The organism is Chitinophaga pinensis DSM 2588 (assembly GCF_000024005.1).
Lineage (GTDB): Bacteria > Bacteroidota > Bacteroidia > Chitinophagales > Chitinophagaceae > Chitinophaga > Chitinophaga pinensis.
Genome location: NC_013132.1, coordinates 7,957,577 through 8,880,322, shown reverse-complemented (window position 1 = coordinate 8,880,322; position 922,746 = coordinate 7,957,577). Strand labels below are relative to the sequence as shown.

Here is a 922,746-nt window from a genome sequence, read left to right as displayed (position 1 = left end):
TCAACAAGAACTTTCTCAATAGTGGAAATGTTGCCTCCAATTGGTTTGGGCTGGAACTGAGCTATGATTATGGATTTAAGGTTAATCAATATAATGGAAATATCGCTGGCGTCAAATGGAAAACCCGATCAGATAGTGCGTGGACTTATGGTTATAGTTATGATAAAAATAATCAGTTGATAGCAGCAGATTTTTCTCAGAGAAATGGTAATAGCTGGGTTCTGGGTACTAAAGATTTTTCTGTTTCCAATTTGAGTTACGATGCGAATGGTAATATCAAAACAATGTTGCAGAAAGGTATGATAGGTACGACTAGCAGGACTATAGATAGTCTTGTTTATGCGTATCCTTCCAATAGTAACAGACTATTGTCTGTTACGGACATTGATTCGTCTATTACCCGACCAGCTAGATTGGGAGATTTCATAGATGGTAATACAACTACAAAAGACTATTTTTATGACGCTAATGGAAACATGATCGCAGATTTAAATAAACGGATCTCTTCTATTACATATAATCATTTGAATTTGCCAGTATCAGTTACTATTACAGGAAAAGGTACTATTACATATCAATATGATGCGGTCGGTAATAAACTTTCTAAAACAGTAGTTGATAATACAGGCAGTAGTACCAAAACAGTTGTAACTGACTATGCTGGTATCTTTATTTACCAAAAGGATAGCCTTGAACTGATCAGTCATGAAGAAGGACGTATTCGGCCGGTATACAAAACGGCAGCTCCTATTGCGTATGTGTATGACTATTTTGAAAAGGACCACTTGGGAAACGTAAGGACCGTATTAACAGATCAGACTGATTTCACGATGTATGCAGCAACAATGGAAACCGTTGCAGCTACTACAGAAACAGCATTGTTTGGCAATATAGAGGAGACACGGGCAGAAAAACCATCAGGCTACCCTCAAGATGATGCGGCTGTTCAGAATAAATATGTTGCAAAGCTTAATGCGAAAAACGGTGGACGGAAAATAGGCCCTTCTCTGGTATTAAGAGTAATGGCAGGAGATACTGTAAAGATTGGGGCGAAAGCCTTTTATAAGTCTCAAGAGCCGCAAGACAATAATCGAAATGTACCGTTAGAGGACATGTTAGCAAGTCTTGTACAAGTATTTGGTAGCATCTCAGATGAGGGCTCCACACACCTCTCTTCAGTGGCCACGAACGCTACTCCGTTTAACAGTGATTTTTATAATAATCATTACCAACGTCTAAAGGAAAAAGAGAATAATATCCAGTCTTTTTATCGTCCTAAGTCTTATTTAAACTTTGTATTGTTTGATGACGATTTTAAAATGGTTGAGAAAAATAGTGGTGTAAGGCAGGTAAAGGAAAATCCTGATGAACTACAGAATATAAGTGTAGATAGAATGGCGATAGAAAAAAGTGGCTTTTTATATGTATATACAAGTAATGAAAGTCAACAAGATGTATTCTTTGATAATATTGTTGTAGCGTTGAATAGTGGCCCATTATTAGAAGAGACGCATTACTATCCATATGGAATGGTTATGGCCGGAATCAGTTCCAATGCCTTGAAAGGAGCTAATTATCAGGAGAATCGTATTAAATACAATGGAAAAGAAATACACAATAATGAGTTTTCGGATGGAAGTGGCCTGGAATGGGAGGACTATGGTGCAAGAATGTACGATGTACAATTAGGAAGATGGTTTGTCCCAGATCCTTTGGTAGATAGATTCGCAAATGAGTCGCCATTTGTTTACGGGGGCAATAACCCTGTTTTGAATATTGATGTGGCAGGTGGATTTAAATTTCCCAAACCTAAAGCGGGGCAGAAAACACATGACTACGAGCGCACGTATCCTAAATTTACTCAGTATTTGAAAACAGGTATATCGAATTTGTTGAAGAGTCAGGAATTAGTAGATGCATATGCAAAATTTGGCTATCTTTCTCTGGCCGATCTACAGAATGATTTTACCTGGGGAAAGGGTGCAACTATAAAGATAGTTCCTTATCCTGGAGGTACATATGAAGATGAGGCGAGTCGTTATGCAAGAGGATACACGCATGATGATGATAGAGGAGAGACAATTGAGATCAGGGAAGAATTAGTAGCTATGTTTGAAAAAGCACCACCCGAAGAGCAAGAGGCATTATTCTACTGGGTTATCAGAACACTGCTTCATGAGGAAGTACATCGGGGAAATTTGAAAAATGGAACTAATGGCGGAGAGCCAGGTATTGATTTTGATGATTGGGTATGGGCTCCTATAAAGGATGGGTACCGCGCGCCAGATCCTGTAACTCCGGGTTTTGGAGATACTAATCCAAGGGAGAAAATGATAAAATATGCCAATGATGTGATAGCTGATAAGAAGCAGACAGAAGAGGGTAAGAAAATGTTACCTAATATATTAGATGCTCAAACTGCAGAGACCATTAAAAGTTATATGGACCGAAACCCTAACATAAAACTGGAGGTTAAAACAACTTTACCATGAGTATTGATACTATTTCAAAGTCAGCTATAATATTTATTATTTGTTTAATAGGGATGTCATTAACTTCATCAAGCCAGCATAAGGTTGCAAGATGTAATCCCTGTAAAGATAGATGTGAGGTGTTGTATAAAATATTGACAGACACATCTATCACTAAACATTTTCGATTTCATGAAAATTTAAATGATCCTATCAGAGTGATCGATACTAAAAAATTTTGGGACGCATGTGATCTCAAAGTTAATGGACGCCCGGTGCAAATCGTTCATGACTCTTCATTGCTGAAAAATATGGGAGTGTCAGACTACCAGATTACAGGTGTACAAAGGGAGAAAAAAGATGAGTACTATATATATTTCTATTATAAGATGACTCATGGGCATGGATTTGTAATTCTTAAAAGCAAACGTGGAAAACTTTTTAGTACGAATAGCGGACTTGGGATACTGGACTAAATAGATTTTTATGGAAAAAAAATTATTGATGTAGAATGTAAAGAGCTGCCGAAAAGTGATTTTCTGGCAGCTCTTTTAATATGTATAGTGTCTTTAATGATAGATTACATCGATTACTTTATCTGACTCAACAAATCCAACACCTTCTCCCTCTTCAATATCAGATACCCGATCTTCTCCTTTGCCACCCCATCTTTCAATTGATAAGTGAAGTACAGGTTATCATCTATTACCTGTGACTCAAAATACTTAAACCGTATATTCGCTGCTGTTTGTAATTCGTCTGCGATCTCATACAAATGCGTAGATAAGATAAACAGGCAATTCGTACTCTTCAGTAATCCATTTACCACTGCCAGTGAACAATTCTTCGCATCTTCCACATTCGTTCCTTTGAACATTTCGTCGATCAGCACCAGCCATTTTTTACTATCGTTGATCTTGATGATCGTATTCTTGATACGCTGTACTTCGTTGAAGAAATAGCTTTCTCCTTTGAAGATATTATCCTGTACCTGGATGTTACTGAAGATGCCGTTAAAGAAGCTCAGTTTCATACTTTTTGCCGGCACACCCATACCAATGTGTGACAGGAACACGGCTACGCCTACTGCTTTGATAAACGTCGTTTTTCCTGCCATGTTTGCACCGGTGAGGAACAGGAAATGTGACTGTGGCTTCATGGTGATATCATAAGCTACCGGCTTGGGCAGAATGATATGATACAGGCCGTCCAGTTGTACAAAAGGATGTGGTGTATCTTCAAAAGTGGGGAACTGTAAATTGAAATGTCGTACTGCTTTTGCCATTGCATAATAAGCGTCCAGTTTGCGGTAGATGTCCAGCAGTTCTGAGATGTGCTTACGTTGTTTCTTACGGATGTAGTGATCATGTCGTAAGATGTTCACAAAGGAAACCGGACCAGCTTCGCTGGCAGCAACGATGTCATTGAATTCAGGTTGATAGAGTAAGGTGTGCGCCCTGTCCAGCAGCAGTTTCAGTATTTTAGGCGTCTCTTCGGTATTGAAATTCTTTTCCAGCTGACGGAAGCCTTTCAGCAGATTAAGCAGCTGGGTAAAGGAGAATTTTATAAAGCTATAATCCGGAGAAAAGATGGTCTTTGTCAGCAGGGAACTCACCAGCAGGCCTACACCTGAAGGATTGGAGATCGGTTCGATCTGTGCTTCCAGGTAGTTCTCCATCACCACGATTGTACCATTACTGATGATATCGGCCGGCCAGCTGTCTTCCTGTTTAAGGATGAATTGTAAGGTATGCTGCCTGTCTTCTATGGATGCGATATCTTTCAGTGGCGTACTATACAAATGCCGTAAATATTCCCTTCCACCTGTGGTTGTGGTAAAGTCCAGTTTATGAAACAACGAATACTCTTCGTCGCGGTTAAAGATAGAGAGATCATAGTAGGTGGTTTTGTCCAGTTCCATGCACAGGTATTTTTAGTGAATATACGTATAATCGAAAGAAACGTTGGTATCATACGCGTACCGTTCCGATTCATATGAGAGATGCAGAACAGGTGTATTTCCATAAATGTAAGGCGATAAAAGAAAATGCTCCTATCTGTCAACAGATAAGAGCATTTTCTTTTTGTATGTTGTGCAGCACTAGCGGGTGAACTGCAATCTTTGTCCTGTTACTGATTCGTTGAACTGACCGTTCTCATATGCCAGGTGACCACTTACAAATGTATGAGTCACAGCTGCAGGGAAGGTATGCTCTTCAAACGGAGACCAGCCACATTTGTAGTAGACGTTCTTTTTATCTACCATCGTTGCCTGTTGCAGATCTACGATCACACAGTCAGCGTGGTAACCTTCACGCAGGTAGCCTCTTTCCTTGATCTGGAAACAGATAGCGGGTGCGTGACACATCTTTTCCACTACTTTTTCCAGGGTGATATTGCCCAGGGATACATGTTCCAGCATCAGCAGTAAGCTATGTTGTACCAATGGTACGCCTGATGGCGCCTGCAGATAAGGCTGGTGTTTCTCTTCCCAGGTATGAGGTGCGTGGTCGGTAGCGATGATATCCAGTCTGTCGTCCAGCAGTCCTTTCCAGAGCGCCTGTTTATTATGTACAGCCTTGATAGCAGGATTACATTTGATCAGGTTGCCGTATTTGGCATAATCATCGGCAGAGAAGTGCAGGTGATGTACGCAGACTTCCGATGTGATGCGTTTCTCAGCCAGCGGCAGCATATTGCTGAACAGCTGTAATTCACGCTCGGTGGTGATATGCAGGATATGCAGTCTTGAATTGAATTTCTTTGCAAACTGGATCGCTGTCAGGGAAGATTCAAAGCAGGCTTCTTCATTACGGATGATCGGGTGATATGCTGCGGTGAGATTATCAGCACCTATTTCCTGTTTGTATTTCTCCATGTTGGCTTTCACGATCTTCTCGTCTTCACAGTGAGTAGCGATCAGCAGTTCACTGCCGGAGAAGATGCGTTCCAGGGTAATGTAGTTGTCTACGAGCATATTGCCGGTAGAGGAACCCATGAATATTTTAACACCGCATATATCATTCTTCCGCTCATTGGTTCTCAATACTTCATCTACGTTGTCATTGGCAACGCCCATGAAGAAAGAGTAGTTCGCCAGGGAATGCTGTGCGGCTATTTTGTATTTGTCTTCCAGTAAATCCTGTGTAAGTGCAGCCGGGTTAGTATTCGGCATTTCCATAAAAGTGGTGGTACCACCGGCAACAGCCGCGCGTGCTTCCGTGTAGATGGTCGCTTTATGCGTGAGACCTGGTTCGCGGAAATGTACCTGGTCATCGATCACACCGGGCAGGAGGTGTTTACCTTCGCCGTTGATCTCGGTATACTGACCGCTGACGGTGATCTGCGGAGCTATCTTAGCGATACGGCCATCCTGTATATATACGTCCTGAACAGTGGTGGTCCCTTCGTTGACCACTGATATATTGCGGATTAAGTAGTTTTGCATCCCGCAAAGATAGGAGAAATCAACCTTCCAGGTGAATGGAGAATACGATCATATGGGACTGCAGTTTATCGATCACATTGGAGTAGCGCAGGTGTTCATCTTTTACATGTACATTGCCTATACCATTGCTGATTTTAAACTCCGGAGAGAAGATAAAGCTGGGAAAATAAAACTCAAATCCTGCTCCGAATTCATACCCGAAATCGCTTTTTCTGATCTTTACCAGGTCTTCTGCACGACGGGCGCGGGCATTAGAGGCCAGGTCATAGTCATACTTCAGACCACCGATCGTATACACGCGCATGTTGCCGATACGGTCAGATTTGAATTTTACCTGTAGCGGGAAGCTAAGCAGGATAGATTCAATGTTTTTGGTCGTTTCCCTTTGCGGGTAGTTTTCCTTATAGTAGAGGTTCTTGGAGGCGAATAATAACTGCGGATTCAAGCGAAGATCAAAGTTCTCACTCAGACGCAGGTTGCCCAGCAGACCCAGATTGAATCCAAAGGTCTTCAGTGGTTCAGCTACCATGATGGAATCCTGTTTGAGGAAGATCTCGTCCTGGAGCAATTTGAAGTTAGAGTTATTGCCGGCCAGTGTGATACCGAAGTAATAGGGCTTGGCATCATGTTCTTCCATGTTCATGACGGTCTGCGCTTTCACGCCGGCCATATTCCATAGGATAATCAGAAGTACTAGCGGGACGCGCAATAAATAGAGCTGATGCCGAATGTGAGTTTTTTGCATGTTACTGCCTGGAAACCGGTATTAGTTAAAATATTACACATTTCCTGACCTTGTGGAAACGCTTTCACGGATTCCGGCAGATATGTATATGCTGCCTGACTCTTAGCGATCCATTTTCCGATCAAAGGTGTAATATAACGAAAATATAAATTATATAATTGTTTAATAGGGAAAACTGTTGGATTAGAAAATTCCAGTATCACCAGTTTTCCACCCGGTTTAAGTACACGCAACATTTCTGACAGTCCCTTTTCCAGATGCTCAAAGTTGCGCACACCGTATGCTACCGTTATTGCATCAAACGCCTGATCAGGAAAACTTATTGTCTCACTGTCTCCCAGCTGAAGGGTTATTTTATCGTTCAGACCCAGTTTATTGATCTTCTCACGGCCGTGGGAGAGCATTCCCTCAGAAATATCAATACCAATGATAGAATCGGGACGCAGCATTTTATTGGCCATGATGGCAAAGTCCCCTGTACCTGTCGCCACATCCAGCATTTTTTTGGGCTGTAACGTTTTCAGCTGTTTTAAAGCCTTTTTACGCCATTGAATATCAATGCCTAAAGACATAAAATGGTTAAGAAAGTCATAGCGGTGTGCGATGTCGTTGAACATGGTCGCTACCTGTTCCTTCTTGCTGAGTGCTGATGTGGCAAATGGTACAATCTTCTTATCTGACATAGGGCGCAAAGTTAGGAGAAAATAGGTAGAAACAGAGAAATGCGGGCAATAACTAAATTTTCATGAACTTTGCGCTAAACCTCAATGATCTGACGGTCATTGAATATCGATTGAACTATTATGATCATCAAAAGCGCAGAATATCTTATCAGTAATGTTGACTGGCAGAAATGTCCCACTCCGAACCTTCCGGAATATGCCTTTATAGGCCGATCCAACGTGGGCAAGTCTTCCCTGATCAATATGCTGGCAAACAATGAAAAGCTGGCAAAAACCTCCGGCACACCTGGTAAAACTCAGCTGATCAACCATTTTCTGATCAACGGATCCTGGTACCTGGTCGATTTGCCGGGCTATGGTTTTGCAAAAGTGAGTCAGTCTCAGCGCAGATCATGGGAACAGATGATCGAAAACTACCTCCGTAAGCGTGAAAACCTGGTAAATATATTTGTATTGATAGATAGCCGTCATACGCCGCAGAAGCTGGATATCGAATTTATTAATCAGCTGGGCGAATGGCAGATCCCTTTTGCCCTGGTCTTTACCAAGGCGGATAAGAGCACCCAGGCAGAAACCAGCCGTAATATCAAGGCATTTCTGAATAAACTGCGGGAAACATGGGAATTCCTGCCGGCTCACTTTGTGACCAGCACGGTGAAGAAGATGGGCAGGGACGCCATCCTGTCATTTATTGACGAAAATAATGTGCAGTACAAGACGATTGTATAATCTGAGTCGTCTCCGCTCAGGGTCTTACTCTTACATATATCTGACCGACATGTACGTTGGAATGTACAGATAACAGTGATAATGTATCATTGCCTGTAATGGTGCAACTGAAGATCTTTGGATTCCAGGGATCGCTGTCTGCCACCAGGTAAGGCTGGTGATCGCTTTTCAGCGCCATCAGAAACGTCTCCCGGGAAATCAGACTGTCGCGTTTATAACGCAACATGTTGTTGCCATCAAATTTGAGGATGGTAAGATTGCTGCTGTCTTCCCTGATCTGATCCGTTCCGCTGGCTGCTTTTGAATAAAGCAGTCTCCAGCTGCCCTGTAGTTTCTGGGAGGAATTCTCTGAAATAGTTTCTTTTTTGCACGCGGAATTGGCAAGCACTAATACTAGCAGTAGTATGACAGTTGTGTAGGTACGCATGTTGGACAGGTATTCAATAATATACTGACTATAAATTAGGGAAAAAAATCGAGAAATCAGAAAATTAGGGGGAAAATTCCCTGTTGGAGGCGGCGGGCGCATCCAGCAAGCGTGGAATAAATGATAACTGCCAATAGCTTAATTCACCACCTTATCAGCGCAACAGCTGCTCGCAAAAGCATCTGGTTTAGCCTTGAAGGCAAATCCCATTCCCAGTATATAACCCATTGCTTCACGCAGTGCCAGGTTACTCTTGAACTGAGGATTTGTGTTGATGTCAGCATGCACCTCCATGTCTACATCAAAGTCAGTAAACATGTCACACAGCTCGTAGGCAATTTCAATGCTCTTCGCCACTTCAATGAGCATACGCTCTTTGATAGAGTAAGCATCGCGTGTTTTTTCATTGTGGATAAACATGAAACCTCCATGCCCTTCACGCAGAAAAACGATCACAGTGGCAAATTCTGTTTCCAGACCTTTTACCTGTGAATCGGTACCTATGCATACTTTTAGGTGAAAGCCCTTGCCGGTTTCCCGGATAATTGCCTGGCGCACTTCTTCCTTAATAGGCAGTTGAATCGGTTCGCCGTTGAATCTTCTCCATTTCATGATAATATATATGATTAGAGTGAATAGGCGTGGTCGTTAAACAATACAATAGCTGGTCTGTCGTATTAAATCCTTGCTGGCGGAGAACTTATTGTATAAGTAATTTACAAAAAATAACTCATGATTCAGGTAACAGTCAGGGGGAATTAATGAGCGTTGGCGGTGGAGAAAGGGGAAACGCAGGGGAAAACCGCCGTTGGAGAGCAGGGGAGGGACTGAAAAGAGGAGTTGAAGACCGTCTATGACAGCCTTCAACTGTTATAAGTTTACCTTGAATTAATATTGGCCGGTAGTCAGTAACACGAGCGTACACGCTTCAACTGGTTCTATACCTTTGCTGGTAGCTAATGTAGCCAGTTCGTCATTCTCTGTGCCCGGGTTGAAAATAATACGTTTAGGATGCAGCTGTAGGATGTAATCATAGTATTCCCGCTGCAACACAGGATTCATATATAAGGTAACGGTATCCACATCCGGCACTACCGGGTGCTCTTTTGTAACAGGCGTCGCACCTATTAAGGCATCCCTGTTGCCGATCGCCAGCACCGGGTGCCCCTTTGCTGTCAGTCTGGATACTGCCAGATAACTATATCTTTCCGGATTCGGAGACGCCCCTAATACAACCGTAAGTTTCTTGTCGCTCATAGTAGTAAGATTTAAATGCACCTACCAGCGTATAAACACCCGGCAGGTGCTTCCTATGTAAGAGCAAACATTAAACCATCCTCATTTATACCAGGTGATACCGCCGCCTTGGCAGTTTCCCGATAATCTGTTTCATGGCAGGCTGAAGTTCAGGATACCTGAACACAAAACCTGCCTGTAATGCCCGTGTAGGCAATACCCAGCGGCTTTTTAACAGTAATTCCGCTTCTGTACCAATGACTTTGGCGCCTATTTTCAGCATCCAGGCATAGGTCGGCAAACCGAAAAAATGACCGGCTGCCTTCCGCAATGCGCGCATAAACTCCCTGTTGGTAACAGGATGGGGGGCACTACAGTTGAATGTCCCATCCAGCTCCGGATGCTCATACAGCCATTCCATCATGCCGCAGATATCATCGATATGCACCCAGCTGAATTTCTGGTGACCGGAACCCTGATAGCCACCCAGTCCGAATTTCATGAGGTTCATAAAAGGTACCATGACGCCTCCCTGTTGACCGATCGTGATGGCTATACGCAGTATGGCCTTCCGGGTATGCGGTGTTTTTGTTTCATTAAAAGCCGCCTCCCAACGTTTACAGACCTGTACAGAAAAATCATCTGCTATCTCACCGGTGAATTCATCCATGGGTCTGTCTTCTGCGTGCCGGTAAATTGTGGCAGATCCCGCATTGATCCACAAGGCAGGCGGGTGCTGTAAAGTGCTGATAGCCGCTCCCAGTACCTCAGTGGCATTGATCCTGCTATCAAATATTTCTTTCTTGTTCTCTTCCGTATAACGGCAGTTAACACTTTTCCCTGCCAGATTAATCAGCAGATCCGCGTGCTCCAGGTAACCGGACCAGGTATCCAGTGTTTTACCATCCCACTGTACATAAGTAAGCCGCTGCGTGTCGTGTTTCGGGTGACGGGTCAATATCACAATGTCGTTATCATTGCCAAAGTAATCAATCAGACCAGTCCCGATAAAGCCAGTCCCTGCTGCAATGACGATTTTTTTATTTTTCATGGTAATCAGGTTAATGTTATTTTCGAACTTTCAATAAAAATTGAAACATGTAAGTAAAAAAATATTACTTAAAAAGTTTCATCAATGTACCGTAGAACCAGCTTTCTTCTGCCTTTACAAAGGAGTTGATCGCCCTGTCAGTCTGGTGCGCAAACTTGTTGAGGTTTTGGATTGAATCCTTGAAAGCCTTTACATGTTTATCTTTCGCATCTCCTTCCACTTCCTGTAACTGATTCAGTGTTTTGATGATCGGTTCCAGCTCACGGCGTTTTCTTTCACGGGCGATCTCCGTTGCCACCTTCCAGATGTCTTTCTCTGCACTAAAATACTCTTTACGTTCACCTGGAATCAATACACGATCCACCAGGCCCCAGTTGATCAGTTCCCGCACATTCATATTGGTATTACCCCTGGAAATGTTCAGTTCTGCCATGATCTCATCAGCACTCAGCGGATCAGGCATGATCATGAGCAAGGCATGGATCTGTGCCATAGTGCGGTTAATGCCCCACTGCGCGCCCAGTGATCCCCAGCTTTGTATAAACTGTGCTTTTGCTTCAGCCAATTTCATGTAAAATCCTCCGTTTTCTTACATCAAATGTAATGCTATGTTATTGAACTTTCAAAAAAAAGTGAAAAGAAGAGGCTTGCGGCAGGTATTTTATTTTAGGGAAGCCTCACTGGATGGGGCTAACAATAGCCACCCGCTCAATTACGGCGCACGAAACAGCCTCCGGACTACCCAGCGCCCCGACAATCACAATAGTAACGGATATGAAACAACCGACTATCCCCAAAACAGGTGGATAACACAAAGCATTACACTAAAAAAAGAGGCTGATTGAGGGAAATGAAAAGAAAAATCTCAGTTCGGTGTGGATAACAGGATCAGGTGCACTGAAAATTAACTGGTGGAATTAGTGGACAACTATCAGGTTTTCCCGAGTAATACGGATCGTTAATAGCTGGAATATAGGGCGACCCTGTTACCATCCGGGTCAAATATGATGGCAAAATATCCCATATCCTGTATTTCGGATACCGGGCGCTTATCCAGCTCTATTTTACCACCTGCTGCTTCTACACGGTCGAGTACATCGCTCAGGTCATCGCCCGCATGTAGATATACAAGTGTGCCCCGCTGACTGGGAAAGTATTCGGAACCTTGTACGATGGCTCCTCCTACGCCGTTCTGTTGTCTGTCAAATTGAAAAAAAGCCTTTCTTTTAAAGCCAAGTTGTTCCTCAGGCATTTCATAGTTGAATATGTAGCTGTAGAACTTCCGGGCCCTGTCAAAATCGTGTACAGGGATTTCGAACCAGCTTACCGCATTCTTAGGAATCTCCATTGATATTTTAGTTGTGGGGGCTTCCTTAAATTTAAACATTTCTATATCAACTCCCAAATTCTGGTACTGAATAACAGCATGTTAAGTTGATCGGTACGGTATAAAAACGAACAGGCGCCCCGGGTGACGGGACGCCTGTTTTATAGTTAGTTCTTGATATAAACTATACCAGCATTGTAACCGGATTTTCCAGGTAGCTCTTCAGCGTAGCCAGGAAACGTGCGCCTACTGCTCCGTCCACACTACGGTGGTCACAGCTCAGGGTTAGTTTCATGATGTTTACAGCTTTGAACTGTCCTTTCTCAGAAACAACGGTTTCTTTGATACCACCTACAGCCAGGATTGCGGAATCCGGAGGGTTGATGATAGCAGTGAACTCGTCGATACCCATCATACCCAGATTGGAGATAGTGAAGGTATTACCAGAGAAATCCTGTGGTTGCAGTTTTTTGTTTTTCGCTTTGTCGTACAGCTCTTTCGCATCAGCCGCGATCTGGCTCAGCGATTTCTGATCAGCAAAACGAATTACAGGAACGATCAGACCATCTTCGATAGCCACAGCAGAACCGATGTGTACGTGGTGGTTCTGGCGGATGAAATCACCCATCCAGCTGCTGTTTACATCAGGATGCTGACGCAATGCCAGGGCAGAAGCCTTGATCACCATATCGTTGAAGGAGATCTTAACAGGAGATACTTCGTTGATAGCTTTACGCGCTTCAATCGCTTTATCCATGTTAATATCTACTTTCAGGTAGAAGTGAGGAGCGGAGAATTTGCTTTCGCTCAGACGCTTAGCGATCACTTTACGCATCTGGCTCAGCTGGATGTCTGTATGACCTTCCTGACCTGCTGGTGCAAATGCCGCAGCTTTCGCAGCAGGAGCAGCACCTGGTTTCGCGGCTGCAGCCGGAGCAGCAGATGGAACAAAGCTATCTACGTCTTTCTTCACGATCCTGCCACCGTCGCCGGAACCAGTTACTTTATTGATATCGATACCTTTTTCTTCAGCCAGTTTCTTAGCCAGCGGAGATGCTTTTACACGACCACCATCTTTATTTTCAGAAACTTCAGGAGTAGCTGCAGGAGCTGCAGATGCAGCCGGAGTAGCTGCTGGTGCTGCCTGAGCGGCCGGTTTAGCGCCACCTGTGCCTTCTGCAGCCAGGATAACGTCAACATTGGTACCTTTTTTACCTACTATTGCAATGATGCCGTTTACTTTAGCAGCATCACCTTCTTTTACGCCTACATAAAGGAGTTCACCATCCGCATAACCGATTACTTCCATGGTCGCTTTATCAGTTTCCACTTCTGCTAATACGTCATCGCTTTTTACGGTGTCGCCCACTTTCTTGTTCCAGGCTACGATTTTACCTTCTGTCATGGTATCGCTTAACAGCGGCATACGGATAACAGTGGCGTTTTTCAGTGCTTCAGCAACAGCTGCGCTGTCTGCGGTGCTTGCGGCAGGAGCCGGAGCGGAAGCTTCCTGAGCTGCTGGCTTAGCCTCAGGTGCGGCCTGGCCATTATTATTTCCTCCACCCAGCAAAGACTTGTAGTCTTCACCTGGTTTCCCTACAATAGCTATAATCTCATTTACTTTAGCAGCCTTACCTTTCTCGACACCAATATATAATAGAGTACCTTCCACATAACCCATTACTTCCATGGTGGCTTTATCTGTTTCCACCTCAGCAATTACGTCGTCTGCTTTTACGGTATCACCTACCTTTTTATGCCATTCCGCGATCACCCCTTCAGTCATAGTGTCACTCAAAAGGGGCATTCTGATAACTTCTGCCATAGTATTTATCCAAATTTTGCCCAAACCTACAAAAGAAATGCGAATTGTGAAAGTTAGATTACGGAAGATATTTCCGTAAACGCCTTTAAAAATCCAGTTCCATATTCAACTTCTCTTTCAGTTCCTTCACCAACGGATATTTTTCCGTCATTTTCAGGAACTGCTCACGGCTGGAAAGTGGCGCGGGGCCAATATCCTGTGTTTGCTGTGACTCATCCAGCTGTAAGGTCAGCACAATTCCGGGATTCTGAAATTTATCTTTGAAGAAAGCTGAAATTGCCAGCTTTTCTTCTTCCATGAACCGGAATTGCACAATATTTCTGCTCACAATACAGATTTCCTCAGCACTCTGCAACTTAATTGTCGCCAGCTGAAGATTACTTACGACTGTCATTTTGTTAGCCTGCCGGAAGCGGTCGATGAATTCATCCCAGTATACAGACAGTGCGCCTGCCGTCATCGGAATGACGGCTTTAGCTGGCTGCGTCTGCTGTTTGGAAGCCAATGCCTCCTTCATCGCTGCCAGTCCCGTCAGTTTAGGTGCATTGGTGGGCGCCTGCGCTGGTTTCGGAGCGGTAGCTGTAGTTGTTGTATTATAAGAAGAGGTGTGCTGAGTATTGGCTGGTGCCTGAGATACCGGCGGCTGTTGCTGTACCGGTTGCGCCGGCTGTGTAACCGTCTGTGGCGGAACGCCTGTGTTATTTACCGGAGTTTCTATCGTCAGTCTGGCTTCATTGGCAGCGATAGACGTCGTCGTAGCTGCCTGCCCTGCTGCCGGTTTTGCCTCCGGAGCCGCCTGGGCAAAGGAAGATCTTAGTTTCTGTGGTTGAGCACCATCAGCTACCAGTTTTTTTTTTACGACCTCTCCGGTCTGATCGTCACTTACCAGCGTCACCGCCTGTTGTAAGAAACAGAGCTTGATCAGCGCCATTTCCACATGCAGCCGTTTATTACGCGCCATGCGGTAATTGATCTCAGTTTCATTGAGCAGGTGCAGGGCAGTGATCAGGTACGACGGACTAACCTTGCCCGCCATCTGTTTGTACCGGTCTTTCAGATTACCGGATACTTCCACCAGGTGTAATACTTTTTCTTCCTTGCTCATCAGCAGGTTACGGAGAAATTCCGCCCAGCCGTTCAGGAAGTTATCCCCCTCGAAACCCTTTTGCAGGATCTCGTCAAATATCAGAAGGGCAGTGGCTACATCCTGTTGCAGTACCGTATCCATTACCCGGAAGAAATAATCGTAATCAAGAATGTTCAGGTGCTCCAGGGTATTCTGGTAAGTCAGATGCCCGCCGGTAAAGCTGACAATCTTATCCAGTGTACTCAGGGAGTCACGCATACATCCGTCGGTTTTCTGCGCGACCAGGTGCAGGGCATCCGTTTCCGCCTGGATATGCTCTTTTGAACAGATCTCCTGGAGGTGATCAACCGTATCCTGGATGGTGATGCGTTTGAAATCGAATATCTGACAACGGCTCAGGATCGTCGGAAGGATCTTGTGCTTTTCTGTGGTCGCCAGAATGAATATGGCATAAGAAGGGGGTTCTTCCAGCGTTTTCAGAAACGCATTGAATGCGGAAGAACTGAGCATGTGTACCTCATCTATGATATAGATCTTGTACTTTCCGGCCTGCGGCGCAAAACGTACCTGCTCCACCAGGGTCCTGATGTCATCTACGGAGTTGTTGGACGCAGCATCCAGCTCGTGAATATTAAAAGAACTTCCCTCATTGAAAGAAGTACAGGAATGACATTGGTTACAGGCTTCGCCATCAGGCTGGAGGTTCTCACAGTTGATTGTTTTGGCCAGAATACGGGCACAGGTGGTTTTACCGACACCTCTCGGACCGCAGAACAGGAAGGCATGAGCCAGCTGACTGTTGCGGATCGCATTTTTTAGTGTGGTCGTAATATGTGATTGTCCGACTACGGTTGAAAAATTCTGTGGACGGTATTTACGGGCTGAAACGATAAAATTCTCCATATATGCAAACGCATTCGCGAAGGTCGAAAGTACAGAAAATTGTCGACAGTCCCTAGACTCTGCGCTACACTTCCAGGTACTTCCCGGAGATGTAATTATTTACATATTAAGAAAAGACAGTGTTAATGAGGGATGGATAATTCACTGTGATCCAGACAGCGATATAGAAAATCCTTCTTTATCAGTGTGATACTGTTATTATAATGGTCTGACACAGTTGCACTGATCTCATGCATGATCTCCAGTTCCTCCGGTAAAGGTGTATTCTCCTGCAGATAAGGATACTGGTAATGTATGAAATGCGTCACCCGCTGCTGTAATTCCGGCTCCCACAGATCGCTGATATGATGCTGGTACAACAGATCATGTAACAACTGTTGTAATTGGTCCGCGTGTTGCCGTAACATCCGCAGGGCTGCCTCCGTTTGCGGAGAAGCCGTGTCACTGTCGGCAAATGCCGGAATATATTCAACGATCATTCCGGCTATCTCATTCAGCAGCACGGCCCTGGACTGGTGCGCCAGGATAGACCGGTACTGGTCCTGTAAGCTGGTGGCCGCTTCCATTGCCTGTTGCAGCGCAAACGTATAGTGGTAACGGATGGCCAGCAGGTCATGTTTACGTAGCCACTCTTCATCGCGTACAATCTGGTGTTGCAGCTTTTCCAGGATTCTGCCCGCTTCCTGGCTGCGGTGCTGTACGTGCTGATACGTGAAATGTGTCACCTGGATGGCGCCGCTGATAATAGCCTGTAAGGTAGCGGCATCCTGCACATCTCTGAAATAATGCCGGATACGTTGCCGGTTATCTTTTGTGTACAGCGTATTTAATGTGTATAAAGTCTGCTCTTCTTCTGAAAAAGGTTCCAGTCTGCCGGCAGGAATGTCAGAAAAAGGCCGGTTATCAAAATAGTTATTGTACTGACCTGGAAAAGCATATTGTTCATGCACATCTTCAATCTCCCGGATCACGTCATCGGGCGATACCCATTGTTCCGGTGTTGCTTCAGGCGCCAGCAACTGATAGATCTGCTGGGACATCTGTTCCTGTAATACATCCGCATTATGGAAAAGTGTCCATGCACTTTGCGGAATCTTCACGCCGGGAATATTGGCGGCCAGATAACGTTCCTCTCTTTCTTCCTGTGTAGGATGCGACGCCCACTGATCGCGGAACTGTACCTGGCTCTTCACCGTAGTACTGAACTGAGCATCGTTATATTGCGGTAACTGCTGGTGATCGAGTGGGGCGCTGTGTTGTTTTGCATGGTATTTTATCAGCATACTATGCGCTTCGTAGATATTACGTACAAAACGATGCTGATGCGACCAGGCGCTTACTTTCTGCAGTAATTGCTGAAAACAGGCGTTACTCATCTCTGCTCTCCGCATGGCTGAGATAGCTGTTTCCGTTCCGCAGATAGAAACAGCCACTTCGTCCGCATTAAACTCCATTTCACGGCTCAGACGCATATACTGCCGGTTGATCAGTTCATGCATGTTGCGGAAAAGAAAATGTAAGCCGGCGGCCATCAGTAAAAACAACCGCGACAGCATCGCCGCTATCAAACCTTTGTTGGACAGCCAGATAATCGCATTACGCCATCCTTTATTCTCATAAAGGATATTATAGATGATTTTATTAATCGTATAGACGTGTAATACAAGCCGCATACTTCGCTGGGAAAAATGTCCGAATTCATGGGCCAGCACCATCTTGAACTCCGAGATGTTCAGACTGTTGACCATCCCCAGTCCGATAACCAGATTTTTGTCCGTATCAGCAAACAGACCTATTCCTTTCGGGGAATGGAACACCACGGCATTCACATCCGGTACGAGGTAGACTTTCTCCGGTAAAGGCGTCTTTGTCTGTTTGACCAGTTTGCGAATAAAATCAAATAAAACAGGCTGTTCCTTTTCCGTCACGACGGTACGGTAAGGAATACTGGTCTTATGCCGGTGGAAAAGGAAAAGAAGGATGAACACGGTCTGCATAATACCCAGCAGTATAATTACTGCACCGAGTATTGATAGCAACGTGCCCGATAAGCCCTGGTAGGAAGCATACAATATAATGGAGCTTCCGCTCCAGGTGCACGCTGCCATCAGCAGCAGGGAGCATAGCAATAAAATCATATAGGTGATGTAAAACAACAGGATCCCTCCGGTCATTCTCAGCACCTCTTGTCTGAAGTACATACCTGGCGCCATATTACTCATATTCACAGCAGTTCTGGAGTCTCTGCATTGGTTGTTGGACATAGTGTTAACAGGTTGTGGAATAGTGCTGTCAACGCTTGATAAATATAATTCTATTTTCTGTGCCGGAACATAACACGAAAGGGAAATAATTTTCAGGTCTCAGCGCTTTTAGTTAAATTCGGTACATCGTAGCGTCTGATAGTAGAACGGGTTTAGAACCGCCTGGAACTCTCTCAAATTGTGTGTTTAACGCCAACGTTTTTTCCAACCTTTAAATGCATACGATGTATCGGTCGGTTGCTTTTGAACATACCCCGTTTACACTCCCCGTATTCGTGATTGTGGATGTAATACCAGTGAACCACTTTTCAATTCCGGCAGTTATTACTGTTTCTGATCCTTCCTTTTTTATACCTGTGTTATCAGTATTTGTACTGTTTGTCGCACTGTATTATATCTGGTATCTCCGCAAGCAGATAATGTACATAAATCGTACCGGGAAAGCGCTGGCGGACGCGCGTGTTAACATGATTAACAATATCAGTCAGGAAGTGCGCACACCGCTGAATGCCATTATCGGCTTCAGTGAACAACTACATTATACCACACTGGATGGCACACAACGGGAAATGCTGTTTTCAATAGAAAATGCGGCCGGTACGCTCAGCCGGATGCAACAGCATTTTCAGGAACTCGCTTGGTCACAAAGGGGTGAATTACAACTGGATACTTATCCGTTTTCACTTTATAAAATTTTCAGCAGTATTACGGAAAAAGCGCTCGTGCAAACAAGCGCCAGGCAACTGATATTCGAAGCAGTCTATGACGGTGATAAACAGTTGCAGGTAGCCGGAGACGGCGAACGGCTGGGACGTCTGATATGGATCCTGCTGGATAATGCCATCCGTTATACAGATGCCGGCAGCATTCGTTGTCAGCTGAAAATAGATCAGGAGTTTGCAGGAGAAGTAAAGGTACAAATCCGGGTCAGTGACACCGGACGTGGTATTGCACCGGAAAGACAAACCATGATATTTGAACAGTATCTGCATAATACCGTATCACAGGCAGGTTCGGTGCATGGAACGGGTATCGGACTGGCACTTGTGAAAGCGCTTATTGATTTGCATCACGGCGAAATACAGGTGGAAAGTACACAGGGAAAAGGAAGCGTTTTTACCTGTAATATCAGCTATCGCGTACTGCCGGTGCCGCAAACGGTGATCATTACCCAGAAAGAAGTCGAACAACTCACCGGCCAGTTTATGAAAGGCCGCTATCTGTTGGTGGCTGATGACCAGGAAATGAACCTGGCCCTGATGGACAAGATCCTTACCCGCTGGCAATGCCGTTTCGACAAAGCGGCAGATGGTGCTGTCGCTTATGAGCTATTTGTCAATAATAATTATGATATGGTCCTGCTGGACCTGCAAATGCCCCGTATGACCGGGCTGGAGGTGGTGAAAAGAATCAGGGAAGATAAAGAACCCCTGAAAGCACATATTCCCGTGTTAGCCCTGACAGCGGATACAACCATGCCTGGCAATCAGGAATTTATAGATGCAGGTTTCGATGATTACCTGCTAAAGCCTTTTCGCGAAAGAGAAATTTATAATGTGATCATCCGGCATCTCCGTTCAGAGAATGCGCTCGTGAAAATTGCACATTAAGGGAACGCTTATCCATGGCTTATCTGAGGGCTATTTCTTCGTATTATAACGTTATTACGCCGTTATTAACCTCTTATTTGTCCGTTCGGGAACGAAGCGGTTTGGGTGTAATAACGGCGTAGTAAGGGTTTAAACGAAGGTTTCAACCCTGATTATCTATTTAACACCCAGGATCGGGTGACGTTCGAAAGGTTGTTCCCTGTCAAACAGGTAGCGGTAAGTGGTCAGTTTGCGGCTGACATAAGTACCCAGACTTTCCGCGATATTGAGCATTTTCGGGTTGAAATCGCCGATCCATTGTAATTCGTATTCCCTGTAGGAAAGTTTGCGCTGGATCACTTTTGCCGCTTCAATGATCATAAAGGAATCTACTCCTTTCCCCTGGAATTCCGGTACGATGCCGAATACGATACCGGTGAACTTCTTGTTCATCTTCATCTGTTTCAGGATGACGAACTTTAATTTCTGCCAGAGGCCGAATTTTCCGTTCATATGCTTGAAGAACTGGTTCAGTTCGGGGAGGTTCATCCAACAGGCGATCGGCTCTTCTTTATAATAGGCAAACCAGACGATTTTTTCATCCAGTACACTTTCCATCTGTTTAAAGATGTTCAGCGCCTGTTGTTTGGTAATGTCTTTCCCACCGTCATGACTCGCCCATGCCTTATTATAAACGATGGTAAAGTCTTCCGCATACTTGGACAGGTTCTTTTTATTGATATACTCTGCCCGGTAGTTGGGATCTGCGGAGATAGCAGCATGTCTGACATAGAATTTTTCCTGCAGCTGGGCGTCAACATCCATTGCATAACATATCTGGTTGAAAAACGGCTGAAAACCATAGTTTTCCATCAGCTCCTTATAATAAGGCGCATTGAAGGTCATACAATACAGCGGTTCATGAAAGCCTTCTACCAGTAATCCCCACCAACGGTCACGTTCTCCGAAGTTAATAGGACCATCCATGGCGCCCATTCCTTTTTCCTTCAGCCAGTCACGGGCGGTATCAAACAGCAGGTTGGCAGCCTGCTGGTCATTGATGCAGTCAAAGAAGCCCACCCCACCGGTTGGCTGCTTATCCCCCTTGGATTTGTATTTTTTATTTACAAAGGCTGCAATACGGCCGATCAGTTTTCCGTTATCATCTTTCAGAATCCAACGGACACATTCACCCTGCCTGTAAGCCTTATTCTTTTCAGGATCGAATACCTGGTTGATATCCTTATCCAGCGGACGTATCCATTCAGGTATGTGTTTATTCACCTGAACGTGTACGTCGATGAATTGCCTTGCTGTTTTTTCACTATTTACGATCACCAGTTCCATAGGAAGCTAATTTGAGGTGCAAAAATAGTGTTTAAAACCGATAGTCGATAAGGGAAGGCTAATGGCCTTTATATCGCAGGTATTCGTCGATACATGCCCGTCTATACAGGTACTTTTAACATTTATTTTTCAAATGGACGATTACTTTTATAACGTGTCTGTAGTTACTCAGTGTCCCGGCCTTTCATAATTCCATTTTACCCATATGCTTAAAAAGAGAAAGTGGCTATTGGCTGCCATTGTTATTCCTGTAATTGCCATCTGTTATTTTCTATTTGCCGGTAAAGCTGCGGACAGCAGTATTACAGCCAAAGTCCGGAAAGGTAGTTTTCGTGATGTAGTCAGCAGTTCCGGTGAACTGCAGGCCGAAAATACCGTGTATATCTCTGCGCCGGCCGATCTGCAGGCCAATCAGATCTATGATGAGATCAAGATACAGGAGATGGTGCCGGAAGGCTCACATGTAAAAGAAGGCGATTACATCGCTACACTCGATCCAACGTTGGTGAATAAACGTATCAGTGATATGCAACTATCACTGGAAAAATCAAATTCAACCGTAACGCAGACAGCATTGGATACGGCGCTGACGCTAAGGGAAGCCCGCGATCAGATGACCAATCTGCAGTTCCAGATGGAACAAAAGAAACTCGCACTGGAACTCAGTAAATATGAGCCGCCCGCTACTATCAAACAGGCCGAAATCGACCTGCAGAAAGCACAGCGTGATCTTGTACAGATGAAAGACAATTACAAGATCAAACAGCAACAGGCGGCGACAAAGATGGTGCAGGCTAAAAGAGAGGCAGATGAATTCGGAAGGATCATCGGCCGTCTGGAAGAACTGCGCAGCCGCTTTGTCATTAAAGCGCCTAAAAATGGGTTATTAGTATATATAAGCGACTGGGCAAGTGGTGGTAAAAAGAAAACAGGATCTGTCGTACGTTCCTGGGACCCCCGCGTAGCCATGCTGCCGGACCTTTCATCTATGTTATCCAAAGTCTATATCAACGAAGTTGATATCAGCAAAATTCACCAGTCACAAAAAGTGACGATGGGACTCGACGCCTTCCCTGAAGTAAAAATGGAAGGCGTCGTTAAGACGGTGGCGAATATCGGAGAGACCCGTCCGGGCGCCACTGCAAAGGTGTTCGAAGTGAACATCAAGTTGAATAAAGTAGATTCTATTCTGAAACCCGGAATGACTACCTCCAACAATATCCTGATCAGTGAGGTACCTAAAAAACTGATCATCCCACTGGAAGCCGTGTTTGCAGAAGGGAAGACCAGTTTTGTATACCTGAGAAAATCAGGTAACATTTCCAAACAACAGGTGACACTGGGTAAATCAAACGACGAAGAAGTAATTGTTGAAAAAGGACTGACGGAAGGAGATGTGGTATATCTCTCCGAACCCGAGTCAGCAAAGGAAACCAAAATCACGACATTAAAATAATGTAATGCTGGACCGAAATTTCAACAACCTCTATATCGCCCTGGACTCCCTGGGCGCTAACAGACTACGTTCATTCCTCACCGCATTAGGGATCATTTTCGGGGTAGCTGCCGTTATTGCCATGCTGGCCATCGGCCGGGGCGCACAGGCGGAAATCCTTGATCAGATGAAACTTGTAGGTGTGAATAACATTGTCATCAAACCAAAGGCAGAAGATAAAAAAGACGGCGATCAGCAACAGAAGGAGTCCGATGATAAAAGCAGTAGCGGCAACGGAAAGGCAGCGGCTACAAAAGCACGTTTTTCTAAAGGACTCAGTATTGCCGATGCAGAAAGTATCCGTCGTATTATTCCGACCGTTGCTGTGATCAGCCCTGAAATGATCCAGGAACAGGATGTGATCTACGGTAGTAAAAGCAGTAAACTGAAGATCGTAGGCGTGGAGCCGGCTTTCTTTGAAATCAATAATATCAGCATCGGCGCAGGCAATGTTTTTAATCAGCGGCAGCGCGTGGCCGGAGAGGGGGTATGCATTATCGGCAGTGATGTAAAACGTAAGTTTTTTATTTCTGAAGATCCGATAGGTAAAACGATTAAATGCGGCGCGCAGTGGCTCAAGATCATTGGCGTTACAGAAGAAAAAGCCATCTCAAAAGCCACCAAGGATAACCTTGGTATCAGAGATTACAACTTGGATATCTATATCCCTATACAGACCTCACTGATTCGTTATAAGAATCCTTCGCTTTACCTGGGCGCCGGTGAAGATGCCTTTTTCAACAACAACAACCAGCAACCCGGCAATCAGATCTTTCATCAGCTGGACCAGTTAGTGATACAGGTACATGAGTCGGAATCACTGTCGGAATCTGCCACCATCATCAGCCGTATGTTGCGCCGCAGGCACAACGACGTACTCGATTTTGAGATCACTATTCCGGAGCAGTTGCTGAAACAGCAACAGAAAACGAAGGATGTATTTAACATCGTACTGAGTGCTATTGCCGGTATTTCCCTGCTGGTAGGCGGTATTGGTATTATGAACATCATGCTGGCTTCTGTGCTTGAACGTACCCGCGAGATCGGTATCCGTATGGCATTGGGTGCACAGAAGAAAGACATCGTGATGCAGTTCCTGTTTGAAGCAGTACTGATCAGTCTTACGGGAGGGATCATCGGTGTGATACTGGGTGTTTCGGGCGCTTACCTGGTAGATAAGTTAGCCGATATACACACCATCGTCTCCGGTATATCTATTTTTCTTTCCTTCGTGCTGGCATCAGCCGTTGGTCTCATCTTCGGTATTTCTCCTGCCCGCAAGGCGGCTCATAAGAACCCAATTGAATGTTTGCGACATGATTAAGAAACCTATTCTGTTTACGATCTGTGGATTGTTAACCTTTTCTGTTACCTGTGCTCAGCAAACATTGTCTTTGCAGGGAGTGGTCGTACAGGCACAGCAACAATCGCCTTCTTACTACAAAGCGCGCAGCAGTGCGCTGAATAGTCTCTATGCCTTCAGATACTATGTGGCAGGCCGCCGTCCGCAATTAAAACTGCAGGCTTCCAACAACAGTAGTTTTCTGGGTAATATTGAAAGTATCCGTCAGCCGGATGGTACCTATGCTTTCAGCAAGAGTTCCTATTCGTACACGTTTACCAGTCTGGCGGCAGACCAGATCGTTCCCTTTACCGGTGGACAATTCTCCGTTGCCACCAACCTGTCAAGGAATGACGTATTTGATCCGTCATCGAGTGTAGGGTATCTTTCTACACCTTTTTCGATCAGCTATTTTCAACCTACGCTTTTATACAATCCCTATCGCTGGGATAGCCGTATACAACCTTTGCTGTATGAGGAATCAAAGAAACAGTACATCGAAACACTCGAAAGAACGGGGCTGCAGGCGGCCGGTTATTTCTTCGATGCATTGGTGGCTCAGCAACAGGAGTTAATATTGCAACAGAACGTTGCCAATACAGATACATTATACAAGATTTCGAAGGGAAGATATGAGTTGGGTAAGATCGCGGAGAACGAGTTATTGCAGATAGAACTAAACCTGATCAATGCCCGCAATAACCTGGAACAGGCTTCGCTGAGCAAGGAGATTGCCTATCGCGAATTAACCCAGTTCCTGACGCTACCCAAAGGTACTTCCGTGCAGGTTGCATTACCGGATACGATTCCAACGCTGATGATTCCCGTGGATATCGCACAAAGGGAAGCACAGGATAATCGTCAGGCAGTGCTGGCATTTCGTCGTCAGCGACTGGAAGCCGAACAACAGGTAGCTGAAGCCAGGGGTAACAGCGGTTACCAGTTAAACCTTTCGGCCAACTTCGGACAGGCACGTCAGGGAGCTTCGCTTAAAAACGCATATGGAGGCGGAAATCTGCAGCAAACCCAGTTATTGAGCGTAGGGGTGTCAATTCCGATTATGGATTGGGGAAGGGCCCGTAATCGCGTCAGACAGGCAAAAGCAAACCAGGAACTGATAGAAATAGATATACAGCAACAGGAAAGGAATTTCGAACAGGAGATCTATTTACAGACACAGCAATTCAACATCCAGCGCAAGCTGCTGGAAAGTGCGGCTAAAGCGGACACCATTGCGAAACAGCGGTATGAGATCACGAAACAGCGTTATTACATTGGCAAAATATCCATTACAGACCTCAATCTGGCCCAACAGGAAAAGGATATGGCTAATCAGAACTACATTAATGCACTGCGTTCTTTCTGGACCTCTTACTATACGGTACGTCTGTTAACGCTGTACGACTTTGAGAAGGCCCAGAAAATCAGATACGAGTTTAAAGAAAGATGAGTCCGGAGTTGGCACTATTTTTTCTACTTCGCCTGATATGAAGCGACAAGTGGGATACATTTTTGTAATCATCTGCCTGATAGTTTTTCTGGCAATGAGTTACTCCCGGCAACAAAAGCGGGTAAAACAGGTGTTGTCAGAGAATGAGCGCCTGATCAACGAAAACCGTGATCTGAGACGTTCTCTGGAAGTAAACAGCCAGACGGCCCGGCAGATAGCCGACAGAAGGGAAATAAACGCCCGTACGGAAGGTACTTTTGTAGAACGGCGTACTTATTACCGCCGTAACTGGAACCAGTTTATTTCGGTCAATACAAGCGATTACCGCACCGGTTTCCTGGGAGGTATCAAAGACCTGAAGATCATCGTGCGTAATCAGACGGAATATCCCCTGGATAATGTCGTGGTAGCTGTACAGTATATGAAGGGAAACGGAGACGTGTTTAAAACGGAGCAGTACACCGTTAACGACGTTCCTGCAAAAGGTACAAAATCAGTAGATGCATCTTCCAGCCGGAAAGGGCAGAAGGTATCCCTGAAACTGCAGCGTATTACCAGTCAGCCGATGAATTTCTGTTGGTCTGCCAATAAGCCGGCAGCACCGGGAGCGGTAGACCCTTACATGTGTGTACCACAGTAATGATGATGTAAAAGACGTTTTCAAATATTTATCTTGGGTTCTCGTTTGTGAGGCACTACTGTAGTTTTGGACGAGCTGCAGTCAGTGCCTCTTTCTTTTGGACGATAATGCTGATCAGAAACAGGTATAGCGACTGACACTGATCAGCTTCCCGGACTGACACAAGCCTTACCTTTGCTGTAATGTTATCAATACGGAATTTATTACCACCGCTCATCATCCCCGGACATGTAGCGGATTTATATGAACAGGCATTTCCCGCAGAGGAACGACGTAACCTGACTGCGCAGCAGGTATTGCTGAACAGTGGGGCCTTGCGACTGGGGCTGCTGGAGAACAGTGAACAATTTGCCGGTTTCGTATTCTACTGGCAACTGACAGATTTTGTATTTATCGAACACTTTGCGGTGAGTCCGGAACAAAGGGGCGCCGGCATTGGCAGTGCTGTTATGCAGGCACTTGAAGCAGATCATAGAAAGCTGGTACTGGAAGTTGAGTTACCTCATACTATCGAGGCGCAACGCCGTATCCGGTTTTACGAGGGACTGGGCTTCAAGGCTTATGCCTTCAATTATCTGCAACCACCCTATCAGGCAGGCGGCGCCCCGCTTCCTATGCTCTTAATGCAAAAAGGTATGCCCCCGGAGGAACATACCTTTACCAAAATCAGTAACGAAATTTATCTCGAAGTTTATGGCTGTTAGTGACTAACGACCGCCTCTGCTGGCGCCTCTGTCGCTACGTGGCGCTGATGGCGCCGGAGCAGCACGTTGTGGCTGCGGCTGTGGCGCCGGCCGTGATGGCTGTACCTGCGGACGTGACTGCATTGGAGGCTGTGACGGACGAGGTTGTGCCTGTGGCGCTACCATCTGCGGACGAGACTGAGAAGGCTGCGGCTGCGGACGTGACATTTCAGGTTGTGGCTGTGGACGTGACATCTGCGGCTGTGCTGGTCTTGTTACCGGACCAGGGCTAGGTGTCGGCGTCATGGGCCTTGTTTCAGGTCTGCTGTTAGAACGGTCAGGCCTTGTATTGTTGTCAGGTCTTGGCGTAAACGTATTGTTGTTACCCGGGTTAGACGGTGTTACCGGTCTTGTAGACGGAGCTGACGGTACAGACGGAGCCGGTGTGGACGGTCTGTTGTTATTCCTGTCAAACTCTGGTCTGGTCGGACGGTTATCATTGGTTCTGCCAGGTATATTGTTGTTATTGTTATTCTCTATTGGTCTTACCGGCGTGCTATTGTCCGGACGATTCATATTTCCCCTGTCTATTGTTCTGCCGGGTGTACCGTTATCAGGTCGGCCATCATTATTTCTGTCAATATTTCTGTCAGGTAAGTCATTTCTGCGGATAGTCCTGCCAGGTACTGGTCTGTCAGAGTTATTCCTGTCATTGCCGTTGCCATTGGTGAAGGTGTTGTTACCGCGTCCTCCACGTAAAGCAGATGGCTGCGGACGGTACATACTTACCTGGTTACGGTCAACAGTAGCACGGCCCGGACGGTTACCATCCACTACACGTACGGGGCGGATTTCGTTACGGGTGTAACGTTCCACATCACGGGTAGCAGGACCACGGTAATAAGTCCGGTTATTGATCACCGTTGTATTGTTGATGATGGTGGTGTTGTTATAGACATTCACACGATGACCTCTGTCCACATAGTATCTGTTCACATACGTGCTGGTAATGTACTGGCAGGGTACAAATGACCAGTAACCTACCGGGATGTTCATACTGACACCGATCATCATACCGGGGCCAAGCGGCGCCCATCCATAGTAATCATTACTGTTTCTCCAGCTTACCCATGCTGGTCCCCATTCGGTACCAGGCACCCACATCCAGCCATATGCATCATCGAATGCCCAGCGGCCGTAGTGGAAAGGCGCCCATCCCCAGTCATAATCAGATACCCATGTCCAGCCGTAGTCTGAATATACCCAGTGACCTGCGGTAGAGTATGGCTGGAAGTCGGGACCGGCGTTCGGGATCCATACCTGTCCGTAGCTACCATAGGTTGTCCAGTTACCGTATGGGCTAAGGGCATCGTAGAAGCCGGATATAGAGACCTGTGTCTGCTGATAAGGCTGTCGGGTCGTGGCGCAGGATACGCCGGTGACTGACAGCGAAACCGCAATCACAGCTAATGAAATATAGTTTTTAATGTTTTTCATGTCGATTGTTTTAAATGGGTGTGGCAACTTATAATTTGTCCGAAAACAACATTGTATAGCGATTTAGTAACTTCCTGAAGGCTATAAAATTTAGCGGTGAACGAATGCGTGGTATATAACAGTTGATCAATTGTTAAGGCTGAAAGCTGGCCTTTGGCATCTCTTTAGTTCGATGGTTAGGAGTCAGATATTAGCTTGTCTTGTGTAAATCAATATCTGTGCCTGAAACGCTAAAAGCTTGTCTGCAGGAGGTTTGATCAGTTTGCTAGGCTGTTTATTTAGCAAAATCTTCACAGAAACTGTTAAGAAAATGTTAGATGGGAGGAAGGGTAAAAGTTAGCAGGGCTAATGGTTGAAAAGAATTTATAATATCATAGATTGCTTATAATAAAAAATAGTTATCTATGGACTTTAGTGGATGATGTATGCGTTAAAAGGGCTAAATTGCACTCCTCATTCATCGCCTTTTGTTGTAAGAACTAATTGACTTCCAATAGATAATTGAAGGCTGTGGACGAGTGTCTCTGGTCTGTCCGACTATTTTTTGAATTTCCCCTATTAACAATTACCTTTGCGGCAAAATTAACAAACCGCTCATTTTAAGCATTTATAAACCTCTTAAAAATATGCCTAACACAGGTAAGATCAAGCAAATTATCGGTCCCGTGGTGGACGTCCACTTTGATGGAAAGTTGCCCGAAATCTACAACGCACTGGAAATTACCCGCGAAAATGGTCAGAAGGTAGTGCTGGAAGTACAGCAGCACCTTGGTGAAGATAGCGTTCGTTGCGTAGCAATGGACTCTACGGATGGTTTCGTGAGAGGAATGGCCGTAACGGACAAGGGCACTCCTATTAAAATGCCGGTGGGCGAAGGCATCAAAGGTCGCTTGTTCAACGTGGTAGGTGAGGCTATCGATGGCTTGGGTGATGTTGATAGCAGCAATGGATATCCTATTCACCGTAAGCCGCCTAAATTCGAAGATCTGGCAACAGATACAGAAGTACTGTTCACTGGTATCAAAGTAATCGACCTGATCGAGCCATATGCAAAAGGTGGTAAGATTGGTTTGTTCGGTGGTGCTGGTGTGGGTAAAACCGTATTGATCCAGGAGTTGATCAACAACATCGCAAAAGGTTACGAAGGTTTATCCGTATTTGCCGGCGTGGGTGAGCGTACCCGTGAAGGTAATGACCTGATGCGTGAAATGATCGAAGCCGGTATCGTAAAATATGGCGCGAAATTCCAGGAGTCCATGGAACATGGCGGATGGGATCTGAGCGCAGTAGATAAAGAGGGTCTGAAACAATCTCAGGCTACCTTCATCTTCGGTCAGATGAACGAACCACCAGGAGCACGTGCTCGTGTGGCTTTATCCGGTCTGACAATGGCAGAATATTTCCGTGATGGAGATGGTACTGCAGGTGGTGGTAAAGATATCCTGTTCTTCGTAGACAACATCTTCCGTTTCACCCAGGCAGGTTCTGAAGTATCCGCGCTGTTAGGTCGTATGCCATCAGCGGTGGGTTATCAGCCAACCCTGGCAACAGAGATGGGTCTGATGCAGGAGCGTATCACTTCCACTAAAAATGGTTCAATCACTTCCGTACAGGCGGTTTACGTACCTGCGGATGACTTGACTGACCCTGCTCCGGCTACAACCTTTGCCCACCTGGATGCTACCACCGTATTGGATCGTAAGATCTCCGACTTAGGTATCTATCCTGCTGTGAGCCCGCTGGAATCAACTTCCCGTATCCTCAGCCCTAGCATCGTAGGTGAAGCTCACTACAACTGTGCACAGAGAGTTAAAATGATCCTTCAGCGTTATAAAGAACTGCAGGACATCATCGCAATCCTGGGTATGGATGAGTTGAGTGATGAAGATAAACTGACTGTATCCCGCGCTCGTCGTGTGCAGCGTTTCCTGTCTCAGCCTTTCCACGTAGCAGAACAGTTCACTGGTCTGAAAGGTGTACTGGTACCAATCGAAGAAACTATCCGTGGTTTCAACATGATCATGGACGGTGAAGTAGATGAGTATCCGGAAGCAGCATTCAACCTGGTTGGTAACATCGAAGCAGCTATCGAGAAAGGTAAGAAACTGCTGGAAGCAGCTAATAACTAATATTTTTCACCCTTAACTTTTAATATGTTATTAGAAGTATTAACACCTGAAAGAAAACTGTATTCCGGCGAAGTGTATGGTGTACAGCTGCCAGGCATTGACGGTCTTTTCGAAGTGCTGGACAGGCACGCACCGTTGATCGCTGCCCTGGGCAAAGGCAGGATGAAGGTGCTGAAAGATAAAACACAGAGCGAGTTCTATAACATAGAAGGTGGTTTCGTGGAAGTGTACAGAAATAAAGCAACTGTGCTTGTTGAAGGCGCGGAAGCGAAATAATCAATTAGGAATTAGGAATTAGGAATTGGAGTATTTAAGTCCGACTACTAAGCATAGTTCTGAATACTAAAAGAGAAGTAAATCATCTTACTTTAAATACAAAGAGAGACGTTTCTGATGAAACGTCTCTCTTTTTTTGTTTATACACCAACCAGATGTCAACTTTTATATTGATACTGGTTGTCTTGTTTCAGATCATATTACTCTTTCCCATCAATCTCTTTATCGCTTTCCATCCAATCTCATCCAATTTCATCCATCATCCAATTCATCCAATCTCCGCTGCATTTCAATTCTTAATTGTTAATTCCCTAATTCCTAATTGAAATAAATAGGCCGGGTATGATTACCCGGCCTTTCTTTTTGTCCTAACTATTCCAATCTAATTAATAAATAGCCCTGTTCTAGAGCGCAGTAAGATTACTGGCCAGGGCGTTGCACAAATCAGGTCCCGGCTGCGCAGAAAATACATCCTGCAGCGGCACTAGGGCCTGTTCCTATGAAAATGAATATTTTATGTTTATGATGACGAATGATTTTATTGCTTCAACCGTTTGAAATAATGTCCTGACCCTGATAAAAAAAAGGGTCTCTCATTTACTTCGTTGTTGCGAATTGTTTTGTTTTTATTCTATATCCAGGAAGGTGTAAACGTGATCTGGTTTGTCCTTCATAGGTATTTATATTCGGTTATATTAGAATTCCTTCCCCTACGGTGTCCTATTATCAGCAGGTTTACAAACAATAGAATGCTCTGACTACATTACTTTTTTACCTAAGCAAGATATTTGATTTTTTTTAAATATCCTCGTTTAAGGGAAGCGTTTTGAGCAACGGAAAAGCACCCATTGACGTTAGTCATTGGGCCTCAGCCGATAGGCATATAATAATTTTTTTAACTTTTTTTTCCACAGATGGTTCTAAAGCCGGTTTACCGGCATACGGAGGAGCATATACGTAGCTTTTCAGTTGCTAGTTCAATAGTGGATCTATCGGGAAATTGGCCATGATGGCAAAGTTAGCGCCCAGGTTCTTCAATGCCTGCGGCCATATATTCTGTTCTTTTGCTTCAAAAATAAGCGGTGCATTGCTTTCAGATAAGATCCAGGATTTTTCATTGAGTTCATTCTCAAGCTGTCCGCTACTCCATCCCGAATAACCTATGAAAAACTTGATCTTGTTCAGGTCCAGACGGCCACTGTTGATCAATGATACGACCTGATCAAACTCACCTCCCCAATATACGCCGTCCCGTATCTCAAACCCGCCTCTGATCAACTCAGGCTGCTGATGTATAAAGTGAATGGTGTCTATCTGTACCGGTCCTCCGTAATACACCCTGATGTTGTTTATCAGCACTTCCGGTACAAGCTCATTCAAAGACTGGTCAAACACCTTGTTAAGCACAAAACCAAAGCTACCCCGACTCTCCTGATGTTCGCACAGTAATACAACGGTACGGGCAAAATTCTGATCTTTAAGGAATGGGTCCGCAATCAGTAATATTCCAGGCGACAAAGAAACCATACACATACAATTTTAGCACTTACCCAAATTTAACTAATTGAAAGCAAGTATAATAGTATTTGTTGGAGTTTTACTTGCCAGTTTCCCGTATTCTTTAAGGAGGCAGGGAATGATTCACAGAAAGGTAGAAAGGGGCTAAAAACGCCTTAAACAGGCTAAAAAATTAAAAGGAGGCTAGAAAGCCTCCTTACCATTTTATCAACCAAAATCTAAATCGCTTATGGAAACGAAATCCATGTCGATGTATGTAGAAATTTAAAAATTGCTAGTTTGTTAAACCAGTACATCAAATTTAGTACCAGTTTGATAAGGCAAATGTACAGAAGATTGATCAATTATGAATATTATTTCCCAGTTAAAATTACGTTAAAGTGATGTTTTATTGTTAAAGTGAGGATGGATAACGGTTTTGAGCTTTTAAATTTGTATTAATGTTGCTATAGCAAGCAATGATTTTTAACAATTCAGGTGCTGGTACCCTCGTTCTTTGTGAGTATCTTGTGCGCCTTAGTATTGATGTAGCATGGTACCATTGAAGAAAGTATTTCCCATAATTGTGGTGTTAATTACCCTGTCATTATTGGGAATCATCTGGATCCAGGTTAACTGGATCTATAACGCCGCTATCGTACGTCGCGAGCAGATGGAACAGCGCGCAGTAAACGTAATGCTGGACGTGAAGGAGAAGATGCTTCAACGTAAAGCGCCTCCTATGCGTTTTAAAGTAGATGGCGCTGCCATCCGGCCTACTGAAAAGGGATTGGCGATTGATAAGTATGAGATCACCAATACTATCGATCTGACAACGAGTGTCAGCGATCGCTTCACAACAAGAGAAGTGCAGGAGATGATCGCTAAAAGTCTGCGTGAGCAACACCTGGATACAACATTCGAATTTGCCATATTGGGTAAAGGTCATTTTGGCAATAGCAACGGCATCCGTATGCAATCTGCCGGATTGTCCAAAATGCTTGAAAATACCACCAGCTCAGATAGCCTTGACTATACGTTCCAGTATATACCACTGGTGAATAGCTTTGACTATGTGACAGGCGAAACAGAAACACTGCTGCTGGTACAGCCTAAGAACAGCATGATGTTACTCTTATCGCTGGGTAAAATGATGGCAGGTGGATTGTTATTTACTGCCGTGATCATTACTGCATTTATACTCACTATCCGGACAATGCTGAATCAGAAGAAATTGTCGGAGATCAAATCAGACTTTATCAACAACATGACGCATGAACTGAAAACACCATTGGCCACGATCTCGCTGGCTATTGATGCTATCGGTAATGAAAAGGTCATGGACAACAGGGATAAGATCCGTTACTTCTCTGGTATCATCAAAGAGGAGAACAAGCGTATGAACAAACAGGTAGAGAGCATCCTGCAATCTGCCTTACTGGAGAAGAATGAAATAGGACTGAATCTGCAGGTGACAGATGTACATGATGTAATATCCAGCACAGTAGAAAATCTGCAATTACAGCTGGATGCAAAACAAGGTCACGCCGAACTGCGACTGGATGCAATCAATCCCATCATTAAAGCAGACGATGTGCATTTCTCCAACGTAATCTTCAATCTGCTGGATAATGCCATCAAGTATTCAAAAGAAAACCTTGAGGTAGTGATATCTACACACAATACACGTAAAAGCCTCATTATTACAATAGCAGATAACGGTATCGGTATGAGCCGTGACACGATTTCCCGTATCTTTGAAAAATTCTATCGTGCACATACAGGTAATGTGCATAACGTAAAAGGATTCGGATTGGGATTAAGTTATGTGAAAGCCATCGTGGATGCCCATAAAGGCAAGATCAAAGTAGAAAGCACGATGGGGAAGGGTAGTAAGTTTACATTGGAATTTCCACAAGAATAGAATATCAATTAGGAATTAGGAATTAAAAATTAGGAATATTTCACATAGCGTCCTAATTCTTAATTCTTAATTCTTAATTCTTAATTCCTAATTCTTAATTGAAAAAAAATGGCATTAATCGAAAAAGAACTTGCGCATTTTAAACACGCTATTGCCGTTCCGGGTATGGGTGTTGCAATGCAGGAAAAACTGAAGGAAACGCGCGTATTGGTAGTAGGCGCCGGTGGATTGGGATCTCCGGTGATACAGTATTTAAGCGCAAGTGGCGTTGGTGTAATCGGTATTGCCGATTATGGTGTAATTACTGATGAAGATATGCACAGGCAACCCATCTATCAGATGCAGGACCTGCGTAAACATAAGGCTAAAATGGCTGCCAGCCGCTTGTGGGCGAGCAATCCTTTTACCAAACATTATCCTTTACTGTTACAGGTAAAGCCGGAAAATATTAAACAACTGCTGGAAGGTATGGACCTCGTGATCGATTGTTCCCAGCATCATGCGACGCATCTCGTGATCAACGATGCCTGTGTGGCGCATGGTAAACCTTTCGTGATCGGTGAGGTACATAACTGGGTGTCCTGGTGGGCAGGTTTTAATATCGCGCCCGCCAGTGGTGATGCAGCTGCTTCTTACCGTTGTAACCTCGACATGATCGATGATCACCGTAATTTCGATGCAGGCGCTATCGGTGTTACACATGGTGCTACGGGTATGATGATCGTGAATGAAGTGCTGAAATACATTGCCGGTGTACCTGACGGGCTGGCCAACAAATTCTATAGCATGAATTTCCTGCATAACACCTACCAGGTGAACACACTGTTCCCGGATGCCGGTATACTGGCGGATATCAGGGCGAAAGGCGTGCTGACAGCAGAAGAATATGGTATAGACATCGTACCGGATATTGAAGACTAAATAATACACATGTTCAGCAAGCTGAAACTAAAACCTATACTTTCCGCGATCCTGGGGCTTTACCTGGTGATCGGCGTATTGCTGACCTTATTCCAGAAAAAGTTCATCTTTCATCCGGAACCGCTGGAGGCGAGTTATGTCTTCAAATACGACATTCCATTTGAAGAAATCAGCATCCGTATCAATGAGAAACAGACGCTGAGCGCCATGCTGTTTAAGGCAGATCAGCCGAAAGGTATGGTAATATACTTTCATGGGAATGCCCGTAATATTTCCAAATATGGAAATAAGGCCAGATTGATGCTGAAACGCGGCTACAGTGTGTTGATGATGGATTATCCTACTTATGGAAAAACCACCGGCAAACTGACCGAAACGACGATCTACGACAACGCCCTGCATATGTATGAGGTAGCCCGGAAGTTTTATCCACCGGACAGTATTATCATTTACGGAAGATCACTGGGGACGGCAGTCGCTGCCCAACTGGCAGCTGTCCGCGATTGTAAACGACTGGTGCTGGAAGCTCCGTATTTCAACATGACAGAGATGGCAATGCGTTTGGTACCGCTTTACCCTTACGCGTATATGCTCGATTTCAAGTTCCCGACAAATGAATACCTGCCCAAAGTAACAGCGCCTGTTGTCATCATTCATGGTACGGATGATAAGACAATACCGGTTGAATCAGGGAAGAAACTGGAGAAGCTGTTCAAAACAGGCGACCAGTTTATAACTATACCCGGCGCGGATCACAATAACCTGGAGAAATATCCTGACTATCTGAAAGCGTTAGATGTCGCGTTGCGATAATTTAGCCTGTCTGGCTGTTACATGCAGTTCATGTGGCAGACCCAGTTTCAGGGAATAGTTCTCATGCGTATGTCCTACCGGGAAGCCGAAGCAGACCGGGTATTCGTAATCCTGTACAATATTCCGGATGATCTCGTACTCAGTCTGGCCAAAAGGCGTATCCGTCTCTTTGCCATCTGTAAAAGACCCGATTACCAGTCCGGCGAGATCTTCCAGCCATCCTGCCCTTTTCAGGTTGTACATCATACGGTCGACATTATAGCGGTATTCGCCGATATCTTCCAGAACCAGTATTTTGCCTTTTGTATCCGGTTGCGATTCCGTACCTGACAGGTTGGCCAGGAGGGACAGGTTACCACCAATCAGCTTACCACTGCCCTTTCCGGTACGGTTCAGATCATGTGGCGCCGCCGTATAACGGTAGGAAGTACCTTTTAAGGCCAGCCGGAGACTATCTACATATTCGTTTTCAACGGTTTCGGGCCTTATACCACTACACATCATGGAGTGGATGGTAGGAATGCCGTACTGGTGCTGAACATGGGTATGCAGGGCGGTAATATCACTATACCCGCAGATCCACTTGGGATGTTTGCGGAATTTCTTGAAATCCAGTTCATCCAGTATACACACCATGCCATAACCACCGCGGCCAAAAATGATAGCTTTGATATCAGGGTCGTCCAGCATATCCTGCAGCTCTTCCAGCCGCAGTTCATCCGGAGCAGAGAAATTATGGAAACTGGTGCCTACCGTAATGCCCAGGTGTACCTGGAAACCCCAGGAACTGATCACTTCAGCAGCATATTCTGCTGCCTGCAGATCCATTTTACTACTACTACAGGTGATGCCTATCAGATCACCTTTTTTGAGGTATGGCGGAATTTTCATTGTTCTATGCTTTAATTACCTTTGCAGACCATTTGGGGAGTTATCCCAAACCCGACAGGGCTAAGTTGATAAATACTTTTCGCTCTTCCAAAAGCAAAAACAGAATTTCCATTATTTAAGCATTCTTTAAGCGAACATGGCAAAATTTAACAGATATCTAATAACAGCGGCATTGCCTTATGCCAACGGACCGGTCCACATCGGTCACCTGGCTGGCTGTTATATTCCCGCCGATATATATGTGCGCTACCTGCGTGCTAAAAAGGCGGATGTAAAGTTCATAGGAGGAACTGACGAACACGGAGTACCTATCACCATCAAGGCGATGAAGGAAAACGTGACGCCGCAGGATATTGTGGATAAATATCATAAGATCATCTATGACAGCTTTACAGACATGGGTATCTCTTTCGATATTTTCTCCAGAACCACTAAACAGGTACACCACGAAACAGCAGCTGACTTCTTCAAGACGATGTATGATAAAGGGCTGTTTGAAGAAAAGGAAAGCGAGCAGTTCTTTGACGAAACTGCCAATGTATTCCTGGCTGACCGTTATATCGTTGGTACCTGCCCTAAATGCGGTAACCCGAATGCATACGGCGACCAGTGTGAAAGATGTGGTACTTCTCTGAGTCCGGACGAACTGATTGAACCACGTTCTACCCTCAGCAATGCCGTGCCTGTCAAGAAAAAGACAAAGCACTGGTATATGCCTTTACAGAACTATGAACCATTCCTGAAAGAATGGCTCCTGGAAGGTCATAAAGAGTGGAAAAACAACGTATACGGTCAGTGTAAAAGCTGGATCGACGGCGGTCTGCAAAGCAGGGCGATGACCCGCGACAGCAGCTGGGGTATCCAGGTGCCACTGCCGGATGCAGAAGGAAAAGTACTGTACGTATGGTTTGATGCACCGATCGGTTATATCTCCGCTACCAAAGAACTGACCGCCAACTGGGCAGACTACTGGTGTAAAGATGATACCAAGCTGGTACACTTTATTGGTAAAGACAATATCGTGTTCCACTGCGTGATATTCCCGGCAATGCTGAAAGGCCATGGTGGATATGTACTGCCTGAAAATGTGCCTGCAAACGAGTTCCTGAATATCGAAAGTGAGAAAGTGTCTACCTCCCGTAACTGGGCGGTATGGGTGCATGATTATGTAAAGGACTTCCCCGATCAGCAGGATGTACTGCGTTACGTATTGACCAGCATCGCGCCTGAAACAAAGGACAGCGACTTTACCTGGAAAGATTTCCAGCAGCGTAATAACAGTGAGTTAACTGATATCTTCAGCAACTTTGTGCACCGTACTATGGTATTGATGCATAAACTCTGCAATGGTAAAGTACCCGCTTTCCATGCAGATCTGAAAGACGAGAAAGATGATGCATTATTTGCCGCGCTGACCGCTTCCAAACAGCGGATCGAGGATTCACTGGAAAACTTCCGTTTCCGTGAAGCACTGGCAGAAGTAATTGATATCTCCCGTTCAGGTAACAAATACCTCCAGGAAAGAGAACCATGGAAACTGGCAAGTGCGATGGCAAAAGATCCGTCACTGGCAGCAGCCAACCAGAAACAGATCGACAACTGTCTGCACCTGTGTCTGCAGCTGACCGCCAACCTGGCGATCCTGGTGAATCCGTTCCTGCCATTCACCGCGAAGAAGATCTGCCATATGCTGAAGGTCGTAGATCGTATGCTGGAGTGGGAAAATGCAGGTAGTCTTAAACTGGTGAATGTAGGATATCCGCTGCGCGAGCCGGAGTATCTGTTCAGCAAAATTGACGATGTGAAGATCCAGGAGCAGATCGATAAACTGAAAGCAGGTCTGGTGAAACCAGCAGCAGCTCCTGTCGAAACGAAAGTAAAAGAAATGAAGCCTGAGATACAGTTCGATGATTTCGCAAAACTCGACCTGCGCGTAGGTACAATCCTGGAAGCAGAGAAAGTACCAAAAGCGGATAAACTGCTGAAATTACTGGTAGATATCGGTACTGAAAAACGTACGGTGGTATCTGGTATCGCAGAACATTTTACACCGGAAGAAGTAGTAGGTAAACAGGTAACACTGGTGGCCAACCTGGCGCCAAGAAAAATGCGTGGTATCGAAAGTCAGGGAATGATCCTGATGGCTGAAAATGCTGCCGGTAAACTGGTATTCGTTAATCCGGATGCAGCAGTAGATGCAGGTAGTGAAGTGAGATAATACTTTTTCACAAATTATACCCAAAAAGGGGGTGTTCCGGAAGGAATATCCCCTTTTTTTAAAGTGATCAAGTCCACCTATACGTCGTGTATGAAGCATGTATAATGCATGTTTAAGGTATGTCCGGTATGTTATATAGCCCCCGTTAATGCTATCACAATTCTTCCTGTCTCATGCATAATTCCTGATTTTTTCCTTATATTCGTAGTGATGTCATTGCACACAACATATCAGCATTCATCCTTTCAGCATACGCCAGTACTGCGTATGACTGTTGTTGTGCATACCAATACCCCAATAGCAAGTAAGTCTTACTATTACACAACCTTTAAGGACTTCGATACTTTTTCCCCGGACTATTATTAATTCACTTTATTGTTCGGGGATCCCTCGGTTTTTCTATTGTATAGTTTGTTCCACTGCGCGATATACCACATCGGCAGGAATTTTTTTTAATTTAAAATTAGTAGTGTATGAAATCAGGAAAAGCAAAGACCAAAGAAAAAACCCCAGTCATTCTTTGTGAAGAAGATTATAACCTCCTGAAACAATTTGCAGGCACCAAAACAGATGATATCAGCGAAATGTCACTGGCGTATGAACTGAATCGCGCCGTTATCGTGGATAATGAATCCCTGCCTGTAGGGACCATCCGTTTGAACTCACTGGTAAGTGTGAAAGAAGTCAATTCAGGAAAAGTGACTGACTTCCGTATTGTAATGCCGATTGATGCAGATATCAAGCAAAAGAAAATTTCTATACTGGCGCCGCTGGGTGCAGCTCTGATAGGTTTCCGTAAAGGAGACGAAGTAGAGTGGAAGATGCCGGCTGGCGTGAAGCGCTTTACTGTACTGAATGTGCAGGCATAAATAGGAAGTCCGCCGGCGGCGGACTTTTTTATTTTAATTCTTACTGTTGATAAGATGTACGATCACTTTTACCATCATCTCCTTTTCCTCCGGTTTTGATTCCGCAATCATCAGGGTGAATGCTACCAGGGCATTGTCCGCAATTCTTTTACGACCGTCCTGCCCGTAGAGGAGGTTGTTCTTTTCCAGGAACCATACAAACAGAAATGCTGCGATCCGCTTATTCCCGTCGGAAAAAGAGTGGTTCTTAATCACAAAATATAAGAGATGGGCCGCCTTCTCTTCCACACTGGGATAGAGATACTGACCACCAAAAGTCTGGCAGATCGCCGCCAGTGAACCCTGAAAAGAATCATCTTTTTCATTACCGAACAGTGCGCTTCCTCCAAAACGGTCTCTTAACCCGTTAATAGCGAGCATAGCTGTTTCGTAAGTAATAACAAACAGGTTTTCCGCTGTCGTATTTTCTATTTCCAGCAATTGATGATCGTACTTATCCAGTACGTCCAGGGCATAGGTGTAGTCGCTAAGTACGCGCTGCAACTGTGCAGACTCGTTGGCATCCATAGCATTACGCTGATTAAACTGATTCATGATACTTGTTTCTGATGTGTACCTCCAGGCATGTGATTGGCATTTCTTGGGGCCGAAAGGCGCAAATTTAAGCTGAAATGTGGCAATTATCCATTCAGGCAACTCAAATCCGATCTTTAATAAGGCGATTATTATTCCCGATTGCGTAAACGATTTGCGTTATAACACGGTATTTTTGGCAGATTCTATCACCATTAGCGCGCAGGTCCGGATAAAACGGGCCATCAATTACAGTAAAACATGAATTTTTCCAGGAAGCCAACCGTCAAGAAAAAACAGTCCCGCAGTCTGTTCTATCGTATTTCAGCCTGGTTACACCTATGGCTGGGTCTGATCACAGGAATTGTGATGATCATCGTATGCGTGACAGCCTGCATCTGGGTATTCCATGACGAAATCACCCGCTTACTGGAACCTGAAACCGTAATTGCCCGTCAGGATAAACCTGTGATTACTCCTTCACAGGTAAGAGAAATCGGCGCACAAAAATATCCCAAGCTGAAACCGGGTTATGTGACTTACCAACAGGGAAATGCTATTTACCTGAGCCTGGGAGAAGGCAGAAAAGGAAATACGGTACTCCGGTTGAACCCATACAGTGGGGAAGTGATCAGTGTAAAAGAACATAAAGCCGGAGAAACAGATTTCTTCCGTTTTATCCTGAATGGTCACCGCTTCCTATGGATGCCTTATGAAATAGGCAGACCCATCGTCAATTACAGCACGCTGATATTCGTTATTATCCTGATCAGCGGGATGGTACTGTGGTGGCCGCAGAAATGGTCAAAAAAAGCACGTGAGCAAAGCTTTAAGATAAAATGGGACGCCTCTTTTAAAAGGGTGAACTATGACCTGCATAATGTACTGGGTTTCTATTCCCTGATTGTATTACTGGCAATCGCGCTGACGGGGATGGTATATGGTATCAAGTGGTACAGTAACGGATTGTACTGGGTTACTTCCGGCGGACAAACAATCGAAGAGTTTAAAAGACCACAGTCCGATTCAACACAGCTGGGTAAGTTATATACGCCTGAGCAGGCAATGGACCTGGCATGGGGGAAAGTACTCGCCAAACACCCGGATGCAGAAGGCTTCTACTATTCTTTTGCAGATACTTCCAAGCCAAAGGCTGCCATCAGTATTACGATTTATCCTACGGCAGGTAAGTTTTATAATAACAGAAGTTATGCATTCGATCAGCATACGTTAAAGGAGCTGGCCGGTAATAAGGTATACGATATCAGTTTTGCAGAAGCCGGTTTTGGTGCAAAACTGCGTAAAGCAAATTATGATATTCACGTGGGTTCCATACTGGGATTACCCGGTAAAATCCTGGCTTTCTTTGGTGCGTTAATAGGGGCCAGTCTGCCGGTAACAGGTTTCCTGGTATGGTTGGGTAAGAAGAAGAAAACAAAGAAAAGTGTGGCGACTAAAAAAGCGCCGGTAGCAAGCAGACCTCAGGCAGTTTAAATAAAATACCTTGTCATAAGAAAGGACCGTCCGCCGTATGGCAGACGGTCCTTCGTTTTTTTATGGCTTTTGTGGCAAGTCTCCCAAAAAATCATATATTCATTTATCGATATTAACAATCAAGACTCACTACAATGCCTCAGCGCTTGTAGCACATAAAACGCGTTCTATGAAAAGACACATTAACAAGGTGGCTGTTTTAGGTTCAGGAGTAATGGGTTCAAGAATAGCAGCCCATTTCGCAGGCGTAGGAGTACAGGTTTTGTTACTGGATATTGCCCCCAAAGAGTTAACTGATGCAGAAAAAGCTAAAGGGCTGTCACTTGACAGCAAAGCGGTAAAAAACCGCATCGTAAACGACGCATTACAGTCTGCCCTGAAAGCAAACCCTTCTCCGGTGTACAACAAGGACGTGGTAAAGCTGATCCGTACCGGCAACTTTACAGACGATATGAAGGAGATTGCCAACTATGACTGGATCATTGAGGTTGTGGTGGAAAATCTGGACGTCAAAAAGTCTGTTTTCACGGAAGTGGAAAAGTACCGTAAACCAGGTACCCTGATTACTTCCAACACTTCAGGTATTCCTATTCACCTGATGGCGGAAGGCCGCAGCGATGATTTTAAGCAACATTTCTGTGGTACCCACTTCTTTAACCCTCCGCGCTATCTGCGCTTACTGGAAATCATTCCCACACCGCATACTGACCCGGAAATCGTGGATTTCCTGATGCATTACGGAGATCTGTACCTGGGTAAAACCACGGTACTCTGTAAGGATACGCCCGCATTTATTGCCAACAGGGTAGGGGTGTATTCTATCATGGCGATTTTCCACATCATGCAGGAAATGCAGCTGAATATAGATGATATCGATGCGCTGACCGGCCCGGTAATCGGCAGACCAAAATCTGCTACTTTCCGTACAGCCGATGTCGTGGGGATCGATACACTGGTGAGAGTAGCAAAAGGTGTGGCAGAGAACTGTCCGCAGGATGAAGCAAAGGATATCTTCGTGATCCCTCCGTTCCTGCAAAAAGTAGTGGAAAACAAATGGTTGGGCGATAAGACCGGCCAGGGTTTCTATAAAAAGACCAAAGGAGAAGGCGGTAAGGAAATACTGACGCTCAACCTGGAAACGATGGAATATGGTCCCCGTCAGAAATCTAAATTCGCAAGTATTGAAGCGGCCAAGCAGGTGGAAGACCTGAAGCAGCGGCTGCGTGGATTGTTTACTGCGGGCGACAAAGCCGGTCAGTTCTATCAGCAGTTCCACGCTTATCTGTTCTCTTATATTTCTCACCGTATTCCTGAGATCGCGGATGATATCTATAAAGTGGACGATGCGATGAAAGCTGGTTTCGGATGGGAGATCGGCGCTTTTGAATCATGGGATGTGCTGGGTGTGGAAAACGGTATCAAAGCCATTGAAGCGAAAGGATTAAGCGTAGCGCCATGGGTAAAGGAAATGCTGGAGAAAGGTATGAAGAGCTTCTACAAAATAGAAGCGGGCAAGAAATATTACTACGATGTAAAATCACACGTTTATAAACTGCTGCCTGGTGCAGATACATTCGTTATCCTGGAAAATCTTTCCGGTAATGTGGTGTGGAAAAACAGTGCATGTACCCTGTATGATATCGGAGACGGTGTGGTTACCATCGACTGGAAAACTAAAATGAACACCATCGGGGGCGAAGTGCTGGAAGGTGTGAATAAAGCGATTGATAGGGCGGAAAAAGACTTCCGCGGACTGATCATCGGCAATGAGGGCGCTAACTTCTCAGCCGGTGCAAATGTGGGGATGATCTTCATGTATGCGGCAGAACAGGAGTATGATGAACTGGACATGGCTGTACGTATGTTCCAGAAAACAACCATGCGTCTGCGTTATTCTTCCATTCCGGTGATTGTAGCGCCACATGCGCTGACACTGGGAGGTGGTTGTGAAATGTGTCTCCATGCCGATAAGGTACAGGCAGCGGCGGAATCGTATATCGGACTGGTGGAACTCGGTGTAGGCCTGATCCCTGGTGGTGGCGGTACCAAAGAAATGGCACTGCGCGCCAGCGATGAATTCAAAGAAGGCCGTATTGAAGAGGAGCCACTGAAAGATCGTTTTATGGCGATTGCCATGGCGAAAGTGAGCACTTCTGCGCAGGAAGCCTTTGACCTGGGCGTTTTGCGCAAAGGACATGACGAGATCACATTGAATCAAAGCCGCCTGATCGCTGATGCAAAACGCAGCGTATTACAACTGGCAGATGAAGGCTATACCCGTCCGGTAGAGAGGAAGGATGTAAAAGTCCTGGGCCGTGCCGCACTGGGGATGTTGCTGACCGGTATTCACAGTATGCGTTTTGCTAACTACATATCAGAGCACGATGCGAAAATAGCCGGTAAACTGGCCTATGTAATGAGTGGGGGAGATCTCTCAGAAGCCTCACTCGTGAGCGAACAATATCTGCTCGACCTGGAGAGGGAAGCATTCCTTAGCCTCGCCGGTGAGCGTAAAACCCTGGAAAGATTGCAGAGTGTGATCAAAACAGGCAAACCAATCAGAAATTAAATCACCTGATGTCAACTATTCTATCCCTTAACAACATTTCAAAGCGGTACGGACACGTACAGGCGCTGGACGGCGTATCATTTGATATTCCGGCAGGCAGCGTGTATGGTATACTCGGACCAAACGGTAGTGGTAAAACCACGATGCTGGGTATTGTGACCGACGTACTGAAAGCGGATGCCGGTTCTTTCACCCTGATGGAGCAGACACCTTCTGCCGCACAGCGCAGGAAGATCGGAACGCTGTTGGAAACGCCTAATTTCTATCACTATCTGTCGGCGTATAAAAACCTGCAGATAGTCGCTAATATCAAACAGACAAGCGAACAGGATATTCCCCGGGTGCTGGAACTGGCCGGATTAGTGGCCAGACAGCACTCGGCTTTTAAGACTTACTCCCTGGGTATGAAACAGCGGCTGGCTATTGCAGCAGCAATGCTGGGCGATCCGGAGGTCCTGATACTGGACGAACCTGCCAATGGGCTGGATCCGGTAGGGATTGCAGAGGTGAGAAATCTGATCCGCCAGCTGGCACAGTCGGGTAAGACCATTATTATGGCCAGTCACCTGCTGGATGAAGTGGAAAAAGTTTGTACACATGTGGCTATCCTGCGGAAAGGGAAGTTGTTGGGTTCAGGTCCGGTGAACGCAGTCCTGTCCAGGGATAATTTTATCGAGATCGGCGGGCCTGATAATCAGGCACTGTCACAGCTGATAAAACAGCATCCGGCCTTTGTACAGGTATTGCCTGGTCAGGACGGTATTTTGCAGGTCACTTTCCGCGAAACGATTGATCCGGCAAGCCTGAACAGCTGGTGCGCACAACAGGGCGTCTGGCTGAGTCATCTCCAGATGAGCAGAAAGAGCCTGGAAACGGCATTCCTGGAATTAACCAACAACTAATCCTCTTTGTACTGAAGCTTATGCTGCAAATTATTAAAATAGAATGGCTTAAGGTAAAGAATTACCGCACCTTCTGGGTGTTTATCGGCCTGGGACTGCTGGCGATGCTGGCCCCGAATTTCATTATCCACGACATCTTTGTCAAAAATATACCTAAAGAAGCTCAGCAACTGTTGGGACAGTCTATGTATGATTTCCCGCTGGTATGGCAAACTGTCGCCAGCGTCAACTCTTATACTTCCGGTATTTTCAGTCTGCTGGTCATTACCCTGGTCAGTAATGAGTTCAACTATAAAACCCACCGGCAGAATGTTATTGACGGATGGGACAGGAGGGACTTTGTACTCTCCAAATTGTTCTGGGTAGTCACATTGGCACTACTGGCGCTCCTGACCTCCCTGATCGCGGTATTTATTTTCGGCGGTGTGTATGGCAAAGCGCCTTTTAGTATGGAAGGTTCCCGCTTTCTGGGTTATTACTTTTTGCAGGTGCTGGTATCATTAAGTCTGGCGCTGCTGGTAGGTATGCTGGTGAAGCGTACCGGACTTGCCATTATCCTGTTCCTGGGTTATATCATGTTTATTGAGCAGATACTCGTTTCCATTGTTAAACGCTTTTTCGGCAATATCGGGGGATTATTCCCTTTACAGGCCGGAGATGAATTGCTCCCATTCCCTATTGTGGAGAAACTGGTGAAATTCTCTGGTCCTTATGACAGCGTGGTATATCTGACGGCGCTGGTTGCGTATATCGCAATTTTCATCTGGCTTGTGTTCCGGCGGATGCTACGTACTGATCTTTAATATAGTATGTTAATTATATGTTATTTGTAAAAGTATATCGGGGAGAGGCGTAATCTTTCCCCTATCTTTTACGTTGATAAGCTGTTATGCGCATTATTACATGATCATGCGCTAGGGACTATCAGTTAAGTGTATTAAATTTGTTCTGAAAAGAAAACTCAAAAGCACGTGAAGGGTAAAGCGCAGGAAAAGATCATTCTGGTAACAAACGATGATGGTGTAACAGCTCCGGGCATCCGGGCACTGATTGAAGCGGTAAGTCCGCTGGGAAGAGTCGTGGTAGTGGCGCCGGATAGTCCGCAGTCAGGAAAGGGACACGCTATTACGATCGGCGTGCCGCTCCGTCTGGACCAGGTAGATATCTTTGACGGCATAGAAGCATGGCAATGTTCCGGTACACCGGTAGATTGTGTGAAGCTGGCCCGCGACAAGATTCTGCACCGTTTGCCGGATATCTGTGTAAGTGGTATCAATCATGGTGCGAACCATTCCATTAATGTGATTTATTCCGGCACCATGTCAGCGGCAATGGAAGCGGCCATTGAGGGCGTACCTTCAGTGGGTTTCTCTTACCTGGACTACAGTTTTGATGCGGACTTCTCTTTATGTAAAGAAGTGGCTCATTCAGTGGCAAAGCAGATGCTGGAAACGGAACTGCCGGAGGGTACCCTGTTCAATGTGAATATCCCTGTTGTTAAAAAAGAAGACTATAAAGGATTAAAGATATGTCGTCAGGCAGATGCGAAATGGGTAGAAGCGTTTGACGAGCGCCGTGATCCGCGTGGTAAGAAATACTACTGGCTCACCGGTGAATTCACTAATCGCGATAACGGAGAAGATACTGACGTATACGCCCTTGCAAATAACTACGCTTCGCTTGTACCTGTGCAGTTCGATCTGACTGATTATAAGATGAAAAAGAAGCTGGAAAACGACTGGAAACTCTGATGTGTATAAATGCACATGTTCAAAACCTACTATGTTAAAACGAGATAATCTCCCATTAGGCATTGTACTGGGTGTATTTACACCGGTACTGGCCTTCTTCCTGTACTACCTGTTGGTATTCATGCCGAAGCATGATGTATCCCTGTCTGAGTTTATGACGCTTGTTCTTGAAAACCGTCAGACCTTACCAAAACTGATCAGTGTTTGCCTGTTACTGAATGGAGTGATATTTTACTTCTATACCAGATCCAGGAGAGACATTACGGCAAAAGGTATCTTCCTGGTGACGATGCTGTATGCTATTACGATCCTGTTCCTGAAGATATTACACGGATAATTAAAGACTGTTATGATTTTTAGAGCTGTTTCCAGAGATGGAAGCGGCTTTTCTATTTTAAGAAATTAGGAATTAGGAATTAGGAATTAGGAATTAAGAATTAAGAATTAAGAATTATTGTCTGACATTGATATACTGGTGTGTCTTTAATAAGATCCATTGATTGCCTTATCTAAATAGAACCGAATATTTAGAGGAAACGGGTATTGGTGTACAATTCTTAATTCTTAATTCCTAATTCTTAATTTAATTGGTATTGGTGTACAATTCTTAATTCTTAATTCCTAATTCTTAATTTAATTGGTATTGGTGTACAATTCTTAATTCTTAATTCCTAATTCTTAATTTAATTGGTATTGGTGTACAATTCCTAATTCTTAATTCCTAATTCCTAATTTATATTTGCCCTATGAAGTACTACATCATCGCCGGAGAAGCATCCGGTGATCTCCATGGAAGCAATCTGATCAAAGAATTGAAACAACAGGACACCGCAGCGGATATCCGTTGCTGGGGAGGCGATATGATGCAACAGGCTGGAGGAACGCTGGTGAAGCATTATAAAGATCTGGCTTTTATGGGGTTTATTGAGGTGGTGATGAACATCCGTACGGTATTACGCAATATGGAGTTCTGCAAAAAGGACATTCAGCAATACCAGCCGGATGTACTGGTATTGATTGACTACGCGGGGTTTAATCTGCGTATTGCGGAATGGGCAAAACCATTGGGATATAAGATCGTGTTTTATATTTCTCCGCAGGTATGGGCCTGGAAGGAGAATCGCGTGAAGAAGATAAAACAGAGTGTGGATAAGATGCTCTGCATCCTGCCATTTGAACAGGATTTCTATAAGAAATGGGATTACGAGGTAGAATACGTAGGACATCCGTTGATACAGGTGATCAGGGAGGCGAAAGAAAAGCCGGCTGATGCACCATTGTCAGACAAGCCGGTGATTGCCATTCTGCCGGGTAGCCGTAAGCAGGAAGTGAGCGTTAAGCTGCCGATCATGCTTACCATGGCTAAACATTTCCCGAATCATCAGTTTATAGTTGCGCAGGCCCCCAGCCTGGACGATGCATTTATACAGGGACTGATCGGAGCCCATCCGAATGTCTCTACTGTTAAAGCACAAACCTATACCTTATTGCGTCAGGCAGAAGCCGCACTGGTGACTTCCGGAACAGCTACATTGGAGACTGCCCTGTTTGGCGTACCTGAGGTAGTATGTTACAAGGGCAGTGCTATTTCCTATTTCTTTGCCAAGCGACTGATCAAGGTAAAATATATTGCACTGGTGAACCTCGTGATGGATAAACCTGTTGTAAAAGAATTGATTCAGCATGATCTGACGGAAGAGAACCTGCTGACAGAACTGACTTTGTTGCTGAAGGATAAGGCGGCGCGCGATCGTATTAAAGCAGATTACGCAGCATTGTGGACAAAACTGGGAGAAAAAGATGCAAGTCGCCGGGCGGCAGAAATCAGTTATGCCGAAGCGAAAAAATAAGTCGTAGACAGTACGAAACAGGCTATACAAGACCCGCTCAATGATGACGGGTGAACAGCTTTACCAGCATTATTATCAATGCGATCAGAAATACAATGATGGAGATACGGTTCATGCCGTGCATCATAGAGACATAGCGGCCCTGAGGCGCTGAAGGATCTTTTTTGCCTATATACAGGTAACGCAGTATTTGTTGCCAGATGCTTTTCATAAAACAAAGATAGTTTATATACACCTACAATCACCAACAGCGTGGACTATGAAGAATAAGTTACATTACACACTACTCTTATGCCTGTGTATGCTGGCGCAGATGACGTATGCGCAGACAACAGCAACGCTCTCACTGAACGGAGAATGGGAATTCGCAGATGCAGATGACAGCATCTGGCGAAAGGCAATTGTGCCCGGTACCGTGCATACCGATCTGCTGGCGCATCACCTGATACCGGATCCATTTGTGGGCATGAATGAAAAGGCGGTACAATGGGTGGATAAAAAGGACTGGATTTACCGTAAAAGTTTTGAAGTATCTGCGTCATTGCTCGGGCATGATGTGATCGATCTGCAATTACCGGAGCTCGATACGTATGCAGACGTCTATATCAATGATCATCTTGTATTGCAGGCGCATAATATGTTTGTCGGTCACCAGATCAATGTGAAACAATGGCTGCGTAGCGGACAGAATCAGTTGCGCGTTTTCTTTCATAGCCCTGTTCGTTATGATATGGAACGTTTCCTGAAAGACAGGCTGATCTATCCTGCAGGTAATGATGCGAGTGATATTCCTTTGAGTATCTATGCACGTAAGGCGCCTTATCATTATGGATGGGACTGGGGACCAAGACTGGTTACTTCCGGTATCAGCGGAGGAGCATTACTGAGCGCCTGGAATAAAACAAACATCAGTGATGTATGGCTGCAACAGCAAAGTCTGACAGACCAGACAGCTGTCATAAAGGCTGCATTGACACTGGAAACGGTACAGGCAGGAAAATATACCCTGCGTATAGAGAGTCCCGATAATTTGTTTAAAACAGTGGCTGTTGAGAAAGGTTTGAATGCTGGTCGGCAGACACTGGAACTACCGTTTAACATTCAGCGTCCCAGGCATTGGTGGCCTAACGGATTGGGTGAACCGTTCCTGTACAAAGTGAAAGTAAGTATATTGGAAGGCAGGGAGCTGGTTGGAACGCGTTTGCTGAATATCGGACTGCGGACAGTAGAAGTGATCAATGCACTTGATAGTCTGGGAGAGAGTTTTTATGTAAAGGTGAATGGACAGCCGGTATTTATGAAAGGCGCTAATTATATTCCACAGGATAATTTCCGGCCAAGGGTCACAGACGAGCGGTATCAGCAGCTGTTTAAGGATATGAAAGAGTCGCATTTCAATATGGTGCGAGTATGGGGTGGCGGCGCTTATGAGAAGGACTTGTTTTATGAGCTGGCAGATCAGCAGGGGATACTGGTATGGCAGGACTTTATGTTTGCCTGTACGGTGTATCCGTCAGATACAGCTTTCCTGGCCAATGTAAAAGAAGAACTACGTTATAATATCACCCGTTTGCGTAATCATGCGTCGCTTGCTTTGTGGTGTGGGAATAATGAGGTGGCTGTTGCTATTAAAAACTGGGGATGGCAGAGTGGCTATGGTTATACTGAAGGACAGTGGAAGACCTTGCAGCAGGGATATGATGTACTGTTTAAATCGTTGTTGCCGGAGCAAGTAAATGCATTGGATCCGGGCAGGTTTTATTTCCATTCATCACCGGTTAGTAACTGGGGCACGAAGCAGGATTTTACCAAAGGAGATAATCATTATTGGGGCGTATGGCATGGTATGGAATGGTTTGAAGCCTTTAATACGCATGTACCGCGTTTCATGAGTGAGTACGGTTTCCAGTCATTCCCGGATATTCATACCATCCGTCGTTTTGCCGGAAAGAATGACCAGGATATTTATTCTCCGGTGATGTTATCTCACCAGAAAAGTACCAACAGGGGCAATGCCGCTATTAACACTTATCTGCAACATTACTATAAAACACCAAAGGATTTTGCATCGCTGATATATGTGAATCATGTGTTGCAGGCGGAGGGTATACGCATCGCTATAGAAGCGCATCGCCGTGCTATGCCATACTGTATGGGTACATTATACTGGCAATTGAATGATTGCTGGCCTGGTCCGTCCTGGTCAGGCATTGATTACTATGGCAGATGGAAAGCCCTGCAATATTTTGTGAAGAAGGCATTTGCACCGGTAATTGTTTCCCATGTGGAGGTACATGATAAATTGCAGACCTGGGTAGTCTCGGATGTACCACAGGAGCAGCCATTGACGCTGGAAATGCAGTTAACAGACCTGGAAGGAAAAGTATTATGGGAAAAATCAGTTGCTGGTATTCAGCCGAAGGCCGCACAGAGCCAGTTGCTGTATGAAGTACCTGTAAGCGAATTACTGAAGGGCTTTGATGCACAAAAGGTAATATTCTATTCGAAAGTGGTAAAGAAAGGTAAGCTATTAACCCGGAATGTGTATTACTTTGCCAAAGCCAGCACTATGGAACTGCCGGATCCCGGTATTCAGACGAGCGTTACGACGGGTGCTGATGGAACGATAGCTGTGAAGATCACTGCCGGCAAACTGGCAAGAAATGTTTACCTGCTGTTAGAGAACGATCCGACGTCACAGTTCAGTGATAACTATTTTGACCTGCTGCCGGGAGAAACAGCTACCGTGCGTATAAACAGTGAATTGACATTACAACAGGTAAAAGAACAGCTGAAAGTTATAAGTCTCAGAGATACATTTAAAAATTAATCATGCGAAAACTATTTGTATTATTTAGCAGTGCATTACTGGCGTTTTCCACGGCCAATGCGCAGGATCATGGCCTTGGGCAACCCTATATCCCTGAAACGGATAAAGCCGTATTGCAGAAACTGGACGAATGGCAGGACTGGAAATTTGGTATGATTATCCATTGGGGAGCGTATTCTCAGTGGGGTGTGGTAGAATCCTGGAGCATTTGTCCGGAAGATGAAGGCTGGACACAGCGCAATCCCTATGGCATTCCTTACTATGATTATGTGAAGAAATACGAAGCACTGTCTACCACTTTCAATCCGACCAAATTTGACCCTTCCAAATGGGCTAAAGCGGCGAAAGGCGCAGGGATGGAATATGTAGTATTCACTACCAAACACCACGACGGTTTCTGTATGTGGGATACCAAACAGACGGACTACAGCATTGCGGGACCGAACAGTGCTTTCCGTAATGACCCGAGAAAGAACGTAGCAAAAGAAGTGTTCAGTGCTTTCCAGAAAGAAGGTATTCACACAGGTGCTTATTTTTCCAAACCTGACTGGCACAGTGAGTACTACTGGTGGTCTTATTTCCCACCGAAGGACAGACACGTGAACTATGATGTGAATAAGTATAAAGACCGCTGGAATAATTTCAGGGACTTTACTTACAAACAGATCGAGGAACTGATGACCACTATGGGTAAGATTGAGATCCTCTGGCTGGATGGCGGCTGGGTACGTGCACGTAAACAGGATAACAAAAAAGAGAACGACATTACGGCAGCTGAAATTGATACCAGACCAAGCAAGCAGAATGAAGATATCGATATGGCAGGCATCACAAAAATGGCGCGTAGCCATCAGCCGGGTCTGATCGTAGTAGACCGTGCGGTACATGGTCCGTTTGAGAACTATCGTACACCTGAGCAGCAGATCCCTGACAAACCATTGTCTTATCCATGGGAAACCTGTATGACGATGGCAAACTCCTGGTCATATGTACCAGATGATAAATACAAGTCTGTAAATAAGCTCATTCATAACCTGGTGGATATCGTAGCGAAGGGCGGTAACTACCTGCTGAACGTAGGTCCTGGTCCTGATGGACAGTTACACGAGGAGGCTTACACCACGATGACTGCTATCGGTGAGTGGATGAAGGTGAATGGCGATGCGATCTATGGTACGCGTTCAGTGGCGCCTTATAAAGATGGAAAGGTATGTTTTACCCGTAAGAAGAATGGTAATGTATATGCGATCTATATGCTGGAAGAAGGTGAAAAGCTGCCTGCACAGGTAGCCTTTAACGGAATGAAACCAGCGAAAGGCGCTAAAGTAACGGTATTGGGAGCGAAGGAGAAAATCTCCTGGAAAGCTACCGCTACAGGTACTCAGCTGACTATCCCTGCGGCTGTGCAGCAGAAAGCATGGCAACATGCAGTAGCAATACAGATCTCTGCAGTAGAGTAATTAATACATGTGCACAAACAGCTGGAAAAGCTGTTAACAAAAAAGATGGCTGCCTTTGAACAGGCGGCCATTTTTTTTGTTGTCTTATGAAAGTGTGTAATCTATGATAACCCAATCCGTTCAATTTCATGTTGATCCCAAGTATATCGAAATAAGAAAAGTTTGACACGATAACTAATTATTAACTAAAAAGAGCAGTTTATTCAGCAATATTGTAGCAGAGTCATGGGAATGACATTGTGTGTTAACAACTATTGAACCGGATATAAAATTTAACGCATGGTTAGTAATGTACAAATTCTCCTTGCCGAAGATGACTATCAGTATGGTAGCATCATTAAGAAGCAGCTGGAAGCAGCAGGGTACGCGGTCGTGCATTGTTTTGACGGCGAGGTAGCCCTGAAAAAGTTTCAAAGGGACGATTTTGATCTTTGCATACTGGATGTACTGATGCCGAAGAAAGACGGCTTTACGCTGGCGCAGGATATCCGGAAGAAGAACGGTATGATACCGATCCTGTTTATTTCTTCGAAGGCGACGGACGAGGACAGGCTGCACGGTTTCCGGATAGGTGGGGACGATTTTCTGGTAAAACCGTTTAGTATGCGTGAGCTGATCATGCGTATCGGGGTGTTCCTGAGAAGAACCTTGCCCAAGGATGTACCGGGAGATGGTATCTATAAACTGGGCGATGACGTCAGATTCAATTACGAAGAAAAAGAATTGACACGCGCCGGAGGCGAACCTTTTGCTACGCTTACGAAGAAGGAGGCGAAGGTATTACGCTACCTGGTGGAAAACAGCAATAAACTTGTAAAAAGGGACGAGATCCTGCTGAAGGTATGGGGGAACAGTAGTTTCTTTTCCAGCAGAAGCATGGATGTATTCCTGACACGTTTACGAAAACATTTTAAAGAGGAACCGGGTATTGCGCTGGAGACGCTGCATAATGTGGGCGTCCGGCTGAATATTCCTGAATGTACAGATAAAGACAGCGAATCCACGTCTACAGATAACGAAGGGTGATACTGACTTAAACCCCACAACCACCAAGACAATGACTTACGGCAGACATGACCAGCCACGCCAGCAGCGCCAGGGCAATGGTGGTCGCCCGGAGAGTGAAGACCGTGCTCACCGTACACAAAGACACAACGGCAACCAATTTCGCAGGCCACGTCCGAACAATGGACCCCGTTATCCTCCAAAGCCAAAACTACCCAGAGCAGAAAGTAAGATTTACTTTATTGCCCTGCTGCCCAATGCAGAAGTCGGAAGAGAGATTATCCGCCTGAAGCAGGAATTCGCAGAAAAGTATGACGCCCGGAGGGCCTTACGGGTATTGCCCCATATTACTTTACAGGTACCTTTCACCGCCGATCCGGAGCTGGAAAAGACATTGTGTCCTGCGCTGACCACCTTTGCCGCTTCTATCCAACCTTTTGAGATCAGATTACATGGCTTTGGAGGCGTCTCCTTTTCAAAGCGGAAAGTGTTGTATATCAATGTGGAAAAGAACGAAGGGATTACTCACCTGCATCATCAGATGGTTGAATTCCTGCGTAAAGAGTTCGGTTTCAGTCACATGCTGGCCCGTTGGGGCTTCAATCCGCATATCTCCCTGGCATTCCGCGATCTTTCTGATGCCGAGCTGGAAATGGCCCTGAAAGAATACCGGCTTCGTCCGTTTGATGCGGCTTTCCCGGTACGGAATCTCTATCTGCTGCGGCATACGGGTACCTCCTGGGAAGTGTTGCAGAAATGCAAGCTGGGAGGCGAATGATTAGCACATTCCTGCCATGTGATCCTATGCAATAAAATTGTAACTTTATAGCTGATGGAAACAGTGGTAGTAAAACAATATAATCTGGACGAGGAACAGGAAAAGAAAGAGATCGTTCGTCATTACCGCGCTTTACTGAAGTCGCTCAAACCCCGTTTAAAGAAAGGAGACCGCGAACTGGTGCGTACTGCCTTTGAAATGGCGGCCGATGCACACAAGGAAATGCGCCGGAAATCCGGTGAGCCATACATCTTACATCCCCTCGCTGTAGCGCAGATCTGCGTTGAAGAGATTGGTTTGGGTGTACGTTCCGCTATTTGTGCCCTGCTGCATGATACTGTGGAAGACACTGAAGTCACTCTGGAGGACGTAGAAAGAGCGTTCGGGCCTGAAATAGCCCATATCGTAGACGGTCTGACCAAAATATCGACCGTTATCGACTCTAACACGAGTACCGCCCAGGCGGAAAACTTCAAAAAAATACTGCTCACACTGGCGGATGACCCCAGGGTGATACTGATAAAACTGGCAGACAGGATGCATAATATGCGTACCCTGGATAGTATGAGCCGTGAAAAGCAGCTCAAAATAGCCTCGGAGACCGTATTTATCTATGCCCCCCTGGCGCACCGTCTTGGTTTGTACAACATCAAATCGGAGATGGAAGACCTTTCCATGAAGTACACCGAGCAGCAGACCTACCGGGAAATCGCTAAAAAGCTGAAGGAAACCAAGCGTGAGCGTACCCGTTACATCAACGAGTTTATCAAACCTATCAAGGAGGTATTGCAGGAGGAAGGGCTGAACTTCGAGATCTTTGGCCGTCCGAAATCCATACACTCCATCTGGAATAAGATCAAAAAGAAGGGCGTCACCTTTGAAGAGGTATATGACCTTTTTGCGATCCGTATTATCATGGACTCCCCTTTGGAGAAGGAGAAGTCAGACTGCTGGAAGGTATATTCCATCATTACGGATTTTTATCATCCCAGCCCTGAGCGTACGCGCGACTGGCTTAGTAATCCTAAATCCAACGGGTATGAAGCCCTGCACGTGACCGTAATGGGGCCACAGGGTAAATGGGTGGAAGTACAGATCCGTACCAAGCGTATGAACGATTACGCAGAGAAAGGTCTGGCTGCCCACTGGCGTTATAAGGAGGGCAGTGCCCAGAGCGCCAGCACGGAGTCTAAATTTGATCAGTGGTTCACCCAGATCAGGGAGATCCTGAACAACCCGGATTCCAATACGCTGGACTTCCTGGCTGACTTTAAGAGCAACCTCTTTACAGAAGAGATCTATGTATATACACCGAAAGGTGACCTGAAGATATTGCCGGTTAATTCTACCGCCCTGGATTTTGCTTATTCGATCCATAGTGCGGTGGGTAATAAGTGTATCGGGGCCAAGGTGAACTACAAACTGGTGCCTATCAGCCATAAGCTGCGCAGCGGAGACCAGGTAGAGATCATTACTTCCAATAAACAGAAGCCTACAGAGGACTGGCTGAACTACGCACTGACTGCCAAGGCAAAATCCAAGATCAAGGATGCGTTGAAGGAAGAAAAGCGGAAAGTGGCCATGGATGGTAAGGATGTGCTGGAGCGTAAGCTGGACCACATGAAGATTGCCAACAGCCAGCATAATATCAATGAGCTGGTACAGTACTATAAACAACCTTCGCCGCTGGACCTGTATTACCAGATCGCTGTCAAGAACATCGACCTGAAAGAGCTGAAGCAGTTCAATGTACTGGGAGATAAACTGGAAGCGCCTAAACCAGTCGCCTTAAAACAACCGGAACATATTTCTGAAGATCACCTGAAACATATGATCCCCGCCAAGAAAGACGCGGAACTGATCATTTTCGGGGAAAGTTCAGATAAGATCGCTTATAAGCTGGCTAACTGTTGCCGTCCGATCCCGGGCGATGACGTTTTTGGTTTCATTACCGCCAGTGAAGGGCTGAAAATACACCGTACCAACTGTCCGAACGCCGCTCAGCTGCTGGCTAACTATGGCCACAGGGTCGTAAAAACCAAGTGGGTGAAGAACCGGGAGATCTCCTTCCTGACCGGGCTCCGGATTGTGGGAATGGACGATGTGGGAGTTATCCACAAGATCACCAACGTTATTTCCGGTGAACTCCGGGTAAATATTGCAGGTCTGACCATCGAATCCCGTGAAGGACTCTTTGAAGGCCTTATCAAGGTGTTCGTACACGATAAGGAGGAACTGGATGAACTGTTCGAAAAACTGAAGAAACTGGATGGTATTCAGTCCGTAAGCCGCCTGGAGGACGAGTGATGCCAATTAGGAATTAGGAATTAACAATTAAGAATCAGTATTTAAAGACTTCAGAATAATCAACTGCCGGTTACTTGACCGGCAGTTTTGTTTGCAGGCAGCATTGGAGATTGTATCGAATTGCTACAGGATTGGCAAATGGGTATAAATATTCAAGAACTTCAATATAATTAACTGCCGGTTATTTGACCGGCAGTTCTTTTTTTGTATATTCATGACTGGAATTCAGTAATAATGTCCCTTTAAGCCAGCTAATTCTTAATTCCTAATTCCTAATTCCTAATTCTTTCTTAGTTTTGCTCTTCGTTTTCAAAAATCAATATCAACTCTTATGGTAGATGTTTTGCTGGGCCTACAGTGGGGCGATGAAGGCAAAGGAAAGATTGTGGATTATTTCGCAGGTAAATACGATGTCATAGCCCGCTTTCAGGGTGGACCCAACGCAGGGCATACTTTATATGTGGATGGCCAGAAGGTAGTATTACATACGATTCCTTCAGGTGTATTCCATAAAAATACCATTAACCTGATCGGTAATGGCGTGGTACTGGACCCTGTAACTTTTAAAAAGGAATGTGATAAGATCACCGCTCTTGGCGTGGATCTGAAAAAGAACCTTTTTATCGCGGAAAGAACACATATTATCGTTCCTTCTCACCGTGCCCTTGACAAGGCTTCAGAACTGTCTAAAGGCGCTGAAAAGATCGGTTCTACCCTGAAGGGTATCGGACCTGCATATATGGATAAAACAGGCCGTAATGGTCTGAGAGTGGGTGATGTGCTGCGTAGCGATTTCAATGAGCGTTATGCTAAACTGAAAGAGAAACATCAGCATCTGCTGGCAGGTTATGATTTCTCCGCAGAGATAAAAGCTGAAATTGCGAAAGACATTGCTGAATGGGAAGCTGAGTTCTTTGATGCAGTGACTTACCTGAAGCAGATGAATATCGTTAATGGTGAGTACTTCATCAACGAAAAACTGCAGGCTGGTAAGAAAATCCTGGCTGAAGGAGCACAGGGTAGTATGCTGGACGTAGATTTCGGTACTTATCCATTCGTTACTTCTTCCAGTACTATCTCCGCCGGCGTATGTTCCGGTCTGGGTGTAGCGCCAAAATGGATAAAAGAAGTGATCGGTGTAACCAAAGCTTATTGTACCCGTGTAGGTAGCGGACCATTCCCTACAGAACTGCACGATGCAACCGGTGAAAAACTGCGTGCAGAAGGTAATGAGTTTGGCGCGACTACCGGCCGTCCACGTCGTTGTGGCTGGATTGACCTGGTAGCCCTGAACTATACCTGTATGCTGAGTGGTGTTACACAACTGGTAATGACCAAAAGCGACGTACTCGACGCTTTCGATGAAGTATATGCATGTACTGCATATGAGATCGATGGCCAGCAGACAAAGGCAATGCCTTATCAACTGAACGAAACAGACGTTAAACCCGTTTGGGAACAACATAAAGGCTGGAGCGATGAAACAGCAGCCAAAAGCAAGCATTTCAATGAATTGCCTGCCGAGATGAAATTATTCGTAAAAGCAGTAGAAAATTACCTGCAGGTACCGGTTAAATTTGTATCAAATGGACCGGGCCGTGATCAGATTCTGGAGCAGGAAAATGCTTAAAAAATTACGGAAAAAAATCGGCAAAAAAAATTTGGCTAATACAAAAAACTGTTAAAACTTTACGCAAAAGAAATACGCTAAAGACTTAAGTGAACCTATTATGAAATCAAAATCTGATAACGAAAAAGAGACCAAAAAGACTAGTTCTCCAAAGACTACGAAAGCAGCGCCTAAAGCTGCTAGTAAGCCTAAGAAGGAAGAGGAGGACGATGATGAAGATCTGGATGAGGAGGAAACTCCCCGTAAGTCTGCTGCTTCTAAAAAATCAGATAAGTCGGCTTCAAAGTCCAAGAAGAAAGGTGATGATGATGAAGAGGATGATGTAGAAGAAGAAGAGGATATGGATCTGGATGATGATGATGATAATTGGGGCAAAAGCGATGACGAGGACTATGATCCTGACTTCGAAGAATTCGATATGCCTAAACCTAAGAGCAAACGTGGTCGTCCTGGCAAAAAAAGCGCAGACGATGATGATGATCTGGGTATCGACGACGAATTCAAAGATATGGGTCTGTTCAACGACAGAGGTGGATTTGACGATGACGACGACGATTTCTAAGCATTAAAAGCAAGCATTATCAGGATATTTTACGGTTTCCCGGTTAATGATCCAAACTTATTTAAACAGCAAATGTTGAATTGGAGCAACCAGTTCAACATTTGCTGTTTTTTGGATAATAACAACTACGCTTCCATCTATCACCAAAACGAAGCTATGCTGGCCGCAGATGCGCTGGATACGCTTTCCTGTCAGGCCGGTAACGCCTTTTCTTCCTTACAGCAATATCATCAGACCCACCAGGACTGGCTCTTTGGCCACCTTGCCTATGATCTCAAAAATGAGACCTTCACGGGCTTATTTTCCCATAACAAAGACGGTATAGACTTCCCGGATCTGTTCTTCTTCCGGCCCCGTATTATCATGCTTTTAAGCGGTCATGAAGTACGTATAGGGGGATGGGATATGGACGAAAATGCAGCCAGGGATATTTATGCACAATGCACTGCGGCGCCGGTACATGTTACACAGCATACACCTGGTGGTACCGTACAGGTACACCTGGACAAACAGCAATACCTGGACGCTGTAAAAGGGCTTCAGGACCATATCCATCGGGGAGATTGTTATGAGGTGAACTTCTGTCGTGAAAACTTTATCACCGATATCACGCTCGACCCCCTCTCACTGTTTGAGAAACTGAATAAGGTTTCGCCTTCGCCCTTCGCGGCCTATTATCGTACCAATGACCTGTACATGGCCTGTTCCAGTCCGGAACGTTTCATGCAGAAACATGGAGCGGAAGTGATCTCCCAACCTATCAAAGGAACGATCAGACGTGCAGATAATCCCGTAGTGGACGAGCAGCGTCGTAAAGAATTACAGCAAAACAGCAAGGAAAGGGCAGAAAATGTGATGGTCGTAGACCTGGTACGTAATGACCTCTCTCATACGGCTCAACGTGGCAGTGTGGAAGTGACAGAATTATTCGGTATCTATTCCTTTGCACAGGTGCATCATATGATCTCTACGGTCAGGGCTATACCAGAAGCTAATTTGCCGTTCACAGAAGTGATCCGTCAGGCTTTCCCAATGGGGTCTATGACAGGCGCGCCTAAACTCAGCGTATTGCAACTGATAGAGCAGTACGAAAAATCCCGCAGAGGACTGTTCTCCGGTGCGCTGGGTTATATTACACCGGAAGGTGACTTTGACTTTAATGTGGTGATCCGCAGTATATTGTACAATGCCAGCCGCCGATACCTGTCCTTTACGACAGGTTCCGCGATTACCTACTATGCTGATCCCGTAAAAGAATGGGAAGAATGCCTTCTAAAGGCAGAAGCCATGAAAAAAATCCTTGAGGGTTAACACCTATTGCTCCCGCTAACTTTCTTTCTCCTGGAATATCTTTTCCATTGCACTGCGAATATCCGGATAAGAGAAGACGAAGCCAGTTTCCTGTATCCTGGCAGAGGATAAGCGGCAGCTTTTCAGCACTTCCGTACTCATCTCGCCCAAGGCCAGTTTAAGGGCAAATGTGGGTACGTGTACAGAGATGAAGCTCTTACCTTTCGCCTCCTGTGCCATGGTCATCACCAGTTCTTTATTCTGTACGGGATGGGGTGCGGCAGCGTTATAAATGCCTTCCAGGTCGTGATTGACAATCGCACTGAGGTACAGGCGTGCCAGGTCGTGAATGTGTATCCAGCTGACATATTGCTCTCCGTTACCAAGAATGGTAGCAAAGCCAAACTGTAAAGGTTTGTAGAATTCTTTGAGTGCGCCGCCGGCAAGGCTGAGAGCAATCCCGGTCCGGAAGATGACCACTTTTTTCCCGAGTTCCTGCATTTTCAGGATCGCACTTTCCCAGGCAGTACAGGTAGTACCCAGGAAATCATCGGCAGGAGGTTCTTTTTCAGTAAAGGCAGGTCCGCCTTTATCTTCTCCATAATAACCGGCGCCTGAAGCGCTGATCACTTTTTTGACTTTATTAGGATACTTTTCCAGCGCCTTGTATAACAATGCCGCACTCTGCGTACGGCTATTGAAGATCTCCTTTTTGCGGGCAGCCGTCCAGCGTTTATCGGCTACGTTGGCCCCGGCCAGGTGTACGATGTAATCAGCCTGTTGTATAGCTGTTTCATCAATAGTCTGTCTTGCCACGTCCCACCGGGCATAACTGACAAGTGTATTGTCATTATCCTGTTCCCCATGGCGACTCAGAATTATGACCTTATAACCTACCTCTGTAAGCAGTTTTGTAAGTGCCCGGCCCACGAGACCTGTGCCGCCGGTAATTAAGACCGTATCCATAACAGTAAAATTACATCATTCAGGGCTAGAAATTACGAATTGAAAATGATGAATTACCGCAGCCCTGCTTATTCATACGCCCTAATTACGTATTTTAGTATCAGCATACAGGAATGCTCCACGTTTTCCTGAGACTGTTTCACAATGAATTATAGCCATTTACCGTTAATTCAGTATCTAAACTTGCAATCTTTTAAATCTTACATAATGCGCATTCTATATCTCTATGCTTTATTGGTGTTATGGAGTGGGGCTGTAATAGCTCAGAAAGTCACCTATACAGACCTGGAACGGGACGATTACAAAAGCACGGAATTCGAAATCATCGGAAAGGTATCCGGAAATATCATGGTCTACAAGAGTGATAGAGGAGACTATGCCATTTCTATCTATGACAACGCCCTGCAACTGAAAAACAGGGTGAAGCTCGACTTCCTTCCGAAAAAACTGATCAGTGTGGATTTTATCAACTACGCTGACAAGGTATTTATGATATACCAGTTCCAACGGAAGGATGCCGTATACAGTTTCTGTGCTACGATGGACGGCGGCGCCAATTTCACCGGAGCGCCGATTATGGTGGATTCCACCCGTATCGGATTCTATACCAAGGAGAATAAGGTCTATTCCGTAGAGTATTCGGAAGACAAAAACCGTATCATGGTCTACAAAATCAACCAGGATAAGGAAAATGACAATGTCTTCTATACCTTCCTTTATGACAGCTCCTTTCAGCTGATCAATAATGCCAGGGTCTCGTTGCCGATGGAAAATAAAAGGATCTTCCTCAGCAACTTTAACCTGACCAATGAAGGCGACCTGCTCTTTAACAAACTGGAACGTACCAGCAACAGGGATTATATCGTCAGCGGCAGCCTGATTGTCAAGAGAGCAGTAGTGGATTCCTTTAGCACGGTACCTATGGTACTCAAAACACAGTTGCTCGATGAAGTGAAAATGAAGGTGGATAATAATAATAAAAACGTATTGGTAACCGCCTTTTACTATAAACAGAAGCGAGGAAATGTGGAAGGGCTGTATGTCAGCAAATATGACTACGTAAAGAGTCAGCAGCTGTTTGAAAAAGAAGTGGTCTTTACACCGGAACTGAAGGGGAATGCCAAAGGTGACGCATCCACGAGCGCAGCATTCAATGATTACTTCATCCGTAAACTCATTAATACCAAAGATGGTGGTTTCCTGGTGACGGCAGAGTCCTATTACACGACTTCCCGTACGCAGCCCTGGAACCGCTGGAATTATATGTATGGCCCTTACGGGATGTACACGCCGTACTATTATTCTCCCTACTCGCCTTTCTACTATAATCCGTGGTATAATAACTATAACTCCCAGGACCGTTATCACTATGACAACGTAGCCGTACTGTCCCTGGATAATGAAGGTAACCTGCTCTGGAGCAATTTCGTGCATAAAAGCCAGTATGACGACGGTTCTGACCTCTACCTGTCTTATATGATGGTGAACATCGGCAGTGAACTGCGCTTCCTGTACAACGAACTGGACAGACGCAGCTTTATGATCACTGACAATAGTGTACAGCCTGATGGTAAGAGCAGCCGTAAACCAACACTCCGTAACCTGGATAAAGGCTTCACCTGGATGCCCCGCTATGGTAAACAAATCAGTTCCCGCTCCGTACTGATCCCCTGCATTAACAGAAATTATATCTGTTTTGCGAAGATCGATTTCTAAATGTGCCTGAGCATCAGCTTATATAAAAAGACGGTAACGTTGGTTACCGTCTTTTTTTTGCGCCCATATATCAGGAGATAAGTGCATTTCCGATGAACAACTCCCACAGTGATTTACTTAGAAGTAGTAGTTTTTGATGGGGAATAGAGAATATTTTCAGGTTATGCTATGATTTCTTTACTTTTTTTTGTTTGTTTATAGTATCAACCAAGTTCTGGATCGCTAAAACTCTACATTATCAGAAATTATAATACATATGATGATGCAGCGTTAACTGACCTGTTGCAGACAGGTGATATGGCCGCCTACGAGTGTATCTACAACAAGTACTGGCCGCTGTTATATGGCTATGTGTATAATCGCCTGAAATCAAAGGAAATAACGGAAGAAATTGTCCAGGAGGTATTCTTCTCTCTCTGGAACAGACGGGCAGCGCTGCAGCTCACACAGACACTCTCTGCCTATCTTTATACGGCTGTCAAATATCAGATCTTCAATTACATGAAGGCCGATAGGGTACGGAAAACCTATGCGGGTGCTTTTTCCCGCTATAACGAACAGCTGCAGGACAACTCGAATGAAGAATACATGACCTATGCTGACCTGGCAAATGCCGTAGAAAAGGAAGTTTCCCGCCTGCCTGAAAAGTGTCAGCAAGTGTTCAGAATGAGCCGGAATGAGCATCGCTCTATCCAGGATATCGCTGCTGCTTTAAATATCTCTCACAAAACGGTAGAAAACCATCTGACAAAAGCCCTGAAGCACCTGAGACTGGCTTTCCGGGAATATTTCTGGCTTTTTTAGATTTTTTTGTTTTTACAATAGGTGTTTCGTCTTTCCTGGTTTACATATATATAGCAGGGTGCTGCCGTCGTACACTAAAACAAGCCTCAGATACTGATGGATCACAAGGAATTCAAACAATTACTGGACAGATATACCAAAGGTCTCCTCAATCAACAGGAAATGGAACGCCTCGAAAACTGGCTGGATGCAATGGAGGATAAGGCCGCATTTGACAGTCTGGATAAAGAGGAATTGTCGGCATCTCGTGAGGCCATGTTCAGTCAGCTGACCCGACGTATACAGCAACCCTCTGATACAGTACGTTTAACCACTTATAAACGTACGCTGGCCGTAGCCGCCGGTATAGCAGCCATCGTAGTGACAGGCTATATCTGCCGTAAAAGTATCCTGGATATTGTTGCACCGCACAGAACGACATATGCTTATAATAAGCAAGGATACATTACCAAACAGATCCTGTCAGATAAGACGATCGTGTGGCTGAAAGGAAATAGTAAACTGGTCTTTCCGGCGAAATTTGAAGAGGATCAACGCGCCGTGACCCTGGAAGGAGAAGCCTTGTTTGAAGTCAGTAAAGATGTGAAAAGACCATTCATCGTTAGCTGCGGATCACTGACCACACAGGTATTAGGTACCAGTTTTAATATACGTAGTAATAAAGAGGGAGAAGTTGCTATTTCTGTGCTGACCGGCGCTGTGGTAGTCGGTTCAGATGCTACCCGGAAACAGATTGTACATACCAACGAAAGCATCGTGTATTCGGAAAAACAGGCGTCCGTCGTCAATGTACATCCCTCACGGAAAGATATACACGAATTTATAAACGGCACAGAGTACGATATGGCATTTAATGATGCCAGTATGCATAACGTTATACAGAAGATAGAAAAGAAGTTCGAAGTTAAGATCAACCTGGAAGATACCGCTATTCTAAATAATGTCATTACAGCGGACATGACCGACCAATCACTGGCACACACCATGGAGATGATCAGCCAGGCACTCAACCTGGACGTCAGGATCAACGATAAGATGGTATCACTACGAGCAAAAAAATAAAAAAATGAACTGTAATTCAACCAAAATCAGGAAGTATCACACTAAAAAAAATCGCCTATGATCAAAACAGCCAACAGTAAAAGACCCGGCAGCCGCTAAGCGTTGCCGCTGAACATGATGCCCCCTGCGAAGCCGCGTAGCAACGTGGCAGGGGAATCCCTTTGTCTCATTCAACCAGAAATCTAACAAAGAAAACAGGCCTATGCGCAAAAATGTAAAGACAAATGCTTTTGTGAACAAATCCGTCATCATTACTTCGCTGACAACTGTGGTGACGTTTTTTACAGGCATCCAGAATGTCTGTGCACAGAATATCCTGCACAAAAAGATCTCTTTGCAGGCTGACGATATGAGCCTTAAAATGGTGTTGAACCAGATCCGCTCTAAAACCGATGTGAAGTTTGTATACAGTTCCGATCATATCGCGATGGACAGGAAAGTCACTGCCGTTGCTAAGGAAGAAGAACTGGGTAAAGTACTCGATAAAGTACTGGGCAGACTGGATATCAAATATGTCGTGAATGAAGATTTTATTATCCTGAAAGAGAAAAGTGAACAAGTCAATATACCGTCACTGCCTGTACCTGCTGCGGATACAGTAATTAAAGGAAAAGTATTCAGCGAGAGCGGAGATCCGTTTCCGGGCTCTACGATCGTTGAAAAAGGTACCAGTAATGGCGTCACTTCAGGAGGCGACGGTTCATTTACTTTAAAAGTAAAACAAGGTGCTACGCTTGTTATTACAGCTATCGGTTATCATGTCACAGAGATCAGTGCTGCGCAGGCAGGCACGATTAAATTACAGGCAGCTGTAAAGCAATTACATGATATCGTTGTAACGGCCGCCGGTATCGCACGTCAGAAGAATAGCCTGGGGTATTCTGTCAGTACTGTTGGTGCTGAGAAGCTGGCACAGAAATCTGAACCTGATCCTGTACGTGCGCTGACCGGTAAAGTAGCCGGTGTAAATATTCAATCAGCGGGTGGCGTAGCGGGTGGTGGTACCAATATTACCATCCGTGGTAACTCTTCGCTGAATGGTAATAACCAGCCGCTTTTTGTAGTAGATGGGGTTCCATTTGATAACTCCAGTTTTGCGAATGTGGGTTCTTCTTCTGTCGGTGGTGTGGGTGTAACAAACCGCGCCTTCGATCTCGATCCTAACAACATACAAAGCATGACCGTACTGAAAGGTGCAGCAGCTGCCGCTTTGTATGGATCAAGAGCCGCCAATGGCGCGATTATTATTACCACAAAAGCCGGTAAGAAGAAAAGCCGTAAAGGCACTGAAATAACTTATAATACGTCTTATGCGATTGAAGATGTGGCCGGTTTGCCGGAGTATCAAACCCGCTACGGACAAGGAACAAATAATGACTACAGACAAGGTGTATATGCTTCCTGGGGCCAGCCATATGAAGGTGTCAGCAGCATGTTGCCAACCCGCTCCACTATACCGCATCAGCTTACCCGTCAGTTTACCTCCGCTGTCTTCCCTGAGTTTTATGAAGCAGATGGCGTCACTCCTATACAGGTACCTTATAAATCTTATGCTAAAGAGAATGCTAAAAACTTTTTCAGAACAGGTAGTGTATATGAGAATGCCATCACCATTTCTTCCGGTAGTGAAAAGGGAAACTTTAACGCAGGGTTTTCAAATACAGATAACAGCGGCGTAGTGCCGGGTAATGAAATCAAACGTACGTCCGTGAATATCGGTGGGAATATCCGCCTTGAAAATAAATTCTATGCCAGTGGTTCCATCAACTATGTAACTACCCGTCAGAAAACACCGCCGGTAGGGGGACTGACAGGTTCTATCATGTCTACACTGATGTATGTTCCGACCAGTTACGATCTCACCAATTATCCATTCGAAAACCCGATAGATGGCAGTAATGTGTATGATTACACAGGTGTGGATAACCCTTACTGGTCTGTGAAACACAGTCCGAGTAAAAGTGACGTGGACCGCTATTATGGTAACCTGATCATAGGTTTTGATCCTTTCTCCTGGTTGAATGTACAGAACACAATTGGTTTTAATGCTTATACAGACCGGAGACTCAGCGTAAGAGGAAAAGGTTCTGCTTCCTATGCAAACGGCAGTATCACCAGTGATAATATTTACAGACAGGAACTGGATAATACACTCCTGTTAACAGCAACCCATGCGCTTACACCTGATATCTCCGTCCGCGCTATCCTGGGTAATAATGTGAATCAGCGTTTAACAGACAGGAAAGCTTTTTATGGTGATAATATCATCGTAGCAGATCTGCATGATATGAACAATACCAGTTCCGTGACCGGTGTACAACTCACTAGCAACAGGAACCTGTTAAAGCAGCGCTACTATGCTTTCTTTACAGATATCACCTTTGACTACAAGAACTTTGCTTCCTTGAACCTGGTAGGTCGTAATGACGTATCATCAACATTGCCTGCCAACAACCGCAGTTATTTCTATGGTGGCGTGAATGGTTCATTCGTCTTTACGGAGGCATTACATCTAAACAAGGAGATCCTCAACTTTGGTAAAGTAAGAGCAGGTTATACACGGGTTGGTAATGAAGCTTCTCCTTATCAGACAGCGAACTTTTACCAGATCAATGCGATACTGGGAGGAAGTACCACACCTTCCAATGTAGGCCTGCCTTTTACACCTGCCAATGGTGCTACGTATAATATCGTTACACAATCGAATCTGCTGACCAACAGTAATCTCAAACCAGAGTTCATTACAGAACTGGAACTGGGTGGTGAATTACAATTCTTCGACAATCGTATTGGTATCGACTTTACCTACTATAACAAGCGTAGTACGTCACAGATCTTCGAAGTGACAGCTGCTCCTTCTTCCGGTTATACTACCCAGATACTTAACCTGGGTGAGGCGACCAATAAAGGCATTGAGATCGGATTTACAGCAGTACCTATCAAGACTGATAAAGGATTCAACTGGGATGTGAATGCCAATTTCACGCGTAACCGGAATTTGATCAAAGATCTCGGTGGATATGAGCGCTTCAGCTATGGGGGTACAAACGGTACCAGCAGTGTACATATTGTAGGACAACCTTATGGACTGATACAGGGTACTGCCTATGCACGTGATGAGGAAGGGAATATACTGATCGATCCCAGTTCTGGTAAACCACTCGCATCCGGTGCGTTAAAAGCGATTGGTAATCCGAATCCTGATTTTATCCTTGGTATAGCGAATACTTTCAGATTCAGCAGTATTACCCTCAATGTATTGTTTGACTGGAAACAGGGTGGACAGATGTATTCCAACACCGTCGGACAGATGCTGTCCCGTGGGGTGACAAGAGATACCGAAGAACGCGAATTCCAGATCGTATCGCCTGGTGTATTAGGAGATATTAACACGCTGACTGCACTGAAAGATGAACGTGGTCAGAAGATCCCTAATAATGTAGCCATCTCATATGAAGATCATTTCTTCAATGGCGGTATGGGACCTGGTGGTTTGAATGAAGGCTCTATCTTCGATGCCACCGTATTCCGTTTACGTGAAGTTTCTCTTGCGTTTGAGTTCCCGAAAAGTTTCCTCGGTAATACACCATTCGGTTCCGCCAGCATTTCATTGTCAGGCAGAAACCTCTGGTACAATGCGCCTAATTTCCCTAAGTACAGCAACTTCGATCCGGAAGTGAGTTCACTGGGTGTGGGTAACTCACAGGGATATGATAACCTGTCGGTACCAACTACCAAGCGATTTGGTGTCAATTTAAGGTGCTCCTTCTGATAAGGGATATTCATCACTCAACTGACTTCATTATGCAACTGAAACATACAACATATACATTACTGGTAAGCGGCATTGCACTGATCGCAGGCGCCTGTAATAAGTTTGTCGATATCAACACCGATCCTAATAACCCTACTACCGCACAGTTGTCTTTATTGCTGCCATCCACAGAAGTATCTATGGCTGCTAATATGTACGAACTCAATAGCGGTACTTCTACCTTCATGCAACACATGGTGTCTTCTGGTGACCTGAGTCGTTATCAGCAGCAGGGGACTAGTTTTGATGATCCCTGGGATGGTTTCTACAGTCAGACACTGAATGACCTGGAATCCATTATTGCCAGCGGAACAGCTCAACAGGAGTGGGGCTATGTCAGCATTGCAAAAATTGAAAAAGCCTACCTGGTGAGTCTGATGGTAGATATGTGGGGAGATATCCCTTATTCGGAAGCAGAGAAAGGACAAGAGACGGTGAGTCCGCCACTGGATAAAGGTGTGGATATCTATGAAAATGTACTGACGCTGATAGAAGAAGCCCTGCAGGATGCAGGAAAAGTAACAGCGACTACGCTGGTGCCTTCCAGTGCAGATATGATTTATAGCGGACTGAAAACATCCTGGATAAGTTTGGCCAATTCCCTGAAACTAAAGCTGTACAACCAGATAAGACTGGTGGATCCGGCAAGATCAACAGCTGCTATCCGGGGATTGATCAGTAATCCGGCTACACTGATAGGCGGTACAACCAATTCTAATACGACTGATTACACACTCAGGTTTGGTGCTGCGCAAAACCCTAACAACCGTCATCCGTGGCATCGTTCAGAATATCAGTCCAGCAAGAACTTTTACATGTGTCAGTCATTTATTGATTTGCTTTTCAATAATGACGATCCCCGTTTGCGCTACTTTATCTATCGCCAGAATGCAAGCGCTGGTCTGAATAACTCTACTAACAGTAATGGTTATTACGGCCGTAATCCCGGAGATGGTACTGCTGCTCCGGCTGACCTGAACAGACGTTCTACTTTTGGCGTCTTTCCTGCCGGCGGTTTGTATGATAATGCGCCTATTAACAACATTCCTGATACCTACAGTTACCTGGGTAATACGGGCGCTACCGCAACATTAAAAGTGGTCGCTACTTCTGATGGTACCGGGGCAGGCGTAATACCCTTGCTGACCAATGCGATGGTAAAACTGATCCGTGCAGAAGCCGCGCTGGCATTAAATACAGGCGATGATGCACGGCAGAATTTTGCAGATGGTATTACGGCGCATCTCAATAACGTGAGTACTTATGGCGCTGCCAATGGTGGTGTGGCATTGTCTGCCGCTACGATCAGTGGTTTTGTGAATAAACTGCTGACAGCCTATGATGCAGCTGATGCAGCCGGTAAGATGAATATGGTGATGACCCAGAAATACATTGCCTGTTACGGAAATGGAATGGAGGCATATAATGATTATCGCAGAACAGGTTTGCCGGTATTACGTGCGCCATTGTCTCCGCTGAATGCCTTCCCACTGAGACTCTACTATTCGCAGACAGAACTATCCGCTAATACAAGTCTGGGAGAGAATGCCAGTGCCATGCAAATCGCACAACAGACAACGCCTGTATTCTGGGATAAATAACTATCACGCAAAATTGTAACACATGAGATATCTGATAATAGCTATACTGATTATCTACGCGGGGATTAATTCGTGTAAAAAGGCTGATTATGAATGGGAGCAATATGAATATACTGCTGTACCTGTTGTAACGATCGATACGACAAAAACAGCATTGCCTACCAGGCAGGCAGGTAAGGTCGCTTTCTTCAATCTCAATGATCCGGCACTGGCTGATCAGACGTTTGCTTTCTCCCTCAATTGGACAGGCTTTGAGAAAGCTGTTGTGAAATCTATTGAGGTATATAGCAGTTACAATAAAGCAGAGTCCAGTGTGCCTGCTTATCCATTGGTGATCTCTTCGCCGGGTAATCAGTATCCGAATATTGCACAGTTTCCATTACCGAGTATTATCGGTACAAAGGACAAATTATATGAGACGGTGACAACCTTTCCCAAATCGTATTCCTTTACAGCGGCGCAATTGGCGGAGATGAATAATGTGTCGCTTGGAGTTGTAGCAGTAAATGACTATTTTCTCTTCAAGTTTATACTCAACCTGGAAGATGGCCGCAGAATAGTCACATTCTTTAACAATATATGCGATGAATCACGTGGAGAACCCGGCGACTGCAGAGTAGGTGTAAGATTCAAGAAACAATAAAACTGACTTATGGCAAGAAAATTCTACGGTATGCTGTCGCTGCTGCTATCCGCAGCTACGGCCTGGGCACAGACAGTGCCTTCTCCAAAAGAGCATTTTGGTTTTAACATTGGCGATGATTATCAGCTAGCCACTTACACGCAAACAGCAGCTTATTTCAAGAAGCTCGCGGCGTCTGATCGTACGGCTCTGGTGGATATCGGTATGACAGAAGAAGGTCGTCATCAGTATATGCTGATCGTATCTGCACCTGAGAATATTAAAGCATTGAACCGCTATAAGGATATCTCACAAAAGCTGGGACATGCTCTTGGTCTGACAGATGAAACTGCCCGTCAGTTATCCGCGGAAGGAAAAGCCGTCGTGTGGATAGACGGTGGACTACATGCAACAGAAACAGTCGGTGCGCATCAGCTGATCGAAACAATGTATCAGCTGGTAACGCGTACGGATGCGGAGACGATGAACATTCTCCAGAATGATATTATCCTTCTGGCACATGCGAATCCTGATGGACAGGAACTGGTATCTAACTGGTATATGCGGACGGCTGATCCGAAGAAAAGAGCCTTGAATATTCCCCGTTTGTATGAGAAATATGTAGGCCATGATAACAACAGGGATTTCTACATGATGAACATGAAGGAGAGTCAGAACATCAGCCGGCAGTTGTTTGTAGAGTGGATCCCGCAGATCATGTATAATCACCATCAACGCGGACCAGCAGGGTCTGTGTTAGCAGGACCTCCTTATCGTGATCCTTTCAATCATATTTACGATCCGCTGATCGTAACAAGTATAGATGCCGTAGGCGCAGCCATGAATAACAGACTGAATGCAGAGAATAAACCCGGTTATACACAAAGGAACGGATCTACTTTTTCCACCTGGTGGAATGGGGGGCTGCGTACTACGCCTTACTTTCATAATATGGTCGGCTTGCTGACAGAGATTATCGGCGGACCGACACCTGAAACAGTGCCTTTAGTACCTGACAGGTTAATTCCCAATGGCGCGACACCGAATCCGATTGTTCCGCAGGAATGGCATTTCCGTCAGTCGATCGATTATTCTGTATCGCTGAACTATGCGGTACTGGATTACGCGGCGCGTTACAGAAGTGAGTTGTTGTTCAATATTTACCGCATGGGTAAAAATGGTATTGACCGTGGTAGTGCTGATCACTGGACGTTCTATCCGCGTTACGTAGATTCAATTCGTACTGCCTACAAATTTGATAAAAAGAATGATTCTACTACGGAGGGAGAAACAGGTGGTGGAGAGTTTTCCTTTGGAAAAGAAGATACCATTGCTACAAAATATTATGCAGGTGTATTGAAGAATCCTGATTATCGTGATGCACGTGCATATATCATCTCAGCAGATCAACCGGACTTTCCGACCGCTGTGAAATTTATCAATGCACTGAGTCGCTCAGGCATTACTATTCACAAGGCGAGTGCTCCATTTAGTGTAGATGGTAAACAATACCCTGCAGGATCTTATGTGGTGAAAACAGCACAGGCTTTTCGTCCGCATGTGATAGATATGTTTGAACCACAGGATCATCCGAATGATTTCCAGTATGTTGGTGGTCCGCCGATACGTCCTTATGATGCTGCCGGATGGACATTGGCATATCAGATGGGGGTACAGTTTGATCGTATACTGACAGCGTTTGATGGTCCTTTTGCACAATTGCCTTATGGTCAGGTAGAGTCGCCTTTGTCAACAACATTGCCTGTTGCGAAGAAAGGCTATCTGATAGATCCTGCTGCTAATAATGCATTCATTGCGGTGAATGATCTGCTGAAGGCAGGTGTTAAAGTATCCCGTACTGATAAAGGTGTTTTCTATGTACCGGCAGGTGCGAAGAGTGAAAGCGTATTAAGTAAGGCGACAACAGAACTGGGTATTCTTGTTAGTGCGGCAGATGCTGTACCTGCTAAGCTGAAAGCGGCAACGCCTTTGCGTATTGGCATCTGGAATACCTATGGCGGTTCTATTCCTGCGGGATGGTTGAGCTGGTTGATGGAACAGTATCATTATTCTTATAATTTCCTTTATTCACAGGAAGTGGATAAAGGTGATCTGCGAAAGAAATATGACATGCTGATCTTCGTGACAGGTGCTATTCCTGATACCGGTAAACCAAAGAAGAGTGATTACTGGTTTGGTAAGTTGCCTAAGCCAGAGGAGTTATCAGATGAATTTAAACCATGGCTGGGCAGGATCAATAAGGATACGTCTATTCCACAGTTGAAGAAATTCCTGGAAGCAGGTGGAAAGATTGTTACGATCGGTACCAGTACCAATCTGGCTTATCATCTTCAACTGCCTGTGGAAAACGCATTGACAGAGAAGAATAAGAAAGGCGAACTGAAGCCATTGCCAGGTACAAAATATTATATCCCGGGTAGTCTGTTGATTGCAGATCTTGATACGACGGCAGCGGAGAACTGGGGGATGCCTGCGAAGAATGATGTATATTTTGACAGAAGTCCGGTATTCAGGTTTACAGATGGTGCTGCCGGCGCCGGTATGCGTAAGCTGATCTGGTTTTCTACGGAGACGCCGTTACATAGTGGATGGGCCTGGGGACAACAATACCTGAAAGGTGGCATTGCGGCATTCTCTGTGCCGGTAGGAGCGGGAACACTGTATGCATTTGGCCCGGAAATCACTTTCCGGGGTCAGTCGCACGGTACATTCAAATTACTGTTCAATCAACTGTATAAATGAGAAAACTGATCATTCACTTATTAAGTTGTTTGCCTGTGCTGGCGATGGCACAAAACAAAGACAAGCAGGAGATCACCGCATATCTTGATAAACAATCCGCCACCTATGCAGATATCTCAAAGAAGATCTGGGGATATGCGGAAGTTGGTTACCAGGAGGAGAAGAGTTCCGCCTTACTGGAATCTGTATTGGAAAAGGAAGGTTTTGCGGTGAAGAAAGGTATTGCCGGTATTCCTACTGCTTTTGTGGCTACTTATGGTAGCGGTCAGCCGGTGATCGGTATACTGGCTGAGTATGATGCATTACCTGGTTTGTCGCAAACAGACGAGCCACAGCAACATGCAATAACAGAGGGTGGCGCCGGGCATGGATGTGGGCATAACCTGTTTGGAACGGCGTCTGTTGCGGCAGCTGTCGGTGTGAAGAACTGGTTGAAAGAACATAATGGCAAAGGCACGATCAGGGTATATGGTTGTCCGGCGGAAGAAGGCGGTTCAGGTAAAGTCTATATGGTCAGAGCAGGACTGTTTGACGATGTGAATGCCGTATTGCACTGGCATCCTGGTAATGATAACTCTGCTGCGACTTATCCCTGGATGTCTAACAAGAATGCAAAATTCCGCTTTTATGGAGCAGCATCACATGCATCAGGTGCGCCTGAGAAAGGCCGTTCTGCATTGGATGCAGTGGAAGCGATGGATTTTATGGTAAATATGATGCGGGAGCATGTACCTGATCATACACGTATTCATTATGTGATCACGAAGGGAGGAGACGCGCCGAATGTGGTACCTGCCTTTGCGGAGGTGTATTACTATGTACGTCATCCGGATATGCAGGTAGTGAAAGATGTATGGGAGAGACTGGTGAAAGCAGCAGAAGGCGCTGCCATGGGTACAGGTACGACGATGAAGTATGAAGTGATCGGCGGTGTGTACAACATGTTGCCGAATGAGGCATTATCCAGGATGATGGATACCAATCTGCGGCAGGTGGGAGGATATACCTACACATCCGAAGAACGAGCATTTGCCAAAAAAATACAATCAACTTTAGTGGATCAGTCAAAGTTGCCTGACCTGGATAGGTCCACTGCTACTGTACAGCCTTTCGCTATTGAGACCGGCATCCGTGGAGGCGCTTCTTCAGATGTAGCGGATGTAAGCTGGGTAACGCCTACTGCCGGTATTTCTACGGCTACTTTTGTACCGGGATCTTCCGGTCATAGCTGGCAGAATGTGGCGGCAGCCGGTATGAGTATTGGTACCAAAGGGATGATGATTGCGGCGAAAACAATTGCCCTTACTGCCTATGATCTGTTCAACGATCCTGTTGTGCTGACAACAGCAAAAGAAGAACTGAAAACGAGACAGGGACCTGCTTTTAAATATGAAGCCATGCTGGGTAACAGAGAACCTGCATTGGATTACCGTAAAAAATAGCGACTATGAGATATACCTTCAAGGGCTGGTTGCTGATGGCTGGCATGATTGCCCATTCAGCTTTACAGGCCCAGACCGTGCCATCACCCAAGCAACATTTCGGTTTTAATATCGGAGATGATTATCAGCTGGCCACTTATACACAAACGGCTGCTTATTTTCAGCAACTGGCAGCATCCGACAGGGTGAAGCTGACAGATATCGGTCTTACAGAAGAAGGCCGGCATCAGTATATGCTGGTGATCTCTTCTCCTGCCAATATCAAACAACTGGATCAGTATAAAAAGATTTCGCAGCAACTGGCCAGGGCGGAAGGTTTGACGCCTGCGCAGGCAAAGGAGTTGTCAGAGAAAGGAAAGGCTGTTGTATGGATCGATGGTGGTTTACATGCGACGGAAGTCGTAGGCACACATCAGCTGATAGAAACTGCCTGGCAGCTGATCAGCAGGAATGATCCTGAAACGATGCGTATACTCGATAACGTGATCATACTCATGACACATGCGAATCCTGACGGACAGGAGCTGACGAGTAGCTGGTATATGCGCAATGCAGATACCCTGAAACGTTCAACAGATCAATTACCCGTGTTATATCAGAAGTATATAGGGCACGATAACAATCGTGATTTCTATATCATGAACATGAAAGAAAGCGCCAACATGGGAAAACAATTATTCCTGGAGTGGATGCCGCAGATCATGTACAATCATCACCAACGCGGGCCGGAAGGTTCTGTACTGGCAGGACCTCCGTATCGCGACCCTTTCAACTATTTCTTCGATCCGCTGATGATTACAGGTATCGATGCACTGGGTGCAGCGATGTATAACCGTCTGAATGTGGAGGATAAACCTGGTTATACGCGACTGAATGGTTCGAGTTTTTCTACCTGGTATAACGGCGGACTTCGTACAACAACGCAGTATCATAATATGATAGGTTTGCTGACGGAGATCATTGGTAATCCGACACCTGAGAAGATACCGGTAGTGCCACAGCGCCTGATTCCTAACGGGGCAACGCCAAATCCGGTAAGACCAACAGGGGACTGGCGCTTCAGAAGATCCATTGATTACTCTGTATCATTGAACTATGCTGTGCTGGATTATGCAGCCCGTCAGCGGGATGAGGTATTGTTCAATATCTATAAGATGGGTAAGAATGCGATTGATAAGGGTAATACAGATTCCTGGACATTATCACCTAAGAGAGCTGACGCGATTACTGCTGCCTATAAAAAGGCGCAGAATGATACGACTAAAGATGATGGCAGTGATCCATATGGCTGGATGAGAAGAGGCAGTAATATTGGTATGGAGTATTATGATGCGGTGTACAGGAATCCTGCGGAAAGAGATCCGCGGGGCTATGTTATTCCTGCCGATCAGCCGGATTTTGCCACTGCTGTGAAGTTTGTGAATGCCCTGATTAAAGCAGGCATTGGTGTACAGAAGGCGTCGGCCGCTTTTATAGTAGCAGGGAAACAATATCAGGCGGGGTCTTATATCGTAAGGACGAATCAGGCTTTTCGTCCGCATGTGCTGGATATGTTTGAACCACAGGATCATCCTAATGACTTCCAATATCCGGGAGGTCCACCTGTTCGTCCTTATGATGCGGCAGGATGGACCCTCGCTTTCCAGATGGGCGTAAAATATGACCGTGTACTGGATGATTTCAGCGGACCGTTTGAGAAACTGCCTTACGGGGAGTTGCAATCGCCGGCTGTTTTATCCTTTACACCGGCTACCGGTGGCGGTTATCTGTTGAGTGCCCAGGTGAATAATGCGTTTATAACGGTGAATGACCTGATGAAAGCAGGTGTGAAGGTGTACCGTTTGCCGGAGGGACAGGATGGTATGGGGCCAGGTACTTTTTTTGTGCCGGCGGGAGCACAGGCGAATAGTATCCTGAAAACCGCCGCTGCGCAATGGGGCGTAGCCGCCAAAGCAGTGAGCAAGCGTCCAAAAGGCGCTACGGAAGCTACCCCTTTGCGCATTGCGTTGTGGGATAACTATGGAGGGTCTATGCCGTCAGGTTGGATCCGCTGGATGATGGAGCAGTATCATTTCCCTTTCAGCCTGGTTTATCCGAAGGATATAGATGGGGGTAACCTGAAGCAGCGTTATGATGTGATCGTGTTTGTAACAAGGGCGATTCCGCCGGTAGGGGGAGAGGATAATAACAGGAATGCTTATCGGCAGACGCAGCCTGCTGCGGCTGATATCCCGGAGCAATACCGGAATATGTTGGGTAAGATCTCAAAAGATACATCCATTCCTAAACTGAAGGAGTTCCTGGAAGCAGGCGGTACAGTGATTACGATTGGCAGTAGTACCAATCTGGCTTATCATCTGGCTTTACCTGTGCATAATGCCTTGGTAGAGAAGGGGAAAGATGGTAAAGAGACCCCTTTGCCGGGAACGAAGTATTTCGTGCCGGGCAGCATTTTACAGGTGACGTTTGACAGCACGCAGTCTGCCGCCTGGGGTATGCCGGCTGTAGGCGATGTGAATTTTGATAATAGTCCGGTATTCCGGCTGGACAGTGATGCTGCTTCCAGGGGGGTACATCCGATTGCCTGGTTTACCACGGATAAGCCTTTGCGTAGCGGATGGGCCTGGGGACAATCTTACCTGAAGGATGGCGTGGCTGCTTTTGAGGCGCCGGTAGGCAGGGGGAAGCTCTATGCCTTTGGTCCGGAAATAACTTTCCGCGGGCAGTCACATGGCACTTTTAAGCTATTGTTCAATGGTTTGTACGGACAAAAGTAATAGAATGACCGAGTGATGATAAAGACCGTCTCATGTTATATGGGGCGGTTTTTTTATTTTAGTACCTTAGAAGAATAACAAGCGTTCACATGGAAGAATTTTATGATGCCGCCTCTGAGAAATACAAGAAGTATTTATTGCAGGTAGTGTATAACGACGAGACTTATTACACCGTATCCGGTGCTGACCTGTCAGATAATGAGGCCACCCGGCTGCTGACAGACGCGGATGGCAAGATTTGCCTGTATGCCGACCTTCCTTCTCTGAGAAAGGGTATAGAGGCGGGTGTTGTTACTTTTGACACCCCGAATCTGCAGGCATGGGGAAAAGATATCAATGAAACGGATACCGCTTACACGGGCGTTGATTTCTTTTCATTGAAATCGGAACACCTGGAAGCAGACGATGATCCTTTGCTGTATGAGATTTATGGCGCACTGGGCGTTGTAAGAGATTATGCGGAACAGGAGAACGCCACGGAGTTGTTAACTCTGCTGGACAGTCCGATTGTAAATGAATACATGGAAATCTGTGCAGATCTCTTCCTTTGGTCGTCAGATACGGATTCTTTCAGAGAAGACTTTGATTTTAATGCATTTGTGCCTGTGTTAGGTCAGATTTATACGCTGCTCGAGCCCCGTTTGAGAGTTGTTTAACGGAAAGGGACAAACTGAACTTGCATACCATCGCTTATCAGAAATTAACATCCGGTTTTTACAATCGTCCTGATGTATTGACGATCGCCCGTGAATTGCTGGGAAAGATCATTGTGACCAGCTTTAACGGAGAGCTGACTGCTGCCCGTATTGTGGAGACGGAAGCTTATGCCGGTATAACGGACAAAGCTTCCCATGCATACGGCGGCAGGCGTACGGCACGTACGGAAGTCATGTACAGGGAAGCCGGTACTGCTTATGTATACCTATGCTACGGCATTCACCAGTTATTTAACATTGTTACTGACGAGACAGATATTCCTCAAGCCATTCTGATACGGGGAGCAGAACCCATTACAGGGATCCCTGTGATGCTACGTCGTACAGGTAAGAAAGTGGCCGATTTTACCCTGACCAGGGGGCCGGGTAATGTTTCCAAAGCATTGGGCATTACACTTGCCCATACAGGGGAATCTTTGCTGGGAGATGATTGTTATGTGGCTTCGGACGGTTTTGTACCTGCCGCCGGAGATATTATTGCCACACCCAGGATCGGCGTAGATTATGCCGGTGCAGATGCGTTGTTGCCCTACCGTTTTATAATCCGTAACAATAAGTATGTCAGTGGGAAAGTGGTGAAAATTGCGTAGTTGAACGGGAATGATTTATCTTTAAATTATAATTTTTTTTAAGGGACAATCTCAATACCTATATTGTTATGCGCAAATTATTACCCCTGATCGTAACATCCTTTTCGTTTACAGCCGTATTGGCTCAGAGCAGTAACCAGGAACAGGCGATCGCCAAAAAGAATGAGGCGATTGAATTAATGGACAATGGGAAACTGGCTGAATCCATCACATTGCTCAACGAGGCCCGTAAACTGGATCCGACACAGATGGACATTGTTTATGAGCTGGCGCTGGCAAAATATCAGCAGAAGGACTTTAACGATGCGATAAAAGATCTGAAATATCTGATCAAGCAACATGCTGCCAACGGGAGAGTGTATGCGATGCTGGGGAATGTGCAGGATGACATGGGAAAGCCGGAAAAAGCGATTGACACGTATGACGAGGGACTGAAGCAATTTCCGAAGGAAGGCGCTTTGTATGTGGAAAGAGGTGTTATGGAGCTGAAAAAAGGGAATAATGATGCGGGACTGCATTTTTTTGAAGATGGTATTAAGAATGCGCCTATGCATTCTTCCAACTACTACCGGGCAGCTAAACACTTCCTGGATTCCAAAAATGAGGTGTGGGGAATGATCTATGGAGAGATCTTTATGAACCTGGAAAGAGGGTCTAAGCGTACAGAGGAAATCAGTAAATTGTTATACTACACGTATAAAGGTGAGATAAAATTCGAGTCGGATACGGCAGCTTCCGTGAGTTTTGCAAGCAACAATATTGAGCTGCGGTATGACCCATCCAAGAAAAAGAAAGGGGATTCCGACCTGGCGATGCAGCTATTGTCTTCCTTCGGCGGACTTTCCTACGGAAATACAGTCTATGAGAAGACGCTGGCCCTGGCGGTTGTGGGAGAAAAAGCGATCAATGTTGCATCCCTGCACCGTATACGTACAAAGTTCCTGGAGCAGTATATTGCAGCAGGATATGACACCAGTTATAATGTAGTCTTGTTTGACTATCAGAAAAAGGTAAAAGATGCCGGTCATTTTGAGGCATATAACTACTGGGTACTGGGTCAGGGAGATGAGAATGTGCTGAGTGAGTGGGTAGGTGATCACAAGCAGCAATGGGATGATTTTATCAAATGGTTTAAAGAAAACAGGATTCAGATAACAGACGAAAAGAGCTTTTCCCGGATAGGATTAACTGTATCGGGGGCTTTGAAAAAGGATTCGGAATAATGACAGAAATGGAATTGCTGGAAAAGACACTTAGCGCCTTTGCGGGAATGCCTGCAAAGGACTTCGCTATGTCTTTACCTAACTGGCAACTGAGGGAATATAAGAAGGGAGAATTTTACAATGAGTATAAGAACGTATGTAAGCACCTGGGATTTATTATCAGTGGTGTATTCAGAACATACCATGTCAATATAGAGACGGGCGAGGAGAAAAACCTGCTTTTTTTCAGTGAAAAGCAATTCGTAGCGTCGTACAAGAGTTTTCTGACGCAGACACCTTGTAATTATTACACAGAATCTTTAGTAGATTCGTCTATTCTGTATATACATATCGATGACCTGAACAGGTTATATTCGGAATCGCATCAGTGGGAGCGTTTTGGCAGATTTATAGCAGAACTTGCGTTTAATGAGGTGATGGACCATACGGAGGATATGATGTTCAAGACGCCTGAACAGCGTTATCAGCAGATGCTGGAGCGGCATCCTGGCATATTTAACAGTGTACCTTTATATCATATTGCTTCATACCTGGGTATCCAGGGGCCATCATTGAGTCGTATACGGAAACGCCTTTCCGGGAAATAAGCTATATACCATATCTCATATCTTATCATGAATAGACAACTATGCCTTGTCCTGCTATGCACAACTTTGATCATCAGTTTATGCAATCTTACGGGCTGCCGTCATCAGGAGGCGCCTTCAGCCAAAGCTTACTTTAAGGGTACTGTCAGTCCGCAACTGAACCAGGAGGTACTGGAAGGAAAGGTCAGGGAATTTTTTGACTGGTACACGAGCCATGTAGACGGACTGGTTGATATACAACTTGTAGATAACTCCGGGGTGGAGGACACAGGTTTATACAGGGTTAATTTTGACAGTACGGCTGCTTACCTGCATATACTTGCGGAGGCAGGGATTTTTACCCACGATTATGTAGCCGACAAAAACGAATACTTTCATCTCTGCGACAGTAAGATCCGCCAGGATAGTGTGCGTACGGAGACGCCATATGGTTTTGACGCCGACCTGATCCTGCTGAGTCAGGAGTATGAGGAGGACATTTCCAATTTCAGTCAGGCCACTTTCAGCAATTATGCAGAGACGGAAAACGGGGCATCTATTGATGTTACGATTGTGTATACCCTAAGGATCGATTTTGTGATTCAGGGGGACCGGCTGTTGATTGACAGGATTGATGTGGTCACCCCGGAAGAAGGGACGACTACTGAGACGGGGCAACCATGATATTATCATTGATGGGCTGTCTGGTTTCTTATGCCGGTATGTTATTAGTCAGGCTATAGTTATCCTTCGTTCATTCTTCCGTTTCGAACGAAGGAGCGGATGAAGGATAACTATAAGAGGGCTATTATAAAGAGATAATAAAGCCGCTTTCTGAAGATTATATATTAAATATTAGTAGATTACCTCAGGTTTTATACCAGCCGAACAGGCATTTTGTCCTGAATGCCCCTTATTATCTGAAAAAGTACTGTTGACATGCTTCATATACGACGTTACACAACGCATCTATACCGGAGCGCATGGGACAAGTTAGGAATAATGGGGCGATTTTACTTAATTAAGTAAAGGCCGGCAAGGGAGATCTTTTTAAAGATAATGAGAGAAAAGCGGATTAATTATGCATGGATTTCATAATATTTTGATTTTCTCCTGCTTTAAAATACCTTTGGAACGCTTACAAAAGTTGAAAAGAGAAATCATATTGTGGTAAAGTTTTTCCGCTCAGGCAACCCTCTTACGGTAGTGTTGCTGTTGATGTATACAATCCTGGTAAAATTCTATTACCTGATCCATCCGTCCACCTATCTGGCTGATGGGAATGAGGGTCTGTTGTACGATTTGCTTGTAAAATGGATGGGGATGGTATTTGGTAAAAATCCGTTCCTGTTTACTGCGCTGGCAGTACTGCTGTTATTACTGCAGGCTTTGCTGGTGACGAAGATTGTCAATCACCAGCGGCTGTTTGCCAAGACGAACTACCTGCCCGCGATGGCTTATATGCTTTTCACGTCTTTGTACCAGGGCTGGAATGTGTTTTCTCCTGCTTTGCTGGTGAACCTGGTGATGCTGTGGGTAATTTCCAGTATAACACTGTTATACACCCGTACTTCGGCCAGGGATGTGGTATTTAACATCGGGTTTGCGTTGGGCGTTTGTGGTTTGTTTTACTTCCCTGCTACTATTTTCTGTCTTCTTTTATGGTTAAGTCTCCTGATCATGCGTCCATTCCGGCTGGCGGAGTGGATTATTGCATTACTGGGGCTGATCTGTCCGATATACCTGCTGGGTACGTACCTGTTCCTGACAGACCATTGGGCGTTATTTGCCCGTATTCCACGAATTGGTCTGGAAGTGCCTGTGATTGGTCACTATAAGGTATGGGGCGCCATGGCGGTAAGTTTATTCTTCTTTGCTGTGGGTTGGTTGCTGTTGCAGCGTACCCTGAAGAAGATGCTGATCCAGGGACGTAAGATCTGGAGTGTAATGGCGGTATATGTATTTATCGCCATTGTGATTCCGTTCTTCAACGTTCATTTTTCCCCGTCATACTGGATCCTGGCTATTCTGCCACTTTCCCTGTTTGTCGCAAATGCGTACTGGTCTATTGTCAATAACACCGTTGCCAATATCGTCCATATACTGACATTGGCATATGTGATTGTCATGCAGTACTTCAGCAGAAACTAGCTGACATCCGTCTGAGTTGTTAAAACCGGACGAGCGGCTATGGAAATGTGCGGGCGGCGTAGTAATTTTGTGCCTTTCCGGTAATTTCGATCAATGGTTCAACAGCTATTAATTTCCGGATAAAGGATTGATTAATATTTAGGACCGTAACTTTCAATATATTAACATGAAATTTGGGGTTGTCACCTTTCCGGGCTCTAACTGCGATCACGATGTGATCGATGCCCTGCGCAATGACCTTGGGCAGGAAGTGATAGCGTTATGGCATAAGGATTCTGACCTCAGCCAGTTCAGTACGACGGACTGTATTGTGCTGCCGGGCGGTTTTTCTTATGGCGATTATCTGCGTTGCGGTGCAATTGCGCGTTTTAGTCCGATGATGCAAAGCGTGATAGACTTTGCCGGTAAAGGTGGCCGTGTGATTGGTGTGTGTAATGGTTTTCAGATTCTTTGTGAAGCGGGGTTGTTGCCGGGCGCTTTATTGCAGAACGGGCATCAGCAGTTTGTGTGTAAGAATGTATACCTGAAAAGTGATAATACATCTGCATCCCTGACGAAAGATGTAGCTGGCCGTGCATTAAAGATTCCTATCGCCCATGGCGAAGGTCGCTATTATGCTGACGACGCTACGCTGGAAAGTCTGTTTGCCAATAACCAGGTATTGTTCCGTTATTGCGATGAATTTGGTAATGTTGTGGATGATGCGAACCCGACAGGGACGCTGCGCAATATTGCCGGTATCTGTAACAAGGAGCGTAACGTATTTGGTCTGATGCCACACCCGGAGAGAGCAACCAGCACTGTATTGGGTAATACAGATGGACAGCTTATTTTCCAGAGCCTTATCAATAACAATTGACTTAACGAGTGAAAAGCACTCTTATTTTTTGAAATCAAGCCAACCAACCAGTTAAAAAAAAATCTAAGTATGAGAAAATTACTGACAGCAGTTATTCTGTTTGCCCTGCCGATGCTGGCGAGTGCGCAGATAGAAAACCCGGTAAAATGGGATTTTACCGCTAAGAAAATTGACGCAACTACCTATGAACTGCACATGACAGCTACAGTAGAGAGCAACTGGCACCTGTACGCACAGGAGGCTGGTGAAGGTCCGGTTCCTACCAGCTTCAAGCTGACTAAAAATCCGCTTGTAACACCTGTAGGCAAGATCCGTGAAGTGGGCAAACTGCACAAGGCATTTGACAAAAACTTCGATTCCGAACTAAAATATTATGAAAACCAGGTTGATTTCGTACAGAAAGTGACTGTGAAAGGTAAGGCTGCCACTAAAGTAAAGGGTAGCGTAGAGTTCATGGTGTGTGACGATCACCAGTGTCTGCCACCGAAGGAAGTGGAATTCGCAATCAGCGTAGGAGGAAAATAAAGAAATTACGATACATGATGGCATCAACCGTCTGTTAGAATGAATTGTAAACGAGTTCCCCAAGGAGCTCGTTTACTGTTTGGAATGGTTGAAAGTCTTTAAAGCCTATTAGTTATATGAAGCATTTGCTGACGTTCCTTATCCTTATCACCTCTGTATTTGCCGTAAAAGCACAAGACACTACTACACAGGCGTCTGTAGCAAAATGGGAATACACTGCGGAGAAGAAGGCTGACAAGGAATATATTTTACATCTGAAGGGTACTGTAGAGAAAGATTGGAAGTTGTTTTCCACTACCATGAAAGATGATGAACCTAATACCCGTGTAGCGGTAGATAGTGCTGCGACCATCACTGGTATTACGGAGCAGGGGACACTTAAAAAAGCGCCCGAAGCATTATTTGACAATCTTGAGATTAAATACTTCGAAGGTCAGGTTACACTGGATGTGGCGGTAAAGCTGAGCGGAGCGGTAACCAAACTGGAAGGTGCGGTAAACTACATGGCACTGAAAGGTGACGAAGTGGTAGGACCGGAGGAAGTGAAATTCCGCTTTAATGTGGATGCATCCGGTAATATCGTGAATGTGGCTGCCGGTTTACAGGAATCAGCTGTCGCCGGCCAAACACTGAAGCGTGCTGCCATCGATATGGCGAATCCGCTGAGTAACTGTGGCGGTGCTGATCAGGAGCCAAAGAGTCTTTGGGGATTGTTTATATTGGGTATGATCGGTGGTTTTATTGCATTGCTGACGCCTTGCGTATTCCCAATGATTCCTTTGACCGTATCTTTCTTCACGAAGAAGTCACAGGATAAGAAAACCGGTGTGCTGAACGCCAGCATTTATGGTTTCTTTATCTTCCTGATTTATGTGTTACTGAGTCTGCCGTTTCACTTCCTGGATTCACTGGATCCTGAAATTCTGAATAACATTTCCACTAATGTATGGTTAAACCTGATCTTCTTTGTGATCTTCATTGTGTTTGCCATTTCGTTCTTCGGATATTTTGAGATCACTTTACCAAGCGGACTGGCCAGCAAAGTAGATGCGAAAACAAGTGTAGGAGGTATTATCGGTATCTTCTTCATGGCGCTGACACTGGCACTGGTATCTTTCTCCTGTACAGGTCCTATCCTCGGTTCATTACTGGCAGGATCGCTGTCCACCGACGGAGGGGCTATGCAGCTGACAGTAGGTATGGGTGGTTTCGGATTTGCGCTGGCATTGCCATTTGCGCTGTTTGCGATGTTCCCGAACCTGTTGAAATCACTGCCAAAATCCGGTGGCTGGTTGACTTCTGTGAAAGTAGTACTGGGTTTCATCGAGATTGCGATGGCGATCAAGTTCTTATCCAACGCTGACCTGGTGACACACTGGGGACTGGTAAAACGTGAGGTGTTCTTCGCAGTATGGATTATCTGCGGATTCCTGATCGTATTGTACCTGTTGGGTAAGATCCGTTTCCCGCACGATGCACCATTGAAGAAGATCAGCACTACCCGTTGGATACTGGCGGCGATTTTCCTGGCGATGACGATCTATCTGTTACCGGGCGTAACCAATACGAAATATGCGAATCGTCAGCTGATCAGCGGTTTCCCTCCACCATTGAGCTACAGCCTGTATAAAAATGCGGCGAAGGGGGTGGAAGCAAACGTAGTGAATGATTACGAAGCTGCGTTGAAACTGGCGAAAGAGCAGCATAAACCGATTCTGATTGATTTCACCGGATGGGCATGTGTGAACTGTCGTAAGATGGAAGAGAATGTATGGCCGGATGAAAAAGTGAAGGCGCTGATAGAGGAAGATTACATCCTGGTATCCTTGTATGTGGATGACAGGAAATTATTACCGGAAGATCAGCAGTTTCTTTTCACGACGAATACTGGTCGTAAGAAAGAGATCAAATCTATCGGTGATAAATATGCCACTATGCAGACGGAGAATTTTGTGAATAACTCTCAGCCTTATTATGTGTTGATCAGTCCAGATGAAAAGCTGCTCACGAAACCTGTAGGTTATACACCTAATGCAGGCGAGTATGCGAACTGGCTGAAATGCGGATTGGATGCATTTAAGAAGAATAAATAGTTAGTAAGTATATTTATTTTAAATGGCTGCCTTGTGATGGGGCAGCCATTTTTTATTTATATTAGTCGTACGTGCTTTTTGCCATCTGTTAACCATAAAAACCATATCTATGACGGTTCTCTTTTAGGGGGAATGTACACTTGTTAACCAACCATTTCAGCAAAACCATTGATCTGAAATTTGTGCTGCGTAATGCGGCAAGGGACTTTATTTGTTAACCATAAGCCAACCATTTTAATGAATCATTCACAGGACGTTTATGACGTTCGGGGAGAAAGTATTCCCGAAGAAAAGGCGTTATTATATTACTTTATCAGTGAGGGGAAAAAAAATATCATCAAGCTGGTATTGTATGAATACGTCAGACAGTTTAATGGCCGGCCATTATTTAATCTGGGTTTTGGAGATCTTGACCCCAAAACGGGAAAATTATCTGACGAGAAAATGTCTGATAATGAAGATCATTACCGTGTATTTAACACCGTATTGGCCACCATACCGAGATTGTTGAGCGAATACCGTGATGGCGTAGTGATGGTGCGTGGAAGCGATAGTACACTTCGGTTTATGGAGGATTGTAAAAAAGTTTGTGTGAGAAAATGTGTTGACCATCTTTGTAAAAAAGCGCACAGAAGGATTCGTATTTACGGGAATTTTCTGAACAAGCATTATGAACTTTTAAATCAAGCATTTGCATTTCACGGTACGGAGGGAATAGAAGAGGATAGTCCAACTGAGCCGTATAAAAAAGACAAAAGCTATAAGGGGATAATTATTGAAAAAAGATTAAATTAGTATTATGAATACACCAGACATACCAAAGGAATTATTATTTACTGACGAGGAAATGAAAGCTATGTCACATGACGAAATTATGGACAGAGTTGGAAAGATTGTAGCTACTGGTAAGCTCTTTTTCCCCGGAATGAAAGAGTCTGGCGAAGAGTTTGCACGTCACCTTGAGCAAACCTGGAAACCGGATTGGTTAGAACATTCGAAGGATTGACGTTATCCGTAATTGATTATCTATTTTCCCCCTTACAGGGGCATAAAAAAGGCGGATGTGCATATTGCACATCCGCCTTTTACATTTATTTCAAACAGATCAGAACTGATAATTTGCGAGTTCCGTCATGGCTATTTTTTCCTGTTGTCCTGTCACCATATTCTTGATACTCACCAGTCCTTCTTTCACTTCACTTTCACCCATAATGATCACATAAGGAATGTTACGCTTATTGGCGTATTTCATCTGCTTATCCATTTTTGATGTTTCGTGGAAGAGTTCAGATGAAACACCTTTTGCACGCAGTTGCATCACCAGTTTAAACGCGGTGCCGGTGGTCTCGGCATCGAGGTTGAAGAACAGGACCTGCGTACCTTGTTGTGCGGTAGCGGGGAATAACTGCAGTTCTTCCAGTACGTCATAGATACGATCTACACCAAAGGAGATACCAACGCCGGAGATACCTGGCAGTCCAAACAGACCGGTGAGGTCATCATAGCGGCCGCCGCCACCGATGCTACCCATTTTCACGGCTTCCGGTGCTTTTACTTCCACGATCATACCGGTGTAGTAGTTCAGACCACGCGCCAGTGTTACGTCGAGGATCGGCGTTGTTTTGAATGCCTCAGGTTGTGTATGCAGTACATAGGATAGTTCCTCAATACCTTTCAGACCGGTAGGGGAGTTCTGGAACAGTACACCTAACTGTTGCAGTTTTTCCTCATTGGAACCGCTAATGTTAAGGAAGTTTGCAATTTTTGTGATCTCGGTGTCAGACAGGCCGCGTTCCTGTAATTCTTTTTTAACACCATCCATTCCAATTTTATCAAGTTTGTCGATCGAAATGGTAATATCGGTCAGCAGGTCGGGTTGACCCACGATTTCAGCCAATGCACCAAGGATCTTACGGTTGTTGATACGCACTTCATATCCTTCCATACCGAGTTTGGTGAACACGGTATCATAGATCAGCAGCAGTTCGATTTCGTTGAGCAGGGAGTTACTACCTACAACGTCAGCATCGCACTGATAGAATTCCCGATAACGGCCTTTGGCAGGGCGATCGCCACGCCATACGGGCTGCATCTGGTAACGTTTAAAGGGAAGTGCCAGTTCATGTTGATTCATTACCACATATCGGGCAAAAGGGATAGTGAGGTCATAACGCAGCGCTTTTTCACAGAGCAGGATGCCAAGTTCCCGGCTATCTTTTGCCTGTTGGGCGCGTCCGAGGATATCACCGTTATCGAGGATCTTGAATATCAGTTTATCACCTTCTTCACCGTATTTACCAGTAAGCGTATCCAAATTCTCCATCGTTGGTGTTTCCAGGGGCTGGAAGCCAAACAGTTCGAATGTTTCGCGGATGGTCTGGAAAATGTATTGCCGCTTTCTTACTACAACCGGTCCGAAATCGCGGGTACCTTTTGGTATACTGGGTTTTATCATTATTAGTCAGTTATGCTTTGAGTAATTATTTTTTACCTGCAACGATTTTTTCGCAGGCATCATATATCATTTTGTATACCGGATCGAACAGGGCATCGTCGTACCATGGATCGGGAACCGGTTGCTGATCGTCCAGCAGCAGCTGCACTTTTGCCTTGTCTTCTTCGGTGCGGGCCTTCAGAATGATATCCCTGTAATTATTCAGGTCCATTGCAAATATGCGGTCAAATTCGTCAAAATCAGCGGTCTGGAACTGACGGCCACGCAGGCCGGATATGTCAATACCGTGGCGCTGAGCGACTTTTACAGAGCGGCGGTCGGGCGGATCACCGACATGCCAGTTGCCTGTACCGGCTGAATCTACTTCCCAGTTCAGTCCCTGCTGAACGGCAAGGTGCCTTAAAATACCTTCTGCCAGGGGCGAACGGCAAATATTGCCCAGGCATACCATCAATATTTTCATAATTTCCGCAAACCTACAAGATTTTAACATTATTTTATCAGGAGATCTGAATCTTGAAATATCGTGTGTTAGCCTATGTCCGCGTAAAATTCCCCAAAATGAGTCTTATGGAATTCTGCGTTTTTTGCATCTATATAGTAAGAATGAATAATACCATACTTTCTTTTTTATGCGTATGTATTCTTGTGATAATGTACGACATAGCTGGGATGGATGATGTATTTAACATGCCTTTAACAAGTTCTTAAGTAATTAGATGTAGATTGAATATGAAAAAATGTGTGTATGCCCGACGTTTATAAAACTGGCCGCAGTGGCTGGTTTGCCAATATAAGTTCTGGCATGCAATCGGATTTTTTTAACAATCTTCTAAAAGAACAGGTATTTATTTGGAAATATTTTTTTGTATACTTGTAATTCGCTAACAATGCTAATGCAACAAGAAAGATCTGGAAACACGCGGACTGAGGTAAATTATCGTTCGCTCGGGGAATTAATCAGGGGTATATTTTTTGTACTCTTTGGACTGTATGCAATATTTGCGCAGAAATACGGCCTGGGTGAATTTCAAATTTCTCAAACTGTACTGAATATTTTGGGCGGTGTACTAATTGCGTACGGCCTTTTCCGTGTATATAGAGGAGTAAGGTATCTGTTTCATCAAAAGGGTTAAATAAGAGACGAACATATGTTTACCAGATTAATCAGGCATGGCCGGATAGCTACTATCCTGTTAGCAGCGACAGCTTTACTGGCCTCTTGCGGACAGGCCAACACGTCCGGGGAAGAGCGGGATACGCCAACTTCAGGTACCATCAGAATAAGCGTGGATGAAACCTATCGTCCATTGATGGAAGCAGAGATCAAAGTTTTCGAATCTTTGTATAAGAAAGCGCATATCATTGCTGAATACAAACCTGAGGCAGATTGCTTCAAGGACCTGTTGAACGACAGTTCAAGGCTGATCTTTGTAACCAGGGATTTTAACGAGCAAGAGACGGGATATATAAAGGAGAAGAAGATTGCTCCACAAAGCATGTTACTGGCATGGGACGGAGTAGCGCTGATTACTAACCATAGTAATCCGGATACCATCCTCACGATGGACCAGGTGCGGAAAATTATGGACGGAACTGATTCCACGCAGAAACGTCAGATAGTTTTTGATAATCAGAATTCAAGTACGGTAAGATATGTCCTTGATTCAATCAACAAGGGAAAACCGTTACCATCTGATGTGATGGCTGCGAAAACAAATCCTGAAGTGGTTGATTATGTGGCAAAATTAAAAAATGCGATTGGCGTAGTAGGGGTGAGCTGGATCTCTGATCCGAACGACTCTACCTCTATAGAATTTACAAATAAAGTGACAGTGGTAAAGGTGCGGGCAGATTATGGTTCAGAATTTGTAAAACCATATCAGGCATACATCGCTCTTGGCTCCTATCCCCTTAAACGTGGTTTATTCTTTTGTCTGAAAGAACCATACGGAGGATTAGGATCAGGGTTCGCCACTTTCCTGGGGAGTTATGAAGGACAGATGATCATTTCAAAATTCAGACTGTTCCCTGCGAGGTTGAACGTGGTATTCAGGGAAGCGAACATTAGGTAAAAAAACTAACACAACTAAAATTTAAAACCGGATTGCTCATGAACAGACGGAAAAGTTTAATTGTTGCAATGCTGTGCGTCGCGAACGGCGCTATGGCTCAATCTGTGGAAGATGGATTGAAAGACCTGTATTATGGCAAGTATGAAACAGCCAAACAGACGCTGGAAAAAGTTATTGCAGCTAAACCTACAGAAGACAAAGCATATTATTATCTGGGTATTGCACAGTTAGGAATGCATGATGACGCCGGTGCCGCTGCTACTTTCACAAAAGGGCTGCAGGCTGTACCGACCTCTTCACTCCTGCAGGTGGGTATGGGACGCCTTGATCTGAAAAAAGGTGATGCAGCTGCTGCAAAACAGAAATTTGATGCAGCCAGCACAGCTACTGAAGGTCGTGACGGCGATGTAGCACGTGCTATCGCTGACGCCAGCAGCGAAATCAAAGGTGGTGACCGCGGTTATGCATTGTCAGTAATGGAAAAACTCCTGAACAATGAAGGCCGTAAGAAAAAACAGATCTACAATCCAATTGCTGCCGATTATATCGAGTTAGGTGATGCTTATCGTTACCTGGGTGGTGAAAATGGTGGTAAAGCCATCACTTCCTACGATAAAGCACTGGAACTGGATCAGAACAACGCAGAAGCGGTAATGAAACAGGGTCTGGTAAACTACAACGCAAAACTGTTACAGGATGCGGTGAACGACTGGACCAAGGCTACCAACATGGATCCTAACTATGCGCCTGCTTATTTCGAACTGTATCAGTTCTATATTACTCCAACCAAAGCGCAGCTTTCCCTGGAAAATGCAGCGAAATACCTGGAGAAATATATGGCGGCAGTAGGTGAGGGTGCCGGTAAAGTTGAAAATGAATACAACCTGGCTGCGATCTCTTTCTACAGAAAAGATTATGATGCAGCTATCAACAAAGCGAAAGGTGTACTGCCACAGACGAATGAAACCAACAAAGGTAAATTCGTTCGCCTGCTGACAGATGCTTATCTGCAGAAAGGTGATACCGCTACGGGCAGACAGGTCATCGAAGAGTACGTGAAAACTGTCGGCGACAGCAAACTGGAAGCGAACGACTACAAACTGTTGAGCGCTATCTACCAGCAGCATGTAACAGATTCCGCACAGGAAGCTGTTAACGATTCACTGGCAGGTCTGTACATGGAGAAATACGCTCTGGCTGATACCGCTAAAGATGCTGAGAAATACAGAACCGTTGCAGAGAACTTCAAATCTATGCACGACTTCAAACGTTCAGCTGAATGGTATGGCAGACTGGTGAATGATTTCACTGACGAACAGAACACTGGTAAAGTACAGGATATGTTCTTCAAAGGTACTATGGAGATCTATGCACGTCAGTACGATGCAGCAGATTCAACCTGGGGTGCTTTCGCTGCTAAATATCCTAACAACGAGGCTTTAGGTATCTACTGGAGAGGCCGTGCTAACATGGCGAAAGATCCGGAAGCAAAAGACGGTGCTGCAGTACCATATTTCCAGAAATTCTTTGAGATCAAAGGTGATGAAAAGATGAAACCAGCTCAGCTGATGTTCCCTTATCAGTACATGATGATCTACTACTATAACAAAGATGATCAGGCGAATATGAAGATCTGGATGGATAAGGTAACTGCTATCGATCCAAGCAATGCAACTGTAAAGGCTATCCAGGAAAACATGGATAACAAGAACAAAGCAGCTGCTGCAAAACCAGCTCAGGGTAACAAAAAATAATTACTCAGACTTTATATAAAAAGCCTCCTGTCGACTGACAGGGGGCTTTTTTATTGCCGGTTGGCGAAAAAAGATAATATTTTAATCCTTCATAAGATTTGATTTTTGCATTAGTTAGCCTATTTTTGCTCATTCGGAGAATTATTTTATACAGGGAAGCTTATGTTTACAGACACAGTACTATTGTCAGCAACTACTCCTTTCAGTTACTTTCCAATTGTGATGCAGCTTTTGGCTGCACTTGGCTTTGTAGGCGTTACGATGCTTGCTACTCACTTTTTAGGTCCAAAGCGTAAAACAAGCGACAAACTTGCTACCTTTGAAAGTGGTATCGAGCAAAAAGGGAATGCACGTCAGCCAGTAGCCATTAAATACTTTCTTACCGCCATTTTATTCGTGCTTTTCGACGTCGAAGTGATTTTCTTCTATCCTTATGCGGTGAATTTCAGGGGTTTAGGATGGGACGGTTTCATGGCTATGTTACTTTTCGTAGCGTTCTTTTTATGCGGTTTCATCTACATCCTGAAGAAGGGTGCATTGAAATGGGAAGACTGATTTTTATATAATTATTGCAGAGAAGATTGCCGGTATGGGCAGTCCTGTGTGCGTTTAGGTCAAATCTGATTTTGGAAATTTTTAAATCTGACATGGTATGGCACGTCCGGTTCAGTATAATGAAAAGGTGAAGAGTGTGGCAGTACCCGAGGGGTACTCCGGTGAAGGTTTTTTTGCTACGACTTTCGACCAGGTAATTGGTCTGGCTCGTAAGAATTCCATCTGGCCTCTGCCATTCGCTACCTCCTGCTGTGGTATCGAATTTATGGCAACCATGGCATCTACCTATGATATGTCCCGTTTTGGCTCTGAAAGAATGGCTTTCACTCCACGCCAGTGTGACCTGTTGATGGTCATGGGAACGATCTCTAAAAAGATGGCGCCTGTATTACGTCAGGTATACCTGCAGATGGCTGAACCTCGTTGGGTGGTAGCTGTAGGCGCCTGTGCGAGCAGTGGTGGTGTATTTGACACTTATTCCGTGTTACAGGGTATCGACCAGGTAATTCCTGTGGATGTATATGTACCAGGTTGTCCTCCACGTCCTGAAGCCATCATCGATGGCTTTATGCGTGTACAGGATCTGGTAGGTCAGGAAAGCCTGCGTCGCCGTCACAGCGATAAATACAAAGAATTACTGAACTCTTACGGTATCCAGTAATTCCAATAGGAGCTATTCAATAGATAGGTCAATTCTACGACTAGTCAAATCTGAAATCGAAAATCTGAAATCGTAATGTCTTTGACAAACGACTATATAAAGCAAAGGTTAGCAGAAAAGTTTGGTGAATCAATCAGCCAGGTGGAAGAATCCTTTGGGACAATGTCATTTACAGCACCCAAAGACCTGAACCTGAAAGTAATGCAGTTCCTGTACGATGAAGAGGAGCTGCAATTTCGTTTTTTAACGGACCTCACCGCCGTACATTATCCTGACAGGACGGGTGAGGAACTTGCAGTAGTATATCACCTGTACAATTTTCAGGAGCGGATAAGACTGCGTCTTAAAGTGTACACCAGCATTGAGGATACCCGTGTATTCACAGCTACCCGGCTGTTTGAATCAGCCAACTGGATGGAAAGGGAAACATACGACTTCTTTGGGGTGAACTTCGTTGGGCATCCTAACCTGAAACGTATCCTGAACGTGGATGAAATGACTTATTTCCCCATGCGTAAGGAATTTCCGCTGGAAGATCAGACCCGTACCGATAAGGACGACGAAATGTTCGGCCGCGGCGGGCATATTGGCATTTAATAATTTATTCGTTTGAACATGTCAGAGCAACATATCACACTGCCGGAAGGCTCTATTGAGAGGCAGACACAAACCCTTAACCTGGGACCTACGCACCCTGCTACACACGGGGTATTTCAGAATATCCTGGAAATAGACGGTGAGCGTATTGTGAGTTCGGAATCAACGGTAGGTTATATCCACCGTGCATTTGAGAAGATAGCAGAACGTCGTCCTTATTACCAGATTACTCCTTTAACAGACCGTCTGAACTATTGTTCGTCGCCTATTAATAACATGGGATGGCACATGACGGTAGAAAAACTGCTGGGCATTCAGACGCCTAAGCGTGTGGACTACCTCCGTGTTATCATCATGGAACTGGCCCGTATCACTGACCACCTGATCTGTAATGGTGTGGTAGGTGTGGATAGCGGCGCCTTCACCGGCTTCCTTTATCTCATGAAATACCGTGAACTGGTATATGAGATCTATGAGGAAATATGCGGTTCCCGTCTGACGACCAACATCGGTCGCGTAGGCGGTTTTGAAAGAAACTTCACACCGGCTGCTTTTGAGAAAATAGAACGTTTTCTGAAAGAATACCCGGTAGCACTGAAGGAGTTCGAAACCATGATGAACCGTAACCGTATTTTTATGGAGAGGACGCAGGGTGTAGGACCGATCAGTGCTGAAAGAGCCATCAACTACGGTTTCACCGGTCCAAACCTGCGTGCAGCAGGCGTAGACTACGACGTACGTGTGGCACAGCCTTACTGCTCTTACGAAGATTTTGAATTTACTATACCTGTAGGTACTACCGGCGACTGCTACGACCGTTTCCTGGTACGTAACGCCGAAATGTGGGAAAGTCTGAGCATCATCCGTCAGGCGATGGATAAACTGAAAGATCTGCCTTCAGACGTATACCATGCAGATGTACCTGCTTACTACCTGCCTGAGAAGAGCGCCGTATACACCAAGATGGAAGCGCTCATCTACCACTTCAAAATTATCATGGGTGAATCTGATATCCTGCCGGGCGAATTATACAATCCGGTAGAAGGCGCGAATGGTGAGTTAGGATTCTATCTTATCAGCGATGGAGGCCGTAGTCCTTACAGGCTGCACTTCCGCCGCCCATGTTTCATATATTACCAGGCTTACGCAGAACTGATCAAAGGCGCGATGCTGAGCGATGCGGTTATCTGTATGAGTAGTCTGAATCTGATCGCAGGTGAACTGGATGCTTAATTTTTAATTTTTTCTTTCATAGTTATGTTTTCTGAAGAGAAGCTGAATAAAGTAAAAGAGATCATCGCCCGTTACCCGGCAGGGAAACAGAAGAGTGCCCTGATTCCGGTGCTGCACCTGGCACAGGAAGTATCTGGCGGATGGCTTAGTTCGGAGACCATGGATTACGTGGCTTCCCTGCTGCAGATCACGCCGATCGAAGTGTACGAGGTGGCTACCTTTTACTCGATGTTTAACCTGCAACCTGTAGGCCGGTACGTATTTGAGGTCTGCCAGACAGGCCCGTGTATGCTGCGTGGTTCAGATAACATCATTGACTATATTAAAAAGAAACTGGACATCGGTGTAGGTCAAACTACAAAAGATGGCCTGTTCACCCTCAAAACAGTAGAGTGCCTTGGCGCCTGCGGATATGCTCCGATGATGCAGCTGGGTAAACATTACCGTGAGCACCTGACCCCTGAGAAGGTAGATGCAATCATTGAGGAATGCAGAAGTAAAGCAAACTAAAACTTTGAATGACCGGTACGCCGGTCTACAATCATAAAAAGTAAGATGGGACGCAAACTACTTTTTGACAAAGCGCACATAGAAGGTATCCGGTATTACGATGTATACCGTGCCAACGGAGGTTATGGATCGGCTGAAAAGGCGCTCAAAAGCATGAGCCCTGATCAGGTGTTGGATGAAGTAAAGAAAAGTGGACTGAGAGGTCGTGGTGGCGCCGGTTTCCCTACCGGTATGAAATGGAGTTTCATTGCAAAGCCAGAGGGTGTTCCCCGTTACCTGGTATGTAATGCGGATGAATCTGAGCCGGGTACGTTCAAAGACCGTTACCTGATGGAGTTTCTCCCTCACCTGCTGATAGAAGGGCTGCTGATTTCCAGTTATACGCTGGGTTGTAATTCCTGCTATATCTACATCCGTGGTGAATACGCCTGGATTCCTGATATCCTGGAAGAAGCGATCGCTGACGCTAAAAAGAACGGCTGGCTGGGTAAAAATATCCAGGGTACCGGCTTCGATCTTGAAATATATGTACAACGCGGCGCCGGTGCTTACATCTGTGGTGAGGAAACTGCCCTGATCGAGTCACTGGAAGGTAAACGTGGTAACCCACGTATCAAACCGCCATTCCCGGCTGTAAAAGGGCTGTGGGATTGTCCGACTGTTGTGAACAATGTGGAAACACTGGCTACCGTAGTGCCTATCCTGCGCATCGGTGGTGAAGAATATGCGAAATACGGTACAGGTAAATCTACTGGTACCAAGCTCATTTCTGCCTGTGGCAATATCAACAAACCAGGGGTTTATGAGATAGAAATGAATATTTCCGTAGAAGAATTCATTTATTCTGATGAATACTGTGGCGGTATTGCCAATGGCAAACGCCTCAAGGCCTGTATCCCGGGTGGTTCTTCCGTACCTATCCTGCCAGCTAACCTGCTGCTGAAAACAGCTAAAGGTGAGCCGCGTATGATGACGTATGAAAGTCTGGCTGACGGTGGCTTTGCAACCGGTACCATGTTAGGTTCCGGCGGTTTCATCGTACTGGACGAAGACCAGTGTATTGTAAAAAACACCCTCACATTTGCCCGCTTCTATCATCATGAGAGCTGCGGACAGTGCAGTCCCTGCCGTGAAGGTACCGGCTGGATGAAACGCGTACTGCTGAACATCGAGAACGGTAAGGGTAAAATGAGTGATATAGACCTGCTGTGGGATATCCAGCGTAAAATAGAAGGTAACACCATCTGTCCGTTGGGCGATGCTGCCGCCTGGCCGGTAGCTGCTGCTATCCGTCATTTCCGTGATGAGTTTGAATGGCATGTGCTGCATCCTGAAGAGGCGACCAAACGCAATTACGGACTGGCTCACTATGCAGATCCACTGGAAATAGCTGCTCCTGCTGCTGTATAAGAATCAATTTAAGCGATGCAAAATGGCTGAAGAAAAGAAACTCTTTAAGGTTAAGATCGATAATATCTCCGTGGAAGTGGAGCCGGGCACTACCATTCTGAATGCTGCCCGTCAAATTGGTGGAGACATTGTGCCGCCTGCAATGTGCTACTACTCCAAGCTGAAGGGTAGCGGTGGTAAATGCCGTACCTGCCTGGTGAAAGTATCCAAAGGGTCAGATGCTGATCCTCGTCCTATGCCAAAACTGGTAGCCAGCTGCCGTACCACCGTAATGGACGGTATGGAAGTGGCGAATATCACCTCTCCTGAAGTGCTGGAAGCACGTAAGGGGGTGGTAGAATTCCTGTTGCTGAATCATCCGCTGGATTGCCCTGTGTGCGACCAGGCTGGTGAATGTCACCTGCAGGACCTGAGCTACGAGCATGGCGCAGACAGCACCCGCTACGAATTCAAACGCCGTACATTCGACAGAGTCGATATCGGTGATAAGATACAGTTACACATGACCCGTTGCATCCTTTGCTACCGTTGTGTATTCACGGCTGATCAGCTGACTGAAAAGCGTGAACATGGCGTACTGGGTCGTGGTGAAGCTGCTGAAATCGGTACTTATATTCAGCAGTCCCTGGACAACAACTTCATCGGTAACGTGATCGATGTTTGTCCGGTAGGCGCGCTGACTGATAAAACCTTCCGTTTCAAAAACCGCGTATGGTTCCTGAAACCGGTAGATGCACACCGTGAATGCAGCGATCCTAAGTGTTGTGGTAAAGTGGCACTCTGGATGCGTGGCGACGAGGTGTTCCGTGTAACTGCCCGTAAAGACAAATACGGTGAAGTAGAAGAATGGATCTGTGATACGTGCCGTTTCGATAAAAAAGAAGTGAAAGACTGGGTGATCGAAGGCCCACGTAAAATAGAGCGTCAAAGTGTTATCTCTCAGGGGCACTATGTAGGTGTACATAAACCTAAAGATGCACTGGTAGAGGTACTGGATGGCCGTCAGCCGAAACTGCTGCTGGATATCCATAATATCAGCGAGGTGAATAAACCAAACATCGATCTGTCACAGATCAATGGTCCGGCACATTCCGACGACTTTAATAAGTAATGATTCATTCGTAATTCGTAATCGATAATTCGTATTTGATGACTATAGACTGGTTCTTTATCCTGGAAAAGATAGTGCTGATATCCGGCGTACTGGCGATATCACTGGTAGTGGCTATGTATTCTACATGGGGTGAAAGAAAAGTAGCTGGTATTATCCAGGACAGGATTGGCCCGAACAGGGCTGGTTTTATGGGTCTGCTCCAGCCGCTGGCGGATGGTGGTAAACTGTTCTTTAAAGAAGAGATCATCCCTGGCAATTCCAATCGTTTTCTGTTCATTCTCGGTCCGTCACTGGCTATGATTGTAGCCTGTATGACCAGCGCCGTAATTCCCTGGGGCGACACGCTGACGATTGCGGGGCACACTGTTTCGCTGCAGATCGCTGATGTGAACATTGGTATCCTGTATATTTTCGGTGTAGTGAGCTTAGGTGTATATGGTATCATGCTGGGTGGATGGGCTTCCAACAACAAATATTCACTCCTTGCATCTATCCGTGCGGCATCCCAGATCATCTCCTATGAGCTGGCAATGGGTCTGTCCCTGATCGCCCTGCTGATGATGACAGGTACTTTAAGTCTGAAAGAAATCGTCGAGCAGCAACGCCACGATGGTTGGAACGTACTGTACCAGCCACTTGGTTTCCTGATATTCCTGGTATGTTCATTTGCTGAGTGTAACCGTACGCCATTTGACCTGGCAGAAGCGGAGAGTGAGCTGAACGGTGGTTATCACCTGGAGTACTCTTCCATGAAACTGGGTTTCTATCTGTTTGCGGAATACATTAACATGTTTATCAGTTCTGCGCTGATGTCCAGCCTGTACTTCGGTGGTTATTCTTTCCCTGGTATGGATAGTCTGGGACTGGCGCCAAACCTGGTAACCATTCTGGGAACGGCGGCATTGTTCATTAAGATCATCTGCTTCCTGTTCTTCTTCATGTGGGTACGCTGGACGATTCCGAGATTCCGTTACGATCAGCTGATGCGTTTAGGCTGGAACATCATGATTCCGCTGGCACTGGCTAATATGTTGATCACAGGTGCGATCGTACTGTATCGCAGTACACATTAATTAACGACTTATTATAATAGCAATATGCAAGCTTTAACAAGTAGGGCAAAACAGGTAGACCGCAAACCGATGACTTTCATTGAGAGTATCTATTTGTGGAATATTATAAAGGGGATGATCATCACCTTCAAGCATATCTGGAAAAGGAAAGAAACGGTGAAATATCCGGAGCAAAAGCGTGAGTTCAGTCCTGTATTCCGTGGTCTGCACATCCTGAACAGGGATGCAGAAGGACGTGAGAACTGTACAGCGTGCGGTTTATGTGCGGTAGCTTGTCCTGCGGAAGCCATCACCATGGAGGCAGCCGAGAGAAAGGCGGGAGAGGAGCATCTGTATCGTGAAGAGAAATATGCTGCCCGTTATGAGATCAACATGCTGCGTTGCATTTTCTGTGGTTTTTGTGAAGAGGCTTGTCCGAAAGATGCTATCTATCTGACAGAAACATTTGCACCTGCTAACTACAAACGCGAAGGTTTCATCTATGGTAAACAGGATCTGTTGATACCGACTCCTGCGGAAAAGAAAAAAGCATAATTAAAGACAGTCTTAGCAAAAAAATATAATAGTCATTTAGCAATGGGAATGAGCTTACAACAAATCGTTTTCGGGGTACTTTCAATCATCTCTATTATATCCGCGCTGGGCGTGATATTGAGTAAGAACCCCGTTACCAGTGTTCTCTGCCTGATCGTTACCTTTTTTACCATCGCCGGGCATTACATCATGCTGAATGCGCAGTTCCTGGCAGTGGTACATATCATCGTATATGCGGGTGCTATCATGGTATTGTTCCTCTTTGTGATCATGTTGATGAACCTGAATGCAGAAATAGAACCACAGAAGCGTAACTGGCTGAAATATGCGGGCGCTATCAGTGGCGGTGCACTCCTGCTGGTATTGCTGGGTGCTCTCCGTGAAGCTGACGTAACTCCTCTGCAGCCCGGATCAACCGATATCGGATTGATCTCCAACCTTGGTAAAACTTTATTCAATCAATACGTAGTTCCATTTGAAGTAAGCAGCATCCTGTTCCTGAGTGCAATGGTAGGCGCCGTTGTAATCGGTAAAAGGGAAGCGTAAACCACAACAACTGTTAATCGTCATTGATCAATTTGTAATTCTTTAAAGATGCCTGTTCAATATTACATTTTCTTAAGCATTGCACTCTTTTGTATCGGGGTGATGGGTGTGCTGATGCGCAGAAATGCCATTATTATTTTCATGTGCGTGGAACTGATGCTGAATGCAGTTAACCTGCTGCTCGTAGCCTTTTCTAAGATGTGGGCAGATGCAGGTCGTGTGGATGCCGGCGGCGCACAGATCTTTGTATTCTTTATCATGGTGGTCGCCGCGGCGGAAGTTGCTGCTGGTCTGGCCATTATCGTGATGGTATACAGGAATTCACAGTCGGTGGATATTAATATCATGAACAGGCTGAAGAACTAAGAACTAACAGCTTGAATCGTAATTGTAAATCGTAATTAGTATTTGAATAGATGATACATCTAGTTTGGCTGGTACCATTTTTACCATTATTAGGATTCCTGGTGAATGGATTGGGAAGAAGATACCTCTCCAAATCACTGGCGGGTATAGTAGGAAGCGGAGCTGTATTAGCTGCCTTTGTGATTAGTTTGCTGATTTTCCTGGAAGTGAAAGCCCCGGGATTTCAGGCGCAGGTAGTACCGTTGTTTGATTTTATTTCCGCAGGCAGTCTGCATATTCCTTTCGCATTCCAGGTAGACCAGCTGAGCGCTTTATTTTTGCTGATCATTACCGGTGTCGGTTCCCTGATCCACATTTATTCTACCTCTTATATGCATGATGAAAGCAGTGAGGGTTTTGCGCGTTACTTCGCATACCTGAACCTCTTCGTTTTCTCCATGCTGATTCTTGTACTGGGCGCTAACTATGTGATGATGTTCATCGGGTGGGAAGGTGTAGGTCTCTGTTCTTACCTCCTGATCGGCTTCTGGTTCAAGAATACCAATTATAACAATGCTGCCAAGAAAGCATTCATTATGAACCGTATCGGCGACCTTGGTTTCCTGCTCGGTATCTTTACGATGATTGTACACTTCGGTAGTGTTTCCTTCCCTGAAGTATTTGAAAAAGCTGCGGCAATGGGAGCTGGTAGTAAAGTGATTCCGGCGATAGCGATCCTGCTGTTTGTAGGTGCTGCCGGTAAATCTGCTCAGCTGCCTTTATACACCTGGTTACCTGATGCGATGGCGGGTCCTACTCCGGTATCTGCCCTGATACACGCTGCTACGATGGTAACAGCTGGTATCTATATGATCGCGCGCAGCAACATTTTATATACCCTGGCGCCGTGCATTCAGACAGTCGTAGCGATCATTGGTCTGGCTACCGCTGTACTGGCAGCTACGATCGCGCTGAAACAGGATGATATCAAGAAAGTGCTTGCTTATTCTACGGTGAGCCAGCTGGGTTATATGTTCCTCGCACTGGGTGTAGGCGCTTATACCACTGCGGTGTTCCACGTAATGACACACGCATTCTTCAAAGCATTATTGTTCCTTGGTTCTGGTTCCGTGATTCACGCGATGGGCGGAGAGCAGAATATTAATAAGATGGGCGGACTGAAAAAGTATATGCCGGTTACGCACATCACTTTCCTGATCGGCTGTCTGGCTATCGCTGGTATCCCTGGTCTGTCAGGTTTCTTCTCTAAAGACGAAATCCTTGCTGAAACTTTCATATCCAATAAGCTGATGTATGGTATCGCGCTCCTCACTGCGCTGATGACTGCGTTCTATATGTTCCGCTTATATTATATCACCTTCTGTGGTAAATTCCGTGGTACACACGAACAGGAACATCACCTGCACGAAAGTCCTGCGGCGATCACGATTCCGCTGATCATTCTGGCGGTATTGTCCGTAGTAGGTGGTTATGTCGGTTTACCGGAAGTATTCGGTACCCACAGTATCCTGAAAGAGTACCTGGCTCCTGTATTTGCACCTTCTGCGCCTTTCATACATGAACATGCGCATCTGTCACATAATACAGAGTGGTTATTAATGGCACTGAGTTCCGTACTGGTGATCATCACGATCTTCTTCGCACGCAGCTGGTACCGCAATTATGAAGATAATGGAGAACCTCGTACCGGTATTGCCAAAGTACTGGAAAACAAATGGTACGTGGATGAGTTATACAATGCGATCATAGTGAAACCCCTGATGATGCTGAGCCGTTTCTTTGAAGAGGCGATTGAGAAATCAGGTATTGACCGTCTGGTGAATGGTGTAGGTCGTGGCGTACACTGGGGCAGTCAGCAGGTAAGACTGCTGCAGAGCGGCCAGGTAGGTTTCTACATCTTTGCTATGGTAATTGGAATGGTAGTTTTATTTGTGATAGGCTTCCTGCTGAAATAAGAAACTACCTGCACCATCATTAAAAAAGGACAAGTTTAGATATAATTATGTTGACAGTATTACTCATATTGATTCCTTTAGTTGCGGGCCTGGTTACGTTTGGTCTGAAGGGGTCTGGCCCTAAAGCGCTGGGTTTGGTGGCATCCCTGGCTTCGCTGGCAGTAACAGTTGCTGCTTTGTTCCAGTTCAGGACTGCACCGGATGCGTTGCAGCTGACAGCAAACTGGATTCCTCAGCTGGGCGCACAGTTCAGTGTAGGGCTGGATGGAATGGGCCTGATGCTTTGTTTGCTGACAGCCATTTCTTTTCTGCTGATCTTGATCGTTATCTATAACAGAGAATATGAGCGCCCTAACAGTTTCTATGGTCTGATGCTGTTGTCTCAGGCTGGTCTGGTAGGTGTGTTCACCGCGTATGACGCTTTGTTATTCTACGTTTTCTGGGAACTGGCACTGATTCCCGTGTATTTCCTCTGCTCACTCTGGGGTGGCGAAAAACGTATTCCAGTTACATTTAAATTCTTTGTATACACCTTTGCAGGTTCCCTGTTAATGCTGGTAGGTCTGATCTATATCTACCTGCAAACGCCGGAGCATTCTTTCAGCTACGCCAGTTTTGTAAGCGGCGCTATTACTCCACAGGACCAGTCCTGGTTGTTCTGGCTCTTCTTCGTAGCATTTGCTATCAAGATGCCGATCTTCCCTTTCCACACCTGGCAGCCTGATACTTACGAACAATCACCTACCCCTGTTACAATGGTACTGTCAGGTATCATGGTGAAAATGGGTCTTTTCGGTGTTGTCCGCTGGTTACTGCCTGTACTGCCGAAAGGCGCTTATATGTGGTCAGATGTTGCGATCGTACTGTCTATCATCGGTATCATCTATGCATCCTGCATCGCGATCGTACAGTCAGACATCAAACGCCTGATCGCTTACTCTTCCATCGCCCACATCGGTCTGATGAGTGCAGCTATCTTCACTAATAATGAGCAGAGCTTACAGGGTCTGATGGTGCAGATGTTCAACCATGGTATCAACATTATTGGTTTGTGGATCATCGTTGAGATTATCCAGAACCGTCTGAAAATTAAGAACCTGAACGAGATGGGTGGTATTGCGCAGTATGCACCGGGTATTGCCATCTTCCTCGTAACCATCAGTCTTGCCAATATCGCTTTACCACTGACCAACGGTTTCATCGGGGAGTTCCTGATGTTAAGTGGTCTGTTCCAGTACAATGTTTGGTTCATGGCTGTAGCCGGACTGGGTATCATCCTGGGAGCGGTATACACGCTGAACATGGTGCAGAAAGTGATCTTCGGACAGAGTAATCAGCTGACTGAAACGACTACAGATCTGAAAGGAAATGAGTTGCTGGTACTGATTATCATTGTAGGTATTATCCTGGTACTGGGTTTCTATCCGAAGCCTATGCTGGAGCTGGTAAGCAGCACTACTGAATTGGTTAACAAGGTTTATTAAAAAGTTGTTCTTTCGTAACACAGGAATATGAATGCATTAATATCTACTGCTTTATCGGGCGTTGTAATGATGTTTGCGGGTTTATTTATCGGTAATAAGCAGCGCATAAAATTTGTAGCCATTGTTGTACTGCTGATTTCATTTGCAGCCAACCTGGCGGAGTTATCTACCATTGGAGCAGGCGAGCGTACCTTATACGGCATGATCACTGTGAGCCACTTCAGTATCCTGTTCAATGCGATCGCATTGGGTAGTACACTGATCTATTTCTTATTATCAGGCAGTGCTTTTGAAAAAGTAGGCGAACACGTTTCTGACTATTTCGCACTGATCTTCTTCATTCTGTCAGGTATCACACTGGTTTCTACTTTCAGCAGCTTATTAATACTCTTCCTGGCAATAGAGATTATGTCTATTCCACAGTATATACTGGCTGGTGCGGATAAGAAAACGCCTAAAAGCACAGAGGCTTCCCTGAAGTACTTCCTGATGGGCTCTTTTTCTACCGGTATCCTGCTGATGGGTATTACGCTGATCTATGGTGCTACCGGTACTTTCAATGTAGCTGAACTGGGCCTGGGTGCAGGTAAAGTAAATACACTGGCATTGTGCGGTATCATCCTGATGGCTTTCGCATTATCTTTCAAAGTATCTGCGGCGCCTTTCCACTTCTGGACGCCTGACGTATATGACGGTTCTCCTACCGTATTTACTTCTTTCATGGCTACGGTTGTAAAAGCGGGCGGTTTCATCGCTTTTATCAGGGTATTCCATGGTGCGTTTGTAGGTGAAAGACTTACTGCTGACTGGCAGTTACTGCTGGCTATCATTACGGCTGCTACGCTGATCGTCGGCAACTTTACCGCTGTATTCCAGCAAAGCGTTAAACGTATGCTGGCTTACTCCAGTATCGCACAGGCAGGTTTCATGCTGCTGGCTGTTATCTCTATGAACACTTTCGCTACACAGGGTATTATCCTGTATGCGGCAGCTTATAGCGTAGCGACCATCGGTATCTTCGCTGTGATGATCAAACTGAAAGATTACACGTTTGATGGTTTCAACGGACTGGCACGCACACAACCAGTATTGGCGATTACTACTACTATCTTTGTATGTTCACTGGCAGGTATTCCGCTGACAGCAGGTTTCTTCGCTAAATACTTTGTACTGGCAGCAGCTGTTCAACAGGGTAACCTGTTATGGCTGGTGATCACCGCTGTGATCTGTGCGGCTATCAGTGCTTACTACTATTTCCGCGTGATCATCGCTATGTACTTCAAACAGGGCGAAGCTGAAACCGCAGAAATCAGTGGTAGTTTCAAGCTGATGCTGATCATTACGGCAGCGATCGTGATCCTGCTTGGTATCTTCCCTGGATTATTGTTACAGTTTATCTAACCGATAAACTTGCATAAGATAAAAACAGCAATACCGGCCAATTGGCCGGTATTTTTTTTGGTGTGTTGGTACTGCTTTTCAAGCGTTGTGACAGCTAGTCTGCTGCCACTAAAGAAAGCGTTTGTGCCTGCTGCGTAATGTTGTTCAGCAGTGTGAGCTGGTTACGCGCCCGCAGGAGATTGTGTCGTTCATATTTTGCGCCGTAGTAACTATCATTGTTGAAATAATCCGTCAGGAAACGGATGGCCTGCATATATACCAGGAACTGTCCTGCATACACAAGGTGTGCTTTTTCTGCCCCGCTGAGTTCATCTTTCATTTCACTCAGATATCCCTGTACAATAGCCTGGTAATAATCTGTTCTTACCTGTACTTTACTGAAGTCCGTTTCTTCTTCGCTGACAGGAGAAAGATAAGTACGCATCATATCTCCGAAATCACTGATGAAATACCCCGGCATCACTGTATCCAGATCGATCACACAGATTCCATTATCAGCGTTATCAAATAATACGTTGCTGATCTTGGTATCGTGATGCATCACCCGCATTTTGAAACCAGGATGTTGCTGTATGGCTTTAAATGTTGCTGTCAGGTGCTGATAGCTGCGGATCATGTCAATATCTGTTGCAGCTTCTGCTATTCTTGCCTGATTACCTTGTTTTATGGCCTGTTCAAACTGTTGATAACGCAGCGTGAGATTGTGAAAATCAGGCAGTGGATATTGAATCGTATTGATATCAATATCTGACAGCAGTTTTGTAAAGCGACCGAATTGTCTGGCTGCTTCAAATGCCAGTTGTGCATTATCTACCACATCATAACTGCGGGAATCAGCAACAAAAGGTTGCATACGGAAATAAGCGCCTTCAGTTGTGATGTACATATCCTGTCCGTCGATGGTACGCACCGGCTGTACAAAGAAATATGCCGGATGATACGTATCCAGGTGGCGGCCGATAGTGCTGATGTTTTCAGCTATCAGTGTTGGCTGCTTAAACACCCCATGATTGATGCGTTGCAGGATGTAGTGACGATCGCCTGCAGAGATCTTCCAGGTGGCGTTGATAAGGCCACTGCCGAATGGCTGAATAAGGCATTCGGCCATTGATAATCCATAAGCTGCCAGTATATCCTGCATTGCTGGTTGATAAAGTTGCTATGCATCAAACATAGTGATAAGAATTGAGAGAACAGCTGGACAAACGATTGCGCAAATTTTTACTTCCCAGGTGCAATGACCAGTCTGGAGTCGACAACGATCTGCTGATAAGCATCCGGGGCCAGTTTACCTGACAGGAGGTCCAGGAGTATTTCGGTGGCTTTCTGTCCTTGCAGATAGGGGTATTGTTCAACGGAGGCGAGAGGAGGATATGCCATATAACTACTCAGCGGCAGATTGGCATAACTGACGAAGCAGATGTCTTTATTGATCTGTATGCCTTGTTCAGCGGCATATTGCACTGCATCTTGTGAGACATAGTCATTAAAAGCGACAACGGCGGTTATTTTCCTTTTGTTGGAGAGTAGTTGTTGCATGGCCTGACGCGTACCTTCTTTGGTAAGATCGCTGTGTACATTGAGGGTCGCGTCATATTTCAGGCGTTGCTGCTGCATGGCTTTCCGGTAACCTGTTGTACGTTGCCGGCTGGCGATCAGCTTTTCAGGTCCATTGATCATACCGATGACCCGATGTCCCTGCTGTAATAAGAAAGATACGGCCTGGATGGTGCCTGATTCCATATTCGAAGCGACATAGTGGATATCTTTCATATCGGGGATCCGGTCAAAGAATACGACAGGGATATTGTATTTCCGCAGCATTTCGAAATGTGCGTAGTGTACGGTGTTTTTGGCCAGGGAAACCAGCAGTCCGTCTACCCGGTGATTTTTCATGATTTCCACGATCTTCTGTTCTCTTGTTGCGTCATCATGCGACTGGCCCAGCAGCACCATGTAATTGCTCTTGTTGGCAGTATCTTCTATGCCGCTGATCGCTGCGGAAAAGAAGGCTTCTGACAGTTCAGGGAGTACAATACCCAGGGTAAATGTTTTTTTCTGCTGGAAGAAAATGGCGGTCTGATTCGGCTCATATTGCAATTCGCGGGCGAGCGCCTGTACCTGCATCCTGGTTTTCAAGCCAATACGCGGATGATTGTGCAAAGCCCTGGATACAGTGGAGGCGGCCAGGTTGAGCCTTTTGGCGATTTCTTTTATAGTTGGTGGATTGGGCATCAGGCCATTTATAGAATAAAAGTAGCGGAAAAAAACTTTTTATTAACTTTAAATCATGCAGTTCCGTGACACATTTTCCCTCGCCTTTCGCTCTGTTAGCGGCAATCGTTTGCGCGCAGGGCTTACTATTGCCATCATCGGTTTTGGTATTATGGCCCTGGTGGGCATTTTTACGGCCATTGACAGTATGAAAAGCAGTATTTACAGCAGTTTTGCGAATATGGGGGCCAACAGCTTCAATATACAGAGCAGGGCGCTGAAGATACGTATCGGCGGTGGCGGCGGTGCAACCAAAGGAAGTAAGAAAACGAAGGTTAAAACCTCCAATAGTAATATTCCCATTACTTATAAGGAGGCAATGGACTTCAAGCGGAAGTATGCTTTTCCTGCTACGGTGAGTGTGTCCACCAATGCAACGGGAAACGCGACAGTGTATAAGAATGATAAGAAGACGAATCCGAATGTGCGTGTGATGGGGGGCGATGAAAGTTATCTGCAGTTATCCAACTATACTTTGCGGGAAGGGCGTAATCTGAATCAGCTGGATGTAGAGTCAGGCAGAAATGTGGCGATACTGGGTATGGATGTTGCGAAAAAACTCTTTGGTGATAATCTGAAGAATGTCGTCAACAGTTCTATCCGTGTGGGAAATGTACGTTATCGTGTGGTGGGTGTGATGGCGCCTAAAGGGAACAGTGGTTTTATGAGTGCGGACAATGTAGTGATCACAACGGTGAATAATACACGTAGAGTATTTGACAGGCCGGGTGCTTCTTACAATATCGGTATTTCAGTAAAAGATATCACGAAGATGGATGCTGCGATCGGAGAGGCGACAGGACTGTTCAGGGTGGTTCGTCACCTGGCATTGAACGAGGAAGAAAATTTTTATATCAATAAAAGTGACAGCATTGCAGAGATGCTGTTTGGTACACTGAGTTACGTGGTGTTTGCGGCTGTGCTGATCGGCGCTATTACTTTGTTTGGCTCGGCGATCGGTCTGACTAATATCATGCTGGTATCAGTAGCGGAGCGTACCCGTGAGATAGGTGTTAATAAAGCACTGGGAGCAACCAGTAAAGTGATTCGTCAGCAGTTTGTATACGAGTCTATTATCATCAGTTTACTGGGCGGCGTACTGGGTGTTATACTTGGTATGCTGGTGGGTAATCTCGTATCATTGTTAACAGGATCGAGTTTTATAGTTCCGTGGTTATGGATAACGACAGGGATATTTATCTGTGCGGCCGTAGGGTTGATATCAGGTATTTATCCAGCCATTAAGGCGTCACGTCTGGATCCGATAGTTGCATTGCGTTACGAATAATTAACAGGCACACGCCAACATCCGAACATTCATGGCTTTATTAGTAGTATTTGTTTCCATCCTGCTGCTGGTGTTACTGGTAGCTTATTTCCGGTTAAACACATTTATTGCTTTTCTGATTGTCTGTCTCTTTATGGGACTGGCGTTGAATATGGTCAGGGTACCAGCAGAGAGGATGTCGATTGCCGAGATCACCCAATCTATACAAACAGGGATCGGCAAGACACTGGGATCGCTGGTGATCATCATTGTGTTTGGTAGTATGCTGGGTAAACTGGTGGCGGAGAGCGGCGCGGCACAACGTATTGCCAATGGGCTGATGCATGTGTTTGGCAGAAAGTATGTACAGTGGTCATTGATGCTGACGGGCTTTATCGTAGGGATTCCCTTATTCTACAATATTGGTTTTGTACTGATGGTGCCGCTCATTTTTACGGTAGCGGCCAGGACTAAATTACCTACTGTTTACCTGGGTATTCCGATGCTGGCTTCCCTGTCGGTAACACATGGCTATTTACCGCCCCATCCTTCGCCTACGGCGCTGGTAGGTACATTCCATGCAAATATGGGATTGACGCTCATATATGGGCTTATTGTAGCCGTTCCTGCAATTATATTAGCCGGTCCGGTATTCACCCGTTTTCTGAAGCATTATACACAGGAACCTGCACAGTTATTCACGGTTGCTCCTATGCCGGAAGATCAACTGCCTTCTATGGGCACCAGTATTGTGGCGGCATTGCTGCCGGTATTGCTGCTTGCAGGCACATCACTGCTGAAGTTGTGCGCTGCGCCTGGTACGTTTCTGTGGCAGATCAGTAACTGGTTGGGAGATCCTGTGATTGTCATGTTGCTGGCGGTGTTGAATGGTGCATATGTATTGGGTCTTCGTCGTGGATTACCGGTGAAAAAGGTGATGGGCATTATGGAAGACGCCATCCGGGATGTATCTGTCATCATCCTGATCATTGGTGGTTCCGGTGCATTGACACAGATGTTGCTGGATAGTAAAGTAAGTCAGGTTATTACGGATAGTTTACAGGGAATGCATATGAACCCGCTGGTCCTGGCGTGGAGCATTGCTGCTTTGATACGCGTGAGTGTGGGTTCGGCTACGGTTGCCGGACTAACCACCGCTGGTATTGTAGCGCCATTGGTTGCAGGTACTTCTGTACATCCCAGTCTGATGGTACTGGCCACCGGCGCAGGCAGTCTGATGTTCTCACATGTGAATGACGGCGGGTTCTGGATGTTCAAGGAATATTTCAATTTGTCAGTGAAAGATACTTTCAAGACCTGGTCAGTGATGGAGACAATTGTTTCTGTTGTAGGACTGATCGGCTGTCTGATATTAAACCTTTTTATCTAATTCAAGAAAAACAGTGCACATGACACCAACAGAGAATTTTAGCGCATTAGGATTGTCATTACCTCCGGCTCCATCACCATTAGGTGTTTATAAGCCATGTCTGATCGATGGAAAATACCTGTATCTGTCAGGTCACGGTCCCGTGCAGGATGACAAGAGCCTGATCATTGGCCGTATTGGTGTTGAGTTTGACATGGAAAAAGGCAAACTGGCTGCAAGACAGGTAGGTCTTACCATGCTGTCTACCATTGTAGCAAACCTGGGTAGCCTGGACAAAGTAAAACGTGTCATCAAAGTATTGGGTATGGTGAACTGTTCACCTGACTTTGAGCGTCATCCTTATATCATCAATGGTGCGAGCGAACTGTTTGCAAAAATATGGGGTGAGGAAAATGGCATCGGTGTGCGTAGTGCAGTTGGTATGGGGTCTCTGCCAGATAATATTCCGGTGGAAATAGAGGCACTATTTGAATTACATTGAGAAATTAAAAATTAAGAATTAAAAATTAAGAATTGCCCCCAACAGGCTGAATGGTGTATAAATGACCGCCGTTATTATGGCATATTTCCTGCGTCTGACCAGTGGTGTTTTAACACTAACCAATTCTTAATTTTTAATTCCTAATTCCTAATTAAAATTTATGTGGTACGAACTACACAATATCAACACTATTGATACGCCTGCTGTGCTTGTGTATCCTGAGCGTATGCTGGATAATATCCGCTTACTGAAACAGACGGTAGGAGATGTGCAGCGTTTGCGTCCGCACATCAAGACCAGTAAGATGATTGAAGCCGTGCAGTTGTTGCAGGGTGAAGGCATTAACAAGTTCAAATGTGCCACTATCGCTGAAGCAGAAATGCTGGGTCTGGCAGGGGCTGGTGATGTATTACTGGCGTATCAGCCTGTAGGGCCGAAGGTTGACCGCTTATTGCAGATCGTGGAGCAATATCCGGACACGAAATATGCCTGTCTTGTGGATAACAGCGCGTCTGCGATCGCTATTGCGGCCACATTCGCAGCAGCGCAGCGTTCTATCCCTGTTTATATTGATCTCAATGTCGGGATGAACAGGACCGGTGTCGAGCCGGGACCCGGTAATGAAGCGCAGGAACTGTACCAGGAACTGCTGCATTTACCAGGTATTACGCCGGTGGGCTTACATGCATACGACGGACATCTGCATGATACAGAATTTGAGTTACGCAGAGAGAAGTGTAATGCAGGGTTTGCGCCTGTCCTCGCATTGGCTGCCGCTATTACAGAAGCCGGCGCTCCTGCCCCGCAGATTATCGCGGGAGGTACGCCTACTTATGCGATACACGCAGAACGTCCTGGTGTGGAATGTAGTCCGGGAACCTTTATATTCCAGGATTGGGGATATCACAAGCTGCATCCGGAGCAGACATTTGATTTTGCCGCTGCTGTTATTACCAGGGTGATCTCGGTGGTCGATGGTACGCATATCTGTGTTGATCTGGGACATAAGTCAGTGGCTTCTGAGAATCCGCAGCCCCGTATTTATTTCCTGAATGCACCCGATGCGGAACCCCTGGGGCACAGTGAGGAACATATGGTGCTGAAGGTGCCTGATGCGGCATTATTTCCGGTGGGAACGGTGCTGTATGGCATACCGATGCATATCTGTCCGACAGTTGCCCTGCATGAACGCGTAGGCGTTGTGGAAAATAATAACTGTGTAGCCTGGTGGAAAGTGATCGCCAGAGACAGAAAGATCATGATCTAACTTATCAAAAAAATACTTACATGTTTATAGTAGATGCGCATCTTGACCTGAGCATGAATGCAATGGAGTGGAACCGTAACCTGCGCCTGCCGGTTAACGACATCAGGAAGCGCGAAGAAGGTATGACTGACAAACCGGACCGTGCGAAGGGAGTGGTATCCTTTCCACAGTTAAGGGAGGGAAATATCGGACTGGTGGTAGCTACGCAGATCGCGAGATTTGTAGCGCCTGAGAATCCGCTGCCCGGATGGTATTCACCTGAACAGGCCTGGGCGCAGACACAAGGGCAGCTGGCCTGGTACAAAGCCATGGAAGACGCTGGAGAAATGACACAGATCACCAATCTGGTGGCACTGGAAAAGCACCTGGCACTCTGGAATGACGGTACGCCTAATACCAATAAACCGATCGGTTATATACTGAGCCTGGAGGGGGCGGATTCGATTGTTGACCTGAATTATCTGCAACGTGCTTATGACAATGGTTTACGAGCAGTAGGACCTGCTCACTACGGTCCGGGACGTTATGCACAGGGAACGGACGCGACCGGATTTATGGGTGAGAAAGGACAGGCATTACTAAAGGAAATGGAACGTCTGAATATCATCCTGGATGCGACCCATCTTTGTGATGATAGTTTCTGGGAAGCTATGGACCATTTCCATGGACATGTATGGGCCAGTCACAACAACGTGCGTGCGCTGGTGAATCATAACAGACAGTTCTCCGATGAACAATTGCAGGAACTGATCCGTCGCGGGGCTGTTATCGGCGGTGCGATGGATGCCTGGATGATGGTGCCGGGATGGGTAAGAGGCGTGTCCAATCCAAAGGATATGGGCGCATCCCTGGATGTGCTGGTGGATCATATGGACCATATCTGCCAGCTGGCGGGTAATGCGTTACATGTGGGTATAGGATCGGACCTGGATGGTGCTTTCGGGAAAGAGCAGAGCCCTCATGACCTGGAAACAATTGCCGATCTGCAAAAGATGCCGGCTTTGTTTGCCAAGAGAGGCTATTCCAAGGAAGATATTGACAATATTATGCATGGAAACTGGTTAAGGTTTCTGCGTAAGGCCTGGAGTTAATGGCTAGTAATATAACTGTGACAGGACATTGGTCATGTCATTATTCACTGGTTTCAGCTCCAGGAAGCCAGTGAATTGTTCCGGCGTGAGTGTATTCTTAAGTTTGCGCTGGAAACTCGTTTGAAACCCCTTTAATTTCGTATTATAAGCCTTCGGATTGCTGGTATTCAGCGACAGGATCGTGGAACGCTGCTCCAGAAAGTTCGTTACCGCGTCCTGTATCTTTGGTTGCTGCACATCTGTCAGCGACAATGCACTTTTCAATTTACTGGTGATAGATTTTGCATTCCCTTCTATGTTGGAAAGCGGGGCTTGCTGCATCTGTGCCCGTGAGATAGCTGGCAGAAGGCTCAGGCCGAAGAGCAGTAACAGGGAAACCAGGCGTATATTTTTCATGCATGTGGATTATTATCAGGAAGGTAAGATTTTTGCTGCATCCTTCCGGCAACTGATTTACGTATATCTCACTATAATCCCCAAAAGAATATGCCTATCTCATCTGTTACCGTACGCCGTATATGCTGCCCTGCATTGCTTTTATGTGTATTTGCCCTGATCGCTGCCGCCTGTACCAAGCTGGGTTCTACCGCCCGGGATATCGCTGCTGAAGACAGGGTTCCCTCTTTGCCTGCTATGGAATTATTGAATGAACATTACGGGAAAGATTCCCTGCAGGTAATGGACATTTATTTGCCAGCCGGCAGGGATCCTTCTATTACACATATCATGGTGTTTGTTCATGGAGGGGGATGGATGGGGAGTGACATGCGGGATTATACCCCGCATATTGACAATATGAAGAACCGGGACTCAAAGTATACCTATGTGAATCTGAATTACCGGCTGGTCAGAGATGGTAAAAACACGTTCCCTGCTGCGGAGGAAGATGTGAATGCCGCGTTGCAATATGTCTGGCGTCTGGCTGACAGCTTTCATATTTCCCGGGCCACCGGCATCATTGGTACCAGTGCGGGCGCGCATCTGGCCGCATTACAGGCGAGTAAACATAATGAGAAGGGGTACATTAAAGCGGCGGTTTGTCTGTTAGGCGTGTATGACATGCAACGTTTTTACCAGGAAGGCAGTGCCGGCGTACCCGAACTGGCGGCGGCCGTACTGGGTGGTACGCCGGGGCAGCGAACGGATTTATACCGTAGTTCCAGTCCGCTGTTTTATGTGCATGAAAAGACGCCGCCTACCTTGCTGATACATGGCACAGAAGACACGCTCGCCCGTTATTCACAGGCGGTGGCGATGGACAGTGTCCTGGAGAAAGCGGGCGTCGTACATGAATTATACAGCTTTAAGGGCTGGCATGCCATACCCGCTGATAAGATCGTCGACGCTGCCGAAAAGATGTTTGATTTTATTGCGAAGTATACGAAGTAACGCGTTTATCTGATCACCAGTTTCACTGGTTTCGGTACCTCATTCATATCATCGTTCAATACGATGTATTCAGCCTCGATGCTCTGGTTGTCCAGCCATTTCATCTGACCGGGTCCCCATTTGCTGAATTCAACATTGCCTTCATGCGTCAGCGTATTGTTGGCGTAAGAGAATAACTGGAAGCCGTTGTTGTTGAAGCCAGCTACGAGATCAACAGAAGGGCAGATGATGTATTTATGGTCGGGAGAGATCACAGGAATACCCCATACATGCGTAATGGTACCATTGTCTGCATTGATCAGCACATAATCGCTGGATTCGTAATAGCTGCCAAACACCAGGTGCTGGTGGATAGCGGGGATATAGCCGGCATAGAAATAGTTGGCGAAATTACTGTCATCTGCACTATGAATGTTATTTGCGAGCAGGGTGACCTGGCCATTATTCAGGGTGATATAGAGTGAATCGCCCTGGCGTTTGACGTGTGCGCGGTCTTTTGCGATCTGGGAGTCTTCTGTACTATCATAGTCAGGAGTGTCCAGTTTATCGAAGGAGGACTTAGCGAGCGGCTGTATGCTGAAATGTTTATTACCTACGCTGAATGTATCGGTGTCGCGCAGGACTCTGCCGGTGACAGGAGGTTCTTCTATATGAGCGGTATCGCGTACAGAGTCGCTTATTTCTGTGCTTTCATTGCAGGAGAATAGGATACCTGCAGCTAGGAATAGAGATAAATACGTTTTCATAGACGATACAAAGATAGGCAACTACATAAAAAAATCCCGCCTCATTTGAAATGAGACGGGACTTTTTGAAGAATATGTTAGTCTTATTCAGCTACCACTTCAAATTCCAGTTCAGCTTCATTGCCTTTACCGAAATCCAGTTTCGCTTTGTAAGTGCCTAATTCTTTTACGTCATCCAGGATGTGGATGCGGCGACGATCGATTTCGTAACCTTTCTGCTCTTTAATAGCACGTGCAATCTGCACACCAGTTACGCTACCGAAAATCTTACCGGAAGTACCGGTTTTAGCGCCAATTTTAACGGGACCTGCTTTCAGCACTTCCACTACTTTGGCGATTTCAGCTAACATTTTCTCTTCTTTCACTTTCTGCACTTTCAGGCGTTCCTGGAGTTGCTTCAGGTTAGAAGGGCTAGCTTCTACCGCAAATTTCTGCGGGATCAGAAAATTCCTGGCGTAACCGTTTTTAACGGTAGCCAGCTCATTTTTCTGGCCCAGGTTATCTACGTCTTGTATTAAGATTACTTGCATTGTTAATTAGTTTTAAGGACCTTTAATTACCCGGTTTACACCGGAAACCTAGGTGGTTTGTTTATTTTAAAAGGTCAGTAACGTAAGGTAACAAAGCCATTTGACGGGCTTTCTTAATAGCCTGCGCTACTTTACGCTGGAATTTCAGAGAGTTACCGGAGATACGACGAGGTAACATTTTACCCTGATCGTTCAGGAATTTCTTCAGGAACTCAGCGTCTTTGTAATCTACATACCGGATGCCTAACTTCTTGAAACGGCAATATTTCTTTGCGCGCTTCTCAGTCTTTACGGCCGTTAAATACTTAATTTCTTGTTTTACTGCCATAATTTTAAGCTTCTGCGGTTTTAGAATCAGCGTTTACGCCATTTCTCTTACGGTTGTTGTACTGAACAGCATATTTGTCTAATGCTGTAGTCATGTGACGAAGTACATTCTCGTCACGGTTCAGCTGAATTTTCAGCTTCTCATTGAGGTCGGATGGCGCGCTGTACTCCAGTACCAGGTACATGCCCGTGGTTTTCTTCTGGATTGGGTACGCCAGTGATCTTAATCCCCAGGGATTTTCGTGCGTTACTTCTCCGCCATTCTCTTTAATGAGATCAGCGAATTTTTTCTGAGCAGCTTTGTAGTCTTCCTCAGACAGCACAGGGGTAAAGATCACCATCAATTCGTAGTTCATAATTTCCCTGTTTTTAATTGTTTGAAAAAATTAGGAGTGCAAAGATACTTAAATTGCTGACACCAGCAAATAAAAAGGCCGCTCTGTTTAGTGCAGAGCGGCCGGATTGTCTAAGGTTTCTTCAAAAAAGATCAGTGGCTAACAAGTATTTTGCTTACCTGGGTACCTTCCATGCTTGTTACGCGAAGGATATAGATACCGTTTGATAAATTACTGATATCCAATGATTTGATATTTCTGCCTTTATTCAGGGTAGTTTGTCCCTGATACCTGATACGGCCTTGCATATCAACAAGTTGCAGCTGTGCTGGTCCACCTTTCTGCATATCAATCCATAACTGAAGCTGGTTGCCGAAAATACACCAGAAGAGTTTCTGGATCAGGTCTCTCAGCGTTACCACAACTCTCTGATTTTCACTATAACTAACCTTGCCGTCCAGACCTGTGATCTTCAGTCTGTAGTAGGATACTCCCAACCACGGACGGGTATCGTAAGTCGTGTAACTAACTGGTTGTGCCGTAGTGCCATGTGCGGCAACAGTATCTACGGATTCAAATTGAGATTGGTTTCTGGATCTCTGAATAATATAATCCCTGATATTCAGCTCATACGGAGCGCTCCAGGTCAGTTTCACATCTCCTGTGTCCACCGATGCAGCAAATTCGAGCTCAGCCGGATGTGCCAGTATATGCAGGTTGTAGTTCGTCTGAACCGGATAGTGATCGGTAGTAGTGCTGCTATAGCTGTTTACCAGTGTTTCTACCTCTTTACGTACACGTGCCGATCCTGGCAGATAGCTCAGCGCCATTTCATCAGAGATCAGGACGTTGTCAATTACAGTATTAAAAGAAGCGGTCGACTGCTGACCTTGCAGACTAAGCAGCAGGGTTACCGGTTTATAATGAATACTGTCATTAAGGAAGTCTATATAAGAAGTCGTAGTGTCAGGCGCCAGTTCTGTCGTAATGGTTTTGTCGAATGCATCGTTGAAATCGCCCAGGATTACCAGATTAGCTGTCGGGTATTGTACATCCAGGGAGTCTTTCAGTTCCAGTGCACCGTTCCGGCGTCTGTTCCAGGATTCGATCTTGTCGGAAGCCGTACCGGTGTTTGCCTTGGCATGTAACAGTACAAAACGGATCAGGGCGCTGTCATTGTTCAGCTTCGCCTGTGCTTCGAGCAGGAATGGGAAACGACCGGAAGACCAGTTATAATAGGCGTTGCTGCTGCCACCCTTGCGTAATACACCGTAAGAACGCAGTCCTTTAATAACAGAAGTCTTGTAGAGGAAGGCTAATTTCTGTGCAGATACATAATCCACATCTTTGATGCTGTCGGCATAAGAACCGAAGTCAGATATAATATAACTATAACCAGGCATCTGATTGGCTACTGCTCTGAAACGGGCAGTATCTACCACTTCTGCCAGGGCAAAGATGTCCGCATCCATTTTTTTGAGGATTGTGGTCACATTTGCCTGCTGCAGGCTATCATTTGCCGGATTTTGTACCGGACTGCCAAACCATTCAATATTCCAGTTGACCACTTTCAGGGAACGCAGAGAGGTACCAGACAATCTTATTGTTGGCAGCGCAACGCTATCCGCAGTAAAAGTAACCGTACCGGTATAGTTCTGACTGGCAGCGGTTGGCTGGAATTTCACCCATACTGTCTTCGGGCCAGCATTCAGTGCAGCTGGCTGATAGGTCAGTGTATGACTGAATGCAGCATTGCTGTCAAGGGCAAGGGTAAAGTTGCCTGTAGATGTCAGGGTCAGTGTTTTGGTAAAGTCATTGGCCTGGAAGGTGAATGGCAGCGGAGCGGATGATTGTCCGGCTGGTACATAATCAAAGTCGATGCTGCTGCTGGTCAGGTCCAGGGAAGGTTTAGGCGCTTCCGGACTATTAATGACAGATACATCATCGAGGGTCCAGCGTGCGGCGCCGATCGCAGGAGAGGAGGTGTATACGAAGGCAATGTAAACGCCGGCCTGTTTAAAGGCAGCCAGGTTCACACTGTCAGAGAGTGTCCAGGTATCCGACAGCAACGCAGGGAAACGGCCATTTACGGTTGTCCAGGTAGCTGTATTCGGGTTGCTGACACCATCGTAGTTGGTAGAAACTTTCAGTTGCAGGGACGGGCCGGAGAATGCGGTACGGCTGTAGAAGTTCAGCAACGGATAGTCAAAACCGGAGAAATCAAAAGCCGGGGAAATCAGCCAGTCTTCGTTGGCGATGGGTCCGCCGCTATAGCCATTGATCTGTATACCATTGCTGTTTCTGCCAAAAGTGGTACAGTCCCATCGTTGTGCGCCGGTCACGCTATATTGTTTGAAGCCTTGTGAGATATTACCGGTTGCGCAGCTGTTAAAGTCGAAGGACAGTTGCTGCAGACCGGTGCTGAATGACCAGGCGCTGGTATCTGTCAGTCCGGCGAAGGCATTATCGCTCAGATCCAGCACGGCGCCGGGTTCAATCGTGATATAGTAGGTTTGCTGCGGTTGCAGACTGGCAGCAATTGTCACATACTGTGCAGCATATGACACGATGGAGCTGTCAGCCGGAATGGATTGTTCCGTACCGGCAGTGCTATTGTGGATAACCAGTCTGCCACTGCCTGCTTTTACAGGTTCGGAGAAGATAATTACTGGCTGTGCACTGGGTGATACATCAATGCTGCGGTTTGCCGGCCATAAGCTGTCAGCAACAGGTGGCGTTACATCTGCCGTGCCGCTGCCCACCTGGATATTATCGATCGCAAATGACGGACGCGAACCTGCGCCACTGATCTGTCTGTTCACCCAACGCAGCTGTACCAATGGCTGATTGTCGCAGAGGGAAGGCAGTACCAGTGTTTTGTGTGCAGAATCCAGGGGAGTTGTCACACCTGATCCGGTTTGCTGCGTGGTTGTGTTCTGGTATTCTATACCGGTAATATTGGTGAAGTTGCCGGTATTACCGATACGGTACTGGAGCGTCACTTCATTGATACGGGTGTTAGAAGTACCGTCATACGGATTGCGGAGGGTCATTACGTCGTATTGCAGGGCTACGTTGGACTGGCCACTGGTCGTTATGGCCAGCACCAGACTGTTATCCACACTTCCGCTATTGAGGAAGCCCAGTTTCCCATTATAATTATACACACCATTGGTGGTACTGGATGCGCCTCCTGTGATCAGCGCCTTGTCTGATGCCGGAGGCAGCACATTAAAATTACCGGAAGGAGAACCGGAAAGGGTCCAGCCCTGCCATCCGTCAGGATAGGTCGTGGATGATGATGGCAGGCTATTGAATGACTGCTGGTAAGGCAGTACCTGTGTTGCAGGCTGTGTCTGTGCATACGCACCGGCAAAGCTGGTAACAGCAAGGAAAAGGAGTAGATGTCTTTTCATGTACAAAGCGGTTTAGAAAGAAGGGTGTCGGGTAAAAAACATTAGGTCTCAACACTCACCGGGGTCAGGAAGATTAAATCTACAACATTTGTGTTAGAGTTAAGAGGCAGTCTGTATGATTTATTTGTTAAGCCGGTATGAGGACTGCCATTTTGTAAGCCATCAGTAATAGTACGTTGAAGTTTCATTGCTCAACGAAGCTTCAACGAAGGAGACAAAAGACAGAAAAGCGTCTTTTAGGGTGTAGTTGCAGACACTTTGTCAGCAAAATGTCTGCTGGCATATCCTTTGTCCGGAAATCCAAAAAAAGACACCCATGCAGAAAGGAGCAATACGTGTTCAGACAGAGAACATATTCCCCATTATTAAGAAATTCCTCTATTCAGACCATGAGATCTTCATCCGCGAGCTGGTAAGTAATGCAGTGGATGCTACTCAAAAATTAAAGACACTGGCCAGTGTTGGTGAGTTCAAAGGTGAGCTGGGCACCCCTGAAATTACGGTGACATTAGACAAGGAAAAGAAGACATTGACCATATCCGATATGGGTGTGGGTATGACTGCAGAAGAAGTAGATAAATACATTAATCAGGTGGCGTTTTCAGGAGCGGAAGAGTTCCTGAATAAATATAAAGGACAGACAGACGGTGCTAATATCATTGGTCATTTCGGTCTTGGTTTTTACTCCTCATTTATGGTGAGTAACAAGGTGGAGATCTTCACAAAATCTCACAAACCTGATACTGCTGCTGTGCGTTGGGAGTGTGATGGCAGTCCGGAGTATGAACTGGAAGAAACCAGTAAAGAAAGCCGTGGTACTGATATCGTGCTGCACATCAACGAAGAGAGTGAAGAGTTTCTGGATGACAGCCGTATTCAGAACATCCTGGAGAAATTCTGTAAGTTCCTGCCAGTACCTGTAAAATTTGCAGACAAGCAGCTGAATAATACGAATCCGGCGTGGACAAAGAAACCTGCTGAACTGACTACGGAAGATTATCAGAATTTCTATAAGGAATTGTATCCTTATGCAGAGGCTCCGTTGTTCTGGATCCACCTGAATGTTGACTATCCGTTCAACCTTACAGGTATCCTGTATTTCCCTAAGATCGGTAAGAGCTTTGAAGTACAGAAAGACAAGATCAGCCTGTATTCCAACCAGGTATTTGTAACAGATGAAGTGAAGGATATCGTACCGGAATTCCTGATGTTGCTGCATGGTGTGATTGATAGTCCGGATATTCCGCTGAACGTGAGCCGTAGCTATCTGCAGGGCGATCCGAATGTGAAAAAGATCAGTTCTTATATCACGAAGAAAGTGGCTGACAAACTGGATGAGATCTTCCGTAACGATCGTAAGAGCTTTGAAGAGAAATGGGAATCTATCGGACTGTTTGCCAAGTATGGTATGATGACTGATGACAAGTTTTCTGAGAAGGCGAACAAGTTCCTGTTGCTGGAAGAAATCACCGAGCCAGGTAAGTTTTATACACTGGAAGAATATAAGACGGAAGCAGCTGCGTTGCAGACAAACAAAGACAACAAACTGGTTGTATTGTATGCTACAAATGCAGTACAACAGGATAGTTACATTCAGGCAGCGAAGAACAAAGGCTATAAGATCGTAAAGCTGGATAACATTGTGGATGCAGCGTTTATCAACAATATGGAGCCAAGATGGGATAGTATGCTGTTTACCCGTGTGGATGCTGATATTGCTGATAACCTGATCAACGTTGATGAGAAGAATGAAAGTGTATTATCTACTGATCAGGAAACAAAACTGAAAGAGTTATTCGGACATATTCCACAGGAACATGTTAAAGTAGAACTGAAAGGTCTGAGCGCTGATGCACAGCCGGTAATTGTGACCCGTCCTGAGTTTATGCGCCGTATGAAAGATATGGCTGCCGTTGGTGGCGCAGGTATGAGCTGGTATGCAAATATGCCTGACGAAATCAACATGACGGTGAATGCAAATCACCCGATTTATCTGCAGATACTGGAAGAAGCGGATAATGATAAACAACAGAAACAGGTACGTAATCTTGCAGATCTGGCGCTGTTGTCACAAAACCTGCTCACCGGTGCTGATCTGACCGCATTCGTGAACAGAAGTGTGGAATTAATGAGTGCAGAAAAGAAAAATTAGTCGACTCAAAGCGGAAACATTATAGTAGGTTTGCAGTAACATTGGCAACCGGAATCCCGTCTCATCAAGCATGAGACGGGATTTTTTCATTTTACCTACACATATGAAAAGAAGAGCAATTAACAGATTTATTTATGTACTACTTATTGCAGTATTGGGTAGTATAGTAGCCTGTTCTAAGCGGAATGAATCAGCGGTACCCGGCGGAGGCAATGGAACAGACACCATTCCGGACCCTCCCAAGGAAGATGTTTTTACACCACAGACGCCTGGCATTACCGTACAGACGGCCGATTACAAACAAGGCAACATCGCTGAATACCTGCTTTATATTCCTGACACCTATAATGACATGAAAAGTTATAAGTGGCCGGTAGTGATCTTCCTGCATGGTGTGGGAGAGATAGGCAATGATATAGATGTGATCAGACAAGTAGGATTGCCCAGGGTGGTGAAAGGAAAGCCGTTTGTGATGATTGCGCCACAATGTACTGCGGTGTGGTGGAATACAGATGTATTGCAGCAGTTGTATAAAGAAGTGTTGAAGAAGTATCATGTGGATTCTTCCAGGATTTATTTAACAGGATTGAGCATGGGTGGTTTCGGAACCTGGAACTGGGCGCAGACGAGTCCTGAGAAATTTGCCGCTATCGTACCGATCTGCGGTATTGGTACGCCATCACAAGCTTGTGTACTGAAGCAGATGCCGGTATGGGCTTTTCATAATGCGGATGATCCTACGGTAACAGTGGCAGGATCCAGGGATATGGTAAATGCATTGAAATCATGTGGGAGTAGTCTGGTGAAGTATACGGAGACGCCCACCGGCGGGCATGATGCGTGGACGAAGGCTTATGCGGATACGGCTTTATATAGCTGGATGCTGAGACAACATCAATGACTGTTGCAGTAGCAACAGTCACAATTGCGATATGAAATAGGTAGTATTACTTAGTGATGTGCTCTGATATCGATGACCTTCAATTGCAGGTTCATCTTGCCATTCCACTCATTTTCATCGATCGTGAAGGCCATATCGAAGGGCTGTTTACTGCTCACGATGTGGAATTTTTCAGACATGTAGAATCCTATGCCCGTTAATGCGTTAGGAGATTTACCCTGTTTAACGGAGAACTTAATATGTTCATCTTTGACAAGACGTGAATATCCGCTGTCAACCACGTTTCTTACGAGGAAAACGGGGCGTAGATTTTCTGGTCCCAGTGGTTCGAACTGACGTAATATATTAAAAAAGGCAGGTGTAATATCTTTCAGGTGGATTTCGGTATCGATTACAATCTCGGGTACGAGGAGATCCGGATTGATGGTCGTCGCCACTACTTCTTCAAACTTTTGCTGAAAAGCTTCCACATTTTCAGGTTTCAGCGTCATACCAGCAGCGTAAAAATGTCCGCCGTAGTTTTCCAGCAGGTCTTTACACTGGTGTATGGCTTCGTATACATTGAAACCGGTTACGGAACGTGCGGAGCCGGCCACTTTATCATTGCTGAGTGTGAGAATGATGGTAGGGCGGTAATAATATTTATCGATCAGTCTTGACGCAACGATTCCAACGACACCTTTGTGCCAGTCGGGTTTATAGAGTACGGTAGACTTTTTATCTTTTAAGGTCAGATCGTTCTGCAGCAGTTCGACCGCTTCTTTGGTGATGTTGCCATCAATTTCTTTTCTGTCGAAATTATCTGCGTGTAATACTTTGGCGATCTCCATTGCTTTGTCTTTGTCTGTTTCGACAAAGAGGTTCACTGCTTTTCTGGCGTCGTCCATACGGCCGGCAGCGTTAACCCTTGGCGCGATGACAAATACAAGATTGGAGATGGTGAGTTGTTCTTTCAGTCCGCTGAGTTCTATCAGTGCCTGTATACCTGCGAGGGGAGCGGAGTTCACCTTTTTTAATCCGTGAAAGGCCAGTACCCTGTTTTCGCCTGTCATGGGGACAATATCAGCTGCGATACTGGTGGCCACGAGATCGAGATAGCGGTGTACCTGTTCATCCGGGATTCCTTTTTTCTGCGCGAAGGCTGAAATCAGTTTATATCCGATACCACAGCCGCTTAGTTCTTTATAAGGATAAGGGCAGTCGTATTGTTTTGGATTCAGGATGGCTACGGCAGGTGGCAGGATTGCATCTGGCAGGTGATGATCACATATAATGAAGTCGATTCCGTTGTCGGCTGCCCATTTTATCTGGTCGATGGCTTTGATGCCGCAATCCAGTGTGATGATGAGCGTGAATTCGTTATCTCTGGCGTATTCTATGCCTTGTGTGGAGATACCGTAACCTTCTTTATACCGGTGAGGAATGTAAAATTCTATATTATTATATAAGGAGTGCAGAAAGTCGTATACGGTTGCTACAGCGGTTGTTCCATCCACGTCATAGTCTCCGAACACCAGTATTTTCTCCCGGTGGAAGAAAGCCTGTTCGATACGGGATACTGCTTTATCCATGTCTTTCATCAACCACGGATCGTGCAGATCTGCGAGTGTGGGTCTGAAAAAGAGCCTGGATTCGTCGTAGGTGTGCATACCTCTTTGTACGAGGAGTCGGCACAGCAATGGGTGTATACGTAAAGACGACTGGAGCAATGCTTCCTGTTTAGGTTGATAAGATCGTACTGTCCAGCGTTTCTGCATTAATCAGTTAGTATCTAAAGTGGTTGAATGAGTTCAGTTTCGGAAGATAGGTTTTTATTGGTTAAAAAGTACGATCTGTTGTATATCTAACCAATGTTTCCAGTCCGGCGCGGATATCATTAGCCGGGAAGCTATGCAGAACGGCGAGTGCTTCATCGCGGTACTGGAACATTTTCTCCTGTGTATATTCAATACCACCTGATTTTTTTACCAGGTCGATTACTTCTGCGACTTTGTCTTTATCGGTGTTGTGATTTTTGACAATATTAATAATACGTCTGCGGATATCAGGCGTTGCGTGTTCGAGGGTATAAATGAGCGGGAGGGTCATTTTTTTCTCGCGGATATCGATACCGGTGGGTTTACCGATTTTATCGGAGCCATAATCGAAGAGGTCATCTTTGATCTGGAAGGCGACACCTACTTTTTCACCGAACAGGCGCATCTTTTCGGTTGTTTCATCGTCATTGGTGGTGCTCCAGGCGCCAGCTGCGCAGGCAGAGGCGAGGAGGGAGGCGGTTTTACGACGGATGATTTCGAAATAGATATCTTCTTTAATATTCAGCTTACGGGTCTTTTCGATCTGGAGCAGTTCACCTTCACTCATTTCCTTTACGGCTTCTGAGAGGATCTTCAGAGATCTGAATTCATTATTATCTACTGAAAGCAGTAATCCTTTAGAAAGGAGGTAGTCACCTACCAGCACGGCTATTTTGTTTTTCCACAGTGCATTGATGGAAAAGAAGCCGCGTCTTTCGTTGGCGTCATCCACTACGTCGTCATGAACGAGAGTGGCGGTATGAAGCAGTTCAACCAGGGCTGCAGCTCTGTATGTGCTTTCCTGTATATTATTATTAAAGAGTTTTGCCGATAGGAGCACAAACATGGGTCTGATCTGCTTGCCTTTACGTTTAACGATGTAATGCATGATCCTGTCCAGCAATGGGACATGACTTTTTACAGCGTCAGAGAATTTGCTTTCAAAATCCTGTAATTCCTTACTGATCAGGTGTTTAATTTCGTCCATAGGTGCTTTAAAAAGATTGCTAAGCTATGCTTTAAAAGTCAAATTTTAACAAATTGGCCCTTAATTTGTATATATCGGTGTAACATAACTTTAACATTACATTGTTTTAGTTATAACAAATATGCTTATTCGTTATGTGCCGGGCCAAGTTAAGGTATAACATTTGTTTTGCCTAAGCACTAATAGTTAAGTAGTTATCAATGAAAATAATATTGTAACAAAAATTTGAATATTCATCTGAGAATTTTACCTTTGCTGGGTAAAAAACGGGTTATTAGTAAATTTTTAACAGTTTTTAAATAGAAAACAATTATGGCAAGCAAAAAGTACTTATTACTGGCAGGCGCTATGAGTCTCCTAGCGGCGTCCTCCAGTTTTGCACAAGTTACCCCTGTTTATGATGCCCTGGATTCAACCAAAGTTCCAGCATCCAGACAGGCGCAACAGAACAATTTCTCTAACCACCAGTATGACTTCCCTGCTAAACCACGTGATATGTGGGAATTAGGTTTCCACGGTGGTCTGCACCTGATCAACGGTACTATCCCGGCCAGACCAGGTTTCGGTGGTGGTGTTTCCCTGAGAAAATCACTGGGTCATACTTTCTCCATCAGAGGTGAATACACTGGTTCCTTTGATAAAGGTATGGATTACAGATTAAGACCTGCAATCTACAACAACAGCACTGCATGGGGTACTACAGCAGCAGCAAACGGTGGTAACATCGTAGCTAACTACAAAACTGCTACTCACCAGTTGTCCCTGGATATGATCGCTTCCCTGAGCAACATCCTGTTCTACAAAGCACAGCCAAAACTTAACTGGTACGTGTTTGCAGGTTATAGCCTGGGTCTGATCGACGTTGACGTTGATGCGTTAAACGGTAATGCAGCTTACGATTTCTCTGGTATCAACTTCAATGCTCCTCGTAAGGACATTAAAGACCAGCTGAAAAACCTGTTTGACGGAGATTACGAGCAGAACGCTCCATCTCAGGGTAACAGAGGTAACATCGGTCGTAGAGATGACAACGCCCTGCTTCGTCATGGTGCTGACTTCGGTACTGGTGTAGCTTTCAGAGTTTCTAAACGTTTCAACATCGGTATTGAAGAGAAATATACTTTATACTTTGATGATTATCTGGATGGTTATTCCAGCCCATATAGCAACCACAAAGATGCGTTCAGCTATACCAGCGTTCGTCTGAACTTCAACCTGGGTAACTCTTCTAAACGCGTTGAGCCATTATGGTGGGTAAATCCGCTGAATTACGCTTACAACGAACTGAGCGCTCCTCGTCACATGAAGCTGCCTACTCCGGTACTGCCTGATGCTGATGGTGATGGTGTTACTGATCAGTTCGATCGTGAACCAAACACTCCAGCTGGTGCTCCAGTTGATGTTCACGGTGTAGCTAAAGATACAGATGGTGATGGTGTTCCTGACTACAAAGACAAACAGCTGGTAACTCCAACTTATTGCCAGCCAGTTGATGCTGATGGTGTTGGTAAATGCCCAGATCCTGAGTGCTGCAAGAACATTGCTCCAGTAGCAAATTGCGCTACCCTGGTTCTGCCTAGCGTAAGCTTCAAAGGTAGCTCTACTAAAGTTGCATCTGACAACGAAGCTATCCTGGCTAGCGTTGCTGCAACCCTGAAAGGTGCTCCATCTTGCAACATCCTGGTTACCGGTCACGCAGGTGCTAAAGGTAAAAAAGGTGGTGTTGACCTGAGCAGCAGAAGAGTTGACGCAGTTATCGACTACCTGGCTGATAAGCAAGGTATCGATCGCGGTCGCTTCATCAAACAAAACACTCCTGGTGAGTCTTCTACTGTTGATTTAGCTCCAGCTAACTAATAGTGTCTCACTAAGAAGATATAAGGCCCCGTCTCGGATAAATCGAGACGGGGTTTTTTAATGCCCCGATATTTTTGATAATTTTGTAGATCTTCTTAAATCCACCTACCTTTGGTGGCTTTTTTATTAAATACATATTTCGTGAGAAAAGACATTAACAGGATTAGCCTGGCCGGTTTAGTAGTAGCTTTAGGTATTATTTACGGTGACATTGGAACCTCTCCGTTATACGTTTTCAAGGCCATTGTAGGCAATAATCCCGTAAGCGATCTCCTGGTTATCGGTGGTATATCCTGTATCATCTGGACCCTGACTTTACAAACAACCATCAAGTACGTAATCCTGACCCTCAGGGCCGATAACAAAGGCGAAGGCGGGATTTTCTCCTTATATGCGTTGGTCAGAAGGCATGCCAGATGGGCAGTCATATTCGGGATGATCGGAGGAGCCGCATTGCTCGCAGACGGTATCATTACCCCACCTATCACTGTTACATCTGCTATTGAAGGTTTACGTACCCTGGAGGTATTTAAAGACCTCAGCCAGTGGGCTATCGTCAAAATCGTACTGACTATTATTACCTTATTGTTCGTCGTTCAACAGTTTGGTACGGTGTCCATCGGTAAATTATTCGGCCCTATCATGGTGATCTGGTTCTCCATGCTGGGTGTGCTCGGACTGTCACACATCGTAGACGACGTATCCGTATTTAAGGCTTTCAGCCCGCATTACGCTATTAAACTGCTGACGACCTATCCCCGTGGATTTATGATATTAGGCGCCGTATTCCTGTGTACGACAGGGGCGGAAGCGCTCTATTCCGACCTCGGCCACTGTGGAAAGGGCAACATACGCATCTCCTGGACCTTCGTAAAAGCCTGCCTGATCCTGAACTATCTCGGACAAGGCGCATGGCTGCTTACGCAGAAAGGTCAGATCATTCCAAAAGATACCAACCCCTTCTTTGCCATCATGCCGGAATGGTTTGTCATCTTTGGTGTATTGATTGCCACCCTGGCCTCCATTATTGCCAGTCAGGCCTTGATATCGGGGTCGTTTACCCTCATTTCAGAGGCGATGCGACTCAACCTCTGGCCTAAGTTAAAGATCAACTATCCGACAGAAATGCGCGGACAACTCTATATCCCTGGTATCAATACCATGCTGTTTGTAGGGTGTGTGGCTATCGTACTGATCTTTAAAGAATCCAGCGCCATGGAAGCGGCTTATGGTCTCTCCATCACTATCTGTATGCTGATGACCTCCTGTCTCTTCGCTTTCTATCTTTATACACGAAGGGTTAGATTAAGCCTTATCCTGATCTACCTGGTGATCTATTTTACGCTTGAATTCTCCTTCCTTTTTGCAAACCTGGTGAAATTCATGCACGGTGGTTATGTGACCGTTATCGTGGCCGGAGTACTCTTCCTGATCATGATGGTATGGTACAAGTCCCGTAAGATCAAAAACCGTTACGTAGAGTTTGTCAGACTTGAAGATCACCTGCCGGTGATCCAGGAGCTGAGCAATGACAGCACCATCCCTAAATATGCCACTCACCTGGTGTATATGAGCAGTGCCGACAATCCGAAGGAAATTGAACATAAGATCATCTACTCGATTCTGAATAAAAAGCCGAAGAGAGCAGATATCTACTGGTTTGTGCATGTGGATGTAGTGGACGAACCTTATCTGAGTGAATACTCTGTACAGACCATCATTCCAAATGAGGTGATCAGGGTGGAATTCAGATTGGGTTTCAAAGTGGAGCAGCGTATCAACCTCATGTTCCGTATGGTAGTGGAAGACATGGTGCGTAACAAGGAGGTGAACATCACCAGCCGTTACGAATCACTAAGTAAAAACAATGTGGTGGGAGACTTCCAGTTTATTGTCATGGAGAAATTCCTGTCACACGACAACGACCTGCCATTGTACGAGCGACTGGTCATGCGTATGTATTTCTTCCTGAAGAAGATCAGTTTGTCAGAGGAGCGTGGTTTCGGACTGGATTCCAGTTATGTGACCATCGAAAAGTATCCGCTGGTAGTGGCGCCTGTCACGAACCTGCAATTGCGACGAATCATACATTCTTAATAAAAGAAAGGCCGGTATCAGGTGATACCGGCTTTCTTATTTTTTAGTCAATATAGAACCCAAATTTTCCCATTCTTTCATCGCGCATGGCTTCCATAATTTCCGTCTGTGTATTCATTACATACGGTCCGTGCCATGCCACCGGCTCATTCAGCGGTTCACCATCACAATACAATATGATCGCATCTGTACCTGCTGTGACACTGATTTCATCGCCATCATTATCAAACAGCACTAATGCCCTGTCGCCTGCTGTTTTACCATTCACTGTCAGATCTCCTTTCAACACATAAAACAACACGTTTCTACCCTTTGCTACCTGGATATCGGTCTTACTGCCAGCCTGCATCTTTATCAGTGATGCATTGATCCCTGTCAGTGAACTGATCGCTCCTTTATGGCCGTTAAAGGTACCCCCGGCAACCACTACCTGCACCTTATCATCATCTGTTTTCACAACAGGAATATCCTGTTGCTGCAAGCCTGTATACTTGGCCGGCGTCATTTTCAGCTTTGCAGGGAGATTGATCCACAGTTGCAAGAGTTCCAGATCACCGCCTTCTTCTTTGAAAGAATTTTCTACATATTCATTGTGGATAAGTCCCCTTGCGGCAGACATCCATTGTATACCGCCTTCGTCGATCCTGCTATGATAACCGTGAGAATCTTTGTGCACCACGTGTCCGCTGATGATCCAGGTCACTGTTTCAAATCCTCTGTGAGGATGCGGTCCGAATGGCATACCACTGTTGTCGGGAGGTAGTGTCATCGGGCCGTGGTGGTGTAATAACAGGAATGGGTCCGTTGCCTTACCGTCCTGATAGGGCAAAGGACTGTAAAAGTAATAATCGCTCTGAGAGCCGTTTATCGGGTGGTTGTTTACAACCTTGTTTACTGTCTTTTGCATGTAGCAAATTTACGACAGAATAACAGCGTAAGGAATGGATAGAAGTCAGTAAAGGGTGGATGATTTTAGTCATCCTTGCTGGTGTAGGGCAAGGTGATCATTTTGATGATGTCAACAAAATGGTCACTTGTTATTTTTTTCCTCCGCAATCACCGGATCATATTTCACCGCTGCTTTCATCAGCTGATCTGCATAGTCATAGATATCATCTACACTTCCAATTTCAATCCTTTCTTCATTGTCTTTATCAAACAGTGAGAGGTATTTCCGCTTGCCGTTCAGGTGTACCCTGCATAAAGGTCTTCTGTTATTATCATCCAGTAAGATACCGAAGTAAGACTGTGTATCTCTGAATACGATACGGCCTGCACTTATCTTCTGTCTCAGCATAGAACGCACGATATGGAATGCTTCCAGTTCTTCTTCTGTTGTGACGATTTTTGCATCCTCGCCGGTGGGTATTTCTGTTTCTGCGGGTTCTTCTTTTATCTCCTGTTGCTGTTGTGTATTGAGCGCAGATTTTAGTCTTTCATTGATGGTATCATTGATGAACTGTTGATAGGATTTCTTCAGTAATCCTTTGAATTGCTCCAGGATTCTTGCTGTTACAGAGGAGGGATAAACAAGTTTTGCGAAGTAGCGTGTGAACTCGTCAGACGGTTCATTGAGATCACCGGCAATGATGTTTTTTATTTCATTGGTGTATTTCAGTTCGCTGGCAGTTGTTAATATTTTATCCAGGTCAAAGTAGCTCTTGTGAAACTCTTTCAGCTTTTCTGTCTGATTTTCTTTCAGGTCATCAATATAGAATTCGAAGAAGGGTTTTTCATCCATTTTATTAGGTTCTACCAGGTCTGTGTAGAACTTGTAATGAATGCCATTTGTCAGGATGCTGAATCTTGCGCTGGTGCAATGAAAGTAGCGGAACAACTGGCTGTTGTGCGGATTGAGATCAGTGGACCAGTGTTTACATTCCACGAGGATAGTGGGTTTACCGTCCTGTATGATGGCATAGTCTACTTTTTCACCTTTTTTGATACCGATGTCAGCGATGAATTCGGGCGTTACTTCCAAGGGATTGAACACGTCGTATCCAAGGCATTGGATGAAAGGCATAATGAAGGCATTTTTAGTAGCTTCTTCTGTCAGTATCTGATCTTTTAGTCTGGCGACTCTGTCGCCCAGTTGTTTGAGCTGATCTTTAAAATCCATAGGAGGCATTTTTTAATAGTGAGGTCATATGTTTTAAACCGTTGTGGGGGTAAAGTATTACGGTATCAAAAGTGAGGATATCCGCAGGGGAGAATTGTTAAGCAGCTGTTAACAAGGAAAAATCCTCTCCCTTCGCAGGGGATTTTTCCCCTTTATGATGGAATCAGGAACGTGCTTTGCTGCTTTTCTGAAAATACCTGCATATGGCTGAAACCAAACAAAAAGGAAGCGCAAGCGATCATCTTGCCAATGAGCGTACACTCCTTGCATGGACAAGGACCAGTATCGGCATCATGGCATTTGGCTTTGTAGTGGTCAAATTTTCGCTTTTCGTGAAGCAGCTGTCTCTGGCATTGGGAAAGGAATATATCATCCCTTCCAGGGGTTATTCTGCGATTGCAGGCATATTGCTGGTTGCTGTCGGCGCCAGTACGACGGTATTCTCTTATATCAGGTATAAACGTACGGAGCAGCAGTTGACGGAGGGGGTGTATCATCATTCGTCGCTGCTGATTACGTTGCTGACTGCTTTTATTTTCCTGGTAAGTATGTTATTGATTGTATATCTCGTGGAGAGCGCATAAAAAAAGTCCTCCGGGGAACCGGAGGACTTTCTTTAACACAACTAAAAAACAATCAAACGTCCGAATAGATCAATCGGGTTTTTTCCCATCTAAAAAGGTATTAATCGTATTGATTTCTGCCTGGTTATTCTGACCATCGGAAACAGTATAGTTAGAGTAGAAATTCTCTGCGGAACCTGCGCCGTTATCGAGGTTGATATTGCGGCGGATGTAAGCAGGGATGTTTTCCATCTCAGCATTATTCTCTATGCCTTTCACGTTGAAGCTGATGCTGCGCAGTTTTGCCACGCGTTCAGCCTGTTTACGTTTCTGCTCTTCCAGTTGTTCTTCAAATGCGTGCAGATGAATTTCTGAAGGGGCGTTTGGCGCCTGGTCTTCTTCTCTGAAGACGATTTTCATTTCAGCATCGGAGGCCGGTGTGTTGTTGCCTGGTTCAATGTAGATGTAAGCGGGACCGGAAGGGTATCCACCTGCAGCCGGATTAGGCTGTATTACATTTACGTTGCCGCTGTTGTAACCTGCTACTGGTTGCTGGTGCGTATTTACCGGCTCAACGTTGAGCGTATAGTTTTGTCTTTCCGGCTGTGCGGGTTGCACTGGCGGATAAGTCGTTACTGGCTGGGTCACCACAGGTTCTACCAGGCGGGGAGCCATATGGTCCGCTGGTTCGACGAACAACGGCGTACTTTGACGTGCGGTATTGTTCATCTTATTTTCATCACCGTTCTGGCCCAGCTGCATTACGATTTTGGGCTGATTGAGGGAAGGATCCTGTGGCGTCATTTTTACCTGCTGGATCGGTTTCTGTTCAAAACCGGTAGCGATAATGGTAACGCCCAGTTTGCGGTCAAGCGTATCGTCATAACCGACACCGAGGATCACATCGCAATCTTCACCTGCCTGGCTTTGTACGTATGCCTGGATCGTATCCATTTCATCCAGGGTATGTTCGAACTCACCTTCCTGGGATGCGATGTTGATAAGGATCCATTTTGCACCGCGAATATCGTTGTCGTTCAGCAGCGGAGATGTCAGTGCATCTTCGATCGCTTTCTGTGCACGGTTTTCACCTTCTGCAACAGCGGCGCCGAGGATGGCCACACCACCATTACGCATTACTGTACATACATCGGCAAAGTCCACGTTGATCTGACCAGTGGAGTTGATCACATCGGTGATACATTTAGCCGCTGTAGCTAATACGTTATCTGCTTTTTCGAAAGCTGCCTTGAATTTCAGATCGCCGTATTTCTGGCGCAGTTTGTCATTAGAGATGATCAGGAGTGTATCTACAGATTCTTTCAGTCTGGAGATGCCTTCATCTGCCTGTGCCATCCTTTTCTTCCCTTCGTAGGAGAAGGGTGTAGTAACAATACCCACCGTAAGAATACCCAGTTCCTTACATATACGTGCGATGATAGGAGCGCCACCGGTACCGGTACCACCACCCATGCCCGCCGTAATGAAGGCCATTTTGGTATTCACTTCTAAGATCTTTTTGATTTCTTCAAAGGATTCTTCCGTCGCCTGTTCACCGATGCGCGGATTGGCTCCGGCACCCAGACCCTGCGTCAGATGTGGTCCTAACTGAATTTTGTTAGGCACCGGGCTGTTCGAAATAGCCTGTGCATCGGTATTGCAGATGATAAAATTCACACCCTCGATGTGCTGGTTGAACATGTGGTTCACCGCATTACTACCGCCACCACCAATGCCTATCACCTTGATGATGGAAGATTTTTCTTTGGGAAGATCAAAATGTATCATGACTCTATCTCTTTTATGGGTTAGTTTGTATAATTAATAATGCGCCCCACAGTTCATCTTACGTTATTAATTATCCGCTATTAATTATTTGATTTTTAAATCGTTTGTGGCTGCAACAATTGCGCCATATCCGATAATACCCTTGTTAAAGTTTCGCATCTTCTTCTTCCGTGAACATGTCTATGATCTTTGTCTTCATCCTGTCCAGGAATGTTTTCAGCGAAGCATTCCGTTCTCTTGCTTTTCTCTCCTGAATCTGCTCAACAGTAGGTTCATCGTCTTCCCAGCTTTCTTCCGGAAGGTTGACAGTTTTAGCTGCCTGTTCTTTCGCCACGTAGCTGGTGTTGATCTTTACATAGTTTTCTTCCAGTGCTCTGCGATCGTTCTCATAGTCATTGTAACCTTTGAGTATGAGACCTACGCAGGTAGCGTACATGGGCTTGGTCAGTTCGTCGATATGACCGCTTGCCAGGTGTTCGTTCGGGTAGCCGATACGTGCGCTTACACCGGTAGTATATTCTGTTAACTGTATGAGGTGTTTCAGCTGAGAACCACCACCGGTCAGGATAATACCGCCATTCAGCATTTTATTATCCATACCGATCTGTTTCAGATGGTACACCACGAAGTCCATGATCTCACTCATACGTGCCTGTATGATGTGGGCCAGGTTCTTTACAGAGATCTCTTTCGGGCTCTGGCCACGCAGACCAGGAATGGTGATGTAGGCGTTGCTCTTAGCTTCATCAGCCAGTGCGTAGCCGAACTGCACCTTCATTTGTTCTGCCTGTGTTTTCAGTACACCCAGACCGTTTTTGATATCGTTGGTGATGTTTTCACCACCGTATGGGATCACGGCTGTGTGTTTCAGTATACCTTCATAGAACACGGCGAGGTCTGTCGTACCACCACCGATATCTACGATTGCTACACCTGCTTCGAAGTCCATGTCACACATAACAGCTGCTGCGGATGCCAGTGGCTGCAGTACGAGGTCATGTATTTTCAGACCGGATTTCTCCACGCTACGATTGATATTACGGATAGCATTTTTATCGCCGGTGATGATGTGGAAGTTAGCGCCGACCTTCACACCTGACATACCGATAGGGTAGGTGATGTTCTGGAGGCTATCCACGATATACTGTTGCGGAATCACGTCAATGATCTGATCACTGGCAGGGATCACCGTTTTATACTGGTCATTGATCAGCTGATCAATGTCTTTTTGCGAAATTTCTGCATCCGTGTCGCTACGAACGATGTCGCCGCGTGTCTGCAAACTTTTTATATGATGACCTGCGATACCAACGTATACTTCATTGATTTCGAGATTCGGATTAGAAGCGTAGCAATTTTCGAGTGCTTGACGGATCGCCTTGATCGTCTGATCGATATTCAGCACCATACCGTGCTGTACTCCGAAAGACGGGGCTTTACCGAATCCCAGGATTTCCAGTTTCCCGTATTCATTCTTTCTTCCTGCTATGGCAGCAATCTTTGTAGTGCCAATATCGAGACCTACAATGATGGGAGCTTCCTGATTCATGGCGTTCTATTGTTTTTTGTTGTGTTGACAGATTTTTTAACCGGTTTATACACAGCCTTCGGAGCCTTCTTTTTATCTGACGCCGTTTCCTTTTGTACTTTCGGTTTTGAAAGCGATGGCCTTGCTGTTACTACTCTGGCCGGCGCTTTCACACTTGTTGTTGTTTCCGTGTGCTTTTCGTCATCGCGGTGTATCAGATATCCGTCGGAAGAATCACTTAGTCTGGCAATACGTGCACTGTCTTCTGTTGCCAGCTTTTTCGACAACTCTTCTCCTGTTCTTCTTGTACATACTACCTCATTGTCATAAGCAACATTAATCCTGGCGTAATTGTTCCAGCCTACTTTATTCAGTCCTTCTTTATAGAACGCCAGCAGTTTGCTGAACTTCTTTTCCACGTCGGTCCCGTCTCCGAATGCGATTACGTGATCGCCCAGTTTTGGGATTAGTTCAAACTCACGCCCCGGAGTGATCGTTATCTGTTCTATCTGAGCAGACCAGAACGGATCTTCCTGAATAAAGCTGCCGAGTGCCATGATCCCTGCTGCTACCATGCTGTCTGCAGATGCAAGTTTTGCAGCATCAGTAGGGAAGTCTGTGAACACCGGTACGCGGGCGGCGTAGCGGGTGGATACCGGTATACGGTCTCCGTCCCTGTCAAAGTAAAAGCTGTTACCGCTTGTCGTGAATACACGTGCCAGCGGTTCCCGCTGTGTTACTTTGATATTCAGCCTGCGCTGATTGTCTATGAATATCTCCGCTTTTTTTACCCATGGATCGCGTGACACGATCTGTTCCAGGCTGGCGGTGTTGATATCCTTGATGGCTTTTCCGACAGGGTTTTTAGTCTTATCGGCAGCTACCAGTGCTTTGATATCTTTTTCTTCTACAAAGAAGTTTGCGTCATCTTCTCCCTGGAGTTTCACCACGATGCCGGTGCACTTGCCGTCATTTTTGTCATTCACTGCGGATACCAGCAAGATGACAAAACCGGCCAGCACACCCATCCAGAGGAGGGTAGTACCGATTCGTCTTAATACCTTACGGGTCTTTGTCTGCATTGGGTGTTTCCTACAGTTTTAAGCTTTCTTTTTTACTTCTTCGTTTTCTACGATGCCTTTTCCGTTCAGCACTTCTTCAACGGGCTCGCGGAACTGATCGATGTCTCCGGCGCCTGCTGTGATAAATAGTGGTGCGCTGTTCGCTTTTACCCAGGAGAGCACGTCTTCTTTCCGGATTACCTGAACGGGTTTTGTGATCATCTTTGCAATCATCTCGCTGTGTACACCTTCTATAGGCAGTTCACGTGCGGGATAGATTGGCAGCAGCAGTACTTCATCCGCCAGTGACAGGCTCTCTGCAAACCCTGTTGCAAAGTCGCGTGTGCGTGTGTACAGGTGAGGCTGAAACAGCACGACACATTTTCTGTCAGGGAATAACGCACGAGCACTGCTAATAAGTGCGCGCAGTTCTTCCGGGTGATGTGCATAATCGTCGATGTATATCTGGTAATCATTTTTCACCAGGTATTCAAAGCGACGTTTGATGCCTTTGAAGTCAGCGATTGCTGCTTTGATCTTTTCATCTGCAATACCTAACAGGTGTGCTACTGCAATTGCTGCTACTGTATTCTCGATGTTGTGTGTACCGCCGATCGGAAGGTAGATGTCTGTCAGTGTCCAGTTGTGCTGTATTACATCAAATCTGTATCCACCTTCATCCGGGCGTATATTGGCTGCATATATGTCAGCTTTGTTGTCTTCCAGGTGATACCATATGTGATTGTCCCCTTTCAGTTCTGCTGCGCGGTGTAGTCCCTGCTTTGCCACCAGTGTGCCTTTTGCTTTGATGTTGCGGGTATACTGTATAAATGCTTCCTGTACTTCTTCTTCTGTACCGTAAATATCCAGGTGATCTGCGTCAATGGCAGTCAGTACTGCCACATCGGGATGCAGCTTCAGGAATGAACGGTCATATTCGTCGGCTTCTATTACAGCTACCTGTTTGTCGCTGCTCCAGAAGTTACGGTCATAGTTGGCGCTGATACCTCCGAGGAAAGCGTTACAGCCGTAACCGGTGTGTCTGAGTATATGAGCGATCAGGGTAGAGGTGGTAGTTTTACCATGTGTACCTCCAACGGTGATCGCGTATAATTCTTTGGTGATCTCCTGTAATACGTCGCTACGTTTTACTACTTCGAAGCCTTTCTCACGGAACCAGATCAGTTCTGTATGCGAAGCAGGTATAGCGGGTGTGTACACGATCAGGTCAGCCTGCTGGTCGGCCAGCTGTACATCATCTGTATAGTGGATCTGCATGCCTTCTTCTGCCAGCTGGCGTGTGAGCGCCGTTTCGGTACGGTCATAACCGCTTACCTGCATACCCTTCTCATTAAAGAAGCGTGCAATAGCGCTCATGCCGATGCCTCCTATGCCAATGAAGTAGATGCGTTTTATTTTGTTCAGATCCATTTTCTCAATACGTGATTTACCCTATTAATGCCATTACCTGTTTTGCGATGACCATGTCAGCGTTGGTATTGCCCAGTTTTCCTATGTTCTCTTCCAGTTGTTCCATCAGTGCTTTGTTTTGCACCAGGCTGAATAATGTTGTCCCCAGTTGTGTCGCCGCTTCATCATTTTTAATAATGAGGGCTGCCTTTTTATTCACTAAACTCTGCGCATTGAAGGTCTGATGATCTTCTGCCGCAAACGGATATGGTACGAATATGACCGGTTTTTTCACCACACACAGTTCAGCAATTGCCAGTGCGCCTGCACGTGATATGACCACGTCAGCTGCTTTATAGGCAAAGTCCATGAGGTTGATGAACTCAAACACTTTTACGTGTGATGCATATGCGGCGGCTGCACTCTTTGCTGTTTCGAAATACGGCTTACCTGTTTGCCAGATCAGCTGGATATCCTTTTCCACAAAACTCGCCAGCATAGGATGCAGTGCTTCGTTGATGGCTTTTGCTCCAAGGCTGCCACCTACTGCAAATACGGTTGTTTTACCGCTTTGCAGGCCGAAATGCTGCGCTGCTTCTTCACGTGTCACGGATGACTGTGTAATGTTGCCTCTTACAGGATTACCGGTTACCACGATCTTATCGGCAGGGAAGAATTTTTCCATACCATCGTAGCCGGTGCAGATCTTCTTTGCTTTTTTGCCCAGCGACATATTAGCCTTGCCGGCGAAAGAGTTCTGTTCCTGTATCAGTGTCGGGATGCCTTTACTCTGCGCTTTTCGCATGATGGGGAAGCTGGCGTAACCACCAACGCCAACCACTGCCTGTGGCTGGAACTGATCGATGATACGGCGTGCCTGTCCCAGGCTTTTCAATATCTTAAACGGTAATAACAGGTTTTTCAACATGTTACTACGATTGAAACCAGCTATTTCCAGTCCTTCGATCTTGTAGCCTGCCTGCGGCACTTTCTCCATCTCCATTTTTCCTTTGGCGCCTACGAAAAGAATCTCAGTTTCCGGATCTATCTTCTTCAACGCATTGGCAATGGCAATGGCCGGGAAGATATGTCCTCCTGTACCCCCACCTGCTATGATAATTCTGCGTTGCATCTGTTTTTATTTACTTTTTATTTAGTTCTTTTAAGCTGCTGGTTGCATACCATTCTGTTCCATCACTTTCGCTATTCTTTCCTGTTCTATCCTTTTGCCTTCCAGGTCTTCAACGTTGCGGGATACGCTCAGTATGATACCTATTGCAAGACTGGTAAAGATCACGGAAGAACCTCCCATACTCACCAGTGGCAGCGTAACACCTGTTACCGGAAAGAGCCCTACATTCACTGCCATGTTAGTCAGTGCCTGTATAGCAAGCGTGACGCTGAGCCCTACTGCCAGAAATGCGCCGAATGCATAGGGACATTTTCTGTAAATGCGTATACTACGTAGTAATAGCAACATATAGGCCATCAATATCAAAAAGGCGCCAAATATACCATACTCCTCGATAATTGTTGCGTAGATGTAATCACTATACGCATGAGGAAGAAAGTTTCTCTGGGTGCTGTTGCCTGGTCCTTTTCCTATAACGCCGCCACCTGCGATGGCGATGTTTGCCTGTTGTACCTGATAAGGCAGTTCATCTTTGTCTGTCGATACAAAATGTTCCACCCTTTTCTTCCAGGTTTCCAGACGCATCGGATTACCTGTTGCTACAGCGATACCTATTATCAGCAGGATCATTACCATACCGGCTATTACCATGGAAGCCAGGAACCTGACAGGTACCCGGCCAATGAAGCACAGTATCATACAACTCGCGCCCAGTAACAATGCCGTTGACATATTCGCCGGCATGATCAGCGCACATACTATCGCTACCGGTATAATGATGGGCAGAAAGCCTTTCTTAAAATCGGTAATGATGTGCTGGCGTCTTGACAGCTGACGGCTTACATACATGAATATGGCCAGTTTAGCCACATCCGATGTCTGAAACGTCAGGTTGATCACCGGCAGCCGGATCCACCGGCTGGCATCGTTCAGACTATGTCCGAACGCCAGTGTATATATCAGCAAGGGAATTGAGATGATAAACCCTATCTGTGCAGCACGTGAGTAAATCGTATAATTCACCCTGTGCGCGAAATAGATGATCAGCAACCCCATTCCAAGTACGCTCAATTGTTTAAACAGATAGTACTCCGTATGACCACCCTGCTCACGATACGCCAGGGATCCCGTGGCGCTGTAAACAGCGAGCAGGCTTACCAGTGACAGGAAGATCACGATCGTCCATATCACTTTGTCTCCTTTTGTCCTCTGAAGTACGTCCATCTCAACTTTTTTGGCGCCTGTCTATCCAGATACGAAACCCGGATACAGGCTGGTTACAGTTCTTTTACTGCTTCCTTGAACTGCCGGCCTCTGTCTTCATAATTCTTGAAGAGATCGAAGCTTGCGCAGGCAGGAGAGAGCAGTACCACATCTCCTTTGGCCGCATACTGGAAGGCAGCATTCACTGCATCCTTCATACTGCGTGTATCTATCATCACCGGTGTGTAGCCTGATAATGCATCCTGTATCGGTGCATTGTCAACGCCCAGACAGATGATCGCTTTTACTTTTTCTTTTACCAGATCGCGTATCGCACTGTAGTCATTGCCTTTATCCACACCACCCATTACCAGGACTACCGGGTGTTCCATACTTTCCAGGGCAAACCAGAGGGAGTTAACATTTGTCGCTTTACTATCATTGATGAAATCCACGCCGCGTACCGTCGCCACATACTCCATCCGGTGTTCGAGGCTCTTGAAGGAGGTCAGACTCTCGCGAATCTTTTCCTTTCTGATGTCCATCGTTCGCCCAGCAATACCGGCTGCCATGGAATTGTACAGGTTATGTTTGCCTTTTAATGCGAGATCATACATTGATACGATCATTGGCTCATCATTAACCTGGATGTTCACCTGTTCGTTTGCCATAAATCCTCCTTGCTTTAATGGTTCCATGATAGTAAACGGTATTGTTGTTGAATAAATAGTATGTTCCTTCAGATAATTCGTGATTTCAGGATCATCTATACAATACACGAAATAATCTTCCGGTCCCTGATTCATCGCTATGCGGAATTTTGACGCCACATAATTCGCCATTTTGTAGTCATAACGGTCCAGGTGATCTGGTGTTATGTTCAACAGAATAGCGACGTTTGGTTTAAAATCCCTGATATCGTCCAGTTGAAAACTACTCACTTCTACAATGTAATAATCCGCCGGCGCTGTCGCTATCTGCCTCGCGTAACTGAGGCCGATATTTCCTACCATTGCAGCATGTAAACCTGCTGTTTCAAAGATGTTGAAAGTGAGCGCCGTTGTTGTGCTTTTGCCGTTGCTACCGGTGATGGCAATGACCTTACTGTCTTTGCTGTACCGGTAAGCGAATTCTATCTCAGAGATCACAGGTACCTGTTGTGCGCGAACCTTTTTCATCAATTCGCTTTTCTCAGGAATGCCGGGACTCTTAATGATCTCATCTGCATTCAATATCACATCCCAGGAATGTCGTCCCTCTTCAAAAGGGATGTGGTTAACTGCCAGTTCCTGTTTATAGATGTCTTTTATAGCACCGCCATCAGATACAAATACATCATACCCCTGCTGCTTACCCAGAAGGGCAGCACCGATACCGCTTTCACCGGCTCCAAGTATGATGAGTTTCTTTTGCATGTTTATCTCATTTTTAACGTTGCTATTGATACTGCTGCGCAGATGATGGTCACGATCCAGAATCTTACCGCAATTTTACTTTCATGATATCCCAGTTTCTGATAGTGATGGTGCAGCGGAGACATCTTAAAAATGCGCCGGCCTTCGCCATACTTTTTCTTGGTGTATTTGAAGTAGGAGACCTGCAGCACCACGCTGAGGTTTTCTATCAGGAACACACCGCAGAAGATCGGGATCAGGAGCTCTTTTCTCACGATAATCGCGATAGAAGCAATTATACCACCCAGTGCAAGACTTCCGGTATCACCCATGAATACCTGCGCCGGATAAGCGTTGTACCAGAGGAAGCCCACACATGCACCTACGAAGGCCGCAATGAAGATGGACAGTTCACCCAGGTTGGGGATGTACATAATGTTCAGATACTCGGCAAACTGTATGTTACCCGATACATAGGCGAAGACGCCAAGACACACGCCTATTACTGCGGATACGCCTGTTGCCAGTCCATCCAGTCCGTCTGTCAGGTTGGCCCCGTTAGACACTGCCGTGATAATCACAATCACGATCAGGATGTAGAGGATGAATGTATATTTTTCAGCGCCTGGTCCCATCCAGGAGATCAGTTTGGCATAGTTGAACTCATGATTCTTTACAAAAGGGATGGTGGTGATCGGCGTTTTTACATCTGCAAATCTGTGTCCATCTTTTGTAACCCTTTCCTGGTGGTTCACTGTTCTTTCATACGGTGCGAGTTTTTTACCGCCGATGATCTCACGGGAGATCACTACGTTATCGTTGAAATACAGTGTGCTACCTATGATGATGCCCAGACCTATCTGTCCGAGCACTTTAAACTTACCTGCAAGTCCTTCTTTATTTTTCCTGAAGACTTTAATATAATCATCCAGGAAACCGATCAGTCCTAACCATACTGTACAGAGCAGCATCAGCCAGATATACACTGTTTTGATCTGTGCAAACAGCAGGGTAGGAATGAGGATGGAAGAAAGGATGATGAGACCGCCCATGGTAGGGGTACCTTTTTTGGAATTTTCTCCTGCCAGTCCCAGATCACGGATGGTTTCACCGATCTGTTTACGCTGGAGATACTTCACAATGCGTTTACCTAATAACAGGGAAATCGCTAACGACAGCAGCAATGCCATGGTCACCCGGAACGTGATGAATTGAAACATCCCGCTGCCGCTGAAGTTTAATGATTTGAGATAGTTAAATAAGTAATATAGCATATCGTTAGTTAGTCTCGGTCAATAGCCTGTAGTCGTTACTTACAGGTGTAGTTAGTTAGTTGTCTCAGTTGTCAGTTCTCGTTATTTCCCCATTAGTTCCAGCATCTCAAGCAATACCTTTTTATCGTCGAAGGGGTGTTTTACGCCCTGGATCTCCTGGTATTTCTCGTGGCCTTTGCCGGCTATCAGGATGATATCATCCGGATTGGCGAGGCTGATGGCTGTTTTGATGGCTTCTTTTCTATCTGTGATAGATAGTGCCTTTCTTTTCTGATGCACCGGTATACCTGCTTCCATCTGTTGAATGATGGCTACGGGATCTTCCGAGCGCGGATTGTCAGACGTCAGGATCACTTTATCGCTGTGTTCAGTAGCTGCTGCTGCCATTACAGGGCGTTTCGCCGTATCGCGGTCGCCACCGCAGCCTACCACTGTGATTACCTGTTCGTTGCCTTTACGCAGGTTTTTAATGGTAGCGAGTACATTCAGCAGTGCATCAGGCGTATGTGCATAGTCCACAATACCGATGATCCTGTCTTTAGCAGAGGTGATGTAATCAAATCTTCCTTCTGCACCTGACAGATCGCTGAGCGCCTGCAGTACTTCGTCTTTATCCTGTCCCAGCAGTATGGCTGTTCCATATACTGCCAGCAGGTTGTATGCATTGAATTCTCCGATCAGGCGGAAGTGTACTTCCTTTTCATTCACTGTCATGATCAGCCCTGTCAGGTTGTTCTCCAGGATTTTGCCCTTGAAGTCGGCCACTGTTTTGAGGCTGTATGACTGTTTCTTCGCCCTGGTGTTCTGCAGCATTACATTTCCCCGCTTGTCATCCAGGTTGGTGAGTGCGAAGGCGGTTGTTGGCAGTCCGTCGAAGAACGCTTTTTTCACCTTGATATACTCGTCGAAGGTCTTGTGGTAATCCAGGTGATCATGAGTGATGTTGCTGAAAATACCACCGGCGAATTTCAGTCCGGCGATACGTTGCTGATGCACCGCATGTGAACTGACTTCCATAAACACATATTCACAGCCTTCATCCACCATATCTGCCAGTAAAGCATTCAGGTGGATTGCATCAGGAGTGGTATGTGTGGCTGGTACGACCTTATCACCGATCTGGTTTTGTACAGTAGACAGCAGTCCGCAGTGGAAACGCAGTTTACTGAACAGGCGGAACAGGAGGGTAGCGATGGTTGTTTTACCATTGGTACCGGTTACGCCGACCAGTTTCAGTTTATGAGACGGATTATCGTAATAGTTACCAGCAATTACGCCGGCGGCAGTTGCGCTGCTGTTGACCAGTACGTAGGTAAGGTCATCAGCCAGGCTTTGCGGCAATTCTTCACAAATGATGACTGCTGCTCCCTGTGCGATTGCCTTGTCAATAAACAGGTGACCATCCGCATGTACGCCTTTGATGGCGATAAATGCGCCTCCCTGGGTAACTGCCCGGGAATCGATGCTCAGCGAATTCACAGCAGTGTCTGTACTACCGTGTACTTCGCGGATGCTCACATTGTATAATATGTCTCGCAGCGTCTTCATCATGCTCTTTTAGCTCAGTTCTATTACGATAGTCTGGTTTCTTTCCAATAAGGAGCCACCTGGTATTGACTGGTTAGTCACTTTTCCGGCGCCTCTGACGATCACACGCATTCCTGCATTCTCCAGCAGATACAGCGCATCTTTCAGTCCCATCCCCGTTACATCCGGTACTCCACCTTTTGCCTGTTTAACGGCAGCGAAGGTGATCTTCTTACCATTCACCCTGGGACTTACCCAGTTGCTGTTTCCTACAGCGCCCTGCATGGGCAGATCTAGTGTGTTCAATATGGTTTTCCATTCGCGTCCCTGTCCGGTTTTAAACGCCAGCAATGTATCTATTGCAACAGCGGCGCGCATGGGTCTTTGTTTTTCCAGTGCGATGGCGTACAGTTTATCTGCCACTTCGCGGAATACGGGTCCTGCTACTGCACCTCCATAGAACTTTACCGCATTGGCTTTGTTCTTGATCACGACTACACAGGTGAACTGTGGATCGTTAGCAGGGAAGTAGCCGGCGAAGGAGGACTGGTAGATCTTTTCTTTGTAGCCATCTTTACCGTTTGCTACCAGCGCGGTACCCGTTTTACCGGCGAGCTTGTAGTAAGGCGTCCAGAGTGCGCGGCCTGTACCATTTGTTACTACGCCTTCGAGCATGGCTTTCACCTGTCGTAAGGTGTTCTGCGAACAGATACTGTCCATTACTACTTCCGGATCGTAGTCTTTTACCGGCTGACCGTATTCCATGATGGAGTTTACGAGGTAAGGCTTCATCATTTTACCGTTGTTGGCGACTGCGTTATACAGCATACAGGTCTGCAGCGGACTTACCAGCACTTCATAACCGAAGGACATCCAGGGTAAGCTGGTAGCGCTCCAGGTTTTAGACTTAGTGCTTTTGATCACCGGTTTACCTTCCCCAACGAGATCGATGCCGGTGGCTTTATCGAGGTTCAGTTTACGCAGGTGTGCCACAAATTCATTGGGCTTTTTTGCGTAACACCGCATGGCCAGCTGGGCCATCCCCACGTTGGAACTCAGTTCGAAAGCATGTTTGATGCTGACGTTTGTTTGTCCCGGGTGAGGCTCAGAATCAAAAACAGTTCTTTTACCTATCTGGAGGCGTCCTTCATTCAGGTTTACCTGATCGTTCATGGAGACGTACTGGTCATCCAGGGCAGCGATTACGGTAGCCAGTTTGAAAGTGGAGCCTGGTTCACCTACCTGGAGGGCATAGTTCATATCCTCCCAGTAGCTGCCATCAGGCTGACGTCCTAAGTTGGCAATCGCTTTTATCTTTCCGGTTTTCACTTCCATGAGGATGCAGGTGCCATGTTGTGCTTCATTGCTGACCATCATATTCATGAGGGCTGTTTCAGCAATGTCCTGCATATTCACGTCGATGGTGGTGATGATATCGCGGCCGTTTTCTGGTTCGATATCGTATCCTTCCACGGGAACAAATGTTCCACCGGCGATACGGCGCATCAGTCTTTTACCGGTGACGCCTTTTAAAAAGTTATCGTAGGTCCTTTCGAGACCTACGTTCTGTGCATTTTCCCTGGACAATCCTATTGTGCGGTTAGCCAATAGTTTGAAGGGGTTAATACGTTTGTTTTTCGTTTCTGCGATCAGGCCGCCTTTGTTTTTTCCGAGTCTGAACATCGGGAAGTTGCGGACTGCCTGATATTGTACGAACAGTACGTCTCTTTTGAGGAGGAAGTATCTGTCTTTACGCTGGTACCCTTCTCTCAGGATATTCTTATATTCTTTCTGCGTATGATCTTTGAAGAGCTGAGAGAGGCAAAGCGCCAGGGAATCAACATTATCCGTGAATCTTTTACCATTTTTTTCTCTCAGGCCATCAGCAGCAAAATCCACCCTTAAATTGAAATAAGGAATGGATGTGGAAAGCATACGGCCTTCTTCAGAATATATAGTACCCCTGTCTGCCTCGAGGGAAACGTAGCGGGTATGCAGGCTATCTGCCATACTGCGCCAGTAGTTACCTTCGATATTCTGTACCAGGAATATTTTTACCAGGATTGCCACACCAAACAGTCCCATGCCGATAAAGCACAGATACACACGCCACAATATGTCTTTCTTTACTTCCACTGTTTGTTATGTTAAAAAGGTTTATTCCTTTTTCTCCAGTTCAATTTTTTGTGGCGGAGAGCTTAGCGGTTTTAATCCGAGGGGATCGACTGCTTTGCTTACTTCGCTCATTTTGCTCTGGAACATCAAATCACTTTTAACGTTCAGGTACTCCCATTTTAGTTCTTTGATTTCCCTTCCAAGCGTATTGATACGTCTTATCTTTTTTTCTGCAAGATGACTGTTGGCAATATATATCAGGGCGAGTGCGGACAGGAACAGTATGAAAGGCATGTTTTGTGTGATCGCCCTGTAGTTAATACGGAGGCGCCATTCTCTCTTGTGTTCCGGTTGTTCCGATAGTTCCGGTTGTTCTTCCGGGGTTTCTTCTTCGGCTGATATGTATTCTTCTTGTTCCTGCAACACGTTATATCATTTATGCTGCTAAGCCAATGTTACCTGTCGGGTGACAAGCACATTGGCATAGCGGATTCATAATCAGTTTATATTTTTTCGGCTACCCTCAGTTTTGCACTTCGGGACCTTGTATTGCGCTTCAGCTCTTCGGGGCTTGCTGTAACCGGCTTTTTGGTGACTAACCTGAATAATTTAGGAGGTGTTTCGTAAGAGAACGTGTCTTCCTGTGCTTCAAATTGTCCCGTTTTCATGAAATTTTTCACCAGCCTGTCTTCCAGAGAGTGAAAGGTGATAATTGCCAGTTTTCCACCGGGTTTTAACACTTCCGCTGACTGATTCAGCATATCTTTCAGGGCACCAAATTCATCATTTACAACAATTCGCAGTGCCTGGAAAACCTGTGCCAGGTATTTCTGCGGATTGCCTTTTACTATCGGCTGAATTACAGATTTGAATTCGTTTATCGTACGCATTGGTCTTGCCTTGCGTTCCTGCACGATGGTCTTTGCGAGTGTACGGGCGTTTGTTACTTCTCCGTAATTCTGAAAGAGCAGGTGCAGTTCTTTTTCGGTAGAGGACTGGAGGAGAGAAGCGGCGGTCAGCGCATTGCGTTTATCCATCCGCATATCCAGATCTCCGTCGAAACGGGTACTGAATCCTCTTTCAGCGGTATCGAACTGCCAGGAGGATACTCCCAGGTCAGCGAGGATACCGTCTACCGGTACAGACTTGTATAACCGGAGGAAGCGCTGCAGGTGCCGGAAGTTCTGCTGAACGAAGGTGACCCTTGGGTCGTCTATCCGGTTATTGTAGGCGTCTTCGTCCTGATCAAACACGATCAGTCTGCCATTCTCATTTAGCTTTTCCAGGATTGCCCTGGAGTGGCCCCCGCCACCAAAAGTGGCGTCTACATATACACCGTCAGGTTGTATCTGCAGGTTAGTAATCACTTCCTGCAGTAATACGGGCAGATGATATGCTGAAGCTTCTTCCATACTATCAATTAAATCGAAATATTATTATCCCCGCCTCCCATTACTTGCTGGGCCAGGTCGCTAAATGCTCCTGGTGAGAAATTTTCAAAGAACTCCTGGTACTTACCTTTATCCCAGATTTCAATCTTATTTGTCGCCGCAGCCAGCACAATGTCTTTCTCAAGTGAGGCGTAGGCCATTAAGTTTTTTGGTACTAATAATCTCCCCGCGCTATCCAGTTCACATATTGTTGCCCCATTTAAAAAGTAGCGCCTGAATTCTCTAACTTTCGGATCGAAGTCGTTTAACTTACTGATCTTCTCAAAAATTGGCTGCCATTCACTCATGGGATACAAAGACAAACATTTTTCAAAACCCCTGTTGATGACAAACTGCTCTCCTGCGCTTTCTGCCAGTTGCTTTTTGAAGCCTGCCGGGAGTAGAAAGCGACCTTTTGCATCCAACGTAGCCTCATATTCACCGAGAAAGCCTGTCATAATTGGGGGCGAAAGTCCTTGAAAAACATTTTCTAACACAAAATAACACTTTTTCCCACTCTCTAACGATAAAAAGAAATATAAATTTTTTCCACAGCAATATTTTGCCTATTATATTGAGTCGCATGGCATTTATTATGCATTGATGGTGGGTTAATGTTAGTAACGTGTATATATTGTGTGAATAAATGTGCATTTTGTGTTTATAACCGTAATTACATAGGATATTCAAAGTCTCAATAGGCTCCACCAGCACGTAGTTCTACGTATTTCGCCCATATTTAACATCAGTTATTCACATTTTCGAACTTTTCACATTCACGTAGCAGTGCGGTTAACACTGTTTAAATGGCATGTAGGTAACTTTTTTGTGTAGTTTTTGCAGGGCTTTGCTAAATTCACCTCCAGGGTCTACCGAGGTGGAAAAAGGGAGAGAGGAAGTCCGGAGTACCACTAATGGGGTGGTAATATCCTGCTTTACTCCTGATCTGATAGTAGTCAGATAATACTTATGCTTCGTTGATCTTTCGCTCCGTAATGAAGGATCAATGAAGGATAAAGCATACCAGAGGGACAGCGAAGCACTCATAAACGAGGGGACAGATCATGATTTTAACCGGCAGTTCCTCAAAAATGGCCTTTCGGTGGTAAAATGTGGAAAAGCGCGTTTCTAGTGGAAAAAAATGGCAAATCCGGTTGCCGGATCCCCCGCTTTTACAAAATTTTAACAGCTTCAATTCCTGCCCTACCTTACATTTACATTTAATTCTTAACTTTGCCCTCTTTTATGCGGAAATTAGTTTTATACATTTGTCTCTTTGTAGCGGCCACAGCTGCGGTGTCCTGTAATACCGAGCTGCGCAGAATTGAAAAAAGTAAGGATTACGAAGCGAAGCTTGCGTACGCCGATAAACTGTATGCGAAGAAAAAATACATGACTGCTCAGACATTGTATGAATCTTTATTCCAGGTATACAAAGGAACCGACAAGTACGAGCCTATGTACTATAACTACTGCTACTGTTCCTACAAAATGAAGGATTATGTGCAGGCAGGTTTCTACTTCAAAAACTACCTGGATAACTTCCCTAACAGTCCGCGCGCGACCGAAATGGACTACATGCAGGCTTATTGCTATTACAAACAATCTCCTAAGGTAGCACTGGACCAGACCAATACGCAGAAGGCGATCGCTGCCATGCAGACCTTTATCAACAACTATCCTACGTCTGATAAAGTACCTGAGGCTAACCTGGTGATCGAACTGTCCCGCAGGAAACTGGAAAAGAAAGAATACAACAACGCCGAATTATATTATAACCTGGGCCACTACCAGGCGGCTGCCATCACCTTCAAAAGCCTGATGCGTAATTTCCCGGATTCTGATAAGAGCGATTCTTATAAGTATATGGCAATCAAGGCTTATTATAACTACGCCAAAAACAGCGTATGGGAAAAGCAGAAAGAGCGTTATGAGGATGTGCTGAGTGAGTACCTGGACTTTGCTGACCACTACAACGCCAGCAAACTGAAAGGAGATGCCGAAAAATATTATACCTTAGCGCAGAGTAATATTAAGACGATCGATAGCTACAACAAGCCCGACCGTAGCAAAAAAGAAGAGAAGAAGGCCAAAAAAGCGGTGAATAAGGCAGAAAAAGATACCCAGCCGGGTACGGAATCTAAAAACAATTAATAATCACAATAATTCCCTGGAGAATGAGCAAAATAAAAAGAGGTCTCACCAGCAGCATCAATCCGATGGTTGAAACAAAAAACACCACCGAGATTAAGAGCAAAACTGGCAACCTGTATGAGTCTATTGCAGTTATCGCTAAACGCGCCAACCAGATCAACATATCTGTGAAGGAAGAACTGCACTCCAAGCTGGAAGAATTTGCCAGCCACACAGATAACCTGGAGGAAGTGCATGAGAACAAAGAGCAGATCGAAATCTCCCGTTTCTATGAAAGAATGGCAAATCCTGCTATTCAGGCAACCATGGAATTCCTGGAAGATAAGATCTACTTCCGTAGAAATGACGACGACTTATATAGCTAAGTAGTTTGGCTGAAAAATATCTAACTTCATGGCGGCAGAATACGTTTTCTGCCGCTTTTTTTGTTTAATAGCCAATACGGTCATGCTTCAAGGAAAGAAAATATTACTCGGTGTATCCGGCAGTATTGCTGCCTATAAAGCCGCTACCCTCGTCCGCCTGCTGGTAAAAGAAGGTGCTGACGTAAAAGTGGTCATGACGCCCTCCGCCTGTGATTTCATTACGCCGCTGACCCTGGCAACACTTTCCAAGCATGAAGTGCCCGTGACGATCAGTGATAACCAGAGCTGGAATAACCACGTGATGCTGGGTCGCTGGGCGGATGTGATGCTGATTGCACCTGCCTCTGCGAATACCCTTTCAAAAATGGCCAATGGTGCATGTGATAACCTGCTGATGGCGACTTACTTATCTGCTACCTGTCCGGTACTCTTTGCACCTGCCATGGATGAAGATATGTGGCATCATCCTGCTACCCGCGCTAACATTACCCGACTCCTGTCATATGGTCACCAGCAGTTGCCGGTAGAAAAAGGGGAACTGGCCAGCGGGCTGTTTGGAGAGGGAAGGATGGCCGAACCTGAGCATATTGTACAATTCCTGCATACGCATTTTAATAATCAGTCATCGGCTGATCGATCAGCGAACGCTATACAGTCGGCTGACCAACAATCATTTAATGGTACTGAGCAACCGCTCAAAGGAAAAAAAGCGCTGGTAACGGCTGGTCCGACGCAAGAACCGCTGGATCCTGTGCGTTATATCAGCAATCATTCCAGTGGTAAAATGGGTATTGCTATTGCCGATACCCTGGCAGCCGCTGGTGCAGACGTGACATTGGTACTCGGACCGACGGGCTTGTCCGCCAATCACCCCTCCGTAAAAACGATCCGGGTGGTAACGGCTGAAGACATGTTCAAGGGCAGTGAAGCACATTTTTCACAATCTGACGTTATCGTAATGGCGGCCGCCGTAGCCGATTACCGTCCGAAACACGTCGCCGACATCAAAATGAAGAAAGGGGAGGGGGATGCCCTGACACTGGAACTGGAGAAGACCAAGGACATTCTGCGTACGCTGGGAGCGATCCGGACCGACAAGCAGGTGCTGGTAGGTTTTTCTCTTGAAACCAACAATGAAAAGGAATACGCATTAAAGAAGCTCCGTGAAAAGCACCTGGACCTCGTTGTAATGAATTCCCTGAATGATAAAGGCGCCGGCTTTAATCATGATACCAATAAAGTGACCTTGTTCGACAAAAAAGGCGATGCAAGGGAACTACCACTGAAATCCAAACAGGAAGTGGCCCAGGATATTGTACGTTCAATTGTGGATATCCTGCATACCAATACCGCTCCCCTGATCGTATAAATACATTGCTCTATATAACTCAGAATGATCACAATGGCAACGAACGCTTACTTATGGTGTGCAAAGCATAAATCCCATTGCTTTGCCCTGCTGATGTCGATGATGGGCATTTTTCTGGGCTTGTCATCCGTACAGGCGCAGGAGCTGCGTGCAAATGTGACCGTCACTACCGGCGGTAAGGTGAATAACAATACCAGCAGAAAGGTTTTTACCACCCTCCAGAATGCGATAAAGGAATTCCTGAATGGCCGCAGATGGTCAGATGAAGGTTTTGCACCCGCAGAGCGTATTGAATGTAACTTCCTGCTGACCATTACTGAGGATGTGGGTAACAATACTTTCCGGGCTAACCTGACCGTACAATCTACCCGTCCTGTGTATAACGCCGGATACCTGAGCAGTACGCTGAACATGCAGGATGTGAATGTGGCTTTCCGTTATGTGGAGTTTCAGCCGCTGGAATTCAGTGATAACAGGGTAGTGGGTAATGATCCGCTGGCTTCGAATCTGACAGCGATCCTGGCTTATTATACTTATATCATTCTCGGACTGGACGCTGATTCTTTTGCGCCAAGAGGGGGAGACGACTATTTTAAGAAAGCGCTGAATATTGTGAGCAATGCGCCTGATGGTAAGGAGATTTCAGGATGGAAGCCTTTTGAAGGCAACCGTAACCGTTACTGGTTGCAGGACAATCTCCTGAATGTGAAATTCAGCCGTTTCCATGATGTGATGTACCAGTATCACCGTCAGGGAATGGATATGATGTATGAGGATATGAACAAGGGGCGTAATGCGGTGATGAACTGTCTGAACATGTTATATGCCGTGTACCAGGATATTCCCAATTCTATGCTGATGGCGGTGTTTTTCAGTGCAAAGGCAGACGAATTGCAGAAGATCTTTGCGAAAGCGCCACCACAGGAAAAAACACGTGCGGCACAATTGCTGGCACAAATGGACGTAACGAATGCTGCGAAATATCAGCAGATGAAATAGCTTTGCATCCTTGAAGAAGAAAATCTGTATGTATAGAATATTAGTGGTTTGCCTGGTATTGCTGTTGGCAGCATGCGGGGACGCGGAAAAAACACCGAAAGGCATCCTGTCAAGAGAAGAAATGCGTGATGTATTGCTTGACATGAACATGGCGGATTCTTATGCCGGTCTGGAGGAAGACGGCGTGAGTATCGTTGTGAACGATTCGATTCGTAAAGAACGGCTGAAAGTTTATTACCGTCAGATCCTCGATCTGCATAAACTCACCCCAAAGGAGTTTAACCACAGTTATGCCTATTACGAAGCACATCCTGACAGGTTTAAGGCGATATATGATATGATGTTTGCAGTGATCTCCAAACAGAAAGAAGGGCTCGATGCCGATGTGCGCAATAAAGAGTATACTACCAATATCAACTCCCTTTTGCCGGTTAATAATAATACCATAATTTGGAGTGGACAGGACACATCAATTCCATTTGTTAAGAAAAATAAGAGAAGTATCAGTCCGCAGCGTATCCCACCCGCCAGCAGGTTACCAGAACCGAAGCCGGTGAAGCTACGCAGCTGATCTGCTCTTGATAAACATCACCAAAACATGAATAAAGTTGTAGCTAATGCCGACGAGGCATTGCATGACATCCGCGATGGCGCTACCCTGATGCTGGGCGGATTTGGTTTGTGCGGGATCCCCGAAAACAGTATCGCTGCGCTGGTACGAAAAGGTACGCAGCAATTAACATGTATTTCCAATAATGCCGGTGTGGATGAATTTGGTCTTGGCCTTTTACTCAAAACGAGGCAGATCAAAAAGATGTTATCATCCTATGTAGGTGAAAATGCTGAATTTGAAAGACAACTGCTTTCCGGAGAACTGGAGGTAGAACTGATCCCTCAGGGGACGCTGGCGACGCGTATTCAGATGGCAGGTATGGGTATTCCTGCATTCTTCACACCTGCCGGTTACGGTACGGAGATCGCTGCCGGAAAAGAGGTGCGTGAATTCGACGGTAAACACTATCTCATGGAGCTGGCCCTGCATGCTGATTTTTCCATTGTGAAAGCATGGAAAGGCGATACGATGGGTAACCTGGTATTCCGCAAAACGACGCGCAATTTCAGTACTTCTATGGCCAAAGCAGGCAATATTACTATTGTGGAAGTGGAGCACCTGGTACAACCCGGAGAACTGGATCCTGACCAGATACATGTACCGGGCATTTATGTGCACCGCATCTTCCAGGGAAGTAATTATGAAAAACGCATTGAGCGGAAGACCGTGAAAATGGGTTAATCCCTTTTGTTTACTGCAACCTCAAAACGGAGAATCAATATGTCTTTAGATAAATATGGCATTGCCAAAAGAATAGCGCAGGAACTGCGCGACGGAATGTATGTCAACCTGGGAATCGGCATTCCTACACTTGTCGCCAATTTTATTCCTGCTGATATATCTATCATGCTGCAATCTGAAAACGGATTGCTGGGGATGGGACCTTATCCGGAAGAACAGGACATCGATCCGGACCTGATCAATGCAGGTAAGGAGACGGTCACTGTGCTGCCTGGAGGCGTGTTTTTTGACTCTGCGGAGAGTTTCGGGATGATCAGGGCCGGCAAGGTAGACCTGACTGTATTGGGCGCTATGGAGGTATCTGATGCGGGAGATATTGCCAACTGGAAAATACCCGGTAAGATGGTGAAGGGAATGGGGGGAGCGATGGATCTTGTAGCGGCTGCAAAAAATATTATCGTTGCGATGATGCATACGAATCCGAAAGGAGAGAGCAAATTACTACCAACGTGTACGTTACCTCTGACAGGTGTATCCTGTGTAAAGAAGGTGGTAACGGAACTGGCTGTACTTGATATTACACCTGCGGGCTTCCGTTTACTGGAGCGTGCACCGGGCGTCAGTGTGGAAGAGATTGTGGCGAAAACGGCGGGAAGACTTGTTGTAGAAGGGGATATACCGGAAATGAAGTTGAATTAGGAATTAACAATTAAGAATTAAGAATTGAATGCAGCGAAGCTTGTTGCGGAGGAAATTCTTAATTCTTAATTCTTAACTGCTAATTGAATAAATGGTGTTTCCAAATTTTTTAAATCTTCATAAGTATTATCCCTCATATTTGCAATACCCTTAACTTGCTATTGTATAATAAAACTAATTCAGCATCTTTGCTATGTCAACGATTGTTAGTAACGAGAGCAGCAATTGTTGAGCGTAAAACAGAAACGGCATTCTAACTATTAGCGTCAACAGAGAAAAAAGTTCGTCTGTAACAAACCAAAATAAATAAATCGTACAATGCGCAAGCATTGGTTATCGTCTGTGAACTAGAGAGAATCAAGCAACACTATAATGGAATTACCACGTATGTACCTAATTTAAAATAGGAAAGAAATTATTGAATAGTTATCAGTATGGACCGATATATTGAAGAAATATATATGTTCATGTCATGTGACTGTTTGTCGTGTCCTATTTATCCTATACTGTTTATTTTATCAAGTAATACTGTGTAACATGCAGCAGTGCGCATGAGCCTATGGGCTGTCTTTGCGTATTCAGGCCCGGTGCGGGAATCGTGTCTTCAACAGCTTTATTACAAGGGTTATTGTCATAGCAGGCGTTCGTCCGGGCACAGGGCCAGGAAGGACCCCTGTCCTATGTGAAAAAAAGACGGTTATCCGGCGACCTGCCGGGTAACCGCTACCCATTTTTACCCCATGAAATTTCCGTAACTTAACAGTCCATTTAACGCTAAAGTGTTCGAAGTGCAATCGGGGTTTTTATGTTATAACGGTAAATTTATTGGGTCGTCCGAACCTATATTAACGGCTGACAACCGTTCCTTCCGCTATGGAGATGGTTGTTTTGAAACCATGCGGGTATACCAGGGCAAGGTATTACTGGCGGACCTGCACTTTGAAAGGCTGATGGCCAGTATGCACCTGCTGCATTTTGATGTTCCCCAACATTTCACAAAAGCATATTTTATCCGACTGATCACAGAGCTCTGTGTGCGTAATGGCAATGAGCGGCTGGCGAGAGTGCGGCTGACAGTATTCCGCTCGGATGGTGGTTTGTATGATCCTGTGAATAATCTGCCGAATTTCATTATTCAGAGCTGGGAACTGAACCGGCAGGTACTGGAGTTAAATGCAACGGGACTAGTGCTGGATATCTTTCCGGATGTCAGAAAGACGAGCGATAAATATTCTTCTATTAAGTCTAATAATTGTCTGCCGTATGTAATGGCTGCCATGTATGCTAAACAACACCGCATTAATGAAGCAGTATTGCTGAACCCTTGCGGCAGGGTAGCGGATACGACGATTGCAAATCTTTTTATTGTACAGGGACGACAAATTATTACGCCGCCATTATCGGAAGGTGGCGTATGCGGTGTGATGCGCAAGCATCTTTTACGCATGGAACTTCCATTTACGGTGTCAGAAAATCCCGTTACTGTAGCGGATCTGGAGAATGCAGAGGAGATATTCCTCACCAATGCGGTGACAGGCGTCAGGTGGGTCAGTTCATTCCGTGACAGTAGTTATGGAAATGCCACTGCGGTGATACTACACGAGCTCATACATGAGGGATTATAAATCCGGGACAATTGTTATCATAAATACAACTTAAGCCTGAAACGGCATGGCAGTGGCACATTTTTAGCGACACTATTTTATATTTTTCCAATTTATCTTGGTGCCGAGATTGCTTACTAGCTAATTAACGTGAATGCAAAACTAACCACCTTTATGCCTCCAACTGTAAATTTATGCTGGTTGCGGCGTGACCTGCGTCTGCTTGATCATGCAGCATTATACCATGCGTTGAAATCAGGGAATCCTGTAGTACCGGTGTTTGTGTTTGACACCAATATTCTGAATGATCTGGATGATAAACACGACAGACGTGTAACATTCATCCACGATATACTGGAAGATCTACAGGAAAAGCTCAGTAAACTGGGCAGTACGCTGGACGTATTTTATGGTACGCCACAGCAGGCGTTTGAACATTATACCAGGGAGTACGATGTTCAGGAAGTGTTTACCAACATCGATTACGAGCCTTATGCAGTAAAGCGCGATAGTGACATCGCGAAAATACTGAAGGCAAAAAACATCCACTTTCATCTCTATAAAGATCATGTCATTTTTGATCATTCAGAGGTATTGAAAGATAACGGACAACCATACACGGTATTTACACCTTACAGTAAAAAATGGAAAAGCCTGTTGACTGATTTTTACTTAAAACCTTATCCTGTTGAAAAGTACTTCAGGAACTTTTACAAACAGAAAGCCAAGAAAATACCTAGTCTGCGCGCGCTTGGATTCCAGGCCGGATTCAGGGGTTTTCCTCCGGTGAATGTAAAAGACAACATCCTCAAAAATTACGACAAAACGCGTGATATTCCGGGAATAGAGGGTACTTCGCACCTGGGTGTACATCTGCGTTTTGGTACTATCAGTATCCGTGATTTAGCAGAGCGTGCAAATACGCTGAATGAAACTTTTCTCGGAGAACTGATATGGCGTGATTTCTTTCAGATGATCCTCTGGCATTTTCCACATGTTGTTACACAATCATTCCGTCGTGAATATGATAATATTCAATGGCGGAATAATGAAAAAGAATTCCAGCGCTGGTGTGATGGTGAGACGGGTTATCCTATCGTGGATGCCGGTATGCGGGAACTGAATACTACAGGTTTTATGCACAATCGTGTGCGTATGATCACGGCCAGTTTTCTGACAAAACACCTGTTGATAGACTGGCGTTGGGGAGAAGCTTATTTCGCGAAAAAACTCCTGGATTATGACCTTGCTGCCAACAATGGTAACTGGCAGTGGGCAGCAGGTTGTGGTTGCGATGCAGCGCCTTATTTCCGTGTGTTCAATCCTACTTTACAAACACAGCGATTTGATCCTGATTTTGAATATATCAGGAAATGGGTACCTGAGTTTGAGGAGCTGACATACGTGAAACCGATGGTGGTGCATGAGCAGGCGCGAAAGAGAGTATTAGAAGTTTACAAAGCAGCTTTGGCTTCATAGGGTCAACGTAATAAGAAGCCCGCCTTTACAGACCATTAAGACGCAAAAGAGTCCCATAGATATAAGCATCTGTGGGACTCTTTTTTATGTCGTGTGATCACACTAACGTTTACGCATATACAGACATGAGTCTGTCTACCGCAGCTTTACCTGCTTCACCCAGTCCGAGACTGAAATCATTTACATAGAGATCGATATGCTGACGCATTACTTTTTCATCCATTTCCTGTGCATGTCGGGTGACATAAGAAGATAACTGCGGATATTGTTGGTAGGAGTATTGCAGACTATCGTGTATCAGCTGATCTACCTGTTCTCTGATCTCAGCAGGGATGTCTTTGCGGATGAAGATACCACCCAGCGGAATAGGGCTACCGGTCGTGCTTTCCCAGTACTCACCCAGATCGATGATCTTTACGAGACCTCTCTGCTGATAGGTGAACCTGTTTTCGTGAATGATCACGCCTGCATCTACCCGGCCATCCAGTACGGCATTTTCGATGTCTGAAAATAACAGTACTTCTTTGTTTTTCGCTTCAGGGAATGCGATAGAGAAAAGAAGATTGGCGGTTGTGTTTTCGCCAGGGATAGCGATTTTACAATTTTTGATTTCTTCCTGCGGAATATCTTTTCCGGCGATCAGTAATGGTCCGCAACCTCTTCCAAGGGCGCTGCCGCTGTTGAGGAGTTCATACTGATCTTTTACCTTCTGATAAACGCCGAAGCTCAGTTTGGTAATAGCCAGTTTACCCTGCATGGCCCATTTGTTCAGTGTTTCAACATCTTCCAGTTGTGTTGTGAACGTTAAGCCTTTAGTGTCAATTTTGTTGTTCACCATCGCATCGAAAATGAAAGTGTCATTCGGGCACGGTGAGAATCCTAGTGTTAGTTCCATCGTTCAAAATATTTAATCAATGCTTCATTCAATACCTGGATTGCTAATGGTATTTTCCATTTGCTTTTATCTCTTACCTCCACATAGTTGGAGATGCTGCGGAGCTGGAAGAAGGGTATTTTTTCCAGCAGACAGGCATAGTGAAAAGCGGCGCCTTCCATGCTTTCAACTTCCGGTGCATACTTATCGAGCAGCACCTGACGCGTACGTTCGCTGCCGCTGACGGTGTTAATGGTAACGCCTGATGCTTTTGGCAGTTCGGGAAGATGCGGTACACGATCGAAAGTGTTGATCAGCTGACGGTTGGTGAAGGGAGGCTGATCCGGCTGCCAGAGCTGTATATCAAACAGATCTTTATATGCCTGATCGTCTTCTACGCCGAGGTCACCCAGCTGTTCGCGGTCAATGACGACTACTTTTCCCATTTCCCATGAATGATCGAAGCAGCCTGCGATACCTGCCTGTATGACCAGGTCGGGTTTGCTGACAGCGAACTGCCGGCCCAACTGGTAGGCAGTGTGCATCATACCGATACCGCAAACGAGCGTGCTTATCTGACAATTCCGGTATTGGCGACCGGCCAGATGATCTATAAGTGGTTGGATTTCAAAGGGAGTGGCAGCGATGACCAAAATTTTCATGTTGCAAAGGTAGGGCTTTTGGTGCAGCGATCGACTATGATCGAATTATCGTAACTTTGCGAAAAATATCGAGTTAATAATGATCTATTTAACGCGTGTGGAGAACTTCAATGCGGCGCATAAGTTATCCAATCCCGCTTGGAGTAAGGAAAAGAACGAGGAGGTGTTTGGCAAATGTGCTAATGAAAACTGGCACGGTCATAATTACGAATTACACGTAACCGTAAAAGGTACACCTGATCCGGAAACCGGATTCGTCTTCAACGCAAAAACGCTGGGCGTTCTTATCAAGGACTTTATTGTAGAGAAAATAGACCACCGCAATCTGAACATGGACGTGGATTTCATGGTGGGTAAGTTTACCTCTGCTGAAAATCTGGCGATTGGCATCTGGGACCAGTTAACGCCACATCTGCCTGAGGGTGTGGAACTGCATTGTATCAAGTTATATGAGACGCCCCGCATCTACGTGGAATATTTTGGTGCAAAATAAGTTGCATCAGCAAATATCTCATACCTGCACGGGCATTCAGAAATGTTGATTATCAGATTAAGTTAATTATAGAAATGGCTTATAATAAGATTGAAACGTATGATGAAAAGGTAACGAGCGACCTTATTCAACATTACAAGAGCAGCATAGCGTTATTGGGCGAAGATGTAGAGAGAGAAGGCTTACAGAAGACGCCGGAGCGTGTGGCCAAAGCTATGCAGTTTCTTACTGAAGGCTATCAGATGGATGCGAAAGCGATCCTGGAGGGTGCTAAATTTACTGAAACATACAGCGAGATGGTGATCGTGAAGGATATAGAATTGTATTCTTTATGTGAGCATCATATGCTGCCTTTCTTTGGTAAGGCACATATTGCATATATACCAAATGGATATATCACCGGTCTGAGTAAACTGGCGCGTGTGGTAGACGTATTTGCCCGCAGATTGCAGGTGCAGGAGCGTCTGACGCATCAGATACTGGACGCGATTCAGGAAACATTGCAGCCGCTGGGTGTAGGTGTAGTGATTGAAGCGCAACATCTTTGTATGATGATGCGTGGTGTGCAGAAACAGAACTCCGTTACCACTACTTCGGCATTTTCTGGTCAGTTTGAAGATGGCAGGACCAGGAATGAGTTTATGCGGCTGATCACGAAATAACATTCTTGCTATAATAAAAACGGAAGAGCGCCTGGCAGTAGTCGGGCGCTTTTCTTATTATGCAGGACGCTTATTTCAATGCCCTGATCGCCTTTTCATAAATCAGCTGGCAATAGGTACTGTCTTCGATCGCAGCGGGCAATACCAGCGTATAGTTCCAGGTATCGTGCAGTATGAGTACGGCAGGATATGGATCTACGGCTTCTTCTACTTCCTCTTCTGCTTTGTTGACGATCTCCATTTTGTACTCCAGGTTATTGACTCTTCTGGCGATAATACTGAAGCAACCTTCGCCGTGTTCGTTGGTGACATAGCCGTGTTGTTCATAATCGTCGTAAGTCTGTCTGTCTTTTGCCAGAAAGTACTCATAGACCTCTTCTTCAATAGCAGCTATTTCTTCGACGATGAGTTGTCTGTCGTTTATTTTCAGATCATCAACGAAAGACGAAAAGAACTCGTCAAATCCTTTATTTGAAATAATGCTGTAATCATTTCCTGTAATCATGGTCTCAGTCATTTTAATCCTTTTTAAATAGCATTTTTCCTAAGATGATAAGCGAACAGTGCAGGAGTAGGGATGGTGGGGGTAAGCAGATGCAATTTACAGAACCGATATTAATTATAGCTGCTTTTGAGCCCGGAATTTTGATATATCATAAAGAGTATGAATATTTGCAATCCAATGACCAAGATATATGTATAAATAATAATGCATATGGTGTTCAGGTTATTGTAAACCAAATCAGATGAAACACGCTTACGTTTTTCCAGGACAGGGTTCTCAGTTCCCGGGTATGGGCAAGAATCTGTACGATAGCAATCCAAAGGCAAAAGCACTTTTTGAGAAAGCTAATGAGATATTAGGGTTCCGTATATCAGATGTAATGTTTACCGGTACTGAAGAGGACCTGAAACAGACCAAAGTGACACAACCTGCTGTGTTCCTGCACAGTGTGATCGCTTTTCTGTGCGCAGAACCTGCTGCACAGCCGGACATGGTAGCAGGTCACTCCCTGGGTGAATTTTCCGCCCTGGTAGCCAATGGTACCCTCACATTTGAAGATGCTTTGCGCCTGGTATTTATCCGTGCTACGGCCATGCAGAAAGCCTGCGAACTGCAGCCATCCACTATGGCGGCTGTACTGGCACTGGACGATGCGAAAGTAGAAGAGATCAGTGCTGCGGTGAGCGCAGAAACCGGAGAAGTAGTGGTAGCGGCTAATTACAACTGTCCTGGTCAGCTGGTAATTTCCGGTTCTATCAAGGGTATTGAGGTCGCTTGTGAGCAAATGAAGGCGGCTGGTGCAAAAAGAGCGCTGGTACTGCCGGTAGGTGGTGCATTCCACTCTCCGCTGATGGCCCCTGCAAAAGAGGAGCTGAAAGCGGCTATTGACAAGACAACTTTCAGTCAGCCATCCTGCCCGGTATACCAGAACGTGGTAGCTAAGGCGGTAAACGATCCTGCTGAGATCAAACAGAACCTGATCGATCAGCTGACTGGCGCTGTACGCTGGACACAGTCTGTACAGGCGATGGTAGCTGATGGTGCAACAACATTTACAGAAGTTGGTCCGGGTAAGGTATTACAGGGTCTGGTGGTGAAGATCCAGAAGGATGCTGTAGTGAACGGAATCAATTAAAATAAATTAGGAATTAACAATTAAGAATTAAGAATTGCAATGCAGCGATGATGGCAGCGGACATAATTCTTAATTCTTAATTTCATAATTCTTAATTCTTTATAAATCTATGCTGGCATTCCACCATTCAGGATCGAATGAGGCATTATGCTTCTTGTAGAACTTAATCGCCGGTTCATTCCATTCCAGTACCTGCCAGTTCATACCGTTGAATTTCTTTTCCCTTACCTCTTCGAACAGTCTTTCAAACAGCAGATGGCCGATACGTTTTCCACGGAAGCTTTCGGTCACAACCAGGTCTTCCAGGTATAAACGGCAACCTTTCCAGGTAGAGTAGCGAATGTAGTAGAGGGCGAATCCGACGATGGTTTCCTGACCATTGTCTGTATGAACGGCGGCAAAGGCTTTCCATACCGGATTTTCACCAAATCCGGCAGCTTCGAATTCTTCGAATGTAACGGTAACAGCTTCAGGTGCTTTTTCATAAACAGCCAGCTCCCTGATGAGCTCCATGATCCTCGGACAATCTTCTTTTCGTACGTCCCTGATAGTAATTTTTTCCATGATCCTTCAGGATTATTTGTCTGCAACTGGTGGCAGGTGCAATATTTTTGGTATTTTGGTGAAGATAGTAAACTAAAATTATATCCATGAAGGATATCCTGCTCAGCTATGCAGCTTATAACCTTTGGGCTAACAATAAGATAGCGGATGTATTAAAAAAGCTACCGGATACACAGCTGGACCAGGAAACAGGCAGCAGCTTCGGCACCTTACGTAAGACGGTTTACCATATGTGGGATGTGGAAAGTTTGTGGTACCAGCGTTTACATCTGGTAGAACAGGCGGTTAAACCCTCGCTCACATTTGAAGGCTCCTTTACAGATGCCTGTGCCCGCTGGCAGGAACAGTCGGTGAAGCTTGCAGACTGGGTCAAGGCGGTACAGCCCGTCAGGCTGCAACACGTGGTGGCTTATTACGATACCCGGAAACAATATTGTAAATCAACCGTTATAGAAATACTGATGCAGGTGTTCAATCATGCCACGTATCATCGCGGTCAGCTTGTAACCCTGTTACGGCAGGCCGGTATTAATAAAATTCCCGTTACTGACTACAGCGAGTTTACGAGAGGCAGAAAATAAGCCTCCTGACTGCTGGTCAGCACAAAGGCAGACAATAATATTTCAATGAACGCTCAATCATTTTACGCGAATGTACCTCGGCATCTGGTAGCAGTAGACTGTATTATTTTTGGATTCCAAAACGGCAAACTTAAACTGCTGATCATGCAGCGAAAAGTAGACCCCATGCAAGGTGAGTGGTCGCTGATGGGAGGTTTCCTCCAGAATGGTGAAAGCGTGGATGAAGCTGCGGAAAGGGTGTTGAAACAGACAACAGGTCTCGAAAATATCTATATGGACCAACTGTCCTGTTACGGCGACGTGACCCGTGACAGTGGCGCAAGGGTAATTTCCATGGCTTACTATGCCCTTATCCGCATCAGTGAACATGAGCAGAATCCTACCCAGCATTTCAGTGCGCATTGGCTGGAATTGCACCAGATACCAGATCTTATATTCGATCACCGGCAGATGATCGCGGATGCGCTGAAAAAACTCAGGGATAACGCACATTTCCATCCTATCGGATTTGAACTGTTACCGGAGAAATTTACCCTTTCACAGCTGCGTAGTCTGTATGAGGAGATCTATCAGAAAGAACTGGATAAAAGGAACTTCCGTAAGAAAATCCTCTCGATGAATGTGCTGGAAAAACTGGAGGAAAAAGATAAAACAACCTCAAAAAAAGGCGCTCATCTATACCGCTTTGACAAAGAGAAATATGAAGAATTAAAGCAGAGGGGATTGGTCTTTGAGATATAGCAGTATCTTGTAGCAGCAAAAGCTGAGTCATAAAAAACCGGAATCAGCGCTTCCCAAACCGGCCGAACTATGCGATGGTCGTATTGATGCTAAGTTGGGACAGTGCTGGTAGAAGCGTTTATTGAAAAAGCTTGGATCATAAAGCATGGCCCTGATGACAAACATTATTACATCACAACAACTGGTGAACAGGAATTGTCCCGTATGGGTATCGGTCTTTCGCAGATCCGGTCCTGGGCATCGTTGGCTAGCAGCTATCGGGAGATAGCGTATCACATCTTATTGTACATTTCTTATAAGCTGCACATATTAATTGGCCTCATGATCGCCCTTGCCGGCTGTTTTATCCGGCAGGAAAAAGCTTTCGCACAGGTCAACGTCATCCGTCAGCTGGAAGACGCCAGCTTCACCACTACTGACAGCACCCGCTATGTCGACCTCATGAATCAGCTGGCCGGGCAATACCAGCATCGCCAGTTAGATACCTGTTTCTTTTACCTCTGCCGCGCCCGGGAGGTTGCCCAGCGTCAGGGATATAAAAGAGGAGAGGCGGCAGCCTACCGCGGCCTGGGCAGTTATTATGCCTACAGGGACAATAGTTACCTGTCTTTTCGTTTTTATATTGATGCGCTGAACCTCTATAAATCGCTGGGCGATAGTGCCGGGATCTGTCAGACAAGTATGCACCTCGGCGTATACTATCAGTATGAGAAGCAGTACCAGGAAGCCGCCAGTTATATGAAACGGGCCATGGGTATGAGCGATCGTCTGAAAAATGATACCATTCTGCGGATGCTCCTGGCGAACTATTACTTCATTTATGCCAATGATCTGCGCGCGAACCGTAGCAGTGATTTCATTGATAAAAAACGTGCCTACCAGGCACTGGCTACTGCCCGCCGGCTGGCTGCCAGGGCTGAAGATGAGCGCCTGCTCATTTATACCGGTATGCTGCAGGCGCAAGAACTGATATATGCCAAAATGGACATCACTGAAGGCCTGGACAGACTGACTGCACTGACCGATGAGGCGGAAAGAAAAGGGTATATCTATCATGCGATGTATGGCTACTCTCACCTGGCTTCTTACAAGGCGCGTAACAAACTTGCGGACTCTATATCAGCGCAGCGGGACATGGCCCGGTTAGCTACTATTGGTGGTTTCCGGGAACTGGCACTGCCTGTTGTGGCCAAGTTATATACCTGGTACGACGCCCGTCATGATGAAGATTCTGCACAGCTCTATGCGAATATGATGCTGGAAATTATCGAAAAGGATGAACAGAGTAAAACGCAGGGCGAACTGGATTACATCGATTATTACATGCAGGAGAAGAAGTTGCGGGCCTTACAGCTGCAACATGACTATCAGCAGCAGATACTTGATAAGAAGGCCATGGAGAGCCGCAACCGCTATGCGGTTATCATCTTCCTGACCGTATTGCTGGTGCTGATCATCCTGTTACTTGCAGACGTTAACCGCTCTCACCGTCGGTCCCGTGAGAATGCCAGCAGACTGGGGGAAAAGAACAGGGAAGTCAGTGAGAAAAATGCCCTGTTGCAAACACAGGATGATTTTAAAAATAAACTGATCTCGCTGATCGCACATGATTTCCGGGTACCGTTGAATCATATCATAGATATCACCAATCTGCTGAAAGACCATTCGCTTTCTTTTGAAGAGGCAACTGCGCTGTTCAGAAGGCTGGAGACGAAGTCCGCTCATACCCTGCATATATTCGATAGCATCCTTCGCTGGATCAGGTCGCAGCTGAGCGGGTTTGTGTATACGCCTGTTGTGTGTCAGCCGGCAGATATGATACAGGAAGCCCTGGAAATACTCAAGGATAACGCTACAGAGAAAAGACTACAGGTGACAGTTGATATCCCCGAGGAAGTAGCCTTACTGGCGGACAGGGAAATGTTGCAGTTTGTACATCGCAACCTGTTACATAATGCGATCAAGTTTAGTCCTGCGGGTAGTGAATTAAAGATCACGTCTTCCGTTACGGGAGACTTCGTTACGATAGCCTTGGTGGATGAAGGGAGAGGAGTGGATCCGGAGATGCTGCCGCATTTATTTGAATACCGTAACCGCGAGAAAAGTAGTGGAAAATCCAAAGGAGGAGCGGGACTGGCCCTCATTATCTGTAAGGATTTTATGGATAAGATGGGCGGTGTTATAAGAGGAATGAACAACACCGGAAAAGGCAGTACGTTCAGTTATACTTTGCCTTTGGCAAAAGACAGCAATAGCATACAAATTTGAGAAGTGTCTATTTACATATCATTTTCCTTCTGTTTGCCGGTCTGCTGACCAGCGAGCGGCTGACTGCACAAGATAAAGTGATCCGTCAGCTGAGGAATAGTCTGCCGCAACAGACTGACAGCATTGTCTATACGGATGTGCTGAATCAGCTGGGTATGCAGTATCACCTGAGCAATATCGACAGTTGTTTCTGGTATGCGGTAAAGGCGAGAGGCATTGCTACCCGGCATAATGATACCCGGGGACTGGCAGGCGCACTGAACAACCTCAGTATTTTCTATGCCCTGAAAGACAATCAGACACAGGCGATCGAATATGGGTTTAAAGCTTTGTTGCTTTACCGGGAACTGGAAGATCAGCCCAACATCTGCCAGATGCTGATGAACCTGAGCGTTTATCACTTCTTTGAAGGTATGAAGCCGGAGTCAGACCAGTATCTGTATCAGGCCATGAACCTGGGAAAAACGCTGGCGCGGGATTCTATATATAGTCTGGTACTGATCAATTATGCCAGCCGTTTCCAGGACGACAGTACACACCGGGATTCTGTGAAATGGGCGGTGGAAAAGTCAAAGGAGATCATCCGGAAATACCCTGGTAGCAGGGATATTTACTACATACAGGCTTTTGAGGCAGACGAGTGGATGAAGGAAGGGGAGGGTGCGAAGGCGGTTCAGCGTATTAATGAACTCACAGCGCGGGCGCTGAAAGATGGATTGATCTTAGTGGCCATAGACCTGCTGGAACATATTGATACCTACCGTCAGCATGGTTATCCTGCGGATGCGGTACCGGCAAAAGAGCGGGCCTTTGCCATTGGTGTGCAGGCGGGCTATCTGAATATGATGTTGCCGACGGTGATTGGTCTGTACAGGCATTATGCGAACAGTAATAATGAGGCTAAGAAGGCTTATTATGGAAAGGCATTGCTGGAGATCGTCCGGGGGCGCTTACGGCTGCGGTCCAGCAATCATATGAACTACCTGGATTATTTTCTGAAGGAACAGGAGCTGAATGAATGGCAGCTGAGCAATAAGGTGCAGGAGCAAAGGATTGCCCGTACCATTCTGAAGCGGAAAAACCGTCAGCAGCTGATCGGTTTCCTGGCTGGTTTCCTGTTGCTGATGGTGGGGTTCACATTGGCGCGTTACCGGTCTTACAAGAATCTGCGTAAGCAGGAGCGTTTGTTGCGTGAGATGAATGATGCGATTTCGGAAAAGAACCAGCAGCTGAGTGTGCATGATGACTTCAAAAATAAGCTGATTGCGATCCTGGCGCGGGATTTCCGGGGGCCGCTGAATGATATTATCCGGGTATCGGCATTGTTCCGCAACAAAGACATGGAGCAGGCGGAGATGCAGCAGATCATTGACGAAGCGGTGATATCTTCCAGGAAAACGCTGGTGATCTTTGACAATATCCTGCGCTGGATCAGATCACAGTTATCAGGTTTTGTATATAGTCCGGCCCCCTGCGAGCTTAGTGAGCTGTTTGAACAGGCTTTACACCATACTGACCATCCGGAGGTGTCACTGCATATCCCTGAGGGTTTATGTCTGGCGGGCGATCAGGAGATGCTGTTGTTCATCAACCGTAGTCTGTTGCATTGCGCAGCAAAGCTATCCGGAGGAAAAGGAAGGGTGGTGGTCCATGCAGTGGAAGAGGAGCTGGTAAAGGTCAGTATTACATTTGAAGTGAATGATTTTACCCCGGCTATGGCGGCACATCTGTTTGAATACAGAAGGGGAGATGATCTGTCGGTAACGCTGGTGATCTGTAAGGATTTTATGGATAAGATGGGTGGGCAGATCGGTGCGGAAGTGGAGGGAAAAAGGATGGAGGTGAGGTATGGGTTGCCGAGATTCAATTAGGAATTAGGAATTAAGAATTAAGAATTAAGAATTAAGAATTAAGAATTAAGAATTAAGAATTAAGAATTAAGAATTAAGAATTAAGAATTAAGAATTAAGAATTAAGAATTAAGAATTAAGAATTAAGAATTAAGAATTAAGAATTAGGAATTAAGAATTAGGAATTAAGAATTAGGAATTAAGAATTAAGAATTAAGAATTAAGAATTGGAATGCAGCGGAGATAAATGAGGAGGGAAGGCGTATATTTATAAAAAATAAAAGGACAGGCGTTTCTATAGTAGAAGCACCTGTCCTTCATAATTCTTAATTCTTAATTGCTAATTCTTAATTTATTTAGGATCGTAAGCCCATTTCAGGTAGCTCGCTCCCCAGGTGAATCCACCACCAAATGCAGCCAGTACCAGGTTATCGCCTTTCTTCAGGTGCTTTTCGTAATCCCAGAGGCAAAGCGGCAATGTACCGGCGGTGGTGTTACCATAGCGCTGGATGTTCATCATCACTTTTTCTTCCGGCAGACCCATACGTTGAGCTGTAGCATCAATGATACGTTTATTAGCCTGGTGAGGTACCAGCCATGCGATATCATTTGCTGTCAGGTTATTACGCTCCATGATGCCGGCAGCAGCTTCCGCCATGTTAGCAACAGCATATTTAAACACCATTTTGCCTTCCTGATATACATAGTGTTCTCTGTTGGTAACGCTTTCGATGCTGGCTGGCTGTGCGGAACCACCTGCTTTCATGTGCAGGTATTCACGACCATGACCGTCGCTTTTCAGGATACTGTCTACGACACCCAGACCTTCATAGTTTGGTTCCAGCAGCACACCTGCGCCTCCATCACCGAAGATGATGCAGGTGGTACGGTCTGTATAATCAATAATAGAGCTCATTTTGTCGGCGCCGATCACCATTACTTTCTTGTAGCGGCCACTTTCGATGAAGCGGGCGCCTGTATCGAGGGCGTAAAGGAAACCGGAGCAGGCTGCGCTGATGTCAAAACCGAATGCATTTTTTGCACCTATTTTATCAGTTACAATATTGGCAGTGGCGGGAAACACCATATCCGGCGTAACGGTGGCCACGATCAGCAGGTCAATTTCTTCCGGGCTGATCCCTCTTTTACGGCATATTTCCTGCGCTACCGGTACACATAACTCAGAGGTCCCCTTACGTTCTCCCTTCAGAATTCTTCTTTCAGTGATCCCGGTACGGGTGATGATCCATTCGTCTGTTGTATCTACCAGTTTCTCTAATTCCTTATTAGTGAGCACGTAGTCAGGTACATAACCACCTACCGCTGTAATAGCGGCCGTTATTTTGTTCATATTAATAAAATAGATGTTTTAAACGAGCCGTAAAAATACATAAGAATTTGTAAATGTAAGTATAACGTTAGTTACTGCCCCGTTCTTGCTAAATTTTTACTAGGTTTGCCGAATATTAGAAACTATTCTACTCCTGTATGATTGCTTACCTCAACGGAAAACTGTCCTATAAATCCCCTGCCATGGTACATATTGACGTACAAGGGGTTGGATACGAAGTGCAGATCAGTCTTAATACCTATTCCCGCATACAGGGATCGGAAAGCTGCAAATTGCTGACCTATCTCCATATTAAAGAGGATGCGCATACTTTATACGGTTTTGCTGACGATGCGGAACGTCAGATGTTTCTATTACTGATAAGTGTCTCAGGTATAGGAGCTAATACTGCCCGGATGATGTTATCTTCCCTTCAACCAGAAGATATTCAGCGGGCTATCGCGATGGAGAACGAAAAAATGCTGGAAAGCATAAAAGGAATCGGCGCCAAGACGGCAAAGAGAGTCATTCTGGAATTAAAGGATAAAGTAAAGAAGCAAAAAGATATCGGCAACCAAATATCTGTAACACCAAACAATACAATTCAGGAAGACGCGTTAAATGCATTAGTCACTTTGGGAATAGCCAGAAACGTGGCCGAACAGGCTATAAACAAGGTGCTTAAAGCTGAACCACTATTGCTCGACCTTGAGGCGCTTATTAAAAAGTCGCTGAAAGGTCTATAAACATTTATTACCCTGACCTCTATAAAAACCTATTTCTCTTGTCAAGAAAGACATATTATGGTGCTATTGCAGTAATAGGAGTTGTTTCTTTGTTTATTTTCGATACTGCGGCAAGGAATCGTTCAGGTTATAATAACAACTATACTAACAGATACTACTGGCAACCAGACAATAATTATACCACACCTGCGGATACCGTCAAAAAGGATACACTCAAGTACCCGATAAAGGACCGGTATGGGACCGGTATTACTGATCCCGTCAAAAACCAGATAGATCTGAAAGATCCTGCAGGTATATCCCGTACAGTTGATTATGACCCGGTAACCAAACAATATACAGTCACAGAAAAGATAGGCGACCACTATTACCGTAACCCTACTTACCTCAGTTTTGATGAATATTACAAACTCCAGTCCAAAAAGAGCGAAGATGATTACTGGATGAAACGTGCCAGTACTCTCGGTTCACTGAACCAGAAGGGTAACGGACCGGAACTGTATAAAGGCAGCAAGCTGTTTGACAGGATTTTTGGTGGTAATAAAGTGGATATCAAGCCCCAGGGTAGCCTGGAACTGACCTTTGGTTATGAAGGCCAGAATATCAAAAACCCCGTGTTGACAGAACAGGCCCGTAAAACGGGAGGTTTCGCATTTGATATGAACATCAATATGAACCTGACCGGTAAAATAGGGGACAAGCTGAAACTGATCACTAACTATAATACCCAGTCGACTTTCGACTTCGAAAACCAGATCAAACTGGAATATACCGGCTACGACGACGAGATCATTAAAAAGATTGAGGCCGGTAACGTGAGCTTTCCGCTGCGCAGTTCGCTCATTTCAGGGGTACAATCCCTTTTCGGTATCAAGACCCAGTTACAATTTGGCCGTCTGACCGTTACCAGCGTGTTGTCCAACCAGAAGTCCCAGAAACAGAACCTGATGATCAAAGGTGGTACCCAGGTACAGGACTTTAACCTGCGGGCAGATGAATATGAGGACAACCGACACTTCCTGCTCGGTCAGTTCTTCCGCGATACCTTCAACTATGCCATGAGCAACCTTCCGGTGATCCGCTCCCTGGCTTATGTGAACCGTGTGGAAGTCTGGGTAACCAATAAAACAGGTGCTACCACCAATACCAGGGATATCGTCGGTTTGATGGACCTTGGTGAGTACCGGCCCTACAATACCTCAATCAACGTATTATCCAACTCAAGGCTGACTGACAACAAGCTGAATGATCTCTACTCCAAAGTAATTTCTGACCCTATGAGCCGGTATACGGGAACGGTGGTCAGCCGATTGCAGAACCTCGGACTACAAGCAGTACAGGAATATGAGAAGACCTTTGCCCGAAAGCTGGACTCCACAGAATATACGATCAACCGACAACTAGGCTTCATCACGCTGAATCAGCAATTGCAGGCGGATGAAGTTTTGGGCGTTGCCTATCAATATACTTATAATGGTCAGGTACATACTGTGGGAGAGTTCTCCCAGGATATTCCCCCTGATCAGAACAATAGTGCCAATCAGCGTATCCTGTTCCTGAAATTGCTGAAAGCTACTTCTGCCCGTCCGAACCTCCCTATCTGGGACCTGATGATGAAAAACATCTATGCGACAGGCGCTTATCAGCTGAACAGGGCTGACTTTAAACTGGACGTATATTATAAAGACCCTGGTACTGATACCCGTGCCCCAAGTGATAAACGTTATCTGCCGGATGCACAGGGTTCCTGGGAAGGGGCACCGCTCATTTCCATCCTGAGCCTGGACCGGTTAAATAACCAGAATGACCCGCAACCGGATGGTGTGTTTGACTATGTAGAAGGTTATACGATCAACTCCCAGACGGGCAGGGTGATGTTCCCGGTGCTTGAACCATTCGCTCAGGGTATACAGAAAGCCTTCAATGGTAATGCCGCCCTGGAGCGACAGTATATGTATAAGGTATTGTATGACTCCATTAAGGTAGTCGCACAACAGTTCCCGCAACTGAACCGCTATATCCTGAAAGGATCTTATAAATCCAGTAACTCTTCCGAAATACAGCTGGGTGGTTATAACATTCCTCCGGGATCTGTTACCGTAACAGCCGGTGGCCAGCAGCTCCGTGAGAACGTAGACTATATCATCGACTATAACCTGGGCCGTATCAAGATCATCAATGCCGGTATACTCAACTCCGGTGTGGCAATCAACGTACAGTTTGAGAACAATGCCGCGTTTGGTACACAGGTCCGAAACTACTTCGGTACCCGCTTCGATTATGTTGTAAATGATAAACTGACGCTGGGATCGACTATCGCCAGAATGAGTGAAAGACCTTATTACCAGAAGGTGAACTACGGAGAAGATCCGATCAAGAACACCGTAGTAGGTCTCGATGCGAACTATAACTCAGAGTGGAAAGGATTGACCCGCTTCCTCAATAAACTGCCTAACTACCAGAGTAATACACCCTCCAACATCATGTTCACCGGTGAGGTGGCCAAGTTGTTCCCTGGTCACAGTAAACTGGTAAATGCGGCAGGTAGTAATCAGGGACAGATCTTCATCGATGACTTTGAGGGATCCCAGAGTGGATATGACCTGAAGTTCCCGGCTACTTCCTGGGCACTGGCATCTACACCTAAGGAAGCTTCTGATAGTAACGGGGTGATCCTCTTCCCGGAAGCAGACAGAAATGATCAGCTGAGCTATGGTGCCAACAGGGCGAAACTGGCCTGGTATATTATTGAGCCTACGCTCCAGATACCGAAATCACCATCCCTGCCGGATGGTATTACAGAGCTGGAACAGTCAGATCCACGTGTACGTCTGGTGTATCAGAAAGAAGTTTTCGCTAATCGTTCTACCGACTTCGGACAGAGCCAGTTGAGCACCCTTGACCTGGCATATTATCCTGAAGAGAGAGGTCCATATAACTTTACTGCGGGCAGAGACAGTATCACGGCAGCAGGACGCCTCCTGAATCCTAAAAAGAAATGGGCAGGTATCATGCGTGCGATTGATAACAGTGATTTCCAGACACAGAACGTTGAGTTTATTGAGTTCTGGATCCAGGATCCGTTCCTGACGGATACAACCAGCACGGGTGGTCAGTTATATTTTAACCTTGGTAACGTATCTGAGGATATCCTGAAAGATTCCCGTAAGTTCTTCGAAAACGGATTACCAAATCCGAATACGGATCGTAATAAAACAGATTCTTCCGTATGGGGACGTATTCCTAAATTCCAGCAGCAGATCACCCAGGCATTTGACAACGATCCGGAAATCCGCCGTTATCAGGACGTGGGTTATGATGGTTTACAGAGTGGTGATGAGGTGGCATTCCGTCAATCTTATCTGGACAGACTGGCGGCTAACTTCGGACCGACTTCTCCTGTTTATCAACAGGCCATTGCTGACCCATCTAACGATGACTATCGTCACTACAGGGATGACTTATATAATAGAGAGAAGGCCGGTATCCTCCAACGTTATAAACGTTTCAGCAACCCGGAAGGCAACTCTCCTGTTTCTACCGGTAACAGCATCTACTCATCTGCGGCTACCAACATTCCGGAGTCAGAAGACCTGAACAGGGATAACACCCTGAATGAAACAGAAGAATACTTCCAGTACCGTGTGAACCTCCGTCCGAAAATGGGTGTAGGCACTAACTACATTGTGGATAAGATCACAACGGAAGTAACGCCGGCGAATGGTGGACCAAAGAAACTGGAAAACTGGTATCAGTTTAAAATTCCGATCAACAACTTTGATAAAAAGGTAGGTAGCATTCCTGATTTCAAATCCATCCGTTTCATGCGTATGTTCCTGACAGGATTTGAAGATTCAGTAGTGGTACGTTTCGCTAAACTGCAACTGGTGCGTAACCAATGGCGTCAGTATAATTATAAACTGCAGCCAGGCGATCCTATCCCGAATGATGACAATACCGTTTTCAATACTTCTGCTGTAAACATTGAAGAAAACTCTTCGCGTAAGCCAATCAACTATGTGTTGCCTCCGGGAGTAGTTCGTCAGAATACACTCAGTACCAACAGTACTGTATTGCAACTGAACGAGCAGGCAATGTCCATTCAGGTATGCGATCTGAATGATGGCGATACCCGTGGTGTTTCGAAAAACCTGAGCATGGACCTCCGTCAGTACAAAACCCTGCAGATGTATCTGCACGCGGAAGCAATGACTGATCCTAACTCACTGAAAGATGGTCAGCTCCGCGCTGTCATCCGTATGGGTAGCGACTTTGTGGAAAACTATTACGAATACCAGATTCCACTGAAAGTAACACCATGGAATACGGCAAGTCCGACGGAAGTATGGCCGGAAGTGAATGACGTAAATCTGTTAATGAGCAAACTGACTGTACTCAAACAGAAGCGCAACCAGTGTGACAACTGTTCTCCGCAGGTACCATATGTTGAAACAGATGAACTGGGTAACTACATGAGTGTGGTAGGTAATCCGAACCTGGGTGATGTAAGAACCATCATGTTGGGTGTGACCAACCCGAAAGATGACGGTTTGCCAAGATGTGGTGAGGTATGGTTCAATGAGCTGCGCCTGTCAGGTCTGGATGAAAAAGGCGGTTATGCCGGTATGGGCCGTGTGGATGTACAGCTGGCCGATCTGGGTACTGTCAGTGTATCCGGTAATATGCACACCGCAGGTTTTGGTAATCTTGATCAGCGTGTAAACGAACGTTTCCGTGATAACTACCTGCAATACGATGCGGCGGCTAACCTCGATCTGGGTAAACTGCTGCCTAAGAAAACAGGTCTGTCTATCCCGGTATATGCTGGTTATTCACAGGCTGTAAGTACACCTGAGTATGATCCATATGACCTGGATATCAAACTGAAGGATAAGCTGAGAATGGCGCGGAGTGATTATGAGCGTGACTCTATCCGTAAAGCGGCACAGGACTTCACCGCTATCAAGAGTTTGAACTTTACCAACGTACGTCGCCTCAATCTGAACAGAAAACATAACAGGTTGTGGGATATCGAAAACTTTGACATCAGTTATTCTTATACACAGACAACCAGCCGCAACCCGATTATCGAAAGTGACGAACTGACCAAGCACCGTGCTGGTCTGGGTTATACCTTCACCGGACAGAGTAAGTTCATTACGCCGTTCAAGAAGTTGTTCAAGACCAAAACGCCATGGCTGGATCTGATCCGTGATTTCAACTTTAACTACATCCCGTCATTGATCAGTTTCCGGATAGATGTGACCCGCCAGTTTGGCGCCACCCGTATCCGTAACGTAGGAGGGGATGACTCCAACTATAAACTGCCGGAGACGTACAACAAGTACTTCACGTTTGACCGGTATTATGGTTTGAAATGGGATCTGTCACGTAGTCTGACCATCGACTTCAACGCGGTGAATAACGCACGTATCGATGAACCACAGGGGCGTCTGAACTCAAAAGAGAAGAAAGACAGCGTATGGGGTAACTTCTTCAAATTAGGCAGAACGACCAACTACTATCATACAGCTAACATCACATATACATTACCTACGTCTAAAATACCTGCGCTGAGCTGGACAAGTATTGCGATCGGTTATTCAACAGATTACCGCTGGACGGGTGCTTCGCTGCTGGCGAAATACCTGGGTAATGCGATCGAGAACTCCAACCAGAAAACGGTGATGGCAGAGTTTAAGTTTGCGGAACTGTATAGTAAGTCACCTTTCCTGCGAGCCATTACAGGTACGCAACAGAAAAAGCGACCGCAACCGGCGACTAATACCCGACCGGGTGCTCCTGGTCAGAATAAGCAACCGGTCAAACAGGAGAAGAGCGTAGAAGTCTCACCAATTCTGAAAGCGGTGATGAAACCATTACTGTCATTAAAACGTGTGAGTCTGGATTACTCTGAAAACGGAGGTACCCGCTTACCAGGTTATATTGACAGTACGAAGATCCTGGGTATGAACTGGGCGAGCTGGAATCCGGGTGTACCGTTCGTATTTGGTATGCAGCCTACGAAGGCATGGCTGGACAATTTTGCGAAGAAAGGTCTGATCACACCGGATACTACTTTCAATATTCAGTATCAACAACAGTTTACACAGCGTTGGCAATTACAGGCGCAACTGGAACCTGTTAATGACCTGCGTATTGACCTGAGTCTGACCAAATCATTCAGCAAAACACATACGGAACTGTTCAAAAATGTGAACGTGAATGATAGTCTGGGCTTCCAGCATTTAAGTCCGTATGATGCAGGTGGATTTGAGATCTCTTATGTAGCGGTAAAAACGATCTTCGGAGGTATTGACAATGAAACAGGTACTACCAAAACGTTCAATGACTTCCAGCGTTATCGTCTTAATATTTCTAATCGTCTGGCTGCACAGAACCCGTACAACAGAGACCCTGGCGTACCGGTAGATAATCCAAAAGATCCGCTGTATCGTTATGGTTATGGCCGTTATGCACAGGATGTACTGGTACCGGCTTTCCTGGCGGCTTACACCGGAAAAGATCCTGATAAGATCGGATTACTGAGAAGTGCAGGTTTGTCCAATGTGCGCAGCAATCCATTCAGCAACTATATACCACGTCCTAACTGGCGTGTGGCGTATAATGGTCTGACGAAACTGGAACCTTTCAAATCACTCTTCACCAACGTATCGCTGACACATGCTTATGTAGGTACGCTTAGTATGAGTTCTTATAATACTGCGATGTTGTATGAGGATCCTCGTCTGGCGGGTTATCCGGGATTTGTGGATACTGTATCCGGTAACTACATCCCTTACTTCCTGATTCCGAACCTGACAATGACGGAGCAGTTTGCACCATTACTGGGTATAGATGTGACCTTTATAAGTAGTCTGAACCTGCGTGTGGAATTCAAGAAGAGTCGTTCACTGAGTCTCAGTCTGATCGACTACCAGCTGACAGAGTTACGTTCTACCGAACTGACACTGGGTGGTAGCTATCGTTTACGTAATGTGCAGTTTGCATTCCTCGGCACACAGAAGGATGGCAAGAAGGTACAGAATGATATGAACTTCCGGCTGGATATGAGCTTCCGTGATGACCGTACGGTGAACAACAGGCTGGATGCAGACCTGGTAATACCGACGAGTGGCCAGAAGGTAATTGGTATATCACCGTCTATTGACTATGTGGTGAACAACCGTCTGAACCTGCGTTTCTTCTATGACCGCAGACAAACGATACCGGTTATTTCGACGGCTTATCCGATTACGAATACGAGAGGAGGATTGACGTTGCGATTTATGCTAGCACAGTAGGCAATTAAGAATTAGGAATTAACAATTAAGAATTAAGCTATAGCAAAAGCCTGATCGCTGAGATCAGGCTTTTGCATTTTAAAGGATTGTATTATTCGCTACGAATGGGGTAGGTTTGGCAGCGTTCCAGGCATCGGAAGCGGAGGGAATGGTTTGTTTTAAGAGGTGGTATTTTTTTTGCCATAACGCTAATGACATATATCATTTGCAATTCCTCATCTATTGACATACTTTTGCAGCGTGAGATATCTTTTCGCCATAACCGTATTGTTCGGGCTGTTGTTGCAAAACTTCAGTCAGTTGGTGATTATGGTGAAGTATAAGATAGACCAGGCGTACATTGCCAGCGTATTGTGTGAGAACAGGGATAAACCTGACATGCATTGTAATGGTAAATGTTATCTGAGAAAGCAACTCAAACAGGACGAGCAGCAACAGCAGAACGGCAGTACCGGTAAAGAGAAGTATGAAGTAACTTACATCGATGCTTTGCTGGAATTTAATTTTGCGCCTATTGCGCCGTCAACAGATCTCTTTGTTTATTATCAGGATCCTGCAATACATACCCCGTTATTCTCCTTTTTCCATCCACCCCAGGCTTAACAGCTATTTCTTTTCATTGCATTTATTACGCGGATATTTCCGCATCCGATCTGATGTGTTTTGTTATGAGTGATGTCATTGCTTATGCTGTGCCATGCCTCATTTTTGTATCCATCCTTATTTACTAATCAACAGCTATTGCCTGTGATCAAGGGCAGTTGCGTACCGGCAGTGATGTGTTGTCAGCTGTCCCGGCATCGCTATGCCTGATCATCAGGGCAGGAACTTATTGTGATCATGAAACATTTATTACTGATAATAACGGGCGTATTATTCTTTATGCATTCACACGCGCAGGTGCAGGGCAGCGTGGTGGATGCGCAGACAGGAGAGGTGCTGCCGGGTGTAACTGTGCAGTTACTGCACGCTGATAAAGGTTGTCAGACAGACGCACGTGGCCGCTTCTTTTTACAACGGGGCCGTGCCGATGATTCTGTGAAAGTATCGTTTGTCGGTTATCAGACGAGGAAGCTGACATTGTCTTCGCAATCTTCTGCTATCATTTCACTGACACCGGCTACTGCCAGTCTGAATGAGATCATTGTAACCAGCAGCCGCGATAAGCAATCACGCACTGATGCACCTATTGCGATCAGCACCATTTCCACCCAGGAAATGAGAGATACCAAAGCCACTTCACTGGAACAATTAATGAATAAGGTGAGTGGCGTATATATGGTGGATCTCGGCAATGAACAACACACGATGGCCATCCGTCAGCCTATCGGTTATAAGAGTTTGTTTCTATATATGGAAGACGGTATTCCCATCCGTACTACCGGCGATTTCAATCACAATGCGCTGATTGAAATAAATATGGCGGCATTGCGCAATATCGAAGTTGTAAGAGGACCTGCATCATCGCTGTATGGTAGTGAAGCGGTAGGTGGCGCGGTGAACTTTATTACCGCGGCTCCTTCGTTAAAACCGATGGCAAGGGTACAGGCAGAGATCAGTGATCGTGGATATAAACGTACGGACTTCAGTGCTTCCAGTACATTTAATAAACTGGGTATTGTTGTTGGCGGTTATTATGCCGATCAGCGGAATGGTTATATGGATCATAGTGATTTTCATAAACTGGCCCTGACCGTAAGAGCAGATTATCAGATCAGCGATCGTACCAAATGGATTAACTCAATGACGCTGATCGATTATTATACAGATCAGGTAGGTGGATTGGATAGCGCACATTTCTATGCAAAAGATTATCGCAATTTTCAGACCTTCTCTTATCGTAAGGTCAATGCATTACGTTACAGAAGTACGCTGGAACAAAACTGGAACAATACTAACAAGACGACGGTGACTGCCTTCTTCCGCAATAATACCATTGAACAAAATCCTTTCTATGCACTAAAAAATCTTTCAGATCCGCTGAAGGCGGCAGGTGAGATCAATGATGACAGTTTCAATAGTTATGCGCTGATCATTCAGCATAAAAAACAGTTTGCCTGGAAACATGCTTCTATCATTGCTGGTTTGAGTGCTGATTATAGTCCGGCGACCTATTACGCTGAATTTATCGACGTCACAAAGGATGCTGCCGGTTATTTCAGAAGTTACAAAACAACCGATTCTGTATTGACAGATTACAATGTTGGTTTACTGAATACCGCCGCTTATGCACAATTTGATATGGAGTTGGTAAGTCGTCTGAAATTAGTGGCAGCGGTACGTTACGACCGGATGGATTATGATTTTGACAATCATCTTGCACCATCTGCATTTACCGGTGCACCGGATGAAACCAATCATTTCAATAAGCTGACGCCAAAGCTGGGATTGACTTATGACTTCGGACAAAATCGTGGTATGTATGCAAATTACAGTGTGGGTTTTGCGCCACCGAATATCTCTGAGTTATACAGAGGAGTGAAAGTACCTGTACTGAAACCAGCTACTTATCGCAACTATGAAGCAGGCGGCTGGTTTGGTTTTGCAAATGATAAAGGATATGTGGATATCGGTGTGTATGATATGCAGGGAACAAATGAAATCATCAGTGTAAAACTGGATGATGGATCTTATGAAAATCGTAATACGGGTCGTACGACACACAGAGGTATTGAATGGAATGTGCGTTATGCGCCTTTGCCATCTGTCTGGATCCGTTGCAGCGGACAATACGCAGAGCACTTCTTTAATGAGTATGTGGAAAAAGGGGTGAGTTATAATGATAATAAAATGGCGGGTGCACCGAAAGTAATTACGAATACAGAGATCACCTGGAAGCCCCGTTTTCTGAATGGATTTCGTCTTGCAGGAGAATGGCAGCATGTAGGCAGTTATTACATGGATCCACGCAATACAGGTGTCTATGGGGGATATGATCTGTTGAATTTCCGTACAGGGTATAGCTGGAGACAATTTGATTGTTGGGTGAACTGCCGAAATGCGGGAGATGCTATTTATTCTACTACCACGGAAAGAACTACTTACAGTACGACATACAGACCGGGACCTAAACGTACTTTCAATATTGGTTTCGGATATACTTTTAGGAATTAGGAATTAGGAATTAGGAATTAAGAATTATCTCCGCTGCATTGTAATTCTTAATTCTTAATTGTCAATTCCTAATTGATCAAACAACAAAACACAATCACGATGGGAATCAGCAGATGGATCGTTTTGATGGCAATGTGTGCAGTTGCCTGTAACAGTGGAAACAGCAAAGAGCAGTTGTTGTCGCATATTACGCAGGATGCTTCCTGTCCGTTTATCACAACGACTACTGACGGACGTACTGTCATCAGTTGGGTAGAAACAGCAAAGGGGGCAGATACCGGTACTTTGTATTACGCCGTATCAACGGATAAGGGGAGTAGTTTTTCAGCACCTGTGAAGGTGGCTACTGCGAATGGTATATTACCTCATGCGGAGAATATGCCTAAAATGGTTTTTAAGCCCGATGGCGAGGTGATCGCTATTTATGGTGTGGAACAAGACGATGCACGGAATAAATACGCAGGAAGGGTGTTTTATACGCGTTCTCTGAACGGAGGGAAGACCTGGCAGGCAGCAACACCGCTGGTGACGGATACCGGTAGTTATGATCAACGGTATTTTGATGTGGCTTTGTTACCTGGTGGAGAGGCCGCAGCTATCTGGCTGGATAACCGGAAGTCGGTAGATGCGGAAGGCTCTTCGCTCTACTTTGCGGTGACGGATGGACATAATGGATTCGGGAAAGAGAAAGCATTGGCAGAAACGGTTTGCCAGTGTTGCAGAACGGATCTGTATACAGATGATAAGGGTGGTATTCACATTGCTTTCCGGGATATCATCAATGATTCCATCAGGGATATGGTGCATATGGTATCGGTGGATGGGGGTAATACCTTTTCCAACATGAATCGTATCAGTGCAGATAACTGGGTGGTGAGAGGTTGTCCGCACACCGGACCTGCCATGGTGAAGAATAATGAGGGGATGCACTTTGCCTGGTTTACGATGGGCGGTGGAGAAGGAGTTTATTATTGTCAGTCAGCCGACAACGGACAAACCTATTCCAGGAAGCAGAAAGTCAGTTCCGCTCCGATGGCCAAACATCCGCAGATCACCGCATTACCGGATGACAAGGTACTGATCGTCTGGGATGAACCGGTGAAGCTGCCTAATAATACGTTCAACAGCCGTGTGGGGTTTCAGTGGAGAGATGGCGCGGGGAAAGTACTGAATACGGGACTGCTCACATCTGATTCAGCATATGCTACTTTTCCGGTGATCAGGAGTGTGGATAAAGGCACTGCGTTGATGGCCTATACACAACGTGTGGGAGAATTGCAGGAAGTACGTTGTATGTTGATAAGAGAGTAAATAAAAATCCCGCCGGCATGCACCGGCGGGATTTAATTCGATTTCATTTTCAGTACTAAAAGCCCCAATTCACGTCCTGGCGAGTAACCCAGCGACCGTAATTATTTCTTTTAGATCTGTCGGAGTAAAAGCGCCACTCTGCTTTCCATCTTGGATAGTAGAGGCGCAACAAATACAGTGTTGCAAATGTAAGCATAGGGATATGGTTTTTTAGGATAGATAGTCGGCATTAAAAAAAGCATTAAAAAACGGTCATAGTTAGTCACCTCCGTCCGGAGGTATTCCGCACCCTACATACATCACATCACAATAGTCCTCATATACGTTAATAGTTTCAAATTTAAAAACAATGTATTGTATATGAAATCACATTTACGTGTTATATTATGTTTTTTTACTCTTTATCGAAGTAATAAGCATTGGCCTGTTGCAGGCAGGTGATCACCAGATCGTTGATACATACATGTGGCGGCAGGGTAGCGCAGTAGTAGATGGTATCGGCTACATCCTGTCCTGTCAATGGCTGGAAGCCTTTATAGACGTTATCTGCCTTGTCTTTGTCTCCTTTGAAACGTACTTCTGAAAATTCTGTTTCAGCAGCCCCCGGATGCACGGCTGTCACCTTGACACGATAAGGAAGCAGGTCGATACGCATCCCCTGGGAGATGGAATCTACCGCAGCTTTGGTGGCACAGTATACGTGTCCTTTGGCATACACCTGTTTGGCGGCAGTGGAGCCGAGGTTGATGATATGTCCGGTACGTCTTTGTTTCATCCAGGGCATTACGACTCTGGATACGTAGAGGAGTCCTTTTACGTTGGTATCGATCATGGTATCCCAGTCAGAGAGATCGCCGTCTTCAATGGAGCTGAATCCGAGTGCGAGTCCGGCATTGTTGATCAGGATATCGACGGCTTTCCATTGTTCCGGGATGTTGCCCAGTATATCGCTGACAGCCTTTTGTTCTCTCACATCAAAACAAAGTGGCAATACGGCAACCTTATGTTCCTGCTGCAATTGCTGTTGTAATGCTGTTAATCTTTCCTGTCTTCTTCCGGTGATAATCACATCATAACCGTTCGCTGCGAACTTCTTTGCGCATGCTTCACCAAAGCCTGAGGTAGCTCCGGTCACTAGAACTATTGCCATAAATCCGATTTTATTTCACCAAAGTTACTGTGCCTTTCTTTAAAATACTTTTACCGGTTAAATCTTTTCCGGCAAGTATCCAGATGTAGGTGTCTACAGGCGCAGGTGCTCCTTTGATGGTGCCATCCCATCCCTGGCGGAAGTCGGTGGAGGAATAGATTTCTTGTCCCCAGCGGTTGAAGATGCGGAAATATTCATATTCGGTGATGCCGACCGGAATGAAGCGGAAGCGGTCGTTCTGCCCATCGCCGTTAGGACTGAAGGCGGTCGGGATATATATTTCAGGACCGGCATAGTACTTCACGCTGATGGAGTCGTAACCGACGCAGCCTTGTGAGTTGGAGACTTTCAGCAGATAGGTCATATCCACATCACCGCTGGCAAACGGATCGGCGATATTGACATTACTTAGTCCCTGTGGAGGCGACCAGGCATAGAACTCTCCACCACTGGCATTGAGTTGCAATTTCTGTCCTTTGGCCAGGATGGTATCATTGCCGGCAGAAGGATTGACTTCATATACCGTGATTTCTTTGGCGAGTTCGGCGCTGCACGATCGGTCGGTCAGTATTTTGAGTGTGACCGTATAGGCCCCTCCATCCTGGTAGACGTAGTTCAGTTGTGTACTGACGGCACTGGCAAACTGCGGTGCATCGGTTACACCGATGTCCCAGCGGCGGCTGGTGATTTTTCCGTATCTGTAGGAAGAAACATCATTGAAGCGGATGGGCTCTCCCCGGCACAATCCTTCCATTGTGAAATCGGCTTTTAAACCGGGATAATTGTGCACAAAGCCCGTTACGCTGTCGGTACATGATAAACCGCGATTTACGACCAGTTTAACCTTATAAATGCCGGTATCCGGATATTGGTGAGAGAAGACGGTTTTATCGAAAGTAACGGTATCGGTACCGTCTCCGAATTCCCAGTAATAGGCGGAGGTAAATCCGGCATTGCTATAATTGGGAATAGTGACAGCGAGATCGGGGTTTTCTACACAGTTCATCAGCACAGAAGGAAAACCCGCCTTGATATTGGTCTTACAGTTAAAGACAGTCAGCAGGAGGTCTTTATGGTGTGTACCCAGGAGGATTTTTGTACGGCGGTCATATTCATTGACACAAACAGAGATCACGAATTTGCCTTCCCGGTTTGGCGTACCGCGTAGTATGCCATTGTTGTCAATAGATATCTGTGGGGCGCCGCCCATGGGATTAGCGCCGGAATAAGGGGATACGTAATTGACGGTATTGGTGTATGGTGGCGGTGTCGTAGACATAGCTTCGCTACGGGTGGCGCCCCCGGTGAGCGCGCTGCAAAGCATGTAGGTCAGACTGTCGCCATCAGGATCGGTAGCGGAATAATTAAAGGTAAATGGCAGGGAGTTACAGATGACGATAGCGCCGTCGTGATTAAAACGCGTACTGCTGTTGGTCGCCCGTTTGTCGGTGCCTGGGATGACGGTATAAAAAGTGGACCCTTCATGTTCGGAGTCATATATATTCACCAGCTTTTCCCCACGGCAGCAACGTTGATAAGTGACGTAGTAACCGCCCGGACTTGCCGGCAGTTCAACGGTATCTCTGTAATAGGCGACTTCGAGGTTTTGCGTTCGGGGGGCGAGGCAGGGATTTTTGAGGGTATCCCGGAGGGGTTTGGTTTGTTTGATATACAACTGCAGGGCGTTGGTGATGCGTTGTCCGCTGCCGTTGTATATATTGATAGGTACAGGGTCTTCGAAGTGGTCGATACAACCCTGTATGGGACCGCAGGTAAAGTCTGCGTCCCGGTATAATTTGAGCACAATTTCATAACGGAATATTCCGTCTCCCGCAGTCCCCACATAAGTGTAGTAAATCTCACCGCCAATTATATGGTAAGCATCTGCTCTAACGTGGACAAAGGTGCAGCAAATAGCCAGAATAAGGAATCTGTACATTCAAAGGGGTGCAAATCTGTAAAATGACTTTCGTATAGGAATTTACAAAAAAAATGCCGTACGAACAATCATTTTTTCCAGTGTACACGCGGGTTTTAGAACTATCTGTAGAATAGTTCTTTACAATTGAAAGTATGTAATTAGATGTAGATTTTTCTATCTGACCAGTGTCACTGTACCTTTTCTTACTACCGTTTCCTCGTTGACATTTTTACCCTGGACTACCCAAACGTATGTACCAACGGCGGCGGGTGAGCCATTAAAGTAGCCGTCCCATCCCTGCATATACTTGTCAGTGCTGTACATCAGTTTTCCCCAGCGGTCATAGACTCTGAAAAAGTCCATCTGTACAATTCCGACAGGCAGCGGACGGAAGATATCGTTCTGGCCGTCTCCGTTAGGTGAGAATCCGGTCGGAACATAGATATCCGGTCCTGCGATAAAGCGGATTCTGATGTTATCCCGGCCTACACAACCTTCAGCCGTATAGACGGTTACGGTATAAGTAAAATCGTGATTGATGGTCGTAGTCGGATTATAGACATTCGGATGATCCAGTCCGTCGGTTGGCGTCCACACATAAGAGGTACCACCAGAGGCATTCAGCTGGAATGGCTGATTCAGGATGGCAATGGTATCATTACCGGCGAAGGCAGGTACCGGCGGCACTACATTGATCTGTATCGTATCGTTCACCGGTTTGGGACAACCCAGTACGTCCGTAACGGTAACGATATATCGTGTAGTGTCCGTAGGTCTTGCAGCGGTATTGGCGCTTCCTGGTGCGCTCAGGTTTGTGGTAGGCGACCATTGATAGCTGCTGCCGCCTGATGCCCGCAGGATGACCTGTTCTCCATAACAGATGGTAGTATCTTCTCCTGCGTAAGCAGCCGGAGGATCTACGACAGTCAGTTTTACATTATCGAAGCCGTCACAGCTACCCAGTTCTCCACGTACGGTGTATGTAACTGCAGGTGAAGGAGGAACGATGTTGAGTACAAGACCTTCTCCTACTATCGTATTGGTGGCCGCATTGTGCCAGGTAAGCGGGTAATCCCCATCAGGGAAGGCACGTAAATGCACTTCATCACCGGTACATACGGTGCTGTCGGCGATGGTTCTGATCACAAGCGTATCTCTTACATCTATTGCCACCTGTCTGGAATTGGTACAACCAGTAGCATCTGTAAATGTCACGGTGTAGGTCGTATCTCTTTTCGGTGAGATGGTAGGCGTCGCCGTGTTGGCATTTGTGATATTATAGGTTGGTGTCCAGGTGTAGGTACCCGTTACCACATTCCCATCTACCAGACTTTCTGCAAATAACTGCAGGGAGTTACGGATACAGAGGAGGGTATCCGGAGTCGTATTCAACGGTGGCTTATCATATATAATGATATTGGTCGTATCAAAACGTTCACAGCCCTGTACGGTCTTTATCTGCAGGACTACGTCATAGTTACCTGGGCCAGGATACTGATAAGTTGCGTTCTTCTGGAGGGATGTGTCGGCGTCAGTTGCTTCATTACCGAAATCCCAGCGGTAATAATTGATGGCATCAGTGCCGCTGGAGGTGGTAGAGCGATCGGTGAACACAGTCGTTGTATTGGTACAGAATCCGCTGATGCGGGGATCTGGCCGCAGCATCGGGTATACATAGGCTGTTGCGGTTGCGCTGTCGCCGCAATTACTGTTTTTATCTACCCAGAGTTTCACGGTGTAAGTGCCGTCCCGGGTGTAGGTATGTGGTAAGTCGGCCGTGCTGGTGGTCGTTACTTTCTGACCATCGCCGAAGTCCCAGTCATAGGTTTTACCTTCTGTACTATTGTTGATAAATGTGACGGTATAACCGGAGCAGTCATTATATTTCTCCGGCATGGCGGCAACTACTTCCCGCACACAGGTAGTGACGTTGATGTGGAAATCTTTGCGGTGGATGCCGAGTAGTGTGCCATTGCGATATTCGGAGGCGCAGACGGTCACCACATATTTACCGGCATTGGGAGCGATACCGGAGATCACCCCTGTTTTCGGATCAATGACTGCATCGATACCCAGCGGAGTTGATCCGGTGAATGGACTCTTATATGGAATAAAGTTATAAGGCGGTGCATCAGAAGGGTTGGGGATACCTGTCTGGTTGGTGGTATAACCACCGCCATATGCATCACAGAAGGTGTATACGAGGCTGTCGCTGTTGGGATCTATGGCAGAGAAGTCATAGGAGAATTTCTTATTAGCACATACCAGTACTGCTTCATCTTTTGCGAAGTAAGGGCTTGAGTTATCCAGAATACCTGTTGATCCTGGTAATTCGGTGAAGTAGGTGGCACCGTTGCCAGGGAATTGCTGTTCATTATTCGGATTACGTGTATCCACGATATTCTGCATAGAGTTATCGCGGCAGCAGCTCTGGAAAGACACCACATAACCGCTACCGGTAACCGGCACTGTGATATTGTGAATATAGGTACCGATCTGGAAACAGATATCCGGTGGATTCACGATACAGGGATCTACCTGTCCGAGGTTTTTTGTTTCTTTGGTGGCCCTGCTTACCAGTGGTGCATCGAAAGGTGTGTTGCTGGCTTTATTGAAAATGGAGAAGTAGACCTTATCGGGCAACTCTGCTATATTCTGTCCGCTGCCGCAGATACGGAACAGCTTTAACGTTACCTGGTAGGTAATCGTATTATCAGTTGTATTGCGGGAAACATACTTATAAAACATTTCACCTCCGATAATGTGGGAGGCTTTCGTAACGTTTCCAATCAGGAGAATAAATAGCAATAGTCTAAGGGTCCTTTTCACATTCAATAGTGTTGGCAAAAAAGAATAAACTGTTCTAGCAGTTGTTTACTGGCTTCGGGCATTTCCCACATGCCCATATGTCCCGTTTCTTCAAAGATGTAAATGCTGCTGATGCGTGGTGTGGAAACCTGCGGCAGCACATGCTGCATGGGTACTGCTGTATCATCTTTTCCGATTACAAACAACACGGGCACGGTGACAGATGATAAGATTGCGGTGCGGTCCGGGCGTTGCATCATTGCTTCGTAATAAGCGATCTGCGACGACTGCGGGCACTGCAAACACATCTGAATATACGACTCAATTTGTTCAGGATGCTGCTTTTTATAGGCAGGGCTGAACATATTAGGCATTGTCTGTTTTACAAAAGCTTCATTGCCATACTTCTCAATCATATTTATTGATTTCCGGCGGGCTTCTTTTTTTTCTTCTGTATCTGCTGCGGCAGTGGAATGGAATAAACCCAGTCCCTGTATAAGTGCAGGATACTTCTCTGCCAGTGCAAGGGCTACATATCCCCCCATGGAATGTCCGATCACTGTTGCCCTGGATATACCTTCTGACTGCAAAAGACCGTATACATAATCGGCCATACTTTCCATACTCAGCGGAGTGGTGACTGGCGTATTGCCGGTACCCGGAAGATCGGGTACGATCACATAAAACTGTTCGCTCAAGGTATCCAGCTGATGTTGCCAAATCTGGTTATTCTCAGAAAAACCATGGATTAACAGCACAGCCGGCTTTTCCTTTAGATTGTTATTTTGGGTTGAAGGTTTATTTGACACGAGAATTAATTTTTTTAGTTGCAAACGACGAAATACGATGTGCTCAATTGCCATTTGTGAGCTTCAGCTTTCTGGTGAATTTCAGATAATAGCTATATAAAATGATCATCAGACAGCATACGATGGCTGCTTTGGAAATCAGATCCCCGAATCTTACATAGAACGTAAAAGTATCGCCTGGTGTTACAGTAGCGGAGATAACTCCTTCTTTCCAGTAGGGGAGTGGTTGCTGCAATCTGCCCATCGGATCTACTACGCAGGAGATACCGGTATTGGCGCTGCGAGCCACCCAGCGGCGGGTTTCAATAGCTCTAAGTCGGGCGTATTGTGCATGCTGACGATGGCCTTCCGTATCGCCCCACCAGCCATCATTGGTAATGATGAACAGCAGATTGGCGCCGCGTCTTACATGTTCTGCAACGTATTCTCCATACACTGATTCGTAGCAGATAGTAGGTAATACTTTAATATGAGTGTGGACGTCTTCCAGCAGTGCTACACCGGGTGTAAGACCATATCCACCGCTGATACCGCCCATATCCAGTGCCAGTGACTTCATGAAAGACATATAGCGGGCATAGGGTATCAGTTCTACGCCCGGTACCAGTTTAGCCTTATGATATATCTGTACGGCGTAAGATGTATCCAGTTGTATAGCACTGTTGAATACATCATAACGCAGGTTGCCGTCTTCCGCACTACGCGACAGCACGGGCGCTTCGTCCACCACATCATAGCGTTTCAGGGTAGTAGCGCCGCTGATCAGCGTTGCCTGTGGATGGCTGCGCAGGAATTGTCTGATCCGCTCTGTTTCATTTTCATACGCCAGTTTATGCTCCCATACCCCGCGTGTGAATAAAGCCGTTTCCGGCCAGACGATATATTTAGTCGTACTGTCCGTTTCTTTTGCGGAAAGCGACAGCAGTTTATCCAGTTGTGCCTGTTCGTTTTCTTCTGCGAATTTGTCGTAAGGGTCAATATTTGGTTGCACGATCACCACTTTGGCAGTAGGACCGGCAGGTACTTTAAAACTATATTGTATCAGAGAACTGAGCAGAAGGGGAATAATGATCAATGCAGCAGGTTTCCAGGCTGTTTTCCACAGGAATGTTGAAAAAGGTACCGCGTATTGTTTACGCTGCCGCCAGGTTTCATAGATCATGATATTCGCAAGCAGTACCCATAATGTACCGCCACTGACGCCGGTATATTCATACCATTGTACCCAGGAGGGATGCATAGCGAATACGTTGCCCAGACTGAGCCATGGCCAGCTGAATTCCCAGTTCAGGTGCACAAATTCGAACGTCAACCAATATACTATCAGGGCAAAATAGCCGGCTGTTCTGCCTAATCTCGTTCTTGAGCGATGGTATCCCATGAGGGGAACACTCATCACCAATGTGTTAATGAGGTTTGCAGCCAGTCCGCTGGCAGGTACGGTGGTATTACCTACCCACCAGGTGGTAGCGAGGTTCCAGAAGAACAATGCCAGGAAAATACATCCGTAAAAGCGTCCGCCATGTGGTACGATATCCGCCAACCGCAGCAGCGGAATAAATGCGATGAATATCAGGAAGGTAAAGGGCGCGGTTGGCCAAGCGGCCCATAACAGCAATGCACCGGCAAGGCTTAATAGTATGGGTAACCAGCGTTTCATAGTCGAGTTGTTTTGTGAGCGGACCTCTATGCAGGTGCATGGATGACCATAGTTATTGTTGTCAGATCGCCTGCCTGGCAGGTCGGGAAAGAGCGAATATAAAAGTACTCGGGCAAATAAATTATTAAATAATGATAAAGCCTCCTGCTCAAGTCAGGAGGCTTTATCATTATTGTGAACTGCGATGGTCAATCGTCAATTATCTGTCAACTGTATATTATCACACATCAATCACTTCAGTACATTATTGCTTGTTCACCATCGGTTGTCAGCAAAAGATTATTTGCTGTAGTTCGGTGCTTCTTTTGTGATCACCACATCGTGCGGGTGGTTTTCTTTTACAGTAGCAGGAGAGATCTTGATGAACTGTGCTGCCTGTAATGCTTTAATATCTTTAGAACCGGTAAGACCCATACCGGCACGCAGACCACCAACGAACTGCTGAATTACTTCAGACAGGAGTCCTTTATAAGGAACGCGGCCTACGATACCTTCCGGTACCAGTTTCTTGATATCGTCTTCTTCCTGGAAGTAGCGGTCTTTACTACCTTCTACCATTGCTTCCAGAGAACCCATACCACGATAAGACTTAAATTTACGGCCTTCGTAGATGATAGTTTCTCCAGGGCTTTCTTCCACACCAGCGAAGATAGAACCAGCCATAATAGAGGAAGCGCCTGCTGCCAGGGCTTTCACCATATCACCTGTATAACGGATACCACCATCAGCGATCACCGGAACGCCTGTTTTCTTCAGTGCTTCAGCAGCGAGCAATACGGCAGACAGCTGAGGGAAACCTGCACCTGTCACAACACGGGTTGTACAGATAGAACCTGGTCCGACACCTACTTTAACCGCATCAGCGCCAGCGGCAGCCAGTGCTGCTGCACCTTCGCCTGTAGCTACGTTACCAGCGATCACTTCCAGTTTAGGGAATGCTTTTTTGAGTTTTTTCAGGCTGTTGATAACTGCGATGGAGTGACCATGTGAGCTATCCAGACAAACCACATCCACACCTACATTGATCAGTGCCTGTGCTCTGTCGAGAACATCCGGAGTGATACCCAGTGCAGCACCTACCAGCAAACGGCCATAAGCGTCTTTTACTGCGTTAGGATAGTTGGATACCTGTAAAATGTCTCTGTAAGTGATGAGTCCTACCAGTTTACCGTTTTTGGCAACTACCGGCAGTTTCTCGATTTTATTCTGCTGAAGGATCTTTTCTGCTTTCTTCAGGTCGGTACCTTCGGGTGCAGTGATCAGGTTTTCAGTAGTCATAACTTCGCTAACCAGGCGTTTGTGATTTCTTTCGAAACGCAGGTCGCGGTTAGTGAGGATACCAACCAGTTTGCTGTTTGCATCCACAATAGGAATACCACCGATGCTGTTTTCTTTCATCAGGCGGAGTGCTTCTCCTATTGTCGCATTGGCATGCAGGGTAACCGGATCGAGAATAAGGCCGTTTTCACTGCGCTTTACTTTTCTCACCAGTTCTGCCTGTTTCTCAATGCTCATATTTTTATGCAGAATACCAATGCCACCCTGACGAGCCAGTGAAATGGCCAGGTTAGCTTCAGTAACAGTATCCATGGCCGCAGAGACCATCGGTATGTTAAGGCGTATGTTTTTGGTAAGTTGCGTTGAGATGTTTACGTCTCTGGGAAGCACCTCAGAGTAGGCTGGAACCAGGAGTACGTCATCAAAGGTAAGTCCGTCCTCTACAAATTTCGGTTTTGATTTTCCGGCAGGCATGTTGCAACTATTTGTCAGTTATTAAATAATTGCACGCAAATGTACGGCTATTTAGGGAAATAGAAAAATGTTGCTGCAAAGGAATGTGATTAACGATGTTTTGTGTGGGTGGAATGCGGTGGATGGCAGGGCGGGCTTGTATTGTTAATTGTTGGTTAACCGATTCTTCGTTAAAATGAATGGTTCTTTCGATTATATCCTTATTACACCGCTATTACGCCGTTATTTATTCGTTGATGAACGAAGGGGTAACGGCGTAATTGCGGTGTAGTAAGGGGATAATACGGAGAAATGTAGTTATTGTGTTGGAATACAATGGTATAGGTTGGGAGTGTGCTGCTTTATTATATATCGGGAATTGTTTGTTATCTGTATAATGAATATATCGGGAGATGGTTGGTGGTGGTGGTTGTAGGCAGGGAGATACGCTGCTGCATTCAGATGGTGTCGCGGACTGGTGCCCGTTAAGTACATGATTGGGCTTTGGGAGGATGGGTTATGGGTTGGGGCTTTGGGTGGGCTTTAGCTGTATCCAGGGGGATACGCTGCTGCATTCAGATGGTGTCGCGGACTGGTGCCCGTTAAGTACATGATTGGGTTTTGGGAGGATGGGTTATGGGTTGGGGCTTTGGGTGGGCTTTAGCTGTATGCAGGGACGGGCTAAGGTCCGCTTTATCATCTGAATGCCTTTGATAGTTCCTGCGTTTCTTGGGGCTTTGGGGTGGTTGAGAGTTGTGGGCAGGGGGATACGCTGCTGCATTCAGATGGTGTCGCGGACTGGTGCCCGTTAAGTACATGATTGGGCTTTGGGAGGATGGGTTATGGGTGGGGCTTTGGGTGTGCTTTAGCTGTATGCAGGGGACGGGCTAAGGTCCGCTTTACCATCTGAATGCCTTCGCTAGTTCCTGTGTTTCTTGGGGCTTGTGAGGGGAGAGTTATGGGCGGGAGATATGTGGTTTGGTACGGTTTGATAGTGTTGATATAGTGTGATCAAGATGTGGGGCTGGGAGAGGGCAAAGCGTTATCGTTCCGGAGATACTGTGTTGCTCCGGATAGGCAGATTAAAGTGAATACAGGGGGAGTTGTGGTTGATCTGCAGGTGATCCGCAGGTAATCTGTAGACAGTGGATGGTGATATCTGTAGACAATGAATAATGATATCAGGTGAATATGGATGTCAAATGAATACTAATATGAATTGAATACAGATATCTATTAAATACAGATATCTATTGAATAGAGATATCTATTGAACACAGATATCAATTGACAAGTTGGTACTTCTGTCCGGGCAGACTTTTTAAAACGTGCCGCATTTCTAGTTTTAGGACCAGTGAATTTACCTGGCTGCCGGGAAGATGACTTTCTTTGCGCAGTTCATCGATGTGTTTTTCTGCATCGCCACTGAATAGTGTAACAATATGTTTTTCTGCATCATCGAGTGTGATAAATAATTCTTTCTGCGGATTGAACTTTACAGCAGATGGGGTGTTGTCAGTATGCCATCCCATTGTCTGTAAAAAATCTGTGGCGCTGGTGATCAGCATGGCTTTGTTGGTCCTGATCAGTTCATTACAACCAGCGGCGTGTGGATCATTAGCGCGGCCCGGAATGGCAAATACATCTTTGTTGTAGCTGTTCGCAATATCCGCAGTGATCATCGAACCTCCTTGTGTACCGCTTTCAATAACGATAGTGGCGTCTGCAATACCAGCTACGATGCGGTTGCGCATTGGGAAATGCTGTCTGTCTGGTTGTGTGTAACTGGGAAATTCTGTGAGCAGTCCACCGTTATCGATCATTTCCATGGCTGTACTTCTATGCTGCTGCGGATAGATACGATCCAGTCCATGAGCGAGTACGCCTATTGTTGGAATACGCTGTTGTACAGCGCGTTTATGTGCGATGATATCAATGCCATAAGCCATTCCGCTGATGATCACTACATTGTGTGAGGTGAGTGCTTCTACCAGTTGTGCACACATGTTTTTGCCGTATTCTCCGGGTGTGCGGGTACCGACAATACTGACCATCCTGGCTGCATTCAGGTTGGTAGTGCCTTTATAGTATAGCATTACCGGACTGTCGGCACAATGATGTAACCTTTTCGGATAAGCTGTACTTGTATAGAAGATCGCCTGGATGTTGTGTTTTTCCAGGAAGTCAATTTCCTTGTCAGCTTTTCTGTAGTCACGGAATTGAAAGATCGCATCCGCTCTGACAATGCCGATGTCAGGAATATTCCCGAGTTCTTTTCTCGAAGCGTTCAGTACCTCACTGGCTGAACCGAAGTGTGCCAGTAATTTTTTTGCGACAATATCTCCTATCTGTGGAATTTGTGTAAGTGCAATCTGGTGGCGTAATTCCTCCTGCATATTGCTTATTTTTGCGGTTAACATATCTAAGTTAAAACATCTTCTGATTACTCCCATGCAACACAAAAATATTTTACTCACATGTGTATTCTTTGCCGGTATGATTGCCTGCAAAACAACACAGTCGCCTGTTGCGACCACACCAGCTGCACCTGCTACCGTATTACAACCTTATGGTCCTGCCTGGGCCGCTTTGTGGCAGCAACGATCATCAGAGTATAAAGCGCTGTGTTTTCAGGCATATAATATCGCCAGGGTACGATTGGATGAAAGTTTGTCACAGTCCGCCTCACAGCCATTGGCGATTGTAACGGATATTGATGAAACCGTACTGGATAACAGTCCGTATACAGTGCATACATCCTTGAAAGGCCACGGTTACTCAGAAAAAACATGGGCAGAATGGACGGCAAAAGCGAGTGCGGATACAGTGCCAGGCGCATTGTCTTTTTTGCAATACGCGTCAACTAAAGGCGTGCATGTGTTTTATATCAGCAACCGTGCAGAAACAGAACGTAACGTTACTTTACAGAATCTGCAACGCTGGCATTTTCCGGATGCAGATAATGAACACCTGTTGTTAAAAACTTCTGGATCAGGAAAGGAAAGTCGTCGTGCGCAGGTCGCACAAACGCATAAGATCATATTGCTGATGGGAGATAATTTAGGCGACTTTGCAGAGATATTTGATAAGCAACCTGTGGATAAACGCACGGCATTCACACAACAATCCGCTGCTGATTTTGGTAACAGATTTATTGTATTGCCCAATCCGATGTATGGTGATTGGTTGCCTGCCATGTTTGAGTATAATTATAAGCGTAGGGCAGGGGAGATGGATTCTTTGTTGAAGAAGCAATTGAAAGATTATTAAGACAGTTAAGCATTCATCATTCAACATTTGGCTTAGGAATGTAGCGTTGATCGGGTTGACAGGATTAAGATGATCAGTAGCTATATTTTAACATAATAAGAACGGCGCTTCAGTGATTTGAAGCGCCGTTCTTATTATGTTAAAGTCTTAAAGTTTGATCAGTCGTTAGTTGCAGCGAAAGAAATCAGCTAACGCAAATTCTGATGCCTGATTGAATGCTTACAAAGTAAGAATTTTCAGCTCCGTTCTTCTGTTTTCCGCTCTACCTGCAGCTGTCATATTATCCGCCACCGGTTTAGTTTCTCCATAACCTTTGGCTTGTAATCTTTCAGCAGCAATGCCTTTATCTACCAGGTATTTCACAACCGCCTGCGCACGACGTTCAGACAGTAATACGTTGTCTTTGGTATTACCGATATTATCGGTGTGACCGCTGATTTCAATTGTAACGGTCGGATTTTCTCTGAGTAATGCGACAAGTCTGTTCAGCTCCAGTTCAGAACCTGTTTTGAGCGCGAACTGTCGGGTATCAAAGAAGATGTTATGCAGTACGAGTACTGCACTTGTATCCAGTGGCTGTAAAGCAATTTCTCTGTAGAATGATGAATCAGGAGAGACGTTTTTCAGCGAGAAATTATCTGAATAGAACAGATAACCCTTGCGGTTTACGCTGAAAGCATAGTCTTTTCCGGTTGGTAACGGCGCCATGAAATTACCTACTTTGTCTGTGCGGATAGTTGCTGCTACCTGCCCTGTTGAAAGGTCGTAAGTTTCGATATTGGCTATCAGACGTTTCTGGGTTTTTGCATCATAAACAAATCCACTTACGTAGAGTGTTTTCAATGGTCTTACTTCCGGATATAGTTCGAAGCTGTAGAGATCCAGTTGTCCGCGGCTATCAGATCTGTCGGAAGCGAAATAAGCCGTTTTACCATCCGCAGCTACAATCAGACTTGCATCTTCGTCAGCTGTATTGATAGGATAACCTAAGTTAACGGCTGGTCCCCAGCTACCATCAGGCTGACGGCGGGATACGAAAATGTCCATATCGCCAAAACCCTGGTGTCCGTTGGAGGAGAAGTACAGGGTCTGGTTGTCAGGATGTATGAAAGGCGTTGCTTCACGTCCGGTTGTATTGATATTGGAATCGAGTCTTTCCGGATAACCCCATTTACCGTTAGGTTGCATTTTACTCATGAAGATATCAGAACCTGCATCCTGTGTTTCACGGGCAAAGTAAAGGGTTTGTTTATCTGCAGACAGACTTGGCTGGGATTCCCATGCACGGGTGTTGATAGGAGAACCGAGGTTCATCGGATCAACCCATAAGCCTTCTTCTGTACGGATAGTGTAGTAGATATCACAGCTTCCTCTACCACCAGGAAAGTCGCAGCCGGTGAATACCAGCATGTTACCATCCAGGGATACGTTCTGAGCGCCTTCATTATTAGCAGAGTTTACTGGTGCACCGATACTGTAAGCCGGCATCCAGCCAAGGCTGTCGTCTTTTTCGGATACATAGAAATCTTCGTTTTTGCTATTTACACGCCGTGTAAAGACGAGCATACGACCGTCAATGGTGAGCGAAGGAAAATATTCAGGGTCTTTGCTGTTGACGCTGTCTCCCAGGTTCTTTGGTTTGAAAGGAACCGGTTTGGCAGCTGCTTTGGCAGCGAAAGTATAGGTTCTGATCAGGGCTTCTGCTTTCTCACTTCTTGTCTTACCGGTCTGACTATAGATGGTAACAGCAGTGAGTGCATCTGCGAAACGTCCTTCTCCTGCCAGCGCTTTGGAGTAGGCCAGCAGTGCAGGCCGGATAGAAGGGCTGTCCAGGCTTTTAAGTGTTTCGAAATTAATGATTGCTTCTTTGTACTTTTTCAGCTCTACGTAGGTGATCACCATTTGTCCATAAGCATCTGTAAAACCGGGTTCCTGTCTTACAGCGTCTTTCAGCAGATCAATCGCATCCAGCATACGATATTCCCTTACGGCCATCTGAGCATCATCAAAACTTTTCTGTGCTTTTTTCTTTGCATTGTCATAGGTTATCACCTGGGCATTCATCTCCAGGCCTAACGCTAAGCAACAGCATATCAATAAGAGGACTCTCATCATAACTTAGATTGGCTTGAGCGCCAATATATGAAAAAAAGCACAAATGTAATGTGTTAAAATGATGTATGGATGTGGATCTTAGGGAACATTGATGTATTTATGCGTTTGCAGAGAGAGTTGCCACTTTGGATTTTCCTTGATATAATCAATGATGAGGGGAGTGACCTGAGCGGACTTCTCCCATTCAGGCTGGAGGTATAGTTTACAATGCGGACCAGCCAGTGCAGCATATTTTTCTGCCCAGGCAAAATCGCTTTTATTGAAGATCACCACTTTCAGTTCGTGGGCCACCTCGCATACTTCAGGTAAGGGGGCTTTGAACTTCTTAGGAGACAAGGTAATCCAGTCCCAATGGCCGCTGAGCGGAGAGGAGCCGGAGGTCTCCATATGTGTACGGAAGCTTGCTGCGTGGAGGGCGTCGGTCAGTGGATCGAGGTTATGCATCAGGGGTTCACCACCGGTAATAACGGCAATACGACCCGGATGTACAGCAGCGTCGCGCACCAGTTCGCTGATGGCGATCAGCGGATGCCGGGAAGCATCCCAGCTTTCTTTTACGTCACACCAGTGACAGCCTACATCGCATCCGCCAAGGCGAATGAAATAAGCGGCCTGTCCCTGGTAGTTGCCTTCCCCCTGAAGGGTATAGAAACGTTCCATAACAGGAAGCTGAAGAGATGTGGCGGTATCGGCTGTAATAGTTGACATGTTACAAAGTTACGAAAATGCAGAACGCTTAACGCGCTTTGCCGTCGGCAGTATTCTCTTACCCGTTGTAGTGGGGCAGCGAACCTATCCTGGCATTGCAAAAGGCGTTAAGCGTTTTACAGGATATTAATTAATTCATATTTACTTTCTGGCTTGCAGCGTTGTATGTGTTTTTCAGCAGGGCTGCAATGGTCATCAGACCTACTCCTCCCGGAACCGGTGTGATGAAACTGGTTTTAGGTGCTACTGCATTGAAGTCTACGTCGCCTACCAGTCTGAAGCCAGACTTTTTGCTTGCGTCTTCGATACGATTGATTCCTACATCGATCACAACAGCGCCTTCTTTTACCATATCAGCGGTTACAAAGTTCGGGCGACCGATGGCTGCAACGATGATATCTGCCTGTAAGCAAAGCTCTTTCAGATTAGCGGTCTGGGAGTGTGTAAGCGTTACGGTGCAGTTACCCGGATTTGCGTTACGGCTCAGCAGGACGCTCATAGGCGTACCTACGATGTTGCTTCGTCCGATCACTACTGCATGTTTTCCTTTTGTAGGAATGTTGTAGTGTTCGAGCATCAGCATGATGCCATAAGGAGTCGCAGGAATGTAGGTAGGTAATCCGATTACCATTTTACCTACGTTCATCGGGTGAAAACCATCTACGTCCTTGCTGGGATCAATGGCGTTGATCACCAGTTCTTCGTTGATATGTTTTGGAAGAGGAAGTTGTACGAGGATACCGTCAATATCTGCATTTTCATTCAGCAATGTGATATTGTCCAGTAAGTGTTTTTCAGAAATCTTCTCGTCGAAACGTAAAAGGGTGGAGTGGAAACCAATTTCGGCGCAGGATTTAACCTTTGATGCCACATAAGTTTCGCTGGCGGGATTATTACCTACCAGGATGGCTGCCAGGTGAGGGACTTTTTTGTCCAACGCTTTCAATTCAGTTACCTTATCTGCCAATTGGGCTTTAACAGCCGCTGAAACAAGTTTACCGTCTAAAATTTGCATTCGCAAAGGTAGGTATTTCCTTTCAAGTTCTGCAAAACAAGTTCCCTGCCATAAATAATGAATAGGTTACTTGTTTTGCTACAGGAAAACCTGTACATATCAGAACTTGTAATAGTAGTGGAAATTTTAAAGGCAGGCTAAGGTTGCCCAATATAATTAAATTCTTGGAGACGCGGATAAAATTTCAGGTGTTGCCTGTGCCGCATATTTCTCAAAATTGCGTACAAACTTCACACCCAGCTCATTAGCCCGCTGGGCGTAAGCGGATTTATCAGCCCAGGTATTGCGCGGATCCAGTATTTCGGAAGGCACGCCCGGACAGGATTCGGGGATAGAGACGCCGAAAACGGGATGATCTTTATAAGCAAGTTTATCCAGCTGTCCGTTCAGTGCGGCGCTTACCATGGCCCTGGTATAGGACAACCTGATACGCTGACCGGTACCATAGGAGCCACCGGTCCAGCCGGTGTTGATCAACCAGACTGTCGCCTTATGACTGCGCAGTTTCTCGCCCAGCAGAGATGCATATTGCACCGGGTGCAACGGAAGGAAAGGCGCTCCGAAACAGGTGCTGAATGTAGTTGTTGGTTCTGTAACACCGGTTTCTGTACCCGCTACCCTGGCAGTATAACCTGAGATAAACTGGTACATCGCCTGTTCAGGCGTGAGCCGGGAGATAGGCGGCAGTACGCCGTATGCATCGCAGGTCAGGAAGAATATATTATCCGGTACGCCACCTACTGAAGGTATAACGGCGTTATCGATATAATGGAGGGGATAGGATACCCTTGTGTTTTCCGTGATACACTTGTCGGCGTAATTAACGTCGCTGGTACCTGGATGGCACATAATATTCTCCAGCAGTGCACCTTCGCGGATGGCATGGAAGATCTGTGGTTCCTTTTCTTCGCTGAGGTCTATACACTTGGCATAGCAACCTCCTTCGAAGTTGAAGACATTGTCAGCAGACCAGCCATGTTCATCGTCCCCGATCAGTCGTCTGTCTGGATCTGCGCTGAGCGTTGTTTTACCCGTACCGCTTAATCCGAAGAAAATGGCGGTATCGCCTTTGGCGCCCAGGTTGGCGGAACAGTGCATACTCAGTACGCCATGTTCGTGTGGCAGAACATAATTGAGAATGGTGAAAATTCCTTTCTTGATCTCACCGGTGTAAGCAGTACCGCCGATAAGGATCATTTTACGGCTGAAGTTGACCACCGCAAAATTAGACTGGCGGGTACCGTCAGTGGCAGGATCTGCAAGACATCCCGGCGCCTGGATGATGGTCCAGTCTGCGTGAATGTCTTCCAGTTCTTCCTCTGAGGGCCGCAGGAACATGTTGTAGGCAAACAGGTTCGCCCAGGGTGATTCTGTGATGACACGGATGTTGACACGATAGGAGGGATCTGCACAGGCGTAACCTTCCCGCATCCAGACATCTTTACCCGCAAAATAACGGGTGATCCGGTCATACAGTTTGTCAAAGTTTTCCGGGCTGAAAGGAATGTTAAAATCGTTCCAGTTGACAGTAGACGCTGTGAGCGCGTCTTTTACGATAAATTTGTCTTTAGGAGATCTTCCGGTAAATTGTCCGGTGTTCACTGCGAGGGCGCCGTTGCTGAGGATAGCGCCCTGTCCGAGAGCCACAGTTTGTGAAATAAGTTCTGTTGGCTCCAGTTGATAGAAAATATGACTCGTTTGCCGTATACCCAGCTCTAATAGGTCGGCAACAGGATTCCTTACACTGCTAACTTGCATGGTAAGATTGTTTTGGTGTAGTAAGCAAATCTAGTGCTTTTTTGATATTATCAAATTAAAGCCCGCAGTTTTGAATAAATTTAGAAAATGTAACTGCTAAATGGTTGTTTGTTTGATAGATTTCTAAAATGGATCTGTCTGTTTTGCAGGAATGCGTAAAAAATTAAGTGCGTACGATACGCTTAATCCCGGGAAAGCCCCTGCATATTTCATTATATTACAGTCCGGTAGATGTTATGCTATATTTGTTATTATTAATCGTTCTTTTTCCGTGAGAAAATCTGGCCGGCTTTATCCGGTACCAGTTAAAATGACTGGTAAAAAGTCGCCGGACGAAGAGTGGACGAAGAGTGGACGAACAAGCGACGAATCAGCGACGGCCAAACGGCATCCAAACATTAACAGTTTGACTACATAATAGATAAGGGGGCGTTTTGTGAAATTTCAGTAGGTTTGACGCGCATTTTTGAACGCCACCGTAAAAAAAGAATATGAAAAATTTACCATTAGACTCTCAGATCTTCATTAAGAATCGCCAGCGCTTTATTGCTGCCATGCAGCCGGATTCCATTGCTATTATCAATTCCAATGACGAATTGCCGACGAATGGAGACGCATTGCATAAATTCCAGCAGAATGCTGATCTGTATTGGTTGACCGGTATTGAGCAGGAGGATACGATGGTCATTTTATGTCCTGATAATCCGGATCCGAAATTCCGTGAAGTACTGGTACTGGTACGTCCGAATGAACTGAAAGAGAAATGGGATGGACACAGACTGCGTAAAGACGAGGCTTTCGCCGTTTCAGGTATTTCTACCGTAGTGTGGCTGGACAGCCTGGATGCTATGTTGCAACCCTGGATCCATGATGTTACTAACATTTATCTGAATACCAACGAGAATAACCGTAAGTCAAGCCTGGTGCCTGTAAGGGATTACCGTTATGCGGAAGAAATGCGTAGCCGTTATCCTTTGCATAATTATCTGCGTGCAGCCGTTATATTCAAGCAACTGCGCGCTGCAAAGACACCTGAGGAAGTGACTGTATTACAGCACGCGATCGATATTACTGAAAAGACTTTCCGCCGTTTATTACAGTTCATCCGTCCTGGTGTATGGGAGCATGAAATCCACGCGGAGATCCTGCATGAATTCCTGCGTAACAGGGCTGATGGTGAGGCATATGGCTCTATTATCGCCAGTGGCGACCGCGCACGCATTCTCCACTATATATTCAATAACCAGGAATGTAAAGATGGTGAACTGATCCTGATGGACTTCGGCGCTGCCTATGGCGGTTATAACGCAGATCTTACCCGTACAGTACCGGTAAATGGCAAGTTTACTGCCCGTCAGCGTGAAGTATACGATGCCTGTCTGCACCTGCATAACTATGCTAAAACCATCCTCCGTCCAGGTATTACCATTGCGAAATATCATGAAATGGTGGGTGTGGAAGCCGGTAAGCAGTTTGTCAAAATCGGCCTGCTGAAAGAGGAAGACATTAAAAATCAGGATCCTGAAGTGCCAGCGTACCGCAAATACCTGTACCATGGTATTTCCCATCACCTGGGTGTGGGCGTACATGACCTTGGACCGTCTTTCCACCAGCCGATTCCGGAGAATTCCGTGATGACCATAGAACCCGGTATCTATATTGAGGAAGAGAAAATGGGTATTCGTATAGAGAACAATATATGGTTGACAGCAGGCGGTAATGTGGACCTGATGAGGAATATTCCTATTACTGCTGACGAGATAGAGTCGTTGATGAAGAAATAGTATATATATTTACTAAATATTTAATGCTAAAATGTGCGATCGTCTATGGGAGAACCCTTCATAGACGATCGGCTTGAATACAGATGAAGCAACTTCCTAATATCCTGACGCTCGGCAACCTTTTTTGTGGTGCTCTTGCTGTTATTTACATTCTGCATTCTCCTGAATACAGAGCGGAATTCAACGGGGGAGAGTATTTGGTTACCAATCCTGCACCTATGTACTGGGCATCTGCCATGGTGGTACTGGCGGCCTTATTTGACTTTACCGACGGACTAGCAGCCAGATGGCTCAAACTGCAATCTCCTTTTGGCCGTGAGCTGGACTCACTGGCTGATATGGTGAGTTTCGGCCTGGTACCCGGTATGATGCTGTTCCGCCTGTTAAGAAGTGCATACATGAGTATGCCGGACGTATTTGATGTGTCTTATGTGAATCTGGCCCCGGCATTAATGGTACCTTGTTTCGCAGCTTACAGACTGGCGAAATTCAACCTGGATACCCGTCAGTCGGAGAACTTTATCGGTATACCGACACCAGCTGTAGGATTGCTGGTGGCGTCTTTCCCGATGATCATCATGTACAATCCATTCAATCTGGCACACTGGTTACAGAACATCTGGGTGCTTTATATCATTATCGCCCTGCTGTGTTACCTCATGGTAGCAGAGATTCCGATGCTCAGTCTGAAGTTCAAAAGTCTGCAGATCAAGCCTAACTGGGCCCGGTTCTTACTGGTGGTACTGTCACTGATTGGCATTCCCTTCTTACAGTTTGCGACTGTTCCGTTCGTTTTTGTATGTTATGTTTTACTGTCACTGGTGGCAAAACCTACAACCGGAAGCGCCGCTAAGTAGTGGTTTTTTGCGATTTATGTCTTAGGTTTGCGTCAAATTTTTCAAAACATGACGTTTACTGCACATATAAATGTGATGCCGCTGAAAGAATTACTGGACCCTCAGGGCAAAGCTGTAATGAGTGGTTTAAAGAACCTCGGTATCGGTAATGTACATGACGTGAGAATTGGCAAACACATCACCCTTCAGATAGAAGCTGCTTCTAAAGAAGAGGCACAACAACTGGCAGAAAATGCCTGTCAGAAACTGTTGGCTAATCAGGTGATGGAATCTTTTGAAGTTAGCATCCACTAATAAAACAGCAATTACGAATTACGAATGTCGAATTACGAATGAGCTTATAGCATCTATCATCATCGCTGCATTTCATTCGTAATTCGTAATTTGTAATTCGTAGTTGTATGAAGTTATATCTTGTTCCTTCTCCCATAGGCAATCTGGCCGATATTACTTACCGTGCGGTAAAAGTGCTGGAAGACGCTGCACTGATACTGGCGGAAGATACCCGTACCTCAGGGTTCTTATTGAAACATTACAATATCAATAAGCCGATTACTCCCTACCATCAACATAACGAACATAAGGTACTCCAGCATCTCCTGCAACAATTGCAGGGCGGGAAGACCATGGCCCTGATTACCGATGCCGGTACGCCAGGCGTGTCTGACCCGGGGTTTCTGCTGGTACGTGAGTGTATCCGTACGGGTATACCGGTAGAATGTTTGCCGGGAGCAACCGCCTTTGTGCCTGCACTTGTCAACAGCGGTATTCCTATGAACCGTTTCTCCTTTGAAGGTTTCCCACCTCTCAAAAAAGGACGGCATACGTTGTTTACACAGCTGGCTACGGATGAGCGCACATTGGTATTCTATGAATCACCTATGCGACTGGTAAGAACCCTGGCTGATCTGATTACTTATTTTGGTCCGGAGCGCCAGTGTTGTGTAAGCCGTGAGTTAACCAAGATGTTTGAAGAAAATAAAAGAGGTACTTTACAGGAAGTACATGATTACTTCGCCGAAAAAGGGGTGAAAGGTGAAATCGTATTGATTGTAGAAGGAAAATCTTAAACCGTTAAACAACTTAATTAACATAAACAGAATTCAGGATGACGCAAACGACAGTAACAAAATGTCTGCTGGCTTGCCTGCTTATTGCGGGTTGGCAAGGTGCGAAAGCCCAGTCAGACCGCTGGCAGCAGAGAGTAAAATATGCAATGGACATCAATATGGATGTTGCGGCAAACCGCTTTAGCGGCAAGCAGAAACTGCAATACACCAATAACTCACCTGATACGCTTTACAAAGTATTTTATCACCTGTACTGGAATGCATTTCAACCAGGCAGCATGATGGACGTACGTAGCCGCGAACTGGGCCAGACCGTGTTGTATAAAGATAAAAACGGTAATGAAAGACGTGACTGGGATGGACGTGTTACCGATCGTATTTCCAAACTGCAACCCGATCAGATCGGTTATCAGAAAATACTTTCCCTGAAAAGAGATGGTGCTGCGCAGACCTATAACGTGATTGGAACCATCCTGGAAGTACCACTGGCTAAGCCTATCCTGCCACATGCTACTGCTACATTTGATATGGAATTCGAAGCACAGGTACCTGTTCAGATCCGCCGCAGTGGTCGTAACAACTCCGAAGGGGTTGATTATTCCATGGCGCAGTGGTATCCTAAAATGTGTGAATACGATTACGAAGGATGGCATCCTACACCGTACATCGCGCGTGAATTCTACGGTATCTGGGGCGATTATGATGTGAAGATCTCTATCGATAAAAAGTATGTTGTTGCCGCTACCGGTTATCTGCAGAATCCAAACCAGATCGGTTATGGTTATGAGATGGCAGGCAGCAAAGTATTACGTCCTGCTGGTAACAAACTAACCTGGCATTTCTCTGCACAGAACGTACATGATTTTGTATGGGCAGCAGATCCTGATTATAAGCACATCACACAGCAGGTGGATGGTTTCACGGCTCACTTCTTCTATATAGAGAATGAGACGACCAAAGAGACCTGGCCGACCTTTGCTAAAATGATTCCAACTGCTTACAAATATATCAAGGAACATTATGGTCCTTATCCTTATAAGAGCTATTCTTTCATACAAGGTGGCGACGGCGGTATGGAATATCCAATGGCTACGCTGATCATGGGTAATGGTAAACTGGAAGGACTGTATGGTCTGGCTGCACATGAGTGGATGCACACCTGGTATCAGGGTATGCTGGGGACTAATGAAAGCCTGTATCCATGGATGGACGAAGGTTTTACCACTTTCGCAGAGAACAATGTTGTATATCATACACTGGATTCAACAAAATCACCTTCTGCACAGACCAGTGCTTACAATGGTTATTTCGCACTGGTAAGAAGTGGTTATGAGGAACCAATGAGTACACACTCCGATCATTATAACACTAACTATGGTTACAGTCTGACAGCTTATTCAAAAGGAGCCGTATTCCTGGAACAACTGGGTTATATCATCGGTGCGGAAGCACGTGATAAAGGGCTGTTGAAATACTATTGGGAATGGCGTTTTAAACATCCGAATGTGAATGACTTCATTCGCATTATGGAGAAAGAAAGCGGTATTCAGCTGGATTGGTACAAACAATACTTTGTATACAGCTTAAAACACATTGACTATAGTATCGATAGCGTGTTTGAAAACAACGGCAAGACAGTGGTAAGATTGCGTCGTGTAGATAACATGCCGATGCCAGTCGATCTGCTGATCACGGGTAAAGATGGTAAACAGGTGATGCACTATGTTCCGATGTCATTGATGTTTGGTACAAAACCAAATGAAGATGCAGCAGTACAGCGTGTAGTACATGATTACTGGCCATGGACAGACAGAACATACGATGTTGAAATTGATATGCCGATGAGTGACATCAAAAAGGCGGAGATTGATCCAAGTGAACGTATGGCTGATCTGAACAGAAGTAATAATGAGTTTGAGCAATAGTAATTGCTGATAATAAAATTGAAACGCTGCTTCGCAATGTGAAGCAGCGTTTTTTTATGTGAGAAAAGTGAGTAGATTAACCTGGCGTTAACCGAATGTGGCTGCCGATTCGCGTAATATTGTTATATAATGACATGTTAACCATACCAATATTGCCTATGAGCCAGAACTTCACCAGAGCATTACAGGATCAGGACTAGGTAGAACATTTTTTGACAAAGGTTCTTGAGTTAGATTATTCTCAGTTAAGCAGTGATTTTGCTTATAAAATCATTCGGGGAGAAAAAGGGGTAGACGACTCAGGTACCCAATCACAAACCCTTGTCAATACAAAATTCAGGGACAGAAATTTTAAAGAAGAAAACAAAAGATGGGACTTGCGAAAGCAAAGTTAAATTATCAATATCATGAGTTCTCGTAAATCAAATAGCAGTGCATCAAAGTCTCGCAGAAATCAGTCTCCGGCGCAAAGAAAGAAGGCATTTATTGCCAGAAATCTGCACGTAAGAAAACATGACGAAGTAATGGCTTATCTGTACAATTATGAAACCGTAGAAGCTGAAAGAATGCTGAAAATAACCAAAAGGTTGTTGGCAGAAAGAAAAGTATAAATGCGTGTGACAGATAAGGCTGAAGAGACATTCACAAAAAGATAAAGGCGGCTCTTTGCAGTGCCGCCTTTATCATGGAAACAAATGAACAATAGTCTATCTATCAAAAAAAACGAGCTTGTTATTCTAACACATCACAATCAAAGCCTCTGCCCTTCACAAAACTGATCACTTCATCTTCCTGGGCTTTCATTTCTGTGATGCGTAATACTTTATCACAATCTTCAAGATCTACATGACATTGACCTACTTCAAACCGGCTACGGATCGCTTCCAGAATAGTTTGCCGGTCTTCCTTCGTCGCGATATTGGTTTTGAATATACCTATCATGTCAAACGGTATTAGGTGGTTTATGGCTATGCTATGCATTACAGATTAGTTTCGGTTTTAGACTCCTGTTTTTCATCATCAAATGGGCTCTGTCCCCAACGAGGGCCTACGGTACATCGACGAAGCTTTTCACGCAGTTTCTCTCTTTCTTCTTCTGACATATGCTGCATTTTCTCCATCATACGTGCACGCCATTTTTGTTTGGCTCTTGCCCCCCATGGCGCTCCGCCGCTACCATGCCAGCCGAAGATCAGTTTACCCAGCAAACAAAGGCCCAGTGCCTGCCAGAAAGTAATGACAGGACCATGGAACAGTTCGGGAATGAGCCAGTTCCACAGATATTGTACAGAAAAACCGACTGCACAACAGAAGATGAAGGCCATCAGGATAAACTTGAATACATGTGCAATCTTGGATACATTGGGTGCACGTCTCATATATAATATTTTTAATCTTGTAAAAGGTCTTTATACAGTTCCGCCAGCCGTTCCCGGAGGAAAAGCACTGCATATCTTTTTCTGGATAATAAGGTGTTGACGGACACACCAGTTTCAGCAGACATCTCCTTAAAGGACTTGCCTTCAATTTCATGTTGCAGGAACACAAAACGTTGCTCTTCCGGTAATTCATCGACAGCTTCCATAATAGACTCTGCTATTACTTTACGGGTCATGGGCGCATCACTCAGCGCACCCGGGTCAGCTATCACTTCTGAAAGGAATAAGCTTTCTTCTCCATCATATTCGCGGGTATGCTCACTAAAGGTGGACTCACGTTTTTTACGGAACCAGTCGGTAATTTTATTCCGGGTAACCGTAAAAAGCCAGGCGGTGATAGAATCTATCTGACTGCCCACGCGTGAATACTCTGTAAACTGGTAAAATACATCCTGCAGGATATCTTCTGCATCAGCTACATTATTAACCCGTTTCCGGATAAAATGAAGCAAGCGTTTGCGCTCCTGTCGCACCGTTTCCTGGATGCGCTCGTTTTGTTCTGCAGCCATAGCCAGAGGCGTTTTTTTAAGGAGCAATTCTTTCATCTTAATAAGGGAGACGAAAAAACAGTGTCGATATTTTACAGTTTAATAAATTTTTGTAAGATTTTTGGCGCTATTTCAGTATGTAGGCTGATTATCAATTATTTATTTACTACGACAATATGCTTCTCCTGGAAAAATTCTTCCGGGAACAGTTTATAGATGTTGGTAAGTTGGGGGCGAACACCACTTTCTGCGATTTCTTCTGTCAGATCACCGCCTTTCAGGCATATCAGGCCGGGTTGCTGCTCATGGGCAGGGGCTTTTTTCAGCACCGGCTTGCTCCAGCGCCATAAATCCTTCAGGGGAGCGACTGCACGGGATACTACGAGGTCAAACTTACGGTCTTTAATATCTTCTACACGGGAGTGCTTAAAGGTGACATTCTTCAATCCCAGGGCTTCTGATACGCCTTCTACCACTTTAATCTTCTTTCCGATGGAGTCTACCAGGTGGAATTGTACCTCCGGAAAGAAAATAGCAAGCGGAATGCCGGGGAAACCGCCACCTGTGCCCAGGTCCAGTATCTGCATACCGTTCGGGAAATCTGCCACAGCGGCAATGCTCAGCGAATGCAAAACATGTTTCTCGTACAGTGCATCAATATCCTTACGGGATATCACATTGATTTTCTCGTTCCATTCCTGGTAAAGTCCACTCAATGCCTGTAATTGCTGTAACTGTGTATCCGTAAAGTCTGAAAAGTATTTAAGTACGATCTCCATGATATTATATGAGCTGTAAATTGGTGCAAATGTAAAGAGCTTGCTGCAATAAAAAACGGCTGTCCTTGTTGAGACAGCCGTTCATATAAAATTTTATAGCCTTCTTACCATCTGTTCTTGGACTTGAACATCAGGGCAGGTGTCAGGAACAGGTAATAAACGAACATGAAAAAGTCCATAAACCAGCTGAATTTAAAGAGGTCGCCCTCGTCCAGCTTACGCATCGCCATAAAGGAGATAACAGACTGTAACAGCAGTTTTCCGCCGAAAACGCTCAGTGTGTAGATACGCAGTGGTTCATAAAACAGACAGCCGATGAACAGCGGATAAAACAGGAAATGTGTCAGTGAAAATAAACCCAGCAATACCTTATGGCCGAAGCGGTAGTGCTTGCCGGTGGACATATGCCTTGTCTTCTGCTGAAACCATTTTTTCCAGGTAGTTTTTGGCTCAGAATAGGTAAATGCCTGCTTATCGATCACCACACTCACATTGTGACGGGTAGCAGCCGCATTTACAAACAGGTCATCATCGCCGGAAGCAATATGATGGTGGGCGGTAAACCCTTTATGACGGTTGAACAGTTCACGTTTGTATGCCAGGTTACGGCCTACACCCATGTAGGTGATGCCGCTGAGGGCGAAGGAGAGATATTGTAAAGCGCTGAAGTAAGTTTCATAACGGATCACTTTGTTCAGCAGACCGGGTTTTTTCTCATACGGACTGTAGCCCAGTACGATCTCTTTCCCATCGGTAAATCCCTGGCTCATGAGCGACAGCCAATACGTACTGGACGGTTTGCAGTCAGCGTCAGTCAGCAGTATGTTTTCGTGTTTGGCAGTACGGATGCCCATAGAGAGCGGGAATTTTTTGCCGGGAATGAACTTGGCTGCCTGTTTGATCTCGATATGGCGATAATGAGGATAACCGGGTTCGATAGAGCGAAGGTAGTACTTGGTGTCATCTTCGGAATTATCATTTACGACAATTACTTCGTAGGCTGGCTTCTTTTTGCCGTGGTAGCGCTGTTGCAATACAGCCGGCAGGTTTTTCTGAAGATTCAGCTCTTCGTCTTTAGCGCAGATGATAACGGAGCACTCCGCGTCGGGATCGACTTCACTTTCGAAGGTACGGCGATAAAAAGCTACGCGGGAAAAGAAGATCAGGTAATACAATATTTGTATGGCTGCCACGGTAGCAAAAGCGTAAAAGGCTATTAAGCCCAAGTTATACAACATAGCATAGCAAATATATACGTTTTTGATTATCTGTATAGTCCTGTGGAAAAAAAGATTTTTAGACCCCGGCAGGGTCTTTTTCCAGATGGCCATCAGATTGCATGACAGCCCCCGATGCGGCGTTCTGCATAATTCCCCTTATTTTTGCCCCCTGAAAAACGGCAGGAACAGCCTCAAGCTTTCAGTATACCAAGATGATTTTTGAACTTATTACAACAGATAGCAACAGTAAAGCCCGGGCAGGGTTGATTACCACTGACCACGGGAAAATTGAAACACCTATTTTCATGCCGGTAGGCACGGTAGGTAGTGTAAAAGCAGTGACGCAGGAGCAGTTGCGCGACGATGTAAAAGCGCAGATCATTCTGGGGAATACGTATCACCTGTACCTTCGTCCGGGTATGGAGGTGTTGTCACAGGCCGGCGGACTACACAAGTTCAACGGCTGGGAAAGACCTATGCTGACAGATAGTGGTGGTTATCAGGTGTTTTCCCTGGCAGCTAACCGGAAAATAAAGGAAGAAGGATGCCTTTTTCAGTCCCATATCGATGGTTCCCGCCATCTTTTTACACCGGAAAATGTAATGGACATCCAGCGTACCATTGGCGCCGATATTATCATGGCGTTTGATGAATGCCCGCCATACCCTTCTGAGTACCGCTACGCCAAAAAGTCTATGGAACTGACTCACCGCTGGCTGGACCGTTGTATCAAACGCCTGGCGGAAACACAGCCCGTTTATGGTCATGAACAGACCTTGTTCCCGATCGTACAGGGTAGTACCTATAAAGACCTCCGGACGATTTCAGCTACTGAGATTGCTGCCCGTGAATGTGCCGGTAATGCTATCGGCGGTCTGAGTGTGGGTGAGCCGGAGCAGGATATGTATGAAATGTGCGGACTGGTGTGCGATATTCTGCCAACGGAAAAGCCACGTTACCTGATGGGCGTGGGTACGCCCTGGAATATCCTGGAAAACATCGCCCTGGGTGTGGATATGTTTGACTGTGTGATGCCGACCCGTAACGGACGTAATGGCATGTTATTCACCTGGAACGGGGTGATCAATATAAAAAACAAGAAATGGGCGACTGATTTCACGCCAATCGATGAAAACAGTCCCTGCTTCGCCAGTAACCGCTATACTAAAGCTTATCTGAGGCATTTATTTGTCGCAGGCGAGATCCTGGGTATGCAGCTGGCAAGTATCCATAATATTGCTTTTTACCTGGAACTGGTACAAGAGGCCAGGAAACAGATCCTTGCAGGAAACTATGCCTCCTGGAAAAATAGTATGGTGCCGCAGTTGAAACAAAGACTTTAGATTTATATTATCTTGCCGTTATATGACAAAGATAGACTGGTATATCCTACGTAAGTTCATAGGTACCTTCATTTACTCCCTCATGATCCTGCTCGTCATTTCCGTGGTGATAGACGTGACGGAGAAGATCGATGACTTCATGAGCAACAACCTGTCTTTTTACACGATTGTGGTAGATTACTACTTCGGCTTTATCCCGCATATCGCCGCATTGTTGTTTCCCTTGTTCATTTTCATTTCCGTGATCTTTTTCACTTCCAAAATGGCCTATCGTACGGAGATCGTCGCCATTCTGTGTAGTGGGGTAAGTTTCCGTCGTTTCCTGCGGCCATACTGGGTCGGCGCCTTCCTGTTTGGCGGTTTGCTGTGGCTGGGAAACCGCTGGACAGTACCGGTTGCCAATAAGATCAGGACCAAATTTGAAGCAGAATATGTGCATAAGAAGAAGGCACAGCTCAACATGTATGATAAAACCATCCGTGTAGACAGCTTTACCTACGTGACCTTTGGTTCTTATGACCCTAACTATAAAAGCGGCAGCAACTTCCTGTATGAAGATGTGCGTGGCCAGAACATCAAATTCAAGATGAAGGCTGACAGGATCAGCTGGGACTCTGTGGCCGGAAAATGGAAGCTGGACTATGTGACCATGCGTGCCATCAATGGCCTGAAGGAACGCTGGTGGTCCAAAACAGATACCACCATTAAGATCCCGCTGAATCCGAAAGAGATGTATGAGGAGAAAAATATTCAGGAGGCGATGACAACGCCCGAACTGGATACCTATATTGCCAGGGAGGAGTTGAAAGGAGCAGAGGGGCTGAATACATTCTACGTTGAAAAATACAGACGTACTGCTTCCTCCGGAGCTGTGGTGATCCTGACCCTGATCGGCGGGATTATTGCTTCCAAAAAAGTGAGGGGAGGTAGTGGGCTGCACCTGGCTGTCGGGATAGTGATCAGCGCCAGCTATATTATCTTCCTGCAGTTTTCCACGGTATTTTCCATCAAGGCAGACCTGAATCCCTTACTGGCAGTATGGATTCCGAACTTCCTTTTCGGCGGATTAGCCTTCTGGCTATACCTGCGGGCGCCGAAATAGAAAATTTCACATTTCTTTAATTTATTGTGTAATTATTAATATTCACTTATTTGTATATTGGTAATCAGTTGTTTGAAAGTTATGAAGTTTATTGCTACCTGTAAAACTATGATTGTAAGCAGCTAAGTTTTCAACAAATCATTACTTTTGACACTTGATCCGATTTTTGTTACATTACCTAATCAACAGTTTAAAATGGGGTATATAAAAGAAAAATTCAAGGTAAAGGCCGATGAGCTCAATGCGGAAGTAAAGGACCTCGTGAAGAACCATGGCGATATGAAGATAGAGGATGTTACACTGGCACAGGTTTACCAGGGGATGCGCGGCATCACTGGTCTGGTGACAGAAACATCATTACTGGACGCAAATGAAGGAATCCGTTTCCGCGGATATTCAATCCCTGAACTGCGGGAGAAAATGCCAAAAGTAAAAGGTGGCGCTGAGCCCTTACCGGAAGGATTATTTTACCTGATGTTGATAGGAGAGCTGCCTGAAGAGGCAGATGTGCAACACCTGTCTAACCAGTGGGCACGTCGCTCTCATGTACCTAACCACGTATTTGCCGCAATCGATGCACTGCCGGTGAGCGCTCACCCGATGACAATGTTCACGGTAGGTGTAATGGCATTACAGACTGAATCTACTTTCGCAAAAGCTTACGCGGAAGGGATGAACAAAAAAGACTACTGGAGCTATATGTACGACGATTCAATGGATCTCATTGCACGTCTGCCACGTATAGCCGCTTATATCTATCGCCGCAAATACAAAAATAACGTGCATATTCAGCCAAACGGTCTGCTGGACTGGGCTGGTAACTTCGCTCACATGCTGGGTTATGAAGACGAAGGGTTCAAAGAACTGATGCGTCTTTATATGACTATCCATGCCGACCACGAAGGTGGTAATGTAAGTGCGCATACTACTCACCTGGTAGGTTCTGCACTGAGTGATGCTTACCTGTCATTTGCAGCTGGTATGAACGGTCTGGCTGGTCCGTTACACGGTCTGGCTAACCAGGAAGTAATCAAGTGGATCCTGGAAATGCGCGAAGAACTGGGTGGTGGTTCTCCAACCAAACAGCAGATAGAAGATTACGTTCGTAAGACCCTGTCTGAAGGTAAAGTAGTGCCAGGTTACGGTCACGCTGTACTGCGTAAAACAGACCCTCGTTTCACTGCTCAGATGGAGTTTGCGAAGAAACATCTCGCAGACGATGAACTGGTGAAAATCGTATGGCTGGTTTATGAAACCGTACCACCGATCTTAGAAAGTCTGGGTAAGGTGAAAAACCCATGGCCTAACGTAGATGCACATTCCGGTGCATTGCTCGTTCACTATGGTCTGGTAGAATATGAATTCTATACCGTATTATTCGGTGTATCACGTGCACTGGGTGTACTGGCTTCCCTGTGTTGGGACCGTGCCCTCGGATTCTCTCTGGAAAGACCGAAATCTGTTACAACCGAATGGATGAAACAGTTCGTTGCCGGTAAAGTAGAAGCTGAATAAGCGACATTTACCAATAAATTGCTGAAAGGTAAATAGCATATGCTATTTACCTTTTATTTTTGTACCCTGCTTAGAGAAACAGTTTGTGGATCGTAGACAATGGACTTTAGGAACGCCATATTATCCAACCCGATAGAATACCTGAAAGGAGTCGGACCGCAGCGGGGCGAATTGCTGCGCAAAGAGATCGGTGTACATACTTTCAGAGACCTGTTGTATTATTTCCCATTCAGATATGTGGACCGTACCAACGTGGAAAAGATTATCAGTCTGCATATGCAGATGGATTATGTGCAGATCCGCGGAAAAATCACCCGGATGGAAGTGATTGGTGATAAACGGGCAAAAAGACTGGTAGCTACACTGCGGGATGAAACCGGGGAGATCTCCCTGGTCTGGTTCCAGGGCTGGCAATGGGTAGAGAAATCCCTGCAGACAAATGTGGCTTACCTCGTATTCGGCAAGATCGCCGTTTTCAATGGTTATCTCCAGATGTCTCACCCCGAAATGGACCTGGTGACAGAAGAAACGGCGACCGGAAAACAATTCCTGGAACCCGTGTATTACACAACAGAAAAGCTGAAAGCCCGCGGATTGACCGCAAAAGCGATCGGTAAGCTTACCAAGAACCTGCTCGAACAGTTATCCCCGGGAGAGATCCCTGAAAATATTCCCACTTCCATCCTGCAGCAATACAGGTTGATGGACAGAGCAAAAGCACATTTTAAGATCCATCTGCCAGTCAATGAAGATGATGCCAATCTGGCTCGCCGGAGACTGAAATTTGAAGAGTTGTTTATTGCGCAGATCAGGATCTGCCGGCTGAAGATCAGACGACAGCAATCCTCCCGTGGTTTCGTGTTTAATACCGTGGGGGATGCTTTTAATACCTTCTATAATGAACACCTGCCATTCACGCTGACCGGCGCCCAGAAAAGGGTACTGAAGGAAATCCGTCAGGATACCGCTACCGGCCGCCAGATGAACCGGCTGATACAGGGTGATGTGGGTAGTGGGAAAACCATGGTAGCTCTGCTGACCATGCTGCTTGCAGTCGATAATGGGTTTCAGGCCTGCCTGATGGCTCCTACCGAGATCTTGTCACAGCAGCACTATAAAAGTATTTCCGAACTGCTGGAGCAGATGCCGGTCAAAGTAGCCCTGTTAACCGGCAACGTGAAAGGTAAAGCCCGTAAACAGATCCTGAAGGCAGTAGAGGAAGGGGAAATTCACATCCTGATCGGCACACATGCCCTGCTGGAGCCCCAGGTAGTATTCAAAAACCTGGGAATGGCCATCGTAGACGAGCAACATCGTTTTGGCGTGGCGCAGCGCGCCCGGCTGTGGCAAAAAAACACAATGCCCCCCCATATCCTTGTCATGACAGCAACCCCTATTCCCCGTACACTGGCGATGACCGTGTACGGAGATCTGGATGTCTCTGTCATCGATGAACTGCCGCCCGGCCGTAAACCGATCACCACTGTGCATCGGACGGAATTTCAACGGCCGCAGGTGATGGATTTTATAAAAGAAGAAATACGTAAAGGACGACAGGCATATATCGTGTATCCGTTGATTGAAGATTCTGAGACGCTTGATTATGAGAACCTGATGAAAGGGTACGAAGAGGTGAAAGCCTTTTTCCCTGAACCTCAATACTATATCAGCATGGTACACGGCAGACAGCCCGTGGATATGAAGGAAACCAATATGCAGCGGTTCGTAAAAGGAGATACACAGATCATGGTCGCGACCACCGTGATCGAGGTGGGCGTGAATGTGCCGAATGCCTCGGTAATGGTGATCGAAAGTACCGAACGCTTCGGACTGTCACAGTTACACCAGTTACGCGGACGTGTGGGCAGGGGAGCAGAGCAGTCATTTTGTATCCTGATGACCGGCAATAAGGTCGGCGCTGACTCAAAAGAGCGGATACAGGTGATGGTGCAGACAAACGACGGTTTTGTGATATCTGAAAAAGATATGGAACTGAGAGGCCCCGGAGACATTGAAGGTACCCGCCAGAGTGGTCTGATTGACCTGAAACTGGCCGATATAGTGGAAGACCGCCCCATTCTGGAAGCTGCCCGTGCCAGCGCAGAGAAATTATTGCAGGAGGACCCGGACCTGTCAATGCCTGAGAATCAATCTTTACAGCAGTTTCTTGCCGCACAGCAAGGAAAATCTCAGTGGAGTAAAATTTCCTGAGCCACTTTTACGTTTATTATTCAAATGCGCCCCGGTTAATTAGTATATAGACTTCTATTAAACTCCGGCACGTTTCCGCCATCTATATTAATGCCGGTGTTTTTGGGGATGATACTGCAAAGATGAACTGCAAAACTGCATTGCAAAGTGAATTGGCGCTGTTATTGCGGTAACAAATGTACCGTCGTCTGCGTTATTACGTATTATAATAGTGATAAAGAACTAGGAATAAACATTTTAAATCTACTCCGTTGAATTTTACTTTCCCTATAGGCTGCTTAGCTTTCCTTTTTTCGCTGTTTTCAGGCGTGACGGCTAGTGCACAGGCGCAGGTACAGGAATTTTACGATAATAAACCGCTTCAGTTCACAGAAAATAAAGGACAGTGGAATGGTGATTTCCTTTATAAGACTGATATGGGCGGAGGCGCTGCTTTCCTGAAGCGCACTGGTTTTACGTTCTTGTTGCAGGACAAGCAGCAGCGTTACGCACTCGCTGAAAAAATGCATGGACATTCCCATGGTGGTGGCGATACCACCTGGCATCATGATCCGAGTCCACGGAATGACAACGCACGTACTTCAGCTGCTGCCGGCAGTACTGAAAACTCTGGTGGAGAAAACGTTGACGTTCCGGTTCCCACAGTACGTGGACATGCTTATGAAGTGACATTTCTGAACGCAGGTAACCCGGAAATATCTGCTGAAAAAGCGTCAGAAACATATTACAACTACTTTATCGGAAATGACCCTACAAAATGGCAGTCCAATATTAAGTCTTATCAGTTAGTGAACTACAAAGGCTTATATCACGGTATTGACATGCAGGTTTATTCAGAAGCTTCCGTATTGAAATATGATCTGATCGTGCAGCCAGGAGCAGATCCTTCCCTGATACAGCTGCAGTACACCGGTGCAGACAAACTGGAGATCAAAAAAGAACAGCTGATCATTACCACTTCAGTAGGTACTGTTACAGAACAGATGCCGTTTGCTTATCAGTATATTGATAATCAGCGTGTATCCGTAAAAGTGTCTTATGTGCTGAACGGTCAGAAACTGCGTTTCAAAGTATCCGGTAAGTATGATGACAATTATCCCCTGATCATCGATCCTTCTTATATCTTCTCTACAGTATCCGGTTCTACTGCCGACAACTGGGGTTTCACCGCTACTTATGACGGTGCGGGTAACTTCTATGGTGGTGGTATCGTGTTCAATGTGGGGTATCCGGTTACACCGGGCGCTGTGCAGAGCACTTACGCGAATGGTGGATTTGATATTGGTATCAGTAAGTTTTCCTCTAATGGACGTAATCTGCTTTATGCTACTTATATCGGTGGTGGCGGTAAAGAACAGCCTCATAGTCTGTTCGTAGATCCGGCAGGTAACCTCGTGATTTCCGGCAGGACTAATTCAGGTAACTATCCGGGACCTAACCGCGGACAACCGACATTAGTAGGTACACGTGGCGGATGGGATATTGCTGTAACAAAACTGAATGCAACCGGTACGGGTATTATCGGATCTATGATTGTTGCCAGTCCGGGAGATGATGGTATGAACATGCGGGAAGACAGAACACTGGGTGCTTCTGTGTTGCTGCGTAACTATGGCGATGATGCCCGTAGTGAAGTGGTGATAGATAATGCCGGAAATATTTATGTGGCCAGCTGTACCCGTTCTGACAGATTCCCTGTTACAGCAGGGGTTTTTCAGTCCTCCTTTGGTGGCGTGCAGGATGGTGTGTTGCTGAAAATAGATCCAAACTGTGCAAACCTCTTATGGGCAAGTTATATCGGTGGTAGCAGAGAAGATGCTGCTTACGTACTTGCCTTGAACGGAACCAATACGATATATGTGGCAGGTGGTACCGCCAGTAACAACTTCCCGATCAGAGGTAATCCTTTGTATGGGACTTACAGGGGTGGTATCTGTGATGGTTTTATTGCGCATGTCAGTGCAGATGGCGCTACATTGTTACAGAGTACTTACCTCGGAGCAAATACGGTTGCAGCAGATCAGGTATATGGTATCCAGCTCGATTCCCGTGGTTTTGTATATGTGATGGGTACGACAGAAGGTACCTGGCCGATCGTTCAACCAACAGGGACTACAACATTTTATAACAACGATTCAAGACAATTCATAGCGAAGCTGCAACCTAACCTTTCTGCTTTCGTATACTCTACGACGTTTGGTAAGGCCGCTTCGACACCAAGTATTTCTCCGGTGGCCTTCCTGGTGGACCGTTGTGAAAACGTGTATGTGTCCGGATGGGGTGGCGGTATCGATGTACAGCTGCATTATCCGAACTCAAATACAGGAGGTCTGCCATTAAAAAATCCATTGCAGCGTACAACAGATACACAGGATTTTTACTTCTTCGTATTACAGCGTGATGCAACCGATATCCTGTTTGGTAGCTACTTTGGAGGTAACGGTACCTATGAACACGTAGATGGCGGTACCAGCCGCTTCGACCGTAATGGTGTAATCTATCAGGGTATCTGCGCATGGTGTCCTACATCCGAGTCTGGTTTCAGACCGCGTTATCCGACCACCCCGGGTGCTTATGCTACCAGTGCGCCGCCAAACTGTAACCTTGGGGCACTCAAAATCGCTTTTAATCTGGATGGTGTAAAAGCAGGTATCAAAACACTGGAAAGAAGAACCAACTATTGCGTACCGGCTACGATTGAATTCATTGATACAACAGGTACACCGGCACAGACATGGACCTGGAATTTCGGTGATGGTTCTGCGCCGGTAGTAGGTACAGCCGATACAACCCGTCATACTTATCAGAATGCCGGCAATTACAGGGTAACATTAGTCAAATGTGATCCTGCCAGCTGTAACGGATGTGATACGGCTTTCCTGGATCTGCGTATCCGTACCGACAGAGCTACTTTTGATATGGAAGCGGTACGTCAGCCGCCATGTGAAGCATTGAGTTATCAATTTAATTTCACAGCACCTACACCGCCAAGACCATTTACTTCAACTTCGTTTGACCTGAACTTTGGGGATGGTACACCGACAGTAAAAGTAGGTCCGAATGACTTCCCATATCTGCACCGTTATCAGGCAGAAGGTGTGTATAACGCCACGCTGACACTGGTAGATACCAACTATTGTAATGCACCTGAAATAGATACAGTGCCATTGCGTGTGGCTGCGAATGTGAGGGCTTCTTTCATTGCACCTGACAGCACCTGCGTACCGGCGACGATCGAGTTCCAGAATACAACAAGTGGTGGTGAAACATTCAGCTGGAATTTCGGTGATGGAGGTACATCTACAGATGTAAATCCGGTGCACATTTACAATACGCCAGGTGTCTATACAGTTACTATGCAGGCGGTTGATAACAATACCTGTAACAGGACAGATGATACCTCAATGGTGATCACTGTGTTTGCACCACCGACTGCAGACTTCACCTATTCACCTACTACACCGACAGAGAATACGCCAACTACTTTCAGTAACCAGTCTTCTCCGGACGCGGTTAAGTTCCTCTGGGAATTTGGGGATGGTGATGGCTCAACAGCAGTAAATCCTGTATACCAATACAACAGGACCGGTGTATATGATGTATATCTTATATCCACAAACAGCGCGGGTTGTTCGGATACAGCCCACAAGCAGGTGAGTGCTATCGTAATACCGTTGTTTGATATTCCTTCAGCATTCTCGCCAAACAGAGATGGCGTCAATGATGTATTCCTGGTAAGAGGATTTGGTATCTCCAGGTTCAATATGAAGATTTATAACCGCTGGGGACAAATGGTATTTGAAACAAATGACGCTTTAATAGGATGGGACGGAACATTTAAGGGATCGCTTCAACCTATGGACGCCTATGCATTTGTGATCAACGTAGAGTTTAGTGATGGTACTTCAGCTACTAAGAATGGAAGCGTAACCTTGTTAAGATGATGATATGAAGCATATTTTAAAACATATCGCCGGTTGTCTGATGTTGTTAGCCGCAGCATTGGAGGGTAATGCACAGGATCTGCACTTTTCGCAGTACTTCAACTCTCCGCTTACGACCAACCCTGCTAATACGGGATTCATTCCGGACGGAAACTACCGTCTTGGTGTGAACTACCGTAACCAGTGGTCCAGCATCCCGGTGCCTTATAAAACAATGTCGGCCTTTGGCGACTTTCAGTTATTCCGCGACAGACTGGAATACGGCTGGTTAGGTGTGGGAGGTGTGATATTGAGAGATGTGGCCGGTAGCGGCAACCTGACCTCCACCAAAGTATATGGTTCCATTGCCTATCACCAGTTGCTTGGACAGAGCAGTTTGTTATCGCTTGGTTTCAATGTAGGATCGGCCAGTAAGAGAGTGGACGTTTCCAAGCTGACATTCGGTGATCAATGGAATGGTAAGTTCTTTGATGCCCAGGTACCTACCGCAGAACCTTTCAGTCAGACCAGCATCGGCTACTTTGATATGCAGGTGGGTATGAACTACGCTTATTTCCCTACTGACAATATTTACATCAATGCCGGGTTTTCTGCACAACATGTAAATACACCAAGAGAATCCTTTTATGAGGGTAACAACCAGATTCCCCGTCGTTATATAGGGTTCCTGAACGCCAGCATAAAAATGAGTGATATGGTGATCCTGAATCCTTCTGCTTATTATGGCAGACAGGCGGGTGCGACAGAGACGGTATTTGGTGGTAACGTGGCTTATAATCTTTCCGGTGATGGAGAAAACCAGCTATATGGCGGCGCCTATTATCGTATGAAAGATGCGGCTGTATTCCTGGTAGGATATGAGTTAAAGAGCGTGAAAATCATGTTCAGTTATGACGCTACCACATCCTCCCTGGCCCAGTTCAATGGTCGCCGTGGCGCTTATGAGATAGGTATCGTATACACCGGACTTTATCCCAACCGTAGCTTCTCCGGAGGCCGGAGATCGGTTATTTGTCCGTCGTTCAGATAGACTGCCCCCGGACCGTTTGCAGGAAATATTTTGCAGAGAACTTAGAAGGCCCTAAAGCTGTTAATGAGAAAGAGACACAATAATATGTGGTTACTCCGGCTGATCAACAGCAATTCGGTTCGAACAATATATAGAACAGGAAGATTTTTTGATTGATGATAAAACCATTTAAAAGGAGCAGTACTATGAAACGTTTACTGTTATGTATTTTACTGTTATCAGCCGCTCAACTGACGCAGGCGCAGTATTATAAAACAGACACCGCAAGTAAGAAGAATTTTGACGCATCCCGTTTGATTATTGGAGGTTCTCTGGGTCTGTCATTCGGTGATTATACCAATATTAATGTATCGCCGCTGATCGGCTACCGTATTTCTCAGTTATTTGCAGCCGGTCTGGCAATTAACGCACAATACGGATCTGAGCGTTTCCGTGATTACTATGGTAACACCGGACAGCGCAATCAATACAGCATATTTGGCGGTGGCTTATGGGGACGTGTTTATCCGCTGGATTTCATCTTTGTACATGTACAGCCGGAATATAACTATGTGAGTCTGAAAAGCACTTTTTACGACACCGATCCGAAGACGGTTGTAAAAGACAGTTACGGCGTGCCTAGCCTGCTCATGGGAGGAGGTTATTCACAGCCATTAGGCGACCGGGCTTCTTTCAGTATAATGGCTTTGTATGATGTATTGCAGGATAGCAGGTCACCCTATCAGAATGGACTGATTTTACGTGTAGGAGCGTCACTAGGACTGTAAGAACGATGCCTGAAGATCATGCAGCCGGAATGGATGCAACGATTATATTGAATAAATATTAATGTTTTATAAAAGGGAGGTGCTTTCATCATGAAAGCACCTCCCTTTTTATTTAGTGATTATCCCGGCAGTTAATATGACCTCCGGAAACTGGCTAACCCGAATTCTTAATTCGTAATTATCTTGTTAGGAATTCCCAAAGATTATCTGTATTTTAAGTTAAAATTGGCCCTCTCCCCAATCAAGGGGCCAGTGAGAGAAACTAAACCACGTTATATGAAAACACTGTACTGTGTACACGACTGCTATTGCAGGCAACAATTATTACATCACTAAACTTGGAAGGGAACAAAGCATTGAACGTTATGCGTTATGGCCAGCTATGGATAAAAATTATGTGGTATGTCAAACAACGGCAACTACATGTTCATAACGTGTTAAATGTTAAGCGGGTTTCTTTCAAGTTACCTGCTTCTTTTTAACTAACCATTGGATACCCGCTTGCTGCAAGGTTTTGGCCGTTGCCGATACTCCTATTCCTCCAATCTGACTTTCTTCCTGTCATAAATCCCGGTAAGCGGACCGTAGAAAGATGTGGTCATGCGACTGCGGATCAGCACAGAAATTGACTGTAAGAACGCTTATTATGACAATAACTTATAGGGTAAGCCGGCGTGTTACCACTGAGTTTTTCAGTATTTTAGCCCAATTATTGAACAAACAACTCTCAGTAATGAACGATCGTTTAATGCATTTGAAGGAGAGGGACTGGACAGAAACAAAAGCACATTCCAGCTGGCAGATATTCAAGATCATGGCTGAATTCGTGGATGGCTTTGAGTCTCTCGCAAAAATTGGCCCCTGCATCTCTATATTCGGATCCGCACGTACAAAGGCAGGTAGCAGATATTATGAACTGGCCCACGATATTGCCAAACGTCTCGCTGAAGAAGGTTTTGGTATTATTACCGGCGGTGGCCCCGGCGTTATGGAAGCAGCCAATAAAGGCGCCCAGGAAGCTAAAGGGAAATCTGTAGGTGTAAATATTACACTACCGCATGAGCAGTATCCCAACCCTTACATCGACCACGATAAGAACATGCACTTCGACTACTTCTTTGTTCGTAAAGTCATGTTCACCAAATATTCCCAGGGATTTATCATGATGCCGGGTGGCTTCGGTACAATGGATGAATTCTTCGAAGTAGCGACTCTTATCCAGACAAAAAAGATGACTGATACCCCAATGGTACTGGTAGGACGCGAATACTGGAGTGGTTTGCTGGATTGGATCCGCAGTACAATGATGGAAAAGGAAAGTAATATCTATCCGGAAGACCTCGGACTGCTGAAACTCTTTGATACTGCGGATGAAGTGGTGGAATACTTCCGGGTATTCTATACGACCAATAAGCTACGGCCCAACTTCTAAGGATTTATTGACATATTTTTGCAAAAATTATACAACATGGATATAATTCCTGCTGCTGTAGAAACGTTTGCAGAAAGATATACAAGTCCTGAAACAGATCTGCTCAGGCGTCTGAACCGGGAAACGTACCTGAAGGTAGATCAGCCACATATGTTGAGTGGTCACCTTCAGGGACAGTTCCTGAGCCTGGTCAGCCATATGTTACAGCCGCAGCGTATCCTAGAGCTGGGTACATATACCGGTTATTCGGCTATCTGCCTGGCACAGGGACTGAAAGAAGGAGGTATCCTGCATACCATCGACATCAACGAGGAAAGAGAGGATATGTGCCTCCGCTATTTTGAAGAAGCCGGATTGTCAGAGAAGATCAGGATGCATATCGGGAAAGCAGCCGATATTATAAACGGATTGGATGAAGTGTTCGACCTGGTATTCATAGATGCGGATAAAGCGGGTTACGAGCGCTACTATGACCAGGTATGGGATAAAATACGTCCCGGGGGATTTGTACTCGCTGATAATGTGCTCTTCCACGGAGAGACACTTGAAGAACCATCAAAACAAAGTAATAATGCCAGAGCAATGATCAGTTTCTGCGAAAAAGTAGCGGCTGACGGAAGGGCGGAACAGTTATTGCTCACGCTGAGAGACGGTCTGCTGATCATAAGGAAGATAGGCTGACTTCACAGACTAACCACACCCATTAAATTCACCATAATGCAACTAAGGAGAACCGTTTTAGTGTGCAGCTTTTTGTTGGGCTGCATGTCATTGCTGAAGGCACAAACCCAGACGACGCAGCAGTATATTGCGAAGTTCAAGGATATTGCCATCGATGAAATGCAGCGCAGCGGCGTACCTGCGTCTATCAAGCTGGCACAGGGGATCCTGGAAACACAGTCAGGTAACGGCTGGCTGGTACAGAACTCCAATAATCACTTCGGTATCAAATGTAAAAACAACTGGACGGGTGAAAGCGTAAGATATGATGATGATGCCCGCCAGGAATGTTTTCGTAAATACGGCTCTGCAGCCGATTCCTATAAAGACCATTCAGACTTTCTGAGAAATAATCCTCGTTATGCGTTCCTTTTCCAGTTCCAGGAAGAAGACTACAAATCATGGGCATATGGTCTTAAACAGGCCGGATATGCTACCAGTACGACATATCCCCAACAGCTGATTAAACTCATTGAAGATTACAATCTGCAACAATATACCCTGGAAGGGGAAGGCGTTACTAAAGCTGGTTCCAGCGGCGCCAAGACAGGAGAGGAAATGGTTGGTTACAAACCTGTTAAACCATCATCGCCTGTCGCCTCCACGACTAAACCTTCTGCTGTTTCAGCGGCTAATTCGCCTAAAGGCATCTTTCAGATCAATGACCGTAAAGTGATCGTCGTACCAGCTGGTACTTCATTGATACAGGTGGCCAATGACCGGGATATCAAACTCAGAAACCTGGTGCATTACAATGACCTGGAGAATGATAATCCGCTGAAGAAAGACAGCTACCTCTTCCTGCAGAAAAAAGCTAAATCCGGTAAGAATGACTACCATACCGTTGCTCCCGGTGAGACGATGTATGACATCGCCCAGACAGAAGGTATACAGCTTCGCTGGTTACGCCGCCGTAACAAGATGAAGGAAGGACAGGAGCCTGAAGCAGGCGAAAGACTGGCATTACAAGGATATGCCAATAAAGCGCCTAAGCTGGGTAAAAATCCGCCTCCTGAAGATCCTACCATAGGCGATCTGGATCCGGGAAAGATCATGGATGATGTAAAGGCGGAGATTGAAAGAGAGCGCCAGGAAGAAATGGCTATGCAGAAAGCAGATGAAGAACGCCGCCAGCAACAGGCTGCTGCACAGGGTGGATTACCGGCAGGAATGATGGATGATCTCAAAAAGATCGGGGATGTGAAAACTAACGGTACCGCTGCGCAGGGTACGCCGGCCGCTTCAAAGCCTGCAACTACGCAATCATCCGCGCCAGCGCAGACGACACCAACAGGTACGCAACCAACGCAGTCTGCCAACACACAGCCATCTTCTCCAGCGCAGACCAAACCAGCGCAGACGACACCAACAGGTACACAACCAGCACAGACAACTCCTGTGGCATCTCAACCTGTGTCCTCTTCCAGACCAGAGAATACAACTCCTTCCAATACGGAGCCTGCTCCGCCTGTACAGACGCAGCCGGTAACAACACCAGCCAGTACAACACCTGCACAAACAGCACCTGCGCAGCCTGTCAATACTTCCCGTCCGGCCAATACTCCGCCAGTGGAAGAACCAGCCAGTCCTGCAGGAACAACTCCTGCAGCCCCTGTACAACCGGTTAGCTCACAGCCTGCTCCTGCTACAACGCCGGCGCAACCAGCTACGCCGCCGTCGGAAACAAAAGGACCGATCAGGGAAGGCAACTCGCTGTACCATGAAGTGCAGACAAAAGAAACACTTTACGCCATTGCTAAACGTTACGGTGTAACGGTTGAACAGCTACAGCAGTGGAATCACCTTGAATCATTTGATATTAAAATAGGACAACGACTTTTAGTCGGCAAAATCTAAAACAATCGTAAATCGGAATCGCATGTCAGTTATCCAGGTACATGATAAACAGTTTGAACCTTACATCAGCGCTGATCAGTTACAACAGCGCATTAAGGAATTAGCTACAGCGCTAAACAATGATCTGAAAGGTGAAAAACCTTTGTTCATTGCCATTCTCAATGGCTCCTTCATGTTTGCCGCTGATATGTTCAAATACCTCACTATTGATGCGGAAATATCTTTCATTAAACTGGCGTCCTACAAAGGCATGAAATCTACCGGTAATGTAGTGCAGGCGATCGGTCTTGACGAAGACCTGTATGGTCGTACCGTAGTGATCCTGGAAGATATCGTGGATACCGGCAAGACATTGAGCCAGTTCCTGCCACAGCTGGAACACCAGCAGCCTAAAAAGCTGATGGTAGCAGCTTTGCTGACAAAACCGGAAGCCATGGTGCATCCCATCAAGATCGATTATCTCGGTTTCTCCGTACCGAATAAATTCCTGCTGGGTTACGGACTGGATTATGATGGATTAGGAAGGAATCTGCCGGAGATCTACAAATTAGTGGAGACCACTAATTAAGAATTAGGAATTAGGAATTAAGAATTAAGAATTAAGAATTAAGAATTAAGAATTAAGAATTAAGAATTGGAATGCAGCGAATTCAGTTGTGAATATCGCATGGTAATAACCAGTTTTAAATAGATGAACCGGAAGGGGTGTTTCAATAGCTGAAGCCCCCTTTTTATTTGATATAGTACTTCAAACCAGTCTTATTTATCGCTAATGAGCCACCAGAGGACATCTTTATACGCCAATTCTTAATCTTTAATTCTTAATTCTTAATTTCTTATATTTATATTCAACTGATGCAAAACTGATGCAAAGGCTCCTTACGCTGCTGGCCAGCTTAATTATCCTTGTACCTGGGAGCGCTCAGAAGATATGGATATCAGGGGCCGTAGAAGATAGCATCTCTCATAATCCCCTTGCAGGAGTGATCGTCACTGTCGTCAATGATACCGCCAGGGTTATTACCAATCAGTACGGGCTTTTTCGGATTGCGGTGCCCTCTCAGGACGCAACATTATTGTTCCAACACAGCAAATACTTTCCCAAACAACTATCTGCGGGAGCTTACAGTCGTATGCTCGTGCAAATGAATGCCCAGGAAGATCCCGCAGAAGATGCAGTGAAAAAGGCCAAGGCAATTGCCCGTGAGCGTTCTTCCAACGGGTCTAATCCCAATTACGGCAATGCCCTGATGGGTACACGGGCCTTTTTTGATGAAACATATGGTACACTGTATGAAAACAAATTCATCGCAGCAGAAACTCAGATACCATCCCTGTTTGCAGTAGACGTAGACAGGGCTGCCTATAGTAATATCCGCCGTTTTGTGAAACTGAAAGAACGTATCCCTGCGAATGCAGTGCGCATAGAAGAAATGGTCAACTATTTCCATTACAGCTATCCCTTACCACCGGTCGGACAAACCCTCGCTATTTACAGTAACTATGCTACCTGTCCATGGGCAGAAGATCATCGTTTGTTACAGATCGCCGTACGGGGAAAATCTGTGAATCTGGATAGTCTGCCGCCCAGTAATCTTGTCTTCCTGATTGATGTTTCCGGTTCTATGGCAATGCCGAATAAACTACCGCTCTTACAGGCCGCTTTTCGTATCCTGGTGAATAATCTGCGTAGCAATGATCATGTCGCTATCGTAGCTTATGCAGGCGTACCTGGTGTCATCCTGCCGAGTACTCCGGGTAGCGCAAAGAGTAAGATCCTGAATGCGATTGACTATCTCAGTGCCGGTGGGGCAACTGCAGGTGAAGCTGCCATTAAACTGGCCTATCAGATCGCAGAAGAGAACTTTATTAAAGAGGGTAATAACCGGGTGATCCTGGCAACGGATGGTGATTTTAATGTAGGCCAGACCAGTGATCATGACATGGAACAACTGATCCTGGGTAAAAAAGAAACCGGCGTATTGCTCACCTGTCTCGGATTTGGAATGAAAAACTATAAAGATTCCAAGTTAGAGACACTCTCCAGTAAGGGGAATGGCAATTTTGCCTATATAGATAACCTGGAAGAAGCCAGTAAGATCTTTGCGCGTGAGTTTGGCAGTACCCTGTTTACCGTAGCCAGGGATGTACAGGCAGATGTGGTGTTCAATCCGCGTACAGTAAAGTCCTACCGCCTGATAGGATATGAGAATAAAGTGATTAAAGATGATGATTCTGCCAGCCAGATAGGAGGGGGGATTATTGGCGCCGGACATTGTGCGGTGGCTATCTATGAAATCGTTCCGCAAAAAGGACTTATGCCTGCCGACAGCATGTTGGCTGCTGTACATCTTGCTTACCGGGAAACGACAGACACTACCATAAAAAGGCTATTCTATAAGGTACCGGACATTTTTACCACCTTTCAGCAGTCTTCTGATGATTTCCGTTTTGCCAGTGCCGTGGCTCTGATGGGGATGCTGCTCAGAAAATCGGGTTATAAAGGCAGCGGTTCCTGCGATATGGTGATGGATATCGCCAGACGTTCCTTAGGTGATGATCCCGGAGGATACCGCCGGGAGTTCATCACATTATTGAAAGACCTGAAAAAATCAAAAAATTTAGAGAAGTAATACCCTTAGCGTACGATCCTGTAGCACTTTCTGATCAGCTTTTGCTGAAAGTCGAAAGGGATGGTCTGCGAAGTGATGTCTTTGATCTCGGAAGCCAGTATACGGTCTGCTTCCAGCACAAAGCGACGGTAGTTATTACTGAAGTAAATGACACCGCCTGGTCTGGTAGCCGCCAGTACTTTGTTCAGGATGCTGACATGGTCCCGCTGGATGTCCAGGAACTCCTTCATACGTTTACTGTTTGAGAAAGTTGGCGGGTCTAGCACAACGAGGTCAAATGTTTCAGCAGGAAGCGTATCCAGGTATTGCAGTACGTCGGCGTGTACAAACTGGTGTTTGCTGACGTCAAAATCATTCAGCTTCATGTTTTCCTCTGCCCAGGCCAGGTAGGTTTTAGACAGATCCACAGAAGTCACCTGTGCCGCATTACCTGCCGCTGCATATACAGAAAAGGAGCCGGTATAACAGAAGAGGTTCAGTACCTTTTTGCCTGCGGATTGCTCTCTTACCATACCCCGGGTAATACGGTGATCCAGGAAAAGACCTGTATCCAGGTAGTCCGAGAGATTTACCTTGAATTTAAGCCCGGCTTCATTCGCCACCATTTCATGACTTTCGAAGGACAGTTTTTCATACTGTTCCTGTCTGCTCGCCTTTCGCTGGCGTTGCTTGACAAATATCTTTTCCAGGGGTACTTCCAGTACTTTGGAGATCACTTCCAGACAAAGGTCCAGCCATTCTTCATGTGCCTCTTCATCCATACCATGCTGGCGATGGTATTCCGCTACATAGATATGGTCCTCATACAGTTCAATACTGAATGGGAATTCTGGAATATCGTCATCATATACCCGGAAGCAGGTGATATTCTGCCGGCGTGCGGTTTTACGAAGGTGTTTGTACACCTTTAGCAGCCGGTTCTCTAGCATCTGTAATTTGGAAGGATCGAACATGTAACCTGTAAAAAGTAAAAGTGCAAAGGTAAGCTTAGCAGGGGGAAATGATAAAGAAAAAAGCTGTCGCACCTTTCGGCGGACAGCTTTCTATAAAGTGTAAAGTACAAAGTACTTAGCTGAAAATATCTCTTACCTTTTCGAAGAAGCCTTTTTCAGACTTTTCCGGGTTTGGTTTAAAGTTGTCGGATGACTGTACCTTTTCCAGGAATGCTTTCTCTTCACCACTTACCTGCTGCGGCGTCCATACGTTTACATGGATCAGCTGATCACCTTTCTCATAAGAGTTTACGGAAGGGAAGCCTTTGCCTTTCAGACGGAAGATCTTTCCGCTCTGGGTACCGGCAGGTATCTTGATCTTCGCTTTACCATCGATGGTCGGTACTTCCAGGGAAGTGCCAAATACTGCATCAGGGAAGGAGATGTACAGATCGTAGGCAACGTTGAGGCCGTCGCGTTGCAGCTCCGGATGTGGTTCCTCTTCGATAAGTATCAGCAGGTCGCCGGGAGCACCGCCTCTTTCACCCGCATTACCTTTGCCGCTCAGGCTCAGTTGCATACCTTCCTGTACGCCTGCAGGGATGTCGATATTCACCATTTCCTCACCGTATACGCGTCCTTCACCTTTACAGTGACCGCATTTGCTGGTAATGGTCTGACCTTCACCGTGACAGGTCGGACAGGTAGTTACAGTCTGCATCTGCCCCAGGAATGTCTGGGTTACTTTCCTTACCTGACCGGAACCACCACAGGTACCACAGGTCTGGAAGGCATTTTTATCTTTTGCTCCGAGGCCGCTACAATGGCTGCACGGAACGTATTTTTTAACCTTGATCTTTTTGTTGGCGCCTTTGGCGATCTCTTCGTATGTCAATTTGATCTTAACACGCAGGTTAGAGCCACGGGTACCTCTGCCACGTCTTCCGCCGGCACCACCGCCGCCACGGTTACCACCGAAGAAGCTACCAAAGATGTCATCTCCGAAAATATCTCCGAAGTTGGAGAAGATATCGTCCATGTTCATACCAGCGCCGCCGCCGCCAAAGCCACCGCGGTTACCCATTCCGGCATGACCAAAACGGTCATACTGTGCCCGTTTGTCGGTATCGCTTAATACTTCATAGGCTTCGGCTGCCTCCTTGAATTTTTCTTCCGCCTCTTTGTTATCGGGGTTCCTGTCAGGATGGTACTGCATGGCTACCTTACGGTAAGCCTTTTTGATTTCATCCTGGGAAGCGGACTTGGCAACACCCAGTATTTCGTAGTAATCTCTTTTGGTAGACATATATCACACTAAAGCCGGCAAATTGCCGGCATGGTTAATGAAAAGCATTTCTGTCAGATCGTCACCTATTTTCCCACTATTACCTTGGCGTGACGTATCAATTTGTCATTCAGGTAATATCCTTTCTGCATATCATCGATCACCTTTCCTTTCAGATCCTCAGAAGGTGCGGGAATCTCAGTGATGGCATCGTGGAGATCGGGATTAAATTCGGTGTGCAAACTCTCCATAGGTTTAAGGCCCTTAGCTTGCAGGGTCGACTTTAATTTATTGAAAACCAGTGCAACGCCATCTTTTACGGCATTGATATCAGCGGCGCTTTCTATTTGTTTTGTGGCACGTTCACTATCATCCAGTACATCCAGTAACGAGATGATTACCTCTTTGTTGGCAGTCTGCATCAGCTCGATACGTTCTTTAGCAGTACGTTTCTTGAAATTGTCAAATTCTGCAACCAGACGAAGGTATTTATCCCTCATTTCATTCAGCTCCTGCTGTTTTTTATCCAGTTCGCTTTCATCCGCCAAGGCATCGTTAAGGTTTGTGGTGCCGCCCAGGTTCTCTTCAGCGTTAATATCCGGCATGCCTTTACCATTTTCGGTGTCCTGTCCGTTTGTCTGCATATCGTTTTTGTTTTCTGTCATGAAGTAATATTGTCTGCAAAGGTACACCAGACAATTAACTTGCCAAGCCGGGAAAAGGAGACAAATTGACACAAGAACGCCCGCATCAGTAATTCCCGTATGCGTAATTCTGAATTGTCCTACCTTTGCAGCCTGGAAAAAATTGTAATGACCAAAGTTTTTTTAAAGAAAAAGATACAAAACCGTGTGCTGCAGGGCCACCCTTGGGTGTTTGGGAATGAAGTCGGACAGATCGAAGGGCCTGTAACAGCCGGTGATACGGTAGATGTATTTACCCATCAGGGATTCTTTGTTGGTAGAGGATACATCAATCCCCAGTCACAGATCCTGGTACGCCTGCTGACCCGTGACAAAGACGAGCAGATTGACGCGGAATTCTTCTACCGTCGTTTGCTGAAAGCCTGGAAATACCGTCAGCAGCTGGGATATGTGGAAAACTGCCGTCTCGTATTCGGAGAGGCCGACGAAATGCCGGCACTGGTAATTGACAAGTTCAATGACCACTTCGTAATACAGACACTGGCATTGGGTATGGACCGCTGGAAAGGCGCCATTGTGGACGCCCTGAACAGGATCTTCTCTCCAAAAGGCATCTACGAGCGTAACGACGTTCCGGTACGTGAACTGGAAGGTCTGGAACAGCAGAAAGGATTCCTGAGCGCTCCTTTTGATACCAATGTTATTATCAATGAGAACGGTCTGAAATTCCATGTAGATATCGAAAATGGCCAGAAAACAGGCTATTTCCTGGATCAGCAGGATAACCGCCGCGCTATTCAGCATATCGTGAAGGGTGCGGATGTACTGGAAGCATTCTGCTATACCGGTACTTTCTCCTGCCATGCTGGTCACTATGGCGCTAAAAGCGTACTCGGACTGGACATCTCTGAACATGCCGTTAACACTGCCCGCAGAAATGCGGAGCTGAACAACCTGCAGGATATCTGTAAGTTCCAGGCAGTGAACGCATTTGATGTGCTGAAGCAGTGGACCCGTGAAGAGAAGAAGTTTGATACCGTGATCCTGGATCCGCCAGCTTTTACCAAAAGCCGCGAGAATATCCAGAAAGCCATCACTGGTTATAAAGAGATCAACCTGCGTGGTATGAAGCTGCTGAAACCGGGAGGCTTCCTGGTGACTGCGTCCTGTACCAACCTGGTGCCGCCGTCCCTCTTCCTGGAGATCATCGATATGGCAGCCAAGGATGCTAAAAAGAAACTGCGTCAGGTAACCTTCCAGACACAGGCACAGGATCACCCGATCTTGTGGAATATTGAAAATACCACCTACCTGAAATTCCTGATCGTGGAAGTACAGTAATGGGGGGTACCAATAAAGAAAAAGGGCTCGTTGTAAAAACGAGCCCTTTTTTATATCCTTTAGAGGAGAATTTATTTAGTCATATTATTTGACGACATTGAACTTTCCGGACTCCACCAGGTTTCCCTGTTTGTCCCTCAACTGGAAAATATATAGACCACTATAATATTTATCCAGTTCAACCGTAGTACGTGTGTTCAGATTTTTTATCTGATCGATCCTCTTTCCGAGAAAATTGAATACAATAATCTCATATCCTTGCTCGTTATTGTTCTGTAATTCGAAATTGATCCTGCTACTAGCTGGATTGGGATATGCTTTCACGACTTTACTACCCCCATCGGAGAATGGAGTGGTTTTGGCGCTTTGTGCTTTTCCTACGAGGGATAATAGGCAAAAGAAGCAAGAAAATAAGAGTGTAGAGGTTTTCCACATACTCGCAAAGATAAAGATTTTTTCAAATATCACCTGATTTATTCCACAATATCGTCTTATGTAAAAATAACAAATGGCAAGCCAAATAAGAAGGCTTGCCATTATTTTTTGAAAAAATTTAACGCTTCCGGTTATTTTTTATTGCAGGCCGTTCAGCGTGTTTTTAACTGCCTCAAAATCAGGCAGGTCACCTGCTGACTCTAACACCTGCGCATATCTGACAACACCTTCTTTGTCTACCACGAACGCTGATCTTTTAGATACACCCTTCAGATCCAGGACGAAATTCTCGTAAAATGCACCGTATGCCTGAGAAATGTCTTTATTGAAGTCAGACAGCAACGGGAAGTTCAGGTTCTGCTCAGCCTTAAATTTACCCAGGGTAAAAGGAGAGTCTACAGAAATACCTACAACGGCTGTATTCAGGTCGTTATAAGTACCGATGTTATCTCTGATACTGCAGAGTTCTGCTGTACATACACTTGTAAATGCCAATGGGAAAAACAGGATTACCAGGTTCTGACCTTTGAAGTCTTCCAGGGATACTTTCTGTTTTTCGGTATTCAGCAGTGAAAAAGAGGGAGCTTTTGCGCCAACTGTTACGTTCATCTGTTATTCGTTATAAAGGTTATGAGTTTATCAAGTCGGTGTAAAGATAGCAATTGGTACACAAGTTTAGAACCTTGGACAGTGTACAGCATCCATTGTGCTGTTACGGCTGTTCAGGAATCCTTTGAATACCAATGACACCTCAAAGCCGCCAAAACCACTGGTAGCCGGTTTCAGACTGGAAATATTCACATCATAAGTGAACCCTACCTCATATTTTTCCATATCCAGGCGGAAAGAAGGAATGATCGCATCCTTGTAACGCATATAGGCGCCCACGTAAAATGCCCGGGTACTTTCCAGCCCCTCGTCATACAGGCTATAACCCAGTAACGCACCTCCCAGGTACTCCGCATAGGTTCCCATATGAATCTCATTATACTGTGCGATCAGTTTCAGACGCTCCTGTAAAGGGAGGGTAATACCGGCATTGACCGTGAACTTTGGATCCAGCGCGACCGTCGCATCTTTATAAAAGGACAGCTTTGGCCGGTTAAAGTGGAAAATAGCCGCTCCGATATAATAATTAATGTCTTCATTCTCTCCGAGACTACTGCTAAAGCTCAGACCTGCTCCGGCATCCAGGTAGGAATATCCTCTCAGGGCCAGCCGGCCTTCCTCGCCGGTAGGCGCCGTCGGATCAAACTGTCCGCCGGTATACTGGTTGTTAAATGTCACTTTGCTCTGGTCGAACTGCCGCTGTACAATACCGCCCGTAAAGCCCACAGAGAGGAACATGTTCCTGTCCTGGCTCAGGGATTTGTGGTAATTGACAGCTGGCAATACCTGTACAGATTGTAAACGGGCAGTACCTGCCCGGTCATAGGTGAACTGAAGTCCCGCCGTGACAAAGTCCTCACTATTGCCTACAGGAAATTTCAGCTCCGCGCTTAAAGCGCCTGTCTGATAAGGAATCGTGACACTGTTCCACTGATTCCGGTATACGGCCTGGATACGGTAATCCCCATGGAATAAACCGATCAGGGCCGGGTTACGTAAAATTGGAGTCTCATAGAACTGGGACAGGTGTATATCCTGCGCGACCAGTGTTTGTGTGCTGCATAGGCACAGTGCCACTAACAATTTTCTACAAGTCATTCTCATGCTGGCAAGTTTAATAGTCATATGGATGCTGGAGGGGGATGCTGACAGGTTACTACCTGATCAGCATCACATTTCCTTTTAACATAAATTCTTCATTGGAATCACATATCAGTTCTGCTACATACACAAAGACATCCGGATTTGCCGGTTGACCGTTCATGCGACCGTCCCAGCCGTAAGTTGGATCCTCTATGTTAAAGTTGGTCCTTTCGAATACCAGTTGTCCCCAACGGTTATATATCTTAAATGATTTCGCCACTTTGATACCCTTACCTCTGATGTAGAACAGATCATTCTGTCCATCATTGTTAGGGGAGAAGGTGTTGGGGAGGAACACCACACCGGAAGAACATACCAGGTTTACCGTTACATCATCCGAACTCGTACAACCAAATGCATTGGTCACCGTTATCAGGTAAGTGGTATTCTCTCTTGGAGAAGCTGTCGGTGTCAGACAGTCCGCACAACTCAGGCTTGCCGCCGGCGTCCACTCGATTTTCGTAATATCGGTGCTACCGGTCACCGGCAACTGTATTGTCGTACCTACCGGCACGGAAAGGTCATCTCCCGCATTGATAATAGGCGCGGAATGTACTGTTACCGTAGCTGTAGCTGTATCCGTAAAGCAATTGTCATTACCATATCCGATGATCTGATAGCTGATAGTGGATTCCGGGGTTACCATCGGGTTATCCACATCAGATTTGTCCAGACCTGTTTCCGGCGACCATTTATAACTTACAGCGCCACTGGCATGTAACTGTACGGAACCGCCTTCGCAGATATCTGCATTACTTGCCTGTATGGTAAATGGTTGAGACACACTGATCTTCACACTGCCTTTTGCCGCACAACCGGTCGCATTCACCACCGTCACACGGTAAGTGGTATCTATATCAGGTGTAACTACCGGGGTAGCGCTCTTTGGATCTGAAATGTTATAGTTGGTCCAGGTGATATCGGCTCCTGGTTCTGTAAATACCCGCAAGTTCACCGATTCTCCACGACAGATCGAAGATTCCGCCGGTGTTGGTGTAAGGGTTGGATAAGGCGCTACCGTAATATCCCTTGTCACTGTTGCACTACAGGTGCCTTTTGCACTGATAATCGTCAGTTGTACCGGATAAATGCCTGGCTGGTCATAGGTAACCGAATCCGGTACCTGTCCCGGATAATCCTGTCCATTGGTCGTCCAGTTCCAGATCGTTCCGGGCAGATTCCTGATTTCACGTCCTGACAACTGAATCGGCGTACCCACACATACCGGTGGTACAGAGTCAATTTCAGGATATGGATTCGGTTCGATAATAAGGGTCTTCGTTATTTCATCCACACAACCATAGTAACTGGTCACGATCATTTTCACAGTATAAGTGCCCGGTGCATCATACAAGAAGCTTGGATTAGGCCCTGTACCCACATCGTCTGTACGACCCGGAATACCGAAATCCCACAGGTAAGTAGCCGGAGATCCATCTTCAATAGACACGCCTTTTGTTGAATCCGAGAATTGTACAATACCTCCGTCACAAGCGTTCGAAAGGTCATATCCGAAATCGGCTTTGATCTGATCTACAACGACTTTCGGATTACCAATAGCCGGTACGGTACATCCTCTCTGGTCTTCCAGCAATACAGCCGGGAAATAAATACCTGGCTGTGTATAAGTGTAAGAAGGTGATGCAGGAGTCGTCGTCGTCACGGTATATCCATCTCCAAAATCCCAGATGAATTTCTGTGCGGTCGGAGAAACAGCTGTCATAGAAGTAGTTAATGGTACACAACCTCTTTCCTGGGAAATAGAGAAGCTACCATCCGGACCAGAGATAGAAATGTTCTTAGGTCCTGCTGTCGGACTGGCACATCCGCCTTCAGAGTAAACCGTCAGGGTTACCGGGAAATTACCAGGTCTGATATAGTTATGTAAAGCATTGTCTTCATCTGAACTGCTGCCATCTCCGAATGACCAGGATACTTTCACGTAGTCGGAAGAGTGGTTGGTGAACTGCACTTTTACCGGCGGACAAATATCACCTGCTACAGCAGGTACCTCAAAGTCAGCTACCGGATTAGGCACTCTCAGGAAGTCTTTTGTCTCAATATGGCCGGTACAACCTGTGGTGCTGGTAACATCCAGTATCACCGTATAAGTACCAGGTATAGTATAGGTATGCGTTGGATTTTTGTCTGTGCTGACACCACCGTCTCCGAATTGCCATGCATAAGTCAGCGGTTCTGTAATAGACTCGTTATTGAATCGGAACGGTGTATTCAGACAGGCAATGCTATCTGGTGCACTGAATTTTGCGGCGATGTTGTCAATGGTGATGACATGCGTAATAGAATCCGTACAACCGGTATTGTCAGTTACAATAAGTGTAACAGGATAGTTATTGATAACACCGTAGCTATGCGGTATAGCCACTGGTTGTGTAATAAATGTCTGTCTTGGGGTACCGTCACCAAAGTTAAATGTCCAGGAAGTGATGGTATTACCGGCGCGGGTGGTAGATTCATCGGTGAACGTAATGGAAGTGTCTCTGCATCGGCGTGCGGAAGCGGAGAATGCTGCAACAGAACCATTTACATCGATCGTGAGAGAATCTGATACGTGTGTACAACCATAGATGTCTACGGTAGTCAGCGCTGCTTTATAAGTACCCGGCTGACTGTAAGTATAGGCTGGTGTCGGTGAACCGGCGTTTGTACCGCCATCGCCGAAGGTCCACTGGTAAGAGGTCGTAAGACCAGGTATCAGCGAGGTAGTAGCAAAATTTACAGTGGTGCCACGGCAGATCACATTTTGATCAACAGTGATGGATGGTTTGTCGTTCAGTATCCTTACCGTAGTAGAATAGGTGGACGTACAGCTACCGTTGTCCACGGTCAGTACGACGGTATAAGTGCCTTCATTCGCCCATGTATGCGTTGGATTTGGCGTATTGTCAGTCGTACCGTCTCCGAAATCCCACGAATAACTTCTTGGTGTAGGAGTCGTACCCCAGGCCGTAGCGTCTGTAAATACGCGTGTCAGCGGTCTGCTACAATCCACATCAGCAATAGTGAAGAAGGCGGCAGGTGGGTATACTTCCACAAAGGCCAGTTTAGTAATGGTCCGTGTACAACCGTTGTTATCTACCGTCAGGATCACGTCATGTGTACCGATAGTGGTGAATACATAAGATGGATTCTGTACAGAAGAACCGCCATTGGCTGCACCGTTTTCTACGAATGTCCATTGCCAGGTCATACCAGGCACCTGTGGTCTGGACAGGTCGGTAAAGTTGAATATAGTCGGCTGACAACCATTGGGCTTATCCACAGAAAAATCAGGTATTACCGGGGTACCTACCCTGATCGGGTAAGTGGCAGTTTGTGTACAACCACCTCTGGTAGTAATGTTAAGTCGCACTACATAGTTACCCTGAGCGGTGTAGGTATGTGTGCCGACTGAATTGGTAGAAGATCCGCCGTCACCGAAATCCCAGTCATAAGACACGATCGGATCTGCCACGTCAATGTTGGCAGTCAGACTGGCATCAAAAGGTACACACCCGCGGTTGAGACCCGTGATGGTCAGTACAGGTTTTCTGATGGTAATGGAGTTGATGGCTGAATCGAGACAGCCGGAAGCATTACTGGCCACTACTTTTACCGGGTAGACGCCTTCCGTGGTAAAATTGTGCAGCGGGTTCTGGATAATAGCCGTACTACCATCTCCGAAAGTCCATGCCCAGCCATTTGCATTTGTGCTGGTAGTGGTAAACTGGATATTCACGGGAACCGCACAGGCAGATGTAGGGTTCATGGTGAAATTGACAGTAGGAGGTGTGGAAACAGTAAAGCTTCTGGTCACCAGCGCATCGCAACCATCCTGTGTTACCGCGTGCATGGTAACGGTATAGTTACCGGCGGCGGCAAAGCTTCTTACCGCATTTACCGCGTTTATTACCGTACCATCAGAGAAGGTCCAGGTTGCAGATACCGGTGCTGGTAATGTAGTGTTTCTAAAAGTAATGTTGGTACCGGTACAGGTTTTTTCCAGGATGTTGAAATCCGCCTGCATAGTAGCAATCTTGATATAATCAGGCATGTTGATGGTCTGGGTACAGCCATCAGCAGTAGATGCCGTCAGTTTTACAGAGAAATTGCCGGTGGTGGTATAATCATGCGTAGGGTGCATGTCGGTGCTGGTACTACCATCTCCGAAATCCCACAGGTAGTTCACTGTCGGTACTGGTCCGGCAGTGTTCATGGTAGTGGTATTGGTGAAGTTGACAGTTACCGGTGTACGGCAGCCCCCTTGTGTATTAGTGGTAAAGGAAACCTGTGGCGTAGGTTTGATATCCAGAATCTGTTCGGCACTGGAGGTACAACCAAAGCTGTTGGTCACAATGGAAGTAGCAATCATGCCGCCGCCTTTGTTATAAGTATGGCTGGCGGTAGCGCCATTGGCGCCGGTACCGTCCCCGAAATCCCAGCTGATACCTGTAATCGTACCATCTCCTGCTGATGACTGGTCGCGGAAGTTAATAGTCAGTGGCGTACATCCGGTGGTAGGAGTAGCGGTAAAGACAACATTGGGTCTGCGATAGACGTTTACAACATGTTGGGTGCTGCTGACTTGTCCATTTGGAAAGGTAACAGTCAGTACAACGTTGAAAACACCAGGTCTGTTGAATGTTCGGCTGGGATTCCATAAAGTTGATCTGGCTCCCCCGTCTCCGAAGTCCCATGAAGCGGTACCAACGGGTGTAGACTGATTTACAAATTGAACGAAGGCTGCACCGCAACCACTCCAGTTGTCAGCAGTAAAAGCTACGGTATTTTGTGCCTGTGTCTTAGCACCGCATAGCAGGAGGAACACAACCATGTATGCTGTGGCAAGGAGGAAGTGCTTAAATTGGCTTAGGTAATGGTGTCTCATTTTCCGGATATGGCCGGGCCATAACGACCAGGCTCAGGTTGAAAAAAAGGAAAAAAGTATAAAAAAATAATTATGTGTTAATATTGGTTGTCCGTAGCTCAAACGTAGTCTTTGCACAAAAGGTCGGGGGGCTGTCCCTGCATCTCACAAATTTTATTCCAGCTTAAGCTGAAAATGAAAGACTTACGAAAATAAAAGCTCAACAATATAAAACAAAAGTATGATTTATAAGTATTATATATACTTACTGTTCGGAAGCATACTGTTTTCCGTTTCAAACAGGGTAAATGCGCAGGAGGTAAATGCAGTAGTTTTTAACGACTCTATCCGGAATGGGAATGTGCAGGTTTTTGATGTACGTACTGCTGGTGAGTACAATACAGGACACCTGTCCAATGCTTTACAGGCGGATTACACAAAGAAGGAGGAGTTTATGGAAAGAGTAAAGTACCTGGACAAAGACAAAACGGTTTATATCTATTGCCTGAGTGGCGGACGTAGTGCGAAAGCTGCCAGCTGGATGCGCGGGAACGGTTTTAAAAAGGTAATCGAACTTGAGGGTGGTATCAATGCCTGGAAACAGGCAGGTGAGCCGGTAGAAGGTACGGCCGATGTGAAACAGATGGAGGTGGATGCATTCCGTGCGGATATTGGTAAAGGAGAAGTGCTGGTAGATGTAGGGGCTGAGTGGTGTCCTCCATGCCGTAAGATGGCTCCTGTGCTGGAAGCGTATCTGTCTGAGCATAAAACAGTACGTCTGCTGAAAGTGGATGGTGGCCGTGACCAGGATGTTATGCAGTCTATAAAGGTGACTTCCCTGCCTACCTTCATTTTGTATAAAGATGGCAGGGAAGTGTGGCGCAAACAGGGCGTTTACGAACAGTTATAGTCCGTAGATATCGCCGAATTTTTGTGTCGCATAGTCCAGAAAATATTTGAAGTTCAGGGGTTGTCCGGTTATTTTCTCACAGAGTTCATTAGAGGTAAAGCTACGGCCATGGCGGTGTACCTGTTGGCGTAACCATGTCAGCAATGCATTGTATTCGCCTTTGGCAATCTGTCCGTCCAGGTCAGGTAACTGTGCTTGTGCAGCGGCAAAGAATTGTGCTGCATAGAAGCTACCCAGGGAATAGGTGGGGAAATAACCGAAGCTGCCGTGCGACCAGTGTATATCCTGTAATACACCCTGCGTATCATTGGGTACGCTTACGTGCAGGAATTCTTTATAATAGTGATTCCACACCTCCCGGAGTTCGGATGTTTTATAAGTCCCGTCCAGTAAGCCTTTCTCAATTTCATATCTCACCATTACATGAAAATGATAAGTCAGTTCATCTGCTTCCGTGCGGATCAGTGAAGGCTGTACCAGGTTAATGGCTTTGTAAAAGTCTCTCAGGCTCACATTACCCAGGTTTTCCGGGAATACCTGCTGTAACTGTGGATAATGATGTGTCCAGAAGGCAATGCTACGGCCTACGTTATTCTCCCATAACCTGGATTGTGATTCATGGATACCCAGGCTGGTTGCTTCACCGGATGGAAGTCCGTAAGCCTCCGGGTCCAGTCCCTGTTCGTATAATGCGTGTCCGCCTTCATGAATACAGCTCCAGGTCATGTTGCTGAAATCATTTTCGTCGATGCGGGTGGTGACCCTTACATCCTGCGGACTAAAGCTCGTGGTAAAAGGGTGTTCTGATACATCCTGCCGGCCGGCATTCATATCATAGCCCATGGCTTTCAGCAGCTGAATGCCGAATTCCCACTGGCGGTTGCGTTCATAGCGGAGGTAGAGGAAGTCTCTCTGTACCTGTGGTTTTTGTTCAATATTACGCAGCAGGGGCGTCAGCGCTATTTTTACATCATTGAAGATGGTATCCAGCATAGTGGTGTTGGCGCCTTTTTCATATTCGTTCAGGAGGGCATTGTAAGGATGAACTTCATAGCCCAGTATATCGGCTTCCTGCTTTTTCAGTTCCACCATTTTTGCCAATACGGGTTCGAATACGGCATAGTTGCCTTCTTTCCTGGCATTGATCCATGCATGATAGCATTCGTTGGTGGTTTTTGATATTTCCGCCACGAAGCTGGCCGGGTATTTTGCGTTTTTACGATAGTCCTCTAAGGAGAGGGTAATGTTTTTGGCAGCGACAGTATCAAGGGTTTGCCTGTCATTGTCCAGCGATTCCAGCAGTGTTCCCAGGTCGGCAGCAGTAAAGAGCTCATGTGCGATGGTGCTGAGCGTCGTCATCTGTTGTCCGCGGAACGCAGCCCCTTTCTCCGGGAGATAGGTTTCCTGGTCCCAGCTGAGTACGGCGATCGCATTACGGATGTCTGCGATCTGCTGCATCTTACCTTTGTAGGTTTCATATCGTTTTGCTGCAGAAGAGGTAGTCTGTGCCATGCTGTTGATTTTGTGCAAAAGTAGGGGTAAATTACCGCTCAATTATGAAGATCAGGGATATTACCAATGCCATAGCGGCATTTGCACCATTACAATACCAGGAAAGTTATGACAATGCAGGATTGCTGTTCGGCAGTGCCGACTGGGAACTGACAGGCGTATTACTGACGCTGGATGCTACGGAAGCCGTTATCGACGAAGCCATCGAAAAGAAGTGTAACCTCGTGGTGGCGCATCATCCGATCGTATTCGGCGGACTAAAAAAGATCAATGGAAACAATTATGTAGAGCGGGTGGCTATCAAGGCTATCAAGAACGATATTGCCATTTATGCAGCTCATACCAACCTGGATAATGTGCGGAACGGTGTTTGCAATATGATGGCGCAGCGATTGGATTTACAGCAATGCAGTGTGCTGTCCCCTAAGCGGGAGCTGCTGCGAAAACTGTATACCTTTGTGCCCCAGGCAGCTGCGGAGAAGGTAAGAGCTGCCCTTTTTGCTGCCGGAGCCGGACATATTGGCGCTTATAATGAGTGCAGCTATAATGTGGAAGGAACCGGTACGTTTAAAGCAGGAGCAGGTACTAATCCGCACGTAGGCGAGATCGGGCAGCGTCATATGGAGCCGGAAACAAAGGTGGAGGTGATTTTTCCCGTATATTTGGAGAATGCGGTGGTAAAAGCCCTGTTGGGAAGCCATCCATATGAAGAGGTGGCTTATGATATTGTGAAACTGGAGAATGCATATGCAGAAGTGGGTTCGGGACTGATCGGGGAACTGAAAGCGCCCATGGAGGAAGAAACCTTCCTGCGCTGGGTAAAGCAGCAGTTCAATACAGGTTGTGTGAGATATACGCCCCTGAGAGGTCGTCCGGTGAAGAAAGTGGCATTGTGCGGAGGAGCGGGCAGTTTCCTGTTAAAAAGGGCGATTTCGGCAGGGGCAGATGCCTATATTTCTGCTGATTTCAAATATCATGAGTTTTTTGATGCTGAAAATCAAATTGTTATAGCGGATGTAGGACATTTCGAGAGTGAGCAGTTTACGGTTGAATTATTTTATCATATATTGACTGAAAAATTCCCTAATTTTGCGCCTCTTAAATCTACAATTCGTACAAATCCGGTAAATTACTTATAAAAACATACATGGCTACTGTAAAAGAATACTCCGTAGAAGAAAAATTGGCGTCTGTGCTTAGGCTACAGAAGATGGACTCCAGACTGGATGAAATCCAGGTGTTGAAGGGAGAGTTGCCGATGGAAGTAAAGGATCTTGAAGATGAGATAGAGGGTCTGAACACCCGTCTGGCTCACGTAGAGGATGAAATCCGTGGTATCCAGGACTTTATTGCCAATAAGAAAACGGCAATCAAAGACTCAGAGGCCCTGATGAAGAAATACGAGAAGCAGCAGGATAACGTTAAGAATAATCGTGAATTCGAAGCCATCACAAAAGAGATTGAAATGCAGTCTCTGGAGATCAAACTGGCAGAGAAACATATTAAAGACGCGAACGAAGAGGTAAAGGATAAGAGCCGTGTCCTGGAAGGTGCTAAGAAACAGATTGCAGATAAAGAATCTAACCTGAAGCACAAGAAAGGTGAACTGGAAAAGATCATCGGTGAAACTGAAAAAGAAGAGAAAGCTTTCCGTAAGCAGAGCGATGAAGCACGTACTAAAGTAGAAGCACGTCTGCTGGGCGCTTATGAAAAGATCCGTACCAACTACCGTAACGGTCTTGCTGTAGTAACAATCTCCCGTGACTCCTGTGGTGGTTGCTTTAATGCGATCCCTCCTCAACGTCAGGCGGAAATCCGTCAGCGTAAAAAGATCATCGTGTGTGAACATTGCGGTCGTATCCTGGTTGATAATGACCTGGATGCTACAGTGACTATCTGATAGCGCTTTGTAAACTAACTTATTTTAATAGTGTAAAAGTCCCGGCTCCTATGCCGGGACTTTTACATTCCGGCAGGCGGAAATTGAAAATTTGGTTTGGAATTTGGTAGATAGGCCCGGAGTTATTAATCAGATATATTTTTGTCCATGCGCATATTATTCCTGCTGGGGTTATTATTGAATATTACTATTTCTGTATCAGGGCGTCAGAAGGTCTATGACTTTAACACCCGTTGTCAGCAGGCCTACGATGCGATCATGCAATTGCGGCTCGATGCCGGAGCAGCCCTGCTGGCAGAAGAAAAGAAAGCCAATCCTGATAACCTCATTCCTTATTTCCTGGAAAATTATGCTGACTTTTTTACCCTCTTCTTTAATGAAGATCCGGCGGAGTATGCCCGGAAGAAATCATTGAAAGCCGACCGTGTGGCGTGGATGGAAGAAGGGCCGACCAATTCACCTTACTATCTGTATACCCAGGCAGCCATCCGTTTCCAGTGGGGAATGGTGAGACTGAAATTTAACGAACGCTGGGATGCGGTATGGGAAATCAGGAAAGCCTACCAGTTATTGAAAGAGAATCAGAAGAAGTTTCCGCAGTTTTTACCTAATAATATGTTGCTGGGCTCTATGCAGACCGTATTCGGGACCATTCCTGAAGGGTATCGCTGGCTGTCCAATACCCTGGGAATGAAAGGTACGATAAGAGATGGTATGCAGATGGTGCAGCAGGTGATTGACAGTAATACGGAAGTAGCCCGCCTGTTCAAGGAAGAGGCCTGTTATTATTACTGTTACCTGAAATTGTTTGTGGAAAACAAGCCTGAAGATGTCTGGGCATTTCTCCAGAAACACCAGCTGGATACAAAAAATAACTATCTTTTCGCCCTGATGGTGGCCAATATTGCGATGAATAATCAGAAGGCTTCATTGGGTATCAAGGTGTTGACAGAGCGGAATGATAATGCGCAGTATGAAGAGATCCCATATGTATATTATGTACTGGGGCAACTGAAACTGTGCCGGCAGGATGAAGATGCGAATGTCTATCTGCAAAAATTTATAGACCGGTTCAAAGGGAAATTCTACCTTAAGGAAGGATTACAGCGTCTGAGCTGGTATTATTATTTAAGGGGGAATATGGATGCGGCCAATAAATACCGTAGCCTGATCCTGACGAGAGGTAATACTGAAACAGATGCTGATAAACAGGCGTTGAAAGATGCAAAGAATGGCAGATGGCCTAATCAGCTTTTACTCAAAGCCCGTTTGCTGAGTGATGGTGGTTTCTTCCCGGAAGCGCTGAAACTGTTACAAACAAAAAAAGCGGCTGATTTTCCTGTGATGGAAGAAAAGCTGGAATATGCTTACCGTCTGGGCCGTATTTATGATGAAATGGGCCAGGATGATAATGCGATTACGATGTATGAGGCGACAGTGAAGGCGGGCGCCAACAGAACGGAACATTTTGCCGCAAGGGCTTCCCTGCAAATGGGATATATTTATGAAAAGCGCAATGACAAGAATAAGGCGCGGCAATGTTACCAGGCCTGTCTGGATATGAAAGGGCACGACTATAAAAACTCACTCGATCAACGGGCCAAAGCCGGGATACAACGAATGAACGGCGGTTGAGGCCGTCACTACGCAGATACACTTCGTAGTACAAGTATTAATTTGCGGAATAATCCAATGTGATATATTCGTATTTCCAATACTCCTTATGCTACAGAAATTAACTATCAAGAACTACGCGATCATTGATCACCTGGAAGTAGATTTCTCCGGCAACCTGAATGTTATTACAGGGGAAACAGGCGCCGGTAAATCTATTGTACTGGGGGCATTGTCATTAATACTGGGAGAGAGGGCTGATCCGGGAATGCTACTGGATAAGGGATCAAAATGCGTGATTGAAGGGGTTTTCAAAGTCAGGAAATCCCAGGTGGCTGCTTTTTTCCATGAGCACGAGCTTGATATGGAAGACCTGCTGATCATCCGCAGAGAGATCAGCGCAGCTGGTAAATCCCGTGCATTTGTCAATGATACGCCTGTCAATCTGGGCCAGCTGACGGAATTAAGCCAGTACCTGGTGGACCTGCATCAGCAGTTTGACACCCTGGAACTGGAAAAGTCCGATTTTCAGCGGGAGGTCATGGATGCCCTGGTCAATCAACCGGCAGTAATGCAGCAATACCAGCAGCAATACCAGCGCTATGCGCAGATACAACGCCAGCTGAAGCAGTTGCAGGACCAGCGTGACAATGCTAACAAAGAACTCGATTACAACAAATTCCTGCTGGATGAACTGAGCGACGCTTCTTTTGCACCCAATGAGATTGAAGATCTGGATGCAGAACTGAAAGTGCTGAGTCATGCAGAGGAAATCCGTAATACACTCAGTCGTGTTTATTTTCAGCTGAATGAAGATGAACAGCCTATTTTACAACAGCTGAAGCAGATCCAGTCTTCCGTACAGGCCCTGGCATCTTATCATAAAGAGGCGCCTGCGGTCGCCCAGCGATTACAGTCTGTATATGTAGATCTCCAGGATATTTCCTCAGAAATAGGTCATATGAATGACCAGGTACAGTTTGATGGCGCCCGTATAGAACAGGTGAATGAACGTGTGTCATTAGGGTATAAGCTGTTGAAAAAACACGGTGTGCAAAACACTGCGGAGTTACTGGTCATCCAGGAAAAGCTCACCCAAAGTGTTGAAGGGGTACTGAACCTGGATGAAAAGCTGGCCGGACTGGAAGCAGAAATTGCAACTCTTCAGGCCGCCCTGCAAAAACTGGCCGAAACGATTACGGCTGCACGTCTGAAAGTAGCTGAACCATTTGAAAAGAAAGTGAATGCACTGCTGGCACAGGTAGGTATGCCGAATGCCCGTCTGAAAGCCGCGATCACACAGGGTGCACTGAATCCTTACGGACAGGATATCATAGAATTCCTGTTTGACGCCAATAAGAGCGGACAGTTTGCGCCTATCAGGAAAGTGGCTTCCGGTGGTGAGTTAAGCCGGTTGATGCTCTGTATCAAGTCGCTGGTAGCACGCTCTGTGGCGTTACCAACACTGATCTTTGATGAAATCGATACAGGTATCTCCGGAGAAGCAGCCAGACAGGTCAGCTTTATCATGGAAGATATGGCCCGTGGTCACCAGATCATCTGTATCACACACCAGCCACAGATCGCAGGTAAAGCAGATGCACATTATTTTGTGTTTAAAGACGCACGTGACGGTAAGATCACCACGAACGTACGCCTGCTGACAAGGGAAGAACGTATTAATAAGATCGCCCAGATGCTGAGTGGAGAAAAACCAACAGCCGCGGCACTTGAGAATGCAAGGGAGTTGGTAAAATAGCTAATCCGCTGACTGCTTTTCAATTAATCTTTTTTTTTCAACTATAACAGCTATTTTTGCCGAAATTAATTATTGAACCCAATGGCTCATAACTTATTAAAAGGAAAGAAAGGTATCATATTTGGTGCATTGGACGAGAAGTCTATGGCTTGGAGCACAGCATTACGTTGTGTGGAAGAAGGCGCCGAAGTAGTGCTTACCAATGCTCCTATAGCGTTACGCATGGGAGAGATCAACAAACTGGCTGAACAGTGTAATGCTCCTGTTATACCCGCTGATGTTACCAATATGGATGATCTGAAAAACCTTTTCACTAAATCCATGGAGCATTTTGGCGGCAAAATTGATTTCGTACTGCACTCTGTGGGTATGAGTATCAACATGCGTAAGGGCAGATCTTACACCGACCTGGATTATGACTTCTCTCATAAAACATTCGATATCTCCGCTATGTCCCTGCACCGTGTGTTGCAGACTGCATATCAGCTGGATGCACTGAATGACTGGGCCTCAGTAGTAGCGCTGAGCTACATCGCTGCACAGAGAGTATTCCCTGACTACAGCGAAATGGCAGATGCTAAATCTATGCTGGAATCAGTAGCACGTAGCTTCGGTTACCACTATGGTATGAAGAAGAAAGTACGTGTAAACACTATCTCACAGTCTCCTACCAAAACTACTGCAGGTGGTGGTGTGAAAGGTTTTGATGGTTTCATGGAATATGCTGAGAAAATCAGCCCGCTGGGTAATGCTACCGCACAACAGTGCGCTGATTACTGTGTGGTAATGTTCTCTGACATGACCAAAATGGTAACGATGCAGAACCTGTTCCATGATGGCGGTTTCTCATTTACCGGTGTTTCTGCTGCAATCATTGAGCAGATGGAAAAATAATCGTCGTATAAACATATTAAACGTCGTAAAAAGGGATGAAATAAGCCTTTTTTACGGCGTTTTTTTATGGGTGATACTGAATCTCTATCCGAAGGATAATTCGTAAATTAGGTGATCAGGAACCTAGCCTGTCAGAAAGACAATGATTCCTTCCTGAGCCATACAGATGCCGTTTAGATAATGCTTATCCTACGTTAATCCTACGTTCAGGAACGTAAGATTAACGTAGGATAAGCATTATCTAAACGGCGTATGAAACAGTCTAATCACCATTAAAGTCAATAAGAAAGCATGACCGGACATCGGCCGGAAACAGGGAAAGATGATAAATGGGGTCGGAACGGACAGGGGCAAAGCATCCCCTTATCAGACCAGGCTATTCTTTTTAAGTATAGGCATCTGAAATTACGCCGGTTTACCCGGCTCAATACCCGCCGGTCAGGGTTGGTTTGCTGACCGGGGTACAAAAAAGCCGCTCCCCTTGATTAGAAGGAACGGCTAAGTTTTTTAAGCATAGGCGAATTGCTGAGGCAACAATAATGGAAAATGTTCCGTCTAATACTCATCTTCATTGAAGAAAAAGTCGTCTTGCGACGGATAATCTGACCATATATCCTCTATGCCTTCATAAATTTCCCCTTCGTCTTCCAGTTCCTGCAAGTTCTCAATCACTTCAATCGGTGCACCGGAGCGGATGGCGTAATCTATCAATTCGTCTTTCGTAGCTGGCCATGGAGCATCCTCCAGGTATGAAGCTAATTCTAAGGTCCAGTACATGTTATCGAAATTTTTACTTTCTGAATTTTCGCAAAAGTATTATTTAATTTGAAATAAACAACTATTACTATTTTAAAGGTTATTTTACTTTTCTTTGAGTATGCTAACCGCACGCAATCTTACCAAAAATTATTCCAACTTACACGTGCTGAAAGGTGTAAGTGTTTCCGTATCGAAAGGAGAAATCGTTACGATCGTAGGCTCTTCCGGCGCCGGAAAAAGTACCCTGCTGCATATTCTGGGTACGCTGGATACGCCGACTTCAGGAGAAGTATGGCTGAATGATACCAATCTTAGCCTTTTAAAGGGGAATGCACTGGCTGATTTCAGGAATAGGCATATTGGCTTCATTTTCCAGTTTCATCACCTTTTACCGGAGTTTACGGCCCTGGAAAACGTATCTATACCCGCTTACATTGCCGGCACCCGGAAAGCAGCTGTCAGGGAAAGAGCCGCTTATCTGCTGGAAACGCTGGGATTGTCAGGGAGACTGGAGCATAAGCCTAATCAGTTGTCAGGAGGAGAGCAGCAGCGTGTGGCTGTCGCCCGTGCACTGATCAATCAGCCGGACATTGTCATGGCGGATGAACCTACCGGTAACCTGGACTCAAAAAATGCCCGGGAATTGCATCAGCTGTTTATAGAACTGCGGGATAAATTCCAGCAAACCTTCATCATTGTGACACATAACGAAGAACTGGCGCCTATGAGCGACAGACAATTGGTCATGAAAGACGGAGGAATAGTGGGGGAGATCCTGGCATCTGCAACACAAAAATAGATCCCGCTCAGACCCGGGGTTTCCAGGGTATTTCTGCCACCTGGAAAGTGTGACCTACCCAACGGGCCAATACAAAGAGATAATCGCTCAAACGGTTGATATATTGCAGCACCAGCGGTTCAATGAACTGCTGCTGTTCCTGCAATCCCACACAGAGACGTTCTGCTCTTCTGCATACACAACGGGCCACATGGCAGGTAGATATAGCTACGTGGCCGCCGGGAATAATGAATGACTTCATTTCCGGCAATACTTCGTTCATTTTGTCAATACTATCTTCCAGCAAAGTAATATCCCCGGCGTGCAGGTCAGGGATCCGCATTTTGGTATCCTTGTCAGGATCACAGGCCAGCGAAGCGCCAATGGTAAACAGGCGGTCCTGTATTTCCCGTAACAGGCTGATCGTGTCAGGATAAGCTGTCAGGTAGTCACTGACCAGTCCGATATATGAATTGAGCTCGTCTACGGTGCCGTAGGCATCGATACGAAGGTCGCTTTTAGGAACTTTGGTGCCACCGATCAGGGCTGTTTTGCCCTTGTCACCTGTTTTGGTGTAGATCTTGAAAGCCATGAGAAGGAATTGATAATTAGGAATTAGCAATTAGGAATTAGCAATTAGTTAGCCATCAGGAGACATTAATACGCAATGCCGGCAATTAGCCCAGGAAATTCCTAATTCTTAATTCCTAATTCCTAATTTTTTATTTCACTGCTTCTGCGAGGATTTCCGCGTTCAGTCTGTCAGATTCTATTAATCCGTCACGCAGACGTACCACACGGCGGGCATGAGCGGCGATATCTTCTTCGTGGGTGACCAGCACGACCGTATTACCGGAGGCGTGGATACTACCGAAGATATCCATGATTTCTATGGAAGTTTTGGTATCGAGGTTACCTGTGGGTTCATCGGCGAGTATCAGGGAGGGATCATTTACCAGGGCGCGGGCGATCGCGACACGCTGACACTGACCTCCGGATAACTCATTGGGTCTGTGCTTGTAACGCTGTCCGAGACCCACTTTTTCCAGCATAAAGCGGGCTTTGTCTTCCCGGTCTTTTTTGTTAATACCGGCATAGATCAGCGGTACTGCCACATTTTCTAATGCGCTGAGACGCGGCATCAGGTTAAACTGCTGAAATACAAAGCCGATTTCTTTATTACGCACCCTTGCCAGCGCATCGTCTTCCATCTGGCTCACATCATGGCCACTCAGTACATATTTTCCGCTGGTCGGACTGTCAAGACAGCCGAGCATATTCATCAGCGTGGATTTGCCGGAACCGGAAGGTCCCATCAGCGCTACGTACTCATTTTTTAAAATGTCCAGATTGATTCCTTTCAGTACAGGCAGTTCATTTTTTCCAATGAAATAGCTCTTACGGATGTGTTCTAAATGGATGACGGAACTTGGGTGCATAGATTTATAGCGTTGAAAGTTGATTCTACTTCTTGATAACTTTCGGTACTTTGAAGTACTGATCGTTCGCAGCAGGCGCATTCTGTAAGCCTTCTTCCCGGGTTATGGAAGGAACTACCACGTCTTCTCTCAGCACATTCCTGTCTGCTGTCATGTGTAATAATGGTTTTACGTTAGTGGTATCCAGCTCGTTCAGTTTTTCTACGAAGGTGATCATACGTTGCAGATCTCCTTTAATTTCAGTCTTTTCCTGTTCGCTAAACTCAAGCCTTGCAAGGTCTGCCAGTTGCTGTACCAGCATCTCATTCACTTCCATAAATCAAATTAAATGAAAAAATAATAATTATCGGACACGGTCCGCGTTAAAGTTACCTTAAATAGTCGATAGTCCATAATTGGCAAATTCCTTATTTTGCACCCCATTATGGCTACATCAAAAGAAATAGTGGTAAGCGGAATCCGCTCTACCGGTTATTTACATCTAGGCAATTATTTCGGAGCTATCCGTAACTACATCAGGATGCAGGAAACTTTTAACTGTTATTTTTTTGTAGCTGACTGGCATTCTCTCACGACACATCCTGATCCTAAAGACCTGCGCTCCAACGTATTTCGGGTGCTGGCAGAAAATATTGCTTCTGGTCTTGATCCTGAAAAAGTGGCTCTGTATGTACAGAGCGACATACCGGAGATCGCTGAACTGTACTTGTTGCTGAATATGCTGGCATACAAGGGAGAGCTTGAAAGAGTACCTACTTTTAAAGATAAAGTACGTCTGCAACCGGAGAACGTGAACGCGGGCCTGCTGACTTATCCTGTACTCATGAGTGCAGATATCCTGATCCACCGTGCGGTAAAAGTACCGGTAGGTAAAGACCAGGAACAGCACCTGGAAATGGCCTGTCATTACGCACAGCGTTTTAACAGCCGTTACGGCGAGTTGTTCCCGGAGCCGGTAGCATTCAATTTCGGGGATAACCTGGTGAAAATACCAAGTCTTGATGGCGAAGGGAAAATGAGTAAGAGTGAGAACCAGATGGCGACCCTCTACCTGTCAGACAGCGACGAGTTAATCCGTAAGAAATTAAGTAAGGCGAAAACAGACAGTGGTCCGGCAGAACCAGGTGCTCCCATGTCAGATAGTATTTCAAATCTGTTCCTGTTGATGGAGCAGGTATCTACTCCTGAGGTGATCAAACATTTCAGGGATACGTACGAGAACCAATCTATCCGTTATGGTGATATGAAAAAGCAACTGGGTGATGATATGGTCAATTTCATTGCACCTATCAGGGAAAAAGCACTCGCATTGCAGCATGACCAGACTTACCTGAACCGTATCATGAAAGAAGGTGCGGAAAAAGCAAGGGAAAGTGCGGCACAGACTTTGCAACAAGCGAGAAAACTCATAGGCATTCACTACTATTAATAAGACTTTGTTTCCTTTAGCGGCAGCAAGTTTTTTCAATTGATAATCAAATAATTTGTAAATTTTAGATCGTCAACTGATCGCTTGTTGCCACTAACAGGCTGCAAACGAAATGATTAGTGACCCCTGATTCATCATGACAAAACAAAACAAGATCAAACATATAGCTATCGCCGGTAATATTGGCGCAGGAAAAACCACACTTACTGAACTGCTTGCACGACACTATAAATGGGCTCCCCAGTTCGAAGATGTTGAACATAATCCTTATCTGAATGACTTTTACGAGGATATGCCCCGCTGGTCATTCAATCTGCAGATTTACTTCCTGCACGGTCGTCTGAGACAATTGCTGGATATAGAGAAAGGCAATCAGATCGTGATACAGGACCGTACCATATACGAAGATGCGCACATCTTTGCGCCGAACCTGTATGAAATGGGCCTGATGACAAAGCGCGATTTTGACAACTACTTCAGTTTCTTCGAAACAGTAAAGTCAATGGTAAAACCGCCGGACCTGCTGATCTATCTGCGTGCATCCGTACCGACACTGGTAGCACAGATACAGAAAAGAGGCAGGGAATATGAAGAAAATATCCGTCTCGATTATCTGAAAAGACTGAATGAATTTTACAATAACTGGATTGAAAAATACGCAGAAGGTCCTTTACTGATCATCGATATCGACAAGAATAAATTCCCTGAAAGCGAAGAAGATCTTGGTGAGATCATTTCAAAAATAGATTCACAGTTACACGGATTGTTCTGATCAATCTGATCTGATTTTTTTTAGTAAAGATTTATTTTCCTAATATTGTCTCCTCACGCAAGTGGGGAGATTTTTGTTTGTTAGCATGTTGACCTTCAGTACCACGACTTTTTTTTGAAAAACCAACTAATCCACTACCATTAAATGCAAATGAAAAAGATCATTGCTACCATTGTTTGCACATTGTGCTACGCTGTTATCTGTGCACAGTTAGTCTGGCTGTCCGTCGATAAACAGCCTTTAGCCGGCGCTTACAGCCGTAATTATCAGCAGCTTTTAACAACATTACAAAATCAGGCTGCGTTGGCGTATATCCCTGTTGTGACAGCAGGTGTACGCACAGAAAGACGCTTTATGTTGTCAGCAATTCAGCAGCATCATGTCATGATCGCATTGCCGGTCAATAAGGGCGGATTCGGGCTGCATCTTGCACAAAGCGGGTTCTCCGGTTTTCGTCAGCAGTCTGTCGGATTTGCCTATGGCAGGAAGCTGGGAGAACGTTGTAGTATAGGCATACAAATGGACTATCTCTCGAAAAAAATACCCGGGTATTTTAATACAGGTACTCTTGTAGGAGAACTCGGTTGCCTGATCCATCTCACACCGGCGTTACATGTAGGTGTGCATATCTTTAATCCGACAGGCAGTCCCTTACGACGCCTGGATAAGGAAGCAATACCCGCGATCTATAGTGCAGGTATAGGATATGAAATTTCAGCGGCATTTGTGTTGAGTGCAGCAGTGGTGAAAGAAACAGCGACAGCGCTGTTGACTAAAGTGATGTGTGAATATCGCATCATTAAAACACTGTCATTGCAACTGGGTATATGTACAGATCCGCAATTGAATACAGCAGCAGTAGGATTTACATTGCAGCAATTGTTTGTATTGCTTTCTGCCAATTATCATCCGCAATTGGGGATAACGCCTTCGGCGGCTGTTGTCTGGGCATTTAAGAAGGACATCAGGTAATCATTTAGTTTATTATGGTTAACAGGTTCGTCACAATGCAGTAATGTTTGAGCAGATGCCTGTGGGGAATTGCAGTTTCATAAGGAGGCTGTTGATAGCGCTGTGTGTTTTGAGTATTAGTCAATATGATGCTGACAATGTGTGTATGTTGTTGGCATCATATTAATTGGTTATTATAGTTGTGTTGTTATCTGTATCAATGAGACTGCTTATCCATCTTGTCCACACCATTGTTAAATATACCAAATAAGACATTGAAGATTGCAGTGCTCATACCGGTACTGTTAATCCTATCCATTACTTATGCACAATACTTTCAGAATTAATTGTTGTTTAGGAAAGTTAAGCAGAATATGTATGTACTAATATTTGTGCTGTTATCTGCATCCGTGGGACTACTTATCCATCTTATCCACACCATTGTTAAATACACCAGAATATGACATTGAAGACCGCCGTGCTCCTACCAGCGCTGTTAATACATATCCACACTTATTCACAAACACTTTCAGAATTAACTGCCGCTGAAGAAAGTCAGGTAGAAGATTATACAGCGCACACTGATCAGGTACCTGAAGACGATATGCATTGGCAGCAATTACAGGCTTATACGCGGCATAAGATTAACCTGAATACAAATAGTGTCTCTGTGCTGCAATCATTGCATATACTGTCTCCAATGCAGATACAGCAATTGTTGCGATATCGGCAGCAATTAGGTGATCTGCTCAGTATATATGAATTACAGGCAGTACCCGGTTTTGATATACAATTAATCAGCAGATTATTGCCTTATGTAGAAGTCGGAAGAGATTTGGAACCGCATTACAACTGGAAAGATTATGTGAAAAAAGGAGAACATACATTGTTGTGCAGATATGGCCGGCAACCGGAGAAAAGCAGCGGTTATCTGCGTACGGATACAACGGCTGCGCATTATATGGGTAGTCCGGATAAATTACTGTTGCGATACCGGTACAGTCTTACGCATTATATCAGTTGGGGCGCTGTGATGGAGAAGGATGCAGGTGAAGCTTTTTTTAAAGGCGCGCAGCGGAGGGGATTTGACTACTATAGTCTGCATTTGTTTGTAAGACAGTATAAGTGGATAAAGTCATTGGCATTGGGAGATTTTACGGTGAATATGGGCCAGGGATTACTGAACTGGCAGTCCCTGGCATTTGGTAAAGGTGCTACTGTCATGCAGGTGAAAAGAGAAAGTGAACTGCTGAAGCCATATGCCTCGGCAGGGGAATATAATTTTTTCAGAGGTGCAGGCATCACTGTAGCAAAAGGAAAATGGCAGGGGACTACATTTATATCCCGCCGTCTACTGGACGGTAGTATTACTGCGAATAGTGGTTATCATCGCACACTGACAGAAGTCGCCAGAAAGGGCTCGCTTGCACAATTGACATTAGGAGGGAATGTGACGATAGAAGACAATAACCGTAAGCTGGGGTTTAATTTTATACAACATCATTTATCAGCCCCGATACAAAAGGGACAAGCGCCGTATCAGTTATTTGGATTTACTGGAAAGCAGCTTACCGGCTTTAGTACAGACTACGAAATCACCTGGAAGAATATGCATTTTTTCGGAGAAGCAGCTATGAGTAACAACGGAAAAACGGCGCTTATAAACGGACTACTGTTGACAGCCGCCAACAATGTAGATCTTGTAGTACTCTATCGTAATTACGACAAAGCATACCATGCTTTTTATGCAGACGCCTTGGGAGAATTTTATAAACCCGTCAATGAAAGAGGTATATATACAGGTATCAGTTTAAAGCTCAGTACACATGTGAAACTGAATGCCTATGCAGATCATTTTACTTTCCCCTGGCTGCAATACAGAGCTGCAGCACCAGGGAGAGGCCGGGATCTGCTGATGGCTATGACATATACACCTGATAAGCAAACGGAGCTTTTTGTGCGATATAGTTATCTGATCAAACAGGAGAATGATGATGCGGCCAACTTCTTTTTACCGCCGCTTGTAACAGTGAAAAAGAAAAGCTGGCGGATACAATCACATGTACAAACAACAGCAGGTCTTACGATGAAGACCAGGGTTGAGTTAAGTAGTTATGTAAAAGAAGAAAGCACACAACAGGGCTTTTTATTGTTCCATGAAATACTATATCAGATAAAACGCTCCTTACAATTATATATCCGTTATACACGTTTTATGACGGATGGAAGCAACAATAGTTTATATACCATTACTTCAGGTATGCTGTATGAATATGCGTTGTCACGCTTAACAGGAGAGGGGCATCAGTTACAGGTGCGTATCAGGTGGAAACTGCCGGCCGGACTCACGTTCTGGTTCAGATATGAATTAAGTATATATGGGCAATTGAGTAGTATCGGAAGTGGATGGGATGAGGTGAAAGGAAACAGGAAAAGCGTGGTGCAATGTCAATTTCAATACTTATTCTAGCGATAAAATAGACAAATATCAATGTTAAATTTTCCTTCATATGTGTCTGAAAAATATCTGTGTACATATGTGAATTTTCCTCTCTCTTAAAAAAAGGTTAAATTTTTCTTGGTGCAGAGAAAAAAAAATCTCTAAATTGTGGTCCTCAACCAAAATCTAAATCGTAATATGAAAGAGGCCGGAATCTCTTTATCCTGTGCTACTATAGCTAGTAATGCAATTATGTCAACCTGTTTCCGACGGTATAGTAATATTTCCGTTAACAGCATGGGAGGGATAAATTCCGCTTCACAACAAACAACCATCCAGGGTCTTGCCGCCTTCATCCCGGATGGTTCTTTAAGATTCAACAACACTTTAAATTTCAACAACAAACTTATTGGTAAGCATACTGTGGTTTAAATCCTGATAAAAGGTTTTTGCATATTGCCGTGTCTGATATCGGCAGAAAAAAGGGAACCCGTTAAAATTTTTATTGTCAACTAAATCTAAATCGTATATGAAGAAAAGAGCGTTACTCTTTTTCACCATGCTCATGGTGAGTGTAACCCTGACGTATGCACAACAGCGTCAGATTACGGGTAAGGTCACCGGTGCAGACGGGTCGCCTATACCTTTCGCAACAGTACAAATTAAAGGGACAACAAGCGGAACCACATCAGATCAACAAGGAAATTTCAAATTATCTGTAACAGGCGCAAACCCTGTATTGGTAATCAGAAGCGTTGGTTATGCAACAATTGATTACACCGTAGGTGCATCTTCTGCATTTACCGTACAATTGAAAGAGGAGGACAAAAACTTACAGGAGGTTGTAGTTACAGCCCTTGGTATTACCAGAAAAAAGAATGAGCTGGCTTACTCCGCTCAGACTGTTCAGGCAGAAGAACTGAACAGAACACGTGATCCGAACGTTGTGAACTCCCTGTCCGGTAAAGTATCCGGTCTGGAAGTTAGAAGGAACAGCACCATGGGTGGTTCTACCAACATCGTACTGCGTGGTAACAAATCATTCCAGAACTCAAACCAGGCATTATTCGTAATTGATGGCGTACCTGTTGATAACTCAGTAGCTAACACACCTGACCAGACTACTGGCCGTGGTGGTTTCGACTACGGTAATGCTGCTTCCGATATTAACGCTGACGACGTAGCTTCTGTAAGCGTACTGAAAGGTGCTGCTGCAGCTGCGCTGTATGGTTCACGTGCCGCTAACGGTGTGATCATGATCACTACCAAAAAAGGCAGATCAGGTATGAACGTAACTGTGAATACCGGTTTGACTGTAGGTACAATGGATAAGAGCACATTCCCTAAATATCAGAAACAATACGGTGCTGGTTACTACGATGTTGAAGATAATACTTACCAGTCTCCGGATGGCCATTTCTGGTATGCAGATATCGATGGTGATGGTACACGTGACCTGGCAGTACCAATGAAAGAAGATGCTTCTTTCGGTGCTAAATTCGATCCAAACCTGATGGTGTTCAACTATCAGTCACTCGATCCAAGATCTCCTTATTACAAAAAAGCAAGACCTTGGGTAGCTGGTGAGCATGATCCATCTTACTTCTATAAAAATACACTGACTACCAACAATAGCGTAGCTGTTGACGGTGGTAACGATAAAGGAAATTTCAAACTGGGATACACCAAAACAGTTGAAAACGGTATGATCCCGAACGCTCGTCTTGTAAAAGACATGTTGAACTTCGGCGCATCTTACAAACTCACAGACAGATTAACTGCGAGTGCAAATGTGAATATGTCTAAAATTGATGGTAAAGGCCGTTATGGTACCGGTTATGACGAATATAACGTGAACCAGGCTTTCCGTCAGTGGTGGCAGATGAACATCGACATGAAAGATCAGAAAGACGACTACTTCAGAGATAAACTGAACAAGTCATGGAACCTGACAAGCCCTACCAATCCGGTTCCAACTTATACTGATAACTTCTACTTCATGAGATACGAAAACTTCGAACAGGATGGTCGTATCCGCTACTTCGGTAACGTTACACTGAATTATCAGATCAACAGCTGGTTGTCTGTTTTAGGCAGAACAAGCATGGATACTTACAATCAGTGGCAGGAAGAGCGTAATGCCGTAGGTAGTAAAAACCCTTCTTCATATTCAAGATATGATGGTTCTTTCATCGAGAACAACTATGACCTGTTGCTGAATGTTGACAAACAATTAAGCACAGATTTCAAATTAACCGGTTTAGTGGGTGGTAACATCAGACGTACACACGCTAAGTACATCCGCGCTTCCACCAATGGTGGCCTGGTTGTACCTCACCTGTATTCACTGTCCAACTCTGTAAATCCACTGACTGCTCCTGAAGAAGCAGATAGCTTGATGCAGGTGAACGGTCTGTTTGCAAGTGCAACGATCGGTTATAAAAACATGTTATTCCTGGATCTGGCAGGTCGTCGTGATGAATCATCTACACTGCCGGCTAATAACAACTCCTACTACTACCCGGCGGCTTCATTAGGTTTTACCTTCTCTGAAGTAGTAAAAGCTAAATGGCTGAATTATGGTAAAGCGCGTATCAACTACGCTGAAGTAGGTAACAGTGCTCCTGCACAGGCGTTATACGATCCGTATGATAAACCAACCGGTTTTGGTAGCACGCCAATTTTCTCTGTACCTGCTACAAAGAGAAATCCGGACCTGAAACCAGAGCGTACAAAATCATTCGAAACAGGTGTTGAACTCGCATTATTCGACAACATCGTGACTTTGGATCTGACTTATTATGCATCTAAATCTGTTGACCAGATCCTGAGATTACCTATCTCAAGAGCTACCGGTTACGATCAGATGTTCATCAACGCTGGTACTATCCGTAACAGAGGTGTGGAAGTAAGCCTGGGGGTAACACCGGTTAGAATAAAGAACTTCTCCTGGACAGTGAACGCAAACTGGTCTTTGAACAGAAGTAAAGTACTGGATCTGCCGGAAGGACTTGACTTTATCCAGTTAGGCGCCCTGCAGAGCAACGTAACTATCGGTCACGCTGCTGGTCAGGCATATGGTGTGATCCGTGGTAAAGATTTCATCTACGACAAAGCTACTGGTCAACGTGTAGTTGAAGACCAGGAAGGCCAGGCTGTTTTGCCAGGTTACTATAAAACGACAGCAACTGCGAATGAAGTGATCGGTAACTACACGCCAAAATGGATTGGTGGTGTAACCAACACCGTTCGTTATAAAGGTCTGGCACTGTCTTTCCTGATCGATATCAAGAAAGGTGGCGATACCTACTCCCTTGACCAGGCTTACGGACAGTCAACCGGTATCTACGAAGAAAGCGTAAGACTGAACGATCAGGGTAAAAATATCAGAGACGATGTTGCACAAGGTGGCGGTATCATCTTCGAAGGTGTAACCAGCGACGGTAAACCTAATACACAGCGTGTACGCGTGAGTGGTACGCGTGGTCTGGGTGTGAATGGTTATCCAAATAAAGAGTTCATCTATGATGCAGGTTATGTAAAACTGCGTGAGGTGTCTTTGACATACTCTCTGCCAGGAAGCCTGGTGAATAGCCTGAAAGCATTTAAAGGTATCGACATCAGCCTGCTGGGACGTAACCTGTGGATTATCCACAAAAACGTTCCTTATGCTGATCCTGAAGAGAACCTGGCAGCAGGTAACATCCAGGGTTACCAGAGTGGTGTTTATCCTACTTACCGCAACTTTGGTTTTAACGTGAGATTCCGCTTCTAAAAAAAACGAAACAAGCAACATGAAAAAGATATTTGTATATATGTCAGCGCTGTTAATGGCTTCGTCCTGTGCTAAACTGGACAGTCTGAACAGCGACCCGAAGAAGGCGCTGGATGTGCCTGGTGAGATGGTATTTACTTCTGCAGAAAAAAACCTGTTTGACCTGATGACGTCAAACAACGTAAATCTGAACGTATTCAGATTATTGGCACAGCAGCAGTCTCAGGTAACCTACCTGGATGAAAGCCGCTATGACCTGGCAGCACGTAACGTACCGCAGTTTTTCTGGCATTCCATGTACCGCGATGTACTGAAAGACCTGGAGCAGGCAAAGATCCTGATTGAAGGCGTAGCTCCATTGTCTGACGACCAGGCAGTAGTTAAACAAAACAAACTGCTGATCATCGATATCGCACAGGTATACTCTTACTTCGTACTGGTAACTGCCTTTGGTGATATTCCGTATACTACCGCATTATCAACAGATAATCTGTCTCCTGCTTACGACCTGCAGAGAACTGTATATGCAGATCTGCTGGCACGTCTGAAAAAAGATGTTGATGGTCTGAAAACTACCCACGCCAGCTTTGGCGGTCAGGACCTGGTGTATGCAGGTGATGTGGCACAGTGGATCAAATTTGCCAACTCTCTGCGTCTGAAAATGGGCCTGGTTGCCCTGGATGACGAGCAGACAGCTGCTGCTGCAACTGCCGCTATCAACGAATCCGCAGGTAACGTGATCGCTTCCAATGCTGATAACTTCCGCCTGAAATATCTGCCTGCTCAGCCAAATACAAACCCGATCTGGGTAGACCTGGTACAGAGCAACCGTGCTGACTATGTTCCGGCGAATACATTAGTGAACCTGATGAATTCCGTAAACGATCCAAGACGTCAGTTCTATTTCACGGCTGTTGGCGGCCAGTATGTAGGTGGTACATACGGTTCCGGTGCAGACTATGAAACAACGTCTCATATCAGTGCAAAAGTGACTGCTGCTGATTTCGAAGCACTGCTTATCGACTATTCTGAAGTAGAATTTGCACTGGCCGAGGCTGCTGCACGTGGTGGTCTGACCGTAACAGGTACAGCTGCTGATCACTATAATAAAGGTGTAACTGCTTCTATCATCTATTGGGGTGGTACTGCCGAAGCAGCAAATACCTACCTGGCACAGACATCTGTAGCCTATGCAACTGCTACCGGTACCTGGCAGCAGAAAATAGGTACCCAGAAATATATCGCACTGTATAACAGAGGATATGATGCATGGACAGAATGGAGAAGACTGGATTTCCCTGTTTTCAACGTTCCAACCGGTATGACCTATGCCAATATTCCGCTAAGACTGACTTATCCTGCCAGTGAGCAGAACCTGAATAAGATCAATTATGAAGCTGCCGCTAAGTCAATCGGCACCGATACATATGCGACCAAATTGTTCTGGAATAATAAATAAGCCCGTTTAGACTGCTCTGTACAAGATTTAGAATTGATAATAGCGCCTTCCTCAATCCTTAGGGGAGGGCGCTTTTTTTGTTAATGCCAGAACCCTAATCAATTATGTTTGTTATAGCAGTAGAACCCGTTGTAAATCAATCAACAGAATATCGATTGGATTTGCTTGTAAGCATTAGTCGTAACAGCACATAATGGATCTTGTTCTCCCGCTTGTGATTCATTAACCGCACCACCCCGGTGTATAAATAAATCGGAACCGTTATGCAAAAACATTTACTGTGTTTGTATTTTCTCTTTTGTATTATGACAGGGCTTTACGCGCAACAGCGTGAAGTTACAGGCCGCGTAACAGGAAGTGACGGCGTCCCCATTCCATATGCTACCGTGCAGATAAAAGGTACTTCGAAAGGTACCACCGCAGACCAGAACGGTAATTTCAAATTACTGGTAGACGGTAATAATGCGATTCTGCAAATCAGAAGTGTAGGATTTACGCTAAAAGAAGTGGCAGTCGGCTCAGGTGCTGCACTTGACGTTTCTCTCGCACAGGACAACCGGAATCTGCAGGAAGTAGTTGTAACCGGTCTGGGTATCAAACGTGAGAAAAAAGCCCTTGGATACGCTGTCCAGGATGTAAAAGGCGATGACCTGATCAAAGCCAGCCAGGGCGATGCACTGCGCGCTATGTCAGGTAAGGTAGCCGGTATGCAGGTCATCGGCTCTGGTGGTACGCCAGGCGCCGCTACCTTTGTAAAATTAAGAGGTACTAACTCTCTGACTGGTAATAACCAGCCATTGTTTGTTATTGACGGTATTCCTGTGGATAATTCGCAGAACTATTCCGGCGACCCCGCCGACGCCGCTAACAATCTGCTGCAAGGTGCTACCAACACAAACCGCGGAGCAGATATCAATCCGGATGATATAGAAAGTATCTCCGTGCTGAAAGGCCCGGCTGCTGCAGCTATCTATGGTATAGATGCCGCAAATGGCGCTATTATTATTACTACTAAAAGGGGAAAAGCTGGTAAAATATCAGTTGATTTCAGTACCGGTATTTCCTTTGATAAAGTAAACAGACTGCCAAAGATCCAGAAACAGTTTGTCAAAGGTTCAGGTGGCGTATTGGCGCCTTTCAGTTCTACCAACAGGTATTCCTGGGGTTCCAATATAGATACCCTGTTCTGGACCGGTGTGCCTAATGAATACGATATTCACGGGGATGTGGTAGGGGCTTCTAATCCGAATGCCAAAGTGAAATTCGTGCCTTATGATAATACAGGCGATTTCTGGCGTACAGCCGCTACCTACAATAATACCTTATCCTTTACCGGAGGTACAGACGTTGCGACTTATCGTATGTCTGTTTCTCACAACTACCAGAACTCTATTGTACCGCTGCAATACAACCAGCGTACAGCAGTTGCTTTAGCGGGTAATCTGAAGATCTCTGAAAAGATCCGGACATCTGCCAATATCAACTTCAACGTCTCCAATGGTAGTATGCCACAGAATGGTAGTAACCTCTCCGGTATCATGCTGGGTCTCACCAGAACGCCTGTTTCATTTGATAACTCTAACGGCGGACTGGATGCGGATGATCCGCGTACGTATTTGTTCTCTAACGGTCTGCAGCGTTCTTACCGTAATGGGATATATGATAATCCTTTCTGGACCATCAACAGAAACCCTTATACAACAGCGGTAAACCGTCTGATAGGTAGTTTACAGTTTGACTGGGACTTTATCAAAGACTTCACACTGACTTACCGTATCGGTACAGACGTGTATAGTGATAACCGCCATCAGTATTATGAAATACAATCAGGCGCTTATAACGGTGGTCGTTTATTTGATGACAGATACACTTATAAGAGTGTCAACTCAGATGCGATCATTACCTGGGCAAGGCAGATCTCCAAAGATTTCAGGATGGATGTAAAGGTGGGTAATAACCTTTATTCCCGCAGAATGGATGAACTGTATGTACAGGGTGATGGTCTGACCTCTCCTGGTTATGACAACATCAGTAATGCCACTGTACAGAAATCCTACAATTACGTCACTCCTTACAGAAGGATCTCCGGTTACTTCGATATCAACCTGGATCTGAAATCCATGTTATTCCTGGAAATCACGGGACGTAATGACTGGACTTCCACATTACCACCTAAAAGCAACAGTTTCTTCTATCCATCTGCCAGCCTTGGATTTGTCTTTACAGAGCTGGAAGGACTGAAAGATGGTAAAGTGCTGAGTTTTGGTAAGATCAGGTTATCAGCTGCACAGGTGGGTAAAGACCCGGGTGCTTTCCTGACAAAATCCTTCTCTGTACCTACTACCTATCCTGATGGATATACTACCGGTGTTTCCTTCCCATATGACGGAAAAGGTAGTTTCTCGCTGAATAATGTGCTGGGTAATCCTAACCTGAAACCTGAGAAGACTGTTTCTTATGAAGCCGGCTTACAGTTACAGTTCCTGGATAACAGGATCGGACTGGATGCGACAGCCTACCATTCAAAAGGTACCGATCTGCTGGTAAGGTCTCCGATGGCCGGTTCTGCAGGTTACCAGTACGTAAACCTGAACGCGGCTTCTATCAGGAATAATGGTCTGGAAATGACCCTGAGCGCAAAACCACTGACCGGACATGCCTTTACCTGGGACCTGTTTGTGAACTACAGTATGAACCGTAGTAAAGTGCTGGCTTTAGCGCCTGGTATCAATCAGATTACCGTGAATGGATTTACCGGTACGGTGATCGCACATCTGCCTGATCAGCCGGCGGGTATTATTTACGCTTATGGATGGCAGCGTGATGCACAGGGCCGGATCGTGATCAGCGATAACAGCGGCGACTTTGGTTATCCGGTGGTATCCAATGTACAGACCAGGGTAGGTAATCCAAACCCGGTATTCCTGATGGGTATTGGTAACACATTCGCTTATAAGGGATTCTCCCTGTATTTCCTGGTTGACTGGAAACATAAAGGAGATCTCTGGAATGGTACCCGTGGTTCCCTGCAGGCGATCGGAACATCTGCCTATACACTGGACAGAGGAAAAATGCAGGTATTTCCAGGCGTGATGGGACACCTGAATGACGCGGGAGAGGTAGTACATAACGAAGGGGGCGCTGAGAAACCAGGTGGAGGTCCGGTAAATACGACCTCCGTACCGCTGGATGAAGACTGGTACCTGGGTAATGGTGGCGGATTCGGTGCGCAGACAGAGACTTTTATTGACGATGGTTCTTTCGTAAAACTGCGTGAGATTACACTGTCTTATGACATTCCAGGCAGTATTTTCAAAGATTCCAGGTTTGTCAAAGGTATTAATGTGAACGCATTTGCACGTAACATCATTATATGGACGCCATACAAGGGGATAGATCCTGAAACCAGTTTAACAGGAGCTACCAATGCCCAGGGTATTGATTATTTCAATATGCCGGGTACTGCCAGCTTCGGTCTGAACTTCAAGTTTAAATTCTAACCCTTTAAAAACGAATCACCATGTTACGGATAACCAAATATATATTGCCCTTACTGTTTTTACTGATCCTCTCGCAGAGTTGCCGGAAGGATTATTTCTATAATGGTATTAACGACGACCCTTCACAGCTGAAGAATCCAACAGCGTCTTCCCTGCTGCCGGGTGTTATTTTACAGAGTGCCTATACCTGGGGAGGGGATGCGTCCCGTTTCCCTTCTATTTTCATGCAACAGGTAACCGGCGATGCAAACCAGTCAGCCAGCGCCAATATCTACAACATCACTCCTGATGATGTGGATAACATGTGGTATGCCGGCTTTTATGGGTCTATTATGACAAATATCGACACCCTGATCGCGGTTGCTACAGCGGCTGGTCAGCTGCATTATGCCGCAGTGGGTAAGATCCTGATGGCGAATGACCTGGGTCAGGTGACTGATTTCTGGGGAGATGTGCCTTATTCCGAAGCTTTCCAGGGATTGAACAATACCCAGCCGAAGTATGACAACCAGCAGGCCATTTATGCCCGTCTGCATACCTTGCTGGATGAAGCGATCACTGATCTGGGAAAGGATGATGGCAGTGAATTCCAGCCAGGGTCAAACGACGATATCCTCTTTGAGGGCGACCTGGATATGTGGATAAAGTTTGCTCATGCACTGAAAGCCAAGTTCTACCTGCATACCGTCAAGGTGGACGCTACGGCACAAGCCAAAGCGCTGGCGCAGCTGGCCAATGGGTTTGAAGCCGGGGAAGCTGCTTTTGTGAAGTTTGTCGGTAGCAGCGCGACCACTACACAAGCGCCCTGGTACCAGTTCAATACCCAGCGTGCGGATATCATCTTCACGGGCTACCTGAATACTTTGATGAAAAACGCCAAAGATCCGAGGTATGCGGTGTATTATGATCCTTCTGATGCGAGTGCCTTGGGCGCATTGTATGGTTCTGCGAATTCGCCTGTTTACTTTCTGTCATACGATGAACAGAAGTTCATAGAAGCGGAATTACAGTTCCGGGCAAGTAATAACGTAGCAGCAGCGACAGCTTATAATGAAGCTGTGCGGGCCAATCTGCAAAGGACGATCAATAATACGTCCTATCTGCCTACGGTATCCAAAACGGCGCTGACAATCACCATGAAGGACATTATCACCCAGAAATATATCGCCCTGTTCCTGAGTCCTGAAACATGGACTGACTGGCGCAGGACAGGCTTCCCTCAGTTGACAGCTCCGGATGGTAACGTATTGGGCGGTGCGCTGCCACGGTCCTTGTATTATCCAAGCAGTGAAGTACGCTACAACAACAATACGCCAGCCAATACCAGGCTGACCCGCCGTATATGGTGGGACGCGCAGTAACAGCTATATGGAACGCTCAGTGGACGATGTTTTAAAAAGAGACCTTTATTTTAAGGTCTCTTTTTTACATTTGTACCGCAAAAGCGAAAAATTATGGAAAATCAGCAGGAAGAACAGGCGCAGCTCAATATTGAGCTGACAGAGGAAATAGCAGAAGGTATTTATGCCAACCTGGCCATTATTACCCATTCCAACGCAGAGTTTGTGGTGGATTTTGTGAATGTAATGCCCGGTCTGCCTAAAGCCAAAGTAAAGTCCCGTATCATACTGACTCCTCAGCATGCCAAACGTTTCATGAGAGCGATGGTAGATAATATCAAGAAGTACGAAGCCGCACATGGCGCCATTCAGGACCAGGAACCGGTTTCTATGCCATTGAATTTCGGCGGACCTACAGCGCAGGCTTAATCCACATTATTGAACAGGCTGTACGGTCAGCATACAGGAAACAGGATAATCGAATCATGAGCCAGATAGTCTCTTATCCCCAATTACGGGAATTTACCAGAGCGGTTTTTATAAAAATGGGTTGTCCTCCGCAGGACGCTGAAACTGCCAGCGAGGTATTGTTATCAGCTGACCTCAGGGGTATTGATTCTCATGGTGTAGCCCGCCTGAGCGGATATGTACGTCTGTGGGAAGCCGGGAGGATCAATGCTACACCGAATGTACGTGTGGTATATGAAACACCCAGCACGGCTGTAGTGGATGGTGATGCCGGTCTCGGACTGGTCGTAGCGCCATTTGCGATGAAAGTAGCCATCGAAAAGGCGGCTGCTGTAGGTAGCGGCTGGGTGAGTGTCAGGAATTCCAATCACTTCGGTATAGCGGGTCAACATGCGATGATGGCCCTGGAGAAGGATATGATCGGGATGGCAATGACAAATGCCAGTCCGCTGGTAGCACCGACATTCGCCACTGAGCGTATGCTGGGTACCAATCCGATAGCGGTAGCTATTCCGGCGAAAGAGCAACCGGCATTTGTGGCAGATTTTGCTACGACGACGGCTGCTAACGGCAAACTGGAAATACTCCAGCGCAAAAGCCAGGAAGCGCCTACAGGCTGGATCCAGGATAAAGACGGGCATTCCAGTACTAATCCGCACGAGCTTAAATCCGGTGGTGCATTGTTGCCACTGGGTGGCGATCGTGACCACGGCAGCCACAAAGGCTACTGTCTGGGAGCGATTGTAGATATCTTCTCAGCGGTATTGTCAGGCGCCAATTATGGTCCCTGGGCGCCTCCTTTTGTCAGCTTCCTGCCACTGGCGCCGGATCCGGTAGGAGAAGGGCTGGGGCATTTCCTGGGAGCCATGAGGGTAGATGCTTTCCGTCCGGCAGATGAATTCAAGGAGCACATGGACAAATGGATCACCCGTTTCCGCCAGGCGACGCCTGTAGCCGGTGAACAGGTACTGATACCAGGAGATCCTGAGCGGGAAATGGAGAAAGAGCGGAGAGTATCTGGTATTCCTTTACTGGATCCGGTAGTGAAAGATCTGCAGGAAGTAGCGGGAAAATTTAAATTGGATTTTTAAAGTCGACATAAAGGCACGAACTTGCGGCTTTTTACGCTCAATCTTGTACCAGTCAAACATATAACAATTCAACAGTAATGAAGATCTTAAAATTTGGTGGCACTTCCGTAGGTAAACCGGAACGTATGCATGCCGTGGCCAGTCTGGTAACTGCCGATACCGCGCCCAAGATCGTGGTATTATCCGCGTTATCCGGTACTACCAACGCTTTGGTAGAAATCGGACAATCCCTTTCTGAGGGTAAGAAGGAACAGGCAAAGGGCCAGATAGATAAGCTGGAAGCACATTACAGGACTTTTTGCGAAGCCCTGGTCAAGCTGGACGCTACCCGTGCAAAGGCGACCGCTGTTGTTGACGAGCATTTCGAATTCCTGAACATCATTCTTAAGATATCTTTCAACGAAGCGCTGAATAAGGATATACTGGCGCAAGGTGAATTACTGTCAACCCGTCTGTTCAGCGTATACCTGGAAGAAGCAGGCGTGCAATCCGTAATGCTGTCAGCACTGGATTTCATGAGCATCGATGAATATGAGGAGCCTGAAATTCCAAAGATCAAGATCAAGCTGGGTAACCTGCTGGAAAAACATAAAAATGAGACTGTATTCATTACCCAGGGATATATCTGCCGCAACTCAAGAGGCGAGATAGACAACCTGAAACGTGGTGGTAGCGACTATTCAGCATCGCTGATCGGCGCAGCTATCCAGGCTAGTGAAGTACAGATCTGGACAGATATCGACGGTATGCACAATAACGATCCGAGAGTGGTGAAAAAGACCTTCCCGATCGAGCAGCTGTCTTTCGACGAAGCAGCTGAACTGGCTTACTTCGGCGCTAAGATCCTCCATCCGGCATCTATATGGCCTGCACAGCACTTCAACATTCCGGTGAAACTGCTGAACACGATGCAGCCGGAAGCGAAAGGTACCATCATTACCGAACTGCCAAGCGGCGACGGTGTGAAGGCAATCGCTGCCAAAGACGGTATCATCGCTATCAAGATCAAATCCAGCCGTATGCTGCTGGCTTACGGTTTCCTCCGTAAGATCTTTGAAGTGTTTGAGAAATATCGCGTACCTATTGACATGATCACTACTTCTGAAGTAGCGGTTTCCCTGACAATAGAAAACACGCCTCAGCTGGACCAGCTGCTGAAAGAATTACAGCCATTCGGTTCTGTTGAACTGGATCACCACCAGACCATCGTATCTATTGTTGGTAATGAAGTAGCAGCTACGCCTTCTATCCTGAAGAAGATCTTCGATTCACTGAACGAAGTGCCTTTGCGGATGATCTCTTATGGTGGCAGCCGTCACAACATCTCCATCCTGATCGGTGGACAACACAAAGAGAAAACATTACAGCTGCTGAACAAAGGTTTGTTCAACCTGGGTTAATAAGCTTACTACTTTATAAAGAACAATGCCGTCTCAGTAATCTGAGACGGCATTGTTCTTTATAGCATGTCCGGTTAAAGCGACCAGCAAAAACTGATGCCGCCGTTATTGAATTTATATTTTTCGTTTGTGGTTGAATGCAGATAATAGTGCTCAGTTGGTGCCTTCTCATCTATGATGGCTGAAGCACCATCATCTTCCCCGGTTATGCTGTTCAGGTTATATTGAACACCTATTCCGATCTTTGTACGGGGAATGCGGAAAATAGTACCAAAGGTGAATTTCGTCAGCAGGTATGGATAAGTAGGCGTTTCGTCAACATGATAGTTTTCAGTTAGTATCTTCTGACCGGTAGTCATCATACAATCGAACCCATACATGCCATATACAACCAGGTTCCGGATAGGAATATTCAATCCGAGGGAAAGGCCGATGGCTGCACTATTCTGCTGTATGCGTACCGTATTTGCCGCAGGTCGTTTCTCAACATCTATGACATTATATTCATATACCGGAGAAACTACATAACCCAGTCTGGCTTCAAAGCTGAAAAACGTGCGATGACCGGTTACTCCTAAAAAGATACCCATAGCTGCATGGTCATTTGGATTTGCAATCTTGTTATAGGAAGATAGTAACCCCGTATAATTAACAAAGCCATAGGCGTGCCGGGTTTTCTTATGAGGATCGAGTTTTTCGACGCCTTCGTCTACCTGTTTCATACCATTATTCAACGCCTTGGCAAAATTGGCCAGCGCATTGATGTTATCGATTTTGGCCTGTACTCTTGCTGAAGGAAAAGCACGTTGTGCAGCATTGTATTGTTCAAGTGCCTGCATGTAAAACAAGGTGCCCATATTGTACAGGGTGTCTCCTTTTGCTTCTAACATTGCGGCTTCCCACATTCTTGCATCAGCTTCCCTTTTCCATTTATCGGGGTCTGCTGAAGACGAACTACCGGACGATGTACTCTTGTTGGATTTGGAGGTATTTTGCTGCGATTTAGCGCTACTTTCAATTACCAGCACACCTGCACTACTGCTGACGCTACCGCCAATGCGCGCAAGTTGGTCTTTGATATCGCCTTTTTTGAATGGAGGTATCCAAAGTGGAGATAATGGTTCCAGGTTGTCGAATTCAGTTTTTAGGTAGGTACCTGCTTTTTCATCATATAAGCTATAGCTGGTTTGATTAGCGCCGTTAATCAGCGGACTAAAATTCACCTGATACACGCGGTACCCGTTTTTCTGATAATCTTTTATAAGTGCAACACGTATTTTCTCCAGCGCGCTGAGAGAGTTATCATGCTGTGTTACTTCATCATGGTACTGATGTGTAGTATTCCACTGCTGATAATTACCATATAAGTCGTTTACCTTGACAGCGCTGAATGTTATATTGTCATAATCGGCAGGAAAGAACTTTTCATCCCGTTCAATCTGGAGTATGGTATTGCTAAAATCCAGCGACATGCCAATACTGATTTTGTCAAATGGAAAGGAGAAATTTTTAGCGCGATAAATATAGGTACTTATCAGAAGTACCTTCAGCTTTTTATCAGTGCGCTCGCCGGCTGCATAGACAAAATAAGCAGGACGTTCAGAAACGGGGCCTGGCTGTTGTGCAGACAGACGAAGGCTTAGTAACAGTAATACAGTTACAATGAAAATTTTGTGCATAGGTTGATAGGTCGTTTGCTCATGCTGCGGTATAGGGAATAAATACTCTTATGCAGCATGATAAGAATATTAATTAAGGGCCTGCCTTTCGAATTAAATATTGTCCTCTTCGTGAATACTGATCTGCGGAATAAAAATAGTAAAAAAATAATTACTAGTATATTGTATTAAATATAATCATTACTATATTGGCTTGATTAGATGTTATTTGTCTTCAAAGTAACCGATCTTCCGCATATAGCCGATCTCTATAGAGAACACCCCATATTCTTCTGTAACCTTTCCCTGTAACATGTAAAATCCGCCTTTCTGGAAGGGGTATTTGCGCAGGATATCCGGGAAATGTACGGTATCGATAAAGTCTCCGTTTGCGTCCATAAAGGTTCCGAAACTCATAGGAATACCTTTGCTGGTATGGATCCCTTTGGTACAGACGAGATAACCCAGTGCATTGATCGTTTGTCCGGTGTACTGCCTGAAATTATTCGCAGTAATATACCTGCTTTGATCATGTTGCAGAATGGTGAAAGGAGAGCACAATGGAAATCCCAGCAGTGCAATTTCTTCAAAGGCATTTTCATGTGCCGTATAGGCCAGCATGGGTAACTGACAGTCTGGTAATTCCTCGCGGAATAAGGGCTGTATATGCTCGGCATGCGGCGACTTCGCTTTCAATAACAGGCTGCTTTTCCACAGTAATTCTTTCTTTGTATAAGTATCGAAGCTAAAGGCGCCTATTCTGATGAGAATATCCAGTTGTTCCGGCGGAGGTGCTATGCGGGTAGCGAAGTCTTCCAGACTGGCATAAGGGCCATATTGACCGCGTTCTTCCAATACCCGTTCCATCCACTTTACTTCCAGTCCTTCGACATGAATAAAACCTGTATATACAATGTCGTCGTTTATACGCGTGTAATAATCGCTGTTATTGATACAGGGCGGTTTAATGGTCACACCGGTCTTCTGTAGCTCCCGGAAATACAGTTCCCTGTTATAAAAGCCGCCGAAGTTATTAATCACTGCAACCATGAACTCTGCCGGATAATATGTTTTCAGGTACAGGCTCTGATAGCTCTCCACCGCAAAACTCGCAGAGTGTGCTTTTGAAAAAGAGAAACCGGAAAAGCTGGCGATCTGTCGCCAGAGCTCTGCTGTGACAGCATCTGGTCGGCCGAGTTTTTTACAGTTATTGAAAAATTGTTGTTCTATTTTCTGAAAATCTCCCTGACCACGGTATTTACCAGCCATCGCCCTGCGTAAGATGTCTGCATCTGCCAGGTCCATATTTGCATACCTGCTGACAATCTTAATTACATCTTCCTGGTAGACCATGATGCCGAAGGTTTCACTCAATACTTCTTTCACGATCTCATGGAGATAAACAACCTGGTCCTGATGACGGTAGTTATGCACATATTGCCGCATCATACCTGATTGCGCTACGCCGGGACGTATGACTGAACTGGCAGCTACCAGTGTCAGATAATCATGGCATTCAAGTTTCAGGAGTAGCTGCCGCATAGCAGGCGATTCGATATAGAAACAGCCGATGGTATTAACAGTCTGTAGGGCATGTTTAACACGTTCATCGCGCATGAATGCTTTTACATTGTGGATATCGATATCATCACCTTTGTTTTCCCGGATAATGCTGATGGCATCACGTATATGTCCGAGACCCCGCTGACTCAGAATATCGAATTTAAATAACCCGATGGCTTCTGCCTGGTGCATGTCCAGTTGTGCGGTGCTGAATCCTTTAGGTGGAAGATAGGTGCTGCAATGCTGATGAATAGGCGCTTCACTGATAAGTATACCTCCGGCATGAATGCTGAGGTGATTAGGGAAAGCTTTGTTATCATTGGACATCAGCTGACTATAGCGCAGGATTTTCTGCTGTACGCTATCGCCGGAGAGATCAGGATTAAATGGTGTATCCAGGATCTTATCTATTTCCTGCTTGGGCAAACCGTATACCTTACCTAGTTCACGTATCGTGGCATTCTGCTGGAATGTAGTGACGGTGCCTAAAAGCGCAGTATGTGCAGTGCCATATTTTTTGAATACATATGCAATGATTTCATCTCTGTCTTTCCAGGAGAAATCAATGTCAAAATCAGGCGGAGAGCTACGATAAGGATTGAGGAATCTTTCAAAATAAAGATTCAGTTCTATGGGATCGACGTCAGTTATTTTCAGGCAATATGCGATGATGGAATTAGCGCCGCTACCCCGGCCTACATAGAAGAATCCACGTTCCTGTGCATAACGGATGATATCCCAGGTAATGAGAAAATAACCATTGAAATGCTGGCCTTGTACTACATCCAGTTCTTTTTCTATACGCTCTTTTGCTTCTGTGTTATCCGGTCCGTAACGTTCGAGCATGCCTTCATATGCGAGTTTCCGCAGGAGTGCATGGTCTTCTGCTTCGCTGGTGGTGAAGTACTTTTTATTACGCGGAGATTTAAAGTCGAAGCTGATCTGACAGGCGTCCATGACACGCACTGTATTGCTGATAATATGCGGATATTGTTCAAAGCTGTCGAATAAGTCGCCGGGCGATATGAACATTTCATCTGTATGTGCGGCCGTATGATCCTGCAACTGGCTGATCAGGATATTCTGATCGACAGCGCGTAGGATGCGATGGAGGTGATAGTAGTCTGCATTCTGAAAAGTAACAGGGTGAAGGATGACGAGTTTATCCTGACAGCATAAGGTATCTACCCGGAATAGTTTGTTGATATCCCGCTTGCGGATGCCGACGAGTTCATGTTCGTAGAGATCCTGGAGCGGAACGGTATTCCAGGTATAGATAGCAAATACGCCCGGGAAAGCGGGTGCGCGATCAGGAAAGGGGAGGTCTTTATGCAGATGATCTGACAGAAATCTGTTGATATAAAACCAACCTTCCATATTACGGGCCAGCAGGATGTATTTAAGGTCGTGATTGTTTCTGCATTCCAGTCCGATAATGGGTTTGATCCCATTATCCTGGCATTCCTTCACAAAGTTCCAGGTATCTGAAGTGATATTGATATTAGTGAGCGCCAGTGAGGTGATGCCCATCTGCCGTGCTGTTTTCACCAGTTCTTTTGTATCGATGGTGCCGTAACGGAGGCTGAAGAAAGTTTTGCAATTCAGATACATAAGCGTTGGTTTATCTCACTTTTGGATACGGCATGATATCCCGCTGTTTTATGTCCCCTTTTTTTGACTGGGGAGCGGCGTTGGTACCCCGCATCAGGTATTGCCATCCGAAGCGGTTTTTTATATTGTCTATGGCCTGGTAAAGGGAGATCATTTCCTGTGTATCATCAAAGAGGCTGATCTGATGGTTACCATGTACCAGGTGACTGAAGCGTACCCCTATCAGACGGATAAGGAGTCTTCTGTCATATAGTTTAGTAAATAGTTCTTTTACCTTTTCCAATAGCACATGATCGCTGCTGGAATAGGGTATGGTCATCTGTTTTGTTACGGTTTCAAAATCAGAATAGCGGATTTTGACGGTGACACAACCGGTGAGTTTATCCTGTTGTCTGAGTTCGAAGGCGATTTTTTCCGTCATACGCACGAGTTCCGCATGTATGAACTGCATATCGATGGTGTCGGTATGGAAGGTGTTTTCGGTAGAGATAGACTTTTGTTCATGGTAGGGCACAACGGGAGACTCGTCAATACCATTGGCTTTGTTCCAGAGGGAGATACCATTCTTCCCCAGCCAGGCTTCCAGCAGGGAGAGCGGTATTTCGCTCAGGGTTTTTACGGTTTCTACTCCGCGACGGCGCAGCTGGCTGGCTGTTTCCTTACCCACCATGGGGAGTTTTTCCACCGGCATAGGAGCGAGGAAAGATTTTTCATTGCCAAAGAGTATTTCCAGCTGACCATTGGGTTTAGCCTCGTTGGTAGCCACTTTAGAGATCATTTTGTTGGAGGCGAGCCCGAAGGAAACCGGCAGTTGTGTTTCCCGCATAATATACTGGCGTAGTTCGGTGGTCCATTTCATAGAACCGAAGAATTTGTCCATACCGGTGAGGTCGAGATAGAATTCATCTATGGATGATTTCTCGTAGAGGGGGGCTTTATCAGCTATGAGTCCGGTTACTTCACGGGAGATCTGGCTGTATTTTTCCACGTCGCCTCTTCTGACGATGGCGTGCGGGCACAATTTAAGTGCAACCTTCATGGGCATGGCCGAATGAATCCCATAGCGGCGGGCTTCGTAACTGCAGGCAGCTACAACGCCCCGGTCACTCATACCGCCGACAAGCAGTGGTTTTCCTTTCAGGCTGTTATCGTCCCTGCATTCCACTGATACGAAGAAGCTATCCATGTCGAAATGAGCGATGGACCTGTGTTGCAAAGAAATCATAGAAGTTAATAATGGTCATGAAAAGATGATCCCTGTGAACCCTCCCGTCATACAAATTTACTAATAAATTTAGTTGATACTAATTTTATTAGCAGGATTAACAATTAATAACAAATTGGCGGGGATAATGGTTATTAACTATATGAGTGCCACAAGCGGGTACGCTATTTGTCACGATACTTTCAAACAAAACACTTTCTCATGAAAAAGCCTGATATTGGCCAGGAACTGCTGTTATTGTTATTATTGGTGCTGCCGATGGTTTATCTGGGAATCATCTGGCCTTCCCTACCGAGCATTATGCCGACTAACTTCAGTGTAAATGGAGTGGCAGACCGTGTTGGCAGCAAGGGGGACTTTCTTTTACTGATGACCTTTTTATTCCTCACTAATCTATTGTTATACTTTTTGTTCAGGTACATTCCGCACGTGGAAGACGAGGCGGAGATCCATCAACAGGAAATGACGTTATTTCAGCGAAAGTACTATCAGATCCGGTTTATGATCCACATCTATCTGGCGATCTTTACGGCTGCCATTATCTTTATGGCCAGCCAGGGACATCCTTTTGTGATAGAGCGTTGGGTATTTACGGGAACGGGACTGCTGATCGGCGTAATCGGCCTTTTCCTGCGCAAGGTGGAGCCTAACTACTTTGTCGGGGTAAGAACACCCTGGACATTAAAAAGCGAAGAAATATGGCGGGAAACGCATGCATTTGCGGGTACGCTGTGGGTATGTACAGGTGCGGCGACCATTATAGCTGGATTCTTCCTGCCGGTGGTAACGGGTACTTTCCTGTTGATTTTTATCGGGGGGATACTGGCGGCCTTGCCTTATATTTATTCATATCGTCTTTTTTACACGGACAAAGGATAGCAGCAAAAAGTGGTCTACAAATAAAAGCAGAAGCCGCCTCCTGATAGTTGGAGGCGGCTTCTGCTTTTATGTTTTGTATTGCTTTCAGATTAGAACCATCCTCTGCCAGCACCCATTGCCGTCCATGGCCATGGAACGCGTGCAGCCAGTATTACCAGTGCAAGCAGAAAGAATATCAGGGACAGTTTATGTCGCTGAGCATCGGAACCTGCTTTCTTTACTTTAGAACGGCCGATGTGTACCAGTGCAATCGCGATGATAGCAGCGAAGGCGTGTTCTACAGCGAAGTAGCGGTATGGCGCCTGGCGCATTACTTCTCCACCCATAGACTGAAATGCTTTCATCGCCATTGGGCTGATGAAATACAGTACGATCCCTACGAGTAACTGAATATCGAGAGAGATCATAAAGAAAAGGCCTGCTTTTTTATCAGCGGCGGTGTAAGCTGAGTTGCCACTAACGCCTCTGATTGCGCGGATAATTGCCCATATACCGGTCAGCACAATTGCCCATCTTAACAGGGAGTGAATAGTTACCAAGGTGTCCATAATAAATATTGAGTTGGATTTTACGATTTTACGGGGCAAAAATAAGTTAAGCTGACCGGAATATATTTGGTAATTATAAAAATTATATGCTAATTTTGTTAGTAATGTACTAAATTATTTAGATTATGTCCATAGTATGCCGCAATCTGAAGTTCCTGCGCAAGCAGAAGGGCTGGACGCAGCAGGAGTTTGCTGATAAATTAGGTATCAAACGCTCCCTGCTCGGTGCTTACGAAGAAGAACGCGCAGAACCCCGCACAGAAGTATTGGAACTGGTCAGTGACATGTTCCGTATATCCATTGATGATTTGTTACGTCGCGATGTAGGCTCTCAGAAGGAAAGTTTCCTGGAGAAACGCAGGCAGCAGAAAATGGGCAGCGACCGGCAGGTCATTGAGTTCGTCCCCGTAAAAGCAGCCGCTGGTTATCTCGCCGGCTATAATGATGATGAATTCATCGAAGAGCTGAACACCTTTACTTTGCCGATGATGGGCGCCGGTAATTACAGGGCGTTTGAAATAGCTGGGGATTCCATGCTGCCAACACCTTCCGGTTCCGTGATCGTATGTCACAAAGTAGATGGCTGGGATGAGATCCGCAACAATGAAGCTTATATCGTTGTGACTAACCGCGAGGGTATTGTGTATAAACGTATCCTCAAGACCAACCGTAGTAAAAGTAAGATCACGCTTGTTTCTGATAATCCGCAGTATGAACCTTATGCGGTAGGTATGGAAGATGTACTGGAACTCTGGCAGTCAGACGCTGTTATCAGCAAAAGTGGTCAGCAGAGCCGTCTTAGTGTGAATCATCTTGCTGATATGGTAAGCCACCTGCAGGATCAGGTGAGTATGCTGAAGAAGCGTATTAAAGACTGATGATCTTTTGATCTTTCAACAGCAATGTTCGTAGTCCCCCCACAGCTTGTGAAATGATTCGTTAAAAATATTAATGGCGAATGGTTATCTGGATACAGATGATCATTCGCCGTTTTGTTTGTTGCTGGAATGGTGTGAATAGCGTGTGTAAGCAATAGTGAGGTGTTGTTTAGATATTGCCAAGTATTAGTACAGGTGTGTTTTCTGGTAAGAGAAAGGCGTTATGATGTGCAATATGTTTGGGATGTTATGCCTTGATTAACAGGAAGTATCGTTTAGCTATTACAAAGATTAACAGGGCTGCGGAATACCCGGGGAATATCTTACTTAAAGGGTTTGTTGTTGTGTTGCTTAAGGCTGATTTTCAATTAGTTATTTGTTAATTCAGTAAGTGCCCGTTGTCAAGTGTCTGAATGGCCGATTATACCGTCATTACGCCGTTATTATGCCCATATTTGTCCGTTCCTGATCGAAGAAATATGGGTGTAATAACGGCGTAATAAGGGTATGCAACGAAGATATAAGTGTATTTCCAGCAATGAGAGCGGGTTTCATGATGTGGATAATGTGCATAATCTGTACAGATAGTAGCTTTCTGGCTATTTACATATGTGTATACCGGTGATAAATGATTCGCTGAAAATGAGGCATACATGTGCAAACAATTTTACCGGAGAATGTGATATTAAATGATGGTTGCAAAGCAAAATTATCCCCAGATTTCCGCTGCTGTTCTGAATGTATTACAATGCGCATTTACAATGTCCCTGATCTGTGTGGAATATCCACCGCCCATAGCTACTGTACAAGGAATACCATGCTGCTTTAAGGTATGAAAGACCATTTCATCCCGCTTACGGCAACCTTCATGTGTTACCTGCAATTTGCCATAACGGTCGGTTTGCAGGATATCCACACCCGACAGATAAAATACAATATCAGGTTTTACTTTATTGATCAACACGGGAAGACATTCACCGAGCGTACGCAGGTAATCAACATCGTTCATACCATCCGGTAAGGGCACATCCCAGTCGGATACTTCTTTGTGAAATGGATAATTGTGTGCGCCATGCATACTGAAAGTATAGACTTCCGGTCTGCCTTCAAATAAGGCAGCAGTGCCATTTCCCTGGTGTACATCGAGATCAATGATCAATACTTTTTTCACCAGTTGCTGATGTAACAGATAGTTTGCGGCAATGGCAAAGTCATTCAGCAAACAGAAGCCTTCTCCACGATCTGCAAATGCGTGATGCGTACCACCGGCTACATTCAGGGCAACACCATGTTCCATGGCATGTAATGCACAGTCGATTGTACCCTGACTGATCACGATTTCTCTCAAGGTCAATGCCGGTGATTGCGGCAGACCAATACGTCTTTGTTCTTTATCAGATAATGTCTGGTGTTGTAATTGTTGCCAGTAATGTGCGGTGTGTGTGAGCAGGATAGTAGATTCCTCAGCCGGAGCTGGTATATGTAGTTGCTGTTCGCTGATAATACCTTCCCGTAACAATTGTGCGGGAATCAGTTCATACTTGACCATCGGAAAGCGGTGTCCTTCAGGAAGCGGATGTGCAAATATGGGATCGTAGGCAACCAGCATTAATTGACTTTTAAGACGCTGTTTTCAGCAATAACAAATACTGCCTCATCCAGTGCAGGTTCTAAGGTAGCGAGGCCCGTAAAACGGCCAAAAGCAGGCAATATGCTGCAATGTTTTCCGAAGTAGAAGCAGGGCAGACGTAGTCGTTGTCTGCCAGCGCCGGCGACTACTACACTCGGGTGCAGGTGACCGGAAAAGGTGTATCCTGGCGCATCTCCCTCTTCGCAGGGCTCATGTACGAAATGTATGTCGCGGATGCAGAGTGTATCAAACACTTCAAGATTCAAAGTGGCGTATATTGCATCAGGTAATATATCGTGATTACCTTTTACCAGTTTGAAAGAGATATTGGCAAACTGTTGTCGCCAGAGTCTGAAATAAGCGACGTCATTGTTCTCACGACTGTGAAACATATCGCCTACAATGATGATCTGTGAAGGATTGTAAGCAGTGATCAGTAGTTGCAGCCGGTACAGGTCATTCTGCCCGATATTGGCAGGAACGGCGATTCCTGCTTTCCTGAAATGTGTGCCTTTGCCCAGGTGCAGATCTGATACGATCAACGCCTGTTCTTCCTGCCAGAAAATAGCCCTGTGTGGCGATAAATGCCAGGTCTGGTCCTGGTACCTGTAAATCACATCCTCCATATCTTCGGTAAAACTACATTATCCCTGTTAAACTAAAACTGCGGACGCATTTTTTTGATTCTGTCCTCCAGTTTTTCGCTGGTCAGGTTTTCCCTTAAACTATCTACTTTTATCGGGAAACAGAAAGGTGTCAGGCTTTCAGGTTCCGTAATGATGATATTGCTGTTGTAAATACGGTCCAGGCTTTCCCGTAACCTGGCTTCTTCCATCTGATAGAAAAAGGCTTCATTGAATGCCTGTCGTAACAACAGGTTCTGCGGATCATAATCCTTGAATACATTGAACAGTAATGAGGCTGATGATTGCAGGTGCCGGCTGGCTTTATGTTTGCCGGGATACCCCTGGAAGATCAGTCCTGCGATAACTGCTATATCCCTGAATTTCCTGCGGGCCATCTCTGTTGAGTTGACACTGGCCTGTAGATCAATAGTCAGATTTTCCAGAGAGAAAAGATCGTGTACATCTCCTTCACTTACCGGAATCGGCTGATCTGACAGCAATTCAAAACCATAGTCATTCATGGCCATGGAGAAAGTGATCGGCTGCCGTTTACTGATACGGTAAGCCAGCAGTGCCGCCATTACTTCGTGTACCAGTCGCCCTTCAAAAGGATAGACAAACATGTGATAACCATCACGGGTAGTGATCATTTCGATCAGCAGTTCATTGTCCTTGGGTATGTGAGAAAGCCGTTCCTGTAAGTCGAATAAGGGCTGTAATATTTTGATCTCCGGCATATCTGATTTGCCGGATAATGCTTCGTTATAAGTGCGGCGCAGCATTTTACCCAGATTGGCAGAAAGGGGTAAACGTCCTCCCATCCAGCTGGGTACAATGGCACGTTTGGCATTGGATTTACGCACCAGTACCGTCATGTCTTTGATCATGGCAAATTCCAGTGTGCGTCCGCCCAGACTGAAGGCATCTCCGGGCTGCAGACGGGCAACAAACCATTCTTCTATCATGCCGATGAAACCGCCGCTCATAAATTTTACTTTCAGCATGGCGTCGCTTACAATCGTACCGATATGCAGTCGGTGGCGCATCGCCAGCATACGGCTGCGACAGATGAAAAAGTCGCCTTCTCTTTCCAGCTTTTTGAATTCATCGTAGCTGTAAAGTGCATCTCCGCCGGTGCTTAGAAATGCCAGCATCCAGGCCCATTCATCTTCTGTTACATCGCGGAAGCAAAAGGTGTTGGTAATTTCCTCCCATATTTCAGTTGCATGGAAGCCATCAGAAATGCCTAATGTCATCAGGTATTGCAACAATACGTCGTAAGCAAGCACGATGGGTATACGGCTTTCCACCAGCTGTTCTTCCATGGCAGCTTTCAGTGCTGCGGCTTCTACCAGTTCAAGACTGTGGGTGGGAAGGAACCATATTTTACTGGTAGCTCCTGGCTGGTGACCGCTTCGGCCTGCGCGTTGGAGGAAACGGGCAACTCCTTTCGGACTGCCGACCTGGATAACGGTATCTACCGGACGGAAGTCTACGCCCAGGTCAAGGCTGGAGGTACACACCACCGCTTTCAGTACGCCGGTATGCAGCGCTTCTTCCACCCACACACGTAGTTCCATATCAATGGAACCATGGTGAATCGCAATAGCGCCTGCCAGTTCGGGGCATTGCCTTAAAATTTCCTGGTACCAGATCTCCGTCTGGGAACGGACATTGGTGAATATAAGTGTCGTTTTGCTGTTCATGATCACCGGCAGCGCTTTATACAGCAGCTTGGTGCCTAAGTGACCTGCCCAAGGGAATTTCTCAATTTCATCGGGTAAGATGCTCTGTAGTTCGATCTTCTTATCCAGTTTGGCGCGTATAATGACAGCTTCCGGATCCGGCTGACCGAGCAGTACATCCAGCGCTTCATCCAGGTTGCCAATCGTTGCAGATATACCCCATACCTTCAGTGGCGGACGACCTGCCTTTTTCGCCAGTCCACGGAGTCTGCTGAGACCCAGTTCCACCATAACGCCGCGTTTGCTGCCCAGCAATTCATGCCATTCATCCGCCACGACGGTCGTCAGGTGTGTAAATACCTTGGGATATTCTTTTTGCCCCATCAGGAGGTGCAGACTTTCCGGTGTAATAAGCAGGATCTCCGGCATCATCTTCTTTTGCTGCTGCCGGGTAGATATGGGCGTATCTCCACTGCGGATGCCTACCTGCCAGGGCATATTGAGTTCCTGCAGTACTTCCTCCATGGCGCGGGCAATATCTTTTGCCAGTGCACGTAGCGGAGTGATCCACAGCATTTGCAGACCGTTCTTTGTTTTCTCTTGGTAATCATCCGGATGTTTATTGATCCAGTCGATTACAACACCCAGGAAAAGTGAGAAGGTTTTACCGTAACCGGTAGGGGCGTTGACAAGGCCTGATTTGCCCTGCATGTAATGTTTCCAGGCTTCTTCCTGGAATGTAAAGGGCTTTCTGTCTCTTGCAGCCAGCCATTCTATGATCACCTGCCATCCGCGCGCTTTGTTTTTCATCAGTTGATGAAATTAATGAAAAAAGGAGAAAAACTGTGGTTTCAAATTATGTAAATAGTGCTCTTTTGTAAATTATTTTTATTTGCAATAAGCGACGTTTACTATGTTTGTGACGGTGTAAAGGGTAACTGTCGGCAGGTCAATCATAATAACAATCAATTTGCTAAGTGTAATTAACAATGATTATTATTGCATTGAACGAGATAATGCATTTGACGCATATTATCATCTGATTATTCTGTTGTTGAATGACGGCACAAAAAAACAAAGAGGTATACAGGAGTAGTTTTAGTGAATTGGTAAAAACATTCAATTTGTGTGTGCTACTGGTAACGACAGATATGTATTTAACATGAGTGATAATGATTAACTTCTACAGCATTATTCATTTTTAAAAGTAGAACTTCTATATAAGATAGACTATCGACTCATGCACAGTATAGCGAACATAATAATAAAGAATAAAAAAAATGGGTGACTTTGTTATTCAATATATGCACATGAAAATAGAAACCAAACAACAATACTATGAGGCGATTACTGCGATAGAGGCATATTTGCAAATGGGGCTTTCTAATCTTTCAGGAGAAGAGGATAGTCATTTAAATGAGTTGTCCAAAGCAGCAGAAATATGGGAGATGAAAGAATACCCTATGCCTATCAAGCCTGATTTTAAGCTATACTGATTCATATCATGGACTACATGACTTTACTTTAATCAGGTATAGCTTGCGATTGAACTGGAAATATCTAAGTCTCAGTTTTCAGAAATTCTGAGTGGTCGGAAGGCTCCTAACCTCAGTTTGGTCAAGAGCGTTCACGACAAGTTTCATATTGATGGAATATCTTGTTAGATAGTTTGTAACAATTGGATCAACGTAATACCCAACTTTAGCCGTCTTATCTACATTAATGTTAGCCAACATTGTTATTTCTTTATAAACCTCACTCTACCTGTCTGCACTACCAGTGTATCCTGCGTATGTATCGTATTCAGTACATCCGGATTAAATATATCCTGTATATTCCACTGTGCGACCTGACAATCATTGCGGTCAACAGCTGTTGTAAACACATAGGAAATAAGCGGCAGTGTCAGATCATTCCCAACTCTTTCTAATGTGAATTGTTGTGCGGTCTTACAGATGGTGCAAAAGCCACTGCTACAAGGTACCGTGTAGCAATAAGATGTGGGTGCATACTTTCTTACCAGCAGTGGCACATTGTTACATCCCAGTTCGCCGCCTGTATAATTTTGAATAGCACTGGAATCTTTTTCTCTGAACAGTACGATATCATCATTCACGCTGACCAGTGTGCCTTTTTTGGTAGCCTGGTAGTTGCGGCTACCGGAATAACGGACTGTAACACTGTCGTCATTCACGTAATTAATGCTAATGCCATAGTCTAACTGACCGGTGCTTCCTGTTAAATTAAAAAGTGGTAATGACATATTCTGTCGTTCAATGAATGCTTTAATAAAAGCAGTGTCAGTGATCTTCATATTCTTGCTGTACAACACTACGGTGCTTAATTCTATTTTGTTTGAACTTTCATAAGTGCCGGAGACGATTAGTTCGGATTTATCTTTTTTGCAGGCGCATAATATCAACGCACAACAGATAAGAGCTAACAACTTTCTCATAGGTATTATTGTTTATAAAATTTTGTGTAATTGTGTTGCACGATCAGGGTATCCTCTTCTTTATCCTCTGAGTTCATGCAACTGCACTTCCTCTTTACTCACCTGTAGCTGATGCATAATACCACACTTCAGCGCATAATTATCTTTCTGGTGTCCTACCGGAAATCCAAAGCAAACGGGGTAGGTGGTATCCTTGACTTTCTCCATCACGATATCATATACGGTGCGTCCGAATTCCTCTCCCGGATCATCTGGTTTGATACGGTTGAAACCTCCGATGATCAGTCCTGCGAGATTATCCAGTTTATGCGCGCGTTGCAGACTGTTAAGCATACGGTCAAGACTGTAGAGGTATTCGCCTACCTCTTCGAGGAATAGTATTTTCCCGATAGTATCGGGTTCAGAGTTAGTTGCCAGTACGCTTTGGATCATGGAAAGGTTGCCGCCTATCAGTATGCCTTTGGTGCTACCTGTTCTGTTGCGGGAATCAGAGAAAGTGGTATAGTGCAGTTGTTGCCCGATCAATGCATCTTTGATAGAAGAGATGGTTTGTTGTACAATGGGTTCGGCTTTATTGTAGTCGTCAGGAAAGCTGTTGCACATTTTAGAATGTAAGGTTGCAATGCCATACAGGCGATTGATATGGCAATGCAATACGGTGACGTCGCTAAAGCCGATCACCCATTTAGGTTGTTGTATAAAGTGAGAAAAGTCAAGCTGGTCTACGATGCGTGCGCTGCCATAACCACCCCGTGCGCACATGATCGCTTTTATGGATGGATCATCGAGCATGGTCTGCATATCCTGTTGGCGCTCCTTATCGGTGCCACCAAAACTGAAGTCAGCTCTATTAACGGTATTACCTACACGTATTTTAAATCCCCAGCTTTCCATAATACGGATGGCTGGTTTAATTTCTTCCAGTGTAATATGTCCGGCGGGGCAGGTAATACCGATCAGGTCACCCGGTTTCAGATAGGGAGGGATCAGCAGTCTTTCTTCATGTAGTGGCAACGCTGCAGCGGCCTGTTGTAAACGTGTCAGCGCGGGGAAGGTAGTAAGGCCCGCAGTAGTGGCCAGCGCTGACAGAAAGTGTTTGCGATTCATACCAGTAAAGTAAGCATTATTTGAATAAGGAAGTGGCCTGTTTTTTGTCTTTCTTTGTGTAAAAGAAGAACTATGAAACACCTTTACTTTCTTGCGCTGGCATGTATGCTCATGACGGCGCCGGCCTTTGCACAGAACGCCTGGAAGATCCAGCCCGGTGAATATATCGGGAATACAAAACTGGGTGAAAAAGTAGAAGAGATGTCCAAAGAGCTAGGCAATGCTGATGGCGGAGATGCTGCTATGGGGAAAGCCTGGAGCTTCTGGTACAGTCGCAAAAAAGATGATAGTATAGACTCCTCCAGATTCCTGGCTGTTTACTCTGTAAGACAGGAAGTGGACGGTATGGGACCAATGATCGTAAAACAGGTACGCGTGAACACTGCCTCCTTTAAAACGTCAAAAGGATTAAAGGTTGGGAGCTCTTATATCGAGATCAAAAAATTATTCCCTGCTATAAAAGTAGTGGCACAGTATGAAGACAGGGTAAGAGGAAAGAAGATCACTGTATATGATGTCCGTAATTCCGGAATCGCTTTTGAAATGACGACAGAGAAAGGCAAAAAAGAAACCTGTTCTGCCATTACGGTACATCCCAGGGGAGAAAATGTGAATGCTTATATCCTCTTCCCCGGGTATGAAGGCCTCAGACAATTGCAAAATTAATATACCACTCTGTGTGTTGCTTTGATGACTGACATTACAAACACACTCTCCATATGACGGATATTATCCAGCTCGCCTAGCTTGTTGACATTAAACTCATGGTAGGCGAGCATGTCTTTTACCTGCACTTTGAGCATGAAATCGAACTGACCGGAGATATTCAGACACTCCATTACTTCCGGGAAAGAAGTGATCTCCTTGATGAATTTTGAACCTGCCTTTTTACCATGCTCTTTAAGGGAAATATAACATAGTACGGTAAGGGCTTTATCGATCTTGCTGGGGTCAACGATAGCGGCATATTGCCTGATTACGCCAGCCTGTTCCATTTTACGAATGCGTTCATAGACAGGGGTGGCACTCAGGTTCAGCTTTGCTGCCAGGTCACGGATAGTCATTTTTGCATCTTCCTCCAGCAATTGCAGAATTGCTATGTCCTTTTCATCCAGTGCAATGTTGTCGGTGGCACTATCTTTTTTGTTATTGCCCAGGTTGTTCATATCAGTATAGAATAATGTTCCAATTAGAATGCAATATTAAGTACAATATACTAATTTGATTCAATAATCCCTGCCTTTTTCTTATTGTTTGTGCATTTGCAGTAGTTGCTGTAAATCAGTGAGTGTGTTGATCTCTGTTACCGGTTTATCCTTCCGCCAGCGTAATATCCGGGGAAAACGTAGGGCTACGCCTGATTTATGCCTGTTGGAAGCTGCGATGCCCTCAAAACCGATTTCAAATACCAGCTCCGGTTTCACGGTCCTCACCGGACCAAACTTCTCAATAGAATTCCGTTTTACCCAGTTATCCACTTCGTTGATCTCTTTGTCCGTCAAGCCGGAATAAGCCTTTGTAAACGACACCAGCTGTTCCCCGTCCCGGACGGCAAAAGTATAATCTGTGTATAAGTTCGACCGCCGGCCGTGTCCTTTCTGGGCATATATCATGACAGCGTCTATTGTCAGCGGATCTATTTTCCATTTCCACCAGTCGCCTCTCTTACGACCCACCTGGTAGGCAGAATCCAGTTTCTTCAGCATCAGTCCTTCGCTCCCTTTTTCTCTGGCCTGTAAGCGGAATGCCGCCAGTTCTTCCCAGTCATGAAAGGTAATGGCAGGAGAGAGGCGAAGGGTAGGATGATTGATCTTTTCCACCAGTTGTTCCAGCAGTACCCGGCGTTCCTGGAGGGCGGTAGTCCGGATATCCTGTCCTTCCCATTCCAGCAGGTCATAACTCAGGAAGGCGACGGGCGCTTCCTGTAATTGTTTCTTGGTAACGTTCTTCCTGCCGATACGTGTCTGCAGGGTTTGAAAAGGTAAGGGAAAGCCATCTGCGAAAGTCAGGATCTCTCCGTCCAGCACTGTACCTTCAGGTAATAGTTCCAGGAGTGGCTGATATTCAGGGAACTTCTCCGTTATCAGTTCTTCTCCGCGTGACCATACAAACAGCTGTCCATTACGCTTGATGATCTGTCCGCGGATACCATCCCATTTCCATTCCGCCTGCCATTGTTCCGGCGTACCCAGTTCAGCAGGGCCAGTTTCAAGGGCATAGGCGAGGTAAAACGGAAAAGGTTTGGAAGCATCGGCTTCGGTAATATTTTCGCTTAATAATGCCTCTATAGTGGTTTTCTGTGGATCCCAGTTACCGCTGATCATATGTGAGATGGTCGCCGCCGGAATATCATACGTATCTGCCAGGGCATTGACCATCATCTTCTGTGATACACCGATACGGAAGCCCCCTGTAATCAGTTTATTGAATACAAAGCGTTCGCTGGTATCCAGTTCTTCCCAGGCTTTGAGGATGAAGGTTTGTTTGGTCGTTTCATCGGCTTTTTCCAGCTGTATCAGTTGATCGATCCAGTAATGCAGGGGATGCACGGAAATGCTTTTACCGGGAGGCAGCAGCAGTGCGATGGTTTCTGCCAGATCCCCGACAGTATGATAACACTCTTCATAGAGCCAGGCGGGTAAACCGGTCATCTGTAAGCACCAGGTACTGAGTTGTGTTGCATTCACGGTACGTTTCGGCCGGCGACCTGTAAAGAGCGCCAGTACCCACAGCCGGTCGGCAGCATCGGCAGTCGCCATGTACTTACTGAGGGCATCCAGTTTCTCATTCGTCTTGGTGCTGTTGCTCAATATTCTGATGAGTGTGGCAAATTCTTTCATAACCAGGCTTTATTGCTCATTGGGAGTGGTTTCCGGTATATTGAGTTCTTCGTCAGTATCGCCATATTCTGTCTTTACTTCCTGTGCGGGAATCCCGTTTTCAGTCAGATAGCGGGCGAAGGCGCTGCTGAAACCATGGGTGGTATACACTTTCTCTGCCCCTGTGGCTCTGACTGCCTGTAAAAGACCCGTCCAGTCGGCATGATCGGAGAGGGCAAATCCGGCGTCTGCATTCCGCCGGCGCATATTTCCGCGTACCTGCATCCATCCGCTGCATACGCCCAGTGCATATGGATTAAATCGCCGCATCCAGGAGGTGTCAGCCGCAGATGGTGGTCCTATAATCAGGTTATTTTTATAGGCAGCTGTCGGCGTTTCCGGGGTGATCCGATGTATCTCCGGTAAATCCCAGCCTTTCTCCCGTAGTAACTGATGGGGGATGTAAATCGCGCCATGCGCCCAGATCTGTTCTGTTACGTCACGCAGATGGTATAACAGGCGTTGCGCTTTCCCAAGACTATACCCCAGTATGACGCTGTTTTTGCCCGCTGCCTGGTTGTCCTGTACCCACTGCCGGATATTGCTGAAAATAACGGCCTGTGGTTGCCAGTTGTATATCGGCAGACCAAAGGTGCATTCTGTAATAAACGTATTGCAGGGCACGGGTTCAAATTGCCCGGAGATACCATCATTTTCCACTTTATAATCCCCGCTGAATACCCATACTTCATTGCCCTGTTGTACCCTTACCTGTGCTGAGCCGATGATATGTCCGGCGGGATGCAGGGAAATACTGACCCCATTATACCGTACGACTTCGCCGAAGGCGACTCCCTGTACGCTGATATCCTGGCCAAGTCTGAGCTGCAACAGGTAAACGCTGTCGTGCTGACAGAGATAATGTTTGCTGCCATAACGGGCATGGTCGGAGTGTGCATGGGTGATAACGGCCCTTTCCACGGGCTGCCAGGGGTCGATGTAGAAGTCGCCTGCCGGACAGTAAATGCCTTTGTCGGTGAATTGGAGTACCATTTGAAGGAAGGAGCAATTTTCGTGCAAGGAAGGCAATAAGAATTAGGAATTAGGAATTAAGAATTAAGAATTAAGAATTTGAGTGATAGGACTTTAAAAATTAAAAGGGGCGTTCCTGTAAGAAACGCCCCTTTTAATTGTATTTAATATAATATCGAAGAAGAATGTGTTTTTATAGCCGATGCTTATTAGCAGGTAGGCTAACCAATTCTTAATTCTTAATTCCTAATTCCTAATTCCTAATTAAAATTCATCCTCACGTCTGCACTGTCATTCTTCTGAATGATATTGATGTTCTTGTTCTCAAAGTAATCAGGAGAGGTAGCACCTTCTTTCAGGTATACCGGCTGATAGTTTAAGTTATTGAACACTTTTTTGGAAGGATCGTTGATGCTTCCGTTGAAGTACACACCTTTATCGGTCAGCTGCTTCACAAAGTACCAGGTCAGTTCAAATCCTTTGAAGGCCATATCGGAGGGGCGGGATTTGTAGACGCGTTTGAAGTAATCTGTGATATAGCGGCTGTAGGCATCCGTTTTATCGTTGAAATACGGAGAGGTGTAATAGATCTGCATATCCTTCAGTTCAGGTTCTTTGAACTTCATCACATCCCAGGTAGGCATACCATATACCTGGATAGGGTAGGTGGCTGTCTGTACGCTCAGTTTGCGAAGGATAGCTTTTGCATTGGTTTCATCCAGTGCAGTTACCACGCAAAGGTTAGGGCGATCGGTGAGCAGGAACTGTGACAGTTCGCCGTCAGTCATTGCATCACTCCATACCACTTCCCGGATACGTGATTTTTTACCGTTCTGCATTTTGTCATAGTCTGCTTTGAAGTCGGCCGCAAGGCGTTTTTCGAAAGCGCTATTCTTATGGAACAGCAGGATATTCTTATTGGCGAATGCCTCCTGCAGATAACGGTGCAGGGCTTCTCCGTGTGTTCTGAGCATGCTGTTGGTGATCAGCAGGAACGGGTTTTCAGAGATACCGCCGTCATTCGGATAGGTGGCAGATACCAGGTTGATTTGTTTGTCTTTCGCGATGTTGCTGAGTTCCTGGATTTCGGGAGCACTTACGGCAGCGATAATCAGATCTGTATTATCGAATGCCTTGTTTTTCTTCAGGTCACCGATATCATTTGTCTTGGATTTGCTGTCATAAACGAACACGTTGAGTTTCACCCCCTGCTGTTGCAGGCTATCCAGCGCAAGCTGTGCACCTTCGTAAAAATCGAGGCCAGACAGCACGTAACGTGGCAGTGTACGACCGGGAATTTCGGTACCATTGGTGAATACAGAATCAAGATAGAGAGGGGCGAAGAGTGCAACGTTATACACATCTTTCTTTACTTCGCGGGCGAAGGCAGGTACATTAAATGGCGCTGCTTTTTCTTCCTTCTTTTTCTCTTCCTTTTTCTTCTCTTCTTCTTTAGGCTTTGTGACAGTTGTTGGCGGCGCAGTAGGGCTGCTGGTGCTGCTCTTGAATAGCGAACAGGCAGACAGCAGGACGGTCAGTGCACAGGCAGTGACTGTCAGACTGCATATTTTGGATTTACTCATAGCGATCATTAATTACAAAAATCGTTCCTGTATACAGCATAAGAAACGCTTAATGCTGCGGCTTACATATATAAGTGCCTCAGCATTAAGCGTTTCTAAATACGGTGTAAAGGCTTTATTCCCATTCGATGGTAGCCGGTGGTTTTGAACTGATATCGTACACCACACGGTTAATCCCTTTCACTTTATTGATAATATCGTTTGACATTTTTGCCAGGAACTCATATGGCAGATGTGCCCAGTCGGCAGTCATACCATCTACAGAAGTCACGGCACGGAGTGCAACGGTGAATTCGTAAGTTCTTTCATCTCCCATTACACCTACGCTCTGTACCGGCAACAGGATGGTACCTGCCTGCCATACTTTATCGTAGAGTTCTGCTTCACGCAGTCCGTCGATATATACCGCGTCTGCTTCCTGGAGCATGGCTACTTTCTCCGGGGTGATCTCACCCAGGATACGGATAGCCAGACCCGGACCAGGGAAAGGATGACGGCCCAGGAATATTTCGCTGATACCGATCTCGCGACCTACGCGTCTTACTTCATCTTTGAAGAGGAAGCGCAGTGGCTCGACCAGTCCCATGTTCATTTTCTCTGGTAAACCACCTACGTTGTGGTGGGATTTGATGGTTACGGAAGGACCATTTACAGAAACAGATTCGATCACATCAGGATAGATAGTACCCTGACCCAGGAAGGAGATATCTGTCAGGAGGGTAGCTTCCTGCTGGAATACCTCGATGAAGAGACGACCGATGATCTTACGTTTCTTTTCAGGATCGCTTACGCCTTTCAGTTCTCCGAAGAAGAGATCTTTTGCGTTCACGCCCTTTACGTTCAGGCCCATATGTTTATAGGAATCCAGTACGTTTTCAAATTCGTTTTTACGGAGCAGGCCGTTATCTACGAATATGCAATACAGGTTGCTGCCGATGGCTTTGTGAATCAGTTCTGCCGCTACAGTGGAGTCAACACCACCGCTCAGCGCCATTACTACTTTCTTATCGCCTACCTGTGCTTTGATCTTTTCGATCGTTTCCTGTACAAAAGCTGCAGGTGTCCAGTCCTGTGCACATCCACAGATGTGTACCAGGAAGTTGCGCAGCAACTGTTTACCTTCCAGGGAATGCGTTACTTCCGGGTGGAACTGCAGACCGAGGATAGGGTGTTTGGCAACTGTTTCAGATTTGAAAGCAGCAACCGGGATATTGTCGGTATGAGCGATGATCTCAAAACCTTCAGGCATTCTGACGATGGTATCTGAGTGGCTCATCCATACCTGGCTACGGGAAGAGATATCATACAGGAGCTTTTCCTCCTTGTTACCGTGGTCCATAAAGGCGCGACCGTATTCACGGATGGAGCTTTTAGCTACTTCACCGCCAAATACTTTGGCTGTCAGCTGAGCGCCATAGCACACACCCAGCACCGGTACTTTTGCCGCCATGGCAGCTATGTCAACGGTCGGAGCACCGGCATCGTTTACCGAAAACGGACTACCGGAGAGAATAATGCCTTTCACCGTATCGTCCCACTGAATAGGTGCGAGACAAGGCTTGATCTCACAATAAATGTTCAACTCCCTGATACTGCGGGCAATCAGCTGCGTGTACTGGGAACCAAAGTCGAGTATAAGTATCTTTTCTGTCATGGTGGTGCAAAGATAACGGCCAAATATGAAATCCCAAGTTTGAAAATGCGAATAGTCTGTAAGGGTTTGTTCTTATATTCGCGGGACACATGTTTTTTAATCGCCATTTTAAAACTCAACTAAATATCAACCAGTATGAAGAAAGTCCTTTATGTTTCAGGATTAACCCTTTTATTGTTTGCCCTGCAGAGCTGCGGAGGCCGTCGCCTGAAAGGCAGCGGTAACGTCTCTACGGAAACCCGTTCAATCGGAGGATCTTATAGTAAAGTAGCCCTGAAGGGGTCCATGGATGTGGAATTTACCCAGGGACCTGCCCAGGCGGCCATTATTGAAGCGGATGACAATATCCTGCCGTATATCGAACTGGCTGTGCATGACGATGAGCTGGTGGTGGATATGAAAGACGATATCTCTATCAAGTCGCATCACGGCATCAAGATAAAATTAACAGCCCCTGACGTTTATGAACTGTCTCTGGCAGGAAGTGGTAATATTATAGTTACCAATACCCTGGAAAGTACAGAACCGGTGCGCTTTAAGTTATCCGGTGCAGGTAATGTGGACGCAACGGTGAATAGTCCGCAGGTCATTGCTTCTTCTGCTGGTTCCGGCGACATTAAACTGAAAGGTGAAACAAAAGATCTGGAGGTAAGTATGGCAGGAAGCGGTAATTTTGAAGGCGGTGAGCTGCATACAGAAACGACCAAAGTGACCATAGCCGGTAGCGGTAACGCGGATGTTCATGCCAGCGTGAAACTGAATGCGAAGATCGTTGGATCGGGAGATGTGAGCTATAAGGGAAGTCCTGAAGTGACCTCCAGTATTGCCGGCTCAGGGTCTGTACACAAGGATTAACAGCGACAAATTTTTAATAAGGAAGCCAGACAGGGTAGCGTTCAACGTGATAGCCTGTCTGGCTTTTGTTTTTAAGCGAAGGACGAAATGTTAATAACTCCTCATTTATTAATAGCGATACAATGGAAAAACCAGCAATGAATGCCGCCGATGTAGCACGTCAGCTGCGCGAACCGGCAGGTGAAGACGGTGTTAAGGTAGGCTTGGCTATGAATAAGTCCAATGCCGCATTATATAATATGGTACTCGACTTCTTAGGACTGAAACCGGGGGACAAGGTACTGGAGATCGGTTTCGGGAATGGCTATTTCATCCCGGCATTATTTGAAAAAGAAGCGGCTATCCGTTACACGGGACTGGATATGTCTGACCTGATGGTCGAGGAAGCTACCCGTGCAAATGATGCACGGATCGTGGACGGCACTGTAGAACTGCACCTGGGCAAAGCAGAAGCCATGCCTTTCGCAGATGGTTCATTTACAAAGGTATTCGCTGCGAATGTGCTGTACTTCTGGGATGAACCTTCGGTGGCGTTAAGGGCCATCTACCGGGTACTGGAAACAGGCGGGGAGCTGATACTGGCGATCCGTTCGGCAGAGTCCATGATGCAGCTGCCATTCAGTGCGCACGGGTTTACTTTATATAGTGTGGAGGATGCAGAAGCCCTCTTGCAGGAAAATGGTTTTGCTATCGCTGAAGTGATAACGGCAACGGAAGAAGCCAAAATTCCACAGGGTGGCGGTGCTACTGTTCAGCTGGAGAATATTTGTTTACGGGGAATCAAAATTTAAGTACTCTTTAACATTTATCTTACGGTTCAGATAGCATTCTTTCAGCATCTTTGTAACTGTTATACAACTTATTAAGTCCTTTGGCCACGGTACTGCTGTAAACAAATGCAGAGGATATGGCAGTACCTGGCTAGGGCACAAGACATGGCAAAGGAGGATGATCCCAGAGCAGATCCGGTACAGCTGCCTTGTTAAATTTCTATTGAATTAAATACTTCTTCATATTTTACGGCGCCCGTCGGAACGTGTCAACACATTCCGGCGGGCGTTTTTATTAAGGATTACAGCTATTCATATAACAAAAAAATATCTTTTACCTACAGTTGTTTTTCGTAAGTTTACGGCTTCAATTGTTGAACCTCCTATTCCTTTTATGATTGAACGACCTAAGATCCTGGTTGTATATTATACGCAAACAGGACAATTAAAGCGAATCGTCGATACGGTATTAGGCCCTTTACAGGATAAAGCAACCATCGTATACGAAGAATTGAAACCAGTGAAACCATTCGAGTTCCCGTGGAAGAAGCAGGTTTTTTATGATACGATGCCGGAAACGGTATTAGGTAAACCCAGTGCCATTGCTCCGCTGAAAGTGAACCCGGATGAGCATTTTGACCTTGTTATCCTGGCTTATCAACCCTGGTTCCTTTCTCCTTCACAGCCTACGGCAGCATTTTTGCAGAGTGAATCAGCAGCACGTTTGCTGAAAGGTAAACCTGTAATCACGCTGATGGGATGTCGTAATATGTGGCTGAATGCACAGGAGAGCGTAAAGCAATACCTGCATAAGGCAGGTGCACACCTGGTAGGCAACATTGTATTGGTGGATAAATCGCCTAACCTGGTCGCCCTGATCACGGTATTAAGATGGCAGTTCAAAGGAAAGAAAGAAGCAACCTCCCTGTTACCGCCCGCAGGTGTACAGGAAGCTGATATTATTGCATCCGCGCGTTTTGCAGAACCGATCGCTAAAGTGCTGGAAGACAGACAGTGGGACGCATTGCAACCCCGCCTGCTGGAACAGGGAGCGGTAGACTTACTGCCTAACCTGATCCTGCTGGAAGACAGGGGTATCAGGGCATTCCGCTACTGGTCAAAGTTTATCAGTGCGAAAGGTGGTCCGGGCGCTCCTGAGCGTCAGGGCAGGGTGTCCATGTACAGAGGATTATTATTGATCGGCATATTCGTATTATCACCTATCGCCAAGATAACATCCATATTCAAGCTCGCGTTAAATAAGGGTAAGCTCCAGGAAGATGTAAAGTACTATAAAGGCATACATCTGCGCTAAGTCTTCGGGATTGGTCATGTAATCAAACTTATCGTACAATTATTGAAAGGGGACAACATGTAAACGACTGTTTTACGGTAATTTCCGTAGAGTATTCTATATTTACGGGCGTTTGTGTGTGAAAAAGTCGTGAAAAGGGGCAAACCGGACATTAGTATAATTGACATAACCAGGTGGGATGACCTATCAGCTGAAAGACCGAGGAGCCTGCAACGGAAATATAAAAGGTTAACAATCAATAGCCAGTCTTTAAATGGAGGATAGGCGTCTACTTATAATAAAACAGGAATCTATTTCAAATGAAGGAAGTTTATATTACAAGGCTTGCTAAGTTTTTGCCAAATGAACCAGTAGGGAATGATGAAATGGAAAGCATTTTGGGTTTGGTGGACGGAAAGCCTTCCCGTGCCCGTTTGAGAATTCTGGGAAATAATAAAATCAAGACCCGTTATTATTCACTGGATAAAGAAGGTAAATCTACTCACTCAAATGCTGAAATGACAGCCACGGCTGTAAACAGTCTGTTTGATGATAAATTCCCCCTGAGTCAACTGCAACTGCTGGCTTGTGGAACTACTTCCCCTGATCAGCTGCTGCCAAACCACGCCGCTATGGTGCATGGTTTGCTGAAATGCCAGCCGGTTGAACTGATTGCTGCTACAGGTGCATGCGCTGCCGGTATGCAGGCATTTAAATATGCCTGGATGTCCATCAAATGTGGTAATACCAACAACGCTGTCAGCTCTGGTTCTGAGAAATTCTCCAGCTGGATGCTGGCAGAGAAATTCGAGCCCGAAGCAGAAAACCTGAAGCAACTGGAAAGCAATCCGATCATTGCTTTCGAAAAAGATTTTCTCCGCTGGATGCTCTCCGACGGCGCCAGTGCAGCCCTCTTCCAGGATAAACCAAATGAAGAAGGTCTGTCCCTGCGTGTAGACTGGGTAGAAATTGCCTCCTATGCACATGAACTGGAAACCTGTATGTATGCAGGTTCTATCAAAAATGAAGACGGCAGCACTACAGGCTGGATCGATATGACACCGGACGAATGGGCACAGCACAGCGTATTCTCTTTCAAACAGGATACCCGCCTGCTGGGCGCAAACATTGTTCCGTCCGGCGCAAAAATGTGGAAAGAACTGGTTGAGCGTTATAATATTGACCTGGACAAACTGGACTACTTCCTGCCGCACCTGTCTTCAGAATTCTTCCGCTTTAAGATCGATGAAGAGATTACCCGACTGGGCGTACCTATTCCACAGGAAAAATGGTTTACCAACCTGACTAAAGTAGGTAACGTAGGTACCGCATCTCCTTATCTGATGCTGGAAGAACTGCTGAACAACGATATGCTGAAGAAAGGTCAGACAATTGTAATGATGGTGCCGGAGAGTGCAAGGTTCTCGTATGCGTATGCGCACATTACGGTAGTATAGTTTAGAAAGAAATTAGGAATTAGGAATTAAGAATTAGGAATTGCTGGTGGTTTAAGCCTCTTACCTTCACTTAATCTGACTATAAAAATGTTAGGATCATTTAGAACGAGTAATTCAATTACAGAACTAATTCTTAATTGTTAATTCCTAATTGAAAAGGAGCATATGCTCCTTTTTGCATAAATACAGACACATGAAAAAAGAAGATGTTCCCCAGGATGGCAACAATATGCATGAAGGCAGTTTCAAGCAGTTGTTCTACGCGACTGACAACGCAGGCCAGTACGTACCGGTAACCAGTGTAGGCTGGGAACCCGAAAACGTCGCTATGCAACAGGCGTGGGAAGAGATCAATGAACGTGTGCAACAGGCCCGTGCCCGTGTGCTGGCCGGCGAGATCAGTCCGGTAGCATACTACATGGAAAAAACCATCATGGACCTGCCTTTACTGGCCAGCTATGTGGGTAAGTTTCAATGGCAGGTAAAACGCCATATGAAACCAGCCGTATTTAACAAACTGAGTGAGGGTATGCTGCGGAAGTATGCAGCAGCATTTAAGATCACCCTACAGGAATTGCAAAATATAAAATAGGCAGTGCCGGCACCGCCGGACCAGCCAATATAAATTATTACCCAAATGGATGAGGTACTGGAAGTTATGAGTGATACGCAGTTTCATCACGCGCAGACAGCTCACTGTGAGAGTGGCGTCATTTCCAATATATTCCGTCACTACGGATTAGAGATCAGTGAACCGATGGCCTTCGGTATAGGCGCCGGTATCTTCTTTGGTCACCTGCCCTTTGTAAAGGTGAACGGTGTACCAGGTACTACCTATCGTGTGGTACCAGGTGCTATCTTCAAAAGAGTGAGCAAACGCCTGGGGGTGAAAATAGCATCACAGACCTTCTCTAATCCTCAGAAAGGAATGGAAGCACTTGATCGCGTACTGGAACAGGGCAGACCCGTAGGGCTGTTATCCAGCGTATACTACCTCCCATATTTTCCACCTGCTTATCGTTTCCATTTTAACGCGCATAACCTGGTCGCTTATGGAAAGGATGAAGATAACTATCTTATCAGCGATCCTATCATGGAGCAGGTGACAGAGATCGATCCAAAGAGTCTGGCCGAAGCCCGCTTCGCGAAAGGATTCCCGGCTCCTAAAGGAAAGATGTATTACCCTGTAGAAGTACCTAAAGAAATTTCTTTTGAACAGCCGATCCGTGATGGTATCAAACAGGCTTGCAGTGATATGCTGAATATTCCGCTGCCGATGTTTGGGGTGAAAGGGATGCGTTTCCTGGCGAAACGACTGAAGTATTATCCGGAGAAAGTAGGGGATAGAAAAGCCGTTTTATACCTGGGGAATATTATCCGTATGCAGGAGGAAATAGGCACCGGTGGTGCAGGTTTCCGGTTTATGTATGCCGCCTTCTTACAGGAAGCAGCCGGTATTCTCAGAAGAGAAGAACTATCTGAATTGTCAGCAGAGCTGACCCGTATCGGTGATACCTGGCGCACCTTTGCATTCAATGCAGGCAGGGTGTGCAAGAGCAGAAGCGCGAATAACGTATCATATGGCGAACTGAGTGAAATGCTGATGCAATGTGCTGCTGAAGAAGAAGTATTATTCCGGAAATTGTCGAAAGTGAAATTATAATGACCAGCATGCTGGTGCAGGATCTGCACAAAACATATAAAGGAGCGCTGGAACCATCTCTGAAAGGCCTTTCATTCAGCTTCCCCGAAGGAAGCATCGTCGGCTTGCTTGGACCCAACGGAGCGGGAAAGACGACTACGATATCCATCCTGTGCGGATTGGTAAAAGCAGATGCAGGTCAGGTAAAGATATTTGATCAACAGCAAAATACTGCCAACCGCGAAACGATCAAAAAACTGATAGGCGTCGTGCCACAGCAGATCGCATTATTTCCACACCTTACAGCGATTGAAAATCTGGTGTATTTCGGTAACCTGTACGGACTGAAAGGCAAGCCCCTGCGCAGCCTTATTGATCAGTACCTGCAGGCGTTCGGACTGGAAAAAGCGGCTCATAAACAGGTACATCATTATTCAGGAGGGATGAAACGCCGTACCAATATCATCGCGGCGATCTTACACCAGCCTCGTTTACTGATACTGGATGAACCGACTGCCGGTGTGGATGTACAATCGCGCACTATGATCCTGCAGTTCCTGCGTGAGTACAATCAGCAGGGCGTAAGTATTGTGTATACTTCACATCTGCTGGATGAAGCGCAGACGATCTGTAGTGAGGTGGTGATCATCGATGAAGGAAAAGCAGTGGTACAGGGCGGTACGGAAGAACTGATTGCAAGGCATGACGATTGCCGTAACCTGGAAGACGTGTTCCTGCATTATACAGGACATGCATTAAGAGACTAATAAGAACGGGATGTTACGATTACTGGCTACTATACGGAAAGAATGGTTGTTACTGTTACGCGACAGAACAGGGTTGACCCTGCTCTTTGCTATGCCGGTCGTATTGATCACGGTAATGGCATTGATTGAAGATGCACCTTTCCGTGATTACCAGGAACTGAAATTTGATATCCTGACAGTGGATAATGATGGCGGACGTCTTGGAAAATATATTAAAGAGGGACTAGGAGAGACGAAGCAATTCAACGTGATAGATTCTATACAGGGCGCACCGGTAACGGAGCAACAGGCCAGGGCATTGGTGAATGAAGGCAATTATCAGATCTGTATCATTATTCCCAAAGGCGCTACCGGCGCGATTGTCAGCAATGCCAATAAAATCGTGAATGATATTTCCCGCAGGATGGGGATGCCGGAGAATATATTGCCTGTCAGCAACAGGAAAGATTCGCTGCATGTAACCGTGTATTTTGATCCTGCCTCTAAAAAAGCTTTTAAAAGTGCCATCCATCAGGCATTGGATAATTTCCTGACGCAGATAGAAACAGATATGCTGCTGGAGAGAATTAAGAAACAGCTGAAGCGGAAGGAGGTAGCAGAAGAGAATGATTCTATGAACATACAGCTGAAGGCTGTCGGATTAAAAGAACAGCTGACAGGGCCTTCGCAGGAACTCGATGTGATATCCAACTCTGTGCAGCATAATGTGCCTGCCTGGAGCATTTTTGCAATGTTCTTTATCGTGATTCCGATAGCAGGTAATATGATCAGGGAAAGAGAAGATGGCAGTATGCTGCGGATGAAACTGATCCCTGGTTCCTATCTCGCGATTCTGGCAGGAAAGATGCTGTTCTTTGTAGGCGTTTGTGTGGTACAATTTTATCTGATGATGCAGGTAGGTATTTACCTCCTGCCATTACTGGGATTGCCACAGCTGACACTGGGACAGAGTTTTCTGGCCGCATTGGTGGTGGCTATCGGTATCGGACTGGCAGCTACTTCTTATGGTATACTGGTTGGTACGGTGTTTAAAACACCTAACCAGGCATTGAATTTCGGCGCTATTTCTATCGTGATCCTTTCTGCTATCGGTGGTATCTGGATTCCCTTGGAGATCATGCCGCCACATATGCAGCTGATAGGGCATTTATCACCGTTAAGCTGGGGATTGGATGCGATCAACGATATTTACCTGAGGAATGTGGGAGTGGGTTACATATGGGGCGATGTGAGTAAGTTGGTTGTGTTTGCAGCAGTACTGTTATGTATAGCAGCAACCATCGAGAAACGACGACTCAGCTAATGAAACGATGTGTGCGTAAGCCACACATTGACTATTGACGGTAAAACTGTATTTTTACGGCTACCCTGGCAAAAAAATTGCTCATGGAGGCCCGGGCTTCCTGAAAATAAGATGGAAGTATAAACCTGCAACAAACTATGGAAGAGTTAAAACAAAAATTGAAAGTTCAGATTATCGAGGCGTTGAACCTGCAGGATACCCGTCCTGAAGACATTGATGATAATGCGCCGCTGTTTGGCGATGGTCTGGGACTCGACAGCATTGATTCCCTGGAACTGATGGTATTACTGGAAAGATATTATCAGATTAAAGTTGAAGATCCACGTGAAGGAAGAAAGATTTTGCAGTCTGTACAATCCATGGCAGAATTCATCCAATCCAAACAACCTGCGTAAGCAGTACCCGGCATGGCGGAACGTGTGTTTATAACAGGAATAGGAATGATCACCGCCATAGGTGATGATGTTGCCGGCAATCTTCGTAGTCTGCGTGCGCAACAGAGCGGTCTGGATTACACCAGGCAGCTGACTACTATTTATAAAGACGTACTACCCGTAGCAGAGGTAAAGCATACCACGCCGGAACTCAGTGAAATGGCAGGCGTAGCCGGAAAAGAAGGCTATACCCGTACCGCGTTACTGGGACTGATTGCGATGCAGGAAGCTTTACGGAATGCAGGTATTACCCATGTACAGGATGAACTGACCGGTTTTATCAACGCATCTACCGTAGGTGGCATGTGTGATACCGAGAATGTTTATTTTGATATTGCTGATCCCGCCAAGACAGGAGATTTCATCAGATTTATCGATACCCTCGACTGTGCCGATTGTACCCAGCGTATTGCGGATACTGTGGGCATAGAAGGGCATATAGCCACGATCAGCACGGCCTGTTCATCTTCTGCGAATGCATTGATGTATGGCGCCAGACTGATCAAAGCTGGTATGGCGCGCCGCGTAATCTGCGGTGGTACGGAAGCGCTGACCCGTTTTACCCTCAATGGTTTCAATTCACTTAAAAATATTGATAAGCGCCCCTGTATGCCTTTTGATCAGGACCGTAACGGACTGAATCTGGGTGAAGGAGCCGCCTATCTTGTATTGGAAAGCGAGTCGCTGGTAAAAGAGCGCAACGCAACAATCCTGGCCGCATTAGATGGTTATGCCAACACCAATGAAGCCTTCCATCCTACCGCTCCTTCTCCCGAAGGGGATGGCGCCTATGCGGCTATGAAAAGTGCGATGGAAATGGGCGGATGTGTACCTGCGGATATTCAGTATGTAAATGTACACGGCACTGCTACCCTCAGTAATGATGTGGCAGAAGGCATGGCTTTACAACGTTTATTCGGAGAGCAGCCCCCTAAGTTCAGCAGTACGAAACCTTTTACCGGTCATACACTGGCCGCAGCCGGCGGTATAGAAGCCATCTATTCCGTACTGGCTATCCAGCATCAGTTAATATTTCCTAATCTCCATTTCAAAGATAAAATGGAGGAATTATACATCACACCGGAAACCAGTCTGCTGGAAGATTATCCGGTGCGTCATGTGTTATCCAACTCATTCGGTTTTGGTGGCAACAATGCCTCCCTGCTGATCAGTAAATATGAAGGGTAAGTGTTACATACAAGGAATGGCTGCAATTTCTCCCCAGCATACGTTTGATGGAGATCTGCTGTCGCAGCCGATGGCCGTGACCCAGGGGAATATGCTTTCCTGTGTGGAACCGGATTACCGTGCATTTATAGCTCCTAATAGTCTGCGTCGTATGACGCGTGTATTGAAAATGGGATTGACCGCTTCCCTGAAATGTTTACAGGAAAGCGGTGTCGCTGTCCCCGGTGCTATCGTGACCGGTACCGGTAAAGGAAGTTTGCAGGATACAGAGCGTTTCATCAAAGAAATACGCGACTTCGAAGAACGTGCATTGAATCCGACGCCTTTCATTCAGTCTACCTACAATGCAGTAAACGGATTGATCGCATTACAACAGAAATGCACACAGTACAACAATACATTTGTACATCGTGGCTTCTCTTTTGAACATGCGTTGCTGGACAGTATGCTGTTATTGTCTGAAGGTAAACCGGACGTACTGGCAGGCGCATTCGATGAAATCACAACGGAGCATTTTTTCATAAAAGGAAGAATAGGACATTGGAAGAAGGAAACGATTTCCAATGATACATTATACGGCCATGTTTCTCCCGGTACGATTTCCGGTGAAGGTGCAGCATTCTTCTTACTGGCCCCGGAGGCCAGGGAACAGAGTTATGCACAATTAGGCGGTTTGCAGATGTTATACAAACCATCTCCTGAAAAGCTGCATACAGCGTTGGGGCAATTCCTGAAGCAGCATGGATTACAGGCAGAGGATATAGATATAGTACTGAGTGGTGCAAACGCTGACAGCAATCACCTGCATTATTATGATGTATTGAACAGTTATGCTTTGCAGACGCAATTACCATTCAAACATCTCTGCGGAGATTATGAAACGGCAAGTGCTTTTGCATTATGGATGGGCGCTTCTATACTGAAGCGGCAACAGGTGCCGGTACAATGGTTTCCGATGTTAAAAGAACAACCACGGAGATTGAAGCATGTGCTTATTTACAATCATTTCTTTGGAGAGCAGCATAGCTTTATGTTGCTGCATAAAGTTAATTAGGAATTAGGAATTACGAATTAGGAATTCATTGGAGATTACAGTAGCTGCTATACAACAAGAGGCGTCCATATTAAGTGGGCGCCTCTTGTTGTATATAAAGTTTATTGATAAATAAATTCCTAATTCCTAATTCCTAATTATTCTAAACACCGGGTATCTCATATATCCTGGTTCTGCATACGGAGAATGTTCATATACATATCTCAATTGTGCTTCTCCGCTTTTAGCGAAAGTGCTGTCTGCCGCTCTTTTTTGTTTCATCTCTTCCTGTAATGCAGGATTGGATTGCAGATAGGCTGCTGCGATATCTTCAAACACATAAGGCGAATAGCCTTCTTTACGTGCCAGGATCGGATCGAAGAAGTTCCATGCAAAGAAAGAATCGCCACCAGTTGGTTCCAGTGTCTCCATCAGGTAACGGTTGGCTACCTGGTTCATCGGGATGTAATAATCTCCTTTGCGGAAGTGGATACTGTCCTGCGTAACAGTCAGCTTTACGCTGTTATGCAGGTAATGACCTTCATAAGGACGTTGTGCTGTTTTGTAGTCGGCGATATGATACGTTTCTACCAGGAGGGTGGTATCCTGTGAAAGACGTCGCATTAGTACGGCGTTATTTTTCAGGAGATCCACTACGTTCCACCAGCCTTGCGGGATGATATAGGCGGTTGGTTTCTGCACGAAGTTACCCGCTACTACGTTGTCATAGAACTTTACCTGTTTTTCAAAAGGCTTGCTACGATCGTAAAACAGGCGGGGTTCTCCGGAGATTTCGCTGGGTTTGTGTATGGCTGCATATCCTTTGAAGTTGATCATGCTGTAGTGTGTGGTATCCACATTCCACTCCAGGGGAAAACGTTCCTGTGTTTTTTCCTGCTCTTTTGTTTGTGCGCGCAGGGTTTTGATTTCTTCGCTGTGCTGGCTGACGAAGCTGATGAACGATTCCATCAGGGCGTAGGTAGCCTGTACCCTTTGCGGATAAGGTTTCAGCATATGTGTTTCGGGCACGAAACCGAAGGTGTGGAAAAGGGTGGTGTAGCCGCTGGAATAACGCGGACCATCCGCATACGTGATCCATCCGTTTTCCGGTGTCTCACCAAAGTGGTTGACGTAGGGAACCAGGTCATATCCTTTTTCTTTCATGAGCCGGTAGATGCCGGGTTCAAATTCCTTGTGCAGGAAATTGCCCATGGCGCCGCCCATTTTATTATGCTCTGTGGATAAGAGCGTCATAATATGCTGGTAGTCGGCTCCGTTGCTGACGTGGTTGTCAATAAAGACGTCCGGATCCGTCAGCTGATAGATCTGCTGGAAAGAGCGGGCGTTGCGGGAGTCGGCTTTTATAAAGTCGCGGTTCAGGTCATAGTTACGGGCATTCCCACGGGAGCCGAAAGCAGCGGGACCATTCTGGTCCACCCGGTAATCGGTGCTGCGGTTCAGGGCGCCGCCGATGTTATACACGGGGATAACCGCCAGCACGATGTTGTCCGGCAGTTTCTTTTTACCAAGCGCCAGGTCGCGCAGCAACATCATGGATGCGTCAATACCGTCTGGTTCGCCGGAGTGAATACCATTGTTAACCAGTATAATACGCTTGTTTTTCTGACGAAGGCTGGTAAAATTGAAATCTTTGGAAGGAGAGTAGATGACCAGGTGTAATGGCAGACCGGCATCTGTATTTCCCATTTCCTTCACCAGGATCTGTGGAAAACGTTTATCGAGCTGTTGATAGTAGGCGATACATTCTGCATAGGTGGCCGTTTCCTGTCCCCGTGTTTTTTCAAAACGGGTGGTCATGTGCTGTGCGGCAGCGGAGTAGCAGCAACAGATGATTACGGCGATATGGAAGAGTTTTTTCATCTAAATAAGATACGTATTGTGATTTTAGTTAATTAATAATATTCACGGAATGATTGACTGAGTTTCAACCAGTAAGTAAAGTTATTTTATAGTGATGAAGAAAGAAAGCGTAAAAAAACGGATTTTTTGGCTTGTAAAGCAAGGTTTTGATGTCGGTTTAATATTCATTATCCTACGTTAATCTTACGTTCCCGAACGTAGGATTAACGTAGGATAATGAATACTGGAACGGCATCAGTATGAAGATGAAAAAGGAAACTTCCGGAGTGTTTGGCGCAAATGCCCCTTATTGGATTGAAATTTAGGCCAGACACGAACTATACACGGAGTATATAGGGAGTATCTATGCCGGAGCCAGGTACTAAATTAGGGAAATGACAGGTAAAAAGGAGGAAGTTGTGGAAAGGTTTAGGTAATATGGTCAGAAATGGTCCGTTGTGATAGATAAAACATTGTTAATTATTGCTTTATGTAGTTATTGGTCCTATGGGTAAGTCGAGCTTTGGGAGCTGTGATGAATGCTTCCGGGAAATCTTGGCAAATGAATCGTGTTATCTGGATTTGCAAAAACAGATTTTATATATTTTTCGTGGAACCTTGTGGAACAAACGTGGAACGACCGCGAAACTATTGTTGTGCCTGTGTGGAACACTGATGGTATGGTTGTGGAACATTTTGTGAAACAACTGTGGAACCTTCGTGGAACAGTGATAATGATAAGGGGTGAGTATATTGATGTACAGCCGTCTATCAATTGATTGTCAGGGGAATACAGGTGCCAGGGGAGTAGCAGGGATGAAGATGAGATGGAGATAAGGTAGACCTGACGCAGATATCTTATTGATAATCATCAAGCCAGACATCTTCTAAATATCTGTCACTTAGTGTAATAATTAAAATACATATCAATGGATGGAGCGTGGGGATAGGAGTCGTCCGGGAATCATCTATTGAAGAATGATAGCGCAGAGATGCACCAGATACCGGCTTGATGCAGCTAACTGATTGAGAGTTAGAATGCCGGACAGCAACTGTATAACGCTGTGGGCATATACCAACAACGGGATAAGGTTCCTTTGCTGGCATACAGCTCACCACTGGCAGCAATCTCTTCAGATTGCTAAGGTATAGACAACAAAAAGCCCTTCCTGGTTGCAGGAAGAGCCTGTTGTATCAATTATTTTCGGACTAAAGCGCTTACGCGATAGTGTTTACTTTCTTAGAAAGTTTGCTCTTCAGGTTAGCCGCTTTGTTTTTGTGAATAACATTACGTTTAGCCAACTTGTCGATCATAGAGATCACGTCAGACAACTTCTCGTCAGCAGCCGCCTTTTCAGTCAATTTCTTCAGATCACGGATAGCGTTACGGGTAGTTTTACCGTAATAACGGTTACGCTCATTCCGTTTTTTGCTCTGACGTACGTCTTTTTTCGTTGCTTTATGGTTTGCCATTGTTTAAATTTCAAGTTTCGGACGGCAAAGGTAGGAATTACTTCTATAGAAAACAAATAAAAAGGAAGTTACCCTGAATATTTGATCATATCCCTTGCTGAGTGCCTGCAAATTTAATTAAAAGTCGTTAAAATCAGGTAAAAAGCGGTTAATATAAGAATTGCAGTTTAAGTGTTTCGGATTAAGCTTTAAACCTTCCCGATTTTTCCGTTTTTCTTTCACAAAAAAGCAACGATATTTGCAATCCCATATATTATATAAGGGGCATTCAACAGAATAGCAATTTGAATCGAAGCTTTAGCAAAACTCGTTGTAAATGAAGGACTTCTCATTTGTTACCAACTCACATCCTGCCTACATTGAATCTTTATACCAGGATTACCGTAAAGACCCTGGCGCAGTAGACCCGGAGTGGAGCAAGTTTTTTGAAGGATTTGACTTTGCGGTAAATAACGTTAATGGAAAAGCAGGAGCGCCGGGAGCGGCGGGCGCCGGTTTACCGGTTAGCAGTGATCAGTTAACAAAGGAACTCAATGTTTACAGACTGATACAGGCCTACCGTAAAAAGGGGCATCTGATCTCTAAGACGAATCCTATCCGTGAAAGGAAGGATAGGCAAGCCAACCTGGATATTTCTTTTTACGGCCTTGGTGAGGCAGATCTGAAAACAGAATTCTATGCCGGTCAGGTCCTGGGATTGGGTAAGACCTCCCTGGAAACTATCGTGAACCGTCTGAAGCAGGTATACGCTGCGTCAGTAGGACTGGAATTCACATACATCAACGACGCGAAGAAAGTCGAGTGGTTACAGAAAGAAATGGAAACCACTTTCCAGCAGCCGACTACCCTGGAAAGCAAAAAACGCATCCTGCTCAAATTGAACCAGGGTGTCATGTTCGAAAGATTCCTTCACACAAAATATATCGGTCAGAAACGTTTTGGTCTGGAAGGTGGTGAAAACACCATCCCTGCCCTGGACGCTATCATCAACACTGCTGCTGACGCCGGCGTACAGGAAGCAGTAATTGGTATGGCGCACCGTGGCCGTCTGAACGTACTGGCTAATATTCTCGGTAAAACGTATGAGCAGATCTTCAATGAGTTTGAAGGTCATGCCGTACCAGACCTGACCATGGGTAGCGGCGACGTGAAATACCACCTGGGTTTCCGTTCCATCGTTACAACACCATCTGGTAAAAAAGTCAACCTGCAGCTCCTGCCAAACCCTTCCCACCTGGAAGTGGTGGATCCGTTGGTAACAGGTTTTGCCCGCAGTAAAGCGGACGTTATCTATGGCAGCGATTACGATAAAATACTGCCTATCCTGATCCACGGTGATGCCGCGGTAGCAGGACAGGGTGTAATATATGAGCTCCTTCAGATGAGCAACCTGAAAGGTTACTACACCGGTGGTACCATGCACCTGGTGATCAATAACCAGATCGGTTTCACGACTGACTTTGACGATGCCCGTTCTTCCGACTATTGTACCAGTATTGCTTCAACCGTACAGGCGCCGGTATTCCATGTGAATGGCGACGATGCGGAAGCAGTGGTAAAAGTAGCTGAGATCTCTGCCCGTTACAGACAGGAATTCAACTCTGATATCTTCATCGACTTACTGTGCTACCGTAAACATGGCCATAACGAAGGCGACGAACCTAAGTTTACCCAGCCAAGCCTGTATGCACTGATCGATAAACATCCTAATCCGCGCGAAGTGTACACCCAGAAACTGCTCCAGGCAGGTGAAGTGGAAGTACAGGAACTGGCGAAGCAAATGGAAAAGAGCTTCTGGGCTGATCTCCAGGAGCGTCTGGATGAAGTAAGACAGAATCCGCTGCCTTACAACTATCAGAAACCGGAAGAATGGTGGGCTGCATTGCGCAAGTCTCAGCCGGAAGATTTTGAACAGTCTCCGGTAACGGCCATCAACGAAGAAGAAGTAAAACGCCTGTTCGGTAAACTGATGGAATGGCCAAAAGAATTTGTGCCATTACGTAAAGTGGAAAAACTGTTACAGGATAAAATAAAACTGTTCGAGACTGAAGGTAAGCTGGACTGGGCAACCGGTGAGCTGCTGGCGTATGCAAGTCTGCTGGCTGAAGGCAAAGACGTGCGTATGAGCGGTGAAGACGTGAAGAGAGGTACTTTCTCTCACCGTCACGCGATCCTGTTTGACGAGAACACCAACGCTACTTACAGCAGACTGGGTTCATTGCAGGATAAACAAGGTCAGTTCCGTATTTACAACTCCCTGCTGAGTGAATTTGCGGTACTTGGTTTTGAATATGGTTATGCAATGGCTAATCCGAACACGCTGGTACTGTGGGAAGCGCAATACGGCGACTTCGCCAACGGCGCCCAGACAGTGATCGACCAGTATGTAAGCAGTGCAGAACAGAAATGGACAACACAGAATGGTCTGGTCATGTTACTGCCACACGGTTACGAAGGTGGTGGACCTGACCACTCCAATGCCCGTCCGGAAAGATTCCTGCAGGCATGTGCCGAATACAATATGATCGTCACGAATATCACCACATCGGCTAACTTCTTCCATGCGCTGCGTCGTCAGCTGACATGGCAGTTCCGTAAACCGTTGGTTAACTTCGCACCGAAAGCCAATTTAAGGCATATCGGTTCTTATTCACCTATTTCAGCATTCACTGAGGGTGGATTTAAAGAAGTACTGGATGACGAATTTGTGGATGATCCGTCTAAAGTGAAGAAAGTATTGCTGTGTACAGGTAAGATGTATTTCGATCTGAGCGAAAAACAGCAGAAGGAAAACAGAAAAGATGTTGCCATCGTAAGACTCGAGCAACTGTATCCGCTGCCGGTTACACAACTGGAGGCGCTGAACCAGAAGTACAAAGCTGCTACATGGTTCTGGGTACAGGAAGAGCCGCTGAACATGGGTGCTGCATCTTATCTGCAGATGAACCTGAAACAGATCAACTATGGTGTGATCAGTCGTAATCCAAGTGCAGCTACTGCAACAGGTTTTGCGAAAGTTCACGCAAGAGAGCAGCTGGAGATCATCGAAACTGCATTTAACATTTAGACGAATTGAGAATCAAGTGAAGCGCGTTTTCACTTTTAAACATTGATTGCACACAGAAATTAGAAATATGGCTATCGAAATCAAAGTTCCTACGGTAGGAGAATCTATTAGCGAGGTAACAATTGCAAAGTGGTTGAAGAAAGACGGAGATTATGTACAGCAGGATGAGGTGATCTGTGAAATGGAATCTGAAAAAGCCACCTTTGAACTGAATGCAGAAAAAGCAGGGGTCCTGAAAATACTGGCTCCGGAAGGCGCTACTTTAAAAGTAGGCGATATTGCTTGTTCAATTGATACGGATGCTGCGGCTCCGGCAGGCGGATCAGCACCAGCTGCTGCACCTGCAGCGCCAGCTCCTGTAGCAGAAACACCGGCGCCGGCGGCAGAAGCTCCTGCAGCACCGGCGGTGAACAAAGGAACGATTGAGATGAAAGTGCCTACTGTGGGCGAATCCATCAGCGAAGTGACATTGATCAAGTGGCTGAAGAAAGACGGCGAGTTTGTAGAGCGTGATGAAGTGATCTGCGAACTGGAATCTGAAAAAGCTACTTTCGAACTGAACGCAGAAGAAGCTGGTGCATTACAGACTTTAGGTAAAGAAGGAGATGTATTAAAGGTAGGTGATCCTATCGCTAAAATAGATACCAGTGTAGGACGCCCTGCAGGTAAAGCACAACCGGCAGCGGCTGCTGCTCCGGCTGCGACACCACAGGCTGCCCCACAGGTACAACAGGCGCCTGTAACCGCTATCCCGAACGATGTGAAAGCAAGTCCGGTAGCAGCCGCAGTAATCGCCGACAAACACGTAGATCCGTCCTCTATCAAGGGTACCGGCGCTCATGGCAAAATCATGAAAGATGATGTTTTTGCTGCGCTGCAGAACCCGGGTGTGGCTATCGGTCAGGAAATGTTCACCCGCGCAGAACGTCGCGAGAAAATGAGCAACCTGCGTAAGACCGTTTCCCGCCGTCTGGTAGAAGCGAAAAACACCACGGCGATGCTGACTACCTTCAACGAGGTAGATATGACAGCAATCATGGAACTGCGTGCTAAATACAAAGAGATCTTCAAGAAACAACACGAGGTGAACCTGGGCTTCATGAGCTTCTTCACTAAAGCGGTTTGTTTCGCACTGAAGGAATTCCCTTCTGTGAATGCATATATCGATGGCGAAGAACTGGTATTCCACGACTACTGTGATGTATCCATCGCAGTATCTGCACCGAAAGGGCTGGTAGTACCGGTGATCCGTAACGCGGAAAGCCTGGATATGGCACAGATCGAGAAGAAAGTTGTAGAACTGGCTACAAAAGCCCGTGACAACAAACTCACCATGGATGAAATGACCGGTGGTACCTTCACCATCACCAACGGTGGTGTATTCGGTTCCCTGATGAGTACTCCGATCATCAATATCCCGCAGTCTGCTATCCTGGGTATGCACAAAATTCAGGAACGCCCGATGGCTGTTAACGGACAGGTAGTAATCCGTCCGATGATGTACCTGGCACTCAGCTATGACCACCGTATCATTGATGGTCGTGAGTCTGTAAGCTTCCTGGTACGTGTGAAAGAAATGCTGGAAAGCCCTGAGCAGTTACTGTTCGGTAAAGATCCACTGAAAGCATTACTGAAACTCTAATTAACGCTAAACGCGGAACGCATAATGCGAAACGCTTAACGCCTGATTGCCTTATTGCCAATCGCGTTAGGCGTTTCGCTTTTTGATACCTCCGCATCCTCCAAATATGACCCGCTGGGAAAATTATATCGCCTCCGCAGAAAAGATCATCGTGAGTTATGATGGGAGTCTGCCTTTACATCACTTCCTGAAAGGATTCTTTAAACAGCATCCTTACATGGGTAGTCGTGACCGCCGTCAGATCTCCCAACTGGTATACCAGTACTACCGTCTGGGCCAGTTGTGGCAGCAGGAAAAGAGTATGGCAGAGCGGATACTGCTGGGCACTTTCCTCTGCGAAAAAGAAAGCAGTGATCTCTTACAGTTTTTCCGTCCTGAGCTGAATGAAAAAGTCAGTCTGCCGGTTGCGGAAAAGCTGGCTTTTCTAGATATCACCGAAACAACCACCGTATTTCCATTCACGGCTGCATTATCAGCAGGTATTGACGGTGTCGCTTTCAATCAATCCTTTTTTATACAACCGGACCTGTTTATCAGAACACGGCATAACAGACAATCAGCCATCCTGCGTCAGCTGGAAAAGGCGGATATTCCTTATACCGTTATCGGCGAGGATACGATTGCGTTGCCTAACAGTACGAAAATAGATACAGTTATTACCGATAAAAGCTGGTATGAGATACAGGATGCCTCTTCACAGCAGGTAGGCGCTTTATTCACACCAAAAGCAGGAGAACTGTGGTGGGATAGTTGTGCAGCCAGTGGTGGGAAATCTATCCTTTTACTGGACAAACAACCAGGCGTAAAACTGCTGGTAAGCGATGTAAGAGCCAGTATCATCCAGAACCTGCATCAACGTTTTAAAGAAGCAGGCATCCGTCAGTATGAAAGTATTGTGATGGACCTGACGGCGCCGGTTACTTCATCCGCCATCAAAGACCGTCTTTTCGATCATATTATACTGGATGCACCTTGCTCCGGTTCAGGTACCTGGGGACGTACACCAGAAAATATGTCCTTCTTTACCGAAAAACAGATTACAGAATACCAGCAGCTGCAACAGAAGATAGCTGCGAATATTGTACACTTACTCAAACCGGGCGGTACGCTGATATATATCACCTGTTCTGTATTCAGGCAGGAGAATGAGGAAGTCGTTGCGTTCCTGGAAAAAGGAAGTGGTCTGAAACAGCAGGAAGGAGGCGTAATAGCCGGTTATGCACATCGGGCGGACTCAATGTTTGCCGTGAAACTGATAAAGCAATAAAACGCTTAAATTGCCCTATGAGAAGATCGTTATGTTTGTTGCTGGTACTGGCAGCATGTAAATCATCCACCACGTCTAAAGTAACTGTAGAAAAAAAGGACAGGGTCGCAGTGATTACTGCGCAACTCCTCAACGAAGATATTACCACTGTTTTCCGTCCGGAGCAACTGGAAGGAACTATCGAACACATTTCAGAGAAGACTTATACTGAAACCAAAGGAAGCGATTATACCTATAAGGATACTATCTCCCGTGAATACCTGTTCCGCGATGGCCGTCTGCATCAGATCGCCGTTGCTACCCGCAGGATGCGTCATGATACACTGACAATACGATATGATACGGCCGGCAGGATACTGGCCCTGATTTACTCTGATAATCACAGTACTTATAACACGGATAAATTCAGGTATGATGCGAATGGCAGGCGTATCGAAAAAGTGAATCGTTTCTACAGCATAGAAAGCAGCAGTAAATATAAATACAGTCCTAAGGGCGATTCCATCTGGATCACACGTCAGCCGGGAGACAGAAAAGAATTGATCACTATTGCTGAAAAAGGTGGTCCGCTGGAAGTATCCAGACTTATCATGCCTGTGGAAATGCCCTGGAGAACTGTGATCGAACAATACAATCCTGCCTGTCAGTTAATGGAAAGAGTGGAACTGCAATCTGATACCGTGAACTATAAACTGTCTTTACAGTACAATGAAAAAGGCAATAGTATTGTATGGAAACAGTTTCATAGAAAAGACAATATAGCGGACAAGGCAGACAGTGTCAATCTGAAAGCCAGCTTTAATACCGCGTATATCTATGATAGTAAAGGCAACTGGACCAGTAAGACGGAAGAGCAGTTAGGTAAAGGATGGAAGTCAGTGACGACAAGGAAGGTGGTGTATAATTAAGACTATTGTTTAATACAGGGTAATTGCTTTCTGAATAATCTTTTCTATAGTCTCTAATGGAAGATCTTCATTAGGATCCAGCAACATGATCTTCATACGTGCACGTGCTTCCTGTATGAGAAATGGTTCATCAAAATCCTTCCCTTTTACAATACCCAGATAAGGCACTTTGTACTTCTTATGTATCCAGAGATAGCAGAGCATTTTGCCTTTGAAGCAGAATACAGGCATGCCGTATTTCCAAGTGGCAGTAATGTCTTTATGCTGATCGAGGATGATGCTCCGCAATGCCAGCAGACAGCTCTTATCAGGTTCCTGCTGTTGTTGATAGAAGTCTTCTAATGCGTTCATGAGGATATTGTAGCGTGTTTAGACAAGTTCATTCTCACGTTTTTCAATCTCTTTGTTTACTTCTTCAATAAGTTGTTTTTCAGTCGGTAGGTATAGTTTATATTCACTGGCTATTATTGTTTTATTATTTTCAGGTAGTGATATTTTTACAACAGCATTGTTTTTTTCGGCACAGAGTAAGATACCAATAGTTGGATTTTCGAAATCTTTTTTTTCGAAACGATCGTAATAGTTAACATACATCTGTAGCTGACCTAAATCCTGGTGCGTAAGCTTACTCGATTTTATTTCCACAATGACAAAACATCGTAACAGGCGATTGTAAAAGACCAGATCAATAAAAAACTCATCTCCTTCAATGTGAAGTCTTTTTTGTCTGGCAACAAAGGCAAATCCATTACCAAGTTCTAATAGAAAATCCTGCAAATGGGTAATGATAGCTTGTTCCAAATCTTTTTCATAATAGGATGCTTCTCGATGTAGGCCCAGAAATTCCAGATACATTGGGTCCTTGATTATTTGTTTTGCATCAGATAAGTGTTCTTCATCTCTGGTTATGGACAAAATGTTTTCTTTGTCATTACTGAGTAATAAGTGTTCCCATAAATTACTATGAATTTGACGTTCTAGCTGGCGTACCGTCCAGTTATTTTTCATTGTTTCTACAATATAAAATTCTCTTTTATGTTGATTATCAATTCTGATCAAGATTTTGTATTGACTCCAGCTCAATTGCGAATACAGTGTATTCGCAATTGGAAACGTTCTATAAAATTGTCGGAACAGCTCGACTTGCCTCTTAGAAAAACCACTTCCATATTCAGGCTCTAATTGCTCAGCAATGAATGTAGTAAGATAATTACCATAATTAGCTCGATCTAATCCTGCCTGTTCTTCTTCGAAAATACGTCGGCCAATGTGCCAGTACATCAACGTACGTTCATGATCTACTGATCGGATAGCTTTTTCTTTAGCGTTGGAAATTATTGTTCTAATATCTGATAGTAAAGTCTGGTTGGTTAACATGTGATACTTTTTTGGGAACACAAAGCTATAGAAAATATGAAGTAAATGATTGAGACGATAAATTATTCTTATTATGCACTTTTATCATAAAGATTGAATACTTTTCTGTTCATGTGGATAACCATGAAAAAAAAAAAATACAGTTTTTGATGGGTTAACTAAATAAAAAAGTCTGACCAGATCTGGTCAGACTTTTTTATTTATAGCGGTTTAAAATATTACAGCGTCACAGCTCTCTGTATAATACCACCTGCAATCACATCATCGCCTTCATAGAAAACGGCAGACTGTCCGGGTGCAATTCCCTTCACATGTTCATAGAAGTTCACCTTCACCTTACCATCAACGTTATACAGGTTGCTTAACGCACCTTTATCTTTATAACGGATCTTCGTGATCGCTTCCATTCCTTCAGGAATATGATCGTATTTGATCATGTTCAGACCCGCAACAGTCATTTCATTTCTGTTCAGTTCATCTTCATTCCCCAATACAACGGTATTCGTTTCCGGGATGATTTCTGTAACAAACACCGGTCGACCTAATGCGATGTCCAGACCTTTACGCTGACCGATGGTATAGAAAGGATAACCTTTATGATGACCAACGATCGTACCGTCTCTGAGTACGAAGTTACCACCGTTCACCTGTTCTTCTAAACCATCTACTTTGCGTTTCAGGAATCCGCGGTAGTCATTGTCAGGCACAAAGCAGATCTCATAGCTCTCTGCTTTTTTCGCCAGTTCCGGATAACCGAAGTCGAAGGCCATCTGGCGGATCTCGGTTTTACGGTATTGTCCTAAAGGAAGTATTGTACGGGCCAGCACGTCCTGCTGTAAGCCCCATAATACGTAGCTCTGATCTTTCAGGTCATCAATACCTTTGCTGAGTATGTGGCGGCCATCCTGCTCTCTGATCTGAGCGTAGTGTCCTGTTGCAATAAAGGCACAGTCCATGGCGTCGGCACGCTTCATCAGCGCACGCCATTTAATATGGGTATTGCACAGAACGCAAGGATTTGGTGTGCGGCCTGCTATGTATTCGTCAACAAAGTTATTAATAACAAAATCCCCGAACTCGTCTCTGATATCGAGTACGAAGTGCGGAAAACCGTGGTGTACGGCGGCTGCACGGGCATCATTAAAGGAATCCAGGTTACAGCACCCGGTTTCTTTCTTGCTGGAGCCGGCAGATGCGTAGTCCCAGGTTTTCATGGTGATACCCACCACTTCATACCCTTGTTCATGCAGCATCAGGGCGGTAACGGTACTATCTATACCGCCGCTCATTGCTACCAGAACTTTACCATGTCTGCTCATTGTTAATAATATTAAGTGCGCAAAATTACAGAAATTAGTCGAGACACCTCCCTGAAGGGGATATTATGACACGAATCGGAAAGAGGAAATCTTCGGGAGTATTGAGTAATGGTTATGGACTATCAGGGATTCGTTTTATATTTAGTGATCAGAGTTCTGCGTTTATTAAAAAACCTAATATGTTACCTATTTTAAATAAGGCTCATGTATTGAAGCATCCTGAGTTGGGGGTGTCAGCGGGCTATTTCGACTATCCGGAGAGAATTTTACAGTTCGGGACCGGTGTTTTGCTGAGGGGCCTGGTGGATTACCTGGTGGATAAAGCCAATAAACAGGGTCTTTATCAGGGGCGGATCGTGGTCGTGAAGTCCACCGGAGGCGATACAACTGAGTTTAGCAAACAGGATAACCTGTTCACAACCAATATAAAAGGCGTCTCACAGGGAGAACTGGTGAATCAGGTACTGATCAATGCTTCTATTAGCCGGGTTCTGCAATCGAATGCAGATTGGGAATTTGTATTACAGGCTGTCCGGCAACCAGCCCTGCAGACAATCATATCGAATACAACAGAGGTAGGTATACAATACGTTGAGGAGAAAATAGACGGCGTACCGTCCTCATTCCCCGGAAAACTGCTGGCAGTACTCTGGGAGCGTTTCCAGTACTTTAAGGGCGCCTCTCACACCGGTTTTGTCATCGTACCGACAGAGCTGGTGGTGAATAATGGTCAGCTGCTAAAGGAAATCGTGCTGAAACTGGCGGCTTATAACCGTTTGCCGGCTACTTTCCTGCAATGGATAGAAGAGGATAACCATTTTTGTAGTTCCCTGGTGGACAGGATCGTTCCGGGTAAACCGAAGGAACTGGCAGTATTGGAAGAGAAGGCGGGTTATACAGATGGATTGTGGATAGATACGGAGCCTTACCTGTTATGGGCGATAGAAGGGGATGACAGGGTGAAAGACATCCTGGGCTTCCATCAGACGGACAGCAGGATGCTGATTGCCAGAGATATCACACCGTTCCGTGAACAGAAGCTGCGTATCCTGAACGGGAGTCATACGATATCTGTGCCGCTGGGATACCTGAGCGGATTGAACATCGTACTGGAATGTATGGAAGACGCTAATATGCGCGCCTTTTTCCGTACCGTTATACTGGAAGAGATCTTACCGACGATAAAGGATATTTGTCCGCAGGCGCCTGCATTCGCAGAAGACGTACTGGATCGTTTTGCTAATCCGAATATTGCACATAAACTGCTGAGCATTACTTTCCAGGAAAGTATGAAGATGAATGCCAGGAATGTGAAGACGATCGTGCGTTATTACGAAAAGTTCCAGGCATTGCCGGCCAGTATGTGTCTGGGGTTTGCGGCGATGCTGCTGTTCCTGCGTCCGGAAAAGCTGGATAACGGACAATACTCCGGACAGCGGGGAGAAGAATACTATACCATTACAGACGATAATATCGCCATCTTTGCGGAGTACTGGTCACAGGTAACCGGCAGAGGGGGAGACGCTATCGCGGAGATGGTACAGGCCATCAGTGCAGATCAGCGTTTGTGGGAAGCTGACCTGTCGCAGATACCAGGGTTTGCAGATACCGTCACTGCGCATCTGCAAGGCATGTTGCAGGAGGGGGTAAAGTCATATGCAGACAGCTACAGTAAAGTATTATAAGGAACCAGAACGTTTATGAAACAATTCTTAGATGCTGACTTTCTGTTGCAGACAGAAACAGCCAGACAGTTATTCCACGATTATGCCAAAGAGATGCCTGTCATCGACTATCATAATCACCTGCCACCTGATGAAATAGCCAGTAACCGTCAGTTTGAAAACCTGACTGCGATGTGGCTGAGAGGTGACCACTATAAATGGCGTGCTATGCGCGCAAACGGGGTTGCAGAAGAAGATATTACCGGTGCGGCGGATGATTATACCAAGTTTAAACGATGGGCGGAAACGGTGCCTTATACGATGCGTAATCCGCTGTATCACTGGACGCATATGGAGTTGCTGAACCCATTTGGCGTAAAGCAGTTATTGGATGGCAATAGCGCGGAACGGATCTATCGGCATTGTCAGGAACAGTTGCCGCAGTGGACTACCCAGGCGCTGTTGCAACATTTTAAAGTTGACACATTGTGTACCACAGATGATCCCTGTGATACATTAGAATACCATAAAATTATCAGTCAGTCTGGTTTTAAAGTACGCGTACTGCCTACTTTCAGACCGGATAAGGCGATCGGTGTGGAAGACGTAGCTGGTTTCAATGCATATGCAGATAAACTGGGTGCGGCAGCCGGTATAAATACAGATACTTATGCACAGTTTATTGCTGCTTTGCGTAACCGGCATGATTACTTTCATGCACACGGCGGTCGCCTGGCAGATCATGGACTGAGCACCTTTTATGCAGGAAATTTTACAGAAGAAAGTTTAAATGTCGCTTATGCAAAACTGCGCAAAGGACAGGCACTGACGCCGGAAGAAGCAGATGCCTTTAAAGCAGGCACTTTGCATTTTATCTGCGAATGGCACCATGAGCGCGGATGGGTACAGCAGTTCCATATCGGCGCTATCAGGAATAATAACAGCCGTTTATTAAGCCGGATAGGTGCAGATGCCGGTGTGGATTCTATCGGCGACTGGCAGGTAGCACAGGCGATGTCTGTGTTTTTTGACAGACTGGATAAGGTGGATAAACTGGCGAAGACGGTGGTGTATAATCTTAATCCTGCGTATAATGAAGTATTCGCAACGATGATCGGTAATTTCCAGGATGGCACTGTACCAGGTAAGATGCAGTTTGGTTCCGGCTGGTGGTTCCTCGATCAGAAAGATGGTATGGAAAAGCAGATCAATACGTTGAGTAATATGGGATTACTGAGCAGATTTGTAGGGATGCTGACGGATTCAAGAAGTTTTCTTTCCTATTCCCGGCATGAATATTTTCGCCGTATTTTGTGTAACCTCATCGGTAATGATGTCGAGAACGGAGAGCTGCCGGCAGATATTAAGTGGCTGGGCAAAATGGTGCAGGATATCAGTTATAACAATGCCAGATCGTATTTCGGATTTTAGACCCTACAAAGCATGAAGCCAGTTAAAGTTATTTCGTTTGGAGAGATATTATTGCGCCTGTCACCGGAGTGGAACAATCACAGCGCAGCCCTGTATGTAGGTGGTGCAGAAGCCAATGTGGCCGCAGCACTCGCACGTTGGGGCACGCCGGTATCTTATATCAGTAAAGCGCCTGACAATGGTATTGCCACGCAGGTGCTTGAACAGCTGGAATCGCTTGGAGTAGCGACAGACCGTATGCTGAAAGGAGGTGACCGTATTGGTATTTATTACCTGGAACAGGGCACTGATCTGAAGAATGCGGGAGTGGTATATGATAGAAAATATTCTTCTTTCAGTCAGCTGGAACCCGGCACAGTAGATTGGGATAGTCTGCTGGGAGACGCTGAATGGTTTCACTGGAGTGCGTTGACGCCTGCATTGAATGAAAATACCGCAGCAATTTGTAAAGAAGTCCTGGAAGCAGCATCGAGAAAAGGACTGAAGATATCCACAGATCTGAACTATCGTAGTAAGCTGTGGCAATACGGAAAACAACCATTCGCAGTAATGCCGGAACTGGTGCAGTACTGCGATGTGGTGATGGGAAATATCTGGGCCGCACATCAGATGCTGGATACCGCCTTAAATACGGTAGCGCTGGAAACGGCAACGAAAGAAACTTACCTGGCAGAAGCCGCATCTGTAGCGAAAGAAATTACCGAGAAGTTCCCGCGTTGTAAACAGGTAGCATTTACGTTCAGGTTTTCCAATGCATTTACACATAATCTGTATTATGCCACCTGGTATGAGGGGGGCGAACTGAAAGTATCAAAGCAGTATGAAACCAATGAAGTGGTGGATCGTGTGGGGAGTGGGGATAGTTTCATGGCAGGACTGATACACGGACAGGTGAGCGGTATGGATGCGCAGCAGACGATTTCATTTGCAGCAGCAGCGGCGTGGTCCAAATTATTCCTGAAAGGAGATTTTAATTTAACTGATAAAGCAGACATCTTAAAACTGATATAGACATGGCAGTACCAGCAGCAGAGATCATTGCAGCATTTGAGCGTAGTAAAGCAATCCCGGTATTTTATCATGATGATGCCGCCGTATGTATACAGGTATTACAGGCCTGCTACGATGCGGGTATCCGTGTGTTTGAGTTTACCAATCGTGGTGAAAATGCGAAGCGTAATTTTACCGCGATGCGCGAACATAAAATACTGACCATGCCTGATATGTACCTGGGTATTGGTACGATCAAAGTAGCGGAAGATGTAAAGGCGTTTGCGCGTCAGGGAGCGGATTTTATTGTAAGTCCGATCATTGATGCCGGTGTGGCGGAAAGTTGCCGGGAAGAGGATATTGTGTGGATACCCGGTTGTATGACACCTTCAGAAATTGCTATTGCAGAGAAATATGAAGCACCGTTAACCAAACTGTTCCCCGGAAACGTATTAGGACCTGGTTTTGTGAAAGCGATCAAGCCTTTGTTTCCGAAGATGAAGTTTATGCCGACTGGTGGGGTAGAACCTACTAAAGAGAGTATCAAATCCTGGCTGGATGCAGGCGTGGTATGTGTGGGGATGGGCTCCAACCTGCTGAATAAAGAGCTGATCGATAAGAAGGACTGGGCGGCGCTGAAAGTACAGTTAACAGCGCTGGTGAAACTGATCCGGGAAGTAGCCTGATAACAGCATTTACAGCAGGCATTTACATTATTTATTTCTGCGTCTGGTGCTTTGAGCAGACGCAGAAAATAAGGTCTCAACTTTTAATTAGTAATCATTTATCAACGTTTGTGATAAATTCTACATATGCAGGATGTATAGCAGGCAATATTATATGCAAACGTTTGCATTATTCGACAGAGTGTTGTAAATTGATAACACTTTATAAATTCCAAAATGAAAGGCATGGATTCCACTAAAATTGGCAAATATCGCTGGAGCATTTGTGCATTGCTCTTTTTTGCTACGACTATCAACTACATAGACCGACAGGTGATTGGTTTGTTAAAGCCTATATTATCAGACCAGTTTGAATGGACAGAGAAGGATTTTGGCGGAATGATGTCTGCATTTTCGGCTGCCTATGCAGTTGGTTTGCTGGTATTTGGCCGTCTGGTAGATAAGATCGGTACCAAGATGGGATACATCTTATCTATTGTGGTATGGAGTTTTGCTGCGATGGGACATGCGCTGGCCAAGACGACCATGGGTTTTGGTATTGCCCGTGTATTACTGGGACTGGGGGAATCCGGTAACTTTCCTGTGGCGATCAAAACGGTAGCAGAATGGTTCCCTAAAAAGGAGCGGGCACTGGCAACCGGTATATTCAATTCCGGGGCTAATATAGGGGCCGTAGTGGCGCCGATAGTAGTTCCCTGGCTGGCTGGTACCTACGGCTGGCAACATGCCTTTATATGGACCGGTATTATCGGTTTTGTGTGGCTGGTATTCTGGATATTCATGTATGAGATCCCTGCACGCCATAAGAAACTGACACAGGCGGAGTTTGATTATATTCATAGCGATGACACTGCACATACAGTGGCAGACGGAGAAATTCCTGATGGTGTAAAACCTGTTACATCTGCTGCCGTAGCCGCCGCCAGCACACCACCTGAAAAGAAGAGTGTCAGCTGGTCAAAATTGCTGGGTGTAAGACAGACCTGGGCATTTGTATTTGGTAAGCTGCTGACGGACCCTATCTGGTGGTTCTTCCTGTTCTGGTTACCTTCTTACTTTGCCACTACTTTCAACCTCGATTTTAAGAAGCCTAACTTACAGTTATTCGTGATCTATACAGCCACCACTGTGGGTAGTATTGGCGGTGGATATCTTTCTTCCTGGCTGATTAACAAAGGCTGGCCGGTATTCAGGGCGCGTAAGACATCTATGCTGTTGTTTGCGATCTGTGTGGTGCCGATCATGTTTGCGAAGAGTACAAATAATATATGGGTAGTGGTGGGCCTGATCAGTTTAGCGGCGGCAGCACACCAGGCATGGTCCGCCAATATCTTCACGACAGCGTCTGATATGTTCCCTAAACATGCGGTGAGTTCTGTAGTAGGTATCGGTGGTATGGCGGGGTCTATCGGAGGCAGTCTGTTTCCGATATTCGCAGGTTTCCTGCTGGATCACTATAAAGAGCAGGGAAACATTGGTACAGGGTATAATATCCTGTTCCTGATAAGCGGATCAATGTACTTACTGGCGTGGCTGATTATGCATCTGTTTGCACCGAAAATGGAGCAGGTGAAACTTTAGCGCCGGAGGCGCTAAAGTCAATTAGGAATTAGGAATTAAGAATTAAGAATTCATTCCCAATAGGCATTCCAATAAACAAAAGGGCTCCTTGTCAATTGACAAGGAGCCCTTTTGTTTATTGTCTGACAATTAAAATCTAATTCCTAATTCCTAATTGTCTTTAGCCTTTGGCTAAAGACTAACACCGCGTTTCCATGGAATAAAATCGTCCTGGTTCAGCAGTTCAGCTTTGGTTTTTACTTCACCGCTGGCCGTCCGGATAACGTATTCCAGGATCTCTTCGCCCATTTCTTCAATGGATTTTTCCCCACTGATGATCGTACCTGTATTGATATCGATGATATCCGGCATACGCTTCGCCAGTTTGGTATTGGTCGCCAGTTTCACGACAGGAGCGATCGGGTTGCCGGTAGGCGTACCCAAACCGGTAGTGAAGAGCACTACGTTGGCGCCGGAGCCTACTTCAGCGGAAGTAGATTCCACGTCATTACCAGGTGTGCAGAGCAGGTTCAGACCTGGTTTGGTCACATATTCAGTATAATCGAGTACGTCTACTACAGGAGAGATACCGCCTTTTTTGGCAGCGCCTGCTGACTTGATCGCATCGGTAATGAGACCGTCTTTGATATTGCCCGGAGAAGGATTCATGTAGAAACCGGAGCCTACAGATTCCGCCTGGCTTTCATACGCCCGCATGATGCGGATGAATTTATCAGAAGTATCTTTTTCTACACAACGGTTGATCAGTTCCTGTTCCACACCACAAAGTTCAGGAAACTCGGAGAGGATGGAAGCGCCGCCTAAAGCAACGATCAGGTCGGAAGTGTGACCTACAGCCGGGTTGGCAGAGATGCCGGAGAATCCGTCGGAGCCACCGCATTCCAGACCGATTACCAGTTTGGACAGCGGACTTGGCTGACGAGGTTGTTTATCAGCTTCTATCAGGGCCAGGAAGGTATCTCTGATGGCGTCGGACAGCATATCAAACTCTGAGGAACTTTTCTGTTGTTCGAACACCAGTACAGGTTTGTCGAATGCGGGATTCAGTTTCTGTAATGCATCTTTCAGGATAGATACCTGTGCGTGCTGACAGCCCAGACTTAACACTGTTGCACCAGCTACGTTCGGATGGTGAATATAACCGGCCAACAGGGCACAGAGCGCGTCTGAATCCTGGCGGGTACCACCGCAACCACCTTCGTGCATGAGGAATTTCACGCCGTCGATATTGGAGAAAACGGTGTTACGTTTGGTGTTATCCGTTACGGGAGTTGCTTTATAAGTTTTGATGGCGTTCAGGTCACCGCTTTTGTACAGCGATACCAGGTCCTGCACCTGATCATTGTACACTTCGGTAGGAGCGAAGCCCAATCCTTTTTCAAAGGCGGTTTTGATAACGCTGACGTTGCGGTTTTCGCAGAATACCATAGGGATTACCAACCAGTAGTTGCGGGTACCAACCTGTCCGTCTTTACGGGGATAACCCATAAAGGTGCGGTTTTTCCATTTGCTGACGTCAGGCTTTTGCCATTCTATACTACCTTCTTTTTCGTGGAAAGCGTTCGCATCATGCTGAATATTTACGGTGGTGATGAGTTCACCTTTGAGGATAGGCGCATTCGCTTTACCAACGAGTACACCGTACATAGTAATAGGATCGCCGGTTTGTATGTCGGTGATCATGAATTTATGTTTAGCGGGAACTTCCTTGAGTAAAGTAATTGTGGAACCATTAAAACCGACTTCTGTACCCTGAGGGAGGTCCTGCAGGGCAACCAGTACATTATCGTCGGGATGTATTTGTAGAAAAGTGTTCATAATAAGCTAAAGTATGAAATAACAATACCGCCTGTTAATACTAAAATCTTAATCCTTGATAAGATTTTGCCTTTGAAACAGTCAGGATAGTATCATTGTTTGCTAAAACATTTTAACGGCAGAAGTTTAGCAGTTTTGGGTTTGCCGGCATTTTATGCAAACGTTTGCAATTTTCCGTATTAAGCGGTATCTTTCATCCAGGTTATGAAAAAGGTGCACTGATACAAGCATCCCCATAATTTATTATCATTTCCAAACCTAATATGTCGTAATATGACTGCAGAAACCAGGTACGCCTCTAGTCCGGCGGAGGTAATGAGCTGGAATACAGCCCAGACCAGAAAGGAACTTTTGATTGAACAGCTGTTCGTACAGGATGAGATTAAACTGGTATACAGTCACTATGACCGCTTTGTTACAGGTGGTATTTTCCCGGTTACGAAACCATTGCAACTGACTGCTCCTGATCAGTTCAAGGCGGCTTATTTCCTGGAAAGGAGAGAGCTGGGGATCATCAATGTGGGTGGTGCCGGAGTGGTAACAGTGGATGGTGAAACCTTTGAAATCGGCTTTAAAGAAGCGCTGTATGTGGGTAAAGGGAAGAAGGAAGTGTCTTTCAGCAGTAAAGACAGTGCCGCGCCGGCGAAGTTCTACCTGAATTCAACACCTGCACATCATGAATATCCGAGTCGCCATGTGACCCGTAAAGATGCGGAAGTAGTGACACTTGGTGCGATGGAAACATCTAATCACCGTACTATCAATAAGCTGCTTGTCAGCACAGTATTGCCTACCTGCCAGTTGCAGATGGGGATGACTGAACTCAAACCTGGCAGTGTATGGAACACCATGCCTGCACATACGCATGACAGACGTATGGAAGTCTATTTCTATTTCGAAGTGCCACAGGGGCAATCTGTCTGCCATTTCTGGGGCCAGCCGCAGGAAACCCGGCATATCTGGATGCAGAATGAGCAGGCGGTTATTTCTCCGCCCTGGTCTGTTCACTCCGGCGCTGGTACCAGCAACTATACTTTCATCTGGGGGATGGCGGGCGAGAACCTGGATTATGGGGATATGGATGTATGTGCAATACCTGATCTCAAATAGTCATTCATGAAGCGGATATTATTACTGTTAATGGCAGCAGGTGGATGGCATTCCGTGCTGCTGGCTAATTCTACGGGTAATGGTAAAGCAGCTCCGGTAAGCATTACCATCAAAAATACTTCTGCGATCTCCCGTATGGAGGAGATCGTTGAAATACCTTATACAAATCTTGGCCGTCTGACGGGCGCCTTTAAACTGGTGAATAAACAAACCGGAAAGGAAGTGCCTTACCAGATCGCTTATGAGGGTTCTCCTCAGCCACAGTTGCTGCTGGTACAGGTAAGCGTACCTGCGCATAAAAGTGTTATTATATCGGCGGTTGCTGGTCAGCCGGCAGTTGTAAAACCACGTACTTACGCACGTTATGTACCTGAGCGCAAGGATGATTTTGCCTGGGAGAACGACTGCATTGCATTCCGTATGTATGGCGCCGCCCTGGAGAATTTCCCGGCAGAAAATGCGCATGGTATAGACGTCTGGACGAAACGTACGCCTGATCTGGTATTGAACAGGTGGTACAAGACGAACGACTATCACCATGACAACGGTCAGGGACTGGATTACTATCATGTAGGTATGACCCTGGGAGGCGGTGATATAGCACCTTATCTGCATGACTCCCTCTATTTCCCCAAAAATTACAGGACGTGGAAAGTGCTGGATAGCGGTCCGTTACGTTGTACTTTCCAGTTGGGATATGAACCCTGGCAGGTAGACGGCAAAACGGTTGCCGTAGTCAAAACGATCTCCCTGGATGCCGGTGCACAATTGAATAAAATGAGCGTGTTGTATACGTTGCAGCAGGGGGATAGTCTATCGGTAGCAGCAGGTATTGTAAAACGTGCTGATCCCGGCACCTTATTGCTGGACGAAAAGACAGGTGTCCTGGGATACTGGGAACCTGAACATGGCGCTGATGGTATTACAGGTCTTGGACTGGTTGTACCAGTGCAGAAGGGACATATGAAGGTGACAGATCAGCATTTGCTGGCAACAGCAAAGGCGAGTGGGAAAGCTTCGTTTGTGTATTATTTCGGCGCTGCATGGAATAAGGCAGGGTATTATACCAGTGCGGCAGCATGGTTTGCTTATCTGCAGACATTTGCCGCCAAACAGGCTTCTCCACTGGAAATTAACATCAACTAGTAAAATTCTATTGCTATTTATGATCTTACAATCTTTTGATCTGACAGGTAAGACCGCCCTGGTAACAGGGTGTAAAAGAGGCATTGGTATGGGGATGGCGGTAGCGCTGGCAGAAGCAGGCGCGGATGTTATCGGTGTATCCGCCTCACTGGAAAAAGAAGGAAGTGAAGTGGAGAAAGCGGTGAAGGCGACAGGCCGGCAATTCTACGGTTACCAGTGTGATCTGGGAAGCCGGGAAGCGCTTTATGCCTTTGTGAAAGAAGTACATACCAATCATCCTGTAGTGGATATACTGGTGAATAATGCCGGCACTATTCTCCGGAAACCAGCGGCAGAACATCCTGACGAATACTGGGATGAAGTGATCAATATCAATCTGAATGCGCAGTTTATTCTTACCCGTGAAATCGGTAAAGGAATGATCGAACGAGGCAGCGGAAAGATTATCTTTACAGCATCGCTACTCACCTTCCAGGGAGGTATCAATGTGCCCGGATATGCCGCCAGTAAAGGAGCTGTAGGTTCACTGGTGAAGGCATTCGCCAATGAATGGGCAGGTAAGGGGATCAATGTGAATGCAATAGCACCGGGATATATCGCTACCGACAATACAGCTGCATTACGTGCAGATGAAAAACGCAGTGCTTCTATATTGGAGCGTATCCCTGCAGGCAGATGGGGAGAACCAGCCGATTTTAAAGGACCGGTTGTATTCCTGGCATCTGCGGCGGCTGACTATGTACATGGCACGATACTGACTGTTGACGGAGGATGGATGGGGCGTTAAAACAACACCTTTATACTGATCTATGAGCAAAAGAACTGAAAAGACAATCGTTGACATTGCGGAAGAGCTGAAACTCTCCATATCTACCGTTTCCCGCGCGCTGAACAATCATCCGAATATCAGTGTCAAGACAAAGGAAAAGGTGAAGAAGATGGCGAACAAGCTGGGTTATCGTCCCAATGCAATGGCCGCGGGTTTGCGTAACAGCAAGAGCCGGACTATCGGACTGGTCGTACCCCGTATTTCTATGTTCTTTCCTGCTACGATCAGTACCGTTATTCAGAACAAACTGTATGAACATGGCTATCATGTGCTGATCTGTCAGTCGAATGATTCGCTGGAACAGGAGATCGCGCTGGCGGAGACATTATATTCCACCAGGATCGATGCACTGGCTGTTTCCAGTACCTTGTATACAACAGACTTTTCTCACTTTGATATCTTCAAGGATAACAATATACCCCTGGTATTCTTTGACCGTGTGCCGAAAGATTATCAGGCGAAAGTGGTGAGGGGAGATGATTATCTCGGCGGATATACTGTAACGGAACACCTGATAGAAAAGGGATGTAAAGATATTGTACATATCTCCGGACCACTGACCTGTAGTCTTTATGTAGATCGCGTGGCAGGATACAAAAACGCCTTGCGTAAGCATAAGATACCATTCAAGAAATCGCGTGTGTTCTATCACGAACTCACGAAAGAGAATGCACAACAGGCGTGTGAGAAGATCTTTGCCAAACAGCCCTGGCCCGATGGCGTATTTGCTGCCAATGATACAACTGCGATTACTATCCTTGAGTATTGCCGCAAACTGAATCTGCGCGTACCGGAGGATATTAAAATAGTGGGTTATTCCAATGATCCGCGTGCAGAAATTATTACGCCTACCATCACGTCTGTGGATCAGTTCCCGTCATTGATGGGAGAGCGTGTAGCAGCTGCATTACTCGATCTGATGCAGCAACCGGTATCCAATCCACAGCGTTATTCAGAAGAGATCGTGCCTATCAAACTGATAGAGCGTGCGTCTTCGGCGACGACTGTTGCTACAAGAAAAACAAGTAGTAAAAAGAAAGTAAAATAGGGTAGGGTTGCTGTTAATCAACAGCAACCCTGCTTTTCTTTTATACATATATGCAAACGATTGCGTAGAAATAATTGGTTAATAACCGTACAATTTGTAGTGCGGGTAATAAAATTACACGAGATGAAAAAACTATCACTCCTATTCTGTACATGCCTGCTTACGGGCGCCATTACAACAGGGTATGCTCAGCAGAGCAACCGAAAACAGGAACTCATTGCTACTGCCAACAAAACGCTGGACTTGGCAGTACGTCAGTACAAGCTGATGATGCAGCATGTGCCTGACAGCGTATTGCCACGTACAACCAATAATGAAGATGGCAGTTTTGTTACAGCAAAGACGAATTGGTGGACCGCAGGTTTTTATCCCGGTACACTGTGGTATTTGTATGAATATTCCAAAGATAATACCCTGAAGCAGGAAGCATTGAAACGTACGGCACAGGTGGAGGTAGAGAAGAATAATAAAGGGACGCATGACCTTGGATTTATGTTGTATTGCAGCGCAGGAAACGCATATCGTATTACTAAAGATCCGAAGTATAAAGAAGTGTTGCTGACAAGTGCGCGTTCCTTGTCTACCCGCTTTAATCCCAAAGTAGGTTGCATCAAATCATGGGATCATGGCAAATGGCAGTTTCCGGTGATCATTGATAATATGATGAACCTGGAGTTGCTGAACTGGGCGACCCGTGTGAGCAAGGATCCTTCTTTTGACCGTATTGCACGTACACATGCGAATACAACTATTAAACATCATTATAGAAAAGACTACAGTTCTTATCATGTAATTGGTTATGACAGTACCACCGGTGCTGTACTGGCCAGAAATACAGCACAGGGTGCAAATGATACATCTGCCTGGTCCCGTGGACAAGCATGGGGCCTGTATGGTTACACCATGATGTATCGTGATACCAAAGACAAAGCTTATCTGGCACAGGCGCAGCATATTGCTGATTATATCCTGAATCATCCGCGTATGCCGGAAGATCTGATCCCTTACTGGGACTACGATGCGCCTGGCATTCCGAATGCACCGAGAGATGCTTCAGCAGGTGCGGTAGCAGCATCTGCATTACTGGAACTGAGCCGTTACACGAAAGGGGCGACTTCCACACGTTACTGGAATGCTGCGGAGAAAATGCTGGAAAGTCTGGCGAGTCCGGCTTACCTGGCGAAAGAGGGAGAGAATAACAACTTCATCCTGATGCACAGTGTAGGATCCATTCCACATAAATCAGAAGTGGATGTACCACTGACTTATGCAGATTATTACTTTGTAGAAGCACTATTACGGTACAAGCAATGGGCTAAATAATGCACAGACGTCATTTTATAAAAGCTTTTCCCCTGGCCGGTATGGCAGGGGCGGTACAACCAGGACAATTCCTGCTGGCTGATAGTAAGCCGGCAGGAATTGTTGCAATACAGGCAGACCGTGAGTATTGGGTACAGTTGCTGGCCCGTATTGCGGAGCCGGTCATGAAATCACTGAGCGCAGGACAACTACGTCAGCAGATGCCGCTGGAGGTAGCGCCGGGATATAACAAGCCTGTGGAAAAAGTGACTTATTTAGAGGTTTTTGGCCGTACTATGGCCGGTATTGCTCCCTGGCTGGAACTGGGTGCAGATGGAACAGAAGAGGGCAAAATAAGGGCTCGTTTTATCGAATATGCGTTGAAGGCAACCGCACAGGGAGTGCAACCTGGCGGTCCCGATCAGATGAATTTTACGGGACAGTTTGATGGCCAGCCGCTGGTAGATGGCGCCTTTCTGGCACATGCATTTATCCGCGCCCCCAAACAGCTATGGCAGCCCTTACCCGATACGGTGAAACAACAGGTAATAGCGGGCTTCAAAAGCCTGCGCAGCATTCGACCGGGGTATAATAACTGGCTGTTGTTTGCGGGTATCATAGAGGCGGCATTATTGTTATTTGGAGAGGAGTGGGACGGTATGCGGGTGGATTATGCGGTGAAGAAACACCAGGAGTGGTATAAAGGTGACGGGATGTACGGAGACGGGACGGATTTCCACTTTGATTATTACAATGGTTTTGTGATTCAGCCGATGCTGACAGATATATTGAAGGTCTTGTCAGACGCCCGCAAAGCGCCGCTGAAAGACTATGAGCAGGCTATTAGCAGGATGCAGCGTTACGGGGAGATACAGGAGCGGCAGATCTCTCCGGAAGGTACATTCCCGGTTGTGGGACGTTCTATGACTTACCGTAATGCGGTTTTTCAGCCATTGGTACAGCTGGCCTTACATGAGCAGTTACCCGCTACGCTGACACCGGGTCAGGTAAGAGCGGCATTAACAGCTGTGATAAAGCGGATATTTGAAGCGGAAGGTACGTTTGATAAGAAAGGCTGGTTGCAGCTGGGTTTTTGCGGACATCAGCCGGAGATAGCGGATGTGTATACTTCTACGGGCAGTTTATACCTCTGTACGACGGGATTTTTAGCATTGGGGCTGCCGGCAGACCATACTTTCTGGACAGCGGCTCCGGAAGAGTGGACGGCCCAAAAAGCATGGTCGGGTAAGGCAGTAAAAAAAGATCATGCGCTTTAGTCTGTGTTAATATCTATCAGACCGTATCTGATACCGAAGATGACGAGTCCGACGCGGGTCTTTACCTTCAGTTTGTCGCAGAGGCTGCTTTTATAATCATCGATGGTACGTGGACTGACGAACATTTTCTGGGCAATTTCCTTGTAAGAAAGTTCGGTACAGAGGAATTGCAGGAATGTCTTTTCCTTTGGCGTCAGTTCGATCTTCTCACTGAGAGATAATACGTCTTTCTGCAGACCGGAGATGACTTTTCCGGAGATATAATCGGGCAGATAAAAGTCTTTCTTTATAATAGAATCAAATGCTTCTTTGAGATCATCCGGTTCTACATTCTTCATGATATAACCTTTTGCACCTGATTTAAGCATTTTGATAATGACCGACTCATCATTGAGCATTGAGAGCGCGAGTACTTTGATCTGAGGGAAATGGTTATTGATCCAGGCAGCGGTTTCGTAACCGTTCATGCCTGGCATGTTCACGTCAAGTATGAGTATATCAGGTAACTGTAACTCACGGTTATTGATGATCTTGATTACTTCTTCGCCGTTGCTGGCTTCAAAGAGGATGAAGTAATCCGTAAAAGTATTAATCAGCCTGCCAAGCGCTTTTCTTACCAGTACATGGTCGTCGGCAATAGCAACACTATATTTCGCTTTCCTGGTTATGCTCATGTAATGACTCTTTGTTTATGGGTATAGTGATCCGAATGGCTGTTCCGCTATTTTTCGCACTATTGATATGGAATGTGCCTCCTATCAGGGAGGCCCGTTTTTTTATGTTCATTAACCCAAGGCCTTTCAATCTTTCCTGTTTTGCAAACAGTGCTTCAGGATCGAAGCCTACACCATTATCCTTGATTTCCAGAATGATGATATCTGTTTTATGGGAAAGCCGGACTTCTACCTTAGTGGCTTTTGCATGTTTGACAATGTTATTGAGCATTTCCTGTACAATGCGGAAAAGTATAATCTCGGTCTGATGGTCCAGCAGGTTCCTTACGTCGGCAAAATTAAAAGAAGTTTCGTACAAATTGGTCCTTTTCAGTCTCTCCAGCTCGAAGTCGATAGAGTTGGCAAGGCCTATTTCAGTAACGCGGTCTGTGTGTAAACTGCGGGAAAGATCTCTTAATTCTGTGATCGCTTTCTGTAAAGCTTTTCTGCTCTCTTCTATATATTCATGTGCCTCACTGTTATTTTCAACTGGTACGGTTAACAGGGAAAGTGCTACGAAGGTGAGCGACTGTCCGATATTATCATGTATTTCCTGGGAAAGGTGACCAAATACATTTTCCTGGATTTCCAGTTGTGATTTCAATAGTTCCTGTTCATACCTTTCTTTCATCAGCCTAAGTTCCTGCGCCTGTGCCTGCCTGCTTTTTTGATTCAGTATCAACATAATAACAATGAAGCCCACCAGTAAGACAAGCAGGAAGAGGGACGTAAAAATGACTAGGAATACCTCCTGAAAATCAGATTGCATATGAACGAAATGCTAAACAATAAATATAGGATAATATTTACCATAAGGTTGATGAAATAAAGTGTCTTTAAGTTATAAAATGGCATTAATGATATGGCATTGATAACTCCCGTCAGTGGCGGACTGCAGGTGTAAAAAAAGAGCAAACCAGTGGATACCCAGAACGGGGGTTCCTTTAGTAAGCTATGCGGTCCTGGATATTTAATACGTTCATAGAAGTAGCAGACACTGGCTGTTACTACTATGACACAACCCGATAGGAAAGTATAAGTATTAAAAATGGTGTTAGTTCCCTGAATGAGCAGCAGGTTAATCAGTGCCAATATCGGATATGCAAACATTAATACTCCCATTACCTTGACCAGTCTCGCATTTGTCATAAAGGAACGGAGCAGGAAGATCAGATAGGTAAAGTTGATGATTGCATATAAGTTATAAAAGATCAGGTTTCGTATGTTATGAATGCTATACCACCAGGCCACAACTTCCACAATAATAGTCACCAGTATATATATAATGAACGAGTTCAGGTACCGCGGAGGATCTTTCTGAAGTTTAGCCAGCAATGCCGTGATAAAACAGATAATAATGATTAATACATGCATAGGTAACTGATATAGAGACGTATGAGAAAACACGAGCATGTATGTACGCAGGACATAGATTATTGGTGGCAGATGTTTAAACTGTTACTAATGACTTTAATGCGGATGGTAAATTAGTAAAAGTGGAGATAAGATAGTTTCATGCCTATTAAAAAAACTGCCGGATGGTATATCCGGCAGGCTTAGAACATGATTTTATATGGATGGGGAAACGTTACATTTTGGAAAGCTGCAGCTCTGCAATTTTGTGAACAGGTCTTTTTGGATCGCCTGTACAGTAGGGTGGACAAGGCAATCCGAAGTTGAATGCTATTATCTCCGGTCCGTTTGGTGTAGAAACATACATGTCTTTATTTTCGGTTTTACCGGTCTGACTAGCTTTCTGCTGTGTAGCAACAAAAGCTATTGTCTGTCTGTCCTCGAGTAAGACGTTTTCCGGGAAAACGGATGGGTATGCCCCGAAATAAACCCTGATGCCATCTGCACCTGCCGCTTCTGCAGTCTCGATATATTGCTTCAGCTCGTCCAGGCTGTACCATACGCTCAGAGAATCAGGTTTTCCAAGACGCTCAGAATTAGCTCTCCATCTGTTTTCTCTATAGTTTTCTCGTAACATTGACACATGCTTGTTATCTACGAACTGACCTGCTTTCATGATTTTTGCGGCTGACATAAGATATGTATTTTAGGTTTATTGATCTCGTTAACAACCTAAAACTAGGTTTAAAAACATGGGCATTTCGCTGTAAGTTTATGATTATCATAACATTACAAACATGAGAAATTTATAATTACTATATAATCAGATCATATATAGTTTTATCTAATATAAAATCCGTGTATTTATGCTTTTATTTCGTATTAATATGAAGTTAAAACTGCGTGAATATCGGTATAAATTTACCGCATAATACCGGTGGTGAAAAAAAATCACATGTAACTGCTGATTTTTCTGTGTGCTTTTGTTCAGAATGTCCCCCTTATTATATAACAATCGAAAATTGGCTGATTTCTTACCGGGAAACATCGGTTATATAACAACAGTGATTTACGCAGTTTGTATTTGCGTAAATCTACATTTCCTCTTGATTTATTGCCGGTTTTTTATCCCCACTTACCTCTAATGGAAATACTGTTTATCAGTTAATTATCGCTTTAAAATGCGCTATTGGTGTGAGTCACAGGCGTTTTGCTATACCGTGGTTTTTTTGCGTGTTATAACAGGTAACTCAAGGATGTGTGCTGCATTCTTCGTTTACGTTCTCCATGAAGGTCAGATCAACTTTATTTTCTCTAATATTGAGAAGGCAATTAAGCCTGAATGCTGATTTAAAATATTGTACCCTTTGAAAACCCTAATTGTATTGTCCCCCCCAAAGTACCATAACTGGCCTGCTTTTTAGCAGGCCTTTTCTTTTGTATTACTTCAACTTCGTGCTGCCTTCAATGATATACTCCTTCAATGCCGGAAGATCATGAAAGAAGCGAAAAGCAATGACAGTATCTGCTGTTTTATCATCCGCTGGACTGAATAGTGTTATCTCTGTTTCGCTGTCTGTAATCCAGGCATTCTTCGTTCCTGCCAGCGCCTGACCGGTGGACGGTTCGCCGTATAACTGGCTCAATCGCCATGCCAGTTGTTTGTTGGCCTCCTGTGGATACAGAAAAATACGGTTTATGAATCCGCTTTCATTGATACCGGTGAATAGGTATTGCAGGTCAATACCGGTGTCATCCCGTTCAATTGTGCCTCTGGCGGTACCAGTAAAGGCATGATAGTGAGCGGGATCCGGATAGACGCGGAAATGGCTTTTACAGTCATAAGAGGGAAAAGGTAACATGCCCGGAATGTGTTCCGGCTTTTTTCCAAGCTGTATTTCACCAATGCCCAGGTTGTGGAACCTGAAGCTGTAAGAGGGTGGCATCGCTTTCATATGTATGGGTTAGTACTTATAAATTTACACAAAAAAGTAAAAGGGACGAACAAGAGGCATTTCCCTCTTATCCGTCCCTTTCATTTATGCGGGTAATGACTATTTCTTTGATTTGGCGCCCATCTGGAATACCAGACGGCCTCCGTTCATGATATCAGCATGGCTGATAGCATTTCTTGTTACAGGCTGACCATTCAGGGTCACTTTCTGTACATATACGTTTTTGTCACTCTGATTGATCGCTTCTACTGTAAATGTCTTACCATTTTCCAGCTGAATACTCGCTTCTTTTACAGCAGGGCTACCCAGGATGTATTCATCTGATCCCGGACATACAGGATAGAAGCCCAGAGAGGTAAAGATGTACCATGCGCTCATTTGTCCGCAGTCATCGTTTCCTCCCAGACCATCTGCACCTGGATGGTACATTTTCTTCAGGATCATACGCACTCTTTCCTGTGTTTTCCATGCTTCGCCAGTCCAGTTGTAAAGGTAAGCCACGTGGTGAGATGGTTCGTTACCATGTACGTAGTTACCGATGATACCGTCACGGGTGATATCTTCTGTTTCTGCAAAGAATTCATCAGGCAGGTGCATGGTGAACAGAGAATCCAGGTGTTTAGAGAAGCGTTTTTTACCACCGTTCAGCTCAATCAGCTGTGCAGGGTATTGTGGTACATACAGGCTGTAGTTCCATGCATTTCCTTCAATGAAGCCCTGGTTGTCGGTCTTCAGCGGATCGAAAGCAACACGGAAAGTACCATCATTCAGGCGTGGGCGCATGTAACCAATGCTGGCGTCATATACATTGCTATAGTTCAGAGAGCGTTTGATAAATTCGTCATAGATATCCTGTTTGCCCAGTTTCTTTGCGATCTGTGCGATACACCAGTCATCATATGCATATTCCAGTGTTTTGGATACTGATGCACCGCTCTTATCTTCCGGTACATAACCTTTGTCAATGTAATAACCGATCCCATCGTAGCTACGATGTCTTGCTGTTGTTACACAGGCTTCCAGTGCTTTTTCCTGATCAAAAGGCGCGTTGCCTTTGATGATGGCATCTGCTATCAGTGATACGCTGTGATAACCGATCATACACCAGTTCTCATTAGCATAATGAGACCATACCGGTAACATATGCTGTACGCTTTGGTCATAGTGTGCAAGCAGAGACTGTACCATGTCAGCGTTACGCTTAGGCTGGATAACGTTGAATAAAGGATGCAGTGCTCTGTAAGTATCCCACAGAGAGAAAGTCGTATAGTTGGTAAAGCCTTCTGCTTTATGATTATTCTGATCCAGGCCACGGTAGCTGCCATCAATGTCCATGTAAGTGGTAGGACTGAGAAAGGCGTGGTACATCGCCGTATAGAAATTAATCATCTCGTCATTGCTGTTCAGCTGAGCAGTCACTTTATGCAGTTCTTTGTTCCATTGTGCCTGACCATCCTGTTTTACTTTATCGAAATCCCATCCTGGTATTTCCGCACGCAGGTTAGCCAGTGCTCCTTCGGTGCTTACCGGAGACAGGGCAAACTTGATCTTGATTTTTTCACCTGCCTGCACTTTGAAATCAAACCAGGCCCTGATCTGACGGCCGGCCATTTCGGGGAAGTTGTGCGCTACATCAAACTTGCGCCAGAAACCCTTGTATACATCATTTGCATAGTTCTGATGACCATACTGAGAGATCGGTTTGGAGAAGGACATTGCAAAATATTCTGTCCTCGTACGCGCCCATCCGTTAGTCTGACGATAACCGGTGATCAGCGTATCGTTTTCTACTCTTACGAATGTCCATACATTCTTGTTGCCATAGTTATAGATGCCCGCCATCAGGTCCAGGATGATATGCGCCTGGTCTGTCGCTTCGGCAAAGGTATACTGGTGAAAGCCCACACGGTTGGTGGTGGTCAGTTCGGCCGTGATATTATATTTATCGAGTTTTACTTTATAGTAGTCCGCTTCGGCTACTTCGTTATCATGTGAGAAGGTAGAGCGATAACCTGTTTCCGGATTTGTCGCTGTACCAGGGTTCAGGAGCAGCTTACCGGTAGTCGGCATGATCAGGAAATCTCCCAGATCAGAGTGGCCCGTACCGCTGAAGTGCGTATGGCTGAAGCCTGTAATGGTTTTATCTACATACTGGTATCCTGCACAGTATTTATAAACGTCCGGGTTGTAGCGGCCGTTCATCTCATACGGGAGGGTATCTGTTTCCGGGCTCAGTTGCACCATTCCGAATGGTACAGTGGCTCCGGGATAGGTATGTCCCATCTTCTCCGTACCGATAATAGGTTTAACATACTGCACCAGGTTCTTGTCCTGGGCCTGCAGGGAAAGCTGCGTGCATAATGATAATGCAGTGATTAATGAAAGACGAGTAACCAAACGTGCGCCCATTGTCAATGTGTATTTTAGCGATTAGATAACCCCGCAAAATAAAAGTTCCGGGGTAAACGACTTGTCACAGCCGGGTAAAAGAGTTTAAATGAAATGTAAATAATGAAAAAATGAGGCATTTTCAATATTTTGTCGGCAAATTCAGCGAGCAGTGACAAAACCGATATTAGTAATAAAATTTGGGACAGCCTCCATTACGCATGAAAATGGGGAGCTGGATGAAACAATAGTGGCTTCAATAGCCAGGCAGGTAGCCGATCTTAAGGATGAATACAATATCGTATTAGTGTCATCAGGGGCCGTGGCTGCAGGTAAGAAGTACCTTAAGAATTATGGAGGTACGATGAGCGAACGTAAGGCAGCGGCAGCGATAGGTAACCCCTTGCTGCTAAGCAAATATGCCCGTTATTTCTCGCCATATGACATTGCCATTGCTCAAAGCCTTTGTGAACGGAGGCATTTCAGCAACAGGGCGCAGTTTCTTCAGCTAAAGAAGACATATGAGGAATTATGGACCAGTGGCGTGATCCCCGTCGCAAATGAGAATGATGTAGTAAGCGACCTGGAACTGAAATTTTCAGATAACGACGAACTGGCGACCCTGATAGCCGTGGGCTTTGGCGCCAGTATGCTACTGTTCAGCACTTCTGTAGGAGGTGTCCTGGACAGGGAAGGAAAGGTCGTTCCCAAGATAGAAGCGATCGATGAGTCTATCCTGTCACTGGCAGACACTAAAAAGTCCAATCTGGGCCTGGGAGGCATGGTATCCAAGCTTACTTTTGCCCGACTGGCTACCCGTATGGGGATTAAAGTAGTGATATTCGGTATCCATACTACTGATGGTATCCTGAACGCTATCGCCGGTAATACCGGTACTTTATGTCTGCCGCAGGAATGTAGTATGCCTGCCCGCAAGAAATGGCTGGCCAGCGGCAGCCTTGTAACCGGTCGTGTACTGGTAGACGAGGGTGCGCTCGCAGCTCTGCAGAAAAGACGTAGTTTGCTGGCAGTAGGTGTTCTGACCGTGCTGGAGAGATTTGAAGGCGGAGAGGTGTTTGAGATCGTCGATGAAGAACATAATGTTATAGCGGTGGCGCGTGCGAAAGTTTCCTCCGACCTGCTGTCAGATGAAGGCAAGGTGCAGAACCTGGAGATCGCACATGCTGACGATATCGTGTTGTTATAAACAATTGTTTTAAAATACCGGAAGATGGAATCTATACAACCTTTACTGGAGAAGGCACAGGCAGCTACCCGCTCCCTGAAGACACTGCCAGATGCGCAAAAGCAGGAATTGCTGCGGAAGCTTTCCACCGTGGTGGAAGCACATACCGATGCGATTGTTGCGGAGAATAAAAAGGACCTGGATAAGATGTCTGATCAGGACCCCAAAAAAGACCGTTTATTATTAAATACTGCCCGTATCAAACAGCTGGCCGATAGCCTGAATGATATAGCTGGTCTGCAGGACCCGGCCAATCAGTTACTGGTTGAAAGAACGCTGGACAATGGATTGCAGGTACAGAAACGTACCGTACCCCTGGGTGTGGTAGGCGTTATATATGAATCAAGACCGAACGTTACACTGGATGTAGCGGCACTCTGTATCAGATCGGGGAATGTGGCGGTGCTGCGTGGCGGTACAGACGCATTCCATACCAATATTATCCTGGTCGACCTGATACAGCAGGTGCTGAAGGAATTTAATGCGGATCCCAATGCAGTACAGTTATTACCGGTCGACAGAGCGCTGATCGGTGAAATGCTGACAGCTGTTAAATATATTGACATCATTATCCCGCGTGGTTCACAGCAGCTGATCGACTATGTACGCGCAAATTCCAAAGTACCTGTTATCGAAACAGGGGCAGGTGTTTGTCATACATATGTGGAAAAGACTGCAGACCTGAAGAAGGCCAGCGCTATTATTACCAATGCAAAAGTATCCCGTCCATCCGTATGTAATGCGCTGGATACAGTGTTGGTCGATAAAGAGGTGGCACCTGAGTTACTGCGTCAGCTGGCTGATTCCTTACAGGATTATGATGTGGAGATCTTTGCAGATGAACTATCTTTCAACCTGTTACAGGCGTTGGAATATCCTTACCTGATCAAGGCTACACCGGCTGATTTCGGACGGGAATTCCTCGATTATAAGTGTTCAGTGAAAGTTGTAGATGGATTAGAGGATGCCCTGCAACACATACAGGAATATTCATCCAAACATTCTGAAGCTATCGTATCACAGGATACAGTACTCAGCGAACGCTTTCTGAATGAGGTGGATGCAGCGGCTGTCTATGTGAATGCTTCCACCAGGTTTACAGATGGTGGCGTATTCGGATTGGGCGCTGAGATAGGCATCTCTACACAGAAGTTGCACGCACGCGGACCTTTTGCTTTAGAGAAACTGGTGACAGAAAAATGGTTCGTCAGAGGCGACGGCCAGGTCAGATAGTACCCTCATCGACCCTTTTAAAGCGATATCCTTTTTGTTTAAGATATTTAATCAGCTGTTGTAAATGCAGGTACAGTTTATCCCTTCTCCGGGGATCTGTCCCTGCATGGATCAGCAGTATAACGCCATTCAGTTTTCCCGCTCTCTGCTGCTCAAAAGTCTTTACAGACTGAATGATCGTTTTGCTGCTTTTGTAGGTTTTTCCCATTTCAGGATATGTATAATCTGCATTACTACCGGTACCCGGTGTAAAGCAGACAATCTGTAAGCCTAGGTTTGCCGACCAGGCAGCAACGCTGTCATTCCACCATTCATAGGGAGGAATAAAGCAGTTCACTTTACCGGTATCGATACCAAGTTCCTGCATTACAACGAGGTTGTTGTGCATATCGTTTGTGAATTGTTGCTGTGTTATCAGCAGACTATCCCTTTTTTTCCAATCGCAATACAAAAGGTGTTTATCTGAATGTGGGCCGAGATAGTGCCCTTCTTTATACAATCGTTGAATACCTGATCTGAAGAGTGGATTGCGGTAAAAATTACCTGTGAAGAAAAAGGAACCTTTGAGCTTTCCCTGTTTTAAAGTTTGTGTGATGGATGATAGTCCTTCTCCGAATTCATCTGCCGTAAAAACCAGCGCGATTTCCTTGTGTGAACTATCCATCCTGGTGATACCACCTTGTGTAACTGTGTATCCTTTTTCTCTTGCAGCATGTTCCTGTGCTGCCAGCAGATAGATCAGTACCGCGGTACCGTCCATCGTCGGTTCATTGGTACTGTAATCGCCATAGTCATCGTGGTATACGGCCAGGTCACTCTGGAATGCGGCATATTCATCCACATCCTGCAACCGGATACCGATCAGGTTTTTGAAGATATTGGTATATACCGGACCGTCTACCAGTCCGCCGTCAATAGGATACTGTTTCAGGTGTGTAAAAGAGGAATGGGGATCTGTAGGTGTATCGCCGTGTGCGGGTAATCCATATACCATAGCAGTACCCCAGGGATTACATCCGAAGATCCAGTCGAAGCAGGCCTGTTCAAGCTGGAGATAAGTATTATCACCGCTCAGCTCCCGGTACCAGTAACATTGTATGGCAAAGGCAACTGTGAGGTTATTGCTACACCAGATAAATGGAATACCCCGGTAAAATGCATTCCTGGAAGCTTTCTGCCATACCCGGTCTATTCCTTCCCGGTAATAACGGATCAGTGTATCTCTCTGCGGACCTTTCACTTGTCTGGCAAGTTCTGCATGGCCCTGGTTAATGAAGGGATACCATTGATAATGGCGGGCAGTATCTTTTCCTAACCAGGGAGTGACTGGTTCCTGGTGGGCAAAGTCCAGCGCATTGGAGAGGTATTCTTTTCCCAGGGAAGCGGCTGCCAGCTCCATATCATCTGTCCAGTTATCTTCTTCATAGAAATAGGGAGAGCGTCCAGGGGCGGTCTGACAAACGCCTGGTTTGGCCATACCGAAAGCATAGGCGGCTTTGGCCTTATGACCAAGGCTATCAGCATAGCTGGTATAGATGTTTGTGAATAACTGTTGTCCGAGGGCGAAGCAGCTGCTAAATTTCCCGGCTGTGGAAGCTGTGCCGGTAGCCCGGTTTTTATATTTCAGCAATCCCTGAGGTTCGCCGATACAGAAATAGACAGGACGTTCGAGTCCGCGGCCATAAAAGTTTGTATCCTGTTTAGGAATACGCATTCCCTGATGATCTCTGTCATCCCCTATCTGATTATACATCCTGTCGTCCCGTGGATTCATTTTAATGAGCCAATCCAGGCCCCATTTTGCCTCGTCTAATACATCGGCTATACCATTACCGCCAGCGAGTCCGTTTGCTTGTAATGAGTCTGAAAATACCCCTGGGAAGTCACGCCAGGCAGCCAGCAGGTGCCAGGTAGCGTTAGCGGAAGTGGTGACGTATTGCAGATAATCAGATGCATCGTGCCAGCCTCCCGAAACGGGGATAAATGTGGTATCCGGACTGTATACCGGAAAGCCATCATGTGTGTGGCAGGAGTCTTTCAGGAAAGGATTGAAACCGCTACGTTGCTGACGCATATATCGCAGACAAAAGTCGGCTGCTCCTTTATAAGCATTGTCGCTGATGAGAAAGGCGGGGGATTTTGCTTTTGCGGTTTGCAGATAATATTGCCCGGGCGACGTGAAAGAGGAGAAATCCAGCCGGGAAGTTTGGGTGAACGGACCATAAGCACCTGCGGCCCTGCCTGCCTTTCCTTTATACTCCACTTTGCCGGTGACGGCGTTGACCAGTTCAAAATATTTTAATGTATCTTGTTCTTTACTGCACCAGACCGCAACCTTGCTGCCTCGGGGGGCATATCCGAGTTGATTGATACGTATCAGGTCCGCAAGAAGGGGATGGCTGATAAATGTGGATAATACCAGCAAGAGCAGCTTTTTCATATACACGCGGTTTTGGTTGAAGTACTGTGAAAATATAAATTAATTCGTTTTTCTGCATACAAATACTAGATATTTTGCGTTTTTGTGTTTATATTTAAACGTGAATGTGCGTTTTTATGCAGGTTTTTATCAACTGAAATAATAATTCCCGGGTATGACAGCAGGCCTCTTGTTCTCGATCGTCATTGCATATTTTTTTATATTATTAGTGGTAGCCTGGTATACCGGCAGAAATTCCAATAATGAATCCTTCTTTATAGGCAACCGTAACAGTAACTGGATGCTGGTAGCCTTTGGTATGATTGGTACCTCGCTGAGCGGAGTGACCTTTGTGAGTGTGCCCGGAGATGTGGGGAAAACAGCATTCTCGTATTTACAGGTAGCTTTCGGCAATATGCTGGGGTATGTAGTGATCGCGTTTGTATTACTGCCCTTGTATTACCGGCTTCAGTTGACTTCTATCTATAATTACTTCAATACGCGTTTCGGCGTCAGGTCTTATAAAACGGGAGCTTCCTTTTTCATATTATCCAGGACACTGGGAGCGACCGCACGTTTATATCTCGTTGTAAATATCCTTCAGAATCTGTTGCAGGAGACTTTCGGTAATCAGTTCACTGTTCCTTTCTGGCTCACCACACTGATCATTCTGATGATGATACTGTTGTATACATTTGAAGGAGGGGTGAAGACAATTGTATATACTGATACCTTACAGACGACCTGTATGCTGTCTGGCCTGGTGATCTGTATCATCTATATCCTGAATCACCTGGACCTGAGTGTGGGTACAAGTCTGCAGGCAATGAGTGACAAAGGTATGTCCCAGATCTTCTTCTGGGATCCGAATAGTCCGCACTTCTTTCTGAAACAGGTACTGGGTGGGGCGTTTATAACCATCACTATGACTGGTATGGACCAGGAAATGATGCAGAAGAACATATCCGTAAAAAGACTGGTAGATGCACAGAAAAATGTGATGACCCTGAGTGTGATCTTTGTGGTCGTGATTATCCTCTTCCTGTTCCTCGGCGGACTGTTATACCTGTTTGCAGAGCAGATTAACGTAACAGCATCCGCAGATAAGTTATTCCCGACATTAGCCCTGGATGCGCGGTATATGCCACCGGCCATTTCTATTATTTTCATCATTGCACTGATCTCTGCATTGTTCCCGAGTGCGGATGGTGCAATCACTGCATTGACATCTTCTTTCTGTATTGATATACTGAATCTGCAAACTGGCAGACCAAGATCTGAGCAGCAGAAAAAGAATATCAGAAGGGTTGTACATCTTGGATTCACCGTTATATTCATGGTTGTCGTGCTGATATTTAGGCAGATTGACAGCTCAAGTATGATCTCTGTAATTCTGAAAGTAGCTTCTTATACATACGGACCTTTACTTGGTTTATTTGCATTTGGCATTCTGACAAAACGTACGGTAAATGACGATATGGTACCACAGATAGCGATTGCTGCACCAATATTATGCTTTGGTCTGGAGTACTTCCAGCAGTATATCTTCGGCGGTTATAAAATAGGTCTGGAATTGTTAATCATCAACGGCTTGCTCATGTTCATCGGGTTGTGGCTGTGCTCTAAAGATTTTCAAAAAAGAGGTCTGGTATCCTGATCCATAAATTTTAAAGTTAACGCTATGCTTACTACAGAAATGTCTTCCCATTTTAATAATCTGGAGAAGATGAGTGTTCGCGCCCTGTTGGAAGGGATCAATAGTGAAGATATCACGGTTCCGCTGGCAGTGGCAAAAGCAATTCCACAAATAGAATTACTGGTTACTGCAACAGTTGAAAAGATGAAGCAGGGAGGTCGCCTGTTTTATATAGGAGCAGGTACCAGCGGTCGCTTAGGTATACTGGATGCGTCCGAATGTCCGCCGACATTTGGCGTGCCGCATGAAATGGTCATAGGTATTATCGCAGGAGGCGATACGGCTATCCGGAAGGCTGTAGAGTTTGCAGAAGATGATACGCAACAGGCAGCAAAAGACCTGGATAATTATCATATTAATGAGAAAGATGTAGTCATAGGTATCGCTGCATCAGGCACAACGCCTTATGTGATTGGTGGTGTAAAGGCAATGAGGGAGAGAGGTATTGTCACCGGATGTGTTACCTGTAATGTGGGGAGTCCGCTGGCAGCTGAGGTACAATATCCTGTAGAAGCGGAAGTAGGTGCAGAGTTTCTGACCGGCAGTACCCGCATGAAATCTGGTACCGCACAGAAACTTATACTGAATATGATCTCTACCTCAGTAATGATACAGTTAGGAAGGGTAAAGGGGAATAAGATGGTAGATATGCAGCTGAGCAATCATAAACTGGTGGATCGCGCAACGCGGATGGTGATGAGTGAATTGAATGTAGACGAGGCTACGGCTCGTCAGCTGATAGCAGAAAAAGGCAGTGTAAGAGCGGCCATTGAAGGCAGAAAATAAACAGTATGAACAGCAATCTACGGCAACTATTTACAATTGCGGAAAAGCCGGTAAGACGTATCATCGGACTGATGTCAGGTACCTCGCTGGACGGATTGGATGTGGCATTATGTGCGATCAGCGGCAGCGGAATGGAGACACGTGTTACACTGGAAAAGTTTGACACGGTGACTTACCCGGTAGCCGTGAAAGATGCAATCAGGAAAGTGTTCGCAAAAGACACTATTCCTTTTCAGCAACTTTGTCTGCTTCATCCCTGGCTGGCCGATCTGCACGCAAAGTGGATATTGGAATGTTTGTCTGAATGGGGAATATCTCCGAAGGAAGTAGATCTGATCGCATCACATGGGCAGACGGTTTATCATAGTCCGAAGATATTACATCAGTTGCCGGACTTCCCGAACGCTACTTTACAAATTGTGGATGGAGATCATATTGCTGTAAAGACGGGTATTATCACCTTCAGCGATTTCAGGCAGAAGCACATAGCAGCAGGTGGAGAAGGCGCTCCATTGGCATTGTATGGAGATTATTGTCTGTTTTCCAGGCAGGGAGAAGACAGGGTGATGTTGAATATGGGAGGGATTGCCAACTTCACTTTTTTACCAGGAGATCTGGCAGCATCCGGTGTTTTTGTAACAGATACAGGGCCGGGTAATACTTTACTGGATGCTTTTGCAAGAACGTATTTCCAGGTGGAATATGACAAGGATGCATTGTTTGCAAAGCAGGGTGTTGTAGATGAAAAGTTATTATCAGCCCTCAAGGATAATTCCTTCTTTAAAGAACCGTTTCCACGTACGACAGGACCTGAATTATTCAGCAAAGCATATGTACAACAAGCACAACTGAAAAGTGGTACCAATGAGATATCACCTTATGATATGCTGGCTACCCTGACCCGTTTCAGTGCAGATACGATTACGGATGCACTGAAGAGTGTGTTACGCGAAGATAGTGATTATGCGGTATACGCCAGTGGTGGCGGCGCACACAACCCATTACTGATGGGATGGATAAAAGAACGTTTGCCAAGATTACAGTTGCGAACTACTGGAGAACTGGGTATAGCCGGAGATGCAAAAGAGGCGGTATTGTTTGCAATACTGGCTAATGAAGCGATAGCAGGCGAAGGCATCAACTTTGGTAGGCCAGGAATGCCTGCTGTTACCATGGGTAAGATATCATTTCCTGCATAAACCCGCACTGTTTTCTGGAAACCTGCATTAAAGAAGCAAAAAAATGCGGGTTTATATTTTGTTTTCTGCGTTTTTTTGCAGAAATTCAATCTTATATTCAACCAAATTGATTGCCTGATGTTAAAGGAAGAACGCCTCGCTTATATACTTCACCAGGTAAACCTGCACAACAAGGTGTTGTCTTCCCATCTCAGCGAACAGATACAGGTATCAGAAGATACCATCCGTCGTGATCTTGCAGAGTTGGCGCAGGAGGGAAAGATCATCAAAGTACATGGCGGCGCGTTATCGAATTCATTTCATCAGGGTATTGCATCCCAGGATGTATATGCCGTAGAAGATAAAAAGACCATTGCATTAAAAGCCGTTCAGCTTATACATGACGGCATGTTTGTATTAACTACAGGTGGTACTACTATTGCCGAACTGGCGCGGGTACTGCCGAGAGATCTGCAGGCTACTTTTATTACCGTTAGCCTGCCTGCTGCTTTTGAATATGCGAATCATCCGAACATAGAAGTAATTGTGATAGGGGATAAATTATCCAAAGGATCTAAGATCACCGTAGGGGGAGAAGCGATTTCAAAGATAAAAATGATCAAAGCGGATCTGTGCTTTCTGGGTAATAACGCAATAGACGCAGAAGACGGACTGACAGACAATGACTGGGACGTTGTACAGGTAAAACGAGCTATGATCAGCACTGCCAAGAAGGTGGTGGTATTGTCTATTTCAGAAAAGATCGACACATCAGAACAATTAAAGATCTGTGATGCAGAAGAGATCGATGTATTAATTACCGAGCTGCCTCCCGATTCTAAGAAATTGCAGTCATACAGGAAAAAGGGTATTCAGATTTTATAATAAAACAGCCATAAAGTTTACGCTGGTCATGTCACCGGCACTATTTGTAATAACGTAAATGCGCTTATCAGCCAACCTGTAATCAATCAGTTATTCAAGGCAATATTCCTCTGAAGAACAAGGGAAAACCATGCCTTCATTTATCGCTTTACTATTAAAAATTAGTTATGAGAATGTATCAATTATTCCGGCTTGCCAGGTGCAGGTATCTGCTGCTTTTGCTGGTCCTGCAGTGCTTTACCGCCGTTGCTGCTTTCGCACAGGTAAAGCTGTCCGGTAAGGTAACAGATGAAACGGGTGCATCGCTACCCGGCATCACGGTAGCCATCAGGGGGACAAAACTGGGTGCAACCACATCGGTGGATGGTAACTATACCATCAATGCTGATCTGAACCCCGGTAGTTACACACTCGTATTTACAGGTATCGGATTTGCACAGAAGGAAGGTAGTGTGGAGATTGGCAGTGCCAGCTCCTATACACTGAATCAACAGCTGGCTACGTCCGTATCCAAACTGGATGAAGTAGTGATCACCGGTGCTTCTATCGGTACTACCCGAAAACAGTTAGGGAGTTATGTCAGCAGTGTCAAAGCAGATGAGTTGAGTAAAGGCGCTACTGCTAACGTGCTCACTGCCCTGCAGGGTAAAACAGCTGGTGCACAGATTACACAGAACTCCGGTGATCCTGCCGGTGGTATGTCTGTAAAACTGCGTGGTATCAGTACGATCAGTGGTTCTACTGAGCCACTTTACATCATAGATGGTGTTATTATAGATAACTCCACTACGCGTGTAACCAACGCCGACGCATCTTATGCAGGTGGCAGCTTTGCAGGTAATGTTGGTCAGAACCGTATGGTGGATATCAACCCTGCTGACATCGAACGTATAGAAGTGCTGAATGGCGCTGCCGCAGCTGCGATCTATGGTTCCAGAGCGAACGCCGGTGTTGTACAGATCTTTACAAAGAAAGGCGCGGGTGGTGCTCCTGTAGTGAATTTCTCTACCAGCTTCAATGTAAACGAGCTGCGTAAGAAACTGGATGTGAACCAGGCGCCGGTAAAGTTTGGCGGTACCCCGGATGTGTCTACCCAGACCATTCTGACACCGACTATCACCAATACTACTGCGATACAGCGTTATGACTACCAGGACTATATTTTCCGCACAGGTGTTGGTACTGATAATAACGTATCTGTAACTGGTGGACAGAATAAAACGAGGTATTATGCATCTGCGGGTTATCTGTACAATCAGGGTATTGTAAGAAATACAGATTTCAACCGTTACAGTTTCCGGCTGAACCTGGATCAGGAGTTGAACAAATGGCTGAGCTTCAATGCTTCTGTAAATTATATCTACAGTAAGACAAACGAGAAACCAGATGGTAACTCTTTCTTCTCTCCAACGAATGCAGTAACCATCATCGGTAACTATTACGATCTGCAACAAAGAAATGCGTTGGGTAACCTGGTGGCAGTCGGAGAGCGCGGTCGTGTAAACCCGGTTTCTATCATTGAAGATTTTAAACAACAACAACAGACCAGCAGGATTATCACCGGTGCAGGTTTAAAACTGACGCCGTTCAAAAACCTGACGATAGATTATCATATGGGTATTGATAACTATAGCCAGGATGGTACTACCTTCATTCCCCCTTTCGCTTATAATGTAAGCCTGTCCTTTTTCGGCGGCGGCGCTAACCTGGATCCTACGCAGAACGGTTATGCGAGCACCGGTGTTAATAATTCTTTCCTGATCAACCACGATATCAATGCGACTTATAATGCGCAGATCACGCCGGACCTGTCATCTGTAACACAGGTAGGTTATTCTTTGCAGTATCAGAATGTGCATTACTCACTGCAACAGGGTAGAGGTTTACCACCATTTGTGCAAACCGTAAGTGGTGCAGCTACACTGATACCAGGTACAGATGAACGAACCAAACTATCTATCTCTGGTCAGTTCATTCAGCAGAACTTCAAATACCGTGATCAGTTGTTTGTAACTGGTGCATTAAGACGTGATGGTTCTTCTGTATTTGGTCAGGATGAACGTAATCAGATCTATACTAAACTGAGTGGTAGCTATGTGTTGTCAGGTACAGATTACTGGAAAGATCTGGGTGTGTCCAATTGGTGGAACCTGTTCAAACTCAGGGCTGCTTATGGTCAGTCGGGTAACCTGACAGGGATCCCTGCTTATGGACGTTTCAATACCTACAAAGCGATGGCGTTTGTAGGTGCGGCTTCGTTTACATCTCCGACCACTTACACCAACCCGGATATCAAACCTGAGAGACAGGAAGAACTGGAGTTCGGTACAGACATGGCTTTTGCGAATAACCGCATCAACCTTTCTGTGAACTACTACACCAAAAAGGTAAAAGACCTGCTGATCGCACGTGCAATTGCACCTACACAAGGTTACAGCACCCGTCTTGATAATATCGGGTCTCTTTCTAACAAAGGTTTTGAAGTAGTATTGAATGTAGTGCCGGTGAAAACAAAGAGCTTCAACTGGGATATGACGGCTATCTTCAACCGTAACAGAAACAAAGCAATCGACATCGGACAGTCTATCATCCTGTATTCAACGGTGAGTGGTGCACCGGTTGCGATTGCCAATGGTGAGCCGATTGGCTTCTTCTACGGTACTTTCTTTGCACGTGACGCCAGTGGTAACCAGCTGAAAACAGCTGCCGGTATTCCTGTAACAGAAGCAGGTGTACAGAACACACCGTTCTCCTACACACCGGCAAGAGATCCTAATACAGGTTTGCCACCAACTACCGGCGTAACTGCTTTACAAAGAAAAATTGGTGATCCGAATCCTGACTGGACTGGTACACTGACCAACGACTTCACCTATAAAAAATTCAGTCTGCATACACAGGTTGACTTTGTACAGGGTGTTGACGTATTCAATGCTGACTTCAGAACAAGACAGGGTGTGGATAATGGTAAAGTGGCTGAACAGGAAGACCTGGGTTTATTACCACGTGGATTTATTGCGGGTAACTACAACATCCAGGAGTGGAGAGTGGACGATGGTTCTTTTGTAAAACTGAGAGAAGTATCCCTCAGTTATAATATCGGTAAAATTAAAGGTCTGAGCGATCTCACAGTAAGTGTGGGCGGACGTAACCTGCATTCATGGGATAACTACAAAGGATATGATCCGGAAGTGAATGCGGCAGGTCAGAGTACTGTATTGCGCGGTATTGATTTTGGTAGCGTACCAGCTCCAAGAACGTATAATGTTGCACTGCGCGCCAGATTCTAAACCATCAAAACGAAGAATTATGAAAATGTATTTCAATAAATATAGCCGTTCTTTTCTGGCAGGAGTGCTACTGTTGACTGCTGCTTCCTGTAAAAAGGAATATGCGGACCCTTCAGGTCCATCTTATGACCAGGCTATCAGTTCGCCGAATGCACTGGCGGATCTGACAGTCGGTTTGCAGAACTGGTATACAGCCAATAGAACAAGTATTCTATATACATCTATCACAACCGGTAGTTTACTTACAGGAGAAACCTATGTAGTGAATGCGGGTAATGCCGATGAAGGACAATTATATGCAGGAGGTGCAAGTCTGCAAAACACCAATGCGGTGGTGACAGGTATGTGGTCGGTGTCCAATAAGATCATTTTTGATGCAGACAGGGTATTGAATAATGCCGCCGCGATTATTCCGGACGTTAACTACCGGACTGGTGTGATTGCGTATGCATCTTTATTTAAAGCGCTGGCGATCGGTAATATGTCTATGTTCTGGACAAATGTACCTGATACAATAGGCACTAATGTCCCTTTTATTACCAATCAGGAAGGCTATAGAAAAGCGGTACGTGTTATCAATGGAGCGTTGAATGTACTGGCGCAGGACACTATCAGTGCCGGGTTCAGGGCGAATATTCCTCCCGGTGTAAATATTGTCAACTCACTGAATGCATTAAAGGCCCGTTATTCGCTTTTTGCCGGTGATTATGATACAGCGTTAGCTGCAGCTAATAAAGTGAGTGGTACTTCTACATTTAACTATAATACGGTGATCACCAATCCGATCTTCACACTGGTAACCACTACCAACAATATCTACCAGATAGTCGATTCGGCAATGGGGCTTCCGGTAGGTTTACAGCCTGATTTAGCGGATAAACGTGTGCCGTTCTATATCAATAGAGGTACGAACCCTAAATTCGGTGTAAAAGGCTTTTATACCGCTTTGGCACAAGGTATTCCCGTATTCCTGCCAGGTGAGATGACGCTGATCAAGGCAGAGTGTTACGCCCGTAAGGACGATCTGGGTAATGGTCTTACAGAACTGAATAAAGTAGTGACCAAACAGCCAGGTGCAGATGCCTTTGGTGTTGGAGCGGACCTGCCGGCGGAAGATGCAGCGACTAAAGACGAACTACTGGCACTGATCTATAAACACCGCCACATCGAATTGTTTATGAGCGGTATGGAACTTGAAGATCAGCGCCGTTTCAACAGACCGGTAACTGAACGTAAACGCTCCTGGCTACCATTCCCATTTGTAGAAAGGAATGATAATACAAACATCCCGCCTGACCCCGCGTTTTAATAGTCAGGCTTCCCAATTCTTAATTCTTAATTTCTAATTCCTAATTCTTTAAAAAGGGGCTGACCGGCATAGATTCCGGTCAGCCCCTTGTCTTTTCGCCAGGAGTTTATTATTTTAGGAACCCGGGTACGCAACCCCGTATCCATTACAGGTGAAGATTGCTTTCCTTTAAAACCGTTAATTCCGTTATGAGAAAACACTACCTATTGCTGCTGGCAGCTTTGTTATGTTATTGCCCGTTAACCTTTTCACAGAAAAAGATTGGCTTTGAAAAACCCGGAGACCAGCAGAAAAGAATGGCCTGGTGGACCAATGACCGTTTTGGTATGTTCATTCACTGGGGATTGTATGCCTTACCCGCCCGGCATGAGTGGGTGAAGAAGCGGGAACAGCTGACCAATGACGATTATCAACAGTATTTTGACCAGTTCAACCCGGATTTGTATAATCCGAAGGAGTGGGCTAAAATGGCCAAAGCCGCCGGAATGAAGTATGCTGTTATTACCAGCAAACACCACGAAGGATTTTGTCTGTTTGACTCAAAATATACTGATTATAAAGCCCCTAATACCCAGGCAAAGCGTGATCTGATAAAGGAATGGGTAGATGCTTTCAGGGCGGAAGGTCTGAAAGTGGGTTTTTACTATTCCCTGCTGGACTGGCACCATCCTGATTTTACGATAGACAAGCACCATCCGCAGCAGCCGGCTGGCGATAGCGACACCGCTTATGCCAGGCTGAATCAGGGAAAGGACATGAGCAAATACCGCGAATACATGTATAACCAGATCAAGGAACTGCTCACCAAATATGGTAAGATCGATATCATGTGGCTGGACTTTTCCTATCCTGGTAAGAACGGTAAAGGCCGCGACGACTGGGGATCGCTGGAGCTGATGAAAATGATGCATAAGCTGCAACCAGGGATTATTGTGGATAACCGCCTCGACCTGAATGACTATGAGGACGGCTTTGACTTTGTCACCCCTGAACAGACGCAGGTGGCGGAATGGCCGACTGTAAACGGCAAAAAGGTAGCCTGGGAGACCTGTCAGACCTTCTCCGGTTCCTGGGGATATTATCGCGATGAAGACAGCTGGAAGAGCCCGTCTCAATTATTGCAGCTGTTGATCGGTTCTGTGAGTAAAGGAGGGAACCTGTTACTGAATGTAGGTCCTACCGCCCGGGGTTTGTTTGACTACCGTGCAAAGGATGCACTGGGTGCAATCGGAGAGTGGATGGCTGTAAACAGTCCTTCCATCTACGGCTGTACACAGGCGCCAGAAGAGTTCCGGGCGCCTAACGGAACGATGCTGACCTACAATCCGACCACCCGTAAGCTATACCTACATTTACTGTCATGGCCACTCAATAAACTGGTGCTGCCAGGATTTAACCCAAAAGTTAAATATGTGCAATTCCTGCATGATAATTCAGAAATAAAGTATATTGGAAAGGAAAATCAGGGCAGCAATGATCTAGTACTCACGATGCCTTTGAAAAAGCCTCCGGTGGAGATACCAGTGATTGAGCTGACTTTGAGATGAAATGAAACGCTTTTTATTAAACCTACAACTGCACATCAGCCTGTTCCTGCTTATACAAATTATAGGAGCAGGCTGTTTGTACGCCCAGAACACCCGGGATACTGCATGGGTGAAACCTTTCATAAAGGATAACAACATACAGCTGTATGGTGGTTACTCCGGCAGCAGTTTTATTTTCCAGACGAAAAAGACGCCAAGGGAGTATTTCCGCTTACTGGCGAATAATGCGGGCTACACCGGATTCAATCTGAACTACAAGTACCTTTCTCTTTTCTACGATTTTACTTTGCCTTATACCAGTCTGGCTGACAGAACCACCGGATTGCGCAACCGGAATCTTCAGTTGTCGCAGTTTGGGTACCGTTTTGGTGTGGAAGCCGGGTTTCAACGGGTAGACGGGATGCTTTTTGAAGTACGTGGACGCCGGAGGGATCCGCCGGTGACCTTTGAGAATATCCGTTACCGCAGGTATGACGCCAACTTATACCTTTTCACCAATCCGAAGCATTTCTCCTATAGCGCGGCTAATTTCTATAGTAGTTTGCAGCGGCAGACAGCCGGTAGCTGGCTGTTTATGATTAGTCCGGAATACCAGCAATTCAGCTTTGCAAAGGCTAACCTCATTGGGGACGAAGCAAAGGATTCCATGGTCTATGAACTGGTAAAACCGCAACCTGCATGGGTATCGGCAATCGGTTATGTAGGCTATTCCTGCAATATCGTGATGGAAGACGGACACTGGACGATCAGTCCTACCTTACTGGTAGGCGCCGGCGGTCAGTATCCGCTGTATGATAACCGTTTTAACCCTAAAGAGATCAGTCTTGTGTATAGTGCCATTGGCCGGATCAACTGTGGCTATAACGGGGATCACTTCTTTAGCTACCTCAGTGCCAGCCACGACTATGCGCGGGACCACCTGCCCGCCGCACACCTGCATCTGCAAAACAGCGACTTCTCTCTTACCGTTGGATACCGTTTTCCCAGCCTTAAACATAAAATACTGGGACTCTTGTAATAAATGCTATAAGTATCAGGAAATTTTGTAAGTTCCTTGCCTGATTTAGGAAGCTTAACTATTACATGTATGCAATTCAAACGGACCTACCTGGTACCGCTGGCCCTATTGCTGGCAGCGACATTATGCTCTTTATCCACACCTCCGGAGGAAAAGGCGAAAAATCTGAAAGTATTACCTAAGAACATCAGCCATGACGATCTGATGAAGGAGATGCGCAGCTACAACAAGGCTTTAGGCGTTAAGTGTGACTACTGTCATGCTAAACTGCCGGACAATCCGCAGAAAATGGACTTCGCCAGCGATGCAAAGGAAGAGAAGGAAACGGCGCGTGAAATGCTGAAAATGACCTTCCGTATTAATAAGAAGTACTTTAAGTCTGGTAAGGATGAGAAAGGTATGCAGATCATGACCGTCACCTGTTATACCTGCCACAACGGACAGAAAGAACCGGCATCGAAGCCAGCAGGAGGAGAAGAAGCACCTCATCAGCACTAAAATGGTTTGGGAGGAATTGTTAAAAGCAATATCTTTAAGTAGATACATCTACCTATTTGTCGTATTAACTATTACAGAACACACAACTCAAATGTAAGACCATGATTGCTTTTAACTCCCTTGCTATTCTGGCACTGCTTTTCTTTATTGCCCACGTTGTATTACTGTTTACATCATTTGGAAAAAAAGGTTATCAGAAGAAACGGTATTTCTATTCACACCTCACCCTTTGGGTCTGTGGAGGACTGGTTTTCCTGCTGGCGATGTTATTCGCTGGCACCAATACTTCCTCTATACTGGACGTATTTGATACACCCGGTAAACAGTTGCTGATCCTGGGAATGGTGGTTGTTTTATCCCTGTCAGCGCATACAATTGTAAGGCTGCTGGTGATGCCGAAGTATCAGTTAGGAAATAAATAACCTGAAAAGTCTTTTATAAAAAGGGGGCCGCGATATACCGTCGCGGCCCCCTTTTTCTTTGCTGAAAATTGTATATTGGCAAGTAACTATACTTATTGAAGATTACATACCCCTGATCAATGATTGTCTGTTCTATCTGCAACATTCACTGCCTAAGTTGTTGCTATTGATAAGGCCGCTGTTCTTTGGCGCTGATGAAAATTATAATAATTTTTAGACCAACAGAGATGCGCTTCATATCATTTCCACATATCTGCATGTTCCACATATATTATGCCTGTAACGAGGGTGCATATCCCCGATATAAGGTACCTCCCCTCCCCGGAATAGGGGATTGGCCTGCCCCCGAGAATACATGACTTTTGTATCAGTCTTAACTGATTGCAATATGACACCAAAGGAAAGGGAAGAAGCACTGGCCAGACTGGCAGCAGTAGATGTAGCTTCTATGACGGGAAAGAATATCGCCTCCACCGCAAAACTGGATGGCCTCCAGGGGCTTATGCGTGTAATAACCGAACTGAAAGTACCTCCTACGCAGGCTGAAGATGTATATACGAGAATGGTCAACAAACTCAGAGACGCGGACCTGACAGTTAATTTTTCTGTGGATAAATTCTATAGTAACACTAGTCCTGCCATCCGGTTATTGAATGCATTTGAAACACCACAACGGCCAGGATATATGACTGAGCGCAAACTGGCGGAAGAGCGCTTATTTGACTATTCAAATGCAAAAGGAAAGCTGGGAATGAAAGACAATGAAAAAAGTGTCATAGACAGAATTAAGAAGTTTGGTAGTCAGCTGACAGGTAATAACCCCTCTTTTGCCTCCGGTATGCGTCCGCGATATGCAGCTGTTAACTTCAAGAATAATAAATATGGAGCAGCGGGAGATTACGGCGCTTCATTTATGGTATTGAAAGATCATGTTAAACTGAATTGTACACTGCTTGACAGGGATTCATTTAATTACAGAACGGATATACAGGCTGCTGATAAACTGGCGAATTATGCACATCCCGATCGTATTATCCTGAATATGCGGGAGAATACCCTGAAAGCACTATATAAAGCTGCAACAGGTAATGATATCGCTGGCGCCAATATGGTTGGCCTGCTGGATTATGTGGAAGCACAGATCCATTCTGCGATCCTTTTTAACAGAGATGTGAAACGGATGTATGTGTCTAATGTAGCCATGTCAGATGGTGGTAAGCGTGATGCACGTCCTTACAGGGAGTATTTTACAAAGTTTGGGAGGCAGTTCGGAATACCGGTGCAGTTTATTTAATGTTTTGTGTTTTACAGAGAGTATTTGTTTTGTAGGGAGGGACTAGCTGTAAGAGGCATCTTTTCGTATCTCGTAATACCATTACAAAGGAGACCACATCTGCTATTATTTTTCAGTTTTATCGTTTCCCCTTGTCCGTTCTTACAATGAATGAGAGTGCTTTTACAATACGCTTTCAGCAAACCACCCAAATTAACATTCCGCCGGGTCTACAAAGTCACATCCGCTGCCTGCATCGCCGCCCTATACCCCAACTCCGCGCCACCACTCACATGCAGAATATGTCCGGTAATAAACCGTGCCTTATCCGACGCCAGAAACACGCAGGCATCTGCAATAACATCTCCCTCCGGACAATACCCCAGCACATGTATATCATTCATATACTGTTCAAATCCCTGTGCATTAGGTTGGTGCTTCCCCCATTCTCTCAACATGGGCGTCCATACACCGGCTGGAGCTACCGCATTGACACGGATCTGAAAAGGCGCATAGTCGAGTGCCATGGATTTGGTGAGCGTGTTGACCGCACCTTTACTAGCTGTGTACGCAGCATGATTTTCCTGCCCGATTTCCGCTACCAGACTACTGGTATTAATAATACAGCCCCTGCTTTCTTTCAGGGCTGTAATGCCATATCGTGTGGTCAGATAGATGCTTTTCAGATTGGTGTTCATCACCTGGTCCCATTCTGCTTCACTGGTTTCGTGTAAGGGAGTGGAAGGATGGGCAATGCCGGCGTTATTGTGGATAACGTCTATTCTGCCATACTTCGTCAATGTTTCATGGATGGCTGCTTCCACGTCTGCTGATTGTGAAATGTCTGCGAAGATGGCATGATGTGGATGACCTAATATATTGACAGTTGATGCGAGAGCAGGCGCATCGTTGGATATGATCACAACGATGGCGCCTGCTTCGGCATATTTCAGGGCACACTCGAATCCGATGCCGGAGGAGCCGCCCGTCAGTAAGATTATTTTACCGGTCAGGAGTTGCATATAATGAATGAGGGTATCGGATATGATCAGCCTTTGCTGGCTGTGATTTCTTTTATAGCGCCATTGACTTTTACTTTCACCTTGCGTGGAGTAGGAGAAAGGATACGGTAAGACGTTACCTTACCATCTTTCCATGCAAAGTCTACTGTAAAGTTGCCCCTGGCTTTTAATCCTTTTACAGATCCTGTTGCTTTCCACTGGTCAGGAATGGAAGGCAGGATGTTGATAAATCCTGCATGACTTTGTATCAGCATTTCTGCGATACCAGCTGTTGCGCCGAAGTTACCATCTATCTGGAACGGCGGACCGGCAGATAACATATTCTGGTATACACCACCACCTGCACCATAGTTGATATCCGTTCTGGCAGTTGGTTTAAGCAGTTCCTTCAGCAGTTTGAAAGAGCGGTTACCATCCTGTAATCTTGCCCAGAACAGGAGTTTATAAGCGATCGTCCAGCTTGGTCCGTCATCTCCTCTTACTTCCAGTGTTTTTTTTGCTGCTGCTGCCAGATCAGGCGTGTTTTCTGCGGTGATCAGAGAAGCAGGGTACAATCCCCAGAGGTGTGAAATATGTCTGTGTTGTGGCTCAGTTTCTTTATAATCTTCCAGCCATTCCATGATCCTGCCATCCGGCGCGATTACACCTGGAGGAGGCAGCAGGGCTACCTTTTGTTGCAGTTCTTTTTTGAAGTCAGCGTCGATACCCAGTTCAGTAGAGGCGGTGATAATATTGTTGAACAGGTCACGTACGATCTGGTTGTCAATAGTAGCGCCGATACAGATACTGGCATGTTTACCGTTTGGCAGGTAAAATGCATTTTCGGGAGAAGAAGAAGGCGACATCACCAGCCAGCCGGTTTTTTCGTCTTTTATCAGCAGACTGTTATAAAATTCTGCAGATCCTTTCAGTACCGGGTAGATATCCGCCAGGTATTTTTTATCGTTGGTGAAGGCGTAGTGTTCCCAAAGGTTATTACACAGCCAGCCGGAGCCAGACTTAGTAGCACCCCAGGAAGCGCTTTCTCCCGGTTCGGTAAAGCCCCATACATTCGTAATAACATGGGCTACCCATCCTGGTGCATTGTAATACGCTTTTGCAGTACGCTGACCTGGTGCTACCAGTCCTTTTACGAGGTCTGCCAGGGGCAGGTTCAGTTCAGAGAGGTTGGATACTTCCACCGGCCAGTGATTCATCTGTACATTGACGTCCAGGTGGTAATCACCGTTCCAGGGAGTGTGTACCTGGTTCGCCCATAAGCCTTGTAAATTCGGCGGTAATAATCCTTTCCTGGTGCTGCAGATAGTGAGGTAGCGGCCAAACTGATAAAACAGTACCGGTAACTCATTGTCGGCAGCCGCATTGTTATAAAATGCGGCTAATCTTTTATCAGTTGTCAGCGTACCTGCCGTTCCTTTACCAAGATCAACCTGTACCCTGTTAAAGAGTTTCGTGTAATTACGCATATGCGCCTGTTTCTGAGCTTCATAAGGTTTTTTTACAGCAGTCGCCAGCACGGTGCTGATCTGCTTTTTGAAATCATTTTTATGAAAATCAGTACCGGCTGCGACATACAGTATCACTTCTGTCGCATTTTTGATCACCAGTGCATGTTCTTCCGTAGTGATCGTTCCACCTTTCAACTGTGCTTTTACGTTTGCCTGGTATTGCATACCTTTTGTATCGTTACCACTGTCCAGCTGCCCGTACAACAGCAGTTCGCCATTTTCAGTGCGGGTGGCTGCTTTTTCCGGACGACTCATAGTGATACGCAGGTTCAGCTTACCAGCCTGACTGGCTGTGAGCCGGATAAAAGACAAGTCATCTCCAAAACTGGTGAAGTACTCTCTGTTATAGGTCACGTTATTTACTTTATAACTACAGGAAGCAATTGCCTGTTGCAGGGATAATTTCCTTTCATAGGCAGTTGGCTCCACTTTGTCGGCCTTGTCATAGGCAAACTGTATCTGTAGTTCTCCCAATGTCTGGTAACAGCCAAAAGGGACGTCTCCTGAGCCTTTACCGGTACAGATAAAGTCTTTGTCCATCAGCGACTGTGCCTCGTCATTACGGCCTTCTTTCAGCAATTCCTGTATCTTCGGCAGCTGCTTGTAGGCTTCGTAATTATTGGCGTTCTGTGGAGCCCCTGACCATAAGGTGATGTCGTTCAGTACAACTTTTTCTGTCTGAATGCCACCATCCGGCATCATGCCCAGTCGTCCATTTCCAAGGGGTAATGTTTCTTCCCAGACTGCCGCCGGCTTGTCATATTTCAGTGTTAGCGGATTTTGCTGCGCTTTACAGAGGGCAGCAGGCATCATCATGACAATAGCGGTAATAACGTGTTTCTTTAAGATCTTCATCAGTTTATCGTGCTTATTCTTTGTTCCAGAAGGTAATTTCCGACAGGTTCACATAACTTGTCTCTCCGTTCGCGTTATGGAGGAACCTGATACGGATATAACGTATCGGCGGAGGATTGTCAACCAGGTTTGTTTTGTAGGCGTTGTTGCCGTTGTCTGTTCTGATGACTTCCTTCAACAGTGTCCATCCTTTATTCATCATGGCATCTTTCCATCCTGATTCATTCGGATTCATTTCAGGAATCGCATTGTCGATATCTGCAATACCCCATACTTCGAATTGATCCGGATTGTTACAGCAATCTCTTCCTGTTTCTTCGATCACCCCCAGGTTGTTATAGACTTTTCCCATATCAAAGCTGAGTGTTCTTGGCAGCGATCCGTTGCCATCCGCATGGAAGATATTCGGATATCCCTGCGGACCAACAGAGCCGTCCCACAGTTTGCTGACCCTGGTATCTGACTGGTAGATACCCATATCTCCCCACATATCACGTTCCCGGAACAGGCTCTTGTCGCATTGTACCAGCCGGAATATAGTCGGGAAGGTGTCAGCACGCAGTGTGTAGAATGTATCCAGGGCGTTTGTCACAGGAATATAGGAAGATTGATACAGAACAGGTGTACCAAATTTATAGTCGGTCAGTGTGAGCATACTTTCGGCAGGGGCCAGTGATTTACTGACTTCCTGGTTGCTCTGATTCGTATACTTCAGTGTGGTGTTAATGTTGATCGTATCAGGTGTAACGAAGCGCAGTGTTACTGAATTGTCTTCATTCACCGTGAAAGGATTGTCTGCATCTGTCAGCCTGTTGTTGAGTGTTGCCGTATATACCGAGCCATACACCCTTGCATTGCTGATCTCTGTTGCTACAGAACGATTGCCTTTTGCATCATACGAATAGACCGTAAAAGAATATACATATTCCGACAAGCCGGGGATCGTACATTTTACCGTGTCTGTTGTGTTGTGTGTAGATGCCGGAATAGTGAGTGAGTCGGCGCCATTGTTCCAGAAAACCCTGTATTGTACAATGCTCTGATCAGGACTTGGCTGCCATACCAGCTGTATTCTTCCATTACCAGGCATGGCCTGTGGATTGGTTACTTTACCTGGATACACTAATTCTTCCCCGTTCAGGAATTCACGGTAGTCCGTAGGTTTCTTGCTGCACCCGAGTACGGTGAGTAAACCGCCCAGCAGACATATGTTAGCTATTTTATATCGTTTCATTGTTTGCTTTTTTGAATGTTATCTCGGATCGCCCCAGAATGACAGTTCGGTAACGTTAAAGAAGTTGTTGGTCTGCGCCATATTGGAAACACATTCAAAACGCATGTACCTCACTTTCGGCAGATTCAGGGAAAAGTTGTAACTAAAACCTGCGTTCCAGAACAGGAGATCGGTATTGTTGTACTGTGGATTCGGTAAGCCGGATGGTTTGTCAGGTGCTGTAAAGAAACCCATGTTGATCCATCCTTTTGGCGTCATACCACCTACCGGCGGAAGGTGATTTTCATCCGGCATTGTTTCATCTACCGGACTATCCTCACGTCCCCACAATACCCATGTTCTTGGCGCACCGGCCTGCCATAACCAGGTTCCACTTCCATCAATACCCCTGTTCCAGATCGTATACCGGCTCAGCCTTGCAGCTCTACCCATGTCAAATGTGATCACTGCCGGCCATACCAGCGGTTGTATCGGTTGTTCGGTATGATAACCCGGAGAGCCTGTATTGTTATTCCAGAGGTTTTCTATTGACCATCCGAAGCCGGTTCTGGCATCTGTTCCCAGCTGATAGCTACGGAACTGTGATTTATCCATTTGTGCCTCGTAAACAGGCGTAATAGTAGACAGCAATGTGTCGGAGATGTTACCCCACTGGTCCGTTACATATACGCCGAACTTCTGTGGAATGGTATCATAACCGTGCAGACTGAACGAGATGGTATCTTTATCCGTATAGTTCTGCGCGATAATCTGATACTTGTTGGTCTGATCAGGTGCAATAACAATGATGCCCAGATTGGCTTTTGCCATGTTGATCGCGTCTATCTGTACGCCGCCGAAATCCTGGCGCATGGTTACCGTAGGACGTGACAGCAGATAAGGTGGCGTATCCGGATGTACTTTTACATTCACCGGTTCAGAAGATACCTGTGCCCGGCTTACTACGCGTAATTCCACATCATAGTCCTGACTCTTTGCAAAACCGCTGACGGTGACACTGTCAGAATAATAAGAGGATTTGGTTTCCCTGCTCACCTTATCATTGATCTTGTATGTGGCCTGTACATACAGGATATTGGATGATTTAGGCAGCGTATAGGTGATATAGGCGCCTCCGTTAAAGTTCACCACTTTTACATCTTTGACAGGATCCGGTTTGGTCATGTCAGTAGATACGATTTCGTTGTAACCGTCAATCTCCTTACAGGAGAAAGGCAGTAAGCCTGATATAAAGAATAACAGCAGCAGCTGTTGTATATGACGCATTTTAAATTTCATACCGTGAATGTTGTGTTGATCAATAGATGCGACGCTTTACCAGTAAAGGGTCTGTACCAGGTTCGGATTCGTGAGCAGATCGTAGTCCTGAATAGGATAGAGGTAGTTCCTTACACCGAAAACAGTCTGTTGTGCAATTCTCAGCTGATAGTAACCTTCCGTTGTTCTGTTGAACACATTCCAGCCCTGCAACGGCGTACTCAGTACATTCTGCAATTCTTTCCATCTGCGTAAATCCCATCCTGCCTGGCCTTCGAACGCGGTTTCAATTCTTCTTTCCTGGTGAATAATAGCACGTAATCCATCTTTGGTATTGTACTTATTCGGACTGGTAGAGTACTGTGACCATGATTCTGCTACGCCTTTTAATCCTGCTCTTTCTCTTACCCTGTCAATCCAGAGGAGTGCATCGCCGCCTGGTCCGTTGACTTCATTCTGACACTCTGCATATAAGAGCCAGAGGCCGGTGAGGCGCATAAATGGCCAGGAGTAGTTCTGTTGTACGCTTGTTTGTCCGAAGGTCGTCTGATAAGGTACCAGTTTCTTTGCCCAATAGCCGGTCGCATTATAACGCAGCTGATCGGGTGGTGCTGCGAATCCGTTAACCGCATTGACATAATTCGGATTATTGTCGTCCAGGTTACCGGAACCAAACCATACACTACCATCGAATGCAACATCTGCATAATAACGTGGCTCGCGGTTGAAGTTGCCTTTTACAGTAGTATAGCCCTTTTTGATATAGTAGGCATGTGAATCGTCACCAGCCTGCAGTTTGTAACGGTTCTTATAATCAAAGGTTCTGTCTTCACTGATCGGTACACCATTTTTGCTATAGAAGAGCTCTGACTGTCCGATAGGTACAGAGAAGTTGGAATACACGGCAAATACATTCGCAGCAGCATCAGCAGTGACTCTTGGAGACGCCATATATTGCCAGCCGAATTGTGGATTCAATGTCCATATCTGCTCAGGATTCCAGCTATCTACAAAAGCGCCCTGTATTGTCAGCATTCTGCGTGTTTCGTCTGACATATGCACAATACCTCCGCTCAGTCTCAGTTGATAAAGGTTAGCGCCTGCAGCAGCAGCTGCATCAATTGCTTCCCGGCAGGCTGTCAGTGCCAGTTGCCATTTGCTTTCGTCGTAAGCTTGTGAAAACAGTTGTGTTCCGTCCTTTCTCTTCATGGCGGCATAGTCGCGGTTACCATTGAACAACGGACTTGCAGCTGTCGCCAGTACTTCTGCTTTTACGGCTTTTGCGATCGTGGAACTGATACGTCCCTGTTCCGCAGCAAGGTTCTGTATCACCGGTGGAAGATCTACAATCGCTTCATCCAGTAAGTGTACTACATAATTGAAGCAGGAGTCTACCGGTTGTTGTTTTATTCTTACATCTTCAATAGAAGCATTCACCGGTAAGTTGACATCTACGATCGGAATAGGTCCGTACATTCTGATCAGCCAGTAGTGAAAATAGGCTTTCAGGAATTTTGCTTCTGCTGCCCATCTCTTACGTTGAAATTCTGGCAGATCAAGCGGTATGTGTACATTCTCCAGGAATATGTTGCATTTACGGATAGCCTGCCACATATTAATTCCCATGTTATAACCATCCCAGTAGTTTAAAAGCGGATTGGCGCTGTTCTGTATGCCGCGCATGATGCTGAAACCAGCGTCTCCACCGCCACCGCCCAGTGTGGTCTGGTCTTGTAATGGATAAGGGAACATCACCTCACCTGAAGTGGTAAAGCCGGCGTTACGGCGTATATCAGTAAGCGCCTGCATAGTTGCATAACATCCGAATAAATAAGCCTGGGTTTCATTCGCGTTAGCAAATGCACTTTCCAGCGTGGCGACATCGTCAGGTACTACATCCAGGTATTTGTTACAGGACGACAGCAGAGATATAGATAAGGCTGTGCTGATAAATATTTTTATGATGGTTTGCATCTGCAATCATTTATAAGTTGACATTGATACCAAAATTAAACACCTTCTGGATAGGGTAAGCGAATCCCTGTCCAGCCTGTTCCGGATCCCACAGTTTGAAGCTGCTGAATGTGAAGAGATTCAGACCGCTGAAGTAAAGACGCATATTTCTGATATGCATTTTTCTGGCGAAGTCTTTAGGAATGGTATATCCTATCTCCAGTGATTTCAGTCGCATGAAACTACCATCTCTCAGCCACCAGGTGCTCTGTTGCTGGTTGTTCAGGATGTCAGTAGTGGACAGACGAGGCCACAGCGCATAGAGGTTCTGTTTTTCTTCTGACCAATGGTCGTCCGCATATGCCTGCAGGATCTGCGCGTTATTGATAAACGGTGCAGTTCCGTATTTACCCCAGTATCTGTCGTCCTCTGAGGTGGCATTGATGAAGAAAGATTCTCTTGCAAGACCCTGGAAGAAAGCATTCAGGTCGAAATTTTTGTATCCGAAGGAGAAACCGAAACCATAGATGATCTGTGGAGTGGTCGGCAGACCAATAGGTACCTGGTCGTCCTGGTTAATAATACCATCTTTATTCACATCTCTGTATTTGATATCACCGCCGATTGGTAACGGAGATGAACCAAACAACTGTGTAGGAGAGTTCGCTGCTTCTTTGTCATCTACAAACAGTCGCTCGGCGATATAACCGAATGGCTGGTTGATCGGACGACCTGTCTGGAAACGATAGTCATACTTGTATTGTGGTTCTTCGTAACGGCCGTACTTATTCGCGGTGGCGGTGAAGTTAGCCAGTATGGATACCCAGAAATTCTTGTTGATGGTCTGTTTGTAATTGATATTCAGATCCAGACCCTTTGCATAAGCGGTACCCACATTGGATTTAACCGCTGCTTCCAATCCATTGGTAACAGGGATATAACCACGTTGTTGCAGGATGTTGTATCTGTATTCATGATAGATCTCTGCTGTCACATTCAGTTTGTCAACGAATGTCATTTCTGCGGCAAGGTTTGTTTTCCGGGCCGTTTCCCATGTTACGCCAGGATTAGGATAGTTGCGGATTGTAGTACCGTACAGTCTTACGCTGTTGTTAGTACCGAATACCGCAGACGGTCCGTTGACGTCATCCGGTTTAACATTAGACAGGTAATAGAAACGGGTGTTATCGATATTATCATTACCGACAAGACCATAACTACCCCTCAGTTTAAACCTGGTCAGTATATTGGATATTGGTCCTTTCCAGAACTTTTCGTTGGACACTACCCAACCTGCACCAATCGTGGGGAAGAAGCCCCAACGGTTCTGCATAGAGAAACGTTCAGAACCATTATAACCAAAGTTAAACTCCAGGAAGTACTTGGTGGCATAGGAATAAGTCGCTCTACCCGCCAGTCCGAGGTTACGGTAAGGCAGTGAATATTGTAATGATGGCTGGTTCGTTTCCGGATCATTTGCGTCCGCATTCAGCTTCTGCTGGCGGGTAGCGATGATGGCGCTACTGATATTATGTTTACCGAAAGCGCGAGCGTAATCGATTGAGCCCTGCAGGTAAAGAAAAGTGTTCACATCTTTATTACCAGGGTAGTAGCTGAGAAATTCCTGTGCATTACCGGGCTGATTGTTCAGCCATGTCAATGAATAAGTATTACTTGGCTGGTCATAGTTAGCTACATCATAATAGAAAGGCAGGTAAGATCTGGTCAGATCAAAATAGGCGTAACGGTTGGTACTAAATAAGCCATGGAAGGCGAGTCCTTCGGTGAAAAAGTTCAGGTTCTGATTAAGCTCGAACTGTGCAGACAATCTTGATTCTGAAAAGCTTTTATAGCCATACATAAGAGCGGCATATGGATTGGATTGCAATCCGCCGGAAGTGGTCAGTGAGTTACCGAACAAGATATGTTTGGTCAGCAGGTTGGCGCTATCTGCCGGAAAATAGGCGGGGAATGCTACCGGACTGGTATGCAGCGCCCGGTCATACATGTCGCTGGCCAGACCGGAACGGTCGCCCGTAATAGGACCGGTATATTCGTTGAAATTACCCCAGAGACGAACAACTGCTTCTGTAGTTTTTGTCAATTTTACATTCACATTGGAACGAAGCTGATAGTTCTCAAACTTCATGGAAGAGTTAAAATTGTTCACCGGATTTACCTGCAGGATACCATTATCCCTGTCATAGGAACCTGCGATATAATACCTTGCAGCATCTGTTCCACCTTGCACGCTGAAATTAGCACGTTGTGTGGTAGTCTGATCTTTGAAGAGTGTTTTCATCCAGTCTACTGCCGGATACACATATGGATTGTGGCCCGGAGCCTTATCCATGGTCGCCTGTGTGTTGATGATGTCATTCGGTGTATACTGCGGCGTTGCCAGTGGATTTCTGGTGGTCAGCGCTTCATTGTACAACCGCATGTAGGTCACAGGATCTGCCAGTTTCACCGTCTGTGTCGGGCGGGAAATAGAACGTTCATAACGGACGTTTACATTCGCCTTACCTGCTTTACCTTCTTTGGTCGTTACCAGGATCACACCGTTGGCGCCTCTTGCACCGTACAGTGCAGCGGCACTGGCATCTTTCAGGATGGAGAAGCTGGCGATGTCATCTACCTGCAGACGTGCCAGGTCATTGGCGCTCAGTTCGATATTGTCCACAAGGATCAGTGGACTTGCACTGTAGCCAAAGGTGGTCACACCACGAATGAAGAAGTTGGAGTTGTCCAGACCTGGCTGGCCTCCGCGTTGAAAGGCGACCATCCCTGCAATTTGTCCTGCCATTGCGTTCGTCAGGTTGCTGGATGGAATTTTCAACGCACCGGGATCGATTGAGGTAACAGATCCCACTACTGCTTCTTTCCGTTGTTTACGGCCGTAAGCAACCACCACTACTTCTTCCGCCTTAAAGGTGGTGGGTTTCAATACAAGGTTGATTACTTTGGTAGAAGTGTTAACGCTGATAAACTGTTGTTCAAAACCTACGAAAGAAAACCGGAGCATTGTACCCGGTTCGACATCGAGGATGAACTTTCCAGTCTGGTTGGTCGACGTAGCGACGTTCTTCTTGTTTTCCGCAACGATGTTCACCCCTTCGAGTTTTGCTCCTGACGAATCGGTTATCGTACCTGTGACGGTGATTTTGGCCGGCTGTTGTGCAAATGCGTTGTAGGCAAAGAACGTGGAAAACAGCGTTAATAGGTATACGTGTTTTAGCGCCCCGGGTAACCGGGACATGGAGAGGATACGTGGCATAAACCAGTCTTTTGGGAAATTGTGTTAGTGAAAAATGCTATTTCATAAATGGAATTATCTGGCAAATCTATTTCATCACCTCTGCGGTGTAAATAGCTAATTCGTCTATTTTGATGAATTATTCCACGATTATGTCCGCAGGAATAAGTATTTTTCAGTTACAAGAAACATCAAAACAACAATCACGTTATGGGGACTTTGAAGAGAAGGGATGGCTTCGAAGGAGAACAGTTAATAAGTCTCCCCGAGTCAGTCTGGAAAAACGCAATCAAAATCAATCCTGTATTGGGTCAGCTGTATATTACCCATATCGGTTATTTTCCCAGAGCCGCCTTTCATTATAGAGACAGAGAGAAGGGCTGTATCGATAATATACTGATCTACTGTACGCATGGTAAGGGCTGGTATTCAATAGACGACAGGACATTCAAGGTCGGCATGAACGAATATGTCATCATCCCTGCAACGGAGCTTCCTTTACGCTATGGATCTGATGATGAAAACCCGTGGAGTATTTACTGGGTGCACTTTACAGGCAAAGACATGGCCGCATTTAACCAGGGATTCAACATCGGTTTATATGACGGACCAAGGCATATTCACAGAAATGAAAAAGGTATTCAGTTATGGAATACGATGTTTCAATGCCTGAAAATGGGATTTGGAAAGGATAACCTGGGCAAGGCAAACCTGCATCTGTATCACTTTCTGGCCACTTTCCTGTTCCCGGATAAAACGCCGAGGGAGCAGGAGCAGAGCCGTGACAGGATCAATGAAACGATCCTCTATATGCAGCAGCATCTCACTGTTGCACTGACAGTAGAAGAGCTGGCACAGCTGGTGGAGCTCTCTCCATCCCATTTTTCCACGCTGTTTAAAAAGACGACAGGCATGTCGCCACTGAACTATTTCATTCACCTGAAACTGCAGCAGGCCTGCCTCTTGCTGTATACAACAGATATGAAAATCAAGCAGGTCGGTGTTGCAATCGGCTATGATGATCCTTACCATTTTTCAAGGCTGTTCAAGAAGAGTATGCATGTCAGTCCGGAGCACTACCGGGGTATGCGCAGGAAGGATCATGGAGGTATGGATTGCCTCGTGTTGTGATATATACTATTATATATAAGCAGCACATTTTTTAGTCAGATATTTTTTTAACACGTTTAGATGTTTTTTTCGCTGGTCTACTGAAAGGCAAGACCAGCAAAGGTTTTGGCTAAGATGAAATTGAAGCTGGTATGGTATTCTACTAGACCAGTAAAGGGACGCCTATGATTGTTTAACGATTTAGTTTTATTTTGGTTGATGGAATCACCGGCGTATTTCCGGCATTGATAAAACTAACAGGTATGAATATGAAAAGGCTTTTCCTTGGTATGACATTTTTCCTGAGCTTGGTATTCTCAGATATTTTTGCGCAGCAGTCTGCTAAACAAATGCGTGAAGGCACACATAATTTTACACTGCAATGGATCAGCTGGGATAAACCCGGAAAGGTGCAGATAAAGAAACAAAAGGATGGCACCTATACCGTAAAAGGTGAACAGCTTGGAGAAGATGGTGACTTTGTTACGATCGATGGTATGCTGACCGTTGTCACTTTCGCAGAAATGACATTCACTGGTAAGATACAGTCCAGATACGCCAATATTAACAAAGGAGAGGTATGTGATAAAACAGGTACGTATCACTTCCTGGCAAAAGGTGCAAGAAAATACTGGCGTTTACAAGAGATGGACAATTGTGAGGGGAATAATGTAGTGGATTATGTAGATATCTATTTTTAATCATTGTATGAAATAATGCATGCGCTGTTTACAGATAAATGTAGACAGCGCATTTTTTTGTAACTTATAACAAGCGGAAACTTATTGCGTGTTATTTTTTAATGATTGCCTGTAAACGGGATACACCTGCTTTTTGTATCTTTAAGATATGCAGGAAGATAATATCGGATGAATAATATTGCATCCATCAATAGCTGAACTATAGTTATAGTATAGTCATCTTTCGTTGAACTTCCGTTGAGAAGCCAGCATTAACGGTGCATAAGTATAGAAAAGAAGCTTTCAGGTATAAGTATCAGCATACCGGTTACTGTATCTCCCGTTTCCAGGTATCGTCATGTATAAAAGTCTAATAATTAACCCCGGATGATACGTACCAAGACTTAATAAAAACCTAACATTAAAACCCGCGCCCGCCCCTTAGCTTTGCGTCAATGGCACGCCAGTCTTTCGATGATAACCACTACCTGCAATTATTCATCTCCGGCAGCGAAGATGCATTTGATGCTATCTTCAAACGTTATTATGAAGGATTATTGCAGTTTGCCAAGGTACTTCTGCCATATCCTACAGACGAGGCAGAAGATATTGTAGCTGAAATGTTCTGTACCCTATGGCATAACCGTCGCCAGATAGACATTTCCACCACTTTAAGCGCTTATTTATATGTCTCTGTAAGAAACAGGGTGTTTGACTATTACCGTAAGCGTAAGACAATTTTTAACCTCCCGGAAGAAGCACTGGCCGATACGCCGGACGTTGGTTATCAACAGCCTGATCACCAGTTAATGTATAAGGATATTACCTCACAGATACAGTCCCTTGTCGCACAATTACCGCCCCAGATGCGACTTGTATTTAAAATGCACAGATATGAAGGATTCAGTTATGACGAGATTGCAGGTCTGTTAAATATATCTCTGAATTCTGTTAAGACACATATGTTCCGCGCACTCAAATTCCTCAAAGCAGCCTATCCAATGTTACCAATATGTTAACTCGTTTTTTTCTGTCACGAGCGAGGTCCATCTTATCGTCCTTGTCTTTGTAAACGGAAAAATATTGGAACAGCAGGAGCTTTATTTACTGATCACCAGGCATTTTAACGAACAGACCGTCCCATGGGAAGAAGATTTCCTGGCTGAATGGCTGGAAAGCGCAGAAGAAAACAGACTGACTTACAGCGTACTGAAAGATATATGGCAGAGCAGCCATCAGCAGCACGATGAAGTATTGGTGAATGCAGCACTGCGGGATGTAAAGCAACGTATCAGCAGCCGTCAGCAATCCCGATTGATCACTATTGTTAAACGATACCGTACGCAGATCGCGGCCGCAGCTGCTGTAGCAGGTATTATAGCAGCTAGTGTATTTTATCTGCGCCGGAATAGTGATAGTAACGCTATCGCTTATATGGAGAAAAGGAGTTTGCCCGGACAGGTACTGAAAGTGATTATGCCAGACAGTACAATAGTGCATCTTGCCCCACAAAGTAGTATCCGTTATGCACCCGATTTCGGAAAGGGTGACAGGAAAATCTTCCTGGAAGGTGAGGCGTTTTTCGACGTCAGCAAAGATGCGCATCATCCTTTTACCGTAGCTGCAGGACAATTGTCCGTACAGGTATTAGGAACGCGTTTTAATGTCGCATATTATAAAGGTGCAGACAGTGCTGCTGTATCGCTGGTAGACGGAAAGGTACAGGTGAGTGTTCCCGCTCAGCCCAAACCGTATGAACTACAACCAGGACAGGAATTGTATTATGACAGTCATGCACAACATGCCTGCACCAGGGATTACGATGTGGAGTCGGTAACCGGATGGACGTCCCGATTACTGGTATTCCGCAACGAAACACTGGCGGTGGTTGCCCGCAGACTGGAGCAATTGTATGATGTCGAGATCACCTTCGCAGACCCGGCTATGGCTCATTACAAACTGTTTGCAAAGTTTAATGACAAGCCACTCAATTACATTCTGAACGTGATCAAAGCAACGGACAATCTTGATTACACCATCGACGGAAAAAAGATCCGATTTACCAACAACAACGCCTATCAATCACGCTAAATGCATGAATTTATGTTTCCTTTTTACCAACATCTGAGTATCGCACGCAGTAAGGCAGTTTTATGCCTGTTGCTTTGCTGTGTGTTTTCATTGCCATTTACAACCGTAAAGGCAGGGATGCGCGCAGACCTGCACAAGGTACCCTGTTCCCTGACCGTACATAATAAACCATTGGAAGAAGTGTTCGAACTGATCGAACAGCAAACTCATTATGCTATCATCTGTGTGGACCAGTCCGGACTGATGGATAGAAAAGTAAATCTTAACGCGAGGAATACAACGCTGGAAAACGTATTACAGCAGCTCGCAGGACAGGTTGCATTCAATTACAAATGCCTGGATAATAACATCATTGTAAAAGCAGGTGTTGTTAATAACCCCGGAGATCCGGCGGAGAAAACCGTTTCAGGTAAAGTAACGGATGCTAAAAAACAACCTTTACCTGGTGTGTCAATCATGGTGAAAGGTACCAAACGTGGTACTATCTCTACCGATAATGGCGACTTCCAGATCAAAGCAAACGAAGGCGAAGTTTTACAGTTCTTTTTCACAGGATTTCAGCCGTATCAGTTGACGGTTGGTAAAGGTGAAATCTATCAGGTTACCTTACTGGATGACGAAAAGAAACTGTCTGAAGTACTGGTAACAGCGCTGGGTATCAAAAAGGAAAAGGCAAAAGTTGGTTATTCTGCACAGGAAGTAAAAGGTGCTGATCTCGTGAAAGCACGTGAGCCGAACGTGATCAGTTCACTGACAGGCCGCGTTGCGGGTCTGACAATCAGAAATACGACTGACCTCTTCCAGGATCCGGGTATTTCCCTGCGTGGTGCAAAACCATTGATCGTCATAGATGGTATCCCTGATCAGTCAGCCGATCTTTATAAAATCAATGCAGATGATATCGAAAGTATGACCGTGTTGAAAGGTGCTTCTGCATCCGCACTGTACGGTTCCATCGGTTATAACGGCGCTATCATGATCACTACCAAAAGAGGTGGTTCTAAAGATCTGAGCGTTGATTTTAACTCTTCTACACAATTCCAGACCAGCTTTATCCGTATCCCTAAGGTGCAGACCACTTATGGTAACGGTTTTAAAGGTGAGTACGAGTATATTGACGGTTCTGGTAGCGGCCCTGAAGGTTTCGGCTGGATATGGGGTCCTAAACTGGATCAGCGCGATCCTTCCACTCCAAGTGGCTATCATGAAACACCGCAGTTCAACAGCCCTGTAGATCCTACTACCGGCAAACTGGTACCATTGCCTTTCCTGTCCCGTGGTAAAGACAATGTGAAGAACTTCTTCAGAACAGGTGTTATCACCAGTAACAATATCAGCTTTACGAAATCAGGTGATAACGGTACTTTCAGGGCTTCTGCTTCTCATATCTACCAGCAGGGTATCGTACCTAATACAGACCTGAAGAATACTTCTTTTAACATGGCAGGTAATTACAACCTGACAAAGAACTTCAGCATTAACGGTCGTATCAGCTACAATAAAGAGTATACACACAATTTCCCTGAGACAGGTTATGGTCCTACCAACTACCTGTACAACCTTATCCTGTGGACGGGGCCGGATATCGATGTACGTGATCTGCGTAATTATTGGGTGCCGGGTAAAGAAGGTATACAACAGCGCCACTACAATATCTCTTATTATAACAACCCTTATTTCCAGGCATATGAATACCTGAGAGGGTATGATAAAAATAACTCTTTTGGTTCTGTGGATCTGGATTATAAGATCAGTCCTTCTTTCAGTGCAAAATTCCGTACCGGTATTAATCAGTACAGCCTGAACCGTAACTATAATGAGCCTAAAAGCTATATCGGCTATGGTAATAAATCAAGAGGTCAGTATACAATTACTTCCAACACCTATTTCGATGTAGTGTCTGATCTGATCGTAGACTATAACCATACTTTCAGTGAGCACTTTAAGGTGCATGCGCAGGCAGGTGGTTCCAACTACTATCGTAATTTCAAAGCAGCATCCAGTAATACAGATGGTCTGACCATCCCTGGTCTGTACAATCTTGGTAACTCTGCGAATGCGGTACAATCTACCAACTCGCTGGAAGAACGCAGAACAGCGAGTGTATATGGTATTGTTGACGTAGAACTCTACAATGCGATCTATCTTTCCCTGACAGGACGTAATGACAAGATCTCCAGGTTACCCGTTGAGAACAATAGTTTCTTCTACCCTTCCTTATCCGGTTCGGTAGTGATATCTCAGCTGACCCGTTTACCTGAGTGGTTCTCTTTCCTGAAAGCAAGAGGTGCTGTTTCCCGTGTATCCAGCGGAACACTGGATGATAGCTATACTTATGGTTATCTGCCTTCCTATGACAAAGGTACTACCTGGGATGGCGTACCTGGTTTGAAATACAAGGATATTATCATGAACGCTTCGCTCCATCCGCAGACTTCCGATAGCTGGGAGGCTGGTGTGGATGCCAAGTTCTTTGGTAATAAACTGGGCTTTGAACTGACCTATTTCCAGACGAAAGATTATAACAACATCCTGAGCATCCCGGTATCACTGGGTAGCGGTTTTGCCAGCAGACTGGAAAATGGTCACGTATATCAGCGCAGAGGTGTTGAATTTGTAACGACTGCCACACCGATCCGTAAAGATAAATTCAGATGGGATGTGATGCTGAACCTGAGTACTTATCGTCGTCACCTGAAAGAGATTACCGGTGGTAATAAACTGGGTTATCTGAAAGCAGGCGACAGAACAGACAGGATCTTTGCAAATGTTTATCAGAAAGATCCTTCCGGTAACATTATTTACAGGGCAGATGGATTCCCGTTAGAAGATAACATCCAGCGTTTTGTAGGTAATTCAGATCCTGATCTGATCTACGGTCTGGAGAATAGTTTCTCATATGGCAATTTCACACTGCGTTTCCTGGTGGATGGCCGTCTTGGTGGATTGATGTATTCTACTACCAACCAGAAAATGTGGTGGGGTGGTACACATCCGGGTACTGTTAATCAGTTCAGAGATGACGCCAATGACAATAAATCAACATTCGTAGGTAAAGGTGTGGTAGTCACTTCCGGTCAGGCTACTTATGATGCTGATGGTAATATCGTAAGTGATAACAGAACATTTGCGCCTAATACACAGGGTGTGAATTATATCGACTACATGACCAACACCAGCAATGGTGCAGATGTGAATTACAACTACTATTCACAGAGCTTCCTGAAACTGAGAGAATTGACACTCACCTACAGGGTACCCTCCAAATGGCTGAAAGGTCGTGTATTCCGTGCGGCAGATATCTCTGCTGTAGGCCGTAACCTGCTGTTATTCGCCAAAATTCCGAACGTTGATCCGGATTCAGGTGTGGATAACTTACAGACGCCTTCTACAAGAAGCATCGGTGTGAACCTTAACCTTAAATTCTAATGTCAGCAACAATGAGAAAAATATTCAACATAGCAGCCGCCCTGCTGATTGTGGCAACTGGTTGTAAGAAATTCGAGGATTTCCAGACAGATCCTAACAAGCCTACCGTATCTACTCCTGATCTGTTGCTGAGCACTGTAATACAGGATGCGTTTCAGTCTACTACATTAGGCGCTACACTGGCTACCAGACAGATGGTGTTTGTGAACAGCGTATCCAATGAGCAATATTATGGCTGGACACGTGCAGGTTTCGACACTTACAATGACCTGCGCCAGGTTGTTAAAATGGAAGAAGAAGCCAACAGAATGGATAAGCCGGAATATATACCGCTGGTGAAATTCTTCAAGGCTTACTACTTCCTGAAGCTGACGAATACCTTTGGTGATATTCCTTATTCAGATGCATTGAAAGGGGAGAACGGTGGATTGTCGCCGGTGTATGATAAACAACAGAACATCTTTGTATCTATACTCGATGATCTGAAAGCGGCAAATGCACTGATCACGAATACGACGCCGGAAGTACAGGGGGATATCCTGTATGGCGGTACTATGGAGCAGTGGAAAAGACTGATCAATACACTGTCGCTGCGTACACTCATGAGTCTTTCCCTGAAGGAGAATAATGCTTCTTTGAATGTGAAGGCAAGATTCGCAGAAATCGTGAACAATCCGGAGACTTATCCACTGATGACAGGTAATGCAGATAACGGTGAACTGGTGTTTCATGACGTACTGGGTACCCGTTATCCTACTTACAATGACAACGACCTGCAGACGGCTTATTACCTGGATGCCACTTTCGTTGATCTGCTGAAAGGATTGAAAGATCCGCGTTTATTCCGTTTTGCGGAGAAAGCACCTAAGTCGGTTTCGCTGCCGGATAATGATTTCGCAGCATATGGTGGTGCAAAAGGAAGCGATCCCCTGAATGATAATAGTACGAAGGTTCTGGCGGGTGAAGTATCTAAGATCAAATCCCGTTATTTCAACAATCCGGTGAATGAGCCAAGCATCGCAGTTGGTTATGCAGAATTACAGTTTATTCTGGCAGAAGGCGTTGTACGCGGATGGATCAATGGTAGTGCAGCTGATTACTATAAGAAAGGGGTACAGGCTTCTATGCTGTTTTACGGTATTGCCCAGTCTTCTATAGACGACTACCTGACGGCTAATCCATATCCTGCTGCTGATCAGCTGAAAGCGATCATGACCCAGAAATACATTGCTTCTTTCATGAACAGCGACTGGAACTTTTTTTATGAGCAACGTCGTACCGGTTTACCTGCATTTGATGTATCCGGCGGTGGTGTGCTGAATGATAAGAAAGTGCCTAAACGCTGGATGTATCCTGTATCTGAATTACAGAATAACCAGGCGAATGTAAATGCAGCTATCGGCAGTCAGTTTTCCGGAAATGACAACATCAACGGAATAATGTGGTTACTGAAGGCGGAATAAGTTGTATTTTATAATTTTAAGTCATGATGAAGAAAATATACCTGGCCTCCTGCCTATGTCTCCTTTTAGGGGGAGCAGCGCAGGCACAGCAAAGAGAAAAGAAGGTCGTGTTTGTCATTGCAGATGGTATTCCGGCAGATGTACTGGAAAAGCTACAGACGCCTGCTATTGACCGCATTGTTGATGCGGGCAGGTATACGCGTATGCATGTAGGCGGTGATAAGAACGCCTATAACCAGACGCCTACCATATCGGCAGTAGGGTATAACAGTCTGCTGACGGGTACCTGGGTGAACAAACATAATGTGCCTGACAACGACATCACGGATCCTAACTATCATTACTATAACCTTTTCCGGCTGTTTAAAACACAGTTTCCTGCGAAGAAGGTTGCGATCTATTCCAGCTGGCTGGACAATCGTACCAAGCTGGCCGGGGATGGACTGGCACAGGCGGGAAATGTACATATCGATCTCCATGCGGATGGTTATGAACTGGATACTGTTCATTTTCCGCATGACAGGAAAAGGGACTTTATGCACGCGATTGATGAAAAAGTGATCGATGAGGCAACTGCCGGTATTAAAAAAGACGCACCTGCGCTGTCATGGGTCTACCTGGAGTATACCGATGATATGGGGCATGGCTATGGCGACAGTCCGGAGTTCTACAGCGCAGTAGAACTGATGGACAAACAGATGGGCCGTCTCTGGGAGGCGATTACCTACAGGCAACAGCACTTCAAGGAAGACTGGATGCTGGTGATCACTACAGATCATGGCCGTGATGAAAAGACCGGTCGTGATCATGGTGGGCAATCCACACGTCAGCGCAGTACCTGGATGGTCAGCAGTTATAAACCTGCCAATGAATATGCCCGTTATTATGAGCCGGGAATTGTGGATATCATGCCTACGATTGCCCGTTACCTGAATATGGATATTCCGGTAAGTACGGCGCGTGAAATAGATGGTATTCCGATGATCGGTAAGGTGGCGATAGCGAATGTAAACGCTAATTTCATACAGGATAATATCGACCTGAAATGGTCAGCCCTGCAGGATACAGGTAATGTAAAGATCTGGGTGACTACCACCAACAATTTCAAAACGGGCGGTACTGACGAGTACAAATTGCTGGCAACTGTACCCGTACAGGACCGTCATGCGTTGATCAACGTCGGGCAACTACCTTCCCGCTTTTATAAGATCGTACTGGAAACAAGTGCCAATACTGTAAATACATGGTTAGACCTGGATATTAAGTCCAGGTAAATATCGCTCTTTCAGTATCCGCAGATGGTGCAGTTCATGGCCGGGAATGATATAGGCTAATGTTCTTATAGAAATTGGATTCCCGCTGGAAATGCCCATAATTGTTTCCTGCTCTTTTTTCAGATTACGTAAGAGGTATATCGTCGACTCACGTACCACCCTGAATTCATTTGCCAGTTCCTGCAAGGAGCGGTCATTGGCAAATGAGTTCAGGACGTAATCATCCTGCTCAAAGCCGGGTAACGCCTGTTGCTCTCCCCGGGCAAAACACATCAGCCGGTACGCAAATACACGCTCTGTATCGATCATATGTCCCAAAGTTTCCTTGATTGTCCACTTGCCCGGAGCGTAGGCATAACTTCCTTTTTCCTCAGGTATCTTCGAAAAAAACGCATACGTACTGTCCTTTAATTCTTCTGTGATAGCGGGTACTTCTGCATCGCCGACACTGTTAATGTATACTTCCTGGTAGGGCATAAATTCGCCGGGTTGAGGTCTTGAAATCATGGGTGCGATTTTTGCTAATATTAATTAAAATTCCGTGAAAGCGCGAATTCATGACGGCAGAATTGGATATATTTGTACTAATCGCAATATTGGATAAGGATATATCTGGCTGACGTTCCCTATAGTTATTTTAAAACCCGCATTGAATGGCATACATTGGTCTTATTAACCTCTTACTGATTGTTGTAAACATTGCAGTGTCTTACAAAGGACTAAAGGATCGTTCCTTTTTTAATAAGTATTCGTTTGAAGTGGATCGTATCCTGATTGAAAAGGACTACAAGCGACTGATCACCTCCGGTTTCCTGCATGTCAGCTGGATGCACTTGTTTTTCAACATGGTATCGCTTTTTCTGTTTAGTAATAGTCTGGAAGTAAAGCTGGGACCTACGGCTTACCTGACTTTATATTTTGCCAGCCTGGTTGGAGGTAACCTGCTGTCCCTGCTGATTCACCGGAACCATGGAGATTATAGCGCTGTAGGTGCTTCCGGGGCTGTTTGCGGGGTTATTTTCGCATCTATTGCTTTATTTCCTGCTATGCGGCTGGGCTTCTTCGGGATCCCCTTTTCCATCCCGGGATGGGCGTATGGGTCATTATTCGTTTTATACTCCATTTACGGGATCAAGTCCAGGAGGGACAATATCGGACATGAAGCACATATGGGTGGGGCATTGATCGGCATGGTCGTGGCATTGTGTATGGTACCCGAAGGAATTGCGGAAAATTATCGCACCATATTGTCTATTCTGCTCCCGGGCGCACTTTTCGTTTACATTATCGTTAAATGTCCGCATATACTATTTATCGACAACCGGTATTTCAAAGCGCATGTCGGTGATTACGATATGGACGACAGGTATCACCTGGAACGTGCCGGTGAGCAGCAGGATCTTGATTACCTGCTGGAAAAGATCCATAAACGTGGTATGAAAAGTCTGACCAAAAAGGAGCGGGAAATGCTGATGAAATACTCTGAAGAGGTATGAGCATTGCACTGCTGAAAATCGCTTAGAAAGACGACCTGAATTTATCGGGCATCCAGATAACAAAGCGCCTGTATCATCCTTTTGATACAGGCGCTTTTCATTTTACCAGGTATTTTTAGTGTACGATCACAATCTCTTTTGTGACTACTTTCTTCCCGTTACTCAACCTGAGATAATACATGCCGCTTTTTAGCTGTGAAACAGGGTATTGTAAACTGTTTCCCGCTATCTGTAAGGGCTTTTGCTCAATTAGATGACCTGCGGTGCTGAGAATAGACAGCGAGGTCTTTCCCTGCCATCCTTTGTCAAACTGTAAGGTGATATGGTTGCTGGCAGGCTGTGGATAGACACTGAAACCTGCTTCATTGCCGGTGATTTCAGGCGCTGCTGCCATCCTTGCGCCAAAAGTTGCTGCAGTGGTATCACTGATGATGATATCGTCTATATAGGTCTTAAAATTGCCGATTTCATTACCATGTACATAATCAACGATAATCCGGTCAATGGTCTTGCCGCTTAGCCACCTGCCGATGTTACAGTTTATCTGTGACCAGGTGTTGACAGTACCATGTCCTGCACCCGGATGCATGGATACGCCATGCTGGTCGACGGCGCCCGCATCCCGGAGGGAGGTACCATCTGTCATGATCAGATCTACGGTAACATAACGGGAGATGTTATTGGTAGGATGCAGCCAGAAACTAAGTCCGGTACTGGCGGTGACCGGAATATTGACGTCAAACACTTTATAAGCGCAATAGGCATTCGCAGCAGCGGAATTCGCCCTTCCTGCAAAGCGGATGGCAGAAGGCCCTGTACGACTGGTCTCGTTCTGTACAATACCACAGATAGGTGTGCCGGTACCATTATCGCCGGTCACATTGGTAGGAATAACACTCTGGTCCGGGGTGTCTGTCCAGGTAAGTGTGGCATCATACTGTGCTTCCATACTGGTACGGAACCAGAGTGGTGCAGTAGCATAGGGGATGGTCACATTGGTCGTCAGCGGAGCGGTACCTTTCAGGACTTTAGTGGCCTGGCCTGCCAGTCGCAGGTAGAAGTCGGCGCCGATATAGGTACCATCTGCACTGGTGGTCAGGAAATACTGATTATCAGGTACGGCAAAGTAGCTGTCGGCCATTTTCGCAATAACGGTACCTTCATCATATTCATCAAACATGGCAATATAGGCGGTATTCATGCCCAGGCTTTTGATATTGTAAAGCTGTCGCCAGAAGAACTCTCCTTTGCTACGGGAAATCTGGTTCCTTGTGCCGCCGTTCCAGTTACTCCAGGCAAAGCCGGGAAATATAACCGGCTGGTAATCCAGTCCGTTGGCATTACAATAGGCCAGGTCAGGGGCCAGGTTCTCGTTTTTGAAATTATCTGCACCGGCGATGCTGCCAAAGCGGCCTACTGCCCAGGGAGACAGCATATTGAATGCTTTGTATACATTCTCATAACCGGCATAGGAGTCACGGGTACCGGTGCGCCAGCCGGCAGGTACGCCACCGATCACATAGTATCCCTTGCCTTTCAGCCAGTTGATAATTGCCAGACTGTTAGCCGGTTGATTGCTGCGTTCATTCAGTCCGAAGCCCCATATACAGATAACAGGTTTACCGTTCTGATGTGCATAATAGGGTGATTCCTGCGGACGAAGATCATTCTCGACATGCAGCCAGTCTGCCTTAAAGAAAGCAGTATCATCGGCATTCATATCATACATGATGTAGAAGATACGCTGGTATTTTTCGGCACTGCGTCTTATCCTGCTTACGAGACTATCCATACTGGCTTTGTAGACGCCATCTCTTGTCGGACCCAGGAAGCGTTGTTGTGCTACACCGTCGATACCATTCTGTTGCATCCAGGAGAAATGCAGGTCGATGGTAGTTTGTTTCCAGGAGGTGAATAAGCGGGCATTACGGCCATCATTCAGGTTACCCAGAGCAGTCTGGAACAGGTTGGCTGCCGGGTATTCGGTTACGTCCGGGTAGGCTTCAAATGTGATACGTCCGGGTGCTGGTTTAGGTGTGTCTGAACGATATCGGCCGGGGCTCCAGTGAGACCATCTTTCTATCGGCGAGCCGTCGCCATAACAGTTAAACCAGGCCTGGTACCCGCACATCAGTTTACCGGTCACTGATTGTGCTGCAGGCGCTACCTGCGCGTTGGAATGGAGTGTGATGGTCAGTAGTAACGTGAACACTAAAGACCATGCTGAGGGTTTTCGCATAGAGGGTTTGTTTTGATTGTTTCTCAAGATATAATACATGAATACCTGTGTACATGGGGATGTGCACAGGTATTCACATTTATAGCAGTATACAATGCTTTTCTACGCGATCATGATGTACTAAACTACTGATGGTCTGTCCAGGTCAGACAGGGTGGCGTTTCCTTGCTGCAGGAGCAGTTCGGCCAGTTTCATACGGCCTTCTGCGCCATGTTGGGTCACATATTCAAGTTCTGCCAGTGTCAGTAATTTTACGTTGACGATTTTAACCGGTTCGATTGTAAGGTCGACCGTATCGGGCACAGTTTCATCGGGGAGTCCCATAATTACGCCCACTCTTCCTTCCTGGTTCACAAATTCAGCGGGGACATCCACATCGTAGAATTCACTGGTAATATAAGTCATTTCTTCCAGCAGCCCTATCACGTTTCCATGATTGGCCATTAGTTGTGCTGCCTGGTAGGCCAGCTGAAACTGCCAGGTGTTGCTTACCTGTCCTTCAATTGGCTCGGAAGCGACATAGACTTCCAGTCCGAATCCGTTATAAGGGGCGTTCGCATTATTCGTCTCCATATCGTCATATGGATCACTGAGTCCATCGCTGGCGATGATCGTCCGTTCCGGCTGACGGATAGTAGCGTATGCCTGTCTGAGTGAGGGCCATCTCGGACCGCCCATGAAGGAAGGATTGATCGCATGTGCGATCACATCAGGGTCCAGTTTGCCAACGCTATTCCAGTATTCATCCCTTAATTTGCAGGAGGCCTCGAAGTGTTCCTCGTAGGTATTCATTGGAGTTGTATTTTAATTCCTGTAATGTATAATAATATGCTTGTGAAACAAAGTGTTTACGATTTTTTAAATAACCCCTTAGGGGATTAGTTGACAATCTACCGCCAGAGTACTAATTTTAGCAGATGGAAGCATGGCTTCCGGTAAATAAAACAGCATTGAAGAAAATTATCAAGATCCTTGGATGGATCATCCTGACCCCTGTATTTCTCGTAGTCCTGTACCTCTCAGCAGCTTATGTATTTTCGCGTATTTCGGTTGATAAAGAGGAACCTTCCGGAAATGATATAACACTGTTCATTCTCACAAACGGTGTACATACTGACCTGGTAATGCCTGTTAGAAATGCACAGATCGACTGGAGTAAAGAGGTGTTATTCTCCAACACGAAAAGTAATGATACTACCGCACAGTGGATCGCTTTTGGTTGGGGAGATAAAGGCTTTTACCTGGAAACGCCTACCTGGGCAGATCTGAAGTTCAGCACTGCGTTTAAGGCAGCTACCGGACTCAGTACATCCGCTATCCATGCGACTTACTATTACAGCATGTCAGCTGGCAGTGATTGTATAAAACTGAGCACAGACAGTGCGCATTATGCAAAATTAATCCGTTATATACAGGCTAGTTTTGACCGTGATGATCAAGGGCGTGTTATGCATATTGTTACGGATGCCAACTATGGTAAGACAGATGCATTCTATGAAGCGAAAGGCAGCTATAGCCTGTTTCATACCTGTAATACCTGGGCAAACAGCGGTTTAAAAAGCGGTGGACAAAAAGCCTGTCTGTGGACGCCTTTTGATAAGGGGATCTTTTATCAGTACAGAGGCGGGAATTAAGAATTAAGAATTAGGAATTAGGAATTAGGAATTAAGAATTAAGGCTGCTGTAGTAACGGTGTGATTGTGTATGGAAGGACTGTCCCTGTAATATTGTTTATCTTCGTGCATGGTATGGTAAAGCAGCAAATTTATTCTGTTCCCTCATTTCTGCTTCCGGAGAATACCCGGAAAGAAGAGATACATATACTGGCGCATCAGTTTACGGACAGCCGGGTGAGAAGTAAAGTCACCCTGGAACAAAATCTTTTCAGCTTCCTGGTGGAAGGAGAGAAGCGGGTATTTTATGCGGAAAAGCATGCTGTGATCAATAACACACAGTTTGTACTGTTATCATCCGGTAACTGTATCATGAGTGAGAAGAAGATCTCGGAAGAGGGTTTCTACAAGAGTGTGGTGCTTACTTTTGAGTCGGCTGCATTGACAAGGTTCTTTTTGAAATATCCGCATGTATGTATTGAAAAGGATAATCATGACCGCACAGAAGAACCTTTTCTGGTGTTTGAGACGGACAGCTTTCTGCAGAACTTTGTGCATTCTCTTTGTCTGATGGCTGCGTCAGGAAAACCGCTGCCTATAGACCTGAGGATACTTAAATTTGAAGAATTGCTGTTGTATATGGCAGATCGTTATCCACAACAGCTATTAAGTCTCCGGGCAAATGTGAGCGGTCACCAGGAAGAAGTGATGATCAGGAAATCGGCGGAGACGAACCTTTATAACAACGTGACTATCGAAGAACTGGCCTTCTTGTGCAATATGAGTCTGTCTACCTATAAGCGGAAGTTTCAGAAAACATACGGTACTTCTCCTACGCGCTGGTTCCTGCAAAAAAGGATGGAGCAGGCAGTGGGTATGTTATTGGTACAGCGCGAGAAACCCAGTGAGATCTATCATAAGCTGGGTTATGAAAACCATTCCAGCTTTACACAATCCTTTAAACAGGTGTATGGTCTGACACCGAGTGAATACCAGCAACAAAAACTGACCGTTTAACAACAATTTCTGAGCTGTTAGCCCTACTACTCCCCCTGAGCTGCATTGTAGCTTTGCAGTACTTTAAAACAAAGTACTATGAAAAGAATGTACACGTTCCTGGCGTTGATGGTCTTCGCCTGTTCTGCCGTAGCGCAGACATTTACACTGAAGAGTAATGATCTTGGCGGCCAGTTTGTCAATAGCCAGTTACTGAATGGAATGATGGGATATACAGGTGGGAATGTCTCTCCGCAGTTGTCCTGGGAGAATGCGCCTGCGGGTACGCAGTGTTTTGCCGTAACGATGTATGATGTGGATGCTCCCTCCGGTAGTGGTTTCTGGCATTGGGTACTGTATAATATTCCGGCAGATGTACATGAATTGCCGGCCGGCGCTGGTACGCCTGAGCGTAAATTATTGCCTGCAGGTGCAGCTCATGGTATCAATGATGCGGGTATGCCAGGATACCTGGGGCCTGGTCCTCTGCCAGGATTACCACATCAGTATATCATCACGGTGTTTGCACTGAAGACAAAAATAAACCCTGACAAGAGTACGCCTGCTGCATTTGTCGGAGTGCTGCTGAATCAGAACTTATTAGCCAAGGCGTCTATTGTAGGTTATTCACAACATCCATAACCGAAGCGCACGTTTACTTAACAGCTTGTCCCTGAAAGGTGTCCAGATAAAAAAGAGGGTGTATCAAACGATTGATACACCCTCTTTTTATGTCAGTAGATGAAAGTACTATTTGGTTTTTGCCGCGGCGATATCATCCTGTTCTTTTTTGATCAGTTTTTCAGCTTCTGTTCTTGCATCTTCTCCTTTCACTGCCACATCAGGAATAACGCCTTTTCCTTCCCAGCCTTCTTCTGAACCAGGGGCAGCTACCATTTTTACAGGCATAAATACGACCATGTTTTCTTTCAGCGGGATCATTGAACCTGCGATACCTGCGCCTGCTGTTGTATCGCCTACGATCGTAGCGCGGTGCATCTGTTGTAATGCAAAGGCGAAACCTTCTGTAGCGGATGCAGTGCGTTTATTAACGAGTATATATAGTTTGCTGTCCGGCATTCTTTTACCAGGTACGAAAGGATATGTCCATTCCTGGATATCTTTTGTACGGTCTTTATGATAACCGTGGAGGTAGTAGCGTTCATCGCCGGCATTGAAGAAATAACCTGCGAGGAAGCGGCCCATCATACCGGTTCCACCACCATTGTCTCTGATGTCAATGATGATGTTTTTGGAATAAGCGGCCATATTCATTGCATTGGCTGCCATTTCAAATGCTTCCTGGTCGCCATGGAAACCACCGGATATCTTGATATAGGCAGTAGATGTTTTTTTATTCAGTTCCACTGCATCAAAGCCATAGTTGTTCTGACGTTTTCTTTCAAGTTCCAGTCTGTCGTCTTCAGGCGTACGGGTATTGGAGAAAGACCGGGTCAGTTGTTCGTAATAATCTTTGTTGTGGAAAATGGTGAGATGCACATCTTTATGCGTTCCACGCAGGTCGTCGGTGATCTTCCAGGCCAGTTTCGCCGGCGTAAGGTCCTGATAGGCTTTCTTAGCTTCCTGGCTTTTCATGGTGGCAATATATTTCTTAGAGATCTCCGGGAACGGATAACCTTCTTCCAGTTGTTTGCTGATTTTCCCGATAATTTCATGAGCATCTTCTTTACTCACGACATGATCTGTATCCTTTGCAGGTTGCTGTGCTAACAGGCAGAGCGGAAGGCATAGTGCGCCCAGCAGGGCTGCTGATTTATAAAATTGTAGTTTCATACCTCGATTCTGGTTGCTTATTGTATCTGTAATTGTTTTTTATTCATTGCTTTTTCGTAGTCTGTCGGATAGATGATCAGGTCTTTCTCTGCCAGTGTGTGCATCAACTTTCTGATATGCTGCTGAACAGGCAGGGCTAAGGTGTAAAATGTAGCGTCTACCTGGATGTTACGTCCTTCATCCATAACAGTATTCTGACACCTGATGGCTATCTTTTGTCCTTTATAGTACAGGATGATTTTTACTCTGCCATCGTCATGTCCGTTCATGCCATTGGTACCGTATACGAGTAATGGATCGATGGTACCGTCGTTATCAAGGTCTTTCAGTTCGCAGAATTTTGTCCAGAACCAGATAGTAGTTTCCATTCCTTCTTTTGTATCATGACTGTTCCTGAAGTCATTCAGTTCCCCTGTTTTGACAAATCCGTTGGTGGTGGATTGTTGCAGAAATATAGCTTTGATCTTATAATTGATGGTATCATCCCCTTTGATCTCGTCTCTGCTTTCGCAAAGTGCCAGATAATAAGTGCCGGAAACATCTTTATAACGATAAGCCCGCTGTACAGGCAGTTGTTGGAAAAAGGTATTTTTTACGGCATCGTCAAACGTCTTTTCGGCAACGGATGTAGTAAGTATTTCACTCTCTGTTTTTCCCTGTTGTGCGTATAGTATTTTGCCACTCGTAAGGATGACAATCAGTGCTGTCAGAAACATCCGCATAATGACGAATCTTAAATGAATTGTTATTATCTTAAATGAATTGTTAATGCAGTAGGGGCGGGCGTTTAGCCCTGCTGCAAGATATTATTATTCGGCAATTTTTACAACGTAAGTTGAAAGAAATTTTTGCGTTAAATAAAACGGCAAAAGAAGATAAATTATTAATCGTCTTAATAACATTCAATTACATAAAAGCGCTCTCCCGGGACTTTTATTTACCAGGCAAAACAGTACAGCCACCACCAGTCAGGAAGGTAGCATCGATGTAGCTCAGGTGTGGCTAGTTAGGATAGTCGTACCGGGTGCAATAAATAAGCCTCCCAGGTAAATCCTGAGAGGCTTATCAGACTAGACTAAAATAAACAATAAAACTAACGCTTTAACCAAATTGACCTGCTCTTAATGGGTACGAGGGAAAAGGTAAATTTTGTTCGGGTGCAAAATTATCTGAAAGACTTTATTGAAAACATCCCTGAAAACCGTCATTTATGTATTTTGTGCATGGATAACCTGAAATTTAATATAGCTATGCGAAAGAGCGTGTACATAACAAGAACAGTTCCTGAGATTGCGTTGCAACATTTAAAAGACAATGGTATCGAGTATACGGTATGGACGGAAAGGCGTCATCAGTCTGAAGAAGAGCTCATACCTATTCTGAAGGATTACGATGCCATTATCGTGTCTGGTCCGCTGAAAGTAAACCGGGCTTTCCTGGAAGCATGTAGTCATCTCCGGATTGTATCGATGATGTCAGTAGGGTATGATAATGTGGATGTTGCAGCGGCAAAAGAACTGGGTATTGCAGTGGGCAATACGCCGGGTGTATTGAGCGGTGCGACTGCCGATACGGCTTTCCTGCTGTTGCTGGCTGCTTCCCGTAAAGCTTTTCATATGCACAAGGAGATCATCCGGGGAAACTGGAATTTCTGGGATCCTACGGCTAACCTTGGTCTTGAATTGAAAGGTAAAACACTGGGAATAGTGGGATTAGGCAGAATAGGCTTTGAGCTGGCGCAACGATGTATCGGTGCGTATGGTATGAAACTCATTTATCATAACCGTGGTACAAATGAAGAGGCAGAGAGGGAACTGGGGGCTGTACGTGTATCTTTCGATGAACTACTACAGCAGAGTGACGTTGTTTCTGTGCATACTGCCCTGACACCTGAAACAAAAGAACTCTTCAATAAGGAGGCATTCAGTAAAATGAAACCCAATGCCATCTTTGTTAATACGGCCAGAGGAGGTATTCATAATGAAGCCGACCTGATCGCTGCCTTGGAGAATGGAACCATCTGGGGCGCCGGACTGGATGTAACTAATCCTGAACCTATGGCCGCAGACAATCCGCTGCTGAACATGCATAATGTAGCTGTGTTGCCGCATATCGGTTCGGCGACTATTGATACCCGTAATGCTATGGCCGCTATAGCAGCAAAAAATGTTATCCGGACATTTGAAGGGAAAGCGCTGGAACACGCGGTTGTTGAAAATATCCACCGCCTGTAAGGGAGGCTGTATATCATGCAGGTAAGAAATGGGGAAAAACAGTTCAAAGGAAAGATCCTGAAACAATAGCTGGATAAAGACATTTACAAAGAAAGCGGGGCTTCCGGTATAGGAACGCCCCGCTTTCTTTGTAAATGTGACATCGTCGGATTATTTCTTTTGTTCGTAAAAGAACTCTATTCCGACCATGTCCCACACCGGGTATATATTATTTTCGAAGTAGTTGAATGTTTTCAGTACGCCATTCTGGTCAAACGTTGCTTTGTTCTCATAATCTACGTACTTTATTAACTCTTCATTTGATCTTGTATTGCGGTTGTACAGTCTGCCTGTTCCATCATTGAAGACATTTTTTGCTGATGTATACAGATAGGTGGTGAACAGATAAGGTTCCATGGCATTTTGGTATGACAGGCCGTTCTCGCGCAACGCCAAAAGGAACAGGTAGCCGGCAGGTAGTCTGGACAGGCCAATATTTGCGTGATTATTTTGTACGGATGGGAAGGTCGTACGTTGGACGTCATCAGCGGTATAATCATAAGTTCTTCCCTGCATGGATGCTAAATTGTTTGACGGGGTCCATAAAAAATCAAATTGTGCTGAGTAAACTGATGAATTGGTTTTAGAATAGAGGGTATACTTCACTGTCGTTACCTGTCCCTGATCGTTCCGTGTTGGGTTTATTATAACATGATCGCCATCAGCGGAATCGTTGGGAATGTCAGATACCCATGTAATACTGTCAAGCAGGCCCTTATTATACTTCAGAGAGTAGATATTTGTATAACCTTCAGCTAGCGTTGACTTGCTGCGTACAGTTGACAGCGAGCCATTTTCGTTGTAAGAGAATGTATATACAATTTTAGATAAGATGTTTACATGTTCCACTTTTATAAGCTGGTCCTTCTCATTATAAATAAGTGTGTCGGACATTAAAGGACCGCCTATACCGTCTCTGAATTTGTTATAATGGATCGTCTTTCTTAACAGTATATTGCCGGGCATCGTCTCCGCCGGCTTACCAGGGTCTATCTCAGGTTCGATGATATTTATCTTGTCTTTTTTACAGGCAAAAAACAATGTGAGTGTAACCACGATCAGCAGTACATTACTGAATTTAACAAGTTTCATAGGTGAATAGCATTAATGAAGGGGGCAAAATTAGCTTAAACAGATGATAAAAAAGTATAAATTGTTTATATGTTAGTAAGCATAAAACAGGCTTCCGGAATATCATCCCGGAAGCCCGTTATATATCTTCAGCAAACTTTATTTTATCTTCTTACCAGGCAGTTCCCTGTCATTCTGATACAGGATCATGCCTGTCACTTCATGTTGCTCGTTTCTGGTAAACCCAACCTGTGCATCTACTATTTTCAGGAAAAAGAAATCTTCTTTCTCTGCAAATAAAGGGGATTCCCGCTGACCGGTAGGTTGGCCCATCAGCATACCATCCTTTACGCTCATGACGATGTTGAAGCCGGGACGCAGGTTATATTCGCCTACATATTGTTGCAGCGTTGTCTCCGGTAGTTTGATCGCGATCCTTTCTTTGGGTATGATGTAAGGTTGATTGTATAATACGGCCAATAATGACGAAGCTATTTTACTGACGTCTCTGTCGGAGGCATTATCCAGTACGATCACACATACATCGTCTTCCGGCACTCTCATGATACTGGTGATGTATCCGTGGATACCGCCGCCATGTGAAACTTTACGTTTACCTGCAATAGAGTCAGATTCCCATCCATAGCCATAATGGTTCATAAAAGGCGTATACGCCTTTTCCCAGTCTGTCTTTGAGATGATCTTATACTGCTGGGCCGCCTGGTGCCATTTATACAGATCTGCGGTCGTGCTGTACATTGCGCCAGCTGCAAATGATACGGATGAATCTACACTTGGAGCAAGTGTGCTGCTGGAATCGTTGATGTTGAAATAACCGGTAGACTTTTTACGATCCTTCAGATTTTTAAAGTCAAAGCCGGTATGGTCCATATGTAAAGGGGTAAAGATGTATTTTCTTACCACCTGTTCGTAAGGTTTGCCTGTTACTTTTTCGATGATATAACCCAGCATGGAATAGCCCGAATTGGAATAATCCCATTTGGTGCCAGGGGAGAAGTTCAGTGGTTTGTCTTTAAACAGTGCCATGATCTTTTCTCTGCTGGCGGGGTTGCTGACTTCTTTATCCATGAAGTCTTTGTCATTGGTATAGTTGAAAATACCGGATGTATGTGTCAGCAGATTTTCTATGGTAATGCTATCCCCTTTGGGATAATCCGGGAAGTATTTTGACAGCTTATCCTGTATACTGAGTTTGTGTTCTTCTGCCAGTTTCAGGATGACTGTAGCGGTGAATTGTTTGGTAACAGACCCCAGTTGAAAAATAGTACCCGTTTCATTGCGGATGCTGTCTGCCGTACGTTGATAGCCATAAGCTTTGTCCAGTAGGATATTTCCTTTCTGTGTAACCAGTACGGTACCGTTGAATTTGTGTAATCCGCTGTAGGCGCTGACGAGGGAATCCAGTTTGGCAGTAGTGTCCTGCGCAAATAAGTTGTGCAATGAGCCAAGAATAAGCCCCAGGCAAAGCAATTTTTTCATGTGTATTGTGATTTGGGAAGACGGCTGGGCTATGTTGTGCAGGTAAAGATAATGTTATATTTTGGGATTATATAAATTCACGTATCATGAAAAGAATATTGCAGGGAATATTGATCTGTTTTTGTTCTCTGACCCTCCTTTCCGTACAAGCTCAGAAAAATAAACCTTTTAAAGTACTCGGTTTCTCCACAGCTTTACATGACCAGGCGCATATCAGTTTTGTACATGAAGCGAACCGCTGGTTTGCTGACATGGCAAAACGGTATCATTTCACCTACGATTCTACTAATGACTGGAATAATCTCAATACAGACGTATTAGCGGAATACCAGGTAGTCCTCTTCCTTGACACCAGACCCGATACGCCTACCCAGCGGGAAGCTTTCAGAAAGTATATGGAAAATGGCGGTGCATGGATGGGCTTTCATTTTTCTGCTTTTGCACTTACGCCTTCTGATTATCCGCAGAACTGGGACTGGTATCATAACGAATTCCTGGGTTCAGGCTCCTATGGCAGTAATACCTGGCGACCTACTTCCGCCATTCTGCGTGTAGAACATCCGGAACATCCTGCCATGAAACACCTGCCGGCGACTTTTAAGTCATCGCCTAATGAATGGTACAGATGGTCCAATGACCTGAAAGCTAATAAGGATATTGAGATTCTGTTATCGATTGATCCAGCGAGTTTTCCGCTGGGGACCGGGCCTAAACCACATGAGATCTGGCATAGCGGATATTATCCGGTTGTGTGGACAAACAGGCGTTACAAGATGCTCTACATGAATATGGGGCATAATGATATTGATTATGAAAACCATACCAATAGGGACCTTTCTCATACCTTTGACAACAAGCTGCAAAGCCGCTTTATACTCGATGCGTTGTTCTGGCTTGGAGGTCGTTAATCAGCTTACTTTTTCATAAGCATAATGTCCTTTGATGTGTTTATTCAGATAAGTGCCTTTAGACCCGGAAGTCTTCATTGCCTGATATACTTCTTCCGGCACGTTCTTATAGTCATAGACCATACCTGAAACGAAGATAACCCGCAGCGTAGCTGTCTCCTGGTCATAATGCATTTTATATACAACAGATGACGGCATCACTGATCTGTGTACAATTGCCGCGCCAGTCCTGGCAGCGTCAGCGGTATACCGGTCAGTGCTGTTTTCTTCTGCCTTCCAGTATCCGGTAAAAAGAACGGCTTCTTACCTCTTCCAGTGTCAGTCCGGTAGCCAGTACTTCTTCTTCGGTGATAGCGCCACAATTGATGGCTTTCAGGAAGAAGTTCAGCAGTCCCTGCCCGGTAGCGGCATCATCAAAAATATCTTTTGTGAGTGTGGATATCGCCGCACGTTCAACAAATGTCTTCAACCGGAACAAAGCATCAGCATAGTTACCCAGGAAGAAAAGATAAGTGGCTGCATATCGCATGGGCAGTTGTGCCGGATTCAGGTCCCATCCCTGGTAAAATCCATTGATCAGTGAGTGCTGGCTGTGACCATAACCTATGCGCCAGGCATGGTGTACGCTGTCTGCATTCTCCTGTAACTGAGCCAGGCTCAGATGTTCGCCTTTCTGCGGGGCAACGGGAATCACATTGGTCGCGCCATCTGAGAGAAAAATACCTGTACCACCCAATGCGACTTTAGTCATATGATGGGCAAAGTCGCATACAGGATGCGCCATGGTCTGATATTTTGCAGTAATGCCACAGGAAGCGGTGTAATCGTAGGTGCCAAAATGGGCAGCAATGCAACGTCCTTCGCTGGCGCGGATGATACGCATCAGCGGATTTCTACCTTCATCATCCATAATGATCTGGGTGGCTTCTACCATGGTTTCCATTTTCAATGCGCCTGCCGGCAGACCATGTGCTTTTTCCAGCAGTTCGAATAGTCTGACGAGTGTGCTTGCCTGTTCCGGAATGGTCACCTTTGGCAGCATCACCACAAAGTTCTCTGGCAATACACTTTTCGTCTCTTGCAGGAGTGTTGTGAGGAACAGGTCCAGGGTTCTTACACTACGATGTTTGAGGTCTTCTGTAAAAGGTTTGATCCGGATCCCTATAAAAGGGGAGATCGTCTTTTGCTGCATCCCCAATGCCAGTTCTTTTGCTGCCGCAACGGCGGTCGCATCTTCTTCTGCATCCGGACGGTTACCAAAACCATCTTCGAAATCTATCCGGAAGTCTTCCACGGCTTCTGTGGATAACTTACGTACGATCTTATCGTAGACAGTATAGTACAGCCAGGCAGGTTCCTGTTTACGGTCTTTCTCCGTCAGTTGTTCCAGTCTTTGCTGCAACATTGCAATATCTGCGGTGTTGTGGGGTAGTTGCTGATAGCCTTCCAGTTGCAATGCTTTCGCCAGAGTCACAAAGTCGGGTGCATATGTCTGGAGGTGCTTTAAGGCAATCTCGCCCATGCGGGTGCAGGTATCGGCTTTGAATAGATTTGCGCCACCATAGACGGTGTGTACGGGTTGTCTGTCAGGTTTATCGCCGGGGTAGATCTGCTGGAATTTCAGATTTGCTTTTTGCAGCTCCTGCAGCAGTTGTTCTTTTTCATTTTCAGCTATAGCCAGTTGCATAGTCAGGGGGTGTTTTATGTACCACGATAGGTGGAATAACCAAAGGGATTTAACAACAGGGGAACATGGTAGTGCTGCTGATCGCGGATAAAGAAAACAACTTCTACAAAAGGGTAGAAGCTGTTGATCCCACGGGTGTCGAAATAGGTTTGTGTTTCAAACCTGAGTTTATACACACCGGCAGCTAATATTGCTTCATCAGGCAGCAGACCGGCTAATCTGCCATCCTGATTGGTATGACCGGAGGCGATGGCCGTCCAGTCTTCTTCCTGTTGTTGGAAAAGATGAACGGCCACGCCTTGTGCTGGAAGGCCTGCGGAAGTATCCAGTATATGTGTGGTGATCCGGCTCATGCGCTCAGCAGCTTTTTAAGTCTGATAGCGGTGATTTTTTCCTGTTCACCCATCGCAATCTTTATCTCTTCTCCTTCCTCGTTTTTCAATCGTTCGGTAAGAATTGATAACATTTCAGGGGCAGATTTGCCTGTGGCACATACGATGAAAATGTAGCCGAATTTATCTTCATACAGCTTGTTTCCTTTTGAAAGGGCCTGTAGTATCACTGTAGAAGCATCGACGGCGCCCGCCTGTTCTCCGGTAGCCCATTGTCCTGTAGCGGCAAATTTGTGTTGCAGCGAATGGAGGTCGCCGATCTTAGGGTGATGGGCAAAGGCTTCTTTCCAGTCGCTTTCTGTACAGGATTGCCAGTTACGGGCGGCGGCGGTCAGCAGACTGTCTTCATCTTTTACAGGAAATTCATTGGTCATTTTCTGAATCCATGCGGTAGCGCCACAGCATTTGCCGAGCGCTTCATTCAATTGTTCTGGTGGTAGTGCATTAAGTGCTGTCAAAGTCATTGGGTGGAATTTATTATAGAGTAGTGGGGAACCTGTTTACATTCTTATAGTAGATGTAAACGGCAGGTTCTTTTCCCATAGCAGTAAACCATTGCTGGCAATAAGGCGCCATCCAGATAGCGTCGCCTTTTTGAACCGGATACCATTTGTGATCCAGCATATAGACGCCCTGTCCCTGGAGGTAGAGTAATCCGTGTTCCATGATATGTGTTTCTACGAAAGGCAGATGTCCGCCGGGGTCGTAGGTGAAGATATTCACCGCCATATCAAAAGAAAGATCTTCCGGTAACAAGACCTGTAAGCGCAGGGCCGGATCGCCCAGGAAGGCGGGACCGTCTATTTTTTCGGCATTACCGAAAATAAATGGTGGATGTTCATGTCCTTTGAGGGGTTCGTATACTTTGTGAAAAGTAACGATCTGGGTACCTGTTGTGCATTCGTCCAGATGGTACGAATGACCGGTAGGTACGTATACAAAATGTCCGCCGAGCAGGGTCTTTTCATTTTCATCTACTTTGGCGGTGCATTGTCCGGAGATGACATAAAAAAAGATCTGTGACGTTTCTGTATGACCAGAAATGACAGTGCCTATTTCTGCGGTGATCAATGTTTGTCCGAGGCCTGCGCCCATCTGTTCATTAATGATCACATTCACGCGGCAATTGGTCCATCCGGGTACCACACTGTTGACATAGCCATCCGGACATATCACTGCATGATTGCGTGTTACTACTGATCTCGTCAATGCTGATATTTTCATATTACCGCTTTTTGTAGACCTCTGTGAGGCGATGAATAAAATGATCGGATACTTTTACGGCAGCGGCAATGTCGGGTACTTCCACATTTTCCTGTGGCTGGTGACTGATGCCTTTGTAACACCTGACGAACAGCATGCATACGGGTGCTACTGTCGAAATGGTTACGGCGTCATGTCCTGCGCCACTGTGCAGGTTCTTCAGGTCATAACCGGCTGCCGTAACAGCCTGTGCGAGCAGATGGCTTAAAGCCGTGTCACACTCCACAGGTTTATGTTTTTGTATAAGGTCCCAGTCTGCGGTGAGCCGTCTTTCATGACAGATTTGCGAGGCAATGTCCTTTAACGACCTTCTGGCCTTTTTTAGGATCATGGCATCGCTGCTTCTCAGGTCAAGTGTACAGGTCACTTCCCCTGGTATCACATTACTGGCCTGGTCTGTAATATGCAGGGTACCTATGGTGGCCAGCAGCGCTTCTTTTTGGGTGGAAGCATAATGTTCTGCTGCCAGTATGAATTCGGCGGTTGCGCATAAAGCATCATGCCGCATTTCCATCGGTACCGTACCGGCGTGACCGGATACGCCATTGAACTTTACACGGATGCGTTGTTGTCCGGCGATAGTCTGGACAACAGCTACCGGCAGTTTTTCTTCGTATAGTACCGGGCCCTGTTCAATATGTATTTCAAAATAGCCCAGCCATTCTTCCCGTGGAATGGCATCATCGGATAATAATGCGGGGTCTCCGCCAATGGTTTTGATTGCATCACGGAGGGTGATACCGTCACTGTCTGTTTTGTTCAGCAATTCAATATCAAATGAACCGGCTACGGTCGTGCTGCCAAGATAGGCGGTATGAAAGCGTACGCCTTCTTCGTCGCTGAAAGCGATCAGTTCTATGTTGAAGGGTAGCTGTATCTTTTCCTGTTGCAGATAGTGAATCAGGTCTATGCCCATGATGACGCCCAGCGGACCGTCAAAGCGACCGGCATTTCTTACGGTATCGATATGGGAAGCGATCACCAGTGTACGTGCATTGGGTTCCTGACTGTTCCATCTGCCTCTGACATTGCCGATATTGTCTATTCTGGCTGTCAGTCCTGCTTCCTGCATCCATGACAATACTTTGCTGCAACCGCTGATAAATGCGGGTGAGCCAAATGTGCGGGTGATACAGGTGGTGTCCTCGCTGATACCTGCCAGTTCGTGAATCCTGGCAAGGATACTGTTTGCGCGGTGCAGGTAGTTTTCCATACGGCAGTATTTATTCTATACGTTCGATTGTCTGAAAATGTTTTTCCCCTGATGGGTATGGGGGAAATTTCCCTGATCGAATACCTTTACTCCTTTCAGATACGTCTGTTCCACTACACCAAATAATCTTTCATTCAGGTAAGGCGTCAGTTTGTGTTTATGATACAAACCTTCCGCATTGACCGTAAATGATTGTTCCGGATCCCAGACAACCAGGTCGCCATCATATCCCTCAGCGATTTTTCCTTTTTTATGCTGGAGGCCAGTCAGGATAGCGGGATTTTCACAGAGCCAGCGGGCTATCTGTGGAATCGTGATCCCCCTGCTTCTTCCGGCTGTCCATAATGCAGGCAATGCGAGTTGCAGGGAAGCAATGCCTCCCCATGCCAGGGTAAAATCGCCTGTTTCCAGCTGTTTCAGTTCCGGCGGACAGGGAGAATGATCTGTAGCGACAAAATCAATAATACCGGCTTTTAATGCCTCCCAGAGCTGTGCATTGTTCTCCCTTTCCCGGATAGGCGGTGCGCATTTAAAACTGGTATTGCCGTCCGGGATCTCCTCTGCATTAAAGTAGAGATAGTGCTGGGCTGTCTCGACCGTCAGCGGTAAACCTTTTTGTCTGGCAATCGTGATCGTTTCAATGGCTGCGGCAGCAGACAGGTGTACGATATGTACCCGGCACTGGTATAATTCACAGCAATGAATCATCAGGGCAATGGCCGCCTGCTCCCATAAGGGGGGGCGGGAAGCCATGTATTGCCGGTAAGAACGTTTGTTATCCTGCAGGGGATATTGTAAATCCGGCATTAGTTCACAATGCACCAGCAGGGGCAGATTATGCCTGGCAATGATGGGCATGGCCATTTCCAGATCTGCTGCTGTTACATTGGGGAAATCTTCAATTCCGGAATGGGTGAGGAATGCTTTAAAACCACTGACGCCTTTGTGTGCGAGTCCTTCGATTTCGTGTGTATTACCCGGTATAATGCCGCCCCAGTAGCCACAGTTACAATGTAGCTGCGGTGTGGCTGCCTGTATTTTTTCTTCCAGGGCCTTTACGCTGGTGGTGACAGGTGACGCATTCAGGGGCATGTCTATCAGGGTAGTGACGCCGCCTGCCACGGCTGCCTTCGTGGCTGTTTCGAAGCCTTCCCAGTCTGTCCTGCCGGGTTCGTTGATGTGTACATGGGGATCAATAATACCCGGCATCAGGATGCTGTTGCCAATGTCTACAATGGTAACAGCATTTTCGGGCAGCGTCTCACTCACTGAGTAGATGGAACCATCTCTCACTACTACCACCGCAGGTCTTAAACCATCAGGTGTGAGTATATTATTTCCTTTTATAATGAGGTCAGACATATATGGGGGCTTCTAAGTAAAAATAGGCAATTAATTCTTTATATTAGGGTATGTGACCACCAAATAAAATGCCTCAAAATGAAAATCAGACTCGGAGAAAACTGCTATGGAAAAAACGCGGTGCAATTGTCCAAGATTATACGTCGTCCCGCTTATCATGAATTCAGACAAATATCAGTGAACGTATCGCTGAAAGGCGATTTTGAGGAGGCGCATACTCTGGGTGATAATGCGAAGATATTACCAACGGATACACAAAAGAATACCGTGTATGCCCTTGCGAGGGATCATTTCAAAACATCCATTGAAGACTTTGCCCTGCACCTGGTGCATCACTTTGTTACCACACAGCCACAGGTCAGCGAAGCAACTGTTGAAATAGCAGAACATGCCTATCATCGCCTCTTACTGGATGGCGCTGAACATCCCCATGCCTATATCAGCGGCGGGCAGGAAAAACATACCACGCTGGTCAGGAAGGATGCTGAAAGTATCAGCGTCAGTTCAGGTATCAGTGATCTGCTGATCCTGAAGACCACAGACTCTGCTTTTGAAAAATATATCAAAGACCAGTATACGACCCTGAAAGAAACCAGTGACCGGATACTGGCTACCAAATGTACGGTGAGCTGGATGTATGATAAATTGCCTGCTGACTACAGCCAGCAGTTCGATAGTATCCGGGAGTTGTTGCTGCGCACATTTGCCGGACATAAAAGCTTATCTGTGCAGCAGACCCTGTTTGCCATGGGACGTGCTGTACTGGAAGCACATGCCGGCGTGAAGGAGATCTCTCTTGAGATGCCTAATAAACATCATATTCCTTTCAACCTGGAACAATTTAATATCCCGCATGAAAATGAAATTTTTATTGCGACGGATGAGCCTTATGGTCTGATTTCGGCAACGGTGCTGCGGGATTAGCCAGGTGTCTCACCTGTATGATCTGTGCTGCAATACTGACAGCTATTTCTTCAGGTGTCTGGCTGCCGATGTCTATGCCAACAGGCGCATACAGCCTGCTTAATATCTTTTCATCGATACCTTCTGCCCGGTAAGTCTCCATTACTTTGTCAATTTTAGCGGCACTGCCCAGAATGCCGCAATAGGTAAAGGATTTATGCATTAACGCACGGATGGCAATATCATCTGTACGATAACCAACTGTCATGATCACAACGTAGTGGTGTTCTCCACCGGGGATCATTATTTTTAACTGGCTGTAATCACGTACGATTGTTTTTTCATGCGCTGTGTCGTTTTCAAGCAGCGTGTGTACCTGCGGACGATCTTCAAATATATGCACATAAAAGTCCAGCTTACTCATCAGAGCGGAGAGTGCCAGCGAACAGTGTCCGCCGCCGACAATATACAGGTAGTCCCTGTAGCCGATCTTTTCCTGGTAATACCAGTCCAGCTCTGACTGCATATGAAATACGTGATCGGGTTTGCCTTGTATATCTGTGTTGAATTGCAATCCCAAGGGAGACAGGTGCAGTATACCCTGGTGATGTTGTGTGAGACAGGCAATGATCTTGTTAACGGGCGTGATACTTTCCGGTGTCAGTTTATATAGCAGAATCGTCTGATCGCCTGAGCAGATCATCCCGCTCTGGTTTTTGGGGACTGTCTTGTCGTGATATTGCTGATGGATAGAATAGGAGGTCGCAAAATGGCCCAGTTGCTCTTTAGCCGTTTCTGCAAATTTATGCTCCATAATCCCGCCCCCGATGGAACCGGCTATTTCTCCCGACTGATTTACAGCCATAAAAAAGCCTCTTCTGCCAGGACTGCTGCCATTACTTTCCAGTACATAGAGTAGCATAACGGGAATGTTCTGCCGCAGGCTTTTACTGATCAATTCCCAGGTGACTAACTGTTTCTGCATGTTGTTGATTCTTTTCCGGATTGGTTTTAGAATATAAGGCCAACAGCACTTTTTCAGGTGTCATAGGAGTGATAAAAGGGATATCAGCATATGGGTGGAAGGCCCGTATGGCATTATGCAGGGCAAACCAGGCGCCTATACCATACATCAGCGGTGGTTCTCCTACCGCTTTTGACCGGAATATGGCGAGGTTGTCCCTGTTCGTCTGCAAGGCTTCTATATCAATTGTTTTGGGTACGGAATAGATATCAGGTACTTTATAGGTAGATAATGCATTTGACCGTAGTATCCCTTCTTTATCATACACCACTTCTTCCATCGTCATCCAGCCGATACCCTGTACAATTCCTCCTTCTATCTGTCCGCGGTCAATGTCTGTATTCATACTGTTGCCAAAGTCGTGTACAACTTTAACGGTATCTATGGTATAAGTACCCCGCAGACAATCCACGGTTGCTTCGAGTATTGCGGTGCCGTATACGTGATAGGCAAAAGGATGTCCTTTCTCTTTTACCGCGTCATAGTGAATTTCCGGTGTGGCGTAATGTCCGTGTTCAGACAGGCTGATACGTCTTGCAAAGGCGGTGGTAATCAGTTCCTGCCAGTCCCAGTGAGAAGGTAGCTCATTTACAAGCACTTGTCCGTTGGATAATGTGATCTGATCAGTACTTACCTGGAAGGCTTCCGCAGCCAGCCTTTTCAACCTGTCCAATATTGCGGTACAGGCAATGAGCGTGGCTTTCCCATTCAGATCAGCGGTAGCGCTGGCGGCAGAAGGAGATGTATTAGCGATGGTGTAGGTACTGGTATTATTGAGTCTGATCTTTTCCGGTGGAATGGAAAAGGTCTGTGCCGCCACCTGCAATATTTTGGTATTCACGCCTTGTCCCATTTCAACCGCACCTGTACTGATGCCTACACTTCCGTCGGAGTAAATATGTACGAGTGAGCGGGCATTATTCATCAGGGTATTGGTAAAGGAAATACCAAAGCAGATGGGCATAAATGCCAGTCCTTTTTTAAACAGTTTATTATCGGCATTAAACTGTTGTATCCTTCTTTGTTGATCGACGATGTCATACAGTGTTTCTGCCTTCTCCCAACAATTCAGTGCTTCGCTTTCGGCTGTTTGTCCGTAGGGGAATTCCTGTCCTGTGCGGATCAGGTTTCTTTTCTGGATAATCGCCGCGTCTACTTTCAATACGTTTGCTGCTTTGGCAATCGCTGCTTCTATCACAAACATACCCTGTGGACCGCCGAAGCCTCTGAAGGCGGTATTCGGGGGCAGGTGCGTTCTACAACTCCAGGCGGTTGCTTTTACATTCGGAATATAGTAGGCGTTGGTACAGTGAAATAAGGTTCTGGCGAGTACTGCCGGAGACAGATCGGCAGCTGCGCCGGCATTCTGAAAGAAAGCCGCTTCATAAGCGAGGATCTGCAGGTCTTTATTGAGGCCGATTTTAAAGTCGGCAGCGTATGGATGCCTTTTACCCGTCATGGCCATATCTTCCATGCGGTGCAGGGCGTATTTAACAGGTTTCTTCAGCAACCAGGCTGCCAGTGAACAGAGCGCCGCCCAGGTATTCGCCTGATCTTCCTTTCCACCAAAGCCACCACCGAGTCTTGTGACGATGACTTCGAAACGATGCATAGGTGCGCCGATGATACCAGATACGGCGCGTTGTACCGCTGTGGGACCCTGTGTGGATGAATAGATGCGCAGACTGTTATTCTCCTGTGGTACGGCATATGCGCCCTGGGTTTCGATGTACAGGTGTTCCTGTCCGTTGATATCAACATTACCCTCTATGACGTAGGCACATTGTGACCAGGTATTGTCTGTATCTCCCAGCTGAAAGGTACGCGGTGGTATAATCAGTTCTCCTTTTGACTGTGCTTCTCTTGGATCCGTGATGACAGGCAGGGTATCTATTTTGATGCGGATCTTTTTAACAGCTGCCCGTGCTGCTTCCCTGGTACGGGCCACCACAAAAGCGACCGGCATACCGCAGAAGTGTACGTGTTTGTCTGCCAGTAAAGGTTCGTCTTTGATGATACCGCCTATTTCATTGTGTCCTGGAATATCGGCGGCTGTAAAGATGCGTACCACATCGGGCATCTGTAAGGCTTCTTCCAGTATCAATTCCCTGATGACGCCATGTGCGCAGGGGGAACCATATGCGGCCCCGAACAGTGTGCCGTTTAATACGGGCACATCGTCCAGGTACACAGAAGTACCGCTGACATGGGTGTTGGAATCAATATTCTTCATACGGCACTATAATAACAGTTCCACCTGGAGGGTAGGAAACAAGGTGATGAAATGTGCTTTTATCAGTTGTTCAAGTAAGAGTCTTTTATATTCTGCGGTGCCCCTTGTATCGCTGATAGGGGTGATTTCCAGTTGTGCAATGGCACAGGCCTGTTTGATGGTTGCTGTACCGGGTGCTTTTCCTTTCAGGAAGGCGGCGGTATCTGTGAGCAGTAGCGGTACCGGACCAACACCGCCGGCGGAGATCCGTATATCGCTGATCAGGTTGGCGGCTATTGTAATGCTGATCGCGCTGTTGACACTGGCAATATCCAGGTGTGTGCGTTTGCTGACTTTTTCGAAATTGAAGCCGGTGCTGTCTCCTGGTAATTCAAACCAGCAACGGGTGATATATTCTGCGGATGTCTTGTTCAACTGTTTATATCCTTTATACAAATCGCGCAGCGGCAATGTTCGTACAGATTGTCCGTCGCTCAGTTCAAGGGTGGCATCCAGTGCCAGGAAGAAGATGGTCATGTCTCCGATAGGGGAGGCATTGACGAAGTTACCGGCGATGGTAGCCATGTTCCTGACAGGTGTGGAAGATACCAGTTTGAGGTAATTGCCGAGTGCCGGAAACCAGGTGCGCATAATAGACGATTCCAGGATGTCGTTCACGGTGACGGAAGCGCCTAATACACAGCGGTTGTCTTCCCTGGTAATGCCTTTGAGCAGTTCCTGCCCCAGGAGGAAGCGGATGGGCTGTTCCTGTATAGCTTCAGGTTGTTGTACATATAAATCGGTACCTCCACCGACAAATCTTGGATGAGTATCGGAAGGAGGGTTTAATTCGCCGTTTAAGGTTGGAATAAGGCTTTTTAAGCGCTCTTTTATGCCTGCGAAGTATTCAGGGAGTATTTGTTGTCTAGTGGCAAATATGGCCGGTTCCTCGCCATTTCTGTCAGTCAGCAATCCTGCCACTGTGCCGGCGGCTCTTTCGATAGACTTATAACCGGTGCATCTGCAGATATTCCCGTCAATGGCGGCAATGGCATTTTCGGCATCAGGTGTTTTCCTGTCGAGGCAGAAGCCTGCCAGCGACATAACGAATCCGGGTGTACAAAAACCGCATTGTGTGGCGCAGTTATCGGCCATTGCCTGTTGTATGGGATTGAGTGCCGGCAACATATTAATCCCTTCTATGGTGACGATATGTTTACCATGGGCATTACCCAGCGGCGTCAGACAGGAGGTCCACGCGCGATATACCAATACGCCCTGTTTCAGATCTCCCGCGAGTATGGTGCAGGCGCCGCAGTCACCTTCATTGCAACCGGTTTTTGTACCGGTCAGGTGCTGATGATATCTGATGAAATCCAGCAGCGGCATACCAGGGGGCAGGGTGGTACCAACATCTTCATTATTAAGGATAAACTTCAACAAGGGTTACAAAGGTGCTTTCTCTGAAGTTAACGAAAATTTTCCATGTCCGGAAGAGGCATTTAGCGATGGAAACAAGCCTTGCTTTCCGTAATTTTGTAACCAAACGGTTGCTTAAAATCAGTTGTTCATACCATGAGAAGGGATGTTTTTCAGGCTATAGCAGATCCTACCAGGAGAGAGATTATCAATTTACTGGCGCATCAGACCCTCAATCTGAATGCAATCGCGAATAAGTTTGATATCAGCAGACCGGCAGTATCCAAACATATCAGGATATTGACCGAATGCGGCTTGCTGATGATCACGCAGCAGGGGAGGGAGCGTTTTTGCAGAGCAGATCCCCAGAAATTACAGGAAGTGTCGGAATGGACGGCACAGTTTCGTTCGTTCTGGGAGCAGCGGCTGGATGCGTTGGGGGAGTTTTTGGAGAAAGGGAAAGACAATTAGGAATTAGGAATTAAGAATTAAGAATTTCAATCGCTAATTGTCGCAGGAAAATTCAATATTCTTACTACACTAAATGTCAGGCAATATCTGACTGTAAGGCTAACCAATTCCCAATTCCTAATTCCTAATTCCTAATTCCTAATTATTATTCTTCCCACGGCGAGTGAACTATGCAGTCACAGAAGTTCTTCCGCTGGAAGTCAGGAATCATAAATGCACAGACGTCCGCTTTGATGTTTCCGAAGGTCGTATCTGTTTTATGTTTAAACCCATCGAAGAAGGTCGGGATGATCTTTTGCTTGAAGTCTGTTCTTGGGAATGCTTTAATGATCGCTTCCCTGTTTTCTGTGCTCAGGTGTTCATATCCCTCCCCCATTACATCCAATCCTACACCTGAATACATCAGTGCTACTTCCGGTTCTTTATATTCAGCAATACCGATTGTGGTATGCAGGGCAATGGTGTCCCATACGCGCTGTAAAGATTGTTCCGGATAACCATGGCTTTTCAGAAAGTCTCTTGCTGCGTTCGCGCCATCTACTTCGAAGCGTTTATCCGGACTGCTGTAGTGCGGTACCAGTCCGAGGTCGTGAAACACCGCACTGATATACAGCAATTCCGTATCGTATTTTATGTTGTTACGTTTTGCGTTCAGAGAAGAAAAGAGGAATACCCTGAGTGAGTGGTTGTAGAGAAATTCTGTACCATGTTCCAGCAGCAACTCTGTGGCCTGCTTCGCTACCTGACTGTCCGGAATGTCTACTCCTGCTAATTTTGATAATCTGGTTACTGGCATAATTGTAAAATTTATACCCCAAAATTACCGGGAAAGGGAAGCGGAGGAAATGCTAAAATCACCGATTCAGATACCAATTTTAACAAACTGGGATCTATATTCTATCGGAGAAATGTTAGTTTCTTTTTTGAAGAAGTTGCTGAACTGGTAAGGGGTGGCGAAGTTGAGTATATAGGAGATTTCTTTTACCGGTTTTGTGGAAAACTGTAACATACGTTTGGCTTCTGCAACGAGTTGTCCGTTGATAATATCTTTTGCGTTTCTGCCACCGCAACGTTTGCAGAGGTCTGCCAGTTGCCGGTAACTGATACCGAGTTTTCCGGCGTAGTCGTTCACTTCATGCGTATTACGGTATTCTTTGCTGACCAGTTCTACGTACTGGCGGTATACCTTGTTTTCGGTAGTGCTGTGTCCTGCGTGCAGCAGACTATTGATATTGGCCACTTTGATCATGATGATTTTAAGATAGGCGGCCAATGCGTCGCCTTTATTCACATAATCAGGACTGTTGAATTCTTCTAATGTTGTGGCAAGCAGGCTGTCGATAGCCAGTTCGTCTGCTGCGGTTAACTGCATCTGCTGGTGTCCCGAAGGGTCATTGTACAATACGGCTTTGCAGTTAGCTGCGCTGGCGGGTGTTTTCTCCCAGAAACAGTCTCCGAAGCGCAGTACATATCCGCTGATATGATTATCGTCACTAACGGCGTAGATCTGTCCCTTGGAGATGATAAAGAGACTATGTGGAGCGATTGCATGGGCTTTTCCATCAATGGTGATAGTACCATGCCCCTCCTGCACAAATATCAGTTCGTTGAAGGAGATGCGTCGCAGGAAATCATCTTCAAACAGCCGGCCGTCTATTGCCGTGATTGAAAAAGAGTCCTTTAGCGCAGGGTTGATATCTATGTTTAATATGTTAGCCGTATGCATACCATAAAATTAAATAAATATCCATCGCAAGGATATTTAAAGAATTGATGGTTTTATAGATAATGTAGTAAAAAGAGACCTCCACGCTGTCATGGAGGTCTGTCCTCTCACGTGGAAATTAAGCAAATCGTGTTTTTAACAGGATATGGATATGGTTTCCGTTGTGTCTTTTATTGGTTCAGTATCGGTTGTTTGTTTTCCTGTGTGGCAAGATGGGGACTTTCAGCCGATTATAAAATCCCCGAAAGTGGGGAGAAGCAGACTTTTCTTCGATTAATCAGTGTTAAGTGATTGGTTTTCAGTTTTATGTGTGCTTGTTCTTCGATGTAGAACGTAGGTATTCCGCTACTACGCCGTTATTTCTTCGTTCCCGAACGAAGCGATAACGGCGTAATCAGGAGGTAATGACGATATAATCGAAGGAATCAATGAAAATCAGAGTGGTTTCAGCATCCAGACGGTGCAGGCGAAGTGACCTGAATTGCCCAGTGGTTTGTCCAGGTACTGAAAACCTGCTTTTTCGTAGATGCTGATTGCTTTGGTAAAGTCAGGGAAGGATTCCAGGTAGATGTTTTTATAGCCCAGTTGTCTGGCGCCTTCAAAGGTCTGTTCCATCAGAGTTCTTCCTAAGCCTTTTCCCCGGGCGGCAATGCTCAGGTAGTATTTGACTAATTCTACGCATCCGTCAGGTAATCCGGCGGTGGGGAACAGTCCGCAACCGCCCAGGATGACGCCGTCCTCTTCCGCTATATAATAGGCGCTGCCAGGCACCCGGAAAAGGTCGGACAGGTGATCAGTTTCCGGATCGGAATAAACGGTGCCGGTTTTAGGTACAGTTTCAAATTCGTCGAACGTGTTACGGATGATCGCTGCTAATGCGGCATTATCAGCCGGGCTAATGTTTCTTATAGTTACTGGCATGGCGTATACTGTTCAGGGAATGAATGAACAGGATGCAAAAATAACCTAATCAGCGGGTTAGTAAGGTGACAAACCGGACCATTGGAAAAAATAAAATATTTTCTGTCTGCATAAGGGTATTGATCCGCTGACGTGTCTTCTATATAACCGGTCATGCTTAAAGCTGTACACATTGAATAAACTGATCAACCCACAAAGTGCAAAGGATATATACAGGCAGTGCTTTCAAGATAACTTTGAACGCCTGCACCGCTATGCCTTTACACTGTTACAGGATAATGAGGAAGCCAGAGACGTTGTGCAACAGGCTTTTATCAAACTCTGGCAGAAAAGGGACGAGATCAACCTGGAGCTGGCGGGCAGGTCATACCTATATACTACGGTACAGCGACAGTGTATTAATATTTTCAGGCATAACAAGGTCAGACGGCATTATAAAGATTCGGTAATGGCTACACATCAGGAGGAGTACACGGATCATCAGCTGGAAAACCGGGAACTCAGTAACAGGATCAGTACTGCTATGGATGCTTTACCACCGAAATGCAGGGAGATATTCTGCAAGAGTCGTTTTGAGGAGAAGAAATACGCAGAGATTGCCGCAGAACTAAATATATCGGTCAAGACTGTAGAGGTGCAGATGGGCAAGGCCCTCAAGATAATGAGGGAACAGCTGGCAGATATCATCACAATATCCATTATTCTCATTGCATATTTCAAATAGCGCTTCATCATGAGTTTACATCAAAAGATAGCAATAGATACCACTCTGCTGACCAGATACCTGGCCGGTGAAGCGACACCGGACGAAGCGATGGCAATAGACGACTGGTTGAAGGACGATAGCCATATACAGGAGTTTGAAAGTATGCAACAGTCCTGGCAGCTCATTTATGGCGGTGTAGCCTATGAAGCACCCAATGAAAACCAGGAATGGGCTGCGCTGGAGGCGGCCTTACCCGGCGAAAAAAAGTATGGTAGCCTGAAACGGCTGGTGATACGATATGCCGTGGCGGCTTTGATAGCAGGGGTCTTGCTGGGCGCAGGACTATATACCTATCTGCAATACAGTACGCCTGTGTGGCAGGATGCCGTGGTAGCTGCGGCAGGGAACATACGGAAAGGCGTATTACCAGATGGCTCAGGGATTGTGGTCAACAGAAACGGTACCCTGCAATATGCGAGGGACTATAACAAAGACGACCGGAAAGTATTACTGAAAGGAGAAGGATATTTTGATGTTGTTGCGGACAAAGACCATCCTTTTGTCGTGCACAGTGGCGCGTTGAAAATACAGGTGCTGGGTACATCGTTTAATGTGAAAGAAGATACAGGAAGGACTACCGTTGCTGTTACTACCGGCAAAGTAAAGTTGTACACAACTGATCATGAACTGATCGTTGCGGCCGGACAAACGGGTACCTATTTACAGCAAACAGACGAATTGTTACTTAGTGATACCATAGATGCCAACAGTATCAGTTATGCCACCGGTGATTTTTCTTTCCAGGATATGCCATTGCCTGATATTTGTCGTCATCTTGAAAATACATTTGGCGTTAAGATCATCCTGGATAATGCACAGTTGTCTCAATGCCGTATGTCGGCTCATTTCAAAGACAGGCCATTTACCTATATTATGGATATTCTATCTGCTACATTAGACATCTCATACACCACCAGCAATAATATCATTCATATCAGCGGAAACGGCTGTAATTAACCTATAATTCTGTACTATGCTGAAACGCGTAATCTATGTTCCATTCCTGATCGGAATGGCGCAGCTCCCTGTTATCTCCAAAGCCCAGCTAACTAAAGAGAAAAGTGAAAAGCGTATCGTTATTAACAGTAATACTATCCGTGTTGCAGATCTGCTCGGGATCTTTGCCCGGGAAACCAACCTGGAGTTTTCTTTTAATTCAAAGAAACTGCGCCCATCAAAGATCATCACGGTGGCACATCATGAACAGACATTGTCGGCATGGCTGAAGGAGCTGGAGCAGTCGACAGGTATTCATGTGAAGGTAAAGGGGGATCATATTATACTACAGGATACGCCGCCTGCTGTTAATGCCGGGGAGCCGGATCGTGGATTGATTGCGGAGAATAAAGGTAACTCTGCCAAAGGTGCTGATGGTAAGAAAGCAAGGAAGAATGTAGTAGCTGGTAATGCTATTACTGCGGATAAAGACAATCTTTCAACAGGTAATGTTGCAGAAGCGGCTAATGAAAAGGATATAGCGAATCATGCAACAGCTGCCGATACTCCTGCTACGAAGGGTATAGCGGAGCATGGGAGCAATACGGATAGCGTTGAAAAAGGCAATCTGTCAGCAGAGAAAAACAATACTGCTTCAAAAAATAAGGGTGATATAAAGAACGAAACATCATTGTCAGATATATTGCGTGAAGTACTGAGTAAGGGAGAATTACGCCGTATGCCTGCGCATGAGTTGCCTGCACCTGATAAGCACATCAGTCTTGCTGCTCATAAAATGGTGGTTTATCCAAAGGATACCACAGATGCGGTAACGGCAACAGTTGCTGTTGCAGATAGTATCCGTAAGGAAGCTCCGTCACTGCGCACAGTGACACGGCTGGACCTGGGCTTGCAGGGAGTAGGTATTTCTATCGAATTGCCTGTCAGCAGGAAATATTCCCTTGAGTTTTCCGGTGGTCTGGGAGGCGGATATGATTTGTCTGACGGTAGCTTCAGTTATGACTGGGGACTGCTTAATCCCTGTGCATATCTGTCTGTAAATGGCCGTTACTATTATAACCGCGATAAACGGGCGCTGAAAGGAAAGAGCTTGTTGCTGAATGCAGGCGACTATTTTGGGGTGCGTTTAAAGTATACTTCCACTGAGATTACCGGTGGCGGTTCTATGAGTGATGCAGTACTGACTAATATACATTGGGGAATGCAGCGGCCGATTGGCAGAAAGTGGATCATCAATGGACACGCAGGGATAGGATGGGCGTATAATGCTGTTAATTCAATTGATCCGTCAGGAGGAAAGGTGTATCCGGCAGCTGAGTTTAAAATCTCTTATGCGTTGAACAGGAAACGTCGTTTATAAAATGCAGACGAGGGTGTATCAAAAGTAAGATACATCCTCGTCTGTTTACTATCATACCGGCAACATTACTTTTCTGAATAAGTCTTTGATGACAGTGATTTCTTCTGCATACATCGTCTTCTTACGGGTGCCGAAGTGTAATGTATTTTTAAGTTTTGTTTTCCCTTCCCACAACAGTTTAATTTCACCTGCGTCTATTTCTTTCCTGCAAAGGAAATCGGGGATAACGGCGACGCCTTTTCCGCTCTTCAGACAGCGTACGATGGAATTGAGATTGGGTACGATGTAATTGGGACGGAAGTCAGGATGATGATTGAAGTTCAGTTTCCAGAAACGGAACAGGTGCTCCATATCTCCCGTCGTACCATACCATTTCTCCTTTTTCAGCCAGTCTTCTATCACCTGCATATCTTTTCCTTTCGCCAGTTTATTAAAGGCTTTGCTGTCCACCTCATTGCCTGCCACCAGTACGATGGTTTCTGAGGAAAAGGCTTCGTGTTCTATATTGCCGGAAGTGCCTCTGTGCGGGGTAATAATGAGATCCAGGATACCTTTATCAAGGTTGTCCAGCATCTCCGGATATTCTCCAAAGCGGATGATGACGTTGAATGGAAGTGTGGAAATATACTGTTCCAGTGTGATCTGAAACGTTTCGAAACACATACCTACGCTGATGGTAGGGGTATGTATTTCTGTACTTTTCTGAAAGTTCTTTTCTGCGTCTTCCAGTTTATTCAATGGTTCTATAATAAAGTTGTAGAAGACTTTACCTTTTTCCGTCGGTATCATTTTACGGCCTGTTCTTTCGAAGAGTTTATATCCGACATAGTTCTCCAGCGAACTTAAATGCAGACTAACACCCGGTTGGGAAATAAAGAGGCTTTCGGCAGCACCGGTTAGGGTACCGGTCTTATATATCGCCTTAAATGTTCTGTACCATTCCAGATTTACCATAACAGTAGCTATTATAATTCTGATACAAAGGTATGAATTAACTTGTTTTAATAATACCCGTAGCCGGTCTATTTTTGTGTTGTCAAAAGAAAAACACACAATATGACAAAGGTATTTATCATCAATGGAGGTCAGCAGTTCGGCCATTCCGGCGGCCGTTTCAATGAAACTGTTTCGGCAGCTACCGCTGAATTTTTTACAAACAGACCGGGCTTTGAGGTGAAAACCACCAATATCAATCACGCATACGATCTGAAGGAGGAGGTGGAAAAGTATAAATGGGCAGATGTCGTGATCTATCATACACCGATCTGGTGGTTTCAATTGCCGCATGGCTTTAAAGCATATATAGACAAGGTATTTACGGAAGGGCATGGTACGGGTATTTATAAGAGCGATGGCCGTTCTTCTGCCAATCCTGCCATCAATTATGGTACAGGAGGGATGTTGCATGGTAAGCAATATATGGTCACTACTTCCTGGAATGCGCCTAAAGAGGCGTTCACATTACCGGATGAGTTCTTTCAGCAGACCAGCGTAGACGATGGGATACTGTTTGGTTTCCACCGCATGAATGCATTTATTGGTATGAAACCATTACCGGGTATGCACTTTCATGACATAGAAAAGAATGCGGATATCCCAAGGGATCTGGGGGGGTATACGGCTCACCTGGAAAATGTATTTACAAACCTGAATTAAGTTAAACTGATATGGAATACAGAAAATTAGGCAATACGGACCTGCAGTTATCCACAGTTACCTACGGCGCATTTGCTATTGGCGGTAATATGTGGGGTGGAAATGAAAAACAGGATTCAATCGCGGCAGTACATGCGTCACTGGATCAGGGGGTGACAACGATTGATACAGCTCCTTTTTATGGGTTTGGCCTGAGTGAAGAACTGATCGGAGAAGCCATTAAGGGAAAGGATAGAAGTAAGATACAGTTGCTGACCAAGTTTGGTCTGGTATGGGATGGCAGTAATCAGGGGAAAGGGGAATATTTCTTTGATGCTTCTGCTGATGGTAAGAACATTCCTGTGTATAAATATGCTTCCAAAGCGAACATCATCAAGGAACTGGAAGAGAGTCTGAAAAGACTGGGTACCGATTATGTGGATCTGTTACAGTTACACTGGCCGGATGCGACTACGCCTATCGATGAAACGATGGAAGCTTTGGATACACTGATCCGTCAGGGGAAAATCCGTGCAGCTGGTGTGAGCAATTACAGTCTTGCGCAGCTGCAGGAAGCTGCGAAGACAATACAGCTGGCTTCCAACCAGGTACCTTATAGTATGCTGAACAGGGGAATTGAGCAGGACCTGGTACCTTATACAATCGAACATCAGATTGGTATTATTGCTTACAGTCCGCTGGAAAGAGGGCTGCTGACCGGTAAATATTTCCGTGATGCGGCACTGAAGGCAGACGATCACAGAAATGGTTATTTTGGCCAGTTCTCTGCGGATAAAGTAAAAGCATTCCTTGATAGCATTACGCCACTGGCGAAAAATAAAAAGGCTTCACTGGCGCAGCTGGTATTACGCTGGACGACTTTGCAGCCGGGTATTAGTATTGTGCTGGCGGGCGCGAGAAATGCAGAACAGGCGGTACAGAATGCAGCTGCTATGAACGTACAACTGACTACAGCTGAGATAGGTTATATAAACGGGGAACTTGAAAAAGTATATAGCGGACAGGCTGTGTAAGTAAGACGAACGATAAATAATTAATATGTACTTTCTGTGCAGAGTTTCTGATCCTGGTAACAAAAGTTACCAGGATTTTTTATATTTTAGGTAATATAATATCAAAGGGACCTGTAAACAGTTTATGAAATGAAGACCACCAATTACTACAACACTTTTATTGAAGTGGCTGATGACTGCCCCGTTAAAACAGCTGAAGTACCCCCTATCAGAGGAGAAAAGACCATTGCTAATATAGAATTTGAGTTGTTGGTTGATAACCCGTACGAGTTTACTTCAGATGATGTGCTTTTTCACGTGCACGCTGCGAAACGTCAGCTGAGGACGCAGGAGTTTGACGTAGAAAGAGAGCAGTTCTTTTCTAAAGGGCAGGCTTGTTTCCGTTCTTCTCCTTTAACCAAACGATATGGCTGGGGTGCTCATTTTGATGCGGATGGCCGGATGGCGATCTATGCAGTAGAATCAGATGAATATCAGCAGTATGCGAAAGACAGATCGCTGAAACAGGTGAAGGCGATGCGCTCAAAGAAGGGTTAACATATGATATGGGAAATTTTTTTATAGTTTAGCAGGAGAAAATCCCCTGTACATGGAAGCTATTGTCATCAGGAATGACAGGAAGAGACTTGTAAAGATCCTGCTGGTTTTGTTGGTACCCTGACGATCGAACGGCTGACGATGCACGCCGGTGATATTTACGAGCTGATGCAGCAACATACATCATAAAATACAAGCAATATATCCTATATGCCTATCTTTATTTTAAACACTGTTTTGGTGAGCGTATTATCCTGTTTGCCATCCAACGAAAAAGTTACAGCAGAAAAAGAAGCGACAACTTTGTCTGCAACAATGGGCACTGCTATGTATTCGGAGATCCGGTGAAAGTGAAAAAGGTGTTGAGAAAGTACGGGTTTTATCCGGTATGATAAAGACGGTTTTAAATAACAAAGCGTCCGCTGGGAGCGGGACGCTTTGTGTTTCAGGACAGGATTAAAACAGGACAGTTATAATTTTACAAACTTGAATTTCTTTACAGCTCCTCCGGGTTTGGTTTCTACCAGCATGAAATAAACACCAGCGGCCAGCCGGCTGATAGGCATGTTGATCGTTGTCTGACCTGTTGGGATGTTATATTGCTGGATGGAATATTGTCTGCCGGAAACATCCACGATTAATACCCTGAACTTCGTTGCCTCCGTTACTCCCTGTACCTGCAGGTTGATCACATCCGCAGCTGGTACCGGGTAGATGTACATGTCACGGGCATTCAGTTTTACGGTGTCTGAATAGGCAAAGGAATTATCCTGACTCACCAGTTTTAACCGGTAGTAGACATTGCCTGATTTTGCTGCCAGGTCATAGAAATCCAGGTCTTCGTGGTTATAGTAGAAGCGGCCATTACTATTGGTGGCCTGTTGTGTATTGATCAGTGAGAAGTCTTTGTTGTTGGTGCTTCTTTCCAGTTCGTAATGTAACAATCCTTCTTCATTCTGTGTTCTCCATTCCAGGAAGGCATTGCGTCCCCGTAAGCGGCCTGTGAAAGCGTTGAGGAAGACCAGCTGTGGCGTGAGCAGGTTAGTCAGCTGATATTTCACTACCCCCAGATCGGCAGTGGCGAAATAGATATCTGCGTGATCTGCAAAAAAGCGGAAATCCATAGACGCGTTGCAGGCGATATAAGCGAGTCCGGAAGCAGGAACGCCAGACCATTTAGCTCCTTTGTTGGTACTGAAAACTAATCTGGTATCACCAAAAATATCAGTAGTAGATGCGCCTAACAGGTGGCCGTCAACGATATTGGAGAAAGAGATTTTCTTCAAACCGGTAGCGTCCAGGGTACGGCTCCAGTTCTCACCACCATCTGTCGTCTGGTAGATACCCAGCGTCGTAACGATCACCATTTCTTTTTTATTAAAAGGATTGGTATCCATATCCCAGATCATATCGTAGCCTTCAATCAGGTCTTCCAGTCCTTCGGATTTCTCTCCCCATGTAATACCGCCGTCTGTCGATATATATACGCGATGGCCACTTGTAATGAAGATAGTTTGTCCGTCTCCTTCAGGGATATAAACGTCTGTGATCAGGCTATTGCCGGATGCTGCGACCGGTGTCTGTTCAGGTTGGGCACGATCTGCAAAGTCCAGTCTGAAGAGGGCGGAGAACGCATTATAATAAGAATAGGATACCCAGTAACGGTCCTGATGACTGGGATCGCGTTTGATGCCATCGATGCCTGTTGCATAGTCATCAGAAGGCAGCCGTTTTACGGTAGTCCCATAATCATCACTGAAATACAGTTCTGAGGGATTCAGAAAATCATCGCAGGGTTTAAAGAAGAACACACGGCCTTGTATGGCGGTGTCGGGTATTACATAATAATTCTCGTAGGTAAAGGAGTATACGGGTAAGGTATCATGCATCACTACGGCGCCGCTGTGCAGGTTTCTGGCAATATAACCACCCTGGGTGGAATAGTACAGCCGCTGGTTTGTGCCGCTGCCTGCCAGTCCGGTACTTTTAACCAGGTAGGAAGGCGTTTTCAGTTTCTCGAATGTCTTTCCGCCATCCTTGGAATGTTGTGGCCAGGCATCTGAGAAGACGAGGATATCATTACTGTTTTTAGGATTGATGACGAGGGAAACACCGCTGGCATATGTCTGGGATCTTGATTCAAATACGGTGGATGTCCAGTGTTGACCGCCATCGGTACTTTTCAGGATCTCGTTTTCTTCCAGCATCCACATATTTTGCAGGTTGCCGGGATCGTACTGAATGGTAATGATATTATTAAGTGTCTGATCTGTAAAAGTAACCGGTACCTGACTGAAGGTATGGCCGCTGTCCTGTGTGTGGTATACGCCTTCTGCGGCTTCTCCAAAGTTGATAAAGCTGCATAGGAAGAAGTCATTGTGATTTTTAGGATGGAAGACAACGGCATTCAGGGCGCCTTTACCGGCGAGTACTTCCCGCCAGTGTTGTCCTTCATCCGCAGAGATATATAAACCTCCGTTTACGCCCAGGGCGCCCAGACCTCTTGCGAGATAGATCTTTTTCTGATCATCCGGATGGAAGAAGCTATTAAGGATATGCACACCATCATGTTCAGTACTGTAATAGATTGTGCTGAAGTTCTTACCGGCATCTTTGGTGAAGTATACTTCTGTAAACTGCGCCCAGGTATCCGGATCTCTGTAGGCGGTGTTAATAACCACCCTGTTCGCATTTTCATCAGCGATATCATAGCTGACTACGAAGGCTTTCATTTCCTGGTCGGGTGTGACAAAATGTCTGACAATTTCTTTGCTTTCGATGTCTATTACATATAAACCATTGTCATTTATCTCAGGTGCAGTGGCTATCACGGAGAAGGCTTTATGACCGGGCAGGAATTTAAACTGGGAGATAGCGGTTGCGCTGTTCTCAAAGGAATAGAAGATGGTCCATGATTTACCACGGTCATCTGAAACCAGGATATGGTTATTCAGTGTACGCGCATAGATCCTGTCGGGTATGGACGGGTCGGGTGTAACATCCCAGAGTCTGCCGAAGTCCCCGGTTGACTCAAAAGAGAGTTGCGCGCTGGCTGAAAAAAACAGTAAGAGGAGGAGATGAACGAGTAAAATTTTTCTCATGAATTTTGGTCGATTGGGTGCTGTGTGAAAGTACCGCCCTTCTCTTAAAGCGCCTATGTAATTAACAGGACAGTGGCCGGACAAAGTGTGACATTCCGCTTAAAGTCCTGATAAATACTCAAAAAGGGAGGTGTTTTCTGCCAGCTGCATCTTTTTGGTGATGCGTTCCTTTCGTTTCCGGCAACCTTCCGGTGTGATGTTTAACAGGGAGGCGATCTCCTTGGTATTTAAATTCATGTATATGTAAGAGAGGAACCTGACATCGTTGGAGGTCAGGTTGGGATGATTTTCACGGAGTGCATTCAGGAATCCCTGGTTGACTTCCTGGAAATGGGTGCTGAAATCGTCCCATTCGCTATCGGTACGGAGGTAGCTTTTGAGTTGAGAGATGTGTTTTACGACTACCCCGTCTTTATTTAAATCCGGAATTTTTGACATGGCCGTAATGATATCGTCTATCAGTTCATTTCTGCCGGAAAGGTAGAGGGCTTTTGCGGAGAGTTTGCGGTTCCGTATTTCGATCTCATTTTTCAGCCGTTCCTGTTCCAGGAGGGCTGCTGTTTCTTTTTCTTTTAGCTGTTCTTCCAGCAGGAGTTTCTGGCTTTTTTCATTTTCGATTTCCAGGGCCATAATCTGATGGCTCCGTTCGGCGAGGATGGCTTTTTGTTTGTTTTCAGCTGCTTTAATCCGCATCAGCCAGATGAAAAAGGTAACGATAATCGCGATGAATGCCAGGGCGATGTACAAGAGGCGGCGCTGATTGGAGAGTTGTGCGTTATTGAGGGAAAGGGTGTGTTGTGAGTTGAGCAGTTCGAACTTCAGTTTACCGGTTTCGAATTGCTGTCCGTTTTTAACGGTATTGATAGAATCCCGGTAGTACACCACAGAATCCTTGCTGGCCATGGCCTGTGCATAAGCATGGTCTTTAAGATGGATCGCGGACAGCGTCTGGAAAAGTTCTATTCTTTCCTCCAGGTTGGGGGAGAGGGATAACGCTTCGTTGGCGTACTGCAGTGCCAGTGTGCTATTGTTCTGTTTTAGTTTGATGGAGCTGATCAGGGTCAGCAGGGAGATGCGCTCATCTCTGTAGCCGGAATCGCGGGCGACTTTAAGGAGTTCAAGACTCAGGAGATCAGCTTCGGTAGTATGCTCTTCCTGGAACTGGTTCTGGGCATATGCATAACGCGCGCTGATCAGTCTTCTGGGGTCGTTTTGCAGATAGCTGGCTGATTCGCGCAGGTATTCCCTTGCCTTTTCCAGTTGCCTGATCTCTGTGTGTACAATGCCCAGGTTCAGGGCGTAGTTGCCTATTCTTATCTTATCATTTTTCTCTTTGGCGATAGTATAGGCTTTCAGGAAATACTCCCGGGCTTTATCATAGTTCTTTTCCTTGGAGTAGAGAATGGCGATATTATTCAGGACGGTCATTTCCAGAGTAGCATCTTTCTCTTCCATGGCTATTTTATAGGCTTCGAGGTAGTTCCGCAGGGCTTCACCGTAGTCGAGCATGAAATAGTAGGTGAGACCGATATTGTTGGTAGCCAGGAACAATTGTCTGGGCAAGTGATTATCGGCAGACTGATGCTGTGCTTCTGTCAGCAGGGTAATAGCGGAGACGAATTTCTTTGCCATCATGGAGTCAATACCCCGCTGGATAAGCGAATCGCAATAGGAGCGGCTGCTGGAATAGGATGTAAGAACAGTACATAACAGGATACCCGTTATTACCAGGTGTTTTAGATACTTCATTACCACACGGTGTCTTGGATATAGATGTTGGTTGATTTCCCCCTGCCGTTGACAGGAACGGGCTTAAAATAATAAAAAATATTCAACGGCTGAGGAAACCTAAAAGTTACCAGGACAGGTGTGCTTTTTTATTTTTCAGGTGCCTGGTAGTGTACGATGTCTATACCTACGCCATTAGGGTCTTCGATAGCAAAGTGGCGGTCGCCCCAGGCTTCATTCCTGATCTCTATATTAACCGGAATGCCTTTCTTTTTGATGGCGGCATACAGACTGTCTACATCTGCTACTTCGATTGTCAGGTACATGCCCTGTCCCTGGAAGGGCTTTTGAAACAAAGGTTGTTGTGAAGGATGTTCCGGCAGCAGGAAGCTGATTTCTGTGCTTTTATCCGGTGTGTGCATCAGCAGGTAGAATTCATTTTCAAAAGTGACACCGAAGCCGAGTACGTCTGTATAGAATGCTTTGCTTTCCGCGAGTTTGTTTGTAATAATGCCTGCGTTCAGTTTCATTGTATGTTTGGTTTTAATGAGTTTTTGTGCATAAGTGCCTGATGTTAATAACAGAACAGCCAATAGTGTGAACAAGTGTTTCATCTTTGCTGGTTTAGTCCTGTAAAATTCAGACATCCATGCTGCGGAACATTGTAAAAATCGGACAACTTATCTGCCGAAGGCTTTGGAAGGAGTAACGCCGTAAAAGTTTCTGAACTCTTTGATGAAATGTGCCTGATCGTAGTAACCGCTATCAAAGAATAGTTTATTCTGTCGCAGGCTTTGCGCCGATGGTTTTGCTTTCAGGATATGCTGGAAGCGGACCACCTTGCTGAAGGTCTTTGCAGAATCACCGATGTAGAATCCGAATAAGCGGCGTAGTTGTCTTGAACTGATGCCGGTATTCAGGTCTTTTTCTATATCTACAACACCGCAGTTATCCAGGATGAGGGCGAGTGCGTTGTATAGTCTTGGATCTTCATCGATAGCTGCATTGGATAATACCTGTAAAAAATACTGATCAAAGATCTGACTGATATCCCCTGGTTGCAACGCATCATGGAGTTGCGTAGCAATAAATGCGGCTGTCTCCGGATGTACTGCGCTCAGGTGTTCGAAGCGGTTGCTTAGTTCGGCGGCGTTGACTTTGAACAGCTGTGGAAACATGGTGGGGAGGAAACGGATACCAACATAGTTGAAGTTATTTTCCAGGACGAATGCTGTATATTTTTTACAGAAACCCATGATGTAGTTGTCAGTGGGATTGTTGAGTTCGAAGAAGATATCGATGCATCCGTCGGCGACTACACGGTAATTGAATTGTTCGGAGAGAGGAGCGGTAGTTTTTAATTGCCAGTAGCAGTAAATGAAGGGTTGAAGCTGGCTGTGTGGCAGGAATTCGCGATAGGTGACGTGTTCAGCTGATTGTTTGATGGCAGGCTGAATAGGTGTGTAGAGATGGCGTATATTGGTGAATGGATGCAAAGGAGTTGTTTTGATAAAGGTAGTGGTTTTGAGAGAATGCAGAATGATAATATTCGATGTGAAAATGTTATTGGAAAGTGAATAATAATAGCGGGAGGATAGATTTTTTTGATTCGAAAAATGTTCCTTACTTTCGGTTTTTCTGCATCTGATGGCGGCTATTTGCACGAGTCATCTTACCTGAAATGTTGCTACGCGTTTGTTGAAGTTTATCTCCTGAGTGTTCGTGTAGACGAATAAGATTTTTCTATTAATAAATTAATACTATGGATTCAATCGTTGAAGAAAAAATCAGGCAGTATAGGAACTTTGTCACGCATAAGACTGAGGCTCCTGCTGCGACTAATACTGATAAGCCGCCACGTGAAACTAATCTTTCAAGGGTGATTCATTCAGAGGAAGATGCGGAAATGTTTATTGCGCAGGTGAACTGTCTTATAAGATTGTCTAAAAAAAGGCAGGCTAAATAAATTTCAACTTTAACATTGTATAAAAAAGAGAGCCTGTATCAAAAGTAAGATACAGGCTCTCTTTATTCGGGTACCTGATGGAATCAGGTAGTCATTTAAGTAATTCTAAGGATGTTCATTTATTTTGATACATCTTCTTCTCTTTTAAGGGTGATATAATGCATCAATGCATTGGCGCATCTTTAAAATCTCCTGCGCCAGCAATCACATTTCTCAGTTCAGGGTTATCCTTTTTCTCTCTTGTCAGTACTTTATTCGTAATAACGATACTCAGCAACATACATACTGCGCCGATCAGGAAGTGGATACCCGGGAAATAGAAGGGTGCTTTATCTGTTGTGAAATAAGCAAAAGTACCGTTCATGATTAACGGACCAACGATCGTTGTAAGACTCATCAGACTGGTCAGTGCGCCCTGTAGTTCTCCCTGTTGATTGGGTGGTACATGACCGGAGATCACGGATTGGAGTGATGGTCCGCAAATGCCCCCTAAACAGTAAGGAATAAGGAAGGCAAACATCATCCAGCTTTGTGTGGCGAATGCAAATAATACAAGTCCGAGTGAATATAGTGATAAGCCGAGGTAGATACTTTTTTCATTACCGATTTTGGGGATGATGATCCTGGTAAGACCTGCCTGCACTGCGCCAACGAGTACCCCTACTATTGCGAGGGATATACCGACCATTTTCTCAGACCACTGGAAGCGGTAAATGGTGAAGAAGTTCCAGTTACCCTGTACAGACTGAGCACCAAGATAGATCAGGAAGAAGGCAAATGCGAGTCCGCCGATCTCAGGGTGTGTAGTCAGGAATTTTAATGATCCAAGTGGATTGGCACGGGACCACTGAAAAGGACGGCGGTTTTCTTTTTTGAGGGATTCCGGCAACAGGAAGAAGCCGTACAGGCAGTTCAGGAGACAGAGTACTGCGGCTGCATAGAATGGTGCTCTGATACCCCAGTGGGCGAGCAGGGCGCCCAGTGCAGGACCGAGCACAAAACCAAGGCCGAAGGCAGCGCCGATCATACCAAAGTTTTTGGCCCTGGTAGTTTCGTCTATACTCACGTCAGCAATATAGGCTGTAGCGGTAGTGAAGCTGGCGCCGGTCATACCGGCGATAACACGACCGATGAAAAGCCATCCATATGAAGGAGCGAGGGCCAGGATAATATAGTCTATACCGAAGCCCAGCAGTGATAGCAGGAGTACTGGCCGACGACCATATTTATCGCTGAGGTTGCCGACTACCGGAGCGAAGATGAACTGTGTAATGGCAAAAACAGACAGCAGGAGCGCTCCATAGGTACTGGCCTGGTTGACCGGTATGTGCTTCAGCTGGGCAATAAGGTCGGCCATAACGGGGATGATGAGGCCCCATCCCATTACGTCGATTAAAAGGGTGATAAAAATAAAGCCAATGGCGGACTGCTTGGTTGTTTGCATATATGTAATTGAATTGAAAGCGGATTGAATCGAATCATTGCATCACGATGACTGTATCCTTTACGCGGGATGTTGTGGCATGGCAGCCCTGCGGATTTGTATCAAGGATATTTGTTGTACGTAATATGCTGGTTACTGATCATGCAAACTTAGGCAGAATTGTTTAATGTAAGGGGAGGTGGATAGGCCAAGTTGCGGGGGAATTTGCGTCAAGGTAAGTTGGTTACATAACTAAAAGGGAAATGCTTTTAAAGAGAGCGGTCCACCTCAGGCGAACCGCTCTCTTTATTTACCAGCAGCAGGAATAGCCTGCTGTATCAATTGGATTGTATTTTCGACTACACGTTTTGAGTTGATGGCATACTCCAATAGCGTACGGTTATTTTCATCACGCAGCGAAGCAATTTCCCGTTTAAAATATTTTAGAAAAGGGATCAACATGTCCCGTTCATTTCTTTGCACAAGATTGAAGAGAATCTCCGGCATATCGGTGACGATCAGCTTGAGGAACCAATGTACTTTTTGTGAAAAGAAGGTACGGAAAACTTTTCGGGATTTGTTACTACTGGTGACGCCGTTGATCAGGATTTTCACAGCAGCTGCACTGGCCTCCCGTTTTACAGCATCTATGTAATATTTCAACTGTTCGTGTTCATATGGGAAAAGCAGGCCGAGCCATTGGGGATTGATCGTGAAGATGTTATTAAAAATGCCAGGGTTTAAATACTCCATCTCCACAGAAAATGGGGTCCAGCCAAGCGCCATTATCCTTAATATGGTATTTTCCTGAAGCGAAGTGACTTCCGGAGCGTATTTTAGCGAACTTATGAACATATGATACGGATAATCAAAACCAGGTTTGCATATCAGTAAGGGGAATATATCGTAGCAACATCTGATCTGCTCTTGGGTATGGTAATTTATCTCGCCCAAATGGTAAGTTTGCCCAGTAGTACCCATGCCGAGGTAGGAGCAGACATAGTTTAATGCATTCATCCCTCCGTTTAATACATATGCTTTTTGCAGATCAACGGTTGCACCTGCAATGACAGCCGCTCTGACAATAAGGACGATTGATTTTAGCTGTTCATTGTTGTAAATCGGGATATCCTGCGACAACATGCCTACGTTGTGTGCATCCAGCTCATGATTAGTCATCAGGTGTGCAGAAGCTCCCTTATGTACAAGTTGCGTCAGGGTTTGTTCGGCTTGTGACATATCAGTGGCTGATAAATGTATGCTATCGAAAGTATCGAAAAAGTCGCCATCCAGTTCCATCATCTCAGCTTCACTCAGCGTATCTCTTATAGTTTTCCAGATTGCTTTTTCTTTCTCAATATCATTACGTATTGTGTCGAGCTCTTTTTTCAGTGTAAGAAATAGTGGGATAGGGAAATCAAACTCCATGGTTAAAATTTATTTCTGATCTCCAAAGATAAAGCTATATATCTGTTGATGCAAAGCGGTTAGGACCTTTTGTTAATAATTTGGTAATGTAATTAGCGGAAGTGCATTGTTAATATTGTGCCATCTGAATTTTCTTGTGGAAAACATTGTTTCCGGAGTAATAACAATCATCATGATACAGCTTACCAGCTTTCATAAAAGTACAGTGATCATCCTGTTGTGTTTTGTCATAATGCAATACGGGAAGGCGCAGACATTGACGCCCTGGAATAAGGGAAATCTTGATATTCATTTTATTAATACCGGTAGAGGAGATTGTGCATTTATGATCATGCCGGACGGTACGACTATGCTGATTGACGCAGGAGAACTGAATCCTGTGGATGCACGAACGAGATCGGCGCGTACAGTTCCTTTACAGCCGGATACCAGTCAGCAGGCTTATGCCTGGATAGCAGATTATATTAAGGCTGTCAATCCATATGCCTGGATAGATTACGCAATGATCACGCATTTTCATGATGATCATTTTGGTGGAATGTATAAGACAGCACCGGCTGCGGCTTCAGGCAAATATTATTTAACAGGTATCACTGGCGTGGGAGACAGGATTCCCATCCGGAAGTTAGTAGATCGTGGTTATCCGGATTATAATTATCCGATTGATCTCAGAAAGGAGATTGCCAAAGATGTGCAACAGGAAGATGCGGAGTTGCAGCAAATGGCGAATTATATCCATTTCATTGACTACCAGGTTGCAACGCAGGGAATGAAAGCAGAGCGGTTTAAGACAGGCAGTAAAGAACAATTTGTGTTGATAAAAGATGCGAAAGCATATCCTGCTTTTCATATCCGGAATATTATGTCAAATGGATTTGTCTGGAATGGAGCAGGAGAAGGTGTCTATAATCATTTCGCTAATACAGGCGGTGTATTGCCCGATGAGAATAATGGGGGTTGTGGCGTGCGTGTACAATATGGTCAGTTCAGTATGTTCTTTGCGGCGGACATCCAGGGGATTGTAAACTATGGTGAGCCCGCCTGTGCTGATATGGAAAGTGCCGTCGCACCTGCTGTGGGGCGTGTAGACATTGCAACGATCAGTCATCACGGTAACAGGAATGCGCTGAACGTCAACTATATACAAACCCTGCGTCCAAGGGTGTGGATAGAGCAGGTCTGGTCAAGCGATCATCCAGGACATGAGGTATTGAACCGGCTTACGTCCCGGGCGACGAACCCATATCCACATGATCTCTTTGCGACTAACATGCTGGAAGCAAATAAGCTGGTGATCGGACCGGCGCTGGAGAATGCGTATAAGAGTACATCAGGACATATTGTGATCCGGGTGGCCCCGGATGGTGGCAGTTACCGCATTTTTGTGCTGGATTCATTTAAAAAGGGGCAGCAGGTGAAGCAGGAGTTTGGTCCGTATACAGCAGGTAGTAATCAGCAATAGATCAGCTGTCCTGAGAAGAGTGATGCTTTGTGGTGAGTCGTATGATTTCTTTTTTGAGTGTCTGCTTTTCTGTTTCGGATCTGGTCAGCGAAATGGCTGTTTCATAATGGGCGATCGCTTTTGCGCATATCCTGACTGGGTTATATAGCAGGCGTAAACGTGGACTTGAGGTGGTGGTGACCTTGTGTGATGGGTAGAGGGACGAATGTCACACGACTTTATGTATGGGGACTTACTGGCAATAACAGTGCTGCTTCAGCGGCAGCTGTAGGATGATAGCTTTTTGTCTGGCCATTGGTGTATTTTGAGTGATATGAATTTACGATAGTCCGGGGAGAGGGGTGGCAGGAAAAGGGGAGATATTATCCACTGATTTAGATGGAAATGTGGAAAAAGGGGTGGCCTGTAAGGGATGGTGTTTATGGAATACGCTTTCCTTATCCTTGTCTTTGTAATGATGTTTTTTATGTAACGAAACCGCTACCGGAAGAACCGCTTTCGGTCAGACTAAAGGATGCCTGGAATAGTTCCTGGTTATTAATGGTTAGCTTTTCCCTGTTTTTGTTCGTTGCACTGGGGCGGCTTAGGTATAAGCCGGATTTAAAGTGATGGTGGTAACAGAGAGTAGTAGTACTGCATTTTTACCAGCAGTTTTTCATGAGATCGGGAATACTTTATCTTTATTCCAACCTTAAAATTCACCCCTATGCCTGTATCTTTCCGGTATTGTATGCTATTTTTACTGATACTGATTACCACAACAACTGCTGCACAATCCAAGGCTGATATAGAAAAACTGGCGGTAACACCGAAGAAGAGTATTACGCTGCCAATTGATTATGCAATATCGTTACCCAGACCCGATGTTGCACACTGGGACAGTGATTACAATTTGTACAGACATTTTATGACCCCTACTGTACAGAAGACGCAGATGGGGATGGCATATGAAAAGGATGGTGTTCATATATGGATGGTTGTGCCATCGGCTACCCCTCATGCTCAGTTGGATACAATGATGCGCATCACCGACCCTGGGCAACTGGTTGGTACCTGGAGGGCAGTATCCCACCGCAGGATACATTTCCAGGATTCGGCAAGATATGATAAAGACGAGATTGTGCGGAAGAATACACTCATGCAGGAACAGAATGATGATGACGTGTTTCTGCAAATAAGCGATAAACAGCTCCGGCTTTCTGCAAAAGAACCAGGGAAGCAGCATTTCAAACGTGAAGCAGGTGGCCGTTATGTGTTGGATGGTGGTCGTTATTTGCTGTCATATAAGCTTGCGAAGGCTGGCGGCGCAGTGTCGCAGGTGGGGATAGATAAGGAAGGAAGACTGGTCATGCATTCTGCGATTGTGGAGGAAAGAAAAGTGCCTGGCAGCTATATTGTTTATATCGCTGTGATTAATCAGTTTGTTTACGAACGGGTGAGTGAGCAGCCGTGAGGATAGCCTTTTCAAGGCTATTGAGGAACTGCTTTTTTCCTGCCAGGTAACACCGGCTTTGTCCTGTAAAAGACACATCCTGCAAAAATATCCGTTATTAATGCATGGATGGCCTGCCAGGGATTGAGGTGTAAAAAATGTACAAAACGACAACAACTGATTCTAGCTGAAACATTAACAAAAGCGGAGAAAAATCCGGAAATGGGTGACAACTGCTTGCACATTTCAGTGAAAGTGATTCTTCCCACTGGTGAAATATGCAAGCAAATGCCGGCTTTACGTTGATAGTATGTTGGTGCTTATTTCAATCTGATATCGCTTAATTCAATGGAGATGAATAATGGCCCGGAAACCAAAGCAGTATTGTCTTCATTCCTTTTGTAAACATGTCTGCTTGTCGGAAATTTAATGCCTTGAACTTCAGTATAATCTGCGACATAATGCACTGAGGCAGCATTGTTAAGGATCTCAACATTATAATCATGTCTCCTGAAGAGGCCTTCTTCATCAATGTAGAATACCTGTTCCCTGCAATGAGTTGCAATATTTTCGGGGAAGGTAACGTGTAATCGTCTTAACACCTGACCTTTTTCAGTCCAGGTTTCGATTTCTTTTACTTGATACCCAGGCTCCGCGAAGCAAAATGGTGCATTCAAATACGTCCACATTGCGTAGCCTGTAAAATATGTTACCTGTAGTTTTGACCAGGGCGTTTCTGTTACATATCCTTTGAAGCTGTTTCGTGGAAAATAAAGTTGATCGACCAGTACATCCCGGTCGTCAATGACAGCAACTTTATCTGCTTCAAACGTATTATGCCAACCGTCCTTTAAAAAGGGGGAAAAAGACACATGTTGTTTCGTCGTACTTGACAAGACGTTAATATCGTCCATTATACCTGGGACCTGCTTAAATGCCCAGGTGACACCCCCAACTTTAAGGTGAGCGGATAAATTTTCAAACTTCTTCCAGTTATCCAGACCGCCGTGGGCGTCTATTGTAAACTTTAGTAAATCATTCATATCGTCGTTGTTTTTTCATTAATCAAAATAAAAGAAGGGTGTATTTGCAGTTGTTTTTTACAACTGCAAATGTATTAATTTCTACTTGTTATTTGCAAGTGCAGATTTTTATCTTGATTTTTTCTTTTACTCCCGGGCATTTTATGCTTAAATTTGCACTTGTAATCAGCAAGCGCAATGAATGATGATGATTACGACGATATGATCAAAAAAATAAAGAAACGTTCGGCTTGCCCGATTAGCTTCAGCCTTGACTTTCTTGGCGACAAATGGACGCTGCTGATCGTCCGGGACATCCTGCTTAACAATAAAAACACCTTTGGCGAGTTTATTCAGTCGGCTGAGGGCATTGCGACCAATGTCTTAACAGATCGATTAAAAATGCTTGAAAGCGAAGGATTCATTATGAAATATCCCGTTCCCGGCAAGCCGAGGGTGGCATATTGTCTTACGGAAAGAGGGGTTGGGCTTATCCCGATCATCATGGAAATGGCCATTTGGGGAGTGTCAGAGAATAACACCGAGATCAAAAAGGAGCTAACAGCAGCACTCAAAAAAGATAAGACAGGCGTTTTATCGGCATTATCGAATAAACATCTGGAGATATACGAGCAAAGGAAGGGGACTCGGATAAAATCTGATCTCTGAAAAATTTCTCTTTACTGCATCTTGAGAATAGTATTGCATTGAGTCCCGCTTATGATTTGTTGAATGTAAACCTTGTCTTTCCAAAAGACCAGGAAGAAATGGCATTACTCCTCAATGGGAAAAGAAAAATATTAAACTGAGAGATTTTGAAGCCCTTGCCAACATATTGAATATTCCAGAAAAAGTAAGAGCTAACATTTACAAAAAATTTAAATCTCATAATACGGAAGTTCATGAAATGATCAATGCTTCATTTTTGAATGCGGATTTAAAGAAAGCTTACTGGGAGATACGGAATGAAAAGCAGAAAATCTTCGAGCCGTTGGATGAATAATCGGCTGATGGTCGGGGACAAAAGAAAAAAGCCTCCAAATCTTTCGATTTGAAGGCTTAAAGCTTGCGGACCAGACGGGACTCGAACCCGCGACCTCCGCCGTGACAGGGCGGCATTCTAACCAACTGAACTACTGATCCAACACTGTGTGTTCCCGTTCGTCGGGGGTGCAAATATATGAATTATTATTTCAATTGTGCAAATAAATTATGCAGAAATATTTACAACTCTAAAAAATTCATCCCCAATACCTATACGAATACGCGTACTTTGTACGCTTCCAGCCTGTACAGCTGCCTAATTTGTACATTTCCCACTTTTCTTTAGTTTTACAGCTTTAGGGGATTCCCACTACTAATTGTTCAATTTGATATGGATCGTATGCCATCCGAGGAAGAGGTGTTGTTAAGGATGATGCAGGGAGATGAGTCTGCGTTCACGAAGATTTACCGACACTATCACGCCTCGCTCTACGTTTACTTGCTGCGTTTTTGCAAGGTTCCTTCCCTTGCAGAAGACCTGGTGCACGATGTTTTTTTGAAAGTATGGGAGATCAGGGACCGTATTAACCCCGAATTGTCCTTTACAGGATACTTATACAGGATAGCCCGTAACCACGTTATTAAGACTATCGACAAACTTACTACCGACAAAAACTTCCGGGACCAGTTATTCAGTCAGCTCGAGGATGTTTCTGCCGTCCAGCCGGAACAGCAGGTAAGGACGAAGGAATATGACCGTCTTTTTCAGGAGGCCCTGGTCAGGATGCCGCCCCAGCGTCTGAATGTGTTCAAATTATGCCGTCAGGAAGGAAAAAGCTATGATGAAGTGGCCCTTTTGCTGGGCATTTCCAGGAATGCCGTAAAAAAACACATGGTTTTAGGGATGCGCTTTATATACGATTATGTGCATCGTCATGGTGATATTTTACTCGCCATTTATCTCGCCGGAAAAATATTTTAACTTTTTTTTAAAGTTGAGGTACCCTACCTCGTCAGTTTTGGATAATATATATAGGTACCCCCCGCAAAAGGTGCTCTTAACTTATGTCATTATCCACGGAACGTTACGAAAAACTTTTACAGAAATACCTTGACGGTCAATGCAATAGGGCCGAAATGGAAGAACTGTATGCCTGGCTGCAATCGTCAGGATCTAATCGTTCTTTGCTTGCCGCCATGCAGCGGGAGTTCGAAAAGACAATGGGTGAGCATTATGAGATTCCTTCTGAACTGAGCGATCGTATCGAAACAAGACTTTTACAGGACATTTCCCAGGAGAAAGTAATCCGGTTCCCGCAACGTATGCGTTTGCGCTGGATAGCAGCAGCTGCGGTAGTATTGCTGGCAGGTAGTGGCGTCTATTATTATATGAATACGGTCTCCTCCCGCAAGGCACTTACTGCAAATACCGGTGTACTGGCAGCTGATACCGGAGATATTGCGCCTGGTACTAATAAGGCTATACTGACGCTGGCTAATGGAGATGTGGTGACACTGGATAGCGCAGGAAATCAGATCATCAACCAGGGGGAAACGGTTGTCCGCCAGCAGAATGGGCAGCTGCACTATGCAGGACAGGGTAGCAGTGATGTTGTTACTTATAATACACTGACCGTTCCAAGGGGAGGTCAGTTCAATATTGTACTGTCAGATGGCAGCCATGTATGGCTGAATGCGGCATCCAGTATGAGATATCCGACCTCTTTTAACGGAGATCGGCGGGAGGTCGAAATTCAGGGACAAGGCTATTTTGAAGTGGCGCCAAACGCCAGCAAGCCATTCTTTGTAAAAGCAAATAATACAGAAGTACAGGTATTGGGAACCCAGTTTGATATCATGGCCTATGCCGACGAAAAGAGTATCAATACAACACTGATCGAGGGACTGGTCAATGTTAAGTATGGAAATACAGAACAACGCCTGAAGCCAGGCCAACAGGCAGTCGTTGACCCTGCCACTGGCGTTATGGTAGTTATGAAGGCGGATGTAGACCAGGTAATTGCCTGGAAAACAGGTTTTTTTGAGTTTGATAATGCTACTATGGCTGACATATTACGTCAATTGGCCAGGTGGTACGATATAGAGGTTAGTTACAACCAGACGGGAAATGAAAGGCTCTTTGGGGGGCGTATAAGCCGGAGCTTACCATTATCCGATATTCTGCATATGCTGGAAGCAAATGGACCTACATTCTCACTGTCAGGGCGAAAACTAACTGTTACATCGGGTAAATAAAGCCTGTGCTGTACTAAATCCACGTGAGACAGACAGGGTATTAATTAAGTAAAATGAATTACGTTATGGAAGTAACCGGAACAAATTAAAGGAGCAGTCAGGCCCAGATCAATAAAAAACCGGAAGCGCTTGCAACACTTCCGGCAGAATTGTCGGGGCATCCTGAAAACCACGTCACGTTATTAACTATTGATCTTCTAAATTCCCAAACACTACAAAAGTATGCATTTAAACTTTAGTGGTAGGACTTTCCGTACCCGGAAAAATCTATCAACCAAAATTGTCACCGTTATGAAACTGACCACCTTTTTGTTGCTAGTGGCATGTCTACAGATCAGCGCAAAAGGAGTATCTCAGCAAATCTCTATATCGGAGAAGAAGGCTCCCCTCAAAAAAGTCCTTCGTCAGGTGGCCCGTCAGGCAGGAATTTCCATAGTTTATGATGAAACATTGCTCGCAACAGCCAATCCTGTAACTATTGATATAAAAAATGCATCCGTTCAGGAGGCACTTGAGATTTGTCTGGACAATCAGCCTTTCGATTATTCTATAGATGGCTCCCGCATCATTGTAAAAAGCCTGCCTGCAGGTCATAAAGCAGCAGCAGATACTATCATCACTGTTACAGGCCGTGTAGTGGACGAAAAAGGAGAAGCTGTGCCTGGGGTAAGCGTACGTGTGAAAGACGGTACTACCGGTACTGCTACCGATGGTAGTGGGAGATTCACCTTAAAAGCTCCTTCCAATGGTACCCTGGTATTCAGCGCACTGGGTTATACGCCATATACACAGGCTGTTGGCAACGGCAACCTGAATATCAGACTGAAAAGCTCTGAAACTGCGCTGACTGAAACAGTTGTGGTAGGTTATGGCGTACAGAAAAAAAGTGTTGTAACTGGCGCTATCTCCAGCGTAAAAGCTGCTGATCTCGAAAACCAGCCAATCACACGTGTGGAAAGTGCCCTCCAGGGTAGAACTTCCGGTGTAACCATAGCTTCCAGCTCTGGCCAGCCAGGTTCTGGTTCTGCGGTAAGAGTGAGAGGTCTGACCACTTTCAATAATAATGATCCGCTGTGGGTAGTAGATGGCGTTGTGGTAGATAACGGCGGTATCGGTTACCTGAACCAGTATGATATCGAATCTATCGAGGTACTGAAAGATGCAGCTTCTCAGGCAATTTATGGCGCCCGTGCTGCTGCCGGTGTTATTCTGGTAACTACCAAAAAAGGTAAAGCAGGTACCCTGAAAGTAAACTACAATGGTTATTATGGTACTTCTGCTCCTGCTCGTAAACTGAAACTGCTGGACGCTACACAATATGCTACACTGAGAAATGAAGCTGCAAAAGCTGGCGGCGATGCTTTACCATACGCTGACCCTCAGTCATATGGTAAAGGTACTGACTGGCAGGATCAGATCTTCAACAGCAGCGCAAAACGCCAGAACCATGAAGTAAGCATCAGCGGTGGTAATGACAGATCTACTTTCTATTCTTCTTTCGGTTATCTGAAACAGGATGGTATCGTAGCTACTGATATCTCCAAATATGAGCGCGTAAACTTCCGTCTGAACTCTACACATAAACTGTCCCAATGGGTAACCTTTGGCCAGAATGTGGGTTATGCTTACGATAAATCAATCGGTCTTGGTAATACAAACAGTGAATTCGGTGGTCCGCTGGCTTCTGCCATCAACCTCGATCCAATCACGCCGGTGATCGTAACGGATCCGAATGAAGCGGCCAACTATGACCCAAGAACACCAACAGATGGTAACGGTCATTACTACGGTGTTTCCAGAGCACTTGCACAGGAAATCACTAACCCGCTGGCTTACATAAAAACCCGTCTGGGCAACTATGGCTGGTCCCACAATATCGTAGGTAACGCTTACCTGGAAGTATCTCCGATCAAAGGACTGAAATTACGTTCAACCCTTGGTTCCAAGATCTCCTTCTGGGGAAGTGAGTCATTTACCCCTATATCTTACCTTAATCCTTCTACTATTTCTTCCCGTACCAACTTTAACCGTAGCTCTAATTCCGGTTACAACTGGAACCTGGAGAATACGATCTCTTATAACAGAGAGTTCAACAAACACAATGTTACTTTATTAGCCGGTCAGGGTGCCTACCAGGATAACCATACCCGTGCGCTGAATGTAACATACTGGGATTTACCTGTTACCAATTTCAAAGACGCGTCCCTTAACTATAACGTGGCGCAGGACCAGAGAAATGCAGGTGGCAGCGAAAACCCGGATCACAGAATTTCTTCCCTGTTTGCACGTGTGAACTACACCTATGATGAAAAGTACCTGGCAGAAGCGATCGTTCGTCGTGATGGTTCTTCCCGCTTTGGTTCCAATAACAAATATGGTGTGTTCCCATCCTTCTCACTGGGTTGGGTAGCTTCCCGTGAAAACTTCTGGGCTGACAATCAGATCGTAAACTTCCTGAAATTCCGTGGTGGTTACGGTGTGGTGGGTAATGACAACATCGGTGACTTCGCTTACCTGTCTACCATCGGTGGGGGGCGTAACTACAGCTTCGGTACCGGAGATACATACCTGATCGGTTATAGCCCTAACGCTCCTTCCAACCCGGATCTGAAATGGGAATCTACCAGCCAGACCAACATTGGTTTCGAAGCAACTGTCATCAGAGACATCACTGTGTCATTCGATTGGTATAAAAAAGCGACAAGAGATATCCTCCAGAACCCACGTATCCCATTGTATGTTGGTGCTATTTCTAACCCTGCAGCTAACGTAGCGGATATGGAAAACACCGGTGTGGAACTGGAACTGGGTTACCGTAAAAAATTCGGAGAGTTTGACTTCTCTGTAAATGGTAACGTTTCTTATCTGAAAAATAAAGTGACCAACCTGGGTCAGAATATACAGTATCTGTCTGGTGGACAGACCCTGCAATCAACCAGCTATCCTATCACACGTACAGCTATCGGACAGCCATTTAACGCCTTCTATGGTTTCAAAACAAATGGCATCTTCCAGAATCAGCAGGAAGTTGATGCATACGTAGGTAAAGACGGCAAAAAACTCCAGCCAAATGCAGTTCCTGGTGATTTCCGCTGGGTAGATGTAAATGGTGACGGACAACTGACGGACGAAGGTGACCGTACTTTCCTGGGTAATCCTACGCCAAGCTGGACATATGGTTTCACCCTGAACTCCGCTTATAAAGGCTTTGACCTGGTAGTATTCGTACAGGGCGCTGCCGGTAACAAGATCTTCCAGGGTTTACGTCGTCTGGATATCGGCGCCGCAAACTGGCAGACTAAAGCACTGGGCCGCTGGACAGGCGAAGGTTCTTCCAATGACTACCCACGTTTAACTACAAAAGACAACAACAGAAACTTCACCAACCCTTCAGATTTCTATCTGGAAGATGGCAGCTACTGCAGAATCAAATCGCTGCAACTTGGTTATTCCCTGCCTTCTTCACTCTTAAAGAAAGCGCATATCGAGCGATTCCGCGTGTATGTAATGAGCGAAAACCTGCTGACACTGACCAAATACACTGGTTATGATCCAGAGATCGGTGGTGGCGTATTCAGTATCGACAGAGGTATTTATCCTCAGGCACGCTCATTCATGTTAGGTGTAAATGCAAATTTCTAATTATTAAAAGCTGATTACAAAATGAAAACAAGACAAATTCCATATATCATCGCAATGGCCCTTGGTTTACAACTGGCCAGCGGTTGCCGCGATAGCTTTCTCGAAGTAAAACCAAAAGGTACAGACCTGGAGGCCAACTATTACCGTAACGCAACAGAAGCCTTTAATGGTCTGATCGCAGTATACGATGTTGTAGGCTGGCAGGGTGGTGGTTATGTCACCAAAGTAGGCGCACTGGATGCTGGTTCAGATGATCATCTGGCCGGCGGTGGTGGTCCTAACGACGTGTCTGCCTTCCAGGTGTTCACGAATTACACCATGACCCCGGCGCAGGGTCCACAGGAAGAACTGTGGAAGAAAGGCTATGCAGGTATCTTCCGTGCGAATACTCTGTTGAGCAAGCTGCCTGACATCCCTATGGACGAGAATCTGAAGAAACGTTTTGAAGCAGAGTGTAAATTCCTGCGTGCATTCTTCTATTTTGACCTCGTACGTTTATTTAAGAATATTCCGCTGCTGACAAAACCTGTATCCACTTCAGAAATGTATGATGTGTTGCAGGCAGCTCCAGCTGATGTATACAACCAGATCATAGAAGATCTGAAAGCAGCTATCGCTGAATCCAATTTCCCTGATCAGGTACCTGCTGGTTCTGAAGGTGGCCGTGCTACAAGAGGTGCTGCACATGCATTGTTAGGTAAAGTTTACCTGTGGCAGGAAAGATGGGCTGAATCTGCAGCAGAATTTGCTGAAGTAAATGGCACTACGCCGGGTCAGACAAGCGCGAAATACGGTTACAAACTGATGGACAATTTTGAAGACCTCTGGAAATTCAGCACTAATAAATTCAACTCCGAGTCAATCCTTGAAGCGGCATATAGCTCTAATTCAGGTGGTAACTGGGATTGTGTAGCTTGTACTGAAGGTAATGTGCTGAACATCATGGTAGGCCCAAGAGGTTATAAAACACTGAAGCCAACTGCACCTGATATGGTTTCCGGATGGAGTTTCCTGGTAGTAACTAAAAGTCTGTATGATGCACTGCATGGCGATCCACGCTTTAACTCAACCATCCTTGATATGGATAGTCTGAAAGCAAATGGTATCGCAGATTATGCGCCAGGTCATGATAACACTGGGTATTTCCTGAACAAATTTGCTGCAAAAATAGGCGATCAGTCTAAAGGACCTGGTAACAAAGAACTGAACTACCCACAGAACCTGTATGAGATCCGTCTGGCAGATACTTATCTGATGGAAGCAGAAGCACTGGTTAAATCCGGTCAGAGCGGTGCTGCAGGCACACGTGCATATGCACTGCTGAATGCAGTACGTCATCGTGTAGGACTGAATCCTATTGAAGCTACTGACGATAACATCTTCAAAGAAAGACGTCTTGAACTGGCTGGTGAAGGCCATCGCTGGTTTGACCTGGTACGTACCAAAAGAGCTGCTGCTGCATTGGGTGGCCGTGGTTTCGTTGCCGGTAAAAACGAAATTCTGCCTATTCCATTATTGGAAATGGAGAACACCAAGATTGAGCAAAGCGCAGAATGGAAATAATCAAAGGGTACGAACAGCATTCATGACTTAACAAACAGTAAAAAATGAACTTTCACTATATCAGCAATACACGTACTATAGCAATGGCAGCTCTGCTGGCCGGCGCTGTTTCTGCCTGCACTCCCGAGTCATCTGACAAGGGTCTGGGACCTCTACCTACCGCCAGTTTTACCGCAGAACCACTGGCAGGTAATGCAAATAAAATCGTCGTAGCAAACACTACTCCGGGTGGATTTCTGTTTGAATACAGCGATGATAACGGACATAAATCTACCAGAGAAAGAGATACACTCAGTTATTTCCAGAAGGGGGAATACACGATCCAGTTCACGGTTTTCACCAATGGTGGTTTTGCCAAAGCGGTGAAGAAAGTAACCATTGCACAAAATGCGCAGACCCGCGATATCCTGAAAGGTGGGGATATGGCAACAGGTAGCGAGCAGTTCTGGACTGTATTGAATACCGGGGGAACACAAACCGCTATTAAAATCGAAAATGGCGCAATGCATTTTGATAATACCGGCGATTCCAACGGCGCCATCTATCAGAAAGTGAGCGTAGTAGCTGGTAAGTCATATATATTCTCTGCAATGGTAAGCGGCAATGGCGCCAGCAATTCCTGGTTTGAGATATACATTGACACAGCAGTGCCTAAACAAGGATCTGATTACAGCGGAAACAAATACATTTCCCTGAACACCTGGTCTGGTTGCGGCGCTGTGAAATTTGCAGGCGACCTCGCTACTATCGGTTGTGATGGTACCGGTAAGAACAAAAATGGTGTTATGTCGTTTACTAAAACAGGGGATATCTACATCGTTGTCAAAGCTGGTAGTGCCGGTGGTACACTCGGAACTGGCGGTGTTGTATTCGACGATGTAAAGTTCCTGGAAGAAATATAAATTAATTAGGAATTAGGAATTACGAATTAGGAATTAAGAATAATAATGTGCGCAGTTTTTAATTAGTGTATGACTTAGTTAAAAGCCGGTTGCTCATAGGGTTAACATAAATCATTATATGGCTAACCAATTCTTAATTGTTAATTCCTAATTCCTAATTTTTTTAAAATCGCGCTTATGAAAAGACTGAAATATCTCCCTTTTATTCTGTTGGGCATCAATATACTTTCCTGCTCAGGAAAAGGAGATGGTGGTGGAAGCTCACCTGATCCTGTTACGCCACAAGGACCTGTTGATAAAGGCTGGGCATTTGAAACAACTCCCGTATGGGCAGATGAATTTGATTACACCGGATTGCCGGATAATACCAAATGGGGATATGACCTCGGCGGTGGCGGATGGGGAAACAATGAACTGGAGTATTATACTAATAGTCCTGATAACGCATCTGTTGCAAATGGTAAACTGACCATTACTGCCAGAAAAGAAGCAAAAGAGAACCGTAATTATACTTCTGCCCGCCTGGTGACCCGGGGAAAGGGGGACTTCCTGTATGGCCGTTTTGAGATTAAAGCAAAGTTGCCTGCCGGTAAAGGAACCTGGCCCGCCATCTGGATGTTGCCTACGGATTGGGCATACGGCGACTGGCCTAAATCAGGTGAGATCGATATTATGGAACATGTGGGATATGATCCGGATGTAGTTCATATCACTACACATACAGAAGCCTATTATTTCAAAATAGGTACACAGAAAACAGCTACCAAGAAAATAGCGAATGCAACCACGGACTATCACCTGTATCGCGTAGACTGGACGCCTTATGCCATCAGTGGATATATCGACAACCAGTTAATCTTCAAGTTCGTAAATGAAGGGAAAGGATATACCGTGTGGCCTTTCGATAAAAAATTCCACCTCTTACTTAACATTGCTGTAGGTGGTGACTGGGGTGGCGCACAAGGAATGGATGATTCTATTTATCCCGTTACCATGGATGTTGACTATGTCCGTGTTTATAAAATGATTGAAAAATGATATTCCACTATAAAACCCGTATCAGCCTGACGGCTTTACTGCTGTCCGGGATGATCGCTTTTGCCGGCTGTAAGGATAATGGTACTGAAACCCCTGTCAGACCTGTTGATCCGACTGTAGAAAAAGATACTACTGATGTGTTGATGTGGCTGACAAAAGGAGACAAATCGGTACTCCTGAAGCAACAGAAAGTCAACCTGCTTTTTAAGGATACGCTGAATGTATATCCTACCATTAAAGTGGATGCTTCTCAAACATACCAGTCGATAGATGGCTTTGGTTACTGTCTGACAGACGGTAGCGCGATGCTGATCAATTCACTGCCGGCTGATGCACAGGATGCATTGCTGAAAGAATTATTCCTGCCTGATACAGCGCATCTGGGTGTGAGCTACCTGCGCGTGAGCATTGGCGCCTCCGATCTGAGCGTGGCGCCTTTTACCTATAATGATCTGCCGACCGGACAAACGGACGTGGACATGACTAAATTCAGCATAGAGAAGGAAAGAAAAGACCTGTTGCCTATTCTGAAGAAAGTAGTGGCCCTGTCACCCAATATTAAAATACTGGGTTCTCCCTGGTCAGCTCCTTCCTGGATGAAGACAAATAACGCTTCTAAAGGCGGTAGTCTGAAACCGGAATACTATGCTGCCTACGCCAGATATTTTGTGAAATATATCCAGGCTATGAAGGCGGAAGGCATCACCATAGATGCCATCACTCCACAGAACGAACCGCTGCATGGTGGTAATAATCCAAGCATGGTTATGCAGGCCAATGAGCAGGCTGATTTTGTAAAGAATCACCTGGGACCTGCTTTTAAAGCTGCCGGTCTGACTACTAAGATCATCGTGTACGATCATAATGCAGATAAACCGGAATACCCGGCTGCGATACTTGGTGACGCTGCTGCCTATTCTTATGTGGATGGCTCGGCTTTCCATCTCTATGGTGGCAGTATCACAGCGCTGACGCAGTTGCATGACGCTTATCCGGAGAAGAACATCTACTTCACTGAACAGTGGGTAGGTGGTCCAGGTAATTTCGGTAACGACCTGCAATGGCATGTGAGCACCCTGATTGTAGGCGCTACCCGTAACTGGAGCCGTAATGTGCTGGAATGGAACCTGGCTGCTGACGCTAATTATGGTCCGCATACAGACGGTGGTTGTACTACTTGCCTGGGCGCGTTGACAATTGGTTCAGGAGTAATTCGTAACGTTGCGTATTATATCATCGGACATGCCTCTAAATTTGTACGTCCGGGTGCTGTCAGGATTGCTTCCAATATCACCAGTCAGCTGGATAACGTGGCATTCAAAACTCCTGATGGCAAGACGGCACTGATCGTGGTAAATAGTGGGTCTACTCCACAGACGTTCAATATCCAGTCCAACGGGAAAATTGTAACTACTTCCCTGACTAACGGTGCAGTAGCTACTTATATCTGGTAACATTATAATTCAGTATTCATAGATGAGAAAGTATGCTTTGATGGGCCTCTTACTGGTAGCATATACCGGTTATGCAAAAAGTGAGGCCCTGAGTAACAGGAAGGATTCCACCGTACGCAAAGGTGTGACGGTGTATACAACCGCCGAGAATACCAAACTGCGTTTGTCAGCAACAGCAACGCTGTCTTTTGCACCCATGAAGCAGCCGCTGGAAACAGAAGTCTGCATATTTGTAGATCCTGCTAAAAGTTTCCAGACACTGACTGGTATCGGTGGCGCGCTGACAGATGCTTCTGCGGAAGTATGGGCAAAACTGCCAAAAGAGAAACAACAGGAACTGCTGAAGGCGTATTACGATCCGGTAAATGGTATCGGGTATACTTTGGCGAGAACTAATATTCAGAGCTGCGACTTCTCCAGCGGTTCTTACAGCTATGTAAAGGAGAATGACAGCCTGTTAAAAACATTCAGTATTGAACATGACCAGCAGTACCGCATCCCTTTTATTAAGGCGGTGATAGGCGCTGCCGGTGGAAAGATACCATTGTATGTTAGCCCCTGGAGCCCTCCGGCCTGGATGAAGGATAACAACGACATGCTGCATGGCGGTAAACTGTTAGCGAAGTATTACCAGTCATGGGCCAACTTCTACGTGAAGTTTATCAAAGCTTATGAGGCACAGGGTATTCCTGTATGGGGACTGACAGTGCAGAATGAACCAATGGCTGTACAGAAATGGGAGTCCTGTAATTATACTGCGGAAGAGGAGAGAGATTTCATCAAACGTTATCTCGGACCTACCTTACAGAAACAGGGGATGGCTGCTAAGAAGCTGATCGCATGGGATCACAACCGCGACCAGGTATATCAGCGCGCCAGCACTATTCTGGAGGATCCTGCTGCTGCAAAGTATGTATGGGGTATCGGTTACCACTGGTATGAAACATGGACCGGCAGTGCTATGATGTTTGACAACGTACGCCGTGTTGCAGAAACATTCCCGGGTAAGAACCTTGTCTTTACAGAAGGTTGTGTAGAGTCTTTCAAATACAACCGTATCAATGAATGGTTCCTGGGAGAGCGTTATGGTCTTTCCCTGGTAAATGATTTCAATAATGGTACTGTTGCCTGGACAGACTGGAACATCCTGCTGGATGAAAATGGTGGTCCTAACCACGTAGGTAACTTCTGCTTTGCACCTGTACATGCAGATACAAAGACCGGAGAACTGATCTACACAAATGCTTATTACTACCTGGGTCATTTCTCCAAATTCATCCGTCCGGGTGCTAAGCGTGTGATTGCTTCTTCTAACAGAACAGATCTGCAAACAACTGCATTTATCAACAAAGATGGTAAACTGGCGGTAGTTGTACTGAACCTGTCTGATAAGGAGATTCCTTACAAACTGTGGATAAAAGGGGAAGCAGCAGCTGCAAACAGTCTGCCGCACTCTATTGCCACCCTGATCGTTGACTAACTAGTGGACAACATCATACATGTAAAAGGCCCGCCAATTGGTGGGCCTTTTTTCATCACTCTTTGATCCAGTCAGTTATTCTTCGACTCAACTGATGGTTTCCGTTTAAACTTAACTTCACTTTTTGACAATCCTAACGTCCAAGCGTTATATCGGGTAACTATTATTGTACATCCCACCATACTCTGGTAGCACCATTATCAGGTCCGTTCAGCAATGTAATTGCTTTCTGCACTTCCGGATTATTGGTATTATACTCGTTTTGTGGGAAAGGTATACGTCTGATCTGAGTAGCTGAATTGATCACGCCACCACTGAAGTTATTCACAACAGGGAACAGTTTCGGATAACCGGTACGGCGGAATTCAGTCCATGCTTCCTGACCTTCAGGGAACATCGCGATCCATTTCTGGGTGATGATACGTTCCATTTTTACAGCTTCCAATGCACCATCATCCCATTTCACTGTGATCTCAGAAGGGGCAGGCGCATTAGCAGCACTATTCTTCGGATCAGTGAAGCCAGCAGGTTTGTGTGTATTATCAGATACATAAGTACCTGCATTTACGTTCCATTGCTCCATAGAGGTATTGATACCCTGTTCATATAATGTCTGTACAGATCCGCCGGCATTTGCCCAACCACGCAGGGCAGCTTCTGCTCTCAGAAAATATACTTCTGCAGCAGTCATTATCTGTGTTGGTGTGGTAAGTGTAAATGAAGGGTTACTACCTGTTACATCAAGATTGGAATAACCGGTATAGTCTCCTTTGGCAGCATTACCGCCGACAGAACCGATACGGATACCCTGGTACCTGGATGGGAAAGTGGTATCGGTAGACATGTCAAAATACTTGCTGATACGAGGATCGGCGTATCCGGTCATGTAGCTCTGGATAGAAGCACCGATGCGGATATCAGCCCAGTTCAGCGCAATGAACACCAGTGGGTTACTGAATCCGGAGCCAGCTACTTTTACTTTCATGTTACCGGTATTCGAAGTGATCGTTCCTCCGTTGGCAGGGTCCATCGCTTTTTCAGCCTGTTCTTTTGCCAGTGCCGGCGCTGCTTTCACAATGTGCATGGCGAGACGAAGGCGTAAGCTATTGCTGAATTGTAACCATCTGGTGAAGTCGCCATCGTATACCAGGTCAAATTTTGCAAAATCGAAAGGCAGTGAATCAGTTACATGATTGATCTGATTACGCAGATTGATATTCGCGCTATCCAGTTCGAGGAAGAAACGTTTGTATACGTCTTCCTGACTGTCATAAGGAATAGCGCTTTTGCTTGTACCTACCTGACTGTAAGGAATAGGACCGTAGATATCAGTAATACGGCTCATACCTGCCACCTGCAGTACCTGGGCGATGCCCCATACTGCAGGATAAGAGGTGTTTACTCCATTTGTACGCAGTCTGTTAACAGACGACATGATATTCAGGTAACCTACCTTGAATGGTTCGCCGTTCCAGCCGCTGATAAGGGAGTAGGAGAGGTTGTTTTGTCCGCCGTTAAATGGATTCGGCGACATAAAGTAACCTGAATAGCAGTCTGCATTCAGATTTTGTTGTAACTGATAAGAGTTTGGATCACCACCATCAGAGAAGTTAATAATGGAGCGCTGTGCCCTTGTCAGGAACACGCCTACGTCGTTAAAATCTCCTTTCAGATCGTCAGGATTGATACCGGTGTTATCTGAGTTGTATAATTCGAAGTTCTTGGTACATGCGCTGGCGCCGAGCAATACAGCTGCTGCGATCACCCACATGCTTTTCTTATAGTAGCGTTTCATTTTTTTCATTTTAGATGGCAACAATGATTAGAAGGTAGCGTTCAGGGTCAGACCGTAGTTACGGGTTGCTGGCGGCATGAAGATATCCACACCGGACAGGCCGTTAGCCGTTGACATTGTCAGCTCAGGATCGAATGGTGCTTTCTTGGAGAAGTACAGCAGGTTACGACCTGTCAGAGACAATTTCATCGCTCTGATGAAACTTGTGCCTTTTACAGGAATCGTATAACCCAGCGCAACTTCACGCAGACGTACAGTTGTCGCACTATAAATGTATTCACCGGAAGCCGCCTCACGACCACCTACAGAGGAATACCATTTCTGTGCATCTACCATAGAAACAGCATTGCCGTTAGGGTCAACACCGTTCACTGCTACACCACCTGCATCTCTTGCGTCGCCGGTTGCTTTGGATACGCCATACTGGTCCATCACGGACTGTGTGATAGACATTACCTTACCACCAAATTTGCCATCGATCAGGAAAGACAGGGTGAAGTCTTTGTACTCCAGGTTGTTGTTCCATCCAAGCTGCCACCTGGTATTGGAGTTACCCAGATATACGAAGTCACCACCCTGTTTGATTGGATTGCCATTTGCATCGATCATCACACGGCCCTGTGCATCACGCTGTAATACGGTACCGTAGATGTCGCCGAAGGAGCCACCTACTTTGAACTTGGATACATAGTTGGATCCGGATGCGCCGCTCAGTGTAAATTCTGGTGCGTTAGGAGCCAGTTCTTTGATCCTGTTCTGGTTGGTAGCAAAGTTGAGACCTGTATTCCATTTGAGTTTGCCGTCACGGAGTACGTCATAGCGTACTACTGCTTCCACACCCTGGTTTTGAATGTTACCGGCATTGATGAAGAAGTTATCATAGAAAGAACCCTGAGGAGCTCTGATCTGTAATGTCTGGTTTTTAGTGTTTGTTTTGTAGTAAGTAACATCAGCACTCAGTCTGTTGTCAAAGAAACGCCATTCAGTACCAAACTCCAGTGAGTTCGTCTTTTCAGGTTTCAGATCAGTGAATGGTGCGGATGGGTTGATGCTGAAGCCACCACCTGCGCTGAATGTGTATACAGCAGGATTAGACTGGTAAGCCAGCGGAGAGTTACCTACCTGTGCAAAGGAACCACGTACTTTCGCGAAGCTGATGAATTCAGGCAGTTTCGCTACGGAGCTCAGGATCACGTTCAGACCTACGGAAGGGTAGAAATAAGAACCTGATGGTGTGAATGCCAGATTAGAAGCCCAGTCATTACGTGCAGTCAGGTCTAAATATGCCCAGTCTTTATAAGAGATGTTGGCACTACCGAATACAGACTGTACCTGGCTATGGTTTTCCTGCAGGGTACCTGTATTCAGTGGGTTGATTGCTTTGAAGTTCTGCAGCACGAAGATGTTCGGGATGTTCAGACCTTCCTGACCAGAGTTGTATTTATCACCTTTGGTGATGACGTCTCTGATGCTACCACCCAGTACGCCCGTGATACGGATTTTGTCTCCGATCGGGATGTTGAAGTTAGCGAGCACGTCGCCATACTGCTGGCTGGTAGTGGTGTTGCTATAGATATACACACCATTTGCAGGAGACAGTGTAGTTACGGTACCTGCATATACTTTCTGATCGTATACGTCATTGATACGGTCGATGCTTCCACGGCCCTGGATATTCAGCCATTTGTTCACTTCATATTTCAGGCTTGCATTCAGCAATAAACGGTTACGATCCAGAGAGTTCTGGTTACGGTTTACGATCCACCATGGGTTCTGCTGAATGTCTTCATTGAACGCCCAGTTCTGTGTCATCAGGCGTCTTGCCGGGTCAAATACTTCGAAACCATTTTTATATGGTGCGAGATCTTTACCGCGAGGGAAAAGATAGAGACCTGTCAGCGGATTGAAATAGAAACCACTCAGCGGTGTGTTGTCTATTGTCTGTGTGATATAGTTTACATCTGCTTCAGCAGTCAGTTTATCATTCAGGAAATGCCCTGTTTCTTTGAAGCTGATATTGTTACGGGACAGTTTATTCTTAGGCTCAATACCTTTTGCGGAGGTGTTTGCATAAGAAAAATATGTCTGCATCTTATCAGTACCACCGGAGAGGCTGATAGAGTTGGTCAGGTTATTACCTGTCTGGAAGAAGGAACCGAGGTTGTCCTGTGCGCCACCTGCCAGTTTGCTACCCCAGCTTTGTGTGCTGGTAGCGGTAGACTGACCGTAGCTGTTCTGGAATTCAGGTTTGTAGGCAACGGTATTCAGTGTCAGACTGGAAGAGAAGTTTACAATGGTACGACCGGCTTTACCACTTTTTGTGGTTACCAGTACCACACCGTTTGCACCCTGGCTACCATAGAGGGCAGCTGCGGATGCACCTTTCAGTACGGATACGCTTTCGATATCGTCCGGGTTCAGGTTGGAGATCGGGTCGCCACCATCGTAGGAACTGCTACCACCATAAGAGCTGTTAGGCTGGGAGGTGAGGGAGTTGTTCATTGGCACCCCATCGATCACGTATAATGCCTGGTTGCTACCGAGACCGGATTTAGCACCACGCAGGATCACTTTTGCAGAACCACCCACACCGGAAGAGCTGGAAGAGATATTCAGACCGGCTACTTTACCGTTCAGGGTGTTCATCAGGTTTGGATCTTTTGCTTTGGTCAGCTCCACACCGCTCACCTGCTGGGTAGCATAGGTGATAGACTTTTCAGATCTTTTCAGACCCAGCGCTGTTACCACGACTGTGTTCAGTTGTTTGTTAGACTCCTGCAATACAATCTGCAGGGAGGTCTGTGTACCTACCGGTACTTCTTTTTTGTCATAACCAACATAGTTGAACACCAGTACGTCTGTGCTTTCTACCTGGATGGAGAAGTGACCTTTTGCATCGGTCAGTACGCCACGGGTAGTCCCTTTTACCTGTATCGCAACATTCGGCAAAGGCTGGCCCGCACCATCCACCACAGTACCTTCCACCTGAGCAGCAGGTTGTTCAGCCGTGACAGCTGCTTCTTTCCGGGCTGCTCTGGGACGGATGACAATGATCTTGTCGGTGATAGTATAAGAAAGCGGCTTGTTTTTCAGGCAGTTGTCTAATACAGCTGCAATGCTGGCCCCTTTTAAGTTAATATCTATAGTACCTGTACCGTTCAGCATTTTCTCATCGTATACAAACTCGTAGCCGGTCTGTTTACTGATGCTGTTGAAGATGTCATAAAGGGCGAGGTGTTTGCCTGTAATGGTAACAGATTGTGAATACGACCTGGCGCTCAGATTGAGTGAAAATACCAGGGTCAGAATAGCAGTTAATTTCATAACTAACAATAATTTTCTATGCAAGAAGCCTCCCTTCGGAAAGGCCTTGCAGGTCTCGCGTAGTTCCATACTTTTGTGTTCTTGGCTTAATAATCGATTTTCAAAAACGTTAAGGAAATTGGTAGCCAATTTGTACCGGGTTCCGATGGCAGTCGGAATCCGGTTTTTTCTACCGGGAATTGACAGACGTTAATTTCTTACGTGGTCATAACTGGAAAAAAATTTTAGTTTTTACATAATGCGGTCCCCTTCTCTGAGAAGGCTTTACCGTTGTCCCCAGGGTCGTACGGTTACATTGTTTCCGCTGACCTCAAATTGTACCCTTTGAGTTGCTTCCAGCGCGGTCAGTAAGTTGCCGGCTTCCTCTCTCCGGGATAGTACCCCTGTCAGGTCGATATCAGACACATCTCCCTGGTAGCTCACCTGGATGTCATACCAGCGCGACAGCTGTCGCATAATGGTTCGGATATTCGTATTCCTGAAGCGGAACTTGCCTTCTTTCCAGGCAAGTGTCTGTTCCATATCAGCCGGAGAGACCACAAAATGATCGTCTTTGGCTGACAGGCTGGCCTGAAGGCCTGGTTTCAGTAAGCTGGCATCGTTGCCGTGTTTTAATTGCACGGCGCCTTCAACCAGGGTTGTTTTCACGGCCTGTTCGTCCTGATAGGCCATTATATTGAAACTGGTGCCCAAAACGTTCACCTGTACCTCATTCACTTTCACATGGAAAGGCTTGTCGGCCTGCTGCATGATCTCGAAGTATGCTTCGCCGGTAATTTCCACTGTCCGGTCATTACCCGTGAAGGCCGTCGGGAACCTGATACTGCTGGCGGCATTCAGCCATACGCGGCTACCATCGGCAAGTGTCAGCTGGTATTGTCCGCCATGTGGCGTTACGACGGTGTTATACATCACTTTTTCTCCTGTGGCGCCTCCGTTGTAACTAAGTCTGCCGTTGGTATTGGTGATCTGCGTATTCCCCTGTTGCGCCAAAGCCCCGTTTTTTGCACTGTCCAGCGGTATAACTGTACCATCGGCCAGGGTCAGCATGGCTTTGTTAGACCCGGGCAATAGTGGCTTCTGTTTTACGGCAACTACCGGAGTTACCTGTTTGTCCGTCCGGGATATATAATATACCCCGGTGGCGATCAGCCCCGCTACCACAGCCGCAGCTAAGGAGCGATATACCAGTCTTCTTCTTTTTACCACCCGCAGATGCCGGCGTTCCGCCATCCCATCGCTGAAAATACCTTCCAGCATTGCAGCAGCCTGGCCCTCATCCCACCCCATATCGGGCGTTTCGCCGTATAATGTGTCCATTATATCAGCTTTGATGGCGGCAGTATAGGCGTCATCCTGCACGGCCTGCATTAATTGCAGGTGTTCTTCCGGGGTAATCTCACGACGTTTATACTTTTCTAGCAATCGCTTTATCTCAGGTATTGTCATAAACGATAGTTTGGCACTGGGTTGATAGATATAAAGACGATCGTCAAAATCGAAAGGAGTATTCCGTTAGAAATTTTTTTTATTACTGGTTTTCAGTAGGTTGTGGAAAAGTGGGGTTTTATTTTCAGGACATTACCGGGAAAAGGGGAAGAAGGTCAGATATGGAGCTGCTGTTTCACAAAACTTCTGACTGTTTGTACGGCTAGTTGCATCTGTTTCTTGACAGTATGAATGGAAATGTTCATTTTATGGGAGATCTCTTCATTACTCAGTCCCTCTTTACGGGCGATATATACCTTTTTACGTTCAGGGGGAAGGCTGGATACCGCTTTGTTCAAAAGGTGATCGTACTGGTGTTGCTGGAGGCGGTGGTCGGTATCTGCAATGGCTGCAGGTTGTAACTGGATGAAGCTGTCCAGTGCTTTCAGGAGATTAGCCTGTTTTTTGAAATTGTCATATATATGATTACGGGTAAGAATGAAGAGATAACCGGTGAGGTCTTCCACATCGGACATAGTTTCCCTTTTCAGCCATATTTTCAGAAAAACCTCCTGTACGACCTCCCGGGCCGGTGTGGTGTCTTTCAGATAAAGCATGGCTACATTGAACACTTGTTTACTATAATGATTAAATACAAGTGTATATGCAGACTCGTCACCCCTGGCAATCTGCCGTAATAATTCCTGCTCCTCTGGTAAGGATGAATATGACAATTTCCTATCGTTTGAATGCTGCGGTAAAAGTAGGAACAAAAAATGATATCGAAACTGTCCGATGTGATGAACGTTTTGGCAGAATAGCGGTTTTCGATTGACTATTTGCGGATATATTATCTAATAGTTTTATTTGTCTGGTCTGGTCCCTGGTGCTTACTGGTCTATTGCTGTGAAGTGCATTAGTGGACTGGTTATGAATTGGTTAGCGGTTTTTCTGAGACTGAAAATGGCCTCTTTGGCAGAGAATACCGGCCGATGTATACAACCTGGGTAGTCAATTATTATATTGTGCTTCAAACTGGAAATTATATTATGAGAAAGGTCTTAACATTGTTATTACTGGCAGCAGCTGCCACTTTACCCGCAGCCGCCCAAAAAACGTCCGGTAATCCTATCATGCAGGGATGGTACGCTGATCCTGAAGCAGTTATATGGGGTAAAGAGTATTGGGTATATCCTACATTTTCAGACAAATATGAGAAACAGGTGTTTTTTGATGCCTTTTCTTCCCGGGACCTGATTAAATGGACTAAACATCCACACATTCTGGATACGGCAGCCGTAAAATGGGCAAAAAAGGCGATGTGGGCGCCGGCTATCGTAAAGAAAGACAGCAAATACTACTTCTTCTTTGCCGCCAATGATATCCAGAGTGATAACGAAGAAGGTGGTATCGGTGTAGCAGTAGCTGATAAACCAGGAGGTCCTTATAAAGACCATATCGGTAAACCACTGATTGACAAATTCCATAATAAGGCACAACCGATCGACCAATTCGTTTTTCATGACAAAGACGGACAATACTATATTATATATGGTGGATGGCGTCATTGTAACATCGCAAAACTGAACAACGACTTTAAAGGATTCACGCCTTTTGAAGACGGTAATACCTTTAAGGAAATAACGCCTGCCGGTTATGTGGAAGGACCATTTATGTTCATACGCAATGGTAAATATTATTTCATGTGGTCAGAAGGTGGCTGGGGTGGCCCGGAATATTCCGTTGCCTATGCTATCGCTGATTCTCCGGTAGGTCCTTTCAAACGTATTGGTAAGATCCTGCAACAGGATACATCCGTAGCTACCAGCGCAGGTCACCATTCTGTAGTAAACGTACCGGGAACAGACCGTTGGTATATTATCTACCACAGACGTCCGCTGACAGAAACTGCTGCTAACAACCGCGTCGTATGTATTGATGAAATGCATTTTGACGAGAATGGATTAATCGTTCCTGTGAAGATCACAAAAGAGGGCGTTAAAGCAGATAAACTGAAATAAAGTGTCACATTTACAGGCTATACGGTCTGTTGAATAAGTGTATAAAAGACGCTGTCATCTGAAGGGGTGACGGCGTCTTTTTTTGACAAAATAGTATTGTAATCGTTTACCTTGAAATCCCCTGTCAATCAATAGCTAAAACGGTTTACATACAACCAATAAGTGTTAAAATAGTATTTGGTGATGCGCGCAAATGGTTATAATTATGTACAACGCAATTGCTATTGTACAGAATGTTAAAATTAAGTACATTCATTGTGTTAAATAATAGTGAACAAAAGAGAGTGAACAACGAACGTGAACTACGAGAAAGCGTAAGCGGTATTTTGGTTATGAAATTCGCGGTTTGACAACCGTCCATGTATAGAAACTTGTCATTTATCGATTTTTTGGAACAAACAGTAACAATGAATTGTATTACTCGTAAGAGTATAGCGCGACTTTGGATCAATAAACTATTGAACAGCTAACTATTTGAACTTTTTTTCTTTCTGCAATCAAATCAAAAAAAACAAAATCAGATTTGCAAACGGGAAGTTAGAACAATGAACAATAATTTAATCATCTCAAATTTCTACTGAGTTTACAGCTATCTGCCTGCTATGTAAGGCACCAATAATGTGTTTCAAAGATAATAAGTGTCTTTTTAACATAGTGGGTAGATAGTATTGTGAAAAACATAAGCGAGACCAAAATTCAGCAACAATGAAAGTGTAAACATTGCTATGAACTAGCATAAGGGGGAAGTATTTTTTTCGACAACCAAATTTTTAACTGACCGAACAATGAAAGGAAACAATGTCGCACGGCGACCAGCTCTTCTATGCCCACAAGTGTCTGTCACTTGTTTATTCTCTAACCAAAAACTAAATCGATAATGAGACATCTACATTTGCTGTTTGTTGCGATGCTTCTTTCCACGGTAGCATTGGCTCAGACAAGGCAGTTGCAGGGAACTGTCAAAGATTCTAAATCCGGTGCTCCGCTGGGTTCTGTAAGTATTAAGGTGCAGGGGAAAAATATCTTTGCAATCACGGGTGCTGATGGCGCATTCACATTGAAGAATGCACCCGAAGGAGAAATTACACTTGAAACATCACTGATAGGTTATACTTCAAAGGGAATTAAAGTTGCAGCTGGTCAGACTTCCGTTGACCTGAGCATGGAAGAATCTTCTTCTCAGTTAGGTGAAGTAACTGTAACCGCTTTGGGTATTTCCAAAGAATCCAAAAAACTCGGTTACTCTGTCACCAAAGTGGATGGTGCTTCTCTCACACAGGCGCGTGAAACCAACGTTGCTTACTCTCTCGGTGGCCGTGTGGCTGGTTTGAGTGTAAGTGGTACAAACGGTGGTCCCGGTTCTTCTGCCCGGGTACTGTTAAGAGGTATGGCAAGCTTTGGCGCCAGCAGCCCGCTCTATGTTATCAACGGTGTGCCGATGGATAATTCACAAAGAGGTGCAGCAGGTGAGTGGGGCGGTTCTGATAATGGTGATGGTATCTCTAACATCAACCCTGATGATATCGAAAGTATGACTGTACTGAAAGGTGCTTCTGCATCTGCATTGTATGGTACCCGTGCTACAAATGGTGTGATTCTCATTACTACCAAGAGTGGTAAGAAAGGTACGATGCAGGTGGAATATAACATGAACTACACACTGGATAAAGCGATCGACTTTACAGAGTTTCAATATGAATATGGTCAGGGGCAGCACGGTGTAAAACCTGCTAACGCAACTGACGCATTGGCCAGTACCCGTTTAAGCTGGGGTTCAAAACTGGACGGCACCATGACGCCGCAGTTCAATGGTAACTCGTACGCTTATTCCGCTGTAGATGATAATATCAGCCGTTTCTACAGAACAGGTCCGACCTTTACCAATACAATCGCCGTATCCAGCGGTGGTGAAAAAGGTACCTTCCGCGTGTCTGCTTCCAGCATGGACAATCACTCTGTGTTGAGGAGCAGTGGTCTGAAACGTAAAACCTTCAACCTGAACCTGGATCAGAACCTGACCAGCAAACTCAAAGTGAGTGCTATGGTAAACTATATCGATGACCGCTCACAGAACCGTCCTCAGTTGAGTGATGGTCCGCTGAATGCGAACAACGGTATTTTCCTGGCTACAAACATTAATGAAGATCTGCTGAAGCCAGGTTTTAATCCTGACAACAACGGCCGTGAGATTGTATGGACGGATGATAACTATGTTACAAACCCATGGTTTGTCGTAAATCAGTATATCAATAACATCGACAGAAGACGTTGGATCTCTGCACTGACTGTCCGTTACGATTTCTTTGACTTCTTATATGCTCAGGGTCGTGTGGGTTATGATAATATCAACGACCGCAAATTTAAGGTAACTCCATGGGGAACGGCTTATTCCACAAGTACACTGCCTAATGGTACAACCGTAAGCGGTGATCTGGATCTGCGTAATGAACAGTCAACGGAGTTCAACGCGGATGGTCTGATCGGTTTCAAAAAGAACATCGTGGAAGACCTGCAGGTAGACCTGGCTGTCGGTGGTAACCTTCGTAAGAGAACCTGGGAAATGGTAGGCGTAGCTGGTAACCAGTATATCATACCTTATGTATATTCTTACAGTAACGTTACCAATTTCAGCAGGAACTACGACTATGAATCCAGAGAATCACAGTCTGCCTATTACACTGCGGACTTCTCCTATAAAGGATTCCTGACTATCGGAACAACTGGTCGTTATGATGTGTATTCTACTCTGCCTTCTGATAACAGAAGCATTTTTGTACCCTCTGTATCAGGTAGCTTTATTTTCTCTGAGCTGCTGAACATTCCTAAGATGACTTATGGTAAGTTACGTGCCTCTTATGCGAATGCGAGTGGTGAGCCGGTGGATGCCTACATCACCAAATCTTACTACAATGTGGGAAGTACCATTGGTGGCGTCAGCACTGGTGATTTTTCTTCTACACTGCCTAACCTGTTCCTGAAACCATTTACATTGAAAGAAGCGGAAGTTGGTCTGGAACTGAAATTCTTCAATAACAGACTGGGGGTTGATCTCGCTTACTTCCACCGTAAGACGAAGAACGAAATCATCCAGGGTACCATCTCTCCGGCAACTGGTTATGAAAAAGCTTATTTCCCGACCGGTTCTACCCAGAACACTGGTTTTGAAGCACAGATCAATGGTACAATCGTATCCAGCTCCAGTTTCACCTGGAATGCTTCTGTGAACGGTACTTATATCAAGAACAAGATCCTGGATATTTATGGCGACAACAGCAGCAGTACGATCCTGACACTGGGTACCTACCGTCCGCTGAACGCAAATACGGCCCTCGTAAAAGGTTTAGCTGGTCCGCAGATCCTGGCGTATGATTTCAAACGCAATGACAAAGGTGAAGTACTGCTGGATAATTCCGGTCTGCCGATCAATGATGGTGTGCTGCGTCCAATGGGTAGCGTACTGCCTAAGTTCTTCGGTGGTATCAATAACGATTTCTCCTTTAAAGGCTTCAACCTGTCATTCCTGATCGATGGTAAGTTTGGTGCGAAGATCCTGTCTGCCACAAAAGACTATGCGGTATTCCGTGGTCTGGATAAATCAACCCTGGCAGGCAGAGAATCAGGTATCGTAGTGGATGGTATCATTGAAAGCACAGGACAGAAAAATACAACGAACGTAGATGCGCAGTCCTATTACCAGGCATATGCGAATAAGATCTCCAAAAACAGCGTACTGGATGCGGACTTCATAAAACTGCGCCAGTTAACATTTGGTTATACCCTGGGTAGCAAGGTAATGGGTAAAACACCATTCGAATCTATCGGTATATCACTGGTAGCACGTAATCTGCTTACCCTCATGCGCAAGTCTGACAACATAGACCCAGAATCCGGATTTTCTTCACTCATCAACTACGCAGGTATCGAAGGTACCAGTTTACCAAGTACCCGTACCTATGGTGTGAATGTGAACGTAAAATTTAAAAAATAATGAACATGAAAAAAGGTCTGCTATATATAACACTGGGTCTGACACTGTTCTCGACAGGTTGTACCCATGACTTTGATGAGATTAACTCTGACCCTGTTGCTGTGGATGGTTCCAAATACAATGCGAACCTGCTGTTGGCCAAATCTCAGTATCAGTATGCAAATACAGGATATGCACAATTGCTGTTCCAGAGTATGTGGGCGCAATTGCTGTCTTCTACTTATAACTATTATAGTAATGGGGATAAGTATGTGGCATCATCCGGTATCATTGGTTATCAGAACCAGTTATGGAATGATGATTACAAGGGCGCCAGTTTTGCCTATGAAATGGTAACACTGGCCAAAGACAAGGGACTGACCAACCTGGCAAGCGCCGGTACGATCATGAAAATACTGCTTATACAGCATATTACGGATTGTTATGGTGATGTGCCTTACACAGAGGCGCTGCAAGGCAAGACAGGATCATTTACACCGACTTATGATACACAGGAGTCTATCTATACGTCTATGCTGTCAGAACTGGAAACCGCTATCAATGCGTTTGATCCGGCGGCTGACAAGCTGACTTCAGATCTGTTTTACGGTGGAGACATCGCTAAATGGAAACGGTTTGGGTACTCGCTGATGCTGCGTTCTGCGATGCGTATTGTAAAGGCCAATCCTACACTGGCCCGTCAGTATGCTGAAAAAGCGGCAGCAGGTGGTACGTTTGCCGGTATCTCTGATAACGCGGTTTGTCCTACAGATAACTCTACCGGTAATGGTAATGGTACAAGCAGCGCCCTGCTGGTAGTAGAAGATTACCGGGAAGTAAAATGGTCTAAACCACTGATTGATTATCTGAAAGCCCACAATGACCCTCGTTTGAATGTTGCTTCCGAGATACCTCCGGTAGGTCTGAAGGATGGTACAAACAGTGCACTGGCTGGTAATAAAGATCCTAATGTGCAGGTAGGCATGCCGAATGGCTATGACCTGGCAGGTGGTACGACAGACGTGACCAAAAGGTCTGATTATCCTGGCAGTACCGGTACAGGAAACGATGTCTATCCATTGGGGAAATATTCCCGTCCGACTACCGCTGTTTATCTCGGTCGTAGTGCACCTGAGTTTGTACTGACTTATGCTGAAACAGAATTGTTGCTGGCGGAAGCGGCTGTACGTGGATGGACAGTAACAGGTTCCGCAGCTACACACTATTCCAATGGCGTGTCTGCAGCTTTACAGTCACTGGCTACTTTTAGTTCTGCTGCGGCTATTTCTGCCGCTACAGCAGATGCCTATGCGACTGCGCATCCGCTTGATGTAAGTTCTACCGCTGCATCAATGAAACAGATCAATGAACAATACTGGGCCACAAATGGTTTATTATTTAACTTCATTGAAGCCTGGACTAACTGGAGAAGATCAGGTTATCCTGTTCTGACTCCGGTTAACTACATAGGTAACTTCACCGGTGGTACTATACCAAGGAGAATTGCTTATCAGTCAACCGAAGGCTCAACCAATCCGGTTAACTATGCAGCTGCCGTAGGCCGCCTGCAGGGTGGTGATACCTACACTGCAAGGATATGGTGGGATGCACAGTAATATAACTATTGAACTTATGCTAATGCGACCCTCAGTGGTCGCATTAGCTTTTATCCTACATACCGCCCTCAGCAAAAAATTACCCGAATGATAAGCTATTCCACAGCAATACACCAATGCAGTCCACGCTCCGCAGTCAGACCAGGTATTTTTCTTACACTGTTACTCACACTCCGTGTTTCAGCCGCCATTGCTCAGCAGCCTTTGTTTCAGCAGTTACCAGTAAAAACTACCAACATTAAATTCAGCAATACATTGAATGAAACCGAAAAGTTCAATGTGCTGGCATATGAATACTTCTATAATGGGGGAGGTGTTGCTGTTGGCGATATCAATAACGATGGTTTACAGGATCTGTTCTTTACTGCCAATATGGGACCTGATAAGCTTTACCTGAACAAAGGCAATATGGTCTTTTCAGATATTACCCGCAATGCTGCCAAAGACCTGGAAGGCAGACCTGAAGGATGGAAAACAGGGGTGACCATGGCAGATGTGAATGGGGACGGATTACTGGATATTTATGTTTGTTATTCCGGTAAAAAGAGCGATGAACTACGCAGAAACCAGCTGTTTATTAACCTGGGGAACGCGAAATTCGCAGAGAAAGCCAAAGAATATGGGCTCGATGATCCCGGCTATAGTACGAACGCCGTCTTCTTTGACTATGATAATGATGGCGATCTTGACATGTTTCTGTTGAATCATAATGTGATCAAGATCGATAATATGGAGTTTGCCAGGTACAAAAATGAAACAGATCCCCTGGCAGGTAATAAGCTATACCGCAACGATAATAACCACTTTACGGAAGTCAGTAAACAGGCGGGTATCATACAAAACCCACTGACTTTCGGATTGGGGGTAGCTATTGCTGACATCAACCAGGATGGCTGGCAGGACATTTATGTCACCAACGATTACAATGAACGCGATTACCTCTATATAAATAAACACGACGGCACCTTTGCAGAAGATGCTACCAACTGTTTCAGTCACCTGTCTCACTTTTCTATGGGTGTTGACATTGCTGACTTTAACAATGACGCACTGCCGGATGTCATGACCCTGGATATGTTGCCGGAAGATAACCAGCGACAGAAGTTGTTACAGCTGCAGGAGAATTATGAGTCTTTTGAACTGATGATTTCCCAGGATCTGTATAAGCAGTACATGCGTAATATGCTGCAACTGAATAATGGGGATGGGACTTTCAGTGAAATAGGACAACTGGCCGGTGTGTCGAATACAGACTGGAGCTGGTGCCCCCTGATAGCAGACCTGGACAATGACGGGTATAAGGATATTCTTGTCACCAATGGTTATCTCAGAGATTATACCAATAAGGATTTCCTGCGCTACTGGGGTGACTATAAAGTAAAGAAGGCGATTGACAGAGAGCCTGTTCTCCTGATGGACCTGGTATCGGCAATGCCCTCAACTTCTTTGCAGAATTATGTGTTCCGTAATAATAAAGACCTCACCTTTTCCAATATGCAGCAAAAATGGGGATTTGATGCCGGTGGGATTTCCAGTGGCGCTGTCTATGCTGATCTGGATAATGATGGTGATCTTGATCTGGTGATCAATAAGATCAATGAACCGGCTGCGGTGTATCAGAATATGAGCCGTGAACAGGGCAAGGCCGCTGCTTATCTTTCCCTGCAACTGAAAGGGGCGGGTATGAATACGGTTGCCGTAGGCGCCAAAGTATATGTATACAATAAGGGAAATATCCAGTATCAGGAAGTCAATCCTAACCGTGGTTATCTTTCTGCGGTCTCTACCCGTTTGCTGTTTGGATTGGGGGATAACACACAGGTGGATTCTGTACGGATCATCTGGCCTGATAACAAGGTACAGCGCCTGACAAATGTAGCTGCCAATCAATTGCTGACAGTTGCTTATGCGCCGGATGCAAGTTTACCCGCATCACATAAGACAATGCCCGGCTGGTTCCGTAACGCGGACAGTCTCTTTACTTATAGGCACAGCGATATTTCTGAGAATGACTTCAAGCGTCAGTTGCTGATGATGTTCATGTACTCCAGGACAGGTCCCGTGTTTGAAAAGGCGGATGTAAATAAAGATGGTCTTGAAGACCTGTACATCGCGGGAGATCATGAACAGGCTGCTGCCATTTACCTGCAGAAAGCAGGTGGTGGTTTTACGCAGGGTACTAAAATCGTGTCAGGAACGGAGGTGGCTTCCCAGGTAGCGGCCGCCGCCTTTTTTGATGCAAATGGTGACGGGGCTCCTGATCTTTACGTAGCAAAAGGCGGTTATAGCCTTTTTGAGCCCAATACGCCGGCTTTACAGGACGAGTTATACCTGAACAATGGGAAAGGCAATTTTATGCTCTCTAAAGGCGCATTACCGGATGTCAGTGCGAGCAGTAAATCCTGTGTGCGTCCATGTGATTTTGACATTGACGGAGATATGGACCTGTTTGTAGGAGGAAGGGTGATTCCCGGCAAGTATCCGGTGCCACCGACGTCGTATCTGCTGGTCAATAATGGCAAAGGCCAGTTTACCCTTGCCAATGTTCCTTTTGCCAATAGTGGTATGATCACGGATGCGCGCTGGACAGACATTGACGGGGATGGCCGTAAAGACCTGGTCATGTGTGGCGAGTTTATGCCGCTGATGGTTTTTCTCAATAAAACAGGTGGTTTTCAGGATGCTACTGCCCTGTACTTTGAACAGTCAGAAGGAGGTTGCTGGTTTGGGCTGACACTGGCAGATGTAGATGGAGACGGCCATGAAGATATCATTGCGGGCAATATGGGGGAGAATACGCAGCTGCACGCGTCTGCAAAACAACCTGCAGAATTGTATTACGCTGATTTCGATAAGAATGGTTCCATAGATCCTTTCCTGAATTTCTATATTGAAGGTGTCAGCTATCCGTTTGTGAGCCGGGATGAGTTGAATGATCAGATTTATCCGATGCGCCGTAAGTTCTCTTCGTACCGGCATTATTCCAATGCAAACATGAAGGATATTTTTTCTGCGGAAGAGCTGAGTCAGGCGGGTAAGTTAACAGCTACTGACACAAAGACCCGCTGTTTCTTATACCGCAATGGTAAGTTTGTTACTACTCCATTGCCTGTTGAAGCGCAATTCTCTGTGGTATCGAAGATATTGGCGGCTGACTATGACAAAGACGGTAAGATGGACCTCTTGTTGCTGGGCAACCATAGCGATAATCGTCTCAAACTGGGAAGTTTTGACGCCGGTTATGGTTGTCTGCTGAAAGGAGATGGAAAGGGTGGTTTTACATATGTTTCGCAGACGCAGTCCGGCTTGTGTGTAAAAGGAGATGTGAAATCTGCTGCTGTGGTGAATATTGGCAGCAATCCTTATATCATGATCGGTATCAACAATAAAGGAATAACCCTGTTTAAAGTCAACTAAGCTATGAAAAAATGGATGATCATCCTGCTGCTGCTTTGTCAGACAGGTTATGCCCAACAACACAAGAATACGTTTACCGATTATATACAACCAGCGGTGTTTTCATTGTCAATGGTGATGATGCATGACGTGGTGAATCCACCTGCCGCCTGTCGTTTTTATAGTTATGCGATGATGTCGGCCTATAGTATTGTGGCGGCCCATAATAAAGAGATTCCTGATGCAAAGCGCTTTATTGCTTCCTATCCCGGTATTGCAGTACATGACAGCGGCAGGGTGTACGACTATCGTATTGCAGCTGTATATAGTATTCTGGAGACCGGCAAACTGATGCTGCCATCGGGTTTTATGCTGGAGAAGGATGAGGAGAAGCTGGTATTATTGTTTAAAAAAGACAAAACGCCGGACAGTATCATCCGTAATTCCATTGCGGTAGCGGTAGATGTGGCGAAACAATCCGTGCAGTGGGCGCGGCCGGATGGGTATACAAAACTGAGTACGAGGGTGCGTTATACGCCGGCAAAAGGGGAGGGTTACTGGTATCCGACACCCCCCGCTTATATTGAAGCCGTGGAGCCTCACTGGAAAACGATCCGTCCGATGGTGATTGATTCCTGTAACCAGTTTCTGCCTTTGCCTCCGGTACCTTTCAGTAAGGATACAGGTAGTGCTTTTTACGCATTGAATAAGGAGGTGCATGATGCAGGAGTGAGTCTGAATATGGGACAAAGGGCAATCGCGTCGTTCTGGGATTGTAATCCGTTTGCCGTAAGTACTTATGGACATATGGCTATAGGCTTTAAGAAGATCACCCCCGGTGGTCACTGGATGAATATTACCGGCATTGCTGCCCGGAAAGTACAGCTGGATTTTGATAAGACGGTGTTAGTACATACGTTAGCAGCTGTAACGATGATGGATGCTTTTATCAGTTGCTGGGATTCCAAATACACCAGCAACCGTATCCGCCCGGAAACCTATATCAACAAGTATATGGATGTGCGCTGGAAACCGTTGTTACAAACCCCGCCTTTTCCGGAGTATACCAGCGGGCATAGTGTTGTGTCTTCTGCGGTGGCAACGGTGCTGACTTACATGATGGGAGATCATTTTGAATATGAAGACAATACCGAGGAGATGTTTGAAATCCCCACCCGCAAATTCAGTTCTTTCCAGGCTGCCTGTAATGAAGCGGCTATTTCCCGTTTATATGGCGGTATTCACTTCCGCGATGCGATCGAGAATGGTGTTGTTCAGGGGCATAAGGTAGGAGAAAAGGTAGTGGAAAGGATCAGGGATGCGGGTATTAAGCCTGTATATGGCCGCTAAGTTTCCCGAGAAGAGGAATGGCTACTGTTTCCGGTATTTTGATTGAATTTTGTAACTTTGCAGGATGGAAAGCGTAGAAAGTATAGAAACCTTTTATCGTTCCAAACTGAATTGGATGCCTGACAATCTTAAGAAAGAGTTGGGGCATTTCAATGTATTCAAACTGGAAGACTTTGCGGGCAGAAAGTGTTCTGCCCACAATCGGAAAGAATATTACAAAATCAGTCTGATCAGGGGGCGCAACAGGTATGAGTATGCAGATAAAGTGATTGAGACAGACAAGAATGCGCTGATCTTTTCCCATCCGCAGGTACCTTATCACTATGATGTGCCGGACGAGGAGCATGACGGGTATTTCTGCATTTTTACGGAAGCTTTTTTTCAGCAATTCGGCGCCAGCCGACTCCATGAATATCCGGTGATGAAACCGGGCGGGCAACCGATCTATGTGTTGTCTGACGAGCAGTTTGAAAAGGTACAGGGTATTTTTGATAAGATGCTGAGAGAGATCGCTTCTGATTTTGCCTATAAATATGACGTATTAAGAACATGTGTCTTCGAGCTGATGCATGAAGCCATTCGTCTGCAGCCTGCGGCTACATTATATACCAATACCAACGCGGCTACGCGAATATCTTCCCTTTTTATGGAACTCCTGGAACGACAGTTCCCGGTAGAATCTCCCATACAGCAGATGCGGTTGCGTTCAGCGACCGATTTCGCTAATCAGCTATCTGTCCATGTCAATCACCTGAACAAGGCACTGAAGGAAACGACTGGCAGAACCACTTCACAGCTGATCAGTGAACGTATTCTCCAGGAAGCCCGCTCCCTGCTGAAGCATACGGACTGGAACATTTCGGAAGTAGGCTGGAGTCTCGGCTTTGAGGAGCTACCGCACTTTATCAATTTCTTCAAAAAGAACACGGCTGTCAGTCCCTCTGTTTTCCGCAAGTCGATTGATTGATTTTTACAGCTTTTAGTTTGTTTATTATAGCTGTTTACGTGTGGATACATGCTAAGTTTGCAGTACCATTCAATACGTAAAAGTTATAACAATGAACATAACAACTATAGATGGCGCTGTCACACTGGCTAATGGCGTGCACATGCCTTACCTGGGACTCGGTGTTTATAAAACGAAGAACGGACAGGAAGTGCGCGATGCTGTGACCTATGCCTTGGACGCAGGGTACAGGCATATAGATACTGCTGCTGCCTATTACAATGAGGAAGGCGTTGGGGCGGCTATTGCCAGTCATCCGGTAGCCAGAAAAGACATCTTCATCACTACAAAAGTCTGGAATTCAGATCAGGGATACGACACGACAATCAGGGCTTTTCATGATTCGCTGCAACGGCTGGGTACAGACTATCTTGATCTTTACCTGCAACACTGGCCCGTAAAAGGGAAGTATAAGGAGACCTGGAGGGCCATGGAGACTTTATACCAGGAGGGCAAGGTCAGGGCGATAGGAGTATCTAACTTTCTTCAGTTCCAGCTGGAAGATCTGATGGGGAATGCCCGTGTTGCCCCTATGGTAGATCAGGTAGAGTTTCATCCTTTCCTGCAACAGCCGGACCTGGTTGCTTTTGCAAAAGCGAATCAGATACAGTTTGAGTCCTGGTTTCCGCTGATGCACGGTCGGGCGTTTGGTGTTGAGATATTCACAAGAATAGCCGCAAAGCATCAGATTACGATAGCGCAGCTGCTGTTACGCTGGAATCTGCAAAGGGGGATTGTGATCATTCCCAAAAGCGTTCGCCAGGCAAGGATCATAGAGAATGCGCAGTTGTTTGATTTTGTGTTACCACAGGAGGATATGGAGATTCTTAACAGTCTGGATGAAGGCGCCCGTATGGGGCCTGATCCCGCAAACTTTAATTTCTAACAACATACATCCGAGAGCGGATTGTAACGAATCAGAATCTATGTCATACACCCGGAATCTTCCGGGTGTTTTTCTCATAAGGAGTTGCTGGTAACTCAAAATTTTTTTGGCGTAACTTTGCGGCTCATAAAACGGGAACTTCAGGGAAAATGAGAAAAAAAGTAAAGCGCCACATGCGCAGGGTACGTTATGTCCTGTACAAGGAGACATTACTGGACTTCAGGGAACATTTATGGACTTTTCTGGGTGCTTTTACCGGAATCGGGCTTATTGGCTTTCTGCAGAGCAAATTTCTTGACCCCGCTGACAATATCTTCCTGATCGGCTCCTTTGGGGCTTCTTCCGTCCTTATTTATGGTATTATTAATAGTCCACTGGCACAACCCCGAAACCTCGTAGGCGGTCACCTTATCTGTGCATTGGTGGGTGTGACTATTCACAAGCTGGTGCCCAATGAATTATGGCTGGCAGCTGCTCTTTCCGTGGCGTTTTCCATTGTACTGATGCAGATCACTAAAACCTTACATCCTCCCGGGGGCGCAACAGCCCTGATTGCCAATATCGGTACGCAGCGTATCAAAGACCTGGGGTATATATATGTACTAAGCCCTGTTTTGTCAGGAGTCCTGATCCTCCTGCTGGTCGCCCTGCTTTTCAATAACATGACTGCTCACCGGAAGTATCCGCATCGTCCTGTCTGGCATATCAGAAGAAGAAGACATGCCCATTAAAAATCCGGACTTTCATGGATCTTTTTGGGCATGTATATTAATATATTCTAATTTTATAGTCTCATATTGTATCCATGCCTAAGAAAATAACCACGTTATTCCTGCTAATCGGAAGTATTGCCTGTATATATGCCTGCACGGATAAAAAGTCTGCCCGCAAGGCGACGGAAGATCCATCTCAACTAAATGGCGACAAAACATATGTTAATCCTGCTGATGGAAAAGCCTATGAAGGTGACTGGAAAGCATATAGTCCCGATCAGGGAGTGAAAAAGTCGGCCGGTCCGAATAGCCTGAAGCAGGTAATATTGCTGACAGTACAAGCTAAAGTACAGCAGCGCATTGAACTGGATACGCTGGCGGGGTACATCCGGAAGAGTGAGAACCTGGTACTGGATCAGCTGACAGGTATTAAGGATACAGGAGAGGTACTGATACAGTTTACTTTATTGCCCCGGAAACGACCGGATATCCGGCTTTCTTACAAGGGGAAGCTGAATGAAAATATGCTGAACCAGATACGACTGAAAGTGAATGAGTCTTCTAGCTGGTTCAGAACGATAAAAGACAGCTGTGTTTACCAGATGTACTTCCTTGTAAATGAACAAAATGAATACGGTCAGAAAAAATGATCTGAAATGACCAATCCCTGAATATAAATAGCTGTTAATTTTAGACTCCTTAGTAAATAACCATTTAGATAAGCAATGATAAACACCACATCCCGTCAACAGTTATTCTTTTTAATGCTGCTGATCTGTCTGGGCTTTGTAGCCTGTTCTAAAGACGAAGAACCAGCGCCTGCCCTCACCAATGATCAGTTATACGCGAACTCTATCCTGGATGCGATGCATGCAGAAGCATCTGAAGCAGTTGACTCATTATGGCCTATTACAGCCGGAAATACAAAGTTGCAATGGAAAACCATCAATGGACAGTCCTATGTACTGATGGCTTCCTTTATGCGTTTCCCTGCCAGTTACCCTGAAGGAGATTCTATCACTAATACCTGGGGCGAATCATGGCTGTTCATCCCTTCTCAGATGAAAAGCAGGATCGGACAGAGCTTTAATGCTTCTTCGGATACTGTTATGCGTATCTGTCAGTTGTTGGGCCTGCCGCCAAAAAACAGCCGTAGTAATACACATATTGCCGAGATATGGGTACCTGCTTCCCGTCTGAACCGTCCTGCAGGTAATCCTTCTATCGCGACCACAACTGCTACTGCGGATCTGATCGAGTCAGTGACACCGGAATATCAGAGCTGGTTTAATAACTATATTATATACGCTTACTACCATACATTAACTTCCGCAACAGATTTCCATTATCCATGGACCAGGATGGGTTATACCTATGACTGGGCGCCGGGATCTAAAAAGGTGGGTTTAAGTGAATATGTGCTTCAGGCGTCTTCGGGATGTTGGGTGGAAAAGGTGAGAACTGCGTCGGAGTATTTTAAAAACTAGTGATCATTTATTCTATCATAGCAAAATAAAAAGCCTTCTAAGACATCGTTCTTAAAAGGCTTTTTTAGCTTTTGTCAGTCAGGGGGAAATTGCTTCCCTTAGTGACTTTCAGTATATTTCTTGAAGTTATTCAGGATTGTCTGCCAGCCTTCACGTTGCATTTCCACCGGGTTTTCATCTTCCGCCTCAAATGTTTCCACCACTTTCGTCGCATCTTCAACTGTAGTGAAGAGTACGCTTACTTTTCTGCCATCTCCCATGGTGTATTCTATCAGTTTATGTTCCTTCACGTCTGTATACTCACCGCCGAATTCAAAACTGAAACTACCGTCTTTAGCTGCCATGGTGGTACTGAATTTACCGCCGGTACGCAGGTCATTTTCTGCTTTTGGTGCGTGCCAGTCGTCAGACGCGAAAGCCCAATGTGTGATATGCTCCGGTTTGTTCCAGTAATCCCAGACTTTAGCTACCGGCGCCTGAACAGTACTTTCGATGGTGATGGCAGTCCTTGTTTTCGTTGTCATATCAGTGAATTTTTAGTGTGATTGTTCGTTGTTGTTAACGATACAAACTTACGCTGAGAGATCGTGTCGAAAGAGGGGTGAAAAAGACAAAGAAGAGGCGTTTTACGACCCCGGCTATTGTTTTATTTACTGCCACCTGCTGCTATACCATTCAGTACGGGATTGAGCCTTACATATTTTTTATCATCGAAACTGATCTCATAGTCAGAAACGAAGTGTGTGCTTTTCTTATAATAGTCGGTAGTAATGATCTGTGCGCCGGAATTACAGGCGGCCATGAAATTGGATTTATCGTTCAGACGCGCCTCCCGGGTATCCGCATCTGCCCTGGTACGGATGATATACCCTTTTGCTACCAGGTCTTTGATTTCCGGTGTCGTAGGTGTGTTTCTGAAAAGCATTGCTGCTTCAGGCTGTCCCGGATCCGCATTGGCAAACATTACCCTGCCTTTCAGGGAAGCATGACCGGCTACATACATGTCTTTTTTAGGGCCATTGGCATCCAGCAGGAAGGCAAATTTACCTTTGGCATCTTTCAGGGTAGGCCAGTTGTCATGCAATACAGCGTCTTCCAGGGTCTTATATTTACCTCTGACCATATCCGGTGTAATGATGTGTTCTTTACCCAATCCTGCTATCAACGCCTTATCCAGTTCTTCATACGTTTTTGGCGTGAATGGCTCCGGAGCGGTTGTGTTTTTCTCATTAGAGGTACCGTCCTTAGGTTCCAGGGTGATAAAGATCGGGTAATGATCAGGATGTTTATCTGACCAGGTTTTCAATTCGGCCAGGATATTCTTTAAGGTCAGGTAGTCATTGCGGAAGTCCAGATCCGGTACATGCAGTACTTTGAAACCCGGTTCGTTCATAACGCCTTTTTCATCAAATGGAGCTTGTCCAGGCGCCCATTGCAATCCTTTCGGATGCGCGAAACGTCCGCCTTTTTCATCCGGATAAACATCAATTTCCAGGTTTAATAAGCCCATATCCAGTTGTTCTGCAATGGAAATGTGTTCATAGTCCAGTTTGCTGGCTGATACGGAGTCTTTTTGCTGGAATACTTTAAATAAGGCCGGGTCTATGGCTCTTTTATAGCTATTGTGAGATCCGATTACCTGTATCCTGTTCATTTTCAGGTTGTCAGGTATTCCGTCGTGCATCAGACAGATGCCAAGTGCTAAAGCAATTCCTCCTAGAATCTTCATATTGAGTCGTTTATACAGGCTGACAAAAGTGCCTGGAATGTTAATATGCTTTGATAGTAGTCTGACTATAGTTATGCTTCGTTGATGCTGCGTTAAAAAGGGAGCACTAACGAAGCATAACTATAACTATAGTATAGTCTGCAAATGTATTTACCAGGAAATAAGGAGCAAAGCACTTTACAATAGTATAACATTGTGCTGAAATACAAAGGCCTGCTCACTGTAAAAGTGGCAGGCCTTCGTATATTATTATTTAATAACTATAATCCGATCAGAAGCGGTAGCCAACTGTCAGACGGAAGTTACGACGTGCTTCTACAATGTAGCTGTAGTAGCCTGCAGAGAACGAGGCTGCGGTCAGCAATTTACGGTTATCTGCCACGTTGTTTACCAGGGCGGAGATAGAGTATTTACCTTTTAAATAGCTCAGACCAGCATCACCACGGAAGTAGTTAGGCATATTGTATACTTTGGTAGTACCATAAGCGCGATCTGCCAGCCATTGTATACCACCCATTACACCAAAGCCTTCCAGTACACCTGAACGTAAGCGGTAAGTTAACCACGCGTTAGTAACGTGTGCCGCAGTATTAGGAGTGATGTTACCTACTGTTGTATTCGCTTCAGTTTTGTTAGGTGCATCTTTAGTCACTTTAGATTTAGTATATGCGTAGTTGACATTAACGTTCAGACCTGGTACGATCTCACCGTTGATATCAGCTTCAATACCCTTGGTAACTGTTTCACCCAGTGTTTCAGATACATCTGCACCACGGCTGTCTTTGATACCCAGGGCTACTTTTGCGTTCTGACGGGCAATACGGTAAGCTGTTACAGAAGTCATCCAACGACCCTGGAACCATTCTTTCTTGATACCCGCTTCCATGTCATTACCTTTAACCGGTTCGAATGCTTTCAGGTTGGAATCAAGTCCTGTCTGAGGAACGAAAGACTGATCATATAAAGCGTATACAGTTGTAGATTTATTCACAGAGTAGCTAAGACCGACTCTTGGAGATACGACATTGTTCAGAAGGCTTGCAGTTTTGGTCTGACCTACTGTTTCTGCACGGGTGAAACGAATACCCAGGGACAGACGCAGGTTGTTGTTGAAGAACGCCAGCTCATCCTGTGCATATATAGAAGTATAGTTTACAGAAGAGAGATAAGCGCTTGCGCCGGCTCTTGTTCTTACACTTTTAGAACGGTCGATAGTAGGAATTGAGTCAAATGGAACACCATAAACAGGGTTGTATACATTGAACTTCTGACCACCTTTCAGGCCCAGGCTCTGATCCAGTGTACGGAAGTCACCCCAGAATTTCTTGTTACCCATATCGATACCAGCCAGAATTCTGTGGCGGATTTTACCGGTATACTCTTCATCAGACAGTGATAACTGTGCGAATCTGTTTTCACCTGCTTCATCGCCGATGCTGAAATAACGGTCCATATCGCCGCTTTGTGTTACGCTGTTAGCCCATACGCTGTTAGCCACCATGCTGAAGTTGAAATAAGCTACCTGCGCGTGTGCCTGCCATTTGTCGTTCAGTTTGTGATCCAGGTATACGTAAGCACTGTGGTCTCTCAGACGGCCTGGTTCCAGGGAGGGATCGCCATAGAAGAAGTCGTTGTTGATACCTTCATCCAGCAGTTTTCTTGCAGAGAACTGGTAGTTGCCATTACCGAGGTATTTGGAACCCTGGAAAGTATATTCCAATGTAATGGATGTTCTGTCGTCTACCAGGTATTTCAGTACCGGAGCGATCATATAACGGTTGCTATAGTTGTATTTGGTATAGAAGTCTTTCTGCTGAGCGGAGGTGTTCAGTCTGTACAGCAGTTTACCATCTTTGCTCAGTTTACCGTCAAAGTCCAGTGCTGCACGGTAAGTACTGAAGCTACCCATGCTCAGGTTAACAGAACCTTGTGTAACACCGGTAGGTTTTTTAGTGACTACATTGTAGAAACCACCTGGTTCACCAGCTGCGAGCATAAAGCCGGCAGGGCCTTTAACGAATTCAATACGATCGATCATACCCGCATCTTCAGCGGTAGGACCCCAGCTCGCTTCGATGTTCATACCGTTACGGAAAGCAGGAATTTTAGAACCTCTCATACGGATCTGCGCATACTGGTTATCCCAGTGACCAACACGGGTAGCGCCACTCACGTTACGGGTAACACCGTCTACGATATCGAATGCCTGCTGATCAGCGATCAGGGAAGAAGAGATTACCTGAATATTCTGAGGAATTTCCATGATAGGCGTTTTCAGACGCAGTGAACCGGAAACATCTTCTGTTTTGTATTTGTTTCTGTTACTGTTGATGATTACTTCCTGCAGCTGCTGGTTAGTAGCTTCCAGCTGGATGTCTACGTGTACAATCTGGTCCTGGAGAACATCAACTTCTTTGGTGATGCTCTTGTAACCCATTAACATCACCTGGATGGTATAGTGACCTGGTTGCATTCTTTTGAAAATGAATTCGCCTTTTTCATTAGTCACTGTTCCCTTATTTCTTTCTTTGATCTGTACTGCCACATAAGGAACAGCAACACCATCACCTGTAACTACTTTACCCTTGATAGCGGAAAGGGGTTCATCGATTGAAAAGGCTGGCATAGCCACAAACATTGCACATAGGAGACATAACAGCCCCGGAAGTCGGTTAAATTTAGTATGCATATAAGCTGATTAGCTGATTAATATTGTAAACGCGCCGCAAAATTAAGATGATTGCGGAGGGGGCTGTTTATCAAATTGGGAAAATGGTTTACGCAATGCGGAAAAATGCAGTGCTAATAATAAGATAGTGGCAATAAAGTATAATGATTGGGTAAAATAATATGCTTATGATTGCTTCCACTTGAGATCATGTACGTCGAACTCCAATACAAAGCGGCCGGTATTGACAATATCAACTTCTATGAGCATCGTTTTTGCTTTTTTCAGTTTTTCCAGGAATCCTTTTGTGGTAGCAAGATGCAGAATGCGTGCACTCTCGTCTTTATAGCCAAGTGAAGGATAGAATGCATCTTTGTTCTTGTCAAAACGTATGTGCAGGCCCTGTTCGCCGGTAAAATAGCCTGGATTGAACGCTCCATCTGCTATATCGATATAAGCATCAGTTTCGTTTTCTCCTTTTTTTTTCAGTGTAAAGGTAAGATAGGCAGGTGTGTAATTTGTGGATGTTGTGGTAACGGTGCGTTTTTGGGGTGTGCCTGAAGAAGAATAAGAGGAACGTCTTCCCCAGAAGCCAGAAGATGGAGGAGAGGACGAATTTCGCTTTCCCCAGAAACTGTTTGTTTTTCTTTGGGCGTTATTGTAGCCATTCCTGTAGCCATCGTCATAAGCCCTGTTAGCCCTGTTAGCACTGTTGTTATCATAGCTTTGAACAACAGAGACGTGTATTATTTCCCTGTCAGTCCTGACGCTGATATTTTGCTTTGGACTTATCGTTGCATAAAAGGTAGTATCCGATGTCATAGGATCCTCTATTGCCTGGTAATACCATGTTCTTGGATGCTTTCTTTCTTCTGCCGCTGCCGCCTGTATACTATCCTGTTTCATTTTTATTGAATCAACCTGCGTAATGGCTGAGGAAGGTACGTTTTTGACAGCTTTACGGATGCTCAGCGTAATGCCAATGATAATGGGAAGTCCGATAAAAACGAATACGGCAATGGAGGCTCGTTTGAAAAACTTAGTCATAGACAGATAGGGCACATTTTGCAGGGGCAAGATACTAAAAAAGCCGGATTGCTTGCAAAGAAGCAGTCCGGCTGAAGTTACCCTGTCCGAATATATGTCAGCTTATCCTGTTCAACGTTTTAAATGCCTGTTCTGCCTGACTGAAAAAATGCTGATGCAGTGCACCGGTAGTGCCTACATGAATTTCATACAGGTCTTTTTCAATGCCGTCGAGTGTAGCTGTGGCTACTTCTTCCGGTGTGATCTTTTCTTTGGTGGGAATATCCCTGGTAAATTCGGTATCCACCAGTGAAGGCATCACTTCAAATACTTTGATATTTGTTGCCTGGGACAGACTATGACGTAATGATTGTGAATAAGAATGTAAAGCCGCTTTACTGGCAGAGTAGGTGGGTAGGGTAAAGGCGGGTACAAAACCGGTAATGGAAGACATGTTGATAATGGCTGCTTCCGGCTGTTCTTTCAGCAAGGGAAGGAATTTAGCAGTGATATTGACAGCCGCCAGGTAGTTGGTAGTCATTTCGCGGGAAGCGTTCAGAAACGTTTCTGTGTCATCATGTAACTGATGCAGATACGACAAACCTGCATTGTTCATCAGAAAGTCCAGTTTGCCATATTGCTCCGTGATATACTGTACCAATGCCTGTACCTCCTGTTCGCTCGTCACATCACAGCTGAAATACCCTGCTGCTCCTATCTGTGCGGCTGCTTTCTCCAGCTTTTCTTTACTTCTGCCGGTAATGATGACCTGGTTTCCTTTCTGTATAAATAATCGGGCTGTTTCCATACCAATACCGGAACCACCACCGGTGATCAGTACCACTTTTCCTGCTGTTTGCATGATTGTAGAATTTAAGACAAAATTCCAGCTAATGAGCCTGTTGCACAATGTATATATCGGACTAAAAAATGTACGGATCGCACATTTTCCATTGGCATGATTTTCAGACTGTACTTATAAAAAACGTTATGGATAGTATTAACCGCCAGCAGCCTGAACAAAATCATCTTGATCTCCAGGATACAGCGGCTGCGAAGAAATTGAAGGAATTAATAGATAAGTCTTCCACTTGTTTTTTCTGTACTGAAATCCGTACGGGAAAGGCATTTGATACGCGGCCTATGGCTGTACAGCAGGTGGATGACGACGGCGTTTGCTGGTTTCTGAGCGCTACAGATAGCCATAAAAATGCGCATATTTCAGCAGACCCTGCTGTGCAATTGTTATTCAAGGGAAGTGAGCATTCTGACTTTATGACGATCTATGGTCAGGCTACGATCAGCCAGGACAAGGCAAAAATTGCGGAATTATGGGAACCTTTATTCAAAACATGGTTTACCGAAGGAGAGGATGATCCGCGGATCTCCGTTATTAAAGTAACGCCTGTAGAGGGGTATTACTGGGATACCAAACATGGACAGATAGTGGCGTTTGCGAAACAGTTGATGGGCGCTGTCACCGGACAGACCCTGGATGACTCAATAGAAGGCAAGCTTGAACTTTAACATTACGAAACCATGAAAATATGAATATCAGGTGGATATTTTTAGTGTCCACCTGATATTATATAAACGTATTGTTTAAAAAGTAAACTCAATCTGATCAGTAATGATCGCCTGCTGATTACAATTGATACTTATTTTTGTCGGTTTCTCAATACAGGGGCCGATGCAGATTGTATCGATGTTGTAATCCCGCTTTACATAGAAAAGTGTATACCCCGTATTTTTTTCAGTCCGGCTGATTTCTCCGTTACCGGCATTATACAACACGAAAGTGTTGCGGGATTTTCCGTATAGATTTTCAGGTTTTGTTTCATCCAATAGTTCGTCCTCCTTAAATGTCTTACCGGCACTGGCTTTGGCCAGTAATTTATTATCCAGCACCACCTGTACATAATAACCTTTTCTTGATTCAGGCGCCAGTTTACGCATGTCTTCGGGCAGTGCATCATAAGTATACACGACACCGCTTTTGATAAGTTCCCTTGTGTAAATCTTTCCTGTGGCTGCAAATACTTCTTTGGAGATCTGCTCATCTGTTTTACGATATTTCCCCCTGAAAGCAGCTTCGTCTGCGATTGTTTGTGCGGTTCGGGGTGTTCCCGGAAACCGGCTGTTAGCCACCAATAATCCGGAGGAAAAGACAAATGCATAAATCAATGAAGACCTGAGCCTGGTTTTGCTTCCTTTTAGCCAGAAAAGCGAATACTTTGGAGAGATCAGTCCGAGTACAAAAAATAGCAGACCACTGCTGATGATGGAAAACAACAATCCTTCCAGGATAAATTGAGTAGTTGAGGCCATAAGGTATATTGAGGTTTTGGTTGATGATACGGGGTTGTGTAAGTATATACGAACAGAATGGTAATAAAGCCTTCGTTCGGACTAAATTTCTCAGAATTATTTTCCTGGTCTGTAGACCAGGCATCCTGTGACCTGTGATACAGGCCGGACAGAACGCCTGGTATCAGATTTTCTCTTTATCAGCTGAAGGATCCGTTTGCTTTGATTTTCGTATCAGATGTTTTAGCCGGTTTGATTTTCGTAGTTTCAAAACAATAAAAGACCAGGCGGCAACGAAGAGTGCAGCTATCATATTATGTGTTTGTATATGGTTGTAAAACGGGAGAATCAGATGGTTACGACAATGCGTTTACCGTTGGTCAACTCCATATCCCAAAGTGAGGCAACATCTTTCAGGGGAACAGTTGTGCTGGATATATTTAGCTTTCCTATGGCTGCCAGCTGGAACATTTCAGGCAGTATTTCGCTGAAAAGCTGCGCAACCTGTGTACGTGACCATGCACCCAGTCCGGAGCCGGTTAACTGAAGATCTACGCTTCTGAGATTAGCGGCTGATAATTGTATCGTATCGCCGGCCATGCTACCAATAGATACATACCTGATACGGTTGGTAAATGAACCATCCCCTTTGAAACAGGAAAGAATCATCTCTGCACTATGGCCCCATAGATAGTCAACAACTATGTCAATGGGAGTTGCTGCATGGATCGTTTTTACCTGTTTTTTAAAGTCTTCGTCGTCCTGTAGCAGGGAGATACTGATGTCTGCACCCAGTGTTAATAACTCCTGTAGTGATTCCTTGTTTCGTCCTGTTACGATGATTTTCCCGGCGCCATAATGTTTTGCGATCTGTACTGCTGTACGTCCGGTAAATCCGGTGGCGCCATTGATCAGTACCACATCTCCGGCTTGTATATCTGCTTTGAATTTCAGTCCCATTGCTGATCCGAATACGGCATTCGGCAAGGCTGCGGCGCTTGCATCGTCCAGGTTATCCGGTAATGGCACAAACCTGTTTTTATCAATCGTGGCTTTTTCTGCCATCATACCTTCACCAATGGCATATACCCTGGTTCCGTCAGGTAACAGGCAAACACCGTCTCCACCAATTAAGCGGCCATTCGTTTGTGGCGCTTCTGTTGAATAGTGGGTACCCGATGCCCTGCGTTTATCAAAATGTTTGATGGCTACCGCTTTTACAGTTACCAGTATTTCATCGTCCTGTGCGGTTGGTTCAGGAAAGTCTACATATTTAGGGAGTGCTTCCTGTGGATACATTACTGCTGCTTTCATTTTGTTTGTTTTACACAAAATTAGTGCGGAAGCCAGGGTCGGGACGATAACATATGTTATCAACTTCAGAAATGGGTTTTCCCTTTAGCCAGTTTGCTTTTAATCCGGCTGAGATGTACGGTGCTGACACCCAGATAAGAGGCGATATAATGTTGTGGTACCCTTTGTACGATATGTGGCCGCTCCTGCAGCAGATGCTGATAACGTTCTTCCGGCGTATCGCGGATAAAAGACACAAATTCGTTGATGTAGTGCGTTTGCCTTTGCGCGGACATGTATAATATCATCTGTGTGAAGTCGGGCTCATTACTGAGTTCTGCGATCAATTGCGATACATACTGTTTGGGCAATAAGTAAATAACAGATGGTTCGATGGTTTCAATAGTAAACTGGCTGGGCAGGTTATTCACAAAGCTATCCAGCGAACTTAAACCTTCTTCTTCGAAAAAGAATTGTACGGTTTTGTCTTCTCCGTTTTTGTTGAAATAACTTCTTACACAACCCTTTTCAATATAAATATAGTGCTGTGATATTTTGCCTTCATCGAGTAAGATCGTTTTGGCCGGAACATCCAGCCGCTGCTGAAATTCCAGATATTTATCCCAGTAGATATTCAGGCGGGGAAATTTATTTCTGAAATGGAAAAACATACTTATCTGGTAATGGCTTTTGCGAAGATAGGGGAATAAATCTCCGAAAGATTGTGGATAACTACAATAAACCTTAAATTCGGTGATCAAATCCCTAATCTTTTACACATGAACAGGAAGCATTGGCTGATCTATGGCATCATTATATCGCTGGCGTTACTGATAATAGCCACAATTGTTTACCCCGGCGGTTCTTATGCAAGCGCCAATACTACCGGTTTTGACTGGGGCAATAACTATTTATGTAATCTGTTTAGTCCGAAGGCCATCAATGGCGCAGACAATACATCCCGGATCTGGGCCATCAGCGGCTGGTGTTTACTATGTGCCTGTTATGTCGCGTTTTTCATTGATTTTTCGAAAAGGATACCGGCTAAAGGAGCGGCGGCTAATATTATCAGATATACCGGTATCGGAGCGATGGTATTTGCATTCCTGGCGGTAACGCCTTATCATGATATCATGGTAACTATCGCAGATACCCTGGGTTTGCTCTGTGCATTTTATATTATGGTGTTTACGTTCAAGGCAAGGCTGCATCTGCTGGGTATCCTTTCCGTGATTACCTTACTGCTTTCTTATCTGATGACGTATATTTATTACAGTCAGCAATTTATACAGATATTACCTGTTGTGCAGAAAGTGGGTATTGTGACAGAAGTGATCTGGGTATTATCATTGCATTATGGTGCAAGGGCCGAAGATTTTCAGGTAAAGGAAGCCGCTTAGTGGAGCTGGTCGCAAATTATTGAATATGGAACCCTTACTACGATTTATTCATGCGATGACAACCTTTTCAGCAGAAAGCTGGCTACGTTTGCAACCGGCATTGTCAACGCAGGAATTTATGAAGAATGAATTTTTACTAAAGGAAGGAGCGGTTTGTACATCGCTCTTTTTTATTGAAAAAGGCTACTGCCGCAGTTTTCATGAAATAGATGGTATTGAAAAGAATACTGCTTTTTACCTGGAGAATGATATTGCTACCAATATCAGAAGTTTTGGCAGCGGAGAAAAATCTGCTGCCAGTATTATTGCCTGTGAACCGGTAAAGGCGATTGTTTTTGACAAAGCATTACTATTTGAGGCTGCGAAGCATACGCCTGAAATAGAGGCGTTGGGAAGGAACTGTATACGACTTTTTGCGGCGAAGCAGGACGAGTTTGCCACCTTGTTTAATATTTATGCTGCTAAAGACAGACTGGCTTATATAGAAGAAAAACATCCACAGCTTTTACAACGCGTTTCCCAGACGCAACTGGCTTCTTTCCTTGGCGTAGCAAGAGAAACCCTGAGCCGGATCCGGAAAAGAAGAGTTCCCTGATTAGATTTTGTGACGATTGTCACAGGTGAAAAATAAGCTGAATGCAGACTTTTGCGTTGCTGGCAGAGGCTGTATATGTACAGGTCTGCTTTTGGGATAGCTGTAGACAGATCACTTAAACTATAAAATGTAAGAAAATGGGAAAGCTTAAAAAGATAGATGCGCTGACAAATATTGTTACCTGGTTTGAAATACCCGTGGCAGATATTCAGCTCGCTAAGCAGTTTTACGAGACAATACTGGACATTACAATGACGATCCGTAATGACGGAGGGAATGAAGCGGTCTTCTTTCCTTATGATCCTGATACGGTGCAGGCTACTTCCGGGAGGGTAACAGGTGTTTTGTCAAAATCAGAGAAGAACACCCCTTCCACTAAGGGTACAATGGTGTATATCAATGCAAGCCCCTCCTTACAAACTGTACTGGACAGGGTAGCAGGAGCGGGCGGAAAAGTGGTAGTGCAGAAAACACAGATCCCGGCAGGATATATTGCAGTAATTATAGACTCCGAAGGGAACAGGGTGGGGCTCCATGCAGAGGAATAACGGATATGATCAATGCGTCCATATCATTCCCTGCGGATTCAGATTCCAGTGATATTTCTGTGCTTCACCAAAGCTGCTGAAATCCTGTTTTTTCCCCAGCACGATTTCTTCGTATGCAACGAACATCTGTCTGGCAGCAATGATAGGTTGCATACGACCAACACCTGTACATAGTCCGGGGATGGCGACGCTGTTAATCCGTTCGTCCCTTGTAGCAGCTATGAGCAATGCTTTCATTGCAAGATAGGCATTGATAGAAGTATCAATATTAAAGTTGGTAGGAATACGCATGGTCGGAGCGGAGATAAGATAGGGAATCGTCTTGTCTCCGGTTTCCATTACCATTGTCTGACCGATCAGTAATTCACCCTCAGGAGACGATTTTATTTTCGCCTGTAATTCTTTTTCCAGATGCCAGCCAAGTCTTTCTGATATTGCATAGTCGAGTGAGCCATCCATAAAGCCAAAAGAATTGGCCGGACTTACAATCGCATCAACTGCCAATTTTGTAATGTCGCCTTCTCTGATAACAACATCTGTGGCATCCGAGAAGAATTCTCTCCAGGCACTGACCATTTTATGGTTAGTGTCCATTAATATGTATTGCATGGTTGCTGCTTATTTTCCTAAAATTTGCTTTCTGTGTGTATCGCCCCAGGTTTTTAACTCTTTCATCAGTTTTTCAACAGATCTGCCATGTTTCGTCAGACTATATTCCACTACTGAAGAAGATTCTTCGCTGAAGGTACGGGCCAGCAGCTGGTTCATTTCCATCAGCTTCAGTTCTCTTGACAAGATCTTATCAGAGATACCTGGTATGTCACGGGATAGCTGCATAAAACGCTTTGGTTCGTATGCCAGCGATATCAGTATAGGAAGTGTCCATCTGCCCTGTATAGCGTCAAATGCGTCCCTTATGGATCTTACCGCGTCCTGACTGTTCTCATAGGAACATTTCTCCCCTGTAACGACTTCCGCTACTGCTGCTTTATCAGACATAAGTCCTTTCATGAAGGTTAGTAATCTGTTTTCGGTGGATAAAGCTAAGTAAGTTTGTTTAGAATTTAAACATAGCGATACGATGGAAACAACACCGGGGGCAGACTGGACTTATTTTCAGACCCTTAATGCCAACAGAAGGTCTGTCAGGGATTTTACAGGAGAACCGATTCCTGACAAAGATATGCAGGATATATTGGAAGCTGCCATGCTGGCCCCTTCCAGTGCAAATTCACAACCATACGAATTACATTGGGTGAAAGATCCTGTTGTTAAAGCATTGGTAGCGAAGGCTTGTAACAGTCAGCGGGCAGCGATGACGGCCACTTACCTGGTGGTTATTGTAGCCAGTAAAAAGATCACTAGGAACGCGATTAACAGGCAGCTCGATTACATCAGCGGGACTGATAAGATGGATGAACGGACCAAAGCTTATCACCTGAAGAATATGAAACCATGCGTAGTTTTCTGAATATCGGCGGACTACCCATCTGGTCGCCTTTATTATGGATCATCCGCCAGCTGATGCCAGTGTTTACATTATTCCCGCTTTCTCCTGCCGGTATGCGTCAATGGATGGCCAGAAACGCGATTTATGCTGTACAGAATATGATGCTGGCGGTAGCGGCAAAAGGCTATGATAGTTGTCCAATGGAGGGATTTAAGGCGCCCGCTATAGCGAAGATCCTGGGTTTATCTTATGGCTCGGTTATCCCGGTGGTCATCGCCGTAGGCAAAAGAACAGACGACGCGAAAATAGACCCGCAATGGCGAAAACCGGTGAATGAGGCAGTTATTGTACATTAACAGGGAGCCGCAAGCACTTACCCTATTGAGATGCTTTTATAATTTCTTTATTAGTCTTAGCTTTATATATACTGATAACGTTACGCTGCTCTCAGCGGATTTTCAATTTCAGCCGACTATCAAAGCATTGATATGAAATTTTTAGCTAAGCGCGCAGTCATGATATCGCTTTCCCTGATGATGGGGAATACACTTCTCTATTCTCAACACAAGGATCATAAGATGGAACAGTCACGATCTGCGGGCACTCATACAGTTGCCGATATTCAAGGTGCTATTTTATATAAGACAGTATCAGTTGGCGACTACCATATATTTTACAGGGAAGGGGGAAGTAGTGACAAACCAACCATTATCTTTCTGCACGGTTTCCCGTCTTCTTCCCGGATGTGGCAGCCGTTACTGGAAAAGCTCTCCGCTGACTACCATGTCATTGCGCCTGACTATATAGGCTTTGGGCATAGCAGTCAGCCTCCTGTTGACAGTTTTGACTATACTTTTGATAACCTGTCGGATTATACTGACAGGTTTATCACACAGCTGGGCTTAAACAGGTTTATATTGGTACAACAGGATTATGGCGGACCTATTGGTATGCGGATAGCTGAGAAACATCCGGAGAAAATACAAGCCATCATTGTACAGAATGCCGTCAGTCATAATGAAGGACTTTCACCTCTATGGGAAACCAGGAAAGCATTCTGGGCGAATAAGGGGCAATATTATGATGCCGTAAAAAAGAACTTTATCAGCTTTGAAGCGACTCGGCAAAGGCATATTGGTAGTACACCCGTACCGGAGCGGATCAACCCTGACAATTATACAGATGAATACCTGTTCCTGAATCAACCAGGTATGGCAGATATCCAGCTGGAGCTGTTTTACGATTACCAGAGTAATGTCAGATCATATCCCAGGTGGCAGGAATGGCTCAGCAAACATCAACCCAAAATGCAGGTCATATGGGGACAATATGATCCTTCTTTTACAGTAGCCGGCGCCTGGAAATACAAGGAGAATGTTCCGGATGCAGAGGTACATATTGTTGAAGGAGGACATTTTGCACTGGATGAAGCTGAGCCGGTTATTTTAAGTCTGATGCAGGATTTTCTAAAACGGATAACGGCGAAAACGGAGTAGTGGTCGGTTAACGTCCTTTCTTTTGTCTGAGCGTCAGTATCACTTCATATACATACAATGGTACTGCCCAACCCATCCAGAAGAGGGAAGGTGTGATCTCTTCGAAACTTCCCAGGGCTTGTACGAAGGGTAGTCTGAAGCTCAGGCCGGAGATAACAAATGCAATTGTCACGATATAACTTCTTGTCATCCACTCTTTATGCAGTTTGATCTGTTTTTTACGTACCACCCACCAGGCGATAAATGAAGAGGATATCCAGACGCTTACCCATACCTGCAGAGAAAAAGCATAAGCCCAATTGACTTTATAGGCAGTTGTAAAAGAGAGAATGACTGCACAGCAACTACTGGCCAGTATAGCGAGCAGATAAAGCGTACCCAATATGCGGTGAAGCAGCCAGTTTTTGGCGTGTAGTCTTTCCCAGAATTGTAGTGGTCCCAGTATCAATGCACCGCCGCCGGCAGTAATATGCAGGAGCAGTATCCATTTCAGTTCAAAGTATTTGCCAAGCGCTTCCGGTGTGAGTGTCAGGAAATGATCGGCGCCATGCATAAAAGACCAGGTGATATATACGATGACCACCCATAGGGATATTTTAAATATATCATTCCGCCCCCAGGCCGCTTGTGAAACTAAATTTTTCATATTCGATAGGTCGTTGATTGAACACAAAAATCAGGTATGCGAAGGGGGGAATCAATAACCGAAAAATTATTCGGTAACAGGATGCAGGCAGGGTAAGGATTGAGGGGTATTTGTCTTTCCGTTGACGACCTTTTTGACTTTATCCGAATAAGTAGCTCCCCATTGGTCCATTGATAAAATAACGGGCAAAATGCTTTGTCCCATAGCTGTCAATGAGTATTCTACGTGCAGGGGGAACCCTTTGTGTACTTTCTTACTGAGAATACCGAAGATTTCCAGTTCGCTTAGTTGCATTTCTACTACCCTTGGGGTGGCAGTGATCAATTTCCTTTGTATTTCGCTGGGTCTTTTGTAGCCACGGTTAATCAGGTCAACAATGCAGGGTTTCCATTTAGCGCCGAGTACTTTCATAAACACGGTAATACCACAGTCCAGATCCTCGGGGGTTTTTCTTTCATACGTCTGCATGGCGTTCATTTTGAGTGATACTGCAATTTAAGGCATTCGGTGGAATGGTGGTGATGCCGGCAGCCGTCGTTACAGCACACAAGACAACTTCGGGGCAGATTAATGGACTATCTTATCATCAGTTCATCGTCCTGAACTTGACAGGTGTCTTACCGGTCTTTTGCTTGAAAAGTTTGTTGAAATACTGCGGATATTCAAATCCCAGGGAATAGGCTATTTCACTCACCGATTTATTGGTGCTTAACAGGATATTTTTGGCTTCTTCGATCAGGTAGAAGTGGATGTGGTCCTGTGTATTTTTGCCGGTTTCTTTTTTGAGCAGATCGCTGAGGTAGCTGGGAGACAGGTGTACCTGTTCTGCCAGATATTTGACAGTTGGTAATCCTCTCTCGTGTATATCATTCTTCTTGAAGTATTCATTCAGCATCGTTTCAATCTGGGCTACTACAGCATTATTGGAACTTTTACGCGTGATGAATTGTCTGCCGTAAAACCGGATACAATAACTTAAAAGCAGTTCAAGTGTAGAAACGATAATATGCTGACTATAGATATCTATGTTTTCCCGTAATTCCGCTTCGATTTTGAGCACGCAGTCATATAGGATCTGTTTTTCTTTTTCCGAGAGGTGAAGTGCTTCGGAGATTTCATAAGAAAAGAAATTGTATTCTTTCATTTTATCACCCAGTGAAGTGCCCCTGATCAGATCAGGATGAAAGAACAGGCCCCATCCTGACATACTATCGGCGGTTTCAATTTCACTATCCATTTCTATGACCTGGTTGGGGGCCATACAAATAAGACTACCGTCCTGGAAGTCAATGTTCTTGCGACCGTATTTTACATAGTTATTCGCGTAGGTCTTGAACATAATACAGTAAAAGTCTGCGGAAATCTTTGTTCCATCTCCGACATGCCCTTTTACTTTACTGAAATCTATAATTGTGATCAGCGGGTGATGAAGATTTTCACCTGGCTGAAATAACTTTAACAGATCTGCTATCGTCTGTAGATAAACAAACTCACTCATGGCTGAAGAAGTGTAAACATTTTGTACCTAAATATACCTCAGAATCACCGGATCTTGTGGATAAATGAGCGTCATGTACATAATGACGCTCATTTATCGTAATAGATGGGTTATATACCAAACTGTTGTTTTATTGCCCCGAGAATGGTTGCGTCATCCAATTGCTGACGGTTGCCTATAAAGACCTTTGCATCTTCTCCGGCAGCATATCTCAGTTGATTACTATTATCGGTTGCGGCTTCATATATAACAGCTGCGATTGCCTCACCTGAGGATGCGTTTTCATATAAAGAGGATGTTGCCGCCATTACTTTTCCTACTAAGGGCTGGTACTCGCTAAGAGATTCATCATTGCTGAAATCAAAGGAGCGGCTTGCGAAGTCAGTCGCAATAGCGCCCGGTTCAATGATTTTTACTTTTCCGTTAAACTGTTCCACCTCGTAGGTTAAGGCTTCAGAAATACCTTCAACAGCGAATTTAGTCCCGTGATATAAAGCGCCTAAAGGGAATGTGATTTTGCCACCAATAGAAGAGATGTTGATAACGATACCGCTTTTTTGCTGGCGGAAGTGGGGTATTACCGCCCTGGTAACATCCAGAAGGCCGATTACATTGGTGTTGAACTGGCGGAGGATCTTTTCTCTTGGAAAGGATTCTAAAGGACCATAGGCGCCATATCCGGCGTTGTTGACCAGTACGTCGATATGCCCGAATTTCCGGATACCTTCCTGTACTGCATTTTCGATAGTAGAGATGTCCAGTACATCGAGGCGGGTAACCAATACATTATCTAAAGCTTTTAATACAGTATCGTTTTCGGGGTTACGCATGGTGGCAATGACATTCCATCCTTTTGTCTGAAAGAGTTTGGCAGTTTCATGACCCAGACCTGTACTTGCACCTGTAATGAGGATTGTTTTATTCATGATTTTGATGTTTAAGATGATGATGTAAAGGTCATATGAAAGGCGAAGCAGTACATAATACTAATTCCGGATGCTTGTATGCTTTTTACGGATTTACCGGATTCAAGAGAAAAAGTGAAGACGTTTTTGGATACATATTAGTGAGATACGGCTACTTTTCTGTTTTCAGTTGGACGGACATTTGTCGTTATAAAGTAATGACTATGAATAATATCGGACAGAGCGTATTAGGTAGCTGGGGATTAGAGGTGCCCACTATTGGTCTTGGTTGTATGGGTATGACAGGATTTGCCGGGGGGAGTGATCTGTATGGTGCTGCTGACGAAACGGTAGCCATCAGTACGATTCACAGAGCGCTGGAGCTGGGTTGTAACCTCCTGGACACCGCCGATATCTACGGCCCGTATTTAAATGAGCAATTGATTGCCAGGGCAATCAACGGAAAGAGAAGCCAATATATTATTGCTACTAAGTTTGGTTATGAGATCGATGACGAGGGACAGGCAACCTGGCAGATCAACGGGACGAAGCAATATGTAAAAAAAGCGGTGGAGCGCTCGCTTCGTCATCTTGGTACAGATTACATCGATCTATACTATCTGCATCGCCTGGATCCCAAGACGCCTATTGAAGAAACAGTTGAAGCAATGGCTGATCTTATAAGAGAGGGCAAGGTAGGGTATATCGGTTTATCAGAAGTATCCAGTGAAACTATTCACCGTGCTCACCAGATTCACCCTATTACAGCGGTACAGTCTGAATATTCCATTTTCGAAAGGAGTATTGAAACTGCGGGTATTATTGACACGCTTCAGAAACTGGGTATCGGTCTGGTAGCCTATTCTCCGTTGGGACGTGGATATCTTACAGGTAATATCACAAAGGCAGACGATCTGTCCGCTGATGACTTCAGAAGGCATATGCCACGTTTTCAGGGAGAACAACTGGAGAAGAATCTTGTCCTGGTCAGGAAGATTACTGCGATGGCAACAGAAAAAGGGATCACGCCTTCTCAGTTAGCGATTGCCTGGGTGTTAGCGAAAGGACATTTGCCTATTCCAGGTACCAAGCGCCCTGAATATCTGGAGCAGAATATAGCAGCCACTGCTATTCAGTTATCCGGTGAGGATATAAACAGGCTGGAATCGATCATTCCGCTGGGAACTGATCTGGGTGACAGGTATGATGCTGCGTCGATGAATAACATTGACCAGTAATGTTTATTTTTGTCATCAATTGTATGGAATGAAGAAAGAATCTCCATATCATGTAAAGACAGTATCCGAACAACATCGGATACTGTCTTTACCCAAACCATATCATCCGCTTGTCAGTGTATTTAATTTTGCGGATATGCAATATGATACTGATGAATGCTACCGGAGTATTTTGCTGGATCTGTATTGTATTTCCATTAAAAGATGTGTGACCCAGAAAGTGAAGTATGGACAAAGCCATTATGACTTTGATGAAGGAGTCATGTCTTTTCTGGCCCCGAAACAGGTCGTTTCTAATATTCCGGATGATCATCGGCCGGAAGGCTGGAGCCTGGTATTTCACCCGGATTTCATCCGCAGGCATCCATTAAATACCAGAATAAAGAGCTGCGAGTTTTTTAGTTATGCGGTTAATGAAGCGCTCCATCTCTCAGAAAGAGAAGAAGAGATGGTGATCGCTATTATGCAAATGCTCCGTACGGAGATAGAAAAGGGGATAGATCATTATAGTGAAGGTGTAATACTATCTTATATTGATCTGCTGTTGAGTTATTCTGAGCGGTTTTATAACAGGCAGTTCCTTACCCGGAAAACGATGAATAGTGATTTTTTGGTGAAGTTTGATGAATTATTGTCGACATATTTCGCAGAAGAGAGTACAGAAAATATAACGCTGCCGTCGGTACAATATTTCTCTGACAAACTGCATCTGTCTCCCAATTACCTGAGCAATATGCTTCGTTCGCTTACCGGTAAGAGTACGCAGCAGCATATACAGGACAAACTGATCGAGAAATCAAAAGAGCTCCTGACTACTACCAATTTATCGGTGGCTGAAATAGCCTACCTGTTTGGCTTTGAGTATCCACAGTCCTTTAATAAGCTATTCAAAAATAAGACACAATATACCCCGCTTGCTTACAGAAAACTTTTTAATTAACAGGTTTTTACTATTTTTGTATTGATTGATACAAAAATATGAAAGGAAGACCATCCACATTTGACCATGCGCGTGTTGTGGAAAAAGCGCAATCTGTATTCTGGCAGAAGGGCTTTGCTGCTACTTCGCTGGATGATCTGCTGAAGGCGACTGAAATGGGTAGCGGTAGCTTCTATAACACGTTTAAAGGTGGTAAGAAAGAGCTGTTCAGTAAGGCGATACAGCAGCGTAGACAGGCATTTATGGACTTCAAGGTGCTTTTGAAGAACAGTGCATCTCCCATCACTGAAATCAGGAACTTCTTTTTGTCGCTGGCTACGGCCAGTGAGCAGGAGCATCTGAAGGGCTGCATTGTTTCCAATACAGTGGTGGAAATGACTTTCCTTGATGAGGAACTGGAAGAGGAAGCGGTGACAATATTAAAAGAAGTAGAGATGATGTTTGCGGCGGCTATAAAGAAAGGGCAGGAGAGTGGAGAGATAAAGAACCAGGATACGCCGGAGTTACTGGCACGTTACCTGATTACGGTATGGAACGGGCTCAATATAACCAGGAGAATGTATCCCAGTAAGCAGGCCTTGCAGAAATTAATTGAAATGCAACTGTCAGTGATAAGCTGACATTTTTTTTAATCATTTTTGTATTGATCGTTACAAAAATAGTCATCAGATAAATATGGAGTTACAATTAAAGGGGAAAACGGCCTTTATCAGCGGGTCTACACAGGGAATTGGTTTTGCTGTAGCGCAGCAGTTATTGGAGGAAGGAGCGCATGTTATTATTAATGGGAGAACAAAGACGAGGGTAGATGAAGCCGTCCGGAAATTACTGTCAGGAGCACCGGAGGGAAATGTATCCGGTGTTGCGGCTGATTTTGGAAAGGAACAGGACGTGCGTCAGTTGTTAGAAACCCTGCCAGATGTGGATATCCTGGTTAATAATGTTGGTGTTTTTGCATTGAAGGACTTTGGAGGTATTACAGACAGCGAGTGGCAGTCTGTATTTGATGTAAATGTAATGAGCGGTGTACGTTTGTCAAGAGCCTTGTTACCCGCAATGATCGCGAAAAAATGGGGCAGGATACTTTTTATCAGCAGTGAGTCAGGGGTAAATGTGCCGGCCAATATGATTCATTATGGCATGACCAAAACGGCTATGCTTTCGTTGAGTAATGGATTATCTAAGCTGACCCGTGGTACGGCAGTAACCGTGAATACAATTCTTGGCGGACCGACTTATTCAGATGGTGTGGCAGGTGCTGTAAAACAGATTGCACAAGCCAGCAATACCGGTGAAGAGGAAATGAAAACGGCTATTTTACAGAATACTAACCCACATTCATTGTTACAGCGATTCATTGCACCGGAAGAAATAGCAGGTATAGCCGCCTACCTTTGTAGTCCGTTGTCAGCCGCCATAAATGGTGCTGCTATCAGGGCGGATGGAGGTGTATTAAATACGATATTATAAGCGGATGCTCAATTATTGTGATGTGTTCAGGGCCTTCAGCGATAGCTGGGGGCTTTAAGATTTATTCTTTGCTGATCAGTGCTTCCTGAATTAGCGGTTATTGCTCATGTATTGATCAGCTGTCTCCATTGACGTCGCCATGCAGGGGCTTCGAAAGGATCCGCAAAGTACTGCGTTTCATGTACCACTTTATCATTTTGAAACTCCATAGTACTTACAGTGTACGCAGGATATCCCTGATAGGTGATTGTGTATTCAGTGATTCAGAGATGGCCTCTACCGACAATCCGTCTTTTTCTCAAAGTTAAATTGCATAGATTTACAGTACAGATACAGAAAACGTAAATATTAGTGATACAGATGTGAAAACGTATAAATTTGAGGTGTTTACCACCACCATTGAGAAAAACATTATAGATGGGGTCTTCAAACCCGGTCATAAATTGCCATCTGTACGCGAACTGAAGGAGCAGTATCGAACAAGCACCAGCACTATACAGAATGGCTACGAATATCTTATTATCCGTGGACTGGTAGAAAGTGTGCCTAAATCGGGCTATTTTGTCAGCAACAGGCGGGAGACAGCGACACAACAGGTAAAAACCCAATTGCGACCTGTAGTCAGGGATGCTATTTTTAAACAGCATCTCGGACTTACAACTTCATTGCGGGCAGGGAGAAAATTGTCCGAATTTAATGTAGCCGCTCCGGGAGATCTGTTAATGCCTCAAAAACTATTGCTGCGTACCATGCAGCAGGTGATCAGAGAGAAGGGAGCGGAGTTATTAAGATATTATCCGTCCAGTGGCTCGACAGAACTGAAGAACAATATCGTTAAAAGGGCTGTCGCGCATCAAATGATTATCAATCCGGAGGAATTGCTTATTACAGATGGCGCCTTGCAGGCGCTATATATCGCTTTAGCAGCTGCATGTAATACCGGTGACGTAGTAGCTATCGAAAGTCCGTGTGTATTTTCTGTATTGGAAGTTATCAGGATGCTCAACCTGAAGGTAATTGAAATACCAGTTGACTTACATACAGGTTTTGATGTTGACTTTTTAAGGAAAGCTTGTCATAATAACGCCGTTAAGGCGGTGGTAGTAACACCTAATTTCCATAACCCAACAGGATCATTGCTGACAAACGAGCAAAAAGAAGCACTGTTATCTATAGCACACCAGTATAACATCGCACTCATCGAAAATGATATTTATGGTGATCTGAACTTTCACGGTTCCCGTCCTTCTACTATAAAAGGGATTGATGACAGTGGTCTTGTACTAACATATTCATCGTATTCAAAAACACTTGCTCCGGGAATACGTCTCGGCTGGTTATCTGCCGGGAAATTTATGGAACGTGCAGAGCAGATCAGGTTTGCATTAGGTAGTACTGTTTCGCCATTGTATCAGGAGACTGTCAATCGTTTATTGAGCGCCAGCAGTTATGACCGGCATATCCGTACTTTCAGAATGCAGCTGGCAAAGAATGCATACTTTACTGTTAACTTAATCTCAGATAATTTTCCAGAGGGAACTGCAATTGTAACGCCTCAAGGGGGATATAATCTTTGGGTGAAGATGCCCGATCATACTGATATGCATTATTTCTACGATCAATGTGAAAAAATCGGCGTACGGTTCACGCCTGGCTATACCTTTTCTTTTTCAGGTACATTCGATAAATATTTCAGATTGGTATTTGCAGATAAGTACTCTTCCAAAAGAATTGAAGCAATCAAGCTTGCAGGACAACTATTTCGTTAGCATCTGTACTGGTTATATTTTCAAAATGTGTACAATCCAGGTTGTATGCAAACCATATAATTTTGCCTGTATATATTATAACAGGTCATGAATATAATCACAAAATTTACATTAAGCACAAAGCCTGGTATAGACGTGCTTTTGATGCTGACTAAGGCGCTGGCAATAGAAAAGTATTCATCTATCCTGGAGGAAAAATTACTTACCCGCTACATCGCTCAAAATTTCAATAAGGAAGCGCTTATTGCTGAAACCAACAATATGTCGAATCAATGGCTGGTAGTTTATGTAGATGATCAACCGGCGGGATATGCCCGGATAACATCTAAAGGTAAAAGACCCGGCATTTTGGATGGTAAAAGGGCCATCCATATCGCAGATTTCGGTGTACTGCAGAAATATACGGAGGCAGCCGTAAAAGATTCACTTATTGAAAAGTGTCTCATTGTATGCAGATCATTCGAAGGTATCTGGATAAACGAACATAGTAGCAGTCCGTTAATCGGCTTTTTTGAAAGCAATGGATTCTTCCCGCAAAAGGAAACTTTCCAACTTGATGAGTTACCCATCTCCTCAGTGTGTCTGATACGCAATAGCTGATCAGGGCTTACCCAATGCACTTTACTATAGCTTTCTGATAATTTCTTAGTTAATGTTCCGGAATCACGGACATTGACATTCATTGGTCTGCGATATTACCATCATGTTTATCCTGTAATATCATTATACATATTTTTATGATTATACAAACTAAAGATTTGCCTGCTATCACTGTGTCTCCGTCCCATAACAGGGCATCAAAGGGAGAAGTTGTGATCGTCTCACTTGCTACATTTATCATCTTTTTTCAGGCATTTATGGTAGCACCGCTACTACCGGAGTTGGCCAGTCTCTTCGGCAGCACCGTCCGGCAAACCAGTTTTATTGAGCCTGTATACTTATTGGGATATGGCGTATTTACGCTTGTATATGCGCCGTTAAGCGACCGTTATGGCCGGTTTAAGATCATTGTATATTCTTTGTGTCTGTTCATTATTTTTTCTGCTTGTACAGCATTTGTGGAAAGTACAAATCAGATGATCCTGTTACGGTTATTAACAGGGATCAGTGCTGCGGGGATAGCGCCTACGACGATCAGCTGGATCAGTGACCGCTTCCCTTATGCAGAGCGGGGCTATGCATTGGGTATCTTCTTTGGTTGTATGGCTGGGGGGATGGCTTTTGGGTCAAGCGTTGGAGCGCTACTGGCTGAGTTTGTTGGTTGGGAGACCTTGTTTTTGCTTGTTGCTTTTTCAGGTAGCATTGTGTTACTGTTGAATGTTTATTACCGCCGTCGTCTTTACCCTGATATGCCGAAATCATCATCTCAGGTGTCACTTTTGACAATCTTCCGGGAAATATTATCAACGCCTGGCGCAAAGGGTACTTATTTTTTTGTTTTTGAGAATGGATTGTTTCATAGTGGGGTTTTCGCCTGGTTGGGTGTATATTTTTACAATGTTTATCATCTCAATGAACGCGGCATTGGATTGGCCCTTTTGGGATATGGCATCCCTGGTTTGCTTTTAGGACCTGCGCTTGGTCGTATGGCCGATCGGATTGGCAGAAAACGAATTATTCCGCTAGGTATTGTTTTAGGTGGTGTCACCGTTATGTTGCTGAGTTGTATACCATCGTTATCCATAGCGTGTATGTTAGTGGCAATATTGTCATTGAGCTTTGATTTAACACATCCATCTTTAGCTACAATTGTGACATCATTTAGTAAAAAGAATGCAGGTGGTTCGACTGGTTTATTTGCATTTTTCCTTTTCATGGGATATGGTTTCGGTAGTCTGCTATTTAGTTTGCTGGTTTCGATAGGACTTGTTGAAACATTGCGGATATTTGGTTTGATCGCGATCACTGCATCATTTGTAGCCAACAGATTTTTCCGCTTTGTCTAATCAGGTTGGGTCTTAGTATCATCAAAAACGGTAAAATTCTTTTTTTGATCTGATACGTATATTTGCACTGTATGCGTCTTCAACTATATAACGCCATAGAAAAATTACAGCCTTACATAAGGTTAATATGTACTATGGAGTGTGATGATGATATCGATACACGTCACGTACGCGTGTTACCTGATACCTGTGCAGAGTTGTTTGTAAACTATACGACCACTCCGCTGGCCATCATTGACAAAGCATTGTACAGACGCAGTATTATCACTTCACGCATGAGTCAGCCAATGGATGTGCAGATGCGTAAGGGATCGGGTGTAATTGCCATTTGTTTTCAACCGGGCATGGCATATAAATTTTTCCATCAACCCATGCATACATTAACCGATACTACAGTTGAGTTGGCAGATGTATGGGAGGACATGGCTACAGAAATGGAAGACCAACTGGCAGACGCAGGTAATAATGTTGCACGCGTAGCTATTGTGCAGCAATATCTTCTCCGGCAGCTGGCGAATAGTAAGGATGATCAGCAGATAACAAACTGTTTGCTGCTGGCACAGCGTTCGCCTGCGTCCTTGTCTGTAAAAGCGCTTACTGAAAATACCGGAATCAGCCAGCGCTATCTCTTACGTAAATTTCAACAATACGTTGGTCTTTCCCCCAAAGAGTATCTGAAAGTAAACAGGTTTGTACGGTCATTGCAATATCTGAAAAAATATCCTGATCAATCGCTGACACATATAGCTTACGAAAGCGGATATTATGACCAGGCGCATTTTATACGTGATTACAATACTTATTCAGGACATACCCCCAAAGAAGTGGCTCAGTCACAGCATATTTTATATTGAGGTCCGTTTTGTACAATTTCAGGTAATTGCTATTGTGGAGCTTTGTGCTATAAAAACGAGCATATGCGTAAAGTAATTTTAGGTCTGGCTATAAGCCTGGATGGTTTTATCGAAGGTCCGAACGGGGAGTACGACTGGTGTTTTAATGATCAGGACTATGGATTGAATGATTTTTTTTCCCGTGTGGACACTATTTTCATTGGTCGTAAGAGCTATGAAATGGCGCAGCAACATGCTGATAATAACAATGGAGAGGTTGTACCAGGTATGCCACGTATGAAGGAATATGTATTTTCGAATACACTAAGGCAGGTGAAAGAAGGTGCTATCCTTGTTGCTGGAGATAGTATTGCTGAGGTGCGCAAAATAAAAGAACAAGCTGGTAAAGATATCTGGTTGTTTGGGGGGGCATCGCTTACAGACGCGTTCATGAGAGAAGGGTTGGTGGATGAGTTATGGTTGTCTGTGCACCCTATCATTTTGGGCGCTGGGAAACCACTGTTTCATCCGCAGGAGAACCGCACCCGACTTACGCTACTTGATAGTAAAACCTACAATACCGGACTTGTGTCATTATGGTATAAAATAGGGTGATAACATACAGCGTACATCTATTGCTGATAGATAATCAGTTTTTCAAGAAGCGCGGGGCGCGTATTATCAGCATTGATCACAGGTACAATATGAACAGAGCAAATCAACAGGAGAATATTAATGCCATACTGGAAAAGATCCATAAAAAAGGTATTAACAGCCTTAGTAAAAAAGAGAAAGATTTGCTAAACCGTTACTCAGGATCTAATTAATCCGCTACTTTATATTACCTACGTTAAAGCATACTTTTGTAAATATTGTATGGAACATTACAATGCAAATCCCATTTTTATGAAACAATTTTTCCTTGTACTTGTGCTTTCCCTGTTTACATTTTGTCACAGTAACAATGTCACCAGTAATCAATCAGACACCACTGTAACCCCGATAATACAGGATACAATGGCTGCGCAAACGCCAATCAATATAATTGATAGTACATTTTTTAAGATAAACGACCAGTTTCCGTGGATGGGGGATACGATTCGTAGCTATATTCAGTTATCAACAAATGAAATGGTGAAGTCCTTCGTTAAGGACAGTTCTATTGTGTTTATGTACGATGGAATTGAAAATACAGATACCGGTAGCTATGTTAGGGTACAAATAGGGGCGGATGTCAATAATGGGGAGGGCGTGATATTTTCAACTGCCCAATGGGTCAGCGTCGATACCCTGAGTCGTGAAATCTATGAGTATGATATTGCTGCTGATTCAAGTCGTTTGTGGATCAGGCCGTAGTAAAATAATTGCTGCTTAGATACGCCGTATGGTAGTGAGCAGCATTTCGATTGGAAATCGCAGATCACTGATCTGTAATAAAAAAGCCTTCAGAAAAGATCTGAAGGCTTTTTATATGCTGTGGGGCAGCAGGCTCAAAGCGTTGGAATGACTAAAACCAGTTAGAATTTGATAGAAAGCTGCTGTGAAACAAGCTTGTCATTCTTATAGTATTCAAAATACCATTCCCCGTTCTTTTTGAATACAATGCCTTTTTCCACACCATTATCTGCAATGAAATTATCCGGTTGTGATGTTTTCAGCAATGTCATTACCTTCTTAGGAGAGGTATCAATCAGCTGGTAACCATTGGCATTTGCCTGTGCGTATAAGACGTCTTTGTTCTCTGAGATTGTAGCCGGCGTGGCAGCAACTGGCGCAGGTGAAGCGCTGGGAGTTGTTTGTGGTATCTGGGCGGTTTGAGTAGGCTGAGCTGCCTGAATAGCACCGGTACTGTCATATTTATATTGTGCGGCTGTCAGAGAGACAAATGCCTTTGCTAAGGCCTCTCTGTAAGCTGCGCTCCATTCTTTCTCTCTACTGATGCCTTCCTGACCTTTATAGACAACATTGCCCTGACAATCTTTTAACACCAGACTTAAACTAGTGGCTAAAAACTTCTTTTTCTCCACAAGTTCCGCTTTTAACGCACTACATTTATTATTGACAATATCAGCCGGTAGAGGGTCGTTAGTCATGAAACTCATAAATCCTAAATTCTCCAGATAAGATTTTGTAAGCGTACTAAGCCCATATTGATCGTCCTGTTTGAATATATCAAATCGTTGTGGTACCAAAACGTATTTGTAATTATTGATGGTATTTTGTGACCGGGCTGTAACGGCAAAAAACATTGCCAGCATTAAGGCAACTACTTTCATATATGTATGATTATTAAAGTACTGTAACGAATATAAGCAAAACGCTCATAAAAATTAGAAAAGTCTCCCCGCTTTACCAGATCTTGATCCGCTTATCTTCGTCCAGGTATAATTTCTGTCCGGGTTGTACATTAAAAGCTGTATAAAAAGCCGCTATATTCATCAATGGGCCATTTACACGCCACATAGGGGGAGAATGAGGGTCGTTATTTACCCAGTAACGGAGGTATTCATCTTTCATTTTCACCCGCCAGATCCTGGCTATTGAAAAGAAAAAGCGCTGATCAGGTGTAAAACCGCCAATTCTTGAGGTATCCTGGCCTTGCTTGGTCATTTTAAAAGCATCATATGCGACCGCTACCCCGCTTATATCTGCTGTGTTTTCTCCTACTGTAAGCGCACCTTTTATGTGCATACTATCCAGTACCGTGAATTTGCTGTAGAGGTCTATGACCTGTTGTGTTTTTGCCTTAAATTTCTCATAATCTTGAGGTGTCCACCAGCTTTTAACATTACCGTTTTTGTCAAACTGGGCGCCCTGGTCATCAAATGTATGCGTCATTTCATGTCCGATTACCATGCCAATACCACCATAGTTAAGTGCGTCATCCGCATTATTATCAAAGTATGGTGGTTGCAGAATGCCGGCTGGAAAAACAATCTCGTTGGCGTAAGGATTGTTATAGGCGGTAACAGTGGAAGGTGTAGTAAACCACTCTGTCTTGTCAACAGGCTTCCCGAGTTTGGCCAGGTTATATTGGAAGTTATTTGCGGCGGCCGATACTATATTTTCAAAATATTTATTCCTTATAACGGTTACATGCTTGTATTCGCGCCATTTATCGGGGTATCCGATCTTTTTGGTGATGGCAAATAATTTTTCCTTGGCTTTTTGTTTGGTGCTGTCACTCATCCAGTCGAGATGATCTATTCTGTTAGAGAACGCTTTCTGCAGATTATTCACAAGCTCCAGCATCCGCGTTTTGGCAGACTCTGGAAAATATAGCTTGGTATATAATTGTCCCAGTGCCTGACCGAGATAGTTATCTACTACGCCTGACATCACCTCGCCACGTGTTTTTTGCATGGCCTGTCCTGTAAGGGCTTTATTATATTCAAAGGCCGCATCCACAAAAGGCTTACTGAGATAATCCGCGTAGTTGCTGATATAATTTGCCCTCAGATATGTTTTCCAATCCTCAAGCGGAACTGTTTTGAAGAGTGTGTTCAGCTTATCATAATAGCCAGATTGGGCTACATCCAGCGAATCAAAGGTAGCCCCGAGCTGTTTAAAAACGGTAGCCCAACCTATATTTGCTTGTTGTTTATTTAAGTCAGCCAGCGCTACTTTATGGAAATTACCTTTTACGTCCCGTAGTTCGATATTGGTCTTATGTGAGGAAGCCAACTGCTTTTGGATATCGTAAACAAGGGCAGCATTTTTTTGCGCTAAAGCTGCATCGCTTCCTGTCAACGTAAAGAGATCAGTAAGATATTTTTTATATGCCTGCTGTATGGCAATGGTGGAAGTGTCAGTCTTGAAGTAATAATCCCTGTCAGGCATACCAATACCAGTTTGATAAATATGCCCCATATTCATGCTACTGTTTTCCTGATCAGGTAAAATCTGAAAGTCAATTAGAGATATGTTTGACAATTTGGTTTCTTCCGCCACGAATGTGAGCATATCAGCAATACTGCCAATGGCGTCGATCCGCTGTAAGCCTGTTTTGAGTGGCCCAAATCCACGCTGATTGATGATAGTAGTGTCCATTCCGGCAGCAAAGAAATCACCGATTTTTTGTTCAAGGCTGCCAGCGGGATTGTTGCTTTTTGACACGCTGTCAAGGATACCCTGTAACTTCAGTCGTTGCTGATAGTTCATAAACCGGTATGCACCTACGCCCGATTGGCTGGGTGGTATTTGTGCGGTATCATACCATTTTAAATTTACATAATTATAAAAATTATCGCCAGGCTGGATGGTTGAGTCAATCCCTTCAATAGCAATGAAGGTTTTTTCAGTAGTTTGTTGCTTGCAGGCAACAAAAGAACCTAAGAAAAGCGATAGTAAGAACCAGTTTTTCATATAGATTATATTAATGGCCAAATGATGTTGACTGATTGATAAAGATATCGTTTCTATCTAAGTTTTTATCAAATCTCCTTTATCTGGGGATGCTGCGATATCCGGTAATAACCTTTCTTTTTTGCTGGGCAACCTGGAAACTATGGTCTGCAAAGGTTATTTGTAATAAAAGTAGTGTATAATAGTGTAAATATTGTGTTTGCTCTACGTTTAGACGCAAAAACTGCAAAAATGAGAACAATAAGAAGCAAGAAAGATTGGGAAAAGTTACTGAATGAAATGGTCGGGCGACAATGATGTATCGGGACCTGGGCAACTATTCAAAGGTCTTCGAATTACACCAGCTTACACAGACACTGAACAATACAGCTTCAATTGAATTGGCGTATTGTTATTACTATGGAGTTGGAACTCCAATTGACAAAAGGAAAGCGTTTGAGATTTTTGAAAGAATTGCGGGAGAGGAATCTCAGGGAACGAATTATCAATATGAGGAGATGACGCAAACTATTTCCTGGGCGTTTTTATCTGGAGGGATTAATTGTGGAAAAATCAATAGAAAAGGCAAGATTCTATTTCGGAAAAGCTGATGTTGATAATGACCACAGGAATGCGAGTGAAATGTTATTATTGATCGGACGTAAATAATGATATAAATCAGGCGCAAAAAAGGCTGTATCATTAGTATGATACAGCCTTTTTTGAACTTATATTATTTAATTAGTATCTCTTGTCACGCGCTTCACTTTTACTGTTACCTCATAAGTACCCTCCTGGTAGATATTAAACTGAAACCTTGGATTCGCACTATATATCTGCTTGTTATCCGGAGCATAACCAGGGTCAGCTATTACATACTGACTGGGAATACGGTAATAGATCAGGTAACCGTAAGTACTTTGCTTCAAAGGAAACGGTGTTGTCTCGAAATTACAGGTCATTGTGGAATCTGTATATACGAGTGGATGGAACTGCGCATAAGTACCAAAATCGCTACGATCACCTCTTCTGATAATTTCTCCTGCAGAAGGATTGAATGGCTTGCCATTTTTGTCTGTTATTTTCAGGACAATATTGGTGCCCTCGTCAGAAGTCTTTACGATGGTTACTTCAGGTGCTCCGATGTCATAACTGGTAGTTGTACCATCAAGAAACAAAGCAGCTCCACCGGCGCCGATTACATAGGGCGCATCATCAACCAAAGTAAAGGAGGCGATGTTCTTGAAGGTTTTAGTGCCATTTTCGTTGGTGGCTTGTATATCAAAATCGTATTTGCCCAAAGGGACTTTGGTCGTTGTATTATAAAAGGTAAATGCGCCTGTATGAATATTGAAATCGAAGGGCGGTTTATTTACCAGTTGTCTTTTCTTATTCAACAGGTCTACGGTAGTATCTGTATCTGGATTAAACTCACCGATCCATTCGTAGCGGCTGTAAGAAGCAAAGAGTGAATCTGCATGATGGCCTGAGCTGTCCCTGATATCGAGTAGTTTATATACTACCGGTGCGCTGGAACCATCATTACTAACCGCAACAGTTTGCTCTATTTGTCCGCGTTTTACCTCCATCGGATTATCAACATACCGTATCTGGTTACTCAGGTAACCATTTTCCACCTTTTTACAGGCAGATGAAAGCGCAACGGCTGCAAGCAATGCATAAGCAGTAGCTTTGAAATTACTATTCATGATAATAGAAATAAAGTAATGATTAATTGTTTAAATCCTGGAAGTAAGTGAATGTGTGATTGTTATTCAACACATGCAATACACCCGTTGTGGTAAGAATACCTGTTGTCTGACAAAGGGTTTGTAATTTCTGCCCATCCTTCAACCCTGGTAAACCAGTAGAGTCTGTTGGTACAGGATAACCATTCTCCGTAGCAATCAATTTGGTCAGGTAAATATATTTTGGCTTAGTGGTGAAAACCGTACCATCTGTATAATCAGTGGTAGGAATCAATTGTACCAGACGAAGTTCCCCATCATTTGCCTTAAAGAAGCGACCAATTTCAGTAGTGTTGTCTCTTGTAATCTTCTCTTTAAAAAGATAGGCTCTCAGGGAGTCTCTCATCACCGCGTAGTCAATAGAATCGAAGGTGTACAGGAGATTTTCGTCGTTCATTTTTACCCGCAGGTCTTCCTGCTTTTCTGCTACATAGTTACTGATAGCATAGTCAGTGATAGCGAAGAATGTTCCTGAGGCATTCACTTCCTCTTTCAGCCCTGTTCTGTCAATCAGTAATAACAGTGTATCAAATAAAGGGTTTGTTCTTAGATAATCGTAAGTGGTCATATTTACGTGCGGATCGGTAATACTGCCGCCGATTGTATAATCTTTCTTACAGGAGAAGAAAACTATTGTCATTAATATGAGGATTCCGGAAAAGATCTTTTTCATACAGCTGGTTTAAAGTGATTAGAGTTTACCCTGCCAGAAAGGTGTCTGTGCAAGGGTGTAGTCGTCTTTGAACATGTTAGGATCGATTGGCCATAACCATCCTCCTTTATTGTACTGATCCTGACTGAAAGATTCATTATAAAGCGTCACTTTATCATTTCTTACAAGATCAAAATAAGATTGCCCTTCAAAGAATAATTCTCTCAGGCGTTCTTCCAGTATTGTAGTAGCCAGTGCTTCGCCTGCGCCATTATAGTCGGGTACGCCAGCTCTTTTACGTACCTGGTTTAACAGTGTGACAGCTTCTCCATCACGGCCTAACTTATTTAAAGCTTCTGCTCTCAGGAGTATAATATCGGCGAGCCTGAATATATTCAGGTTGTTATTTAATCTCGGATCTCCTTTTGTAGAGCCATCTGCGTAGGTGATATTAGCATATTTAATCACCTGGCCATTAGAGGACTGTGGTTGAAAGAAGAAGCTTCTGTAACGGATATCTGTAGCACTATCTGTTTTATAAAGATTGTTGACATAGATTGTACTCACAGGCCATTCCAGGTATCCTTTACCATAAACAAAAGGTTGCATGAGTGTAACGGCAGAACCGTTGCCACCACCATTGATGGCAATGCCTTCATTCTGTCCTCCATTAATATTGATCTCGAAAATGCCTTCCGCTGATTTGCCGATGAATACAGATGCGTAATTAGCAGAGTCTACCAGCTGGTAACCACCTTGGGTAATCACTGTATTGGCAGCAGCCTCACAACCAGCATAATCTTTTTTCCATGCCTTGATATGTGCTTCCAATGCATAGGCGCTTCCTTTGTTTGCTCTTACAGCACGCTGTCCTTCATCGCTGTAACCAAAGGCCATATCTTTTTCAGCAATACTTACATCTGCCAGACATTGTGCCAGTACTACATCAGCAGGACTTCTCGGAATATTTAAAGCAGCATTGGCGTCATAGTCAGGCGTAAGTTTTAATGGTACGCCACCCCATACCCTGCTCATGAAGAAATAAGTAAAAGCACGGAGGAAGTATGCTTCCCCGATAATATGGGACTTAGTAGCAGGATCGACAAATTTTGTAGAGTCGATACCTGGTACCCTGGCAATGATCAGGTTTATCTGCTGAAGTAGCTTATAATATTTCTGCCAGTTCCAGTAGCTGCCGCCATTTACGTTCAGGCCCGTAAAAAGCCCTAATGCCACGTTGCTGTTGCCCGAGTCATAGTTTCCGTTGATCAGAAATTCGCTGGCAGGAACGTCGCCATAGACATGCCATGTGTTATCTGCGATAAGAATATTTCTCAACAGCGCATAGGCGCCCGCGATGGCGGTATTTGCATCTGATTCATTGGTGAAATATGCTTCTGTGAAAGTAGAATTGTGAGGCTCCAGGTCCAGTATCTTACTGCATGATGATAATGTCATGATGGAAGCCAGTAATAAGGTGATATAACCTTTATGTAAGAGTCGTTTGTTCATGATCCTTTGTTTTAAAAATTATAGACTGACATCCAATCCCAATGTGAATTTCTTAGGCAGGGGATAGCCACTGCCACTATATACACCAAAGGCATCTACCTGTTCTGCATCAGGTACATTCTTTGATTTCTGGAAAATCTTCAGGTTATCTACAAGACCATAGATACGCACACGCTTCATATGCACTCTTTCCAGTAATGCGGGATTCAAGCTATAACCCAGTGATATTTTCTTAATACGCAGGTAGGCACCGCTTTCTACCCACTGTGAACTTACCAGTGCATATTTATAACGGGTACCTGTTACAGAACTCAATGAAGGATACTGTGCATTATCACCTGGATTATACCAATAATTGATACCATTCAGGTCGGGCAGGGAGTGTGTACTGATCGAGTGTAAGGGATTTGGATCACCATCATCAGTCGGTACCAGCTGGGACAATCTTCCCGCTAAGTAATCATTGTAGATCTGACGACCGGCAGTGAACGTACAGAAGATATCCAGTGTAAATCTTTTATAGCTGAATGTGTTACTGAAACCACCTGTCAATTTAGGATTGGGGTTGCCCGTAGGAACATAGTCTGTTGCATCCAGTACGCCGTCTCCATTGGAATCCTGCCAGATCGGGTCTCCTCCTCTGAAGGGATAACCATAGAAGTTGAGAACTGAACCTGTTACAGGATTCACAGGTACATCAGCATCGGTTCTGTATATACCGGTTGCTTTGAATGTATTGTATGTGTTAATAGGCTGACCTTGTCTCAACAAGTATTTATCAAGATAGATATCGCGGCCACCATTTGGTAAAGAGGTAATGATGTTATCGTTATGGGCGATGTTCAACAGGAACTGCCATTGGAATGGTTTGGTAGGTTCAAAGATATTGGCAATGAACTGCATTTCTACCCCTGTATTTCTCACACCAATAGCATTGGCGGTGTTAGTGGAATAACCGGTAGTGATAGGCACCGCCAGTGTGAAGATCCCTCCATGTGTGGATTTAACATATGCATCTGTCACTACGCTAAAACGCCCATTCAACAAAGTAAGATCCAGACCCAGGTTCGATTGGCTTGTTTTCTCCCAGCTCAGGTTTGGGTTGGAAAGACCTTTATCAAAATTAAGGGAGATCGCAGGAACACCATTGTAAGATAGGGATTGGTTGTTGCCTGTAGAAGGGTTGGTGCTACCAGGGAAGGCGCCTGCACCAATGTTGTAGGTGTTATAAGACAGGTAGTTATCACCACCATCCGGTTGACGTCCGGTTTCACCATAACTTGCGCGCAGTTTTAATAACGTGAGCCAGCTACTTTCGTTTTTCAGCCATGGTTCATCACTGATCACCCAACCTGCAGACACGGAGGGGAAGTAACCCCAGCGATTGTTTTTACCAAAACGGGAAGAAGCATCCGCATTTATTACAGCAGATAACAGATAGCGTCCTTTAAAGCCATAGTTGACACGCAGGAAACCCGTCTGAATTCCGCTCTGTAGCAAGTCGGTGCTGGTTTCAGCCAGATTCTTATCAAGTACCGTAACTGTCCGGATCTGGTCATTCGGAATACCTACTGCGCTTGATATTGTCGCCCTGTATTCCATGTACTCCGTATTCTGACCCAACAACAGGTTCAGGGTATGGTGTTCACCCAATCCGGTGGTGTATTGAAGGGCATTACTCATCAGGTAATTGTTCCTGTTTTCCACAAAGCTGGATGCGGCTCCCGTTCCATCTCTTCTTACCGCGCCTGGGGTATATGAATCCGAACGTGCACTATGTGCCGTGTAAGATATTACTGTATTAAAGCTGAATTTTTTAGAGATTTTCCAGTCAATTACAGGACTGATGGACAAATTATCATCTGAGTTGCGGTCTGTCTGATTGGTAGTATTGCCGAAAATGAAAGCCGCATTAGCAGGCGATAAATATAATGCTGACGATGGTAAAGGGCTTGAAGCGTAATAACCGCCATTAAAAGGACCATACCCTCCTGACAGATCATTAATAGATCTGGGTCTGTCGGATCTGGCATAGCGGATAATGGTGCTGATATTCAGTTTGGGAGATAAATTCAAACCAGTAGTGCTACTGAAACTATATCTCTGAAAACCGGATTTCTTGATAATGCCCTCTTCATCATAATAATTAAGAGAGTACCTGTAGTTGATAAGATTAGTACCTCCACTTACGGAAAGGTCATAGTTACCAACCTGGCCCGTTTGATACAGCTGGCCCTGATAGTCGTTTGCGTTGTTAAAAGCGGGATTCAGACTGTCCGTAAGTATCTGAGGAATATTCTGGAGGTTTAGGTATTGTCCATAATGCTGTATCAATGCCATTTTGCCCCGGCGTTCTTCAGCACCGATCAATATCTTATCAAGCGACGGCATATCTGTGATACCATGATAAGCAGAGAAGTCGATTCTGGGTCTACCGGTAATACCACGCTTGGTCGTGATGATAATGACACCACCAGCACCCCTGGAACCGTAAATGGCAGCAGCAGACGCATCTTTCAGGATGTCAATACTCTGGATGTCATTTACGGCAATACCTGCTAACGCATCCGTATTGGTACCACTACCATAGTTGATGGCAGCGATATCTTCTGTACTTTGTGGTACCCCATCAATTACATATAATGGGCCACTCAAAGCACGGGCAAGACTTGCTTTACCTTGGGCAGTGGTGAAGTCACTGTTGATACTTCTACTGACTGCTGTATTACCACGCATTACTATATTACTTCTTACACCAGGTTCACCCGAAAAGTTCTGGACGTCCAGTCCAGGCGCACGACCTTGTAAGAGCGCACCCAGTGAGGGGGTAGGGACATCCAATAAGTTTTTAGGATTTACAGAAGTCACAGAAGCCGTCACACTCTTGCGGGAAGCTTCCTGATAACCGATAACCACTACATCTTTAAGGTCCGTTTTATCGCGCTTTAATACAATAGCTACATTGGATTCAGCACCTTTCACTTTATAAGTAAAAGGCAGATAGCCGACAATTGAGAATGTCAGGGTGCTACCTACATTGGCTTTGATGGTAAAGCCGCCATCTATATTTGATACTGCACCTGCTTTAGAATCAGAGATACTGATCGATGTGCCTGGAACGAATGTGCCGTCTCCTCCGTCCTTGATAGTCCCGGACACACTGACACGCGTGTCCGCCGTGCCTTGTGCATTGGCAAAATTAGACATAAGGGTGAAGACGAGCGTTAATAACACTACACTACAGCCGTAGCTGTATCTTGTTAAATTAACAATCATGAAATAGAATTAATGGAGGATTATGAAATTGGTTGATAATGCCCTATAGGCAATAGATTTAATACGGGCTTGTTTAATACTTTTCCCAGTATTATGCTGTTACAAATTTTTCGTTGATATAATAATAACTGGCATGAGCGTTGTAAAAAAGTCTTAGACCCACATATCCTTATTGTTTGCTCTGCGACACTAATTGGCCTCTCATTGTTCGTCTCACGTGACTAGCTGTTTTTGCCAGACTTGATTTTGGTTGCTATAAAACTATCGAATTTTGACAAGATAGTACGTATTTGGTAAATAAGTAGTCATTAAAAAGTGAACGGATTGTAAACAATCTTAAATGAAATTTAAATGCTCTGGTAGTGTAGTCGACAAAGCCACAAGCGCTTAATCAGCTAAAGGAGGGTAATCTATCTGAAAACAAAAGAAGGACAAATCAAACGGTAATGATTTGTCCATACTAAAAGGATAAAGCATGTCTTCTTTGGGAGCATTTTGCGAGCTAAGGGGTGTCTTGTTTGAAAGACATTACCAGGTACCTCCGGGGAGATATTAAAAGACCAGTGGCGTCATTGGATGCTGTTTCTGATATACCAAAGAAAGAATGGTAATGCGCCGTTTTTTTTTGCGTAGAAACAATAACTATTAATCATGATGCTTTATTTATATTTGTTTTGTGTCTCTGATGATGAATTGGTAACAACTATCCTGATCATTAACGATCTTCACTTACAAAGTATTATAATATAGACATGTATAAGATGAGAGCCATATTATTAATTATCAACTTGTTTTTGATTGTAGTAGCTCAGGCGCAGCAGAGTGGGAAGAGATAACTCCAATAAAGTATGAAAGTTTTTTCTCTTTTGTTGATGGTTGTTGCCCGGTCAGACTTAATGGAAAATGTGGGTTTATTAATGATGGAATAATGGGATCTCATTCTACATAAACAAAAAAGGGAGAAGTGATAAAGTAAAATAAAAGCCTTCAGCATCGTATCTGAAGGCTTTTATTTTTCTGAAGGGGAAAGGAGATGTTTTGAACCTTTCTGCCAGCATCTATTTGTTGTTTGTCTGTTGATTAAATTTCAATGTCATTAACTGCGTTACCTTTTTCAATTTATGGGTAACAGCTTTTGTTTGCTTCAGATGGACGTCAGCATCGTTACTGATACACCTGAGATCTGCTAATGACAGGTAATCGGGGTGGTAGATTTCTGATATGGTTACATACGGGTATTCTTTCCCGTTTTTTTGAATATAGAAAATATACATCCAGATGGATAATTTTTGAGGCGTAACATTTCCCATTAACTTATATAATGCATTATAATCGACAGACGGAGACAACTCTCCCAGATAGATTGTCTTCTTTTCAATTTTCCAACCCTGTGCTTTGAAAGTACTTCCTATGGAACCTCCGTTTACAACTTGCTCATGTTCTTTTGAAAAGGAACTGTCGATATTTTCCGGATAGTCTACGATAGCCAGTGTTCGGGTTATTTTCTTACCATCATAAAGGTTGGATACCCTTAAATGAGGACTGTTATAAAGCACATCAATCCCGTAAGCCCCAAACTTTTTCTCGATTCTTTCGCTATTTAGCAGATTGGCAGGCAGTGTTGAATCACAAGGTATAGAAGCTACTGTCTGATCATGGCCGTGTTGAGCATAAGATATGCTAGCAGAAAATAATATCGCCAAAAATGCCAGAACAAATATGTGTGATTTAGCGTTCATGCTTATGTTTATTTGTTAGATGTAAAAGTATCAAAATAGTAGCATATCCGTTAACGTAGGCAAATCTTGCAATATTGTTTAAAATATAGTGATGACATAAAATATGTGAACTAATATTCCCCAAAACCTATGTTGAAATGCGACAGGTCTACAACCCAAAGGGTAGGTAGAGCGATCTACTGAGATGATATTCGTGCTTTTGGTTGCAATAATTGCTTGCATAGGGAAATATTGGCGACGGATGATTGCTTTATTTAAACTTAATAAAATGAAATTGGAAAACAGTACTGTATTGATTACAGGGGGAACTAACGGGATTGGTTTGGAGTTTGCGAAACAATTAATGCAACATGGTGCAAACGTTATTGTTACCGGTCGCAATCCTGACAAACTGGATGAAACAAAAAGGCAATTTCCAGGTATAAATACTATTCAAAGCGATGTGAATAATCCGGATAGTATTAAGGCGCTTTACAAGCAGGTTACATCCCAATTTCCTGAGTTGAATATCATCATTAATAATGCGGGAATTATGCATAGTGTGGAGGTAAACGATAAGGGTGTGGACATATATAACGTTACGGAGGAGATTGAAACGAATTTTTCAGGAACCATCCGGATGATTCATCAGTTTCTCCCTCATTTGATGAATAAAAAATCTTCAGCGATTGTAAATGTTACGTCAGGTCTTGCATTTGTACCATTCACTGTTTCACCAATATATTGCGGCACGAAAGCGGGCATTCATATATATTCACAGGCATTGCGGCTTCAACTGAAAAACACAAGTGTGAAAGTATTTGAGGTGGCTCCTCCGAAAACAAACAAGCCTTTGCAAACAGGTATACCGGAAAAGAGTCATCCCAGGGATATGAAAGTAGACAAAATGGTGAGCCTTTCTATTCAGGGTATTTTAAATGATAAGCTGGAAATCAGACCTGGATTAGCGAATGTTATGAAGTGGATGAGCCGGATAGCGCCTAACTTCTTTACGGAAATGATAGATAAAAGAATAAGTAAAGCAAAAGCTAGTCTCCAACATTAATAACCATCCCATGAATATAGTAAATTCTATTAGTAAGGTTTTTTCCATAGTAATAATGATGACGCTTATATCTTGTACTATTCCCAGGAGATTATATTTAAGTAATAAAGTTGGTAAAACAATCACGATAACTGTTGATAGTACTTTTGTAGGAGATAAAGGAACAATGTTGTTTTCATTTATGCATGAGCTGAATGGAAGACGAGTTGCTCCCGGGCATATCAGAATAAGTTTTGGGAAGGAAAAATGGGATAAAGCTGATGAAGAAAGTTTGAAAAATCTACTTCAGAACGTAATGATCAAGAAGGATGGAGATACCAAAGGCTTTAGATTGCCCAAAGATATACGTATAGGTCATGGAATACTGATTCCTAATGGGACAAAGGGCCAGGGAGTGAGTAGATAGAGGAATGGGGTAGGTAGAAATGGGAAGAAAGTTGTTTAATGACGGATATGATGCTACAACCTCTTACAGGTCTTTAAATAATGCAGAGGTTAGTTTTATACAATTAGCTTAGCCGGGGGACGGTTAAATTTGTATGAATCAAAAAATGACCCAGATGACACCCTTTACAATAGCAATTCCACAAGAAGTATTAAATGATCTGTCTATAAGATTAAAACAGACGCGTTGGACTGATGAACCAGAAAATGCTGGCTGGAATTATGGCACCAATCCGGCTTATTTACGCGAACTGGTAGATCACTGGCAGAATAATTACGATTGGAGAACCCAGGAGACCTATCTGAATAAATTTCCACAGTTTAAGATAGCAATAGATGGTACCATGGTGCATTTTATATATGTGAAAGGAAAATCTAACGACGGCAAACCATTGATCTTAACCCACGGATGGCCAGATAGCTTCTATAGGTTTCATAAAATAATCCCCATGCTTACTGATCCCGAAAATTATGGCGGTAATGCAGCAGAGGATTTTGATCTTGTGATCCCCTCAATACCTGGTTTTGGATTTTCAGACCGCGTTCCGCAAAGTAGTGATCAGACGGCCCGTTTATGGGCCAGGTTAATGACAGAGGTATTAGGATACCGAACGTTCTTTGCAGCAGGAGGCGATATGGGTGCAACAATCAGCAAATCATTGGCCAATCAGTATCCTTCACAGGTCTCTGCTATTCATATCACGGATGTTGGCTATCCAAACGGGCGGGAGGATTGGTTAACAATGTCTGCCCCGGAGCAGGAGTTTGGCAGCTTTATCCAGCAATGGTTTTTTACAGAAGGGGCTTTTAACCTTCTTCAGACGACAAAGCCGCAAACACTAGGTTACGGCTTAAATGATTCCCCTGTAGGTCTAGCATCCTGGATAATTGAAAAGTTCCATGCTTGGTCTGGTAAGCCGGAAAACTTAGACGATCAATATACGAAAGATGACCTGATCACCAATATCATGATATATTGGATCACGGAAACCATTAATACCTCAATCCGTACATATGCTGAGGAAGGTAAGGCCGCCTGGACAACAGGCTTGCAATCGGAAATGAGAGTCGAAGCCCCTACAGGCGTAGCCTTATTTCCGGGAGAAGCACCTTTTCCAATAGAATGGGCCAACAGGAAAGTGAATGTGCAACGATTTAATATTATAGAAAAAGGTAGCCATTTTGCTGCGTTGACTGTGCCAGATCTGTATGCAAAAGAATTGAGGGATTTCTTTTATGGCAAATTTTAAAACCGCTAAAGCAATAAGAAATCACTAATTAATTACTCCTTTCAGAAAGTTTAAAGCCTTCAGATCCATCTGTGGGCTTTAAATTTTCCGGAAAGGCTATGAAGGACAGCCCTCAATTCTTTTGATGAAAATTGGGATGAAATCCTCCTTTCTCCGAAAATATTACCTATGCCACCTGCTAATTAGGAGTACAGAAATAATTTTTTTGACGGCATAGGGGTAAATGCTTCTAAAACAGTCTTAATTGGAAATTACAAATTTGACAGGGGACACGTTTTTAACAAAAAATTGTAATTCGCTGACTTTTTATGTGGAAACAATACCGGATATTAGGAATCATCATTTCACTCGGAATAGGTCTGGCCGCAGTACCCATTAAATTGACCGGAAGTGATGTTCATTCGGGTGGTCTATATTTAGCGGTACGCACAATCAGATATACTTTCACAGCAGGACTACTTGCATTTTTTTTACACCTTTGGTTGAACAGAAAATATGCCTTGCTTCACAATAAAGGACGATATCTGGCCTACGTATGCAGCATCATATTTGTTACCATAGCTGTTTTTATCGCTTCTATCTTACTCGATTTTGTATTTAGCAGACTATCGACAAACTCCTCCTTATCCATTGCCATAGAGGATCTGAACTGGTACCTGATGATATTAAGGTGTTTACTGCTTAGTATGGTACAATTTCTTATTGTATTTTATTTGCAATTATTGAGAGAAAGGCAAAATCGTATTCTTGAATTAGAAAAGCTTAAACAAGCGCAGTTGGAAGCCGATTTGTCCAATTTGAAGGAGCAAATGAGTCCACACTTTTTGTTTAACACATTAAATACTTTAATCTCGATAACACAGGAAAAACAGGTTAAAGATTACGTTGCTGATCTTGCCAGTGTTTATAGATATATGCTGGTTCATAATAAGTTGCATGTTGTTTTAATAGAAAACGAATTAAATTTCATCAAGTCTTACTTATATATTATTAAAACACGCCTAGGAGATGCCATTGAAATAGACATTCATCTTGAAGGGGAATTAATGCAGACCCTGATACCTCCACTGACATTACAACTTTTGCTGGAAAACGCGATTAAACATAATATAGCATCTGTTGGCAAACCTTTAAGAATACAGATCTATAATGACGCATCGTTTATCATCATAAGTAATAATCTCAACCCAATGAAATCACAGTATTATTCAACGGGGGTCGGACTAAGTAATTTGCTGAACCGCTATCAGCTCTTATTTTCCGGAAATTTAATAATTGAAAAAAGCTCAACAATGTTTACTGTTAAGTTGCCTATATATGAGAATTTTAATTATAGAGAATGAAATCAATACGGCAAATGAGTTGAAAAGAATATTGGTTGATCTGGATGCATCCAATATTATAATAGCCATCCTTGATTCCGTAGAAGAGAGTGTTAAGTTTTTGAGAGGGAATGACTTACCGGATCTGATCTTTTCTGATATTCAACTGGCAGATGGAATGTGTTTCGACATCTTCAGGGAAGTTCCCATCAAAACACCCATAATTTTTTGTACATCTTTTGATGAATATATGCTTGATGCCTTTAAAACAAATGCAGTAAGCTATTTATTAAAACCTATCACTAAAGATTCGGTAAGAACAGCAATGGAGAAATATCAAACACTGAAATCAGTTTTTGAATCAGCTGCTGCGACACTTACTATTGAAAAACTAGGCCAGCAATTAAAAAACAACTACAAAAAGTCTATACTTGTAGAACAACGGGAGAGTATTATTCCTCTTCCTGTAAATGATATTGCTTATATTTATTTGGAAAATACGATAGTACAAATCGGAACAGCCAAAAATCACCAATATTTCATTTCTTCAACGCTTGACGAATTGGAGAGAATGCTTGATCCGGAGGTGTTCTATCGCGCCAATCGCCAATTCATCATTAATAAGCTTTCCATTGTTAATGTAGAAAAAATTTTCCCCCGAAAGTTGCTTGCTAAACTTGCTGTAAATACCCCCGAATCAATAGTAATCAGCAAAGCAAATGCATCATCCTTTCTCCGATGGCTGGAAGGTTTGTAATAATAGATGATAATAAAAAACACGCAATACTTTGGCGTTTTATCACTACATGTTCCGCAGTGGTAGCGGCTCTTTTCCCTGCATCTCCTATAAATGGATCGTGCGGACTGTAATCATTCATGCTTAAATATCAGGTACTATAAAAGAATACACATTCCTTGTTGTATGCAATGCAGACGTACTTGTTTTGTAAATGATGCAACTAGTATGTTTATATCTCTTCGTTAGACTTGTATAGTATGACTTCCAGAAAATATAGCTATGGTCAGCGTACTTGTTTTTATTGCTCCAAATAAAAAAAATACAACGATGTAATGATCGGGAAATTGTTGTTTTTTATCCCAAGCCGGAAAATATCATGCAATAAAAAAATCCCCCGTATACACGATTTTATCAAGTTCTTTTAAGGTCTGTCCGGCTTAGCGGCTTATTTGCCCGCCTCTCATTGATTGTCTCAATAATATTTTACGATTACTACTTCATTTGCACCAGAAACGAAAGTTATATGGATTATTTGAAGCTCTTCGGACTTACACTAATACTGGTGATAAAATTGACTGTCTTTCCTGTTGCCGCGCAGAATCTTCCGCTTCATCATGGTTATGCGCATAATGATTACCATCATAAACGACCTTTGTATGAAGCTCTTGGGAATGGCTATACCTATATCGAAGCAGATATTTACTTGTGGCGTAATCAACTGATCGTGGCGCACGTAATACCACAGCTTCGCCTGCATAAAACATTGGAGAATTTGTACCTAGCGCCACTACTCAATTGCATTAACGGAACTGATCGAAGAACTACCATCCCTGACGCTCCGATAACGCTCATGATTGATATCAAGTCGGGTAGTGAGCGTACCTATCAAGCCCTGGACGCATTATTGGGAAAATACCACGAAATGCTTTCAGAATATCGTGACGGACAAATGATCCAGCGTCAGGTTACCATCGTCATCACAGGACACAAGCCGGTTGCATCTATAAAAACACAGCGGAACCGTTTTGTTTTTATAGATCAGGACCTGATGCAGGTGCAAAAAGATACATTGGCTGCTAATCTTTACCAAACGGCCAGTTGCAAATACGCGCGTATGTTGAAATGGACAGGACGGGGTGATTTTCCTGCAGAGGAACGCCGTAGGCTTTGTGACTATGTGATGCAGGCACATCGTTATGGCAAAAAGGTACGCCTGTGGGCATCACCGGAAAACCCCGTGGTATGGAATGCGCTATTGGACTGTGGCGTAGATCTCATTAACACGGACCGGCTCACTGATCTAAAAGATTTTTTAAACGACCGCCAGGTGATTGCCAATGTACTCCCTGGAACTTAACCTACAATTGTGTCATAACCAAGGTGGCAGATGGCAAGTCCTGCTATCCTTCCGATAAAAGCTCACGCCTCGCGTGGGCTTTTATTTTCTTAGTGGAGAAAGAAGTGTCTCCCCGGACCTTTGACAGTCAGCATCATGTAAGCTAAGACCTATTGTTTACAATGAGGAGCAAGTTAAAGTCAACTATCTCAAAGACCATAATGAGGAGACAAACCAAGTTGCCTGAATACATCCGCAAGCGCGGAGGCGATGATAGCATTTCCTTTATCTGATGGATGTAATCCGTCGTAAGTAAGGTTTACCGCTGCTGGTGGATAGGGATATTCATTATTTTCAGGATTGAAGGGTATGTTTACAAATGCCGGGTATTTATAATTGACATATTTACCGTTTTTGGGATTCTTCAGATGTTTGAACTTTACCATGTTTCTCAGTGTAAGCAGCGGATGATGATATAGGTCGACGACCGGAATCTGTTCATAGCGTCCGATAGTTAAAACCGCATTTGCAAATTCTTCCAGTGTTTGCCCATTTTTCTTCTGGTAGGAACCGAAAGCATTATTTTTAGCATCTGCGATATACACAAAATCGTTACGCTGCATAGGTGTGATCAATACAATCTTGGCCTCGGGATTCAGTTGGCGGATCTTACTGATAATGATCCGGAAGGAGCCATAAACTGTTGTATTCCCATTGTCATGCTGATAGTCATCCAACTTTCCTACCGGTCTGCCCTGCCACCAGTCGTTGGTGCCAAGAAAAACAGAATATACATCTGCTTTGATCAGACCAAGACTATCAATGTTACCTGCGATTCCACCTGATGTCCATCCGTTATGTCCCTGATTGATATATTTAAGATTGGGCAATATCTCATTCAGGCGGGTTAAATATCCTTTAGACACCCTGTTACCCGTTTCATCCAGATGATCATTCAGATAGGTGATGGAATCGCCGATAGCTACCCAGGTTAATTCTTTCTCCCTGAATGAAGACAGTAGAAATATGGCAAGTAATATTGGTAGATACTTTTTCATGTGGATTTTTTAAACTTGAAAATATTTGAGCGCTGGTGAAACGTTGGTGGATTACTGTCAATCTGCAGGAGCTAACGCGGTTCCCTGAGGTTTTGGTTTTTAAACTGTCATTAGTGTTTCTTAATCGTACCCTGTGCCATTGTAAGCCGATAAGTTAGCATTCTTTAATCATTTAAGCTAAGACCGCGCATCAATTATCTGCAATAAAAAAAGCCTTCAGATTAATCTGAAGGCTTTAATTTCTGCGGAGAAAGAGGGATTCGAACCCCCGGACCTTTGACAGTCAACGGTTTTCAAGACCGCCGCATTCGACCGCTCTGCCATTTCTCCGGTTGCAAAATAATAGTAGTGAACTCGAATCACCAAATATTTTTCTAAAATGTGTAAATCTTTTTATTGATTCTTTTCCCAGGTGCTTATATAATCATCAGCAAAGTCTTCAGTTTTCTTCGTATGCAGGGCTCCATCCACCTTTATGTATAGGTGCTACACAATGCCCGATTTCGTGCAACAACACCTTCCGGTAGATCTTTTTTATCGTCACATCAGCAAATTCCAGGTAGTATCCATTTCTGTCCTTAAGCAGGACTGTACTTTGTTCTGCGTAAAAAGAGAGGGCTTTAGAATCGGGTCTATTGCTTCTGAAGTACAGGCGCTTATCTTTTGACATAGCGGTGAGTTTAATGAGACATACCTTGCTGTTATGGATAAAATGGCCCTATAGAATCTCGCCTGGACAGGTATGATGACTTCTTGACCTTTGTAAGCCAGATATGCGTCAACGGTTGCGTGTGTTCAGCCAGAAGAGTGGCCAATTATAGATGCCATGGTCAAGTTTCTTGCGCATACGTCCGCCCATGATGGCGCCAAACTTTCTATTCCTTTTCCAGGCTGTCGCTTTTTTCGGTTGCATGTAGTGAAATTGTCAGAAGAAAGGGGGTATTGCTGTCAAATATAATGAAAAGGGAGGGTGGGATGTATCAGTATTATAATACTCCGATATTAATTGTCTTATTTTACTGATAGTCATGGGCTGTCTAATTTTGTTTCTGTTAATTAATCAGTAGTAAAAAAGCACTGGTATCATGAAAATTTATTTAACCGCTGTTATCAAAGCAAAAGATATATACAAAGACGAAGTAAGCGCAGTACTGCAGAACATGGTAGCGCACACCCGTAAAGAGGAAGCCTGCGAACTATACAGTCTGCATCAGGGGATAGAAGACAAGAACCTTTTTACTTTTTATGAGATATGGAAAAGTAAAGAAGGACTGGACGCACATAATCGACAGCCCTATATCAAAGCATTTGTTGAAATGGCGGCTGAAAAGTTACAGGAACCACCACTTGTCTTATTGACGACACTGGTGTAGTAAATGCTATTATCTGAATAACTGCAATAGATAACTTCAAATGATTAATCATGAAAGCAAAAGACTTTATAAACATAGCCGGATTAGCCGGTATATTATTGACGGGTGCATCCTTATATGCGCAAAGTACAGTAGGGGATACAGCCTGGTATTTATGGAAAGGCAATCGTGCCTGGCGGTACTGAGTTTACGGTGGCTGATATCCAGGCTGTATTGAAGAAACAGGGGATAAGCATCCGCAAAGGGGATGTGGTATTGTTTAATACCGGCTGGCTGGAACTGATCGGAAAGGATAATAAACAGTTCCTGGAAGTAGAGCCAGGGATTGGTATGGAAGCTGCCAGATGGCTGGCAGATGAGGAAGTAGTTGCTTTTGGAGGGGATACCTGGGCGTCCGAAGTATATCCTAATCCGAAGAGTAATGAAGAGTTTCCTGTCAATCAGTTTATGCTTGCAAAACGTGGGATCTATAATCTGGAATTGATAGACAGCCGCGCGCTGGTAAGAGATAAAGTATGGGAGTTCCTGTTCGTACTCGGACAACCGTTATATGTAGGATCTACACAGGTCAATATCAATCCTGTAGCGATCCATTAAGTATGTTGCGTGTGTATTGATAAAAAGCGGTGCTTGATATTGTAAATCCCCGATTTTTTATCAATTTAGCAGGAGATTTCCAAACCCTTGTGACTTATGAAATATATCATCTTTTCCGCCCTGCTACTTTTATTTTCCTGTGCATCGCAGGAGAATAAGTCTAATAGCGCCGTCCCTTCCAAAGATTCCACCGTAGCGCCAGTCGCTGTAACACCGATTGAAACAGTTCCCAAAGAAGAACCACAGATCCTTTTGGATGGTATCAGTGCCGGAACAGCATTGACACAAAAACAGATGATATTATATTTTCACGCGGATACCACCTACTATGAGTTGTTCAATGTAAGCTCTTCTTTAACGAGTATTGATTTGTTGGGAGATAGCCTCATGATCGCTGTCGTGCACCAGAATGATAATAACTGTGCAAAATCGGAGTTATATGTCATCAATCGCTATTCTTTTGATAAAATAAGTGAGAAAGAAATAGAAGTATCCTGCGATATGGATGACCAGTCACAGGACCATGTATCTTTTGTATTTACAGGTAAGCAGGAGTTTGTTATTACAACTGAAACATATGATAAAGGTGTGAATAGCGATGGCCCTTCCGCTACTGTCAAAGAATACTGGACCATTTTGCCTGATGGTCAGTTTGAAAAAAGGTCCGATAAACAAAGTGAAAAACATTCCTGATCGAAATGTACATTTAATGAGAAAAACTGTTGTAATTCTCAGCAGCTTTTACTATTTTTATCTAGTAGATAACCATGTGCAGTTGACCTGTCAGCCCAATATAGTTTCCATTACAAATCCAATGAATTACTAGACCCGCCAGCTGTTTTTCATTCTTCATTACATCTTTATTTATGAAAACCAGAGCTTTCAATTTAGCTATTGAAGCAATTACAGCTGTATTGCTTTTACTTTGGATTTACACCGGCCTCAATAAGGTAATTCAGTATGATAAATTTAGTTTTGAAGCAGGCCGTTCTCCTTTTTTACAACACATTTCTCCGCTGGTAGCTGTATTAGTACCTGTAGGCGAACTCCTCACAGCTGCCTTGCTGATTTTTAAACGGACGCGGGTAGCTGGTTTGTATGTCTCTTTATTTGCCCTGACATTGTTCACAGGATATGTGTATATCATGTTGCGGTATGCCTATGATCTGCCCTGTAGTTGCGGAGGCATTATAGAGCTCCTGACATGGGAACAACACCTGTTAGTGAATCTGATGCTGACCCTGCTGACTGCAATCGCGTTAATATTGCAAAGCAGTGTCGATATTTTACAGCAACGAAGTATATCATTGTCTTAACATTTTTATTGATCAATAAAACAGGAACCTTTGCTCCTGAATAAGCAGAGGCAGTCTATCTGACTGTATTAATTTCCTAACAAAATAAACCATACGTCATGAAAAAGATGAAGATCAGCCTTGCTGCACTGGTAGCTTTTGCTGCCGTTGGATTAACCCTCTCTACCAACGCAGGAACTATTATTAAAAAGACACAGGGTGTTTGCTACAGGACTGTCACTATCCCCGGATTACCGGCAGATCGTACAGCTACCTATGGTGGTAACCTCATTTTGTCATTCGGAAACACCGTAAAAAATGCAGCCGATCCTAATACTGCTGCCAATTGCAGTGGTGATGGCTACTTCTGCTGTGCTACTACTTTCCAGTCAGCTGGTAATACATACGTTTGGGAAGTATTTCTGACTGATCTCTGATCATAGCTGGTGCTGCTCACAGTAGCAATGCCGCTGAAGGAAATGCGACGCAACGATGCCGGGTAGCGATGAACTGCCTGGTCACCTATTCATCAACGGAGACTACTGGCGGGTAGTCTCCGTTCAGCTATTTTTTTATAAACTATGAAACGAACTTTATTTCTTATCAGCAGTACCATGCTGGCTGCATTGGCCTGTCTGGTTATACTGGTAACAGTAGCAGGTTTGCCTAATGATAAAAAGAATGGTTTTAAGCGGCAATGGCTGGCAATGAATGTACATAAACAATCTTCATCCACATTCCCATTGGCAGTTGAAAGATTATTTGGTACAGACGATGCGCTTTATTTATCAGCACCTTCGCATCAGCAGGTTTATCGTCTTGATGAAAACCTGCATATCACCGATACGATAGCTCTCGGCATTGATAGGCAGTTGAGACCTCCAATAAATTTTTTCGCTCATGGCGACCATATCTATGCTCATGAGTATAATAGTGGTATGATGTTTTCCAAAGGCTTACATCAGCCAGGAATAGATTCCATAAAATTATCCTCCGCGCCTTTTATAAAGTCCCTGATGTTATCCGATTCTCTTATCGTGATAAGAGGATTTGAAGCGGGTAGTTCGCGCCCCTTCTTTATCCGTATCAACACCCGCAGTGGTGTACGATATAAGTCCGGCGTATTATCTGAAAGGGCAGATGCGGGTTTCTCCAGCGATGGTATTTTATGTGCTGATGCAAAGAAAACGCAACTGTTTTATATACCTTACTTTGAGAATGGCATTTACTGTATGGATAGTGATATGAAATTGAAATATAAACAAACCACCATTGATACTGTCTTCAATAGCAACATCCAGGTGACCCAACGGGGAACTGGAGAAATGCAAAAACTATATGCCTCCTCACCACGCGCAAAGGTGAATAAACGCGCTTTTGCAAATGAGCAGCTGCTGTTTATTGAATCAGACCTTCGCGCAGACAATGAAGACGAAAGTGTATTCAGACTATACCCTGTATTAGATACATATCTCCTTTCTACAGGTGCGTATGCCGGTAGCTTTTATATCCCTGAGGATAAAAGAAAAGTCTTGTCTTATTATATCAGAGGCGAACGACTGTATGTGTTGTCCAGAGACGAATTGGCATTGTATATACTCAATAAATAAACAAAAGAAGCTGCTTTGCTATGTCAGACAGCTTCTCTGTTTGCTGTATCACGAACAATAGTTAAAGCTTGTTTAATGCTAATTGCGCTCTTTTCTTCATCCGGCCATTCATTTCCACTAATTCTCTGAACATATGACGCGCTTTGACTTTTTGGTGCTTGAATTTGTAACACATCGCCAGTTGATAATGTGCTAGTTCCCTGTAACGACTGCCTGAATCGGCGGTTAACTGTGTAAAACGGGACATTGCTTCATCAAGACTACCCTCATGATAGTAACTCATTGCCGTTTTATAAAGGACCTTATCCGAATCTGCATTTTCATCTGCTATTACGACCGATACTGCCGCAGCCTTGCCAGTATCTTTTGGCAGTTGACGGGCAGTGTTGGTAGAAAGCGTAGCCGCAGATACTACGTGTGCCTTACCAATTGCTGCCTGAGGTTCAGTACTGGCCGCAGGGGTATGAATGTTTTCTATAGTGGCAAAAGAGTGTTGCTTGTTTTCTTTTTTTACCTGTTTCTGGATAATGTAGAAAAGACCAAGTACCAGTATGCCTGCTACTGCTCCCCAGAAATAAGTTAAAAAGCTTTCTGTAATTTCTATTTTCTTTTGGTAACGCTCTGTTTCATGCAGCTGGGGCGCGATGTCGGTACTATTACGAATATATTGTTGTACTCTCTGACCCATCGCTTGATATTGCGTATTGAATTTCGGCTTTTGGAGAATCTCGACGGCATCACTACAAAGTTCACAATTGACGAGGTGCTGTTCCAGCAGGTGTTTTTCAACATGTGTTAAACGGCCATCTACATAACGTGGCAGCTGATCTTTATTAAAACAATGAACCCTGCTGAAGATCTTTAATATCTTGTCCTTGTTGTCCAAATTTTGCATATCCCGGAGTTATAACTTGTTCTTGTTTTTCAATTTTTATATATCCCAAATTCCTATGGTGTGTCCGTTTTCCCAGTTTTTCGTACCCTTGCATCATCGTTTCCTGTTGTGCAGGTGCTGTATATGCTACATTTGTGTGTTGCCCCTGTATTTCCAGTATTGCCTCTTCCTGACTAATTTCTTTTTTTCGTTTGGTTGATCTTGCAGGTCTCACAACAACGGTGTGTTCCTGTATTTCCAGTGTTGCATGTTCCTGTATCGTTTCTTTTTTTCGCCTTGTAGCTTTTGCAGGGGCGGGACTAACAACACCTTCCTCTATTTCTAATACTGCCCCTTCCTGTACGGTGTCTTTTTTCCGCTTCGCAGATCTTGCACGCCCCGGGCTGGTAACCTGTTCCTGTATTTCTAATGTAGCCCCTGCCTGATTGCTATCTTTTTCCCGTTTGGCAGATCTTGCGTACACTGGCGTCACAGTTTGCTCAGGTACGGTATCCGCTACAGGTTTTCCATCTCTTGCTTTGGCTGTTTCCAGGTTTGCCAGAGAGAGAGAAGCCAGTTCCTGTTTGGCACTTTTGACCATTGTTCTGACCTCTTCGATGGTGTAGCCCTGTTCAGCCGCTATTTCTGCAAATGTTTTCTGCTCAAAGTAGAATTCATGTAACAGATCCCTGTCGGCTTCATCCAGCTGATCAAACGCAGCATCCATAGTGGATGTAAGCTGCTGTTTCTGCAAGAGGTTCGTGTTCGCTTTTTCCACTTTATACTCCAGCCGCGTGATATCACTCGATGCGGAAGACGGGAAAAAGAAGGTGTTTTTAGTTGTCCTGTTTCCCTGTGACTTTATAAAGAACTGCATCCATTCGCCCAGCTTGGGAATGGTCTGCGTTTGCAGACTGTAAAACAGTCGTCGCAAAAGCGAGGGGAAGAAATCGTCCGGTGTATTACCGTAACTATTCAAAGAAGGTAAAGAGACTGCTGCCAGTAAATGACTATATCTTTCGAGCAATATTCCTGCTGCTTCTTCATCTTTCAGTTTTCTTGCTCTGGCCATCAGTTCATTGTCCGGCAAATTTGTAAGTTGCTGTAGCATAGGTATTACCAAATATTTGCGTAAAAAAATATATACAAAATAAACGCATTGATGTTTTAGCCAATAAGTATGCCGTAGCTGATGACTGTGGTGCCACATAAATGGTTTATACCATACTTAATTTCGTAATAGATTGATTACTAATTCATGTAATTGAATTGTTGGTTTTAGTAGGTGTGGAAGTGTTACAGGCAGATTGGGGATGGGAATAAGTGAGATATGGAAATGCGAGTTGTAACTATTTGATAATCATATTCAAAAAGGATTGATGGTGGAAATCACACCACACACATATAGAATAGATGTATAAGGTCTAAAATGGATAACATCAGTAGATTGTCTGTTTTTATACTCAGTGATATGGGGCAGAAAGGCTATCACATATTGTGGAAAAGCGTAGTTACAATTTGAGGAGGAATTGTTGAGCTTCGGGAATACTTGTACTCAATTTATAAATAGATAGGCCACTTGATATTACCGCGATGCTACTCAGGTCTAGCACTCAGGTTATAACAGTATTTATGGTAATAATACTTATAGTAGACACCATAGCAGTTGCCAGTGACTATATTTTTGGAAAACTTAAAATCGCTGTAAATAAAAGAACCGCCTTTGCGCAGTTCTTTTATTTACAGCGATTTTTAACGCCAACCTAATCCGGGAGCGACATGCTCCAGGATGGATGACAGAACATGTATGTTGTAATCAACTCCCAGGGTGTTTGGAATGGTTAAGAGAAGTGTATCAGCTTCCTGAATAGCTTCGTCCTGGGCCAGCTCCCTGATAAGCTGATCCGGTTCTCCGGCATAGCTTCTTCCGAAAATAGCGCGTTTGTCACTTTCAATAAAACCAACTTTGTCAACTCTATTCGTTTCCTGTCCGAAGAAATATCTATCCTGATCATTAATCAATGCAAAAATAGACCGACTCACTGAAACCCTTGGTTGTCGCTGATGTCCTGCGTTTTTCCACGCTTCTTTGTACAACCTGATCTGCTCTGCTTGTTGTACATGGAATGGTTTGCCACTTTCATCGAATTTCAAGGTGGAACTTTGAAGGTTCATTCCGTTTTCAGCTGCCCATATAGCAGTAGCATTGGATCCTGCTCCCCACCAGATACGATCCTTCAATTGTTCAGAGTAAGGTTCCAATCGTAATAATCCTGGCGGATTAGGAAACATTGGGTATGGATTGGGGGCTGCAAATCCAACTCCGTTGAGTTTATCCAGAAACGCCAACGCTTTCCTGCGTCCCATGTCTGCGTCAGTTTCCCCTTCAGCTGGTTCATACCCAAAATAACGCCATCCGTCAATTACCTGTTCAGGCGACCCTCTGCTGATTCCCAGCTGTAATCGGCCGCCCGAAATTAAGTCGGCAGCTCCGGCGTCCTCCACCATATACAACGGGTTTTCATAACGCATGTCAATAACACCTGTTCCGATCTCTATGCTCTTTGTTTTAGCGCCGATAGCAGCAAGCAAAGGGAACGGAGAGGCTAACTGAGCCGCAAAATGATGTACGCGAAAGTAAGCACCGTCTAAGCCGATGGCCTCGGCAGCAACAGCTAGATCAATAGATTGAAGTAGTGTATCACTCGCCGTACGCGTTTTATAGGCTGGGTGATTAGACCAATGTCCAAACGATAAAAATCCTATTTTCTTCATATGTCTCTCTTCAATGGCGAATATCCTTTTCAAAGATAATGCTATATTATTGATCAAGCCTCCTGAAGAAAATGCAGGTCTTTTAATAAAACAAGCCCAAGTGGTTCCCAATTTCTTGCAAGAGGATGTGAAGCGGTAGCTGCCAGGCATAGGGCATAAAAATTTATTTATCTTTGTTTACATGAGGAAGTATCCAATTGGCTTACAGGATTTTAGGAAAATAAGAAAGGAGGGTTTTCTATATGTCGATAAAACTCAATCAATCTATAAACTAATCGACTCCGGTAATTACTATTTCCTGAGTCGTCCAAGGCGTTTTGGCAAATCCCTCTTACTGTCTACGATTAAGGAGATTTTCAGTGGTAATAAAGAACTATTTGAAGGTCTTTGGATCCATGATCAATGGAATTGGGAACAGAAGCATCCGGTGATACACCTTCGATTCAGTCATATTGCCTACAAAGAATTGGGACTGATTGAAGCCCTTAGCCGGGAGCTTGATTTTTTGGCGAAAGCATTTGATGTCCAATTAGTTGAAGATAGCCTTGCATTGAAGTTCAGAGAGTTGATCAGAAAAGTTGCTAAGAATGACAGAGTCGTGATCCTGATCGATGAGTATGATAAGCCCATTACAGACTACCTGGAAGATTTAGAGAAGGTTGAGGAGAACCGCTCTGTAATTAAAAGTTTTTATTCTGTACTCAAGGATGCTGATGAATATATCCGTTTGTTGTTGATTACCGGTGTGAGCAGGTTTCCTAAGGTTAGTATTTTTTCTGATTTAAATAACCTGAATGACATTACAATCCACCGTAATTATGCCACTATTGCCGGTATTACGCAGGAGGAACTTCAGACGAATTTTAAGGATGAGATAGCTGAAATACAGCAGCATCAGTCTGATTTATTAACTAAATTGAAGTTATGGTACAATGGTTATGCCTGGCATGAAGATGCTGAACGGGTGTATAACCCGTTTTCTGTATTGAAATATATGGATGGCCGTGATTTTAGGAATTATTGGTTTCAAACGGGTACACCCACCTGGTTGGTGAATCTGATGAAGCGCAATAAAGAGTTTGATCTGGAAAATGTATATATCGGAGAAAATGCTTTAAGCAACTTTAATGTCGAACATATTGCTGTTGTGCCGGTATTGTTCCAAACAGGCTATCTGACTATAAAGGGATACAACGCGAATAATAGATTGTATGAGTTGGGATATCCGAATTCGGAAGTGGAAGAGAGTTTGACAGATGCATTACTAAGCGCTTACAGAAATGTTTTTCCCGGTAATGATTCTTTGGCTGTTACAAATGATTTGGGTGAGGCATTGAAGAATAATAATATTCCTCAAATAATGAAAGCATTGGATGTACTTTTGTCAACTATTCCTTATGATCATTGGAAAGCAGAAAGCGAATCAATCTTTCATATCATAGTACATCTATCCTTTAAGCGCTTAGGTCTTGATGTACGTAGCGAAGTACACAGTGCAACTGGTAGATGCGATATTTTGGTATTTACGGAACAAAATATTTTTGCGATAGAATTGAAACTGAATGGAACAGCACAAAGTGCTCTGAATCAGATTTTTGAGAAAGGATATTTACGTTCATATCAGTTAGATAAGAGAAAAAAAATTGCAATAGGTATTAGTTTTTCTTCTGAGAAACGATCTGTTGAAGAATTACTGGTAAAAGAAATGGAATAAAAGCTAATTATAACACAGATGATATGATACCAGTTTCTTCTCTTAATGCTTACAGTTTAATTTTCTCTTGAATCAAATCATTAAGCGAATAGGTGCAACTGTTCGCTGCTTGTTCTGTTTCTCGCATTTTTGGGATTAAGCGATAAGAAGAACTTTATTGATAATGTTGAAAGCAAGATTAATTGGGATTGAGCAAAAAAAAGAAAACCGGTTTTCTGAAATTACTTTCAAAAAACCGGTTTCTGCGGACCAGACGGGACTCGAACCCGCGACCTCCGCCGTGACAGGGCGGCATTCTAACCAACTGAACTACTGATCCTTTTCTCCGTTTCCCTTTCGTTCGATCGGGGTGCAAATATTGGATAAATATTTTAATTCAACAAATAAAAAGTAGAAATATTTTTAGATCAGCTACCGGCAAGGGTTTGGGCGGTATTTTATTTTTTCGCAAAGCCTTCCCACATGTTATGGAGTTTTGTAAACACACATTTCCACCAATCCTTAATCATTTATTAATAAGCACTTTTCTGTAGAATTTGCAAACTTTGCCTCTGCCGAAAATGCCAGTTCGTGGAAGATATACTTGCATTAAAGGAAGGGGATACATTGATCTTTGAGCAGGTATATAATGCTTATAATGAAAAACTGTACTTCTACTTCCTGAAACATACGGGGTCTCAACTTTGGTCCGAAGAGTTATTACAGACGACCTTCGTCAAGCTTTGGCGATATAGAAAAGGTTTGTCTGCTGACTATACTTTATCGGCACAGATCTTCCGTATTGCAAAAACTGCCCTCATAGACCTCATGAGAAAGGAAAGGCAGCATAAAGCTTTTATGCAGTCCTATACTGCAGAAGTACTAAACGGAGAAACCTATACCGCCCCTGCAAATAAAGAAGCCGTACAGCAATTACACCTTGAAATAGATAAACTACCCCCTGTACGTAAGAAAGTTTTCATGCTTAGCCGCATTGATGGTTTTTCTCATAAAGAAATATCCGATATGCTGTCTATCTCCCCAAAGACAGTAGAAGTCCATATCTCTAAAGCACTCAAACAACTCAGACGCGTACTGCTCCTTTTTACGATCATGTAACCCTTACCCGGGCAATGTGAACAAATTGTTACCAGTAAGGGATCGGCTTCTGTTAAACGTAGTATTAGCAAATGAGCAGCTGCCATGGCATTATCACCAGACCTATACGCAAGATTTATCAAAGGAGTATGTACGGAAGAAGAACATCGTACCGTCATGGCGTATTTGCGTGAACATCCGGAGGAAATGGAAGACCTGCTGATGGAGTCAGACTGGGATCATTTCCGTCCTGATGGTAAACTACATCCGGCCGTATTGCAACGCGTATTCGCCAATATACAGCAGGATGTGGATAAGTATGCGCGTAACAGGATGATCTGGAAGCGGATCGCAGCGGCAGCTGTACTGACAGGTATCATCGTATTGACAGGCGCCTTATTTATCCAACAGGATAAACGAGAAGCATCGCTTGCCATGGAAAGTTCGCCTGCTGTTACCTGGAAGGAGTATACGAATAACGGCAAACAGCCGAAACAGCTGCTCATGGACGACAGTTCGCATGTCGAACTGGGAGCAGGAAGTACACTACGCTGTAAAACAGGCTTCGAAAAAGATAAACGCGAACTGTGGTTAAAAGGAAAGGCAAAGTTTGATGTGGCAAAAGACAAAGACAGACCATTTACCGTTTATGCCGGTAATACTGTTGTCACGGCATTGGGTACTGTCTTTGGGGTCAATGAAAAGGGTACTAAGGTGACTGTAAAACTATATAGCGGAAAAGTGGTCGTACATCCGCAGACAGGCATCGCCAGCTTTAATAAGGTATTTCTGCAGCCTGGAGAGTCTTTGGTGTACGATATCAGCAGTAAAAGAGAGCCGCTGGTGAATAAACCGGCTGTATTGGGACGAGAACCTGTCACCGGACAAGAAGTGGCTTCTAATAGCCTCGTATTCCATCAGCAGCCATTACCGCAGATCCTGCAACAGCTGGAACAACATTTCAATATAAAAATCACCTGTGACGCAAAACGTCTGCAACATATCAGGGTAACAGCGGAATTCACAACATCCGATACACCAGCAGAAATATTGGAAAATATAGCATTATTGAATGATCTGACTTTAGAGCGTACGGCTGAAGGAGGATTCCTCTTAAAGAAATAAAAAAACGATCACATTCTATTACCAACTAAAAAACAGGCCGCAGTTGTGGCCAGGGATTGTATTGTCTTAAAACTGACCTTTATGACGAAAACATTTTACCAGCATTTTCCATTTTTACGCCTGCTGCTATGGCTGCTGCCCTTTATGGCGCCCGCTCTGTCGTATGCACAGGCGAAGCCAGATATAACGGGTATCGTACTCGATCCGCAGGGAGAAAAGATACCAGGTGTTACCGTCAGAGCCTTACAGACCAATGGCAGTAAGCCCGTCTTTCAGATGACCGATGAAAAGGGATGGTTTCATTTTGATAACCTGAATGCAGGGGAACGCTATAACTTCAGTTTCAGCTCCGTCGGCTATAAACCGCAACAGCTGGATGGCTATATCATCAAAAAAGGGGAAACCATCAACCTGATTGTAAGAATGCGTCAGAAAGACGACTCGCTTGCACAGGTAGTCGTAGTCGGTTATGGTACACAAAAAAAGTCGGAAGTCACCGGTGCGATCGCCCAGGTAGGACAGGAAGTATTTGAAAACAGACCAGTAACCAGTATCGGTCAGGCGCTCCAGGGCGCTATTCCCAACCTGAACATTACCTTCGGTGATGGTCAGCCAGGTAGAGCAGCTACCTTTAACGTACGTGGTTTTACTTCTATCAATACGGGTAGTCCGCTGATCCTCATAGACGGTACGCCTGGTGATATCAATCTTGTCAATCCTGAAGATGTAGCCAGCGTGACCGTCCTTAAAGACGCAGCTTCTGCTGCTATCTATGGTGCGCGTGCTGCTTATGGTGTGATCCTCGTCACTACGCGTAAAGCCAAAAGCGGCCAGTTACAGGTACGTTACTCCGGTAACTTTGGATGGGGTACACCCACCCGCTTGCCACAGGTGATCAAAGATCCGCTGGAAGCTGCCACTATTCAGAATGATGCATATAAAGGCTATGCTGGTTCTGATGCACCGGGTATGCTGGCGGTGATCGAATATCTGCAGAAAAGAAAAGCAGATCCTTCTCTGCCTGAACTGGGTGTAGATGCTACCGGCAATTTTATCCGTGGCGCTAACACAGACTGGTACGACCTGTTTTACAACAAACAACAGGCTTTCTCCAAACACTTTGTCAGTGTCGCTGGTGGTAAAGGCAATACCAACTATTACCTCTCGGCCGGATACCTCAAACAACAAGGTTCCTTTAAGGTGGCGACGGACGACTATAAACGTTACAACCTCCGCCTGAAACTGGATAACCAGGTGGCCGACTGGCTCAAAATATATGATAACGTGGAAATGGCACAGGGCGCCTATGATGCGCCTGATAAGTTTGTATCTGGTGGTTACAATATTTACCGCTACCTCTCCCTGTTTGCCAACCCCTACGAAGCGATCCGTACACCGAATGGCTATTATACACAGGCCGGCGCCGTTACGTTCGGACAGTTGGAAAAAGGTGGTCGTACGAACATAAAGGACCGGCAACTAAAAAACACCATCGGTTTTTCCACCAACTTTCTTGATAACACATTGCGTATAAATGGTGATTATACCGTGCTGGCTACCCAGGACCGTAACGACATACAGACCAACAGTGTGTATTATGAAGTAAGACCGGGTACCGTGTCTCCATTCACCGCTACGGATTATTATCAGTCTGCTTATACCGAAAACTTTGACCAGGTAGTGAACCTCTATGCCGAATACGAACGCAGACTAGGCCAGCATCACCTGAAAGGACTACTGGGTTTTAACCAGGAAATGAATAAATATGAAACCTTCTCTGCCAGAAGAGATGGTAATATCACACCGGATAAAGGTGCGCTGAACCTGGCCAGCGGTATTGCCACAGTAGGGGATACCAAAGAAGAATGGGCCATCCGTGGTTTGTTCTACCGATTGAACTATGACTTTAAAGACCGGTATTTACTGGAGTTCAACGGTCGCTATGATGGTTCCTCCCGTTTCCCGGATTCCAGTCGTTATGGCTTTTTTCCTTCCGTATCTGCAGGCTGGATCGTGTCGCGTGAGCCTTTCTTTGCACCCGCAAAGAAGGTATTCAATAACCTGAAACTCCGTGCGTCTTATGGTTCCCTGGGAAACCAGCAGGTAGCTGCTTATGCTTTTACCAATCCAATGAGTGTGTATAAGATCACCGATATCCTCGACGGTGCACAACCTTTAGGGATCAATGCGCCTGGTTTACTGCCCTTACATTTTACCTGGGAAACAGCGACCACACTCGACTTCGGGATTGACTTCTCCACACTGAACAGCCGGATGGATATCGGGTTCGACTGGTATAACCGGAAAACAACAAAGATGCTGACCCAGGGCAAGACCTTACCCGCAGTACTCGGGGCTTCCGCACCAAAGGAAAATGCAGCAGATCTGTCTACCAAAGGATGGGAGTTCTCTGCGAAATGGCATGATCAGTTTCAGTTAGGTAACAAACCTTTTTCCTATAACTTCTCTTTTGTTTTGTCTGACAGCAGGTCTTTCATCACCAAATTTGACAACCCCAACAAGTCACTGATCAATCATTATATCGGCGAAGAGATTGGCGAGATCTGGGGATATAAAACGCTCGGCTTTTTTCAGTCCGATGATGAATACCTGAAATATGATGTGAACCAGCAACGTGTACAAAGTACTTCTTACAGCCTGAATGGTCACCCGCTGGCTGGTGATCTGAAGTTTGCTGATCTCAATGGAGATAAGAAAATCGACAATGGCAAAAACACCGTGAACGATCCGGGCGATATGTACAAGATCGGTAATAGTATGCCGCGTTATGCCTTTGGCTTTGGTGCAGGAGCCAGCTGGAATGGTGTATCGCTGGATGTATTCTTACAAGGTATCGGCAAGATGGACTTCTGGCCGGGTGTGGAAGCAGGTAATTTCTGGGGCTTTTATAACCGCTGGAATCAACCGGTATATGATCACATCAACAATGATTACTGGACACCTGAAAACAGGAATGCTTATTTTCCAAGACTCAGAGCCTATGATGCTTTGAATAACACCCGTCAGTTAGGTGTGGCACAGACACGTTATTTGCAGAATGCCGCTTATCTGAGAGTCAAGAACGTATCGCTGGGATACATTTTACCGGTTAACTGGACAAGAAAAGCCGGTATCAGCACTGCAAAAGTCTTCTTCTCCGGCCAGAACCTGTTTGAATTCACACACCTCTCTAAAGTCTTCGATCCGGAAGCCATCAGCGATAAGGTAGATACGAATACTGCTAATGGTAACGGGTTCCTGTACCCGGTACAACGTACGTACACCTTCGGACTTGAAGTTAATTTCTAATTGCAGACGAATCGTTTAAACATATTTTCATGAAAAGGATATTATTCGCGCTATCAATACTGACGCTGTCCGCCTGTAAGAAGGACTTCCTCGACAGACAGCCCATCAGTGACATAGATCCTGGTTCTTTTTTCAATAATGAAAAAGACCTTACTCTCTATACCAATAGCTTCTATGCCATGTTGCCTGGTACTGATATCTATTCCGCAGATATTACCAGCGACAATGTGGAACCGGCTGTGATAGGTGATGTAGTGGCTGGCCGTACCATTGTGCAGACAGATGCATCTGCCGCACAGTGGACCTGGTCGGACCTGCGCAACGTCAATTATTTTCTCGCCCATTACCAGAAAGCAGCAGTGAGTGATTCTATTAAAGCACATTATGCCGGTATTGCACGTTTCTTCCGGGCGATGTTTTATTTCACCAAAGTGCAGCGTTTTGGTGATGTACCCTGGTATAGTGATCCGCTGGAAGCGAACAGTCCGGAATTATACAAAGGACGTGATCCGCGTAAGCTGGTGGTAGATAGTATCATTGCTGATCTTAACTATGCCGCAGCCAATATCAAAACAGCTAAAAATACTTCCCGTATCACGAAATGGGCCGCACTGGTATTGAAGTCAAGGGTTTGTCTGTTTGAAGGAACTTACCGTATTTATCATACTGAAAATAACCAGGGCGGTGCCACTGAACTGTTACTGCAAAGTGTGGATGCCGCACAACAGGTGATGCAGAGCGGTTTATATAAGTTGTACACAACGAACAATCCGAATGTGGATTACGCGAATCTTTTTACTGAGGATGTAGCCAATGCGGATGAATATATCCTCGCAAGGGTATATGACCGTACATTGACTAAAACCCATGGTGCTAACGGACAATTTCTGACTTCTACCTTGAGCGCACCCGGACTGACCAAAACATTGATCAATAGTTATCTGATGAGTGATGGAACCGCCTTCTCTGCGCAACCTGGTTATGCAACGACTCCTTACTGGGAAGAAATCAAAGGCAGAGATCCCCGTCTGACACAAACCATCCGCACGCCTGGTTATAAACGTATCAATACGACGGCCACCCTGGTACCTGATTATTCCAATGCAATGACCGGTTACCAGTGTATCAAATTTGTAACAGGCACTGACCAGGATGGTAATAATACCAATACAAATGACCTCCCTATATTCAGATATGCGGAAGTATTGTTAAATTATGCGGAAGCAAAAGCAGAGTTAAAACAATTTGCACAGGCGGAAGCCGACGCCTCTGTGAATCTGATCCGTAAACGTGCTGGTATGCCGGCAATGCAGGTCGCTACATTGAAAGCAGACCCTTTGTTACAGACCGAGTATAATATTACTGATCCCGTTATCCTGGAAGTACGCCGTGAAAGAAGAGTAGAGCTGGCTATGGAAGGATTCCGTTATCAGGACCTGATGCGCTGGAAACGGGGACCTTTACTGGCGCAGGACTTCAAAGGCGCCTGGTTCCCTGGTGTGGGGGTATATGACCTGGATCAGGATGGAAAGAATGACCTGGCGATTGTACTAACCAAGCCCGCTTCCCCGGATAAAGCTTTACAGTATTTTGTACTGCAACCTGACAGAGGACTGAGTGATGGCGATAAGGGGAACCTGATCGTTCATCCAGGTGCTAATAAACACTTTGACGATCCGAAGCATTATCTGTTTCCTTTACCACTGACTGAATTATTATTAAATACGAATCTGCAACAGAACCCAGGCTGGGAGCAATAAACTGAAATTGTATATGAGAAAACTGATTTATCTCCTGCTGATTTTACTGGCCACCATACGTGTAAACGCGCAGGATACATTGTTCCGTTTTGCATTGGCCTCCGATACACATATTGGTAACAAAAGCGGGGCAGAAGATCTTGAACGTACCGTACTTGATATCAACAATCATCCGGATATCGCCTTTGTACTTTTCTCCGGAGATATCACGGAGTTTGGTTCCGATGAAGAGATACAACTCGCAAAAAGCATTATCAGTAAACTGAATAAACCCTGGTACATCGTACCTGGCAATCATGACTCCAACTGGTCAGAAAGTGGTTGTAATACCTTTCTGAATGTGTTTGGTGGTGAAACATTCAGCTTCCGCTATAAAGGTTACTGGTTCCTCGGTACCAGTTGCGGACCTAATATGCGGATGGGCCCCGGACAGGTTCCCAGAGAAGACCTGACCTGGCTGAAAGAACAATTGCGTAAAGAGAAGGATAAAAAAGTACCTGTCATATTTGTTAATCACTATCCACAGGATTCGGCGCTTAACAATTGGTATGAACAACTGGAAATGTTGAAAGACAGAAATCTGAAAGCCATCCTTTGTGGTCATGGACATGCAAACAGGAAATACGATTTTGAAGGCATACCGGGTATTATGTGCCGCTCCAACCTGCGCGCAAAAGCAGATACCGGCGCTTACAATATCATCTCTCTGGTGCATGACTCCCTTGTATTCAATGAACGCGTACCTGGTGGCGCGACCTTACCAGCCTGGCATACGGTGAGTATCCCTGTAGCGGCTACGCCACAATGGGTAGCAAATCCACATAGACCTTCTTATGCGGTCAACAGCCAATACACACAGGTAAAAGAGAGATGGAGTGTGCAGGAACCAGGCGATATCGGTGGGGGAGTAGCCATTGCAGATGGGAAGGTAGTGTATTCCAATACAACCGGGCAGATTAAAGCGGTACACCTGGCTTCGGGTAAAACGATCTGGCAGTTCAAAACAAAAGGGAAAATCTATTCAACACCACTGATTTATGATAACAAAGTAATTGTACCAGGTACAGACGCACAGGTCTATTGTCTTGATCTGAATACCGGTAAGTTACGCTGGCGACAATCTGCTGATAAGGCTATCGTCGCTTCCGCTGCCTTGTACAAAGGACTGGCAATCGTAGCCGCTTCTGATGGACATTGTAGAGCTTACAATATTGCGGATGGAAAATTACAGTGGGATTTTGATAGCGTACATAACTTCGTACAGACTCGTCCGTTAATTTACCAGGATAAGGTTTATTTCGGGTCCTGGGGTAATGACTTCTATGCGCTTGATGCAGCTACCGGTAAACGTGTGTGGACCTGGAACAGTGGCGCTACTAACAGGATGTTCTCTGCAGCGGCCTGCTGGCCGGTAGCCACCGGCGGCCGTGTGTTTATTGCAGCGCCTGACCAGTATCTGACGGCATTAGATGCCGCTACCGGTCAGGTACTATGGCGTAAACATGATAAGCAGGAGTGGGTACGTGAGTCGATGGGACTCTCTGCGGATAGTAACAAAGTATATGTCAAAACGATGCAGGGGCATATACTCGGACTGGATACACATGCCTCCGGTCAGGAAGTGATATGGCGCTCTCCATTGGAGATGGGCTATGAGATTTGTCCGACTGCCATTAACCAATACCAGGATGTTGTGTATATCCCTTCTCAGTCAGGTATCATATCAGCATTGGCCGCAAAAGACGGCGCGGTATTATGGCGACATAAAATCTCTAACTGTCTGCTGAATAACATTACTGCGGTAGATGCACATACCGTTATTACCTGTTCTGCGGATGGACGGCTGGTGTGTCTGACTTATTAATAGTTAAAACCTATCATGCGTAACAGGAGGTACCGTCACTGGTATCTCCTGTTTTTTTTAAGGGACATTTGTCCCGTTTGCTGACAGATTAATCCCGACATTTGTCAGATGAAAAGTATAGCTATCTTTTGCGGGTCTAATTTCGGTAAAGATCCTGTCTACAAGGAAGCCACTATTGAACTGGCCCGTTGTATCGTAAAAAATAATCTGCGACTGGTATACGGCGGCGCAGCTGTTGGTTTGATGGGACTGATTGCCGATGAAGTATTGGCTCTTGGCGGACAAGTGATCGGTGTATTACCTGAGAAGCTGAGAGACAGGGAAGTAGGGCATAAAAACCTCACAGAACTGCACATTGTGAGTACTATGCATGAACGCAAAGCGATGATGGCCAACTTATCTGATTATTTCGTCGCAATACCCGGCGGAATCGGCACACTGGAAGAAATTGTGGAAGTATTTACCTGGGCACAGCTGGGATTACATGCCAAACCTTGCGGTATGTTGAATATCAATGGTTTCTACGATAAGTTCCGCGACCTGCTGGCCTCCATGTCCCAGGAAGGATTCCTATCAGAGCACCAGTTCAATTCACTTATTTTTGATAATGAGCCGGAAAGTCTGCTGCATAAAGTCATGAATCAGCAGGTAGAATATCATTCAAAATGGGTGAAATAACTCCCTATAATCCGTTCTGATCTTAGTTAAGTATTTACTATCCTTCGTTCATCCTTCGTTCATGCAACGAAGGATGAACGAAGGATAGTAAATATCAAAGCAATACCTGAATACGTCCTTTTGCCTTTTTTCCTGTCTCCTGATGATGCAATTACTTCGTACCGGACTGATGTGTACTATATTCCCCTGATACACACAGTATAACTTGGTTTAAAATTTGTAACCTGATCCCAGGAACAGCGACTCACAAGCATAAACCATATTTAGTATTGTTACATCTCAGCAAAGCAAACGGCCAGGGGCACCCCCAACGCAGGTGGATAACCACCCTGTTATGTGCTCTATTTCTTTGTCTGTATGGGCAGACCTACGGACAAACACCCACACCAGTTGATACCCTAAAAACGGATTCTACTACCACAGATCGTGTGAAAGCTGCGAAGCAGGGAGAAGATCTGTCGTCACAATATGACCTGGGTGACCTTGTAAGGGGTATTTTACACAAAAAAACCGATCTGACAGGGAAAACCCGCTCAGGGATCATTGTCATCCCTAATGTGGCTGCAAATCCCAGTATCGGGGCTCAGATAGGGATTAAGGCAGTAGCCGGTAAAAAGTTCGGCAGTGACCCCAATACACTTATGTCAGTAGGGGCTACTTCCGCTTCCATTACCACAAAAGGAATTATTTATTTCTATATTAGCCATAATATTTATACATCGGGTAATAAGTGGAACTTCCAGGGAAGCCTGGTAGCGGCAAAGACGGTTACTCCCGACTATGGCCTGGGTATTGGCAGGGCAACGGAAGGTACGGCATTGGAACACGTACTAAACAATCCTGATCGTAAACCCAGGGGCTTACATGCACAGTTTTACAACTTCCGTGAAAAAGTGTATAAAGAAGTGAGTAAAGGACTCTTTTTAGGCGGCGGAGTATCCTTTGATATCCGCAGGAAAATTGATGAAAGAGATTCCACTAATGGTCCGACGCCCTACAATATCTACAGCGACAGTCATGGTTTCAAAAGAGCGCATTATATGGCGAACGGGCTGCTGTTTAATGTGCAGTATACTACCCGTGATAACCAGAACAGGGCTTATAAAGGAATGTACTTAGACGCAGGTTTCAGGGCTAACCAGACCTGGTTAGGTAGTACGCGAAACGCATTACAGTTTTCTACAGATTTCAGAAAATATGTGAGTCTGTCAAAACAACATCCTGAACATGTCCTCGCATTCTGGAACTGGAACTCATTCCTGCTGGCAGGTAATATACCATATCTTGAATTACCAGGTACCGGTAAAGACCCCAATTTCCGTAGCGGAAGGGGATATACCGTGGGATACTTTAAAGGCACACAATATAGTTATGCAGAGATGGAATACCGCTTCCCGATACTGCGTAATAATTTAATCAGTGGTGTAGCGTTCTTTCATCTGCAAACTACCAACGATGAATCAGGCACTAAAATATACCAGGTATTACAACCCGGCGGTGGCGGCGGATTACGTATCCTGTTCAATAAGGTAACACGTACAAATTTATGTCTTGATTATGCCTGGGGTAAGTTTGGTGCAAGAGGCTTCTTCCTTGGTTTGAATGAAGCGTTTTAATGGGATAGCAGCAATGCAGTAAGATATTTAAAAGAGGATGGTCCGCCGTACAGCGGACCATCCTCTTTTAAATATCTTACTTATCTCTTACGAATGCTGACGCTCAACTTTTGCTGTCTGCGCCACCACGGCAACAGCAGGAACGGTTCTTCTGTTCTTCAGCCATTTACGGATCGGTGTGTCAATGTATTGCAACACCAGATAAGCCATTATTGTCAATGCAACTGTACCGGCTATCATGATCCATACCATTGTCGGTAAGGTAGGTTTATACTTCTCCACATAGCTCATAAACAGCCAGATGAAAGGATAGTGGATCATATACAGCGGATAGGAGATATCCCCGGAAAACTTACAGATTTTATGGCTGAAGTTATTCGTTTGCGCACCGGCTCCCAGCAATACAAGGAAAGGAAAAAAGAAAATGACTACCAGCGGATCAAGATACCAGTTATACTTTTCCGAAAAAGGAATCATAAAGGTTGCCAGCAGTAATATCCCGATTGGAATAAAGCCGATTTTGGAACGTATGATCTTACCGGAGCGAAAAGCCAGTATGCCGGCCAGAAAGGAAAAAGCGACCCTGGCAGCACCAGCGGAAACATTATCACCACCCCATCCCACAGCGAGGAACTTTGCTTGTTGAGAGGCATAGAATAATGCACCTGCAGCAAGGATCGTCAGTACCCAGAGTAGCTTGTTATTCTTTATCCTCACCAGCACTAATGCATAAAAGATGTTGGCGATGTATTCCCAGAACAATGACCAGGTAGGAGGATTCAGATGGAAAAGATTGAAGTATCGCTCCTTTACCAGTGGATAAGGAATCATCAGACTGGCAGAAAGAAACACCAGCAATGTTTTGCTGGCATAGATCTGATAGAGATTGCTGAATGGATCGAAGATGAAGACGGTCAACCCAATCACAGCGCCGATGACCACCAGCGGATGCAGGCGGATAAGGCGGAGTTTCATAAATTCGACAAGACCTATCTGCGCGATTTTAGTGTCATAGGCATAAGCGATGACAAATCCGGATAGACAGAAAAAGAAATCGACAGCGAGATACGAATGTGAAATGAAGCTATTGTGATAATCGGGAACGGCAATCTCCATGAAGTGGAAAATGACTACTGCAATGGCGGCAAGCCCCCTGAGCCCGTCTAGGATTTCGAAATGTGGTTTAGTAATTACATGAGGATCCTGTGTCCTGTTTACGTGCATGACTTTCTTTTAATTGTGGAATATTGAGACCTGGGCGCAAATATGCGGCTTAATCTGCTAAGATGCAAGCCCTTACTACACTGCCGGTAAAAAGGATGGATATTGAAAGGTACTAGCTATTCCATTTTAATACACCTTTCAGTACTTTCAGTGCATTCTTGGTATCCATGGATAAACCTGCAATGATTTCTTTCAATCCCTGTGCGAGATTGTCGAGGTTATTCTTTTCCGTTTTCCAGTCAATGAACCGCACACCTTGTACATTTTTTGCGAATCCTTGTAAAAATGCATATCTGGGGTGATGGAACAGGTTACTGATCTGTTGTTGCAGGTCTTTCACCTGTTCCTGTAAGGTGGTATTATACAGGCGCAGTTTCTCATTGGTCAGCTGATCCGGATGCCTGTCTTCCTGCTGAATCCAGTTAAGTTCCAGTTCCAGCATTGACAGCAGGTCCCCTTTTTCCCTGGCGATAGTCAGCTGTTTCATGAGTTCTTCTTTTTGCTGTATCCTTTCAGGATCCTGTTCCAGATCCGGATGAAATACTTTGGCCAGTTGTCTGTACAGATGGTGTACATTCTTCCTGCGCAGCTCTTCCAGCAGGCGTTCTTTTTCTTCTTTCTGTAACTGCTGTTTCGTCTTCCGTTTATTGCTGCCGGCTGCTTCCAGTTCAGTTGTCTTCATTGGCAACGTTGTGTCAGCAGTTTCCTCCTCCTTTTCTTTTGCAGCGGCAGCCGCTCTTAATTTAGCAAGGTATTGTTCTGTCAGATCCTGGTAGGTAATGTCAGACAGGACATTGAAAATCTCCAGTAATTCGCCTTCAGGATCTTCCTGCTGATAGCGGAATATTTCATGCAGCTGATTGATAATCAGTAGTCGGAGGGCTTCTTTTTCATGTCCGGAGAGTCCTTTGGAAATAGTCATAAACTCATTCATCAGTACTACGACGGCAGACCGCAGACCAACCACCTGTTGCATCAGCGGATAGATCTGTTTCAGGAAATGCTGTAACTGCTTGTCGAGGGTGGCAGTGGTATCTTTCAGCTCCTGCCGTAGCTGGGCTATCTTCTGTATGAGTTTATTAAAGGTCTGTTGTTCTTTACTAAGTCCGGCTTTCTCTGATTGATTGATCATCAGGTCTCCGGATCGTTTATTCAGTTCCTGCGACATATTCCCTGCTTTAGCGCAAAGTTACAAAAGAAACCGCGTCGTGGCTGCAAATCCGGCAGCCCTGATCTTTCACAAGCATGTTATTTACCTGGGAACGCAACATGCAGGCGTTTTCTCTTCGAAAGGCAATATTGTTAGCGGAAGAGAAGCGAAACGGAAATAATAGCACTATAAGCAAAGGGCCATCTCAATTCATTTGAGATGGCCCTTTGCTTATCAGTTACCGGAGACGATTATAAAGTCTTCGGAGAATATACTTTTAATACGCCGTCATCTTCGCTGCTCACGATCAGCAGGCTCTTGCCGGTGGGGCTATTCGCTGCTGATACAAACAACACGCCTTCCGGTGCATCACCTGATTTGAGGAGCTGGAGGAAGGATGGCGCTTCTGGTTTGGTCACATCATACACAGCAACTGCATCTACTCTTTCCATGCCCACGAAAGCAATATTTCTGTTACCTACTTTACCCAGGGTGATACCTTCCGGTTCCACACCTTTATCATCACTACGGTTGTCGTCATAATAACCAGCAGCATTTACTTTTGTTTCCAGTTCATTTTTGCTGTCATATACCAGTGCACCGCTGGTACCGTTCCATACGCTGAAAGAACGTGCACCGAAGGAGTACAGTGATTCATAGATACCATCACCGTTAACATCGCCAAGGGTAGTCGTTACGTTCAGACGGCCAAGTTTAGCATCGTTCTGTAGGTCAGCTGCATTAGGAAATGCAGTTGCATCCAGGGTAAGGCTTTTAACGCGTTTTGCTTCTGCAAAAGCGGTGTATTCACGTACATCACCTTCGTTTGCGGTGAACAGGTAAGGAATACCACCATCTGTTTGTAAAACGGCAATCGCATCTGGCATATAGATGCCTTTTACCGGCCATTTACCGAAAGCAATGGCGTTATCCTTATCAGAAGGATCGATCGCATCTGCATCCTGGTTATAGTCTTTGAAACCCAATGGGAAGATGTTTGTCGCAGTTTTAGTGGTCAGGTCGATCTTTGCGATCGCGTTATTTTCCTGCAGGGTTACCCAGGCAGTTTTAGAATCCGGTGATACGGCAATATATTCCGGTTCCATATCCTGTGCGAAAGAAGCATTCGGACCGAATACGCGGAGACCTTTCTGCTGCAGGGCTGTCTGCTGTGATGCGAAGCTGCTGAAGTCGATGTTTACAACGCTGTAGTTATCGCTTACGCTGATCACAGAAACAGAACCTACCGGATCGTTTGTATAATCTGCATTTGGTTCGCCTTCATTGGCAGTCAGAATATATTTACCATCCGGGCTGAAGGTTACCATATCTGGTAATGCGCCGGTAGCGATGGTCTTGATCTCTGCGTAGCTATTGGTATTATAAACGGTTACTCTGCCTGGTTGTTGTTTATCCACAGCTTCAATAGCAGCCGCCAGTTTACCCTCGTATACAGATACGCTGTTTACCGCACCGCTGTTGGTAGGAATGGAGTGGATCACCTTCATGTTACCAGGATCGCTCAGATCTATCACATCGATCTTATTAACACCGCCGTTATTGACAACAAACAGTCTTTTAGTAGTCGGATCGTAAGCGCTGATTTCAGCTGCACCTGCTTCACCGATGTCTAATGTGCCAATTTCTGCGAACGTGGAAGGATCTTCATTAACGGTTGGTTCATTAGGGTTGTCATCTTTTGAACAGGCCGCAAGGATAGCCATAATGGCAAACGGTAACAAGTGTTTCAATTTCATATTTGCATATAGGTTTGAGGCGGCAAGAGTACAGAAGGCAGATGAACTTAATGTTAAGGCAAGGTTTTGAAATTATTAACATCTCCTTTTCAGGGACTGAAATGGCTAGCGCCTTTACTGGCTGATGATGGAAGCCTGCATATTCCCCCGCAGGATCTGATACAACATAAGGGCATCTCCTCCTGGGAAGTAAAAGTGATAGTGACCCGTATCGATTTTCTGGCTGATCAGGTGACAGGGACAGCCATACACCAGTTGACAATAGACCCCGCCAGGCCTTTCTCAGGTACTGAAGTCCCCATAAATATAACTGGCGAAGGAACGCTGCTGGTGACAATGCAGATAACCGCGATGTCTGAAGATCGCCCTTACTGTAACAGGCAATACCTGGCAGCCGATATTATTGCAGTCGTTCCGCCAGGAGTGCAAAATAAGGTGCATAACATCACGCATCCGGCTGCACCAACGATACAACATCTGTCAGTGGGCGGCGGATATACACCAATACGCCAGTTGGTTGTTCAACGGGAATGAGAGAAGCCTGCCACAGCGATTATTTTGATAAAATACCATTGAATGTTACCTGTTGATAATCTTTCTATAACCGCTGTAGATGTGTTCTACGGCTTCCTGCCTATTGTGTAAACAACCCGTTTTAGTCTTTGTAGGTGATTGGCTCCTGTAATTTCCCGGTAGAGGGGCAATACCTGATCAAGTCCACCTATGATACATGTATACGGCCGGTAAACAGGTGGTATCGCCGGGATAAACAGCATATTTAGTACCTGAATGATTAGTTATGACGGGCTATTACTTTCTCAATGTAGGCAATCAGGTCTTTTTCTTCCTGCGCATAATCTTCTGCACTTAAACCCTCAGCGGATTCCAGGAATAATTCGGCAATCTGTCTGGAGTCAAGCTTCCTTACAAAATGCAGCGTGACAATGTCCTGTATAAACCTATCGACGTTTATTTTAAAGCGTTTCATTCTCTCCCTGGCTTCCGGGTGTCCTTCGATCAATGCCAGTCTTTCTTTTTCAGACAGGTTGTTGACCAGGTATGCTTCTCCCGGATTAATCTTGTCGATTATATCGGCAGCAACTTCACCTTTTGCATTGCAATAGGCACAGGAACCAGGCCGCCAGGTTAACTCTCTTCCAAGTCTTTTGATATCGTCCGCATCGACATGTCCTTTGCCCAGGCATCGGGGACATTGGATAAGGGTTTTTTTCTTGTTGAAGAAACGTTTGAAGAAACTCATGGTATAGGAGGATTTCAATAAAGATGGAACTTTTTGATGGAAAAAAGAAGCAGGTCGGTAATATGCCAGCTACATATTCGTGTAATAACAGGCTGCTAAGTGTTATATTTACTTTATACAGGTATCTCTGTACCCGCAGGACGAATAACCTGGTAAAACAACTCAGCTATGCAGGCAGACACTGAAATATATTTACGTTCAATCAAAGCCATCTGCCCCGATTTACGGGAGGAAGAACTGTCACAGTTTGCCGCAAAACTGACCCTGCAGGAATTGGATAAGAAAGACATTTTTATTCAATCAGGTAAAGTACAGCAATCCTTAGGCTTCGTTACCAAAGGGCTTATCCGTTCTTTTTTTGTGGATCTTAACGGGAATGAGATCAATGTTGGTTTCTATGCAGAGGGAGACTATGCGACGCATTACCCGGCTTTTATCAGCCGGCAACCCAGCAGCTATACCATTCAATGCCTGGAACCGGCCACATTCCTCTGTCTTAAATTTGATGACCTGCAATGGATATACCAGCAATATCCGAAGTTTGAAAGGTATGGTCGCCTGGTGGCTGAAGAGATCTTAAAAAGACAGCAGGCGCGTATTGAAAGCTTTGTATTTCAGACCGCTGAAGAACGTTATCTTGATTTCGCAACACATCATGCCCGCTTATTCAACAGGGTCTCGCTATCCCATCTTTCCAGCTACCTGGGTATCGAGCGACAGACACTTACCCGTATTCGCCAGAAAATAGCCCATAAATAGTTTTTGACGCATTTGCGTCAGGTCCACCTTCCATATATACCGGAGCTTTGCAGTATCAACTTAAAACAAACTGCAATGGCAAAGAATATCTTACTTATACTCGGTCATCCTTCAGAAAATTCTTTCTGTAACGCACTGCTTGATGCCTATCGTAAAGGTGTGGAAAGTGCCGGCGCAAACACACAGACCATCTACATATCAAAACTGCGTTTTGATGTAAATCTTGCAGACGGCTATAAAACCGGCGAAACTATGCAGCTGGAAGATGACCTGCTCACAGCACAGCAACAACTACAATGGGCTGACCATGTGGTGATGGCTTATCCCAACTGGTGGGGTTTTATGCCTGCCCTGGCCAAAGGTTTTCTTGACAGGGTGTTACTACCCGGATTTGCCTTTAAGCATCAGTCAGGTAAAGTCTTTCCCGAAAAACTACTGAAAGGAAAAAGTATGCGCTTACTTGTAACAATGGATACACCCAAATGGTGGTTCTACCTGATCTATCGTGCATCACAATATCAGATCCTCAAGTCGATCATCTTCGGATATGTAGGATTTGATCCTATCCGGTTTTCTACTTTCGGATTCATGAGGAAATCAACCGAAAAACTGCGTAACAGCTGGCTGAAAAAAGTAGAACAACTGGGCCGGCAGTTCAGGTAAACGCAACAAGTGCAATGAATAGCATATGACTCCTGGTAAGTTGAAAAGAGTTATATTTAATAAGTTGTTAATTCGAAAAGTATAAATATGAAAGCGCTGATCATCGGGGCTACCGGAGCGACCGGAAAAGACCTTACCAATATACTGTTGCAGAACCCTGCATATACGGAAGTCGTGATATTCGTACGTCGCTCCGCCGGAATCAGTCATCCGCGACTGACCGAGATAATGACTGATTTTGATAAACTGGAAGATGTGGCAGATGCCATCAGGGGAGATGTCTGGTTCAACTGTATGGGAAGTACCTTAAAAACGGCTGGCTCAAAAGAGAAACAGTGGCATATTGATTACGAGATTCCTTTGAAATTCGCAGAGATAGCAAAGAGAAATGGTGTGCCGAAAGCCGTGTTGGTGTCCGCATTTGGCGCTTCACCCAGGAGTAAAATCTTTTATTCTAACATGAAAGGTAAGTTAGAGGAAGATGTTAGCAAGCTCGCATTTGATCAGTGTGTCATATTTAAGCCTGGGATGTTATTAAGAAAAGATACAGACAGGGCAGGAGAGCATGTATTTGCAGCGATACTGAAGTTTTTAAATCGTATAGGATTACTGAGGAAGCATCGCCCATTAGATACATATATATTGGCAGAAAAATTGGCAAAGGCGCCAGGAGTACTTCCGGCAGGAAAACACGTCATATCATTGGATAAGATCTTCGACTTTTAAGAGTTGCGGGGATTTGATAAAGTCTGAAAAGTTGGAAGACGCTAAAAAGTGGCTGGCGAAAGTTCGCGTAAAAAATATCTAACAAGTTCCATCAATATAATTATACTAGATGTCATTGCTGACACCTTTTTTGTTTTAAACACTCCGCTGAAATAAATCTTTCTTTTTTTTTCAGCGATATTGCTTTTTCTAAGTTATTATCTTAACTTGTTATTGCTAAAAGCCCAAATACCATTTAAATACCCATATGTAAAAACACATTCCTTTATAACCCGACTCCAGACTACAAAAGACTTATTGTTACCTAAGTGTACTGATACAAAAGTATAAGTATCCTGATCTGTTGTTTCCGGTAAAAATCCCGGGGGACGTTGCGCGGCTATCAGTCACGGGGGGTATCATATGCCATTATGAAAAGCGTTCAACCAAACGTATGAAAACATATACCCTGTACATTAGCTATCTCAGGAAGGACAAGCTCGTATTCCTGCTGTTAGCTTTATTGACCCTTTGCGTATATGCGCATATCCGCAGCCTCAACTTTCAAACCAACTGGGATGACCAGTGGGTTGTGCAAAACTGGTATACTGAAGGCGGTTTCAGTATGATCAACTTCAGGAGTATATTGACAGACTTCTACGAAGGTCAGTATTCACCCGTTAATCAGTTTTACTATACATTAATATATGCTGCATTCGGCTACAATTCTATCGCCTTTCACATAGCGGGCCTTATTGTTCACCTGCTGAATGCATGGGTGATATATAAGTTTATGTCGAAATTCCTGACGATGTCAGCCATGGTGCCGGTAGAAGAAATCCGTTTCGTCTCAATAGGAACGATATGTCTCTTTCTCATACACCCATTCAATGTAGAAAGTGTCGTATGGCTCTCTGCATCGAAAGTAATGCTGTACAGCCTTTTCTACTTCCTGGGCTTATACTGTTATTTATTATATGCCGAACAGCATAAACGCAGCTATTTCATTCTAACCTTGCTGTGTTTTGTTACCTCCTTCTGGGCAAAGGAACAGGCGCTTGTGTTCCCGCTGACCTTGATCCTGATAGACTTTTTTATATATCAAAGAAAAGAGGCTGTCAAACGTCTCCGGGAAAAGATTCCTTTTCTGCTGATGACGGTATTCTTTGGCGTCATCACCATCCTGTCACAGTTTAATAACATGCAGGGCGTGCTGACACCGAAAGTACAGTTTCCTCTTTACCAGCGTATCTGTTTTGGGGGATACGCGCTCTGTGAATACTTTATTAAATGCGTAATACCGATCAAACTCTCTTATATATATCCGTTCCCTAACCTGGTAACTGAAAAGATGTCTCCTATTTACTGGTCATATCCACTGGCTATTATTTTGCTGATCATATTCGTTATGCGCTATTCAAAATCGCGGATATTGCAATGGGGTGTAATATTCTTTATTATCAATTTGCTGGTGGTATTACACATCATTCCCATGTCCCGCTTTTCTATCATCGCAGACAGATATGTATATGTAAGCTCTGTAGCCGTATTTGCATTGATCGCTCATTTTGCCTACCAGTTATTATTCAGTACAAAGTATAGCAATGCCAGAAAGGTCATCGTGCCGGCATGTATGCTTTATTTCGGCTACCTGTGTTTGTATACGAATCAACGTGTCCAGGTATGGGAAAACTCACACGTCCTTAAAAAGGAACTGAAAACTATTCTTAAAAATCGAAAAGATCTGCCTGTAGAACAGCTTGAATAACCTTATCAGAACCTAATTCCGGCAAATAAACCCAACGCCGGGATAACAATTCCTCAACCAAATAAAGCCAAAAAATGAAAAAAGTAACAAAGTACCTTGCGATTCTGGCAGCTTGCTTTTTGCTGATCACCAATCTGCACCTTGCGCTGCTTGATTATGGTTTGCCCACCATTCATCTGAGCCAATCCGTTCTGGCACAGACAGGATCTTCCAATGGTTCTTCTTCAGGTAGCAGCGGTGGTGATTCCGGTAGTGATCCGGTTCCTACAGCTTGTCCTACCGCGACTATCACTACTGCGACTTACAACAGAGACAATCCATCGCATTGTACCTGTACTGTAAAAAGAAAAATCTCTGTAAGCGGTTCTGCCGGTACCAGCCCTGGAGGTAGCATTTCCTATGAAACTTACAGCTTCTCCGGTATTGAAAATACCTGTAAGTCTTCCAGCAACAGCGGCGACCATTGTAGCGCTTATGCCTGCTCTACTTCCCAATCCGGTGGTGGTACAGGTGGTGGTACTTCCAACTAAGCTGACTGCTTTATTACATCTTTAATACGCTTGAGGCATGTATAACATGCCTTAAGCGTTCTTCTCAAATATACCTGGAACTTTACCCAATATAATATAGCTATGAAGTGTTTGCATATACTCGTCGTTGCTTGTTTTGCAGTCTTCTCAATATCCTGCGCGGGCAAGGAAGCAAAAGAAAACGGAACCATCATCCGGCCCAATTCAAAGATAAGTTCGTTCAAGCACGTAGATGGATTGCGATTGAGTGAATTCGGAGACTCGATTGGTTACATATCCCTGAAACTGGATTCAAATGAGCTGATCGGCAAGATCACCAAAATCCTTCCTTTACAGGATCATATCGTAGTCTTTGACAAAAACCTTTCAAAAGGAATTTACATATTTGATAAGCAGGGGAATCAGCTTGCGAAAATATTCCGTGACCTGGATTCTCCGACAGCGCCATATTCTATCGAAGATGTATCTGTTGATGCTGAAAAAGGTGTTCTGTATGTGTACAGCGCAAACCAGAACCAGGTTTATTCTTTTGATAAGAATGGAAAATACCTGCAGAAGATGCAACTTGCCAAAGGATACTTTTCATTTGTGCAGAAAATAGACGACGGCTTTTTATGTTACCGGGAGATAGACCGTGTTGAAAAAGAAGAACCTTTTCATAACTACCGTTTGTGTCTGTTGGATAGCACCGGTTTATTTGTAAAGGGTTGGTTTAATACCATTCGTAATCCCAATTTTACGATGCCCAATCCCAGTGTATATTTCCGCGTTAATGCAGCCAGTCACGAAGTTTATTTTCAATCTCCTTACATTGATACCATCCTTCAGCTGGATGCGAAAGAACATCTTCTGAAGAACTTCGCTGTTTACGACTACAACTCTAATAACTATTCCAGACGTGGCATTTACACGGCCCACACACCTGATCAATACCTGACAGCCAGGTCCAGCTCCTGCGCCAATGATGAAATACCCCTTATCACAGACAGGTTTATTCTGGGTGAATACACGGTTAAAGGAGGACGGATCCTGAATTATTATTACGATTTGAAAACAGACCATACGGTATCAGGCAATGGATTCAAGAATGACTTTGATAATATTTATGTAACAGCTGGTCCGAACTATTGCATAACAAGCAATGAACTTATTACGCAGGTGGATAACCAACGTATGCTGGACGACCTCGAAATTATGCGTGAAACGAAGGAAATAGACAGCTTGAAAATTGTCGGTAAAAAGAAGGAACTGTTAAACCAGATCTCTCAGAATCCTGAAACTGTTGTGCTGGCACTTATAAAGTTAAAACATGAGTAATCGTAATATTCTCATTCTGACAATAGTCATGTCCGCCGGCTTATTGCTATACCTTAATCTCCTGATGAGGGCGAACAATATCGAACTGGCAGATCTGCCTTTTGCTGAAAAAATGCACGACCATCACCATGCTAATCTGACAAGGGAGGAGATCCTGGCCCACGAGGTCCATGCCGCTGGAGAGAATGCCAGGATTAGCGACGGAGGGCAGGTACCACAGGACTTTATGGTCTGGTCAGGAAAAGACTCTATGAATATCTATTCCCTGATAGATGAAGGCAAGACCAATCTTTTTCTTAGAATAGACGATCGATATTGTGGCGATTGTATTGATTCCATCTTTGTCGCATTCAAACGGATACCTGTCGATACAGCAAAGACACAGATTGTTGTATTAGGTAATTTTACCAGCAATGCAGCCCGGAAGTTCCATTTTCAGAAAATCAATTTCACTAGCCGTATTTACACCTGTGGCCGTCTGCCGTTCCCTGCTGAAAGTGCGATCAGCCCTTACCTCTTCACACTTGACCCGGCATTAAAAGCTGACCGTTTTTTCTTCCCGGTAAAGGATGTACCTGAATATATTGCTGATTTCTTAAAAAAGATCTAATGAAGCCCTTATATACATGCTTACTCATGATGTTATGGTCGCTGGCCGTAACCGCACAGAAAAAGTCAGATCCAAAAATAATCGGAAAGGCCAAATTTTTAATGACGGAAGTCAACTTTAATAATTTACCTGCCAATAAACCTTATGTAGGTCTTATTATGTTTATCAACGTCTCAAAGGAGCCGCTGACAATCCTTGAGATTAATAATGAATGCTCCTGCTTTACAGCATCGCCCCGCGAAAAGGTGATTTATCCGAATGAGAAGGGTATCATTACATACAAAGTGGATAATCCTCCTAAAGGGTCGATCAGGAAGAAATCATTCATCCGGTTTAAGGAAATGAAAGAACCGGTGGGCATTGTTGTCAGAGGCCGCTTTATATAATGTCTGTCGCAATGCCACCATGGCTTATAAACAGAGTCATTCCTGTATTGGCCCTGTTATTATATGGGATCACTGCCTGGATTAGCAAAGGATACTACCACTATGATGAACATTATCAGATAATCGAATTTGCATTTTTTAAAATGGGATTGTCTGATGTAAAGACCCTGGCATGGGAATATCAGGCTGGTATCAGGTCGGGCATTCAGCCATTTATCGCATTCCTTATATGCAGGAGCTGTTATGTACTGAACATAAAAGATCCCTATATCCTGGCGTTTGTATTAAGGTTGCTATCCGTACTGCTGATCCTGCCATGTAAGTACTTTTTTTATAAAGTATCGGTTAAGTCAGTTCCAGCCGGCAATGGACACCAGCTGTTTTTCCTGCTGGCTACTTTTTTTATATGGTTTTTCCCATATCTTAGTGTACGTTTCTCTGCTGAGAACTGGAGCGCCATGTGTCTGCTGATGACAGTATCCCTGTTAATGGCAGGCTACAGCAAAGAGAAAGACAAACAGCGCCGTTTGATATATGCCAGTGCCTTTTTTCTGGGACTGGCTTTCACGATCCGCTTTCAGTCTGCATTTTGTGTGCTGGGCGTGATCGGTTGGATGCTGTTTGTAAAGAGAGAGAAGGGCAGGGAGATGTTGATTTACATTTCGATACTTATTATTCCACTGTTACTCGAAGTACTCACGGACCGCTGGCTGTACAATAAATTTGTATTCGCCGCTTACCAGTATTTTCTTGTCAATATTGTCCATGACAGGGCTTCCGAGTTTGGTACAATGACGGTACTCAGTTACCTGTGGATGCTGTTCTCTGATATGGGATGGGGAGTGGCTGTTTTTGCAATGCTGGGCTTAGCAATTTTATGCATTGATTACAAAAACATACTACTCTGGATAATCGTTCCTTTCATCATCGGACACCTGATCGTTCCCCATAAGGAAACCCGGTTTATGTTCCCATTGATGCACTTCATCCCTTATCTGTTGCTGACGGTTATTGTGTTCCTGGAAAAGCAAAAAGGCTTCTTTGCCACAAAAGGAGCGGTGTCGCTGATGGTTGTTTTTGGTATTTACAACCTCGTCGCATTAACCTGCTTAACCCGTAAGTTACCCGGCGCTTCTGACAAAGACCTTACCTATTATATTCATCGCAAATGCAGATCTGAGGAGGTGTATCTCATATTTGAAAATAACTGTCATCCTTATGATCCGATATGGGAACTGGGCGTGAAAGAAAATTTTTATGCAGAGAAGAACATCCGGTACTATACGCTGGACCTTGTGTTGGATTATTTGAATATAGACGTTTTTAAAAACAAACGCATCGTGCTGGTCGCCACGCCAGACAAGCTGAAAGATTATAACACCACGCAATTGATTAAGCAACTGGGTCTGCATAAGACAATGGAAATACAACCCGTCTTATATAGTGATAAGATGCTACTTTATGATAATTTAAAACCTTGAACAGCACAGCTACCATGGATTGTCCTATTAACCGGAAAAATCGAAGAATGAAGACCTGTCTGTTACTGCTGATCTTCTCACTCAGTATTATCCACCAGGGTCAGGCACAGCAAAATAACAGATCAGAGGAACTCACCAGCATCAGGGTCAGTCCGAGGGATGCCATGGGCGGTAATGTGGCTGATTTCTGTGATTCAGTGAGATATATACCACTTGAGACAAAAAAAGAAAGCATATTCGGATTTATCAGTCACCTGCAGGTAAGCGACAATTACTTTGTTTTTTTCGATTATGACACGAAGGCCATTTATATCTTCAGTAAACAAGGAAAGTATATCAGCAAAATCCGTGAATTACCTGTCGATGACTGGACTGCCGATAAATACAATGTATTGAGCCGGTTCCAGCTGAATAAGACAAACGATGAAATCAATGTAGTATATCATAACTATCGTAAAAACAGTCATTGGCTGGTGGTATTTGCTGCGGATGGAAAAGTGAAGAAAAAACAAGCCTTGCCCGCATTTACGACTGGCCTGAGTGATCAGTTCTTTGCGGTATCAGCCAATACCTTTTTGTGTTCCAATAATTTCTTCCCGGAAAGTAAACTGGAAACGCATTATAAAGAACCAAGCTATTTTTATCTGCTGCATAATTTCGATACGATCACAGGAGGAATACTTCCTGTAGATCCGGATGATCGTTTCTTAAAGCGGAATGCCTATAGAGGATTTGACTATAATGCGTCTATGGCGACGGCATCTTCCTGGAGCCGTTACCTGGACTACACGCTGCGGCTGATAGACGATTCCCTGAAAGTATCCAGCTATCAGTTTATCTTCCCTGCTGCCATGGTTCCGGAGGCTCAAGTGTTTAACAACAAAAAAGTATTTAACGATATCGATAGTACAGACTATTACCTCAGCGGGAAACGCATTATTACAAAAGTGAGTTGTGTAGGTACCTACGATAGTTATCTGCTGTTATTCCTGGAATATGCGACCAATACGGTATCCCTTTCAAACTATTACTTATATTCATTAACCAGCCAGACCTTATACTCCTTCGACGCCATTACACCGGATAAGCAGTCTTATTTTCTGCCTATTGCCAACAATGGGATCGGAACGATTAATAAAGGTTACGTATACAACGAAGTGGCAGCATTTCAGCTGTTCAATGCCATTAAAACAGATAAACAGAAATTGTGGAAATCTGACCCGGCACTAAAGACATACCTGTCATCAGGGAACTCCAAAGGAAATCCTGTCATTATTGAAATGAAGTTGAAAAATGGCCTTTAAATCCGGTACACATATCGGCTGGATACTATCACTGGTATGCTTCCTGTTATCATTACAGGGGCGTGCACAGGATACCTCGCGGGTCCGGGATGTGGAAGGAGTGGTCAGGGATTCGGCTTTTCGTATCAATTTGAAATCTGCCACGATTGCCGTATACCGGCAACAGGATTCCTCGTTGTTGGCCTATCAGCTGACGAACAACTTCGGTCGTTATCATTTTGTAGGGCTTCCACTGGTAACCGACCTGTATGTAATTGTTTCGCAGACGGGTTATCGGCTGCGGTATGCACCATTGGTGGTACCCCAGGGTGCCGGTTCGTTTCTGGCAAATTACCAGCTGGAAAGACGGTCTGCCGAAGACCCCGTTGACTTACGGGAAGTAGTGGTCAAAGCTGTTGTACCGGTAAGGATGAATGGTGATACCCTGGAGTTTAACTCAGATGCTTTTGCCCTGGAAAAAAACGCAGTAGTGGAAGACCTGTTAAAGAAACTCCCGGGAGTGATTGTATGGGCAGACGGGACGATTACGGTCAACGGCAAGGAGATCAAAAGCCTGAAAGTGGACGGAAAGTCATTTTTCTCCGGAGATGCAAAAATAGCCATTCAGAATATTTCCAAAGATGCCGTTCAGAAGATCCAGGTGTATCAGGTAGATGCGGATAAAAAGAATCAGATCGATTCTATCACCGAAATCAACATTAAACTCAAGAATGGACGTCATTCCGGGCATTTCGGGAAGGTGGCCGCCGGATATGCCCCTGAGAAACATTATGAGGCGGATTTGGCTTTAAATGCCTTTACGCCGTCTATCCAGATGGCGATCGTAGCGAATGCGAATAATGTGAATAAGATTGCTACGGATGCCAACACGATTATGCGTAACAGCACCTTTAAAGGCAGCGGGACAGATATCGAATACCAGCCGGATTTCAATATCGCGGGTGAGAACCGCCCAGGAGCGATAGGAGGGATGTTCAAAAAGGATTTTAGCCTTAAGCCAAATGCGAAAGAGTTAAATCAGTTGAATGCCGACTATTTTTTTAACAGTAACTATTCCACTGTAGCCAGTAATACCAGTACCCTGAATTATCTGCTGAATGAAAGTTCGCAATTACAGCTGGATACCGCCGTTAATAATGAGCGCAGGTCTTTACACAAAGCGGCATTGGATTATAAGAAAAAGAACGACCATAATAACTTTGTAATAGATGCAGATGTGGTATATGGAAAAGTGAACGGGAGCATTGAAAATGTTAGCGGGATATTTAACGCTGCAGGAGAAAAGAAAAGCGGCAATATTAACAGTAATTCCAATGACGAGTCGAGGCACCAGCTCTCTTTTTCTGTAGGGGACGACTATTATGGTAAAAAAGCAAGCTCCGGAGATAAGGCAGTGTCTGCAAAGTATACCCTGGATATCACACATCTTCAGAATGTACGCGCGGTTAACAATGCATTCTTTGCCGTGGCGGATAGTGACGTTTATATAAGAACAGAACGGCGGTATGATAACAAGGAGGATAATGTTAACCATAAAACCTATCTGGCTGCTGATGACCTTTTCCGGCTTCTTTTCAACCGTTCGTCCTTTATACAGTTTTCTGCCAGCAATAACCTGGACTTCAATAAACGTGATGCAGAGAGCAGGGTACAGGACAGGGATAGCGCTACGGGAAAATACCTGCTCAATAATTACCTGACCAATAACAGCACATTTACAGCCATCAATGAACTGCCTGCTTTGAAATTAAAGAAGGAATTCGTTAAGATTCTTTCCAACCGGTACACAAAACACCTGAGTATTCAATTCACTTTCAGAGAACAATTCCTGTATCAGCAGAATAAATCATCCGCCTTGTTTCAGCAATTTACCAGGCGATATGCGAAATTCATTCCTGTGGGTGCCGTCACCTATGATCACTATAATGACGGTCACTACCATGAGACGCACAACCTCTACGTCAGAAAGGAAGCAGGTTATCCTGATGTGAACCAGTTGTATCCCTTGGTAGATAGTGCGGTGGCTTATTATCTGTCATTGGGAAATGATCGCTTAAAACCTTTTGATAAGAGAAGTATCACCTATGAATACAGCAGGAGCAACTATATGTCTAATAACGACTTTCGCTATGGACTGGCTCTTTCATACGGTACGATCAATCATTATTTCTCCGATAGCACGATCACAGACAGCCTCGGACGAACACGACATTACACGATTAATGTGAATGGTTACCGCTTTGCGAATATCAGCGGGAGTGCGCAACGGGCTTATAAAATAGGAGGGAGCCAGCTACAGTTAAAATTCAATACGGCTTTTAATTTTAGCAGGATTCCCAATAGTATCAATAATATCTGGTATTCCTCAAAGGTCTTTACTAATAACAGTGGGTTAAGACTGTTTTATGCCTTTCGCGATTATTGCATCGTTGAACTGCAGCAGTACTATTATCATTACGCATCAAAGCAGACAAGTAGTATCAGCACTAATTCCTATAGCAGCGATTTCTGGACGACCATCCTGGGAACCCGCGTCTCCTGTACCCGGAGATTAACCGTTGGCAGTAACATCAACCTGAACAGGATTACAGCTTCTACATCACAACCGAATACATATCTGGTATGGAATGCCACTACCGCTTACCGGATGTTACCGGCAAATAATCTGGAACTGCGTTTATCAGCACTCGATCTGTTGCACCAGAATAAGGGCTTTATTGTGACAGGGGATAAGAACATGCTTTCCGAAAGCAGGAGTAACGTATTGCAACAATATTTTATGTTGTCAGTGGCCTTTTACCCCAGGAAATTTGGGAAAAAGACGGAGTAAGGGGCTCCTCCTCAAAATAATATTATCAAAACGAATTTCTACCCACGTTGCTTCAATATCACTAAAATAAAATCATAAAGAAGCCTATCTCCGAGAAAATTGCAAAAACATGCAAAATTGACCTGAATTATTTTAATCTTGGCACGGAAATCATAAATACAAAAATTCCGGTTATCTAATTTAACCCGCTAAAATTCCAAAATTTACAAAAATCTAAGATGATCAAGTTCAACAGATTAAGAGGTCTCAGCGTACTTGCTTGTTTATTTTACACTTCTCAGATTCAGGCACAGGAAAGAATAGCGCCTGCGTATCCACTGATTACTCACAATCCAAACTTTAGTATCTGGTCAAATACAGATCAGTTAAACAATTCGACAACGACGCACTGGACGGGAGCGGATCATTCGTTGTTGGGGATGATCAGTGTAGATGGAAAGGTCTATCGTTTTTTGGGGAAAGAGGTAACAAAATATAAGACGATATTGGCTGCGGCTGATGAAATGCCTTATGAGGTAAGTTATACAGAAACCCAGCCTGATGCAAGCTGGACTTCACAGGATTACAAGACGACCAACTGGAAGTCTGGTCCGGCGCCATTTGGCGATGATGAAAAGAATGTGAAAACATTGTGGAAGTCCGATAACATTTGGGTTAGGAGGAATTTCACAGTGAAGAATGTGGCCGGTATCAATGATTTGCTGTTAAAGCTCAATCATGATGATAATGTCGAAGTATTCCTTAATGGCAGCAAGATTTATGAAACAACCGGCTGGACGAGTAATTTCAAATACCTGCCCGTTAATAAAAGCATGCTGAAAGTAGGTCAAAATACCATTGCCATTCATCTTGCGAATAGTGCCGGAGGACGTTACCTGGATTTCGGTTTGGTAGATAAACAAAAGAGCGCTTTAGGTGAAAACCAGGTTGCACAACAAACAAAAGTAGATATTGCTGCAACACAAACCACCTATGAGTTTACCGCCGGTAATATCGATCTGGAACTCAAATTCACTTCACCGCTTTTGCTGAATGATCTGAAATTGTTATCCCGGCCCGTATCCTACATTACCTATGGAGTGAAAGCAAATGATGGGAAGCAACATGCTGTAAAAGTCTTCTTAGGCGCATCATCTGACATTGCGGTGTATCAGCCTTCTCAGCTGGTTGCTGCAAAACGTTATGATGCAGGTAACCTGTCTGTTTTAAAGGTAGGTACCAAAGATCAGCCCGTACTTGAAAAGGGCGCTGATGATATGCGTATCGACTGGGGATACTTTTATGTAGCTGCTCAGAAGAATAAGGGGACCATCCAGTATATTACAAAAGGTGCTGATGCGGTAGAGACCTTTAAAAAAGGTGTAACGGCATCATCCGCTACAGAAGGAAAATCATTATCACTGAACACAGTTATTCCTTTTGGTACTGTCGGCAGTAATAAAGTAGAACGTTTTGTTGAACTCGGGTACGACGAGATCTATGCTGTTCAGTATTTCAATAATAACTTAAGACCCTGGTGGAACGCTGCCGGCAACGAAACCATGGAAGGGCAGCTGATCAGTGCTGACAATGAATATAACGCTGTCATGCAAAGATGTGGTGATTTTGATAAAGAAGTATATGCTACGGCCCTGAAATCAGGTGGTGAGGAATATGCGCATATCTGTGTATTAGCTTATCGTCAGAGTATTGCAGCACATACCCTGGTTAAAAGTCCGGACGGTGAATTACTGTGGTTGTCAAAAGAAAATAATAGTGGTGGTTTCATTAATACGGTGGATGTAACATATCCTTCTGCACCGCTTTATCTCATTTATAACCCGGAACTGATGCAGGGTATGCTAACAGGTATATTCCACTTCAGTGAGACCGGTAAATATCCACATCCATGGGCTGCACATGACCTGGGAACATATCCCAAAGCAAATGGTCAGACTTACGGCGAACCTATGCCGGTGGAAGAGTCAGGTAACATGATCATTTTATGTGCTGCTATCACTAAAGCACAGAAAAATACAGACTACGCTAAAAAACATTGGCAAACGCTGACCACCTGGGTGGATTATCTGACCAAAGAAGGTCTGGATCCTAAAACACAGCTATGTACAGATGATTTCGCAGGTCATCTTGCACGTAATGCCAATTTATCTGTTAAAGCAATTGTTGCGATTGGCTGTTATGCACAAATGGCGGAACAACTGGGCGAGCAGGAATCAGCGAAGAAATACCGTGCTATTGCTGAAAGCATGGTGCCAAAATGGATAGAGATGGCGGACGCCGGAGATCACTATGCGCTGACATTCGACAATAAAAATACCTGGAGCCAGAAATACAATTTGATATGGGACAAAGTATTAAATCTCAATTTGTTCCCGCAAAAGGTTTATGACACAGAGACAAAGTACTATCTCACAAAAGGTAATAAATTTGGTATACCACTGGATAGCCGTAAATCCTATACCAAGAATGACTGGATTGTATGGACAGCCACTTTTGCTCCGGAGAAAGAGCAGTTTGAAGCATTGATCAAACCGCTTTATATACATGCATTAGAGACGCCATCCCGTGTACCGCTCAATGATTTCTACGATTCAGAAACAGGTATCCGTGAAAACTTCAAAGCAAGAAGTGTTGTAGGCGGATTCTACATGAAAGTCTTGGCTGACAAATTACATATTAACTAATACGATTAAAATACAGGTCTGTACAGCAACTATCAATTACACAATTGATAGTTGCTGTATTTCATGCTATAAGCAAATTCAATGAACAACAACGCCCTTCCTACTAAACCTCATTACCAGGTATTAGACGGATTACGAGGTGTGGCTGCGATCATAGTTGTATGGTTCCACCTTTGTGAGCCACATGCCACGAGTCACCTTACCCAATGGATCAATCACGGTTATCTTGCTGTCGACTTTTTCTTTCTGCTCTCCGGTTATGTTATCGGCTACGCATACGATGACAGATGGGATAAACTTACAATAGGCACATTTTTAAGACGTCGGTTTGAGCGGCTGCAGCCGCTGGTTATTCTCGGTATGACGCTGGGCGCGATAGGCTTCTATTTTACGGAATCTGCTATATGGCCATTGATCCATACGGTGCCTGTATGGAAAATGCTGCTTGTGATGGTGATAGGGTATACCATATTGCCGGTTCCATTGTCTATGGACATACGTGGCTGGCAGGAGATGCATCCCTTAAACAGCGTGGGATGGTCTTTATTTTTTGAATACATCGCCAATATTTTATACGCATTAGGGGTCAGAAAATTCCCCAATTGGGCTTTATCTATCCTGGTGAGTTTAGCGGCGGCGGCGCTGGTATATTTTGCTGTCACCAATGCCAATGGTGATGTAACCGGTGGCTGGACATTAACAGTAGAACAGGTGAAAGTAGGGATGACGCGGGTAATGTATCCATTTTTTGCAGGACTATTACTGTCAAGGATAGGAAAACCGGTACATATCAAAAATGCTTTTCTATGGTGTACAATATTGGTAGCTGCTATACTGTTTATGCCTCGTATCGGCGGCGCTGATCATTTATGGATGAATGGTCTGTACGAATCAGCATGTATCATTCTGGTGTTCCCTTTAATAGTGCTGATCGGAGCCGGAGCGAAGGTGACTGGCAACAGGGAATATAAGATCTGCAAATTACTGGGAGATATATCATATCCGTTGTACATGACCCATTATACACTGGTTTATTTCTATGTGGGATGGGTGAGTGACCACAAAGGTATAACAATGGCAGCGTCCTGGCCATATGCGTTAGCGACCTTTTTAGGGGCGATCGCAGTCGCATATGCGAGTTTGAAACTATTTGATGAACCGGTACGAGCCTGGCTGCGTAAGAAGTTAAAATAAATATACTCCTTTATAACTGATAAAACTGCTATAGGCAAATCAAATAGGGATAAATTTTTCCCTGTTTGATTTGTAAATCCGTATTTGTAATTTATCTCTGGAATAGCCATTTGGTATAAGAACCTGGCGCCGTTAAACGGTCCGGCGTAACTGACACTTCTATTTAGTAGCTTATGAAATGTTTGATTCATTTGTTCAGATCTATTAAGACCAATAGTATACTTGGCCTTTTAGCTATTACATCTTTTACCGCATTACAAAGTGTAGCCCAGACTAAACAACTGCGAGATGTTCAGCATCAATACAACCTTAATCCAAACAGCTCTTTGCTCTCACGGGTGACGGATACTCCGGATGACGTTCTGAAAAAGTTCAGAGATGCCGGCATGGCGCCGACGGAACATCATTTGACAGATGAAGAGATTGCAATCATATCCGACGCTTTTGACGCACTCCCGTTATTGCATCAGCGTGTGCTGAAGCAACACCTGAAAAGCATCAGCTTTCTGGACAATATGCCCAATACGGCGTTGACATCGCCGGTCACCAGGGATGAAGACATCAATCTTTATCATATAACTTTCCGCTCAGGGATTCTTCATCAGACCATTTCTGAATGGGTAACGGAGAAAGAACGAACCTGCTTTGCAGGAGGCGATTCTACGGTGTCGGTGTCGATACAGGCAGGCGGACTACATGCATTGACATATGTAATGTTGCATGAGGGGACACATGTGGTGGACGGGTCACTGCATCTTATTTCGGCAGATACCGTATCAGGTAAAGCGCAGCGAAATGTTTTTACCGCGAATTTTTCGAAAGACGTGTGGAAGAATATTAATAGTTACGACTGGCTGGTAAGAGATTCGATAGTGTTGCAAAGCCGCTTTAGGCCTGGTGGCCGGCTTTTCCTGTTGACAGAAGCTGCCAGCGTTTACGCGGGACTCGCTCAAACGCCGTTCGTATCACTTTACAGCACCGCGAGCTGGCATGAAGATCTGGCCGAGCTCCTTACAATATATCACCTGACACATGTCTTGAGACAACCTTTCCGGTTTGTCGTTAAGCAAAACGGTAAGGAGGTGTATAGTTTTGAACCAATGGGTAATACCCTGATAAAGAAGCGTACGGGTCTTTTGCAGCGCTTCTACGGCTTATCCTAGACACAGGAATACAAATAAATTTATCAATTAATCGCTTTTGCCGATTTCATGTTTAGGAGGAACGACGGCTACATCTTTTTCTTCCTCTTTCTGTTCCACATGCACCGCATAGTCAGCCGGCTCTATGCGTTTCCCGTTGAAATCTGCATACGCACGGGTGAATTCGGCCCCGAAATATAGAATAGCTGCTGTATAATAAATCCATAGCATTATAACGATCAGGGAGCCTGCAGCACCATAGGTAGAACTAGTGGCGGATTTTTCAATATAAATGCCGATTACCAGCCTTCCGATCATAAATAGTACGGCAGTAAAGAACGCACCTGAGCGAACATCCTTCCAACTAATTTTAGCATCTGGCAATACTTTGAAGATTACACCGAATAGTATCGAAATAATCATAAAGCTGATTATATAACTGATAATAGTAAAAAGCGTTACAGTTACGTCAGGCAGGAAGTGCTTTAACCGGTCACTAATAGCATCCAGTGCCCCATTCAGGACAAGGGAAACTAAAAGCAGGAAACCAAGCGTTACAATCATAGAGCCTGATAGCAGGCGATCTTTGATTATTTTCAGCCATCCTTTTTTAGGCTTTGGCTTTACCTGCCAGATGATATTGATAGATTGCTGGATTTCACCAAATACCGTCGTAGCACCAATAATAAGAGTAACCACACCGATTATTACCGAGATGGTGGATTTTCCGGTCATTTCAAGGTTACGGATCATTTCCTGCACCTGCAGGGCCGCCTCATTACCAACAATTCCATTGATCTCTGAAAATACTTTAGTTTGTATAACGTCACGACTGAGGAAAACACCTGCCAGTGAGATGAGCAGGAGTAATAGTGGCGCTAAGGAAAAAACGGTGTAATAAGCCAGTGATGCGCTGAATTTAAGAGCCATATCATCCATAAAACCGGTGAAGGCCGCTTTAAGGATCGTAAAATAGTCTTTAAACGATTTCTTGGTAAAATAGCTTCTTATTGTCATATTATCAGGGTTACGTCATGTTTAAGTAATTAGCTTTGCGATCAGCTGATATCCAATGTTGCATCCAAAATAATACCGATGATATGAGCGCCTTAATAGGCGGTCTCCGGTATAATCCTGCGGAAATCTTACCACATATGAAGTATATTGCCAGAATGTTTGGGTCTAAATATCCCATACAGGTTATGACAGTCTCAGTCGGGACATTTTGCTTCAGTTGGCCCCAAGAGCTACTTACCATTATTTTCTCTTACAGGGTTTTGGCACTGGCATTGAATAGTGCAGAAACGAAAAAGCTAAGCGTTATAGAAGCGTGTATGTTATTCAATGAGGCAGTTACAAGTATGCATCTGTTTGCTATTTAGCGGAAGTTTAAGAGGGGGCGCCGCAGAAAATTTGCCATGGTGTTTCTTTAAGAAGCGGAAGTTTGCAAGGGTGGATTTTTAATTCATTACTGACAAGCACGACAAAACGAAGATTATGCCAGTTGGAAAATTATGAGTTTCATTATTGGACCTGGGTAAAACAGCTGCAGAAAAAAAATATGGCGCACAGGCCTTGTCATATCCTGATAAGGTGATCGCAGCAAATCCGGATCATAAGGCAGGCAAAATGAAGAAAGAACAATTAAAGGGCGATCCCGAAGAAATAATAACGCATTTATCTATAACTTGCTAATAACTTCATTTTCAATCATTAAAAACAAAAAAGCCTCCAAATCTTTCGACTTGAAGGCTTAAAGCTTGCGGACCAGACGGGACTCGAACCCGCGACCTCCGCCGTGACAGGGCGGCATTCTAACCAACTGAACTACTGATCCTTCCCTTGTTTTCGGGGCAGCAAAGATAGCGACAAACAAATCAATTTTGCAAATCTTTTTTAAAAAATATTTTAGCGTTTATCTTTACAGCGTACTTTAACCAATTTTATACACAAATATGCAATTCCTGGATTTTGAGAAACCTATTGAGGACCTGTATGATCAGTTGGCAAAACTGAAGGAGAATGGCGCAAAGTCAGGTGTAGACGTTACAGCTACTGTAAAGGAGTATGAGCAGAAGATCGCTGATACCCGCCTTGAGGTGTACGACCACCTGACCAGTTACCAGAAGGTACTGCTCAGTAGGCATCCCGATAGGCCCTATACCCTCGCCTACATCGAGAAGATGTGTACCAATTTCGTGGAGCTGCACGGCGACAGGAATGTGAAAGACGATAAAGCCATGGTCGGTGGATTCGCCGAGCTTGATGGTGAAACAGTCATGTTCATTGGTCAGCAGAAGGGGATAAATACCAAAATGCGTCAGATCCGCAACTTTGGCATGGCTAACCCGGAAGGTTACAGAAAGGCGCTTCGCCTCATGAAACTGGCTGAAAAGTTCAACAAGCCTATTGTTACCCTGATAGATACGCCTGGTGCTTACCCTGGTCTCGAAGCTGAAGAGCGCGGACAGGGAGAAGCCATCGCCCGCAATATTTTCGAAATGGTGAAATTACGGGTGCCGGTTATCTGTATCATCATCGGTGAAGGTGCTTCGGGTGGTGCACTGGGGATCGGTATCGGCGACAGGATCCTGATGCTGGAAAACAGCTGGTATACAGTAATTTCTCCGGAAAACTGTTCCACGATCCTCTGGCGTAGCTGGAATTTCAAAGAGAAGGCTGCTGAAGAACTGAAGCTGACTTCCGACCATATGAGCCGCTTTGGCCTGGTGGACGGTGTCATCAAAGAACCGCTCGGTGGCGCGCATGTGAATCCGGACGAAATGGCGGATATTCTCAAGAAGAAGATCAAGGATACCCTGGCAGAACTGAAAAAGATCGACGCCGATACCCGTATCGAGCAGCGTATCGATAAGTTCAGCAACATGGGCTTTTTTGAAGAACGCTAAAAATATTTCGTTATATACCATTCCAAATTATAATCTTTGCACCTCTTTACGATTGATAAAGAGGGCGATTTGGAATTTGTTATCTGGAATCTACACTCAATATGGAACAATTGAAAGGCACCGGTGTGGCACTGGTTACGCCCTTTAAAAAAGACGAAAGCATCGACTGGAATGCTTTGGAAAAAGTGATTGATCATGTGATTTCCGGCGGGGTTGACTACGTAGTATCCCTGGGGACCACCGGAGAAACTCCTACACTTAGCTCAGAAGAGAAGCTGGACATTATGAAATTTACCTTCGAAAAGGTGAATAAACGTGTACCGGTGGTTGTAGGCATTGGTGACTACAATACCCGCGACGTTGTCAAGCGACTCGAAACCTGTCCGCTGGACGAAGCTGCTGCTGTACTGAGCGTTGCTCCCTACTACAGTAAGCCCAGCCAGGAAGGATTGTTCCAACACTATAAGGCCGTTGCTGCTGCATCTCCTAAGCCGATCATCCTGTACAACGTACCTGGAAGAACAGGTCGTAACATGACTGCGCAGACAACCCTGCGCCTGGCGAATGAGGTAGGCAACATCGTGGCAATGAAAGAAGCCAGCGGTGACATGATGCAGTGTATGCAGATCATCAAGGACAAACCAAAGGATTTCCTGGTTGTCAGCGGTGACGATGCACTGGCATTCCCTCAGATCGCAACAGGTATGGACGGACTGATCTCTGTGGCAGCTAACTACTTCGCAAAGGATGTAGCTGACATGGTGAAGGCAGCACTGGCCAGCGATAACGTAAAAGCCCGTGAGCTGCATTACAAACTGCAGGATTCCTTCGATCTGATGTTTGAAGAGAATAACCCTGCCGGTGTAAAAGCATTCATGGCAGAAGGTGGCCTGATCGAAAATGTATTCCGCCTGCCGGTAGTACCGGTAAGCGCAGGTTTACACAGCCGTATCGCCGCTTTCAACAAAAACTACAAGTAAACCGCTGAGCGGTAGAAATAAAGCACCCCGTTCTGCCTGGCAGGACGGGGTGCTGTGTTTTATGCGGTAGGTGGAGGGGTCAGATAATATAACTGACACCTTCCAGCGCGAGTTCGGAATTGGGGAATACTTCCCGGCATTCAGCCTCAAATGGCGTCAGGTCGGTGTATTTCGAAGAGAAATGCCCTATAATGAGCCGGTGGGCATTGGCCTTTAATGCCAGTGTGGCTGCTTCCACAGTTGTACTATGAAACCTTTCTGCCGCTCTTTCTGCCAGATTGTGCAGGTAGGTGGTCTCATGGTACACCAGATCAGCATTTTTCGCAAAAGGGATCAGATCCTCAGAAAAACGCGTATCTGCGTAATAAACATACTTTTTACCTGTAGGCGGCGCCAGGGTAACCCAGTCATTTTTCACGATTAAACCATCTTTCCTGTGATAATCCGCGCCTTGCTGTAGTTTGCTGAAGTAAGCGGCTGGTATCTCATACACTTTGGCCTGATCAGGAATGATCTTCCGCTTGCGTTTCTGCATTTCAAAGGCAAATCCATAGCAGGGAATACGGTGTTGGGTAGGGAAGAAGCTGACTTTCAGATCCTTATCTTCAAGAATAACTCCCTGGTTCTCTTCCAGTAGTGGTACAAATTGTAACTCAAACTGCAGGACGGTACCGGAGCATTCCATCTGGAGCCGTAAAATAGCCTCCAGTTCGGGCGGGGCAAACACTGTTAAGGGGTCTTGCCGTCCGAGCAGACTAAGGCTGTTTATAAGCCCTATAAGGCCGAAATAATGATCTCCGTGAAGGTGGCTGATGAAAATATATCTCAGGCGGCTTCTTCTGATCTTATAACGTGCAAACTGTAATTGTGTGCCTTCTCCGCAATCCACCAGTATCAGCTGATCATTACATGTCACTATCTGAGCCGTCGGATGTCTTTCTAACGTGGGAAGAGCTGAGTTATTACCTAAAATGGTGACTGCAAACATGAACGAAAAAAAATATTTACCAAAAATCCTTATTTATTCCGGGAAATGGAATTGAATTCCACATTCCGGAAAAATAGGGCACCAATGTGAGAGCAGGGAAAAAATTATTCCTCATCCTGCAATAATTCCCTTTCAAGATCTTCCATCATGACCATGTCAATGGCTTCAGACATTGTAGGGACAAGGTTATACGCCGATTCATCGGCGATTTTAAGCTCATTTGTTAAAGTGCTGTTAAGGCCGGTTACCGCGCAAGACAGTCCGCTGTCATACTGCTGGTGATATACTGTTAAAATGGCTTTAATCCCTTCTGCATCGGCTTTTTCCACTAATGCCATGTCCAGTATAAGGTTACGTCCATCCAGACCTGGTAATTCTGATACCTCCCTGGTAAACCCGGCTGACAAATTAGCATCCAGTTGCGTAATTTGAGGCTGTACGATCAGGATTTTTTCTTTGGTATCAATTTTGAATTCCATAAGTAAGATTTTCTTTTATAAGTTAGTAAATAAGTAATCGGGAATCCTGCCAAATAACAGCCTTCTTCTTACTTAACAGCCCTCAATTGTACACTTGTACTATTAAAGTGTTAGGGTAAAGGTAAATCAAAATTATTTGCTAATATTGTATAAGCAAGTCCCCGTAAGGGTTTTAATAATTTAATATTCTCACAATGGACCAGAATTTTTCACCGCAAGTAAAGGAGATCATTTCGTTTAGCAGAGAGGAAGCTTTACGCTTGGGAAATGATTTCATCGGCACAGAGCACCTGCTGCTAGGCATAATTCGAGAAGGGGAAGGGACAGCTGTTAAAATTCTGCAGGCCTTAAATGTAGACCTTTATGAACTTCGTAAAGAGGTTGAGTTGGCCGTAAAAGATAAGACAGGAAAAAATATTGCCAATATCAACAGTCTACCGCTTACAAGGCAGGCAGAAAAGGTTATACGTGTTACCGTGCTCGAGGCAAAAGCCCTCAAAAGCCCAACCGTGGAAACCGAGCATTTAATGCTTTCAATCCTCAAGAATAAAGAAAACGTTTGTACACAAATCTTACAACAGTTTGACGTGGATTACGACACTTTTAAAAACGAACTGGGCTTCGTAAAATCAGCCGATCCTAAGGCAGAGTTTGATGATCCTGGAGAAGAGGAGTTTGAAGATGAGCGTAAGAGCTTTGCCTCCAAGGCTAAACAAACCAATACCAAGTCCAAAACCCCTGTGCTGGATAATTTCGGCAGGGATATTACCAAGCTGGCCGAGAGTGGCAGCTTAGACCCTATTGTTGGTCGCGAGCAGGAAATTGAGCGTGTATCGCAGATATTATCCCGCCGTAAGAAGAACAATCCGATCCTTATCGGTGAACCGGGTGTTGGTAAAACAGCTATCGTGGAAGGCCTCGCGCTGCGTATCGTACAGCGTAAAGTATCCCGTGTACTGTTTGACAAACGCGTGGTAAGCCTTGATCTGGCGGCGCTGGTAGCGGGAACAAAATATCGCGGACAGTTCGAAGAAAGGATGAAAGCCATCATGAACGAACTGGAAAAGAACCGTGATGTGATCCTGTTCATCGACGAGATCCATACCATTGTAGGTGCAGGTGGTGCTTCAGGTTCCCTGGACGCTTCCAACATCTTCAAACCGGCCCTGGCTCGTGGAGAACTCCAGTGCATCGGTGCATCTACCCTCGATGAGTACCGTATGTACATTGAGAAAGATGGCGCGTTAGACCGTCGTTTCCAGAAAGTAATGGTAGAACCTCCAACCGTGGATGAAACTATTCAGATCCTGAATAATATCAAACCACGCTACGAAGAATACCATAACGTAAGCTATTCTCAGGATGCGATTGAAGCGTGTGTAAAACTCAGCGACCGTTACATGACAGACCGTCTGTTACCTGATAAGGCGATCGACGTACTGGATGAAGTAGGCGCAAGAGTACACCTGAAAAATATCAATGTTCCGCAAAATATCCTCGACCTGGAAAAACAGATCGAAGACATCAAGCAGGAAAAAAATAAAGTCGTAAAAAGCCAGCGTTTTGAAGAAGCTGCTGCATTACGCGATACCGAAAAGAAACTCGGAGAAGACCTGGAAAAGGCTAAGAACGTTTGGGAAGAAGAAGTGAAGCATAAACGTTATCCGATCGACGAGGAAGCTATCGCAGAAGTAGTAAGCATGATGACAGGTATTCCTGTTAAACGCATGGTACAGGCTGAAACTGAAAAACTCCGTCGTATGGGTGAAGACCTGAAAGGCGCTGTAGTTGGTCAGGACGAAGCCATCTCGAAAGTTACAAAGGCGATTCAGCGTAACAGGGTAGGGTTGAAAGATCCTAAGAAACCAATCGGTACTTTCATCTTCCTGGGTCCTACCGGGGTTGGTAAAACCGAGCTGGCAAAATCCCTCGCACGTTATATGTTCGACTCAGAAGATAGCCTCATCCGCATCGATATGAGTGAATACATGGAGAAATTCTCCGTAAGCCGTCTGATAGGTGCGCCTCCGGGATACGTTGGTTATGAAGAAGGTGGTCAGCTGACTGAAAAAGTACGCCGCAAACCTTATTCTGTAATTCTCCTGGATGAAATCGAGAAAGCTCACCCTGACATCTACAACATCCTGTTACAGGTACTGGACGATGGTATCCTGACCGACGGTCTTGGTCGTAAGGTGGATTTCAAGAACACCCTTATCATCATGACGTCTAACATCGGTGTACGTCAGCTGAAAGATTTCGGTGCAGGCGTTGGTTTCACTACCTCCGCAAAAGCAAACACAGAAGAAGACAATACTAAATCAGTAATTGAAAAAGCACTGAAACGTACCTTCTCTCCTGAGTTCCTGAACCGTATCGATGATGTGATCATATTCAACTCTCTGAGCAAAGAACATATCTATACCATCATAGATATCACTATGCAGAGTGTACTGAAACGCCTTCAGAACCTGGGCTTCAGCCTGGAACTGACAGAAGAAGCCAAAGGCTTCCTGGCAGAGAAAGGTTACGATCAGCAGTTCGGCGCCCGTCCGCTGCACAGAGCCATCCAGAAATACCTGGAAGACCCACTGGCAGAGGAAATTCTGAATATGAACATCCATAACGGAGATGTCCTCATTGCAGATCTGGACAAGGAAAATCAGAAACTGATCTTCACTTTAAAGAACTCTTCAAAGAGTAACAAATCCGAAAAATCAGAGGCATAATAAGCCATAGTTGATAGAAATGTTTTGATAAAAATCCCGGATGTAAGTCCGGGATTTTTTTTGTTTACCCTTCCCATAAAAAGCAGCTAATACCTCCCAAAGACGATATTCATACATCCAACCACCGATAATACGCATACCCCCTTCAATAAAACAATAACAACAACAATACCGATAACGATATTTATACAAGACCTATATATGACTATTACAAAGGTGACAGGCGTGACCAGCGAATGGATTGAGGTGGAAACAAAGGGTCTTAGCCCGGCGTCCTACCTCAACCCGCAGTAAGAAGCCAATTAAACGAAAGCCATTAAAGAGTACTATCAGCAGCAACTCATCAGATACTTATATGATTATCCGATACTTACCTAAAACATAACATGAACGTGTTATCTAACTGCTATATCCCTGAATTCAGGGATATGGTAATCAGTGCTCCTCATATATTTAAAAAATAAACAAATGAAAATCAATACTATGTAAAACGCCTTTATGAATCAAAATCATACGTTCATGTCATAACATGATTGTTAATAATATTAGATATTTGCACCATACAATACTGCTAAGGCTGTTTCACTTAGCATCAGCATATCGTTTCGTAAACAGACATGTGAACAATAAATACATCCACTAACTTTTTTAACCTGACTTTTTTACTGAAAAACTGAGTGCCTGGCAAACGCGGGTGATTGGTCTGTGTAGTTTATAACAAGAATAAACTATCAGGCTATAGATGTGCATGATCCAATCATGGTGGGCTTCGTTTGCAATTACATCAGAACAAATAATTAATAGCATAAATAATAAAATCTATCTATCCCTATACTATGAAATCAGTTATACGTAACACTTCCCGTACACTCGTTCTGGCTGGTGGCATCACGCTGGCAGCTACTGCCGCCAACGCTCAGATGAAGATTGGTGACAACCCCTCTCAGATCACAAAATCAGCTATTCTTGAGCTGAGTAGTACCAAGCAGGGTCTCTTATTACCAAGAATACCAAACTTTACAGCTATCGACGCCGCTATCGGAACTGATCCCGTGGACGGAATGGTTGTATACCTGGCAAGCGGTACCGCCACCACAGAAGGTATCTACATGAGAAAAGCAGGCGCCTGGGTGAAAATAGCAAGTACTGCTGACGCGCTGGCTAACTGGAGCCTGAAAGGTAATACAGGCACGACTGCTGCTGACTACATCGGTACTGCCGACGCACAGCCACTGTCCATCCGTACCAACGGTGTGGAAGCAATCGGCATACAGGCTGACAGACAGGTGAAACTCTCCACAGTGAATGCGGATAACACTACTTTAGAAGTGATCATGCTGAGTGCAGCTGGTATCGTGTCTAAAAGAACATTACCGCAGACAGCCTTCAATACCCTGTTCAATAACATCAAAACCACCGCTGACTCTGCAAATGCAGCATTCAACGTGACAGAAAACGTTGCAACAGGTGAAGTAACCGTAAATGCACCGATCCTGGCGCCATCTACTACTGCTACCTACGGTTTCCTGAAGAAATCTGATTGGGATAAATTACAGGCACTCTCTAGCGGTAATAACCTGTCTATCGCTGACTTCATCACCACTGTTGCTGCTGCTGAAGTAAACAGAGGTGGCCGTATCTCTTATGATGCTGCTACTGCCAGCTATAAATTAGAACTGGTTGCTGCCAGCGCTACACAGGCTGGTATCGTAACCACCGGCGTACAAACTTTCGGTGGCGACAAGACCTTCAACGGTGCAACTACAGTAGGCAATACCCTGAATGTAACCGGTGCTGCTACCTTGGGTAATAACCTGTCCGTAGCGGGTACTTCTACACTGACCGGCGCCACCACAGTTGGCGGTACACTCGGTGTAGCCGGCGCTGCCAACTTAGGTAACAACCTCACTGTAACCGGAGCAACTACATTGAATACACTGGCAGTAACCAATGCAACCACTCTCAATGGTACTGTAGACCTGACCTCAGTGGCAAACGCAGCTACCGCTACATCTTATGATGTATTGGTACGTGAAGGTAGCACCGTGACTAAAAGACCTTTTGATCTCGACGCTATCGCAAAAGCGATCCGCACAATCAAAGCAGGTACAGGCACTACTGATAATGTGAATGTGAATTTCAAAACTGACAGCCTAGGTACAAACTTCGATATCCAGGCAACTACAAACGATGTGTCGTTCAACCTGCCCAATGCAAGTGCCGTAGACGCTTCTCATACTGTCGCTCAACGAGGTGTGGTATCAACAGGTAACCAGAGCTTTGCGGGTAACAAAAGTTTCGCAGCTGCTGTAGCCGTAGGTACTAACGCTCCTGCCAACTCAACGCTGCAGGTAAACGGTTCCGTACAGATGAGAATTTACAAGACAGCTGTATCCTATACATTAACCGATACTGATAACACAGTACTGGCTGATGCAACAAGTGGCGCACTGACAATCACACTGCCTGCTCCTGCTGCTGCAATCGCTGGTCGTATATACACTATCAAAAAGGTAGGTACAGGTGATATCAACAAAGCCGTGAAGATCCAGCCAGCTGCTGGTACGATCGAAGGCGGTGCTGATTACATGATCTACAACGACTGGACTTTCATTACAGTACAGACTGACGGTGTTGACTGGTACATCATCAGGAAATAATAAGGATCTTATTTAACAGGAGCAGCAACAGGCTGCTCCTGTTATTCATTATTACGCTGTATTTCCAGTAACCTACCTATAAAGACCTATGAAAATATTGAATTGTCGCGGCGGTCTCCTGAGCTTGTGTGCTTTCTTACTTCCCGTATTGGCACACGCACAGCAATTAAAATTGGGATCCGCTCCAACAGTGATCGAGAAATCTGCATTGTTAGACCTGAATAGTGATAAACAGGGCTTATTATTGCCCCGTGTAAGTGATTATAGCGTTGCTCCATTGAACGCTGCACCTGATGGTATGATCATTTACTATGTTCCTGACAAGATGCTCTATGTCAGGAAAAATGGTATCTGGAGAAAACTGATCGATGAAACCGCCACTACCACCGGTATTACATCCGTAAACGGACAAACTGGTCCTGCTGTAACATTAACCACCAACAATATTACTGAGTCTGTTAACCTGTACTACACTGATGCCAGAGCAAGAGCTGCATTCAGTGCCGGTACCGGTATCAATATCACCGCAGCTGGTGTGATCTCAGCTTTAAATACAACCGATCTCTGGAATGCTCTACAGCTCCGGGGACGGAATATTTCCAATAATGCACCTGCTAATAATGATGTACTGACATGGGACAATGCAACCAGTACCTGGATACCTAAAGCAGTGACTGCCGGTGGATCTGGTACGGTAACTTCCGTGGGCTTATCATTACCTTCTATATTCACAGTGACAAACAGCCCGGTAACTACTTCCGGCACTTTAACCGCAACATTCAACAACCAGTCACAACGGCTGTTCTTCGCTTCTCCGGTATTTGGATCGGGGGCGCCGTCTTTCAGAGCGCTGGATGGTAACGATATTCCTAATATAGATGCAGGTAAGATCACCAGTGGTGTATTACCTGTAGCACAGGGTGGTACCGGGATTAACTACCTCGGTTCGCCGAAAGATGTGATGAAAGTAAAAGCCGATGGAAGTGGCATTGAATGGTCAAATGACTATGTAGCCCTAACTTCCACACCAAACTTTAATGGTGATGTGACAGCGACCGGCAACTTTTATTCTGTAAATACTTCCCTCGTAAATGTGGGTACCGCCGGCACCTATACGAAAGTAACCACCGATGCAAAAGGGAGGGTGACTTATGGTACCACATTACAGGATACCGATATTCCTGGTCTTGATGCCAGTAAGATCATCAATGGCGTATTCCCGATCGCAAGAGGTGGGCTGGGACTGAACTATTTCGGTACTGCCGGACAATCCATCCGTGTGAACAGCGGCGGTAACGGCTTCGAATATTATACGCCTTCCGCTTCTTCTACCACAATCACTTTAACTGGTGATGCAACAGGTAGCGGTACGACCAGTATCCCCGTAACACTCGCCAACAGTGGCGTAACGGCAGGTACCTATACTAAAGTAACAGTTGATGCCAAAGGTCGTGTAACGACTGGTGCTGCACTCGCTGCTGCTGATCTTCCTGCTGGCTCCGGCAACTATATTCAGAACATATCTTCCGGTACACAAACAGCTAACTTCTCCATTAATGGTAACGGTACGATAGGTAATAATCTTTCTGTGCAAACCATGACAGCAGGTTCTGTATTGTTTGCCGGTAGCGGTGGTCTCATATCTCAAAAGAATGCCAACTTCTTCTGGGATAATACTAACAACCGTCTGGGCGTAGGTGTCAACGCACCTGGTAATACGCTGGATGTAGGTGGTACGGTAGCTGGTACCGGTGTTTCGGGGCTGCGCCTGAGAGCATTGAACAGTGCCACCGTACAACCTTACAACAGCAAGGTATTATCAATCAATAACAATGGCGATGTGATCGTGACGCAGAATGCCGCTGCAAGTAACTGGCTGATCACAGGTAACAGTGGAGTAGATGCAAATAACCAGTTCCTCGGTACAACTGACGACAATAAAATGGTGATCAGATCCAACAATGCCCCATTGCTGGAATTTGGCCGCAGACAAACACTAGGACTGACAGAAGGCTATACCGACTATACTGATAACGATGAAATGGTGACCCACCTGCGTTCTGCATTGCAGTTCGCCGTACCTGCATCAGTGAATTTTTATAAACCTAAAATGTGGACAAATGCGGATGGTAACTTCCGTATGAAAGGTTGCTCCGCAGGTACCGACTATTTTGAGTTTGGCGCTACAGGTACTAATAACGCCGGTGGTTTTGAATTTATCATTGGTGACGATGGCGACGAACCGATCGTTTTCAAAAGCTATAATTATACAGGACCCACCTTCACAGAGATCATGAGATTACAGAACCTGAATGTGGGAATCGGTCTTGGTGGTGCAACTCCGGCAAAACGTCTGCATATCAATGCGAACAATGATGCGATTCGTATCACCAACCTGTCCTCAGGTAGTGGTACACCACTGGTAGTAGCAAGCAATGGAGATGTTACAAAGGCAACTTCTATTGATAATACACCCATTGGTGATAATACGCCTGCGAGTGGTACGTTTACTACACTGTCTGTTGGAACAGGCGCTTTAAACCTCAGTAATAACAACAATAATAACATCAATATCGGCAATAATACTTTTTACAGAATTACCGGTCCGAATAACAGCTTTACAATTACCAGTATTGCCGGAGGATCGGATGGTCGTATGATTACCCTGTACAATTCGACAGGTCAGAATATGACGATCTCTAACGAAAATACCGGAGGTGGTATTACGGCTGCTAACAGGATACTTACCAATAGCGGAAATATTGTTACCTCAGGCCAGGGTTCCGTTACACTGATCTATTCCGGTACTGATAGCAGATGGATTGTTACATCCTTTGTTCAATAACAATTAAAAGCACAGGAAGCGATACTAAAAGCATAATACCTGCATGAAGAGATATTTACTCATATTATGTTTTCTGGTTCTCTCAATCAATACCATACATGCCCAGCAGGCTGCCTATATTCCTGCTGATGGTAAAGTATGGAGCTTTGGGAATGTTGCCTTCTTTGGCGATGTGACCAATGATGGAACGCTTGGCTCAAGTCCGGCCTCCGTGCTTTATTTCCTGGGGAAACAATGGACAAATGGTTATACCGCTTTATTGTCAGATGAAAGCACTTCCGGTAAAGATGGGACAGGCGGTACCTTCCGCTTTGCCGGTAATAAAGGACAGCAGATCGTTGCCGGTGGATATAATGTAGCCGCTAAAGCAGGTCCCAGCTTTCCTAATCTGGAAGTCAGTAATACCAACGGCATCATCCTCGCAGATCTGAATGACCTGCAGGTAAGAAATACTTTACAGCTCACCAACGGTCACGTCTATCTGAATGGATGGAACCTGCAGGTAGGTGTGAATAATCCTGGTAAGATCACCGGTTACAGTGATCAGCGTTTTATCGTTACCGGACCGGAAACAGGTGGTGGATTCCTGTATCGTGCAAAGTTGAGCAGCACTGCCGGACAGGTAGTATTTCCTGTAGGAACCAATGCCACTAACTATGCACCTGCAGGTGTGAGATATGAAGGAAGTCCGGAGGACTTTAAAGCAAGAGTGTTCGACAGCGTATACACCCAGGCTATCGCCGGCAGAACAGTGTATGACAGTGTCGTGTTTAAAACATGGAACCTTGGTCAGGAAGGGAATGGTACCGGCATAACCGCCGTTGCGTTACAACATATGGATGCTGATGAAGCACCTGAATATCGTTTGAATCGTTCCAGTAGTTATATCAGCGCCTTCACAGACCGTAACTGGGAACTGCGTACTTCGGCCAACGACAATATGGGGCCTGGCACCCTGACCACGCAACCTATGCGTCAGTCTGCTACCATGCATTCCCGTGGCATGGCTGGCATTGGAAACAATACTTATTTCGCCAAACTGGCATCCTTATCTTATAGTTATCTCCCGGCTGATTTCATACATTTCAACGCGTATCGGATCAGCTATTCACTCGTGGATATCGTGTGGGCTACTACCCGCGAAACCAACAATGCCGTATTTGAAATCGAGCGTATGCTGGATAATGAAACGGTATTTAAGAAAATCGCTACTGTGGCGACCAAAGCGCCGAACGGCTACAGCACAACCCGCCTGGATTACTATTATCAGGATACCAATGATTACGATGGCTGGAGCTATTACCGTATAAAGGCTGTATCCGCTACCGGAAAATATGTGTATACAGACGTGAGAGAAGTAGGGCCATTGATCCAGGCAACTGTATTCCCGAACCCGAACTATGGTCAGTTTAAAGTAACTGTCAAAGGTATTAAGACACCGCTGATCGTACAGATATTCGATACATGGGGTCAGCAGATCCGTAAAACGGAAATGGTGGGTCAGAGCGAATTGAATATCAGAGACATGCCTACAGGTACTTACTTCCTGGTATTGACGCATAAAGACAGCGGAAAACAAGCCTATGTCTGCAAAGTTGTCGTAATAGACCATTGATGCTGATGATATTCCATTTTTCCTTTAACTTTACACCGTCTATTACTTCATACAGCATTTAATAAAAGGGGTTTTGAAAAAGATTATTATCACGATCGATGGTTATTCTTCATGTGGAAAGAGTACGCTGGCAAAACAATTGGCAGCGCAGCTGGACTACGTCTACATTGACAGTGGCGCCATGTATCGTGCAATTACCCTTTATTTTATTCAGAACCGGGTGGACTGGACAAACCATGATGCTGTAAAGGAAGCTTTACATGACATCCACCTGGAATTTGAATTCAACCCGATCTCTCAGGTCTCTGAAATTACCCTCAACGGGGAAAATGTAGAGCACATGATCCGGGAAATGCTCGTCGCGGAGAAAGTGAGCGAAGTAGCCGCCGTAAAAGAAGTGCGCGAATTCGCAGTGGCCCAGCAACAGAAAATGGGCGTTAAAAAAGGAATCGTAATGGACGGAAGGGATATCGGTACAACCGTATTCCCGGACGCAGAACTGAAAATATTCATGACCGCTGATGCAGCTATCCGTGTAGAACGCCGTTTTAAGGAACTCTATGCGAAAAACAAGAATATCAGCATTCATGAGGTAAAGGAAAACCTGGAACTCAGGGATTATATCGATACCAACCGGGAAATCAGCCCCCTCAGAAAAGCAGAAGATGCCATTATTCTGGATAACAGCCAACTAAGCCAGGATGAACAGCTGAAACTGGTAATTCAGTGGGTAGAAGACGCTACTTTGGTGCAATCCTGAAATTATTTTTTAGTTTTAAGAAATCCTTTTTAAATTTGTTGTGTTCCCGGTCAGATACCGGGGAGAAACCCTTTCGGTAATTTTCCACATCCTCTCGAATTTCCTGCAATTTTTTATTGTATCGTGTTGACCGGTTCATAACAGTGTGCCGTTTACAATATATTATACCCAACGTGGTCAAGAGAAGTCGTATAAGGTCTCAACAGATCTTAGTATAACTATATCCATAGACCTGTTGCTATTAACCGTTACTAAACTATATTTTATATATATCGTGGCTTTGTGGGCTGATATTTATTAAACTTAATGTGGTGCAGGGCAGGGATGCCTGCTTTGTTCCATATTTTCAGTAGGTGTATTCGGTTAATAGGAAGAAGGGGCGAATTCTTTCGCCCTTTCGCTTTTTTAATTAACTTGTGGTATTACCCGGCTGATGCATGTTTAAAGGCTATTTCTATCTACTTTTCTTGCTATTGTTGGTAAAAGGGAATGATATTCAGGCACAGGATTCAGTGCTTGTATTCCGCACACTCGATTCTGCCCGACGGCTTCCCGGTGATACTGGTAAAGTGAACTGGTTGATTGATAAAGGCAGATCGCTGGGACGGTACTTTGATAAACGTGGGACAGAAAACCCCTTTTTTCAGGAGGCAATTACACTTTCGCTGCGCATGAAATATGCGCGTGGCGCTTTCAATGCATACAACGAGACCGGCACCTCCAAAAGAAATAAATCGGAATATCTCCTCGCCGCCGATTATCATCAGAAAGCTGTTAAATACGCTGAAGAAGCAAGAAATGATCTCTGGCTTTGTATTGCCCTGAATAACACCGGCGTCGATTACCGCCGTATGGACGATCAGCTGGAAAAGGCATTCGACTACCATTTCAGGGCGCTCCAATTAGCAGAAAAGATCAATGACGTCCGTAATATCTGTATCGCTATCAATAGCATCGGGAATATTCATCTCTCCACCGAAAAATACGCGGAAGCAATCAACCACTTTGAAAAGGCCCTCGAACTGGAACGACAAAGCAAGAATAACCTGGGCGTCGCTATTAACCTCGGCAATATCGGCTACGCCTACCAGGGTCTGAAAAAACTGGATCTGGCCATCGAATACTATAAAAAATCTCTGGCGGTCAATCAACAACTTGATAATAGTGTCGGATTGGCTATCTGCTATAACTCCCTCGGATCAGTCTACCAGGAGAAAAAAGACTACGCCCGTGCCCTGGAATATCTGAATAAGGCACTGGAAGTGAATGGAAATGTAGACGATAAAGTGCATGTCGCCGAAAGTTACCTCAACATCGGAAAGCTGTGGAGCCTCCAGGGTAAACACGAAGAAGCCCGGAAATATTTCATGCAGTCTATTAACCTCAGCCTGATCTGGCGGTTTAAATACCTGCTGATGGAGGCGTATAAGGCGATGGCCGGCGACTTCAAAGCATCGGGTGATTTTAAACATTCCATGGAAGCGTTGGACAAGTCGCTGGTATACAAGGATAGTCTGATCAATGAAAAGTCTTCCCTGGCATGGGCACAGACACAGGCGATCTATGAAGTAGACCGTAAAGACAACCAGATCAAGTCTTTGGAACATGACAAACAAATGAGTGAACTGCGTACCCGGCGAAATGTAGTCTATACCCTGTCAATGGCAGGCTTTATACTGATGCTGGGGGTAGGTGGTTTCTTCTATATCCGGCACAGAAACCTGGAAACCAAAAAGCAGACCCTGCAACTGGAGCTGCGTTCCCTGCGTGCACAGATGAATCCTCACTTCATTTTCAATTCGCTGAGTTCCATTCACCGGTTTATCTGGAGTAATAACCAGGAAGAAGCGTCGGACTATCTGACGAAATTTTCCCGTTTAATGAGAATGATACTTGATAATACGCAGTACACATTCATATCTTTGAATAAGGAACTGGAATCATTACGCCTGTACCTGGACCTGGAGAAGTTGCGCTGTAATGACGTATTTGAATACCAGATCACTGTAGCAGACGATATTAACGAAGAAGAAGTAATGATCCCACCAATGATCATTCAACCATATGTAGAGAATGCAATCTGGCATGGTCTGGTACATAAATCCGGCCGGGGCATGTTGGATATAGAAGTCACACTGAAAGGAAAAACCCTGACCTGTACGGTCACAGATAATGGTATAGGACGGAAAAAGGCAATAGAAATAAAGGAAAAAAAGGGACAGACCCATCGCTCAATGGGCATGAAAGTAACAGAAGGCCGTATAGACCTCATCAGGAAGATCAACAATACCAAAGAAGCAGATGTGACGATCATAGACCTGGAAGATGAGACAGGTAAAGCATTGGGTACAAAGGTGACACTCATCTTACCGGTGGAATTTATATTTTAAAAAACCTACACAGACAGCATGAGCGAAATTAAAGCAATCATCGTTGATGATGAGCAACACTGTATAGATGCTCTTCAGACAATGCTTCAGAAGAAATGTCCGGAGGTGACTGTCCTGGGAGGCGTGAATAGTGTAAAGGAAGCAAAGGAACTGATAACGGAATTACAGCCGGATGTTGTGTTCCTCGATGTGGAAATGCCACATCAGAATGGCTTTGAGTTGCTGAAAATGTTCGATAAGATCACTTTTGATGTAATATTCACTACTGCCTATGAACAGTACGCCCTGAAAGCAATCAAGTTCAATGCACTGGACTACCTGTTGAAACCTTTCAGTGTGAAAGAGTTACAGGATGCTATCCAGAAATGTATCGCCCGTCGCAGCAGTAACACCGGCAATGGACAACCGGAGATGACCACTTCTCCCATCGAAGTGTTCCTCCAGAATATGAAAACGCTGCATCAGACACATAAGAAAATAGCGCTCCCAACCATTAACGGACTGGTTTTTATGCCGGTACAGAATATAGTACGCTGCGAATCGACCGGCAACTATACCCGTATCTTTTTTACAGATAAAAAGAACCTCATGGTATCCAGACCGTTAAAGGAATTTGAGGAGCTGTTAACGGATGTAGATTTTTTCAGGGTGCATAATTCACACCTGATCAATTTACAGCAGATGCAATCTTATATACAGGGTGAGGGCGGTTTTGCACTGATGAGTGACGGTACGCAGGTGGAAATTTCACGAAGAAGGAAGGCCGATTTCCTGAAAAAAGCGATGCAGTTCTAACCAGATTTAATCTGTTTTACGCCACTTACAGGAAATAGACCACCGGATAATAATTCTCTGTTGCGGGCATACGTCTGAAAAACTACTTTTGACTCAGGTTTAAACTTATTACGATATAAAATTTTTTTTCTCTGCATTACTAGCATTGATTAGCCCCAAAGAAAAAAGACACCGCCTGGTGTCTTTTTTGCTTTTATCATGTTTTATATCGTTGCGATTATTCGAATGTCGCTGCTACTTCTTCCATTTTATCTTCCAGCTTATAAAAAGACAAGAGCCTTCTGATCACTGCTTCGACCATCGCATCCGGACAGGAAGCGCCACTCGTCAGCATAATGGTTACCTGCTCTTTTTCAGGCAGGAAAGCCCGGCTGTGTAATTCCTGTTTGTGATGGAAATCCCAGTGATGTACTTCTTCGGCATTGACCAGTTTCTCCTCAGAAGAGATGAAATAGGTAGGCAGTTTCACTTCGCAGAGTTCTACCAGGTGAGAAGTATTGGAACTGTTATAACCGCCCACAACAATCGCCAGGTCGGCAGATTCTTCCAGCAGACCGGTAACGGCGCTCTGGTTGTCATTGGTGGCATAACAGAGGGTATCGCGGGTATCGGCAAAGCGTTCACTGACATTGGAAGCATCGAGGCTATATCTGTCCATGATTACATTTTTGATATAATCAGCGATCGCCTGGGTTTCCGTAGCCAGCATAGTGGTCTGGTTCACCACCCCTACGCGTTGCAGGTCATTGATGACATCAAACCCCGGGGAGTATTGTCCTTTGAAGAGGATATAAAATTCTTCCGGGTTTTTCTCTCCGGTGATAAAGGTGGCTAATAACTGAGCTTCTTTTATATCTTTTACAACGACGGTCGGCGTATTGCTGCGGCTATGGGAGAAGGTAGCACGGGTTTCCTCATGACCAGGTTTACCATGTACGATCACGCTGTAAGACTGCTTACCGATCTGTTCTGCCTTGTTCCACACTCTTTCCACAAAAGGACAGGTCGTATTGTATTGCAAAGGAGCAATGCCCAGGGAGCTCAGCTTCTCTTCGATTTCCAGGGTGGTGCCGAAGGCCGGGATAATCACGATATCTTCAGGCGTCAGTGATTCCCATGGCACCAGTTGTGTGCCGGCTGTGTCCATGATGAATTGTACCCCTTTTTCCAGCAGGTCGTTATTAACATGTGGATTGTGGATCATTTCACTGAGCAGGAAGATCCTTTTGCCAGGATTGGCTTCTACTGTCTTAAAGGCAATTTCGATGGCATTTTCCACGCCATAGCAGAAGCCAAAGTGACGGGCCAGTAATATTTTCAATGGACCGAAATCCAGTACGGTTGGCGTAAAATCCTTTTTCATACGGTCCTGCTGCTTACGGCGGTTTTTGATCGCCGTGATCAGCGGACTGCGATATATAATAGGAACGTTAAATGTTTTCATCTGGCGGCGAAGTTACATATTTTGAATGGCTGGTAGGCAGGGCCGGCTATTCCTGGCTCATTTTCTTTAACCAGGCTCTTTCTTCAGGACTGAGGCTTTCGATGCCGTTGTCGTTAATCTTGTCGAGGAGCTGATCCAGCCGGAGTTGTTTATTTTCTTCCATACCTGGTTTTACCACCTTGAGCGGAGATTTTTTCGGTTTGAAAGATCGGCGTCGGGCGTTTGCGCTACGTGCAGGTCTGTTAAAAAGCCAGATCAAAGGTTGTCCCAGGTCTGTGCCGTTATTGAGAAGCTGTATATAGATAAAGCCGAAGAGAGCGCCACCCATATGAGCGGTTATGCCACCGATGTTTCCCTGGGTCAGGGATACCAGGTCCAGCACGATCACGATGATGGCCAGCCATTTCAACCGGATGGTACCGATCAGGAGCAGGCCGATCTCATAATTGGGCAGTTTGGTAGCACAGGCGATCAGGATGGCCATTACAGATGCCGAAGCGCCGATCATGGGAACGTTGGCGCCGCCAAATACCAGGTTATAGACCAGGAGATAGGCAAGACCACCCGCTATACCGCCGAGCAGGTAAAGTGGCAGTATACGCTGGTTGCCCAGGAATGATCTGAAGATATTCCCAAACCAGTAAAGGTTGAGCATATTAAAGAGAATATGCAGGAATTCGAAATGCGTAAACATATAAGTGACTAATCCCCAGGGCTTTCTAAGAAAAGCGAACACATTGGAGTGTATAGAGAGATTGTCAGCAATAAAAAGGGAAATGAAACCGGTTGATGGAGCTATTTTGCCGATCAGGTACACAATTCCCACGACGAGGAAAACAATTACATTCCAGAAAAGAAGAAGATTAATTGTGTTTCCTTGTCTAAGCCAGTAGCGAATATCAGCGCTGAATGAGGTCCCGTTCATACTTGAAAATTAGTACAAAATCTGCAATCGTATACCGATTTAACAGTACATTTTTTTTGCCGGAACAGCGCTAAGGAGGCACTGGGATGGAAGAGGTTGCAGACACGTTAAACATGTGAAAAATGCTGATTTTTTAGTGATTATTAATTATCTTTGCCGTCCAACTTAAACTTCCGGGCCCTAAAAATCCGGAGGGAACTAACAAAAGGAGGAACCAAATTTTGGCAGAAAACAACATTTCTAACGAACAAAACGCTGAACAACAGGCACCTGCAGCAGCAGCTCAGGCAACAGCGACAACAAATGCGCCAGTTGTGGCTACAGCTCACGATGATTTCGACTGGAGCGTAGACAAACGTAACGTATCATCTTATAGTCAGGATGAGAAAGCGAAGTACGATGCAACGTACGACAACACTTTCAAAGTGATTGAAGAAAACGGTCTGCTCACTGGTACTGTAGTTGGTTTAACCAAAACAGACGTAGTGATCAACATCGGTTTCAAATCTGACGGTCTGATTTCACTGAACGAATTCCGTGACCTGCAGGGTCTGAAAGTAGGAGACGAGGTTGAAGTACTGGTAGTTGAAAAAGAAGACCGCGATGGTAACCTGCACCTGAGCCGTAAACAGGCTCGTCAACAGCGTGCTTGGGAAAAAATCGTGGAAGTTTACAAAACCGGCGAAGTGGTTACTGGTACTGTTACCAGCAAAACCAAAGGCGGCTTGATCGTAGACGTTTATGGTATGGAAACATTCCTGCCAGGTTCTCAGATCGATGTTAAGCCTGTTACAGACTACGACCAGTTTGTAAGCAAAACAATGGAATTCAAAGTGGTTAAGGTTAACGAAGCCATCAGAAATGCCGTTGTATCTCACAAAGCGCTTATCGAAAGCGATATCGAACAGCAGAGAGTGGATATTATCTCCAAACTGGAAAAAGGCCAGGTTCTGGAAGGTACTATCAAAAATATCACCGATTTCGGCGCATTCATCGACCTGGGTGGTCTGGATGGTCTGCTGTACATCACCGACATCAGCTGGGGACGTATCTCCCATCCAAGCGAAGTACTCCAGATGGATCAGAAGATCAATGTGGTTGTACTGGACTTCGACGACGAGAAAAAACGTATCAGCCTTGGTTACAAACAACTCACTCCGCACCCATGGGATACCCTGCCTGCACACATCACTGAAGGTGCGCGCGTAAAAGGTAAGGTAGTGAACATCGAAGATTACGGTGCATTCCTGGAAATTCTGCCTGGTGTAGAAGGTCTGGTACACGTATCTGAGATCTCTTGGGCTTCTACTCCTATCAACGCTAAAGAATTCTTCAAATTAGGTGAAGAATACGAAGCAGTGGTAGTAACACTGAGCAAAGAAGAGCGTAAGATGAGCCTGTCTATCAAGCAACTGACAGAAGATCCTTGGGCTACTATCGAAACTAAATTCCCGCTGGACAGCCGTCACAAAGGTATCGTGAAGAACATCACTCCTTATGGCGTATTCGTTGAGCTGGAAACTGGTATCGGTGGTATGATCCACATCTCTGACCTGAGCTGGATCAAACGCTTCAACCACCCAAGTGAGTACACTAAAGTGGGTAGCGAGATCGAGGTAGTTATTCTGGGTATCGATAAAGATAACCGTAAACTGAGCCTGGGTCACAAACAGATCGAAGAAGATCCTTGGAACACTTTCGAAACTATCTTCCCGATTGGATCCGTTCATGAAGGTACTGTAGTGAAGAAAGACGAAAAAGGTGCTACAGTTCAGCTGCAGTACGGTCTGGAAGCATACGCTCCTGCACGTCACCTGCGCACTGAAGATGAGAAACCAATCAACGTTGAAGATGTGAAAGAATTCATGATCATTGAATTCGATCGTAGCGAAAAACGTATCCTGGTATCTCATACAAGAGTGTGGGAACAAGCGAAAAATGAGGAGAAAGAAGCAGTTGCCAAAGAAAGAAAGCAAGAAGCTGACAAAACTCGTAAAGCTGTGAAAACTATCCAGAACAAGGTAGAAAAAGCTACCCTGGGTGATCTGGGAGCTCTGGCTGAACTGAGAGAGAAGCTGAAGCAGAACGAAGGCGACGAGAAAAAAGGTGAATAAGCTTTTTTAGGTTGTTGAAATACATGGAGGGTGTTCCGAAAGGAGCACCCTTCTTTTTTTTAATTAGGAATTAAGAATTAATAATTGGGATGCAGCGGAGAGAGAGGGGAAATTACGAATGATAATGCGTTGGAGATCGGTATTTGGAGGGTAGAAAGGGAGGGATTAGGTTACCTGATCCTGGTCTGACTATTGTTTGACTATATTTATCTTCCGTTAATGTTACCAGTCAAACGCAAGATGAACGAAGGATGACTATAGCATAGAAGATGTCAGGTGGGGGAAAGGAGAGAAGACAAAAATATGATCTGAGGGCAGCAGTCTGGTATCAGTAATATAAATAAAAAGTCCCGGTTAGCTGTAGCCAACCGGGATTTCCCATTTATACCTTTGACGATACTTAATTACCGATAAGTCATTAATTATCAATTCTTAATTCTTAATTCTTAATTCTTAATTCCTAATTCCTAATTGACATTCACAGTTGCTTCAGGATCTCATCATTGAAGTCTAATAGGGAATCCAGCTGTATGTCAGCCAGCGCATAACGTTTATTCTGACGGTTATGTGCTTCCGGCACAACTACTGTCTTCATACGCGCTGCTTTTGCCGCGGTCATACCAGTCACAGAATCTTCAAATGCCACACATTGCAGCGGCGTACTACCCAGCTTTTTAGCGCAGGTCAGGTATACTGCCGGGTGCGGTTTACCATGTGATTCAAACTCCGCAGAAGAAATCACCTGAAACCGATCCCTGATGCCCATATGGTCAACCGCCGATTCGATCAGACGCAGGGGAGAAGAAGAAGCCAGTCCTATTTTGAAGTTCTTTTTATCGAAATAATCCAGGATGTATTCAAGTCCCTCCATCGCTTCACCCTCCGCCATTATCTTGGCAATCACCGCATCGATGATCTCGTTGGTAACCTGTTCATTGTTTTTACCCTCCCATTTGAAGTAATTATGCCAGTAATCAACCACCTCAGCCGTACGAAGGCCGGTAGTGTGGCTGGCCAGTTCCATGGTCAGGTCAACGCCTACGGTCGCGAAAACTTCCCTCATAGCTCTGCCCCAAAGTGGCTCGGAGTCAATCAGCAACCCGTCCATGTCAAAAATCACCGTGTTTATCATGTGCTTTCATTTGTTCTGCGCCGCAAAGATACGACAGCTTGTCTGATTATACTAAATGGCTGTTGTGTGAAACGCTGTAATTAGGAATTAGGAATTAAGAGTGGCTGACGTTATTTATAGACAGTCTCAATTCCTAATTCCTAATTGTCAATTCCTAATTCCTAATTGTCAATTCCTAATTCCACCGCCAGGGCATAAATAATAGTTATCCGCTATAATCAGGGGTTATGACTCTTATCACAGCGCCGGGGCTGCTATCCTATACACAGCACGCCATACAAGCATTTTCCCTGGGTGTAGGAGAGGAGATACAAAGTCCGAAGCTCCTACATTAAGGGCCTAAAATACTTTTGGAATTCTCACCTATATTTCTAACTTTGTAATAGTCTACTAAAGTAATGGGGAATATAGGAAGCGATAGACGGTTTTTGTGTTTCAGCTGCTGTCGTATCCCCCGGCAGCGCTCGTGGAGGCCTAGATGTATAAGGAGAATGATCAATCAAAAGAATCAAACAAAATATACAAAGCCTCCGTCATATTACACGGAGGCTTTTTACTTTATATCTGATAAGAACGATAACATTTTAATCTCTGATAATTTACCACCAAGAAAATATTACTTATGCAAAGCTTCAGAACAGAACTGGAAAATCCTGTCGTTGAGAGAGATATTATAGAGCTGGAGAAGAAGATCCGTTTATTCCGCGAAGGACAGATCCCTGAGGAAAAGTTTCGTAGCCTGCGTCTGGCGAGGGGTATTTATGGCCAGCGTCAGCCTGGTGTACAGATGATCCGTATCAAATTACCTTATGGTAAAATGACCCTGGAACAGTGGAAACGTATCTCTGATGTGTCTGATGAATTTTCAACCGGCAACCTCCACCTGACCACCCGTCAGGACGTTCAGATCCACTTCGTTAGTCTGGACAGAACACCGGAATTATGGAGCAAACTGGACCTCGATGATATCACTATCCGTGAGGCATGTGGTAATACTGTTCGTAATATTACAGCTTCTGACAGAGCGGGTATCGATCCGCAGGAGCCATTTGATGTAACACCTTATGCTGATGCGACCTTCCGCTATTTCCTGCGTAATCCTATCTGTCAGGATATGGGTCGTAAGATTAAAATGTCATTTTCCAGCAGCGATGCGGATACTGCCTGGTCATTCATGCATGACATGGGTGCTATTCCCAAAGTACGTATCGTGAATGGCGAAGAAGTACGTGGTTTCAAAGTACTGGTAGGTGGCGGCCTTGGTGCACAACCTTACCTGGCGCATGTAGCACACGAATTCCTGGAGGCCGATCAGCTGATCCCATATATAGAATCTGTACTGCGCGTATTTGACCGTCATGGTGAAAGAGCCAGCCGGCATAAAGCACGTATGAAATTCCTGGTGCAGAAGCTTGGATTTGAAGAGTTTTCAAGACTGGTAGCAGAAGAGAGAATAGCTAATAAAGTGAAATCTTATCCTATTGATGCAGAAGCATGGCCTGATGTGGAACTGCCTGCCGCAGATGTTACGCTGCCTGCTTATACCATCAAGGATGCCCAGAAATATGAGGCATGGAAAGCGACCAACGCTTTCCGTCAGCGTCAGGCTGATTACTATGCAGCTTATGTACGCGTACCATTGGGTAATATCAGCTCCGTGATCTCCCGTCAGCTGGTAGAAGCACTCAGACCAGCCGTTGCCAATGATGTAAGGGTCACTGCGAATCAGGGTTTATTACTCAAATACATCCAGCCGGCACACCTGCCTTACGTATTCAGTGTACTGGAAACTGCCGGTTTCGCGGAACCTGGTTTCGACAGTATCGCAGATATCACTGCCTGCCCCGGTACTGATACCTGTAACCTGGCGATCTCCAGCAGCACCGGTATCTCTACGGCGCTCGAACTGGTCATTGCAGAAGAATTCCCGGACCTGGTATATAATAAAGATATTAAGATCAAGATCAGTGGTTGTATGAACTCCTGCGGACAGCACGGTATCGCTTCCATTGGTTTCCATGGTTCTTCCCTGAAGAGCGGTGGTAAGGTACTGCCGGCCCTCCAGGTACTGCTGGGTGGTGGTATCGTAGGTGATGGTGTGGGCCGTGTGGCAGATAAAGTGATCAAAGTACCAAGCAAACGTGGTCCTGATGTACTGCGTACCCTGCTGAGAGATTACGAAGCCAACGCACAGCAACACGAGAAATTCAACGAATACTACGACCGTCAGGGCGAAAAATACTTCTACGATCTCCTGAAACCATTGACCGATCTGGGTACACTGGAAGATGAAGACTTCGTAGACTGGGGTCAGGGGGATAAGTTCGCAACCGCTATCGGTGTGGGTGAATGTGCCAGCGTGGTAATTGATCTGGTAGCAACCCTGCTGTTTGAAGGCGAGGAAAAACTGCAATCAGGTAAAATAGCCCTGGATGAAAAACAGTATGCGGATGGTATCTATCATTCCTACTCTACATTCGTTCAGACCGCAAAAGCACTGTTACTGGGTGAAGGCGTAAGCTGTAATACCCAGACAGGTATCATCAACGACTTCGACAAACACTTTGTAGAAACAGGCAAATGGCCACTGGATGGCAGCTTCAAAACGCTGGTATTGCAGATCAATCAGAATGAACCTTCTGAAAGCTTTGCGAAAGAATACTATCAGCAGGCGGCAGACTTCTACCAGCAGGCACACGCTTTCAGAAATCAGGCAGCAGCAGTTACTGCACAGTAATTCACTGCGGTTATCAACTCTTAAATGTACACTATGCAGACTATTCATCCGAAATTGACACTGGTAGGCGCGGGGCCCGGCGATCCGGAGCTGATCACCGTAAAAGGTCTGAAAGCAATACAACAGGCCAGAGTGATACTCTATGATGCGCTTTCTAACAATGAATTGCTGGAACATGCTTCCTGCAACTGTCTGAAACGTTTTGTAGGTAAACGTGCAGGTATGCATATGTACACACAGGAGGAGATCAACCGCATGATTGTAAAATACGCACTGACCTATGGTAGTGTGGTTCGTCTGAAAGGCGGCGACTCTTTTGTATTCGGCCGGGGTCAGGAAGAACTGGCTTTTGCGCAGCAATTCAATATCGATACAGAAGTCATTCCAGGTGTCACCAGCGCGATCTCTGTTCCGGGCATCAACAAAATACCAGTTACCGCACGTAACGTGAGTGAAGGATTCTGGGTCCTGACAGGTACCACACAACGTGGGAGCTTATCCCGTGACCTGGCTTATGCTGTCCAGGCAGATACTACCGTGGTAGTACTCATGGGGATGGGCAAACTGGATGAGATCTCAGCAGCATATGTGGCACAGGGTAAAGGCAATGTACCTGCGGCTATCATTCAGAACGGAACCATGCCTGATCAGAAGATCGGCATCGGAAACGTAGCCGATCTCCAGGAAATTGCCCTGCGTGATAATCTGCGTAATCCGGCTATTATCGTGGTAGGAGAAGTGGTACGATTCCACGAAGCCTTCCAGACAGTACAGGAAAAGATCGCAGAACAACTGAAAATTGCAGTTTAAGTTTAATATATTACATATGACGGACTACAACAGCCGCCAGGCAATGTAGTCCGTCGTTGTGTAATCAGTAATCGGATCATTATGGAAGACAATCATCTTTTCCCCGTATTTTTCAAACTGAACCAGTTGCACGTGCTGGTAGTCGGAGGTGGAAACATTGGTCACGAAAAGGTAAATGCCCTGCTGGAAAACTGTCCATCAGCATATATCACAGTCGTGGCAATCAATTTTCAACCCGAACTGATCGAATTAGTGAAGGATGCGCCTAACGTGGAGCTGATCAGGAAGCCATTCTCCTGTGGCGATATGCTTGGAAAAGACCTGGCGATTGCCGCTACCGCTGACCGTGAACTGAACCAATATGTATGGGAGAAAGCCAAAAGCAGCCGGGTATTGATCAATGTGGCAGATACCCCGGAACTGTGTGATTTCTACTTAGGATCCATTGTCCAGAAAGGACAACTCAAAATAGCCATATCGACTAATGGTAAATCCCCGACCGTAGCCAAACGCCTCAAAGAGGTATTACAGGAAGTGATCCCTTCTTCCATTAACGAAGTACTGGATAAATTACAGGTGATCCGTGACAGGATCAAAGGTGATTTTACCGAAAAAGTAAAGCAACTGAACCGGATCACAGATGTATTGGTCAGAAAAGACTAAACATGATCTCCTTCTTTCATATCTCATATTCTATTAAATTCTATATGTGTTTTATCAACCATATCATTGTGTTGGTTGTACCTATCTGCTTGTTTCAGTTAAAATAATCCAGCCTTTCAATCTGTTTCAGCTCCTTTTAAGCACTTATATATAATATTAGTAATAAAAATATATATATGTTTTGGGCAAATTGCTTTAAAATATCGATCATGATTCCTAATTTTATAACGAAATCATGATAGATGATTGTATTATTTCAAAATTTGAATCGAGTAACAAATAGATTGTATTTTTTATAATATATCATCTCCAGAGGTATGAGGATAGCTTCAAGAAACAGATTTGGCAAACTTGTCATAAAAAGGGTTTGGTATAATAACACAGGAACTACGCTTAAACAACATACTTCCATCGCAAAATCAGATCAGACAGTAAAAGATGTAAAACCAGCCAATGGAATAATACTATCCTATGATTTCCTGGCCAACAACAGCACCGGACGCTGAAAGGAGGCCATCTACCAAAAGGGTATAGCACAACTTTAAAAATCAATCAGCGGTCAAAGGCGGGGCGATTCCCTAAGTCCCCTGCCTTGAGCCGCGCCAAGCATAAACATATTCCCGCTTCCCTGAAGTATATACCTTACGGCACGAGGCCCAAAAGGGGCCTCGCTAAGGTATTCTCCCGGAAAAGCAAAAGGTCTTTCCAGTTTTATCAACCAGAATCAATCAGATCAACCAGATTTATCAACCAGAATCTATACCGCTTAATTGCGAGATGATGTCGATTGTCCCCTTATCCAAGGGGTCAACATTTTTTCTCCCCGCCCTTATTGGAAAGGAAAAACGGAGAAGATCTTAGTGAAGCAAGGTCCCTGGACAATTCTAAAATTGCATGCCGGAATCCCGGGAGGGAGAAACAACTTCTCCTTTTCTTCGTTTTTCTTGTTATTGTTAGCCCTGATGTATATTTGGCCCTATGAGTCAACATACAGCTGCAACAGATCTTTTGATTACCACTACTGAACAATTCGTAAAAAAAGAACTGGCCGATGCCGAAGGCGGCCATGACTGGTGGCATATTTACCGGGTCTGGAAACTGGCCCGTAAGATTGCAGCCGGGGAGCAGGTGGATATGCTTGTAGTGGAACTCAGTGCTTTACTGCACGATATTGCTGATTCAAAATTCCATGGCGGAGATGAAAACATCGGTCCGCGTAAAGCCAGGGAATTCCTGGAATCAATAGGAGCGCCGGAAGCGACCATCCGGCACGTCGTGGATATTATTGTGAATATCTCATTCAAAGGCGGACATAATAACGGTGCATTCTATTCTCCTGAACTGGGCGTAGTACAGGATGCCGACCGACTGGATGCTATCGGGGCTATCGGCATCGCCAGAACCTTTAATTATGGAGGATTTAAAAACCGGGCAATCTATGATCCGACTATTCAACCGGATCTGCATATGACGAAGGAGCAGTATAAAAACAGTACGGCGCCTACTATTAATCACTTTTATGAGAAGCTGTTATTGCTGAAAGACAGAATGAATACTGCGACAGGTCGCCAGCTGGCAGCAGAAAGACATGTGTTTATGGAGACGTTCCTGGAGAAGTTTTACCAGGAATGGGAAGGGGAAAGCTGATTCAATTAGGAATTACGAATTAGGAATTAGGAATTAACGGGATAGGACAGAAGACCTGATAAATGGGTCGGAGGAGAAAATACAGGATAATAATTACAGATGTTGTTTATAAAAATTAAAGGGCGTCTACAACTGGTAGATGCCCTTTGTAATATAGTGCAGAAGAGAATTGAGACGATACCATGCGTGAAAGGCATTAATCATTCAATTCCTAATTCGTAATTCCTAATTCCTAATTAAAGAAACAGCGCTCTCAGTTCTTCCGCATCCTGTGGTTTCATCTTACCACTCAGGATCAACCTCAGCTGACGTCTGCGCATAGCGCCTTCATACAGCTGTTTTTCTTCTTCGGTATCAGGAATGATCTGCGGCACCAGTCTGGATTTACCATTAGGGTCCAGGGCGACGAAGGTCATAAAGGCTTCGTTGGATTTATAACGGTATTGCTGTACCGGATCTTCTCCCCACACACGCAGATGCACTTCCATGGAGGTGGAAAAGGCCCTGCTGACCTTGGCTTCAATATGTACTACGTTGCCCAGCTTAATGGGGGTTTCAAAAGAAATGTTATCTACAGAGGCAGTTACCACGGGAGCACTACAGTGTTTCATGGTGGCAAGGGCACCCGCTATGTCCATCCAGTACATAAGGCGGCCACCCATCAGGTTACCGAAAGTGTTGGTGTCATTTGGCAGTACCAGTTCCGTCATCTGGATCACCGAGTCCTGCGCACGCTTGGGCGTTAATGTCATATGCTGATTTATTACGGGCGCAAATTAGCAAGAAGTTTGCTGACGGAAGCAATAAATGCCCGCGACCTACAGGGATTTCCTTAAATATAAATTTATAAGGCCAAAAAAACATTATAACCTTCTTGTGCTGAAGTTGTTATATGTATCGTAAGGACTAAATGTGAAAAAGCTGTTTGGGAGCACTTTAAATTTGTCTTAACTTTGCATGACCTTCGGAAGTTATTTTTACTTGACTGGTTACATCAAAAGTCGTCCGGCACTTCTCTTTAGGTCAAGTATATTCTACAGAATTTTTAGAACTTATGGCAAAATATATCTTCGTTACGGGAGGTGTGACTTCCTCGTTGGGTAAAGGAATCATAGCTGCCTCGCTGGCAAAATTATTGCAGGCTCGTGGCTTTAGAGTGACAATTCAGAAATTCGATCCATATATCAATGTGGATCCGGGCACATTAAACCCTTACGAGCACGGTGAGTGTTTCGTAACTGAAGATGGCGCTGAAACTGACCTGGACCTTGGTCACTATGAGCGCTTCCTGAATACGCCTACATCACAGTCTAATAACGTGACTACAGGTCGTATCTATCAGACTGTTATCAATAAAGAACGTGAAGGCGCCTACCTGGGTAAAACCGTACAGGTAGTACCACACATCACTGACGAAATCAAACGTCGTATCCTCCTGTTGGGTAAAGACGGTAAACACGATATCGTGATTACCGAGCTGGGTGGTACCGTAGGTGATATCGAATCACTGCCTTATATAGAGGCGGTTCGTCAGTTACAGTGGGAGCTGGACGAGCAGGATTGCCTGGTCGTACACCTGACCCTCATTCCTTACCTGCGTGCTGCTAAAGAGCTGAAAACCAAGCCAACACAGCACTCCGTGAAGATGATGAGCGAAAATGGCGTACATCCGGATGTGATCGTTTGTCGTACAGAAGAGCCAATGTACAATGATCTGAAAAAGAAAATCGCGCTGTTCTGTAATGTGACGCCTGATGCGGTAATCGAAGCGACGGACATGAGCACCATCTATGAAGTGCCGCTGGAAATGCTGCGTGAGAAACTGGATGTGATCTGTATGAAGAAACTCGGTATTCCTATCGAAAAGGAACCGGATATGACCAAATGGCGTGCATTCCTGGATAAACTGAAATATCCTAAATCCAAAGTAACCATCGGTCTGATCGGAAAATATGTGGAATTGCAGGATGCTTATAAATCCATCCTGGAATCCTTTATCCACGCCGGTGCGATGAACGAATGTAAAGTAGTTGTACAGAACATTCATTCTGAGTTCCTTACACAGGAAAATGTAGCTGAAAAACTGCGTAACCTGGACGGTCTGCTGGTAGCACCTGGTTTCGGTCACCGTGGTATCGAAGGTAAAATCGTAGCTATTCAGTACGCTCGTGAAAACAGCCTGCCTTTCTTTGGTATCTGTCTTGGTATGCAGATGGCAGTTGTAGAATACGCCCGTAATGTAATCGGATGGACTGATGCGCACTCCACAGAAATGAACCCGGATACCCCACACGCGGTAATCGGTCTCATGGAAGAGCAGAAGAAAATCACCGTGAAAGGTGGTACCATGCGTCTGGGCGCTTATACCTGCGAACTGATCCCTGGTTCAAAAGCAGCGACTATCTATAACAATACTACTATCAGCGAGCGTCACCGTCACCGCTACGAATTCAATAGCCAGTTCCTAGCCGATTTCGAAAAAGCGGGTATGGTACCTTCCGGCCGTAACCCGGAAAGTGGTCTGGTAGAGATGGTAGAACTGCCGGAACATCCGTTCTTCGTAGGCTGTCAGTTCCATCCGGAGCTGAAAAGCACTGTAGAAGCGCCTGCGCCTTTATTCGTTCACTTCATCGCCGCTGCCAAACAGTACGCTGAAGACAAGACCATTAAAGCAAAAGTTGCAGAAGAAAAGATCGCACACCAATAATATTTATTTATAACTGACAGGCTTTCAGTAGCAACAATAAGGCATTAACTTTATTGTTGACCACTGAAAGCTTGTTGCTTTTACTTACCTTTGCTGCCTAAATTTTAATTGAATTTCATGGACAGAAACTCAGTCATTGGCTTCGCATTGCTGGGCGTGTTGTTTGTCGGTTATATCTTCTTTAACCAGAAACAACAGACTGCTGCAAAAAGAGAAAAAGATCGTCAGGATTCCATAGCAAATGTAAATAAGCCTAAACCGGTTGATACTGCTGCCTACGTAAACGGGGGCGTTGCTGATTCCAGCAAGCTTGCAAGTGCATATGGCACCTTCGCCGGCGCTGCCAATGGTACCATTCAGACAGCCGTTCTGGAAAATAAAGTATTGAAAGTTACTTTCTCCAGCCAGGGTGGTCAGCCAACTTTAGTACAACTGAAACAATTCAAGGATTTCGAAGGAAAACCGCTGATGCTGGCAAACAGCTCTTTCAACCGTATTTCCCTTCAGGTTCCTGCTAATAACAATACGCAATTAAACACTTCAGACCTGTACTTTACCGGTGGTTCCGTACAGCAGCTGGCAGATGGTAGTCAGTCCATCTCCTACCGCCTGCCTACCTCCAATCCTGAACAATACCTGGAGTATGTATATACCCTGAAGCAGGATGGTTATGCAGTAGACTTTGATATTCATGCTATCGGACTGGAAAACGTCCTGCCAAGTAATCAGAAAACCCTTTCCTTACAGTGGGATGCGGAAAATGATAAGCAGGAAAAAGACATGCAGAACGAACGCCAGAACAATCAGGTACACTACCGTGACGTGAATGGCAAACATGACTATTTTACCTTACAGCGTACCACGCATGAGAAATGGGACAACCAGCTGCAGTGGGTGAGCGTAAAACAGCAGTTCTTCAACACTACTTTCATTGCCAGAAAAGACGCACATTTCAACGGTGCAGAGGTGAATGCCAAAGTGCCTGAAAGTGCTAATATCGTAGGACAGACCTTCACTACGCTGGAAATTCCTTACAACCGTGCGCATGATTTCACCTTCCCGATCGAAATCTACTACGGTCCTAACCACTACTCGACCTTAAAATCTTTTGATAACGGTCTGGAAAGTATCATTCCGCTGGGTTCCGGCATATTCGCTTTCGTGAAATATGTGAACAAATGGATCATTATTCCTGTGTTCAACTTCCTGAGCGGATTTATCGGTAACTATGGTCTGATCATCATCCTGCTGACCATCTTTATCCGTTTACTGATAGCGCCTTTCACTTACCAGAGCTATGTGTCTCAGGCTAAAATGAAGGTACTGAAACCGGAAATCGATGCCCTGAAAGCAAAACACGGTGATGACCAGCAGGCTTTTGGTGTAGAACAGATGAAATTATTCAGAAGCGCCGGTGTGAACCCGCTCGGAGGTTGTTTACCAGCCCTGATGCAGTTGCCTATCCTGGTAGCGATGTATAGCTTCTTCCCGTCCTCTATCGAGCTGAGACAGGAAAGTTTCCTGTGGGCGACTGACCTTTCCGCTTACGATTCTATCCTGAACCTGCCATTTACCATTCCTTTCTATGGTAACCACGTCAGCCTGTTTACCCTGCTGATGACTGCCACCAGTTTGATGCTGGCATTCAATAACCGTGGTATGGCTGATCAGAGCAATCCGGTAATGAAATATATGCCGTATGTGTTCCCGATCATGCTGTTAGGTATCTTCAACCGTCTGGCTTCAGCGTTGACCTTCTACTACTTCCTGTCCAACGTAATCAGTATCGGTTTACAGTGGGCGATCCAGAAGTTCTTCGTGAACCATGATAAGATACATGCTCAGATCCAGGAGAATAAAAAGAAACCTGCTTCCAAATCTAAATGGCAGGAGAAACTGGAGGATATGCAGAAGAAACAGCAAGACATGCAAAAACGTCAACAGGACATACAACAGCGTAAAAAGCAATAGTATCGGACCTATTTGATATAATATTTTAACAGAAGGCTTCCCACGTAGGAAGCCTTCTGTATTTTGAGGAAATCATGCATAATCATACCTAATGAAGTACTTATTGTTTCTATTCACAGCTACAACTGTTTGTGCCGGTGCTTATGCACAGGACTACCAACCATCCGCCAGCCGTATTCAGAAAACGGTTACATACCTGGCGTCAGAGAAATTAAAAGGTCGCGGTACAGCCGAAAAAGGGGGCGTTAAAGCAAGTAATTTTGTTGCTAAACAGTTCAGGTCACTCGGACTGAAACCGGGTAACGGGGACAGCTATTTTCAGGATTTTACGTTTGACAGGAAAGAACACCATGGCATTGCAACCCGTAATGTGATCGGATTCCTGGACAATGGGGCTGCCAAGACTATCGTGATTGGTGCTCACTATGATCACCTGGGTACTGCCGGATTGTTTGATGGTAAATATCCCATCGGCCAGATCCACAATGGCGCTGACGATAATGCATCAGGTGTAGCCGGTTTGCTTGAATTGGCCAGGTATTTCACTGAAAATGGTCAGAAAGAGCCTTTTAACTTCCTGTTTATTTCCTTTGGTGGCGAAGAATTAGGTCTGCAGGGATCTAAATACTTCACCGCTAACCCGACGATCCCCTTGAATACCATGCATTTCATGCTGAACATGGACATGATCGGCCGCTATAATGAAGAAAGAGGCTTAGGTATCGGTGGATATGGAACCGCGGAGGAATGGCCTGCTGTATTCAAAGAAGCCCAGGAGCCAGGTATTCATTATTTCACTGATGGTTCCGGTAAAGGCGCTTCCGATCACCATAACTTCTATATGCATGACGTACCGGTGATTTTCCTGCATACTGGTCCGCACGACGACTACCACAAACCAACTGACGATGTGGAAAAACTGAAGGCAAAAGAAGAGGCGCTGGTGTTAAAACTGGGTATTCAGTTGATTAACAACGCCATGAAGTATACCGCTTTGCACTATGTAGAGAATGAGAAGAAGGTAGAGGATAAGAAATAACAGACTGCCGATAAAAGAAAAAGGGTCCGCCGTATGGCAGACCCTTTTTCTTTTATCTTTTATATCGTTACCGTTATTGTTGCGGTTTCTGTGGATAAGTGGCCTTTGGCATAGTAGAAGGAATAGGTTTTTCTTTACCTTCTTTCTTCTCTTCTTCGCGTTTTTTTGCTTCTTTGTCCGCCTCTGCTTCCAGTTTATTCACATCATAGCCCTCAGTATAGTCAGTTTCATTTCCATTACCCTGATCCGGCGCTTCTGCACCTGGCTTCACATTATCTTCAAACGGCTGATAGAATTCACTATTGATAGACTGAGGAATAGAGAAAGTCGCCTTATCATCAATTTTCAATGTTTTATCCGCATATACCTTCTGGAAGAAATAAGCCCAGATCGGCAAGCCGGTATTCGCACCCTGACCATTTGCCGTAGAACTGAAGTGCAGGAAGTTGTTTTCACAACCTACCCAGGCGCCTGCCAGTAATTGCGGTGTAAAGCCCAGGAACCAGCCATCGGTGTTGTCGTTCGTAGTACCGGTCTTACCAGCTACTTCACTCTGAATGCCATAGCGGAAACGCAGACGAGCAGAAGTACCACCGGGACCAGTTACGCCCTGCATCATCTTCACCATGGTATAAGACTCATTCTCACTGATCACTTCGCGCTTTTCCGGTGCAAAGGTTTGGAGGATGTTGCCATTTCTGTCTTCTATACGGGTGATGTAGATCGGTCTTGTGATGATACCACGTGCAGGGAACATCGTGTAAGCCTGCAACATTTCAAACAGGGAGATTTCCGGTGTACCCAGGGAAATGGAAGGGTAGGGAGGAATATCTGCGCTGAAGCCGATCTTGTTTTTCGCAAAGTCAGCTACTGCCTGCGGACCTAACTGTTTGATCAGGTAAGCAGATACCAGGTTCAGTGACTTCGCCAGTGCGCCTGCCATGCTGATGCTACCACCAACACTACCTTCAGAGTTGCGGCTCAGTGTCCAGTTATATTTAGGGAAGGATACCGGTTCGTTAGGCAGCATGGTACTTGGTTGCATACCATTCATGATCGCGAAGGTGTACAGGAATGGTTTGAAAGTAGAACCTACCTGTCTGCGGGTCTTGGCAACGTGGTCATTTTTGAAATAACGGAAGTCAGGACCGCCCACCCAGGCTTTGATCTCGCCACTTTCCGGATCGAGCGCCATGAAACCTGCCTGGAGAATAGCCCGCATGTACTTGATAGAATCTATCGGTGTCATCACGGTATCCAGCTCATTCAGCTCAGGTTCTGTGAAGCTTTTCCAGGCGAACACCTTCATCCTGGTAGGTGTATTGAATGCTTTTTTGATCTGATCGTCAGTCGCTTCATCTTCTTTCATCGCTTTGTAACGATCAGATTCTTTCATGTAACGATCAACGTAAGTCTGCCAGTTTTTCCACACACTGCCTGATTTAATATTGGCCTGTGTAGCGAATACTTTCTGGAGATCTTTCAGATGGTGATCTACCGCTTCTTCTGCATACAGCTGCATACGAGGGTTGATGGTCGTATAGATCTTCAGACCATCACGGTACAGGTTGTATTCAGAACCATCTGCTTTTTTATGCTCTTTACACCATACTTTCAGTTCGTCGCGCAGTACCTCTCTGAAGTAAGGCGCCAGTCCTTTATTATGATCTATCTTATTGTATCTTAATACGATAGGTTTGCTTTTTGCGGAAGTTGCTTCAGGAGCAGTGATAAAATCATTTTTCTGCATCAGTTCTATCACCGTATTACGACGGTTCAGTGCCACAACGGGATTACGACGTGGGTTATAGAGGTTGGTACCTTTCAGCATGGCTATCAGCGTGGCTGCTTCTTCGATAGACAGATGGGCTGCATCTTTACTGAAAAAGGTACGTGCACCATTTTCGATACCATATACGTTATCCCCGAAAGGAACTGTATTCAGATAGAGGGTAATGATCTCCTGTTTGGTGAAGTTACGTTCCAGTCTTACCGCGATCAGCCATTCCTGCATTTTCTGGAAGGATCTGGCGATAAAGTTTCTTGCACGTAAAGTACCATTATTGTCAGCCTGAAGGTTCAGGGCCAGCTGCTGGGTAATGGTACTGGAACCTCTTTTCTTACCGATTGCCAGGTAAAAAGGAATGGCAATAGTAGCATAAGGGTCAATACCTGAATGCTCATAGAAGCGTACATCCTCAGTAGCGATCAGTGCGTTGAGTACATTTTTGGAAATTTCGTTGTAGTCGGAACTAGACCTGTCTACCTGGTAGTATTTACCGAGAATTGTTCCATCTTCGGCAATTACTTCAGATGCGACGGCAGCCCGTGGGTTTTCCAGGGTCTCCATGGATGGCATGTTGCCAATAATGCGGAAGTTAACAAGCAATATCAGTAAAAGGAATAACCCGGTTACTGATAACACTGTGATCCACAATATTTTAACCGATTTTTTCATACTTGCTTAAAATATTTGATTTGCCTGGCCAGCATTGCACAGGGATAATGTTCTAACCCTGTTATAGCAATTTGCGGGCCTTAAATGCAATAGCTTGTAATAGCGGGCAAAACTATTAAAAAAAACGAGTGATACCCCCCTTTTAATGTTAAAAGGCTGATTTATCTTGTTAAATGAATTAATATGTTTTCTATCTTATTGTCCCTTATTGTGTAATGTAGGTATCGTTAAAGAATTTCCGGTAGCCTTCCACGTCTTTCGTACTGTTCATCTGGATAAAGTTATCCCTGGAAATGATAAACATGGTGTAATCGGACGGACGGATACGTGGAACGATCTTTTCAGCTTCGCCCCTGATCTCGTCAAAGTAGTCCAATGCCTTGTCTTCATTCGGGAACAACCTGAATATCAGCATGACATCCTGCTGGGTCAACACAAAGTTGGCCACCTGGATATTTTCTCCGCCGTGTTTTTCAGCGTTATACCGGGTGAATTGTGTCAATGCTTCTTCTATAGCGGCTTTGTTGGTACGCAGGAAATACATGATAACAAAATGTGGATTCTTGGCGTCCAGTTTATAGATAGTGACAGGTTTCAGTGGTGCTGGCAAAGGCTGAACTTTCAGCGCTGCGTTGGCGGCAGCGGCATCCACTTTTACGGAGTCGGTAGCAGCTGTTTTCAGTTTATCTGAATCAAATTTAGGTTCTGGTTTCTGCCATGGGTAGCGGATGGAGATGTTTTCGTCCACCACATTGCCATTATCCCGGCTTTTTTCTATTTCCAGTCTGGAGAGGTACACCACAAGGGCCCCCCTGTTATCCAGTGCTTCCAGCAGTGATTTGGCTTTTTCCTGTACCGCGTCGTCCTGTTTGTATTTGTTGATAACGTTCACAACTGCCTGACGACCAAACTCACAGGTGTCCATTTTCATGATGATCATGGCTTCCAGGAGGTCAAATTTAGGCTGCATGAAGGTCAGTCCGTAGCTGGAATCAGCCGCCTTTTTCATATTGTAGGCTTCTTCCAGGTTACCCCGCAGATAATTCACATATACGGAATCGTATGATGTGGATATCTCCTTCTTTTTGCTTTCGTTGATGTCTTGCAGCGCACCATACTTGATAATGCTGGCAAATTTGGAATCGCCGAACTGTGTCACCACATTCTGTTTATACTTTGCTGCCAGGGCGGTATGTCCCAGCTTGGTATGCCAGATATATAATGAATAGATGACTTCCTGTTTGTGCGGATGCTGCGGATATCTGTTCAGGAGGGTGTCGTATGTTTCGATGGCAAGTTCTGTGTTATCCAGCTGATCATTATAGAGTTTACCCAGGTCATAATAGGCGTCTTCTACGATAATGTTGGATTTCAGGAGGTCGTCCGGTGTGAGCGGTAAGTCGGCAGCCAGTGATTTCGCATTGGTGCTGTCCGCAGTTGTTTTACCGCCGGCGCCACCAATCGGATTACCATTTTCATCCTCCAATGTTAAAGGCTGGTTGGCTGCCACAGGGCCGGTCTGACTTCTGCGCCAGTTATCCGTCAATGGTCTGTTCCCCCAACGCTTCTTAAACTCTGAAAAACCAGCGGCTTTGGTCGCATTGTTATAGAAATACCATTCACCCTTATCGTCCGCTTTAGGAGCGGCAGGGCTATTGTTATTCATCATATTGGACAGAGGGTTATTGTTGGCCATCTGCTGAGGTTCAACAATCCCTTTTTCTGCGTTTTCCTTGTCTTTTTTCGCTTTCTCTTCTGCTTCTTTCCGCATCAGACCGGCCATTTTCTCCAGGAAGATCATCCTGTCAGATTCCGGCATAGCGGCAATACGTTGCAGACTATCCTCGCGCTGGATTGCTTCCACACGGGTTGCTACGTCGCTGAGTACGCGTTTACGCTTATTGACGATGGCAGAGTCTGTGAATTCAGGCGGCATAACAGAGGCTGTACTGTCGTAATAATCCCTGGCCAGGCGGTAGCGGCGCTGTCCGTAGTAGATATCGGCCACACCTTTGAAAGACAATGCTTTCTGCATGGTATTATTGCTCTCTACCTTGAGGGACTGGCGCAGGTAATCCATTGCCAGGTCCTGATCTTTTGGCAGTACCAGGTTAGCCATTGTATAATAGATCGCATCGCGGAACTCGAAGTATTTTTCTTTGCGGACCATGCGTTTCAAACGGGCAAGACTTTCGTCCAGGGAACCGCCTTCACGGGTAGCATCCAGTTTGGCGATCTGGATACGTGCCTGGAAGTCCATGATCGGGTCAGGCTTCTGCTTGATCACTTTGTGGAACATCATGGCAGCCGAATCCTGTTTGCTGTAGTTGGTGTACAGCTGTCCCAGGATAAAGTACATACGTGCGCGCTCGTCTCTGTTGCCTTTTGACTTTACAGCGACCTGCAGCGGATTGATGACTTCCGCAAAACGTTCCTGTTTGTAGAGGGCATAAGCTCTTACCTCCGCCATATCGCCGGCCAGTCGTTTAGGGAAGTAGGGATCCTGTTCCAGGATGTTCATCATGGAACGGGCTTCGTCAAACTCCTTCATTTCCAGGAGGGTTTTAGCTCTCCACACAAAGGCGTCGTTACGGGCATAGGTATGTTTGAAGTAGCCGAAAGGCGGTTTCCGCTTTTCACGGGAGGCGATAGACAGCTGGTCTTTTGCACTGGAACCGACTACAGCTTTATAATCTGATTTCTTTTTAGGCGCGTAGGTCGTGTTGATAAACTGGAAGGTACGGTTGGCTTTATCCCATTCACCCTGGAAGAAATATGCCTGACCGATAACGAGGTAGCTATCGTCGATCCATTTACTACGCGGGTCGTGTATCTGTATGTTGATGGAGGCTTTTTCGATGACTGTATCGAGGTCACCGACGCTGAGGCCAAGATTCTGCAGACTGTAAGGGTAGAAGGGAAGCAGGTAATTGTAGTTATCCTGTCCCTGGCGGCTCACATTGTGGGTAATGAGGGCCAGTTTCTTGCGGGCATTGAACAAATAGTTATATCTGGCCAGCATGTTCTGTACCAGCTTACGTTTAATAGTCCATTTACGTTCTGCCAGCATTTCTGCGGGAATACGTCTGTTTTCACCTTTCGGCTGCGCTACTTTTGGAACAAGCGGCTTTTGCATGGTCCGTTGAGGGGCCCTGCTATTGTTATTTCTGGACTGGTTATTTGTAACCGTGGTATCCCGTCGCTGGGCGCTGACCCTGTTAATTTCAATACAGCACAAGAACAGACTTACTAAACAGGTATATGATAGAAAATTGCGAACTGATCTGTAATAATTCATGGATGCCAGGGTGTATAGGCTTACCTATATAACTTATATGTCAGGAAATTATTTTTTAAAGATAGGATTATTTTTTTGAGGCCGTCAAAAGTGCATATTACGATTAAAAATGAGTCCTATTCAATTTTTTAAATACGAAATAATATAAATGTTTAACTTTAGCCGGTTGATAATCAGAAAAATTATTCAGTTTTATAGCGGATATGGCTAATAAGCGTGATAAAAAGGGCAGAAATGTGGGGCGGATCGGTAACAGATACCGCCTGGTAATTATGAACGACAATACCTACGAAGAGGTAACCTCGTTTAAATTATCACGAATGAGTGTGTATGTTGCTTTAAGTACTTTATTTGTGCTGCTGGTGACAATTACTGTCGCCACCGTAGTATTCACACCGTTGCGTTATTATATCCCGGGATATGGTGACCTGAAGCAGCGGAGGGAGTTCATCCGGTTAAAAATGCGCACAGATTCACTGGAAACAGCTATCAATGCCCGCGATAAATACCTGGACAATATTCAAAAGGTTATCAGCGGAGACTATTCCGCCGGCAAACTGGACACAACTACTATTAAAGTTCCGAAAGTCGATAACAGTACATACTAACTATTTCAGGTCAGGCGCACAAAATATTGCGGGACGAAATATATAAGAAGGTCAGATACGCAAAGGGGGCCGTATACCGTTAATGGAAGATGTGAATAACTTCTGAAAGAAGTGATTGTCAATCGGAAATAATATGTTAATAAATAATACTATCTTACATCACACTAACTAAAAGCTGAAAAACCTAGAATCCTATGTTTAGCAACAACAATCGTAATGCCAGAAGCGAGAGCAAATCAGTAATGCCTTCTTCCAACGTAAACATTATCGGCGCTGGTACTTCCATTCAGGGAGATATTGTAAGCGAAGGAGATATTCGCATTGACGGTCAGGTGAATGGCCTTGTTTCAACAAAAGCTAAAATTGTGGTAGGTCCGGAAGGAGAGATTACCGGTGATCTGATCTGTCAGAGTGCGGACATTCTGGGTAAAGTAACTGGTATTATTAAGGTAGAAGATTTGCTTTTCCTGAAAGGCAATGCACTGGTGAAAGGCGATCTGTACACTGCACATTTTGAGATGGAACCAACAGCGAAATTCAATGGTCGTTGCTATATGGAGCCTGAGGAAGTAGCAGCTGCAAATCAGAAAGAAAAAAATGGAAAACCAGTCATCTCAACAAAATCCGAACAAAAATCTGAACAAAAAGCCGAGGAAGAAGCCAGATAACAGGCTGATAATCCGGTACACAGGGCTGGCTTTTCAGATGATGGCCACATTAGGCATAGCGGTATTTGCTGGTTATAAAATCGACCAGCGGACAGGATGGTCATTCCCTTTCTTTCTGATCATTTTGTCTTTATTAGCTTTAGTCTTAATTTTGCGGCAAATTATCAAAGATACCAGCAGGAATGAGTGACAGGTTCTACTTTAGAGTTATTAGCCTATTCATTATTTTGAATGGCGTATTATTATTTTTAAAAGCCTGGTTGTTAGACAATGGAGTACACCACACGGCACTTCTTATCGGCAACCTGGCTTTAGCTGCCCTCTCCGCCATGACCTACAGCATGAGCCGCAAGGGAATACGATCTGAGAACAACGGAGATTTCCTCCTTCGTGTATATGGCTCCATGATCAGCAGAATGATGTTATGTCTGGCCGGCATTACTATATATGCCGTAGCGAACAGGCCGCATACCAGCAAATTCACTATCTTCATACTGATGTTCTTCTATGCCGTATATGCGGTAGTAGAGAATTTTAGTCTGCAAAAAATTATCAAAAGAAAAAACAGTTAGCGATCCGTGAAGCAGGAGGCTCCTTTACATGCATTAGCTGCATATCTGCCTGAAGGAACCTTCGAGCAGGTGATGGCCTACCTTAACCAGTACAAGGTCCACTTAACGGTGACACGTGAACGGCAAAGCATCCTGGGCGATTATCGCCATCCCGACAGAAGGGGTGGTCATCGAATCAGTATTAACGGTAATCTGAACCGGTATGCTTTTCTGATCACGTTGCTGCACGAAATTTCACACCTTACCACATTTATGCAATACGCCAACAGCGTCGCATCTCATGGGAAGGAATGGAAGCAGCATTTCTCCAATATTTTAAAGGAATTTGTCGGTAAGGATTATCTGCCGGCCGATGTGGAAGCTGCCCTCCGGCAGAGTATCCGTAATCCGGCTGCCAGTTCCTGCGCAGATGATGACCTGATGCGGGTGCTTAAACGCTACGACCGTCAGAAGGAAAATCATTTCCTGGTAGAGCAGTTACAGCCAAACCAGTTATTCCGTACAAAAGACGGCCGCGTTTTCCGGAAAGGGGAGCGTATCCGTAAGCGTTATCGCTGTGAAGAAGTGGCGACTAAAAGAATGTATCTCTTCAGTCCAGTATATGAAGTGGAACTGGTAGCTGCATAAAAAAAGGATCTGCCACCCTGAAGCCGCAGATCCCTTCTTACTTTAAACCTCCAGTTAAGAATTTACACCCGCTGTTTGCCCGATCATCATACGCTTATTGTATGCACGTTCACTTTTCTCTATCGTCTCCTTGCGGAAAATGATATAAGCATGTTCGTGTGCTTCCAGCAGATCGTCGTAAGGTCCGCGGGGAGAAATCAGTTTTACGAATACCGGCGCTGTTTCAATCGTGATAAACAGCAGCATGATGAACCAATTGGCCCATTTCACAGGTTCACTACGGTCAGTGAGGTGTCCCAGTGCATCCAGTCTGGAAGCCAGACCATCAATGTGACTACGGTCCAGCGTACCGACAGTTGACTGACGGGTAGAATCAATACTCGCCAGTTGCTGCCGCTTCTGTGCGATCAGGGCGCCATTCTGCGTGGTGACTCTTTGCAGTAAAGCGGCTGCACTATCAGCATCCGCTTTTTTTGCTTTGTAGATGGGACCGAGGTTTTGTTTACGGGAACCACCTGTACCATCCGCTTCCTGCTGGGCAATAAGCTGCAGGGTGTCTACCTTGATCGCCTGCTGACGGATGCCTTCATTGAGCTGGGCAATTTCTGCATTCAGTGTGTTGACCTGTTGCTGGAAGCGGTCTTTCACCTTGTCTTCCTGGGTTTTGAACACCTGTTGCTCCATGACGATCAGCTCCTGGTTGATCTCTTTTTCGAATACTTTCAATTCCAGTGGTTTGGAGATCACCACGGCAATGAGGATGGCCAGTACCAGCCTGGGGAGGGCCATACCAAATTCCTGCATAAAACGGCTACGCTTTTTCATACCTGAAACGATATACCTGTCCAGGTTAAAGATCATCAGTCCCCATACGATGCCGAATACAACAGCGCCCCAAGGGGAACTGAAGACTGTCCATAGCGCATACCCACCGGAAAAAGCAGCCAGTAGTCCGGTGAAAAAGATGGTCGCCCCGATACCGCCATATTTGTTTGTTTCTGACGGGGCTCTTTTCAGCATAGGCACATGCACTCCTGAACAAAACAGGAAAAAGTCGCGGAAGCGCTTCATGATAATTGTACTTATTTGGTATATATAAAAAAAATGCACCCGCAGAATGCAGGTATATAGTGAAGGATGGATTATGAAGGTACGACTTTTTTCAGCTTCGGTACAGGAATGTGACCAAAGCGATGCATAAAGTGATAAAAAAACAAAACCCCGGACATTGTCCGGGGTTTCATTTTCTATTTTTAGTCAATCACTACAAAATGTAATTAAGCAGTCACGGCTTTGTTAACCAGTGCAGCAGCTTCGCTCAGGAGAATAGCTGACTGTACTTTCAGACCACTTTCTTCGATCAGTTTTTTCGCTTCTTCTGCGTTTGTACCCTGCAGACGAACGATGATTGGCACTTTGATATCACCGATAGACTGGTAAGCATCAATTACACCCTGTGCAACACGGTCGCAACGTACGATACCACCGAAGATATTGATCAGGATTGCTTTTACCTTAGGATCTTTCAGGATGATACGGAAACCTGCTTCTACGGTCTGTGCGTTTGCAGTACCTCCTACGTCCAGGAAGTTAGCAGGCTCACCACCGCTCAGTTTAATCATATCCATGGTAGCCATTGCCAAACCGGCGCCGTTTACCATACAACCTACGTTACCATCCAGTTTTACGTAGTTCAGATTGAATTTACCTGCTTCTACTTCAGTCGGATCTTCTTCATTGATATCACGCAGTGCTTCCAGATCAGCATGACGCATCAGAGCGTTGTCATCCAGGTTCAGTTTACAGTCAACCGCGATGATTTTCTCGTCGCTGGTTTTGAACAGTGGGTTGATTTCCAGCATAGCTGCGTCCAGACCTACGTACGCATTGTACAGGTTGGTCACGAATTTCACCATGTTTTTGAAAGCTTCACCGCTCAAACCGAAGTTGAACGCTATTTTCCTTGCCTGGAACGGCTGAAGGGTAGTGTTTGGCTGCACCAGTTCTTTGAAGATCTTATCAGGAGTGTTGTGTGCAACCTCTTCGATATCCATACCACCTTCTGTAGAGTACATGATCACGTTCTGACCTTTTGCACGATCCAGCAGGATAGACAGATAGAATTCTTTTATTGGGTTAGGGCCAGGGTAGTACACGTCCTGTGCTACCAGCACCTTGTTAACTAATTTTCCAGCTTCACCGGTCTGGATGGTCACCAGTACGCCACCCAGGATGTTTCCGGCAATGGTTTTCACATCTTCCGCATTTTTACCTACAGCCACACCTCTCTGCTCTTTACCACGGATGGTACCTTTACCACGTCCACCGGCGTGTATCTGCGCCTTTACGACTGCAAACTCATTGCCATATTGCACTTTAAGTTGCTTATAAGCTTCTGCTGCCGCTTCAGGGGTATCTACCGGAATCCCTTCCTGTACCGGTACGTTATATTTCTTCAACAGTTCTTTAGCCTGGTATTCATGTAAGTTCATCTGATAAAAATTTGGCGCTAAAATAGGTCATTATGATTTAAATATAAAACCTCAGTGTTTTGTGAATTAAAAATAACTTTGCGCAACCTGTTTAAAGACATTAAATCAATGAGTGATCTCTTACAACAAATAGCTGCAGCTGCGGAGTTTATCCGTAAATCATGGTCCGGTACCCCTGAAGTGGGCATTATTTTAGGCAGTGGACTGGGCAACCTGACCAGTGATATTACTGACAGCGTTGAAATCCCTTATGAGCAGATCCCGCATTTTCCGTCCTCTTCCGTGGAAGGGCATAAAGGCCGCCTGATACTGGGTAACATGAATGGTCGCCCCGTAGTGGCAATGGCTGGTCGTTTCCATTTTTACGAAGGACTGTCCATGCAGCAGGTCACCTTCCCGGTTAGGGTCATGAAAGCCCTCGGGGTGCATACCCTGCTGGTGTCTAATGCCGCCGGTGGTATGAATAAGGCATTTAACGTAGGAGATCTGATGATTATCCGCGATCATATTAATCTGCAGCCGGAGCATCCGCTGCGTGGCCCCAATAACAATACCCTGGGTCCCCGTTTCCCGGATATGAGCGAACCATATTCCAAAGCATTGATTGCCAAAGCAAAAGAAATTGCCGCTGCCAATAGTATTCCTGTACATACCGGCGTTTATGTAGGTGTACAGGGTCCTACCTTCGAAACCAGGGCAGAATATATGTACATGCATATCATCGGTGGAGACGCCGTAGGTATGAGTACCGTTCCCGAAGTGATCGTTGCAATCCATAGCGGTATGAAGGTTTTTGCAATGAGTGTTATTACTGATATCGGGATCCGTGAAGAGGAAAATGTGATCACCCACGAAGAAGTACTGGAAGCTGCCAATGCAGCTGAACCGAAATTAACCCTTATTTTCAGGGAGCTGATCAAGGTTATATAAATTGCTTGTATTAGCTTGCAGCCCTGCCCACGGAAATACCGGGGGAAGCTGGAAACGTCCGTCTGCAACAAACGTTCACAGACAGGAACTGGTGCCGGCAATCTAAAATGTATCAATACCAATAAGTTAAGAAGCTCGAAGCAGGAAATTATATCATAGGATGAGGTCATTTATTTTAATATGTTGTTTGCTGGTGACCGCGCAATGCGTAAAGGCGCAGTTTCAACGTTTCGGTAATATGGGTGGTGGCGGCGGTGGCGCAGCTCAGCGTGATACCGGCTCCCATACGCATGAACCGGATACGATTACGATCACCTATCGCTTACTGGGGGAGCCAACAGACTATAAGCTGGATTCCTCTATAGCGGACTTCAGCTCGTCCTACATGCATGTACCTGCCAGCTATGTAATGATGGGTAACAGTGGTGCGCCTGCCCGTAATCTCCTGTTTACGCCATTTATGAAGGCTGGTTTTGATCCCGGCTTCCATACATTTGACGTCTACGGATTTAATCACCAGAATGCCCGTATTTATAATACGACCAAACCATACTCTGAATTACTGTACCTGGTGGGTAGTCAGCAGGAACAGAATATAGGTGTACTCCACACACAGAACCGTACCGACCGTTTCAACTTCGGCTTCGAATACAATAAGAAATACGCGCCAGGCTATTTCCGCTCTCAGGCGACCAACCACGATATTTATCGGCTGACCGCTCGTTTCAACAGCAAAAACAAGCGCTACAACGCTTACCTGAGTTATTTCTATAATAAGATCAATAATGGTGAGAATGGTGGTATCCGCGTGGCGGATTCCGTACTGGATAACCCCAGGTATAGTCAGCGTAAGACCATTGACGTGAACCTGGGTAACTATGCATCCACCACTTCGGGCCTCTTTAATACTACTTTACCGGTAAAGACGACCAATAAGCAGTCCGGATTCATGTTCGTACAGCAGTATGACTGGGGAAAAGGGGATACCGTGCATGTGAACGATACGACCGACTACTACAAGTTCGATCCGTTTTTCCGTGTACAATATACGTTTAGGGTAGATAATAACAGCCTGGCTTATCTGGATGGTCAGCCGGATACGTCATTCTACACCAGGAAATACGGATGGGCATTCAACGGCGATACTGTCCGTGCCTTGCATGAATGGCGGACGATCTCCAATGATGTATCCCTCATACAATTCCCTATCCGTGGCAACCAGGGGCACTTTATCAGTGCCGGCGCCCGCTATGAGAACATCCGGGGCACCTTCCTGGACGCTAATATCAGTTTCAATAACATGGTGGTGCATGGCGAATACCGGAACAAGACGCGTAACCAGAAATGGGACCTGTCAGCCAAAGGTGAGTTTTATCTCGCCGGACGAAATTCCGGGGATTATAATATAAGTGGTATGCTGAGCCGTTACCTGAATGAAACTCTGGGTAATGTGCATCTGCTTTTTAGCAATACCAACCGGGAAGCGTCGTATATCTATAAATACTTCAGCAGTACGTATGATAGCTGGTACAATAACGGACTCGGAAAGGAAAACATTACCCTGTTGCAGTTTGCTGCCGATAATAAGAAGTTGAAGTATAACCTGGCGGTGAACTACTACCTGATGGAGAACTATACTTATTTCGAGAATTATTATACCAGCGCACAGGCGCCGGTCCTCTTCAACCTCCTGCAGGTTATTTTAAGTAAACACTTCAGGTATAAACACTACAACTGGTATGCTGAATTTGCATTCCAGCAGGTACACGGAGATGGCAGGATCCAGGTGCCTTCTATCTGGACCCGTCACCGCCTAGCATATGAGAATAAGCTGTTCAATAACCTGAACCTGATGACAGGTATCGAGGCCAGGTACAACACTTCCTACTATGCAGATGACTACTCTCCGGTGATTGGTCAATTTGTGTATCAGACTACCCAACGGGTGAAATATTATGCGCCTGATCTGGCAGCATTTGTACACTTCCGTATCAAGTCACTGTCGGCATTTATCAGGGGGGAAAATATCAATACCTTTTTCGCAAGAAACAACTTTGCCGGACCTGCTTACCCCTACAATAATTTCACATTCAGACTGGGTTTACGCTGGTGGTTTATCAATTAACCAGTTATTAACCAATGGCCGTAGTTGTTATTATTTAACGCTGTAAGGTGTTTTAAATCATATTGTTATATTTCTGTTAAGTAAACCGTTTTACTACTACTTATGCAGGTAGATTTGTTCCAGACTGCAACCTTCTGGCGCACGATTTGTTTAAGTTTGTATAAAGCATTTTAACATGAAGGCCTTTACAGTAGTTTATAACACAGACAGGTATATGGTGAAACCATTGAATGGTCATTCTCCTCGTTTCCGCGTTAATGTCAACGGTCAGGAAGTTATCTTCGAACACGATCTGGATGGTCATATCCGGGCAGAAGCTAACAAGGTAGCTAGTATGTCATTGTTACATGCAATAGCTGACAAAATAGAAGAGAACGCAGGTATGTAGCAAATTCTGGCAGAATTTGCTACTTTTGCGTCTGTTATAATGAAGAGAATTATTACCATATTACTAGTTTTCCTGTATATCACGCTCACCAGTGGGTTCACGGTGAACGCGCATTACTGTATGGGTAAACTGGCTTCTGTGGGTTTAATTTCTCATGCAGATGATCTGTGCAACAAATGCGGCAAACCTGGTAAAAAGGGTAAATGCTGCAGAGAAGAGGCGAAGTTTTGTAAAGCAGATGTTTCGTCTCACCAGCTTGCCAAAGCACAGCAGAGCTCAGAGCCTGCTGTGAAGGATCTTAGTCTGCCGGTAATTATCGTACCGGTTCCTGTCCTCAGTAACATCCAATCCATCGCTTACTACAGTCACGGTCCCCCTGTCTGTAAAGCCGTACCCCTCTATATTCAATTCTGCACTTATCTGATCTGATTTGTACATCGTGTTAACCGATATGTAGCTGCTATGCCTATAGCAGCCATCACTATTTATTTATCCGATTACAAATTACAGATCATGAAATCATTACTCGCTATTATATTCCTGGCTATCGGCCTTCAGACATCTTCTTCTGCACAGATTAAAAAGGCGTCTTTACAGGCGGCAGGACTGACCTGCGCTATGTGTTCACGTGCTACCATGGAAGCGCTCAAAACACTCCCTTTTGTTGATAAGATCGACACAGATCTGAACAATACTACTTTCCTGCTTTCTTTCAAACCTGGCGCTGATGTGAATATTGATCAGATAAAAGCAAAGGTAGAAGATGCCGGTTTCTCCGTTGGAAAACTGGTACTGACAGCTTCTTTCGATAAAGTAGCAGTTGAAAAAGATGCGCATATCAAATATGCCGGCGCTACTTTCCACTTCATCAATGCAAAAAATCAGGTATTGTCAGGCGATCAGCAGATAACCGTGATAGACAAAGACTTCGTTTCTGCAAAGCAGTTCAAAAAGTTCAGTACACAGACTACCATGCCTTGTTACCAGACAGGCGTTATGGCCAGTTGCTGCAAAGTGGAAGGTCATTCCGCTCCTGAACGCATTTATCACGTCACTATCTGATCCATTGGGAATCTTGTCCCGCAATATTTGTAAATGAAAAGATGTTTATTCTTTATAGTCCTCCTTATGCCCGCATTTTTGCATGCACAGGAGCTGTATGTTTCTACAGAGCCGGCCAGCAACATGGCGGCTAATTCATTTGGATTCCGTGTCACCAACCGTTTCTTTAAAATGGAACATGAGGGCGTTACCGGTATGCGTATTGAGCCCGAACTGATGTGGGGAATTTCTAAAAAGCTGATGGTGCATGTGGTCGGACTGGCTTCCAATCAGATGCAGCCTTCTCTCAGGTTTGAAGGAGGCAGCGTGTATGCCAAATACCGTTTCCTGTCTAATGATGATGTACAGTCGCATTTCCGTATGGCCGCTTATGTTAAAGGGTCTGTGATCGATAATCCTTTCGTACCTGCCATGCGTGAAGGCGCCGTAAAACCGTACGATAACCAGGAGCTTGACCTGGAAGGAGGCGCTTCCGGCGTGTCTGGTGGTATCATCGCTACACAGCTGATACATAAACTGGCGGTGTCTGCAACAGTAGGGTATAATAGGTTCATGAATAATACGAAGGACAACTTACCGGATTATTTATCCGCTAACGCTGTTAATTACAGTCTTTCAGCAGGTTACCTGCTTTTACCCCGTAGTTATCGCAGTTATGATCAGACAAATCTGAACATTTATGTAGAATTTTTAGGAAAGACAAATACGGATGCTGTCGGCCGAAACCAGTACCTGGACGTAGCTCCAGCGATTCAGCTGATCTTCAACAGCTCTACCCGTTTAGATTTTTCTTACCGTACAGAATTATTTGGTGATATGTCTCGCAATGTATTTAATACCTTTACATTACGGTTCGAGCACAATATTTTCAATATTTCAACAAAACGAAAATGAAGAAGGCAGTTATAACAGTCCTGCGATTGCTCCAGTCACTGTTTGTGAAGAAGAGTTGTTGTAAATAACTATTCCAATCTATTTAGTAAAGTTGTTGTTCTTCCGGAGGACAGGCGAATGCCTGTCCTTTTTGTTATTGTTGAATCTGGCGCGGCAATTGCTAACGTTAAACAATATATTTTCTGATTTTGTATATAGCATTATATATCTTTAAGCATTGTTTTGACGCCAATGAAGTATAGTTTTCTAAGGGACAATCTAATTTTTGTAGTTGTATTGTTTTCATTGTTTGCCTGCCACAGAAAGCGGGTGCTCCGGGACAGAGAAATTGTAGGTGACATACGTCAGTTAAGTGAAGTTATACCGGAAAATATTATAGAACGTCTTGAGTATATTGCTGATAACCAGGATGTCATGGAGGATAGTGTACCTGCGCTTCGCAGCGGGGCGCTGAACTATTTCTATCAGCAGACAAACAACAATCCTGTATGGTCGTCTAACGGCGTGCTGGATGGTCAGGCTGACTCCATGTATTACTATATAATACATGCAGAAGAATCAGGACTGCTGCCAGCCGATTATCACAGCGTAGCGCTGGATCAGGCGATGAAACGTATCCGTGAAGATGCCAATGCCAAAAAAGATGCAACACTCTGGGCACAGGTAGATCTGCTGATGACGGACGCATTTATGAAAATGGCTATGCACCTGCGTTTTGGTACAGGTCCACGGGACAGTATCACGCTGCGCAAGGACTCTGTTTATTCAGATACCCTGCTGGCTAATTACCTGAACTCGGCATTGCATCAGCACATTATCGGCCCTACCCTGAGGGCGCAGGAACCGCAGCATAATGGCTATCAATTACTGAAATCGGCCTGGGTCAACTTCAAAGGCAAGTACAGCGAAATGAAGTGGGATTCTCTGCCGCTGACCTATACCGATACAGCCGGTTACCGCCAGCTGCTGATTAACCGTCTCGTACAGAGCGGACACCTGGATACCTCCGGTGGTCACAGTTCGGATACTTCCCTCCTGAAAAAGGGGATCAGGGCTTTCCAGAAAGAGTTTAACATGTATGAGGACGGACAGGCAGGTAAAAAGACTATTCAGACCATGAATAAGACTTTTGCCGACTGGGAAGTGCAGGTGGCCCTGAATATGGACCGCTGGCGCAAACTCCCCGATACTTTGCCGCAACGTTATATCATGGTCAATGTACCTGGCTACCGTATGGAGCTGGTGGATAGTGGCACCGTGGCGGTAACCTCCAAGGTTATTGTCGGCGCTCCCCGTACCCGCACGCCATTGCTTAACTCCCGTATGACCAATTTCGTGATGTATCCTTACTGGAGGGTGCCTTTCAGTATTACTATCAAGGAAATGCTGCCTGCCATTCAGAGAGATCGGGCCTACCTGGCAAAAAAGAATCTGGAGATCATCGACTCACATGGTAATGCGATCAGTCCGGATAGCGTGAAATGGAGTAAACTCAGTAAGAATTACTTCCCTTATGTACTCCGCCAGATGGATGGTATTGAGAACTCACTCGGTATCATGAAGTTCAATTTCATGAACAAATATGCCGTTTACCTGCACGATACCAATGCCCGCGGACTGTTTGCCAATTCCTACCGTGCGCTCAGCCATGGCTGCGTACGTGTGCAGCAATGGGATAGTCTGTCAATGTACCTGACCAAGGATGATACCCGTCACCCGAGGGATAGTATGCGCAGATGGCTGGCCAACGGAGATAAGAAACAGATCGATATCCAGCATTCCGTACCTATTTACTTCCGGTATTTTACAGCAGAAGGCAGGGATGGCCGTCTGGTGTTACATGAAGATATCTATGGAGAAGACAGGATTCTGCGGAAACAGATGAAGCGATAAGGATATTTGATTTTCGTACCTTTATGGGATGTCAGAAAATCTCTCAATAGCAGAAAAGGTAAGGGCAGGCATGCCGGTTTTTCATAATAACACACCTCCGGATGTGAATGTGGCTTATTATGAGGTAACGAGTGCACCGATTTCCCTGCCTTATCACCGGAGAGATTATTTCAAGGTCTGGATCATCATTGGTGAAAGCAAACTCCATTTTGCCGACAGAACTGTACATATCAGCAGGGAACAGCCTGCGATTATATTTTCCAATCCTTTAGTACCTTATTCATTTGAAACGGAAGACGAAAACCGTTGTGGATACTGGTGTGTATTTACGGAGCAGTTCCTTAAGACAGGGGAGCGGGCTGAAAGTTTACAGGAATCACCATTGTTCAGGGTAGGAGGGGATAATGTTTTCTTTCCTGATCAGGCGCAACTGGTTATCTTCCGCGGACTGTTTGACAAAATGATCGCTGAAGCAGCCTCAGAATATGTGTATAAGTACGATATCATCCGGAATTATATTCAGCTGATTACGCACGAGGCGATGAAGATGCAACCCGCCCTCAATGGAGCCAGGCATCGGAATGCAAATGAAAGGATTGCATCGCTGTTTATTGAGTTATTGGAAAGACAGTTTCCGATTGAATCTCCCCAGCGCACGCTTGCGCTTAGAAGAGCCGGCGACTATGCAGCGGCGTTATCAATACATGTGAATCACCTCAATTTTGCTGTAAAGGAAGTGACGGGAAAATCTACGACTACCCATATCACAGACCGGCTGTTAAATGAAGCAAAAGCATTGCTGAAGCATACTGACTGGAGTATTGCGGATATCGGCTATAGCCTGGGGTTTGAGTACCCGAATCATTTTAATAATTTCTTCAAGAAAAATGTAGGGATGACACCGCTCAGCATGAGAAAGTAGTCGGTATTACTGAAAAAAAAAACCGTTGGCAACATTAGTCCTGTGTTCGTTCTATACGGGTATTCTTTTGAAAAATGTGCATAACTGTGCGCTTACCGGCAGTCAGGCAACTTGTCGTGTTTCTTCGTTACTGTGAATAGGTGTTCCGTTCCAGATAGTGCTACGCTGAGATAATACGCAGCTATGTGCCCACCCGCAAGATCATCTTATTTCATTCTTTGAATTTCGTACTTATTTCTTTGACCCCGGCTCTTTTACCATTCCTCCTCCAGATACCTTTGCATTCTCCATCACTTTAATCATATCAAATGAAATACAAGGTATTAGGCAACTCCGGATTAATGGTCTCCACACTCTGTCTGGGTACCATGACCTTTGGAGGAAAAGGAAAGGGTGTTTATGAAATGGTCGGTACACTGGAACAACCAGCTGTCGACGAACAGATCAAACGGGCTGTAGAAGCGGGTATCAATTTTATAGATACTGCCAATATATATGCCGAAGGGAGGTCCGAAGAACTGACCGGCCAGGCTATCCGGAACCTGGGGTTGAAACGGGACGACCTGGTACTGGCTACAAAGGTTTGCGCTCCAACCGGTAAAGGTGTAAATGACCAGGGATTATCCCGTAAACACATCATGCAACAGGTAGAAGCCAGTCTGAAACGTCTCCGGACTGACTACATCGATCTGTACCAGGCGCACAACTGGGATCCGCTGGTGCCGTTGGAAGAGACATTGAGGGCCATGGAAGACCTGATCACTAGTGGTAAGGTAAGATACATTGGTGGCAGTAATCACATGGCCTGGTACATGATGAAGGCGCTGGCTGTTTCCGATAAGCATGGCCTGCATAGCTATATATCTATGCAGTCACATTATTCCATTGCAACAAGAGAACTGGAAAGAGATGTGGTGCCTGCGTTATTAGATCAGAACGTAGGGCTGATGGTATGGAGTCCGCTGTGTGCCGGACTGCTGAGTGGTAAATACCAGCGGAATGGTGAGACGGAAGAAGCAGGCCGTTATCAGCATCACTCCTTTATCCCGGTAGATACAGCGCGGGCTTTCAATATACTGGATGTATTACATGTGATGGCGGCAGATAAAGGAACAACAGTTGCTCAATTGTCGCTGGCCTGGTTGTTACATCAGCCAGCGGTAAGTAGTGTGATCATCGGCGCCAATAAGATGTCTCAGCTGGAGGACAATCTGGGAGCGGTAGACGTAACCCTGACACCAGAGGAATTAAAGCAGTTGGATGAAGTCAGCAAGCTGGGAGTGGAATATCCGGGTTGGATTGCCAATCGGAGGGACCGCAGGTAAATTATTATTCTGTAAGCCATTGAATCAGGTCAGTAAGCTGGCAGTGAAACACCCTGGTTGGATTGCCTGTAGAATAGATCGTAAGTAAAAAATAAGGGCCTTGCATATTGCAAGGCCCTTTGCTTATATCAGTATTACGTACGTGTACTTACTTTGCCAGTTTTGCTTTCAGTGCATTATCCAGTTCCTGCAGGAACTCTTCTGTATAAAGATAATGTTTTCCGTGCTCAACTTTATTACCGTGAATACAAACTGCCAGATCTTTTGTCATCTTGCCGCTTTCAACTGTTTCGACACAAACAGCTTCCAGTGCGTGACAGAAATCGATCAGTTCCTGGTTTTTATCCAGACGACCACGGAATTCCAGACCACGGGTCCATGCGAAGATGGAAGCGATCGGGTTAGTGGAAGTTGGTTTACCAGCCTGGTGATCGCGGTAGTGACGGGTTACAGTACCGTGAGCTGCTTCAGCTTCCATTACGGAACCATCAGGAGTGATCAGGGTAGAGGTCATCAGACCCAGTGAACCGAAACCTTGCGCTACGGTGTCAGACTGTACGTCGCCATCGTAGTTTTTACAAGCCCATACGAAGTTACCGTTCCATTTCAGCGCGCTCGCAACCATGTCATCGATCAGACGGTGCTCATAGGTCAGGCCAGCTTTCTGGAATTCAGCTTTGAATTCGTTCTGGTAGATTTCTTCGAAAATATCTTTGAAACGGCCATCATATTTTTTCAGGATGGTGTTCTTAGTGCTCAGGTACAGCGGCCATTTTTTCATCAGTGCCTGGTTGAAACATGCACGTGCGAATCCTTTGATAGACTCGTCAGTGTTGTACATCGCCAGGGCAACGCCGTCGCCTTTGAAGTTGAATACTTCGCGCTCGATTACTTCTCCGTCTTCGCCTTCGAACTTGATGGTCAGTTTACCTTTACCTTTTGTTACGAAGTCGGTTGCACGGTACTGATCACCAAATGCGTGACGACCGATACAGATAGGAGCAGTCCAGTTTGGCACCAGACGTGGTACGTTCTGGGTTACGATTGGCTCGCGGAATACAGTACCGTCCAGGATGTTACGGATAGTACCGTTTGGAGATTTCCACATCTGTTTCAGGTTGAATTCCTTTACGCGTTCTTCATCCGGAGTGATAGTGGCACATTTGATACCAACGCCGATTTCCCTGATTGCATTTGCTGCATCGATGGTAACCTGATCGTCTGTGGCGTCACGGTGTTCCATGCCAAGGTCATAGTATTTGATATCAACTTCCAGGTAAGGAAGGATCAGTTTATCTTTAATGAATTTCCAGATAATTCGTGTCATTTCATCCCCATCCAGTTCAACCACCGGGTTGGCGACTTTGATTTTTTCTGCCATTTCGACTTTGATTTTTAATTAGATACGAGTGTTCATGTGATAATCGTGAAATATACGATAACCGGTTATAATTTACAAGTTCCGCTTTCCACAGTGGGGGTAGACAGGATTTCTTTTACAAAAAAATGAATCTGTCTGTCAACCGACACTTTGAAAAGCGGAACTAACTATGTTGCGTAACCGGTAGGGTTACAGGTGCTTGATGATTTCATCTGCAAACTCGCTGGTTTTTACCAGTGTCGCATCGTCCATCAGCTTGTAGAAGTCGATTGTCACACGTTTGCGTGCAATCGCAGTGCTGAGGCCGTGTACAATGATATCGGCAGCTTCTTTCCAGCCCATGTATTCCAGCATCATTACACCACTCAGTATAACGGAGCTTGGGTTCATAGTATTAGTGTTAGCGAAGCGTGGTGCAGTACCGTGGGTTGCTTCGAACACAGCGTGGCCGGTCAGGTAGTTAATATTAGCGCCCGGCGCGATACCAATACCACCTACTGCAGCAGCAAGCGCATCGGAGATATAGTCACCGTTCAGGTTCAGGGTAGCTACTACGGAGTAATCCTGTGGCGCCAGCAGGATCTGCTGCAGGAAGTTATCCGCGATAACGTCTTTTACGATCAGTTTTTTATGTGCAATGGCTACATTCAGTTCTTTATTCGCTTCGTCTTCGCCGCTTGCCTTTTTAGTGGCTTCCCACTGTTCCCAGGTATATACCTGCTCACCAAACTCGCGTGCTGCCAGTTCATAGCCCCAGTTCTTGAAACCACCTTCGGTGAATTTCATGATATTACCTTTGTGTACCAGGGTCAGGGAAGGCAGTTTCTGCTCAATCGCATATTTCAGCGCGGCGCGAACCAGCCTTTCAGTACCTTCTTTGGACACTGGTTTGATACCCAGGGAAGAAGTTTCCGGGAAACGGATCTTTTTAACACCCATTTCGTTCTGCAGGAAGTTCAGCAGCTTTTCAGCTTCCGGTGTTCCGTACATATATTCTATACCGGCATAGATATCTTCAGTATTCTCACGGAAGATCACCATGTCTACCTTTTCCGGATGTTTTACAGGAGAAGGTACTTTATCAAACCAACGTACAGGGCGTACACAGGCATATAGGTCCAGTTCCTGGCGCATTGCTACGTTCAGGGAACGGATACCGCCACCTACCGGTGTAGATAAAGGTCCTTTGATGGAAACCAGGTATTCCTTGAATGCTTCCAGTGTCGCTTTTGGCAGCCACTCACCTGTCTGCTGGAATGCTTTCTCTCCAGCCAGCACTTCTTTCCATTCTATCTTTCTTTTTCCACCGTAGGCCTTTTCAACAGCGGCGTCAAACACACGCACACTGGCCTGCCAGATATCGGGTCCAATTCCGTCACCTTCAATAAAAGGAATAATCGGTTCATTGGGCACCTGTAACTGGCCATTGGTCATTGATATTTTTTCTGCCGGCATAAAACAGTTTCTTTACGAGTTTCGTAATTTATATTAATCGAGCGCAAAGGTACGGAATAACACACATCTTATGGGCTACTATCTATGTTCAATGCTCTTTTTCTTATTTTTGGGAGCAAAAAAAGAGCAAATCCCTATGACATCGGGTCATCATCCTTCCCAGGATACTTCTATCAACCAATTTACTTATCTCGCCCTGGGCGACAGCTACACTATTGGCGAAAGCGTACCGGAAAATGAGCGTTTTCCTAATCAGACAGCCAGACTGCTGGCAGCAGATGGAATTGCCCTCGCTCCTCCGCGTATTATCGCCAAAACCGGCTGGACTACTGATGAGCTGGAAGCCGCTATCGCAGAAGCCAACGTTACAGACACTTTCAATATCGTTACCCTCCTGATCGGGGTCAATAACCAGTACCGCGGCCGTAGCGTCTCTGAATATAAGACCGAGTTTACCCGCCTGCTTAAACAGGCCATCCACTTCGCTGCTGACCATTCAGACAGGGTAGTCGTACTCTCTATCCCTGACTGGGGCGCCGTGCCTTTTGCAGAAGGCCGTGACAGACAACAGATTGCAGCAGATATAGACGCTTTTAATGCGGTTAACAAAAGCGTGTCGAGAAAGTTTAAGGTGCATTACCTGGACATCACTGCCGATACCCGTAAAGCGCCACAGGATCCCGGACTGGTTGCCAGCGACGGATTACACTATTCACCTGAAGGAATGGCTGTATGGGCCGGTAAATTAGCCGGTATAATGCGCACCATCCTGCAATGATCTTTTTTACCGGCGTTTTCCTGCCTTTTACCGGAACTCTCCAACCTGTTAGCCTAAATGGGCTTCGGGAACCCACGCCCTCTTCCTAAGTTTGTATCGTAAACATTAAACATTTATGGATAACCAAGAATATACGAAAGGAGATAGCTGGACAAGTGAAAGACAGCAGCGTAAGGCGGAAAGACGCCAGCGCCGCATCGAAAGGAAAAGCGAGCACAGGGAAGGCAGCAGAATCAACAAAGGCCTGATCTTTATACTCATTGGTCTGTTTCTCTTTTTAAGAAGCCTTGACCTCGCAATGCCTGAGTGGGTATTCTCCTGGCAGCTGCTGCTGATCGTGATCGGGTGTATCCTCTGGACAGCCAGTAAGTTTAAAAACTGGGGTGGTCTGATCGTAATGCTGGTAGGTACCGTCTTCTTCGCCAAAGATTACCTCATGCTGAGCTATGACCTGACCCGCTTTATATGGCCCGCCATTTTTGTGATCGTTGGTCTGGCCATCCTCTTCGGTAAACGCCAGGAATCTTCCATGAAAAAAGACCTGCGCGTCATGCCGCCAATGACGTCCTCAGAAGACTTTATCGAATCCAATGTCATATTCAGCGGAGAAAACAGGTCCGTTGTATCTAAAGAATTCAAAGGCGCTAATGTCACCGCCATCTTCGGTGGTGCGGACTATAACCTGATCCAGGCCGATTTTAAAGAGAGGGTCGAGTTTGAAGTAACCTGCATCTTCGGCGGCGTGGAAATCATCCTGCCCAGCAACTGGGATGTGCGTATCGAAATGGATACCGTCATCATGGGCGGTGTGACCGATAAACGTCCCGTAGAACTCCTTTCCAATGCCAGCAACTCCGAAAAGATCTTCGTACTCAGAGGTACCTGCATCTTTGGTGGCGTGGAGATCAGGAACTATGTCTGATCAATGGCTGACTAACTTTTATTTCACCTTCTTAATTATAGATTTTATGCAGTGGTTTGTAGCTAAAATCGTTTACCGGATCATCAGTGGTAATGGTGATCATACCCCTCAATTTGACGAGCAGTTAAGACTGATCAGTGCCGATACAAGAGAAGACGCCTGGAGACGTGCCTGCCAGATCGGTGTACAGGAACAATACGCATTCAGGAATCAACGACAGGAAATGGTGGAATGGCGTTTCATCAACGTACCGGAAGTAAATAATCTCTCTTCCCTGGACGACGGTATAGAACTCTATTCCCGGATCGAGGAACCGGAAGATGCCAATGCTTATATTTCCTGGTTACAGGTGAAGGCCGCTCACCTGAAAGGCCCCAGCCTGATCGATAAACGCGCCTGATTTTTTCATTCTTATTCCGTACTCCTTGGCAAATCATCTACTGGCAAATAAATCATTCAGATGGACCTTAATAGTGGCAACCTACGTCGCGACCGTCGTACAGGCCTATCTGCTGATATGCTGGTTCAACATCAGCGATAGCATCGCATGGACAGACAGCGTTATCCACAACGTAACGCTTGCATTGACAGGAGTGGGCGTGTGTTTCAGCTTATCGCATTACAGACCGGCAAAAGGTAAATATATCTTCCTGCTGATCTACTGCTCGGTGCTGACCTTTCTGTGGGTAGGCGGCTGTTTCTGGATAATGGGTGAAATGTTTGCTTCCACGCCCTACTATCAGCACTGGTTGTTCTTCGCAATCCCCATCAGATTTATCAATGGATGGCTGATCGTTATTTTCATCGGGATGAAAACACTGATGTGGTACGATATGGCAGAGCAGGAACAGGAACTGGCACGTAAAGAAGCAATAGAGCGCCTGGCAAGGGAAGCAGAGCTGTTCAAACTAAGACAGCAATTACAGCCACACTTCCTGTTCAACAGTCTGAACTCTATCAATGCACTGATCGCATTGCGCCCGCAGCAGGCAAGGGAAATGGTACTGAAGCTAAGCGATTTCCTGCGTGGTACCCTGAAACGTGAAGACCAGCAATGGATACTGTTACCGGAAGAAATGCAGTACCTGCAATTATATCTCGACATAGAAAAAGTCCGCTTCGGGCATCGCCTGTCCACCGATATCACTGCCGGAGACAGCGCCGCAACACTCAAGCTGCCGCCTATGTTGCTGCAACCTGTAGTGGAAAATGCCATCAAATACGGACTATACGATACAACAGATGCTATCACGATTGCGATCAATGCATGGCAGTCAGACGATATGCTACATATACAGGTGCAGAATCCTTTTGATCCCGAATTGCAGGCGCCTGCCGGCACTGGTTTCGGGCTCGCATCTATCCAACGCAGACTTTACCTGCTCTTCGGAAGACAGGACCTGCTGGAAACAAATAAAAACGGAAACATTTTTACCACCCTGATTAAAGTGCCGCAACTATATGATAAAAGCAGTAATAATTGATGATGAACCCCTGGCGCGTGAGATTGTAAAAGAATATCTCCAGTCCTTCTCTCAGATACAACTGATGCAGGAGTGTGGAGATGGTTTTGAAGGATTGAAAGCCATACAGCAGCAACAACCCGATATCATTTTTCTCGATGTACAGATGCCCAAAATCAATGGCTTTGAAATGCTGGAACTCGTGGAATCATTGCCCGCGGTTATATTCACCACTGCTTTTGAAGAACATGCCATCCGCGCATTTGAAGTGAATGCCATCGACTATTTGTTGAAGCCTTTTTCAAAAGAACGTTTTGATAAAGCAGTCTCCAAATGGCTGGACCGTCGTGTAGCAGATGAAATGCAGCAGACTGCCGCTTTGCTGGACACAGCAGGTGCATCTCCTATGCAGAGTAACAGGGTAGTCGTAAAGATCAACGGTAAGATCAAGATCATTCCTGTACAGGATATACACTATCTCGAAGCAGCAGATGATTATGTAAAGATCGTTACACCGGAAGGTACCTTCCTTAAAAATAAGACAATGCAGTTCTTCGAGAAATCGCTGGACCCGCAACAGTTTGCCCGCGTACACCGCTCTTATATGCTCAATGTAAATCAGGTGACGCGTATCGAGCCATATGAAAAAGAAAATCATCTGGCTATATTGAAATCGGGTGCGAAAGTACCAGTTAGTAAGACAGGTTATCCCAGGCTGAAAGCATCACTGGGATTGTAAGATATATTGCTTTTTTCAGGAGAAGAGGGAAGGATCTTAATGGTCTTTCCCTTTCTTTTAACAATTAGGAATTAAGAATTAGGAATTAGGAATTAAAAGTTAACAGTCTTCAAATAACGAAAGAGGCGTCTGTTATAACAGGACGCCTCTTTTTTTTTATAGTGATTTTGCTGCGATCTCCGCAGCCTTAAATTCCTAATTCCTAATTCCTAATTCCTAATTGACTACTGCACCACTAGCACCGGTATTCTTACCTTATGTCTCACCTGGTTGGTTGTCTCACCATAGATCCAGTCCTTAATACCAGTGTGTCCGTGTCCACCCAGGATCAGGAAATCGGCCTTTTCTTCTTTTACGATACGCACAATTTCTTCTGCACGGTGACGGTAACCAAGCAGGCCCTTGGCGCGTATGTTTCTGGCGCTTAGAAGACTGATGTAAGCGTCCATCTGCTCTTTGTCCTTTCTGGTTTCAAAGTCGTCGGATTCTCTTCCCAGGTATCTGGCAGAAGCACTTTCTACGATATGAATCAGCAGGTATTCTGTCTGTGGATTACCATGTGCGAGTGCATTGGAAATGATCTTTTCATCATCCTTACTGAAGTCAAGCGCAAGTGCGATACGCTGGTAAACAGGCGGCTGAATATCACCCAGGGCAAAGTCAGGCGTTCTATGAATACCAGCAGATGTTTTCTGTTGATAACGGCTGATCAGCGGATAAGCTACCGTGATCCCGATCAGTACAAGGAAGCCTATTCCCGCAGCAATGATCAGGATATCCACCAGGATGTTCCCATCGCCGCCAATATATTTTACCGCCTCTGTAAAGACCATACGGGTATTGAGATATACCAGTACGGCAGTGATGATCCAGCTGATAATTTTCACGGGTGTATTTACGGCGTAGGTACCCATCGTCTTTTTATCACTCACAAAATGAATAAGCGGGATGATAGCAAAGCCTAACTGTAAACTTAACAATACCTGACTAAATACCAGTAGTTCGCCTACCTTTTCAGGACCAGCCAGCATGATCACGAGCAGGGCCGGTACGATGGCCAGCAAGCGTGTCAGCAGACGGCGCAACCATGGATTGATACGCAGCTGCAGGTAACCTTCCATCACGATCTGACCAGCCAGGGTACCTGTTACGGTAGAGCTCTGACCAGCAGCGATCAATGCGATCGCGAATAAGGCAGGCGCCCATTTATTACCCAATAATCCTTCTAACAACTGATGTGCGTCCTGTATTTCTGCGATATCAGTACGGCCGGTTTTAAAGAATACAGCCGCGGCAAGTATCAGAATAGCGGCATTCACAAAGAAGGCCAGGTTCAACGCGACAGCGCTGTCTATGAAGTTCAGTTTCAAGGCTTGTCTGATACCCTGTTCATCTCTTTTGATCTTACGGGTTTGTACCAGTGCGGAGTGCAGGTACAGGTTATGCGGCATGACGGTGGCGCCTATGATACCGATAGCGATATACAGGGCGGTATTGTCAGGAATAACCGGTTTAAAGCCTGTTACGACCTCGCTTAATACCGGCTTGGCCATAAATAGTTCTACAAGAAAAGAGATTCCTACGATGGCTACCAATGCGATAATGAAGGCTTCCATCTTTCGGATGCCATAACGCTGTAAAACCAGCAGCAGGAAGGTATCGAATACAGTAATACTGACACCCCATTCTAAGGGGAGGCCGGTCAGCAGTTGTATACCGATGGCCATACCCAGTACCTCTGCCAGATCAGTGGCAGCAATAGCGATTTCAGCCAGTATGTAGAGTATAAAGTTAACGCCGGCAGGATAGGTTTCGCGGTTGGCCTGTGCCAGGTCACGTCCTCTTACGATACCCAGACGGGCACTGAGTGTTTGCAGCAGCAGGGCCATGAGGTTACTCATAAGCAGTACCCAGAGCAGGGTATAACCATATTGGCTGCCACCTGCCAGGTCAGTTGCCCAGTTGCCCGGGTCCATATAACCTACACTGACAAGGTATGCTGGTCCGAAGAAAGAGAGCAGTTTACGCCAGCGGCTTGTGCTGGGAACGGTAGTATCTACGCTTTGATGGACTTCGCCTAACGAAGTGTGCTGATGATTCATATTTTAGCTGTTATGCAGTCTGCTGGCCGGTTACCCGGTGATATACCGGTAGTGTAGGTTGAATTTTTTAGTCTGTCCCCATGTATTCCGGTGGGCTGTAAGCGGCCGCTACGGACTGCGTTATATCGGTTTGACCATTATATTTTTTGATACCTGTTCACTGATAGTGAAGGCAGGCTGGTTACGTATTTTCAGTTCGATAGAGTTGTCAAATTCGTAACGCTCTATGACATCCAGTTGTGTGCCTAAGCGGATGCCTTTGGCATTCAGGAACTCCAGTAATGCGGTTGATTTATCAGAAACAGCCACGACTTCCAGGCGTTTAGCCCTGGCTTTATCAAGCGGCGTTTGCGGACGTGGCTTACCCATTTTGCCCTGTGCATCAGGAATAGGATCGCCATGAGGATCTATCTGCGGATTTCCCAGGAATTCGCTGAGACGGTTGATCAGTTTCTCACTGCGTACATGTTCCAGCTCTTCCGCCAGTTCATGCACTTCTTCCCAGCTGAATGATAATTTATCAACCAGGAAGCATTCCCAGAGGCGATGCCTCCGGATGATATTCAGCGCCGCTCTTTTACCTTCAGGGGTCAGGTTGATACCCTGGTATTTTTCGTAAGAAATAAGCTTCTTTTCTTTCAGCTTCTTCGCCATATCTGTCACAGATGCCGGCTTGGTTTCCAGTTCGCCGGCCAGGGCGTTTGTGCTTACCGCCTCCTGTCCTTCTTCCTCCAGTTTATAAATCGACTTAATGTAGTTCTCCTCAGCAATCGTCAAATTCATCATTCCTTAAAATAAAGTTTAGGTAAATCTAAATAAATATTGCCAGAAATGCAAACGCAACGGTCGAAGGGATGTCCTTATTTTGATCATATCATTTTTTTCTCTAACTTTTCGGCCGTAATAAACAAGCATATACGCATGAATAAGCTGGTATTAGCGCTGCTGACTATCGGTCTGCTGGCCGGATGTGGTTCCAAAAAGAACAAATCAGGGAAGGATGACTTCACATTTGAAGACTTCCGTCACCTGTTTGCAGAGGCTAAACTGCCTTATAAACTGATGCCGGAAGAGCTGGCGAACAAAAAATCGGATACTGCCGGTATCTCTCCGGAAGTACTGAAACAGTTCCTGACGGATACCCTGGGAAAATCAGATTTCCCGGAGGGAGCGACGGTTAAGTTTTACCCTGTGGCTGCGGTTGATGGTGCTGCTGTGAATTACTTTGTGGTGAAAGCCGTGGGTAAATCATTGACTACAGCTTATATATGCTTCCTGGATAAAAAAGGTCATTACCTGAACCGCCTGCCGGCAGGGAAGGTGGCTGATAAAAGCGATGTATTTTATTTCTCCATAGATACCCGTCAGGTCATCAAGGTAACCAACGAGCGGGAACTGGAACCTGGTCATAGATCCACCCGTGAAGATTTCTTTGGTGTATCTGACAATGGCAGTACGACATTGATCATGACCAATACCAGCGGCGATCCTGGAGCTGGTCAGCTGTTCAATCCGATAGATACACTGAAAGCTGCACATAAACTCTCCGGTGATTATGTAAGCGGTGAAAACAGTCTGGTGTCCGTACGTGATGGCGATGATCCTAAGTCTTTCCTGTTCTTTATTTCATTCTCTAACAAGACAGGCTGTAAAGGAGAATTATCCGGTACGGGGCATTTCACCGGCGCTAACAAAGGCGAGTACAAAGATAAGGAGACTGACTGTGGTATCGCGTTTCAGTTTGCTTCCGGCAGAGTGAGTATCAAAGAGATCGGCGGTTGTGGCGCTTACAGGGGGGTGCGTTGTTTCTTTGAGGGAAGTTACGCGAAGAAAAAAGCAAAGTAAGTACAGATTAGTATAGTAACAGACTCCGCTTTGTACCAACAGGGCGGAGTTTTTTTATTGATCATTTCTGATGATGCGGAGGAATTCTTCTCTTGGTATCATTCCGGCGCCCAGTGAGGCCAGGTGATCGGTATACACCTGACAATCAATCAGGGTGATACCTTTGCCGGCGGCATATTGTACAAAGGTGATAAAGGCTGCTTTAGAGGCATTGCTGACAAGCGAGAACATCGATTCACCGAAGAAGCTGGTTCCCAGCTGAATACCGTAAAAACCACCTACCAGCTGATCGTTCTGCCAGCATTCTACGGAATGTGCATAACCTGCTTTGTGCAAAGAGATATAGGCTTTTTCCACATCCCGGGTGATCCAGGTACCGTCTTGTCCGCGGCGGGGTACTTTTCTGCAACCTGCAATAACTGCGGGAAAGTCTTTATTCACCGTAATAGTGAATATGCCCTTCTTCAGCACTTGTTTCATGCTGGCAGAGATCTTTAAATCTTCAGGAAATAATACGAATCTGGGATCGGGACTCCACCAGAGGATAGGTGGTTCATCATACCAGGGAAAGATGCCTTCGCTATAGGCGAGCAGTAAGCGCTCTTCGGATAAGTCTCCGCCATAGGCCAGCAATCCATCCGGCTCAGCCAGATCGACAGGCGGGAAAATCAAATCTTCTGAAAGCTCAAATACGGGCATTATCCTTCTACCGCTTCTTCAAGGGTAGCACTGATGCCTCTGTCCAGCAGGGCTTCGCACATCGGGCGAAGGCGGGTGAATTCGCCCTGCTTCACGGCATACTTACCGTTGTGGTGAATGATCAGAGCGCATTGTTCAGCCTGTTCCTGAGTATGGTCACATACCTCGATCAGGGATTGTATCACCCAGTCAAATGTATTAACCTCATCATTCCAAACGATAAGGCTGAAGGGAAACTGTTCGTCTTCAGCTACCAATACGTCTTCCCATTCTTGAATCTTCGTGCCTGTTTGATTACGCTGGCTCATAATCCGGTAAAAACTTTCCACAAAACTACGCTTAATAATCGTTAAATTAAATAGGAATGTTTTAATGCGATGCAGCGCAGATGCATATGAAAATCACATATTTAACATTATCGGGGAGCATTGGGCGAGAATTGCTATTATTGTAAACATTAGAAGTTAGGTTATGAATGTATTGAACGGCATGAAATTATTGATAAACATTAGTCTACCACTGAAAGACCCTGTTCCGATTTTCTCACTGGTGTTATTTATCATCCTGTTAGCACCGATTATCCTCCGTAAGTTCCGTATTCCCAGTATAATCGGGCTGATCCTGGCAGGTATGGCGATCGGGGATCACGGGTTCAAGATCATCGAGAAAGGTAGTATTGACCTGTTTGGAAAGGCAGGTCTCTTATACATCATGTTCCTCGCAGGACTGGAGCTAGACATGACTGAGTTCAGAAAGAACCGCAACCGTAGTCTGGTATTCGGCGCCTTTACTTTTTTCATCCCGCTCATTTTAGGATATGTCGTCTGCATGTATGTGCTGCATTTCAACTTTATGGCTACGATGCTGGTTTCCAGCATGTTTGCTACGCATACACTGGTCGCCTATCCACTGGCCAGCCGTTTAGGTATTACCAAAAACGAAGCGGTAACCGTAGCGGTAGGAGGGACGATTATTACTGATACTGCCGTACTGGTCATACTGGCGATCATCACGGGGGCTGCTGCCGGCAACCTGAATACACAGTTCTGGGTCCGCTTGTCCGTTTCACTGGTAGTCTTTGCCACGATCATTCTCTGGATTTTTCCGATGATAGGACGCTGGTTTTTCAAAAAGATCAAAGACGATAAAACCTCTCACTTCATCTTCGTGCTGGCGCTGGTATTTCTGGCCGCCTTTCTTGCGGAACTGGCAGGAGTGGAAGGGATTATCGGGGCTTTCCTGGCAGGACTTGCATTGAATCAGCTGATTCCGCATACCTCTCCGTTGATGAACAGAATTGAGTTCACCGGTAATGCGATATTCATTCCCTTCTTCCTGATCAGCGTGGGGATGCTGGTAGATCTGCGGGTATTGCTCAAGGGGCCGGAAGCATTGCTGATAGCCGGTGTACTTACAGTCATGGCGCTTGTCAGCAAATACCTTGCAGCATACTTTACGCAACTGAGTTTCCGGTATACACCCACACAACGTAATGTGATCTTTGGTCTGAGCAGTTCACATGCAGCTGCAACGATCGCCGTAATACTGATCGGATTTAACATGGGTATCATCAATGAACATGTGCTGAATGGTACAGTCGTGCTGATCCTGATTACCTGTCTGGCCGGTTCTTTTGTAACAGAGAGCGCAGGTCGTAAACTGGCCATCATAGAAGCAGAACGTAAGCCTGCAGCAGAAGATACATCGGAAAGACTACTGGTACCGATCTCCCGTCAGGGGCATATGGAACCATTGCTTGACTTTGCCCTGATGATCAAAGATCCGGATACGCACACGCCTATTTATCCACTGGCAGTCGTACAGGATGATGAAGAAGCGAAGCAGAAAATACCGCTGACTAACAAGATCATGGAAGCTGCTGTGATGTATGCTGGTGCAACAGAAAGTAAGGTACAGGCAGTGACCCGTATTGACCTGAACGTATCGGATGGTATTGCGAGAGCCGCAAAGGAACTGATGATCACAGATGTGGTGCTGGGTTGGACAGATAAGAATAACAGCACGACAGAACGTTTGTTTGGTTCCATCTTCGGTACTACGCTGGACAACGTGTTACAGAGTGTATGGGAAACGATCTATGTATGCGATTTCCATTACCCGCTCAACGCTACTAAAAAACTGGTGCTGGTGATGCCAAAGAATGCGGAATACGAAATCGGCTTTCTGCATTATATTCAAAAGATCTTCCTGCTCAGTAAACAGATAGGAGCGAAGCTGATGATCTGCTGTAACACCAATACACAAAAAGCCATAGAAGCCTATCTGCAACAGTTTAAACTCAGCATAGAGATCAACTTCAAACAGTTTGATAATATCGAAGAACTGCTTTTGCTGGCGAAAGATATCACGAAGAATGACCTGGTAATGGTAGTAGCTGCCCGTAAGGGTACACTGTCTCATCGTCCTTACCTGGACGGTATGCCGGGACGCCTGAGCCGTCATTTCCCTGCGCATAACATTGTATTGGTCTATCCGGAGCAACAGGAGATCGATTATATTGAAGCAGGCGTGCAACCAGAAGATCTTACACTCGCGCCTATCCAGGAACAGCTGGCGAATCTGAATAAACTGGGGAAAGCGGTAAGGAGGATATTGAAGGGGAAAAGGTAGAGAGAAATTAGGAATTAAGAATTAAAAATTAAGAATTGAATGCAGCGGAGATCGTAGCAGTCATTATAAACTAAAAGAGGCATCCGGTAAAATGGACGCCTCTTTTAGTTTATCTGAAGATCATTGCTATTAATTCCTAATTCCTAATTAATAGTGTGGCATCCTTACTGCTTCCACCACCTTTCCTGATGCCCTTTCCGGCGCCATTTTTAAGGACTGTTTACTTAATTTGAGTACCTGGTCCAACAGATCGATAGAAGCGCTGATTTCGTCTTTTTTGATAGAAATACTTTCGATATTGAAGCCGATAGACATGTTCTTTTTGTCTGCATATTCCAGCAATTCTGAAGCTACATGGAGGCAGGTGTCTATAGATGCCTGTAAGATGTCTTTAGAATGTTTCAGGTCATTGTACAGCCACTTCGGTACTTTGATACCCAGCCATTCCATGAACTGTAATGTCTTCAGTGAACCACAGGGAGCCAGCGTAAAGACAATCGGTGCAGGCGTCTGACTGATTTCACGGGAGTGATAGTAATAATCTGCCAACACGTCTTTGGTATCATTCACGTTATACACGCACTGTGATACAAAGAAGCTGCAACCTTGTTCCATCTTATTGGAAAGCCGGACATGTTCATCTCCTTTTTTCGCATGGCGTTCCGGGATGGTCACACCACCGATCAGCAGCTCAGGTGCATGTTGTTGTCTGAGGGCATAAGCATCTGACAGGGAGAAGTTGGTTTGTTCGATCTGTTGCTGGGAAGAAGCGCCTACAAACACGGAGTGCTGTATGTCGCCATTGTCAGTTAACCATTGCTTAAACTGCGCATCATTCAGATTGGCAATGCTTTTATAGATGATACGGGGAACTTTCAGCTGATGAAAATAATCCCTGCTGTATTGCTCCGGCAGTACAGTCGGAATAAAAGCGAATGTTCTTTCCTGTTCAGTCCTGGTGGTTTCGTCCTGGATATCATAGAGGATCAGTGCATCGATATCAAGCGCGCTGATACGTTCAGCTTGTGCCTGTGCGATTTCAGCTATTCTATCCTGGTTGGTAGTTATTTTTGGGGGCGTAAGGCTGTAAAAAACAAGTCTTGAATGTCCCGATTTAATTTTATCAGCAAGCGTATGGCCCATTGGGTGGCGGTTTTTTAAAAACAGTGCAAGATAGGAATAAGAAATTAACAATTAACAGTTAAGAGTTAAAGCTGTTGATAACGGCTACGATTTAGTGAAAATGCCTACTGGGGGGACGTTGACGGGAAAATTATAAAGTGAATGAAGTTTTGAATGAGGAAGGCTAAGCAATTCTTACTTCTTAATTTCTAATTCTTAATTAACCCCACGCTTGAGGGTATTAAAAATGAAAAAGCTCCATCTTACGATGAAGCTTTCTATGTGGGAGTTGACGGATTCGAACCATCGACCCTCTGCTTGTAAGGCAGATGCTCTGAACCAGCTGAGCTAAACTCCCTTCTCTTTTCTACTACCAGGTTTCCCTGAAAGGACCGCTATACAGCGGAAACATTTTTGTCAAAAAAAAAGCATCATCCTGTTGATGAAGCTTCTGGGTGGGAGTTGACGGATTCGAACCATCGACCCTCTGCTTGTAAGGCAGATGCTCTGAACCAGCTGAGCTAAACTCCCTGAAGAAAAAGAAATTTAAAAGTAACTGAGTGGGAGTTGACGGATTCGAACCATCGACCCTCTGCTTGTAAGGCAGATGCTCTGAACCAGCTGAGCTAAACTCCCATTCTTTTCTTCGTGACCACCAGTCCTTTTGTCTGATGGGATTGCAAAGGTAGAAAGTATTTTCATTCTGCCAAATTTTTTTAATGAATAATTATCAAAAAGTGAATTGGCTATAAAGTATGAATGCTCTCAAATCCTTTGCAGAAAAGGATTCTATTGAAATAATAAATTAAGAACTTTTTTGTTATTGCAGGAACCTTATCAGTGTAAACGTATTAAAAAATACATTACTTCAGTTCCCATTCAATCAGCTGATTGGTCCATTCCAGGCGATAAGGCGTAGTGACTTTAATATAGTTGTCGGTGTAGCCTTCCATCATACCGTCCTTACCATGTTTTTCAAACAATACCTTCCTGGTTTCACCTACATGCTGTTCGTTGAAGTACTGTTGTTTCTTATGGCTCAGGTTACGTAACATTTTATTGCGCTCGTTACGGATGTTGACAGGCACCACCGGGGTGATGTCCAGTGCACTGGTATTGGCTCTTTCTGAATAAGTGAATACGTGCAGGTAGGAAATATCCAGTCCGTGCAGGAAGTCGTATGTTTCCTGGAAATGCGCGTCTGATTCGGACGGGAAGCCAACGATAACATCCACGCCGATGGCGCAATGTGGCATAAACTGTTTGATCAGCGCTACTTTATCAGCATACAGTTCACGACGGTAACGACGGCGCATCAGTCCCAGTATATCATTACTGCCGCTCTGTAAAGGAATATGGAAATGCGGCATGAAGCGTTTGCTGTTGGCCACAAATTCGATAATCTCATTACTCAGCAGGTTGGGTTCGATGGAGGAGATGCGGTAACGCTCGATGCCTTCCACTTTGTCCAGTTCCTGTATCAGTTCAAAGAAAGTTTCTTCTCTTTTCTTACCGCCTTCCAGGCCTTTCCCGAAATCGCCGAGGTTGATACCTGTCAGAACGATCTCTTTTACACCGGAAGCCGCCAGGGAATGCGCATGTTCTACTACGCGGGCAACACTGTCACTACGGCTTTTACCTCTGGCCATCGGGATGGTGCAGAAGGAGCAGGTATAGTCACAGCCGTCCTGTACCTTCAGGAAGGTGCGGGTACGGTCGTTTACCGAATAGGAGGCATGGAAAGTATTGACGTCTTCGATGTCGCAGGAGCAGATCTTCGCACTGTCGCCTTTGGTGAGGGTTTTCAGATGGTCCACGATATTGAACTTCTCTGCGGCCCCCAGTACGAGATCAACGCCTTCGATCTCAGCGATCTCTTTTGGTTTCAGCTGTGCATAACAGCCGGTGATCACTATCATGCTCTCCGGCGCTCTCCGCTGGATACGGCGTACCAGGTGACGGCACTCCTTATCAGCGTTTTCGGTAACAGAGCAGGTATTGATCACATACACATCCGCCTGCTCCTCGAAATCTGTTTTCACAAAACCATCCTGTTCCAGCAGCCTGCTCAGAGAGGAGGTTTCTGAAAAGTTCAGCTTACAGCCGAGGGTATGAAATGCTACTTTTTTACCTGTTGTCATAAGGAGCGCAAAGGTAGCACCTTTTTTTTATACTGGTTATATTGCTAAAATTGTACTAGATTGCCGTCCGGCACGAGCAATGCTGAATGTATTCGTAACAGAGCATGACCATGAAATCTAAGGGTAAGTATATACCTATGTTGTTATTAACACTGTTGTTGTGGCTCGCCTGGCAACAACAATGGTGGAAAGGGCCGCAACGTCAACCACGCGTTACTGCACACAATAACACGAGTATCGCCACAACAGACAAGAGGGACAAGAAGATTACCGAAAAGACACCTGCAGGACTTAACCGTCATGCACCACTCAAGTACACCCGGCACGCCAGATGCCGTATGGAATGCCGTCATGTGACGGAAGCCGAAGTAGTTGGGATACTGGAAACCGGCAGTGTCAATAACGAAAAATCGAATCCCCAGGACGAACCATGTCCCACCTATGCACTTGAAGGCTATTCTGAAGAAGGCCAGCATCTCCGCGTAGTATTCGCACCTTGCGAAGACACCACCAGCGTAGTTACCTGTATCGACCTTGATAAGGATTGGTCCTGCAGCTGTAATTAGGTATTTCCATATGTATACTGTAATTTTCCGGCTTGCATCAGACTAAAACAGAGACTGGCATTATTATGAAGTTATTGCTCAAGCCGTTACATGTGGTGTATATGATATACGCCGCTATCGTGTTCCTTGTTATCATGTTCCTTATTATCCCGCCAATCTTTCTGGCGTCATTCCTGGGAAGAATCAAGGGGGGAAATATCATATTCTATTTTCTGCGCTTCTGGTCATATACCTGGTTCCCGGCCGTGGGGATCATGGTAAAGCGGATCTATAAACATGACAAAAAGGACAAGACACCATACCTGTATGTTGTCAATCACCGTTCCTACCTGGACGCTGCACTCGCCGTGCAGGTGATGAGACTTCCTTTCCGTCCGCTGGGTAAGATCGAAATGAAACGTATTCCGGCTTTCGGTTACATCTACCGCCAGTCCGTCGTAATGGTAGACCGCTCTGATGCCAAGGCCCGTGCCCGCAGCGTTCGTGAAATGATCTCCGTTATCAAAGAAGGCGTTTCCATCCTGATCTTCCCCGAAGGTACCACCAACGAAACTGACTCACTTTTACAGCCATTCCATAATGGCGCATTCCGTATAGCCATCGAAACACAGACACCTATCCAGCCAGTCCTGTACCTGGATAATGGTAAACGCCTGCACGCCAAAGGGTTCAATCTGAATCCTGGTCGCTGTCGTGTGGTATACCTGCCGCCTGTTCCTGTCGCCGGACTGACAATGGAAGACCTGCCAGCCCTTAAACAGCAGGTATTTAACATTATGGAACAAGAATTGAAGGCTACTGTATAAATTGCCGGATGAAATTTGCTGACGTCATACTGCCATTGGCCCTGCCAAAAAATTATACTTACGCGGTACCTCCGCATATGGAGGAATCGTTGAAGGCAGGTAGCCGTGTGGCCGTACAACTGGGCAAACAGAAGAAATATGCAGGTATTGTAAAAGCGATTCATGAACAGGCGCCTGCTGACTACAGGACTAAACCCCTGCTGGATATGCTGGATAAAGACCCTGTCGTATATCCTACGCAGCTGTCATTCTGGCAATGGCTCGCTTCTTATTATATGTGCACAGAAGGGGAGGTACTCAATGCCGCCCTGCCTGCCCATCTGAAACTTTCCAGCGAAACACTCCTCCTTTTTAACGACGCCTATGGCGACGACTTCTCTAACCTCGATGATGATGAATACCTGGTAGCAGAAGCCCTCAACATCCGTAAAGAACTGCGGATCGATGAAGTGCAGCTCATACTGGATAAAGCAGACGTTTATTCCACTATCAAAAAACTGATAGAAAAGAACGTATTGCTGGTATATGAAGAACTGAAAGAGGTATATAAAGAGAAAAAAGAGAACTACGTACAGCTGCACACCCAGTATGAAGATGAAGAACTGCTGGCGCCCCTGTTCAACGAACTGGCCAAAGCGCCCAAGCAGATGGAACTGCTGCTGGCTTATCTGCACCTGATCAAAACACAGGGTAGTGTACTGCAGTCTGAATTATTAAAGAAATCAGGTGCTACTACCGCCCAGCTGAAAGGACTGGTAGATAAAAACATCCTCTGGATAGAAAAACGGGTTGTAGATCGTGTTCCCGGCGGTGGTAAGGTAGAAGCCCAGATAGATTTCAAATTGAGTCCTGCACAGGAAAAGGCACTGGCGGAAGTACGCAACAGTTTTGCTGCCAAACCGGTTACTTTACTGCATGGAGTCACCTCCAGCGGTAAAACCCAACTCTATGTCAAACTGATCGAAGAGTATGTGGCCATGGGTAAACAGGTGCTTTACCTGCTCCCGGAAATTGCCCTGACCGCGCAGATCGTTCGCCGCCTGCAAAAACATTTTGGTAATAAAATCGGGATCTATCACTCCCGTTTTAATAATAACGAAAGAGTAGAGATCTGGAACAAGGTAAAGAATGGTGACCTGAAGATATTGCTAGGGGCACGTTCCAGTCTGCTGCTGCCTTTTCAGGACCTGGGTCTGATCATCCTGGATGAAGAACATGACCCTTCCTATAAGCAACAGGATCCTGCTCCCCGCTACCACGCAAGAGATGCCGCTATTTACTATGCCGGTCTGTTTCGCGCGAAGGTACTGTTAGGTTCTGCCACCCCTTCACTGGAATCGTATTTTAATGCCCAACAGGGGAAATATGGGCTGGTGGAACTGTCGGAACGTTTCGGCGGACTGGAAATGCCGGAAATTGCCATTGTTGACGTGAAGAAAGAACGTGCAGAAAAGAGTATGCAGGAAAACTTCACGCCGCAACTGAATGCCGCTATTAATAACAGTGTGGCAGCAGGCAACCAGGTGATTCTCTTTCAGAACAGACGCGGTTATGCACCTTTCCTGATGTGTGCTACCTGCGGATGGATCCCCAGTTGTAAGAACTGTGATGTATCACTGACTTATCATAAGAACCAGGATAAACTGCATTGTCACTATTGCGGTACGCGTTATCCTTATCCACAGACCTGTGCGGCCTGTGGTAGTCAGACGCTCAATCCGAAAAGCTTTGGTACAGAAAAGATCGAAGATGATCTGCAACAGCTGTTCCCTAAAGCGCGTATCGCCCGTATGGATATGGACGCCGTGCGTAATAAGGACAGTCATAATAAAATGATTCAGCTGCTGGAACAACGGGATATCGATATCCTGGTAGGGACGCAGATGGTGGTGAAAGGACTGGACTTTGACAATGTGAACCTGGTAGGTATCCTGAGTGCAGATAGTTTGTTGAGTTTTCCTGATTTCCGTGTGAATGAACGGGCCTTCCAGCTGATGGAACAGGTGAGTGGCCGTGCGGGCAGGAAACATGGTAAAGGAAAGGTGATTATACAAGCCAGTAATACCCGTCATCCGGTATTGAGTTATGTCACTACACATGATTACAAGGCCATGTATGTGGCAGAAATAGCGGAAAGAGAAAACTTCAGTTATCCGCCTTTTACCCGATTATTGAAAATAACCCTCAAGCATAAAAACCAGCAAACGGTCGAACAGGCGGCACAGGTACTGGGCAACTGGTTAAGACCGCATATCGGCGCAAGACTGGTGGGGCCTGCTATACCATTGGTAGGACGTGTGCGCAATAACTATCTGCAGGAAATGCTGATTAAACTGCCCCGCGACTCCAAGGTGATCGCTGATACCAAACGAATGGTGCAGGAACATTTTATCAGACTGCTGGCAGAAAAGCAGTTCCGTTCGGTTTTCATCGTACCGGATGTGGATTGTGTCTGAGACACTCGTTTTACTATATTTGTCGCCTGATAAACGCTGCATAGCAGCCTTACCCTAAATTGTACGATCATATGCGCATATCCGAAAATGTTTTGCTCCGGCCTTATAATACGTTTGGCATTGCTGCCCAGGCACGTTTTTTCGCGTCTTTTTCCAACGCTGCTGAACTGGAACAACTACTCAAAACGCCACCACAGCAGGGATTGGAGCATATGATACTGGGTGGCGGCAGTAATGTATTGTTCACAAAGAATTTTGACGGCATCATCCTGAAAAATGAGATCAAAGGCATTAGTGTAGTAGGGGAAGATGACGATTATGTATATGTGAAAGCCGGCGCCGGTGAGACCTGGCATAGCTTTGTGATGGATTGTATAAAAAACAACCGCGCAGGACTGGAGAATCTGTCACTGATTCCTGGTAATGTAGGCGCCAGTCCAATGCAGAATATCGGGGCTTACGGGGTGGAAATAAAAGATTGTTTTCATGAACTGGAAGCCTATCATCTGCAGGACCATACCATCGTAAAATTCAACAACCAGGATTGTCATTTCGGCTATCGGGAGAGTGTATTCAAGCGTCAGTATAAAGGGCAGTTTGGTATCCTTTCTGTGACTTATCGTTTATCCAAACATCCGAAATTAAATACCAGCTATGGCGCTATAGAAGAGGAACTGAAGCATATGGGCGTACAGGACCTGACGATACAGGCAATCAGCCAGGCGGTGATCAATATCCGCAGTTCCAAATTACCAGATCCTGCGAAGATCGGTAATGCGGGCAGCTTCTTTAAGAATCCGACCGTACCTGCTGAAAAGCATGAGGCTTTGAAAGCAGCATTCCCGCATATCGTAGCGTATCCGGTAGCAGGCGGTGAATTTAAACTGGCAGCAGGCTGGCTGATAGAGCAGTGTGGATGGAAGGGCTTCAGAGAGGGAGATGCAGGCGTACATGCCCGTCAGGCATTGGTACTGGTAAACTATGGCGATGCGACCGGCAATGAGATCTATCATTTGTCACAGCAAGTGCTGGACAGTGTTGAGGAAAAGTTTGGCGTTGCACTCGAAAGAGAGGTGAATATCATTTAACACCCTCCTCCGCTGCATTTAATTCTTAATTCTTAATTCTTAATTCCTAATTATAACAGGTAAGCGCCTAAGGGAGCTTACCCGTTATATGTCCAATAATCTTATCTGCATGGTCCCTGGAGTTTTCGATGAACCAGACATGCGTATCCATACCGCCGCATACCACGCCTGCCAGATAAACACCGGGCAGATTCGTTTCCATGGTATCGGGGTTATAAGTAGGATGCTTTTTTGCATCGCGGGATAAGGTGATCCCTACTTTCTCCAGGAAATTAAAGTTAGGCTGGTACCCGGTCAGGGCCAGCACGAAATCATTTTCTATTGTGATCAGACCATCCGGCGTCTGGATATCTACTTCATTTTCCCTGATCGCTTTGATATTGGAGTGATAATATGCTTTGATACTACCTTCTGTGATACGGTTTTCAATATCCGGTTTTACCCAGTATTTCACGCGTTTGCCGATTCCGTCTTCTCTTATCACCATTGTTACGTCTGCACCCTTCCGCCAGGTTTCCAGGGCGGCGTCCACAGAGGAATTATTTGCACCGATCACCACTACTTTCTGGGCGGCGTAGAAGTGTGGGTCTTTGTAATAGTGATTCACTTTTGCGAGGTGTTCACCCGGTACGTGCAGCATATTGGGAATATCATAAAAGCCGGTGGCTATAATGACGTTTTTAGCCACATAGGAGGCCTTATCGGTGTTGATATGATAAAGTTCCCCTTCGCGTGTTATACCGTCTACAGGCTCAAATAAACGCACATTCAGCTGATTGGAGATGGTGACGCGTCTGTAGTATTCCAATGCTTCCGGACGGATAGGTTTTGCGCTGATGGAGACGAAGGGAATACCGCCGATTTCCAGCTTTTCCGAGGTGGAAAAGAAGGTCATGTACAGAGGATAATTATACAGGGAATTGGTCAGACATCCTTTTTCCGCAATAACATAACTCAATCCTGCCTTTTGTGCCGCCAGTCCGCAAGCGATGCCAATCGGACCAGCCCCTACTATTAATAGATCGTAAATCTGCATAATGGTTAAAATTACGAATGAATGCCCGGAATAACTAGTATCCGGGTGTCTGCCGGTGCGCCGGAAAGGGTTCATTTCTTCGTATTTTTGACGTATTTCTACCATTAAACCCTTACTACGCCGTAATTACGCCGTTATCTGTCCGTTCAGGAACGAAGCGGTAACGGCATAATGCTGGTGTAATAACGGTATTATACGAAGCAGCAATCATTTTTTAAACAATAGTTCTCCTTTCTGTCTGAGCGATAGTCATTTATACACACCGGAAAAGCGTCAGGTATATTTACCAGGAATGTTCGGTCACCCGGGCCATGGCGACCCTGTAGAACTCATATCCTTTCATGTTTTCTGCATCATCACCGTAATACATTTTCCGGTAGGCGGAGGCGTCGAGATTATACATGAGTTCCATGTTATAGGAGGCCAGGAATGTCTTTATACTGGCAGGATCGATCCCGAAATTCCAGAACTCCTTATTGCGTTGCAGCAGTCTGGTAACGCTGGCAGCCCCGGTAAATTTCTCCGGATGTTCCAGCACTTCCTTGTCAACATAAGTGAAAATGATGATGGTGCCGGGACGAAAGCGTTTGAAGTAGTCGAATACTTTAGGGGCGATAGGGGCGGTGAGACTGTTGGTAACGCCTTCCCAGATGAACATGGTTTTGTAATGTCCTTTCTGGAAGAGTTGCGGGATAACCTGGTCGAGGTCCTGGGTATGCAGATCGGCGGAGATGTAATTGACGGTAGCTTCTCTGCCTGCTTTTGTTTCAAAAAGGATGTCCCGTTTCTGTGTCTGTAAATCGGGGTGGTCTATTTCGACGAATTGTACCCTTTTTTTCATCCGCAGGCGCAGGGAGCGGCAATCGTATCCGGCACCGAAAACGATGACCTGGTTGATACCTTCATCCTGGATGGTATTGGTGGCCATTACATCGACGAGGCGGGTACGGGCAGAGCAGCAGGTGAGGGCGCCGGTCCAGTTTCTGTCAATAAACCAGGAAATAAAGTTGTTGAGGAATGAGATACGGGAGAGTATTTCAACCAATCTGAAAGCGGGAGACAGGAACAACCTGGCATAAGGATCGTCAAACAAGCGTTTGCTGGCAGGACGGTTAGATTCAATGGCGCGTAATAAGGCTAAGTAGGTGGCAGCCTTGCTGGCAGGAACCAGACTCATAACGGATATTATTTTTTATTTGAGAGTGGCAGATTACAAACGTAGCAGGTTTAGCAACAACATTACATTACCAGCGCGACAGATATTGGTCGAAATTTTAGATTTCCTAAATGTAGCGAATATTTAATTACGGGAAATGACCGCTGCAATTTTATTGTAAGCTTTGAGGTACTTATTAAAGCGCGGTACATCTTTTTCAGTTAGTTCGGTTACTCTTCTGATGTCCATGTTATCAGTAAGATCATTGAGCTTGACCAGGCAGGCCAGGCGATTGGGGATGATGCGGTTGATGAAGTGATCATAGTCTTCATCATCGGAGAGTTTGGTGACACACCGTAATGCCTCAACGAGATGTGGGGCGAGTCCTTTTTCGATCAGTTGTCCGAAGGTCCAGGAAGTATCTTCCACTACGTCGTGCAGTACGCCGACGATCCTTTCATCATCTGTTTTACCGAGTTGCATTACACGCATGACGTGTGCGATGTAGGGAGCGCCGTATTTGTCGAGCTGGCCGGCATGGGCTTCGGTAGCAATGGATATAGCAGTAGCAAGTGTCATACATTAAAACTAGCAAAAAATGTGCAATAAAAAGCCCCCGTTCTTACAGCTGAAGAACGGGGGCAAATGTTATTTAAAGCTGGTGCTTACATGAAGTGATATCTTGCGAATGCTTCCATGGCAGCGTATTTCTGTAAACCTAACTGGTCGTACAGGTTAGCGGTATTAGCGTTACGGTCTTCCGCTCTTTCCCAGAATTCACGAAGGTCGCTACCCTGGAAAGGAACGACGTCTTTCTGGCTCTGGTGAATGAAGATACCGAGACGTTTCTGTAATACCTGGTCAGGGCTCATTGGTACAGCCATTTCGATTTCATGGATGTTCCATTCCTGCCATGCACCTTTATACATCCACACCCAGCAGTCTTTCATGAAATCTTCATGCTTAAGTCTGTCGAGTGCAGCGAAGATGATTTCCAGACATACTTTGTGCGTACCATGTGGGTCAGCGAGGTCACCTGCGCAGTAGATCTGGTGAGGTTTTACTTCACGGATCAGATCAACGGTCATCTGGATATCTTCTTCACCCATAGGTTTTTTCTCAATGGTACCTGTTTCATAGAAAGGCAGGTTCTGGTAGTGGATGTTGCTTTCAGGGATACCTACGTAGCGGCAGGTAGCCTTTGCTTCACCACGACGGATCAGACCTTTGATAGCGCGGTTCTCCGGCGTATCTTTCTGGCTTGGCTTCTTCACACGGAGGAATGCTTTTGCATCTTCCAGGATCTGGGAGCTTTTGCTACGGTCGATATCGAACATACCTTCGAAACCTACTGCGAAGTCGATGTAACGCAGTAAGAATTCGTCTGTTACGGCGATGTTACCGGAAGTCTGGTAAGCCACGTGTACATCATGTCCCTGCTCATGTAAGCGGATAAAGGTACCGCCCATGGAGATGATATCGTCATCCGGGTGCGGAGAGAAGAGGAGTACGCGTTTTTTCTCAGGCTGTGAACGTTCAGGGTGGCTTGGCAGCTGTGTACCTGGTTTACCACCTGGCCATCCGGTGATGGTGTCACGGATACCATTGAACTCTTCGATGTTCAGCTCATAAGCAGAACCATATTGTACGATCAGGTCATTCAGACCGTTTTCGTTATAGTCTCTGTCTGTCAGCATCAGGATCGGCTTGTTGAGCTTCAGGGCAAGGTTGGTTACTGCTTTGCGGCGCAGTTTAGGCGTCCATTCGCAGTCGCCTGTCAGCCATGGCTCTTTGTAACGGGTCAGCTCTTCAGCGGCCTGTTCGTCGATCACGAATTTACAGTCAGGGTGTTGTTGCAGTAAAGATGCAGGCACCTGGTCGGAGCTATGACCTTCAACAGATCTGCGTACGATCTTTGCTTTGTGGGTACCCCATGCCAGCAGGACGATACGTTTAGCTTTGAAGATGGTGCTCAGCCCCATAGTGATAGCCAGACGAGGAACCTGGCTGATATTGGAAAACTCGAATGCGTTCGCTTGTCTGGTGTTATGATCCAGTGTTACAAGGCGGGTGTGGGAAGTCAGGGTTGAACCAGGTTCATTGAAACCGATATGGCCGTTTGTTCCGATACCCAGGATCTGCAGATCGATACCACCTGCAGCTTCAATACGGCGCTCGTATTCAGCGGTGTATTCCTTTACTTTTTCCTTTGGGAGTGTGCCATCCGGAACGAAGTAGTTGCCTGCAGGAATGTCAATGTGGTTGAACAGTTGTTCCTTCATGAACCTGTTATAGCTCTGAAGTGCATCTGGTTCGATCGGATAGTACTCGTCCAGGTTGAAAGTCAACACGTTTTTGAAGCTCAGCCCTTCTTCTTTGTGCAATCTTACCAGTTCTGCATAAAGATATTTAGGGGTTGAACCTGTGGCGAGGCCTAACACAACCTGTTTGTTAGCTGCCTGCCTTTCCTTAATCAGTGCTGCTATTTCCTGCGCAACTGCTCTGGAACCGTCCTTAGCGGTAGGATATATATCCACGGCTATCTGTTCGAAACTGTCGATCAGTTCAATTTCCTGATGATTAAGCGTCATGATTAATGTTTTGGATTAGATGCGGTTTAAAAACGAGACGGAAAATTAAAAAAAATCTCTCTATTCACATAGAAGATTATGGGTTTGTTTAAGCAGGAAACGTGAAATTTCGATAAATGTACAGAGTACCCTTAACATAATATTCATAATTGTGAGAAAACCATCAGTCTTCATATGTCGTTAATTATAACAGATGATCATCTAACCTGCAAGCAGTTAAAAAACACGGCCACAGAGGGCATGGCCGCAGAAAACCTCAATCAATCCTGCCGGAGGCGCTACAAAAAAGCCCTTGTTGTCACGTACCGGTATTTATCTTCAAAAAAGTCATGTTTATGAAAAAGTCGTTAGTGTTAATGACCAGTATCTGTTTGCTATCAATCGCTTACCTTAAAGCTAATACAGTAACGCCTGTTTCAGTGGCGCATCACTATATTGCTGAAGAATGGTCAAAAGCGAAAGATGGTATCTGGGAGGGAACAATGGATAACAAAACTTACTGGTATAAGTTAGATAAGAATGCAAAATTATGGTGGAGCACCAATGGTAAAAAGTGGGCTGCCGTGGAAAATGGCATGTGGGCTGATAAGGAGGGTAAATGGCTGAAGATCGGCGACGGTAAGTTGTGGTGGAGTGCAGATAAAGGCGCTAACTGGGCCGAAGTACCTGAGTGGAAATGGGAAGGACCAAAAGGACAATGGTATAAGTTCGACAAAGACTGGTCACTGTGGGTCACTAAAGCGTGATTACAATTATTTCGTTTCAACTTATTTCATATGCCTGGTATTGATATTATGGATCAGTACCAGGCATTTTAAGTTTCAACAAAAAAAGGGTACTTATAAGTTTTAAGGCTAATAATGTCATAAAATTTAATGTTTTGGATTTTTTTATAAGTAGAATATTCAATATTTTGGTTCTCATATATCTCCCTTGCAGATATACATTTAAGGACCGGGACACGACATTTTATACTGCCACCAACAGCGGGACAACCACTTACCGGAACAGGTGAAACTTATTGTGATAAAAATTATATGTTTCCTGGTTTTAATTCACTGTTGTGATTTTGAAGGGTTTTCGACTACTTTTAACATGCAGAGAAAAAATATCAACCAAAGTAGTGCAGACACCTGACCATGCCACCATACAAATACTCGCCGGAAGAATAGCCACCGGAGATGAGCAGGCTTACAGGCAACTATTCAGGCAATTTTATAAGCCTTTATGCCAGTTTGCTGCTTCTATCGTGCGTTCTAACGAACAGGCCGAGGAAATTGCTTCCGATGTTTTTATGAACATCTGGAAGAACAGGGAGCGCCTTTTACAGGTCAGCAACCTGAAGGTGTATTTGTATGTGGCAGCACGTAATACTGCACTCAACTATCTGAACCAGCAACAGTTACAACATTTTAGTATCGATGAATTGTCTGTAGACCTGAGCGTTGCTGATAATACACCTGAACAACTGATGATTTCAGGCGAAATGGCCCGGAAGATGGCCGATGCGGTAAATAACCTGCCACCGCGCTGTAAAATGATTTATAAACTGATCCGTGAAGACGGTCTGAAGTACAAAGAAGTAGCAAGTATCCTGGAAATCTCTGTAAATACTATCGATGTACAGATGGCCATTGCCTGCAAAAAGATCAGTGAATCCCTCCGTTTATATTTACCCAAACGCTAATATTTATTTTTCGTTAAATTTTTTTTCAAAACACTTAGTAGATTCTCAAAAAAACACTGTCTTAATAGATGTAAAGCCCATAAAAACGTTTATGAGTCAAGACAGAACCTGGATATTGCTGGGAAGAAAAATATCGGGTGAGGCTACATTAGATGAACTGCGAGAACTGGAACAAATTCTGAAAGATGATGCGCAACTGAGTTATCAGGCATCTCTGATGAAAGAACTGGAACTGCATACACCTGACGGCACTGAAAATACCGAAGTTGCACTGGAAAAACATATGCAGCGCATGCAGGAACTGTTTCCTGCCGATTTTCCGGTAGTAGCAGCGCCACAAATCATACTGAAGGAAGCGGCAGGAAAGCAATCCTGGCTGCGTACCAACAGATGGCGTATGCTCGTAGCTGCCGCCTCACTGATCACTGTTTTGGGCGGATTATGGAGCCTGCGTGAACGTAAACAACATGATAATAAAGAGCTGGTCAGCGAGATCACTACCAGGCACGGGTCACGTTCTACTGTGACATTACCTGACGGATCCACTGTCTATCTCAACGTAAGTAGTAAACTGACCTATGATTATGGTCAGGTCGACAGCAGACAGGTAATATTGGAAGGGGAGGCTTTTTTTGATGTAAAAAAAGATGAACAAAGGCCATTCATCATCCACACTAAAAAGATGGATATTACGGTACTGGGTACCACATTTAATGTAAGAGCTTATGAAGAGGATAAAACAGTAGAAACCTCATTGATACAGGGGAAAGTCGAAGTAACTATTAAAGGGGATATTCCTAAAAAGGTCATTCTTTCGCCAAATCAGAAAATCGTACTGCTGAACGAAGTAAAACAGCAAACAGTGCCCGCAATCCGCATACAGGACGTGCATGACAAGGACCCTTACCGGCTGGAAGAAGTAACCGTCAATCCTACGGACAGCCTGGTTGCAGAAACAGCATGGAAAGAAAACTGCCTTGTGTTTAATAACGAACGTTTCGAAGACATTGCCCTCAAGATGGAAAGATGGTATGATGTGCAGATCATTTTTGAAGAGAAGCAGCTAGCAGAGAGCCGCTTTACCGGGACTTTTATTAACGAAACAGTAGAACAGACTTTAGAAGCGCTACGATTTACATCTCCGTTTCACTACAGTATTGACAAAAAGAAGATTATAATAAAACGATAAATACTCCTTTACTTATGTAGCAAGACTATTGAACTTATTGACTAGTAACTATTGAACAAAAAAAGAAAGGGGAGATGCGGCAACATTCCCCTCTCAACCAAGATCAGCGCATGACAGGAACGTTTCATTTGGCGATGAAGCCTGTCCGTGCATTTTATTGACCTTAAACAATCTAAAAGTATGGAAAAAACCAGACTTAATCTGCTTCTTTTACCTAAACCAAAATCTTTTCTAAAAGCAATTCTATTGATGAAACTGGCCTTTTTGCTGACGCTCGTAACCTGCATGCAGGTGTCTGCCAGTGTTTTCTCACAGAATAAGTTTACGCTGAATCTGGAAGATGTAAAGCTGGCAAAATTGCTTAAAATCATTGAGAAGCAAAGCGACTACCGCTTTGTGTACAGCAATGATATGATCGCTGCTGATACTAAGGTGACGGTAAGTGTAACAGATAAGACTGTTGAACAGGTACTGGCCGCGGCGTTGAACAGCACGGGTCTTACCTTTCGTGTAATGTCTGACAAACTGGTGGGCATCGCTCCTAAAAGTGAAGTGATAGCCGATATTAATGTGAGAGGTCGCGTTACTGATCCCGCAGGTACGCCGCTCGTGGGTGTAAGTGTAAGGATCGCCAAAGGCAACAAGGGTACTGTTACCGATATGAAAGGAGAGTACACTATTGAAGCGCCTTCCACCGCCGTATTAGTATTCAGCTATATTGGTCATATCGATCAGGAAGTGGCTGTAAATGGCCGTGCTTCATTGAACGTGACCATGCAGATAGACACCAAAGGTCTGAATGAGGTAGTAGTGATCGCTTATGGTACTGCTAACCGTAAAACATTTACCGGTTCGCTTACCCAGATCGATTCCAAAGCACTGCAGACCCGCCCTATTTCCAACGTATTTAATGCCCTGGAAGGTGCGGCTGCCGGTATCCAGGTGAATTCCGGTAGTGGTCAGCCAGGCGCTGGTCCAAGCATCCGTATCCGCGGTGTGGGTTCCATCAACGCATCCAGCGATCCGCTGTATGTAGTAGATGGTGTGCCTTTCGAAGGTAATATCTCTTCCCTGAGCACTGACGATATCGAAAGCATGTCCCTCCTGAAAGACGCTTCTGCTTCTGCTTTGTACGGTGCACGTGCTGCGAATGGTGTGGTAATAATCACCACCAAAAAAGGTAAACGCGGCAGCAACCACGTACAGGTAAGAGCCATGCAGGGTGTTACATCCCGCGCAATTCCTGAATACGATCGTGTAGATGCATATCAGTATTATCCGCTGATGTGGGAATCTTACAGAAATACACTGTTCACCGGCAACACTACGCTGGAGCAGGCTAACCAGGGCGCTACAACCAACATCAAGGCACGTCTGGGGTACAATCCTTTCAACGTTGCCAACAATGATATCGTACGTACGGATGGTACATTAAACCCGGATGCGAAACTGTTGTATGCAGAAGATCTGGACTGGACAAAAGCGATCCTGCGCGATGGTAGCCGTGGCGACTATGGCGTTAGTTTCAACGGTGGTTCTGATAAAAACGACTACTTCATCTCCCTTGGTTATCTGAAAGAGAAAGGTTTCGTGATGAAATCAGATTTCGAAAGGATCAATGGTCGTATCAATGTGAATGCCAATCCGACAACCTGGTTCAAAACAGGTCTGAATGTGAATGGTACATTTACTAAATCAAACCAGGCAAGTACGATTGATAACAGCTCTGCATATATCAACCCATTCAACTTCACCAGGAACATGGGGCCGATCTATCCTATCCATGCGCATGATGCAACAACAGGTGCACTGGTACTGGACAGAAATGGTCAATCTATTTATGATCTGGGTGATGGTTCCCTGGGCGGCCAGGTAGCAAGACCAGCGGGTGCGAACGCAGGCCGTCACATCATTCAGGAAACCGAACTGAATGACAACAGCTTTAAACGTAACGCGCTGTCTGCAAGGACATTCGGCGAAGTGAAATTCCTCCGTGATTTCAAATTCACTACTAACATCGGTGTGGACGTAACCAATGACCTGGTAGGTACTTTCGATAATACTACTGTAGGTGATGGTGCGCCGGCAGGTCGTGCAAGCCGCACCAGCCGTATGACAACCGGTTTTACCTTTAACCAGTTGCTGAACTACAACCGTACTTTTGGTAAACACAATGTAGATGTACTGTTAGGTCATGAGAATTTCGATCGTACCTACAACTACCTCTATGGTGCAAGACAGACAGTGATCGTGGATGGCGCCTCTACAGAACTGGACAACTTCACTACTACCAACTCACTGAGCTCCCGTACGGATAAATACCGCACTGACGGTTATTTCACCCGTGCAACTTACAACTACGATGAGAAATACTTTGCTTCTGCTTCCTATCGTCGTGATGGTACCAGCCGTTTCTCCCAGTTACTTCGCTGGGGTAGTTTCTACTCTGTAGGTGCTGCATGGGCAGTGAACAAAGAGAACTTCATGAGAGACATCAGCTGGATCGATCTGTTGAAAGTACGTTCATCTTATGGTGTAGTAGGTAACGATGCATTGCTGGATGAAAATGCCAATGCTATTTACTATGCATGGCAAGCTTTATATGATCCTTATGCGAATGCAAGCGAGCCTGGTGTTTTACAGCGTTCTATCGCCAGCAATCTGGTTTGGGAACAGAACAGAACATTTGATGTGGGCGTAGACTTCTCCTTCCTGAAAGAAAGAGTTTCCGGTAGTATCGAATACTTCCACCGTGAATCCGGTAACCTGTTATTCCGAGTACCGGCACCGGTTTCCAGCGGTCTGAAATACGAAAGCAAAAACATCGGTACGATGTGGAACAAAGGTTTCGAATTACAGGTAGGTGTGGATGTGGTACGCAATAAAGATTTCAAATGGAATATCAATTTGAATGCGACTACCTATAAAAACGGAATTACTGAGCAGCCTCAAAGAGAGATTGTTACCGGAACTAAGAAGCTGATGGTGGGACAGTCTCAGTATGATTTCTGGCTGAGAGAGTACCTGGGTGTAGATCCGGAAGATGGTGCGCCACTTTATAGAGCACAGAACACAACGATCAATCCTAACAACAGGAATACCCGCGTAACTAAAAACGGTGATACTGCTACTATCCTGATCAGCAACGCACGTTTCCATTATGCAGGTTCTGCAATTCCTGATGTATATGGTGGTATCACGAATACCTTCAATTATAAAAACTTCGAGTTGTCTTTCGTAGTGAGCTACCAGATCGGTGGTAAAGTATATGACCAGACTTATATGGGTCTGATGCATGGTGGTACCTATGGTTCTGCACTGCATGTAGATGCGCTTAAACGCTGGCAGAAAGCGGGTGATATTACTGATGTACCAAAACTGCAGTTCAGTAATACAACGAATATAAATGCTGGTACTTCCGACCGTTGGTTGACCAGTGCTTCTTATTTGAACCTGAGAAGAGTAAGCCTTGGTTACACCCTGCCTAAAGCATGGACATCTGCTATGCGTATCAGCAATGCAAACATCTTTGCAAGTGGTGAGAACCTGTATCTGAAAACAGCGCGTAAGGGTATGAACGTAGCACAGGCATTCACCGGCGTTACTTCTAACGTGTATTCTCCTGCCCGCGTGGTAACAGTAGGTATTAATGTTGGACTCTAAAAACAGAAAGAAAGATGACTAAGAAATTATTATATATACTCATAGCTGTACCGGTATTAATTTTCAGTTCCTGCAGCAAAGATTATCTGGATACGAACCCTACTGATGCCTATCCTTCCGGCGCAGTATTCAGCAATATAGCAGGCGCATGGTCGGCTATCAATGGTATTCACCGTTCCCTGTATATCCAGTATGATAACCAGGACCAGGGTGGTCAGGGTAGTATCATGCTCAACAATGATATGCTGGGTGATGACCTGGTAATGACAGCAGCCGGTAACGGTTGGTTCAACTCACAGTATCAGTGGGTGACACACCGTACGACTTCTGCGACTTTCCTGAAATACACTTACTATTTCTACTACAAGATCATTGCAAACGCAAACATGATCATCGACAATATCGACGCAGTAGATGCTGACCCGGCGGAGAAAGCTATCATTAAAGGACAGGCATTCGCTTACCGTGCATGGTCTTACTGGAACCTGGTGCAGATGTATGGCAAACGCTTTGACGCAAACGGTAATAACAGTCAGCTGGGCATACCGCTGGTACTGACCAATACGGTTGAGCCACTGCCAAGATCTACAGTTGCACAGGTATATACACAGATCAACAAAGATATTGATGCAGCTTTGACAGGTCTGGCCGGTTATGCAGGCGATAACAGATCACACATCAGCGAAGCGGTAGCAAAAGGCTTTAAAGCACGTATTGCTTTGACACAGCAGGACTGGGCGACAGCAGCACAATTTGCTGCAGAAGCGAGAGCTGGTGTAGCACTGATGTCTAATGCAGATTATTTGAAAGGTTTCAATGATTATAACAATGCGGAGTGGATGTGGGGTAGTCACCAGATCTCTGAGCAGACCACTTATTTCTATTCCTTCTTTGCGTTCATCTCTGCAAACTTCAACTCCAGCGCTATCAGAACGAATCCTAAAGCGATCAACAGCACGCTTTACGAAACCATGTCAGCTACAGATGTACGCAGACTGGTATTCAGTCCGGATGGTAAGAACGTGCCTGTTCCATCAGGTGGTATCAGTCCGGCTTATATCAACAAGAAGTTCCTGACCGCTACCAGCAGCAGCATTGGCGACGTACCGATGATGCGTGCAGCGGAGATGTACCTGATCGAAGCGGAAGCTAAAGCACGCCTGAATGACAATGCTGGCGCAGCTGATGCACTGTATACACTGATGGTGAATCGTGACCCAAACTATACAAAAAGCACTAACACAGGCGATGCACTGTTGCAGGAGATCCTGAGACACCGTCGTATTGAACTGTGGGGCGAAGGGTTCCGTTTCTATGACCTGAAACGTATGAACCAGGCACTTGACAGGACCGGCAGCAACCATACGACTACTTTGACGAATGGTCTGATGCAGGTACCGGCAGGAGATATTCGTTGGGAATTCCTGTTCCCGCAGGATGAGATCAATGCGAATGGTAACATTATTCAGAACGATCTGTAAGGGCTTAACAGCAAATCTAAACCGATACGAAAAAGGGCGTCCGCTATTTAGCAGACGCCCCTTTTTGCTTTTATGACAAGTGGGAAATGTTTAGTTACCGGCGGCTTCAGTAGCCAGGGCCAGGATCTTTTTCACTTCGCTTACCTGTGTTTTTGAAATGCCGTATTCAGGTACACCGGGAATACCGCCCATGCTGACATTTGGATTACGGTACACCATACCGCTTTCTTCATATGCTTTGGCGGTCGTATGAAATTCTATAGCGCCTGTTTCTTTTACCAGTTCAGCGATATTATGCGCCCGTACACCGGAGCCTACGAGAATGGCAATACGTCCGGCAGATTTTTCCACCAGTGTTTTCAGTAAAGGGATACCTTCTACCGCTGTATTCCGCTGACCGGAGGTCAGTATACGTTCACAACCTGCTTCAATGATATCTTCCAGTGCCTGCATCGGGTCTTCTGTCATATCGAAGGCGCGGTGGAAGGTAACACCCATGGGCCAGGCCAGATCAACCAGGGCTTTGGTACGTACTTTATCCACTTTACCATCGGTGGTCAGCAGACCGATTACCACACCATTACATCCCAGGGATTTGCAGAGTTTAATGTCTTTCTGCATGAGGGTGAATTCGAGGTCATCGTACAGGAAATCGCCACCACGGGGGCGGATAATAGGGTAGAGGTCTATTTTTACTTTCTCACGGGCCAGGGCAATCGTTGCATAGCTGGGGGTGGTGCCACCTTCCAGCAGATTGTCGCATAATTCAATACGGTGTGCGCCGCCTTCTTCTGCAGCGATGCAGGAAGCGACCGAACCGGCGCAGATCTCAAGCGTGATCTTTTTCTCCATTTTTATACTTAGAAATAGTGCTTACCGTCTATCAGGACGTTGCTTTCCTTTTCGGAGAGCACAGCATAGTTAAATCCTTTCTGCAGGCAGTATGCGCCGTGTTCGCCTTTTTTGTTGATGGCGAGAAAGCCTACCTGTAAGCCTTTTGCTCTTTCTTTATTCTTCTTTACGATACGCGTTACTGCTTCTTTGCAGGCTGCTTCAGGAGAATAACCTTGACGCATCAGTTCTACAACGAGGAAGCTACCTACGACGCGGATCACTTCTTCACCAACACCGGTGGAGGTAGCAGCGCCTACTTCATTGTCGACATAGAGACCTGCACCGATGATGGGAGAGTCGCCTACGCGGCCATGCAGTTTGAAGGCCATACCACTGGTCGTACAGGCGCCGGACAGGTTACCGTTAGCATCCAGTGCCACCATACCGATGGTATCGTGGTTGTAGACGTTACCTGGCAGTTTAAGCGGGTTGAAAGTCGTTGCCTTGTCAGGACCATAGGAGGAGTTCTCAATGTTCATGATCGGCTTGTATTCTGACTTTTTCAGCCATTCGCGCCATGCTTTTTCTGATTCCGGTGTGAGCAGGTTTTCTTTTTTGAAACCATTGGCAAGGGCGAACTGGAGTGCGCCATCACCGACCAGCATCACGTGTGGTGTTTTTTCCATTACGGCACGGGCTACGGAGATAGCGTGTGTCACGTGTTCCAGTGCAGCTACAGAGCCACAATTGCCCAGTTCATCCATAATGCAGGCATCGAGGGTTACACGACCATCACGGTCAGGGAACCCGCTGTATCCTACGGTATGGTTGTTAGGGTCAGCTTCCGGTACTCTTACGCCGGCTTCAACGGCGTCGAGTGCACGACCACCTTTTTTCAGTACGTCCCATGCAGCCTCGTTGGCGGCGCGGCCGAAGTCCCATGTAGAGACAACGATCGGTTTGGTCACTTTACCTTTGGAGGCATCAGCTGCCTGTGCTTTCTCAGATGTAATACCATCTAAAGATAAAGCAGCGGCACTGAGGGCCGCTGCTTTTAAGAAATGTCTGCGATCTTGCATAATTCTTTATTTATGATACCGGAAAACCGGTCGAAAGTTTAATCTTTCATTTCCCATGCCAGGGCGCTTGCACCGAGGATAGCCGCATCGCTTTCTTTCAGTTCGGAGAAGACCAGCTTCACTTTGTTCTGGAAGATAGGCAAGAGGTTTTTCTCCATATGCTCGCGTACAGGTTTCATGATCATGTCGCCTGCTTTGGTCAGACCACCGAACAGGATGATCGCTTCAGGGCTGGAGAACATGACAAAGTTGGCCAGGGCCTCACCGAGTATTTTACCGGTGAATTCGTATACTTCTACTGCCAGCGGATCGCCTTTCATTGCGGCTTCATATATCACTTTGGAATTGATCTCTTCTTTCGAATGATCACGCAGGATGCTCTGTGTATCCGGGCGGTTAGCCAGGAATTCCAGGGCAGTGTTGGTTACACCGGTTGCAGAAGCATATGCTTCCAGGGAACCGTGTGCGCCTGTACCAGGATGGTATCTGCCACCAGGGATCACGATACAGTGACCGAGTTCACCTGCGAAGCCATCGTGACCATAGATCAGCTGACCGTTGGCAACAATACCGCTACCTACCCCTGTACCCAGCGTGATAACGATGAAATCTCTCATGCTTCTTGCAGCACCGTACTGGAATTCACCGAGTGCCGCTGCGTTAGCGTCATTGGTAAGGATAGCCGGTACGCCAAACTTTTCACCCAGCAATTTTGCTAAAGGTATAATACCTTTCCAGCGGAGGTTTGGAGCATATTCAATGTTACCGGTATAAAAGTTACCATTTGGTGCACCTACACCGATACCTCTGATGTTTTCAATGCCACCTACCTGTGCGATCAATACGGAGAGATGCTCGTGCAACTCATCCAGGAAGCCATGAACGTCTTCGTGTTGGTTCGTTAGCATACGACCATCACACAGAATATTACCTCTGCGATCTACTATGCCAAACTTTGTATTGGTTCCTCCAATATCAATGCCCACCGCTAATTGCTGACTCATAATCTATTCCCTGTGATTTTAATATGTTTTTAACTCTGAATGCAAAGAATGCCAGGTATGCAAAGCATACAACCGGAATAATGTAAGAATAATGGATACCGATAGAAGGGATATCTGCGAGACCACCCTGAACCGGAGGAACGAGTGAACCACCGAGGATCATCAGTACCAGGAAGGAAGAACCCTGGCTGGTGTATTTGCCCAGACCAGCGATCGACAGTGCGAAGATGCATGACCACATTACGGAGCAGAACAGACCGCCCGCAACGAAGGAGAAGATCGCTACTTCACCGGTAGTGAAGAGACCTATCACCATGGCCATGATACCAAGCAGTGCGAAGATCATGAGGGTCTTTGCCGGTTTGTCCTGACCGGCGAAGAAGCCGATGATCTGAACGACCAGTACACCTGCATAAGGATACAGCACACTTACATCTGTACCTTTCAGGTGATTTGCTGTCAGTACTACGCCATAAGCAATGAACGGAACGATCACAGAAAGGATCTGACGACCGGTTTTGGATACATTGAATACGGTGATAGCACCTGTCCAGCGCCCCACCATCATACTACCCCAGAAGAGGGATACATAAGGGTCGATCTGGGATTCTGATAAACCTTCCAGTGTAAGGAAGCCCGGATGTTTCAGCAGGGCGCCCATGTTGCTGGCGATGGTTACTTCCACACCAACGTACACGAAGATGGCGATCATACCCATAATGAGCTGCGGATATCTCATGGCTCCCCAGCCATTACCATCCTTGCGTGCGCTGTTCAGGGAATAGAAGAGAATTGCGAGGATACCTACGATACCGATCAGGAAGAAAGGCAGGCCCAGGTCAGTTGTTTCAGCAACGCCGATAGAAGTTTTGATCGCATTGAGTACGAGACCAACCATGATCAGGACGAACATGCCGGTGATAGCGCTCAGGGATTTACTTGCACGCGGAGATTGCTCAAATGGTTCGTCAGATGTGCCTTTAGGCATTTTGGAGAACCAGAAGATAGCTGCGGCAACAAGGAATAGTACGATCAACAGGACGTAGAGCGTATTGATCTTGCTGATGTCAGTGTCAGCAGACACGGAAGCATCTTTCGCAGAACCAAAAAGAAGAATACTTACTACCAGTGGTCCGATAGTGGTACCAAAGGAGTTGATACCTCCCGCCAGGTTAAGACGGTGAGTACCTTTAGCCGGATCGCCTAATAAAATGGCAAAGGGGTTAGCTGCAGTCTGCTGCAGAGAAAAGCCCAGCGCAACGATAAAGAAAGCACCCAGAATAAGATAGAACGCGGCAGTGGAATCAGCCATTTTGTTACCGATGTTCACTGCGGCGATTAACGCGATTGCACCTACTACTGATATGAGCAGGCCGTAAATGATACCTTTCTGGTAACCGATCTTGTTTAAGATATCTACGCCTCGTAGTGCTGAGAAGAGATACAGCAACAGCGAGCCGATAAAGTAAGCGCCGTAGAAAGAGAAATCAATTAATTGAGATTCCAGTTGTCCAAGGTGGAAATGCGCTTTACAAAAGGGGATGAAGATGCTGTTTGAAGCAGCCACGAAGCCCCAGAAAAAAAATACAAGTATCAGTACAAAGAAAGATGGATGTGTACTTTGCTTTGTTTGTTGAGCCATAAACGTGTTAAATTACTGTAATTTTTGCGCGATAAATGTATAAATTATTTTTCGAGAATTCCTAAATTTTCAAAATAAATATGCCTATTTTCCTGAAGCAAAAACGTTTTAGCTAATATGTTGTAAAATTTCTATTTATTTTAGATAGAAGTTGATTAAAATGCGTCGGCAAAAATTTAAAAGTGTACTATTTACGCCTTTTAAGATGGGAAATTAACTTATATCTACTCAAAAGTGCTATTTCCGTGTAATTAACTATGAAATGCAGAAATAAGTACATAAGTTCGCAAAGATCAATCAGAATCATTTAATTATTTGTAAAACAGGGGAAACAATGTCTAACACCGCAACTACGCTTGCTGCGCCAAAACAGGCCAGCTATGTACAATCGCTCCTTATTCTGGGGGTTCTCTATTTCATGCTTGGTTTTATCACGTGGGTAAATGCTACGTTGATCCCGTTTCTGCAGTTATCCTGTCAGCTGACCATTGCGGAAGCTTTGCTGGTGACATTTGCTTCTTACCTGGGATATTTCTTCCTGGCGATCCCTTCTTCTTTCATCATCAAGAAGACCGGCTTTAAAAACGGTATGGCCTATAGCCTTGTGATTATCGCAGCTGGTTGCCTGATCTTCATTCCGGCGGCCAACACACGTAATTTCGGCCTTTTCCTGGCTGGCCTTTTCATACAGGGGATGGGTATGTCTCTGTTACAAACGGCTTCCAACCCTTATGTGAGCATTATCGGACCTATTGAAAGTGCGGCTAAACGTATCAGTATAATGGGTATCTGTAATAAGATCGCGGGTACGATAAGTCCGCTGATCCTGGCTTCTATCATCCTCAAAGATGCAGAAGGGCTGGAAAAACAGATCGCTGCTACTACAGATGCAGTGGTTAAAAGTGGTTTACTGGACAGCCTGGCTTCCAGGGTGATCCTTCCTTATATCGTGCTGGCCGTGATCCTGGTAGGACTGGCAGTAGCAATTAATCGTTCTTCTCTTCCGGAAATAGATACTGACAACAAATCTGTGGATAATGAAGGTAAAACCGTTACCGACAGCAGGAACAGCATTTTCCAGTATCCTTACCTGTTGCTGGGTGCGTTGTGTATCTTCATGTATGTGGGTGTGGAAGTAATGGCCGGCGATGTGATCGGTACTTATGGCCGTGAGCTGGGTATGAGCCTTGACAAAACTAAATATTTCACCACATTTACGCTGGCAGCCATGCTGGTAGGTTATGTCGTAGGTATCATCGCTATTCCGAAATACTTGTCTCAGGATATGAGTCTGCGTATATGTGCGATCCTGGGTATATTATTCACAGCCTGTGCATTCATGACCAGTGGCTACGTAGCAGTTACTTTCATCGCTTTACTGGGTCTCGCGAATTCACTGATGTGGCCTGCTATTTTCCCGCTGGCGATTGAAAAGCTGGGTAGCTTTACCAAGCTGGGTTCTGCTTTCCTGATCATGGGTATTGTTGGTGGTGGCATACTGCCACAGATCTTCTCCCGTCTGTACAACCCGGAGAGCTTCATTTATGTACAGGGAATGGACTTCAGACATGCCTTCCTGTATTGTATGGTACCAGGTTACCTCTACATCCTGTACTACGCACTGGCAGGACATAAAGTTGGTAAAAGATAATCTGACTGATCATAAAAAAGGCCCGCTATCCGGCGGGCCTTTTTATTTAGTACTGGTCGTCCAGCGCAAATATCGGTTTTCGGTTCATCCACCTTCCTCTTGTAAAGTCCGGTATATACTGCACATTACCTCCTTCGGCTACAGACTGTTCACTCAGCGGCGTAATCGCATACCAGGTGGCCAGGTCATATACATCCAGCGCATAAGGTGCGCCTCTTTTTACGCTTTCGATAAAGGAATTGATCACAAACCAGTCCATTCCTCCGTGTCCTGCGCCTGCAGCACTGCTGGTATAGCGTCTCCACAGCGGATGGTCGTATTTGCCCATATAACTGTTCGGATCCTTGTCACTACCTGCTTTTTCCCATTCGTCATAAGGGCTTTTACCTTCTACATAAATGGAGTCGAAATCGTCCATCCACAGGCCATTGGTGCCTTGTACGCGGAAGTTGAGCGAATAGGGGCGGGGAGAGTTGGTATCATGTGAGAGCATGATAGTTTCTCCATTGTTGGTGCGGAGCAGGGTGGTCACAATATCACCGAGTTTGAATTCCACTTTGGCATTCGGGTGATTTTCTCCTCCGTTATCCACAACGTATTTATGTAATCCCCTGGATTTGGTGGCTACGGATGTCAGTGACAGCAGCCTGTTTCCACGGTTGATATTGATCATATTGGCTACGGGACCCAGACCATGTGTGGGATAGAGGTCACCGTTACGGTGTACGCTGTGGTTTGTACGCCATTTGGCTTCAGACATGGCTTTTTCGCCAAATTCGACACCACCGCCGTAGAGTTGTTTTCCATTGTTGAATTTCACTTTGCGGAGGTCGTGCTGATAGCCGCCCTGCAGGTGTGTGAGTTCGCCGAAAAGACCTTGTCTCACCATATTCAGTACGGCCATTACATCCCGGCGATAGCATACGTTTTCCATACCAAATACCGGTACGCCGGTATCTTCGCTGGTGTTCACCAGGTTCCAGCATTCCTGGATATCTGATGCGCCACAAACCTCTACGGCAGGCGTTTTACCTGCTTTCATGGCTGCAATAGCCTGGATGGTATGCCATTCCCACGGTGTAGCGATGATAACAGCGTCAATATCATCCCGTTTTAAAAGATTGTGGAAATCTTCGGGACCGTTGCTGTATTCGGCTACTTTCTTTTTAGCGCCATAAGCTTTAGTAATCAGTTCACGGGATTTTGGAATTGCCCATTGTGTATCCGGATCGCAGATGGCCACAACATCTACATCGTCCCGATGGAGGCACAGGTCCAGATGCCCTTGTCCGCGGGCGCCTACACCTATCAATCCTACTCTTACTTTTTCCTTTTTGATGTCTGCGAAGAGGCGGGCAGGCGTATTGAGGAGGGTCAATCCTACACCTGCGGCCACAGTGGTTTTGAGAAAGTTTCTCCTGTGAAATTGCTGCTTTTTCATGCGTTGTTTGGTTTTAGCTCTTGCTAAAAGAAGACTGCTGGTGTATTTGTAGCTGGTGACTAAAAATAGAGAAATTGTTGGGGAACTTCTATTTTATTTTGACTTTCCCTGCATCAATTTTCTCATGGTATATACTATTCCCTTTATTAAACATTATTTTAGTTGGATACTGCGGAAAGTGTGCATAAACAGGTCTTAAAGAAACAGCAGGTCTTACGAAACTAAATAACAGGTCTTATACCACTGATTGTGTCCGGAAAACGGTCCGGTTCCACGAAAGGTCAAACATTTGAGATGAGAAAGTTCTTATTAATGGCCGGGCTTTGCAGCACGCTGGCCACTGCTCATGCGCAGGACATTGCTCCGTATGGGGCGCTGCCATCCAAATCACAGGTGGAGTGGCAGGATATGGAATATTACATGTTTATCCACCTTGGTCCGAACACCTTTACAGACAATGAATGGGGACATGGCGACGAAGATCCTAAGGTCTTCAATCCTTCCCAGTTGGATGCCCGTCAGTGGGCGCGTACCGCGAAACTCGCCGGTATGAAAGCGATTATTATTACTGCGAAGCACCACGATGGTTTCTGTCTGTGGCCAAGTAAATACAGCACCCATACGGTCAGAGAGAGTGCCTGGAAAGACGGGAAAGGGGATATCCTGAAGGAATTATCCGCCGCCTGTAAGGAGTACGGACTGAAGTTTGGTGTATATCTGTCTCCATGGGACCGTAACCACCCTGCTTATGGTACACCGGAGTACAACCAGGTTTTCTCTAATACATTAAATGAAGTGCTGAGCAGCTATGGCCCTGTGTTTGAACAATGGTTTGACGGTGCTAACGGAGAAGGTCCGAATGGTAAGAAGCCGGTATACGACTGGCCGCTTTTCCACAGTACGGTATATAAGAACCAGCCGAATGCGGTTATTTTCAGTGATGTGGGACCGGGTTGCCGCTGGGTAGGTAATGAGGATGGCATTGCAGGTACTACGAGCTGGTCTACGCTGAACGTGACTGGTTTTTCGCCAGGAAAGGGTGCGCCTCCACAGTCTGTACTGAATGAAGGGAATATGAACGGAGAGAAATGGGTACCTTCTGAATGTGATGTGTCTATCCGTCCGGGATGGTTTTATAGTCCGTCTACCAATGATAAGGTAAAAAGCGTACAGCAGCTGTTAGATATCTACTATGGTTCTGTCGGCCGCAACGGGAATATGCTGTTGAATGTGCCGGTTGACCGGAGAGGTCTGATCTATTCAGCGGATTCTACCCGTCTGATGGAGTTCAGGAGAATGCGTGAAGAGAGCTTTAAGACCAACCTGGCACTGAAAGCAAAGGTGACAGCCACAGAAACCCGCAAGGGAAATACACATGTTAATGTGCGTAACCTGATCGATGGTAAGAATGACACTTACTGGGCTACGCCGGATAATGCTTTACAGGGAACAATCACTTTGACTTTCCCGAAGGCGGTTACATTCAACCGGCTGGTGATGCAGGAGTATATTCCGCTTGGCCAGCGTGTGAAGGCGTTTAGCGTGGAAGTGCTGGAGAAAGGGGCGTTTAAGGAAGTAACGACAGCTACCACAATCGGACATAAGCGTATTCTGTCCTTCCCGGATGTGACCACTACGCAGGTGCGTGTGAAGATACTGGATGCGCTGGCTTGTCCGGTGATCAGCGAAGTACAGCTGTACAAAGCGCCGGGTTTACTGGCGGTACCTGTTATTAACCGTAACAAGAACGGCGATGTGAGCATTACCTGTTCTTCTCCGGATCCGGAACTGCATTATACCCTGGATGGCAGGGAGCCGACTTTCAAATCACCTAGATATACAGGTTTGATTCCCCTGCCGAAGGGCGGTGTTATCAGGGCGAAGTCATTCCTGGAGAAAGGAAAGGTAGCCAGTACAACAACTACTGTTAGTTATGATATAGCGCCGGCTAAGTGGAAGGTGATATATACAGATGATCAGGCAGCAGGTGCCGATCCGGAGAGAGCGATTGACGGCAACCCGAATTCCTTCTGGATGACGAACTACCAGCCGGATGCATCAAAATATCCGCATGAGATCCAGATAGATATGAATGAGTCATTGACCCTGAAAGGGTTTGTGTATACGCCTAGACACCAGACGGTACGTTCCGGTACGATCTATGGCTATGAGTTTTATGTGAGTGAGGATGGGGAGAACTGGGGCCAGCCTGTGGCACATGGAAACTTTGCGAACATTGCCAACAATCCTGTGACGCAGACAATTAAATTTAACATTCCTGCAAAAGGACGATTTATCCGCCTTGTGGCCACTACGCCTGCCAATGAAAATGAGCATTGGGCCAGTGTGGCAGAGCTAGGCGTTATCACTAAATAAGTAAACTATTGATTTTCAGGATGTCCCCGCCAGAATGGCGGGGACATCTGTTTTATATGAGTATAAATAATCTATGTTGGCCCGTAATTTGCAACTACCTATTTGATAATTTAACTTTCCGTCTTGAATTTTTTGTCCGCTAAGAAAAAATAATATTATAACTTTGCGTTTGATTTAAAATAAAGACAGTTTTTAACAATTTAATGCTGAACTGAAGTTGGAAAACTTTGCGGCCCATACACTTTCTGCATATCATCCTTCTCTGAGAGAAGGAGAATACTCTATTGGGTTCAATGTCTTTAGATATCTTTCCCGACGACCTCGTATTTGATAGCGTCCGCTTACATAATGCACGCTATCGCAACCTCGTGACAACTCTCAGTCATAGCAGGTATTATTTCTATCCAGCAATGGATTCCAGGTATTAATTTATTGATTTACGTTTTCAATTGACAAAATTGGAAAATCCGAATATCATTGTCAGGGTCGCGACCACTGACGATAAGCATTATGGCAAAACCATCACAGATGAGATGGAGGCTTCCGCAAAAGCGCGTGGAACAGGTATTGCCAAACGTTCTCCCGAGTATGTACAACTGAAGATGGAGGAGGGTAAGGCTGTTATAGCATTAACAGATAAAGGCGAATGGGTAGGCTTCTGCTATATAGAGGCCTGGGGACATGAGAAATTTGTGGCCAACTCAGGATTGATCGTCAACCCTGCATTCAGAGGACATGGGGTGGCAAAGGCTATTAAACACCGTGTATTTGAATTGTCCAGAGAGAAGTATCCGGATGCGAAAATATTTGGTCTGACTACCGGTCTTGCGGTGATGAAGATCAACTCCGAACTGGGCTATGAGCCAGTGACTTATTCAGAGCTGACAGACGATGAAGAGTTCTGGAAAGGTTGCCGCAGCTGTGTCAATTTTGAAGTGCTGACGAGTAAGAATCGTAAGAACTGTCTGTGTACGGCAATGCTGTACGATCCGGTGGAGAAGGCGAAAGAAGAGGCTGAAAGAGAAGCGCTGAAAAAGGCTGCCCTGCATATCCAGACGGATGCTTTAGGCGCTGCTCAGCCGCAGATCCTGGTGGCAGCGAATGGGGAGATCAAACACGCAAAGAAAGCAAGGAAGTTCAAGGAGAATTTCAAGCTGTTTGAAAGATGGCTGCGCTTTAAAAGATTCGTACTGCTGAAAAGCGGTAAGGATAGCATCAGTGGTGGCGGAGCGCCATCCAGCAGAAAGCGTTTCTTTCTGTTCAACATATTGTAAACGATCATTCTTTTATTATAACGCGTCACCCATACGATAGTGTGGTGGAGGAGCACAATCTTATCATAAATGAAAAAAGTAGTACTTGGATTTAGCGGAGGACTTGATACTTCCTATTGCGTAAAATACCTGACAGATGACAAAGGGTATGAAGTGCATTCAGTAATCGTTAATACCGGTGGTTTTTCTGCGGAAGAACTGCAGGAAATTGAACGACGTGCATATAGCCTGGGAGTAAAGAGTCATAAGACCGTAGATGCAATACGTTCCTATTATGATAGTGCTATCAAATACCTGGTATTTGGTAATGTGCTGAAGAATAATACCTACCCACTCAGCGTAAGTGCAGAGCGTGTTACACAGGCCCTGGCTATTGCAGAGCATGTGAAAGCAGTAGGTGCTGACGCCGTAGCGCACGGTAGCACCGGTGCCGGTAACGATCAGGTACGTTTCGATATGATCTTCCACATCATGATACCAGGCGTGGAGATCATCACTCCGATCCGTGACCTGAAACTGAGCCGTGAAGAAGAGATCGAATACCTGAAAGCGAAAGGTGTGGAAATGAATTTCGCAAAAGCAGCTTATTCTATTAATAAAGGTATCTGGGGTACATCTGTGGGCGGTAAGGAAACACTGACCTCCGATGGCTTCCTGCCTGAAGAAGCATGGCCGACACAGCTGACTAAAGAAGGTACTGAAAAAGTATCTCTGCAGTTTGTGAAAGGCGAACTGACCGGTGTGAACGGTAAAACCTTCTCACATCCATCAGAAGCGATCCAGCACCTGCAGGAGATCGCCGGTGCATATGCTATCGGCCGCGACATCCACGTAGGTGATACCATCATCGGTATTAAAGGCCGTGTAGGTTTTGAAGCAGCAGCGCCTGTTATTATCATCAAAGCGCATCACGCACTGGAGAAACACGTACTCACAAAATGGCAGCTGACCTGGAAAGATCAGTTGTCTCAGTTCTACGGTAACTGGCTGCACGAAGGTCAGGTAATGGACCCGATCATGCGCGATATCGAAGCATTCCTGCAGAATAGCCAGGGGCATGTAACCGGTGAGGTATTTGTGACCTTACAGCCTTATCGCTTCCAGGTAACAGGTATTCAATCTGAATTTGATCTGATGAGCAGCAAATTCGGTAAATACGGTGAAATGAACAGTGGCTGGAGCGGTGAAGACGTAAGAGGTTTCAGCAAAATATTCGGTAACCAGACTATGATCTGGCATCAGGTTGCAGAAAGTGCCAAGGGCAAATAGCCGGCGGCGTAAAACAGATGAAAATGGCAAATGACAAAAAGATAAAAGCAGGGATTATAGGTGGCGCAGGTTATGGCGGTGGTGAAATGATCCGTCTTTTATTGAATCATCCCAACGTAGAGATTTCTTATGTACATAGCCGGAGTAACGCCGGCAATCCCCTTTACGCAGTACATGCCGACCTGCTGGGGGAAACTGAACTGACCTTTACAGGAGAAATGAGCAACGATATCGATGTATTGTTTCTTTGTCTGGGTCACGGAGAAGCAAAGAAATTCGTGGAAGCAACAGATATCGCAGCATCGATAAAAATCATCGATCTTAGCCAGGACTTCAGGCTGGGAGAGACGGTAAAGGGCCGCGAGTTTGTATACGGTCTTCCCGAAATGCAACGAGAAAAGATCATTACTGCAAATAATATTGCCAACCCTGGTTGTTTTGCAACAGGTATACAGTTAGGATTGTTGCCGCTGGCCAAAGCGGGTTTGCTGCAGGAAGTACATACTACCGGTATTACAGGATCCACCGGTGCAGGACAGAGTTTACAGGCGACTTCACATTTTACCTGGAGGGCCAATAACATCTCTACCTACAAAGTACTGAGCCATCAGCATCTGAAAGAAATACGACGAAGCCTGCAGCTGTTGCAGCCTTCCTTTACCGGAGACGTCAACTTCGTACCGGTTCGCGGAGATTTTCCAAGAGGTATCTGGGTAACCTCTTACCTGCAGAGCGACTTATCGCTTGAAGAAGCGCAGCAGCTGTATAAAGACTACTACGCAGGCCATCCATTTACACATGTAAGTGATAAGCAGATCGACCTGAAGCAGATCGTAAACACCAATAAATGTTTAATCCAACTTGAAAAAGTAGGTAACAAACTGGTGATTCATTCCATCGAAGATAATCTGCTGAAAGGTGCATCAGGACAGGCGGTTCAGAATATGAACCTTCTGTTTGGATTTGATGAAACTGCTGGTTTGAAGCTGAAGTCTATCGTATTCTAACTATGCCCGATTAAGTGCCAATTTTTACAATCCTCCCGCTACAAACGGGAAACAATCAGAGCTACCATGCAATTATTTGACGTATATCCCATCAACGATATCACTATAGAAAAGGCGGCCGGTTCCAATGTATGGGACGATAAAGGCAACCAGTATCTTGACCTGTACGGTGGTCATGCCGTGATCTCCATCGGCCATACACATCCGCACTACGTAAAGAGATTAACAGATCAGTTACAGAAAGTAGGATTCTATTCCAACTCTATCAAAATACCTTTGCAGCAGGAACTGGCAGCGAAACTGGGTAAGATTTCCGGTAAGGAAGATTACCAGCTGTTTCTTTGTAACTCAGGTGCCGAAGCAAACGAGAATGCACTGAAACTGGCTTCTTTCCACAATGGCAAGAAGAAGATAATTGCATTCAAAAAATCTTTCCACGGCAGAACTTCACTGGCAGTAGCTGCAACCGACAATCCGAAGATCGTAGCGCCTGTGAATGAAACTGACAACGTGGTATTTCTGCCATGGCAGGATGAAGCAGCACTGGAAGCGGCGTTTAAACAATACGAAGTATCTTCTGTTATCATCGAAGGTATTCAGGGTGTAGGTGGTATCCAGGTAGCAAGCGCTTCTTTCCTGCAAAAGATCAGAAGTCTGTGCGACGCGCATAATGCCGTGTTTATTGCAGATAGCGTACAATGTGGTTACGGCAGAAGCGGTAAATTCTATTCTCATGATTTCGCCGGCGTAAATGCTGACATCTACACCATGGCGAAAGGTATGGGTAATGGTTTCCCTATCGGTGGTATCATCATCGCTCCGCATATCCAGGCATCTTACGGTTTGCTGGGTACCACTTTTGGTGGTAATCATCTGGCATGTGCCGCTGCACTGGCAGTACTGGAAGTGATCGAGCAGGATAACCTGGTAGAGAACGCAGCAAAAGTAGGTGGTTACCTGATCGAACAGCTGAAGACATTCCCGCAGGTAAAAGAAGTAAGAGGCAGAGGGCTGATGATCGGTATTGAACTGCCGGAAGAGCTGAACCATGTGAGAAAAGAATTGTTGTTTAAGCACAGGATCTTTACCGGCGAAGCAAAGCCAAACGTAATCAGACTGCTGCCTTCCCTGGCATTGACCATGGAACACGCAGATCAGTTCCTGACAGCATTCAAACAGGAAGTAGGTAAAAACTAACATCAATCATCATCAGAGCCATACTAAAAAATGAAACAATTTATTTCCGTAGATGATGTTCCAAGTGTCCCGCGTTTAGTGGATATCGCACTGGACTACAAAAAACAGCCTTTCAAAGACAGAAAATTAGGTGAGAACAAAACACTGGGGATGATCTTCCTGAATCCCAGTCTGCGAACACGATTGAGTACGCAGGTGGCAGCGAAGAACCTGGGTATGGAGGTAGTGGTATTCAATATCGATAAGGAAGGCTGGCAGCTGGAAATGAATGATGGCGCTATCATGAACGGAAATACATCTGAGCACGTGAAAGAAGCGGCAGCCGTAATGGGCCAGTACTTCGACATCATGGCGATCCGTACTTTTCCGGGCCTGAAAGACAAAGAAGCTGATTACAAAGAAAAATATATCAACCAGTTCATCAAATACGCAGGCGTACCTGTTGTAAGTCTGGAGAGCGCTACCCTGCATCCTTTGCAGAGCTTAACAGATGTGATCACTATCAAGGAGCAATGGCAGCAGCCACGCAGACCGAAAGTGGTAATGACATGGGCGCCACACGTAAAACCATTGCCGCAGGCAGTTCCAAACTCCTTTGCACAATGGATCAATGGCTGGGGTGAAGCAGATTTCGTGATCACTCATCCGGAAGGATACGAGCTGGATCCGAAGTTCTCCGGCAATGCACGGATCGAATACAACCAGGAGAAAGCCCTGGAAGGCGCTGATTTCGTGTATGTGAAGAACTGGTCATCTTACAAAGATTACGGTAAGATCACCTGCACTGACAGCAACTGGATGGTGACTAACGACAAACTGAAAGGTACCAACCAGGCAAAAGTAATGCACTGCCTGCCTGTAAGAAGGAATGTGGTGATTGCTGATGAAGTGCTGGATGGCCCGCAGTCTATCGTGATCCCGGAAGCGGCTAACCGTGTATGGGCTGCGCAGGCTGTATTGAGCGAGATCTTAAAAGGTAACATGTAATATCGTATGATCGATCTGTTTGTAATAAAAGTAGGCGGTAACGTCATCGATAATCCAAACCTGCTGGAGGCATTTCTGCAGAAATTCGCATCCATTGAAGGAAAGAAAATACTGATCCATGGGGGTGGCAAGATTGCCACCCGCATTGGTGATCAGCTGGGCATAGAATCAAAGTACGTGAACGGTCGCCGTATCACGGATGCTGCCACGATCGACGTGGTGACAATGGTGTATGGTGGACTGGTCAACAAACAGCTGGTGGCTAAATTGCAGGCGAATGGCTGTAATGCGATCGGTATGACCGGCGCAGACGCTAATATTATTCCTGCAGTAAAACGCCCGGTGAAAGAGGTTGACTTCGGATTTGTCGGAGATGTGAAAACGGCAGATGTGCAGGCAGCTCCGCTGAAAGCATTGCTGGAAGCTGGTCTGACACCTGTGTTTGCACCACTGACACACGATGGCAAAGGACAGATACTGAATACCAATGCAGACACGATCGCTTCTTCTCTTGCAATAGCATTATCTGAAACATACAGCGTAAGACTGATCTATTGCTTCGAAAAGAAAGGCGTACTGCACGATGCCAATGATGATAATGCAGTCATTAACCTGATAGACCGTATCATCTACGAAGAACTCAAAGCTGATAACGTACTGACAGACGGAATCCTGCCTAAACTGGAAAATGCTTTCGCAGCTATTGAAAGTGGTGTGGCAGAAGTGCTGATAGGTCACGCAGATGACGTACAGAGCAACACCACAGACACAGTAGCGGGTACCTTAATACGCTAAACCTATGTGGAACCAAAAACTGTATGATGATGCAGTAACATTATTAAAAGGGCTGATCTCCATTCCTTCTCTGAGCAGGGAAGAACAGGGGACTGCACAACTGATCGCTGATTTTCTCAAAGAAAGGAATATTCCTCATCAGCAACATCTGAATAATATCTGGGCAAAGAACAAGCACTTTGATCCTGCAAAGCCCGTAATTGTATTTAATTCTCACCACGATACCGTTAAGCCTAACCCGCAATACACACGCGACCCTTTTTCTCCTGATGTAGCTGATGGCAAACTGTATGGCCTGGGCAGTAATGACGCCGGTGGATGCCTGGTAAGTCTGATCGCCACTTTCCTGCATTTTTACGAACGCAGCGATATGGCCTACAACATCGTACTGACGGCAACAGCAGAAGAAGAGATCAGCGGTGTAAATGGTATTGAAAGTATACTTTCACAGCTTCCCGCTATTGAATTTGCTATTGTAGGAGAACCTACGCAGACACAGCTGGCAACTGCCGAAAAAGGACTGATGGTGCTGGATTGTACCGTAACCGGTAGAGCTGGTCATGCGGCGCGTGATGAAGGAGAGAATGCGCTTTATAAAGCAATGCCCGATCTGGAATGGTTCCGTACTTTCCATTTTCCAAAGGTATCTGACACACTGGGCCCTGTTAAAATGAGTGTGACAGTAATCAATACTTCCAATAAAGCACATAACGTCGTACCGGCTGATTGTACCTTTGTAGTAGATGTGCGCGTGACGGAACAATATACACTGGAAGAAGTGCTGGAGATCATCCGCGCTAATGTACAGTGTGATGTAAAGCCACGTTCCCTGCGTATGCGTCCTTCCGGTATTCCGCCGGAGCATCCGTTTGTACAGGCAGGACTGCGTCATGGCAAAACAACTTATGGTTCGCCGACTACTTCTGATCAGGCACTGATACCAGGTACTTCCATCAAAATGGGACCTGGCGATTCGGCCCGTTCACATACAGCGGACGAATACATTTACCTTGATGAAGTACGTCAGGGTATTGACAGTTATATTAAATTACTCGAAGAAATCTTGTAGATATGAAAATATGGCAAAAAGATAAAACTGCACTGGCAGAAGTGGACAAGTTCACAGTAGGAAAAGACCGTGAAATGGACGCTTATCTCGCGCCATTCGATGTGCTGGGTTCACTGGCACATACCACCATGCTGGAAAGTATTGGTCTGCTGACAGCAGAAGAACTGGCTATCCTCCAGCAGGAATTAAAGCAGATATATAAAGAGATACAGCAAGGCAATTTTGTACTGGAAGATGGTGTGGAAGACATCCATTCACAGGTGGAATTGCTTCTCACCCGCAGATTGGGAGAAGTTGGTAAGAAGATTCACAGCGGTCGTTCCCGTAACGATCAGGTGCTGGTGGATCTGAAACTGTTCCTCCGTCATGAACTGGAGGTGCTGGTGGGAGAGGTGAAAACCCTGTTTGACCTGTTACAACAGAAAAGTATTCAGTATAAAGATCAGCTGATACCAGGATATACACACCTTCAGATCGCTATGCCATCCTCTTTCGGATTATGGTTTGGCGCTTATGCAGAAAGCCTGGTAGATGACCTGACTGTGTTACAGAGTGCCTATAAAGTAGTGAATAAAAACCCATTGGGTTCTGCTGCAGGTTATGGTTCTTCTTTCCCGCTGAACCGTACCATGACCACACAGCTGCTGGGTTTTGACGATCTGAATTACAATGTGGTGTATGCACAGATGGGACGAGGTAAGACAGAAAAGATCGTTTCATTTGCACTGGCAGGTATTGCTTCCACACTGGCGAAAATGTCAATGGATGCGTGTCTGTTTATGAACCAGAACTTTGGTTTCATCAGCTTCCCTGATGAACTCACCACTGGTTCCAGCATTATGCCGCATAAGAAGAATCCGGACGTATGGGAACTGATCCGCTCCCATGGCAATAAGCTGCAGGCGCTGCCGAATGAAATTGCAATGATGATCACCAACCTGCCAAGTGGTTACCACCGTGACCTGCAGTTGCTGAAGGAGAACCTTTTCCCTGCATTTGGCATATTGAAAGACTGTCTGAAAATGGCGGGTCTGATGCTGGAGAATATCCGTATCAAAGAGAATATCCTGAATGATGATAAATACCGTTATCTGTTCAGCGTAGAAGTGGTAAACCGCCTGGTACTGGAAGGTGTTCCATTCCGCGAAGCGTACAAACAGGTAGGACTGGATATCGAGAAAGGTAATTTTGCACCTGAGCATACCGTGCAGCATACGCATGAAGGCAGCATTGGTAATCCGGGTAATGAAGAAGTCAACAGGATGATGGAAGAAGTGATCAGCGGATTTCCTTTCAAAAAGGTAGCTACAGCAGTAGAGAAGCTGTTGAGTTAAGTTGTGAAGCAATAAGCTATTATAAAAGCGAAAGCCTGAAAGTATGTACTTTCAGGCTTTCGCTTTTATAATAGCTTTACTAAATAGCCTCGATAGATAACTTAGTGGATTTCTCCTTTTCGTCATATTCAGAGACAATGATGTGACCCTCTTTTGCAGGGTAGATGTTTGTCTTCACTGTATTATTGGTTCTGGCGATCTTACGCATGATCTTCTTCTCGTGTACGTTATAGATCATAATATCTTTTGCAGCTTTAACGATCAGGAAAGAAGTCTTTGTGTCCGGATTGGTTAATGGATAGAAGCTACAATTGTCTTCTGTTTTAAATGTCGGCGGGAAGTTCTTCCGTTTGTGGATGTCGGTGCCGATACTGTCCACATAACTCATCTTGCCGTCTTTATCCATTTTCATGAGCAGTACATCATCAAAAGAATAAGCACCATATGCTCCTGTTGACATCATGATAATACCAGGGACCAGCAATGGCGCCGTGATGGAGCCTATAATGATAGCTGCTTTACTGCTCCTTGCTTTCAGGCGGCTTCCTAGAAAATAAGTGTTGCCTTCATAGTCTCTGAAAGAAGGACGAGGCACGATATGACCCTGGGCGCTTTGGATGTACCCCTTTTTGTCGATCTCTTTATTTGTACTGTCAGCCCAGCAATAATAGACAGTTTTCACGTCTTCTTTATGTGCGGCATTCACATCTATTTTATAAACACCTTGTATTTGTCCTTTGGAGATCGCATTAACGCCGGCCAGGTCAACAGAAGGAGATGTATTACCAATGATACCGGAAATAAACAATTTACCAGTCACAGGATCATTGCCGAATCCGAGGATGTCCAACATACGTCTCTTTTTATCTTTCAGCTGTAGTTTCAGCGTAGGAGAGTTGGTCGTACCGCTATAGCCGAACAGGGTATAGCCACTGCCATATTCCATATCTGCTTTTTGGGTCAGCAGGTAGATGTCATCACCAGCTGTATGCAGATAATAACTTGCAGCCACTTCTTTTATCTGTCTTTCACTGATCTTTTCACCGGCAGTATTGAAAGTGAATAAAGGCTTTTTAGTCTTATCTCCGTAAAAGGCAGCAAAACCTTTATTGCTGATGTTTTTCAGCTGAATGTCTTCTTTAAACGGCAGCGCATTTGCTTCGTATCCTTTCAGTGCCAGATAAATATCTATGTCCGCTTTTCTTTCAAAAGTTTTTGTGATCTCACCCTGGAGGTTAATGAACTGTGCGAAGAAGGATATGTAACCTTTCTTTGCAGCGTGCTTGTAGGAGATCTTATGTTTTGGTGTTGTACCTAATACGTCGCTCTTGATATATGCGAGACAAAGGATATCCTGTTCAAACGCTACGGCGCGCAGGTTCAGTTTCTGTTCACGGAATTTCACCTTTCCGATATCGTTCAGATTTTCGTCCATGATAGTGACCTCGTAGTTGAAGGAGTCCTTACTGGCTTTTTCCAGTTCTGTGAATGTCATATAACCGACGAGACTTCCATCCTGCATAATGCTGTGCAGGGAGGTCGAAATACCACTGCCAACCTGTTTGAATACCCTGGACTGGGCGTGGGTAGTTAGTACAACAAATAAAGTGTACAGGAATAATAGGAATCGTTTTTTCATTTTAAAAAGTTTGAAAAGTGCAACGATGAGGTATGGGTTTGAAATATATAGTGTATAGGGCCTGTACCGGTAGAAAGGTGATATGCAATGAAGTGCTGGCTTCAGTACGCTTATAGGCAAGCGTGCTGTCAATTGTACGAACAGTTATGGTCTTATGCGACCAGGTATGAGGTATCATGCAATTTGTCCCCTTCTTAGGTATAGGTATGATTTCTAATGCAATATAGTGAAAATATATGCTATGTAACTGAAATTCATTTTCAGGAAGAGGAGAAATAAAAAGGGCTGTCCCACCATTGGCGGACAGCCCCTTTCCCATTTAGGCTAATTTAGAAGGCTATATTAATGCCGGCAAAGAAATTGGTGCCAGCCATCGGATAATATCCGTTAGACGATTTTTCGACACCTTCCTCTTTAAATGCATAGGTCCATCCGTTAGGAGCGTACTTCTTATTCCAGATATTGTTCAGCACGAACTGAATACCCAGTTCTTTAAAGAGAGGCTGAGGAATGATGTAGTTGAAGCGCAGGTCATTGGTATAATAACCGTCCAGGCTGCGTTCTTTTACTTCCGAGTTGTCGAGGTATTGTCTGCTGACATACTTACCGATCAGGCTTACTTCCAGATTCTTCACTGGTCTTGCAGACAAGTTATAACCGCCTACAAAAGAAGGGGAGAAGGCGATGTTGGTGCTGTTGTAAACAACGGTATCCTGTGCACCGGTGTCAAAATTGTCGATAAAATACTGGAAGTTCTGCACCTTGTTGCGGCTGAAGGCTGCATTCGCAGAAAGCGTAAACAGGCGGCCCAGGCGGGTGCTACCTTGTAATTCGATACCGGCGCGGTAGCTTTTAGGAATGTTGGTGCGGGTATAAGCGCCTACATCGTTCAGTTTCCCGGTTTGTACCAGCTGGTTTTTATAGTTCATGTAGTAGGCATTTGCCTGCAACACGATGTTACCGGTGCGGTAAGTATAACCAGCTTCTACATCGCGCAGTGTTTCATGTTTAGGGGTGTTATTTACACCTGCTTCGAAGTCGTCGCGGTTAGGTTCTTTGTTGCCCACAGCAAAGGAGGCGTATACTTCCTGACGATCGTTCAGCGTGTAAGAAATACCTGCTTTCGGATTGAAGAAGTTGTAATCATTATGTTGTATCAGGGAAGGATTTTTATCGAATCCGTCGATGTTGTATTGTACGGTGCGGTATTGCAGGTCTGCAAACAGGCGTAATGCGGAAGTGATTTTATATTGTCCTTTCCAGTATACGTTCAGATCGCGTTTGAATGCGTCGTTGTCGTAGTATTTGTGGTCTTTATCGATCGGGTATTGCGCCCAGATGATCTTACCATAGTGACCGCCTTCATAGCGGTTCCATCCGCCACCCAGGCTCCAGCTCAGTTTATCGCCTTTGTAGTTTACGGAGAAGATGCCACCGTAGAAGTGGTTGTCCAGCCAGAGTTGTCTGATGAGATCTGTATGTGTCACAGGAGCGCCGTTGATCACAGGATCTGTGATGCCGTAATCAGCAAAGGCTTCCTGTTCGCGGTACTGTTCGTAGTAACCTCTGCCACGGGTGTAGTGTGCAGCCACGTTGAAGTCCAGTTTACTGCTCAGTGACTGGTTCAGGAATAACTGGTAATGGTCCTGTTGATAGTTGTCTGTTTCGTTGTCGTAGTAAGTACCGTCAGATTTTTGGCCTGCGGAATTGTAGGTACGGTGTGTCTTCAGTGAGTCGAGAGGCACGCCGTTCCATGCCTGGTAGGTTTTTTCCTTACCGGAAAATACGTTCAGACGGATAGCGGTATTCTTCGAAATATAAGCCGCAGAAGTATAGAAAGATTTCAGGTCAGAAGAGGCACGATCCATGTAACCATCAGAAGATATTTTGGATAATCTGGCGTCGATGGTGAAATGGTTATTGATTAATCCGGAGCCTACTTTTACGGTGTTTTTCCAGGAGTTGTAAGATCCGACACTGCTGTTAACTTCTGCGTATGCTTTATCTCTGAAATCGTTGGTGCTGAGATTGAGCGAAGCGCCGAAAGCACCAGCTCCGTTGGTAGATGTACCTACACCCCGTTGTAATTGTATACTGCTTACAGAAGAAGCGAAATCGGGCATATTTACAAAGAAAGTACCCTGTGATTCCGCGTCATTGATAGGAATACCATTGGCAGTAACGTTGATACGCGTGATATCAGATCCTCTGACACGGATGCCGGTATAACCGATACCTGTACCAGCGTCGGAGTTGGTTACTACGCCTGGGAGCTGATTCAGCAGCAGGGGCAGGTCCTGACCCAGGTTCTGTTTTTTGATCTCTTCTGCAGTCAGGGTAGATTGTGTGAAAGGAGCATGTTCTCCCACACGGAGACTGGAGATCTCAACAGGTTTTACAAAGAGACCGGTTTCTTCCAGCGAAAAATCTGTCTGGATGGTATTACCAGTCGCGTTGATGTTCGTGGTCAACTGTTTGTATCCGAGGTAGCTCACCTGTAAGGTATACTGACCTTTAGACGGAATAGTAAAGCGGTATTGACCATTGGCGTTGGTATGCATACCAGCGTTGGTGGAGGGGATACTTACGGAAACACCTTCCAGCGGTTTTCCGTTGGATTTGTTGGTAACGACTCCGGTCAGCACAGTTTGCGCATGCACAGTACTTAAGCTGCAGAGCAGCAAAAGGAATAAAAATTGTCTCATGGACTATGACGGTTTAATAGCTTACAATCTGTAGCTTTCAACTTAACAAATGGGTAAGGAAGAGATTGTTCGCTTACCTTTCCTAAACAGCATTACCTGGTCAGGTTCAACGGGTCTGATCTCAGCCTGATAGTAAGGCACCCCGAGGTGAAACCGGGAGTTCTGATAATTTATTGCGCGAGATGCGCACTCCTGTTTCCGGGAACAAAGTTATAGCGGTCGTCGTTAAAAAGTGAAAATATTTTTCATAATGACAGAAATAGTATAATTTCCATTCCTCTACATGTCTCTTCAGAATTAAATACTCCCTGAACTTTTTTATTGTTAACCATAATTAGAATCTGTAATGATTAAGCTACAATTAATCGGGCATCTGGGACATGATGCAGTTCAGCGGAATGTAAATGGTCATACTGTTTTAGGCTTTCGCGTGGCGCATACGGAGCGCTTTAAGGCGCGGGATGGTGAGTTGCAGGAAAGGACGACCTGGGTAGATTGTTCGCTCTGGAACAAGGAGAAGGTGGGTCCTTATCTGAAAACGGGTACCCGTGTGTTTGTCGAGGGAAATCCTTCGGCAGATAATTATGTGAACGGCCAGGGTGAAAATGTGTCGGTATTGCGTTTAAAAGTCTTGCAATTGCAGCTGTTGACGAGTCGCCGTGATGGTGGTAAGCGGGAAAATGAGGTGGAGGAGATTGTGATGGTGAATGAAGATCCGGCGGATGATCTGCCGTTTTAGGAGATGATAAACACCGCAGATATGAAAGAAGGCTGTTGCGCTGTAGGCGGACAGCCTTTTTCTTTGTGGAGAGGGAAAGCAGGACGAATCAGTCTGTCCCCGGGAAGGTTTGAGAACAGAAGTATAAAAGCCGGATATCTATGGTGACTTTAGCACATCAGGGCATTATAATGGCTTTGATCCTTGTTATTCAACGCGTTGCTATGGAAGAGTATGGCAATGATATGTCTTTATGTAAAGAGGAAATAAGGCCATATTACAGGGATGGGAAGTGTTTACCAGGCTGATGGAGGTAGCAGGGGAGAAGTATGCCTGGATGACAGGTGGACATGAGGTGGACTTGATCAGTATATATGATTGTACATCAATTGTTTATGAAGTGTCAGTAATGCGCATTCCAATGACCTTCCGACGGCAGTGTGGTGGTTTTTTGCTGAGATTGGAGGCAAAGTATATACGTTCCTGATAGACACGTATAAGATATTGTGCATATCATTAGCGGGCTTTACCAGCGTATTTTTGATTGAAATGAATGAAACGAAGATTTTATTTCCAGCTTTTATACAAAGGTTTTTTATATCCTGTAACCCTTTGTAGTAAAGGGTTACAGGATGGTGAAGTTACGTTGTTATTCTCTGTTTGATGCATGTAAAAAGCGTTTTTTCTAAAAAAGATTTGGCAGGAATGATTTTAATCCTATCTTTGCAACCTCATTGCGAGGTAGAGCAGAGGTAGCTCGTCGGGCTCATAACCCGAAGGTCAGGGGTTCGAATCCTCTCCTCGCTACTAACAAAAAAGCCGAATCTGATTCGGCTTTTTTTATTTCAGGAAGTTCAGGAAATTAGTAGTGCATGCATAAAGCGGGTTTTGTAAATATCTTCGGTAAGGCCAATGCAGGGAAAAGTACCCTGATGAACGCTCTGGTGGGCGAGAAACTGGCTATTGTATCTCCGAAGGTCCAGACAACAAGACATCGTATTACGGGTGTGGTGACAACACCGGAATATCAGATCGTATTCTCTGATACGCCCGGTATTATTGATCCCCGTTATCGTCTGCACGAAAAAATGATGGGTGCTGTTAAGTCTGCCCTGGAAGACGCCGACGTGGCCATGTTAATCATGGACGTGAAGGATAATCTGGAAGAAAACCTCTCTCTGTTTGCATCACTCAAACTAAAAGCCCGCACCATATTGGTGCTGAATAAGTCAGATCTGCTGATGAAGGAAGAGCTGGATGTGCTGGTGAAAAAGTGTGAAGAGTGGGGCAAGGCAGAAAAAGTAGTGCTGATATCAGCGATGCAGGGTAAAGGTGTACCGGCATTGCTGCAGACTATCGTAGGCATGCTCCCCGAAAGCGAGCCTTTCTACCCGGAAGATACCTTAACAGATAAGTCTACACGCTTCTTCGTAGGCGAAATCGTCCGGGAAAAAATATTCCAGCTCTTTGACGAAGAGATCCCTTATCATACAGCAGTAGCTGTAACACAGTTCCAGGAAAAGAATACGCTGATCAAAATTTCAGCGGATATTATCGTGACGCGTGAAACGCAGAAAGCGATTATCCTGGGCGACAAAGGATCTTCCATTAAAAAGATCGGTACACTGGCCCGCCAGGATATTGAGAAATTTGTGGGTCAGAAAGTGTTCCTTGAACTGTTTGTGAAGGTAAGAGGCAAATGGCGGGATAATGATATTTATTTAAAGGAATACGGTTATTAATTTTATTTAGTTATGGCAGGATTTACAGTAGCAATCGTCGGTCGTCCAAACGTAGGGAAATCTACGCTTTTCAACCGTTTGCTGGAACAGCGTAAAGCCATCGTGGATGACGTGAGCGGTGTTACGCGTGACAGACAATACGGTGTGGCGGACTGGAACGGGAAATCGTTCAACGTGATTGATACCGGTGGTTTTGTATCCAGAAGTGAAGATGTATTCGAGCGTGAGATACGCAAACAGGTGAAAATAGCTATGGAGGAAGCAAACCTCCTGCTGTTCATGTGTGATGTAGCAACCGGTATTACCGACCTGGATGCGGAGATGGCAGATATTCTGCGTCGCTCTTCCAAACCGGTGATCCTTGTGGTGAATAAAGTAGATAATGCTACCCGTCAGCTGGAAGCGACGGAGTTCTATAGCCTGGGTTTTGAAAAGGTATTTTTCATGTCTTCCATGAGTGGTAGCGGTAGTGGTGAACTGTTGGATGAAATTACCGGTCAGATCCCGGAAGATGATGAAACAAGAGAAGCGATAGAAGCAGCGGAAGCATTGCCTAAAATCGCGATTATCGGTCAGCCGAACGTAGGTAAATCATCCCTGCTGAACGCCCTGATCGGTGAAGAAAGGAACATTGTGTCTGATATTCCGGGTACTACCCGCGATACCATCCACACACACTATAAAATGTTCCAGAAAGATTTCGTACTGATTGATACAGCGGGTTTACGCCGTAAAAATAAAGTGCAGGAAGACCTGGAATTCTATTCCGTTATCCGTGCAATCAAAGCAATGGATGAAGCAGATGTTTGTCTGCTGCTGCTGGATGCAACCAAAGGTGTCACTGCACAGGATCTTAGTATTTTCAGTCTGGCCGGCCGTAAAGGTAAAGGTCTCGTAGTACTGGTAAATAAATGGGACCTGATCGAAGATAAGAGTACCAACTCTGCACGGGATTATGAGAAAGACCTGAAAGGACGTCTGGCGCCATTCAGCGACGTACCGGTAATATTCACCTCCGTTGTGGAAAAGCAGCGTATTTTCAAGGCGATTGAAGAGGCTTTACGTGTATACGATAACCGTAAACGTAAGGTACAGACTTCAAAACTGAACGAAGTGATGCTGAAGGCGATCGAATCTTTCCACCCACCGGTAGTAAGAGGTATTCCTATCAAAATCAAGTATGTAACGCAGCTACCGACATTTACACCGGCTTTCGCGTTCTTCTGTAACCTGCCGGACGACGTAAAACAGCCATATCGTAACTACCTTGAAAATCAGCTGCGTAGCAATTTTGATTTTGAGGGTGTACCATTGAAACTGTTTTTCAGAAAGAAATAAAAGTAAATTTTAGCACAGGTATTGTTCCATAACTAAAAATAACTATACCTTTGCGCATCTTTTAAAACAAACTAAGCATGAAAAAATTATTCTTCTTCGCAGTTGCTGCCGGTATGTTCTTCGTAGCTTGCAACAGCGGTGCATCTACTACTTCTGCTGATTCTACTGCTACTGCTCCAGCTGCTGATACAGTTGCTGCTGCTCCAGTTGATTCTGCTGCTACAACTGTAGATTCTGCTGCTACTCCAGCTGCTGATACTACTGCTGCTGCTCCTGCTGCAGAAGCAAAACACTAATCCTGTTTTGTAGAATTAATTTATTGGCCGTCTCGTGTAAACGAGGCGGTTTTCTTTTTGGACAAGACTTGCCAGGGAGGAATTAAGAATTAAGAATTAAGAGTTGGAATGCAGCGGAGATAGGTGCGAAGTGTGATGGCAACACTGTCAGTATGGTTTCAACTGGCAGTAAGTTTGACTTGAACTGGTAAAAGCGATTGTTAGGCGTATGTGTTGAATAGTAAAATATTATCATAAAAGAGAGGGCGTCCGCTATCAACGGACGCCCTCTCTTTTATGGCTTAGGAACGCTTAATTTTTAATTCTTAATTTCTATTTTTTATTCAGCACCTGTATCGCCTTTTTCATCATTTCATCATCCTTATTCAGCGACTCATAAAAACCTGCATAACTCCACATCTGTCTGGCCAGTAATGCTTTCAGACGTGTTTTGATCTCATTTTCATCGTGCGGTTTGATAGATTCAACACCACGGATACTGTCTTTCACCGCAAATGCTTTATAAGCATTGTACAGTTCATTGGATACCTGGAACTGGTTGCTGAAATCAGTAGCGTCCTTATAACGTTTGAACTCGTCTTTATGGCTGCTGAAGTACTGGTAAGTGAAATTGCTGAATGTACTACGGGAATACATGCTGGTCAGCACATTGGAGAAACGGCTGGTGTCAAACGGCATGAAGATGTCCGGTGTGATACCGCCTCCGCCATATACAACACGGCCGCTGGCAGTTTTGAACTGAATCGTATCTAACTGGTGGATGCTATCGCTGTTAACAAATTCACCATGGTTGAAGCGGTTCATGATATCATCATCATAAGCTTCACGACCTTCCGCGTAAGATTTCTGGATGCTTCTGCCGGAGTTGAGGTAGTATCGCGCTACGGTCAGACGTAGTGCACCGCCATTACTCAGGTCAAACTGTTCCTGTACGAGACCTTTACCAAAGGTACGGCGACCGATAATGGTGCCACGGTCCCATTCCTGTACGGCACCTGCGAGAATTTCACTGGCACTGGCAGAACCTTCGTCTGTCAGGATGGTCAGTCCGCCTTTTTCAAACAGCCCTGGTTTTTCACAACGGTAGTCCGAACGCGGGTAGCTTTTCCCTTTTGTATATACGATCAGTTTGTTATCATCCAGCAGTTCGTCTGCGATACGGGTAGCGGCATCCAGATAACCGCCCGGATTCTGACGCAGGTCGATCACCAGTTTGGTCATACCCGCCTTGGTCAGTTTGCGCATGGCGTCCATGAACTCCTGGTAGGTGGTACCGGCGAACTTGTTGATTTTGATATAGCCGATTTCCGGAGAAACCATATAAGAGGCGTCGATGCTATATAATGGGATATCGCCGCGGATGATCTGAATAGGTGTCATTTTCTGCTGGCGGAGCATGGTAACTGTCACTTTTGAGTTTTTCGGGCCCCGTAACAGTTTTCTGATCTTATCGCCGGAGATGTTGTTGCCTGCCACCAGGGAGTCGTTTACCTTAATGATCTTATCACCTGTTTGTACGCCTGCTGTTTCTGACGGACCGCCGGAAACAACGGATACTACGTTCACCGTGTCAGCGATGATATTGAATTCCACACCGATACCGGAGAAATGACCTTCGAGGTCTTCATTCACGGTTTGCAGATTGGAGGGCGGTATGTAGATAGAGTGTGGATCCAGGTGGCTCAGCAGTCCCTGGATGGCTTCCTCCTGAAGATCGTCTACCTTTAAGGTATCTACGTATTTTATTTTCAGCAGATCCATGACTTCCTGGAGCGGAGCCCGGCTGGGCCGGGTGAATAGTAAGGTCTGCGCCCCTGTATTGGCGCCTGGCATTTTGTGCCCCAGATACATTCCCAATGCCAGTACTATCGCAAATAAGAGAGGTAAAAAAACATTCAGTTTCCTGTTCGACATAATCATGTATTGAAAACAGCGAAAAGCTAAGCTTGTATCTTGTCGCTATTTATTTAACTTGTGGCAAAAATAGTATATTAAAGCTCAACCTTCAACGGAAGTGTCATGAAAGTACAGCTAATTGCAGATAGTGGATCTACCAAGGCAGAATGGTGCCTGTTGGGGGCCAGAGAGACCGGCCGTTACAAGACAACCGGTATCAGCCCGTATTTTCTGAATGCAGCACAGATCAAAGAGCTGCTGGAGAAAGAGTTACTACCGCAACTACCTCCCGATGTGCAGATAGACGAGGTCCATTATTATGGAACCGGTTGTTTACAGCGTAAGAGTGTCGAGATTGTGGAATCTGCCCTGAAAGCCGTATGGCCTGTTGCGGCAATAGAGGTGAACCACGACCTGATGGGAGCTGCCAGAGGCTTGTGTGGGAAAGAGCCGGGTATCGCGAGTATCCTAGGGACGGGGTCTAATTCCTGTTATTTTGACGGCAAGACCATTCAGAAGAACAATCCCGGACTCGGTTATGTACTGGGAGACGAGGGGAGTGGCGCTTACCTGGGTAAAAAACTCCTGCAATACTATCTATATAACTCCTTTGACGAAGAGCTGAAGGCGCGTTTTGACGCCCAGTATAACACCAATCATGAGGAGATACTGGAAAACGTGTACCGCAGACCGCTTCCTAACCGCTACCTGGCTAGTTTTGCGCAGTTTCTGGGCGAGAACAGGGGCCATTTCATCGTAGAAAACATCCTGGAAGACAGTTTAAACGAATTCTTCTTTAGCCATATTTATAAGTACAGCGAAAGCTGGACACACCCACTGCACTTCACCGGAAGTATAGCCTGGCATTTCCAGGATATCCTGAATGAACTGTGTGAACTGTATGAGTTGCAGATGGGCCGGATATTGCGCAGTCCTATGGATGGACTGATGGCATATCATCAATAATCAAATTAACTACCAATGTCTTTTCAGAGAATAACAGAGCAGACGTCGCACTACCGTCACCTGGAGAAAATGAGTGTGCAGGAGATCCTCAGCAACATCAATCAGGAAGATAATACCGTACCCCAGGCCATTGCAAAGGCGCAACCCCAGATAGAAAAGCTGGTGACCGTCATTGCGGATAAAATGCTGGCAGGCGGCCGCCTGTTTTATCTCGGTGCAGGTACCAGCGGCCGTTTAGGCATTGTGGATGCTTCCGAGTGCCCCCCTACATTTGGCGTCCCTCACGGACTGGTGGTCGGACTGATCGCCGGAGGAGATACCGCTATCCGCCGGGCGGTGGAGTTTGCAGAGGATGACCGGGAGCAGGGATGGAAAGACCTGCAGGCATATGATATCACTTCTAAAGACGTGGTGGTAGGTATCGCTGCCAGCGGTACGACCCCATATGTGATCGGCGCCCTGAATAAGTGCCGTGAGAATGGTGTGATTACCGGCAGTATCTGCTGTAACCCTGAAGCGCCTTTGTCGGCAGCTGCGGACTATCCGGTAGAGGTAGTGGTAGGGCCGGAGTTTATCACCGGCAGTACCCGTATGAAAAGCGGTACCGCGCAAAAGCTGGTACTGAATATGATCTCAACGGCTGTTATGATCCAGTTAGGCCGGGTAGAAGATAATAAGATGGTCAATATGCAGCTGAGCAATGATAAGCTGGTAGATAGAGGCGTGAAGATGCTGATGGAGAAATTATCGCTGACTGACTATGAAAAGGCAAAAGCCATGTTGCTTAAAGCCGGTAGTGTCAGAAAGGCGATTGAAGACTATATATAGTTACGAATTTTTCCAGAAATGCAACGTTTCTATTTTTTGAATTTTAGGACGAAATTTGTAGAAACGAACATTTCAGCGTTAGAGTGACATGCACGATATAGAACCTTTTTATAACTGGCGGCACCTGTATACAGCAGAGGAAGATGAATTATCTCCTTTTTACGGAAGGGAGTACAGTGAGTTCACTTACAGCAATACTGTATATAATTATTATGTACATCCCCAGTGGGATGAGTTTGGTTCCCGGACCCTCTACATAAAGGTGCTGTTTGCCGACTATCAGTTCAACTATGCCATAATTGAGGTGCTGGGAGAATGGAATGATGCGATCGAAAATGACATCATGACCCTCAAACGTGATGTGATAGACGTGATGATAGCGAGCAAAATCAACAAATTTATACTGATCACGGAGAATGTGATGAACTTCCACTCTTCAGACGATTGTTATTATGAGGAGTGGTGGGACGATATCCGTGATGAAGGTGGATGGATCGTATCGCTCAATATGCCGGAGCAGACGAAACAGGAGTTTGTGAAAGCACACCTGGATAATTACGTTCACCTGCTGGAAGTCGAAAAATGGCGTACTTACCAGCCGCAACATCTTTATACCCTTGTCGACAATACAATGATGCGTCGGCTTGAATAGGCTCCCCGAACAAAGGGTAGCCTTCTTTGTTTAATTTCCATGTATGAGAAACGATTGGGCGCTAACTGTCAGGTTAGCCCCGGTAGATTGTCAGCAGCTGCATAAGCTGATGCCGGCAGAAACAATCAGCTGGCCCTCAATTGGAAACCAAAAACTGAGAAATATCATTTGGTTTTAATTTTTCCTGCGCTAAATTTGCGCGATATATTCGAATTATTATCATATCATCTTTAAGGAAGCTTAGAATTTAACTTATGAAGTGGTCACAGTTCTTTAATACCTCTATCGGTAAAAAATTATTAGTGGGTGCTACCGGCCTGTTCCTGTGTAGTTTTGTAATCGTGCACCTGGCTGGTAATCTCGCATTACTCAAAAACGATGAGGGCGAAGCTTTTAACACTTATGCCGCATTCATGAGCCACAACGGCCTGATCCAGTTCATCGCCTGGGGATTGAAGATCGTTATTCTTATCCACGCTATTCTTGCTTTTCAACTCACATTCCGTAACAGAGCTGCACGTCCTGTAAAGTACGCTGTCAATCCTGGTAACCAGACTTCATCCTGGTTCAGCCGTCAGATGGCTATTATGGGTAGCATCCTGTTCGTGTTCCTGTGTATTCACCTGAAAGATTTCTGGTGGATGATGCACTACGGTGAAATGGTTGAGAAAACTTACCCTGGTGAAACCCACCCTGTAAGAGATCTGTATGAAGCAACCCGTGTTGCTTTCGAACAGGGCTGGCTGGTTGCGGTTTACGTAATCGGTATGGTTGGCCTGTCTTTCCACCTGATCCACGGATTCAAGAGTGCTTTCCAGACTTTCGGTCTGAATCATGTAAAGTACAATGGCCTGATCAATTTCGTAGGCGTTTGGTTATTCGGGGTGCTCATTCCAGTTGGTTTTGCCATCATCCCTCTCTGCATTCATTTCAAATTAGTTTAGTAAAGTAAAGTAAGGATATATGTTGAACTCAAAAATTCCTGCCGGTTCATTAGACAAGAAATGGGAAGATTATAAAGGCCATTGTAAGCTGGTAAACCCGGCTAACAAGCGCAACATGGAAGTGATCATAGTGGGTACCGGTCTGGCAGGGGCTTCTGCCGCTGCATCTCTGGGAGAGTTAGGCTATAAAGTGAAGGCTTTCTGCTTTCAGGATAGCCCACGCCGTGCGCACAGTATTGCTGCGCAGGGTGGTATCAACGCTGCAAAGAATTACCAGAACGACGGTGACTCCGTGTTCCGTCTGTTTTATGATACTGTAAAAGGTGGCGACTACCGTGCCCGCGAAGCAAACGTGCATCGTCTGGCAGAAGTGAGTGGCAATATCATCGACCAGTGCGTGGCTCAAGGTGTTCCTTTCGCCCGCGAATATGGTGGATTACTCAGCAACCGCTCTTTCGGTGGTACTCAGGTACAGCGTACCTTCTACGCTGCCGGTCAGACCGGTCAGCAGCTGCTGCTAGGCGCATACTCCGCACTGGAACGCCAGGTAGCTTTAGGTAACGTAACCATGTACAACCGTCATGAAATGCTTGAAGTGGTAACGATAGATGGTAAGGCACGTGGTATCATTGCCCGTGATCTGATCACCGGTAAACTGGAGCGTCACTTCGGCCATGCTGTACTGCTGTGTACAGGTGGTTATGGTAACGTGTTCTACCTGTCCACAAACGCAATGGGGTCTAACGTAACTGCTGCCTGGAAAGCTACCCGTAAAGGTGCTTACTTCGGTAACCCTTGTTACACACAGATTCACCCGACCTGTATCCCTGTTTCCGGAGATCATCAGTCTAAACTGACCCTGATGTCCGAGTCACTGCGTAACGATGGTCGTATATGGGTGCCTAAAAAACAGAACGACAACCGTAAAGCTGCTGATATTCCTGAAGAAGAGAGAGACTACTACCTGGAAAGAAGATATCCGGCCTTCGGTAACCTGGTACCACGTGACGTGGCATCCCGCGCTGCGAAGGAAAGATGTGATGCCGGTTATGGTGTAGGTAGCTCCAAACAGGCGGTATACCTCGACTACGCTGCTGCGATCGAACGTTACGGTAAAATCGAAGCAAACAAACGTCAGATGCACAATGCTTCTGTCGCTGAAATAACTAAACTGGGTAAAGAAGTAGTTGCTGAGAAATACGGTAACCTCTTCGATATGTACGCCAAGATCACCGGTGAGAACCCATACGAAGTGCCAATGCGTATCTATCCTGCGGTTCACTATACAATGGGTGGCCTCTGGGTGGACTATGAACTGATGACTTCTATCACTGGTCTGTACGCACTGGGTGAAGCTAACTTCTCTGACCACGGTGCAAACCGTCTCGGTGCTTCCGCACTGATGCAGGGTCTGGCTGATGGTTACTTCGTTATTCCTTACACACTGGGTAATTACCTGGCAGATGATATCAGAACGAAAGCAATCCCAACTGACCACCCTGCTTTCGTTGAAGCAGAGAAGCATGTACAGGATACTATCAATCAGCTGATGAATATCAAGGGTACCAAATCCGTAGACCACTTCCACAAGAAACTGGGCAAGATCATGTGGGATAAATGCGGTATGGCGCGTAACGAACAGGGTCTGAAAGAGGCAATCGTTGAAATTCAGCAATTGCGCGCAGAGTTCTGGAAAGATGTACGTATCCCTGGCGATGCAAACGAGTTTAACCCTGAACTGGAGAAAGCAGGCCGTGTGGCTGACTTCCTGGAACTGGGAGAACTGATGTGCGTAGATGCATTAAACCGTCGTGAATCCTGCGGAGGTCACTTCCGTGAGGAATCTCAGACACCAGACGGTGAAGCACAACGTGATGACGATAACTTTGCTTACGTAGCTGCATGGGAATATAAAGGACCTAGCCAGTTTGAGCTGCACAAAGAAGCACTTGAGTTCGTAGAATGTAAACCAACTCAACGTAGCTATAAATAATATTCACAACAGTAATAGTCCAATAGATATGGAACATTATAACATGAATCTCACACTTAAAGTGTGGAGACAGAAAAATACAAACGCACAGGGACATTTTGAAAGCTACCAGGTTCCTGGTGTTTCTTCCGAAATGTCATTCCTTGAAATGTTTGATGTGCTGAATGAGCGTCTGATCAATGAAGGTAAAGAGCCTGTTGCATTCGACCACGACTGTCGTGAAGGGATCTGCGGAGCCTGTTCCATGCATATCAATGGCCGTGCACACGGTCCTTGGGCTGGTACTACTACCTGTCAGCTGCACATGCGCGCATTCAAAGATGGCGATACCATCACTGTTGAGCCATGGAGAGCCGGTTCTTTCCCTGTAGTGAAAGACCTGACCGTTGACAGAGGTGCTTTTGACCGTATCATCGAAGCAGGTGGTTATGTATCTGTAAATACAGGTAATGCACAGGATGCTAATAATATCCTGGTTCCAAAAGATAAAGCTGACGCAGCATTCGCAGCAGCAGCATGTATCGGTTGCGGCGCCTGTGTAGCAGCTTGTAAAAACTCTTCAGCTATGCTGTTCGTTTCTGCGAAAGTATCCCAGCTGGCATTACTGCCACAGGGTCAGCCTGAAAAGAAATCAAGAGCGCTGAACATGATCGCTCAGATGGATAAAGAAGGTTTTGGTAGCTGTACCAACACCGGCGCCTGTGAAGCGGAATGTCCGAAAGAAATTTCCCTGACAAATATTGCACGTCTGAACCGCGAGTACATTGCCGCTGGTCTCAGCTATGAAAAATAGCAGTTGTCAAGATTGTATTGGTGAATACCATGATCCCCTTCGTTCTTAACGAGGGGGATTTTTTTTGTATATTGTTTATGTTAAAACCCTTCAGCACTCAAATTTTACGTTATGACAGACAACTCCAGGAGAAAATTCCTCCGTGACCTCGGAGGTACAGCCGCCTTGCTGGGCGCCGGTTCATTGGCCGCATTCGGGAAAGAGCAGGTACATCTGCTGACACCTGACACCCGCATCTCTGCCAACGACAAAATCCGCATCGGATGCATTGGTATGGGCATTATGGGCTTCGGGGATGTGGAAACCGCCCTCAAAGTACCCGGTGTCGAATTTGTAGCCGCCGCCGACCTCTATACCGGGCATCTTGATAAGGTGAAGGAAGTTTATGGAAAAGATATTTTCACGACCCGTGACTACCGTGAACTGCTCAACAGAAAAGATGTCGACGCTGTGATCGTCGCCACGCCCGACCACTGGCATGACACTATCTCTATCGATGCCATGGAAAAAGGGAAAGCCGTGTACTGCGAAAAACCAATGGTGCAGCAGATTGAAGAAGGGCATAAAGTGATTGCCACACAACAGCGCACAAAGGCCGTTTTTCAGGTGGGTAGCCAGCGGGTAAGCAGTATAGCCCTCCTGGAGGCAAAGAAGCGCTACGAGGCCGGAGAAATAGGTCAGCTGAACGTTGTGGAAGCGCGTATGGACCGTCATGACGCATTAGGCGCCTGGCAATACTCCATCCCGCCGGATGCCACTCCCGCCAATGTGGATTTTGACACCTTCCTGAAAGATACCGCCAAAATACCTTTTGATCCCGTACGCTTCTTCCGCTGGCGCAATTATAAAGCCTACGGCACCGGTATCCCGGGCGACCTGTTCGTACACCTTATTTCCGGTCTGCATTTTATCACCGGCTCCCTGGGCCCGGAACGTATCTACGCCAGCGGTAACCTGGTACAGTGGAAGGACGGACGTGATGTACCGGATGTGGTAGTGGCTATATTCGATTATCCGGAGACCAAAACACACCCGGCTTTCCAGATGACCTTACGTGTAAACTTCGCCGATGGCGGCGGGGGAGGAGAATTTACCCGCTTTATCGGTACAGAAGGCGTACTGGAACTGGGCTGGGATGATTTTAAGATCAAAAAACATAAGCTGTCCCAGGCGCCCGGTTATGGTGGATGGGATACCTGGAATACCTTTACCAAGAGTACCCAGGACGCTTATGTGAAGCAATACAACGAGAAATACCCGGCTGACCTGCGTAAACCTGCCCAGCGCTCTGAAAACGCCTATGCGGCTCCGCAGGGCTATGACTCCCGTAAAGACCATTTTATCAACTTTTTTGAGTCTATGCGGACAGGCAAAGCGGTCGTGGAGGATGCCACCTTTGGCTTACGTGCAGCGGGTCCTGCATTGGTTACCAATGAAAGTTATTTCAGTAAAAAAGTGGTACACTGGGATGCGCAAAAAATGAGAATTGTGTAACAGTATATGTATTACATTCGTAGCCTCAATTTATCACCTATGAGGAAAGCCGCTGCATTTATCATGATGTTGTCAGGCATGGGCCTGTTTGCCTGTAAGGAAAATAAGAAAAGTATGTCAGCCGAAATTAAAACGATAAAGCCGCCGGTAGCGGAACAGAGAGATACGACAATGACCATTCACGGAGACGCCAGGGTAGACAAATACTACTGGATGAACGACCGGAATGACCCCGAAGTGATCAGTTATCTGACAGCGGAGAATAACTATCTCGATACCATCATGGAACCGCATAAGGAGCTGAGAAAGAAGTTGTACGAAGAGATGCGGGGCCGTATCATGGAAACTGACGCCAGCGTGCCTTATCTGAAAAACGGGTACTACTATTACAGCCGTTACGAAACAGGAAAGGAATATCCTATCTACTGTCGTAAAAAAGGCAGTCTGGAGGCTACGGAAGAAATCATCCTCAACGTGAATGTACTGGCGGTTGGGCATCAGTACTACCAGGTAGGCGCTATATCAGTCAGTCCGGATGCACAGTGGCTGGCTTATGGCGTAGACACGGTAAGCCGTCGTAAATACACCATCTACATCAAGAACCTGCAGACAGGTGAAGTACTGGCAGATGCTATTCCGGAAACCTCCGGCAGCGCAGCCTGGGCAGGCGATAACAAGACCTTTTTCTATACAGTTAAAAACCCGGTTACACTCAGGGAAGAACGCGTGATGCGCCATGTAACAGGAACGGATGTACAGGCTGATAAGGAGATCTTCAACGAGAAAGATGAAACCTTCTATGTGGAAGTACAACGTTCTAAATCCGGTAAGTTCATCATGATAGAGAGCAGCAGCACTGTATCAACGGAATACCGCATCCTCGATGCGTCTAAACCTGATGGCGCTTTCCGTATTTTCGAACCACGCAAACGTGATCATCTTTATGAGATCGATCATCAGGATGATAAATTCTATGTTGTAACCAACTGGGATGCGGTGAACTTCAGACTAATGGAATGCGGACTGGAAAAGACTGCCCGTGAGAACTGGAAAGAGGTTATTGCACATCGTGCCGATGTACTTTTACAAGGTATTGAACTGTTCCGTCATCATATGGTGCTTAGCGAACGCAAAAATGGTCTGACACAACTGCGGGTGATCAACTCCCAGACAAAAGAAGACCACTACCTGCAGTTCGAAGAACCCGCTTATGTAGCTTCTGTTTCGATCAATCCTGAATTTGATACAAAGACACTCCGTTATTCTTATACCTCCATGCAGACGCCGGTATCTACCTACGACTATGACATGGATACAAAGAAAACAGAGCTGCGTAAAAGACAGGAAGTACTGGGTGGCTATGATCCCAAAAACTACGTAACAGAACGTCTGTATGTGACTGCGAGAGATGGGGTAAAAGTACCGGTATCACTGGTGTATAAAAAAGGATTCGAGAAGAATGGTAAGATGCCGCTGTTATTATACGGATATGGTTCCTATGGTTATAGCATAGAGCCGGGATTCAACAGCAACCGTTTAAGTTTGCTGGACAGAGGTTTTGCTTATGCCATCGCACATATCAGAGGTGGTGAGGAAATGGGCAGACAATGGTATGAAGACGGTAAACTGTTCAGGAAAATGAACACCTTTAACGACTTCATTGATTGTGCCGAATACCTGGTGAAAGCGCATTACACTGACAGTTCACATCTCTATGCAATGGGCGGCAGCGCCGGTGGCTTATTGATGGGCGCTATTGTGAATATGCGTCCGGGCTTGTGGAATGGCGTAATCGCAGCAGTTCCTTTTGTAGATGTGATCACTACGATGCTGGATGAAAGTATTCCTTTGACGACAGGCGAGTTTGACGAGTGGGGTAATCCGAAGAAAAAGGATTACTACGACTATATGAAAGCGTATTCTCCTTACGATAATGTAAAGGCACAGGCCTATCCGAACATGCTGGTGACGACAGGGCTGCATGATTCACAGGTGCAGTATTGGGAGCCTGCGAAATGGGTAGCTAAACTCCGTGAACTGAAAACGGATAATCATATGCTACTCATGCATACCAATATGGAAGCCGGTCATGGTGGCGCTTCCGGCCGTTTTAAAGCGCTGGAAGATGTCGCATTACAATATGCGTTCCTGTTGGATCTGGAAGGAAAGTGAATTCAATTAGGAATTAGGAATTAAGAATTAAGAATTATCAGAAAGAGCGTCTCACCCAAAGGTGGACGCTCTTTCTGTTATAAGGTAGTTTAGCCTTCGTAAATTGAATCAGTATGTAGTTAAAGGCCCTCTTATTTCGTCAGACTAACCAATTCCTAATTCCTAATTGATCATTCCTAATTCGCCCGTCAGGGCGCTATGTATTCTGTCTTCACCGTCTCCCCCAAAAAGATCTCCGTCTGTTTCTCAAAGATCACCGGATCATCCGTAGTGAAATATTTCCTTCCGCCATTCTTACTAAGACGCACTTCCATCTCAGGATGACGATGGAGATAGTCTTTCAGCCCATGTGCGACGATCTTACCCTGAGAAAGCAGGGTAATGCCTCCCGGCAGGAACTGTCTGATCTTCTTAGTGAGAATAGGGTAGTGGGTGCAGGCCAGTACCAGCGTATCGATATCCGGTGCATCGGTAAGGATCTGGTCCAGGTATTTTTTAACAAAGTAGTCAGCACCTTCACTGTCGGCTTCTCCGTTTTCTATGATGGGTACCCACATCGGACAGGCCAGCTGGTGCACCTTTACATGTGGGAAGAACTTGTTGATCTCTATCGGGTAGGACTCGGAAGCGACTGTACCTTTGGTAGCAAGAATACCTACTTCGCCGCTTTGGGTCAATGTACCAACCATTTCTGTGGTAGGTCTGATCACACCCAGTACCCGGCGGTCGGGTGCTATACGCGGGAGATCTTTCTGCTGGATGGTGCGCAGGGCACGTGCAGAAGCCGTATTACAGGCAAGGATCACCAGCGGACAACCCATGTCAAACAGGTGTTGTACACATTGCAGCGTATAAGTATGAATCGTGTCAAAGCCACGGTTACCGTAGGGTGCACGGGCATTGTCACCAAAATAGATATAGTCGTATTGCGGCAGTGTAGCCACAATCTCTTTGAGTACGGTCAGTCCGCCGTAACCTGAATCAAACACACCGATAGGTCCCGTCATTGATCATCCTTTTTTTTCATGAGGCCCTGGCCGGTGAGGTCGTATATTTCCTGGATGTTGTGCAGGATACCTTCAAAGTCAATTTTGAGATCGATCAGGTTACCGGTATAAAGGTCGTATACCCAGCCATGTACGACAGGGTAGCCTTTATTTACATAGGATTGCTGTACAGCGGCTGTTTTAATTACGTTGATACATTGCTCCTGTACGTTCAGTTCTACGAGTCTGTTAAAGCGGGCGTTGGGCTCTTCGATAGCGTCCAGCTCCTGACGGTGCAGGCGGTATACGTCACGGATGTTGCGGAGCCATGGATTCAGAAGTCCCAGGTCGGCGGACTGCATAGCGGCTTTTACGCCTCCGCAGTTATAGTGACCGCAGACAACGATGTGTTTTACGCTGAGATGGCGTACAGCGTAATTGATCACCGACATCACGTTCAGGTCCACGCTGTTAACGAGGTTGGCGATGTTGCGGTGTACGAATACTTCTCCGGCATCCAGGCCCAGGATCTCGTTGGTTGGTACGCGGCTGTCGCTGCAACCAATGTACAGATAATCGGGATTCTGTTCCTTTGCCAGCTTTTCAAAAAAAGCCTTGTCTCCGGCAGTCTTATTGGCTACCCAGAGACGGTTATTCTCGAAGATTTCATCGTAACTGGTCATGACGTATGCAGTTTAAGTTAAGGTTATTCGATTCGTATAATATTTCCTGATAGGAAGGTAAAGATAAGTAAAGCGGTCATAACTGTTTCAACAGTCGTAGTCTGTAGGCATTCATAGCGCTCTTACCCAGTTTGTCGGTCAGCCGGTGATTCACATAAGCGCCTACAGCTGCGCCGATTACAGGCATTAATTGCAGCAATTTGGCGACATCCAGGTAATCCCGGTATTGCTGCTGGAAGTTACGCCAGTCAAAGGCGTGGATATCTTCCGGCAGGTCCCGGCTGTAATTGTCCCAGTCAGCAATGAGGGGATAGAGTTTATTACGGAAATCCTGTGTGGAAAAGGTGATGAAAAATATGTGAAGAATGAATAGCCGCTCTTTATAGTCGTCTGTGTTGTAGCCGTAAAGGGCGGCAAGGTCAAACAGCATTTTCATTTTGATAGTCAGAAAGAGGGGGAAATCGGCCAGTCCTAAGAGAATACCACCGGCGCCGGTCAGAGCTCCTTCGGTAGCGGCGGTTGTTTTATAGAATTCAATCCTGGAACGGACCCTGCTTTCCCTGACGGCCAGGTCATGTTCGTAGACCGGCGCCGGACTGGTAAAGCCGGCGCCTGAGATCACGCCCCTGGTCATTTGTTTGATGGCGGCCGTCATGGCACGGTGTACCTTCTCAGGAATGACCTTATTGATCTTTTTCTGGACCCCGCGGGTGAGTCTGCCCGGCAGGCTAATGCCGCGCTGCATGGCCTTCTGCCATGTTCTGAGGTCCTTATTGACCTGTTGCATATAAACGTCCATAGAGAGATTATTACAAAGAATAAACCACAAAACAGGAAAACCCGGAACATTTAGTAACTTTGCGCCTTAAATTTCTTTAGCCAGCATGATCAGTGTTAAAAACGTATCGCTTTCTTTCGGAAAAAGGGTGTTGTTTGATGAAGTTAACCTCAATTTCACCAAAGGTAACTGTTATGGCGTGATAGGCGCTAACGGAGCCGGTAAATCCACTTTTCTCAAGATATTATCCGGCGAGATCGACGCTACCAAGGGTACCGTTGAGATCACTCCGGGTGAACGTATGAGTGTTCTGAAACAGAACCACTTCGAATTTGATGAGGTTACGGTACTGAACACAGTACTGATGGGTAACAAGAAGCTGTGGGAAATCGCTCACGAAAGAGATGCGATCTATGCCAAAGCTGATTTTACCGAAGAGGATGGTATGCGTGCCGGTGAGCTCGAAGCTGAGTATGGCGAAATGGGCGGATACACTGCCGAAAGTGATGCAGGGGTATTGCTGGGCGACCTGGGTGTAAAAGAAGATGTACAAAGTCTCCTGATGAAGGACCTGAGTGGTAACCTGAAAGTGCGCGTGCTCCTGGCACAGGCCCTGTTTGGTAACCCTGATATACTGCTGCTGGATGAGCCTACCAACCACCTGGACGTTGAAACGATCGGTTGGTTGGAGAACTTCCTGGCTGATTATGAGAACATTGTGATCGTAGTATCGCACGACCGTCACTTCCTGGATGCGGTTTGTACCCATGTGGCTGACGTTGACCGCGCTAAGATCCAGATCTTCTCCGGTAACTATAGCTTCTGGTATGAGTCTTCACAGCTGATGGCCCGTCAGATCGCCGATAAGAACAAGAAAATGGAAGATAAACGTAAGGACCTGATGGACTTCATTGCCCGATTCAGTGCCAACGCTTCCAAAAGTAAACAGGCGACTTCCCGTAAAAAGGCCCTGGAAAAACTGGTTATCGAAGATATCCAGCCTTCCAACCGTAAATATCCTGGTATCATCTTCAAGCAACAGCGCGAAGTAGGTAACCAGATCCTGAATGTGGAAAAACTGGAGAAATCCATTGAAGGTAATACTCTGTTCAGTAACGTAACTTTCACCGTGAATAAAGGTGATAAGATCGCGTTCCTGGCCAAGGAACACCTGGCCCTGACCACTTTCTTCGAAATCATCAATGGCGAACAGCAGGCTGATGGTGGTAAATATGAGTGGGGTACTACCGTTACCTCCGCTTATCTGCCAAACGATAACGCCGAGTTCTTTAAAGATCCCTCCCTGAACCTGATGGACTGGTTACGCCAGTTCGTGCCACCACACGTTACTGACGTGGATGAGCCGTTCCTGCGTGGCTTCCTGGGTAAAATGCTGTTTAGCGGTGACGAGATCATGAAGAAAACCAGCGTATTGAGCGGTGGTGAGAAAGTTCGTTGTATGACCAGCCGTATGATGCTGCAGGATCCTAACGTAGTGGTGCTGGACGAACCAACCAACCACCTTGACCTGGAATCTATCCAGTCTTTCAACGAAAGTATGATGAACTTCAAGGGTATCGTACTGTTCACTACCCATGACCATACCTTCATGCAGTCAGTAGCTAATCGTATCATCGAGATTACGCCTAAAGGTATTATCGACAGACTGATGAGCTTTGACGAATATCTGGCTGATGACAGGGTGAAAGCACTGAGAGAAGAGATGTATGGTGAAAGAGTAGCGATTTCTTAATCAGCGCTTCAGAAGCATAATTATAAAAAGAACGGGTTACAAAGGATGTATAGTCTTTTGTAACCCGTTCTTTTTCAGGGAATAGGGTAAGTTATCCACAAAAAAACGGTTACAGCGGAATCACTCCATTGTAACCGTTTTCTTTTTCGGGAAAGGCGCTCCCGTATATATAAAAGTTAAGACAAATAATCTTTGATCTGCTGCATTTTTACTGAATCCAGGGGCTTGGTGATGTAAGCCTTCAACTCTGGTGTACGTTTTACTTTCTGCATATCGCGCATATCGATAGAGGAAGAACACATGATGATAGGGATCTGCTGACTCAGGCTGGATTTGATATCACGGTAGGCTTCGATAAAGTCCCAGCCATTCATGCGTTGCATGTTCATATCCAGGATGATCAGGGATGGCAGGCGCTGGTTATCAGGTTGTTGTAAACGGGCCAGCGCATCTTCCGCACAGAGGAAGGATGTCACCTTGAGCTGATCGTCCTGTTGCTCGAACAACTTTTTCAGAATGAAATGGAATATTTCATCGTCGTCAACAACATACACCTGTTTAGTGTTTTCCGCCATAAATACCTGATTTTGCGCAGTTAGTATTCTAACAACCTTATAATAACATTAGGGGCAACATTGTATGCAAGCTGATGTAATCCCCGGTTTTCACATGATACAATCGGATGCAAATAAACAATAATTAATTATGATTTTATATATGAATATAGGGCAATAACTAATTGTTAACAAATTTAGAAAAGGAGCAGGGTAAATGGTTGTGTTTGCAAAGGAGTCCTCATAAACGAACAAAAAAATCCCGGATGTCTGTTTCCAGTAAGGAAAATGACATCCGGGACGTATATATCAGAAGTGACTATTAGAAAAGTCCGCCTTTTTTCAGCGTTACTTTACCGGAACCAATTTTATAACCATCGTGATAGATTTCAACAGCATAATCGCCTGGTTTGAAATCTGAATTCTGTTTCCAGTCCATAGATACTGATTGCTTCTGACCGGTAGCATAGTTTACAGTTTTCTTGGCAGTGTATAATTTCTCAGTGCCATCTTCCAGTGTAAATCTGCCGGAACCCAGTGCTTCAACAGCCAGTGGAGAACCATCAGGAGAAGTGATAGAAACGTACAGTTCTTTATCGCCGGTTGGAGCGATTCTGTTTTCATCCAGGTCAAAAGTTACGCGCATCATATCAGCACGTTTAGCCTTGGTCGTTTCCACTTCTTTGCCGTTCTTTTTCAGGTTGATCGGCTGCAGGTGAATGTTGGATGCGTGTAATACGGAACCCAGGTTCACCTTTTTGTCCAGGCTGTCTCTCTGAGTGGTTACTACATCTCTTTCTTTACGGGCATTATCGCGTTCGCCGGTCAGAACGATTTTCTCACCTTCCAGGCGTTCGATTGTTTCCGTATAGCCTTCGATGTTTCCTTTCAGTGTTTCGATCAGGCGACGTGCTTCAGCCAGTTCTTTGGAAGTTGCGTTTTTGTTGGACAGGATACCCTGAATCCTGGATTTCATGTCCGCAATTTCCTTATCTTTTGTTTTTACAAGGCTATCCATGCGACTGTTCTGGGAGATCAGATCATCCAGACGTGCATTTGCGGCATTATATTCCTGTTGTAAAGCATCTCTTGATGTAGAGATGGAATCTATCTGTGTTGCCTGTTGAGCAATTTGATCGGTAGTTTTATTTTTGTCATACAACATATAGATCCAGGTACCGGCCAATGCTGCAATCAAAATACCATATATCAGACCATTACGGCTTCTAGGTTTTTCAGGTCCAGGGGATCCTGCCGCAGGCTTGTTAAAAGTGTTCTCAGTCATAGTCGTTTTTGTGTTTTATAGTTAATTGTTATATGGTTAAATCTTGTTATGCAAATGTAATTGTTAAAAATACTTTATTACAAAAAAATATAAACCGTACAAAATAGTGCTACCGAATATATCTTTAGATCAGTTACTGTTGCTTGATATTGAGACAACTCCTGCTGTAGCGACTTTTAATAATTTACCTGACAATATGCAGTCGCTCTGGACGGACAAAATTGCAAAAACTTTGCCAGAATCAGGGGACGCGACAGAAGCATACGCAGAGCGGGCAGGGATCTATGCCGAATTCGGCAAAATTGTTTGTATTTCAGTGGGTTTCTTTTACGTGGAAAATGGTCGTTATCAGCTTCGTATAAAATCCATCCATGGTGACGATGAAAAAGTTTTATTAAACAGTTTTTTAGAATTAGTAAATAAATTTCATACGAAGTTTCCACGATTTCAGTTTGCCGGGCACAATATCAAAGAATTTGATATTCCTTTTATTTGCAGGCGATCTGTCATTCATCAGCTATCTTTGCCGCTGCCTTTACAGATACACGGCTTCAAACCCTGGGAGCTGCCTATGTTGGATACCATGCAGTTATGGCGTTTCGGAGATTTTAAGAATTATACTTCCCTGAAACTGCTGACGGCAATCATGGGTATTCCGACACCAAAAGACGATATTGACGGTAGTATGGTAGGCCGGGTATACTGGCAGGATCATGACCTGGATAGAATAGCCAGTTATTGCCAGAAAGACGTGGTAGCCGTAGGGCAGCTGCTGATGCGCTTCAAGGGAGTACCTCTGCTGGAAGCAGAAGACGTAGTATATACAAAATAACAAAGCATGGAATATCAGGATATTATAAAAGACTGGAAGCAAAAGAAGTTCCGCCCTCTCTACTGGCTGGAAGGGGAAGAAGATTTCTTCATCGATCAGGTCAGCAATTATGCAGAACATCACCTGCTGGATGAAGCGGAAAGAGGTTTTAACCTGACCGTCCTGTATGGTAAAGACACGGATTGGAGTACGGTGATCAACGCCTGCCGCCGTTATCCGATGTTTGCCGAAAGACAGGTCGTGGTACTGAAAGAAGCCCAGTCAATGAAAGATATCCTGAAACTGGAGGCATATGTCGATAATCCCTTGTCTTCCACTGTTTTCGTGGTGGCGCATAAGCAGGGTAAGATCGATGGGCGCAGCAAGATGGCTAAACTGATCAAGGAAAAGGGCGTGTTGTTGAGTACCAAGAAGATGTATGATAACCAGTTGCCTGCCTGGGTAGATGCCTTTGTCAGCAGCCTGGGTAGGGCTATTTCTCAGAAAGCAGGTATCCTGCTGGTTGATCATATCGGTAACGACCTGTCCAGGATGGCCAATGAAATAGAAAAACTGCTGGTTAACCTCGCGCCCGATAAGAAGATAGACGAGAATGATATTGAGAAATATGTTGGTATCAGTAAGGAATATAATGTGTTCGAACTACAGAATGCCCTCGGACAGAAAGATATCTCCAAAGTAATGCGCATCATCGGTTATTTCGCGGCCAATCCTAAAGCCGGTCCTATCCAGATGGTACTGCCTGCCCTTTATAATTTCTTCAGTAAAATGAGTATGGTGTTTGGCGTAAAAGGGGGAGAAAAGGAGATTGCAGCCGCTATAGGCGTCCATCCCTTCTTTGTGAAAGACTATGTCAACGCTGCCCGTCAATATGGCCTGGAAGGTACAGAAAAGGCCATTCTGCTATTACATGCCTATAACCTCCGCAGCATTGGTATCAATGACAGCGGGGTAGAAGACGGTGAACTGATGAAGGAATTAGTGTATAAACTGATGTATTGATCAGGATGCCAGCACTGTCCTGGCTTCCTGGCTATCTTTATGCATCTGGGCGACCAGTGCATCGATATTGTCAAACTTCTGGTTGGCCCTGATATAGCTGATCAGCTCTACTCTTATGACTTTGTCATAAATCTCCTCACTGAAATCAAAGATATGCGCCTCCACCCGGAGGTCAGCGCCGTTAAAAGTAGGACGGGTGCCTATGCTCATTACCCCGTTCAGAGGGGTACTTTGTTTGTCCAGATAGACCCTGATAGCATAAATACCTTCTACCGGTATGAGTTTACGGACATCGGACACAGCTATATTAGCCGTAGGGAAGCCCAGTTGACGACCCATCTTATCTCCGTGAATCACAGTGCCTTCTACGAAATAGGGATAACCCAGTAATTCATTGGCCAGCTGGATATTGCCCTCCTGCAGACTTTTACGGATCTTGGTGGAGCTTACTGCCAGGTCATGTACGACCTGCTGAGGTATTTCTATCAGCCGGAAGCCATATCTGTTCTGCTCCGCTTCCAGTAGTTCGAGTCCGCCTTCGCGGTTATGTCCGAAACGGTGGTCGTAGCCGATGATGATGGTATGTGGGTTGAACTGCTCTATGAGGAATTCTTCCAGGTAAGCCTGGGCTGAGAGTTCTGAGAATTCGCGGGTAAAAGGAACGATCACCAGGTGGTCTATCCCTTCTTTTGACAGCAGTTCGATCTTTTCATCGAGGGTAGTCAGCAGTTTTACGGGAGGACCGCCGGGCTGCAATACTTCCCGCGGATGCGGATCGAAAGTAATAATCACAGTCTCGCCGTCACAGGCGGCTGCCGTTTCCTGTAATTGCTGTATAATATAACGATGGCCGCTGTGTACGCCGTCGAAAGTTCCGATAGTAATAACCGCCTGCCTCAAAGCTGGCAAATGGGTGAGGTCCCTGTGTATCCGCATAAAATGCCTGTAAACGATCAAAATCCTATGCAAATTACAACATTTAGATATCAGATAAGTAGCTAATCAGTTACTTTTGCAGCAGATTGTTAATTAATAAAATTATCTGGTGGATCAGAATATCTACGCGCAGCGCGGCGTTTCAGCCGGAAAAGAGGATGTGCACAATGCTATTAAGCATATTGACAAGGGACTGTTTCCGAAGGCTTTCTGTAAAATAGTGCCCGATATCCTGGGCGGACAGGAAGAATATTGCAATATCATGCATGCTGACGGAGCCGGCACCAAATCCTCCCTGGCTTATACTTACTGGAAAGAAACAGGTAACCTGGACGTATGGAGAGGCATTGCCCAGGATGCTATCATCATGAATATTGATGATCTGCTTTGTGTGGGCGCTACCGAAAATATCCTGCTCTCTTCCACTATCGGCCGTAACAAACAGCTGATCCCGGGTGAGGTAATTGCAGCGATCATCAACGGTACAGAAGAGATCCTGGAAGAACTGCGTAATCATGGTATCAGCATTCACTCTACCGGTGGCGAAACCGCAGATGTGGGTGACCTGGTGCGTACCATTATCGTGGATTCAACTGTGACCTGCCGTATGAAAAGATCCGAAGTGATCTCTAATCATACTATACAGGCGGGTGATGTGATCGTCGGACTGTCTTCCTACGGACAGTCATCTTACGAGAAATCTTACAACGGCGGTATGGGTAGCAATGGGCTGACCTCTGCACGTCATGACGTATTCAATAAACAAGTGGCCGGGAAATATCCTGAAAGCTTCGACCCGGGTATTCCTGCTGATCTGGTATTCAGTGGTAAAAAAGCCCTGACAGACAAAATCGATGTTCCTGGTTTTGGTCAGATAGATGCTGGTCGTCTGGTATTATCACCAACACGCACTTATGCACCGGTGATCAAAAAGATACTGGAAGCCTATCGTTCCCGCATACACGGAATGGTGCATTGTAGTGGTGGTGCGCAGACAAAAGTTTTGCACTTCATCGACAACCTGCATGTGATCAAAGATAACCTCTTCCCGATCCCGCCATTGTTCCAGCTGATCCAGGAACAGTCAGGTACCGGATGGAAAGAGATGTACCAGGTATTCAACATGGGGCACCGTATGGAACTTTATGTACCGGAGGAGATCGCGGCAGATATTATTAAGATCAGCCAGGGCTTTAATATCGAAGCACAGATCGTAGGCCGTGTAGAACCTGCCGCTGTTAAACAGGTGACTGTACGCAGTGAGAAAGGTGAGTTTGTCTATAATTAATAGTAACTCCTGTTATAAAAAGAAGCGGCCCGTCCGGAAGGACAGGCCGTTTTTTTTACTTTAGTTGTATTTTGTGAAATTTAGTCCATAAGTACAAATTTGATAGGCAGCGTGAAAGCGACGGACACCGCCTGACCATCCTGCTTACCAGGATTCCATTTGGGCATGGAAGATACCACACGGATGGACTCCTCTTCTAATCCGTCACCATGTACATTGCCGACTGTTTTTGCGTTGCTCACATTTCCTTCTGAATCTATCACAAAGCTGACGAATATGGTGCCCGTTGTGCCATGGTCCTGTGCTTTCTTGGGATATCTGATGCTGCTGCCCAGGTATTTTGACAGTGCGTCCATTCCACCAGGATAAGTAGGAGGATCACTGACGAATGAATATACTTCATGATCTGCCGGGGATACAGCAATTGATTTTGTCACATCGACAATATTTTTTGCGTTCAGGTCCAGGTCCCGCTGGCAACCGATAACGAAGCCCAGTCCCAGTACGAGTGGAATAACGATGATTCTTTTCATGAGTGAATAATTTGAACGTTGGGTAAACAACATGAGTATACGACGTTTGACAGGCGCTTGTCCGAAGGTGTTAATCATCAGCGGCAACCTGGTTTGCAGGGTTACCTGCAGGAGTGTGCGGGCATAATCTTCTGCCTCACTGTCTTCCGTAGCGGCTTTGTCAGCCAGGAATTCATGTACCATGCTCAGTTCTTTTCTCAGCAGGTAGAAGAAAGGGTTGAACCAGCATACGGCACATACCAGCTGCATGAACAACTTTTCTCCCGTATGGCCTCCACGTACGTGTTCCAGTTCGTGCTTTAGTATCTGACGGCCTTCCGGACTATCCTTTGTAGCCTCTTCTGCCCAGAATATGCTGCCAAAGAAGGAGAAGGTAGATTTTACCTGTGGATGATGAATCAGCTGGTAACCATTAAAGGTTGTTTTTTCTCCTTTACGTATCAGTCTTTTGACGAGGATCCAGTTACTGGCGATATTGGCCAGTAATAGTAATGTAATGAACAGGTAAATGCCTGCTGGTATCCAGGATGTGAGATCCAGTCCGGCTTTCTGCATATTATCGGCTACATACCCACAGACAACGATCATATTTAACTGCTGCGATGTTATAGGGGTGGTATTCATAGAAAACTGCAGGGTGGGTATCAGCAGAGAAGCGATGACAGCCAGCAGAATAAAGGCTCTGTTCCAGCGGTGGAATGAATTGTTTTTCAGTACGAGGGCATAGTAGCCGTACAGGATGCCCGAACAGAGGAGCATTTTTATAACGTAAGGAAGGAATGCGTTCATGGTTGTTCTTTTTTAGCGTTTTTGATTTGTTGGAGCAGTTGCTCCAGTTCGTTAACACTGAGATCTTTTTCTTTTACGAAGAAGGAGACCATGTCTCTGAAGGAGCCGGAGAAGTACCCTTTTACGAAGTGCTGCATGGTGTTGCGGCTATATTCGTCTTTACTGATCAGGGCAAAGTACTGGTAGGATTTGCCGAAGGCTTTATAATCTACAAAACCTTTGTCCTGTAAAATTTTGATCAACGTGGATACCGTATTATAATGCGGTTTTGGTTCCGGCATGAGGTCTATCAGGTCTTTTACAAATGCCGGTCCTGCTTTCCAGAGCGCCTGCATTACCTGTTCCTCTGCTTTGGTAAGTGTTTTTACAGCTGTCATATCGGTAGCATTAAGTTACTGCTCCTAAGGTATAACTAGTTTTTTAGTTTACAAACTATTTTTTTAGTTAATGCAGGGAAACGATATTTACAGGGTTTATTGATGGTCTGATATTGCTTAGATATTCATTATCCTACGTTCATCCTACGTTCATGAACGTAAGATGAACGTAGGATAATGAATATCTAAGCGGCATTTGAGCAATAACAAATAGAGAAGTGGTAAGAAAGAACCTTGCATACTGACCGCATTATATGTTATAAATAGCTATTTTTGTTTTGACTAAACCCATACGGCAGAAATGACAGAACAACCGATTATACAATTATCCAATGTGAATATCTACCAGGGAACTTCCCTGATCCTTGCTGACGTGAATATTACGGTGAACAAAGGAGAATTTGTATACCTGATAGGCCGTACGGGAACCGGTAAATCCAGTCTGCTGAAAACGCTTTACGGAGATCTGTCACTGAAAGAAGGGGCCGGTCAAGTAGTGGGTTTTGATCTGAAAAAGATGGACTGGAAGAAAGTGCCTTATCTGCGTCGTAATCTGGGGGTAGTGTTCCAGGATTTTCAGTTACTGACGGACAGGACGGTGCAGGACAACCTGAAGTTTGCTTTGAAGGCGACGGGTTGGACGGACAATAAGAAGATGGAGGAGAAGATCAATGATGTGCTGGATAAAGTGGGATTGAACACAAAAGGTTTTAAAATGCCTTATGAACTGAGTGGCGGTGAGCAGCAGCGTGTGGATATCGCCCGTGCGATGCTCAATTCTCCTAAACTGATCCTGGCGGATGAGCCGACCGGTAACCTGGACCCGGAAACTTCTGACGGCATCATGCAGTTGCTGTTCAGGATCAGCAGGGAAGAAGGGGCTGCCGTTGTAATGGCCACACATGATTATATATTATTACAGAAATTCCCTTCCAGGGTATTACGAACCGAAAATGGCAAGGTGACTGACCACGCAAGTGTTACCTTTGTATAACGACCACGGCTTTTTTCTTATTTAATATATAAAGGGGTAAAGACGAGTTTGTATCAGTTTGATTACCAATCTACTTCAGCCTTGAGAAGCAGGGGCTGCCGGGTAGCAAAACTGGGGAGACCTGTCTTTTAAGGTAAAATTTTTATGAAATTGTTAATTCACAATATTTGATTTACCTTTGCCCCGGAAAAATAGCGACTAAATAAACCTTTATCATTTTATTATTTATTAAAGATGTCTTACTTAACTGTTGAAAAGAAAGCCAATATTTTTAAAGAATTTGGTGGAAGCGAGAAAAATACCGGCTCTGTAGAAGCGCAAATCGCCCTGCTGACTGAGCGTATCAACAGCATTTCCAGTCACCTGAAAGAAAACAAAAAGGACTTTTCTACACACCGCGGTTTGATGAAAATGGTAGGCCAGAGAAAGCGTTTGCTTTCCTACCTTTCTAAAACTAACCTCACAGGCTACCGTGCACTGCTTGAGAAATTAGGTCTCAGAAAATAGTTGTAACTTTTTTATAGCGCTATTCCCAACTTATAAGGTTGGGAATAGTTTTTTTTTAGGTATACCATTTTAATCTTCTCTTTTTATGAATCTGACACCTATCTCAGTTAATTTCGATATAGGAGATGGCCGGATCGTGACCATTGAAACTGGTAAGTTAGCCCGCCAGGCAGATGGCGCCGTTACGGTTCGTCTGGGCAATTGTATCCTGTTGGCTACGGTTGTTGCAGCAAAAACTCCAAAACCCGGACAATCTTTCTTCCCCCTTACTGTTGATTACCAGGAAAAATTTGCTTCTGCAGGACGTATCCCCGGTTCATTCTTTAAACGCGAGGGTAAACTGTCCGATTATGAAGTGCTGATTTCACGTTTGATCGACCGCGCACTGCGCCCACTGTTCCCTGATGACTATTTTTGCGAAGTACAGGTACTGGTTAGCCTCATCTCTTCCGATCCGGAAGTGATGCCGGATGCACTGGCCTGCCTTGCTGCTTCTGCTGCACTGGCTGTTTCTGACGTGCCTATTCAGGAGATTATTTCCGAAGTAAGAGTGTCCCGCATCGACGGACAATTAGTTATAAATCCGAACCGTACTCCGCTGGAAAAAGCAGACATGGACTTCATCATTGGTGCTACTGAAAAGAACATCATGATGGTGGAAGGTGAAAGTAAGGAGTGCAGTGAGGAAGATATCATCAAAGCTATCGAAGTTGCACACGAAGCTATCCGCGTACAGGTGAAAGCACAGGAAGAACTCCGTGAGAAAGCCGGGGTAAGCGGCAAACGTGAATTCGAAAAGCCATACGCAAATGAGGAGTTGAAAGCAAAAATTGCTGCATTCGCTCAGGAACGTATCCTCGCCGTAGCAAAATCCGCTTCTGCAAAACACGATCGTGCAGATGCTTTCGATAAAATCAGCGAAGAGCTGGTAGAACACCTGGGTGAGCTGCCTGAAGAAGATGCTCCACTGGTAGGTAAATATTTTCATAGCCTGGAAAAAGAAGTGATTCGTAACATGATCCTGGATCAGTCCGTTCGTCTGGACGGTCGTAGCCTGGACCAGGTTCGTCCGCTGGCCATGGAAACAGATATCCTGCCTTCTCCACACGGTTCTGCACTGTTCACACGTGGTGAAACCCAGTCCCTGACCACAGTAACCCTGGGTACACCGGATGATGAACTGCTGAGCGAAAGCGCCGCAACTTCAAAATATACTAAGTTCATACTCCACTATAACTTCCCTCCGTTCTCTACAGGTGAAGTAAAACCAATGCGCGGTCCCGGCCGTCGTGAGGTAGGTCATGGTAACCTGGCAATGCGCTCCCTGAAGCAGATGATGCCAGGAAGCGAATATGCTTATACCGTGCGTGTAGTATCCGATATCCTCGAGTCTAACGGTTCCTCTTCTATGGCGACCGTATGTGCTGGTTCCCTGGCACTGATGGACGCAGGTGTTCCTTTGCCTAAACACGTTTCCGGTGTGGCAATGGGTCTGATCTCCCGTGCCAGCGATGGTAAATGGGCAGTACTGACAGATATCCTCGGTGATGAAGATCACCTGGGTGATATGGACTTCAAAGTAACTGGTACCCGTGATGGTATCTGTGGTATCCAGATGGATATCAAGGTAGATGGTCTGAGCATGGATGTAATGCGCAAAGCACTGGAGCAGGCACGTAGCGGCCGTCTTCACATCATTGACGCCATGTACACTGCTATGCCAGCTGCACGTCCGGAACCAAAACCACATGCTCCACGTATGGAGAAACTGATCATCGACCGCGAATTCATCGGTGCTGTGATCGGACCAGGTGGTAAAGTAATTCAGGAAATTCAGCGTGAAACCGGTACTAACATCAACATCGAAGAAGTTGGTGAAACCGGTGAAGTAAGCATCTTCTCTGCACAAAAAGAAGGGCTGATGAAAGCGCTCGAGTGGATCAAAGGTATCGTAGCCGTGCCAGAGATCGGTGAAACTTATGAATCAACTGTTAAGTCAGTAATGCCTTACGGTGCATTCGTTGAGTTCCTGCCTGGTAAACAAGGTTTGCTGCACATCTCCGAAGTATCCTGGAAACGCCTGGAAACAATGGAAGGTGTACTGACTGAAGGTGAAAAGGTAAAAGTGAAACTGGTAGGTACTGATCCTAAGACCGGTAAGTTCAAACTGAGCCGTCGTGTACTGATGCCAAAACCAGAAGGTTATGTAGAAAGACCTGAAGGTGACCGTGGCGACAGAGGTGATCGCGGTGACAGAGGAGATAGAGGTGACAGAGGCGATCGTGGTGATCGTGGTGGCCGTCCTCCTTTCCGTGGTGATCGTAATGATCGTGGCGGAGATCGCGGTGGTGACCGTGGCGATCGTCGTGGTCCACGTGATGGTGGCGACAGCCGTGGCGATCGTGGTCCTCGTTTCACACCTCCGGAAACAGAAACTCCACAGGAACCAATGTTCGATGAAGAATAGTCTTGCAAACAGACTAAAACATATAACAGCCGCTCTGTACGAAAACAGAGCGGCTTCTTTTTTGCAGCTATTTTATAAGTGAGTATATAACTGCCTACCTTCCGGAGTTGTTATGTTGTATCTTACTACCGTATTAGCACATAATTTTTCAGGTCATTAAAACTTCCACACAGGTGAAAACAACACATATATCGTTGAATGCCTTTCATGCCATGGCTTTCGGTCTGCTGCTTTTATTGCTGCCCTCTTTATCACAGGCTACGTGTACTGCACCTCCGAAAAAAGAATATTACAGCATACTTATCTATCATCTGAAAGATGCCGCACAGGAAGCACGTATGGACGCTTATCTGAAGGATGCACTGCTGCCTGCTTTACACAAGGCAGGAGCCGCACATGTAGGCGTATTTAAGCCTGTAGGAAACGATACGGCGGCTGATCGCAGGATCTATGTATTTTTCCCGGGCAATTCGACAGAAACCCTGTTACATATGCCGGCTACCCTATTACAGAACAGTGCTTATCTGGCTGCAGGAAAAGACTTCATTGACGCAGCATGGGATCAGCCTACATTCGTACGCCAGGAAACGATTATCCTGCAGGCATTTCCAGGAATGCCGAAAATGGCTTTACCTGCATTGACGGGCGCCAAAAGTGAACGTATATACGAATTACGCAGTTATGAGAGTCCGTCGGATAAATTATACCGTAATAAGGTAGATATGTTTAACAAAGGTGACGAAGTAGGGATCTTCAAAAGACTGGGTTTTAATGCGGTATTCTATGCAGATGTATTAAGTGGCAGTCGTATGCCTAATCTTATGTACCTGACTACTTTTGATAACAAGGCATCAAGAGATGAACACTGGAAAGCTTTCAGTAGCGATGCACAATGGAAAACATTGCTGGCAAAACCGGAGTATGCACATAATGTGAGCAGGTCAGAGATTATTTTTCTGTACCCTGTGGAATACTCTGATATCTGATCAGCAATGAAATATGCATAAATGCATAAAAAGGGAATGTATCAAAAATAAACGAACGTTCTCAGCATTGCTTACATGACTACCTGATTCCATCAGGTACCGAATAAAAAGAGCCTGTATCAGTGAGATACAGGCTCTTTTATGTTAACTATCGCTATCTATCCAGGTGATGAATATTATCTTCCAGCGCCAGTGCCGGCGTACTGTTCGATATAGTGATTACTTTCTTTGAAAATGATCTTACCGGTAGGTAATTTATAGATTTTGAAACCCTTTCCTGCTACGTCTTCCCAGAAGATCGTGTATTGCGGAACTGATTTCTGTGTGCTTTTGTCGATTACTTTAATACGGCCATCCTGTAACAGGTTGGATAACATGTCCTCGATATAAGGCAGGAGAATGTTCTCATCTTCTGTCCAGAACTGCACAAACTTATCAGTATTGTACTCAAGATTTGTGTGATTGGAATCAGCCAGGAAAGCCTGTGCGGCAGTGAAATGTGATTCCAGTTCCTGTGCGGTCAGGTGGCTGAACTGTATATTACGGAACATGGTGTTATCGCTGTAACATTGTTTCTGTAATAACGTGTCCATGCCTTTCATGTAGTTAATAAGATCTACACGATTGATCACAAGGATGCTGGTTTTGTTCTGGTAGACGATGGAATCTTTCATGGTATCATCCGGGTACAACTTGATGATCTCCTGCGCCTGGCTGGCGAGGGCTGCAACGAGGATTGTCACTGTTAAAAACAAGGTTTTCATATGAGTATGGTTTCATTAAGTATTTCACAAATATAATAAACTTACTTTATGTATCTATATCCCTGAAAATGGCCAAATTAACATTACAATAACAGGAATGGGCGCAGGTTTGACGTCAGTATGCTATGTATCATGCAGTTAGTTTCTATATCTTTGTTGCTATGGCACATATCGCAATCACCCTGACCTGTACCGATGAATTGAAAGACATACTGGTAGCAGTGTTAGCAGAAAAGGGTTTTGAAGGTTTTGAGGAACAGCCGGGCAATATCCTGGTGGCTTATATACCTGCAGAAGATTTTAATGAAGCAGATACAAACGAGCTCACGGCAGGTTTCGGCTTAACATATACGCAGGAACGCATAGAACAGACGAACTGGAATGCTGTATGGGAGAGTAATTTTCAACCGGTACAGGTAGACGATTTCTGTGGTATCAGGGCGTCTTTTCATGAGCCGTTTGATCCGCAGCCACAGCACGAGATAATGATCACGCCGAAGATGTCATTCGGAACGGGGCATCACGCAACGACTTATTCTGTCATTAAGCTGATGCAGGATATCGATTTCAGGGGCAAGCAGGTATTCGACTTTGGTACAGGTACAGGCATCCTGGCTATTCTGGCCTGTAAGATGGGTGCTTCTGTGATCGATGCGATTGATATAGACGAATGGTCTGTGGAAAACACAAAGGAGAATATTGCCAGCAATAATGCATTACCGGTGAAGGTATGGCAGGCTGACAGTCTGAAGAATATCAGGAACAGTTATAATGTGGTGCTTGCTAACATCAACCGCAATATTTTGCTGGAATTTATGGCTGATATGCGCCGTCTGCTGGTAAGAGACGGGATTTTATTACTCAGTGGAATACTGAAAGAAGACGAGACTGCTATCCTGGAAGCAGCAAGACAGCATGCACTGGTGCTGGAAACGCAGCTGGAAAAGAATAATTGGCTGGCAATGAAATTATTAGCACGATAGTTGGGGCCCGTTCAAGATAAATTAACTAATATTATTCTGAAAACTATACAATTTTCGTGTTAACAAAATTCTTAATGTTTTCTTAATTTTAACGAACGAATTTTACTATCTTAGCAAAACCTAACTTGTTGTATGACAGAATTATTGTTACTATTTTGTGCTTATCTGATCGGTTCCGTACCTACCGCGGTATGGGTGAGTAAAGGCGTTTTTGGTATGGACATACGGGAGTATGGCAGCGGCAACGCCGGTGCTACCAATACCTTCCGTGTACTGGGACCAAAGGCGGGCTCTTTTGTGATGCTGGTAGATATGCTCAAAGGAGTAATGGCCGTGCGTCTGGCTTATCTCGTTGGCTACTATCAGAATCCTGAGCACCTGACAGAGGTTACCACACAGCTGGTGAACTTTCAGATCGGCCTCGGACTGGCAGCAGTGCTGGGACACATTTTTCCTATCTGGGCAAACTTCCGTGGCGGTAAAGGTATCGCTACCCTGTTTGGCCTTGTACTGGCTATTCAGCCGCTGGTGGCAATCTGCTGCGTAGGCGTATTTCTGCTGAGCCTTTCCCTGACAAGATATGTATCCCTGAGCTCTATTTCCGCCAGTATCGCTTTCCCGATTCTGATCCTGTACATCTTTAACGAGCCCGAAGTATTCTACCGTATTTTTGCCATCGCTGTCGCACTGATGGTAGTACTGACACACCAGAAAAACATTTTCCGTCTTATCAACGGTAACGAGAGCAAAGTTCCTTTATTCCGGAACAGGAGAGACAAAAAATAAGCTCCGCCACACATGGTATGCCGCATCCCTTTCTGGCATATCTATTGCACTGAATAAGATTAATAATTAACTTTCCGCAGTTTTTGATTGTTACGTTATAGGGTATTTACATGCCGTATAAGTGATAATCAAAAACTGCTTTAATAGCTGTTAGTAGCACACTTTGGACGGTGCAACACTGTCAAAAACAAACATTTCAGATGCAAAAGAAACTTCTTCTTCTCGGTACGGGCCTGGCGCTGATCACAGCATGCGCCAAAGTACCTATTACTGGCCGCAGCCAGTTAAACCTGATCCCTGAAAGCACCATGCAATCTATGGCCCTCCAGGAATATCAGAGTTTTCTTTCTCAGAATAAAACTGTCGCAGCAACCACCAGTAAGGATGCTGAAATGGTAAAAAGAGTAGGACAGCGTATCGCGAATGCCGTTACCAAGTACATGAACGATCATGGTGCCGGTTCTCAGATTGCCAACTACAAATGGGAATTCAACCTGGTAGATAGTAAGGAAGTGAACGCCTGGTGTATGCCGGGTGGTAAAGTAGTGGTGTATACAGGTCTGCTGCCTGTTACACAGAATGAAACGGCGCTTGCCTGCGTAATGGGACATGAAATTGCGCACGCTATCGCACGTCATGGTAACGAGCGTATGAGCCAGCAGGTAGTGGCACAGGGAATCCAGGTAGCTGGTTCCGTAGCCCTGAACCGTAACCCTGCTGCACAGAATATCTTCCTGCAGTCTTTTGGTGTAGGCGGTAACCTGGGTATGCTCGCATATTCCCGTAAAAATGAGCTGGAAGCTGACCACCTGGGTGTGATCTTCATGGCAATGGCGGGTTATAATCCACAGGAATCAATTCCTTTCTGGCAACGTATGGCTTCTCAGAGCGGCGGTAACAAACCACCCGAAATTACCAGCACGCACCCGAGCGATGAACGTCGTGTAGCTGAATTACAGCGCCTTATGCCTGAAGCAATGAAGTATTATACACCGATCAAGTAAGACCGGTCCGACATACTAAAAGAAAAAAGCATCCACCTGAGGCGGATGCTTTTTCTTTTATATTTCAGCTGTTTATTTCTCCAGGGCAATATCCACTACCTGTTTGTTTTTCTGGATCTTCATCTTGTCAGGTACATGGGCCAGTATTTCCTTCTTAAAGGCGGCTATTAGCGCCTGTTTAATGAAGAAACGGTGTGTAACTATACTTATCTCCCTCACAGGCTCAGGAGCCTTAAAATACCGAACCATATTCATCTGGCGGGCCGACATATCCTGCAGGGATAATTCCGGTAAAATGGTATATCCTGCGTTCAGGTCCACCATTCTTTTCAGGGTCTCTACGCTACCCGTGTTATACTCCAGGTTTTTATATTCTCCCATGGTGAATTTATCCCGGCAGATGTTCAGCACCTGGTTCCGCATACAGTGGCCTTCATTCAGTAACCACACTTCTTTTACATCAATATCTTCCGGTTTGATATACTTCCTTTCGAACAGGCTGTTGTTTTTGGCAGCATATACCACGAATGATTCGTAGAATAAAGGTTGTTCTTCCAGGTTCGGGTTATGGAGGGGGGTAGCCAGCAGACCGCAATCCAGCTGTTCCTGTTTGAGTTGCTGTATGATCTGTTCTGTCGGATATTCCCATATCTCCAGTTTTACCTTAGGATACTTCTTCATAAAACCGGTCAGGATACGTGGCAGGAGATAGGGTGCCAGGGTAGGAATAATGCCTACACGCAGAATGCCCTGAACTTCCTTTTTATGTTCTCCGATGATCTCTTTGATCTTCCCGTTTTCTTTCAGGATGATACGCGCCTGGGTGACGATTTCCACGCCTATCTCAGTAGGGATCACAGGCAGTTTACTCCTGTCGAAGATCTTGACCCCCAGCTCGTCTTCCAGTTTCTGGATCTGCATACTGAGTGTGGGTTGTGTAACGAAGCATTTTTCGGCTGCGAGCACAAAGCTTCTATAGGTATCAACCGCAACGATATATTCTAGTTGAACTGTGGTCATGCGGTAAAATTACGAATTATCAATTACGATTTATGACGATCGGTGATCTGTAGCGGGAATGGTCCCCTGCAAGATTACGCCTGTATGCATAAAAAAATGACGGATTACAAATAGTACCAGGGATGATCCTGATCATTCGTAATCCGTCATTCGTAACTGTTAAGTAGCCTTAACTAGAATATTCTGTATCTGTATTTGATCTTGTCAGTGTTGTTATACAGTTCCTTGATGTTGATGGAAGCCTGTATTTCTTTTACTGCTTCATCTTTCAGGTTACGGAACTCTGCCTGTTTGGTGTCGATCGTGTTTTTATCAGCCAGACCGTTATCCTGTGCAATTTTCAGGGAGCTGTTTACTTTACCGTAGTAAGAATCCAGCAGGGTGAAATACTCATTGTACAGGTTCTCAAAACGTTTGGTCTGCAATACGAGATCTTCCAGCTGGTTATTCACTTCTTTCAGATTGGGATTCTCACGCAGCAATGCTTCGTAATCGATCTTTCTGCCCTTGGTGTACTTTGTTTCCAGGTCATTGAAATAGGTAACTACCTTGTCTCTTTTAAAGTCGAAGAAGAAGTCGTTCAGTGTTTCTCCTATAGACTTGTTACCACGCTGTGGCAGCTGGAATTTCAGGGCACTGGCGGTGAACATGATATGATCATACAGGTTGTCCTGCAGTAAGTTCAGCTGATCTTTGTTGAAGTTCAGACCATACTCAAATTTCTGGTTTGCATCATTCAATGCGGTGTAATACACTACATATTTGTTCAGTTCTTTTTCGAACTCTTTCAGTGTATTCTGATTGATCTCCTTGTTGTTCACGCTGATGCTGTGCAGAAAGTTCATCACAGAGTTAGCGATTGCCAGGGGAGGAGTCAGGGAAGTAAAGCTCTGGAAGATCGGACTGGCGATGATGGATTTGGTAGACTCCACGATCTTGCCATTCTTTTCGTTTTTATCCGCTTTACCTTTCAACACTACTTTCTCTACCAGTTCCACGATACGATCACTCAATGAGAAACCCAGTTCTTTACTTTCAGGGTTGTTCAGTGAAGTGATGAATACGTCGAGGTTGTTAGTGGTGGTACGAGACTTCAGGTCAATGATCTTTTTATTCAGCAGATAATATGTTTCGCTGGCGAATACGATATTATTCCTGATCAGTTCATATTTGGTAATGTTGTCTATTTCACGGCCCTGCAGTAATCCCTGAATAGCATTGGAATTCTGCTTGTCGCTGTCGTTAATACGCTGCAACTCCTCCATTATACGGCGGATGGTCGTGTCTTGTGTCCTTACCTGAGGCATCACCACATTCCTGAGTTCAGCGTCTGTGGTTGTAGGTGGTTTTGGTTTTTCCGGTTCCTGTGCCTGCGCATAATGGAAACTTGAAATTAAAATCAGTAGTAGTGTCAGATATCTCATAGAATTAAAATGCGTGATCTTTAGACTGATTTGACAAAAACATAACATTCACACCAGGATACACATTGTCCACAAAGCCGACGAAAGAATGTCCGCTTTTAGTTGCGACCTGTAATTGTTTCTGCATGCTATGTTTATTAGCGTTTCTTTAACAGTCCATGAAAATATGGTGCCAAAAAACGAGTTTACACAAAGATAACAATTTATGATAAGTTGAAACCCGCAGTCTTTCAACTACTTTGTTAACTTTGGCCGCAAATTACCCACTTTCATGATAAATAATAAAAAGATAGTGGTTGTATTGCCTGCCTACAACGCCGCTTTGACACTAGAGAAAACCTACAATGAAATTCCTTTTGACATTGTTGATGAAGTCGTATTGGTTGATGATGCCAGTAGGGATGAAACAGTTGCTGTAGGAAAGCAACTGGGAATCAGTCACATTGTGCGCCACGACAACAACAAAGGTTATGGAGGAAACCAGAAATCCTGTTATAACAAGGCCCGGGAACTCGGAGCAGACATTGTCATTATGTTGCACCCGGATTATCAGTACACACCTAAGCTGATTATTGCCATGAGTAGTATTATTGCAAATGATGTGTACCCTGTCGTGCTTGGTTCACGTATTTTGGGAAATGGTGCACTCAGAGGAGGGATGCCTGTCTATAAGTACGTGGCAAACCGCTTCCTCACATTAGCCCAGAACCTGCTGATCGGACAAAAGCTCAGTGAATACCACACCGGATACCGTGCATTTTCGGGAGAAGTCTTGAAAAACATCGATTATATGGCCAATGACGATGATTTCATCTTCGATAATGAGATGTTATCTCAGATTTTTATGAAAGGTTATGAAATAGGTGAAGTAACTTGCCCCACCAAATACTTTGAGGAAGCCTCAAGTATTAATTTCAAACGCAGCAGTATCTACGGATTCGGAGTATTGAGGGTCAGTATGCAGCATTGCCTGCATCGGTGGGGGTGGATCAAAGCGAAAATATATAACTGATTAAACTGTTTAATTTGGGCCTCCAGTGGGAATTAGCTAAAAAGTACCTGCATTATTACTTTACCGCAGGCAACCGTCATGATGTACATTCTCCATTTGTATTTGACCTGGTAGAAAAGGTGTTACGCGACAGGAAGAAACCGCCTGTGTTCCGCGAAATAGAGCAAATGAGAAAATCCCTGCTGGCCAGTACGGAAACATTACAGGTAACCGACCTCGGAGCCGGTTCTCTTACCAATGCAGGCCGTGAGCGTAAAGTAAGCGATATTACCCGCCATGCCGCCAAACCGGCTAAATTTGGTCAGCTGTTCTATCGCCTGATACAGTACTTCCAGCCGGAATACCTGCTTGAATTAGGTACTTCTATGGGGATGTCTACTTCCTATATGGCCAAGGCAGCACCTGGCGCAACCGTACATACGATTGAAGGTTGTCCGAATATCGCCGCCCGTGCAGCTAAAAACTTTGCCTCCTTACAGCTCAGTAATATTAAACAGCATACGGGTAATTTTGATACCGTATTGCCTGCATTGTTGAAAGAAATGCCCAGACTAGACTATGTCTATATTGATGGTAACCATCGTTCCGCACCAACCCTGGCATACTTCGAACAATGCCTGGAGAAAGTACACGATGATTCTCTGTTTATCTTTGATGATATTCACTGGACGCCGGATATGGAAAGTGCATGGCATACCATTCAGCAGCATCCGAGAGTGACCTTTACCATCGATCTGTTCTTTATCGGACTGGTGTTTTTCAAACCGGAAATGAAGATCAAACAGCACTTTGTATTGAAGTATTAATAAGTCAGAAATTAAGAATTAAGGATTAAGAATTGGGAGACAATGGTTTTCCTGTTCAATTATAGCGTCCTTTTGAACTGACATAAGAAAATTCAGCGTGGGAGCAGGTATCTTATCGGGATAGCTACTCCCGCTTTCTTTTACCATCCACACCAATCTCCGCTGCATTTCAATTCTTAATTCTTAATTTTTAATCCTTAATTTAATTCCAAATACTTCCATTTATGAAAACATTCCGTGCCCTAGCGCTCTTATTGTTCACCTATCTCTCTTCTATGGCTCAGACTACCCCCGACTACAGTGCATTCAGTTATGAAACTTTTGTACACAACGGGGATACCCTGCGCTACCGGATGCTGAAACCATTGAATTATGAATCACAGAAAGCTTATCCGCTTGTGATGTTTCTGCATGGTTCCGGAGAAAGAGGGACTGATAATGCCGCACAGCTCCTGCATGGTGGCAGTCTTTTCCTGAAAGATTCGCTGCGTCAGCAGTTCCCGACTTTTGTGATCTTCCCGCAATGTCCGCCGGATTCCATGTGGGCAAGTATGAAGGTAAAACGTGATGCAAGCGGTAAAGCAATTGAACGGTCCTTTTCCGACGGAACAGATCCGGAGGCAACACCAGGACTGCTGGTGAAATTACTGACGGATAGTCTGGTAAAAGCCGGAAAGGTAGACAGCCGGAGATTGTACCTGGGTGGATTATCACTTGGGGGAATAGGAACATATGATATACTGGCACGCTATCCTGGTATGTGGGCGGCTGCATTCCCGATCTGTGGTATCGGTAATGTGGATAACGCGGTTAAATTCAGAAAAGTACCGATGTGGATCTTCCATGGGGCGGAGGACAATGTCGTACCTACTTTCGGATCAAAGAATTATTATGAGGCCCTGAAGAAACTGAAAGCGGATGTGAAGTATACGGAGTATCCGGGTGTTGGGCACAACAGCTGGGACAATGCGTTTGCAGAACCGAATCTGCTGCCCTGGATATTCTCCCATAAGAAATAAGATATTGGTAAAAATAAAACGCCCCGACACATGATCGGGGCGTTTTTCCACTCTGCACAGGATTTGAATTGTTAACTATGTATAGACTGTATAGCTGAACGGGCAGCATCTACGGTCGCGTCTAAATCTTCTGTTGTCAGGGCTGAGCTGAGGAACCAGCTTTCAAATGCAGATGGCGGAAGGTATATACCACGTTCCAGCATAGCATGAAAGAAGTGTTTGAACAACTCATTGTTGGCGCCTGAAGCAGCCTCAAAATTGATAATAGGATACTCTGCAAAATGAACACTCATCATAGATCCGAGATTGTTGACCTGGTGTACAATCCCTGCTGCACTTAGTACAGATTGTAATCCCCCGGCGAGATATGCGGCTTTTTCTGCCAGCTGCCGGTAAATATCAGGATTCTCGTTTAACGTCTGCAACAATGTATAGCCTGCAATCATGGCAATCGGATTACCACTTAATGTTCCTGCCTGGTAAATTTTTCCCGCAGGGGCTATATGTTCCATAATCTCTTTACTTCCTGCGAAGGCGCCTACAGGCATACCTGCGCCAATTATCTTGCCAAAGGTAACCAAATCTGCTTTAATACCGAACAGTTCCTGTGCCCCGCCGCGCGCTAATCTGAAACCTGTCATCACTTCATCGAAGATCAGCAGGATATTATGTTCGTCACAGAGATTACGCAAACCCTGCAGGAAGCCTTCCTGTGGCAGGATGCAACCCATGTTACCGGCAACAGGCTCTACTATAATAGCGGCAATCTGGTCAGGATTTTCTGCTATCAGCTTTTCCACAGCCGGTAAATTATTGTAAGGAGCGGTAAGCGTATCGTTGGCTACGGTCTGCGTAACACCCGGTACAGATTGTATGTCCAGGGTGGCTACGCCGCTACCTGCACTTACCAGGAACGGATCTGCATGACCATGATAGTTACCTTCGAACTTGATAAATTTATTGCGGCCGGTGTAACCTCTGGCCAGTCTCAGTGCTGACATACAGGCTTCCGTACCTGAATTCACCATTCTCACCTGTTCTATATTCGGTACCATACTGATGATCAGTTCTGCTATTTTGATCTCCAGTTCTGTAGGTGCGCCAAAAGAGGTGGAATAAGTGGCATATTCCTGAATTGCCTTCACTACCGGTTCATAGGCATGTCCCATGATCATCGGCCCCCAGGAATTGATATAATCAATGTAACGTTTCCCGTCCACATCATACATATAGGCGCCTTTAGCGCTTTTCATGAAGATAGGAGAGCCGCCTACGCCTTTGAAGGCGCGAACAGGGGAGTTTACTCCACCGGGAATAACCTGTTTTGCTTTTTCGAATAATGCTTTGCTTTGCGTGTACATGGTAGTGATAAATATTTTTAACTGAAAAGCATGTGTACCGGATTACAATAATCGCACCGCGTCTTTTGCGAAATAGGTCGCGATCAGATCGGCGCCTGCACGTTTGATGCTGGTCAACGCCTCAATAATAGCTTTTTCTTCATTCAGCCAGCCCATTTTTGCGGCTGCTTTGATCATAGCGTATTCTCCGCTTACATGGTAAGCGCTCACCGGTACATTTACCTCGTCTTTGATCTTTTTAATCACATCCAGATAGTACAGTGCTGGTTTTACCATCACAATATCAGCGCCTTCCTGTACATCCATCAGGGTTTCTTTCAGTGCCTGGGTGGAATTGGCATAATCCAGCTGATAGGTCTTTTTATCGCCGAAGCCCGGAGCTGAATCCAGGGCATCGCGGAAAGGACCATACAGGCAGGAAGCGTATTTCGCGCTATATGCCATGATACCTACCTTATGGAAGCTATGTTGTTCCAGCATACTACGGATGGAAAGGATACGACCATCCATTTTATCACTTGGCGCGACAAAATCAGCACCTGCTTCTGCATGGCTGAGGCTCATGCGGGACAGTACTTCTACCGTAGCGTCATTCACAATCTCTCCGTTTTCCACGATACCATCATGACCAAAGGAAGAGTAAGGATCCAGCGCTACGTCAGTCATTACCACTATTTCAGGAACGGCATCCTTGATCGCTCTGATAGCGCGTTGCATCAGACCTTGTGGATTAACCGCTTCTGTACCTTTATTATCTTTCAGTTCATCTGCGCATTTGATAAAGAGCAGTACACTTTTGATACCCATGCTCCAGAGCTCTTTCACTTCTTTCACTGTCAGGTCCAGTGAATAACGGAAATAGCCGGGCATAGAAGAAATTTCTTCTTTCACATTTTCTCCTTCTACAATGAACAACGGTGCAATAAAATCGCTGGGCGTCAGTATCGTTTCCGCAACCATCGCACGGATGGCGGGAGATGTTCTCAATATCCTGTTTCTGCGTATCATAAAAATGTGTTTTTATTGTGTTTTAAACGGCCCACTCTCTGGGTTTCAGGAATTCCACCAGTTGTGCTTCCGGACTACCTTCAGCAGGGTGGTAATCGTATTCCCAGCGTGCTCTTGGCGGAAGACTCATAAGTATGGATTCCGTACGGCCGTTGGTTTTCAGACCAAACAAAGTACCTCTGTCATGAATCAGGTTGAACTCTACATAGCGTCCACGCCTGTATTCCTGCCAGTCTTTCTGTGCATCTGTATATGGTATGTCTTTCGTCTTTTCCACGATGGGCAGATAAGCCTGTATAAACGCTTCGCCATTGGCTTTGGCAAAGTTGAACAGCTGTTCTGCATTCATCTTTTCACCGGGACGCTGATAGTCGTAGAAGATACCGCCGATACCGCGGGCTTCATTATTACGGTGTTTGTTGATAAAGTACTCGTCACAATGCTTTTTAAACAGCGGATACAGCTCCGTACCAAAAGGATCACAGGCATTTTTGAATGTCTGGTGAAAATGTATACCATCCTGTTCATCCAGGTAGTAAGGCGTCAGATCAGCCCCGCCGCCAAACCAGGAATCTTTCAGTGTACCGTTATCGTCATACAGTTCAAAATAGCGGAAATTGGCGTGTACAGTCGGTACAAAAGGATTCACCGGGTGAATAACCAGGGAAATACCACAGGCCATGAACTGAGCCTGGCCTACACCAAACTGTTTAGCCATCAGTTCGGGCAATTCTCCATGTACAACAGAGGTATTGACACCGCCTTTTTCGAATACGTTGCCATCTGCAATCACGCGTGATTTACCACCACCGCCACCAGGACGTTCCCAACGGTCTTCACGAAAACTGGCTTTACCATCTATATTTTCCAGCGCTGTGCAGATCTCGTCCTGCAGGCGGTGAATAAGGGAAATAAAGTTGTCTTTAATGTTCATAACTGGTTTCCTTTAGAATTCCTTGACAGTATCGATAAATGCTCTTGCGTGGTCAACCGGCACATTTGGCAGGATACCATGGCCGAGGTTCGCAATGTAGCGATGTTTACCAAAGCCGGTCAGCATTTCTTTTACTGATTTTTTGATCTCAGGAATCGGAGCCAGTAATTTGGCAGGATCGAAGTTACCCTGAAGGGTGACATTATTACCTGCGAACTGTCTTGCGCGGGCTGGCTGAATAGCCCAGTCAACACCCAGACAGTTAGCGCCGGTAGCCGCCATTTCTTCCAGTGCAAACCACGCACCTTTGGCAAATACGGTAACCGGGCACACATCTTTCAGTGCAGCCACGATCTGACGCATATATTGAAGAGAGAAGTTTTCGAAGTCCTGAGGACTGAGCAGACCACCCCATGAATCAAACAACTGTAAGCAGTCTGCGCCTGCTTTTACCTGTTCTTTCAGGTAAGCGATCGTTGTATCAGTGATCATCTGAAGCAGCTGATGTGCTACTTCCGGTTGCTGGTAGCAAAATGCTTTAGCCGCATCGAAAGTCTTGGAACCTTTACCCTGTACCATGTAGCAGAGCAATGTCCATGGTGCACCTGCAAAACCGATCAGCGGAACAGCGCCATCCAGTGTTTTCTTGGTTAAAGCCAACGCTTCAAATACGTAATTGAGGGTGTCCTTTACATCAGGAACGCAGAGTTTCTGAAGATCAGCTGCACCTTTTACCGGATCCGGCAATACAGGACCGATCTTTTCGATCAGCTGTACTTCCATACCCATTGCCTGTGGCACTACGAGAATATCAGAGAAGATGATGGCAGCATCTACGCCTACCTGGTGTACGGGCATCACAGTGATTTCCGTAGCCAGTTCGGGGTTCATACAGCGTTCAAAGAAGGAGTATTTCTCCCGCAGTTTGATATAGTCAGGCAGGTAGCGGCCAGCCTGGCGCATCATCCACACAGGAACACGTTCTGTTGTTTCTCCGCGTAAAGCTCTCAGTAAAAGGTCATTCTTTAAGGCGCTCATTCGTATCAGTTGATGTTGTTAAAATAGAATATTGCTGTCTGCACCATATCAGCCATACGCTGACCGGTGCTGATAATAATTTTATTGTTGGTATGTTGTTCAAGTGCTGCCGCTGTAGTCGGGCCGATTGAAAAACATACGGTATGCTGCGCAAGGTGATTGACGGAGAAGAAGCTTTGTACAGCGCTGGGACTGAGAAAGAAGATACCGTCATATGTTGCTCCGGTGACGGCCGGCGTTTCCGTTGTCTCGTATACGATCACTTCGTTCAGGCCGATGTTCCGTTGCCGTAGTATATCTGGCAGTTCGTCTCTGCGCCTGTCTCCGCAGAAGAAGACCAGCGGACCTTTTTCTTCATTCCTGACAATGGTCTGCGCCAGCATGGCTGCATTGGCTGCTGTGCCGGTAATATTGTGGGGAATGGCTGTACGGGAAAGGGCTTCTTTGGTAGCGCCTTCCAGGCAATATACATCCCATCCGGGCATATTGGCCTGTTCCGTAACTGCATCTGCCGGCAAGATCCGGAAATACAGGTTTTGTATGGCGTTGACCGCATTCACACTGGTGAAAACGACCGTTACCTTTTCCTTTAGCAGTTGTTGTACCTGTTGCAGCAGACGATCATCAACCCGTGGCCTGGTACGGATGAAAGCCTGCGGGATAATATCTACAGATTGTTCCGCAGCGCTGCTGACCAGTTCCGGGTCTACAGCTCTGGTGCTTAATATGCGATATCTTTTATTTGATGGCATTCTTTATCTCAGCAACAATTTTATCTCCTCCCTGTGCGAGGATCTTTTCTGCCGCGCTTCTGCCTATCACGCCGGCATCCTGTAAGGGGAGCTGTTCTGTAATAGTAAAGAGCTGTTGTCCGTCCAGGCTGCACAGTTCTCCGCTGAAGTGTACTGTTTCATTGCTGATCGTCGCATATGCGCTGATCGGCGTAGTACAACCACCCATCAGTGTCCGCAGGAAATCGCGTTCCACGCGGGTACAGAGGGCTGTAGCCAGGTCGTTGAAAGGCGCACATGCCTGTCTGCAGAAATCATCATCTTCCCGGCATACGGCTACTACAGCGCCCTGGGCAGGAGCGGGAAGCATCCAGTCAAGTTCTATAGAAGTGGCAGGACGTACACCTATTCTTTCCAGTCCGGCGGCAGCGAAGATAGCACCGTCCCAGTTTTCAGCAGCCAGCTTCTGCAGGCGGGTATTCACATTCCCACGCAGGTTATGCAGCTGGTGCTTCGGATATTTACGCAGCCACTGTGCTTTACGGCGTACACTGCTGGTAGCAATGTTTGCGATATACTCCGGCTGTCCGAGGAAGGCGGTATCCTGACGGTATACCAGCAGGTCCTTTACAGGGCCTCTTTCCAGGACAGCGGCCTGAATAATATTTTTAGGCAGTTGTGTCGGAACGTCTTTGAGAGAGTGAACGGCAATATCAATACGGCCGTTGAGGAGTGCGATATCCAGGCTCTTGGTGAAGATGCCCTGTACGCCTATTTCGTAAAGTGGAGTAACGAGGTCGATATCTCCCTCGCTTTTGATAGGTACCAGTACCGTACTGTAACCCTGCGCTTCCAGCAGACCTTTTACTTTATTTGCCTGCCACAGTGCGAGCTGGCTGTCCCTTGTACCTATCTTTATTTCTCTGTTCATGAATTATTCCTGGTTAACGCCGGTCTCAAAGATATCATTGATCATGGCGATATATTGGTCACTTTTATCTGTTTCGCGGCGTACTTTACCTGCCATCAGGTTGATCATCTTCTGGATGATGCGGGAGGATACTGCTTCAATATCTTCCAGGTTATACTGACTACCGTTCTTCTGCTGCTGTATCTCCTTGGTATGGATTTCCGTCAGTTTATCTTTTACGGCTTTCAGTACCACCGCGTGTTTACGCATTTTATACCAGTAGAGGAACTCGTTCATGTGCTCCTCGATGATAGACAGTGCTTTCGGCACTTCCTGCAAACGCATCTGCAATGTCTCATCCTGTATCTTAGACAGTTCATCCACATTCACGAGCTCAATATGCGACAGCTCTTTTACGTCCGGCGCTACGTTGAATGGAATAGACAGGTCGATGATCAGTTTGCGCGAGGATTGCTGGAAATGTTCTGCCAGTACGTTTGGTTCCGGTGCATTAGAGGCTACGAGTATAATATCTGCCGCCTGTAATTCTTCTGCAAGATTTTCATATGGCGCATAGCGCAGACCGTGCTGATTGGCAAATTCCTGTGCTACGGCAGTAGTACGGTTCACCAATGTGACGTTGGTCACGCCAAGATAGTCCATCATGTTCTTGCAGGTATTACGGCCGATCTTACCTACGCCTACCAGCAATATCTTTTTCTGATGAATATCAGGCACTTTATGTTCCAGCAGGCGTACTGCGGCAAATGCCACAGAAACGGTACCGGAGCTGAGACCTGTTTCATTCTTGATAAGCTTGGATACCTGTAATACGCTGTTCACCAGTCTTTCCTGGAATCCGCCGAAACAACCATTTGCTTTGGAAAATTTCGTTGCATTGCGTATCTGACCGATGATCTCATAATCCCCGAGGATCTGTGAGTCCAGTCCTGTGCCTACCTGATAAAGGTGTTTAATGGCTTCTTCTCCCGTTTTCACATAAGATAACTGGCTGAATAGATTGCAATCACCATCGGTTTCATTGCACACCAGCTCCACCAGTTGCTGTGGATCATTGGCAAAACCATAGATCTCAGTTCTGTTGCATGTTGAGAGTACAAAAATATCATCCAGGTCTAGGGACTTTGCACTTTCGAGTAAGTGCTGATATTGTACCTGGTTAATAGCAAACGATCCTCTTATAGCAGCATCTGTTTTCTTATAGTTGATACCAACGATATGAAAATGGGCTATATCTTTTGAATGACTACCCTGCATTTTGTTCTTATAAGCTTCCGGGTGCAAAAATACTTGCATAGACTGCAAGAAAGGGCAGCAGGCTGTCATTAGTGTGTCATTTCTACTGCTGGTATAATGACATGCATAAAAATGACTTTTGTCAGTTTACATACTGATATACGTTATCTATTACATTATAGTTAATAATTAAATTATTTCAACAATTGTATGACATTTGCAGGCGGGATAAGCCGTTACATTTGCAACAATTTTAAGTATAAGGATGGAAGCTAAATCTGATAAAGGAATTATTCTGATGAACCTCGGGTCGCCGGATTCTACGGCAGTACCGGATGTTAAGCGTTATCTCAATGAGTTTTTAATGGATAAACGGGTAATTGACTATCCGTATCTGTTCCGCTTAATGCTGATCAAAGGTATTATAGTGCCAAGGCGTGCGCCTAAGTCAGCAGAGGCTTATAAATCCATCTGGTGGGAAGAGGGTTCTCCGTTGATCGCATTGACAAAGCAATTGCAGAACGCTGTACAGCATGATCTGCAGATGCCTGTGGAAATCTCTATGCGTTACGGTAATCCTTCTCAGGAAGACGCATATGACAAGCTGCTCAAGCAGAATCCCAATCTGAAAGAAGTGATCCTGTTGCCTTTATATCCGCACTATGCCATGTCTTCTTATGAGACGGCTGTAGAGCACGCAAAGGCTGTACATAAGAAAAAGAAGTATCCGTTTACTTTAAATATCGTACCTCCCTACTACAGCGAGCCTGATTATATCAACGCGCTGGCAGAGAGTATGCGTCCCTATGTGTCGCAGGACTTTGATCACCTGTTATTCAGCTATCATGGTGTACCTGAGAGGCACATACGAAAAGGAGATATTACAGGAAAACACTGTCTGCAGGTAGAAGACTGCTGCCATGTCGGTTCTCCTGCACATGAGTTCTGTTATCGTCACCAGGTATTTATTACCTCCGAACTGGTAGCAGAGAAACTGAAAATACCGAGAGAGAAGTGGAGCGTTACCTTCCAGTCCCGCCTGGGCAGGGAAGAATGGCTGAAACCTTATACTGCCGCTACGCTGGAGGAATTGCCAAAGAAGGGAGTGAAGCGTTTGCTGGTGGCTTGTCCTGCATTTGTGTCGGACTGTCTTGAAACGCTGGAAGAAATTGCAGTGGAAGGTAAACATACCTTTATAAATAGTGGTGGCGACAGCTTTACCATGATACCTTGTCTGAATGTACATCCGCTATGGGTGGGCGCAGTGGTAAAATGGATGACAGCGATGTCCTGACCAGTTATGACCAATATCCGCAACCATGCAAACACAACCCGTTATCATTGCCGGCGCCGGTATTGCCGGACTAAGTATTGCCTACGAATTACAGCAGAAGGGCATTCCCTATGAAATTATGGAAGCCTCTTCCTATGCGGGAGGTGTTGTAAAATCATTACATATAGACGGTTACGAACTGGATGCAGGCCCGAATTCTCTGGCCGCTTCTCCCGAGTTCATGGCCTATATCGATCAACTGGGTTTGCAGGAGGAGGTGCTGGAAGCAGCTGCTGCCAGTAAAAACCGCTTCCTGGTCAGAAATAATAAATTACATGCCGTATCTCCACATCCGTTTAAGATACTGCAATCGGACTATATCAGTGGCGGCGCTAAATGGCGGTTGTTCACAGAAAGATTTCGCAAAGCGGCTGCCCCGGAAGGAGAAGAAACAGTCTCCTCCTTTGTGACCCGCCGCTTTGGAAAGGAAATAAATGAATACCTGTTTGAGCCCGTACTTTCCGGCATTTATGCAGGTAATCCTGATCTGATGTCAGTAGGGGAGGTCCTCCCGATGCTGCCACAGTGGGAAAAGAAATACGGTAGTGTTACGCAGGGACTGATGAAGAATAAAGGCGCTATGGGCGGCCGTAAGATCATTGCCTTTAAAGGAGGTAATGCCACACTGACCAACAGATTACAATCCCTGCTTACCAGTAAAATAAGATTCAATTGTGCTATAACAGGCGTTACCCGTGGGGCAGACGACTATATTTTACAATATACAGAGAGCGGTAATACCGCCATGTTGAACGCATCCCGTGTGATTTTCACGACACCTGCATATAGTACGGCTGTTGCAATACAGGGGCTGGATTCTTCTCTCGCCGCACATCTCAGCGAGGTGCCTTATCCCCGTATGGGCGTACTGCACCTTGGATTCGGACAGGAAGCCCAGCAGAAAGCACCGGCGGGTTTTGGATTCCTGGTGCCACATGCTGCAGGAAAACATTTCCTGGGCGCTATCTGTAACAGTGCTATATTCCCTTCCCGCGTGCCAACAGGCAAAGTATTGTTTACGGTGTTTGTAGGTGGCGCAAGACAGGAACAGCTGTTTGACCAACTGGGACCTGAAAAGCTGCAACAAACCGTAGTAAATGAACTGATGGAACTGCTGGGACTGACGACGCCTCCTGAAATGCAACGTTTCAGTGAATGGAACAGGGCGATCCCACAGTTAAATGTAGGTTATGCACAGACCAGACAACAGATCCGCTTCTTTGAACAGCGTTATCCTGGCATCAGACTGGGAGGTAACTATGTGACAGGTGTGGCGGTGCCCGCTATTATACAGGCGGCGAAAGGATACTGTTGAGTTCATCTTCATTGGCATACTTTTCTGTTGCATATTATAATGGCAACAGGTAAAATACATATCGGAACCTCCGGATGGAGTTACAAACACTGGCGGGAGATCTTCTACCCGCCAGACCTCAAACCGACAGATTACCTCTCTTTTTATGCCGGTCATTTCCACACGGCAGAGATCAATACCAGTTTCTATCATCTTCCTAAGCCTGCTACTGTTGAAAAATGGACCGCTACGGTGAACAGCAGATTCCGTTTCTGCCCTAAGATCAGCCGTTACATTACCCATATTAAAAAGCTAAATGATCCTGAAGATACATTGCCCAGGTTCTTCGATGTTTTTGATCCCGTGCAAAAGCACCTGGGACCAGTGCTGATTCAGCTGCCGGCCACACTGGGATTTCATGAGGATAAAGTGAGCCACTTCTTTGAAGTGCTCAAGCAATACAAAGGTTACACTTTCGCTATTGAACCCAGACATGACAGCTGGCTGAAAGATAATGCTATCGCCTTACTTGAAAAGTATAAAGTCACTTTTGTGATAGCTGAATCTGGTAAGCGTTGGCCATATGGAGAGTTTGTCACCGCCCGGCATATCTATGTGCGTTTTCATGGTCCGGATGGCTCTTATGCAACATCCTACAGCCATAGAACCCTGGAAAAGTATGCGCAAAAAGTACTTGACTGGCAGCAAGAAGGGCATATTGTTTGGGTGTTTTTCAATAATGACGTTCATGGATACGCCATCGAAAATGCAAAGACATTGATTGATATGACTAAAGTATGATGTTATGAAAACAGCCACAAGGAAAACAACTGCAAAAAAGAAAGCAGCCGCTGCGACCCCACCACGTAAGAAAGCGGTTAAAAAAGACCTGTCAAAAACATATAATGAGTTTAAGGAGTTTGAAGGACGGCAGTACACAGGCATGAAGATAGGCAGGAGTCATAAATGGAACTATGATGCGGGCGTCTGGAAAGAAACAAAGATTACACCCGACCTCTGGGAGTTGTCGTATGCAGTGACCAAACGAAGGGCAGGGCATGCACCGGAAGGTTCAGGAGTGCCGGTAGGTACAGAATATCATTGGTATATCATGGCACATCAGAATGTACGCAAGTTGAATGCTAATGATTACACAACTTCAATGGCAGGATTGAAGCTGAAGCTGGCGCATAAACGGGCTGATAAAGAGAAGTGGAGTCTGTCAGGAAAGACGCAACGAAAGCATCTGATTGAATTCCTGCAGGAGATTATCGCACAGCTGGAAAAAGAGCCGGCTCCCCTTGATCTTACTTATAATGAAAAGCATTACCTTGGAGAAGCCATTCCTATCGGACAAACCTGTCATGATGGTTTCTGTGAAGAATATGACATTATCCTCAATGATGCCAGTATGGGCATTATCAGACGGATGAAGAAAGGTTGGAAAATTGATGGAATGGAAGATAAAAAATTTGTCAACGCTATCGGATCCGCAATAGTGCAATCACTCTCCAAATAAATCAGTTATATGCCCGAATTACCAGATCTGCAGGTATTCAGCCACAACCTTGATAAAGCATTATCAGGTAAAAAATTGAAAGTCATTAAACTGGAGAATACCAAAAAAGCCAAGGACACACCCGCAGCTTTTAAGAAAGCATTGGAAGGTGAGACGCTGGAGAGCGTTTACAGAGAGGGGAAGGAACTGCGTTTCAGGTTTAAAAATGAGGCTGTGCTGGGGATGCACCTGATGCTGCATGGCAAGTTGTATTACTTCGAAGAAGAAAACACGAATAAACATACGGTAATAGCGCTGTTATTTGAGGACGGGAAAGGACTTGCATTGACGGACTTTCAAGGAGCAGCAGTGCCTTCACTGAATCCCGAAGCAGCAGCAGCGCCCGATGCATTATCAAAGGAATTCACATTGACATTTCTGAAGGAGCAACTGGCGAAGAAAAAGACGGCTGTCAAGAAAATACTGCTCGATCAGCATATTATCAGGGGTATTGGTAATGCCTATGCAGACGAGATATTATGGGAAGCCGGTATTTCCCCGTTTTCTATTGCCAATAAGATCCCTGCAACGAAGGTCAAAGCGCTGCATGCAGCAATTCATAACGTGTTAAAAGAAGCCGAAAAACAGATCCGTAAGGAACATCCGGATATCATTGCAGGTGAGATACGTGATTTTATGAAAATACACCAGCCTAAAAAGACGCATAGTCCGACCGGAGGTGTTATTGAGCAACAAGAACTGAATAGCCGGAAAACATATTATACAAACGAACAGGAACTGTTTGAATAGCTGATATGGTGGGATGTCTTATGGCATCCCACATTTTTTATTATCCCTGTTTTTTGTTAACTTGTAGTGTAAATAAATCAGACCCCAAACCCCATATACTTCATTTGTCGTGTTGATATCCATATACAAAATGAGCACATAAAGACATAATGCCGCAACGCCTTATCTGGCAATATTTCTCAACTATTTTAATTCATCTTTTATGGCTGAAACGCAGAATGCTGCCCCACAATCTCCACCTCCTTCCTTCAGGGATAATGATGGCAATGAAATCACGTCCGGAGGAAAATGGCTGGCGGGTTTACTGATCATCTTTTTTACATTATTCAGCGCAATCTACCTCATTGCGCACTGGCCGGACAGGATACCCGGTCCCAAAGAAAATACCACCTCATTGTATGTTAATAAATGGTTTCATATACGTCTGGTGGATTCAATCATCGACACTTCCCTTCTGCAAAAGCCGGTTGTAAATATACCGGCAACAGCCGCAAAGAAAGACAGTAGTGAAACAGATACTACAGGAGCACAGGCGGCGGTTGACAACACAGCAGCAACATCAGCAACGGCAGCGACAGATGACTCCGCACTTACCCAGGTAAAGGGCCGGACTGTTTATTACAAAGGCAGTGAAGATGACCTGATACATATCAATACGCTGTTACTGATACTGGTGGGTGTGGCCGGATTTCTCGGTAATATGATACACATATCGACCTCATTTACCACCTTTATCGGCGCTGGTAAATTCAGGAAGAGCTGGGTGCTCTGGTATGTTGTTAAACCATTCACGGCAGCAGCACTGGCCATTGCGATTTATTTTGTGTTCAGGGGAGGATTTCTGAATATGAGCGATGATAGTTCGAACATTAATATCTACGGACTGATGACGATATCATTGTTGTCAGGACTATTCACAGACAGGGCCACATTAAAGCTGAAAGAGATCTTTGATGTGCTGTTTCGTACCAATCCTAAGGAAGAAAGGCCGGATCAGTTAACAAACGGAGCGCCGAAAATAAGTGGCGTGACAGCAGATCCGCTGGAGGTTGGAAAAGCTACATTGGTCACCCTGACAGGTACGAAATTAAACGAAGGTGATATCAGCATTACTATCGAAAATACCCCTGTAGAGGATCCGGACCGGAAGCCGGATAGTATCAGTTTCAATTACACATTACCGGAGGCATTGAAAGACAAAGAGAGTGTAACACTATCTGCGAAGCCAGCTAAGGCCACGACAGCCAGTACCTTCCAACTGAAAATTAAACAGGCAGAACCACCTGCTGAAGGAGAATAAAAAGATGAAAGACTGACCAGGAACGGCCTGGTCAGTCTTCTATTTTATGCATAGCGCAATGAAGCAGCTATACTGCTCTCAGCTGGCATTTTGTCTTTCTCCAGAATGAACACATCGCCATTGTGGAGAATGGTTTGGGTGATGGCGTTATTCAGCAGGCATTCGTCCTGGGGTTGTTGCGCTTCGTGTATAATCACCCTGTTTTCTTTCTCATCGAAGGTACCCCATAGTTGTGCATTCTTTTCAACGAATAAACAATCTACCTGACCGTAATAGGTAGCAGGTATAACATCATCCGGAATGGATGCCGTTAATGCACTGGTTGATCCGTTATTGTATTTATCTAAAGCCTGCTCCTTCCTTTTCTCAAAAAATGGCTGCATTTTCTCTCTGGCCTGCCTGTAAATTTTTGTCGCTTTCTCATGTTCAAAATTTCCAGTAAGCGCTTCATCAGCTACATGCTGATAGCGGGTCACCTTTCTGAAAATAGGCTGGAGATAATCGACTGCAGCCATGATTAATGGAATGTGCTTGTTATGCAGCACTTCTTTCCATATGGTTTTGTCCACTTCTTCCAGATAATTTGCGATATCCGTTTTATGATCCGGGTTGGAATTCATACCGTGATAATTGGCGCCGTGACCACCACCAGAGCTTCCTGTACGGAATAACTGCTGATCGCCTTTTTCTTCAAAGTGTATAACATCGTCCATACCATTTGGCATCCCTTCTACAGGTACTTCTTTCATTCCAAATGCGTCGGCGAGAAACAATTTAGCGTTGTGTTTGCTGAAGGTCAGCAAGTAAAATTGTTCGGTACTGGTTAATACCGGCAGCAGCGGAGTTAACATAAAGCTATGATTGCAGTAAATCTGTTGCTGCATAGTCAACGGCAGGCGCAGATAGCGGAAAGAGTTCTCTGTGATAAAGCAGGCCAGTCCGTCCTGTTGATTTTTCCAGAACATTTCTTCTTTTAGTAACTCATATCCGGGCTGTAACAACTGGCGTATCTGCAATGGTGATATTGATTTTTCTTCAAGTTGCTTTTGTGTCTGTTGCAATATATTTTTAAAACAGATCAGATCCTGTTGCTCATTTACTGCCTGTCCGGATGCATGTGTCGGCATATATAGTGTAATACATATGTTACCTTTTTCTGCCGCCAGTTCCGCAAAGATATTTTTGTTGACTCTGCCTTCAATTTCAGTAGCAGTAATATTGTGCTGGAGTTGATCAAACGTTTCATCTAACGTCTTATCAGCGGGCGCTTCTCTGAGATTGTTCTGTTGCTGCACAGCTTTTTTAGCAGTATCTCTGTTGGGATGCCGCATATGGACGCCTGGCTGCAGTTCATCTGGCCCCACGGTGTATTTGTCCGTCATCTCCAGGTCTGCTTCCAGCTCATCAGGGGAAATGGACTTTCTCAAACCTAATCCCTCCTTTCCATTACCGGAAGGTTTTCCCTTTATCGGGGTAAATTTTCCATTTTGATCTTTTGGCATAAAATGTAAGTTTAGATTTTCAAAAACAAGCTCAGCCTGATTCTGGACTGTCTTCTGCAGATATGCACACTAATATCCTGCCAAGCCTTTTCTGCTGAGCCGGAGAGTTTTTTGTTCAACTTGTTGTGATACCTTATATTTAGAAAAACTACCGTAAATTCAGATCATAAATTCCACTAGATGATTGCAGGCGTCCTTAAAGAACAGCCAGGAGAAAACAGGGTTTCTTTAGTGCCGGAGATAGTTAAGCAGTTAGAAAAACAGGGAGTAACGGTTTGGATTGAACCGGATGCCGGAACCCGGGCATATTACTCCGATGAATCCTATATACAGGCAGGAGCCCAGATCAAACCTGCCGGAGAGATCCTGCAACAGGCAGATATTATCCTCAGCATACAGATCCCTGAAGAATCGTCCTGGAAGATGATCCCGGCAGGGAAGGTGCTGGCCGGTATTTATCAGCCATTGTATAATACAGCGCTGATGCAGCAATGGGCTGACAAACAGCTGACTGCTTTCAGTCTCGACAGTGTACCCCGCACGACCAGGGCGCAGAGTATGGATGTATTGAGTTCACAGGCCAATATTGCCGGTTACAAGGCTGTATTGCTCGCTGCGACCAGTTACAGCCGTTATTTCCCAATGTTTATGACCGCAGCAGGTAGTATTGCACCCGCAAAAGTGCTGATACTCGGAGCAGGTGTGGCAGGCTTACAGGCGATTGCTACTGCCAGACGACTTGGTGCAGTAGTAGAAGTGTTTGATACACGTCCCGCTGTGAGGGAAGAAGTCATGAGTCTGGGTGCACGATTTATAGAAGTAGAAGGCGCTGCCGATGCATCCGCTGCAGGTGGATACGCTGTAGAACAAAGTGCTGATTATAAACAACGGCAGCAGGAAAAGATCGCAGATAGTGTCGCTAAAGCAGATATTGTTATCACGACTGCACAGATTCCCGGTCGTAAAGCCCCTTTACTGATACCGACAGCCATGCTGGAGAGAATGAAACAGGGTTCGGTGATTATAGACCTGGCTGCTGCCACCGGTGGAAATACGTCCCTTACTGAAAACAACAGGACGGTCGTACATCAGGGTGTCACGATCATCGGTGATTCCAATCTGCCATCTTCTATGCCCTCCGATGCAAGTAAATTATACGCAAAGAATATGTACAATTTTTTGCAGCTACTGATAAAGAACGGAGACCTCGTGCTGAACTTTTCAGATGACATTGTGCAGGGCGCGTGTATCACCCATAGCGGTGCTATTACCAATGAACGGCTGAAGCAGGCCGAAGGCGTCAAGCTGTAAGTATCTGTTATTACCTGACATCAATATTCCCCATCATGGAAGCTGTTTTTTCTTTTTTAGAACAACATCTTGAGCTGACCTACATTGTTATTCTTTCCATCTTCCTTGGCGTGGAGGTCATCTCCCGCGTACCATCCGTATTACATACCCCACTAATGAGTGGCGCCAATGCGATCCACGGCGTTGTGATCATCGGGGCGATTATCGTAATGGGACAGGCCAGCGATGAAAATTACCTGGCGCTGATACTTGGATTTCTGGCAGTGATACTGGGAACGATAAACGTAGTAGGTGGCTTTGTCGTGACTGACAGAATGCTTGAGATGTTCAAATCGAAAAAGACCAAATAGTTGTATCTAATCATTGCACTATGTTATCGTTGATCTATCTGATAGGCTCTGTCACATTTATCGTCGGATTAAAGATGCTGAGTAATCCCGCTACCGCCAGGAAAGGCAATGCCATTGCTGCGGGAGGAATGGCGCTGGCCATACTCGGAACAATTTTCCTTTACAGACATAACGGACACGGATTACACAATTACGGCTGGATTATTACAGGTCTGGTAGTAGGCGGCGTGATAGGTCTTATTTCTGCCAGAAGAGTGAAAATGACCGCTATGCCTGAAATGGTTAGTCTGTTTAATGGCATGGGAGGTGCCTGTGCGGCACTGATCTCTGTCGTGGAATTTGAATATATGGCGGGTACGCTGGCTGATATACCAAATGTGCACGGGCAACTGGGGATTATATTCGCAGGAATGATCATCGGTGCTGTGTCATTTGCGGGATCCGTGATTGCATGGGGAAAGCTGAACGGACGTATCAGAGATATTTCGTTCCAGGGACAGCATATCGTTAATCTGTCAGTATTGGCAGTCATCATGCTGCTGACCCTATTCGTGACCGTTACATTACCCTCCGCCACAGTGGCCTTATTTGCCACAGTACTTGTGCTGTCACTGGTCTACGGTATATTTTTCGTGCTGCCTATCGGCGGAGCAGATATGCCGGTGGTGATTTCCCTGTTGAATTCATTTACTGGTGTCGCAGCTGCCTGTGGCGGTTTCCTGTATAATAATCCGGTGATGCTGACAGGAGGGATCCTGGTAGGTTCTGCAGGAACTATCCTGACGATCCTGATGTGTAAAGCAATGAACCGCTCCCTGAAGAATGTGTTGATCGGCGCATTTGGTGGTGCGAAAGCAGGCGGCGTTACCCGGGAACAGGGCGCTTATAAAGAGATTGGCTTGTCAGATACAGCGGTCGTAATGGCCTATGCACATAAAGTGATGATCGTACCGGGCTATGGATTGGCTGTTGCACAGGCGCAACATGCCTGTCATGAACTGGAAACACTCCTGGAGGCAAGAGGTGTGGAAGTTAGGTATGCTATCCATCCTGTGGCCGGCCGTATGCCGGGGCATATGAACGTATTGCTGGCTGAAGCAGACGTGCCGTATGACAAACTGCTGGAGATGGAACAGGCTAACGGACAGTTTAATACGACGGATGTGGTACTGATATTAGGCGCAAATGACGTGGTAAACCCGGCTGCAAAAAGCGACCCTTCCAGCCCGATCTATGGTATGCCGATACTGGAAGTAGAAAATGCCAGAAGCGTGATTGTCAATAAACGCAGCATGAAACCGGGGTATGCCGGTATTGAAAATGACCTCTTTTTCCAACCTAAAACATCCATGCTGTTTGGCGATGCTAAACAGGTACTGCAACAGCTGGTGGCAGAGATTGTGAACAGCCTATAAATGGCCATCTGACTGCTATGCCCCGTTTTTTCAGTATTTTGCTGCAAAAATAAGGGGTTGGATTTCTTACCGAAAAAATTTACAGACACACTATCAGGACTGCCAGGCATGGATTTGGCAGCCTTTTTGCGTATACATGAGGCAGGCGAAAAAATCACTTCTCTCAGGATAAATCCGAACAAATTACAGGATGAACAGGCAGTGCAAAAGGTGCTGCAATCACTGACAGAGACAACCGTCAGCCGGGTGCCATGGTCACAGTATGGATACTATCTGCCGGTAAGACCGTCTTTTACCTTTGATCCTTTTTTCCATGCAGGCGCTTATTATGTACAGGAAGCATCTTCTATGTTCGTGGAACAGGTAATGCGACACGTATGTGACCTGGACGCGCCATTGAAAGTACTGGATCTCTGCGCAGCGCCGGGTGGTAAATCAACCCTGCTGCAATCGATAATCAGCGCCGACAGTGTGCTGGTATCCAATGAGGTGATCAAAAGCAGAGCGGCGCTTTTAGGCGATAATATCAGCAAATGGGGTGCTGCAAACGTGGTTGTTACAAACAATGACCCGCGTGATTTTGGCAGATTGCCCGGATACTTTGATGTGATGGTGGTGGATGCGCCCTGTTCCGGTTCAGGACTTTTCAGACGTGAACCGGAAGCGGTGGAAGAGTGGTCGCCTGAAAATGTGATGTTGTGCAGTCAGCGTCAGCAGCGCATACTTGCAGACGTGTGGAATACGTTAAAAGAGAACGGGATACTGATCTATGCTACCTGCTCTTATTCCCGTCAGGAAGACGAGGAGATCATGGAATGGATACAGGATAACTTTTCAGTAGAGAATATCGCGATACCAGTCAGTGAAGACTGGCATATTGTGAAGACCACAGCAGGACCACAACAGGGAGAAGGATATCGTTTTTACCCTGACAAAGTAAAAGGTGAAGGCTTCTTTATCACCTGTTTCCGCAAGACCTCCGGTGACGAGTATTCCACTAAGAAACAACGGGATAGCATTACACCGGTTGCAAAGAAAGAACAGGAGAAAGTCGCACAATGGTTGAAAAATACGGACAACCTCTTTATGATGGACCATCAGGGAGAGGTATTAATATTTCCGGAAAATATGGCGTCTGTTGTTTCTTTACTACAACAGCACTTATATTTGCGGAAAGCTGGCGTAAAAGCAGGTCAGCTGGCAGCGAAAGAGCTGATTCCTGATCATCAGCTGGCAATGAGCAATATGATCAGGGATACAATCCCACAAGTGACGTTGACCCGTGAGCAGTCTTTGCGCTATCTGAGAAAAGAAGACCCTGAGGTAACTACAGATGTGAAAGGCTGGGCGCTGATGAAGTATGAAGGGATGGCGCTCGGATGGGCGAAAATATTACCAAACCGTATCAACAATTACTATCCTAAAGAACTCCGTATTCTGAAAGAAGTGTAGGCAAAAATTTTTAATTTAGTTACCTGAAAGGTATAAACAGCGTAGTAATGGTAAAAACGTTCATGACAATTGCGGGACTTGTATTATGTGTTGCCGGTGGAGTACAGGCACAGGACAGGGTCCAGGTACAGGGTACCTCTCCCGATCTGTATGTACTGCACACTGTAAAGAAAGGAGAAACTCTTTACAGCCTGGGCAGGTCCTACAGTTTGTCTCCGAAAGAGATTGCAAGCGAAAACAATATCTCAGCTGAACAAGGTTTGCAGCTGGGACAATCTGTAAAGATCCCCTTAAACAACACCAATTTTTCACAGAAAACAGATGCAGGCGGAACACCTGTGTATCATAAGGTAGAGGAAAAAGAAACCCTGTACCGTCTCAGTGTGAACCATAACAAGGTATCACTGGATAATATCCGTCGCTGGAACAATATGACAGGTGATGGTTTACAGAAAGATGGATTCGTTATCGTCGGTTATCTGAAAGGAACAGGTATTCCTGCTTCTGCACCGGTAGCCAGCAATCCATCCACTACACCAGCTCCTGCTACCCATCCGGTAAGCACACCACCAGCTACGACACCAACGCCGACGCCGTCCACACCAGCGCCATCAACGCCGGTAGCGACTACGCCTGCGGCAGGTACTACGCCCGCTCCTCCGGTAGCAAAACCAGATCAGCAGGCGCCGCCAGAACCAGCTACTACCACACCAACGCCGGCTCCTGCTACCAATAGCGGTGCTACTAAACCAGCTCCGGCAGCCAGTGCAGGATCTTCTTTCGAGCAGCTGTATAACCAGCAGACAAGCAATGGGAAGAGTGTGACTGCTGAAAAAGGCCCGGGCGGATGGTTCAAGAGTAACGCCAGCCCCGGTAAATATTATGCCTTGCACAATACAGCGCCAAGAGGTACGATTATTAAAGTGACCAATCCGCTGAATGGTAAGTTCATCTATGCTAAAGTACTGGAAGCCATTCCACAGATCAAGCAGAATGAAGGCCTGATCATTAAACTTAGTGATTCTGCTTTGGAAGCACTGGGTACAAACGAGGCGAAATTCTACTGCCAGCTGAACTACGAAGAATAGAAGAAATAATTAGGAATTAGGAATTAAGAATTAGGAATTAAGAATTAGTAATTTAGATAGACAGGTCTCCCATAGACCATACTATTCTGACTATCTCTAAACATATAAAAGATAAAGGCGTCCATTCATCCTGGACGCCTTTATCTTTTATATATTCAACTAATCAATCTCGATTTCGATCTCCGCTGCATTCCTAATTCCTAATTCCTAATTCTATAGTGTCCGGTTAAAATTGGGATTACCCCTTTATTCCTTTCAAACTCAATATAGATGGGAGGGGCTTACTGCTATTATAAAAGCAAGCCCCCCCTCTTTTTTTAAAAGGAGAATAATTTCAATTGCAGGTTTATCTGATCTGGCCCCTTATTATGCTGTAAAAGTGCATACTCGGGTTCTGCCAGAAAATTCATTAGGTGGATATAAGTGTAAAGATGTAACCTTAGAAAGCCAGTTAGGTTACTAAAAGACCATTTTTTACTCCCTTTCTCTGTCAGCTTGTCTTTTACGATCTTTGTCAGTAAATCCTTTATTAGCGTGCACCAGAGCTGTATACTTATAGCATTCTTGTTTTCACCTAAAAAATTGTTTAATTGAGAGTTCTGCTTAATTCTTTTAAAAAGCATTTCGATTGCCCATCGCTTTTGATACAATTTCCTGATCGTTGTCGGCGTATAAGTAAAATTGTTTGTTAACAGATGTATTTTCTTTTTTGTATTTCTATCGTAAATGCTGATTACACGCGCCGTCTGTACAGGACTTTTCTCCTCTGTTAGAGGGTTACCTAGTTGAATAACCCAATCTTTTAAGATACCTTTTCTTTTATGGAGTATTTTTAATCTGTTTCGTGTCAATAATTTTATTTTCATACTCTTGGTTACACGAGTTACCCACGTGATCTCTTTTTCAGTCCATTCCTTCATGAGTTTATAGTTCACATAAGCTCTATCCATGGCTATTATAGAACCTGGCAAGAGCTCTAACTGTGGCATAATGATTCTATCATTTTTGGCAGCTTCCGTCAGAATAGTAAAGCTTGGTAGTTCTGTTTTGGCCGTCATCAATACGTGCGCCTTTATTCCTCCCTTCTTTCTGCCGTCCATTCTAATTACACCTGCCCCCTTCATTACATTAGAAAATAGGCTGACCGTCGTCGAGTCCACTATGAATAACCGGTCAACCAACGATTTTCTCTTTCGGCTGTCCGGGGAAAACGCTTGATAATGATGGTTATATAGACGATGATAGAGCTTTTCAAAAAACGCCACCGGACGCGTCCTGTTAGCATCGGAAATAGTGCTTCGACGCGGGGTATGTTTAATGCCCAAATGGTGAAGCCGATGCTGGTTGGCTAACAATCCTGTATGAAGCTCTCGTAATGAAGTACACTGATGAAAACTACTAAATAGCATTGTTACCAAATGGTCAAAAGCCTTAAAATGCTTATAATAGTAATCTGCGTTTGTCTCTCTACAGACTTTATCTATCAACGTGGTTGGTATAAAAGAAAGTAGTTGATTAAAAATCGGCTGTCCGGAAAAAAATTTACTTTTGCTCATAAGTAAGTTCTAGTGTGGTAACTTAAACTTACTGAAAAAGGAGGCCTCGGCCTCCTTTTTTTATGACTTAATCCCATATTTTTACCGGACACTATAGATTCCTAATTCCTAATTCCTAATTCCTAATTGACCTTGTTTCCTCTCAGGAATGCCTCTATATCCATCCGCTTTTTACCTTCCATCTGTATCTCCTGTAGGGATAGATAGCCATCCGGCGCCGCTATTTTCAGATAGGTTTTGTTGTCGCTGATTGCTTCACCCGGGGCAACAGAAGGCTGTGCATGTTCCCTGGTCGCTTTGAATATCTTTACGCTCTTTCCGGCAAGCATAGTCCATGCAGTAGGATAGGGGCTCATACCACGTACAAGATTGTAGATCTGTTCGACAGGTTGTTCCCATTTTATCTGACAATCTTCTTTAAAGATCTTTGGTGCATGTTTGATTTCTTCCGCTTTGATATGCGCCTGTGGTGTACCGGCTGCTGTGCCGGAACCCAGTGCCTGTACTGTTTTTAACAGCAGACCTGCGCCCGTTGCCATCAGGTCGTCATGGAGTTCACCGGCAGTTTCATCATCTCTGATTACTACAGACTGGCTAAACAGGATATCGCCTGTATCGATTTCATGCTGGAGTTTGAAGGTGGTTACCCCCGATTCTTTCTCTCCGTTGATGATGGCCCAGTTGATAGGGGCTGCGCCTCTGTAGTTAGGCAACAACGAAGCATGTACGTTGATCGTGCCTAAAGGCGGCATATCCCATACTACTTCAGGTAACATACGGAAAGCCACCACTACCTGCAGATCGGCTTTTAAAGCCCTTAATTCCGTCAGGAAATCCGGATTCTTCAGTTTCTCCGGTTGCAATACCGGAATGTTCCTGGACACTGCATATTGTTTAACAGCACTCTGCTGTAATTGTAAGCCTCTTCCGGCAGGTTTATCGGGCGCTGTGATCACAGCCACCACGTTATAGCCGTTTTGCACCAGTATGTCGAGCGAAGCCACTGCGAAATCAGGGGTGCCCATAAAAATGATCCTCATATTTTGTTGGTCCTTTAACTCACTCTGCATATAATAAGTATTTCTTCCTGATGGTTTTAAAATGGTGTCAGTGCAGGTGCGCGGCTTCGCCTGTTTCCGATGCACTGAGTTTGTATTTCATTTGTTTTTGTAAGGTAGCACAACAGTAAAAAAGCGCTGAGACGACCTGATACAGGCCGTAAAAATAGTTTAAATCAGGCAAGATATTAACGATTGGTAGTTTAGAGGAATAATGTTAAATTGAATACCTATTTACTAATTTCTTACCTTGCGGTAATTATCCAATAACACTTTTAATTAAATTATTATGCAAGCAGTTAAAAACGGAGATACGGTGCGTGTGCATTATCATGGCCGCCTGACCAACGGAACAACTTTTGATTCGTCCGAAGGCAGAGACCCGCTGGAATTTAAGGTTGGCGCCGGTATGGTTATTAAAGGCTTCGACAATGGTGTTGTTGACATGACTATTGGTGAAAAAAGAACCTTGAATATCCCAGTTGAAGAAGCATATGGTCCTAAAAATGATGAGTTGATCATGGAATTTCCAAAGGAAAACATTCCATCTGATCTGAACCCACAGGTAGGTATGGATCTGCAGATGAGTAACCCACAGGGTCAGGTATTCCCTGTTAAGGTTGCTGCTATCGGCGATACTTCTATTACACTGGATGCTAACCATCCCCTGGCTGGTGAAGCCCTGATCTTCGATATCGAACTGGTTGAGATCAAGTAGTCGTTCAGAAGGGAAGTTAAATTATTAAAGCAGAAGGCTGATTATCCAAGAGGTAATCAGCCTTCTGCTTTTAATGTCATGCGATAATAGCACATTATTCATGTGTCAGTACAATCTTTGTCGGACGTTTCTGATCATCGATCGCAACAAAAGTAAAGGAGCCTGAAATGGCCTTTTCCCGGTGTGTATTGTACATCTGCTCCACGAAAATATCCACCTCTACTTTCAGACTGGTAGTACCTACATGTACGACTGTTCCTACTAATTCTATGATCGTACCATGAGGGATCGCCATTTTAAAATCTATCTTGTCACTTGACACGGTGACCATACGCATACGGCTGAAACGGGTCGCTGTTATAAATGCTGCTTCATCCATAAGCTGCATCGCTGTACCGCCAAATAAAGTATCATAATGGTTCACTGTGTTAGGAAATACCGCTTTGAATATCCGTGTAACGGATTCGGCTATCTGTTTTTCGTATGCCATATCGTTGTTCTACTAATTTATCTTTTAAACCGCAGGGAGAATAATTGCAGCAGGCGTTCCTTAAAGCGGGTTTGCCTGTAACTCTTTTTCATGTCATTCAAACATCCGGCACATAAACATCCGGAATAAGCTTCGCCTATAAAGGCACGCTCTTCTTCTGTCAGCGTTACCTGCTGGCACTGGCAGCGAAGGATAGAACCAACGCGGCACTCAAAAGCTGCATTGCAGCGTGGGCAGGTAATGGTTTCATGACAAGCCATGCGTTAAAGTTACGAATCATAATCTAGTAAACAGGAATAGATTCCTAAAGTGCTGGCTATGTGCATCTTGCAGATAATACAAAAGTGCAGCAGGAAATCCTGCCGCACTTCATTGGTTTGAATAATGGATAAATGGTTATCTGGTAATGTTTATACCATTGTCTGAACCGCTACACGCATGTTGCGGGCGGCAGCTACCATGTTGCGTAATGCCTGCTCTGTTTCCGGCCATTTACGGGTTTTAAGTCCGCAGTCCGGATTCACCCATATATTCCGTGCCGGCAACAACTGTATAGCCTTTTCCAGCAGTTCTGTCATTTCAGCTACGGTAGGCACGCGTGGTGAGTGAATATCATATACGCCTGGTCCGATCTCATACGGATAATGGAAAGTGGAGAATACTTCCAGCAATTCCATCTGTGAACGCGATGTTTCTATGGTGATCACATCTGCGTCCATTGCAGCAATATTGCTGATAATATCATTGAATTCTGAATAACACATGTGCGTATGTATCTGTGTGGCATCTTCCACGCCGGAAACTGATACACGGAAGGCTTTTACAGCCCAGTCCAGGTAAGATTGCCAGTCCGCCTGACGTAATGGAAGCCCTTCTCTGATAGCAGGTTCGTCCACCTGTATTACCCGGATGCCTGCCTGTTCAAGATCCACCACTTCATCCCGGATAGCCAATGCTATCTGTAATGTGGTTTCAGCACGTGGCTGATCATCTCTTACAAAAGACCATTGAAGAATGGTAACAGGGCCTGTCAGCATTCCTTTCATCGGTTTGTTTGTCAGCGATTGTGCATAACTGCTCCATTCAACTGTCATCGGTGTACTACGTTGCACATCGCCATATATCACCGGTGGTTTTACGCATCGGGAACCATAGCTCTGTACCCAGCCGTTTTTTGTGAATACAAATCCTTCCAGTTGCTCACCAAAGTATTCCACCATGTCATTACGCTCAAACTCTCCATGTACCAGTACGTCTATGCGCAGGCTTTCCTGTAACTGTACAGAATCCTGTATGGCTTTACGAATAGCTGTATCGTATCCTTCTTTTGTAATATCTCCTTTTTTCAGATCGGCGCGTAGCTTTCTGATATCTTCTGTTTGCGGAAAAGAGCCGATTGTCGTTGTAGGAAACAGCGGCAATTGCAATACTTCTTCCTGTGCTTTCTGACGGGCAGTGAATATGCTTTTACGTGCTGCATCTGCAGGCGTCAGGGCTGCCAGGCGCGCTTTAACAGCTGGTTTATGAATAATAGCAGCTGTTGCTCTTTCCTGCATGGTGTGCTGGTTTGTTTGCAGCAGCAATTCATCATGACCATTCAGAATATCTTTCAACGCGATCACTTCATACACTTTCTGTTTTGCAAAAGCCATCCAGTTTTTGATCTGTGGTGTAAGTACGGATTCGTCTGTTTCCAGTTCAAGATCATAAGGTGTATGCAGCAGTGAACAGGAAGTCGCTATGAGTACTCGTTCTCTTCCAAGGGCTGCAATCGCCTTATTAATCAGCAGGAGGGACGTATCGTAGTTGTTTTTCCATATGTTACGACCATTCACAACACCTACAGAAAGTTGTAAACCGGCAGGTAAAGCCGCCAGTAAAGTATCCAGTTGTTCCGGCGCTCTGACCAGGTCTATATGTAAAGCATCTACCGGCAACTGTGTGGTCAGGGCTGTATTATCCTGTAATCCGCCAAAGTAGGTAGTCAGCAGAAGTTTCAGTGCAGGAACTGCTTTTCTGATCTTCGCATATGCCTGCAGGAAGAGGTCCTGTTGTGCCGGTGTCAGGTCCAGTACAAGGGTAGGTTCATCTATCTGTATCCAGGTAGCGCCTGCCTGGTAAAGTGATTGTAATACTTGGATGTATACCGGTAATAGTTTATCCAGCAAGGCTGGCAGCTGTAAGGATTCCTCTTTTATTTTTCCCAGGAGCAGGAAGCTGACAGGACCTACCAATACAGGTTTGGTATGGATGCCGATCGCCTGTGCTTCTTTGAATTCTTCCAGGCATTTATTGTACAGCAGACTGAATTCCTGTGAAGCATCAAATTCAGGTACCAGGTAATGATAGTTGGTATCAAACCATTTAGTCATTTCCATGGCCGTTGCATCAAATCCGTTTTTCTGATAGCCACGTGCCATCGCGAAATACAGCTCCGGACTGCTCGGTGTAACAAGACTTTCCTTTAATGCCTGGAAACGGGCAGGTATAGCGCCGGTCATGATACACATATCAAGTATCTGATCGTAATAAGAGAAATCATTTGAAGGAATCAGGTCAATTCCTGCCTGATGTAATGTCTCCCAGTTCTGTCGGCGTAACTGTCTGGCGGTAAGCTGTAATTTTTCAAGGGAGATCTTTCCGGTCCAATAGGCTTCATTGGCCTTCTTCAATTCCCGGTTGCTACCAATACGCGGATAGCCAAGAATGTTGGTTTGCATACTTGCATGTTTTTAAAGGAGTGAAATAATAGGAGACTTACTGCAGGTATGCGATACGGGAATGAGAAGGGCAGGGACAGGCGGCAGATCGCTGACGGGATGTCAACAATAGAGTGCCGGCGCTGATAACCTGATGACTGCTCCATATTCGCGAAAGCATACATCAATCTGTCTGTGGCAAGTATCCTGGCTTGTAACAGTTATGACCGTCCTTCTCGTCTGTACGTCTGCAGACGTACCCGACAATGGACATATGCCGGCCATAACCCGGGAGGTTACTTACAGTTGCGCGTCAGCCCGTGATTTACACACGGTTCCTTTTTAATTCCTTCTTTTTTACCGGAAGAACACCGCAAACAGTTATTGAGTGGCATTTAAGTTCCACAACAATATAAGTAACCTTGTTTATTTTCTGTGCAAACTTAGTATTGTGGAACAAAATTATTATAAAGTATTTTTATTTGGTGTTTTGTTCTTATATAGATCTTCATGTAGATGATTGTACTGTTTTGGATCAGAATTGCGATTTAAACAGTGATTTTTTCTGCCGGACATAGAAAACGGGCTGTACTTATTTGCCGGAATCCGAAATTCCTTACGTTTGCAATATGTTCAATAATTATAAATACACGGTAACTGAGCGCTTTATGCGCTATGTACAGATAGATACACAATCAGATCCACTCAGCAAGACCTTTCCTTCCACAGAAAAGCAGAAAGATCTTGGCCGCCTGCTGGTCAGCGAGTTACAGGAAATGGGCATCAAAGATGCCATCATGGATGAACATGGTTATGTGTTTGCCACGATCCCCGGTAATACAGATAAACAGGTGCCTGTTATCTGTTTCTGTTCTCACATGGATACCTCCAGCGATTGTAGTGGTAAAGATGTAAAACCAATTGTTCATCGTCAGTATGACGGAGGCGATATTGCTTTGCCGGAAGAGGGTACGGTGATCAGAGCTACCGAGCATCCTTACCTGGTTTCTAAAAAAGGAGATGATATTATTACCGCCAGTGGAACTACGCTGTTAGGTGCAGATGACAAAGCAGGTGTAGCTGAAATTATGGATGCCGCACAGTTCCTGCTGGCACATCCTGAAATCAAACATGGCGATATCCGTATCCTGTTTACACCGGATGAAGAGGTAGGGCGTGGTGTGGAAAAACTGGATATGCAACGCCTGGGTGCGCAGTTTGGTTATACATTAGATGGTGGTGAACGTGGTTCACTGGAGAATGAAAGCTTTTCTGCAGATGGCGCAAAGATCACCATAAACGGTGTTAGCGTACATCCGGGTACAGCCAAGGATAAATTGGTGAGTGCCATTAAGATAGCCAGCGAAATCGTGGATGCGCTTCCGAAAGACAGTCTGTCACCCGAAACTACGGAAGACCGTCAGGGCTTTATTCACCCGGTAAGGATACACGGTATCGTAGAACATGCGGAGATCGATTTTATACTGCGTGACTTCATAACGGCTAAACTGGAAGATCATGCCGCCTTCCTGCGTAATATTATGAATACGGTGATGGCCCGTTATCCACAGGCCAGCGCCACCCTTACCGTTACACAGCAATACCGCAATATGAGAGAAGTGCTGGACCTGCATCCGGAGGTAACAGCTAATGCAGAAGAAGCCATCCGACGCGCAGGGGTAGAGCCTTTAAGGCTGATCATCCGTGGCGGAACAGACGGTTCCAGACTCTCTTTTATGGGTTTACCCTGTCCGAATATCTTCACTGGTGAGATGGCCCTGCACAGCAAAAATGAGTATGTGAGTATCCAGGACATGGAAAAAGCCGTGCAAACTATTGTCCATCTGGCACAGGTTTGGGAAGAACGTAGCTAATTAGTTCGTTGATTGGCAATATTTTGCCGGAACATACGTTAAATGTTTACCATATTATTGGTATCTTCCTCCCTTGTTGCATTTGAAATATATACTTTTGCAAGGTTAAAAATTTATTCATGCTCTTAGGACTCGTTACATTATTACAGGATTCTCTATTACAGCCAAAGGCAGACACCGTTGCCACAGCGGCTACCGCGGCAGCTGCCGATCAGCAAATCAGACTACTCGACCTGATCGCTAAAGGTGGTGTGCTGATGATACCTTTAGGTATCCTTTCCGTGATCGCTGTTTTCGCTTTCGTGGAAAGATATCTGACCATCTCCAAAGCCGGTAAGCTGGAAGATAACTTTATGCCCATGATCAGGGATCATATCTCCAATGGCAATATCTCCGCTGCCCGCTCTTTGTCAAAAAACACCAACAGTCCTATAGCACGTATGATCGACAAAGGGGTACAACGTATAGGTAAACCTATCGAAAGTATCGAGAAATCCATGGAGAATGTAGGTAAACTGGAAATCTATAAGATGGAAAAGAACCTGGTGATCCTGTCTATTATCGCAGGTATCGCTCCGATGTTCGGATTCCTGGGTACTATCGCAGGTATGATCCAGACGTTCTTTAATATCTCTATCACGTCCGATATCACCCTGGGCACGATTGCTGGTGGTATCTACGTAAAGATGATCACTTCCGCTACAGGTCTGATCATCGGTCTGGTAGCCTACATCGGTTACAGCTTCCTGAATGCACAGATCGATAAGGTGATCAATAAAATGGAAGGCGCTTCAGCAGAGTTCATTGATATTTTGCAGGAACCAACAAGATAAATCATTGATCATCTGTAATTGTAAAATATGAATTTACGCAATAGAAGAAACAAGCGGCATCTGGAGCTGCACAACGGCGCACTGAATGATATCCTGTTCATTCTGTTGCTGTTCTTCCTGATCGTATCTACGCTGGCCAATCCGAATGTGATCAAGCTGACATTGCCCAAAGCAAAGAGCAATACGAAAGCAAGACAAACGGTGGTAGTCAGCATCAATGATAAAAAGGAATTCTTCGTAGGGACAAACAAGGTGCCTTTCGAAAGCCTGAAACAGATGCTGATCCCTGCACTCGGACGTGAAACAGTGGATCCGACCATTGTTATCAACGCAGAAAGAACAGTGCCGGTGGAAGAAGTCGTAAAAGTGATGGAAGTAGCCCGTGAAATCGGGGCAAAAGTGGTATTGGCAACTGCCAATCCACAGAGTAAAGGGTAATAAAACAAGGTATTATACCGCGGTCCGGAATGGCAGTCTGCTATTCCGGACCGCGTTTTTTATACGGGTTGCAGATCGGCTGATGCGGGTTGTACGACTGGCAATATCAGACTGAAAGTAGCGCCTTTCCCATTTTCACTGCTCGCCATAATAGTCCCATGATGGCGTTGTACGATCTTCTTACACAAGGCCAGTCCGAGGCCCGTACCGTCGTATTTGTCCTTTGAATTCAGGCGGGTGAAGGTATCGAATATCTTTTCGCTTTGCTGCTGATCAAAGCCGATACCGTTATCCGTTATCAGAATATTATAACTGGCATCCTCGTGTTGCAGCACCGGCGTCGCTTCAATGGTGATGACAGGTCGCTCCTGCTCAGTAGTGAACTTCAGTGAATTGTTCAGCAGATTATAGAACAACTGGTGTATCAGTATGCGATCGCCCTCTATGACCGGTAGGGGACCCGCATTCACGACTGCATGTTTCTGCTGGATCACGACCTCCAGGTCATTCCTGATCTCTTCTATGATGATGTTCAGGTCTATTTTTTCGTTGATCTTAGGGGCTCCGTTCTGCACAGAGTAGTTGAGCACCCCTTCTATCATGGTAGACATACGCTCTGCGGATGACTGGATCTTATGGAGGTAAGTCTTTCCTCGCTCATTCAGTAAATGTCCCGTTTCATCCTCCAGTCTGGATGTGAATATCTTGATCTTCCGGACCGGTTCTTTCAGGTCATGACTGGCCACGTGTGCAAACTGTTCCAGGGTATCATTAGAGCTCTGTAAAGCGGCATTGACGTTATTGAGCTCATTGGTACGCTCGCTGACACGGGTCTCCAATTGGGCCATTAATTCCTTGCGCTCAGCGATCTCCCTGTACCATTCTATCACGATCCCGGCCGTTCTTGCCAGTAATTCCACCGCTTCCCTGTCTTCCGGAGCAGGTGTTTGTTCTATGCTATAATAGAGTGCAAATGTTGCGATAGGGCGCTGCTGCGAAGAGAGGATCGGTATGGACCAGCAGGCGCGCAAACCATGTGATAAGGCCAGTTCTTTATAATCGGCCCATAAGGGATCATCGGCAATGTTCTGTACGGTAATCTCTTCTCCTCTGAAGGCAGCAGTTCCGCAGGAACCCACAGCCGGGCCGATCTCTACACCGTTGACGGCCTCATTGTAACCGGCAGGCAAACTGGGTGATGCACCATGCAACATCCGCCTGCCCTCCGGATCTATCAGCAGAATGGAGGCCATTAAAGAACCATCTGACTGATCCTCCACTGTTTTTACCAGGGTTTCCAGTACTTCTTTGATAGGTTTGCCGTGTACAGCCTGTTCCAGCGCATATTTTTGTCCCCGGAGAATGATGTCATGTCTCTTTAGCGTCTGCTCTGACCGTTTTCTTTCCGTAACATCACGGGTAACAGCGAGTTGTGAAAATGTGCCATCGCCATTGGGCATCGGAACGGCGTGTGTTTCCATATGGCGCCGGGTACCGTTCAGGCTGATCAGATCAAATTCCCAGTTCAGGCTTTCACCGTTGCATACCCTGTTATGGTTTTCAATCCAGCGGTCCCTGTGTTCAGCGGCGATAATATCAAATACGCAGCATCCTTCAACAGTCTGGGCTTCAGTAGCATCCACCATACACAGCCCGGCCTTGTTCATAAACTGCACAGTCCCGTCCGGGGCTACAATTTTGATACATTCCGGGGTTGCCTCAATCACAGCCTTTAAACGGGCCTCATTCGTGTCTAAAAGATGTTGTACTTGCATCGTCCGCTGTTTATGGAGAATTGAACTTGCATTCCTATCCAAATTTCGGATTATTTAAAGTATATTCTTTAAAATTTTATGCCGTCTGATCACCATTTATTGATTAGATTAGTCTTTATTTTTTTAGGCGTCCATTTAAAAACTCACTAGACTATGAAACTTTGCGTAGCGCAGGCAAGAGCGGTAAAAGGGGACATCCTGACTAACATCGAAAATCACAAGAAAATTATCGATCTCGCAGTATCCAATGGCGCAGATACTATCATCTTCCCTGAATTATCTATCACAGGTTATGAACCTACCCTGGCAAAAGAACTGGCCACAGAACTGCATGACGAAAGACTGAATGTCTTTCAGGATATCAGCGATGAAAAAGCGATTACCATCGGGGTAGGAGTGCCCTTAAAAACGGCTGCAGGTATTACGATCAGTATGGTGCTGTTCCAGCCGCAGGAAAGCCGGCATGTATATGCAAAGAAATATCTCCATGCAGATGAAGACCCCTATTTTGTCAGCGGAGAAAGTAGTCTCAGTCTGCTGGGAGAAGACGGAGATGTGGCGCTGGCCATTTGCTACGAGCTATCCGTTCCACAACATGTAGAGGACGCTTACAAGTGTGGTGCACAGTTTTACCTGGCCAGTTCCGTAAAATCGACGGGTGGCATTGAAAATGCCTTTGACCGTTTGTCCAGAATAGGCTGCGAATATGATATGATGGTCTTATTATCTAACGCAGTAGGAGAATCGGACGGTTTCCAGTGTGCCGGCAAGTCGGCCGTATGGGATAGTACCGGGGCAGTCCTGGAGCAGCTGGATGCTACCAATGAAGGCATCCTGATACTGGATACAGACACCCGCACGGCTATGTCAGTCGTTATCTGACACAAAAAAAGCGCCCCCCGTTAGAGAGACGCTCTTTCTTGCTATAATGAAATGGATGATTATTGTTTTTTCTCCAGCAGTTTGAAGAACTGATCCAGCTGAGGCAGAATCACGATACGTGTACGACGGTTGGTAGCGCGTCCTTCTGGCGTATCATTGCTGGCGATTGGCAGATATTCACTTCTACCTGCCGCAGTGATATGAGCTGGCGGAATATTGTAATCATTCTGCAATACCCTTGTTACAGCAGTAGCTCTTTTCACACTCAGATCCCAGTTGTCCAGTAATACACCTTTCTTATAAGGGTTGCTGTCGGTATGACCTTCTACCATGAATTCGATATCAGGCTGATTTAACAGCACTTTAGCCACTTTACCAAGTACTTCCTTCGCTTTTGGTGTAACATCGTAACTACCGCTTTCAAACAACATCTTATCAGAGATATCGATATACACTACACCTTTTTCCACTTTGATGTTAATATCCTTATCATCCAGGTTACCGATAGCACCTTTCAGGTTCATCACCAGTGCCATGTTCAGGGAGTCTTTACGTGCAATCGCAGACTGCAGGTCCTGTATGTAAGCGTCTTTAGCGCCGATGTTATCCAGTGATTTCTTAATGCTTTCCGCCTGTGAATTACTGATCACAGAGAGATCTTTCAACTGGTTAAGTAAGGTGCTGTTATTTTGTTTGAGCCCTTCCACTCTTTCTTCACTTACGTTTCTGCTGCGTTCAAAAGCTGATGCGGTATCACGCAGGCTGCGCTGGCAATCTTCCAGCTTACCCTGTAAGCTTGCATACTGCGATGACAGTTCCGCGTACTTCGCCTCAGAAGCTTTAAACTTCTTTGTGCTCACGCAGGAGAATAAGAAAATTGGAAGGGATAATGATAGTGCTATGAATCTAAGTTTCATATAAATTGTGTTTGTTTTTAATGACTCTTGCTGTTGTTCTCTTTACTGCCCATAAATCCAACACCATGCCACTTTTTGCTGCGCACTCATGTAGATTCCTGTTAAATTGTTAAAAGACATCAACTAATGGGAAATTCGCAATTCATTATATTGTCTTCTCATAGCTGAAAAGCCTAATCTGATTGTTCTATTTTAGTAGCTGTAGAAATTTTATTTATCCACGAACTCTCGGGTCTCAAAATCTAAAAATCGTATTCAGACATTATGAAGAATGTATTCTTTTTGCGTCTTGCGCTGTGCATGCTGTTGGCGATGCCGGCCATGTTAAAGGCGCAGGTGAAATCAACCGCAAAACAACTGGCAACATTACAACAGGAATTTGTCGATTTGCGTTTCGGTATGTTTATTCACTTTAACATCCCAACATTCGCTGATCAGGACTGGCCTGATCCGGAAGCGCCGGTATCCCTGTTTAATCCTAAAAAACTGGATTGTAACCAATGGGCAGCCACCGCGAAAGCAGCTAATATGAGCTATGGCTGTCTGACCACCAAACATCATAGCGGCTTCTGTATCTGGGATACCAAGACGACAGATTATAATGTGATGAACAGCCCTTACAAGAAAGATGTGGTAAGGGAATATGTAAACGCATTCAGGGCCAAAGGACTGAAAGTTATGCTGTATTACTCTATCCTGGATACCCACCACAAACTGCGTCCGCATGACATTACCCGTCAGCACATCGATATGGTGAAAGCACAGCTGACCGAACTCCTGACCAACTACGGCGAGATCAGTGCACTCATTATCGATGGATGGGATGCTCCATGGTCCAGGATCTCTTATGATGAAGTACCATTTGAAGAGGTTTATCGCCTTATTAAGACCCTGCAACCTAATTGCCTGGTAATGGACCTCAACGCGGCAAAATACCCGACAGAGGCCCTGTTTTACACCGATATCAAGTCTTATGAGCAGGGTGCTGGTCAGCACATCTCTAAAGAAGCAAACAGACTGCCGGCATTATCCTGCCTGCCAATCAACAGCGCATGGTTCTGGAAATCTGATTTCCCGACGACTCCTGTAAAAGATCCGGCAAAACTGGTAGACGACATCCTGGTACCGCTGAATAAAGCATGGTGTAACTTCATCCTGAACGTTGCGCCAAACCGCGACGGTCTGATCGATCCTAACGCTGTTAAAGCACTGGAAGAAGTAGGAAAGCGCTGGAAAAACACAGGTGCTATGCCTGCCTTGACACCAGCAGAAGCACCGATCATCTCTTCTAATATTGCTAAATTCCAGCGCAGCAACTCCAGCTGGAGCAATGATATGAATATCATGGATTTTGCGAATGACGACCGTTTCGGTAGCAGCTGGCAGTCCAACCCGGTTGTAAAACAACCATGGTATGAAATCATCTTTGATAAAGATAAAAGCTTCAATATGATCACCATCGTTGAAGACGGCAGCAATATCAAAAAATACCGCCTGGAATACAACGAAAACGGTGTATGGAAACCAATTACACAAGGTGAAGGTGGCGGTCGTGTGAAGATCCATCGCTTTAACAGAGTATGGGGTGGTAAAGTGCGTATACTGATCGATGAATTCAAAGATGCTCCTGCTATTGCAGAATTCGGTATCTTTGATGAAAGAAGATAAGTACTACTTATAATGCTTATCAGAAAGGCTTTACCCTTCGTTAATCCTTCCATTTTGAATGAAGGATTAACGAAGGATAAAGCCTTTTTAATGCCTGTCTGATTACTCACCATAGCTGCTGCACGAAGTATCTTACGTTACCTGTTAAATGATGTTTTCTCCTTTGTTGGTGTTTAATTTTCTGACTGACAAAAATAATTCCCTACTTACTCATTAAGCACTGGCACTTTTTAAGGAGATTATCAACAGTAATGCGTATGCTTTTCTCGCAGATTATGCATCTGTATTTCGTATATCAATGACAATAATCCGGAGGTAATATTCGGTGTACAGTGCAGGAGGAACGTAGAAAGGAAATCCTGGTCGAAGGACTTAGATAGAATGACTCGGTAAGATTGGGAAAAGCTGCAAATATGATGATGGCTATTATCAGACAAGCGAAGGCCGTCCGCCGATGGTGGACGGCCTTAGGTTTATACATAGTCTATATTCGGTCGTCGTCGAGTAATATGCTGCCGAGACAGATCATTGCTACGTCTTCTATCAGTCCGACAACAGGGTCGGGAGTACGTGTGATCTGCCCTATTTTCTTGCGGGCATAATAAGTTACATAAGCTCCGGCGCAGGCTGCTGCGGCTCCTACAAGCGCTCCCAGCCACATATTCCTTTGTCTGCGCTTACTCACTACAGCACCGGTAATGGCACCTGAAATGCTTCGTCCGACAAGCCCCGCAGGCGCTATTCTGTCGCCGATGCCCGGTAATTTATCCACATAAGCCTCACCGGCAGCCATCATCGTGAGTACTTTATTTTCCGGAAACAGTAACGCCGGCGCCAGTGTAGCGCGGGATCCGGCAATGACGCTTACTCCTGCGATAACAGCAACATCCCTGGTATTCTTTTTCATCCTGTCTGGTTTAAATGGTGAACGCTAATTAATTGCGCGTAAAATCATACCAGTTTCGTAGTGTGGAGTGCTACCAGGTTCGAACTGTATCTGTATTTACGGAGGAAACCCCGTGCTTTTGTGTTTGGGATACGGGCAGCAATGGTGCGCCCAATCAGCCAAATCAGTGAATGTTGATAAAATCTGACTGCACTGCTTAATGTATTGAGCCCTAGTAGTTAGTGGCTTGTATGTGTCGCACTCATGTGGCGTTGCGGGATTATTGTGTGTAGAATGTACTACATTCTGGCATCTATTTTGGGATAGGGACAGTACGAATGGCCTTTCTTCCATTATTTGACCCAGCTACCCCATTTTCCCTCACTTCTTTTTCTCCATTGATGATTGTCATCTGTTTCAGTGCCCGACGGCATACAGGTGCAATTTAACCCCTATTTACAGCGGTGCCGTCGCTTACTTTGCTGTATGCCTGTTATACCCTTTCTCCATTATAACGACTATTCGCAGCTATGCGCAATATGGTCTGATACCAGGCGCAACAGGCCGTGGAAAAAATCCTACGTTTCCATGAAAAAAATAATTAATATTATGCTTTATTATCAGATTATCACATGGCAAAGTATCTGGATTTTTTACAACAGTATCCAAAGAACCTGGGTGATCCTCAAGGAGTTAACGCGGAAGAGATCAAAGCAATAGAGTTACAGTATAATGTAAAGCTTCCCTTAGCCTACGTGGAGTTCATCTCTATATTCGGAAAGAAAAAGGGACGTATTCTGAGAAATTATTCAAGTGAAGTATCCTACCTGGCACAGAACAGGAAAGATGCTGTTAAATCATTGGCAGACACGGGCTCCACCGCCTTTGTAATAAAAGACAGTCACTTCTTCTTCGGCCAGTGGCAGGGACTTTCCTCTTATTTCTTCGATTGTGCGTCAGAAGAAGACGATCCTGCTGTGTATGTCCTGGATGCGGGTAAAGCTGATGTTTTTAAACCCTCCTTTTCTCAGTTGATCAGGGAAGAGCTGAATAAAGTATTGAAGTTTGATGGCGTTATTAAGAAATAACGGTTTGTTACTCTACTCTTGTCACATCCGATAACTTCACAAGACCTGGCATTGTACAGATGGCAAGACATAGTATTGCAGGAGGTGTATCATTTATATGCATATTGAATGCAATGGCATCTCCAAGCTTGTAGTCTGCCGGTAATACCGTCGTGACCGTACTGTCAGATCCAACGATATTCACTTTGTAAATTCTACCCCCTTCCATTGAGGAGCAGCAATTGTCCGATTCAGTTATTATTCCTTTAAAAGTCCTGCTATGGTCTTTTGAGCAGGCAAATGCTGATATTAGGGCACAAATGGTAATAATACGTTTCATTTTCGTTTAGTCTGGTTGATTAATCACGGGGGTTGGAATTGTCAGTTAAACGCGCTGGCGGACTCAAAAGTTACAGGCAGCAGCCGTGAAACGTTTAGGAAGTAAAGGAAATTTATCATGAACACGATGCTCACAGAACAGGAGGCGATACAATTACAGGAAGAGTTGCGTCCAAAGGTGATCCGGACGGACGAACTGCCTGCCCACATCAAACTCATTGCCGGTGTGGATGTAGAATATGACAAGGAAAGCGACCTCATTGCAGGCGCCTTTGTCTTACTTGATTTCAATACCCTTGAAGTAGTGGAAGTAGCCACGCATTGTATGCAGGTCACCTTTCCATATATCCCGGGACTGTTTTCTTTCCGGGAAATGCCGGTATTGCTGGAAGCCTGGAAGAAACTGGAACGCCGGCCAGATCTCGTCATCTGTGACGGACAGGGAATCGCGCATCCCCGTCGCTTCGGACTTGCCTGTCATATGGGGGTACTATTAGATGTACCTGCATTGGGATGTGGTAAAACCCGCTTATTCGGTAAGTATGAAGAACTGGCTGCTGAAAGAGGCGCTGTCAGTCCTTTACTTGCAGAAGACAATGGAGAACATATTGGCAATGCCCTCAGAACACAGAACGGCATCAGTCCTGTATTCGTTTCTACCGGACATAAAGTATCCCTGGATACTGCTACCGCGATGGTACTAAAAATGAGTGTAACATACCGTTTGCCAGAAACAACCCGTAAGGCAGACCACTACGGAAGAGAAGCTTTTATCGCATTCAGAGAAAATCAGGGGAAGGAGCTTTTGTGATAAAATTTATTCTGCTATCTTAACAGGTACCAGCACTAAATCTTACGTTCAATGAAACAAAGGCTCCTTTCGCTCGACTTCTTCCGCGGATTAACTGTCGCTGCCATGATATTGGTGAATAATCCGGGAAGCTGGTCGTATGTCTATCCGCCACTGGAACATTCAAAATGGAATGGCTGTACACCAACAGACCTGGTTTTTCCTTTCTTCCTCTTTATGGTCGGTGTATCGGTTACTTTTGCGCTGAGCAGCAGGAAGGCTGATGTCAGCGGACATACCTCACTGATCATTCATATCATCCGCCGTGCGGCGATACTTTTTGCTATCGGACTGGCTTTTCGTCTGATCCCTTCTTTTGATTTCCATAATCTGAGGATTTTAGGCGTATTACAGCGCATTTCTATCGTTTTCCTTGTTATTTCCTTACTATACTTAAAAACGGGCACTAAGCCCCGTATATGGCTCTGCATTTCGTTCCTGGTGATCTACTGGCTGCTGATGACAGTGGTCCCGGTACCCGGGTATGGTCCGGCCAACCTGGAAGCGGAAACCAATCTGGCTGCCTGGATAGACAGAACAGTACTGGGAGAGCAGCATCTCTGGAAACAGGCCCGCACCTGGGACCCTGAAGGATTGCTTAGTACACTGCCTGCGATATCCACAGGATTGCTGGGTATTATGACCGGCGACTGGTTACGCAGAAAAGATGTGGCGGATGCGGATAAGGTGTCCTGGTTGTTTGCAGCAGGTTTTCTGTCTGTTATCGCAGGGCTGATATGGGATGGCTTTTTCCCGATCAATAAATCATTATGGACAAGTTCCTTTGTTTTGTATACAGGCGGACTGGCAGCTATGGGCCTTGCACTTTCTTACTGGCTCATCGATGTGCAACAGTATAAAAGTATCACGCCTCCTTTCGTAGCATTCGGCCGTAATGCGATCACCGCCTATGTTTTATCCGGCGCCATTCCTATGATATTTAAAGGTATGTCCGGCGGTATGTTCCGCGCATATGGCGCTTTCTTATCTCCGTTCAATGCATCCCTTGCAGCGGCGATCACCCTGGTCATCCTGATGTTCATACCAGTATGGATCATGTATAAAAGAAATATAATCGTAAAAATCTGACACGAACGAAAATGTTATCACCGGGCGGTATTTTTTTTGTATTATTAGGAATCGTCTTGATAAACTAACTGCTAATGCAATCGGAGAGTCACGTGTTATGGTGGAATGCGTTTAAACAGGGGGATTGGGACGCTTTTACTGCGCTCTACGGTGAATTTTATGAATTGTTGAACAATTACGGCCGCAAATTTACGCAGGATGCGGATCTGATCCAGGATGTAGTACATGATCTTTTTGTAAGACTATGGACTACCCGCGCAAGACTGGGCAATCCAGCCTCCGTGAAGAATTACCTGTATAAAGCATTACGCTCTACATTGTTTCGTAAAATACAATCCCTGTCTAAATTTGTAGAACTGGACAATGCATCCGGACAGGGAGCCTTTGCTGTCAACTTTATACCTGATGCCTCTTTCCGCCAGGAAGAACAGGAACTCAGAAATCAGGTCATCGCACTTGTTAATACACTGCCTGCCCGTCAGCAGGAAATCATCTTTCTCCGTTTTTATGAAGGAATGTCCTATGAGGAAATATCCGTCATTATGGACATCAATATGAGCTCCACTTATAAATTATTATATAAGGCCCTCGACAACCTTCATAAAGTGTCAGATAAATGCTTCCTGACCTTCCTCAGCATAATGATATTCCTCTTTAGAAATTTTTCTAAAAAAATTCCGGTAACGGAGGGATAATTTCAGCCATGTCATGTCTAATAGTAGTAAATAGGGGATATCGTGATGAACAATGAAAAATATACGACGTATACACTGGAGAATTTCCTGGATGATGACGCCTTCATTAAATGGGTGTCAGGCAAAGAGCAGGACGTTCTTGTAGCACAGTTCTGGAGCGAATTCCCTGTACAGTACCCTTCAGCTGCTGAGAATTTCAATTTTGCAGTCAGTGTGATCCGTACTTACCGTTCGCAGGAAATCTGGGAAAACAAGGACAATAAAGCGCATTTGCTGGACAGGATCACTGCCACTATTGCAGCAGAGGAATCCCGTCGTCCAGGTATCTTCCGCAGAATGAATGTCTGGGTACGAGCAGCCGCTATCGCATTGGTAGCTACTGCCGGCGGATACCTGATCTATAGTAAGCTGAACAGGCCACACATAGAGATGATCGCTACAGGATACGGCGAGAAAAGAACGATCACCCTGCCCGATCATTCAGTAGTGACATTGAACGCAACCTCTTCTATCTCCTTCCAGGAAAAATGGGATACGATCGCTCCCAGAGAAGTATGGATAGAAGGAGAGGCTTTCTTCGATGTCAAACACCTGAACAGGGATACCACCAATGTAAGACCCGGTCAACGTTTCCTGGTACACAGCAATGGACTGACCATCGAAGTACTGGGTACTTCATTTAATGTAAGAAGCCGCCACGGAAAAACAAAAGTAGGACTGGTAACAGGTAAAATACAGGTAGGGTTCAAAGAAGGACCAGCTGCGCCCAAAGCAGTGGTCATGTTGCCTGGAGATTATATCGAGTATGCAGACAATCATTTATTGCTAACCAAAAAAATAAACAAACCAGAATCGATCAGACGTTGGATACAGGTACCACTGACGTTTACCGATGCCACTTTAGGAGAAATAATAGAGACATTACAGGATAATTACGGTTATACTGTAAAGGTCAGTGAACAATCCATCAAAAAGCTAAAGATAGAGGGAGATATTAACGTAGCTAATGTAGAAGAACTATTGACTGTAATTACCACTACGCTCAACGTCAGAATTGAACAGCCTTCAGAGAAGGAATTAGTCATCGCTTCAGGAAAGTAAACGGTGTGAAAAACACACGCTTAACGCGGGAATACTAGGACACGTAAAAAAAAACTATGAACATTTTGAACCAAAATCTCGTTTTGGGGCTGCTCTCTTGTGCCCTGCTGCCAGGTATTGCCATATCTGTCAGCGCACAGACGCCCTCGATGTATGCCATGAGGCAGTCTGATAAGATCCCTGTAAAACACGTATCTGCCACTGTGTCCCTTAAAGAAGCTTTAATAAAGCTAAAGAAATTTCAAAATGTCCGTATCGCTTATAAAGAGGGATTACTGGATGGGAAACTGATATCAGCAGAACTAATGGAAAAAGCGGAAAGCATGGAGACAGAAGCAGCATTACGCCTGCTCTTGTCTGACTTTGCGCTTGCTTATATGCGTGTCAATAAAACACAATATTCTATATATACACCTTCAGCATCCACTATCCTCAACGTGAACAGTCTGATGGCTGATAAACTGAAAGGTAAAGTAACCGGTCCTGATGGTTCGCCTGTACCTGGTGCAAGCATTGTACTCAAAGGTAATTCCAATGTGGCAGCTATGGCCGGTCCTGATGGTAGCTTCGAACTGAACCTCAAAGGCGCTACACCGCCTTTTGTACTGGTGATCAGCTCCATGGGTTTTGCTAAGAAAGAAGTAAATGTAACCGATGCTGATGCGCCACTGGCTATCAGTCTGGCAGAATCGAATGAATCATTATCTGAAGTAGTAGTGACGGCATTGGGTATCAGAAAGGAAAAGAAAGCCCTGGTATACGCAGTATCTGAAGTAAAAGGTAGTGAATTCACACAGGCACGTGAAGTGAACGTTGCAAATGCATTGAGCGGAAAGATTCCTGGTGTGAATGCAACCAGTCTGGCGAGCGGTCCTGGTGGTTCCAGCCGTGTCATCATCCGTGGTAACAGCTCATTGGGTAGTAATAACCAGCCACTGTATGTAGTGAATGGTATGCCGATCGATAATACGACACCGGGTGGTGCGCCGACTACAGGTGGTGGCGGACAAAACGTAGACAGAGGCGATGGTATCGGTGGTATCAACCCGGATGATATCGAAACTATCAGTGTACTGAAAGGTGGATCTGCTGCGGCGCTGTATGGCTCCCGTGCTGCAAATGGTGTGATTGTGATTACCACTAAAAAAGGTCGTGCACGTAAAGGTATCGGTGTTGATTACAATACAACCATGACATTGGAATCGCCTGCTGTATTGCCTGACTGGCAGTATGAATATGGTCAGGGTGACAAAGGTCTGAAGCCGACTTCACAGGCAGAGGCGATCACCTACGGCCGCCGTTCATGGGGTACTAAAATGGATGGTACAGAATATGTAGCTTTCGATGGGAAAATGCATTCATATACTCCACAGAAAGATAATATCAAAAACTTCTACCGTACCGGATCTACTTTTACCAATACAGTAGCCTTCAACGGTGGTAGCGAAGCAGTAAATTTCCGCTTCTCCCTCTCAAATACCAACAGTAAAGCTATCATTCCAAATTCAAAGTTCGACAAGAAGATTGCGAACCTGAACCTGAATGCTTTCCTGGGTAAAAAACTGAGCATAGAAGCTATAGCGCAATATAATGTTGAGAATGCAACCAACCGTCCCAGTTCCGGGGATGCCACCGGTAACCCCAACTGGGGCGTTTATATGGTAGCCAACACAGTTGACGTACGCTGGATGGATCCGGGTTATGATGAAACCGGTCGTGAGATCCAGTGGAATGAAACAGCCTACGCTTCCAACCCTTATTTTGTTGTCAACAGATTTAAAAACAACGATACCAAAAACCGTTTCATCGGTCAGGCCAGCGTTAAATATGATCTGCTGAAAAATCTCTACGTAAAAGGAACAGTGAGCCGTGACTTTTTTGATTACAACTACATCGGTATCATCCCAACCGGTACTGTGTACACAACCGGCGCAGCAGGTGAATACAGTGAACTGAGAAACTCTGTAGCTGAAACTAACTCTATGGTAACTGCCGGTTACAACACCAAGATCGCAGGTAACATCGGCGTGAATGCTTTGGTAGGTGCTAATGCCCGTCGTTTTAATACCAACCAGACGGCTATTGCAGGTACACAGTTTATCATTCCGTTCTTCTACAGCTCTACTAACCTGACCACCTCTACAACTACGCCAACAAGAGGTAAAGTAGCGACCAACTCAGTATTTGGTTCCCTGGACCTGGATTACAAATCCATCTTCTTCCTGAACTTTACAGCGCGTCAGGACTGGTTCTCCACACTGAGTCCACAGAGCAACAGCATTCTATATCCTTCAGTAGGTGGTAGCTTTATCCTCTCTGATGCGGTGAAGATGCCAAAGGCAATCAGCTTTGCAAAACTGCGTGCTTCATGGGCACAGGTAGGTGGTGCAACGCCGGATCCATATATCCTGAATCAGACATATACGATGTTACAGGGAGGTCACCTGGGTCGTCCGGTACAGCAGGTAACGCAGTCTAATGCAGTGAACCTGGTAACCAACTCTACCCTGAAACCATTGACCTCTACTACATATGAAGTTGGTGGTGAAGCGCAGTTCCTGAATAACAGATTGGGCATTGACCTGACGTACTACAAGAAACAGACGACAGACGATATCGTAAGCACTGCGATCTCTACCGCCTCCGGTTATAACAATGCGTTACTGAACGTAGGTAAACTCTCCAACAAAGGCGTTGAATTACTCCTGACAGGTACGCCAATCAAACGTAAAGACTTTTCCTGGAATGTGAGCTACAACATGGCCTACAATGTCAGTAAAGTAGAACAGCTGGCTGCAGGTCTGAATACCCTGCAAATGGCGACAAGCGTAGGTAGCTGGGCATTTGTACACAACACAGTAGGACAGCCTTATGGTATCATCATGGGTTACACTACTGTACAGAATGAAAAAGGACAGACCGTTTACAACAGTACCTCCGGCTATGAGCAGAAAAGTGAACTGAAAGCATTAGGCAGAGGTGTACCGCCGCTGACAATGGGTCTGAGCAACACGTTTAACTACAAACGCCTGTCCCTCGACATCCTGGTAGACGGCAAGTTTGGCAACAAAGTATTCTCCGGTACGGATGTATATGCGACCCGTTTTGGTCTGCACAAGAAAACACTCGTAGGCAGAGAAAATGGTATTGAACTGAATGGTGTGGATGAAAAAGGAAATGACTATCATAACACGATTCCGGTAGCCAATCTGCGTCTTTACTACGATAACACGAAGAACTACACGGATCATTTCCTGTATGACGGCAGCTTTGTGAAATTACGCCAGGTGGTATTCAGCTACCAGATTCCGGTAGCGAAACTCAAAATCGTACAGAGTGCTTCCTTGTCTTTCGTAGCACGTAACCTGCTGATCCTTTACAAGAAGACCGACAACTTCGATCCGGAATCCAGCTACACAAACGGCAATGCACAAGGTTTCGAAGCATTTGGTATGCCTCGTACAAGAAGCTTTGGTGCTAACCTGATGGTGAAATTCTAATCTCTTAAAACTACTACGGATGAAAATGCGCTTTAACTTTCTCATATATACAGCAGTCGCTTCTATGCTGACTTTTCAATCCTGTGATAAAGGATTCGAAGAAATGAACATCAACCCGGATGCATCTACTACTGTACAGCCTGAATATATGTTCAGTAAGGCTTTACTGGATGCGTTTGGTAACAGTTACTTCGCTACTGATGTACTGGCTTGTGGTGGCTCTATGCAGCATTTCGCTACTTATAAAGATGTACCAGGTATCGGTGATAAATATTATTTCCAGCAGGGTACTTATCCTTATGATTATTTCACAACCGGATATACTACAGCGGTAAACGAAATCGGTACTACGATCAATGCATTGAATCCTGATGCGCCTGCAGATGTGAATAAACATGCCATCGCACGTATCTTCCGTGTGTATATCATGCACCGCCTTACTGATCTCTATGGGGATATTCCTTATTCCGCGGCAGTAAAAGGGTATACGGAGAATGATTTCACACCGGCATATGATACACAGGAAGCTATCTATAACGATATGCTGAAAGAGCTGGATGAAGCGGCCGCAAAACTGAATCCTGCTACAGCTACTTTCGGTGCGGGTGATTTTATCTATTCCGGTGATGTAACAAGATGGAAGAAATTCGCTTATTCCCTGATGTTACGTCTGGGTATGCGTATCTCCAGAAAATCTCCTGCTGTAGCGCAAACCTGGGTGAAGAAAGCGATTGATGGCGGTGTGGTTACAACAGATGCAGATATCGCTACCATGAAATATGTAGATGGTTCACAGGCGATCAACCGTAATCCGGCTGCTGCCAGTATGTTGTCCAATGACTATGCAGTAGCGAACGGTAACAGCAATACCGAAGGTGGTAAGCTGGCGCAGACCTTCATCGATGTGCTGAAAACGAATAAAGATCCCCGTCTGAATGTAATAGCAATCGTATGGAACAATGGTAAAGCAGACACCAGTACAGCTTTGCAGAAGGGAATGCCCAATGGTTTGCTGAATAAACCAACTGATTTTCCAAGCCTTTCCGAGCCTAATCCGGCTACTATTTTACAATACAATGCACCGTTTATTATCATCAGTGCTGCTGAAGTAAATCTGCTGCTGGCAGAAGCTGCTGTACAGGGATGGTGGGAAGGAAACGCTGCTACTGCTTTCTCCAATGCAATAGGCGCTTCTATGCGTAACTGGGCATTGTTCGGTAGCGGAGGGGTGATTGCATCGGAAAAGATTACCGCTTATCAGGCGGCACATCCGCTGACAGGTAGCGCAGAAGCGATGAAAGCAATGATTGGTCAGGAGAAATGGGTAGCGTTATTCCTGGACGAACAGGAGATACATGCCAACTGGCGTCGTACCGGTTATCCAGCACTGACACCGGTGAATGTAGCTGGTAATACAACGGGTGGTACTATTCCACGTCGCCTGCTGTATCCACCTTCTGAAGAAAGTGTGAACAGTGAAAGCCTGGCTGAAGCTATCAGCCGTCAGGGAGCGAATCTTATGACAACCCGCGTATGGTGGGATAAAAATAACTAATACCGAAATCATGCAAAACCAGAGAAGATCCGTATTAAAGAAGATGGCAGCCACGCTGGCTGGTATAACAGGTATCAACGCCATCGCAAAAGCCGCCGCTCCGGCATTACCCGACAGTGCGCCACAGGGCGAAATTGTATATGACCAGGATGTACCGTTGTTCTCCAGCTTCAGAGTACATGGCAACATGGTATTCGTAGCAGGTATCGGCGCTCACTTTGAAGGCGATATCAAAGCGCATACAGACCACGTACTGAAAGAAATGGAGAAAGTACTGATAAAGGCAGGTTCTTCTATGAATAAGGTGCTGAAGGTAAGTGTGTTCCTGCACGACCTGAATGACTACAAAGCAATGAACGAAGTATACAAAGGGCGTTTTGGCAGTAACCCTCCTGTACGCACTACAGTAGCTGTTTATGGTGGTGTGCCGGGCGATTCTCTCGTAGAGATGGATTGCATCGCTACCCTCTAAAGAAACGCTTTTTTTTACTCTTTTCTTTTTACATATGAAACGCAGAGACTTATTGAAAAATATGTCTGCAATACCCGTATTCGGTGCATTTGCAGGCAGCGCTAAACTATTGCCCTTAACTGACGGATCAGCACAAGCGGCAGCAGGTGCAAAAGACTATTTCAAAGAACTGGGTATCCGTACGTTTATCAATGCGGCCGGTACATATACCTTCATGACGGGTTCCCTGATGCGGGACGAAGTAATGAGCGCGATCAATTACGCCTCCAAAGAATATGTGCTGCTGGATGAATTGCAGGATAAGGTTGGACAGCGTATCGCAAAATTGCTCCGTTGTGAATATGCAACGGTTACTTCCGGTGCAGCCGCAGCTATGACCTTAGGGGCAGCAGGTGTACTGACCGGTATGGATGAAAAGAAGGTGGCACAGCTGCCTTTCCTGGAAGGCAGCGGTATGAAGACGGAAGTCATTATGCAGAAAGCGCATGATATCGCTTATGCACATGCTTTGAAGAACGTAGGGCTGAAAGTGATTTATATCGAAACAAAAGAAGAACTGGAAAAGACGATCAGTGACAAGACGGCTTTGATGTATTTCCTGAATGCGAACAACTTCGATGGTAAGATACAGGTGGAAGAATACCTCAGGATTGCTCAGGCTCATGGTATTCCAACGATGATAGATTGCGCGGCTGATGTGCCTCCGGTTGAAAACCTGTTTAAATATACCGCTATGGGTTATGATCTGGTATGTTTCTCCGGTGGTAAAGGCATACGTGGTCCGCAGAGCGCGGGACTGCTCTTGGGCAGAAAGAAATACATTGAAGCAGGAAGACTCAGTGCGCCGCCGCGTGGTAATACCATAGGAAGAGGACTGAAGGTGAATAAAGAAGAGATTCTTGGTATGCTCGTTGCGCTGGAAACCTATCTCGGTACAGATCATGATAAGGAGTGGAAAATGTGGGAAGCGCAGATCAAGTTGATCAGCGATGCGGTAAAGTCTGTATCTGGTGTGGAAACCAAAGTAGTGGTGCCGCCGGTCGCGAATCATATCCCGACATTACATATTTCCTGGGATCCCAAGAAGATCCCGGCAACGGCCGCAGAGGTCAGGGAGAAACTGCGTAGTGGCAATCCTTCCATAGAAGTGGCCGATGGCGCGAACCAGCATACTTTCAATGTGACAACCTGGATGCTGGTGCCAGGACAGGAAAAAATAGTAGCAACACAACTAAAAAAAGTACTGACAGAAAAAGCACTGTCAGAAGCGCATGGTTGATAAATGGTGTGTTTAGTCACCTAACAGGAGCAAGCAGGGCTGGTAACAATAAGCTCTAACGTTATCGGCTCTGCCCTGTTTTTAATTTGTATGCTTTCACGGTGAGTATATACGGAAACCACTCTCCATTCAGGTCTCAACATTAAAAAGTAATTAGATGAAGCGCATTATCCAATACCTGGTACTCCTGGTATCAGGGAGCCTTTTATTTGTCAATGCTCACGCGCAGCAATATACATTGCTGATCAAAGGCGGGCATGTTCTTGATCCGAAGAATGGTATCGATGCAGTGATGGATATTGCATTGTTAAATGATACGATTGCAAAAGTAGCTGCCAATATTGATGCGGCTACTGCAAAGAACGTGGTCGATGCAAAAGGATTATATGTCACGCCTGGTCTGATAGATATTCACACACACAACTTTATCGGTACTACACCGAATCGCTATCTTAATAACAGTTACGATGCGATCGCACCGGATGGTTTTACCTTTCGTTGTGGCGTTACTACGGTAGTAGATGCCGGCAGTTCCGGCTGGCGGAATTTTGAGCAGTTCCTGAATCAGACGATCATGCATTCCAAAACCCGTGTACTGGCATTTATCAATATCGTAGGCGGTGGTATGCAGGGCGGTCCCTATGAACAGGATCTCTCCGATATGGATGGGAAGATGACAGCGCTGACGATACGTCGTTATAAACAGTGGGTAGTCGGCGTAAAAGTAGCCCATTATGAGGGGGCAGAGTGGGCGCCGGTAGATCGTGCGGTTGAAGCGGGTAAAGTGACAGGAACGCCTGTAATGATCGATTTCGGAGGAAGTAATCCGCCTTTGTCACTGGAGGAACTCTTTATGCAGCACCTGCGTCCCGGTGATATTTTTACCCATGCTTATGCAAAAGTAAAGGGGCGTATGTCAATTGTGGATGATAATGGTAAACTTCGTCCGTTCGTATTTGAAGCCCGTAAAAAGGGCATCATTTTCGACGTCGGACATGGCGGCACCAGTTTCAGTTATTCACAGGCTGTACCTGCATTAAAAGCAGGATTCTTTCCTAACACGATCAGCACAGATATCCACACTGGTAGTATGAACGGTGATATGAAAGACCTGCTGAACGTGATGTCTAAATTCCTGAATATGGGGATGTCTGTACCTGAACTGGTAAAGGCTACTACATCAGAAGCGGCGAAAGTAATCCGCCACGAGGAACTGGGTAGTTTGTCTGAGCACAGTATTGCTGATATTGCCTTGCTCCGCGTGGAAAATGGTAAATTCGGTTTTACAGATGCGAACACCCGTATGGAAGGCGACAGTAAATTACTGTGTGAATTAACCGTTCGTGCCGGTAAGATAGTATATGATCTCAACGGATTAGCAGCACAGCATAAGTAACCTCTCCTGAATGGAATCGTCATTCCCTTGCAACCAATTCTTAATTCTTAATTTTTAATTCTTAATTGAATGAAATTGTTCCACTTCTTCCCATTATTGCTGGTCCCATTTTTTCTCCGTGCACAAACAATTCCAAAGGAGGAACTGGTATTCCTGACTGCTGACTGGAAAGGAGAACGTTTTCCTGATGGTAGACCCAAAATACCCGACGCCATCATAGAACAGGCGCGTACGGTGAGTCTGGACGATGTCTGGACCATACTGGAAGGAGAGGGCTATCACTGTCAGTTTGATGGAGGATGGAAAATGATTTATGATAACAAACCTATCATAGGACGTGCAGTAACAGCGATGTTTATTCCTGCACGTCCGGATGTTGAAGCACATGTGAAGGAGAGAGGACAGCAGAAAGGTTTTAAAGGTAATAGTAATTCCTGGCCTATACAGCAATTGAGCAAAGGTGATGTGTATGTGGCAGATGGTTTCGGGAAGATTGCGGACGGTACTTTGATAGGTTCTACACTGGGGAATGCTATCTATGCCCGATCTGGTAACGGCGTGGTATTCGATGCTGCTGCAAGAGACCTGGAAGGACTGAAAGAAATTGAAGGATTCAATGCATTGGTAAGAGACTGGGATCCTTCTTTTCTGAAGAATGTAATGTTATCGGGTTTGAATGTGCCGGTGCGTATCGGTCGTGCGGTGGTATTACCTGGTGATCTTGTCTTAACCTCCAGTGAAGGGGTGGTATTCGTACCGGCGCATCTTGCAGAAAAGGTGATAGGGATCGCTGCTTTTATCCAGGTAAAAGATAAGTTCAGTTTTGAGATGCTGAAGGCAGGTAAGTATACGCCCGGTGAGCTTGACAATAACTGGCCGGATGCGATCAGACAAGCCTTCCTGGACTGGCAGCACAAACAACAGGGACAACAACCTATGACTCGTCAGGCACTCGACAAAATGTTAGAGAAGCGGACCTGGTAGTCTGATTAATAACTATGATTGATTAATGTTTCCACTTATGAGTACAATACCTCCCTTTGCCGGGCCTTTCATCATTGCGTGCTGGATCGTACTGGCTATTATCTGCTCCAGACGTGAACAGACGCGCGGTTTTGTATATACGCTGACCATATTCGCGGCAGTGACAACCGCTATGTATTATCCTCAATACTTTCTGACTGTGGGTGGTTTTGACTTGTCGAAGCTGATCACGCCACTGATACAGATCATCATGTTTGGTATGGGAACAGCCATGAGCGTACGTGATTTTTATGGCGTTATTAAAATGCCGATGGGCGTATTTACAGGTGTGGTTTGCCATTTCACCATTATGCCTTTCGTCGGCTGGTTCCTGGCGCATCTGTTTAAGTTCCCGCCGGAGATAGCGGCAGGTGTAGTGTTGATAGGTACCGTGCCTTGTGGGATGGCTTCTAATGTGATCTCTTATCTGGCGAAAGCGAATCTTGCATTGTCAGTCACCCTGACAGCTGTTTCCACTATGCTGGCGCCTTTTGTGACGCCTTTCCTGATGCGCTGGCTGGCAGGCAGCTATGTGGATATCAGTGTAACAGCGATGATGTGGGATATCTGCAAGATCGTAATACTTCCGGTAGCGGGAGGACTGGTATTTAATCATTTCCTTAGCGGCAAACTGAAATGGCTGGATAACATCATGCCGAAGATCTCGATGTCGGCGATCGCTTTTATAATTGTCATTATTACGGCTAAAGGACGGGAGAGTCTGCTGGATGTAGGGGTATTGCTGATCCTATCTTCATTGATACATAACCTGTCCGGGTATGGGCTGGGATACTGGTTATGCCGCCTGATCAGGATGAATGAACAGGATTGCCGTACAATAGCGATAGAGGTAGGTATGCAGAACGGCGGACTGGCAACGGCCATTGCTAAAAACATGGGTAAGATTGCTACTGTCGGCCTGGCGCCTGCTGTATTTGGTCCGTTGATGAATGTAACCGGCTCACTGCTGGCATCCTGGTGGCACAGGCATCCACCGGTGGAGGTGGAACTGAATGACAAAGCCGTCCCGCTGGAAACGGAACGGCTTTAGTTTATCACGTATAATGTGCTGAAAACAATGCGTCGCACATTATTTGAGTGGAATATTACATAAAGACAAACGGGAATTACAAGTTAAGTGGCTATCAAGATAATCACAAAATGTGAAAAAACTATTCTTTTAAGGTAATTTTTTACGGTTTTTTTTATTAGGTTACTCACTTTGACCCATAAATTGTATTTTGTTATACAAAACCACGTATATGAACAATCCTAAACACCGTAGGGAATTTCTCAGGCAAATGGCATTGTATACAATGGGAGCAGGCCTCTTGCCTTCTGTCCTGGCCGCCTGCAACAACGGCGCTTCCACAAAGGAAAGCAAAGACAGTACCAACGTAGCAGGCACCTCTGGCGCTGCTGCGGCGAAGGAGCTGTTCTTTAAGATCTCTCTGGCAGAATGGTCCTTTCATGACGCTTTATTTTCCGGTAAGCTGAATCACCTTGACTTCCCCGCAAAAGCAAAGAATGACTTTGGTATCGAGGCAGTTGAGTATGTGAATCAGTTCTTTAAAGATAAAGCTACCGATAAGGCATACCTGGCAGATCTCAAGAAGCGTTGCAGCGACAATGGTGTGCGTAGTGTACTCATTATGATTGACGGAGAAGGTGAGATGGGAGATCTGGACGTGAAGAAAAGAACGAAAGCTGTGGAAAATCACTACAAATGGGTAGAAGCAGCTGAATATCTGGGTTGTCATGCTATCCGCGTAAATGCAGCGGGAGAGGGCAAACCAGATGATGTATCCAAAGCGGTGATTGAGTCATTGGCTAAATTATCCGGCTTTGCCAATACACACAATATCAGCGTGATCGTGGAAAACCATGGAGGCAGCTCCTCCAATGGTAAATGGTTATCCAATGTAATGAAACAGGTGAATATGCCGAACTGCGGTACCTTACCCGACTTCGGTAACTTTTGCCTGAATCGTACCAAACCTGTGGATAATACACCACAGGGCTGGGCTGCTACAAAATGCCTGGAAGAGTATGATCGTTACGAGGGTGTAACAGAACTGATGCCCTTTGCAAAAGGAGTAAGCGCTAAAACGCACGACTTTGACGCAGAAGGTAACTGTATCGAAACAGACTATCGCAAGATGCTAAAAATAGTGAAGGACGCCGGTTATACAGGTCATATCGGAATCGAGTATGAAGGCACCAGGCTCTCTGAAGAGGAAGGTGTTCGCAAGACGCTGGAGTTGCTGAAGAAAGTAGGCGCAGAAATCAGCTGACGCCTGAGATGAATTGAAGAAAACGGAGGTATGTCGTATAGATATGCCTCCGTTTTTATTTTAGCCAGATACCCCGGGTACAATAATTGCCTGCTTTCTGTTAACTAAACTTGTTCCCCTTGGATCTTCAATCCGGATATCCTTATTCATTGGTCAGATATGGTCTGCCGTTTAACTACCCCCGTCTGAATCGTGATCTTAGTACTGACGTCTTGATCATAGGAGGAGGCATTTCAGGCGCATTAGCGGCTTTTTATCTGACGGAGGCTGGTATACCTGCTACGGTTGTGGATGCGCGTACAATCGGGCTGGGAAGTACCTGTGCAAGCACTTCCCTGTTGCAATATGAGATCGATATCCCCTTGACAGAGCTGTCAGCGAAAATAGGAGAGAAGAACGCTGTTAACGCTTATCATCTTTGTTACGAAGCTATCTTCGCATTGGAGAAGATCTGTAAAAAGATAAAGGCGCCCTGGTTTGACCGCAAACAAAGTCTCTTTGTCGCTTCCTACAAGAAAGACCTTGGCTTGATCCGGAAGGAGTTTGCTGCGCGGAAAGCAGCTGGTTTCGAAGTGGATTACTGGGATGATGAAATGGTCAGAAAGAACATGGGATTTGATGCACCTGGCGCTATTTATTCAGCTGTTGCCGCCCAGACAGATGCCTATATGCTGACACATTCCCTGCATCAGTATAATATCGGCAAGGGGATGGAAGTTTTTGATAAAACAGGTGTCACGGGTATTCGTCACACGCGTAATGGCGTTATCGCCAACACATCGGAAGGCTATGACATCAAGGCAAAATATCTGATTATTGCTACAGGATACGAAGCCTCCCAATACATCAAAGAACCATTGATTGAACTACGTTCCACTTATGCGGTCGTAAGTGAAAGTGTAGCCGGCGAGGACTGCTGCTGGTATAATGACTGTCTGATATGGGAAACGAAAGATCCTTATCTGTACATGCGTCCTACGATGGACAAGCGGCTGCTAATTGGAGGACGAGATGAAGAATTTTATAATCCTTCCCGTCGTGATAAACTGATCCATAAAAAAGCTGCTGCGCTTAAACGCGATTTTGAAAAGAAGTTCCCGCATATACCTTTTATACCTGCATTTGAATGGACAGGTACTTTTATTACTACCGGAGATGGACTTCCCTTTATTGGTAATTATCCTGCTATGCCGCGTACCTTTTTTGCACTGGGTTTTGGTGGGAATGGTATTACGTTCAGCCAGATTGCTGCGAAGATATTGACTGATATTATTCAGGGTAAAAAAGAGAAGGTGCATTCGATGTTTGCATTTGGAAGAGGGGAGTAGTGTTTCGCTTAAATGCTTTGCTATGGCTTGTTTGAAAGCATATTTGTTCGATTTGTCAGTTTGTTCACTTTTTTTCTCCTAATAGGTTTTTTATTCACTTTTATGCATGTTTGCCCGGCATCATTGTCGTGATGGTGGATGCATTATTTTGCAGTCATGAATTTAGATACATACCATTGTTCAGTTAACCAGACCACCGGATTTTTTGAATTTCATAGTGAAGGTCCGAATGGGCGGATAAAGAAAATTGTTAACTACAGGAACTTTATAACGATAATGATGGGGCACTGGCATATAATCTTTGCTTCGGCGATTGGGACGATAGCGCAGGGATAATGTGTGATCGACAGGTATAATAATGATAAGAATAAAGTATTGTCAACAGTTGCCGGTACGATTATGGATTTTACAGAGGAGAATCCTGGTTGTCTTATTTATGGAGGAGGAAGTACAGCGGCGCGAACGCGTTTGTATCAAATGACTATAAATTCTAACTGGGAAATGGTCACTAAGTTTTTTTTTTATAGAAGGGAAAATTAATGATGACTGGGAACCATTTCAGCGGAATAGAAATTATCAGGCGCTGTCTGCTGTCAGAAAGTAACAAAGTGCTTTAGATATTAAATGATCACTATAACTAAAAAGAGAAGTTATGAAATTGGCTACATCAAAAAGAAAAAATGATTACACTTTTCCCAAGCCTCAATTTACTATTGACAATAACATGAGAGACTATTCTGATGATCCGTTTTTTAAAAAGAAATTTGAACAAGCTAAGGCTAGTCTTGAAAAGTGCCCTATTCCCGATCGTTTAGTAACACTTGCGAAGAGAAATCTGGCAATTGCAAAAAGTCGGGCAGCTCTTTGCGAGTCCGGGAATGTTATTAATCCCGGATAAAGATTTATTCAAATTTGATGAGGTTGTTTTTTTGATGCTATAAAACGAAAAATGCATGCTTTGATATCCCGGTTATCACAGAAGACAAATCGTTCTCAATAACCTATATCAAAGCATGCATTTACCTATCGGTGGTGCTAAATATTAAAACTCAATCATCACCTTATTCTTCTTCACATCAAAACTAAACTTCGCTGTCTCTTTCATCTTCTCCAGCACACTCTTCAAAGTCATTCCCTGAAACTCGCCATTCACACCACCCGCATGTGAAGGATCTCCATCCACATAAATCTCTGTACTATACCATTCTTCCAGCTTCCTTACCGCATTCATAAACGGTTCATCATGGAAAACCAGTTTATCCTGTAACCAGGTTTCCATATCTACCGGATGGTACGTCTCTTTTTCCATGAGATCGATCTCTTTGTTCGCCAGTACCATATTGCCGATAGCTAATGACTCCGGCAGGGTATCTGTTTTGGAATGGTAAGACTTCTTCACTTCTACTTCTCCTTTTAAAACATAAGCTGTCGCGCCCTGCTGCGCTTCAAAACAACGGATCTTAAAAGCTGCAGGTGTCTTTGCCGTCATTACCAGGATATTGGTCTTGACAGTCAGCGGGAATGCTGTCGTATCAAAATAAGCCTCCCCGTCCAGTAAAAGAGTATGGTTTGTCGTGAAATCCGGTGGTACAAGCAGACGGGAATGACTATTTAAAATAACGCTTATTCCGCCTGGTAAAGTGACTTTCTTGCGTTCTCCGATGGCGCCCTCATAAGTGGTATATTGTACCCCGGCTTCCTGAAATCCACCTAAAACTGTTTTTTTGCCTTGTTTACAGGAAAACAGAAACGTCCCTGAACAAAGTATAATAAGTACGAAAAAGCCCGCTGTCCGGCGGGTTAAAGAATGCTGCTGATTGGAAGGCACTGGGAATACTGATTTTGATGAAGATATAAAATTAAAGAAAAAATATAGGAAGGTAGCTTTATTGAGTTTAAATAAGGGTAATTTCTTGGATGATTTCTCTAAGAAAGAGAGATTTTCGTTAGATGTTTTCGAAACGATTGTAATCGAATTGTTATAGTTCCCAGATCATTTTTGCTGAAATCCCGCCGTACGATAACTTTGCGGCCCATGGAAAAGCAGCTATCATTATCATTCGAGAATACCGCCATAGCTTTTGAATCAAAGACAGACAAAGCATTAAAAAAAGCTGACTTCCTGTTTACCAATATAGGTAAGCCCTGGCTGGTGAAAGTGGGAGCAGCGGTGACACCGTTTGCCCTGAAAATCGGATTACCTATTAAGGGACTGATCCGTAGCACCATCTTCAGCCAGTTCTGCGGAGGCGAAAACCTCCAGGAGGCTGCTGCTACAGCCAGCTCACTGGGTAAATTCCACGTTGGTGTAGCACTGGATTATGGTGTTGAAGCCATGGAAGGGGAGGAAAACTATGACCATGCGGTACCTGAGTTCGTTCGCGCGATCGAATATGCCGCAGGTAATCCCAACATTCCTTTTATCGCTATTAAAGTGACCGGCTTTGCCCGCTTTAGTCTGCTGGAAAAACTCCATGCCAACGAAACCCTGACGCCTGAAGAGGCAGCAGAGTATGCAAGGGTACGCCAGCGTATACAAACGATCGCCGCGACTGCCGCTAAACATAAGGTGGGTCTGCTGATTGATGCGGAAGAATCCTGGATCCAGCAGCCGGTAGATGACCTGACTGAAGAACTGATGGCACAGTTCAATACAACGAATGCCATTGTATATAATACTTTCCAGATGTACCGCCACGACAGACTGGCCTTTCTTAAACGTTCTTTCGAGAAGGCACAGCAGCAGGGCTACCTGCTCGGAGCTAAACTGGTAAGAGGCGCTTACATGGAAAAAGAGCGTAAACGTGCGGAAGAGATGGGCTACCCTTCTCCGATCCAGCCGGATAAAGAAGCTACCGACCGTGACTACAATGCCGCTGTGACCTTCTGTATGGAGCGTCTTGATAAGCTGGCTGTATTTGTCGGTACACATAATGAACAAAGCAGTATGCTGGCTGCTAGTCTGTTACACCAGCAGGAACTGCCACACAATCACCCACATGTCAGCTTTTCCCAGCTCCTGGGTATGAGCGATAACATCACCTTTAACCTGGCACATGCCGGTTATCATGTATCCAAATACCTGCCTTATGGTCCGGTAAAAGACGTAATGCCGTACCTCCTCCGCCGTGCACAGGAAAATACCTCTATCTCCGGTCAGGTAGGCAGAGAATTAGGTCTTATCCGCAAGGAGAGAAAGCGCAGAGGTATTTAGGAATTTTATCAGACGTTGTAACTTTCCAATATGAAGAGCGTTTCATGACAGTATATACAACTGTTGTGAGACGCTTTTTTAATTCAACCAGAAGCGTTGATTAGGGTGAGGCACGAATTTCCATAAAATCAGATAAATATTAATGTTATGAAAAATGCTGTACTGTTCATGGCTGTTGCTATGACCCTAGCCTTTATTGCCTGTAAAAAAGATAAGAACGAACATCAGGTAGATGATGCTTTACTACCAAAAACAGTAGCCAACTTGCAGGGCGAATGGGAAGCCGTATCTTTTCTGACAGTTACCGGTGGACCATTGCGATGGGAACCTGTTACAGAGAAAGACCATATTACCTTTTCTTTTAATGGCTTATTTGTCTCGACACAGATGATATATGATACCTACCAGTTAAATATCATACATCCTGACAGCGACTCCAGGGATACCCTGTTAAACCTGTATAAAGCTTCACAACCACAGGCGCAGATCGGTAATTTTATTATTCACCGGTTGACAAAAGATACATTATTCCTCGACAACACATATTGTCTTGACTTTTGTTCGACCAAATATGTCCGCGTAAAATAAGGTAAAGGCAAAATTTTCGTTACTTTGTTCCATGGAACAATACCTTAAACTACTCCAACATATTATAGATCAAGGCAGTGTGAAAACAGACCGTACCGGTACAGGCACAACCAGCTGCTTTGGCGCCCAGCTCAGATTTAACTTACAGGAAGGCTTCCCCATGGTCACCACCAAAAAGGTGCACCTGAAATCCATCATATATGAATTATTATGGTTTCTGAACGGTGATACCAATATCAAATACCTGAAAGATCATGGTGTGAGCATATGGGATGAATGGGCAGATGAAAATGGAGACCTGGGACCAGTTTATGGTAAACAATGGCGTAGTTGGGAAACCAAAGACGGCAAAGTGATCGATCAGATCACAGAAGCAGTAAAAACGATCAAGAATAACCCTGATTCCCGCAGGATCATCGTGAATGCCTGGAACGTGGGCGACCTGCCAGATATGGCGCTGAGTCCCTGCCACTGTCTGTTCCAGTTCTACGTGGCAGAAGGCCGTCTGAGCTGTCAGCTGTATCAGCGTAGTGCGGACGTATTCCTCGGCGTACCTTTCAATATCGCTTCCTATGCAATCCTCACGATGATGATGGCGCAGGTATGTGATCTGGAACCAGGCGATTTTGTACATACTTTCGGAGACGTACACCTATATAGCAATCACATGGAACAGGCGAAACTGCAACTCAGCCGTCAGCCATTTGAACTGCCTGTACTGAAGATTAATCCGGCGGTAAAAGATATATTCGGCTTCAAATTTGAAGACTTTGAACTGCTGAACTATCAGCATCACCCTCATATCAAGGCGCCTGTAGCCATATAAGAGGACCGGAGATATCACTTTATTAATTCTAAATGTTTACTGCTTGACACTTTCTATAATCGTTGCGGCTTCTGAAAATAATGTAATAGGGATCAATAATCACCTGCCCTGGCATTTACCGGTTGATATGAAATACTTTAAGGATACAACGATGGGGAAACCTATCGTAATGGGTCGTAAGTCTTTCGAAGAACTGGGAAGAGTATTGCCGGGAAGACCTAATATCATGATCACCCGTCAGAAAGACTATACTGCCGAAGGACTGCACATCGTGCCTTCCCTGGAAGCAGGTATCGAAAAGGCTAAAACCTTTGGTACAGAAGAAATCTTCGTGACCGGTGGTGGTGAGATCTTCAAAATGGCTTTATCTATAGTAGACAGAGTTTACCTGACGCGTGTACATGCGACAGTACAAGGAGATACCTATTTCCCTGAATTCGATCCGAGAGGATGGAAACTGGTAAAGAATGAAAGGCATGAAAAAGATGAAAAACATGCGCATGCCCTGACCTTCCAGGTGTGGGAAAGAGAACATTAATCAATTTCATTACTTTGACAAAGTAATATCGTATAAAGCGAATGGCCTGACTACATAGCCAGGCCATTCGCTTTATATGATACCAGTCGGGAAAACTTATCTGAAAATAACCGTTCCCAGTCCCTGTGTCAGTTCGTTTTCCAGTACTTTCAGGTGCTTGTGCATCTCGATACATTTGATCTGGTCTTCAAATACAGTAGATCGCTCCATCTCCTGCTGATTCTCCATGATCATCTTCCGGATCTTTCTTAAAATCAGGTAATTCGTAGTAGAGATAGTATCTTTCAGATAAGCATTATCACCATACACGGTATCAATCTCAAACTTATCTTTCCAGGCAGTGCTAAGCTCAGCTTCCTTATCTTCCATAATAGCCACTACCAGCGTTGCCACTTCCTGATCATTGTGATAGAGGAACCATTTTTTATCCGGCAGACTATCCTGGTCATACATCACTTTGTATTCCCGCAGTATACGTTTCACCATTTCATTATCCGCCAGTGATTCAAAATCATAGGGAAGGTGGAAAATGTAATCTGCCACCGTACTCTGATCTTCCTCACTGAAAGGTTTGTCGCCAAAACGCAGGAGTATCTTCACTAATTCTCTTTCCTGCTTTTCATCCGGATTGAAGAAGTTAACTGCCGGTTCCCCGCCATTTTCCATCGCCTCCATAGCGGCAATGGCCTCCGGAGACAGATCGTCGTCCATGGCAGGAGCAGCATTGTTATTATTATTGTTCTCCCGGTTGAATTGCTGCTCTTTCTTCTGGAAACGCTCGCGGATGAATTTATTGACCAGGTTAATAAGCCCCTGTTCGTCGATCTTCAGCAACTGACTACACTGACGGATGTAATCCTGTTGCCTGGTGAAGTCCTCCGTTTTATCGATCTTGGAAATGGTCTCCGCGATCTCATTTACCAGCTGTGATTTACGGCTACTGTCATTGCCTGCCTCCTGCATGGAGATCTGTAGCTTGAACAGTACGAAATCCTGCTTATTATTGGCAATAAACTCACGAAAAGCGTCTGCACCTATCTTCTGTACGTAACTGTCCGGATCCTCCTTATCGGGGATTAAAACGAGTTTTACGTTCAGGCCTTCCTCGATGGCCATATCCAGGCCTCTCAATGCCGCTTTTACGCCCGCATTGTCCCCGTCAAAAAGGATGGTGAGGTTGTTGGTATATTTCTTAATGAGCCTGAGCTGGTGCTGCGTAAGGGAGGTGCCGCTGGACGCCACCACGTTCTCAATACCCGCCTGATGCAGGGAGACGACGTCCGTATAACCTTCTACGAGCAGACACTCATTCAGTTTATCAATCGCGTGCCGGGCAAAGTAAGTACCATACAGTACCCGGTTTTTAACGTAGATCTCGTTCTCTGGTGAGTTGACATACTTCGGCGCACGGTCGTTTTTAACCAGGATACGGGCGCCAAATCCCAATACCTTTCCGCTCTGGTTATGGATGGGGAAGATCACACGACCACGGTAGTTATCGCCGGGTTGCTCATTCCTGACGGTGACCAGCCCTGTTTTCTGAAGGTAATCAAGATTATAACCTTTGGCAAGGGCGGTTTTAGTAAAAGCATCCCAGGTGTTCAGACTGTAACCCAGCTGAAACTTGCGGATGGTCTCCTGTGTAAAACCGCGTTCCTCAAAGTAACTTAGCCCGACATTCTGACCTTCTTCTGTATTGAAAAGGGTATTGGAAAAGTATTCGCGTGCGAAATTATTGATGATGTAGAGGCTGTCAGCCATCAGCTGCTGCTGTCTGACTTCCGGACTTACCTCTGTTTCTTCAATCGGAACATCATATTTCTGCGCCAGCCAGCGCAGTGCTTCCACATAAGAATACTTCTCATGCTCCATGATGAACTTAATGGCATTCCCGCTCTGTCCGCAACCAAAACACTTGAATATCTCCTTGCTGGGAGTAACAGTGAAGGAAGGGCTCTTCTCATTATGGAACGGACAAAGTCCCAGATAGTTGGCGCCGCGCTTTTTCAGTTTCACGAAATTGCCTACTATCTCCACAATGTCAATCCGGCTGAGTATCTGTTGTATGGTATTCTGTGAAATCAATGGCGTTAAAAATTCAGACAGCAAATTAAGCAAAATTCACCGGGCAGGAATCGGTTCTTATTCCAAAACCAGGGGGACTGATAATATTTTAAGCCCATTGCTACTATTTCTTTTAAGGCGTTGTATATCATCTGTATATGGGAGATAACCCCTTATCTACGGGTTATCTACGGCTTATCTATAACTTGTCCCGAATATCTGAGCCTGTTATTGCGCTGATAGCACCACCTTCCTTATTTCAGGAGGGAAACTGGCCTAACTGATAGTAAATCAGCTTAAATATTCCGCCTAAAAATTACATATGGTAAAAAAGTACCTTAATGTGGTAATTTAACATGCCTTTTAAAGAACAGCATATCCTAATTTCGGTTAACACGTTTTTGAAAACCAAAACAGCACTACCAAGAGGGGACAGATTTGTGTTAACGCATTTTATTAATAACGACCAACGGCTGGCAGCACGCCTGCGCAATAGTGATCATACCGCTTTTGAGGAATTATACGCTACCTATCATCAGTTACTGTATGGTACTGCCTATAAATACCTGAAAAGCGATACGGCTGCTGAAGATGCTGTGCATGAAGCTTTTGTAAAAGTCTGGGTACACCGGGAAGAACTTGATCCGGTACAGGGCGTTCGTAATTTTCTCTTTAAATGCCTGAAATTTCATGTACTGAACCTTATCCGGGATCATAAACGTAGCCTTTCCAAACAATACGAACTATTATACAATGCTGCTGCTGATCATCGTGACACGGAATCCACCGTTATATTGAATGATTACAGAAAGGTGGTAGAACGCGCCGTTGAAAGTTTGTCTGCCCAGAAGAAAAAGATCTTCCGCCTCCGTTCCTATGAAGGACTGAGTAATGAAGAAGTAGCGGAAAAACTCGGTTTGTCCATCAATACCGTCAAATTTCAATATGCCCAGGCCAGCAAAGCCCTGCGCCACGTCCTCAAGATCATGATGAGTACCCTCTTCGGCCTGGTTATTCTCCTTGTTATCTTTTTTTAAATTTTTTTTCTGCCGGTATAATACTTTTCATTTTCCCAGGTGTAGTATTATACAGACGTAACTATTTACTCGTTGATTTTATCACTGTAATCCACATTATGGAGCTATTCGACCAAAGTCTGCTACATAAGTATGAGCACAACCAATGTACTCCTGAAGAATACGAAAGAGTACTGGAATGGTTTACCACGCCCGAAGGACGGGAATATCTGGAAACTGCCATGACGCAGGAACTGGATAGTGAAAAACCAGATATGCTTATGTCTACATCACAGGCGGCAGACCTTTACCAGCGCATACTGGATACTACAGGTCAGGAACAGTTACGGCATCGCCGGAACCGCCGGTTTACAGGTCTCAAAGTGGCTGCCATGTTATCGGGCTCGATACTGCTCGTCTATGGCGGATGGAGAATGTTCGGTAGTCATCGCGCTACTGTTTTTCAAACAGCTTACGGAGAAGTACGTACTGTCGTATTGCCCGATCAGTCGGTCGTGACACTGAATGGCAACAGTACCTTACGCTATGCCGGTAAATGGGATGGTAACAGTAATCGTGAAGTATGGGTAGAAGGAGAGGCTTTTTTCTCCATCAAACCATCTGCTGTTCCCCGCTCATTTATGGTACACACCGCCAGTGAAATGGATGTGGAAGTACTGGGTACCAGCTTTAACCTCGTAGATCGTCATGGTCGTATGCAGGTAGTGCTGAACAGCGGAAAGGTAAAGCTGCACAACAGTAGAACACCGGAAGATGCGATCATTATGCAACCGGGAGATCTTGTTGAATACAAAGAACAGGTGCGCACAAAAGTCAGGAAGAACACCAACGCACAAAGCTATTCATCCTGGAAAACAAACAATCTTCATTTTGAAAACGCCAGCTTCGCGGAACTGGCACAATTGTTAGAAGACACCTATGGCGTAACTGTAGAGATCAGAGATGCTGCTTTGTTACAGCAACGATTCACAGGAACTGTACCGGGACAACAGATTGATATGTTGCTGGGAGGGCTTTCGCAACTATTTCACCTGAAGGTGAGCCATGTTGACAACAGTGTCATTATTGAGAAGGAAACTAAATAGTAAAAACAAAATGCAGTAAAAACTGCTGGCTGGTGTACAACGGCAGGCAGTGACCGCAGCAGAGGTAATCACTCAAATTTAAATCTCATGAACAAGTTCATTAGTGCCTTTATGGCTGCTATGGGCATGGCATGCTATTGCCATATGCCAGCAGAAGGGCAGGACCTGGCCTCGCTGGGAAAACCCCTACGCCCTCTTGAAAGATCACAGACAAAGTCATTGAAAAATGTGCTGGATGGGCTTGAAGTAAAATATAATGTGCACTTCATGTACAAAAGCAATCTCGCAAAATTGCAGTTGTCACATGTGGAAAACACAAAACAATCTTCACTGGAAGAAGAATTGAAAAACATCACCGGTCCCAATAAGCTTCGCTATAAGAAGATGGGTGACAGTTTCTATATCGTATTTTCTCAGGATGATGAACCTGCCGATGCACCCGTTCCTGCCGGTGAAAATACATCTGCACAGCTGGCGGAAACACTGGCAGTAGCAGCACCTGCGGCAATCCCTGTAAGAGGTACTGTAACTGATGACAAAGGTCAGCCGATACCGGGTGTAACCGTACTTGTAAAAGGTACTTCTAATGGTACAAGTACTGGCACTGATGGCTCCTGGTCTTTACAGGTACCTGATGAAAATGCCGTACTCGAATTTTCCTTTATCGGTTATACCAAACAGGAATTAAAAGTAGGCAATCGTACATCTTTCGCTGTAAAACTGACAGCTGACGTTACTGCTATGAATGAAGTGGTGGTAGTCGCTTATGGTACACAGAAGAAAATAAACGTGACCGGCGCAATCGCTGCGGTGGATGGGAAAGACCTGAACTGGAAACCAGTAGGACAGGTGTCCTCTGCACTCCAGGGTGTTGCTTCCGGTGTAACAGTGACTACTATCAGTGGGCAGCCGGGTGTAGACCAGGGTACCGTACGTATCCGTGGTGTCGGTACGATGAATAGTACTGATCCATTGGTACTGGTAGATGGTGTGCAGATGAACATGAACGATATCGATGCAAATGATATCGCTTCCATGTCCGTACTGAAAGATGCTGCTTCCTCTGCTATCTATGGTGTAAGAGCTGCTAATGGCGTGATCCTGATCACCACGAAAAGAGGTGCATCCGGTAAACCCAAGGTTACCTATTCCAACTACTTCGCATGGCAGACGCCTGCACGTCTGGCGAAATATGTAGGCGCGAAAGATTTTATGAATCTGGCGAATCTGACTGCCTCTAATTCAGGTGGTTCTGCCTCCTATACAGCTGCGCAGATCGCTGCATACGATAATCCTAATCGTGATAATTTCGTTAATCCGGATAATTACTGGCTGGATGCTATCCTGACCGGTAGCGGTTTTCAACAGGAACATAGTCTGGGTATCAGCGGTGGTACAGAAGACGTGAAATATCGCTTCTCTACCAATTATTTCGATCAGACGGGTCTGATCAAAAACATGGATTTCAATCGTATCACAGTACGTCTGAATACAGATATCAATGTCACAAAGAAACTGACCTTCAACGCTGATATCGCGGCACGTCTTGGCGACAGACAGGAGCCACAGGGCGCTTCCGGTTCGGCATGGTATCAGTTCGGACAGGCAGCTATTATTAACCCGCTGTATCCGACCAAATATGCAGATGGCACATGGCCGGTGATCAGAGGTGGACAGAACCCGATCCGCCTGCAGGAAGAAGGTGGCCTGTATCAGTACAAAAGCAACCTGTTTACGGGTAACTTCAAAGCTACTTACAACCTGGTAAAAGGTTTAAAACTGACCGGTCTTACATCCGTTAACTACAGATCCGATTATAACAGCACTCGTGAGAAAACACTGATCTATTTCAAAGATCCAGGCACGAACCAGGATCCGCTGCCACTCGGACAAAACTCCGTGAAGAAAGCTTATCAGGGCTATTGGTTCCGTAACTATCAGGGATTGGCTGAATACACCCAGAACTTTGGTAAACATAACTTTACCGTATTAGGTGGTGCTTCCCGCCTTACAGAAACCACCGATGATCTCAGCGGCTACAGGGTAAATCTGGCTGGCGGACTGAATCAGATTGATGCGGGTGAACAGAACGGACAGATTACAGAAGGTAACGCAGTTGCCTACTCGCTGGTGTCTTTCTTTGGCAGATTGAACTACTCTTTTGATGATAAATACCTGTTTGAAGCAAACCTTCGTCGTGATGGTTCTTCCCGCTTCTCTGAAGGACAGAAATGGGGGCTGTTCCCGTCTTTCTCCGCAGGATGGCGTATTTCCGGTGAAGAATTCATGAAAGAAGTATCCTTTATCAATAACCTGAAACTGCGTGGTTCATGGGGTAAACTGGGGAATGACGTGATCCTGGACAGAGATAAACTGACCACTAACTACCCTTACCAGTCACAATATTATTACAACAGCTATCCTTTCGGTGGTGTACTGAAACCAACTGCGGGTATCACGATCTATCCTAACTCCGGACTGACCTGGGAAACCACTGTGATGACCGATGTAGGTGTGGATGGTACGATCTTCAAAAACCTGGATTTTACCTTTGACTATTATGTGAAGAACACCAACGACATCCTGTTGTTCCTGCCGATCGCTCCTTCCATTGGTCTGGATCCTTCCGCGCAGAATGCAGGTAAAGTGAGAAACAAAGGATGGGAAATCGCACTGAACTACCGTGGTAAGATCGGTGAACTGAACTATAACGTAGGCGCTAATCTGTCTGACGTACGTAACAGGATCATTGATATTAAGAACACAGACGCTATCTCAAGGGACAATAACTACATCTATACAGGGCTTGTAACCGGCAATTCGATCGGTAGCTTCTATGGTTACCAGGTAGAAGGTATCTTCCAGAATGCAGCACAGGTAGCAGGACATGCAACACAGCCATTCCCGACTACAGGTGCAGGCGACCTGATTTACAAAGACCAGAATGGCGACAAACAGGTAAAAGAAGGTGCTGTTGATAAAGGTGGCGATATGGTATACCTGGGTAGCAATATTCCAAGATATACTTATGGTATTAATCTGGGGGCAGACTATAAGAACTTTGACTTTACCGCTTTCTTCCAGGGAGTAGGTAAAGTAGATATCCACACCTTACCGATTGAAAGAGCGCCAACCAATACTGATGGTAACTTCAGAGAAGAACACCTGAACAGCTGGACGCCAGCCAATACCGGTGCAGATTTCCCAAGACTTGTAAGCACACTGCAAAACTATCAGTCTTCTTCTTACTGGGTAAAAAGCGGCGCGTATGTACGTCTGAAAAGTGTACAGCTGGGTTATACATTGCCTTCTCAAATCATGAAACGTGCAGGCTTTGACAGATGCCGTCTTTATGTGAGTGGCCAGAATCTGCTGACCTTCTCTTCTCTTGCAAGTGACATCGATCCGGAATCTCCGAATGATAGCAGATACTACCCGCAGGTGAAGACGTTCACTTTTGGATTAAATGTGCAATTCTAAACTAAGCAGCCATGAAGAAATTATCAATAATACTCGCACTGGCAGGTCTGGCATCGGTGTCAGCCTGTAAAAAAGTACTGGACGAACAGCCGCAGGATGCTGTGAGCCGGGAAACGTTTTGGTTGACAGAAGATGATGCGATCAACGCTGTCAATAACTGCTACCGTCGCCTGGGGGATGTGGATAACCGCATGTTTATCTCCTGTGTGACAGACGATAGCTATGCCTGGAGTAACTGGCCCAGCGATGCGATCTATGTGGGAAATGGTAGTGCTTCTATCAGTACCGGCATGTTCGACAACTTCTGGAGCAACTTTTACAAGATGATCGCTTCCTGTAATGATGTACTGGAAAATATTGACAGAGATAAAGCATTATCTGAAGCCATGCTGACCCGACTGAAAGGAGAGGCCCGCTTTATCAGAGCTTATGCTTATCAGCAGCTGATCGGGTTGTATGGAGATGTGGTATTAAGAACTACTATTTCGCCAACCAGCGAGTTTGTGATGAAGCGTACTTCCCGTGCAGATGTAGCAGCATTTATCGTGAAAGAACTGGACGAGATCAGTGCTGCTTTACCGGTATCATATGATGCAGGAGAGGAAGGCCGCGCCACCCGTGGTGCAGCGCTGGCATTGAAATCCCGTGTATTACTTTATGAAGGACAATATGCAGAAGCGGCTACGGCAGCACAGGCTGCGATGACCCTGGGTACTTACATCATCGATCCAAATTACCTGAGTCTTTTTGATGGTACCAACAAAAACAGCCATGAGATCATCTTCTCTGCACGCTATGTGAAAAACACACAGCCTAATGCGATGGCTACCTGGGTTGGCGGACCTTCACTGGGTGGATGGTCAGAGATTACGCCATTGCAATCACTGGTAGATGCCTATGAGTGTACAGACGGTCTGACAATCGACAAGTCAGCTACCTATGACCCGGCACATCCGTTTGATAATCGCGACCCACGTCTGAAAATGACCGTGGTAGTGCCAGGGGTACAGGTGAATGACGTAACCATCGATGTGACCAAACTGAATAGTCTGGATGCATTGGGCAAAGGAAACGCATCTTTCACTGGTTATTACTACAAGAAATATGTCCCTCGCGATATTCAGGGTAACTGGGATAATAACTCCTACAACGACGTGGTGTTAATGCGTTATGCAGAAGTGCTGCTCAATTATGCGGAAGCTAAAATTGAAGCCAACCAGATTGATCAGTCCGTATATGACGCTATCAACCAGGTAAGACAAAGAACTGATGTAATGATGCCTGTTCTGACAGCTGCGAAGGTGAGCGGACAGGTAGCCCTGCGGGAAGCGGTGAGAAGAGAAAGAAGAGTAGAGTTCCCGCTGGAAGACAACCGTCTGTTTGATATCCGTCGCTGGAAGATCGCAGAAACGGTGATGGCAGGACCGGCATACGGTATCCTGAACAACTTCGATGCGAACAGGAAGGATGATTATGGTAAACATGTACTGGCGGAACAACGTAGTTTCCAGGTACCACGTGATTATCTGTGGCCGGTACCGCAGCGTGAGGTGTCCCTGAATGCGGCTGTATTGCCTAATAATCCGGGCTGGTAAAAATAGTGGCCGTTTCTGGCGGAAGAAACGGGTATGTTCAGAGAATGGAGGCCGTTCGTCTTGTGACGGACGGCTTTTCTATTGGCGGGCCTTAACTTTTTTTTAACCCTTCACGTGTAACTTCCGGTTATCTCTGTCCGCTTAATTGTAAAATACCTATAATGGCCCGCCTATTACTGACCTATGTACTGTTAATTACTTGTTTTTTGTTGGGGGGATGTTTGGACGATCGCTGGGAACGTGGTTACGTGGATGCTTACGTGCCTGTTTACGACAATAATCCCAATCTCCGGCAGATCAGCTATCAACCAGCTAGAGCCATACGGAACGCTGGAAAATTGTATACCTACGGCACTTATATCCTCCAGGAGGAAAGTGACTCCGGATTGCATATCATTTCTTATCAGGATCCTGCGCACCCCGTGAAGACCGGATTTCTGCGTATTCCCGGTTTTCAGAAAGCCCTGATAGAGGGCGATTATCTGTATGCAGATAATTATAATGACCTGATAGTGGTCCCGCTGAAGGAACTGCCCTCCGTAACGCATGTAGCGCGTGTGTCCAGGGTCTGGACCCAGAAGGATTTCCCGCCTTTCCGCAACGTATATTTCGAATGCCCTGTCCCTACAAAGGGTACCGTGATCGGCTGGCACCTGACAAAGGTGAATGATCCCAAATGCCGCACGCAATTCAGATATTATGATGGATATGGCGAACAGCGCCCTCGCCTGAGCGCCGGTATAGTGGGCAATAAAGGGCATATTTATCTGGCTGACAACACAGATATCGTGTCCTATTCTGTTACACAACCACTGGCCCCGGTACAGCAATCGAGGTATCAGACCGGTGAAGTAATGGATAGTCTGTATGCATTTAATGACATGTTAATTACAACCGATGTCAGAGGAACAGGTGGTTCATTGTACGATATCAGTGATCCATTGATTATACAATACAGGACGATGCTGACCAATTTAAGTTCCTGTTATGCGATGTTGCCTGCTGGCCGTCATATCTATGCTGCACCTAACCCGGCAAAGCGACTGTGTTATCCAGTTTCTTCCACTACGTTGACAGTAAGCGATATTGAAGATGACTATCGCATTGTTGCCAAGGGTGCGCTGCCTTTTGACTCAACCTATGCGCTGGCATTGTCGGGTAATTATCTGTATGCTGCAACACCAAAAGGTATCAGTGTGGTGGATGTTTCTTCGGCGCCTGCTCTTACGCGTCTGGCAGATAAAGAAGCTGTGCCATATATAGATTTAGTGATTCGTGGTACACAGCTGTATTGCCGTAGTAATATAAGCATAGACTGTTATGATATCAGCTCTCCGGCTGCTATTAAGGTTATCTCAAAACTCGTTTATTAATGAAGCACCTATACACTGTATTTGTCTGTTTGCTCATTGCGATAGCTGCAATGGGTCAAAATAAAAAGAAACCTGAAGATAAGGGTGGTGAACCTGGCATTACCACACATCTCGTATCATATGCACATAGAACACACAATGATGCAAGAGATGAAAAGAAAGCCAGGCCGCTCCCTGATTCTATTCTGACAGGATGGAGAGTGAGCAGCAATCTGCTGACCCTGCATCATCCTGATGGTGGTATCTCAGCTGCTATTGAATATCGTTTTCGCCCAGATTGGGGCGTTCTGGTGGAAGGCGGCTGGATCTTCATCGACGAAAAGAAACTGTATGATATGCGTGGACAGTTTACACCGAAAGCTAAAGGGTATTATGTGCGTCCTGAGATCAGGTATTACCTTTCAGGAAAACACGGCAAACATCGCTTATTCTTTTCACAGGATTTCTTTTACAGGAAAGTTAGTTTCTATGAAGAGCGTATCGTAAAAATGAACGTTGATCCCAGAGATGGAAGTGCCGACTACGAACAACTATCCACTTATGGCAAGACCAAAGAAATGTTCGGAACAGATAGCAAGGTTGGTTTCCAGACCTTCTTTGGCAACAATCACCGGATCGTGTTTGAAGCATATGTAGGTCTTGGGTTGAAATACAGGAAGTTTACCTATGACAGGCCGGTGCCACCGAACAGTTATCTGGAAGACAGGAATTATAACTTCGATGATGCGCCTGACAGGAATAACATATGGGATGGCGCTTTTCCTGTAGGATTGAAAATAGGTTATCGCTTCTGATATAACATTCCCCCCCCCAAATATTTCCTTATGAAAAAACATGTACTGTTAGCAATTTCTATACTGTTTATCGCTGGTATTGCATTCGCACAGGAGAAAAAAGAAGAGAAAACCGGGGATAAAAAGACATACAGTCAGAAGGGCGTCCTATTAAATACGACGCTCAGTTCATTAACAGAGCCGGAAGGTGGACCTACCTGGGGACTGGAATACCGTTTGTCTGAAAGCGTCGCCATCGGAGCAGAAGTTACAGCCGTTTTGTACACGTTTTATGACAGCTATGAAGAGGACAGACGAGGTTTTCGTATCAGACCGGAGATAAAGATCTTTCCATCGTGGTGGCGCAATCAGCACCGTAGTTTCTATCTGAGTCTGATGGGCACTTATAAAAAGACCAGCTACGAAGATATTCACTATGTAATGCCGTATCCGAATGTTGAGCCTCTACCGCAAAAATATGAGAAGAGCGTTTATGCGGGATCAGCTAATATAGGTTTACAGCGTTATTTTGGCGCAAAGGGACGTGTTGTAATGGATATGTACGTTGGTGTCGGATTACGGCATCGTCGTACGACGCCCAATGAATCATATTATACTGAATCGTGGGGACGTCCCTTTTTCCGCATTGACGAAGATGGATTCAATCCGCAGTTCGCATTTGGGTTTAAGCTGGGCTACCGTTTCTGAAATTCCGTTATATTTGGTGAAAACCAAACAATCTTAACAGCCCCGCCACCTGGCGAGACTTAAATTTATACGGATGAAAGAAGTATTTATAGTTTCAGCAGTGCGTACCCCCATTGGTTCTTTTAACGGCGCACTGTCAGCCCTGTCTGCGACACAACTGGGATCTATCGTTATGAAAGCAGTACTTGAAAAAGCGGGTGTACCGGCAACTGCGGTCAACGAGGTATATATGGGGAATGTGCTCAGTGCCAACCTTGGACAGGCTCCTGCCAATCAGGCGAGTATTTACGCTGGTATTCCGAACAATGTTCCTTGTACGACTGTCAATAAAGTTTGCGCTTCTGGTATGAAAGCCATTATGTTAGGCGCACAAAGCATCCTTTCCGGTGATAATGACGTAGTTGTGGCCGGCGGTATGGAAAGTATGAGTAATGTACCTTATTATCTGGATAAAGCCCGTAATGGCTATAGACTGGGACATGGCGCTGTGACTGACGGCATTATCAGGGATGGTCTGTGGGATCCTTACAAGGATTTTCACATGGGCAACGCAGCAGAGCTTTGTGTGACAGAATATAAGATCACCCGTGAAGAGCAGGATGCTTACGCTATCCAGAGTTATAAAAGGTCTGCCGAGGCTACCGAAAAAGGATATTTCAAAAATGAGATAGTGCCTGTTGAAGTGCCTGGCAAACAGGTGGTTACAGTAGCGGAAGACGAGGATTATAAAAAAGTGAACTTCGATAAGATCCCTACGCTCAAGCCTACTTTCCAGAAAGATGGTACGATCACTGCTGCCAATGCTTCTAATCTGAATGATGGTGCTGCCGCGGTATTACTGGTAAGCGGCGAGAAACTGAAAGAACTGGGTCTGAAGCCACTGGCGAAGATCATTAGCTTTGCGGATGCTTCTCAGGCGCCTGAATGGTTTACTACCACACCGGTAAAAGCGGTAACCAAAGCACTGGAAAAGGCAAAACTGACGGTAGCGGATATGGACTTTGTGGAAATCAACGAGGCATTTTCCTGCGTACCGATTGCAAATGAACGGGATCTGGGTATTCCTGAGGATAAAGTGAATGTATGGGGAGGAGCCGTTTCGCTGGGTCATCCTATTGGCTGTAGCGGCGCACGTATTGTGGTAACGCTCAGTTCTATCCTCAATCAGCATAATGCCCGTTATGGCGTGGCTGGTATTTGTAACGGGGGAGGAGGAGCGAGTGCGATCGTGATTGAGGCAATTAAGAATTAGGAATTAGGAATTAAGAATTAAGAATTGCTGCCGGGCAAAGTTCTGATAAACAGAATATTGTCAACAGCGGCATAAAACTATAAAAAGAGAAAGGCGTCCTACTAGTTGAGGACGCCTTTCTCTTTTTATGATCAAATTCATTTGGATATCAATATTTTATCCATACTGATCTTCGCACTAATTCTTAATTCTTAATTCTTAATTCTTAATTCTTAATTCTTAATTCCTCAGCGAGATCGTCGTATCTAACTTCTTTCTATTATCCACCTCATCCACTAAACTAATAAACAACCTTACGCTATCCGCTCCTGCTCTCTCTGATTTAAAAGCTGCCGGTTGCCCTTCCGGTTTGATCACATCGCCGGAGATCTTTTCAAACAGCCAGTATTTATCTTCGATCAGGCTATAGCTGGGATAACGGGATACGATATCTATGGATTTGGTCTGTATGGCATAATCATCATCAATCTGGTAGCGTTTCAGGTCTCCGTCAGACAGTAGTCCCATACCGGTGATCATGGTAAGGATCCGTAATGGAGGGAGCAGCAGACCAAAGAGCAGCACAAAGGGAAAACCGTAAAAAGAACACAGATAGACCCATTTTCCGGATACTTCTTTGGGTGTCAGGCCATATAACAGGATGCCGGAGCCGCCATATAAAGTGAAAAATACTCTTTCCGTATAGGTGCCCTTGAATCCATAACCGCTGATCAGCAGGAGGACGCACAGGATGGAAAATACGCACATGGCCAGGTGAAAATACCAGATCAGACCGGTGATTAAAGGTGCTTTTACCTTTTTGATCTTAAACGAGATGGCCGCCAGAAAACAGATACAAAGGACTGTGATCGTAAACATAGGATAGGATATTAACTTATAACAGGCAGTGTTCCTGCTAATATATACAATATTTTATATATAGTATTTAAAATCTGAAAGGCCTTCCTTCGAACTTTTCCTTTGCTTTTTCAACAACAAACGATAATTTTGCCCCTGCCTTAATATAAATGAGGCAATTAACTTTCAAACTTTAAGAGTAACAGCATGCGTCAGATAGCTTTCAGACAAGCCTTACGAGAAGCCATGCAGGAAGAAATGCGCCGTGACGATCGCGTTTTCCTGATGGGAGAGGAAGTAGCAGAATACAATGGAGCCTACAAAGTTAGCCAGGGAATGCTGGATGAGTTTGGCCCTAAGAGAGTAATAGATACTCCCATCGCCGAGCTGGGTTTCACTGCTATCGCTGTTGGTGCAGCACAGAATGGTCTTCGCCCGATCGTTGAATTTATGACTTGGAACTTCGCCGTACTGGCACTGGACCAGATCCTGAATACAGCTTCTAAAATGCTGGCAATGAGTGGTGGACAGGTAGGTTGTCCTATCGTTTTCCGTGGACCGAACGGTTCCGCAGGTCAGCTGGGTGCACAGCACTCCACTGCCTTCGAAAGCTACTATGCGAACATCCCGGGTTTAAAAGTTATATCAGTATCTAACCCATATGATGGTAAAGGTCTCCTGAAAGCAGCTATCCGTGATAACGATCCGGTTGTTTTCATGGAAAGCGAGGTAGGTTATGGCGATATGGGTGATGTTCCTGAAGAAGAATACATCATTCCAATCGGTAAAGCAGATATCAAACGTGCTGGTAAAGACGTAACCATCGTTTCTTTCAACAAAATGATGAAAGTTGCGCTGAGTGCTGCTGAAGAACTGGCTAAAGAAGGTATCGAGGCTGAAGTAATCGACCTGCGTACGATCCGTCCGCTGGACTGGTTCACTATCCTGGAATCTGTTAAGAAAACCAACCGTCTGGTGATCGTTGAAGAACAGTGGCCATTCGCCAGCGTTTCTTCTGAGATCTCTTACCGTATCCAGAAGGAAGGTTTCGACTACCTGGATGCTCCGATCCGTCGTATCACTGCAGCTGATGCACCAATGCACTATGCGCCGAACCTGGTAAAGGGTTACCTGCCAGACGTTGAACGCACCGTGAAACTGGTGAAAGAAGTAATGTACATGAAGAAGTAAGGAAATTACATAAAAGCGCAAGGCCGTTCTGATTATCAGGACGGCCTTGCGCTTTTATGTAATTTCAATTAAGAATTAAGAATTAAAAATTAAGAATTGCTCCAGGAGTCTTTAGCAAAAAGAAAACGGCACTTTATTAAAATGCCGCTTTCTTTTTTGTGTTTTATGATGATCCGCAGCGATCTCCGCTGCATTTCAATTCTTAATTCTTAATTCTTAATTCTTAATTCTTAATTCTTAATTCTTAATTCTTAATTCCTAATTCCCAAACAGGTCAGACGATAAATACCTATCTCCTCTGTCACAAATAATACACACCAGCACCCCTTTGTCCAGTTCTCTGGAGATGCGTTCTGCCGCAGATACTGCGCCGCCGCTGCTCATACCACAGAAGATGCCTTCATCTTTTGCCAGCCGGCGGGTCATGGCTTTTGCTTCTTCCTCAGAAATATCCATGATACGGTCTACCCTGGAGCGGTCAAAGATCTTAGGCAGATAGGCTTCCGGCCATTTCCGGATACCCGGGATCTTACTGCCGTCAGTCGGCTGACAACCTACGATCTGTATATCGTTGTTTTGCTCTTTCAGGTATTTGGATACCCCCATAATAGTGCCGGTGGTACCCATTGCGCTGACAAAGTGTGTAACGCCATGGTGGGTATCCCGCCATATTTCCGGGCCGGTAGTTTTGTAGTGCATACCGTAGTTGTCCGGATTGGCAAACTGGTTCAGCATATGATAACCCCCCTTTGCCACCTGCTCATTGGCATAATCGATGGATCCTTCCATAGAGGCATCTTTGGGAGTCAGTACCACTTTCGCGCCGAAGGCTTCCATAGTCAGCACCCTTTCCCTGGTAGCGTCTTCCGGCATGACCAGTTCTATTTCCACACCAAAAAGGCTGGCGATCATGGCCAGGGCAATACCTGTATTACCGCTGGTGGCCTCGATCAGTTTGATACCCGGTTTGATCTCTCCTCTGTCTAATGCGCCTTTGATCATACCATAGGCGGCTCTGTCCTTCACACTTCCTCCCGGGTTATTTCCTTCCAGTTTTGCATAAATAGTAACATCCGGATTGGCGCTGATACTTTTAAGCGCCACCATTGGGGTATTACCAACAAGATCTAATATCGAATGCATTTAATAACTATTTTCTACTACGTTAACACTGCCGTCAGCCCGGTAATAGATCCGGCTGAAGGGGGCAGTACTTTTAATAAGCCATACATTACCACCAATAATGCTATGGTGTCCTACCACGGTATCGCCGCCCAGAATGGTGGCGCCGGCATATATAATAACATGATCTTCAATGGTAGGATGGCGTTTGCTGCGGGCCATGTCCTTGTCCACGCTCAATGCGCCCAGTGTCACACCCTGATATAGTTTGACATTGGAGCCGATGACGGTCGTTTCTCCGATGACGATGCCGGTACCATGGTCGATGCAGAAATACGGCGCGATAACCGCTGCCGGATGTATATCGATGCCTGTACAGCTATGCGCCCGTTCTGTGATCATACGGGGCAACAGCGGTATCTTCAGCTGATGAAGCGCGTGTGCAATACGGTAGAATGCGATGGCATAAAAGCCCGGATAAGCCCTGATGACTTCATACATGCAGGTGGCCGCAGGATCGCCTTTATAGATAGCTTCTGCATCTTTCTGTAAGGCGTCATAGATAACGGCTGCCTGGTCCATGAACTGACGGCTTAGTTCTTCTGCAGGAGCAGGCAGTTGCTGTTGCATCGGCGACAACATATGCTGCAGTTCACCCTGCAACATATGCGCGTATTCTTCCAGTAATACAATATCAGACATCACTTTTCCGGTGTATTCCGGAAAAAGCCAGTTTATAAAGTTGTTGGCAAAGTCGTTCACCGCACTGGTAGGAGGATAAGCAGTAGCCGCAGCCAACTGGTGTCTCCGCCTTAATTCTTCTAAAAGTTGTTGCATATCCAAGTGAATTACAGGATTGAGGGAAAACGATCATTGAAATTACGTATTAATGTCGAAAGTCCATAAGGACTGTAGACAAATAACCGGGTTTAACAGCATTTGTTATCTTGTCTACGATCAAGTATTTTGCCGTAATTTTGTTCGTTGTTCACTAAAATAATGATATGGCCAGCATTCTGATAATTGATGATGAGAAAAGCATACGTAAAACGCTATCCGAAATCCTGAGTTATGAAGGATACAAAGTAGAGGAAGCAGCAGATGGTGCTGAAGGCTTCAAATTGTTCAAGGATAAGCAGTACGACGCCGTACTCTGTGATATAAAAATGCCCAAAATGGACGGGCTGGAATTCCTGGAAAAAGCCAGGGAAATCAATACGGATGTGCCCATTATCATGGTATCAGGTCACGGCAATATCGATACGGCCGTAGAAGCAGTTAAAAAAGGCGCATACGACTATATCTCCAAACCGCCGGATCTTAACAGGTTGCTGATTACCCTGCGTAACGCCATGGATAAGACCAACCTGGTGACAGAAACCAAGACCCTGCGCCGGAAAGTGAACAAAACCCAGGAAATGATCGGGACCTCAGCGCCCATCCTGAAAATAAAAGAAACGATTGAAAAGGTGGCGCCAACTGATGCCCGCGTACTGGTAACCGGTGAAAACGGGGTAGGTAAGGAACTGGTAGCCCGCTGGCTTCATGAGCTGAGCAACCGTGCTTCCGGCCCTATCGTGGAAGTGAACTGTGCGGCTATCCCGAGCGAACTTATTGAAAGCGAACTCTTTGGTCATGAAAAAGGTTCCTTTACATCTGCTGTAAAACAGCGTATCGGTAAATTTGAACAGGCGAATGGTGGTACACTGTTCCTGGACGAGATTGGCGATATGAGCCTCAGCGCACAGGCGAAAGTACTGAGAGCCCTGCAGGAAGGTAAGATCACCCGTGTAGGTGGCGACAAAGAGATCAGTGTTGATGTGCGTGTGGTAGCGGCGACCAATAAAGACCTGCTGAAGGAAGTGGAAGACAAAAACTTCCGTCTGGATCTTTACCATCGCCTTAGTGTGATCCTGATCCATGTACCGTCCCTGAATGATCGTCGGGAAGATATTCCTGCACTGGTAGAACATTTTCTTGACAGCGCCTGCCAGGAGTATGGTATGGCCAGGAAATCGATCGATAAGGAAGCCATGAAGGCTTTGCAGCAACATAACTGGTCCGGAAATATCCGTGAACTGGGTAACGTGGTAGCCCGACTGGTAATCCTTTCCGGGAAAACGATTACACCTGAAGATGTGTTTGACTACGTATTGCCGGCGAGAGACAAGAAGAAAGTAAACGCATAATATATAAAGGCTGTTCTGCAAGGGACAGCCTTTGTTTTTCCCCGCTCATTTTTTCCTAAACTATCATGGAAAGACACCTGTACCTGCTCAGTGGCATGGGAGCAGACGAAAGAATCTTCAAAAACCTGCATTATCCCGCAGGATATACTGTCCACTACCTTGAGTGGCTGACACCCTCGCCAGAAGAAAGTTTTCCGGAATATGCGGCCCGCATGGCCGAAAGGATTGAACACGAAAACGTGACCCTGATAGGCGTCTCATTTGGTGGTATGCTGGCTGTGGAAATCGCCCGTCAGCGTCCTGTCAGTAAAGTGATCCTGATCAGTAGTATCAAACAGACCAGTGAAAGACCGCCATATCTGGGCTGGGTGAAGAAAACAGGACTGCTGGCATTGCTTCGCCTGCCTGATTCCATCATCTTTACCCGCAGAAAGGGCGTCGTGAAACTGTTCCTGAATGCGGAGACGGAGGAGGAGGTCGCGTTGCTGACAGACTATATGAAGAAAACGGCTTATGGCTACCTCCGCTGGGGGATCCGGGTGATCGTACACTGGTCTAATGACTTTATACCTGCTTCCATTGTGCATATTCATGGCGGCCGGGATAAGGCTTTTCCGCTCCGTTTCATTAAGGCTGATTATACGATTCCTGATGGCGGGCATTTCATGGTCTATAACCGGGCGGCCGAAATCAGCCGGATATTGAGTCAGGAGCTGGGCTGAGCCGCTCCTGTACTGTCTTCCGGATGACCAATGGCTGCAATATCATAACCCTGGCCCATACGGAAAGGCATCGATTTCAAGGGCCTTACATGTAAAAAAGTTTATTAAATCAACCTAATCCACTTATTTTAGCAAAACTTTTGATTACTATTATTTAGCTTGCAGCACACAGTATCTTATATTTGATCTTTAAAATATCTTAAACGAATCTTAATGAACCTGGCTTTTTGGAGAAGAAATAAAGAGGGTCAGCCAAAGAAGAAGAAATCTGCCGTAAGAGAGTGGTTTGATGCTGCGATTTTCGCGATCATCGCTGCTACCTTGATACGCACTTTTATTTTTGAGGCGTACACAATCCCAACCCCATCTATGGAAAAGACCTTACTGGTAAACGACTTTCTGTTTGTCAGCAAGATCAGTTATGGTCCACGTATTCCTATGACGCCGCTGGCTGTTCCGTTTACCCACCACACGCTGCCATTTACCAAGTACAGCAAAGCTTATTCTGAAGCCGTACAATGGAAATACAGACGTCTGCCAGGCTTCTCAGATGTTGAGCGTTATGATGTCGTTGTATTTAACTTCCCCGAAGGCGATACCGTGGCCCTGGAACAACAGGAACAGAGCTACTATCAGCTGATAAGATATTACGGACGTGATAATGTATGGGAACAGAACCATGTTACTTCCCGTCCTGTTGATAAACGTGAAAACTACATCAAGCGTTGTATGGCTGTCCCGGGCGACACCCTGTCAATCAAAGAAGGTGTTGTTTACATCAATAGCGTACAGGCGCCTATCCCACCTGAAAGTGAGCGTCGTTACTGGGTAAAAACCACCGGCGACCCGCTGAATCCAACCCGTCTGGATGAACTGGATATTGATCCGAATCCTGCCGGTGTGTTTGATTCTGCGCTCTTCCGTTATGACCTGACCCCTGGCATGGCTAACATGCTGAGCACATGGCCGGTTGTAAAAGAAGTAAAACCTTATGTAAGAGCTGCCACGCAGGAGATTCAGGTCTTCCCGCATGATACCGCTCACTACAAATGGACAGAACATAACTTCGGTCCGCTGTACATTCCGAAGAAAGGCGTAACTGTTCATATCGACAGCACCAATATCGCTTTTTACGATCGTATCATCAGCGTATACGAAGGCAATAAACTGGAAGCTAAAAACGGTCAGTTCTATATCAATGACAAACCAGCTGACAGCTACACCTTCAAGATGAACTACTACTGGATGATGGGTGACAACCGTGATAACTCGCTGGATTCCCGCTTCTGGGGTTTTGTTCCTGAAGACCACATTGTAGGTAAGGCATGGTTGATATGGATGAGCTATGGACATGGCAGCATTAGATGGAACAGGTTGTTTAAAACAATCAAGTAACAATTAGGAATTAGGAATTAAGAATTAAAAATTAGGAATGCGGCGAAGAGTTGTGTGGATGACTTGAAAATTAATTCTCAAATTATAAAAAAGGGCGTTTCAATCGTTGAGACGCCCTTTTGCGTATCATTCCATTACAAAATAAGTCAGGCAATAACTACCATGAACGGCATTTTATTCCTAAATTCCTAATTCTTAATTCTTAATTGTTAATTAGCCATGGACATCCGCAAACACTCTTTCGAATACCATACTTTTCCTGACAGTGCAGCCTTACCCACTGCCGATCTGCGTTTACTGGAAGAAGCCCGTGAAGTGACCGCCCAGGCTTATGCTCCATATTCTAATTTCTATGTAGGTGCTGCTATATTACTGGCCAATGGCATTGTTGTAAGGGGGACCAACCAGGAAAACGCCTCTTTTCCTGCCGGTATCTGTGCTGAAAGAGTGGCCCTGTCTACAGCTGCATCGCTGTATCCCGGGGTACCTATTCTCACAATTGCTGTCAGTTACCATAACCCGAATGGCAGTAATGACGCCCCGATATCTCCCTGTGGCATCTGCCGTCAGACCCTTTTGGAGTATGAAGGCCGTCAGCAACAGGCCATCAGGATCATTATGGGCGGGCAGACCGGAAAAGTATTTGTTATCCCTACAATCAGACATCTTCTTCCCCTGGCATTCACAGCAGAGGATATGCAATAAATTTGCTATATTTGTTGTGGTCCGTATGATGCCCTATGCTGAATATCCGTATCTTATGTCCTTTGTTATGGGCTATCCTATTTGCGCAAGTTGTTATGGCTTTTCCTGGAAATAAATTAAAGAGTCTTTACAAAGAAGGTATCAGTTACCGGCATGCCGGTGAACTTGATGCTGCAAAGAAGTGCTTTAAAGAAATTTTACGTCGTGACAGTGGTTATGCGTCAGCTTATCTGCAGCTGGCGGAAATTTCCGTGCTGGAAGAGGTGTATCCGGAAAGTATTACCTGGTACAGGGAATACCTGCGGCTGGAAGATGACCGGCCTGCTGCCTGGTATGCCATTGGCGTACTTTATTTCAATACAAAAGACTTCCGTGCTGCTGTACATGCATTTGAAACAGCCACAAAAAAGGGACGCCGGCAGGATGCGGATTATTGTCTTACACTCGGGACGGCATATCTGCATATCAAAGAGACAGGGAAAGGGATACAACATCTGAATACCTGTCTCGAATTACGTCAGGACGATACCCGGGCTTTACAGGCACTGGCGCATCATTATTATCTTGTGGGTGAATATGTGGCTGCTGTCATTTACTGGGATCGTTTACTGCGGATACAGCCTGCAAACGCATTCGCCATGTTCCTGTTGGGTAAATCGTATATTGGTAAAGGGGAGATAGCAAAAGGAGAAGCCTTGTGTGATAAGGCATTACAGGTTGTTCAATAATAACTTCATATAAAAAGGGAAAGCGTCCACCATCGGCGGACGCTTTCCCTTTTTATACTAAGCTGGTAATTACATTCTTTCCGGTACGTCAATACCCAGTAATTTCATGCTCTTTGCAATAGTCGTTGCGGTCAGCTTGATGATCTGTAAACGCAGTTTCTGCTTTTCAGGTGTTTCTGCCTGCTTTACAGAATGAACAGGTATACCATCTTTCTTCTCCGCATAGAAAGAGTTGAAGGTCTGTGCCAGCTGGTAGGCATAGTTTGCAATAACAGACGGACTCATTTCTTTGGCTGCTTCTTCCAACACATTGTCATACTGTTCGTTAAGTACGATCAGCTCTTTCTCCAGTGTGGTAAGGCTGCCCTTATGACAGTAACCTTCCAGTTTATCTACGTCTGGTGCTACATCACGCAGAATGGATTTAATACGTGCATGTGCGTATTGTACGAAGGTACTGGTGAATCCCTGCAGACTGATAGACTCTTTCGGATCGAATACCATCTTCTTTTTCGGATCTACACGTAACAGGAAGAATTTAAGACCACCGAGACCGATCATATTGTATAATAATCCCAGTGCATCTTCACTCATGTCATCCAGTTTACCGGATGCTTTGGTCTGCTCTTCCGCTGTGTTGATCATCTCTACTATCAGGTCGTCTGCATCAACCACGGTACCTTCACGGCTTTTCATACGACCGCTTGGCAGTTCCACCATGCCATAAGACAGGTGATAAATACCATCAGCGCAAGGCTCCTGTAATTTCTGAAGGATCAGTTGCAGTACTTTAAAGTGATAGTTCTGTTCATCTGCTACTACATACAGGCTCTGGTCCATCTGGTAGTCAGCGTATTTCAGACGGGCAGTACCGAGGTCCTGCGTCATATATACGGAGGTACCATCGCCACGCAGTAAGAGCTTTTCATCCAGGCCGTCGGCAGTGAGGTCAATCCATACGGAGTTGTCCTCTTTTTTGAACAATATACCTTTTGCCAGACCTTCTTCTACCAGGTCTTTACCCAGCAGATAGGTCTCGCTTTCGTAGTACATTTTGTCAAAGTCGATGCCCAGACGTTTGTAAGTCTGATCAAAACCTTTGTATACCCAGCCGTTCATGGTCGCCCAGAGCGCTCTTACTTCAGGATTACCGGCTTCCCACTGCTGCAGCATGATTTTCGCTTGCTGCATGATCTCTGTCTGCTTACGAGACAGTTCCTTGATTTCGTCATTCAGCTTATCCAGTTTCTCCTGGTCAGCCTGAATTTCAGGTTTATGGAAAACAGTTACCAGTTTTTCCATGCGTTCTTTATCCGCCCCTTCAAAGTCTTTATAATCATGTTCTAACGCACGGGCAATAATAGGTTCTGTCTGTTCTTTCAGAATAGATTCAAACTTCACATAGTAGTCGCCCACCAGGTGATCGCCTTTGATACCGGTTGATTCCGGGGTATCGCCATGGGCAAACAGCTGCCATGCCAGCATGGACTTACAGATGTGAATACCTCTGTCATTTACCAGGTTGGCTTTGATCACTTCATAGCCATTGGCTTTCAGTATCTCAGATACGGCATAACCCAGGAAGTTATTACGCAGGTGACCCAGGTGCAAAGGTTTGTTAGTATTGGGAGAAGAGTATTCCACCATCACTTTCTTACCATTGGATGGCTTCTTACCGATATTGCGGTTATTGAAGTGTTGCTGAAGGTATTGCGCCCAGTATTGTTCGTTGACCTGGATATTCAGAAAACCTTTGATCACATTGTATCCTGCTACGAGGTCAGGATTATGTTCCTGCAGGTATTTACCCAGTCGATCAGCAGTTTCTTCGGGTTTTAAGCGACTGAATTTAGTGAAAGGGAATACCAGGATGGTGTATTCACCTTCGAATTCAGGTTTAGTAGTATTGATGGCAATGTCCTTTGCAGGAATTGTCTGGTCAAAAAGCGCTTTAATTGCTGCGGCAGCAGCAGATTTTATGGATTGTACAACACTCATGCTGATAAACGGTTAATGCAAAAAGTAACATCAAAGGTATAAAAAATCTGGCGGGGGAGAGGAAGGAGGCAATAATATAATAAAGAAAAAGGGCCGGCTTTATAAAGCCGGCCCTTTCGGAGAGATTATCTTTTACGCTTTTTTGAAGACGTATGCTGATGTTTGAATGTGTAGAACATACCGATCTGTGCGACGGAGTTCTTATTGTTTTCAAAACTGTTTTCAAACACGTTGGTCAGTCCGAACATGTAACGGGCAGCGATACCCACACCTACCGGAAACTGGTATCCCAGACCGAAACCCAGTCCGAAATCCACCGCTTTGGTGTTATCACTAATATCTACGGTCACTTTACCGGCATGTGTTTTACCTGAAACCGCGAAGCCCACCTGCGGACCTGCTTCCAGGTAGAATTCCGGCACAATACGGTACTGGAACATCACCGGTATGTTGATGTAGTTGAGGCGATAGGTGATCTTCTGGTTCAGGGGTTCGTACTTTGTCCCCTGGCCGGAAAACAGCAATTCAGGCTGTAATGACATGCTCTCATTGAAAGCGATGTTAGCAAAACCACCTGCGAAAATAGACGGACGAACTTTTGCGTCGTCAAACTGAGTCAGCTTCGATATGGTCAGACCGCCTTTAACACCAAAAGACAGTGTCTGGGCATTGGCTGTAAATGCCGCACAAGCTGCCAGCATTACAGAAAAGATGAGTTTTTTCATATTAGTCTTATAGAGAATTTGCCAAGCTGAGCAAAATCTATGCCCATATTTTTTAATATATGGTGAATTCCACCCTTCTGTTTTTCTGTCTGCCTGCAGCTGTTTTGTTGCTGGCGATCGGCTGATTGGCGCCATAGCCTACGGCTTCGATTTTTGACGGATTTGCCCCATGCTCAACAAGGTATTGTTTCACAGATTCAGCCCTGTCCTTAGACAACGCCATATTCTTGGTGGCATTACCTACATTGTCAGTATGACCGCCCAGTTTCAGACTGAAACCTTTGGTCCGTAGCATTTCTGCTACCCTATCCAGTGAAGGGTAGGAGCTGGCTTTGATGCTGGACTTGGCAAATTCGAACTCCAGGTTCTGAATCGCGTCTTTGATCAGGCGGCGGTCGTCTTCTGTAATCGTTACTTTGGTAATCACCTGTTTAGGCATTGTGTCCTTAGGTAATTCACAGCCACTGCCATCTACTTTGGTACCGGCAGCTGTACCCGGACATTTATCAAAATAGTCCGATACGCCATCGCTGTCAGCATCTGCCATCAACTTATCCACATCAGCGGTTAATTTGGTGTTTAATGCACGGGAGGCTTCCAGTTCGGACTGCAGATTGGCTTTCTGTTGTGCCAGTTCATCATACATGACCCTGGCCGGGTTTTGCCAGTTGAGTGCTGGCTTAGTTCTTTTACCCAGCGGAAATTCGAGACCTGCATAACCGTAAGAGAATTTATCCCTGTCGGGACCATAATTATAACCATCCAGGTTGTCGCCATCCACGTAATGCATGGTATATCCCAGATCCAGGTTAACGGACTCTGAGAGTTTGAATTTCAGACCCGCGCCGATGGGTACATAAAATTCTTTAATAATACCGTCGTTTTTATATTCTATCATGTTACCGCCTTCCACCTGTGAACTGATCTTCGGAGAATAGCCGGCCAGGCCGCCACCCGCAGATACATAAATCTGCACGGCATTCTTTTTATACATCCAGTTGATAGTGGCCACGTTGACGACGGCACTTAGGCCGGCTGACCACTTCAGACTGGTTTCGAAGGAGTTAACTTCCCGGTCGGGCGTCTTGTCATTCCCCAACTTGCGGTCATTATTGCCTGCCAGCTTGCCACCTGTATAGTTGGCCTGGATACCCAGCGAATGTAATATCTGGTACTTTACATAAGCGCCATAACCGGCCTGGGCTTTCCATTTTGTAAAATCGTTGCTGCCACCCGTCGGTGCTACCGGAGCCAGCAATCCCCCGTTTACGCCTATCGAAAAGCGGCGGTAACCAGGGCCATCCGTAAAAATAGGGCCCGTTACAGAAGTCTGGGCTATACTGCATAAGGGGGTGAAAAGGGCTACCATACAGGCTGCCCGGAAAAAAGAGGAGTTTTTCATAATTGTTCAGGGTTAGATATAAAATTGAAATTTGCATTACTCGCCCGGGCATGGTTAGTGCCGTGGGTTACCTTACAAACCTTTTTTCATGAAAATTGTTCAGTCGCCTGCTCGCTTTTACCGGTATTTGGCGGTTAACTGACATCGTAAACTGACATAATTGCATGACAGGTCCATTGGCATAATCATTGACATTTGCTATGTCGGAGACAAAAAATCTATCTACAACTACAAGCGAGAATATTTATAATTATGGGAAAGATAATAGGTATTGACTTAGGTACTACCAACTCATGCGTTGCCGTTATGGAAGGTAACGAACCGGTAGTAATTGCCAATGATGAAGGACGCAGAACTACGCCCTCCGTTGTGGGTTTCTTAAAAAATGGTGAAAGAAAGGTAGGTGATCCTGCTAAACGTCAGGCAATCACTAACCCGGTAAACACTATTATGTCAGTGAAACGTTTCATGGGTCGTCATTTTGACGAATTATCCAATGAAATTCCTCACTGGAGCTACAAAGTAGCACGTGGCGAAAACAACACTACACGTATCGATATTGATGGTAGATTATATACTCCGCAGGAAATTTCAGCAATGATTCTTCAGAAAATGAAGAAAACTGCGGAAGATTATCTGGGTCAGGAAGTAACTGAAGCAGTTATCACTGTGCCTGCTTACTTCAATGACGCACAGCGTCAGGCTACTAAAGAAGCCGGTGAGATCGCTGGTCTGACAGTACGCCGTATCATTAACGAGCCAACTGCTGCTGCACTGGCTTATGGTCTGGATAAAAAACACGCTGATAGCAAAATCGCCGTATTCGACTTAGGTGGTGGTACATTCGATATCTCCGTGCTCGAACTGGGTGATGGTGTATTTGAAGTAAAATCTACCAATGGTGATACACACTTAGGTGGTGATGACTTCGATAAAGTGATCATGGACTGGCTGGCTGACGAATTCAAGAAAGATGAAGCGGTTGACCTGCATAAAGATCCAATGGCATGGCAGCGTCTGAAAGAAGCAGCAGAGAAAGCGAAGATCGAACTGTCTTCTTCTCAGGAAACTGAAATCAACCTGCCTTATATCACTGCTGTTGATGGCGTGCCTAAACACCTGGTGAAAAAACTGAGCCGTCCTAAATTCGAGCAACTGGCAGATAACCTGGTGGAAAGAACACTGGAACCTTGCCGTAAAGCGCTGAAAGATGCCGGCATGAACCCTTCTGAAATCGACGAAGTGATCCTGGTAGGTGGTTCTACCCGTATCCCTAAGATCCAGGAAGTGGTAGAAAAATTCTTCGGTAAAAAACCGAACAGAAGTGTAAACCCGGATGAAGTAGTAGCTATCGGTGCTGCTATCCAGGGTGGTGTACTGACTGGTGAAGTAAAAGACGTATTGCTGCTGGACGTTACCCCGCTTTCTCTGGGTATCGAAACCATGGGTGGTGTGTTCACTAAACTGATCGAGTCTAACACAACAATTCCAAGCAAGAAATCAGAAACATTCTCTACTGCTGCTGATAACCAGCCAAGCGTTGAGATCCACGTACTACAAGGTGAGCGTCCTTTAGCAAGCCAGAACCGTACACTGGGGCGCTTCATCCTGGATGGTATCCCACCAGCACCACGCGGTGTACCTCAGGTAGAAGTTATCTTCGACATCGATGCGAATGGTATCCTGCACGTAACTGCAAAAGATAAAGGAACTGGTAAAACACAGAACATCCGTATCGAAGCAGGTAGTGGTCTGAGCAAAGAAGAGATCGAAAAAATGAAGGCAGAAGCGAAAGCAAACGAGTCTTCAGATAAAGAAGCACGCGAAAAGATCGAGAAACTGAACCAGGCAGATAGCCTGATCTTCCAGACTGAAAAACAGCTGAAAGAATACGGTGACAAGATCCCTGCGGATAAGAAGAGCACAATCGAAACTGCCCTGAACAAACTGAAAGAAGCACAGAAGAGCGGTGATGTCGCTCAGGTAGATGCAGCTGTTACAGAAATGAACAACGCATGGACTGCAGCTTCTGAAGAACTGTACAAAGCAACACAGGAAGCACAGGCTAACGGTGGTGCAGGTGCAGAAGGTCAGCCACAAGGTAGCGCTGCCGGCAACGAAGGCGTAACCGATGCTGAATTCGAAGAAGTAAAGTAAGCAAATAGCTTAGGGATATTTAGGATAGAGAAGCCGTCTGCCTTTGGTGGACGGCTTCTTGCATTATAAACGATCTATAAAAGAAACAGCCGTCTACCAAAGGCAGAACGGCTGTTTAACAGTTGGTTTATGACTACTAAAAAAGAGAAACGTGGATTATTGCATGAGCTCTGACAACTTGCTCATTAATTCTTCATCTCTGAGTCCTTTAGCGATGATCTTACCATCCGGACCTACCAGCATATTCCAGGGAATACCACGTACACCATAGTATTGTGCGACCTCATTTTTCCAGCCTTTCAGGTCAGATAACTGCGTCCATGGCATATGGTCATCATGGATGGCTTTCTTCCATTTAAACGCATCCGTATCCAGGGAAATGCCTACTACCGTAAATCCTTTGGCCTTGAAGGCATCATATGCTTTCAATACATTCGGGTTTTCTGCACGACAAGGGCCACACCAGCTGGCCCAGAAATCTACCAGTACATACTTGCCTTTGAAATCAGCGATAGATATATTTTTGCCGGTACTATCAATCTGGGAGAAATTAGTCACTGCTTCGCCGATGGCCTGTCTTTTTATAACAGGCATCTTTTCTGCCACTATTTTCCCGGTCGGTGTTCCGCGTACTACTTCCGGCAATAACATAAAGAGCGGGTTGACTTCCCCATATTCAGGGCCGGCAAGATTCTCCGCCATGTCTTTTACCATTTGCAAGGCATACAGACTGTAAAAATTGGTCTGAATGTATTGCTTAACACGGTCGTTATATTCTTCCTGTAAGGTCTTCATTTGCGCTTTGTAAGGCCGTTGTGCCTCTTTACTTGTCGCAGCGTAGTATTTCATGACCACCTCCGTCTGTTGATCGGTAATGGTCTTTACAGAAGCCTTGAAAAAGTTCGCCTCATCCTGTAATGCAGAACCTTTCAGGGTAAATGCTGCCAGTGAATCGGCTTTTGCCGAGAATTGCAGGTATCCGATATCAGAATAGAACCGTAGCATGTGATGCCCTGGCAGACTGATCGCCTGTACCGCCTGTGGTTCCTTCATCAATGCCAGCCAGTTAAACTGTCCGTTTTGAACGGGTACCGTATCATGCACCTGCGTATTGTCCCTGTTATAGCTGAAGATCATAATGCTGTCTTTAAAACCCTTGATATCGCCTTCCATGCGCATATTATAGCCCTTATCAAAGATTTCGATCAGCTTGTTCATCAGTTCTTTATCCCGCAGGTTTTTGCCTACTATAACGCCATTAGGATCAATCAGCACGTTCTGAGGAATCCCCCTGATGCCATACTGTACAGCCGCCATATTATTCCTGCCTTTCAGATCTGATACCTGCTGCCAGGGCATATTATCTTCTTCAATTGCCTTCAGCCATTTCTGATGTTGCGTTGAATCGTCGAGCGATACGCCTAATACCGTGAACCCCCTATCTTTAAAAACATTATAGGCCCGCAGTACATTCGGGTTCTCCATGCGGCAAACGCCGCACCAGCTGGCCCAGAAATCTACCAGCACATATTTACCACGAAAAGAAGACAGGCTGATCTGATTTCCTTTCACATCTGACTGTATAAAATCAGGCGCAGGAGCACCCTCCATTACTCTTCTGACATTGGCGATCTGCGTAGCCAGTTCCTTGCCTTCAGGCGCATTTTTAAGTCTCGGACTCAAGGCGTCAAACAAGGGCGTTATAAAGTCCGGATCCAATGCGATATGGCAGTTATAGACAATATCCCAGGCAGCGTAAGTATCGGCATGTTGCCTGATAAAGTCCGCCAGCGTACTGGTATATTGTTTTTCAACGATAGCCCGCGCTGCTTTTACAGCATCCAGGGTATCCTGGTTACCCCGGTTGAAAAAGGACCTGTTACGAAATCCTGCGAAGACAGCGGAGTAACTTTCCCGGAGCTTTGCGTACTTGTCCTGTATGGCGGTATTTGGACTACCGCTGACAATAGCGCTATCCAGTGAGCCGCTGGTATTCACTTCTACTGTGCCTGGTTGGAGGTAAAAGTAGCGGTAACCCGGTTGGTTTTTAAATATCAGTCTGGCCGATACCGGTCTTTTCAGCTTGCCGGTGAATTTGAAGTGTCCATCTTTCAGTGTGACAGAATCATGTACCCAGTTCTTATCACCAACCTCATAGTCGAGATAAAGTACTGCCGGGTATTTATTAGCAGCTACCTGTCCTTTCAATATAAATGGACCTGCTCCTGACTGTGCTTTTGCTGAGAATGATCCTATCAGCAGGGTGATAACAGGGAGCGTATGTTTGAATAAGTGAGAACGCATGGTAAACAATTGAATTTTTTAATGATCAGTATCCTGGGTTTTGACTAAGGTTTAAATTGGCATTGATTTGTGACTGCGGGATAGGATAAAAAACATCGGTTGCCTGCCACTGGTTACCCTTTAGTGCAGATAATACTTCATCTGCCCGTGTAATGCTGGTATTCGCTACTCCAGGCCAACGTTTCAGGTCCAGCCAGCGCTGTCCCCATTCGCAGAAAAATTCTATTCTACGCTCATGCTCAATGGCTGTCGTCAAAGAAGACGCATCTGTAGCCGTTGTCTGTGAAAGTCCTGCTCTTGCACGGACAGTATTGATATCTGTAGCTGCTTCGTTAAATTTCTGCCGGCGCATTCTGGCTTCCGCACGGATCAGGTATTGCTCTGACAGGCGTAATACCTGCATGTGTTCCACTGCACCCACGCCTGACATATACCTGTATTTAGCAGGATAAGGGTAGTCTACACCACCATATGTTTTAATGCCTACCCAGTTGTCTTTACGTTTGTCGCCGGTTTCGAAGGCGGTATATAGCCCATCTTTCAGCACGAACTTTGGCGTCGGACTGGCTGCGAATGGTACAAAGTTATTGGCCAGCCAGGAACTGGTGATACCATTCACGAATTGTAATATGCCTTCTTCACTGTTCGCCAGGAAAACCTGGCTCAGGTCTTCTTTCATGCGGAATAAACCTGGATTATTGATGACGGTAGTGGCCATGTTTTCTGCCTGCTGCCATTTGCCCCTGTAGAGATATACTCTCGCCAGCAGGGCGTTCGCTGCCCAGGTAGTCGCACGTATCCTTTTACCGCCATACAGGTCCAGGGTAGCAGGAAGTGCCTGTTGTGCCTCGGTGAGGTCTTTCTCTATCTGATCGTATACAACATTGACGCTGTCGCGTGGTTGTCTGGTAGTATTATGCACATCTGTAGACATGACCAATGGCGCTGCACCAAACTCATTTACCAGGTAGAAGTAGCTCAATGCGCGCATGAACTTAGCTTCAGCGGTACAGCGCGTTTTATAACCTTCCGGAAGTGGAGAGTCACTGAGTCCTGTAATGACTGAATTAGCCGTGAAAATGTTATTGTACAAAGTACTCCATAAGCCATCTACATAATAGAGCTGTGGCGTCAGGGCGTTATTTGTAAAATCATCATAGAAGTTATAAATGTAACAGTATGTTTCATCAGCAGACATACTGTTGAACATACTGGTTGCAGTGGCCATATCCGTGCCCGGATTGGGATTGGCCGCTCTGGAATACATACCCAAAAGAGCTGCATCTGCCGTAAGTGTATCCAGAAAGACGCTGCTGGTCACCAGTTGATCGGCCGGCGCATCTATCTCGATCAGCTTTTTACAACTGGTCATAACGGCGCCGGCAAATAGTAAGATGTAAGTATATATAGAAAGCTGTTTTTTCATTCCCGGATGTTTAAAGTGAGCAATGAATACCGGCTGCTATCTGTTTCAGCGGTGGCAATACGCTACCTCCTGTCTCAGGATCAAAGCCGAAATAACTGGTGATGGTAAAGAGGTTCTGCGCCCTGATAAAAGCGCCTGCTGATTTCAGTCTGGCAGCTGCTGCCCATGAAGCAGGTAATTCATAACTGAGATTGACATTTTTCAGTCGTACAAAAGCGGCATTTGAATATACCCCATCAGAATAGAGATAATAATTCTGATAAGCATTTGCTGCCGGTCCGCCTACTGTTACAGTTGGCTTAAATCCGTCTGTAATGATATCTGCATCCTGGTTGGCCAGTCCGCCAGGGAACCCTCTTGTTGCGCCGCGGAAGTCAGGTTTGGTCTGTTTGGCGAACTGCATAAAAACATCCAGCTGGAACTTCCCATACCGGAACGTATTACTGAATCCGCCATAAAAGTCAGGACTGGCGCGGGCAATGATGTTATAGTCGCCATTCATGGTCTGGTGCAGGCCTTGTGTGAATTTGCCATCCTTATTCAGGTCTTCCACAGTCGCTATACCATCCTGTAGTCCTGTGTAATGATAGCCGTTATCATTGCCGATGGGTTCTCCGACGATAAAGACATAAGCGTAAGCAGTACTGGACAGTCCTGGAAATGACAGGAGTTTGTTGCGCGGAAAAGTGATATTAAAGGAACTGTTCCAGGAGAATTTTTGCAAACTGACATTAGTGGTCTTCAGTTCGAATTCCCATCCTGAGCTTTGTAACAGCGCAGGCATATTGCCGGTATAAGATGAGAAACCGGACTGTGAAGACAAGGGAATATTCACCAGCTGATTGCCTGTGCGGCTAGAAAACCAGGAGGCGGTAAACAGAATATGGTCCTTCAGTAAACCTGTTTCAAGCGCAATGTCTACCTTACGATTTGACTCCCATCCGTAATCGGGATTTGCGCTACGAACCGGATAAATGCCGGGCCCTCCATAGTTATAAAATACGTTACCATAAGTAGACAGGTAGCCGTAATCCCTGATCTGGTCGTTACCAATGGTACCATAGCTTCCTCTGATTTTACCATAACTCAACCATGGAAGTGCTGTTTTCATCCAGGGTTCACTGCTGAATATCCAACCTGCGCCAACGGAACCAAAGTTACCAAACTGGCGTCCCGGACCGAATCTTGAAGAACCGTCCCTTCGACCAGTGAAGTTGAACAGGTAACGATCATTCAGCACATAGTTCAGACGGCCAAATGCCGAAACATATTTGTATTCTGTAAAGCTGCTGCTTTTGAAAGTGATCGTAGATGCCGCCACCCAGGAGCTCATCAGTCTGTCATTGGAGAAACCGGTTGCTGTAACATAATAAGGCTGTGCATAATTGGATTGCTGCCAGGTGCCACCTAATAGTACATTCAAACGGCCGCGTCCGAGTGCTCTTGTATAGTCCAGCTGCGGCTCTACGATGTAACTTTCTATGTAGTTGGATGAATAAGAGGCCATAGATTGTCCTGAACCACTGTTGGGGTTCAGGGACGCTCTGGGCTGATAATTATCGTTAGACTGTGAAATCTTGTTATAACCTACACTGACCTTTGCATTTAATCCCGGAATGATTGTATAACGTAAGGCTGCATTCGCCAGCAGATTATCCGATTTGAATCTGGAGGATTTTATCAGATAGGACTCCGGATTGGTAAAGCCACCTGTCCAGTTTAAGGTACCATCATTGTTAAACAACGGATAGTTAGGAGATAGTTTGACAACTGTGGAGGTAAGATCAGTGGCTACCTGATTGTTAGATTCTTTGGTGTACAACGCTGTTGCGGTAACGGCAAACTTACCGTTACGCGAAGTATTATCTACACTGAGATGGGAGGCATAACGGTTGTAGCCCCAGTCGCCCGGAAATACAGTTGATTCATGCCGCCAGGTATTTGAAAAGCGATACCGCAGATAGGGGCTACCACCGGAAAGAGCGCCGGTGATCTCTGTCTGATGTGCAGTATTGCCAATATATTTTTTCAGAAAATCTGTTTCCTTATTCGTATCCCAAAGTGTAAGATCAGGTGCATTAGAGTTATCTGGTTGTACGTTGTCGTTAGCAAAGGCCGTACGACGCATCGCCAGATACTGTTGCAGATTCATCATAGATACCATATTAGTCACTCTGCCGGCGCCGGTATACGCATTCACATCAAATCGCGTATCACCTGCTTTGCCTTTTTTAGTGGTGATCAGCACAACACCATTCGCACCTCTTGAACCGTAGATGGCAGTCGCGTCACCATCTTTCAGTACGGAGATGCTTTCGATATCAGCCGGATTGATGGAGTTCATCGGGTCGATATATCCGGTGGCGCCATTGGACTGATAGGTAGAACCGCCAACAGTGTTGATAGGGGTTTCTACAAAAGGCACACCATCGATGATAAACAATGGGAGCTTACCACTGGTGATAGATTGTTGCTCACGGATAGATATTTTCATCTGGCTACCGGGAGCGCCGTTGGACTGAGAGATAAACAGTCCGGCTACATGCCCTTCCAATGCTGCCAGTACATTGCTGACCGGCTGTTTTTCTATCTCTTCTGCTTTCACACTGACAACACTACCTGTATTGAAACGTTGTGTAGTGGTACCATATGCTACTACCACACTTTCATCAAGGTTGCTGGTACTTCTGGCAAGATAGATGACAATGCCGCCGGTATTCAGCTTGAAAATCCTGATACCATTCGCAGTATAAGTATCTCCTGCCGGTAATGCGGCTACCTTTTTATAAGGTACTTCTGAAGGGGCGTAACCTACGGAAGACACGATCAGCACTGCATCTTCTGTCAGGTCACGCAGGAAGAAACGTCCTGAGGCATCTGAAGTAGTCCCCTGACCGGAATGCTTCATACGGATGGTGACACCGATGACAGGTTCCCTGGTTTTCTCATCCAGCAACTGACCGGAAAGCGAAGGTTTCTCCGGTGCCAGGATCATTATGGTAGCAGTGTTTGGCGAAGGAGAGGTATTGCGGGATAACACGATGGTCTTGTCCTGTATAATGTATTTCAGGGACTGATCGACTGACAGCTTGTCGAGAAATGTTTTCAGGGGCATGTCAGTAGCAGACAGCGAAAAGGTCTTGCTTTGTGAAGACAATTCATTGTTGGTGAGCACCACATACCCTGTTTGTTTTTCGATGACGGTAAATACCTGTCTTAATGTGAAGGCTTTGCCGGAAATAGTAACACGCTGTGCGACTCCGTTCCCATAGGCTGTGAAAAAAGCTACAAAAAGTAGCACGCCGGTTAATCTCATGACCCTCCTGATTTGGTTGATGTTGATACCCCGCCATCCCCCCGGACGCGCAGACGGGCAATAGCTCCGCGGTATGCGGAACACACATTTTTTTTGCATAAATTGCAACGATTTGGTTGTTAAAAAAGTGGTTAGGGAACCGTTTTTCGAATCAACTGAATACCTGACCGTCGCGGTTGCCCCCGTGACGGTTTTTCTATTAAAGGCTGATTCTTGTTTATATAAAAGCGGTCAGTATACTACCTGCTTTGATCCTGATACCGGCATTGTCCGTTCTGTCGCTGTTCACTGCATGGATGGCCTGCTTACGACGAGTGGTGCATATTATTTTGCTGTTATCGTCAGCGTGTTCGCTTCCAGTTTGGAGTGTACGCCCAGTTCTTCCAGCACGACCAGTAATCCTCCGAGCGTTACCTGTTTTGTCATTTTTCCCGTTAGCTTGATATCCGGTACTTCTTTTTCATATACGACGCGGATGTCATACCAGCGTTCTAACTGACGCATGGCTTCCGGTAATGTCATGTTGTCGAAATAGAACAAGCCATTTTTCCAGGCGACTGCTTTTTCCACATCTGTACTAACCACTTCAATTCCTGTATTGTGTTGATTACCCTGTCTGGCAGCTGCAATGGTGATTTGTGCCTGTTGGCCAGGTTTGATAATTACTCCTTTATTCCTCTCTGATAATATACGTACGGAGCCCGACACCAGGGTCGTACTGATTGTTGCTTCATTATTGTAAGCATTCACATTGAAATCTGTACCAAGCACTTCTATTTCTGCCTTGTCATTCACGTTTACCCTGAAAGGCATATCCGCATTGGCGGCTACTTCAAAGTAAGCTTCTCCTGTTACCGTCACAAGCCTTTCCTTTCCTGCAAACAGGGTAGGATAGCGGATGGAGCTGGCTGCATTCAGCCATACTTTTGTACCGTCCGGCAGTACCAGCTGAAACTGTCTTCCATTCGGTGTACGCATGGTATTATATACGTTTTCCCGTCCGTTTTTGTCATACACCAGACTATTGCCTGATATACGCGCGGTAGCGCCGCCCTGCTGAGCGATCTGTCCGGTATGTGCGCTATCCAGTGTTATGACGGAACCATCGCCCAGCGTAAGTAATGCGCCTTCCTTACCGGGCGCAATATCCTTATTGACTACAACCACCGGTGCTTGTACCGACTGCCTCTGGCGTGTTTTCCAGAAATAAATGCCTACTCCCAGCAATAGGGCTACGGCAGCAGCCTGGCTCCATCTGCGCAGAGCTATGCGGCGTATAAGCGGCCCTGGCTGCCTTGCTTCCTGTGTCGCAATTTCCTGGTGTATGGCCGCTAAAAGCGTTTCATCCGCAGTTGCAGGCGCCGGCTCGATATGGACAAGTATTTCTCCATATTCATCCATCAGGGCTTCCACCTCAGCAGCAGAGCATGTCTGCACCCATGCATGAAAGGCTGCGCGCTCTGCTGCGCTTACCTCATTACGGGCAAATCTGGCTAATATCTCCGCTTTGTTGATCATATACACTATATAAGACGAATGTCGAAAAGTAAAAGGGATGGGGGACGAAAAAAAATTTAAAAAGCTGGTAACAGCAGGATGGCAAGACAGATAGCTCCGGGAAGATCCCCGTTTTTTGATATATAATCTCTGACGAATGTTTTGGCCAGTTGCAGCTGTTTTTTGACCACATCTTTTGATACCTGTAAGTGGGTGGCAATCTCGTCGATAGACCAGCCTTCCAATACATTCATCGAGAAGATAATACGACGGCGCAAGGGGAGTTGTGCGATGCCTTCTCTGGCGATAGAGAGATATTCCTTTAGTTGTAGCTGTTCGCTGATATGATCTCCTGCATCGGTCTGGAGATCGGCATAGGTCCTGGCGTGCTTTTCCCTGATATCACGAAGTTTCAGATGATCCAGCAGCCTGTTTTTAGCCATGCGTTGCAGGTAAAACTCCAGTACGGCTACGCCGCTGAGTTCCTTTCTTTTCAGCCATAGCTTTACAAACACGTCCTGGAGAATGGTGTCAACGAGGTGACTATCCCCTCCTGTAAAAGGGAACAGATATAGTTTTAGCTTTTGCTCGTAACGATAATAGATCGTGTCGAATGCTGATTTGTCGTCAGCTTCCAGACGTAGAAGCAGCTCTCTCTCGTCGTATGGTTGGTTGATCGGCAAATGACGATTTTATATAACACCTGAAAAACGTAAGCTGCTACAATGATAATAAACGTCCGGGAAGTTTTAACCCCTTTTTTTATGGCGCTTTATTTTTATTTTGTGGTATGCAATTGACACTATACCCATTTGAACTAAAGTTTAAACATACATTCACCATTTCGCGTAAATCCAAAGATGTACAGCCATTACTGGTCGTTAAACTGGAACAGGATGGTTTTAGCGGACTGGGAGAAACGGCCGACAACTCATACTACAATATGACAGTGCCGCGTCTGATGGAAGATATCAATGCACACAGAGACCTGATAGAAGGATATACACTCGATACACCGGAGGAACTGTGGAAGACGCTGTTCCCTTTGTTTAAAGACAATCTCTTTGCCCTCTGCGCCATTGATCTGGCAGCGCATGACCTTTATGCCAAAAAACAAGGGAAGAAGCTATATGAGGTATGGGGGCTCGACATCTCTCATAATCCCATGACAGACTATACGATTGGCATAGATACGGTGGAGAATATGGTCAGCAAACTGAAGGAGTTTCCATGGCCCATTTACAAGATTAAACTGGGAACCAAAGAGGATATTGCTATCATTGAAGCACTGAGAAAGCATACCAATGCGATCTTTCGTGTAGACGCCAATTGCGCCTGGGGAGTGGAAGAAACCCTGCGTAATGCGGCTGCGTTTAAGTCATTGGGTGTTGAGTTCATAGAACAACCCATGCCGGCAGCTGATATAGATGGGATGAAACAGGTGTATGAACAATCCGCCTTACCGCTGATTGCGGATGAAAGCTGTATTACGGAAGCAGACGTTGCCTTGTGTAAGGGCCTGTTTCATGGTATCAATATCAAACTCACCAAATGTGGTGGTATCACGCCTGCCCGTCGCATGATTGCGGAAGCCAAACAACTGGGTATGCAGGTCATGACCGGTAGTATGAATGAAAGTACGGTGGGTACTTCTGCGGTAGCACACCTGTTACCGTATCTGGATTATGTGGATATGGATGGCCCGCTTTTGCTGGCAGAAGACACCGCTGATGGTGTGAAGATCGTAGACGGTCGTATCATCTATGCTGACAGGCCCGGTACCGGCGCCTTATTAAGATAAAAACCCATTACCCTCAAACAATCACTGTTATGAAAAACGAATGTAAGTGGCGTACACCGACGCTCCTGCTATTGCTTGCAACCCTGTCTGCCCATGCACAGGTTCTGGCGCGTATCAGCGTAAAAGCAGGTACTTCCCCGCGTCTCAATACCGCTGTGTATACGGCTTTGAAAAACGCTTACCAGTCAGGGCCGGACTCCCTTCAGTTGCAGGAAGTACGCGGTAATAAGCGTTCCCCTGTGCCTTTTCAGCTATTGGACGACAATCTGTACTGGATCCTGGCAGGGATTACACCGGCAGGCAGTACCCGTGTATACGAACTGGTCAAAGGCCAATCTGTTGCTGCCGGCAATGTGATGCAGCTAAAAGATACTGCGGGCGCTTTTTTACTACGCCAGGGCAGCAGGAAACTGTTACAATACAATTACGCTATCATGGAGCCTCCGGCCGGCGTCGATACGGTATATCGCCGTAGCGGCTTTATTCATCCCCTTTGGGCGCCTGACGGGCAGGTCATCACTAATATCCACCCAAAAGGACACTGGCATCATGTAGGAATCTGGAATCCCTGGACGCATACTTCTTTTAAAGGCAAAGAAACCGACTTCTGGAACCTGCAGAAAAAGGAGGGCACCGTACGTTTTAAAGGAGTGGCTGGAAGGGTACAGGGGCCTGTAGCCTGTGGTTTTACTGTTTTACAGGATCATATTGCTTTTTCAGGTGGTAAAGAAGTGACAGCCCTCAATGAAGAATGGGTGATCAAGGCATTAAATTGCGGAACGGATACCTCCCGTTTTGTATGGGATTTTGCCAGTACCCTGAACTGTGCAGATACCGCCGGTATCACTTTATTACAATACCGTTATGGCGGCGGCTTTGGTTTACGTACAATGGAGGCATGGACCGCCGCTACCAGTGCTGTACTGACCTCTGAAGGAAAAACAAGGAAAGATGCAGACAGTACCCGCGCCCGCTGGATCAAGATAACAGGACGTACAGAGAAAGGACAGGCCGGTATCCTGATTATGAATCACCCGGGCAATTTTGATTCTCCGCAGCCTTTACGGGTATGGCCGGAGAATTCTGAAAGAGGAGAGATCATGATGAATTTCAGTCCGACGAAAATGAAAGAGTGGATCCTGCAATATGGCCGGTACTACGCCCAACGTTACCGGGTAGTGACCTTCATAAAAGACCTGACAAACGAAGAAATAGAGAATTATTACCAGGACTATGTAAAACCGCCGGAAGTTACTGTTGCCTGGAACGGATCGATCTGAAGGCTTTAATGGCATTATACAGGCCGAAAATGCCCATAATGATGAAAATAATAATAACACCCCACTGACCCGTAGCGCGGTAAATATAGAGCTCTATACGGGTCAGGCGAAGCCCTCTTAACGGATGTTCCTGTTGTGTGAACTGAATAAAACGGGTGATCGCAAAGCCGAAGCCGATCAGGGAGATAACAAGCATCCAGATAACGGTGGACCAGGAAGCGGGTTCTTTTTCTTCAGACATGGGTTGTTCCGGGTTAGTATGCATCCTTCAAGATACAAATAAAAATACGAAGGCCCGTTCTCTTTACGAGGAACGGGCCTTCGTATTTTATATGCTCAATATCTTTAGATCGCGATACCGTGTGAATCCTGGTGACTCGCATCATATACTGCGGACAATACATCTCTTTTGTTCAGGGATTGTTCCATGTACAGATCCACTGAGCTGTAAGCTATTTTCAGTGATGGTGTCAGTACATAAACAGCGGGTGTAGGCACATCTTCATTTACTCCGGACAGTCTGTCCCAGATCGGATCAGAAGGGGAGTAGTTACCTGCTTTACGCGCTATCTGAAACTGCTGATCCCAGATGCTGGCGAAAGGAAGTTGCAAAGAGGCCGTCGCATAGTCAAAATATTTCTTTTCTTCTGCGGTTACCAGTAACAGCTGTCCGCCCATTACGCGGATATCTGCATAGATATCTTTCAGGTCTTCCAGCAGTTTTTCACCGTAACCATTCCAGTGGATAGAGTGGAAAACGAGTACCAGCGGACGGTCCAGCAACTGTTCTACAGGCTGTACACCATTCACTGATTTTAATATATCGGAAGTGGCAATGATATTTTTTCTGTTGATGTTAAAAGAAGGCAGTCTGTCGCCAGCATGTAAAGGGCTGACCGGGGTTCTGTCCTTGAAAGACTTTTTCACATACTCAAGTTCATATTCGGGGAAGAAATCTGCGTATCTGTTGATGTTGTTAGACATAAAATAAGTTTTAAGGGATGGTTGGTGGACAGTGATTAATGAATGGTTGTAATGATTTTTAGAAACGTTGCCGGTTTGAAGGGCCAGCCGGGAATCAGTTACAGCAGCAACAGACGTTCAGCGCTACAGTCATTGTACATTCAATCGTTCTCTTGATAGCATTAGGCATATAAACTTGATTTATTTATGTGATTGCCTGTTATTAACAACACAAATATAGGGATATTTTCTTAATACCCTACAGGTTTTGTAGGGTATTTATTAAGTCGTTGATTATCATAGCTGATATTTTATAAAATTTGAAAAGTTCTATATTTGATGCTTCTTTGTTTATTAAATAAATACCACATGAAAGGAATGTATACAAAAATCATCGCTGCTGTCGGCCTCCTGGCCCTGAGCACAGCGGGGTGCGACAGCAGTAATGCCGGTAAGGAGGAAAAAAAGGAACAGACAATAGCCGCTGCGGAAACAGTGACCATTAAGAATGATGAACTGTATCCGTTCATGCTGGCAGGTGTTTATTTTGTACATGGTTATGGCGGGCCTACCCATACCTTCGATGGACTGATCAAGCCAGCTGTAAAGAGTGAACCGGGAACAGCGGATTTCTCAAAAGAAATGCAGGCAGCCTACAGCCGTTATTTCATTTTCCCTTTTAAACCGGGAGATGCTGCAGGTGAAAAAGATGCGAAAGCTACACTGGCGGAGTACTGGGATATTCATAATGTAGCCGGACTGGAAAAATCCCTGACCTGGTTACTGGATGAAGGTCATCAGGCACAATATGCCCAATATCGTAAAGTACTGGACGAAAACGGTGGTGCATCTGCCGATCTGAATACGCTCGATCTTAATAAATACAAACTGACAAAGGAAGACCTTGCAGGTATACAGTTTATTAAAGATCATTATACTTCCTTCAGCAGTGCCGGTATCAAGGCGTGGGACCTGGCGCGGTATATTAATAATATATGCGTAGCCTACCAGGCAGGTTATTTTAACAGGGGCGAAGCAATGGCATGGCTGATGAAAGCGCCACAGGTAGCACAGGCCCGTTATAGCGACTGGAAAGCCTATTTTAATGACTTCCTGCTCGGCCGTGAGTTCTGGGGTGGCGGAGAGGCTGATAATGCCAGATTTAAAGAAGAAGTGACAGGTATGCTGGAAGGAAAGTACAGCATCTATAGTTATATGCCGGTGAAATAAATTACAAGTAACCTTATAGCAAACGCCCGTTGCAGCTTTTCTGCAACGGGCGTTTTATTTGTGCTTCGCTTGCCATCGCGATGTTATATAGTTGTATTCTCTTATAGTTCATTCCGGCTGACAGCAGGTGCGGGTATTGTTTCAATCCTTGATATGTTATCAGGCATGTTTAATCCTTAGTTGCTCAAAGTTTTCCGGCAGGAACTGGTCTTTGATTTTTTTAAATGGCTGCCCGCAATTGAGGAAAAATAAACTCTTTAATTTTTTGCAATCCAGCAGTGCTTCCGGATGTTCTATTTTTTTAGAATTGAGCACATTGACTTCCAGCAAATCCGGTAAGGTGGTAAATACAGTACAATCAATCGGTGCTTTAATACCATTCAGCCACACTGTTTGCAGTTCTTGCAACTTACTGAGATCATTTACATTGAAATTTTTCTCTGCACCGATGATCGACAATGCTTTTAACGGGCTGTTGATGTGGTCAATAAGATCTGTATTCCACGCAAACTCAACCTCCAGATGATCTAATGTGGAAAACTTAGCGATATCTTTCAGGATGTTCCCTTTTTTGTCCATCCTGCAAGCCAGGTATTTCAAAGCGGGGAAATGTTCCTGGGATATATTCAGCAATGAAGGCAGTTCCTTGGATGTAAAGGCGCTAAAGAAAAAGAGGGCCTTCAGGTGAGGTAATACGATTCCTGGCCATTCAGGCAGCTTTTTAGTAACCCATTCTTCGTGTTCTCCGTCATTGCTGATGGTCAGCGCTTTCAGTCCGCCGGGAAGGTCATCTTGTGTGATAACAGACAGGAAAGGTAAAGGTATTTCGAGGAAATGTAAATGTTCCAGGTCCTTCACATAGTCTGGAAACTTGAGTTTACTCAACTGTGATTTAGTGGGCAATAACCTCAATTCGCTGATCTGGTCATATTCAGCCGGATCAGGGGCCTGGGTCCACGAAAGGATAGTAGCACCGTCTTCCTTATATACCTCCGCTTTTTCCTTACTGCCTATGCAATAGACTTTTCTTTTCGAAGTAAAGTAGTCGCTTTTTCTTGTTACGATGATGCTCTCTTTCTTTTCCATATGTGAATGATTATTTACACTTAACGGTAACTCTTCGTTTAGATGCTTTTACATTATATTTTTTAATAAGTGCTTCTGCGGCCGCTTTTTTCTTGGCTGACTGTATCCGTTTGTTAGGATCATTCAGCATCGTCATACCGGTTTTCTTCGCCTGTTTATCAAACTCCCTTTGTTCATAATACCTCAGTATGTTGTTTCGTTCGCTGGGGTCTGTACAATCCCCAAGATCAACTTTCACATACTGCACTTTTGTACCGTCCATCTCCAGTAAATCCTGGGCATTCGCATGCCGCAGATCTGATATACGCGACCGCATACCCTGCTCGCCAATACCTGAACTACCTACATAAGATTGTTTACCATTGGTGAGAATATAAATACCGGGTGAATCGGGCAATCCGGCAGGGCCGGCCACTAATCCCAACAGATCAACCCATGCATTCGGGTCTGTTACATAACTATAGAACCGTAAACCAGCCAGCGGCGCTAAGGGGTCCTGACTGATATATATGCCTTCGTCGGGGCTGTAATACCGGTATCTGTTGTAATAGAGTCCGGTTTCTACATCTTCATACTGTCCCTGATAACGGAACGGTATGAAATCGATAGGCCCTGCTAACTTACGTACCTTTCCATAAATATCCAATTCACAGGACCAGACAATGTTTCCTTCTTCGTCATATGCCTGACAGGGAGTCCCAATATGATCTGTAATGATCGAATAACTTACGCCTCCACAGATCTTTGCCAGCAACAGATGTGATTCAGGATCGAATACCCAGGTAGTCAGGTTTTCCACAGGTACCGGTTCAGGATCTCTGTATACATTGCCTGTGTCATCGATCACCGTCACCGGGCGCTCCGCTACATTATAATGCCATTCGTGCAAAGGTTTACCGCCATTCCATACCCAGCGTGTTATCTGTTGTCCGAATATCTTGGCCGTCCTTCTTCCCAGAGCATCATATTCAAACTGTACTTCGCGGCGGTCCGGACGTATCACTTTTTTCAACATGCCATTACCATACCACTCATATTTCCATAAGGAAAGGTCACGCATCAGTTTTTCTGTGAGGTTTCCTTCCGCATCATAGGAATACCTGGCATCGGCTGTTTCCTTCAACTGACCACCACTGGTGTATTTCCGGTCTTTTCTTTCTGTGGTTTTATACAGATTGCCCGTCTTATCAGGCAGGCGATAATCAAACTGTCCGTCTTCATATTGCGCCCAGGCCAGGTTGCCGAAATCATCATGCCCGTATTTGATCCCATTGCCACTTTCCAGGGCGTTGACAATACTTTTAAGTCTGTCGTTCACATCCCAGCGATAATGCCGGCTACGGGTAATATTCGCGCCGCTGCTCACGGTGTGTGTAGCGATCAGTCCGGACTGATGATAGGAACGTTTGCTTTTTACGCCACCTGGCAGGTTTCTTTCAATCTCAAGGCCCATCAGGTTACGCTCAATGTGCATGACCCAGGGATTGATATTACCAGCTGTCTGCACGTGCATACCGGTCAGGTAGCCCGTCTGATCTCTTTGTACCTTAATATCCGCGCCAATGGCACTGCTGATGGCGGTACGCCGGCCCTGTTTGTCATATACACTCATGACCTGGTGGCCGTCCTGCCATTCTTCTACAATCCTGCCCAGGGCATCTCTTACAAATTTTACGCTGCTGTTTTCATTGGTGGCTTCTGTAACATGACCATTGCGGTCATAGCTATAGATTTCCCAGCTACCGTCACTTTGTTCAATGCGTGTCAGCAAACCGATCGCATTGTACTCATAATCGGTATATTTTCCGCTGTCATAATGCGAATGTATCAGCTTTCCTGCTGCATCCCGCTTATAGTGTTTGTTTAATCCGTCAAAACGTGTTTCTCCGATAATATCTCCGCGCATGTCACGTCTGAACCGGAATGTCTCTCCGTGCTCATTTATAATGGAACAGAGCAGGTCTTCCGTGTCATGGATGAAACGAACGGCGGTATTGTTTTCCTCTCTTGATTTCAGACTACCCAGGGGAGTATAAGTATACCTGATATCCCGTTGTTTGTCTGTCATCCTGGTGACGTCATCGTAGGCATCATATTGTAATTCGGTACGATTGCCGTCAGCCGCCAGTATTTCAATCACGCGCCCCAGCTTGTCGTAACGGAACAGTTGTTCCTGTTCTAAAGGGTTCACTGCTTTAATACACTGTCCCCATGCATCATAAGCCCAGCTGGTAGTACCTCCCTCCGGTAAGGTAAGTGTGGTGAGGTTACAATCTTCATCATAGGCAAACAAGGTAGTGCCGCCTCTGAAGTCGGTTACTTTACTGAGCAGGTTTCTTTCATTGTATTCAAATAATTCCAGTGAACCATCTGCGGAAGTAAGCGAATGCAGTAATCCATTATCCTGATAATACACATAAGAAGTACTATTGCCCTGGGCATCCGTTGATACTGCCATATAGCCATTTTCATCATAGCTATGTGTGGAAATACTGGCATCAGGGTAAACGACCGCTGTCACGCGTCCCTCTTCATCATAACTATACCCTGTCATATCGCCCTCTTCATTGATCTCTCTGTATATTTCGAAGTCAGGTGTATACTCCGTGAACGTGGAATGGCCCAGCGGGTCTTTGATCTGGTGTACGACATAATCAGGCGTGTAGTAATAGGTCGTTTGCTGATCGAGTGAGTTCGTTACAATATTAAACCCGTCTTCAGGGTAATATTCGATATAACCTTCCAGCAAACCATCATCTCCCCAGGTATGAATACAGCGGTGTTTTTTATCATACGCCCAGTAAAAAGATTGTCCGTTACGATCTGTCTTTTTAATCATCAGGTGATTGGCGTAAGTGATATGCATGGTTTGTTCTAATGCATCTGTTACGGCAATCAGGTCACCTTCATCATTATATCCATAGGAGATCAGGCGTTTTTCCTGTCCATGATGATGAACGCTTACACCCGTGATACGTCCTGCTGCATCACTGCTGACATGCAGGTGTCTGCCAACGCTGTCTATCACCCGTACCAGACTACCCCGGTGGTTATAATGGAAGCTGATGATAAACTGTGCTTTATTATGGATGGCAGACAGATGATATTGATGTGCACCTTCATAGGTCTTCCGGAAGGTATAATACAACCCGTTTTCATGATTGTATAACTGGTATTCATCAATGTCTGTCCGTTTGAGTGTCAGTCGCTCGTGGCGGTTATAATCACTATTATCGACAGCAATCAGCAGATCGAAGACAGCACTTCTGCCATCACCAAGTAATACGACGGTGGCATCTTCCTGTATAAACTCTTCGACGCGCATGTCATAACTCAGATGTGTGGCGTGTCCGAGTAAGCCTTTATGCGGACTATCACTATTCCAGGATCTTTCCCATTTCAAGGGAATAGGGCCGGGTAGTTCAAAGTCTACGCCTTCATTGACCACAATACCCTGTACCAGGTCCACCGGTTCAAAACCCATTTTACACAGGTTTTTACTGAGTTTATTACTGCCTATTTTTCCTTTTAATGCGTGATTAAATTTAGTAACGGCTTTCTTGCCCAATTTCCCTACGCCTTTCATCAGTGCGCCAAATCCGAAGGAAGTGATCAGGTTCATGAGTACGCCTGCCCAGTCGGGGATGTATGGTCCGCCCACCATCACTGGTTTTCCGAAGGAAAGCGGAATAGAAAATGAGGTAGGCAGATACATGCTGGGGATGGGCTTCAGTTTCTTTCCCGGCTGTAAGGACAGTGGAATACCGATATCGTTACAGGTCATCAGCATATGTCCTGTCGGACTTAATAGCCTGCCTTCTGCTTTTACTGTCTTGCTGCCAAAGAAGTTAACGGAATCATGTCCGATCATTGGCGCCAGCAGCCAGGGACCACCCATGGGAATATGAAAGAGGATAACAATGATGCCACTGGTATCGCTGACACCGCGGGGTACATGATTTACTTTGGTGGTAGCACCCAGAAAAGGAATGTAATCCATGGGGTCGATGACGAACCCGATGTAGGGGTGGGGCAGTGGAATGGGAAATCCAAGCAGGATAACAATGTGGATATCAAGCCCGATGACGGGGATGAAATGTTTATTGCTGACCAGCATATGTAATTATTTTTGAGAGGCTATAATGCCTCGGGTTCTTCCATTTCTAATGGCAGGATCAATGGTTCTCTTTTCTTGCGGATATTGTCTACGTCGGCTTTCCAGTCTTCGCCGAAGAGGCGGCCCATTCTTTCGTCTATGTCCCTTACGATATCTTGTTTCCTGTTTGCATGTGCATAATCATAGTAGTCCCGCAACAGATAGATGTAGATGGAAGCAGTGATTTCGTCGTCCGGCAGATGCCATCCAGCCAGATAGCCTTTTTCCAGTACATCATAATAGCGGCTGCTGTCTTTCCTTCTGCAGAGTTCAGCAGCCTGGTACCAGGCATTCAATGCCTGTTGTGAGAATTTATGTTGTTCAGCCAGTTCGGCCTGTTGTATAAACCAGTTGATCGCTTCCGTAAAGCGGCGGCGTATCTGTGCATAAGCGCCATGGTAGCCGTAGAACTGAACCATCAGCGGCAGACAGGCGCCGTCTCCCTGTTGGAAACCCTGTTTGGATATACGGTGTCCGCGTTCCAGCAGTTCCGGTATTTTAGGGTCTTTTTTAAAGTGAAACAGCATACCTGCATACATGATATGTGCAGTGGCAAACAGTCCTTTGTTTCCACTACGTTGTGTAGCATCCAGTGCCTGTTGGCCCCAGCGATGCAGGCGTTTCACATCCTTATCTTTCATGGCTGCGCCCATCTCAAATACACATTTGCGCAGCATGATTTCCGGGTCATTGGGATTACCGGCGGCAGATAGTTTTTTGATGGCGCTATGCAGGTCCATCGGAATATGGATGCTTAGCAGCATATCAGGAAAATACCTGTCCTGCAGGGCAAAGTGATCAGCACCTGCATGATCTATGGCCAGTAATTTTACCCCTGCGGGAATGCCTTTTTTGAGCAGGTTACTGATCCAGTTCTTCATGTCTTTGGTACTGCTGACCTGCCGGGGGATCAATGCTAATACCAGCTCTTTCCGTTCCTGTGGCAATGCCTGTTTAAAGCTCTGCAGCAATGATAACAGGGTATCATCCATCTGGTAACCCTGTTGTTTTTTCAGCGCCTCTCTGTAAGGAGTCGGATCCCATTGAAAGGACGCCTGCTGCTGCAATTGCGCCAGCAGTTCGGTACTTTTATCGTAGGTATCCAGCCAGTCCCTGATCAGGGCTGCGCTGAACGTATCTTCATCTTCAAAGGAAGTGAGGTGGGTAACAAAGACTTCCGGCAGACTTCCATGTTCAGAAGATTCCAGTTTGCAGAAACCTTCATAGACACGTGCTTCCTCCGGTTTGATCATGAACCGTACAAATCGCAGGGATGGTTTCCCTGTTGTTTTCTCCCGCCATTGCTGCTGTATCTTATTGACCAGTTGCGCTATAGGATTGTGTTCATTCATAGTGATTAATTAACAGTTCAGGTTCAGCATACCGCCAACGATATCCGTGGTCACTTTTCCGTTTACTTTGACGTTGCCTTTGCTACTGTCAATATTCACCACATTTTCACCTGCAGCGTAGAAGTTCTTGGTGTCGATATAGAGATTAGATCCACTGGAAACGGTATTGGCCGATTCTGCCGCAGATGTAATGGTTTTCGCGCCGCTTTCAATATTGTTGGCAGCATTATCTACCAGGATGCTGGCATTCTCTTCACCAATGAATACTTTCTCTGTACCGACGATGTGAATTTCTTTGGATTTGAACTCAATTTTATTCGGCGCTTCCACCACGATATGATCTTCAGTTTTTACTGTGATCAATGTCTGGGAACTCACCGTGATATTACCGGCGCCATCCATGGCCATGCTGCTGCCATTTTTATCCGTTACCGTAATACTACCCGCTGCATCATTCAGAAGGATGGTATTACCACTTCTGGTCTTCAGGGCTTTCATGTCATTCCCTGAATTACCATAGCTGCTCTTAGCACCGCCATTGTATGTGGCTCCGATGACAAATGGTTGTTCCGGATTTCCGCCTTCAAATTCGGTGATGACTTCTTCCCCTACTTCCGGCATGATGAACATCCCTTTATCACCGCCACCTGAAGCGGATACGACTCTGATCCATGGTGTTTGTCCCTGTTGCATCCAGCGGAAACGAACACGTATACGACCGAGTCCTTTCGGATCGTTATTTTCAGTGACAATAGCCGATTGTGGTTCTGTGTAAGGAATATTTGCGAGGTTGATATGTGGGGTGGCCACATCTGCAGGAATACCCTCAAACATATTATGGTAGCTGCCATTGGCCCCACAGTAGTGTCTGATATTGGTGATCATAAATTCGCCATGGTGTTGTTCTGTACCCATAGCGGATTCTTTGATGCTGACAGTATCGCCGATGCGGAAGGAAGGATTGGTACTGCTGCCTTTGATGGTGACCATCTTGGCGAGTTTGCCCTTTTTCTGTAAGGTGGTCAGTTTATCCAGTTGTGCTTTAGCGCTGCTGTTAAACGGATAGTTCATCTTATACAAACCTTCCCGGCTGTATAGCTTACTGCTGATATCACTGGCGTGTTGTGAATAAGCATTCAGTTTACCGGTTTCTTTTGACTGTGTGGTATCTTCTACCACTTTGTCCTGCCGGTAATCGTAGCCATTCAGTTTGGCATTGTTAGGTTTTACCGATAAGGCGATATTAAATTCCAGCAGATCTACCTGGTGGGTCAATGCTGCTTTCTGCGGAGAATATTTGCCAAATACCAGTTGCTGACCATCATAGAAGAACCATTCTCCATGGCGTTCTGACAACCGGCGGATGAATTCGTAGGAAGTTTCCTTGTACTGTACTACATATTTCTGCGTCTCTTTTGTTTCCGGATTAATGGCTGTTTTCAGCACATTGGGCGGATAGCTCTTCACCGTGGCAGATACGATATCAGACACTGATTTATTTTCGAAGAAAGTAATATGCGGATCATCATCCAGCAGTATACTAGGGCTATGTCCACGGATGATACAATGTCCATGTGTGCCATCGCCCATTTTTCCTGTGGTGATATTTGTAACGATACCTTTAAAGATCAGGTCTTTCACACCAGGTAATTGCTCGGCAGGAGCAACGGTGATTTCAATTTCTTCTCCCAGGAATTTATTCGCAGCGCCGGAGATGCCGCCGCCTAGTTTTTCAAACCAGTCATAACTCACATATATTTCAAACTCATGATGGTCGTCCAGATACTGTCTCAGTTCGATCGTATTGAAGGTCTGAAACTGTTGTCCGGCTATGGAGAATGAGGTACTTGTATTCAGTGCCATAATATAAAAATTTGAAAATGCAGCGTTGGCAGCGAGGGATCATAAAAGGGGATCGTCTGCTGCCGGCGCCTTAATTTTTATTATGTTTTTCCTTTAGTAACAATGGTCTGTTCAGTTCTCCTTCCACCTGTTGTGGTTGAAGCGCAATATTTTCTCCTTTGAAGCTGACATTAAAACTGGAGATACTGGTGGCTCCCTGTTTCTCGGCTGTAACCTGGAACATATTGGATGATGTGATATTCCAGGATTTATAACCGGGTAATCCGTTAATAATGCCGTTTGTGTCAGTTACTACATCATTGTACAGTAAAGCGCCTTTATCATCGTATACGTCAAACTGTTTGCCTTTGAAATAGTAGGAGAGGTAGTTATTGGAATGCATCCACAAGGGAGCATCTTTTTCTTCTTTAGGCACGACGCCCATCTGAATGGAATCTCTGCGGCCATCCGGATAGGAAAGACCTACCCAGAGATCCTGCGGATCGTTATTATGGCAGATCAGACTAAAATGTACACTGTCGTATAACGTTGATTGTCCACCGGTAAAAATAGGCTTATCCAGCAGCCATTCTTTTCGTTGTCCGGCGTGATTTGTCCCTTTTACAGCGATGGGGAAATTTTCTGCACCATAGGTATAAACGCTGACTTCCTGTTGCTGATTGATGGTCCTGGTGCGCAGTGCACTCACCGGACTGAGGTATTTTGTGAAGTCGACTGTTTTCCAGAATGTATCCTGCGGAGGATGTGCTTTACGTGCTTCCAGGTATTGCTTAGGCATCCACACGGCATCTTTCACGGCCACTTTACCGGTCTGGCTTTGTGCACAAACGCCGGTGGCGATGTAGAATAGTGAAAGACATATCAGATAGCATATTTTCATACAGTGTCAGTTTACTTCCCAGAACCAGATCTCTTTTACGCGACTGTCATTGGTATAATCGCCGGTGGCTGTCATGATCTGTGTGTTGACATGATACAGGAGATCGATGTGGTCCCCTGTGTTACTGGTACCATAGAAGTCTTTAAAAAAAATGATGCCATTTTTCGACCAGTACTGGTTTGCGAGAAAGGCATTTTTCTGGACGGCATTGCTGCACGTTACCTGTAATGGTTTACCAAAGTTGCGCCATAACCAGGTGGCGAGACTTTCTGCGCCTCTGGCATAGCCATGTTTACATTTCGGATCTGTGTAATTTGACAGGGTGATCCCGGCTTTGATGAGGCAATGGGACATACGGATGGCACACTGATTTTCATAGTGATAGAATCCGTTCTTATCCTTTTCATCACAAGGCATAGCATGTGCACTTCCCGCCGGTGCCTGGGAATCGTGTGGATAACTGCTCCATAATGTACTGAAAGCAGGGAATTTTTTCAGGGCCATGAGTACAATGTTTTATTCAGTGATCACATGATATATCGGGGTAACAAAACAGCCGGCAGGGTCCTTATCAGGACTGTGGCCAGGGGTTCTTAAACGTGGAACTGCCGAGTTGTACTTCTCTGGCTGACAGTACCATTTTGATCTGCATGGGAACGTCGCCTGCTGCTTTGAAATGCTCTTCATATTCTACACAGTAGGCATCGGTGAATTTTAATTCCTTCATTTTTGACATGGCGTCCCGGCGGTAAAAAACAATGCTGCCACTTTTGGTCTGCGTGTTGGATACCATCCAGTCGAAGAGGTTTGTGTTACCATCTGATTCTACCAGTACGGTTACAGCGCCTCCTGTCGGACGGGCAGCTGGTTTTCCGTTATGGTCAGTGTGCTGGGCGAAAGAAAAATGGCAATCCAATACATTAAGTTCTTCTCCGTCTATACGCATAACTGCTTTAAATGACATATCCTTGAGGTTTTGCTTGATTAATATGGTATTAGTAATGAAATTTTTATGGACAGCAAATGAAAGTGTACATGGAAATTGGGGACCGGATTAACTGCTTCAGCAAGCGGCAGGTTTTTCCATAGTTACTAAAATTCAAGTGCCGGATTAACGTTTATAACTATTCAATTAAAGATACATGGTCAATGCGAAAATAAATATTCCGGGACATATTGTGAATTATTTTATCAAAAAAAACAGATTAAAAAAGATGTTACTGTTCTGTTTGCTGAGGTTGTGGAAGTTCGCGGAGAGAGATATTGAAAGGGGAGAAATTGCGCATGGAATGCGCCGGAAAACAGGACAATTTGCCTATATTGAGTAAGCATTCGCTTTGATAACGCTCAGGTACTTAATATCCTTCATTAATCCTTCGTTGGATGAACGAAAGATTAACGAAGGATAAGAAAATGTAAGAGAATATCAGGCCATTACCCGGCGATCAGAGAAGAGTACCCGGGCGATCTCATCACCCACAAGATCTGCCATTGTTTCATTGCCTGCCAGTATGCCTGTGTCCGTTTGCAGAGAATAGGGAAGCCCTTCCATCGTTCTGACAACGCCACCGGCCTCTTCCACCAGCAGTGCGCCGGCCAGCCAGTCATAGGCGTCATCTCCGGATTCCCAGAAAGCATCTATCCGGCCAGCAGCCACATAGGCCAGCTGTAAAGAGGAGGTACCCGTCATCCGCACGGCGCCTGCTTTTGGCAGCAGGATTCCCATTGTCTCAAGGAGCTGCCGGACGTCTTTTTCCTCCTTATCCGGCTGATTAGGATGGGCTGTTACCAGGATCGCATCGCTGAGTCTGTTACGTATATTCACCGCCAGCTTTTCTCCATTCATCCAGGCGCCCTGTCCCCGCATGGCGGTAAATAATTCATCTCTTACAGCATCATAGATCACGGAAAATACGGCCAGTCCGTTTTCAATCAAAGCCAGGGATATACACCAGGGAGATAATCCCTGCAGGAAATGAATAGCGCCGTCCAGCGGGTCGCATACCCAGTAACGGTCGCCCAGGGAGGTGGCTTTCTGCTGACGGGTATCAAATTCAGCCTCAGACCAGGGAATATCCGGCGCGATGGCCAGTAAGCCCTCCCGGATGATATTGATACAGCTGGTATTGACTCTTTTAAACTGAAGCGCCATCTCCTGTTTGTTCCATGCCTTCACAGTTGGGACTTCCTTTTTTATGCGGTTTCCAGCCATTTTAATGACCTTACTGCTTCTTATAAGTAAAGTGTTCATCTTTCTTTTTTGTAGCAAAGAAAGGCAGGAAAAAAGGGCAGGAATTGGAATTGGGAAGGAAGGTATTGGACTATTCGTGGAATTTACTCCTGAAGTTGCCCGGGGTATCGCCGGTCAGTTTGCGGAACAGGCGGGAAAAATAGGTATGATCTTCATAACCCAGTTCCCAGGCAATGGTCTTGACAGGTTTATCCGTGTAGTATAACAGGCGTTTGGCTGCATTGAGCATGGCGTACTGTCGCCAGTAGGTCAGTGGATAACCGGTGGTTTCCCTGACACAGTCATTCAGGTGAGCCGGTGTGATATGCATCTGCTGTGCAAAAAAAGCAGGTGTCTGTGCAGCGCTTTCCTGTTGCAACAGTTGCATAAACTGACGGGTGATGGCGGCAGCCTGGCGGATGTTCTGGGCGCTGTTTTCCAGGATACATTCAAATTCCGGCAATATCCGGTGAAAAAGGGCGTCGCTCAGTCCTTTTATAACAGCCGGTTTATAACGCGCAGGACAGGCGCTTGTATTGAAAGTAGCCTGTAAGGTAAGGACCATCTGTATCAGATCTCCGGCGTCCCGGAGGGAGGCATATTGCTGCTTGATCTGCAGACTCTGAAAGGCAATTGCCAGTGTATCCGGTAGCAGAAAAGGCGCTGTGGAAATGATCCATCCTTTTGCCTGATGTACCTCATGCGCAAAATGTACCTGCAGGGGTTTGATCACCATCATGGCAGGGGCCGTGCAATGAAATACTTCACCTTCCATCTCCATTGTTCCGACGCCTTCCATCATTATCATGACCAGGTAATGATCATCCTGATGGGGCATAGTGGCATATGAAATATCCTCCGGGATATCTTCGATGATCAGACCGCCAATATTGGATGGCTCCAGAGAATAGAAAGGAAGCTGATTTTTCATGCCGGGTAAAAGTAGGCATATTCACCGGGGAATCAGGGTCGGATCGGGAAAAAGAAAAGCCGGACCATGAAGATCCGGCTTTTTTCAGTTGCTATGTTGCGTTGTCAGGGCACGATAATCGTCTTCGTTTCCTGGGTATGCGCACTGAAATAGCCAATCGCATTTCCCTTGATATTGCTGACAGGATTCGCTGGTGTAGCGGAATTGCTTTCACCGGTAGCACTGTTGCTCAAACTGAAGAAGTACTTGTATACATCTGCATCGATGTTCATCATATCCACGGTCACTTCATCTTTAGAGTGGATCTTCAGCGTTTCGTCGTCATCATCCTGCCCCAGGATGTAAAGACGTGCGTTGATCTCATTACCATTGGTCAGATCATCATTTCTTACCCAGTAACTCTTGATCATTTTACCATTGATATACTGACGGAAACGATAGTAATTTGTTTCTGCTGCAGGATCTCTGAAGTTGACATTGGCGATTTTGGTCATGTCGCCAAACAGATCTTCTTCAACAGTTGATAATGCATCAAAAGGAACTTTTGATGGCATACGGGAAGTAGCCGTGTATTGCTCTCCGTCGAGGGTCACCAGCAATCCGTAAGTGGTGCCGCTTACGCCTGACAGTTCAGAAGCGATGTAAACACCTGTTTCACTTGTTTCAGTCAGCAGGGTGGTATCTGTACCAGTCCAGATCTGCACTTTTGCACCGGATACACCGTTGAAATCATTATTTGAACCGAACGTTTTGGTACGGCTGATCTTTACGCTACATGCGCCTTTGCTGTCAGTCAGTACACCTTCGATCACTAACTTGTCGTCGTTACCGTTCAGGTTGAGATCGATCTCTTTTTCACAGGCTGTGCCCAACAACAGCGCCGAGCCTAGTAATGTATATATTAAACTGTTACGCATGGTGATTAGAACTTAAAGTTGTAAGAGATAGAAGGAATGAATTTGAATAATGCAGTCTGTTTAGCCACTGTTTTAGTCGGATCATCCTTGCTGTCTTCAAATGTGATGGTATATGCATTCTCTCTGCCATAGGCATTATAGAGACTGAAAGCCAGTTCGGAAGACCAGCGTTTACGTTTCTTCAGCTGTAAGGTAGCGCCGAGGTCCAGACGGTGATAGTTTGGCATACGGTAAGCGTTACGGCCGGTGTAGTAGTAAACGGTTTGTCCGTCAACATTGTATTTACCGGATGGATAGGTCACTGCATCACCTGTATAATAGATCCAGTTAGCAGAGAGGGTCCATTTAGGGCTCAGCTGGTATATGGCTACGATCGCAATGTCATGTGTTCTGTCCTGACGGGCATTGTACCATTCGTTGTTATTGATACCATCGATCTTTCTTTCGGTCTTGGACAGCGTGTAGCTCACCCAACCATTGAATTTACCTACTCTCTTTTTGAACAGCCATTCGATACCATAAGCGCGTCCTTTACCAAACAGCAGTTCAGATTCGATCGCATTGCTGACAGAGTTCACATTGGCGCCATCCCGGTAATCGATCTGGTTCTGCAATGATTTGTAGTAGGTTTCAACCGTCAGTTCATAGTCGCCACCAAAGAGGTCTTTGTAGTAGCCAACGGAGAACTGATCAGAGATCTCCGGTTTGATAATATTTGTGCTGGCCACCCATTTATCGGTCGGACTGCTGGTTGTACTGTTGGAGATCAGGTGCAGGTTCTGTGTATTACGTACATATGAACCTTTCACGGAAGAGGTAGCATTCAGTTTGTAGCTGATGGCCAGTCTTGGTTCCAGGTTGACATAAGTTTTTACGAAATCGCCTTTTTTGTAGTGCAGGGTATCCAGTATTTTACCATCCTGGTCAATGTTGAAGAAATCACCTTTACCCAGTACGCTGAAAGAAGAGACACGCAGACCATAGGTCATGCTGAGCGCTTCAGACATTTTCCAGCTGTCAGTCGCATATACGGCATTCTCCCAGGAGTAGCGGTCTTCCAGCGATCTGGCATTGATCTGAGAAGTTTCAGAGGTAGTTACCTGACCCGGTGTGATGGTGTGATAGATACTGTTGAAACCAAAACGGATGTTATGGCTGGAAGAAGGATACCATTGGAACTCCTGTTTCAGGTTATAATCCCTGATTTTGGAGTAGATATCTGCATTCACCGAACCACTGTTGATAGATACTGTATAATCGTAGTTACTGTATATCAGGGAGGTGTTGGAGAACAATTTGTTACTGAAAATGTGGTTCCAGCGGAGGGTACCGGTGGTATTACCCCATGACAGACCGAAGAGATCGCCTACACCCAGTTTATCCTTTCCGAAGTAGCCGGAGAGGTACAGTTTGTCCTTGTCGCCCAGTTCATAGTTCAACTTGGCATTGATATCGTAGAAGTAGAGTTTATTGTTATTGATACTGGAATCATTGGACAATTTCAGGAACACATCTGCATATGTTCTGCGGCCTGTGACGAGGAAGGAGGATTTATCCTTCTGGATAGGACCTTCCACGTTCAGTTTGGCTGAGATGAGGCCGATACCGCCACTTACGCCAAAATCCTGGTTATTACCATCATTCATCTTGATATCCAGTACGGAGGACAGTCGGCCGCCATATTGGGCAGGCATACCGCCTTTATATACCGCGATATCCTTGATCGCGTCTGAGTTGAATGTGGAGAAGAAACCCAGCAGGTGAGACGCGTTGTATACCGGCGCTTCATCCAGGAGGATCAGGTTCTGGTCGGCAGCGCCGCCACGTACGTACATACCTGCGTTACCATCACCGGCTGACTTGATACCGGGCAGTAACTGGATAACTTTAATAGCGTCTCTTTCACCGAGGAGGACGGGTACATTCTTCATCTCCTTGGCTGTCAGCTTCTCCAGACCCATCTGAGGGGCGGCGAGGCTTCTTTTTGTGCTGGTGCCGGTAACAGTTACAGCGCCCAGGGAAACCGATTCGTCTTCCAGGGATATGTTAATGGTAGTGTCTTTCCGCAGGGTAAACTCCAGGCTGTTTGTCTGAAGGCCCATAGAGGTAAATTCGAGCTTGTGTTTGCCATCTGTGATGGTGATGGAGTAAAACCCGTATTCGTTTGTGGTGGTTCCTCCGCCACCGCTGACTCTCACGGTAGCGCCGATCAGGGTTTCGCCTTTGGCTTTGGATTTAATGGTTCCGCTAATTGTGTGTTTCTGCTGTGCCGTGGCTTGCAGGGCCATCAGCGAGACAGCAATCAGCAACAATTTTGATTTCATCCGGTTTAAAATTTAGTGCGAAACAAATAATAATTATCTGATATGCAAAAAGTAGTCGGGCTGAAACAGACAAATTTACCGCTGAATCGGACAGGGAAAAGTTGAGCCGTCCGGTTTGTAGTGTGTAATTTGCAGTCTGAAGCACATGAAAAATATACCTGTCAGAAGCCTTGTACGCGTGAGCCTGATCGCACCTTTATGTATTGCCATTCTGGTGGGGCTAACTTCGTCTGCCAAAGAATATGCCCTGAATACAGTCCTGTTGAAGTCTGCGTTGATGTACATCGTGATTTTTTTCATGGGGATGTACAATTTAGGGCTTATGTTATTGTTGGCTCCCCGATTACAATATGGTTCCCGCAACTACAAGATAATCAGAATCATCCTGAGTTTCACAGGAGCCGCGTTATTTAATTATTTGTTATTCAGGGGAATATTGTATTCGAGTCTGCATACCTACCTGATACCGGACTGGTATGATCAGGTCAGAAATAAGATGATCTGGCCGATGTTGTTCCTGCTGCATGGTCTGGTGGTGAATGTCCTGGTGTTTATTCTTCATAATTATATCACCCTGTTACATGCGAAAAACCATACGGAGCTGGAAAATGCCCGGCTGAAATTTGCGAATACGGAGGCTATTAACCAGTTATTACGGCAGCAGATCCATCCGCATTTCCTGTTTAATGCATTGAATACGTTGAAGTCGCTGATCCGTCGTCACCCGGAAAAGGCGGAAGAATACCTGATTCATCTGTCTGATTTTCTGAGAGCAAGTATTTCCAAGGGGCAGCGGGATATTATTTCATTGAAAGATGAACTGAAATTGAGCTCCGATTACCTGGAAATGCAGAAGATGCGGGTGGGAGAGGCGTTGCGGTTTGAGATAAGCGTAGATCAGCAGTCATTATCGAACAAATGGTTACCGGCGTTTTCGCTGCAGCCTTTACTGGAGAATGCGATCAAACATAATGTACTGACGGTGGAAGATCCGCTTTATCTTGCTGTGATACAGGAGGGGGAATATCTGAAAGTGGTGAATAATTTACAGATCAAACATCAGACGGAGGTATCTACCGGCAGTGGACTGATGAATCTTACAGAACGTTACCGGATGTTGACCGGAGAGGATATCCTGATTGAGGATGACGGGAAAACATTCACCGTAAAAATTAAAATTTTGCAACATGCAGGTAGTCATCATAGAGGATGAAGCGTTGACAGCAGAGGACCTGCGCGAGAGTATACTGAAACTGGATGATACGGTACAGGTGACAGCTATGCTGAAGTCAGTCAAAGAGGCAGTCGCTTATTTCAGAACGCACGAAATGCCAGATCTGATCTTCAGCGATATACAGTTGGGAGACGGGGAGAGTTTTGATATTTACAGGACTGTAGAAGTAACGGCGCCGATCATCTTTTGCACAGCGTATGACGAATATGCTTTGCAGGCATTTAAGGCGAATGGTATTGAATATATTCTGAAACCATTTACTGATGCCACTATTGCGGATGCACTCAGGAAATATAATACCCTGCGTCGCAGTTTTGCTGTAAAAGAAACCGGCGCCGGCAATGCGCTGGACGCTGTATTTGAACATGCGCCCAAACCAGCGGCCATACTTGTCCATTACAAGGATAAGATCGTGCCTGTAAGACTGGATAGCATTGTGTTGTTTTATATTGAAAAAGAGACTTTATGCCTGATGACTTTCGATCGTCAGCATTATTATCTCAAGAAATCACTGGAGGAGGCTGAGCAGCTGTGCGGAGATGTTTTCTTCCGTGTGAACAGGCAGTTTCTTGTGAACCGTAAAGCCATAAAAGATGCGTCACATTACTTATCGCGCAAGTTATGCGTTAATCTGAACGTGTCTTTCAGGGAAGTGATTACGGTCAGCAAGGAAAAGACTCCTCAGTTTTTATCCTGGCTGGGAGAGCGTTGATGTTATTTCTTAGCTGCTCTTTTCTTTGGCGTTGCTTTTTTAGCCGCAGCCTTTTTCTTAGGAGCGGCTTTCTTAGCAGCCGCTTTCTTTTTAGGAGCAGCTTTCTTAGCGGCGGCCTTTTTGGGAGCAGCTTTCTTAGCAGCTGCTTTTTTAGGCGCAGCTTTTTTAGCGGCCGCTTTCTTAGGAGCAGCCTTTTTAGCAGCCGCTTTTTTAGGCGTCGCTTTCTTTGCGGCAGCTTTCTTTTTAGGCGCAGCTTTTTTAGCAGCCGCTTTCTTAGGAACTTTTGCACCGGATTTACGGGCTTCAGATAAACCTATGGCGATGGCTTGTTTGGGGTTGGTTACTTTCTTACCGCTTCTGCCGCTTTTCAGTTTACCTTGTTTCATTTCTTTCATGTTCTCTTCTACCTTGTCCTGGCTCTTTTTTGAATACTTTGCCATAGTGTGGAATTTAAAGGTTAGTAAATAAATGATTAATGATTACGGCCGTATAGACCGTAGTATTTTTTTCATATCAATCCCTTTGCCAAGTACCGGTTTAAAGATGTCCCCCATTTCGCTGATACGGGCGATGGCGTTGGTAATATTGAAGTCTTTCATTTTAAGTCCCTTCTTTACTTCGTCCCAATGTAGCGGCATGGAGACCGTTGCACCTGGTTTTGGGCGCAGGGAGTAAGGGGCTGCAAGCGTAGCCTTTGGCCTGTTCTGTAGATAATCAACATATATTTTGCCCTTTCTGTTCTGCGTCATGCGTTCAATACTTGTAAAAGAAGGAAGTTGCTGATGTACCTGGGAGGCAATCCATTTGCCGAACAACTGACAATCTTCGTATGTATATTTTGCGTTTAAAGGAATGTAGATATGTATGCCGGTAGAGCCGGATGTTTTGCAATAGCCTGGAACTTTAATGCTGTCTAATATCTCTTTTGTAACCTGTGCGGTTCTGATTACCTGCTCAAAGGTATTCTTTTCTGTTGGATCCAGATCAATAATACACCAATCAGGATAATCAGGTTTACTGATCTTACTGTTCCAGGGATTCATTTCGATAGCACCCAGATTGGCCATGTAGAGCAGACTGGCTTCATCAGTGGGTACCATAAAGTTTTTGTCTTCTCCATCATTGGTATGATAGGGGAAGGTTTTGATCCAGTCAGGCGCTTTACCCGTTACATCTTTCTGATAGAAGCTTTTGCCTTTAATACCGTTTGGAAATCTGTTAAGCGATTGTGGCCGGTCTTTCAGGTAAGGCAATATGTAAGGCGCTACCTGATAGTAGTAATTCAGCATATCCCGTTTGGTATACTTTTCTTCCGGCCAGAAGACTTTATTAAGATTGGAGAATTTCAGTTCATGTTTGCTGACTTTTCGTACCTGAGTGGCTTCAGAGGGGTTCAATAGTGTTTTGCGGTCACCACCAACAACAGGTGTCAGCATTTGTTGCGAGATAGCGCCAGCCGCTTCTTTTACAACCTTGGCGACAGGCATGGCTTCTTCTTTTCCCACTTCTTTTGCCGTCTTGTCTATACGCATACCTTCGAAAGAGGGGTGACGCATGACACCATCAGCCGTGATTTCGGCATAACTCACTTCACATACCAGTTGAGGACTTAGCCAGACGGCTGTTGCCTTTGGCGGGTTCGGACGGAAGCGGGAAGGTTTGTTGATATCAGGTACAGTACTGAAAGGAGATGTTTTTCTGATCAGGGGTTTGAATGCCTGCAGCATTTCCTTTTGTTGGGCGCTGGTAAAGCCGGTGCCTATCTTTCCCGTATACTGAAACTTGCCCTTTTCAAATACACCTACGAGCAAAGAGCTAAATGGTTTGGAAGAGTTTTCATTACGCGTATAACCGCCAATGACGACTTCATGTCGTTTATTGATTTTAATCTTTAACCAATCCCGGCTACGGAGACCTGTATGATAAATACTGTCTTCTTTTTTGGCAATGATGCCTTCCAGTCCGAGTGACTTGGCCGCGGAAAGAAATTCTGCTGAGGAGGTATCTCTGAAGGCGGTGCTGAGCCGGATGATATCAGGCGCAGGAAACAGGCTTTCCAGTAGCTCCCGTCGCTGAATGAGGGGAAGTTGTGTAAGATCGTACCCATTCAGCCACAAAAGATCGAATACATAGTAGATCAGTTCACCGTCGGCCTCACTCCGCCAGTTCTGAAGATCAGCGAAGCGGGAGATACCATCTGGGGTCAGCACGACTATTTCACCGTCAAGGATGGCGTTAATCTTCCAGGCTTCCAGTGCATGGAAGACGGGGTAGAATTTCTCGTCGAATGATTTGTTGTTACGGGAGATCAGTTGAATGCCGCCTTTGTTCAGCAGGGCAATTGCGCGATAGCCATCCCATTTTACTTCATACAGCCAGCCGGGTGTATCCACAGGATGATCAACCAATGTGGCCAGCATGGGAGACAAGGTAGCGGGGAATCGGGTCCGTTTACCTGCCGAAGGCTTTATATCCGAAGATTTTCGGGTCATGTTGATATCAGAGCAAAGACCTTACCAGTGCGTGCAGCAGTCTCATGTAAAATGTTTTAGCCTGAAATTTGAAGATGGATTTTTAAAAGCTTTAAGAAACATGGTGAAACCGGATTTTTTTATAGCAGGACTGGGATGTTCTGCGGGCTGTCTGGATGTATTGAAGACATTTTTTGCGAACGTGCCGGAGCGGACGGGTATTGCTTTTGTGGTGGTGCAGCATTTATCGAGGAATTATGTGAGTATACTTGACAAGTTATTGCAATCACATACAAAACTGCCGATTATAAGGGTATTGCAGGATATGGATATCAAGCCGGATCATATTTATCTGTTGCCAGAGGGAAAGTTTTTATTGATCAGGGAAGGGGTTTTACGTTTGATACCACGTACTACGACACAGGTGGTGAATTATGCGGTGGATATATTTTTTACGTCACTGGCGGCGTATGCGGGTAATAAGGCGATTGGTATTATTCTGACCGGTATGGGGACAGATGGTTTAGAGGGGGCGAAGGCGATAGAGGGCGTGGGAGGGATTGTATTTGTACAGGAGCCGGCGTCGGCGGTGTTTAAGGGGATGCCGTTATCGGTTATTACGGGAGATGAACCAGATGTGATATTGCCGCCGGCGGAGCTGGCACGATCGCTTGCGAAGTATTATAAAACTGGCGGGATTCAGGATGATGAAGGGTTTGAGGCGGCTGGGTAGTGTGTAGCGCTCAGGTTATTCATTATTGTTCTCTCTTTTTTCATATTGTTCAATGTTATTCATTTTGTGTGGGTTGTAAGGAAGATATGAGGAAAGTAATATTTTTGTGCGGAGCAGTTGGGAAAGTAGTCAGGCGGTATCTTCGTTACGTTCTTTTACACCTGCTTTTCTGGCGATGTGGTAGTAGGCGGCGGGGAATAATATTCTTAACCAGTAGAGGTAGCGCTCCTTTCTGGCGATGAAGATGTGTTTCTTTTTGCGGATGATGGCGCCACAGATCTTAGCTGCACATATTTCCACAGGAATACCATTGAGTTGTGCATGATCCATTTTATTGTAAGGTTGACCATCTGCCGTGAGGGCAGATAAGGGGAGTGGAGTATTGATTCTGCCGGGGCTTACAATAGTTATATAAAAGTCAGGTATGTCGTGTTCTACCTGCAAAGTTTCAAAGTATCCTTTTAATGCGTGTTTGGAGGCCACATATCCACTGCGGCCGGGGAAACCCATTAGTCCGGACATGCTGCTGACAGCTACTATATGTCCTTTACCGCTTTGTTTAAAGTGGGGCAGGAGGTATTGTGTGATTGTCAGCGGGGCAAAGAAATTGACTTCCATGAGCTGGTCATAGACGGCGAGACTGGTACCTGTTGCCATTGAACGTTGTCCGATGCCAGCTGAGTGAATGAGGATGTCGATATGCCCGAATTGCCGGAGAGAGTCTTCCACTATACTGTGTAGCGTGTCCCGGCGGGCTATGTCCGCCGGAAGCACTACGCAGGCTGTCAGCTGCGTAAGTTCGTTAGCCAGTGATTGCAGTTTGTCAATATTCCGTGCCGTAATGATCAGTAATGCTTTTTCTCTGGCTAATTGTTTAGCCAGTGCGGCTCCTATACCGGAGGATGCGCCTATGATCCAGACTACTTTATTTTCAAAATACATGTTAGTGATAATAGTGTGCAAAGCTATGGTTTATGGTGCTTGCAGGGGAAGCTATTTTATAAATAGGTAATTATTTATTCATTGATATAATACAATTTTTTATGGATGCAGTGTTTGAAAACAAGAATGCTTTAGTTAAAGGTAAAGATGTTGTAACTGACAACAAACGTGCTGTAAAGGGAAGTGCAAATGTTATCATGGAAATGAAAAAGCAGCAAATGCTGGCTTTGTTTGAGGCGAGTGGCGATTACTTTTGGAAAACCTCGCGGGAGATAGCGGCGGAAACTCAGATTCCACTGGATGATGTGGTAAGCATTCTTGCCGCTTCCTGTGATTTTGTAGAATCCCGTTCCAAGCGTAAAAAAGGAGACCTGGTTTTTACATCGCGTAAGGTGTATGAGAAAAAAACACCGTATTGGCGCTTGTTTCTTGGCATATTAGCCGACAGGATTGATTAGTTCAATCTGATATCGGGCATAAGCAAATTGCTGCACTAACATGAAGGTGTGGAAGATGTTGTATGCGAAAAAGACGCTTTTTTTAGCTGTCGTATTAGTATTATAATGGAACGGAAGTTATTAATTTATTGGGTAAACCATTGTTTGTTATGAATTTTCTTCAGTCGCCGGTATACTTTTGTATGCTGGGAGCGCTTGCCGTACAGTTATTACAGATCGGAGAGTATTCCGGTATAACAGGAACCAAGAGAGTTAACTATCAAACCGTACAGTTTTATGTCTTTTCCTTTGTAGCAGTGCTGATGGCATTGATTGTGGGATATGTTTATTTTGGCGATGAGCTGGTCGTGCATAGCCGGATGCTTTATTTCCAGACAGGGGCATCTTCTCCTATTATCATAAGATCATTGGCAGAAAGTGTAGCGGCGGGTATTATACCCAATAAGGTAAGAGGAAGACCTGGTATACGTTAAGCAAGATGCATGCTTTGTCTGCGTTAAGGAAGGTGAATGCTTTGTATACGTTGAGGAAGGTGAATGCTTTGTATGCGTTGAGGAAGGTGAATGCCTGGTATATGTTAAGCAAGATGCATGCTTTGTCTGCGTTAAGGAAGGTGAATGCTTTGTATGCGCTAAAGAAGATGGATGTTTGGTGTAGGCTAAAGAAATGAATGTTTTTAAAGGGACGATAGCGTGATTTTGATCGGCTGGTATATATTTCGTATATTCCTTTTAAGATCATCCGCGTTATGCAGGAGATAAACTATTATGATACAGAACTGCTGCAAAGCATTGCCGATGGCAATGAAACTTCGTTTGCCCGTTTCTTCAGGGCGGTGGCGCCAATAGTGGAAGCTGATATAGCCATTGTACTTAGAGGGGATGGCCATTGCATACTGGCAGTATTACAGGAAACTTTTATCATTATCTGGTTACACAGAGACAAGCTGCCTCATGTAAAAGACATGGATGCATATCTGCGCTCTGTATCATTGCATGAGTGTTATAGCTACCTGCAGGATACGGCAGCAGATGAACTATTGCCAGTACCGCAATATGAGGAAGAGCTGCCTCCGGAAGTACAGCATTATAAAGCTTATCAGACACTGATACATGACACCATCATGTCCTTACCTGAACAGCGGAGGCTGATCTATGAGATGCATCGCCTGAAAGCGATGCCGCCTGCCCGGATAGCAACAGCTATGAATCTGTCGGTAGATACAGTTACAGGTGCGATTAACGCCGTACATCAGTCAGTCAGGCAATGTCTGAAGGACGTTGCGCATAGCAGTGTATCGTCCCGTCATAATAACTGGGTAGTGGAAAAGACAAGGTTGCTGGAGGGAAATCCTCCTGCCGTCAGGTCTTATAATGAACATTGGACGCCGATGATATCTAAGGCGACGGCGATAGACCGGCCCATACCGGCAGACAGTACGCCTGCCATCCGGAAGATCTATTCCGAAAGGCTGAATTATCTTTATGCAGCAGCTGCATTGGTATTCCTGATCGTTGGTCCGGGTATCTATCTGATCTTTATGCGGTCAGAAAAGTCAGCTTCCTTTCGTACGTTGTCTGCTGCGTCCGATCATAAGTCGAAAGATACTTTACCTGATGGCACACAGGTCTGGCTGAACAAGGGAAGTGCGGTAAAGTACCCTGCATCCTATACAGTCACTGACAGGGATGTAGAGGTAAATGGTGAAGCCAGTTTCCAGGTAAACGGGGATAATGACCGTCCTTTCCATATCCGCGCACATCAGCTCTCTGCTGATGTCACTGGTACATCGTTTAATATCCAGACCTATCCGACACCTGCCAGGTTAATCATCACAGCTATGGAGGCCGCTGTTCACTTACAAGCAGGTAATAAAAGATTGTCCATTCCCGCCGGTCAGCAGGTAGAGTTGTCCCACGAGGGGAAAGTATCTGTTAGTAAAGCCGATACGGCTGCTATTGGCGCCTGGAAACAGCAGGTAGAATAGAATAAGCTTATTTTTAAGGAAAATTTGTGAGTGAGAAGGAAATCAGGGGATTTTCGGGGGAGAGGAATGTATATAGTAGTCTCGGGGATACAAAGGAAGCGTTATGACATGGGGAGCAACTTATACCGGAAATTGAGAATATGTATGATTTTGGGTCATTTGAACTAATCAGACCACCTTTATATACCTGGAAAAGCACTCTGATGCCTACAGCCTTTATTTACTCTCAGAAAATTCGTCTAAAATAGATTGATTATTAATAATTTACGTACTTATGGAATCTTATTTGAAAAATATTTTTCACCCGAGGCAACCTTTCTCTACAGCTTCCGTATTTATAAGGTAAGGACATATGTGAGCCTATTGACAAAACATTGGAACAACTTTCTACCATAATACAGGGGTGCATTCATAAACAGCCCAGATGCCAGAAGTTATTGTATGAGCAATACTATGGCTATGCTTTTAAAATTGTGTTCCGGTATATTTACAGGTACGAAAATGCCGCAGACGTTGTAAATGATGGTTTTGTGAAGGTGTTTACCCGTTTTGACAAATTCAGTTGCGAGGATACCGAAGACCAGGAAAAAATGTTGATGGGGTGGATCAAACGTATTATGGTGAATACAGCAATTGATGAACTCAGGCGGAAAAATATGATACCGGAGATCGGCGGTATACCGGAAGAAGTATGGGAAGTACCGGACGTGGGACAATCAGCAGAACAGAAACTATACTACAAGGAGTTGATCATACTGATAAAGGAATTACCACCTTCCTATCAGGTGGTATTCAATATGTATGTAATTGATGGATTCTCCCACCAGGAAATTGCCGACAAACTGAATATCAGTATCGGCACGTCTAAGTCCAACCTGGCAAAGGCAAGAGCTTATTTGCAAAAAAAATTAAACACAGATATACCTGAAATTGACGTATGCAGCTCCTAGATGACGATATGGACGAACTATTCCGCAATGCGGCCTCAGACTATCCCCTGAATACAGGTGGTGGTGACTGGGAAGCTATGCAGAATAGGTTGCAGCAGGCTGATAATAATCAGCAGGGGACCGCTACACGCAGGTTAAAGGATCGCTGGTGGTTCAGACCCGGTTTATGGTTCCTGGGAACGATCCTGTTGTTGACAGTAATAGTAAGCGGATTATTTACCGGTAACCGTAAGGAGTCCGGCAGAGAAGGTCTTACAGCAGATAAGACAGCACAGGTAGGAACAGCAGATGATAACACCTCTGCAACTAAGCAAAACAGACAGGCAATTCATAACGAAAAGGACATTATTACTGCTGACAATACAACAGGAAAGCATAAGGATGCCGGTACAGCATCAACAGCTGAAAAAAAGCATACAGGCGAAGTCACTGTTATTCCGAATACATCTAATGTCGGAGAAGAATTACCTGCGTCAACAACTGAGAAGAAGAATAAGGGCGAAGGCGCTGTTATTCCGAATACATCAGCTAACAGAGAAGGATCATCTTCCTCAACAGTCGACAACAAGGATAAAACCAATACACCTGCTACCAGCAATACTGGCAGATCAAACGAAGGCATTGCTAAACCTGCAACTGTTGCGGCTGAAAATGTAAGGAAAGGAAATGTGGATAAAACTGCTACTGCTTCAGACGCTACGACCGGAAAGACAAATCAGGAGAGTACTGTAGTTGATATTCCGATCGTGAAGACAGGAAAGAAAAACAAAGGCAATAGTGACAAGAGAGTGACAGCAGACAGTGCTCCGTTAATGGCAGCCGGAAAGGCAAATGCCGTAAACACGGATAAAACAGCAATCGGAGTTACTAAATCTTCAACAGACAATAAGCCATCAGCAAGCAACAACATTGGTATTGTAAAAGGAAACAGATCTACTATTGAAGAAGATGATCAACTGAACACGCGTGAACGTGTAGCTTCGCAGAAAGGCCGGAAGGTTGCAGCAAATGTTGCAGGACGCGATAAACGCCCGTCCGCAGCGGACAGTGAACAGTCCATCGAGAACAGGAAGAATGGGAATATACCTGTACGCACAGGCGAAACACAGGATATCCCCAACAACAGCAGTTATCCTGCTGCCAGGCCGGGGATAACTGCTGTCATTGTAAGTCCGCTGAGTATTGAACATATTAATGGCGCCACAGTAAAACATACACCACCGCAGACAAGTCTCTTACATGTGGATAGAAAGCTCAATATACCGGTCGGTGCATTAGCAGACAGCAGTGCAGCGGCGAGTGCGACAAAAGTTAAACGGGAACCTGCTTCATTGAAAAAGGGGCTGTATTATGGACTGCTATTCAGTCCGGATCTTACGACGGTAAAGTTCCAGCGTACTTCTAATGTTGGATATAATGTGGGACTACTCGCCGGTTACCGTTTTGGTAAAAAACTGGCAGTAGAAACAGGTGTGTTGTACGAACGTAAATTCTATTATTCTACCGGAGAATATTTTAATACGACAAAAACACCATGGCCCGCGGATATGGACCTGATTAATGTGGATGGATGGTGTAATATGTATGAAATCCCTGTGAATGTGCGCTTCACTTTTGCAACAGGTGAAAAGAGCAGCTGGTATGCAAACGCAGGCATGTCATCGTACATTATGAAAAAACAGAAGTACGATTATAGTTACAAATACTATGGCCAGTATGGAGAGAGGAATTGGACCTACAGAAAGACAACTGCAGACTGGTTCTCTATTATACACCTGGGCGTTGGTTACGAACGGCCAGTCGGTGTTTTAGGCACACTGCGGGTAGAACCATATATTAAGATACCTTCCAGAGGTATCGGTATTGGCGATCTGCCTGTGACAAGTGTAGGTATGAATATTGGCCTGACCCGGCCTTTACGCCTGAGATAAGAACAGCATTTTAATAAGCAACGACATGACGCGAAGAAAATTGATCATTCTCGCTGGGGCATTGCTTTGCCTGATAGCAGCGGGAACAGGGTATTACCTGTATAATAAGCCGAGAACTTCCGCCGCCGCGGCGCACACGGATAAGCATATTACCGCGCTGAAACTGTATGAGGAGTTTTCAAAGAATGAGCAGCTCGCGAATACCAATTATGTGAATAAAGTGGTAGAAGTAGCCGGTACAGTTACAGATGTACAAAAGACAGGGACATCAGTTTCTGTATTGCTGGCAGGACAGGTAGATGGTATGGGCGGTGTGAACTGCAGTATAGCGCCGGGAGAAGAAGTACAACTACCAAAAGTTGGACAATCAGTATTGATTAAAGGAATGTGCACAGGGCTACTGATGGATGTAAGCATTGTTGACGCAACTATTATAAATAACAAGTAACAACTCAGACTATGAAAAAAGTGTTTTTCTCTTTAATAGCAGTGGCTATTGCATGCAGCGCCCTCATTGTGTCCTGTTCAAAAAGTAACGAACAAGACATCACAAATCCTCCTGGTAATGGCGGTGGCAACGGTGGTGGCGGAAATACCTGCGATACAGTTAATATGAAATATGCAGCTGACGTATTGCCCATCCTCCAGGCTAACTGTTACAGCTGTCATGGTAATGGTAATGTGAGTGGCGGCGTTTCCCTGGGTAGTTATGCTTCTGTAAAAACACAGGCAGACAACGGTAACCTTGTAGGCACGATCACACATGCAGCCGGATATCCTGCAATGCCACAGGGCGGAGCTAAACTGTCAGATTGTAATATCAATAAGATCAAAGCGTGGATTGCGCGCGGAGCACAGAACAATTAAAAAATACGGATATGAAAACCATATGCTTTATTGTGCTGGCCTGTCTGTTATATCTGCCGATGAAGGCACAGACATATATGACCAGAAACGGAAATGTCAGTTTTTATTCGAAGACACCGCTGGAAGATATTAAAGCACAAAATAATCAGGCATTTGCAGCTGTCGATCTCACGAAAAAGTCGCTTGCTTTCACATTATTGCAACGCAATTTTCTGTTTGCCAAAGAGCTGATGCAGGAACATTATAATGAGAATTATGTGGAGAGCGAAAAGTTTCCTAAGGCACAGTTTACAGGCACCTTTAGCGGGGACGTTGCAAACAAACCTGGTACTTATAAAGTACAGGTCAACGGACAGCTAACCATTCACGGTGTGACGCAGCAGGTTCAGAATCTGCCTGCCGAATTACAGATCGAGGAAGGAAAGATGACGGCTAAAGCTGCCTTTGCTGTGAAACCATCTGATTACAACATTAAAATACCATCGCTGGTTAAAGACAAAATTGCGTCACAAATCAACATACAGATAGTAGCGGTATGTCAGCCGGCAAAATAGTTTGAATATGCAAAAGATCGCCTGTTATATCATATTGTATTTATTACTTGGAAATGTAGCTGTCTTCGCACAGGATACCAGTCTGCTGAAAATGTTGGATGAATCCCAGAATGCATCGGATCAGTCCCATGTAGTTACGGGTACGTTCAAAGCTACTCAGCTGATCAATGTTCCTACGGTAGAATCGCCTGGTAAACAAAGCTTACAATTCCTGATCATGCACCGTTTCGGAAAACTGAATGAAGGTGCGTATGAACTGTTTGGACTGGATAATGCTTCTATCCGCTTTGGTCTGGATTACGGCTTCACCGACAGGTTATCTGCAGGTGTGGGCAGAAGTTCTGTAGACAAGGCATTTGATGGAAATATCAAGTATAAGATATTGCAACAATCCACAGGTAAGGGCGCTATGCCCATTTCACTTAGTCTGTATGAACTCGTGACTCACTATACACAGCGATATACGGATAAACCTTATCTCAATTCCCGTTTCCGTACCAGTTATACTTCTCAGTTACTCATAGCCCGGAAGTTTTCACGGAACCTGTCGCTGCAACTGGCTCCATCCTGGACACATTACAACCTGGTCGCTACACCGGAAGATAATAATGACTTGTTTGCCATTACGGCAGGAGGAAGGATGAAGTTTACAAAGAGAATGAGTGTCACCGCAGAGTACAGTTATCTGTTACCTGACCAGGTAGTATCTACGAAAGTATATAATTCACTTTCCCTCGGAGTAGACATTGAAACAGGAGGACACGTGTTCCAGCTGGTCTTTACCAATTCAAATGGTATGATCGGACCCTATTATCTGTCCAGGACGAATGGTAGTTGGGGTAAAGGAGATATTTTCTTCGGATTCAATATCTCAAGATCATTCAATTTCAAGAAGTAATAATAAGGACACAACGCTTTTATCAACAAACCTACGCCAACAGGGTTTGACCGGCAGATTGCGGAAAGTGACTTTGGATAAAGCCGCTTTCCGCAATCTGTCCGGTTTATTGTTTATTTATCATCCACGGGTCCAGATCGTTGTACGACCAAGCATCGAGATACCTATATATCCCCTGATCTGTAAGGAAGCACCCTTAAATTTCATTACACAACTATATGTTTTTCCGCTCTTGGGGTCATATATCTTTCCTCCTTCCCATTCATCATCATCATAAGAAAAATTGGTCAGTATTACCAGGTCCTGCAATTTGCGGCTGCGTAATTTGGTGTCGGGGTTTTTGATATCCGTACGGGAACTGCCATCCGGTTCATACATGTTTTTACCCCATACCAGCTTGCCAAAGTATTTATTACCAGATTTATAGATCTCTATCTTACCGTCTTTTTCCTCATTCAGCCAGGTACCTAATATCTTATCTGCTGTATTGCTTTGTGCCAACAGACTGCCAGTGGCAATGATCATTGAAAAGAAAAGAAGCGCGAGCGTTTTCATCATGGAATGTTTAAAGTGTTTATGTTCGCTAATAAGGACTTATCATTAATCTGCAATATTCAGGCCGGTCCGTTTACAGGCCGTATCCCTTAATTTACATTTTTTTTTAATCCGGTTGTCAACTGACTGCAAAAACGGAACACAATAAAAGTCAATGATTTCGTGTATACCGTAACGATGGAAGGTATATTATTTTACCTTCATATTATATTTATATCATAAATATATCTAAATTACGTACCGGATTGATGTATAATAAGTGGATTACCACCTACAGTCGCCTGTAGTTCCCAAAGAACCTATGAACCGAATTGCCATTAGATTATTGAAAATCTTACTGATCGTACTATCTTTTGTCTCATCAGCCACAGCACAGAACGGATACATCTACGTACACCTAAGCACGTTAAACGAAGCTTCATCTCCTGATTTTCAATTCGCTGTAAACGGAGGTCCGACTACCATACCCGATTATTACCTGAATGATCAACCCTTTACTACAGACGCTATCAGCGATATCGGTGCAAGTCACGGTACGACTGCTGCTGGTCTGGGGAACGGCGAGTTATGGGTTGCATTGACCAATACACAGATCTATCATCGCCTGGCCGGTAGCAGTGAATGGATATTGACCACATGGAACGGCATAGCATTAGACGGAGCTGGTCCCGGACAGTTTGTCAGTATTGATGCTAACGGTGATGCATACCTTATGGATGGTAGTAATCAACAACTTATTTATTCTTCTGCTGCACATGCAGGTCTGAAAGCAACTGACATCAGTTATGGTGAGGGCCGTATTGCAATCGTGACAGCAGATGGTACCCTCTGGAAAAATAATGCAATAGCAGCACCTTATACAGACGACTGGAGTCTGTTGGCAGGACCAGGTACCAATGCCACCCGACTGGACATTTTACCTTCTTCTGGTGACATCGTTTATTACAACGCCGGCAGTGGTAATGTATTCACGCTTCCTTTTGCCGGAGGAACAGCGCTTGATCTGGGAGCGCCTGGTACTACAGATGTCGCTTTTGGTGACAACGGTACTATCTATGCCAATGGTTATCGCTGGAATGGCAGTAACTGGGTAGCTGATATAACGCGATATACCGTTTTTAGTCACATTACGGCAGCACAACAGGTCTGGTGTGCATCAAGTGTTCCTGCCAGCAGTGGCATACTTTTCAGCCGTACAGAAAATGGTATCTGGATAGACGATGAACGGATCGCAGCAAAGGGAAATGCGATTGTATTGCCCGTGAATGCAGGTGCTTATAACTTGTCATCTGTGGTACCTGCGGGTTGGAATCTCGTAGGATTTACGATATATGATCCGGGGGCAAATTCTACAAATATACCTGGTATAACAAATACTACGATTGATGTTTCCGCAGGAGAGACCGTACATGTGATTGCCCAACTGGCATTACTCGATCCCCTGGCTATATCGCAGGCATGTGGTGTGATATCGACAGAAGATTTTGGCATAGCCGCACCCTTTACAGGAACCTCATATCACTACTACAGCAGCAATGATATCAGCGACGGCTACTATACTATTCGGGCTACTGATAAAAGTGGTTCGCTGACAGATCACACAACAGGCACCGGCAACATGTTATTAGTGAAAGCAGGTTTTCACCGGGAATATTTTTATTGGAAACGCCTGACTAATTTATTAATCGGACAACCTTATAAATTACGGTTCTGGGCTGCTAATACAAATCCGGCTGCTCCTGTGAAACCGGATATACTGGCCGGCATGATCGCTACTGACAGAAGCAGTATCGTGACATTCAGTACCGGGGCAATCAACAACAGCAGCTGGACGGAATATACATTTACTTTTATCGCACCCGCTAATACTGCTGATATTTTCCTGCAGAACAATACCGCTGGTATCAACGGGAACGATCTCGCGCTGGATGATATCGCGGTGATTCCCATGGCGGGTATATTGCCTGCCAGTACGATGATTCCTGCTACAACAGGTATTTGTGAAGGGACATCGGCTACCATTTCAAATGGTACGCCAGACGGTATATGGACGACCAGTAATCCTGTTGCTGCGACAGTAGATACGGATGGAAAGATCAGGGCGCTTAGTGCAGGATACACTGACATTACCTATACCGTGACAGATGTAACAGGGTGTAACGCAACAGCTATCAAAACCTTGCAGGTATATGCTTTGCCAGATATGATCGCTTTGGCTGACAGTAAAGCTGTTTGTCCGGGTACCACACTGAACCTGTCTGCCACCGCCAGCAATACACCTGGTCCTTATACTTTTACATGGACCGCTATTCCGCAGGCAGGCAGTGCGATTACAGATGATCAGCTGCAACAGACTACAGCTGCGCCCAGATTGGAAGACAGCAGTTTTGTGTATATCGCTACAGCGACGGATGCGCGTGGCTGTACAGCATCGGGGATGACGGATACCGTTACTGTAAATAAGTTACCGGAAGCGGTGATCAATTATACACCAGATCTCTGTAAATCAGGAACCGCCACTGTCAATCAGACTGGTACCACGGGTGGTACTTACTCCTCGAACAGTGGGCTGGTGATTGATGCTGCAACAGGAACAATTGATCTCGAAAACAGTACAGCAGGTATACATACCATCACCTATACATTCAGTAATGGACAGTGTACCAATACAACCACTACCAGTGTAAATATTCACGAGTTGCCTGTTGTTCCTGCTATCAGCGGCGCTTCGGAAGTTTGTGAAGGAGCGCAACTTTTATTACAGAATACAATTGCAGGTGGTACCTGGATGACAGATAATTCATCTATTGCGACGATAGACGCTACCGGTTTATTAAAGGGAATTACTGCTGATACGGTTGAAGTGGTATATGCGATCAGAGACAATTATGGTTGTGAGAACACGATCAGCAGGAATGTTATTGTCAGTCCGTTACCACAGGCAAGCATTGCATACGATAAGCCTGTATTTTGTACAGTAGGTACTGCGAGTGTTGCTGTGACAGGTACAACAGGTGGTACGTTTGCTGCGGATGCAGGATTAAAGATTGATAGCCATTCCGGTGTGATAGATCTTGCTACAAGTGCACCGGGCAATTATACAGTTATTTATAGCTTCAATAACGGCAAATGCGACAATACCGTTACCTCGCAGATTGTCGTGGAAGGGCCTCCGGTAGTAGCGCCGATCAGCGGCAAGAACATGGTGTGTATCGACAATCAGGGTACTGATCTGCAGTGTATCACTCCGGGAGGTGTATGGAGCAGCAATGATGCAAATATCCTGGAGATAGGCGCTACGGGACATATTCATGGAGTCAGGCCGGGTACAGCGGTCATTACCTATGAAGTAACAACGCTAAACGGTTGCCGTAATCAAAGAGACTTCACAATAGAAGTACCGCCGATGCCGGTGTTTACCACAACAACAAAGAGCGCTACCTGTAACAGTAGCATTGATGGCAGTATTACCATACCAGTGCCGGGCGCCGGTTATAAGTATAGATTAAATGGTGGAGCCTGGGTAGATGAGAATACATTTGCCGGTCTGAGGGGAGGTGATTATAGTGTGCAGGTGATGAATGAAAAGAGCTGTGTATCTGCTGTTTCAACAGTAAAAGTGCCTGCGCCATTAGATATTGCATTGATCATTCTTCCAAAAGACATTACCTGTCATGGCGATAATTCCGGTTCATTGACTTTATCCGCGACAGGTGGTACACCGCCTTACCGAGTTGCATGGAGTACAGGGGCCACAGGAAATAAAATTACAAATCTGCCGGCCGGTAATTACTCCGTTACAGTAACAGACCAGAATGGTTGTTTTTCAACAATGAGAATGCCGCTTACAGAACTGTTCCCGGTGTTTTTAGTGAATGATCCTGTAAAGCAGGAGGGCGGTTTATTGAGAATTACCGGCACCGCTATGTCGGGTGCAGATATCCTGGTCACCTATCCGGATGGTAGTATCACTACGACGCATACAGATGGAAAAGGCGGCTTCAGTACTTTATCATCCGGCGCAGTTGGAACAGGCAGGATCATGGTGACAGTAACTGATCCTTCCAGTAAAGGGAATTGTGTAAAATACATAGACTACAACAACAGTACTTCTGCTGACCTTTCTATTATCAAAAGTGTGACGATCGCAAAATCACCAACTGTAGGTGATCCGGTGACCTTTACACTGACAGTTAACAATAAAGGTCTGGACCATGCTTCACAAGTGATCGTGACCGATGATATTTCAGGTATGCTGGATGAAATCACAAATATGACAGCAACTGGCGGCCGTGTGTTCTTCAATACACGTACGCATCAGGTGGTGTGGAATATAGATACGCTGTATGTAAATAAGCCGATGCAATTGTCATTTACCTCACGTATCATATATGGTGGTATGCTGGAAAATTCAGCTACTATTTCCGGTCGTGAAACAGATCCCGATCTGAGCAATAACGAGGCTGCTATCCAGCCTTTAGAGATCTCCCCTGATCTGTTTATTCCGAATGTGGTGACGGCAAATGGCGATGGTAAGAATGATTATTTCGTGGTGAGAGGTATTGAGCAATATCCTGGTTCCGTGTTGGAAATATATAATCGCTGGGGCAGTATGGTATACCATGCGCTCAACTATTCTAATAACTGGGGCGGTGTGGGACTCTCTTCGGGCATCTACTATTATGTGCTGAAGATTAATATGTCACGTACCGCAAAAGTATATAAAGGATACATAGAACTGATCCAAAAATAGTGTTATGAAGAATGGCCTTTTACTGTTCATCTTTTTGCTGCTGCTGACTTGCTCGACGCAGGCGCAGCAGGATGTGCAGTTTAGTCAGTATGTGTTTAACGGCTTGAGTGTGAATCCTGCTTACGCAGGATACAGGGAGGAGTTGTATCTGCACAGCGCTTATCGTCAGCAATGGGCAGGTTTTCAGGGAGCGCCGCAGACGGGTGCAATCGCTTTAGATGGAGTAACTGATGTATACACCAAAAAGGTAGGTCTTGGCACACAGATAACCTGGGATCGCCTGGGCCCACAGGAGTCAATATCCTTATATGGTTTCTATGCTTATCGTATCCCATTGGAGAATGACCGTCGTTTATGTTTCGGGCTGGGGATCGGCGCGACACAGTATGCGGTAGATGGCAGTTCGCGGAAATATGTAGATGCAGACGATCCTGCATTGACGCTTGGTAAACAAAGTACACTGGCGCCGGATGCACGGTTTGGTATTTACTACAATACTTACAGAACATTTATCGGGTTTTCTGTCATGGATCTTTTCTCTGCGTATACGGGGGGAAAGATCTATTTCGGCAATGGCACCTTGTATTCTACTTTACGCAAATCCCGCCATTTTTATCTCAGCGGAGGAACGGTGGTGTATCTGTCTGATGATGTTAAGCTGAAGCCCTCTGTCATGATTAAAGAGGACCTGAAAGGGCCGACGAATATTGATCTCAATGTATTCATGCTGTTACAGGAGCGCATGTGGGTAGGGGCATCGTATCGGGCAGGTGTGAATCTTTGGGGGAAACCGGCTTTACCGGACGAGCTGTATAAAGGCAGTGCGATCAGCGCAATGGTGGAGGTATTTGTGTCAGATAATATGCGCCTGGGATATTCTTATGATCTTACAACAAATGGTATGTCCAGGTACCAGCGGGGCTCGCATGAGCTGTCTATTGGGATCTTGTTTCCGCACAATAACAAAGTGGATAATACGCGTTGCGCGAGATATTTCTAAGGTCAAAAAAATAGTTGTAGGTTTAACTAATAGCCGTAATTTAGCATAGTGAAAACACCCGACAATATTATTCATCTCAAAGCACTGGGCACCGTTGTATCGAATCTCAGGGATGCTATGCGGCATTTCGTGCAGCGAAGGCTCCGGGAACAGAACATCGATCTGACCTTTGAAATGTTGCAGGTGATCAATACGCTGTCGGAAAAAGGAGAGATCAATCAGCAGGAAATTGCCAATCTGCTGAATAAAGACAAAACAAGCATTACTTACCTGCTGGACAACCTTTCTAAAAGAGGATTGGTGCGTAGGGTGGAGGATCCGGGAGACAGAAGAAATAAGATCATTCACCTGACAGAAGCAGGCCATAAGATTACCGATCTGCTGGCTCCGATAGTGGAAGAATTGCATGAAAAAGCCAGTAAAGGACTTTCTGTTGATTACCTGAAAAACGTCACTAAATCTTTGCAGGTGATCCAAGGCAATCTTGAACTAGAATAGCCTTTTTTTGTCCTAATAGTTAAATATTTAACTGTTTTGGACAATATTCATAAACGCTTTGTTACTAACAGTGTAACAGTTGTAGGTTTATAAGCCGCCGACCTAATCTTAGGTCGGTGTTTTTATTTAAAATAAACCTTATAATACCCTTGAAAAACACCCCAAAATGAAAAAACCGTGATTTGTCCAATAAATTCCAGACTTCGTACAGCAGCCGTGCAAAAATGCTCCCGTACTTTTGTTGCAGTAAAAATATTTGATTACAGATAATGTAACAGTTGTAGGTTTAAGCAGCACACCGGAATAGTCCTATTCCGGTGTTATTTTTTTAATACCGGTCCACTTTATTCATCACTCCATTTCCAGTTACTGATATCAGGCATATCTTCCAGGCATTCCCTGATGTAGATGTTGTGCATACTCAGTTTATCTTCAAAATAGCCGATCACTTCGTCTGCTTTTTCCAGCTGTCTTTCTGTCCGCTGGATGGCGGCAATGGCCAGATGGAAGCGGCTCATTTTATTGAGCACGACCATATCAAACGGGGTAGTGGTCGTGCCTTCTTCCATGAATCCTCTCAGGTGGAATCTTGCCGGATGCGGCCGTCCATGTACGAGGTCATGTACAATCCTTACATACCCATGAAAGGCAAATACTACGGGTGTATCGTCCGTGAAAAGTGAGGTAAATAATGCAGCCTCCAGTCCATGCGGATGGTAATCTTTCGGAGAGAGCGACATCAGGTCCACTACATTCACAACTCTTACTTTTAAGTCAGGTAAATGCTTCCTAAGTAACCATGCTGCTGCGATAATTTCAAGTGTAGGCACATCTCCGGCACAGGCGAGTACAACATCAGGTTGCTGACCATTGTCATTACTGGCCCATTCCCACACAGAAGCACCCTGTGCGCAATGTTTCGCTGCGTCTTCCACATTAAGCCATTGCAGGGCAGGTTGCTTACCTGCTACCACCAGATTGACATAGTTCCTGCTTTTCAGGCAGTGATCCATGACAGACAGCAGACAGTTTGCGTCAGGGGGCAGATAGATACGGATAACGTTGCTTTTCTTATTGGCGACGGTATCAATAAAACCTGGTCCCTGATGACTATATCCATTGTGATCCTGTCGCCAGCTATGAGAAGTCAGCAGGTAATTCAGCGAGGGAAGGTCTTTTCTCCAGGGGATTTCCCGGCATGTTTTCAACCATTTTGCATGTTGATTAAACATGGAGTCGATAATGGTGATAAAGGCTTCATAACAAGGGAAAACACCGTGTCTGCCGGTCAGCAGATAACCTTCCAGCCAGCCCTGACAGAGATGTTCGCTCAATACTTCCATGACCCTGCCATCAGGGGATAAATGATCATCTATATCAATCAGGTGCTCCATAAAGCAGCGCTTAGTGACTTCAAACACCGCGTTCAGTCTGTTGGAAGTCGTTTCATCAGGACAGAACACACGGAAGTTTTGCTGCTGTTCATTCAGTTCGAAAATATCGCGTAGCATCTTTCCCAGTTCACGTGTGCCTTCGGCAATAATAACACCAGGAGCATTCACGGTTACCGCATAGTTTTTGAAATCCGGCATCACCAGCGCTTGCGCATCTTTGCCGCCATTGGCGTATGGCGTAGCGCTCATACGTTTGTCACCAATGGGAGCGAGGGCCTTCAGTGCAGCCTGTGGAGCGCCATTTGCTGTAAAGTGTTTTTCCGGTGTATAACTGCGTAACCATTGTTCCAGCAGGGCCAGCTGGTCCTGATCTTCCCTGACATCGGGCAGTGGTACCTGGTGGGAGCGGAACGTTCCTTCTACCGGTTTACCTTTCCACATGACAGGACCTGTCCAGCCTTTAGGGGAACGGAGTATAATGAGCGGCCATAAGGTACGTTCGTCTGTTTTCTTTCCATCTCTGGCATATTGCTGTATTGCTCTAATTCGTTCATAAGCTGTGTCGAGCGCCATGGCCATTTCCTGATGTGTGCCGATCGTATCTGCCGCGCGTACAAATAAAGGCGCGTAACCGTATCCGTTAAATAAGGTGGCGAGTGCATCATCCGGCATACGCCCCATTACTGTAGGACCGGATATTTTATAACCGTTGAGATGCAGTATTGGTAATACAGCTCCATCGCGTGCAGGATTGAGGAAACAGTTCTGTTTCCAGCTACCTGCCAGCGGACCGGTTTCAGCTTCTCCGTCACCAACTACGCAGGCTGCTATGAGATGGGGATTATCCATTACCGCACCTGCTGCGTGTGCCAGGGAATAGCCTAGTTCACCGCCTTCATGAACAGACCCGGGTGTATGTGCACTCACATGACTGGGAATACCTCCAGGTGTGGAGAATTGCCGGAAGAACTGTCTCATTCCTTTTTCATCCTGTGTAATTTCAGGATAGGTCTCCGTATAGGTCCCTTCCAGCCAGGTCTGTGCAAGAACTGCTGGTGCGCCGTGTCCGGGCCCACAGATGAACAGGATATCTGCATCGCTGGATTTAATGAGTCTGTTAAGATGCACATAAATAAAGTTCAAACCTGGAGAAGTCCCCCAGTGACCTAAGAGCCTTGGTTTGATGTGGCCGGTCAGCAGCGGATCTTTCAGCAATGGATTATCCTGCAGATAGATCTGTGCTGCTGCGAGATAATTGGATGCTTCCCAGTAAGCCTGTATGTTATGTACTTGTTCGTTAGTGAGTGTTGCCATGTCGTCTGATTTAATGTGTGTGCAAACATTGCTGTGTGTGTTGTGCAATAATGAGCTCTTCATTTGTAGCCATTACCCTGACTTTCACCGGAGCGCCTTCCGGAGAGATGATGTCACGGTTATCATTATTCAGTGCCGCATCTGTTTGTATACCCAGGTATCCGAGACCGGCACAGATCCTTTCTCTTATCAGCGGGGCGTGTAAACCGATGCCACCGGTAAATATCAATGTGTCTATACCTTCTGTAGCTGCTGTTAAAGCACCGATGTATTTTTTCGCCTGATAACAGAACAGTTGTACTGCCTCTGCTGCTTTGGGATCGGTGTTTTCTTTTTCCAGCAGGGTCTGGATATCAGCTACGGTGCCGGATACGCCTTTTAGACCTGATTGTTTGTTGAGCAGCTCATTTAAAGCCCTCTCGCTGAGGAATTGTTTTTCTTTTAGTAAGTAGAGTATGACACCGGGATCGAGGTCACCAGAGCGGGTACTCATGACGAGGCCGCCGGTGGGCGTCAGGCCCATAGTGGTATCTATACTTTTACCATCGCGTATAGCGGCCATGCTGGCTCCGTTGCCCAGATGCGCGATGATGATTTTTCCCCTGGCTTCCTGTGGTGACGATTGCTGTAGTTGTTGATAAATGTACTCATACGAAAGGCCATGAAAACCGTATCTGATAATACCATCCTCCCACAGGTGACGGGGAATGGCAAAATATTTTGCTGTGAAGGGCATGTCTTTGTGAAAGGCGGTATCAAAACAGGCTATCTGCGGCACCGCCGGATAGGCGGATGCAAAGGCGCGTATGGCGGTGATTTCAGCCGGAAGGTGGCCCTGCGCGAGTGGTATCAGTGATTCGAATGCATCCAGGAGGGCGGGGGTAATTAACTCGGGTAAGTAATGTTCTTTGCCGCCCTGTACAATCCGGTGCCCGATCGCATGGATCGTATAAGGTGCGTAACTGTCTTCCAGCAGTCCGGTGAGTAATTGTATCGCTGTTTCCAGATCAGGCACCGCTTGCATAGCCCGTTCTTCATGACCGGCGGCGTCTTCAATATGAATGCTGCTCTCAGCACCGATGTTCTGTATATTTCCTTTGCTGATCAGTGCTAGGGAACTGTAATCAAACAAGGCAAATTTCAGACTGGAAGAGCCGCAGTTAATGGTTAAGATGACGGTATTTTTTTTATCCATATAAGCTGTGTTTGTTCTGGCATAAAATTTTAGTTATCTTATATAAATTCAATTGTATGCCAGATCATATTTCAGCGCCCTTTATCCCCGTGCAGTATACGGGAGAAGAAACGGAAACATCAGCAGAAAGAGAGAACGGCAATGAACAGGCCGCTATTGCTGTTTTTCAGCGTGCCGTGAAAAGATTACAGCACGTGAATGAATGGGGAAAATTGTGTGGAGCTTTATCTTCATCATTTCAACTGGTAGATAAGCTGGGGGAGGAGATTGATGAAACTGCCAATGCGGGTTTGTTTATACGTATTGATATACCTGGTCCCGGCAATACTGCGGGAAAAGGTTATGACTGGGTATCCATAGAACAGGTAGAGGAAATACAGCTGAGCGAGCATCAGCAATTGTTTTTTATACGGGCACGTCCTTCAGGCCATCCGCAGCAAAAGCATGCCGGTACGGCACATTTCCTGAAGGAGGAAGCGACCAGTTCTTTTGTAGTGACGAGAGATGAAAATATTGTAACGGCAACTGTTTACGGCAGGAATGAAATGCCTAACACCGATACAGAAGATACGATAGATAAGATGCGTAATGCAGTGATCGGGGCTGCAGGAGCGATTGGTATTTCGAAACTCCAGTGGAAAGCATTGGTGAATGCATTACTGGAAAACGAAGAATAAAAAAGGTACTGTCAGCCGACAGTACCTTTTTTATTCTGTATGATAAGATGATTAGTCTCTGTATCCGGGAATATAGATCTCGCCTGTAGTTTTGTCCATGTATCCTCTTGTACCACCGGCAGTTTGTACCAGTAATGCCTTACGGTTAACATCTTCATCGATCACCTGTGCCAGTACGGGCTTTTTCAGTTCCTTCATGGTTTCGACAGGAATGATCCCTACGCGGTTACCTACCCTTGTTTCGATGAAGGCATAGTGACCAAAGTTATCTTCTCTGTATTTCACATCATCATAGATCAATGGAACGATCACATTACCTTTCAGATCGATCACGCCTGTGTTGTTGTCTTTCACGGCTTTGATCATACCAGGGATAGGTTGTGCTTCGCGGTAAGACAGGTATTCCAGTGTTGAGTAGCCATTGAATTCAACGCTGTCCAGTGCTCTGCCCGGACGTTGGAATTCACCGATCTCAATTACTACTCTCCATTTACCACCCGGGATTTTGTAGATACGCATATCTTTTTTCTCTTCGGAACCTTCAAGGGCGGCAGCGTCATGGTTAGTGCTTTCCTCGACTTTTTGTGCCGCTTTGGCTACTGAAGCAGGAGCGACTTTACCACTGGCATCAAAGTATACTACACGTTCGTCGTCTGTAATGGCCTTGATCAGGTCCTGTGAACCATCGGTAGCACTTTTGATCTCTCCGTAAGTAGCAGGGATCACTTCTTTGCCATTGGATGTTTCTATTACACCGTATTTACCATCCAGTGCAACGATCAGGAAATTTTTGAGTGATGGTTCTTCAAAGAATTCGCCATCATCAAATTTGAGTGTTTTATTCACCAGGTTACCGGTGTTCATATCTACGAGACCGATAGTACCTTCTTTCTTAACAACAAGGAGATTGGTGGCTTTGGAAAGCGGATTGATACTAGGTATTTCATCGAATACCAGGGATCCTTTCTGTTTGCCGGTTGCCGGGTCCAGCAGGATATAACCTTTGATGGTTTTTGCAACGGCCATCCCATTCGGAGCAACGATTGGCATATCATTGTATGTACAAGGGTAGATGATCTTGCCGGAGCCATTGATCAATCCTACCTTTCTGTTATTTTCCACACGGGCATAATCTCCCTGGAACAGCTGAATACTGTCAAATTGTGGTTCAAGTACGACTGCATGTTTCTTGTTGGTAAGTCCCCATTTCCCTTTTTCAGCATAGGGATAGAGACCGTCCTGTGCCTTGCACCATAAGCTGATCAGCAGGACAGGGAGAAAATATACGGTTTTCATAAAGTACAGGATTGATGTATCAGCAAATATAACGTTTTTAATAAATATATGAATCTTCTCCACAATATGTTGGATGGTTAGAGAGGGAACGGTATATTTGCGGCGAAAATGTATCGACAAATTATGAGAACAAGTGAACAGGCTTTGTCCATCATTGAGCAGGTAAAGCAGGCGATTAACGACACAGCAGTAGAGGCGATTGTATTTGCAGCAGCAGAAATAGCGTCCAACAAAAAGGCACTCTTTGAGCAACTGGAAGCGCTCATCGGTAAGATTTCTCCTCTGGAATGTACCAGCCAGGAATGGCGTAATTTCCGGATTGCCCGTATCAACTTCAGTAAATTACTGACGCGGGAAGCAGCGGCCTGCTAACCAGGGCTACTGTGGGATGGCGGCCAGTATGTGTCTGACCATCTCGTCCATCGATTTATTTTCTATCCATCTCACCACTGCAACGAGATCATGACCAGGATCTACGTAGATGAAATTTGTGCCATTACCTATATGGACAAAGGCATCTGCGGGGGCGCCGGGCAATAATTCTTTTCCTGTATTCAGGAACCAGTTCATATATCCATAGGTCGGTTTGGCCGTAGTGGGTGTAAGAGATTGTTTCACCCACTGTTCGGAAATCAGCTGTTTTCCGTTCCAGTTACCCCTGTGTAATGTCAGCAGACCAAAACGCGCCATGTCATAGGCATGGATGAACATACCGCCTCCCCAATGTCCGCCGCCGCTTACTGACTGTACGGGGCTGCCATCCAGTACTATCCAGGAATTACGGTAGCCGTTCCATCTCCAGGTGTCAGAGGCGCCTATTTCGTCCATAATATTCGTTTTGAGTATCTGCGGTAATGGTTTGCGCCAGACGCTGGTAGCGGCCAGCGCAAGGGCGTTTACCCGTACGTCGTTATATTTCCATACTGTACCGGGCTTGTTCCGTTTCCTGTTCATCCAGTCAGCGGCATTGCCTTCCGGTCTGTCAGCCCAATCAGGTTTTCCCCATAATGTTCCTTCCCAGTCGCTCGTCTGTCGTAACATGACATCCCATGTCAGGGTACTATTGTGCGTCCCTGCGAAAGGGTTAAGTAATTGTGGTTGTCCCAGTTGTTCGGCGCCAGGGCCGATCGCTGCAGGATTATACACTTCTATTGGTGGTACATAATTGGCTACAGTATCCTGTACGCTATGGATAAGACCTTTGTCTACGGCCAATCCTACTACGACTGACAGAAAACTTTTTGTCACACTGTGTGTCATATCCACTCTGAATGTCTCTCCCCATTCTGCCACGATATAGCCTTTATAAATAATTACACCAGTGGCATCGCCACGTGTGGAAAACGGTCCAACGCCATTGCTGAACGGTTCTTTTCCGAAACTGAGCGCCTGTGCTACTTCCATATTGCGGGGCGCTTTTGTTTCATTATCTTTTGCAAACTGTATGGCAGCTGCCAGTTTTGCAGCATCTAATCCGAGAGCTGCCGGCGCGCGATGCTGCCAGTTATCTTTTGCGGGAAAATAGGTAGTGTTCCTGGTGTTTTTAGATTGCGCGAAAACCAGTGTGGCAGCGCTTACGAATATGATGCAGGAGAGCAGGCGTTTCATGCAGGTAAGATAGTCATCTTTTCTATATGTTATATATCGCGAAATTGTCAGAAATGCACGAAATATCTTCAGAATGTCAAGTTGACGTTTGGGAAATGTATTGTTTGTCAGTAGTTTGCAGAATGGAACACTTTTAGCATAGACAAAATCTATTAGGAAGCTGACAGTTCTATATCCGGCAGGTAGCATTATTTACCTATTTAGTCAATGACTGTGAATAATTCGTCGTGTGTCCTTTACTATTAAGATAATAAACAGCACAATAAAAGATTAACCGACTAACTATGAGTAGTGAGCACATGCGTGCACTAGTCCTTGAGGATTATGGCGCCCCGTTCGTATATCGCGTAATAGACAGGCCAAGACCGGATTTTGGAGAGGTTCTGATAAGAGTAAAGGCGAGTGGTGTAAATCCACTGGATGCAAAAATTAAAGCTGGAGAAGCGGAGCACGCAAAGCAGCCATTGCCGGCAGTACTGGGTATTGACATGGCAGGTGTGGTTGTAGAAGTAGGAGAGGGTGTAACAAGTTATGCGCCTGGTGATAAGGTATATGGCATGACAGGTGGCGTGGCAGGTTTACAGGGCTCTCTGGCAGAGTATGTAGCCGTAGACGCAGAACTGATCGCCCGGAAACCAGCTAATCTTACCATGCGTGAAGCAGCTGCAATACCTTTTGGTTTTGTGACCGCATGGGAAGGCCTGGTAGACAAGGCAAAGATCGAAGAAGGACAGAAAGTACTGATACATGGTGGTTCCGGTGGTATCGGACAAATGGCGATTCAGATCGCCCGTGCATTTGGTGCGGATGTTTACGCAACTGACACAGATGATAAACAAGCGATCATTGAGTGGTTTGGTGCAACACATATCGATGCAGATACCGTAAGTGTAGCGGATTATGTGAATAAATACACCCGTGGCGCTGGTTTTGACATCGTCTTCGATACAGTAGGCGGCGCCACCTTAGACGCTTCTTTTGAGGCTGTAAAGCAGAATAATGGCCATGTGATCAGTTCCCTGGGATGGGGCTCTCACAGTCTGGCGCCATTATCATCCAAAGCAGCTACTTATTCCGGTGTCTTCACCTTACTGCCAATGCTGACAGGAATGGGCAGAGAGCACCATGGCGCTATTTTAAGAGAAGCAACAAGAATGGCGGAAGCAGGACAGATACTGCCATTGCTGGATCCGCGTCACTTTCATCTGCAGACAGCAGATCAGGCACTGACCCTGATCGTGCGCAGAGGTGAAACTGGTAATATCGTCGTTGAGATTTAAATAATTGCTCCATAAGGAGTATAAGTAAAGGGACTTCAAAGCTGAAGTCCCTTTTTGTTTGTCTTTCACTGAAGATAATCCATCCGGCAGCTATACTCAGGTCTGTGCATCATGAAAAATGATACCCAATGTATGCCTGTTCCCACTATGTAAAGGACTGACCCCATGTTTCATATTCACCCTGTAATATCCCCTGGTGCCTTTTACAGGCCGGAAGTTGGTCGTAAATAATAACATGTCGCCTTTATGAGCGGATATCACGCTGGCTTTGGACTGTGCGCGGGGAATCTGTTCTGTCAGGACAAATTCACCTCCATTATAGTCCTCACCGGGTTCATTCAGGAAGAGGACGGCCTGCATGGGAAACCATATATCGCCGTATAAATCCTGGTGTAGGGTATTAAAACCACCGGCGCCATATTTCAGGATGAGGACGGTTGGTTTGTCCTGTCCTTTTTCGCTGCATTGTTCTCTTAACGTGGAATGGGCGGAAGGAAAGCGATGACTGGACTGGAGGACTTCCATCCATTTATTAGCAATGGTTGCCAGATAAGGATAGACCGTTTCCCTTACAGTCGTGATCAGATCCGGTAACGGGTACCGGAAGTATTTATATTCTCCGGCGCCGAAACGGTACCGTTCCATGGAGATCGTTTTACGGTAAGACGCTTTGTCATTATACAATTCAATCAGTTCCTGGCATTCCTCTATGGTTAATAAGCCCTTTATCAGGGAGTAACCACACTCATGCATATCATCACTGATCTGCTGCCAATCCTTGCTATGCAGGCGTTCTGCGACGTTTTTCATCATTTTTTTTCTGTAAAAGTAGCGCAGGAGGAAGGGCGGGAAAACCCGAAACTTGCTATTCAGGGAAAGCAAATTGTTTGAATTTTATAAGTAATCCTTTGTTTATCGTAATGAATGACCCGAAACAAGCTCTTAATTTTGCATTGTATGAAAAAGTATGGCCGTTTTTAAGACAGGTATTTCCCCGCAAGATCATATCTCAAGTTTAATATATCGCATTTAATAAAAGCAAGCATGCTGACAGAAACACTCGAAGATTTTTATCAGAATAAGATCAAAGAAGTGCCAGCCAACCTGAGCAAGGAAACCGGGCATTTCAATGTATTCAGTCTGGAGAATCATATGGGAACCACGCCACCTCGTTACAGCCGTAAGACATTTTATAAAATAGGCTTATCCAGGGGACATGGTTTTTATCATTATGCAGATAAAAGCATCGAAGTATCAGGTACTACCCTGATGTTTTTCAATCCGAATGTACCTTATACCTGGCAATCGCTGGCGCCGGAACTAAGTGGCTTCTTCTGTATTTTCAAGGAAGGTTTTTTCACAGAAAGGATCCGCGGTAGTATGACTGATTTTCCCATGTTTGCACAGGGCGGAAAACCAGCATATTTCCTGAATGATATACAGGATCAGCAGGTAACAAACATCTTTGAAAAGATGATGGAAGAGATCCGGTCTGACTATGTATATAAATATGATCTGCTGAACAACTATGTGATGGAGATCATTCATTATGCCTTGAAGCTGTCTCCTTCAGAAAAACTGTATCAGCAGAGCGATGCAAAGACGCGTATTACATCCGTCTTTACAGAACTGCTGGAACGCCAGTTTCCTATCGAGTCACCCCATCAGCGTTTTGAGCTGCGTTCTGCCAATGATTTTGCACGACATCTGTCTGTGCATGTGAATCATTTAAACCGTGCAATTAAAGAAACAACCGGCCGTACGACTACAGAGCATATATTTGAAAGGCTGGCCAGCGAAGCAAAGTCCTTATTGAAACATACCGACTGGAATATCTCTGAAATCAGCTATGCGCTTGGTTTTGAAGAGCCTGCACATTTTAATAAGTTCTTCCGCAGACAGGTTGATACGACCCCTACCGCCTTCAGAAATATCTAAAAACAGGGCGCTGTTTGAAAGATACAATTATCGCTTTGAATGGTGTAATGACGACGGGCTTTTGTTGCTGTAGCTTTGTATCAACAACAAAAGAAACAAAGTATGAAACAACAAAAAGTCTGGTTTGTAACCGGCGCTTCAAAAGGATTTGGGCTCTCTATAGTAAAGCAATTACTCGCAAAAGGTGTTCCTGTAGCAGCAACCACAAGAAACCTTGCAGAACTGAATAAAGCGGTAGGTGAAGATGATAATTTCCTGCCCCTGGCAGTAGATCTTACATCTGAGAAAAGTGTAGAAGATGCCATCGCTGCTACCGTCAATAAATTCGGACGTGTAGATGTAGTAGTAAACAATGCAGGTTACGGACTGGTAGGCGGTCTGGAAGAATTATCAGATGCAGAAGGCCGTCAGAATTTTGACGTGAATGTCTTCGGTTTATTAAACGTTGTAAGGAAAGCATTGCCTTATCTGAGAACGCAGGGTTCCGGCCATATTATTAACTTCTCTTCTATCGGCGGACTGGTTGGTGATTTTCCTGGTTTTGGCATTTACTGCGCTACTAAGTTTGCAGTAAACGGACTGACAGAAGCATTAGCTACTGAAGTAAAACCTTTTGGTATTCACGCTACCATTGTTTCTCCTGGTTATTTCAGAACAAACTTCCTCGCTTCCGATTCACTGGTGATACCAAAGCATCCTATTGACGCATATGCCAATGTGCGTGAATCACAACGTGCACATCAGCAATCAATAGATGGCAATCAGCCGGGCGATCCTGAGAAAGCAGCAGCAGCGGTAATTAAGATCACGGACGTGGAAAACCCGCCTTTACACTTTTTCCTTGGTACTGATGCGTATGAACTTGCAGGTAAGAAACTGGATGCATTGAGAAATGAACTGGAAACCTGGAAGGAACTGACTGTCTCTACAGCGATTGAAGCGTAGCGTATGGGCTTCCTTTTATCAATCGTGATAGTGGTTTGTCTGACGACGAATATCAAACGGATAATGACGTACTGCCGGCGTGTGTTTAAAAAACAACACGTGCATCCGGAGCAACAGACAGGACTTTTCGGCGTATTCAGGCTGGAGGATGTGTGGCAGTACAAGACAGGATGGACGAAACAATGCATGGATTATTATAAGATAGGACTGATAAGAGGAAGTAAGCGCTCCCACTATACTGATAATAGTATGGCGGGATCAGCAACCACACTGGTGTTTTTCAATCCACATGCGCCGTATACATGGGAATCATTGGAGGCGGATAAAACGGGATTCTGCTGCGTGTTCAGCGCCCCGTTCTTTACGACACAGATGCAGGAGAAGATCAATGCGCTTCCCATGTTTATGGCCGGTGGAAAACCGGTACAGGCACTGACAAAAGAACAGGATAAAGTAGTAGCGGATATATTCGTCCGCATGTTGGAAGAGTGGCCCTCTGATTACAGGTATAAGTATGATCTGTTAAGGAATTATGTCACGCAGTTGATTCATCTCGCATTGAAAATGCAAATGAGTGACGGCGCCGATACAAAAGGAGAAAGTTACAACAGCAAAGAAATTCACAATTAATCAACAACGCATGGACAACGCAAATAAATATGTAGGTATGTGGGTGACCAGGGATGGTTATATCCGGCATGAGCTGTTACCCAACGGACGCTATGATGAGGCAAGAGGCAATAAGAAAAGTGCGTATCAGGGTAGTTATATTATCACCGGCGATCACATTGACTATAAAGATGATACTGGTTTCACTGCTGACGGTGATTTCCGGGAAGGTATACTGTATCATGCAGGTATGGTACTGTACAGAGAGGATTAACAGGCCGATCTCTTTTTGACTTAAATTTGTAAGGTCCAAAAAGATCGAATGATGGAATGGAAAAATGAATTGTCAGCCTTACTCAATATTGACTACCCCATTATCCAGGCCCCGATGCTGGGCATTACGACGCCGGAGATGGTGGCAGCCGTTGCAGAAAAAGGCGGCCTGGGTTCTCTGCCCGTAGGAGGTTTATCTCCGGACAGGACGAGGGAACTTATCCGTAAGACAAAATCACTGACAGCTAAGCCGTTTGCCGTTAATCTTTTTACGAATGGTGTACCTGACTATAGTCGCGCAGATGCGGAAGCAATGCAGGATTTCCTGGAAGCATTTTCAAAGGAGAATCAGCTGGGTTTTGAACGTTTGTCACTGGATGCACTCCGGTTTTACAGTTACAAAGAACAGATCGATATCCTCATAGCGGAAGCCATCCCTGTCGTCAGTTTTACCTTCGGCATTCCGGATGCGGAAAGTATGACTGCATTAAAGCAAAAAGGGATTGTGCTGGTGGGTACTGCTACTTCCGTACAGGAGGCGGTACTGGTAGAAAAGGCAGGTGCGGATGCTGTGGTTGCACAGGGCATTGAAGCGGGTGGACACAGGGGGAGTTTCCTGGATGATGAACCTTTACCGATGGTGGGTACGTTTGTCCTGGTACCGGAGATAGTAGCTCATGTAAAGATCCCTGTTATTGCAGCAGGAGGGATCAGAGGCGGCAGTACCATCAGGGCTGCATTCCAGCTGGGGGCAAAAGCGGTGCAGATCGGGACGGCTTTTATTGCCAGTCAGGAGAGTCTGGCCATTGCCTCCTATAAAACAGCCCTTCCGAAGGCACAGGTGACTGATAGCGCCCTTACCCGCGCTTTCTCCGGACGGTGGGCAAGGGGTATCAGAAATCAGTTTATGGACACAGTAGAAGCCTCAGGATTGAAGATCCCTCCATACCCTATACAAAATAGCATAACGGCCGGTTTGAGGGCTAAAGCGCAGCAGGCTGACAGGAAGGAGTTCACGAACATGTGGGCTGGTCAGGCGTCAGCGGGAGCTGAGAACAGGTCTTCAGCGGATATTTTCCTTCAGCTGGTTGCCCAGGCGGAAGGATTGTGATATCGGTTTAATCAGACGATATTGCATGGATAAGCCATAAATAATGCATCAACTATTACTATAAATACGGTTGATGCATTGTTTATGGCTTATCTATTGTTTAATAATGAGTTATGTTGGTTTGTAGTCATATTAGCAGACAGATAGAGCCGTTTTGTCCTGAATGGCCCCTGTAAGGCCAAAATATATGGTTGACACGACGCATATACGACGCATCTATGCTTGATCTCATGAAACAACTACCTGGCGTTCTCTCATTTCCGGCAGAAATATCATCCCCCACCGCTGTATAATAAGTAAAAAAAATTCTCCAAAGAAAAAAGCAAAAGATATTTTGTACTGAATAGTACAGTTTTGTATCTTTACATCGTAAACAACAGGAAACATGGCAGGCAGACCAAAAATATTTGACGAGAAAGAGGTAGTGGAGAAGGCGGTCGACGTATTCTGGAAAAAAGGATATGAGGCTGCGTCTGCAGATGAATTACTGGCTGCAATGGGTATCGGAAAGGGAAGTTTTTACCTGGCCTTTAAAGGCGGTAAAAAGGAGTTATATGAGAAATCCCTGAAGCAGTTTTCCGATACTTATGACAAACAGTTATCCCGTGATCTGGCGGCCAGTAAAGACCAGGTACAGTTCATCAGGGATTTCTTTATGTCGCTGGCAGATGATCCGACGGCGAAGATCATGAAAGGTTGTTATCTGGGGAATGCACTGGTGCAGTTATCAGATGGCGATAAGGATACAAAACTCGTAGCAGCGGAACTGCTGACAAGAACAGAGCATATCTTCACTGCCGTGATCAGAAAAGCACAGGAAGAAAAGGCTATAAAGAATACAGCAAGACCCGAGGTGATTGGTAAATACCTGATCAATCTGTGGAATGGTGTGAATATTACCAGAAGAAGTAACCCGGATCATGAAGACCTGAGAGAGATGCTTGAAATGAGTCTCCAGGTATTGAATTAAATTTTTTTACCCAATATTGTACTGTATAGTACACAATTATCATAAACAATTACATTCAACTTAATACTTATCAAAATGGCACACGCAACAACTACACCGTCTGCTACACAAGGCGTAGACATCAGCAATGTTGAGTATAAAACACTGACTATCGAAGGACAGGAGATTTTCTACCGTGAGGCAGGTTCGCCAAAGAATCCGACCATCCTGCTGCTGCATGGATATCCGACTTCTTCCTTCATGTTCCGCAACCTCATTACAGCATTGTCTGGAAAATATCACCTGATTGCTCCTGACTATCCTGGTTTTGGTAACAGTAGTATGCCACTGGTGGCTGAATTCGAATATACTTTCGATCACCTGGCTGATATCGTAGACCAGTTTATTACGGCAAAGGGACTGACAAAATACAGTCTGTATGTAATGGACTATGGCGCACCTGTCGGTTATCGTATTGCCACCAGACACCCTGAACGCGTACAGGCTTTACTCGTACAGAATGGTAATGCATATGAAGAAGGTTTATCTCCTTTCTGGGATCCTATCAGGGCTTTCTGGGCTGACCCGCAGAATGAAGCACACATCAATGGTATGAAAGCCACTTCACAGCTGGATTTTACAAAATGGCAGTACCTGACAGGTGTAAGAGACGCCGCTAAGATCAGTCCGGATACCTGGGTACACGATCAGAGTAAACTGGACCGCCCCGGTAACGTAGACATACAACTGGCTTTATTCTACTCTTATAGCAGCAATCCTAAACGCTATCCTGAATGGCAGGAATTCTTCCGCAAATATCAGCCGCCAACCCTGATCACCTGGGGCGCTAACGATGAAATCTTCCCTGCCAGTGGTGCAAAAGCTTATCTGAAAGATCTGCCAGATGCAGAATTACATTTACTGGATACCGGTCACTTCGCACTGGAAGAAGATGGTACTGTGATCACTTCCCTGATCGATGATTTTCTGACAAGGAATGTGAAATAGTTTTTTAGTATACGATATTGTACCAGATAGTACATTAATCGGGTGTCATAGTTGAAGGCGTCGGATCATGCCGGCGCCTTTTTTTATTAGTTGCTCACCTCGACATAGATGATTTACCGGCAAGTCCAATCCGGAAAATATAAAGTGGTCACTTCCCTGAACAGTGTGTGTTAATGTTTTTTAGGGGCTATCCTGTAATCTTCATCACTGAGTCCCTTCACACCTCTGGACTTCTTTTTCGGTGTTGTATCCGTTGCCGGCGGAACGGGTATGATAACAGGTGGTGGAATGAGCTGTTCCGGTGGATCTGTGGCTACACTATCTATCGCAGGTGTTACGATGGCAGGGCGAACTGTATTTACTGTATCCGGTTGTATAGACGTTTTCTTTTCAATGGTCTGCTTATCCGGCAGCGGCGGTTGTACCAGTGCCGGCGGCGGTAGTTCATGCCATATGCTGTCTTTTGTTGTTGTAGCGGGGGTGCTGACAGGTGGTGGTGTTACCGGTTCAGGCGTTTGATGGAAAAAGTTGATAAAGAGGTAGCAGGAAAGTGCGGTGATCAGTACAAAAAGTGTGGCAATATTCAGGAATGCGTTGTTATCAGGAAGGGTATTGTCAGAAGGTGTTGTCTGCGGCATTTCAATGTCCAGCTGTGCGCTTATCCGGTCCCAGATAGCGTCTTCCATAGCAGGAACAGGCAGCTGTTCCAGCTTTTGGGCGATAATGATTTCATATGTTTCTTTTTGGTTCATCCAGTTTGTAACTGTAATGTTTGTTTAAGTATTTTTCTGGCTTCGCTCAGGTGCCATTTACTGGTGCCTTCGCTGATGTTTAGTTTGACGGCTATTTCTTTGTGGGTATGCCCCTCCATGACATATAGTATAAACACCGCGTGGGTGGCAGGTGGTAGTTTTTTAATGGTAGCCATGATATCTTCAGCTTCCAGCCTGGCGATAACGGAGTTATCGATAGACGGCGCCATAGCATCTTCCAGTTCGATAGGGTTGAACTTATTCTGACTTTTAATATAATCTATGCCTTCATTGGCGACAATCCGTTTGATCCATGCATACATGGTCCCTTTTGTTGCATCATAGGTGTGCATACTTTTGAAGATCTTCACAAATGCATGGCTCATGATATCTGCCGCATCTGCTTCACTTCTTGCATAACGCATCGCGATAGACATAGCAAAGCTGTAGAACAGCCGGTAAAGCTGTTCCTGCGCCTTGCGGTTATTGGCAAGGCAGCCTTCAATAAGGAGTGATATGTCCTGCTCCTGGCTTTGCAATGTTATTCAGATAATGCGGTTTGCTTACTGGCGTTCTATTTGCTTTAACAAGATGGCGGTTCCCATGGCCGAAAGGATGAACTTGAGTTTTTCTTCCTGGTCATTGTACAGCCAGATCGCTTTATCCATGGAGTCGATGATGCCGACAACGCCGTCTTCCGTGCTCAGTTCATAACCGGAAAGTATTCTGGCGCCCAGCAGGGTATTGGATACTTTCCCGTTTTTATTCATAAAGGTATTGAGGTTAAGCGTCCTTATCTTAACGGTATCCCTGCCATTGGTCGCATACCCCTCTTCTTCCACATAAGGTGCATCGAAAATGCGGTGTGAAGTGTCTTTCCGGATATCATAGTTCCGGGCCATCAGTAAAGACCAGAGTCCTGTGCCGCTGGTGTCGTTGGGCACGATGGCTGCCGTATAGATATAACTGGAATTGAGCAGGGTGGAATATTCGCCCCCGATGACGGGGATGCGGCCGGCGTTTAATACGACATCATGACTATCGTAAAACTCTGAACCGAAAATCTCTGCGCTGTTATGGGTATTGGTCAGGGTATACCTGATCTTAGCCTTTTCATGCTTCCCTTCTTCCATCATTTCCGCTCCGAATATATTTCCCAGTACTTCCGGCGCAGGAATCCAGACATTGTTATAACGGACGCTAGACTTGATATGCCAGCCTCTTTTGATGCGGGAAGTAGAATAATCCCCAAAGCTCAGGTGCTGATTCACCATCCAGCCTTGTGCTCCTTTAACGGGATAACGGGTGGATACGCTGCTGAACTGGTCAGGTACAGCCAGCTTTGTGGTGCTACAGGAGACTGTTACAGCGAGTAGTATAGGTAAACATATGCGTCTCATTCGTCTCATTTGTCAATATTAATTAGTTTCAGTGATATAGGTAATACCCCCGGGGAAGGGGAAAGGGTTGGGTAAGATGCAAAAAAAAACTTTAAATTATAGAGGAAGCTGATAATGAAAGGACAATACATATTTATACCATTTAATTGGTCCTGATCTAAATACTTATTTGTGAAGCAATTACTTATTATCTCTTTCCTACTGACCTTACACTTTGTCACGGCGCAGCACAAAGTCTCCTTTTAGAATTTTGGATAATGACCGGGTTGGGTTTATTGATGATAAAGGAAAAGTGGATTAGCGGGGAATTAAATGGGAAATATTCCCTGTATACAGATATTAACAAAAAGCAAACATGTTGTGTCTCTCTGACACTCCCTCCGCAAAAAAGCGGCTCATGTATGATCTAAAAAGCTTATTTTTAATATAACGCACTGAGTCGTATTCCATGTTAATGAAAAATTTGCTGCTTCCACTGTTATTGCTGGTAAGCTATGCCTATGCACAGCCATCCTACCAGTTCTCTTCTTTAGATGTGAACAATGGTTTATCCAATAACCAGGTAAATTCCATTTATAAAGATGCCAGGGGATTTATGTGGTTTGGTACCATGAGCGGATTAAACCGTTATGACGGTTATGCGTTTAAAACATTCCGGCATAGTGCAGAACCTGGCGTTATTAACGACGACTACATCACCGGTATCTATCCCGCACCGAATAATCAGCTTTTTATCAGAACAAGGAACGGGGACAATTTCTATAATCCGGTCACAGAACAGTTCTCCGATGCGACTACCTGGCTGAAGAAAAAAGGTTTGTCTGAATACGGCATCACCAGTGTCGCACAAACAGGCCGCAACTGGTGGATCGCTTATAATGATGCCCGGTTATACAAAACAGACAGCACCGGCCGTACCACTAAAATATTACTGCCGGATAGGGCCAATGCGGCTATTGCCGATCTGCAGGGGGAAGGAGACAAGCTGCTGGTTATCCTTTATCTGAACGGAGATGTGGAAAAACTGGACATTGCCAGTAATAAGATTATCTATCGCAATTCCAATATCAGGAAATACATCGGTAAACCTCCCTTAGCCCTGCGCATCTTCATAGACGCAGCAAAGGATATGTGGGTGTATATGCCGGGAAGTGATTTCGGGGTGGCTTATCTGAACCGGACGGATGGTAAAGTGAAAATGCTATCCAGTAAAACAGGGGCTTTGAACAATGATATTGTCAATAGTATTGTGGAAGACGATAAACATTTCATCTGGATTGGTACAGATCACGGAGGAATTAACCTGATTGATAAGAATAACAATTTTAAGTCCCGCTTTCTTGTGAATAAAGAAGGCGATCTGAAGACCATTGCAGAGAATGCCGTCTATGCACTCTACAAAGATAATTTCGGCATTATCTGGTGTGGCACCTACAAAAGAGGACTTAGTTATTTCACTGAGAATATGGTGAAATTTCCCTTGTATAAGCATAGCCATGCTGATAATAACAGCCTGAGTTATAATGATGTCAATTGCTTTGCAGAAGATGAAAAAGGGAATATCTGGATTGGTACGAATGGCGGCGGACTGATTTACTTCGACCGTGTCAATCAGACCTTCAAACGCTTTCAGCATGATCCTTCCAATGATAACAGCATCAGCAAAGATGTGATCGTCAGTCTCTATGTGAATAACTACAATGATCTCTGGATCGGTTATTATTTCGGAGGAATGGACTTCTACAGCAACGGACGTTTTAACCATTATCGCCATGAGGAGGATGATCCGAATAGTCTGGCGAATAAGTCCGTCTGGAAGATATACCGTGATCAGCGGAACAATTTCTGGGTAGGTACCCTGGGCGGAGGACTGGACCGGTTTGATCCTGGTAATGGCATCTTCTATCACAACAATGTCAATATGCCGGCATCCGTTCATTCCAATTATATCTCCGGATTCGCAGAAGACAACAGGGGGAACCTGTGGATCGCCACTGCCTATGGTATTGACGTGCTGGATAATTCAAAAGGCGTCTTTGTACACTATCTCAGTTCCACCCATCAACTGAGTAATGATAATGTCAGTTCGCTGCTCTATGACAAACGAGGGCATATGTGGGCAGGTACCCGTGCCGGTCTGAATGTATTTGATGAAAAAGTACAGCAATTCAGATCGTTTACGGTGAAGGACGGTCTGCCGGATAATAACATCATCACCATGCTGGAGGATAATGAAGGGTATCTATGGGCGAGTACTTCCAACGGACTTAGCCGGATCGCGGTAAAGGATGGCCCGGAAGGACTCAGCATCAGCTGTCGGAATTACGATGATAAAGACGGTTTGCAAAGCAAGGCATTCAATGTGAATGCGGCATTTAAACTCAGTACCGGCGAACTTATCTTCGGTGGTGCTGATGGGTTTAACCTGTTTGATCCTTCTTCTCTGCCACGGAATAATACACGTCCTGATGTGGTATTTACCGGACTCCGTTTATTCGACCGTAATATTGAAGTCAATGCAAAAGTGCATGACAGGGTATTGTTGCCGGAAGCCTTATCTGTCACCAAAGAAATTGTGCTTAAACATAATGAAAACGATTTTTCGCTTGAATTTGCCGCACTGAATTTTATCAATACGGAGAAGAATAAATATGCGTATCGCCTGGATCAGTTTAATGATAACTGGTTGATCGCAGATGGCAGCACCCGGCGTATTACCTATACCAATATCAATCCCGGTACTTATACCTTACAGGTGAAGGCGGCCAATGAAGATGGTTTTTGGAATGAAGAGGGCATTTCACTGAAGATTATTGTAAAACCGCCTTTCTGGAAAACGCCGCTGGCCTATATCATCTATGTACTTTTGACCGTGGCCATATTATTACTGCTGCGCCGTAGTGTGATCAGAAGGGCGCATAAGCGCTTTACACTGGAACAGGAAAGACAGGAAGCCAGGCGTATGCATGAAATGGATATGATGAAGATCCGTCTGTTTACAAACCTTAGTCATGAGTTCAGAACACCGGTCTCCCTGATCCTGTCACCACTGGAAGAGATTATGCAGCAAAGCGGTGAACAAAAAGAGAAAGGTAAGTTCCAGCTGATCTACCGGAATGCAAAACGATTATTGATACTGGTGAATCAACTAATGGATTTCCGGAAGATGGAAATGCAGGAGCTGCGTTTAAACCCTACCTGGGGCGATATAGCTGTGTTTATCCGGGAAGTAACTTTTTCATTCGCTGATCTGGCAGAAAGGAAACAGATCCTCTTCTCCTATAAAAGCAATGCTCCGCATGTCTATACCTATTTCGACAATGATAAAATAGAAAGGATCCTGTTTAATCTCCTGTCCAATGCTTTTAAGTTTACGCCAAGCGGCGGAGCGGTGCATGTGGAGGTAAACAGTAATAAAGATGAACAAGAGAAGACCTGGCTGGAAATGAAAGTAAGAGATACCGGTATCGGCATCCCTGAGGAAAGACATGAAAAGGTATTTGAACAGTTTTTCCAGAGTGATATGCCGGGAGGGTTGATGAACAGGGGGAGTGGTATCGGACTAGCTATTACCCGTGAATTTGTGAAACTGAATAATGGAACGATCACCGTAGAGAGCGAGGTGAATAAAGGCAGCTGTTTTACGGTAAGACTGCCTTTAGAGACCTGTGAACAGCCGGAGGTGGCAGACGAGCCGCAGGAAGGCGTAAAAGACCAGCTATTGACAGAAGATCCCCTGTTCGCGGAAGAGCTGCCGGAAGAACTGTCAGAAGAGGAGCTGGCCACCGATACCCAACGGCAAACCGTCCTCCTGATAGAAGACAATGAAGACTTCCGTTTTTACCTGAAGGAGAACCTGAAAGACTGTTATCATATTATAGAAGGAGCAGATGGTATTGCCGGCTGGCAGAAAACCCTGTCAGGGCATCCGGATCTGGTCATGAGTGATGTGAATATGTCGGGCATGAACGGAATTGACCTGTGCAGGAAGATCAAAAATGACCCGCGGACCAAACATATCCCTGTCATCCTGGTAACGGCAGCTGCCGGAGAACAGGAACAGCTCCGCGGACTGGAAGCCGGGGCAGCCGATTACCTGGTAAAACCTTTCAATTTTGAGATCATGTTATCCAGGGTACGTAATCTGCTGGCCAGACCATTGCCGGCGAAACATCAGGTGAGTCTGCCGGAACTGCAAAACGCTGAAAATGAGGCATCCCCTAATGAGAAGTTCCTCCGTCGGGTGCTGGAAATAGTAGAACAGAATCTGTCCAATGCCGGGTTCTCCGTAGAAGAACTTAGCCGGGAACTTTATATGAACCGGGTCTCCCTGTATCGTCGTATTTTCAACCTGACCGGTCAGACGCCGGTAGAGTTTATACGTATGATCCGTATCAAAAGGGCTGCACAGTTATTATCTAAAACCGAAATGAACGTTACCGAGGTCGCCTATGAGGTAGGATTCAACAACCCGAAATACTTCGCCAAGTACTTCAAAATGGCTTATAATATGCTGCCCTCTGCCTATGCAACCGCGGCCCGAAAGTAGGTATTGCAATAAATGATGCCCGTAAAGCAACATTTGATACCCCTCCTGCAACATTTTATCCTATTTAATAAACATTCTACAGCCCTCTTTCTCCCGGAGGGATGATACTTTTATCCTACAAGGGGAACACGATATGAGCAATGATGACCAAAATCAAACGAATCGCGCATTAATCTAAAAACTTAATTCTTCCACGCTATGAAACGAGCCAGTATTACTGGAAAATCGTACCTGACGGTATGGGTAATGATTTTCTTTTGGGCTGTCACTATGCCTGCGCAAGCACAAACCCAGTCTGACCCGGGACGAAAGATCTCCGGCAGCGTTACCGCCGGAGAAACAGGCACACCTGTTCCGGGGGCTTCAATTACTATTAAAGGGACAAAAAGAATGACCACAACTGACGGGGCAGGGAATTTTAGTATCCCGGCTGCTCCGGGAGAGGTAATTAATATTGCCTCCATGGGTTTCATTACCCGGGAATTCAAGGTAGGTAATTCCGCCACTGTGAATGTAGTGATGCAGGAAGATTACCGCAAACTGAATGACGTGGTGGTCGTCGGGTATGGTAAAATGAAGAAAACAGACCAGAGCAGTGCGCAGGTCTCCATTACCTCCACAGAAGTCAACCGTACCATCAATACCACCATCGACCAGGCTATACAGGGCCGTGCCGCCGGTGTGTATGTTACACAAAACTCCGGGCAACCGGGTGGTGGTATCTCCGTGAATATCCGTGGTGTTAATACCCTCAGCGGTACCAATGAACCGCTGTATGTCATCGATGGGGTACAGATGCAACCGGCTACGGTGTCTTATGGAGCGACCAGTTCTGTTAATCCGCTGGCAGGGATCAATCCTTCGGATATAGAGTCCTTAGAGATACTGCAAGGACCTTCTGCCACTGCGGTATATGGTTCCCGGGCCACCAATGGGGTGATCCTGGTGACTACCAAAAGAGGGAAGTCCGGACAGATGAAACTGTCTTATAACTATCTCTATTCGCTGCAGGACAAACCGGAGGCAGTCAATACCATGACATTGCAACAGTTTGCCATCATGAACAATGAAATAGCCCAGTTGCTGAACCGTACCCCTACACCGGAATTTCAGAATCCCGGTGTGTTAGGGAAGGGGACGAACTGGCAGGATGCCCTGTTCCGTACTGCTTCATTACAGAAGCACCAGGTGAATATCAGCGGAGGCGCCAGCAATACCACCTATTATATGTCAGGCGAGTATTTTGACCAGGAAGGGGTGGCAATCGGTTCTGATTTCAACCGTTACTCTTTCCGCCTGAACCTGGATAACCAGGCTTTCAAATGGCTGAAGCTGAGTACGTCCCTGAACTTCTATCAGACGAAGGAAAAACTGGCGTCTACCAGTGAAGACGTAATCAGAAATGCCATTAACCTGGCCCCTAATATTCCCGTGAAAAATGCAGATGGCAGCTGGGGCGGTGCTACGGAAAATGAGTATGGTTCCAATGCGAAATATGCGCCGCTGAATCCTGTTGCAATCGCCAGTCTTGTGAGCAATGATTATAAACGTACCGGTGGACTGGGCGGCGCTACTGCCGAAATCTCGATCATAAAAGGACTGACCTTCCGCACCAGCTTTAACGGGAATTTCGAATATACAGATGGCAGCAAGTTTATTCCTACCTATCAGTTAGGTTATAATGTCAATGAGAAAGCTTCGCTCGCAGTATCCAACGGAAAGAACTTCTACTGGAACCTGAACGAATTACTGCAATACTCCCGTGATATCGGTAAGCATAGTTTCAGTGTGATGGTGAGCCACGAGGCACAGGCATGGAACTATCAGGGTTTCTCTGCACAGCGTGTAGGATTCGCCAGCAACAGTATCCCTTCTCTCAACCTGGGTAATGCCTTAGGACAAACAACGGGTAGTTACAAAGGATCGGGTGCACTTGAATCTTATCTCGGCCGTGTTAACTACACGTACGATAACAAGTATATCGTCCAACTGGCTGGCAGAGCAGATGGTTCCTCCAACTTTGGTGCAGATGACAGATGGGGATATTTTCCTTCTGTATCGGTAGCCTGGCGTCTGACAGGGGAGGAATTTATGAAATCATTACCCTTTATCAACGAACTGAAGATCCGTGCAGAATATGGTACGACCGGTAACAATGGTAGCGGTGGTGCACAGTTCTCTTCCCTGACTTCTGTGACTACGCCATGGGGCGCAGGTTTCCGTACCGGACAGTATGGTAACTCCGGACTCAAATGGGAATCCACCGAAACAAAGAACATCGGTTTTAACATGAGTGTATTAAAAGACCGTATACAACTGGAAGGTGATTTCTATATCAAGAAAACTGACAACCTGCTGATGCCTAATCCATTGCCTGCCTATATGGGTACACAGGGAGAAGGCGCTATCAATGCTCCAATTGTAAATATCGGGGCGATGCAGAACAAAGGTTTTGGTATTACACTGAATACGGTTAATATAGATAACAAACAGGGTTTCAGCTGGAGGACCAATTTCAATATCTCTTCTTTCAAAACAAAGATCACGAAGTTCTATTCTGATGCTGCTTTCCTGTCAAGGTCTGCCTGGTTCATGAATAACTTTACCTCCCGTTCTGTGATCGGCGATGCGCCCTGGCAGTTCTATGGTTATGTCGCAGAAGGACTGTTTCAGTCTGTCGATGAAATCAACAGCAGCGCTATTCCTGCACAATCTGACGGTACCCGTTTACCTGTGGCTAAAGACGGTGGCGTATGGGTGGGCGATATCAAATACAAAGACCTGAATGGGGATAATATCATCGATTCACGTGATCAGACATTTATCGGTAACCCCTGGCCAAAGCTGACTTTTGGTTTGACAAATACTTTTTCATGGAAAGGATTTGACCTGAGTGTATTGATGACCGCTGCACAGGGCAATGACATCTTCAATTATCTCCGTTTTGAGAATACGAATCCGAATAATATCAATCTCGGCCGGAACTTGTTACAGGAATCATTTAATTATGCACGCGTCGGAGATGTAGGTGGTAAGACCATCTTAGAGAATCCCGGCGCCAATGTACCCAGGATTGTAGGCACAGATGTAAACGGTAACGGCAACCGTTTTACGAACCTCTATGTAGAAGACGGATCTTATATCCGCATTAAGAATGTACAGTTAGGATATAACATTCCACATGCATTACTGAGACAACAGTCTGTCGTTAAAAACATCCGCCTGATCGCAGGTGTACAGAACCTGGCCACTTTCACCAAATACAAAGGATACGATCCTGAAGTAGGTTCTTATCTCGGTAAGGAAGTGCAGCTGAGCAGTCAGCTGATTGGTGTGGATGCCGGTCGCTATCCATTGACCCGCTTGTATAGCGCAAGTGTGGCGGTTGATTTTTAATGAGCTTTAAAACTGACAGTATGAAAAAGACAAACTATCATATATATCTGATCGCCCTTGCCTGTACGCTTTTCGCCGCAGGTTGTAGTAAAGACTTCCTGAACAGGCCACCGGAAGACGCTATCGTAGATGTGAACTTCTATCAGACGACTGATCAGATACTCGCCGGAACGGCCCCGCTGTACAACATTGTATGGTTTGCTTATAACGATAAAGCTTCTCATGGTATCGGAGATGGCAGAGCGGGCATATTGATGTCGGGTTCCTACCAGGTGGATAATATCCGTATGCAGACGACGGATGTTACACCGGAAGTATATAGTTCCTGGACTTCTTTTTTCAATGTGGTGGCACAGGCCAATCAGATTATCAGCAACCTGGTTACTTATACAGCGCCGACGGTACCTGAGAATGTGAAACAGGCAGGTATTGCAGAAGGCCGTTTTATGCGTGGTGTGGCTTATTCTTACCTGGTACAGAACTGGGGAGCAGTGCCGATCATCGCAGATAATAAAGTATTGCTGACAGATACTTCTATCAGCCGTAATACTATAGCATCTGTATGGGAATTTATCATCCGTGACATCCGTTTTGCCGCAGAAAATCTTCCGGCTGCACCGATGCAGAAGGGGCGTCTGACAAAGTGGGCGGCGGAAGGGATGCTGGCGAAAATGTACCTGACACGCGCCGGTATTTCCGGTTCAAAGAATCAGACAGATCTGGACAGTGCCGCCTGGTATGCCAATGATGTGATTATGAACAGTGGTGCGGCATTGATGGATAATTACGAAGACCTCTTCCTGGTGAAGAACAACAATAATTCAGAGAGCCTGTTTGCCTTACAATGGAAGTATGATGGCGACTGGGGGACACAGAACAGTGTGCAGGCATTCCTGGCCTATGGTTCCGAAATAACAGGATTCGGTGATGGTTGGGGAGGAGATCTCGGGGCATCCTTAGATCAGCTGAAATTATACAGGATAGATGATAAGCGTCGTAAGGGAACGTTCATGTTCCCTGGTGATCATTATTCCTATATCCATCAGTCGGTAGATGATCCCAATAATCCCGGCAAGAAGATCATACAGGAATTGCAGGTGCCCTGGAACTACGTGGGTACGGAGCGATACAATGCAAGGGCATGGGTGAAGAAATATGTGGTGGGCCGTCCGGAAGATAATGATGGTAAGGTGACGCAGCAGCATACAGAGATTAATACCTATATGTTACGACTTGCGGATGTATACCTGATCTATGCGGAAGCATTGCTGGGGAAGTCTGCTTCTACTACTAATGCACAGGCATTGCTGTACTTCAATAAGGTGAGAAAAAGAGCGGGTGTACCTGAAAAGACGGTGCTTACCTGGGATGATATTTATATTGAAAGAAGACTGGAGTTAGCTATGGAAGGACAGGCCTGGTATGATCTCGTGAGGTTGTATTACTATGATCCTGCGAAAGCGATTTCGCTGATTAATGCGCAGGACAGGGGTACTTATCGTGTTGCTGCCAATGCTGCTACGAATGCGACTTCCTGGACGATCACTTCTGATGTGCCGGCATTCTACAATGTGACTCAGAGCAATTTCCTGTTGCCGTTGCCGGCGGCTGAACTGACTGCTGCACCTAATTTAAGGAAGCCCCCGGTACCTTATCAATTCTAATTAAAACTGACTGATCATGACCCGTAATATATTCACGTTTATCCGTTATATGAACAGGTTGCCGTTGTATTTATTGATCCTGTTCACTGTGTTTTGCGCTGCCTGTTCCAAGGACGACGGCAGCAGTGGTGCGCCGCCTGTCGTGACAGGTGTCAGTCTGCTGGATGCCAGCAAGACAGACAGTACTTTCGCCGGGACTCTGCCTGGTACTTTAATCCTGATCACAGGACAAAACCTTGATGGTATCGTTAAAATAGCTTTTAACGGGCAAGCGGCGTACTTTAATCCCACTTACAATACCCGTACGCACCTGATAGTCACGATCCCGGATAATGCGCCTACAGAGGCTACAGATCCGGATGTACCCAATACCATCCATATCATCACCAGTCATGGTGAAACAAGTTATTCATTCACCCTGGAAATTCCTCCTCCATCGATTGTCGCCATATCGAATGAAAATGCGCTGGCAGGAGATTCCCTTATCATTTATGGTTCCAGCTTATGGCTGATCGACAAAATCGTGTTTCCTGGAGGTAGAGAAGTAACCGATTTTATCGCAGACGATGCAGGAACCAGGGTAGGGATGATCATGCCGGCGCTGGGGGATGATACCGGGAGACTGGTCATACAGGCGAAATATGGTACGGCTGTCTCGGATGGTCCGCTGAATGATCATGAGAGCGGAAATGTGATCAGTAATCTGACGGCTGACGGGGAGACAGGTGAGAAGGCTGTTTTTAACTGGGCTTACTGGGGCGCTAACAGAACGACAGATGCCACTTTGTTCCCCGGTACAAGAGGAGGCTATTTACAGAACATTTTCGGTGGCGTAGGTGTGAATGATGGCGCATGGTGGAATGGTAACCGTTCGGGTAACTTCAATGATGTACCGATGTTCACGGCTGCGATCATGACGGAGCAGGCTTCCAGTTATGCATTGAAGTTTGAGATCAGCACAAAAGAGCCCTGGACGGCTGGTGTAAATGTGTTGCGTTTCGGAGATAATTATGCGTATCGCTATATGCCATGGTCAGGCGCTGCCGGTGCAAAGTTTGAAACGAAAGGCGCGTGGCAGACGATAACGGTGCCTTTGTCTGCTTTCAAAACAGTGGCAGATGGTAAAGAAGGTACCGGTGCGGGTGCACAGACAATGGGCGACCTGTTGAAAGCAGGTGGTGTGGTAGCTTTTGGTTATCGCTTCATTACAGAAGATGCACCTGTAGACGTCTACAATGCTGCATATGACAATTTCAGGATAGTGAAGATCAGATAGTAATATCAATGACAGGTCTGCAGTAGTTTTACTGCGGACCTGTTATAGCACAAACTTATTAATACGTATTTAAGAATGAAGCGCATATTGGTCCTGTTTTTTTTATGTTCGGAAATATTGTTGTGTACGGCCTGCAACAAAAACAGTGGTGAACCATACGAGGGAGAAGAGACGGACACCTCCGGTACTACGGTGATAGTACCTGAAGATCCTGCACTGGCGTCCAGTATAGGCTTCTTTATGTCGTCATGGGCGCCAAAGACTTTTAAGGCAGGCACTTTCACGGAAGCCGCATTGCCTGGATCTGCCCCGTATCTCGTTACGGTGGATGCATCGACGATCACTACGAAGATTTCTCCTGCGCTGTTTGGCAATAACAGCAATCCCTATATGAGCCAGATGGTGAATCAGCCGAAACTGATAGGACATCTGACTAATCTGCGTACGGGTATTATCCGCTTTCCCGGAGGGAATATCAGCAGTGTGTATTTCTGGAACGGACAGGTAGGTATACCGCCTGCGGATGCACCTGTACAGCTGACAGATGCAGATGGAAACAAGACAGATCCCGGGTATTGGTATGGTAACAATACGGCTGACTGGACATTGTCTGTCAACAACTATTACAGTATGTTACAGCAAACGGGGAATGAGGGAATGATTACGGTGAATTATGGCTACGCCAGATATAGTACTGCTGCGAATCCGGTTGCTGCTGCGGCACACCTGGCGGCAGACTGGGTAAGGTATGACAACGGACGTACCCGTTACTGGGAGATCGGTAATGAAAGTAATGGCACCTGGCAGGCCGGTTACAGAATAGATGTAACGCAGAATAAGGATGGGCAGCCACAGGTGATCAGCGGAGAGTTATATGGCCGTCATTACAAGGTATTTGCTGACTCTATGCGTAAGGCAGCAGCAGAAACAGGAAAGACCATTTACATCGGCGCTCAGTTGCTGGAGCATGAGCCGGCCATCTGGGCGACCGATACCGATAAAAAATGGAATGCCGGCGTATTACAACAGGTAGGCGCTACAGCTGATTTTTATATCGTTCATAGTTATTTCACCCCTTATAATACGAATTCAAATCCGCAGGAAATACTGGCTTCTGCCGCTACTGTCACGAAAGCTATTTATGATCATGTCAATGGTTCTTTTACTGCGAATAGCGTGGCGGCAAAACCTGTTGCGCTGACGGAGTGGAACATATTTGCTGTAGGTTCTCAGCAGATGGTATCGCAGGTGGCAGGTATGCACGCGGTGATGGTATGGGGAGAGCTGATCCGTAATAAATTTGGTATGTCCAGTCGCTGGGACCTGGCAAATGCATGGGAGAACGGTAATGACCATGGATTATTCAGTCAGGGAGAATCGCTTTCAGGTGAGACAAAATGGACGCCCAGACCCGCTTTTTATTACCAGTATTTCTTTCAGAAATTCCTGGGAGACAGAGGAATTAATGCAACTGTAACAGATAGTAATTCGAGTATCAGTGCCTATGCGTCAACATTCAGTTCCGGAGAGGTGGGATTGACATTGGTGAACAGGGCAAATATTACACGTAATGTGACGGTGAATTTTAAGAATTTTCTTCCCGGGGCCCGTTTCTACTGGTATGTGTTGACAGGAGGGGAGGGAGTGACTGGTTTTTCACGGAAGGTATTTGTAAATGGTGCAGGACCGACGGGCGTATCCGGAGGGCCGGATAATTATGCGGCGCTGATCCCTTACGGAGGCAGTGCGACAGGAGGGGTGAAGGTATCTTTACCACCAATGAGTGTGGTGAATATGGTGATAGAAAAGAAATAGAGTTATATTTGAGAAATAAATAATATAACTCTATGTCATGAAATGGATAAAAGATGTCAACATATTTATCCTGAGTACTTTAGGTGTATTTTTAGCTGCCGGTTGTATCACCCAGGCAAGTAGTCCCTCTCCGACTGACAGCATCATGACTGACAGTGCCGCGGTGGCCATTGACAGTATTACTGCCACAGCAGATATGATAGCGGAGCCTGATTCATTGCAGGGGGAAATGTATGTAATTGATGGTTTGATAGGGTTGATTGCTGAATCGTCTTTACAGCTGTCAAATGCCAGTATGCCGCCGGTGGCTGGCAGGGATACGCTGAATGCAACGCTTTATCATGAAAACGGGCATCCGGTTGAAATGAGCTATACGCTTTTTGAAGATGGCGGGGCTGCTGCGGGGATAGGTAATATGTATTTCTTTGCCGATTATCCGATCGTCAGTGAACTGGCATATGGTGATACGCATATCTATAATGTGCTGAGAAAAGATAGTACCTTCTTTTCCTTCAGCAGAAACGGACGTAATTATTTTAAGCTGATCACATTGCCGGAAGGGGCGGAGGACCTGCGGATCGCACATCTGATCAAGGATGCGGCTGATATGTTACAATTGTATCCACGGAATAAGATCCGGTTTAATGTACCTTCCGTGCCTTTAAGAGGAGATCTGAAACTACTGGCGGTAGCGGATGTACCGATGTATGAATGGCCGGATTCTACTTTACCATCGATACTGGTGATCCCTGAAAACGCGGTGCTGGGATTTATGGGCGCGAACATGCAGGAGGTGGTAACAGATGGTAAGAAATGGATCTGGTATGAGGTGACGTGTGGCGGCGTACATGGATGGATCAATGGACATCCTGCATTTGTGCAGGAGCGGAATGATGAAGTTTATTAGTTGGTTGTGTATATAAAAATAAAAGCCTTTCAGTGTAATGCTGAAAGGCTTTTTTAATGTGATTAGAAGTCAACATCATCAGCGATATTGCCGCCATTTTCATCGGCAAATTTTCTGGCGTATTCCTGTCTTTTCGCGTCCATATAGTTGGTGTACTCCAGGATTTCTTCATCGCTCAGAGAAGATTGTAACTGCATCCACTGCATAGCTACTTCCTGGAAGTCGCCCAGCGAGATACCGTAGTTCGTCTGTATCCATTGTGCGCCGTCCAGACCTGCTTCATATGCTGCGGTACGTGCGCCACACAGTTCTTCGTAGAAGTAACGGTCTGTCGCCAGTCTTTGCAGATTAGCAGCATTACCTGCGCCACCAGCAGGTTGCAGACCACCTAATTTAGGGTGTTCGCCAGCCTGTGCAAAGTAAGTACCCATCTGCGTGATTACGATGAAGTCGGAATCTTCCTGCATACGCTGTGTCCATCCCTGGCTTGCGTCTTCCCATACCGGAATTTCTACTCCGAGAGCAGCACAGATCGTATCAACAGCTACACCGTTTGCCAGTTTTGCGTTGGCTGCGGAATAATCGAATAAGCTGATACCGTGAATAGGTTCGAAAAGGGGGTTGTTCTGACTCATGGTTCTGTTGTTTTTTATATTTTACTAAAGATTTATGCTACGTTTACCATCATATTGCTTGTAGTTATTCTGCAGCGATATGAAGAATTTTTCGTGATGTTCTTTCAGGTCGGGGAGTAAGCCGTTCAGTTCATCAAAGATGTTCCTGTAATATTTATCCAGCTGTGCGGGTATTTCGTCTTCTGCTGCCACGCGTTGATTGTTCAGCGCAAGTAGTTGTGCATAGAGCGGACCACTTTTCGCCTGCAGTTCCTGGAAGCTCATTTTCAGTTGCAGGTTATGCATCTGTTGATAGAGTGCTTCTTCTTCCGCTCTTTTCTGTTCGTGTGCATCCATGAAATGTTTGCTACGCTGTTCTGCCAGTTTACGGGCGTTCTGTTCCAGGTCGCGGGCGATCACACCAGGTTCGAAGATGTTCTGCGTATTACAGGAGGGGCAGTTGACATAAGCACTATGATAGTATACCTGTGCGATCTGCAGGTTGTCTCCGCATTGTGTACAAAGGACGGATTTACATTGCTGCATGTATTGATTCACCATGTCCAGGAAGATCGGCTCATAGTTCTTTCTTTCTACCTGTTCGGTGGCGGCGTCCATCCGGTGTTGCAGCTCGTCTTCCCAGTTATTGGCTTTTTCAGCGCAACGGTGACGCCATTCGTGTACGAGACGATAGGCATCAGAACCGGCAGACAGTATATCCGAATAACGGCTGTAAGCAGGCTCTATCTGTGTTTCCATTACTTCTCTTACTTTCTCCCGCATATTGGTGGCCTGTCCTTTAATGCCGGAAGAGAAGCGGTAATAGGCTTGTCCGAAACGGTCGTCAGTCGCCATGATAGCAGGGGCTTCAGCGATGAAACCGGCGATCAAAAGGTCGATACGGTCATTCAGTTTTGCAAGGAAATTGTCCAGTCTTGATTCAAGCGCTGCCAGTTCACTTTTAATGGTTTCGGTTTGGAGTTTGTCGTCCTGTGATTGTCCGCGGTTAAATAAACCCATAACTAAATTGTAGAATTATCAGATCCTTTAATGTAGTGTCCGTCGCTGAGCGTTGTGTTAATGAAAGTATGTCCGCAGTAGGCGCAATGTGTCAGTCCGTCCTGTTTGGCACGTCCTGCACCGCAGTTGGGGCAGGCGGCTTGATTGGTGCCTGGGTTAAAGTCTTCGGCTTTTCCACTATAAGGTTCCTGTGATACGGCGCGCTGCTTCATACGTTCTATGAACGACGGCTTTTTATTGTCATTCTCCATCCTCTTATAGTTTGGATAAGATGTCGGCTTTTTTTGCTTTATATTCTTCTGCATCGATCAGTCCGTTGTCGTGCAGCGTTTTGAGCTGTTTCAACTTAGATTCAAGATCGTCTGCGGGTTTTGCGTCTGTTTTCTGCGCATTCATGGCACTCATCATATAGGCCATGGCAGCGCCTTGCTGGGCGGCATCGTTGAGTGCTGTTCCCGTTTGACCAACAGCGTTAGCCTGATTGAATTTCAGATAAGTATCCATATCCTTCACCATGTTCATGTTGGTCATGGTGTCAAAATGTTTGGCCACTTCATCGGGCAGGTTGACACTGCTGACAACAAACGCTGTTACTTCGATGCCAAAGGCTTCAAAATAAGGCTGAATGAGTGGTTTTATCTTATTGTTCAGGTCAGTTAGATTGCCTGCAATATCGAGTACCTGGATATGCGCGTTGGCTAATGCTTCACCGAATTTAGGCGCGATAAAATCTCTCAGTTTGTTTTGCAGATCCATTACAGACAACCAGGGGAGGGTGCCGGCATATTCCCGGAAGAACTTCGCCGTATCGGCAATGCGTACATTGTAACTACCGAAGGCTCTTACACGGACCTGGCCGAACTGTGCATCCGACAACATGATCGGAGCAGGGGTACCCCATTTGAGGTTGACAAATTGTTTGGCAGAGAGATAATAGACATCTACTTTAAACGGGGCCTGAAAGCCATATTTCCATCCTTTCAGTCTGCTTAAGAGGGGAATGTTTTCTGTACTCAGTGTATGCGTACCGGCTTCGAATACGTCGGCCAGTTTACCTTCACTTAACAAAAGTGCTTTTTCGGATTCACGAACAATCAGTTTTGCGCCGTTTTTAATGTCTGCATCCCGGTGCGGAAATTTCCACATGAGCAGATTAGGGTCTTTCTCGGTCCACTCAATGATTTCAATAAATGGTAAGTTCATGGTTTTCAGTTATAACTAATAAATGCTGGGGCATTCGTTTATTAATTATGCTACAAAGATATATACATAACGGGGCGAAAGATATAACTGAAAATCGGGATTTTCTATATAAAAAATGTTAATACTGCTTTAAGTCTCTCCGGATAAAATCAACCCATTCAGTCTGAGGTATTTTGCTTAAATCTTTTTCTGGTTGCAATCCGGTGGCATCAATAGGCGCTGTATCTGTCCAGCTGGATTTCGTATCCGGTATTGCCAGGTAATAGCCTTTAAACGGAAGTGGTGTACTTTGAGGCATACCTGCATAATCCATCATGCCAAGCGTAGATGTGCCATAGCGTATTATCTTTTTGCTTTGCTTTGACACCTGAAAAAAGTACTCTGTTGAACTTCCACATAGTTCATCAAAAACCAGTGCTATCAGAACTGGATGAGGTGTAATGGAATCAAGCGGTATTGTGACGGATGGAATGGTGTAAAATGCTGTTTTCGCAAGCGGCATTTCTTTATATATCTGTTGGTACTGTTGTACAAGTGAAGGTGTATAGTATTTCTTTAGTTCATCCTGAATAGGATTTTCTACCAGAGGTTTTATTTCTGCCAATACCCGTTGTGTGTTTTTGGGAGAGAGCCGAAGATAATTATTCCCCTGACCGATCGGTTGTGTCATCAGGTAGGGTAAAAGATAAGCCCATCCTGTGTTACCTCCACCGTTATTTCTCAGATCAACGATCAGATATTTTGTATGACGGATGATGGAGTCATTATCGCTGATCAGTTTTTGAACAAGATTGTCCCTGCTGAAGGTAGGTATTTTCAGATATGCGGTTTGCTGATCCAGTTGTTTAAAATCTAAGCCGAAGTTGTAGTTCTTCCATGTGGCCAACTCTGTTTGCTCTGTTGCATTCATTTCTTTGGGATATACTTTTCCCCAGAGTTCTGCATTCCAGAGTCTTAATACACCCCCTTGTAGCTGAGCAGGATAGTCCATTGTGAGGTAGTTGTATTTTTCATAGGAATAGCCACGGGTAGTTTTGTTAATGGTACAATAGACTAAACCGACGGGAATTTTTTTGTCAAGACTCTTGATGACAATGCCTTCATAGTTTCCGCTGGGTGTTTGTCTGATGGCTATTTGCAGAGTGCTATCAGGATTGGTCCAGATGCCTTCCAGTGGTTGACGTTTTTTAAGCAATGATTTTCTGAGCTGTGCTTCGTTGAATGTGGATAAGCGCCATTGTGTACTATCGGTGGCATAGGAGAAATCAAAATGCCGGTCTTTAAACCAGGCTACGTAGTCTTTAATGATGGCAAAACATGTAACAGGATCAGTGATGCCATTGGCACGTTTATGCAGGGCGTTGACCATATTGTGATAGGCAGTAGTTTTATTGCCACTGGTTTTATCAGGAAAACCGGCATAGTTGGCGCTTGTATTACTGATAACGGTATCAAGGTTACTGAGGCAGTTACAGCTGGTATTTTGTGCTGATATATTTAATACAATGAAACAACATACAACGAATGTAGATATACACTTTTTCATAACGGGTTGTGGATTAGGTTGTGCAGGTAAGATAAGGAGATGTTTGAATAATATCAATAGCCTGTGATAATGTTGTTTGTCCTATTACAAGGACATTATCCCGGAACTACGCCGTTCATGCTTCGTTCGCCAACGAAGCATGAACGGCGTAGTTCCGGGATAATGAGCCGATAATACGAAGAGTGAGTCCTTTTTAGGTTTCCCATGCACACGCTTTTGCGTCCTGTGTACACGAAAATGCGTCCGGTGCACATTGTTCTGATTCGTCTCAGAATAGGGCGTAATTTACAATCGTAACAAAACAGCAATAGTATGTCAGCAATAGGAAAATATGTACTCAGCCTGATTCCGGGGTACTTCGGCAATTCATTTTTTTTTATATGGATGCAATTGATCCGGCGCCATTTTTATATAAAATATTTTGCTTGCGCCTTTGTCATTATCTGCAACAAGGTGGAGGTACCATTCATTGTTTTTTACAGCAGCGATGCAGATGCCTTCCATTTTTTCGCCTTTGAAGGCCGGATCAATTTCCGACAGGTTAGTGATACCGTCAAGACATATATCTCTGATGTTTAGTTTTTCATTGAAATGGGTCACCCATGCAATATAGCTATCGCCAATGGCACCGTCATCGTAGGCATTTCCGGTTGCTTCACTGGAGAGCAGGACCAATAACAGGTCTTCCTGTTCTATATAACACAATTCCGAGATGCCGGCAAATCCTGGAAGCGCAAAAGGAATGTTGATGGCTGAAATGTGGAGAGGCGCCTTTTCGGGATATTGCCAGAAATCGGGTGTCGTGATAATAAGGTGATTGATGGGATTACTTTCGTTGCCACGGTTGCTCAGAATCAGGTGTTGGCCTGCCAGGGTGGCGCCTTCAATATTAATTTCAGGTATTTGTTGCAGGCGTTGGATAAAGGAAGTGGAAGAAATATAGGTTGGCTGACTATCCGTAGTATCAAGAGGGTATAGTATGATCTGTTCTCTTTCCCTGGTGGCCGCAGATCCCAACGCAAGCAGGTTTTTCTGCCCGTCTTTACCGATTATGACAGCTGTTTCAAGATCTGCTTTTTGCGCTTTGGGGATCCGTTTTTCATTATAATGAAAGAAGGGAACAGTACGTACCTCGTGATAATTACTGTCGAGTACCAGGAGTGTACTGGCATCATCGCCGATGATATACAGCTGGTCTTTATAGTAACTGATGGCAGAGCCGGAGGGGTACTCACTCAGCAGCAGGAATTTTAATAAGGTGATAATGGTTTTCAAGATGATTATTTTCAACTAAGCTACAATGTTTCAGAGAATAATGGTAAGCCTGCCTCATCCGTATCGGCTATATTGTCCGGACTGACAAACGGGTAAAAGTGCATGGCATCGTTGTTGCGACTGATATGGTATTAACTGATGCTTACCCATTATGATTTACCGTACAAAAGCTATCAATGCTGCTGCTATTCTGATGATATTAACACTGGTTGTGCTGATCCTGGTTTATGGGAAACCCTTCTTTGTTCCTATCGCATTTGCCGGACTTTTAGCTATGTTGTTATTGCCCGTCAGTAAGTGGTTGTGTACAAAAGGTATAAATAACGCAGTGGCCATCCTGTTGTCTTTATTACTTTTTGTTGGATTCCTGGTGCTGGTGGTATTATTTGTGAGCTGGCAGGTATCAGACATTGCAGAGAATGCCTCACAGCTGGAGCAACAAATGATGGAAAAGTATCAGCAGTTAAGGGGATGGTTAAGTACTGAATACGGGATTAGTCAGGAGAAACAGGCGCAAATGCTCAAAGAACAGCAGGAATCTTCCGCTGGTAAGGCCAGTTCGGTGTTGACAGGTATTATCAGCGGATTTGGCGGTTTTCTGACTGATTTTTTGCTGGTATTGGTATACGTGTTTTTATTTACTTTTTTCAGGGGGCGTATCAAGGGATTTATCGTGCGTTTGGTGCCACATAGTGAAAAAGAAAAGGCAGTGGCTTGTATGCATAAGACGCAGGAAACAGCACAGCAATATCTGAAGGGCTTGTTGTTGATGATCATCTTCCTGTGGGTGATGTATGGCATTGGATTTACTATTGTCGGTGTAAAGAATGCTTTCTTTTTCGCCATTCTTTGTGGCCTGCTGGAGATCATTCCATTCGTAGGTAATCTTACGGGAACAGCATTAACCTTGTTGATGTCTTTGGTACAGGGTGGAGACATGACGCTGGTAACAGGCATTCTGATCACTTATGGACTGGTACAGTTTATTCAGTCTTACCTGTTAGAGCCGCTGGTAGTAGGTTCTGGTGTAGACATCAATCCGATGGCGACAATTGTCGGATTAGTAGCGGGGGAATTGTTGTGGGGCATTCCAGGCATGGTGATGGCGATTCCATTGATGGGCATGATGAAGGTGATTTTTGATCATATACCTGTGATGCAGCCGTATGCTTATTTGTTGGGGCAGGATAAGAAAGAGAGTGGCGGTTTGAAAAAATGGGGGAAGATTTTCAAAAGATCGTAAACGTTTCACGTAAGAAAGGCCCGGGATGGATAATTTTGCTGCACAATCATTCACATATGTTTACATTACAGCAATTAAAAGCGGCACACGCAAAAGTTAAAACGGGCGCAGATTTTCCCCGCTATGTACAGGAAATTAAAGGAATGGGACTGCGGCGTTATGAATACCTGGTACAGGATGGTACTACCGTTTACTACGGGGATGATAACCACCAGGTAGAGAGCATACCGATCTATGATCCCCAAGAGATCAACAGCAGTTCTTCAGCAGCAGCTTTGCGGCATACGATTGCCATTCATCAGCAAGGGCAGACGGATTTTCTCACTTTCTGTCAGCAGGCAGCGAATGCAGGTGTGGAAAAATGGGTGATCGATACGGAAAGGATGGTGTGTACATATCTGGATAAAAATGGGGCTGTGCTGATAGAAGAGCCCATTCCGCAGGGAGATTACGCCTAAAGGCCGGTATAGGTGCCAAGCCCTATTTCTGTACTCACTTTCTCCTGCAATGTATATTTTATTATATTGTAATAAAATATATACCAGATGCGCCTTTGGAAGGAAATTTACCGGGATGCGGATACTACTGCCATAAAAGAAACATTTTACAATGAAGAAGGGCAGATCATTGCAATAGCCGAAAAGATCAAGAGTGAGGAGAATGACGGAGGAACTTTACAGGTTTATGATTATTCGGAACAACATCTCCGTATCGCGAGGTACCAGCACGGGACCAGCACTTACGATGCTTTCCTTTTAAAGGGGCGGCAGTTATTGGGAACAGGCAACTGGCATAAGTTGGATGAAGCATGGCATATCCGTGAAGAAAAATATGAAAAGGGGATGCTGATATATGAGCAATCACATAGCGTCCGGCATAATATCAAAACGAGTGCGAGTTACGAGTATCGTGACGGACTTAAAGTAGCTGAGAAAAGCGTATCTGAAGAAGGGACAGTACTCAGAAGTGTGTTTACTTATCAGTATGGAGTATTGGAATCAAAAACCACATTCCGGGATGAACAGTTTGCAGAGCAGGTGATCTATCTCTATGGTGAAAGCAAGCTGTTGACAGAAGAGCAGATTGTACATAAGTATAAGGACGCACAATACCTTGCCCAGCAGCGGAAGTACTTTTACTATGATGATAAAAAGTTACTGAAGACCGAGTATTATGGACGATATGATGGTCGTATGATACTGTATAAAGTGGATGAAAATATCTGGGATGGGAATGTGGTGACAGAGCTCGGATCATTTACTTCGAATGCGGATTTTATTACCGGATATTATGATATGGAGGCATTATATGCCATGTTAAGGGAAACACACATGGAATACGAGATCGCTCATTTTGATAAGCAATACATGGACAGGCTTGGTATGGATATTCAAACAAAGACCGTGAAGACGTATGATCATATGAACAAAGAAATGGCAGTAGCGTATTGGCATGTTGAGTTCAATGAGGTATTAAGCAAAATGGTGTATCGTAATGAATACAATGAACAATCGCAACTGGAATTTGTGATCAGCTATGTGGATAATGAAGGCAGACTGGAAGAGCGTGATATCAGAAAATATTATTATTACGCATAAGGTAGGATAATTATTATAGCCTGCTGGTAGTCAACACCGGCAGGCTATTTTATTTGTGTTACTATTTGTAGAGTTTGGTGACTGGTCCGCTATTCTCGTACAGTACATGTATTACCTAATCTCCTGTTTATTATTGCGGACAGTTATCACAATGATATTTCCGCAGTATTTCCGTTTCCAGTAACTGAATGCTGGCGCCCCCATTTTCGGCGGGTTGGAAGAACTGACAGAACCGGGCCCTGTTAATGTTTGCAGCGTTTAATACGGCATTAGAGAAAGGCGCGCTTTCATAGTAAGTGCTGTCGAAGAAACAGAGATTAATGAAGTAAAAGATAATATCCTCGGAAGTGTCGAGTTGACTTACACGGGGAAGAATGATACTCATAGCAAGGTCTTTGCGTCCGTATTCGGTAAAGAATTTGGCGAGTGAATAGCGTTCCTGGTCATTGAGTGTCAGCGTTTCAAAAGCTTCATTGATATATTCAACCGCTTGATCTTTTTCATCATATTGTGAACGCCGCATATATTGGCCGGCCAGTACGATTTGATAATTGAGCAGCATACGTTTAACAAGCGATGGATGTATACCCAGTTTACCCAGTGAGTTGATGGTTATTGCCAGTTTCTCCGTACTGATATCTGGAAAATTACCGTATTTCAACGCGTTCAGTTCAAGTACACAGATATTGTAGTTCAGATAAGGATCGGCTGGTGTGTGTTTCCTGAGGTCATAGAGCGTTTCTAATGCATCTGTTTCAAAAATCTGTCCGAGATTATACCGGTACACTGCCAGGTCAGATAACAGGTCATCGTAGTCTATTGAAGTGGGTACTTTCAACATATCGATGTAATAATCGGGTAGTCTGTTTTCGGCAATACGCACGGCAATTTCTTTGACTATCCTTCGGCTGTCAGCTAATCTCTTTTCTTTCACAGATGCATTAAAGGCAGGGACAAGCGCTTCATTAGTCAGATCGCCTACACGGGTGTTGTTATCCAGCCAGACGGTAATGACGGCTTTCCGGTGTGTGGCGAGGATCGGTTCTATCTGACTTAACAGTGTTTTGTCCTGTAGTTGTTGTTTAACTGCTTTCTTGGATAGTCCTGTGAGTTGTGGCAGTTTTGGAAGCACATCACGGTTAAACTCAATCCAGTTTTCCGCGGGAATGATGGTAGCAGCGAATTTGCCGGGAGCAATGCCAGTAATAGCATTCTGTACGGCTGTAGCACGTTTTTGCATCAGCTGGCGGTTGACCTCCTCCGGACCATCTACCGAGGAATAGGCACGTAATTCAAGGTGTCGTACGCTATAATTGCCTGCACCCAATGTCTTCCGTAGCAGGAGTAAGTCCTCTGTTTGAAACGCGGCAGTCCCTTTTTTAAAAGGAACAGTAATCGTCTTTTTAACAGTATAGAGGATGCGCGCAGCCGTATCTGAGTGGTCGGTCATGTCCATTTGGAACAGGGTATCTGTATAAAAACCCATTGGTAACAGATCCAGGCTGCCGCGGTCAATATTTACCGATTGCCAGTAGGTACAGAGGTTTCCATTGTTAATGATTACAAGATTGCCTTCCAATATTTCATTCCGGAGATGAACAGGCACTTTGCCTATTTTAATTTCTACGTTTCCTCCTATAGTGTCGGCTTTTTTAAGTAATTCATCGCGATAGAGGGGTTTAATGACGAAACCATTGGTAAGATCATGCTGCGGTGGAGCTGTATTACAACTGTAACGGCTGCGGGCAATGAGGTCTACTGTCATACCCATACCTGGCTGATTGAAGAGTTTGTAAAACCAGGCAATGCTATTGGTGCTGAAAATGATATCATCTCCATCGAGCTGGATACCATAAAGCACCTCATCGGGTTTTTCTTTTAGCACAGCCTCGCAGGCGACACAGGTTTTAGTTCCGCGACCCTCTTTCAACTGGAAGGAAGATTGCGCAAATGTTTGCAAACCAAAGAAAAAGAATAAGGAGATAAGGTATAGTCTGACGGTATAGCTAAACTTGAACATAGGTATTTATCTGGTAAGTGAAGATAAATATGGAATACCTATTTGAAAATTTTTTAGCTCAAGGGGACAAAATTTAACAATATTGATGACTATAAAGCATGATTTCTCCTACAAAACTTATATTTTCATCCTCTGAATATGCCAGTATAAAACCCCTATATTCATTAAGCACATACAACAATGATCAACGAAAATAAGTTAAAGATTATAGCTTACAAGGATTTAAAAGAGATGTTGCCAGCAGGTAATAAGCTGGAAGTATTGTACGAAAAATCGAAAGACAAGGGAATATTTGATGAAAGTCTTTTTCCTGTTTACGATGGAGATATAGAGACGGAGGCCCTCAATGTGTTCGATGAAATTTTTTGGGGTGTATATTACAAATACATTGCTGAAAGAGATGATCTGCGTTTGTCTCAGCCGGTGGTATTGGGAAATGTCAGGTGTCAGGTATTAAGTTTTCGTGAAGGTCTGATTGCAGGAAATGTGGAGACAAAAAATATGTGGACGCGGTATCCTGATCATAAAGACAATCTGGCGCAGATCAGCGGTAATTTGGAGGTAGCCGAGGTGTTTTTTATCAAAGGGAAAGGAATGAAGAAAAGTACTTGTCTGTCGGTATCAGGAGATGCGTCAATTCACACCCTCATCAATGACTCAGAAGCTGAGATAAAAGCTGGTAAACTGTCAATACAAAGAGAGTTTTCGTTTCCGTTTATTTATGCAACGGAAGACAGAGGTAAACATGCGCAAAAGAAAACAGACTGGAGTAGACATACAAACGAAGAACTGAAGGCTTATTTTAATGAAGCTGTATTAGAAAAGGAATATGAAAACGAATATCCGGATATGTATTTCAAAGTAGGGACGGTGTTATCAAAAGAATATCAAAATTATCTAAGGACCAGTTAGTATCTGGAAGGTCCGGAAATAGACCTGTTTATGACAAACCAGGAAATGATTGCTTTTAAAAACAGTTTAAAGAAAGCAGGAGAGTTGCAGATCACGGAGCGTATTGCCATGACCAAAGCGGCGATTGACAATGCACAGGCAGCGGCTAATGGGGAAGAGAAAAGTTCGGCAGGTGATAAGTATGAGACAGGGAGAGCAATGGGGCACCTGGAAAAGGATATGTATTCCCGGCAACAGGCGGAGAATATAAAGGACCTGGATCAGTTGCAGAAGATACATGTGAATGTGCTGTATACGAAGGCCCAGGCAGGCGCTTTTGTGAGATGTGCGGAGCATTCGTTTTTTATTGGGACAGGACTTGGGAAGCAGGAGGTAGATGGGCAGTTAGTGTTCTTTCTTTCTCCGCAGGCGCCGTTGGCGAAGTTGTTGTTGAATAAGGGAGTGGGGGAGAAGTTTTTGTTTAATAAGAAGGAGACGGTGATATTGGAAGTGTATTAAATTAATTGCATTATGAAATTAGCATGTCTAAGGCGTAATAAAGTATTAATTGCCTTAATGATATTATCGGTATCCCCTTTGTTGGTTCAGTCGCAATCACGAAACAAAGCTTTGCAAAAGACATGGATCAGGACTTCGATTGAACATCTTTCTGCGCCGCAGGAGGAACCCAATACCTACTACGGCCGATATACTTTTACGAAAGAAAAGCTCCTTATGGGTAGTAGCGCTGCCTGGAATGGAAGTATCTACTATTGGTCGTTTAATGATCCGGTTCTGACTATCGGAAATTCCAGCTACATTGTTGAAGAGCTGACGGATACTTCGCTGGTATTTTATGAAGTGAACCGTAGCCCATACCGTTTTGTATCTGAAACGGTGTATAGTGAACGTCAGCGACCTGATACAACGGCTGGTTTTAATGGTCATACGCTTTATGTCGCCAACAGGTATCTTACACCTCGTTATAAAAAAGAGCAATCGCTTTATAACATGATATTCGGTAAGTTGTATGCTGTCTATCCGGTTAAACATGCGGCGACATTCCTGGCCAAATTCGTAGTTACAGACCGGGGCGAAATAGAACGTATTAATATTGTCAATGGGATTGCAGAAGAACATAGTAATGAGTTTATCAGGCAAATCCAAAAGACGAGCGGGGACTGGAATCCTGCAAAAATAGGTAATATGCCTGTCTACAGTGAAGTGACTTTTGAAATAGTATACCAGGATGCCTTGAATCCTAAAGTGGGAACTTTGAGTGGACAAGTAAGGTAGTATTAAAAATATACTATGAATCAATCAGAGACAATTTTCGACAAAGAGTTTGAAAGTCAGCTTATGCCCCGTCGGCGGGATCTTATGCCTAAATGGTTAACGACCTATATGTGGGCAGTGATGGTTTTCGGTTTTATTATGTTGTGCTATGCGGTCTCATTGGCAACAGCATTTGATACAAATGATACGATGGCCTATGATCCCCGGTACGCTACTGCTTTCCGTACAGGAACTAATATAGGGCAATTTATACCAGGTATACTCTGTATGCTGATGGGAGTCGTTGTGTGGCTGGAAAGAAGAAGAGCCATTCGTTTTAATCTGGGTATTGGTCTTTTGTGGTTGGCATTTATAATATTCATGGTGTTAAGTGCAGGGATAAGAGGTTTGTTTGTTGGGATCATGTTTCCTCTTTTTGTACCTTATTGGATTGGATTATTCGGGATACAGAAAAGATGGGAAAAGGAAGCGGTAAGGGGGAAGGCGAGGTTTTAGGAAAAAGACTATCAATCATAAATAAGGAAGCCAAAGTGGCTTTGTAACCTTAAAAAGGAGGAACAAATAGTCAAATAAGCAAGATAATTGAATAATGAATCAATGAATTGATGTAATCTCTATTTCTAACAATTCAGAGGAATATTTGGCTAATTTTATAATGTCACCCGCGACATTATACTGGAATTCAAACCTTTCTTTTAAGCCGAGTTTATTAACAATGCTTGCTATCTGTCCTTTGCCGTTATAGGTAATAGCATAACTGAAAGGGAAGCTGGAACAGGCAATACAGCTGGAATAGGAAAAGTTTGTTAACCGCCCGATACTATCATAAGAATAAGTATTTGACCAATTACTTTGAACGTTACTTCCGGCATGGGGATTATTGTCCGAAATTGTCTTGCCTGCATATTGTTTGTCTGTCAACTTTTTGGGCAGACGGTAAGGCAATTTAAGATGGTCACAGAAGAAATAGATATCAATTGGTTCTTCTTCAGTTGCTATCGTATCAGTTGTTTGCTGGTATAATTCACTGTATATGTAGCTATACGTTGTCTTCTTAAAAGCTTGCGGTTTTCTTGTCTGCGCGTGACAGCCAGATGTCCAGATGGTCAATATGATAATTAAGAATGTACGCATTGTATTTTTGAATATTGGCTGTTTTGGCGATACAAATATGGACTTTATAAATTCAAAAGCAAAGCCGAAGTCTACCTACGTTAATGGAAGTACGAATTTAAGCGTTTTTGTGGTTGTCAATAAATTATCTGGTTATGTGTGGTGTTGTTATGTCAGAGAATGTTAATTTTTTTATAATTAGGAATAATCGGGAGATCTGACCCGGTAGTTTACAGCGTAATACCCCCGATTTTGTTGTTAACATAGTACGTAAATGCCTGATATTATAGCAAATAAAATGGGGGTATAGTTAGCAGAACGAACTTGGAAACCAAACACATCGTTTTTCGTATATATGTTATAAACATAGATATGATGAAAGTTCGTAGACTATTATTACTGCTGTTACCAGTGGTACTAGGCTCCTTTATGCCAATGAAAGGAATTACCTGGACAGCAATTGGCGATTCCTTTACTTATTTAAATGACCACCTTGAGGAGAGTGATAACCGGGTTGAAAAAGGTTGGATAACCAGAACTACGGAACTGGTACCAGGTCTGACATATATCAATCATGGCCACAATTACTGGACAAGTGTTGAAATTGCCTACAAAATAGATCAATTCGATCTGAAACCTTCAGATGTATATACGATATTTCTCGGTACGAATGACTGGTGGCTAGGAGTAAAACCCGGTACTTTGGATGATTACACCAACAACACGGGTATCGGTACTGTGAGTGGGGCTTTCAGAGTGATTATTGACAGGTTACGTAGCCTCAATCCTAAAGCGCATATTATACTGATGACGCCTATGCAGCGTGGGGATTTTGTTTACATTCTTAATAACAAGGTTAATAGCTGGGGATCTTATAAAGATCAGGAGGGACAGAGTCTGGAGGCTTTTGTGAATGTGGTGAAGGCAATCGGAAAAGCAGAAAATATGGAGATCGTGGACCTTTACAGTGAGCCAAGACTGGAGATCAGCCAGGCCGTGAAGTTTAAATACCTCAGAGATCCGCAAACGCGTGAATACAAAGAATATGCTTATCCTGATTATATCAACATACCATATACTGTGGGAGATAAATATCCTTATCCGTTAAAAGCAGTAGATGTGACTTATGATGGTATACATCCCTCAGATAAAGGGTGTGAGATTATTGCAGAGTTATTAGCGAAAGTGATAAAAAATATTCGGTTTTAGTGGAACAAAACCGGCCCCAGGAAAAGGTTGCACTATTTGTGCAACCCTTTTTTTTGGAGATAGGCCAACAGTGTGGCTGGTCTGTCTGTCTGAAAGATTGTAAACCCTTTTGATAAGAGCCAATCCCAGCTATCTTTTGTATTCCCATCGTCAAAAGCCATATCATCATAATGTCCTCCATTCAGGCTACTCCACAGGGAGTTTACCCAAATCCTGCAATTCTTTTTAGGGAGATTGGACAAAATTGCAGCAGTATCTTTTTTGAAAACAAATTCAAATGCTGCGGGATGTAATTGGTTCAGGCATTCATGAATATTAGCAGCAGCGTTACTATCATCCAGACTGATAATAGGCATGTACAATGCTTTCGCAATAACAGCAGCGTGTTCCGTTTGCAGCACTGCCGGTGCTATCTGACCTTTCAATATACCCTGATCCACAGTACCTGTTTTTTCAAGTACGGCATAGGTCTCCTCCAGACAGTTGTAACTCTTATCCAGGTTGACCATCACTTTACCTTTCATCACCAGCATGGCTTCTTCCAGGGTGGGAAGCCATTGTTACAGGAGTTAATGGTTTTCAACGAATAGCTTTAGCATAAAGTGTTTAATCTTTGTTTAAATATTTATCATTGCCGCCTCAGAAATTGAGAATTTAGTTGCATAGTAATTGTGAATCTGCTGCGAGTTATTGGGCTATTTTTCAACTTGTGGGACACCGTTCCACAAATTAAAAAGCACGTATGCAGAAATGATATCAAACAAAAAAGCCTCCCAAGTTTTCACTTGAAAGGCTTTTAAAATGTACCCAGAACGGGACAATTAGCGAACCAAGTGTTACAGGATTTAATTGTTTTCAGCGAATTGCTCAATATTATGATATGTTGACTCTCATTCAAAGAAGTTTCATTACCGTTTCAGGTGGAAAAACACTAAAATGATACACTTTATCAATATTTGGTTTAAAAAATACATTGTTGTTGTACTGTAGGTACTAGAATTCGATTTTAAATAAACTTTCTACTTGATTTAGGAGATGAGTACTGGAATTGAAGGAAATAAAGTATTATGAGTCTTAATCAGAGAAATTATACCCCCAAAAATTATATTTAACTAGTTTATTATGAGTTTTTTGTATTTTAAATTTGCGGGTAATTCTAACGAAGACGAAAGGTTCAAGTGTTTGAGCTCATGGTTTGAAAATTTGGGTCGGATATAAGTGTGATATGGTCATGTCCTAAAAAATAGTTATTTTTGAGTACTATGAAAAAAGTTGTTAACAAAAAGATCTCAGTTGTTGGTCAATCCTTTCCATTAAAAGTTCAGGCTATATCTGCTGATAGAGAAAGGAGAATGAATGGTATGCAGGGTGTCATAGTACATTCTGGCATTATTGACCAATTGAAAAAAGTGAGAACTAATTCTAATAATTCTGCGTCAAAGTAATTTCTACTTAAGCAAGATGTCTTATCCGTACGCCCCAGGAGCCCAAAATGAGTATAGCGAAACTTATGTTTTCCCCACAGATAACGGCTCATTTTACATTGTTGAATTTTATAAAGCGTTAAATCATTTCACGGGTAGTGAGGAAGTTTTAATGAATTCAAAATTAGTATTTGAAATTGCAATTAAGCGTAGCTACTTAGAAGGTCCTCCTCCTCGAAAAAAAAGAAATGATCCTGAAGTATATCCTACTATAAGCGATATTTTAGATAAGCTGTAAGTACCCCTTAACGGCAGACAGTTTAAAATTAGATAAAAGTGTCAATTTTAAACTAATCTGTTCATCATGAAAAAAACAAGATTTACAGAATCCCAGATTGTTTCTATCCTTAAACAACAAGAATCCGGGATACCGACCAAAGAGATCTGCCGACAACACGGCATTTCAGAAGCGACTTTCTATAATTGGAAGAGTCGTTATGGAGGTATGGAAGCCTCAGATGTAAGGCGTTTGAAAGATCTAGAAGAAGAAAATGCGCGTCTGAAAAGGATGTATGCTGATGTATCCCTGGATAATCAACTTCTTAAAGATCTCTTCACAAAAAAGGCTGGGCCCTGCCACCCAAAGACAAATAGCGCATGAGCTGGTTAGTGAAGAAGGTATTTCTGTGAGTAGGGCCTGTAGACTTGTATCCTTTCCACGATCTCAATTCTATTACAATAGCCGTAAGAATGATAATGCAGTTATTATTGCATTGCAGGAATTGGCTTTTAAGCATCCTAATTACGGCTTCAGGAAGCTATCCTCTTATTTGCGGAGGGCAGGCCATAAATGGAATCATAAACGGATTTACCGTGTTTATAGGCTATTAAAACTCAACAAACGTAGGAAAGGGAAAAGACGATTACCCGCCCGGATAAAGCAACCACTGATCAGGCAACAAATGATTAACGTTAGTTGGAGTATGGATTTTATGAGTGATAGTATGACTGGTAATAGACGCTTCCGGACTTTTAATGTAATGGATGACTGTTCAAGAGAAGCATTGGCTATTGAGATCGATACATCCCTATCTGCCAAGAGGGTTACGCGGGTACTGGACCGAATATTGACAACACGTGGTAAGCCGAATAGTATACGAGTAGATAATGGACCGGAGTTCACTTCTACAAAGTTTTGCCTATGGTGCAAAACGAATAATATCATCGTTCAATACATCCAGCCAGGTAAGCCAATGCAAAACGGATATATAGAAAGGTTTAACCGTCTATATCGTGAGGCTGTTCTTGATGCATACTTATTTTTTGACCTTAACCAGGTACGAGAGTTAACAGAGGAGTGGCTGGAAGAATACAATCAGCGTAGACCACATGAAGCATTAAATAATCTTACCCCAGAAGAGTGGAAAAACATGGTTCTTGAAGAAACGATTCTCCAGAAGAATACTGTTTGCTAAACGGGGTACTTACACCTTAAGTTCATCTTCGGTAAGAGATTTTAAAGCGATTGTGTAATAGTTATTGCAAGCGTAGTCGCAGTAAACAAAAAAGCCTTCCAAGTTCACACTTGAAAGGCTTTTATAATTCGTACCGAGAGAAGGACAATTGTCTAACCAGTTTATTCAAGATTTGATAATATTTGATAACTTTAATATATGACTAATTGTCAGAATGAGTACCTAATTCTTCGCTTCACGACAATAGAATAGATGATTTTATTTAAGTATAATTTATTACACATATAATGTATAATTTATTTAATTATTAGTTCATTTTTGAAAAGTTTCCGTATGCCTTTCTCTCTTCCCATTCCTCAATCAGACAATCCCAATTTTGTAGTAAATCTTTCAGTTGGAGAGATTTTATACGTTCTTGGGCCGAATGGCGTTGGTAAATCTCGCCTAATGCAGCTTTTCTATGCACATTTTCCTAATACAACATTAAGAATATCTGCTCATAGACAGAATTGGTTTACCAATAGCTCAGTATCCATCACAGCAGCTTCTCGATTAAGCTCACTGGGTGCGCAACGTAACCAAGACATTTCAGTGGATTCCGCTTGGACGGAATACCAGCCTGAAGTACGTATAAATATTGCTTTATATGATTTAGTGGCTGCTGAAAATAATCGCGCAAGAATAATTGCCAAAGCTTTTGAGGAAGGGAATTTAGATGAGGCTGCAAAATTTAAGGAGGAGCTACAGCCACCTGTCAAGACTATAAATGAATTATTAAGACTATCTAATTTGCCAATCGTAATATCTATATTAGAAGATGGTCAAATCGTAGCTTCCAAGTCAGGGGGGCCATCATATGCAATAAATAAACTGTCCGACGGAGAAAGAAATGCACTTATTATTATAGCCTCGGTTCTTACAGCACAAAAAGAGTCTCTTATTCTGATTGACGAACCTGAAAGGCACTTACATCACTCTATATCATCTCCTTTATTGTCTTTGCTTATAGCAAAGCGACCAGATTGCGCTTTTATAGTTTCGACACATGATATAATGCTGCCGATCAATAGTGATAATGCAAATATAATGCTTATTCGTGGTTGTGAATTTCAAGGAGATAGCGTTCGCGCTTGGGATGCTGATATACTTCCATCAAATACTACAATTGATGAACAAACTAAGGAAGATATTCTTGGTTCAAGACGGAAGATGCTCTTTATAGAAGGTACGTCACAAAGTCTTGATACGCCTCTCTATAGTTTAGTTTTCCCTGAAGTTTCAATCGTTCCGAAAGAAAGCTGTCGTGACGTAGAGAAATTCGTTACTGCAATTCGACAGGAAGAGAATATTCATTGGGTAAAAGCCTTTGGCATTATTGATGGTGATGGTCGTATGCAGGCTGATATAGATCAATTAAAAACACAAGGCGTGTATGCTCTGCCATTTTATTCGGTGGAGGCCATATATTATCATCCTGAGATTCAGCGTCGCATTGCTGAACGTCAAGCTGCTATGTTAGCAGGAGATCCAGCAATATACTTAAAGCAAGCTGAAACAACGGCACTAGATGCGGTTCGTGCACAAATTAGACATTTAAGCCAAAGAATCTCTGAAAGAGCTGTCCGTGAAGAAATCTTCAAAAATTTGCCCACTAGAGCTACAATAGTCGCGGCGATACCCGTAGTAATAAATATTGATGTCGTTACGGCTATTCAAGATGAAGAAACACGACTTAATGACTTCTTAGCAGCAAACGACTTACTTTCAATTCTTAAAAGATATCCAATACGTGAAACTGGAGCTATTAATGCAATTGTGAGAAGCTTGCAATTTACCTCACGAGCTAATTATGAGAGTGCCGTTATAAAATTACTTGGGGAGAATGAAGAGGCATTAAATTTTGTAAAATCTTTATTTGATACTTTGCCAACCGATATTCATAGATGACGCAGAATGACTTTGATAATGTTTTCAATTAGAAAATAGATACACACGGGGAAGGCGCTGCCGCCGCGCCATTCCCTGCGACCCATCCCGGCGGGGTTCCCAAACAATGGGAAACATTTGTTTGATGAAATAAGGCAGTGTGTTATCAAAATTTATAGGTGGTTCCGCAATTTCCTGCAATTTCCTATGACCCACATATTCTTGGAATGACAAGAATTTTTCAAAAAAATTTGGCCATATGTGAAGGAACCCTCTCCCGTGGACAAAAAAGCCGCTATTTCCTTTACTCTCGCTTTTAAAAAACGCTTCACATCAATCGGTTTTGATTTAAACCATTATTCGATATTTAAGTTTATAAGCGCAAAATAAGGGTTCCCTTATTGATGGACAAGGAGCCACGGAGATGATTACCCCCGCTGTAACATATTTTCGAGTATCGACAGACGATCAAGGTAAAGATGGTTTTGGAATGCAAGCGCAGCAAGGCGATGTATGCTTGCTTCGGCGCGTCATTGACTTTTTTGTAGCGCGTGAATTTTTCGAAGTAGATAGCGGAAAGAATGATAAGCGCCCTATCCTCAAAAGCGCCTTACGTTACTGCAAGAAAATAGGCGCTATTTTGATTATAGCCAAGATAGACCGCTTGGCGCGTCATGCCTTTTTCGTGGCGCGACTTCTCGAAAGCCCTGTAAAAATTATTGCCGCTGATAAGCCCAACGCAACTAAACTTCAATTGTTAGAAGACGCGATTGAGGCCGAAAAAGAAGGTGACATTATCAGCAAGCGCACAAGCTCTGCAATGCAAGCGGCCAAACGGCGTGGTATTCGGTTTGGTGTAGCGTGTAAGGACCTCGCGCAAAAGAATAAACAGGCGGCAGATGATTTCGCCAAAAAAATGATACCGATCATAGAAGAGCTAATTGCGCAGGGATTTAAAACAATTCGCGCCCTGGCTGCCGAATTAAACCGTCGTCATATTCATACATTCCGCCGCCATCGTGCAAAGTGGCACCGAAATACTGTGTATAACCTTCTGAACAGGATCAAGGAACTCTCAATCAATGACGATACCCCATCTTTCACCGAAACATCTAATTCGTGTTAATGCTAATGTCGTGGTTTCTTGAACCATCAAAACCCCAATTATCGATGCTAATCGGCCGCTATGTGATTGTACGTCATAATACCTTTTATGCGCATATGCATTTTTTTCGATATGAAAACGGCACGCATACACTGCAAGTACACCCGCGTCTCGGTCAGGTCGGTATTTTTCTCGATATCATTGAAGGGACTGCAAAGGTGAAGTTTGAAAGGGATGACATCGCTTTCATTCCGTTGGTGAACGTGTTTTATTTTCGCCTGGATACATATCGGATTTTAGAAGAAACGCTTTATATCCAAGATGCAGTGCGGAGAAAATACGGTATAAAAGCTGTTGAAGATAATCTCGCAGTGTCGAATGCGGTTGTCGAAGGACGCGAACCGGATGCGCTGCGTCTGGCGAGTAAAAACATTTTTGCCTATCATTTTTTGTCCTTCCTGAATGCGCCGTTTAATTTTCATCAAATCATTTATGAGCAACGGGACGATGACGAGCGTTTCTTTTACTATAGACAATTACAGTTTCAAATCAGCGTGGATAATATCTTGCGTGACCTGGATAACATTTTGGCACATGCGCATAATCGTTTCAAACAAACGGTCATGGACAAATGTAACTTCACCGATGCAGTCTACGCAAAAAAAGTAAAAGCATCGACAATGCCTTTCACCGACACGGACAGGGATTGTATTATTGAGCAGGCCGATGAAATTTTGGATCTACTTACAGATCGAATCAAATTTTACGTTCCCCGGTATCTCTATTGCTTTGACGAAGGATTCGGACGCCGAAGACCTTGCCCCCTTTGCACACATGTCTATAAAACTAATCGATCAACCATATGAAACGAGCCTTAAATGCTTTGACCGCCTGCGCCGTGGTCAGCCTCTTTTGTTTTGCGACTTGTTCTAAAAAAGATGACAAGGACGATGATCCAACGGTAAATAAGATGACTATAGCGGATTTAACAGGATCAGCCAATAAAGATTGGACAATCATGAAGGTAGAGCGCACTTATTACAGCGCTGATGGTAAAATCGATTCAACGTTTACGCGGGAAGCGTTGAGCAGTGATGAAATGATACAATTCTCCACAGGGCCGACAATTGGCGATAAAACAGAAACTCACATTTGCCGATTTCCATTAAATAGTTACATCCCTGACTTCGGAACTTGGACGCTTTTATCTAATCCGCAACGATTGACGTTTTCCTGTTATGTGTTCAGTTGCGATCCTTATACCGTCGGCACATGGGATATATCCGACTACGGGAAATCCGCTTACGGGTCTTCTTTCAATATCCAACGCATCTTTTCATTGGAAAATGGGCGAACATTGAAAGTGTGGGCGCATCTTTACGCTGATAGATAGAACGGTGTCAGATTATGAGAGCCAGCAAAGCAGAACTTCACACACTGCTGGAAAAATACGTCATCATCAAACACAACACCTATTGGGCGGCTATCGAACATGATGGGCGCTACCGTTATCATCCTCGTTTCGGTCATGTCGGCTATGTTATCGCAATTGTCGGTTTTAGTAAGGTAAGGGTTGTCTTTGATGACGGCGATTGCGAGACGTTTCCCATCGAGCGTGTTTTTTATCTACGTGAGATAGACGATATCTTCATTGATATTTTCGGAAACGAATTTGCTCTGATCCGCCGTCATGGCGAAAAGAACGTCCTTATGCTACGGGCGATTTATCATGCTGCCGAGAATAGGCACGATAAAGTTGCGCTCCGGATGGCCTACAAAAGCATATACGTATATCGTTTTCTGACGACGTTGAATTTACCTCGCCGATTTCTTGGGCCTGTTCAGATGATTGGCGAAATGGGCTATGATGATGACGGCATGTTCCGAATAAAAGCTTATAGATAATTTTTTATACACCTAATTTATAATACACCCGAAAGTCCCCCTCAAATCATGAAGAAGACAAACGTTTTACGCAGCATTCACGACTTATTGACCAAAGCCCCCATTACATTCCGCGAAAGGTTTCGCAAAGAATGCTCTTGTTCAGTGCCGACTTACTATCGGAACATGCGACCTAACACGGATAAACATGCACCCCGCAATTCTTATCCTGAATTGAGTAATATTGAAAAGAAAGCCGCGATCGAGCAGGGTGAGAAACTTATACATGAACTTAAACAGCACTTGGAGGAGTTGAGGAAGGAGATTGTCTGAAATTGGTTCAGCCCGCAAAAAAATTTGACCCCGCCAATCGTGAGGGGTTTCTATTTTCCATTGTTTGGAACCCCGCCGGGATGGAGAAGGAGGAAGGCGCGGCGGCAGCGCCTTCCTCGGTTTAACTTTTCATATGTTTACAGCGTTTGCTGCATACGGTCATACACATATCGTTATCATTTTCCGTTTTCTTTTGACTTTAAACTGGCTTGTCCCGTATCAAGGCCGCCCACACTCCACCGCGTAATTTTGTTACGTGATTAATTATAACCGAAATAAGGAGAACCCAGTATGACAACCCCTAAGTGCCTATCACTCCGTTTATTTAATCGACCACAAGCCGCCGCCTATGTTCACCGTAGCGTAACAACGCTTCATAAGTGGGCGGAGAAGCGAAAGAACCTTCGTTATACAATCATTGGCAGAGAAGCCTTTTACGAGCATGCCGAATTGGAAAACTTCCGTAGAAGCGAACAAACTTTCTAAAAAGAAGAGAGGCAAGCCGCTGTAACGGCTCCCTCTCTCAGTAGCTCAACATCACATTATTATCCTCTGGAGATCGCAATGAACATTGAACATGCGAAAAGCATATCCCTTGCCCTAATTTTAGACAAGCTCAATTTAAAGCCCGTCAGAATATCCGAGTATGATCTTTATTATAACAATCCCTTTCGCCGTGACGAAAAAGCAGATTTTCGTATCGATCTGCACGAAAACTGCTGGAATGACGAAGACACAGGTGAGAGGGGTGGCGTCCTTCAGTTCGTCTGTAAGCATTTGCAGCGTTCAGGATTAGGTAGCACCGAATTTGATGCCCTGCGATGGATTGGCAATATGTTTGGTCTTTTGCCTGCTATCAAGCCAATTGCCAACATTGATATTCAGCAGGACGATTTGAAACTGAATGTCACTGACCAGAAGAAAATCGAGCATCCCGCTTTAATAGAATTTCTTGAATCGCGAGGTATTCCTTCATCTTTAGCAGACCGCTATTTAAAAGAAGTCAACGTGTACAGCCGTGTGAAATGCAAAAGCATTTTTGCACTTGGTTTCAAAAATGACAAAGGCGGCCATGTATTAAGGAATAAATATTTTAAAGGTTGTTGCAGTCCTCAATATCTGACGTTTATTCGCGGGAAGATTCCAAAACCTAATACAATCCACATCTTTATTGATTGGCTTGATTATCTAAGTGCCATCATCCAGCAGCGAAACGGACGGAAATTAGAAGGCGATACAATCGTTTTGAACGGCCTTCGCAATTTAGCCAAAGCCACACCATATATAAAAGGCTATGGCTATCGCCAGGCATTCACATGGATGAGCAACGACCAAGAAGGAAAAGAAGCAATCACTAATCTCGACACCTTCTTTGCAACCGAAGACGGATTGTCGCACAAGCCCATGAATAGCCTGTATGCGCCTTATAAGGATGTCAATGCATGGCATATGGTAAAGGTCGGGCTTCCTGAATAGTAGGCTGATTATTTCGGTTAGGTGAGAAGGCGCATTACCTCTTTCTTGCTGCGGCGTTGACGGATGGTCACGGAGCTTGCCGTCAACGCTCCCTCGTTTCCAACAAGAATTTTCTCCGTCCCTTTGGGACTTCCTCGCCCTGCCCAAAATTTTTGCCGGACGGTCGCTTACCGACGGCCATGGGCGCTCCGTATCCATCAACCACACGCAGAAAGGCATTCAATGATCCAAGCACCCCAAACAACATTTAATCGCCGTGATATTCATCAACAAGTAACCGACACCATTATTCAGCAATTGGAGAAGGGCGTTATCCCTTGGCAAAAGCCGTGGAATGGCGCCGAAAACCGTCTTATGGCGTTGCCCAAGAATTTAACCACGGGGAAGAAATACCGTGGCGTGAACATTCTTCTTCTCTGGACGTCTGCATTTAATAACGAATTTCTTACTGATGAATGGGGCAGTTTTCTGCAATGGCAGGACAAGAAGGAAGCCGTTCGTAAAGGTGAGAAGGGTACGATGATCGTTTACTTCGATACACTCGAAAAAGAAGAGGATGGCGAATTAAAGAAAATACCTTTTCTCAAACAATCGGTCGTCTTCAACCGCTGTCAGCTGGCAAGCTATGATTCCGCCGCAGAAAATCCGAACCTTTTGAATGACACATCGCTTGTCGAACGCATCGAGCAAGTTGATAAATTTGTGACTAATACATCTGCAGTCATCGAAAACCTTGGCTTTGGTGCATTCTACGATCGTGATGATGACAAAATCACGATGCCTTACAAAGAAGCCTTTAATAATACGGAACATTGTACCGCAACCGAAGGATATTATTCTGCACTTCTTCATGAATTGACCCACTGGACGGGAAATTCGAAACGCATTGATCGGAAATTCGGAGACAATGTTTATGCGACGGAGGAACTTGTCGCCGAATTAGGAGCCGCTTTTATGTGCGCTGAATTTGGGATTAATGTCGCAGAGAAAAGCAATACGGCGGCTTATATCGACTATTGGCTGAATGTACTGAAAGACAATAAGCATTGTTTGCTGACCGCAGCGTCGGAAGCGTCAAAAGCTGTTGACTTTCTACAAGGACTCCAGCCTACTTGATCGGCTAACCGCAATAAAAGCGCCCGCATGCGGGCGCTTTTTATAAATATCTATTTTATATATTTGGAACACTAAAGTATTATATATGACCCCTGAAATCGACGAAATACTAGTTTGCTCAAATTGTTTTAAAGACGAAGGTCTATGTTTGGATGCAATCAAAATTGGGAATGATAATCCCCAACCCTGTCCTAACTGCCAAGATGTTTTGGGTAAAAAGCTTGGTTATAATGAGCTTTATGATCTGGCAAATACATTTTTTGTATACGGTTCAACCTTTCGGACTCAGTATGGTGCTTCAAATGCAATTCAATTTAATGAATATCATTACAAATCGTCAGATTTGTCTGTTCCTGAATGGTTAAAAGACGATTTAGAACTTATATCAGAAAAACTTAAGGTAGGATTTTTTCATTACGGCCCAAGATTATGGAAGGTTGGTTAAATAGAGCCTTTAAAAGCGCTTCAAGACGATAATACAAGACCCACGGTGATAAGCAGAGTATTGACGGAATTTCCGACAATAAACTTATCGGCAGGAACGAATTTTTATAGGCTACGGAAAAATCCCAATGTGCCAAGTAATTTTAATGAATATGATAGCCCACCCGATCAATATCTAGGTCGTGGTAGATTTGATTCACAGAGCTTACCAGTTTTTTATGCGTCTCAAGATTTGGATATATGCATACATGAGTCGCGCGTCACAATCGAAGATGAACTTTATCTCGCTAAATTGGCACTAAGCAAGCCGATAAATGTTTTGGATTTGTCAGAGTCTATAACTGAGGAGGGAACTGAGTTTGAAAGCATAAGCATGGCAATTCATTTCTTATTTAGGGCACCAAGTCATTCTTATGAAATTCTAAGAGAGATCGCTCTCTCTGCATCTAAAAACAAACTGGATGGAATAATTTACCCATCCTATTTTAATCAAGTGTCTTCATCAGATCAGACAATCAAGAATATTGCTATTTTTGGAAGGCCGATTGAGAACGGTCTTTTAGAAGTTAAATGCATAGACAGATTGATGTTGAAACATGTTGAATATAGCTACCATTTTGGGCCATCAAGTTTTTAGTAGTTCAGGCACAAAGAATGGTTTGTCAAATGCTGGAGGGATATTCTTTCGAATGTTTAACAAGGCGTGAATGATGGAAAACTCTTTATAAGTTCCAATGCACTCATACGCTCACCAGACTGAGAAATACGATCAAGCAAAGCTTCCTTATTGTCAGTATAAACATGTAAGCAATCACGTCCACGTGATGCACTTACATAGAATTGTTGCATAGAAGCGGCTGCAAAGGTTGATGCTGGTTGCGAAATAAAGACTTCATCCACCGTCATGCCTTGGCTTGCATGACTCGTAACGCAGTATGCATAAGCCAGATGCCCGAATTGTTGAGGTAAGGTATAAAGGGCTTTGGTGTCAGGGTGTCGGGCTATAATATCACCTTTGGCAGTTGAAACCACTTCTAAAACCTGTCCGTTGTTTAACGATTGTTTTTTCTTATCAACACCGTTGCGTGTCACGGTAATGACGTCGCCTTTTAAGAGGTCGATTTTCTCTTTGCGATAGACCTCGAAACCCTTTAGATCATTGAGCGAAGCGGTAACGTTTTTCCCTTTTTCGTCTTTCATGACGAGACATTTGCCCTCTACTTGCATGATGGACAAGGTTGTACCGTGCGTGATTCCTTTACAATTCTGATTGAATTGCAAAATCTGACCTGAATCAAAATATCGGCTATCCGCTTTTTCCGCTTCGGTTAAGTTCAGGTTGACAAGGCGGGTAAAGGGCTTTTCTTTTCCGTGTAGCTTTCCAGCATGGCGTAATGTCTGACGAATAGCTTTCGTCACCGTTTCGCCTTGCGCATGGGTAGGCGATACGACAAGAACGGTTTTACCCTGACCGATAGCCGTCATATAGTCATTGGTAAGGGAAGCGTAATTTTCATCACAGGTTTTGATTGCCCCCATTCGCTCCATCTTGCCGAATGCCGCCATTACATGGCCTTTTGATAAATCGTATACCGCGTCACGATAGGGTTGTTTACGCTGACGATGAATCTTGTTGACCGTTACGGGAACGATTCCCGCATCCATCAAAATACGTAGGGAATCCCCATAGGCGACGGCTGCATGTTGGCGCACGTCGCCGCTTAAGATGACGCGCGTGTTAAACGTGGTTGCAAGCTCTAAAAGGGCCGTCATGTCTTTTGTGCCTAACAATCCCGATTCATCAACCCATAAGATTTGATCCTGCAAATATTTTTGCAGTTCAGGAGAGGCAAGCAATTTGGCGACGGTTTGGGCATCCGCAAAACCTTCCTTTTTTAAGACATCGCGTGAAGCTTTCGCCGTCGGGGCGACGACGATGACCTTTTTCCCTGTCTTTTCGATCATTGAAACGGTTTCTTGCATAAGGATCGTTTTACCCGTACCCGCACCGCCCATGATGATCGACACTTTATCTTTTGTCGTCAGAACATGGCGGGCCGCACGTCCTTGCTCTCCCTTTAGAGATAAGGTAGGTGCGGAAATATAGAGAGGCGCAAACGTGTCTTTGCCGTCATGGGCAAGTTTGACCATGCGTGTTTCTTCACGCAAAACGCTGTCCAACGTACACAACACGCGATTATCCTGCTTAACGTTGATAATATTGGGATGCTTCTTAAACGCTGTGTTTATTTGCGTAATCGAAACATTCTTTTCATCGATTCCGAACTTGTAGGCTTTGGCGAGGATCTTGCGATCTTGGACGACGGAATTTCTTTCAAAATGATGCAGTAACGAATGATCGATACATTCATCGGCGGTGAGAGCATTCGACGTGCTTTCTTGAACGGAAACGATAGACGTATTGACGCTCGGCAGGTTGAGCGTCTTTATTTGTCTTTCCCAATCGGTTCTAAGGTCATCCATCGATAACCCTTTTTGCTTTTTGGCACGGCTCCGCGCCCCGATCTTGTCGAGTTCCTTGGCATCCGTAATATTCTTCTCTTTGGCGATCTGTTCGATTTCGTTGGTACGCTTGGAGAACAGACGAATCAGTTTCGGATCTACACCGACCACCTCAAAAGAGCTTTTTGTTGGGCGTATCTTGTACCCCAATTTCATCAAGCCGTCGGCTAACCGCTTATGAAAGAGTGCTTCATAATAGGGAAGGTCGCGCATCGTGTCGCGAAACTGAACCGCCTTGAATTGCTTTTCGATAGGGTCATATGTGGCGTTAAAGGTGTAGCAATGGCAATGCAAAAATGGGTCTGGCATTTCCCGATTTACGGCTCTGGAGGTCTGGTGGACAAAATCGGCATAAAGTAATTCGCTCGTGATACGGTTCTCATCCTTTCCTTTTTTCCTGACACGGGTTTGCACGTCTTTCTCTATGTCTCTCATCGTGCGATGAACGGCATTACGGAACACGGTTAGGATCGAATCATTTTTTGCGAAGGCATGAAGGAGGCTAACCGACTTCGGACAACAGAACGTCAGATCATAGCCGACCGTCCGCACTTTGCTTTTGCGCGAGGTAAGGGGCTTTAAGGTTATCGGGTTGATGTTTTCGCAAAGAGCGTCGAAGATGAATTTGTCCGTAGGGCCATTTATGCCGATACGCTTCGCCAACCGACCATTGAACGACCCGCGTAATTCTTGGTCATTCAAATAGTAATCGGATTTTAAAAGGGCATCATTGTGGTAATCCTTAGCCTGTTCCGCAGAACGGCTTTGAGTCATTCTGAGCATGACGAAGATTTTCCTTAATAGCTGTATTTTTCTACAGAAGGGATTCTGACCGTTTCAACCAGTAATTGACGTGATTTGTCTATTTATAAAATTTATGTAATTAGTTTAAAGCTTTGAAAGTATTTGATAAAGCAAGGAGATGATTAACTCATCATAATCCCTTGGTCGCGTGTTCAAATCACGCCCGAGCCACCATTTTTCAAGCACTTCCGTCATGTTTTTTTTCTCGACTGTATCAAAGATCACGTTTGTATCATTGGCCGAATTAAGATTTAAACTGATTGGTTTTACAACTTCTGCTTTACGGCGATAAATCCGATTAGTCGTTCGTGCGTCAACATGAGCAAGAAGTGATTGAGCATGTGCAAGTGAAGGTGCATCACTGGCACATTTAGCCCTCAAATCATGTTGTGTGAATGTTTCCGTTACTTTTGTTTCTTTAATAACGCGCTTCATGAAACGCTGCCAATTGGATTCCCAACCGCTGGCTTCACCCTTTTTATGATCCCAATAGCATTGCCCTCGTCTGGTACAAAAAAGGAATGTCGATACTTGTGTAGGACGTGCGTCAAGCGCCTCCTGCACGGCTTGTCGCAGTTCTGGTGTCCAGACATAAATTGTTGTCTTGCCGACCTTCTTGCGGGTCTTTTGACGGACATTGTGTATCCCATCGTCTTTGAAATGGAGATCAGGTTGCAATAGGAGAACATCGGGTTTGGGCATACCTGTAAGCAATCGAAGCTTAATCATTGCCTTAATCGCGTTCGTGCAGTCCTTTTTATGTACAGGTTTTAAGGATAGACACTCAACGATTTCCCAATCCTCGATATATCGTGTTCGTGGCTGCGATCCTTCAAGTTCTAATTGCCCTTTGAATGGGTGCGCTTCAATACATCCCCAACGGATCGCTTTCGTAAAAGCGTGTGATAACGTGCCTATTTCATGACGGGCTGTAGACGCACCGCCATGCTTTACCTTTCTTATTCCATCCATTGTGAAAGTCGGCTTACTACGTCGGTCGTAATATTCATATGCGTGAATTGGCTTAAATGCCGTAAGAGGTATCTTTTCAAATACCGCCTTTAGGTTTTTCACATCCCTTTGTTCCCGCCGCTGTGTCGCTGGAGCTTTCTTTGGTATTACTTCCAAAGCATAGCGATCAAGCATTTCCCCTATGTTTCTGGGCTTTTCCGCCTGATCGGCCATTCTCGTAGCCCATGTTTCATATGCTTCCGACAAAGTTTCACCCAAACGGAAAAACTTTTTGCCATCCCACAAATGCACAAGCCCACGAGGGACGCGATAGTAAAAGGCCCCGTGTTGGAAAGTCCAGCCTTTAGGTAATCCACGGTTTTCAGGCTTGCGTGGTTTTGGCATTGATTGCACCCCAATACGGCTGGATTTCCTTAATGATTCTACGTTTTACGGAATCACCGTCAAGCAATTTTTGAATATGAGAACGTGACACAATTACGGTGCCGTCGGGCCTTGTTTTGTGTTCAATACCCATAGAACGGAGTGCGATAACTTGGGCGTTTCTCTTCTTCCTTCCAGTAAGGAAAATGATTTCTTCAGTATCAAGAAATAGCATCTGTACACCTATTGGGGTTTGTTACCTTGAGGTCGTCGTTAGCGGCACCGTTTTGTTCAAACTGTGCAGAATGCGGTGCGTACTTTTATGACAGGGAGAGGCTGTATATACTGTTTGGCTGGAAGCCCGCAACTGAAAACAAAGAATGACAGTGATAGGCGACAGACATCTTCCCGATAAGATCGGTTATGCGGATATTAACCGTTTTGGGCTTGATCTAGCGGTTATGATATGTTAATTAAAATTATTGGAGATATGTGATGATCATTCTTAAAATCTTTGCCGCTAACGGAGAGCTACTGGAAACCCGTAAAGAAGGAATAACCCCTGATAATATTTCTATGTATGCTAAACAAACCAGCCTCGAACGAGTAGAGGGGTATTTGAAATGTTTGGAAGATATAATTTCAGGACTTAATGATGTGATATGGGGTAAGCATAAGTATCGCCCAGATTCTAAACAGATGATTGCTACAAATACAGAAAAGTTTCTTGGAGAGAAACAAAGGTTCCTAGAGTATGGGAAGCAAAATAATTCCGAACGGGATCAAGGGTATTCGGATTGTGTGGAAGATGTTGTATTAGGGCTTAATGATATTATATGGGGAAAAAATAAAATCATTCCGGATACGAGGCATATGATTGGTGCCAATACAGAGAAATTTCTCAAGGAAAAGGAAAAACTCTTAAAATGTGGAAAATCCTTTGTAGAAAAAATGGCTCCTGAGAATAATGACCCAGTTCCTTAAACCTAAAATGTCATTTTTTGTTATATTTAAAAAAGAAAGTGAAAAAAGGAGATAAACCTACCGTTCCCGCTAGCATTTTTGTATCTTTTTATAAGCAACTAAGAAGGAAATTTTTTGAAGAATTTGTAAAACCAAATTTGAAAGAAGATTCAGAGGCAACAGAGGAAGAAGAAAGGATATGGAATGTACTTGGAGAAGACAAAAAAACTCCAATAACAAAGTCTCTATTTGATGTCAAAAACCCCCAATATTTTTACAAAAAATATGAAGAAGGAGCTAAATTCCATATTGAATATGACTATCCGCTTTATCCTGTAACTGTCGATAGAAAAAATTTTACATTAGCCTTGAAATATCTTCTTTTTGGAAATGTAACCAAAATCGCCGACTTTCCTGAATTAGATTTTGATCTCCACGCAAAATGGGAAAAGAATTATTCCACACTACTTAACGTTTTCATGAAGAATGAATTTCCCAATGGAGTTGAAGAGATAAAAGAAGGAATTATTGAAAAAAAACTAAGTGATGATAAATTGGATAATACATTTTTAGACACTCTTACTAGTTGGAAGGGGATAAATATCCAGCCTCTTGAAAAGGTGATTAACACGTTTTTTAATGCAATTTCTTCACGTAATTATATTGATGCTTGGCACCTAGTGTCACCAAGGTTTCAGTCCCACAGTATTTGGGCAGGAAGTTTACAAAACTTTGAAAATTCATTTTCAATAGTTGATTCTATAACTAACATAAAGAAAATTCCGATCTATTATAAACACAGAAAAGTTAAATGCGGGATTAGTTATCGTGAAAAAGGATATATAATTGACTATTCTGACATTTCTGACAAAGAGAAACTATGGTTCGGCCGTGTATTGGAAAACTATTTGAGAGACATTAATTATAAGATAAGTTGTGTTTATTCTATTGTGAATAATTGCTTTAATTGGAATGGAAATTCATGGAATGAGACAGAGCCATTTGATTTTTTAAATATAGATAAGAAACATTTATATAACAATAGTTTTCAAAAGGTGGCGAACATGGTCATACAGGAGTATTCTATGTTCTTGAACGCAATTATAGCACCATGTAATTCTATTTCTTATGATAACACTGGATTTGCGTTGATAACACTTCGTTTTGAGTACGGCAGATGGCTAATTAGTGAGATAGAAGTTTTAGCAGATGACGATCAATTCATGGAACGTTGTACCGAATTTTCTTGAATAAACGTCATTCCGGTTTTTCCTGTAATGCTGTTATTTTTTCCTGTCATTCCCGGAAAAACTGGAATGACTAAATGTGTTGAGGGGGTCTGATATTTGTAATCGAATGGGAACGTTATCAAAATATAGATCGAAGTAGCTACGATTATTTTGAAAACGAACTCTTAAAAATTGAAACAAATATCTAATAACTAAAATCAACCATGTATGAGCTTGAATAAGCCAGATCGCGAGGCGATCATCAAAGCAGCAAAAGAGGCGGATAAGGTAAAGGAGGTTAGATTCTCCGAAAGTCAGGGTAGTGTATATATTGATAAGACCAAATACACCGACCGTCATGCTGCCCTTGAAAAACTCAAAGGTAAGTAGCATGCGGGCCTAAGTTTGCCCCTTAATAGTCCCACGGTAGTAAATCTCGGCCGAGTACGTGGGCTATTCACTCTAACCCTATATAGGTGCGTTTTACCGTTAAACGGTATCGCTTTATTATCATGCTTTCGGGGCGGTTCTGCCCCAATTTCTCAAACACATTCACTAACATTCTAATTTATATCGTCATGCAGAATGAACGATCAAAGGGCTTATTGAATATAAGCCAAAAGGAAGTCGTTGACTTTTTCGACAAGGAAACGGATTCAGAAGGAGTCATGAAACTCTTTTTAATGTTCGTAGGTGTGACCTTGACGCCTATTACCCTGCTCGGGGCGCTGATCTTTTATAAAAAAGGCTATAAGCGCTTCATGGAGGGGGAACATCCTCGTCTTCACGACTTACCGCCTATTGTAAGTCTTGGAATGATAATAGGCGCTATCTCAATATGGGGGAGCCTGTTTTTCTTCGCGAGCTATATGCATTCTTTTTTTTATCTGATTTTCGGAGAGGCGGTAGACCATAATTCTTTCTATATCTATGCTTTCACCGGAATTAATATTGTTCTCACCGTTGCTGTCTTTCTATGGTTTCAAAGATGGCGTTTGAAGGCAGCAAAATACGCCGCTGATACCAAGCGACACGGTACGGCGCGTTTTGCAAAGCCTGAAGAGTTACAGCCTTATGAAGCGCCCAAAGGGTTTTATATCGGACAAGGTACATACTACAACAAGCCCGGTCATTTGTTGTCTGTGGCGGGAACGAGGGGCGGTAAGGGTGTGAACCTCATTTTACAAAACCTTCTGATGCCACATTTATTCAAAGGTTCATGGGTTGTTATTGATCCTAAAGGGGAGCTTTTGGCTATTTCCAAATCTGCACAGCTCGCCGCAGGCCGCAAGGTTGTTGTTCTCAATCCGTGGCAATTACTAGGTTTAAATGGGGTTTCTTACAACCCGCTCGATCTTCTCAAAAACGATTGGCTCAACATGGCCGATGATGTGGAAATGTTGGCAGAAGCCATTATCCCCGCAGATCCCGATAGTGAAAATTCACATTGGAGCCTTCGCGCCAGAACCTTTATCTCAGGGTTGTTGCTGCATCTTGTAACGACAGCGCCCGAAGACGAGCGCCACTTAGGAACCCTCTGGCAATGGCTTCGGCTAGAGAATGACAAATGGATAGAACTTCTGGCTGATATGTCGTTGAATAATGACCCGAACGCTGGAGAAATCGTTAGAGCAACGGCGAATGAGATTATTAGTCTCATGAAAATGTCCGATAAAGAATACGGGTCTGTCATGTCATCGGCGCAAAAACACACCGATTTTATTAAATCGCCTGCTTTACGGGAAGCGTTGAAAGCGTCCACGGATTTTAAAGCGGAAGATTTGGCTTCTGGCAACGTAACTGTTTATGTGTGTATTCCATTTGATCGCCTTAAAAGTCACAATGCTTGGCTGCGGTTGGTGGTGATTTCTCTTATGCGTTCGGTTATCCGTAACCCTAAGAAAGACGTTTGTTTCCTATTAGATGAAGCCTATGCTTTTGGCTACCATAGCGAGATTGATATGGCTCTAGGCGCTTATGCGGGATTTGGTATTCATGTGTGGTCGATCTTCCAGACCCTTGTTCAGATCAAGAAGATATACGGGGATAATTGGGAAAATTTCATCGCAAATTCTTCCGTGAGACATTTCTTTAATATATCGGACAATTTTTCAGCAGAATACATTTCAACAATGTTCGGCCAGACGTCCGTTCCTGAATATGACGAAAAAGGAGAACTGAAAGGAGCAACGGCCCGACCTCTGGTGACTAATGATGAACTACGGCGCACATCAGGCGAGGTCATTTACTCGGTTATCGACCAGCTTTCACCGGCACAGATTCCCAAGCATCCATATTACACAATGGATTTACCAGCCGACCCTAATCCTTATTACAAAGGATAGAAAAGAACACTTAAGGAACATTCATTTTTAAAAAGAGGGGCTATCCCTGCATAACGCAGGCATGCGCAAAGACGTGGTTTGTCATGCAAACCTTGTCTTTGCAAGGGGGGATGGTTTGCCATCCCCCCTTGACCCCCCAAAAGAAAAATCATGACGTATGTCAGAAACACAAAACCCGAAGCCGAAGGAAAAACGTGTCCTCATTCAGCTTCGCACAACAGAGGAAGACAAAAACACCCTGCGCGAGTTTGCCAAACATGCAGGAATGAACATCACCGATTTCGTGAAGTTCCGCACGTTGTCCAAAAGGCCACGGCTCAAAGTGGCAACCCCTGAACGGGAAGTATTACTACATCTCCTGTCCGAATTGGGAAAAAACGGCTCGAATATCAATCAAATCGCGAAGATCATGAATGCCGATAACAAGACGTCTTATTCAGTATCCGTCAAAGAAGATCTTATTGCCGCGGCATTGGAAGAGATAAGGCAAACGACGGCCAAGATCGTACAGGCGTTAGAACAAACCGCTATCCATGATAGTGAAGGGGAGAATTCGCGGTAATGGCGGACAGCTTGCAAGCTATCTTTTACGCAAAGGCGAGAATGACACGGTAAGACTCTTTGATATTCGAGGGACAAGCCATCTTTATGATTTGCGCAAGTCATTGCTGGAAATGTCGTTCACCAGTGAGCTAACGAGAACTGACAAAGGGCTTTATCATGTGCAGATCAATCCCCGCCCTGGAGAGGATAAGAAGATGACCGCCGATGATTGGCTCCGAGCCGCTGAGATCATGGAAGAGGAAACAGGCTTTAAAGGTCAGAAACGCATCATGGTCATGCACGAGAAAAAGGGCCGTATTCATATGCACGTCGCGTGGGAACGGTATTCTCACGGCACAGGAAAGATGATCTCGAACAAATATTCTCGTTACGCACAAGATAGAGCCAGAAAGCGAATGGAGAATGAATTCAGCCAGAATAGGACGCCTGATAAGAACATTGAGCGTCCGGAACTGAATAAGTTACTCGCTGAATTATGGGCGCTTCATCCGTCAGGGAAAGCCTTTATCAAGGCAGTCGGTCAATACGGTTACACAGTTTGTCGTAGTGAAGGTCGTCGCCCGATGGTTATCATTAATAAAGCAGGGCGTTCCTTTGATTTAGTGCGGGAAACCAAAGTAAAGACGAAGGATATGCGGGAACGATTAAAAGGGTTGCAATTACCGCATGACAAACAAGTCATCGCATCTATACGAGAAAGACAGCAAAACGATACAAAGGAAACGCCACGAGAGAAGCGTATAAGGGAACTGAAAGAACAGATGGAGCAGCACGAAAAAGCTAAAGACAAACAACAAGGACGTTAATTTAATCAAATCACTTTTTTATGAATTGGGAAGAAATCGTCGAACGACACGCAAAAGACTATAAAGACTATCTCAACGGATACAAACAAAGCCAAGAGCAGCTTAAAGCTGACAAAGACATGCTTTTACAGCATATGAAATGCAAGGAGGAAACCTTACCGGACAATCTCAAAGATAAGTTGGCCAGAGACAAGGATGCATCGCAACAGGAATGGGGCATGTATGGCAACAAGTTTAAAAACATGCGTGTCGCACATCAGAGAGAGGTCGATAAATACTTCAGGAGCCAACAACTCAGTCAGGAGATCAGCACCGCGCAAGAAAAAAAGCCAGAAAGAGGCGCAGGCCGTAATTAATTAAACGAACAGTTATGACATGGGAGGAATTAGAACAAAAACATGATGCTGAATGGAATGAGTTTCAGCAAGCCTATCAACAAAGCTGGGGGCAGCTTCATCATGACAGAACGGAAGTGCTAAAGGTCTTCGCTTATATGACGGAGAAAGTGCCCCGAAGTGTTAACCGTATACTTGATAAGGCGCAAAAGGACTGGCAACAAGAGTGGGGTATTGACGGATGGCGAAGTGAGAAATTAAAAGACGCTCAGGAAAAAGAAACAAAAATCTTTTTCGAACGGGAGCGGATTAGACGGCGAATAACGATCGGCCTTGATAAACCCAACGAAAGGGATCGTGGACAGTAATTAAAATGGGAGGCTCGGGTCGTTGTGCAAGAGAATGGGTGAAATATTGAGAACCCGAGCAATCCATTTTAGTTTAAGCTTGCGCGAAATAGCACAGGTCGCGGGCATTTCCAAATAACCGCACAGCGTCAATTCCATGCTAATGAAATCAAGATCGTTCTTGTCATGCTTCCAGTAGGCGGAAATGTATTTATTGATTAAATAATGCGCTGATGCGGCATAAGGCAAATGATCGCCTTTCCCTTGGTATAGGGCGTGCGCGATACGATTGTCATTCACACTCATTTTATTCATATCAATAGTCTAACAAAAACAAATCAAAATGTCCACTGAAAGTATAGCAATGCTTGCTCTGTTGAAAGCGCAAGAGACACAGCGGCAAGCACTGGCGGCTAGTGCGTATGAAGCATGGCAACCCATTAAAGAAAAGGAGGTTGCACTCTTAAAACAGTTCGATGGAAAGTTTCCCAATGCAACCAAAGACGTTCAAGACGAAATCATCAAAGGACGAGAAAAATATTCCGAGGAATGGGGGGCTGATGGCAAGCTGGCGGCTTTAATGGATAAGCGTCATACCAAAGAAAGAGAGAAACTTGTCATGCAAGAAACAATTACGAAACAACTTAATGAGAAAGGCGATAGAGGCCGCGACCGTTAAATAATAAGTCCCTAAATAAGATGGAAAAGAGAAGAAGAATAACCGACTTAAAACTTACTATTGAGGACATTGATACACATGAGTGTTTTAGAGGTTTATCGCAAGACAAAAAAATAGCCTTAATTTCGTTCGTCTACGACGTGTCATTAATCTTGTATAACTCCCATTGTCATGAAAACAAATGATCTTAATTATTTCACGCGATTTATTCCCAAAAAGACAATCGAAAAACCGAATTACGAAGTTTGGTCATACACCCGCGTTAGTACAAAAGAACAATATCAAAATAATGCAAGTGTCACACGCCAAATAGAGGCGAACCGCCGTTATGCGCAATTGAATAAATTCGAGATTGCGGAAGAATTTGGAGGTACTTACGAAAGTGCTAAAGACGATTTTACCCGTAAAGAGTTCAGCCGTTTAATCGAGAAGGTGACCGCCAGTAGGAAAAAGCCTTATGCGATCCTTGTTTATAAAATGAGCCGTTTTTCACGGTCAGGTGGAAACGCGATAGGACTTGTGAATAGACTTGTTGAGGAATTACGTGTCCATCTGATTGAGGTATGTAGTGGCATTTCAACCGTAACGGAACGCGGCAAAGCCGCCATTTATGACAGTCTTTTTCAAGCCTATAAAGAGAACCTCGAAAAAAAGGAAATCATTATCCCCTTTATGCAGGCTTATTTAAGGGAAGGAAAGCGTTTCGGCAATTCTCCAATTGGATACGATCATTATGGGCCTAAAGTCAGCAATGAAAAGTTTTTAAGTCTCACGCAACGAATTGAAATCAACAAGGACGGTGAATTGCTTCGCGAGGCTTTTCAATGGAAATTATCGGGTCATTATAGTGACGTGCAGATTTTAGAAAAACTAGAGGCTAGGGGCTTAAAAATACGTGCTCAAAAGCTGTCAAATATATGGCGCAACCCTTTTTACTGCGGTGTTTTAATTTCAAAAATGATTGAAGAGCCAGTTATGGGGAAATGGGAGCCTCTCCTAAGCCAGAGTGATTTTAAGAAAGTCCAGCAGATTTTAGAAGGAAATCCATCAGGATATCAGCATAAGAAGGAAGAAGATGCACGCCCTTTGACCCGGCTTTTAAAATGCGATTCCTGTAAAGGCTATATGGTTGGCTATGAGGTGAAAAAGAAGAGGCTAAATTATTATCGGTGTGGCAAATGCCGTGGAGTTTGTCTTAACGCTCACACAACGCCTAAAGCGTTAAAGAAGGGCGCTAATGACCTATTCCTGGACTTGTTGGACAGTCTCACTATTCCGTCATCAATAATCCCACTTGTTACTTTACAGCTTACAAAGCTGTATGACTATTTTACCCAAGACCAAACGGATGACGACAATTTGAAATCTCAGCTCTCAACCTTAGAGAAACAATTAAAGAACCTGAAAATTCGTCATGGACTTGGAGAAGTTGATCGAGAAACATATGAACTAACAAGCGATCATTTAAGAGAACAAATAGCCCGTATAAGCAAGGAATTGGAAAAGGAGGATTTTAAAATATCTAACCTAGATAGTTTATTGAAAAATTCTTTAACTAAACTTAGCAATATTCGGCTGGTGTGGGTTTCAAACGATTTAGAGAATAAAAGGAAACTTCAAAGGACATTGTTTCCGGACGGAATATATTATGATGCTAAACAGCATATATATCTAACCCCAAAAATAAACGAGTTCATCCGTTTTAGTGCTTATCTGGCGCAGGGTTTAAATGAACACAAAAAAAATAGCCTGCTTGAATTTCAAGCAGGCTACGATTCTGTACCCAGGACGGGAGTTGAACCCGTACGAGCGTTGCGGCTCACAGGATTTTAAGTCCGGCGTGTCTACCAATTCCACCACCTAGGTATCCTGTAAACAAAAAATCCAAACTGCTCAGCAATTTGGAAATCTTGTACTGAGCGGAAGACCGGGCTCGAACCGGCCACCCCGACCTTGGCAAGGTCGTGCTCTACCAAATGAGCTACTTCCGCTTATTCTAAGAACTTTTTCCCTTCAAAAGAACCATTGTTTTTTCGTTGGGATTGCAAAGATAAGGATTGTTTCTAATTAACCAAATAGTTATCCAAATTTTTTTGAATTTATTTTGGAATAGCTCATTTGAAATAAAAAGGCTGCCCTAAATGTGTCGGGCAGCCTGAAAATTATAACCCATGTCCGATCAGCCAATTTCTATCATCCTTGGCGCCTTTTGTTTAGCGTCTTCCTTTTTAGGAATCACCAGATGTAACAGGCCATTATCATAGCGGGCGTTTATCTTATCCTCATCCACCACGTTCTTTGGCAGTTCAAAACTACGCTGGAAGGACTGGTAGCTGAACTCACGCCTGGTATAATTAGCATCTTTTTTCTCCTGTGTCTGCTGCTTAGCAGAGGAAATGGTAAGGGTATTGCCGTCAAGCGTAATATTAAAGTCTTTTTTGTCCATACCAGGGGCGGCTACTTCCACCTCATAACTGTCAGCCGTTTCCTTAATGTTCACAGATGGTACAGTCGTGCTTGTGGATGAAAAATTGTTGTTGCCCCAGTTAAAGAATTCACGGCTGAAAAAGTCATCAAACAGGGATGGGAATCCTGGAAGAGTGGTTGCAGTTCTTTTAACGAGTGACATAATTAACCTCCTTTTAAATTAGTTAACAAATAACAGTATTTAACTTCATTTCAGGTTGGCCAACCTTTGTGCAATAGGATGTTCAAACTCAGTGCCACGGGTGATTACACTGAAATTTTTTCAGAAATGCTGTCAATTTTTAAGTCAAAAATGTACATGTTGTCAGTATGCTGCTTTAATCCCCCTTTTTCATCCGCTCAATCGTGTCCAGCATCTCTTTGTGATCGGCTTCTCTGGCTAAAGGGAGCGCCAGGATCTGCCAGCGGATGCCTTCTTCTTTGTGGCCCGACTGATATAATAACCGGGCGTTACGGCTCATATAATCGCTAAATGCATACCGTTGCTTCGCAGGGATGCTGAGACCATATTTTTTAGCGTAAGGGATGATGGCGGTTGAGAAATTGGCCCAGTCATCCTGTTGCATACTGTATATCGTCTGACTGAGCAACAGTACCTCCTCGCCGGTATCGCCATAGAGACTGATCAGGCGTTTACCGAAGGTGTTCCAGTCTGGTGTACTGTCGCAGGTCTTGAGATAAGGGATGACCTCTTCGTGAAAGATCTTGTTCATTTGCTGTTCATGAAGGGTGTGTGTGGGAAGTTGTGCAAAAGCGGAGGTGCTTAGCAGGCAACAAAGGCTGACAATGAATGAATACATGGCATAAGGTATTAATGAGGGTCTGTAATGAAGTTACATCATAGATGCCCCATTTTACATAGGAGGCAGGGAATAAACTGGTAGCAAAGCCTGCTGTTGGTCATATA

Annotated in this window: 763 protein-coding genes, 10 tRNA genes, 2 pseudogenes and 2 riboswitches (1 of these 777 running past the window's edge); of the genes and pseudogenes, 478 read left to right on the top strand and 297 right to left on the bottom strand. The window is 45.1% G+C overall.

The window, feature by feature from the left end; genetic code table 11:
* A protein-coding gene (locus CPIN_RS35140; RefSeq protein WP_012794663.1) for a DUF6443 domain-containing protein crosses the window boundary here: on the top strand, window positions 1-2,492 show its 3' portion. It extends 1,951 nt beyond the left edge of the window; 2,492 of the gene's 4,443 nt are visible here — the last part of the coding sequence; the start codon falls outside the window, past its left edge; the stop codon is at window positions 2,490-2,492.
* Entirely contained in the window at window positions 2,489-2,947 is a 459-nt protein-coding gene (locus tag CPIN_RS35135; protein ID WP_012794662.1) for a hypothetical protein, read from the top strand. Before CPIN_RS35140 ends, CPIN_RS35135 begins: the two co-directional genes overlap by 4 nt.
* A gap of 113 nt (window positions 2,948-3,060) precedes the next feature.
* Here CPIN_RS35135 and CPIN_RS35130 read toward each other — a convergent pair whose 3' ends face one another.
* The 4 genes from CPIN_RS35130 to ubiE all read right to left on the bottom strand — a co-directional run bounded on the left by CPIN_RS35130 (window position 3,061) and on the right by ubiE (window position 7,347).
* Window positions 3,061-4,392, bottom strand: a complete 1,332-nt coding sequence (locus CPIN_RS35130) for a MutS-related protein (RefSeq protein WP_012794661.1) — start codon at window positions 4,390-4,392, stop codon at window positions 3,061-3,063.
* A 180-nt stretch (window positions 4,393-4,572) separates the two neighbouring features.
* Window positions 4,573-5,919 (bottom strand): dihydroorotase, encoded by a 1,347-nt coding sequence (locus tag CPIN_RS35125; protein WP_012794660.1) that lies wholly within the window; start codon window positions 5,917-5,919, stop codon window positions 4,573-4,575.
* A gap of 19 nt (window positions 5,920-5,938) precedes the next feature.
* A complete protein-coding gene (gene porT / locus CPIN_RS35120) occupies window positions 5,939-6,589 on the bottom strand; it encodes a type IX secretion/gliding motility protein PorT/SprT (protein WP_012794659.1) in 651 nt (216 codons plus the stop codon).
* Between the two features lie 23 nt (window positions 6,590-6,612).
* Window positions 6,613-7,347, bottom strand: a complete 735-nt coding sequence (gene ubiE / locus CPIN_RS35115; protein WP_012794658.1) for a bifunctional demethylmenaquinone methyltransferase/2-methoxy-6-polyprenyl-1,4-benzoquinol methylase UbiE — start codon at window positions 7,345-7,347, stop codon at window positions 6,613-6,615.
* 120 nt (window positions 7,348-7,467) lie between these two features.
* On the opposite strand from ubiE, the gene yihA reads away from it, so the two are divergent.
* Complete coding sequence (gene yihA, locus CPIN_RS35110) at window positions 7,468-8,076, top strand: ribosome biogenesis GTP-binding protein YihA/YsxC (protein ID WP_012794657.1); 609 nt, start codon at window positions 7,468-7,470, stop codon at window positions 8,074-8,076.
* Window positions 8,077-8,092: 16 nt separating this feature from the next.
* Here the strand turns inward: yihA and CPIN_RS35105 are convergent, their stop codons facing one another.
* The 9 genes from CPIN_RS35105 to CPIN_RS35060 all read right to left on the bottom strand — a co-directional run bounded on the left by CPIN_RS35105 (window position 8,093) and on the right by CPIN_RS35060 (window position 18,196).
* Window positions 8,093-8,503, bottom strand: coding sequence for a hypothetical protein (locus CPIN_RS35105; RefSeq protein WP_044220447.1), 411 nt, complete (start codon window positions 8,501-8,503; stop codon window positions 8,093-8,095).
* 138 nt (window positions 8,504-8,641) lie between these two features.
* The gene (locus CPIN_RS35100; RefSeq protein ID WP_012794655.1) at window positions 8,642-9,115 is read right to left on the bottom strand and encodes a ribonuclease H-like YkuK family protein; all 474 of its coding nucleotides are present in this window, start codon (window positions 9,113-9,115) and stop codon (window positions 8,642-8,644) included.
* A gap of 276 nt (window positions 9,116-9,391) precedes the next feature.
* Window positions 9,392-9,760, bottom strand: a complete 369-nt coding sequence (locus CPIN_RS35095; protein WP_012794654.1) for a CoA-binding protein — start codon at window positions 9,758-9,760, stop codon at window positions 9,392-9,394.
* Between the two features lie 85 nt (window positions 9,761-9,845).
* The gene (locus tag CPIN_RS35090; protein ID WP_012794653.1) at window positions 9,846-10,790 is read right to left on the bottom strand and encodes a TIGR01777 family oxidoreductase; all 945 of its coding nucleotides are present in this window, start codon (window positions 10,788-10,790) and stop codon (window positions 9,846-9,848) included.
* A 64-nt stretch (window positions 10,791-10,854) separates the two neighbouring features.
* Complete coding sequence (locus tag CPIN_RS35085; protein WP_012794652.1) at window positions 10,855-11,361, bottom strand: GbsR/MarR family transcriptional regulator; 507 nt, start codon at window positions 11,359-11,361, stop codon at window positions 10,855-10,857.
* A 387-nt stretch (window positions 11,362-11,748) separates the two neighbouring features.
* Window positions 11,749-12,138 carry a VOC family protein gene (locus tag CPIN_RS35075; protein ID WP_012794650.1) on the bottom strand — a complete coding sequence of 130 codons (390 nt, stop codon included), beginning with the start codon at window positions 12,136-12,138 and terminating at the stop codon, window positions 11,749-11,751.
* A gap of 163 nt (window positions 12,139-12,301) precedes the next feature.
* Complete coding sequence (locus CPIN_RS35070; protein WP_012794649.1) at window positions 12,302-13,942, bottom strand: pyruvate dehydrogenase complex dihydrolipoamide acetyltransferase; 1,641 nt, start codon at window positions 13,940-13,942, stop codon at window positions 12,302-12,304.
* 85 nt (window positions 13,943-14,027) lie between these two features.
* On the bottom strand, window positions 14,028-15,932 hold the full coding sequence (locus CPIN_RS35065; RefSeq protein WP_012794648.1) for a DNA polymerase III subunit gamma/tau: 1,905 nt from the start codon (window positions 15,930-15,932) through the stop codon (window positions 14,028-14,030).
* A 122-nt stretch (window positions 15,933-16,054) separates the two neighbouring features.
* Window positions 16,055-18,196, bottom strand: coding sequence for a M48 family metallopeptidase (locus tag CPIN_RS35060; protein WP_012794647.1), 2,142 nt, complete (start codon window positions 18,194-18,196; stop codon window positions 16,055-16,057).
* Window positions 18,197-18,420: 224 nt separating this feature from the next.
* Here CPIN_RS35060 and CPIN_RS35055 point away from each other — a divergent pair, with 224 nt between their 5' ends.
* A complete protein-coding gene (locus CPIN_RS35055; RefSeq protein ID WP_012794646.1) occupies window positions 18,421-19,806 on the top strand; it encodes a hybrid sensor histidine kinase/response regulator in 1,386 nt (461 codons plus the stop codon).
* Between the two features lie 156 nt (window positions 19,807-19,962).
* On the opposite strand, the gene CPIN_RS35050 is transcribed toward CPIN_RS35055, so the two are convergent.
* Window positions 19,963-21,132 carry a hypothetical protein gene (locus tag CPIN_RS35050; protein WP_012794645.1) on the bottom strand — a complete coding sequence of 390 codons (1,170 nt, stop codon included), beginning with the start codon at window positions 21,130-21,132 and terminating at the stop codon, window positions 19,963-19,965.
* Window positions 21,133-21,337: 205 nt separating this feature from the next.
* Here CPIN_RS35050 and CPIN_RS35045 point away from each other — a divergent pair, with 205 nt between their 5' ends.
* From CPIN_RS35045 to CPIN_RS35025, 5 genes are all read left to right on the top strand, one after another.
* On the top strand, window positions 21,338-22,588 hold the full coding sequence (locus CPIN_RS35045) for an efflux RND transporter periplasmic adaptor subunit (RefSeq protein ID WP_012794644.1): 1,251 nt from the start codon (window positions 21,338-21,340) through the stop codon (window positions 22,586-22,588).
* A 4-nt stretch (window positions 22,589-22,592) separates the two neighbouring features.
* A complete protein-coding gene (locus tag CPIN_RS35040; RefSeq protein ID WP_012794643.1) occupies window positions 22,593-23,951 on the top strand; it encodes an ABC transporter permease in 1,359 nt (452 codons plus the stop codon).
* Complete coding sequence (locus CPIN_RS35035; protein WP_012794642.1) at window positions 23,944-25,419, top strand: TolC family protein; 1,476 nt, start codon at window positions 23,944-23,946, stop codon at window positions 25,417-25,419. The genes CPIN_RS35040 and CPIN_RS35035 overlap by 8 nt, the downstream gene beginning before the upstream one ends.
* 37 nt (window positions 25,420-25,456) lie before the next feature.
* Window positions 25,457-26,059 (top strand): hypothetical protein, encoded by a 603-nt coding sequence (locus CPIN_RS35030; protein ID WP_148230698.1) that lies wholly within the window; start codon window positions 25,457-25,459, stop codon window positions 26,057-26,059.
* 182 nt (window positions 26,060-26,241) lie between these two features.
* Window positions 26,242-26,763, top strand: a complete 522-nt coding sequence (locus CPIN_RS35025; RefSeq protein WP_012794639.1) for a GNAT family N-acetyltransferase — start codon at window positions 26,242-26,244, stop codon at window positions 26,761-26,763.
* A gap of 3 nt (window positions 26,764-26,766) precedes the next feature.
* On the opposite strand, the gene CPIN_RS37335 is transcribed toward CPIN_RS35025, so the two are convergent.
* On the bottom strand, window positions 26,767-28,239 hold the full coding sequence (locus tag CPIN_RS37335) for a DUF6600 domain-containing protein (RefSeq protein WP_012794638.1): 1,473 nt from the start codon (window positions 28,237-28,239) through the stop codon (window positions 26,767-26,769).
* A 626-nt stretch (window positions 28,240-28,865) separates the two neighbouring features.
* Between CPIN_RS37335 and atpD the strand changes: the two genes are divergently transcribed.
* Window positions 28,866-30,368, top strand: coding sequence for a F0F1 ATP synthase subunit beta (gene atpD, locus CPIN_RS35015; protein ID WP_012794637.1), 1,503 nt, complete (start codon window positions 28,866-28,868; stop codon window positions 30,366-30,368).
* A 24-nt stretch (window positions 30,369-30,392) separates the two neighbouring features.
* Window positions 30,393-30,644, top strand: coding sequence for an ATP synthase F1 subunit epsilon (atpC, locus tag CPIN_RS35010; RefSeq protein WP_012794636.1), 252 nt, complete (start codon window positions 30,393-30,395; stop codon window positions 30,642-30,644).
* Between the two features lie 972 nt (window positions 30,645-31,616).
* On the opposite strand, the gene CPIN_RS35005 is transcribed toward atpC, so the two are convergent.
* Complete coding sequence (locus tag CPIN_RS35005) at window positions 31,617-32,171, bottom strand: YqgE/AlgH family protein (RefSeq protein WP_012794635.1); 555 nt, start codon at window positions 32,169-32,171, stop codon at window positions 31,617-31,619.
* Window positions 32,172-32,694: 523 nt separating this feature from the next.
* On the opposite strand from CPIN_RS35005, the gene CPIN_RS35000 reads away from it, so the two are divergent.
* The 3 genes from CPIN_RS35000 to CPIN_RS34990 all read left to right on the top strand — a co-directional run bounded on the left by CPIN_RS35000 (window position 32,695) and on the right by CPIN_RS34990 (window position 35,799).
* Entirely contained in the window at window positions 32,695-34,065 is a 1,371-nt protein-coding gene (locus CPIN_RS35000; protein ID WP_012794634.1) for a sensor histidine kinase, read from the top strand.
* Window positions 34,066-34,173: 108 nt separating this feature from the next.
* On the top strand, window positions 34,174-34,986 hold the full coding sequence (locus CPIN_RS37330; RefSeq protein ID WP_012794633.1) for a HesA/MoeB/ThiF family protein: 813 nt from the start codon (window positions 34,174-34,176) through the stop codon (window positions 34,984-34,986).
* Between the two features lie 9 nt (window positions 34,987-34,995).
* Window positions 34,996-35,799 (top strand): alpha/beta hydrolase, encoded by an 804-nt coding sequence (locus CPIN_RS34990; RefSeq protein ID WP_012794632.1) that lies wholly within the window; start codon window positions 34,996-34,998, stop codon window positions 35,797-35,799.
* Here CPIN_RS34990 and CPIN_RS34985 read toward each other — a convergent pair.
* Window positions 35,779-36,690, bottom strand: coding sequence for a S66 peptidase family protein (locus CPIN_RS34985; RefSeq protein ID WP_012794631.1), 912 nt, complete (start codon window positions 36,688-36,690; stop codon window positions 35,779-35,781). The genes CPIN_RS34990 and CPIN_RS34985 overlap by 21 nt on opposite strands.
* Before the next feature lie 136 nt (window positions 36,691-36,826).
* On the opposite strand from CPIN_RS34985, the gene metG reads away from it, so the two are divergent.
* On the top strand, window positions 36,827-38,908 hold the full coding sequence (gene metG, locus CPIN_RS34980; protein ID WP_012794630.1) for a methionine--tRNA ligase: 2,082 nt from the start codon (window positions 36,827-36,829) through the stop codon (window positions 38,906-38,908).
* A 473-nt stretch (window positions 38,909-39,381) separates the two neighbouring features.
* The gene (locus tag CPIN_RS34975) at window positions 39,382-39,777 is read left to right on the top strand and encodes a GreA/GreB family elongation factor (RefSeq protein WP_012794629.1); all 396 of its coding nucleotides are present in this window, start codon (window positions 39,382-39,384) and stop codon (window positions 39,775-39,777) included.
* A 33-nt stretch (window positions 39,778-39,810) separates the two neighbouring features.
* On the opposite strand, the gene CPIN_RS34970 is transcribed toward CPIN_RS34975, so the two are convergent.
* Window positions 39,811-40,371 (bottom strand): type II toxin-antitoxin system death-on-curing family toxin, encoded by a 561-nt coding sequence (locus CPIN_RS34970; RefSeq protein WP_012794628.1) that lies wholly within the window; start codon window positions 40,369-40,371, stop codon window positions 39,811-39,813.
* 240 nt (window positions 40,372-40,611) lie between these two features.
* On the opposite strand from CPIN_RS34970, the gene CPIN_RS34965 reads away from it, so the two are divergent.
* From CPIN_RS34965 to lpxB, 7 genes are all read left to right on the top strand, one after another.
* Window positions 40,612-41,844: a PepSY-associated TM helix domain-containing protein gene (locus CPIN_RS34965; RefSeq protein WP_012794627.1), complete on the top strand. Its 1,233-nt coding sequence runs from the start codon at window positions 40,612-40,614 to the stop codon at window positions 41,842-41,844.
* Window positions 41,845-42,013: 169 nt separating this feature from the next.
* The gene (locus CPIN_RS34960) at window positions 42,014-44,413 is read left to right on the top strand and encodes a 3-hydroxyacyl-CoA dehydrogenase/enoyl-CoA hydratase family protein (protein ID WP_012794626.1); all 2,400 of its coding nucleotides are present in this window, start codon (window positions 42,014-42,016) and stop codon (window positions 44,411-44,413) included.
* Between the two features lie 8 nt (window positions 44,414-44,421).
* Window positions 44,422-45,315 (top strand): ABC transporter ATP-binding protein, encoded by an 894-nt coding sequence (locus CPIN_RS34955; RefSeq protein WP_012794625.1) that lies wholly within the window; start codon window positions 44,422-44,424, stop codon window positions 45,313-45,315.
* Between the two features lie 20 nt (window positions 45,316-45,335).
* Complete coding sequence (locus CPIN_RS34950) at window positions 45,336-46,118, top strand: DUF2705 family protein (protein WP_012794624.1); 783 nt, start codon at window positions 45,336-45,338, stop codon at window positions 46,116-46,118.
* A 168-nt stretch (window positions 46,119-46,286) separates the two neighbouring features.
* Window positions 46,287-47,066, top strand: coding sequence for a 5'/3'-nucleotidase SurE (surE, locus tag CPIN_RS34945; RefSeq protein WP_012794623.1), 780 nt, complete (start codon window positions 46,287-46,289; stop codon window positions 47,064-47,066).
* Window positions 47,067-47,097: 31 nt separating this feature from the next.
* Window positions 47,098-47,403: a hypothetical protein gene (locus tag CPIN_RS34940; RefSeq protein WP_012794622.1), complete on the top strand. Its 306-nt coding sequence runs from the start codon at window positions 47,098-47,100 to the stop codon at window positions 47,401-47,403.
* Between the two features lie 409 nt (window positions 47,404-47,812).
* Entirely contained in the window at window positions 47,813-48,916 is a 1,104-nt protein-coding gene (lpxB, locus tag CPIN_RS34935; protein WP_012794621.1) for a lipid-A-disaccharide synthase, read from the top strand.
* Between the two features lie 37 nt (window positions 48,917-48,953).
* On the opposite strand, the gene CPIN_RS39140 is transcribed toward lpxB, so the two are convergent.
* Window positions 48,954-49,127: a DUF6728 family protein gene (locus CPIN_RS39140; RefSeq protein WP_012794620.1), complete on the bottom strand. Its 174-nt coding sequence runs from the start codon at window positions 49,125-49,127 to the stop codon at window positions 48,954-48,956.
* A 48-nt stretch (window positions 49,128-49,175) separates the two neighbouring features.
* Here CPIN_RS39140 and CPIN_RS34930 point away from each other — a divergent pair, with 48 nt between their 5' ends.
* From CPIN_RS34930 to CPIN_RS34895, 8 genes are all read left to right on the top strand, one after another.
* Window positions 49,176-51,746 (top strand): glycoside hydrolase family 2 protein, encoded by a 2,571-nt coding sequence (locus CPIN_RS34930; RefSeq protein ID WP_044220436.1) that lies wholly within the window; start codon window positions 49,176-49,178, stop codon window positions 51,744-51,746.
* A 2-nt stretch (window positions 51,747-51,748) separates the two neighbouring features.
* On the top strand, window positions 51,749-53,206 hold the full coding sequence (locus CPIN_RS34925) for an alpha-L-fucosidase (protein ID WP_012794618.1): 1,458 nt from the start codon (window positions 51,749-51,751) through the stop codon (window positions 53,204-53,206).
* A 279-nt stretch (window positions 53,207-53,485) separates the two neighbouring features.
* Window positions 53,486-54,232 carry a response regulator transcription factor gene (locus CPIN_RS34920; protein ID WP_012794617.1) on the top strand — a complete coding sequence of 249 codons (747 nt, stop codon included), beginning with the start codon at window positions 53,486-53,488 and terminating at the stop codon, window positions 54,230-54,232.
* Between the two features lie 31 nt (window positions 54,233-54,263).
* Window positions 54,264-54,989: a 2'-5' RNA ligase family protein gene (locus CPIN_RS34915; protein WP_012794616.1), complete on the top strand. Its 726-nt coding sequence runs from the start codon at window positions 54,264-54,266 to the stop codon at window positions 54,987-54,989.
* Window positions 54,990-55,043: 54 nt separating this feature from the next.
* The gene (locus CPIN_RS34910; protein WP_012794615.1) at window positions 55,044-57,296 is read left to right on the top strand and encodes a RelA/SpoT family protein; all 2,253 of its coding nucleotides are present in this window, start codon (window positions 55,044-55,046) and stop codon (window positions 57,294-57,296) included.
* A gap of 331 nt (window positions 57,297-57,627) precedes the next feature.
* On the top strand, window positions 57,628-58,926 hold the full coding sequence (locus CPIN_RS34905; protein ID WP_012794614.1) for an adenylosuccinate synthase: 1,299 nt from the start codon (window positions 57,628-57,630) through the stop codon (window positions 58,924-58,926).
* Window positions 58,927-59,026: 100 nt separating this feature from the next.
* A complete protein-coding gene (locus CPIN_RS39135; RefSeq protein WP_012794613.1) occupies window positions 59,027-59,488 on the top strand; it encodes a hypothetical protein in 462 nt (153 codons plus the stop codon).
* A 111-nt stretch (window positions 59,489-59,599) separates the two neighbouring features.
* Window positions 59,600-60,799, top strand: coding sequence for an anthranilate synthase component I family protein (locus CPIN_RS34895; RefSeq protein WP_245552063.1), 1,200 nt, complete (start codon window positions 59,600-59,602; stop codon window positions 60,797-60,799).
* Between the two features lie 15 nt (window positions 60,800-60,814).
* Here CPIN_RS34895 and CPIN_RS34890 read toward each other — a convergent pair whose 3' ends face one another.
* Window positions 60,815-61,744 (bottom strand): TIGR01777 family oxidoreductase, encoded by a 930-nt coding sequence (locus CPIN_RS34890; protein WP_012794611.1) that lies wholly within the window; start codon window positions 61,742-61,744, stop codon window positions 60,815-60,817.
* A gap of 207 nt (window positions 61,745-61,951) precedes the next feature.
* Between CPIN_RS34890 and CPIN_RS34885 the strand changes: the two genes are divergently transcribed.
* From CPIN_RS34885 to CPIN_RS34790, 20 genes are all read left to right on the top strand, one after another.
* A complete protein-coding gene (locus CPIN_RS34885) occupies window positions 61,952-63,460 on the top strand; it encodes a hypothetical protein (RefSeq protein ID WP_012794610.1) in 1,509 nt (502 codons plus the stop codon).
* A 282-nt stretch (window positions 63,461-63,742) separates the two neighbouring features.
* Window positions 63,743-64,264, top strand: a complete 522-nt coding sequence (locus tag CPIN_RS34880; RefSeq protein ID WP_052306938.1) for an RNA polymerase sigma-70 factor — start codon at window positions 63,743-63,745, stop codon at window positions 64,262-64,264.
* A 96-nt stretch (window positions 64,265-64,360) separates the two neighbouring features.
* On the top strand, window positions 64,361-65,326 hold the full coding sequence (locus CPIN_RS34875; RefSeq protein ID WP_012794608.1) for a FecR family protein: 966 nt from the start codon (window positions 64,361-64,363) through the stop codon (window positions 65,324-65,326).
* A gap of 202 nt (window positions 65,327-65,528) precedes the next feature.
* The gene (locus CPIN_RS34870) at window positions 65,529-69,098 is read left to right on the top strand and encodes a SusC/RagA family TonB-linked outer membrane protein (RefSeq protein ID WP_012794607.1); all 3,570 of its coding nucleotides are present in this window, start codon (window positions 65,529-65,531) and stop codon (window positions 69,096-69,098) included.
* Window positions 69,099-69,130: 32 nt separating this feature from the next.
* Complete coding sequence (locus CPIN_RS34865) at window positions 69,131-70,741, top strand: SusD/RagB family nutrient-binding outer membrane lipoprotein (RefSeq protein ID WP_012794606.1); 1,611 nt, start codon at window positions 69,131-69,133, stop codon at window positions 70,739-70,741.
* Between the two features lie 22 nt (window positions 70,742-70,763).
* A complete protein-coding gene (locus CPIN_RS34860) occupies window positions 70,764-71,384 on the top strand; it encodes a hypothetical protein (RefSeq protein WP_012794605.1) in 621 nt (206 codons plus the stop codon).
* A 9-nt stretch (window positions 71,385-71,393) separates the two neighbouring features.
* On the top strand, window positions 71,394-74,126 hold the full coding sequence (locus CPIN_RS34855) for a M14 family metallopeptidase (RefSeq protein ID WP_012794604.1): 2,733 nt from the start codon (window positions 71,394-71,396) through the stop codon (window positions 74,124-74,126).
* The gene (locus tag CPIN_RS34850) at window positions 74,123-75,568 is read left to right on the top strand and encodes an amidohydrolase (RefSeq protein ID WP_012794603.1); all 1,446 of its coding nucleotides are present in this window, start codon (window positions 74,123-74,125) and stop codon (window positions 75,566-75,568) included. The genes CPIN_RS34855 and CPIN_RS34850 overlap by 4 nt, the downstream gene beginning before the upstream one ends.
* 5 nt (window positions 75,569-75,573) lie before the next feature.
* Complete coding sequence (locus CPIN_RS34845) at window positions 75,574-78,345, top strand: M14 family metallopeptidase (RefSeq protein ID WP_012794602.1); 2,772 nt, start codon at window positions 75,574-75,576, stop codon at window positions 78,343-78,345.
* Window positions 78,346-78,434: 89 nt separating this feature from the next.
* Entirely contained in the window at window positions 78,435-79,001 is a 567-nt protein-coding gene (locus CPIN_RS34840) for a hypothetical protein (RefSeq protein ID WP_012794601.1), read from the top strand.
* A 20-nt stretch (window positions 79,002-79,021) separates the two neighbouring features.
* Entirely contained in the window at window positions 79,022-79,651 is a 630-nt protein-coding gene (locus tag CPIN_RS34835; protein ID WP_012794600.1) for a DNA-3-methyladenine glycosylase, read from the top strand.
* 68 nt (window positions 79,652-79,719) lie between these two features.
* Entirely contained in the window at window positions 79,720-80,874 is a 1,155-nt protein-coding gene (locus CPIN_RS34830) for a tetratricopeptide repeat protein (protein WP_012794599.1), read from the top strand.
* Window positions 80,874-81,461: a Crp/Fnr family transcriptional regulator gene (locus tag CPIN_RS34825; protein WP_012794598.1), complete on the top strand. Its 588-nt coding sequence runs from the start codon at window positions 80,874-80,876 to the stop codon at window positions 81,459-81,461. Before CPIN_RS34830 ends, CPIN_RS34825 begins: the two co-directional genes overlap by 1 nt.
* 27 nt (window positions 81,462-81,488) lie before the next feature.
* Window positions 81,489-82,124, top strand: coding sequence for a hypothetical protein (locus tag CPIN_RS34820; RefSeq protein ID WP_012794597.1), 636 nt, complete (start codon window positions 81,489-81,491; stop codon window positions 82,122-82,124).
* 483 nt (window positions 82,125-82,607) lie between these two features.
* On the top strand, window positions 82,608-83,591 hold the full coding sequence (locus CPIN_RS34815; RefSeq protein WP_148230697.1) for a hypothetical protein: 984 nt from the start codon (window positions 82,608-82,610) through the stop codon (window positions 83,589-83,591).
* Window positions 83,592-83,757: 166 nt separating this feature from the next.
* Window positions 83,758-84,450, top strand: a complete 693-nt coding sequence (gene purQ, locus CPIN_RS34810) for a phosphoribosylformylglycinamidine synthase subunit PurQ (RefSeq protein ID WP_012794595.1) — start codon at window positions 83,758-83,760, stop codon at window positions 84,448-84,450.
* Window positions 84,451-84,519: 69 nt separating this feature from the next.
* Complete coding sequence (locus CPIN_RS34805) at window positions 84,520-84,975, top strand: protein-disulfide reductase DsbD domain-containing protein (protein ID WP_012794594.1); 456 nt, start codon at window positions 84,520-84,522, stop codon at window positions 84,973-84,975.
* 116 nt (window positions 84,976-85,091) lie between these two features.
* Complete coding sequence (locus tag CPIN_RS34800) at window positions 85,092-87,068, top strand: protein-disulfide reductase DsbD family protein (RefSeq protein ID WP_012794593.1); 1,977 nt, start codon at window positions 85,092-85,094, stop codon at window positions 87,066-87,068.
* A 237-nt stretch (window positions 87,069-87,305) separates the two neighbouring features.
* Window positions 87,306-87,863 carry a DUF6934 family protein gene (locus tag CPIN_RS37325; protein ID WP_012794592.1) on the top strand — a complete coding sequence of 186 codons (558 nt, stop codon included), beginning with the start codon at window positions 87,306-87,308 and terminating at the stop codon, window positions 87,861-87,863.
* A gap of 4 nt (window positions 87,864-87,867) precedes the next feature.
* A complete protein-coding gene (locus CPIN_RS34790; protein ID WP_012794591.1) occupies window positions 87,868-88,074 on the top strand; it encodes a hypothetical protein in 207 nt (68 codons plus the stop codon).
* 99 nt (window positions 88,075-88,173) lie between these two features.
* Here CPIN_RS34790 and hisS read toward each other — a convergent pair whose 3' ends face one another.
* Window positions 88,174-89,523 carry a histidine--tRNA ligase gene (gene hisS / locus CPIN_RS34785; RefSeq protein WP_012794590.1) on the bottom strand — a complete coding sequence of 450 codons (1,350 nt, stop codon included), beginning with the start codon at window positions 89,521-89,523 and terminating at the stop codon, window positions 88,174-88,176.
* Window positions 89,524-89,548: 25 nt separating this feature from the next.
* Window positions 89,549-89,986 (bottom strand): low molecular weight protein-tyrosine-phosphatase, encoded by a 438-nt coding sequence (locus tag CPIN_RS34780; protein WP_044220419.1) that lies wholly within the window; start codon window positions 89,984-89,986, stop codon window positions 89,549-89,551.
* A gap of 688 nt (window positions 89,987-90,674) precedes the next feature.
* Here CPIN_RS34780 and CPIN_RS34770 point away from each other — a divergent pair.
* The 16 genes from CPIN_RS34770 to CPIN_RS34695 all read left to right on the top strand — a co-directional run bounded on the left by CPIN_RS34770 (window position 90,675) and on the right by CPIN_RS34695 (window position 106,791).
* The gene (locus CPIN_RS34770; RefSeq protein ID WP_012794586.1) at window positions 90,675-91,598 is read left to right on the top strand and encodes a substrate-binding domain-containing protein; all 924 of its coding nucleotides are present in this window, start codon (window positions 90,675-90,677) and stop codon (window positions 91,596-91,598) included.
* Window positions 91,599-91,636: 38 nt separating this feature from the next.
* A complete protein-coding gene (locus CPIN_RS34765) occupies window positions 91,637-93,352 on the top strand; it encodes a tetratricopeptide repeat protein (protein ID WP_012794585.1) in 1,716 nt (571 codons plus the stop codon).
* Between the two features lie 162 nt (window positions 93,353-93,514).
* Window positions 93,515-93,907 (top strand): NADH-quinone oxidoreductase subunit A, encoded by a 393-nt coding sequence (locus tag CPIN_RS34760; protein ID WP_012794583.1) that lies wholly within the window; start codon window positions 93,515-93,517, stop codon window positions 93,905-93,907.
* Between the two features lie 97 nt (window positions 93,908-94,004).
* Complete coding sequence (locus tag CPIN_RS34755; protein WP_012794582.1) at window positions 94,005-94,568, top strand: NADH-quinone oxidoreductase subunit B; 564 nt, start codon at window positions 94,005-94,007, stop codon at window positions 94,566-94,568.
* A gap of 75 nt (window positions 94,569-94,643) precedes the next feature.
* Window positions 94,644-95,165: an NADH-quinone oxidoreductase subunit C gene (locus tag CPIN_RS34750; protein ID WP_012794581.1), complete on the top strand. Its 522-nt coding sequence runs from the start codon at window positions 94,644-94,646 to the stop codon at window positions 95,163-95,165.
* A gap of 18 nt (window positions 95,166-95,183) precedes the next feature.
* A complete protein-coding gene (locus CPIN_RS34745) occupies window positions 95,184-96,398 on the top strand; it encodes an NADH-quinone oxidoreductase subunit D (RefSeq protein ID WP_012794580.1) in 1,215 nt (404 codons plus the stop codon).
* Window positions 96,399-96,422: 24 nt separating this feature from the next.
* Window positions 96,423-96,908 (top strand): NADH-quinone oxidoreductase subunit NuoE, encoded by a 486-nt coding sequence (gene nuoE, locus CPIN_RS34740; RefSeq protein ID WP_012794579.1) that lies wholly within the window; start codon window positions 96,423-96,425, stop codon window positions 96,906-96,908.
* Between the two features lie 45 nt (window positions 96,909-96,953).
* Window positions 96,954-98,318, top strand: coding sequence for an NADH-quinone oxidoreductase subunit NuoF (nuoF, locus tag CPIN_RS34735; RefSeq protein WP_012794578.1), 1,365 nt, complete (start codon window positions 96,954-96,956; stop codon window positions 98,316-98,318).
* Between the two features lie 22 nt (window positions 98,319-98,340).
* A complete protein-coding gene (locus CPIN_RS34730) occupies window positions 98,341-99,429 on the top strand; it encodes an NADH-quinone oxidoreductase subunit G (protein ID WP_012794577.1) in 1,089 nt (362 codons plus the stop codon).
* A 38-nt stretch (window positions 99,430-99,467) separates the two neighbouring features.
* Entirely contained in the window at window positions 99,468-100,505 is a 1,038-nt protein-coding gene (gene nuoH / locus CPIN_RS34725) for an NADH-quinone oxidoreductase subunit NuoH (RefSeq protein ID WP_012794576.1), read from the top strand.
* A 24-nt stretch (window positions 100,506-100,529) separates the two neighbouring features.
* Window positions 100,530-101,039 carry an NADH-quinone oxidoreductase subunit NuoI gene (nuoI, locus tag CPIN_RS34720; protein ID WP_012794575.1) on the top strand — a complete coding sequence of 170 codons (510 nt, stop codon included), beginning with the start codon at window positions 100,530-100,532 and terminating at the stop codon, window positions 101,037-101,039.
* A 48-nt stretch (window positions 101,040-101,087) separates the two neighbouring features.
* Entirely contained in the window at window positions 101,088-101,585 is a 498-nt protein-coding gene (locus tag CPIN_RS34715) for an NADH-quinone oxidoreductase subunit J family protein (RefSeq protein WP_044223165.1), read from the top strand.
* A 48-nt stretch (window positions 101,586-101,633) separates the two neighbouring features.
* Window positions 101,634-101,951, top strand: coding sequence for an NADH-quinone oxidoreductase subunit NuoK (gene nuoK / locus CPIN_RS34710; RefSeq protein WP_012794573.1), 318 nt, complete (start codon window positions 101,634-101,636; stop codon window positions 101,949-101,951).
* A 50-nt stretch (window positions 101,952-102,001) separates the two neighbouring features.
* Window positions 102,002-103,906 (top strand): NADH-quinone oxidoreductase subunit L, encoded by a 1,905-nt coding sequence (gene nuoL, locus CPIN_RS34705; RefSeq protein WP_012794572.1) that lies wholly within the window; start codon window positions 102,002-102,004, stop codon window positions 103,904-103,906.
* A 47-nt stretch (window positions 103,907-103,953) separates the two neighbouring features.
* A complete protein-coding gene (locus CPIN_RS34700) occupies window positions 103,954-105,390 on the top strand; it encodes a complex I subunit 4 family protein (RefSeq protein ID WP_012794571.1) in 1,437 nt (478 codons plus the stop codon).
* A gap of 27 nt (window positions 105,391-105,417) precedes the next feature.
* The gene (locus CPIN_RS34695; protein WP_012794570.1) at window positions 105,418-106,791 is read left to right on the top strand and encodes an NADH-quinone oxidoreductase subunit N; all 1,374 of its coding nucleotides are present in this window, start codon (window positions 105,418-105,420) and stop codon (window positions 106,789-106,791) included.
* A 94-nt stretch (window positions 106,792-106,885) separates the two neighbouring features.
* On the opposite strand, the gene CPIN_RS34690 is transcribed toward CPIN_RS34695, so the two are convergent.
* Window positions 106,886-107,932 carry a phosphotransferase enzyme family protein gene (locus tag CPIN_RS34690; RefSeq protein WP_012794569.1) on the bottom strand — a complete coding sequence of 349 codons (1,047 nt, stop codon included), beginning with the start codon at window positions 107,930-107,932 and terminating at the stop codon, window positions 106,886-106,888.
* Window positions 107,933-108,012: 80 nt separating this feature from the next.
* A complete protein-coding gene (locus CPIN_RS34685) occupies window positions 108,013-109,026 on the bottom strand; it encodes a LacI family DNA-binding transcriptional regulator (RefSeq protein WP_012794568.1) in 1,014 nt (337 codons plus the stop codon).
* A gap of 55 nt (window positions 109,027-109,081) precedes the next feature.
* Between CPIN_RS34685 and CPIN_RS34680 the strand changes: the two genes are divergently transcribed.
* From CPIN_RS34680 to CPIN_RS34660, 5 genes are all read left to right on the top strand, one after another.
* On the top strand, window positions 109,082-110,353 hold the full coding sequence (locus tag CPIN_RS34680; protein WP_012794567.1) for an ABC transporter permease: 1,272 nt from the start codon (window positions 109,082-109,084) through the stop codon (window positions 110,351-110,353).
* A 31-nt stretch (window positions 110,354-110,384) separates the two neighbouring features.
* Window positions 110,385-111,722: a gluconate:H+ symporter gene (locus CPIN_RS34675; RefSeq protein WP_012794566.1), complete on the top strand. Its 1,338-nt coding sequence runs from the start codon at window positions 110,385-110,387 to the stop codon at window positions 111,720-111,722.
* 19 nt (window positions 111,723-111,741) lie between these two features.
* Window positions 111,742-112,203: a RidA family protein gene (locus CPIN_RS34670; RefSeq protein WP_012794565.1), complete on the top strand. Its 462-nt coding sequence runs from the start codon at window positions 111,742-111,744 to the stop codon at window positions 112,201-112,203.
* Between the two features lie 160 nt (window positions 112,204-112,363).
* On the top strand, window positions 112,364-113,470 hold the full coding sequence (locus CPIN_RS34665) for a D-TA family PLP-dependent enzyme (protein ID WP_012794564.1): 1,107 nt from the start codon (window positions 112,364-112,366) through the stop codon (window positions 113,468-113,470).
* 20 nt (window positions 113,471-113,490) lie between these two features.
* A complete protein-coding gene (locus tag CPIN_RS34660) occupies window positions 113,491-114,561 on the top strand; it encodes a dipeptidase (RefSeq protein ID WP_012794563.1) in 1,071 nt (356 codons plus the stop codon).
* Between the two features lie 3 nt (window positions 114,562-114,564).
* Here the strand turns inward: CPIN_RS34660 and CPIN_RS34655 are convergent, their stop codons facing one another.
* Window positions 114,565-114,957, bottom strand: a complete 393-nt coding sequence (locus CPIN_RS34655) for a hypothetical protein (RefSeq protein ID WP_012794562.1) — start codon at window positions 114,955-114,957, stop codon at window positions 114,565-114,567.
* A gap of 90 nt (window positions 114,958-115,047) precedes the next feature.
* Here CPIN_RS34655 and CPIN_RS34650 point away from each other — a divergent pair, with 90 nt between their 5' ends.
* On the top strand, window positions 115,048-115,950 hold the full coding sequence (locus tag CPIN_RS34650) for an alpha/beta hydrolase (RefSeq protein ID WP_012794561.1): 903 nt from the start codon (window positions 115,048-115,050) through the stop codon (window positions 115,948-115,950).
* A 5-nt stretch (window positions 115,951-115,955) separates the two neighbouring features.
* On the opposite strand, the gene CPIN_RS34645 is transcribed toward CPIN_RS34650, so the two are convergent.
* From CPIN_RS34645 to CPIN_RS34625, 5 genes are all read right to left on the bottom strand, one after another.
* On the bottom strand, window positions 115,956-116,696 hold the full coding sequence (locus tag CPIN_RS34645; protein WP_012794560.1) for a hypothetical protein: 741 nt from the start codon (window positions 116,694-116,696) through the stop codon (window positions 115,956-115,958).
* An 83-nt stretch (window positions 116,697-116,779) separates the two neighbouring features.
* Complete coding sequence (gene rplI, locus CPIN_RS34640) at window positions 116,780-117,226, bottom strand: 50S ribosomal protein L9 (RefSeq protein WP_012794559.1); 447 nt, start codon at window positions 117,224-117,226, stop codon at window positions 116,780-116,782.
* Window positions 117,227-117,287: 61 nt separating this feature from the next.
* The gene (gene rpsR, locus CPIN_RS34635; RefSeq protein ID WP_012794558.1) at window positions 117,288-117,554 is read right to left on the bottom strand and encodes a 30S ribosomal protein S18; all 267 of its coding nucleotides are present in this window, start codon (window positions 117,552-117,554) and stop codon (window positions 117,288-117,290) included.
* A 4-nt stretch (window positions 117,555-117,558) separates the two neighbouring features.
* Window positions 117,559-117,909, bottom strand: a complete 351-nt coding sequence (gene rpsF / locus CPIN_RS34630; RefSeq protein ID WP_012794557.1) for a 30S ribosomal protein S6 — start codon at window positions 117,907-117,909, stop codon at window positions 117,559-117,561.
* 131 nt (window positions 117,910-118,040) lie between these two features.
* Window positions 118,041-121,304, bottom strand: coding sequence for an Ig-like domain-containing protein (locus tag CPIN_RS34625; protein WP_012794556.1), 3,264 nt, complete (start codon window positions 121,302-121,304; stop codon window positions 118,041-118,043).
* Window positions 121,305-121,620: 316 nt separating this feature from the next.
* Between CPIN_RS34625 and htpG the strand changes: the two genes are divergently transcribed.
* Complete coding sequence (gene htpG, locus CPIN_RS34620) at window positions 121,621-123,456, top strand: molecular chaperone HtpG (protein ID WP_012794555.1); 1,836 nt, start codon at window positions 121,621-121,623, stop codon at window positions 123,454-123,456.
* A gap of 103 nt (window positions 123,457-123,559) precedes the next feature.
* Complete coding sequence (locus CPIN_RS34615) at window positions 123,560-124,357, top strand: carboxylesterase family protein (RefSeq protein ID WP_052306936.1); 798 nt, start codon at window positions 123,560-123,562, stop codon at window positions 124,355-124,357.
* A 50-nt stretch (window positions 124,358-124,407) separates the two neighbouring features.
* Here the strand turns inward: CPIN_RS34615 and recJ are convergent, their stop codons facing one another.
* Both recJ and CPIN_RS34605 read right to left on the bottom strand, forming a co-directional pair.
* On the bottom strand, window positions 124,408-126,114 hold the full coding sequence (gene recJ, locus CPIN_RS34610; protein WP_012794553.1) for a single-stranded-DNA-specific exonuclease RecJ: 1,707 nt from the start codon (window positions 126,112-126,114) through the stop codon (window positions 124,408-124,410).
* A gap of 61 nt (window positions 126,115-126,175) precedes the next feature.
* Window positions 126,176-127,141 (bottom strand): polyprenyl synthetase family protein, encoded by a 966-nt coding sequence (locus CPIN_RS34605; protein ID WP_012794552.1) that lies wholly within the window; start codon window positions 127,139-127,141, stop codon window positions 126,176-126,178.
* A 312-nt stretch (window positions 127,142-127,453) separates the two neighbouring features.
* Here CPIN_RS34605 and CPIN_RS34600 point away from each other — a divergent pair, with 312 nt between their 5' ends.
* A complete protein-coding gene (locus CPIN_RS34600) occupies window positions 127,454-128,998 on the top strand; it encodes an OmpA family protein (protein ID WP_012794551.1) in 1,545 nt (514 codons plus the stop codon).
* Window positions 128,999-129,139: 141 nt separating this feature from the next.
* Window positions 129,140-131,095 carry a KUP/HAK/KT family potassium transporter gene (locus tag CPIN_RS34595; protein WP_044223156.1) on the top strand — a complete coding sequence of 652 codons (1,956 nt, stop codon included), beginning with the start codon at window positions 129,140-129,142 and terminating at the stop codon, window positions 131,093-131,095.
* A 43-nt stretch (window positions 131,096-131,138) separates the two neighbouring features.
* On the opposite strand, the gene CPIN_RS34590 is transcribed toward CPIN_RS34595, so the two are convergent.
* Window positions 131,139-132,002, bottom strand: a complete 864-nt coding sequence (locus CPIN_RS34590) for a pirin family protein (RefSeq protein WP_012794549.1) — start codon at window positions 132,000-132,002, stop codon at window positions 131,139-131,141.
* Window positions 132,003-132,125: 123 nt separating this feature from the next.
* Window positions 132,126-133,214, bottom strand: coding sequence for a type I restriction endonuclease (locus CPIN_RS34585; protein ID WP_012794548.1), 1,089 nt, complete (start codon window positions 133,212-133,214; stop codon window positions 132,126-132,128).
* Between the two features lie 203 nt (window positions 133,215-133,417).
* Between CPIN_RS34585 and CPIN_RS34580 the strand changes: the two genes are divergently transcribed.
* On the top strand, window positions 133,418-133,798 hold the full coding sequence (locus CPIN_RS34580) for a YidH family protein (RefSeq protein ID WP_012794547.1): 381 nt from the start codon (window positions 133,418-133,420) through the stop codon (window positions 133,796-133,798).
* A gap of 69 nt (window positions 133,799-133,867) precedes the next feature.
* On the opposite strand, the gene ftsZ is transcribed toward CPIN_RS34580, so the two are convergent.
* From ftsZ to mraZ, 13 genes are all read right to left on the bottom strand, one after another.
* Complete coding sequence (ftsZ, locus tag CPIN_RS34575) at window positions 133,868-135,565, bottom strand: cell division protein FtsZ (protein ID WP_012794546.1); 1,698 nt, start codon at window positions 135,563-135,565, stop codon at window positions 133,868-133,870.
* Between the two features lie 145 nt (window positions 135,566-135,710).
* Window positions 135,711-137,114: a cell division protein FtsA gene (ftsA, locus tag CPIN_RS34570; protein WP_012794545.1), complete on the bottom strand. Its 1,404-nt coding sequence runs from the start codon at window positions 137,112-137,114 to the stop codon at window positions 135,711-135,713.
* Entirely contained in the window at window positions 137,111-138,175 is a 1,065-nt protein-coding gene (locus tag CPIN_RS34565; RefSeq protein ID WP_012794544.1) for a cell division protein FtsQ/DivIB, read from the bottom strand. Before CPIN_RS34565 ends, ftsA begins: the two co-directional genes overlap by 4 nt.
* A gap of 18 nt (window positions 138,176-138,193) precedes the next feature.
* Entirely contained in the window at window positions 138,194-139,585 is a 1,392-nt protein-coding gene (gene murC / locus CPIN_RS34560) for a UDP-N-acetylmuramate--L-alanine ligase (RefSeq protein ID WP_012794543.1), read from the bottom strand.
* Window positions 139,586-139,601: 16 nt separating this feature from the next.
* Window positions 139,602-140,696, bottom strand: a complete 1,095-nt coding sequence (gene murG, locus CPIN_RS34555; RefSeq protein ID WP_012794542.1) for an undecaprenyldiphospho-muramoylpentapeptide beta-N-acetylglucosaminyltransferase — start codon at window positions 140,694-140,696, stop codon at window positions 139,602-139,604.
* 30 nt (window positions 140,697-140,726) lie between these two features.
* Complete coding sequence (locus tag CPIN_RS34550) at window positions 140,727-141,920, bottom strand: FtsW/RodA/SpoVE family cell cycle protein (protein WP_012794541.1); 1,194 nt, start codon at window positions 141,918-141,920, stop codon at window positions 140,727-140,729.
* A gap of 53 nt (window positions 141,921-141,973) precedes the next feature.
* Complete coding sequence (murD, locus tag CPIN_RS34545) at window positions 141,974-143,314, bottom strand: UDP-N-acetylmuramoyl-L-alanine--D-glutamate ligase (protein ID WP_012794540.1); 1,341 nt, start codon at window positions 143,312-143,314, stop codon at window positions 141,974-141,976.
* A 2-nt stretch (window positions 143,315-143,316) separates the two neighbouring features.
* Entirely contained in the window at window positions 143,317-144,513 is a 1,197-nt protein-coding gene (gene mraY, locus CPIN_RS34540) for a phospho-N-acetylmuramoyl-pentapeptide-transferase (protein WP_245552062.1), read from the bottom strand.
* 135 nt (window positions 144,514-144,648) lie between these two features.
* Window positions 144,649-146,115, bottom strand: coding sequence for a UDP-N-acetylmuramoyl-L-alanyl-D-glutamate--2,6-diaminopimelate ligase (locus CPIN_RS34535; protein WP_012794538.1), 1,467 nt, complete (start codon window positions 146,113-146,115; stop codon window positions 144,649-144,651).
* Between the two features lie 9 nt (window positions 146,116-146,124).
* Window positions 146,125-148,230: a PASTA domain-containing penicillin-binding protein gene (locus tag CPIN_RS34530; protein ID WP_012794537.1), complete on the bottom strand. Its 2,106-nt coding sequence runs from the start codon at window positions 148,228-148,230 to the stop codon at window positions 146,125-146,127.
* A gap of 21 nt (window positions 148,231-148,251) precedes the next feature.
* Window positions 148,252-148,635, bottom strand: coding sequence for an FtsL-like putative cell division protein (locus CPIN_RS34525; RefSeq protein WP_245552061.1), 384 nt, complete (start codon window positions 148,633-148,635; stop codon window positions 148,252-148,254).
* Between the two features lie 77 nt (window positions 148,636-148,712).
* On the bottom strand, window positions 148,713-149,621 hold the full coding sequence (gene rsmH, locus CPIN_RS34520; protein ID WP_012794535.1) for a 16S rRNA (cytosine(1402)-N(4))-methyltransferase RsmH: 909 nt from the start codon (window positions 149,619-149,621) through the stop codon (window positions 148,713-148,715).
* A gap of 8 nt (window positions 149,622-149,629) precedes the next feature.
* Window positions 149,630-150,136: a division/cell wall cluster transcriptional repressor MraZ gene (gene mraZ, locus CPIN_RS34515; protein WP_245552060.1), complete on the bottom strand. Its 507-nt coding sequence runs from the start codon at window positions 150,134-150,136 to the stop codon at window positions 149,630-149,632.
* Window positions 150,137-150,884: 748 nt separating this feature from the next.
* Here mraZ and CPIN_RS34510 point away from each other — a divergent pair.
* The 9 genes from CPIN_RS34510 to CPIN_RS34470 all read left to right on the top strand — a co-directional run bounded on the left by CPIN_RS34510 (window position 150,885) and on the right by CPIN_RS34470 (window position 159,602).
* Entirely contained in the window at window positions 150,885-151,793 is a 909-nt protein-coding gene (locus CPIN_RS34510; protein ID WP_012794532.1) for an outer membrane protein assembly factor BamD, read from the top strand.
* A gap of 23 nt (window positions 151,794-151,816) precedes the next feature.
* Window positions 151,817-152,158, top strand: a complete 342-nt coding sequence (locus CPIN_RS34505) for a DNA-directed RNA polymerase subunit omega (protein ID WP_012794531.1) — start codon at window positions 151,817-151,819, stop codon at window positions 152,156-152,158.
* 82 nt (window positions 152,159-152,240) lie between these two features.
* Window positions 152,241-153,527: a bifunctional phosphopantothenoylcysteine decarboxylase/phosphopantothenate--cysteine ligase CoaBC gene (gene coaBC, locus CPIN_RS34500; protein ID WP_012794530.1), complete on the top strand. Its 1,287-nt coding sequence runs from the start codon at window positions 152,241-152,243 to the stop codon at window positions 153,525-153,527.
* A gap of 33 nt (window positions 153,528-153,560) precedes the next feature.
* Entirely contained in the window at window positions 153,561-154,526 is a 966-nt protein-coding gene (gene porD / locus CPIN_RS34495) for a type IX secretion system protein PorD (RefSeq protein ID WP_245552059.1), read from the top strand.
* 28 nt (window positions 154,527-154,554) lie between these two features.
* A complete protein-coding gene (locus tag CPIN_RS34490) occupies window positions 154,555-155,097 on the top strand; it encodes a DUF4296 domain-containing protein (RefSeq protein ID WP_012794528.1) in 543 nt (180 codons plus the stop codon).
* A gap of 27 nt (window positions 155,098-155,124) precedes the next feature.
* Window positions 155,125-155,820 (top strand): CoA transferase subunit A, encoded by a 696-nt coding sequence (locus CPIN_RS34485; RefSeq protein ID WP_012794527.1) that lies wholly within the window; start codon window positions 155,125-155,127, stop codon window positions 155,818-155,820.
* 39 nt (window positions 155,821-155,859) lie between these two features.
* On the top strand, window positions 155,860-156,519 hold the full coding sequence (locus CPIN_RS34480; protein WP_012794526.1) for a 3-oxoacid CoA-transferase subunit B: 660 nt from the start codon (window positions 155,860-155,862) through the stop codon (window positions 156,517-156,519).
* A 788-nt stretch (window positions 156,520-157,307) separates the two neighbouring features.
* Entirely contained in the window at window positions 157,308-158,144 is an 837-nt protein-coding gene (locus tag CPIN_RS34475) for an aminotransferase class IV (protein ID WP_012794525.1), read from the top strand.
* A gap of 153 nt (window positions 158,145-158,297) precedes the next feature.
* Window positions 158,298-159,602 carry a cryptochrome/photolyase family protein gene (locus tag CPIN_RS34470; protein ID WP_012794524.1) on the top strand — a complete coding sequence of 435 codons (1,305 nt, stop codon included), beginning with the start codon at window positions 158,298-158,300 and terminating at the stop codon, window positions 159,600-159,602.
* 109 nt (window positions 159,603-159,711) lie between these two features.
* On the opposite strand, the gene CPIN_RS34465 is transcribed toward CPIN_RS34470, so the two are convergent.
* Both CPIN_RS34465 and mqnB read right to left on the bottom strand, forming a co-directional pair.
* Window positions 159,712-160,497 (bottom strand): 1,4-dihydroxy-6-naphtoate synthase, encoded by a 786-nt coding sequence (locus CPIN_RS34465; RefSeq protein WP_012794523.1) that lies wholly within the window; start codon window positions 160,495-160,497, stop codon window positions 159,712-159,714.
* Entirely contained in the window at window positions 160,488-161,138 is a 651-nt protein-coding gene (gene mqnB, locus CPIN_RS34460; RefSeq protein ID WP_012794522.1) for a futalosine hydrolase, read from the bottom strand. The genes CPIN_RS34465 and mqnB overlap by 10 nt, the downstream gene beginning before the upstream one ends.
* Before the next feature lie 79 nt (window positions 161,139-161,217).
* Between mqnB and CPIN_RS34455 the strand changes: the two genes are divergently transcribed.
* Window positions 161,218-161,631 (top strand): 6-pyruvoyl trahydropterin synthase family protein, encoded by a 414-nt coding sequence (locus tag CPIN_RS34455; RefSeq protein ID WP_012794521.1) that lies wholly within the window; start codon window positions 161,218-161,220, stop codon window positions 161,629-161,631.
* Window positions 161,632-161,705: 74 nt separating this feature from the next.
* Window positions 161,706-162,293, top strand: a complete 588-nt coding sequence (gene folE, locus CPIN_RS34450; protein WP_012794520.1) for a GTP cyclohydrolase I FolE — start codon at window positions 161,706-161,708, stop codon at window positions 162,291-162,293.
* Window positions 162,294-162,363: 70 nt separating this feature from the next.
* Here the strand turns inward: folE and CPIN_RS34445 are convergent, their stop codons facing one another.
* A complete protein-coding gene (locus CPIN_RS34445; RefSeq protein ID WP_012794519.1) occupies window positions 162,364-162,810 on the bottom strand; it encodes a hypothetical protein in 447 nt (148 codons plus the stop codon).
* 229 nt (window positions 162,811-163,039) lie between these two features.
* Here CPIN_RS34445 and fabD point away from each other — a divergent pair, with 229 nt between their 5' ends.
* Window positions 163,040-163,933, top strand: coding sequence for an ACP S-malonyltransferase (gene fabD / locus CPIN_RS34435; RefSeq protein WP_012794518.1), 894 nt, complete (start codon window positions 163,040-163,042; stop codon window positions 163,931-163,933).
* 99 nt (window positions 163,934-164,032) lie between these two features.
* Here fabD and CPIN_RS34430 read toward each other — a convergent pair whose 3' ends face one another.
* A complete protein-coding gene (locus tag CPIN_RS34430) occupies window positions 164,033-164,497 on the bottom strand; it encodes a GNAT family N-acetyltransferase (protein ID WP_012794517.1) in 465 nt (154 codons plus the stop codon).
* Between the two features lie 86 nt (window positions 164,498-164,583).
* Here CPIN_RS34430 and CPIN_RS34425 point away from each other — a divergent pair, with 86 nt between their 5' ends.
* The 4 genes from CPIN_RS34425 to CPIN_RS34410 all read left to right on the top strand — a co-directional run bounded on the left by CPIN_RS34425 (window position 164,584) and on the right by CPIN_RS34410 (window position 169,958).
* Window positions 164,584-165,078, top strand: coding sequence for a DinB family protein (locus tag CPIN_RS34425; RefSeq protein WP_012794516.1), 495 nt, complete (start codon window positions 164,584-164,586; stop codon window positions 165,076-165,078).
* Window positions 165,079-165,123: 45 nt separating this feature from the next.
* A complete protein-coding gene (locus tag CPIN_RS34420) occupies window positions 165,124-165,819 on the top strand; it encodes an NUDIX hydrolase (RefSeq protein WP_012794515.1) in 696 nt (231 codons plus the stop codon).
* A 102-nt stretch (window positions 165,820-165,921) separates the two neighbouring features.
* A complete protein-coding gene (locus tag CPIN_RS34415) occupies window positions 165,922-168,087 on the top strand; it encodes an ATP-binding protein (RefSeq protein WP_012794514.1) in 2,166 nt (721 codons plus the stop codon).
* On the top strand, window positions 168,084-169,958 hold the full coding sequence (locus CPIN_RS34410; protein WP_012794513.1) for a sensor histidine kinase: 1,875 nt from the start codon (window positions 168,084-168,086) through the stop codon (window positions 169,956-169,958). Before CPIN_RS34415 ends, CPIN_RS34410 begins: the two co-directional genes overlap by 4 nt.
* Before the next feature lie 331 nt (window positions 169,959-170,289).
* On the opposite strand, the gene CPIN_RS34405 is transcribed toward CPIN_RS34410, so the two are convergent.
* Window positions 170,290-171,288 carry a beta-ketoacyl-ACP synthase III gene (locus tag CPIN_RS34405; protein ID WP_012794512.1) on the bottom strand — a complete coding sequence of 333 codons (999 nt, stop codon included), beginning with the start codon at window positions 171,286-171,288 and terminating at the stop codon, window positions 170,290-170,292.
* Window positions 171,289-171,425: 137 nt separating this feature from the next.
* Between CPIN_RS34405 and ruvA the strand changes: the two genes are divergently transcribed.
* The 5 genes from ruvA to CPIN_RS34380 all read left to right on the top strand — a co-directional run bounded on the left by ruvA (window position 171,426) and on the right by CPIN_RS34380 (window position 183,742).
* The gene (gene ruvA / locus CPIN_RS34400) at window positions 171,426-172,013 is read left to right on the top strand and encodes a Holliday junction branch migration protein RuvA (RefSeq protein ID WP_012794511.1); all 588 of its coding nucleotides are present in this window, start codon (window positions 171,426-171,428) and stop codon (window positions 172,011-172,013) included.
* A gap of 38 nt (window positions 172,014-172,051) precedes the next feature.
* Complete coding sequence (gene sov, locus CPIN_RS34395) at window positions 172,052-179,317, top strand: T9SS outer membrane translocon Sov/SprA (protein ID WP_012794510.1); 7,266 nt, start codon at window positions 172,052-172,054, stop codon at window positions 179,315-179,317.
* Window positions 179,318-179,557: 240 nt separating this feature from the next.
* Window positions 179,558-179,920: a hypothetical protein gene (locus tag CPIN_RS34390; protein WP_148230693.1), complete on the top strand. Its 363-nt coding sequence runs from the start codon at window positions 179,558-179,560 to the stop codon at window positions 179,918-179,920.
* Between the two features lie 237 nt (window positions 179,921-180,157).
* Entirely contained in the window at window positions 180,158-182,431 is a 2,274-nt protein-coding gene (locus CPIN_RS34385) for a TonB-dependent receptor (protein ID WP_012794508.1), read from the top strand.
* A gap of 99 nt (window positions 182,432-182,530) precedes the next feature.
* Window positions 182,531-183,742: a sialidase family protein gene (locus CPIN_RS34380; RefSeq protein WP_012794507.1), complete on the top strand. Its 1,212-nt coding sequence runs from the start codon at window positions 182,531-182,533 to the stop codon at window positions 183,740-183,742.
* 394 nt (window positions 183,743-184,136) lie between these two features.
* On the opposite strand, the gene CPIN_RS34375 is transcribed toward CPIN_RS34380, so the two are convergent.
* The 7 genes from CPIN_RS34375 to dprA form a co-directional block, all read right to left on the bottom strand.
* The gene (locus tag CPIN_RS34375; protein ID WP_012794505.1) at window positions 184,137-184,892 is read right to left on the bottom strand and encodes an SDR family NAD(P)-dependent oxidoreductase; all 756 of its coding nucleotides are present in this window, start codon (window positions 184,890-184,892) and stop codon (window positions 184,137-184,139) included.
* Between the two features lie 10 nt (window positions 184,893-184,902).
* The gene (locus tag CPIN_RS34370; RefSeq protein ID WP_012794504.1) at window positions 184,903-186,831 is read right to left on the bottom strand and encodes a PKD domain-containing protein; all 1,929 of its coding nucleotides are present in this window, start codon (window positions 186,829-186,831) and stop codon (window positions 184,903-184,905) included.
* Window positions 186,832-186,987: 156 nt separating this feature from the next.
* The gene (locus CPIN_RS34365; protein ID WP_148230692.1) at window positions 186,988-189,642 is read right to left on the bottom strand and encodes a T9SS type B sorting domain-containing protein; all 2,655 of its coding nucleotides are present in this window, start codon (window positions 189,640-189,642) and stop codon (window positions 186,988-186,990) included.
* Window positions 189,643-189,644: 2 nt separating this feature from the next.
* On the bottom strand, window positions 189,645-190,430 hold the full coding sequence (locus CPIN_RS34360) for an alpha/beta fold hydrolase (protein WP_044223145.1): 786 nt from the start codon (window positions 190,428-190,430) through the stop codon (window positions 189,645-189,647).
* 43 nt (window positions 190,431-190,473) lie between these two features.
* The gene (gene lnt, locus CPIN_RS34355) at window positions 190,474-192,090 is read right to left on the bottom strand and encodes an apolipoprotein N-acyltransferase (RefSeq protein ID WP_012794501.1); all 1,617 of its coding nucleotides are present in this window, start codon (window positions 192,088-192,090) and stop codon (window positions 190,474-190,476) included.
* A gap of 279 nt (window positions 192,091-192,369) precedes the next feature.
* Window positions 192,370-193,842, bottom strand: a complete 1,473-nt coding sequence (guaB, locus tag CPIN_RS34350; RefSeq protein WP_012794500.1) for an IMP dehydrogenase — start codon at window positions 193,840-193,842, stop codon at window positions 192,370-192,372.
* 1,262 nt (window positions 193,843-195,104) lie between these two features.
* On the bottom strand, window positions 195,105-196,217 hold the full coding sequence (dprA, locus tag CPIN_RS34345) for a DNA-processing protein DprA (RefSeq protein ID WP_044223142.1): 1,113 nt from the start codon (window positions 196,215-196,217) through the stop codon (window positions 195,105-195,107).
* Window positions 196,218-196,272: 55 nt separating this feature from the next.
* On the opposite strand from dprA, the gene CPIN_RS34340 reads away from it, so the two are divergent.
* Window positions 196,273-197,091, top strand: a complete 819-nt coding sequence (locus CPIN_RS34340) for a 5'-nucleotidase, lipoprotein e(P4) family (protein WP_012794498.1) — start codon at window positions 196,273-196,275, stop codon at window positions 197,089-197,091.
* Between the two features lie 219 nt (window positions 197,092-197,310).
* Here CPIN_RS34340 and CPIN_RS34335 read toward each other — a convergent pair whose 3' ends face one another.
* From CPIN_RS34335 to pckA, 4 genes are all read right to left on the bottom strand, one after another.
* Complete coding sequence (locus CPIN_RS34335; RefSeq protein ID WP_044220389.1) at window positions 197,311-199,206, bottom strand: OmpA family protein; 1,896 nt, start codon at window positions 199,204-199,206, stop codon at window positions 197,311-197,313.
* 78 nt (window positions 199,207-199,284) lie between these two features.
* Window positions 199,285-199,914, bottom strand: a complete 630-nt coding sequence (locus CPIN_RS34330) for a 7-carboxy-7-deazaguanine synthase QueE (RefSeq protein WP_012794496.1) — start codon at window positions 199,912-199,914, stop codon at window positions 199,285-199,287.
* A gap of 130 nt (window positions 199,915-200,044) precedes the next feature.
* Window positions 200,045-200,929 carry a bifunctional methylenetetrahydrofolate dehydrogenase/methenyltetrahydrofolate cyclohydrolase FolD gene (gene folD, locus CPIN_RS34325; protein ID WP_012794495.1) on the bottom strand — a complete coding sequence of 295 codons (885 nt, stop codon included), beginning with the start codon at window positions 200,927-200,929 and terminating at the stop codon, window positions 200,045-200,047.
* Window positions 200,930-201,085: 156 nt separating this feature from the next.
* Complete coding sequence (pckA, locus tag CPIN_RS34320) at window positions 201,086-202,687, bottom strand: phosphoenolpyruvate carboxykinase (ATP) (protein WP_012794494.1); 1,602 nt, start codon at window positions 202,685-202,687, stop codon at window positions 201,086-201,088.
* 491 nt (window positions 202,688-203,178) lie between these two features.
* Between pckA and CPIN_RS34315 the strand changes: the two genes are divergently transcribed.
* From CPIN_RS34315 to CPIN_RS34285, 6 genes are all read left to right on the top strand, one after another.
* The gene (locus CPIN_RS34315; RefSeq protein ID WP_012794493.1) at window positions 203,179-204,471 is read left to right on the top strand and encodes an aminopeptidase P N-terminal domain-containing protein; all 1,293 of its coding nucleotides are present in this window, start codon (window positions 203,179-203,181) and stop codon (window positions 204,469-204,471) included.
* Between the two features lie 83 nt (window positions 204,472-204,554).
* Window positions 204,555-205,328 carry a CDP-alcohol phosphatidyltransferase family protein gene (locus tag CPIN_RS34310; protein ID WP_012794492.1) on the top strand — a complete coding sequence of 258 codons (774 nt, stop codon included), beginning with the start codon at window positions 204,555-204,557 and terminating at the stop codon, window positions 205,326-205,328.
* 48 nt (window positions 205,329-205,376) lie between these two features.
* Window positions 205,377-205,622 carry a phosphoribosylformylglycinamidine synthase subunit PurS gene (purS, locus tag CPIN_RS34305; protein WP_012794491.1) on the top strand — a complete coding sequence of 82 codons (246 nt, stop codon included), beginning with the start codon at window positions 205,377-205,379 and terminating at the stop codon, window positions 205,620-205,622.
* A gap of 107 nt (window positions 205,623-205,729) precedes the next feature.
* On the top strand, window positions 205,730-206,398 hold the full coding sequence (gene rsmI / locus CPIN_RS34300) for a 16S rRNA (cytidine(1402)-2'-O)-methyltransferase (protein WP_012794490.1): 669 nt from the start codon (window positions 205,730-205,732) through the stop codon (window positions 206,396-206,398).
* 38 nt (window positions 206,399-206,436) lie between these two features.
* Window positions 206,437-208,323: a M1 family metallopeptidase gene (locus CPIN_RS34295; protein ID WP_012794489.1), complete on the top strand. Its 1,887-nt coding sequence runs from the start codon at window positions 206,437-206,439 to the stop codon at window positions 208,321-208,323.
* 407 nt (window positions 208,324-208,730) lie between these two features.
* Window positions 208,731-208,934, top strand: a complete 204-nt coding sequence (locus CPIN_RS34285) for a hypothetical protein (protein WP_012794488.1) — start codon at window positions 208,731-208,733, stop codon at window positions 208,932-208,934.
* Window positions 208,935-209,055: 121 nt separating this feature from the next.
* Here the strand turns inward: CPIN_RS34285 and CPIN_RS34280 are convergent, their stop codons facing one another.
* From CPIN_RS34280 to CPIN_RS34260, 5 genes are all read right to left on the bottom strand, one after another.
* Entirely contained in the window at window positions 209,056-209,265 is a 210-nt protein-coding gene (locus CPIN_RS34280; protein ID WP_012794487.1) for a hypothetical protein, read from the bottom strand.
* A 38-nt stretch (window positions 209,266-209,303) separates the two neighbouring features.
* Window positions 209,304-209,702, bottom strand: coding sequence for a hypothetical protein (locus CPIN_RS34275; RefSeq protein WP_012794486.1), 399 nt, complete (start codon window positions 209,700-209,702; stop codon window positions 209,304-209,306).
* A gap of 11 nt (window positions 209,703-209,713) precedes the next feature.
* The gene (locus CPIN_RS34270; protein ID WP_012794485.1) at window positions 209,714-210,271 is read right to left on the bottom strand and encodes an RNA polymerase sigma factor; all 558 of its coding nucleotides are present in this window, start codon (window positions 210,269-210,271) and stop codon (window positions 209,714-209,716) included.
* A 134-nt stretch (window positions 210,272-210,405) separates the two neighbouring features.
* A complete protein-coding gene (rsmG, locus tag CPIN_RS34265) occupies window positions 210,406-211,029 on the bottom strand; it encodes a 16S rRNA (guanine(527)-N(7))-methyltransferase RsmG (RefSeq protein WP_012794484.1) in 624 nt (207 codons plus the stop codon).
* Window positions 211,030-211,133: 104 nt separating this feature from the next.
* Window positions 211,134-212,267 carry a glycosyltransferase gene (locus CPIN_RS34260; protein ID WP_044220375.1) on the bottom strand — a complete coding sequence of 378 codons (1,134 nt, stop codon included), beginning with the start codon at window positions 212,265-212,267 and terminating at the stop codon, window positions 211,134-211,136.
* A gap of 194 nt (window positions 212,268-212,461) precedes the next feature.
* Between CPIN_RS34260 and tgt the strand changes: the two genes are divergently transcribed.
* The 12 genes from tgt (at window position 212,462) to CPIN_RS34200 (ending at window position 230,803) form a co-directional block, all read left to right on the top strand.
* Window positions 212,462-213,592 (top strand): tRNA guanosine(34) transglycosylase Tgt, encoded by a 1,131-nt coding sequence (gene tgt / locus CPIN_RS34255; RefSeq protein WP_012794482.1) that lies wholly within the window; start codon window positions 212,462-212,464, stop codon window positions 213,590-213,592.
* A 22-nt stretch (window positions 213,593-213,614) separates the two neighbouring features.
* The gene (locus tag CPIN_RS34250; RefSeq protein ID WP_012794481.1) at window positions 213,615-214,694 is read left to right on the top strand and encodes an LptF/LptG family permease; all 1,080 of its coding nucleotides are present in this window, start codon (window positions 213,615-213,617) and stop codon (window positions 214,692-214,694) included.
* A 195-nt stretch (window positions 214,695-214,889) separates the two neighbouring features.
* Window positions 214,890-216,209 (top strand): citrate (Si)-synthase, eukaryotic, encoded by a 1,320-nt coding sequence (locus CPIN_RS34245; protein WP_012794480.1) that lies wholly within the window; start codon window positions 214,890-214,892, stop codon window positions 216,207-216,209.
* A gap of 99 nt (window positions 216,210-216,308) precedes the next feature.
* The gene (gene recG / locus CPIN_RS34240; RefSeq protein ID WP_012794479.1) at window positions 216,309-218,420 is read left to right on the top strand and encodes an ATP-dependent DNA helicase RecG; all 2,112 of its coding nucleotides are present in this window, start codon (window positions 216,309-216,311) and stop codon (window positions 218,418-218,420) included.
* A 251-nt stretch (window positions 218,421-218,671) separates the two neighbouring features.
* On the top strand, window positions 218,672-222,364 hold the full coding sequence (locus CPIN_RS34235; protein WP_012794478.1) for a DUF7948 domain-containing protein: 3,693 nt from the start codon (window positions 218,672-218,674) through the stop codon (window positions 222,362-222,364).
* A 4-nt stretch (window positions 222,365-222,368) separates the two neighbouring features.
* On the top strand, window positions 222,369-223,394 hold the full coding sequence (locus CPIN_RS34230) for a PorP/SprF family type IX secretion system membrane protein (protein ID WP_012794477.1): 1,026 nt from the start codon (window positions 222,369-222,371) through the stop codon (window positions 223,392-223,394).
* A 185-nt stretch (window positions 223,395-223,579) separates the two neighbouring features.
* Entirely contained in the window at window positions 223,580-224,161 is a 582-nt protein-coding gene (locus tag CPIN_RS34225; protein WP_012794476.1) for a hypothetical protein, read from the top strand.
* A 733-nt stretch (window positions 224,162-224,894) separates the two neighbouring features.
* On the top strand, window positions 224,895-225,593 hold the full coding sequence (locus CPIN_RS34220; RefSeq protein ID WP_222838171.1) for an LOG family protein: 699 nt from the start codon (window positions 224,895-224,897) through the stop codon (window positions 225,591-225,593).
* 36 nt (window positions 225,594-225,629) lie between these two features.
* Window positions 225,630-226,274 (top strand): O-methyltransferase, encoded by a 645-nt coding sequence (locus tag CPIN_RS34215; RefSeq protein ID WP_012794474.1) that lies wholly within the window; start codon window positions 225,630-225,632, stop codon window positions 226,272-226,274.
* 36 nt (window positions 226,275-226,310) lie between these two features.
* A complete protein-coding gene (locus tag CPIN_RS37315; RefSeq protein ID WP_012794473.1) occupies window positions 226,311-228,170 on the top strand; it encodes a glucosaminidase domain-containing protein in 1,860 nt (619 codons plus the stop codon).
* Window positions 228,171-228,192: 22 nt separating this feature from the next.
* On the top strand, window positions 228,193-228,738 hold the full coding sequence (hpt, locus tag CPIN_RS34205) for a hypoxanthine phosphoribosyltransferase (protein WP_012794472.1): 546 nt from the start codon (window positions 228,193-228,195) through the stop codon (window positions 228,736-228,738).
* Between the two features lie 298 nt (window positions 228,739-229,036).
* On the top strand, window positions 229,037-230,803 hold the full coding sequence (locus tag CPIN_RS34200) for a YfbK domain-containing protein (protein ID WP_012794471.1): 1,767 nt from the start codon (window positions 229,037-229,039) through the stop codon (window positions 230,801-230,803).
* Window positions 230,804-230,808: 5 nt separating this feature from the next.
* On the opposite strand, the gene CPIN_RS34195 is transcribed toward CPIN_RS34200, so the two are convergent.
* From CPIN_RS34195 to CPIN_RS34185, 3 genes are all read right to left on the bottom strand, one after another.
* Window positions 230,809-231,756: a class I SAM-dependent methyltransferase gene (locus tag CPIN_RS34195; RefSeq protein ID WP_012794470.1), complete on the bottom strand. Its 948-nt coding sequence runs from the start codon at window positions 231,754-231,756 to the stop codon at window positions 230,809-230,811.
* Window positions 231,757-231,871: 115 nt separating this feature from the next.
* Complete coding sequence (gene dnaJ, locus CPIN_RS34190) at window positions 231,872-233,041, bottom strand: molecular chaperone DnaJ (protein WP_012794469.1); 1,170 nt, start codon at window positions 233,039-233,041, stop codon at window positions 231,872-231,874.
* A gap of 65 nt (window positions 233,042-233,106) precedes the next feature.
* Entirely contained in the window at window positions 233,107-233,685 is a 579-nt protein-coding gene (locus CPIN_RS34185) for a nucleotide exchange factor GrpE (protein WP_245552056.1), read from the bottom strand.
* 147 nt (window positions 233,686-233,832) lie between these two features.
* Here CPIN_RS34185 and CPIN_RS34180 point away from each other — a divergent pair, with 147 nt between their 5' ends.
* A complete protein-coding gene (locus CPIN_RS34180) occupies window positions 233,833-235,005 on the top strand; it encodes a class I SAM-dependent rRNA methyltransferase (RefSeq protein ID WP_012794467.1) in 1,173 nt (390 codons plus the stop codon).
* Between the two features lie 84 nt (window positions 235,006-235,089).
* Here CPIN_RS34180 and CPIN_RS34175 read toward each other — a convergent pair whose 3' ends face one another.
* The 4 genes from CPIN_RS34175 to CPIN_RS39520 form a co-directional block, all read right to left on the bottom strand.
* The gene (locus CPIN_RS34175) at window positions 235,090-235,440 is read right to left on the bottom strand and encodes a T9SS type A sorting domain-containing protein (protein WP_187294724.1); all 351 of its coding nucleotides are present in this window, start codon (window positions 235,438-235,440) and stop codon (window positions 235,090-235,092) included.
* A 138-nt stretch (window positions 235,441-235,578) separates the two neighbouring features.
* Window positions 235,579-236,049 carry a redoxin domain-containing protein gene (locus tag CPIN_RS34170; RefSeq protein ID WP_012794465.1) on the bottom strand — a complete coding sequence of 157 codons (471 nt, stop codon included), beginning with the start codon at window positions 236,047-236,049 and terminating at the stop codon, window positions 235,579-235,581.
* 66 nt (window positions 236,050-236,115) lie between these two features.
* A complete protein-coding gene (locus CPIN_RS34165; RefSeq protein ID WP_012794464.1) occupies window positions 236,116-237,153 on the bottom strand; it encodes a PorP/SprF family type IX secretion system membrane protein in 1,038 nt (345 codons plus the stop codon).
* 52 nt (window positions 237,154-237,205) lie between these two features.
* Window positions 237,206-242,080, bottom strand: coding sequence for a PKD domain-containing protein (locus tag CPIN_RS39520; RefSeq protein WP_083781185.1), 4,875 nt, complete (start codon window positions 242,078-242,080; stop codon window positions 237,206-237,208).
* A gap of 220 nt (window positions 242,081-242,300) precedes the next feature.
* On the opposite strand from CPIN_RS39520, the gene CPIN_RS34155 reads away from it, so the two are divergent.
* A complete protein-coding gene (locus tag CPIN_RS34155) occupies window positions 242,301-242,969 on the top strand; it encodes a rhodanese-like domain-containing protein (RefSeq protein ID WP_012794462.1) in 669 nt (222 codons plus the stop codon).
* Here the strand turns inward: CPIN_RS34155 and CPIN_RS34150 are convergent.
* A complete protein-coding gene (locus CPIN_RS34150) occupies window positions 242,964-244,481 on the bottom strand; it encodes a carboxypeptidase M32 (RefSeq protein ID WP_012794461.1) in 1,518 nt (505 codons plus the stop codon). The two genes, CPIN_RS34155 and CPIN_RS34150, sit on opposite strands and share 6 nt — an antisense overlap.
* A gap of 44 nt (window positions 244,482-244,525) precedes the next feature.
* On the opposite strand from CPIN_RS34150, the gene CPIN_RS34145 reads away from it, so the two are divergent.
* The 5 genes from CPIN_RS34145 (at window position 244,526) to CPIN_RS34125 (ending at window position 250,648) form a co-directional block, all read left to right on the top strand.
* Window positions 244,526-245,620 carry a Nif3-like dinuclear metal center hexameric protein gene (locus CPIN_RS34145; RefSeq protein WP_012794460.1) on the top strand — a complete coding sequence of 365 codons (1,095 nt, stop codon included), beginning with the start codon at window positions 244,526-244,528 and terminating at the stop codon, window positions 245,618-245,620.
* Window positions 245,621-245,628: 8 nt separating this feature from the next.
* A complete protein-coding gene (locus CPIN_RS34140; protein WP_012794459.1) occupies window positions 245,629-246,381 on the top strand; it encodes a zinc ribbon domain-containing protein in 753 nt (250 codons plus the stop codon).
* Between the two features lie 147 nt (window positions 246,382-246,528).
* Window positions 246,529-248,016: a tetratricopeptide repeat protein gene (locus tag CPIN_RS34135; protein ID WP_012794458.1), complete on the top strand. Its 1,488-nt coding sequence runs from the start codon at window positions 246,529-246,531 to the stop codon at window positions 248,014-248,016.
* 88 nt (window positions 248,017-248,104) lie between these two features.
* On the top strand, window positions 248,105-249,754 hold the full coding sequence (recN, locus tag CPIN_RS34130) for a DNA repair protein RecN (protein WP_012794457.1): 1,650 nt from the start codon (window positions 248,105-248,107) through the stop codon (window positions 249,752-249,754).
* Between the two features lie 81 nt (window positions 249,755-249,835).
* A complete protein-coding gene (locus CPIN_RS34125) occupies window positions 249,836-250,648 on the top strand; it encodes an enoyl-ACP reductase FabI (RefSeq protein WP_012794456.1) in 813 nt (270 codons plus the stop codon).
* 555 nt (window positions 250,649-251,203) lie between these two features.
* On the opposite strand, the gene CPIN_RS34120 is transcribed toward CPIN_RS34125, so the two are convergent.
* Window positions 251,204-251,425 carry a DUF2795 domain-containing protein gene (locus CPIN_RS34120; RefSeq protein ID WP_012794455.1) on the bottom strand — a complete coding sequence of 74 codons (222 nt, stop codon included), beginning with the start codon at window positions 251,423-251,425 and terminating at the stop codon, window positions 251,204-251,206.
* A 100-nt stretch (window positions 251,426-251,525) separates the two neighbouring features.
* Between CPIN_RS34120 and CPIN_RS34115 the strand changes: the two genes are divergently transcribed.
* Window positions 251,526-252,206: an ABC transporter ATP-binding protein gene (locus tag CPIN_RS34115; RefSeq protein WP_012794454.1), complete on the top strand. Its 681-nt coding sequence runs from the start codon at window positions 251,526-251,528 to the stop codon at window positions 252,204-252,206.
* 7 nt (window positions 252,207-252,213) lie between these two features.
* Here CPIN_RS34115 and CPIN_RS34110 read toward each other — a convergent pair whose 3' ends face one another.
* The 3 genes from CPIN_RS34110 to gatC all read right to left on the bottom strand — a co-directional run bounded on the left by CPIN_RS34110 (window position 252,214) and on the right by gatC (window position 253,940).
* Complete coding sequence (locus CPIN_RS34110) at window positions 252,214-252,777, bottom strand: cob(I)yrinic acid a,c-diamide adenosyltransferase (RefSeq protein WP_012794453.1); 564 nt, start codon at window positions 252,775-252,777, stop codon at window positions 252,214-252,216.
* A 130-nt stretch (window positions 252,778-252,907) separates the two neighbouring features.
* Window positions 252,908-253,624 carry an ABC transporter ATP-binding protein gene (locus tag CPIN_RS34105; RefSeq protein ID WP_012794452.1) on the bottom strand — a complete coding sequence of 239 codons (717 nt, stop codon included), beginning with the start codon at window positions 253,622-253,624 and terminating at the stop codon, window positions 252,908-252,910.
* 25 nt (window positions 253,625-253,649) lie between these two features.
* The gene (gene gatC, locus CPIN_RS34100) at window positions 253,650-253,940 is read right to left on the bottom strand and encodes an Asp-tRNA(Asn)/Glu-tRNA(Gln) amidotransferase subunit GatC (protein ID WP_012794451.1); all 291 of its coding nucleotides are present in this window, start codon (window positions 253,938-253,940) and stop codon (window positions 253,650-253,652) included.
* A 108-nt stretch (window positions 253,941-254,048) separates the two neighbouring features.
* Between gatC and trpS the strand changes: the two genes are divergently transcribed.
* The 11 genes from trpS to CPIN_RS34040 all read left to right on the top strand — a co-directional run bounded on the left by trpS (window position 254,049) and on the right by CPIN_RS34040 (window position 272,249).
* Window positions 254,049-255,053, top strand: coding sequence for a tryptophan--tRNA ligase (gene trpS / locus CPIN_RS34095; protein WP_012794450.1), 1,005 nt, complete (start codon window positions 254,049-254,051; stop codon window positions 255,051-255,053).
* 136 nt (window positions 255,054-255,189) lie between these two features.
* Window positions 255,190-255,825 (top strand): deoxynucleoside kinase, encoded by a 636-nt coding sequence (locus tag CPIN_RS34090; protein WP_012794449.1) that lies wholly within the window; start codon window positions 255,190-255,192, stop codon window positions 255,823-255,825.
* Window positions 255,826-255,975: 150 nt separating this feature from the next.
* The gene (locus CPIN_RS34085) at window positions 255,976-256,797 is read left to right on the top strand and encodes a hypothetical protein (protein WP_012794448.1); all 822 of its coding nucleotides are present in this window, start codon (window positions 255,976-255,978) and stop codon (window positions 256,795-256,797) included.
* A 439-nt stretch (window positions 256,798-257,236) separates the two neighbouring features.
* Window positions 257,237-259,246 (top strand): helix-hairpin-helix domain-containing protein, encoded by a 2,010-nt coding sequence (locus CPIN_RS34080; RefSeq protein ID WP_012794446.1) that lies wholly within the window; start codon window positions 257,237-257,239, stop codon window positions 259,244-259,246.
* A gap of 499 nt (window positions 259,247-259,745) precedes the next feature.
* Entirely contained in the window at window positions 259,746-262,991 is a 3,246-nt protein-coding gene (locus tag CPIN_RS34070; RefSeq protein WP_012794444.1) for a SusC/RagA family TonB-linked outer membrane protein, read from the top strand.
* A 19-nt stretch (window positions 262,992-263,010) separates the two neighbouring features.
* The gene (locus tag CPIN_RS34065) at window positions 263,011-264,450 is read left to right on the top strand and encodes a SusD/RagB family nutrient-binding outer membrane lipoprotein (protein WP_012794443.1); all 1,440 of its coding nucleotides are present in this window, start codon (window positions 263,011-263,013) and stop codon (window positions 264,448-264,450) included.
* Window positions 264,451-264,713: 263 nt separating this feature from the next.
* Window positions 264,714-267,950 carry a SusC/RagA family TonB-linked outer membrane protein gene (locus CPIN_RS34060; RefSeq protein WP_012794442.1) on the top strand — a complete coding sequence of 1,079 codons (3,237 nt, stop codon included), beginning with the start codon at window positions 264,714-264,716 and terminating at the stop codon, window positions 267,948-267,950.
* Window positions 267,951-267,970: 20 nt separating this feature from the next.
* Complete coding sequence (locus CPIN_RS34055; protein ID WP_012794441.1) at window positions 267,971-269,311, top strand: SusD/RagB family nutrient-binding outer membrane lipoprotein; 1,341 nt, start codon at window positions 267,971-267,973, stop codon at window positions 269,309-269,311.
* Window positions 269,312-269,404: 93 nt separating this feature from the next.
* Window positions 269,405-269,719, top strand: coding sequence for a DUF3467 domain-containing protein (locus CPIN_RS34050; protein WP_012794440.1), 315 nt, complete (start codon window positions 269,405-269,407; stop codon window positions 269,717-269,719).
* A gap of 56 nt (window positions 269,720-269,775) precedes the next feature.
* Window positions 269,776-270,849: an Ldh family oxidoreductase gene (locus CPIN_RS34045; protein ID WP_012794439.1), complete on the top strand. Its 1,074-nt coding sequence runs from the start codon at window positions 269,776-269,778 to the stop codon at window positions 270,847-270,849.
* Between the two features lie 77 nt (window positions 270,850-270,926).
* Window positions 270,927-272,249: an aspartate kinase gene (locus CPIN_RS34040; protein ID WP_012794438.1), complete on the top strand. Its 1,323-nt coding sequence runs from the start codon at window positions 270,927-270,929 to the stop codon at window positions 272,247-272,249.
* Window positions 272,250-272,323: 74 nt separating this feature from the next.
* On the opposite strand, the gene CPIN_RS34035 is transcribed toward CPIN_RS34040, so the two are convergent.
* The 3 genes from CPIN_RS34035 to dinB form a co-directional block, all read right to left on the bottom strand.
* Window positions 272,324-273,928: a hypothetical protein gene (locus CPIN_RS34035; protein ID WP_012794437.1), complete on the bottom strand. Its 1,605-nt coding sequence runs from the start codon at window positions 273,926-273,928 to the stop codon at window positions 272,324-272,326.
* Window positions 273,929-274,132: 204 nt separating this feature from the next.
* On the bottom strand, window positions 274,133-277,081 hold the full coding sequence (locus CPIN_RS34030; protein ID WP_012794436.1) for a DNA polymerase III subunit alpha: 2,949 nt from the start codon (window positions 277,079-277,081) through the stop codon (window positions 274,133-274,135).
* A gap of 10 nt (window positions 277,082-277,091) precedes the next feature.
* The gene (dinB, locus tag CPIN_RS34025; RefSeq protein WP_012794435.1) at window positions 277,092-278,306 is read right to left on the bottom strand and encodes a DNA polymerase IV; all 1,215 of its coding nucleotides are present in this window, start codon (window positions 278,304-278,306) and stop codon (window positions 277,092-277,094) included.
* A gap of 201 nt (window positions 278,307-278,507) precedes the next feature.
* Here dinB and CPIN_RS34020 point away from each other — a divergent pair, with 201 nt between their 5' ends.
* Complete coding sequence (locus CPIN_RS34020; protein WP_012794434.1) at window positions 278,508-279,185, top strand: SdpI family protein; 678 nt, start codon at window positions 278,508-278,510, stop codon at window positions 279,183-279,185.
* 89 nt (window positions 279,186-279,274) lie between these two features.
* Here CPIN_RS34020 and CPIN_RS34015 read toward each other — a convergent pair whose 3' ends face one another.
* On the bottom strand, window positions 279,275-279,733 hold the full coding sequence (locus CPIN_RS34015) for a hypothetical protein (protein ID WP_044220358.1): 459 nt from the start codon (window positions 279,731-279,733) through the stop codon (window positions 279,275-279,277).
* A gap of 125 nt (window positions 279,734-279,858) precedes the next feature.
* On the opposite strand from CPIN_RS34015, the gene CPIN_RS34010 reads away from it, so the two are divergent.
* Window positions 279,859-280,611 carry an XRE family transcriptional regulator gene (locus tag CPIN_RS34010; RefSeq protein WP_012794432.1) on the top strand — a complete coding sequence of 251 codons (753 nt, stop codon included), beginning with the start codon at window positions 279,859-279,861 and terminating at the stop codon, window positions 280,609-280,611.
* A gap of 709 nt (window positions 280,612-281,320) precedes the next feature.
* On the opposite strand, the gene CPIN_RS34005 is transcribed toward CPIN_RS34010, so the two are convergent.
* Genes CPIN_RS34005 through CPIN_RS33995 form a run of 3 tightly spaced genes read right to left on the bottom strand, consistent with a single transcriptional unit; the run spans window position 281,321 to window position 285,362 of the window.
* Window positions 281,321-282,220: a histone deacetylase family protein gene (locus tag CPIN_RS34005; protein WP_012794430.1), complete on the bottom strand. Its 900-nt coding sequence runs from the start codon at window positions 282,218-282,220 to the stop codon at window positions 281,321-281,323.
* The gene (gene pdeM, locus CPIN_RS34000; protein ID WP_012794429.1) at window positions 282,220-282,867 is read right to left on the bottom strand and encodes a ligase-associated DNA damage response endonuclease PdeM; all 648 of its coding nucleotides are present in this window, start codon (window positions 282,865-282,867) and stop codon (window positions 282,220-282,222) included. The genes CPIN_RS34005 and pdeM overlap by 1 nt, the downstream gene beginning before the upstream one ends.
* Window positions 282,868-282,899: 32 nt before the next feature.
* Window positions 282,900-285,362: a ligase-associated DNA damage response DEXH box helicase gene (locus CPIN_RS33995; RefSeq protein WP_012794428.1), complete on the bottom strand. Its 2,463-nt coding sequence runs from the start codon at window positions 285,360-285,362 to the stop codon at window positions 282,900-282,902.
* A gap of 500 nt (window positions 285,363-285,862) precedes the next feature.
* Between CPIN_RS33995 and CPIN_RS33990 the strand changes: the two genes are divergently transcribed.
* Window positions 285,863-286,048, top strand: a complete 186-nt coding sequence (locus CPIN_RS33990; RefSeq protein ID WP_044220356.1) for a hypothetical protein — start codon at window positions 285,863-285,865, stop codon at window positions 286,046-286,048.
* A 242-nt stretch (window positions 286,049-286,290) separates the two neighbouring features.
* Here CPIN_RS33990 and CPIN_RS33985 read toward each other — a convergent pair whose 3' ends face one another.
* Together CPIN_RS33985 and CPIN_RS33980 are read right to left on the bottom strand one after the other, a co-directional pair.
* Window positions 286,291-287,007 carry a hypothetical protein gene (locus tag CPIN_RS33985; RefSeq protein ID WP_012794425.1) on the bottom strand — a complete coding sequence of 239 codons (717 nt, stop codon included), beginning with the start codon at window positions 287,005-287,007 and terminating at the stop codon, window positions 286,291-286,293.
* 60 nt (window positions 287,008-287,067) lie between these two features.
* Window positions 287,068-288,114, bottom strand: a complete 1,047-nt coding sequence (locus CPIN_RS33980) for a S66 peptidase family protein (protein WP_012794424.1) — start codon at window positions 288,112-288,114, stop codon at window positions 287,068-287,070.
* Window positions 288,115-288,186: 72 nt separating this feature from the next.
* Between CPIN_RS33980 and CPIN_RS33975 the strand changes: the two genes are divergently transcribed.
* Entirely contained in the window at window positions 288,187-288,780 is a 594-nt protein-coding gene (locus CPIN_RS33975) for a hypothetical protein (RefSeq protein WP_012794423.1), read from the top strand.
* Here CPIN_RS33975 and CPIN_RS33970 read toward each other — a convergent pair.
* The 5 genes from CPIN_RS33970 to guaA all read right to left on the bottom strand — a co-directional run bounded on the left by CPIN_RS33970 (window position 288,777) and on the right by guaA (window position 295,202).
* On the bottom strand, window positions 288,777-289,280 hold the full coding sequence (locus CPIN_RS33970) for an Lrp/AsnC family transcriptional regulator (RefSeq protein WP_012794422.1): 504 nt from the start codon (window positions 289,278-289,280) through the stop codon (window positions 288,777-288,779). The two genes, CPIN_RS33975 and CPIN_RS33970, sit on opposite strands and share 4 nt — an antisense overlap.
* A gap of 81 nt (window positions 289,281-289,361) precedes the next feature.
* Complete coding sequence (locus CPIN_RS33965; protein WP_012794421.1) at window positions 289,362-290,954, bottom strand: ATP-dependent DNA ligase; 1,593 nt, start codon at window positions 290,952-290,954, stop codon at window positions 289,362-289,364.
* A gap of 9 nt (window positions 290,955-290,963) precedes the next feature.
* Complete coding sequence (locus tag CPIN_RS33960; protein WP_012794420.1) at window positions 290,964-291,986, bottom strand: ligase-associated DNA damage response exonuclease; 1,023 nt, start codon at window positions 291,984-291,986, stop codon at window positions 290,964-290,966.
* A 239-nt stretch (window positions 291,987-292,225) separates the two neighbouring features.
* The gene (locus CPIN_RS33955; RefSeq protein WP_012794419.1) at window positions 292,226-293,548 is read right to left on the bottom strand and encodes an ABC transporter substrate-binding protein; all 1,323 of its coding nucleotides are present in this window, start codon (window positions 293,546-293,548) and stop codon (window positions 292,226-292,228) included.
* Window positions 293,549-293,663: 115 nt separating this feature from the next.
* Complete coding sequence (guaA, locus tag CPIN_RS33950) at window positions 293,664-295,202, bottom strand: glutamine-hydrolyzing GMP synthase (RefSeq protein ID WP_012794418.1); 1,539 nt, start codon at window positions 295,200-295,202, stop codon at window positions 293,664-293,666.
* 135 nt (window positions 295,203-295,337) lie between these two features.
* Here guaA and CPIN_RS33945 point away from each other — a divergent pair, with 135 nt between their 5' ends.
* From CPIN_RS33945 to CPIN_RS33895, 11 genes are all read left to right on the top strand, one after another.
* Entirely contained in the window at window positions 295,338-296,057 is a 720-nt protein-coding gene (locus CPIN_RS33945) for a head GIN domain-containing protein (protein ID WP_012794417.1), read from the top strand.
* Window positions 296,058-296,179: 122 nt separating this feature from the next.
* Window positions 296,180-296,848: a class I SAM-dependent methyltransferase gene (locus CPIN_RS33940; RefSeq protein WP_052306930.1), complete on the top strand. Its 669-nt coding sequence runs from the start codon at window positions 296,180-296,182 to the stop codon at window positions 296,846-296,848.
* A 373-nt stretch (window positions 296,849-297,221) separates the two neighbouring features.
* A complete protein-coding gene (locus tag CPIN_RS33935; protein WP_012794415.1) occupies window positions 297,222-298,142 on the top strand; it encodes a hypothetical protein in 921 nt (306 codons plus the stop codon).
* 299 nt (window positions 298,143-298,441) lie between these two features.
* Window positions 298,442-299,578, top strand: a complete 1,137-nt coding sequence (locus tag CPIN_RS33930) for a dialkylresorcinol biosynthesis protein DarB (RefSeq protein ID WP_012794414.1) — start codon at window positions 298,442-298,444, stop codon at window positions 299,576-299,578.
* Window positions 299,579-299,771: 193 nt separating this feature from the next.
* Entirely contained in the window at window positions 299,772-300,170 is a 399-nt protein-coding gene (locus CPIN_RS33925; RefSeq protein WP_012794413.1) for a flexirubin biosynthesis protein DarG, read from the top strand.
* A gap of 45 nt (window positions 300,171-300,215) precedes the next feature.
* Window positions 300,216-301,241, top strand: a complete 1,026-nt coding sequence (locus CPIN_RS33920) for a BtrH-related acyltransferase DarH (RefSeq protein WP_012794412.1) — start codon at window positions 300,216-300,218, stop codon at window positions 301,239-301,241.
* Window positions 301,241-301,987, top strand: coding sequence for an ABC transporter ATP-binding protein (locus tag CPIN_RS33915; RefSeq protein WP_187294723.1), 747 nt, complete (start codon window positions 301,241-301,243; stop codon window positions 301,985-301,987). Before CPIN_RS33920 ends, CPIN_RS33915 begins: the two co-directional genes overlap by 1 nt.
* 10 nt (window positions 301,988-301,997) lie before the next feature.
* On the top strand, window positions 301,998-303,290 hold the full coding sequence (locus CPIN_RS33910; protein WP_012794410.1) for an ABC transporter permease: 1,293 nt from the start codon (window positions 301,998-302,000) through the stop codon (window positions 303,288-303,290).
* Between the two features lie 137 nt (window positions 303,291-303,427).
* Window positions 303,428-303,685: an ApeE family acyl carrier protein gene (locus CPIN_RS33905; protein ID WP_012794409.1), complete on the top strand. Its 258-nt coding sequence runs from the start codon at window positions 303,428-303,430 to the stop codon at window positions 303,683-303,685.
* A 12-nt stretch (window positions 303,686-303,697) separates the two neighbouring features.
* Window positions 303,698-304,912, top strand: coding sequence for a beta-ketoacyl-[acyl-carrier-protein] synthase family protein (locus CPIN_RS33900; RefSeq protein WP_012794408.1), 1,215 nt, complete (start codon window positions 303,698-303,700; stop codon window positions 304,910-304,912).
* A 16-nt stretch (window positions 304,913-304,928) separates the two neighbouring features.
* Window positions 304,929-305,966 carry a beta-ketoacyl synthase chain length factor gene (locus CPIN_RS33895; protein ID WP_187294722.1) on the top strand — a complete coding sequence of 346 codons (1,038 nt, stop codon included), beginning with the start codon at window positions 304,929-304,931 and terminating at the stop codon, window positions 305,964-305,966.
* Window positions 305,967-306,092: 126 nt separating this feature from the next.
* Here the strand turns inward: CPIN_RS33895 and CPIN_RS33890 are convergent, their stop codons facing one another.
* Both CPIN_RS33890 and rpsT read right to left on the bottom strand, forming a co-directional pair.
* Complete coding sequence (locus tag CPIN_RS33890) at window positions 306,093-307,826, bottom strand: M14 family metallopeptidase (RefSeq protein WP_012794406.1); 1,734 nt, start codon at window positions 307,824-307,826, stop codon at window positions 306,093-306,095.
* Between the two features lie 1,197 nt (window positions 307,827-309,023).
* On the bottom strand, window positions 309,024-309,278 hold the full coding sequence (rpsT, locus tag CPIN_RS33885) for a 30S ribosomal protein S20 (protein WP_012794405.1): 255 nt from the start codon (window positions 309,276-309,278) through the stop codon (window positions 309,024-309,026).
* Window positions 309,279-309,594: 316 nt separating this feature from the next.
* Between rpsT and CPIN_RS33880 the strand changes: the two genes are divergently transcribed.
* The 4 genes from CPIN_RS33880 to CPIN_RS33865 all read left to right on the top strand — a co-directional run bounded on the left by CPIN_RS33880 (window position 309,595) and on the right by CPIN_RS33865 (window position 316,162).
* Window positions 309,595-312,345 carry a 2-oxoglutarate dehydrogenase E1 component gene (locus tag CPIN_RS33880; protein ID WP_012794404.1) on the top strand — a complete coding sequence of 917 codons (2,751 nt, stop codon included), beginning with the start codon at window positions 309,595-309,597 and terminating at the stop codon, window positions 312,343-312,345.
* A gap of 67 nt (window positions 312,346-312,412) precedes the next feature.
* Window positions 312,413-313,987, top strand: coding sequence for a 2-oxoglutarate dehydrogenase complex dihydrolipoyllysine-residue succinyltransferase (gene odhB, locus CPIN_RS33875; RefSeq protein ID WP_012794403.1), 1,575 nt, complete (start codon window positions 312,413-312,415; stop codon window positions 313,985-313,987).
* A 106-nt stretch (window positions 313,988-314,093) separates the two neighbouring features.
* On the top strand, window positions 314,094-315,254 hold the full coding sequence (locus tag CPIN_RS33870) for an RsmB/NOP family class I SAM-dependent RNA methyltransferase (protein ID WP_012794402.1): 1,161 nt from the start codon (window positions 314,094-314,096) through the stop codon (window positions 315,252-315,254).
* Window positions 315,255-315,271: 17 nt separating this feature from the next.
* Window positions 315,272-316,162, top strand: coding sequence for a hypothetical protein (locus tag CPIN_RS33865; RefSeq protein ID WP_012794401.1), 891 nt, complete (start codon window positions 315,272-315,274; stop codon window positions 316,160-316,162).
* Window positions 316,163-316,171: 9 nt separating this feature from the next.
* Here the strand turns inward: CPIN_RS33865 and CPIN_RS33860 are convergent, their stop codons facing one another.
* From CPIN_RS33860 to mnmA, 3 genes are all read right to left on the bottom strand, one after another.
* Window positions 316,172-316,513, bottom strand: coding sequence for a DUF1801 domain-containing protein (locus CPIN_RS33860; protein WP_012794400.1), 342 nt, complete (start codon window positions 316,511-316,513; stop codon window positions 316,172-316,174).
* Window positions 316,514-316,531: 18 nt separating this feature from the next.
* Window positions 316,532-317,539 (bottom strand): PDDEXK nuclease domain-containing protein, encoded by a 1,008-nt coding sequence (locus CPIN_RS33855; protein WP_012794399.1) that lies wholly within the window; start codon window positions 317,537-317,539, stop codon window positions 316,532-316,534.
* Window positions 317,540-317,757: 218 nt separating this feature from the next.
* Complete coding sequence (gene mnmA, locus CPIN_RS33850; RefSeq protein WP_012794398.1) at window positions 317,758-318,858, bottom strand: tRNA 2-thiouridine(34) synthase MnmA; 1,101 nt, start codon at window positions 318,856-318,858, stop codon at window positions 317,758-317,760.
* Between the two features lie 179 nt (window positions 318,859-319,037).
* Between mnmA and CPIN_RS33845 the strand changes: the two genes are divergently transcribed.
* The 5 genes from CPIN_RS33845 (at window position 319,038) to CPIN_RS33825 (ending at window position 325,210) form a co-directional block, all read left to right on the top strand.
* Window positions 319,038-320,543, top strand: coding sequence for a tagaturonate reductase (locus tag CPIN_RS33845; protein WP_012794397.1), 1,506 nt, complete (start codon window positions 319,038-319,040; stop codon window positions 320,541-320,543).
* 15 nt (window positions 320,544-320,558) lie between these two features.
* Window positions 320,559-321,953: a glucuronate isomerase gene (gene uxaC / locus CPIN_RS33840; RefSeq protein ID WP_012794396.1), complete on the top strand. Its 1,395-nt coding sequence runs from the start codon at window positions 320,559-320,561 to the stop codon at window positions 321,951-321,953.
* A gap of 12 nt (window positions 321,954-321,965) precedes the next feature.
* Window positions 321,966-322,964 (top strand): sugar kinase, encoded by a 999-nt coding sequence (locus CPIN_RS33835; protein ID WP_012794395.1) that lies wholly within the window; start codon window positions 321,966-321,968, stop codon window positions 322,962-322,964.
* Window positions 322,965-322,966: 2 nt separating this feature from the next.
* Complete coding sequence (locus CPIN_RS33830; RefSeq protein WP_012794394.1) at window positions 322,967-323,629, top strand: beta/alpha barrel domain-containing protein; 663 nt, start codon at window positions 322,967-322,969, stop codon at window positions 323,627-323,629.
* Between the two features lie 225 nt (window positions 323,630-323,854).
* Window positions 323,855-325,210 (top strand): MFS transporter, encoded by a 1,356-nt coding sequence (locus tag CPIN_RS33825; protein WP_044223114.1) that lies wholly within the window; start codon window positions 323,855-323,857, stop codon window positions 325,208-325,210.
* Between the two features lie 171 nt (window positions 325,211-325,381).
* Here CPIN_RS33825 and CPIN_RS33820 read toward each other — a convergent pair whose 3' ends face one another.
* Window positions 325,382-327,028, bottom strand: coding sequence for a UxaA family hydrolase (locus CPIN_RS33820; protein ID WP_012794392.1), 1,647 nt, complete (start codon window positions 327,026-327,028; stop codon window positions 325,382-325,384).
* Window positions 327,029-327,301: 273 nt separating this feature from the next.
* Between CPIN_RS33820 and kduI the strand changes: the two genes are divergently transcribed.
* The 6 genes from kduI to CPIN_RS33790 all read left to right on the top strand — a co-directional run bounded on the left by kduI (window position 327,302) and on the right by CPIN_RS33790 (window position 333,740).
* Window positions 327,302-328,138 (top strand): 5-dehydro-4-deoxy-D-glucuronate isomerase, encoded by an 837-nt coding sequence (kduI, locus tag CPIN_RS33815; protein ID WP_012794391.1) that lies wholly within the window; start codon window positions 327,302-327,304, stop codon window positions 328,136-328,138.
* 6 nt (window positions 328,139-328,144) lie between these two features.
* The gene (locus CPIN_RS33810) at window positions 328,145-329,284 is read left to right on the top strand and encodes a BT3233 family polysaccharide utilization protein (RefSeq protein WP_012794390.1); all 1,140 of its coding nucleotides are present in this window, start codon (window positions 328,145-328,147) and stop codon (window positions 329,282-329,284) included.
* 22 nt (window positions 329,285-329,306) lie between these two features.
* On the top strand, window positions 329,307-330,071 hold the full coding sequence (locus CPIN_RS33805) for an SDR family oxidoreductase (protein ID WP_187294795.1): 765 nt from the start codon (window positions 329,307-329,309) through the stop codon (window positions 330,069-330,071).
* Between the two features lie 22 nt (window positions 330,072-330,093).
* Window positions 330,094-331,161, top strand: coding sequence for a LacI family DNA-binding transcriptional regulator (locus CPIN_RS33800; RefSeq protein WP_012794388.1), 1,068 nt, complete (start codon window positions 330,094-330,096; stop codon window positions 331,159-331,161).
* 123 nt (window positions 331,162-331,284) lie between these two features.
* Window positions 331,285-332,484, top strand: coding sequence for a glycoside hydrolase family 88 protein (locus CPIN_RS33795; RefSeq protein WP_012794387.1), 1,200 nt, complete (start codon window positions 331,285-331,287; stop codon window positions 332,482-332,484).
* Window positions 332,484-333,740: a DUF2264 domain-containing protein gene (locus tag CPIN_RS33790; protein ID WP_012794386.1), complete on the top strand. Its 1,257-nt coding sequence runs from the start codon at window positions 332,484-332,486 to the stop codon at window positions 333,738-333,740. Before CPIN_RS33795 ends, CPIN_RS33790 begins: the two co-directional genes overlap by 1 nt.
* Here CPIN_RS33790 and CPIN_RS33785 read toward each other — a convergent pair.
* From CPIN_RS33785 to CPIN_RS33760, 5 genes are all read right to left on the bottom strand, one after another.
* A complete protein-coding gene (locus CPIN_RS33785) occupies window positions 333,737-334,414 on the bottom strand; it encodes a response regulator transcription factor (protein WP_012794385.1) in 678 nt (225 codons plus the stop codon). The two genes, CPIN_RS33790 and CPIN_RS33785, sit on opposite strands and share 4 nt — an antisense overlap.
* A complete protein-coding gene (locus tag CPIN_RS33780; protein ID WP_012794384.1) occupies window positions 334,386-335,222 on the bottom strand; it encodes a sensor histidine kinase in 837 nt (278 codons plus the stop codon). Before CPIN_RS33780 ends, CPIN_RS33785 begins: the two co-directional genes overlap by 29 nt.
* A gap of 819 nt (window positions 335,223-336,041) precedes the next feature.
* Window positions 336,042-336,500, bottom strand: coding sequence for a hypothetical protein (locus tag CPIN_RS33770; protein ID WP_012794382.1), 459 nt, complete (start codon window positions 336,498-336,500; stop codon window positions 336,042-336,044).
* Between the two features lie 748 nt (window positions 336,501-337,248).
* Window positions 337,249-337,761 carry a hypothetical protein gene (locus CPIN_RS33765; protein ID WP_012794381.1) on the bottom strand — a complete coding sequence of 171 codons (513 nt, stop codon included), beginning with the start codon at window positions 337,759-337,761 and terminating at the stop codon, window positions 337,249-337,251.
* Window positions 337,762-337,860: 99 nt separating this feature from the next.
* Entirely contained in the window at window positions 337,861-340,170 is a 2,310-nt protein-coding gene (locus tag CPIN_RS33760; RefSeq protein WP_012794380.1) for a GH92 family glycosyl hydrolase, read from the bottom strand.
* A 151-nt stretch (window positions 340,171-340,321) separates the two neighbouring features.
* On the opposite strand from CPIN_RS33760, the gene proB reads away from it, so the two are divergent.
* Both proB and CPIN_RS33750 read left to right on the top strand, forming a co-directional pair.
* Window positions 340,322-341,356 (top strand): glutamate 5-kinase, encoded by a 1,035-nt coding sequence (gene proB / locus CPIN_RS33755; RefSeq protein ID WP_012794379.1) that lies wholly within the window; start codon window positions 340,322-340,324, stop codon window positions 341,354-341,356.
* A 24-nt stretch (window positions 341,357-341,380) separates the two neighbouring features.
* A complete protein-coding gene (locus tag CPIN_RS33750) occupies window positions 341,381-342,628 on the top strand; it encodes a glutamate-5-semialdehyde dehydrogenase (protein ID WP_012794378.1) in 1,248 nt (415 codons plus the stop codon).
* Here CPIN_RS33750 and CPIN_RS33745 read toward each other — a convergent pair.
* Window positions 342,621-345,068, bottom strand: coding sequence for a bifunctional glycoside hydrolase family 9 protein/polysaccharide deacetylase (locus CPIN_RS33745; protein ID WP_012794377.1), 2,448 nt, complete (start codon window positions 345,066-345,068; stop codon window positions 342,621-342,623). The two genes, CPIN_RS33750 and CPIN_RS33745, sit on opposite strands and share 8 nt — an antisense overlap.
* A 154-nt stretch (window positions 345,069-345,222) precedes the next feature.
* Here CPIN_RS33745 and CPIN_RS33740 point away from each other — a divergent pair, with 154 nt between their 5' ends.
* From CPIN_RS33740 to CPIN_RS33690, 11 genes are all read left to right on the top strand, one after another.
* Window positions 345,223-346,704, top strand: a complete 1,482-nt coding sequence (locus tag CPIN_RS33740) for a sodium:solute symporter (RefSeq protein WP_012794376.1) — start codon at window positions 345,223-345,225, stop codon at window positions 346,702-346,704.
* A gap of 24 nt (window positions 346,705-346,728) precedes the next feature.
* Window positions 346,729-347,529, top strand: a complete 801-nt coding sequence (murQ, locus tag CPIN_RS33735; RefSeq protein ID WP_012794375.1) for an N-acetylmuramic acid 6-phosphate etherase — start codon at window positions 346,729-346,731, stop codon at window positions 347,527-347,529.
* A 5-nt stretch (window positions 347,530-347,534) separates the two neighbouring features.
* Complete coding sequence (locus CPIN_RS33730) at window positions 347,535-348,728, top strand: anhydro-N-acetylmuramic acid kinase (RefSeq protein WP_012794374.1); 1,194 nt, start codon at window positions 347,535-347,537, stop codon at window positions 348,726-348,728.
* Between the two features lie 117 nt (window positions 348,729-348,845).
* Entirely contained in the window at window positions 348,846-349,592 is a 747-nt protein-coding gene (locus tag CPIN_RS33725; RefSeq protein ID WP_012794373.1) for a DeoR/GlpR family DNA-binding transcription regulator, read from the top strand.
* Between the two features lie 167 nt (window positions 349,593-349,759).
* Window positions 349,760-352,882, top strand: coding sequence for a SusC/RagA family TonB-linked outer membrane protein (locus CPIN_RS33720; RefSeq protein ID WP_012794372.1), 3,123 nt, complete (start codon window positions 349,760-349,762; stop codon window positions 352,880-352,882).
* A 19-nt stretch (window positions 352,883-352,901) separates the two neighbouring features.
* Window positions 352,902-354,191 (top strand): RagB/SusD family nutrient uptake outer membrane protein, encoded by a 1,290-nt coding sequence (locus CPIN_RS33715; protein WP_012794371.1) that lies wholly within the window; start codon window positions 352,902-352,904, stop codon window positions 354,189-354,191.
* Window positions 354,192-354,379: 188 nt separating this feature from the next.
* Window positions 354,380-355,738 carry an alpha-L-fucosidase gene (locus CPIN_RS33710; protein WP_012794370.1) on the top strand — a complete coding sequence of 453 codons (1,359 nt, stop codon included), beginning with the start codon at window positions 354,380-354,382 and terminating at the stop codon, window positions 355,736-355,738.
* 76 nt (window positions 355,739-355,814) lie between these two features.
* A complete protein-coding gene (locus CPIN_RS33705) occupies window positions 355,815-356,756 on the top strand; it encodes a DUF4421 domain-containing protein (RefSeq protein ID WP_187294721.1) in 942 nt (313 codons plus the stop codon).
* A gap of 69 nt (window positions 356,757-356,825) precedes the next feature.
* Complete coding sequence (locus CPIN_RS33700; RefSeq protein WP_012794368.1) at window positions 356,826-357,254, top strand: c-type cytochrome; 429 nt, start codon at window positions 356,826-356,828, stop codon at window positions 357,252-357,254.
* Window positions 357,255-357,355: 101 nt separating this feature from the next.
* Window positions 357,356-357,676, top strand: coding sequence for a hypothetical protein (locus CPIN_RS33695; RefSeq protein WP_012794367.1), 321 nt, complete (start codon window positions 357,356-357,358; stop codon window positions 357,674-357,676).
* A gap of 388 nt (window positions 357,677-358,064) precedes the next feature.
* Entirely contained in the window at window positions 358,065-358,970 is a 906-nt protein-coding gene (locus CPIN_RS33690) for a DUF3626 domain-containing protein (RefSeq protein WP_012794366.1), read from the top strand.
* Window positions 358,971-359,179: 209 nt separating this feature from the next.
* Here CPIN_RS33690 and CPIN_RS33685 read toward each other — a convergent pair whose 3' ends face one another.
* From CPIN_RS33685 to CPIN_RS33660, 6 genes are read right to left on the bottom strand one after another with little or no spacing between them, the layout of a single operon-like run.
* Window positions 359,180-359,971, bottom strand: a complete 792-nt coding sequence (locus tag CPIN_RS33685) for an SDR family NAD(P)-dependent oxidoreductase (RefSeq protein WP_012794365.1) — start codon at window positions 359,969-359,971, stop codon at window positions 359,180-359,182.
* Window positions 359,972-359,997: 26 nt separating this feature from the next.
* Window positions 359,998-362,334, bottom strand: a complete 2,337-nt coding sequence (locus CPIN_RS33680; protein WP_012794364.1) for a glycoside hydrolase family 95 protein — start codon at window positions 362,332-362,334, stop codon at window positions 359,998-360,000.
* A gap of 13 nt (window positions 362,335-362,347) precedes the next feature.
* Window positions 362,348-363,568: a DUF4998 domain-containing protein gene (locus tag CPIN_RS33675; protein ID WP_012794363.1), complete on the bottom strand. Its 1,221-nt coding sequence runs from the start codon at window positions 363,566-363,568 to the stop codon at window positions 362,348-362,350.
* A gap of 18 nt (window positions 363,569-363,586) precedes the next feature.
* Window positions 363,587-364,846 (bottom strand): DUF5126 domain-containing protein, encoded by a 1,260-nt coding sequence (locus tag CPIN_RS33670; protein WP_052306929.1) that lies wholly within the window; start codon window positions 364,844-364,846, stop codon window positions 363,587-363,589.
* Window positions 364,847-364,882: 36 nt separating this feature from the next.
* Window positions 364,883-366,799: a RagB/SusD family nutrient uptake outer membrane protein gene (locus CPIN_RS33665; protein ID WP_012794361.1), complete on the bottom strand. Its 1,917-nt coding sequence runs from the start codon at window positions 366,797-366,799 to the stop codon at window positions 364,883-364,885.
* A gap of 10 nt (window positions 366,800-366,809) precedes the next feature.
* Window positions 366,810-370,055: a SusC/RagA family TonB-linked outer membrane protein gene (locus CPIN_RS33660; protein WP_012794360.1), complete on the bottom strand. Its 3,246-nt coding sequence runs from the start codon at window positions 370,053-370,055 to the stop codon at window positions 366,810-366,812.
* A gap of 189 nt (window positions 370,056-370,244) precedes the next feature.
* On the opposite strand from CPIN_RS33660, the gene CPIN_RS33655 reads away from it, so the two are divergent.
* The 7 genes from CPIN_RS33655 (at window position 370,245) to CPIN_RS33625 (ending at window position 380,081) form a co-directional block, all read left to right on the top strand.
* Complete coding sequence (locus tag CPIN_RS33655) at window positions 370,245-371,165, top strand: AraC family transcriptional regulator (RefSeq protein ID WP_012794359.1); 921 nt, start codon at window positions 370,245-370,247, stop codon at window positions 371,163-371,165.
* Between the two features lie 248 nt (window positions 371,166-371,413).
* On the top strand, window positions 371,414-371,845 hold the full coding sequence (locus CPIN_RS33650) for a hypothetical protein (protein WP_187294720.1): 432 nt from the start codon (window positions 371,414-371,416) through the stop codon (window positions 371,843-371,845).
* A gap of 434 nt (window positions 371,846-372,279) precedes the next feature.
* Complete coding sequence (locus tag CPIN_RS33645) at window positions 372,280-372,843, top strand: RNA polymerase sigma-70 factor (protein ID WP_012794357.1); 564 nt, start codon at window positions 372,280-372,282, stop codon at window positions 372,841-372,843.
* A gap of 64 nt (window positions 372,844-372,907) precedes the next feature.
* Window positions 372,908-373,915 (top strand): FecR family protein, encoded by a 1,008-nt coding sequence (locus CPIN_RS33640; RefSeq protein WP_012794356.1) that lies wholly within the window; start codon window positions 372,908-372,910, stop codon window positions 373,913-373,915.
* Window positions 373,916-373,927: 12 nt separating this feature from the next.
* Window positions 373,928-377,344 carry a SusC/RagA family TonB-linked outer membrane protein gene (locus tag CPIN_RS33635; RefSeq protein WP_012794355.1) on the top strand — a complete coding sequence of 1,139 codons (3,417 nt, stop codon included), beginning with the start codon at window positions 373,928-373,930 and terminating at the stop codon, window positions 377,342-377,344.
* An 11-nt stretch (window positions 377,345-377,355) separates the two neighbouring features.
* Window positions 377,356-378,807 carry a SusD/RagB family nutrient-binding outer membrane lipoprotein gene (locus tag CPIN_RS33630; RefSeq protein ID WP_044220332.1) on the top strand — a complete coding sequence of 484 codons (1,452 nt, stop codon included), beginning with the start codon at window positions 377,356-377,358 and terminating at the stop codon, window positions 378,805-378,807.
* Between the two features lie 23 nt (window positions 378,808-378,830).
* Window positions 378,831-380,081, top strand: coding sequence for an alkaline phosphatase family protein (locus tag CPIN_RS33625; protein ID WP_245552055.1), 1,251 nt, complete (start codon window positions 378,831-378,833; stop codon window positions 380,079-380,081).
* Here the strand turns inward: CPIN_RS33625 and CPIN_RS33620 are convergent.
* Window positions 380,055-380,588: a DinB family protein gene (locus CPIN_RS33620; protein ID WP_012794352.1), complete on the bottom strand. Its 534-nt coding sequence runs from the start codon at window positions 380,586-380,588 to the stop codon at window positions 380,055-380,057. The genes CPIN_RS33625 and CPIN_RS33620 overlap by 27 nt on opposite strands.
* A gap of 146 nt (window positions 380,589-380,734) precedes the next feature.
* Between CPIN_RS33620 and CPIN_RS33615 the strand changes: the two genes are divergently transcribed.
* Window positions 380,735-381,577, top strand: coding sequence for a rhomboid family protein (locus tag CPIN_RS33615; RefSeq protein ID WP_012794351.1), 843 nt, complete (start codon window positions 380,735-380,737; stop codon window positions 381,575-381,577).
* A gap of 115 nt (window positions 381,578-381,692) precedes the next feature.
* On the opposite strand, the gene CPIN_RS33610 is transcribed toward CPIN_RS33615, so the two are convergent.
* A complete protein-coding gene (locus tag CPIN_RS33610) occupies window positions 381,693-383,816 on the bottom strand; it encodes a T9SS type A sorting domain-containing protein (protein WP_012794350.1) in 2,124 nt (707 codons plus the stop codon).
* A gap of 120 nt (window positions 383,817-383,936) precedes the next feature.
* The gene (locus CPIN_RS33605) at window positions 383,937-384,608 is read right to left on the bottom strand and encodes a suppressor of fused domain protein (protein WP_012794349.1); all 672 of its coding nucleotides are present in this window, start codon (window positions 384,606-384,608) and stop codon (window positions 383,937-383,939) included.
* A gap of 125 nt (window positions 384,609-384,733) precedes the next feature.
* Between CPIN_RS33605 and CPIN_RS33600 the strand changes: the two genes are divergently transcribed.
* The 3 genes from CPIN_RS33600 to CPIN_RS33590 all read left to right on the top strand — a co-directional run bounded on the left by CPIN_RS33600 (window position 384,734) and on the right by CPIN_RS33590 (window position 387,067).
* Window positions 384,734-385,450, top strand: coding sequence for a TIGR02117 family protein (locus CPIN_RS33600; protein ID WP_012794348.1), 717 nt, complete (start codon window positions 384,734-384,736; stop codon window positions 385,448-385,450).
* Between the two features lie 114 nt (window positions 385,451-385,564).
* Complete coding sequence (locus CPIN_RS33595) at window positions 385,565-386,446, top strand: helix-turn-helix domain-containing protein (RefSeq protein WP_012794347.1); 882 nt, start codon at window positions 385,565-385,567, stop codon at window positions 386,444-386,446.
* Between the two features lie 78 nt (window positions 386,447-386,524).
* Window positions 386,525-387,067 carry a YbhB/YbcL family Raf kinase inhibitor-like protein gene (locus tag CPIN_RS33590; protein ID WP_012794346.1) on the top strand — a complete coding sequence of 181 codons (543 nt, stop codon included), beginning with the start codon at window positions 386,525-386,527 and terminating at the stop codon, window positions 387,065-387,067.
* A gap of 108 nt (window positions 387,068-387,175) precedes the next feature.
* On the opposite strand, the gene CPIN_RS33585 is transcribed toward CPIN_RS33590, so the two are convergent.
* Window positions 387,176-388,219, bottom strand: a complete 1,044-nt coding sequence (locus CPIN_RS33585; protein ID WP_012794345.1) for a S41 family peptidase — start codon at window positions 388,217-388,219, stop codon at window positions 387,176-387,178.
* A gap of 17 nt (window positions 388,220-388,236) precedes the next feature.
* Window positions 388,237-388,941 (bottom strand): M949_RS01915 family surface polysaccharide biosynthesis protein, encoded by a 705-nt coding sequence (locus tag CPIN_RS33580; RefSeq protein WP_012794344.1) that lies wholly within the window; start codon window positions 388,939-388,941, stop codon window positions 388,237-388,239.
* Window positions 388,942-389,469: 528 nt separating this feature from the next.
* Between CPIN_RS33580 and CPIN_RS33575 the strand changes: the two genes are divergently transcribed.
* Entirely contained in the window at window positions 389,470-390,453 is a 984-nt protein-coding gene (locus CPIN_RS33575; RefSeq protein ID WP_012794343.1) for a 2-hydroxyacid dehydrogenase, read from the top strand.
* Window positions 390,454-390,603: 150 nt separating this feature from the next.
* Here the strand turns inward: CPIN_RS33575 and CPIN_RS33570 are convergent, their stop codons facing one another.
* Both CPIN_RS33570 and CPIN_RS33565 read right to left on the bottom strand, forming a co-directional pair.
* A complete protein-coding gene (locus tag CPIN_RS33570; protein WP_012794342.1) occupies window positions 390,604-391,584 on the bottom strand; it encodes a hypothetical protein in 981 nt (326 codons plus the stop codon).
* A gap of 138 nt (window positions 391,585-391,722) precedes the next feature.
* Window positions 391,723-393,063 carry a serine hydrolase gene (locus tag CPIN_RS33565; protein WP_012794341.1) on the bottom strand — a complete coding sequence of 447 codons (1,341 nt, stop codon included), beginning with the start codon at window positions 393,061-393,063 and terminating at the stop codon, window positions 391,723-391,725.
* A gap of 86 nt (window positions 393,064-393,149) precedes the next feature.
* On the opposite strand from CPIN_RS33565, the gene CPIN_RS33560 reads away from it, so the two are divergent.
* A complete protein-coding gene (locus tag CPIN_RS33560) occupies window positions 393,150-393,971 on the top strand; it encodes a ThuA domain-containing protein (protein WP_012794340.1) in 822 nt (273 codons plus the stop codon).
* Here the strand turns inward: CPIN_RS33560 and CPIN_RS33555 are convergent, their stop codons facing one another.
* From CPIN_RS33555 to allB, 7 genes are read right to left on the bottom strand one after another with little or no spacing between them, the layout of a single operon-like run.
* Complete coding sequence (locus tag CPIN_RS33555; RefSeq protein WP_012794339.1) at window positions 393,972-394,169, bottom strand: KTSC domain-containing protein; 198 nt, start codon at window positions 394,167-394,169, stop codon at window positions 393,972-393,974.
* Between the two features lie 55 nt (window positions 394,170-394,224).
* The gene (locus CPIN_RS33550; RefSeq protein WP_012794338.1) at window positions 394,225-395,658 is read right to left on the bottom strand and encodes a DUF6986 family protein; all 1,434 of its coding nucleotides are present in this window, start codon (window positions 395,656-395,658) and stop codon (window positions 394,225-394,227) included.
* Window positions 395,659-395,672: 14 nt separating this feature from the next.
* Complete coding sequence (uraH, locus tag CPIN_RS33545) at window positions 395,673-396,011, bottom strand: hydroxyisourate hydrolase (RefSeq protein WP_012794337.1); 339 nt, start codon at window positions 396,009-396,011, stop codon at window positions 395,673-395,675.
* Window positions 396,008-396,514: a 2-oxo-4-hydroxy-4-carboxy-5-ureidoimidazoline decarboxylase gene (gene uraD / locus CPIN_RS33540; protein WP_012794336.1), complete on the bottom strand. Its 507-nt coding sequence runs from the start codon at window positions 396,512-396,514 to the stop codon at window positions 396,008-396,010. The genes uraH and uraD overlap by 4 nt, the downstream gene beginning before the upstream one ends.
* Before the next feature lie 13 nt (window positions 396,515-396,527).
* Window positions 396,528-397,274, bottom strand: a complete 747-nt coding sequence (gene allE, locus CPIN_RS33535) for a (S)-ureidoglycine aminohydrolase (RefSeq protein ID WP_012794335.1) — start codon at window positions 397,272-397,274, stop codon at window positions 396,528-396,530.
* Window position 397,275: 1 nt separating this feature from the next.
* Window positions 397,276-398,526: an allantoate amidohydrolase gene (locus CPIN_RS33530; RefSeq protein WP_012794334.1), complete on the bottom strand. Its 1,251-nt coding sequence runs from the start codon at window positions 398,524-398,526 to the stop codon at window positions 397,276-397,278.
* Window positions 398,527-398,541: 15 nt separating this feature from the next.
* Window positions 398,542-399,888 carry an allantoinase AllB gene (gene allB, locus CPIN_RS33525; protein ID WP_012794333.1) on the bottom strand — a complete coding sequence of 449 codons (1,347 nt, stop codon included), beginning with the start codon at window positions 399,886-399,888 and terminating at the stop codon, window positions 398,542-398,544.
* Window positions 399,889-399,966: 78 nt separating this feature from the next.
* Here allB and pucL point away from each other — a divergent pair, with 78 nt between their 5' ends.
* Window positions 399,967-400,812: a factor-independent urate hydroxylase gene (pucL, locus tag CPIN_RS33520; protein ID WP_012794332.1), complete on the top strand. Its 846-nt coding sequence runs from the start codon at window positions 399,967-399,969 to the stop codon at window positions 400,810-400,812.
* Here the strand turns inward: pucL and CPIN_RS33515 are convergent.
* The 3 genes from CPIN_RS33515 to CPIN_RS33505 are packed head-to-tail and all read right to left on the bottom strand — an operon-like array spanning window position 400,757 to window position 405,470.
* Window positions 400,757-401,776 (bottom strand): XdhC family protein, encoded by a 1,020-nt coding sequence (locus CPIN_RS33515; RefSeq protein ID WP_012794331.1) that lies wholly within the window; start codon window positions 401,774-401,776, stop codon window positions 400,757-400,759. The two genes, pucL and CPIN_RS33515, sit on opposite strands and share 56 nt — an antisense overlap.
* Complete coding sequence (locus tag CPIN_RS33510; RefSeq protein WP_012794330.1) at window positions 401,739-404,048, bottom strand: xanthine dehydrogenase molybdopterin binding subunit; 2,310 nt, start codon at window positions 404,046-404,048, stop codon at window positions 401,739-401,741. Before CPIN_RS33510 ends, CPIN_RS33515 begins: the two co-directional genes overlap by 38 nt.
* A 6-nt stretch (window positions 404,049-404,054) precedes the next feature.
* Entirely contained in the window at window positions 404,055-405,470 is a 1,416-nt protein-coding gene (locus tag CPIN_RS33505; protein ID WP_044220326.1) for an FAD binding domain-containing protein, read from the bottom strand.
* A 132-nt stretch (window positions 405,471-405,602) separates the two neighbouring features.
* Between CPIN_RS33505 and CPIN_RS33500 the strand changes: the two genes are divergently transcribed.
* Entirely contained in the window at window positions 405,603-405,917 is a 315-nt protein-coding gene (locus CPIN_RS33500; protein WP_012794328.1) for an ArsR/SmtB family transcription factor, read from the top strand.
* A 145-nt stretch (window positions 405,918-406,062) separates the two neighbouring features.
* Here CPIN_RS33500 and CPIN_RS33495 read toward each other — a convergent pair whose 3' ends face one another.
* From CPIN_RS33495 to CPIN_RS33485, 3 genes are all read right to left on the bottom strand, one after another.
* Window positions 406,063-406,713, bottom strand: coding sequence for an HD domain-containing protein (locus CPIN_RS33495; RefSeq protein WP_012794327.1), 651 nt, complete (start codon window positions 406,711-406,713; stop codon window positions 406,063-406,065).
* A 66-nt stretch (window positions 406,714-406,779) separates the two neighbouring features.
* On the bottom strand, window positions 406,780-407,643 hold the full coding sequence (locus CPIN_RS33490; protein ID WP_012794326.1) for an AraC family transcriptional regulator: 864 nt from the start codon (window positions 407,641-407,643) through the stop codon (window positions 406,780-406,782).
* Window positions 407,644-408,078: 435 nt separating this feature from the next.
* A complete protein-coding gene (locus CPIN_RS33485) occupies window positions 408,079-408,564 on the bottom strand; it encodes a GNAT family N-acetyltransferase (RefSeq protein ID WP_012794325.1) in 486 nt (161 codons plus the stop codon).
* Window positions 408,565-408,736: 172 nt separating this feature from the next.
* Here CPIN_RS33485 and CPIN_RS33475 point away from each other — a divergent pair, with 172 nt between their 5' ends.
* The 3 genes from CPIN_RS33475 to CPIN_RS33465 are packed head-to-tail and all read left to right on the top strand — an operon-like array spanning window position 408,737 to window position 411,647.
* A complete protein-coding gene (locus tag CPIN_RS33475) occupies window positions 408,737-409,288 on the top strand; it encodes an RNA polymerase sigma-70 factor (RefSeq protein ID WP_012794324.1) in 552 nt (183 codons plus the stop codon).
* A 9-nt stretch (window positions 409,289-409,297) separates the two neighbouring features.
* Window positions 409,298-410,287, top strand: a complete 990-nt coding sequence (locus tag CPIN_RS33470; RefSeq protein ID WP_012794323.1) for a FecR family protein — start codon at window positions 409,298-409,300, stop codon at window positions 410,285-410,287.
* Between the two features lie 16 nt (window positions 410,288-410,303).
* Window positions 410,304-411,647, top strand: a complete 1,344-nt coding sequence (locus tag CPIN_RS33465; protein WP_012794322.1) for a hypothetical protein — start codon at window positions 410,304-410,306, stop codon at window positions 411,645-411,647.
* A 51-nt stretch (window positions 411,648-411,698) separates the two neighbouring features.
* Here CPIN_RS33465 and CPIN_RS33460 read toward each other — a convergent pair whose 3' ends face one another.
* Window positions 411,699-412,601 (bottom strand): LysR family transcriptional regulator, encoded by a 903-nt coding sequence (locus CPIN_RS33460; RefSeq protein WP_012794321.1) that lies wholly within the window; start codon window positions 412,599-412,601, stop codon window positions 411,699-411,701.
* A gap of 102 nt (window positions 412,602-412,703) precedes the next feature.
* On the opposite strand from CPIN_RS33460, the gene CPIN_RS33455 reads away from it, so the two are divergent.
* The 3 genes from CPIN_RS33455 (at window position 412,704) to CPIN_RS33445 (ending at window position 414,853) form a co-directional block, all read left to right on the top strand.
* Window positions 412,704-413,303 (top strand): NAD(P)H-dependent oxidoreductase, encoded by a 600-nt coding sequence (locus CPIN_RS33455; RefSeq protein ID WP_012794320.1) that lies wholly within the window; start codon window positions 412,704-412,706, stop codon window positions 413,301-413,303.
* An 11-nt stretch (window positions 413,304-413,314) separates the two neighbouring features.
* Complete coding sequence (locus CPIN_RS33450; protein WP_012794319.1) at window positions 413,315-414,316, top strand: aldo/keto reductase; 1,002 nt, start codon at window positions 413,315-413,317, stop codon at window positions 414,314-414,316.
* Window positions 414,317-414,445: 129 nt separating this feature from the next.
* Window positions 414,446-414,853, top strand: coding sequence for a DUF6157 family protein (locus CPIN_RS33445; RefSeq protein WP_012794318.1), 408 nt, complete (start codon window positions 414,446-414,448; stop codon window positions 414,851-414,853).
* A gap of 21 nt (window positions 414,854-414,874) precedes the next feature.
* Here CPIN_RS33445 and CPIN_RS39130 read toward each other — a convergent pair whose 3' ends face one another.
* The 5 genes from CPIN_RS39130 to CPIN_RS33425 all read right to left on the bottom strand — a co-directional run bounded on the left by CPIN_RS39130 (window position 414,875) and on the right by CPIN_RS33425 (window position 421,178).
* Window positions 414,875-415,033 carry a hypothetical protein gene (locus tag CPIN_RS39130; RefSeq protein WP_187294719.1) on the bottom strand — a complete coding sequence of 53 codons (159 nt, stop codon included), beginning with the start codon at window positions 415,031-415,033 and terminating at the stop codon, window positions 414,875-414,877.
* 290 nt (window positions 415,034-415,323) lie between these two features.
* Window positions 415,324-417,954, bottom strand: coding sequence for a T9SS type A sorting domain-containing protein (locus CPIN_RS33440; RefSeq protein ID WP_012794317.1), 2,631 nt, complete (start codon window positions 417,952-417,954; stop codon window positions 415,324-415,326).
* 99 nt (window positions 417,955-418,053) lie between these two features.
* Complete coding sequence (locus CPIN_RS33435) at window positions 418,054-419,703, bottom strand: tetratricopeptide repeat protein (protein ID WP_012794316.1); 1,650 nt, start codon at window positions 419,701-419,703, stop codon at window positions 418,054-418,056.
* Window positions 419,704-419,831: 128 nt separating this feature from the next.
* Window positions 419,832-420,296 (bottom strand): VOC family protein, encoded by a 465-nt coding sequence (locus CPIN_RS33430; RefSeq protein WP_012794315.1) that lies wholly within the window; start codon window positions 420,294-420,296, stop codon window positions 419,832-419,834.
* 66 nt (window positions 420,297-420,362) lie between these two features.
* Window positions 420,363-421,178, bottom strand: a complete 816-nt coding sequence (locus CPIN_RS33425; protein WP_044223087.1) for an AraC family transcriptional regulator — start codon at window positions 421,176-421,178, stop codon at window positions 420,363-420,365.
* Between the two features lie 266 nt (window positions 421,179-421,444).
* Between CPIN_RS33425 and CPIN_RS33420 the strand changes: the two genes are divergently transcribed.
* Window positions 421,445-421,648 carry a hypothetical protein gene (locus CPIN_RS33420; RefSeq protein ID WP_012794313.1) on the top strand — a complete coding sequence of 68 codons (204 nt, stop codon included), beginning with the start codon at window positions 421,445-421,447 and terminating at the stop codon, window positions 421,646-421,648.
* A 163-nt stretch (window positions 421,649-421,811) separates the two neighbouring features.
* Here CPIN_RS33420 and CPIN_RS33415 read toward each other — a convergent pair whose 3' ends face one another.
* Window positions 421,812-423,092 (bottom strand): TCR/Tet family MFS transporter, encoded by a 1,281-nt coding sequence (locus tag CPIN_RS33415; protein WP_012794312.1) that lies wholly within the window; start codon window positions 423,090-423,092, stop codon window positions 421,812-421,814.
* A gap of 285 nt (window positions 423,093-423,377) precedes the next feature.
* Window positions 423,378-424,499 carry a hypothetical protein gene (locus CPIN_RS33410; RefSeq protein WP_012794311.1) on the bottom strand — a complete coding sequence of 374 codons (1,122 nt, stop codon included), beginning with the start codon at window positions 424,497-424,499 and terminating at the stop codon, window positions 423,378-423,380.
* Window positions 424,500-424,671: 172 nt separating this feature from the next.
* On the opposite strand from CPIN_RS33410, the gene CPIN_RS33405 reads away from it, so the two are divergent.
* Both CPIN_RS33405 and CPIN_RS33400 read left to right on the top strand, forming a co-directional pair.
* Window positions 424,672-425,961, top strand: coding sequence for a ComEC/Rec2 family competence protein (locus tag CPIN_RS33405; RefSeq protein WP_012794310.1), 1,290 nt, complete (start codon window positions 424,672-424,674; stop codon window positions 425,959-425,961).
* Window positions 425,962-426,667: 706 nt separating this feature from the next.
* A complete protein-coding gene (locus tag CPIN_RS33400; RefSeq protein WP_012794309.1) occupies window positions 426,668-427,414 on the top strand; it encodes a hypothetical protein in 747 nt (248 codons plus the stop codon).
* 299 nt (window positions 427,415-427,713) lie between these two features.
* Here CPIN_RS33400 and CPIN_RS33395 read toward each other — a convergent pair whose 3' ends face one another.
* The gene (locus tag CPIN_RS33395; protein ID WP_012794308.1) at window positions 427,714-428,436 is read right to left on the bottom strand and encodes a hypothetical protein; all 723 of its coding nucleotides are present in this window, start codon (window positions 428,434-428,436) and stop codon (window positions 427,714-427,716) included.
* Between the two features lie 177 nt (window positions 428,437-428,613).
* Between CPIN_RS33395 and CPIN_RS33390 the strand changes: the two genes are divergently transcribed.
* Complete coding sequence (locus tag CPIN_RS33390; RefSeq protein ID WP_012794307.1) at window positions 428,614-429,084, top strand: winged helix-turn-helix transcriptional regulator; 471 nt, start codon at window positions 428,614-428,616, stop codon at window positions 429,082-429,084.
* Between the two features lie 400 nt (window positions 429,085-429,484).
* On the opposite strand, the gene CPIN_RS33385 is transcribed toward CPIN_RS33390, so the two are convergent.
* Window positions 429,485-429,558, bottom strand: a tRNA-Asp gene (locus CPIN_RS33385).
* Between the two features lie 232 nt (window positions 429,559-429,790).
* On the opposite strand from CPIN_RS33385, the gene CPIN_RS33380 reads away from it, so the two are divergent.
* The 8 genes from CPIN_RS33380 (at window position 429,791) to CPIN_RS33345 (ending at window position 441,734) form a co-directional block, all read left to right on the top strand.
* Complete coding sequence (locus CPIN_RS33380) at window positions 429,791-430,381, top strand: RNA polymerase sigma factor (protein ID WP_012794306.1); 591 nt, start codon at window positions 429,791-429,793, stop codon at window positions 430,379-430,381.
* A gap of 83 nt (window positions 430,382-430,464) precedes the next feature.
* Window positions 430,465-431,655, top strand: a complete 1,191-nt coding sequence (locus CPIN_RS33375; RefSeq protein ID WP_012794305.1) for a FecR domain-containing protein — start codon at window positions 430,465-430,467, stop codon at window positions 431,653-431,655.
* A gap of 291 nt (window positions 431,656-431,946) precedes the next feature.
* Window positions 431,947-435,297, top strand: coding sequence for a TonB-dependent receptor (locus CPIN_RS33370; RefSeq protein WP_012794304.1), 3,351 nt, complete (start codon window positions 431,947-431,949; stop codon window positions 435,295-435,297).
* Window positions 435,298-435,318: 21 nt separating this feature from the next.
* On the top strand, window positions 435,319-436,860 hold the full coding sequence (locus CPIN_RS33365) for a RagB/SusD family nutrient uptake outer membrane protein (protein ID WP_012794303.1): 1,542 nt from the start codon (window positions 435,319-435,321) through the stop codon (window positions 436,858-436,860).
* Between the two features lie 44 nt (window positions 436,861-436,904).
* Complete coding sequence (locus CPIN_RS33360) at window positions 436,905-437,762, top strand: hypothetical protein (protein ID WP_012794302.1); 858 nt, start codon at window positions 436,905-436,907, stop codon at window positions 437,760-437,762.
* A gap of 177 nt (window positions 437,763-437,939) precedes the next feature.
* Window positions 437,940-438,800: a glycoside hydrolase family 16 protein gene (locus CPIN_RS33355; protein ID WP_012794301.1), complete on the top strand. Its 861-nt coding sequence runs from the start codon at window positions 437,940-437,942 to the stop codon at window positions 438,798-438,800.
* Complete coding sequence (locus CPIN_RS33350; protein WP_012794300.1) at window positions 438,797-440,254, top strand: glycoside hydrolase family 30 protein; 1,458 nt, start codon at window positions 438,797-438,799, stop codon at window positions 440,252-440,254. The genes CPIN_RS33355 and CPIN_RS33350 overlap by 4 nt, the downstream gene beginning before the upstream one ends.
* A 22-nt stretch (window positions 440,255-440,276) precedes the next feature.
* Window positions 440,277-441,734 (top strand): glycoside hydrolase family 30 protein, encoded by a 1,458-nt coding sequence (locus CPIN_RS33345; protein WP_012794299.1) that lies wholly within the window; start codon window positions 440,277-440,279, stop codon window positions 441,732-441,734.
* 163 nt (window positions 441,735-441,897) lie between these two features.
* On the opposite strand, the gene CPIN_RS33340 is transcribed toward CPIN_RS33345, so the two are convergent.
* The 4 genes from CPIN_RS33340 to CPIN_RS33325 form a co-directional block, all read right to left on the bottom strand.
* Window positions 441,898-443,529 carry a RagB/SusD family nutrient uptake outer membrane protein gene (locus CPIN_RS33340; RefSeq protein WP_012794298.1) on the bottom strand — a complete coding sequence of 544 codons (1,632 nt, stop codon included), beginning with the start codon at window positions 443,527-443,529 and terminating at the stop codon, window positions 441,898-441,900.
* Between the two features lie 27 nt (window positions 443,530-443,556).
* Window positions 443,557-446,853 (bottom strand): SusC/RagA family TonB-linked outer membrane protein, encoded by a 3,297-nt coding sequence (locus CPIN_RS33335; RefSeq protein ID WP_012794297.1) that lies wholly within the window; start codon window positions 446,851-446,853, stop codon window positions 443,557-443,559.
* A gap of 264 nt (window positions 446,854-447,117) precedes the next feature.
* Window positions 447,118-448,302 (bottom strand): FecR family protein, encoded by a 1,185-nt coding sequence (locus tag CPIN_RS33330; protein ID WP_012794296.1) that lies wholly within the window; start codon window positions 448,300-448,302, stop codon window positions 447,118-447,120.
* Between the two features lie 155 nt (window positions 448,303-448,457).
* Entirely contained in the window at window positions 448,458-449,015 is a 558-nt protein-coding gene (locus CPIN_RS33325; RefSeq protein WP_044220304.1) for an RNA polymerase sigma factor, read from the bottom strand.
* Window positions 449,016-449,330: 315 nt separating this feature from the next.
* Here CPIN_RS33325 and CPIN_RS33320 point away from each other — a divergent pair, with 315 nt between their 5' ends.
* The 10 genes from CPIN_RS33320 (at window position 449,331) to CPIN_RS33275 (ending at window position 464,723) form a co-directional block, all read left to right on the top strand.
* Window positions 449,331-450,302: a glycoside hydrolase family 43 protein gene (locus CPIN_RS33320; RefSeq protein ID WP_012794294.1), complete on the top strand. Its 972-nt coding sequence runs from the start codon at window positions 449,331-449,333 to the stop codon at window positions 450,300-450,302.
* A gap of 877 nt (window positions 450,303-451,179) precedes the next feature.
* A complete protein-coding gene (locus tag CPIN_RS33315) occupies window positions 451,180-454,290 on the top strand; it encodes a SusC/RagA family TonB-linked outer membrane protein (protein ID WP_012794293.1) in 3,111 nt (1,036 codons plus the stop codon).
* Window positions 454,291-454,295: 5 nt separating this feature from the next.
* Complete coding sequence (locus tag CPIN_RS33310; RefSeq protein WP_012794292.1) at window positions 454,296-455,885, top strand: SusD/RagB family nutrient-binding outer membrane lipoprotein; 1,590 nt, start codon at window positions 454,296-454,298, stop codon at window positions 455,883-455,885.
* A gap of 87 nt (window positions 455,886-455,972) precedes the next feature.
* Window positions 455,973-459,302, top strand: coding sequence for a VCBS repeat-containing protein (locus tag CPIN_RS33305; RefSeq protein ID WP_012794291.1), 3,330 nt, complete (start codon window positions 455,973-455,975; stop codon window positions 459,300-459,302).
* A 3-nt stretch (window positions 459,303-459,305) separates the two neighbouring features.
* The gene (locus CPIN_RS33300) at window positions 459,306-460,631 is read left to right on the top strand and encodes a vanadium-dependent haloperoxidase (protein WP_012794290.1); all 1,326 of its coding nucleotides are present in this window, start codon (window positions 459,306-459,308) and stop codon (window positions 460,629-460,631) included.
* 115 nt (window positions 460,632-460,746) lie between these two features.
* The gene (locus CPIN_RS33295; RefSeq protein ID WP_245552054.1) at window positions 460,747-461,598 is read left to right on the top strand and encodes a helix-turn-helix domain-containing protein; all 852 of its coding nucleotides are present in this window, start codon (window positions 460,747-460,749) and stop codon (window positions 461,596-461,598) included.
* Window positions 461,599-461,689: 91 nt separating this feature from the next.
* The gene (locus tag CPIN_RS33290) at window positions 461,690-462,523 is read left to right on the top strand and encodes an aldo/keto reductase (RefSeq protein WP_012794288.1); all 834 of its coding nucleotides are present in this window, start codon (window positions 461,690-461,692) and stop codon (window positions 462,521-462,523) included.
* Window positions 462,524-462,672: 149 nt separating this feature from the next.
* Window positions 462,673-463,254 carry an HPP family protein gene (locus tag CPIN_RS33285; RefSeq protein ID WP_044220299.1) on the top strand — a complete coding sequence of 194 codons (582 nt, stop codon included), beginning with the start codon at window positions 462,673-462,675 and terminating at the stop codon, window positions 463,252-463,254.
* A 74-nt stretch (window positions 463,255-463,328) separates the two neighbouring features.
* Window positions 463,329-463,886 carry a hypothetical protein gene (locus CPIN_RS33280; RefSeq protein WP_012794286.1) on the top strand — a complete coding sequence of 186 codons (558 nt, stop codon included), beginning with the start codon at window positions 463,329-463,331 and terminating at the stop codon, window positions 463,884-463,886.
* Between the two features lie 75 nt (window positions 463,887-463,961).
* Window positions 463,962-464,723 (top strand): hypothetical protein, encoded by a 762-nt coding sequence (locus tag CPIN_RS33275; RefSeq protein ID WP_012794285.1) that lies wholly within the window; start codon window positions 463,962-463,964, stop codon window positions 464,721-464,723.
* Window positions 464,724-464,821: 98 nt separating this feature from the next.
* On the opposite strand, the gene CPIN_RS33270 is transcribed toward CPIN_RS33275, so the two are convergent.
* From CPIN_RS33270 to CPIN_RS33250, 5 genes are all read right to left on the bottom strand, one after another.
* Complete coding sequence (locus CPIN_RS33270; RefSeq protein ID WP_012794284.1) at window positions 464,822-465,247, bottom strand: SRPBCC family protein; 426 nt, start codon at window positions 465,245-465,247, stop codon at window positions 464,822-464,824.
* 122 nt (window positions 465,248-465,369) lie between these two features.
* Complete coding sequence (locus tag CPIN_RS33265; RefSeq protein WP_012794283.1) at window positions 465,370-466,452, bottom strand: phosphatidylinositol-specific phospholipase C1-like protein; 1,083 nt, start codon at window positions 466,450-466,452, stop codon at window positions 465,370-465,372.
* A 271-nt stretch (window positions 466,453-466,723) separates the two neighbouring features.
* Window positions 466,724-469,078, bottom strand: coding sequence for a TonB-dependent siderophore receptor (locus tag CPIN_RS33260; RefSeq protein ID WP_222838169.1), 2,355 nt, complete (start codon window positions 469,076-469,078; stop codon window positions 466,724-466,726).
* Between the two features lie 228 nt (window positions 469,079-469,306).
* Window positions 469,307-470,167 carry a hypothetical protein gene (locus CPIN_RS33255; RefSeq protein ID WP_012794281.1) on the bottom strand — a complete coding sequence of 287 codons (861 nt, stop codon included), beginning with the start codon at window positions 470,165-470,167 and terminating at the stop codon, window positions 469,307-469,309.
* Window positions 470,168-470,264: 97 nt separating this feature from the next.
* Window positions 470,265-471,008, bottom strand: coding sequence for an SDR family oxidoreductase (locus CPIN_RS33250; RefSeq protein ID WP_012794280.1), 744 nt, complete (start codon window positions 471,006-471,008; stop codon window positions 470,265-470,267).
* Between the two features lie 128 nt (window positions 471,009-471,136).
* Here CPIN_RS33250 and CPIN_RS33245 point away from each other — a divergent pair, with 128 nt between their 5' ends.
* Window positions 471,137-471,673 (top strand): pyridoxamine 5'-phosphate oxidase family protein, encoded by a 537-nt coding sequence (locus CPIN_RS33245; RefSeq protein ID WP_012794279.1) that lies wholly within the window; start codon window positions 471,137-471,139, stop codon window positions 471,671-471,673.
* A 75-nt stretch (window positions 471,674-471,748) separates the two neighbouring features.
* Here CPIN_RS33245 and CPIN_RS33240 read toward each other — a convergent pair whose 3' ends face one another.
* The 3 genes from CPIN_RS33240 to CPIN_RS33230 all read right to left on the bottom strand — a co-directional run bounded on the left by CPIN_RS33240 (window position 471,749) and on the right by CPIN_RS33230 (window position 474,417).
* On the bottom strand, window positions 471,749-472,474 hold the full coding sequence (locus tag CPIN_RS33240; RefSeq protein ID WP_012794278.1) for a hypothetical protein: 726 nt from the start codon (window positions 472,472-472,474) through the stop codon (window positions 471,749-471,751).
* Window positions 472,475-472,801: 327 nt separating this feature from the next.
* The gene (locus CPIN_RS33235) at window positions 472,802-473,767 is read right to left on the bottom strand and encodes a quinone oxidoreductase family protein (RefSeq protein WP_012794277.1); all 966 of its coding nucleotides are present in this window, start codon (window positions 473,765-473,767) and stop codon (window positions 472,802-472,804) included.
* A 65-nt stretch (window positions 473,768-473,832) separates the two neighbouring features.
* A complete protein-coding gene (locus CPIN_RS33230) occupies window positions 473,833-474,417 on the bottom strand; it encodes a Crp/Fnr family transcriptional regulator (RefSeq protein ID WP_012794276.1) in 585 nt (194 codons plus the stop codon).
* Window positions 474,418-474,525: 108 nt separating this feature from the next.
* Here CPIN_RS33230 and CPIN_RS33225 point away from each other — a divergent pair, with 108 nt between their 5' ends.
* From CPIN_RS33225 to CPIN_RS33215, 3 genes are all read left to right on the top strand, one after another.
* Window positions 474,526-475,146 (top strand): hypothetical protein, encoded by a 621-nt coding sequence (locus CPIN_RS33225; protein ID WP_012794275.1) that lies wholly within the window; start codon window positions 474,526-474,528, stop codon window positions 475,144-475,146.
* Between the two features lie 25 nt (window positions 475,147-475,171).
* Window positions 475,172-475,741 carry a Crp/Fnr family transcriptional regulator gene (locus tag CPIN_RS33220; protein WP_012794274.1) on the top strand — a complete coding sequence of 190 codons (570 nt, stop codon included), beginning with the start codon at window positions 475,172-475,174 and terminating at the stop codon, window positions 475,739-475,741.
* A 137-nt stretch (window positions 475,742-475,878) separates the two neighbouring features.
* Window positions 475,879-476,289: a VOC family protein gene (locus CPIN_RS33215; protein ID WP_012794273.1), complete on the top strand. Its 411-nt coding sequence runs from the start codon at window positions 475,879-475,881 to the stop codon at window positions 476,287-476,289.
* A gap of 9 nt (window positions 476,290-476,298) precedes the next feature.
* Here the strand turns inward: CPIN_RS33215 and CPIN_RS33210 are convergent, their stop codons facing one another.
* Together CPIN_RS33210 and CPIN_RS33205 are read right to left on the bottom strand one after the other, a co-directional pair.
* Entirely contained in the window at window positions 476,299-476,898 is a 600-nt protein-coding gene (locus tag CPIN_RS33210; protein WP_012794272.1) for a macro domain-containing protein, read from the bottom strand.
* Between the two features lie 9 nt (window positions 476,899-476,907).
* On the bottom strand, window positions 476,908-477,300 hold the full coding sequence (locus CPIN_RS33205) for a winged helix-turn-helix transcriptional regulator (RefSeq protein ID WP_012794271.1): 393 nt from the start codon (window positions 477,298-477,300) through the stop codon (window positions 476,908-476,910).
* 70 nt (window positions 477,301-477,370) lie between these two features.
* Here CPIN_RS33205 and CPIN_RS38555 point away from each other — a divergent pair, with 70 nt between their 5' ends.
* The 3 genes from CPIN_RS38555 to CPIN_RS33195 all read left to right on the top strand — a co-directional run bounded on the left by CPIN_RS38555 (window position 477,371) and on the right by CPIN_RS33195 (window position 479,235).
* Window positions 477,371-477,760: a nitroreductase family protein gene (locus tag CPIN_RS38555; protein ID WP_052306925.1), complete on the top strand. Its 390-nt coding sequence runs from the start codon at window positions 477,371-477,373 to the stop codon at window positions 477,758-477,760.
* Window positions 477,745-478,095, top strand: a complete 351-nt coding sequence (locus tag CPIN_RS38550) for a nitroreductase family protein (RefSeq protein WP_052306924.1) — start codon at window positions 477,745-477,747, stop codon at window positions 478,093-478,095. Before CPIN_RS38555 ends, CPIN_RS38550 begins: the two co-directional genes overlap by 16 nt.
* A 132-nt stretch (window positions 478,096-478,227) precedes the next feature.
* Window positions 478,228-479,235 (top strand): alpha/beta fold hydrolase, encoded by a 1,008-nt coding sequence (locus CPIN_RS33195; RefSeq protein WP_012794270.1) that lies wholly within the window; start codon window positions 478,228-478,230, stop codon window positions 479,233-479,235.
* A gap of 7 nt (window positions 479,236-479,242) precedes the next feature.
* On the opposite strand, the gene CPIN_RS33190 is transcribed toward CPIN_RS33195, so the two are convergent.
* The 4 genes from CPIN_RS33190 to CPIN_RS33175 form a co-directional block, all read right to left on the bottom strand.
* The gene (locus tag CPIN_RS33190) at window positions 479,243-479,881 is read right to left on the bottom strand and encodes a DUF2306 domain-containing protein (RefSeq protein ID WP_012794269.1); all 639 of its coding nucleotides are present in this window, start codon (window positions 479,879-479,881) and stop codon (window positions 479,243-479,245) included.
* 66 nt (window positions 479,882-479,947) lie between these two features.
* Window positions 479,948-480,349, bottom strand: coding sequence for a winged helix-turn-helix transcriptional regulator (locus CPIN_RS33185; RefSeq protein WP_012794268.1), 402 nt, complete (start codon window positions 480,347-480,349; stop codon window positions 479,948-479,950).
* 118 nt (window positions 480,350-480,467) lie between these two features.
* Entirely contained in the window at window positions 480,468-481,379 is a 912-nt protein-coding gene (locus CPIN_RS33180) for a helix-turn-helix domain-containing protein (protein ID WP_012794267.1), read from the bottom strand.
* A 110-nt stretch (window positions 481,380-481,489) separates the two neighbouring features.
* Window positions 481,490-482,305 carry an SDR family oxidoreductase gene (locus CPIN_RS33175; RefSeq protein ID WP_012794266.1) on the bottom strand — a complete coding sequence of 272 codons (816 nt, stop codon included), beginning with the start codon at window positions 482,303-482,305 and terminating at the stop codon, window positions 481,490-481,492.
* Window positions 482,306-482,508: 203 nt separating this feature from the next.
* Here CPIN_RS33175 and CPIN_RS33170 point away from each other — a divergent pair, with 203 nt between their 5' ends.
* The 11 genes from CPIN_RS33170 (at window position 482,509) to CPIN_RS33120 (ending at window position 491,836) form a co-directional block, all read left to right on the top strand.
* Window positions 482,509-483,522 (top strand): aldo/keto reductase, encoded by a 1,014-nt coding sequence (locus CPIN_RS33170; RefSeq protein ID WP_044223068.1) that lies wholly within the window; start codon window positions 482,509-482,511, stop codon window positions 483,520-483,522.
* A gap of 28 nt (window positions 483,523-483,550) precedes the next feature.
* On the top strand, window positions 483,551-484,462 hold the full coding sequence (locus CPIN_RS33165; protein WP_012794264.1) for a helix-turn-helix domain-containing protein: 912 nt from the start codon (window positions 483,551-483,553) through the stop codon (window positions 484,460-484,462).
* A gap of 38 nt (window positions 484,463-484,500) precedes the next feature.
* On the top strand, window positions 484,501-485,082 hold the full coding sequence (locus CPIN_RS33160) for a TetR/AcrR family transcriptional regulator (protein WP_012794263.1): 582 nt from the start codon (window positions 484,501-484,503) through the stop codon (window positions 485,080-485,082).
* A 55-nt stretch (window positions 485,083-485,137) separates the two neighbouring features.
* A complete protein-coding gene (locus CPIN_RS33155) occupies window positions 485,138-485,932 on the top strand; it encodes an SDR family NAD(P)-dependent oxidoreductase (RefSeq protein WP_012794262.1) in 795 nt (264 codons plus the stop codon).
* 362 nt (window positions 485,933-486,294) lie between these two features.
* Window positions 486,295-487,701, top strand: coding sequence for an aminotransferase-like domain-containing protein (locus tag CPIN_RS33150; RefSeq protein ID WP_052306923.1), 1,407 nt, complete (start codon window positions 486,295-486,297; stop codon window positions 487,699-487,701).
* 87 nt (window positions 487,702-487,788) lie between these two features.
* Window positions 487,789-488,301 carry a GNAT family N-acetyltransferase gene (locus tag CPIN_RS33145; protein WP_012794260.1) on the top strand — a complete coding sequence of 171 codons (513 nt, stop codon included), beginning with the start codon at window positions 487,789-487,791 and terminating at the stop codon, window positions 488,299-488,301.
* Between the two features lie 137 nt (window positions 488,302-488,438).
* Window positions 488,439-489,647 carry an MFS transporter gene (locus tag CPIN_RS33140; protein ID WP_012794259.1) on the top strand — a complete coding sequence of 403 codons (1,209 nt, stop codon included), beginning with the start codon at window positions 488,439-488,441 and terminating at the stop codon, window positions 489,645-489,647.
* Window positions 489,648-489,718: 71 nt separating this feature from the next.
* Window positions 489,719-490,501, top strand: coding sequence for an AraC family transcriptional regulator (locus tag CPIN_RS33135; RefSeq protein WP_012794258.1), 783 nt, complete (start codon window positions 489,719-489,721; stop codon window positions 490,499-490,501).
* Window positions 490,502-490,564: 63 nt separating this feature from the next.
* Window positions 490,565-491,095, top strand: a complete 531-nt coding sequence (locus CPIN_RS33130) for a dihydrofolate reductase family protein (RefSeq protein ID WP_012794257.1) — start codon at window positions 490,565-490,567, stop codon at window positions 491,093-491,095.
* On the top strand, window positions 491,092-491,307 hold the full coding sequence (locus CPIN_RS39725; RefSeq protein WP_012794256.1) for a DUF6576 domain-containing protein: 216 nt from the start codon (window positions 491,092-491,094) through the stop codon (window positions 491,305-491,307). Before CPIN_RS33130 ends, CPIN_RS39725 begins: the two co-directional genes overlap by 4 nt.
* A gap of 79 nt (window positions 491,308-491,386) precedes the next feature.
* Window positions 491,387-491,836: a hypothetical protein gene (locus tag CPIN_RS33120; protein ID WP_148230689.1), complete on the top strand. Its 450-nt coding sequence runs from the start codon at window positions 491,387-491,389 to the stop codon at window positions 491,834-491,836.
* Between the two features lie 161 nt (window positions 491,837-491,997).
* On the opposite strand, the gene CPIN_RS33115 is transcribed toward CPIN_RS33120, so the two are convergent.
* The 7 genes from CPIN_RS33115 to CPIN_RS33080 form a co-directional block, all read right to left on the bottom strand.
* Window positions 491,998-492,756 carry a hypothetical protein gene (locus tag CPIN_RS33115; RefSeq protein WP_012794254.1) on the bottom strand — a complete coding sequence of 253 codons (759 nt, stop codon included), beginning with the start codon at window positions 492,754-492,756 and terminating at the stop codon, window positions 491,998-492,000.
* Between the two features lie 73 nt (window positions 492,757-492,829).
* Window positions 492,830-494,845 carry a M13 family metallopeptidase gene (locus tag CPIN_RS33110; RefSeq protein ID WP_012794253.1) on the bottom strand — a complete coding sequence of 672 codons (2,016 nt, stop codon included), beginning with the start codon at window positions 494,843-494,845 and terminating at the stop codon, window positions 492,830-492,832.
* Window positions 494,846-495,561: 716 nt separating this feature from the next.
* A complete protein-coding gene (locus CPIN_RS33100; protein WP_012794251.1) occupies window positions 495,562-496,533 on the bottom strand; it encodes a DUF5007 domain-containing protein in 972 nt (323 codons plus the stop codon).
* Window positions 496,534-496,555: 22 nt separating this feature from the next.
* Window positions 496,556-497,245 carry a hypothetical protein gene (locus CPIN_RS33095; protein WP_012794250.1) on the bottom strand — a complete coding sequence of 230 codons (690 nt, stop codon included), beginning with the start codon at window positions 497,243-497,245 and terminating at the stop codon, window positions 496,556-496,558.
* Between the two features lie 18 nt (window positions 497,246-497,263).
* Window positions 497,264-498,736 (bottom strand): RagB/SusD family nutrient uptake outer membrane protein, encoded by a 1,473-nt coding sequence (locus CPIN_RS33090; RefSeq protein ID WP_012794249.1) that lies wholly within the window; start codon window positions 498,734-498,736, stop codon window positions 497,264-497,266.
* Window positions 498,737-498,754: 18 nt separating this feature from the next.
* On the bottom strand, window positions 498,755-502,012 hold the full coding sequence (locus CPIN_RS33085; RefSeq protein ID WP_012794248.1) for a SusC/RagA family TonB-linked outer membrane protein: 3,258 nt from the start codon (window positions 502,010-502,012) through the stop codon (window positions 498,755-498,757).
* 1,058 nt (window positions 502,013-503,070) lie between these two features.
* Window positions 503,071-503,751, bottom strand: coding sequence for a hypothetical protein (locus CPIN_RS33080; protein WP_012794247.1), 681 nt, complete (start codon window positions 503,749-503,751; stop codon window positions 503,071-503,073).
* 268 nt (window positions 503,752-504,019) lie between these two features.
* Here CPIN_RS33080 and CPIN_RS33075 point away from each other — a divergent pair, with 268 nt between their 5' ends.
* From CPIN_RS33075 to CPIN_RS33050, 6 genes are all read left to right on the top strand, one after another.
* Window positions 504,020-504,796, top strand: a complete 777-nt coding sequence (locus CPIN_RS33075; protein ID WP_012794246.1) for an SDR family oxidoreductase — start codon at window positions 504,020-504,022, stop codon at window positions 504,794-504,796.
* Window positions 504,797-504,806: 10 nt separating this feature from the next.
* On the top strand, window positions 504,807-505,202 hold the full coding sequence (locus CPIN_RS33070) for a hypothetical protein (protein WP_012794245.1): 396 nt from the start codon (window positions 504,807-504,809) through the stop codon (window positions 505,200-505,202).
* Window positions 505,203-505,335: 133 nt separating this feature from the next.
* On the top strand, window positions 505,336-506,490 hold the full coding sequence (locus CPIN_RS33065; protein ID WP_012794244.1) for an epoxide hydrolase family protein: 1,155 nt from the start codon (window positions 505,336-505,338) through the stop codon (window positions 506,488-506,490).
* Window positions 506,491-506,798: 308 nt separating this feature from the next.
* Entirely contained in the window at window positions 506,799-507,833 is a 1,035-nt protein-coding gene (locus tag CPIN_RS33060; RefSeq protein WP_012794243.1) for a sensor histidine kinase, read from the top strand.
* Window positions 507,808-508,569 (top strand): LytR/AlgR family response regulator transcription factor, encoded by a 762-nt coding sequence (locus CPIN_RS33055; RefSeq protein ID WP_012794242.1) that lies wholly within the window; start codon window positions 507,808-507,810, stop codon window positions 508,567-508,569. Before CPIN_RS33060 ends, CPIN_RS33055 begins: the two co-directional genes overlap by 26 nt.
* A 505-nt stretch (window positions 508,570-509,074) precedes the next feature.
* The gene (locus CPIN_RS33050) at window positions 509,075-509,908 is read left to right on the top strand and encodes a phosphatidylinositol-specific phospholipase C/glycerophosphodiester phosphodiesterase family protein (protein ID WP_012794241.1); all 834 of its coding nucleotides are present in this window, start codon (window positions 509,075-509,077) and stop codon (window positions 509,906-509,908) included.
* Window positions 509,909-510,096: 188 nt separating this feature from the next.
* Here the strand turns inward: CPIN_RS33050 and CPIN_RS33045 are convergent, their stop codons facing one another.
* The 4 genes from CPIN_RS33045 to CPIN_RS39515 form a co-directional block, all read right to left on the bottom strand.
* Entirely contained in the window at window positions 510,097-510,945 is an 849-nt protein-coding gene (locus CPIN_RS33045; protein WP_012794240.1) for an SGNH/GDSL hydrolase family protein, read from the bottom strand.
* Between the two features lie 245 nt (window positions 510,946-511,190).
* A tRNA-Ser gene (locus CPIN_RS33040) sits at window positions 511,191-511,275 on the bottom strand.
* 109 nt (window positions 511,276-511,384) lie between these two features.
* Window positions 511,385-511,615, bottom strand: a complete 231-nt coding sequence (locus CPIN_RS33035) for a hypothetical protein (RefSeq protein WP_012794239.1) — start codon at window positions 511,613-511,615, stop codon at window positions 511,385-511,387.
* 108 nt (window positions 511,616-511,723) lie between these two features.
* On the bottom strand, window positions 511,724-511,858 hold the full coding sequence (locus CPIN_RS39515; RefSeq protein ID WP_272867909.1) for a hypothetical protein: 135 nt from the start codon (window positions 511,856-511,858) through the stop codon (window positions 511,724-511,726).
* Between the two features lie 172 nt (window positions 511,859-512,030).
* Here CPIN_RS39515 and CPIN_RS33030 point away from each other — a divergent pair, with 172 nt between their 5' ends.
* The 7 genes from CPIN_RS33030 (at window position 512,031) to CPIN_RS33005 (ending at window position 515,820) form a co-directional block, all read left to right on the top strand.
* A complete protein-coding gene (locus tag CPIN_RS33030; protein WP_012794238.1) occupies window positions 512,031-512,318 on the top strand; it encodes a putative quinol monooxygenase in 288 nt (95 codons plus the stop codon).
* Between the two features lie 50 nt (window positions 512,319-512,368).
* Window positions 512,369-512,503: a hypothetical protein gene (locus CPIN_RS39510; protein WP_272867908.1), complete on the top strand. Its 135-nt coding sequence runs from the start codon at window positions 512,369-512,371 to the stop codon at window positions 512,501-512,503.
* Entirely contained in the window at window positions 512,487-512,915 is a 429-nt protein-coding gene (locus tag CPIN_RS33025) for a cyclase family protein (protein WP_222838167.1), read from the top strand. The genes CPIN_RS39510 and CPIN_RS33025 overlap by 17 nt, the downstream gene beginning before the upstream one ends.
* 96 nt (window positions 512,916-513,011) lie before the next feature.
* Window positions 513,012-513,608 carry a hypothetical protein gene (locus tag CPIN_RS33020; RefSeq protein ID WP_012794237.1) on the top strand — a complete coding sequence of 199 codons (597 nt, stop codon included), beginning with the start codon at window positions 513,012-513,014 and terminating at the stop codon, window positions 513,606-513,608.
* Between the two features lie 173 nt (window positions 513,609-513,781).
* On the top strand, window positions 513,782-514,231 hold the full coding sequence (locus CPIN_RS33015) for a MauE/DoxX family redox-associated membrane protein (RefSeq protein ID WP_012794236.1): 450 nt from the start codon (window positions 513,782-513,784) through the stop codon (window positions 514,229-514,231).
* Window positions 514,232-514,329: 98 nt separating this feature from the next.
* Window positions 514,330-514,647 carry a hypothetical protein gene (locus CPIN_RS33010; RefSeq protein ID WP_012794235.1) on the top strand — a complete coding sequence of 106 codons (318 nt, stop codon included), beginning with the start codon at window positions 514,330-514,332 and terminating at the stop codon, window positions 514,645-514,647.
* Window positions 514,648-514,791: 144 nt separating this feature from the next.
* Window positions 514,792-515,820, top strand: a complete 1,029-nt coding sequence (locus tag CPIN_RS33005; RefSeq protein WP_012794234.1) for a hypothetical protein — start codon at window positions 514,792-514,794, stop codon at window positions 515,818-515,820.
* A gap of 61 nt (window positions 515,821-515,881) precedes the next feature.
* Here CPIN_RS33005 and CPIN_RS33000 read toward each other — a convergent pair whose 3' ends face one another.
* The 3 genes from CPIN_RS33000 to CPIN_RS32990 all read right to left on the bottom strand — a co-directional run bounded on the left by CPIN_RS33000 (window position 515,882) and on the right by CPIN_RS32990 (window position 519,619).
* Window positions 515,882-516,715: a zf-HC2 domain-containing protein gene (locus CPIN_RS33000; RefSeq protein ID WP_012794233.1), complete on the bottom strand. Its 834-nt coding sequence runs from the start codon at window positions 516,713-516,715 to the stop codon at window positions 515,882-515,884.
* Window positions 516,654-517,805, bottom strand: a complete 1,152-nt coding sequence (locus CPIN_RS32995; protein ID WP_012794232.1) for an RNA polymerase sigma factor — start codon at window positions 517,803-517,805, stop codon at window positions 516,654-516,656. The genes CPIN_RS33000 and CPIN_RS32995 overlap by 62 nt, the downstream gene beginning before the upstream one ends.
* A gap of 641 nt (window positions 517,806-518,446) precedes the next feature.
* Entirely contained in the window at window positions 518,447-519,619 is a 1,173-nt protein-coding gene (locus CPIN_RS32990; RefSeq protein ID WP_245552053.1) for an LLM class flavin-dependent oxidoreductase, read from the bottom strand.
* Between the two features lie 31 nt (window positions 519,620-519,650).
* Here CPIN_RS32990 and CPIN_RS32985 point away from each other — a divergent pair, with 31 nt between their 5' ends.
* The gene (locus CPIN_RS32985) at window positions 519,651-521,183 is read left to right on the top strand and encodes a PD-(D/E)XK nuclease domain-containing ATP-binding protein (protein ID WP_012794230.1); all 1,533 of its coding nucleotides are present in this window, start codon (window positions 519,651-519,653) and stop codon (window positions 521,181-521,183) included.
* 245 nt (window positions 521,184-521,428) lie between these two features.
* On the opposite strand, the gene CPIN_RS32980 is transcribed toward CPIN_RS32985, so the two are convergent.
* Window positions 521,429-521,502: transfer RNA gene (locus CPIN_RS32980), tRNA-Asp, on the bottom strand.
* 251 nt (window positions 521,503-521,753) lie between these two features.
* On the opposite strand from CPIN_RS32980, the gene CPIN_RS32975 reads away from it, so the two are divergent.
* From CPIN_RS32975 to CPIN_RS32945, 7 genes are all read left to right on the top strand, one after another.
* On the top strand, window positions 521,754-522,281 hold the full coding sequence (locus CPIN_RS32975; RefSeq protein WP_012794229.1) for an RNA polymerase sigma factor: 528 nt from the start codon (window positions 521,754-521,756) through the stop codon (window positions 522,279-522,281).
* A gap of 84 nt (window positions 522,282-522,365) precedes the next feature.
* Entirely contained in the window at window positions 522,366-523,385 is a 1,020-nt protein-coding gene (locus tag CPIN_RS32970; protein WP_012794228.1) for a FecR domain-containing protein, read from the top strand.
* An 81-nt stretch (window positions 523,386-523,466) separates the two neighbouring features.
* Window positions 523,467-526,694, top strand: a complete 3,228-nt coding sequence (locus CPIN_RS32965; RefSeq protein WP_012794227.1) for a SusC/RagA family TonB-linked outer membrane protein — start codon at window positions 523,467-523,469, stop codon at window positions 526,692-526,694.
* A gap of 29 nt (window positions 526,695-526,723) precedes the next feature.
* Entirely contained in the window at window positions 526,724-528,454 is a 1,731-nt protein-coding gene (locus CPIN_RS32960; protein WP_012794226.1) for a RagB/SusD family nutrient uptake outer membrane protein, read from the top strand.
* A gap of 13 nt (window positions 528,455-528,467) precedes the next feature.
* Window positions 528,468-530,318 (top strand): BamB-related PQQ repeat family beta-propellar protein, encoded by a 1,851-nt coding sequence (locus CPIN_RS32955; protein WP_012794225.1) that lies wholly within the window; start codon window positions 528,468-528,470, stop codon window positions 530,316-530,318.
* 108 nt (window positions 530,319-530,426) lie between these two features.
* Complete coding sequence (locus CPIN_RS32950) at window positions 530,427-530,996, top strand: LOG family protein (RefSeq protein WP_012794224.1); 570 nt, start codon at window positions 530,427-530,429, stop codon at window positions 530,994-530,996.
* Between the two features lie 269 nt (window positions 530,997-531,265).
* The gene (locus CPIN_RS32945) at window positions 531,266-532,612 is read left to right on the top strand and encodes a BamA/TamA family outer membrane protein (protein ID WP_012794223.1); all 1,347 of its coding nucleotides are present in this window, start codon (window positions 531,266-531,268) and stop codon (window positions 532,610-532,612) included.
* Between the two features lie 87 nt (window positions 532,613-532,699).
* On the opposite strand, the gene CPIN_RS32940 is transcribed toward CPIN_RS32945, so the two are convergent.
* From CPIN_RS32940 to CPIN_RS32930, 3 genes are all read right to left on the bottom strand, one after another.
* On the bottom strand, window positions 532,700-533,836 hold the full coding sequence (locus CPIN_RS32940) for an acyltransferase family protein (RefSeq protein ID WP_012794222.1): 1,137 nt from the start codon (window positions 533,834-533,836) through the stop codon (window positions 532,700-532,702).
* 112 nt (window positions 533,837-533,948) lie between these two features.
* Window positions 533,949-535,004 (bottom strand): J domain-containing protein, encoded by a 1,056-nt coding sequence (locus CPIN_RS32935; RefSeq protein WP_012794221.1) that lies wholly within the window; start codon window positions 535,002-535,004, stop codon window positions 533,949-533,951.
* A 233-nt stretch (window positions 535,005-535,237) separates the two neighbouring features.
* Entirely contained in the window at window positions 535,238-536,743 is a 1,506-nt protein-coding gene (locus tag CPIN_RS32930) for a choice-of-anchor I family protein (RefSeq protein ID WP_012794220.1), read from the bottom strand.
* A 66-nt stretch (window positions 536,744-536,809) separates the two neighbouring features.
* On the opposite strand from CPIN_RS32930, the gene CPIN_RS32925 reads away from it, so the two are divergent.
* Window positions 536,810-537,277, top strand: coding sequence for a hypothetical protein (locus tag CPIN_RS32925; RefSeq protein ID WP_012794219.1), 468 nt, complete (start codon window positions 536,810-536,812; stop codon window positions 537,275-537,277).
* A 259-nt stretch (window positions 537,278-537,536) separates the two neighbouring features.
* On the opposite strand, the gene CPIN_RS32920 is transcribed toward CPIN_RS32925, so the two are convergent.
* Entirely contained in the window at window positions 537,537-538,004 is a 468-nt protein-coding gene (locus CPIN_RS32920; protein WP_012794218.1) for a hypothetical protein, read from the bottom strand.
* A gap of 168 nt (window positions 538,005-538,172) precedes the next feature.
* Here CPIN_RS32920 and CPIN_RS32915 point away from each other — a divergent pair, with 168 nt between their 5' ends.
* The 14 genes from CPIN_RS32915 to CPIN_RS32845 all read left to right on the top strand — a co-directional run bounded on the left by CPIN_RS32915 (window position 538,173) and on the right by CPIN_RS32845 (window position 555,398).
* Complete coding sequence (locus CPIN_RS32915; RefSeq protein WP_012794217.1) at window positions 538,173-538,763, top strand: Crp/Fnr family transcriptional regulator; 591 nt, start codon at window positions 538,173-538,175, stop codon at window positions 538,761-538,763.
* A 75-nt stretch (window positions 538,764-538,838) separates the two neighbouring features.
* Entirely contained in the window at window positions 538,839-539,426 is a 588-nt protein-coding gene (locus tag CPIN_RS32910; RefSeq protein ID WP_012794216.1) for an NAD(P)H-dependent oxidoreductase, read from the top strand.
* 87 nt (window positions 539,427-539,513) lie between these two features.
* Entirely contained in the window at window positions 539,514-540,152 is a 639-nt protein-coding gene (locus CPIN_RS32905) for an NAD(P)H-binding protein (protein ID WP_012794215.1), read from the top strand.
* A gap of 433 nt (window positions 540,153-540,585) precedes the next feature.
* Window positions 540,586-541,899 carry a glycosyltransferase family protein gene (locus tag CPIN_RS32900; RefSeq protein ID WP_012794214.1) on the top strand — a complete coding sequence of 438 codons (1,314 nt, stop codon included), beginning with the start codon at window positions 540,586-540,588 and terminating at the stop codon, window positions 541,897-541,899.
* Between the two features lie 74 nt (window positions 541,900-541,973).
* Window positions 541,974-542,429 (top strand): hypothetical protein, encoded by a 456-nt coding sequence (locus CPIN_RS32895; protein WP_012794213.1) that lies wholly within the window; start codon window positions 541,974-541,976, stop codon window positions 542,427-542,429.
* Window positions 542,430-542,531: 102 nt separating this feature from the next.
* On the top strand, window positions 542,532-543,746 hold the full coding sequence (locus CPIN_RS32885) for a DUF4934 domain-containing protein (protein WP_012794212.1): 1,215 nt from the start codon (window positions 542,532-542,534) through the stop codon (window positions 543,744-543,746).
* Window positions 543,739-544,356, top strand: coding sequence for a hypothetical protein (locus tag CPIN_RS32880; protein ID WP_012794211.1), 618 nt, complete (start codon window positions 543,739-543,741; stop codon window positions 544,354-544,356). Before CPIN_RS32885 ends, CPIN_RS32880 begins: the two co-directional genes overlap by 8 nt.
* 26 nt (window positions 544,357-544,382) lie before the next feature.
* Window positions 544,383-544,742, top strand: a complete 360-nt coding sequence (locus CPIN_RS32875; RefSeq protein WP_187294718.1) for a DUF1573 domain-containing protein — start codon at window positions 544,383-544,385, stop codon at window positions 544,740-544,742.
* Window positions 544,743-544,753: 11 nt separating this feature from the next.
* Complete coding sequence (locus CPIN_RS32870; protein WP_012794209.1) at window positions 544,754-546,223, top strand: glycosyltransferase family protein; 1,470 nt, start codon at window positions 544,754-544,756, stop codon at window positions 546,221-546,223.
* A gap of 47 nt (window positions 546,224-546,270) precedes the next feature.
* A complete protein-coding gene (locus CPIN_RS32865; protein ID WP_012794208.1) occupies window positions 546,271-547,527 on the top strand; it encodes a DUF4934 domain-containing protein in 1,257 nt (418 codons plus the stop codon).
* Window positions 547,517-550,357, top strand: coding sequence for a TonB-dependent receptor (locus CPIN_RS32860; protein WP_012794207.1), 2,841 nt, complete (start codon window positions 547,517-547,519; stop codon window positions 550,355-550,357). Before CPIN_RS32865 ends, CPIN_RS32860 begins: the two co-directional genes overlap by 11 nt.
* Window positions 550,358-550,575: 218 nt before the next feature.
* On the top strand, window positions 550,576-553,041 hold the full coding sequence (locus tag CPIN_RS32855) for a glutaminase family protein (RefSeq protein ID WP_012794206.1): 2,466 nt from the start codon (window positions 550,576-550,578) through the stop codon (window positions 553,039-553,041).
* A gap of 81 nt (window positions 553,042-553,122) precedes the next feature.
* Window positions 553,123-554,235: an acyltransferase family protein gene (locus CPIN_RS32850; protein ID WP_012794205.1), complete on the top strand. Its 1,113-nt coding sequence runs from the start codon at window positions 553,123-553,125 to the stop codon at window positions 554,233-554,235.
* Between the two features lie 173 nt (window positions 554,236-554,408).
* Window positions 554,409-555,398 (top strand): hypothetical protein, encoded by a 990-nt coding sequence (locus CPIN_RS32845; protein ID WP_012794204.1) that lies wholly within the window; start codon window positions 554,409-554,411, stop codon window positions 555,396-555,398.
* A 27-nt stretch (window positions 555,399-555,425) separates the two neighbouring features.
* Here CPIN_RS32845 and CPIN_RS32840 read toward each other — a convergent pair whose 3' ends face one another.
* Window positions 555,426-556,394, bottom strand: coding sequence for a YihY/virulence factor BrkB family protein (locus CPIN_RS32840; RefSeq protein ID WP_012794203.1), 969 nt, complete (start codon window positions 556,392-556,394; stop codon window positions 555,426-555,428).
* A gap of 510 nt (window positions 556,395-556,904) precedes the next feature.
* Here CPIN_RS32840 and CPIN_RS39125 point away from each other — a divergent pair.
* A complete protein-coding gene (locus CPIN_RS39125; protein WP_187294717.1) occupies window positions 556,905-557,072 on the top strand; it encodes a hypothetical protein in 168 nt (55 codons plus the stop codon).
* A 68-nt stretch (window positions 557,073-557,140) separates the two neighbouring features.
* Here CPIN_RS39125 and CPIN_RS32830 read toward each other — a convergent pair.
* A tRNA-Asp gene (locus CPIN_RS32830) sits at window positions 557,141-557,214 on the bottom strand.
* A gap of 118 nt (window positions 557,215-557,332) precedes the next feature.
* Between CPIN_RS32830 and CPIN_RS32825 the strand changes: the two genes are divergently transcribed.
* Window positions 557,333-558,286 carry an acetyl-CoA carboxylase carboxyltransferase subunit alpha gene (locus tag CPIN_RS32825; protein ID WP_012794201.1) on the top strand — a complete coding sequence of 318 codons (954 nt, stop codon included), beginning with the start codon at window positions 557,333-557,335 and terminating at the stop codon, window positions 558,284-558,286.
* A gap of 101 nt (window positions 558,287-558,387) precedes the next feature.
* Window positions 558,388-559,266, top strand: coding sequence for a 4-hydroxy-tetrahydrodipicolinate synthase (gene dapA / locus CPIN_RS32820; protein WP_012794200.1), 879 nt, complete (start codon window positions 558,388-558,390; stop codon window positions 559,264-559,266).
* A gap of 79 nt (window positions 559,267-559,345) precedes the next feature.
* Here dapA and CPIN_RS32815 read toward each other — a convergent pair whose 3' ends face one another.
* Both CPIN_RS32815 and CPIN_RS32810 read right to left on the bottom strand, forming a co-directional pair.
* The gene (locus CPIN_RS32815; RefSeq protein ID WP_012794199.1) at window positions 559,346-560,254 is read right to left on the bottom strand and encodes a ribonuclease Z; all 909 of its coding nucleotides are present in this window, start codon (window positions 560,252-560,254) and stop codon (window positions 559,346-559,348) included.
* Between the two features lie 104 nt (window positions 560,255-560,358).
* Window positions 560,359-560,733, bottom strand: a complete 375-nt coding sequence (locus CPIN_RS32810; RefSeq protein WP_012794198.1) for an STAS domain-containing protein — start codon at window positions 560,731-560,733, stop codon at window positions 560,359-560,361.
* Window positions 560,734-560,927: 194 nt separating this feature from the next.
* On the opposite strand from CPIN_RS32810, the gene CPIN_RS32805 reads away from it, so the two are divergent.
* The 7 genes from CPIN_RS32805 (at window position 560,928) to CPIN_RS32775 (ending at window position 574,527) form a co-directional block, all read left to right on the top strand.
* Window positions 560,928-563,462: an ATP-dependent Clp protease ATP-binding subunit gene (locus tag CPIN_RS32805; RefSeq protein WP_012794197.1), complete on the top strand. Its 2,535-nt coding sequence runs from the start codon at window positions 560,928-560,930 to the stop codon at window positions 563,460-563,462.
* A gap of 836 nt (window positions 563,463-564,298) precedes the next feature.
* The gene (locus CPIN_RS32800; RefSeq protein WP_012794196.1) at window positions 564,299-566,122 is read left to right on the top strand and encodes a phage tail-like protein; all 1,824 of its coding nucleotides are present in this window, start codon (window positions 564,299-564,301) and stop codon (window positions 566,120-566,122) included.
* An 88-nt stretch (window positions 566,123-566,210) separates the two neighbouring features.
* Window positions 566,211-568,967 carry a beta strand repeat-containing protein gene (locus CPIN_RS32795; protein WP_012794195.1) on the top strand — a complete coding sequence of 919 codons (2,757 nt, stop codon included), beginning with the start codon at window positions 566,211-566,213 and terminating at the stop codon, window positions 568,965-568,967.
* A gap of 43 nt (window positions 568,968-569,010) precedes the next feature.
* Window positions 569,011-570,582: a T9SS type A sorting domain-containing protein gene (locus CPIN_RS32790; protein WP_012794194.1), complete on the top strand. Its 1,572-nt coding sequence runs from the start codon at window positions 569,011-569,013 to the stop codon at window positions 570,580-570,582.
* Window positions 570,583-570,655: 73 nt separating this feature from the next.
* Complete coding sequence (cmk, locus tag CPIN_RS32785) at window positions 570,656-571,342, top strand: (d)CMP kinase (protein WP_012794193.1); 687 nt, start codon at window positions 570,656-570,658, stop codon at window positions 571,340-571,342.
* A 437-nt stretch (window positions 571,343-571,779) separates the two neighbouring features.
* Window positions 571,780-573,732: a tetratricopeptide repeat-containing sensor histidine kinase gene (locus tag CPIN_RS32780; protein ID WP_012794191.1), complete on the top strand. Its 1,953-nt coding sequence runs from the start codon at window positions 571,780-571,782 to the stop codon at window positions 573,730-573,732.
* An 18-nt stretch (window positions 573,733-573,750) separates the two neighbouring features.
* The gene (locus CPIN_RS32775; RefSeq protein WP_012794190.1) at window positions 573,751-574,527 is read left to right on the top strand and encodes a LytR/AlgR family response regulator transcription factor; all 777 of its coding nucleotides are present in this window, start codon (window positions 573,751-573,753) and stop codon (window positions 574,525-574,527) included.
* 217 nt (window positions 574,528-574,744) lie between these two features.
* On the opposite strand, the gene CPIN_RS32770 is transcribed toward CPIN_RS32775, so the two are convergent.
* Both CPIN_RS32770 and CPIN_RS32765 read right to left on the bottom strand, forming a co-directional pair.
* Complete coding sequence (locus CPIN_RS32770) at window positions 574,745-575,971, bottom strand: 4-hydroxy-3-methylbut-2-enyl diphosphate reductase (protein WP_012794188.1); 1,227 nt, start codon at window positions 575,969-575,971, stop codon at window positions 574,745-574,747.
* Window positions 575,972-576,017: 46 nt separating this feature from the next.
* Window positions 576,018-576,896 (bottom strand): rhomboid family protein, encoded by an 879-nt coding sequence (locus CPIN_RS32765; protein WP_012794187.1) that lies wholly within the window; start codon window positions 576,894-576,896, stop codon window positions 576,018-576,020.
* Window positions 576,897-577,117: 221 nt separating this feature from the next.
* On the opposite strand from CPIN_RS32765, the gene rpsA reads away from it, so the two are divergent.
* Window positions 577,118-579,010: a 30S ribosomal protein S1 gene (gene rpsA, locus CPIN_RS32760; protein WP_012794186.1), complete on the top strand. Its 1,893-nt coding sequence runs from the start codon at window positions 577,118-577,120 to the stop codon at window positions 579,008-579,010.
* 478 nt (window positions 579,011-579,488) lie between these two features.
* On the opposite strand, the gene hxpB is transcribed toward rpsA, so the two are convergent.
* The gene (gene hxpB / locus CPIN_RS32755) at window positions 579,489-580,142 is read right to left on the bottom strand and encodes a hexitol phosphatase HxpB (RefSeq protein WP_012794185.1); all 654 of its coding nucleotides are present in this window, start codon (window positions 580,140-580,142) and stop codon (window positions 579,489-579,491) included.
* Between the two features lie 622 nt (window positions 580,143-580,764).
* On the opposite strand from hxpB, the gene CPIN_RS32750 reads away from it, so the two are divergent.
* From CPIN_RS32750 to CPIN_RS32730, 4 genes are all read left to right on the top strand, one after another.
* The gene (locus CPIN_RS32750) at window positions 580,765-582,879 is read left to right on the top strand and encodes a ferredoxin-like domain-containing protein (protein ID WP_012794184.1); all 2,115 of its coding nucleotides are present in this window, start codon (window positions 580,765-580,767) and stop codon (window positions 582,877-582,879) included.
* Window positions 582,880-582,912: 33 nt separating this feature from the next.
* Entirely contained in the window at window positions 582,913-583,689 is a 777-nt protein-coding gene (gene cobA / locus CPIN_RS32745; protein WP_012794183.1) for a uroporphyrinogen-III C-methyltransferase, read from the top strand.
* An 81-nt stretch (window positions 583,690-583,770) separates the two neighbouring features.
* Window positions 583,771-584,352, top strand: a complete 582-nt coding sequence (locus CPIN_RS32740) for a precorrin-2 dehydrogenase/sirohydrochlorin ferrochelatase family protein (RefSeq protein WP_012794182.1) — start codon at window positions 583,771-583,773, stop codon at window positions 584,350-584,352.
* A gap of 978 nt (window positions 584,353-585,330) precedes the next feature.
* Complete coding sequence (locus CPIN_RS32730; RefSeq protein WP_012794181.1) at window positions 585,331-585,999, top strand: HD domain-containing protein; 669 nt, start codon at window positions 585,331-585,333, stop codon at window positions 585,997-585,999.
* Between the two features lie 236 nt (window positions 586,000-586,235).
* On the opposite strand, the gene CPIN_RS32725 is transcribed toward CPIN_RS32730, so the two are convergent.
* Window positions 586,236-586,751 (bottom strand): acyl-CoA thioesterase, encoded by a 516-nt coding sequence (locus CPIN_RS32725; RefSeq protein WP_012794180.1) that lies wholly within the window; start codon window positions 586,749-586,751, stop codon window positions 586,236-586,238.
* Window positions 586,752-587,053: 302 nt separating this feature from the next.
* Between CPIN_RS32725 and CPIN_RS32720 the strand changes: the two genes are divergently transcribed.
* The 3 genes from CPIN_RS32720 (at window position 587,054) to CPIN_RS32710 (ending at window position 591,716) form a co-directional block, all read left to right on the top strand.
* Entirely contained in the window at window positions 587,054-588,706 is a 1,653-nt protein-coding gene (locus CPIN_RS32720; RefSeq protein WP_012794179.1) for a CTP synthase, read from the top strand.
* Window positions 588,707-588,823: 117 nt separating this feature from the next.
* Window positions 588,824-590,677: a membrane protein insertase YidC gene (gene yidC, locus CPIN_RS32715; RefSeq protein ID WP_012794178.1), complete on the top strand. Its 1,854-nt coding sequence runs from the start codon at window positions 588,824-588,826 to the stop codon at window positions 590,675-590,677.
* Window positions 590,678-590,768: 91 nt separating this feature from the next.
* Complete coding sequence (locus CPIN_RS32710; RefSeq protein WP_012794177.1) at window positions 590,769-591,716, top strand: M20/M25/M40 family metallo-hydrolase; 948 nt, start codon at window positions 590,769-590,771, stop codon at window positions 591,714-591,716.
* Between the two features lie 73 nt (window positions 591,717-591,789).
* Here the strand turns inward: CPIN_RS32710 and CPIN_RS32705 are convergent, their stop codons facing one another.
* Together CPIN_RS32705 and porW are read right to left on the bottom strand one after the other, a co-directional pair.
* Window positions 591,790-594,174, bottom strand: coding sequence for a transglycosylase domain-containing protein (locus tag CPIN_RS32705; RefSeq protein WP_012794176.1), 2,385 nt, complete (start codon window positions 594,172-594,174; stop codon window positions 591,790-591,792).
* Between the two features lie 205 nt (window positions 594,175-594,379).
* On the bottom strand, window positions 594,380-597,310 hold the full coding sequence (gene porW / locus CPIN_RS32700; RefSeq protein WP_012794175.1) for a type IX secretion system periplasmic lipoprotein PorW/SprE: 2,931 nt from the start codon (window positions 597,308-597,310) through the stop codon (window positions 594,380-594,382).
* A gap of 365 nt (window positions 597,311-597,675) precedes the next feature.
* Between porW and CPIN_RS32695 the strand changes: the two genes are divergently transcribed.
* The 5 genes from CPIN_RS32695 to CPIN_RS32675 all read left to right on the top strand — a co-directional run bounded on the left by CPIN_RS32695 (window position 597,676) and on the right by CPIN_RS32675 (window position 599,947).
* Window positions 597,676-598,080 carry a hypothetical protein gene (locus tag CPIN_RS32695; protein WP_012794174.1) on the top strand — a complete coding sequence of 135 codons (405 nt, stop codon included), beginning with the start codon at window positions 597,676-597,678 and terminating at the stop codon, window positions 598,078-598,080.
* Window positions 598,081-598,274: 194 nt separating this feature from the next.
* The gene (locus tag CPIN_RS32690; protein WP_012794173.1) at window positions 598,275-598,748 is read left to right on the top strand and encodes a bactofilin family protein; all 474 of its coding nucleotides are present in this window, start codon (window positions 598,275-598,277) and stop codon (window positions 598,746-598,748) included.
* Window positions 598,678-598,938 (top strand): AtpZ/AtpI family protein, encoded by a 261-nt coding sequence (locus tag CPIN_RS39720; RefSeq protein WP_044220257.1) that lies wholly within the window; start codon window positions 598,678-598,680, stop codon window positions 598,936-598,938. The genes CPIN_RS32690 and CPIN_RS39720 overlap by 71 nt, the downstream gene beginning before the upstream one ends.
* Before the next feature lie 70 nt (window positions 598,939-599,008).
* Window positions 599,009-599,320, top strand: a complete 312-nt coding sequence (locus CPIN_RS32680; RefSeq protein ID WP_143087872.1) for a hypothetical protein — start codon at window positions 599,009-599,011, stop codon at window positions 599,318-599,320.
* 6 nt (window positions 599,321-599,326) lie between these two features.
* Window positions 599,327-599,947, top strand: coding sequence for a SprT-like domain-containing protein (locus CPIN_RS32675; protein ID WP_012794171.1), 621 nt, complete (start codon window positions 599,327-599,329; stop codon window positions 599,945-599,947).
* A 54-nt stretch (window positions 599,948-600,001) separates the two neighbouring features.
* Here the strand turns inward: CPIN_RS32675 and CPIN_RS32670 are convergent, their stop codons facing one another.
* Both CPIN_RS32670 and sucC read right to left on the bottom strand, forming a co-directional pair.
* Complete coding sequence (locus CPIN_RS32670; protein WP_012794170.1) at window positions 600,002-601,018, bottom strand: DUF4407 domain-containing protein; 1,017 nt, start codon at window positions 601,016-601,018, stop codon at window positions 600,002-600,004.
* Between the two features lie 206 nt (window positions 601,019-601,224).
* Window positions 601,225-602,439, bottom strand: coding sequence for an ADP-forming succinate--CoA ligase subunit beta (gene sucC, locus CPIN_RS32665; RefSeq protein WP_012794169.1), 1,215 nt, complete (start codon window positions 602,437-602,439; stop codon window positions 601,225-601,227).
* 108 nt (window positions 602,440-602,547) lie between these two features.
* On the opposite strand from sucC, the gene CPIN_RS32660 reads away from it, so the two are divergent.
* The 9 genes from CPIN_RS32660 to CPIN_RS32620 all read left to right on the top strand — a co-directional run bounded on the left by CPIN_RS32660 (window position 602,548) and on the right by CPIN_RS32620 (window position 611,978).
* Window positions 602,548-603,369 carry a purine-nucleoside phosphorylase gene (locus CPIN_RS32660; RefSeq protein ID WP_012794168.1) on the top strand — a complete coding sequence of 274 codons (822 nt, stop codon included), beginning with the start codon at window positions 602,548-602,550 and terminating at the stop codon, window positions 603,367-603,369.
* Window positions 603,370-603,529: 160 nt separating this feature from the next.
* On the top strand, window positions 603,530-605,494 hold the full coding sequence (locus tag CPIN_RS32655) for a putative porin (protein WP_012794167.1): 1,965 nt from the start codon (window positions 603,530-603,532) through the stop codon (window positions 605,492-605,494).
* Between the two features lie 175 nt (window positions 605,495-605,669).
* Complete coding sequence (locus tag CPIN_RS32650; protein WP_012794166.1) at window positions 605,670-605,882, top strand: hypothetical protein; 213 nt, start codon at window positions 605,670-605,672, stop codon at window positions 605,880-605,882.
* A gap of 39 nt (window positions 605,883-605,921) precedes the next feature.
* Window positions 605,922-606,311 carry an HYC_CC_PP family protein gene (locus tag CPIN_RS32645; protein ID WP_012794165.1) on the top strand — a complete coding sequence of 130 codons (390 nt, stop codon included), beginning with the start codon at window positions 605,922-605,924 and terminating at the stop codon, window positions 606,309-606,311.
* A gap of 84 nt (window positions 606,312-606,395) precedes the next feature.
* The gene (locus CPIN_RS32640; RefSeq protein ID WP_187294716.1) at window positions 606,396-606,944 is read left to right on the top strand and encodes a heavy-metal-associated domain-containing protein; all 549 of its coding nucleotides are present in this window, start codon (window positions 606,396-606,398) and stop codon (window positions 606,942-606,944) included.
* Window positions 606,945-607,010: 66 nt separating this feature from the next.
* Window positions 607,011-607,838, top strand: a complete 828-nt coding sequence (locus CPIN_RS32635) for a transporter family protein (RefSeq protein WP_012794163.1) — start codon at window positions 607,011-607,013, stop codon at window positions 607,836-607,838.
* 276 nt (window positions 607,839-608,114) lie between these two features.
* Window positions 608,115-609,731 (top strand): L,D-transpeptidase family protein, encoded by a 1,617-nt coding sequence (locus CPIN_RS32630; protein WP_187294715.1) that lies wholly within the window; start codon window positions 608,115-608,117, stop codon window positions 609,729-609,731.
* Between the two features lie 28 nt (window positions 609,732-609,759).
* The gene (locus CPIN_RS32625; RefSeq protein ID WP_052306920.1) at window positions 609,760-610,653 is read left to right on the top strand and encodes a helix-turn-helix domain-containing protein; all 894 of its coding nucleotides are present in this window, start codon (window positions 609,760-609,762) and stop codon (window positions 610,651-610,653) included.
* Window positions 610,654-610,961: 308 nt separating this feature from the next.
* On the top strand, window positions 610,962-611,978 hold the full coding sequence (locus CPIN_RS32620) for an aldo/keto reductase (RefSeq protein WP_012794160.1): 1,017 nt from the start codon (window positions 610,962-610,964) through the stop codon (window positions 611,976-611,978).
* 148 nt (window positions 611,979-612,126) lie between these two features.
* Here CPIN_RS32620 and CPIN_RS32615 read toward each other — a convergent pair whose 3' ends face one another.
* Together CPIN_RS32615 and icd are read right to left on the bottom strand one after the other, a co-directional pair.
* Window positions 612,127-613,359, bottom strand: coding sequence for an NADP-dependent isocitrate dehydrogenase (locus CPIN_RS32615; protein ID WP_012794159.1), 1,233 nt, complete (start codon window positions 613,357-613,359; stop codon window positions 612,127-612,129).
* Window positions 613,360-613,548: 189 nt separating this feature from the next.
* The gene (gene icd, locus CPIN_RS32610) at window positions 613,549-614,814 is read right to left on the bottom strand and encodes an NADP-dependent isocitrate dehydrogenase (protein ID WP_012794158.1); all 1,266 of its coding nucleotides are present in this window, start codon (window positions 614,812-614,814) and stop codon (window positions 613,549-613,551) included.
* A gap of 136 nt (window positions 614,815-614,950) precedes the next feature.
* Here icd and CPIN_RS32605 point away from each other — a divergent pair, with 136 nt between their 5' ends.
* From CPIN_RS32605 to CPIN_RS32585, 5 genes are all read left to right on the top strand, one after another.
* Window positions 614,951-615,592 carry an SGNH/GDSL hydrolase family protein gene (locus CPIN_RS32605; RefSeq protein WP_148230687.1) on the top strand — a complete coding sequence of 214 codons (642 nt, stop codon included), beginning with the start codon at window positions 614,951-614,953 and terminating at the stop codon, window positions 615,590-615,592.
* Window positions 615,593-615,707: 115 nt separating this feature from the next.
* Complete coding sequence (locus tag CPIN_RS32600; RefSeq protein ID WP_012794156.1) at window positions 615,708-616,514, top strand: LiaF transmembrane domain-containing protein; 807 nt, start codon at window positions 615,708-615,710, stop codon at window positions 616,512-616,514.
* Between the two features lie 46 nt (window positions 616,515-616,560).
* On the top strand, window positions 616,561-616,914 hold the full coding sequence (locus CPIN_RS32595; RefSeq protein ID WP_012794155.1) for a DUF4288 domain-containing protein: 354 nt from the start codon (window positions 616,561-616,563) through the stop codon (window positions 616,912-616,914).
* Between the two features lie 25 nt (window positions 616,915-616,939).
* Entirely contained in the window at window positions 616,940-617,998 is a 1,059-nt protein-coding gene (locus CPIN_RS32590; RefSeq protein WP_012794154.1) for a sensor histidine kinase, read from the top strand.
* Complete coding sequence (locus CPIN_RS32585) at window positions 617,976-618,716, top strand: LytR/AlgR family response regulator transcription factor (protein WP_012794153.1); 741 nt, start codon at window positions 617,976-617,978, stop codon at window positions 618,714-618,716. Before CPIN_RS32590 ends, CPIN_RS32585 begins: the two co-directional genes overlap by 23 nt.
* Window positions 618,717-618,940: 224 nt before the next feature.
* Here the strand turns inward: CPIN_RS32585 and CPIN_RS32580 are convergent, their stop codons facing one another.
* Together CPIN_RS32580 and CPIN_RS32575 are read right to left on the bottom strand one after the other, a co-directional pair.
* Window positions 618,941-620,818 (bottom strand): Nramp family divalent metal transporter, encoded by a 1,878-nt coding sequence (locus CPIN_RS32580; RefSeq protein ID WP_012794152.1) that lies wholly within the window; start codon window positions 620,816-620,818, stop codon window positions 618,941-618,943.
* A 120-nt stretch (window positions 620,819-620,938) separates the two neighbouring features.
* The gene (locus tag CPIN_RS32575; RefSeq protein ID WP_012794151.1) at window positions 620,939-621,604 is read right to left on the bottom strand and encodes a metal-dependent transcriptional regulator; all 666 of its coding nucleotides are present in this window, start codon (window positions 621,602-621,604) and stop codon (window positions 620,939-620,941) included.
* Window positions 621,605-621,739: 135 nt separating this feature from the next.
* Between CPIN_RS32575 and CPIN_RS32570 the strand changes: the two genes are divergently transcribed.
* Window positions 621,740-622,663, top strand: a complete 924-nt coding sequence (locus tag CPIN_RS32570; protein ID WP_044220243.1) for a hypothetical protein — start codon at window positions 621,740-621,742, stop codon at window positions 622,661-622,663.
* Window positions 622,664-622,717: 54 nt separating this feature from the next.
* Here CPIN_RS32570 and aat read toward each other — a convergent pair whose 3' ends face one another.
* Both aat and CPIN_RS32560 read right to left on the bottom strand, forming a co-directional pair.
* On the bottom strand, window positions 622,718-623,362 hold the full coding sequence (aat, locus tag CPIN_RS32565) for a leucyl/phenylalanyl-tRNA--protein transferase (protein WP_012794149.1): 645 nt from the start codon (window positions 623,360-623,362) through the stop codon (window positions 622,718-622,720).
* Window positions 623,362-623,670 carry an ATP-dependent Clp protease adaptor ClpS gene (locus tag CPIN_RS32560; RefSeq protein ID WP_012794148.1) on the bottom strand — a complete coding sequence of 103 codons (309 nt, stop codon included), beginning with the start codon at window positions 623,668-623,670 and terminating at the stop codon, window positions 623,362-623,364. The genes aat and CPIN_RS32560 overlap by 1 nt, the downstream gene beginning before the upstream one ends.
* 163 nt (window positions 623,671-623,833) lie before the next feature.
* Here CPIN_RS32560 and CPIN_RS32555 point away from each other — a divergent pair, with 163 nt between their 5' ends.
* Complete coding sequence (locus tag CPIN_RS32555) at window positions 623,834-625,993, top strand: cation:proton antiporter (RefSeq protein ID WP_012794147.1); 2,160 nt, start codon at window positions 623,834-623,836, stop codon at window positions 625,991-625,993.
* 147 nt (window positions 625,994-626,140) lie between these two features.
* On the opposite strand, the gene CPIN_RS32550 is transcribed toward CPIN_RS32555, so the two are convergent.
* The 5 genes from CPIN_RS32550 to mtaB form a co-directional block, all read right to left on the bottom strand.
* Window positions 626,141-627,136 (bottom strand): methylenetetrahydrofolate reductase, encoded by a 996-nt coding sequence (locus CPIN_RS32550; RefSeq protein WP_012794146.1) that lies wholly within the window; start codon window positions 627,134-627,136, stop codon window positions 626,141-626,143.
* 262 nt (window positions 627,137-627,398) lie between these two features.
* Window positions 627,399-627,473: transfer RNA gene (locus CPIN_RS32545), tRNA-Val, on the bottom strand.
* Between the two features lie 98 nt (window positions 627,474-627,571).
* Window positions 627,572-627,646 (bottom strand) — tRNA-Val (locus CPIN_RS32540).
* A 30-nt stretch (window positions 627,647-627,676) separates the two neighbouring features.
* Window positions 627,677-627,751: transfer RNA gene (locus CPIN_RS32535), tRNA-Val, on the bottom strand.
* Between the two features lie 227 nt (window positions 627,752-627,978).
* Window positions 627,979-629,256: a tRNA (N(6)-L-threonylcarbamoyladenosine(37)-C(2))-methylthiotransferase MtaB gene (gene mtaB / locus CPIN_RS32530; RefSeq protein WP_012794145.1), complete on the bottom strand. Its 1,278-nt coding sequence runs from the start codon at window positions 629,254-629,256 to the stop codon at window positions 627,979-627,981.
* Window positions 629,257-629,366: 110 nt separating this feature from the next.
* Here mtaB and CPIN_RS37300 point away from each other — a divergent pair, with 110 nt between their 5' ends.
* The 4 genes from CPIN_RS37300 (at window position 629,367) to murB (ending at window position 634,172) form a co-directional block, all read left to right on the top strand.
* A complete protein-coding gene (locus tag CPIN_RS37300) occupies window positions 629,367-629,822 on the top strand; it encodes a DUF4258 domain-containing protein (RefSeq protein WP_012794144.1) in 456 nt (151 codons plus the stop codon).
* A gap of 65 nt (window positions 629,823-629,887) precedes the next feature.
* Window positions 629,888-630,628, top strand: a complete 741-nt coding sequence (locus tag CPIN_RS32520) for a lysophospholipid acyltransferase family protein (protein ID WP_012794143.1) — start codon at window positions 629,888-629,890, stop codon at window positions 630,626-630,628.
* Window positions 630,629-630,636: 8 nt separating this feature from the next.
* Complete coding sequence (priA, locus tag CPIN_RS32515; protein WP_012794142.1) at window positions 630,637-633,084, top strand: replication restart helicase PriA; 2,448 nt, start codon at window positions 630,637-630,639, stop codon at window positions 633,082-633,084.
* 71 nt (window positions 633,085-633,155) lie between these two features.
* On the top strand, window positions 633,156-634,172 hold the full coding sequence (murB, locus tag CPIN_RS32510) for a UDP-N-acetylmuramate dehydrogenase (RefSeq protein ID WP_012794141.1): 1,017 nt from the start codon (window positions 633,156-633,158) through the stop codon (window positions 634,170-634,172).
* A 67-nt stretch (window positions 634,173-634,239) separates the two neighbouring features.
* Here the strand turns inward: murB and CPIN_RS32505 are convergent, their stop codons facing one another.
* From CPIN_RS32505 to nagB, 4 genes are all read right to left on the bottom strand, one after another.
* Entirely contained in the window at window positions 634,240-635,208 is a 969-nt protein-coding gene (locus CPIN_RS32505; protein WP_044223035.1) for a YpdA family putative bacillithiol disulfide reductase, read from the bottom strand.
* Window positions 635,209-635,491: 283 nt separating this feature from the next.
* Complete coding sequence (locus CPIN_RS32500) at window positions 635,492-636,385, bottom strand: class I SAM-dependent methyltransferase (RefSeq protein ID WP_012794139.1); 894 nt, start codon at window positions 636,383-636,385, stop codon at window positions 635,492-635,494.
* 123 nt (window positions 636,386-636,508) lie between these two features.
* On the bottom strand, window positions 636,509-636,943 hold the full coding sequence (locus CPIN_RS32495) for an HD domain-containing protein (RefSeq protein WP_012794138.1): 435 nt from the start codon (window positions 636,941-636,943) through the stop codon (window positions 636,509-636,511).
* An 86-nt stretch (window positions 636,944-637,029) separates the two neighbouring features.
* On the bottom strand, window positions 637,030-638,955 hold the full coding sequence (gene nagB / locus CPIN_RS32490) for a glucosamine-6-phosphate deaminase (RefSeq protein ID WP_012794137.1): 1,926 nt from the start codon (window positions 638,953-638,955) through the stop codon (window positions 637,030-637,032).
* A 335-nt stretch (window positions 638,956-639,290) separates the two neighbouring features.
* Between nagB and CPIN_RS32485 the strand changes: the two genes are divergently transcribed.
* The 5 genes from CPIN_RS32485 to CPIN_RS32465 all read left to right on the top strand — a co-directional run bounded on the left by CPIN_RS32485 (window position 639,291) and on the right by CPIN_RS32465 (window position 646,975).
* A complete protein-coding gene (locus CPIN_RS32485) occupies window positions 639,291-639,701 on the top strand; it encodes a hypothetical protein (protein ID WP_012794136.1) in 411 nt (136 codons plus the stop codon).
* A 377-nt stretch (window positions 639,702-640,078) separates the two neighbouring features.
* Complete coding sequence (locus tag CPIN_RS32480; protein WP_245552052.1) at window positions 640,079-640,642, top strand: RNA polymerase sigma-70 factor; 564 nt, start codon at window positions 640,079-640,081, stop codon at window positions 640,640-640,642.
* A gap of 91 nt (window positions 640,643-640,733) precedes the next feature.
* Entirely contained in the window at window positions 640,734-641,831 is a 1,098-nt protein-coding gene (locus tag CPIN_RS32475; protein ID WP_012794134.1) for a FecR family protein, read from the top strand.
* A gap of 249 nt (window positions 641,832-642,080) precedes the next feature.
* Window positions 642,081-645,494 (top strand): TonB-dependent receptor, encoded by a 3,414-nt coding sequence (locus tag CPIN_RS32470; protein WP_187294714.1) that lies wholly within the window; start codon window positions 642,081-642,083, stop codon window positions 645,492-645,494.
* Between the two features lie 14 nt (window positions 645,495-645,508).
* Window positions 645,509-646,975, top strand: coding sequence for a RagB/SusD family nutrient uptake outer membrane protein (locus CPIN_RS32465; RefSeq protein WP_012794132.1), 1,467 nt, complete (start codon window positions 645,509-645,511; stop codon window positions 646,973-646,975).
* A gap of 90 nt (window positions 646,976-647,065) precedes the next feature.
* Here CPIN_RS32465 and CPIN_RS32460 read toward each other — a convergent pair whose 3' ends face one another.
* The 4 genes from CPIN_RS32460 to CPIN_RS32445 are packed head-to-tail and all read right to left on the bottom strand — an operon-like array spanning window position 647,066 to window position 651,534.
* Window positions 647,066-647,827 (bottom strand): copper homeostasis protein CutC, encoded by a 762-nt coding sequence (locus CPIN_RS32460; RefSeq protein WP_012794131.1) that lies wholly within the window; start codon window positions 647,825-647,827, stop codon window positions 647,066-647,068.
* A gap of 8 nt (window positions 647,828-647,835) precedes the next feature.
* Window positions 647,836-648,888, bottom strand: coding sequence for a glycosylasparaginase (locus tag CPIN_RS32455; protein ID WP_012794130.1), 1,053 nt, complete (start codon window positions 648,886-648,888; stop codon window positions 647,836-647,838).
* Between the two features lie 38 nt (window positions 648,889-648,926).
* Window positions 648,927-649,892: an ROK family protein gene (locus tag CPIN_RS32450; protein ID WP_012794129.1), complete on the bottom strand. Its 966-nt coding sequence runs from the start codon at window positions 649,890-649,892 to the stop codon at window positions 648,927-648,929.
* The gene (locus CPIN_RS32445; protein WP_012794128.1) at window positions 649,864-651,534 is read right to left on the bottom strand and encodes an MFS transporter; all 1,671 of its coding nucleotides are present in this window, start codon (window positions 651,532-651,534) and stop codon (window positions 649,864-649,866) included. The genes CPIN_RS32450 and CPIN_RS32445 overlap by 29 nt, the downstream gene beginning before the upstream one ends.
* 334 nt (window positions 651,535-651,868) lie before the next feature.
* Here CPIN_RS32445 and CPIN_RS32440 point away from each other — a divergent pair, with 334 nt between their 5' ends.
* Window positions 651,869-653,185 carry a sugar MFS transporter gene (locus tag CPIN_RS32440; protein WP_012794127.1) on the top strand — a complete coding sequence of 439 codons (1,317 nt, stop codon included), beginning with the start codon at window positions 651,869-651,871 and terminating at the stop codon, window positions 653,183-653,185.
* A 46-nt stretch (window positions 653,186-653,231) separates the two neighbouring features.
* Here CPIN_RS32440 and CPIN_RS32435 read toward each other — a convergent pair whose 3' ends face one another.
* Window positions 653,232-654,626 (bottom strand): Gfo/Idh/MocA family protein, encoded by a 1,395-nt coding sequence (locus tag CPIN_RS32435; protein ID WP_012794126.1) that lies wholly within the window; start codon window positions 654,624-654,626, stop codon window positions 653,232-653,234.
* A 294-nt stretch (window positions 654,627-654,920) separates the two neighbouring features.
* Here CPIN_RS32435 and CPIN_RS32430 point away from each other — a divergent pair, with 294 nt between their 5' ends.
* The 9 genes from CPIN_RS32430 (at window position 654,921) to argH (ending at window position 665,934) form a co-directional block, all read left to right on the top strand.
* Entirely contained in the window at window positions 654,921-657,002 is a 2,082-nt protein-coding gene (locus CPIN_RS32430) for a discoidin domain-containing protein (RefSeq protein ID WP_044220237.1), read from the top strand.
* Window positions 657,003-657,460: 458 nt separating this feature from the next.
* On the top strand, window positions 657,461-658,276 hold the full coding sequence (locus CPIN_RS32425) for a GNAT family N-acetyltransferase (protein WP_044223025.1): 816 nt from the start codon (window positions 657,461-657,463) through the stop codon (window positions 658,274-658,276).
* A 69-nt stretch (window positions 658,277-658,345) separates the two neighbouring features.
* Window positions 658,346-659,545 carry an argininosuccinate synthase gene (locus tag CPIN_RS32420; protein ID WP_012794123.1) on the top strand — a complete coding sequence of 400 codons (1,200 nt, stop codon included), beginning with the start codon at window positions 658,346-658,348 and terminating at the stop codon, window positions 659,543-659,545.
* Between the two features lie 23 nt (window positions 659,546-659,568).
* Window positions 659,569-660,552: an N-acetyl-gamma-glutamyl-phosphate reductase gene (gene argC, locus CPIN_RS32415; RefSeq protein ID WP_012794122.1), complete on the top strand. Its 984-nt coding sequence runs from the start codon at window positions 659,569-659,571 to the stop codon at window positions 660,550-660,552.
* A gap of 66 nt (window positions 660,553-660,618) precedes the next feature.
* The gene (locus CPIN_RS32410) at window positions 660,619-661,749 is read left to right on the top strand and encodes an aspartate aminotransferase family protein (RefSeq protein ID WP_012794121.1); all 1,131 of its coding nucleotides are present in this window, start codon (window positions 660,619-660,621) and stop codon (window positions 661,747-661,749) included.
* Window positions 661,750-661,779: 30 nt separating this feature from the next.
* Entirely contained in the window at window positions 661,780-662,736 is a 957-nt protein-coding gene (locus CPIN_RS32405) for an N-acetylornithine carbamoyltransferase (RefSeq protein ID WP_012794120.1), read from the top strand.
* Window positions 662,737-662,742: 6 nt separating this feature from the next.
* Window positions 662,743-663,531 (top strand): acetylglutamate kinase, encoded by a 789-nt coding sequence (argB, locus tag CPIN_RS32400; protein WP_012794119.1) that lies wholly within the window; start codon window positions 662,743-662,745, stop codon window positions 663,529-663,531.
* 4 nt (window positions 663,532-663,535) lie between these two features.
* Window positions 663,536-664,600: a M20 family metallo-hydrolase gene (locus CPIN_RS32395; protein WP_012794118.1), complete on the top strand. Its 1,065-nt coding sequence runs from the start codon at window positions 663,536-663,538 to the stop codon at window positions 664,598-664,600.
* 2 nt (window positions 664,601-664,602) lie between these two features.
* Complete coding sequence (gene argH / locus CPIN_RS32390) at window positions 664,603-665,934, top strand: argininosuccinate lyase (protein ID WP_012794117.1); 1,332 nt, start codon at window positions 664,603-664,605, stop codon at window positions 665,932-665,934.
* A gap of 79 nt (window positions 665,935-666,013) precedes the next feature.
* Here the strand turns inward: argH and CPIN_RS32385 are convergent, their stop codons facing one another.
* Window positions 666,014-667,573: a DUF6770 family protein gene (locus CPIN_RS32385; RefSeq protein WP_012794116.1), complete on the bottom strand. Its 1,560-nt coding sequence runs from the start codon at window positions 667,571-667,573 to the stop codon at window positions 666,014-666,016.
* Window positions 667,574-667,902: 329 nt separating this feature from the next.
* Window positions 667,903-670,278 carry a TonB-dependent receptor gene (locus CPIN_RS32375; RefSeq protein ID WP_012794114.1) on the bottom strand — a complete coding sequence of 792 codons (2,376 nt, stop codon included), beginning with the start codon at window positions 670,276-670,278 and terminating at the stop codon, window positions 667,903-667,905.
* A 62-nt stretch (window positions 670,279-670,340) separates the two neighbouring features.
* A riboswitch (TPP riboswitch) is annotated at window positions 670,341-670,433 on the bottom strand.
* Window positions 670,434-670,624: 191 nt separating this feature from the next.
* On the opposite strand from CPIN_RS32375, the gene CPIN_RS32370 reads away from it, so the two are divergent.
* The 5 genes from CPIN_RS32370 to CPIN_RS32350 all read left to right on the top strand — a co-directional run bounded on the left by CPIN_RS32370 (window position 670,625) and on the right by CPIN_RS32350 (window position 674,372).
* A complete protein-coding gene (locus CPIN_RS32370) occupies window positions 670,625-671,017 on the top strand; it encodes a single-stranded DNA-binding protein (RefSeq protein ID WP_012794113.1) in 393 nt (130 codons plus the stop codon).
* Between the two features lie 714 nt (window positions 671,018-671,731).
* Window positions 671,732-671,803 (top strand) — tRNA-Met (locus CPIN_RS32365).
* A 65-nt stretch (window positions 671,804-671,868) separates the two neighbouring features.
* Window positions 671,869-672,738 (top strand): GTPase Era, encoded by an 870-nt coding sequence (gene era / locus CPIN_RS32360; RefSeq protein WP_012794110.1) that lies wholly within the window; start codon window positions 671,869-671,871, stop codon window positions 672,736-672,738.
* Between the two features lie 12 nt (window positions 672,739-672,750).
* Window positions 672,751-674,076, top strand: a complete 1,326-nt coding sequence (gene der, locus CPIN_RS32355) for a ribosome biogenesis GTPase Der (protein ID WP_012794109.1) — start codon at window positions 672,751-672,753, stop codon at window positions 674,074-674,076.
* 77 nt (window positions 674,077-674,153) lie between these two features.
* On the top strand, window positions 674,154-674,372 hold the full coding sequence (locus CPIN_RS32350) for a hypothetical protein (protein ID WP_012794108.1): 219 nt from the start codon (window positions 674,154-674,156) through the stop codon (window positions 674,370-674,372).
* A 312-nt stretch (window positions 674,373-674,684) separates the two neighbouring features.
* Here the strand turns inward: CPIN_RS32350 and CPIN_RS32345 are convergent, their stop codons facing one another.
* Window positions 674,685-676,286 (bottom strand): S41 family peptidase, encoded by a 1,602-nt coding sequence (locus tag CPIN_RS32345; protein WP_148230686.1) that lies wholly within the window; start codon window positions 676,284-676,286, stop codon window positions 674,685-674,687.
* 105 nt (window positions 676,287-676,391) lie between these two features.
* Here CPIN_RS32345 and CPIN_RS32340 point away from each other — a divergent pair, with 105 nt between their 5' ends.
* The 8 genes from CPIN_RS32340 (at window position 676,392) to CPIN_RS39110 (ending at window position 686,110) form a co-directional block, all read left to right on the top strand.
* Complete coding sequence (locus CPIN_RS32340; protein WP_012794106.1) at window positions 676,392-677,234, top strand: N-acetylglucosamine kinase; 843 nt, start codon at window positions 676,392-676,394, stop codon at window positions 677,232-677,234.
* Window positions 677,235-677,249: 15 nt separating this feature from the next.
* The gene (murQ, locus tag CPIN_RS32335; protein ID WP_012794105.1) at window positions 677,250-678,062 is read left to right on the top strand and encodes an N-acetylmuramic acid 6-phosphate etherase; all 813 of its coding nucleotides are present in this window, start codon (window positions 677,250-677,252) and stop codon (window positions 678,060-678,062) included.
* 88 nt (window positions 678,063-678,150) lie between these two features.
* The gene (locus CPIN_RS32330) at window positions 678,151-678,714 is read left to right on the top strand and encodes a hypothetical protein (protein WP_012794104.1); all 564 of its coding nucleotides are present in this window, start codon (window positions 678,151-678,153) and stop codon (window positions 678,712-678,714) included.
* Window positions 678,715-678,968: 254 nt separating this feature from the next.
* Window positions 678,969-679,658 carry a succinate dehydrogenase cytochrome b subunit gene (locus tag CPIN_RS32325; RefSeq protein WP_012794103.1) on the top strand — a complete coding sequence of 230 codons (690 nt, stop codon included), beginning with the start codon at window positions 678,969-678,971 and terminating at the stop codon, window positions 679,656-679,658.
* Window positions 679,659-679,677: 19 nt separating this feature from the next.
* A complete protein-coding gene (locus CPIN_RS32320; protein WP_012794102.1) occupies window positions 679,678-681,651 on the top strand; it encodes a fumarate reductase/succinate dehydrogenase flavoprotein subunit in 1,974 nt (657 codons plus the stop codon).
* Window positions 681,652-681,679: 28 nt separating this feature from the next.
* Entirely contained in the window at window positions 681,680-682,444 is a 765-nt protein-coding gene (locus tag CPIN_RS32315) for a succinate dehydrogenase/fumarate reductase iron-sulfur subunit (protein WP_012794101.1), read from the top strand.
* A gap of 111 nt (window positions 682,445-682,555) precedes the next feature.
* Window positions 682,556-683,938, top strand: a complete 1,383-nt coding sequence (locus CPIN_RS39115) for a Gfo/Idh/MocA family protein (RefSeq protein ID WP_012794100.1) — start codon at window positions 682,556-682,558, stop codon at window positions 683,936-683,938.
* Between the two features lie 39 nt (window positions 683,939-683,977).
* Window positions 683,978-686,110, top strand: coding sequence for a S9 family peptidase (locus CPIN_RS39110; RefSeq protein ID WP_044220230.1), 2,133 nt, complete (start codon window positions 683,978-683,980; stop codon window positions 686,108-686,110).
* 188 nt (window positions 686,111-686,298) lie between these two features.
* Here CPIN_RS39110 and murI read toward each other — a convergent pair whose 3' ends face one another.
* The 3 genes from murI to CPIN_RS32290 form a co-directional block, all read right to left on the bottom strand.
* On the bottom strand, window positions 686,299-687,117 hold the full coding sequence (murI, locus tag CPIN_RS32300) for a glutamate racemase (protein ID WP_012794098.1): 819 nt from the start codon (window positions 687,115-687,117) through the stop codon (window positions 686,299-686,301).
* A complete protein-coding gene (locus tag CPIN_RS32295; protein ID WP_012794097.1) occupies window positions 687,114-687,779 on the bottom strand; it encodes a carbonic anhydrase in 666 nt (221 codons plus the stop codon). The genes murI and CPIN_RS32295 overlap by 4 nt, the downstream gene beginning before the upstream one ends.
* A 76-nt stretch (window positions 687,780-687,855) precedes the next feature.
* Window positions 687,856-688,578, bottom strand: a complete 723-nt coding sequence (locus tag CPIN_RS32290; RefSeq protein WP_012794096.1) for an EcsC family protein — start codon at window positions 688,576-688,578, stop codon at window positions 687,856-687,858.
* Window positions 688,579-688,663: 85 nt separating this feature from the next.
* On the opposite strand from CPIN_RS32290, the gene CPIN_RS32285 reads away from it, so the two are divergent.
* Window positions 688,664-690,310, top strand: coding sequence for an ABC-F family ATP-binding cassette domain-containing protein (locus CPIN_RS32285; protein ID WP_012794095.1), 1,647 nt, complete (start codon window positions 688,664-688,666; stop codon window positions 690,308-690,310).
* A gap of 176 nt (window positions 690,311-690,486) precedes the next feature.
* Here CPIN_RS32285 and CPIN_RS32280 read toward each other — a convergent pair whose 3' ends face one another.
* Both CPIN_RS32280 and CPIN_RS32275 read right to left on the bottom strand, forming a co-directional pair.
* Complete coding sequence (locus tag CPIN_RS32280; protein WP_012794094.1) at window positions 690,487-690,885, bottom strand: response regulator; 399 nt, start codon at window positions 690,883-690,885, stop codon at window positions 690,487-690,489.
* A gap of 301 nt (window positions 690,886-691,186) precedes the next feature.
* On the bottom strand, window positions 691,187-692,149 hold the full coding sequence (locus CPIN_RS32275; protein ID WP_012794093.1) for a DUF8428 domain-containing protein: 963 nt from the start codon (window positions 692,147-692,149) through the stop codon (window positions 691,187-691,189).
* Between the two features lie 106 nt (window positions 692,150-692,255).
* Here CPIN_RS32275 and CPIN_RS32270 point away from each other — a divergent pair, with 106 nt between their 5' ends.
* A complete protein-coding gene (locus tag CPIN_RS32270) occupies window positions 692,256-692,981 on the top strand; it encodes a ribonuclease H-like domain-containing protein (protein ID WP_012794092.1) in 726 nt (241 codons plus the stop codon).
* Between the two features lie 6 nt (window positions 692,982-692,987).
* On the top strand, window positions 692,988-693,983 hold the full coding sequence (gene holA / locus CPIN_RS32265) for a DNA polymerase III subunit delta (protein WP_012794091.1): 996 nt from the start codon (window positions 692,988-692,990) through the stop codon (window positions 693,981-693,983).
* On the opposite strand, the gene CPIN_RS32260 is transcribed toward holA, so the two are convergent.
* On the bottom strand, window positions 693,984-694,919 hold the full coding sequence (locus tag CPIN_RS32260) for a bifunctional riboflavin kinase/FAD synthetase (protein ID WP_012794090.1): 936 nt from the start codon (window positions 694,917-694,919) through the stop codon (window positions 693,984-693,986).
* Window positions 694,920-695,028: 109 nt separating this feature from the next.
* Between CPIN_RS32260 and CPIN_RS32255 the strand changes: the two genes are divergently transcribed.
* Complete coding sequence (locus CPIN_RS32255; RefSeq protein WP_012794089.1) at window positions 695,029-696,207, top strand: AIR synthase related protein; 1,179 nt, start codon at window positions 695,029-695,031, stop codon at window positions 696,205-696,207.
* A gap of 80 nt (window positions 696,208-696,287) precedes the next feature.
* Here CPIN_RS32255 and CPIN_RS32250 read toward each other — a convergent pair whose 3' ends face one another.
* Together CPIN_RS32250 and CPIN_RS32245 are read right to left on the bottom strand one after the other, a co-directional pair.
* Window positions 696,288-697,529, bottom strand: a complete 1,242-nt coding sequence (locus tag CPIN_RS32250; protein ID WP_012794088.1) for a M56 family metallopeptidase — start codon at window positions 697,527-697,529, stop codon at window positions 696,288-696,290.
* The gene (locus tag CPIN_RS32245) at window positions 697,526-697,906 is read right to left on the bottom strand and encodes a BlaI/MecI/CopY family transcriptional regulator (protein WP_012794087.1); all 381 of its coding nucleotides are present in this window, start codon (window positions 697,904-697,906) and stop codon (window positions 697,526-697,528) included. Before CPIN_RS32245 ends, CPIN_RS32250 begins: the two co-directional genes overlap by 4 nt.
* 301 nt (window positions 697,907-698,207) lie before the next feature.
* On the opposite strand from CPIN_RS32245, the gene CPIN_RS32240 reads away from it, so the two are divergent.
* The 4 genes from CPIN_RS32240 (at window position 698,208) to CPIN_RS32225 (ending at window position 702,860) form a co-directional block, all read left to right on the top strand.
* Window positions 698,208-698,900, top strand: coding sequence for a cell division ATP-binding protein FtsE (locus tag CPIN_RS32240; protein WP_012794086.1), 693 nt, complete (start codon window positions 698,208-698,210; stop codon window positions 698,898-698,900).
* Between the two features lie 234 nt (window positions 698,901-699,134).
* Complete coding sequence (gene rpsO / locus CPIN_RS32235; RefSeq protein ID WP_012794085.1) at window positions 699,135-699,407, top strand: 30S ribosomal protein S15; 273 nt, start codon at window positions 699,135-699,137, stop codon at window positions 699,405-699,407.
* 85 nt (window positions 699,408-699,492) lie between these two features.
* The gene (locus CPIN_RS32230; RefSeq protein WP_012794084.1) at window positions 699,493-701,874 is read left to right on the top strand and encodes a polyribonucleotide nucleotidyltransferase; all 2,382 of its coding nucleotides are present in this window, start codon (window positions 699,493-699,495) and stop codon (window positions 701,872-701,874) included.
* Window positions 701,875-702,047: 173 nt separating this feature from the next.
* The gene (locus CPIN_RS32225) at window positions 702,048-702,860 is read left to right on the top strand and encodes an NIPSNAP family protein (protein ID WP_012794083.1); all 813 of its coding nucleotides are present in this window, start codon (window positions 702,048-702,050) and stop codon (window positions 702,858-702,860) included.
* A gap of 176 nt (window positions 702,861-703,036) precedes the next feature.
* Here CPIN_RS32225 and CPIN_RS32220 read toward each other — a convergent pair whose 3' ends face one another.
* The gene (locus CPIN_RS32220) at window positions 703,037-703,624 is read right to left on the bottom strand and encodes a hypothetical protein (RefSeq protein WP_012794082.1); all 588 of its coding nucleotides are present in this window, start codon (window positions 703,622-703,624) and stop codon (window positions 703,037-703,039) included.
* A gap of 161 nt (window positions 703,625-703,785) precedes the next feature.
* On the opposite strand from CPIN_RS32220, the gene prmA reads away from it, so the two are divergent.
* The 3 genes from prmA to CPIN_RS32205 all read left to right on the top strand — a co-directional run bounded on the left by prmA (window position 703,786) and on the right by CPIN_RS32205 (window position 706,397).
* On the top strand, window positions 703,786-704,607 hold the full coding sequence (gene prmA / locus CPIN_RS32215; RefSeq protein ID WP_044220226.1) for a 50S ribosomal protein L11 methyltransferase: 822 nt from the start codon (window positions 703,786-703,788) through the stop codon (window positions 704,605-704,607).
* A 132-nt stretch (window positions 704,608-704,739) separates the two neighbouring features.
* Window positions 704,740-705,393 (top strand): glycerol-3-phosphate 1-O-acyltransferase PlsY, encoded by a 654-nt coding sequence (gene plsY, locus CPIN_RS32210; RefSeq protein ID WP_012794080.1) that lies wholly within the window; start codon window positions 704,740-704,742, stop codon window positions 705,391-705,393.
* Window positions 705,394-705,593: 200 nt separating this feature from the next.
* The gene (locus tag CPIN_RS32205) at window positions 705,594-706,397 is read left to right on the top strand and encodes a M48 family metallopeptidase (RefSeq protein WP_012794079.1); all 804 of its coding nucleotides are present in this window, start codon (window positions 705,594-705,596) and stop codon (window positions 706,395-706,397) included.
* A gap of 72 nt (window positions 706,398-706,469) precedes the next feature.
* On the opposite strand, the gene CPIN_RS32200 is transcribed toward CPIN_RS32205, so the two are convergent.
* Window positions 706,470-707,417 (bottom strand): hydrogen peroxide-inducible genes activator, encoded by a 948-nt coding sequence (locus CPIN_RS32200; protein ID WP_012794078.1) that lies wholly within the window; start codon window positions 707,415-707,417, stop codon window positions 706,470-706,472.
* Window positions 707,418-707,590: 173 nt separating this feature from the next.
* A complete protein-coding gene (locus tag CPIN_RS32195) occupies window positions 707,591-708,841 on the bottom strand; it encodes a hypothetical protein (protein ID WP_012794077.1) in 1,251 nt (416 codons plus the stop codon).
* A 271-nt stretch (window positions 708,842-709,112) separates the two neighbouring features.
* On the opposite strand from CPIN_RS32195, the gene CPIN_RS32190 reads away from it, so the two are divergent.
* From CPIN_RS32190 to CPIN_RS32180, 3 genes are all read left to right on the top strand, one after another.
* Window positions 709,113-709,853 (top strand): glycosyltransferase family 2 protein, encoded by a 741-nt coding sequence (locus CPIN_RS32190; protein ID WP_012794075.1) that lies wholly within the window; start codon window positions 709,113-709,115, stop codon window positions 709,851-709,853.
* A gap of 14 nt (window positions 709,854-709,867) precedes the next feature.
* The gene (locus CPIN_RS32185; RefSeq protein WP_012794074.1) at window positions 709,868-710,659 is read left to right on the top strand and encodes an O-methyltransferase; all 792 of its coding nucleotides are present in this window, start codon (window positions 709,868-709,870) and stop codon (window positions 710,657-710,659) included.
* A 224-nt stretch (window positions 710,660-710,883) separates the two neighbouring features.
* Window positions 710,884-711,678: a carboxylesterase family protein gene (locus tag CPIN_RS32180; RefSeq protein ID WP_012794073.1), complete on the top strand. Its 795-nt coding sequence runs from the start codon at window positions 710,884-710,886 to the stop codon at window positions 711,676-711,678.
* Window positions 711,679-711,749: 71 nt separating this feature from the next.
* On the opposite strand, the gene hemL is transcribed toward CPIN_RS32180, so the two are convergent.
* Genes hemL through hemA form a run of 7 tightly spaced genes read right to left on the bottom strand, consistent with a single transcriptional unit; the run spans window position 711,750 to window position 718,977 of the window.
* Window positions 711,750-713,039 carry a glutamate-1-semialdehyde 2,1-aminomutase gene (gene hemL, locus CPIN_RS32175; RefSeq protein ID WP_012794072.1) on the bottom strand — a complete coding sequence of 430 codons (1,290 nt, stop codon included), beginning with the start codon at window positions 713,037-713,039 and terminating at the stop codon, window positions 711,750-711,752.
* A gap of 42 nt (window positions 713,040-713,081) precedes the next feature.
* On the bottom strand, window positions 713,082-714,047 hold the full coding sequence (gene hemB / locus CPIN_RS32170) for a porphobilinogen synthase (protein ID WP_012794071.1): 966 nt from the start codon (window positions 714,045-714,047) through the stop codon (window positions 713,082-713,084).
* Window positions 714,048-714,069: 22 nt separating this feature from the next.
* Window positions 714,070-714,981, bottom strand: coding sequence for an oxygen-dependent coproporphyrinogen oxidase (gene hemF, locus CPIN_RS32165; protein WP_012794070.1), 912 nt, complete (start codon window positions 714,979-714,981; stop codon window positions 714,070-714,072).
* 12 nt (window positions 714,982-714,993) lie between these two features.
* Window positions 714,994-716,019 (bottom strand): uroporphyrinogen decarboxylase, encoded by a 1,026-nt coding sequence (hemE, locus tag CPIN_RS32160; RefSeq protein WP_012794069.1) that lies wholly within the window; start codon window positions 716,017-716,019, stop codon window positions 714,994-714,996.
* Window positions 716,020-716,024: 5 nt separating this feature from the next.
* Window positions 716,025-716,771: a uroporphyrinogen-III synthase gene (locus CPIN_RS37295; RefSeq protein ID WP_012794068.1), complete on the bottom strand. Its 747-nt coding sequence runs from the start codon at window positions 716,769-716,771 to the stop codon at window positions 716,025-716,027.
* Complete coding sequence (gene hemC / locus CPIN_RS32150) at window positions 716,758-717,681, bottom strand: hydroxymethylbilane synthase (protein WP_012794067.1); 924 nt, start codon at window positions 717,679-717,681, stop codon at window positions 716,758-716,760. Before hemC ends, CPIN_RS37295 begins: the two co-directional genes overlap by 14 nt.
* A 3-nt stretch (window positions 717,682-717,684) precedes the next feature.
* The gene (gene hemA, locus CPIN_RS32145; protein ID WP_187294713.1) at window positions 717,685-718,977 is read right to left on the bottom strand and encodes a glutamyl-tRNA reductase; all 1,293 of its coding nucleotides are present in this window, start codon (window positions 718,975-718,977) and stop codon (window positions 717,685-717,687) included.
* A gap of 205 nt (window positions 718,978-719,182) precedes the next feature.
* Between hemA and hemH the strand changes: the two genes are divergently transcribed.
* The 6 genes from hemH to CPIN_RS37290 all read left to right on the top strand — a co-directional run bounded on the left by hemH (window position 719,183) and on the right by CPIN_RS37290 (window position 725,152).
* A complete protein-coding gene (gene hemH / locus CPIN_RS32140; RefSeq protein WP_012794065.1) occupies window positions 719,183-720,211 on the top strand; it encodes a ferrochelatase in 1,029 nt (342 codons plus the stop codon).
* A gap of 25 nt (window positions 720,212-720,236) precedes the next feature.
* Window positions 720,237-721,565, top strand: a complete 1,329-nt coding sequence (gene hemG, locus CPIN_RS32135) for a protoporphyrinogen oxidase (protein WP_012794064.1) — start codon at window positions 720,237-720,239, stop codon at window positions 721,563-721,565.
* A 39-nt stretch (window positions 721,566-721,604) separates the two neighbouring features.
* On the top strand, window positions 721,605-722,345 hold the full coding sequence (locus CPIN_RS32130) for a DUF72 domain-containing protein (RefSeq protein ID WP_012794063.1): 741 nt from the start codon (window positions 721,605-721,607) through the stop codon (window positions 722,343-722,345).
* Window positions 722,346-722,349: 4 nt separating this feature from the next.
* A complete protein-coding gene (locus CPIN_RS32125; protein ID WP_012794062.1) occupies window positions 722,350-723,063 on the top strand; it encodes a hypothetical protein in 714 nt (237 codons plus the stop codon).
* 9 nt (window positions 723,064-723,072) lie between these two features.
* On the top strand, window positions 723,073-723,852 hold the full coding sequence (locus CPIN_RS32120; protein ID WP_012794061.1) for an Fpg/Nei family DNA glycosylase: 780 nt from the start codon (window positions 723,073-723,075) through the stop codon (window positions 723,850-723,852).
* Window positions 723,853-724,054: 202 nt separating this feature from the next.
* The gene (locus CPIN_RS37290; protein WP_012794060.1) at window positions 724,055-725,152 is read left to right on the top strand and encodes a hypothetical protein; all 1,098 of its coding nucleotides are present in this window, start codon (window positions 724,055-724,057) and stop codon (window positions 725,150-725,152) included.
* A gap of 44 nt (window positions 725,153-725,196) precedes the next feature.
* On the opposite strand, the gene CPIN_RS32110 is transcribed toward CPIN_RS37290, so the two are convergent.
* Window positions 725,197-726,654, bottom strand: a complete 1,458-nt coding sequence (locus tag CPIN_RS32110) for a baeRF7 domain-containing protein (RefSeq protein ID WP_012794059.1) — start codon at window positions 726,652-726,654, stop codon at window positions 725,197-725,199.
* A 180-nt stretch (window positions 726,655-726,834) separates the two neighbouring features.
* On the opposite strand from CPIN_RS32110, the gene CPIN_RS32105 reads away from it, so the two are divergent.
* Genes CPIN_RS32105 through CPIN_RS32085 form a run of 5 tightly spaced genes read left to right on the top strand, consistent with a single transcriptional unit; the run spans window position 726,835 to window position 732,270 of the window.
* Window positions 726,835-727,965 (top strand): Re/Si-specific NAD(P)(+) transhydrogenase subunit alpha, encoded by a 1,131-nt coding sequence (locus CPIN_RS32105; RefSeq protein WP_012794058.1) that lies wholly within the window; start codon window positions 726,835-726,837, stop codon window positions 727,963-727,965.
* A gap of 35 nt (window positions 727,966-728,000) precedes the next feature.
* Window positions 728,001-728,315: an NAD(P) transhydrogenase subunit alpha part 2 gene (locus tag CPIN_RS32100; RefSeq protein ID WP_012794057.1), complete on the top strand. Its 315-nt coding sequence runs from the start codon at window positions 728,001-728,003 to the stop codon at window positions 728,313-728,315.
* Window positions 728,316-728,335: 20 nt separating this feature from the next.
* A complete protein-coding gene (locus CPIN_RS32095; protein ID WP_012794056.1) occupies window positions 728,336-729,730 on the top strand; it encodes an NAD(P)(+) transhydrogenase (Re/Si-specific) subunit beta in 1,395 nt (464 codons plus the stop codon).
* A 57-nt stretch (window positions 729,731-729,787) separates the two neighbouring features.
* The gene (locus tag CPIN_RS32090; RefSeq protein ID WP_012794055.1) at window positions 729,788-731,182 is read left to right on the top strand and encodes a methyltransferase RsmF C-terminal domain-like protein; all 1,395 of its coding nucleotides are present in this window, start codon (window positions 729,788-729,790) and stop codon (window positions 731,180-731,182) included.
* Between the two features lie 47 nt (window positions 731,183-731,229).
* Complete coding sequence (locus CPIN_RS32085) at window positions 731,230-732,270, top strand: LysM peptidoglycan-binding domain-containing protein (protein WP_044220216.1); 1,041 nt, start codon at window positions 731,230-731,232, stop codon at window positions 732,268-732,270.
* 317 nt (window positions 732,271-732,587) lie between these two features.
* On the opposite strand, the gene CPIN_RS32080 is transcribed toward CPIN_RS32085, so the two are convergent.
* Complete coding sequence (locus CPIN_RS32080; protein WP_012791321.1) at window positions 732,588-733,826, bottom strand: IS4 family transposase; 1,239 nt, start codon at window positions 733,824-733,826, stop codon at window positions 732,588-732,590.
* Window positions 733,827-733,948: 122 nt separating this feature from the next.
* Window positions 733,949-734,896, bottom strand: a complete 948-nt coding sequence (gene fmt / locus CPIN_RS32075) for a methionyl-tRNA formyltransferase (RefSeq protein ID WP_012794053.1) — start codon at window positions 734,894-734,896, stop codon at window positions 733,949-733,951.
* A 277-nt stretch (window positions 734,897-735,173) separates the two neighbouring features.
* On the opposite strand from fmt, the gene CPIN_RS32070 reads away from it, so the two are divergent.
* Entirely contained in the window at window positions 735,174-735,602 is a 429-nt protein-coding gene (locus tag CPIN_RS32070; protein WP_012794052.1) for an FKBP-type peptidyl-prolyl cis-trans isomerase, read from the top strand.
* Window positions 735,603-735,696: 94 nt separating this feature from the next.
* Here CPIN_RS32070 and CPIN_RS32065 read toward each other — a convergent pair whose 3' ends face one another.
* The 3 genes from CPIN_RS32065 to metE all read right to left on the bottom strand — a co-directional run bounded on the left by CPIN_RS32065 (window position 735,697) and on the right by metE (window position 738,812).
* Window positions 735,697-736,092, bottom strand: a complete 396-nt coding sequence (locus tag CPIN_RS32065; RefSeq protein ID WP_012794051.1) for an acyl-CoA thioesterase — start codon at window positions 736,090-736,092, stop codon at window positions 735,697-735,699.
* 17 nt (window positions 736,093-736,109) lie between these two features.
* Window positions 736,110-736,352 (bottom strand): cysteine-rich CWC family protein, encoded by a 243-nt coding sequence (locus CPIN_RS37775; protein ID WP_012794050.1) that lies wholly within the window; start codon window positions 736,350-736,352, stop codon window positions 736,110-736,112.
* Between the two features lie 150 nt (window positions 736,353-736,502).
* On the bottom strand, window positions 736,503-738,812 hold the full coding sequence (gene metE, locus CPIN_RS32060; protein WP_012794049.1) for a 5-methyltetrahydropteroyltriglutamate--homocysteine S-methyltransferase: 2,310 nt from the start codon (window positions 738,810-738,812) through the stop codon (window positions 736,503-736,505).
* Window positions 738,813-738,971: 159 nt separating this feature from the next.
* Window positions 738,972-739,182, bottom strand: a riboswitch (cobalamin riboswitch).
* 238 nt (window positions 739,183-739,420) lie between these two features.
* Here metE and pepT point away from each other — a divergent pair.
* The 3 genes from pepT to CPIN_RS32045 all read left to right on the top strand — a co-directional run bounded on the left by pepT (window position 739,421) and on the right by CPIN_RS32045 (window position 741,936).
* Window positions 739,421-740,665 carry a peptidase T gene (gene pepT / locus CPIN_RS32055; RefSeq protein ID WP_012794048.1) on the top strand — a complete coding sequence of 415 codons (1,245 nt, stop codon included), beginning with the start codon at window positions 739,421-739,423 and terminating at the stop codon, window positions 740,663-740,665.
* Between the two features lie 119 nt (window positions 740,666-740,784).
* Window positions 740,785-741,498, top strand: a complete 714-nt coding sequence (locus CPIN_RS32050) for a MotA/TolQ/ExbB proton channel family protein (RefSeq protein WP_012794047.1) — start codon at window positions 740,785-740,787, stop codon at window positions 741,496-741,498.
* 27 nt (window positions 741,499-741,525) lie between these two features.
* On the top strand, window positions 741,526-741,936 hold the full coding sequence (locus tag CPIN_RS32045) for a biopolymer transporter ExbD (RefSeq protein ID WP_012794046.1): 411 nt from the start codon (window positions 741,526-741,528) through the stop codon (window positions 741,934-741,936).
* Window positions 741,937-741,995: 59 nt separating this feature from the next.
* Here CPIN_RS32045 and CPIN_RS37285 read toward each other — a convergent pair whose 3' ends face one another.
* On the bottom strand, window positions 741,996-743,711 hold the full coding sequence (locus CPIN_RS37285) for a sensor histidine kinase (protein ID WP_012794045.1): 1,716 nt from the start codon (window positions 743,709-743,711) through the stop codon (window positions 741,996-741,998).
* 153 nt (window positions 743,712-743,864) lie between these two features.
* On the opposite strand from CPIN_RS37285, the gene CPIN_RS32035 reads away from it, so the two are divergent.
* Window positions 743,865-744,593: a carbon-nitrogen hydrolase family protein gene (locus CPIN_RS32035; RefSeq protein ID WP_012794044.1), complete on the top strand. Its 729-nt coding sequence runs from the start codon at window positions 743,865-743,867 to the stop codon at window positions 744,591-744,593.
* Between the two features lie 59 nt (window positions 744,594-744,652).
* Here the strand turns inward: CPIN_RS32035 and CPIN_RS32030 are convergent, their stop codons facing one another.
* Window positions 744,653-745,510, bottom strand: a complete 858-nt coding sequence (locus CPIN_RS32030; protein ID WP_012794043.1) for an OmpA family protein — start codon at window positions 745,508-745,510, stop codon at window positions 744,653-744,655.
* Between the two features lie 264 nt (window positions 745,511-745,774).
* Between CPIN_RS32030 and CPIN_RS32025 the strand changes: the two genes are divergently transcribed.
* On the top strand, window positions 745,775-747,178 hold the full coding sequence (locus tag CPIN_RS32025) for an alpha-L-fucosidase (RefSeq protein WP_012794042.1): 1,404 nt from the start codon (window positions 745,775-745,777) through the stop codon (window positions 747,176-747,178).
* 484 nt (window positions 747,179-747,662) lie between these two features.
* Here the strand turns inward: CPIN_RS32025 and CPIN_RS32020 are convergent, their stop codons facing one another.
* The gene (locus CPIN_RS32020; protein ID WP_012794041.1) at window positions 747,663-748,085 is read right to left on the bottom strand and encodes a hypothetical protein; all 423 of its coding nucleotides are present in this window, start codon (window positions 748,083-748,085) and stop codon (window positions 747,663-747,665) included.
* A 611-nt stretch (window positions 748,086-748,696) separates the two neighbouring features.
* Between CPIN_RS32020 and CPIN_RS32015 the strand changes: the two genes are divergently transcribed.
* Window positions 748,697-749,152 carry an SMI1/KNR4 family protein gene (locus CPIN_RS32015; protein WP_012794040.1) on the top strand — a complete coding sequence of 152 codons (456 nt, stop codon included), beginning with the start codon at window positions 748,697-748,699 and terminating at the stop codon, window positions 749,150-749,152.
* Window positions 749,153-749,159: 7 nt separating this feature from the next.
* On the opposite strand, the gene CPIN_RS32010 is transcribed toward CPIN_RS32015, so the two are convergent.
* Window positions 749,160-749,360 (bottom strand): hypothetical protein, encoded by a 201-nt coding sequence (locus tag CPIN_RS32010; RefSeq protein ID WP_044220213.1) that lies wholly within the window; start codon window positions 749,358-749,360, stop codon window positions 749,160-749,162.
* 228 nt (window positions 749,361-749,588) lie between these two features.
* Here CPIN_RS32010 and nfi point away from each other — a divergent pair, with 228 nt between their 5' ends.
* The 15 genes and pseudogenes from nfi (at window position 749,589) to CPIN_RS31935 (ending at window position 766,950) form a co-directional block, all read left to right on the top strand.
* Window positions 749,589-750,281: a deoxyribonuclease V gene (gene nfi, locus CPIN_RS32005; RefSeq protein WP_012794038.1), complete on the top strand. Its 693-nt coding sequence runs from the start codon at window positions 749,589-749,591 to the stop codon at window positions 750,279-750,281.
* 51 nt (window positions 750,282-750,332) lie between these two features.
* Window positions 750,333-751,409, top strand: coding sequence for an acyltransferase family protein (locus CPIN_RS32000; protein WP_012794037.1), 1,077 nt, complete (start codon window positions 750,333-750,335; stop codon window positions 751,407-751,409).
* A 74-nt stretch (window positions 751,410-751,483) separates the two neighbouring features.
* Window positions 751,484-752,104 carry an RNA polymerase sigma factor gene (locus CPIN_RS31995; RefSeq protein WP_012794036.1) on the top strand — a complete coding sequence of 207 codons (621 nt, stop codon included), beginning with the start codon at window positions 751,484-751,486 and terminating at the stop codon, window positions 752,102-752,104.
* Window positions 752,105-752,149: 45 nt separating this feature from the next.
* Window positions 752,150-753,205 (top strand): FecR family protein, encoded by a 1,056-nt coding sequence (locus tag CPIN_RS37280; RefSeq protein WP_012794035.1) that lies wholly within the window; start codon window positions 752,150-752,152, stop codon window positions 753,203-753,205.
* A 56-nt stretch (window positions 753,206-753,261) separates the two neighbouring features.
* Entirely contained in the window at window positions 753,262-756,705 is a 3,444-nt protein-coding gene (locus CPIN_RS31985; RefSeq protein WP_012794034.1) for a SusC/RagA family TonB-linked outer membrane protein, read from the top strand.
* A gap of 19 nt (window positions 756,706-756,724) precedes the next feature.
* Window positions 756,725-758,260: a SusD/RagB family nutrient-binding outer membrane lipoprotein gene (locus CPIN_RS31980; protein ID WP_012794033.1), complete on the top strand. Its 1,536-nt coding sequence runs from the start codon at window positions 756,725-756,727 to the stop codon at window positions 758,258-758,260.
* A gap of 10 nt (window positions 758,261-758,270) precedes the next feature.
* Entirely contained in the window at window positions 758,271-758,732 is a 462-nt protein-coding gene (locus tag CPIN_RS31975; RefSeq protein WP_012794032.1) for a RidA family protein, read from the top strand.
* A gap of 34 nt (window positions 758,733-758,766) precedes the next feature.
* Window positions 758,767-760,011, top strand: coding sequence for an aminotransferase class V-fold PLP-dependent enzyme (locus tag CPIN_RS31970; RefSeq protein WP_012794031.1), 1,245 nt, complete (start codon window positions 758,767-758,769; stop codon window positions 760,009-760,011).
* A gap of 157 nt (window positions 760,012-760,168) precedes the next feature.
* Window positions 760,169-761,407: an amidohydrolase/deacetylase family metallohydrolase gene (locus CPIN_RS31965; RefSeq protein ID WP_012794030.1), complete on the top strand. Its 1,239-nt coding sequence runs from the start codon at window positions 760,169-760,171 to the stop codon at window positions 761,405-761,407.
* Between the two features lie 69 nt (window positions 761,408-761,476).
* Entirely contained in the window at window positions 761,477-762,391 is a 915-nt protein-coding gene (locus CPIN_RS31960; protein ID WP_012794029.1) for an RraA family protein, read from the top strand.
* A 37-nt stretch (window positions 762,392-762,428) separates the two neighbouring features.
* A complete protein-coding gene (locus CPIN_RS31955; protein WP_012794028.1) occupies window positions 762,429-763,481 on the top strand; it encodes a bile acid:sodium symporter family protein in 1,053 nt (350 codons plus the stop codon).
* 211 nt (window positions 763,482-763,692) lie between these two features.
* Entirely contained in the window at window positions 763,693-764,724 is a 1,032-nt protein-coding gene (locus CPIN_RS31950; RefSeq protein WP_012794027.1) for a sugar phosphate isomerase/epimerase family protein, read from the top strand.
* 119 nt (window positions 764,725-764,843) lie between these two features.
* Window positions 764,844-766,052 carry an NAD(P)/FAD-dependent oxidoreductase gene (locus CPIN_RS31945; RefSeq protein ID WP_012794026.1) on the top strand — a complete coding sequence of 403 codons (1,209 nt, stop codon included), beginning with the start codon at window positions 764,844-764,846 and terminating at the stop codon, window positions 766,050-766,052.
* A gap of 138 nt (window positions 766,053-766,190) precedes the next feature.
* Window positions 766,191-766,592, top strand: a pseudogene (locus tag CPIN_RS39795) (DUF6934 family protein).
* 112 nt (window positions 766,593-766,704) lie between these two features.
* Window positions 766,705-766,950 carry a hypothetical protein gene (locus CPIN_RS31935; protein ID WP_012794025.1) on the top strand — a complete coding sequence of 82 codons (246 nt, stop codon included), beginning with the start codon at window positions 766,705-766,707 and terminating at the stop codon, window positions 766,948-766,950.
* Between the two features lie 144 nt (window positions 766,951-767,094).
* On the opposite strand, the gene CPIN_RS31930 is transcribed toward CPIN_RS31935, so the two are convergent.
* Window positions 767,095-767,880 carry a FecR family protein gene (locus CPIN_RS31930; protein ID WP_012794024.1) on the bottom strand — a complete coding sequence of 262 codons (786 nt, stop codon included), beginning with the start codon at window positions 767,878-767,880 and terminating at the stop codon, window positions 767,095-767,097.
* 207 nt (window positions 767,881-768,087) lie between these two features.
* Between CPIN_RS31930 and CPIN_RS31925 the strand changes: the two genes are divergently transcribed.
* The 4 genes from CPIN_RS31925 to CPIN_RS31910 all read left to right on the top strand — a co-directional run bounded on the left by CPIN_RS31925 (window position 768,088) and on the right by CPIN_RS31910 (window position 771,218).
* Complete coding sequence (locus CPIN_RS31925; protein ID WP_012794023.1) at window positions 768,088-769,266, top strand: proline dehydrogenase family protein; 1,179 nt, start codon at window positions 768,088-768,090, stop codon at window positions 769,264-769,266.
* 147 nt (window positions 769,267-769,413) lie between these two features.
* Window positions 769,414-769,854: a hypothetical protein gene (locus CPIN_RS31920; RefSeq protein ID WP_012794022.1), complete on the top strand. Its 441-nt coding sequence runs from the start codon at window positions 769,414-769,416 to the stop codon at window positions 769,852-769,854.
* A 31-nt stretch (window positions 769,855-769,885) separates the two neighbouring features.
* Window positions 769,886-770,680 carry a thymidylate synthase gene (locus tag CPIN_RS31915; RefSeq protein ID WP_012794021.1) on the top strand — a complete coding sequence of 265 codons (795 nt, stop codon included), beginning with the start codon at window positions 769,886-769,888 and terminating at the stop codon, window positions 770,678-770,680.
* 43 nt (window positions 770,681-770,723) lie between these two features.
* Window positions 770,724-771,218 carry a dihydrofolate reductase gene (locus CPIN_RS31910; RefSeq protein WP_012794020.1) on the top strand — a complete coding sequence of 165 codons (495 nt, stop codon included), beginning with the start codon at window positions 770,724-770,726 and terminating at the stop codon, window positions 771,216-771,218.
* 96 nt (window positions 771,219-771,314) lie between these two features.
* On the opposite strand, the gene dnaG is transcribed toward CPIN_RS31910, so the two are convergent.
* On the bottom strand, window positions 771,315-773,303 hold the full coding sequence (gene dnaG / locus CPIN_RS31905; RefSeq protein ID WP_012794019.1) for a DNA primase: 1,989 nt from the start codon (window positions 773,301-773,303) through the stop codon (window positions 771,315-771,317).
* Between the two features lie 380 nt (window positions 773,304-773,683).
* On the opposite strand from dnaG, the gene CPIN_RS31900 reads away from it, so the two are divergent.
* The 8 genes from CPIN_RS31900 (at window position 773,684) to CPIN_RS31865 (ending at window position 784,585) form a co-directional block, all read left to right on the top strand.
* Entirely contained in the window at window positions 773,684-774,319 is a 636-nt protein-coding gene (locus CPIN_RS31900) for an RNA polymerase sigma factor (protein WP_187294712.1), read from the top strand.
* A gap of 98 nt (window positions 774,320-774,417) precedes the next feature.
* Entirely contained in the window at window positions 774,418-775,404 is a 987-nt protein-coding gene (locus tag CPIN_RS31895; RefSeq protein ID WP_012794017.1) for a FecR family protein, read from the top strand.
* An 87-nt stretch (window positions 775,405-775,491) separates the two neighbouring features.
* On the top strand, window positions 775,492-778,884 hold the full coding sequence (locus tag CPIN_RS31890) for a SusC/RagA family TonB-linked outer membrane protein (protein WP_012794016.1): 3,393 nt from the start codon (window positions 775,492-775,494) through the stop codon (window positions 778,882-778,884).
* An 11-nt stretch (window positions 778,885-778,895) separates the two neighbouring features.
* The gene (locus tag CPIN_RS31885) at window positions 778,896-780,479 is read left to right on the top strand and encodes a RagB/SusD family nutrient uptake outer membrane protein (protein WP_012794015.1); all 1,584 of its coding nucleotides are present in this window, start codon (window positions 778,896-778,898) and stop codon (window positions 780,477-780,479) included.
* Between the two features lie 161 nt (window positions 780,480-780,640).
* On the top strand, window positions 780,641-781,852 hold the full coding sequence (locus CPIN_RS31880) for an LVIVD repeat-containing protein (protein ID WP_012794014.1): 1,212 nt from the start codon (window positions 780,641-780,643) through the stop codon (window positions 781,850-781,852).
* The gene (locus tag CPIN_RS31875; RefSeq protein ID WP_012794013.1) at window positions 781,852-782,646 is read left to right on the top strand and encodes a DUF3575 domain-containing protein; all 795 of its coding nucleotides are present in this window, start codon (window positions 781,852-781,854) and stop codon (window positions 782,644-782,646) included. The genes CPIN_RS31880 and CPIN_RS31875 overlap by 1 nt, the downstream gene beginning before the upstream one ends.
* Window positions 782,647-782,676: 30 nt before the next feature.
* Window positions 782,677-783,333 carry a hypothetical protein gene (locus tag CPIN_RS31870; RefSeq protein WP_012794012.1) on the top strand — a complete coding sequence of 219 codons (657 nt, stop codon included), beginning with the start codon at window positions 782,677-782,679 and terminating at the stop codon, window positions 783,331-783,333.
* Window positions 783,334-783,406: 73 nt separating this feature from the next.
* Window positions 783,407-784,585: an acetyl-CoA C-acyltransferase gene (locus tag CPIN_RS31865; RefSeq protein WP_012794011.1), complete on the top strand. Its 1,179-nt coding sequence runs from the start codon at window positions 783,407-783,409 to the stop codon at window positions 784,583-784,585.
* 219 nt (window positions 784,586-784,804) lie between these two features.
* Here the strand turns inward: CPIN_RS31865 and CPIN_RS31860 are convergent, their stop codons facing one another.
* A complete protein-coding gene (locus CPIN_RS31860; protein ID WP_012794010.1) occupies window positions 784,805-785,443 on the bottom strand; it encodes a hypothetical protein in 639 nt (212 codons plus the stop codon).
* A gap of 186 nt (window positions 785,444-785,629) precedes the next feature.
* On the opposite strand from CPIN_RS31860, the gene CPIN_RS31855 reads away from it, so the two are divergent.
* The gene (locus CPIN_RS31855; protein WP_012794009.1) at window positions 785,630-786,613 is read left to right on the top strand and encodes a pyruvate dehydrogenase complex E1 component subunit beta; all 984 of its coding nucleotides are present in this window, start codon (window positions 785,630-785,632) and stop codon (window positions 786,611-786,613) included.
* A gap of 258 nt (window positions 786,614-786,871) precedes the next feature.
* Here CPIN_RS31855 and cysM read toward each other — a convergent pair whose 3' ends face one another.
* Together cysM and CPIN_RS31845 are read right to left on the bottom strand one after the other, a co-directional pair.
* The gene (gene cysM, locus CPIN_RS31850) at window positions 786,872-787,756 is read right to left on the bottom strand and encodes a cysteine synthase CysM (RefSeq protein ID WP_012794008.1); all 885 of its coding nucleotides are present in this window, start codon (window positions 787,754-787,756) and stop codon (window positions 786,872-786,874) included.
* Complete coding sequence (locus CPIN_RS31845; protein ID WP_012794007.1) at window positions 787,757-788,572, bottom strand: serine O-acetyltransferase; 816 nt, start codon at window positions 788,570-788,572, stop codon at window positions 787,757-787,759. It abuts the gene before it with no gap.
* Between the two features lie 167 nt (window positions 788,573-788,739).
* Here CPIN_RS31845 and CPIN_RS31840 point away from each other — a divergent pair, with 167 nt between their 5' ends.
* The 5 genes from CPIN_RS31840 (at window position 788,740) to CPIN_RS31820 (ending at window position 793,474) form a co-directional block, all read left to right on the top strand.
* Window positions 788,740-789,924 carry a sigma-54-dependent transcriptional regulator gene (locus CPIN_RS31840; protein WP_012794006.1) on the top strand — a complete coding sequence of 395 codons (1,185 nt, stop codon included), beginning with the start codon at window positions 788,740-788,742 and terminating at the stop codon, window positions 789,922-789,924.
* A gap of 65 nt (window positions 789,925-789,989) precedes the next feature.
* On the top strand, window positions 789,990-790,646 hold the full coding sequence (locus CPIN_RS31835; protein ID WP_012794005.1) for an alpha/beta fold hydrolase: 657 nt from the start codon (window positions 789,990-789,992) through the stop codon (window positions 790,644-790,646).
* Between the two features lie 213 nt (window positions 790,647-790,859).
* The gene (gene lepB / locus CPIN_RS31830) at window positions 790,860-792,041 is read left to right on the top strand and encodes a signal peptidase I (protein WP_012794004.1); all 1,182 of its coding nucleotides are present in this window, start codon (window positions 790,860-790,862) and stop codon (window positions 792,039-792,041) included.
* 219 nt (window positions 792,042-792,260) lie between these two features.
* Window positions 792,261-792,746 (top strand): cytidine deaminase, encoded by a 486-nt coding sequence (locus CPIN_RS31825; protein ID WP_012794003.1) that lies wholly within the window; start codon window positions 792,261-792,263, stop codon window positions 792,744-792,746.
* A 95-nt stretch (window positions 792,747-792,841) separates the two neighbouring features.
* A complete protein-coding gene (locus CPIN_RS31820) occupies window positions 792,842-793,474 on the top strand; it encodes a tetratricopeptide repeat protein (protein ID WP_187294711.1) in 633 nt (210 codons plus the stop codon).
* A gap of 69 nt (window positions 793,475-793,543) precedes the next feature.
* Here CPIN_RS31820 and CPIN_RS31815 read toward each other — a convergent pair whose 3' ends face one another.
* The 3 genes from CPIN_RS31815 to CPIN_RS31805 form a co-directional block, all read right to left on the bottom strand.
* Window positions 793,544-795,472: an arginine--tRNA ligase gene (locus CPIN_RS31815; protein WP_012794001.1), complete on the bottom strand. Its 1,929-nt coding sequence runs from the start codon at window positions 795,470-795,472 to the stop codon at window positions 793,544-793,546.
* A 125-nt stretch (window positions 795,473-795,597) separates the two neighbouring features.
* Complete coding sequence (locus CPIN_RS31810; protein WP_012794000.1) at window positions 795,598-796,197, bottom strand: porin family protein; 600 nt, start codon at window positions 796,195-796,197, stop codon at window positions 795,598-795,600.
* Window positions 796,198-796,249: 52 nt separating this feature from the next.
* Window positions 796,250-797,599 carry an OmpA family protein gene (locus tag CPIN_RS31805; protein WP_012793999.1) on the bottom strand — a complete coding sequence of 450 codons (1,350 nt, stop codon included), beginning with the start codon at window positions 797,597-797,599 and terminating at the stop codon, window positions 796,250-796,252.
* 252 nt (window positions 797,600-797,851) lie between these two features.
* Here CPIN_RS31805 and dnaK point away from each other — a divergent pair, with 252 nt between their 5' ends.
* Complete coding sequence (gene dnaK / locus CPIN_RS31800; RefSeq protein ID WP_012793998.1) at window positions 797,852-799,756, top strand: molecular chaperone DnaK; 1,905 nt, start codon at window positions 797,852-797,854, stop codon at window positions 799,754-799,756.
* A gap of 156 nt (window positions 799,757-799,912) precedes the next feature.
* Here the strand turns inward: dnaK and CPIN_RS31795 are convergent, their stop codons facing one another.
* The 5 genes from CPIN_RS31795 to CPIN_RS31775 all read right to left on the bottom strand — a co-directional run bounded on the left by CPIN_RS31795 (window position 799,913) and on the right by CPIN_RS31775 (window position 808,982).
* A complete protein-coding gene (locus CPIN_RS31795; protein ID WP_012793997.1) occupies window positions 799,913-802,060 on the bottom strand; it encodes a redoxin domain-containing protein in 2,148 nt (715 codons plus the stop codon).
* Between the two features lie 25 nt (window positions 802,061-802,085).
* Entirely contained in the window at window positions 802,086-803,486 is a 1,401-nt protein-coding gene (locus tag CPIN_RS31790) for a RagB/SusD family nutrient uptake outer membrane protein (RefSeq protein WP_012793996.1), read from the bottom strand.
* Window positions 803,487-803,496: 10 nt separating this feature from the next.
* Window positions 803,497-806,802, bottom strand: a complete 3,306-nt coding sequence (locus CPIN_RS31785) for a SusC/RagA family TonB-linked outer membrane protein (protein WP_012793995.1) — start codon at window positions 806,800-806,802, stop codon at window positions 803,497-803,499.
* Between the two features lie 324 nt (window positions 806,803-807,126).
* On the bottom strand, window positions 807,127-808,320 hold the full coding sequence (locus tag CPIN_RS31780) for a FecR domain-containing protein (RefSeq protein WP_012793994.1): 1,194 nt from the start codon (window positions 808,318-808,320) through the stop codon (window positions 807,127-807,129).
* 56 nt (window positions 808,321-808,376) lie between these two features.
* Complete coding sequence (locus tag CPIN_RS31775) at window positions 808,377-808,982, bottom strand: RNA polymerase sigma factor (RefSeq protein ID WP_012793993.1); 606 nt, start codon at window positions 808,980-808,982, stop codon at window positions 808,377-808,379.
* A gap of 107 nt (window positions 808,983-809,089) precedes the next feature.
* Here CPIN_RS31775 and CPIN_RS31770 point away from each other — a divergent pair, with 107 nt between their 5' ends.
* Window positions 809,090-810,100 (top strand): dipeptide epimerase, encoded by a 1,011-nt coding sequence (locus tag CPIN_RS31770; RefSeq protein ID WP_012793992.1) that lies wholly within the window; start codon window positions 809,090-809,092, stop codon window positions 810,098-810,100.
* Window positions 810,101-810,129: 29 nt separating this feature from the next.
* A complete protein-coding gene (locus CPIN_RS31765) occupies window positions 810,130-811,380 on the top strand; it encodes a DUF6807 domain-containing protein (protein WP_012793991.1) in 1,251 nt (416 codons plus the stop codon).
* Here CPIN_RS31765 and CPIN_RS31760 read toward each other — a convergent pair.
* Both CPIN_RS31760 and CPIN_RS31755 read right to left on the bottom strand, forming a co-directional pair.
* On the bottom strand, window positions 811,352-811,621 hold the full coding sequence (locus tag CPIN_RS31760) for a hypothetical protein (protein WP_012793990.1): 270 nt from the start codon (window positions 811,619-811,621) through the stop codon (window positions 811,352-811,354). The two genes, CPIN_RS31765 and CPIN_RS31760, sit on opposite strands and share 29 nt — an antisense overlap.
* 104 nt (window positions 811,622-811,725) lie before the next feature.
* Window positions 811,726-812,364, bottom strand: coding sequence for a redoxin domain-containing protein (locus CPIN_RS31755; RefSeq protein WP_012793989.1), 639 nt, complete (start codon window positions 812,362-812,364; stop codon window positions 811,726-811,728).
* Window positions 812,365-812,712: 348 nt separating this feature from the next.
* On the opposite strand from CPIN_RS31755, the gene CPIN_RS31750 reads away from it, so the two are divergent.
* Window positions 812,713-813,573 (top strand): DUF1266 domain-containing protein, encoded by an 861-nt coding sequence (locus CPIN_RS31750; protein WP_012793988.1) that lies wholly within the window; start codon window positions 812,713-812,715, stop codon window positions 813,571-813,573.
* Window positions 813,574-813,732: 159 nt separating this feature from the next.
* Here CPIN_RS31750 and CPIN_RS37275 read toward each other — a convergent pair whose 3' ends face one another.
* The 11 genes from CPIN_RS37275 to CPIN_RS31690 all read right to left on the bottom strand — a co-directional run bounded on the left by CPIN_RS37275 (window position 813,733) and on the right by CPIN_RS31690 (window position 829,312).
* A complete protein-coding gene (locus CPIN_RS37275; RefSeq protein WP_012793987.1) occupies window positions 813,733-814,659 on the bottom strand; it encodes a hypothetical protein in 927 nt (308 codons plus the stop codon).
* A gap of 10 nt (window positions 814,660-814,669) precedes the next feature.
* The gene (locus CPIN_RS31740) at window positions 814,670-818,776 is read right to left on the bottom strand and encodes a DUF6531 domain-containing protein (protein WP_012793986.1); all 4,107 of its coding nucleotides are present in this window, start codon (window positions 818,774-818,776) and stop codon (window positions 814,670-814,672) included.
* Between the two features lie 20 nt (window positions 818,777-818,796).
* Window positions 818,797-820,167, bottom strand: a complete 1,371-nt coding sequence (locus CPIN_RS31735; protein WP_012793985.1) for a hypothetical protein — start codon at window positions 820,165-820,167, stop codon at window positions 818,797-818,799.
* 9 nt (window positions 820,168-820,176) lie between these two features.
* A complete protein-coding gene (locus CPIN_RS31730; protein ID WP_012793984.1) occupies window positions 820,177-822,030 on the bottom strand; it encodes a type VI secretion system Vgr family protein in 1,854 nt (617 codons plus the stop codon).
* A gap of 70 nt (window positions 822,031-822,100) precedes the next feature.
* Entirely contained in the window at window positions 822,101-822,910 is an 810-nt protein-coding gene (locus CPIN_RS31725) for a hypothetical protein (protein WP_012793983.1), read from the bottom strand.
* Between the two features lie 6 nt (window positions 822,911-822,916).
* Entirely contained in the window at window positions 822,917-823,414 is a 498-nt protein-coding gene (locus CPIN_RS31720; RefSeq protein WP_012793982.1) for a type VI secretion system amidase effector protein Tae4, read from the bottom strand.
* A gap of 67 nt (window positions 823,415-823,481) precedes the next feature.
* Window positions 823,482-823,874: a type VI secretion system tube protein TssD gene (tssD, locus tag CPIN_RS31715; protein ID WP_012793981.1), complete on the bottom strand. Its 393-nt coding sequence runs from the start codon at window positions 823,872-823,874 to the stop codon at window positions 823,482-823,484.
* A gap of 462 nt (window positions 823,875-824,336) precedes the next feature.
* Window positions 824,337-825,161, bottom strand: a complete 825-nt coding sequence (locus tag CPIN_RS31705) for an inositol monophosphatase family protein (protein WP_012793979.1) — start codon at window positions 825,159-825,161, stop codon at window positions 824,337-824,339.
* 70 nt (window positions 825,162-825,231) lie between these two features.
* On the bottom strand, window positions 825,232-826,071 hold the full coding sequence (locus CPIN_RS37265; RefSeq protein WP_012793978.1) for an AraC family transcriptional regulator: 840 nt from the start codon (window positions 826,069-826,071) through the stop codon (window positions 825,232-825,234).
* A gap of 104 nt (window positions 826,072-826,175) precedes the next feature.
* The gene (locus tag CPIN_RS31695) at window positions 826,176-826,988 is read right to left on the bottom strand and encodes a DUF4249 domain-containing protein (protein WP_012793977.1); all 813 of its coding nucleotides are present in this window, start codon (window positions 826,986-826,988) and stop codon (window positions 826,176-826,178) included.
* Window positions 826,989-826,993: 5 nt separating this feature from the next.
* Window positions 826,994-829,312 (bottom strand): TonB-dependent receptor, encoded by a 2,319-nt coding sequence (locus CPIN_RS31690; protein ID WP_012793976.1) that lies wholly within the window; start codon window positions 829,310-829,312, stop codon window positions 826,994-826,996.
* A 145-nt stretch (window positions 829,313-829,457) separates the two neighbouring features.
* On the opposite strand from CPIN_RS31690, the gene CPIN_RS37260 reads away from it, so the two are divergent.
* Both CPIN_RS37260 and CPIN_RS31680 read left to right on the top strand, forming a co-directional pair.
* Entirely contained in the window at window positions 829,458-830,525 is a 1,068-nt protein-coding gene (locus tag CPIN_RS37260) for a sensor histidine kinase (protein WP_012793975.1), read from the top strand.
* Window positions 830,500-831,258, top strand: coding sequence for a LytR/AlgR family response regulator transcription factor (locus tag CPIN_RS31680; RefSeq protein WP_012793974.1), 759 nt, complete (start codon window positions 830,500-830,502; stop codon window positions 831,256-831,258). Before CPIN_RS37260 ends, CPIN_RS31680 begins: the two co-directional genes overlap by 26 nt.
* A 2-nt stretch (window positions 831,259-831,260) precedes the next feature.
* On the opposite strand, the gene CPIN_RS31675 is transcribed toward CPIN_RS31680, so the two are convergent.
* Window positions 831,261-831,698 carry a DUF6496 domain-containing protein gene (locus CPIN_RS31675; RefSeq protein WP_012793973.1) on the bottom strand — a complete coding sequence of 146 codons (438 nt, stop codon included), beginning with the start codon at window positions 831,696-831,698 and terminating at the stop codon, window positions 831,261-831,263.
* A gap of 39 nt (window positions 831,699-831,737) precedes the next feature.
* Window positions 831,738-833,750 (bottom strand): DNA ligase D, encoded by a 2,013-nt coding sequence (gene ligD / locus CPIN_RS31670; protein WP_044220188.1) that lies wholly within the window; start codon window positions 833,748-833,750, stop codon window positions 831,738-831,740.
* Between the two features lie 100 nt (window positions 833,751-833,850).
* Between ligD and CPIN_RS31665 the strand changes: the two genes are divergently transcribed.
* Window positions 833,851-834,462 (top strand): chemotaxis protein CheB, encoded by a 612-nt coding sequence (locus tag CPIN_RS31665; protein ID WP_012793971.1) that lies wholly within the window; start codon window positions 833,851-833,853, stop codon window positions 834,460-834,462.
* Between the two features lie 129 nt (window positions 834,463-834,591).
* On the opposite strand, the gene CPIN_RS31660 is transcribed toward CPIN_RS31665, so the two are convergent.
* A complete protein-coding gene (locus CPIN_RS31660; RefSeq protein ID WP_012793970.1) occupies window positions 834,592-835,425 on the bottom strand; it encodes an SDR family oxidoreductase in 834 nt (277 codons plus the stop codon).
* A gap of 80 nt (window positions 835,426-835,505) precedes the next feature.
* Here CPIN_RS31660 and CPIN_RS31655 point away from each other — a divergent pair, with 80 nt between their 5' ends.
* The 9 genes from CPIN_RS31655 to CPIN_RS31615 all read left to right on the top strand — a co-directional run bounded on the left by CPIN_RS31655 (window position 835,506) and on the right by CPIN_RS31615 (window position 843,049).
* The gene (locus tag CPIN_RS31655) at window positions 835,506-835,862 is read left to right on the top strand and encodes a hypothetical protein (protein WP_012793969.1); all 357 of its coding nucleotides are present in this window, start codon (window positions 835,506-835,508) and stop codon (window positions 835,860-835,862) included.
* 149 nt (window positions 835,863-836,011) lie between these two features.
* Window positions 836,012-836,335, top strand: a complete 324-nt coding sequence (locus CPIN_RS31650) for a hypothetical protein (protein ID WP_012793968.1) — start codon at window positions 836,012-836,014, stop codon at window positions 836,333-836,335.
* A gap of 275 nt (window positions 836,336-836,610) precedes the next feature.
* Entirely contained in the window at window positions 836,611-837,849 is a 1,239-nt protein-coding gene (locus tag CPIN_RS31645) for a FecR domain-containing protein (protein ID WP_012793966.1), read from the top strand.
* A gap of 374 nt (window positions 837,850-838,223) precedes the next feature.
* On the top strand, window positions 838,224-838,799 hold the full coding sequence (locus CPIN_RS31640; protein ID WP_012793965.1) for an RNA polymerase sigma factor: 576 nt from the start codon (window positions 838,224-838,226) through the stop codon (window positions 838,797-838,799).
* The gene (locus CPIN_RS31635) at window positions 838,787-840,730 is read left to right on the top strand and encodes an outer membrane beta-barrel protein (protein WP_012793964.1); all 1,944 of its coding nucleotides are present in this window, start codon (window positions 838,787-838,789) and stop codon (window positions 840,728-840,730) included. Before CPIN_RS31640 ends, CPIN_RS31635 begins: the two co-directional genes overlap by 13 nt.
* A gap of 25 nt (window positions 840,731-840,755) precedes the next feature.
* Window positions 840,756-841,178, top strand: coding sequence for an OB-fold protein (locus CPIN_RS31630; RefSeq protein WP_012793963.1), 423 nt, complete (start codon window positions 840,756-840,758; stop codon window positions 841,176-841,178).
* A gap of 11 nt (window positions 841,179-841,189) precedes the next feature.
* Window positions 841,190-841,597: a c-type cytochrome gene (locus CPIN_RS37255; RefSeq protein ID WP_012793962.1), complete on the top strand. Its 408-nt coding sequence runs from the start codon at window positions 841,190-841,192 to the stop codon at window positions 841,595-841,597.
* An 11-nt stretch (window positions 841,598-841,608) separates the two neighbouring features.
* Complete coding sequence (locus tag CPIN_RS31620) at window positions 841,609-842,151, top strand: YceI family protein (RefSeq protein WP_012793961.1); 543 nt, start codon at window positions 841,609-841,611, stop codon at window positions 842,149-842,151.
* Between the two features lie 7 nt (window positions 842,152-842,158).
* A complete protein-coding gene (locus CPIN_RS31615; protein ID WP_012793960.1) occupies window positions 842,159-843,049 on the top strand; it encodes a DUF5777 family beta-barrel protein in 891 nt (296 codons plus the stop codon).
* A gap of 120 nt (window positions 843,050-843,169) precedes the next feature.
* On the opposite strand, the gene CPIN_RS31610 is transcribed toward CPIN_RS31615, so the two are convergent.
* Entirely contained in the window at window positions 843,170-843,607 is a 438-nt protein-coding gene (locus CPIN_RS31610; RefSeq protein WP_012793959.1) for a DUF2147 domain-containing protein, read from the bottom strand.
* 322 nt (window positions 843,608-843,929) lie between these two features.
* Between CPIN_RS31610 and CPIN_RS31605 the strand changes: the two genes are divergently transcribed.
* The 3 genes from CPIN_RS31605 to CPIN_RS31595 are packed head-to-tail and all read left to right on the top strand — an operon-like array spanning window position 843,930 to window position 849,855.
* A complete protein-coding gene (locus tag CPIN_RS31605; protein WP_044220172.1) occupies window positions 843,930-848,357 on the top strand; it encodes a T9SS C-terminal target domain-containing protein in 4,428 nt (1,475 codons plus the stop codon).
* Between the two features lie 4 nt (window positions 848,358-848,361).
* Window positions 848,362-849,357, top strand: a complete 996-nt coding sequence (locus CPIN_RS31600) for a PorP/SprF family type IX secretion system membrane protein (protein WP_012793957.1) — start codon at window positions 848,362-848,364, stop codon at window positions 849,355-849,357.
* A gap of 48 nt (window positions 849,358-849,405) precedes the next feature.
* The gene (locus CPIN_RS31595; protein WP_012793956.1) at window positions 849,406-849,855 is read left to right on the top strand and encodes a MarR family winged helix-turn-helix transcriptional regulator; all 450 of its coding nucleotides are present in this window, start codon (window positions 849,406-849,408) and stop codon (window positions 849,853-849,855) included.
* A 344-nt stretch (window positions 849,856-850,199) separates the two neighbouring features.
* Here CPIN_RS31595 and CPIN_RS31590 read toward each other — a convergent pair whose 3' ends face one another.
* Both CPIN_RS31590 and CPIN_RS31585 read right to left on the bottom strand, forming a co-directional pair.
* A complete protein-coding gene (locus tag CPIN_RS31590) occupies window positions 850,200-852,563 on the bottom strand; it encodes a phosphoketolase family protein (protein WP_012793955.1) in 2,364 nt (787 codons plus the stop codon).
* Window positions 852,564-852,573: 10 nt separating this feature from the next.
* Window positions 852,574-853,758 (bottom strand): acetate/propionate family kinase, encoded by a 1,185-nt coding sequence (locus CPIN_RS31585; protein WP_012793954.1) that lies wholly within the window; start codon window positions 853,756-853,758, stop codon window positions 852,574-852,576.
* Window positions 853,759-853,814: 56 nt separating this feature from the next.
* On the opposite strand from CPIN_RS31585, the gene CPIN_RS31580 reads away from it, so the two are divergent.
* Window positions 853,815-854,435 carry a hypothetical protein gene (locus CPIN_RS31580; RefSeq protein WP_012793953.1) on the top strand — a complete coding sequence of 207 codons (621 nt, stop codon included), beginning with the start codon at window positions 853,815-853,817 and terminating at the stop codon, window positions 854,433-854,435.
* Window positions 854,436-854,486: 51 nt separating this feature from the next.
* Here the strand turns inward: CPIN_RS31580 and CPIN_RS31575 are convergent, their stop codons facing one another.
* A complete protein-coding gene (locus CPIN_RS31575) occupies window positions 854,487-855,731 on the bottom strand; it encodes a WG repeat-containing protein (protein ID WP_012793952.1) in 1,245 nt (414 codons plus the stop codon).
* A gap of 123 nt (window positions 855,732-855,854) precedes the next feature.
* Between CPIN_RS31575 and CPIN_RS31570 the strand changes: the two genes are divergently transcribed.
* Complete coding sequence (locus CPIN_RS31570) at window positions 855,855-856,103, top strand: hypothetical protein (RefSeq protein ID WP_012793951.1); 249 nt, start codon at window positions 855,855-855,857, stop codon at window positions 856,101-856,103.
* A 6-nt stretch (window positions 856,104-856,109) separates the two neighbouring features.
* On the opposite strand, the gene CPIN_RS31565 is transcribed toward CPIN_RS31570, so the two are convergent.
* On the bottom strand, window positions 856,110-857,339 hold the full coding sequence (locus CPIN_RS31565) for a serine hydrolase domain-containing protein (RefSeq protein WP_044220168.1): 1,230 nt from the start codon (window positions 857,337-857,339) through the stop codon (window positions 856,110-856,112).
* Window positions 857,340-857,623: 284 nt separating this feature from the next.
* Between CPIN_RS31565 and CPIN_RS31560 the strand changes: the two genes are divergently transcribed.
* On the top strand, window positions 857,624-858,619 hold the full coding sequence (locus CPIN_RS31560) for a zinc-dependent alcohol dehydrogenase family protein (protein ID WP_012793949.1): 996 nt from the start codon (window positions 857,624-857,626) through the stop codon (window positions 858,617-858,619).
* Window positions 858,620-858,715: 96 nt separating this feature from the next.
* On the opposite strand, the gene CPIN_RS31555 is transcribed toward CPIN_RS31560, so the two are convergent.
* The gene (locus CPIN_RS31555) at window positions 858,716-859,432 is read right to left on the bottom strand and encodes a 2OG-Fe(II) oxygenase (protein ID WP_222838166.1); all 717 of its coding nucleotides are present in this window, start codon (window positions 859,430-859,432) and stop codon (window positions 858,716-858,718) included.
* A gap of 231 nt (window positions 859,433-859,663) precedes the next feature.
* Between CPIN_RS31555 and CPIN_RS31550 the strand changes: the two genes are divergently transcribed.
* From CPIN_RS31550 to CPIN_RS31520, 7 genes are all read left to right on the top strand, one after another.
* Window positions 859,664-860,557 carry a helix-turn-helix domain-containing protein gene (locus CPIN_RS31550; protein ID WP_012793947.1) on the top strand — a complete coding sequence of 298 codons (894 nt, stop codon included), beginning with the start codon at window positions 859,664-859,666 and terminating at the stop codon, window positions 860,555-860,557.
* A gap of 102 nt (window positions 860,558-860,659) precedes the next feature.
* Entirely contained in the window at window positions 860,660-861,502 is an 843-nt protein-coding gene (locus tag CPIN_RS31545) for an oxidoreductase (protein WP_012793946.1), read from the top strand.
* A gap of 63 nt (window positions 861,503-861,565) precedes the next feature.
* Entirely contained in the window at window positions 861,566-862,132 is a 567-nt protein-coding gene (locus CPIN_RS31540) for a hypothetical protein (RefSeq protein WP_012793945.1), read from the top strand.
* A gap of 10 nt (window positions 862,133-862,142) precedes the next feature.
* A complete protein-coding gene (locus tag CPIN_RS31535) occupies window positions 862,143-862,385 on the top strand; it encodes an Atu4866 domain-containing protein (RefSeq protein ID WP_012793944.1) in 243 nt (80 codons plus the stop codon).
* Window positions 862,386-862,433: 48 nt separating this feature from the next.
* Window positions 862,434-863,495, top strand: coding sequence for an NAD(P)H-dependent flavin oxidoreductase (locus tag CPIN_RS31530; RefSeq protein ID WP_012793943.1), 1,062 nt, complete (start codon window positions 862,434-862,436; stop codon window positions 863,493-863,495).
* Between the two features lie 385 nt (window positions 863,496-863,880).
* A complete protein-coding gene (locus CPIN_RS31525; protein ID WP_012793942.1) occupies window positions 863,881-864,465 on the top strand; it encodes a TetR/AcrR family transcriptional regulator in 585 nt (194 codons plus the stop codon).
* A 75-nt stretch (window positions 864,466-864,540) separates the two neighbouring features.
* Complete coding sequence (locus CPIN_RS31520) at window positions 864,541-865,452, top strand: alpha/beta fold hydrolase (protein WP_012793941.1); 912 nt, start codon at window positions 864,541-864,543, stop codon at window positions 865,450-865,452.
* 170 nt (window positions 865,453-865,622) lie between these two features.
* Here the strand turns inward: CPIN_RS31520 and CPIN_RS31515 are convergent, their stop codons facing one another.
* Genes CPIN_RS31515 through CPIN_RS31505 form a run of 3 tightly spaced genes read right to left on the bottom strand, consistent with a single transcriptional unit; the run spans window position 865,623 to window position 867,604 of the window.
* Window positions 865,623-866,204, bottom strand: a complete 582-nt coding sequence (locus tag CPIN_RS31515) for a hypothetical protein (RefSeq protein WP_012793940.1) — start codon at window positions 866,202-866,204, stop codon at window positions 865,623-865,625.
* The gene (locus CPIN_RS31510) at window positions 866,201-866,743 is read right to left on the bottom strand and encodes an RNA polymerase sigma factor (protein WP_012793939.1); all 543 of its coding nucleotides are present in this window, start codon (window positions 866,741-866,743) and stop codon (window positions 866,201-866,203) included. Before CPIN_RS31510 ends, CPIN_RS31515 begins: the two co-directional genes overlap by 4 nt.
* Window positions 866,744-866,767: 24 nt before the next feature.
* A complete protein-coding gene (locus CPIN_RS31505; RefSeq protein WP_044220164.1) occupies window positions 866,768-867,604 on the bottom strand; it encodes a hypothetical protein in 837 nt (278 codons plus the stop codon).
* A 454-nt stretch (window positions 867,605-868,058) separates the two neighbouring features.
* Between CPIN_RS31505 and CPIN_RS31500 the strand changes: the two genes are divergently transcribed.
* The 6 genes from CPIN_RS31500 to CPIN_RS31475 all read left to right on the top strand — a co-directional run bounded on the left by CPIN_RS31500 (window position 868,059) and on the right by CPIN_RS31475 (window position 881,211).
* Window positions 868,059-872,153, top strand: a complete 4,095-nt coding sequence (locus CPIN_RS31500) for a hybrid sensor histidine kinase/response regulator transcription factor (RefSeq protein WP_044220160.1) — start codon at window positions 868,059-868,061, stop codon at window positions 872,151-872,153.
* A 198-nt stretch (window positions 872,154-872,351) separates the two neighbouring features.
* Window positions 872,352-875,549, top strand: a complete 3,198-nt coding sequence (locus CPIN_RS31495; RefSeq protein WP_012793936.1) for a SusC/RagA family TonB-linked outer membrane protein — start codon at window positions 872,352-872,354, stop codon at window positions 875,547-875,549.
* Window positions 875,550-875,569: 20 nt separating this feature from the next.
* Window positions 875,570-877,213 carry a RagB/SusD family nutrient uptake outer membrane protein gene (locus tag CPIN_RS31490; RefSeq protein ID WP_012793935.1) on the top strand — a complete coding sequence of 548 codons (1,644 nt, stop codon included), beginning with the start codon at window positions 875,570-875,572 and terminating at the stop codon, window positions 877,211-877,213.
* Between the two features lie 16 nt (window positions 877,214-877,229).
* Window positions 877,230-878,489, top strand: a complete 1,260-nt coding sequence (locus CPIN_RS31485) for a glycan-binding surface protein (protein WP_012793934.1) — start codon at window positions 877,230-877,232, stop codon at window positions 878,487-878,489.
* A 75-nt stretch (window positions 878,490-878,564) separates the two neighbouring features.
* A complete protein-coding gene (locus CPIN_RS31480; protein WP_012793933.1) occupies window positions 878,565-880,304 on the top strand; it encodes an alpha-L-arabinofuranosidase family protein in 1,740 nt (579 codons plus the stop codon).
* Window positions 880,305-880,341: 37 nt separating this feature from the next.
* Window positions 880,342-881,211 (top strand): hypothetical protein, encoded by an 870-nt coding sequence (locus CPIN_RS31475; RefSeq protein ID WP_012793932.1) that lies wholly within the window; start codon window positions 880,342-880,344, stop codon window positions 881,209-881,211.
* Window positions 881,212-881,273: 62 nt separating this feature from the next.
* On the opposite strand, the gene CPIN_RS31470 is transcribed toward CPIN_RS31475, so the two are convergent.
* From CPIN_RS31470 to CPIN_RS31445, 6 genes are all read right to left on the bottom strand, one after another.
* Window positions 881,274-881,846, bottom strand: a complete 573-nt coding sequence (locus tag CPIN_RS31470) for a DUF6620 family protein (protein ID WP_012793931.1) — start codon at window positions 881,844-881,846, stop codon at window positions 881,274-881,276.
* 24 nt (window positions 881,847-881,870) lie between these two features.
* Window positions 881,871-882,845, bottom strand: a complete 975-nt coding sequence (locus CPIN_RS31465; protein WP_012793930.1) for a hypothetical protein — start codon at window positions 882,843-882,845, stop codon at window positions 881,871-881,873.
* A gap of 2 nt (window positions 882,846-882,847) precedes the next feature.
* Complete coding sequence (locus CPIN_RS31460; protein ID WP_012793929.1) at window positions 882,848-883,096, bottom strand: hypothetical protein; 249 nt, start codon at window positions 883,094-883,096, stop codon at window positions 882,848-882,850.
* A gap of 4 nt (window positions 883,097-883,100) precedes the next feature.
* Window positions 883,101-884,048 (bottom strand): SPFH domain-containing protein, encoded by a 948-nt coding sequence (locus tag CPIN_RS31455; protein ID WP_012793928.1) that lies wholly within the window; start codon window positions 884,046-884,048, stop codon window positions 883,101-883,103.
* Window positions 884,049-884,166: 118 nt separating this feature from the next.
* On the bottom strand, window positions 884,167-885,594 hold the full coding sequence (locus CPIN_RS31450) for a S41 family peptidase (RefSeq protein WP_012793927.1): 1,428 nt from the start codon (window positions 885,592-885,594) through the stop codon (window positions 884,167-884,169).
* A gap of 366 nt (window positions 885,595-885,960) precedes the next feature.
* Window positions 885,961-886,869, bottom strand: a complete 909-nt coding sequence (locus CPIN_RS31445; RefSeq protein ID WP_012793926.1) for a DUF6929 family protein — start codon at window positions 886,867-886,869, stop codon at window positions 885,961-885,963.
* 151 nt (window positions 886,870-887,020) lie between these two features.
* On the opposite strand from CPIN_RS31445, the gene CPIN_RS31440 reads away from it, so the two are divergent.
* The 3 genes from CPIN_RS31440 (at window position 887,021) to CPIN_RS31430 (ending at window position 889,710) form a co-directional block, all read left to right on the top strand.
* A complete protein-coding gene (locus CPIN_RS31440; RefSeq protein ID WP_012793925.1) occupies window positions 887,021-888,112 on the top strand; it encodes an AI-2E family transporter in 1,092 nt (363 codons plus the stop codon).
* A 56-nt stretch (window positions 888,113-888,168) separates the two neighbouring features.
* Window positions 888,169-888,570 carry a DUF1398 domain-containing protein gene (locus CPIN_RS31435; RefSeq protein ID WP_012793924.1) on the top strand — a complete coding sequence of 134 codons (402 nt, stop codon included), beginning with the start codon at window positions 888,169-888,171 and terminating at the stop codon, window positions 888,568-888,570.
* A gap of 87 nt (window positions 888,571-888,657) precedes the next feature.
* Window positions 888,658-889,710: a hypothetical protein gene (locus CPIN_RS31430; RefSeq protein ID WP_012793923.1), complete on the top strand. Its 1,053-nt coding sequence runs from the start codon at window positions 888,658-888,660 to the stop codon at window positions 889,708-889,710.
* Window positions 889,711-889,840: 130 nt separating this feature from the next.
* Here the strand turns inward: CPIN_RS31430 and CPIN_RS31425 are convergent, their stop codons facing one another.
* A complete protein-coding gene (locus CPIN_RS31425) occupies window positions 889,841-891,730 on the bottom strand; it encodes a hypothetical protein (protein WP_012793922.1) in 1,890 nt (629 codons plus the stop codon).
* Window positions 891,731-891,910: 180 nt separating this feature from the next.
* Here CPIN_RS31425 and CPIN_RS31420 point away from each other — a divergent pair, with 180 nt between their 5' ends.
* From CPIN_RS31420 to CPIN_RS31405, 4 genes are all read left to right on the top strand, one after another.
* Entirely contained in the window at window positions 891,911-892,642 is a 732-nt protein-coding gene (locus CPIN_RS31420) for a hypothetical protein (protein ID WP_012793921.1), read from the top strand.
* Between the two features lie 30 nt (window positions 892,643-892,672).
* Entirely contained in the window at window positions 892,673-893,140 is a 468-nt protein-coding gene (locus tag CPIN_RS31415) for a hypothetical protein (RefSeq protein ID WP_012793920.1), read from the top strand.
* 111 nt (window positions 893,141-893,251) lie between these two features.
* Window positions 893,252-893,917 (top strand): hypothetical protein, encoded by a 666-nt coding sequence (locus CPIN_RS31410; RefSeq protein ID WP_044220155.1) that lies wholly within the window; start codon window positions 893,252-893,254, stop codon window positions 893,915-893,917.
* 15 nt (window positions 893,918-893,932) lie between these two features.
* Complete coding sequence (locus CPIN_RS31405; protein ID WP_012793918.1) at window positions 893,933-894,412, top strand: hypothetical protein; 480 nt, start codon at window positions 893,933-893,935, stop codon at window positions 894,410-894,412.
* 99 nt (window positions 894,413-894,511) lie between these two features.
* On the opposite strand, the gene CPIN_RS31400 is transcribed toward CPIN_RS31405, so the two are convergent.
* Window positions 894,512-895,051, bottom strand: a complete 540-nt coding sequence (locus CPIN_RS31400; RefSeq protein ID WP_012793917.1) for a hypothetical protein — start codon at window positions 895,049-895,051, stop codon at window positions 894,512-894,514.
* A gap of 351 nt (window positions 895,052-895,402) precedes the next feature.
* On the opposite strand from CPIN_RS31400, the gene CPIN_RS31395 reads away from it, so the two are divergent.
* Entirely contained in the window at window positions 895,403-896,239 is an 837-nt protein-coding gene (locus CPIN_RS31395; RefSeq protein WP_148230684.1) for an SGNH/GDSL hydrolase family protein, read from the top strand.
* A gap of 32 nt (window positions 896,240-896,271) precedes the next feature.
* On the opposite strand, the gene CPIN_RS31390 is transcribed toward CPIN_RS31395, so the two are convergent.
* Window positions 896,272-896,772 carry a DUF4996 domain-containing protein gene (locus tag CPIN_RS31390; protein ID WP_052306915.1) on the bottom strand — a complete coding sequence of 167 codons (501 nt, stop codon included), beginning with the start codon at window positions 896,770-896,772 and terminating at the stop codon, window positions 896,272-896,274.
* A 729-nt stretch (window positions 896,773-897,501) separates the two neighbouring features.
* Here CPIN_RS31390 and CPIN_RS31385 point away from each other — a divergent pair.
* The 12 genes from CPIN_RS31385 (at window position 897,502) to CPIN_RS39250 (ending at window position 908,059) form a co-directional block, all read left to right on the top strand.
* Window positions 897,502-897,684 (top strand): hypothetical protein, encoded by a 183-nt coding sequence (locus tag CPIN_RS31385; RefSeq protein WP_044220152.1) that lies wholly within the window; start codon window positions 897,502-897,504, stop codon window positions 897,682-897,684.
* Between the two features lie 16 nt (window positions 897,685-897,700).
* Window positions 897,701-897,961, top strand: coding sequence for a hypothetical protein (locus tag CPIN_RS31380; protein ID WP_012793915.1), 261 nt, complete (start codon window positions 897,701-897,703; stop codon window positions 897,959-897,961).
* 66 nt (window positions 897,962-898,027) lie between these two features.
* Window positions 898,028-899,138 (top strand): IS3 family transposase gene (locus CPIN_RS31370; protein WP_012789065.1). Its coding sequence is split into 2 segments (ribosomal slippage): window positions 898,028-898,284 and window positions 898,283-899,138, totalling 1,113 coding nucleotides; the frame shifts between segments, so codons are not numbered across the junction.
* A gap of 318 nt (window positions 899,139-899,456) precedes the next feature.
* The gene (locus CPIN_RS31365; protein ID WP_222838165.1) at window positions 899,457-901,085 is read left to right on the top strand and encodes an AAA family ATPase; all 1,629 of its coding nucleotides are present in this window, start codon (window positions 899,457-899,459) and stop codon (window positions 901,083-901,085) included.
* A gap of 403 nt (window positions 901,086-901,488) precedes the next feature.
* Window positions 901,489-902,190, top strand: coding sequence for a recombinase family protein (locus CPIN_RS31360; RefSeq protein ID WP_044220146.1), 702 nt, complete (start codon window positions 901,489-901,491; stop codon window positions 902,188-902,190).
* 44 nt (window positions 902,191-902,234) lie between these two features.
* Complete coding sequence (locus tag CPIN_RS31355; protein ID WP_012793912.1) at window positions 902,235-903,035, top strand: hypothetical protein; 801 nt, start codon at window positions 902,235-902,237, stop codon at window positions 903,033-903,035.
* Window positions 903,032-903,562 (top strand): hypothetical protein, encoded by a 531-nt coding sequence (locus tag CPIN_RS31350; protein WP_012793911.1) that lies wholly within the window; start codon window positions 903,032-903,034, stop codon window positions 903,560-903,562. Before CPIN_RS31355 ends, CPIN_RS31350 begins: the two co-directional genes overlap by 4 nt.
* Before the next feature lie 14 nt (window positions 903,563-903,576).
* Window positions 903,577-904,074: a hypothetical protein gene (locus CPIN_RS31345; RefSeq protein WP_012793910.1), complete on the top strand. Its 498-nt coding sequence runs from the start codon at window positions 903,577-903,579 to the stop codon at window positions 904,072-904,074.
* 876 nt (window positions 904,075-904,950) lie between these two features.
* Entirely contained in the window at window positions 904,951-905,862 is a 912-nt protein-coding gene (locus CPIN_RS31335; RefSeq protein ID WP_012793907.1) for a DUF8464 domain-containing protein, read from the top strand.
* A 222-nt stretch (window positions 905,863-906,084) separates the two neighbouring features.
* Window positions 906,085-906,978 carry an ArdC family protein gene (locus CPIN_RS31330; protein WP_012793906.1) on the top strand — a complete coding sequence of 298 codons (894 nt, stop codon included), beginning with the start codon at window positions 906,085-906,087 and terminating at the stop codon, window positions 906,976-906,978.
* Window positions 906,979-907,063: 85 nt separating this feature from the next.
* Entirely contained in the window at window positions 907,064-907,423 is a 360-nt protein-coding gene (locus CPIN_RS39255; protein WP_012793905.1) for a hypothetical protein, read from the top strand.
* A 129-nt stretch (window positions 907,424-907,552) separates the two neighbouring features.
* Complete coding sequence (locus tag CPIN_RS39250) at window positions 907,553-908,059, top strand: RES domain-containing protein (RefSeq protein ID WP_052306914.1); 507 nt, start codon at window positions 907,553-907,555, stop codon at window positions 908,057-908,059.
* A 56-nt stretch (window positions 908,060-908,115) separates the two neighbouring features.
* Here the strand turns inward: CPIN_RS39250 and mobF are convergent, their stop codons facing one another.
* The 3 genes from mobF to CPIN_RS31310 all read right to left on the bottom strand — a co-directional run bounded on the left by mobF (window position 908,116) and on the right by CPIN_RS31310 (window position 912,319).
* Entirely contained in the window at window positions 908,116-910,728 is a 2,613-nt protein-coding gene (gene mobF / locus CPIN_RS31320; RefSeq protein WP_012793903.1) for a MobF family relaxase, read from the bottom strand.
* A 105-nt stretch (window positions 910,729-910,833) separates the two neighbouring features.
* On the bottom strand, window positions 910,834-912,105 hold the full coding sequence (locus tag CPIN_RS31315) for a tyrosine-type recombinase/integrase (protein ID WP_012793902.1): 1,272 nt from the start codon (window positions 912,103-912,105) through the stop codon (window positions 910,834-910,836).
* Complete coding sequence (locus CPIN_RS31310; RefSeq protein WP_012793901.1) at window positions 912,083-912,319, bottom strand: DUF4224 domain-containing protein; 237 nt, start codon at window positions 912,317-912,319, stop codon at window positions 912,083-912,085. The genes CPIN_RS31315 and CPIN_RS31310 overlap by 23 nt, the downstream gene beginning before the upstream one ends.
* Window positions 912,320-912,579: 260 nt before the next feature.
* Here CPIN_RS31310 and CPIN_RS31305 point away from each other — a divergent pair, with 260 nt between their 5' ends.
* The 8 genes from CPIN_RS31305 (at window position 912,580) to CPIN_RS31275 (ending at window position 918,694) form a co-directional block, all read left to right on the top strand.
* The gene (locus CPIN_RS31305) at window positions 912,580-913,068 is read left to right on the top strand and encodes a hypothetical protein (RefSeq protein ID WP_012793899.1); all 489 of its coding nucleotides are present in this window, start codon (window positions 912,580-912,582) and stop codon (window positions 913,066-913,068) included.
* A 38-nt stretch (window positions 913,069-913,106) separates the two neighbouring features.
* Window positions 913,107-914,297, top strand: coding sequence for a hypothetical protein (locus tag CPIN_RS31300; protein ID WP_148230682.1), 1,191 nt, complete (start codon window positions 913,107-913,109; stop codon window positions 914,295-914,297).
* A gap of 207 nt (window positions 914,298-914,504) precedes the next feature.
* Complete coding sequence (locus CPIN_RS39105; RefSeq protein WP_012793897.1) at window positions 914,505-914,666, top strand: hypothetical protein; 162 nt, start codon at window positions 914,505-914,507, stop codon at window positions 914,664-914,666.
* 188 nt (window positions 914,667-914,854) lie between these two features.
* Window positions 914,855-916,621 carry a type IV secretory system conjugative DNA transfer family protein gene (locus CPIN_RS31295; RefSeq protein WP_012793896.1) on the top strand — a complete coding sequence of 589 codons (1,767 nt, stop codon included), beginning with the start codon at window positions 914,855-914,857 and terminating at the stop codon, window positions 916,619-916,621.
* Between the two features lie 157 nt (window positions 916,622-916,778).
* The gene (locus CPIN_RS31290) at window positions 916,779-917,183 is read left to right on the top strand and encodes a plasmid mobilization protein (protein ID WP_012793895.1); all 405 of its coding nucleotides are present in this window, start codon (window positions 916,779-916,781) and stop codon (window positions 917,181-917,183) included.
* Complete coding sequence (locus CPIN_RS31285) at window positions 917,155-917,991, top strand: relaxase/mobilization nuclease domain-containing protein (RefSeq protein WP_012793894.1); 837 nt, start codon at window positions 917,155-917,157, stop codon at window positions 917,989-917,991. Before CPIN_RS31290 ends, CPIN_RS31285 begins: the two co-directional genes overlap by 29 nt.
* 20 nt (window positions 917,992-918,011) lie before the next feature.
* Window positions 918,012-918,347 carry a hypothetical protein gene (locus CPIN_RS31280; protein ID WP_012793893.1) on the top strand — a complete coding sequence of 112 codons (336 nt, stop codon included), beginning with the start codon at window positions 918,012-918,014 and terminating at the stop codon, window positions 918,345-918,347.
* A 14-nt stretch (window positions 918,348-918,361) separates the two neighbouring features.
* Window positions 918,362-918,694, top strand: coding sequence for a hypothetical protein (locus tag CPIN_RS31275; protein WP_012793892.1), 333 nt, complete (start codon window positions 918,362-918,364; stop codon window positions 918,692-918,694).
* Here the strand turns inward: CPIN_RS31275 and CPIN_RS31270 are convergent, their stop codons facing one another.
* Window positions 918,695-918,988: a hypothetical protein gene (locus tag CPIN_RS31270; protein WP_044220138.1), complete on the bottom strand. Its 294-nt coding sequence runs from the start codon at window positions 918,986-918,988 to the stop codon at window positions 918,695-918,697.
* A 28-nt stretch (window positions 918,989-919,016) separates the two neighbouring features.
* On the opposite strand from CPIN_RS31270, the gene CPIN_RS31265 reads away from it, so the two are divergent.
* The gene (locus tag CPIN_RS31265) at window positions 919,017-919,352 is read left to right on the top strand and encodes a hypothetical protein (protein ID WP_012793891.1); all 336 of its coding nucleotides are present in this window, start codon (window positions 919,017-919,019) and stop codon (window positions 919,350-919,352) included.
* Between the two features lie 171 nt (window positions 919,353-919,523).
* A pseudogene (locus CPIN_RS39715) lies at window positions 919,524-920,384 on the top strand (recombinase family protein); the annotation flags it as partial.
* A gap of 748 nt (window positions 920,385-921,132) precedes the next feature.
* Here CPIN_RS39715 and CPIN_RS31260 read toward each other — a convergent pair.
* The 4 genes from CPIN_RS31260 to CPIN_RS31245 all read right to left on the bottom strand — a co-directional run bounded on the left by CPIN_RS31260 (window position 921,133) and on the right by CPIN_RS31245 (window position 922,639).
* A tRNA-Leu gene (locus CPIN_RS31260) sits at window positions 921,133-921,218 on the bottom strand.
* Between the two features lie 52 nt (window positions 921,219-921,270).
* A tRNA-Gly gene (locus tag CPIN_RS31255) sits at window positions 921,271-921,343 on the bottom strand.
* 188 nt (window positions 921,344-921,531) lie between these two features.
* Window positions 921,532-921,981, bottom strand: a complete 450-nt coding sequence (locus CPIN_RS31250) for an Hsp20/alpha crystallin family protein (protein ID WP_012793889.1) — start codon at window positions 921,979-921,981, stop codon at window positions 921,532-921,534.
* 175 nt (window positions 921,982-922,156) lie between these two features.
* Window positions 922,157-922,639: a hypothetical protein gene (locus tag CPIN_RS31245; RefSeq protein WP_012793888.1), complete on the bottom strand. Its 483-nt coding sequence runs from the start codon at window positions 922,637-922,639 to the stop codon at window positions 922,157-922,159.
* Window positions 922,640-922,746: the final 107 nt, after the last annotated feature.

Excerpts from the sequence above, each read along its gene's own strand:
- CPIN_RS35135 (WP_012794662.1), top strand. The coding sequence starts at position 2,489 with ATGAGTATTGATACTATTTCAAAGTCAGCTATAATATTTATTATTTGT.
- CPIN_RS35130 (WP_012794661.1), bottom strand. The coding sequence starts at position 4,392 with ATGGAACTGGACAAAACCACCTACTATGATCTCTCTATCTTTAACCGC.
- CPIN_RS35125 (WP_012794660.1), bottom strand. The coding sequence starts at position 5,919 with ATGCAAAACTACTTAATCCGCAATATATCAGTGGTCAACGAAGGGACC.
- porT (WP_012794659.1), bottom strand. The coding sequence starts at position 6,589 with ATGGCCGGCGTGAAAGCGCAGACCGTCATGAACATGGAAGAACATGAT.
- ubiE (WP_012794658.1), bottom strand. The coding sequence starts at position 7,347 with ATGTCAGATAAGAAGATTGTACCATTTGCCACATCAGCACTCAGCAAG.
- yihA (WP_012794657.1), top strand. The coding sequence starts at position 7,468 with ATGATCATCAAAAGCGCAGAATATCTTATCAGTAATGTTGACTGGCAG.
- CPIN_RS35105 (WP_044220447.1), bottom strand. The coding sequence starts at position 8,503 with ATGCGTACCTACACAACTGTCATACTACTGCTAGTATTAGTGCTTGCC.
- CPIN_RS35100 (WP_012794655.1), bottom strand. The coding sequence starts at position 9,115 with ATGAAATGGAGAAGATTCAACGGCGAACCGATTCAACTGCCTATTAAG.
- CPIN_RS35095 (WP_012794654.1), bottom strand. The coding sequence starts at position 9,760 with ATGAGCGACAAGAAACTTACGGTTGTATTAGGGGCGTCTCCGAATCCG.
- CPIN_RS35090 (WP_012794653.1), bottom strand. The coding sequence starts at position 10,790 with ATGAAAAATAAAAAAATCGTCATTGCAGCAGGGACTGGCTTTATCGGG.
- CPIN_RS35085 (WP_012794652.1), bottom strand. The coding sequence starts at position 11,361 with ATGAAATTGGCTGAAGCAAAAGCACAGTTTATACAAAGCTGGGGATCA.
- CPIN_RS35075 (WP_012794650.1), bottom strand. The coding sequence starts at position 12,138 with ATGGAGATTCCTAAGAATGCGGTAAGCTGGTTCGAAATCCCTGTACAC.
- CPIN_RS35070 (WP_012794649.1), bottom strand. The coding sequence starts at position 13,942 with ATGGCAGAAGTTATCAGAATGCCCCTTTTGAGTGACACTATGACTGAA.
- CPIN_RS35065 (WP_012794648.1), bottom strand. The coding sequence starts at position 15,932 with ATGGAGAATTTTATCGTTTCAGCCCGTAAATACCGTCCACAGAATTTT.
- CPIN_RS35060 (WP_012794647.1), bottom strand. The coding sequence starts at position 18,196 with ATGTCCAACAACCAATGCAGAGACTCCAGAACTGCTGTGAATATGAGT.
- CPIN_RS35055 (WP_012794646.1), top strand. The coding sequence starts at position 18,421 with ATGTATCGGTCGGTTGCTTTTGAACATACCCCGTTTACACTCCCCGTA.
- CPIN_RS35050 (WP_012794645.1), bottom strand. The coding sequence starts at position 21,132 with ATGGAACTGGTGATCGTAAATAGTGAAAAAACAGCAAGGCAATTCATC.
- CPIN_RS35045 (WP_012794644.1), top strand. The coding sequence starts at position 21,338 with ATGCTTAAAAAGAGAAAGTGGCTATTGGCTGCCATTGTTATTCCTGTA.
- CPIN_RS35040 (WP_012794643.1), top strand. The coding sequence starts at position 22,593 with ATGCTGGACCGAAATTTCAACAACCTCTATATCGCCCTGGACTCCCTG.
- CPIN_RS35035 (WP_012794642.1), top strand. The coding sequence starts at position 23,944 with ATGATTAAGAAACCTATTCTGTTTACGATCTGTGGATTGTTAACCTTT.
- CPIN_RS35030 (WP_148230698.1), top strand. The coding sequence starts at position 25,457 with ATGAAGCGACAAGTGGGATACATTTTTGTAATCATCTGCCTGATAGTT.
- CPIN_RS35025 (WP_012794639.1), top strand. The coding sequence starts at position 26,242 with ATGTTATCAATACGGAATTTATTACCACCGCTCATCATCCCCGGACAT.
- CPIN_RS37335 (WP_012794638.1), bottom strand. The coding sequence starts at position 28,239 with ATGAAAAACATTAAAAACTATATTTCATTAGCTGTGATTGCGGTTTCG.
- atpD (WP_012794637.1), top strand. The coding sequence starts at position 28,866 with ATGCCTAACACAGGTAAGATCAAGCAAATTATCGGTCCCGTGGTGGAC.
- atpC (WP_012794636.1), top strand. The coding sequence starts at position 30,393 with ATGTTATTAGAAGTATTAACACCTGAAAGAAAACTGTATTCCGGCGAA.
- CPIN_RS35005 (WP_012794635.1), bottom strand. The coding sequence starts at position 32,171 with ATGGTTTCTTTGTCGCCTGGAATATTACTGATTGCGGACCCATTCCTT.
- CPIN_RS35000 (WP_012794634.1), top strand. The coding sequence starts at position 32,695 with ATGGTACCATTGAAGAAAGTATTTCCCATAATTGTGGTGTTAATTACC.
- CPIN_RS37330 (WP_012794633.1), top strand. The coding sequence starts at position 34,174 with ATGGCATTAATCGAAAAAGAACTTGCGCATTTTAAACACGCTATTGCC.
- CPIN_RS34990 (WP_012794632.1), top strand. The coding sequence starts at position 34,996 with ATGTTCAGCAAGCTGAAACTAAAACCTATACTTTCCGCGATCCTGGGG.
- CPIN_RS34985 (WP_012794631.1), bottom strand. The coding sequence starts at position 36,690 with ATGAAAATTCCGCCATACCTCAAAAAAGGTGATCTGATAGGCATCACC.
- metG (WP_012794630.1), top strand. The coding sequence starts at position 36,827 with ATGGCAAAATTTAACAGATATCTAATAACAGCGGCATTGCCTTATGCC.
- CPIN_RS34975 (WP_012794629.1), top strand. The coding sequence starts at position 39,382 with ATGAAATCAGGAAAAGCAAAGACCAAAGAAAAAACCCCAGTCATTCTT.
- CPIN_RS34970 (WP_012794628.1), bottom strand. The coding sequence starts at position 40,371 with ATGAATCAGTTTAATCAGCGTAATGCTATGGATGCCAACGAGTCTGCA.
- CPIN_RS34965 (WP_012794627.1), top strand. The coding sequence starts at position 40,612 with ATGAATTTTTCCAGGAAGCCAACCGTCAAGAAAAAACAGTCCCGCAGT.
- CPIN_RS34960 (WP_012794626.1), top strand. The coding sequence starts at position 42,014 with ATGAAAAGACACATTAACAAGGTGGCTGTTTTAGGTTCAGGAGTAATG.
- CPIN_RS34955 (WP_012794625.1), top strand. The coding sequence starts at position 44,422 with ATGTCAACTATTCTATCCCTTAACAACATTTCAAAGCGGTACGGACAC.
- CPIN_RS34950 (WP_012794624.1), top strand. The coding sequence starts at position 45,336 with ATGCTGCAAATTATTAAAATAGAATGGCTTAAGGTAAAGAATTACCGC.
- CPIN_RS34940 (WP_012794622.1), top strand. The coding sequence starts at position 47,098 with ATGTTAAAACGAGATAATCTCCCATTAGGCATTGTACTGGGTGTATTT.
- lpxB (WP_012794621.1), top strand. The coding sequence starts at position 47,813 with ATGAAGTACTACATCATCGCCGGAGAAGCATCCGGTGATCTCCATGGA.
- CPIN_RS39140 (WP_012794620.1), bottom strand. The coding sequence starts at position 49,127 with ATGAAAAGCATCTGGCAACAAATACTGCGTTACCTGTATATAGGCAAA.
- CPIN_RS34930 (WP_044220436.1), top strand. The coding sequence starts at position 49,176 with ATGAAGAATAAGTTACATTACACACTACTCTTATGCCTGTGTATGCTG.
- CPIN_RS34925 (WP_012794618.1), top strand. The coding sequence starts at position 51,749 with ATGCGAAAACTATTTGTATTATTTAGCAGTGCATTACTGGCGTTTTCC.
- CPIN_RS34920 (WP_012794617.1), top strand. The coding sequence starts at position 53,486 with ATGGTTAGTAATGTACAAATTCTCCTTGCCGAAGATGACTATCAGTAT.
- CPIN_RS34915 (WP_012794616.1), top strand. The coding sequence starts at position 54,264 with ATGACTTACGGCAGACATGACCAGCCACGCCAGCAGCGCCAGGGCAAT.
- CPIN_RS34910 (WP_012794615.1), top strand. The coding sequence starts at position 55,044 with ATGGAAACAGTGGTAGTAAAACAATATAATCTGGACGAGGAACAGGAA.
- CPIN_RS34905 (WP_012794614.1), top strand. The coding sequence starts at position 57,628 with ATGGTAGATGTTTTGCTGGGCCTACAGTGGGGCGATGAAGGCAAAGGA.
- CPIN_RS39135 (WP_012794613.1), top strand. The coding sequence starts at position 59,027 with ATGAAATCAAAATCTGATAACGAAAAAGAGACCAAAAAGACTAGTTCT.
- CPIN_RS34890 (WP_012794611.1), bottom strand. The coding sequence starts at position 61,744 with ATGGATACGGTCTTAATTACCGGCGGCACAGGTCTCGTGGGCCGGGCA.
- CPIN_RS34885 (WP_012794610.1), top strand. The coding sequence starts at position 61,952 with ATGCGCATTCTATATCTCTATGCTTTATTGGTGTTATGGAGTGGGGCT.
- CPIN_RS34875 (WP_012794608.1), top strand. The coding sequence starts at position 64,361 with ATGGATCACAAGGAATTCAAACAATTACTGGACAGATATACCAAAGGT.
- CPIN_RS34870 (WP_012794607.1), top strand. The coding sequence starts at position 65,529 with ATGCGCAAAAATGTAAAGACAAATGCTTTTGTGAACAAATCCGTCATC.
- CPIN_RS34865 (WP_012794606.1), top strand. The coding sequence starts at position 69,131 with ATGCAACTGAAACATACAACATATACATTACTGGTAAGCGGCATTGCA.
- CPIN_RS34860 (WP_012794605.1), top strand. The coding sequence starts at position 70,764 with ATGAGATATCTGATAATAGCTATACTGATTATCTACGCGGGGATTAAT.
- CPIN_RS34855 (WP_012794604.1), top strand. The coding sequence starts at position 71,394 with ATGGCAAGAAAATTCTACGGTATGCTGTCGCTGCTGCTATCCGCAGCT.
- CPIN_RS34850 (WP_012794603.1), top strand. The coding sequence starts at position 74,123 with ATGAGAAAACTGATCATTCACTTATTAAGTTGTTTGCCTGTGCTGGCG.
- CPIN_RS34845 (WP_012794602.1), top strand. The coding sequence starts at position 75,574 with ATGAGATATACCTTCAAGGGCTGGTTGCTGATGGCTGGCATGATTGCC.
- CPIN_RS34840 (WP_012794601.1), top strand. The coding sequence starts at position 78,435 with ATGGAAGAATTTTATGATGCCGCCTCTGAGAAATACAAGAAGTATTTA.
- CPIN_RS34830 (WP_012794599.1), top strand. The coding sequence starts at position 79,720 with ATGCGCAAATTATTACCCCTGATCGTAACATCCTTTTCGTTTACAGCC.
- CPIN_RS34825 (WP_012794598.1), top strand. The coding sequence starts at position 80,874 with ATGACAGAAATGGAATTGCTGGAAAAGACACTTAGCGCCTTTGCGGGA.
- CPIN_RS34820 (WP_012794597.1), top strand. The coding sequence starts at position 81,489 with ATGAATAGACAACTATGCCTTGTCCTGCTATGCACAACTTTGATCATC.
- purQ (WP_012794595.1), top strand. The coding sequence starts at position 83,758 with ATGAAATTTGGGGTTGTCACCTTTCCGGGCTCTAACTGCGATCACGAT.
- CPIN_RS34805 (WP_012794594.1), top strand. The coding sequence starts at position 84,520 with ATGAGAAAATTACTGACAGCAGTTATTCTGTTTGCCCTGCCGATGCTG.
- CPIN_RS34800 (WP_012794593.1), top strand. The coding sequence starts at position 85,092 with ATGAAGCATTTGCTGACGTTCCTTATCCTTATCACCTCTGTATTTGCC.
- CPIN_RS37325 (WP_012794592.1), top strand. The coding sequence starts at position 87,306 with ATGAATCATTCACAGGACGTTTATGACGTTCGGGGAGAAAGTATTCCC.
- CPIN_RS34790 (WP_012794591.1), top strand. The coding sequence starts at position 87,868 with ATGAATACACCAGACATACCAAAGGAATTATTATTTACTGACGAGGAA.
- hisS (WP_012794590.1), bottom strand. The coding sequence starts at position 89,523 with ATGATAAAACCCAGTATACCAAAAGGTACCCGCGATTTCGGACCGGTT.
- CPIN_RS34780 (WP_044220419.1), bottom strand. The coding sequence starts at position 89,986 with ATGAAAATATTGATGGTATGCCTGGGCAATATTTGCCGTTCGCCCCTG.
- CPIN_RS34770 (WP_012794586.1), top strand. The coding sequence starts at position 90,675 with ATGTTTACCAGATTAATCAGGCATGGCCGGATAGCTACTATCCTGTTA.
- CPIN_RS34765 (WP_012794585.1), top strand. The coding sequence starts at position 91,637 with ATGAACAGACGGAAAAGTTTAATTGTTGCAATGCTGTGCGTCGCGAAC.
- CPIN_RS34760 (WP_012794583.1), top strand. The coding sequence starts at position 93,515 with ATGTTTACAGACACAGTACTATTGTCAGCAACTACTCCTTTCAGTTAC.
- CPIN_RS34755 (WP_012794582.1), top strand. The coding sequence starts at position 94,005 with ATGGCACGTCCGGTTCAGTATAATGAAAAGGTGAAGAGTGTGGCAGTA.
- CPIN_RS34750 (WP_012794581.1), top strand. The coding sequence starts at position 94,644 with ATGTCTTTGACAAACGACTATATAAAGCAAAGGTTAGCAGAAAAGTTT.
- CPIN_RS34745 (WP_012794580.1), top strand. The coding sequence starts at position 95,184 with ATGTCAGAGCAACATATCACACTGCCGGAAGGCTCTATTGAGAGGCAG.
- nuoE (WP_012794579.1), top strand. The coding sequence starts at position 96,423 with ATGTTTTCTGAAGAGAAGCTGAATAAAGTAAAAGAGATCATCGCCCGT.
- nuoF (WP_012794578.1), top strand. The coding sequence starts at position 96,954 with ATGGGACGCAAACTACTTTTTGACAAAGCGCACATAGAAGGTATCCGG.
- CPIN_RS34730 (WP_012794577.1), top strand. The coding sequence starts at position 98,341 with ATGGCTGAAGAAAAGAAACTCTTTAAGGTTAAGATCGATAATATCTCC.
- nuoH (WP_012794576.1), top strand. The coding sequence starts at position 99,468 with ATGACTATAGACTGGTTCTTTATCCTGGAAAAGATAGTGCTGATATCC.
- nuoI (WP_012794575.1), top strand. The coding sequence starts at position 100,530 with ATGCAAGCTTTAACAAGTAGGGCAAAACAGGTAGACCGCAAACCGATG.
- CPIN_RS34715 (WP_044223165.1), top strand. The coding sequence starts at position 101,088 with ATGAGCTTACAACAAATCGTTTTCGGGGTACTTTCAATCATCTCTATT.
- nuoK (WP_012794573.1), top strand. The coding sequence starts at position 101,634 with ATGCCTGTTCAATATTACATTTTCTTAAGCATTGCACTCTTTTGTATC.
- nuoL (WP_012794572.1), top strand. The coding sequence starts at position 102,002 with ATGATACATCTAGTTTGGCTGGTACCATTTTTACCATTATTAGGATTC.
- CPIN_RS34700 (WP_012794571.1), top strand. The coding sequence starts at position 103,954 with ATGTTGACAGTATTACTCATATTGATTCCTTTAGTTGCGGGCCTGGTT.
- CPIN_RS34695 (WP_012794570.1), top strand. The coding sequence starts at position 105,418 with ATGAATGCATTAATATCTACTGCTTTATCGGGCGTTGTAATGATGTTT.
- CPIN_RS34690 (WP_012794569.1), bottom strand. The coding sequence starts at position 107,932 with ATGCAGGATATACTGGCAGCTTATGGATTATCAATGGCCGAATGCCTT.
- CPIN_RS34685 (WP_012794568.1), bottom strand. The coding sequence starts at position 109,026 with ATGCCCAATCCACCAACTATAAAAGAAATCGCCAAAAGGCTCAACCTG.
- CPIN_RS34680 (WP_012794567.1), top strand. The coding sequence starts at position 109,082 with ATGCAGTTCCGTGACACATTTTCCCTCGCCTTTCGCTCTGTTAGCGGC.
- CPIN_RS34675 (WP_012794566.1), top strand. The coding sequence starts at position 110,385 with ATGGCTTTATTAGTAGTATTTGTTTCCATCCTGCTGCTGGTGTTACTG.
- CPIN_RS34670 (WP_012794565.1), top strand. The coding sequence starts at position 111,742 with ATGACACCAACAGAGAATTTTAGCGCATTAGGATTGTCATTACCTCCG.
- CPIN_RS34665 (WP_012794564.1), top strand. The coding sequence starts at position 112,364 with ATGTGGTACGAACTACACAATATCAACACTATTGATACGCCTGCTGTG.
- CPIN_RS34660 (WP_012794563.1), top strand. The coding sequence starts at position 113,491 with ATGTTTATAGTAGATGCGCATCTTGACCTGAGCATGAATGCAATGGAG.
- CPIN_RS34655 (WP_012794562.1), bottom strand. The coding sequence starts at position 114,957 with ATGAAAAATATACGCCTGGTTTCCCTGTTACTGCTCTTCGGCCTGAGC.
- CPIN_RS34650 (WP_012794561.1), top strand. The coding sequence starts at position 115,048 with ATGCCTATCTCATCTGTTACCGTACGCCGTATATGCTGCCCTGCATTG.
- CPIN_RS34645 (WP_012794560.1), bottom strand. The coding sequence starts at position 116,696 with ATGAAAACGTATTTATCTCTATTCCTAGCTGCAGGTATCCTATTCTCC.
- rplI (WP_012794559.1), bottom strand. The coding sequence starts at position 117,226 with ATGCAAGTAATCTTAATACAAGACGTAGATAACCTGGGCCAGAAAAAT.
- rpsR (WP_012794558.1), bottom strand. The coding sequence starts at position 117,554 with ATGGCAGTAAAACAAGAAATTAAGTATTTAACGGCCGTAAAGACTGAG.
- rpsF (WP_012794557.1), bottom strand. The coding sequence starts at position 117,909 with ATGAACTACGAATTGATGGTGATCTTTACCCCTGTGCTGTCTGAGGAA.
- CPIN_RS34625 (WP_012794556.1), bottom strand. The coding sequence starts at position 121,304 with ATGAAAAGACATCTACTCCTTTTCCTTGCTGTTACCAGCTTTGCCGGT.
- htpG (WP_012794555.1), top strand. The coding sequence starts at position 121,621 with ATGCAGAAAGGAGCAATACGTGTTCAGACAGAGAACATATTCCCCATT.
- CPIN_RS34615 (WP_052306936.1), top strand. The coding sequence starts at position 123,560 with ATGAAAAGAAGAGCAATTAACAGATTTATTTATGTACTACTTATTGCA.
- recJ (WP_012794553.1), bottom strand. The coding sequence starts at position 126,114 with ATGCAGAAACGCTGGACAGTACGATCTTATCAACCTAAACAGGAAGCA.
- CPIN_RS34605 (WP_012794552.1), bottom strand. The coding sequence starts at position 127,141 with ATGGACGAAATTAAACACCTGATCAGTAAGGAATTACAGGATTTTGAA.
- CPIN_RS34600 (WP_012794551.1), top strand. The coding sequence starts at position 127,454 with ATGGCAAGCAAAAAGTACTTATTACTGGCAGGCGCTATGAGTCTCCTA.
- CPIN_RS34590 (WP_012794549.1), bottom strand. The coding sequence starts at position 132,002 with ATGCAAAAGACAGTAAACAAGGTTGTAAACAACCACCCGATAAACGGC.
- CPIN_RS34585 (WP_012794548.1), bottom strand. The coding sequence starts at position 133,214 with ATGGATTTTAAAGATCAGCTCAAACAACTGGGCGACAGAGTCGCCAGA.
- CPIN_RS34580 (WP_012794547.1), top strand. The coding sequence starts at position 133,418 with ATGGCTGAAACCAAACAAAAAGGAAGCGCAAGCGATCATCTTGCCAAT.
- ftsZ (WP_012794546.1), bottom strand. The coding sequence starts at position 135,565 with ATGATACATTTTGATCTTCCCAAAGAAAAATCTTCCATCATCAAGGTG.
- ftsA (WP_012794545.1), bottom strand. The coding sequence starts at position 137,114 with ATGAATCAGGAAGCTCCCATCATTGTAGGTCTCGATATTGGCACTACA.
- CPIN_RS34565 (WP_012794544.1), bottom strand. The coding sequence starts at position 138,175 with ATGCAGACAAAGACCCGTAAGGTATTAAGACGAATCGGTACTACCCTC.
- murC (WP_012794543.1), bottom strand. The coding sequence starts at position 139,585 with ATGGATCTGAACAAAATAAAACGCATCTACTTCATTGGCATAGGAGGC.
- murG (WP_012794542.1), bottom strand. The coding sequence starts at position 140,696 with ATGCAACGCAGAATTATCATAGCAGGTGGGGGTACAGGAGGACATATC.
- CPIN_RS34550 (WP_012794541.1), bottom strand. The coding sequence starts at position 141,920 with ATGGACGTACTTCAGAGGACAAAAGGAGACAAAGTGATATGGACGATC.
- murD (WP_012794540.1), bottom strand. The coding sequence starts at position 143,314 with ATGCAAAAGAAACTCATCATACTTGGAGCCGGTGAAAGCGGTATCGGT.
- mraY (WP_245552062.1), bottom strand. The coding sequence starts at position 144,513 with ATGTTTCAATTCATCACGTTCCGGGTGACCATGGCATTGCTGCTGTCG.
- CPIN_RS34535 (WP_012794538.1), bottom strand. The coding sequence starts at position 146,115 with ATGAAGACGCTGCGAGACATATTATACAATGTGAGCATCCGCGAAGTA.
- rsmH (WP_012794535.1), bottom strand. The coding sequence starts at position 149,621 with ATGGAAGAAGCTTCAGCATATCATCTGCCCGTATTACTGCAGGAAGTG.
- CPIN_RS34510 (WP_012794532.1), top strand. The coding sequence starts at position 150,885 with ATGCGGAAATTAGTTTTATACATTTGTCTCTTTGTAGCGGCCACAGCT.
- CPIN_RS34505 (WP_012794531.1), top strand. The coding sequence starts at position 151,817 with ATGAGCAAAATAAAAAGAGGTCTCACCAGCAGCATCAATCCGATGGTT.
- coaBC (WP_012794530.1), top strand. The coding sequence starts at position 152,241 with ATGCTTCAAGGAAAGAAAATATTACTCGGTGTATCCGGCAGTATTGCT.
- porD (WP_245552059.1), top strand. The coding sequence starts at position 153,561 with ATGGCAACGAACGCTTACTTATGGTGTGCAAAGCATAAATCCCATTGC.
- CPIN_RS34490 (WP_012794528.1), top strand. The coding sequence starts at position 154,555 with ATGTATAGAATATTAGTGGTTTGCCTGGTATTGCTGTTGGCAGCATGC.
- CPIN_RS34485 (WP_012794527.1), top strand. The coding sequence starts at position 155,125 with ATGAATAAAGTTGTAGCTAATGCCGACGAGGCATTGCATGACATCCGC.
- CPIN_RS34480 (WP_012794526.1), top strand. The coding sequence starts at position 155,860 with ATGTCTTTAGATAAATATGGCATTGCCAAAAGAATAGCGCAGGAACTG.
- CPIN_RS34470 (WP_012794524.1), top strand. The coding sequence starts at position 158,298 with ATGCCTCCAACTGTAAATTTATGCTGGTTGCGGCGTGACCTGCGTCTG.
- CPIN_RS34465 (WP_012794523.1), bottom strand. The coding sequence starts at position 160,497 with ATGGAACTAACACTAGGATTCTCACCGTGCCCGAATGACACTTTCATT.
- mqnB (WP_012794522.1), bottom strand. The coding sequence starts at position 161,138 with ATGAAAATTTTGGTCATCGCTGCCACTCCCTTTGAAATCCAACCACTT.
- CPIN_RS34455 (WP_012794521.1), top strand. The coding sequence starts at position 161,218 with ATGATCTATTTAACGCGTGTGGAGAACTTCAATGCGGCGCATAAGTTA.
- folE (WP_012794520.1), top strand. The coding sequence starts at position 161,706 with ATGGCTTATAATAAGATTGAAACGTATGATGAAAAGGTAACGAGCGAC.
- CPIN_RS34445 (WP_012794519.1), bottom strand. The coding sequence starts at position 162,810 with ATGACTGAGACCATGATTACAGGAAATGATTACAGCATTATTTCAAAT.
- fabD (WP_012794518.1), top strand. The coding sequence starts at position 163,040 with ATGAAACACGCTTACGTTTTTCCAGGACAGGGTTCTCAGTTCCCGGGT.
- CPIN_RS34430 (WP_012794517.1), bottom strand. The coding sequence starts at position 164,497 with ATGGAAAAAATTACTATCAGGGACGTACGAAAAGAAGATTGTCCGAGG.
- CPIN_RS34425 (WP_012794516.1), top strand. The coding sequence starts at position 164,584 with ATGAAGGATATCCTGCTCAGCTATGCAGCTTATAACCTTTGGGCTAAC.
- CPIN_RS34420 (WP_012794515.1), top strand. The coding sequence starts at position 165,124 with ATGAACGCTCAATCATTTTACGCGAATGTACCTCGGCATCTGGTAGCA.
- CPIN_RS34405 (WP_012794512.1), bottom strand. The coding sequence starts at position 171,288 with ATGAACAAAATAACGGCCGCTATTACAGCGGTAGGTGGTTATGTACCT.
- ruvA (WP_012794511.1), top strand. The coding sequence starts at position 171,426 with ATGATTGCTTACCTCAACGGAAAACTGTCCTATAAATCCCCTGCCATG.
- CPIN_RS34385 (WP_012794508.1), top strand. The coding sequence starts at position 180,158 with ATGAAACATTTATTACTGATAATAACGGGCGTATTATTCTTTATGCAT.
- CPIN_RS34380 (WP_012794507.1), top strand. The coding sequence starts at position 182,531 with ATGGGAATCAGCAGATGGATCGTTTTGATGGCAATGTGTGCAGTTGCC.
- CPIN_RS34375 (WP_012794505.1), bottom strand. The coding sequence starts at position 184,892 with ATGGCAATAGTTCTAGTGACCGGAGCTACCTCAGGCTTTGGTGAAGCA.
- CPIN_RS34370 (WP_012794504.1), bottom strand. The coding sequence starts at position 186,831 with ATGTACAGATTCCTTATTCTGGCTATTTGCTGCACCTTTGTCCACGTT.
- lnt (WP_012794501.1), bottom strand. The coding sequence starts at position 192,090 with ATGAAACGCTGGTTACCCATACTATTAAGCCTTGCCGGTGCATTGCTG.
- guaB (WP_012794500.1), bottom strand. The coding sequence starts at position 193,842 with ATGCCTGCCGGAAAATCAAAACCGAAATTTGTAGAGGACGGACTTACC.
- dprA (WP_044223142.1), bottom strand. The coding sequence starts at position 196,217 with ATGCAGGAGGAATTACGCCACCAGATTGCACTTACACAAATTCCACAG.
- CPIN_RS34340 (WP_012794498.1), top strand. The coding sequence starts at position 196,273 with ATGCAACACAAAAATATTTTACTCACATGTGTATTCTTTGCCGGTATG.
- CPIN_RS34335 (WP_044220389.1), bottom strand. The coding sequence starts at position 199,206 with ATGATGAGAGTCCTCTTATTGATATGCTGTTGCTTAGCGTTAGGCCTG.
- CPIN_RS34330 (WP_012794496.1), bottom strand. The coding sequence starts at position 199,914 with ATGTCAACTATTACAGCCGATACCGCCACATCTCTTCAGCTTCCTGTT.
- folD (WP_012794495.1), bottom strand. The coding sequence starts at position 200,929 with ATGCAAATTTTAGACGGTAAACTTGTTTCAGCGGCTGTTAAAGCCCAA.
- pckA (WP_012794494.1), bottom strand. The coding sequence starts at position 202,687 with ATGCAAGTTAGCAGTGTAAGGAATCCTGTTGCCGACCTATTAGAGCTG.
- CPIN_RS34315 (WP_012794493.1), top strand. The coding sequence starts at position 203,179 with ATGAAAAATTTACCATTAGACTCTCAGATCTTCATTAAGAATCGCCAG.
- CPIN_RS34310 (WP_012794492.1), top strand. The coding sequence starts at position 204,555 with ATGAAGCAACTTCCTAATATCCTGACGCTCGGCAACCTTTTTTGTGGT.
- purS (WP_012794491.1), top strand. The coding sequence starts at position 205,377 with ATGACGTTTACTGCACATATAAATGTGATGCCGCTGAAAGAATTACTG.
- rsmI (WP_012794490.1), top strand. The coding sequence starts at position 205,730 with ATGAAGTTATATCTTGTTCCTTCTCCCATAGGCAATCTGGCCGATATT.
- CPIN_RS34295 (WP_012794489.1), top strand. The coding sequence starts at position 206,437 with ATGACGCAAACGACAGTAACAAAATGTCTGCTGGCTTGCCTGCTTATT.
- CPIN_RS34285 (WP_012794488.1), top strand. The coding sequence starts at position 208,731 with ATGAGTTCTCGTAAATCAAATAGCAGTGCATCAAAGTCTCGCAGAAAT.
- CPIN_RS34280 (WP_012794487.1), bottom strand. The coding sequence starts at position 209,265 with ATGATAGGTATATTCAAAACCAATATCGCGACGAAGGAAGACCGGCAA.
- CPIN_RS34275 (WP_012794486.1), bottom strand. The coding sequence starts at position 209,702 with ATGAGACGTGCACCCAATGTATCCAAGATTGCACATGTATTCAAGTTT.
- CPIN_RS34270 (WP_012794485.1), bottom strand. The coding sequence starts at position 210,271 with ATGGCTGCAGAACAAAACGAGCGCATCCAGGAAACGGTGCGACAGGAG.
- rsmG (WP_012794484.1), bottom strand. The coding sequence starts at position 211,029 with ATGGAGATCGTACTTAAATACTTTTCAGACTTTACGGATACACAGTTA.
- CPIN_RS34260 (WP_044220375.1), bottom strand. The coding sequence starts at position 212,267 with ATGTTGTATAACTTGGGCTTAATAGCCTTTTACGCTTTTGCTACCGTG.
- tgt (WP_012794482.1), top strand. The coding sequence starts at position 212,462 with ATGATTTTTGAACTTATTACAACAGATAGCAACAGTAAAGCCCGGGCA.
- CPIN_RS34250 (WP_012794481.1), top strand. The coding sequence starts at position 213,615 with ATGACAAAGATAGACTGGTATATCCTACGTAAGTTCATAGGTACCTTC.
- CPIN_RS34245 (WP_012794480.1), top strand. The coding sequence starts at position 214,890 with ATGGGGTATATAAAAGAAAAATTCAAGGTAAAGGCCGATGAGCTCAAT.
- recG (WP_012794479.1), top strand. The coding sequence starts at position 216,309 with ATGGACTTTAGGAACGCCATATTATCCAACCCGATAGAATACCTGAAA.
- CPIN_RS34230 (WP_012794477.1), top strand. The coding sequence starts at position 222,369 with ATGAAGCATATTTTAAAACATATCGCCGGTTGTCTGATGTTGTTAGCC.
- CPIN_RS34225 (WP_012794476.1), top strand. The coding sequence starts at position 223,580 with ATGAAACGTTTACTGTTATGTATTTTACTGTTATCAGCCGCTCAACTG.
- CPIN_RS34220 (WP_222838171.1), top strand. The coding sequence starts at position 224,895 with ATGAACGATCGTTTAATGCATTTGAAGGAGAGGGACTGGACAGAAACA.
- CPIN_RS34215 (WP_012794474.1), top strand. The coding sequence starts at position 225,630 with ATGGATATAATTCCTGCTGCTGTAGAAACGTTTGCAGAAAGATATACA.
- CPIN_RS37315 (WP_012794473.1), top strand. The coding sequence starts at position 226,311 with ATGCAACTAAGGAGAACCGTTTTAGTGTGCAGCTTTTTGTTGGGCTGC.
- hpt (WP_012794472.1), top strand. The coding sequence starts at position 228,193 with ATGTCAGTTATCCAGGTACATGATAAACAGTTTGAACCTTACATCAGC.
- CPIN_RS34200 (WP_012794471.1), top strand. The coding sequence starts at position 229,037 with ATGCAAAGGCTCCTTACGCTGCTGGCCAGCTTAATTATCCTTGTACCT.
- CPIN_RS34195 (WP_012794470.1), bottom strand. The coding sequence starts at position 231,756 with ATGTTCGATCCTTCCAAATTACAGATGCTAGAGAACCGGCTGCTAAAG.
- dnaJ (WP_012794469.1), bottom strand. The coding sequence starts at position 233,041 with ATGTCTACCAAAAGAGATTACTACGAAATACTGGGTGTTGCCAAGTCC.
- CPIN_RS34185 (WP_245552056.1), bottom strand. The coding sequence starts at position 233,685 with ATGACAGAAAACAAAAACGATATGCAGACAAACGGACAGGACACCGAA.
- CPIN_RS34180 (WP_012794467.1), top strand. The coding sequence starts at position 233,833 with ATGACCAAAGTTTTTTTAAAGAAAAAGATACAAAACCGTGTGCTGCAG.
- CPIN_RS34175 (WP_187294724.1), bottom strand. The coding sequence starts at position 235,440 with ATGTGGAAAACCTCTACACTCTTATTTTCTTGCTTCTTTTGCCTATTA.
- CPIN_RS34170 (WP_012794465.1), bottom strand. The coding sequence starts at position 236,049 with ATGAACGTAACAGTTGGCGCAAAAGCTCCCTCTTTTTCACTGCTGAAT.
- CPIN_RS34165 (WP_012794464.1), bottom strand. The coding sequence starts at position 237,153 with ATGAGAATGACTTGTAGAAAATTGTTAGTGGCACTGTGCCTATGCAGC.
- CPIN_RS39520 (WP_083781185.1), bottom strand. The coding sequence starts at position 242,080 with ATGAGACACCATTACCTAAGCCAATTTAAGCACTTCCTCCTTGCCACA.
- CPIN_RS34155 (WP_012794462.1), top strand. The coding sequence starts at position 242,301 with ATGATTTATAAGTATTATATATACTTACTGTTCGGAAGCATACTGTTT.
- CPIN_RS34150 (WP_012794461.1), bottom strand. The coding sequence starts at position 244,481 with ATGGCACAGACTACCTCTTCTGCAGCAAAACGATATGAAACCTACAAA.
- CPIN_RS34145 (WP_012794460.1), top strand. The coding sequence starts at position 244,526 with ATGAAGATCAGGGATATTACCAATGCCATAGCGGCATTTGCACCATTA.
- CPIN_RS34140 (WP_012794459.1), top strand. The coding sequence starts at position 245,629 with ATGGCTACTGTAAAAGAATACTCCGTAGAAGAAAAATTGGCGTCTGTG.
- CPIN_RS34135 (WP_012794458.1), top strand. The coding sequence starts at position 246,529 with ATGCGCATATTATTCCTGCTGGGGTTATTATTGAATATTACTATTTCT.
- recN (WP_012794457.1), top strand. The coding sequence starts at position 248,105 with ATGCTACAGAAATTAACTATCAAGAACTACGCGATCATTGATCACCTG.
- CPIN_RS34125 (WP_012794456.1), top strand. The coding sequence starts at position 249,836 with ATGGCTCATAACTTATTAAAAGGAAAGAAAGGTATCATATTTGGTGCA.
- CPIN_RS34120 (WP_012794455.1), bottom strand. The coding sequence starts at position 251,425 with ATGTACTGGACCTTAGAATTAGCTTCATACCTGGAGGATGCTCCATGG.
- CPIN_RS34115 (WP_012794454.1), top strand. The coding sequence starts at position 251,526 with ATGCTAACCGCACGCAATCTTACCAAAAATTATTCCAACTTACACGTG.
- CPIN_RS34110 (WP_012794453.1), bottom strand. The coding sequence starts at position 252,777 with ATGGCTTTCAAGATCTACACCAAAACAGGTGACAAGGGCAAAACAGCC.
- CPIN_RS34105 (WP_012794452.1), bottom strand. The coding sequence starts at position 253,624 with ATGCACCCAAGTTCCGTCATCCATTTAGAACACATCCGTAAGAGCTAT.
- gatC (WP_012794451.1), bottom strand. The coding sequence starts at position 253,940 with ATGGAAGTGAATGAGATGCTGGTACAGCAACTGGCAGACCTTGCAAGG.
- trpS (WP_012794450.1), top strand. The coding sequence starts at position 254,049 with ATGGCTACATCAAAAGAAATAGTGGTAAGCGGAATCCGCTCTACCGGT.
- CPIN_RS34090 (WP_012794449.1), top strand. The coding sequence starts at position 255,190 with ATGACAAAACAAAACAAGATCAAACATATAGCTATCGCCGGTAATATT.
- CPIN_RS34085 (WP_012794448.1), top strand. The coding sequence starts at position 255,976 with ATGAAAAAGATCATTGCTACCATTGTTTGCACATTGTGCTACGCTGTT.
- CPIN_RS34080 (WP_012794446.1), top strand. The coding sequence starts at position 257,237 with ATGACATTGAAGACCGCCGTGCTCCTACCAGCGCTGTTAATACATATC.
- CPIN_RS34070 (WP_012794444.1), top strand. The coding sequence starts at position 259,746 with ATGAAGAAAAGAGCGTTACTCTTTTTCACCATGCTCATGGTGAGTGTA.
- CPIN_RS34065 (WP_012794443.1), top strand. The coding sequence starts at position 263,011 with ATGAAAAAGATATTTGTATATATGTCAGCGCTGTTAATGGCTTCGTCC.
- CPIN_RS34060 (WP_012794442.1), top strand. The coding sequence starts at position 264,714 with ATGCAAAAACATTTACTGTGTTTGTATTTTCTCTTTTGTATTATGACA.
- CPIN_RS34055 (WP_012794441.1), top strand. The coding sequence starts at position 267,971 with ATGTTACGGATAACCAAATATATATTGCCCTTACTGTTTTTACTGATC.
- CPIN_RS34050 (WP_012794440.1), top strand. The coding sequence starts at position 269,405 with ATGGAAAATCAGCAGGAAGAACAGGCGCAGCTCAATATTGAGCTGACA.
- CPIN_RS34045 (WP_012794439.1), top strand. The coding sequence starts at position 269,776 with ATGAGCCAGATAGTCTCTTATCCCCAATTACGGGAATTTACCAGAGCG.
- CPIN_RS34040 (WP_012794438.1), top strand. The coding sequence starts at position 270,927 with ATGAAGATCTTAAAATTTGGTGGCACTTCCGTAGGTAAACCGGAACGT.
- CPIN_RS34035 (WP_012794437.1), bottom strand. The coding sequence starts at position 273,928 with ATGCACAAAATTTTCATTGTAACTGTATTACTGTTACTAAGCCTTCGT.
- CPIN_RS34030 (WP_012794436.1), bottom strand. The coding sequence starts at position 277,081 with ATGTATCTGAATTGCAAAACTTTCTTCAGCCTCCGTTACGGCACCATC.
- dinB (WP_012794435.1), bottom strand. The coding sequence starts at position 278,306 with ATGATTTCTTTGCAACACAGGTCCATCGCTCATTTCGACATGGATAGC.
- CPIN_RS34020 (WP_012794434.1), top strand. The coding sequence starts at position 278,508 with ATGAAAAAGCCTGATATTGGCCAGGAACTGCTGTTATTGTTATTATTG.
- CPIN_RS34015 (WP_044220358.1), bottom strand. The coding sequence starts at position 279,733 with ATGGACACCTTGGTAACTATTCACTCCCTGTTAAGATGGGCAATTGTG.
- CPIN_RS34010 (WP_012794432.1), top strand. The coding sequence starts at position 279,859 with ATGTCCATAGTATGCCGCAATCTGAAGTTCCTGCGCAAGCAGAAGGGC.
- CPIN_RS34005 (WP_012794430.1), bottom strand. The coding sequence starts at position 282,220 with ATGCTGGTTGCCTACGATCCCATATTTGCACATCCGCTTCCTGAAGGA.
- pdeM (WP_012794429.1), bottom strand. The coding sequence starts at position 282,867 with ATGGAGGATGTGATTTACAGGTACCAGGACCAGACCTGGCATTTATCG.
- CPIN_RS33995 (WP_012794428.1), bottom strand. The coding sequence starts at position 285,362 with ATGAAAAACAAAGCGCGCGGATGGCAGGTGATCATAGAATGGCTGGCT.
- CPIN_RS33990 (WP_044220356.1), top strand. The coding sequence starts at position 285,863 with ATGAAAATAGAAACCAAACAACAATACTATGAGGCGATTACTGCGATA.
- CPIN_RS33985 (WP_012794425.1), bottom strand. The coding sequence starts at position 287,007 with ATGAGAAAGTTGTTAGCTCTTATCTGTTGTGCGTTGATATTATGCGCC.
- CPIN_RS33980 (WP_012794424.1), bottom strand. The coding sequence starts at position 288,114 with ATGAATCGCAAACACTTTCTGTCAGCGCTGGCCACTACTGCGGGCCTT.
- CPIN_RS33975 (WP_012794423.1), top strand. The coding sequence starts at position 288,187 with ATGAAACACCTTTACTTTCTTGCGCTGGCATGTATGCTCATGACGGCG.
- CPIN_RS33970 (WP_012794422.1), bottom strand. The coding sequence starts at position 289,280 with ATGAACAACCTGGGCAATAACAAAAAAGATAGTGCCACCGACAACATT.
- CPIN_RS33965 (WP_012794421.1), bottom strand. The coding sequence starts at position 290,954 with ATGAAAGAATTTGCCACACTCATCAGAATATTGAGCAACAGCACCAAG.
- CPIN_RS33960 (WP_012794420.1), bottom strand. The coding sequence starts at position 291,986 with ATGGTACTCCAATTCACCGACAAAGGCATTTACTGTCCGGCAGGCGAC.
- CPIN_RS33955 (WP_012794419.1), bottom strand. The coding sequence starts at position 293,548 with ATGAGTAAATCCAAAATATGCAGTCTGACAGTCACTGCCTGTGCACTG.
- guaA (WP_012794418.1), bottom strand. The coding sequence starts at position 295,202 with ATGACAGAAAAGATACTTATACTCGACTTTGGTTCCCAGTACACGCAG.
- CPIN_RS33945 (WP_012794417.1), top strand. The coding sequence starts at position 295,338 with ATGAAGAAAGTCCTTTATGTTTCAGGATTAACCCTTTTATTGTTTGCC.
- CPIN_RS33940 (WP_052306930.1), top strand. The coding sequence starts at position 296,180 with ATGGAAAAACCAGCAATGAATGCCGCCGATGTAGCACGTCAGCTGCGC.
- CPIN_RS33935 (WP_012794415.1), top strand. The coding sequence starts at position 297,222 with ATGATTGAACGACCTAAGATCCTGGTTGTATATTATACGCAAACAGGA.
- CPIN_RS33930 (WP_012794414.1), top strand. The coding sequence starts at position 298,442 with ATGAAGGAAGTTTATATTACAAGGCTTGCTAAGTTTTTGCCAAATGAA.
- CPIN_RS33925 (WP_012794413.1), top strand. The coding sequence starts at position 299,772 with ATGAAAAAAGAAGATGTTCCCCAGGATGGCAACAATATGCATGAAGGC.
- CPIN_RS33920 (WP_012794412.1), top strand. The coding sequence starts at position 300,216 with ATGGATGAGGTACTGGAAGTTATGAGTGATACGCAGTTTCATCACGCG.
- CPIN_RS33915 (WP_187294723.1), top strand. The coding sequence starts at position 301,241 with ATGACCAGCATGCTGGTGCAGGATCTGCACAAAACATATAAAGGAGCG.
- CPIN_RS33910 (WP_012794410.1), top strand. The coding sequence starts at position 301,998 with ATGTTACGATTACTGGCTACTATACGGAAAGAATGGTTGTTACTGTTA.
- CPIN_RS33905 (WP_012794409.1), top strand. The coding sequence starts at position 303,428 with ATGGAAGAGTTAAAACAAAAATTGAAAGTTCAGATTATCGAGGCGTTG.
- CPIN_RS33900 (WP_012794408.1), top strand. The coding sequence starts at position 303,698 with ATGGCGGAACGTGTGTTTATAACAGGAATAGGAATGATCACCGCCATA.
- CPIN_RS33895 (WP_187294722.1), top strand. The coding sequence starts at position 304,929 with ATGGCTGCAATTTCTCCCCAGCATACGTTTGATGGAGATCTGCTGTCG.
- CPIN_RS33890 (WP_012794406.1), bottom strand. The coding sequence starts at position 307,826 with ATGAAAAAACTCTTCCATATCGCCGTAATCATCTGTTGCTGCTACTCC.
- rpsT (WP_012794405.1), bottom strand. The coding sequence starts at position 309,278 with ATGGCAAACCATAAAGCAACGAAAAAAGACGTACGTCAGAGCAAAAAA.
- CPIN_RS33880 (WP_012794404.1), top strand. The coding sequence starts at position 309,595 with ATGAAGGACTTCTCATTTGTTACCAACTCACATCCTGCCTACATTGAA.
- odhB (WP_012794403.1), top strand. The coding sequence starts at position 312,413 with ATGGCTATCGAAATCAAAGTTCCTACGGTAGGAGAATCTATTAGCGAG.
- CPIN_RS33870 (WP_012794402.1), top strand. The coding sequence starts at position 314,094 with ATGACCCGCTGGGAAAATTATATCGCCTCCGCAGAAAAGATCATCGTG.
- CPIN_RS33865 (WP_012794401.1), top strand. The coding sequence starts at position 315,272 with ATGAGAAGATCGTTATGTTTGTTGCTGGTACTGGCAGCATGTAAATCA.
- CPIN_RS33860 (WP_012794400.1), bottom strand. The coding sequence starts at position 316,513 with ATGAACGCATTAGAAGACTTCTATCAACAACAGCAGGAACCTGATAAG.
- CPIN_RS33855 (WP_012794399.1), bottom strand. The coding sequence starts at position 317,539 with ATGTTAACCAACCAGACTTTACTATCAGATATTAGAACAATAATTTCC.
- mnmA (WP_012794398.1), bottom strand. The coding sequence starts at position 318,858 with ATGAGCAGACATGGTAAAGTTCTGGTAGCAATGAGCGGCGGTATAGAT.
- CPIN_RS33845 (WP_012794397.1), top strand. The coding sequence starts at position 319,038 with ATGTTACCTATTTTAAATAAGGCTCATGTATTGAAGCATCCTGAGTTG.
- uxaC (WP_012794396.1), top strand. The coding sequence starts at position 320,559 with ATGAAACAATTCTTAGATGCTGACTTTCTGTTGCAGACAGAAACAGCC.
- CPIN_RS33835 (WP_012794395.1), top strand. The coding sequence starts at position 321,966 with ATGAAGCCAGTTAAAGTTATTTCGTTTGGAGAGATATTATTGCGCCTG.
- CPIN_RS33830 (WP_012794394.1), top strand. The coding sequence starts at position 322,967 with ATGGCAGTACCAGCAGCAGAGATCATTGCAGCATTTGAGCGTAGTAAA.
- CPIN_RS33825 (WP_044223114.1), top strand. The coding sequence starts at position 323,855 with ATGGATTCCACTAAAATTGGCAAATATCGCTGGAGCATTTGTGCATTG.
- CPIN_RS33820 (WP_012794392.1), bottom strand. The coding sequence starts at position 327,028 with ATGAACACTTTTCTACAAATACATCCCGACGATAATGTACTGGTTGCC.
- kduI (WP_012794391.1), top strand. The coding sequence starts at position 327,302 with ATGACTGCAGAAACCAGGTACGCCTCTAGTCCGGCGGAGGTAATGAGC.
- CPIN_RS33810 (WP_012794390.1), top strand. The coding sequence starts at position 328,145 with ATGAAGCGGATATTATTACTGTTAATGGCAGCAGGTGGATGGCATTCC.
- CPIN_RS33800 (WP_012794388.1), top strand. The coding sequence starts at position 330,094 with ATGAGCAAAAGAACTGAAAAGACAATCGTTGACATTGCGGAAGAGCTG.
- CPIN_RS33795 (WP_012794387.1), top strand. The coding sequence starts at position 331,285 with ATGAAAAAACTATCACTCCTATTCTGTACATGCCTGCTTACGGGCGCC.
- CPIN_RS33790 (WP_012794386.1), top strand. The coding sequence starts at position 332,484 with ATGCACAGACGTCATTTTATAAAAGCTTTTCCCCTGGCCGGTATGGCA.
- CPIN_RS33785 (WP_012794385.1), bottom strand. The coding sequence starts at position 334,414 with ATGAGCATAACCAGGAAAGCGAAATATAGTGTTGCTATTGCCGACGAC.
- CPIN_RS33780 (WP_012794384.1), bottom strand. The coding sequence starts at position 335,222 with ATGCAATCTGATTTTCAGGAGGTATTCCTAGTCATTTTTACGTCCCTC.
- CPIN_RS33770 (WP_012794382.1), bottom strand. The coding sequence starts at position 336,500 with ATGTCAGCCGCAAAAATCATGAAAGCAGGTCAGTTCGTAGATAACAAG.
- CPIN_RS33765 (WP_012794381.1), bottom strand. The coding sequence starts at position 337,761 with ATGAAAGCGATGCCACCCTCTTACAGCTTCAGGTTCCACAACCTGGGC.
- CPIN_RS33760 (WP_012794380.1), bottom strand. The coding sequence starts at position 340,170 with ATGGGCGCACGTTTGGTTACTCGTCTTTCATTAATCACTGCATTATCA.
- CPIN_RS33750 (WP_012794378.1), top strand. The coding sequence starts at position 341,381 with ATGGAATCTATACAACCTTTACTGGAGAAGGCACAGGCAGCTACCCGC.
- CPIN_RS33745 (WP_012794377.1), bottom strand. The coding sequence starts at position 345,068 with ATGAAAAAGCTGCTCTTGCTGGTATTATCCACATTTATCAGCCATCCC.
- CPIN_RS33740 (WP_012794376.1), top strand. The coding sequence starts at position 345,223 with ATGACAGCAGGCCTCTTGTTCTCGATCGTCATTGCATATTTTTTTATA.
- murQ (WP_012794375.1), top strand. The coding sequence starts at position 346,729 with ATGCTTACTACAGAAATGTCTTCCCATTTTAATAATCTGGAGAAGATG.
- CPIN_RS33730 (WP_012794374.1), top strand. The coding sequence starts at position 347,535 with ATGAACAGCAATCTACGGCAACTATTTACAATTGCGGAAAAGCCGGTA.
- CPIN_RS33725 (WP_012794373.1), top strand. The coding sequence starts at position 348,846 with ATGTTAAAGGAAGAACGCCTCGCTTATATACTTCACCAGGTAAACCTG.
- CPIN_RS33720 (WP_012794372.1), top strand. The coding sequence starts at position 349,760 with ATGAGAATGTATCAATTATTCCGGCTTGCCAGGTGCAGGTATCTGCTG.
- CPIN_RS33715 (WP_012794371.1), top strand. The coding sequence starts at position 352,902 with ATGAAAATGTATTTCAATAAATATAGCCGTTCTTTTCTGGCAGGAGTG.
- CPIN_RS33710 (WP_012794370.1), top strand. The coding sequence starts at position 354,380 with ATGAGAAAACACTACCTATTGCTGCTGGCAGCTTTGTTATGTTATTGC.
- CPIN_RS33700 (WP_012794368.1), top strand. The coding sequence starts at position 356,826 with ATGCAATTCAAACGGACCTACCTGGTACCGCTGGCCCTATTGCTGGCA.
- CPIN_RS33695 (WP_012794367.1), top strand. The coding sequence starts at position 357,356 with ATGATTGCTTTTAACTCCCTTGCTATTCTGGCACTGCTTTTCTTTATT.
- CPIN_RS33690 (WP_012794366.1), top strand. The coding sequence starts at position 358,065 with ATGACACCAAAGGAAAGGGAAGAAGCACTGGCCAGACTGGCAGCAGTA.
- CPIN_RS33685 (WP_012794365.1), bottom strand. The coding sequence starts at position 359,971 with ATGCAACTCCTGACCGGTAAAATAATCTTACTGACGGGCGGCTCCTCC.
- CPIN_RS33680 (WP_012794364.1), bottom strand. The coding sequence starts at position 362,334 with ATGAAGATCTTAAAGAAACACGTTATTACCGCTATTGTCATGATGATG.
- CPIN_RS33675 (WP_012794363.1), bottom strand. The coding sequence starts at position 363,568 with ATGAAACGATATAAAATAGCTAACATATGTCTGCTGGGCGGTTTACTC.
- CPIN_RS33670 (WP_052306929.1), bottom strand. The coding sequence starts at position 364,846 with ATGAAATTTAAAATGCGTCATATACAACAGCTGCTGCTGTTATTCTTT.
- CPIN_RS33665 (WP_012794361.1), bottom strand. The coding sequence starts at position 366,799 with ATGCAAACCATCATAAAAATATTTATCAGCACAGCCTTATCTATATCT.
- CPIN_RS33660 (WP_012794360.1), bottom strand. The coding sequence starts at position 370,055 with ATGCCACGTATCCTCTCCATGTCCCGGTTACCCGGGGCGCTAAAACAC.
- CPIN_RS33655 (WP_012794359.1), top strand. The coding sequence starts at position 370,245 with ATGGGGACTTTGAAGAGAAGGGATGGCTTCGAAGGAGAACAGTTAATA.
- CPIN_RS33650 (WP_187294720.1), top strand. The coding sequence starts at position 371,414 with ATGAAAAGGCTTTTCCTTGGTATGACATTTTTCCTGAGCTTGGTATTC.
- CPIN_RS33645 (WP_012794357.1), top strand. The coding sequence starts at position 372,280 with ATGGCACGCCAGTCTTTCGATGATAACCACTACCTGCAATTATTCATC.
- CPIN_RS33635 (WP_012794355.1), top strand. The coding sequence starts at position 373,928 with ATGTTTCCTTTTTACCAACATCTGAGTATCGCACGCAGTAAGGCAGTT.
- CPIN_RS33630 (WP_044220332.1), top strand. The coding sequence starts at position 377,356 with ATGAGAAAAATATTCAACATAGCAGCCGCCCTGCTGATTGTGGCAACT.
- CPIN_RS33625 (WP_245552055.1), top strand. The coding sequence starts at position 378,831 with ATGATGAAGAAAATATACCTGGCCTCCTGCCTATGTCTCCTTTTAGGG.
- CPIN_RS33620 (WP_012794352.1), bottom strand. The coding sequence starts at position 380,588 with ATGATTTCAAGACCTCAACCCGGCGAATTTATGCCCTACCAGGAAGTA.
- CPIN_RS33615 (WP_012794351.1), top strand. The coding sequence starts at position 380,735 with ATGGCATACATTGGTCTTATTAACCTCTTACTGATTGTTGTAAACATT.
- CPIN_RS33610 (WP_012794350.1), bottom strand. The coding sequence starts at position 383,816 with ATGCGAAAACCCTCAGCATGGTCTTTAGTGTTCACGTTACTACTGACC.
- CPIN_RS33605 (WP_012794349.1), bottom strand. The coding sequence starts at position 384,608 with ATGAATACCTACGAGGAACACTTCGAGGCCTCCTGCAAATTAAGGGAT.
- CPIN_RS33600 (WP_012794348.1), top strand. The coding sequence starts at position 384,734 with ATGGAAGCATGGCTTCCGGTAAATAAAACAGCATTGAAGAAAATTATC.
- CPIN_RS33595 (WP_012794347.1), top strand. The coding sequence starts at position 385,565 with ATGGTAAAGCAGCAAATTTATTCTGTTCCCTCATTTCTGCTTCCGGAG.
- CPIN_RS33590 (WP_012794346.1), top strand. The coding sequence starts at position 386,525 with ATGAAAAGAATGTACACGTTCCTGGCGTTGATGGTCTTCGCCTGTTCT.
- CPIN_RS33585 (WP_012794345.1), bottom strand. The coding sequence starts at position 388,219 with ATGAAACTACAATTTTATAAATCAGCAGCCCTGCTGGGCGCACTATGC.
- CPIN_RS33580 (WP_012794344.1), bottom strand. The coding sequence starts at position 388,941 with ATGCGGATGTTTCTGACAGCACTGATTGTCATCCTTACGAGTGGCAAA.
- CPIN_RS33575 (WP_012794343.1), top strand. The coding sequence starts at position 389,470 with ATGCGAAAGAGCGTGTACATAACAAGAACAGTTCCTGAGATTGCGTTG.
- CPIN_RS33570 (WP_012794342.1), bottom strand. The coding sequence starts at position 391,584 with ATGAAACTTGTTAAATTCAGTAATGTACTGCTGATCGTGGTTACACTC.
- CPIN_RS33565 (WP_012794341.1), bottom strand. The coding sequence starts at position 393,063 with ATGAAAAAATTGCTTTGCCTGGGGCTTATTCTTGGCTCATTGCACAAC.
- CPIN_RS33560 (WP_012794340.1), top strand. The coding sequence starts at position 393,150 with ATGAAAAGAATATTGCAGGGAATATTGATCTGTTTTTGTTCTCTGACC.
- CPIN_RS33555 (WP_012794339.1), bottom strand. The coding sequence starts at position 394,169 with ATGCCGTCATCTGTTGTATATAAAATGCATTATGACCAGGAGACAGCT.
- CPIN_RS33550 (WP_012794338.1), bottom strand. The coding sequence starts at position 395,658 with ATGCAACTGGCTATAGCTGAAAATGAAAAAGAACAACTGCTGCAGGAG.
- uraH (WP_012794337.1), bottom strand. The coding sequence starts at position 396,011 with ATGAGCCGGATCACCACACATATACTGGATACTTCCGCAGGCCTTCCA.
- uraD (WP_012794336.1), bottom strand. The coding sequence starts at position 396,514 with ATGACTTTGACAGCACTTAATGCACTACCACCAGAACAATTGAATGAA.
- allE (WP_012794335.1), bottom strand. The coding sequence starts at position 397,274 with ATGAAAATATCAGCATTGACGAGATCAGTAGTAACACGCAATCATGCA.
- CPIN_RS33530 (WP_012794334.1), bottom strand. The coding sequence starts at position 398,526 with ATGGAAAACTACCTGCACCGCGCAAACAGTATCCTTGCCAGGATTCAC.
- allB (WP_012794333.1), bottom strand. The coding sequence starts at position 399,888 with ATGTCTGACCTCATTATAAAAGGAAATAATATACTCACACCTGATGGT.
- pucL (WP_012794332.1), top strand. The coding sequence starts at position 399,967 with ATGAAAATCAGACTCGGAGAAAACTGCTATGGAAAAAACGCGGTGCAA.
- CPIN_RS33515 (WP_012794331.1), bottom strand. The coding sequence starts at position 401,776 with ATGCAGAAACAGTTAGTCACCTGGGAATTGATCAGTAAAAGCCTGCGG.
- CPIN_RS33510 (WP_012794330.1), bottom strand. The coding sequence starts at position 404,048 with ATGAAGAATATTGATTCCAACACCCATGTCAGCGGTACTTCTGTGTAC.
- CPIN_RS33500 (WP_012794328.1), top strand. The coding sequence starts at position 405,603 with ATGAGAAGGGATGTTTTTCAGGCTATAGCAGATCCTACCAGGAGAGAG.
- CPIN_RS33495 (WP_012794327.1), bottom strand. The coding sequence starts at position 406,713 with ATGCCAGTAACCAGATTATCAAAATTAGCAGGAGTAGACATTCCGGAC.
- CPIN_RS33490 (WP_012794326.1), bottom strand. The coding sequence starts at position 407,643 with ATGCATACGGCTAACATATTAAACATAGATATCAACCCTGCGCTAAAG.
- CPIN_RS33485 (WP_012794325.1), bottom strand. The coding sequence starts at position 408,564 with ATGCCAGTAACTATAAGAAACATTAGCCCGGCTGATAATGCCGCATTA.
- CPIN_RS33470 (WP_012794323.1), top strand. The coding sequence starts at position 409,298 with ATGAGTTTACATCAAAAGATAGCAATAGATACCACTCTGCTGACCAGA.
- CPIN_RS33465 (WP_012794322.1), top strand. The coding sequence starts at position 410,304 with ATGCTGAAACGCGTAATCTATGTTCCATTCCTGATCGGAATGGCGCAG.
- CPIN_RS33460 (WP_012794321.1), bottom strand. The coding sequence starts at position 412,601 with ATGGTAAATCTGGAATGGTACAGAACATTTAAGGCGATATATAAGACC.
- CPIN_RS33455 (WP_012794320.1), top strand. The coding sequence starts at position 412,704 with ATGACAAAGGTATTTATCATCAATGGAGGTCAGCAGTTCGGCCATTCC.
- CPIN_RS33450 (WP_012794319.1), top strand. The coding sequence starts at position 413,315 with ATGGAATACAGAAAATTAGGCAATACGGACCTGCAGTTATCCACAGTT.
- CPIN_RS33445 (WP_012794318.1), top strand. The coding sequence starts at position 414,446 with ATGAAGACCACCAATTACTACAACACTTTTATTGAAGTGGCTGATGAC.
- CPIN_RS39130 (WP_187294719.1), bottom strand. The coding sequence starts at position 415,033 with ATGTTGCTGCATCAGCTCGTAAATATCACCGGCGTGCATCGTCAGCCG.
- CPIN_RS33440 (WP_012794317.1), bottom strand. The coding sequence starts at position 417,954 with ATGAGAAAAATTTTACTCGTTCATCTCCTCCTCTTACTGTTTTTTTCA.
- CPIN_RS33435 (WP_012794316.1), bottom strand. The coding sequence starts at position 419,703 with ATGAAGTATCTAAAACACCTGGTAATAACGGGTATCCTGTTATGTACT.
- CPIN_RS33430 (WP_012794315.1), bottom strand. The coding sequence starts at position 420,296 with ATGAAACACTTGTTCACACTATTGGCTGTTCTGTTATTAACATCAGGC.
- CPIN_RS33420 (WP_012794313.1), top strand. The coding sequence starts at position 421,445 with ATGGATTCAATCGTTGAAGAAAAAATCAGGCAGTATAGGAACTTTGTC.
- CPIN_RS33415 (WP_012794312.1), bottom strand. The coding sequence starts at position 423,092 with ATGCAAACAACCAAGCAGTCCGCCATTGGCTTTATTTTTATCACCCTT.
- CPIN_RS33410 (WP_012794311.1), bottom strand. The coding sequence starts at position 424,499 with ATGGAGTTTGATTTCCCTATCCCACTATTTCTTACACTGAAAAAAGAG.
- CPIN_RS33405 (WP_012794310.1), top strand. The coding sequence starts at position 424,672 with ATGATACAGCTTACCAGCTTTCATAAAAGTACAGTGATCATCCTGTTG.
- CPIN_RS33400 (WP_012794309.1), top strand. The coding sequence starts at position 426,668 with ATGCCTGTATCTTTCCGGTATTGTATGCTATTTTTACTGATACTGATT.
- CPIN_RS33395 (WP_012794308.1), bottom strand. The coding sequence starts at position 428,436 with ATGAATGATTTACTAAAGTTTACAATAGACGCCCACGGCGGTCTGGAT.
- CPIN_RS33390 (WP_012794307.1), top strand. The coding sequence starts at position 428,614 with ATGAATGATGATGATTACGACGATATGATCAAAAAAATAAAGAAACGT.
- CPIN_RS33380 (WP_012794306.1), top strand. The coding sequence starts at position 429,791 with ATGGATCGTATGCCATCCGAGGAAGAGGTGTTGTTAAGGATGATGCAG.
- CPIN_RS33375 (WP_012794305.1), top strand. The coding sequence starts at position 430,465 with ATGTCATTATCCACGGAACGTTACGAAAAACTTTTACAGAAATACCTT.
- CPIN_RS33370 (WP_012794304.1), top strand. The coding sequence starts at position 431,947 with ATGAAACTGACCACCTTTTTGTTGCTAGTGGCATGTCTACAGATCAGC.
- CPIN_RS33365 (WP_012794303.1), top strand. The coding sequence starts at position 435,319 with ATGAAAACAAGACAAATTCCATATATCATCGCAATGGCCCTTGGTTTA.
- CPIN_RS33360 (WP_012794302.1), top strand. The coding sequence starts at position 436,905 with ATGAACTTTCACTATATCAGCAATACACGTACTATAGCAATGGCAGCT.
- CPIN_RS33355 (WP_012794301.1), top strand. The coding sequence starts at position 437,940 with ATGAAAAGACTGAAATATCTCCCTTTTATTCTGTTGGGCATCAATATA.
- CPIN_RS33350 (WP_012794300.1), top strand. The coding sequence starts at position 438,797 with ATGATATTCCACTATAAAACCCGTATCAGCCTGACGGCTTTACTGCTG.
- CPIN_RS33345 (WP_012794299.1), top strand. The coding sequence starts at position 440,277 with ATGAGAAAGTATGCTTTGATGGGCCTCTTACTGGTAGCATATACCGGT.
- CPIN_RS33340 (WP_012794298.1), bottom strand. The coding sequence starts at position 443,529 with ATGAAACGCTACTATAAGAAAAGCATGTGGGTGATCGCAGCAGCTGTA.
- CPIN_RS33335 (WP_012794297.1), bottom strand. The coding sequence starts at position 446,853 with ATGAAATTAACTGCTATTCTGACCCTGGTATTTTCACTCAATCTGAGC.
- CPIN_RS33330 (WP_012794296.1), bottom strand. The coding sequence starts at position 448,302 with ATGACAATACCTGAGATAAAGCGATTGCTAGAAAAGTATAAACGTCGT.
- CPIN_RS33320 (WP_012794294.1), top strand. The coding sequence starts at position 449,331 with ATGAGAAAGGTCTTAACATTGTTATTACTGGCAGCAGCTGCCACTTTA.
- CPIN_RS33315 (WP_012794293.1), top strand. The coding sequence starts at position 451,180 with ATGAGACATCTACATTTGCTGTTTGTTGCGATGCTTCTTTCCACGGTA.
- CPIN_RS33310 (WP_012794292.1), top strand. The coding sequence starts at position 454,296 with ATGAAAAAAGGTCTGCTATATATAACACTGGGTCTGACACTGTTCTCG.
- CPIN_RS33305 (WP_012794291.1), top strand. The coding sequence starts at position 455,973 with ATGATAAGCTATTCCACAGCAATACACCAATGCAGTCCACGCTCCGCA.
- CPIN_RS33300 (WP_012794290.1), top strand. The coding sequence starts at position 459,306 with ATGAAAAAATGGATGATCATCCTGCTGCTGCTTTGTCAGACAGGTTAT.
- CPIN_RS33295 (WP_245552054.1), top strand. The coding sequence starts at position 460,747 with ATGCCTGACAATCTTAAGAAAGAGTTGGGGCATTTCAATGTATTCAAA.
- CPIN_RS33290 (WP_012794288.1), top strand. The coding sequence starts at position 461,690 with ATGAACATAACAACTATAGATGGCGCTGTCACACTGGCTAATGGCGTG.
- CPIN_RS33285 (WP_044220299.1), top strand. The coding sequence starts at position 462,673 with ATGAGAAAAAAAGTAAAGCGCCACATGCGCAGGGTACGTTATGTCCTG.
- CPIN_RS33280 (WP_012794286.1), top strand. The coding sequence starts at position 463,329 with ATGCCTAAGAAAATAACCACGTTATTCCTGCTAATCGGAAGTATTGCC.
- CPIN_RS33275 (WP_012794285.1), top strand. The coding sequence starts at position 463,962 with ATGATAAACACCACATCCCGTCAACAGTTATTCTTTTTAATGCTGCTG.
- CPIN_RS33270 (WP_012794284.1), bottom strand. The coding sequence starts at position 465,247 with ATGACAACGAAAACAAGGACTGCCATCACCATCGAAAGTACTGTTCAG.
- CPIN_RS33265 (WP_012794283.1), bottom strand. The coding sequence starts at position 466,452 with ATGAAGATTCTAGGAGGAATTGCTTTAGCACTTGGCATCTGTCTGATG.
- CPIN_RS33260 (WP_222838169.1), bottom strand. The coding sequence starts at position 469,078 with ATGCCAGCCTTTTCAATCGATGAACCCCTTTCCGCTATCAAGGGTAAA.
- CPIN_RS33255 (WP_012794281.1), bottom strand. The coding sequence starts at position 470,167 with ATGACTAAGTTTTTCAAACGAGCCTCCATTGCCGTATTCGTTTTTATC.
- CPIN_RS33250 (WP_012794280.1), bottom strand. The coding sequence starts at position 471,008 with ATGCAAACAGCAGGAAAAGTGGTACTGATCACCGGTGGTGGTTCCGGT.
- CPIN_RS33245 (WP_012794279.1), top strand. The coding sequence starts at position 471,137 with ATGGATAGTATTAACCGCCAGCAGCCTGAACAAAATCATCTTGATCTC.
- CPIN_RS33240 (WP_012794278.1), bottom strand. The coding sequence starts at position 472,474 with ATGGCCTCAACTACTCAATTTATCCTGGAAGGATTGTTGTTTTCCATC.
- CPIN_RS33235 (WP_012794277.1), bottom strand. The coding sequence starts at position 473,767 with ATGAAAGCAGCAGTAATGTATCCACAGGAAGCACTCCCTAAATATGTA.
- CPIN_RS33230 (WP_012794276.1), bottom strand. The coding sequence starts at position 474,417 with ATGTTTTTCCATTTCAGAAATAAATTTCCCCGCCTGAATATCTACTGG.
- CPIN_RS33225 (WP_012794275.1), top strand. The coding sequence starts at position 474,526 with ATGAACAGGAAGCATTGGCTGATCTATGGCATCATTATATCGCTGGCG.
- CPIN_RS33220 (WP_012794274.1), top strand. The coding sequence starts at position 475,172 with ATGGAACCCTTACTACGATTTATTCATGCGATGACAACCTTTTCAGCA.
- CPIN_RS33215 (WP_012794273.1), top strand. The coding sequence starts at position 475,879 with ATGGGAAAGCTTAAAAAGATAGATGCGCTGACAAATATTGTTACCTGG.
- CPIN_RS33210 (WP_012794272.1), bottom strand. The coding sequence starts at position 476,898 with ATGCAATACATATTAATGGACACTAACCATAAAATGGTCAGTGCCTGG.
- CPIN_RS33205 (WP_012794271.1), bottom strand. The coding sequence starts at position 477,300 with ATGAAAGGACTTATGTCTGATAAAGCAGCAGTAGCGGAAGTCGTTACA.
- CPIN_RS38555 (WP_052306925.1), top strand. The coding sequence starts at position 477,371 with ATGGAAACAACACCGGGGGCAGACTGGACTTATTTTCAGACCCTTAAT.
- CPIN_RS38550 (WP_052306924.1), top strand. The coding sequence starts at position 477,745 with ATGCGTAGTTTTCTGAATATCGGCGGACTACCCATCTGGTCGCCTTTA.
- CPIN_RS33195 (WP_012794270.1), top strand. The coding sequence starts at position 478,228 with ATGAAATTTTTAGCTAAGCGCGCAGTCATGATATCGCTTTCCCTGATG.
- CPIN_RS33190 (WP_012794269.1), bottom strand. The coding sequence starts at position 479,881 with ATGAAAAATTTAGTTTCACAAGCGGCCTGGGGGCGGAATGATATATTT.
- CPIN_RS33185 (WP_012794268.1), bottom strand. The coding sequence starts at position 480,349 with ATGCAGACGTATGAAAGAAAAACCCCCGAGGATCTGGACTGTGGTATT.
- CPIN_RS33180 (WP_012794267.1), bottom strand. The coding sequence starts at position 481,379 with ATGAGTGAGTTTGTTTATCTACAGACGATAGCAGATCTGTTAAAGTTA.
- CPIN_RS33175 (WP_012794266.1), bottom strand. The coding sequence starts at position 482,305 with ATGAATAAAACAATCCTCATTACAGGTGCAAGTACAGGTCTGGGTCAT.
- CPIN_RS33170 (WP_044223068.1), top strand. The coding sequence starts at position 482,509 with ATGAATAATATCGGACAGAGCGTATTAGGTAGCTGGGGATTAGAGGTG.
- CPIN_RS33165 (WP_012794264.1), top strand. The coding sequence starts at position 483,551 with ATGAAGAAAGAATCTCCATATCATGTAAAGACAGTATCCGAACAACAT.
- CPIN_RS33160 (WP_012794263.1), top strand. The coding sequence starts at position 484,501 with ATGAAAGGAAGACCATCCACATTTGACCATGCGCGTGTTGTGGAAAAA.
- CPIN_RS33155 (WP_012794262.1), top strand. The coding sequence starts at position 485,138 with ATGGAGTTACAATTAAAGGGGAAAACGGCCTTTATCAGCGGGTCTACA.
- CPIN_RS33145 (WP_012794260.1), top strand. The coding sequence starts at position 487,789 with ATGAATATAATCACAAAATTTACATTAAGCACAAAGCCTGGTATAGAC.
- CPIN_RS33140 (WP_012794259.1), top strand. The coding sequence starts at position 488,439 with ATGATTATACAAACTAAAGATTTGCCTGCTATCACTGTGTCTCCGTCC.
- CPIN_RS33135 (WP_012794258.1), top strand. The coding sequence starts at position 489,719 with ATGCGTCTTCAACTATATAACGCCATAGAAAAATTACAGCCTTACATA.
- CPIN_RS33130 (WP_012794257.1), top strand. The coding sequence starts at position 490,565 with ATGCGTAAAGTAATTTTAGGTCTGGCTATAAGCCTGGATGGTTTTATC.
- CPIN_RS33120 (WP_148230689.1), top strand. The coding sequence starts at position 491,387 with ATGAAACAATTTTTCCTTGTACTTGTGCTTTCCCTGTTTACATTTTGT.
- CPIN_RS33115 (WP_012794254.1), bottom strand. The coding sequence starts at position 492,756 with ATGAAAGTAGTTGCCTTAATGCTGGCAATGTTTTTTGCCGTTACAGCC.
- CPIN_RS33110 (WP_012794253.1), bottom strand. The coding sequence starts at position 494,845 with ATGAAAAACTGGTTCTTACTATCGCTTTTCTTAGGTTCTTTTGTTGCC.
- CPIN_RS33100 (WP_012794251.1), bottom strand. The coding sequence starts at position 496,533 with ATGAATAGTAATTTCAAAGCTACTGCTTATGCATTGCTTGCAGCCGTT.
- CPIN_RS33095 (WP_012794250.1), bottom strand. The coding sequence starts at position 497,245 with ATGAAAAAGATCTTTTCCGGAATCCTCATATTAATGACAATAGTTTTC.
- CPIN_RS33090 (WP_012794249.1), bottom strand. The coding sequence starts at position 498,736 with ATGAACAAACGACTCTTACATAAAGGTTATATCACCTTATTACTGGCT.
- CPIN_RS33085 (WP_012794248.1), bottom strand. The coding sequence starts at position 502,012 with ATGATTGTTAATTTAACAAGATACAGCTACGGCTGTAGTGTAGTGTTA.
- CPIN_RS33080 (WP_012794247.1), bottom strand. The coding sequence starts at position 503,751 with ATGAACGCTAAATCACACATATTTGTTCTGGCATTTTTGGCGATATTA.
- CPIN_RS33075 (WP_012794246.1), top strand. The coding sequence starts at position 504,020 with ATGAAATTGGAAAACAGTACTGTATTGATTACAGGGGGAACTAACGGG.
- CPIN_RS33070 (WP_012794245.1), top strand. The coding sequence starts at position 504,807 with ATGAATATAGTAAATTCTATTAGTAAGGTTTTTTCCATAGTAATAATG.
- CPIN_RS33065 (WP_012794244.1), top strand. The coding sequence starts at position 505,336 with ATGAATCAAAAAATGACCCAGATGACACCCTTTACAATAGCAATTCCA.
- CPIN_RS33060 (WP_012794243.1), top strand. The coding sequence starts at position 506,799 with ATGTGGAAACAATACCGGATATTAGGAATCATCATTTCACTCGGAATA.
- CPIN_RS33055 (WP_012794242.1), top strand. The coding sequence starts at position 507,808 with ATGAGAATTTTAATTATAGAGAATGAAATCAATACGGCAAATGAGTTG.
- CPIN_RS33050 (WP_012794241.1), top strand. The coding sequence starts at position 509,075 with ATGGATTATTTGAAGCTCTTCGGACTTACACTAATACTGGTGATAAAA.
- CPIN_RS33045 (WP_012794240.1), bottom strand. The coding sequence starts at position 510,945 with ATGAAAAAGTATCTACCAATATTACTTGCCATATTTCTACTGTCTTCA.
- CPIN_RS33035 (WP_012794239.1), bottom strand. The coding sequence starts at position 511,615 with ATGTCAAAAGATAAGCGCCTGTACTTCAGAAGCAATAGACCCGATTCT.
- CPIN_RS39515 (WP_272867909.1), bottom strand. The coding sequence starts at position 511,858 with ATGCAACCGAAAAAAGCGACAGCCTGGAAAAGGAATAGAAAGTTTGGC.
- CPIN_RS33030 (WP_012794238.1), top strand. The coding sequence starts at position 512,031 with ATGAAAATTTATTTAACCGCTGTTATCAAAGCAAAAGATATATACAAA.
- CPIN_RS39510 (WP_272867908.1), top strand. The coding sequence starts at position 512,369 with ATGAAAGCAAAAGACTTTATAAACATAGCCGGATTAGCCGGTATATTA.
- CPIN_RS33020 (WP_012794237.1), top strand. The coding sequence starts at position 513,012 with ATGAAATATATCATCTTTTCCGCCCTGCTACTTTTATTTTCCTGTGCA.
- CPIN_RS33015 (WP_012794236.1), top strand. The coding sequence starts at position 513,782 with ATGAAAACCAGAGCTTTCAATTTAGCTATTGAAGCAATTACAGCTGTA.
- CPIN_RS33010 (WP_012794235.1), top strand. The coding sequence starts at position 514,330 with ATGAAAAAGATGAAGATCAGCCTTGCTGCACTGGTAGCTTTTGCTGCC.
- CPIN_RS33005 (WP_012794234.1), top strand. The coding sequence starts at position 514,792 with ATGAAACGAACTTTATTTCTTATCAGCAGTACCATGCTGGCTGCATTG.
- CPIN_RS33000 (WP_012794233.1), bottom strand. The coding sequence starts at position 516,715 with ATGCAAAATTTGGACAACAAGGACAAGATATTAAAGATCTTCAGCAGG.
- CPIN_RS32995 (WP_012794232.1), bottom strand. The coding sequence starts at position 517,805 with ATGCTACAGCAACTTACAAATTTGCCGGACAATGAACTGATGGCCAGA.
- CPIN_RS32990 (WP_245552053.1), bottom strand. The coding sequence starts at position 519,619 with ATGCCTGGCAGCTACCGCTTCACATCCTCTTGCAAGAAATTGGGAACC.
- CPIN_RS32985 (WP_012794230.1), top strand. The coding sequence starts at position 519,651 with ATGAGGAAGTATCCAATTGGCTTACAGGATTTTAGGAAAATAAGAAAG.
- CPIN_RS32970 (WP_012794228.1), top strand. The coding sequence starts at position 522,366 with ATGGCATTATCACCAGACCTATACGCAAGATTTATCAAAGGAGTATGT.
- CPIN_RS32965 (WP_012794227.1), top strand. The coding sequence starts at position 523,467 with ATGACGAAAACATTTTACCAGCATTTTCCATTTTTACGCCTGCTGCTA.
- CPIN_RS32960 (WP_012794226.1), top strand. The coding sequence starts at position 526,724 with ATGAAAAGGATATTATTCGCGCTATCAATACTGACGCTGTCCGCCTGT.
- CPIN_RS32955 (WP_012794225.1), top strand. The coding sequence starts at position 528,468 with ATGAGAAAACTGATTTATCTCCTGCTGATTTTACTGGCCACCATACGT.
- CPIN_RS32950 (WP_012794224.1), top strand. The coding sequence starts at position 530,427 with ATGAAAAGTATAGCTATCTTTTGCGGGTCTAATTTCGGTAAAGATCCT.
- CPIN_RS32940 (WP_012794222.1), bottom strand. The coding sequence starts at position 533,836 with ATGCACGTAAACAGGACACAGGATCCTCATGTAATTACTAAACCACAT.
- CPIN_RS32935 (WP_012794221.1), bottom strand. The coding sequence starts at position 535,004 with ATGTCGCAGGAACTGAATAAACGATCCGGAGACCTGATGATCAATCAA.
- CPIN_RS32930 (WP_012794220.1), bottom strand. The coding sequence starts at position 536,743 with ATGAAATTGAAACACTTGTTACCGTTTGCCATTATGGCTATCCTTGCG.
- CPIN_RS32920 (WP_012794218.1), bottom strand. The coding sequence starts at position 538,004 with ATGAGTTTCTTCAAACGTTTCTTCAACAAGAAAAAAACCCTTATCCAA.
- CPIN_RS32915 (WP_012794217.1), top strand. The coding sequence starts at position 538,173 with ATGCAGGCAGACACTGAAATATATTTACGTTCAATCAAAGCCATCTGC.
- CPIN_RS32910 (WP_012794216.1), top strand. The coding sequence starts at position 538,839 with ATGGCAAAGAATATCTTACTTATACTCGGTCATCCTTCAGAAAATTCT.
- CPIN_RS32905 (WP_012794215.1), top strand. The coding sequence starts at position 539,514 with ATGAAAGCGCTGATCATCGGGGCTACCGGAGCGACCGGAAAAGACCTT.
- CPIN_RS32900 (WP_012794214.1), top strand. The coding sequence starts at position 540,586 with ATGAAAACATATACCCTGTACATTAGCTATCTCAGGAAGGACAAGCTC.
- CPIN_RS32895 (WP_012794213.1), top strand. The coding sequence starts at position 541,974 with ATGAAAAAAGTAACAAAGTACCTTGCGATTCTGGCAGCTTGCTTTTTG.
- CPIN_RS32885 (WP_012794212.1), top strand. The coding sequence starts at position 542,532 with ATGAAGTGTTTGCATATACTCGTCGTTGCTTGTTTTGCAGTCTTCTCA.
- CPIN_RS32880 (WP_012794211.1), top strand. The coding sequence starts at position 543,739 with ATGAGTAATCGTAATATTCTCATTCTGACAATAGTCATGTCCGCCGGC.
- CPIN_RS32875 (WP_187294718.1), top strand. The coding sequence starts at position 544,383 with ATGATGTTATGGTCGCTGGCCGTAACCGCACAGAAAAAGTCAGATCCA.
- CPIN_RS32870 (WP_012794209.1), top strand. The coding sequence starts at position 544,754 with ATGCCACCATGGCTTATAAACAGAGTCATTCCTGTATTGGCCCTGTTA.
- CPIN_RS32865 (WP_012794208.1), top strand. The coding sequence starts at position 546,271 with ATGAAGACCTGTCTGTTACTGCTGATCTTCTCACTCAGTATTATCCAC.
- CPIN_RS32860 (WP_012794207.1), top strand. The coding sequence starts at position 547,517 with ATGGCCTTTAAATCCGGTACACATATCGGCTGGATACTATCACTGGTA.
- CPIN_RS32855 (WP_012794206.1), top strand. The coding sequence starts at position 550,576 with ATGATCAAGTTCAACAGATTAAGAGGTCTCAGCGTACTTGCTTGTTTA.
- CPIN_RS32850 (WP_012794205.1), top strand. The coding sequence starts at position 553,123 with ATGAACAACAACGCCCTTCCTACTAAACCTCATTACCAGGTATTAGAC.
- CPIN_RS32845 (WP_012794204.1), top strand. The coding sequence starts at position 554,409 with ATGAAATGTTTGATTCATTTGTTCAGATCTATTAAGACCAATAGTATA.
- CPIN_RS32840 (WP_012794203.1), bottom strand. The coding sequence starts at position 556,394 with ATGACAATAAGAAGCTATTTTACCAAGAAATCGTTTAAAGACTATTTT.
- CPIN_RS32825 (WP_012794201.1), top strand. The coding sequence starts at position 557,333 with ATGCAATTCCTGGATTTTGAGAAACCTATTGAGGACCTGTATGATCAG.
- dapA (WP_012794200.1), top strand. The coding sequence starts at position 558,388 with ATGGAACAATTGAAAGGCACCGGTGTGGCACTGGTTACGCCCTTTAAA.
- CPIN_RS32815 (WP_012794199.1), bottom strand. The coding sequence starts at position 560,254 with ATGTTTGCAGTCACCATTTTAGGTAATAACTCAGCTCTTCCCACGTTA.
- CPIN_RS32810 (WP_012794198.1), bottom strand. The coding sequence starts at position 560,733 with ATGGAATTCAAAATTGATACCAAAGAAAAAATCCTGATCGTACAGCCT.
- CPIN_RS32805 (WP_012794197.1), top strand. The coding sequence starts at position 560,928 with ATGGACCAGAATTTTTCACCGCAAGTAAAGGAGATCATTTCGTTTAGC.
- CPIN_RS32800 (WP_012794196.1), top strand. The coding sequence starts at position 564,299 with ATGAAATCAGTTATACGTAACACTTCCCGTACACTCGTTCTGGCTGGT.
- CPIN_RS32795 (WP_012794195.1), top strand. The coding sequence starts at position 566,211 with ATGAAAATATTGAATTGTCGCGGCGGTCTCCTGAGCTTGTGTGCTTTC.
- CPIN_RS32790 (WP_012794194.1), top strand. The coding sequence starts at position 569,011 with ATGAAGAGATATTTACTCATATTATGTTTTCTGGTTCTCTCAATCAAT.
- CPIN_RS32780 (WP_012794191.1), top strand. The coding sequence starts at position 571,780 with ATGTTTAAAGGCTATTTCTATCTACTTTTCTTGCTATTGTTGGTAAAA.
- CPIN_RS32775 (WP_012794190.1), top strand. The coding sequence starts at position 573,751 with ATGAGCGAAATTAAAGCAATCATCGTTGATGATGAGCAACACTGTATA.
- CPIN_RS32770 (WP_012794188.1), bottom strand. The coding sequence starts at position 575,971 with ATGAAAACATTTAACGTTCCTATTATATATCGCAGTCCGCTGATCACG.
- CPIN_RS32765 (WP_012794187.1), bottom strand. The coding sequence starts at position 576,896 with ATGAACGGGACCTCATTCAGCGCTGATATTCGCTACTGGCTTAGACAA.
- hxpB (WP_012794185.1), bottom strand. The coding sequence starts at position 580,142 with ATGATAAACACGGTGATTTTTGACATGGACGGGTTGCTGATTGACTCC.
- CPIN_RS32750 (WP_012794184.1), top strand. The coding sequence starts at position 580,765 with ATGCAAAGCTTCAGAACAGAACTGGAAAATCCTGTCGTTGAGAGAGAT.
- cobA (WP_012794183.1), top strand. The coding sequence starts at position 582,913 with ATGCAGACTATTCATCCGAAATTGACACTGGTAGGCGCGGGGCCCGGC.
- CPIN_RS32740 (WP_012794182.1), top strand. The coding sequence starts at position 583,771 with ATGGAAGACAATCATCTTTTCCCCGTATTTTTCAAACTGAACCAGTTG.
- CPIN_RS32730 (WP_012794181.1), top strand. The coding sequence starts at position 585,331 with ATGAGTCAACATACAGCTGCAACAGATCTTTTGATTACCACTACTGAA.
- CPIN_RS32725 (WP_012794180.1), bottom strand. The coding sequence starts at position 586,751 with ATGACATTAACGCCCAAGCGTGCGCAGGACTCGGTGATCCAGATGACG.
- CPIN_RS32720 (WP_012794179.1), top strand. The coding sequence starts at position 587,054 with ATGGCAAAATATATCTTCGTTACGGGAGGTGTGACTTCCTCGTTGGGT.
- yidC (WP_012794178.1), top strand. The coding sequence starts at position 588,824 with ATGGACAGAAACTCAGTCATTGGCTTCGCATTGCTGGGCGTGTTGTTT.
- CPIN_RS32710 (WP_012794177.1), top strand. The coding sequence starts at position 590,769 with ATGAAGTACTTATTGTTTCTATTCACAGCTACAACTGTTTGTGCCGGT.
- CPIN_RS32705 (WP_012794176.1), bottom strand. The coding sequence starts at position 594,174 with ATGAAAAAATCGGTTAAAATATTGTGGATCACAGTGTTATCAGTAACC.
- porW (WP_012794175.1), bottom strand. The coding sequence starts at position 597,310 with ATGCAAAAGCCGCTTGTTCCAAAAGTAGCGCAGCCGAAAGGTGAAAAC.
- CPIN_RS32695 (WP_012794174.1), top strand. The coding sequence starts at position 597,676 with ATGGCTAATAAGCGTGATAAAAAGGGCAGAAATGTGGGGCGGATCGGT.
- CPIN_RS32690 (WP_012794173.1), top strand. The coding sequence starts at position 598,275 with ATGTTTAGCAACAACAATCGTAATGCCAGAAGCGAGAGCAAATCAGTA.
- CPIN_RS39720 (WP_044220257.1), top strand. The coding sequence starts at position 598,678 with ATGGAAAACCAGTCATCTCAACAAAATCCGAACAAAAATCTGAACAAA.
- CPIN_RS32670 (WP_012794170.1), bottom strand. The coding sequence starts at position 601,018 with ATGAAGCGCTTCCGCGACTTTTTCCTGTTTTGTTCAGGAGTGCATGTG.
- sucC (WP_012794169.1), bottom strand. The coding sequence starts at position 602,439 with ATGAACTTACATGAATACCAGGCTAAAGAACTGTTGAAGAAATATAAC.
- CPIN_RS32660 (WP_012794168.1), top strand. The coding sequence starts at position 602,548 with ATGAGTGATCTCTTACAACAAATAGCTGCAGCTGCGGAGTTTATCCGT.
- CPIN_RS32655 (WP_012794167.1), top strand. The coding sequence starts at position 603,530 with ATGAGGTCATTTATTTTAATATGTTGTTTGCTGGTGACCGCGCAATGC.
- CPIN_RS32650 (WP_012794166.1), top strand. The coding sequence starts at position 605,670 with ATGAAGGCCTTTACAGTAGTTTATAACACAGACAGGTATATGGTGAAA.
- CPIN_RS32645 (WP_012794165.1), top strand. The coding sequence starts at position 605,922 with ATGAAGAGAATTATTACCATATTACTAGTTTTCCTGTATATCACGCTC.
- CPIN_RS32640 (WP_187294716.1), top strand. The coding sequence starts at position 606,396 with ATGAAATCATTACTCGCTATTATATTCCTGGCTATCGGCCTTCAGACA.
- CPIN_RS32635 (WP_012794163.1), top strand. The coding sequence starts at position 607,011 with ATGCCCGCATTTTTGCATGCACAGGAGCTGTATGTTTCTACAGAGCCG.
- CPIN_RS32625 (WP_052306920.1), top strand. The coding sequence starts at position 609,760 with ATGTCAGAAAATCTCTCAATAGCAGAAAAGGTAAGGGCAGGCATGCCG.
- CPIN_RS32620 (WP_012794160.1), top strand. The coding sequence starts at position 610,962 with ATGAAATACAAGGTATTAGGCAACTCCGGATTAATGGTCTCCACACTC.
- CPIN_RS32615 (WP_012794159.1), bottom strand. The coding sequence starts at position 613,359 with ATGGCAGAAAAAATCAAAGTCGCCAACCCGGTGGTTGAACTGGATGGG.
- icd (WP_012794158.1), bottom strand. The coding sequence starts at position 614,814 with ATGCCGGCAGAAAAAATATCAATGACCAATGGCCAGTTACAGGTGCCC.
- CPIN_RS32605 (WP_148230687.1), top strand. The coding sequence starts at position 614,951 with ATGACATCGGGTCATCATCCTTCCCAGGATACTTCTATCAACCAATTT.
- CPIN_RS32600 (WP_012794156.1), top strand. The coding sequence starts at position 615,708 with ATGGATAACCAAGAATATACGAAAGGAGATAGCTGGACAAGTGAAAGA.
- CPIN_RS32595 (WP_012794155.1), top strand. The coding sequence starts at position 616,561 with ATGCAGTGGTTTGTAGCTAAAATCGTTTACCGGATCATCAGTGGTAAT.
- CPIN_RS32585 (WP_012794153.1), top strand. The coding sequence starts at position 617,976 with ATGATAAAAGCAGTAATAATTGATGATGAACCCCTGGCGCGTGAGATT.
- CPIN_RS32580 (WP_012794152.1), bottom strand. The coding sequence starts at position 620,818 with ATGAATCATCAGCACACTTCGTTAGGCGAAGTCCATCAAAGCGTAGAT.
- CPIN_RS32575 (WP_012794151.1), bottom strand. The coding sequence starts at position 621,604 with ATGATGAATTTGACGATTGCTGAGGAGAACTACATTAAGTCGATTTAT.
- CPIN_RS32570 (WP_044220243.1), top strand. The coding sequence starts at position 621,740 with ATGAATAAGCTGGTATTAGCGCTGCTGACTATCGGTCTGCTGGCCGGA.
- aat (WP_012794149.1), bottom strand. The coding sequence starts at position 623,362 with ATGCCCGTATTTGAGCTTTCAGAAGATTTGATTTTCCCGCCTGTCGAT.
- CPIN_RS32560 (WP_012794148.1), bottom strand. The coding sequence starts at position 623,670 with ATGAGCCAGCGTAATCAAACAGGCACGAAGATTCAAGAATGGGAAGAC.
- CPIN_RS32555 (WP_012794147.1), top strand. The coding sequence starts at position 623,834 with ATGAATGTATTGAACGGCATGAAATTATTGATAAACATTAGTCTACCA.
- CPIN_RS32550 (WP_012794146.1), bottom strand. The coding sequence starts at position 627,136 with ATGGGCCATACGCTTGCTGATAAAATTAAATCGGGACATTCAAGACTT.
- mtaB (WP_012794145.1), bottom strand. The coding sequence starts at position 629,256 with ATGACAACAGGTAAAAAAGTAGCATTTCATACCCTCGGCTGTAAGCTG.
- CPIN_RS37300 (WP_012794144.1), top strand. The coding sequence starts at position 629,367 with ATGAAATCTAAGGGTAAGTATATACCTATGTTGTTATTAACACTGTTG.
- CPIN_RS32520 (WP_012794143.1), top strand. The coding sequence starts at position 629,888 with ATGAAGTTATTGCTCAAGCCGTTACATGTGGTGTATATGATATACGCC.
- priA (WP_012794142.1), top strand. The coding sequence starts at position 630,637 with ATGAAATTTGCTGACGTCATACTGCCATTGGCCCTGCCAAAAAATTAT.
- murB (WP_012794141.1), top strand. The coding sequence starts at position 633,156 with ATGCGCATATCCGAAAATGTTTTGCTCCGGCCTTATAATACGTTTGGC.
- CPIN_RS32505 (WP_044223035.1), bottom strand. The coding sequence starts at position 635,208 with ATGCAGATTTACGATCTATTAATAGTAGGGGCTGGTCCGATTGGCATC.
- CPIN_RS32500 (WP_012794139.1), bottom strand. The coding sequence starts at position 636,385 with ATGAGTCTGGTTCCTGCCAGCAAGGCTGCCACCTACTTAGCCTTATTA.
- CPIN_RS32495 (WP_012794138.1), bottom strand. The coding sequence starts at position 636,943 with ATGACACTTGCTACTGCTATATCCATTGCTACCGAAGCCCATGCCGGC.
- nagB (WP_012794137.1), bottom strand. The coding sequence starts at position 638,955 with ATGACGCTTAATCATCAGGAAATTGAACTGATCGACAGTTTCGAACAG.
- CPIN_RS32485 (WP_012794136.1), top strand. The coding sequence starts at position 639,291 with ATGAAAAAGTCGTTAGTGTTAATGACCAGTATCTGTTTGCTATCAATC.
- CPIN_RS32475 (WP_012794134.1), top strand. The coding sequence starts at position 640,734 with ATGAGTCAAGACAGAACCTGGATATTGCTGGGAAGAAAAATATCGGGT.
- CPIN_RS32470 (WP_187294714.1), top strand. The coding sequence starts at position 642,081 with ATGAAACTGGCCTTTTTGCTGACGCTCGTAACCTGCATGCAGGTGTCT.
- CPIN_RS32465 (WP_012794132.1), top strand. The coding sequence starts at position 645,509 with ATGACTAAGAAATTATTATATATACTCATAGCTGTACCGGTATTAATT.
- CPIN_RS32460 (WP_012794131.1), bottom strand. The coding sequence starts at position 647,827 with ATGGAGAAAAAGATCACGCTTGAGATCTGCGCCGGTTCGGTCGCTTCC.
- CPIN_RS32455 (WP_012794130.1), bottom strand. The coding sequence starts at position 648,888 with ATGCAAGATCGCAGACATTTCTTAAAAGCAGCGGCCCTCAGTGCCGCT.
- CPIN_RS32450 (WP_012794129.1), bottom strand. The coding sequence starts at position 649,892 with ATGAGTCAGCAATTAGCGGTGGGCATTGATATTGGAGGAACCAATACA.
- CPIN_RS32445 (WP_012794128.1), bottom strand. The coding sequence starts at position 651,534 with ATGGCTCAACAAACAAAGCAAAGTACACATCCATCTTTCTTTGTACTG.
- CPIN_RS32440 (WP_012794127.1), top strand. The coding sequence starts at position 651,869 with ATGTCTAACACCGCAACTACGCTTGCTGCGCCAAAACAGGCCAGCTAT.
- CPIN_RS32435 (WP_012794126.1), bottom strand. The coding sequence starts at position 654,626 with ATGAAAAAGCAGCAATTTCACAGGAGAAACTTTCTCAAAACCACTGTG.
- CPIN_RS32430 (WP_044220237.1), top strand. The coding sequence starts at position 654,921 with ATGAGAAAGTTCTTATTAATGGCCGGGCTTTGCAGCACGCTGGCCACT.
- CPIN_RS32420 (WP_012794123.1), top strand. The coding sequence starts at position 658,346 with ATGAAAAAAGTAGTACTTGGATTTAGCGGAGGACTTGATACTTCCTAT.
- argC (WP_012794122.1), top strand. The coding sequence starts at position 659,569 with ATGGCAAATGACAAAAAGATAAAAGCAGGGATTATAGGTGGCGCAGGT.
- CPIN_RS32410 (WP_012794121.1), top strand. The coding sequence starts at position 660,619 with ATGCAATTATTTGACGTATATCCCATCAACGATATCACTATAGAAAAG.
- CPIN_RS32405 (WP_012794120.1), top strand. The coding sequence starts at position 661,780 with ATGAAACAATTTATTTCCGTAGATGATGTTCCAAGTGTCCCGCGTTTA.
- argB (WP_012794119.1), top strand. The coding sequence starts at position 662,743 with ATGATCGATCTGTTTGTAATAAAAGTAGGCGGTAACGTCATCGATAAT.
- CPIN_RS32395 (WP_012794118.1), top strand. The coding sequence starts at position 663,536 with ATGTGGAACCAAAAACTGTATGATGATGCAGTAACATTATTAAAAGGG.
- argH (WP_012794117.1), top strand. The coding sequence starts at position 664,603 with ATGAAAATATGGCAAAAAGATAAAACTGCACTGGCAGAAGTGGACAAG.
- CPIN_RS32385 (WP_012794116.1), bottom strand. The coding sequence starts at position 667,573 with ATGAAAAAACGATTCCTATTATTCCTGTACACTTTATTTGTTGTACTA.
- CPIN_RS32375 (WP_012794114.1), bottom strand. The coding sequence starts at position 670,278 with ATGAGACAATTTTTATTCCTTTTGCTGCTCTGCAGCTTAAGTACTGTG.
- CPIN_RS32370 (WP_012794113.1), top strand. The coding sequence starts at position 670,625 with ATGATTAAGCTACAATTAATCGGGCATCTGGGACATGATGCAGTTCAG.
- era (WP_012794110.1), top strand. The coding sequence starts at position 671,869 with ATGCATAAAGCGGGTTTTGTAAATATCTTCGGTAAGGCCAATGCAGGG.
- der (WP_012794109.1), top strand. The coding sequence starts at position 672,751 with ATGGCAGGATTTACAGTAGCAATCGTCGGTCGTCCAAACGTAGGGAAA.
- CPIN_RS32350 (WP_012794108.1), top strand. The coding sequence starts at position 674,154 with ATGAAAAAATTATTCTTCTTCGCAGTTGCTGCCGGTATGTTCTTCGTA.
- CPIN_RS32345 (WP_148230686.1), bottom strand. The coding sequence starts at position 676,286 with ATGTCGAACAGGAAACTGAATGTTTTTTTACCTCTCTTATTTGCGATA.
- CPIN_RS32340 (WP_012794106.1), top strand. The coding sequence starts at position 676,392 with ATGAAAGTACAGCTAATTGCAGATAGTGGATCTACCAAGGCAGAATGG.
- murQ (WP_012794105.1), top strand. The coding sequence starts at position 677,250 with ATGTCTTTTCAGAGAATAACAGAGCAGACGTCGCACTACCGTCACCTG.
- CPIN_RS32330 (WP_012794104.1), top strand. The coding sequence starts at position 678,151 with ATGCACGATATAGAACCTTTTTATAACTGGCGGCACCTGTATACAGCA.
- CPIN_RS32325 (WP_012794103.1), top strand. The coding sequence starts at position 678,969 with ATGAAGTGGTCACAGTTCTTTAATACCTCTATCGGTAAAAAATTATTA.
- CPIN_RS32320 (WP_012794102.1), top strand. The coding sequence starts at position 679,678 with ATGTTGAACTCAAAAATTCCTGCCGGTTCATTAGACAAGAAATGGGAA.
- CPIN_RS32315 (WP_012794101.1), top strand. The coding sequence starts at position 681,680 with ATGGAACATTATAACATGAATCTCACACTTAAAGTGTGGAGACAGAAA.
- CPIN_RS39115 (WP_012794100.1), top strand. The coding sequence starts at position 682,556 with ATGACAGACAACTCCAGGAGAAAATTCCTCCGTGACCTCGGAGGTACA.
- CPIN_RS39110 (WP_044220230.1), top strand. The coding sequence starts at position 683,978 with ATGAGGAAAGCCGCTGCATTTATCATGATGTTGTCAGGCATGGGCCTG.
- murI (WP_012794098.1), bottom strand. The coding sequence starts at position 687,117 with ATGACGGGACCTATCGGTGTGTTTGATTCAGGTTACGGCGGACTGACC.
- CPIN_RS32295 (WP_012794097.1), bottom strand. The coding sequence starts at position 687,779 with ATGACCAGTTACGATGAAATCTTCGAGAATAACCGTCTCTGGGTAGCC.
- CPIN_RS32290 (WP_012794096.1), bottom strand. The coding sequence starts at position 688,578 with ATGGACGTTTATATGCAACAGGTCAATAAGGACCTCAGAACATGGCAG.
- CPIN_RS32285 (WP_012794095.1), top strand. The coding sequence starts at position 688,664 with ATGATCAGTGTTAAAAACGTATCGCTTTCTTTCGGAAAAAGGGTGTTG.
- CPIN_RS32280 (WP_012794094.1), bottom strand. The coding sequence starts at position 690,885 with ATGGCGGAAAACACTAAACAGGTGTATGTTGTTGACGACGATGAAATA.
- CPIN_RS32275 (WP_012794093.1), bottom strand. The coding sequence starts at position 692,149 with ATGACTGAGAACACTTTTAACAAGCCTGCGGCAGGATCCCCTGGACCT.
- holA (WP_012794091.1), top strand. The coding sequence starts at position 692,988 with ATGGAATATCAGGATATTATAAAAGACTGGAAGCAAAAGAAGTTCCGC.
- CPIN_RS32260 (WP_012794090.1), bottom strand. The coding sequence starts at position 694,919 with ATGCGGATACACAGGGACCTCACCCATTTGCCAGCTTTGAGGCAGGCG.
- CPIN_RS32250 (WP_012794088.1), bottom strand. The coding sequence starts at position 697,529 with ATGAACGCATTCCTTCCTTACGTTATAAAAATGCTCCTCTGTTCGGGC.
- CPIN_RS32245 (WP_012794087.1), bottom strand. The coding sequence starts at position 697,906 with ATGACAGCTGTAAAAACACTTACCAAAGCAGAGGAACAGGTAATGCAG.
- CPIN_RS32240 (WP_012794086.1), top strand. The coding sequence starts at position 698,208 with ATGACAGAACAACCGATTATACAATTATCCAATGTGAATATCTACCAG.
- rpsO (WP_012794085.1), top strand. The coding sequence starts at position 699,135 with ATGTCTTACTTAACTGTTGAAAAGAAAGCCAATATTTTTAAAGAATTT.
- CPIN_RS32230 (WP_012794084.1), top strand. The coding sequence starts at position 699,493 with ATGAATCTGACACCTATCTCAGTTAATTTCGATATAGGAGATGGCCGG.
- CPIN_RS32220 (WP_012794082.1), bottom strand. The coding sequence starts at position 703,624 with ATGAAAACCTTGTTTTTAACAGTGACAATCCTCGTTGCAGCCCTCGCC.
- prmA (WP_044220226.1), top strand. The coding sequence starts at position 703,786 with ATGGCACATATCGCAATCACCCTGACCTGTACCGATGAATTGAAAGAC.
- plsY (WP_012794080.1), top strand. The coding sequence starts at position 704,740 with ATGACAGAATTATTGTTACTATTTTGTGCTTATCTGATCGGTTCCGTA.
- CPIN_RS32205 (WP_012794079.1), top strand. The coding sequence starts at position 705,594 with ATGCAAAAGAAACTTCTTCTTCTCGGTACGGGCCTGGCGCTGATCACA.
- CPIN_RS32200 (WP_012794078.1), bottom strand. The coding sequence starts at position 707,417 with ATGACCACAGTTCAACTAGAATATATCGTTGCGGTTGATACCTATAGA.
- CPIN_RS32195 (WP_012794077.1), bottom strand. The coding sequence starts at position 708,841 with ATGAGATATCTGACACTACTACTGATTTTAATTTCAAGTTTCCATTAT.
- CPIN_RS32190 (WP_012794075.1), top strand. The coding sequence starts at position 709,113 with ATGATAAATAATAAAAAGATAGTGGTTGTATTGCCTGCCTACAACGCC.
- CPIN_RS32180 (WP_012794073.1), top strand. The coding sequence starts at position 710,884 with ATGAAAACATTCCGTGCCCTAGCGCTCTTATTGTTCACCTATCTCTCT.
- hemL (WP_012794072.1), bottom strand. The coding sequence starts at position 713,039 with ATGTACACGCAAAGCAAAGCATTATTCGAAAAAGCAAAACAGGTTATT.
- hemB (WP_012794071.1), bottom strand. The coding sequence starts at position 714,047 with ATGATACGCAGAAACAGGATATTGAGAACATCTCCCGCCATCCGTGCG.
- hemF (WP_012794070.1), bottom strand. The coding sequence starts at position 714,981 with ATGAACATTAAAGACAACTTTATTTCCCTTATTCACCGCCTGCAGGAC.
- hemE (WP_012794069.1), bottom strand. The coding sequence starts at position 716,019 with ATGAGCGCCTTAAAGAATGACCTTTTACTGAGAGCTTTACGCGGAGAA.
- CPIN_RS37295 (WP_012794068.1), bottom strand. The coding sequence starts at position 716,771 with ATGCCATCAAATAAAAGATATCGCATATTAAGCACCAGAGCTGTAGAC.
- hemC (WP_012794067.1), bottom strand. The coding sequence starts at position 717,681 with ATGAACAGAGAAATAAAGATAGGTACAAGGGACAGCCAGCTCGCACTG.
- hemA (WP_187294713.1), bottom strand. The coding sequence starts at position 718,977 with ATGCAAGTATTTTTGCACCCGGAAGCTTATAAGAACAAAATGCAGGGT.
- hemH (WP_012794065.1), top strand. The coding sequence starts at position 719,183 with ATGGAAGCTAAATCTGATAAAGGAATTATTCTGATGAACCTCGGGTCG.
- hemG (WP_012794064.1), top strand. The coding sequence starts at position 720,237 with ATGCAAACACAACCCGTTATCATTGCCGGCGCCGGTATTGCCGGACTA.
- CPIN_RS32130 (WP_012794063.1), top strand. The coding sequence starts at position 721,605 with ATGGCAACAGGTAAAATACATATCGGAACCTCCGGATGGAGTTACAAA.
- CPIN_RS32125 (WP_012794062.1), top strand. The coding sequence starts at position 722,350 with ATGAAAACAGCCACAAGGAAAACAACTGCAAAAAAGAAAGCAGCCGCT.
- CPIN_RS32120 (WP_012794061.1), top strand. The coding sequence starts at position 723,073 with ATGCCCGAATTACCAGATCTGCAGGTATTCAGCCACAACCTTGATAAA.
- CPIN_RS37290 (WP_012794060.1), top strand. The coding sequence starts at position 724,055 with ATGGCTGAAACGCAGAATGCTGCCCCACAATCTCCACCTCCTTCCTTC.
- CPIN_RS32110 (WP_012794059.1), bottom strand. The coding sequence starts at position 726,654 with ATGCCAAAAGATCAAAATGGAAAATTTACCCCGATAAAGGGAAAACCT.
- CPIN_RS32105 (WP_012794058.1), top strand. The coding sequence starts at position 726,835 with ATGATTGCAGGCGTCCTTAAAGAACAGCCAGGAGAAAACAGGGTTTCT.
- CPIN_RS32100 (WP_012794057.1), top strand. The coding sequence starts at position 728,001 with ATGGAAGCTGTTTTTTCTTTTTTAGAACAACATCTTGAGCTGACCTAC.
- CPIN_RS32095 (WP_012794056.1), top strand. The coding sequence starts at position 728,336 with ATGTTATCGTTGATCTATCTGATAGGCTCTGTCACATTTATCGTCGGA.
- CPIN_RS32085 (WP_044220216.1), top strand. The coding sequence starts at position 731,230 with ATGGTAAAAACGTTCATGACAATTGCGGGACTTGTATTATGTGTTGCC.
- CPIN_RS32080 (WP_012791321.1), bottom strand. The coding sequence starts at position 733,826 with ATGAGCAAAAGTAAATTTTTTTCCGGACAGCCGATTTTTAATCAACTA.
- fmt (WP_012794053.1), bottom strand. The coding sequence starts at position 734,896 with ATGCAGAGTGAGTTAAAGGACCAACAAAATATGAGGATCATTTTTATG.
- CPIN_RS32070 (WP_012794052.1), top strand. The coding sequence starts at position 735,174 with ATGCAAGCAGTTAAAAACGGAGATACGGTGCGTGTGCATTATCATGGC.
- CPIN_RS32065 (WP_012794051.1), bottom strand. The coding sequence starts at position 736,092 with ATGGCATACGAAAAACAGATAGCCGAATCCGTTACACGGATATTCAAA.
- CPIN_RS37775 (WP_012794050.1), bottom strand. The coding sequence starts at position 736,352 with ATGGCTTGTCATGAAACCATTACCTGCCCACGCTGCAATGCAGCTTTT.
- metE (WP_012794049.1), bottom strand. The coding sequence starts at position 738,812 with ATGCAAACCAACATTCTTGGCTATCCGCGTATTGGTAGCAACCGGGAA.
- pepT (WP_012794048.1), top strand. The coding sequence starts at position 739,421 with ATGTTCAATAATTATAAATACACGGTAACTGAGCGCTTTATGCGCTAT.
- CPIN_RS32050 (WP_012794047.1), top strand. The coding sequence starts at position 740,785 with ATGCTCTTAGGACTCGTTACATTATTACAGGATTCTCTATTACAGCCA.
- CPIN_RS32045 (WP_012794046.1), top strand. The coding sequence starts at position 741,526 with ATGAATTTACGCAATAGAAGAAACAAGCGGCATCTGGAGCTGCACAAC.
- CPIN_RS37285 (WP_012794045.1), bottom strand. The coding sequence starts at position 743,711 with ATGCAAGTACAACATCTTTTAGACACGAATGAGGCCCGTTTAAAGGCT.
- CPIN_RS32035 (WP_012794044.1), top strand. The coding sequence starts at position 743,865 with ATGAAACTTTGCGTAGCGCAGGCAAGAGCGGTAAAAGGGGACATCCTG.
- CPIN_RS32030 (WP_012794043.1), bottom strand. The coding sequence starts at position 745,510 with ATGAAACTTAGATTCATAGCACTATCATTATCCCTTCCAATTTTCTTA.
- CPIN_RS32025 (WP_012794042.1), top strand. The coding sequence starts at position 745,775 with ATGAAGAATGTATTCTTTTTGCGTCTTGCGCTGTGCATGCTGTTGGCG.
- CPIN_RS32020 (WP_012794041.1), bottom strand. The coding sequence starts at position 748,085 with ATGAAAAAGAATACCAGGGATGTTGCTGTTATCGCAGGAGTAAGCGTC.
- CPIN_RS32015 (WP_012794040.1), top strand. The coding sequence starts at position 748,697 with ATGGCAAAGTATCTGGATTTTTTACAACAGTATCCAAAGAACCTGGGT.
- CPIN_RS32010 (WP_044220213.1), bottom strand. The coding sequence starts at position 749,360 with ATGGAAGGGGGTAGAATTTACAAAGTGAATATCGTTGGATCTGACAGT.
- nfi (WP_012794038.1), top strand. The coding sequence starts at position 749,589 with ATGAACACGATGCTCACAGAACAGGAGGCGATACAATTACAGGAAGAG.
- CPIN_RS32000 (WP_012794037.1), top strand. The coding sequence starts at position 750,333 with ATGAAACAAAGGCTCCTTTCGCTCGACTTCTTCCGCGGATTAACTGTC.
- CPIN_RS31995 (WP_012794036.1), top strand. The coding sequence starts at position 751,484 with ATGCAATCGGAGAGTCACGTGTTATGGTGGAATGCGTTTAAACAGGGG.
- CPIN_RS37280 (WP_012794035.1), top strand. The coding sequence starts at position 752,150 with ATGAACAATGAAAAATATACGACGTATACACTGGAGAATTTCCTGGAT.
- CPIN_RS31985 (WP_012794034.1), top strand. The coding sequence starts at position 753,262 with ATGAACATTTTGAACCAAAATCTCGTTTTGGGGCTGCTCTCTTGTGCC.
- CPIN_RS31980 (WP_012794033.1), top strand. The coding sequence starts at position 756,725 with ATGAAAATGCGCTTTAACTTTCTCATATATACAGCAGTCGCTTCTATG.
- CPIN_RS31975 (WP_012794032.1), top strand. The coding sequence starts at position 758,271 with ATGCAAAACCAGAGAAGATCCGTATTAAAGAAGATGGCAGCCACGCTG.
- CPIN_RS31970 (WP_012794031.1), top strand. The coding sequence starts at position 758,767 with ATGAAACGCAGAGACTTATTGAAAAATATGTCTGCAATACCCGTATTC.
- CPIN_RS31965 (WP_012794030.1), top strand. The coding sequence starts at position 760,169 with ATGAAGCGCATTATCCAATACCTGGTACTCCTGGTATCAGGGAGCCTT.
- CPIN_RS31960 (WP_012794029.1), top strand. The coding sequence starts at position 761,477 with ATGAAATTGTTCCACTTCTTCCCATTATTGCTGGTCCCATTTTTTCTC.
- CPIN_RS31955 (WP_012794028.1), top strand. The coding sequence starts at position 762,429 with ATGAGTACAATACCTCCCTTTGCCGGGCCTTTCATCATTGCGTGCTGG.
- CPIN_RS31950 (WP_012794027.1), top strand. The coding sequence starts at position 763,693 with ATGAACAATCCTAAACACCGTAGGGAATTTCTCAGGCAAATGGCATTG.
- CPIN_RS31935 (WP_012794025.1), top strand. The coding sequence starts at position 766,705 with ATGAAATTGGCTACATCAAAAAGAAAAAATGATTACACTTTTCCCAAG.
- CPIN_RS31925 (WP_012794023.1), top strand. The coding sequence starts at position 768,088 with ATGGAAAAGCAGCTATCATTATCATTCGAGAATACCGCCATAGCTTTT.
- CPIN_RS31920 (WP_012794022.1), top strand. The coding sequence starts at position 769,414 with ATGAAAAATGCTGTACTGTTCATGGCTGTTGCTATGACCCTAGCCTTT.
- CPIN_RS31915 (WP_012794021.1), top strand. The coding sequence starts at position 769,886 with ATGGAACAATACCTTAAACTACTCCAACATATTATAGATCAAGGCAGT.
- CPIN_RS31895 (WP_012794017.1), top strand. The coding sequence starts at position 774,418 with ATGGAGCTATTCGACCAAAGTCTGCTACATAAGTATGAGCACAACCAA.
- CPIN_RS31890 (WP_012794016.1), top strand. The coding sequence starts at position 775,492 with ATGAACAAGTTCATTAGTGCCTTTATGGCTGCTATGGGCATGGCATGC.
- CPIN_RS31885 (WP_012794015.1), top strand. The coding sequence starts at position 778,896 with ATGAAGAAATTATCAATAATACTCGCACTGGCAGGTCTGGCATCGGTG.
- CPIN_RS31880 (WP_012794014.1), top strand. The coding sequence starts at position 780,641 with ATGGCCCGCCTATTACTGACCTATGTACTGTTAATTACTTGTTTTTTG.
- CPIN_RS31875 (WP_012794013.1), top strand. The coding sequence starts at position 781,852 with ATGAAGCACCTATACACTGTATTTGTCTGTTTGCTCATTGCGATAGCT.
- CPIN_RS31870 (WP_012794012.1), top strand. The coding sequence starts at position 782,677 with ATGAAAAAACATGTACTGTTAGCAATTTCTATACTGTTTATCGCTGGT.
- CPIN_RS31865 (WP_012794011.1), top strand. The coding sequence starts at position 783,407 with ATGAAAGAAGTATTTATAGTTTCAGCAGTGCGTACCCCCATTGGTTCT.
- CPIN_RS31860 (WP_012794010.1), bottom strand. The coding sequence starts at position 785,443 with ATGTTTACGATCACAGTCCTTTGTATCTGTTTTCTGGCGGCCATCTCG.
- CPIN_RS31855 (WP_012794009.1), top strand. The coding sequence starts at position 785,630 with ATGCGTCAGATAGCTTTCAGACAAGCCTTACGAGAAGCCATGCAGGAA.
- cysM (WP_012794008.1), bottom strand. The coding sequence starts at position 787,756 with ATGCATTCGATATTAGATCTTGTTGGTAATACCCCAATGGTGGCGCTT.
- CPIN_RS31845 (WP_012794007.1), bottom strand. The coding sequence starts at position 788,572 with ATGCAACAACTTTTAGAAGAATTAAGGCGGAGACACCAGTTGGCTGCG.
- CPIN_RS31840 (WP_012794006.1), top strand. The coding sequence starts at position 788,740 with ATGGCCAGCATTCTGATAATTGATGATGAGAAAAGCATACGTAAAACG.
- CPIN_RS31835 (WP_012794005.1), top strand. The coding sequence starts at position 789,990 with ATGGAAAGACACCTGTACCTGCTCAGTGGCATGGGAGCAGACGAAAGA.
- lepB (WP_012794004.1), top strand. The coding sequence starts at position 790,860 with ATGAACCTGGCTTTTTGGAGAAGAAATAAAGAGGGTCAGCCAAAGAAG.
- CPIN_RS31825 (WP_012794003.1), top strand. The coding sequence starts at position 792,261 with ATGGACATCCGCAAACACTCTTTCGAATACCATACTTTTCCTGACAGT.
- CPIN_RS31820 (WP_187294711.1), top strand. The coding sequence starts at position 792,842 with ATGGCTTTTCCTGGAAATAAATTAAAGAGTCTTTACAAAGAAGGTATC.
- CPIN_RS31815 (WP_012794001.1), bottom strand. The coding sequence starts at position 795,472 with ATGAGTGTTGTACAATCCATAAAATCTGCTGCTGCCGCAGCAATTAAA.
- CPIN_RS31810 (WP_012794000.1), bottom strand. The coding sequence starts at position 796,197 with ATGAAAAAACTCATCTTTTCTGTAATGCTGGCAGCTTGTGCGGCATTT.
- CPIN_RS31805 (WP_012793999.1), bottom strand. The coding sequence starts at position 797,599 with ATGAAAAACTCCTCTTTTTTCCGGGCAGCCTGTATGGTAGCCCTTTTC.
- dnaK (WP_012793998.1), top strand. The coding sequence starts at position 797,852 with ATGGGAAAGATAATAGGTATTGACTTAGGTACTACCAACTCATGCGTT.
- CPIN_RS31795 (WP_012793997.1), bottom strand. The coding sequence starts at position 802,060 with ATGCGTTCTCACTTATTCAAACATACGCTCCCTGTTATCACCCTGCTG.
- CPIN_RS31790 (WP_012793996.1), bottom strand. The coding sequence starts at position 803,486 with ATGAAAAAACAGCTTTCTATATATACTTACATCTTACTATTTGCCGGC.
- CPIN_RS31785 (WP_012793995.1), bottom strand. The coding sequence starts at position 806,802 with ATGAGATTAACCGGCGTGCTACTTTTTGTAGCTTTTTTCACAGCCTAT.
- CPIN_RS31780 (WP_012793994.1), bottom strand. The coding sequence starts at position 808,320 with ATGATCAACAAAGCGGAGATATTAGCCAGATTTGCCCGTAATGAGGTA.
- CPIN_RS31770 (WP_012793992.1), top strand. The coding sequence starts at position 809,090 with ATGCAATTGACACTATACCCATTTGAACTAAAGTTTAAACATACATTC.
- CPIN_RS31765 (WP_012793991.1), top strand. The coding sequence starts at position 810,130 with ATGAAAAACGAATGTAAGTGGCGTACACCGACGCTCCTGCTATTGCTT.
- CPIN_RS31760 (WP_012793990.1), bottom strand. The coding sequence starts at position 811,621 with ATGTCTGAAGAAAAAGAACCCGCTTCCTGGTCCACCGTTATCTGGATG.
- CPIN_RS31755 (WP_012793989.1), bottom strand. The coding sequence starts at position 812,364 with ATGTCTAACAACATCAACAGATACGCAGATTTCTTCCCCGAATATGAA.
- CPIN_RS31750 (WP_012793988.1), top strand. The coding sequence starts at position 812,713 with ATGAAAGGAATGTATACAAAAATCATCGCTGCTGTCGGCCTCCTGGCC.
- CPIN_RS37275 (WP_012793987.1), bottom strand. The coding sequence starts at position 814,659 with ATGGAAAAGAAAGAGAGCATCATCGTAACAAGAAAAAGCGACTACTTT.
- CPIN_RS31740 (WP_012793986.1), bottom strand. The coding sequence starts at position 818,776 with ATGCTGGTCAGCAATAAACATTTCATCCCCGTCATCGGGCTTGATATC.
- CPIN_RS31735 (WP_012793985.1), bottom strand. The coding sequence starts at position 820,167 with ATGAATGAACACAATCCTATAGCGCAACTGGTCAATAAGATACAGCAG.
- CPIN_RS31730 (WP_012793984.1), bottom strand. The coding sequence starts at position 822,030 with ATGGCACTGAATACAAGTACCTCATTCTCCATAGCCGGACAACAGTTT.
- CPIN_RS31725 (WP_012793983.1), bottom strand. The coding sequence starts at position 822,910 with ATGAAAATATGCTATCTGATATGTCTTTCACTATTCTACATCGCCACC.
- CPIN_RS31720 (WP_012793982.1), bottom strand. The coding sequence starts at position 823,414 with ATGGCCCTGAAAAAATTCCCTGCTTTCAGTACATTATGGAGCAGTTAT.
- tssD (WP_012793981.1), bottom strand. The coding sequence starts at position 823,874 with ATGTCATTTAAAGCAGTTATGCGTATAGACGGAGAAGAACTTAATGTA.
- CPIN_RS31705 (WP_012793979.1), bottom strand. The coding sequence starts at position 825,161 with ATGAACACTTTACTTATAAGAAGCAGTAAGGTCATTAAAATGGCTGGA.
- CPIN_RS37265 (WP_012793978.1), bottom strand. The coding sequence starts at position 826,071 with ATGAAAAATCAGCTTCCTTTCTATTCTCTGGAGCCATCCAATATTGGC.
- CPIN_RS31695 (WP_012793977.1), bottom strand. The coding sequence starts at position 826,988 with ATGCGTAACAGTTTAATATATACATTACTAGGCTCGGCGCTGTTGTTG.
- CPIN_RS31690 (WP_012793976.1), bottom strand. The coding sequence starts at position 829,312 with ATGAAATCAAAATTGTTGCTGATTGCTGTCTCGCTGATGGCCCTGCAA.
- CPIN_RS37260 (WP_012793975.1), top strand. The coding sequence starts at position 829,458 with ATGAAAAATATACCTGTCAGAAGCCTTGTACGCGTGAGCCTGATCGCA.
- CPIN_RS31680 (WP_012793974.1), top strand. The coding sequence starts at position 830,500 with ATGCAGGTAGTCATCATAGAGGATGAAGCGTTGACAGCAGAGGACCTG.
- CPIN_RS31675 (WP_012793973.1), bottom strand. The coding sequence starts at position 831,698 with ATGGCAAAGTATTCAAAAAAGAGCCAGGACAAGGTAGAAGAGAACATG.
- ligD (WP_044220188.1), bottom strand. The coding sequence starts at position 833,750 with ATGACCCGAAAATCTTCGGATATAAAGCCTTCGGCAGGTAAACGGACC.
- CPIN_RS31665 (WP_012793971.1), top strand. The coding sequence starts at position 833,851 with ATGGTGAAACCGGATTTTTTTATAGCAGGACTGGGATGTTCTGCGGGC.
- CPIN_RS31655 (WP_012793969.1), top strand. The coding sequence starts at position 835,506 with ATGGATGCAGTGTTTGAAAACAAGAATGCTTTAGTTAAAGGTAAAGAT.
- CPIN_RS31650 (WP_012793968.1), top strand. The coding sequence starts at position 836,012 with ATGAATTTTCTTCAGTCGCCGGTATACTTTTGTATGCTGGGAGCGCTT.
- CPIN_RS31645 (WP_012793966.1), top strand. The coding sequence starts at position 836,611 with ATGCAGGAGATAAACTATTATGATACAGAACTGCTGCAAAGCATTGCC.
- CPIN_RS31635 (WP_012793964.1), top strand. The coding sequence starts at position 838,787 with ATGCAGCTCCTAGATGACGATATGGACGAACTATTCCGCAATGCGGCC.
- CPIN_RS31630 (WP_012793963.1), top strand. The coding sequence starts at position 840,756 with ATGACGCGAAGAAAATTGATCATTCTCGCTGGGGCATTGCTTTGCCTG.
- CPIN_RS37255 (WP_012793962.1), top strand. The coding sequence starts at position 841,190 with ATGAAAAAAGTGTTTTTCTCTTTAATAGCAGTGGCTATTGCATGCAGC.
- CPIN_RS31620 (WP_012793961.1), top strand. The coding sequence starts at position 841,609 with ATGAAAACCATATGCTTTATTGTGCTGGCCTGTCTGTTATATCTGCCG.
- CPIN_RS31615 (WP_012793960.1), top strand. The coding sequence starts at position 842,159 with ATGCAAAAGATCGCCTGTTATATCATATTGTATTTATTACTTGGAAAT.
- CPIN_RS31610 (WP_012793959.1), bottom strand. The coding sequence starts at position 843,607 with ATGATGAAAACGCTCGCGCTTCTTTTCTTTTCAATGATCATTGCCACT.
- CPIN_RS31600 (WP_012793957.1), top strand. The coding sequence starts at position 848,362 with ATGAAGAATGGCCTTTTACTGTTCATCTTTTTGCTGCTGCTGACTTGC.
- CPIN_RS31590 (WP_012793955.1), bottom strand. The coding sequence starts at position 852,563 with ATGGCAACACTCACTAACGAACAAGTACATAACATACAGGCTTACTGG.
- CPIN_RS31585 (WP_012793954.1), bottom strand. The coding sequence starts at position 853,758 with ATGGATAAAAAAAATACCGTCATCTTAACCATTAACTGCGGCTCTTCC.
- CPIN_RS31580 (WP_012793953.1), top strand. The coding sequence starts at position 853,815 with ATGCCAGATCATATTTCAGCGCCCTTTATCCCCGTGCAGTATACGGGA.
- CPIN_RS31575 (WP_012793952.1), bottom strand. The coding sequence starts at position 855,731 with ATGAAAACCGTATATTTTCTCCCTGTCCTGCTGATCAGCTTATGGTGC.
- CPIN_RS31570 (WP_012793951.1), top strand. The coding sequence starts at position 855,855 with ATGAGAACAAGTGAACAGGCTTTGTCCATCATTGAGCAGGTAAAGCAG.
- CPIN_RS31565 (WP_044220168.1), bottom strand. The coding sequence starts at position 857,339 with ATGAAACGCCTGCTCTCCTGCATCATATTCGTAAGCGCTGCCACACTG.
- CPIN_RS31560 (WP_012793949.1), top strand. The coding sequence starts at position 857,624 with ATGAGTAGTGAGCACATGCGTGCACTAGTCCTTGAGGATTATGGCGCC.
- CPIN_RS31555 (WP_222838166.1), bottom strand. The coding sequence starts at position 859,432 with ATGATGAAAAACGTCGCAGAACGCCTGCATAGCAAGGATTGGCAGCAG.
- CPIN_RS31550 (WP_012793947.1), top strand. The coding sequence starts at position 859,664 with ATGCTGACAGAAACACTCGAAGATTTTTATCAGAATAAGATCAAAGAA.
- CPIN_RS31545 (WP_012793946.1), top strand. The coding sequence starts at position 860,660 with ATGAAACAACAAAAAGTCTGGTTTGTAACCGGCGCTTCAAAAGGATTT.
- CPIN_RS31540 (WP_012793945.1), top strand. The coding sequence starts at position 861,566 with ATGACGTACTGCCGGCGTGTGTTTAAAAAACAACACGTGCATCCGGAG.
- CPIN_RS31535 (WP_012793944.1), top strand. The coding sequence starts at position 862,143 with ATGGACAACGCAAATAAATATGTAGGTATGTGGGTGACCAGGGATGGT.
- CPIN_RS31530 (WP_012793943.1), top strand. The coding sequence starts at position 862,434 with ATGATGGAATGGAAAAATGAATTGTCAGCCTTACTCAATATTGACTAC.
- CPIN_RS31525 (WP_012793942.1), top strand. The coding sequence starts at position 863,881 with ATGGCAGGCAGACCAAAAATATTTGACGAGAAAGAGGTAGTGGAGAAG.
- CPIN_RS31520 (WP_012793941.1), top strand. The coding sequence starts at position 864,541 with ATGGCACACGCAACAACTACACCGTCTGCTACACAAGGCGTAGACATC.
- CPIN_RS31515 (WP_012793940.1), bottom strand. The coding sequence starts at position 866,204 with ATGAACCAAAAAGAAACATATGAAATCATTATCGCCCAAAAGCTGGAA.
- CPIN_RS31505 (WP_044220164.1), bottom strand. The coding sequence starts at position 867,604 with ATGAGACGCATATGTTTACCTATACTACTCGCTGTAACAGTCTCCTGT.
- CPIN_RS31500 (WP_044220160.1), top strand. The coding sequence starts at position 868,059 with ATGAAAAATTTGCTGCTTCCACTGTTATTGCTGGTAAGCTATGCCTAT.
- CPIN_RS31495 (WP_012793936.1), top strand. The coding sequence starts at position 872,352 with ATGAAACGAGCCAGTATTACTGGAAAATCGTACCTGACGGTATGGGTA.
- CPIN_RS31490 (WP_012793935.1), top strand. The coding sequence starts at position 875,570 with ATGAAAAAGACAAACTATCATATATATCTGATCGCCCTTGCCTGTACG.
- CPIN_RS31485 (WP_012793934.1), top strand. The coding sequence starts at position 877,230 with ATGACCCGTAATATATTCACGTTTATCCGTTATATGAACAGGTTGCCG.
- CPIN_RS31480 (WP_012793933.1), top strand. The coding sequence starts at position 878,565 with ATGAAGCGCATATTGGTCCTGTTTTTTTTATGTTCGGAAATATTGTTG.
- CPIN_RS31475 (WP_012793932.1), top strand. The coding sequence starts at position 880,342 with ATGAAATGGATAAAAGATGTCAACATATTTATCCTGAGTACTTTAGGT.
- CPIN_RS31470 (WP_012793931.1), bottom strand. The coding sequence starts at position 881,846 with ATGAGTCAGAACAACCCCCTTTTCGAACCTATTCACGGTATCAGCTTA.
- CPIN_RS31465 (WP_012793930.1), bottom strand. The coding sequence starts at position 882,845 with ATGGGTTTATTTAACCGCGGACAATCACAGGACGACAAACTCCAAACC.
- CPIN_RS31460 (WP_012793929.1), bottom strand. The coding sequence starts at position 883,096 with ATGGAGAATGACAATAAAAAGCCGTCGTTCATAGAACGTATGAAGCAG.
- CPIN_RS31455 (WP_012793928.1), bottom strand. The coding sequence starts at position 884,048 with ATGAACTTACCATTTATTGAAATCATTGAGTGGACCGAGAAAGACCCT.
- CPIN_RS31450 (WP_012793927.1), bottom strand. The coding sequence starts at position 885,594 with ATGAAAAAGTGTATATCTACATTCGTTGTATGTTGTTTCATTGTATTA.
- CPIN_RS31440 (WP_012793925.1), top strand. The coding sequence starts at position 887,021 with ATGATTTACCGTACAAAAGCTATCAATGCTGCTGCTATTCTGATGATA.
- CPIN_RS31435 (WP_012793924.1), top strand. The coding sequence starts at position 888,169 with ATGTTTACATTACAGCAATTAAAAGCGGCACACGCAAAAGTTAAAACG.
- CPIN_RS31430 (WP_012793923.1), top strand. The coding sequence starts at position 888,658 with ATGCGCCTTTGGAAGGAAATTTACCGGGATGCGGATACTACTGCCATA.
- CPIN_RS31425 (WP_012793922.1), bottom strand. The coding sequence starts at position 891,730 with ATGTTCAAGTTTAGCTATACCGTCAGACTATACCTTATCTCCTTATTC.
- CPIN_RS31420 (WP_012793921.1), top strand. The coding sequence starts at position 891,911 with ATGATCAACGAAAATAAGTTAAAGATTATAGCTTACAAGGATTTAAAA.
- CPIN_RS31415 (WP_012793920.1), top strand. The coding sequence starts at position 892,673 with ATGACAAACCAGGAAATGATTGCTTTTAAAAACAGTTTAAAGAAAGCA.
- CPIN_RS31405 (WP_012793918.1), top strand. The coding sequence starts at position 893,933 with ATGAATCAATCAGAGACAATTTTCGACAAAGAGTTTGAAAGTCAGCTT.
- CPIN_RS31400 (WP_012793917.1), bottom strand. The coding sequence starts at position 895,051 with ATGCGTACATTCTTAATTATCATATTGACCATCTGGACATCTGGCTGT.
- CPIN_RS31395 (WP_148230684.1), top strand. The coding sequence starts at position 895,403 with ATGATGAAAGTTCGTAGACTATTATTACTGCTGTTACCAGTGGTACTA.
- CPIN_RS31390 (WP_052306915.1), bottom strand. The coding sequence starts at position 896,772 with ATGCTGGTGATGAAAGGTAAAGTGATGGTCAACCTGGATAAGAGTTAC.
- CPIN_RS31385 (WP_044220152.1), top strand. The coding sequence starts at position 897,502 with ATGAAAAAAGTTGTTAACAAAAAGATCTCAGTTGTTGGTCAATCCTTT.
- CPIN_RS31380 (WP_012793915.1), top strand. The coding sequence starts at position 897,701 with ATGTCTTATCCGTACGCCCCAGGAGCCCAAAATGAGTATAGCGAAACT.
- CPIN_RS31360 (WP_044220146.1), top strand. The coding sequence starts at position 901,489 with ATGATTACCCCCGCTGTAACATATTTTCGAGTATCGACAGACGATCAA.
- CPIN_RS31355 (WP_012793912.1), top strand. The coding sequence starts at position 902,235 with ATGCTAATCGGCCGCTATGTGATTGTACGTCATAATACCTTTTATGCG.
- CPIN_RS31350 (WP_012793911.1), top strand. The coding sequence starts at position 903,032 with ATGAAACGAGCCTTAAATGCTTTGACCGCCTGCGCCGTGGTCAGCCTC.
- CPIN_RS31345 (WP_012793910.1), top strand. The coding sequence starts at position 903,577 with ATGAGAGCCAGCAAAGCAGAACTTCACACACTGCTGGAAAAATACGTC.
- CPIN_RS31335 (WP_012793907.1), top strand. The coding sequence starts at position 904,951 with ATGAACATTGAACATGCGAAAAGCATATCCCTTGCCCTAATTTTAGAC.
- CPIN_RS31330 (WP_012793906.1), top strand. The coding sequence starts at position 906,085 with ATGATCCAAGCACCCCAAACAACATTTAATCGCCGTGATATTCATCAA.
- CPIN_RS39255 (WP_012793905.1), top strand. The coding sequence starts at position 907,064 with ATGACCCCTGAAATCGACGAAATACTAGTTTGCTCAAATTGTTTTAAA.
- mobF (WP_012793903.1), bottom strand. The coding sequence starts at position 910,728 with ATGCTCAGAATGACTCAAAGCCGTTCTGCGGAACAGGCTAAGGATTAC.
- CPIN_RS31315 (WP_012793902.1), bottom strand. The coding sequence starts at position 912,105 with ATGCCAAAACCACGCAAGCCTGAAAACCGTGGATTACCTAAAGGCTGG.
- CPIN_RS31310 (WP_012793901.1), bottom strand. The coding sequence starts at position 912,319 with ATGCTATTTCTTGATACTGAAGAAATCATTTTCCTTACTGGAAGGAAG.
- CPIN_RS31305 (WP_012793899.1), top strand. The coding sequence starts at position 912,580 with ATGATCATTCTTAAAATCTTTGCCGCTAACGGAGAGCTACTGGAAACC.
- CPIN_RS39105 (WP_012793897.1), top strand. The coding sequence starts at position 914,505 with ATGAGCTTGAATAAGCCAGATCGCGAGGCGATCATCAAAGCAGCAAAA.
- CPIN_RS31295 (WP_012793896.1), top strand. The coding sequence starts at position 914,855 with ATGCAGAATGAACGATCAAAGGGCTTATTGAATATAAGCCAAAAGGAA.
- CPIN_RS31290 (WP_012793895.1), top strand. The coding sequence starts at position 916,779 with ATGTCAGAAACACAAAACCCGAAGCCGAAGGAAAAACGTGTCCTCATT.
- CPIN_RS31285 (WP_012793894.1), top strand. The coding sequence starts at position 917,155 with ATGATAGTGAAGGGGAGAATTCGCGGTAATGGCGGACAGCTTGCAAGC.
- CPIN_RS31280 (WP_012793893.1), top strand. The coding sequence starts at position 918,012 with ATGAATTGGGAAGAAATCGTCGAACGACACGCAAAAGACTATAAAGAC.
- CPIN_RS31275 (WP_012793892.1), top strand. The coding sequence starts at position 918,362 with ATGACATGGGAGGAATTAGAACAAAAACATGATGCTGAATGGAATGAG.
- CPIN_RS31270 (WP_044220138.1), bottom strand. The coding sequence starts at position 918,988 with ATGAATAAAATGAGTGTGAATGACAATCGTATCGCGCACGCCCTATAC.
- CPIN_RS31265 (WP_012793891.1), top strand. The coding sequence starts at position 919,017 with ATGTCCACTGAAAGTATAGCAATGCTTGCTCTGTTGAAAGCGCAAGAG.
- CPIN_RS31250 (WP_012793889.1), bottom strand. The coding sequence starts at position 921,981 with ATGTCACTCGTTAAAAGAACTGCAACCACTCTTCCAGGATTCCCATCC.
- CPIN_RS31245 (WP_012793888.1), bottom strand. The coding sequence starts at position 922,639 with ATGTATTCATTCATTGTCAGCCTTTGTTGCCTGCTAAGCACCTCCGCT.